Genomic DNA, 908,236 nt, shown 5'->3' on the forward strand with positions numbered 1-908,236 from the left:
ACACCGCCGACGGCGTCAAGCGCACCTCCGGCCGCTCCGGCGGCACCGAGGGCGGCCTGACCACCGGCGAACTGCTGCGCGTACGGGCCGCGATGAAGCCCATCGCGACCGTGCCGCGCGCGCTCGCCACCATCGACGTCGCCACCGGTGAAGCCGCCAAGGCCCACCACCAGCGCTCCGACGTGTGCGCCGTGCCGGCCGCCGGCATCGTCGCCGAGGCGATGGTCGCGCTCGTCCTCGCGGACGCCGTCGCCGAGAAGTTCGGCGGCGACAGCGTGCCCGAGACCCGTCGCAACGTCCGGTCGTACCTCGACAACCTGCAGATCCGGTGAGCACCACCGGACCCCTGGTCGTCCTCGTCGGCCCGATGGGGTCGGGCAAGTCCACGGTGGGCGCGCTGCTCGCCGAGCGGCTCGGCGTGCCCTACCGGGACACCGACGCCGACATCGTGGCCGCCGAGGGCCGCGAGATCTCGGACATCTTCATCGAGGACGGCGAGGCGCACTTCCGCGCCCTGGAACGGGACGCGGTGCGCGCCGCGCTCGCCGGCCACCCGGGCGTGCTGTCGCTCGGCGGCGGCGCGATCCTCGACGAGGGCAGCCGCGCGCTGCTCGCGCCGCACCCCGTGGTCTACCTCTCGATGGACGTCGAGGAGGCCGTCAAGCGCGTCGGCCTCAACACCGCCCGGCCGCTGCTCGCCGTCAACCCGCGCCGGCAGTGGCGCGAGCTGATGGACGCGCGGCGCCATCTGTACACCGAAGTCGCCCGTGCGGTCGTCGCGACCGACGAGCGCACCCCCGAAGAGGTCGCCCAGGCGGTCCTCGACGCACTGGAGTTGAAGGACGCATGACGGAGCAGGCACCCACCCGGATCCAGGTCGGCGGCACCGCCGGGACTGACCCGTACGAAGTGCTCGTCGGACGCAACCTGCTGGGCGAGCTGGCCGGCCTCATCGGCGACCGGGCCAAGCGGGTCGCGATCATCCACCCCGAGGCACTGGCCGGGACCGGTGATGTGATCCGCGAGGACCTCGCCGGGCAGGGCTACGACGTCGTCGCCATCCAGGTGCCCAACGCCGAGGAGGCCAAGACCGCCGAGGTCGCCGCCTACTGCTGGAAGGCGCTCGGCCAGTCCGGCTTCACCCGCACCGACCTCGTCATCGGTGTCGGCGGCGGCGCCACCACCGACCTCGCGGGCTTCGTCGCGGCCACCTGGCTGCGCGGGGTGCGCTGGATCTCGGTGCCGACCACCGTGCTCGGCATGGTCGACGCGGCCGTCGGCGGCAAGACCGGCATCAACACCGCCGAGGGCAAGAACCTGGTGGGCGCCTTCCACCCGCCCGTGGGCGTCCTGTGCGACCTGGCCGCGCTCGACTCGCTGCCCGTCAACGACTACGTGTCGGGCATGGCCGAGGTCATCAAGACCGGCTTCATCGCCGACCCGGTCATCCTCGACCTCATCGAGTCCGACCCGGCCGGCGCCCGCACCCCCGAGGGGCCGCACACCGCCGAGCTGATCGAGCGCTCCATCCGGGTCAAGGCCGAGGTGGTCTCCAACGACCTGAAGGAATCGGGCCTGCGCGAGATCCTCAACTACGGCCACACCCTGGCGCACGCCATCGAGAAGAACGAGCGCTACAAGTGGCGGCACGGCGCGGCCGTCTCCGTCGGCATGGTCTTCGCGGCCGAACTCGGCCGCCTCGCGGGTCGGCTGGACGACGCGACCGCCGACCGGCACAGCGCCATCCTCAAGTCCGTCGGACTGCCGCTGACCTACCGCGGCGACCAGTGGCCCAAGCTCGTCGAGAACATGAAGCTGGACAAGAAGTCCCGCGGCAACCTGCTCCGCTTCATCGTCCTCGACGGCCTCGCCAAGCCGACCGTCCTGGAGGGCCCCGACCCGGCGGTGCTGCTCGCCGCCTTCGGCGAGGTCTCCGGATGACCCGGCCGGTGTTCGTCCTCAACGGCCCCAACCTCGGCCGCCTCGGCTCGCGCGAGCCCGACGTGTACGGCGCCACCACCTACGCCGGCCTCGTCGAGGTCTGCGAGGCGCTCGGCAAGGAGCTCGGCTTCGAGGTGTCGGTCCGCGAGACCAACGACGAGGGCGAACTCATCCGCTGGCTCCACGAGGCCGCGGACGGTCGCGTTCCGGTCGTCATCAACCCGGGTGCGTTCACGCACTATTCGTACGGAATGCGCGACGCGGCCGCCCAGCGCACCGCGCCCCTGATCGAGGTGCACATCTCCAACCCGTACGCCCGTGAGGAGTTCCGCCACACCTCGGTGATCGCACCCGTCGCCACCGGCACCGTCGCGGGCTTCGGCATCGGCTCCTACCGGCTCGCGCTGCGGGCGCTCGCCGACGAACTGTCCGACCAGCCCGGCTGACGGGCACTGCTGGAGCTCCCCGGCCGTTCACACTGTGGCGGCCGGGGAAGGTACGGTTCTGCACCGGGCCGCCGCACACCGACGGGCGCCCGACCAGCGCCAGTTGCCTGTACGAGACGGAGTGGCACCGGATGCAGCACGCAGGGGGGGCTCCACTGCCGCCGCCCCACGCCCCGGGGCAGCCCCCGCACGACTGGGCCCAGGGGATCGAGCCGGAGAGCACGGCCCCGCTGAGGCCCACCGTGCCGCCGGCCGCGCCCGGCACCCCGCCCTACCAGCCGGGCCCACCGCCCGGGTCCGGGCCGGCCCACCGCCCGCCCGCACCGCCCGGCCCGGCCGCGCACCACCCCGGTACGCAGCAGCCGCCCGGCCAGGGCTGGCACGGGCCGGCTCCGCAGCACGCCTCGGTGCGGCCGCCGTCGCGCGACACCACCGGGCACGTGGCCCTGCCGCCCGGCGGCCCCGTTCCGATGCCGCAGGCACCCGAGGGCACCGGGGCGACCACGCTCGCCGTGCTGCTCATAGGCCCCGCCGGAGCGGGCAAGACCACCGTGGCCCGCTACTGGGCGCAGCACCGCCGGGTGCCCACCGCGCACATCAGCCTCGACGACGTGCGCGAATGGGTGTGCTCGGGGTTCGCCGACCCCCAGTCGGGCTGGAACGACCACTCGGAGGCCCAGTACCGCCTGGCCCGCCGCACCTGCGGCTTCTCCGCGCGCAACTTCCTCGCCAACGGGATCTCCTGCATCCTCGACGACGCGGTCTTCCCCGACCGGCCGGTCGTGGGCCTCGGCGGCTGGAAGCGGCACGTGGGCCCCGGCCTGCTGCCCGTCGTGCTCCTGCCGGGCCTCGACGTGGTCCTGGAGCGCAACGCGGAGCGCAGCGGCAACCGCCGCCTCTCCGACGAGGAGGTCGCCGGGATCCACGGCCGCATGGCGGGCTGGTACGGCTCGGGCCTGCCGATCATCGACAACTCCCAGTACGACGTCCCCACCACGGCCCGCCTCCTGGACGACGTCCTGGCCCGAACCATCGCAAGCCCCCCGACCTGGTAACCCTGCCCGATCCGCCTCGGGGGTGGGGTTGCATCCTGGGATGCCTGCCGTGACCGGCCCCGCACGGCCCGCGGTCGTTCACAGCCCGGCGCGCCCGGCGCGCCCGGCGAAACCGACCCCGCCCGTGCGGGTTCCGCCAGGGGCGCGGGGAACGGCGCGACCAGCCCCGTACGGCCCGTGGTCGAGGAAGCCGGGGTGCAGCCCCCGAGCCCGTCCGGCGATTGAGGGCAAGAACGGACCGACCACCGGGGCGGCCCCCGGTCGGACGCGCAGAACCAGCCAAATCCCCCCAAACCCCATACGCTCGGGTCATGTCAGAGGTGTTCGCGGTGCGCCGCGGCTGGCTGCGGGACCGCTGCGCGGCCGCAGGCAGCGCCGCCGCCCTGGTCTCGCGCCCGGCCAACGTCCGCTACCTCGCCGGCGGTGCCCCGCCCGGCGCGGTGCTGCTGCTCGGGCCGGCCGAGGACGTCCTGCTGTGTCCGCGCACACCGTCCGGCGACCTCATCGAGGGCCACCTCGACGAGCAGCTCCGCCTCACCGTGCTGCCCGCGCCCGGCTCCGACCCGGCCGTGGCCGCGGCCGACCTCGCCCAGGCGAGCGGCGCCGACTCGCTCGCCGTGGAGGAGCACCACCTCTCCGTGGCCCGCCACCGCGCGCTCGGCTCGGTGGCGCCCCGGCTGCTCCTCGGCGATCTCGGGGGCGCCGTCGAACAGCGCCGCCTGGTCAAGGACGAGGAGGAGATCGCCTGTCTGCGGATCGCCGCCGAGATCGCCGACCAGGCCCTGGGCGAACTGCTGGAGTCGATCCTGGTCGGCCGCACCGAGCGCCACCTCGCCCTGGAGCTGGAGCGGCGCCTGGTCGACCACGGCGCCGACGGGCCCGCGTTCATGACATCGGTCGGCACGGGCCCCAACTCCGGCCGCGCGGGCCACCGTCCGGCCGACCGCAGGGTCGAGGAGGGCGACTTCCTCTCGGTCTGCCTGGGCGCCACCTACCGCGGATACCGCTGCGAGATCGGCCGCACCTTCGTGATCGGCACGACCCCCGCGGACTGGCAGATCGAGCTGTACGAGGCCGTTTTCGCAGCCCAGCGGGCCGGCCGGGAGGCACTGGTGCCGGGCGCGGAGTACCGCGCGGTGGACCGTGCGGCCCGCCAGGTACTGGACGCCGCCGGCCACGCCGACGCCTTCGGACCACTCACCGGACACGGGGTCGGGATCGAAATCGACGAGGAGCCGCAGCTCGCACCTGGAGCCATGGGTAAACTGGACACTTGCGTGCCGGTCACCGTCGAACCGGGGGTCCACCTCCCGGGCCGGGGCGGCGTCCGGATCGATGACACGCTCGTCGTACGCCCCGAGGCGGACGGCGGACCCGAGCTACTCACCATCACGACCAAGGAGCTGCTAGCGCTCTAGCACGCGTACGCCCCCCGGTCCTCCGGGTACGTACCCTCGGTCGTCCACCAGCTTTCAGTCCAGGAGATTCCGCAACCGTGGCTTCCACGAACGACCTCAAGAACGGCCTGGTGCTCAAGCTCGACGGAGGCCAGCTCTGGTCCGTCGTCGAGTTCCAGCACGTCAAGCCCGGCAAGGGCCCGGCCTTCGTGCGCACCAAGCTCAAGAACGTGCTCTCCGGCAAGGTGGTCGACAAGACCTTCAACGCCGGTGTGAAGGTCGAGACGGCCACCATTGACCGCCGAGACATGCAGTTCTCGTACATGGACGGCGAGTACTTCGTCTTCATGGACATGAACACCTACGACCAGCTCATGGTCGACCGCAAGTCCGTCGGCGACGCCGCCAACTTCCTGATCGAGGGCTTCACCGCCTCGGTCGCCCAGCACGAGGGCGAGGTGCTCTACGTCGAGCTCCCGGCCGCCGTCGAGCTGGTCATCGAGCACACCGACCCGGGCGTCCAGGGCGACCGCTCCACCGGCGGCACCAAGCCGGCCCGCCTGGAGACCGGTTACGAGATCGGCGTCCCGCTCTTCATCACCACCGGTGAGAAGATCAAGGTCGACACCCGCACCGGCGACTACCTCGGCCGGGTGAACAGCTAACCGTGGCTGCCCGGAACAAGGCCCGCAAGCGCGCCTTCCAGATCCTCTTCGAGGCCGACCAGCGCGGTGAGTCCGTGCAGACGGTCCTCGCGGACTGGGTGCGGCACTCGCGGTCCGACGACCGTCAGCCGCCGGTCGCCGAGTACACGATGCAGCTCGTCGAGGGGTACGCGGACCACGTGGACCGCATCGACGACCTGATCTCGACGTACGCGGTGGACTGGACGCTCGACCGCATGCCGGTCGTCGACCGGAACATCCTGCGGCTCGGCACGTACGAGCTGGTCTGGGAGGACGAGACGCCCGACGCGGTCGTCATCGACGAGGCCGTCCAGCTGGCGAAGGAGTTCTCCACGGACGACTCGCCGGCCTTCGTGAACGGGATGCTCGCCCGCTTCAAGGACCTCAAGCCGAGCCTGCGCCGCGACTAGCGTCCGGCGGAGACACGGCCCACGAAGGGCCCGCGGCACACACCGTGCCGCGGGCCCTTCGGCGTACCCGGGCCCGGCCCGGGGGAGCCGTGGGGGTGGAAACGCCGTCGGGCCCGGTGGGAGCGAGTGCTCCCACCGGGCCCGACGGCACGTTTCTGCTGAAGGGGCGTCAGCCCTCTTCGTGGGCGACCGCGCGGCGCGCGTCCGCGTCCAGGACGCCCCAGCTGATCAGCTGCTCGGTGAGGACCGAGGGCGACTGGTCGTAGATGACGGCAAGGGTGCGCAGGTCGTCCTGGCGGATCGAGAGGACCTTGCCGTTGTAGTCACCGCGCTGCGACTGGATGGTGGCCGCGTAGCGCTGCAACGGGCCCGCCTTCTCCGGCGGCACGTGCGCGAGGCGCTCAAGGTCGAGGACAAGCTTCGGCGGCGGCTCGGCGGCCCCGCCCGGCGTGGTGCCCGGAAGCAGCTCCTGGACCGGAACGCCGTAGAAATCGGCCAGCTCGGCAAGGCGCTGTACGGTCACGGCGCGGTCGCCACGCTCGTACGAGCCGACCACGACGGCCTTCCAGCGGCCCTGGGACTTCTCCTCCACACCATGGAGGGAGAGGCCCTGCTGGGTGCGGATGGCGCGGAGCTTGGCCCCGAGCTGTTTTGCGTATTCGCTGGACATATAGCTCCCCGGACGCTGTGACAACGTGCGGCTCCGCCGCGCGGCTGTAACTCACTGTGAGGTTACGCAGCGTTACTTGGCCGCGTCAAGCCGAATGGTCCACACCCGGGCCCCGCAGGAGTGACACGGTCCGCGTGGGGCGCGGCCCCACAGGTCATGGCGATGGTCGGGGTGCTCTCACCCGTTCGAGTGAGGGCCCCGGTACCGGAGGCCTCACGGCCCCTGGTACGGTTGGTGACGCAATTCCGACGTCCTTTAAGGTCCGTCCCGTGAGGCGGAGAAGGAGGTCCGTTTCATATGGACACGCAGCACCCGCACCACCCGCAGGATCAGACGCACCCCGATGCGGCGCGGCCCGTTCTCGAAGGCCCCGACATCGCCCGCGTCCTGACCCGTATCGCCCACGAGATCGTCGAACGCGCCAAGGGCGCCGACGACGTGGTTCTCCTCGGCATCCCGACCCGTGGCGTCTTCCTCGCCGAGCGGCTCGCCGTGAAGCTCGAAGGCATCACCGGACGCAAGACCCCGGTCGGCTCGCTCGACATCACCATGTACCGCGACGACCTGCGGATGAAGCCCGCCCGCGCGCTCGGCCGCACCGACATCCCCGGCGAGGGCATCGACGGCCGCCTGGTCGTCCTCGTCGACGACGTCCTCTTCTCCGGCCGCACCATCCGCGCCGCCCTCGACGCGCTCGGCGACCTCGGCCGCCCCCGCGCCGTGCAACTCGCGGTCCTCGTCGACCGGGGCCACCGCGAACTCCCGATCCGCGCCGACTACGTCGGCAAGAACCTCCCCACGTCGCTGCGGGAGACGGTCAAGGTCCAGCTCGCCGAGGAGGACGGCCGCGACGCCGTGCTGCTCGGCGTCAAGCAGACCGCTCCGGCCGGCGAGCAGTAGCTCCCGACGCCCCCGTACGGCCCGCACCGGCCCGTACGGGCTGCTTCTGCGCGCCCGCACGCCCAAAACCTCCACCACACCTGGAGAACCCCCAGATGATGCGCCACCTCATCTCGGCCGCCGACCTCACCCGCGACGACGCCGTCCTCATCCTCGACACCGCCGAGGAAATGGCCCGGGTCTCCGACCGGCCGATCAAGAAACTGCCCGCGCTGCGCGGCCGGACCATCTGCAACCTGTTCTTCGAGGACTCCACCCGCACCCGGATCTCCTTCGAAGCCGCCGAGAAGCGCCTGTCGGCCGACGTCATCAACTTCGCCGCCAAGGGATCCTCGGTCTCCAAGGGCGAGTCCCTGAAGGACACCGCGCAGACCCTGGAGGCGATGGGCGTCGACGCCGTCGTCATCCGGCACAGCGCCTCCGGCGCCCCCTACCGCCTGGCCACCTCCGGCTGGATCGACGCGCCCGTCATCAACGCCGGCGACGGCACCCACCAGCACCCCACCCAGGCGCTGCTCGACGCCTTCACCATGCGCCGCCGCCTGGTCGGCAAGGACGCGCTCGGCCAGGACCTGGCCGGCAAGCGCGTCACGCTCGTCGGCGACGTGCTGCACAGCCGGGTCGCCCGCTCCAACGTCGACCTGCTGCACACCCTCGGCGCCGAGGTCACCCTGGTGGCCCCGCCCACCCTGCTCCCGGTCGGCGTCGAGCACTGGACCTGCGACGTGTCGTACGACCTCGACGCCGTGCTGCCGAAGTCCGACGCGGTGATGATGCTGCGTGTGCAGCGCGAACGCATGAACGCCGCCTTCTTCCCGACCGAGCGCGAGTACTCACGGCGCTACGGGCTCGACGGCGAGCGCATGGCGAGGATGCCGGAGCACGGCATCGTGATGCACCCCGGGCCGATGGTGCGGGGCATGGAGATCACCGCCGAGGTCGCCGACTCCGACCGCTGCACGGTCGTCGAGCAGGTCGCCAACGGCGTCCACACCCGTATGGCGGTCCTGTACCTGCTGCTCGGCGGCAACGAGCCCGCCGTCAGCCACGCCCGTCCCACCGATGCGGAGAACAAGTAACCATGAGCAAGATCCTTATCCGTGGTGCGAAGGTCCTCGGCGGCGACGTCCAGGACGTCCTGATCGACGGCGAGACCATCGCCGCCGTCGGCACCGCTCTGGACGCGGGCGACGCGACCGTCGTCGACGCGACGGGCCAGATCCTGCTGCCCGGCCTCGTCGACCTCCACACCCACCTGCGCGAGCCCGGCCGCGAGGACTCCGAGACCGTCCTGACCGGCACCCGGGCCGCCGCGAGCGGCGGCTACACCGCGGTGTTCGCCATGGCCAACACCTTCCCCGTCGCCGACACCGCCGGCGTCGTCGAGCAGGTCTGGCGGCTCGGCAAGGAGTCCGGCTACTGCGACGTGCAGCCCATCGGCGCCGTCACCGTCGGCCTCGAAGGCAAGAAGCTCGCCGAGCTCGGCGCCATGCACGACTCCGCCGCCGGCGTCACCGTCTTCTCCGACGACGGCAAGTGCGTCGACGACGCGGTGATCATGCGCCGCGCCCTGGAGTACGTGAAGGCCTTCGGCGGCGTCGTCGCCCAGCACGCCCAGGAGCCCCGCCTGACCGAGGGCGCCCAGATGAACGAGGGCGTCGTCTCGGCCGAGCTCGGCCTCGGCGGCTGGCCCGCCGTCGCCGAGGAGTCGATCATCGCCCGCGACGTACTGCTCGCCGAGCACGTCGGCTCCCGCGTGCACATCTGCCACCTCTCCACGGCCGGCTCGGTCGAGATCGTCCGCTGGGCCAAGTCGCGCGGCATCGACGTAACCGCCGAGGTCACCCCGCACCACCTCCTCCTCACCGACGAGCTGGTCCGCTCCTACAACCCGGTCTACAAGGTCAACCCGCCGCTGCGCACCGAGAAGGACGTCATGGCGCTGCGCGAGGCGCTCGCCGACGGCACCATCGACATCGTCGCCACCGACCACGCCCCGCACCCGCACGAGGACAAGGACTGCGAGTGGGCCGCGGCCGCCATGGGCATGGTCGGCCTGGAGACCGCGCTCTCCGTCGTCCAGCACACGATGGTCGAGACCGGCCTGCTCGACTGGGCCGGCGTCGCCGACCGGATGGCGCACAAGCCGGCCGAGATCGGGCAGGCGACCGGCCACGGCCGCCCCGTCTCGGCAGGCGAACCCGCCAACCTGACGCTGGTCGATCCGGCATACCGTGGTGAGGTGAACCCCGCGGGCTTCGCCTCGCGCAGCCGCAACACCCCCTACGAGGGCCGTGAGCTGCCCGGACGCGTCACCCACACCTTCCTGCGGGGCCGGGCAACGCTTGTGGACGGGAAGCTGGCGTGACGTACGCATCACTGATCAATCTGGCCGCCGAGGAGAAGTCCGCCGAGGTGACCAACTGGGGCGGACGCATCGGCTGGCTCGTCGGACTCGCGCTCTTCGTGGCGCTCGTCTACTGGCTGATGCGCCAGGGCTGGCAGTGGCGCCGCCGCCTCCAGTCCGACCTGCCCGCCCTGCCCTCCCGCCCGTCACCCGCCGCCGCCCTCAACGGAGGCGGCGAGCCGCCACTGCGTGGGATGCCCGAAACCCCGGGCGAGGCGAAACTGGAGCTGAGCGGCCGCTACCACGGCTCCACCACCGCCGGGCAGTGGCTCGACCGCATCGTGGCGCACGGCCTGGGCGTCCGCAGCAAGGCCGAGCTCACCCTGACGGACGCGGGTCTCGACGTCGTACGCCCCGGGGCGAACGACTTCTTCGTCCCGGCCGACCGGCTCCGCGAGGCCCGGCTCGACAAGGGCATCGCGGGCAAGGTCCTCACCGAGGGCGGCCTGCTGGTCGTCACCTGGAGCCACGGCGACCGGCTCATCGACTCCGGTTTCCGCTCCGACCGGGCCGAGGAGCACCAGGCCTGGGTCGAGGCCATCAACTCCATGACTTCTGAACCATCCACCACCACGACGGAAGGCGCCGCACGATGACGACCTCCACCCGGGGAATCGCCCCATCACAAAAGGCGACTCCCGCCGTACTCGTCCTGGAGGACGGCCGTGTCTTCCGCGGCCGCGCCTACGGGGCCGTGGGGGAGACCTTCGGCGAGGCAGTGTTCTCCACCGGCATGACCGGCTACCAGGAGACCCTCACCGACCCGTCGTACCACCGCCAGGTCGTCGTGATGACCGCCCCGCACGTCGGCAACACCGGCGTCAACGACGAGGACCCCGAGTCGCAGCGGATCTGGGTGGCCGGCTACGTCGTGCGCGACCCCGCCCGCATGCCGTCCAACTGGCGCTCGCGCCGCTCCCTCGACGACGAGCTCGTCCAGCAGGGCGTCGTCGGGATCTCGGGCGTCGACACCCGCGCCCTCACCCGGCACCTGCGCGAGCGCGGCGCCATGCGCGTCGGCATCTTCTCCGGCGAGGCATGGGAGGGCGTCCGCGACGAGGCCCTGCTGGCCCGCGTCAAGGAGGCCCCGCAGATGCAGGGCGCCAACCTCTCCGCGGAGGTCGCCACCAAGGAGGCGTACGTCGTCCCCGCGATCGGTGAGAAGAAGTTCACCGTCGCCGCCGTGGACCTCGGCATCAAGGGCATGACGCCGCACCGGATGGCCGAGCGCGGCATCGAGGTCCACGTGCTGCCCGCGACCGCCACCGCCGACGACGTGTACGCCGTCGGCCCCGACGGCGTGTTCTTCTCCAACGGGCCGGGCGACCCGGCCACCGCCGACGGCCCCGTCGCCGTCATGCAGGCCGTCCTCGCCCGCAGGACGCCGCTGTTCGGCATCTGCTTCGGCAACCAGATCCTCGGCCGCGCGCTCGGCTTCGGCACCTACAAGCTGAAGTACGGCCACCGCGGCATCAACCAGCCGGTGCAGGACCGCACCACGGGCAAGGTCGAGGTCACCGCGCACAACCACGGCTTCGCCGTCGACGCGCCGCTCGACAAGGTCTCCGAGACGCCCTACGGGCGCGCCGAGGTCTCCCACGTCTGTCTGAACGACCAGGTCGTCGAAGGCCTCCAGCTGCTCGACCAGCCGGCCTTCAGCGTCCAGTACCACCCCGAAGCCGCCGCGGGACCGCACGACGCCGCGTACCTCTTCGACCGCTTCGTAGAGCTCATGGAGGGCCAGCGTGCCTAAGCGCTCAGACATCCAGTCCGTCCTGGTCATCGGCTCCGGGCCGATCGTCATCGGCCAGGCCGCGGAATTCGACTACTCGGGCACCCAGGCCTGCCGCATCCTCAAGGCCGAGGGCCTGCGGGTCATCCTGGTCAACTCCAACCCGGCCACGATCATGACGGACCCGGAGATCGCCGACGCCACGTACGTCGAGCCGATCACCCCCGAGTTCGTCGAGAAGATCATCGCCAAGGAGCGCCCCGATGCCCTCCTGCCCACCCTCGGCGGCCAGACCGCGCTCAACACCGCGATCTCCATGCACGAGCAGGGCGTCCTGGAGAAGTACGGCGTCGAGCTGATCGGCGCCAACGTCGAGGCCATCAACAAGGGCGAGGACCGCGACCTGTTCAAGGGCGTCGTCGAGGCCGTCAAGGAGAAGATCGGCTACGGCGAGTCCGCCCGCTCGGTCATCTGCCACTCCATGGACGACGTCATCGCCGGCGTCGACACGCTCGGCGGCTACCCCGTCGTCGTACGCCCCTCCTTCACCATGGGCGGCGCCGGCTCCGGCTTCGCCCACAACGAGGAGGAGCTGCGCCGCATCGCCGGCCAGGGCCTGACCCTCTCGCCGACCACCGAGGTGCTGCTCGAAGAGTCCATCCTCGGCTGGAAGGAGTACGAGCTGGAGCTGATGCGCGACAAGAACGACAACGTCGTGGTCGTCTGCTCCATCGAGAACTTCGACCCGATGGGCGTGCACACCGGCGACTCGATCACCGTCGCCCCCGCGATGACCCTGACCGACCGCGAGTACCAGCGCCTGCGCGACATCGGCATCGCGATCATCCGCGAGGTCGGCGTCGACACCGGCGGCTGCAACATCCAGTTCGCGATCGACCCGGCCGACGGCCGCGTCATCGTCATCGAGATGAACCCGCGCGTCTCCCGCTCCTCCGCGCTCGCCTCCAAGGCCACCGGCTTCCCGATCGCCAAGATCGCGGCGAAGCTCGCCATCGGCTACACGCTGGACGAGGTTCCCAACGACATCACCGAGAAGACGCCGGCCTCCTTCGAGCCGACCCTCGACTACGTCGTCGTGAAGGCCCCGCGCTTCGCCTTCGAGAAGTTCCCCTCCGCCGACTCCACCCTCACCACCACCATGAAGTCGGTGGGCGAGGCCATGGCGATCGGCCGCAACTTCACCGAGGCCCTCCAGAAGGCGCTCCGCTCGCTGGAGAAGAAGGGCTCGCAGTTCGACTTCACGAGCCCGGTCGGCGACAAGGACGCCCTCCTGGCCGAGGCCACGCGCCCGACCGACGGCCGCATCAACACGGTCATGGCGGCGATCCGCGCGGGCGCCACCCAGGAAGAGGTCTTCGAGTTCACGAAGATCGACCCCTGGTTCGTCGACCAGCTCTTCCTCATCAGGGAGATCGCCGACGAGCTGGCCGCCGCCGACAAGCTCGGCCCCGAGCTGCTCGCCGAGGCCAAGCGGCACGGCTTCTCCGACGCCCAGATCGCCTCCATCCGCGGTCTGCGCGAGGACGTCGTGCGCGAGGTCCGCCACGCGCTCGGCGTGCGCCCGGTCTACAAGACGGTCGACACCTGCGCCGCCGAGTTCGCCGCGAAGACCCCGTACTTCTACTCCTCCTACGACGAGGAGAGCGAGGTCGCCCCGCGCACCAAGCCCGCGGTGATCATCCTGGGTTCCGGCCCGAACCGCATCGGCCAGGGCATCGAGTTCGACTACTCCTGCGTCCACGCCTCCTTCGCGCTCAGCGACGCGGGCTACGAGACCGTGATGGTCAACTGCAACCCGGAGACCGTCTCCACCGACTACGACACCTCCGACCGGCTGTACTTCGAGCCGCTCACGCTCGAAGACGTCCTGGAGATCGTCCACGCCGAGACCCTCGCGGGTCCGGTCGCGGGCGTCGTCGTCCAGCTCGGCGGCCAGACCCCGCTCGGCCTCGCGCAGGCGCTCAAGGACAACGGCGTCCCGGTCGTGGGCACCCCGCCCGAGGCCATCCACGCCGCCGAGGACCGCGGCGCCTTCGGCCGGGTGCTCGCCGAGGCCGGCCTGCCCGCGCCCAAGCACGGCACCGCCACCACCTTCGCCGGCGCCAAGGCCATCGCCGACGAGATCGGCTACCCCGTCCTCGTACGCCCGTCGTACGTGCTCGGCGGCCGCGGCATGGAGATCGTGTACGACGAGGAGCGGCTGTCCTCGTACATCGCGGAGTCCACCGAGATCAGCCCCACCCGGCCGGTCCTGGTCGACCGCTTCCTCGACGACGCCATCGAGATCGACGTGGACGCCCTCTACGACGGCACCGAGCTCTACCTCGGCGGCGTCATGGAGCACATCGAGGAAGCCGGCATCCACTCCGGCGACTCGGCGTGCGCGCTGCCCCCGATCACCCTCGGCGGGCACGACATAAAGCGCCTGCGCGCCTCGACGGAGGCCATCGCCAAGGGCGTCGGCGTCCGCGGCCTGATCAACATCCAGTTCGCGATGGCCGGCGACATCCTGTACGTCCTCGAAGCCAACCCGCGTGCCTCGCGCACCGTGCCCTTCACCTCGAAGGCGACCGCGGTGCCGCTCGCGAAGGCCGCCGCCCGCATCTCGCTCGGCGCGACCGTCGCCGAGCTGCGCGCCGAGGGCATGCTGCCCCGGGAGGGCGACGGCGGCACCCTGCCGCTCGACGCGCCGATCTCCGTCAAGGAGGCCGTGATGCCGTGGAGCCGCTTCCGCGACGTCCACGGGCGCGGCGTCGACACGGTGCTCGGCCCGGAGATGCGCTCCACCGGCGAAGTCATGGGCATCGACTCGGTGTTCGGCACCGCGTACGCCAAGTCGCAGGCCGGCGCCTACGGTCCGCTGCCGACCAAGGGCCGTGCGTTCATCTCGGTCGCCAACCGGGACAAGCGCACGATGATCTTCCCGGCGCGCGAACTGGTCGCCCACGGCTTCGAGTTGCTCGCCACCTCCGGCACCGCCGAGGTGCTCCGGCGCAACGGCATCAGCGCCACGGTCGTGCGCAAGCTCAGCGAGGGCGAGGGCCCGAACGGCGAGAAGACGATCGTGCAGCTGATCCACGACGGCGAGGTCGACCTCATCGTCAACACGCCGTACGGCACCGGCGGCCGTCTCGACGGCTACGAGATCCGCACCGCGGCCGTCGCCCGCTCCGTGCCCTGCCTGACCACGGTCCAGGCGCTCGCCGCCGCCGTCCAGGGCATCGACGCCCTCAACCACGGTGACGTGGGCGTACGTTCCCTCCAGGAACACGCGGAACACCTGACCGCGGCCCGCGACTAGCAGACGGGGAAGCAGGGGGACACCGGAAACGGTGTCCCCCTCTTCATGAGCCCTCTCCCCGAGCCCCCGAGGACACCGACCATGTACAAGCTCTTCTTCCGCCTCGTCTTCAAGCGCATGGACCCCGAGCAGGCCCACCACATGGCCTTCCGCTGGATCCGCCTCGCGGCCCGCGTCCCCGTCCTGCGCACCTTCGTCGCCGCCGTCCTCGCCCCCCGCCACAAGGAGCTGCGCACCGAGGCCCTCGGCCTGCGCATGCACGGCCCGTTCGGACTCGCCGCCGGCTTCGACAAGAACGCCGTCGCCATCGACGGCATGTCGATGCTGGGCTTCGACCACATCGAGATCGGCACCGTCACCGGCGAACCCCAGCCGGGCAACCCGAAGAAGCGTCTGTTCCGCCTCGTGCCGGACCGCGCGCTGATCAACCGCATGGGCTTCAACAACGAGGGCTCCGCCGCCGTGGCCGAGCGCCTGGCGGCCCGCAAGGCCGTGTTCCGCACGACGGTCGGCGTCAACATCGGCAAGACCAAGGTCGTCCCCGAGGCCGACGCGGCCGCCGACTACGTGAAGTCGACCGAGCGCCTCGCCCGGCACGCCGACTACCTCGTGGTCAACGTCTCCTCGCCGAACACCCCGGGCCTGCGCAACCTCCAGGCCACCGAGTCGCTGCGCCCGCTCCTGACCGCCGTGCGCGAGGCCGCCGACCGCAGCGTCCGGGGCCGGCGCGTCCCGCTGCTCGTCAAGATCGCCCCGGACCTCGCCGACGCGGACATCGACGCGGTCGCCGACCTCGCCGTCGAGCTCGGCCTGGACGGCATCATCGCCACCAACACCACGATCGCCCGCGAGGGCCTCGGCCTGAAGTCCCCGGCCGCGCTCGTCAAGGAGACCGGCGGCCTGTCCGGCGCCCCGCTCAAGGAGCGCTCCCTCGAAGTCCTCGGCCGGCTGTACGCCCGCGTCGGCGACCGCCTCGTCCTGATCGGCGTCGGCGGCATCGAGAACGCCGAGGACGCCTGGCAGCGCATCCTCGCCGGCGCCACCCTGGTCCAGGGCTACAGCGCCTTCATCTACGAGGGGCCCTTCTGGGGCCGCGCGATCCACAAGGGCCTCGCCGCCCGGCTCGCCACCTCCCCGTACGCAACGCTCGCCGAGGCCGTCGGCGCCGAGACCCGGAAGAAGGCCGCAGCATGATCCCCTTCGGCACCCGCCTGCGCGAGGCGATGGACACCCGCGGTCCGCTCTGCGTCGGCATCGACCCGCACGCCTCCCTGCTCGCGGACTGGGGCCTGAGCGACGACATCGCCGGCCTCGAACGCTTCACCCGCACCGCGGTCGAGGCGCTCGCCGACCGGGTGGCCCTGCTCAAGCCGCAGTCGGCGTTCTTCGAGCGGTTCGGCTCGCGCGGCGTCGCCGTCCTGGAGAAGGCCGTCGAGGAGGCCCGCGCGGCCGGCGCCCTGGTCCTGATGGACGCCAAGCGCGGCGACATCGGCTCCACCATGGCGGCGTACGCGGCCACCTACCTGGACCCGGCCTCCCCGCTCTTCTCGGACGCCGTCACCGTCTCGCCGTACCTCGGCTTCGGCTCGCTGCGCCCGGCGCTGGACCTGGCCGCGAAGTCCGGCTCCGGCGTGTTCGTGCTCGCCCTCACCTCCAACCCGGAGGGCGCCGAGGTCCAGCGCTCCATCGCCGCCGACGGCCGTCCCCTTGCCCAGCTGATGCTGGACCACATGAAGGCCGAGAACGAGGGCGCCGCACCGCTCGGCTCGGTCGGCGCCGTGGTCGGCGCCACGCTCGGCGACGCCGGGGTGGACCTCGACATCAACGGCCCGCTGCTCGCCCCCGGCATCGGTGCCCAGGGCGCCACCCCGGCCGATCTGCCCGGCGTCTTCGGTTCCGCGGTGCGCAACGTGGTCCCGAGCGTCAGCCGCGGCGTCCTGCGCCACGGCCCGGACCTCGCCGCCCTGCGCGACGCGGCGGCCCGCTACGCCGACGAGGTCCGCGCGGCGGTCTCCGGAGGATGAGCCGGCGCGGCACCCCGGTGTGACATGCGTCGCATCGGGGGCCGCACGCTCCGGACGTGCCGGAACGCCCGCCGCGGGGCGCCGGGGAACGGCGAAACCGCCCCGCCGGGGACGGCGCGAGGTACGTGCACACGGAACGTTGACAAATTCCTTACGCAAAACAAGGGTGTTTTGTCTGAAAAGTCCTGATCAGCTGAGGCTGACCAGGACTTTTCGTCTGTTCTCGCTGACTGGAGCGGCCTTGGCCGCTAGTCTCCGACGAGAGCAGACGAGCACGTGCGCGAGCACGGAGGACGCTGCTCACCTGGTGTGGAGCGATCAGGTTCCGCACCGGTCCGTATCCGACAGTTCGACATCCGAGGTGACGTAGGCGTGGCTCTTCCGCCCCTTACCCCTGAACAGCGCGCAGCCGCGCTCGAAAAGGCCGCCGCGGCTCGCCGGGAGCGGGCCGAGGTCAAGAATCGACTCAAGCACTCCGGCGCCTCCCTCCATGAGGTCATCAAGTCGGGCCAGGAGAACGACGTCATCGGGAAGATGAAGGTCTCCGCCCTGCTCGAGTCCCTGCCCGGCGTGGGCAAGGTCCGTGCCAAGCAGATCATGGAGCGGCTCGGGATCTCCGAGAGCCGCCGCGTGCGGGGGCTCGGCTCCAACCAGATCGCTTCCCTTGAGCGCGAGTTCGGCGGCTCAGGGGCCTGACGTCTCGGGCATGCCCGAGAAGCTGGAATAATCGCCGCATGGCAGCAACACCCCGGGGGACCACCCCCGTACCCCCGGACGCACGTCCGCGGCTGACCGTGCTCTCCGGCCCCTCCGGGGTCGGCAAGAGCACGGTCGTCGCTCATATGCGCAAGGTTCACCCCGAAGTCTGGCTCTCGGTGTCGGCGACGACCCGCAAGCCGCGACCCGGCGAGCGCCACGGCGTGCAGTACTTCTTCGTGGGCGACGAGGAGTTCGACAAGCTCGTCGCCAACGGCGAACTGCTGGAGTGGGCGGAGTTCGCGGGCAACCGCTACGGCACCCCCCGCGCCGCCGTCCTCGAACGCCTCGAAGCGGGCGAGCCGGTCCTCCTGGAGATCGACCTCCAGGGCGCCCGGCTCGTGCGCGAGTCGATGCCCGAGGCGCAGCTCGTCTTCCTCGCGCCGCCGAGCTGGGACGAACTGGTCCGCCGGCTCACCGGCCGGGGCACCGAGGCGCCCGACGTCATCGAGCGCCGGCTCACCGCCGCGAAGGTGGAACTGGCCGCCGAGGCCGAGTTCGATACGACGCTGGTGAACACCTCGGTCGAGGACGTGGCCCGCGAGCTGCTAGCCTTGATGCGAGTTGTTTGATCGAGACGTGTGACGTCAGTCGCTCACCAGCGACGGACCCGGCACGGATCACCAGATCATCGACGCAGCTCACATCTTCGATCCCCATCGGAAGGCAGAGAGTGTCCTCTTCCATTACCGCGCCCGAGGGCATCATCAACCCTCCGATTGATGAGCTCCTCGAGGCAACCGACTCGAAGTACAGCCTGGTGATCTACGCGGCCAAGCGTGCCCGCCAGATCAACGCGTACTACTCGCAGCTCGGTGAGGGTCTCCTGGAGTACGTCGGCCCGCTCGTGGACACGCACGTCCACGAGAAGCCGCTCTCGATCGCACTGCGCGAGATCAACGCGGGCCTGCTGACGTCCGAGGCCATCGAGGGCCCCGCCCAGTAGTCAGCCGCGTAGGCGACATTCGTTCCACCACAGGCCCGGCAGCGCGACTGCCGGGCCTGTGGTGTGTCATGGGTACACACACGCAGTCCGAAGATGACAGCGCGCGGGGAGAGGCGAGTTTTCCGATGGCCAAGCCGAAGGTCGTTCTGGGGGTCAGCGGCGGCATCGCCGCCTACAAGGCGTGCGAACTGCTGCGCCGGCTGACCGAGTCGGGCCACGACGTCCGGGTGGTGCCGACCCAGTCGGCGCTCCACTTCGTCGGGGCCGCGACCTGGTCGGCGCTCTCCGGCCACCCCGTCTCGACCGAGGTCTGGTCGGACGTCCACGAGGTGCCGCACGTCCGTATCGGGCAGGGGGCCGACCTCGTGATCGTGGCGCCGGCCACCGCCGACATGCTGGCCAAGGCCGCCCACGGCCTCGCCGACGACCTGCTCACCAACACGCTGCTCACCGCGCGCTGTCCCGTCGTCTTCGCGCCCGCCATGCACACCGAGATGTGGGAGCACCCCGCCACCCAGGAGAACGTGGCGACGCTGCGCCGACGGGGCGCCGTCGTCGTGGAGCCCGCCGTCGGCCGGCTCACGGGCGTCGACACCGGCAAGGGACGGCTCCCCGACCCGGGCGAGCTGTTCGAGGTGTGCCGCCGGGTGCTCGCACGGGGGAGCGCCGAGCGGGACCTGGCCGGCCGGCATGTGGTGATCAGCGCCGGCGGCACCCGCGAGCCGCTCGACCCGGTCCGCTACCTCGGCAACCGTTCCTCCGGCAAGCAGGGGTACGCGCTCGCCCGGACCGCGGTGGCGCGGGGGGCCAGGGTCACCCTGATCGAGGCCAACACCGGGCTTCCGGACCCGGCGGGCGCGGACGTGATCCGCGTCGGCACCGCCGTACAGCTGCGGGAAGCGGTCCTGAAGGCGGCGCCCGAGGCCGACGCCGTCGTGATGGCGGCTGCCGTCGCCGACTTCCGGCCGGAGGCGTACGCGGCCGGAAAGATCAAGAAGAAGGACGGCGAGGAGCCGGCCCCGCTCGCCCTCGTCCGCAATCCGGACATCCTCGCCGAGATCTCGGCCGACCGGGCCCGCCCGGACCAGCTGATCGTCGGCTTCGCCGCCGAGACCGACGACGTCCTGGCCAACGGCCGTCTCAAGCTCCGGCGCAAGGGCTGCGACCTGCTCGTCGTCAACGAGGTCGGCGAGCGCAAGACGTTCGGCTCCGAGGAGAACGAGGCCGTCGTCCTCGGCGCCGACGGCTCCGAGACCCCGGTGCCGTACGGTCCCAAGGAGGCCCTCGCCGACACGGTGTGGGATCTGGTGGGCCGGCGTTTCGGACAATCCGGGGCCGCCTCGCGGGACCGCGACTGACCCCCTCGGGACCGCGTCCGGGGCCCCCGCGGCCCCGCGGCGGGCGCCGCCCCGACCCTCCGCAACGCCTCGCGACGACCAGATCCGGAGATCTCCGGACTCCACGGAGCGAGACACGTGGTCCATCGAACAGAACCGACCGATAAACTGGTCCACGGAACGCCGCCGGGCGCAGCTCCCGGCGCGACCTACCATGATCAGCCAGCAGCCGCTGCAACCCCAGGGAGCGTTGTGTCCCGTCGTCTCTTCACCTCGGAGTCTGTGACCGAAGGTCACCCCGACAAGATCGCTGACCAGATCAGCGACACGATCCTCGACGCGCTCCTGCGCGAGGACCCGGCCTCCCGCGTCGCCGTGGAGACCCTCATCACCACGGGCCAGGTGCACGTGGCCGGCGAGGTCACCACCAAGGCGTACGCGCCGATCGCCCAGCTGGTCCGCGACAAGATCCTGGAAATCGGCTACGACTCCTCGAAGAAGGGCTTCGACGGCGCCTCCTGCGGCGTGTCGGTGTCCATCGGCGCCCAGTCCCCGGACATCGCGCAGGGTGTCGACACCGCTTACGAGAAGCGGGTGGAGGGCGACGAGGACGAGCTCGACAAGCAGGGCGCGGGCGACCAGGGCCTGATGTTCGGCTACGCCTGCGACGAGACGCCCGAGCTGATGCCGCTCCCGATCCACCTCGCGCACCGGCTCTCGCGCCGCCTCACCGAGGTCCGCAAGAACGGCACCATCCCGTACCTGCGTCCCGACGGCAAGACCCAGGTCACCATCGAGTACGACGGCGACAAGGCCGTCCGCCTCGACACGGTGGTCGTCTCCACGCAGCACGCCAGCGACATCGACCTGGAGTCGCTGCTCGCGCCGGACATCCGCGAGTTCGTCGTGGAGCACGTCCTCAAGCAGCTCGTCGAGGACGGCATCAAGCTGGACACCGACGCCTACCGCCTCCTGGTGAACCCGACGGGCCGGTTCGAGATCGGCGGCCCGATGGGTGACGCGGGTCTGACCGGCCGCAAGATCATCATTGACACGTACGGTGGCATGGCCCGGCACGGTGGTGGCGCGTTCTCGGGCAAGGACCCGTCGAAGGTGGACCGCTCGGCCGCGTACGCGATGCGCTGGGTGGCCAAGAACGTGGTGGCCGCGGGTCTGGCCGCGCGCTGCGAGGTCCAGGTGGCGTACGCGATCGGCAAGGCCGAGCCGGTGGGTCTGTTCGTCGAGACGTTCGGCACCAACACGGTCGACAACGAGAAGATCGAGACGGCGATCACCTCGGTCTTCGACCTGCGCCCGGCCGCGATCATCCGCGACCTGGACCTGCTCCGCCCGATTTACGCCCAGACCGCCGCGTACGGCCACTTCGGCCGCGAACTCCCCGACTTCACCTGGGAGCGCACCGACCGCGTGGACGCGCTGCGCAAGGCCGCGGGCCTGTAGGCACGACACCTCACCTCATGAGGGCCCCGGACCGGGTTCGGTCCGGGGCCCTCGTGCGCGCTCCGGGCCGTCCGTCGGCCGGCGTTGTCAGTCCGGTCTGGTAGGAATTTGGCTGTGAGCAGCGAGGACGAACGGCAGGGCGGGGACGCCGAGGGTGCGGGGCCGGAGCAGCTTGCGCTCATTCGGGAGACGGTGCGCAAGGCCAAGGTGCCCAAGGCCAAGCCGCGGACCTGGCGGGGGGCCGCGCTCGCCAAGGAGCTGCCGGTCGCCCGGGTCGTGGTGAACAAGGGGGTGCTGCACCTCGATCAGTTCTTCGACTACGCCGTGCCCGAGGAGCTCGACGCCGACGCGCAGCCCGGCGTGCGGGTCCGGGTGCGCTTCGGGGCCGGGTCGCGCAACGTGCGGGGCGGGCGGCGCGAGGGCGGCGGGCTGATCGACGGGTTCCTCGTCGAGCGGCGTGCCGATTCGGACTACACGGGTCCGCTCGCCGCGCTGGCCAGTGTCGTATCGCCGGAGCGGGTGCTCAGCGCGGACACCCTGGCGCTCGCCAGGGCGGTCGCCGACCGGTACGCGGGCAGCCTCGCGGACGTGCTCCAGCTCGCGGTCCCGCCGAGGAACGCCCGCGCCGAGGCCAAGCCGTCGCCCGAACCGTCCCCGCCGCCCGCCCGGCCTGAGCCCGGGACCTGGGAGAGGTATGCCCAGGGGCCCGCGTTCATCGGGGCGTTGGGGAGCGGGGCGGCGCCCCGGGCGGTATGGACCGCGCTGCCCGGCCCCCACTGGGCGCACGAGATCGCGCGCGCCGTCGCAGCGACCCTCGCCTCGGGCCGGGGCGCCCTCGTCGTCGTGCCGGACGGGCGCAGTGCCGGCCGGGTCGACGCGGCGCTGACCGAGCTGCTCGGCGAGGGCCGGCACGCGCTGCTCACCGCCGACTCCGGCCCCGAGCGGCGCTACCGGCAGTGGCTCGCGGTGCGCCGCGGCGCGGTGCGGGCCGTGGTCGGCACCCGCGCCGCGATGTTCGCCCCCGTCGACAACCTGGGGCTCGTCGTGGTGTGGGAGGACGGCGACTCCAGCCACAGCGACGACAACGCCCCGTTCCCGCACGTGCGCGAGGTGCTCGAACTGCGCGCCACGCACGACAAGTGCGCCTTCCTGCTGGGCAGCACGAGCTGCACCGTCGAGGCCGCCCAGCTGGTGCAGAGCGGATGGGCCGCGCCGCTCGTCGCCGACCGTACGGTGGCCCGCGCGGCGGCGCCCCTGGTGCGCACCGTCGGCGACGGCGAACTCGCGCGCGACGAGGCGGCCCGCGCGGCCCGCCTGCCGAGCCTCGCCTGGCAGGCCGTCCGGGAGGGCCTGAAGCACGGCCCGGTTCTCGTCCAGGTGCCCCGGCGGGGATACGCGCCGCGGCTCGCCTGCGCGCGCTGCCGGGCACCCGCCCGGTGCGGCCGGTGCGCGGGCCCCCTGGAAGCGCCGGACGAGCACGCCCTGCGCTGCGCCTGGTGCGGCACGACCGAGGCCGACTGGCACTGCACCGAGTGCGGCGCCCACCGGCTGCGGGCCCAGATCGTCGGCGCCCGGCGCACCGCGGAGGAGCTCGGCCGCGCCTTCCCCGCGGTGCCGGTCCGCACCTCGGGGCGCGATCACGTCCTGGACAGCGTGCCCGCCCAGCCCGCCCTCGTGGTCTCGACGCCGGGCGCCGAGCCCGTCGCCGAGGGCGGTTACGCGGCGGCGCTGCTGCTCGACGGCTGGGCGATGCTCGGCCGGCCCGACCTGAGGGCGGGCGAGGAGGCGCTGCGGCGCTGGATCACGGCGGCCTCCCTGGTGCGGGGGCAGGACGAGGGCGGCACCGTGGTCGTGGTCGCCGAGCCCACCCTGCGCCCGGTGCAGGCGCTGGTCCGCTGGGACCCGGTCGGCCACGCCCTGCGCGAGCTGGCCGAGCGCGCCGAGCTCGGCTTCCCGCCGGTCTCGCGGATGGCCGAGGCCATCGGGCGCCCCGAAGCCGTGGAGGCCTTCCTGAAGGCGGCCCGACTCCCGCCCGAAGCACAGGTGTTGGGGCCCGTCCCGCTGCCGGTCAGCGATCCCGGCCGACCGCGCAGGCCCGGCGACGCGCCGGTGGGGGAGCAGTGGGAGCGGGCCCTGGTGCGGGTGCCGCCCGGCAGCGGCGCCGCGCTGGCCGCCGCCCTCAAGGCGGCCCAGGCCGCGCGCCTGGCCCGCGGCGGCGGAGACCCGGTGCGCCTCAGGATCGACCCGCCGGACATCGGCTGAGCGGCCAGGCCCAGGCCCGGTCGGGTTCGGTCAGGCAGGGCCCGGTCGGGCCGAGGGGCCGTGCCTCGGCGGGCCGCCGCACACGGCTGTGCCCTCGCGGATGTACGGACGCGAGGGCACGAAGGGGCGGGAGGCGGGTCAGCCGTTGCGGGGCCCGGGGAACGCGCTGGTGCGGACCTCCTCGCGAAGGGACTGGCTGCTCGCCGTCGGCTGCGGCGGCATCGAACGGGCGGCGGGAACCGCGGGCATGGGGGCCATGGGCGGCAGCGGCGGCAGGGTGCGGGTCACCGCGGTCTCGGCCGGGCGCTCCGCCTCGGCCTGGCCCGCGGCCGGAGCGGCCGGCCGGCGGGACCCGTAACGGCGGTGCACCGCCTGCTTGGTGACGCCGAGCGCGGAGCCCACCGCGTCCCAGGAGAAACCGAGGGAGCGGTCGAAGTCCACGGCGGCGGTCACCAGCGTCTCGACGCTGTCCCGCAGTTCCTGGGCGAGCCGTACGGTCGGCGCCGGGGCGCGCCCGTACACGACGAAGCCCGTGGAGGGGCCGGAGCGGCGCGGGCGGTAGACGTTGCCCAGCTGCGCGGTGAGGGTGCGCAGTGCGTCCACCTGTCGGCGGACCCGCTCGATGTCCCGCACCAACAGGTGCAGGCTGGCCCGCGCTTGGGCGTCGTGGGTTGCGTGGTCGGCCATGGGCAAGCCTCTCGAACCGGCGATGAAAGGAAGGGTGAAAACGGTACTGATACTGCGTAATGCCGAGCTGTGCCGTGTTGACGTGGTGCGGGTGCTGGACGGGCGCGGGCCGCACGAGCGGCCCGGTCGGGGTCAATCTCTCTTGACCAACGCGCTACCCGCTGTTGTGGTCACGCTGCGGGGGCGTATGGGCATATGCACAGGGCGCACGAGCACTCATGCGCCCCTGCCGGACGGAACCACCCGGGCGCCGCCCGCCCCGCCCCGCACCCCCGCGGCACCTGCGCGTACGCCGCGACCGCCGGTGCCGCACCTGGGCGTACGCCCGTACCCCACCGGCCCATAGACTGAGACGCTGCTCTCGACAAAGCGAGGTAACTCCCAGTGAAGCTCGTCTTCGCAGGCACCCCCGAGGTCGCCGTTCCCGCCCTTGACGCCCTGATCGCCTCCGGTCGGCACGAGGTCGCCGCGGTCGTCACCCGGCCCGACGCACCCGCCGGACGCGGCCGGCGCCTCGTGGCGAGCCCCGTCGCCGAGCGCGCGGAGGAGGCCGGCATCGAGGTGCTCAAGCCCGCGAAGCCACGGGACGAGCAGTTCCTGGCCCGGCTGCGCGAGATCGCCCCGGACTGCTGCCCGGTCGTCGCCTACGGGGCGCTGCTGCCCAAGGCGGCCCTCGACATCCCGGCGCGCGGCTGGGTCAACCTGCACTTCTCGCTGCTGCCCGCCTGGCGGGGGGCAGCGCCCGTGCAGCACGCCGTGATGGCGGGCGACGAGATCACCGGCGCCGCCACCTTCCTCATCGAGGAGGGGCTCGACTCGGGCCCGGTGTACGGCACGGTCACCGAGGAGGTCCGGCCCACGGACACCAGCGGCGACCTGCTCACGCGTCTCGCGTTCGCCGGGGCGGGGCTGCTCGCCGCCACCATGGACGGCATCGAGGACGGCACGCTGAAGGCGGTCCCGCAGCCCGCCGACGGGATCTCGCTCGCCCCGAAGATCACCGTCGAGATGGCGGGCATCGACTGGTCGGCGCCCGCGCTGCGCGTCGACCGCGTGGTGCGCGGCTGCACCCCCGCGCCCGGCGCGTGGACCGTGTTCCGCGGCGAGCGCCTCAAGCTCATCCAGGCGGCCCTGGTCACCGACCGCACCGACCTCGCGCCGGGCGAGCTCTCCGTCGCCAAGAACAACGTGTACGTGGGCACCGGCTCGCACGCCGTGGAGCTCCTCTGGGTCCAGCCGCAGGGCAAGAAGCCGATGCGCGGCGCCGACTGGGCCCGCGGGGTGCGCATCGCCCCGGGTGAGCGCGTGGGGGCGGCGGACGTACGCTGAGAGGGTTCGCCCCATCTGATCAGCGGAGCACCTTTCACGTGAACGATTCGCCACGTCGCAGCCCGAACCCCAACGGGGGCAAGACCGGCAAGCCGTACCGCCGTCCCAAGAAGGACCCGGTCCGCATCCTCGCCTTCGAGGCGCTGCGGGCCGTCGACGAGCGCGACGCCTACGCCAACCTCGTGCTGCCCCCGCTGCTCCGCAAGGCGCGCGAGGGCGGCACCTTCGACACCCGGGACGCGGCGCTCGCCACCGAGCTGGTCTACGGCACGCTGCGCCGCCAGGGCACGTACGACGCGGTCATCGCGGCCTGCATCGACCGGCCGCTGCGCGAGGTCGACCCGCCGGTGCTCGATGTGCTCGCGCTCGGCGCGCACCAGCTGCTCGGCACCCGCATCCCCACGCACGCCGCGGTCTCGGCGAGCGTGGAGCTGGCGCGTGTGGTGCTCGGCGACGGGCGGGCCAAGTTCGTCAACGCCGTGCTGCGCAAGATCTCCGCGAACGACCTCGACGGCTGGCTGGAGAAGGTCGCGCCCTCCTACGAGGACGACGCGGAGGACCATCTGGCGGTCGTCCACTCCCACCCGCGCTGGATCGTCTCCGCGCTGTGGGACGCCCTCGGCGGCGGCCGGGCCGGCATCGAGGACCTCCTGGAGGCCGACAACGAGCGCCCCGAGGTGACCCTGGTCGCCCGTCCGGGACGATCCACCACCGAGGAACTCCTCGACGCGGTCGGCGAGGACGCCGCGCTGCCCGGCCGCTGGTCGCCGTATGCCGTGCGGATGGCCGAGGGCGGCGAGCCCGGCGCGCTGGACGCCGTGCGCGAGGGCCGGGCCGGTGTCCAGGACGAGGGCAGCCAGCTGGTGGCGGCCGCCCTCGCCAACGCCCCCGTCGAGGGCCGCGACGAGCTGTGGCTCGACGGCTGCGCCGGCCCCGGCGGCAAGGCCGCCCTGCTCGCGGCGCTCGCCGCGGGGCGCGGCGCGGCCCTGCTCGCCTCCGAGAAGCAGCCGCACCGGGCCCGCCTGGTCGAGCGCGCGCTCGCCGGCAACCCGGGCCCCTACCAGGTCGTGGCCGCCGACGGCACCCGCCCGCCGTGGCTGCCGGGCTCCTTCGACCGCGTCCTGATGGACGTGCCCTGCTCCGGGCTCGGCGCCCTGCGCCGTCGCCCCGAGGCCCGCTGGCGCCGTCGCCCCGAGGACCTGGAGGGCTTCGCGCCGCTCCAGCGCGGGCTGCTGCGCGAGGCGCTCTCCGCGGTCCGCGTCGGCGGCGTCGTCGGCTACGCCACCTGCTCGCCGCACCTCGCCGAGACCCGGATCGTCGTCGACGACGTCCTCAAGGGCCGCGGCGGCGCCGAGCCCATCGAGGCCGAGTGGATCGACGTACGCCCCCTGATGCCCGGCGTCGCCGGCCTCGGCGACGGCCCCGACGTGCAGCTGTGGCCGCATCTGCACGGCACCGACGCGATGTATCTGGCGCTCCTGAGGCGCAGCGCCTGACGCGGGCGCCGGCGCCCCGGTGACCCGGGGCGCCACCGCCCGCCGAACGCTGCGCGTCGCCTCCCGTGCACACACGGCGACGGAGGCGAACTGCCCGTCCCCGTACGGCAGTTGAGCGCATCACGGTTTGGCCGCCGCCGGGCCGGGGCCGCGCCGCAGGGGCTGCGGTGGCCGGCCGCGCGGGCGGAGGATCATGCGCCGGGGCGCGGCGGGAACGGCAGGATCGCCTGCCCGGCGCGGATCCGTACCGCCTTCGTCCGGCACCGTGGCAGGCAAGTCGCCCGGGGCATGGCAGGCTTGGGGCATGGCTCAGATCAACCCCAGCATCCTCTCCGCGGACTTCGCCCGGCTGGCCGACGAGGCCCAGGCCGTCAGGGGCGCCGACTGGCTCCATGTCGATGTGATGGACAACCACTTCGTGCCCAACCTCACGCTCGGCGTGCCGATCGTGGAATCCCTGAGCAAGGCGACGGACACGCCGCTCGACTGCCATCTGATGATCGAGGACCCGGACCGCTGGGCCCCGCAGTACGTGGAGGCCGGGGCCGGCTCGGTCACCTTCCACGCGGAGGCCGCCGCCGCTCCCGTGCGCCTCGCCCGCGAGATCCGCGCCAAGGGCGCCCGCGCCTCGATGGCGCTGAAGCCGGCCACCCCGATCGAGCCGTACGAGGACCTGCTCCCCGAGCTCGACATGCTGTTGATCATGACGGTCGAGCCCGGCTTCGGCGGCCAGTCCTTCCTCGACATCATGCTGCCGAAGATCCGCCGGACCCGTGAGCTGATCGCCAAACACGGACTTGAACTCTGGCTCCAGGTCGACGGAGGCGTTTCGGCCGCCACGATCGAGCGCTGCGCCGAGGCCGGAGCCGATGTCTTCGTCGCCGGATCCGCCGTCTACGGAGCCGACGATCCGGCCGAAGCCGTGCGGGGCCTGCGTTCCCTGGCTGAACGGGCGACGGCGGGCGCACCCTGGGCATGCGCACACTGAGCCGCCACTGAATGAACGGAACCCTTCGGGGCTGATCAAGGACCGCTGTATCTGACAGGATGAACAGCGAGTCCGGTGCGTGAACAGCAGTTTGTGAACAGCAGTGAGGAGATCGCGGTGTCTGCAATGTCGGCGGGTCGGTCAGCCCTGCGGATGGGACCCGCGGAGCTGGTGCAGGCGGCGGCCATGGCCCGCCGCTTCTACCTGGAGGGGAAGTCCAAGATCCAGATCGCCGAGGAGTTCGGCGTGAGCCGCTTCAAGGTGGCCCGGGTCCTGGAGACCGCCCTGGAACGTGATCTCGTGCGGATCGAGATCCGTGTCCCCGCCGAGCTGGACGCGGAGCGCTCCGACGCCCTGCGCGCCCGCTACGGGCTGCGGCACGCGGTCGTCGTGGAGTCCCCCGCGGAGGGCGAGGAGACCTCGCCCGACCCGGAGAACCTCGGCGAGGTCGCCGCCGACCTGCTGGGCGAGCTGGTCAGCGAGGGCGATGTGCTGGGCCTCGCCTGGGGCCGCTCCACCATCCACATGGCCGCCGCCCTCGACAGACTCCCGCCCTGCACGGTGGTCCAGCTGACCGGGGTCTACGACGCGGGCACCGCCGAGCGCGGCTCCGTCGAGGCGGTGCGCCGCGCCGCCCAGGTCTCCGGCGGCGAGGCCCACCCCATCTACGCCCCGATGCTGCTTCCCGACCCGGCCACCGCGGCCGCGCTGCGCAACCAGACCGGGATCGCCCGCGCCTTCGAGTACTTCGACAAGGTCACCGTCGCCGCGGTGTCCATCGGCTCCTGGGAGCCCGGCATCTCCACCGTGCACGACATGCTCAGCGACGAGGAGCGGGCCCACTACGCCTCGCTCGGCGTCGCCGCGGAGATGTCCGCGCACCTCTTCGACGCCGAGGGCCGCCGCGTCGGCCGCGACCTGGGCGAGCGCTGCATCACCGTCGAGGCGGACCGGCTGCGCCGCATCCCGGAGGTCGTCGCGATCGCCGGGGGCCAGCGCAAGGCCGCCGCCATCGACGCGGTGCTCCGCTCCGGCCTGGTCACCAGCCTCGTCACCGACACCGCCGCGGCCGACTTCCTCCTCAACGAGACCGGCCCCAAGCCCCGGCCCGCCCTGAACCGCGCGGACCCGGACGGCGTCTGAGCCACCGGGGGCGCCGCGCCCCCGGTGTGCTCCCGCCTCAGCCGCCGTAGACCCGCTCGGCGTTGCCCGCCGACACCAGGGCCGCCACCCGGTCCGCGTCCGCCGCCGACCACGCCCCGGACCTCGTCCAGCCGTTCAGGAGCTGGTCGAGCGCCTCCCGGTAGAGCCGGGCCCCCACCACGTACAGCTCCGCGAGGCCGTACGCGTCCGTCGAGAACAGCAGCTTGCCGAACGGGGCCAGTTCGAGGAACTCGGCGAGCACCGCGGTCGCCCGCGCCCCCGTGTGCCCCAGCGAGAGCCCCACGTCGGCGTACACATGCGGGTAGACGTGCGCCAGATAGCCGGCGGCCCGGTGGTAGGGGTAGCCGTGCAGCAGGACCAGCCGGCAGCCCGTGGGGCGCACCGCCCGGATGAAATCGGTGAGCAGCAGCGGATCGCACCGGTGCAGTCTCAGGTCCGGGTCGCCGAAACCGGTGTGGATCTGGAGCGGCAGGCCGGTGTCGGCCGCCGACCACAGCAGGTGCCGCAGCAGCACCGGATCGGTGATCCGGCCCGCGCCCGCTTCCAGCCATCCCGCGGTCGCCGCGCGCAGCTCCGCCGCGCCCGGTGGCGCCGGGTCGAAGTCGAGGCCGTGACGGTACCCGACCACCGACTTGAAGCCCGCCGCCGTGCCCGCGGCGGCGCCGATCGCGTCCCCGAGCGCCGTCAGGAACTTGTCCGGATCTCGTACCCCCATTGCGGTGCGCTCCGCGAGATGTTCCAGCCGTACGATCTCGCGCGCCGCGGCACCGCCCAGGCGGGCCAGCTCCTCCGGGCCGGTCAGGTCGCCCGGCAGTCCGGTGTCCACCAGGTAGCTGCCGATGCCGGTGGCGCCGAGGAGGAGCCGGTTGGCCTCCTCGGCGCCCAGCTCGCCGCGGCGGGCCAGATAGCGCTCGGGCGGGCAGTGCGGATCGAGCCCCAGGAGCGGCGGGCACCAGCGGCGCACGGCGAAGCCCAGCTGGGTGTCGAAGAACGTCGTGCCGGGTGCGGCCGGCGCGTCGGACTCGGTCAGGAACGCCTCGAACGCGGCCGCGTCGGGGTCGGAGCGCAGCACACCGTGACAGTGGTGGTCGACGAGCGGCAGCACTCAGTACCTCCCACGGGTGGCCTCGGCGATCTCCCGCGGCGTCCGGCCGTCGAAGAGCTTCGTCTCGGCCTGGCGCACCGAGACGATCGCTTCGAAGAGCGCGTCGCCGAGCGCCTCGCGCAGGACCGCCGACTCCGTGAAGTGAGCGAGCGCCTCGGGCAGGGAGGCCGGCAGCCGGCGGGCGCCGGCCGAGGCGACCGGGTCGCCCGCCACCGGCTCGGGCAGCCGCAGACCCGCGTCGAGGCCCGCGAGCCCGGCCGCGATGACCGCGCCCGTCACGAGGTACGGATTGGCGGCCGGGTCGAACGACTTCACCTCGGCGTTCGCGGCGCCCTCCGCGCCGGGCGGCCCCGGTACGAAGCGCAGCGCCGCCTCCCGGTTCTCCGGCCCCCAGCACTGGAAGGCGCCGGCCCAGCGCGACGGCGCGAGCCGCAGATAGCTCGCGGGGCTCGGCGCCCCGATCGCGAGCAGCGCGGGCAGCGCGTCGAGGATTCCGGCGAGGAAGGCCTCGCTGGTCGCGGTCATGGCGGACGGGCCGTCGCCGCCCCGGCACAGGTTGCGCCCGTCCCGCCACAGGCTCAGGTGGAGGTGGCCGCCGTTGCCGACGCCCTCGGGGTCGACGACGGGACCGAACCACGGCGTGAGCCCGTGCCGGAGCGACACCGCGCGGATCGTCTCGCGCACCAGCACCGCGAGATCCGCCGCGCCCACCGGGTCCGCCGGGACCACCGACACCTCGAACTGGCCGGGGGTGTACTCCGGATGGATCTGGAGCACCTCCACCCCCTGCGCCTCAAGGGCCTCAAGGACGTCGCCCACGTACTGCGAGCGCTCGACGACCCGCGCCATCCCGTACGCCGGTCCCGCGAGCGGCGGGTCGACCACCCACTCCGTCTCGAAGCCCATCCGCAGCTCGATGCCGCGCTCGGCGGCCCGCTCGGTCATCCGGCGCGCGAACAGCCGCTGGCAGGCCTCGTACGGCTCGCCCGACTGCTCGAACCGGTCGGCCGGTGCCCACGCCCAGCCCGGCTGCGCGGCGAGCACGGTGAGCCGGTCCAGGTCGGGGATGAGCCGCAGGTCGCCGTCGGGGCCGCCGATGTGGGCGCTGGTGGTGACCGAGTCGTCCACCAGATACACGTCGAACACCGGCGACATGCCCACGCCGTGCGCCGCGACCTGGGCCAGCCGGGTGGTCGGCACCACCTTGACGCGGGTGAGGCCCGCCACGTCCACCCAGGTCAGCGCGATCGCCCGGACCCCCTCCGCGGTGAGCCTCGCGGCCGCCAACCCGGCCTCCTGGGCCCGCCGTTGTGCCTGTTCGAGTCGCCCCGTGCCGTCACCGTGCTCCACCGGTTCATTCCCTTCCGTCGCGAGGGGGGCCCTCCCTGTCCGAGCGAAGCCGGGAACGTGGGGGACCGAGGACCGTCGCGACCGTGTCCGCTTCCGAGGCCCTCTTGTCCTCGCGATAGCGCACTACCCGTGCGAACCGCAGTGTCACCCCTTCCGGGTACCGCGATGATCTCTGTACGCCGTCGAAGGCCACCTCGACGACGAGTTCCGGCCGCACCCGCACCCCCCAGGGCTCCTCCGCCACGGTCAACTCCCGCAGCCGCTCGGTCTGCCAGGCCAGCAACGCGTCGGTGAGGCCCTTGAACGTCTTGCCGAGCATCGCGAACGAGCCGTCCTCGCGGCGCGCCCCGAGATGCAGGTTGGAGAGCGAACCGGTGCGCCGGCCGTGGCCCCACTCCGCCGCGAGGACCACCAGGTCCAGGGTGTGCACGGGCTTGACCTTCAGCCACGAGGCGCCGCGCCGGCCCGCCGCGTACAGCGAGTCGAGCCCCTTGAGGACCACGCCCTCGTGGCCGAGCTCCAGCGTCCCGGCGGCGAACTCCTCGGCCGCGCGCCGCTGTTCGGGGTCGGCCGGGTCCTCCACCACGTACCGCCGCACGCGCCGGGGTCCGGGCGCGATGCGGGCCAGCTCCGTGTGCCGCTCGCGCACCGGCAGATCGAGCAGGTCCCGTCCGTCCACCGACAACAGGTCGAAGAAGACGGGGGAGAGCGGCAGCCGTTCCCGGGCGCCCGCGACATCGAGCCGGGAGCCGACGCGCCCGGCGATGTCCTGGAACGACCGCGGCCGCCCGTCCGGGCCGAGCGCGATCACCTCCCCGTCCAGCACGGCGCGCTCCGCCGCCAACTCCCGCGCCGCCGCGACCACTTCGGGCAGCCGCTCGGTGATGTCGTCGAGGGTGCGGGTGAAGACCCGTACCGTATCGCCGTCCTTGTGGACCTGCGCGCGGATGCCGTCGAGCTTCTCCTCGACGGCGCACGGACCCAGCCGGTCGAGCGCCTCGCCGACGTCCTTCGCGCTGTGCGCCAGCATGGGGAACACCGGCCGGCCCACGTCGAGCCGGAACGCGGCGAGCGCGGCCGGGCCCTCCGCGAGCAGCACCCGGGCGACCGTGCCGAGCGAGCCGGCCAGCATCACGGCGCGCCGCACCTCGGCGGCGCTCGCCCCGGCCGCCGCCGCGAGCCCCTCGACGGCCGCCGCGTCGAGGGCGCCCTGGCGCACCTCGCCGACGATCAGCGCGACCAGGAAGTCCTGCTCCTCGGCGGTGGCCGCGGCCATCAGCTCACCGGCCAGCCGCCTGCGTTCGCCCTGCGCGCCCTTCCCGGCCACCGCCGAGACGCGGTCCAGGCGCTCGTCGACGTCCCGGACGGTCAGCGAGGGCGCCGCGGCGGGCGGCGGACGGTCCTTGAGGGCGCTCCAGCCGAGCCCGGTGCGCCGCTGCGGCAGCCGCCCCGCCAGATACGTCACCACCAGCGGCGCCTCGTCGGGTTCGGTGGCCGAGAAGAGCCGGGCCAGCAGCGCGGACTTCTCCGAGCGCGATGAGGTGGCGGCGATCTCGGCCGAGGTTCTGGCCACGTCGGCAAGGAGCATGACTCCATCGTGACCCGGAAACATCACTCCACGCATTCGCTCGCGGCGTCCCCGGATGGGAGCATCGGCACATGATCAACAGGTTGGCCCGGCTCGCCCTCGCCCCGGTCCTCGTGTGTCTGGCGGTGCTCCTCGCCGGGTGCGGCGGCAAGGACACGGCGACACCGGCGGGCTCCACGCACCCCGCGACCGCCTCCGCGCCGGCCCCCGGCTGGGCCAAGGGCATGGCCACGGTCCCGGCGGCCTCACTGCCGGCCGAGGCGCGCAGGACGCTGGTCCTCATCGACAAGGGCGGCCCGTTCCCGTACAGCAGGGACGGCGTGGTGTTCGGCAACGTCGAGAAGCTCCTGCCGCAGCACAAGCGCGGCTACTACCACGAGTACACCGTCGACACCCCGGGCTCGCGCGACCGCGGGGCACGGCGCCTGATCACCGGGCAGAGTGGCGAGTTCTTCTACACCGGCGACCACTACAAGACGTTCAAGGCGGTACTGCGATGACGGCCGACGCGTTCGACTCCGTACGGGCCACGGGATGGCTCGTCGACCTCCTCGACCTCGACGGGGTGACCGGAAAGGCCGCCTTCATGGACCGCGTGGCCACGGCGCTGCGCCTGCCCGACTGGTTCGGCCGGAACTGGGACGCCCTCGCCGACTGTCTGGGCGACCCCGACTGGGGCCCGGCCGATCCCGGCCGTCTCCTCGTCGTGACGCGCTGGCAGGAGTACGCGGCCCGGCGGCCCGAGGAGTGGGCCGTCGCCCTGGACGTACTGGACGGCGCGGCCGGACCCGGACCGCGCGGCACCCTGGCCGTGCACCTCGCACTAGGAGGATCGCACTAGGACCCGGGTCCGGTCCCTGGACGATCGGTCCGGGCAGCGCAATCGTACGAACATGGGACAATGAACTACGTGCTTTTCCCCTGGCTGAAATGCCTGGGGCCACCTCGAACGACTGGGATGTTCAGCACGTGCGTTTCCTCAACGACATCAAGCCGCCGTACGACCTGACGTACGACGATGTGTTCATGGTGCCGAGCCGCTCCGCGGTGGGCTCCCGCCAGGGCGTCGACCTGGCCTCTCCCGACGGCACGGGCACCACCATCCCGCTCGTCGTCGCCAACATGACCGCGATCGCCGGGCGCCGCATGGCCGAGACCGTGGCGCGCCGCGGCGGCATCGTCGTGATCCCCCAGGACATCCCGATCGAGGTCGTCACCGAGGTGATCTCCTGGGTCAAGACGCGTCACCACGTGCTCGACACGCCGATCGTCCTCGCCCCGACCCAGACCGTCGCCGACGCGCTCGCCCTGCTGCCGAAGCGGGCCCACAACGCGGGCGTCGTCGTCGACGCCGACCAGAAGCCGGTCGGTGTCGTCACCGACGCCGACCTGACGGGCGTCGACCGCTTCACCCAGCTCTCCGAGGTCATGGCCAAGGACCTGCTGCTCCTCGACGCCGACATCGACCCCCGCGAGGCCTTCAACAAGCTGGACGGCGCCAACCGCCGCTACGCCCCCGCCGTGGACAAGGACGGCCGTCTGGCCGGCATCCTGACCCGCAAGGGCGCCCTGCGCGCGACGCTCTACACCCCGGCCACCGACGCCGAGGGCAGGCTGCGCATCGCCGCCGCCGTCGGCATCAACGGCGACGTGGCGGGCAAGGCCAAGCAGCTCCTCGACGCCGGCGCCGACACGATCGTCGTGGACACCGCGCACGGCCACCAGGAATCCATGATCGCCGCGATCAAGGCCGTCCGCGGCCTCGACCCGCAGGTCCCCATCGTCGCGGGCAACATCGTCGCCGCCGAAGGCGTGCGCGACCTGATCGAGGCCGGCGCCGACATCATCAAGGTCGGCGTCGGACCCGGCGCCATGTGCACCACCCGCATGATGACCGGCGTCGGCCGGCCGCAGTTCTCCGCGGTCCTGGAGTGCGCCGCCGAGGCCAAGAAGTTCGGCAAGCACGTGTGGGCCGACGGCGGGGTCCGCCACCCGCGCGACGTCGCCATGGCGCTCGCCGCCGGCGCGTCCAACGTCATGATCGGCTCCTGGTTCGCGGGCACCTACGAGTCCCCGGGCGACCTCCACACCTCGGCGGAGGGCCACCTGTACAAGGAGTCCTTCGGCATGGCCTCCGCCCGCGCGGTCAAGAACCGCACGAGCGACGAGTCCGGCTACGACCGCGCCCGCAAGGCGCTGTTCGAGGAGGGCATCTCCACCTCGCGCATGTTCCTCGACCCGGCCCGCCCGGGTGTCGAGGACCTGATCGACTCGATCATCGCGGGCGTCCGCTCCTCCTGCACCTACGCCGGTGCCTCCTCGCTCGCCGAGTTCGAGGAGAAGGCCGTCGTCGGCATCCAGTCCGCCGCCGGCTACGCCGAGGGCAAGCCGCTGCACAACAGCTGGAGCTAGCCCCGCTCCCGCCGAACCGCCCGGAGCCCCCGCGAGTCCTCTCGCGGGGGCTCCGGCACGTACGGAGCGAGTGCCTCGGCCACCGCCGCGCCGAGCAGGGCATGCCCCTCGTCGGTCGGGTGGAGCCCGTCGGCGAGGTGGTCCGGGGTCAACAGGCCGTGCCCGAGCAGCAGACGGAGATGGCCGTCGCCCTCCGCCATGAGCGTGCGCGCGGCGTCCTCCAGGGCGGTGCGCAGCTCCGTGAGCGTCGCACCGAGCGCGTTCGGGGTCTCCTCCGCCTCCGGATGGAGCAGCGGAGAGACCAGGAGCAGCGGGGTCGTCGGGTGGCCCTGGCGCACGAGCCGCACGAAGGCCAGGAGCGTCTCGTACATCAGGGGCACCGAGAACGGCGCCGACCAGCAGTTGGTGCCGAAGGCGAGCGTGAGCACGTCGGCGGGCAGCCGGGCGAGCTGTTCGGCGATGGCGAGTTCGCCCCGCCCGCCGCCCGCGTACCCCAGGTTCACGGTGTCCAGGCCCAGCCTGCGGCCCGCGACGGCCGGCCAGGAGTGCGCGGGCCGGGTCGACCACCAGCCCTCCGTGATGGAGTCTCCGTGCACGAGCCAGCGCGGCCGGCGCCCGACCGGCTCGATGGCGCCGCCGACCCCCCGCACCCCGACCACCACCGGCGCCTGCGACTCCGGCGGGTGGATGGTGAACGAGCCGGTGGAGCGCGGCAGTTGGATCCGTACGTGCCCCTCCTCGTGCGGCGTCACCGTCGTCTCGGTCAGGCACTCCTCGCCCTGCCAGAGCGCGAAGGTGTGCGCGAGATCGTGCAGCGCCTCGCCCTCCGCGGGCACCCGGGCGCGGTAGCGGAGCTCCACCGCCGTGGCACCCCGCGCGAGGAACTCGATCCGCATCCCGATGGGCAGGGCGGCCCGCTCCCCGGTGTCCCACGGCAGCCGCATCACATCGTCGGGATCGGCGCGCACGGGGCGTCCTTCGGAGTCGAGCCAGGCGACTCCGCGCAGGTAGGGGGCCGGGTCGAGCCAGCCCCCGGCCGGCTGCCCGGCGAGCTCGTACGGCTCGTGCAGTTCCATGGGGCGCGACCCTGCAACAGGGCTGACGAGGTGTCAAGGCGGCGCCGTGACCAGGACCACTGCTCAGGGCCGTGAACCCGGCCCTGAGCAGGGCGTACGCACGGATCGAACGTTGATGTGCAACAAACACCCATGCGTCGCACTTGAGCGCAATGATCAGCCATCGATGCGCAAGGTTGCTGCATTACGACCGGGAACCAGAACCCCATAGGGTTCTCGCCGTACGTGGAGTGGCGGGGACCGCCTGCTCGGCGGAACCGGCCACGGAAGGCTTCATGCTGCCCGGAATGTCCCCTATGGGGGAAGGCTGGACCGTCGCGGTCACCCGCCGTCCGATTGGCAGCGATAAGGAGCCACCTCAGTGTTGGATCACGGCGCAGCGCCACCCTCGACCGATGCACCCGATGCCGGGGGCCCGCGCCCCGGTCGCGGTCTGATGCGGCGCAAGCCGGTGGAGACGCTGGTCGCGGAGGGTGGCCAGGGCGAGGGCGGCTCGTTGAAGCGCTCGCTCGGCATGTGGCAGCTGACCATGATCAGCATCGGTGCGACGCTCGGCACCGGCATCTTCGTGGTGCTCGGGGAGGCCGTCCCCAAGGCCGGACCCGCCGTCACGATCTCGTTCGTGCTCGCCGGCGTCACCGCGCTCTTCTCGGCCCTGTCCTACGCCGAGCTCGCGGGCTCCATCCCCGTCGCGGGCTCCTCGTACTCGTACGCATACGCAACGCTCGGCGAACTCATCGCCTGGATCTGCGGCTGGTGCCTGATCCTGGAGTACGGCGTCTCGGTGGCGGCGGTCGCCGTCGGCTGGGGGCAGTACCTGAACGAGTTCCTCGACGGCACGATCGGTGTCACCATCCCCGACGCGCTGTCCGCGCCGCCCGGCGACGGCGGGATATTCAACCTGCCCGCCCTGATCGTCGTGGTCCTCGCCATGGGCCTGCTCCTGGGCGGCGCCCGCGAGTCCGCCCGGATCAACACGATCATGGTCGGTGTGAAGATCGCCGCGCTCGTGCTGTTCTGCGTGATCGGCTTCATGGGCTTCAAGTCGGGCAACTACCACGACTTCATGCCGCTCGGCACGGCCGGCGTCAGCGGCGCCGCCTCGACGCTCTTCTTCTCGTACATCGGCTTCGACGCGGCCTCCACGGCCGGCGAGGAGGCGAAGAACCCCAAGAAGGACCTGCCGCGCGCGATCATGCTGTCGCTCGTCATCGTCACCGCGCTGTACGTGCTCGTCGCGTTCGTTGCCGTCGGCGCGCGCCCCTGGAAGCAGTTCGAGGGCTCCGAGGCGGCGCTCGCCGGGATCATGAAGGACGTCACCGGCCACTCCTTCTGGGCCACGCTGCTCGCGGCCTGCGCGGTGATCGCCATCGCGAGCGTCGTCCTGACCGTGCTGTACGGCCAGACCCGCATCCTGTTCGCGATGTCCCGCGACGGCCTCGTCCCCAAGGTCTTCGCCAAGGTCAGCCCGCGCAGCGGGACCCCGGTCGCCAACACCGTCGCCGTGTCGCTGTTCTGCGGTGTGCTCGCCGCCGCGGTGCCGCTCGGCAACCTCGCGGACGCCACCAGCATCGGCACGCTCTTCGCCTTCGCGCTGGTCAATGTCGCCGTCGTCATCCTGCGCAAGACGCGCCCGGACATGCCGCGCACCTTCCGGGTGCCGCTCGGTTGGGTCGTGCCCATCCTCGGCTTCCTCAGCTGCGGCTACCTCATGTGGAACCTGTCCGGAATCACATGGGAGTACTTCGGATACTGGATGGCCGCCGGTCTCGTGATCTACTTCGCTTACGGCTACCGCCGTTCCAGGCTGGCCACCGCCTCACAGAAGTGATCCACCCGCAGTGCGACTCAATGACCTCGATGAACGCATCGTCCACGCGCTCGCCGAAGACGCCCGGCGCTCCTACGCCGACATCGGCTCCCTGATCGGTCTGTCCGCGCCCGCCGTCAAGCGGCGCGTCGACCGGCTGCGGGCCGAGGGTGCCATCACCGGGTTCACGGTCCGGGTGGACCCGGCGGCGCTCGGCTGGGAGACCGAGGGGTTCATCGAGATCTACTGCCGCCGCAACACCTCGCCCGATGCGATCAGGCGGGGGCTCGAGCGGTATCCCGAGGTCGCGTCGGCCTCCACCGTGACGGGGGAGGCGGACGCGATCGTGCAGGTCTTCGCCTCCGATATGCGGCACTTCGAGCGGGTGCTCGAGCGGATCGCGGGGGAGCCGTACGTGGAACGGACGAAGTCCGTGCTGGTCCTGTCCCCGCTGCTCCGCCGCTACACCTCAGGCAGCCCAGCCTGACCCCCGGGCTCCGCCCCGGACCCCGTGTCGCGCCTTGAGGGCACTCGTCCTCAATCGCCGGACGGGCTGGGGACGTGCATGCTGCCCGGCGCCAGTGCCGCCAGGGGCGCGGGGAACTGCGCGGGACGCGGGCACGGTCCGCAGCTGGAGGGCGGGGTTGCCTGGGGCTCTGCCCCAGACCCCGTATCGCGCCTGAACGGCGCTCGTCCTCAATCGCCGGACGGGCTGGGGATGCCGAGACTGGGCACCCTGCCAAGGCCGACCCACCCACGGGCGCGGGGAACTGCGCGAGACGCGGGCACGGTCGCAGCTGGAGGGCGGGGTTGCCTGGGGCTCTGCCCCAGACCCCGGTTCGCGCCTGAACGGCGCTCGTCCTCAAACGCCGGACGGGCTGGGGTGGCCTGTACTGGGCACGCTGCCAAGGCCCACCCACCTGGGGGCGCGGGGAACTGCGCGAGACGCGGGCACGGTCCGCACCCGAGGGCGGGGTTGCCTGGGGCTCCGCCCCAGACCCCGGTTCGCGCCTGAACGGCGCTCGTCCTCAATCGCCGGACGGGCTGGGGTGGCCTGCATGGGCCGGGGTCGAGCAGCCGGACACCTGGATTGAGCATGCCGCCAAGGCCCACCCACCCAGGGGCGCGGGGAACTGCGCGGGACGCGGGCACGGTCCGCACCCGAAGGTGGGGTTTCAGGGGCGCGGGGAACTGCGCGGGTGCGGGTCGGCGCAATGAATCGCTGCTCTGGGGCGATCATGCGCAACGAATCGCGCGCCGACACGCAACGCTCCCGCCTTGTCCCCCGCGATCAGCGGAACGTACCGTCTAATGACCCCACCCCGCACCCCCCGCCGAGGACCGCCCATGCCCGCGTTGCGCACCGCCCTGCTCCAGAGCTCCGGCAGTCTCTCGGACGTCGCCGCGAACCTGACGGTCCTGGACGACGCGGCCGGGCGGGCCGCCGCGACCGGCGCCGGGCTGATCGTCTGCCCCGAGCTGTTCCTCACCGGGTACGCCATCGGCGACGACATCGCGAAGCTCGCCGAGCCCGCCGACGGACCCTCCGCCGAGGCGATCGCCGCGATCGCCGTACGGCACGGCCTGGCCGTCGTCTACGGCTACCCCGAGCGCGACGGCGACACCGTCTACAACGCCGCCCAGCTCATCGGCCCCGACGGCACCCGCCTCGCGAACTACCGCAAGACCCACCTCTTCGGCGACTTCGAGCAGGCGGCCTTCACCCCGGGCGAGCGATGCGTCGTCCAGGCCGAGCTGAACGGCCTCCGCATCGGCATGATGATCTGCTACGACGTGGAGTTCCCCGAGAACGTACGGGCCCACGCGCTGGCCGGCACCGACCTCCTCCTCGTGCCCACGGCCCAGATGCACCCCTTCCAGTTCGTCGCCGAGTCCCTCGTGCCGGTCCGCGCCTTCGAGAACCAGCTGTACGTCGCGTACGTCAACCGCACCGGCCCCGAGGGCGCCTTCGAATTCGTCGGCCTGAGCTGCCTGGCCGGCCCCGACGGCGCCGCCCGCGCCCGCGCCGGGCGCGGTACCGAGCTGGTCGTCGGCGACGTCGACCCCGCGTTCCTGGCCGCCTCGCGCGCGAACAACCCGTATCTGCGCGACCGCCGCCCCGGCCTCTACGCCTCCCTGGTCTGAGCCCCGGGCCGCCCGGCCCCGCCGCCCCCACCCCCTCAACTTCCGTACTGTGCAAGGAGTCCGTACCCCATGACGTCCACGGTGCCCACCGCCGTCCAGCACATCGACGAGCAGCCGCCCGTCACGATGTTCGGGCCGGACTTCCCCTACGCGTACGACGACTTCCTCGCGCACCCGGCCGGGCTCGGCCAGATACCCGCGACCGAGCACGGCGCGGAGGTCGCGGTCATCGGCGGCGGCCTCTCCGGCATCGTCGCCGCGTACGAGCTGATGAAGATGGGCCTCAAGCCCGTCGTGTACGAGGCCGACCAGATCGGCGGCCGGCTGCGCACCGTCGGCTTCCCCGGCTGCGACCCCGAGCTCAGCGCCGAGATGGGCGCCATGCGGTTCCCCCCGTGCTCCACCGCGCTCCAGCACTACATCGACCTGGTGGGCCTGGAGACCAAGCCGTTCCCCAACCCGCTCGCCCCGGACACCCCCTCCACGGTGGTCGACCTCAAGGGCGAGTCCCACTACGCGACCTCCGTCGACGAGCTGCCGGCCGTGTACCGCGAGGTCATGGACGCGTGGAACGCCTGCCTCGAAGAGGGCGCCGACTTCTCCGACATGAACCAGGCCATCCGGGAGCGCGACACCCCGCGCATCCGTGAGATCTGGGCCAAGCTCGTCGAGAAGTTCGACAACCAGACCTTCTACGGCTTCCTCTGCGACTCGGAGGCCTTCAAGTCCTTCCGGCACCGCGAGATCTTCGGCCAGGTCGGCTTCGGCACCGGCGGCTGGGACACCGACTTCCCCAACTCCATCCTGGAGATCCTGCGCGTCGTCTACACCGAGGCCGACGACCACCACCGCGGCATCGTCGGCGGCTCCCAGCAGCTGCCCGTGCGGCTGTGGGAGCGGGAGCCCGCGAAGCTCGTGCACTGGGCGCCCGGGACCTCGCTCGCCTCGCTCCACGAGGGCGCGCCGAAGCCGGCCGTGACCCGGCTGCACCGCACCGCGGGCAACCGGATCACCGTGACGGACGCCGACGGCGACATCCGCACCTTCCGCGCGGCGATCTTCACCGCGCAGTCCTGGATGCTGCTCTCCAAGATCGCCTGTGACGACTCGCTCTTCCCGATCGACCACTGGACGGCGATCGAGCGCACCCACTACATGGAGTCCTCGAAGCTGTTCGTCCCCGTCGACCGGCCGTTCTGGCTGGACAAGGATGAGGAGACCGGCCGTGACGTCATGTCGATGACGCTCACCGACCGCATGACGCGCGGCACCTACCTGCTCGACAACGGCCCGGACAAGCCCGCCGTCATCTGCCTCTCCTACACCTGGTGCGACGACAGCCTCAAGTGGCTGCCGCTGTCGGCGAGCGAGCGCATGGAGGTCATGCTCAAGTCGCTCGGCGAGATCTACCCGAAGGTCGACATCCGCCGGCACATCATCGGCAACCCGGTCACGGTGTCCTGGGAGAACGAGCCGTACTTCATGGGCGCGTTCAAGGCGAACCTGCCCGGCCACTACCGCTACCAGCGCCGCCTGTTCACGCATTTCATGCAGGACGCCCTGCCGGAGGACAAGCGGGGCATCTTCCTCGCGGGCGACGACATCTCCTGGACGGCCGGATGGGCCGAGGGCGCCGTGCAGACCGCGCTCAACGCGGTGTGGGGCGTCATGCACCACTTCGGCGGGACGACCGACGCGGCCAACCCCGGTCCGGGCGACCTGTACGACTCGATCGCTCCGGTGGAGCTCCCCGAGGACTGAGGACGGTCAGCGCGCGGCGGGCAGCGGGGTCAGCAGGCACCGGGTCACCAGGCCCACCCCCGCGTCGAGCCGCTCCGTGAACTCCTCGGCCAGGGAGGGGAGTTCACGCAGCTGCCACAGGACCTTCGCCGCCGACCACGAGGCGTCCCGTGCCCGGTCGAGGCTCCAGGACGCCAGCAGATGCGTCATGGGGTCGGCCACCTGGAACAGGTCGGGACCGGGCATGAGCTCCTCCCGGATCCGCTCTTCGAGGAGCGTCAGGGCGTCGCCCACGCGGTCGAAGTCCCGCTCCAGGGAGGCGGGTTCGCAGTCGAGCGCCCGGCAGCTGTCGACCAGGGCCAGCGTCAGGTCGTGCCCGATGTGCGCGTTGATCCCGGCGAGCGCGAACTGGAGCGGACGTACGCCGGGATGGCGGCGGTACTGAAAGAGGGGCCGCCAGCAGTCCGGCGGGCGCCGGCCGGCGCCCGCCGCCTCCACGGCCGCGAGATAGCGCCCGGCGAACAGGGCGTCCAGGGTGGCCGCCGCGTGCGGATCGGTGAAGCCGCCGTGCGCGATGAGCCGGGAGATCTCCTCCGTCACCGTCAGATAGACGCGGTTGAAGACCGCGATGCCGTCCCGGGCCGGCAGGTCCGCCCGCAGCGCCCGCATCCGCCGCACCACGGGATCGAGCGGCCCCCCGAACCGGCGGGCGTGCTCCACGGGTGCGGCGGGCGTCCATTCGGTCTGCGTCATGGGGGCAGCGTCCCAGCCCGTCGCCGCGCCGAGCACCGCCGGAAGGGGGCATGACCGGATCGGATGAACGGACCGGTGTGGAGGGCGCCGCGGCCGCGCCGGGCGGCTATGTGCGCACGCCGCCTAGGCCTGCTCCTCCTGCCCCTTCTCGTAGGAGGAGGTGCCCGAATCCAGCAGCGGCTCCTGCTCCTTGAGGTGGGCCGGGGCCAGCGCGCGCAGCACGTGATAGCCGGTGATGACGACGACCGTGCCCAGCGCGATCCCGCTGAGCTGGAAGTTGTCGGTGAACTTCAGCGTGACGTTGCCGATGCCGATGATGATGCCCGCCGCGGCCGGCACGAGGTTCAGCGGATTGCGCAGATCGACCTTCGCGTTGATCCAGATCTGCGCGCCGAGCAGCCCGATCATGCCGTACAGGATGACGGTGATGCCGCCGAGCACGCCGCCCGGGATCGCCGCGACGACCGCGCCGAACTTGGGGCACACGCCGAAGAGCAGCGCGAAGCCGGCGGCCGCCCAGTACGCGGCGGTCGAGTAGACGCGGGTGGCGGCCATGACGCCGATGTTCTCGGAGTAGGTCGTGTTCGGCGGGCCGCCCACGGCGGTCGACAGCATGGAGCCCGCGCCGTCGGCGGCGATGGCGGTGCCCAGCTTGTCGTCGAGGTTGGTGCCGGTCATCTCGCCGACGGCCTTCACATGGCCGGCGTTCTCGGCGATCAGGGCGATCACGACGGGCAGCGCCACGAGGATCGCGGACCATTCGAAGCTCGGGGCGTGGAAGGTGGGAAGCCCGATCCAGTCGGCCTTCCCGACGCCCGACAGGTCGAGGCGCCAGTGGTCGACGGCCGCCGCCCCGCCGTGCACGGAGTGGATCTTCCCGAAGATCCGGTCGAACAGCCAGGAGATGCCGTACCCGAAGAGCAGGCCGAGGAAGATCGCGATCCGGGACCAGAAACCGCGCAGACACACCACGGCCAGGCCGGTGAAGGCCATCACCAGCAGGGCCGTCCACTGGTCCTGGGGCCAGTAGGTGGAGGCGGTGACCGGCGCCAGGTTGAAGCCGATCAGCATGACGACGGCGCCCGTGACGATGGGCGGCATCGCGGCGTGGATGATCCGCGCGCCGAACCGCTGCACCGCGAGGCCCACGAAGAAGAGCACCACGCCCACCACGAAGACCGCGCCGGTGACGGTGGCGCTGGTCCCTCCGGTGGCGCGGATCGCGGCGGCGACCCCGACGAACGAGAGCGAGCAGCCGAGGTAGCTGGGCACCCGGCCCTTGGTGGCGAGCAGGAAGATGACCGTCGCGATGCCGGACATCATGATCGCGAGGTTGGGGTCGAGGCCCATGAGGATCGGTGAGACGAAGGACGCGCCGAACATCGCCACCACGTGCTGGGCGCCGAGGCCGATCGTGCGGGGCCAGGAGAGCCGTTCGTCGGGGCGTACGACGGCTCCCGGAGCGGGGGTCCGCCCGTCGCCGTGCAAGGTCCAGCGCACGCCGAGGCGCATGGTCGCTCCAGTTCATCCGTGGGGTCGGTGATGCGAGAAGCATCGAAAAGATCAGGCCAGATATTAGTGCCGGATCACCGGGGTCACGTAACGGAGCGGCCGGACCGGAGGCCCCTGCGCGCCTCGGGCCCGCGCCTCGGGCGCGCACGGCGGGCGCGCACGTCGACCTGCGCATCGGCCCGCGCGGCGGGCGCCGCGGGCGCGGATCCGGTGGCGGGCCGGTCAGGCCGGGTGCACCGGCTCCGCACGCACCGCCTCGGGCGTACGCGCGCCCGCCCGCAGCACCCGCGCTCCGGCCACCAGGCCGAGCGAGAGCACCGTCACCAGAGCGAACGAGACCACGAGGGAGGTCAGATCGGCGATGCCGCCGATCGCGGACGGCGCCACCAGGCCCGAGGTGTACGTGATGGTCGCGACGCCCGCTATGGCCTGGCTGGGGTTGGGCCCGCTGCGGCCGGCGGCGGCGAACGCGAGCGGCACCACGACCGCCACGCCCAGGCCGATCAGGCCGAACCCCGCGATCGCCACCGCCGGGCCCGGCGCGGTCACCACGAGCACCCCGCCCAGGGTGGCGAGGACGCCGCCGCCGCGCACCGTGCGCACCGCCCCGAAGCGGTCCACGCCCTTGTCGCCCGCGAGCCGGGCCACGGTCATGGTCAGCGTGAACGCGGTGGTGCAGGCGGCCGCGGTGCCGGCCGAGGTGTCCAGCACGTCGCGCAGGTAGACCGCCGACCAGTCGAGGCTCGCCCCCTCGGCGAACACCGCGCAGAACCCGACCAGGCCGATGATCAGCGCCGACCTGGGCGGCCGGGCGAACCGGGGCGGCGCCACGTCGCCCGGCGCGCTGCGCAGGTCGAGGACGCCCTGGCAGGCGGCGAGGCCGAGCAGGGTGAGGACGAGCGCCGCGACCGCGTGGTGCAGCCGCGCGTCGGCTCCCAGGTGCGCAGCGAAGGTGCCGGCCGCCGAACCGACCAGGGCGCCCGCGCTCCACATGCCGTGCAGGGAGGACATGATCGACCGGCCGAGCCGGTTCTCCGTCTCCACGCCGAGCGCGTTCATCGCCACGTCCGACATGCCGGCGCTCGCCCCGTACACGAACAGGACGCCGCACAGGGTGTAGACGTTCGGCGCGAGCGCGGGCAGCGCCAGCGCCAGCGTCCACAGGGCGAGCAGCCCGCGCAGCGCGTTGCGCGCCCCGAACCGGTGGGTGATCGCGCCGGACAGCGGCATCAGCAGGGACGAGCCGATCGCCGGGAAGGCGAGGGCGAGCCCGAGCTGGCCGGCGGAGACCCCCGCGTGCTCCTGGATCCAGGGGACCCGGGTGGCGAAGTTGCCGGTGACCGCGCCGTGCACACAGAACACCGCGGCGACCGCGATCCTCGCCCGCCTCAACTGCCGCTGATCCAGAGCCGGTTCGGTAGGCATCGACCGGGTTCCCCTTCCCCATCCGCGGCGGGTCTCCGTCCGCCGGGCGTAAGCTATCAGGAACCCTGCCTGATAAATAGGGCGGGTGGCGATCCGTCTCCGGCGATCTGGAAGGATTCCCGGCATGCCCGCATCCCCGAGCACCGCCAGGGCCATCAACGACCGGCTCGCCCTGCGTCTGCTGCAGGACGAGGGACCGTTGACGGCAGGCCAGCTGAAGAACCTCACCGGACTCTCCCGGCCCACCGTCGCCGACCTCGTCGAACGCCTCCAGGGCTCGGGGCTCGTGCACGTCGTCGGGGAGTCGGGCGCCGAGCGGCGCGGCCCCAACGCGCGGCTGTACGCGATCGTCGCCGACCGGGCCCATCTGGCGGCCCTGGACGTCCGCACCGACGGCGTCGCGCTCGTCGTCGCCGATCTGCTGGGCGCCACGCTCGCCGAGGCGACGCTGCCGGTCGAGCCGGGCATCAGGACCGAGCCCGCCGTCGAGCAGGTGGTGGCCCTCCTGGAGCGCACCGCGAAGGAGGCCGGCGCGGAGCGGCTGCACAGCGTCGCGGTCGGCGCCCCCGGACTCATCGACCCGGTCGGCGGCGAGCTGCGCGACACCACCGGGCTGCCCGCCTGGCACCGCGAACTCGTCCGGGTGCTCGCCGAGCGGCTCCCCGCCGCCGTGCTCGTCGAGAACGAGACCAATCTGGCGGCCGTGGCCGAGCAGCGGCTCGGTGCGGCGCGCGGACAGGACACCTTCGCCCTGCTCTGGCTCGGCCAGGGGATCGGCGCATCCCTGGTCCTGGACGGGAAACTGCGCAGGGGCGCGTCCGGCGGCGCCGGCGAGATCGGATTCCTGCCCGTGCCGGGCACCAGCGGGCTGCCGTCCGCGACGAGCTGCGACGGCGGCTTCCACGAGCTGGTGCACACGGGCGCCGTGGCGCGGCTCGCCGCGCAGCACGGCAGGACCCTCGGCGCGGAGGAGGCCCTGCGCTCCGCCGACGGGCCCTTCCTCGACGCGCTGGCCGAGCGGATCGCGATCGGGGCGGCGAGCGTGGTCGCGGTCCTCGACCCCGGCCTCATCGTGCTCGGCGGCGAACTCGGCCATGCGGGCGGTCAGTTGCTCGCCGCCCGCGTCCAGCGCCGGCTCGCGGCCCTGACCCCGCTGGTCACGGAGGTCAGACCGAGCGAGCTGGGCGACGGCGCGGTCCTCGGCGGGGCCCTGCTGACCGCGAGGGACGCCGCCCAGGACGAGCTCTTCGCCCCGAAGCCCTGATGGCGAACGTCGGTTGACGGGCCGTCAGGAGAAAAAGCCCGGCGACGGCCAAGGGCCGGGAGACCGCCGCCGGGCGTCTGGGTGGGGGTCGGATCAGCAGGCGCCGAGATCCTGCCAGACCCCCCAGTCACCGGTAGTACCCGGTTCTTCGCCCTTCGTCCACCACTTGGACTTCCAGGTGTGCGACTTGTACGAAACGGTCGTGCCGCCCCCGTAGGACGCTCCCGCCGACCAGGGCGCGGCCGAGCAGGTGCCGCCCGACGGCGTGGGCGACGGCGAGGGGCTTCCCGAGCCCGAAGGTGTCGGCGTGGGCGTGGGCGTCGAGGCGCCCGGGTCGGTCACGGTCGTACCCCGGGTGTGGTCGCCGGCCAGCGCGTAGGTCTTGCCACCGAAGGTCACCGTCCAGTTCGAGGGGGTGGAAACCGGCAGGTAGTAGACGAAGTCGAGGGTGACCGAGGCGCCCGGAGCCAGTGACTGCCAGGCCGGCAGCTTCAGCGAGACACGGTTGTAGTCGCCCTTGAGCCCGCCGATGTTGTTGGCCGCGGTGTGGTCGCTGCGCACGATCGTCGTGCCGAAGCCGGACTGGTCCTTGGCGTTGGCCGGGGCCGAGGTGCCGTAGTCGAACTGGAACTCCGTGCCGCCGGGCAGGGCCGCGGTGGTGTTGTTGGTGATCGTCACCTTGGGGCTGATGGGGTAGTTGGAGTCGCCGAGCGGGAACTGCCCGAAGTCCACGCCGATGTTGAGCGCCTGGCTCGGCAGGTCGATCGTGGAGCGCTTGTTGCCGTACGGGGTGGCCGACTTGAACTTGTCGTACATCTCGCTCGTCAGGGTCGAGCCCTGCTCGTACTGGCCCTTGGCCGCGTTCCACCCGTAGTCGCCGGCCAGCTCCCAGACCATGGTGCCGCCGATGCCCTTGTCCACGACGTAGTCGGCCTTGGCTCCCACCGACTGCTCGTCCTCGGTGGACAGGAAGACCTTCTTCTGGTCGTTCCACAGCCAGGGCGCCACCAGCGTGGAGTCGTAGTTGCGCACGTAGGTGCCGGTCAGCTTGGTGGTGGCGGGGAGGCCGTACTTGCCGACGTAGTCGCCGACGATGCCCTTCTCCAGGTTCTTGGCGTGCCACATCGGGTTGGAGCCGGCCGGGGCCTCCTTGCCGTTGGCATCCAGGTCGTGCCAGAGGTTGTCGATGCCGACCGCGCCGTCACCACAGGTGGTGAGGCCCGCACCGGCCGGGCAGGTGGTCGAGGGCGCCTTGCCCCACAGGCCGTTGGTGCCGCCCTGCACGTTCTCGAAGCCGCGGGTGTAGTACGGCAGGCCCATGTTGATGCGCCCGGCCGGCATGGAGCCGCGGAAGTAGTGGTAGGCCCAGTCGGCGTTGAGATATCCGATGCCGCCGTACTGCGAAGTGGAGTAGACCCCGGCGGCCGCGAGTTCCGCGTCCTTGCCGTCGTCGAAGAGGGAGGCGTTGGGACCGACGTACTGGTTCCAGGCGCCGTGCAGGTCGTACGACATGATGTTGACGTAGTCCAGGTACTGCTGGACCTGGAAGGTCTCCATGCCGCGCAGCAGATACCCGGAGGACGGCGCGGCCACGGACAGCAGATAGTGCTTGCCGTCGGCCGCCCCCGCGCGGTCGAGCTTCTCGCGCAACGACTTCATCAGGGCCGCGTAGCCCTTGACGAGACCGGCCCTGCGGGCGTTGGAGATGGTCAGGTCGAGCGGGTTGCCGGCGTCCTTCATCGTCGTCGGGTACTCGTAGTCGATGTCGACGCCGTTGAAGCCGTACTTCTTGATGAAGGCGACCGCCGAGTCGGCGAAGGTGTCGACGCCGGCCTGGTTGACCGAGCCGTCGGCGTTGGTGGCCATGGCGTAGAAGCCGCCGGAGTCCACGCGCTTGCCGTCGTCACCGAAGTAGCCGCCGGTCTCGGCCCAACCGCCCACGGAGATCAGGGTCTTGACGTTCGGGTGCTGCTTCTTGAACTTGTTGAGCAGGTTGAAGTGGCCCTTGTAGGGGAGCGAGGGGTCCATCTCGGCACCGGCGACGCCCGGCCAGGTCATGCCGGTCGCGGCGTTCTTGTCGCTGTCGCTCCCGATGGAGATCTTGTTGTCCGAACCGACGTGCGCGAAGGCGTAGTTGATGTGGGTTACCTTGTCCCACGGAATGTCGGACGCGAGGTAGGCGGGGGTCCCGTCCTGGCCGGTGCGCCAGCCGGTGAAGTAGCCGATGACGCGGCGCTGATGGTCGGCGCCCATCTTCTCGCGGCCGTCGGTGTCGTACACGGAGCAGTACGGGACGTCGACGCCCGGCGTCTTGTAGAGCCCGTCGGGGCGACAGGCCTCGTTGTCGACGGCGGCCTGCGAGACGCCGGTGGACAGCGAGCCGAACAGCAGCCCCGCGACCACGGTGGCGGTCGTGAGCAGCGCGGCCCGTCTGCGGGTGGGGGAGAACACGAGGGGGTTCCTCCTGGGAGGTGGGCGGAACACTACGAACAGGGCGGTGGTCGTGCGTGGCCCTGGCGTGCGCACACCGGCGGGCCCTCTCCTCGGAGGTGACGCAGAGATTAAAAGGACTAGACCAGTGCGTCAATAGGTATGGACCAAAGGCACATGCCATCGCTCGTGTCGCGCCGGACTCCCGGCCGGGCGCCACTCGAATCCGGCCATTCTGTGAGCCAGGCCACATCCACTCACTCGCATGGCCTCCGATCGGGCGTGGCACACTGGCCCTGTACCAGCAGCAGCGCACTCCGGGGTCGGTGTAATTCCGAACCGGCGGTTATAGTCCGCGACCCGTCCGCATCCAGCGGCCGGTTGACCAGGTGAAATTCCTGGACCGACGGTGAAAGTCCGGATGGGAGGCAGTGCGCGGCGGGCGGACCGTTCCTCGGTCACGTCGGCCGTCTGTTACCGGTCGTCCACCAGGGCACCGGTCTCTTTCGGCCGTGGCGTGAGCTGTGTCGACGGTTCCTTGTCCCGCTCTCTGTCGTCATCGACAGGCCCCGGAGTCCGTGCCCGAAGAGGCAGGAGGACCCGGTGGCACCCACAGCCGACGCAGACGCCATGCGCCGAGCCGTCGAGCTCGCGGCGCGCGGACTCGGCTCCACCAGCCCCAACCCGGTCGTCGGATGCGTCATCACCGACGCCTCGGGCACGGTCGTGGGCGAGGGACACCACCAGCGGGCCGGCGGCCCGCACGCCGAGGTCCACGCCCTCGCCGCAGCGGGCGACAAGGCCCGCGGCGGCACCGCCTACGTCACCCTGGAACCCTGCAACCACACCGGCCGCACCGGCCCCTGCGCACAGGCGCTCGTCGCGGCCGGCGTCGCCCGCGTCCTGTACGCGGTCGCCGACCCGAACCCGCAGGCCACCGGCGGCGCCGACACCCTGCGCGCGGCCGGGATCCAGGTGGAGGGCGGCCTGCTCGGCGACGAGGCCGAAGCCGGCAACACCGCCTGGCTCACCTCCGTGCGCCTCGGCCGGCCGCACGTCACCTGGAAGTACGCCGCCACGCTCGACGGGCGCACCGCCGCCGCGGACGGCACCAGCCGCTGGATCACCTCGGCCGAGGCCCGCGCCGACGTCCACCGGCTGCGCGCCGAGTGCGACGCCGTGATCGTCGGCTCCGGCACCGCCCGCACCGACGACCCGCACCTCGCCGTGCGCGGCGTCGAGGGAGCGACGCAGCCGCTGCGCCTGGCCGTCGACACCCACGCCACCGCCGTCAAGCCCGGCGCCCGCATCCTCGACGACGCCGCGCCCACCCTGATCGCGGTCGCCGACGACGCCGACGCGGCCCACCTGCCCGACGCCGCGGTCCTGCGCCTCCCGCGCGCCGCCACCGGCCTCGACATCCCCGCTCTGCTCGCCGCCCTGCACACCCGGGGCGTGCGCTCCGTACTCCTCGAAGGCGGGCCCACCCTGGCCGGCGCCTTCGTCGCCGCGGGCGCCGTCGACAAGGTCGTCGGCTACCTCGCACCCGCCCTGCTCGGCGCCGGTCCCACCGCGCTCGCCGACGCGGGAATCCCCACCATCACCGAGGCGTTGCGGCTCACCATCACCGAGGCCGTGCGCCTCGGTCCCGATCTGCGCATCACCGCCACCCCACTCGCCAAGGAGCGCTGAACGTGTTCACCGGAATCGTCGAAGAGCTGGGCGAGGTCGCCGCCATCGAGACCCTCGGTGACGCCTCCCGCTTCCGTCTGCGCGGCCCCCTCGTCACCGAAGGCGCCGGACACGGCGACTCCATCGCCGTCAACGGGGTGTGTCTGACGGTCGTGGAGTTCGGCGACGGCGAGTTCACCGCCGACGTGATGGACGAGACGCTGAAGCGTTCCAGCCTCGGCGCCCTCCAGGTCGGCTCCCGGGTCAACCTGGAGCGGCCCATGGCCGTCGGGGGCCGCCTCGGCGGACACATCGTGCAGGGCCACGTCGACGGCACCGGCACGGTCCTCGCCCGCACCCCCTCGGAGAACTGGGAGATCGTCAAGATCGCCCTGCCCGGCGGACTCTCCAAGTACGTCGTGGAGAAGGGCTCCATCACCGTGGACGGCGTCAGCCTCACCGTCGTGGAGGCCGCCGCCGACTACTTCACCATCAGCCTCATCCCGACCACCCTCGCGCTGACCACGCTCGGCATCAAGCAGCCCGGCGACCCGGTCAACCTGGAGGTCGACGTCATCGCCAAGTACGTCGAGCGGCTGCTCGGCGCGAGCCACGGGGGGACCGACAAGTGAGCGCAGTGAACTGGCTGAACGGCGAGGCCTTCACCCTCTTCGGGCAGCACATCAAGTGGTCGGACATGAGCGGCAACACCATCGGCCTGATCGCCCTCGCGCTCGGCTGGCGCCGCTCCATATGGACCTGGCCGGCCCAGTTCGTGTCGGGCCTCATCCTGTTCGTGGCGTTCGCCGCCGGACACCTCTCCGGCAGCGCCGGCAAGCAGGTCGTGGTGATGGTCGTCGCGGCCGGCGGCTGGCTCGCCTGGACCCGCGGCAAGCAGCAGGCGCAGGACGGCTCCATCGCCGTACGGTTCGCGACCTGGCGCGAGCGGGCCTTCCTGCTCGGCGGCGCCGCCGTCGGCACGGTCGCCGTGGCCGGCCTGTTCACCGCCTACCCCGCCCTGTCGTGGGACCCGTGGCCCGACGCCTACGTCTTCGTCGGCACCATCGTCGCCATGTACGCCCAGGCCCGCGGCATGGTCGAGTTCTGGTTCGCCTGGCTCCTCGTCGACCTGGTCGGCGTCCCCCTCAACTTCGCCAACGGCTACGCCTTCTCCGGCTTCGTCTACGTCATTTACGGCGCGCTCGTCCTGTGGGGCATGCGCGACTGGTGGCTGCGCTCGCGCACGAGCGTCAAGCCCGTCCTGGAAGGAGCGACGGCATGACCACGCACGCACCCACCTGGTACTCCACCGACAACCGCGAGGACCTCTCCCTCGACCCCGTCGAGCAGGCCGTCCGCGACATCGCGGCGGGCCGGCCCGTGGTCGTCGTCGACGACGAGGACCGCGAGAACGAGGGCGACCTCGTCATCGCCGCCGAGAAGGCCACCCCCGAGATCGTCGCGTTCATGATGAGCGAGTGCCGCGGTCTGATCTGCGCGCCCATGGAGGGCGAGGACCTCGACCGGCTCGAACTGCCCCAGATGGTCGAGCACAACACCGAGTCGATGAAGACCGCCTTCACCGTCTCCGTCGACGCGACCGCCGCCCACGGCGTCAGCACCGGCATCTCCGCCGCCGACCGCGCCACCACGCTGCGCCTGCTCGCCGACGGCCGCTCCGCCACCGGCGACTTCGTCCGCCCCGGCCACATCTTCCCGCTGCGCGCCAAGCCCGGCGGCGTCCTGGTGCGCAACGGCCACACCGAGGCCGCCGTCGACCTCGCCCGGCTCGCGGGGCTCGCCCCGGCCGGCGCCATCGTCGAGATCGCGGGCGAGGACGGCGTCATGCTGCGCCTGCCCGAACTCGTGCCGTTCGCCCGCAAGCACGGCCTGACGATCATCTCCATCGAGGACCTGATCGCCTACCGCCGCTCCGCCGAGCCCACCGTGCGCCGCGAGGCCGAGGTCCATCTGCCCACCGCCACGGGCGAGTTCACCGCGTACGGCTACCGCTCCACCGTCGACGGCGTCGAGCACGTGGCCCTGGTCCACGGCGACATCGGCGACGGCGAGGACGTCCTGGTGCGCGTCCACTCCGAATGCCTGACCGGCGACATCTTCCACTCGCTGCGCTGCGACTGCGGCCCGCAGCTGCAGGCCTCCATGGAACGCATCACCGAGGCCGGCCGCGGCATCGTGGTCTACCTGCGCGGCCACGAGGGCCGCGGCATCGGCCTGCTGTCCAAGCTCCGGGCCTACGAACTCCAGGAGCGCGGCCGCGACACCCTCGACGCCAACCTGGAGCTCGGCCTGCCCGCCGACGCCCGCGACTACGCCGCCGGCGCCCAGATCCTCGCCGACCTCGGCGTGCACAGCCTGCGGCTCATGACCAACAACCCCGACAAGATCACCGCCCTGGTGCGGCACGGCCTGACCGTGTCGGGCCGGGAGCCGATGCCCGTCCAGGCGGGCGAGCACAACCTGCGGTACCTGAAGACCAAGCGGGACCGCATGGGGCACGACCTGCCGTGGCTGGACGGCGCCCCGGCGCCGATGTCGGCCTGCGGCAACCAGTGACCCCGTAACCACGTCAGTCAGCACACCGGAAAGACCTGAAGGAGAGCACGTGAGTGGCAAGGGCGCACCCGAACTGTCCGTACGCAACTGCGGAGACCTCCGTGTCGCCGTCGTCGCGGCACAGTGGCACGAGAAGGTGATGGACGGACTCGTCGACGGCGCCCTGCGCGCCCTGCACGAGCTCGGCATCGACGAGCCGACACTGCTGCGCGTGCCCGGCAGCTTCGAACTGCCGGTCGTGGCGAAGGTCCTCGCGGGCCGCGGCTACGATGCCGTCGTCGCGCTCGGTGTCGTCATCAGGGGCGGCACCCCGCACTTCGAGTACGTGTGCCAGGGTGTCACCAACGGCCTCACCCAGGTCACCGTGGACACCGGCGTACCCGTCGGGTTCGGCGTACTGACCTGCGACACCGAGGAGCAGGCCCTGGACCGGGCCGGCCTCGAAGGGTCGAACGAGGACAAGGGGCACGAAGCGGTCACCGCCGCCGTCGCCACCGCGGCCACGCTGCGCACGGTCAGCGAACCCTGGCGCTGAGCGACCGGAAACCACCCCTTACCCTAAGAAGCATCATGGCGAACAAACCCTCCAAGAGCTTCGAAGAGCTCTTCACCGAGCTCCAGCTCAAGGCCGCCAACGGCGACCCCTCCACCTCCCGCACCGCCGAGCTGGTGGGCAAGGGCGTGCATGCCATCGGCAAGAAGGTCGTCGAGGAGGCCGCCGAAGTCTGGATGGCCGCCGAGTACGAGGGCAAGGAAGCCGCCGCCGAGGAGATCTCGCAGCTGCTGTACCACGTCCAGGTGATGATGGTCGCGCGCGGGATCTCCCTCGACGACGTCTACGCCCACCTCTGAGCACACCCTGCGCCCGGCCCACCGCCGCGCACCCACCGGCACCACTTCGTCCACAAAGGAAGCTGACCTCATGCTGCGCATCGCCGTCCCCAACAAGGGTTCACTCTCCGGGCCTGCGTCGGCGATGCTCCATGAGGCCGGCTACCGGATGCGCAAGGAGTCGAAGGAACTCGTCACCGTCGACCCCGTCAACGAGGTCGAGTTCTTCTACCTGCGGCCCAAGGACATCGCGATCTACGTGTCCGCGGGCAAGCTGGACATCGGCATCACCGGCGAGGACCTGCTGATCGACTCCGGCGCCGACGCCGAGGTCATCCTGCCGCTCGGCTTCGCCCGCTCCACCTTCCGCTTCGCCGCGAAGCCCGGCACCGTCACCTCCGTCCAGGACCTGGCGGGCAAGACGATCGCCACCTCCTACGAGGGCATCGTCGGCAAGCACCTCGCCGAGGCCGGCGTGAAGGCCTCCGTGGTGCACCTGGACGGCGCCGTGGAGACCGCGATCGAGCTCGGCGTCGCCGAGGCCATCGCGGACGTCGTGGAGACCGGGACCTCGCTGCGCAACGCGGGCCTCGAAGTCTTCGGCGAGCCGATCATGAAGTCCGAAGCGGCCGTCATCCGCGGCACCGTCACGGCGACCGACGGCGCCGCGCAGCTGAAGGTCGAGCAGTTCCTGCGCCGCCTCCAGGGCGTCCTGGTCGCCCGCAGCTACGTGATGATGGACTACGACTGCCGCGCCGAGCACCTGGAGCGGGCCGTCGCGCTCACCCCCGGTCTCGAATCGCCGACGATCTCCCCGCTGCACAACGAGGGCTGGGTCGCCGTCCGCTCGATGGTCCCCGCCAATGACTCCCAGCGGGTCATGGACGACCTGTACGAGCTGGGCGCCCGCGCCATCCTCACCACGGCCATCCACGCCTGCCGCCTCTGACCCCGCCGGCGACGACGACAGCCCCGACAGCCCCGACAGCAACGAAAGCGAACGACACCGTGTCCGCCCCCGCACCCCGACCGCCCGGCCTGCCGGTCACGTTCAGGCCGACCGCCACCCGTGCGGTCCTCCTGATCAGCGCGGCCGCCATGTTCGTCGCCATGACGGTGATGTCGCTGCTCCTGGAGACCCTCAGCGGGGGCGAGCGGGGCAGCTTCATCCTGATGGCCGCCCTGTTCGCCGCGGTGCTCGTCCTGCTCAGCCGCCCCAAGGTCGTCGCCGACGACCACGGGGTCACCGTGGTCAACCTCACCGGCAGGCGCCGCCTCGCCTGGGCGGAGATCCTGCGGGTCAACCTCCGCCAGGGCGACCCCTGGGTCTTCCTCGACCTCTCCGACGGCACCAGCCTGCCCGCCCTCGGCATCCAGCCGGCCAGCGGCAGAGCGCGGGCCATCCGCGACGCCAAGGCACTGCGCTCCCTCGCGGAAATCCACGGCACGCGGACCGATTCACCCGGCACGGCTCACGACAACGGCTGAGCCCCCTGCCCCACCCGGCACCATCTTGATTACCCTGATGTCGGCGGCGCCGAGCGCGCCCCGCCCCGCACACGCGCCTGCACCACCGGCCGCGGGGCCACCTGCGACCCGAGGAGTGACTCCCTCCAGCAATGGACGGATCGTCCGGTAGTACCTGCGCCGCCCCCTCCCAGGAGGCGGCGGCATGACCATCTCACTCGTGCTGCTCTGCGCGGCATTCCTTCTCATCCTCGCCAACGGCTTCTTCGTGGCCGCCGAATTCGGCCTGGTCACCGTCGACCGGCCGGACGCCGAGCGCGCCGCGGCCGAGGGCGACCGCCGGGCCCGCACCGTGGTGCGCGCCCTGCGCGAGCTGTCCTTCCAGCTGTCGGGGACCCAGCTCGGCATCACCATCACCTCGCTCGTCGTCGGCATGCTCGCCGAGCCCGCGCTCGCCGACCTGCTCGACGGGCCGATCGCCGCCACCGGCCTGCCGCACGGCGCCGCGTCCGGCATCAGCGTCGTGCTCGGCATGCTGCTCGCCGCCGCCGTGCAAATGGTGATCGGCGAACTCGTACCGAAGAACTGGGCGGTCTCCAAGCCGCTCCAGGTGGCCCGCTTCGTGGCCGGCCCCCAGGACCGCTTCTCGCGGCTGTTCCGGCCGGTCATCGCGCTGCTCAACACCGTCGCCAACCGCTTGGTGCGGGCGCTCGGTGTGGAGCCCGCCGACGAGCTGGCCTCCGCCCGCACCCCCGGCGAACTGGTCTCCCTGGTGAAGCACTCCGCCCAGGCCGGCGCCCTGGAACAGGACACCGCGGACCTCTTCGTACGGACCCTCTCGCTCGGCCACCTCACCGCGGAGAACGTGATGACCCCCCGCGTCAAGGTCAGCGCCCTGCAGACCACGGCGACCGCCGCCGACGTGCTCAACCTGACCCGCGCCACCGGCCTCTCCCGCTTCCCCGTCTACCGGGAGCGGATCGACGAGGTCGTCGGCATGGTCCACCTCAAGGACGCCCTCGCGGTACGCCCCGAGGAGCGGCTGCGCACCGCGGTGGGCCTGATCGCCGTGCCGCCGCTGCTCGTCCCCCAGACGCTGCCCGTGCAGCACCTCCTGGGGCGGCTGCGCAGCGAGCAGCCGATCGCCGTCGTCGTCGACGAGTACGGGGGCACGGCCGGCGTCGTGACCCTGGAGGACATCGTCGAGGAGCTGGTCGGCGAGGTGCGCGACGAGCACGACGGCGTGGACGCCGGCCGGCCCGAGCTCGCCGCGGTGGCGCCCGAGGACGGCAGGCCCGCCTGGGAGGCCGACGGCAGCTGCCGGGTCCTGCACCTGGGCCGGATAGGTCTCGAAGCCCCCGAGGGGCCCTACGAGACCGTCGCCGGGCTCGTCGCCGACCTGCTCGGCCGCATCCCGGTCCCCGGCGACCGGGTGGAGCTGCCCGGCTGGCGGATCCAGGTCCGTCAGGTCGAGCGGTACCGCGCGGAGCGGGTCCGCTTCGTGCGTGCCGCCGACGCACCCCTGGCGGAGGCCACCCGATGAGCGTGCTCCAACTCCTGTTCGCGCTGCTGCTCGTGCTCGCCAACGGGTTCTTCGTCGGCGCCGAGTTCGCACTGGTCTCCGTGCGCCGCAGCCAGATCGAACCGCTGGCCGCCTCCTCCGCGCGCGCCCGCCAGGTGCTGCACGGCCTGGAGAACCTGCCGCAGATGATGGCCGCCGCCCAATTCGGCATCACCATCTGCTCGTTGACGCTCGGCGCGGTCGCCGAGCCGACCGTGGCCCGGCTCCTGGAACCCCTCTTCCACGCGGCCGGGCTCCCCGAGGGCCTCGTCCACCCGCTCGGCTACGTCATCGCGCTGGCGCTGGTGGTCTCGCTGCACCTCGTCATCGGTGAGATGGTCCCGAAGAACCTGGCCATGGCGGCGCCGGAGCGGACCGCGCTGTGGTTCAGCCCGGGGCTGGTCGCCTTCGCACGGGTCTGCAAGCCGGTGACGATCGCGCTCGGCGCCTGTGCGCGCCTGATCCTCAAGCTCTTCCGGGTCGAGCCCAAGGACGAGGTGGAGGCCGTCTTCACCAGCGTCCAGCTCGGCCGTCTCGTCGAGGACTCCGGCCAGGCCGGGCTCCTGGAGCCCGAGGCGCAGGAGCGCCTGGAGGACGCCCTGGAGCTCGGCAGCCGCCCGGTGACCGAGGTCCTGCTCGACCGGGCGTCCCTGGTCACGGTGGGCTGCGCGGTCACCCCGCGGGAGCTGGAGGAGCTCACGGTGCGCACCGGGTTCTCCCGCTTCCCGGTGTGCGCCGAGGGAGGCGCCTTCATGGGCTTCCTGCACGTCAAGGACGTACTCGACGTGGAGGAACGGGAGCGCGCCGTGCCGCAGCAGCTGTGGCGCCCGCTCGCCACCCTGCGGGCCGAACTGCCCCTGGACGACGCGCTCACCGTGATGCGCCGCGCCGCCACCCACCTCGCCCAGGTCACCGACGGATCCGGCCGGGTGCTCGGCCTCGTCGCCCTGGAGGACATGCTGGAGATGCTGGTGGGCGAGGTCCGCGACCCCGCGCACCGCGAGGAGCCCACCCCGCTGACGCGGCTCGCCGAGCCCCGCGGCGAACAGGCACAGCAGGCCCTGGCCGGCTAGCTAGAGCGGTTCCTGAGGGTCGCGGCGGGCGGGGCCGCGACCCGACAGGACCTCGCCGTAGGCCTGCATCAGATCGGGCAGCCGCAGCGTGGAGAGGTCGTCCCGGGTCGGCGTCGTCGGATACAGCGACAGCCTCAGGTCCCGGTAGGCGCAGCTCTTCTCGTACAGGGTGCGCAGGAAGCGGCCGTTGCCCAGCTCGTCGATCCAGCCCTGGTCGACGACGTGGCCGCTGATCGAGCGCAGCTCGTCGAGGGCCTCCTCGTCCCACGCGTCGCCGTTCTCGGCGGCGAGCACCTCGCCGATCGAGGTCAGCTCCAGGGGGCGGTAGGAGGGGAAGTCGACGCGGGTGGTGAAGCGGGAGGACAGGCCCGGGTTGGTGGCGAGCAGCCGGTCCATGCCCTCGGGGTATCCGGCGAGGATCACCACCAGGTGATCGCGGTTGTCCTCGGCCCGTTTGAGGAGCACCTGGAGCGCCTCGTCGCCGTACGCGTCGCCCTTGCTGTAGCCGGAGTTGGAGAGCGAGTACGCCTCGTCGACGAAGAGCACGCCGCCCAGCGCCGAGTCGATCAGCTCGTTGGCCTTGACGGCGGTCTGGCCGAGGAACTCGCCGACCAGGTCGGCTCGTTGGGCCTCCACCAGATGGTCGCCGCCGAGCAGCCCGAGCGCGTAGAAGACCCGGCCCAGGATGCGGGCCACGGTGGTCTTGCCGGTGCCCGAGGGGCCCGAGAAGACAAAGTGACGTTTCGGCGGCTGGACGGGTAATCCCTGACTGGCTCTGAGCCGAGCCATGTTGAGCTGTGCGGAGAGCGCCTTGACCTGACGCTTGACCGGTTCGAGGCCGACCATCCGCTCCAGCTCGGCCAGCGCCTCGGCGAGCAGCACCGAGTCGGTGGGCCCCGCCGGGAACCGTGGGGCGCCGGGCTGAGCCGGCCCGCCCGGCTTGTCCCGTACGCCGTCGCGCCCCGGGCCGGCTGGACCGGCGAGCGGTGCCGGGGGCTCCCCGATGAGCCTCAGCTCGCGGCCGTCGGGCTGCTCGAACCCGGGGACGGTCTCGGCCTCCGCCTCCACGGTGTCCCCGAAGCCGGACAGGGCGACCGCGGCCAGATCGGGGGGATCGTCGGAGCCGTCGAACCCGTCGTTCTCGGTGATGGCGGTGAGACGGGCCGCGGTGTCCATGAACGCGGGATCGACGCGGTGCACCGCCCGGTACAGCGGCAGGGCGGCGGCCGAGCGCCCGGTGCCCTCGTGGGCGCGGGCCAGCCAGTAGCGCAGCTCCTTGCGCTGGGGCTGTTCGCTGCGGCAGCGCATCAGGGCGGCCGAGAGCAGAGGCTCCGCCTGGCCGAACATGTCGAGGCGGACCCGCGCCATCCCGCCGAACAGGCCGGCCTCGATGCCGAGCAGCGGATCGTCCACCAACGGCTCGGTGTGGCGCACCAGTTGCTCCCAGTCCTTGACCAGGTAGGCGCGGCAGGCGTGCAGGAAACGGACCTGAGGATCGGCGTCGACGGGCGGCAGACCCGCCAACGCCCGGTCCAGCTCGGGCACATGGCGTCCGTCGAGCCAGTGCGAGGCGTGCGCGAGCAGCAGATCGCGCGGACTCTCCAGGACCGGCTGCACCCACCAGCCGAGCCAGTACCAGGAGTTGAGGGTCCTGCGATGACTCGCCCGCTGCTCGCCGAAACGTTCGCGGTGGCGATACATGCGCAGCAGCGCGGTGGTGGTGTCCACCCGCAGCGCGTGCAGCCCGAGCCAGCCGTCCGCCATCGAGGGGTCGAGCCGCACGGCCGTGCGGAACTCCTCCTCGGCCTGCGGATACGCGCCCATCGTGTACGCGTCCACCCCGCGCAGCCAGGCGAGATCGGCCGGGGCGTGCGCGCCCGTAGTGCCGAAGTCCATCACGTCCCCCACACCGTGCCCCGTGCTGAACCGCCAATTCGCCCAAGGGAATTGACGGGAGTTGACCGCACCGAGGGCATCGTACCTGCGAGGGGGCCTCCTGCCGTAGGGGGCGCGGAGGGGGCATTGGTGGTGACCGAGGGTGAGCGAAAAGCCCTGGGTGACGGCCCGAAGCGGGCGGAAAGGACAGAACGAAGCCCCCGATCACGGGGGAACAACCGGGGGCTTCGTGTCCGCGGCGACTTCGGAAAGCCGCACATTGAGAACGTAAGACCTGTATGGCCCCTGGGTCAAGCGGAGTTGAGGCACTGTGTGGGCCGATTTGCGACTCTTCAGCAAGGCGGGGTGAGGCCGTCACGCTGGGTGAGCGAATGAGGAGCGTCGAGTGTCGACTCGGGCCCCGGGCGCCACGTGTACCCCTCGGGCACCTGGCGCACCACCGCGTCCGCGAAGGGGCGCGAGGGGTCGTCGTCGAAATGACGCACCTCCGCCCGTGTCCACGCGTCCCAGAAGGCGGAGAGCTCCGGTCCGTCGCGGTGTCGGCCGCGTGCCCAGGACGACTCCGCGCCGAGCTCCATCCAGACGAGCAGGGCCAGCGCGGGGCGCAGCGCGCGGCGGCCGGCCCCGACCCCCTCGACGATCACCACCGGCGCGGGCTCCAGGGCGCGGGCCGGCCCGCAGCACCGCAGCTGCCAGTCGTACGGCTCGTACCGGGCGGCCTCGCCGCGCGCGAACGGGTCGAGCACCTGCCGGCGCAGCCGGTGCGTCCAGCCGAAGAACTCCTCGTGCGTGGCGAGATCGTCCAGATGCAGCACCGGCGCCCCACCGAGCGCCTGGGCGAGGCGGCCGGCCAGCGTGGACTTGCCCGAGCCCGCGTGCCCGTCCACCGCGACCAGCCGCACCGGCCCGCACGAGGGCCTCGACTCCCTTACGCGGGCGGCCAGTTCGGGCAGGGCGTTGCCGGGGGGAGGCGAGCTGTTCATGCGTCCTGCCTGGGTATGGTCGAAGGTCCGGGGTCCGACCGTACCCGGTGGCGGTACGCCCACCCAGGTCATGCCAGTGGTCGAGACCAATATTGACGGCGGGACGCGTGCCGAATCACTGGCAGGACGGACCCCCTTCCCGGGATAGTTGGCCCGCTGTCGTGCACGCACCGCCCCATCCGTAACCGACTGGGGGTCCCCACCATGACCGGCTCCACCCCACGCAGAACCTTCCTCGCCGCGGCCGTCGCCGTCGCGGCCGGTGCCGCCGTGACCTCGTCCGGCGGACCGGCGGCAGCCGCCGCGTCCGGCGCCGCGTCCCGAACCAGACAGGGCCAACAGCTCGTGGACAACCAGGCCTGGACCACCCACGCCCAGTGGCGCTCGGGCGCCGCGCACGGCGTGCGCGCCGAGGACGGCCGCCGTCCGGGCATCGTGATCGACCGCCCCGCCGGGACCACCGTCTACACCGACCCGCACACCGGGGCGAGCGCCACCTGGGAGTACGCGAGCTGGACCTCGCCCCTTCACCGCTCCACCGTCCCCGCCACCGAGGCCGTCGCCCACTGGAACGCGCACACCCCCGCCGGGACCTGGCTCCAGGTCGAACTGCTCGGCACGTACACCGACGGCACCGCGACCCCCGCGTACGTCATGGGCCGCTGGACGGCCGGCGACGGCGACACCGACATCCGGCGCACCTCCGTCGACGGCCAGGGCGACGGCAAGAGCTCCATCTCGACGGACACCTTCGCCATCGGCGCCCCCGCCACCGGGCTGCGCCTGGCCGCCTACCGGCTGCGGATCACGCTGTACCGCCGGCCGGGCAGCCGGCTCACGCCGACCGTGTGGCGGGTCGGCGCGATGGCCTCCGACGTTCCCGACCGGTTCACGGTGGACGCCTCGACCCCGGGTTTCGCGGGCGAGCTGGAGGTGCCGAGCTACTCGCAGGAGATCCACAAGGGCCAGTACCCCCAGTACGACAACGGCGGCGAGGCCTGGTGCAGCCCCACCTCCTCGCAAATGATCATCGAGTACTGGGGGCGGAAGCCCAGCCCCGCCGACCTCGCCTGGGTCGACCCCGCCTACGCCGACCCCCAGGTCTGCCAGGCGGCCCGCGGCACCTACGACTACCAGTACGCCGGGTGCGGCAACTGGCCTTTCAACGCGGCGTACGCCGCCACCTACCGGGACATGAGCGCCGTCGTGACCCGGCTGCGCTCCCTGAACGACGTGGAGGGCCTGATTCGCGCGGGCATCCCGGCCATAACGTCCCAGTCCTTCCTGGCGACGGAGCTGACCGGCGCCGGCTACGGCACCTCCGGCCATCTGATGACGGTGACCGGCTTCACCGGCACCGGGGACGTGATCGCACACGATCCCGCCTCGCCCGACGACAGCGCGGTCCGCCGCGTCTACAAGAGGCGCGAGTTCGAGAACATCTGGCTGCGCACCAAGCGCCACAACGCGAGCGGCAACGTGGTGTCCGGCACAGGCGGCGTCTGCTACCTGTACTGGCCCGCGGACCCGACGCCCGTGCAGCGCACGGCCCTCGCGGCCGTCGGCATCCGCTGAGGGGCCGACCGGCACCCCGGGGCAGTGATGTTCGTCTCTACCCCGGGGGCCCGGTCCGCTGGCACTGTGGAACGGTCACCGGGGGGACCGTGCACCACACGACCGAGTGAGTTCCCATGACCCTGCCTGCCACCACGCTCGACGACCCCCGCGCCCTGGCCGAGCTGCGCGCCCGCACCGGCGGCCCCAAGGACACCGGCCCCAAGATCCTCGAACACGTCCTGGGCTGGACCCTCGTGGTGGTCATCGCCATGCTGGTCACTCAGGCCGGGCTGCTGTAGCCGGCCCCCGGTCGAACTCCGCACCGGCCCTCCAGTGCCGGTGCGGAACCCCCACGAGGCCGTACAGGAAGCGCACCGGAGAGCGCCGGGCCAGGAGCGCCGCTCCCGCCAGGACCGCGAAGAGCGCGAGGCCCAGCGGCCACCCCGTCAGGCGCACCAGGGCGCTCGCGGCGAGGGCGCCGACGCAGGGCAGCCCGTAGACACCGGCCGCCGCGACGGCCACCGCGACGATCCGTGGCACCTTCCGGTCCTCGTCCGCGCCCGGCAGCTCCCAGCCCTCCATGAGCCAGCCGATCTCCATGACGAGCAGGGTGCCGATCACCGCCGCGCCGAGCACGAGGAGCGCGAGGAACGTCCCCGACGTCACGAAGTGCAGCACGTGGTTGACCACGCTGTCCCGCGGCCACGCGCGCAGCTCCCGCGGGGCGGTGGTGAGCAGCCGGCGGTAGCCCGTGCCGTCCCAGCCGTGGACGAGCACCGCGCACAGCAGGAAGTGCCCGCCGACGCTCTGCAGGTAGGCCCAGTATCCGGCGCCCACGAGCACCAGCGCCTGTGCGACGAGGAAGCCGAGCACCGCGGCGACCACCGTGCCCCCCGCGTCGAGGAACACGAACCCGGCCCAGACGCCGTGCGCGTCGTGAGCCACCTGCATCGTCGCCCACGACGGGTTCTGCCACAGCATGAAGAGCCCCGTGGGCACCTGAAGCACCGCGGCGAAGAGCACGGTCAGGGTGAGGTACGGATTCGCGGCGCGGCTGCGCGTGCGCACCCCCTCCTCGTGCACCGAGCGCTGCCACCACTGGAGCTGGCGGGCGGCCGAGACGGCGAGGGTGGCGCCCGTCGCGTACGCCCAGAACAGCGCGGCCTGGATCGGGATCACGAGGCCCCCAGGGTCAGGCCGTTCGCGACGATCGAGTCCGAGGTGACCAGGGCCTGTTCGGCCGTCACCCGGGTCATGAACACGAACGGCGGGACGACCGGCGGCACCGGCAGGGTGGTGGGGTCGAAGGTGAGGCAGAGCAGCCCTTCGAGACAGCCGCTGAACTTGCTGAGATAGAGCGTCACGTTCCCGCTGAGGTCCAACGAGTCTGCTCCCAGGGCGAGTTCGTCATGGCCGTCGCGGGTCTTGAGGCGGTAGTCGGTGAGCGAGGCCGAGGTCATCCGGAGCACCATCACCTTGAGGGGGCCCTGCGCCGTGGGCACGGTCGTCACCCCGGCGAGCAGGAAGCCGTGGGGGGCGAAGCGCGTGGTGGTCACCGCGGGCGGCACCAGGGGCGCGGTGACGGCGCCCGCCCTCGGCGGAGCCGGAGACGGTGGGGCCTGCGTCTGCGCCTGCGCCGGTGGGCGCGGGTCCAGGGCGATCAGCAGGGCCACGGGCAGGGCGGCGGCGAGCGTGCGCTGCGTGCGTACGGAGGTCGCGCGCCCGGTGGCCTGCTCCTTCGGCGTCCAGCCGAACCCCATGGCGCTGCCCGCGATCCCGAGCGCCATCCCGACGAGGAACCCGCCGAGGTTGGTGGCCGCGAAGGAGAGCACCGACAGGATCAGGGCGTTGAGGGACACGTAGTGCCGGGTGTGCGGCAGGACCCACAGGAAGAGTCCGGCGACGACGAGGGCAAGGCCGATGCCGATCGCGGCGATTCCGCCGAGGCCCAGGCTGACCAGGATGGTGAGCGGAGACAGCGGCACCACGAGCAGCTCCGTGCCGCCGAGCACGAGCAGGAGCCCGGCCCAGAACGGCCGGGTCCGCCGCCATCCCCGCAGCGCGCGCCGGGCCTCGGGCAGCGGGAGCCGCTCGTCGAGCCAGGGGTACCGGACGCCGGACGTGCCGGTCGGGCCGGACCGGGCGGAGGTGCCACCGGGCCGGTCCGGCCGGGGCCGGTCGGGCCGGGGCGCCCAGGCCCAGGGTGCAGCGGTCGGCGGTGAGCCGTCCCGCGCCCGCGCCCCCGGCCGCGTCCGGGGTGCAGGGCCCTCGGGGGCGCCACCCGGGGTGCCGCTCTCGTCCGGGGTGGCGGCCCCGCCGGCGCGGGGTGGCCGGAGCAGGGCCAGCCGCCTCAGAAGCACTTCTTGCCGCCGATGCTCACATCGACCTTCATCCCCTTCAGGCGGAAGTCGCCACCGGTCGCCGACCAGGCGTGCGACTTCACGCCGTCGACCTCGATGGAGCCGGCCTGGAGGCCGAACTTGCCCGGCTGGCCCTGAACTCCCTTGACAGCATCCAGAGTTGAGGCGTCCCGGCCTATCTGGGCGGTGCCGAACCGCGCGTCGCCGACCAAGTCCTCGCCGTCGATGACCAGATTGCTGGCGGTGACCTCGCCCGCGTCGCCGCCCGCCGTCAGCTTGAAGACCACCGTGCCGACGGGGGTGCTCACCTCGGCGGACTGGCAGATGTCGCTGAGCCTCGCGTCGCCGATGCCGAGCAGCGCCACGGGGTGGCCCTTGCCGTCGACGGACCGGTCGGTCTGGACGTACGAGGAGAGCCCCGAGCTGGTCAGCTTGCCCGACGCGACCTGGAAACTGGTGCCGGAGACCGCGAACGACGCGGCCAGCGCGCCCTCGGCCATCACATTGGCCATGATCCCGACCGCGACGACCGCCGGAAGGGCGACGACCGCGGTCTTCCTCCATGCTGTTCTGCCCTCGGCCAACGGCCTTCTGGCTGCGCTCACTTGATCCTCCCGTACGATCCGGCGAACCCTCGGAAAGGCGGTGCAGGGGGAGTGCGAAGGCAGGTCTGCCATACTGCGGGCATCCTGCGGCAGTTGGAGACTAGGGCTCAATTTGAATAATAGTCAACAGGGCGGAACGACCGAGAGATCCCAGGCGCGTCGCTCCGAACTCATCGCGACAGGGCGGAAGTTGTTCGCCGACACCTCCTACGACGCGCTGTCGATGGATGACATCGCCAAACACGCGGGGGTGGCCAAGGGCCTGATCTACTACTACTTCAAGTCCAAACGGGGCTACTACCTCGCCATCGTCGAGGACTCCGTCGCCGATCTCGTCTCGCGCGCCGCGAGCGACACCGAGCTGCCCCGCGCCGAGCGCGTGCACCGCACCATCGACGGCTATCTGCGCTACGCCGAGCACCACCAGGCGGCGTACCGGACGATCGTCACCGGCGGGGTCGGCTTCGACACCCAGGTGCAGGCGATCCGGGACGCGGTGCGCGAGGAGCTGATCGCCACCATCGCCGTCGGCGCCTACGGCACCCGGGACGTCCCGGTGCTCGCCCGGCTCGCCCTGCTCGGCTGGCTCGGCAGCGTGGAGAGCGTCACCCTCGACTGGCTCGGCTCCCTCGAACCGCCCCGCGACACCGTGCGCGAGCTGCTCGTGCGGATGCTTCGGCGCACCCTGGACACCATCGAGGAGTTCGAGCCGTCCTGCCCCGCCCCGGACCCGTCCCGGGCGCCGGAGGCCTGGAGCGCGTCGGAGCACTGAGCGCGCGGAAGGGGCGGGCGGCCGAAGCCACCCGCCCCTTCTGAGTCAACTCCCGTACTAGTGAACCGACTTGATCAGCTCACCGTTGGTGGTGTCGCCGCTCAGCTCCCACAGGAAGGTGCCGCCGAGCGCCTGGCTGTTCTTGTAGGTCATCTTCCCGGCGATGGTGGCCGGGGTGTCGTAGCTCCACCAGTCGGTGCCGCAGTAGGCGTACGCCGTGCCCGCGACCGTGCCGTTGGCGGGGCACTTGGTCTTGAGCACCTTGTAGTCCTCGATGCCCTGCTCGTACGTGCCCGCGGCCGGCCCCGTCGCGGTGCCGCCGGGCGCCTTCTGGGTGACGCCGGTCCAGCCGCGCCCGTAGAACCCGATGCCGAGCAGGAGCTTGCCGGACGGGATGCCGAGCTTCTTCAGCTTCTGGATGGCGGCGTCGGTGGTGAAGCCCTGTGTGGGCAGGCCGCTGTAGGAGGTCAGCGGGGAGTGCGGGGCGGTCGGGCCCTGGGCGGCCCAGGCGCCGAAGAAGTCGTACGTCATCGGGTTGTACCAGTCGACGTACTGAGCGGCGCCCGCGTAGTCGGCCGCCTCCATCTTGCCGCCCGCCGACGCGTCCGCGGTGATGGCGGCGGTGACCAGGCTGGAGCCGCCGAACTTCGAACGCAGCGCAGCCAGGAGGTTCTTGAAGGCCTCGCGCCCGCTGGTGTCACAGCTGAGACCGCAGGTGTTGGGGTACTCCCAGTCGATGTCGATGCCGTCGAAGACATCCGCCCAGCGCGGGTCCTTGACCAGCGAGTAGCAGGACGAGGCGAACGCCGCGGGATTCTTGGCGGCCTCGGCGAACCCGCCCGACCAGGTCCAACCCCCGAACGACCAGAGCACCTTGAGCCCGGGATGCTTCTTCTTCAGCTCGCGCAGCTGGTTGATGCTGCCCGCGACCGGCTGGTCCCAGGTGTCCGCGGTGCCGTCCACGCTGGAGGCGGCGTCATAGGTCTTCTGGTAGTCGGCGTAGGCGTCACCGATGGCGCATTTGCCTCCGGTGACGTTGCCGAACGCGTAGTTGATGTGGGTCAGCTTGGCGGCCGAGCCGGAGGTCTCGATGTTCTTGACGTGGTAATTGCGCTGGTAGACGCCCCAGTCGGTGAAGTATCCGACGACCTTGGAGCCGGCCGCGGCGGCCTGTGGCGCCGCGGGGGCGGTCTCGGGCGAGGCGTTGGCGCTGCCGGCTCCGGCGAGCAGGGTCACCCCGAGCGCGGCGGTACACGCGGCGGCGATCAGTGTCTTGAAGCGGCCGGGAGCGCGCGCCGTGCGCACGGGGCCGACGGCGTGGGGGAGTGGGGGAAGTGGTCCGGGCATCGTGATCTCCTCGTGGGGAGGGGAGAGCGGGGGCAGGACGCGACGGCTCGAAGCGATTGACATGAACGCACTAAGTCGCTGAAGGGAACGCTAGAAGGACTAGACCAGTGCGGTCAATGGTGCGGACCAACTCCGGAGTGCTCAGTTCCGGGAATGCCCGGAACTCGCCGCCCCGCGTGCGGCCGGCGGAAATCGTGATCTTGGAGCCAGTGACGGGACGCGTCCGATCGGGCATACTCACAGCGCCACGGCCACCCGCCTGCTACTTCTGTGACCCGGAAGGGAAGGTATCGGCCGTAGAGCAGAGTCACCGGCGGCGCCGCCACACCCTGCGCGTGCGTCCGCCGCAGCGCCCGACAGGGAGGAGAGCGCGCCATGCCCGACCGTGCCCCACAGCCGGTGGAACGACAGCTGCCCACCGAAGAGGCCCGGGACCTCGTCGCGCTGGTGCGCGACATCGTCCAGCGGGAGATCGCGCCCCGGGCCGCCGAGCAGGAGGATGCCGGCGAGTTTCCGCGCGAGATCTTCACCCTGCTCTCCGAGTCCGGACTGCTCGGCCTTCCGTACGACTCCGAGTTCGGCGGGGGCGACCAGCCCTACGAGGTCTACCTCCAGGTCCTTGAGGAGCTCGCCTCGGCGCGGCTCACGGTCGGTCTCGGCGTGAGCGTCCACTCGCTCGCCTGTCACGCGCTCGCGGGGTACGGCACCAAGGAGCAGCAGTCCGAGCACCTGCCGTCGATGCTCGCCGGTGGCCTGCTCGGCGCGTACTGCCTCTCCGAGCCCGCCTCGGGCTCTGACGCGGCCTCGCTGCGCACCAAGGCGGTGCGGGACGGTGACGCATGGGTCATCACCGGCACCAAGGCCTGGATCACCCACGGCGGGATCGCCGACTTCTACACCGTGCTCGCCCGCACCGGCGGCGAGGGGGCGCGCGGCATCACGGCCTTCCTGGTGCCCGGCGACGCGGAGGGGCTCTCGCCCGCCGTTCCCGAGAAGAAGATGGGCATGAAGGGCTCGCCCACCGCCCAGCTCCACTTCGACGGCGTACGTGTCCCCGACTCCCGGCGCATCGGCGAGGAGGGCCAGGGGTTCGCGATCGCGCTCTCCGCGCTCGACTCCGGCCGGCTCGGCATCGCGGCCTGCGCGATCGGTGTCGCCCAGGCCGCCCTCGACGAGGCGCTCGCCTACGCGACCGGGCGGCAGCAGTTCGGCCGGCCCATCGCCGACTTCCAGGGCCTGCGCTTCATGCTGGCGGACATGGCGACCCAGATCGAGGCGGGCCGCGCCCTGTACCTCGCGGCGGCCAGGCTCCGTGACGCGGGGCGCCCCTTCTCCCGCCAGGCCGCGATGGCCAAGCTGTTCTGCACGGACGCGGCGATGAAGGTCACCACGGACGCGGTGCAGGTCCTTGGCGGCTACGGCTACACGGCCGACTTCCCGGTCGAGCGGTTCATGCGGGAGGCGAAGGTGCTGCAGATCGTGGAGGGCACGAACCAGATCCAGCGGATGGTCATCGCCCGGCACCTGGCGGGTCCGGAAACCCGCTGAGCCCGTCCCGCGGGGGTACGTGGCTCGGCCACACCGGGGCCGCCACGATCCGGACCCACTCCTGGTCGCGGCGCCCCGGCAGGGTCCGGCCCCGGCTCGCCCAATGGCGCAGCAGGGATTGGTAGATGGGCGGATCGGCGTACTGCCGAACCGATTCGGCGGCCGCGGGCTGTGGCACGGGACCGGGTTCGAACGGGGCCACCCGGCGGCGCCGGCCGCGGCCGGGGGCGCTCGAATAAAGCAAGCTCATGCTGGGGCAACGCGGGGTGCGGCGGGGCGGTCACCGGCGAAGGCATTCGGGCGTCTGTACGCAGCCCCCCACCCGCGCAGTTCCCCGCGCCCCTGGGCGGGCTGGTCTTGGCGGGGTGCCCAGCGCCGGCATCCCCGGCCATCCGCTTCGTCTGCGGACCGTGCCCGCGTCTCGCGCAGTTCCCCGCGCCCCTGGGTGGGTTGCCCTGGGCGGGGTGCCCAGCATTGGCGTCTTCAGCCTGTCCGGCGTTTGAGGACGAGCGCCCTCAAGGCGCGAACGGGGTCTGGGGCGGAGCCCCAGCAACCCCGCCTCCGTCTGCGGGCCGTGCCCGCGTCTCGCGCAGTTCCCCGCGCCCCTGGGTGGGCTGGTCTTGGCGGGGTGCCCAGCGTCGGCGTCCCAGGCAACCCGGTTTTCGTCTGCGGACCGTGCCCGCGTCCCGCGCAGCTGGGTGGGTTGCCCTGGGCGGGGTGTCTCATGTTGGCCACCTCGGGTCGTCCGGCGGTGCGGCCCTGGCGGGGTTGGTGGCGGCCGGTGTCGAGGGGTGGCTACGGGCGCGTAGCTGACGTACCGTCAGGTCTCCGTGTCGGAACGGAGGTTGACCATGTCCAGCGACCGCCCCATCCCCCTCGACGAATACCCCGTCCACCAGGCCCCCCTCTCCATGGCCCACGTGGTGACGGGTGACCGCAACGCCTACGACCGCTGCATCTTCCACGTCTTCGACCACCAGGGCCGCGCCCTGCTCATCGCGGGGCTCGGGGTCTACCCCAACGCCGGGGTGATCGACGCCTACGCCACCCTCCGCGTCGGCGACACCCTGCACGCCGTCCGCGCGTCCGACGCCCTCGGCGACGACCGCATGAACCTGAGCGTCGGCCCGCTGACGATCACCGTCGACGCCCCGTTGCGCCGCCTCGCGCTGCACTGCGCTCCCGATCCGGACGACCCGCACGGACTCTCGTACGGCGTCGTCTGGAACGCCGACTTCCCCGCCCTGTGGGAGCCCCACCACGTGCAGCGCAAGGGGGACAGGCTCACCCTCGAAGGGCGGCGGTTCGTGCAGGCCGGGCACTGCACCGGCGTCATCCGCGCGGGCGGCGAGGAGATACCCGTCACGGCGGGGGAGTGGACCGGGACGCGCGACCGCAGCTGGGGGGTGCGGCCGATCCCCGGCGAGGAGGCCGGGCGCGGCGACGAGTACCGCCCCGAGGGCTTCCACTGGCTCTGGGTCCCGGCCCGCTTCGACGACCGGTTCGTCATGGTCATCGCCCAGGAGGACGCCGACGGCTACCGCACCCTCAACGAGGCGGCCCTGGTGCGCGAGGGCCACCCGGACGCCCAACTCGGCTGGCCCCAGGCCGACATCACCTACCGCCCCGGCACCCGCCACCCCGAGCGCGCGGTCATCCACCTCACCGACCGGTCCCGCAAGCCCCTCGAACTCGGCGTCGAGATCCTCGCCTCCTCACCCCTCGCCGTCGGCGCCGGCTATCCGCCCGCCGACGGCTGGCAGCACGGCACCTGGCAGGGCCGGGGCTGGACCGACCGCCAGGTCTACGACCTCTCCGACCCGGCCGCCCACCCGATGGCCGCGTACGGCGTGACCGACCACGCCGCCCGCTTCACCCTCGACGGACAGACCGGTTACGGGATCTTCGAGCACGGCAGCTTCGGCCGCCACGACCCGAGCGGCTTCGCCGACCACACCTCCGTCGCCCCCTGACCCAGCCCCGCCCGTCCGCCGTGAAGGGAGCACCGCCTTGGCCACCGCGCCACGCCCCCGCACCTCCACCCGTGACCCCGAGGACGTCGGCCGCCGCCTGTCCGCCTGGCTCGACGCCCGGCTGCCCGGCGCCCGCGTCACCGGCATCCGGGCGCCGTCCTCCAACGGCATGTCGAGCGAGACCCTCCTCTTCGACATCGAGCACCCCGACACCCCGGTACGCGCCTGCGCCCTGCGGCTCGCCGCGGACCCGGCCGCATACACCGTCTTCCCCGTGTACGACATGGCCCGCCAGCACCGCGTGATGCGTCTGGTCGCCGAGCACACCGACGTACCCGTGCCACGGGTGCGCTGGCTCGAAGAGGACCCCGGGCCGCTCGGGGCGCCGTTCTTCGTGATGGACCGGGCGGAGGGGCGCGTACCACCGGACGTCATGCCCTATACGTACGAGGGGAATTGGCTGCACGCGGCCGACGACGCCGAGCGTGCCCGCCTCCAGGACGCCACCATCGGCGTCATCGCACGGCTGCACGGCCAATTCCCGGTGCAGGAGGCGGAGTTCCTGCTGCCGGACGGCAAGGGGTCCCCGCTGCGCCGTCATGTCGCGGCCCAACGGGAGTACTACGCCTGGGTGGTTGACGGGCTGCCGCGCTCACCGCTCATCGAGGCGGCCTTCGGCTGGCTCGACGCGCACTGGCCCGACGACGAGGGCCCCTCGGTCCTCACCTGGGGCGACGCCCGCATCGGGAACATCATCTACGACGGATTCGAGCCCGCCGCCGTCCTCGACTGGGAGATGGCCGCCTGCGGCCCCCGGGAACTCGACCTCGGCTGGACCGTCTATCTGCACCGCTTCTTCCAGGACCTCACGGTGAGTTTCGGCCAGCCGGGCCTGCCGGGCTTCCTGCGGCGCGACGACATCGAGCGTCGCTACGCCGAACTCACCGGCCACACCCCGCGTTCCATGGAATTCCACACCCTCTACGCGGCGCTGCGGCACGCGGTGGTCATGCTGCGGATCGCCTACCGGCAGGTGCACTTCGGCGAGGTCGAGCCGCCCGCGGACCCGGACGCGCTGATCCTGCACCGGGCCAGCCTCGACGCCATGGTGCGCGGTACGTACTGGAGTTGAGCGGTGAACCGGCCGGACGCCCCCCGGTGGCGTCCGGCCCGCACGGCGGGGGCGCGCTCAGGCGGCGCGGCGCATCTGCGGCAGCACCCGCACGGGTCGCGAGCCCGGCCCGCCGACGTGCGAGAAGGGCTGGGTGCGCCAGTCGAGCTCCCGCGGAAGGGTGAGCAGCAGCGCGGTGTCCTGCTCCTGCACGGCGAGCGTCTCGTCCGCCGCCTCGGCCTCCGAGGCGAAGCGCCCGGTCCCGGCGCACACCGTCAGCACGAACGGGTTCCACGGGCTCGGGCACAGCGCGTGCTCCGGCAGGACGTCCTCGTCGGCGAGGAGCGCGATGGGCTGGGCGCAGTCCGGGCAGAGCACCCGGTACATCTCGAAGGTGTCGTACGCGTCGAGCGAGTCGTCCTCGTCGATGAGTTCGGCGATATCGACGGGCTCCGGTTCGCCACGTCCGCGTTCCGTACGTCCGGTTCGCTTGGGATTCTGCATTGGGACACTCCCCCTCGGGTGGGCCGGCATTGCGCCGCGGCCGCGACCAAAACAAGCACTTCCCGCCAGGTCGTGGCGGTAACCGCGAGACCTTCACGGACCCGCCCCCAAACCTGTGGCGTTCGTCACATGATGCCCGCAGATGCGCCCCGGTGCGCCGCCCGACTGTGCCGGAGGCGCCCCTTGGCCATAGGTTGAGCGCCATGGAGGAGCTGGACCGTCAGATCGTGGAGCTGCTCGTCAAGGACGGGCGGATGAGCTACACCGACCTGGGCAAGGCCACGGGCCTGTCCACATCGGCGGTGCACCAGCGGGTACGCCGCCTCGAACAGCGCGGGGTCATCCGCGGGTACGCGGCCGTCGTGGACCCCGAGGCGGTGGGCCTGCCGCTGACCGCGTTCATCTCGGTCAAGCCGTTCGACCCCAGCGCCCCCGACGACATCGCGGAGCGGCTGGCCGGCGTGGCCGAGCTGGAGGCGTGCCACAGCGTGGCCGGCGACGAGAACTACATCCTCAAGGTCCGGGTGGCGAGCCCCCTGGCCCTCGAACACCTGCTGACCCGCATCCGCACCCTGGCCGGCGTCTCGACCCGCACGACCGTGGTCATGTCCACCCCGTACGAGGCACGGCCGCCGCATATCTAGGCTGTCTCCATGAGTTCCGCGAGTTCCGCAACCGAAGAGACCGCCCACCGCACCGTCCTGCTGCGCGGCGGCGACGTGCACAGCCCCGCCGACCCCTTCGCCACCGCGATGGTCGTCGAACGCGGACACGTGGCCTGGGTCGGCTCGGAGGGCGCCGCGGACGCCTTCGCGAGCGGCGTCGACGAGGTCGTCGACCTGGAGGGCGCGCTCGTCACCCCGGCGTTCACCGACGCACATGTGCACACCACGGCCACCGGCCTCGCCCTGACCGGGCTCGACCTCGCGCCGGCCCGTACGCTCGCCGAGGCCCTCGACGCCGTCCGCGCCCACGCCGCAGCCCGCCCCGACGACCGCGTGCTGCTCGGCAGCGGCTGGGACGCGGCACGCTGGCCCGAGCGGCGCCACCCCTCGCGCGCCGAACTCGACGCCGCCACCGGCGGACGCCCGCTCTACCTGCCGCGCGTCGACGTGCACTCCGCGGTCGTCACCACCGCCCTCCTCGACCTGGTGCCCGGCGTGCGTGACCTGGCCGGATACCGGGACGGCGAACCGCTCGACGGCGCCGCCCACCACGCGGTGCGCGCCGCCGCGCACGACGCGGTCACCCCCCGCCAGCGCGCCGAGGCCCAGCGCGCCGCGCTGCGCCACGCTGCCTCGCTCGGAATCGGCACCGTCCACGAGTGCGGCGGCCCCGAGATCTCCGACGAGGACGACTTCACCTCGCTGCTCGCCCTCTCCCGCGCCGAGGCCGGGCCCCGGGTCTTCGGGTACTGGGCCGAGCGCGTCGAAGGCGCCAAGGACGCCGATCGCATCCGCGAACTCGGCGCGGCCGGCGCGGCCGGCGACCTCTTCGTGGACGGCTCGCTCGGCTCGCACACCGCCTGCCTCCACGCCCCTTATGCGGACGCCCCGCACACGGGCACCGGCCACCTCGACGCCGCCGACGTGGCCGCCCATGTGGCCGCGTGCACCGAGGCCGGGATCCAGGCCGGCTTCCACGCCATCGGCGACGCCGCGCTCACCGCCGTCGTGGAGGGCGTGCGGGCCGCCGCCGAGCGGGTCGGACTCGCTCGTATCCGCGCCGCCCGGCACCGCGTCGAGCACGCCGAGATGCTCACCCCGGCCACCATCGCCGCCTTCGCCGAGTTCGGCCTCACTGCCTCCGTGCAGCCCGCCTTCGACGCGCTGTGGGGCGGGGACGAGGGCATGTACGCCGACCGGCTCGGCACCGAGCGGGCCCGCACCCTCAACCCGTACGCGGCGCTGCTGCGGGCCGGGGTGCCGCTCGCGTTCGGCTCCGACGCCCCGGTGACCCCCCTCGACCCGTGGGGGACCGTCCGCGCGGCCGCCTTCCACCGCACCCTCGACCACCGGATCTCGGCCCGCGCCGCCTTCACCGCCCACACCCGGGGCGGCTGGCGCGCGCTCGGCCGGGACGACGCGGGGATCCTGGTGCCGGGCGCACCGGCCGACTACGCGGTCTGGCAGGCCGAGGAGCTCGTGGTGCAGGCCCCGGACGACCGGGTGGCGCGCTGGTCCACCGACCCGCGCTCGGGCACCCCGGGGTTGCCCGACCTCACGCCGGGCACCCCGCTTCCGGTCTGTCTGCGCACGGTGGTGTTCGGACAAACGGTATTCGCGCGTCCGAACGAGTGACATAGGGACATTTCGTACCGTTGGCGCACGGCCGTCACGGCATCGCCACGACCTGCGGATCTTCGGCACTGACCTGGCGATTTGAAAAAACGTCGCAGCTCAATCGGCTGTTGACAGAAAGCGCCCAGGGGCCGGTAGGTTCGGCGAGTCCACCACAGGACGTCCGACCGGTTAAACCTCCACGCAGTCGTCGAAACGCCGCTGGGTCATGGGGTGGTGTGCCGCACCGGCGCACCACCACTGGCAGCCAGGTTCAGCGCCCGCGCCTCGGGGGCGAGGGAAGGTTTCAGCCGGGAGAGCGTCCCCCCTGCCCCCTGCGGGCTCGCGGGACGGTGCGACCCGGGTGGGGCCCGGACGCTCAGTAGACAACGGCTCTCGGTCGACCCGCAGCCAGCGGGCCCCAGGTCGGCCCGAAGGGCGCCGGGCCCCGGTACCGATCCACGCCCCGCCTTCCGGAGCCCGCGGCACACCGCAGGATCCCCACCGCCATCCGGGCGCATCCGGCACCACACACCCTCTCGGTGCGGGCCGATGGCGACCGCTCGCTATGGTGGTCCCCTGCGTACGGACAATAAGGGGCAGCAGTGAACGACGGCGGTCAGAGGCGGTACGGCCCGCTGGGCAGAGCCTTGGTGATCATCCCGACCTACAACGAGGCGGAGAACATCAAGCCGATCGTCGCCCGCGTCAGAGCGGCGGTCCCCGAGGCCCACATTCTGGTCGCCGACGACAACAGCCCCGACGGCACGGGCAAGTTCGCGGACGAGCTCGCCGCCGAGGACGACCAGGTGCACGTGCTGCACCGCAAGGGCAAGGAGGGCCTCGGCGCCGCCTACCTGGCCGGCTTCCGCTGGGGCATCGAGCACGACTACGGCGTCCTGGTCGAAATGGACGCCGACGGCTCCCACCAGCCCGAGGAGCTGCCCCGGCTGCTCACCGCCCTCAAGGGCGCCGACCTGGTGCTCGGCTCCCGCTGGGTGACGGGCGGCCGGATCGTGAACTGGCCCAAGTACCGCGAGTACATCTCGCGCGGCGGTTCCACCTACTCCCGGCTGCTGCTCGGCGTCCCGATCCGCGACGTCACCGGCGGCTACCGGGCGTTCCGCCGCGAGGCCCTCGAAGGCCTCGGCCTCGACGAGGTCGCCTCCGCCGGCTACTGCTTCCAGGTGGACCTGGCCCGCCGCGCGGTCGCCGCGGGCTTCCACGTGGTCGAGGTCCCCATCACGTTCGTCGAGCGCGAACGCGGCGACTCCAAGATGAGCAACGACATCCTCGTCGAGGCGCTCTGGCGGGTCACGGCCTGGGGCGTGGGCTCCCGCGCCAACAAGCTCCTGGGCCGCAAGCCCTCCTGAGCGCGGGCCCGTCCCCGGCTCGCACGGCCGGGGCCGCCGGGCCCGGGGCGCGCTCACGGCGCGGGCACCCGCACAGCCGGGGCGCCCTGACGGCCCGTGCGCCATGATCTCCTCCTTACGCCGTCCGGATCGGCTGCCAGGCACACTGGGAGCATGACGACCGGCACTCCGCCTCCGACAGTTCCCAAGCGCTCACGCGCACGCACCCTCGTACCCCTGGGGATCGCCGCCTGGCTGGTCCTGGAAATCTGGCTGCTCACCGTGGTGGCCGGAGCCTCCAGCGGCCTCCTGGTCCTGCTGTTGCTCATCGGCGGCCTGCTGCTCGGTGGCTACGTCATCAAACGGGCCGGGCGCCGCGCCTTCCGCAATCTCACCGAGACGGTCAGGCAGCAGCAGTCCGGCGGCGCCGAGCCCGCCAGCGCCGGCACCTCCGGCGGCGGCGAGGGCAACGCCCTGATCATGCTGGCCGGGCTGCTGCTGATCATCCCCGGCTTCGTCTCGGACGCGCTGGGGCTCCTCCTCCTGGTTGCGCCGGTGCGCAAGTCCGTGTCGCGCCTCTTCGAGCGCTCGCTCGACAAGCGGATGCGCGCCGCCGTCCCCGGCGGCTTCGGCGACGCCTTCCAGCAGGCCCGTATCCACTATCCGGACGGCAAGGTCGTGCAGGGCGAGGTCGTCCGGGACGACGCCGCTGCCTACCCGCCGCGCGACGACCTCGGGCCGCGCCCCCCGCTGACTCCGTAACGGCGGGAAGTCCCGGCGGGCACAGAAAAGCTGAGGGCCGGTCACACCAGATGGTGTGACCGGCCCTCAGCTCTTGGTGCTCTGTATCGCCGAACTGCGCGATCAGGCGGACTTGCGGCTGTCGCGCGGATGCACGGCAATGTTCATGGTGCCGGAACGAAGGACCTCCAGCCTCTCGGCCAGAACCTCCTCGAGTTCCTCGCGGGTGCGCCGCTCCATGAGCATGTCCCAGTGCGTACGCGCGGGCTTGCCCTTCTTCTCTTCAGGGCCGTCGCCGTCCACCAGGAGTGCGGGGGCCCCGCAGACCTTGCACTCCCACTCCGGCGGAATCTCCGCCTCCACCGAGAAGGGCATCTCAAAGCGATGTCCCTTCTCGCATGCGTACTCCACGGCCTGGCGCGGGGCCAGATCGATGCCGCGGTCGGTCTCGTAGCTGGTCACCACGAGGCGCGTGCCGCGAAGAGCTCGCTCACTCATGAATCGTGCCTCCCGGGCTTGTCGCCCACAGGACAGGTGTCACTGTCGTCGTCATCCGGTCAACGTCCGGTCGGCGGTAAAGATTCCCGTTCTGGGTCATGCGTCGCCGTCGTGCCGCCCCTTGTTGTACCCACCAGTGACCGGTTTGTCACATCTGACAGCAGATGTCACCCAGCGTCTTCTCTACTTGAGCACGCAGTAACGGTCCGCCTGGCAAGCCAAAGGCGTACACTACCGGCCTTTCACTTCAACGTCTAAATCCGCGCCGGAACAGGGTTCCCCGCGGCGGCCACGGCGGCCCGCACCGGCACCCGGGCGAGCAGCACGAACCCGACCGCGAAGAACACCACCAGCGAGATGATGGCATCCCGATAGCTCCCGGTCAGCTGGTACGCGAGACCGAACACCAATGGCCCCAGCCAGCTCAGCCCGCGGTCGCTCATCTCGTAGGCCGAGAAGTACTCGGCCTCCTTGCCGCGCGGCACCAGATGCGAGAAGAGCGACCTGGAGAGCGCCTGGCTGCCGCCGAGCACCGTGCCGATCGCCGCCGCCAGGACGAAGAAGAGGACCGGCTGACGGGCCGGCAGGAAGAACCCGACGCCCAGGATCACCGCCCAGACCGCGAGCGAGCCCAGAATGGTCCGCTTGGCGCCGTGGGTCCGGGCGAGCCGTCCCATCCCCAGCGCGCCCGCCACCGCCAGGACCTGCACGAGGAGCACGGCCACGATGAGCGTGTTCTGATCCAGGCCCAGTTCCTCGGACCCGTAGATCGACGCCTGTGAAATGACCGTCTGCACGCCGTCGTTGTAGATGAGGTACGCGAGCAGGAAGGCGAGCGTCAGCGGCCTCGCCCGCATGTCGCGCAGCGTCGAGACCAACTGCCGCCAGCCCGCTCCGACCTTGCCCTCGCTCACCGTCACCGCCACCTTGCGGTCGCGCAGCCGTCGCAGCGGCACCAGGGTGAACGCGCCCCACCACACACCGGCCGACGCCAGGCAGATCCGGACCGCCGTCGACTCCGACACCCCGAAGCTGTCGTGCCCCGAGTAGAGGATCAGGTTGAGCACGAGGACGCCGGCGCCCGACGTGTAGCCGAAGGCCCAGCCCCGTGAGGAGACGTGGTCGCGCTCCTCGGGTCCCGCGATCTGCGGCAGATAGGCGTTGTAGAGGACCATCGAGACCGAGAGCGCCGCATTGGCGACGATCAGCAGCGCGGCGCCGAGCAGATAACGGTGCCCGTCGAGGAAGAACATCCCGGCCGTGGCGGCGGCGCCGGTGTAGGCGGCGGCCGCGAGGAGCGGCTTCTTGCGCCCGCTCCGGTCGGCGGCGGCGCCCACGATCGGCATCAGGACCACCGCGACGATGACCGAGGCGGACACGGCGTACGCGAAGAGCGAGCCCGCCCGCACCGGGACGCCCAGCGGATGGACGAACCCCTCGGCGTCCGCCGCCGACTTGGCGATCGACGTCAGATAGGGGCCGAGGAAGACCGTGAGCACGCTCGTCGAGTACACCGAGCAGGCGAAGTCGTAGAAGTACCAGCCGTGTTGTTCCCGCTTGCGCTCGGCGGTGCTCACCGGCCGGTCCTCCGCCCGGTCGGCATCGTCCATGATCTCAGCGCTCAACCCGCGCCCCCTCGCTCGTGCCCGTACGCGAGCGGTGGCTGCCGGGGGCAGGTCAGTGCCAGGCTCCCCGGTCGGTCAGTACCGTGCGCAGTGTCTCCAGATGATCGGTCATGATGCCATCCACGCCAAGGTCGAGCAGCGCCCTCATCCGGGCGGGATCGTTGATCGTCCAGACATGGACCTGGAGGCCGAGCGCGTGCGCGGTCCGCACGAAACGGCGGTCCACGACGGGCACGCCGCTCTGGCTCACCGGCACCTGGGCGCTGACGGCACCCGGGCGCAGCGGCGCGGGAACGCCGTACGAGCGCAGGCGCAGCGCGGAGACCCCCCGCACGCCGTACGACGTGGCCAGGCGCGGCCCCGCGAGCCGGTGCGCCCTGGCGACCCGGGCCTCCGAGAACGAGCCGACGCAGACCCGGTCCCACGCGCCGGTGCGGCGGATCAGGTCGACCAGCGGGACGAGCGCCGACTCGGCCTTGAGGTCGACGTTCCAGCGCGCCTCGGGGAAGGCTTCGAGGAGCTCCTCGAAGAGCGGCAGCGGCTCGCGCCCCGCCACCCGCGCCCGCCCGACCTCGGCCCAGGGCAGTTCGGCGATCCGGCCGCGGGCGTCGGTGACCCGGTCGAGCGTCGCGTCGTGGAAGGCGACGAGGCGGCCGTCGGCCGTCGTGTGCACATCGGTCTCGAAGTACCGGTAGCCGGCCTCGGCGGCGCGGGCGAAGGCGGCCGCGGTGTTCTCGATCCCGTCCGCCGCGCCGCCGCGATGGGCGAACGGGATCGGGGCGGGGTGGTCCAGATAGGGGTGGCGTACGCGAGTCACCGGGGAAGTATCGCGCGCTCCGGGGAGCCGGCGGGGACGCAGGTGTCGTGCGCGGACGACGGGGGCGTCGGCTCGACGGGCGGCTCGGGGAGCGCGAAGACGCGCAGGAAGAGCTGGGCGAGCGGCCCGATCGCCAGGGCGTACAGGACGGTGCCGACACCGAGCGAACCGCCGAGCAGGAATCCGGTGGCCACCACGACCACCTCTAGCGACGTCCGCACGAGCCGGATCGAGCGCCCCGTGACCCGGTGCAGCCCGGTCATCAGGCCGTCGCGCGGGCCCGGACCGAAACGGGCGGAGATGTACAGACCGGTGGCGGCGCCGTTGCAGACGATCGCGGCGGCGGCCATCGGCACCTGGCCGAGCAGCCCGTGCACCGGGGGGACGACGGCGATGGTGGCGTCCATGAAGATGCCGATCGCGAAGACGTTGGAGACGGTGCCGAGCCCCGGCCGCTGCCGCAGCGGGATCCACAGGAGCAGGACCGCCGCCCCCACGATGATGGACACGACGCCGATGGAGAGGCCGCTGTGCCGGGCGATCCCCTGGTGCAGCACCCCCCACGGTTCGAGGCCGAGCCCGGCCTGCACCAGCAGCCCCGAGCTGATGCCGTACAGCGCGAGACCGGCGTAGAGCTGGAGCAGTCTGCGGGTGAGATGACTGGACAAGGCGGTGCCCCCGAGTGGTGGTGGTGGACTGGCTCATGCCACTCTGTGGCGGGGAAATGGACCCCAACCATGGCCAATTCCGGGAAGGTGGACTGTCTTCATGGCGCAGTGGACCTCGGCGATCGGGCCCGCCCAGCTCGCCCGTCAGCTCAAGGCACAGCAGCCCCGCCCGGTCGGCGCCGGGCTGCGCAAGCCGCCCGCCTACCGCGCACTCGCCGACGGAATCCGGCTGCTCGTGCTCGAAGGCCGGGTCCCGGCGGCCGCCCGGCTGCCCGCCGAGCGCGAGCTGGCCCTCGCCCTCTCGGTGAGCCGTACGACCGTCGCCGCCGCCTACGAGGCGCTGCGCGGCGAGGGCTTCCTCGAATCGCGGCGCGGCGCGGGGAGCTGGACCGCCGTGCCGGCCGGGCACCCGCTGCCGGGCCGGGGGCTCGAACCGCTGCCGCCCGAGTCGCTCGGCTCCATGATCGACCTGGGCTGCGCGGCCCTGCCCGCCCCCGAGCCGTGGCTGACCCGCGGGGTCCAGGGTGCCCTGGAGGAGCTGCCGCCGTACGCCCACACCCACGGCGACTATCCGGCGGGCCTGCCCGCCCTGCGGCAGATGCTCGCCGAGCGCTACACCGCGCGGGGCATCCCCACGATGCCCGAGCAGATCATGGTGACGACGGGCGCGATGGGCGCCATCGACGCCATCTGCCATCTCTTCGCCGGCCGGGGCGAGCGCATCGCCGTCGAATCACCGTCGTACGCCAACATCCTCCAGCTCATGCGCGAGGCGGGCGCGCGGCTGGTGCCGATCGCGATGGCCGAGGGGCTCTCCGGCTGGGACCTGCCGCGCTGGCGCCAGGTGCTGAGGGACGCCGCACCCCGGCTCGCCTATGTCGTGGCCGACTTCCACAACCCGACCGGCGCGCTCGCCGGCGAGGACCAGCGTCGTGAACTCGTCGACGCGGCCCGCTCGGCCGGCACCGTCCTCGTCGTCGACGAGACGATGAGCGAGCTGTGGCTCGACGACGACCTCGTCATGCCGCGCCCGGTCTGCGCCTTCGATCCGGCGGGCGCCACGGTGCTGACGGTCGGCTCGGCCAGCAAGGCGTTCTGGGCGGGGATGCGCATCGGCTGGGTGCGGGCCGCCCCCGACATCATCCGCTCGCTCGTGGCCGCCCGCGCCTACGCCGACCTCGGCACTCCGGTCCTCGAACAGCTCGCGGTCAACTGGCTGATGGGGTCGGGCGGTTGGGAGCAGGCGGTCGAGCTGCGGCGGGCCCAGGCGCGGGAGAACCGGGACGCGCTGGTGACGGCGGTCCGCCGGGAGCTGCCGGACTGGGAGTTCGACGTACCGCGCGGCGGGCTCACGCTGTGGGTACGCACCGGCGGCCTGTCGGGCTCCCGGCTCGCGGAGGTCGGCGAGCGGGTCGGGGTGCGGGTGCCCTCGGGGCCCCGCTTCGGCGTGGACGGCGCCTTCGAGGGGTACGTCCGGCTGCCGTTCACGGTGGGCGGCCCGGTCGCGGACGAGGCGGCCGCGCGGCTCGCCGCCGCGGCCCGGCTGGTGGAGACGGGCGGCGGCTCGGGCGGCGCCGAGCCCCCGCGCACCTTCGTGGCCTGACCGGCCCGACCGGCCTGACCGGCTCGACCGGCCTGAGAACCGGCCCGTTGCCGGCTCGACGGGCCTGAGGCTCGGGCCGAGCGGGGCCTCCGCGTCCTTGCGCGGCCCGGCCGGCCCGGTCCCGGCCGTCTCACCCCTCGGCGGGTACGGCCTCCACGGGTGTCGCGTCCGCGGGGGCCACGTCCCGCGGCGGCACGTCGGCCGGTGCGGCCTCCACCGGCCTCGGCTCGGCCGGCCGTGGCGTGACCGGCACGTCACGGGGCGGCAGGAGCTCCAGGACCGCGCGGCGGTGGGCCTCCGTCGTCGCGTCGTCGTACGGGTCCGGCGTCGCGGGGACCTGGAGGCGCAGGACCGGCCCCGTGCCCAGACGGGCGTAGCCGCGGCCCGGCGGGACGTCCGGGACGGGGGTGGTGTGCGGCGGGATGCCGAGCACCGACTCGGCCTCGCTCGGGGAGGCGGCGCCGAGCACCACTCGGGCCCGGGTGTGGGAGCGCACGGGCTCCGACAGGTCGTGCAGGGTGTCGAACTGTTCGGCCACCACCACCGTCACCCCGGCGGCCCGCCCGTGCCGCAGCGGGACCTGGAGCAGGTGCTGCGGGTCGGTGCGGCCGTCGGCGGCGGCCAGGTCGGCGAGGACGCTGGGACGGTCGAGCAGGATCCACAGGGGACGCTTGGTGTCCTCGGGCACCGGGCGGCCCGCCTGACGGGCCCGGTTCGCCGAGATCAGCCGGCGCTCGGTCTCGTGCGAGGCCCACTCCAGGGTGGCGAGCGCCCCGGCGAGGCCGCACTCGACGGCGAGGACGCCCGAGCGGCCCGTCAGACAGGCGTACTCGCCCGTGCCGCTGCCCTCCACGACCAGCAGATCGCCGTCCTTGAGAGCCTGGAGCGCGATGGAGCGCAGCAGCGTCGTGGTGCCCGCGCCGGGCCGGCCGGCCACCAGGAGGTGGGGCTCGGTGGAGCGGGGCCCGGTGCGCCAGATCACCGGCGGGGCGTCATGGCTCTCCTCGCCCGCCGTCACCGGCACGGTCCGCTGCACGGCGTCGGGGTCGGTGAAGCCGAGCACGGTCTCGCCGGGGGAGGTCACGAAGTGCTGGGCGGCGATCGAGGTGGGCAGCGCGCCGAGGACGCTCAGGTCGAGCTCGTTGCCCTCCTCGTCCCAGCCGAAGCGGTACTCGCGGCCGCGCCCCGACTTGGCGTGGAGCAGTTGCTCGATGCGGGCGCGGGCCTCGGGCTCGCCGTCCGTGAAGTACGCCGGGTAGCGCACCCGGAGCCGGGTGAGGCGGCCGTCGTCGTCGAATTCGTACGCGCTGAAGGCCTTGTCCCACTCGCCGCCGTGCGAGAAGAGCGGGTTCGGGTCCTCGGGTACGGAGAAGTAGGGCACCAGCGCCTCGTACAGGGCCTGGAGGCGGGCGAGTTCCGCGTCGTCCGGGCCGGTCTTGACGACCGGCTTCTCGCGGCCCTTCCAGGCTGCCGCGCCCATCACCGTGATCAGGGCAAGGAGCGGCCCGTACGGGATGAGCGCGACGACCAGGACCACGGCCGCCGTCAGGAACAGCGCGGGACTACGCCGTTCCTTGGGGGTGGCGGCCCATTTGCCGCGCAGGGCGGCGGTGATCAGCCGCAGGCCGCGGCTGATCGTGATGAGCGGATGGAGAACGTCGGTGGCGCTGTCGGCGGCCGTGCGCGCGATCTCGCGGCTGCGAACGATGGATGCGCTGCTGCTGCTCAGAATGCGGGGGAGTGGTCGCCGGGCCACGTCGTTCTCCTGGAGTTGTGTCCGCAGTGGTGTCTGCCGTGCTGTCTGCCGTGGAACGGGGGACGGCGGGAGGTCAGAACTTGATCCCGCCCAGCAGGCTGGCGAGGCTCGCGCCTCCGGCCGTGATGCTCGGGGCGATGGCGGTGCCCGCGAGGTAGAAGCCGAAGAGGGAGCACACGAGCGCGTGCGACGCCTTGAGGCCGTCTTTCTTGAAGAAGAGGAAGCAGATGATTCCGAGCAGCACCACGCCTGAGATGGACAGGATCATTTGGGTTCTCCTGGTCGATGGGGACGGTCACCATGAGTTCTTCCAGGCTCACAGGAAGTATCTATGCGATAAAAGGTGCAAATGGGTGAAACTCCGCCAATTTCACTGGAGTGGCGGATATGAAAAGCCGCCCGGAGCGGGACACTGTGCGGCCGTCGTGGCCATCGGGGGCGTGCGAGTGTCACTCGCGGTGATCTTTGCCGCGGACACACCCCGTCATGTCGTCCGCCGGGCAGTACCCTGTCGATTCACTCGTACGGCTCTGTCGCCGTGCGGGTCTGTTCCGTTGCCCCTAAGGAGTTTTTCCGATGAGCGAGGATCTCGATCCCGAGGTGGTCGAGCTGGCGGCCAAGGTCTTCGAGCTGGCCCGTCAGGGCGACGCCGCGACGCTCGCCGCGTACGTCGACGCCGGGGTTCCGGCGAACCTCACCAATGACCGCGGCGACTCCCTCGTGATGCTCGCCGCCTACCACGGGCACGCCGACGCGGTCTCCGCACTGCTCGCCCGGGGCGCCGAGGCCGACCGCGCCAACGACCGGGGCCAGACCCCGCTCGCCGGTGCCGTCTTCAAGGGCGAGGACGCCGTGATCAAGGCCCTGCTGGCCGGCGGAGCCGATCCTTCCGCCGGAACGCCGTCCGCGGTCGACACCGCCCGGATGTTCGGCAAGACGGAACTGCTCGCCCTGTTCGGGGCCAACTGAGCGTCCACCAAGCGTTTACGGGGGATCCACCCGAGAGCCCATGGAGAGGGGCGCCGTAAATGTGGTCGCGATGGCGAAATGGCTGGGTCATCATGACGTCGAACCCCTACATCGGGGGCAGGGTCCCTACATCGGGGACCGCGACGAGAGGCAGGAACATGGTCTACACCAAGCAGAAGACGGCGGGCGACCCCTCATGTTGCTGCGCGGCCTAGGGCAAGGCACGAATCCCGGTTGCGTCGACAGCTTGATGTGAGGCTATTTCCATGTTCGATCCAGTCATAGCGCCGAGCGGCACGCTGCTCGGTCTGCTGCAGCGGGGCCGCGGCGACGGCACCCTGCACGCGCTGGCCGCCCCGCGCGACGAGGCCCTGGCGGCCCTGAACCACTGTGTACTGAGCGACCCTCGCCAGGACTGGCAGGTCGAGAACCGTTCGCTGTACTACGCGCGCCTCTTCCTGGATCTCGACGGCGGGCTCGCCCAGATCGAGCGGCACCTCTTCGGCGCCGAGGACGTCCTCGACACCGAGGACTCGCGCACCGGGCTCGCCCTCGCCGTACTCGGCCACCTCGCCTCGTACGGCAGGAACGACGCGCTCGTTCTGCTGCGCCGCTACGCCGCGTCCGGGTCCAACTGGGCCTGGGCCCTCGACGAGCTGGCGCTGCGCGACGACGACGCCGGGCTGCGCTCCCTCGCCACCCCTGTGCTCGCCCGTTTCCCGGCCACCGCCGAGGGCGACGCCGACCTCGCCGTCACGGTGCGTGACGCCTACGAGCCACGGCCCTGGCGGCTGTGGGCCGAGGATCCGCGCGAGGGCGTGGGCGCCCGGGTGCGGGCCGCGCGGGAGGCCGGCTCCTTCGACCGCTGGCAGCGCCAGATGCGGCCGTCCGGGCCCCGGCCCGGGTGGAGCGTCCAGGCCGTCTTCGACTGGGCCGACGAAGGTCTGGGGCGCGGCGCGCTCCTGCACCTGCCGGCCGCCAGGTGCCTCGGCGCCGTCGCCGGGCCCGAGGACAGGGGCGCCATCATCGAGGCGGCCCGTTCCGGTACCGACGGAGCGCGCGGCGCCGCCCTGCACTATCTCGCCGAGTCGCGCGACGCCCGGGTGCTCGACCTGATCGAGTCGGCCGTGTCGGACGCGCCGGCCGGATCGCGGGTCGCCGCCGAGGCCGCCGTCCACGCATTCGAACGGATGTGCGGTCCCGAGGCCGTCGAACGGGCCCGCGGCTGGGTGGCCCGCCCCGACGAACTCGGTGCGTCCGCCGCCAGCGTGCTCGCGTCACGGGGCGAGGCCGGTGACGGCGAACTCGTGCTCGGCGCGCTCCGCGAGACCGTACGTTCCCAGGGGCCCGACGCCGCGCTCCTCCGGGCCCTCGTCGACGGGGCGGGCCGGCTCGGCATCTGCTGCGCCGCCCCCGTCCTGCGGCACGTCTACCGCGAGACCTCCTCCTCCGAGCTGCGGGGCCGCGCCGCGCGCGCCCTCGCCGCCACCGACGCCTCCTTCGCCACCGGCTTCGCCGTGGAATGCCTGTGGGACTGCGAGGAGACGACGCGTGAAGTGGCCGCGCAGTACGCCGAGTTGGTGGATGCGCGGGTGGCCGACCGGTTGCGCAGGCTCGCCGCGGATCCGGCGGAGGAGGCGGAGGTGCAGAGCGCCATCCACGACCGCCTCGGCCCCGACGCCACAGCGGTGTAACCCCTCCCCGGGGCTGTGCCCCGGACCCCGGTTCGCGCCTGAACGCCGCTCGTCCTCAATCGCCGGACGGGCTGGGTATGCCCGGGTTGGCGTGCCGCCCGGCGTCAGCACCGCCAGGCGAGCCCATGCGGCCCGGCGCCGAGGGGCCCGGCGGGCCGGGGATGTGACGGCCGCATGCCGAAGGCCGGGCCCCTGGGGCTCCGCCCCAGACCCCGTTCGCGCCTGAACGCCGCTCGTCCTCAATCGCCGGACGGGCCGCGTGTGCCGACGTGGCCCGGTGGGGCCGAGGATGCGCATCCCGCAATAGCCCCGCCAGGGCGGGGCGCCGGGACCGCTGGGCGCCCCGCCGAGGGGCAACACCGAGAACCCGCGACCCCGCGGAGCGGATCAGCGGGGGCCCGTCAGGGCGAACCTCAGTCGGGTGCCCGGCGCCGCCTGCGCCGCCGCCGCGAGGTCCCGCTCGGGTACGACGCCGAGCACCGGGTAGCCGCCCGTCGTCGGATGGTCCGCGAGGAACACCACGGGGAGGCCGTCCGGCGGCACCTGTACCGCCCCCAACACCATCCCCTCACTGGGGAGTTCGCCCTCGATCGCGCGCCGCAGCGCCGGCCCCTCCGTGCGCAGCCCGATCCGGTTGCTCGCCGGAGACACCCGGTAGCGGCCGGCCGCCAGCACCGCGGGCGCGTCCGGCGCGAACCAGTCCGCGCGCGGCCCCGGGCGCACCCGGAGCACCAGTTCGCCGGGCACCCCGGGCGCGGGCGCCCCGTCCACCCGCGGGCACGCGCCCGCCGGGCGCCCCAGCGGCACCACCACGCCGTCCCGCAGCGGCGCGGGACCGAGGCCCGACAGGAGGTCGGTGGAGCGGCTGCCCAGCACCGGCTCCACCACGATGCCGCCCGCGAACGCGACATAGGAGCGGACCCCGCGGGTCGCGGGCCCCACCTCGACCACCGCCCCCGACGGCACCCGCACGGCAGCCCCCCACGCGGCCGGCCGTCCGTCGACGGTGACCGGGCAGGCGGCCCCGGTCACCGCCACCGTGGCCGCGCACCGGACCCGTACCGCACACCCGTTGACCGTGGTCTCCAGGACGGCGGCCCCCTCGGCGTTGCCCACGAGGCGGTTGGCGAGCCGGCTCGCGGGCAGGTCGAGCGCGCCCGAGCGCGGCACGCCGAGGTGGGCGTACCCATGACGGCCCTCGTCCTGTACGCAGGTGAGCGCCCCCGCCCGCACCACGGACAGGGCCCGGCCGGTCATCGGGCGGCCCCGGGGACGAAGCGGACCCGGGTGCCCGGGGCGAGCAGGGCGGCCGGCTCGCGGTGCGGGTCCCACAGGGGCGCGTCCGTCGTGCCGATCAACTGCCAGCCGCCCGGCGACGAGCGGGGATAGACGCCGGTGTACGGGCCCGCGAGCGCCACCGAGCCGACCGGCACCGCGGTGCGCGGGGTGGCCCGGCGGGGCACGGCGTACCGCTCGTCGAGGCCGGTCAGATAGGCGAAGCCGGGGGCGAACCCGCAGAAGGCGACCCGGAACTCCGCCGCGCGGTGGATCTCCGCCACCTCCCGCTCCGCGACCCCCCACAGCGCGGCGACGTCCGCGAGGTCGGGCCCGTCGTACCGTACGGGGATCTCCACCGTCTCCCGCGCGCATGGCTCCAGGGGAGGCACGTCCCAGGTGGTCAACTGGGTGGCGAGGGACGGCGGGTCGGCCACGCCGTCCAGCAGCACGGTACGGGCCGCCGGCACGATCTCGCGCACGGCGGGCAGCGTTCCGGCGGCGCGGCGGCGCAGCAGTTCGGCATGGAGTGCGCCCGCCGCCTCGCCGCTGTCGAGCTCGATCAGCAGGGCGTGTTCCCCCACCGGCAGGATGCGTACGCTGCTCACGAGAAGGCCGCCACCTCGACGCCCGCCGACTCCAGGGCGGCCCGGACCCGCCGGGCCAGCTCCACCGCGCCCGGCGTGTCCCCGTGCAGGCACAGCGAACTCGCCCCGGTGGGGACCCGCTCGCCGGACTCGGCCACGACCGTGCCCTCCAGGGCCATCGAGACGGCCCGCGCCACCACCGCGTCCGGATCGCTGATCACCGCGCCGTCCCGCCCGCGCGGCACCAGCGTGGCCCGCGCGGTGTAGGCGCGGTCCGCGAACGCCTCGGTGACGACCGGCAGCCCCGCCCGTCCGGCCGCGGCGAGCAGTTGCGAACCCGGCAGCCCGAGGACCGGGAGCCCGCGGCCCGCGAGCAGCACCCCCTCCACCACGGCGGCCGCCTGCTCCTCGTCGTGCACGACACGGTTGTAGAGCGCGCCGTGCGGCTTGACGTACGAGACCCGGCTGCCCGCGGCCCGCGCGAAGATCTCCAACGCGCCGATCTGGTAGGCGACTTCGGCCGCGAGTTCGGCGGGCGGCACCTCCATGGAGCGGCGGCCGAACCCCGCCAGGTCGCGGTAGGAGACCTGGGCGCCGACGCGGACACCGCGTTCGGCCGCCAGCAGGCAGACCCGGCGCATGATGGCCGGATCGCCGGCGTGGAAACCGCAGGCCACATTGGCGCTGGTGACGACGGACAGCAACTGCTCGTCGTCGGTCAGCCGCCAGTGGCCGAAGCCCTCGCCGAGGTCGGCATTGAGGTCGATCGACGTCGTCGCGGACCGGGTCATGGGTGCGGCGTCTCCTGTTCACGGGGCACGGATTCACGAGGGGTGGATGCGAGGGGCGGGGGCCCTGTGGTGCAGTCTGCACCGGGCGGGCGCGGTGCGCCGGTCATGACAGCTCCTGTCCCCGCGTCTCGGGCAGGCCCAGCAGGGCCAGTACGGCGATGGCGTAGCCGACGGCGCCGAAGACCAGCGCGCCGCCGACGCCCCAGCTGTCGGCGAGGTAGCCCACCAGGGTGGGGAAGAACGCGCCCACCGCGCGCCCCGTGTTGTACGTGAACCCCTGGCCGGTGCCGCGCACGGCGGTCGGGTACAGCTCGCTGAGGAACGAACCGAAGCCGCTGAAGATCGCCGACATGCAGAACCCGAGCGGGAAGCCGAGCACGAGGAGCAGGGTGTTCGCCCCCGACGGCAGATGGGTGTAGACGAGGATGCAGCCGGCGGAGAGGGCTGCGAACAGGGCGATGTTCTTCTTGCGGCCCAGGACGTCGGTGAGGTACCCGCCGGTCAGATAGCCGAGGAAGGACCCGGAGATCAGGAACGCCAGGTAGCCGCCGGTGCCGACGACCGTGAGGTGCCGCTCGCTCTTCAGGAACGTCGGGACCCAGGTCGCGAGCGTGTAGTAACCGCCCTGGACCCCGGCGGAGAGCAGCACGGCGAAGAGGGTCGTACGCAGCAGCGGTCCCCGGAAGACGGCGGCGAAGGTGGCGGCGCCGCTCCTCGTACCCGCCGCCGCGAGCCGCTGCTCGGTGGCGGCGGGCGCGTCCCGGACGGTGCGCCGTACCCAGACGAGCAGCAGGGCCGGGAGCGCCCCGGTCCAGAAGACCACGCGCCACGCGGTGTCCGGGCCCACGTACTGGAAGACCAGCGTGCAGACGACGACGGCGAGCGCCCAGCCGGCCGCCCACGCGCTCTGCACGGCGCCCAGGGTGCGCCCGCGGTGCCGCGCCGACGCGTATTCGGCGACCAGGATCGCGCCGACCGCCCACTCGCCGCCGAACCCGAGACCCTGCAGGGCACGGAAGACGAGCAGCGTCTCGTAGGTGGGCGCGAATCCGCAGGCGACCGTGAAGACGGCGTACGTGCCGACGGTGATCATCAGCGCCTCGACCCGGCCGATCCGGTCGGCGAGCACCCCGGCGAACGCGCCGCCCACGGCCGAGACGACCAGGGTGACCGTGGTGAGCAGCCCGGTCCGGCCGCTGTCGAGCCCGAAGTACGCCGAGATGGCGACCATCGTGAGCGGCAGCGTGAAGAAGTCGTACGAGTCGAGGGCGTAGCCGCCGAAGGCGCCCCCGAACGCGCGCCGGCCGGCGGGCCCGAGCGCGCGCAGCCATCCGAACGGGCCGCTGTCGTGCGGGTGTTGGCCGTGCTGCGGCTGAGCCTTGGTCGTGCTCATGTGCACCTCGCAGAGGGGTGAGAGGGCGGGCGAGGCCGTGCGGGAGCGCGGCCGGTGCCGGGTGCGCGGGGGACGGTGGGGAGAGCGGTCCGGGGTGCGGTCCGGGGTGCGGCCGGTGGGGCGGTCCGCGGGGCGGTCGTTTCAACGTAGGGGATTGTTGAACGATCCGACAAGACTCTTGCGCGGACGTTCCCGCTTCCTCATGTCCTCGCGCTGCTCCTACGATGGGCTCCCACGCGTCGGCGGTGGCGGCCGGCGGGGGAGAGAGGGCGCTGTGGCGACAACGGACTCCGGACCCGGCGGACTTGCCGAGGACCGCGCCCTGCTGGGCCGCACCAGCACGGCGGAGCGGGTCGCGGACATCCTGCGCACCCGGATCGCCGACGGCTTCTTCCCGCCCGGCGACCGGCTCGCCGAGGACACCATCGGCAAGGCGCTCGGCGTCTCCCGCAACACCCTGCGCGAGGCGTTCCGGCTGCTCACCCACGAACGGCTGCTGGTCCACGAACTCAACCGCGGGGTCTTCGTCCGGGTGCTCGCCGTCGAGGACGTGACCGACATCTACCGCACCCGGCGGCTCGTCGAATGCGCCGTCGTCCAAGGACTCGGCGAGCCTCCGTACCGCCTCGAAGGGCTCGACGCGGCCGTCTCGGACGGCGAACGCGCCGCCGGGGAGAGCGACTGGCAGGGAGTGTCCACCGCCAACATCCACTTCCACCGCGAGCTCGTCGCCCTCGCCGGCAGCGCCCGCACCGACGAGCTGATGCGCGGCGTCCTCGCCGAACTGCGCCTGGCCTTCCACGTGGTGGCCGACCCGCGCCGCCTCCACCGGCCCTACCTCGTACGCAACCGGGAGATCCTGGAAGCGCTGCGCACGGGGAAGCGGAAGGAAGCGGGGCGGCTGCTCGCCGACTACCTCGACGACTCGCGCGCCCAGCTCGTCGAGGCGTACGGAGAACGCGTCGCGGACGCGCCCGCCTGACCCGCGCCGCCCGCCCGGACGCCGGGCGGATCTGCGCCGTTTCGACCGTTGTCAGTGCGAGGACCTAATCTGTCCAGCGTGACTTCGCCTGCCTCGACGGAATTCGTTCCGCCCCAGCTCAGCGCGGCGCCGCGCCCCGCGCCGGGCCCGGCCGCCGACGAGGGGCTCGCGCGGCGGCTCCGCGCGCTGGCGTGCACCGCCCCGCTGCACGACCTCGACGTGCGCAAGGCCAACCTCGCGGGGGAGTACTCGGTGTACGCGATGGCCGAAGTGGCCCTCGCCTCCATCGACCTCGTCACCCTCAACATGGACTTCGACACGGGTGCCGACCACGAGCAGATCGTGGCCCGGCTCGTCCCGCGCGTGGCCGCCCAGGCGCCGGCCCGGCCCGCCGCGGAGCACGAGCGGGTGGCCCGCTGGGTCCTGGAGAACCTGATCAACGTGGGGAGCGTGGACCGCGGCTTCCGCGCGGTGTACGGCACGTTCAACCCCGACGGCGTCTACGTCCGCAGGGACTACGACTTCAAGCTCCTCGAAGAGGTGCCGGGTTACGGCGGCGCCGTCTACCTGCGCACCACCGACGAGGCCGTCAACGTCCTGGTGGGCGCGCTCGACACCGATGTCACCAGCGCCCAAATCGCGGCCGAGGTGAAGCTGGAAGTCCTGATCAGCCGCGGCCGCCTGGCCGATGCCCAGCTCGCCGCCGAACAGGCCCGCTACCGCACGGTGCAGTACGCCGAGACGCTGCGCCGCACCCTGGAGGCGACGCGGCGCAACGTCCGCGCGGTCGACTGGCTCAACGCGGTCCCCGACATGATCGCCGAGGCCCTCGACCACGTCGCCGACCGCTACCGCCACGAGAACGCGATCCTCACCAACATCCGCAAGGCGCGCGACGAGGCGGAGGACCCGGAGCACAAGCGCCGCGCCGCCGAGCTCGTCGACATCGTCAAGGACTGCATCCGCCGCCACACCCAGCTCCAGTCCCGCCTCCTGGAGGCCGGCCCGCTGTTCCGCGCCGAGCAGGACCGGCAGGCCTTCGCCCGCCCGGCCGCCCGCTCGGGCCTCGACCTGTACGGCCAGCTGGTCGCCCCGCTCCTCCCGCTCCCGGTGACGGACGCGATCCGGGTGACCGACGCCTTCTTCGCCCGCGGCACCGGCCTGCGCACCCCGGTGTCCGTACGGGTCGGGGACCTGGTCGACATACTGCTCACCCCGCCCCTGGAGCGGGAGCACCTCGGCGCCGAGATGCCCGAGCCCGACCTGATCGCCACCCCCGACGACAGCCGCTTCAGCGAGGAGCAGCTGGCCTCGGCCATGGACCTCCTCGACCTGGAACACGACGCGCCGCGCCGCCTCTCGGGCCTGCTCGCCGACGCCCGCCGCCGCGGCGACGCCGAACTGCCGTACCTGGTCGCCCTGTTGGCGATCCACGCGGCGAGCCCGCCGGTCGGCACGGCCTACCGCCAGGGCGAGGAGCGGCTGCTGTTCGCGGTGGACGACGGCACCCAGCTCGACGACCCGGAGTTCGGCGGGGCGGACCTGATCGTGGGGACGGCGCGGCTCGACACCGTCGGAATGGCCGCGGGCCGAACGGAGTCGACGTGACGTCCTTCCCGCCCGAGGCCACCCCCGGGGCTCGGCCCCGGGCCCCGTTCACGCCTTTCGCCGCACCGGCCGGGGGCGCCGCCTGCCCGGCGTCGTCAGGAGCGCGGGGCACAGCGCGGGCAACCACGCACGGTCCGCACCCGACCGGCAGCCCCGCAGCCCTCACCCTCCACCCCCGAAGGGCCTCGGGAAGGGGCGGGGCGGGGGAGCCGCGCGCCGCAGGCGCTCACCCCGCCGCACCCAGCACCGCCCGCACCAAGGAGACGACCCCGTGACCGACCACCACCCCGAGCCCGCGTTCGGCGCCGAGGCCGCGGCGCCCGCCGCCCCCGGCACCGGCGGCGAAGGCCGGATCACCCCCGCCGACGCGGCCGACGCCGCCCGCCTCGTCGCCTTCGGGCTCCAGCCCAAGCTGCTGCCCGCCAGGGACGCGGAGTACGGCGAGCTGCTGCGCCGCCACCGCGAGGACCCCGCGTTCGCCCGCCTCGCGGACGCCGTCGCGGCCGGGCTCGGCCTGATCGTCCTGGAGGTGTCGCCCCGCGCCGGCATGGCGGTGACCGCCGCGGAGGACTCCGTCTTCGCCGTCCGCATGGGCGACTACGCGCGCCGCGCCGCGGCCCCCGACTCCGCCGACCGCTTCCTGCACGGCTTGGCCCACCTCGCCGTCGCGGCCCTCGCCTTCCCCCGCCCCGAAGACCTCGCCGACGACGGCTACATCGGCCGCATCACCGTCAACGGCGTCGACGCGTTCGTCCGGCAGGCCTGCCGCCGCCTGGAGGAGCGCGCCGAGGAGACCGGAGAGAACACCGACCCCGAGACCGGCGCGCCCGGCCTGGAGGCCGCCTGGCGGATCTACGCCCGGCGCAGCTCCACCGGCGCCACCAAGGACGCCCGCCGGCTCGCCGGTTCGACCACCGGCATCGTCGCCAAGGCCGTCGCGTTCCTCACCGAGTCCGGCTTCCTGCAGCGCACCGGGGACGACGCGGGCGGCGCCTACCGCACCACCGCCCGCTACCAGTTGCAGGTCCGCGACATGGCCGGCAGCGCCGCCCTGACCGAGCTGATCGAGCTCGGCGTGGTCGCCGTCACCGACGGAAGCGCCACCCTGCTGCCCCCCACCGACGCCGACGACCTGGAACTGGCGGCCGACGCCGGACTGCCGTTCCACTCCTGACGCCGCCCCCTCGCTCACGCCGCCCCCCACCATCACGAGAGTCCGCCGACATGTACGAGCTGTCCCGGGTCCGCCTCTACTCCATCGGACCCGCCGGTGCGCGCTACGCCGACACCGTGCTTGACCTGCGGGGAGTCGGCGCGCCCGTGCCCCATCCGGCGCCCACGCAGGCCGAGTTCTTCGAGGACGAGCCGGTCGGCCCGCCGCGCCGCCCGGCCCCCGCGGGCGTGCTCTTCCTGGAGAACGGCGGCGGCAAGTCCGTCCTGCTCAAACTGATCTTCTCGGTGATGCTGCCCGGCCACCGCAACACCCTGGGCGGCGCGAGCTCCGGTGTGCTCCGCAAGTTCCTGCTCGCCGACGACTGCGGGCACGTCGCCCTCGAATGGCAGCACACCCTCACCGGTGAACTCGTCGTGGTCGGCAAGGTCAGCGAGTGGCGCGGGCGCCAAGTCTCCAACGACCCGCGGAAGTTCGCCGAAGCCTGGTACTCCTTCCGGCCGGGCCCCGGCCTCAGCCTCGACTCGCTGCCGGTAGCCGAGTCCAGCGCGATGCGGCCGTCGGCCGAAGGCGCGTCGAGCGCCCAGGGCCGGCGCCGCACCATGAAGGGCTTCCGCGACGCCGTCACCGAGGCGACCAAGGCCTACCCGCACCTGGAGGTGTACTGGGAGGAGATCCACGACCGCTGGAACGAACACCTCGGCGACCTGGGTCTGGACCCCGAACTCTTCCGCTACCAGCGGGAGATGAACGCCGACGAGGGCGAGGCAGCCGGCCTCTTCGCCGTCAAGAAGGACTCCGACTTCACCGACCTGCTGCTCCGCGCCGTCACCGACACCCGCGACACCGACGGCCTCGCCGACCTCGTCAGCGGCTTCGGCAACAAGCTCGGCCGCCGCGCCGAACTCACCGCGGAACGCGACTTCACCGCCGGCTCGGTGGACCTCCTCACCCGGATCGTCGAAGCCGCCGAGACCCGTGCCCGCGCCCGCGACGTCCACGCCGGTGCAGAACGGCGCGCCCGCACGCTCGCCCGGCGTCTGACGGCCCGCGCCGCCGACGAGCGGGGCCGCGCCACCGACCTCGCCCAGCAGGTCACCGCAGCCGCCCACCACGTCACCCTCGCCGAGCAGGCCCGCGGACGCAGCTCCCTGATCGCGTCCGAACTCGCTTACCGGCACGCCTCGTTGGCGCTCGCCGTCGCGGAGAAGGCGGCCACCGCGCAGCGCCGCGAACTGGCCGACGCCCGTACGCTCCACTCGGCCTGGCAGGCCGCGGAGGCGGTCCTGCGCCACCGCGCCGCCGCCGACCGCTCGGCCCGCGTCGCCGCCGCCATCCAGGAAGCCGAACGGGACGCGGCCCCCGCCCTCGCCGCCCGCGCCAGGGCCGCCGCCGATCTCGTACGGGCCCTGCACGCCGCCGCCGAGGACGGCGAGCGGGTCGCCGCCGAAGAGGAGGAGCGCTCCGCCGGGCTGCAGGAAGTGGGCGAGGCCGCCCACCGTGACGCGACCGTCGCCGCGACCGAGGCCCAGCGGGCCCGCAGCGAGGCAGGCCACCTGCGCCAGCGCCTCGCGGAGGTCGAGCAGGAGACCGCCGAAGCCGTGCGCGCGGGCTGGCTCGACGACAGCGCGCCCGACGCCGACCCGGCCCGCGCCGCGCTCGCCGCCAGCGACGCCGAGAAGACCGCCGTGGCCGGCTGGGACACGGCCCGCGAAGCCGCCCGCACCGCCGCCGACCGGGCCCGCGAGGCCGCCTCGGTCGAGGCCCGCGCCGAACTCGCGGCCGCCCGCGCCGAGGACGCCGCGCGCGCCGCCGAGCAGGCCTACGACGCCGAGCGCCGGGCCGCCGAATCGCTCGCGGCCGAGGAGCGCCTCGCCGAACTGCTCAGCCTGCCCACCGGCCGCTCCGCCGTGCCCGAGCCCCGCAAGCACGACGGCGAAGAGGCCCAAAGCCCTCTCACCGCAGGGGAGTTGGACCGGAGCGCCGACGAACTGCGGGGCCTCCTCGAACAGAGCGTCGCCTCCGCCGAGCGCCAGCTCTTCGAGCTGCGGACCGCGGCGGCCGACGACGCGCGCATCCTCGGCGCCCTCGGCGACGGCGGGCTCCTGCCGCCCAGCGCCGATGTGCTCGCGACCGTCGAGTACCTGGGCGAGCACGGCATCCCCGCACTGCCCGGCTGGCGCTACCTCGCCCAGGCCGTCGCCCCCGCCGACCACGCCGCCGTCCTCGCGGCCCGGCCCGAACTCGTCGACGGCGTGGTCATCACCGACCCCGCATCGCACCTACGGGCCCGCGAAGCCCTCGCCAACGCCGCCCTGCTGCCGCGCTCCGCCGTCGCCGTCGGCACGACCGCCGCCCTGCTCGCGCCCGTACCGGCCGCGGATTCCGGCACGGACAGCGACGTCTTCCTCGTGCCGCCGAACCCGGCCATGCACGACGAGCACGCCGCCGACGAGGAACGCCGGACGCTGCGCACCCGCGCCACCGCCCGCGACGAGGAGATCCGCACCCTCGCCGGCCGGCTCGCCGGGGACCGCTCCCTCGCCGCCCGCATCGGCGCCTGGCGCGCCGACTGCCCGCCCGGCATGCTCGCCGAGCTGGCCACCGCCGCCCACACCGCGCGCGAGAGCGCCGCGGCAGCCGCGGCGGAACTGGCCGAGGCCCGCACCGTGCGGGCCGAGGCGGACGAGACCGCCGCCGACACCGCGCGGGTGCGCGAGGAGCGCCAAGAGGCCGCCCAGCGCGCCCGCCGCGCCGCCGACGCCCTCGCCGGACTCGCCTTCCGGCTCCGCGAGCGGGCCGGCTGGCAGGTCAAGCTCCGCGAACTCGCCGACGAGGCGGCCGAGTCGGAGGCCCGCGCCCACACCCTCCTGGAGCGCGCCAAGGCGGCCGACGAGGACCGCCGCGCCACCCAGCGCGCCGCCGACGACGCCCACCGAACCTCCCGCGCGCTGCGCGCCGAGCGCGCCGAGATCGCGGGCGCCCCGGAGAACCTCCCCGAGCCCGAACCCGACGCGCCCCGCACCGCGCTGCCCGCCCTGCGCGAGGCCTACCGCGCCGCGTCCCAGCTGTACGAGAAGGTCGGCGTCGGCGCCGACCTGCGCGCCGAACAGGCCCGTGCCGAGAGCGACGAGAGCGCGGCCCTCGCCGAGCTGGACCGGCTCACCAACAAGGTGCGCACCCGCGCCGCGACCCTGCTCGAAGGGACCGACGGCGCGGACGGCCCCTCCCGCCAGGCGGCCGTCGCCCGCGCCGAGTCGCTCGTCCAGATGCTGGAGACCCGCGCGTCCGCCGCGAGCGAGCAGCTCGGCCGGCTGCGCGGCGAGGCCGAGCGCCTCGCCCCCGCAGACGGCGGGACGCACACCGAGCTTCCCGACGGCCAGGTGCCGGCCGACGCCGAGCAGGCCCAGGCCCTGCTGCGTACCGCGACCGCCGAACTCGCCGCGCGCACCGACGAGTTGGAGACCTCCCGCGGCGCCCACGCCGAACTGCTCTCCGCGCACCGCGCGGCCGAGGACGCGGCGGGCGGCTTCGACGAGACCGCGGCGCTCCTGCGCGACCTGCTGCGCGACAACGGCCAGGCCCCGGACGAGGAGGGCGCACCCGAGCCCTACCCGGGCACCCTGGAGGAGGCCCGGCACACCGCCGCCGAGACGCGCCGCTCCCTGCGCGGCTGCTCGGGCGACCTGTCGGCCGCCGACTCGGCGGTCCGCGAGGCGAGCGACATCCTGGTGCGGCACGCCAACGCCACCCGCTACGAGCAGGTCCGCACCCCGGCCCGCCAGCAGATCCGCGAACTGCCCGCGGCCTCCCTGCCGGAGCACGCCGCCGCCTGGGCCGCCGCCTTCGAACCGAGGCTGCGCGTCCTGACCGACGAGCTGGAGCAGCTGGAGCGCAACCGCGACTCCATCGTGGACCGGCTGCGCGGCCTCGTGGAGTCGGCCCTCACCACGCTGCGCTCCGCCCAGCGCCTGTCCCAGCTCCCCGAGGGCCTCGGGGAGTGGTCGGGCCAGGAGTTCCTGCGGATCCGCTTCGAAGAGCCCGACCAGGCCACCCTCACCGAACGGCTCGGCGAGGTCATCGACGAGGCCACCCGTGCCGCCGTGCGGAAGAACTCCGACCTGCGCCGCGACGGCATGTCCCTGCTGTTGCGCGGCGTGCAGGCGGCGCTCGAACCGCGCGGCATCGCCGTGGAGATCCTCAAGCCGGACGCGGTGCTGCGCGCCGAGCGCGTCCCCGTGGGGCAGATGGGCGACGTGTTCTCCGGCGGACAGCTGCTCACCGCCGCGATCGCCCTGTACTGCACGATGGCGGCGCTGCGCAGCAACGACCGGGGGCGCGACAAGCACCGGCACGCCGGCACGCTCTTCCTCGACAACCCGATCGGCCGCGCCAACGCGACGTACCTCCTGGAGCTCCAGCGGGCCGTATCCGACGCGCTCGGCGTCCAACTCCTCTACACCACGGGCCTGTTCGACACGACCGCGCTGGCCGAGTTCCCCCTGGTGATCCGGCTGCGCAACGACGCGGACCTGCGGGCGGGCCTGAAGTACATCAGTGTCGAGGAGCACCTGCGGCCCGGCCTGCCCCAGCAGGCGACCACCGGCGAGACCGTGCACGGCGAGATCACCGCGACGCGCATGTTCAAGAAGCCTGCCCCGCAGGGGAGTTGACGCGCGGGGGCAAGGGCGCGGTGCGGCCCCCGGCAGGAGCGGATCCGCTCAGCGGGCGTGCAGTCCCCGGCGCGAGCGGAACCGCTCAGGCGCGGGACAGCCCCTGGCGTGAGCCGTCCGCGGAGCGCGTCGGGGTCCGGTGGGACCGTATTCGGGTCCCGCGCTCGGCCGTGCGGACGGCCCGCCTCGCCCGGCGCCGCTCCCTGCGCAGCTTGCGCGCCGTGCTGCTCGGCATCGACACCACGCCGTTGCGCTGGTTCCACACCTGGCGGGTGACCCACACGTCCAGCACGCCCCACGTGGCGAGGACGGTGCTGCCGACGCTGCTGATCACCATCGGGAAGGCGAGCCAGGAGCCGGCCAGCGTGGACAGGATGGCGACCATCGCCTGTATCAGCGTCGCCGCGACGATGATGACGGCGCGCACGGCCGCGGTACGGACCGGATCGGGCAACCGCGGTCGCACGGCGGGCTCTTCCACCCACAGCGGCTGCTGCTCAACACTCATGCCTGTATTCCTCCCCACCCGCGGAGCCTCGATGCCTCGTCCGCCCCGCGGCTCCGCCCCCGCGGACCACGGCTCGACGCCATCGCTTCCTGACACCCTTGTGCCCCGTAAGTGCCCCGGCCCCACAAACGCTCCGTACAGACAGACGAACGGAACTCCCGGAAGATTCCGCCCACTTGGCCGGAACGCAGAATTCCAGCCATCTGCCACAGCGGTCGAAAAGCGGCCATGACGGGTGAGGCTCGACAGGGCCCGGGTCGCCATCTCCTGGAATACCAGGACAACGCCTGATCGGCACGTCCGAGGGCGGCCGAAAATCGCCCGGACGTGCCTTCGAGTTGTCTTCGTGTCAGTAGTAGGCTCACGCCGTTTGTTGACGGTTGATCTGGGGGAGGCCATGCGCTTTCGCGGGAAGTCCATCCGCAGGAAGATCGTGGCGTTGCTGCTCGTGCCGCTCGTCTCCCTCACCGCACTGTGGGGGTTCTCGACCTACCTCACGGGCCGGCAGGCCGGCGGGCTCATGGACGTGGCGCGCATCGTCAAAAAGGTGGGCTACCCCCTCGAAGACACCGTCCGCGACATCCAGCAGGAGCGGCGCCAGACCCTCGTCTACCTCGCCGACGAGCGCCCCGCGGACGCCCTCACCTCGCTGCGCGGCCGCCGCGCCGCCACCGACGCCGGGATCGCCAGGATCCGCGCCGCCGCACGGGACTCCGACATCCGCGGCGATCTCCAGAAGACCGCGAAGACCCACCTCAAGGCGGCCCTCGCCGGCTTCGACACGGTGGTCGGGCTGCGCCACTCCATCGAACAGGGCACGGTCGACCGCACCCAGGCGCTGGAGTACTACAACCGCCTCATCGACCCCTGCTACGGCTTCCTCATGAATCTCCACCCCCTGGAGAACGTGGAGATGGACAAGCAGAGCCGGGCCCTCGTGGGCGTCAACCGCGCCCGCGAGATGCTCTCCCGCGAGGACGCCCTCGTCGCCTCCTCCCTCATCACCCCGAAGACGACCACCCCCGAACTGCGCCGCGTGTCCGACCTGGTGGCCAACCGGGAACTGCTCTACGACACCAACCTGGAGCTCCTGCCCAACGCCGAACGCGAGCGTTTCCAGCAGTACTGGAACGGCCCCGACACCGAGGCGCTGCGCACCGCGGAGGCCGCCGTCATCGACGCGGGGCCGGCCAGGAACCCGCACCACATCGACGCCGCCCGCTGGCAGCAGGCCGTGACGCCCGTCCTCGACCACCTCGCGCAGATGGGCACCGAGGCCGGCAACCGCTACCAGGACCGGGTCGAGCCGGTCGCCTTCGACGTACTGATCAAGGCGGGGCTCGCCGGCGTCCTCGGCTTCCTCGCCCTGCTGATCTCCCTCTTCATGTCCGTACGCATCGGCCGCGGCCTCGTGCGTGACCTGACCCGGCTCCGCAAGGAGGCCCACGAGGCCTCCGGCGTCCGGCTGCCGAGCGTGATGCGCAGGCTCGCCGCCGGCGAGACCGTCGACGTGGAGACCGAGGCGCCCCGCCTCGACTACGAACGCGACGAGGTCGGCCAGGTCGGCCAGGCGCTGAACACCCTGCAACGCGCCGCCGTCGAAGCCGCCGTCAAACAGGCCGACATGCGCCGCGGCGTCTCCGAGGTCTTCGTCAACCTCGCCCGCCGCAACCAGGTGCTCCTGCACCGCCAGTTGACGCTCCTGGACACCATGGAACGGCGTACCGAGGACACCGACGAACTCGCCGACCTCTTCCGCCTCGACCACCTCACCACCCGCATGCGCCGGCACGCCGAAGGCCTGGTGATCCTGTCCGGCGCCGCCCCCTCCCGCCAGTGGCGCAAGCCGGTCCAGCTCATGGACGTCGTACGGGCCGCGGTCGCCGAGGTCGAGGACTACGAGCGCATCGAGGTCCGCAGGCTGCCCCGGCTCGGTGTGGGCGGCCCCGCCGTCGCCGACCTCACCCACCTCATCGCCGAACTCCTGGAGAACGCCACGGTGTTCTCGCCCCCGCACACCGCCGTGCAGGTGCACGGCGAGCGGGTCGCCAACGGCTTCACTCTGGAGATCCACGACCGCGGTCTCGGCATGACGCCGGAGATGCTGCTCGACGCCAACCTGCGGCTCGCCGAGACCCCCGAGTTCGAGCTGTCCGACACCGACCGGCTCGGCCTGTTCGTGGTGAGCCGGCTGGCCCAGCGCCAGAACGTACGGGTCTCCCTCCAGCCGTCTCCCTACGGAGGCACCACCGCCGTCGTGTTCCTGCCGGCCACCCTGCTCACCGACGCGCCCGAGACCGACGGCACCGGCTTCCGGCTCGACCGCGGCTCGGGCCGCGCGGAGGACGACCGCGGCGCCGCGCCGCCGCGCCGCGCGCTCTCCCCGCTGCCGGTCGGCATCCCCGGCCAGTCGGTGCTCGACGGCCCGGTCGAACTGGAGCCCCCGCTCGACCCGTTGGGCCTGGACGAACCGTCCGTGTTCGAAGCGCCCTCGGTGCGCGAAGGCGGCGAACCGGGACGTGGCGGGCTCCTCCGCTCCGCCCACCGGGCCGCCGAGCCGGCCGACGAGGGCCACCAGCACCAGCAGACCGCCGACGAGGGCGACGAGCGGGAGCCCCTTCCGCTGCCGCGCCGGCACCGGGTGCCGACCCTGGTCAGCGACAACGGCAGGCGCGTGGACGGGCCCGGCCGCGGCCACCCCGCACCCGACGCCGAACCGTCCCCGGAGGTGCGCCGCGCCTTCGAGAGCCGCCTGCCCGAGCGGCGCCCCACCCAGCCGCAGCGTCCCCAGGTTCCCCGCGCTTCGGCGCCCCGACCCGAGCCGGCGTCCCCGCAGCCCCCGCACCCCGCGCCGCGGCCGTCGGGTCTGACTCCGGTGCGGCCCACGGGCCTCGACCAGCCGCCCGCCGCGCCTCCGCCGGGTCTGCCGGGTCCGCCGAGCTCCGCACCCTCCTGGGGCAGCCTCCCCGGCGGCCCGGGAGAGTCCGCACCCGGTGAGCCCCTCGACGGGCTGCCCCGCCGGGTTCGCCAGGCGAGCCTGGCCCCCCAGCTCAAGGACGCCCCCGACGGCCACCGCCCCGCGCCCGGCCCCGACAGCGGGCCCGAGCCGGAGCGCGACGCCGACGAGGTGCGCGACCGGATGGCCGCCCTGCAACGCGGCTGGCAGCGCGGCCGCAGGCACAACGAAGCTTCGGACACCGCGGAAGGACCGTCCGCGCCGGACCGAGGCGACACCGCACGACGAACCACACCGGAGGGGGACGGTCGATGACCGCGCCACAAGACTCAGCCGCAGTACGCAACGCCACCGGGAGCGGTTCCGGCGAACTCAACTGGCTCCTGGACGAGTTGGTCGACCGCGTCGGCTCCATCCGCAAGGCCCTCGTGCTCTCCGGCGACGGCCTGGCGACGGGGACCTCGCGCGACCTGACCCGTGAGGACGGCGAACACCTGGCCGCCGTCGCCTCCGGCTTCCACAGCCTCGCGAAGGGCGTCGGACGCCACTTCGACGCGGGCAGGGTCCGCCAGACCGTCGTCGAGCTCGACGACGCCTTCCTCTTCGTGACGGCCGCCGGCGACGGCAGCTGTCTGGCCGTCCTGTCCGACGCCGACTCCGACGTCGGACAGGTCGCCTACGAGATGACCCTCATGGTCAAGCGGGTCGGCGTCCACCTGACCACCGCACCACGGACCGGCCTGCACACCGGAGGGTGAGGGGGGTACGCCATGACCGGGGGGACGCCATGAGTGACGCAGACCAACGGGCCGGGCAACGGCCGGGGGACCCGTCGGCGCCGCCCGGCCGCCCGCTCCACTGGTTCGACGCCGAGGCCGGCCCCGTGGTGCGGCCGTACGCCATGACGCGTGGCCGCACCACCAGCGCGGGCCAGCACCGTCTCGACCTGATCGCCGTGGTCGTCCCGGAACCCGCGGCCGACGACCCGGGCCGCGACCAGACGCTCTCCCCGGAGCACGTGGAGATCGTCGAACGCTGCGGCGACGCACCGCAGTCGATCGCCGAACTCGCCGCAGGACTCGACCTCCCCGTCGGGGTGGTCCGGGTCCTGGTCGGCGATCTCGTCGCCGACGCCCTGGTCCACGTAACCCGACCCGTTCCGCCGGCCGAGCTGCCGGACGAGTCCCTTCTCCGCGAGGTGATCAATGGCCTTCGGGCGCTCTAGCCGCAGGAAGCGGCACGTCGATCCGGTGACCCTGAAGATCCTGGTCGCCGGCGGCTTCGGCGTGGGCAAGACCACCCTGGTCGGCGCGGTGAGCGAGATCCGTCCCCTGCGCACCGAGGAACGCCTCAGCGAGGCGGGCCGGCCCATCGACGACCTCGACGGCGTGGAGGGCAAGAGCACCACCACGGTGGCCATGGACTTCGGACGCATCACGCTCCGCGAGGACCTGGTGCTCTACCTCTTCGGCACCCCGGGGCAGGACCGCTTCTGGTTCCTGTGGGACGAGCTGGCGCAGGGCGCGCTCGGCGCGGTCGTCCTCGCCGACACCCGCCGCCTGGAGGACTGCTTCGCCGGCATCGACTACTTCGAACGCCGGGGCATCCCCTTCACCGTCGCCGTCAACTGCTTCGACGACGCCACGCGGTACCCCGCCGAGACGGTGCGCGCCGCCCTCGACCTCGACCCCGAGGTGCCGCTCCTCCTGTGCGACGCGCGGGTGCGCGAATCGGTCAAGGAGATCCTCGTCGGGGTGGTCGAGCACGCCATGGCGATGTCCGCGAAGTCCCGCCAGCACGCGAGTACATGAGGCGGCTCCGCCTCCCGCGTGGCGCGGCCCGCACCCCCACCGACCGGGGTGCGGGCCGCGCGTCCACGGGGGCCTACCGCCCGCCCTCCTCGTGCCAGCCGAGGCTGCGCTCCACCGCCTTGCGCCAGTTGCCGTACTCGCGCTCACGGACCTGGCTCTCCATGCGCGGGGACCATTGCGCATCGCGCTGCCAGTGCGCCCTCAGTTCGTCGAGGTCCGACCAGACACCGGTGGCGAGCCCGGCCGCGTAGGCCGCTCCCAGACATGTCGTCTCGGAGACCTTGGGCCGGATCACCGGGACGCCGAGCACGTCGGCCTGATGCTGCATCAGGAGGCTGTTGGCGGTCATCCCGCCGTCCACCTTCAGCGTCGTGATCCGCACACCCGAGTCCTGGAACATGGCGTCGACGACCTCCCGGGTCTGCCAGCTCGTGGCTTCCAGGACCGCCCGCGCCAGGTGCGCCTTCGTCACGTACCGCGTCAGGCCCGTGATGACGCCCCGCGCGTCGGAGCGCCAGTAGGGCGCGAAGAGCCCGGAGAAGGCGGGCACGATGTAGGCCCCGCCGTTGTCGTCGACGCTCGCCGCGAGGGCTTCGATCTCGTCCGTGCCGCGGATGATGCCGAGCTGGTCGCGGAACCACTGCACGAGGGCGCCGGTGACCGCGATGGAGCCCTCCAGGCAGTACACCGGCGCCTGTTCACCGATCCGGTACCCGACGGTGGTGATCAGGCCGTTCTTCGACGCCACGGGCCGGGTGCCGGTGTTGAGGAGCAGGAAGCTCCCGGTCCCGTACGTGTTCTTGGCGGTCCCCGTGTCGTAGCAGGCCTGTCCGAAGACCGCCGCCTGCTGGTCGCCGAGCGCGGCGGCGACGGGCACGCCGGCCAGCCGGCCGACGGCGGTGCCGTACACCTCCGCCGAGGACCTGATCTCGGGGAGCATCGCCTGTGGCACGCGCAGTGCGGCGAGGATCGCGGGGTCCCAGCGCAGGGTCTCCAGGTCCATGAGCAGGGTCCGCGAGGCGTTGGTGACGTCGGTGACGTGGACGCCGCCGGACGTGCCGCCGGTCAGGTTCCAGATCAGCCAGGAGTCGACGGTCCCGAAGGCGATCTCACCGCGCTCGGCGCGGGCCCGCAGGCCGGGCACGTTGTCGAGCAGCCAGGCGGCCTTGGGACCGGAGAAGTAGCTGGCCAGCGGCAGCCCGGTCGTGTCACGGAACCGGTCCTGGCCGACGCCGGCGGCGAGTTCGTGACAGAGCGCGGAGGTACGGGTGTCCTGCCACACGATCGCGTTGTGCACGGGTTTGCCGGTCGCCCGGTCCCACAGCACCGTCGTCTCGCGCTGATTGGTGATGCCGAGCGCGCTGAGGTCCTCGGCGCGCAGGCCGGCCCGGACGAGCGCGCCCGCCACGACGGCCTGCACCTTGGCCCAGATCTCGGCGGCGTCGTGCTCCACCCAGCCGGGCTTGGGGAAGATCTGCCGGTGCTCGCGCTGGTCGGCACCGACGATCGCGCCGCTCCGGTCGAAGATGATGCAGCGGCTGGACGTGGTCCCCTGGTCGATCGCGGCGACGAACTTGTCCGTCATGGCCACCCCTGGATCGAAGGGCTGCGTGGTGGATGGGGCCGGAGCCCCGTGACACGGCGGTGCCGAGAGGTAACGGGAAGTTTTCACCGGTGGTGACGGGCCGTCAAGGTGCCGTGCGGCAAAGGCTGTTGGCCACCGAAGCCACTCCGGACGCCCTCCCCGTCCCGTGCGGCCCCGGCGTCCCTAGCGCACCGCCACCACCGCCGAGCCGTGGCCGAACAGACCCTGGTTCGCGGTGATCCCGACCCGGGCCCCCGTCACTTGCCGGGCTCCCGCGGTGCCGCGCAGCTGCCAGGTCAGCTCGCAGACCTGGGCGATGGCCTGGGCGGGCACCGCCTCGCCGAACGACGCGAGGCCACCGCTGGTGTTGACCGGGATGCGCCCGCCGAGCGAGGTCGCCCCGTCCCGTACGAGCTTGGCTCCCTCGCCCGTGCCGCAGAGCCCGAGGTCCTCGTACCACTCCAGTTCCAGAGCGGTGGACAGGTCGTACACCTCGGCGAGCGACAGCTCCTCGGGCCCGATGCCGGCCTCTTCGTAGGCGGCCCGCGCGATGGCGGCGCGGAAGGAGTGCGGGGAGGGTGCCACGGCCGCCGCCGAGTCCGTGGCGATGTCGGGGAGGTCGAGGACGGCCCTGGGATACGTCGGGGTCACGGTCGAGACGGCGCGGATGCGGACCGGGTCGGCGGCGCCGTGCCGCCGGGCGAAGTCCATGCTGGTGAGGACCAGCGCCGCCGCGCCGTCCGACGTGGCGCAGATGTCCAGGAGGCGCAGGGGATCGGCGACCACGGCGGACGCCGCGACCTCCTCGGCGCTGACCGCCTTGCGGTACCGGGCGTTCGGGTTGAGCGCGCCGGCCGCCGCGTTCTTCACCTTGACCTGCGCGAAGTCGTCCACCGTGTCGCCGTGCAGGGCCATGCGGCGCCGGGCGTAGAGGCCGAAGTAGGCGGGGTTGGTCGCGCCGAGCACCCGGAACCGGAGCCAGTCCGGGTCGTCGGGGCGCTCCCCGCCGGCCGGCGCGAAGAACCCCTTCGGCGCCGCGTCGGCCCCCACCACCAGCACCACGTCGGCCAGTCGGGCCAGGATCTGTGCCCGCGCCGCGCCGACTGCCTGGGCGCCGGAGGCGCACGCCGCGTACACGCTGGTGACCCGCGCTCCCTGCCAGCCGAGCGCTCGCGCGAAGGTCGCCCCCGACACATAGCCGGGGTAGCCGCCGCGCACGGTGTCCGCGCCGACCACCGAGTCCACCTGCGTCCAGTCGATCCCGGCGTCGGCGAGCGCCGCGCGGGCGGCGACGGTCCCGTACTCGACGAAGCTCCGCCCCCACTTGCCCCACGGGTGCATCCCCGCACCGAGGACCGCGATGTCGCCGCTCATGCCGCCACCTCCACGGGCCGCCAGTGCCAGGTCGTCCAGACGGTCCCGGCGTCCTCGTCGAGGACGCCCGGCACCACCTCGACCTCCATCCCGACCGCGAGGTCGGCGGTGCGCACGCCGGGCGCCGCCTGGCCGAGCACCACCATCCGCTCGGCCGCCAGCTCGACGGCGACGAGGGTGTAGGGCTCCCACGCCGTATGGGGGTCGGACACATAGGGGGCGGGGGGACGGTAGCGGCCGTCCGTGTACGACCACACCCGGCCCCGCCGGGACAGGGGCACCTCCGCCAGCTCCCCGCCCGGACAGGCGGGGTTGCGGCAGAACGAGTCCTCGCGCGGGAAGAAGACGGACGCGCAGGCGGTGCACCGGGTGCCGAGCAGCCGGAAGTCCTGCCCCCGCGCATCCGTGAACCAGCCCGCGACCACAGGCGTGTGCGTACGTGCGTCGGTCAAGGCCCCTCCCGGCACAGTTTCCTGACGGAACGTCAGAAGTGTGCCACGGGCGACCGGGGTTGGGGAGGGGCGGTCGGCGCCGGGTCCGCGCTCAGCGGTGGTCGGCGAGCCACTTCGCGGCGATCTCGCCCAGCTCGCGGTCGCGCCCCGCCAGCATCATGCGGATCATCTGCCGGTCGCCGCGCAGCGACCAGGCGGGGTGCCCGAAGCTCGCCGGGTTGTTCCGCTCGATGAACCAGTGCGCCGGCCACGCGGTGCCGTACCCGACGAGCGGAAGGGCGAGGGTGTACCGCTTGCGGCCCCGCGCGAGGCCGTAGGCGCTGAGCGCCAGCCCCGTGAGCGTGCCCGTCAGATGCACCCAGCGCGTGGCGGTCCTGGAGTGCATCGCCACGTAGTAGGGCCAGAACTCCTCGTACGACTCGAACACAGGTTTCGTCATGCGGCCGAACCTAATCCCTCGGCGGAGAACCGGATACGGCTCCTTCGCGTCCGAGAGGACAGAGCGGGTGTCCGGGACCCACGGGGGTGGCCCCGGACGCCCGCTCCCACCTCAACCGGAATCCCGGATGTGACTGCTTGGGGCAGCCATGACGAGGCCCTTGTCCGGTAGGGGGGCAGTGAAACGGAACCGGCAGTACGTCAGTGGCCCGCCACGGACCGCCACGCCACCGGGAAGTCGAAGTAGGTGTCGGGGAAGCGCTCCGGCCGGTAGGTGAAGTGCCACCACTCCTCGGGCAGGTTGACGAATCCCTGCGCCTCCAGCGTGCTCTTGAGGAACTGCCGGTTCGCCCGCTGGGCGCCCTGGATGCGGGGGTCGTCGGTGTGCGCCAGGGTGTCGAAGCAGTCGAATCCGGTGCCCATGTCGACGGAGTTGTCGGGGAACCGTTCTCCGCGCGGCGCATAGCAGGGCTTGAGCGGGTCGCCCGGGTGGTAGGGCCGGGTGGGCAGCGCGGGCAGTCGGACGATGGTCAGGTCCATGGTGCTGCCCCGGCTGTGCCCGGACTTCTCGGCGATGTACCCGTCCGCGAACAACCTCGACTTGTCGACCCTCGGATAGAACTCCGCCTTCATCCGCTCGTCGTCCAGATCCTTCGCCCAGCGCACGAAGTGGTCGACCGCCCGCTGCGGCCGGTAGCAGTCGTACACCTTCAGCGAGTAGCCCTGCCGCAGCAGACGCGACTGGGCCCGGTGGAGCGCCTCGGCGACGGGCCGGGTCAGGATGCACAGCGGCTGCCGATACCCGTCGACCGGCGCGCCCACGAAGTCGTGCGGGGTGATGTACCGCATCTCCTGGATGATCGTGGGATCGACGGAGCTCAACGCGACGAAGGAGCGCGGCGCCTCCTGCCGGGGCGCGGACCCGGCGGCGGGCGCGAGCGCGGTGACGGCGAGCAGGGCGGCGGCGCAGACCACGATCCGGCCCAGCCTCCGAGCAGCCGAGCGGCGCACCGCGCCACGCTGTCCGGCGCGCTCGGGCGAGGGCGTACGCACTCCGGGTGCCTGAGCGGGCTCGGGTGCCTGAGCCCGCCCCGGCTGTTCGGCCGACCGTGCTCCTTCGGTGGGTCGCGGTCGTTCGGTTCGCGCCGGTCCTTCGGCTCGCCGGTCTCCTCCGGCAGGTCCCGCCGGTCGGCGGTCGCGTCCTTGTGGTTCGTCACGTCGTGTCATGTGCACACCCTCCATCACGGCAACTCCCTTACGGCAGGGGGCGATCGGTTAGAGTCCGCGCGTGACCGCCACCCCGAAGCAGCCTCTCCCCGACTCCCACTGCGGTGCGTGCGGGACCCCGTACGACAGCCCGGACGGCTGGCCCCGCTCCTGCGCGGCCTGCGGCACGACGGCCTACCGCAATCCGCTCCCCGTCGCCGTCGCGCTCCTTCCGGTCACCGACCCGCACGGAGGCGGCCTGATCGTCATCACCCGCACCATCGAGCCGCAGCGCGGCGGGCGCGCCCTGCCCGGCGGTTTCATCGATCACGGCGAGAGCTGGCAGAACGCGGTCGTGCGCGAACTCCGGGAGGAGACCGGCATCGACCTGCCGGCGGACGAGGTGCGCCTCGCGGACGCCCTCAGCTCGCCCCAGCACCTGCTCCTGTTCGGGCTGCTGCCCCCGCGCCCGGCCGGCGCGCTGCCGCCCACCCGGTCGACCGACGAGAGCGAGGGGTGGGAACTGCTGCGGGGGCCCGCCGAGTTGGCCTTCCCCCTGCACACCGAGGCGGTCCGCCGATGGTTCGCCGGGGAGTACGGGCCGGGGAGCGGCGCCGGGTCCACCGGCTGATCGGCGCCGCACCCGACGGCGTTTCAGCGCGCCGCCCCGCGCACCCGCACCGGGTACCCGACCTCGACGTCCGGGCCGCCCGCGACCCGCTCCACCACCACACGGCCGTCGACGACCCGCGTCGAGAAACGCTCCACCCGCGCGGGCTCCCAGCCGTCGCCCCGGTCCCGCACCACGAGGCCGCCGCCGGTGCGGCCGGCGGCCGGCGCCCACACCTCCAGCTCCAGGCCCCCGTCCTCGCCGCGTACCGGGAGCACCGACCCCGCTCGGGCGAGCACCGGAATCCGGGAGAGGGGAGCGTCCAGCAGCACTTGGCCGGGGCCGTCGTGGGCCTTGCCCGTCGCGGTGTCGTACCAGCGCCCGCGCGGCAACCGCACCGCCCGCCGGTCCGCACCCCGCTCGAAGACCGGGGCCACGAGCAGCGCGTCGCCCAGCAGGAAGGCGTCCTCGCACGCACGCAGCGCCCGGTCGCCGGGCGCGCCCCACCACAGTGGGCGCACATAGGGGGCACCCGTCATGCGCGCCAGCTGGGCCAGCGTCTCGAAGTACGGGTGCAGCCGCCGCCGTTCGGCCAGCGCCGCCCGTGCCCCTTCGAGGACCGCGGGCCCGAACTCCCAGGGCTCGCGCCGCCCCGCCCACTTCGCGGAGTGCGTACGGAACAGCGGCATCCAGGCGCCGAGCTGGAACCAGCGCAGATACAGCTCGGGGGAGGGCGTGCCGGTGAAGCCGCCCACATCGGGCCCGGAATAGGGCACCCCGCACAGGCCGAGGCCCAGGACGAGGGAGAGCGAGGCGCGCAGACCGGGCCAGCCCGTCGTCACATCGCCCGACCAGGCGCCGCCGTAGCGCTGCATCCCGGCCCAGCCCGAACGCGAGAAGAGGAAGGGGCGCTCCTCGGGCCGCAGCCGGCACAGCCCCTCGTAGCCGGCCCGCGCCATCGAGAGGCCGTACACGTTGTGGGCCTCCCGGTGGTCGCCGCCATGGCCCTCCAGCTCGTGCCGGGCCGATCGGGGCAGCGTCGGATCGCCGAAGGGCGCGAAGGACACCGGCTCGTTCATGTCGTGCCACACCCCGGCGAACCCCTGGTCGAGCCGCTCCCGGTAGAGCCCGCCCCACCAGGCGCGTGCCTCCGGGTCGGTGAAGTCCGGATAGGCGCACTCCCCGGGCCACACCTGACCGCGCACCTCACGGCCCCGGGCATCCTTGACGAAGGCCCCGGCGGCGAGACCGCCCTCGTACACCGCGTTCCCGCGCTCCGCCCGGACGGCGGGGTCGACGATGGAGACCAGCCGCACCCCGTCCTTCGCCAGGTCCTCGGCCAGCCGCGGCAGCGCCGGGAAGGCGTGCCGGTCGACGGTGAAGACCTGGTGGGCGTCGAGGTGGTCGATGTCGAGGTGGAGCGCGGAGAGCGGCAGGCCGCGCTCGCCGTACCCGGCGGCGATCCGCCGCACCTCGCGCTCGCTGCCGAACCCCCAGCGGGCGTGCTGGGGGCCGAGGGCCCAGGACGGCGGCAGCGCGGGCGCGCCGGTGAGCGCCGTCCAGCCCTGCAGGACCCGGGCCGGGGTGCCCGCCACCACCCAGCACCGCAACGGACCCCCGTCCATGCGCAGCTCGCTCCCGCCCGGCCGGTCGTGGCCCGAGCCCGCGCCCTCCTCTCCCTCACGCAGCAGCACCCGGCCGTCCCAGGTGTTGTCGTAGAACGCGAGGTGGGTCCCCGCGTCCGCGACCACCAGCTGCACCGGCATGGTGATGTACAGCGGGTCGTCCCCGGGACCGAACGCGCCCCCCGGGTCGGTGTTCCACAGGCGGTACGAGCCGTCCCGCAGACGGGGCCCGCCGGAGCGCCCGCCGAGCCCGAAGAACCGTGCGTCGGCGGGCACTTCGGACCGCTGGAGCCACCGCGCATGGCCTCCGCCGACCGGCTCCCACCAGCGCGGCGCAAGCTCACGGCGCAGTACGCCGCCGCCCGGCGCGCACACCTCCACCGCGCCGTGCCGGGAGATGACCAAGGTCAGCCGCTCGGACACCACCCGCCAGCCGCCGTTCTTGTCCGGCTCCAGGACGGCCCGCGCATCCGGCTCCGGCGCCCGGCCGCCCAGGGCGTACGACGGCTCGGGCTCCGCTCCGTCCCAGCCCCAGAACACCGCGCCGCCCACGGTGACCCGCACCCGGAGCTCGGAACGCGCGAAGCGCACCACGCCACCGCCCGGACTCGGCTCGGCCCCCGTCACCGCCCCCGGCACCCTGGCCCGCTCGGGGCCGCGCGCCGGCAGGTCCCGTGCGTCCGTGCGGCGCCGCAGCAGGGCCGAGCGCAGAGCCCGCAACCCGTGCACCGAGCCGACCGCCTTCACCGAGCGCACCAGGTCATCGCCGTTCATGCAGCTCACCCTGCCACCCGGGCGGCTCCGTGCGCGGTGTGTTCGGCTGCCGTTCACCTGTGGTGGCGCCATATGAGCGGCCCCCCGACTATGGGGGGAACACCCTGGTGCGGAAGACGATCACATGGCATCGTCCCTTCCAGCCGCCTCACGCGCACACCCCTCGCGTGTGTGCGGGAAACACGCAGACCACGCGTTACAGCCCGGGAGCCGACCGATGACCTCAGCAGCGAACCCCGATCCGCAGTCCGCGCCCCTGTGGCAGCCGGACTCCGACCGCATCGCCGCCGCGCGGATCACCCGCTTCCAGGCCTGGGCCGCGGAGCGCTACGGGGCGCCGGCCGAGGGCGGATACCCGGCTCTCCACCGCTGGTCCGTCGCCGAACTCGACACCTTCTGGCAAGCCGTCGCCGACTGGTTCGACATCCGCTTCTCCTCCCCGTACGAAGCTGTCCTTGCCGATCGAACGATGCCCGGAGCCCAGTGGTTCCCGGGCGCCACCCTGAACTACGCCGAACACGCGCTGCGCGCCGCCGAGGACCCGGCGCGGGCCGGCGCCCCCGCGCTGCTGCACGTCGACGAGACCCACGAGCCCGTGGAGATCAGCTGGGGCGAGCTGCGCCGCCAGGTCGGCTCGCTCGCGGCCGAACTGCGCGCCCTGGGCGTCCGCCCCGGCGACCGGGTGAGCGGCTACCTGCCCAACGTGCCGCAGGCGGTCACCGCGTTCCTGGCATCGGCCGCCGTCGGCGCGGTGTGGACCTCGTGCGCCCCCGACTTCGGCGCCCGCAGCGTCCTGGACCGCTTCCAACAGGTCGAACCCGTGGTCCTGTTCACCGTCGACGGATACCGCTACGGCGGCAAGGAGCACGACCGCACCGACGTCGTGGCGGAACTGCGCCGCGACCTGCCCACGCTGCGGGCCGTCGTGCACATCCCGCTGCTCGGCACGCCGGCCCCCGAGGGCACCCTGGAGTGGTCCGCGCTCACCGGCGGTGACACGGAACCCGTCTTCGAGCAGGTGCCCTTCGGCCACCCCCTGTGGGTGCTCTACTCGTCCGGCACGACGGGGCTGCCCAAGGCGATCGTGCAGTCCCAGGGCGGCATCCTGCTCGAACACTTCAAGCAGCTCGGGCTGCACTGCGACCTCGGCCCCGAGGACCGTTTCTTCTGGTACACCTCGACCGGCTGGATGATGTGGAACTTCCTCGTCTCCGGCCTGCTCACCGGCACCACCGTCGTCCTGTACGACGGCAGCCCCGGCCACCCCGACACGGGCGCCCAGTGGGGTGTCGCGGAGCGCACCGGAGCCACCCTGTTCGGCACGTCGGCCGCGTACGTGATGGCGTGCCGCAAGGCGGAGGTGCACCCGGGGCGCGACTTCGACCTGTCCCGCGTCAAGGGCGTGGCGACCACGGGCTCGCCGCTGCCGCCCGACGGGTTCCGCTGGCTCCACGACGAGGTGCGCGAGGACCTGTGGATCGCCTCGGTCAGCGGCGGCACCGACGTCTGCTCCTGTTTCGCGGGAGCGGTCCCGACACTCCCCGTGCACATCGGCGAGCTCCAGGCACCCTGTCTCGGCACCGACCTCCAGGCCTGGGACGCGCAGGGCAGGCCCGTCATCGGCGAGGTCGGCGAACTCGTCGTCACCAACCCCATGCCGTCCATGCCGATCCGCTTCTGGAACGACCCCGACGGCAGCCGCTACCACGACAGTTACTTCGACATGTTCCCCGGCGTATGGCGGCACGGCGACTGGATCACCCTCACCGACCACGGCTCGGTGATCATCCACGGCCGCTCCGACTCGACCCTCAACCGCCAGGGCGTGCGCATGGGTTCGGCCGACATCTACGAGGTCGTCGAACGGCTCCCGGAGATCCGCGAATCGCTCGTCATCGGCCTCGAAGAGCCCGACGGCGGCTACTGGATGCCGCTGTTCGTCCACCTCGCCGACGGGGCCGCACTGGACGACGCCCTGCGGACCAGGATCAAGCAGGCGATCCGTGAGCAGCTCTCACCCCGGCACGTCCCCGACGAGATCATCGAGGCGCCCGGAGTTCCGCACACCCTCACCGGCAAGCGCATCGAGGTGCCCGTGAAGCGGCTGCTCCAAGGAGCGGCCCTCGACAAGGCCGTCAACCCCGGGTCGGTGGACGACCTGGACCTGCTGCGGTTCTACGAGGACATCGCCCGCAAGCGCGGCTGATCAGCCCCCGTAGGTGGCCTCGGACTCGCCCAGCGCGTCCGCGAAGTCCGAGGCCAGCCGCGCGGCCCGCGCGGTCTCCAGGCCGGCCACGGTGACCCGCACGCCGGGCGCCGCGGCCATGCGGAAGCGGGCCCCGGCCGCCACCCACCAGCCGCGCGTGCGCAGCCCGTTGACGACGGCGGACTCGTCGCGCACCGGCACCCACACGTTCATCCCGCTCGCCCCGTGCGCCGCGATCCCACGCTCCGCGAGGGCCGCGACGAACGCCGCGCGGCGCTTCTCGTAGGCGACCTCCGCCCGCTCCACCAGGAGCCGCGCCGACGGATCGTCGAACAGGGCGAGGACGGCGGCCTGCAGCAGATGGCTCACCCAGCCGGAGGTGAGCAGGAGCCGCCCGTCGTGCCGCGCCAGCGTCACCGGATCGCACGCGGCGGCCGCCCACCGCAGGTCCGTGCCCAGGTACTTGGTCACGGTCCGCACCTGGGCCCACCGGGAAAGCCCGCCCTCCGTAAGGGAGTTGAGCTCCGCTCCCGCGATCTCGGCGGCATGGTCGTTCTCGATCACCAGCACCTCGGGTGCCTGTCGGAGCACGTCGACCAATGCGTCACGCCGCGCCGCCGAGAAGTGCCCTCCGTACGGATTCTGCGCCCGCGGGCTGCACACGACGGCCCGCGCACCGGCGCGCAGCGCATCGCGCAGCCCCTGGGGGCGCATCCCCTCGTCGTCCACCGCGACCGCGATCGTGCGCAGCCCCATGGCCTGCAGCAGATCGAGCAGATGGTGGTAGCCGGGGTCCTCCATGGCCACCGCGTCCCCGGGGCGCAGCTCCGTAGCGAGCAGTCGCGCGATGCAGTCAAGGGCTCCGTGGGCGAACGTCACGCAGTCGGACGGGACCCCGTCGCCGTCGAACCAGGCGCGCGCCCGCTCCTCCAGGCCCGGCAGCCGGGGCGTGGCGCGGTGCGATCGCGGCCCGGTCGGTGGCGCCACCAGCGCCGGCAGGTCCGGCAGGAACGCGAAGTCGGGGTGGCCGCCCGCCAGATCCCGCAGCCCTTCGGGCACCTTGGGCGGCCGGCGGGAAGCCACCGCGGGCGCCGCCGCCACCACGGTGCCGCCGCGGCCCCGCGTGACCACCACACCGCGCTGCCGCAGCTCCTTGTAGGCGGTCGCGACCGTGCCGGGGCTCACCGCCAGTTCGTCGGCGAGCCGGCGTACCGGAGGGAGCGCGTCGCCCGGACCGAGGCCGCCCTCGGCGACCGCGCGCTCGATGGACGCGGCAATGCCCTTGGCTGTCGTACCGGCGATCGAATATTGTGCTGCCACGTAATGAACTATGTATCAATACATAACTGTAGGTCAAGGGGGAACAATGAACGGGAGCCGCCGGCGGGCCGCGCTGTGGGAACGCGTTCCAGGAGGCGCTGATGGGCGCCGCATGCTCTCCGTCGCCTTCGTCGACCGGACCGGCAGCGGACTGTGGGAAGCCGTCTCCGTCCTCTACTTCAGCGACGTCGCCGGACTCTCGCTCGGCCAGATCGGCACCCTGGTGGCCGTCTCGGGAGCCGTCGGCATAGCGGGCGCCCCCATCGGCGGGCGCATCGCGGACCGGCTGCCCCTGACCCGCGTACTCATCGGCCTCCAAGTGGTCCGCGCCCTGGCCGCGTTCGCGCTCCTGACCACCGACCACTTCGCCCTGCTGCTCCTGTTCGCCTCCATAGGAAGCTTCGGCGACCGCTCCGCCAATGTCCTCACCAAGCTGTACGCCGCCCGGATCGCGGGCCCCGGCCGCGTGCGCTACCAGGCCGTCAGCCGGACCGTCGCGAACGCGGGATGGGCCGTCGGCGGCCTGGCCGCGGCGGGAGCCCTCGCCATCGGCTCGGCCTCCGCCTACGCATGGCTCCTGGCCGGCAACGCCCTGTCGTTCCTCGGCTCCGCCCTCATCACCGCGCTCTGCGCCGAGCCCACGGCGCCTTCCCGCACCATCGCCAAGTCCGGCGACCCGGCGGTCGCACCCCGGGCGGCCACCCCCTGGCGGGACCGCCGCTATCTGGCATTCGTGGTCACCGAGACCGTGCTCTTCCTCGACGACGCCGTGTTCAAGGTCGGCCTCCCGCTCTGGACGGTGCACGCCACCGACGCCCCCCACGGCCTCGTCCCGTTGCTCATGGTCATCAACAACGTGATGGTGGTGGGCCTCCAAGTGCCCCTCGCGCGATTCGGCACCACCACCCCGGCCGCCCGCCGACTGCTGCTCCCGCTCTCAGCGATCTTCGCGCTCGCGGGAGTGGCGATCGCGGCCTCCACCGCGCACGGAGCCGGCCCGGCCACCGCCTTCCTCGTGACCGCGACCGCCGCCTTCACCCTCGCCGAGATCATCCACGCCACCGTCTCCTGGGAACTCTCGATCGCGCTCGCCCCCGACGACGCACAAGGGGCCTACCTCGGCGTCCACGGCCTCGCCCAGTCCGTCCAGCGCAGCATCGGCCCCCTCGCCGTCACCGCGGCGATCGCCACCGGCCCGGCGGGCTGGCTCACCTTCGGCGCGGTCATCGCCGGGACCTGCCTGGCACAGCACCGCCTGGTGCGCCCGCGACCCGCGCCAACGGCACTGTCAGTGGCGGCGGTTACGGTGAGTGAGCATTGATGGACACCGTGCTCAGGGGGAAACATGGCGCACACGCACCACATCAAGGCCATCCGGCGCACACTCCGCCGTGAGATGCCGGGCACCGTCGGCCTCCTCGCCGACGCCCACGACTTCACGGCCATGACGCGATACCGGTCCTTCGCCTTCGACGACCACACCGCCTACCTGCGCCAGGTCGAAGGCCTGCTGCGCGCACGCGCCGCGCAGGGCGCACACACCACGGTCGCGCTCTTCGACCCGGACGAGTTCACCGAATTCTGTACGGCCAACGGCCTCGATCCGGACACGGCGGACAGCCGTACACGCTTCACGGCCGAACTGGCGGCGGGCGGCGCCTGCGTGGCCTACGCGGGCCAGCCCATCGACAGCCTCGTCCCGCACCTCATCAACAAGGCCGTCCGCAAAGCCACATGGGAGTACGCCACACTTCTTCTGGCCGAGGCGGGGGAGTGCGCCGAATGCGGCCAGGACATCGGCCGCTCCGCCTTCGACCGCGCCTCCCACCTCCTGCTCAACCTCCTGGAGGCGGCCGGCCCCGGCACCCACCACCTCGTGTGCAGCATCCCCGCGCGGGACGACCAGCTCATCAGCGTCCTGCACGCACACCGCGAGGGAGGAGACCCGGCACACCTCGACGAAGGCGACGCCGCGGAATTCGTGACCGTCCTCGCCGCGGGCATCGCCCTGCACAGCACCGGCGGCCTGGTACTGCGCACGAGCGCACCGGGCGTCCCCGACCGCCTGTACGGCTGGCGCCTCCAGCACGACCGGCTCGATCCGCTGACCGAGGGCGAGGTCTTCAGCGCCTACTGCACCGACGCGGAGACCGGCGAGCCCGTGGCCCCCGAACCCGGCGTCGACTACCGGGCCGGCTTCCCCATCGACCAGCCCGACAGCCGCCACTGAAGGAAACGGAAGGCGACTGAAAGAAGGGGAAACAGAAGAGGGGCTCCCCGCCGCATCGCGACGGGAAGCCCCTCCCACACCGGTCTCACGACCGCCCGGTCACTCGCCGGACAGCACCGCCTGCGCGGCCTTGCGCGCGTCCTCGGCAGTGTCCGCGGCACGCGCCGCCGACGCCGCACGCTCGCACTGCGCCAGCGTGTGCTTCGCCAGCGTCGCGCGCACATAGGGAATGGACGCCGCGCCCATCGACAGGCTGGTCACACCAAGACCCGTCAGGACACATGCCAGCAGCGGATCGGAGGCAGCCTCGCCACAGACACCACAGCTCTTGCCCTCGGCCTTGGCGGCCTCGGCGGACATCGAGATCAGGTCGAGCAGCGCGGGCTGCCACGGGTCCTGGAGCCGGGACACCGCGCCGACCTGACGGTCCGCCGCGAAGGCGTACTGCGCCAGGTCGTTGGTGCCGAGCGACAGGAACTCGACCTCCTGCAGGATCGAACGCGCCCGCAGCGCGGCGGACGGAATCTCCACCATCGCGCCGAACTTCGCCCGCAGCCCCGCCTCACGGCACGCGTCGGCGAACGCCTTCGCGTCCGTACGGTCGGCCACCATCGGGGCCATGACCTCAAGGTAGACGGGCAGCCCCTCGGCGGCCTTGGCCAGCGCGGTCAGCTGCGTCCGCAGCACCTCGGGGTGGTCGAGCAGCGACCGCAGACCCCGCACGCCGAGCGCCGGATTGGGCTCGTCGGCAGGGGTCAGGAAGTCGAGCGGCTTGTCGGCGCCCGCGTCCAGGACCCGCACCACGACACGTCCCTCGGGGAACGCTTCGAGCACCTTGCGGTACGCCTCGACCTGCTTGTCCTCGGACGGTGCCTTGGCGGAGTCGTCCAGGAAGAGGAACTCGGTACGGAACAGACCGACGCCCTCGGCGCCGGCCTCCACCGCGGCCGGCACGTCCGCGGGACCGCCGACGTTGGCGAGCAGCGGAACCTTGTGGCCGTCCGACGTCGCGCCCGGACCCGACGACGCGGTCAGCGCCGCCTTCCGCGCGGCGGCGGACCGTTCGAGCTCGGCCCGCTTCTCCTCGCTCGGGTCCACGAAGATCTCACCCGTGCTGCCGTCGACAGCGACCAGCGTGCCTTCGGCCAGCTCACCGGCGCCCGGCAGGGCCACGATCGCGGGAACACCGAGCGCCCGCGCCAGAATGGCGCTGTGGCTGGTGGGCCCGCCCTCCTCGGTCACGAAGCCGAGCACGAGCGCCGGGTCGAGCAGCGCCGTGTCGGCGGGCGCGAGGTCCCGCGCGATGAGCACATACGGCTCGTCGCTGTCCGGCACACCCGGCATGGGCACGCCCAGCAGACGCGCCACGATCCGGTTCCGTACGTCGTCGAGGTCGGCGACGCGCCCCGCCATGTACTCGCCCGCACCCGCGAGGAGCTCGCGGTAGTGCGAGAAGGCGTCGTACACGGCCCGCTCGGCCGTGCTGCCGACGACGATGCGCCGGTCGACATCGGACATCAGCTCGGGGTCCTGGGCGATCATCGCCTGGGCCTCCAGCACGGCCTGCGCCTCACCGCCGGCCAGATTGCCGCGCGCCATCAGGTCGGCGGCCACAGCTTCCACGGCTTGGCGGGCGCGCCCCTGTTCGCGTCCGTGCTCCGATGCCGGAATCTGCTTGGCAGGCGGCTCGAGAACCGCCGTACCCATGTGCCGAACCTCGCCGATCGCCACACCGTGGCTCACGCCGACGCCTCGCAGCGTTGTCTCCATCTCACCGTCTCCGATAGTCGCGGCGGCCGGTGCCGCCGCCGTTGTTGTCCGTCAAGCGCGCGCCGTCACAGCGGCGCCGGCGTCACTGCCAGCCGAAGAGCGCGTCGCCGGCCTTCACGTCGCCGCTGTCAACGACATCGGAGAGGGAGTCAGCGGTGGCCTCGAGAGCCACGATGGGACAGATGGGGGACTTGCCGGCGGCCTCGACGGCGGCCGGGTTCCAGCGCACGACCTCCTGGCCGCGCGTCACGGTGTCCCCCTTGTTGACGAGGAGCTCGAAGCCCTCGCCGTTGAGCTGAACGGTGTCGATTCCGAGGTGCGTCAGCACACCGTGGCCTTCGCCGTCGACGACGACGAACGCGTGCGGGTGCAGGGACACAACGACGCCGTCCACGGGCGCCACGGCCGCCGACGGCTCACGAACGGGATCAATAGCGGTGCCGGGGCCCACCATCGCGCCGGAGAAGACGGGGTCGGGCACTGCAGCGAGCCCGATGGCCTGTCCGGAAAGTGGGGACGTCACGCTAGTCATGGGGAGCCTCCCAGGGGCGGAGCTTCAAGTGTCGCCGTCACTACCTGTCCTGGACGGCGTACTGTTCAGAAGCGTAAGTCATAAGAAGTCCTAGTTCCGCACGACAGGTGCCGTTAGGTACTGGTTGACGGACCTAGGTGCACACCGGAAACGATTTGCCTCAACTCCCGGTGGCCTGTACTGTCGTACTCCTGCCTGACCCCATCACGACACTGTGATTCGGCGGTCGGCGGCACCTACCAAGTCCCGATCCTAACCCGGATTTCCGACTGCGCATGCCTGCGAAGACGGTGGTGCGGAAGACGGAAAAGACTTGCTAGAGTCTGAATCGCCGGAAAGCCGAAAGGCCGGAAAGCGAATACCCCGCTCCAGCGGGTGGCGGAAACGAGAAATCGAGTCTGCTAGGCTGGAAACACGAAATACCGAAGGGAAGCGCCCGGAGGAAAGCCCGAGAGGGTGAGTACAAAGGAAGCGTCCGTTCCTTGAGAACTCAACAGCGTGCCAAAAGTCAACGCCAGATTGACAACCCCGTCTCCACTTCGGTGGGACGAGGTTCCTTTGAAAAGTCCTGCACGCCCTTGTGGTGGGCAGGCAATTACACAGCGAGGACGCTGTGGACGGGCCGCCTTATTCCGGTGGTTCCGTCCCGCTCTTACGTGATGTGTGCACCCGATTACGGGTAAACATTCATGGAGAGTTTGATCCTGGCTCAGGACGAACGCTGGCGGCGTGCTTAACACATGCAAGTCGAACGATGAAGCCCTTCGGGGTGGATTAGTGGCGAACGGGTGAGTAACACGTGGGCAATCTGCCCTTCACTCTGGGACAAGCCCTGGAAACGGGGTCTAATACCGGATAATACTCCTCAGGGCATCTTGAGGGGTTAAAAGCTCCGGCGGTGAAGGATGAGCCCGCGGCCTATCAGCTTGTTGGTGGGGTAATGGCCTACCAAGGCGACGACGGGTAGCCGGCCTGAGAGGGCGACCGGCCACACTGGGACTGAGACACGGCCCAGACTCCTACGGGAGGCAGCAGTGGGGAATATTGCACAATGGGCGAAAGCCTGATGCAGCGACGCCGCGTGAGGGATGACGGCCTTCGGGTTGTAAACCTCTTTCAGCAGGGAAGAAGCGAAAGTGACGGTACCTGCAGAAGAAGCGCCGGCTAACTACGTGCCAGCAGCCGCGGTAATACGTAGGGCGCAAGCGTTGTCCGGAATTATTGGGCGTAAAGAGCTCGTAGGCGGCTTGTCACGTCGGATGTGAAAGCCCGGGGCTTAACCCCGGGTCTGCATTCGATACGGGCTAGCTAGAGTGTGGTAGGGGAGATCGGAATTCCTGGTGTAGCGGTGAAATGCGCAGATATCAGGAGGAACACCGGTGGCGAAGGCGGATCTCTGGGCCATTACTGACGCTGAGGAGCGAAAGCGTGGGGAGCGAACAGGATTAGATACCCTGGTAGTCCACGCCGTAAACGTTGGGAACTAGGTGTTGGCGACATTCCACGTCGTCGGTGCCGCAGCTAACGCATTAAGTTCCCCGCCTGGGGAGTACGGCCGCAAGGCTAAAACTCAAAGGAATTGACGGGGGCCCGCACAAGCAGCGGAGCATGTGGCTTAATTCGACGCAACGCGAAGAACCTTACCAAGGCTTGACATATACCGGAAACGGCTAGAGATAGTCGCCCCCTTGTGGTCGGTATACAGGTGGTGCATGGCTGTCGTCAGCTCGTGTCGTGAGATGTTGGGTTAAGTCCCGCAACGAGCGCAACCCTTGTTCTGTGTTGCCAGCATGCCCTTCGGGGTGATGGGGACTCACAGGAGACTGCCGGGGTCAACTCGGAGGAAGGTGGGGACGACGTCAAGTCATCATGCCCCTTATGTCTTGGGCTGCACACGTGCTACAATGGCCGGTACAAAGAGCTGCGATGCCGCGAGGCGGAGCGAATCTCAAAAAGCCGGTCTCAGTTCGGATTGGGGTCTGCAACTCGACCCCATGAAGTCGGAGTTGCTAGTAATCGCAGATCAGCATTGCTGCGGTGAATACGTTCCCGGGCCTTGTACACACCGCCCGTCACGTCACGAAAGTCGGTAACACCCGAAGCCGGTGGCCCAACCCCTTGTGGGAGGGAGCTGTCGAAGGTGGGACTGGCGATTGGGACGAAGTCGTAACAAGGTAGCCGTACCGGAAGGTGCGGCTGGATCACCTCCTTTCTAAGGAGCACAGCACCGTCTGCAGACAAATGTTCTGCACGGTCAGCTCATGGGTGGAACGTTGACTATTCGGCACAGTTCAGTTGGATGAGTTTTGCGAGTACTGCTTCGGCGTGGAAAGCGGACACATCGACTGGCTGGGCCGGGCACGCTGTTGGGTATCTGAAGGTACGGGCTTAACCGCCTGGTCTTCGGTCGCCGGCCCCAGTGCACTCACCAGGTTCTGGTGGGGTGATGGGTGGTTGGTCGTTGTTTGAGAACTGCACAGTGGACGCGAGCATCTGTGGCCAAGTTTTTAAGGGCGCACGGTGGATGCCTTGGCACCAGGAACCGATGAAGGACGTGGGAGGCCACGATAGTCCCCGGGGAGCCGTCAACCAGGCTTTGATCCGGGGGTTTCCGAATGGGGAAACCCGGCAGTCGTCATGGGCTGTCACCCATACCTGAACACATAGGGTATGTGGAGGGAACGAGGGGAAGTGAAACATCTCAGTACCCTCAGGAAGAGAAAACAACCGTGATTCCGGGAGTAGTGGCGAGCGAAACCGGATGAGGCCAAACCGTATGCGTGTGATACCCGGCAGGGGTTGCGCATGCGGGGTTGTGGGATCTCTCTTCTGTCGTCTGCCGGCGACAGGACGAGTCAGAAACCGTTGATGTAGGCGAAGGACATGCGAAAGGTCCGGCGTAGAGGGTAAGACCCCCGTAGCTGAAACATCAACGGCTCGTTTGAGAGACACCCAAGTAGCACGGGGCCCGAGAAATCCCGTGTGAATCTGGCGGGACCACCCGCTAAGCCTAAATATTCCCTGGTGACCGATAGCGGATAGTACCGTGAGGGAATGGTGAAAAGTACCGCGGGAGCGGAGTGAAATAGTACCTGAAACCGTGTGCCTACAAGCCGTGGGAGCGTCGCGCATTGAGTTTACTCAATGCGTCGTGACTGCGTGCCTTTTGAAGAATGAGCCTGCGAGTTAGCGGTGTGTAGCGAGGTTAACCCGTGTGGGGAAGCCGTAGCGAAAGCGAGTCCGAATAGGGCGACATAGTTGCACGCTCTAGACCCGAAGCGGAGTGATCTAGCCATGGGCAGGTTGAAGCGGCTGTAAGAGGTCGTGGAGGACCGAACCCACCAGGGTTGAAAACCTGGGGGATGACCTGTGGTTAGGGGTGAAAGGCCAATCAAACTCCGTGATAGCTGGTTCTCCCCGAAATGCATTTAGGTGCAGCGTCGTGTGTTTCTTGCCGGAGGTAGAGCACTGGATAGGCGATGGGCCCTACCGGGTTACTGACCTTAGCCAAACTCCGAATGCCGGTAAGTGAGAGCACGGCAGTGAGACTGTGGGGGATAAGCTCCATGGTCGAGAGGGAAACAGCCCAGAGCATCGACTAAGGCCCCTAAGCGTACGCTAAGTGGGAAAGGATGTGGAGTCGCAGAGACAACCAGGAGGTTGGCTTAGAAGCAGCCACCCTTGAAAGAGTGCGTAATAGCTCACTGGTCAAGTGATTCCGCGCCGACAATGTAGCGGGGCTCAAGCGTACCGCCGAAGTCGTGTCATTCCAGCATATAGGGCCAACGCCTGCTGGGATGGGTAGGGGAGCGTCGTGTGCCGGGTGAAGCTGCAGCGGAAGCTAGTGGTGGACGGTTCACGAGTGAGAATGCAGGCATGAGTAGCGATACACACGTGAGAAACGTGTGCGCCGATTGACTAAGGGTTCCTGGGTCAAGCTGATCTGCCCAGGGTAAGTCGGGACCTAAGGCGAGGCCGACAGGCGTAGTCGATGGACAACCGGTTGATATTCCGGTACCCGCTTTGAAACGCCCAATACTGAATCAGGCGATGCTAAGCCCGTGAAGCCGTTCCGGACCCTTCGGGGAAAGGAAAGTGGTGGAGCCGGTGACCCAGACTTGTAGTAGGTAAGCGATGGGGTGACGCAGGAAGGTAGTCCAACCCGGGCGGTGGTTGTCCCGGGGTAAGGGTGTAGCCCGTCATCTAGGCAAATCCGGATGACATATAAGGGTGAGACCTGATGCCGAGCCGATTGTGGTGAAGTGGATGATCCTATGCTGTCGAGAAAAGCCTCTAGCGAGTTTCATGGCGGCCCGTACCCTAAACCGACTCAGGTGGTCAGGTAGAGAATACCGAGGCGTTCGGGTGAACTATGGTTAAGGAACTCGGCAAAATGCCCCCGTAACTTCGGGAGAAGGGGGCCATCACCGGTGATGAGATTTACTCTCTGAGCTGGGGGTGGCCGCAGAGACCAGCGAGAAGCGACTGTTTACTAAAAACACAGGTCCGTGCGAAGCCGTAAGGCGATGTATACGGACTGACGCCTGCCCGGTGCTGGAACGTTAAGGGGACCGGTTAGTGACCTTTCGGGGTTGCGAAGCTGAGAACTTAAGCGCCAGTAAACGGCGGTGGTAACTATAACCATCCTAAGGTAGCGAAATTCCTTGTCGGGTAAGTTCCGACCTGCACGAATGGCGTAACGACTTCTCGACTGTCTCAACCATAGGCCCGGTGAAATTGCACTACGAGTAAAGATGCTCGTTTCGCGCAGCAGGACGGAAAGACCCCGGGACCTTTACTACAGTTTGATATTGGTGTTCGGTTCGGCTTGTGTAGGATAGGTGGGAGACTTTGAAGCGGCCACGCCAGTGGTTGTGGAGTCGTCGTTGAAATACCACTCTGGTCGTGCTGGATGTCTAACCTCGGTCCGTGATCCGGATCAGGGACAGTGTCTGATGGGTAGTTTAACTGGGGCGGTTGCCTCCTAAAGAGTAACGGAGGCGCCCAAAGGTTCCCTCAGCCTGGTTGGCAATCAGGTGTTGAGTGTAAGTGCACAAGGGAGCTTGACTGTGAGACCGACGGGTCGAGCAGGGACGAAAGTCGGGACTAGTGATCCGGCGGTGGCTTGTGGAAGCGCCGTCGCTCAACGGATAAAAGGTACCCCGGGGATAACAGGCTGATCTTCCCCAAGAGTCCATATCGACGGGATGGTTTGGCACCTCGATGTCGGCTCGTCGCATCCTGGGGCTGGAGTCGGTCCCAAGGGTTGGGCTGTTCGCCCATTAAAGCGGTACGCGAGCTGGGTTTAGAACGTCGTGAGACAGTTCGGTCCCTATCCGCTGCGCGCGCAGGAACATTGAGAAGGGCTGTCCCTAGTACGAGAGGACCGGGACGGACGAACCTCTGGTGTGCCAGTTGTCCTGCCAAGGGCATGGCTGGTTGGCTACGTTCGGAAAGGATAACCGCTGAAAGCATCTAAGCGGGAAGCCTGCTTCGAGATGAGTGTTCCCACCTCCTTGAGAGGGTAAGGCTCCCAGTAGACGACTGGGTTGATAGGCCAGATGTGGAAGCCCGGTAACGGGTGGAGCTGACTGGTACTAATAGGCCGAGGGCTTGTCCTCAGTTGCTCGCGTCCACTGTGTTTGTTCTGAAGCAATGAACTCCCGCATGCCCTTTGGGTGTGTGCTGGTCGAGTTCAACTTCATAGTGTTTCGGTGGTCATAGCGTTAGGGAAACGCCCGGTTACATTCCGAACCCGGAAGCTAAGCCTTTCAGCGCCGATGGTACTGCAGGGGGGACCCTGTGGGAGAGTAGGACGCCGCCGAACAAATTTTAGGGGAAAGCCCCGCACTAGATCCGTTCTTACGGGTCACGGTGCGGGGCTTTTTCGCGTTTTGGGCCTTTTAGGAGAGGCCGGCCGTCTGTGGCCCGTACCCCCTGTGCATCCGTTGGCCCTCGCTGACGGTAGGGTCGGGGAGCATCGTCGGCACATTTCCCACAGGAGGCCCCCGGGTGGAGGTCCAGGAGACTCGCGTTCAGACGGACCGGGTGCTCACCATCCCCAATATCCTCAGCATGGCGCGCCTGGTGGGCGTTCCGCTCTTCCTGTGGCTGATTCTGCGTCCCGTCTTCGGTGGACCGAACAGTGATGGCTGGGCCCTGCTGGTGCTGGCGCTGAGCGGTGTCAGTGACTACTTGGACGGCAAGCTGGCCCGTCGCTGGAACCAGATCAGCAATCTGGGCCGACTGCTCGACCCGGCCGCCGACCGGTTGTACATCCTTTCCACGCTGGTCGGTCTCACCTGGCGAGAGATCCTTCCGATTTGGTTGACCGCGGCGCTCGTCGCCCGCGAGCTGATGCTTCTGGTGATGGTGGGAATCCTCCGCCGGCACGGCTATCCGCCGCCCCAGGTGAACTTCCTGGGCAAGGCGGCTACGTTCAACCTGATGTACGCCTTCCCGTTGCTGCTGCTCAGCGACGGCAGCGGTTGGCTGCCTTCGCTCGCAACGATTTTCGGATGGGCGTTCACCGGATGGGGTACAACTCTGTATTGGTGGGCAGGAATCCTGTATGTGGTTCAGGTCCGCCGGCTGGTGAAGGCGGACGAAGCGGCCGACTGAGCTCGGCGTCCACGGTCCCCGGCAGAGAGCCGGCAGCACCGCGCGGCGCCACAGGGACTGCCCCTCAGGGCGAAGTCGGCAAGACCGTCGTCTCTTGTAGGAGGACGTTTCCGACATGAAGGCCGTCGTGATGGCTGGTGGCGAGGGCACACGCCTTCGTCCCATGACTTCGAGCATGCCCAAGCCGCTCCTGCCGGTCGTCAACCGGCCGATCATGGAGCACGTGCTGCGGCTGCTCAAGCGGCATGGGCTCAATGAGACCGTCGTGACCGTGCAGTTCCTGGCGTCCCTGGTCAGGAACTATTTCGGTGACGGCGAAGAGCTCGGCATGGAGCTCACCTATGCCAATGAGGAAAAGCCCCTCGGTACTGCGGGCAGCGTCAAGAATGCCGAGGAAGCCCTCAAGGACGATGCCTTCCTGGTCATCTCCGGTGACGCCCTCACCGACTTCGACCTCACCGACCTCATCAACTTCCACAAGGAGAAGGGCGCACTCGTCACGGTGTGCCTGACCCGAGTGCCCAATCCTCTTGAATTCGGCATCACCATTGTCGACGAAGAGGGAAAGGTCGAGCGCTTCCTGGAGAAGCCGACGTGGGGCCAGGTGTTCTCGGACACCGTGAACACGGGCATCTACGTCATGGAGCCCGAGGTATTCAACTACGTCGAGGCCGACAAGTCCGTCGACTGGTCCGGAGACGTCTTCCCGCAGCTGATGAAGGAAGGCAAGCCGATCTACGGCTATGTCGCCGAGGGCTACTGGGAGGACGTGGGCACGCACGAGAGCTACGTCAAGGCGCAGGCCGACGTGCTCGAAGGCAAGGTCGACGTCGACATCGACGGTTTCGAGATCTCGCCGGGCGTATGGGTGGCGGAAGGCGCCGAGGTCCACCCCGACGCCGTGCTCCGCGGCCCCCTCTACATCGGGGACTACGCGAAGGTCGAAGCGGATGTGGAGATCCGCGAGCACACCGTCGTCGGGTCGAACGTCGTCGTGAAGAGCGGGGCCTTTCTCCACAAGGCCGTCGTCCACGACAACGTCTACATCGGCCAGCACAGCAATCTCCGCGGCTGTGTGATCGGCAAGAACACCGACATCATGCGGGCCGCCCGCATCGAGGACGGCGCCGTCATCGGCGACGAGTGCCTCGTCGGCGAGGAATCGATCGTCCAGGGGAACGTCCGGGTCTACCCCTTCAAGACCGTCGAGGCCGGTGCCTTCGTCAACACGTCGGTGATCTGGGAGTCCAGAGGCCAGGCCCATCTCTTCGGCGCCCGGGGTGTCTCCGGCATCCTCAACGTGGAGATCACCCCGGAGCTCGCGGTCCGTCTCGCCGGTGCGTACGCGACGACGCTCAAGAAGGGGTCGACCGTCACCACGGCGCGTGACCACTCCCGTGGTGCGCGTGCGCTGAAGCGTGCCGTCATCTCGGCGCTGCAGGCCAGTGCCATAGACGTACGGGACCTGGAGAACGTGCCGCTGCCGGTCGCGCGCGAGCAGACCGCGCGGGGCACCGCGGGCGGCATCATGATCCGCACGTCGCCCGGTGTGCCGGACTCGGTGGACATCATGTTCTTCGACGAGCGGGGCGCGGACCTCTCCCAGGCGGGGCAGCGCAAGCTCGACCGCGTCTATGCGCGCCAGGAGTACCGGCGGGCCTTCCCGGGTGAGATCGGCGACCTGCAGTTCCCCTCCAGCGTCTTCGACTCGTACACCGGGTCCCTACTGCGCAAGGCCGACACCACCGGCATCGCGGAGGCCGGTCTCAAGGTCGTCGTCGACGCGTCCAACGGCAGTGCCGGGCTCGTGCTGCCCAGCCTGCTCGGCCGGCTCAAGGTGGACTCGCTGGTCATCAACCCGGGTCTCGACGAGTCCCGGCCGACGGAGTCCGTCGAGGGACGGCGCGCCGGGCTCGTACGGCTCGGAGAGATCGTCGCATCGGCCAGGGCCGCGTTCGGTGTGCGGTTCGACCCCGTCGGTGAGCGGCTCTCGCTGGTCGACGAGCGCGGCCGGATCGTGGAGGACGACCGGGCCCTCCTGGTCATGCTGGACCTGGTCGCGGCCGAGCGGCGCAGCGGGCGGGTGGCGCTCCCCGTGACGACCACCAGGATCGCCGAGCAGGTCGCGGCGTACCACGGCACCCAGGTCGACTGGACGACGACGTCGCCGGACGATCTGACGCGGGTGGGCCGCGAGGAGACCACGATCTTCGGCGGCGACGGGCGCGGCGGGTTCATCGTGCCGGAGTTCAGCAGCGTCTTCGACGGGGCGGCGGCGTTCGTGCGCCTCCTCGGTCTCGTGGCGCGTACCCAGCTCACGCTGAGCCAGATCGACGCGCGGATCCCGCAGGCCCATGTGCTGCGGCGGGACATTCCCACGCCGTGGGCGGTCAAGGGCATGGTGATGCGCCGGGTCGTGGAGGCGGCCGGTGGCCGGTCCGTGGACACCACGGACGGCGTACGGGTCGTCGAGGCGGACGGGCGCTGGGTGATGGTGCTGCCCGACCCGGCCGAGGCCGTCACCCATCTGTGGGCCGAGGGGCCGGACGACGTATCGGCTCAGGCGCTCCTCGACGAATGGGCCGCGGTGGTCGACAGCGCAGGTCACTGAGGTCATAGGGGTGTGCCGGGCCGGCCCGGGGGCCGCGGCCCGGCACACCGGTGGGGCCATTCGGTGGTAGCGGGGCCGACGTGCGACGATGTGCGGCATGTCGCAGCAGCCCCCCGTTCGGAGCACGCCGTCTCCGCCCCCGCGCCCCGACGCGTCGATGTCGCTGCTGACCAACGTCATGGACCACGCGCTCGACGACGGGTACGCCGAGGCGACCGCGCGCCGTGCGGCCGAGGGCGGGGCCGGACTGCCCCGCACCCTGCGCGCCAAGCTCGCGCTCGCCGGCGGTCTCGTGCTGGCCGCGCTGGTGGTGACGGTCGGGGCGGCCCAGGCCCGCATCACCGCCCCCGTCGTGGCCAAGGAACGCCAAGAGCTGATCAACCGGGTCGAGTCGGAGACCAAGGCGGCCGACAAGCTCCAGGACGATGTGGACGGTCTGCGGACCGAGGTCGGTGACCGCCAGCGCAAGGCGCTGGAGAAGCACGGCGGCGACCAGGGCGAGCTCGTGGCGCTGCTCTCCGGTGCGACCGAGGTGCACGGCCCGGGGGTGAAACTGGTCGTGGACGACGCCAAGGAGACCGTTCAGGGCGACGGCAGCCGGCCACGCGAGAGCACGACGTTCGCGGATACCGGCCGGGTCCGGGACCGCGACATGCAGCGTGTGATCAACGGGCTGTGGCAGTCGGGCGCGGAGGCGATCGCCATCAACGGGCAGCGTCTGACATCGTTTTCGGCGATCCGGGCCGCGGGCGACGCCATACTGGTCGACAACAGGCCACTGGTGCCGCCGTATACGGTGCTCGCGGTGGGCGACGGAAAGAAGCTCAGCACGGCCTTCCAGGACAGCGCGGACGGCCAGTACCTGCATGTGCTGGAGCAGAACTACGGGATCAGGGCGAACATTTCGACCGAGTCCGACGTGCGTCTGCCGGCGGCACCGAGCCTGACCGTACGGACAGCACAACCAATGGCCACGGGCGCCACCAAGGGCGCGGCCGACACAGGGAAGGGCACATCGTGATCGCCGTACTTGGCCTCGTCGTGGGAGTCGTGGTCGGACTTTTGGTCCGGCCCGAGGTGCCCGCGGTGGTCGAGCCGTATCTGCCGATCGCCGTGGTGGCGGCACTCGACGCGGTCTTCGGCGGGCTTCGCGCCATGCTCGACGGCATCTTCGTCGACAAGGTCTTCGTCGTCTCCTTCCTGTCGAACGTCGTGGTCGCGGCCCTGATCGTCTTCCTGGGTGACAAGTTGGGCGTCGGCGCACAGCTGTCGACCGGTGTGGTCGTCGTGCTGGGCATCCGGATCTTCTCCAACGCGGCCGCCATCCGCCGCCACGTCTTCAGGGCCTGAAGCCGATGAGCGACGTGGGGAACACCGGTCCGGGTGACGGCGACGAGGAACAGCCCGTCGTCACGCCGAGTGAACCGAGCGGAGGCGGGCCCGATCTGACGGGACGCCAGCGACTGGCCGCGGGGCTGTGGCCGCCGCGGGTCAGCCGGGCGCAGCTCATCGTGGCGCTGCTGCTGTTCGTCCTCGGCCTGGGCCTCGCCATCCAGGTCCGTTCCAACAGCGACAACAGCGCGCTGCGCGGCGCCCGCCAGGAGGACCTGGTGCGCATCCTGGACGAACTGGATTCGCGTACCAAGCGTCTGGAGGACGAGAAGCAGCGTCTGGACGGCCAGCGCACCGAGCTGGAGACCAGCTCCAACCAGGCGGAAGAGGCACGCAAGCAGACCGTGGAGAAGGAGCGGCAGCTCGGCATCCTGGCCGGCACGGTCGCGGCGCAGGGGCCCGGCATCACGCTCACGATCAGCGACCCGAAGGGCGCCGTGGAGTCCGACAAGGTACTTGACACCGTGCAGGAGCTGCGCGCTGCAGGGGCCGAGGCGATCCAGATCAACGACGTCCGTGTAGTGGCCAACACCTACTTCTCGGACGAGGCCGGTGGCATCGGCGTCGACGGAACCAAGGTGAGCGCGCCGTACGTCTTCAAGGTCATCGGCAGGCCGCAGGATCTCGAGCCGGCGCTCAACATCCCCGGCGGAGTGGTGCAGACTCTGGAGAAGGAGCAGGCCACCGCCACTGTGGTCCGCTCGGAGAAGATCGTTGTGAACGCCTTGCGGGCCGCGAAGCGGCCTGACTACGCTCAGTCGTCATCGCACTGATGGGGGCGCGCATGAGGGCTGTCGGACAAGAGCAGAAGGTTGCGGGGGGTCGCCGCTCCGTAACAGTGCTGCGTGGTGGAAACTGTTTGGCGGATACGGACGTTGTGAGGATGTCCGGGTCGGCCGGTGTGTTGATTCTGGGTTCGTCCTGCCCCACGGGCGGGTCTATTTCGGTCAAGGGGAATCGCCCGTGAAGTTGTTTGCGAAGTTGTTCGGCAAGAGCGCACGCCAGGACGGCGGCAGCGCCGCCAGGCACCGTGCTCAGCGCCCCGACGGGCCGGAGGAGCAGGGCGGCGAGCGCCCGCTCTTCCGCGACGAGGTGACGGGTTCCGGTGGTGACATTCCGGGCGCGTCGTCTGTTGACCCTGCGGGTGCAGGGCGCATAGGTTTCGGGGATCCGTCAGCCTCAAGTACGGGTGGAGGGTTTGGCTCCGACCCGTACGCCACCAGTGCCCACGCGGTGCCGCCGCGGCAGGAGGATCCGTCGATGTCGGGCTTGCCTGTTTGTACGAGGTGTGGGCACAGCAACCCCGCAGCCAGCCGGTTCTGCTCCAACTGTGGCGCCCCGCTGCGCCCGGGTGTCGTTCCGGAGCGTGCCTCCGAGACCACCTCGACCATCTCGATCTCGGGCCTGGAGGCGTACGACGCCGAGGTGACGGGTCAGACGCAGCTGCCGTCGCTCTCCCCGGAGGCACAGGCGGCGGTCGACGCCCTTCCGCTGGGCTCGGCGCTCCTGGTGGTGCGGCGTGGGCCGAACTCGGGAAGCCGCTTCCTGCTGGACGGCGAGCTGACCACGGCCGGCCGTCACCCGCAGAGCGACATCTTCCTGGACGACGTGACGGTCTCGCGCCGCCACGTGGAGTTCCGGCGGGGTGCCGACGGGCGCTTCACGGTCTCCGACGTCGGCAGCCTCAACGGTACGTACGTGAACCGTGAGCGGATCGACGCCGTGGACCTGGCCAATGGCGACGAGGTCCAGATCGGGAAGTACCGGCTGGTCTTCTACGCGAGCCAGCGCGCTCTCTGAGAACCGGCCAGGGAAGGTCCATGCTGCAGACACCGACGGGCGGTGCCGGATCGGGCACCGCCACCGCGGGCGGCCGGCTGATGAGCATCGGCGGCGTGCTCAACCAGTTGCGCGACGAATTCCCCGAAGTGACGATCTCGAAGATCCGCTTCCTGGAGTCCGAGGGCCTGGTCGAGCCGCGGCGTACGCCATCGGGGTACCGCAAGTTCACCGCGGACGACGTGGAGCGGCTGGCTCAGGTGCTGCGCATGCAGCGGGACCACTATCTGCCGCTCCGGGTCATCCGTGAGCACCTGGACGCCCTCAGCCGCGGTGAACAGCCCTCCCTGCCCGCACCCGGCGGTTCCCGGGAGCCGTTCGACGCGCTGGGCGAGCAGCCGGACCAGGACCGGCCCACGGCGGCCCGCGTGGGCCGGGCGGAGCTGATGGCGGCCGCCGAGGTCGGCGAGGCGGAGCTGGCCGAATGGGAGTCGTACGGCCTGCTCACCGAGGGGCCCGAGGGCGGCTTCGACGCCGAGTCGGTGAACGTGGCCCGTCTTGTGGCGGATCTGGGGCGATTTGGTCTGGAACCTCGTCACCTGCGGGCCATGAAGGCCGCCGCGGACCGTGAGGCGGGGCTGGTCGAGCAGGTCGTCGCACCCCTGCGATTGCACCGCAATCCGCAGACCAGAGCCCATGCGGAGGCCACCACGAAGGAGCTCGCGGCGCTCTCCGTCCGGCTCCACGCGGCGCTCGTACAGACCGCCCTGGGTGTCCGGCTTCACTGATCTTGTAGGTGCCCGACTACCCAAACCTGCCGAGCACGTCCTAGGGTTGCTGTGTGAACGAGCTCGACGTCGTGGGTGTCCGGGTGGAAATGCCCAATAACCAACCGATCGTGCTCCTGCGTGAAGTGGGAGGCGATCGGTACCTTCCCATCTGGATCGGTCCAGGTGAGGCGACCGCCATTGCCTTCGCCCAACAGGGGATGGCTCCCGCGCGGCCGCTGACGCACGACCTTTTCAAGGACGTGCTCGAGGCCGTAGGCCAGGAGCTGACCGAGGTCCGCATCACGGATCTGCGCGAAGGCGTCTTCTACGCGGAGCTGGTCTTCGCCAGTGGGGTGGAGGTGAGCGCCAGGCCGTCCGACGCCATAGCGCTGGCGCTGCGCACCGGCACGCCGATCTACGGCAGTGACGGTGTGCTCGACGATGCCGGTATCGCCATCCCTGACGAGCAGGAGGACGAAGTGGAGAAGTTCCGCGAGTTCCTCGACCAGATCTCGCCGGAGGATTTCGGTACGAACAGCCAGTGAGCACCGGAGTGACCACCGGAAACAGATGATCCGGTGGCCCTGGGAGTGAGGCCGCGCGCCATGCGTGCGCCGGGGGTGTTTCGGCGCATTCGAGAAGCTTTTCCCGCAGGAGAGTCACGGGAAACCACTCTCAGGGTGATTATCACTCGGCGTGCCGAGTGTGGCGATCGTTGACGCACCCCGAGTGACTGCCTACCGTCGAGTGGGCAGGTCAAGGACGGAGGGGTCGGCGTGAGAATGAGCGGCGACGGTACGGCAGGGGGCGCTCCCGGACGCAGTCCGGGGGAGAACGGGCCGTACCCGCTTCACGGCGGTGCGGCCGAACCGACCACCGAGACGATCGGATACCGGGGTCCGACCGCGTGTGCGGCGGCGGGCATCACCTACCGCCAGCTCGACTACTGGGCCCGTACCGGCCTGGTCGAACCCAGCGTCCGTCCGGCCTACGGATCGGGCACCCAGCGCCTCTACAGCTTCCGGGACGTCGTCGTCCTGAAGATCGTCAAACGGTTCCTCGACACCGGTGTCGCCCTGCAGAACATCCGCGCCGCCGTGCAGCACCTGCGGGAGCGCGGATTCAGCGATCTCGAGCGGATGACGCTGATGAGCGACGGGGCCACCGTCTACGAGTGCTCGTCGCCCGACGAGGTCGTCACCCTGCTCCAGGGCGGCCAGGGCATCTTCGGGATCGCGGTCGGCGTGGTGTGGCGGGATGTCGAGTCGGCCCTGTCCCAGCTGCACGGCGAGCGGATCGACACCGGCGAGACCCTGGTCGGGCACAACCCGGCCGACGAGCTGGCCAGGCGCCGCAACAGGGCGGTCTGACGCCCTGACGGCGGCGCCGCGGCCGATTGTCAGTGGCGTACGGCAGCATCGGAGATGTGAGAGCCGCGCCCACCATCCTGCATCTGGACATGGATGCCTTCTTCGCCGCCGCGGAGCAGGCGTCCAAGCCCAGCCTGCGCGGCAAGCCGGTCGTCGTGGGCGGGCTCGGGCCGCGCGGGGTGGTCTCCACGGCGTCGTACGAGGCGCGGACCTTCGGGGTGCGCTCGGCGATGCCCATGGCGCAGGCCCGGCGGCTGTGTCCGAACGCGGCGTATCTGGTGCCGCGCTTCCAGCTCTACCGCACGATCAGCGAGCAGGTCATGGAGCTGCTGGGGCGCCTGTCGCCGCTGGTCGAGCCGCTCAGCCTCGACGAGGCGTTCGTGGACCTGGAGGCCGGCGGGGTGGCCTTCGGGGCGGTCGCGGCGCGGGAGGCCGGTGAGCGGCTGCGCAGGGACATCAGGGCGGTCACGGGGCTCAGCGGGTCGGTCGGGCTCGCCGGATCCAAGATGCTGGCCAAGATCGCCTCGGAGGAGGCCAAGCCGGACGGGCTCTTCCTCATAGAGCCCGGCACCGAGCGCGAGCTCCTCGCCCCGATGCCGGTGCGCACCCTGCCGGGCGTCGGCCCCGCCACGGGCGAGCATCTGCGGCGGGCCGGCATGACCACCGTGGCCGACCTCACGGAGGCGGGCGAGGACGAGCTCGTACGGCTGCTCGGGAAGTCGCACGGGGCGTCGCTGTACCGGATGGCCGCCGGGTACGACGACCGGCCGGTGGTGGCCGAGCGGGACGCCAAGTCGGTATCGGTGGAGGACACCTTCGACGTGGACCTGCACGACCGGCTGCGCATCATGACCGAGGTGGGGCGGCTCGCCGACCGGTGTGTGCAGCGGCTCAGGGCGTCCGGGCACTCGGGCCGGACCATCGTCCTGAAGGTCAGACGGTACGACTTCTCGACGCGGACCAGATCCGAGACGTTGCGGGGGCCCACGGACGACCCCGCGGTGGTGCGCGAGGCAGCCGGGCGGCTGCTCGACTCCGTGGACACCACGGGCGGGGTGCGGCTGCTCGGCGTCGGGGTCACCGGCCTCGCCGACTTCACGCAGGAGGACCTGTTCGCGCAGGCGGCGGGGGAGCGGGCGGCCCAGGAGGCCGGTGAGCGGGCGGCCCTGGAGGCGCCCGAGGGCGGGGCGGAGGAGGTGGCGGCGCCCGCGGCCGAGCCGGAGCCCGCGGAGGACCCGGCCCGGCGCCGCTGGCTGGCCGGACATGATGTGCGACACAGCCAGTACGGCCCGGGGTGGGTGCAGGGCAGCGGGGTCGGGCGCGTCACCGTGCGTTTCGAGACCCCGGTCTCCCCGGTGCCGGGCCGGGTGCGGACGTTCAAGGTGGACGATCCCGACCTCACGCCGTCCGAGCCGCTGGCCCTGGTCGAGCCGGCGGTGGCGGTCCCGGACACGGGTGGAGCGGCGGAGGGACGGACGGAGAGGGAGCCGGGGGAAGGGCGGGCGCGGGCTCAGGCGTCGCCGTTGGCGAGCCGGCCGAAGTCGCGGTCCGACGGCGGCGGGCCGGGGGGTTCGGGGGACGCGATGTCCAGCCCGTAGTGGTGGTACAGCTGAAGCTCCTGTTCCGGGGAGAGATGGCGGCCCACGCCGAAGTCGGGCGCGTCCTTGATCAGGCTGCGCTCGAAGGGCACGTGCAGCGCCTCGTCGATCACGGTGCTCGGGTCGAGCGGGACGAAGGCGTCCCGGCTGAACAGGCCGGTGCGCACGGCCGCCCATTCCGGAGCACCCGTCGCGTCGTCGAGGTAGACCTCGTCCACCGTGCCGATCTTGCGTCCATTGCGGTCGTACGCCTTGCGGCCGATCAGGCTGCGCGGATCGATGTCGGTCTGCACGGTCCCTCCAATTGGTCGCAACCGGTCAGAACTGCTCCATAAGCACTACAGAAGTGCACTTTGTGGGTGTTGGCCACTTGAGCAGTTGAACAAAGAATCGGATCGGAGCGCGCTGGTAGGCTGGCAAACGGCTGCTGACCCCGTGCGGGAGAGTCCTCCGAGTGCTCACTGAGTGCTACGGCGGACGCCGAAGGAGCAACTCCTCCCCGGAATCTCTCAGGCCCACGGACCGCACGGACGAGGTCACTCTGGAAAGCAGGAACGGGGGACGCTCGGGCACGACCCGGGCACAACCTTTCCTCACCGACGGTGAAAGCCGGGTCGTGCCCATGCGCCCGGTGAAGCTCTCAGGTTGAGATGACAGAGGGGGAGGCCGTCCGGGTACCCGCGCCGTGGTGCCCCTCGCAGGTCGTGCGACCAGGAGGCCTCCGTCATGACCGCCAACCGCATTCCGCTCAGCCAGCTGGAGCGTGGCATTCCGTTCGAGCAGCGCCATATCGGGCCCGATGCCGAGGCGCAGGCGAAGATGCTCGCGCAGGTCGGCTACGGCTCGCTCGACGAGCTGACTGCCGCCGCCGTTCCCGACGTCATCAAGAGCGCCGGGGCGCTCGGGCTTCCCGAGGCGCGGACCGAGGCCGAGGTGCTCGCCGAGCTGCGCCGGCTCGCCGACCGCAACCAGGTGCTCGCCCCCATGATCGGTCTGGGCTACTACGGCACCTTCACGCCGCCGGTGATCCTGCGCAACGTGATGGAGAACCCGGCCTGGTACACGGCGTACACGCCCTACCAGCCGGAGATCTCGCAGGGCCGCCTCGAAGCGCTGCTCAACTTCCAGACCATGGTCGCCGAGCTGACCGGCCTGCCGACCTCGGGCGCCTCGCTGCTCGACGAGGGCACCGCCGCCGCCGAGGCCCTCGCGCTCTCCCGCCGGGTCGGCAAGGTCAAGGGCGGCGTCTACCTGATCGACGCCGACACCCTGCCGCAGACCGTCGCCGTGATCCAGACGCGCGCCGAGCCCACCGGCGTCGAGGTCGTCGTCGCCGACCTGAGCGACGGCATCCCGGCCGACATCGCCGAGCGCGGTGTCTTCGGCGTGCTGCTCCAGTACCCGGGCGCCTCCGGCCAGGTCCGTGACCTCAAGCCGGTCATCGACGCCGCCCACGAGCTGGGCGCGATCGTCACCGTCGCCGCCGATCTGCTCGCGCTCACCCTCCTCGCCTCGCCCGGCTCGCTCGGCGCGGACATCGCCGTCGGCACCACCCAGCGCTTCGGCGTCCCGATGGGCTTCGGCGGCCCGCACGCCGGCTTCATGGCGGTCCAGGAGAAGTTCGCCCGCAGCCTCCCCGGCCGCCTCGTCGGTGTCTCCGTCGACGCCGACGGCAACAAGGCCTACCGCCTGGCCCTGCAGACCCGCGAGCAGCACATCCGCCGCGAGAAGGCCACCAGTAACATCTGCACCGCCCAGGTGCTGCTCGCCGTCATGGCCGGCATGTACGCCGTCTACCACGGCCCGGACGGCCTGCGGCAGATCGCGCAGCGCACCCACCGTTACGCCGTGCTGCTGGCCGAGGGGCTGAAGGCCGCCGGCGTCGACGTCGTCCACGAGGCCTACTTCGACACCCTGACCGTGCGCGTCCCCGGCAAGGCCGCCGCGGCCGTCGCCGCCGCCCGTGAAGGCGGGGTCAACCTGCACCTGGTCGACGCCGACACCGTCTCCCTCTCCTGCGACGAGACCACCACGCGGGCCCAACTGGCCGCCGTCTGGGCCGCGTTCGGCGCCGACGCCGATGTGGAGGCGCTCGACGCCAAGGCCGCCGACACCCTGCCGGACGCCCTGCTGCGCAGCGACGAGTTCCTCACCCACCCGGTCTTCCACCAGCACCGTTCCGAGACCGCGATGCTGCGCTACCTGCGCAAGCTCGCCGACCGCGACTACGCGCTCGACCGCGGCATGATCCCGCTCGGCTCCTGCACCATGAAGCTGAACGCGACGACCGAGATGGAGCCGGTGACCTGGCCCGAGTTCGGGCAGATGCACCCCTTCGCGCCGGTCGAGCAGGCCGCCGGCTACCTCACGCTCATCCGTGAGCTGGAGGAGCGGCTCGCCGAGGTCACCGGGTACGACGCGGTCTCCATCCAGCCCAACGCCGGTTCGCAGGGCGAGCTCGCGGGTCTGCTCGCGGTCCGCGCCTACCACCGCGCCAACGGTGACACCCAGCGCACCGTCTGCCTGATCCCGTCCTCCGCGCACGGCACCAACGCCGCGAGCGCGGTGATGGCCGGCATGAAGGTGGTCGTCGTCAAGACCGCCGACGACGGCGAGGTCGACGCCGCGGACCTGCGCGCCAAGATCGAGCAGTACCGCGACGAGCTCTCGGTGCTGATGATCACCTACCCGTCCACGCACGGTGTGTTCGAGGAGCACGTCGCGGAGATCTGCGGCCTGGTCCACGAGGCCGGCGGCCAGGTGTACGTCGACGGCGCCAACCTCAACGCCTTGGTGGGCCTCGCCAAGCCGGGCAAGTTCGGCGGCGACGTCTCGCACCTCAACCTGCACAAGACCTTCTGCATCCCGCACGGCGGCGGCGGCCCCGGCGTCGGCCCGGTCGGCGTGCGCGCCCACCTCGTGCCGTACCTGCCCAACCACCCGCTCCAGCCGACCGCGGGCCCGGCCACCGGCGTCGGCCCGATCTCGGCCGCCCCGTGGGGTTCGGCCGGCATCCTGCCGATCTCGTGGGCGTACGTACGTCTCATGGGTGCCGAGGGGCTCAAGCGGGCGACCCAGGTCGCGGTGCTCGCCGCCAACTACATCGCCAAGCGCCTGGAGCCGCACTACCCGGTGCTGTACACGGGCCCCAACGGCCTCGTCGCGCACGAGTGCATCGTGGACCTGCGACCGCTGTCCAAGGCGACCGGCGTCAGCGTCGACGACATCGCCAAGCGCCTGATCGACTACGGCTTCCACGCGCCGACCATGTCGTTCCCGGTGGCCGGCACGCTGATGATCGAGCCCACCGAGTCCGAGGACCTGGGCGAGATCGACCGGTTCTGCGACACGATGATCGCGATCCGCGGCGAGATCGAGAAGGTCGCCTCCGGCGCCTGGCCGGCCGACGACAACCCGCTCGCCAACGCCCCGCACACCGCGGCCGCGCTCGGCGGCGAGTGGAACCACGCCTACAGCCGTGAGGACGCCGTCTTCCCGGCCGGTGTGTCGGCCGCCGACAAGTACTGGCCGCCGGTGCGCCGCATCGACGGCGCCTTCGGCGACCGCAACCTGGTCTGCTCCTGCCCGCCGCTCGACGAGTACGACCACTGATCCCACGCATGCGTAAGGGCCGGTTCGGGGTGTGTTCCCCGGGCCGGCCCTCGTGGTGTCCGTACCGGACGAGTCCGCCGGGGACCTGTCCGTACGGGAACTGCCCGTACGAGACCGCCTAGGCGGCCGTCGCCACCTGTTCCGCCGTGAGCGGCCGGTGCGGGGCGATGATCTGCCCGTCCGGCAGCAGCTCACCGGTGTCCTCGAAGAGCAGGACGCCGTTGCACAGCAGGCTCCAGCCCTGCTCCGGGTGGTGTGCCACGGGCTTCGCGGCCTCCCGGTCGGCGGAGAAGGCTGTCGGGCAGGCTGGCAGGTGCTTGCACATGGATGCGTTCTTTCGCTGCGTCGTGGTGAGTGTGCTGCGGCTCGATGCGTTGTTCATGGCCGCCCCCCGTAGTCAGTCGGTCGGTCCGATCCCAGTGTTGCCCCACGGGCGTCAATCCGCAGGGATTTCGCGGCAGCGCTTCCTACTGCTTAATGACGTATCACCCGTGCGGACGGTTCAGCTCAACTGGCCTGTCTTTTCGGGTGGTTCGCGATGGCCCGAGAGAACTAGCCCGTATGGCGCAGGCGGCGCGTACGCAGCATAGACACACAGTGCCCCGCGACCACACCGGTCGCGGGGCACATTTTTTCGCGCGGCGGCCACCCGGGCCGCTCCGGTGGATCAGACGGGCTGCCCGAGGAGCGGAGCGGGGGCCAGCCGCAGGGTGAGGACGGGCAGCAGCTCGCTGACGCGCAGCGGGCGGTGGGCGAAGATGCCGGGCGGTGCCGGTGCCAGCGGCACCAGGAGATCGTGCGGCGCGGGCGCGCCCGAGGCGCCGTCGGCCGTGGTGTCGCCGTGCAGCCACAGCGTGAGCATGTAGAGCTCGGGGATGGAGAGGAGCCGGGGCTGGAAGTGGGTGGCGAGGAGTTCGGCCTGGCGCAGGGCGCGCTGGGTCGAGGCGATGTAGGGGCCTTCGAAGAAGTGCGAGAAGGCCCAGCCGTCCGGCGTGATCCGGGTGTCCGCGGCGGCGACCGGATGGTCGGGGTCGCTGATCAGGAAGCGCCATCCCGCCAGGCGGGTGCGAGCGGTCCTGCCGCCCGAGGTGATCCCGTCCAGGACGTGGAGCGGGAGCGGCAGTTCGGGGGTGAGCGGGCCGGTGGCGGTGCGGAGGGCCGGGGTGCGGGCCTCGCGGACGGCGGTGGGGGAACCGAGTGCCGCGAGGACGCTGCGCAGGGCGGGCGCGGGGGCCGGGGGGACATGCAGCGGCATGGTGGGTCGCCTCTCACTTTCGGAGACACGGTGATGCGTGGGCAGGGCGGACAGCGCTGTCTGCGGTGCGGTGCGGGGCGGGGGCAGAGGGGGGCCGACGAGCGATGGCCGGGGCGCCAACTCTCTGCCTCGTTTGCAGAGTTTATACGACACGTGTTCACACAGTGTTTCAGCTAGCTGTCGCCCATATTGCCCGCAAGTCGGTATCCGGTCCTCCTGCGCAGGTGATTTACCCGGGGAAATGTCCCGCGCACCGCCCCGACCTGGAAAGGTGCCCCGCCGGGGGTCGGCCGAAACTCGTCGGTGTTTTTCACCATTGACGACAGAGGGGTAACTGCCCGTTGCCGTATGCCTGATGAATGTGCCGGGGGCCGCGGCATCGAGGCTACTCTCCCGACGCCGCCCGCGCAGGCGTTATAGATCAGTCAGCCTGGGCATTATCGACCATGACGCGAGCGGCCGGTGTCGCTGGCTGCCCATTCGAGGAGGGACCCTTCGATGGGGGAGAAGGTCGTGGCAGGCGGATTCGACCTGTCCGATCGGCACCGCTACCGATCCAAGCTGCAGCAGTGCCTGGAGGGGCTCGGGATGCTGCTGGACCAGAAGCGGTTCGACAGGCCCAGGAACCTGATGGGTCTCGAGCTCGAACTGAATCTAGCGGGTCCCGACGGTATGCCGCGCATGATGAATGCCGAGGTGCTGGAACGCATCGCGAGCCGGGATTTCCAGACCGAGCTCGGAATGTTCAATCTGGAAGTGAACATCGCCCCGCACCGCCTGGGCGGCCGCGTATTCGATCAGCTCGCGGAGGAGTTGCGGACGGGGCTCGGGTATGCCGATCGCAAAGCCGCCGAGGTCGACGCGGGCATCATCATGATCGGAATTCTGCCCACCCTGGCCCAGGGCGACCTGGTCTCCGCGAACCTTTCCGATGTAGATCGCTACACCCTGCTCAACGATCAAATTGTGGCGGCCCGCGGCGAGGATTTCACGCTCGACATCCAGGGCGTCGAACGGCTTGAGTGCACCTCGGCGTCGATCACTCCGGAGGCCGCCTGCACCTCGGTGCAGTTGCATCTGCAGGTGACGCCCGCACGGTTCGCGGCGGTGTGGAACGCGGCGCAGGCCGTCACGGCGGTCCAGATCGCGGTGGGCGCCAACGCTCCCTTCCTGTTCGGGCGCGAGTTGTGGCGCGAGTCGCGTCCGCCCCTGTTCGAGCAGGCCACCGACACCAGGCCGGCCGAACTGCGCGCCCAGGGCGTGCGTCCGCGCACCTGGTTCGGGGAGCGCTGGGTGTCGTCCGCGTACGAACTCTTCGAGGAGAACCTGCGGTTCTTCCCGCCGCTGCTGCCCATCTGCGACGAGGAGGAGCCGCTGCGGGTCATCGCGGACGGCGGGGTGCCGCAGCTCAAGGAGCTGGTGCTGCACAACGGGACGATCTACCGCTGGAACCGGCCGGTGTACGGGATCGCCGACGGCGTGCCGCACCTCAGGGTGGAGAACCGGGTGCTGCCGGCCGGCCCCACCGTCGCGGACGTCCTCGCCAACGCGGCCTTCTACTACGGCCTGGTGCGGGCGCTGGCGGAGGAAGGCCGGCCGGTGTGGACGCGGCTGCCCTTCGAGTCGGCCGCGTCGAACTTCGACGCCGCGTGCCGTTACGGCATCGAGGCCGAGCTCCTGTGGCCGGCGCCGCGACGCGGCGGAGGCGTGACCCGGGTGCCCGCGATCAAGCTCGTGTGCGAGGAGCTGCTCCCCCTGGCCGCGGCCGGCCTCGACGCGTGGGGGATCGAGGCCGCCGACCGCGACCAGTACCTCGGCATCATCGAGGAGCGGTGCCGGCGGCGCGTCAACGGCGCGTCCTGGCAGGTCGACACCTATCACCGGGCGCTCGCTGCGGGTCTCGGCCGGGAGGCCGCCCTCGCCGCGACCACCCGCCGCTACCGGGAGCTGATGCTGGCGGGCGAGCCGGTGCACACCTGGCCCACCGGCTTCCCCGGCCCCCAGGCGCGGCACGGCTGATCCCGGCCGGGCGGGGCCGCCGGGCCGACGGTGAAAGGGCACGTCAGCCGTTGGCCTGGGCCTCTCCCAGCGCCGTGATCGCTTTGAGGATCACGGCCTGGAGGTCGGCCGGGTCGTTCACCTGGTAGCCGGCGCCGCCCGTCGCCCGTGCGATCTGCCGGACCACGTCCGCGTCGGCCTGCGGGCCGACCGCGATGGCGATCAGCGGCACCGGCTTCGCGGGATCTCTGAGCTTCTGCAGCTCCGCCATGAGGCCGGCCCGCGAGATGCTCCCCGGGTCCTCGTTGGCGCCGTCGGTCAGCAGCACCACCGCGTTGAACTTGCCGCTCGCGTACGTCGAGGCCGCCTCCTTGTACGCGGCCAGCGTCGTGTCGAACAGGCCGGTCGCGCCGCCCGGCACCGGTTGCAGCGCGCCGAAGGCCCGCGTCAGCTTCTCGCGCTGGGTCTGCCCGTCGTCCGCGGGGTCGCCGAGCCGGGCGGTCGGCACGAGACGGCGGTAGTCGCGCGAGCCGTCGAGGTGGGTGGCGAAGTCCCACAGACCGATCTCGTCGTCCGGGGTGAACTGCGAAAGCGCCTGCAGCAGCGAGGACTTGGTGACGTCCATCCGGGAGCGGCCGCCCGATCCCGGCACCGGATCGGCCATCGAACCCGAGGCGTCCACCACCGTCGTCAGGCGCGCGCTCTGCACCGTGATCGTCCACATGCCGAGCGCGTCCTGGAGCTCCTGGGCCGACGGCGGCTCGGCGCTCGCGCTCGCGTACGGCTGCGGAGCACCGGCCCCCGCGGCCGAGGCCACCGGATCGGCCACCGGCCGGCCCTGGGTACGGAACCCCTGCCCGGCCAGGACGCGCAGCGACTCGGGGTCGCCGAGCAGCGACATGAAGCGCATGGCGGCCCGGCTCTCGTCGGTGCTCATCCGGGTCTCGCGGACCATCGTGTACGGATAGTCGAGCTGCGGCGCGCCGTCCTTGGGGTAGAAGAGCCGCAGGTGGTCGCCCGCGCCGTGCGAGGCGTTGTAGGCGAACGCCGACTGTTCGGAGAGGACCAGCGCCTGATTGCGGTGCGGGTCGGCGGAACCGTCCGGGGCGAGTGTCCTCACCGCCTGGCCGTCGCCCGCGGAGACCCGCTGCGAGAGCACCTTGGCGAGCGCGGCCGTCCGTGTGTCGCCGTCCGCTCCGCCGCTCGCCGCCGACTTGGCGATGCAGCTCAGGGCGAGCAGCCCGGAAGCGCTGCGCGCCGGATCGGCCGAGCCGAGGCGCAGCTTGTCGTCCTGCGCGGTGGCCGTCGCCAACTCGGCCCAGGTGTACGTCTTCTGCGGCCAGCCGAGCGGCTTGGCGGCGGAGGGCACCACGGCGAGGGCGACCGGCGAGGCAGCGATGTGCCCCGCCGTCACCACCCCGGCGGATTCGCCCGCGTCCTTCGCCCGGTCGACCCACAGCGACGCGTCGGGTATCCACACCGAGAAGTCGGGCTTGGCGGGGGAGGCCAGCGAAGCGGAGACCTCGTAGGAGTCGCGGGCGCTGACCCGTACATCCATGCACGAACCGTCCGAGGTGATCTTCTCGGTGCGGGCCCGGTCGGCGACGGCCCGGACGGCCGGCGCGATGTCGGGGGAGGCGACCAGATCCAGCCGCACCGCGGAGGCGGCGCAGGAGCGGCGGAACGAGAGCAGCCCGCGCTGGACGGCGATGGCCGTGCCCCCGGCCACCGCCATGACCAGGGCGGTGGCGAGGGCGACCGTGCGGCGCCTGGCGGCCACCCGGGCAGCCCCGCTGCTCGGTGTCGCGGCATCGTCGGGCAAGCTGTGACGTCCCATGGCGGTGGTGCCCCTCCTTGAACCCTGAACAAGGAAAAGGGGGACGACACCATCGCGATGGCGCCCGTCCCCCGGCCTGTCGCGCGCGATCTTCGCTGTGTCCTCCGAGACCCTAGCGGGGCGGCGGTGGGGATGGAACGGGATTCGTCAACTGGAGGCAGGTGTGCAGGTGGAGGCCGAGCGCGTGGCTGATTCTCTTCCCGAGCAGGGGAGTTCGCCGCAGATCCTGCGGTCCGAGACCGTGCTCGTGCTGGCGCTCTCGCTCGGCGCGAGCGGTGTGTCGGCCCTGATCAGCTTCGTCGGTTCGCTCACCAAGCCCGGCGGGCTCAAGCAGCAGGCGGCCCACCTCAACACCTCGTACGCCCCCGGACGGCCGTGGCTCGATCTCGCCTGGCAGCTCTTCGGCATCGCGACCGCGCTCGTGCCGGTCGCGCTCGTCGCGCACCTGCTGCTCCGCGAGCGCGTCGGTGGTCTGCGGGTGCTCGGCTTCGACCGGACGCGGCCCTGGTCCGACCTCGGCCGCGGCGTCCTGATCGCCGCCGGGATCGGCAGCGCGGGGCTCGCCTTCTACCTGGTGGCGCGCGCGGCGGGCGGCAACCTCACCGTCGTACCGGAGTCGCTGCCCGGCGTCTGGTGGAAGTACCCGGTGCTGGTCCTGTCGGCGCTCCAGAACTCCGTGCTCGAAGAAGTGATCGTCGTCGGCTATCTGCTGCGCAGGCTCGGCCAGTTGGGGTGGACGCCGATGGCCGCGCTGGTCGCGAGCGCCGTTCTGCGCGGCTCGTACCACCTCTACCAGGGCATCGGCGGCTTCCTCGGCAACATGGTGATGGGCGTGGTCTTCGTCCTGCTCTACCGGCGCTGGCAGCGGGTCGGCCCGCTCGTCGTGGCGCACGCGCTGCTCGACATCGGCGCCTTCGTCGGGTACGCGCTGCTCGCCGGGAAGGTGAGCTGGCTCCCCACGATGTGAAGAAGGCGGACGCGGTTGGGCGGGTGCGTCACGGCGCGGTCAGCAGCTCGCCGTCGATGACGATGACCGCGCGGCCGGTGAGCAGTGTGCGCCCGCCGCGCACTTCGGTGCGTACGAGACCCGAGCGGGGCGAGGCCTGGAGGCCGGTCAGCCCGGCGCGGTCGAGGCGCGCCGACCAGAACGGGGCGAGCGCGGTGTGGGCGCTGCCCGTCACCGGGTCCTCGTCGACGCCGACGTTGGGGAAGAAGCAGCGCGACACGTAGTCGTAGCCCGTAGCGGGGTCCGCGGCGGCGGCCGTGGCGATGATGCCCCGCCTGGAGTGCCGACCCAGCGTGCGCACGTCGGGGGCGAGGGCGCGTACGGCCGCCTCGTCGGCGAGTTCCACCAGCAGGTCGCCGATGTGCGCCGCCGTGTCGTGGACCGAGACGATCGGCGCGCCGAGCGCCTTGGCGAGTCCGTCCGGCACCTCCTCCCGCGTGAGCGAGGAGGTGGGGAAGTCGAGCGTGATGGTGCCGTCCTCGGCGGCGGTCGCCGTGAGGATGCCGCAGCGCGCGGCGAACCGGACCGTGCCGCTCGCGGCGCCCGTGGAGTGCAGCACGTGCGCGGTCGCCAGGGTGGCGTGGCCGCACATGTCGACCTCGGCGGCGGGGGTGAACCAGCGCAGCGCCCAGTCGGCCTCGCCGCCCGGCGGCAGGGGGTGCGCGAAGGCGGTCTCGGCGTGGTTGACCTCGCGGGCCACGTCCTGGAGCCAGCTGTCGGCCGGGAAGGCGTCGAGCAGCAGGACCCCGGCCGGGTTGCCGGCGAAGGGGCGGTCGGTGAAGGCGTCGACGATTCGGATGCGCATGTCCGCACCGTACGGGAGGCGAAATCGCGCGTGCCAAGGCCAATCCGGAACGACTGGACCGCATTTCCGGGTGTCGTCGGCGGCCGGTGACGGCGGGGGCCGTCAGGCGGTCAGCGGGACCGCGTGGACTTCGTCGGCCGGGTGGCCGGCCCGCTCGTGGATCCGCTGGACGGCCTCGGCCGACGGCGCGTCGGACAGGCAGTAGACGGTGCCCGATTCCGGGTCCGCCCACGCCTTCTCGAAGTGGACGCCCTCCTCCTTCTCTATGGCCAGGTCCGCCTTGTGCGCTTGGAGCAGCTGATCGGCGGTGATGCCCTTCATCCCGTGGTGGACGTCCATGAACATCGACATGGCGTCGCACCTCCTTCCGGGTCCCCGGGGCGTTCGGAACCGACCAGGTCGACGTGGCGGCTCCAGCCCCGCTTCTTCCAGCCTGCTCCTGAACCGCCGCGTGAGCGACCGCGCCCTTCCCGTGGCGGAGTGCTTGCCAAGCGTAAGTCGCCGATATATCGTTGATGCATCACGACGGATCAACGATGGAAGGAACGAAGCCATGCGTTCACATGGATACGGACAGCAGGGACCCGGCCATCACGGTCGGGGTGACTTCGAGGGGCGGCGTGCCGCCTTCGGGCCGTTCGGGCCCGGCGGCGGGGGCGCGTGGGGCGGACCGTTCGGTCCCGGCCGCGGCGGCCGGGGCGGCCCGCGGGGCAGGGCGCGGCGCGGCGATGTCCGGGCGTCGATCCTGGCTCTCCTGAAGGACCGGCCGATGCACGGTTACGAGATGATCCAGGAGATCGCCGAGCGCAGCGGCGGGGCCTGGAAGCCCAGTCCGGGCTCGGTCTACCCCACCCTCCAGCTCCTGGAGGACGAGGGCTTGATCACCAGCGAGAGCGAGGGCGGCAAGAAGCTGTTCACGCTCACCGAGGCCGGTCGGGCCGAGGCCGAGTCGGGAGCCGACGCTCCTTGGGAGGACGCCGGGCGCGGGGTCGACTGGGAGGCCATGCAGGAGATCCGGCAGGCCGGCTTCGGTCTGATGGAGGCGTTCGGCCAGGTCTGGAAGACCGGCTCCGCCGATCAGCGCAAGAAGGCGCTCGCGGTCATCAACGACGCGCGCAAGAAGCTGTATCTGATCCTTGCCGACGAGGGCTGAGCCCTCGGCGCGGTGAAGCCCCGCGGCCCTCGGCCGCGGGGCTTCTCGCGTTCAGGCGCACAGCCCCCCGAGCTTGCGCAGCGACTCGTTGAGCGCGGCCGTCGCCGAGTCCTTCAGCTTGCCCGCCATGAGGGAGACCGCCGCCCCCGTGAACTCGCCGTCGATGCGGACCGTGCTGGCGCCGCCGTCGGGGACGACCGTGTACCGGTTGAAGACGCTCACGCCCATCGGGCCCTTGCCCCGCACGCCGAACACCCGCCCGGCCTCGAACTCGTCCACCGTCCACGCCACTTCGGCGGGGAAGCCCATCAGCTTCATGTTCTCCGCGTAGGTCGCACCCAGTTCCAGCCGGTCGGGGCCGCCCGCGGGGAAGCTGGTGTGGGTGGCGTTCCACTCGCCGTACGAGGAGAAGTCGGTGAGCTGTGCCCAGACCTTCTCGGCCGGAGCCTCGATACGTGCCTCCGCGCTGACCTCGGCCATGAGACCACTCCTTCGTGGGGACGGTGACGGGGACGTGTCGCGGAACGTAGCCGCAGCGGGGTGAACATTCAATACTGATGAACCGTCAGATCGAGGTCGCGCCGGATCTCAGATCCGCTGGGCCTCCATGGCCCAGATCTCGGCGGAGTCGAAAAGATCGGATGCGCGCGGGCGCGCGGACTCGTCGTGGCAGTGGAACGCGGCCCAGAACAGATCGCCCGGCAGCGCGTCGCGGGGCGCGTACACCCGGTACACGTACTGCAGTCCGTCCTCGGCGAGGAGGGCGACCATCCAGCACATCGGCGCTCCTCGACGGGCGGTGGGGACAGCTGTGTCATGCGTCACCGGGAGGGACGAGCCCGGACGCCGCCATGGTTGCGCCGACGGCCCGAGGGCGGGGCCGGGGCGGCCGGTCGCCGGAAGGTTGCCCTTCCGGGGCACATGCGCGCGATCTCATCCGTAAGGAGGAGAACCCGGTCATCCGTGCCCACCTTCTGTGGGATGCCCGAATGCTCCCGTACGCGGATGTCTCCCGGACCGGCGGCTGGTGAGGTGGAGGGGTGCACAGTTCTCCCCCCGGAGCGGCGCGCCAGGTCTCTTCCCCCGTGGAGTTCGCCGGGCCCCGGCCCTCCGCAGACCCCGCAGGCGCCCCGGACCCCGCGCACATCGAAGCCCGGCTCACCGACGAGCTCGCCTCGATGGTCACGGGCGCCCGCAGGCGCGCCCTGCGCGACGGGGACCGGCAGCTGGACACCGCCCATCTGCTGCACTCGCTGATGGAGAGCGACCCCGAGGTGCGGGCCACCTTCGACAGCGGGCCGCAGGTCGCGCGCGTGCTCGGCTATCTGGTGCAGCGCAGCATCGGATACGGGCTGCGCTGGCAGGGCTCCGTCGAGGACTCGGGAGCGGTGCCCGTGATGACCCAGCCCGGCTGGTCGCCCAGCGCGCTCACCGCGATGGAGCACGCCCTGCGCCGCGCCGCGGCCCGGGGCGAGGAGCGCGCCGCGGGACGGGACCTGCTCGCGGCCCTCGCCGCCGATCCGGAGTGCCGCGCCATCGAGGTGCTGACCCACGCGGGAGTGGACGCGGCCTCGCTCGCCGACCGCCTGCGGGAACCCGCGCGCCACGCGTGACGCGGCCGCCGGCCCCGTCCCGCCGGGCCGCCGTCTCGACAGGTGTCACACATATGACGGTCCTGACCGCGCCTGCCATGATGTGCCGATGCACGCGTCTCAGGGAAGAAGCGCCGGCCTGGGACTCGCCCTGGTGTCGGCCTTCGCATTCGGCGGATCCGGTGTGGCGGCCAAGCCGCTCATCGAAGCGGGGCTCGACCCGCTGCACGTGGTGTGGCTGCGGGTGACCGGGGCCGCGCTCGTGATGCTCCCGGTGGCCTGGCGCCACCGGGCCCTGGTGGCGCGCAGGCCCGCCCTGCTCGCCGGGTTCGGGCTGCTGGCCGTCGCCGGAGTCCAGGCCTGCTACTTCGCCTCGCTCTCCCGCATACCCGTGGGCGTGGCCCTCCTCGTCGAATACCTGGCACCCGCGCTCGTCCTCGGCTGGGTCCGCTTCGTCCAGCGCAGGCCCGTGACGCGGGCCGCCGCGGTCGGTGTGGTGCTCGCCGCCGGGGGGCTCGCCTGTGTCGTGGAGATCTGGTCCGGGCTGAGCTTCGACGCCCTCGGACTGCTCCTCGCCCTCGGCGCGGCCTGCTGCCAGGTCGGCTACTTCGTCCTGTCCGACCAGGGCGGCGAGGGCGACGACGCCGCCGACCCCATCGGCGTCATCGCGTACGGGCTGATCGTCGGCGCCCTCGTGCTGACCGTTCTGGCCCGGCCCTGGGGCATGAAGTGGTCCGTGCTCGGCGGCAGCGCCGACATGAACGGCACCCCGGTGCCCGCGGCCGTGCTGCTGTGCTGGATCGTCCTGATCGCCACCGTGCTCGCCTACGTCACCGGCGTCATCTCGGTGCGCAGGCTCTCCCCGCAGGTCGCCGGGGTCGTCGCCTGTCTGGAGGCGGTGATCGCGACCGTCTTCGCCTGGGTGCTGCTCGGCGAGCACCTGGCCGCGCCGCAGATCGTCGGCGGCGCGGTGGTCCTGTGCGGTGCCTTCATCGCGCAGTCGTCGACACCGAGAGCCGCCTCGGGGCCGGTCGTCCCGGGCGTGCCCGCCCCCGCCGAAGGGGAGTTGTCGGCCGGACGCTCCCCGGCCTAGGGTGACGGCCATGCACGCGACCGTACTGCCGCCTCCCGCCGCGTAACGCGGGCGGCCGCACTCCCTGACGAAGACCCGGCTCGGCGGTTGCCGAGCGGCTCGTCGCTGCCCGCGCACTCCACGCCGGCGATCAGCGAGCTGTCTTCCCCATCGGAGTACGTACGTGTCGAACTCGTCCACGGGCCTTGCCATCGGCCCCACCGCACCCCTGCCCACCACCGCGCTGCCCGTCGGGCGCGGTCTGCTCTACCTCGCCTTCGCGGGACTGGCCTGGGGCACCGCGGGCGGCGCCGCGGCCCTGGTCTTCGGGGCCAGCGACCTCGGCCCCCTCGCCCTCTCCTTCTGGCGGTGCGCGGGCGGACTCGTCCTGCTGCTCGGCGCGATGGCGCTGCGCCGCCACCGCACACCCGCGGCGCCCGCGGCACCCGAGCCGCGCGGCCGGCGGGCGCTGCGCGTCCTCGGCAACGGCATCGGCCTGATGGTCTTCCAGAGCGCCTACTTCGCGGCCGTCGAGGCCACCGGGCTCGCCGTCGCGACCGTGGTGACCCTGGGCGCGGGCCCCGTCCTCATCGCCCTCGGAGCCCGGCTCGCCCTCGGCGAACGGATCGGCCGGGCGGGCTCGGCCGCCGTCGCCGGGGCGCTCGCCGGGCTCGCCGTGCTGTGGATCGGCAACGGCGGCGGCACCGTACGGCCCGCCGGGGTGGTCCTCGCCCTGGTGTCGGCCGCCGGATACGCGGCCATCACCCTGCTGACCAGGTGGCTCGGGCGCGACGGGGGCGCCGCCGACCCCTCGGCGACCACCGCCTGGGCGTTCGGCGTTGCCGCGCTCTGTCTGCTGCCGTTCGCGAGCACGGAGGGGCTGCTGCCGCACACGGCCGCGCCGGTGCGGGTGATCGTCCTGCTGCTGTACGTGGCGGCCGTGCCGACGGCGCTCGCGTACGCCCTCTACTTCGCCGGGGCGGCGGTCGTCCGCTCCGCGACGGTCTCCGTGATCATGCTGCTCGAACCGGTGAGCGCGGCGGTGATCGCCGTGTCGGTGCTGGGCGAACGGATCACCGTGGCCACGGCTGCGGGCACCGCGCTGCTCCTCCTCGCGGTGATCGGCCTCGCGGCGTCCGAAACGAGGCAGGCGTCCGGCGCCCGCCGCGCGGCGGGCGGCCGGTAGCCCGCGAACTCCCGTGCGGGGCGCGGGCGCCGGGGGAGCGACGGCGCCCCCGGACCCGCTCCGCCCGCGGCGGGCCTCAGAGCGCCGTGATGTAACCGGGTACCGTCACCGACGCGTCGAGGTCGGCCGCCGGGACGGGCGCGCCGTACGACGGGGTGAGCGGCAGGACGCCGGCCCAGTGGGGCAGCGCCAGGTCCTCGGCGTCGTCGTTCGGGCCGCCGGTGCGGAGCTTGGCCGAGACCTCGTTCAGGTCGAGGCTGATCACCGCGGTCGCGGCCAGCTCCTTCGCGTTGGCCGGGCGCGAGTCGAGGGCGCGGCCCGGGACCACATGGTCCACCAGCGCGTCCAGCGCGGCGCGCCGCTCCTCGGGGTCGGTCACCTCCTGGGCCACGCCGTGCACCACGACCGAGCGGTAGTTGATCGAGTGGTGGAAGGCGGACCGGGCGAGCACCAGGCCGTCGACGTGGGTGACCGTCAGACAGACCGGGAGCCCCGGGTCGGCCTGGCCCGCCGCGCGCAACGGGCGCGACCCGGTCGAGCCGTGTATGTACAGCCGCTCGCCGACCCGGGCGAACAGCGTCGGCAGCACGACGGGTGATCCGTCCCGGACGAACCCCAGGTGGCAGACGTACGCCGTGTCGAGGATGCCGTGCACCAGCTCGCGGTCGTAGGAGGCCCGCTCGCGCGACCGCGTCGGCACGGTGCGGTCGGTGGCCTGGTAGGGGGGTGCGGTCGCGGTGTCCGACATTGCCATCTCCATTGCACTAGTGCATAATCTTGTTTGTGCTAGGAGAATATCGGATCGTAGGGCGTCGCGCATCGGAGATTGCCGAGAGCGTGGAGCGCGCGGTGGGTGCCGGCGGGCTCGAACCGGGTCAACTGCTGCCTCCGCTCAGGGAGTTGGCGACCGAGCTCGGCGTCAATGCCAATACCGTGGCCGCCGCCTACCGGCTGTTGCGCGACCGGGGCGTGATCGAGACGGCCGGCCGGCGCGGCAGCCGGGTCCGCCCCAGGCCCGCGAGCACCGCCCGGGACCTCATCCGCGTCGACGTGCCCGAGGGGGTGCGCAACATCGCGGACGGCAACCCGGACGCGCGGCTGCTCCCCCCGCTCGGCGACGCCCTGGCCGCCGCCGCCCGAGCCAACGCCGAACGGCCCGGCCGGTACCTGTACGGGCAGGACCCCGTCGACGAGGACCTCGCCCGCCTCGCCCGCGCCGCCTTCGACGAACAGGGCGTGCCGGACGGGCCGGTCGGGGTGCTGTCGGGGTCGCTCGACGCCATCGAGCGGGTGCTCACCGCGCATCTGCGCCCCGGCGACGCCGTGGCGATCGAGGACCCGGGCTGGGGCGCGCTGCTCGACCTCGTACCGGCGCTCGGCCTGCGGCCGGAACCCGTGCCGCTCGACGACGAGGGCCCGCTGCCGGACGGGCTGGACCGTGCCCTCGCCGCGGGCGCCCGCGCCGTCGTGATCACCTGCCGTGCGCAGAACCCGACCGGCGCCGCCATCGGCGCGGCCCGCGCCCGCGCGCTGAGCGACGTGCTCGCCGCGTACCCGGGCGTGCTGCTGATCCAGGACGACCACGGCCACGGCATGGTCGACCTGCCCCTGCACCCCATCGCGCCCCCGACCGAACACTGGGCGTTCGTACGGTCGGTGGCCAAGGCGTACGGGCCCGACCTGCGGCTCGCCGTGCTGACCGGGGACGCCGTCACGCTCGACCGGGTGCGCGGGCGCCAGCGGCTCGGGCCCGGCTGGGTGAGCCGGCTGCTCCAGCGGGCCGTCGTCGAGCTGTGGACCTCGGGCGCCGTCGACCCGGCGAAGGTGGCGCGTTCGTACCGCGAGCGGCGCGAGGGCCTGCTGCGGGCGCTGCGCGAACGGGGCGTCGAGGCCCACGGGCGGAGCGGGTTCGTGGTGTGGGTGCCGGTGCCCGACGAGACGGGGGCGGTGTCCCGGCTGCTGCACGCGGGCTGGGCGGTGGCGCCCGGCGCCCGCTTCCGCCTGGCGTCGGCGCCCGGCGTGCGGATCACCGTGTCGAGCCTGGCCGCGGACGAACTCGGGCCGCTCGCGGACGCCGTCGCCTCCGCGGTCGGCCCGGGGCCCGGCAGCCGTTACGTCGCCTGAGCCTTCGTTCGCGCGCGCGGCCGGCTCTGGGTGAGGGCGGCGCCCGCCAGGACGACGGCCGCCCCGACCGGGGTGTTCCAGCTGAGGCTCTCGCCGAGGACCGCGACCCCGGCGGCGGTGGCGATCACCGGGATGAAGTAGGTGACCATCTGTGCCGTCGTCGGCCCCACCTCGGTGACGAGCCCGTACTGGACGAGCACGGCGAGCCCCGTGCCGAGCGCGCCGAGCGCCGCGACCGCCAGCAGCGGGACCACCGGGAACGAGTGCGGGAATCCGGCGAACAGCGGTGTGACCAGGGCGAGTTGCAGGGTGGCGATGCCGAGCTGGGGGCCGATCAGAGAGAGGCTGGAGTGCCCGCTGCCCGCGAGGGTGCGCCGCACGTAGATCCAGCCGATCGGATAGCAGAGCGAGGCGAGCAGGGCCATCGCGGTGCCCTTGGCGTCCAGGCCGTGGAAGCCCTGCCAGGCGCCGAGCACCGTGAGCACCCCGAGGAAGCCGAGGCCGAGCCCCGCCACCCGGCGCCGCGTCGGCCGGTCCTCGGAGAGCGCCACCATCGACAGGGCCATGCCCCACAGCGGCGACGTCGCGTTGCAGATGCCGGCCAGCGTCGAGGGGATCGTCAGTTCCGCGTAGGCGAACAGCGAGAACGGCGCGGCGTTCAGGAGGAAGGCCGCCACCGTGAGGTGCAGCCAGGTGCGGCGCTCGCGCGGCAGCCGCTCGCGCTTGACCGCCATCGCGACGGCCAGCACCAGGGTGCCGAAGAGCAGCCGTCCGAACGTGACCTGGAAGGGGGCGAAGCCGTCCGTGCCGACCTTGATTAGCAGAAAGCTGAAGCCCCAGATCAGCGAGAGCCCGGCGAACCGGACCCGCCAGTCGAGGGCCGGTCGGCGCCGAGCGGCCGGCGCCCCGGCCGCGCCGGGGGCGGGCCGGGTGGCCGAGGGGAGCGAGGTGGAGGAGGCGGCGGAGGGAGAAGGCCGGGACGGGGTGGCGGTGCTCATGACGACCACGATGAGGCTCAGTACCGCGTAGCACAAGCGAGACTTCGGTAGGCAGATGGATTAGCATCGCTTACATGTTGAATCTGGAGCGCCTGCGCACCCTCGACGCGGTGGCCCGGCACGGCTCGGTGGGCGGCGCCGCGGACACCCTGCACGTGACGACCTCCGCCGTGTCCCAGCAGCTCGCCAAGTTGGAGCGCGAGGCCGGCCAGCCCCTGCTCGCCAAGAACGGGCGGGGGGTGCGGCTCACCGACGCCGGCCGGCTGCTCGCCGACCACGCGGCCCGCATCCTCTCCCAGGTCCAGGTGGCCCAGGCCGAGTTGGAGGAGCAGCGGGGCAGGGTCGTCGGCGAGCTGAGGATCGCCGGGTTCGCCACCGCCGCCCGCGGGCTCTTCCCCGCCGCCCTCGCCGCACTGCGCGCCGACCACCCGCAACTGGCCGTACGCTCCGACGAGCTGGAGGCCGACGAGTCGGTGCAGGGCGTGCTCCTGGGCGACCTCGACCTCGCACTCGTCCTCGACTGGTACAACAAGCCGCTCCCGCTGCCCGACGGGCTCGCCAAGCGGGCCGTCCTCGACGACCTCGCGGACGTCGCCGTCTACGCGGGCCACCCGCTCGCCGGCCGCGACGCGGTGGACCTGGAGGAGTTCGCCGACGACGAGTGGATCACCTGGCCCGAGGGCGAGTTCTGCAGCGAGTGGCTGATGTTCACCCTGCGCGGCAAGGGCGTCGAGCCGAGGATCGCCCATGTCGCCCGCGAACACGCCACCCAACTCGCTCTGGTGGAAGCCGGGTTGGGCGTGAGCGTCGCGCCGCGCCTGGGCCGGGGTCCGGTCCCCGACGGGGTGCGGGTGATCCCGGTGCGCGACGCGATGAACCGCCATGTCTACGCGGTGTGGCGCGCGGACGCCGACCGCAGGCCCTCGATCCGGGCCGCCGTCGACGCGCTGACCGCGGCGGGGGAGGGGCTCGTCCGGGCGGGCTGACCCGACGCGCTCAGCGTCCGAACGCGCCCCCCAGCTTGCGGAAGTCCCACGACACGACGGCGGACGGGGTCAGCCGCAGCCACGCGTGCCGGCCGTCGTGCACCATGGCGTCGATGCCGAAGTTCTTCGCGGCGAACAGCCGCTCCACCTCGGCGAGTTCGGGACACGGCTGCCCGGTGCGCGGCGCCTCGCCGACCGGCACCACGCTGCCGCTCAGCTCCACCCCGCGCAGCTCCCCGTACTCCGTGCCGTCGTCCACGACCACCGCGACGCGAGGATCCTTGCCGAGCTGGGTCCAGCGCCGGCTGCGGGTGATCGAGTACAGCCAGAGCGAGCCGCCGTGCCAGACGTACCAGAGCGGCGCGACGTGCGGGCTGCCGTCCGCCGAGACGGTGGCGACCCGGCAGGTGCGCCGGTCGCCGAGGAAGGCGTCGCGCTCCGCGTCGGTCATCATGATCCGGCGGCCCCGGCGCTGTGTGGCGGTCATCCGCGACATCCCTTCGAGAGTCCGGTACGCGTCCGAAGTCCGGTACCGGGCAAGCCATCTGACGATACGTCAGAAAGCATGGCGCGCTCTTCCCTCGTCGCGCAATGGCCGTTAGCCTCCGGCGCCATGGCGACGAAGGAACTCCTCGCACAGCAGCTCGTCCCCGCCTCGACGGTACTGATGACCGTCGAGTGCCAGCAGGGCGTGGTCGGCCAGGACAGCGCACTGCCCGAACTCGCCGCGCAGGCACGGGAGTCGGGGGTCCTGAACAATGTGGCGCGGCTCGTGGCGGGCGCGCACGAGGCGGGCGTCCAGGTATTGCACGCGGTCGCGGAGCGCCGCCCCGACGGCCGCGGGGCCAATCGCAACGCACGGCTCTTCCGGGCCGCCGAACGGCTCCCGGTGCAGCAGCACTCGGGCTCGCACGCGGTGCGCATCGCCGAGCCGATCGAGGTGGCCGACGAGGACTTCGTCGTACGCCGTCTGCACGGGCTCTCGCCCGTGTCCGGCACGGACGTCGACCCGATCCTGCGCAACCTCGGCTGCCGCACCCTGATCGTCACCGGGGTCTCGGCCAACGTCGCGATCCCCAACGCCGTCTTCGACGCGGTCAACCTCGGCTACACGGCGGTGGTGGCCTCGGACGCGATCGCGGGGGTGCCGGCCGACTACACCCCCGCGATGGTCCGCAACACCCTCGCCCTCGTCGCCACCGTGGCCACCACCGACGACATCCTGGGCTGCTTCAAGGAAGCGGGCCGCACTACGCCAGCTTGATGGAGTCCCCCTCGACGGAGATCGCGGCGGCGGGCAGCGGGGACGGCGCGGGACCGGCCTTCACGCTGCCGTCCGTCACGTCGAACTTGCTCCCGTGGCAGGGGCAGTTGATGGTGCCGTCCGAGACGGACGACACGGCGCAGCCCTGATGGGTGCACTTCGCCGAGAACGCCTTGAACTGGCCGGCGGCGGGCTGGGTCACCACGACGCCCTCCTTGGCGAAGATCTTCCCGCCGCCCTGCGGGATGTCGGCGGTCCTGCCGAGGACGCTTCCGCCGCCCTTGGCGCCGCCGTCCCCGGCGGGGGTGGCCGCGCCGGCGCCGGCCGCGCTGTCCGAGCCGCCCCCGCACGCCGTGAGCGCGGCGGCGAGCCCGGCCGCCCCGACACACGCGATGACGGTACGGCGCGCCGGTACCTGTGCGGGCGCGGGTGCCGGTACCCGCACGGGTACGGAGTGCGCTTCGGTGCTCATGCTGACTGTCCTCTCGACGTACGACGCGTGACTGCGTGGGGGAGTACGGGAGGGAGGGGTGGGGCGTTCAGCGCGGGGGTGACTTCTTGACCGGGGCGGGCGGGGACGGGACGTAGCCTGGGCCTATGCTCACTGAAGTCACCGCGACCCGGTACGTCACGCCGTTGCGTGAGGGCGGGTCGCTTCCGGGCATCGTCGAGGCCGACGATCTCGGAACGTATGTCATCAAGTTCACCGGGGCCGGCCAGGGCCGCAAGACGCTGGTCGCGGAGGTCGTCTGCGGAGAGCTCGCGCGCCGGCTCGGGCTGCGCATGCCGGAGCTCGTCACCATCCAGCTCGACCCCGTCATCGGCCTGTCCGAGCCCGACCAGGAGGTACAGGAGCTCCTGAAGGCGAGCGGCGGCCTCAACCTCGGCATGGACTACCTGCCGGGCTCGCTCGGGTTCGACCCGCTCGCCTACCAGGTGGACGCGGCCGAAGCGGGCCGGGTCGTCTGGTTCGACGCGCTGATCAACAACGTCGACCGGTCGTGGCGCAACCCCAACATGCTGATCTGGCACGGCGACCTGTGGCTGATCGACCACGGCGCCACCATGATCTGGCACCACAACTGGCCGGGCGCCGCAGCCTCCGCGGCCAAGCCCTACAACGCCTCCGACCACGCGCTCGCGCCGTTCGGGCCCGATATCGCCACCGCCGCGGCCGACCTCGCGCCCCTGGTGACCGAGGAGCTCCTCACCGAGGTCACGGCCCTCGTCCCCGACGAGTGGCTGGTCGACGAGCCCGGCTTCGACTCCACCGACGCGCTGCGCCGCGCCTACGTCGAGCCGCTGCTCGCCCGCGCCGCGACGATCCACGAGCGGATCACACTGGACGCCCCCACCGCCACCCCGCCCTCGCGGGCCCCCGGGTGGCTGACCGACCACGTCAAGCCCTGGCCGCACCCCACCAAGAACCGTCAGGACGCCGAGAACAGCCAGAAGGACGCCGACCGTTGAGCAAGCGCGATGTCTTCGAGTACGCGCTGCTGCGCGTGGTGCCGCGCGTCGAGCGCGGTGAGTGCTTCAACGCGGGCGTGCTGGTCTACTGCCGCGCCCACTCCTTCGTCGCGGCCCGCACCCACCTGGACGAGGCGAAGCTGAGGGCGCTCGACCCGGCCGCGGACGTGGTGGGCGTACGGGCGGCGCTGCGGGCCGTCGAGGGCGTGTGCGGCGGCGGCGAGGGGGCCGGACAGGCGGCGGGCGACGACCCCGGGCGCCGGTTCCGCTGGCTCATCGCGCCCCGCTCCACCGTGGTGCAGCCGGGTCCGGTGCACACCGGTCTGACCGCTGATCCGGCCGCCGAGACGGAGCGGCTGCTCGACCTCCTCGTGCGCTGATCACCCGCCCGTGAGGGGTGCGGCGCGGGTGTGACATGCGCCGCGGGATCCGTGGGCCGTTGACACCGCGTGCCAGGGCTTCTAGCGTCTCGTCTGCTGAAGCTACTAAGCGGTTGCTCAGTGAGTGAGGGCCGCGGATCCCAGGGCGAGGAGAACAGCATGTCCACCACCGAGCAGCGTGTCGCCATCGTGACCGGGGCGGCGCGGGGCATTGGCGCCGCGACCGCCGTCCGGCTTGCGGCCGAGGGCCGGGCCGTCGCCGTACTCGACCTCGACGAGGCGGCGTGCAAGGACACCGTCGACACGATCACCGCGGCGGGCGGCCGTGCCCTCGCCGTCGGCTGCGACGTCTCCGACAGCGCCCAGGTGGAGGCCGCCGTCGAGCGCGTCGCCGCCGAGCTCGGCGCGCCGACCATCCTCGTCAACAACGCCGGCGTGCTCCGCGACAACCTCCTCTTCAAGATGAGCGAGTCGGACTGGGACCTGGTCATGAACGTGCACCTCAAGGGCGCGTTCCTGATGGCCAAGGCCTGTCAGAAGCACATGGTGGACGCCAAGTGGGGCCGCATCGTCTCGCTCTCCTCGTCGTCCGCGCTCGGCAACCGCGGCCAGGCCAACTACTCCGCCGTCAAGGCCGGCCTCCAGGGCTTCACCAAGACCCTCGCCAAGGAGCTCGGCAAGTTCGGCATCACCGCCAACGCCGTCGCCCCCGGCTTCATCGTCACGGAGATGACCGCGCAGACCGCCGCCCGCGTCGGCATGGGCTTCGAGGACTTCCAGGCCGCGGCCGCCACGCAGATCCCCGTCCAGCGCGTCGGCCACCCCGAGGACATCGCCAACGCGATCGCCTTCTTCACGGGCGACGCCGCGGGCTTCGTCTCCGGCCAGGTCATGTACGTGGCCGGCGGACCGCTCAACTAAGCGCGAGGGTACGGAACATGACTGAACTTCCCGAACTCTCGGGCAAGGTGGCCCTGATCACCGGGGCCAGCCGCGGCATCGGCTACGGCATCGCCGAGGCGCTCGTCGCACGCGGCGACCGGGTGTGCATCACCGGACGCGGCGAGGACGCCCTCAAGGAGGCCGTCGACAGGCTCGGCGCCGACCGGGTCGTCGCGGTGGCCGGCAAGGCCGCCGACGAGGCCCACCAGGCCGCCGCCGTCGAGCGCACCATGGAGGCCTTCGGCCGCGTCGACTTCCTGATCAACAACGCGGGCACCAACCCGGTGTTCGGCCCGATGGCCGAGCTCGACCTGAACGTGGCCCGCAAGGTGTACGAGACCAACGTGATCTCGGCGCTCGGCTTCGCCCAGCAGACCTGGAAGGCCTGGCAGAAGGAGAACGGCGGCGCGATCGTGAACATCGCCTCCATCGCCGGCGTCTCCGCCTCGCCCTTCATCGGCGCGTACGGCATGAGCAAGGCGGCCATGATCAACCTGAGCGTCCAGCTGGCGCACGAGTTCGCGCCGATGGTACGGGTCAACACCATCGCCCCGGCCGTCGTCAAGACCAAGTTCGCCCAGGCGCTCTACGAGGGCCGCGAGGCGGAGGCCGCCTCGGTCTACCCGATGGGCCGGCTCGGCGTACCGTCCGACATCGGCGGCGCCGCCGCGTTCCTCACCTCCGACCAGTCGGCGTGGGTCACCGGACAGACCCTGGTCGTCGACGGCGGGCTCTTCCTCAACGCGGGAGTGCACTGACCGGAGCGCTCACACCCCGCCCCGAGCCAGGAGCTCCGTGGCGTCAAGTGCCCTGCCGTGTGCGTCGGTCGACGCGGCAGGGCACTGTGCTGCGGTCCGGGCGGCGGGCCCGCGGGCCGGGCAGCCCGCGGCGGGCGCGGGCGGCGTTGTCAGTGGCGGCCGGTAGGTTCGGAACTCCGCACCGAGGGTGTGGAACCGAATGTCCCACGGAGGTTGTTGACGTGACCGATACCGCCATGCTGCCCGCGTCCTGGCAGGATGTCCTCGGCGAGGAGCTCCAGAAGCCGTACTTCGAGGAGCTGACCGCTTTCGTCGAGGAGGAGCGGGCGAAGGGCCCCGTCTTCCCGCCCCGCGACGAGGTCTTCGCCGCCCTGGACGCGACGCCGTACGACAAGGTCAAGGTCCTGGTCCTCGGTCAGGACCCCTACCACGGCGAGGGCCAGGGCCACGGGCTGTGCTTCTCGGTGCGGCCGGGCGTCAGGACACCGCCGTCCCTGCGCAACATCTACAAGGAGATGCGCGACGAGCTGGGCCTCGACGTCCCGGACAACGGCTACCTCATGCCGTGGGCCGAGCAGGGTGTGCTGCTGCTCAACGCGGTCCTCACCGTGCGCTCGGGCGAGGCCAACTCGCACAAGGGCAAGGGCTGGGAGAAGTTCACCGACGCGGTGATCCGCGCCGTCGCGTCCCGGCCCGACCCGGCGGTCTTCGTGCTGTGGGGCAACTACGCGCAGAAGAAGCTCCCGCTGATCGACGAGGAGCGGCACGTGGTGGTCAAGGGCGCCCACCCCTCGCCGCTCTCGGCCAAGAAGTTCTTCGGCTCGCACCCGTTCACGCAGATCAACGAGGCGATCGCGGCGCAGGGCCACACCCCCGTCGACTGGCGGATTCCGAACCTGGGCTGAGGGGCCCCGGGCGAGGTGAGGGGGGCGCCGGTCGGCCGTGGCGTGTGACGGCGTCCGGCTGACAGGCCGGCGCCCCCGCCCGAGCCTGAGGGCGATTGTCAGTGGCTGCCGCTAGCGTCGCAACCGTTCGGCTTTCGTGACGACTGGTGGAGACAGTGTGACGGACATGCAGGAAGCCCCGGGGGACATCGTGATGACCCGTATCGGGCAGGCGATGATGCTGCTGCACGGAGGGGACCGCGAAGAGGCCCGCAACCGGTTCGCCGCCCTGTGGTCGGAGATCGGCGAACGAGGTGACGCGCTCCACCGCTGCACCCTCGCCCACTACATGGCCGACGCTCAGGACGACGCGGGGGACGAACTGGCGTGGGACCTGCGGGCGTTGGCGGCTGCCGACGGTCTGAGCCAGGACCGCCTCACGGCCCACCACGCCTCGCTCGCCGTGCGGGCCTTCTACCCCTCCCTCCACCTCAACCTCGCCGCCGACTACGCGAAGCTGCACCGCCCGGCGGAGGCCCGACTCCATCTCGACCGGGCCCACGCCGCCCTCGACGTGCTGAACGACGATGCGTACGGGAACGACATCCGTGAGGCGGTGCGCCGCCTGGAGCGGCAGCTGGACGCCGTGTGACGCCGGGCCGGTGACGGCCGGGGCCCGTCAATGACCGTAGACCTGATGGCAGATGCGTGCCTCGGGGCTGTCGTCGCGCCAGCCTCCGTACCCTTGGCCGAGCGCGCAGACATCACCGGAGACGGGCGGCGCGGGCGCGGGACGGGGATGCCGTTCCGCGGGAGCGGCCGGCCGGTGGCGCGGTACGTCGCCGCCGTGGTGACGGCCGTGGTGGACCGCTTCCGGCCGCCCGGTCGGGGCGGTTGACTCCGGCGGCTCCGGGCGCTGCGTGGCGGGGGAGGCCGTCGGCTCCATCGTGTCCAGGGCCTCGCGGGCCGGTGGCTGAGCGAACTCGGGGAAGACCCGGCTCCGCGCGCCCGACGACGGAGCGAGTGGCGCGGAGGGCGCGGGTCCGGCCTCGACGGAGACGCACCCCGAGGCGCATCCGCAGACGGCCAGGGCGGCCACGGTCGTCACGAGCCTCAGCGTGTTCCTGGTTCGGTGCACCCGACAACTCTGCCGTCTGCGGCGGGTGTTGGGCGCGCTCGCGGGGTCACCATGGCCCGCACGAGTGATGCGCCCGTCCGCGGTGACCCGCGGCGCCGGGCCCTGCCCGGAGTGGGGTGCGCCGGGCCTTCACCGGGGTGGGCCGTCCGCCCCGGGGGGGGGCCTGACCGGCCCCCGGGGGCCGTCAGCTTCCGGTGGTGCCGTCGATGGCCTCGCGCAGCAGATCGGCATGGCCGTTGTGGCGGGCGTACTCCTCGATCATGTGGGTGTAGATCCACCGCAGACTGAAGTGCCGGCCGTTGCGCGCGGTGCCGACGCTGAGCTCGTCGAGCCCGTGGCCGGCCGCCTGCTCCCGAGCTGCGGCTACCTCGCGCCGCCACGTGACGAGCGCCTCGGCATGGGTGTCGTCCGGGCCGAAGTGGAAGTCGCCGTCCGGGTCCTCGTCGGTCCCGTACACGCCCTCCTGGGTGCCGCCCGCGAACACCGAGACGAACCACCAGCGTTCGACCTCGGCCAGGTGGCGCAGGAGCCCGAGCAGGGTGAGCGCGGAGCTCGGCACCGCGGTCCGCTTCACCTGCTCGTCGGTGAGCCCGGAACACTTCTGGAGCAGGGTCTCGCGGTGATAGTCGAGCCAGCCTTCGAGCATGTCGCGCTCGGCGGCGTCGAGTGCGGGCTCATCGCGTCGTGCGGTCGCGGCCGACGGTACTTCGGAGGTCGTCATGGCGCCATCCTGGCCGACGGCCCCAGCCGTGGCCACCGGTTATCGCGAGGCCGGGCGGGCTCGGCACGGCCCGCCGGCCGTCGCGGCCGCGGCCGTCCGTCATCGCGGCTCAGGACCGGCCAGCATGCCGTGCAGCAGCTCGGAGAAGGCGCGGCGCAACTCGGGTTCGGACGGCACCTCGGCGTGGTAGGAACCGGCCGCGCACGAGAACATCAGGCCCTCGCTGAACGAGACGAGACTGAGCGCGTGGCGCTCCGGCGTACGGGACCCCGCCGCCGTCATCAGCGCCACGAGCGGCTCCCTGAACTGCCGCCCGGCCGCGTCGTAGAAGGCGCGCAGTTCCGGTCGACGGGTCGCCTCAAGGGCCAACTCGTAGCGGGACACCAGCAGTTCACGATGGCGGGTGAGGTAGCGGTGCAGGGCGCGGGCGAGCGCCGCGGCCAGGTCGTCGAGGCCCGCGCCCGGCACCGGCATCTCGGCCGGGGTGAGCACCGCGGCCTCCCGCTCGGCATGCCGGGCGACGGCCGCTTCGAGCAGCGCGAGCCGGGTCCGGGCCTGGTTGGAGGTGGACCCCTGCGGCAGCCCGGCCAGCTCGTCGACCGCGCGGTGGGTCAGACCGCGCATGCCCCGCTCGGTCAGGAGGGCGAGCGCGGTGTCGGCGACGAGTACGGCACGCGAGGTGCCCGGAGCGCGTACGGCACGCGAGGTGCCCGGGGTGCGTGCGGCCATGGGGTCAATCTATCCCGGGCACTACGGCTGTAGTAGCGTGTTGGACACTACAGCTGTAGTGGCCGGGTGCGGTCACCCATGCGACAGGGGGCGTCATGGACACGAAGGCGGACCGGGGGAGCGGACGGCCCCGAGCGGTGGTCGTCGGCGGCGGGATCGGCGGGCTGACCGCCGCCCTGGCCCTGCTCGGGCGCGGCTGGCGCGTCACCGTCCTGGAGCGGGCCGCCGAACCACGACCGGTCGGTGCGGGCATCGCCCTCGCCCCCAACGGCCAGCGCGCCCTCGACGTCATCGGCCTCGGCGACACCGTAAGGAAGCTCGCCGCCTGGCAGGGCGACGGGGGCCTGCGCACCCCGGGCGGCCGATGGCTCGCCCGCACCGACGCGCGGGCCGCGGCCGAGGCGTTCGGCGGGCCGGTCGTGCTGCTGCACCGGGCCACCCTGATCGGCACCCTCGCCGCCGCGCTCCCCGCGGGGACCGTACGCACCGGGGCGGCGGCGGAGCTGGCCGACCGCGGTGACGCAGGCCGCCCTGCCGTGGTCCGCACCGCAGACGGCGAGATCGAGGCCGACCTCGTCGTCGGCGCCGACGGCATCCACTCCGCGCTGCGCGCGGGTCTCTTCCCGGCCTACCCGGGGCCCGCGTACGCCGGATTCACCACCTGGCGCCTCGTCGTGCCGGCCCCCGGCAGGACCTTCCCGCCGCACGAGACCTGGGGGCCCGGCCGTCTCTGGGGCACCCAGCCCCTCAAGGACGGCCGCCTCTACGCGTACGCCGCCGCATGGACCCCGCGGGACGGGCACGCCCCCGACGGCGAACTCGCCGAACTGCGCAGGCTGTTCGGCTCCTGGCACGACCCGGTCCCGGCCGTGCTCGCCGCCGCGGACGACGGCGCGGTGCTGCGCAACGACGTCCACTGGATGGCGCGGAGCCTGCCCGCCCACCACCGCGGCCGGGTCGCCCTCATCGGCGACGCGGCCCACGCCATGGCACCGACCCTCGGCCAGGGCGGCAACCAGGCCATCGAGGACGCCGTCGTCCTCGCCCACCACGTGGACCCCCACGGCGACCTCACCGTGGGCCTCGCCCACTACAGCGCCGAGCGGATGCCCCGTACACTGGCCGTCGTCGCTCGGGCGGAGCGCGCCGCGAAGCTCGCGATGCTGCGCAACCCCGCCGGCATCGCGGCCCGCAACGCGCTGATCCGGGCACTCGGCGCGTTCGGGCCCGGCCCGATGCTCCGCTCCCTCGCGGACACCGTGGACTGGCAGCCACCCGCCACACGTATGCTGACCAGGCAAGGAAGCAGCACACCACTCGGCGACAGGGAGACCCCGTGAAGGTCGGATGCATCGGACTCGGGGACATCGCGCAGAAGGCCTATCTGCCGGTGCTGACCGCGCTGACCGACACGGAGCTGCATCTGCAGACCCGGACCCCGGCCACCCTGACCGCGGTGGCCGACACGCACCGGATCCCGGCCGCCCAACTCCACACCGATCTCGACTCGTTGCTCGCGCAGGGCCTGGACGCGGCTTTCGTGCACGCGCCGACCGCCGTACATCCGGAGATCGTGACGCGGCTCCTCGAAGCGGGCGTGGCGACCTATGTGGACAAGCCGCTGGCGTACGAACTCGCGGAGTCCGAGCGTCTGGTGGCCCTCGCCGAGGAGCGCGGCGTGAGCCTCGCCGTCGGCTTCAACCGCCGGCTCGCCCCCAGCTACGCCCAATGCGCGGACCACCCGCGCGAGTTGATCCTCATGCAGAAGAACCGGGTGGGGCTGCCCGAAGACCCGCGCACCCTGGTGCTCGACGACTTCATCCACGTCGTGGACACCCTGCGCTTCCTCGCGCCGGGCCCGGTCGAGCACACCGTCGTGCGGGCCAGGATCCGCGAAGGCCTGATGGAACACGTGGTCCTTCAGCTCTCCGGCGACGGCTTCACCGCGATCGGCACCATGAACCGGATGAACGGATCCACCGAGGAGATCCTGGAGGTCTCCGGGCAGGACACCAAGCGCCAGGTGCTCAACCTCTCCGACGTGGTGGACCACAAGGGCCAGCCGACGCTGCGCCGCCGCGGCGACTGGGTACCGGTCGCCCGCCAGCGCGGCATCGAGCAGGCGGTGCTCTCCTTCCTCGACGCCGTACGGGCCGGAAAGACGCTCAGCGCCCGGGACGCGCTGGCCACTCATGAGCTGTGCGAGCGGGTCGTGCGGGAGTCCCTGCGGCAGGCCTCCTGAACGCCCGCACCCCCTCGGCCCCGCAGAACACGACGAGGACCACCAGCGCCGAGTACACCGCCCAGTCCCCGAAGCGCACATAGGGCGTGGTGCCGGTGGTGAGCGGGATGCCGTACACGGCGGAGGTGCTGGCGGAGGTGCCGATCCAGTGGCCGATCCGGTCGCCGTCCGCGCCGTAGACCGCGCTGATGCCGGTCAGTGTCGCGTGGACCATCGGGCGGCCCGTCTCGGCGGCGCGCAGCGCGCCCAGCGAGGCGTGTTGGGCCGGCGCCCACGTGTCCTGGAACGACGAGGTCGAGGACTGCGCGACGATCAACTGGGCGCCCTCGCGCACCAGATGGCGGCTCATGTCGGGGAACGCCGACTCGAAGCACACCAGCGGCCCCACCCGCACCGCCGAGGGCAGTGTCATCACCACGGGTGTCGTGCCGCGTCGCCGGTCCTCGCCGGCCGCCTTGCCGACCGAGGTGGCCCAGCCCAGCAGCGAACGCGCCGGAACGTACTCGCCGAACGGCACGAGCCGCATCTTGTCGTACCGCTGACCGGTCGGCCCGCCCGGCCCGACCAGCACCGAACTCTTGAAGATCCCCGGCTTGTCGGACCTGCGCGCGTCCACGTTCACCAGGATGTCCGCGCCGACGTCCTGGGAGAGCTTCGCGATGCGTGCGGCCAGGTCGGGGCGGGCCGCCAGGTCCTGGCCCACGCTGCTCTCGCCCCACACGACGAGATCCACCCGCTGCCCCGCCAGATCGCGGGTCAGCGCCTCACTGCGGGCGAAGCGGGCATCGCCGTCCTCGACCACTCCGGGCTGCACCACGGCGACCCTCAGCCGGCCGTCCTGCTTCATGTGCGGAGCCCACACCCAGACCGCGCTCGTAGTGAGCGCGCACACAACGAGGGCCGACACCATGGCGATCCGCGCGGGTGGATGGACCACGCACAGGGCGACGGCGGTGTTCACCGCCACCACGAGCAGGCTCACCAGCCATACGCCGCCCACCGACATCAGGCGCAGCGCGGGCGCCACCTCCCACTGGCTCGCGCCGAGCAGGCCCCACGGACCGCCGAGCCCCTGCCACGACCGGACCAGCTCCACCATCAGCCAGCCCGACGGCACCACCGCCACCGCGGTCAGGGCGCGCGCCACCGAAGGCCGGCCGCCGAGGACCGAGCGCACCAGGACGCCCCACGGCGCCCACAGCAGCCCGAGCAGCCCGGCGAGCACCACGATGAAGACATTGAGGCTCGGCAGCAGCCAGTGGTGCACGGCGAGCATGAACCCGGTGCCGCCGAGCCACCCGTCGAGCGCGGCCCGCCGCACACTGCCCGCGGACCGGACGAGCAGCAGCAGGGGGACGAGGGCCACATAGGCCAGCCACCACAGGGAGGGCGCCGGGAACGCGAGCGCCGGCAGCGCCCCGGCGAGCAGCGCGGCAGCGCCGCGCCACCAGGCCGAATCCAGCCGTGGACCGCGCCGGCCGACCGGACTCCGCATACCGCGCCTCCTCGCCCACCCCCGTGATCCGTTGTGTCCTCCCGCCAGTGTGCGGGAGAGCGGCGGCCGCGCGCCGACGGCCCGGCGGCCCCGGCGCGTTACACCCGCCCCTCAGCCCTGCGAGTGCCCGGCGAGTGCCCCTGACAACCGCCGCCACTTCTCGAACACGGTCACCGACGTCAGCCGCCACCCGTCCGCGGTGCGGACCAGCGAGAAGGCGTACCGCCCGCCGGCCTCGAAGTCGGGCGCCGGTGCCGACGCGTCGCCCGCCGTTCCGCAGCACATCGGATTGAGGTAGTCGGCACGCAGCTCGGCCCGGTCGCCCGGGTAGCCGCCGAGATCCTGGAGGGTCAGCATCCGGTTGGTGATCAGGTGCTGGCGCACCGGGAAGAACCCCAGGGTCTCCTCCAGCCACCGCGCCACCTCCCCGGCTCCGCCCTCGATGCCGCCCGCGGCCCGGTAGTCCGCGCGGCCCTCGTCGGCGAACAGGGCGCGGTAGGCGGTCCAGTCCCCGTCGTCGACGGCCGCGGCATATCCGGTGATGAGTTCGTCGATGGCCAGCCGGTCCAAGAGGGTCCCGAGATCCACACGCTGCGTCATCGGGTCAGTCTCCGCCCCCGGGCCCGTCACGCCAAGAGCGCTGCACTTGTGGGTGGTTGGCCCCCCGTGTTACCGCTGGCGCCATGACTGATGAGACCGCCCCGGCAGTACGCAGCGAACGGCACGGCCCGGTGACGACGGTGGTGCTCGCGCGCCCCGGCGTGCGCAACGCGGTGGACGGCCCCACCGCGCGGGCCCTCGCCGACGCCTTCCGCGCCTTCGAGGCCGACGAAGGGGCCGCCGTCGCGGTCCTGTGGGGCGAGGGCGGCACGTTCTGCGCGGGCGCCGACCTCAAGGCGCTGGGCACCGCGCGCGGCAACACGGTGACCGAGGACGGCGACGGCCCCATGGGTCCGACGCGGCTTCGGCTGACCAAACCGGTCATCGCGGCCGTCGCCGGGCACGCCGTGGCGGGCGGACTCGAACTCGCCCTCTGGTGCGACCTGCGGGTGGTGGAGCAGGACGCCGTGTTCGGCGTCTTCTGCCGCCGCTGGGGCGTGCCGCTGATCGACGGCGGCACGGTGCGCCTCCCGCGGCTCATCGGGGCGGGACGCGCCATGGACCTCGTCCTCACCGGCCGGCCGGTCGACGCGGCGGAGGCCCACGCCATCGGGCTCGCCGACCGCGTCGTGCCCACGGGCACCGCCCGCGCGGCGGCGGAGCGGCTCGCCGCGGAGATCGCCGCGTTCCCGCAGACGTGTCTGCGCCACGACCGCATGTCGCTCCGCGAACAGGAGGGACTGGGCGAGGAGGCCGCCCTCCTGAACGAGGTACGGCACGGCGTCCACGCCCTCTCCGCCGAGGCGGCGGAGGGAGCTGCACGGTTCGCCGCGGGAGCGGGCCGGCACGGGACGTTCGCCGACCCGGCCTGACGGGGCGAGAGGCGGACGGGCGGTCTCGTTACGGGCGGCGGATGTACGGCGTCGTCACGGTCAGCGGTACGAAGCCGAGGCGCTGCAGGATGGGGCGGCTCTGGTCGGAGGCGTCGACCTGGAGGTAGCGGCAGCCCCGCTCCGCGGCGATGCGGGCGCGGTGGGCGATCAGGGCGCGGTAGATGCCCTTGCCGCGCCACCCGGGCAGGGTGCCGCCGCCCCACAGGCCGGCGAAGTCGGTACCCGGGTAGAACTCCATGCGGGCCGCGCTCACCGGCACGTCACCCGCCATGGCCACCACCGCGACGAGGGTGTCGGGAGCCGCGGCGAGCTGGGCCAGCAGCCGCTCCCGCAGGCGGGAGGCGTCGCCGCCGAAGGCGCCCTCGTGGACCTCGGCCAGCAGGTCCACCCCGGCCGCGTCGGTCACGGGGTGCAGGGAGATGCCCGGGGCCGGGTCGGGGTCGCGGGCGAGGTCCGCGACCCGGGCGACCATGACGGTCTCGTCGGGCTCGGCCTCGAACCCGGCGGCCACCAGGCGCTGCCCGAGGTCGGCGGGGCAGTCGTGGGCGTACAGCTTCCACTCGCACTCGACACCCAGGGACGCGAAGTGGCGTACCTGCTCGGCGATCTGGACCTCCGCGGTGGCCGCGGTCAGGTCCGACCAGAGGACGCCGTTCCACACGGGTGCGGGGCCGACCTGGCGCACAACGTCGCCGCTGCGCTCGATCCTGGCACCCGGCCCGTCGGGCAGGGCGCGCTCGCGCAACTGCCGGTCGAAGAAGGCGAGGAGTTCGTCGTCGGTGCCGCTGTTCAGGGGCTCGGTGTCCATCGGGCCACTCCAGCACCGCGGCGAGGCGCCCGGCAACCGGAATTCGCTCGGCCTGGGCCGGGCGGAGCCGGGATGTGCCCGGACGGGACGGGGTGGGAGGACGGGACGGGATGTGCGGGGCGCTCAGGCCCGCGGCCGTGCGGTGGCTCCCGCGGCGAGCGGCGCCGCGTCGCCCACGGCCGCCGCCCAGTCGGCGAGCAGCCGCTCGTACTCCTCCGCGGGCCACTGCCCGTCCGCGCCGTCGACGAGCGCACGGATGGCGTCGTTGGCGGCATCCGCGTCGGGCGGCGCGGTGCCGGGCCGGTCGGGGGAGGAAGACATGCGTCCAGGCTACGGGCCCGACCGCCCCGGCGGGCGCGTGAATTGGTCAAAGCCCAGGTGGGCGGGGTGCGGGGTGGGCAAGGTCACAGGGTGCGGGGGTTTGGGAGGCGCGGGATCAGGCCGCTTGCGCGGTGTCGTCGCGCACCGCGGCGGCCCACTCGACGAGGAGCCGCCGGTAGCGCTCCTCCTCGTCGGGGGAGAGGCGTCCGTCGGACTGCTCCCACAGCGAGCGGATCTCCGCGTTCACCACGTCGGCAGGGCGAAGGCAGCGGCGGTCGAAAGTCGGGGGCATGAGGACAAGCCTACGGCCATGAGGTGACCGAGCGCCACGGAGTGGGAACTCTCAGCCAACACCGGCCGGTTGAGCGCGGTGGCGGGGCCGGTCGGCGCGGGTGCCGAGGGCCGGAACCGGACAGGTCCCGGCGGGGCCCGCTCAACTGTCCGGCGCGGTCCGGGCGTTGTCGCGTACCGCCGCGGTGGCCGCCGCCTATCCTCGCGGCATGGAGCAGAGCGAGGTTCTCAAGCGAGTGATCGGCATTCTCACCGAGGCCGGGGACTACCGCCGCCGTATGGAGCAGGACGGCGAACGGAGCGGCGGGGAAACGGAGATCGGCATCGTCACCGCTCTGCTCAACGAGACGATGCCGCACATCGCGATCCCTGCCGACGCGACGCCGCAGGAGATGGCGACCCTGGTGGCCCGGGAGGTCGGCGGCGCCATCCGGCAGCTGGTGGCCGCGTTCAGCCTGGCGTTCGTGGCGCTCGCCCAGGTCCACGACTCCGGGGAGCAGGACGTGTCGTCGGCCGACGTGCTGCAGGACTTGGCGCTGCGCGCCGAGGAGGTCAAGGGGGACGGACCCGACCCCGCGGCCGGCTGAACGGCCGGGGCCGAGTGGCCGAGCGTGGCGGGCGGCGCCGCCGGGTCAGAGCCCGCCGCCCGCGTCGGGGCTGAGGGTGCCGGCGCCGATGAGCACGAACAGCACGACGCCGAGCACGATCCGGTAGACCACGAAGGGCATGAAGCTCTTGTTGGAGATGAACGACATGAACCAGGCGATGACCGCGTAACCCACGCCGAAGGCGATGACCGCGGCGAACAGCGTGGGCAGCATGGGGGCCTGTCCGGGGCCGCCCGCGTCCTTCAACTCGAAGACCCCGGAGGCGAGAACGGCGGGGACGGCGAGCAGGAAGGAGTAACGGGCCGCCGCCTCGCGGGTGTAGCCCATGAGGAGGCCGCCGCTGATGGTGGCGCCCGAGCGGGAGACGCCGGGGATGAGCGCCATGGCCTGGCACATGCCGTAGATCAAACCGTCCCTGGTGCTGAGTTCGTGCAGCGACTTGCGCTCACGCGCCGCGCGGTGGCGCCCGCCCGACTCGTCGCGGGCCGCGAGCCGGTCGGCGATCCCGAGCACGACGCCCATCACGACGAGGGTGGTCGCGATGACCCGCAGATCGCGGAAGGAGGTGTCGATCTGGTCCTTCAGGACGATGCCGAGCACCCCGATCGGAATCGAGCCGACGATGACGAGCCAGCCCATGCGCGCGTCGCTGTCGCCGCGCAGCGCACGGTCGGTGAGGGACCGGAACCAGGTGGAGACGATGCGCGCGATGTCCGAGCGGAAGTAGATCAGGACGGCCGTCTCGGTGCCGATCTGGGTGATGGCGGTGAACGCGGCGCCCGGATCGTGCCAGCCCGCGAACGCCGCGGTCAGCCGCAGGTGCGCGCTGGAGGAGATGGGCAGGAACTCCGTAAGACCCTGGACGAGCCCGAGTATGAACGATTCGAACCAAGACATGGGTTGCTGCGCCATCCAAGGGGGTCGGGGTGAGGGCCGTGCGGGCACGTCGGACCGGCCGAAGCGTTCGGGGACGGCACGGGCGCACCCCAACTCCGGCGATCTTGCACGGACCGAGCCGCACGGTAGCCACCGCGGGTGAACGGACGGTTGCGGGAGGATCGCGCCGCGGGAAAACGGAGGGTTGCGGGGCGGGGATGCGGCTCGGCGCGCGCGCCCGCAGGTGGCCTGCTCCCTGCCGGCCTAGTCCCGGCGCAGGCGGTGGCGTTTGCGCCAGGCCACGGCGGCGGCCGCGATGCCGCTCACGACGATGAAGCCCATCGCGATCAGGAAGGCGGGCGAGGTCGGCGACGAGGCGCTGCTGCCCGCGACGACGTACGCCAGGGTGTTGGGCACCGACCCCGCGCCCGTCGCGAGCAGGAACGGCGCCCACCCCATGCGGGAGACCGCCGCGCAGTAGTTGGCGGCGGCGAACGGCACCCCGGGGAACAGGCGGATCGCCATCATCGAACGGAACCCGTGCCGCGACAGCTGCCCGTCGGCCGCCGTCAGCCAGCGCCCCCGCAGCAGCGGGCGCAGTGCGTCCTGGCCGAGCATCCGGACCAGGCCGAACGAGATGCCCGCGCCGAGCACCGTGCCCACGAGCGCGGCGACGAGTCCGGCCGTGGTGGCGAACAGGGCCCCCGCCGCCAGATTGAGGATCGGGCGCGGCACGAACGCCGCCGTGCACAGGCCGTACGCCACCGCGAAGAGCGCCACCGCACCCGCCCCGCCCACGTGCGGCGGCCAGCCGTCGGCGAGCATCCGCTGCGGCTGCAGGACGAGTACCGCGGACCCGGCGGCCACCAGGACGAGCACCAGCAGCGTGAACCGCGACCACGGCGACAGGAGCGCTCTGCCGCAGCGGGCGGCGAGGGCGGACGTGGGCCGGGCGGCGGTCTCGGACATTTGGGGAGAGTAACCGACCGGGACGCCCGCCCGCCGTGACCGAGGTCCCCCGCGGCCGGTCCCGCCGTGCGTACGGTGGGCCCCATGACCCCCCGTGCGCCCCGCAGCCCGCTCGCCGACGACGTCCTCGCGCGCCTCGTCGAGGTCTACTCGGGCGCCGCGAACCCGCACCGGGCCGCCGAGATGGTCGCGTACATGAAAGGCATCGCGCCCTTCCTCGGCATCCGCACCCCCGAACGCCGCGCGTTGTCGAGGGCCGTGCTCGACGGGCTCCCCGCGCCCTCGGAGGCGGACTGCGCGGCCGTCGCGCTGCGGTGCTGGGCGCTGGAGGAGCGCGAGTACCACTACTTCGCCGTGGACTACCTGCGCCGCCATGTCCGGGTCTGCTCGTCCGGGTTCCTTCCCGTCGCCCGGCACCTCGTCGCCACCACCTCCTGGTGGGACACGGTCGACCACCTCGCCGCGCACGTCGTCGGGCCGCTCGTCGCCGCCGACGAGGAGCTGACGGCGGTGATGGACGCGTGGATCGAGGACGAGGACCTCTGGATCGTCCGCACCGCCCTCCTCCACCAGCTCACCTACAAGCAACGCACCGACGCAGACCGGCTGTTCGGCCACTGTGTGCGCCAGGGCGGCCACCCGGACTTCTTCATCCGCAAGGCCATCGGCTGGAGCCTGCGCGAGTACGCCAGGACCGACCCGGGCGCGGTCCGCGCGTTCGTGGCGGCCGAGCGCGCGCACCTGTCGCCGCTGTCCGTGCGCGAGGCCCTGAAGAACCTGTAAAACCATTCGACGCGCCGTCGCCCACCAGGGATGATCGGCGGCATGTCCAGGTACGCCTTCCTCGCAGCGCCGTCCGCAGTCGCGGACGCGCCGAAGGCTGCCGCCACCACGGCCGCGTACGCCGTCGCACCCGCAGCGCCCCTCGGCGGCGCCCGAAGCTGACCCTTCCCGGAGATTCCGGCGGACCCCGCACGGGGAGGGTCGGCCGGATCTCAGGGGTCCCAGCACCGCTTTGCGATCATGCGAGGGACATTCAGCCATGCCCAAGACGGCATACGTGCGCACCAAGCCGCACCTCAACATCGGCACCATGGGCCACGTCGACCACGGCAAGACGACGCTGACCGCCGCCATCACCAAGGTGCTCGCCGAGCGCGGCAGCGGCAGCACCACCCAATACGTTCCGTTCGACCGGATCGACCGGGCCCCGGAGGAGGCCGCCCGCGGCATCACCATCAACATCGCGCACGTCGAGTACGAGACCGAGACCCGCCACTACGCGCACATCGACATGCCGGGCCACGCCGACTACGTCAAGAACATGGTCACCGGCGCCGCCCAGCTCGACGGGGCGATCCTCGTCGTGTCGGCGCTCGACGGGATCATGCCGCAGACCGCCGAGCACGTCCTGCTCGCCCGCCAAGTGGGCGTCGACCACATCGTGGTGGCGCTCAACAAGGCGGACGCGGGTGACGAGGAACTGACGGACCTCGTCGAGCTCGAAGTGCGCGAGCTGCTCTCCGCGCACGGATACGGCGGCGACACCGTGCCCGTCGTGCGGGTCTCGGGGCTCAAGGCCCTGGCGGGCGAGCCACGGTGGACCGAGGCGATCGGAGCGCTGCTCGACGCGGTGGACACGTATGTGCCGCTGCCCGAGCGCTATGTCGACGCCCCGTTCCTGCTGCCGGTCGAGAACGTACTCACCATCACCGGGCGCGGGACCGTCGTCACCGGGGCCGTGGAGCGCGGCACGGTGCGGGTCGGCGACCGGGTCCAGATCCTGGGCGCGGACACCGAGTCCGTGGTCACGGGGGTGGAGACGTTCGGCAAGCCGATGGAGTCGGCGCAGGCCGGCGACAACGTCGCGCTGCTCCTGCGCGGGGTGCCGCGCGACGCGGTCCGCCGCGGGCACGTGGTCGCCGAGCCCGGCAGCCTCACGCCGAGCCGCAGGTTCACCGCGCGGGTGTACGTCCTGTCCACGCGTGAGGGGGGCCGCTCCACGCCGATCGCCACCGGCTACCGCCCGCAGTTCTACATCCGCACCGCGGACGTGGTCGGCGACGTGGACCTCGGCGAACTCGCGGCGGCGCGGCCCGGCGAGACGGTCACGATGACCGTGGAACTCGGCCGCGACACCCCGCTGGAGCCGGGCCTCGGCTTCGCGATCCGCGAGGGGGGCCGCACCGTCGGCGCCGGAACGGTCGGCACGCTCCTCTGACCGGGCACCCCGCCCCCACCCGCACCCGGGTGGGGGCGGGGCGCACAATGGGGAGGTGAGAGACGAGCCGCACGCCGAACCGATTCCCGTCACCCGGGACGTCGACTGGGGCACCGCCAAGCTGATGCCCGACGTCGACCGGAAACGGGCCTGGCTGCTGACCGTGGACGGCGCGCCCCAGTCGTACGTGGACCTCGACGACCCGACGTACATCGAGTTCGAATACCTGCGCCGCCTCGCCCACGTCGTGGACTGCGCGGCCGACGAAGGCGCGCCCCTGGACGTGCTGCACCTCGGTGGCGGCGCGCTCACCCTGCCCCGTTACGTCGCCGCGACCAGGCCCGGCTCGCGCCAGGACGTGGTGGACGCCGACCGGGCGCTGATCCAACTCGTCCGTGAACACCTGCCGGTGCCGCCGGACGCCGGGATCGAGGTGCACGCCGCCGACGCCAGGGAGTGGGTGGAGCGGGCCCCCGCGGCCTCGGCCGACCTGCTCGTGGCCGATGTGTTCGGCGGGTCGCGGGTCCCCGCGCACCTCACCTCGCTCACCTACGCCCAGGCGGCCCAGCGGGTCCTGAAGCCGGGCGGTGTCTATGCGGCCAACCTCGCGGACGGCGCGCCCTTCACCTTCCTCCGCTCCCAACTCGCCACCTTCGGCGCGGTGTTCGCGGAAGTCGCGCTGATCGCCGAACCATCGGTCCTGCGCGGACGGCGCTTCGGGAACGCGGTGCTGCTCGCCTCGGCCCGCCCCCTGGACGTGGCGGCGCTCGCCCGGCGCACCGCGGGGGACGCCTTCCCTGCCCGGGTCGAGCACGGCGACGCGCTGCGCCGCTTCGTCGGCGACGCCCGGCCGGTCACGGACGCCGACGCGCGGCCCTCACCGGAGCCGCCCGACGGCGCGTTCAGCATCGGCTGAGGCCGGGGCGCGCCCCACGCGCGGCCGGGCGGTCGCGGCCGGAAGCGGCCGCGACCTACAGCGGTCGCGTCAGGAACCGGAGCCGGAGGTCGGCACCAGACGGATCGTGGTGAGGATCTTCTGGATGGTGTCCTCGGTGATCGCGTCCGGCACGCCCGTGTTGGCGATGAGGCTCCACGCGGCGAGGTCGCCCTTGGCGGTCTTGAAGCCGAAGAGCACGGACTGGCCGTCGGTGGAGCACTTGTCCGTCTTCTTCACGTTGGTCGCCTTGGCGCGGACCACGCTGCCCTGGAGGCCGGACTTGGTCGTGTAGGGGACCGGCTTCTCCGAGGTGATGTTGTTCTTGTCCGGCTGCGTGTAGGCGTAGTACAGCCAGTCGTCGGCCTGCTCGGCCGCGTCGGCGGTCGACTTGGCGCCGTTGGCACCCTTCGTGCCGACGCTGGCGAGCGCGGTGTTCTCGTCGCTGCCGCCACCGCTCTTGGTGGTGCACCACTTCGACTTGTAGTAGGCGGGCGAGGACATCATCATGCCGCCGAACCCGTTGGGGTCCGCCTTGTCGGACCAGCCCACGCTCATGCCGGGGCTGTCGACCTCCCAGTCCGGCGGTACGTCGAAGGCGTCGCCCCGGGTGGGGTTCACCACGACCTTCCAGCCGGCGATGACCGGCTGGACGTCGGTGCCGGCGCCACGCGGGTTGGGGGCGGCGGAGGAGGGTGCGGCCGAATTCGAACCGGACGCCGAGGGCGACTTCTTGTCCTTGCCGTCGGCCTGGTCGGTGCCCTTGCCGTCGTCCTTGAGGACCACCACGCCGGTCACGACGGCGGCCACGACCACGGCGGCAGCCGCGACGATGGCGATGAGGGTGGTCTTCTTCTTGTCGTTCTTCGGCGGCTGCGGCGGCCCGGGTGGGCTGCCGACCGGGTACTGCGGCACCGTCGGCTGCTGGTACGGGTTGGGCGTCTGGTAACCCTGCGGTGGATACCCGGGCTGCTGCGCGGGCTGCGGGCCCGGCTGCTGATAGGGATTCGGCTGCTGGTACCCCGGCTGCTGGTACGGGTTCTGATTCGGATCCTGCGGGTTCTGCTCGCCCCCGGGCGGCTGCTGTCCTGGCCACATGGCCAGTAACCATAGAGGTGCACCCGTGCTCCTGCTACGGCCGCCCCCGCCGGGGGATGGCCAAGGGCTGCTACTCATGGGTAACATCGGGTCCCATGAGCGCTGATCAGATGTCCGTGGGCGAGATGCTCGCCGCCACCGTTCCCATGGCGAGGACCCTCAACCTGGAGTTCCTCGAAACCACCCCCGAGCGTGCCGTGGTGCGGCTGCCGGACCAGAGCGACTACCACAACCACGTCGGCGGACCCCACGCCGGCGCCATGTTCACGCTCGCCGAGTCCGCCAGCGGCGCGATCGTCATCGCCGCCTTCGGCGACCAGATGAGCCGGGCCGTGCCGCTCGCCGTCAAGGCGGAAATCGGCTACAAGAAGCTCGCCATGGGCGTCGTCACCGCGACCGCGACCCTGGGCCGCCCCATCGCCGACGTGGTGGCCGAGCTGGACGCGGGGCAGCGCCCCGAGTTCCCGGTCGTCATCGAGATCACCCGCGCCGACGGCGCCGTGACCGGCGAGATGACCGTCGTATGGACCCTGCGCCCCAACTCCTGATCACCCGCTGAGCGTGGGCGCGCGAGCCGCTGCGTAAGGCCGGCGCACGCGAGCCTCGGCGTACCCGAAGGCGCCCCCGGCCACGACCGGGGGCGCCTTCGGCGTTTCCCCGGCACCGCGGGCACCCGCCTTCCACCGGACGGTCCCAGGTTGCGCGATGCCCGGGGCGCCTGACGGATGGTCAACTCCGACGTGACGCATAGTGCGTTCACACGCTGATCAGGGACCGCCGGCCGTGCCGCGGTCCATCACGTCGTGCCCGCGCACAAAGGAGTGACGGTCCATGTCCCACCCGGTTACCCGAAGGTCAGCACTGCGTCTGCTCGGCGGCGCCGTCACGGTCGCGGCGGCCGCGACCGGCACCCTCACCGCCCCCGCCGCCGCCCTGCCCCGGGCCCGCACCGGCCCCCCGGCCTCACCGAGGGTCGAATCACTGCTCGTCCGCCTCACCCTCGACGAGAAGATCGCCCTGCTGCACGGCTCGGCCGACCCGCACGGCCTCGGCCAGGCCGGCTACCTCGCCGGCGTGCCCCGCCTCGGCATCCCCCCGCTCCGGCTCGCCGACGGGCCCGCCGGCCTGCGCGTGAGGGAACACGCGACGGCGCTGCCCGCCCCCGTGCTGCTCGCCGCCACCTTCGACCCGGAGCTGGCCCGCGCCTACGGCGAGGTGCTCGGCCGCGAAGGACGCGCGCTCGGCCAGGACGTCGTCCTCGCCCCCATGGTCAACCTGATCAGGACCCCGTACGCCGGCCGCAACTTCGAGACCTTCTCCGAGGACCCGCTGCTCAGCGCGGACCTCGTCGCCGAGGAGATCCGCGGCATCCAGAGCCAGGGCCTCATCGCCACCGTCAAGCACTTCGCCCTGAACAACCAGGAGCAGAACCGCACCTCCATCGACGTCCGCATCGCCGAACAGCCCCTCCACGAAATGGAGCTGCGCGGCTTCGAAGCGGCCGTCACCGCGAAGGCGGGCGCCGTGATGGGCGCGTACAACAAGGTCAACGGGGCCTACGCCTGCGAGAACAAGCCACTTCTCAGCGACATCCTGCGCGACGGCTGGGGCTTCGAGGGGTGGGTGATGACCGACTGGTTCGCCGCGCACAGCACCGTCGCCTCCCTCACCGCGGGGCTCGACATGGAGATGCCGAGCGGCCCCTACTTCGGCGACGCCCTGAAGAAAGCCGTGGGCGACGGCAGCGTGGCCGTGGCGCTGGTCGACCGCTCCGTACGCCGTGTCCTCGGCGTCATGGAGCGCTTCTCGCTGCTCGATACCGAAGCTCCCGCCCGGCCCGCCCGCGACCCGCAGGCCGGCGCCGACGTCGCTCTCAAGATCGCCAAAGCGGGCGCGACCCTGCTCCAGAACCGGGCCGCCACCCTCCCCCTCACCGGCGCCGCGGCCCGTTCCATCGCCGTGATCGGCCCCACCGGAGCCCTCCCGTTCATCGGCGGAGGCGGCAGCGCGCACGTCGTCCCCGACCGTGCGCAGAGCCCCCTCGACGCCATCAGGGCCCACGCGGGCAAGGACGCCGACGTCACCTACACCATGGGCGAGGACCTCTACGGCAAGCCGCTGCCCGGCACTTCGGCGGGCGCCGACTTCGAGGGGCAGCGCGTCGCCGCCGGCGTCACCTTCACCTACGACGGCACGCTCACCGTGACCGACCCCGACGAGTGGACCTTCACCATCCACTACAGCGGTGACCGTCCCAAGGTCGTCCTCGACGACACCGAACTCTTCCCGCCCGCGCCCGGCCTCGGCGAACTGTTCGGCGGCGGACTCGTCGGCGCCGCCCCCGACGGCCTGGACGTCCGCCGCAGCACGGTCGCCCTCGCCGCCGGCCCGCACCGGCTCACCGTCTCCGCGAAGGGCGGCGGCAAGGGCCAGCTCTTCCGGCTCCGCCGCACCACGGGCGCGACCCGGGCCGCCGACGTCGCCGACGCGGTGCGCGCCGCACGGGCGGCCGAGAGCGTGGTCCTGTTCGCGTACGAGGACGCCACCGAGGGGGCCGACCGCACCGGCCTCGCCCTGCCCGGCCACCAGAACGAGCTGATCGACGCGGTCGCCGCCGCCAACCCCCGCACCACGGTGGTGCTCAACACCTCGTCCAGCACCACCATGCCGTGGCTGGCGCGCACCGGCGCCGTCCTGCAGATGTACTACCCAGGCCAGGAGGGCGCCGAGGCCACCGCGGCCGTCCTGTTCGGGGAGTGCGACCCCGGCGGCCGGCTCACCCAGACCTTCCCGGCCTCCGACGACCGCCACCCGGTGGCGAAGGAGCCGCGCCGCTACCCCGGCGTGAACGGAACGCAGGAGTACTCCGAGGGCATCCACCTCGGCTACCGCTGGTACGACGCCCAAGGCGTGACGCCGCTCTTCCCCTTCGGACACGGCCTGTCCTACACCACGTTCGCCTACTCCGGTCTGACCGTCGGGCCCGACGGCGACGGGCTCGCCGTCGGCTTCACCGTCCGCAACACCGGCAGCCGCGCCGGCGTCACGGTGGCCCAGGTCTACCTCGGTCCCTCGCCCGACCTCCGCCTCGACCAGGCGCGCCGCGCCCTGGCCGGCTACCGCCGCCTGGAGCTGGAGGCCGGTGCCGACCGGCGCGTGACCGTACGCATCCCGTCCCGCTCGCTCTCCTCGTGGGACCCGGCCCGGCACGGCTGGGTGCTCGGCACCGGAACGCGCGAGGTCGGCGTGGGCGTCTCCGCGCGCGAGCTGCGGCTCGTCGGCCGTGGCCAAGTCGCATCGGCCCCGGCCGCCCCTCAGCCCTGACCGGGTAGGCTTCCCGGCGTGCGCCAGGGGGGCGCACGCCGGGCCGTGACCCGGTGCGAGCGGGAGGAAGCGCGTTGCACATCCAGGAGTGGCTGGAGCACATCCCCGCCGTCAGTGTCTATCTCCTGGTGGCGCTCGTCATCGGCGTGGAAAGCCTCGGCATCCCGCTGCCCGGCGAGATCGTCCTGGTCAGCGCGGCGCTGCTCGCCTCACAGCAGGGGCACATCAACCCCGTCGTGCTCGGCGCCTGCGCCACCGCCGGTGCGGTGGTCGGCGACTCGATCGGCTACGCCATCGGCCGCAAGGGAGGCAGGCCGCTCATCGCGTGGCTGGGCCGCAAGTTCCCCAAGCACTTCAGCGAGGGCCATGTCGCCATGGCCGAGCGGTCCTTCCAGAAGTGGGGCATGTGGGCCGTCTTCTTCGGCCGTTTCATCGCCCTGCTGCGCATCTTCGCGGGGCCGCTCGCGGGCGTCCTGCACATGCCGTACTGGAAGTTCCTCATCGCCAACGTGCTCGGCGGCATCTGCTGGGCCGGCGGCACCACGGCCGTCATCTACTACCTCGGCATCGTCGCCGAGTCCTGGCTGAAGAACTTCTCGTACCTCGGTCTGGTGGCGGCGCTGCTCATCGGCGTCGCGTCGATGCTGATCGTCAAGAACCGGGCGAAGAAGTCCATGGCGGAGGCGGAGGCGGCGCGCTCGCGGGAGAACGTCCCGGCCGGCGACTGATCGCCTGCGGCGGGCGGGCGGGGTGTCGGGATCCCGGCCCACCGAGACGCAGGCCCGACCCGTCGTCTGCACACCGTGCCCGCGTCTTGCGCAGTTCCCCGGGCCCCTGGGTGGGTCGCCCTTGGCAGGGTGCCCAGCCCCCGCATCCTCGCCCCTCTTGTCAGCGCGCCTGTCCCGGGCCACCTCCTCAGCCCGTCCGGCGTTTGAGGACGAGCGCCCTTAAGGCGCGAACGGGGTCTGGGGCGGAGCCCCAGCAACCCCGCTTTCGGGTGCGGACCGTGCCCGCGTCTCGCGCAGTTCCCCGCGCCCCTAAAGACGTAGGGCACCCGGCACCGAGCCCACCGCCCCCAGTAGGGCACCCGGCACCGAGCCCCGCGGCTCGTGACCGTCGCGGGGGAGGTGCGATCAGGGGGTGTCGCGGAGCAGTACCTTCGCGGCCCGGCCGAAGACGACGCGCCCCGCGAGCGCCGTCAGCGGATCGAGGGCGCCCGGCACGCCCCGTACCCGCAACTCCTCGCGCCAGACCACGTACGCCCCCGAGCCCGCCGCCCCCACCTCGATCTCGGCCCAGCCACGAATCGTGCGGCCCCGCTTCTCCAGGCGGCACCGCCCCGGCGTGCCCGGGACCGGTGGCTGCCAGCGGGTGATCTCCATCGGGTCCTCGAAGCAGAGCCGTCCCAGGCCGGTGCGGGCCGAGAAGACCGTGCCCCTGCCGGTGGGCGGGGCGGTGCGCACGACGACGCGGGTCAACGGCACGCCGTCGCCGTGCCGTTCCCAGTCGGTGAGCCGCCGCCACGCCTCGTCGGGGGTCAGTTCGGTGCGGCGGTCGATCCGGAAGAGTGCCATCGCGCGATCCTAAGCGGGCCCCGGCCGCGAGCGGCGCAACGTCGTCGCTTAGCGTGACACCCGGCGCGATGAAGTCCGTACAAGGAGTGGCGCATGGCAGAGCAGGCGTTGGTCGTGGCAGTGGGCGGCAAGAAGCCCGAGATCGCCCCGACCGCATTCACCGCACCCACCTCGGTGGTGCTCGGCGAGGTGACCCTGGCCGACGGCGCGAGCGTCTGGTACCACGCGGTCCTGCGCGCCGACTGCGGGCCGATCGTCATCGGCGCCGAGAGCAACATCCAGGACAACTGCACCGTCCATGTGGACCCCGGCTTCCCGGTCACCGTCGGCGAGCGCGTCACGGTGGGCCACAACGCGGTGCTGCACGGCTGCACCGTCGAGGACGACGTCCTGGTCGGCATGGGCGCCACGGTCCTCAACGGCGCCCGCATCGGCGCCGGCTCGCTGATCGCGGCCCACGCGCTCGTGCCGCAGGGCATGGACGTGCCGCCCGGCTCCCTGGTCGCGGGCGTACCGGCGAAGGTGCGGCGCGCGCTCACCGACGAGGAGCGGGAGGGGATCAAGGTCAACGCCCTGATGTACCGCGGCCTCGCCGAGGACCACCGCGCGGCGCACAGCGGCTGAGCCCGCGCGGGGCGCCTGCCGCCCCGCGCTGAGCGGAAGATCACAGGCGTCGGCGGTGATCGACCCGGTCGGCGATGAGTACCGTGAGCGGGTGCCCAAGAACAGAAACACGTTCTCATCGCTGACCGCCTGGCGGCGCCGGATCGCCTCCCGCGCGGTCCACGGCGGTTGGGGCCTCATCAAGGAGGCGGGCGCGGTCACCGCGGAACACCCCGGCAAGCTGCGCTTCCGCCGGATCGGCGGGGGAACCCGCCTCGCCTTCCCGCAGGGCACGGTGTTCGGCGAACCCTGGATCGAGCTGGGCGACCACTGCATTATCGGCGAACAGGTCACCCTCACGGCCGGAATGATGCCCGGCCTCGACCTCGGGGCCGAGCCGATCCTGACCCTGGGCAACGGAGTCGTGCTCGGCCGGGGCAGCCACATCATCGCCGACACCACCGTCACCATCGGCTCGGACACGTACTGCGGCCCGTACGTCTACATCACCTCGACCAACCACAGCTACGACGACCCGCACCAGCCCGTCGGCAAGCAGTGGCCGCGCATGGAGCCCGTCGAGATCGGCCCCGGCTGCTGGCTCGGCACCGGCGCGGTGGTGCTGCCCGGCGCGCGGCTGGGCCGCAACGTCGTGGTGGCGGCGGGCGCCGTCGTCCGCGGTGAGGTGCCCGACCACGCGGTGGTGGCCGGCGCGCCCGCGAAGATCGTACGCACCTGGAACGAGCGGGACGGCTGGCAGCCGCCGCTGCGCACCCCCGCGCCGGTGCCCATCCCGGAGGGCGTCACACCGGAACAGCTGCTCGCCATAGCGGAGTTGACCTCGGAGGAGGCCTGACCTGCCCGTCGCGCCACCAAGCCCCGTGGTGCCCCGCAGTAGAGTGGGGCGACAGCGGAGACCGGTGGGCGCACCAGACGGCCTGTCACTCAACACCGGACGGCCTCCCGGGGCCCACCTCAGGGACGGAATGTGTCGGACCTCGAACTGCTGACCCAGTCACTGGCCCGCAACGTCAAGCGCTGGCGCACCGAGCGCGGCTTCACCCTGGAAGCCCTCGCCGCCCGTGCCGGAGTCAGCCGCGGGATGCTCATCCAGATCGAGCAGGCCAGGACCAACCCGAGCGTGGGCACCGTCGTGAAGATCGGCGACGCGCTCGGCGTGAGCATCACCACCCTGCTCGACTACGAGAGCGGCCCCGCCGTACGCATCGTCCCGCCCGAGCAGGCCGTCCGGCTCTGGTCGAGCGAGCGCGGGAGCCACAGCACCCTGCTCGCCGGCACCGAGGCGCCCGGCCCGCTCGAACTCTGGCACTGGACGCTGGCGCCCGGCGACGCGAGCCCCTCCGACCCGCACCCGGCCGGCACGATCGAGCTGCTCCACGTCACCCGGGGCACGCTCACCCTGCGCGTGGACGGCGTCAACCACCAGATCCCGGCGGGCCATTCGGCGTCGTTCGAGGCCAACACGGCACACACGTACGGTAATGAGGGCCCCGACACGGTCGAGATGACGATGGCCGTATCCGTCCCCTTCGAACGCTGAGGGAAGACGCCGCCGCGGCCGAACTCCTTACGGGCGCGGCCGGTTGGGGGTGAGATCCGTGACGCTCCGGGTCGCACTCCGATCGGTTCACCCTCGCATTCTGGCTGAATGTGCGCCCGTATCTGGTAATCGGGCCCGCGCCGGGTGGAGGCTGACTATCGTCGCTCCCGTGGCCCCGGGGCGACGAACGGGCCGTGTTCACCTCCAACGAAACCACCCGTGCGGGTGATTTCGACGTCCACGCCGAACCCGGGCACGGACCCACGCAGTTGTGTGGTCCCAGGAGGCGGCAGTGGCCACACCGGTCGCAACGCCCACTGAAAAAACGGTGCTCCAGTCCGAAAGGCGCTCACGTGGAAGCTCTCGTCTCGGCGGCCGAACGGCCCGGCCCCGCTCCCCGCAGACCGGCCGGCCGACGGCTGCCGCTGGTGAAGCGGGCGGCGGCGCAGAGCGCCGGCCGGGCCCCGGTCAATCTGACCAGGGTGGTGGCGGCCGGCGCGCATCCGGCGGTGCCCGGCACCTCCGCCTTCCAGTCGGCCCTCTGACGAGCGGATCGCCCCACCCCATGGACCGGCCGATTCAGCCTGCTCTGTCGCAGTTCGTCCTGAAAGTGCACAGCCGCTGCGACCTGGCATGCGATCACTGTTACGTCTACGAGCACGCGGACACGAGCTGGCGCGGACGGCCCAGGGCCGTCTCCGAGGAGATCCTCGTCCAAGTGGCGGACCGCATCGCCGAACACGCCCGGCGCCACCGGCTCCCCACGGTCCATGTCGTGCTGCACGGCGGCGAACCGCTGCTCGCGGGCCCCGCCAGGCTGCGCCGCGCCGCCGAGGAGCTCCAGCGGGCGCTGCGCGGCGTGAGCGCGCTCGACCTGCGGATGCACACCAACGGCGTCCTGCTCGACGAGTCGTTCTGCGACCTCTTCCTCGAACTCGGTATCAAGGTCGGGGTGTCGCTCGACGGCGACAAGGTCTCCAACGACCGGCACCGCCGCTACGCCGACGGCCGCAGCAGTCACCACAAGGTCCTCCGCGCCGTGGAACTGCTCAACCGCCCCCGCTACCACGCCCTGTTCGCAGGCCTGCTGTGCACCATCGACGTGGAGAACGACCCGGTCGCCGTCTACGACGCGCTCGTCGAACTCTCGCCGCCCCGCATCGACTTCCTCCTCCCGCACGCCACCTGGGACACGCCCCCGCCCCGCCCCGGCGGCGCCGCGACGCCGTACGCGGCGTGGCTCGATGCCGTCTACCGGCGCTGGGACGCGGCGGGGCGCACCGTGCCGGTACGCATCTTCGACTCCGTCCTGCGCACCCTGCGGGGCGAGAGCAGCCTCACCGAATCCCTCGGGCTCGCCCCCGCCGACCTCGTCGTGATCGAGACCGACGGCACCTTCGAGCAGGCCGACAGCCTCAAGACGTCGTACGACGGGGCGCCCGCCACCGGCATGGACGTCTTCACGCACTCGCTCGACGACGTCCTCCAGCACCCCGGCATGCTCGCCCGCCAGCAGGGCGTCGAGCAGCTCTGCGCGCAGTGCCGCGCGTGCCCGGTCGTGGAGTCCTGCGGCGGGGGTCTCTACGCCCACCGGTACCGCACCGGCAGCACCGGCAGCGGCTTCGACAACCCCTCCGTGTTCTGTCCCGACCTGCTGGCCCTGGTCACCACCATCCGAGACCGGGAGGCGGCCGTGCCCGCACCGACGCAGGCACCGGCCGAACTCCCGCTCCCGCAGGCCGACTTCGGCGCGCTGGCCGCCGGCTACGGGGGAGCGGACGCCGTCACGCGCCTCGCCGCCGCCCAACTGGAGATCAACCAGGAGCTGCTCGCCGCCGTCAGCGGCTGCATCGCGCTCTCCGACCGGGAGGCCACGGCGGCCTGGGAGCTCCTGACGCATCTGGACGCCGAGGCGCCCGCCGAACTGGACGCCGTCCTCTCCCACCCGTACACCAGGCCGTGGGCGCTGAGCGTGCTCGAAGGCCGCGCCGCCCCCGCGGGCGGCCTCGCCGAGATCGCCGCGGCCACGGTGGTGCGGGCGGGGCTCGACCTGGGCGTCACCGTTCCGGTGCGGGACGGCGGGCTGCGCCTGCCCGGTCTCGGCGCCGTCCGCCTGGCCGACGGCGCCGCCGAGGCCGAAGTGAGGGGCGGCGCCGAGGAGTTCACGGTCCGGGCCGGCACCCGGCGGCTCGACATCGGCCGGCACGAGGGCCTCGACGGGTCCGCCCCGCACTGGCAGCCCGTGCGCCTCTTCGAGGGCGACGGCTGGAGCGTGGCGATCGAGGACACCGACCCGCTGCGGGACTGCCACAGCTGGCCGGTCGCGCGGCGGATCGCCACCGACGAGATCAAGCTGTGGGCGGAGGACCTCACCGCCGCGTGGTCCCTCATCCGGCGCGAACTGCCCGCGTACGCGGACGGCGTGGCCGCGGGGCTGCGGCTGATCACCCCCCTGCACGCGCCCGACGGCAGCAACGTCAGCGCCGCCTGCAAGGAGGCGTGGGGTGCGATCGGAGCGGCCAGGCCCTCCTCGCCCGATCAGCTCGCCCTGCTCGTCGTCCACGAGTTCCAGCACGTGAAGCTCGCCGCCGTGCTCGACGCCGTCGACCTGTACGACAAGGCCGACCGCGCCCTCTACTACGCCCCCTGGCGCCCCGATCCCCGCCCGATCGGCGGGCTGCTCCAGGGGACGTACGCCCACATCGCGGTGACCGACTTCTGGCGGGTGCGCCGCGAGACGGCGCAGGACCTCGGCCAACGCGCCGCCGCCGCAGAGCAGTTCGCCCGCTGGCGCCGTCAGACCGCGGACGCCGTCGAGGAGCTCCTGGCCTCACGGTCCCTCTCCGGCCTGGGCGAAACCTTCGTCGCGGGCATGGGCGAGACGGTCGGGGCCTGGCTGGCCGAGCCGGTCCCGGTGGCCGCGCAATCGGCCGCCGAGCAGTCGGCGCGGCGCCACCGCGCCGAGTGGAAAGCGCGTACCGAAGCCGTGAGGTGAACGAATTCCCCAGCGAATTTGCGGGAATTCTCCCGCCCTTTGACTGATCCACTCGATGTCTGCCGCATGATTCCGGTCATGATCTGATCAGGGATCCGTGAGTGGATCAATCAATGGGTTTGTTCGTTCTGTTCCTTCGGAGAATCTTCCGTTCCTACACTGAGGACCCATCCACTTGGACCGGGGGAGACAGTGGTGCACGGATCAGTGGGGGCCGGTGAAGACGAACAGAAGCCGTACTTCTTCCTCAGCTACGCACACACGCCGAAGAGCGACCCCAAGGACAAGGACCCCAACCTCTGGGTCCAGCGGTTCTTCCGGGACCTCTGCGCCCATGTGATGCAGCTGACGCCCCTCCCGGCCGGCAGCGCCGGCTTCATGGACCAGCAGATGCAGCCGGGAGAGGGCTGGCAGGAACGGCTCTCCGAAGCGCTGGCCTACTGCAAGGTGTTCGTCCCGCTCTATTCGCCCCGCTATTTCCTCAGCGAGCAGTGCGGCCGCGAGTGGTTCGCCTTCTCCAGCCGGGCCGCCGCACAGAACAGCCGTAACAGCCACAACAACAGCAACCCCGTCACCGGCGTCGTGCCCGCGCTGTGGGTGCCCGTTCCGACCAGGCAGCTGCCGCAGCCGGCCGAGCGGCTCCAGTTCAACCACGCCACCTTCGGTGAGGAATACGCCGACGAGGGCTTCTACGGCCTCATCAAGCTGAACTACCTGCGCGACCAGTACGAGCGCGCCGTCTACCGGCTGGCCAAACGCATCGTGAACGTGGCCCAGCAGTCCCGGCTGGAACCCGGCGACCCGCACCAGGACTATGCCAAGGTGCCGTCCGCCTTCGGCCCCACCGGCGGACCCACCCGCGAAATGGAGGTCTCCGTCCTCGCCTGCTCACGCTCCGCCCTCCCCACCGGACGCAGCCCGGACTGCTACGGCGCCGAACCCCTCGACTGGAACCCCTACCATCCGGCCTCCTCCAGACCCCTCGCCGACCACACAGTCGACGTCGTACGCAACCTGAACTACACCGTGCACCTCAGCGACTTCGAGGCTGAGCCCCAGCGGCTCCTCGCCTCCGGCCCGCCCGCGCCGGGCCTGCTGCTGCTCGACCGCTGGGCCCTCGACGCCAGGCGCCGCCGGGAACTGGTGGACCAGCTGTGCGCCACCCGCCGGCCATGGATCAGCGTCCTGGTCCCCGGCAACCTGGGAGACGACGAAACCCGGGCCCACAACGAGGAGTTGACGCAGCAGACCGACTCCGCGCTCTCCCGGCGGGCCGACGAGAACGACGGACACCGCACGCCGGGCGCCGGACTGCCCAGCCTCGAAGCCTTCAGCAAGGCGATCCCCGGGGCCGTGAAGGCGGCGGTCAGACACTACGAGGCCAACGCGCCGACCTACCCACCGCCAGGAAGCGGTGGACCGATGCCCCGGGTCCTTCCCGGCGGGATCGGCTACGGCGCCAGGGACCCAGGTGGTCGCGGTCAGAGCACGGACCAGGACAAGAACTACGGTGATAAGGCGGAGGGCTCATCAGATGACTGAGAACCGCAACGGGACCGTCGTCACGTTCTACTCGTACAAGGGCGGCACCGGACGGACCATGGCGCTGGCCAACTGCGCGTGGATCCTGGCGGCCAACGGATACCGGGTGCTCGCCGTCGACTGGGACCTGGAGGCACCGGGTCTCCACCGGTTCTTCCACCCGTTCCTCGACCTGGCCGGCCTGGAAGCCACCCCCGGTCTGATCAACCTGATCACCGACTACCAGGACGAGGCGAGGCGCCCCGCCGACCGCGAACCCGACTGGCACCGCGACTACGCCCGGGTGCGCCCCCACGCCACCTCCCTCAACTGGAACTTCCCCAAGGGCGGCAGCCTCGACTTCCTCTCGGCGGGCCGGCGCAACCGCGACTACCCCTCCATCGTCGGGAAGATGGACTGGGACGACTTCCACGAGCGATTCGGCGGCGGCCAGTTCTTCGACGCCATGCGCGACGACATGCAGCGCCACTACGACTACACGCTGATCGACAGCCGCACCGGCCTCAGCGACATCGCCGACATCTGCACCGTCCAGATGCCCGAAGTGCTGGTCGTCTGCTTCACGTTGAGCGACCAGAGCATCGACGGCGCGTCCGCCGTGGCCCGCGACATCGAGGAGCGCTACCACGAGCGGCGCATCCGCATCCTGCCCGTCCCGATGCGCATCGACGACGGCGAGAAGGAGAAGGCCGACGCGGGCCGCGCCCTGGCCCGTGAGAGCTTCCCCGGCTTCCCCAGCGGCCTCAGCCCCGAGGAACGCGGCAACTACTGGGGCACCGTCGAAGTCCCCTACCGGCCGTTCTACGCCTACGAGGAGATCCTCGCCACCTTCGGCGACGCGCCCAGCGTGAGCAGCTCCATGCTGAGCGCCTGCGAACGCCTCACCTCCGTCCTCACCGGCGGCCTGGTGAACTCGCTGCCCCCGATGGACGAGGCCGACCGGCTCACCCATGTCGCCGCGTACACCAGGCGCCGGCCCATGCCGCCCTCCAACATCGTGCTGACCCATGTCGCCGAGGACCAGATGTGGGCGGACTGGCTGGTCCACGTCCTGACGACGGCCGGCTTCCACGTCGTCCCCATCGACGCCCGCATGCCCCAATCCGCCGCGGCCGAAGCCGAGTTCACCGCGGGGGCCGGGTACCGGGTGATCCCCGTCGTGTCGCAGGCCTACCTCAACACCGAGCGCGCCAGGACCGCCTGGGACTCCGGGCCCGGACTCGACCCGGCGGGCGGGCGGCGCCAGATCCTGCCGGTCCGCGTGGGCGACGTACGGCTCAGCCCGCCGCTCAGCAGCCGGGGCGTCGTCGACCTCGTACGCCTCGACGAACAGGACGCGGCGGCCGCCGTGCTCCAGGCCTTCGACCGCGCCGAGGCGAGCACCGCACTCGCCGCCGCCCCCGCGGGGCCCCGCTACCCGGGCAGCGTGCCCAAGATCTGGAACGTGCGGCCCCGGCACGCCTGGTTCACCGGCCGCACCTCCGTCCTTGAACGCCTGCGCGACCAGTTGCGCGGCGACAGCCGCTCCGCCCAGCGCTTTCCGCAGGTCCTCTACGGGCTCGGCGGCGTCGGCAAGACCCAGGTGGCGCGGGAGTACGCGCACCGCTTCCGCGCCGACTACGACCTCGTGTGGTGGATCGAGGCCGAACAGCCCGACCGCGTGGTGTCCTCGCTGGCCGAACTCGCCGCCGAGATGGACCTCAGGGCCGGCGACGTGGTGGCCGAGGCGGCCACGGCCGCGCTCCAGGCGCTGCGCCGCGGCGCGCCCTACTCCCGCTGGCTGCTGATCTTCGACAACGTCGAGGACCTGGACCGGGCGCTGAAGCTGCTCCCGGAGGAGACCGAGCCCATCCCCGGCATGACCTACGGCCACATCCTCGCCACCTGCCGCAACAAGCCCGCCTCCACCCAGGTCGAGGCGATAGAGGTGGAGGTCTTCACCCGCCCGGAGAGCGTCGAGCACCTGTGCCGCCGGGTGACGAAACTCCCCGCCGCCGACGCCGACCGGGTCGCCGACGCCGTCGGTGACCTGCCGCTCGCCGTGGAGGTCGCGGCGGCCTGGCTCGCCGAGACGGCGACGCCCGTCGACGCCTATGTGGAACAGCTCAGGGAGCAGAGCACCAAGGTGCTCTCGCTCGGCAAACCCGAGGACTACTCGGAGCAGATCGGCGCCACCTGGAACATCTCCATCCGGCGGCTGCGCGACGAATCCAAGGCGGCGGTACGCCTGTTGGAGCTCTGCTCCTTCTTCTCCGCCGAACCGATCTCGATGCGGCTCATCGGCAGCGACTCGATGTTCGAGTCCCTGCTGCCGTACGACTCCGACCTGCGCGACCGGTACATGCTGGGCAAGGTCATCCAGACGCTGAACCGTTTCGCGCTGGCGAAGGTCGACCCCGCGGACAGCAGCATCCAGGTGCACCGGCTCGTCCAGGCCGCGGTGCGCTCCGGTCTCAGCGACGTCGAGGTCGACACGGCCAAGCACGAGGTCCACCGGATCCTCGCCGAGGCCCGCCCCGTCGAGGGCGTCGACCGCGACAACCCCGTCAACGACCCCAAGAGCTGGCCCAGTTTCGAACTGATCTGGCCGCACCTGTCCGCCTCCGGCATCGCCGACTGCGACGAGGAGAAGGTCCGCCAGCTCATGGTCGACCGCATCCGCTATCTGCTCAAGCGCGGCGAGCTGGAGAGCGCCCGGGTGCTCGGCACCCAGCTCAACAAGGTGTGGACCAGGGAACTGGGAGAGAACGACCTCCAGACCCTCAACATCCGCTTCGAGCTGGCCAACGCGCTGCGCGCCCAGGGCAAGTACCAGGAGGCGCGGACGATGGACGAGGACACCCTCGCCCGTCAGATCAGCGTCCTGCGCAAGGACCACCCCGACGACGACCACCCCAGCATCCTCATCACCACCGGCAGCCTCGCCGCCGACCTCCGCGCGCTCGGCAGGTTCGACGAGGCGCTCACCCGCGACCTGCGGATCTACCACGGCCTGCGGCAGATCTTCGGCGAGAACCACCCGCGCACCCTGATCGCCGCCAACAACCTCGCCATCGACTACCGGCTCAGCGGTGACAGCGAGGCGGCCCGCCGGCTGGACGAGGAGACCGTGGAGCGCCGCAGCGCCCTCCTCGGCGACGAGCACCCGTTCACCCTCACCACCAAGGGCCACCTCGCGCGCGACCTGCGCGAGAGCGGCGAGTACACGGCATCGGTCCAGTTGCTGCGCGAGGTGGTCGCGGCGTTCGAGCGGGTGCTCAACGCCGATGTGCCCGAAGCCCTGCGCACCGCCAAGAGCCTCGCGGTGTCCCTGCGCAAGGCGGGCCACCCGCACGAGGCGAAACGCCTGACCGAGGAAACGTACAACCGCTACCGCGGCCGGTACGGCACCAAGGCGCCCGACGCCCTCGCCTGCTGCCTCAACCTGGCGGCCGACTTCTCGGCGACCGGCGACAAGCAGGCCGCCCTCGACCTCGCCCTGCAGGCCTTCGACGGCTACCAGAGCACCCTGGGCGACGAGCACCCCTTCACGCTGGCCTGCCGCAACAACGTCCACATCTATCAGCGGGGCCTCGGTGCCGCGGAGGAGGCGGTGCGGGGCGGCGAGGACGTGCGGGCGGCCCTGGAGGAAGTCCTCGGACCGCGCCACCCGTTCACCCTCTGCGCCGCGATCAACCTCGCCAACGCCTACGGCGACCTGGGCCGACCCGACCTCGCCGAGCGGTGGGAACGCACCGCGCTCAAGGGCCTGCTTGAGCGGTTCGGCCCCACCCACCCCGATGTGCTCGCCTGCCGTTCCAACCTGGCGATCACGCTGCGGGCGGCCGGCCGTGAGGAGGAGGCCCAGCGGCTGCGGGCCTCCATCCTGGAGCCGACCGCGAAGCAGCTGGGCGTGGACCATCCGATCGCCGAGGCGGCGCGTGCCTGGCGCCGGATCAACCGCGACCTGGAACCGCAGCCGGTGTGAGCCCCCGGGGGAGTGCTCGGGCCCACGGGTCCGGGCGCGCCCCCGGACTCACCGGGTCGCCCAGCTCAGGACGCGGGTGAGCACCCGCAGCGCACCGAAGTGCGCGGCGCCCCGCTCGACGACCAACTGGGCGCCGGGGATCCGCTCGGCGAGCCAGCGCGTGTGCTGCACGGGCGCGAACACGTCCTGCTCGCCGTGCCACAGGAGCACCGGCGCGGCGATCTCCTCAAGACGGAAGTCCCAGTCGGTGCTGAACGCCATCACGTCGTCGACCCATCCGTCGGCCGAACTGCGCAGTCCTTCCTCGAAGTTGCGCTCCAGCATGACCCGGATCCCCGCGTCGGCCACGATGCCGCGGTCCGGCCACGGCAGACCGGGCCGCATCTCGGCGACCAGGCGCCGGGGATCGGAGCGGATCGCGATCGACCGCATCTCCAGGGCGGTGGTCAACTGACCTTTCCCGGCGGCCGCGTTGATGTACTCCCGCACATTGGACTCGGTCATCCCCTCGAACCAGTCGAGCCCCTGCGCGTCGCGCGGCGCGATCCCCACCAGCCCGGCGGCCCGCACCACGCGGCCCGGGAGCAGCGCCGCACAGGCCAGCGCGTGCGGCGCCCCGCCGGACCGCCCCACCACGGCGAACTCGTCGATGCCCAGCGCGTCGGCGATGGTTTCCACGTCCGCCGCGGCGTGCGCCACCCGGCGCCCCGGCAGCCGGTCCGAGTCGCCGTACCCGGGCCGGTCGAAGGTGATGAGGCGCACGCCCAGGCGGTAGAGCACCGCGCTGCGCGGCGCGGGCCCCAGCCGGCTCCCCGGCGTGCCGTGCAACAGGAACACCGGTCTGCCCTGCGGGTTCCCGTACTTCTCAACCGCTAAGTCTCGCCCGTCCCCGGTACGAATCAGCTCCCCCAACTGGTGCCTCCCCGTAGGTCTGGTTGGCGCCAGTATGAGCGTGGGCGATTCAGTGGTACATACCCGCACTCGTCGAATGCGCGGGCGGCCGGGTTCCGCTCAGCCGAGGCGGGGGATCTCGATCGCGGGGCAGCGGTCCATGACCATGGAGAGCCCGGCGGCACGGGTGCGTTCGTACGCGTCCTCGTCGACGACGCCGAGCTGGAACCAGACGGCCTTGGCGCCGATGGCCACGGCCTGGTCGGCCACCGCGCCGGCGAGGTCGCTGTTCACGAACACGTCCACGACGTCGACGGGGAACGGGATTGCGTCGAGGGAGGCGTAGCCCTGCTCGCCGTGGACGGTCTCGGCCTTGGGGTGGACCGGCACGATCCGCTTGCCGAACCGCTGCAGGACGCGGGCGACTCCGTAGGCGGCGCGGCCCTCGTTGGAGGACAGCCCGACGACGGCCCACGTGGAGCCGGTGGCGGTGAGGATCTTGCGGACGGTTTCCTGATCGGCGTGCACGGGGGCCTCCTGGGGCGGGACGTGTGGGGGTCGTTCGGCTCATGCCTACACCGTTTGCTCCTGCACGCGCCAAGTCCCGGGCGGTCGAGGCGCGGAGACGTTCCCCTTCCGCGCCGATCGCATCGCCGGAAGTCGGCCATTCGGAGGCGGGGGCGAAGGGGGACAAAGAGGTCTCCAAGCCTGCGCGCCGAAAGATCGCCAGGCTCGACAAAAGGGCCGACCCGAAAAGGGAGTGACGCATTCCTTACCATGGGCATGTAGTCGGCCGACATGGATTCGATCATCAATGGGTTGGTAAAGAAGCTGGTCGGCGCCGTAATGGCAGAGACGGGAAGGGGGAGCGGGAAAAGAGGACGTTCCGGTTCGAACGCGTGGACATCACACCATGTCCCGAAGAGCGGGCCCCCGGCTCACCGGCGCCCGGCTGTCCGAAATCCTGCGGGGCCGGGGACACGCTCCGTTGACTGGCCGAGAACCCCCCGTTAGGTTCACGATCGCTCGATCATCGATGTGCTCTGCAAAGAACCTGGAGGTTCCATGCCTGAGAACAATGAGCCGCAGCAATTCAGCGAGCTGGACGACCTGGACGTCATCGAATCGGCCGAGTTGAAGGTGGGCGGCGCATTCCACGCCTTCCGCTTCAAGTCTCTGATCGAGGCCGACCCGGAGTCCTGACCCAGGACAAGTGCACCGGTGGGGCTGGTCTCTCCAGCTCCACCTCCTGGAACCTCGTCGCGGGCGGAGGAGTGCGGAAAGCGTGCCGAATTCCGAACCAGATGTGCTTCTGCTCTTTCCCCCGCAGACGGAGGCGCGGCTCTTCCCCTATCTGAGCCTGCCGTATCTGACCGGATTCCTCCGGCGCGCCGGACGAACGGTGCACCAGGCCGACCTGAACGTCGAGCTGTTCCACGAGCTCCTCACCCCCGGGCCCCTGCGCCAGGCGCACCAGCGCCACCTGCGCCGCGCCGACACCGACATGCGGGAGTGGTACCGCGCCGCGATGGCCGACACCGCCCGCCGCTTCCTGCCCGAACTGCGGGGCCAGGTCCTCGCCAAGAGCGGCGCCGGAGCGCTCGGCGCCGACCGCGCCGTGCGCCTGGCCAACCAGGCCGTCGAAGTCGTCCTCGAAGACTCCTTCCTCACCCGGCTGTGGCCCAGCCTGAGCACGCTCGACGAGCAGGTTCGGCACACCGCCGCCCTGCCGGCCGAAGCCCTCGACGCTCCCACCGCCGCCCTGCGACGGCTGGTCGAGCGCACCCTGGCCGGCCGCCGCCCCCGCGTCATCGGGCTGTCCGTGGCCTTCTTCAGCCAGATCGCCCCCGCCCTGCTCATCGCCGCGTGGGCCCGCGCCCTCGCCCCCGAGGCGCACCTATGGCTCGGCGGGCAGCAGGTGATGCTGCGCCAGGACGACCTGCTGGGTCTGGCGTCCGTCGACGCCTGCGTCGACGCCCTCTGCGTCACCGCCGGCGAGGAACCCCTGACCCGCGCCCTGGACGCGCTGGACGGCGCCCTTCCCCCGGGCGACATACCCGGCATCCGCCGGCCCGGAGCCGGGGCGCACACCGCACCCCGCCCCGTGCGCACCACCTTCCGGGACGCCGCGCCGCCGGACTTCGCGGACCTCCCGATCCGGTCCTACGTGGCCGAGGACTTCCAACTCGCCATCGTCTCCTGCGTGGGCTGCTACTGGGGGCGCTGCGTGTTCTGCTCGTACGGAAACAGGTCGCTGCCGCAGGGCGCCTACCAGCAGGGCACGCCCGCCCAGATCGCGGACGCGGTGGAGCACACTGTCCGCACCCACGGCGTGGACTTCGTGGCCGTCGTCGACGAGAACACCAACCTCAGGCTCGTGACCCAGGCGATGCGCGAAGTGCGCCGCCGTGGCGTGCGCGTCACCTTCAGCACCCGCAACCGGCTCGAATCCGTACTCCTCGACCCCGAGTTCTGCCGCGAACTGGCCTCCCTCGGCTGCGTGTTGATGAGCGTCGGCTACGAGACCAACGCGCAGCGCCTGCTCGACCGCATGGACAAGGGCGTACGCGCCGCCGACTACCAGACCATCATCGACAACGTGGTCGGCGCGGGCATCAACCTCCGGCTCTCCGTCATGGGCGGACTCTTCGACGAGACCGCCGCCGAGGCCGAGGAGTCCCGCCGCTTCCTCCACAGCAACGAGGACAAGATCGGCATCGACGTGCTCCAGCTCATGGTCGCCGAGCCCGGAACGCTCCTCGCCGGGGACGCCGAGGGCTACGGCGTGGCACTCGACCGCACCGGCCCGCTCGCCGCCAACCCCGAACTCAACTACCTCGGCGGGCGCCACGGATACCCCCTGACGGTGCCGGCCGGCCCCGCGCGCGAGGAGTCGCTGCGCCGCCTGCTCGACACCTTCGAGGGCGTCCGTCCACAGGGCAACGACGCGCTCCCGCCCCATCTGCGCCGCCGCGGCCCCCGGGGCGAGCCGGTGTGGCGCGCCCGGCTGCGGCCCTGGGTACGCCCCGTGCCCCCGGGGCCCGCCGCGGCTCTCACCGGCCCGGACAGCGGCTCCCTGCTGCTCGCCGACCTCGTCTGGCAGCAGGTGTTCTCGCTGCCCCACGCCGACGTCGCCCTCACCTCCGACGATGACGCCGGTGCCGGTGCCGCCCGTGGCGAGAGCCGCGCGGAAGAGGGCGCCGTGCTGAGCGCCCTCACCGAGGCGGGCAGCGCCCGGCTCCGACGCCTCACCGCCGCCGACGTGGCGGTCGCCGTCCCGTCCCACGACCTCGTCCCGGGGAGCCGCCGATGACCGCCGCAGCACCCTCGCCGACCATCCCGAGGACCAGCAGGCTCGGCCTGGGCGTCGGCATGGACCTGCCCTGGGGGGAGCGCATCGGGTTCACCCCGACCCCCGGAGGCGGCGACGTCACGCCCCGCGTCCGCGCCTTCCTCCGCCGCCACCAGGAGCACTACGGCTACTCCTTCTTCGCCTTCCAGCCCCGCAACCGGGCCCGGCTGCGGGCGGCGGACTACGTGCCCGCGTACGACCGGCTGTACGACGCGATGCCCTCCGACCGGCCGCGCGCCTTTCACCAGACCCTCCTGAACATGGGCACACCGGAGGCGTACGACCGGCGTCCGGTGGCGGACTTCACCAACGAGCTCCACGCCCGCTACGGCTTCTCGTGGGTCGTCGAGGACCTGGGGATCTGGAGCCTGCGCGGCCGTCCGCTGCCCTACCCGCTGCCGCCCGTCATGACCGAGCGCGGCCTGGAACGGGCGACGGCCAACGCCCGCGAGGCACGCGAGCTGCTCCGGCCCGACCTGCACGTGGAGTTCCCCGGCTTCACCGAGGGCGGCTCCTTCGTCCTGGGCGACCTGGACGCCTTCGACTACTTCCGGCGGCTCGCCGACGACGCGGACGTCCGGGTCACCCTCGACGTCGGTCACCTCCTGAGCTACCAGTGGCTGCGCGGCCGGACCGGGTCCGCGATGTACGACGGACTCGACGCGCTCCCGCTGGAACGCTGCCGCGAACTCCATCTGTCGGGCTGCCAGATCGTCCGGGGCAAGTTCCGCGACCTGCACCACGGGGTGCTGCTCGACGAACAGATCGACCTCACCCGCCACCTGCTGGCCCGCTGCCCGAACCTCCTGGGCGTCACCTACGAGGACCCCGTCTACGACGAGGGCGGCGCCCTCACCCCCAAGAGCCGGCCCAACTACGAGCGCCTGCGCACCCTCGTCGCGCAATGGGCGGCCGAAGGGACCGGTGAGGCGGCATGAGCACCGCGACCGGACCGGCCCACGGGGCCGCGGGCGGCGTCCCGGCCGAACTCGACGCCGGTCAACTGACCGAGCTGCTCCTGCGGCTGCTCACCGACGACGACTTCAGGACCCGTCTCGCGCGGGACGGCGCCGCGGCGACCGCCCGGGACGCCGCCGAACTCGCCTGCCTGGCCACCATCGACCACGACGAACTCGCCTTCACCGCACGGAGGTTCCGCGGCAACCTGTGGAGCGGAGACGCCGCGGCGGGCATCGCCGCCGCGTTCCCCCGCTCCCTGGCGCTGCTCACCCGGGCGGGCTGGAACCGCGAACGGCTGCTGACCGCCTTCCTCCGCTCGCCGGAGTTCGCGGCGTACCGGGCGCTGCCCTACGCCGGAGAGGGCATCTCGCTGGAGGAGGCCTTCGGCCGCTTCGCCGGCGGCCCGCGCGGCGAAGGGCCCGCGCCGGCCGGATTCGAGCCGGGGCGAGGGGGCGGACCCGAGCCGTCGGCCGGCGGGGATTGCGGGCCGTACCTCGCCGACACCGTGAAGCACGAGACGCTGATGGCGCTGCTGACCGCGCTCGTCCACGAGGCCACGGTGTCGTTCCGCGTCGACCTGCCGGAGATCATGGCCACGGCACACGGCTACGCCGCCGTGCACCACCATCCCCCGGCGCTGATCGCCGAGTTGAGGGGCGCGGCCCCCACGGCGGGGGCGACGGACGGCGAACGGCGGGCCACCGTCCCGTGCTTGTATTCCAGCACGCCCCGCGGCCTGGCCTTCGGCCCCGTCTCCCCGGCCACCGCCGAGGCGCTCACGGTCCCCGGGCATCCGGCGGCCGACGACGTACGGCAGGCGCTCCTGAAACGAGGACTGTGGTGACGACACTGCGAGCGCTGCGCGAGGGCCTGGTCGTCGTGCCCGAGCACGGCCACGTCCTGCCGGTGTGGGACGCGCGCGGCTTCCACCGCGAGCACGTGCTCTTCTTCGACCGGCACCTCGACCTCAAACACGTACCCCCCGCGGACTGCGAGGCGCTCGCCGCGCTCCGCGGCCGGCCGGACGACCTGGCCGCGCAGGGCAGGAGGCTCCCCTTCCGCGAGCCCGGCCACGGCCGGTACGGACTGGACGACTTCCTCTACCCGGCACTCGCGGGAGGCTGGCTCGCCTCGGTGTGCTGGGTCGTGCCGGGCGACGCCGGCCGCGATCCCGCGCGGGCGCTGCTCGACGCCCTGAGCCTGGTGCCCCACGTCGGACAGCGCGTCATGGAGACCTTCGTCCGCACCCCGTGGGGAGCCCGCGCCGAACTGCCCGTGGGCAGCGTGGCCTGCACGGGTCTCGGCGCCCTCGGGCCGGACGTCCTGGACGGCGTCACGGCCGTCGACCTCGACCTCGACTTCTTCGTGGACAGCGACGGCGAGGCCGACCACACCGTCGCCGAGGTGATGGACGCCCTCGGCAACGACCCGTCCCGCTACCGCAGTTGGACGGGATCGATGAGCGTCTCCAGCGGCTTCGTCCCCAAGGCGAGCGGGGCAGCGCTGGCCGGGCGGCTCGCCCAGGCGCTGGGCATGGAGCTGAAGGCGCCACCCGCCGAGACGTTCACCCGCCACGGCGACGCCGCCGTCCCCGAGCGCGGGCTCGCCGCCGCGGCGCTGGGCGCGCCCGTCGAACCGGAGCTGCTGAAGCGGCTCTGGGCCGAGGAACTGGCCGCCTTCGGTGCGCAGGGAGCGACCCTGCGGGCCGTCCTCGACGCCCAGTCCGCACGCGTGGACGCGGCCATCTCCGGTGTCCGTCAGGCCCGTTCACTCGGCGCCCGCGCCTCATGGCCGGCGTACGTGGCGGGGCTCGCCGCCATGCGCGCCGGCCGGCACGCCGACGCCCTGGAACTGTTCGCGCTGTGCACCGAGGACATCTCCGACACCCTCGACGCCCACGCGGCCATCCTCGAAACCATCTGCGCCCTCCGTGTGGGCCGCGCCCGGGGCGCGGTGGAGCGGGCCCGCCGCGCCCTGGGCGTCATCCCGCTCCACCACGACACCGCCGGCCTGCTCGACCGGGCCGGCCGGGCGGCGGGGGACAGCGCCGCCCGGCACGACGCCCAGCAGCACGCCAAGACCCTCGCGGAGGTGTGGGATGGGAGATGAGACGCCGTTCCTGCCCGGCATGAGCCGGGAGCTGTTCTTCTCCGAGTACTTCCGCCGCAAGCCCTTCGTGCTGCGCGGCGTCGCCGGGCGCCTGCTCGAACCGGCCCTGGAATCCGCCGAGTTCGAGACCATCAAGCAGCGGATGGTGCGCGAGCACCCCGTCCAGGCCGTCGAACGCCCCGGCGAGGCGTGGTTCATCCGCGTCGCCGACCTGGTCAGCCCCCGGCTCGCCGCGCTGAGCGCCGCCGTACGCCACAGCCTGGACTGGCCCAACGTCTGGTGCGACACCGTGCAGACGCTCACCACGTCCGGGATCGGCTGCCACTTCGACGACAGCGACAACTTCGTCGTCCAGCAACAGGGCACCAAACGCTGGCAGTTGTCGCCGCCGTCCGGGCTGCCCGACGAGTCGCTGCGCCGGCGCATGCTCGGCGACCGCTCGGTGGGCACCGCCTACATGCCGGACGACGCCCTCGAATTCGTGCTGCACCCCGGTGACGTGCTCTACCTGCCGATCTTCTGGAGCCACTGGGGCGTGAGCGAAGGCCCCTCCCTGAGCGTGAGCATCGCCCTGAACTCCGCCAACGCCCTCAGCGACGTCCTGCCGTTGCTCACCGAAGAGCTCGCCGGGGAGCGCGCCTGGTGGGAACCGATGCCGGCCGGAACACCGCTCGACCGCCTGTGGGCCGCACTGAGCGACCCGGCACTGCGCCGCCGCGTCGAGGACGCCTACCGCGCCCAGCGGGTGGCAGCCGTGACGGCGGCTCCCGCGGGCGGCGCGGACCCCGCACCGCACGACGCCACCACCGGGCCCGTCACCACCGGGCCCGTCACCACCGCGCCCGCCACCCGTGCTCCGGCCGCGTCCGTACGCGCCGCGCGCGAGCCCGCCGAGCTGTCCTTCGCGCTCGGCGACGGCGCCCTGCGGGCCCTGCTGCACGCGGCTCCCGGCCCCCTCGACCCCGCGGCCCTGCTCGCCGACCCGACCCGCGAGGAGGTCTGGGGTCCCGCACACCGGGCCCACACCCGGCACGTCCTGCTCCGCGTCCTGCGGCTCCTGCGCCACTTCGATGCCGGCTGGTCCGCAATGCCCGCCACCCGCACCACGGCGCAGGCCGTCATCGACGCGCTGGCGGCGGCCGACACCACTGAACTCGACGCGCTGGCACGCCACCCCGTCGTGCTGGGCGCCGTCCGCAGGGCCGAACACGAAATCGCGGCGGACTACCGGGAGTCCAGCGGGTCCTTCGTCGCCCAGCTCATCGCGGCCGTCCTCGCCACGGCGGTACGCCTCCCCGAGGTGCTGGCCGGCCGGACCGTCGACGTGGCGCCCTCGGAGCCGCACGCCGTGGCCGTCCTGTCGCTCGGCGAGCGCTGGTCGGCACCGGCCGGCTCGGGCGCGCCGGCGGCCTTGCGGCTCGACCCCGCCGACGCGCATCCGCTGCTGCGCACCGCCGACGGCGCATGGCACCGCGCCCGAGTGGCGCCGCTCGACAGGGTGGACGGCAGCGGGCTCCTCCTCCTCGGCGCGCACAGCTGGTGGGACACGGCGGTCGGGCACGGCGTGTCCTGGCACTGCGGGCGCCCGCTCGACTCCGCACCGGGCATGGCCGGGGAAGCCGCCGACGCCGTCGCCCTGCTCGCCGAGTGCTGGCCGCAGGCCCGCGCCGCCGCGGAATCGAGCCTGATGGTCATGGCCGAGCCCGCGGACGCCCGGGAGTGGCTCGACGGGCGGCCGACCGGCCTCGGCCCGGCCCCGGCCCGCGCCCTCGGCCTGGTGACGGTGCTGGCGCGAAGCCGCTGGCGTACCGTCACCGACCTCCTCCCCGCCCGCGACCAGCCGCCCCCGGTCACCTCCCCCTGGGACGGCGTCTCCCGGTCGGCGGCCTGGGTGTGCGGCCAGGCCGTCGCCGCCCGCGCGCAGGCCGAGTTCGCCCGCCGCCTCGGTGAGCACGGCCACCGGGACGCGGCACTCACCCGGCTCGCGGACGAGGCCGTCGCCAAGGCGGACGAAATCCTGGCCGCCCTCGGCCGCTCGGTGCACGACGCCGACGACGGCTGGCTCGGGGCCTTCACGGCGCACCAGAACACATCGACGGACAGAAAGACCCCATGACCTCCTCGTCCAGCCCCACCCCCGCCGCTCCCGTACCCCAGGACACCGGCTCCGGCGCGTCCGCGGAGCCGCCCCAGGCGACCGGCTCATGGCGCGCCGTGCTCCGTGAGCCGCGCTTCGCCCGCGTCTGGGCCAGCCAGCTGACCAGCTCTCTGGGCGACCAGGTCTTCCCGTTCGCCATCGCCACCAACCTGCTCATCGACGACCACAGCGTCACCGGCTTCGGAACGGTCCTCGCGGCCCGCGCCCTCGGCATGGCCCTGTGCGTCCTGATCGGCGGAGTGGTCGCCGACCGCTTCCCGCGCGCCCGGATCATGGCCAGTGTCGACGTGCTGCGCACCGTGGTCGTCGGCGCCGCCGCGATCGCCGCCATCGGCTCGCCCACCTGGGTCCTCGCCCTACTGGTGCTGCTCGTCGGCGCCGGCGAGGCGTTCTTCGACCCGGCGTACGAGTCGCTGCTGCCGCGGCTGCTGCCCAAGCACCAGCTGGAGGCGGCCAATTCGCTCACCACCGCCACCGAGCGGACCCTGGGCGTCCTCGGCCCGACGGTCGCCGGCGCCGCGGTCGCGGTGCTCGGCGCCCGCAGCGCGCTGCTCTTCGACGCGGTGACCTTCGCGATCAGCGCCGCGCTGCTGCTCGGCGTCCGCGAGAAGAAGGTGGTCCGCGCCCAGGACGCGTCCGGCTCCCTGCTCGGCGAGGTGGCCGTCGGCTTCCGCGAGGCGCGGGCCAGGCCCTGGGTCTGGGCGGTCCTGCTGATGTCCGTCTTCCACATGATGACCACCGTGCCGGTGTGGTTCGTGCTGCTGCCCGACCGGCTCCTGGAGACCAAGGCCGACACCATCGGGTACGGCGTCGTGATGGCCGCCTTCTCCGCGGGCGCCCTGGCGGGCGGGATCCTGGTGCGCCGCGGCAGGCGCACCGGTTCCGGCACCTTCGCCCTCGTCGCGCTCCTGCCGTTCGGACTCGCCGTCGCCCTGCTCGGCGTGACCACGTCGGTGCCGCTGCTCGCCGTCGCCGCGGTGCCCGGGGGCGCCGGGCTCGCGGTGTTCCAAGTGCTGTGGATGAGCGCCCTGCAACGTCACATCCCCGACGAGTTCCTGGGCCGGATCATGTCCCTGGACTGGCTCTCCTCGACCGCCGCGGCGCCGCTCGGCTACGCACTGGTCGGGCTCGCGCTCGCCGGAGTACCGGTCTGGGTGATCACGCTGACCGGGGCCGTCCTCTTCGTCATGAGCACGCTCGCCCCGCTCCTGATCGCCGGTGTGCGGGAGTTCGGAGGGCCGGCCGCGCCGGCCGACCCGGCCCCCGCCCGGACCCGCCTGCCGGAGCCGGAAACCGGCTGAGCGCGCCGCATCCGCGAGGCCCGGCCGCCGTCCGGACCGCGCCGCCCCACCACCACCCGCAAGGAGACGGTATGCCCGACATCGCGACGCACACCCCGGCCGCCGAGCGGGTGCGCGTGGACGTGTCCTCACTGCGTCCGCTGTTCCAGGAACCCACACCGCCGATGGACCTCGCAGCGGCCGTCCTGCCGGGACATCCGGACGACCCCACCCGCGCGATCGCGCGGATGACGGCCAAGATCTACCTCAAGAGGCTGCTCGTCCAACTCCGCGCCCACGGCGACGCCCCGTCCTCGCCGGAGGCGCGGCGCTGGGCCCAGGGCCTGGTGGACTGCCTGCTGCGCCTTCCGCACGAACGACTGCTGCGGCTCGTGCTGCGCCCCGGCATCACCTCGTGGACCAAGGCGGCCGCACAGGTGGGGGAGGGCACCTTCGGCCTCGGCACCCGCGAACTGCTCGCCCACGCCGGGACGTTCCTGCTGCCCGGCCTGCTCCACCCCGCCACGCTGCGGGACGCCGAGATCCCGGTGTACGCCGAGGACGGTCAGGTGGTGCTGCCCGCCGCGCACCTGGCGCTGCGGGTGCCGGGTGCGACGGGGGTGCTCACCGCGCGCGCCACCGGCGAAGGACTGCGGCTGACGGCGGGGGAGCGCGCCCATGTCTTCCCCTGGGAATGCCTGCCGGACGGTCCGGACACCCCGGCCGAAGCCCACCCGGGAGTGCGCCGCCTCCTCGCCCTGCCCGGAGGCCCGCTGCTCACCGGCCCGTTGCCCTGGCACCGGATCGCCTACCCGGCGGAGGCCGAGCGGCCCCTGACGCCGGGACCGGACGCGCTAGCGCGGTTCGCGGAGTCGATCGGCTCGGGATGGGACACGGTGCGCCGCCACTGGCCGGAGGCCGCGGACGTGGTGCGCGACACCACCGTGCACCTCATGCCCGTACGCAGCCAGGGCAACTGGCCCTTCAACTTCACCCTGCCGAGCTTCCGCGGACTGGTCCTCACCAGCGAACGGCACACCTACCTAGCGGCGCAGACCCTGGTGCACGAGAGCGGACACAACCGCTTCAACTCGATCCTGGACGTCTACTCCGTCGCCGAGAACGCGGCCGACGAGCACTACTCGCCCTTCGTCGAGGCTCCCCGCCCCCTGGTCAACATCTTCCACGGCGTCCTGTCGTTCCTGAACGACGTGCACATGGCGATCCGTTGCGCCGACGCGTACACACCGGCCGACGGGCCACCGATCGCGCCCTACGTCGAGGACATCACCGCGCGGCTCGCGGTCGGCCTCGACACCCTGGAGCGCCACGCCAGGACCACCGAGCGAGGGGCCCAGCTCCTGGCGGGCTTCCGGGCCGCGATGCCCGGATGAGCCTCCACGGCGCCGGGACGAGCGCCGGTCCCGGCGCCGTCGCCGCCCGTACGGTGACCGTCCACGGCCCGGCGTCCGGGCCCCGGGTGTCGGAGAAGGAGAGCGGCGAGCACCACACCGCCCCTCTCGCCGACCTCTCCTGGCTGCGCGCCACCGCGGTGGCGCTGCACCGCGCGTCCGCCCCTCTCGCCGCCGCCCACGCCGAGCTGACCGGCCGCGAGGCCGAAGCCGTCGTGCGCACGGCCGGCCGCTGGACCCGCCTTCCCGGGGCCCGCGGCCCCGCGGCCGAACACACCCGCATCGAGGCGCTGGTGGAGATCCGCCGACCGGGAGCCCGCCTCCCCGTCGTGCTGTGGCAGTGGTCCGGAGCCGACCCGCTGGCCGCGTTCGCGGCCTCCGGCGGCCGGCTCGTCCGCGAGCTGCGGGCCGTCGGCCGCGCCACACCGCTGACCGACACCTTCGTCGGGCCCGTGGTGCTCGCTCCCGAGACGGCGGTGCACTTCGTCCACGAGACGCTGGGGCACAGCCTGGAGGCCGACAACTACCGTACGTACGCGGCTGGTTGTGGCCTCGCGCTCGGCTCGACGGTGACCGGCCCCGAGCTCACGGTCCTGGACGGCCCCGCGCCGGGCCTCGAAACCTCACGCCCCAGCGACGACGAGGGCCATCCGTCGCGGCAGACCCCACTGGTCGAGGCGGGCGTCGTCAGCGGGGTGCTGACCGACGCCCGTGAGGCACGGCGGCAGCGCCTGCCGCGCACCGGCAACGGCAGGCGGGCGTCCGGCGCGGCGCAGGCCCTGCCGCGCATGTCGGCACTGCGTGTCGCCAGAGGCACAACTCCCCCTGCGGACATGGTCCGTTCGGTCCGGAGCGGCCTGCTGTGCCGGGGCGCGTGGGGCGGCGGCTCCGTCGAGGAGTTCTTCGCGGTCCGCCCGGCGTGTGCGGAGTGGATCGAGGACGGCGAGCCCACGGGCCGGTTCGTGTACGGCTTCGACCTCAAGGGCCGCAAGACTACCGCCCTGGGGGCGCTCCGCTCGGTCGGGGACGACATGGACGTCTTCAACCCGGTCACGGGCTGCGGCAAGGACGGGCAGGAGCTGCCCGTCAGCATCCGCAGCCCGTCGTTCGCCTTCGACCGCCTCTGCGCCGTCCCGATCGGCGGCCCCCGAAGCTGACCCGGCCGGCGGCGCCGCGGAAAACCACATGCCCCGCCCCGCCCCGCTCCCTAGACTCGGGCCGCGCGCCACCGACCGGGTGTGCGCGGCCCCATGGCGGGCGCCGAGTGAAGTGACGCCCCGCGAAGGGCGCCGAGTGAAGAGAAAGGGAGCCGGGCCATGCGCGAGCAGCACACCACGGCTCTCTCCCTCCCGGCCCGATACGACGTGATCTTGGTGTCTCGCGTCGCCCGGTGACGGCTGCGCGGCCTTCACCGTCTGTCTTCTGACGTCCCATCACCGCCCTGGCAACCACGCCCCCTTCGCCGTTCCTACACGGCCGGGCGGACAGGGCTGATGCCGTCCGACATCGCGCCGACCCCTTCACCTCCCGCTTCCTCGTTCCCTGAGCGAAGCCACCCGAAAGGCTCCGGCCATGCGCACCAACGGGCGCCCCCGCACCACGACTTCCCTCTCCGCCGTCCGCAACATCGGCATCCTCGCCCACGTCGACGCGGGCAAGACCACGGTCACCGAACGGATCCTCTTCGCGACCGGCGCCGTCCACAAACGGGGCGAGGTGCACGACGGGACCACCGTCACCGACTTCGACGCCCAGGAACGCGACCGCGGCATCACCATCTTCGCGGCGGCCGTGAGCTGCCGCTGGGACGGCCACCGCGTCAACCTGATCGACACCCCCGGCCACATCGACTTCGCCGACGAGGTCGAACGGTCCCTGCGGGTCCTCGACGGCGCCGTCGAGGTGTTCGACGCCGTCGCGGGCGTCGAGCCGCAGAGCGAGTCGGTGTGGCGCCAGGCCGACCGGCACGGCGTGCCCAGGATCGCCTTCGTCAACAAGCTCGACCGGGCGGGCGCCGACCTCGACACGGCCGTCGCCTCCATCCGCGAACGCCTGGGCGCCGTACCCCTGGTGGTCCAATGGCCCATCGGACGCGAGGACGGGTTCACCGGCGTCGTCGACCTGGTCCGCATGCGCACCCTGCGGTGGAACGACGACACCTGCGTCACGGGCCCGGTCGACGCCGACCTGCTCGACGAAGCCGCGCGACGGCGCCGGCTCCTGGAGGAGACGGTGGCGGAGCTCCACCCGGACGCCCTGGAGGAGTTCTGCGCGGCGTCGACGCTGAGCGGGGAGACCCTCGTGCGCGTCCTGCGCGAGCTGACGCTCGCCGGGGACGCGGTGGTGGTGCTGTGCGGCTCCGCCTACCGCAACCGCGGGATCGAGCCCCTGCTCGACGCGGTCCTCGCCTATCTGCCGTCGCCCGCCGACATGCCGCCGGTGCGCGGCACCGTCGACGGCGCCGAGCAGGAGCGGGCGCCCGACCCGGCGGAGCCGTTCGCGGCCCTCGCCTTCAAGGTGAACTCCACCGCGCGGGGCCGCCTCACCTATGTACGGATCTACGCGGGCACCCTGCGCAAGGGCGACGCCGTACGCGACGCGGCGACGGGCCGGACCGAACGGGTCGGCCGGATCCTGCGCGTGCAGGCCGACCGGCACGAGGAGAGGGAGGACGCGATGGCGGGCGACATCGTCGCCGTGGTGGGCGTCAAGCACGCCCGCGCCGGCACGACGCTGTGCGCGCCGGACGCGCCGCTGCTCCTCGAACCGCCGTCGGTGGCCGAGCCGGTGGTGTCGGTCGCGGTCGAGGCGCGGCTGTCCGCCGACACCGGCCGGCTCGCCACCGCGCTCGCGCGCCTCGCCGACGAGGACCCCTCGCTGGTGGTGCGCTCCGACGCGGAGACCGGTCAGACGGTCCTGTCGGGCCTGGGCGAACTGCACCTGGAGGTGGCCGTGGAGAAGATCCGCCGCGACCAGGGTGTCGAGGTCGTCGTCGGCCGCCCGCAGGTCTCGTACCGCGAAACCGTGGTGCGCGGTGTGCGCGGCCTCGTGTACCGGCACGTCAAACAGGACGGCGGGGCAGGCCAGTTCGCCCATGTCGTCCTCGATGTCGAGCCGTTGGGCGGTCCCGGGTTCGCGTTCCGTTCGACGGTGACCGGCGGGCGGGTCCCGCAGGAGTACGTGCGCGCCGTGGAGGCGGGCTGCCGTGACGCGCTGGCCGAGGGCCCCCTCGGCGGGTTCCCCGTCACCGGGGTCCGGGTCACGCTCACCGACGGGGCGACCCACTCCAAGGACTCCTCGGAGATGGCGTTCCGCACGGCGGGCCGGTTCGCGCTGCGCGAGGCGCTGCGGGCCTCGGTGACGGGGCTCCTCGAGCCGGTGGCCGAGGTCACGGTCACCGTCCCCGAGGACGGCGTCGGCGGCGTACTCGGCGATCTCGCGTCCCGCCGCGGCCAGGTGTCGGCGTCCACGGCGGCGACGGCGGGCTCCGCGGTGATCACCGCGACGGTGCCGCTCGCCCAGCTCTTCGGCTACGCCTCCCGGCTGCGCGGCAGGACCCAGGGCCGGGGCACCTTCACGACCCGGCCCGCGCCGCTCGCACCGGTGCCGGCCGCGGTGGCCGACGCCCTGCTGGCCCGGTTGCCGCCGCCCGTGTCCGCCCCGCCCCGGTCCGCCGGGGCGGGGCGGACACGGGGGCGCATAGGGTGGGCGGATGCAGGAGCAGTACCGCACGATCGCCCGAGAAGGCGTGCACGAGAGCGAGATCAACAGGTCGCGCTTCATCTGCGCGCTCGCGCCCGCCGCGACCGAGGAGGAGGCGCAGGCGTTCATCGCGCGCGTCCGCAAGGAGCACCCGGCCGCCGGCCACCACTGCTTCGCGTACGTGATCGGCGCGGACGCCGGCGTGCAGAAGGCGAGCGACGACGGCGAACCCGGCGGAACCGCCGGAGTGCCCATGCTCCAGATGCTCACCCGGCGCGAGGTGCGGTACACCGTCGCCGTCGTCAGCCGGTACTTCGGCGGGGTCAAACTCGGCGCGGGCGGTCTGATCAGGGCGTACGGCGGAGTGGTGGGCGAGGCCCTGGACGCGGTCGGCACGATCGTGCGCCGCCGCTTCCGGCTGGCCACCGTCACCGTCGACCACCAACGCGCCGGACGGCTGGAGAACGACCTGCGGGCGACCGGTCACGCGGTGCGCGAGGTGCGGTACGCGGAAGCCGTGACCATCGGCATCGGCCTCCCCGAGGCCGGCATCGAGGACTTCCGCGCCTGGCTCGCCGACGCCACCGCGGGCACCGCCACCCTTGAGCTCGGCGGCGAGGCGTACGGCGACGGCTGAGGGGCGTACGGCCCGAGCGCCGAAGGGAAGGCCGGCGCGCGCTCCCGCCCGGCCGGGCCCGGTGGCGCCGTGCCCGCCGGCCCTGATCACGACTCCGGCCACGCCACCCCCGTGACCGATGACAGACTGAGGGCCGTGAGGGGCCAGGTGCCGGTCTGTGCCGGTGGGGCCCGTGATGGCGGTGGGTCCGGCGGGGGCCGGCGCGGGCGGTGCGAAAGGCGAGGGGAAACATGCAGGTCGGAGCGGTGTCGTGAGGATCCTCCACACCTCGGACTGGCACCTGGGCCGGTCCTTCCACCGGGTCGACCTGCTGGACGCGCAGGCCGCGTTCCTCGACCATCTGGTGACGACGGTGCGCGACCACGACGTGGACGCCGTCCTCGTGGCAGGTGACGTGTACGACCGTGCGGTGCCGCCGCTCGCCGCCGTCGAGCTCTTCGACCGCGCGCTGCACAGCCTCGCCGCCGCCGGGGTCGCGACCGTGATGATCTCCGGCAACCACGACTCGGCCCGCAGGCTCGGCGTGGGCGCCGGCCTGATCGAGCGCGCCGGGATCCACCTGCGGACCGATCCGGCGGGCTGCGGCACCCCCGTCATGATCGACGGCGTGGCCTTCTACGGGCTTCCCTACCTGGAGCCCGCCCTGGTCCGCGACGAACTGGCCGCGCCGAAGGGCGGGCACGAGGCCGTGCTGAGCGCCGCCATGGACCGGGTGCGCTCCGACCTCGCACAGCGCCCCGCAGGCACCCGCTCCGTCGTCCTCGCGCACGCCTTCGTGGCCGGCGGCGAGCCGAGCGACAGCGAGCGCGACATCACCGTCGGAGGGGTCGCCGCGGTGCCCGCCGGTATCTTCCACGGCGTGGACTACGTGGCGCTCGGCCACCTCCACGGCAGCCAGACGATCACCGAGCGGGTCCGCTACTCGGGCTCGCCGCTCGCCTACTCCTTCTCCGAGACCAACCACCGCAAGTCCATGTGGCTCGTCGACCTCGCCACCGACGGCGCCGTCACCGCCGAACGCGTGGACTGCCCGGTGCCCCGCCCCCTCGCCCGGATCCGGGGCCGCCTCGACGCGCTGCTCGACGACCCCGCCCTGACCCGGCACGAACAGGCCTGGGTGGAGGCCACGTTGACCGATGCCGTGCGCCCCGCCGACGCCATGGCCCGGATCGGGGCCCGCTTCCCGCACACCCTGAGCCTGGTCTTCGACCCGGAACACACCGACGGCGACCCGCACGCCTCGTACGCCCAACGGCTCAGCGGCCGCAGCGACCAGCAGATCGCGGAGGACTTCGTGGCGCACGTACGCGGCGGCAGCGGCCCCGACGACGGTGAACGGACCGTCCTGCAGGGCGCGTTCGACGCGGTGCGGGTCGACGACGGTGTGCGCGAGGTGGCCCGGTGAGGCTGCACCGCATGCGCGTCACGGCCTTCGGCCCCTTCGCCGGGAGCCAGGACGTCGACTTCGACGCGCTGTCGTCGGCGGGCCTCTTCCTGCTGCACGGACCGACCGGCGCCGGCAAGACCTCCGTACTCGACGCGGTTTGCTTCGCCCTGTACGGGGCCGTGCCGGGCGCCCGCCAGAGCCCCGGTACCGTGCTGCGCAGCGACCACGCCGAGCCCCATGTCTTCACCGAGGTCCTGCTCGAACTGACCGTCGGCGGGCGCCGGTTGGAGGTCACCCGCCGCCCCCAGCAGGACCGCCCCAAGAAGCGCGGCAGCGGCTTCACCACCGAGAAGGCGCAGACCTGGCTGCGCGAGTACGACCCCGCGGCCCGCACCTGGCAGTCGCTGAGCCGCTCGCACCAGGAGATCGGCGAGGAGCTCGGGCAGCTCATCGGGATGAGCCGTGAACAGTTCTGCCAGGTCGTGCTGTTGCCGCAGGGGGAGTTCGCCAAATTCCTCAGGTCGGACGCGGAAGCGCGCGGCCGACTGCTCGGCAGGCTCTTCGACACCCGCCGGTTCGCCGCCGTCGAGGACCGCCTCGCCGAACTGCGCCGGACCGCCGAACGCCAGGTCAAGGACGGCGACGAACGCCTGCTCGCCTTCGCCCAGCGCATGGCCCAGGCTGCCGGGGGCGACGCGGGCGAGTGGCCCCTGCCCGACGCACGGCCCGGCGACCCGGGCCTCGCCTCCGACGTGCTCCAGTGGGCGGCCGTCGCACGCGCCGGTGCGCGCGAACGCCTCGACATCGCGACGGCCGCCGCGGCCGCCGCCGAGAGCCGGCAGGCCGCCACCCGGAGCGCCGCCGACGAGGCGCGCCGGCTCGCCGCGCTCCAGGAGCGGTACGCCCAAGCACGCGCCGAAGTCGAGGAGTTGACGGCCCGTCGGGCCGAGCAGGAGGCGCTGAAGGCGCGTCTCGACACGGCCCGCAAGGCGGAACTGGTCTCGCCCGCCCTCGAATGGCGCGAGCAGGCCCAGCGCGACCACCGCACGGCCACCGCCGAACGCGACCGCTCCCGAGCCCGGTTGCACCCCGACCTCGCCGACGCGGGCGCCGACCAACTCGCCGCTCTGGAACGCAGGATGCGTCAGGATCTCGGCGCCCTGGACTCGGCCCGCAGGGCGGAGCGGCGCAGCGCCGAGATCGACACGGAGCGCGCCGCCCTCGACCAGAGGGCCCGCGCCGACGAGGACGTCCTCACCGACACGGCGGGATGGCTGGCCGGCTGGGAGGGCGCACGCCTCGCCCACCAGGCGCGGATCGACGCCGCCCACGAGGCCGCGGCCCGCGCCGAACACCTCGCGGGCCGGCTCGAACCGGCCCGGCGGCGCCTCACGGCGGCCCGCGAACGGGACGCCGCCGAGGCCCGGCTCGCCACGGCCGAACGGCGGCACGCCGACACCAGGGACGCGGCCAACGCCGCCCACGAACACTGGCTCGCGCTGCGCGAGGAGCGGCTGCTCGGCATCGCGGCGGAGCTCGCGGCGGGGCTGCGCGCGGGGGAGCCCTGCTCGGTGTGCGGCTCGGCCGAACATCCCGCTCCGGCGCGTCCCGGCACCGGCCAGGTCGACCGCGCGACCGAGGACGCCGCGCAGCGCGCCTACCGGGACGCCGACACGGCCCGCGTCGACGCCGAGGCCGCCCTCGCGTCCGTGCGGGAGGAACTCGCCGGCACCCGGGCCGAGGCGGGCACGGCGGGCGTCGCCGAACTCGCGGACGAGGCAGAGGAGTTGCGGCGCGAGCATGCCGCGGCACGGGAGGCCGCCGGCGGTCTGCACGAGGCGCAGGTGTCCCTCGCCGCGGCGGAGCGCGAGTACGAGCAGCGCCTGGCCGCCCAGCGCACCGCGCAGCAGAGCGTGGCGGCCCGCACCGCGAGCCGCGAAGCGCTCGACCGTGAACAGGCTTCCCTGGAAAGGGAGTTGAGTCAGGCGCGGGCGGGTGCCGCGAGCGTCGCGGAGCAGGCCGCCCTGCTCGAACACCGCGCGGACATCCTCGCCGAGGCCGCGGAAGCGGTCCGCGCCGTCGAGGACAGCGCGGAGCGGCTCAAGGAGGCCGACGGACGGCTCTCGCAGGCGGCGTTCCGCGCCGGGTTCGACACTCCCGACGCCGCGTCGGCGGCCCTGATCGACGAGCGGGGCCAACGCGGCATCCAGCACCGCATCGACGCGTGGCAGCACGCGTACGCCACGGTCACCGCACGCCTCGCGGAGCCGGAGACCGCGGCCGCGGGCGCGGCGCCGCCGGCCCGCACCGAGCAGTGCGCGGCCGAGGCGACCGCCGCCGAACGCGCCCTGCGGGACGCCGCGTCCGCGCTCTCGGCGGCCCGCTCCCGCGCCACCGAACTCGACGCGCTCAGCGGCCGGGCCACCGAGGAGACCCGCAGGATCGGCCCGCTGCGCGAGCAGTACGAGCGGGTGGCCCGCCTGGCCGGGCTCACCGCGGGCACGTCGGCCGACAACGAGCGCAAGATGCGCCTGGAGTCGTACGTGCTCGCCGCCCGCCTCGAACAGGTCGCGGCCGCCGCGACGGCCAGGCTCCAGCGCATGTCGGGCGGCCGGTACACGCTGGTCCACTCCGACGCCAGGGGCGGCAGGGGCCGTGCCGGCCTCGGCCTGCACGTGGTGGACGCCTGGACGGGACGCGAACGCGACACCGCGACGCTGTCGGGCGGCGAGACCTTCTTCGCCTCCCTCGCCCTGGCCCTCGGCCTCGCGGACGTCGTCACCGACGAAGCGGGCGGCGCCCGCCTGGACACCCTCTTCATCGACGAGGGCTTCGGCAGCCTCGACGACCAGACCCTGGACGAGGTCCTCGACGTCCTGGACTCCTTGCGCGAACGCGACCGCAGCGTAGGCATCGTGAGCCACGTGGGCGACCTGCGCCGCCGCATCCCGGCCCAACTGGAAGTAGTCAAGAACCGAACAGGCTCGACGGTACGGCTCCGGGGGACCGGCGGGGCGTGAGGGGGCGGTGCGAAGGCAGCGACGAATGGTGCCGTGCCGGTCCGCGCGTCCTCGGCCGCCCCGTGGTCGGCGGCGGCCTCGTCCCGTCCGCCGGCCTCAGCGGCCGATCGCCCGCCGGGGCAGGGGTGAGGAATACACCACGCTCGTCGTCACCGCGCCCAGGGTGCCGATCCTCCCGGATATCTCCTCCAGGTGACTCATCGAGCGGGCGCTGACCTTGATGACGAAGCAGTCGTCGCCCGTCACATGGTGGGCCTCCATGATTTCCGGAGTCGCCTCCACCAGGTCGTGGAACGGCTTGTAATGGCCGTTCGGATACCGCAGGCGCACAAAGGCGAGGATGGGTCTGCCGAGGCGTTCCTGGTCGACGACGGCCGTGTAGCCGGCGATCACCCCGGCCTCTTCGAGACGGCGCACCCGCTCGGTGACGGCGCTCGCCGACATCGACACGGTGCGGGCCAGCTCGGCGTAGCTCGCCCGTCCTTCCTGCTGGAGGGCTTCCAGGATGCGCCAGTCGGTGGCGTCGGGGGAATACGTGGTCATGGCCCCACACAACCGTGAAAACCCCGGCACAACAAGAGATGTCCCGGGGATCGGACCTTCCCGGAGTGGATCATCGGGCCATAGATTTTCAGCCATGACGACACAGCTCACCGACCCCGCCAACCCGGTTCTGCGCGTGGCCCCGGCCGCGCCCGCCGACGCCGCCGCCCACTTCCGCGCCGCCCTGGCCTTCCACGCGGACGTCTCCGATGTCGCCGGCGCGCTCGCGGCCGGCGGCGACCCCGGGTTCGTCGTCCTGGACTCCCGCTCCGCCGCGTCCTGGGACCAGGGCCACGTGCCCGGCGCCGTCCACCTGCCGACCGCGCTCATCACCGGCCGGGCCGAGCTGCTGCTCGACAAGGCGGTGCCCGTCGTCACGTACTGCTGGGGCCCCGGCTGCAACGGCGCCACCCGCGCGGCCCTCGCCCTCGCCGAACTCGGCTTCCAGGTCAAGGAGATGCTCGGCGGCTTCGAGTACTGGGTGCGCGAGGGTTTCGCGTACGAGACCCGGGAGGGCGGCGAGCGCCGCGCCGCCGACCCGCTGACCGCGCCGGTGGACGCGGGCGCCGACTGTGGCTGCTGAATGCGGTGAACTGCCTTGCGGGGGCGGCCCGTTGGGCCGGCCGCCCCCGCCGCCGGCCTCAGAGCTTGGACAACTCGTCGACCAGGTCGTCGAGGCCGAGCGAGCCCTGCGAGAGGGCCGCCATGTGCCAGGCCTTCGGGTCGAAGGCGTCACCGTGACGGGCGCGGGCGTTCTCGCGCCCGAGCAGCCAGGCGCGCTCGCCCAGCTTGTAGCCGATGGCCTGCCCCGGCATCGACAGATAGCGGATCAGCTCGCTCTGTACGAAGTCGGCGGGCCGGCTGCTGTGCCCGGCGAAGAACGCGTGGGCCAGCTCCGGTGTCCAGCGCTCGCCCGGGTGGAACGGCGAGTCCGCCGGGATCTCCAGCTCCAGGTGCATGCCGATGTCGATGATCACCCGGCAGGCGCGCATCATCTGCGCGTCCAGGTAGCCGAGCCGGCGCTCCGGGTCGGTCAGGAAGCCCAGTTCGTCCATGAGGCGCTCCGCGTACAGCGCCCAGCCCTCGGCGTTGGCGCTGACGTGGCCGATGGTGGCCTGGTAGCGCGAGAGCTGGTCGGCGACGTGCACCCACTGCGCGATCTGGAGGTGATGGCCCGGCACACCCTCGTGGTACCAGGTCGAGACCAGGTCGTACACGGGGAAGCGGGTCTCGCCCATGGTGGGCAGCCAGGTGCGGCCGGGGCGTGAGAAGTCCTCGGAGGGGCCCGTGTAGTACGGGGCCGCGGCGCCGCCGGGCGGCGCGATGCGCGACTCCACCGTGCGTACCCGCTCGGCGAGTTCGAAGTGGGTGCCGTCGAGCGCCTCGATGGCCTCGTCCATCAGGGACTGGAGCCAGTCGCGGACCTCGTCGACGCCTTCGATGTGCGCGCCGTGCTCGTCCAGGTGGGCCAGGGCCTCCCAGGGGCCGGCGCCGGGCAGGATCTTGGCGGCCTCGGTCTTCATCTCGCCGAGCAGCCGGTGGTACTCCGACCAGCCGTAGGCGTACGCCTCGTCGAGGTCGAGCGCGGTGCCGTTGTAATACTGCGACCAGCGCTGGTAGCGCTCGCGGCCCACCGTGTCGGGAGCCCCCTCGATGGCCGGCGCGTACACATCGCGCAGCCAGTCGCGCAGGGCGGTGATGGCGGCGGACGCCTCGGCCGCCGCCGCGTCGAGCTCGGCGCGCAGCGATGCCGGGCCGGGCGCGGCGATCCCCTCGAAGAAGCCGGTGTCGACCCATTCGCCGAGCTGTCCGACGACGGTCTTCGTGGCGAGCGGGCCACCGAACAGCTTGCGCTCAAGGCCCAGTTCGAGCGAGGCGCGGTACCCCTCGATCGCGGCGGGCACCGCGCGCAGCCGCGAGGCGAGGGCGCCCCAGTCCTCGTCCGTCTCCGTCGGCGACAAGGTGAACGACATCCGTACGTCGTGCACCGGCGAGCTGAGGTTGCTGATCTTGCGCAGGCCCTCGTCCGCCTCGTGGACACCCAGTTCGGAGGTCAGCCGCTCCCGCAACAGCCGTCCGCAGCGCCGCTCGGCGTCGCTGTCGGCGCCGGGCTGCCGCTCGGCCTCGTCGAGACGGGCGAGCGTGGTGCGCGCCAGGTCGGCCATGGCCGACTGTCCTGCGGGGGAGAAGTCGGGCAGGAGGGCGTGGCTCGCCCTGACGCCCAAGTAGCTCCCGGTGATCGGGTCGAGTTCGATGAGTGCGTCGACATAGGCGTCGGCGACCTGGCGGGGCAGCGCGCTGCTGGAAGTAACTGACATGCGGACATCCTCTCCGAGGGAGGGCTCCGCGTCACCACCCATCAGCGTGCGAGCACCTGTCGGACCGCCGCGCCGTCGTCCGCCGCGCGTCGTTCGAGGCACCGGGAACGGCGCCGTGCGAGGTGCCCGGCGCCGCTCTGGCCTGCTGGTGTCAGCGCTGTTCGACGTGCCGGGGCCGCTCCGGAGCGTTCTTCGACGCCGTCGTGCCGAGCCGGGCCGTGACCACGAGGGTGCCCTCCTCGATCTGGTAGTCCAGCGGGAGGCCGAGTCCGCGCATGGCCGCGACCATCCCCGTGTTGGACGACTGCGTGATGGCGTAGACGCTCTCGCACCGGGCTTCGGCGGCGAGGTCGAGGAGGCGGCGCAGCAGTTGGGAGCCGATGCCGCGGCGCTGCCAGGAGTCCTCCACCAGCAGGGCGACCTCGGTCTCGTCGCCGTCCCACAGCAGATGGCCGAGGGCGACGAGACGCCCGGAGGCGGTCTGCACGGCGAGGGTACGGCCGTAGCGCGGGCTCAGCAGGTGGCCGAGGTAACGGTCGGCGTCGCCGACGGGGCCGTGGTAGCGCAGGCCGAGCGTGTGCGGGGAGCACCGCTCGTGCATCGCCTTGGCGGCCTCCAGGTCGCGCGGATCCGCTCGCCGTACGGTGATCTCGTTGCCCTCGGGCAGGGTCAGCACGTCCTCGTGGCGCGGGACGCGCGGGCCGAGCCGGGCGTCCAGCTCGACCAGGGCCCGCGCGCGGGCGAACTCGGTCGGCGTGAACGGCAGATGGGGCCGGTCGATGGTGATCGCGCCGCCGCTCGGGTCCCGCAGCCGCATGGTGGTCGACTCCAGTACGCCCTCGACGGGGGCGATCTCCCCGTTGGGACGCCCGGTGAGGGAGACCGCGGGCAGCGAGTGAATGGTGCAGCGGCCCAGCAACTGCCTGAGCGCCAAGGGTAGTTCGGCGGCGTCGAGGGCGGTGCGGGTGGCGAGCCCGAGGACCCGGGTCGGGGCGTCGACGAGGTCATGGGCGTCGGCCCGCTCGGTCCAGGTGTCGGCGCCGCCGGCCGCGGAGACGGCCGCGGACAGTTCGGCGGCCGACAACCGGGCGGGGGCGCGCAGCAGGAACTCGTCGACGGTGCCGTCGGCCAGCGGGTGCGTCTGGAGCGTGAGGATGTCCACGCGCTGCCCGGCGAGCACGCCGCACAGCGCCGCGAGGCTGCCGGGCTCGTCCCGTACGGTCGTCCGCATCCGCCACAGGGCGGTCTCGCGGGCCGCGCCGTCGGACCGCGCGTCGTCGTCGGCCGAGGTGCCGGATCCCGCTGTCGCGCCGGTCGCGGCGCCGGTCGCGTGGCCGGCGGTTTCCGGGGGCGGGGGCGCATGACTGTGGCGCCGCGCCCACCAGGTGTGGAACGCGGCCGTGGCGATGAGCGCACCCGCCGAGGCGATCAGCAGGAACGTGCCGTCGGGACCGTGCGCGACCAGGTTCGCGAGCCCGTCGGCGACGGCCACGGCCGTGAACAACGCGGCGAGTTCGACGAGCTCCCGCCGCCAGGTGTGACGGCGGGCGTGCTTCTCGGACGCCCGGGAGCGCGCCGGGTCGTGGGCCGGGGTGGGGGAGGGGCTGGGGGCGTGGGGGCGGCCGTGCGTATCAGTCATGGCACCACTGTGGCCGAGTGGTGTTGCGTGATCGCGAACGCTTTGTGACTGACGGGTTAAGTGTGCTTCTGATGCCCTTTTGGCGGTTTTCCGTCGGGCGTGGCCTGGAGTGTTCGCCTCCGGTGACCGGCCCGTTCACGGCGTCGCGCACAGCCGTACGCGCGGCCCCGGTAGGCGGCCCGGCTCGATCCGGTGGCCTACCCGAGCCGCGCCGTCGCCCTCACGGCGGCGCCGACCGGGCGGCTCCCGTCGAGGATGACGCGCGCGACCAGGGCGGGGTCGTCGTTCATCGGCACATGTCCGCAGCCGGGCAGCCGAACCAGGCGGGCGCCGGGGATCGCGTGCTTGGCGCGGACGCCCTGGCGGCGCAGGAGCAGCCGGTCCTTGCTGCCCCAGGCGACGGTGACGGGGAGACCGGGCAGGTCCTCGGTGATCAGGACGTCCTGCCCGGCGGCCAGCGTCTCGGCGAAGCCGGGCGCCTCGCACAGCGCGAGCGTCTCGGCGACGACGGCCTCCGGCGAACGCCTGCCGGGCCGGGCGTAGATGGTGCTGGTCAGCGCGGTGCGTCCGGCGGCCGTGCGGGACAGCCGCTCGATGACGGGGAGCGGCAGGACCATCGCGACCTGCCGCATGGTCCGCAGCATGGCGAACGCGTACTGCCGCTCCGCCGGAGTCCAGAAACCGGCGGGCGAGAGCGCCGTCACGGACCGTACGAGTCCCGCGCGCGCCATCTCCAGGGCGAGCAGTCCGCCGAGCGAATTCCCCGCGACGTGCGGGCGGTCGACCCCGAGGGCCTCGCACAGCGCGCCGAGCACCGGGACGACGCCGGCGAGGTCGTACGAGACGCCGTCCGGCAGGCCGGGCGAGACGCCGAAGCCGGGCAGATCGACGGCGATCACCTCACGGTCCGCCGCCAGCAGGTCGAAGACCGGGTCCCACGCCTGGAGGTGATGGCCGATGCCGTGCAGCAGCAGGAGCGGTTCGCCGGAGCCCCGGCGCCGGTAGGCGACCGATGCGGAACGGCTCCCTCGGGGCGTGTCGATGGTGAACGAGACCTCTGCGGTCATGGGGCTGCTCCCTGTCCTGGGATCCGCGCTTAGACGACTTGTCAGCAACAACTACCGCCGAGTAGCCGGGAGTTCAATAGACATAACGGGCAGAGCGCGGACGTGACGGCGGGGGCGGTCTTCGCCCGCGGCCTCTTCACGGCGGCGCGAACGTCTCGTGAACGCTCTGTGGCACCCCTCGTGTGCGCTCCGTAACGGAACGAGGATTGGTCTTGACCAAGGGGGTGGGCCGTCCTATGGTCGCAGAGTTAGTGCAGGAACCTTTAATAAACAAGGGCACGGAAAGCCGCCGGGGACACGGCGATTGCGGAGGATCAGGGTGGGGACCACGCAGCTGGAATCGGTGCCGGAACCGAAGTACTGGCACCTCAAGACGGTACTCAGCGAGGCGCTCGACTCGGACTTCTCGGTGGGCGAGATCCTGCCCAACGAACGCGACCTCGCGGCCCGGTTCGGCGTCGCACGCGCCACGCTCCGTCAGGCGCTCGAACAGCTCGAACTCGAAGGCCGTCTCCAGCGCCGCCGCGGTGTCGGCACCACCGTCGCGCCGCCGCGCACCGCCGTCCCGGTCGCCACGGCCCAGCACGACTGGCCCGGCGCTCCCGGCGACGACTGGCAGACCGCCGACGCGACGACCGCCGTGCCGCCGACCGCGGTCGCGGGCCTGTTCGGGACAGCGGGTGGCGAGGAGATGCACGTCGTCCGCCGCATCCGCGTGACCCACGGCCAGGCCGTCGCCGCCGAGCTCCTCTACGTACCGGCCGGCTCGGTGCCCGAGCTCTCCGCCATCGACGTGCCGTCGGGTCCGGCCCGCGGCCGGGCCGTCCTGCGCGAACTGCGCCGTCTCGGCCTCGAAGGCCAGGATCGCGCGGTGGAGCTGGGCTCGGCCCGCGCCGACGACGCCAAGGAACTCGACCGGCTGCCCGGGGCCCCCGTCCTCGTCGTGACCACGCGGTTCCACGCCGACGGCCGCACTCTGGCCGTCTCCGTCGCCACCTACCGGGCGGACACCTGCCGCCTCACCTTCGGCGACTCCGGCGACCTGGAGATCAGCCACACCGCTCAGCAGCGCCAGGCCTCCTGAGCCTCCCCACACGCCGCGGCCCGCACCTCGACGAGGTGCGGGCCCTGCTGCGTCGCCGAAGGCTCAGCGGCGCGCGGTCACCGTGCCCTCGACGGCGAAGAGCTCCTCCTCCACATGGTCGAGGGCCAGCCGCAGCGCACCCGTCGCCACCGCCGCCTCGCCCAGCATGGACAGCACCACACGCGGCGGGCGCAGGCAGTACCGCGCCAACTCCTCGCGCAGCGGCTGCAGTACGCCGTCGATGCCGGCCGCCCAGCCACCCACCACGACCAGCTCGGGATCGAGGGCGAGCACCAGCGCGGCCACGTCGTGCACCAGGCGCTGAAGGAACCGCTCCACCGCGGCCTGTGCCCTGGCATCGCCCTGGCGGGCCAGCGCGAACACATCCGCGACGGCCTGCTCGTCCAACGGGTGCAGCGGCTCGTCCGTGGTCGAGAGCAGCTTCTCCGGGGTGACATCGCGGCCCAGCAGATGGAGCGCGCCGATCTCGCCCGCGGCGCCGCCGAAGCCGCGGTGCAACCGGCCGCCGATCAGCGCACCCGCACCCGGACTCAGGCCGGCCATGACGAAGACCATGTCGTCGGAGTCGGTCGCCGCGCCCTTCCAGTGCTCGGCCACGGCCGCCGCGTTGGCGTCGTTCTCCACCAGGACCGGGCAGCGGAACGAGCGCCGCAGCCGCTCGCCGAGAGCCAGCCCCGTCCACTCGGGCAGCGCCGTACCCAGCCGCACCGTGCCGTCCGCCTCGACGATGCCGGGGCTGCCGACGCCGACCGCGCGCAGCGAACTGCGCGCCACGCCGGCCCGGCGCAGCACATCGGCCACGGTCACCCGGACCCGTTCGAGACGCTCGTCGGCCGAGGCCGCCTCGGGCACCTCGCGCGAACCCGCGCCGAAGATCCTGCCGTCGAGACCGGAGAGCAGCGCGGCCACCCGGTGCGGGCCGATCTCTATGCCGAGCAGATGCCCGGCCTCGGCCCGGAACCGGAAGCGCCGCGCGGGACGGCCCTGACGCCGGGCCTCGCCCTCCTCGGGCGCCGACTCGACGACGAGCCCCGCCTCCATCAGGCCGTCGACCACGCCCTCGACCGTCGGCCGGGACAGACCGGTGATCCGGGTCAGATCGGTCAGTGTGGGAGATTCCGCGCCCCGCAGGGCGTGCAGCACCACCGCGGAATTGATCCTCCGCAGCAGAGAGGGATCCCCGCCGGTCAGCCGCCCCAACGTGTGTCCTCCCAGCTCGTGCGCGTGTCTGCCGGATCGTACTCGCTGGTCAGGTGTACGGCGAGCGGCGGCCCGTAACGGAGGCGCATCAGCTCGGGGCCACGAATCCGGACTCGTACGCGGCGATGACCGCCTGGGTGCGGTCCCGGGCACCCAACTTGGCGAGCACGGAGCTGACATGGGTCTTCACGGTCTCCGATCCGACGACGAGCCGAGCGGCGATCTCCGCGTTCGAAAGCCCCCGTGCCATCAGCCGCAGCACCGCGGCCTCCCGGTCGGTGAGCGCGGCTGCGGCGAACGCGGTCCGCGCGGCGTTGTTGCCGTAGGCGGCGGCGAGCGCGCGCACCGCGGCCGGGAACAGCAGCGAGTCGCCCTCGGCCACCAGCCGTACCGCGTTGACGATCTCGGCCGGCCGCGCCCGCTTGAGCAGGAACCCGTCGGCCCCGGCCCGCAGCGCCTCGTACACGTACTCATCGTTCTCGAAGGTCGTGACGACCAGGATCTTCGGCGGATCCTGGACCGTGCGCAGCACCGCACGGGTCGCCTCTATGCCGTCCATGAGCGGCATCCGCACATCCATCGCGACGACATCGGGCCGCACCTGCCGGATCAGCGGGATCACGGCCGCGCCGTCGGCCGCCTCGCCCACCACCTCGATATCGGGCTGCGCTTCGAGCACGGCCCGCAGACCCGCGCGGACCAGGGGTTCGTCGTCGACCAGAAGTACGGTTACCGGCATCCGGCCAGCCTAGTGGCCGACGGTGACGAGCCCCGGAGGGCTGTGGACAACCCCGGGTGGCGGGCCGCACCGGCGGCTCAGACCGGGGTCTCCAGCGGCAGCCGCACCCGCACCCGCCACTCGCCTTCGTACGCCCCTGACTCCGCCTCCCCGCCCAGCAGCGCGGCACGCTCCCGCATTCCGCGCAGGCCGCTGCCGCCCTTGCCGCGGGGCGTCTCACCCGTCAGCGGATTGGTCACGTCCATCTCAAGTCGCTGTCCGAGGACGGCCATGCGGATCCGCACGGGCACGGGGCCCGAATGCCGCAGCACATTGGTCAGGGCCTCCTGGAGGATGCGGTACCCCTCGCGCGAGACCGGCCCCGGCACCAGGTCGAGAGGGCCGGAGAGCTCCGCTTCGACCTCCGCGCCCGACCCGCGGGCCGACTCGATGAGCCGGCCCGCCTCCAGGAGCGTCGGACGCCGGCTGACGGGGAGCGTCGTCTCGCGCAGCACGAGCAGCACTCGCTCCAGGTCCTCCAGGGCAGCCCGGCCGGTCTCCTCGATGGCCAGCAGCGCCCGGTCGGTGAACGCGGGGTCGTCGGCCGCGCGGGCGGCGCCGGCCTGCACCACGGCGACGGTCAGTGCGTGGCCGATCGAATCGTGGATCTCACGGGCGATGCGATTGCGCTCGAGGAGCGCCTCCGTGCGCTCCTCCAGCGCGGTGAGCCGCTCGACGGCCGACGGCCCGAGCAGCCTGCGGGCGAGGTAGGTGATGAGATCACCGATCAGCACGACGCAGACCAGCATCAGCGCGACCGGTATCAGCGCGAGCGGCACGAGCCACCACCGCTCCTGCCAGGACGCCATCCAACCGAACACGACCGGCGCGCGACCGAGCCCGCGCGCCACCATGTCCACGGCCAGCGACGGCAGCCAGACGGTCCCCGCGATCGCCACCCAGGACAGCACGAGGCGGACCTCCAGCCACAGCACGGTGCGCCATCGGTCCCGCCAGGTGGCCGACGGCGCGTGGGCGATCGAGGGATCGGGTCTGCCGCGCTCGTCCGGGGTGAGCAGGAGCTGTGCCTGGACGCCCTCCTCGAGCCGCACCGCGGGTATCAGACCGAGCGGCACCACCAACAGCCCCAGGACGTAGACCTGGTTGGTGATGAACAGCCACATGGCCACGAAGGTCATCGGAATGAGCAGATGGAGCCATCGTGTGTAGGTGACCGGGCTGGCCAGCAGGCGAAGGGAGCGGCGCATTCGTCCATCGTCCCAGCGCGCACGGTGTCGCGGCTCCCCCGCGCGGGGGAGAGGATCCCCTCCGCCGGGGGAGGTGGCCGACCGGGCCGGGCGACACGCTTGAGGCATGACAAGGATCAAAGTCCAGGCACTCTGCAAGGAGTACGGCACCACACGCGCCGTGGACGGCCTCACCTTCGCGGTCGAGCCCGGCCGGGTCACCGGCTTCCTCGGACCCAACGGCGCGGGCAAGTCCACCACCCTGCGCATCCTGCTCGGCCTCGACCGGCCGACGTCGGGCACCGCCACGATCGATGGCCGGCGGTACGCGGAGCTGGCGGACCCGCTGCGCGAGGTGGGTGCCCTGCTCGACGCCCAGGCCGCTCACGGCTCCCGCACGGCCCACGCCCACTTGCTCGCCCTGGCGGTGAGCAACCGCATACCCGCGGCGCGGGTGGACGAGGTCCTCGAGGAATCCGGGCTCGCGGAGGTCGGGAGCCGTCGGGTGAAGACGTTCTCGCTCGGCATGCGGCAGCGGCTCGGTATCGCGGCCGCCCTCCTCGGCGACCCCGCGGTGGTGATCCTGGACGAACCGTCCAACGGCCTCGACCCCGAAGGGATCATCTGGATCAGGGAGTTGATGCGCGGCCTGGCCCGCCGGGGCAGGACGGTCCTGGTCTCCAGCCACCTGATGAACGAGACGGCCTCGTGCGCCGACCACCTGGTCGTCCTCGGCCGCGGGCGGCTGCTCGCCGACACCTCCATGAGGGGCTTCATCGACTCCCGCATCCAGCCCAAGGTGCGCTTGCGCACCACCGAGGACGGCCGGCTGCGCGAGCTCCTGCTCGGCGAAGGCTTCGAACCGGTCCAGGGAGAGGGCGGGCTCTGGACGGTCGAGGGGGCGCGGGTCGACGTGATCGGTCCGCTCGCCGCGCGCGACGGCATCCCCCTGCTCGAACTCGCCACGGAGGAAGGCACGTTGGAGCAGGCGTACCTCGATCTGACCGCGGGCGAGGCGCAGTACGCGTCCATCCGTGCCACCGCGACCCAGGAGGCCTGACCCATGGCGTTCCCCGCAGTGCTCCACACCGAATGGATCAAAGTCCGTTCGCTGCCGTCCCTGATGGGCTCGCTGCTGACGGTGCCCGTGGCGACGGCCGGGCTCTCGCTCCTCATCTGCGGCGCCCTCGGCCGCCCGCAGCCCGGCAGCACCGACTTCGACCCCGTCCTGTTCTCCTACTACGGCCTGAACTTCGGCCAGTTGGCCGCCATCGTCTTCGGTGTCATAGCGATGGGCGGCGAGTACAAGAACGCCGGGATCCGGGTTTCCCTTGCGGCGGTGCCCGACCGGACGCTGTTCTACGGGGCCAAGCTCGCGATGGTGGGCGGATGTGTCTTCGCCGTCGGCCTGGTGGCCAGCCTGATCAGCTTCCTCGGCGGCCAGGCCTTGATGGACCAGGGGTTCGGGAGAGGCATAGCGGACCCGGGCGCGCCGCGCGCCGTCGTCGGCTGCGCCGTCTACCTGGCGCTGGTCGGTGTCCTCGCGGCGGGTGTGGCGGCCGTTCTGCGCAGTGTCACCGGCGCGCTGAGTGTGCTGGTTCCGCTGTTCCTGATCCTGCCGTTCGTGGTGGGTGACATGGCACAGGGCGGCGGCGCGGCCGACTTCCTGCCGGATCGTGCGGGACAGCAGATCCTGCTGCAGCATCCGGCCGGGACGCTGGGACCGTGGAGCGGAATGGCCGTCCTCGTGGCGTGGACGATGGTCGCCACGGGCGCCGGCTGGTGGACCTTGAGGAGGCGCGACGCCTGACCGCGCACCGGCCGCCGCCAACGGCTGACGCGGCACCAATTGTCAGTGCCGGGCGGTTTACTGACGACATGACCACCGCCCTGTATCTCCAGCACATCGATCGGCTGCGCTCCCGGGAGTTCCCCGCGGAGCGTGGCCGTAGCGGCTCGGGTGTGAGCGGGCCGGGGTACCACAGCGCGTGTCTGAGCGCCGACGAGGAGGAGTGGGAGGACATGGCGGAACGGCTGGAACAGCGCGCCCAATGCGTAGCCGACCACGACGCGTTGATAGCGGAGCTCATCCGGCGGTGGGAGCAGCCGCAGTACATCAGCCTCTGGAGCGCGCAGGCCCGGCTGGTCGCGGGAGAGGCGATACCGGAGCCCTGGGCGGAGTTCGCCGTCGGTTTCGACTTCCTGCACCTGTGGCACGTCGAGGACCGATGGATCGCGGTGGGGCTCGATCTGGAGGAGGCGGGCCCGGGGTGGGACCTGAGCGTCACGGTGACGGAGACAGCACCGCCCTAGCCCGGCGCCCCGCCCGCCGGCCGGTATTCCGGTCGTGCCCGGCAGCCCGGCCGACGGCGCTTGTCGAGCTAGGTGCGGGGCTCCTGTGCCGCGAGGCGCAGGCGGGCGTACTCCTCGGCCATGGTCTCTGCCGTCCAGTGGGCGTTCAGGCCGCTGGGGTTGGGCAGGGCCCACACCCGGGTCGAGCCGATCATGTGCTCCTGGGGGCCGATGCGGGCCTTGCGGTCGCCGAAGGCCGTGCGGTAGGCGGTCACACCGACGACGGCAAGCCAGGCGGGCCGGAACCGCTCGACCTTCGCCGCCAGCAGGCGCCCGCCCTCGCGGAACTCCTCGGCGTCGATCTCGTCCGCGCGGGCCGTGGCCCGTGCCACCACATTGGTGATGCCGAGACCGTACGAGATCAGCTCGTCCTGCTCGGACGGCTTCAACTGCCGTGGGGTGAAACCGGACCGGTGCAGCACCGGCCAGAAGCGGTTTCCGGGGCGGGCGAAGTGGTGGCCCGTGGCACCCGACATCAGCCCGGGGTTGATGCCGCAGAACAGCACGGACAAGCCGCCCGCGATCACGTCGGGGATGACGGAGTCGCGAGCGGCCTGGAGTTCCTGAGGAGTCAGCACGGAGCCAGGATCACAGGATCGAGCCCGGAGCGTAACCGGCCGCCGCGGGGTGCTGCTTGACGATCTCCTCGATGCGGGAGACCACGGCGCCCACCTGGTCGCCGGCCGCGCCGGTGAAGGACAGCTTGTCGGCCATCAGGGCGTCGAGCTGGGCCCGGTCGAGCGGCATGCGGTCGTCGGCGGCGAGCTTGTCGAGGAGCTCGTTGCGCTCGGCGCCCTGCTCACGCATGGCGAGGGCGGAGGCCACGGCATGCTCCTTGATGACCTCGTGCGCGGCCTCCCGGCCGACCCCGGCGCGGACGGCGGCCATCAGGACCTTCGTCGTGGCCAGGAACGGCAGGTAGCGGTCCAGCTCCCGGGCGACGACGGCGGGGAAGGCGCCGAACTCGTCGAGGACGGTGAGGAAGGTCTCCAGCAGGCCGTCGAAGGCGAAGAACGCGTCGGGCAGCGCGACCCGGCGCACCACCGAGCAGGAGACGTCGCCCTCGTTCCACTGGTCGCCCGCCAGCTCGCCCGTCATCGAGGCGTAGCCGCGCAGGATGACCATCAGGCCGTTGACGCGCTCGCAGGAGCGGGTGTTCATCTTGTGCGGCATCGCGGACGAGCCGACCTGGCCGGGCTTGAAGCCCTCGGTGACCAGCTCGTGCCCGGCCATCAGCCGGATCGTCTTGGCGACCGAGGACGGTGCGGCGGCGAGCTGCACCAGGGCGGTCACCACGTCGTAGTCGAGGGAGCGCGGGTAGACCTGGCCGACGGAGGTGAAGGCGTGCGCGAAGCCGAGGTGGCCCGCGATGCGCTGCTCCAGGTCGGCGAGCTTCGCGGCGTCGCCGCCGAGCAGGTCCAGCATGTCCTGCGCGGTGCCGACGGGGCCCTTGATGCCGCGCAGCGGGTAGCGGGCGAGCAGGTCCTCCAGACGCCCGTACGCCACGAGAAGCTCGTCGGCGGCGGTCGCGAAACGCTTGCCCAGGGTCGTGGCCTGCGCGGCCACGTTGTGCGAGCGCCCGGCCATGACCAGCTCGGCGTACTCGCCGGACAGCTTGCCGAGGCGGGCCAGGACCGCCACCGCACGGTCCCGCATCAGTTCGAGGGAGAGCCGGATCTGGAGCTGCTCGACGTTCTCCGTCAGGTCGCGCGAGGTCATGCCCTTGTGGACCTGCTCGTGCCCGGCGAGGGCGTTGAACTCCTCGATGCGCGCCTTCACATCGTGCCGGGTGACCTTCTCGCGCTCGGCGATGGAGGCGAGGTCGACCTGGTCGATCACGCGCTCGTAGTCGGCGAGCGCTGCCTCGGGCACCTCGATCCCCAGGTCCTTCTGGGCGCGCAGCACAGCGAGCCACAGCTGGCGTTCCAGCTTGACCTTCTGCTCGGGGGACCAGAGGACGGCGAGCTCCGCGGAGGCGTAGCGGCCGGCCAGAACGTTCGGGATGCGAGGCTTCGCAGACACAGCAGTCACGTGGAGAGATTCTACTGGCGATTTCTGCAGGCCAGCGCCCCACCCCGGTTTGTCGCTTGCTACGAGAGCTCGAAGCCCAGGGCCTCGGCCGCCGCGGCGGGGCCGGGCTGGTTCCAGCGCTCGGCCATCGCCTCGCGCGAGGAGAGCGAGCGGAGCTCCGCGCGGTCCAGGTACAACGTGCCGTTGAGGTGGTCGGTCTCGTGCTGCACGATCCGGGCGGGCCAGCCGGTGAACACCTCGTCCAGTGTGTGGCCGTGCTCGTCGAGCGCGTGCAGGCGTACGGTCTCGTGCCGGGCGACCACGGCGCCCCACCCGGGCACGCTCAGGCAGCCCTCGAAGAACGCGGCACGGCCGGTCCCGACCGGTTCGTACGCCGGATTGACCAGCACCCGGAACGGCTGCGGGACACGGCCGCGCACCCGCCTGACCTCGTCCGACACCTCCGCCGTGTCCTCAATGACGGCGAGCCGCAGCGGCAGTCCCACCTGCGGCGCGGCGAGGCCGACTCCCGGTGCGGCGTGCATCGTCGCGCGCATCGCCTCGATCAGCCGGCCGAGCCGTCGCGGATCGAGACGGTCGTCCACCGGTTCGGCCGGGCGCCGCAGCACGGGGTCGCCCGCGGCCACGATCGCGAGGGGGCCCGGAGCGGAGAGGAGTTCGTCGACGAGGTCGTTGAGCGCGGGGGACGGCATGAGGACAGCATGCCAAGAACGATCACCCGGCGCGGCCCCGGGGCTGCCTTCGCGCCACCTTCCGCGACCCGCGGTGCCGCCCCGGCCGTGACGCACCGAGCGGCACCGGTTCCGCGGGAGGTGCGGTACGGGGAATGCGGAGCGTCCCTCGTAACCTTTTCCCGGGGGAGTCCGACGAGTGCGAGCAACCCGAGGAGTCCGGCGCCGGCCCACGCCGGCTGCCCCGGAAGCCGACGCCGACCCAGCGAAGCGGCACCGCAGGACCACGCCCCGACCCCCGATCGATCCGTCCCGCACCACCCCGGCCCCGCCTCGCCCGGCCCCCGCCCGTCCCGTCCCGTCCCGAACGAGGAGATCATGCACAACGCGTCCGTCCGCGCCGAGAACCCGGCGCATCCGCTGGACAACCCCGCGTACGCCTCGCTGACCGGGCCGCACGCCCGGTTCGCCGAGCGCCGGGGCCGGGTGCTGCGGTACCGGACCGACGTGTCGCCCTGGCTCGGTCTTCCCGCCGAGCCCGACGCCACGGACTGGGCGGACCTGGCGGCGCTCGCCGGGGCAGGCACGGAAGTGGAGCTCCCCGGGGTGCGCGCCCCGCTGCCCGAGGGCTGGGAGGTCACCTTCGACCTGGCGGGTGTCCAGCTCGTCGGTGAGGAGCTGGAGGCCCGGCCCGACGAGGAGGCGGTCCGGCTCGGCGCCGACGACGTTCCCGAGATGCTGGCGCTCGTGGCACGCACGCGGCCGGGTCCGTTCCTGCCGCGCACCGTCGAACTCGGCACCTACCTGGGCATCCGCCGCGACGGCCGGCTGATCGCGATGGCGGGCGAACGACTGCGCCCGCCGGGGTGGACCGAGATCAGCGCCGTCTGCACCGACGACGCCTTCCGCGGCCAGGGTCTCGGTTCCCGTCTGGTCCGCGCGGTCGCCGTGGGCATCGAGGAGCGGGGCGACACACCGTTCCTGCACACCGCCGCCGGCAACACCCGGGCGATCCGGCTGTACGAGTCCCTGGGGTTCCGGCTCCGCAGCACGACACGGTTCGTCGCCGCGCGCGTGCCGGAGCCGGCCGTCGTCGGCTGACCCCCGGGGCCTTCAGCCGTCGACCCGCACCCACTCGGACACCGGGCCCACCGGCTTGCCCGCCGCCGGAGTGACCCAGAACGCCCGGCCCTCCGCGGCGCTGAAGTGCGCCCCGGTGCGGCCGTCGCCGGAGGAGCGGCCCGTGAGGCGGCGCCCTATCCACGGCACCAGATGCTGACGTGCGAAGCGCACGTCGGCGGAGCGGCTCGCCGCCCAGCCGGGCCGGGCCGGGGGCGCCAGGGGCGTGCGCCAGTCCTCCTCCGCGGCGAGCCCCAGGGTCTGCCACGTGGCCTCGGCCACCCTGCGGTGCCCCTCGGGCGTCAGGTGCAGCCGGTCGAAGTCCCACATGTGCTGCTCGGCGAGGGCCGGAGCGCCGTAGAGGTCGACCACCAACGCCCCGTGCCGGTCGGCGAGTTGACCGATGTGCGCGAACAGCTCCTCCATACGCGGCCGGAACCGGTCCAGGACCGGACCGTTGCGCCCCGGGCTGCGCATCAGGACCAGCTGCTTGCAGGAGGGGGCGAGCTGCTCGACCGCCTCCGTCAACAGGTCACGCACCCGTCCCATGTCGCACTTCGGGCGCAGGGTGTCGTTGAGGCCGCCGACCAGGGTGATGACGTCCGGGCGCAGGGCGGCCGCCGCGGCCACCTGCTCCTCGACGATCTGCCCGATGAGCTTGCCGCGCACGGCGAGGTTGGCGTAACGGAAGCCGGGCGTGCGGGCCGCGAGACGGACGGCGAGCAGGTCGGCCCAGCCGCGGTAGGACCCGTCGGGGAGCCGGTCGGACATGCCCTCCGTGAAGGAGTCCCCGAGCGCGGCAAAGCTGGTGTATGAGGCATTCATCTCCATGGCGCTGTGATCGTACCCCGCGGTAGCCATGGTGTTCCTGGGGCGGTGCGATGCCTGTGCGGCGACTCCTGGAACCGGTGACCGCGCGCGGATCGGCCCCGGGGGCGCACCCCGCCCCGCTCCCGCCCCCATCCCCTCCGTACCGGACGTGCCCGCCCCCTGTCCGCACTTGCGGTTCCGCGGTATGCCGGGTACACATCAACTTTTCGGGGGCCGGCCGGGTCGGCCGTGCGAGAGAGTGAGCGTGCGATGTTGTTCACCGCTGCCTTCTGGAAGGCCACCGCCGAGCGGGCCATCCGAACCTTCGCCCAGGCGCTCGCCGCCGTTCTGACGGCCGGGGCGACCAGTCTGCTCGACGTCCACTGGACCGCCGCGCTCGCGACCGCCGGGATGGCCGCGGTGCTCGCCGTCCTCATGGCGGTCGGGTCCGCCGGCATCGGGGCGCCGGGTCCGGGCCTCACCGAGACCACGGAACCGGCCCGCCCCGCCGCCGCTCCGGCCGGCGCCCCCACAGTGAGCGGTTAGGCCGCGGCCGGGGGTCCCACCAGCTCCCGCAGCACGTCCTCCATCGTGACCAGACCGGCCAGCTTGCCGTCCTCACCGAGCGCCGCCGCCAGATGCGTACGGCTGCGGCGCATCGCGGTGAGGACGTCGTCGAGCGGGGTCGCGGCGCGCACCCGGGCGATCGGCCGGAGCGCGGCGACCGGGAAGGCCACGTCGCGCGGTGACGCGTCGAGGGCGTCCTTGACGTGGAGGTAGCCCAGGATGCGGCTGTCGTCGTCGACGACCGGGAAGCGGGAGTACCCGGAGCTCGCGGCGAGCCGCTCCAGCTCCGCGGGCGTGGTGCCGACGGCGGCCCGCACCACCTCGTCCAGTGGCACCACGACGTCCCGCACCGGGCGCCGCCCCAGTTCGAGCGCGTCGCGCAGCCGGTCGGCCGCCCGGCCGTCGAGCAGCCCGGCGTCGCCCGCGTCGGTCACCAGGCGGGCCAGCTCGTCGTCGGAGAAGGTCGCGGCGACCTCGCCCTTGGCCTCCACCCTGAGCAGTCTCAGGATGGTGTTGGCGAAGGCGTTGATCGCGAAGATCGCCGGACGCAGTGCCCTGGCCAGCGTCACCAGCGGCGGCCCGAGCAGCAGCGCGGTGCGGGCCGGCTCGGCGAGCGCGATGTTCTTCGGCACCATCTCGCCGAGCAGCATGTGCAGATAGGTCGCGACGGCCAGCGCGAGAACGAACGAGACCGGGTGGATGAGCCCGTCCGGCACGCCCACCGCGTCGAAGACCGGCTCCACCAGGTGCGCGATGGCCGGCTCGGCGACCACACCGAGCACCAGGGTGCACAGGGTGATGCCGAGCTGGGCCGCGGCCATCAGGGCCGACACGTGTTCCAGGCCCCAAATGACGCTCCGCGCGCGGCGGTTGCCGTCCTCGGCGAGCGGTTCGATCTGGCTGCGGCGGACCGAGATCAGCGCGAACTCGGCCCCCACGAAGAAGGCGTTGACGACCAGGGTGGCCAGGCCGATGAGAATCTGGATCGCGATCATCGGGCCGCCTCCTCGTCGTCGTCATCGGTGTGCAGCGGCGCGTGCAGCAGAACGCGCGCCGCGCGCCGGCCCGTCGCGTCGACCACGTCCATGCGCCAGCCGGTCAGCTCCACACGGTCGCCGACCTTCGGGATCCGGCCGAGTTCGGTCGCCACGAGACCGGCGAGGGTCTCGTACGGCCCGTCCGGTACGCGCAGTCCGATCGCGGCGAGCTGGTCGTCGCGGGCGGCGCCGTCCGCGGAGTACAGGATGCGTCCGTCGGCGTCCTGCCCGGCGGGGGCGAGGTCGGGGGTCTCGTGCGGATCGTGCTCGTCGCGGACCTCGCCGACCACTTCCTCCACGATGTCCTCGAGCGTCACGACGCCGGCGGTGCCGCCGTACTCGTCGATGACGACGGCCATGGTCCGCTTGCCGTACAGCTGGTCGAGCAGCCGGTCCACGGTGAGCGTCTCCGGTACGAGCAGCGGCTCGCGCAGCAGCGCGGTGACCGGGTGCAGGCGGCGGCGCTCGGCGGGCACGGCGAGGACGTCCTTGATGTGGGCTATGCCCACGACCGAGTCGAGGCTGCCCCGGTAGACGGGGAAGCGGGACAGGCCGGTGGCGCGGGTCGCGTTGGCGACGTCCTCCGCGGTGGCCTGCACATCGAGCGCGGTGACCTGCACGCGCGGGGTCATCACGTTCTCGGCGGTCAGTTCGGCGAGGTTGAGGGTGCGCACGAACAGCTCGGCCGTGTCCGCCTCCAGCGCGCCCTGCTTCGCCGAGTGGCGGGCCAGCGCGACCAGCTCCTGCGGGCTGCGCGCGGAGGCCAGCTCCTCGGCGGGTTCGAGGCCGAAGCGGCGCACCAGATGGTTGGCCGAGGTGTTGAGGTGACTGATCAGCGGCCGGAAGGCGGCGCTGAACGCGCGCTGCGGGGCCGAGACGACCTTCGCGACGGCCAGCGGCGAGGAGATCGCCCAGTTCTTGGGGACGAGTTCGCCGACGACCATCAGGAACACCGTGGAGATCACCATGCCGAGCACGAGGGCCACCGAGCTCGCGGTCGACGCGGACAGGCCGGTCCACTCCAGCGGTCCGGTGAGGAGCTTGGCGATCGACGGCTTGGCGATCATGCCGATGACGAGGCCCGTGACGGTGATGCCCAGCTGGGCACCCGACAACTGGAAGGTGAGGCTCCGAACGGCCTTGAGGGCGCTGCCCGCGCCGCGTTCGCCGCGCTCGACGGCCCGTTCCAGGTCGCTGCGCTCGGCGGTGGTGAGGGAGAACTCGGCCGCGACGAAGACCGCGCACACCAACGAGAGCAGCACGGCCGCGAGGAGCAGGAGCACTTCGGTCATCGGGTCACCTCCGTCCCATGATCGGCCAGGCGGAGGCGGTGCGCGCGGTGTCGCGCGGCGGTACGGGTACTGGGAGGCTCGCCCATGGGCGGACGCTCACACCTTTCATCCGGTGGATCGAAGTCCACCCATGGTAAAGCACTGGCAAAGGGAAGGTGGTGCGACGGCTCAGGCCAGGGGCTTCACCCAGCGCCGCCACTGCTCCTGCGGCTCGTACCCCGCCGCCGCCCAGGCATGCCGCGCGAGCTCGTTGCGGACCAGCACCATGGCGTCCGCCCGACGCCCGCCGAGCGCCGCGAATCGGTCCTCCGCCGCGGCCAGGAGCGCCCCGCCGACGCCCCGGCGGCGGTGGTCCGGACGGACGGCGAGGCGGTAGAGATGACAGCGCCAGCCGTCGAACCCCGCGATCACCGTGCCGACCAGCACGCCGTCGTCCTCGGCCAGGATCAACGCCTCGGGGTCCCGGGCGACGAGACGCTCCACACCCGCTCGGTCGTCGCTGATGCTGGTGCCCTCGGCGGCCGTCTTCCAGAAGCCCAGCACGGTGTCCAGATCATCGGGCCCCGCGGCCCGGATGCGCAGCTCGTTCATGCGCGCCATCCCACCACCGCGGCCCCGCCCGCGACCAGGTGTTCTGCCATACGGACGCCGGTCCCGCGGGCCCGCTCCGCCCGCTACTCGTCCGGGCCCGGCGCCGGACGCCGGGCCACCCCGAGCACACAGGGCGACGACGGCGCCGGAATGCCCCGTTCGGGCACCCGCAGCCGGCGGTACCCCACCATCTCGAAGCCGGCCGCCTCGATCGCGCCCACCGGATCGCGCGCCGTGTGACAGCCGCCGAACAGCATCGGCCACACCGTGCGGTCCACCCCCCGCTGTACGGTCGCGAGCACCCGGCCCTCGGCCCTGCCGTGCTCGAAGAAGCGCAGCTCACCGCCGGGGCGCAGCACGCGGCGGAGCTCGCCGAGCGCGCGCGGCAGATCGCGTACCGAACACAGCACGAGCGAGGCGACCGCTGCGTCGAAGGCCTCGCTCTTGACGGGCAGCGCCTCCGCCGCACCCGGCACCACGTCCACCGGTACATCGGCCCTGAGCGCCGCCCGGACCGCCGACTGCCGTAGCGTGCGCTCCGGTTCGAGCGCCACCACCTCGGAGACGGCCGCGGGATAGTGCGCGAAGTTGAGCCCGTTCCCGGCGCCGATCTCGATGACGCGGCCCGACAGCCCGTCGAGGAGTTCGGCGCGGTGCGGGGCGATCCCGGCCCTCCGGTCGACCGCCTCGCTGTAGCGGGCGTAGAAGCGGGCGAACACCGGATGGTGCACGGCATCCGGGGCGAGCCTGGTGCGCGGCGCCATGGCGGACCTCCTGAGACTGCGGACCCCTCCCCGTATTGTCCCCGCGCCGGGCCCGCTCACCCGTCCGCGGACATCAGGGCCGGCATCGCCCCGCGCCCGGCGGCCCGCTCACCCGTCAGGTGACTCCACGAAGCAGAACTCGTTGCCCTCGGGATCCGTCATCACCTGGAAGACGCCCTGCTCGTCGGTCACCGTCGCGCCCACCGGGCGCGCCCCGCGCCGCACGGCCGCCGCCCGCGCCCGGCCCACGTCCTCGACCGCGAGGTCCAGGTGCAGCCGGTTCTTGACCGCCTTCTCCTCCGGCACCTTCTGGAAGGCGAGCCGGGGCGAACCCGGCGGGTCGACATGGGCCCACGAGGGGCCCCGGAGCACGGGGTGCCCGCCGAGCAGCGCCGCCCAGAACCGGGCGAGCCGCCCCGGGTCGGCACAGTCCACGACGAGCTGCCCGAGGCGGGCCCGTAACACAGCCATCAGATACTCCAAACGCCGCCGAGCGCGGGGGCGAGCCAATGGGCCGCCCGGATACGGAAGTCGGTGGGCGCCAGCCGTCCGGCGCCCTCGGGCACGGTGCCGAGCAAGGGTGCACCCGCGGACTCCGGCAGGTCCACCAGATTGCAGCGCGAGGCGAGGTCGGGCTCGGCGGGCCAGCTGCCGACGACGACCCCGGCGAACTCGATGCCACGGGCCCGCAGGGCCTCGCCGGTCAGGGCCGTCGAGTTGAGTGTGCCCAGTCCGGCGGGCGTCACCACCACCACGGGCGCACCGAGGATCCGGGCGGCGTCCGCGAGGGTGCCGCCCTCCTCGTCGAAGCGGACCAGGAGCCCGCCCGCGCCCTCGACCAGGACCAGGTCGTGCTCGGTGGCCAGCTTCGCCGCTGCCTCGGCCACTTCGGCGGGCCCGACCGGTGTCATACCGGCCCGGCGGGCGGCGGTGCCGGGCGCCAACGGCTCGGGGAACCGGGCCAGTTCGGCCCCGGTCACCGCGTCGCCCGCCAGGCGCCGCACCTCGGCCACGTCACCCGGCTCGCCCGGCGCGACCCCCGTCTGGGCGGGCTTGAGCACCGCCACCGAACGGCCGCCGGCGAGCGCGAGGGCGGCGATCGCCGCCGTGGTGATGGTCTTGCCGATCTCGGTCCCCGTACCGCTCACGACCAGAATCGTCATCTCAGCCCTCCCGCGCGGCCGCGCACACCGCTCGGCAGATGCGCGCCAGATCGTCGTCGCCCGTCACATAGGGCGGCATCGTGTAGATCAAGTCCCGGAACGGCCGCAGCCACACGCCCTCGCGCACCGCGGCCGCCGTCGCGGCCCCCATGTCCACGTCGTGGTCCAGCTGGACCACGCCGATGGCGCCGAGCACCCGCACATCGCGTACGCCCTCGATCGAGCGGGCCGCGCCGAGACCGTCGAGCAGTCCCGCCTCGATCCTCCTGACCTCGCCGCGCCAGTCCTGGCCGAGCAGCAGGTCGATCGAGGCGAGCGCCACCGACGCGGCCAGCGGATTGCCCATGAACGTCGGGCCGTGGGCGAGCACCGGAACATCGCCCGACGAGATGCCGTCGGCGACCCGGCTCGTGCACAGCGTCGCCGCCATCGACAGATAACCGCCGGTCAGCGCCTTGCCGACGCACATGACATCCGGTGAGACCGCGGCGTGATCGGCCGCGAACAGTTCCCCGGTGCGGCCGAAACCGGACGCGATCTCGTCGAGCACCAGCAGCACGCCGTGCTCGTCGCACGCCTCGCGCAGCACCCGCAGGTACGCCGGGGAGTGGAAGCGCATGCCGCCCGCGCCCTGCACCACCGGCTCCACGATGACCGCGGCCAGCTCGTCGGCGTGCCGCGCGATCGTCTCGCGCAGCTCCCGGGCGTACGACTCCTCGAACGCCGTGGGCGGGGCGCCCACGAAGAGCTGCCGGGGCAGCACGCCCTGCCACAGCTCGTGCATCCCGCCCTCGGGGTCGCACACCGACATGGGCTGCCAGGTGTCGCCGTGGTAGCCGCCGCGCCAGGTCATGAGCCGCTGCTTGCGCGGCTGCCCGACCGAGCGCCAGTACTGCAGGCACATCTTCACGGCGACCTCGACCGAGACCGAGCCGGAGTCGCTGAGGAAGACGTGCTGGAGCGGGCCGGGCGTGATCTCCACGAGCCGGGCCGCGAGCCGCACGGCGGGCTCATGGGTGAGCCCGCCGAACATGACATGGCTCATCCGGTCGAGCTGGCCGCGGGCCGCCTCGTTGAGCACCGGGTGGTTGTAGCCGTGCACGGCCGACCACCACGACGCCATGCCGTCGATCAACTCGCGCTGCCCGTACGCCGGTTCGGCCAGCCGCAGCCGTACGCCCGACGCCGATTCCACCAGGAGCTGCTCTTGGCGGCCCGGCATCGGACCGTACGGATGCCAGACGTGCCGGCGGTCCAGGTCGAGCAGGTGGGCGGGGGAGAGGTCAGGCATTGGGCGCGAGATCCGTCCCCGCGCCGCGGCGGCGCACGGCCACCAGGTCCGTGCGCGCCTGGTCGGCGGGCGCCTGCTCGGGCAGCTCGGGCGCGCCGTGGCCCCCGCAGGGCCCGCAGCCGCCGCCCTCGTGGGAGCCGCCGCCGCTCTCGTCGTGCGCACCGCAGCCGGAGGCCGAGCTGCCGCAGCCCGACGCGGCGGCGTCCGTGCCGCAGCCCGCGGCGGCGAGCGCGTCGGCGCGGTGGCGCGGCAGCGTCGTGGTACCGGCGCCCTCCACCTCGAACCCGGCGTCCGCGATCATGTCGAGGTCGGTCTGTCCCGCCTGGCCCTCGCTGGTCAGGTAGTCGCCGAGGAAGATCGAGTTGACCAGGTGGAGCGCGAGCGGCTGCATCGAGCGCAGATGCACCTCACGGCCGCCCGCGAGCCGCACCTCGACGTCCGGGCAGACGAACCGGGTCATGGCGAGGATGCGCAGGCAGCGCTGCGGGGTGAGGTTCCACTCCTTGCCGAGCGGGGTCCCCTCGAACGGGATGAGGAAGTTCACCGGCACCGAGTCCGGGTCGAGCTCGCGCAGCGAGAAGACGACGTCCACCAGGTCCTCGTCGGACTCGCCCATGCCCGCGATCAGGCCCGAGCAGGCCGAGAGCCCCGCGCCGTGCGCCTTGGTCACGGTGTCCACGCGGTCCTGGTAGGTGTGCGTGGAGGTGATCTCCCCGTACGTCGCCTCGGACGTGTTCAGGTTGTGGTTGTAGGCGTCCGCGCCCGCCGCACGCAGCCGCTCGGCCTGGCCGTCGGAGAGCAGCCCGAGGCAGGCGCAGACCTCGACGCCCTCGTTCTGCTCCTTGATCGTCTCGATGGTCTCCGAGACGCGGGCGATGTCGCGGTCCGTGGGGCCGCGGCCACTGGCCACCAGGCAGACCCGCTTCGCGCCGCCGGCCACGCCCGCGGCCGCCGCCTTCGAGGCCTCGTCCGGCTTGAGCCAGGTGTACTTCAGGATGTCGGCCTTGGAGCCGAGCCGCTGGGAGCAGTACGAACAGTCCTCGGGGCACAGGCCCGACTTCAGGTTCACCAGATAGTTCAGCTTCACCCGGCGGCCGAACCACTGGCGGCGCACCTTGCCGGCCGCGGCCACCACATCGAGCAGTTCGTCGTCGGAGGTCGCCAGTACGGCGAGTGCCTCTTCGCGGGTCGGCAGTTCGCGCCGCAACCCCTTGTCCACCAGCGTGTTCAGCAGGTCCATGGCGCCGATCTTCGCGCACGGCACCGCCCCTGGCCAAGGTAGGGATCCCACAACACAGTCCGTTTGAGGTGTGTGTATCGCCACACCATGACCAGTCATGGCACCGGCTAGGGTCTGTCGGCAGCCTACAAAAGGGACTCCACCATGTTGCGAGCGCCGTTCGACTGGATCGACAGAGAATCGGAGCGCCGCGAGCGCGCCGGTCTGGTCCGTACGCTCCGGCCCCGCGACGCCGGCCAGGACCTCCTCGACCTGGCGAGCAACGACTACCTCGGGCTCACCCGGCACCCGGCGGTCACGGCCTCGGCCGCCGAGGCGGCGCACCGCTGGGGCGCCGGTGCGACCGGCTCCCGCCTGGTCACCGGCACCACGGCGCTCCACGCGGAGCTGGAGCGCGAACTCGCCGACTTCTGCGGCTTCGAGGCCGCCCTCGTCTTCTCCTCCGGGTACGCGGCGAACCTGGCTGCCCTGACCGCGCTCGGCCCGCACGGCTCCCTGATCGTCTCCGACGCCGCCAACCACGCCTCCATCGTCGACGGCTGCCGGCTCGCACGGGCCCGGACGGAGGTCGTGCCGCACTCCGATCCCGACGCCGTGCGCAAGGCCCTCGACGCCCACGACGGCCCGGCTCTCGTGGTGTCCGACTCGGTGTTCTCGGTGGACGGCGACGCCGCACCGCTGCCCCAACTGGCCGAAAAGTGCCGGGAGTTCGGGGCGGCGCTCGTCGTGGACGACGCGCATGGGCTCGGGGTGCTCGGCGCGGGCGGGCGCGGCGCGCTCCATGCGGTGGGGCTCGCGGGCGCCGAGGACGTCGTCGCCACCGTCACCCTGTCGAAGTCGCTCGGCAGCCAGGGCGGCGCGGTCCTCGGGCCCGCCCGGGTCGTGCGGCACCTGGTGAACGCGGCGCGCACCTTCATCTTCGACACGGGGCTCGCCCCCGCGGCGGCCGGCGGCGCGCTCGCCGCGCTGCGCCTGCTGCGCGCGGAGCCGGAGCGCGCGGCGCGGGCCCGCGCGGTCGCCGCCGAACTGCACGGCAGGCTCACCGCCGCGGGGCATGCCGCGGTGCGTCCCGACGCCGCGGTGGTCTCCGTGCGGGCGCCCTCTCCGGAGGCCGCGGTGGCCTGGGCCGCCGACTGCCGGGCGGCCGGCCTGGTCGTGGGCTGCTTCCGCCCGCCGTCGGTGCCGGACGGCATCTCGCGGATCCGGCTCACCGCACGGGCCGATCTGACGCCGCAGCAGATCGACAGGGCGGTGGGCGCGATCCTGAGGACCGCGCCCACGGTGTGACGTACCGTCAACTCGCCCTGCGAAGGGACGAGATGAAGCGGTGCCAGGCCAGGTCGCCGAAGAGCAGCGCGGGGCCTTCGATCCGTTGGGAGTCGCGCACGGCAAGCAGCTCGCCCTTGAGCCGGGCCGTCTCGACACAGTTGTTCATGCCCACGCTACGGCTGCTGCGCCGCCACGAGGCATGGGTGAGGGATGTGCTGGAGGGAACGTGTGCGGGATGCGCGGACATCTAGCCTCCCCACCCGCCACGGACTAGCCCGGTTCGTCTTCGTCCCGGGCAGCCCTGGCGATGAGATCCAACGAGTCCTCGGAGGAAAGCGCGAGTGCCTGGACGCTCTGGAACGCGGCACTGTACGCCTCAAGGTCTTCTCTCCGTTCGAGGTAGAGGCTACTCGTCAAGTGGTCGATAACCACCACGTCCAGATCAGAAATGGCCGGAAACGAAAATATAAGAAAGGGACCCGTCAGTCCCACATAGCCGCCGCGGTGGAACGGAATGACCTGCAGCCGGACGTGTTCGAGCGCGGCCACGTCGAGCAGATGACGTAACTGTTCGCGCATCGCCGCGGGGCCGCCCACCCGTCGGCGCACCACCGCCTCGTCGATGACCGCGCTCAACATCAGCGGGGGATCGGCGCGCAGCACCTCCTGACGGGCGAGCCGCACCTCCACCAGGGAGTCCACCTTCGCCGGCGAGAGACCTCCGAGCGCGGCCCGCGTCATCGCCCGCGCGTACGCCGGCGTCTGGAGCAGACCGGGCACCACCGACGTCTCCAGGGTGCGGGCCGAACGCGCCTGCGACTCCAGGCTGATGAAGTCGCGGTACTGCGGTGGCAGCAGCCCGCTGTACGCGCGCGTCCAGTCCACCCCGCCGCTCCCCGCCGAATCCGCCAACGCGCCCAACAGGGCGCGAAGTTGGGGGTCGAGGACCTCGTAGGCGTCGAGCAGCCGGGCCACGTCGGCCGGCTTCACCCCGCTGCGCCCGGTCTCGATCCGGCTCACCTTCGACTGGTGCCAGCCGACCCGGGCGGCCGCCTCCCCGCTGGTGAGCCCCGCCCGGTCGCGCAGCCGGCGCAACTCCTCGCCGAGCTTGCGTCTGCGCACCGCCGGTCCGTGCCCCATGGCCGCCTCCTCCGCTTCCCGGCGAGGGGTAAGTGTGGGCCCAAATCCGGTCTTCCGTCGCAGAGTTCACCGCTTTGAGCGACAGATATATGCATATCTTGGTGGATCGCACCCGAGACCGGCACGATGAGTGGCACTCTGGCGCGAAGCACAGTCCGAGGCCGACAACGTCTGCGTGAGCGCTCATCCGCTACGAGACATCGAGCCGGCCCCGGGTGGGAAAGGGACAGCGTCGCCATGGCAGACCATCTCGAAGCAACCGTCACGCTGCCGAGCGATCCCGCCTCGGTCTCCGACGCGCGGCGCTACGTCGCGGGAATCCTCGCCGATTGGGGCCTGCCGCCCGACGCGGAAGCCGTCGACACGGTGCGGCTCATCGTCTCGGAGCTCGCCACCAACGCCGTGCAGCACACCCTCGGACAGTCGCCCACCTTCACGGTGGAGCTCCGTCTCGAACGCGAGGAGGTGCTGAGGGTCGGGGTCACCGACAGCCACCCGCGCTGGCCGAAACGATTGCCCGCGGCCGTGCAGCAGGACAACGGACGGGGCATGGTCATCATCCGCTGGCTCGCCGCCGAGTCCGGCGGAAAGCTGTCGGTCGCGCCCACGGCGGACGGCGGCAAGACCGTCTGGATCGCCCTGCCGTGGCGCACGGGGACGGCGGCGGTGCAGAGCGGCTAGGGCCCGGCCGCCGGACCCCGTGGCGCGGGGAGGGCCGCTCCAGGCCCCTGCTGACGCCCGGTCAGCCCACGCGTCCGTACCAGACGCTGTGGCTCCAGATCCGCTCCAGGCGCACCACGGTCCCGGTCTTGGGGGAGTGCCAGATCCTGCCCTCTCCCGCATAGATGCCCACGTGGTACACGCTGCCCCCGGAGTGGAAGAACACCAGGTCGCCGGCCCTGCGCGAGGAGGCCGACACATGCCGGGAGCTGTTGTACTGCTGCTGCGCCGAGCGGGGCAGCCTGCGGCCCGCCTGCTTGAACGAGTAGAGCGTGAGCCCCGAACAGTCGAAGCGGGACGGCCCCGACGCGCCGAACTGGTAGGGCGCGCCCTTCTTCGACGCGGCCACGTGCAGAGCCCTCGCGGCCACCGCGGCGGCGTTCGCCCCGGGTGCGGCGCCCGGTGCCAGCGTCGTGGCGCTCACGGCGAGGGTGAGGGCACAGACGGCGCCGAGGCGGACGGCCAGTGACGGTACGTATGTCTGCGCAGTCATGCGCAACCCTTCGTCAAACCGCCTGCGAAGGATGACCTGTCGGGTTCGGACTGGCGAAGACGCCCGGCCGCTCGCGCGGCTTCACCCCGAGGGAGAGCCCGTGTCCGGCTCTCCCGAAGTACTCGGGTCCTCCACTCCTGCCGGTCCACTCCTGTCGACCAGACGCCCGGAACGGCGGCAGGACTCGGCGTCCGCCCGGACCGCCCCGCCGCGGCGGCGGGGGCTTGTCGTCTCAGGGATCTTCACGCACCGACTGTCGTATTTCCGACCCGAAACGGCTTTGTGTGAGGCTGCTCACGGATGAACCGTTTGGGTGGACAAGGGTGGTTCGCCACCCCGGCGAAAGGGGTCGACGAGCCTCGTACCAGCAACGGAAGGATCGATTCCGCATAGTTGGCGGACGTCGTAAGCAACTCGTAAGGGCCGATCAAAGGAGCCGCGGGTGGGCCGATCGGGGGTACTCCTTCTGGTCCGTTTCGCCGGCCCCTTGAGCGCGTCGGATCCCCTTTGCTCCGTTCGGTGTCCGCTAACCCGCCTTCGGCGGCGGCACCATGAGCCGCCCCGCCCGCCGTTCGCCGTCGAGGACGCGCAGCGCCCGCGTCAGCGTGCCGGCGTCCACCCGCTCCTCGCCGCGCAGATGCATCAGAGTGAGCGCGTCCCTGAGCGCGGCCGCCCGGCCCACCAGGGCCTGGGCCGCACGCAGCGCGCCATAGGTGTCGTGGCCGTGGGCGGGGTTGATGCGGCCGAGCGAATCGACCACTTCGAGATAGGAGTCGATGAACGCGCCCTCGGCGCGGGTGAGCGCGGGCAGCGGCGGAAGTTCGGGCGGCAGCACCGTGGTTCACCTCTCGCGCGAGGAGGTCTTGCGGCTGACGAGCACGTGATCGGCGAGCCCGTACGCGACCGCCGCCTCCGCGTCGAGGATCAGGTCCCGCTCGATGTCGGCGGTCACCTGCTCGGCGCTCCGCCCGGTGTATCCGGCCAGAAGCCCCGTCAGAAGGGCCCGGCCGCGCAGCACTTCCGCCGCCTGGATCGCCAGATCGGACGGCTGACCGCGCAGCGGCTCCTCCAGGGCCGGCTGACGCAGCAGCACCCGGGACGCCGGCTGCACCATGCGCTTGCCCGGCGTGCCGGCCGCGAGCAGCACGGCCACCGCACTCACCTGACCGAGGCAGAACGTCTGCACGTCGCAGGTGACGAACCGCATCGCGTCGTGGATCGCGGTCATCGCGGTGAGCGAGCCGCCGGGGGAGTTGATGTAGAGGGAGATGTCCCGGTCGGGGTCCGTGTACTCCAGGTGCATGAGCTGGGCCATCACGTCGTTGGCCGAGGCGTCGTCGACCGGTGTGCCGAGGAAGACGATCCGCTCCTCGAAGAGCTTGGAGTACGGATCCAGCGTGCGGACGCCGACGGCGGTGCGCTCCTGGAACTCGGGCAGGACATGGCGGGCGGCGGGGCGGTGGTTCACGACGGCTACCTCTTCCGGGTCGACCCCCGAGGGGACCTGTAATAAATGTACAGGATGTACAGAGCGGTCCCTTGAGCTTCTGCCTGCCTGCCCCCGGAAGCAAGGGGACGACGGCGATTGCGCTGACAGCGAGCGCGGGGGCGCGTCGAGGCATGCGGGGCCGGATGATCCGTCCGTGGCCCGAGCGCCGGATCAACCGCGCGGAACCGGAGCCGCCGATACGCTTCTGACCTGCGGTTTCGATGCCTCTCGCAGGGTCGGGCGCCCGGCGGGGGCGGAGTCTAAGCTGGGTGCATGGCCTACGAGATTCCGGTGACGCAAGCCCGCGCAGAACTCGCGGAGCTGATCAACCGCGTGGTGTACGGCGGGGAGCGGGTCGTGGTGACGCGCCACGGCAAGCCCCTCGTCGCGCTGGTGTCCGCCGCCGACCTGGAGAAGCTGGAGGCCGACCGGCAGCAGGAGGAGCAGCAGGTGGCCGGTTCGCTCTCCTCCGTGCACCACGTGACGCCGACCGCCCCCGCGGAGCACCGCCGCTTCGGGATCGCCGCCGAGCACCGCGGCCCGCACGTCGGCGACTGACCCGAGAGCCCGCGGCGCCCACCCGGCCTGCCGCCCGCGCCGGTGCGTGCCGTGCCTGGAGGCGTCCTCCGTCCCGCCGATGAAAGGTGCCCCGTGCACGCGTCGGCGGGGTGTGTCGTTCCGCTTCGATGATCACGTCTTCCTAAAGCGTCAGTTAACGTGCTGGAAAAACTTCCGCCCTAACGTGCAATGCCTGGCCAAGGGGCCTGGAGTTGCAGTTCAACAAGTTGTTGCAGTCGGATACGGTTCCGCTGCGTCCGAGTGGAAGTGGCCCGCCGTCCGACCGGTCTCCGCCTCGACGCCGCTGGGTCCGTGCACGGCTGTCCGTGGACGGAAGGCACGACTGTGAGGTGGAAAGCGTGCAACTGACGCCGCACGAGCAGGAACGTCTGCTCATCCATGTAGCCGCCGACGTGGCGGAGAAGCGCAGAGCCCGCGGGGTGAAACTCAACCACCCCGAGTCCGTCGCCCTCATCACCTCGCACATCCTCGAAGGGGCCCGCGACGGCCGCACGGTGGCCGAACTCATGTCCTCGGGGCGGAAGTTGCTCACCCGGGCCGATGTGATGCCGGGCATCCCGGAGATGATCCACGATGTCCAGGTCGAGGCGACCTTCCCCGACGGCACCAAGCTCGTGACCGTCCACGAGCCGATCGTCTGACGGGGAGGAGCGCCGTGATTCCCGGAGAGATCCTCTTCGCCGACACGCCCATCGTCCTCAACGAGGGCTGTGAGACCGTCCGGCTGACCGTCGTGAACGCGGCCGACCGGCCCGTCCAGGTCGGCTCCCACTACCACTTCGCCGAGGCAAATCCCGGGCTCGATTTCGACCGTACGGTTGCCCGGGGCAAGCGACTTCACATCGCCGCCGGCACCGCCGTGCGGTTCGAGCCCGGCATCCCCGTCGATGTGGAACTAGTCCCGCTGGCCGGACGGCGCATCGTGCCGGGCCTGCGCGCAGAGACCGAAGGCGCCCTTGATGACTGACCTCGACCGAGCCGTCTACGCCGACCTGTTCGGCCCCACCGCCGGCGACCGCATCCGGCTCGCTGACACCGACCTCCTCGTCGAGATCGAGGAGGACCGCTCGGGCGGCCCCGGACGATCGGGCGACGAGGCCGTGTTCGGCGGCGGCAAGGTGATCCGCGAGTCCATGGGCCAAGCGCGGACCACCCGCGCCGAAGGCGCTCCCGACACCGTTGTCACCGGCGCCGTGATCATCGACCACTGGGGCATCGTCAAGGCGGACATCGGGATCCGCGACGGCCGGATCACCGGCATCGGCAAGGCCGGCAACCCCGACACGATGGACGGCGTCCACCCCGACCTCGTCATCGGGCCCGAGACCGAGATCATCGCCGGCAACGGGAAGATCCTCACCGCGGGCGCCGTCGACACCCACGTCCACTTCATCTCGCCCACCCTCATCGACCAGGCGCTCTCCTCGGGCATCACCACCCTGGTCGGCGGCGGCACCGGCCCCGCCGAGGGCTCCAAGGCCACCACGGTCACCCCGGGCCCCTGGCACCTGGCCCGGATGTTCGCCGCCCTGGAGAACGCCCCCGTCAACATCGGCCTGCTCGGCAAGGGCAACACGATGTCCCGGGAGGCCATGTACTCCCAACTGCGCGGCGGGGCGCTCGGGTTCAAGATCCACGAGGACTGGGGGGCCACCCCCGCCGTCATCGACGCCTGCCTGAACGTCTGCGAGGAGACCGGCGCCCAACTCGCCATCCACACCGACACGCTGAACGAGGCGGGCTTCGTCGCCGACACCCTCGCCGCCATCGCGGGGCGCTCGATCCACTCGTACCACACCGAGGGTGCGGGCGGCGGCCACGCGCCCGACATCATCACCGTGGTCTCGCAGCCCAACGTGCTGCCCAGCTCCACCAACCCGACCCGTCCGCACACCGTCAACACCATCGAGGAACACCTCGACATGCTGATGGTCTGTCACCACCTCAACCCCGCCGTGCCGGAGGACTTGGCCTTCGCGGAGTCCCGCATCCGGCCCTCCACCATCGCGGCCGAGGACTTCCTGCACGACCTGGGCGCCATCTCGATCATCTCCTCCGACTCGCAGGCGATGGGCCGGATCGGCGAGGTCGTGCTGCGGACCTGGCAGACCGCGCACGTCATGAAGGTGCGGCGCGGCGCGCTCGCGGGCGACGGACGGGCCGACAACCACCGGGTCCGTCGCTATGTCGCCAAATACACGATCAACCCGGCCGTCGCCCAGGGCCTCGACCACCAGATCGGCTCCGTGGAGAGCGGCAAGCTCGCCGACCTGGTCCTGTGGGAGCCGGCCTTCTTCGGCGTCAAGCCGCAGCTCGTCATCAAGGGCGGCCAGATCGCGTACGCGCAGATGGGCGACGCCAACGCGTCGATCCCCACCCCGCAGCCGATCCTGCCCCGGCCCATGTTCGGCGCGCAGGGCAGGGCGCCCGCCGCCAACTCCCTCAACTTCGTCTCCTCGGCGGCGATCGAGGACGGGCTTCCCGAACGGCTCGGCCTCGGCAAGGAGTTCGTGGCCATCAAGAACACCCGGCGGGTCGGCAAGGCGGACATGCGCGAGAACGACGCGCTGCCCGACGTCAGGGTCGATCCGGACACGTTCACCGTGAGCATCGACGGGGACGTGGTGGAGCCCGCTCCGGCCGCCGAACTGCCCATGGCCCAGCGGTACTTCCTCTTCTGACGGGCTGGCATCACATGAGTCGCGCTGCCCTGCTCGTCCTCGCCGACGGCCGTTTCCCAGCCGGTGGCCACGCCCACTCGGGCGGCGCCGAAGCGGCCGTCAGGGCGGGACGCATCCGCACCCCGGCCGACCTCGCGGAGTTCTGCCGGGGCCGGCTGCACACCGCCGGCCTCACCTCCGCCGCGCTCGCCGCGGCGGCCGCGGCCGGCCTCGACCCGCTCGTCCTCGACGAGGCCGCGGACGCCCGCACCCCGTCGCCCGCGCTGCGGACCACCGCCCGCAAACTCGGGCGCCAGATGATGCGGGCGGCCCGCGCGACCTGGCCGAGCGACGAGCTCCACGCCCTCGCCGCGGCGCGCCCGCGCGGCGCGCACCAGCCGATCGTGCTCGGTCTCGCCGCGCGCGCGGCGGGCCTCGGGCCCGAGGCCGCGGGGCACTGCGTGGCGTACGAGATGGTCAGCGGGCCGGCCACGGCGGCGGTACGGCTCCTGAGCCTCGACCCGTTCGACGCGACGGGCGTCCTCGCGCGGCTCGCGCCCGAGCTGGACGAGGTGGCCCGGCGGGCGGCCGTCGCCGCGGCGGAGGCGGTGGTGGACGGCGTCGACGCGCTGCCCGCGGCCTCGGCTCCGCTGCTCGATGTGATGGCGGAGGCGCATGCGGCGTGGCCGGTACGGCTGTTCGCGTCGTAGGAGCGGCTCCCTCCGTCCCGGGGGCTCCGCCCCCGGACCCCGTTCGCGCCCGCACGCCGCTCGTCCTCCGACGCCCGACGGGCTCAGGGTGTCCGGGCCACCCGCACCCCGCCCCGATCCTTCGCACACTCACCACCCAGGAGACCCCATGCACCTCGGCCACTCCCACGAAGGCCCCGCCGCCGTCAGCGCCGATGCCCGTCGTCCCGACGGCTCGCGACGGGCGTTGCGGGTCGGGCTCGGCGGGCCCGTCGGGTCCGGGAAGACCGCCACCGTCGCCGCGCTCTGCCGTGCACTGCGCGACCGGCTGTCCATCGCCGTCGTCACCAACGACATCTACACCCGCGAGGACGCCGCCTTCCTGCTGCGCAACGCCGTACTGCCGCCCGAGCGGATCCAGGCCGTGGAGACCGGCGCCTGCCCGCACACCGCGATCCGCGACGACATCTCCGCCAACCTCGAAGCCGTCGAGGACCTGGAGGAGGCCGTCGGGCCGCTGGACCTGATCCTCGTCGAGTCCGGTGGCGACAACCTCACCGCCACCTTCTCCAAGGGGCTCGTCGACGCCCAGATCTTCGTCATCGACGTGGCCGGCGGCGACGACATCCCGCGCAAGGGCGGCCCCGGCGTCACCACCGCCGACCTGCTGGTCGTCAACAAGACCGACCTCGCCCCGTACGTCGGCTCCGACCTCGACCGCATGGCCCGGGACGCCAAGGAGCAGCGGGCCGAACTGCCGGTCGTCTTCCAGTCGTTGCGGTCCGAGGCCGGCGTCGCCGGCGTCGCCGCCTGGGTCGGGGAGAAGCTCGCCGCATGGCAGGCGTGACCCTCGGCGCGGCGGGGCTGCGCGCCACCGCCCGCATCGTCGCCACCCCCGAAGGGCTGCCCGTCCTCGAAGGGGAGGGGCCGCTCGCCCTGCGCCGCACCCGCGCCCGGGGCGCGTACCACCGGGTCACCGTCGTCGGCGCGATGAGCGCCCCGCTCGGCGGCGACCGGATCGCGCTGGAGGCCGAAGTGCGCGGCGGGGCACGGCTCGACGTCGACTCGGCGGCCGCCACCATCGCCCTGCCCGGCCGGACCGGCGAGCGCGCCCACTACGACGTGCGGCTCACCGTGGCCGACGGCGGCGAACTGCGCTGGCTCCCCGAACAGCTGATCTCCGTGCGCGGCAGCGACCTGCGGATGCGCACCCGGATCGACCTCGCGCCCGGCGCCCGTCTGGTCTTCCGCGAGGAGCAGGTGCTCGGCCGGCACGGCGAACCGGCCGGCACGCTCAGCACCCGCCTCACCGTGCACCGCGCCGGGCGGCCCCTCCTCGACCAGGAGCTGGCCTTCGGCCCCGGCGCACCCGGCGGCTGGGACGGGGGAGCCGTCCTGGGCGGACACCGGGCGGCCGGCCAACTCCTCGTGGTCGACCCGGAGTTCACCGCCCGCCCGGCCGAGGCCCGGCTGCTGGGTGACGACGCCGTGCTCACCCCGCTCGCCGGTCCCGGTTTCCTCGTCACGGCGCTCGCCCCCGACGCACGGCTGGTGCGCCAGGCGCTCGACGAGGTACTGCGCACCCTTGCGCTGCCCCCGCGATGACCGCTCAGCGGAACCTCCAATCCGGCTATCGGTTCGGTAAAGAAACACCTGGCCGGGTTGTGCACAGGGGGCTCACAGACGAAAGGATCCCCCGACAGGACCGAACGCAGCGCTGAGCTGAACAGCGCACTTCAGCAGGGGGAGGTACCACTTGAGACGCACCGCAGTGCTCGGCTCGGCCGGCACACTGATCGCGGGCACGCTGATGGTGGGCGCGATAGCGGCCCCGGTCGCCAACGCCGACAACCGCGACCACGGTTGGTCCGAGGCGCGTGGCGTACAGGTCGCGGCCGACCGTGCGGCCAAGCAGGGCATCAGCTGGACCGACTGTCCCGCCGACTGGGCCATCGCCAAGCCCGTCCAGTGCGGCTACGTCAGCGTCCCGCTCGACTACGCGCGGCCCAACGGCAAGCAGATCAAGCTCGCCGTCGACCGCATCGGCAACACCGGCACCAAGGCCGAGCGCCAGGGCGCCCTGATCTACAACCCGGGCGGCCCCGGCGGCTCGGGCATGGCCTTCCCGACCCGGGTGACCAAGAAGAACCCGCTCTGGACCAACACCTCCAAGGCGTACGACTTCGTGGGCTTCGACCCGCGCGGCGTGGGGCACTCGACGCCCATCTCGTGCGTCGACCCGCAGGAGTACGCCAAGGCCCCGAAGGCCGACCCGGTCCCGGACAGCGAGGCCGACAAGCGCGCCCAGCGCAAGCTCGCCGCCGAGTACGCGGACGGCTGTGCCGAGCGCAGCGGCTGGATGCTGCCGTACATGACCACCCCGAACACCGCCCGCGACCTGGACGTCATCCGCGCCGCGCTCGGTGAGAAGAAGCTCAACTACCTGGGCGTCTCCTACGGCACCTACCTGGGCGCCGTCTACGGCACCCTGTTCCCCTCGCACGTCCGGCGCATGATCGTGGACAGCGTGGTCAACCCGGACCAGGACAACATCTGGTACCAGGCCAACCTGGAGCAGGACGTCGCCTTCCAGGCCCGCTGGAACGAGTGGGAGGACTGGGTCGCCAAGTACGACGCGACCTTCCACCTCGGCACCACCCGGGCGCAGGTCGAGGCGCAGTGGCTGAAGCTGCGCGCCGACGCCAAGAAGAACCCCCTCGACGGCAAGGTCGGCCCGGCCGAGCTGCTCGGGTTCTTCCAGAAGGCCCCGTACTACGACTCGTACTGGGTGCCGGTCGCCAAGGCGCTCAGCGCCTACGCGGCGGGTGACTCCAAGCCGGTCGTCGCGGCCGCCGCATCGGACATGACGGACATCGCGGGCAACATCGCCTCCGAGAACGGCAACGCCGTCTACACCGCCGTCGAGTGCGCGGACGCCCAGTGGCCCACCAGCTGGCGCAAGTGGGACCGCGACAACACCCGTCTGAACAAGGACTACCCGTTCCTGACCTGGTCCAACGCGTGGATGAACCTGCCGTGTGCCACCTGGCCCACCAAGCAGCAGAACCACCCGGTCAAGGTCAAGACCGGCAAGGGCCTCCCGCAGGTCCTGATCGTGCAGTCCACCAATGACGCCGCCACCCCGTTCCAGGGCGCCGTCGAGCTGCACAAGGCGTTCAAGAACTCGCGCCTCATCATCGAGAAGGGCGCCGGTTCCCACGGTGTGACCGGTCTCGTCAACCCGTGCATCAACTCGCGCGTGGACGACTACCTCCTCACCGGCAAGACCGACCGCGCGGACTTCACGTGCACCCCGCACGCGACTCCCGTGCCGTAGAAGGCAGATGAGCGCGGGGGCGGCCGGAACTCTCCGGCCGCCCTTCGCGCTGTCGCGGCCCGCACCGTCCGGGGCGCCGTCCGGTCAGCCGCGCGCCGCCAGCCAGGCGTCCTCCGCCGCATAGTCGAACAGGTCGCCGTACTTCGTCATCGCGGGGAAGGCGTCACGCCAGTCCCGCCCCTCCAGCCGTCCCGCGATCCACTCCACGGTCCGCGGCAGCGACCGCGCGTACCCGGTCACCGGCCGGTAGCCCAGCTCCCGCTCGGCGGCCGACATGTCGTACACGATGGGATGCGGACCGCTCCACGGCGTCACCCCGATGTCGCCCTCCGGCAGGCCCTCCACCGGCACGATCTCGCCGCGCACCCCCAGGACCTCGTCGACGGCAGCGCTGATCTCCGCGACCGTCGGCGCCTCGGGATCCGCCGCGTTGAGCACCCGCGAGCCCGGCTTCAGGGCGGCGAGCCTGATCAGCTCGGCGATGTTGGCCGTGTGCGCCGGATGGAAGCGGCTGCGCCCGCCGAACGCCAGGATCCGCACCGGCCGGCCGTCCAACGCCCGCTTCACGAAGTGCAGTTCACGGGGGCTGCGGCAGTGCACGCCGTGGATCGCGCCCGCCCGCAACAGCGTCGAGGGCAGCGCCGAATCCAGCAGCTCACGCTCCAGGAGCACCTTCCTCGTGCCGTAGGTGGCGTCGCCGGGTGCCACCGTGGTGAGCGACTCGGGGATCGGCACCGGATAGCACGGCGGACCGGCCGGCCCCGCCATCGTGTCGAAACCGCGGCCCCGATCGTCCTCGTACACCGCGCCGCTGGAGATCACCACCGCCGAACCGACCCGGTCGCCGAGGCCGATCAGCTGCCGGGCGTGCTCCTTGCCGTACGCCACCATGTCGACCAGCACGTCCACCCCGTCGCCGACGGCGGCGGCCAGAGCCGCGTCGTCCTCCCGGTCGAGCCGGACGCGGTGGACCCCATCGGGCCACGCCGGGTCCTCACCCCCGCCCCGTGAGGCGGCCCGCACCTCCCAGCCGTCCTCGGCGAGCGCGCGCACCGCGACCCGGCCGATCTGTCCCGTGGCTCCTATGACGAACGCTGTTCCCTTACCCATGCCGCGAGGCTACGGCCGGCCCGCCGACGGGGGCCAGAGCGTTTCACCCTGCGCGGATCCGCCCAGGGCGCAGCCATCGGGGGAACTCGGGGCGCACTCCCACGAATCGTCGGCCGACTGTCCGTCACCCCATGATGCCGCGGAACCGCCGCGACTCCTCGGCCTTCACATCGGCCGCGTAGCGGTCCACGTACTCCTGGCCGGACAACTCCATGACCTTGTACATGATTTCGTCGGTGACCGCCCGCAGGACGGCCTTCTCGCCCTCCATCCCCTCGTACCGCGAGAAGTCGAGCGGTTCGCCGAAGCGGATCGAGACGCGCTTGATCCTCGGCAGGGCCTGGCCGGGCGGCTGGATCTCGAACGTCCCCACCATGGCGCACGGAATCACCGGGACCCCGGCCCTGATCGCCATCACCGCGACGCCGACCTTGCCCTTGTACAGCCTGCCGTCGGGGGAGCGCGTCCCCTCGGGGTAGATGCCGAGCAGCTCGTCCTTGGCGAGCACCCCGAGGCCCTCACGGATCGCCGCCTGCCCGGCCTCCTTGCCCGACCGGTCCACCGGGATCTGCCCGACGGCACGGAAGAACGCCGCAGTGAGCCGGCCCTTGAGGCCGGGCCCGGTGAAGTACTCCTGCTTGGCGAGGAAGGTGATGCGCCGCTTCAGCATCACCGGCATCAGGAAGTGGTCGGAGAACGAGAGGTGGTTCCCCGCGACGATCGCCGCGCCCTCCTCGGGCACATGGTCGAGCCCCTCAAGGCGCGGCCGGAACAACACCCTCAACAGGGGCCCCAGAACTGCGTACTTGAGGATGTAATAGAGCACCCGCGAGCTCCTCACCATGCCGAAGGGTGGCCAGTGTAGGCGCAGGCCCCGGCCCCTGTAACCACCGCCGGGCGATCACGGGAGTGTCGCCCGCCGCCCGTGGCCGGCGGCCGCCCGTCCGCGGCTCAGCCGGTGAACCGCGCCCGCACCACGGAGCCGGGGGCGGCGTCGGCCCGCGCCAGCTCGCGGCCGTCCGCCGACCAGATGCCGGAACGGCCCGACGTACGGTCGAAGCCACCACCCGTGGGGCCCGCGAACGCGGCCGTCGCGGTCCACACGCCGTGCTCGGCGGCGACCCGGCGGGCACGCTCGGCGTGGAGTTCGCCCTCGTGGTCGAAGTGGAGGACACCGGCCACGTACCCGTCGATGCCGAGCGCGGCGGTCCGCGCGGCGTGCTCCGGTACGCCGGTGTCCCGGCAGACGGCCAGGCCGAGCCGCCATCCGTCCACCTCGATCACGGTGGGCTCCCCGGGCAGGAACCGGCCCGCCTCGCTGCCGTGGAGACACACCTTCCCGTACACCACGCGCGCGCCCTCGGCGTCCACGGCGAGGATGCCGATGCGGGGGCCGGTCACGGGCGCGCCCACCAGGGCGAGCGAGCCCGTCCCGGCGCACGCCGCGACGATCGGGGCCAGCCGCTCGTCGTCCGCGCCGACCGGCGGCGCGTCCAGCTCGTACCCCGTGAGCGACATCTCGGGAAAGACCACGACCCGGGCCCGTGCCGCCCGGACGGCCTCGGCGTGCTCCGACGCGTTGCCGCTCACGTCGTACGCCGTACACCTCGGCTGCGCCACCGCGATGGTCAGGGGATGCCTCACTGCGAACCTCTCGTCCGGAACCCGCGCGGCCGGCGGGGTGCTGCCCCCGCACGGCCCGGGACACCGCTCACGAGCTGCGCGACACCGCGGCCGTTCCGATCGCGGTGAGCCCGAGCACCACCCAGCCGAACCACAGCCAGCCGCTGCTGCCGAGCGCCACCGTATACGCCGTGATCACCACCAGCATGACCAGGGTGAGCACCATCATCGACTTCGTCGAACGGGGCATCGCGGTCCCCTTCCTCCCGGCAGGTGCCGTGAAGGCCATGGTCACCCCGTGAGGGGCCCCGGCGCTACTGCCCGCGGGTGCTCAGTGAGGCGAGATAGGCGTTGTAGGCCTGAAGCTCCTTGTCGCCGTCGCGCTCGGCGGCCCGGTCGGTGCGGCGCGCCTGACGCTTCTCGGTGGCGTACCACTGGAAGACGAGCGCGATGAGCACGAGCACCGAGGGGATCTCGCTGAACGCCCAGGCGATCCCGCCCGCCGCCTGCTGGTCGGCGAGCGCGTCGATGCCCAGCGAGGACGGCGGGTTCTTGTACGTGCCGATCATCGGCTCGCTCGCCATCATCAGGGCGATGCCGAAGAAGGCGTGGAAGGGCATTCCCGCGAACAGCTCCAGCATCCGCATCACGTAGCCCGGCCGGTGCGGGCCCGGGTCGACGCCCATGATCGGCCAGAAGAAGACGACGCCGACGGCGAGGAAGTGGACCATCATCGCGATGTGCCCCGTCCTGGACTCCATCAGGAAGTCGAAGATCGGCGTGAAGTAGAGCCCGTAGAGGCTGGCGATGAAGAGCGGGATGGTGAACGCCGGATGCGTGATCACCTTCATGTACCGGCTGTGCAGCAGCATCAGGAGGAGCTCGCGCGGCCCCTTGCTGCCGCGCGCGGCGACCGGCAGGGCGCGCAGCGCGAGGGTGACCGGCGCACCGAGCAGCAGCAGGATCGGCGAGAGCATGCTGATCACCATGTGCTGCACCATGTGCACGCTGAACATGACCATGCCGTAGTCGTTGAGCTTGGTGCACATGACGAACGCGATGGTCAGGACGCCCACGGTCCAGAAGATCATCCGGCTGACGGGCCAGCTGTCACCGCGCCGCCTGAGCCGGACCACACCCCACGCGTACAGGGCGAGCCCGAGCAGGCAGCCGATGAGGAAGAAGGAGTCGGCCGACCATTCCAGGCCCCGCGCCAGCGTGAACGGCGGCAGGTCCATGTTCATGTCCATGCCGTGCCCGCTGTGATCCATCCGCTGACTCCTGATTCGTACCGGTTGTCCCGCACCAGACTAGAACCGCCCCCGGCCGGTGATGCGGCCGGGGGCGGTTCATTGCGTACAAAACAATCCGGAAGGGGCCGGAGGGGCGCGTACTAGAGGACGCACTCCGCTTCGGCGTACCGCTCGGCCGGGACGGTCTTCAAGGTGGCCGTCGCCTCGGCGAGCGGGACCATGACGATGTCGGTGCCGCGCAGCGCGGTCAGCATCCCGAACTCGCCGCGGTGGGCGGCCTCCACGGCGTGCCAGCCGAAACGGGTGGCGAGCACGCGGTCGTACGCGGTGGGCGTGCCGCCGCGCTGGACGTGGCCGAGGATGACCGGCCGGGCCTCCTTGTCCAGGCGCTGCTCCAGCTCGATGGAGAGCTGACGGGCCACGCCCGCGAAGCGCTCGTGACCGTAGACGTCGGTGCCGCCGATGTCGAACTGCATCGAGCCCTCGCGCGGCTTGGCGCCCTCGGCGACGACCACGATCGCGAACTTCTTGCCCGCCGAGAAGCGCCGGCCGACCAGCTCGGTCAGCTCGTCGATGTCGAAGGGGCGCTCGGGGACGACGATGGCGTGTGCGCCGGCGGCCATGCCCGAGTGCAGCGCGATCCAGCCGGTGTGGCGGCCCATGACCTCCACGATCAGGACGCGCTGGTGCGACTCGGCGGTCGTCTTCAGACGGTCGAGCGCCTCGGTCGCCACGCCCACGGCGGTATCGAAGCCGAAGGTGACGTCGGTCGATGCGATGTCGTTGTCGATGGTCTTCGGCACGCCGACGATGGGGAGCCCCGCGTCGGAGAGCAGGGTCGCGGCCTTCAGCGTGCCCTCGCCGCCGATCGGGATGATCGCGTCGAGACCCAGCTCGGCGACGTGGCCCCGGGCGCGCTCCACGCCGTCGCGCAGATGCGCGGGCTGGACGCGGGAGGAGCCGAGGATGGTGCCGCCACGCGCGAGGATGCCGCCGACCGCGTCGAGGTCGAGCTTGCGGTAGTCGGCTTCGAGCAGGCCCTTCCAGCCGTCGTGGAAGCCGATGACCTCGTCGCCGTGGTCGACCACCGCACGGTGCACGACGGATCGGATGACGGCGTTCAGGCCGGGGCAGTCGCCGCCGGAGGTGAGCACACCAATTCGCATTGCCCGGAGAACCTTTGCAACGTGGGCCGACGACCGGACCACGTCGTCCGGTTGGATCCCCGTCACCCTACCGGCGCAGGGTGACGGGGGCCGAATCGGAGGTCCGACTGATGGACGTCGTACGAAAGTACGAAGTCCGGGCCGGCCGGACGCGCCCTCCGCGGGCCGTGTCGCGCGTCCTACGCGGGCTGCGTCGCCGAGGCGATGCGCTCCGCGCGCAGCGCCTCGTACCACCGGTCGTCGGTCGGCGGCAGCGCGTTCACATCGAGGGCCAGCTTCAGGAGCATGTCCGCGATCTGCGGATTGCGCGCCAGCACCGGGCCGTGCATGTACGTGCCGAACACGGTGTCGTTGTACGCGCCCTCCGTGCCGTCACCTGTGCCGTTGCCCTTGCCCAGGCGCACCCGGGCGAAGGGGCGGGCCGTCGGGCCGAGGTGGGTGATGCCCTGGTGGTTCTCGAAGCCGGTCAGCTGCGGCAGGCCGAGGCGCTCGTCGATGTCGCCGAGCACGTCGCCGACGCACCGCTCGCCCTCGCCGCGCGTCGAGATCACGTCGATCAGGCCGAGGCCCTGCTGGCGCTCGCCGACGTCGTTGATGAACTCGTGGCCGAGGATCTGGTACCCGGCGCAGACCGAGAAGATGATCGCGCCGTTGGACGCGGCGCGCTCCAGGCCGCCGTCGCGGCGCAGCCGCTCGGCCGCGAGCCGCTGCGGCCGGTCCTCGCCGCCGCCGATGAGGTAGATGTCACCGGAGGTCGGGATCGGCTGGTCGCTGCGGACGTCGAGGCGGTGCACGTCCAGGCCCCGCTGGCGCGCCCGGCGCTCGACGACCAGGGCGTTGCCCTGGTCGCCGTAGGTGCTGAGCAGGTCGGGGTAGACCCACACGAGGCGCAGGCTGTTGTCTGCCATGTCGCTTGCTTGCTCCTTGCTGGGGTCAGTTGCCGACGACGCGGCGTACGTCCTGGAACGCGGTGTAGTTGGCGATCAGCTCGATCCGTCCGGGCGGAGCCAGCTGGGTGCACTCCTCCAGGCTCTCGCAGACCCGGAAGTCCAGGTTCGCGACCTCCAGACGCACCGCCAGGTCCAGCTTGCGGTCGCCGATCACGAAGATCGGGTGACCGGCGAGCCGGGTGTAGTCGACGTCCCACAGCCAGGAGGTGTCCGTGCCGTCGGCGCCGCGGGCGTTGACGGACAGGACCACCGGCGTGGGCGGCGGGTCGATGAGGGAAAACGTTTCGAGCCAGCCCGCCGGGTTCTTGGCGAGGAGGAGCCGCAGCTCACGGCCCGCGAAGCTGACCACGTCGTAGCGGCCGGCCACCGCCTGCACCTGGTACATGCGCTCCAGGGCGACCTGCGGCGGCACCCCGAACACCGCGGCGACCGCGGCGGAGGTCGCGGCGTTCGCCTTGTTGGCGCGGCCGGGCAGCTGCAGGTGGATCGGCCAGGCCGAGCCGTGCGGGTCGAGGACGTAGTCGCCGTTGAGCACCCAACTGGGCGCCGGGCGGCGGAAGCCGCACTCGCCGCAGAACCAGTCGTCGCCCGGACGCTGCATCACACCGCCGCAGGAGGGGCACGACCAGGCGTCGTCCTTCCACTCCTGACCGGCCGCCACCCACACCACGTTGGGGGAGGAGGACGCCGCCCACACCACCAGCGGGTCGTCGGCGTTGGCGATCACCACAGCCTTCGAGCCCGACAGGCCCTCGCGCCACTTCTCGGCGAGCATCCGGGTCTCGGCGGCGCGGTCGAGCTGGTCGCGCGACAGGTTGAGCAGCGCGATCGCCTTCGGCGTCACATCGCGCGCCACGCCCGCCAGATACTTCTCGTCGACCTCGATCACGCCGTACTTCGCGTCCGAACCGCCCGCGAGCGCCGACGTGATGCCGGCCGGCATGTTGGCGCCGAGCGCGTTCGACACCACCGGGCCGCTGGCCCCCAGTGCCTCGGCGATCAGCCGGGTCGTAGTCGTCTTGCCGTTCGTCGCCGACACCAGGACGACGTCCAGATGAGTGGCGAGCCGCCCGAGCAGATCGGGGTCGAGCTTGAGCGCGACGCGCCCGCCGATCACCGATCCACTGCCCCGGCCCGCCGCGCGCGACACCGCCGCGGCGGCCTTGCCCGCGGTCACCGCCAGCTTGGCTCGCGGTGACAGGGGCCCGGCACCTCCAACGTGTCCTGACATCGTCCTTGATCCTCCTTGCGCCTGGGTCAGCTGTCAGCCTATCGAGATCCGGTCAGCGCCCCGAACCGCGCCACCATCCGAAATGGTCTCCGCTCCGTGGAACGTACTCTTGCGCCCATGCGCCACCGTCCCATTCCCGGCAGTTCCGGCTCCGTACGAGAGATGAGTCTCCTCGGTGACCGGTTGCTCCACGCGCCCTGCGAGCCCGTCACGGAGTTCGGCCCCGCGCTGAACCGCCTCGTCGAGGACATGTTCGCGACGATGTACGCGGCCGACGGGGTCGGCCTGGCGGCCAACCAGATCGGCGTGGGGCAGCGGGTGTTCGTGTACGACTGCCCCGACGACGAGGACGTGCGGCACCTCGGGTACGTCGTCAATGCCCGGCTCGTCGAGGCGGACGGGATCGAGGTGCGGGGGCCCGAGGGCTGCCTCTCCCTGCCGGGGCTCGAGGCGCCGACCTCGCGCTTCGACCGGGCGGTCGTGGAGGGGGTGGACCTCTCGGGGGCGCCGGTGCGGATCGAGGGGACCGGGTTCTTCGCGCGGTGCCTGCAGCACGAGTGCGATCACCTGGACGGGGTGGTGTACGCCGACCGTGTCGTGGGCCGGCACCGCTCCCGCCTCCAACGAGCCCTCCGCAAAGCCCCCTGGGCACCCACCCCAGACCCCGACCACGCTTGAAGGGCCCTCGTCCTCGAACGCCGGACGGGCTGGGGTTGCCGATGCTGGGCATGCCGCCAGGTTCAGCCCACCTGGGGGCGCGGGGAACTGCGCGGGACGCGGGCACGGTCCGCAGCCGAAGGCGGGGTTGCTGGGGCTCTGCCCCAGACCCCGTGTCGCGCCTTGAGGGCGCTCGTCCTCAAACGCCGGACAGGCTGAGGTGGCCCGCGCTGGCCGCGCTGCCAAGTTCGACGCACCTGGGGGCGCGGGGAACTGCGCGAGAAGCGAGCACGGTCCGCGCCCGAAAGCCGGCTGAGGCGGCCCGCACGGGCCGGGGTCGAGTAGCCGGACGGGCTGAGGGGGCACCCCGCCGAGGGCGCCCGGAGTGGGGACCCGCGGCTGGGTGCCCCGCCGAGGGGGCCCGGGGTGCGGCCCCCGACGGCGCAGTCAGGTCGCCCGGGGTGTGCAGCCCCCCGGGGTCAGAAGGCCGGGCCGCCCGCGCGGTCGCCCGCCGCGGCGAGGCGGCCCCACAGCAGGTCCGCGAGCGCCCGCACCAACTCCGCCCGGGAGCAAGGCCGTTCGCCCAGCCACCAGTCGCCCGCCGCATGCATCATGCCGACGATCCCGTGCCCCCACACCCGCGCGAGCACCTCGCTGCCGGGCCCCAGATCGATCCGCTCGGCTATGACCACGCCCAGGTCCTCGCCCATGCGACGGAGCAGCGGCGCCGAGTGGCGCCCCACGTCGAAGCCCTGCTCGGGCTCGGGCGTCGGCGCGTCCTCCGCGGGGTGCATCAGGAACCGGTAGACCTGGGGCCGCGCCTCGATCGCCGTGAGATAGGTGTCGAGCGTCGCCTCGACCCGCTCGCGGCGCCCCGCCGGCGCGTCGAGCGCGGAGCGCAGCGCGGCGAGCAGCGCGTCGGTGTGGCGCTTGGCCAGCGCGCGGTAGAGCCCGCCCTTGTCGCCGAAGTGCCGGTACAGGATGGGCTTCGTGATGCCCGCCTCCGCCGCGATCGCGTTCATCGAGGCCTTCGGGCCGTCCCGCAGCACCACCCGGTCCGCCGCCTCCAGCAGCTCGCGCCGCCGGCGTTCGGCCGCCGTGCGCTGCTGCGCGGCCTGCTGTGTGGTCTCCATGGGTTCGCTCCCCGCCCGTACCGCTTGCTGTGTCGGCCCCCTCTCGGGAGCCTTGCCGCAACGTAACACTCCGCCCGTACGGGACGCTGCGGGACCGGAGGCCGGTTGACATCGCATACCCGTCGGTAACAGACTGCGGTTACCGCAAGTAACGCTTGGAGTGGTGGAGGGGACATGGCCGAGTTCACGATGGATCTCAACGACGACCAGAAGCAGGTCCGGGACTGGCTGCACGGTTTCGCCAAGGACGTGATCCGTCCCGCCGCCGCCGAGTGGGACGAGCGCGAGGAGACGCCCTGGCCGGTCATCCAGGAGGCCGCCAAGGTCGGAATCTACTCCCTCGACTTCTACGCGCAGCAGTTCTTCGACCCGACCGGTCTCGGCATTCCGGTCGCCATGGAGGAGCTGTTCTGGGGCGATGCGGGCATAGCGCTCTCCATCGTCGGCACCGGCCTCGCCGCCGTAGGCGTCCTCGCCAACGGCACCGAGGAGCAGATCGGCACCTGGATACCCCAGATGTACGGCGATGTGACCGACGTCAAGGTCGCCGCCTTCTGCTCCTCCGAACCGGACGCCGGTTCCGACGTCGCCTCGATGCGCACCCGCGCCGTCTACGACGAGGCCAAGGACGAATGGGTCCTGAACGGCACCAAGACCTGGGCGACCAACGGCGGCATCGCCAACGTCCACGTCGTCGTCGCCGTGGTCGACCCCGAGCTCGGCTCCAAGGGCCATGCCTCCTTCATCGTGCCCCCGAGCACCCCGGGTCTCAGCCAGGGCCAGAAGTTCAAGAAGCACGGCATCCGCGCCTCGCACACCGCCGAGGTCGTCCTCGAAGACGTACGGATCCCGGGCAACTGCCTGCTCGGCGGCAAGGAGAAGCTCGACGAGCGGCTCGCCCGCTCCCGCGAGAAGGCGAAGGCGGGCGGTGGTGAGCGGGTGAAGAACGCCGCGATGGCCACCTTCGAGGCGTCCCGCCCGGCCGTCGGCGCGATGGCGGTCGGCACCGCGCGGGCCGCGTACGACTACGCCCTCGAATACGCCAAGACCCGCGAGCAGTTCGGCCGCCCGATCATCGACAACCAGGGCATCGCCTTCCAGCTCGCCGACATGCGCACCCAGATCGACGCCGCCCGCCTCCTGGTGTGGCGCGCCTCCTGGATGGCGACCACGGGCAAGAAGTTCGAGTCGGCCGAGGGCTCGATGTCCAAGCTGTACGCGAGCGAGACCGCCAAGAAGGTCACCGCCCAGGCGATCCAGATCCTCGGCGGCAACGGCTACACCCGCGAATATCCGGTCGAGCGGATGCACAGGGATGCAGCCATTTATACGATCTTCGAGGGCACCAGCGAGATCCAGCGGCTCGTCATCGCCCGCACCCTGTCGGGCATGCCGATCCGCTAGCGACCGGTACCGGAACGCGAAGGTGCCCCGCCCCCGGACCGGAGGGGGCGGGGCACCTTCGCGTCGTCCGCCGGGTCAGGCGGGCAGGTTGGCCTCGATGAGCGCGACGACCTCGGGGGCGTCCGGCTCCGTGCGCGGGCGGATGCGGGCGGCGACCTCGCCCTGCGGGGAGAGCAGGAACTTCTCGAAGTTCCACTGGATGTCGCCGGCCTCGCCGCCGGCATCCGCCGTCCTGGTCAGCTCCGCGTACAGCGGGTGCCGGTTCTCGCCGTTCACCTCGGTCTTCTCCAGGAGCGGGAACGTCACGCCGTACGTCGCCGAGCAGAACGTGCCGATCTCCTCGGCGGTGCCGGGCTCCTGGCCGCCGAACTGGTTGCACGGCACGCCGAGCACGGTCAGACCGCGCTCGCCGTACTGCTCCTGAAGCCGTTCGAGGCCGGCGTACTGCGGGGTCAGACCGCACTTGGACGCCACGTTCACCACGAGCACGGCCCGGCCCTTGAAGTCGGCGAGCGAGGTCGGCTCGCCGGACAGGGTGCGCAGCGGGATGTCGTACAGGCTCATCGGTAACTCCTTCTGGAAAAAGGTGAGTTGATCAGTCGGCGGCGGGCGTGAGGGGACGGAAGAGGCCCTCCTGGACCACCGACACCAGCAGTTCGCCCGCACGGTTGTAGATCCGGCCGCGGGCCAGGCCCCGGCCGCCCGTCGAGACCGGCGACTCCTGGTCGTACAGGAACCACTCGTCGGCGCGGAACGGGCGGTGGAACCACATCGCGTGGTCGAGCGAGGCCATGTCGAAGCCGCGCGGCCCCCACAACGGCTCGACGGGGATGCGCACCGCGTCCAGGAGCGTCATGTCGCTCGCGTACGTCAGCGCGCAGGTGTGCACCAGCGGGTCGTCGCCGAGCGGGCCGACCGCCCGCATCCACACCGCGCTGCGCGGATCGGCGCCCTTGATCTCCTCGGGCGTCCAGCGCAGCCGCTCCGTGTACCGGATGTCGAACGGCTGGCGGCGCGCCATCCGCTCCAGCGCCTCGGGCAGCGCACCCAGGTGCTCGCGGATCTCCTCGGTCACCGTGGGCAGCGACTCCGGCTCAGGGAACTCCAGCCGCGGTGGCAGCTGGTGCTCGATACTGCCCGGCTCCGGACGGTGGAAGGACGCCGTGAGGTTGAAGATCGTGCGGCCCTGCTGGACGGCGGTCACCCGCCGGGTGGTGAAGGAGCGCCCGTCGCGGACCCGCTCCACCTGGTAGACGATCGGCACACCGGGGCGGCCCGGCCGCAGGAAGTAGGCGTGCAGCGAGTGCACCGGGCGCTCGCCGTCCGTGGTCCGCCCGGCCGCCACCAGCGCCTGGCCCGCGACCTGGCCGCCGAAGACCCGCTGGAGGGACTCCTCGGGGCTCCGGCCGCGGAAGATGTTGACCTCGATCCGCTCCAGGTCGAGCAGGTCGACGAGTCTCTCCGCCGGGTTGGTCATGTCGTCGCGGTCCTCTCCGGAACGGGGGATGGGGGTCAGAGTTCGCCGACGTCGGTGATGCGCAGCACCGCGCGGCCCTCCTCGTCGGAGGCCGCGAGATCGACCTCCGCGCTGATGCCCCAGCCATGGTCGCCGTTCGGGTCGGCGAACGCCTGGCGGACGCGCCACAGGCCGTGCGCCGCGTCCTCCTCGATGGAGAGGAGCTTGGGGCCGCGCGCGTCGGGTCCGGTACCGAGATCGTCGTACTCGTCCCAGTACTTGTCCATCGCCTCGCCCCACGCGTCCGCGTCCCAGCCGGCCTCCGCGTCGAGTTCGCCGAGCGCGGTGAGGTTGTCGAGGGCCGCCAGCTCCACCCGGCGGAACATCGCGTTGCGTACGAGGACCCGGAAGGCGCGGGCGTTGGCCGTGACCGGCTTGACCTCGTCGGCCTTCTCCTGCGCCTCCTCGGCGGTCTGCACCTCGGGGTTGGCGAGCTGCTCCCACTCGTCCAGGAGCGAGGAGTCCACCTGGCGCACCATCTCGCCGAGCCAGGCGATGAGGTCTTCGAGGTCCTCGGTCTTCAGATCGTCAGGAATGGTGTGGTCGAGCGCCTTGTACGCGCTCGCCAGGTAGCGCAGGACGATGCCCTCGGTGCGCGCCAGCTCGTACCAGGAGGTGAACTCCGTGAAGGTGAGCGCCCGTTCGTACATGTCACGGATGACGGACTTCGGCGACACCGGGTGGTCGCCGACCCACGGGTGCGACTTCTTGTAGACGTTGTACGCGTGCCACAGGAGCTCCTCCAGCGGCTTCGGGTACGAGATGTCCTGGAGCCGCTCCATGCGCTCCTCGTACTCGACGCCGTCCGCCTTCATCTGCCCGACGGCCTCGCCGCGCGCCTTGTTCTGCATCGCGGCGAGGATCTGGCGCGGGTCGTCGAGCGTCGACTCGACGACCGAGACCATGTCGAGCGCGTACGACGGCGACTCGGGGTCGAGCAGGTCGAAGGCGGCGAGCGCGAACGTGGACAGGGGCTGGTTCAGCGCGAAGTCCTGCTGGAGGTCGACGGTGAGCCGGATCGTGCGGCCCTCCGCGTCCGGGGTCTCCAGCTGCTCCACCACACCGCCGTCGAGCAGCGAGCGGTAGATCGCGATGGCCCGCCGGATGTGCCGCAGCTGCGCCTTGCGCGGCTCGTGGTTGTCCTCCAGGAGGTGCCGCATCGCCTCGAAGGCGTTGCCGGGCCGCGCGATCACCGAGAGCAGCATGATGTTGGTGACCCGGAAGCGCGAGGACAGCGGCTCGGGCTCGGAGCCGATCAGCCTCTCGAAGGTGGTGTCCGACCACGCGACGAAGCCCTCGGGGGCCTTCTTGCGGACCACCTTGCGGCGCTTCTTGGGATCGTCGCCCGCCTTGGCGAGCGCCTTCTCGTTCTCGATGACGTGCTCGGGGGCCTGCGCGACGACATAGCCCGCGGTGTCGAAGCCGGCCCGGCCGGCGCGCCCCGCGATCTGGTGGAACTCCCGCGCCCGCAGGGTGCGTACACGGGTGCCGTCGTACTTGGTGAGCGCGGTGAACAGCACCGTACGAATGGGGACGTTGACGCCGACGCCCAGCGTGTCCGTACCGCAGATGACCTTCAGCAGGCCCGCCTGCGCCAGCTTCTCGACCAGCCGGCGGTACTTGGGCAGCATCCCCGCGTGGTGCACGCCGATGCCGTGCCGCACGTAACGGGACAGGTTCTGGCCGAACTTGGTGGTGAAGCGGAAGTTGCCGATCAGATCGGCGATCTTGTCCTTCTCCTCGCGCGTACACATGTTGATCGACATCAGCGACTGCGCGCGCTCGACCGCCTGGGCCTGCGTGAAGTGAACGATGTAGACCGGCGCCTGCTTGGTTTCGAGGAGCTCGGTCAGCGTCTCGGTGATGGGCGTCGTGACGTACTCGTACGAGAGCGGCACGGGCCGGGTCGCCGAGCGGACCACGGCCGTCTCGCGGCCGGTGCGGCGCGTGAGGTCCTTCTCGAACATCGAGACGTCGCCGAGCGTGGCCGACATCAGGACGAACTGGGCCTGCGGCAGCTCCAGGATCGGGATCTGCCAGGCCCAGCCGCGGTCGCCCTCGGCGTAGAAGTGGAACTCGTCCATCACGACCTGGCCGATGTCGGCGTGCTTGCCGTCGCGCAGCGCGATCGAGGCGAGCACCTCGGCGGTGCAGCAGATGACGGGCGCGTCCGCGTTGACGGAGGCGTCACCGGTCAGCATGCCGACGTTCTCGGTGCCGAAGAGCTTGCACAGGTCGAAGAACTTCTCCGAGACCAGCGCCTTGATCGGCGCGGTGTAGAAGGTGACCTCGTCGCGGGCGAGCGCCGCGAAGTGCGCACCCGCCGCCACCAGGCTCTTTCCCGAGCCCGTCGGGGTGGAGAGGATCACGTTGGCCCCGGACACGGCCTCGATCAGCGCCTCCTCCTGGGCCGGGTACAGGTTGATGCCCTGTTCCTCGGCCCAGGTGGAGAAGGCCTCGAAAAGGGCATCGGGGTCGGCACTCGGCGGCAGCTGATCGATAAGGGTCACGCCCCCATCTTGCCTGGCCCGGCCCCTAAGCGGGAACCGGCCGCCGAAGCGAAGATCATCGCAGGTAGGCTGCCCGGACGGCCCGTCCGCGGACGGGCCGTCAACTGTGCGTACGAGCAAGAGGAATGGGGCGGGGCACGGCCATGATGGGACCAGCGCACTCACTGTCGGGGGCCGCGGCCTGGCTCGGGGTGGGCGCCGCTGCTGCCGCCGCGGACCACCCCATGCCGTGGCCGGTGCTCGCCGTCGGCGCCCTGATCACGGCGGGCGCGGCGCTCGCGCCCGACCTCGACCACAAGTCGGCGACGATCTCGCGCGCGTTCGGGCCGGTGTCCAAGGCGTTGTGCGGCATCGTCGACGACCTCTCGCACGCCGTGTACAAGGCGACCCGCGGCCCCGGTGACCCGCGCCGCAACGGCGGTCACCGTACGTTGACGCACACCTGGCTGTGGGCCGTCCTGATCGGGGCGGGCGCCTCGGCGGCGGCGGTGTTCGGCGGGCGCTGGGCGGTCCTCGGCATCCTCTTCGTCCACCTGGTCCTCGCGGTGGAAGGCCTGCTGTGGCGGGCCGCGCGGGTCTCCAGCGACGTCCTGGTGTGGCTGCTCGGCGCGACCAGCGCGTGGATCCTGGCGGGGGTCCTCGACAAGCCGGGCAACGGCTCGGACTGGCTCTTCTCCGGCCCCGGCCAGGAGTACCTGTGGCTGGGCCTGCCGATCGTTCTCGGCGCGCTGGTCCACGACATCGGCGACGCCCTGACGGTCTCGGGCTGCCCGATCCTGTGGCCCATCCCGCTGGGCCGCAAGCGGTGGGCTCCGCTGGGGCCGCCGAAGGGCATGCGGTTCCGTGCGGGGAGCTGGGTGGAGCTGAAGGTGCTCATGCCGGTGTTCATGATCCTGGGCGGAGTCGGCGCGGCGGGAGCCCTGAACTTCATCTAGCCCCGCCCCCCCCGCCAGGAAGGCTGAGGCCCCGCACGGTCCGCGGTGGGCCGAGTGGTGGAGGGCCCGGGGCGCGGCAGAGGCGTCGCGGAGTGCCCTCCCTCGCGCCGCGAGCTAGCCGTGCCAGGAGTGCCACAGCGCCGCGTACGCCCCGCCCGCCCCCACCAGCTCCTCATGGCTCCCGAGCTCGGTGATGCGCCCGCGCTCCACCACCGCGATGACGTCCGCGTCGTGCGCGGTGTGCAGACGGTGCGCGATCGCCACCACCGTCCGGCCCTCCAGGACGCGGGCCAGGGAGCGTTCCAGATGGCGGGCGGCCCGGGGGTCGAGCAGCGACGTCGCCTCGTCCAGGACCAGCGTGTGCGGGTCCGCGAGGACCAGCCGGGCCAGGGCGATCTGCTGGGCCTGCGCCGGGGTGAGGGAGAGCCCGCCCGAGCCGACCTCCGTGCCGAGCCCGTCGTCGAGCCCCCGCGCCCACCCGTCCGCGTCGACCGCCCCGAGCGCCGCCCACAGCTCGGCGTCGTCCGCGCCCGTGCGCGCGAGCAGCAGGTTGTCGCGCAGCGAGCCCACGAACACGTGGTGCTCCTGGTTGACCAGCGCCACATGCCGCCGCACCCGCTCCGCCGGCATCCGCGACAGCTCCGCCGCGCCGAGCGTGACGCGGCCCGCGCGGGGCGCGTAGATCCCGGCGAGGAGCCGGCCCAGCGTCGACTTGCCCGCCCCGGACGGTCCGACGAGCGCGACCCGCGTGCCGGGGGCCACCGAGAGGGACACCTCGTGCAGCACGTCCACCCCCTCGCGGTAGCCGAAGCGCACGTCGTCCGCCTCGACGTGCCGCCCGTCCGGACGGACTTCCGCGTCGCCCGCCGCCGGCTCGATGTCCCGTACGCCGACGAGCCGTCCGAGCGACACCTGGGCGACCTGGAGCTCGTCGTACCAGCGCAGGATGAGCCCGACCGGCTCGACCAGCATCTGGGCGAGCAGCGCGCCGGTGGTGAGCTGCCCGACCGTGATCCAGTCCTTGAGGACGAAGACCCCGCCGATCGTCAGGACCGACACCATGATCGTCATGTGGGTGACGCTGACCACGGGGAACAGCACCGAGCGCAGGAAGAGGGTGTACCGCTCCCAGGCCGTCCACTCCGCGACCCGCCGGTCCGAGAGCGCGATCCGGCGCGCGCCCAGGCGGTGCGCCTCGACGGTGCGTCCCGCGTCGACGGTCTCGGTGAGGGCGGCGGCGACCGCCGCGTACCCGGCGGCCTCCGAGCGGTAGGCGGCCGGCGCCCGCCGGAAGTACCAGCGGCACCCCACCACCAGCACCGGCAGCGCGATCAGGACCGAGAGGGCGAGCGGCGGGGCGGTGACACCGAGGGCGCCGAGCAGCAGCGCCGCCCACACCACCCCGATGGCCAGTTGCGGCACGGCCTCGCGCATGGCATTGGCGAGGCGGTCGATGTCCGTGGTGATGCGGGACAGCAGATCGCCCGTGCCCGCACGCTCCAGGACGCCCGGCGGCAGCCCGACCGACCGCACGAGGAAGTCCTCGCGCAGGTCGGCCAGCATCTCCTCGCCGAGCATTCCGCCGCGCAGGCGCACCATGCGGACGAACACCGTCTGGACGATCAGCGCCACCGCGAACAGGGCCGCCACGCGCCCGAGTCGGAGGTCGCGGACCCCGGTCGACAGATCCTCGACGACACCGCCGAGGAGGTAGGGGCCGACCATCGACGCGATCACGGCGACCGCGTTGGTCCCGATCAGGATCGCGAACGCCGTGCGGTGGCGCCGCAGGAGTTCCCGTACGTACGCGCGGACCGTGGCCGGGGTGCCCACCGGCAGGGTGGTGGCCGACTGCGGGGCCGCGGGGTCGTACTCCGGTGCTGCGACGCCGATCATGCCGACTCCTCCACTTTCTCCATCGCCCGAGCCACTGCCTTCGTCTCCCTCGTGTCCTTCGTCTCCTTCGAGCCGGTCGCGCCGGCCGGGCCGACCGCACCCGTCGCGTCGGTCTCATCGGCTTCGCCGTCCGCGCCGCTCTCGTCGGCCGCCTCCTCTGCGGTCTCGCGGGTGACGACCGCCCGGTAGCGGGCATCCGTGCGCACCAGCTCGCGGTGCACGCCCACCGACGCGACCTCGCCGTCGTGCACGAAGACGACCCGCTCGGCCGCGTCGAGCAGCAGGGGCGAGGAGGTGAACACGACCGTCGTGCGCCCGGCGCGCAGCCCCTTGATGCCGTGCGCGACGCGCGCCTCGGTGTGCGAGTCCACCGCGGAGGTCGGCTCGTCGAGCACGAGCACCTCGGGGTCGGCCACCAACGACCGTGCCAGGCCGAGGCGTTGGCGCTGGCCGCCGGAGAGCGAGCGGCCCCGCTCGGTGATCCGGGTGGCCATCGGGTCGCCGCCGTCGTCCACCGACGCCTGCGCGAGCGCGTCGAGCACGTCGTCGCAGTGCGCGGCCTTCAGCGCGGCCGCCGCCCCGACCTGCCCCGACGACGGCACGTCGAGCAGGTCGTGCAGCGTGCCCGAGAGCAGCACCGGGTCCTTGTCCTGGACGAGGACGGCCGTGCGGGCGACATCGAGGGGCAGCCCGTCGAGGGCGACCCCGCCGAGCAGCACCGACGGCTGCCCGTCCGACTCCGGGGCGTGGCCGCCGAGCCGGTCCGCGAGCCGCCCCGCCGCGTCGGGGTCGCCGCACACCACGGCCGTCAGGCGGCCCTCGGGTGCGAGCAGCCCGCTCGCCGGGTCGTACAGGTCGCCCGAGAGCGGCTCCGCCACCGACCCCGAGGGCGCCGCCGTCTCCGCGCCGGCCGGGCCGGTGACCCGCTGGAGCGCGAGCACCCGCGCCGCCCGCTTCGCGGAGGGCCGCGAGAACGAGTACGCCATGGCGATCTCCTCGAAGTGCTGGAGCGGGTACAGCAGCAGCGTCACCGCGCTGTAGACGGTGACCAGTTCACCCACCGCGATCCGCCCGTCGAGGGCGAGCCGCGCGCCGTACAGCACGACCGTGATGAGCAGCAGACCCGGAAGCAGCACCTGGACGGCGGAGATCAGCGACCACATGCGGGCGCTGCGCACCGCGGCCCTGCGGACCTCCTGGGAGGCCTCCCGGTAGCGGCCGAGGAACAGCTCCTCGCCGCCGATGCCGCGGAGCACCCGCAGACCCGCGACGGTGTCGGACGCCAACTCCGTTGCCCGGCCCGCCTTTTCGCGCTGGATGTCCGCGCGCTGGGTCGCGCGCGGGAGCAACGGCAGGACGGCCAGGGCGAGGACGGGCACGCCGATCGCTACGACGATGCCGAGCGCGGGCTGGTAGATGACGAGACCGACACAGATGATCACCAGTGCGGCGGCGGCCGCGAGGAACCGCGACAGCGCCTCGACGAACCACCCGATCTTCTCGACGTCGCCCGTCGACACCGCCACCACTTCGCCCGCCGCGACCCGGCGCGTGAGCACCGAGCCGAGGTCGGCCGCCTTGCGGGCGAGCAGTTGCTGCACCCGGGCCGCGGCCGTGATCCAGTTGGTCACGGCGGTCCGGTGGAGCATCGTCTCGCCGACGGCGATGGCCACGCCGAGCAGCACGTTGAGCGCCGCGGCCAGCGCGAGCCGGTCGCCCGAACGGTCGACGGCCGCCTGCACCGCGAGGCCGACGGTCAGCGGAAGGCCGGCGATGCCGCACTGGTGGAGCAGGCCCCAGCCGAGCGCCTTGAGCTGGCCGGCGAGCTGGTTGCGGCCGAGCCAGTAGAGGAAACGCGGGCCCGAGCGGACATCGGGCTCACCCGGATCCAGGTAGGGAAGATCGCGAATCTGCATGACGTCCCGGGCTTCCTTGCGTCGAGTGGCGTGAGACGTGCAAGGCTCGCCCTTTCATGGTGCTGATTTCAATCGATTTTTCCGCGTTGGGGCCCAGAACGCGCCACCTTTCACCGGCCGGGTCTGGCGCCACGGCCGTGCTCGCGCTTCACTCCTGGTCCATGAGACGACGAAGGATCATGTCCATGCTCGGCGGCCTCACCCTGGCCGTCGCGGCGGTGCTCGGCGCGGGACCCGCGGCCGCCGCCGACGCGCCGCCCTCCGAGTTCGGCACGGACTGGCACGACCCGCTGACCGCGGTGCCCCCGGTAACCGTTCCGCACACGAAGTCCTGCCAAGTCGCCCTTGCCGCGACGCAGTTCCGTGACTACACGCCCTACCAGGGGAGTTACGCCCCGCCCAAGGGCTGCGGCGACCGGTGGAGCAAGGTGGTGCTGCGCCTCGACGGCGCGGTCAAGGGGCGCCAGTACGACCGCCTCGGCTATCTCCATGTGGGCGGGGTGGAAGTGCTGCGCACCTCCACCCCCGAGCCCTCCGTGGACGGTATCGCCTGGCACGTCGAGAAGGACGTCACGCGGTACAGCTCCACGTTCCGCTCGCCGCAGCCCGTGGAGATGCTCATCGGCAACACCGTCGACGACACCTACACCGGCGTCATCGACGTCAAGGTGACCCTCACGTTCTACGCCGCCGACGCCAAGACCGCGCCCGCCGCGCCCCCGGACCGGGTGCTCCCGCTGGACACCCCGCAGGTGACCACGGGCCGCAACTCCGAACGCGTCCTCGCCGAGGTGTACGCCACCGGGTCGGGCGGCGGCTGCGAGGAGTTCTGGTACCTCGCGGTCCCCGACCCCGCGACCTACTCCTGCAAGGCGCCCGCGGGACCCAACCGCGAGGTGCAGATCACGGTGGACGGCCAACTCGCGGGAATAGCCGCCCCGTTCCCCACCGTATGGACGGGCGGCTGGTCCAACCCCTTCCTCTGGTACGTCGTGCCCGCGCCCCGCGCCTTCGACGTACAACCGGTCACCTACGACCTGACGCCGTACGCCGCCCTGCTCAACGACGGCCGCCCGCACCGGGTCGAGGTGTCCGTCGCCGGTGTTCCCGCGGGCCAGGGCGGCTGGTCCACGCCGGCCAACCTGCTCATCTGGCAGGACCACGGACGCAAGACCGTTCCCGGCGCCCTCACCCGCCACGACGAGACGGCCCCGGTCAACTCGACCACGTACAAGCCCGGTTCACCCGACCTGCGCCTCGACGCCGCGAACAGCCACCGCCTCACCACGGCCGGCTACCTCGACACCTCGCACGGCCGCGTCACCACCACCGTGACCCGCTCGGTGTCGGGCGACTCGGTGCACCGGTGGACCGAAGGCGAGAACACCGACGCCCTGAAGGGCAGTTGGCACGACGACGAGAGCGTCACGACCCAGGGCCGCGGCCCGGCGGTCACCGCACGCGACGACCGTACGTACACGATGGACGGCACGACGACCATCGCCACCGACGGCCGGCTGCGCACCGTCATCACCCTCGGCGACCGGGCCGACTCCCTCACCCTGCACGGCTCCCGCCCCACCGCCTTCTCCCACCTGGACGACACCTACCGGGGCGACGCCTCCTGGACCATGAACGTCCCCCGCGAACAACGCCACGCGACCGGCACCTCCGCCGAGCGCTACCGCCTGTACGGCTCGACCGGCTGCTACGACCATGCCATCGAGACCGCCCAGGGCGCCGTCACCACGGACGTGCGGCACTGCTGAGCCCCGCGCACGGTCCCGGCCGCCGCCGGCCGGGACCTTCCGTGCGCCCCGGTCACCCCCGCGCTCACACCTCCGCGGGCTTCTCGGAGTCCACGCCGGGCCGGGCGTTCTTCCAGGCGCCGCGGGTGAAGTCGGGGATCTCCTGGGGCAGGCCGCGTTGTTTGATCGACAGGTGGCTCAGGGGGACCGGGGAGGTCCAGGTCGCCGCGTCGTACACGTCGAAGTCGGGGACGAGGCCCAGGCGCATGCACTGCATCAGGCGGAAGACCAGCATGTAGTCCATCCCGCCGTGGGTGCCCGGCGGGTTGGCGTGTTCCTTCCACAGCCAGTGGTCCCACTCGGCGTACCGCGAGAAATCGCCCCACGCGTCGTTGCGGTGGTCCGGCTCGATGTAGATCCGCTCGGGGTAGTCCTCGAAGAGGCCCTTGGTGCCGGCGAGGCTGTTGATCCGGCTGTAGGGGTGGGGGGTCGACACATCGTGCTCCAGGCGGATCACCCGGCCTCTGGCGGTCTGCACGAGGCTGATCGTGCGGTCGCTTCCGATGTACGTCTCCTTCCAACTCGGGTCACCGGCAGGCATGTTGGCGGCCCGGTACTGCGCGAGGCCCAGCGAGGGGGAGCCGACGCTGACGATGCTCACCGCGCGGTCGCCCCGGTTGATGTCCATGTAGTTGGCGACGGGGCCGAAGCCGTGGTTGGGGTAGAGGTCGCCGCGGAGCCGGGTGTGCCAGAGCCGGCGCCAGGGGCCCTCGTAGTAGCGGGGATCGAACATCATCGCGCGCAGATCGTGGTTGTACGCGCCCGCCCCGTGCAGCAGGTCGCCGAACTTCCCGGCGTGCGCCATGCGCAGCACCCGCATCTCGTTCCGCCCGTAGCAGCAGTTCTCCAGCTGCATGCAGTGCCTGCGGGTCCGCTCCGAGAGGTCCACCAGCTCCCACAGCTGGTCCAGTTGGAGCGCCACCGGGCACTCCACCCCGACGTGGACCCCGTTCAGGAGCGCCGACCTGGCGATGTCGAAGTGGGAGTCCCAGGGGGTCGCCACATGGGCGAAGTCGACGTCGCCGCGCTTGAGGAGCTGTTCGTAGTCGTGGTCGCCGTGCACATACACGGCGGGCGCGGGCTGCCCGGCCGCGGTCACCTTGGCGGCGGCCCGCTCGGCCTTCGCCCTCACCGGGTCGCACAGCGCCACCACGGCGACACCCGGTACGGCCAGGTACAGGTCGAGCATCGCGGCACCGCGGTTGCCGAGGCCCACCATCGCGACCCGCACGGTCGAGCGCCGCTCGAAGGGCACGCCGGTCATGGTGGCGCCCTGGCGCGGCCGTTCGGCCTCCTGGGACCGCACCGGGGACCGGTCCGCCGCCACGGCCGGGCCGCCCGGAGCGCCGAGTCCGACGGCGGCGCCCACGGCCCCCGCGGACCACAGGACGGAGCGGCGGCTGACGTCGTGGTGCTCCGGTGCTGTGTCGTTCATCGAGCCTCCTGCTGATCGACCGGATGTCCCCGGATGTCCATGGGCCGGCGCCCGCGCGGCCCTCGCCCGGCCTCGGGGGCCAGGGGCGGGGCAGTGCGCGGGGGCGTCGGCTGGACTCTTGATACCGGCCCGCGGAGCTCCGGCCGCGTTGCCCCGCGCAGGCGGACGGGGCGTGTCGGCCACCCGTGCCACCGCGAGGCGCGTGACGGGGCTGGGTGGAGACCGGTCACCGGGGTCGTCAGCAGCGGCGCTCCGGGGGCCTGTTCACCGGGGTCGTCAGCAGCCGCGCTCCGGGGCTCCGTCCACCAGGGTCGTCAGCAGTCCGCCGAGCACCTCGCGCTGGTCGGCGGTCAGCGGGGCGAGGATCTCCTCCGCGGCGCCCCTGCGCGCCCCGCGCAACGCGCCCAGCGTGGCCCGGCCCGCATCCGTGAGCTCGATGCGGATCACCCGGCGGTTGCTCGGATCCGGCACCCGGCGCACATCGCCGCTCTCCTCCAACGCGTCGACCAGGGTGGTCACCGCGCGGGGCACCACTTCGAGACGGGCGGCGAGGTCGGCCATGCGCGGCGGCTCGCTCCAGTGCGCCACCGTGCGCAGCAGCCGGGACTGCGCGGGCGTGATGCCGACCGGCTCCAGGTGGTGCCGCTGGATCCGGTGCAGTCGGCGGGTGAGCCTCAGCAACTGCTCGGCCAGCAGACCGTCGGCGTCGGGGGCCCGTGAAATGTGTGGCTGCATACGGGAACAATAACAGGACCTGGTTCATTGTGAGTATAGGTAACAATGAGCTATGCTCTCGAAATCGTCGCCGCTCCGCCCACCGGGCGGGGCGCCCTCACCCCTTGTCGAAGGAGCCCATGCGCCCCGAACAAGCCACCTGGACACCCCCGCCCCGCGGCACCGAGCCCCAGGAGCCGGCCCAGATCCGCCGCATCCTCGCCCTGTTCCGCCCCTACCGCGGCAGGCTCGCCGTCGTCGGACTGCTCGTCGCCGCGTCCTCGCTGGTCTCGGTCGCCTCGCCGTTCCTGCTGCGCGAGATCCTCGACGTGGCGATCCCGCACAACCGCACCGGCCTGCTGAGCCTGCTCGCCCTCGGCATGATCGGCACGGCGGTCCTCACCAGCGTCTTCGGCGTGCTCCAGACCCTGATCAGCACCACCGTCGGCCAGCGCGTCATGCACGACCTGCGCACCGGTGTCTACGCCCAGCTCCAGCGGATGCCGCTCGCCTTCTTCACCAGGACCCGCACCGGCGAAGTGCAGTCCCGCATCGCCAATGACATCGGCGGCATGCAGGCGACGGTCACCTCCACCGCCACCTCCCTGGTCTCCAACCTGACGGCCGTCGTCGCCTCCGTCGTCGCGATGCTCGCCCTCGACTGGCGGCTGACCTGTGTCTCGCTCCTGCTGCTCCCGGTGTTCGTGTGGATCAGCCGCAGGGTCGGCCGCGAGCGCAAGAAGATCACCACCCAGCGCCAGAAGCAGATGGCCGCGATGGCCGCCGAGGTCACCGAATCGCTCTCCGTCAGCGGCATCCTGCTGGGCCGCACGATGGGCCGCGCCGACTCGCTGACGAAGAACTTCGCAGCCGAGTCCGAGCGCCTGGTCGACCTCGAAGTGCGCTCCAACATGGCCGGGCGCTGGCGCATGTCCACCATCGGCATCGTCATGGCCGCCATGCCGGCCGTCATCTACTGGGCGGCCGGCCTCGCCCTGCAGACCGGGGGCCCCTCGGTCTCCATCGGCACCCTCGTCGCCTTCGTCTCGCTCCAGCAGGGCCTGTTCCGGCCCGCCGTGAGCCTGCTCGCCACCGGCGTGTCGATACAGACCTCGCTCGCCCTCTTCCAGCGCATCTTCGAATACCTCGACCTGCCCGTGGACATCACCGAGCCGGACGAGCCGGTGCGGCTCGCCACGGCGCGCGGCACCGTCCGCTTCGAGAACGTCGACTTCCGCTACGACGAGAAGCAGGAGCGCCCCACCCTCGCGGGCATCGACCTGACCGTGCCCGCGGGCGGCAGCCTCGCCGTGGTCGGCCCCACCGGTTCCGGCAAGTCCACGCTGAGCTACCTCGTGCCGCGGCTCTACGACGTCACCGGCGGCCGCGTCACCCTGGACGGCGTCGACGTGCGCGACCTGGACTTCGACAGCCTGGCCCGAGCGGTCGGCGTGGTCTCCCAGGAGACGTACCTCTTCCACGCCTCGGTCGCCGAGAACCTCCGCTTCGCCAAGCCCGACGCCACCGACGAGGAGTTGGAGGCGGCGGCCCGCGCCGCCCAGATCCACGACCACATCGTCTCGCTGCCCGACGGCTACGACACCCTCGTCGGTGAGCGCGGCTACCGGTTCTCCGGAGGAGAGAAGCAGCGCCTGGCCATCGCCCGGACGATCCTGCGCGACCCGCCCGTGCTCATCCTCGACGAGGCGACCAGCGCGCTCGACACCCGGACCGAACACGCGGTGCAGCAGGCCATCGACGCGCTCACCGAAGGCCGCACCACCATCACCATCGCCCACCGTCTCTCCACCGTCCGCGACGCCGACCAGATCGTCGTGCTCGACGCGGGCGTCATCGCCGAGCGCGGCACCCACGAGCAACTGATCGACCGTGACGGCAGATACGCGGCACTGGTGCGCCGGGATGCCGAACCCGCACCGGTCCGTGGCTGACGTCCGCAGCCGGCGTCCGGACCTCTGGCGTCCGGAGCCGAGCCCGACGGGCCCGGACACGGCGACGCCGCCGCTCCCGTGGGACGGGGAACGGCGGCGCCGGGCGTGACGAGCGTCAGACGAGCCAGCCGAGGAAGTGGAAGACGCCGGCGAGCAGGTCGGTGATGAGGTTCATGATCGTGCTTTCTGCTGGTACGGAGGCATCGGGACGATGCCGTCGTGGGACTGCGCAAACCAGGTCTGCAGCCCGTCGCTTGCGCCCCTCAAGCATCCTTCGCCACACGGGAGTTGAGCAACGAATGGCGTGACGATCACGCGTACCAGCGAACACCCGCTCCCCTGTTCGTGTGTTCCCACGCGCCGGGTGCGGTGCGTGTCGGCGATCCTCGAATGTCTGATATGTCGTAATTCCGGGGGTAGCGTGCCGGCATGAGTGAGACCCCGTACGGCCGACACCCCCGGCTGACCCGCCGCGGCCGGCTGCTCCTGCTGCTGGTCGCCCTGCTCGTGGTGGTGGCCGCCGTCGTGCTCGTCCTGGTGCTGAGGAAGCCGGGCGCGTCGGCCAGGAGCCTGGTGGTCCCGGAGGGCTGGCGGGCGAGCCAGGTGTACGAGGCCGTCGACAAGCGACTCGGTCTGCCGCCCGGCACCGCCAGGAAGGCGACGGTGTCGGCGAAGCTGAAGCTGCCGCCCGAGGCGAGGGGCAACCCCGAGGGGTATCTGTTCCCGGCCACCTATCCCGTCACGGACGACACCACCCCGGCCGGCCTGCTCGGCTACATGGTCGACACCGCCAACCGGCGCTTCGGGCAGGACCGGATCGCGGAGGGCGCCCGTGGCAGCGGCCTGACGGTCTACCAGGTGGTGACCATCGCCGGGATCGTGCAGGCGGAAGCCGACTCGGTGGCCGACATGGGCAAGGTCGCGCGTGTCATCCGCAACCGCCTGGAACGCGGCATGCCGCTCCAGATGGACTCCACGCTCAACTACGCGCTCAACCGCTCGACCCTGGCCACCACCACGGGCGACACCCGAATCGAGAGCCCGTACAACACCTATGAGCACAAGGGGCTGCCGCCCACTCCGATCGGCAACCCCGGGCAGCAGGCCGTGGACGCCGCGATTCGCCCGACCCCCGGCAGTTGGCTGTACTTCGTGACCGTGGCCCCGGGCGACACCCGCTTCACGGACAGCTACGCGCAACAGCTGCTCAACGTCAGGGAGTTCAACGAGAACCAGAAGAAACGGGGCGGCGCAGGCTGACCACGCCCCGCCCGGTCACACCCCGCGGCCCAGCGCACCCCGGCCGGTCACACCCCGGCCGGCACGCGCTCCAGAAGTCGCCCGATCTCGCGCACCGCCGCCCGGCCCGCCCGGTTGGCCCCGATCGTCGAGGCGGAGGGGCCGTAGCCGACCAGATGCACCCGCTCGTCCCGTACCGCCCTGGTCCCTTCCAGGCGGATGCCGCCGCCCGGTTCGCGCAGCCGCAGCGGGGCGAGATGGCCGATGACGGGACGGAAGCCGGTGGCCCACACGATGACGTCGGCCTCCACCGTGCGCCCGTCGTCCCAGGCGGCCCCGTGCTCGGTGAGCCGGTCGAACATCGGCAGCCGGTCGAGGACGCCCGCGGCCCGCGCCGCCCGCACGGCGTCGTTCAACGGCAGCCCCGTCACCGACACCACGCTCTTCGGCGGCAGCCCGAGCCGCACCCGCTCCTCCACCATCGCCACGGCCTCACGGCCTGCCTCCTCGTCGAAGGGGCCCTCGCGGAAGACCGGCGGCCGGCGCGTCACCCAGGTCGTCTCCGCCGCGACCCCGGCGATCTCCATCAGATGCTGGGTGCCCGAGGCGCCGCCGCCCACCACGATCACCCGCTGCCCGGCGAAGGCATCGGGCCCCGGATAGCCCGCGGTGTGCACCTGCCGCCCCCGGAACGTGTCGTGGCCCGGATAGCGCGGCCAGAACGGCCGGTCCCAGGTCCCGGTCGCGTTGATCAGCGCACGCGTCGCGTAGCGGCCCTCGGAAGTCTCGACGAGCAGCCGCCCGCCGTCGCCCTCCCGCACGGCCTCCACCTCCACCGGCCGGTGCACCCGCAGGCCGAAGGCGTCCTCGTACGCGGCGAAGTACTCGCCGATCACCTCGGACGACGGGCGGTCACCGGCCGCCCCGGTCAGCTCCATGCCGGGCAGGGCGTGCATCCCGTGCACCTTGCCGTAGGTGAGGGACGGCCAGCGGAACTGCCAGGCGCCGCCCGGCCGGGGCGCGTGGTCGAGCACCACGAAGTCACGGTCGGGCTCCAGGCCCGCCCGCCGCAGGTGGTAGGCGCCGGACAGGCCCGCCTGCCCGGCGCCTATGACCACCACGTCCACCTCGCGCACCCCGAATTCGTTCACGGTTCTACCAACCGTGTGGGGTGCGGAGATCTTCCCGGGGCCGCCTGCTCAGCGGCCCCGCCCGCTCAGCGCCCGCCGCCCACGAGCAGTGGGGCTCCGCCCGGCGCGGAGGCCGGGCGCCCGTTGGCCGCGGGCACGCCTAGCAGGGGAGATGCCGGGGCGGCCGGAAGGAGGCCGCGCGCGGCGAGCTCCGGGGTCACGCCCTCGCCGAACCAGTACGCCTCCTCCAGGTGCGGGTAGCCCGAGAGCACGAAGTGCTCGATGCCGAGCGCGTGGTACTCCTCGATCCGGTCGGCCACCTCGCCGTGGCTGCCGACCAGCGCCGTGCCCGCTCCGCCACGCACCAGACCCACCCCCGCCCACAGGTTCGGCGAGATCTCCAGGGAGTCCCGCGAGCCGCCGTGCAGGGCGAGCATCCGCTGCTGGCCCACCGACTCGCTCGCGCCGAGCGCCTGCTGGGCCGCCGCGATCGTTTCGGCGTCGAGATCGCCGAGCAGCCGGTCGGCCGTCGCCCACGCCTCGCGCGAGGAGTCCCGCGAGATGGTGTGCAGCCGGATGCCGAACCGCACCGTGCGGCCGCGCTCCTCGGCGAGCCCCCGGATCCAGTCGATCTTCTGCTTGACCTGCGCGGGCGGCTCGCCCCACGTCAGATAGACATCCGCGTGATCGGCGGCCACCGGCCCGGCCGCCGGCGAGGACCCGCCGAAGAAGATCTCCGGCAGCGGGTCCGGCGGCAGCGCGGTCAGCCCGCCCTCCACCTGGTAGTGCTCGCCGTCGAAGTCGTACGGCTGCCCGCGCCAGGCGCCGCGGACGACCGAGAGGAACTCCGCGGTCCGTGCATAGCGCCGGTCGTGGTCCAGATGGTCGCCGAAGCGGCGCTGCTCGACGGAGTCGCCGCCCGTCACCACGTTCAGCAGCAGCCGTCCGCGAGTGATCCGCTGGTAGGTGGCGGCCATCTGCGCGGCGAGCACGGGAGAGATCACACCGGGCCGGAAGGCGACGAGGAACTTCAGCCGCTCGGTGTGCTGGGCGAGCGCGGCCGTCGTCAGCCACGCGTCCTCGCACCATGTGCCGGTGGGGGTCAGTACCGCCTCGAAGCCCAACTGCTCCGCCGCCTTGGCTATTTGGGCCAGGTACTCGATGTCGGGCGCGCGCACCCCGGTCACCGGGGAGAGTCGCGAGCGCCGCACGCCGCCGTCGGTGTAGGCGTGGCGGTCGACCAGGGTCCGACCGTCACCGCCGGTGGGCAGGAACCAGTGCAGATGAACGGTCATCAGGAAGAGGCCTTTCCGTACGAGCGGGGCGTGGTGGTGGAGGGCGGGAGCGAGCCGTTGAAGCGGGTGTCGACGTAGTCCTTGAAGGAGAACCGGCGCGGGATCAGCTTCAGATCGGCGAAGGTGTCGGCGATCCGCTGCTCGGAGGAGACCGCGGCGTCGTCCACGGCCACCGCGACCCGGGTCCCGTTGCTGCGCCGCACCGAGTCGAGCGCCACGGAGTAGGGGAGCCCGGTCTCCTTCGACCAGACCCGGGCCCACTCCTCGGGGTGCTTGAAGACCCAGTCCTGGGCGCGGTCCAGCCGCGTGAGGTAGTCGCCGATGGCCTTCGCCTTCGCCGGGTCGTCGAGCGAGGCGGGCGAGGCGACCTGGAACCCGAGGCCGTTGGTGAGGCCCGCCCCCGTCGCCAGGACCCGGCCCTTCTTGGCGCCGAGGACCTGCGAGGTGTACGGGTCCCACACGGCCCAGGCGTCGACCTTGCCCCGGTTGAAGGCGGCCAGGGCGTCGGCCGGCTGGAGATAGCTGAGCGTGACGTCGCCGATGCCGAGCCCGGCCTTCTTCAGGGTGGCCAGCAACTGGTAGTGCGCGGAGCTGCCCTGGGCCACGGCGATCGACTTGCCCTTGAGGTCCGAGGGCGCCTTCAGCGGGGAGTCCTCGGGGACGAGGACGGTCTCGCCCGCGGAGGAGCCGTGGCTCGCCGCCACGATCTTGATCTTGGAGTTGGCTCCGGCGGCGAAGACCGGGGGCGTGTTGCCGACCGCGCCGATGTCGACGGCCTTGGCGTTGACCGCTTCGAGCAGCGGTGGTCCCGAGGTGAACGTGGACCACTTGATCGTGTAGTCGAGGTGGTCGAGTTCACCGGCCGCCTTGAGCAGGGACTGTGAACCGCCTTTCTGGTCACCGACGTTGAGCGTGAGAGAGCCGGAGCCCGAACCGGACCCGGTCCTGGAGTCGGCGGCCGAATTCCCGCCGCAGGCGGCGGCCAGCAGAGCGAGCGGCAGGAGCAGAACGGGCAGGGTGTGGCGTCGCATCGGTACGTGCTTCTTTCTGGGGATCAGCGGGAGCTGTCTGGATGAGGGCGGGCGTCCGGAGGCCCCGGGGTCGGGTCAGCCGGCGGACAAGGCGGGTCGGCGCACGCCCAGTTCGCCGAGGAGGCGGGAGCGCAGCGCGGCGAACCCGGGGGAGCCGACCTCGCGCGGCCGGTCGAGCTCGACCGGCGCGTCATGGGCGATGGCACCGTCCCGCATGACCAGGACCCGGTCGGCGAGCAGCAGCGCCTCGTCCACGTCGTGCGTGACGAGCAGGACCGCGCAGCCGCGCCGCTGCCACAATTCGGCGACCAGTTGCTGCGCCTTGATCCGGGTCAGCGCGTCGAGCGCGCCGAACGGCTCGTCGAGCAGCAGCAGGTCGGGTTCGCGCACCAGGGCTCGGGCGAGCGAGGCGCGCTGTGCCTCGCCGCCGGAGAGCGTCTTGGGCCAGGCGCCGGACCGGTGGCCGAGCCCCACTTCCTCCAACGCGGCCTCGGCCACGTCCCGTTGGGGTTTGCCGGGAAGTCCCAGCAGGACATTGCGCCACACCCGCTTCCACGGCATGAGGCGCGGCGCCTGGAAGGCCACGGCGCGCCGCCGGGGCACCAGTACCGTGCCCTCGATCTCCCGGTCGAGCCCGGCGAGCACCCGCAGCAGCGTCGACTTGCCGCAGCCGCTGCGCCCGAGCAGCGCGGTGAACTCGCCCGCCCGCAGGGTGAGATCGAGCCCGTCGATGACGGGGCGCCCGTCGAACGCGCGGGTCAGCCCCTCGACCCGTACCGCGTCCGGTACGGCATCGGAGGTGGCCGGTGCGGCCGGGGTGGTCACTGGCCGGTGAAGGTCGGTCGCCATTGCAGGAGCAGCCTTTCGAGAGTGCGGACGACGGCGTCGGCGAGCAGGCCGAGGAAGGCGTACACGACCAGGCACACGACGATCACGTCGGTGCGGAAGAACTCGCGGGCCTGGTTCATGAGGAAGCCGATCCCGGCGTCCGCGTTGATCGACTCGCCGAAGACCAGGGCCAGCCAGGCCGTGGCGAGGGAGTACCGCAGGCCGGTCATCGCGCCGGGCAGCGCGCCCGGCAGCACCACATGGCGCACGAGACCCCATCGTCCGAGCCCCAACGCCTGCCCCGCCTCGACGAGTTGGGCATCGACGCCGCGGATGCCGGCGTACACGTTCAGATACAGGTGGAAGGCCACGCCGAGCGCGATGAGGGCCACCTTGGGGGCCTCGCCGATGCCGAGCCAGATGATGAACAGCGGGATCAGGCCGACCCAGGGCACCGTGCGCAGCATCTGCACGGTGGCGTCGATCAGATCCTCGCCGAGCCGGGAGAGCCCGGAGAGCAGGGCGAGGAAGATGCCGGCCGCGCCCCCGATGAGCAGGCCGACCGCGACGCGCTGGAGCGAGATGGCCATCGCCGACGGCAGCGTGCCGTCCCCGATCAGACCGGCTCCCGCGTGGGCCACCGTGCCGGGCGACGCGAGGATGTCGGGGCTCAACACCCCGGTGGCGCTGAGGACTTGCCACAACAGGAGCAGGGTCAGCGGCCCCACGGTGCGGCGCGCCCAGCGCGGCACGGAGCGCAGCCGGCCGCCGCGGGAGGCGACGGGAACGACGGGTTCGAGAACGGGGCCGGCGGGCGGGCCCGCGAGGACTCGGGCCGTGGCAGGGTCTCCGGGCCGGTCGCCTCCCCGGGACGGCGTGGCCCCGCGGGCGGCTCCCTCGGCAGGCGTGACGTGCTCGGCGGGCGCGGCCTCTTCGGCCGGGACGGCTTCTTCGGGCGGGGCGACGGCGTCCGGCGGGGCATGGTCGACAGTCATGGGGACTCCATGGGTGCGAGCGGGTGGAGTGCGCCGGGGGAGGGCGGCCCCGGGCAGGCCAGGTCGGCCCATGCCGGCCTGGACGGTCCCGAAGGCACGCCCTCACGGGGCGCGGGTGCGGGATTCGGGCGCTGGGCACGGCCTCACGGCCCCGCGACCCACGCCGACGGGAGGCCGACGGCGACGGGCGACGGGAAGGCGGGAAGAGCCGGTGAAGGCCGGGAGGGCCCAGCGAAAGGATCCGCGGGAAGGAAGGTGCGGAGTGCGCTGAGAGGAGGCTCAGCGGTCGCGACGGGCCGAGGGGGAAGGTGTCAACGGCCGGACGGGACGCGCCGAAACGTCAGCAGCCGCGACAACAGGCGGCGGACGCCACCCGCAGCAGGTCGATGTGACCGCGCGTGGTGAGCAGGGCTGAACGTGACATGGCGTGAACGTAGCGACCCGTTCCGTACGGGGTCAACGATGTCTCGCCCCTCGGACGCCCGATCTTGCCCATCGGGCGACGGCTCCGGTGCGGCAGAGCGCGTACGGGCGACGTGGCCGGGAAGATGGGAGCCATGTCCGACGCTTTCACCACCCACGTCCTGACCATCACGACCGGTCCTCAGGAGACGGTCACCGATCTGACCGGGGACTGCGAGGAGTTCCTGCGCCGGCACGCGGCCGGCCGCGACGGTCTGCTCAACGTCTTCGTGCCGCACGCCACCGCCGGGATCGCCGTCATGGAGACCGGCGCGGGCAGCGACGACGATCTGCTCGCCGCGCTGCACACCCTGCTCCCCGCCGACGACCGCTGGCAGCACCGGCACGGCAGCCCCGGCCACGGCCGCGACCACGTGCTGCCCGCGCTCGTCGCGCCGCACGCCACGCTGCCCGTCGTCGACGGCCGGCTCGCGCTCGGCACCTGGCAGTCGGTGTGCCTCGTAGATACCAACAAGGACAATCCCAACCGCCAGGTACGGCTCAGTTTTCTCGGCTGAGCCGGGCGAATACAGCTTCAACAGCCCGTGAGTTGAGGGTGTGGCATCATGGCCGCGTTGTGCGCCCGGGGGTGCCGGGCCCCCATCCCCCCGAGCCGCTGAAATCGGAATGACAACAGCCTGCTTCTCCGGCGTGGAAGGCGTGGAAGGCCAAGGATGAAGGTGTCTGGCTCTGCGTTACCGTCGCCGGAGGACCGTCGGCTCAGGCGCCGTCTCAAAAAGGTTCGTCAGAACTGCGAGACGCTGCTCGCGGACTGGGGCATGGAGCACGGGTGCGGCATCGATGAACTGCACCGCTATCTCAGCACGCAGAACCGGCGGCCGATCCATCTCATTCCGATGCCCTTCCCGGAACGTCATCTCTTCGGTCTCTGGCTGAAACTCGACGATTTCGACATCATCGCTTACGAGAAAGCCGCCTCCCCGTCACACAAAGAACACATCATCGCTCATGAGTTGTCCCATATCGCCTTTGCCCACCGCGGTTCCGTGGAATTCGACCACAGCGATACCAGCCGCCTGTTCACCGACGTCGAACCCGCGGTGGTCCAGAGCATGCTGATGCGTTCCCGCTACAGCGACGACGAGGAGCAGGAGGCCGAGACGATGGCCTCGCTGATCCTGGCCCGCGCCACCAAGCGGTGGCTCGAACCCGCCTGGGGAGTCCCCGACGAGGCCGCGGAGATCGTCGCCCGCATCGAGAACGGCGTCGGCCACCCGGACGCGTCATGAACGCGGTCAACACGGTCCTCACCTGGGTGTGCGCGCTCGGCGGCATCGCCGCCTTCGGCTACCGGCTGCCGGACCTGCTGCGCAGGAAGCACGACGTCGCGCTGTGGGCGCTCTGCGTCTACTTCCTCTGCTCGGGAATCAGCTTCCTGGTCGACCTGGACGCGCTGCGGGTGCACATCTCCGACCTGTTCGGCCTGCCCAACATCACCTCGCTCATCGTGCAGGTCGCCGTCGTCGTCCTCACCGCGGCCCAGCAGGTGGTCCTCGTGTACTGGTCGTCGCCGCCCGAGGAGGCCCGCGGGCGGGCGCGGCGCAGGGTGCTGTTCTTCGGCGCCGCGCTGTGCGTCCTGGTGGCCGCCTCCCTCGCCGTCAGCCCGGTCGCCAGCGCCAAGACGGCCACCTCCACCATCCTGCTCAGCATCCAGGACGGCCGGTACGCGCTGTACATGTCGTTCTACCTCGTCATCTGCGGGGTGGGGCAGTTCGAGACGGTCCGGCTCTCCCTGCGCTTCACCAAGATGGCCAACCGGCAGTGGCTGAAGGTCGGTATGCGCACGGTGACCGTCGGCGCGAGCCTGATCCTCGTGTACTGCGTGACCCGCAGCATCCAGATCGCCGGCACCCGGCTGCACTACGACGCCTCCGTTCTCGACCCCATCCAGTGGTCGTGCGGCACCATCGGCGCGCTGCTCCAGATCACCGGCTGGACCATTCCGTCCTGGGGCATCCACCTCACCCGCGCCGGCGGCTGGCTGCGCAGCTACCGCTCCTACCAGCGGCTGCGGCCCCTGTGGTGGGCGCTCTGCCAGGCCTCCCCGGACATCGCGCTCGACCCGCCGCGCTCCTGGGCGCGCGACCTGATCCCGCCGCGCGACCCGCACTACAGCCTCTACCGGCGGGTCATCGAGATACGCGACGGGCAGCTGATGCTCCGCACCTCGCTCTCGCTCGCCGACTTCTCCCGGGTGGCCCGCTCGCTGGGCCTGCCCGAGGACCCCACCTCGCCGCTCGGTGAAGCCCTCCAGGTGCGGGCCGTCCTGAACCGGCCCGCGGAGGAGCGGGACGAGCAGGCCGACGCCGCGGACATCCCCGCCCGGCCGCCGTACGACGACTTCCGCGACGAGGTGGAGTGGCTGACCCAGGTGGCGTCCTCGTTCACCGCCCTCACCCAGGGCCGGGCCGTGCGCGCCCCCGCCAGAATCGCGTCATGACCCGGGCCTCCCACCCACCGGCCGTCGTACGCGACGGCACGGAGCACGGCCTTTCGGCCGCCGAGGCGCTGCGGGCGGCCCGACACCTGGTGACCCTCGACGCCGTACACGGCGCGACGGCCGCCCTCCCCACGGTGCGCCGACTCCTGCACGCCGTACCGCAGTTGACGGCCGCACCGGCCATCCCGCCCGGCGCGGACAGCGACCTGCTCGCCGCCCTCGCCGAACTGTGCGAAGTGATCGGCTGGATCCTCTTCGACGCGGGCCTCGACCACCGGGCGCACCGCATGAACCTGCGGGCCCTGGCCCTCGCCGAACGCTGCGGCGACCGCGCCGTCGCCCGCCTGGTGCTGCTCAACCACAGCATGCTCCACACCCACCGGGGCCGGCCGAGGGCCGCCCTGGCCACCGTGGCCAAGGTGGCGGGCCCCCGGCCGCTGCCCACTCTGATCGCCACCCTCGTCCTGGTCCGCCGCGCCCACGCGATCGCGCTTCTCGGCGGCCACCGGGAGGCCGGCGCGCTCGTCTCCCGCGCCCGCTGCCGGTTCCTCGACGGTGCCTCACGCCTCGACCCGCCCTGGTCCTGGTGGATCGACCAACCCGAACTCACCGGCCACCACGGCTGGGTCCTGGCCAGGCTGCACGACTGGGACCACGCCATCCCGCTGCTGTACGAGGCGGCCACGACCCCCGGCCCCTCCTACCGCCACCTCTTCACCGCCGAGCTGCTCGCCGCCCTCGCCGGGGCCGGCGCGTGGCGCGAGGCCGAAGACCTCATCACCGACCTCGCCCCGCGTGCCCCGGGCATCGGCTCCGTACGGACGACCCAGACCCTCGCCCGTACCGCCGCCCATCTGCGCGACCGCGCGGCGGCGCCCGTGAACCTGCGGGACGCGGCGGCCTTCCTGCTGGAGTCCGTCCCCCCTCATCCCGAGGGCCGGGACCGGCCTTCCCGCTAGGGCCGTCGCGCCCCGCGAGCACCACCCCACCCAGCCGACAGACAGGGACAACATGCTTCACATCCGGGTGTCCACGCCCGCGGCCGCCGCTCTCGTGGCGGTCGTTCTCCTCTTCGCCTCCGGAGGCCCCGTCTCCGAGGTCGCCTACGGCACCTCCGTGTCGCCGGCGGCGCAGGCGCGGACCACCACGCACGGCAGCCCGTACGTGTCGACCCACCTCTACTTCGGAACGGGCCGTCACAACGGCCAACCACCCATCACCGACGAAGAGTTCATGAAGTTCGTCGCCGATGTCATCACGCCGCGCTTCCCGGCCGGGCTGACCATACAAGAGGGCCGCGGGCAGTGGCGTGACAAGACGGGCAGCATCAACCGCGAGAACTCCTACGAGCTGACGGTGCTCTATCCCGCGCGCGAGGCCCGCACGCACGACCCCGACATCGAGTACATCAGGGACCTGTACTGCTCGATGTACGGCCTGGAATCCGTGGGCCGCGCCGACGTGCAGGCGCAGGCCGACTTCTGAGCCGCCCCGGTTCCGGGCGGACCGGTTCCCCCACGGCCGCCGTCCCGGCCGAGCCGCCCCCGCCGCGCACCGCGCGGCCTACGGGAGCGTGAGCCGGCGGATGACGAAGAGCATCCCGCCGAGCAGCACCAGGACCGCTCCCCTGATCAGCCCGTCGAGGTCACTGACCCCGGCGATCACCAGACGCCGCCCGCCCGCGCCGGTGGCCACGGCCACGGCGCGGGGCGTGGCGGTCGCCGCAGGCACGTCGGCGTCCCGGCCGGTGGCGGCGGTGGGCGACGGCGAGGCCGTCCCGCACCGCAGAACGCCTTCGACGTCCTGGCGGAAACCGTTCGGGCCGAGGACGGTGAAGCGGTAGCTCCGGCCCTGCCCCACCGGCACCGCGATGGTCCTCGCCCGGCCCGGCCCCACGCTGACCGCGACCCCCGCAAGATCGAAACGGAACGGCGCGTCGCCCGCGTTGCTCGCCGTGACGTCGACACCGCCTCCGGCGCAGTCGTCCGCGGCGACCACGGAGGGCACGGGCCCGCGCGCGGGCAGCGCCGCGCCGGTGCCCAGGAGGGTGCTCACCGCCGCGAGCGCGAGGGCCCGCGGGGCCGCGCCGTACTGCGATACGTGCCTCACGGGGGCCCCTTCGAGGTGGGGGAGTGGCGGCGGCAGGGACGCACCCCAGTACGCGCGCCGACCGCGGCGTGTTCAACCCGCCCTGCGCACGGGCCCGTTGACCGCCTCGCGATCCGGGCCTCACAGGCCGGGCGCGCCCCAGACCGGGAACCAGCGCGACAGATCCTCCTCGATCCGCAGTTCATCGGCGACGACCGCCCTGACCCGCAGTTCGAGCGCGTTGTCCCGCCGGTCGCCGGGGAGCGGCGCGAACGGATAGAACGTGCCCCGCTTGTAGAGGTACACCAGCGCGAACATCCGGCCCTCGCCGTCCTCGAACCCGACCAGGGAGCACAGGAGCTGGGGGCCGAAGCCCGATCCTTCCAGGGCGGTGTTCACGGCGTGCAGATCGCCCACGAGCGAGGTCAGGTCGTCCGGGCCGCGCCGCGAGAGCAGCCACGAATAGCCGTAGGAGTCGCGGCTGAACTCCACGGGGGCGCCCGCCCGTTCGCCGTCCGTGCCGAGCAGCTCCGTCACGTCCTCGCGGATTTCGGCGAACGCCCGGCCCTCCACCGTCGTGAAGCACACCGAGCCCCGGCCGGTCGGCGCGAAACCGGCCGCCGCTCCCAGCGTGACGGCGGCGGAGGGCAGCGCGAACAGCCGGTCCAGGTCGGGCGCGACCGGCCGGGTGCGGCCGAGCAGGATGTCGAGGAAACCCATGCGCTGTGCCCTTCGTCGCGGGGAGTGGGGCCGGGCCCCGGTCATGCCGGACGCCCGAGCTCCGCGGAGATCCCGGCCAGCCGGTCGAGCCGCTCCTCCAGGCTCGGGTGGGTGGCGAAGAGCCGGGCGACCCGGCTGCCCGCGCCGAGGGCGGGGACGAAGTAGAAGGCGTTGAAGGCGCTCGCGGTGCGTAGGTCCTTGGCGGGGATCCGGGCGATGTCACCGTCCAGCTTGGTCAGTGCGGAGGCCAGGGCCGAGGGATGCCCGGTGAGCAGGGCGCCGGCCCGGTCGGCGGCCAGTTCGCGGTAGCGCGACAGCGTCCGGACGAGCAGGAAACTCAGTGAGTACACGAGCACCGACACCGCCATGACGGCCGCGAGGACCGCCATCGTGTTCTGGTCGCGCCGCCCGCGGCCGCCGTACAGCTCCGAATAGAACGCGAAGCGGACGACGAGCCCCGCGACGACGCCGAGGAACGAGGCGACGGTGATCACCGCGACATCGCGGTGCGCCACATGGGACAGCTCGTGGGCGAGCACCCCCTCCAGCTCCTCGGGCTCCAGACGGCGCAGCAGCCCCGTCGTGACGCAGAGCACCGCGTGGTCGGCGTTGCGGCCGGTGGCGAACGCGTTGGGCAGGTCCGTGTCGGCGACGGCGAGCTGGGGCCTCGGCATGTCCGCGGCGGCGCACAGCCGGTCGAGGACGCCGTGCAGCTGCGGCTGCTCCGCCCGGGTCACGACCCGGCCGTGCATCGCGTACAGGGCGATGCGGTCCGAGAACCAGTACTGCGACCACAGGACGGCCGCCGCCACCACGACCACCACGACCGTCGACCTGAGCAGCACCAGGAGGGCCGCCACGAAGGCCACGTACAGCAGGCCCAGCAGGAACACCGTGACCAGCATGCGGGTGGTCAGCTGCCGGTCGGGTTCGAAACGGCTGCGCACGGCCGACTTCTTGATCATGGCGTACCTCGTCGGAGCGTGAAGGGGTGCTCACTCTCCACGATGCCACCGCGCGGGGGCTTCAGAGCAGTTGCCGCCGTACCAATTCGTGCAGGTGCCCGCGGGGATCGGCGAGGAGCTCGGCGGGGGGACCCTGCTGCACCACACGGCCCTCGGCCATCACGACCACCCGGTCGGCGTCGAGGACCGTGGAGAGCCGGTGGGCGATGACGAAGCGGGTCGCGTCGAGGCGCCTGGTGCTCTCGATCACGACGCGCTGGGTCTCGTTGTCGAGGGCGCTCGTGGCCTCGTCGAAGAAGAGGACGCGGGGGCGGCGCACCAGTGCCTGGGCGATCATGAGGCGCTGGCGCTGGCCGCCCGAGATGGCGCCGCCGCCGGAGATCATGGTGTGCAGGCCCATCGGCATCCGCTTGATGTCCTCGGCGAGCCCCGCCATGGCGGCCGCCTCCCACGCCTCCTCCTGGCTGAACACCTCCGCCCCGCAGATGCAGTCGAGGATCGACCCGGAGAGCGGCTGGGCGTTCTGCAGCACGACCCCGCACTGGCGGCGCACGGCCGCCCGGTCCAGGGCGGCCAGGTCCTGGCCGTCGTAGAGGACGCTGCCCGCGACCGGGTCGTCGAAGCCGATGAGCAGGCGCAGCAGTGTCGACTTGCCGCAGCCGCTGGGCCCGACGACCGCCACGAACTCGCCGGGCGCCACCTTCAGTGACACGTCGTCCAGGACGAGCGGCCCGTCCTCGCCGTAGCGGAACGACACCCCTCTCGCCTCGATGCCGCCCGCCAGCACACCGGGCTGGGTGCTGGCCCCGCGCACCTCGGGCGCCTCGTCGAGCACCGGCTTGATCTGCTCGAACATCGGGAGCACCGCGGCCGCCGAGACGAACGCCCCGGTGAGCTGGGTGACCGCGGTGAGCAGCATCGTCACGGCGGTGTTGAACGTGAGGAACGCGCCCGCCGAGAGGGAGCCGCGGGCCGGGCCCGCGAGCAGGGCGAACATCAGGAGCGAACACAGCGGCAGGTAGACGGCGTTGAGGACCGTCGTCATGTTCTTGATCCGCCCGGCCCGCTGGTGGAGCTCGCGGCTGCGGGCGAACTCGCCGGCCCACGCCCCGTACGCGAAGCTCTCGGCCGCCGCGACCCGCAGCTTGGGCAGCCCGCGCAGGGTCTGGAACGCCTGGTTGTTGAGCCTGTTGCTCAGCTCGACCAGCCGGCGCTGCCAGCGCAGCTCCCACATCCCCATGGCGAGGAACACCGCCGCGATGACGACGAGCACGGCGATCGCGACCAGGGCGAGCGGCACACTGAAGCACAGCAGCAGCACCAGGTTGACCGCCCCGACCGTGCCCGCCTGCACCACCACGGGAGCGGTGCCCGAAAGGACCCGGCGGATCGCGCCGACGCCCATCGCCGCGCTCGCCAGCTCGCCCGTGGAACGCTCGGCGAAGAACTTGGTGGGAAGCCTCAACAGGCGGTCCCACACGGCGGGTTGGAGGGTCGCCTCGATACGCCCCTCCATGCGCAGGATGGTGAGGTTCTGGAGCAGTGTGAACGCGGCCGACACGATGGCGCTGATCACGACGGCGAGCGACACCTGCGTGATGAGTCCGGTCTCGGCGCGCGGTACGTACGCGCCGAGCACCTGCCCCGTCGCGAGCGGCACCAGCGCGCCGAGCGCCACCGTCACCAGACCCGCCAGGAGCAGGCGGCGCAGATCGGGACGGGTGCCGCGCAGGCTGAAGCGGAGCAGCCCCCAGGCGCCGAGGGGCCGCTCGGGCAGCGGCCGGTACAGCATCACGGCGCGCCGCTCGAACCCGTCGGCGTTGCCCGCGTCCACCCGGGTGCGCCGGCCCGACGCCGGGTGCACCGCGTCGTACCCGCCGCGCCGCCACAGCAGGGCGACGGGGGAGCCGCTCGTGCGGTGGCCCACCAGCGGGCCGGAGTCCTCACGCCACCAGCGCCCGTCGAGCCGCACCGGACGGGTCCGGATCCGGGATCCGGCCGCGACCCGCTCGACCGGGTCGATCCGGTCGCTGACCGCGCCGCCGAGCGTGGGCTCGGCCAGGGTGATGCCGGCGGCGTCGGCGACGAGCCGGCAGGCGGCGTACGTCGCGTCGTCGCCCGGGGCGGCGGTGCGCGGGGCGGAGCCGCGGGTGCGGCCGATGGAGGTGAGCAGCGCCCGGTCCGCCTCCTCGCGGACCGCCTCGCCCGCCTTGATCCCGGCCGCGGTGCGGTCCTCGTGGGCGCGCTCCATGCGCTCGATCCAGCGGTCCAGTGCCGAGAGCAGCCGGTACTGCTGATTGACCATGCCCTGCCACAGGGCGCCGTCCACGAGCAGGTCGCCCGCGGCCTCCGCGCTGAACGCCGCCCCGTACTGAACGCTGCCCGGCGCCACCGCGAGCCACAGGTTGTCGTCGTCGGCCACCGCGTCGTCGAGCGCGGTCCGGCCGTCCAACGGGGCCTCGAACAGGACGCGTTGGCCGCGCCCCACCCCCAGCGAGAAGGCGTGTTCCAGCAGGCTCAGGGCCGCGTCCCCGGTGTCGTAGCCGCCGGGGTACGCGGCCTCGTACCCCTGGGCGTACGGCGGCCGGTACAGCTCGCGCAGCGCGATGCGGCGCAGCACGCAGTCGCGCAGGGGGCGGCCGACCAGGGTGTGGCGCGGGCCCTCGACGGGGCCGAGGAGCAGCGTGCCGGGTTCCAGACGGCCGAGGAAGTGCCAGTGGCCGCCGTCCGCCGCGTCGACCGCGAACAGGTCGAGGGCGCCGCCCACCACCAGCCACAGCACCTGGGGGCCCTGGAGCGAGAACCCGGGAAGCCCGGCGCAGTCGATGTGCTGCCCGAGGCCGCCGAGCGCCGCGACGACGGGGTCGTGGGCTGCGGCTTCCGGATGCGACGAGGGGTGCGCGAAGGGGTGTGCCGACGTCACCTCAGTGCTCCCTGACCAGCTCGGCGTAGGGCCCGGCGGCCGCGATGAGCTCCTCGTGACGGCCGCGCTCGACCACGCTCCCGTGGTCGAGCACCACGATCTCGTCGCTGTCGCGGACCGTGCTCAGACGGTGCGCGATGACCACGCAGGCACAGCCGCGGCGGCGCAGGTTGTCGATGATGACGTGTTCGGTCTCGGCGTCCAGGGCGCTGGTGACCTCGTCGAGGACGAGGACGCTGGGCCCGCGCACCAGCGCCCTCGCGATCTCCAGACGCTGGCGCTGACCACCGGAGAAGTTGTGCCCGTCCTGCTCGACGCGGCTGTGGATGCCGCCGGGGCGGCGCGCGACGACCTCGTACAGCGCCGCGTCCTTGAGGGCCGCGACGACGGCGTCGTCCGGGATCGAGGGGTCCCACAGCGCGATGTTGTCCCGCACCGTGCCCTCGAAGAGGAAGACGTCCTGGTCGACGAAGGACACCGACGCGGCGAGCGCCCCGCGCGCGATGTCCTCCAGACGCTGCCCGTCGATGCTGATGGTGCCCTCCCAGGGCGTGTAGAGCCCCGAAATGAGCCGGGACACCGTCGACTTGCCGCTGCCCGAGCCGCCGACCAGAGCCACCTGCCGGCCGGGCCCGACGGTCAGCGAGAACCCGGTGAGCAGCGGCTTGTCGAGCGGGCTGTAGCCGAACGTGATGTTGTCGAGCGTCACATGGCCCTTGAGGCGCCGGGTGCTCGCCGGCGGCTCGGGGCGTGCATGGAGCGCGTCCACGGGAAAGTTCTCGACGTCCTTGAGCCGGGCCACGTCCGCCGCGAAGTCCTGGATGCGTCCCGCCACGCCGTTGAGGCGGGTCACCGGAGCGGTGAAGCGGGTCACGAGCGCCTGGAACGCGACGAGCAGACCGATCGACAGGTGCCCCTCCACCGCCCGCAGCCCGCCGATCCACAGGATCAGCGCGCTGTTCAGGGTGGCGAGCGCCGGGGCGACGATGCCGAGCCAGGCGCTCGGCACGCCCAGGCGCTGCTGCTCGTCGAGGGTGGTGGCGTGCTGGCCCGCCCACCGCCGGAAGAACCCGTTCTCACCGCCGGTCGCCTTCATCGTCTCGATCAACTGGAGGCCGGTGTAGGAGGTGTTGGTGAGCCGGGCGCTGTCGGCGCGCAGCTTCTGCGTGCCGGTGGCCCGCAGCCGTACCACCACGCGCATCGCGACGACGTTGAGCAGCGCGATGGCGACGCCGATGAGGGTCAGCTGCGGATCGTAGGTCCACAGCAGGAACGCGTAGAGCAGCACCACGATGCCGTCGACGGCCGCGGCGGTCAGGTCCCGGGCGAGCGTCTCGGCGACCGCGTCGTTGGACTGGAGGCGCTGGACGAGGTCGGCGGGGCTGCGCTGGGCGAAGAAGGTGACCGGCAGCCGCAGCAGATGCCGGAAGAAGCGGGCGCTGCCGAGGGTGGAGGAGATGATGCGCCCGCGCAGCAGATTGGCCTGCTGGAGCCAGGTCAGCACGACGGTGAGCGCCACCATGGTGCCCATCGCCGTGAACAGCACGCCCAGCAAGGAGTCCTGATGACCTATCAGGAAGAGGTCGATGTACGTACGGCTCAGCGCGGGCAGGGTCGCGCCGACGGCCACCAGGAGCAGGCTCGCGAGCAGTGAGGCGAGCATCGTGGCGGAGGTGCCGCGCAGCCGGGCGGGCAGCGCGGACAGGACGCCGGGTCCCCGGCCGCCGCGCCGGAAGCCGGGGCCGGGCTCCAGGACCAGGACGACGCCGGTGAAGCTGGTGTCGAACTCCTCCGACGCCACGAAGCGGCGCCCCTTGGCGGGGTCGTTGACGTGGACGCCCCGGCGGCCGAGCCGGCGTCCCGTCCCGTCGTACACGACGTAGTGGTTGAACTCCCAGAACAGGATGGCCGGGGCCGGCACCTCGGCGAGCGCGGCCGGTTCCATCTGCATGCCCTTGGCGGTGAGCCCGTAACTGCGGGCCGCCTTCAGGATGTTGCTGGCCCGCGACCCGTCGCGCGAGACGCCGCACGCGATGCGCAGCTCCTCCAAGGGCACATGGCGCCCGTGGTGGGCGAGCACCATGGCGAGCGAGGCGGCGCCGCATTCGAGCGCCTCCATCTGGAGCACCGTGGGGGTGCGCACACTCGGGACGCTGCGGGGCGCGGGCGCCCGGCGGCGGGAGCGCCGGGCGCCACCGGCCGGTGTGCTCCTGCCGCGGCCGTGCCCTGCGGGCGGCAGCCCGGCGGCGGGGGGTGGGGTGCGGGGTGCGGTCACGGGAGGAGCCAATCGAGGGGACGCCGGTCGGCCAGGTGGACGGTGGCGGTGGCCGGGGTCATGGAGTCGACGGCGAACGGCGGACCGTCGGCCGACGACCAGCGGTAGCCGGACGTGGTGGGCGCGCGGTCGAGGCGTACGAGGACGCCCACCGGCCTGCCCTGCCGTGAGAACTGCTCGGCGAGGCGTGCGTCGCCGAGGAACGCGGCGATCTGCTGGCTGGACTGCGGCGCCCTGCCGACGGCGGCCACCCGGCCGCGCAGCACCCCGTACCGGTCGGCCGGCACGGACTGCACGGTGAGGTCGACCCGGGCGCCCAGCGGGACCTCGGCCCCGCTGTCGCCGGGCACGTACGCCATGACCACCAGGGGGTCGTCGGGGCCGGAGGCGCGTTCCACGCTGGCCACGTTCGCGCCGGTGGCGACGACGGAGCCGATCGTGGCGGCGAGGCCGGTGAGGCGGCCCGGGGCGATCGCCCGGACGGTCCGGTCGCCCTGCGCGGTGCGGACCTGGAGCAGCGGCGCCTGGGCGGCCAGGGCCTGGCCCTCCTTGGCGTACACCGCGGTGATCTGGCCCGCCACGGGGCTCTGCAGGACATAGCTGCCCTGCGCGTGCGTGAGGATCGCGGGCGCGTCGACGGTGGAGGAGACGGACCCCTCGACGGCCCAGAAACAGGCGGCGGCCATCACCACCACAGTGACCAGAAGGACGAGCCTGCCCTGCGGGCGCGCGAAACGCACCGGCAGGTCGAGTTCCTCCGGCGACTGCAGTTTGGAAAGGGCCTGCTGACGAAACTGCACGGAACTCTTCCCTCACCCGTGAACCATCGGCAAATGAGCCCCGGAACCTGTCGGGTTCCGGGGCTCGAATGCGATCTCAGAGACCGGCGACGAGACCGGTGGCCAGGCCCGTGACGGCGCCCGTGTTCACACCGGTGACCGAGCCGACGAGGCCCGTGACCGAGTTGACGATGCCCGAGACGGGGAGCACGGAGTCGGCGGTGCCGGTCACGTTGGAGAGAGCGGTGCCGACCAGGCCGCCGGAGACGTTGTCGAGGTCGGCGTCGGAGATCTCGAGGGTCTCAACCTGAGCGTTGTTCATGGTTCTGCCTTTCATGGGGACATTTCCTATCGGGAACTCCTTGCCGGTGCTCCCGCAGTGGCCAGGATCAAAACACGCCGACTGCGTGCGCAGCCAATCGCCGCGGCACTGATCAGGCGGTGTGTCCCCTTTCGAAATGGCAGGAGGTGCAGGGACGTTCATGATTTGGGGGCAGGTTCTTCACGAGCTTCACGGGACGAATTCCTGGGGCCCGTACTTTTCTTTATCGAGGCGATTGCGAAGTGGGACACTCCCGCACCAAAGCCGCTGTCGGGGGCGGCGGCCCGAAGGCCGGCCGCCGCCCCGGTAACGGGTCTGCGCACGGGATGTGCAGGTTCTCGGAAGGTGTCCTTCCGCTTGCCCGGGAGGCACGCCCCGGACACCTCAACGTCCCTGGAGCGCCTTCACGTTGTTGCCGAACGTCCAGCCCTTGGAGCCGTCCCAGTTGAGGGACCAGGTCATCAGGCCCTTAAGCCGGCCGCCGTAGGTGTTCCACGCCTGGGCCACCTGACCGGTCGTCATATAGCCGCCACCCGCGCCGGGCTGGGCCGGAAGGCCGGGGACCTGCTTGTCGTAGGGGACCTTGACCGTGGTGCCCTGGACGGTGAGGCCCTTGTCGAGGCAGTTGGTCTGCGCGGTGAACCCGGCGACCGTGCCGGCCTCGTAGGAGTCGCCTGAGCAGCCGTACATGCTGCCGTTGTAGTACTGCATGTTGAGCCACCACAGCCGGCCGTTGTCGGCGTACTTCTTCACGATCGGCAGATAGGCGCCCCAGATCGAGCCGTACGTCACGCTGCCGCCGGTGACGTACGCGGTCTCCGGCGCCATCGTCAGGCCGAAGCCGGCCGGCATCTGCGCGAGCACGCCGTCGATGATGCGGATGAGGTTGGCCTGCGAGGCGGAGAGCGTGTTGATGTTCCCGCTGCCCACCAGGCCGGTCTCGATGTCGATGTCGATGCCGTCGAAGTTGTACCGCTTCAGGATCGGCACGATCGTCGCCACGAAGCGGTCGGCGACGGCGCTGGAGCTCAGGTCGATGCCGGCCGCGGCGCCGCCGATGGACATGAGGACCGTCTGGCCGGCCGCCTTGGCCTGGCACATCTCGGCGGGCGTCGGCACCTTGACCGTCGCGTCCATGCCGTCCTCCCACAGGACGGTGCCGTCCGAACGGATCACCGGGAAGGCGGCGTTGATCACGTTGTAGCCGTGGGCGGCGATCCGGGAGTCGGTGACGGGGATCCAGCCGAGCGGGGGATGGACGCCGTTGGCGGCGCCGTCCCAGTTCTCCCAGTAGCCCTGGAGCACCTTGCCCGAGGGCCGCGCCTTCACCGCGCAGGTGTCCGCGCTCGGCGCCGCCTTCGGCACGCCGGGTGCGGCGGCGACCGGGGCCTGCGCGGCGAGCGCCAGCACCAGGCCGGCTCCCAGCATTCGTACCGTACGACCGATCATGCTGTGCTCCTTGCCTCCGGGAGCGCCGCTGGAGCGGAAGCGCGGCGGGTCCGGACCGTGGGGGGACCTGAAGGAGGTGCGGGGGGTGGCGCCCCATACCGTAGATTGGTCCAGACCTACCGTCAATCGCCCGTGCGCGTAAGGAAGTTGAGGCGCCGTCGTCCGGTCGTCGGCGCGCTCAGCGCGCGGCGGCGCGCCCCACCGACTCGACCAGCGGCAGCAGCCGGTGCGCCACCCGCTCGCGCAGCGCCACCTCGGTGCGGGTGCGCACGACGCCCGGCAGGCGGATGAGCCGCTGGATGACGTCTTCGAGATGGGCGTTGTCGCGGGCCGCCACCCGGGTCAGCAGATCGCCGCCGCCGGTGATCGAGAACGCCTCGATGATCTCGGGCACGGCGGCGAGGGCGTCACCGACCTCGTCGAGATGGCCCTGGGTCACCTCGATGTGGACGAAGGCGAGCACCGGGTGGCCGAGGGCGGCGGGGGAGAGCACCGGACCGGTGCCGGTGATCACACCCTCCCGCTCCATCCGGTCGAGCCGTGCCTGGAGCGTGCCGCGGGCGACGCCGAGGATGCGGGCGTACTCACGGACGCTGGTGCGCGGCTGCTCGATCAGCAGGCGCAGGATCCGGGTGTCGAGGGTGTCCACGGCCACGTCGCGTCGGTTCCCTTCTGGGTGGGCTGGCTCGGTCGGCAAGGCTGCGACTGTACCCATGGCCCACCTCCGCGAGCCGCAGGTGGGCCGGCGGTACACCTATCGGCGGCGCACACCCCGATCGTGCGGGCGATCGCCGTGGTGCGCCGGGCGTAGACTCACTCCGCGTCGAGTCGCACACCGCAGGGCCGTTGCGCCGCCGGTCTCGACGCCGCGTGAGTACGGCGCGCATCTCGTACGGTTCCACTCCGGGCCGCCCCGCTTCGCCGCGCCGGCCGCCGACGCCCCGACTGCGGACCGCGCCGGCCCCCAACAGCACGATCCCCGACCGTCGGGCACCCGTCCCGGGCGCCGGACTGCCAGGTCCATGGTCATCACCGCGGTGTCCGGCCCGTCGCCCACGGCGCGCCGGACAGCCGCCATCGAGGGGACAGCTATGCAACTGAACGAGCTCCTCCACGGCTTCGGCCACCAGGTTCTCCACGGCGACACCAGCACGGTGATCAGCGCGCCGCCCACCCTCGACGCCCACCGGGTGACTCCTGGCGCGGTGTACTTCGCGGTGCCCGGCCATCAGGAAGGCGGCCCCGAAGGGGTGGCGCGGGCCGTGGAACTCGGGGCGGCCGCCGTCCTCGTGGAGGGGCGGGACACCTGCGCGCCCGCGGACGGTGTGTGCGTCGTGCGCGTACCGGACACGCGGGTGGCGGCCTCGGCGGTCGCGTCCCGCTACTACGGCGAACCGGGCCGCTCCATGGACGTGGTGGCGGTCACCGGCACCAACGGCAAGACCTCGGTGTCTTACATGGTCGAGTCGGTCCTGCGGATCGCCGGGGGCGCGCGGGTGGGCGTCATCGGCACGTCCGGCAGCCGCATCGGCGATGTCCGCGTTCCGATGCCCCGGTCGGTGCTGACCACGCCGGAATCGCCGGACCTGCAGTACCTGCTGGGTCACATGCGCGACCGGGACACGGCCCGCGTGGTGCTGGAGGCCACCTCCATGGCGCTGCTCACGCACCGGGTCGACGACGCCCACATCGACCTCGGGGTCTTCACCAATCTGACCCAGGACCACCTGGACGACCACGGCTCGATGGAGAACTACGCCGGCGCCAAACTGCGGCTCTTCCAGGGCCTGTGCCGGCGCGCCGTGGCCAACATCGACGATCCCATGGGCGCCGTCATCCAGCGTCTGATGCCGGGTGCGACGACCACGTACGCCCTCGACACGGAGGCGGACTACCGGGCGCGCGACATCACCATGGACGCGGTGGGCAGCCGGTTCACCGTGCACCACCGAGGGCGCTCGTACCCCGCGGAGATCCCCGTTCCGGGCCGGTTCTCCGTGGCGAACGCGCTCGCCACCCTCGCCACCTGCCATCTGCTCGGCCACGACCTGGAGCTCCTGGTGGGCGCCCTGCGGCACATGCCGCCGGTGCCGGGCCGGTTCGAGCGGCACGTGACGGCGGGCGGAACCTCCGTGATCGTCGACTACGCCCACTCGCCGGACTCGCTGGAGAAGATCCTCACCGCGATCCGCAGCTTCGCCACCGCCCGCGTCATCACCGTCTTCGGCTGCGGCGGCGACCGTGACACCACCAAGCGCGCGGCCATGGGCGAGATCGCCGGACGCCTCTCCGACCTGTGCGTCCTCACCTCGGACAATCCGCGCGGCGAAGCGCCGGAAGCCATCCTCGATCAGATCGCCCCGGGGGTCGCCGCGACCGGCACCCCCTTCGAGCGCATCGCCGACCGCCGGCGGGCCATCGCCTCGGCCCTGGCCGCCGCGGGACCCGACGACATCGTGCTCGTCGCGGGAAAGGGCAGCGAGCCGCACCAGATCGTCGGGGACGAGCTGATTCCCTTCAGCGACATGGCCGTCGTCCGCGAACTCGCCCCGCGGGCCCCCGCGGTGAGCGCCGCGATGTCCGCTCTCGGCGGCTGACGCGCCGCGCCCGGCAGTCCCGTTCCGACGAGCGGCGTCCGGGGGTTGTGGTGAGGATGGCTCCGAACAGGGCACGCGTGGGGCGTCGAGCGGGCGCGGACGCCCGTGGCCGGACCGATGGCGTGAGGATGGACGGATGAACACTGCAGAGGTTGTGACGGACGCGTTCGGTCGTGTCCAGGAGGAAGTGCACGCCGCCGTCGAGGGCCTTTCGGCCGAGGACCTCGCCTTCCGGCCGGACGGCGGGGCGAACTCGATCGGCTGGCTGGTGTGGCACCTGACGCGTGTCCAGGACGATCACATCGCGGATGCCGCGGGCCGCGACCAGGTGTGGACGGGCGAGGGCTGGGCCGACCGCTTCGGCCTGACGCTCGGCGACGAGGAGACCGGATACGGGCACACCGCCGAGCAGGTCGCGGCCGTCAAGGACGTCTCCGCCGAGCAGCTGCGCGGCTACTACGACGCCGTCCACGAGCGGACCCTGGCCTTCGTCAAGGGCCTCGACGACGCGGCGCTCGACCGCGTCGTCGACGAGCGGTGGACCCCGCACGTCACGCTCGGCGTCCGCCTGATCAGCGTCATCGGCGACGACCTGCAGCACGCCGGGCAGGCCGCGTACGTACGGGGCCTCCTCAAGGGCCACTGACCCGTTCAGGCGGACGCGAGCGCCGTGTCGAGCCAGTCGAACATGACCTGGTGGGCGCGGTGGAAGGCGCCGACGTGGCAGTGCTCGCCGGCGCCCTCGGCCTCCCCGAGGGCGACCAGGGTGGCGGGGGCGTTGACGAGCTTCTCCGCGAGCAGCTGGGGCTGGCCCTTGAAGAACTGGTCGTTCTCGGCGTCCAGGATCAGGGTAGGGGCGACGATCTTGTCGGTGAGGCCTTCGAGGGTGTAGCCGCGGGACCTGCGGATGACGTCGGCGTAGGACCGCGCGCCGAACGCCCACAGCCCGTTGTTGAGGGCCCAGCGCACCTGGGTGCTCTCGGTGGTGGCGGCCGCGAGGGCCGCGTTGGCCGGCTCGTCGTGGCCCTCGTCGATCCAGGCGCGGACCTCCGGCGGGAGGGCGCCCTCGAAGGCGACGGAGGCGTCGAGGACACCGTCGTCGAGGATGAGCGCGGCCACCCGGTGGTCGTGGGCGGCGGCGCGGGCCACGAGATAGCCGCCGAGGCTGTATCCGAACAGGGTGATGCGGTCCGCGTCGATCTCCGGCCTCGCCACCGCGTAGTCCACCACCGGGGTGGACACCGCCTCCCAGTCGGGACGGAAGACGATCTTCTGCTCGCGCAGCACCGAGCCCTGGCCGGGCCCGTCGAAGGCCAGCACGTTGTAGCCGCGGCGCAGGGCGGCCGCCGCGATCACGAAGTAGGACTCCTCCGCCGTGGAGTCGTACCCGTTGGTGTAGATGACGGTCGGGCGCGGGGCGCCGCTGTCGTCCACGAGGAAGAGGTAGCCGGGCAGGGCGGTGTCCTCGTACGGGATGGCGACCGGCTCGACGGGCGAGTCGAAGAGGGTCACGGCCGCGGCGAAGGTCCGCCGGGAGGCGGTCGACAGCACGGTCACCTCCGGGTCGGTGGCGGGCGCGTCGCGCAGGTAGAACTCGGCGGTCCGGTAGTAGTTCGACGCCCTCAGGAGCGCCTCGCGGGCGCTGACCCGGTGACCGGCGACGAGCGCCTGCTCGCCGATGGCCGCCACCCGCTCGGCGGTCGCCTTCCACGACCGGTGCCAGCTCGGCTCGTCGCCGTCCTCGATGGAGCGTGCCGTGGCGAGGATCTCGCCGAGGTCGGAGCCCTGGTAGGCGGTGAAGCCGGCGGCCCGCAGGGTCTCGAAGGAGAAGGACTCGTCGTCGAAGAGGAATTTCATGCTGTGCCGTCCATTCGCTGGGGTCCGCACGGGCGCCGGGTTGCCACGGCCGTGGGCGGGATCTGGGGAATCGCCGATCGACTACCCGAGACGATCCCGTTCCGTCTCGTCTAGAGCCTAGGGCGCCGCCAGTCGAGACGCAACCGTTCCGTCTCGGTTAGGCTGACCCGTATGAGCGATGCAGCCACCACACCGTCCCCGTCGGAACGGCGCGCCGCCGGCGGGCCCGTCCTCCAGGACGAGGTCACCCGGGCACTGACCACCGCGTTCTTCGAAGAGCTCGCCGCGACGGGATACGGCCGCCTCGCGATGGAAGCCGTCGCCCGGCGGGCCGGCGCGGGCAAGGCGGCGCTGTACCGCAGATGGCCGTCGAAGCCCGCCATGGCCGTGGCGCTCGTCTCCGAAGCGGCCACGGCGTCGGAGGTCCCCGACACCGGCTCGCTCCACGGCGACGTACGGGAGTTCCTGCGCGGCTGGGTCACCGCGCTCGGCAACCCGCTGGCCATCCGCGTCATCCCGGACCTGATGGCGGAGGCCGCCCGCAACGCCGAGCTGGGCGAGGCCCTGCTGGCGGCGGTCCGCGACCCGCGCCGTGAACAGGCCGCCCAGCTGCTGCGGCGCGCGGCCGAACGCGGCGAACTCCCGCCGGACGCGGACATGGAGCTGAACCTCGACTTCCTCGCGGCGCCCGTCTACTGGCGCCTGGCCGTGGTCCGCACCCCGACCGGCGACGACTACCTGGACCGCCTCACCGCGAAGGTCCTGGCGGCGCTGGCGGCCTGAGCGCCCGCAGGCCGCCCGAGACCTGCGGGTCTGCCGGGGGCCCGCGGGTCCGCCGGGGACCGGAGGCCTGTGCCGATGGGCCTGCGTGGACGAAACGAGCGCGCCGATAGTGGTCCATTGGCACAGAAGCGCGAGGCCGAGTTGAGCCAATGGGCCGGGAAGTGTTGTCATGGGTGGGTCGATGGCGCTGTGGTCTCCGCAGCGCCTTTCTCATGTCCGGCCGAGACAAGGAGCAGTGGGTCTGTGGTGAAGAGGGTGTTCGTGGCTCCCGACCCCGGGAGGCTGCGGCTGCGCAGCGCGTCGCGAGCCGTCCTGGGGATCGGCCTCGCGGTCGTGGCCTGCGGCGTGGCTGGCCACTCGCTCGTCGCGGCGATCACCGGCGGCCTCTCCGCCCTCCTCGCACTCTTCACCGTGACGGACCCCACCGTGCGCGGCCAGGCGACGACGACCGCGCTGCTGCCCGTGGCCGGCCTGCCCGTCTTCGCCCTCGCGGCCTCGCTGCACGGCCTTCCCCTCGCGCGCGACCTGGCGTTCCTCGCCATCGTGGGCGCCGGGGTCTATGCCCGCCGATGGGGCCCGCGCGGCCACTCCCTCGGCGTGTTCGCCTTCATGTCCTTCTTCGTCGCCCAGTTCCTGCACATGGTGCCGAGCCAGCTGCCCGAGCTGTACGAGGCCGTCCTGCTCTCCCTCGCGGTCGCCGCGGCCGTACGGTTCGGGGCCTGGTGCTACGAGCGCGGCATGCCGGCGGTCGCGGCGGCCGTGGCACCCGCGCCGGGGCGCGGCCTGTACCGGGCGACGACACGACAGGCCGTGCAGGCCGTCGTCGGGGCCGGATTCGCCCTCGCGGTCGGCCAGATGCTCTCACCCGACCGCTGGTACTGGGCGGTCGGCGCGACCTGGTGGATCTTCGTCAACACCACCTCGCGGGGCGAGACGCTGGTCCGCGGATTCCGCCGGGTCCTCGGCACCGTCATCGGCGTCGGGATCGGCCTCGCGGTCGCCGTACCCCTGCACGGGGCGCCCGTGGCCACCGCGGCGCTGATCGCGCTCTGCGTCTTCGGGATCTTCTACGCGGCGGCCGTCTCCTACACCTGGATGATGCTCTCCGTCACCGTCATGGCCAGCCTGCTCTACGGGCTCCTCGGCGTCCTCGACACCGACCTGCTCGCCCTGCGCTTCTTCGAGACGGGCGTGGGCATGGCCGGATCCGTACTCGCCGTCCTGATCGTGCTGCCCATCACCACCCACGCCACGACGGACGCCTGGGTCCGGCACGCCCTGCACAGCGTCCGCGCCTCCGCGGCCGCCGCGGCGGCCCGGCTCGCCGGTGACGACGCCGACCCGCTGCCGCACATCGCCCAGCTGGAACTGACCCTCGCCCGGGTGCGGCTCTCGCTGGCCCCGCTGGTGCACCCGCTCAACCCCGTACGGGCCCGCAAGGCGCGGGCGCGGCAGATCCTCGGATACCTCGACGACTGCGCCCGCGAGGCGCGCAGCCTCGCCACGGTCGCCGCCGACGCCGAGGCCTCCCACGACCAGCGCCTGACCGCCGCGTGCGAGCGCGTGGAGGCCGCCGTGGCCGTACTGGTCTCCTCGCCGTCCGCGCCGAGCGCCTCCGCCCGCCCGCTGCCGCCCGACCACAAGCCGGCCCCCGCCGCCACGGAACACCCGGCGCTCGCGCACCTGCACGCGCTGGAGCGCGCCCTGGTGAGCCTGGGCAGGCCCCTCCAGGCCGCGCCCGGCTCGCCGCTCGCCGACGCGTGAGCGCGGGCGCGCGCGGCTGCCCGCCTTCACCCGGCGGGCAACTGCGCCATCAGCCACCCACGGGCCGCGCCTGAAGGCGGGGCCGGGGGAGGAGGCGCGCGCGTCGCCCTGGCAGGATCGCGCTCATGCCCAGGCCCGAGCCCGCACACGGCGGAGCCCCCTTCGACGCCCTGCTCTGCGACTTCGACGGCGTGCTGCGCCAGTGGGATCCGGACGCGATGGCCGCCCTCGACCGCGCCGCCGGACTCCCCGAAGGGGCCCTGGCCGCCACCGCGTTCCGCCCGGCGCTGCTCGACGCCGCGGTCACCGGGACGATCAGCGACGAGGAGTGGCGGACGCGGGTCGCGCGGGAGCTCGCAGGGACCTGCGGCGCCGCGCGCGCCGACGAACTCGTCCGGGAGTGGAGCGCGGCGACCGGCCGGGTCGACACCGAGGTGCTGGCCCTCCTCACGGAGCTGCGCCGCCGCGTCCCCGTCGTGCTGGTGTCCAACGCCACCACGCGCCTGGAGGACGACCTCCGCAGGCTGGGCCTGGCCGACGCCTTCGACGCCGTCGTCAACACGGCCCGTATCGGGTTCGCCAAGCCCGACCCCCGGGTCTTCGCGGCCGCGGCCGGGCGGGTGGGCGCCGACCCCCGCAGGTGCCTGTTCGTGGACGACACCGCCGGCCATGTCGAGGCCGCCAGGGCCGCGGGCCTGATGGGCCATCACTATCGGCATGCCGATGGACTGCGGGAGGTGACCGCTCCGCTCCTGGATTCCCCGGGTCCGGCGGTCTGACCGGCGGCCACAAGCCCCGGACCGCCGGGCCCAGTTGGTCCAGACCTCCTGCTACGGTCGCCGGAGCACGCCGGGCGGTGTGCGGGAGGGGCCCGGTGCGGGCCCGGCCCGGTGGGACTTCGGCGGAGACGGAATGGGTGGCACGGTGGGCTCGGACAAGGGCGCGCGGGCGTTCATCGGATCGTTCACCACGGCGGGCGGCCACGGGGTGACCGCGGCCGCCGTGGACGAGGAGACCGGGGCGCTCGTCCCGCTCGGATCGTCCGCGGCCGTCGCCAACCCCTCGTTCCTCGCGCCCTCCCCCGACGGCCGCGTCCTGTACGCCGTGGGGGAGACCTCCGACGGCACCGCCGCCGCCTTCGACATCACCGGACCGGTGCCCGTGCTCCTGGCCGAGCCCGTCCCGGTCGACGGCGCCGGCCCCACCCATCTCGCCCTCGGCGCCGGGCACCTCCTCACCGCCAACTACGACTCGGGCAGCGTCACCGCGCTGGCGATCCGCCCGGACGGCGCCCTCGACCGGGCCGTGTCCGTCCTCGCGCACCACGGCTCGGGCCCCGACCCCGACCGGCAACGGGAACCCCACGCGCACCAGGTGCTCCCCGACCCGAGCGGGCGCTGGATCGTCAGCGTCGACCTCGGCACCGACTCCGTACGCGTCTGCGCGCTCACCCGGGACACCGGCGCCCTGCGCCTGCACTCCGAGGCCGCGCTGCGCCCCGGCAGCGGCCCGCGCCACCTCGCCTTCCACCCCGACGGACGGCACGCCTACGTCCTCAACGAACTGGCGCCGACCCTCACCGTGTGCCGCTGGGACGCGGAGGAGGGGCGTCTTGAACCGCTCGGCGAGAATCCGGTGGTCGAGGACGGTGCGAGCGGGGAGATCTACCCGTCCGAGGTCGTCGTCGGCCACGACGGACGCTTCCTGTGGGCGGCCAACCGCGGGCACGACTCCCTCGCGGTCCTCGCGCTCGACGAGGGCGCCGACAGGCCCCGGTTCGTCACCACCGTGGGCTGCGGCGGACATTGGCCGCGCGACCTCACCCTCGACCCGTCGGGCCGCCGCCTGTACGCCTCCAACGAGCGCTCCGGCGACGTGACCTGGTTCTCCATCGACCCGGCCACCGGCATCCCCGCCCGAGCCGGATCCATCGAGGCGCCCGCCGCCTCCTGTGTGGTCTTCCGCTGACGGCTGACGTGCTCACACGCCGTTGACGGACCGACGGCGTGTCCGTTCCATCGGGGGGTACGTCATGGGGCCCGCGCCGGTCGTCCGGTGCGGGCCCCATGATGCGTTCGTGTGCGTACGGTCAGTGGACCGGCGAGCCCTGCGCCTGCGGGGTGATGCCCAGCGCGGCCGCGTACTTCGACAGGACCAGCTTGCCGATGGCCGGGTAGGCGCCGAGCGCCTCGGCGGCCGAGCAGTCGGCTTCCTTGGCGGCGGCGTCGAGCAGCCCGTCGGCCACCTCCGGGCCGATCAGGTACGGGGCGACGGCGAGCTGTGCCGAGCCGGAGCCGCGCAGCTGGTCGGCCATCGCGGCGATCGCGCCCTCCTGGTCGAGGGCGGCGGCCATCACCGGCACGGCGAGGCGCGCGGCCAGCAGCATGCCGGTGATCCCGGCGGCCTGCACGGCCTCGTCACCGCCCACGGTCGCCAGGATGATCCCGTCGGCCGCGGTCGCGACCGTGAAGAGCCGGGCGCGGTCGGCCCGCGCCAGGCCCGCCTCGGAGAGACGCACGTGCAGGGCTTCGGCGAGCAGCGGGTGCGGGCCGAGCACATCGGTCAGCTCGGCGGCGGCGCGGCTGTCCATGACGGCCTGCCGTATGCGGCGGATCAGGGCGCTGTCGGGACCCGCGAGCAGCGGCACGACCACGGCGTCGGGGCCCTCGGGCTCGGCGGCCTCGCGGCCTGCCGCGCGTGCCTGCTCGACGCGCGCGACGCGCTCGGCGGCCGTGTGGGCGAGAACCGCGTCGAGCGTGGGGTACTCGGCGGTGTCGGCGTCGGTGCTGTCCAGGTAGCCGATGCGGGCGTGCAGGCCGGGCAGCTCCGAGCGGGCGATGCTGATGACCTCTTCGGCCAGACTGCGCACGGCGGGGCCGGGAGCGCCGGGAACGGCGAGAACGAGCGCGGGTGCGCCCTCCGGAGCAACCACCGGTTCCGGGCGGCGGTGCCGGCCGGACTGGCGGGGTCGCGGCATTCGTACGGGCAGGCCGGATGCTGGCCCAGTGGGGGTGCTCATGGCGTCGCATGCTACTGGTTTTGCGTGGGCGGCTGTTCGGGGAGGGGACAGCTGAGCGGTATCTGTCCCGATTTACCCGGAGAGTGGCATAAAGATCAACTGTCCTGATCCGTCTCGGCACTCACTCGGTCGCGAGCCACATCATGCGCGCGTCCCGCGGAAGCCGCAGTTCCCCTTCCGCGAGACCCTCCGCGATCAGCAGACAGCCGTGCAGCGGGTCTCCGGCCGCCTCGACCGTGCGGGGCTCCGGCAGCTGCCGGGCCAACTCCCGCCGCAGCGGTACGAGAAGGGGGTCGCCCAGCTTGAACAGGCCGCCGGTGAGGGCGACATGCGGGGGTTCGCCGAGATCGGCGGGGCAGACCGCGGCGGCGGCCCCGGCGATGTGCCGCGCCGCGTCGCCCAGGATGCCGGCGGCCACCGCGTCCGACCCGGCGCACCCGGCTACCTCGGGCGCGAACGAGGCCAGCACCGCCGGCCGGTCGCCGCGCGGGTAGAGCAGCCCCGGCAGCTCGGCGGGGGCGCCGAACACGGCTTCCAGGCGGGCGAGCAGCGCCGCCGAACCGCCCGGCCGTCCGTCGTGGTGACGCAGCGCCGCGTCGAGCCCGGCCCGCCCGATCCAGGCGCCGCCTCCGCAGTCGCCGAGCAGATGCCCCCAGCCGTCGGCGCGGCGCCACGTCGTGAGGTCCGTGCCGAGCGCGATCATCCCGGTCCCGGCGGCGACGACCGTTCCGGCTCGCCGCCCGAGCGCCCCCACGTAGGCGGTGACCGCGTCCGCGGCCAGGGCGATCCGGCGCACACCGAGAGCGCGCGCAAGGGCGCCCGGCAGTTCGGCCCGCAGGCCGTCCCCCAGGGTGGCCATGCCGGCCGCGCCGACCGCCGCCGCGGCGATCCGCACCGCCCCGGTGCGCAGCTTCAACTCCTCGACCGCCGGGAGCAGTTGCTCCAGGAGGTGACCGGCGTCGATCCCGCCGGGGCCCGTCCGCACCGGCTCCTTGGAGTCGACCGTCTCGGCGGGGGAGCCGGGCCCGGCGCCGGACCCGGCCCTGCGCAGCGCGAACCGCACCCCCGATCCTCCCGAGTCGACCCCGAGCACCCAGGGCGCGCCGCCGTCCGTCACGGCAGTCGCCAGTCGACGGGGAGGGAGCCCTGCCGCTCCAGAAGTTCGTTCGTTCGGCTGAAGGGGCGCGAGCCGAAGAAGCCGCGGTCCGCCGACATGGGGGAGGGATGCGCGGACTCGATCGCCGGGAGATCGCCGAGCAGGGGGCGCAGATTGCGCGCGTCCCTGCCCCACAGCACCGAGACCAGCGGGGTGCCCCGGGCGACCAGCGCCTTGATCGCCTGCTCGGTGACTTCTTCCCAGCCCTTGCCCCGGTGGGCGGCCGGTTTGCGGGGCGCCGTGGTCAGCGCCCTGTTGAGCAGCAGCACGCCCTGCTTCGTCCACGGCGTGAGGTCGCCGTTGGACGGGCGGGGGGCACCCAGGTCGGAGTGCATCTCGCGGAAGATGTTCTCCAGACTGCCGGGCAGCGGCCGCACCTCGGGCGCCACCGAGAACGACAGGCCCACGGCGTGGCCCGGCGTCGGATAGGGGTCCTGGCCCACGATGAGGACCCGCACATCGGCGAAGGGCTGCTGGAACGCCCGCAGTACGTGCGCTCCCGACGGCAAGTAGGTGCGCCCCGCGGCGATTTCTTCGCGGAGGAAGTCGCCCATCGCGGCGATCCTTCCCGCGACGGGTTCCAGTGCGTCCGCCCAGCCGGGCTCGACGATCTCTTTCAACGGTCGTGCTGCCACGGGCGTCACTCTACTGGCGCAGCCACCGGCGCGATCGCCCCGCCGGTCACCCGAGCACCGCCGCCCGCACGCACAGCACGTCCGGCAGATGCGAGGCGAGCAACTGCCAGCTGTCGCCGTCGTCGGCGCTCGCGTAGACCTCGCCGTTGCGGTTGCCGAAGTAGACGCCCGCGGGCTCGGCGTCGTCGGTGCAGAGCGCGTCGCGCAGCACCGTGCCGTAGTGCTCCTCCTGGGGCAGGCCCGCCGAGAGCGGCTCCCAGTTCTTGCCGGCGTCCTCGGTGCGGAAGACACGGCACTTGTTGTCCGCCGGGACGCGGTCGGAGTCGGCCGTGATCGGGAAGACATAGGCCGTGCCGGGGCGCCGCGGGTGGGTGGCGGCGGCGAAGCCGAAGGTGGAGGGCAGGCCCGCGCCGATGTCCGTCCACTGCTCGCCTGCGTTGTCACTGCGGTAGACGCCCCAGTGGTTCTGCAGATAGAGGCGGTCCGGGTCGCCCGGATCCTGTGCGACCTTGTGGACGCACTGCCCGAACTCCGGGTCGGGGTCGGGCAGGAAGACCGCCGAGACGCCCTTGTTGGCGGGGGCCCAGCTCGCCCCGCCGTCCCGGGTGCGGAACACCCCCGCCGTGGACACCGCGACCGTGACGGCTCGGCTGTCCCGCGGGTCGGTGACGATGGTGTGCAACCCCTCGCCGCCGCCGCCCGGCACCCAGCGGGAGCGTGTCGGATGCTCCCACAGGGGGCGTACGAGCGCGAAGCTCTCCCCGCCGTCCTCGGAGCGGAACAGCGCGGCCGGCTCCGTCCCCGCGTACACGACATCGGGAGCCTCGGGTCCCGCCGGACGCAGCTGCCACACGCGCTCCAGGGAGGCGCCGGTGAACTCGGGGAACTTCACCGCCGGTTGCTTCGGCTCGGTCCAGGTGCGGCCCAGGTCGTCGGAGTGGAACACCGACGGCCCCCAGTGCGCGCTGTCCCCGCCGACCAGGAGCCGGGGTGCGGTGGGCCGGCGGGTGTCGATGGCGATGGAGTACACCGCCTGGGCGTTGAAGTGGGGGCCGTCGAAGGTCCACGTGCCGTCGCGCCTTCGGCCCAGAAAGAGCCCCTTGCGCGTACCCACAGTGAGCAGTACCTCGGTCATGCCGGTCCCTCCAAAACGCCGTTGTTCCGGATGTGGCCAGTGTGCACCCGACCACTGACAACGGCCTCCATGACGGGAAAAGCGCAGCTCAGTCCGGGTCGCCCAGGGGTTCGGTGACCGCGTCGACCAGGAAGGGGAGGAACCTCTCGGCCAGCGCCCCCGGTGCCAGGACGTCCGGCTCGACGTAACTCTGCCCGAGCGCCCCCTCACGCAGCGCGACCACGACCCGTACCAGGTCACCCAGGTCTCCGCGGGGCCGGAGCCCGGCGCGTGCCAGGAGTGCGCCGAGCAGGGCGGTCGCCTCCTCGCGCAGCCGCGCGTCGTGGCCGGCGAGCCGGGCCGCCGCCTCCGGATTGCGGATGGCGTACAGGGTGAACTCGGTGGTCACCAGGTACCAGGTGCGCTCGTCGGGCTCGATGTGCGCGAGCAGCGCGGCGATCCGCGCCGCCGTCAGATCGCGGTCGTCGGTCTGCTCGGCAAGCCGGCCGATCCGCTCCAGTTCGCGGGCCGCGTGCGCGTCGAACAGGGCGAAGAACAGCTCCTCCTTGGAGGAGAAGTTGGAGTAGAACGCGCCCCGGGTGTAGCCCGCGCGCCGGCAGACGTCCTCGATCCTCGCCGCGCCGAACCCCGACTCCGCGAACACCTCCAGCGCGGCGGCGAGCAGCCGGGCCAGCGTCTGCGGCCGGCGCTTCGTCGTTCCCTTGGGCACTGATGACTCCCCGACCCTTGACAGCGCGGACACGCTCGGAAAGCATCCAGGCGCGTATCGGATACGTGAATGTATCCGATGACCGCGTCCGGTCACCCCTTCCGGGCACTCCTTCCGGACGCACCCCGCAACTCCCCTCAGGAGGAACGCACATGGCCGACCACGTCACGGATCCCGCCCCCGCCGAGGTGATCGCGGGCGCCGCGGGTCCGGTGCCCGAAGGGGTCACGATTCCCATGCCGCCGGTCTTCGACGACGTCGAGGCCGAGCGCCGCTACCGCAAGGAGCAACTGGCGGCCGGATTCCGCCTGTTCGGCCGCTTCGGCTTCTCGGAGGGTGTCGCCGGGCACATCACGGTCCGCGACCCCGAGCACCCCGACCGGTTCTGGGTCAACCCGTTCGGCATGAGCTTCGGCCGGATCAAGGCGTCCGACCTGATCCTCGTCGACCACGAGGGCAACCTGCTGTACGGCTCGCGCCCCGTCAACCGTGCGGCGTTCCTCATCCACGGCGCCGTCCACCGGGCCCGCCCCGACGCCGTCGCCGCCGCCCACTCGCACTCCCTGCACGGCAAGGCGTTCTCCTCCCTCGGCGTCCCCCTCGACCCGATCACCCAGGACGCGTGTGCCTTCTTCGAGGACCACGGCCTCTACAGCGACTACCGGGGCGTGGTCAGCGACGCGGAGGAGGGCAAGCGGATAGCGGCGGCGCTCGGGGCGTACAAGGCGGTGATCCTGCAGAACCACGGGCTGCTGACCGTGGGGCACTCGGTCGCCGAGGCGGTGTGGTGGTTCATCACCATGGAACGCTCCTGCCAGGCCCAGCTCCTCGCCATGGCCGCGGGTACGCCCCGGCACATCGACCGCGAGACGGCCCTGCACACGCGGGGGCAGCTCGGCGGGCACTTCGCCGGCTGGTTCCAGGCCCAGCCCCTGTACGAGCAGATCACCGACTCCGACCCGGACCACGTCAACTAGGTTCTCCCGCAAGCGGGTTGCCCTTGCCGGGGCGCGCAGCCTCGGCATCCTCGACCGGTCCGGCGGTCGGGGGGCGAGCGCCTTTCGGGTGCGGACCGTGCGTGGTTGCTCGCGCAGTTCCCCGCGCCCCTGGGTGGGTCGACCTGGGCGGCATGCCCGGCATCGGCGACCCCAGCCGGTCCGGCGTTTGAGGGCGAGCGCCCTTGAGGCGCGATAAGGGGGCTGGGGCGGGGCCCCAGGCGACCCCGCCTTCATCTGCGGGCCGTGCTCGCGTCCCGCGCAGTTCCCCGCGCCCCTCAGCGGCGTTGGTGGCGCCCGGATCGCGGCAGGGCGTCAGATGGCGTAGCCGTACGGGGCCGGGACTCGTACCTCCGCGCCGAGTTCGCGGGCCGCGTGCAGCGCCCACGACGGGTCGCGCAGCAGCTCGCGGCCGAGCAGGACCGCGTCGGCCTCGCCGTTCGCGACGATCTTCTCGGCCTGTGCGGGCTCGGTGATCAGGCCCACGGCCGCCACCCCCAGCGGGCTCTCCTCGCGCACCCGCCCGGCGAACGGCACCTGGTAGCCGGGGGCGACCGGGATGCGTACGCCCGAGGCGTTGCCGCCGGTCGACACGTCGAGCAGGTCCACCCCGTGCTCGCCGAGCAGCGCGGCCAGACGCACCGTGTCGTCGGGCTCCCAGCCGCCCTCCTCCAGCCAGTCGGTGGCGGAGACGCGGAAGAACAGGGGCAGTTCCGCGGGCCACACCGCCCGCACGGCGTCGGTGACTTCGAGGGCGAACCGGGTGCGGTTCTCGAACGAGCCGCCGTAGGCGTCGGTGCGCCGGTTGGAGTGCGGCGAGAGGAACTGGCCGATCAGATAGCCGTGCGCGCCATGGATCTCGACGACCTTGAACCCCGCGTCGAGCGCCCGGCGCGCCGCCTCGGCGAACTGCCGCACGATCCCCTGGATCTGAGGGACCGTCAATTCGGTGGGCACGGTGTGGCGCTCGCTCCAGGCGACCGGACTCGGCCCGACCGGCTGCCAGCCCTCCTCGCTGCCGGGCGCCAACGGTGCGCCACCGCGCCAGGGGCGGTCCGTGGAGGCCTTGCGCCCCGCGTGCGCGATCTGGATGCCGGGGACGGTGCCCTGGCTCTCCAGGAACGCGGCGATCCGGCGCAGCGGCGCGATCTGGGTGTCGTTCCAGATGCCGAGGTCCGCCGGCGAGATCCGGCCCTCGGGGCTGACGGCGGTCGCCTCGACGAGCACCAGACCCGTGCCGCCGGCCGCGCGGGCCGCGTAGTGCGCGAAGTGCCAGTCGTCGGCCACGCCCGCGTTCGGCCCGAAGACCTCGGCCGAGTACTGGCACATCGGCGCCATCCACACCCGGTTCGGGATGGTCAGGGAGCGCAGGGTGTAGGGCTCGAACAGGGCACTCGCAGCAGACACGGCAGACTCCAGTCGACACGGGCCGGGGCGCCGGTGCGGCGCCGGGAACGACTCGTACGATACTCGTCGTAGTACGGGAGATGTCAAACTACGACGGCCCTCGTACAATGAGCCCCGTGACCACCACCACGAACACCCGTGAACTCGCCCACCCGGCGTGCGAGGAGATCCGCCTGGACGGCGTCCTGCACGCGCTGTCCGACCCCATGCGGATGCGGGTGGTGCGGGCCCTCGCCGCGGACGGGGGCGAGCTCTCCTGCTCGTACTTCGTGCTGCCCGTCACCAAGTCGACCACCACCCACCACTTCCGGGTGCTGCGCGAGAGTGGTGTGATCCAGCAGGTCTACCGGGGCACCGCCAAGATGAACGCGCTGCGCCGCGCCGACCTGGAGGCGCTCTTCCCCGGCCTGCTGGACAGCGTCCTGGAGGCGGCGCACCGCGAGTCCGCGCGCGTCGACGGCGACGCCTGACTCCGGCCCGGGGCCTCAGCCCGCGTCGAGGGCCGCCGTCAGGAGCCCGTCCCAGTCGGGGATCTTCACCGAGCCGCGCCCGAGGGACGCGCCGAGCGCGGCCTCCGCGCGCTCGATCGCGAGCCAGCCCCGCCAGGTCACCGGCCGCAGCCCCAACTCCCGCAGCGCGTCCAGGGGTTCGGCCGCGACCGGACGCCCGGCGAGGAGCGGGGCGTCCTGGAGCAGCGAGGCGACCGTCTCCTTCGCGCAGGGCCGGTTGGTGCCGATCACGCCCGTCGGGCCGCGCTTGATCCAGCCGGCCACGTACTCGCCCGGCGCCGGAGCGCCCTCGCGCAGTACCCGCCCCGCCAGGTGCGGCACAGTCCCCGTCGCCGGGTTGAACGGCAGGCCCCGCGGCGGCACCCCGAGATAGCCGACCGCCCGCAGCACCAGCTGCGCCTCGATCTCCTCGAACGCCCCGGTGCCCAGCACCCCGCCCGCGCCGTCCGGCACCGTCCGCTCGAAGCGCACCGCACCCACCCGGCCGTCCCGCTCCACGATCTCCACCGGGCGCAGATGGAACCGCAGGTGCAGCAGGCGCGCCCCGGGCCGCGGCGGACGCCCCACCCACCCGCGCAGCACCTCCACGTTGCGCCGCGCGGGCGCCGCGAGCGCCGAGGGGTCGACGAAGCCGGGGTCCCGCAGCAGCTCCTCGTGGGACACCGTCACATCGGCGCCCGGCAGCGCCCCCAGCTCCCGCAGCTCCTTCGTGGTGAACCTGGCCTGCGAGGGGCCCCGCCGGGCCGCCATGTGCACCTCGCGCACCCGGCTCGCGGCGAGCGCGCCGAGCGCGGCCCGCGGCACGTCGGTGGGGCGCAGCTCTTCGGCGCCCCGGGCCAGCATGCGGGCGACGTCCACCGCCACGTTCCCGGCGCCGATCACCACCGCCGAGCGGGCGCCGAGGACGAACCGGCCGGGGTCGCAGTCAGGGTGCGCGCTGTACCAGGACACGAACTCGGTGGCCGAGCGGCTGCCCGGCAGCTCCTCGCCCGGAATCCCCAGGTGCCGGTCGGAGGTGGCTCCGACGCAGTACACCACCGCGTGGTAGAGACGCGGGAGCAGCTCCGAGGGGACACCGCCCGGACCCACCTCGACGTGCCCAAGGAAGCGGATCCGGCCGTCCTCCAGGACCGAGCGCAGATTGTTCTGCAGCGACTTGATCTTCTCGTGGTCCGGGGCGACCCCGTAGCGGACCAGACCGTACGGGCAGGGCAGCCGGTCGAGCACGTCGACCCGGATGTCAGCGACCGCGCTCTGCTCCACCAGGCACTGGGCGGTGTACACACCACTCGGCCCCGACCCCACGACGGCGATGCGCAGCATGGTGGGCGCTCCTCGGCAGAGAAACCGCGAACCCCGCGGAAGACCGCGGACGCTTTCAGGATGGCACCACCGCGCGCACCGCGGATAGAGGTCCGCCCCCGGGTCAGGGAGCGGCCGGCGGCGCGCCCTGCTCCCAGTCGAGCCCGTAGCGCTGGAACAGCTCGGCCCGCAGGGTCACCGCGTCCATGGGGGCGCCCGGGAGCAGCGCGGCGAAGACGGCACCCATCAGGTTGGCGCGCAGCATCGGATACTCGTGCTCCACGTCCCGCGAGCCGTACCGCTCGACGGTGTCGCGCAACAGGGCGGCCAGACGCTGCTGCTCGGGGCACTGCACGAACCCCTGGGCCTGCAGGATCCCCGCCATGTGGGCCCGCATGAGGACGGGCTGGGAGTGGGTGAGCCCGAGGATCGCGTCGATCGCCCGCGCCAGCCGCTCGCGCCCGTCATCGGTCCGCGGCTCCCGCTCCAGGCCCGCCTCCAGGGTCAGATGCATGAGGCGGTGCACGGCGGACTGGAGCAGCTGGCGCTTGCCCGGGAAGTAGTACGAGACCAGTCCGCGGGCCGAACCCGCCCGGTCCGCGATGGCGCCGAGCGTCGTCGATTCATAGCCCCGTTCCGCCACCAGCTCGACTGTGGCTTGCAGCAGCCGCTCGCGAGAACGTCTGCGCAATTCTTCATTGACCGATGCGCTGCGCGGGGACATGCTGTAACTCCTGCGTTGACTGGCTCAGAGCCAATATACTCAGGCTGTCGCGGGGCGGTACCCCCTTCGTGGGGTCTGACCTGCGCGTGGGCTGCTCGTTCGGGGTGACGCGGGGGATCACCTCGGACGGGTGGCCCTTTTTCATCCCCGCCCGGGACCGGTGTCCCCGGCGGCGAGCGCGAGCACCGCCCGCAGGGCGTCGGGGCGCTGCTCCACCGGCAGAGGGTCCACGAAGTGCACCGCACAGCCGAGCGCCGCGGCACCGCCGTCGGCCCGCCGGTTGTCGCCGACCATCAGGACCTCCTCCGGCGCCTGCCCGAGCGCCTCGCAGGCCACCCGGAACAACCGCTCCTCGGGCTTCTGCGCCCCGTGCTCGAAGGACAGCGCATACGCGTCCACGAAGTCGTCCAGGCCGTGCGCGCGGAAGACCGGCCGAAGGTCCCAGCCGATGTTGCTCACCACGCCGACGCCGATGCCGCGCTCCCGCAGCGCCGCGAGAACCGGCCGTGCGTCGCCGTACGGACGCCACGCGGCCGGGGTCATATGGCGGTCGTACAGCGCGTCGTACAGACGGGGGTCGGGCAGCTCCACCGTGCGGCTGAGACCCGTGTACGCCCGGCGGTGCAGATCCCCGCTCGTGTCGCGCACGCTCCACTCCTGCGCCAGATGCGCGGGAACCCGCGGCGGGTGGGGACCGCTGGGCAGGGCGCCCGCCGCCTCCAACCGCATTGCATAGCGCGCCAGTTCGGCCTCGGGCAGCGTGATCGCGCAGGCGTCGAGCGCCGCGGAGAGCCACGCGTCCACGGGCTCGCCGCGAAAGAGGGTGCCGGAGAAGTCGAAGAGAACGCCCCTGATCGTCATGCCCGCGATCCTCGCGTGCTCAGCGCGGCCGGTTCAAGACCAGACGCCGGTGGGCCGCCGCGCTCAGCGCGACGACCGCCACGCCCACCAGCCAGCCGCCCACCACGTCCGAGAACCAGTGCACGCCGAGGAAGAGCCGGGTGAAGCCCACGCCGAGCGCCGAGACCACCCCGGCCGCGAGGACGGCCGACCGCACCCCGCTCCGCACCCCGTGCAGCGCGAGCAGCCAGACGACGAGACCGAAGGCGACCGTCACCCCCAGGGCGTGACCGGACGGAAACGCGGCGTACGACGCGGAGGCCACCGGGTCCGGCCAGTGCGGCCGCTCCCGGCCGACGGCCGCCTTCAGCCCCTGCTGCACGGCCGTGCCCGCGGCGCTGGTCGCCGCGACCCACAGCGCGAGCAGCCGCTCGCCGCGCCGCAGCAGCAGGGCCACCGCCACCGCGAGCCCCGCGCGCATCGTCCACGGGTCCCACACCCAGTCGCTGAGCAGCCGGTTCACATGGGTCAGCCCGGCATCGGCGGTCGCGTGCCGGTGCAGCGTCCCGGCGACCGCCCGGTCCCACGCCATCAGCGGACCCCACTCGGCCGCCACCAGGACCAGCAGGAGCACGGCGAGCGCGGCACAGACCAGGCCGGCACGCAGCAGCGCCGTCGGCCGGGCGGACACGGGGGCGGGAGCGAGCAGCATGCCGACGATCCAACCCGATACCGCACGGCCGGGGCTACCCCAGGGCGTGCAGACCCGGCACGAGGGCGACGATCAGCGGCACGGCGGGCACCAGAGCGGCATACGCGGTCAGGCGCAGCCGGTGGCTCGCGGGGAGCCGGGGAGCCGCCGAAAGAAGCCGGTGCACCCGCCGCGGGAGCTGCCCGTCCGGCGCGGGGCACGGCCCGAACACCCCGCGGTGCTCGTTGAGTTCGACCAGGGCGAGCGCGATCGTGAGCCGGCCGAAGCGGCGCGACGCCACATCGTCGGCGGCCAGCTCCACCAGACGGTGCATCTCGTCGCGGAACGCGGCGAACACCGGCACTTGCGGAAACCCGCGGGCGAGCGCCCCCGAACAGTGCAGCAGCCAGTCGTGGCGGGCCCGCGCGTGCCCCAGCTCATGGGCGAGCACCGCATCGAGCTGACGGCCCTTCAGGCGCTGAAGTGCCGCCGTGGTGATGACCAGTTGGGGCATCTGGCCCGGCAGCCACCAGGCGTCCGGCCGGGCCGCCTCAAGGACCACCAGACGCTCACCCGACGGCTCCTCGCCGGGCAGCAGCGGAGAACGCAGCCGCAACTGGGCGCGGCGCCGGCGACGGCGCGCCCAGCTCTCCCTGATCTCCCGCGTGAGCATCGCCCCGGTCCACGCGCCGCCGAGGAAGAGCACCACCGCGAGCGCCGCCGACCAGGGGCCGTACGGGCCGAGCGCGTACGCCTCGACCACGGCCCGGGGCGCGGGCGCGAACACCTGCCCCCGCACGGTCCGCCAGGCGGACGCGGCACTGAACACCATCGCGAGCCCGAAGCAGAGCAGGACCGCCGCCACCACGCACTGCCACACCCACAGCGCCACCACCGGCTCGCGCTCGACCCAGTCGGCGCGGGCGAGCAGTCGCGGGGCGGCGACGGCGGACACCAGGCCGAGCACCAGCAACGCGAGGGAGACCGTCATGGTCTCAGCCTATGAGCGAGGCCGCCGTCATAGGTATGTCCGCGGGCTTCAAGTGACGTACGCCACGACGCTCCCGGCGCCGAGGAGTCAGACGCTCACCAGCATCGCCAGCATCGCGATCCCCATCGACAGCCGGCACGCGAGCGCCAGTTCCGGGCGGGCGCCCCACGGCACGGGCGGCGCGCCCGCCGCCGACGCGGTGCCACCGCCCGCCGACGGCAGGAGCCGCACCCCGGCCGACAGGACGTAGCCCGCGAAGTACAGCAGCAGCGCCCCCGTCAGGAGCGGAACCCCGCCGGCCGTGTGCCCGGCGTGCCCCGCGTGCCCCTCCTGGGACAGGCCGCCGCCGGGCGCCATCGCGAGCGCCATGTAGACCATCGCGAGCGAGCCCACCACGTGGTGGAGATGGTGGGCCCCGCCGCGCGCCAGCCACAGCGCGCGCAGCGCGCCGCCGCCGAAGACCACCGCGCACCCCGCCGACATCCACGGCCCCGGCGGGGCCAGGGCCGCCGGCACGGCCATCGCGGCCATCCCGAACCCCATCACCGCCTCGCCGCCCGCCGCCCTGCGGGCCGGCTCGGAGCCGCTGCGCAGCCGCAGCAGACAGTACGAGCCCGTCGCCGCGCACAGCGCGACGAGCAGCCAGCCGGGCACCACCGGACCGTGCACGGCGTACCTCCCCCGCTCGATGTGACGCCTGCCGCCCAGGGAATGCCCATCCGCGGGGCCGCATACGCGGGCGCAGGGACACACAGGGGGAGCGCGCGGGGGATCACCGAGGCCGGCCGCTGCGGCGCCGGCCTTCGTCCGGGAAGCGGTCAGGGCCGAAAGCGCAGGGGATGGTCGGCCGGCACCTCCACCACCACGATGCGGACCCCGTCCGGGTCCGCGATCCACATCTCGATGAGCCCCCACGGCTCGCGCACCGGGGGCCGCACCACGACGACCCCGCGCCCCACCAGCTCCTCGTGGGCCGCCGCCACGTCCGCGACCTGGAGCCACAGCTGGAGCCCCGGCGCCGGCGGGCCCTCCGACCGGCCCGACACCTCCAGGAATCCGCCGCCCAGGAAGTAGACGGTGCCGCGCTCGGGTCCCGTACCGAACTCGCGGTGGACCGCGAGGCCCAGCCGCTCGCCGTAGAAGGCACGCGAACGCTCGGGGTCGGTGGGGCGCAGAAGGGTCCGGCTGCTCAGTACATGCACCATGGCAGGCGACCCTAGCCGCCGGGATACGCTCGACGGACCCCCCAGCACAACCGATCAGCAGGGAGACCGCACCATGGACACCGCCGGACGCGCCACCGCGGAGCTGAGCTACCGGGACGCCACGGAAGCCGACGTCGAGGCGCTGGTGCCGCTCATCGAGTCGGCCTACCGGGGCGACGCGAGCCGTGCCGGCTGGACCACCGAGGCCGACATCCTGCAGGGCCGGCGCACCGACCCCGAAGGGGTGCGCGCCGTCATCACCACACCCGGCAGCAAGCTGCTCACCGTCCTACGGGACGGCGTCCTCGTCGCCTGCTGCCAGCTGGAACACCGGGGCGACGCCGCCTACTTCGGGATGTTCGCGGTCTCTCCCGCGCTCCAGGGCGCGGGCCTCGGCAAGCAGATCATCGCCGAGGCCGAACGCCTGGTGCGGGCCGAGTGGGGCGTGCGCGAGATGCACATGACGGTGATCTCGCTCCGCGAGGAACTCATCGCGTTCTACGAGCGGCGCGGCTACCGCCGTACGGGAAAGATGTCGCCCTTCCCGTACGGCGACGAGCGCTTCGGTGTACCGCAGCGCGACGACCTCGCCTTCGAACTCCTGGTCAAGGAGCTGCGCTGAGATCACCCCGGCCGGGTGCGCCCCGGCCGAGCGGGCCCTAGGCGGTGAAGCGGCCGGTGCGCCGGATCTCCGGATAGTCCGTCGTCGCGCCGTCCAGCTGCAGGGCCCGTACGAGCCGCAGATGGTCCTGGGTGTTCACGGTCCAGCCGATCACCTTGAGCCCGGCCGCGTGGGCCCGCTCGACGGTCTCCAGGGTGATCCGCTCGATGCTCAGGACCAGGCTCCGCGCGCCGACCGCCGCGGCCCGGTCGATGAGGTCGGGGCCCCAGTCGTCGTCGACGAGCCCGGTGCGTACGCCCGGCACCAGCGCGGCGATCTCGGCGAGCGCCGCGTCGTGGAACGACAGGACCTCCACCCGGCCCACCAGATCGCGCCGCTCGATCACCGCGGCGAGCGCGCGCGCCGCGGCCACGTCCTTGATCTCTGCCTGGATCGGGGTCTTCACCGCGTCGAGGACCTCCTCGAACACGGGGATGCGCTCGCCCTGGCCCGCGTCGAGCTCCCGCAGCTCGGCGAGGGTCATCTCCCCGACGGGCCCCCTGCCGTCCGTGGTGCGGTCGACCTCGGCGTCGTGCATGACGACGAGGGCGCCGTCCTTGCTGAGGTGCAGATCGAGTTCGATGGCGTCCATGCCCACGCGTGCTGCGTGGACGAAGGAACGCAGGGTGTTCTCCGGCTCGACACCCATGACCCCGCGATGACCGATGGTGAGGAACGTCAAGACAGGCCTCGCTTCCGTCGACGGCGGTATGCGCGCGTGACGCGGTCCGGTGCGCACGCGGCAGCCGCAGCCTAACGGCCCGCCACCGCTACCGACCCCGGCTCGCGCGGGCCGGCGGGGCGGTCCTCGCGGGTTGACGCGATCCCGAGGATGAAGCCCGTGATCAGGGCTGCGACAAGGACGGCGCGGATGCTCATGGGCGCGGCTCCGGGTGGCGTACGAGGGGCGGGGGGCACTCCGTCCTACCTGTGCGAACCCCCCGCGGGCCAACCCGCGTCACCCGCCCGTGGGCGATTCCTCCAGCCCTTGACGCGCAGGCCGTGCGGGCCTCACCCGGGGCCCGGCCAGCCGTCGTGACGGTCCGGTTCCGCACCCCCGGGCGGGGCCTGCCGGTCGGCCAGCCGGTCGAGGTCGTCCAGCATGCCGCGCGCCAGCTCCAGCTCGGCCAGCTCCCGCAGCTCGCTCCAGCGCAGCGCGATCCGCGGATGCGCCCACGCCTCGTTCTCCTCGGCGTGCGCCAGCGCCTTTCTGACCTGCCGCAACTCGTTCTCGGTACGGACCAGGTGCTCCTCGACGAGGGAGCGCAGCCGGTGCGGGGCGGCGAGGTGTCCGAGCCAGATCCGCAGCACCAGCGGGTGCTTGAGGACGGGCGGGCCGCTCGCACCGGGGGAGTCGGCCCACTCGGCGAGCGCGCGCCGGCCCGCCTCGCTGATCGCGTACCGCCGCTTGGCGCGCGGCTCCTCCGGTCCCGAGCGGCGCGAGGTGGCGTAGCCGATCTCCTCGAGGCGGCGCAGCTCGGCGTAGACCTGGCTGATCGCGGGCGACCAGTAGAAGAAGCGGAGCGAGGAGTCGGCCCACTTCTTGAGTTCGTAGCCGGTCCGCTCGCCGGGGAAGGAAAGCAGCCCGAGCACCGCCCAGGCCGTCGCCGGCAGCGGCCTGGTCGTCCCGGGCGGGTGGGGGGAAGAACGACTGGTCATAGGGCGAATTGAAGTTGAGCGCGCGGCCCCGCCACAACCCCATCAGGGCCCGTGAAACCTCCGTGATCTTGAGATTCCGCTTGGCGGATCCCACCGTCCCCGGCCCGGCCCGCTCCGGCGATTCCCACAGCCCCGACGAGCCGCCCGCCGCCCCCGCCCGCCGGCCGCGCTGCCCCGGAGCCACCGGCCGCCCCGTCCCGGCTCACGGCACCCGGTCCCGGCCGGCGGCGCCCGTCCCGGCCCCCGGGGCCCCCACCCGCTCCGCTCGCCAAACCGCAGCCATCGCCGCACCATTGCATCAACGCAGGAAGAAGAGCGGTCCAACAGGAAGAGGGCAGGATAATTTATTGATCCCCCTCTTGAGCGAAAGAACCGAACACCGATACGGTGTCCTGACGCGAGGTTCTCCTGTGGAGGAAGTGACATGACGGAAATTCTTGTGCAGGACCCGGCCGTGGGGGGCGCAGTAGCCGACCGGCGGGTGGTCGACCACCCCGCGTGGCCCGCCCTCAAGAATGCCGTCGAGGAGATCCGGCCCTGGCAGTCCAAGGACGGATCCATCGACTTCGACGCCGAGGGCGCCCCCGCCCGCGCCGTCGTCGAGGCCACCCTCGACCAGGTGATATCCGCCATCGAGGAGCTCTCGCCGCTGCTCCCGCACGACGCGCCGTACCACCGCGCGCTCGTCGCCGACCTGCGCAAGTGGGCCGACAGCGCCTTCGACGTGCCGGACTTCCTGGACTCGCTGCTCCAGTTCCACCCGGCCGCCGACCGTGCCGACGGCCTCCAGCGCCTCGTCGTCTTCCCCATGTACACGCAGAACGGCAACCCCGACCGCAACCTCGAAGCGGTCGTGCTGCGCATGGTCTGGCCCGAGTGGCTCGCCGAACTCGAAGCGACCCGCTACGACAACCCGCTCTTCTGCGGCATCACCTTCGAGGACTTCACCGCGGGCTACGACACGCACTCCGCGGTCCTCTTCCCCGAGACCATCGCCGTGCGCGAGGCCCCCGAGCGCTTCACCTGGGGCGGCATCTTCTGCGACCGCGAGGCGGCCCGCTTCCGCGCCGTCACCGAGGCGTCCGTCGACATCCTCGGGCTCGAACTCCCCGAAGACATCAAGGAGTTGGTGTCCGACCAGGAGCGCTGCGAGAAGGCCTTCGTGCTGTGGGACATGGTCCACGACCGCACCCACAGCCACGGCGACCTGCCGTTCGACCCGTTCATGATCAAGCAGCGCCAGCCGTTCTGGATGTACGGCCTCGAAGAGCTGCGCTGCGACCTCACCGCCTTCAAGGAGGCCGTGAAGCTGGAGGCCGAGGGCAACCAGCACGGCCGCGACGTGCAGTACGCGGTGCTCTTCGACCGCATGTTCCGCTTCCCCGTCTCCGGCGACCGCGTCCGCAACTACGACGGGCTCGGCGGCCAGCTCCTCTTCGCCTACCTCCACAAGCACGACGTGGTGCGCTGGACCGACAACAAGCTGCACATCGACTGGGAGCGCGCCCCCCAGGTCACCAACCAGCTGTGCGCCGAGATCGAGAAGCTCTACCGCGACGGCATCGACCGCCCCAAGCTCGTCCACTGGTTCGCGGCGTACGACCTGGTCTCCACCTACCTCGCGCCGCACCCGGGATCGCGCTGGGCCAAGGGCCCCGACGCGCTCGACCTGACGCTGCCGCCCCGCAAACTCGTCGACGACGTGCTTCCGGACGAGTTTCCGCTCAGCATGTTCTATGAGGCGCTCTCCAAGAAGCTGAAGAACGTGATCGCCTCCACCAAGGGGATCACCGCCGCTTCCGCTCCGGCCGGAGCCGCCGCGTGAGCTCACGTACGGAAGGTTCGGAAGGGGCGAGGAAGATGAACAACGGACCTCTCAACGGCGCCGTCGTCGCCGTGGCGGGCGCTGCGGGACCCGCCGGCCGTGCCGCCCTGCTGCGGCTCGCGGAAGCGGGCGCGGTCGTCGTGGGCTCCGATGCCGACGCGGAGCGCCTGGCCTCGGCCGTGGACGCCGCACGGTACGCGCACGGCGGGGCCAGCGTCACCGGCGACACCGTCGACCTGCTGGACCTCCAGGCCACCCGGGACTGGGCCGACCGCATCCAGAAGGACTTCGGACGGGTCGACGGCGTGGTCCACCTCGTCGGCGGCTGGCGCGGCAGCACCTCCTTCCCCGAGACCGACCTGGCCGACTGGGACCTCCTGGAGAAGCTGCTGATCAAGACCGTTCAGCACACCTCCCTCGCCTTCCACGACGCGCTGCTGCGCAGCGACCGGGGCCGCTTCGTCCTGGTCAGCCAGTCCGGCGCGCACAAGCCCACCGCCAACAACGCCGCCTACAACGCCGGCAAGGCCGCCGCCGAGGCGTGGACGCTGGCGCTCGGTGACGCCTTCCGCAAGGCGGGGGGTGAGGACGGGCCGCAGGCCGCTGCTGCGATCCTGGTGATCAAGGCACTGGTGCACGACGCGATGCGCGCCGAGCGACCCAATGCGAAGTTCGCGGGCTTCACCGACGTCACCGAGCTGGCCGAGGCCATCGCCGGAGTGTGGGACAAGCCCGCCCAGGAAGTGAACGGACAGCGCCTGTGGCTGACCCCCAAGCCGTGAGGACGGACGCGCGAGCACACCACGATCCGGCGGTGCGCGGATTCGCCAGCGACAACTACGCCGGCGCGCATCCCGAGGTCCTCGCGGCCATCGCCCTCGCCAACGGCGGTCATCAGATCGCCTACGGAGAGGACGACTACACCGCACACCTCCAGCGCGTCATGCACAGCCACTTCGGCGCGAGCGCCGAAGCCTTCCCGGTGTTCAACGGGACCGGCGCCAACGTCACCGCCCTTCAGGCGCTGACCGACCGCTGGGGCGCCGTGGTGTGCGCGGAGAGCGCCCACATCAACGTGGACGAGGGCGGCGCCCCCGAGCGGATGGCCGGGCTCAAGCTGCTCACGGTGGCCACGCCCGACGGCAAGCTGACGCCGGAGCTCATCGACCGGCAGGCCTGGGGCTGGGAGGACGAGCACCGGGCGATGCCGCAGGTCGTCTCGATCACCCAGAACACCGAGCTGGGCACGGTCTACACGCCCGCCGAGATCAAGGCGATCTGCGACCACGCCCATGAGCGCGGCATGAAGGTCCACCTCGACGGGGCGCGGATATCCAACGCCGCGGCTTCGCTCGACGTGCCGATGCGCACGTTCACCAACGCGGTCGGCGTGGACGTCCTGTCGTTCGGCGGCACCAAGAACGGGATGCTCTTCGGCGAGGCCATCGTCGTCCTCAACCCGGACGCGGTCCGCCAGATGAAGCACATCCGCAAGATGTCGATGCAGCTCGCCTCCAAGATGCGCTTCGTATCGGTGCAGTTGGAGGCGCTGCTCGCCAAGGACCTGTGGCTGCGCAACGCCCGGCACGCCAATGCGATGGCCCGGCGCCTGGCCGAGGGCGTGCGCCAGGTCCACGGCGTGGAGATCCTCCACGAGGTGCAGGCCAACGCGGTGTTCGCGCGGCTGCCGCACGACGTGAGTGAGCGGCTCCAGAAGCGCTACCGCTTCTACTTCTGGGACGAGGCCGCGGGCGACGTCCGCTGGATGTGCTCCTTCGACACCACCGAGGACGACGTCGACGGATTCCTGATGGCCCTGAAGGAAGAGATGGCACGCTAGCAAGCGGTGCATATCTATGCGGTCGGCCGTAAAGTCATTGACTGCGGCCGGCCGCTTTCGTACGCTCCCGAGCCATGGAGCTCATCCAGCACAACCCTCAACTCTCCGCCTACCTGGCCGCCGACGACGTCATCGACCACCAGCACCCCCTGGTGCGCGAAACCGCCGACCGACTCGCGTCCCAGGCACCCGACGCATACGCATACGCCGAAGCGGCCTACACCTTCGTACGCGACGAGATCCCGCACTCCCAGGACTCCGGCGACCTCCGGGTGACCTGGCGGGCCTCCGACGTCCTCGCGCTGCGCACCGGCATCTGCTGCGCCAAGGCGCACGCCCTCGCCGCCCTGCTCCGCACCCGCTCGATCCCCGCCGCGCTCTGCTACCAGCGCCTCACCGACGACGACGGCTCCCACCCCCTCGTGCACGGCCTCGTCGCCCTGCGGCTGCCGGGACGGGACGCCTGGGCCCGCGTCGACCCCCGGGGAAACAAACCCGGCGTCGACGCCCGGTTCTCACTCGACGAGGAGCGCCTGGCCTGGCACGTGCGGCCCGAAGCCGGCGAAGTGGACTACCCGGTGCTCCACGACGCACCGCACGCGGCGGTCGTGGCGGCGCTCAGGGCCGCCCCCGACCGCCCCTCGCTCTGGCCGGCCTACCCGACCGCACTGTGAACCACGGGCCTGCCCCGGGGCGCGGCCGAGGGCGCCCCCGCCGCGCCCCGTCCCGTGCAGGAGTGACGATTCAGCCCGTCGCCTCGCGGCTCTTGACCTGCTCGGGCGTCGGGGCCGTACCCCCGAGGTGCGCCGGCACCCACCAGGTGTCGGCGGCGTCCTTGGGGCGTACGGGATAGGCGCGCTGGGCGGCTTCCAGGAGCTCCTGGCAGCGCTCGCGCAGCCGCCGCGTGATGGCGCCCGCGTACTGGTCGGCCGGCGCCTCCAGGGGCTCACCGACCCGGATGGTGACGGGAATGTGACTGCGCTTGAAGTTGCGCGGCCGGCCCTTGGTCCAGATCCGCTGCGTGCCCCACAGCGCCATCGGGATCAGCGGCACCCCGGCCTCCTGCGCGAGCCTGGCCGCGCCCGACTTGAAGCTCTTCAGCGTGAACGACTGCGAGATCGTCGCCTCCGGAAACACACCGATCACCTCGCCGGACCGCAGCGACGCCAGCGCGTGCTGGTAGGCGTCCTCGCCCTGCTTGCGGTCGACCGGGATGTGCTTCATGCCGCGCATCAGCGGCCCGGAGATCCGGTGCCGGAACACCGACTCCTTGGCCATGAACCGCACGAGCCGCTTCTGCGGCAGCGTGGCGAGACCCGTGAAGATGAAGTCGAGGTAGCTGATGTGGTTGCTGACGAGCACCGCCCCGCCGGTGCGCGGGATGTTCTCCGAACCCTGGGTGTCGATCTTCAGGTCGAGCGCCTTGAACATCGCGCGTGCGGCGCCGATGACCGGTCGATAGACGAGTTCTGCCATCTCAGGGGAGACCCTTCGTGTGCCCGGGGAGGGTGCTCCCGGAGAAATAAGTTACGCAGCCGTAGGTTTTAGGCTTTGGGCAGATGGTGCCCGATACGCGCCGGGCTGGCCAGTCCTGGCACCGGGCCCGGGAGAGATTCTCATCACGTCTTCGCAGGCGGGAGACGTGGGAATCAATGCCGAGCGGTGCGCGCTGCAACCGTACGACAGTGCGGGTAGTAAGCGTGTGAAGAGACGAGGGGGAGCGGCGACGATGGCAGGCGGCGTGCGGGACGGCGAGGGGCGCAGGCTCGGCGAGGCCGAGCTGGGGGCCCCACTGGGGCGGCGCGCCACGCTGGTGCAGTTCTCCAGCGCGTTCTGCCAGCCCTGCCGGGCGACCCGGCGCACCCTCGCGGAAGTCGCCGCGATGGTCGGGGGCGTCGCCCACGTGGAGATCGACGCCGAGGAACGGCTCGCTCTCGTACGGGAGCTGGACATCGCGAGCACCCCGACCGTGCTGGTGCTCGACGCGCACGGGACGGTCGTGCGCCGGGCGAGCGGACAGCCGCGCCGTGCGGATGTCATCGCCGCGCTGGGGCAGGCGGTGTGAGCGGCGCGGCGCGAACGGCCGGACGCCGCACGGCCCCCGGCCCCCGGGCGCGGCAGTGAGGGATCTCCCACATCACGGAAGGTACTTGACTGGGAGCGCACCGGATCGTCAGTCTGACGATGTGCCGACAGACCCCCTTCTTCACGGACGCGCCCACGTGGACCTCGCTCGCTGCGCGAGCGCGCGCTGTCCGGGCTGCTGAACACCCGCAGCCCTTGACGCACCCACCGGAGAAGGACCATTCGATGACGGCCTCACCCGAGCTCGGTATCCCCCGGGCGGCAACGCCCGAACTGCTCAAGTCGGTCTTCCGCCAACACGCCGCGGGCGTCGCGGTGATCACCGCCCAGCGGGGCGGGCGCCCCGTCGGCTTCACCGCCACCTCCCTCAATTCCGTTGCCGCCGAACCGCCGTTGGTCTCCTTCGGGATCGGCACCGGCTCCTCCAGCTGGCCCGTCGTCGCCGAGGCCGACCACATCGGCGTGCACATACTCGGCGAGCACCAGCAGGAGCTCGCCGCCACCTTCGCCCGCAGCGGCGCCGACCGCTTCGGCCCCGCGACCGACTGGAACACCGGACCCGAGGGCGTACCCGTCCTCGGCGGCGTCCTGGCCTGGCTGGTCTGCCGGGTCGTGGCCCGCGTCCCGGCCGGCGACCACCGCATCGTGCTCGCCCAGGCCGTCGTCGGCGACCCCGCGGGCGCCGGCCGGCCCCTCCTCTACCACCAGGGCCGCTTCAACGCGCTGCGCGACTGAAAGTTCCCTGATCGGGGCGATTACTCACCGTTGGCAACGTCACAGTTCAAAGCGCTTGCTTACTGGGAACAAGCTGGGTGTACTGACGAGTAATATTTCGTTCGGAGCGCCGGTCGCCCCGACCGGAAACCGCCCCATCAGGCGCCTATGCTGCGTGCATCAAGGCAGCCCAGAAATGACGATGCAGTAGGAGAGCCGGCGTGAGCTTGAGGATCGTTGTCTGTGTGAAGTACGTGCCCGACGCCACCGGCGACCGGCACTTCGCCGATGACCTGACCGTCGACCGCGACGACGTCGACGGCCTCCTTTCGGAGCTCGACGAGTACGCGGTCGAGCAGGCACTGCAGATCGCCGACGAGGCGGACGACGCGGAGATCACCGTGCTGACCGTCGGCCCCGAGGACGCCAAGGACGCCCTGCGCAAGGCCCTGTCCATGGGCGCCGACAAGGCCGTCCACGTCGAGGACGACGACCTGCACGGCACCGACGTGATCGGCACCTCGCTGGTCCTGGCCAAGGCCGTCGAGAAGACCGGCTACGACCTGGTCATCTGCGGCATGGCCTCCACCGACGGCACCATGGGTGTCCTTCCCGCACTCCTCGCGGAGCGCCTCGGCGTCCCGCAGGTCACGCTCCTCTCGGAGGTCTCGGTCGCGGACGGCACCGTGAAGGGCCGCCGCGACGGCGACGCCGCGTCCGAGCAGCTGGAAGCCTCCCTCCCGGCCGTCGTCTCGGTCACCGACCAGTCGGGCGAGGCCCGTTACCCGTCCTTCAAGGGCATCATGGCCGCCAAGAAGAAGCCGGTGGAGTCCCTCGACCTCGGCGACCTGGACCTGGAGGCCGACGAGGTCGGCCTCGAAGGCTCCTGGACCGCCGTCGACTCCGCCGCCGCGCGCCCGGCCCGCACCGCCGGCACGATCGTCAAGGACGAGGGCGAGGGCGGCAAGCAGCTCGCCGAGTTCCTCGCGAGCCAGAAGTTCATCTAAGCGCCCCGCCGGCCCGGACACCTCCCGGCCGACCCCGCGCTCATGGCTCGCCGAGCCCCTCACCCGCCCGCCTTTTCTTCGCACGTGCAGGAGATTGAAGTCCCATGGCTGAAGTTCTGGTCTACGTCGACCACGTGGACGGTGCCGTCCGCAAGCCCACCCTCGAACTGCTGACGCTCGCCCGCCGCATCGGCGAGCCCGTCGCCGTGGCGCTCGGCGCCGGCGCCGAGAACACCGCCGCCGCGCTCGCCGAGCACGGCGCCGTCAAGGTCCTCACCGCCGACGCCCCCGAGTTCACCGACTACCTCGTCGTGCCGAAGGTCGACGCCCTCCAGGCCGCGTACGAGGCCGTGTCGCCCGCGGCCGTGCTCGTCCCCTCCTCCGCCGAGGGCAAGGAGATCGCCGCCCGCCTCGCCCTGCGCATCGGCGCCGGCATCATCACCGACGCCGTCGACCTCGAAGCCGGCGCCGAGGGCCCGGTGGCCACGCAGTCCGCGTTCGCCGCCTCCTTCACCACCAAGTCCCGCGTCTCCAAGGGCACCCCGGTCATCACGGTCAAGCCGAACTCGGCCGCCGTCGAGGCCGCCCCCGCCGCCGGCACCGTCGAGGCGCTCTCCGTCACCTTCTCGGAGCTCGCCACCGGCACTAAGGTCACCTCGCGCACCCCGCGCGAGTCGACCGGCCGCCCCGAGCTGACCGAGGCCGCGATCGTGGTCTCCGGCGGCCGCGGCGTCAACGGCGCCGAGAACTTCGCGGTCATCGAGGCCCTCGCCGACTCGCTCGGCGCGGCCGTCGGCGCCTCGCGCGCCGCGGTGGACGCCGGCTGGTACCCGCACTCCAACCAGGTCGGCCAGACCGGCAAGTCCGTCTCGCCGCAGCTCTACATCGCCAACGGCATCTCCGGCGCCATCCAGCACCGGGCCGGCATGCAGACCTCGAAGACGATCGTGGCCGTCAACAAGGACTCCGAGGCCCCGATCTTCGACCTGGTCGACTACGGCGTCGTCGGCGACCTGTTCCAGGTCGTCCCGCAGCTGACCGAAGAGGTCAACAGCCGCAAGGGGTGACCTGCGACTTCTGTTCGGCCGGGGGCCGCGTGGTGATCTTCACCGCGCGGCCCCCGGTCGTTTCGGACAACCATTGACGCAGGACAAGGCACCTACTAACTTCGCTATACGGATTATTGATTCCGTGCAGCGGAAAAGTTTCGACCGTGTGGAGGGTGCAGGATGGGCCAGCAGGAGCAGGTGGCAACGAGCCTCGACGGCGTCGTCAGCGAGGAGATCAGTGCCTCGCTCATCGCCGTGGACGAAGAGCTCGCCCGCCGATACCCGGGCGACCCCGGCACCCGCCAGCCCGTCCACACCGTCTACGTACCCGGAGACGTCTTCGACGCGGGCACCATCCGCTCCTGGGGCGACCAGGCACTCGCCGCCCTCGACGAGCACGCCCCCGACGCGGCCTCCTTCGCCAAGGTCCTCGGCATCTCCGACGACCTCGCCGCCCCCGTCTACGACCGCGTCCGCGCCAAACTCCGGCGCGAACCCATCGAAGACCTCCGCGTCGACTTCGAGGACGGCTACGGCCCCCGCCCCGACGCCGAAGAGGACGCCGACGCCGCCCGCGCCGCCCGCCTCATCGCCGAAGCCTTCAAGAACGGCACCGCCGCCCCCTACATGGGCATCCGCATGAAGTGCATGGAAGCCGCCGTCCGCGACCGCGGCATCCGCACCACCGACGTCTTCCTCACCACCCTCATGCGCAACGGCGGCCTCCCCGACGGCCTCGTCCTCACCCTCCCCAAGGTCACCTACCCCGAACAGGTCACCGCCTTCGTACGGCTCCTCAGCGCCTTCGAAAAGGCCCACGACCTGCCCGAAGGACGCCTCGGCTTCGAGATCCAGATCGAAACCAGCCAGTCCATCCTCGCCGCCGACGGCACCGCCGCCGTCGCCAAGATGATCGACGCCGCGCAAGGCCGCGCCACCGGCCTCCACTACGGCACCTTCGACTACAGCGCCTGCGTCGGCGTCTCCGCCGCCTACCAGGCCAGCGACCACCCCGCAGCCGACCACGCCAAGGCCGTCATGCAGGTCGCCGCCGCAGGCACCGGCGTCCGCGTCTCCGACGGCTCCACCAACGTCCTGCCCATCGGCACCACCGAACACGTCCACGAAGCCTGGCGCCTCCACTACGGCCTCACCCGCCGCGCCCTGGCCCGCGCCTACTACCAGGGCTGGGACATGCACCCCGGCCACATGCCGACCCGCTACGCGGCCGTCTACGCCTTCTACCGCGAAGGCCTGGAGCAGGCCGCCGGACGCCTCGCCGCCTACGTCGCCAAGACAGAAGGCGACGTCATGGACGAACCCGCCACCGCCAAGGCACTCAGCGGCTACCTCCTGCGCGGCCTCGACTGCGGCGCCCTCGACACCGCCGAAGTCGCCCGCCTCACCGGCCTCACCCGCACCGACCTCGAAGCCTTCGCCTCACCCCGCCGCGGCACCCTCACCGTCACCGCCCCCTAGCCCCACCAGCACCGGGCACCCCGACCCGACACCCCCGCCCCGTACCCTGTACGCGACCACAATCGCCACAGGGGAACGGGGCAGCGGTGTCAACGGGGGAGAGCCAACTACTGGCCGGCCGGTACCGGATCGTCGAACAACTCGGCCGCGGCGGCATGGGCGTCGTATGGCGCGCCCACGACGAAGTCCTCGGCCGCGACGTCGCCGTCAAAGAACTCCGCGCCTACAACGACGCCTCCGCCCCCGAACTGGGCGACCTGCGGCTACGCATGCAGCGCGAAGCCCGCGCCGCCGCCCGCATACGCCACCCCTCCGTCGTCGCCGTCCACGACGTCACCGAACACCAGGGCCGCCCCGTCATCGTCATGGAACTCATCGACGGCCCCTCCCTCGACGACGTCCTCACCGAACGCGGCGCCCTCGAACCCGCCGAAGCCGCCGCCATCGGCGCCACCGTCCTCCAGGCACTCGCCGCCGCCCACCGCGCCGGCGTCCTGCACCGCGACGTCAAACCCGGCAACATCCTCCTCGACACCTCCGGCCGCGTCGTCCTCACCGACTTCGGCATCGCCGCCATGGACGACCCCGGCGACGGCTCGGGAACCCACCTGACCCGCAGCGGCGAACTCGTCGGCTCCCTCGACTACCTGGCACCCGAACGAGCCCAGGGCCACACCCCCGGACCCCCCTCCGACATCTGGGCCCTCGGTGCCACCCTGTACGCCGCCGTCGAAGGCACCGCACCCTTCCGCCGCACCTCCACCTGGTCCACCCTCAACGCCATCGTCGTCGAACCCCCGTCCCCGGCCCGCCGAGCCGGCCCCCTCGGACCCGTCCTGCTGCGCCTCATGGACAAGGACCCCGCCCGCAGGCCCGACGCCGAAACCGCCGCCCGCCTCCTCACGGAGGCAGCCGCCACCACAGCCACCACACCGACCGCCGTCCGCACCACCACCCTGCGCACCACGCCAGGACGCACCACGCCAGGACGCGAGACGCCCGCGCACCCCACCGACGCGCCCCGCGACGCGACCGTACGCGACGCGCTGCCCCACCGGCCCCAGGGCTTCGGACCCGCACCCGCCACCCCCACGCCCACACCGCCCCTCGGCCCCGCCCCCGCACCCCGGCCGCCGCACCACGACGGCACCGCGCCCGTCGTACGCGACCTGCCGCAGCACCGGACCACCACCCCCGGACGCCGGCGCCGCACCCCCTGGATCGCCGCCGCAGCCGGCCTCGTCGTCCTCGCCGGCGGCGGCGCCTACGCACTCCTCGGCCCCGGCGACACCAACAACGGGCAGCAGACGGCCGGAGCAACAGCCGACACGACCCCGGACGCCACCGACGACCAACTCGGCGCCGCCGGCCTCACCACACCCCACCCCACCACCCGCACCACACCCAACTCGCCCCGCCCCGCCACGAGTTCGACCACCAAACCATCCACGAAAGGCGACCCGCACACAGCGGACGACACCAAGGACGGCAAGACCCCCGGGCCCAGGAAGAGCGCCCCCGACGCGGCCGCCACAGCCACCCCCGGCAGCGCCGCACCACCCGCCGGAAGCTGCCGGCCCGCCACCGGCAGCCGGTTCGACTGCGAGGTATGGCGCACCGCCCGCTCCATCCGCAGCGACGGCAGCGCGGCCGGCGTCCTCAACGCCGGCACCAACTACTTCTACTGCCAGACCGACCTGGGCCGCCGCGAAACCTACGGGAAGTGGACCAACACCTGGTGGGCCAGGACCGACGACGACAGCGGCCACACCAACGTCTACATCAGCGTCGTCTACATGAAGGGCGGCGACAACAACCAGCCCGCCCCCGGCCTCAAAACCTGCTGACCCCCACGACCCGCCGAACCCGCGCAGCCCCCGCGGCGCCGCGCTACGCGTCCACCGGCGGCGGAACCTCACCCGAACCGCGCTCAATCAACACCGTCGGCAACACCACCCGGGCCGGCGTCTCGTCCACACCGTCCAGCCGCCGGAACAACAACTCCGCCGCCGTACGCCCAAGCGTCGCCGCGTCCTGCGAAATCACCGTGATACCGAGCAGATCAGCCAACTCGATGTCATCGAAACCCACCAGAGCCACCGGACGCTCACGACCCGCGAGAACCCGCACCGCCGTCACCGTCACCCGGTTGTTCCCCGCGAACAGCGCCGTCACGCCCGCCGGACCCGCCAGCATCGACTCCGCCGCGGCCCGCACCCGCTCCGGCCCCGTCGAACCCAGCGACACCCACGCCTCATCGACCCGCAGCCCCGCATCCGCCATCGCCGCGTGATACCCCCGCAGCCGCTCCGTGGCCGTATGAATACGCGGCTGATCACCGATGAAACCGATCCGACGATGACCCTGCGCGATCAGATGCGCCACCCCCGCACGCGCCCCGCCGAAACTGTCCGACAACACCACATCGGCATCGATCCGCCCTGCCGGACGGTCCACGAACACCGTCGCCACACCCGCCTTTATCTCCGGCTCGAGATAACGGTGGTCGGACCCCGCCGGAATCACGATCAACCCGTCCACCCGACGGGCACAGAACGCCAGAACCAGCTCCTGCTCACGATCGGGATCCTCGGCGCTCGACCCATTGATCAGCAACGCCCCGTGCTCCCGCGCGACCTCCTCGACGGCCCGGCTCAGCGGCCCGTAGAACGGGTCGGCGAGATCCTCCAGAACCAGCCCGATCGAAGCCGTACGCCCCTTGCGCAACACCCGCGCACTGTCATTACGGCGAAAGCCCAGCGCCTCGATGGCCTCCTGCACCCGGCGCTCGGTGTCGGGCGTCACCCCGGCCTCCCCGTTGACCACCCGGGACACCGTCTTGAGGCCGACTCCGGCGCGCGCCGCGACATCCTTCATCGTCGGACGGTTGCCATAGCGGGGCTCGGGGTGGCGGGCATTCTCGGCCACAGTGCGCTGTCCTGTCGTCGTCGGGAGCCGTCCGGCGTGCTCTGGTGCCGGGCGGTATGTGTGGCGTCGAGCATAGGCCCTGGACAACGTTGTCACATCCAGGGAGACTCTCATCTTGACCTGCTGTTACCCGTCTTCCGCCAGGAGATCCGTCCTCGATGCACACCGACCTCGTCGCCGCGCTCGACATCGGCGGCACCAAGATCGCCGGAGCCCTGGTCGACGCCGACGGCCGGCTCCTCCTGCGCGCACAACGGCCGACTCCCGCCCATGAGGACGGCGACACGGTGATGCGCGCGGCCGAAGAGGTGCTCGCCGAACTGACCGGATCCGCCCTGTGGGACCGCACGAGCGCCGTCGGCATCGGCAGCGCGGGACCCGTGGACGCCTCGGCCGGCACGGTCAGCCCCGTCAACATCCCCGGCTGGCGCGGCTTCCCGCTGGTCGACCGCGTCCGCACGGCAACCGGCGGCCTCGACGTCGAACTCGTCGGCGACGGCGTCGCGATGACCGCCGCCGAGCACTGGCTCGGCGCGGCCCGCGGCTACGACAACGCCCTGTGCATGGTCGTGTCGACCGGCGTCGGAGGCGGCCTCGTTCTCGGCGGCAAACTTCACCCCGGCCCCACCGGGAACGCCGGCCACATCGGCCACATCAGCGTCGACCTCGACGGCGACCCCTGCCCGTGCGGGGCCCGCGGCTGCGTGGAACGGATCGCCAGCGGCCCCCACATCGCCCGCCGCGCCCTGGACCACGGCTGGCGCCCCGGCCCCGACGGCGACACCTCGGCCGCGGCCGTCGCCGCGGCCGCCCGCTCCGGTGACACGATCGCCATCGCCTCCTTCGAACGCGCCGCCCAGGCACTGGCCGCGGGAATCGCCGCGACCGCCACCCTCGTCGAGATCGAGATCGCCGTCATCGGCGGGGGAGTGGCCGGCGCGGGCGATGTCCTCTTCGCCCCCCTGCGCCGCGCCCTGCGCGACTACGCGACACTCTCCTTCGTCCAACGCCTCACCGTCGCACCGGCGTTGATGGGGACGGACGCGGGTCTGGTGGGAGCGGCGGCCGCGGCATCGGCCCGACGTGCGGACCGGGGGGCGGCGGCGTTGCTCAAGTAACGGCCGGCGCCCGGCAGTTGAGGACCGACACTTTCTGTCGTCCGTCAGCTGATGTGTGTCGACTGATGTCCGTCAGCCGTCAGCCGTCCGCCGCGAACCGTCAGCCGGGAGGCGTCGCTCGCTGACTCCCCGCCCCGGCCCCCGCCCCTCGCCAGCGCTCCGATCACTCCCTCCCGTCCATGCGGTTCGAGCTGTCGTCGGCCCGCCTCACCGTGACGAGCGTTTCCGGTAGGGCTTGTTGGAGTCTGTTGGAAGGGTGGCCGTAACGGTTGCTCGGTTTTGCGTCAAAACCCTTGACGGCACCCTGAGTTGGGGGTGTGATCCAAGCCTCGCGTTTGGTTGTGTTGGGTTGCACCCCGGAGGAGGGGGACATGGCGCAGTCATCGTTCAACGGTCCTGTGGCGCCTCATGGCGTACCAGGACATCGGATGTCCCGGCGGAGTCTTCTGCGCGGTGCGGCGGTCGGCGCCGGCGCGGTCGCGCTGCCCTCACTGCTCACGGCGTGCGGAAGCGGACCCGGCGGTGACACCAAGACGGTCCGCCTCGGCTCCAACGCGTCGGACGCCGTGCCCAAGAAGGCGTTCGCCGACGCGTTCGCCGCGTACGGGAAGCAGTCCAAGGACGGCCGGTCCGTCAAGGTCAACACCGTTGACCACAACACCTTCCAGGAGAACATCAACCGCTACCTCCAGGGCAAGCCGGACGACGTCTTCATGTGGTTCGCGGGTTACCGCATGCAGTTCTTCGCCCAGAAGGGCCTGCTGTACGACATCAGCGACCTCTGGCAGGGCTTCCACGGGTTCTCCGACGCCTTGAAGGCGCAGTCCACGGGCGCCGACGGCAAGCAGTATTTCGTGCCGTACTACTACTATCCGTGGGCGGTCTTCCACCGCGCGAGCCTCTTCCAGGAGCACGGCTACACCGCGCCCAGGACCTTCGACCAGTTCGTCGACCTCGCCCAGCAGATGCGCAAGGACAAACTCGACCCCATCGCGCTCGGCGAGAAGGACGGCTGGCCCGCGATGGGCACCTTCGACTACCTCAACATGCGGACCAATGGGTACGAGTTCCACAAGAGCCTGATGGCCGGCAAGGAGGCGTGGACCGACAAGCGGGTCAAGGACGTCTTCGACAACTGGCGCAGGATCCTGCCGTACTGCCAGCAGGGCGCCAACGGCCGCACCTGGCAGGAGGCCGCGCAGAGCCTCCAGAAGAAGCAGTCCGGCCTGACCGTGCTCGGGCTGGCGCACGTCGGGCAGCAGTTCCCCGCCTCCGACCAGGGCGACATCGCGTTCTTCCCGTTCCCGGAGATGGACCCGCAGTACGGGCAGGACGCCGTCGAGGCGCCCATCGACGGCTTCCTGCTCGCCAAGAACGCCAAGGAGCTGAAGAACAAGCAGTCCATGGCGAGCGCCAAGGACCTGCTCGGCTGGCTCGCCACCCCGGCGGCGGAGGACGCCTACCTCGCGGGCGACCCCAACAACATCGCCGTCAACAGCGGCGCGGACACCTCGAAGTACACCCCGCTGCAGAAGAAGGCGGTCGAACTCGTCTCCGGGGCCAAGCAGATCTCCCAGTTCATGGACCGCGACACCCGCCCCGACTTCGCGTCCACCGTGATGATCCCGGCGATCCAGCGGTTCATCGGCAACCCGAACGACGTGGACGGCCTCGTCAACGACATCGAACGCCAGAAGAAGACCATCTTCGCCTCCGAAGGCTGACGGCGGCCGACGACGGCCGCCGAAGACCCAAGGAACCTCCAACCGACCTGCTCCCGCTTCGACTTGGAGTACTCAGCCGTGGCGCTCACCACCGCGCGGCGTGCGGGGCGGCGGGGCAACGGGCGGTTCACCGCCCGCGACCTCGTCGTCCTCGGCCTGCTGCTTGGCCTGCCCGTCCTGCTCGACCTCGCCATCGTGTGGGGACCCACCCTGGCCTCCGTCGTCCTGTCCTTCACCAGCTGGGACGGCGTCGGCTCCATCAAGTGGGTCGGCACGCAGAACTACGCCAACCTCTTCACCAACTACCCGCCGTTCTGGCCGGCCGTCCGCCACAACCTCATGTGGCTGGGCGTGCTCGGCTTCGTGGCGACGCCGTTCGGGCTGCTGCTCGCCGTCCTCATCGACCGCGGCGTCCGGTTCAGCCGCTTCTACCAGTCGACGCTGTACATGCCGGTGGTCCTCTCCCTCGCCGTCGTCGGGTTCATCGCCCAGCTCGTCTTCTCCCGCGACCAAGGGGCGCTCAACGCCCTCGTCGGCGCCCGCGCCAACCCCACCGACTGGCTCGGCGACCCCGACCTCAACATCTGGATGATCCTGCTGGCCGCGGCCTGGCGGCACACCGGCTATGTGATGATCCTCTACCTCGCGGGCCTCAAGGCCGTCGATCCCTCCCTCAAGGAGGCCGCGGCCATCGACGGCGCGAGCGAGCGCCAGACCTTCTTCCGGGTCGTGTTCCCGACACTGCGGCCCGTCAACGTCATCGTCGGCGTCATCACGGTCATCGAGTCGCTGCGCGCGTTCGACATCGTGTACGCCGTCAACCACGGGCGCAACGGCCTCGAAGTGCTCTCCGTGCTCGTCACCGACAACATCATCGGCGAGGCCAGCCGCATCGGCTTCGGCTCGGCGATCGCCGTGGTGCTGCTGACCGTCTCCCTCGGGTTCGTCCTCACCTACCTGGTCCAGGAGATCCGAGGGGAGAAGAACCGGTGACCACCGACACCGCGCCCGCGCCCGCCGTCACGGCACCGCCGAACGCGCCCGCCGCCCGGGGACGCCGCCGGGTGCGACCGGGCCGCCTCGGGGTGCACGCCTTCCTGATGACGGTCTCGCTCGCCTTCCTCGCGCCGCTGCTGCTCGCGGTCTACGCGTCGCTGCGCCCCTACGACGAGACCTCGCGCTACGGCTACTTCTCCCTTCCCAAGCACCTCTCCTTCGCCTACTACCGGCAGGCGTTCAGCGACTCGGGCATGACGAAGTACTTCGTCAACACCCTGATCATCGCGGTGCCCGGCGTGGTCGTCGTGCTGTTCCTCGCCTCGTTCGTCGCCTTCGCCGTCTCGCGGCTGCGCCTGCGCGGCGCGATGGTCCTGCTGATGCTGTTCACGGCGGGCAACCTGCTGCCCCAGCAGGTGATCGTGACGCCGCTGTACGTCGTGTTCAACCGCATCCCGCTGCCGTACTGGATGTCCGACTCGCTGACGATGTTCGACTCGTACTGGGCCGTCATCGCCGTGCAGGTCGGCTTCCAGCTCGGCTTCTGCGTCTTCGTGCTCGCCAACTTCATGCGCACCCTGCCGCTGGAGATCCTGGAGGCGGCGATCGTCGACGGCGCGGGGGTGTGGACGCAGTACTGGCGCATCACCCTGCCGCTGTGCCGGCCCGCTCTCGCGGCGCTCGCCACGCTCCAGTTCACCTGGATGTACAACGACTTCCTGTGGGCCCTCGTCTTCATGTCCGACGGCGACAAGCTGCCCATCACCTCGGCCCTGAACAACCTGCGCGGCCAGTTCTTCACCGACTACAACCTGCTGGCGGCCGGCTCGGTGATCGTCGCGCTCCCCACCCTGATCGTCTTCCTGCTGCTGCAACGGCACTTCATCGCGGGCCTGACCCTCGGGTCGAGCAAGGGGTGACGCCGCCGCCTACGCCGCCGCCCACGTCACCGCCCCGCACGCCGTCGCCTGGCCGCCGGGGATGATGGGCGGTCGGCTCCAACGCGCCTGCAGTCACCGCCCGTTGGGCGCGCGAGCCGGACTCGTACCCCGCGCGACCAGGCATCCGGCCCGGCTCGAGCGGTGATCGAGCGTGCCTCGAGGTGAGCGCCCCAAGGTCTGCGGCCTCAAGCAGATGCGCCGCCTGGCGCGGCCCGCCGTCGACGGGCCGCGCCGGCCCCACCCCGGAGGCCGCCATGACCGTCGAACTGCACGTCGCCACCGCTCTCCTGCACGACTTCGACACGGCACACAACCCGCTCCCCGGCCGCGAGACCGGCCGCCGCCAGAGCCCGGTGAACCCGGCCGTCACCATCGTCGACCTGGAGACACCGGACGCACCCGAGGGCGCCGCCCTCATCGACCCCATCTTCCGGCGCACGGGCTTCCGAGAGGTCCGCATCACCGAGATCCGCTGGTACGACAGGGACGGCTACTTCATCGCCCCCAGCATCCCTCTGGCCGCCTGACCACCCGGCCCGGTGGGGCGCCACAGAGTCGTCGTCGCCTGTGGGGTCGGCGCACATGGGCCCGGCCCGCAGGGGTGTGGAGCACGTGGGTCCGGCGTACGGGGGGTGGTCATGGCAGGTGTTCTCTCCACTCGTCGGCCGGCGGTTTCGGCCCGGCCGGGAGGGCAGACCGTATCCGTGGTCCGGGGCCGTCGGCCACGGGTTATCCGGTGCGGCAGGACGCGACGGTAAATGGCTCGCGGCCCGCCGCCGTGGCGGTCACGCTGCTGGTGACAGCACTCTTCCCAGGAGCACCCCGTGACCGACCTCGGCCTTCTCGTCCCGCCCGCCGGCCTCGCCGCCGCCATCGACGCCGGGCACGTCGTCCGCAAGACGCACCCCGAACTCCCGCTCTCGCTCTACTCGTACAGCAGGACGTGCCAGTACGAGCAGGCGTGGAACGAGGTCACCACGCGCTGCCGCGGGCTGGTCGCCGACGACACGACCGGGGCCGTGGTCGCGCACTGCCTGCCCAAGTTCTTCAACGTCGCCGAGCACACCCTGGGCCGCCCCTACGCCCCGCCGCTGCCCGACGAGCCGTTCGAGGTGTACGACAAGGTCGACGGATCGCTCGGCATCGTCTTCCACTACGCGGGCCGCTGGCGGGCAGCCTCCCGCGGGTCGTTCACCTCCGAGCAGGCCGCCTGGGCCACCGCATGGCTCGACGGCCGCGACACGACGACGCTGCGGCCCGGCGTCACCTACCTCGCGGAGATCCTCTACCCCGAGAACCGCATCGTCGTCGACTACGGCGGCCGCCGCGACCTGGTGCTGCTCGCCGCGTACGACGCGACGGGCGCGGAGACGGAACTGTCGCGGGCCGCCGCCGACTGGGCGCCGGTCGGCTCGGTCGCGCGGACGTGGCCGGCCCTGCCGCTCGCCGAACTCCTGGAACGCACCGCGGCGGGCGAGCACGCCGACGGCCGTGCGGCACGGGGAACGGACGGCGAGGGCTACGTCATCCGGTACGCCTCGGGACTGCGGGTCAAGGCCAAGATCAGCGAGTACGTGCGGCTGCACCAGGTGGTCACGGGCATCACCGAACGGGACATCTGGCGCTACCTCGGCATCCGCCGGTTCGCCGGCGAGGACCCCGGTCGGATCGCCCAGGCCGTCGGCTGCGGCCCCGGCGAGATCGCCGAACTCACCGCGGACGGCGCCGACCCGCTGGACGTTATGCTGCAGCGGGTCCCCGACGAGTTCGACGCGTGGGTGCGGGGCGTGACGGCTCGCCTCGACGCACGGGCGGCCGCACTGGCCGCTCTCGCCGCACGGCGGTTCGCCGAGATCGAGCACCTCGCCAAGGACCGCGGCGCGTTCGCCCGCGCCGCCCGCGAAATACCCGAACGCGCGGCCCGCGCGGCCGTGTTCCACCTGCTCGACGGCCGAGGCATCGACCTGATGATCTGGCGGGCCGTCAAACCGGCCGCCGCCAACCCGTTCACCGACGACGAGGAAAGCTGAACCCCCGATGCCCACCGTGCACGTCATGACCGGACTCCCCGCCTCCGGAAAGACCACCGCCGCCCGCAAGCTCGTCGAGGACTCCGACGGCCGGTGCCGCCGCGTCAACCTCGACGACCTGCGTGCCATGTTCGACCCCGCGGGCGCCGGGCGCGAGCGGTCGGGCACCGCCGAGCAGAGTGTCCTCGCGGTCCAGGACAGTGCGGTGCGGGCGACCATCGCCGCGGGGTTCGACGTGGTCGTCGACAACACCCATCTGACTCCGCACATCCCCAAGCGCCTCAAGGCCGCCGTCGCGGGCCGGGCGCGGTTCGTCTTGCACGACTTCACCGGCGTGCCGGTAGAGGAGTGCCTGCGCCGTGACGCGGCCCGCGCGGAGCCGGTCGGCGAGGACGTCATCCGGCTGCTCGCGGACCGGCACGCCAAGGCGGTGCGGGGCGGCTGGCGGCTCACCGACGCGTGGCTCAACGACAGCGTCGTCCTCGCCGAGACCGAGCCCTACGCCCCGGACGTGTCCCTGCCGAGCGCCGTGATGTGCGACATCGACGGCACGCTCGCCCTGCGCCGCGGCCGCAGCCCGTACGACTTCACCCGCTGCGAACAGGACGGTCTCAACGGCTCGGTGCGCGACGCCCTGGTCGGGTTCCGGCAGGCGCACGGCGACACGATCGTGCTGCTGTCGGGGCGCGGCGAGGAGTACCGGCCGCAGACCGAGGCCTGGCTCGCCGCACACGACGTGCCGTACGACGAGCTGTGGATGCGGCCGGCCGGTGACGGGCGGCGCGACGACGTGGTGAAGGCCGAGCTCTTCGACGCGCACGTGCGCCACCGGTTCCGGGTGCGGGTCAGCCTCGACGACCGGGACCGCGTCGTCGCCGTGTGGCGCGCCATCGGCCTGCCCACCTGGCAGGTCGATTACGGCGACTTCTGAGCGGGGGAGCGAGGCGGCCGCGGCGCGCGGGCCGGGCGGGCGGTGTCAGACGACCCGGTCCGGCACGGTGTGGGTGACGACGACGAGGAAGGCGTCGCTCTCCAGGTCCATCACGACCTCCGCCGCGAGCCCCTCGTTCCTGCGCTCGTGCGCGAACGCCTCCGCGGGCCAGTGGCCGCGCGGATCTCCGGCGGGAAAGCGTTCCAGTACCGTACGACCCATTTCGTCGCACCCCCTTGTTCTCTCTTCGGGCACCCGCACAACGACGCTCACGCCGTCGGCGTTACGGCCCCCCGTGGCCGGTGCTCGCAGACAAGGACGCGGTGGGGCGCCCGTCGGTGGCACCCGGCAGGCAACAGCCCGGCCACAGTTGTGATGTGACCGAGGAGGGCCCGAGCCACGGCTGCGTTTCCGTGGCAGGGTGTTGCGGGCAGTCCACTGGGGGCTACGAAGAGGGGGAACCGTGATTGTGTGGATCAACGGTGCGTTCGGCGCGGGCAAGACCAGCGCCGCGCGCGAGCTGATCGACCTGATCCCGAACAGCACGCTCTACGACCCCGAGGTGATGGGCGGGGCACTACGGCAGCTGCTGCCGCAGAAACTCCTTGCGCAGGTGAGCGACTACCAGGACCTGCCGATCTGGCGACGGCTCGTGGTGGACGGCGCCGCCGCGCTGCACGCCGAGGTCGGCGGCGTACTCGTGGTGCCGATGACGCTCCTGAGGCAGGAGTACCGCGACGAGATCTTCGGTGGGCTCGCCTCCCGCCGCATCCCCGTACGGCATGTGGTGCTCACCCAGGAGGAAACGATCCTGCGGGCGCGGATAGCGGCCCGCGTGGAGTTCCCCGGCGACCCCGGGGCCGACGAACAGCGGGTCCGCACATGGGCGTACGAGCACATCGAACCCTTCCGTCGCGCGCTCGGCTGGATCGCCGCCGACGCCCACGCCGTCGACAACAGTGTGCTCTCGCCCCGTGAGAGCGCCGACCGCATAGCCGCCGCGGTCCGCTCCGGGGCGGCCCGCGCCTGCGAGATCGTGCAGACCCCCGAGCCCACCGCCGAGACGCTCGCCGCCGGGGTGCTGCTCTTCGACGAACACGACCGGGTGCTCCTGGTCGACCCCACCTACAAACCGGGCTGGGAGTTCCCCGGCGGCGTCGTCGAACGCGGGGAGGCGCCCGCGAGGGCCGGTGTCCGGGAGGTCGAGGAGGAGCTGGGCGTCACGCTCGACCGCGTGCCGCGTCTGCTCGTCATCGACTGGGAACCGCCAAGACCCCCCGGATACGGAGGGCTTCGGCTCCTGTTCGACGGCGGCACCCTCGATGCCGCGGGCGCCGCGCAGGTCCTGCTGCCCGGCGCCGAACTGCGCGGCTGGCGCTTCGTGAGCGAGCAGGAAGCCGCGCGGCTGCTGCCGCCCGCCCGCTTCGAGCGGCTGCGCTGGGCGCTGCGGGCGCGCGAACGGTCAACCGTGCTCAACCTGGAGGCCGGAGTCCCGGTCGGCTGACGCCTTCATGACGGCCGCCGCGTCCTCGGTCAGCGGGTCGCCGTGCCCGAAGCAGACGGTGTCCGCGCCGAGCGCGGCGAGACGCCGGAACGACGCGAGCGCCCGCTCCCGGTCCGTGTTGAAGACACCCACCATCACCCGGCCGACCCCGGCCACGCTGTCGCCGGTGAACAGCACCCCGTGGCGCGGCAGATGGACCGCGAGGGAACCGTGGGTGTGGCCGGGGCAGTGGACGGCGACCGCGCCGTCGCCGAAGCCCAGCGCCTCGCCGTCGCCGACCTCGCGGTCCACCCGCGTCGGCGGCGCCTGAGGCACCGTCAACGCCGTTTCGTAGAGCGGCAGTTCCCACTCCAGGAGCACCGGCTCGGCCATCGGGGCCTCGCCCCGGATCACCGGAGCGTCGAGCCGGTGCGCGATCACCTCGGCGCCGTGGCGCGCGGCGAGTTCGCCCGCCGCGCCGTAGTGGTCGCGGTGGCCGTGGGTGATCACGATCCGGCGGATCGCGGCCGGGTCGAGCCCGAGTCCGCGCACCGCCTCCTCGATGGGCGCCGCCGCGTTCACATCACCGGCGTCGACGAGGGTGAGCCCGTCCTCGTCGACCCACAGATAGGCCTGGCCGATGGGGAAGCGGAACATGTGGAGGCGGGGTGTGACCGTCACGAGATCCATGCGGCGAACGTACGTCGCCGGCGCCGCCCGCCGCACGGATCTACGCTCCCGGCGATGTCCGCCGAGCGCGTAATCTCACTGACGGAAAATCAACTCCGCTTCGAGGCCGCGTAGTTGACCAGGAAGTGGGCCTCGGCCACCGAGAGGCGCTCCAGCTCCTCGGGCGAGACGCTCTCGTTCACCGCGTGGATCCGTGCCTCGGGCTCGCTCAGACCGATCAGCAGGATCTCCGCCCCCGGGTAGAGCGTCGCCAGGGTGTTGCACAGCGGGATGGAGCCGCCCATGCCCGAGGACTGCATCTTCTCGCCCGGGTAGGCCACCGCCATCGCCTCGGCCATCGAGGTGTACGCCGGGCTGCTGGTGTCCGCGCGGAACGGCTGGCCCTGGCCTACCTGCTCGAAGGAGACGCGGGCGTTCCACGGCACGTGCTTCTCGATGTGGGCGTAGAGCCGCTCGGTCGCCTCGGCGGCGTTCTGGCCGGGCGGCACCCGCAGGCTGATCTGCGCGCGGGCGCTCGCCGGGATCGACGGCGTCGCGCCGGCCACCGGGTGGCAGTCGATGCCGACGACCGTGACGGCCGGCCGGGCCCAGATGCGGTCGGCGACGGTGCCGGTGCCCGGCAGCTCGACGCCGTCGAGGACCTTGGCGTCCTGACGGAACTCGTCCTCGGGGTACTGCAGTCCGTCCCACTCCGTGTCCGCGGCGAGGCCGTCGACGACGGTCTGGCCGTGCTCGTCGCGCAGCGAGTCCAGGACGCGGATCAGCGCGGCCAGCGCGTCGGGGGCGGCACCGCCGAACTGGCCCGAGTGCAGGTTGCCCTCAAGGGTGTCGACCGTCACGCGGATCATGGTCATGCCGCGCAGGGTCGCCGTCACCGTGGGCAGCCCGACCCGGAAGTTGCCGGTGTCGCCGATCACGATCGCGTCGGACGTGAGCAGCTCCGGGTGCGCCTCGGCGTACTGTTCGAGGCCGCCCGTGCCCTGCTCCTCGGAGCCCTCCACGATCACCTTGACCGTGACGGGGACACCGCCGTTGGCCTTGAGGGCGCGCAGTGCGAGCAGGTGCATGATGAACCCGCCCTTGCAGTCCGCGGCGCCCCGGCCGTACCAGCGGCCGTCGCGCTCGGTCAGCTCGAACGGCGGGGTCACCCAGGCGGACTCGTCCAGCTTCGGCTGCACGTCGTAGTGCGCGTAGAGCAGCACGGTCGGCGCGCCCTCGGGGCCGGGCAGCAGCCCGTACACCGACTGCGAACCGTCGGGGGTGTCGAGCAGCGCCACGTCCTGGAAGCCCTCGGTGCGCAGCGCGTCCGCCACCCAGTTCGCGGCCGCCTCGCACTCGCTTCTCGGCGCCACCGCCTCGTCCGCCACCGACTGGAAAGCGACCAGCTCCGTCAGCTCCGCCTTGGCGCGGGGCATCAGCGAGGCGACGGTCTCGGCGATCGGATGTGCGGTCATGGGCACGCTCCTTGTGGGTGCGACGTTGTCAGTACACGTACGGTCAGCGCACATACGTCAGTGCACGTGTGTGTATGGCGAAGATATGGCCGATCCTCCCACAGCGGGCCAGGACGGCGGCTCGGCGCTACTGCCCCGTAGGATGCGATGGTCAAGAGGACACTGGTCTGATGGGGAGCACAGGCACATCGTGAGCAGCGAGAACACAGACGGCGGGACGGACGGCCCCCTGGACGAGCACCAGGAGCAGCACGAGGACGAGCCCACCGCCGAGCCGGTGACGGATCCGGCCACCGGGCCCGTCTGGGACGTCGTCGTGGTCGGCGCCGGACCCGCCGGAGCCTCCGCGGCGCACGCGGCGGCGGACGCGGGGCGCACGGTGCTGCTCCTGGAGAAGGCCGAACTGCCGCGCTACAAGACCTGCGGCGGCGGCATCATCGGGCCCTCGCGCGACGCGCTGCCCGCCGGGTTCGAACTGCCGCTCCAGGACCGGGTGCACGCGGTCACCTTCTCCCTCAACGGGAAGCTGACGCGCACCCGCAGGTCGAAGAAGATGCTGTTCGGCCTCATCAACCGGCCCGAGTTCGACGCGGGTCTGGTCGCGCTCGCCGAGAAGGCGGGGGCCGAGGTCCGTACCGGCGTCACCGTCTCCAAGGTCGAGCAGCACGGCTCGGCCGTGCCCGACCGCCGCACCGTCGCCGTCGTCCTGTCCGACGGGGAGACCGTCCTGGCCCGTGCCGTCGTGGGCGCCGACGGCAGCGCCGGCCGCATAGGAGCACACGTCGGGGTCAAGACCGACCAGGTCGACCTGGGACTCGAGGCCGAGATCCCGGTGCCGCCGAGCGTGGCCGAGGACTGGGCGGGGCGGGTCCTCATCGACTGGGGCCCCATGCCCGGCAGTTACGGATGGGTCTTCCCCAAGGGCGACACCCTGACCGTCGGTGTGATCTCGGCCCGCGGCGAAGGCGCCGCCACCAAGCGCTACCTGGACGACTTCATCGCCCGGCTCGGCCTCGCCGGCTTCGAACCGGCCATCTCCTCGGGCCACTTGACGCGCTGCCGCAGCGACGACTCGCCGCTCTCCCGCGGCCGGGTCCTGGTCTGCGGCGACGCGGCGGGCCTGCTGGAGCCGTGGACGCGCGAGGGCATCTCCTTCGCGCTGCGCTCGGGCCGCCTCGCCGGCGAATGGGCGGTGCGCATCGCCGAGTCGCAGGACGCCGTCGACGCGCGCCGCCAGGCGCTGAACTACGCCTTCGCCATCAAGGCAGGGCTCGGCGTCGAGATGGCGGTGGGCCGGCGGATGCTGACCCTCTTCGAGAAGCGGCCGCTGCTGCTGCACGCCGCGATCACCGGGGTGCGGCCCGCGTGGAACGCCTTCGCGGACATCACCCGCGGCGCCACCACCCTGGCCGGCCTGGTCCGCACGCACCCGCTGGCCCGGCGCGCCCTCAACGCCGTCGGCCGCTGAGGCGTGAACGGCCGAGGCGCCGACCGCTGACCTGCTGACCCGCCGACCGCTGACCCGCCGACCGCTGACCCGCCGACCGCTGCCCCCCCCGGCGGGGCCCGCATCCGTGGGCTCCGCCGGAGCCGGCCCCGCCGGTCTCAGTGGGCGACGGTGACGGTGACGCGGAAGACGGGGTGGTCGGGGGCGATGCGGCGCAGCTCCTCGTCGCTGGAGTCGGGGCCGACACCGTTGAAGAAGACACCGACCTCCGCCTTCCAGCGCTTGAGGTAGGCGCGCAGCAGGGCGGCCTTGTCGTCGTCGGCGACCTCGACCGCGGTGAACGCCTCGGTCTTCTTGCCGAGGAGCAGCTCGCCGCCGCCGGCCGCCCGCATGTTGTGCGTCCACTGGACGTGGCCGCGCGGAGCCACCAGATACTGCGCCCCTTCGAACGTCAGCAGATTGACCGGGGTGCGCCGCCATTCACCGCTCTTGCGGCCGCGGACCGCGAGGACGCGGGAACCCCAGACGCTGATGCCGCGGCGGGTCACCCAGGCGACGGTCCGGTTGAAGACGTTGACCGTGAACCAGCCGGGCTTCTGAACGTGTGCGGATCCGGACATCGGGTGTCTCCCTGAGGCTGAGAGAGCGGTGCTCTCGTTCGTGAGCAGTGTGCACCGTGGCGGTGCCCCAAAGCAAGAGCGCTGCTCTCGAAAAGGTTCGGTGATCTGTTTTGTGTGCGGTAGCCGCGTTCTTGGTCACTGCTCTCGAAGCTGGCAGACTGGTGCCATGAGCACCGTCCAGGGAGCCCGCGCACGGGCACGGATCGAAGTCACCGCGGCCATCAAGGACGAGGCGAGAAAGCAGCTGGCCGCCGACGGCGCGACCAAGCTCTCGCTCCGCGCCGTCGCCCGCGAACTGGGCATGGTCTCCTCGGCGCTCTACCGCTACTTCCCCAGCAGGGACGACCTCCTGACCGCCCTCATCGTCGACGCGTACGACGCCGTGGGCGAAGCCGCCGAGCACGCCCTCGCACAGCAGCGCAAGAACGCGTCGCCCGCCGCCCGCTGGACCGCCGTCTGCCGCGCGGTGCGCACCTGGGCCCTCGCCCACCCCCACGAGTACGCCCTCATCTACGGCACGCCCGTCCCCGGCTACACCGCGCCCGAGGCCACCATCGGCCCCGCCGCGCGGGTCGGGCTGGTCCTCCTGTCGATCGTCCGCGACGCCCACCGGGGCCAGGGCATCGCGCCGCCGCCCCTCGCCGCGCCGGTGCGCCCGGAGGCCGGGCGGATGACGGCCGACCTCGCCCCCGACCTGCCGCCCGCCGCGACCGTCGCCCTCGTCGCCGCCTGGTCACAGCTGTTCGGTCTCATCTCCTTCGAGGCGTTCGGCCAATTCCACCGGGTCGTCGAGGACCGCGACGCGTTCTTCACGCACGCCGCCGACCAGCTCGCCCGCTCCGTCGGCCTGGTACTCCCCGCGTAGTACGCGCGATCACCTCGTACGGCGGACGACCGGGGCGCGGGCGCCGGTCTAGCGTGGCCGGTATGGAAGACCAGCAGGCGCCGCGCGCCGCCCGCCACGGCGGCCCACCCCCGTGGCACGGGGGGCCGCCGGGCCCGCCGCGGCGCCGGGCCCGGGGCCCGGACGGCGACGACGCGCAGGGGGCCGTGCGGCCGCCCTGGGCATCGACCGCCGCGCTCACCGTGTTCGTCCTGGTCGGCACCCGCTTCGCCGCGCACGCCCAGCCCGACCGCGCCCCGCTCGACGCGTTGGCACAGGTCCTGCTCGTCGCCGCGTGCGCGGTGCTCCTGCTGCGCCTGCGCCACCCCGTCGTCGCCGTCTTCGCGACCTCGGGAGCCGCCCTGCTCTACCTCGGCGCGGGATACCCCTACGGGCCGGTCTTCGTGCCCGTCGCCGTCGGCTGCTTCGCCGCGGTCGTCGCCGGCTGTCGCCGGCAGGCCTGGGCCGCCGTCGGCATGCTCTGGCTCGGCCACCTCCTCGTCGCGCACTGGCTCTACAGCCGGCTGCCGCCCGAGGGGGACGCAGCGGCGCCCTGGGGGCAGGAACTGGGCATCGCCGCCTGGGCGGTGGCCATCGTGGCCGTCGCCGAGCTGGTGCGGGTGCGCCGGGAGCAGTGGGCGAGGGAGCGCTCGGCGCGGCTCGCCGCCGCCCGGCGGCGCGTCGACGAGGAGCGGCTGCGGATCGCCCGCGAACTGCACGACGTGCTCGCCCACAGCATCTCCGTCATCAACGTGCAGGCCGGCGTCGGCCTCGCCCTGCTCGACTCCGACCCCGAGCAGGCGCGCACCGCGCTGACCACCATCAAGTCCGCCAGCAAGGAGGCGCTCGGCGAGGTGCGCCAGGTCCTGGAGACGCTGCGCGCGCCGGGGGAGGCGCCGCGCTCCCCGGCCCCCGGTCTCGACCGGCTCCCCGAACTCGTCGAGCAGGCGGCGAGCGCCGGTCTCACCGTACGGAGCTCGACGGGTGGACGGCGCCGGGAGCTGCCGCCCGGCACCGACCTGGCCGCGTTCCGCATCGTGCAGGAGGCCCTCACCAATGTCGTACGCCACTCCGCCGCACGCACCGCGCACCTCGCGATCGGCTACGAGCCGGGCGCCCTGGTGCTGAGCGTCGAGGACGCGGGACCGCCGTCCGGCGGCGACGCGGGAGGCAGCGGCAGCGGCCTCGTCGGCATGCGGGAGCGGGCCGCCGCCCTCGGTGGCACCATCGACGCGGGACCGGTCGCGGACGGCGGCTTCCGCGTCACCGCCCGGCTTCCGCTGCCCGGCGGCCCCGGCGCCCGGCGGACACCGCACGACGAGCCCGGCCCCGGACGTTCCGCGGCCGGCGACCCCGAGGAGGGGCCATGATCCGCGTGCTGCTCGCCGACGACCAGATCCTCGTGCGCGCCGGGTTCCGGGCGCTGCTCGACGCCCAGGGCGACATCGAGGTGGTGGGGGAGGCCGCCGACGGGGAGGAGGCGCTCGGCCTCGTACGCGAGGTGCGGCCCGACGTCGTCCTGATGGACATCCGGATGCCCCGCCTGGACGGCCTCGCCGCGACCCGGGGCATCACCTGCGACCCGGCCCTGGCCGGTGTGAAGGTGGTCATGCTCACCACCTTCGAGCTGGACGAGTACGTCTTCGAGGCGATCCGCGCCGGCGCCTCGGGCTTCCTGGTGAAGGACACCGAGCCGCAGGAACTGCTGCGCGCGGTCCGGGCCGTGGTCGACGGCGACGCGCTGCTCTCGCCCGGGGTGACCCGGCGCCTGATCGCCGAGTTCGCCGCGCGGTCGAAGGAGCCGGCCGCCGCGGACGCCCTGGCCGCGCTCACCGAACGGGAACGGGAGGTGATGGCGCTGGTGGGCATCGGGCTCTCCAACGAGGAGATCGCCCGCCGCCTCGTCGTCAGCCCGCTGACCGCGAAGACCCATGTGAGCCGCGCGATGGTGAAGCTCGCGGCCCGCGACCGGGCCCAACTGGTCGTGCTGGCCTACGAGTCGGGGCTGGTGCGGCCGGGCTGGCTCGGCTGACGGGGCGCACGGCCGGATGCGTAGGGAAAGCGCCACAGGACGTGCACGGTCCGCCAGACGAAGACGACCAGCGCGCAGCCGCCGCCCAGCAGGAGCAGCACCCGCCGCAGCGGATGGGGGAGTTCGAGGGCGGGGCCCGAGCCGGCGATCGCGCCGAACACGACCGAGGCCGCGAAGAGGGCGCTGGCCAGCGCGTATCCGATCTCGATGGTGATGGCGTCCCGCTTGGCCCGGCTCCGTGTGCCCATGCGCGAAGTCTCACAGCAGGGACGGCCGGGGAGCAACCGCCGCCCGTCGGCCACGCCGTGTCCGCGACGCGAGCGCCCGTGCCGTATGCGTCCGCATTTAATGCGGATGCATGCAGTCCGATGGCCTCTGCTACCGTGCGGCCATGGCAGCTGAGAAGCCCGAGCGCCTGCTCGCGGAGGAATGGCGGGGCATCCTCGCGGCCCACGCGCGCACGACCTGCGAGCTCGACCGCGAGCTGCACGCGTACGGGCTCGGCGCGAGCGACTTCGAGGTCCTCGACGTGCTGGCCGAGGGGCGCGAGGGCGAGCCTGCTTGCGCGTTCCGCGTGCAGGAGCTGGCCTCGCGGATCCACCTCAGCCAGAGCGCGCTGTCCCGGCTGATCGGCCGCCTGGAGAAGGACGGCCTGGTCACCCGGGGGATGTGCAGCGAGGACCGGCGCGGCGTGAGCGTGGCGATCACCCGGGCGGGCCGCTCCCGCCACGCCGAGGTGCTGCCCGTGCAGCGGGCCGTGCTCGCCAGGACGCTGGCACCGCAGCCCGAGGCCTGACCGCCGGGGCAGAGAAGACCCGGGTCAACTCCCCTGTCCCTGCGTCGAGTTGCCGCCCGGGATCCTATGGGCAGGCCCGCATCCCGGCGCCGCACCGCCGGTGCGTCCCTTGGGGGTCAGGCCGGGCCGGCCGTCGCGTGGCGGGAGCTGTAACCGATCAGCGCGGCACCTGCCGCAAGCGCCGCGACCGTGGTCAGGGCGATGGGCAGCGACGCCCACTCGGCGATCAGGCCGATCGCGGGCGGCCCGAGGAGCATGCCGCCGTAGCCGAGCGTGGACGCCGCGGCGACCCCGCCGGGCCCGGCGAGCGCGCCGGCCCGCGCGACGGCGACCGGGAAGATGTTGGCGAGGCCGAGCCCCATCACGGCGAACCCGGCCAGCGCGAGCCAGATCTGCGGTGCCAGCGCGCCGAGCAGCATCCCGGCGCAGGCCGTGAGGCCGCCCGCGACCAGGGTGCGGGTCTGGCCGAGGCGCTCCAGGAGGACGGTGCCGGAGAGCCGGCCGGCCGTCATGGCGAGGGCGAACAGCGAGTAGCCGACCGCCGCGACGCCGGGCGCGGCCGCCAGGTCCTGCTCCAGGTGGAGCGCGCCCCAGTCGGCCATCGCGCCCTCGCCGTACGCCGTGCAGAGCGCGATCGCGCCGAAGAGCAGCACCAGTCGGCGGGCGCGTCCGTCGAGGCGCTGTCCCCGCGCGTGCGGGGTGCTCGCGTGCTCGGGAGCCGGGTGCCGCAGCAGGACCCGCCCGGCCAGGGCCGTCACCGCGAGGCCGAATCCCGTGAGGGCCAGCAGGTGCGACGTGGCGGAGAGGTTGCCCGCGACGAGCGCGCCCGCGCCCGCGCCGACCATGCCGCCGAGGCTGAACGCGGCGTGGAAGCTCGGCATCACCGGGCGGCGCAGCGCGGCGACCAGGTCGACGGCCGCGCTGTTCATGGCGACGTTGACTCCGCCGTAGGCGGCACCGAACACCAGCAGGACCAGGCCGAGCGTGAGGGCGGAGTGGGTCTGCGGCGGGAGCGCGATGGCCAGCGCCATCAGGGCGCCGCAGGCGACGGTCACCGGATGGCTGCCGAAGCGGCGGCAGAGCCGGCCGGTGAACACCATCGTCACCACGGCCCCCGCCGAGACCCCGAGCAGCGCGAGCCCGAGCTCGCCGGCGGAGGCCCCGGTCTGCTGCTTGATCGCGGGGATGCGGACCACCCAGCCGGCGAACAGGAAGCCGTCGAGGGCGAAGAACACGGTCAGGGCGGAGCGGAGGCGGGACAGGGTGGGTGCGGCGGTGTGTGAGCCATGGCCCCCCGGAGCGGCCGTCCGTACTTTGTTTAGTAGCGGCACAAAGTCAGGATAGGGGCAGCGCCGGGCGCGCATCAACCAGCGTGCGGGCGAGGAGACGTACGGCACGCACCGGGGCGGTCCCCGGGCCGCCGGCGGAAGGGCCGCTTCCGTACGGATCATGGGAGACTCGCCCCCATGAACGGCAAGGTGACCACCACGCGGAGCAGGCTCGACAGGGGCCGCGGCGCACTCGGGCCCGCCCTGGAGCTGGTGCACACCGGCCGCGCGCCCACCCGCGCCGTCCTCACCGCCGAGCTCGGCGTCACCCGCGCCACGGCCGGCGCGGTCGCCGCCGAACTCGAAGCGCTCGGCCTGATCCAGGTCGACTCCCGGCCCGCCGCGGCGGGCTCTCAGGGCCGCCCCTCGCACCGCCTCGCCGTCCACGACGCCGGCCCCGTCGCGCTCGCCGCGCAGGTGCACGCCGACGGCTTCCGGGCCGCGCTCGTCGGCCTCGGCGGCGAGATCGTCGCCACCGACCCGGGCCGCGTCATCGTCTCGGCCGACCCGGCCCAGGTCCTCGGTCACGTCGTCGACGCCGGCGCGGCCCTGCTCAGGGGCAGCGGCCGTCGCTGTGTGGGCGCGGGCCTCGCCGTGCCCTCGGCCGTCGCCGAACCGGAGGGGACCGCGCTCAACCCGCTGCACCTGGCCTGGCCGGCCGGCTCACCGGTGCGCGAGATCTTCGCCGAGCAGGTGCGCGCGGCCGGCATCACGGGCCCCGCGTTCACCGGCAACGACGTCAACCTCGCGGCGCTCGCCGAGCACCGCCACGGCGCGGGCCGCGGCGCCCAGCACCTGCTCTGCGTCGCCACCGGCCACCGCGGTGTCGGCGGCGCCCTCGTCCTCGACGGCCGCCTGCACACGGGGAGTTCGGGCCTCGCCCTCGAAGTCGGCCATCTCACCGTCAACCCCGACGGCCGCCCCTGCTACTGCGGAAGCCGCGGCTGCCTCGACGTCGAGGCCGACCCGCTCGCCCTCCTCACCGCGGCCGGCCGCACCCCCGGGCCCGAGGTCTCGCTCCTCGAACAGGCGCGGGCGCTGCTGCGCCACGAGTACGCGGACGTCTCGGTGCGCCGCGGCGCCGAGGAACTCATCGACCGGCTCGGCCTCGGCCTCGCCGGACTCGTCAACATCCTCAACCCGGACCGCATCATCCTGGGTGGCCTGCACAAGGCGCTCCTGGAGGCGGACCCGGACCGGCTGCGTGCCGTGGTGGCCGACCGCAGCCTGTGGGGGCAGAGCGGTGGCGTCCCGATCCTCGCCTGCTCCCTCGACCACAACAGCCTTGTCGGAGCAGCCGAGTTGGCGTGGCAGCCGGTCCTCGACGACCCGCTGGGCGCCCTGGCTCACCAGGCGTAGACGCGCGCCGGGTTGGTGACGAGGATCCGCTCCACCAGCTCTTGGCCCAGGGCGAGTTCCAGCCTCGGCCGCACCCGGCGCAGCAGATGGGGCATGCCCGGCGTGTCCGGTGTGACGGTGTCCCCGCCGAGCAGCAGCCGGTCGGCGAACCCGGCGTCCGCCAGCGCCGCCACGGCGTCCGGCATCCGCCAGTCGGTGGCGTGGTTGGCCCGCGACGGCCCGTCGAAGGCGAGATGGGCGCCCGCCTCGGCGGCCATGCGGTGCACCGCGAAGTCGGGGGAGCGGTTGAGATGGCCGAGGATCACCGAGCGGGGCGCCACCCCCAACTCCCCGCACAGCAGGTCCAGTACGTCGAGCGCGCCCGTGCCGAGCTCCAGGTGGACGGCGATCGGCGCACCCGTGGCGTGGTGTGCCTCGGCGGCGGCGCGCAGGGTGAGCGTGGCGTGGTCGTCGAGCCCGTGGAAGCCGCCCGCCACCTTGATCAGCCCGGCCCGCACCCCGGTGTCGCCGATGCCCTCGGTCAGCTCGCCGACGAAGAGCCCGGCGAGCCGGTGTCGTACGGAACGCAGTACCTCCTGCGCGTAGTGCGCGGCCTGGTGCAGCCCGGTGGCGGCGATGATGTGCACCCCCGACTCCCGTGCCAGCGCGGGGAGTTCGGCGATCCGCCGGCCCATCCCGTACGGCGTCCACTGGACCACCGTGCCCCCGCCCAGCTCCCGGAACTCGCCGAGCGCCGCCGCCGCCCGGTCCACGTCGGCCAGTTCCTGGCCCGGCAGGCGCGGGCTGCGGATGAAGAGGTGGTCGTGCGCGTCGACGACCCCGAGCCGCTCGGGCGCCACCTCGCCGAGGACCGTGCGGACCGCGCTCACCACTGCCGCCCCGGCGCCAGGCGGGCGCGACCGGGCTGCGACAGGTGCAGCACCTCGAACCGGTCGCCCGGCTCCGGCGGATCGGGCCGTTCCCACAGGGTGAACCGCACCAGCTCCCAGCGGTCCGGATCGATGGCCACGGCGCTCGCCACCGCCCCCGGGGCGAGCGCCCGGTCCGCCTCCCGCGCCACGAACCCGGCGGGTTCGACCCCCTCGGGGACCGGCACGCACAGCCGGGTCGCGGCGACCGGCGCCGCCGCGGACGCCGGCCCCTCGGCATACGCGAGGCCGGCCCAGTGCCGCACCCGCGGGCGCCCGAAGTCGTCGACGATGCCCTGGAACCCGGGACCCCACAGGAAGGAGTGCATGCCTTCGGGCGTGGCCCAGAGGTAGAACGGGGCATAGGAGTTGACCGGAGATCCGGCGCCGCGCTCACGCATCAGATACGCCTTGAGGCCGAGCCCGGGGAAGTCGTCCAGGAGGTGGCCCCGGGTGGCCACGCGCTTGCGGATGATCTCCATGTCGTAGTCGGCGGGCAGGGTGATCTCGTACTGCATGGCCTGCATGGCGTCCTCCTCAGACAGCGGCGGCAGGTGCGGCAAAACCGGCCGCGGCCGGGTAGGCGTCGGCGGCGACATGGCGGTCCCAGTCGGTGGTCGTGCCGTCGGCGGACGCCTCCACGACCGCGAGGTGCGTCATGAAGGTGCGCGGGCCCGCTCCGTGCCAGTGCCACTCGTCGGGCTCGATCCAGACCGTGTCGCCCGCCCTGATCGGCTCCACCTCTCCGCCCCGGCGCTGTACCAGGCCCTCGCCCTGCGTCACATGGAGCACCTGGCCGTGCGGGTGGCGGTGCCAGGCGGTGTGCGCGCCGGGCGCGAAGTGGACGTTGAACATCCGTAGCCGGGACGGGGGTCGGGGCGCCGCGATCTCGTCGAGCCACACCGTGCCGGTGAAGTTCTCGGCAGGTCCGGGCCGGGAGTCGGGGCGTTGCCGGGTGATGTTCACGTACAGCCGTTCCTTCGCTGGTAGTTGACGGAGTGAGGTACGAGCGGGGCGGCCGGTCACCGGGGGGCGAGCAGCGAGAGCAGGCCGCGGACACCGGCGTCGAACGCCTCGGGCGAGCCGGAGGCGCGGGCCAGCACATAGCCGCCCTGGACGGTCGCCACGACGGCCGAGGCGATCTCGCGCGGCACCACGTGGGCGGCGAACTCGCCCTGGTCCAGGCCCTCCTGGACGATCCCGGCGATCCGGTCGCGCAGCCAGTCGAGCGTCTCGTCGACGGGTGCGCGCAGCGTGGCGTCGGCGATGATCTCGGGGTCCATCGTGAGGCGCCCGACGGGGCAGCCGCGCAGCACGTCGCGCTCGCGCAGCAGATACGCCGCGATGCGGTCGTACGCCGTGCCGTCGCCGCCGAAGGTGGCCTCGGCCGTGGCACGCATCTCCTCGGCGGTGCGCCGGATCGCGGCGAGCGCCAGATCAGGCTTGCCCGCGAAGTGGTGGTACATGCTGCCCTGGCCGGCGCCCGCCTGCTGCTGGATGGCCTTGGGGCTGGTGCCCACGTACCCCCGCTCCCACAACAGCTCCCGGGTGGCGGAGATCAGACGCTCAGAAGTGCTCATGACGTCACTGTACATACCAGTAGGTACAGAATCCAGGGCGACCGCGATTTCGTGCCGGGCAGGGGGGCGGGACACCGCCTACTCCGGCGGGGGTACGCCGACTGCCGCCCGCGGTACGACGACGTACCCCCGCGGCCGGGAGGAGGCTCGAAGCATGAACCGGCCCGCTCCGTCGGGCGGGGCCGGGGAACCATCGAGGGAGCTGAGCGAGATGAACACCCTGGCCTACGCGGGGCCCGGACCCTGGATCCTCTTCGTCCCGCTGATCTGGGCGGCCGTGATCGCCACCGTCGTCACCGTGGCGCGGCGGGCCGGATGGCGCGGCCGGCGGGCGTCCTGGCGCCCGCCGCTCGACGACCGTTCGCCCATCGCCGTCCTCGGCCGGCGCTTCGCCGCGGGAGAGATCGACGAGGAGGAGTACTGGCGCCGGATCTCCGTCCTGGAAGAGCACTTCGGACGGAACCACCTCACCGGCACGGGTAGGGGCAGCACGCCGTGAGCGCGGCCCGGCCGCGTGACCCGCGACCTCGGGGGTGCGAGTCGGGACTCGGGCGTGGCGGGTCGCGACCCCGGGCCTGCGGGCTGTGACTCGGGCGTGCGGGTGACGAGTCGGGTGCGCGGGCCACGACCTCGGCCGTGCGGGCCGGGACCGGGACTGCGGGTCACGACCTCGGCCGTGCGGACCCCGGCGGGACCGCGGGCCCCACGGCCGGACGGGCTCCAGCGGGCCCGCCGCGACCGCCGCGAAATCCGGCGGACAGGGCCTGGGGCACACTTGGCCCGGGGTGCATGTGGCCTCCGCACATGTGGCCTCCGCGCACGTGACCTCTGCCCGTGTGGCCTCTGTCCACATGGCCTCTGCCCACACGGCCTCCGTGTACGTGAGCTCCGTGCACGTGAACTCCGTGCACGTGGCCTCTGCCCACATGGCCTCCGTGTACGTGAGCTCCGTGTACGTGAGCTCCGTGCACATGGCCTCTGCCCACACGGCCTCCGTGTACGTGAGCTCCGTGCACGTGAGCTCCGCGCACGGGAGCTCCCGTGCACGTGGCCTCTGCCCACATGGCCTCCGCGCACGTGAGCTCCGCGCACATGGCCTCCGCCCGCACGGCCTCCGCGCACCTGACCTGTGGCCCAAGTGACCTCCGGTCCATGTGGCCTCCGTGCACATGACCCGCGGCCCACACAGCCTCCGGCTCATGCGGCCCCGGCCCACACGGCTTTCGGCCCGCGCGAGGCCCGCGCGGCCCCGGCCACAGAACCCGCCGCGTCCGGTCAGGTCGTGACGGTCGACCGGGCGGCGGCCGTCACGCGTTCGCGCACCGGGCGCGGCCTGCTCTCCTTGAACGCGGGCGTAGCCGTCGGCTCGTACAGCGGGTACGAGGGAAGCGCGGTGGCGGGTGAGGGTGCGGCAAGGGTGAACCACACGGTCTTGCCCGACTCGCCCAGCGGGTGCACCCCCCACGCCTCGCTGACCGCGGCGATCAGCGCGAGCCCACGGCCGCCGGTGGCCATGCCTTCGGCCTTGCGCACCGCGGGCGGCAGCGTCGGATCATGGTCATGGACGGAAATGGTGAGCCGGTCGAGCAGCAGCTCGATCTCCACCGTGCACATCTTGTCCGGCTCGGCGTGCCGGTGGACATTGGTCAGCAACTCGGTGACACCGAGCGCCGCCTCGTCTATCAGCGGATCCAGATGCCAGTAACGCAACTGCGCCGATACGATTCTGCGGACCTGTCCGATCCGCGACGGCAGGGCTTGGAGCTCCACCGTGCACTGCCTGCTTGGCTGGCTGATCACGGTTGCGACTCCCCGATTAGGTCCGGAAGTAGCTGTCTGGTCCGGCGGCCTTGCTCAGAGCGTCACCGCCGGTAAACCCTCAGTGATGTGACACCAGCGTGAACCAGCGGTGGGTTGTGCGCAACTCGCACCCGCCGGCGCACGCAGGTTCAGTGGTGCGCGCCGTGCGCCGTCTGCCGGATGGCCTGCAGGAATCGCCGCGTCAGATCGGGTTCGCGGGAACGGCCCGGCTCCCCGCCCATCGTCAGTCGGTAGCGGGTGCCGTTCAGTCGCGCCACCGTCCGGTCCTCCTTGGCGAGCCAGGGCAGCCAGGGCCGCGCCGTGCTGACCGCGTCGACGGGCGCGCTGTCGATCTCCCGCCCGTTGCTGGTGAGCAGGGCGAGCCGGCCGTCCTTGATCAGAACCTCGCCGGCTCTCGTCAGCGAGCGCGACCACCGCTCGATCCGCACGCCCTTCGCACTGAACTCGGGTTCGGCCATGACCATCCGGCCCCCTTCGCGTCGCTCCTGGTGGGCAGTCTGCACAACGTCGAGCCTACGCACCAGGGTGCGTGGGGGATCGGGTCCGGGCCAGCGCCGTCCAGCGCTCACCACCCGTCCCACAAGCCACTCCTATGGATACCCAAAGGCAACGTTTGTGCAGGTGAGAGCGGTATTGTCAGCCATGGGGGCGGCACGCAGACACGACGAGGAGTGGCATGGAAACCATCGATGTGGACCGCAGCGATCCGCGGTACCGGGCCTGGCTGAAGGAAGCCGTGCGCAAGGTCCAGGCCGACGCCAACCGCTCCGCCGACACCCACCTCCTGCGCTTTCCGCTGCCCGAGGCGTGGGGCATCGACCTCTACCTCAAGGACGAGTCGACCCACCCCACCGGCAGCCTCAAGCACCGGCTCGCCCGCTCGCTCTTCCTCTACGGCCTGTGCAATGGCTGGATCCGGCCGGGCAAGCCCGTCATCGAGGCCTCCAGCGGCTCGACCGCCGTCTCCGAGGCGTACTTCGCCAAACTGATCGGCGTGCCGTTCATCGCCGTCATGCCCCGCACCACCAGCGCCGAGAAGTGCCGCCTGATCGAATTCCACGGCGGCCAGTGCCACTTCGTCGACGACTCCATGAAGATGTACGAGGAGTCCGCGCGGCTCGCCGCGGAGACCGGCGGCCACTACATGGACCAGTTCACCTACGCGGAGCGGGCCACCGACTGGCGCGGCAACAACAACATCGCCGAATCCATCTACCAGCAGCTGAAGTTGGAGCGCTACCCCGAGCCGGCCTGGATCGTCGCCACGGCCGGCACCGGCGGCACATCGGCCACCATCGCGCGCTATGTGCACTACATGCAGCACGACACGCTGATCTGTGTGCCCGACCCCGAGAACTCCTGTTTCTTCGACGGCTGGACCAAGGGCGACGCACTCGCCTCCAGCGACTGCGGCTCGCGCATCGAAGGCATCGGCCGGCCGCGCATGGAGCCGAGCTTCGTGCCCGGCGCCATCGACCGGATGATGAAGGTCCCGGACGCGGCGAGCGTCGCTGCGGTACGGGCCCTGGAGAAGGCGATCGGCCGCAAGGCCGGCGGCTCCACCGGCACCGGGCTGTGGAGCGCCCTGCGGATCGTCGCCGAGATGGTCGCCGACGGCCGCACCGGCAGCATCGTCACGCTGCTCTGCGACCCGGGCGACCGCTACCTCGACAAGTACTACTCGGACACCTGGCTCGCCGAGCAGGGCCTCGACATCACCCCGTACGCCGCCACCCTCGACACCTTCCTGGAGACCGGGGTGTGGGCCGTCCGCTGACCGGGGCGCGGACCGGCCGCGAGAACCGGACACACCGGGACCTTCTGCCCGTGCGGTACCGGACGGCGCGTGCCAGGGTGACGTCATGGACACGCGCCCGGTAGCCGTCGCCGTAGACGGATCCGACCACAGCCTGCGAGCTCTGGAATGGGCCATTCCCACCGCCCGCAGACTCGCCGCCGAGCTGGTGATCGCGCATGTCCTGCCCGACCACACCCAGCTCTGGGCGGCCCGCAGATCCGCGCTCGGGCCCGGCCCCGCGCTCAACGACCCGGTGACCGACCGGGTCCGCGCCGCACTCTCCGGCCGCGACGAACTGCCCTCCGTGCGGTTCGACTCCCTCGAAGGCGAAGTCCCCGACGCGCTGCACGCGTTGGGGAGCGGCGCGCGGATGCTGGTGATGGGCTCGCGCGGGCGCGGCGGCTTCGCCAGCCTGCTCCTCGGCTCCAACAGCCTGGCCGTCGCCACCCGGGCGCCCTGCCCCGTGGTGGTGGTGCCGCGCCTGGCCCGTACCGGGGCGGACGAGCGCACCGAGGGGCGGGTCGTGCTCGGACTCAACCTGGGCGAGACCGCCGACGACGTGATCGAGTTCGCCTTCGTGGAGGCCGCGGCCCGCCGGGTGCCGCTCCAGGTGCTCACGGCCTACCCGGCGCCGCCCCCGGCCGCGCTGATGGTCGCGGGCGAGTATCCGCCGGGCCCCCTCGACCGCGACCAGTACGAGCCCGTCGAGCGCGACATGGCCGGCGAGCAGGCCGAGCGGCTCAGCCCCTTCGAGGCCCGCTTCCCCGGCGTCGAAACGGACGCGCTGATCGCACCCGCCGATGCCGCGGGCCACCTCGTCGACGCCTCCGCGTCGGCCGCCCTGATCGTGGTGGGCCGCCACCGCAGGCGCCTCAAGCCCGGCTCCCTGCTGATGGGCTCCGTGGCCCACGCGGTGCTGCACCACACGGAATGCCCGGTGGCTGTGGTGCCGGACCACAGCGACGACTGAGCGGACACCCGTCACCCCTCAAGTGCCCCTCTGCGGAGCCGTGTTGAGCCGCCCAGCGTTGACCCGCAGTTTGCCCCCGGCGCCCCGTTCGCTGTCTACGGTAGGAAAGATCCACTGAACGGCACGGGGAAAACGCGGGAGCTGTCATGCCATCTGTACTGATCGTCGGCGGGGGACTGGTGGGGCTGACCGCCGCCCTCTGCCTGGAGTACCACGGGGTCGATTACGTCCTGGTGGAACGCAACACCGAACCGACCGTGCTGCCCCGCTCCCGCGGTATGCACACCCGTGCCGTGGAGATCTTCCGGCAGATCGGCGTCGAGGACGCCGTGCAGGCGGCGAGCGCGTCCGCCCTGAAGATGGGCCGGTTCGGCGGCGCGCGCACCGGCCGCAGCATCGTGGAATCCGAGGCGCTCGACCTGCGCCACGTCTACGCGACCGGCGCCATGGTCGGCGTGGACGAGAGCCCGTCCGGCTTCTGCTTCTGCCCCCAGGTCCTGCTCGAACCCGTCCTGCGCGACCTCGCCGAACAGCGCGGCGGCGACATCCGCTTCGGCACCGAGCTGACGGCGTTCACCCAGGACGACGACCAGGTCGTGGCCACCCTCACCGACGTCACCACGGGACACGTCGAAACCCTGCGCGCCGACTACCTCCTGGCAGCCGACGGAGCCGGCAGCCCGGTGCGCACCACCCTGGGCATCACCAGCACCACCCGCCCCGCCACCCACCACTACCTCAATGTCTACTTCCGTGCCGACCTCACCGACGTCGTGCGCGACCGCACCTTCAGCCAGTGCGAGATCGACGGACCCGAGGTGTCCGGGCTCTTCCTGGCCAAGAACAACACCGACGAATGGTCCTTCCACCTCGCCTACGACCCGGAGCGCGAGCACCCGCGCGACTACCCCGACGACCGCTGCGTCGCCCTGCTGCGCACCGCCATCGGAATCGACGACCCGGAGCTTCGTGTCGACCTGCTCGCCCGCGGGGCCTGGGACACCGGTACCGCGGTCGCCGACGCCTACCGCAGCGGCCGGGCCTTCCTCGCGGGCGACGCCGCCCACCGGCACGCCCCCTGGGGCGGCTTCGGCGCGAACACCGGCATCGCCGACGTGCACAACCTGGCGTGGAAGCTCGCCGCCGTCCTGCGCGGCCAGGCGTCGGACGCCCTGCTCGACACGTACGAGCCGGAGCGCCGCCCGCGCGGAGTGCTCGTCGCCGAACAGGCCTGGCTGCGCACGGACTTCCTCGCCCGGTACGGCATCCGCACACCGGGCAACGCCGAGGCGCTGGCGCGCCAGCTCGGCACCGGGGAGATCATGACCCGCTACCGGTACGCGTCCTCCGCCGTCCACGGCGCGCCGGCCGGAGACACGGTCGAGGAGCTGACCGGCCAGACCGGTACCCGCGTCCCGCACCACTGGCTGGAACGCGACGGCATCCGGCTCTCCACGCTCGACCTGTGCGGCCCCGCCTACGTTCTCCTCGTCGGGGAGGACGCGGGGGTGTGGGCGGACGCGGCGGAGGGGGTGCCGGTGGCGGTGCGGGCGGTGGAGAACGAGGCGGAATTCTGGTCCGCGCTCGGCATGGACGCGGGGGGCGCGCTGCTGGTGCGGCCGGACGGTTTCGTCGCCGCCCGCTCCGACGACGGCCTCACGCCGGAGGGCCTCCCGCAGACGTTGAACCGTCTCAACTCCCTGTGACCCAGGGCCCCTTGTCCCGGACGGGGCCCGCCCCGCGCACAATGGGTAGCCCTCGCGGGTCATGACTCCCGTAGACATATGGGCATGACGAAGCAGCGCCAACCTTCCTTGCCGCCGTCTCTCGAACTCCGTTGCCACGGGAACCGGTGCCGCCCGGTGGACGAGCCGCTAACCGCCACCTCGAATTCCGTGGTCGTCTCGCGCCCACGGCCCAGCACCGGAATGTTGCCGTCTGTGTCCTCGCTACCGTGACCAGCACAGGCTGTCCTCGTTCACCGGCCGTGACGACCACCAGGACAACCACAGCCCTCAGCATCGCCGCAGCAGCTATCGGCGCGAGCCTCGCCACAGCCGCACCCGCCATGGCAGGCGGTATCGGTGACTTCCTGTCTCCCGCGTTCGGGACAAGCTGCGCCAATCAGAACACGGGGGCTCACGCCAACGGTGCGACCACGCACGGCGCCGGATCGGCATCCGGGAACCTTGCCGGAATCCCACTCGGCAGTCCGCTCAACCAGTGCGGCGGAGCAGATCTCCCGCAGGTGAACGAGTTCCTCTCCCTTTCGACTTATGAGTACGCGCTGGACGCGACGGGGCTCTAGCCTCCTGCCTCGGGCCCGAACTCCGTACGCGCCTTGAGCCCGTAGCAGCCGTGGACAGCACCCGCACGTTGCCGTCCACGTCCTCCCCACCGAGGGGCAGCGGCGCACACGGTCCACATCCACCCCGTCCGCCGGAAAGTCGCCCAAGCACCCAGTCGCACCACGCCTTGCCCCGCCAGCGGCCCCGATGGGTCGCGGGTTTGCCAGTCGATACAGCGCATGTGCGCCCCCTGATGGTCGTATAGGCATTCGGGTGATCGGCCGTACCGCCGCACCACATAGATCGTTTTCAGCGCATGAAGAAGATCATCAGCGCCACGGCGCTTGCCCTCGCGAGCCTCGCTCTCGCCGCCCCCGCCCACGCCGACGGCCACGACAACGACAGCAACTTCGGCGAGGGCGTCAACGCCGCCAACAACTGGAACTTCTCGGCTGCCTCCGTCTGCTTCCAGGAACTCGCCGTTGTCCCGGTCGGCGGCGCCTGGAACGGCAACACCGTCAACCACTGCACCAACGGGAACGTCCTCAACCACGCGCACTAGCCTCGCCAGGCACCGCTCCGGTCCTGCTCCTGTTGATTCGTCGGGTGCCCGCCCCCGGGCTCGAACCGGGAACAACGCGGGTCCAGGCCGCGCGCCTCGCCGGCCAGGCGGGCTCGCGTCGGCCTGGCCGGCGAGGCGGGACGACGAGGTGGGACGACGAGGGGACTGCGGCGGGACGCTGTGCAGCGCGTCCGGCTGCGGGGCGCCCCGGTCGTCGCGGACCGGGTTGCCCGGGTGGACCTGCCATCCCGTCCCGGCATCGGCAGTGTCAGGGAGCCGGCGTAGGCGCCAGGACGCGGTTCAGGTTGCGCATCGCGTTTTTGAAGGACCGCCCCACCCCCGGCCCCGCCCCCCGCATGGCGAGCCGGAACAGCGCCGGACCCTCGCTCGCCATCGTCCAGCGCACGGCCGTACCGGAGCCGGAGGCGACCAGACGCCAGTCCTCCAGCATGGCCGTCACCCCGGGGACATTGGTCTCGTCGATCCGGTAGGCGTACCGCGCGCCCGCCTCCCTCGCCATGATCGTCTCGCGGAAGAAGACCCCGCCCCGCAGCCTGACCTCGCGCCCGGCCCCGCCGTCCAGGTGCCGGGCCGCCACGACCGGGGAGAACCAGACCGGCGTGGCCGCCACCTCGTCGGCGAGCGCACGGAACACGGCGTCCGGCCGCGCCGAGAGCCGGGCGGTGAACACCAGCCGCACCTTCGCCGACTCGGCGAAGTCGAGTTCCACGGAGCTGAGTCGGCGAGCCATGACGCGTTCCTCCTGGACGTTCGGCGCGGCGGAACCCGTACCGTGCGCGTACGCACGACAGCACGTACCGCCCGGCGGGAGAGAGCCCGCACACCATAGCTGGCGGTCCGTCAGATGTCTGCGGGGCCGCCGCTGTCGGGGCTCTCCCCGGCCACCACGACGTCCCCGAGGTGCTCGGTCATCTCGGCGCGGGAGCGGTCCGACAGGCCCGCGTCCGTCACCAGCGAGTCGACCTGGTCCAGTGTGGCGAACGAACTGAGCCCCACCGTCCCCCACTTGGTGTGGTCGGCGATCACCACGACCCGCCGTGCCGACTGCACGAAGCGCCGATTGGTCTCCGCCTCGGCCAGGTTGGGCGTGGAGAGGCCGGCCTCCACCGAGATGCCGTGCACCCCGATGAACAGCACATCGAAGTGGAGGGAGCGGATGGCGGCGTCGGCGACCGGCCCCACCAGCGTGTCGGAGAGCGTGCGCACCCCGCCCGTGAGGACGACCGTCGCCGCCCCGGGGCGCGGCCCGGAACCGGCGGACGCGCGCTGTGCGGCATGGAAGACGTCGGCGACCTGCACCGAGTTGGTGACCACCGTCAACTCCGGTACGTCCACCAGCTCCTGCGCAAGGGCGTACGCCGTGGTGCCGCCGGCCAGCGCGATGGCGCTGCCGGGCACGGCCATCCTGGCCGCCTCCCGCGCGATGTCCTGCTTGGCGCTCAGCTCCAGGGACGACTTCGCCTCGAAGCCCGGCTCGTGCGCCGTGGCCTCCGCGACGGGCACCGCGCCCCCGTGCACCTTCTCGATGACGCCCTGGCGGGCCAGCGCGTCCAGATCCCTGCGGACCGTCATGTCGGACACGTTGAGTTTCCGGGTGAGTTCATTGACCCGGACCCCACCGCGCCGTCTGACCTCGTCGAGGATCAGCGTACGGCGCTGCTCCGCGAGCAGATTCTGGTGGTCGCTCACTGCCGGGCCGGTCCCTTCCACTTCGTCGAACACACTCGCCGGGCACACCTGCCCCCTCGGCTCACACCACCCCATCCTGTCACGGGGAGATTCCGTGAGAGCACTGCACCGGGGCACCCGGATCCGAGATCCTGAAAGCTCCGCGCCGGCCGCGCCGCCGATCCTGCCACCACGAGATGGAGTCGCAGACGTGTCCCGTGCCACACCCGCCACCGAGGGCGGTGCTCCCGCCGTCGAGGCCGCGGGCCCCGCCCTGGAACTGCTGGTCCACGGAGTCGGGGGCACCACCCCGCAGAAGATGCTCGGCGACCCGCGCACCGTGCGCGTCACCGGCGACGACACCGCCGCCGTCTACCGCTGCGCCGAGGACGCCGACGCCGAGGCCCATCCCGAGCGCTACCGGGGCCGGCCGGTGCCCGAGGCGTACGTCTGGTGCAACCTGACGTCCGGCAACAGCGCCCGCGCCCTGTGGCTGCTCCTGCTGCCGTTCATGGTGGTCAACCTCGCCCACTGGATGCGGCCGCCCGCCAAGGACCCGCTCTGGGCGATCCGCCTGTACGGGGTGCTGGTGCGGCTCGTCGCGCTCAGCCTCACCGTGCTGCTCGTGGCGGCGGCCTGCGAGGTCGCGCTCGACCTCGCCGCGTGGCAGTGCGCGGGCACCGCCGGCTGCTCCCGCTCCTGGTACTGGCTGGGCTTCACCTCCGTGGCCCACCACGGCTGGTGGTCCCGGCCCGGCCGGCGCCTCGCCCTCGCCGCCCTGGTCCCCGCGGCCCTCATCGCCCTGCTCTGGTACCTCTCCAACCGCACCTGGAGCGCGTACGAGTCCCAGCAGCCGCTGGACACCGAACCCGCCGACGACCCCCGGTCCCCCCAACCGGCCTTCAGCCGCCCCGGGTTCTGGTACGGCAGGCGCCTGGTGGCCCGGCTGCGCGCCGCGCACACCGCCGCCGGGTTCCTCACCACCGCCGCCGGCGTGACCGTCGCTGCCGCCCGCCACGACCACGCCGCCGGCGGCGCCCCGGCGGCCCTGGGCCTCCTGTTGGAGTGCGCGCTCGCCGTCGTCGGCCTCGTCGTGGTGGGGGTGGTGTGCCGCCGCGGGCGCACCGAGTCCCATCGCGACGAGCGGCTCGACCAGGCGCTCATCTCCTGGCTGCCCGCCACCTCGCTCGCCCTGCTCGTCCTCGCCCTGCTGTACGCGTCGTGGGACCGCGCGGGCTGGGTCTCGGCCGGCACCCTGCCCGGCGACCGCGCCTTCGGCCTCCTCGCCTTCGCGCAGGGCGTCCTGGTCGTCGCGCTCGCCGCCGTGGCCCAGCTGCTGCGCCGCCGGGCACCGGGCCGGCGCACCGCGCTGCGTGGATTCGGCGGCCCCGCCGTCGCGATGCTCGCCTGCGCGCTCGGCGGCGTGATGACCGGCGGCGTCGCCCAACGGGTCGCCGACTGGGTGGACCACGGCGCGACCCCCGGCATGAGCCGCGCCGCCTACCACGGGCCGCCCCCGCTGCTCACCTGGCAGGCGTCGGTGATCCCCGCCCTGATCGTGGTGCTGCTGCCCGTGGCGCTGTTCTTCGCCGTACGCACCTGGCGCACCGCACGCGCCGACGCGCCCCGCGTCATCGCCGACTACCCCACCGAGCGGCCCGACACCGCCCGCACCCGCACGATCGCCGCCGCCCGCGCGACGGCCGGGCTCACCGACCACATCCCGCTCTTCGTCGGCATCCTCGCCGCCGCGTCCCTGGTCCTCGGCGCCGCGGCCCTCGCGGGCGCCTGGTGGGCCGGTGAAGTCCCGGCCAGAGCGGCCGACACCGCGCCCGACCCGGTCGCCTTCGGCGCCGACGCCGCCCAGTCGCTCGGCTCCTGGTGCACCGGCGTCGGCTTCCTGCTCTTCGTCACCTGGGGCCGGCGCGCCTACAAGGACGCCGCCGCGCGCCGCACCGTCGGCATCCTGTGGGACGTCGGTACGTTCTGGCCGCGCGCCGCCCACCCCTTCGCGCCGCCCTGCTACGCCGAGCGGGCCGTGCCCGATCTCGCGTGGCGGATGAACACCTGGACCGAGCGCACCGGAGGACGCCTCGTGATCTCCGGCCACTCGCAGGGCAGCGTCCTCGCCGCCGCCGCCGTGTGGCAACTGCCCGCCGCCACCCGGCGCCGGGTGGCCCTGCTCACCTACGGCTGCCCCGTCGAGCGGCTCTACGGGCGCTGGTTCCCCACCTACTTCGGTCCGGCGCCGCTCGAAGCCCTGCACCGCGAAGTGCACTGCTGGCGCAACCTGTGGCGCGCCACCGACCCGATCGGCGGGCCCGTGCGCACCGGCGGCGACGTGGACAAGGGCCCGCTGCTCGACCCCGTCGCCTACGGGCGGACCCGCGAACACCCGCTGCCCGCACCGATCCTGGGCCACTCCGACTACCAGGCGGATCCGGCCTTCGCCCGCGAACGGGCTCTGCTCCTGGCCGAGTTGGCGTCGGGCGTTCCCCATCCGCGTACGGATCGGAACCCGCGTACGGATCAGAGCAGTTCGGGAAGGTCCTCAGGGTAGAGCAGGGTCAGATCGTCGGTGCTGGCGTCGGGCAGCTGGGCGACCCGGCCCGCATGCCGCTCCACCATCGACTCGAACGTCTGGCGCGCGGTACGCCCGTTGCCGAACGCGGCGCCCCGGGGCAGCGCCGTGAAGTACTTCAGAAGACTCTCCGCGGTTCCCGTGCCGAGCCGGTACTCGTGCTCGTCGGCCTGCTGCTCCACGATGCGCAGCAACTCGTCCGCGGAGTAGTCGGAGAACCTGATGGTCCGTGAGAAACGTGATGCGACACCGGGGTTGACGCTCAGGAACCGCTCCATCTCCGCCGTGTACCCGGCGACGATGACGACCACCGCGTCACGGTGGTCCTCCATCAGCTTCACCAGCGTGTCGATGGCCTCCCGGCCGAAGTCGCGGCCGGAGTCCTCGGGGGAGAGGGCGTACGCCTCGTCGATGAACAGCACCCCGCCGCGCGCCCGGTCGAAGGCTTCCTGGGTGCGGATCGCGGTGGATCCGATGTGCTCGCCCACCAGGTCCACTCGGGACACCTCGACGAGATGGCCGCGCTCCAGGACGCCGAGGGAGGCCAGGATCTCGCCGTACAGGCGCGCCACCGTGGTCTTTCCGGTGCCGGGGGAGCCGGTGAAGACCAGGTGGCGGCGGGCCGACGCCGCCTTCAGCCCGGCCTGCTGCCGTCTGCGCCCGACCTCGATCATGTCGGTGAGCGCCCGCACCTCGCGCTTGACGCTCTCCAGGCCGACCAGCGTGTCCAGTTCACCGAGCACCGCGCCCGGTGCGCGGGCGGGCTCGGCGGGCGGCTCGGCCACCGCCGGCTCCACGGGGCGCCGGCCGGGGACGGCGGAGAGCAGCCCCATCGTCTGGGTCGCGCTCTGCACGGCCGGCGGTTCGGCGCCGGCGCCGGACTTCGCGCCGCTCTCGTCGCTGGTGCAGTCCTCGACGACCGCGCCGTCCTCGGAGAACTCGTAGCCCCGGCGGGCACACCGCTCGGTGCGGCAGCGCGTCAGCGTCGTACGGCAGCCGTCGATGACGTGGAAGCCGAACCCGCCGCTGCCGGTGACGCGGCAGCCGTGGAAGGTGCCCCGGCCCTGCGCCGACACGTAGAACCCGGCCTCGGCGGGCGAGGTGACCGTGACGCGCTCGATCCGGGGGTCGGCGCCCTTGGTGACGATGACGCCGGTCTGCGCGCCGTCGATGGTGCAGCCCGCCAGGGTGCCGCCGCTGCCGTGGTCACGGAACCAGGCGCCCGTGGAGGCCTGGCTGATGCGGCAGTCGTCGAGCTGCGCGGTCGCCCCGTCGCTCACCGACACCGCCGTGTTGCGGACCTGGGTGAGGTCGCTGTCGACGACGTCGGCGCGCGAACCCCGGTCGAGCACGAAGATCGCGTCCGGTACGTCGTGGACGCGGCATCCGTCGAGGACCGCGGCGGCGCCGTCGCTGACCCACACCGCCGGGTAGTCACCCGTACTGTCGTGGATCTCGCACTGGTTGGCGTCGACCCGGGTGCCCGGATCCCACACGGAGAGGCCGTTGCGGCCGAAGCGGCGGACCTTGGTCCGGGTCAGGGTGAGCACCGAACGCGACCGCAGGTCGACCGCGTTCTCCGGGATGTCGTGGATGTCGCAGTCGGCGAGCGTGAGGACCGCGTCGGTGTCCAGGGTGATGCCGTCGGCGGAGGTGCGGTGCACCGTGCAGTCGGTGAGGTGGGCCGTGGCGCGCGACGCGATCTGCACGCCGGCGCCCTTGATCTCGTACACCTCGCAGCCGAGCGCCTCGAGGCCGGCGCCCTCGCCGCTCACGGAGAGCCCGGCGCCGCTGGAATGGTGCACCCGGCACCGCTCGAGACGCGGATGGCCGCCGCCGTGCACCGACACTCCGGACTGCCCGGCCGCCACGACCTCGCACTCCTCGAACAGGCCGCCCGCGCCGTCGAACACGCCGATGCCCACGCCGCCGGGGTTGTCCACGGTGCAGCGCCGCACCGTGGGCCGGGCGCCGCCGCGCACCTCGATGCCGACGGCCGAGCGCGTCACGACCCGCAGGTCGACGAGCTCGGGCGCGCCGTCCTCCACGAGGAGCGCGGGCGCCGCCGCGTCCTGGCCCTCCAGGTACAGGTCCCGCACGGTCGCGGAGGCCCGCACGGTCAGCGCCACGCCGTCGGCCGGCGCGATCCGGACCGAGCCGACTGCGCCCTCGGGGCCGCGCAGCGTGACGGAGCGCTGCAGCACCAGGTTCTCCCGGTAGGTGCCGGGGGCGATGGTCAGGACGTCGCCGTCGCCCGCGGCTTCGAGGGCCGCGGCCAGAGAGGCGTACTCACCCGTGCGGCGGCGCCACCTCGACGTGCCCGTGTGCGTCACCTGGACCGTGCCCTGAGCCATGGTGCTGTCGTGCCCCCACCTCGTGCGTACGCCCTCGCACACACCTCGACCTGACCTGGAATGCGCGACTGATGGTCCACCGTAGCGCGCGCGGAGCCGGTGAGTTGACCGGTCAGCTGCCCGCGCCCGTACGGCCCCAGTCCGGACCGTATCGGGCCCATGCCCGGTCCAGTCGCTCGTACCGCCGGCGTATCAGCCGCCATACGATCAGCCGCCGGACCGCCTCGATGAGGGCGGCGCTCGCCGCGGCCGCGCAGATCCCCGCGAACACGGCGTGCGTCCGCGCCGCGGAGGGGCCCATCGGCCGGGGCACCGGGCGCCCGTGGTCATCGGTCCACAGAGGGAACGTGGAGCCGGGGCCGGGCGCTTGCTCCGGTGATGCGAGGGTGCCGCTGTGCCGACTTCCGTCGTACGCCGTCCAGTTGGCGACGACCCGGCCGCGGGAGACGCGGGCTATCGTGCCGTCCGGCTCGGCGAGCGGCGCCCGCCGCCCCGCCGGGTGCACCACGACGGCCGCCGTGACGTGCCGGTGCCTGAGCTGCTCGGCGACGGCCCGGCGCAGACTCGTGTCGGTGAGCGAACCGCAGAGGATTCCGACGGCGGGCGCGGCGAACACCATGAGCGCCAGCGCGGCCAGCGCCAGCCAGGCCTCCACGGCGTCGGTACGCCGGCGCAGCGGACTGCGCCGCCAGCGCCACACCCCGACCACGGCTCGCACGGGCCACCCGCCCCCTTCCGGCTTTCTCCGCTCGTCCCGTTCAACGCTGCTGCTACCCACAGGAGTTCCCGCGTGGCGCAGAGCTATGCGGACGGGCCGGGCGGGCCGGCCGAGCGGTCTAGGCGAGGACCTTCATCGGGTCGCCGACGTGGATCGTGCCGGTGTTCTCGGGCAGCACCAGGACGCCGAAGGCGAGTGCGCCGCCGATGCGGCGGTGCCGGGCCAGGCTGCGCAGCGGTTCCTTGCCGCGTTCCGCGGTGGCCTGGTCGGTGGTGGTGATGACGCAGCGGCCGCAGGGCTTCGCCAGCCGGAAGACGACCTCGCCGATGGCGATCCGCGACCAGGAGTCCTCGGCCCACGGCTCGGTGTGGCCGAGCACCACATTGGGCCGGAACCGGTTCATCGGCAGCGGCCCCTCGGCGGCGTGATCGCCCTGAGCGATCAGCGCGTTGAGGGCGTCGAGGGAGGAACGCGTGGCGATCTGGAGCGGAAAACCGTCGGCGAAACTCACCGTCTCGCCCTGCGGCGCGTACCGCGCGTCGATGGCCCGGCGGTGCGCCGGGTCGTCGAGATGCATCAGCCGTACCGCGGTGCCCAGATAGGAGCTGAACCACTGGTGCGCCTCGCCGTCGGCGGCCACCGCCTCGAACTTGCCGCCGAAGAGCGACACGGTCTCGGCTTCCGCCGTCCGCGGTGGCTCCACGACCAGGTCGTCGTGGCCCGGCGCGGACAGCCGCACACTCCCGCCCGGCAGTGTGGCGGCACTGCTCAGGGCCAGGGCGGGCCGCTCCCGTTGGGTGACGGCGACGCCCTGGGTGTCCACCAGCATCCAGCGGCGGTCCCCGGCGAGCCCCCATGGCTCGACCGCCGCTTGCGCCCTGTCGTATCCCCCGACCGACTTGACGGGATGGATGTGGATCCCATCCACAACCGCGTTGTGCCCCTGGTTCATGGACACATAGTGCCAGCCACTTCGGACATCCGTCCGGGTGGCTGGATCCGGGTTCGGTCAGTACCCGGTGCCCTGGTAGGGGCGGTTGTACGGATCCTCGTACGGAGCCGGTGCGGGCCGGGGTGCGGCGGGCCGCATGGCCTCGTACCCGGTGCCCTGCACAGGGCGCTGCGGCATGCCCTGCTGCCCCTGGTAACCGCGCGGGGCCGAGGGCTGCTGGGGGATGTACGGGGCGGCGGCGTGCTGCAGCGGTACGGGCTGCTGCATCTGCTGCTGGTACCCGTACGACGAGGCGTAGGAGGGGCTCTGCTGCGAGGGGGCGGCCGGCAGCGCGGGCAGCGCCGACGGAAGCGCCGGCAGGTAGTTGCTGCTGCCGGTGTCGTAGAGGGAAGGGACTCGGATCGGGGCGATCTGAGGTGTGCCCCTTTCTGCGACGAGGGAGTCGTAGATGGGGGTGTCCGGGAAGAACGGCGCGGAGTAGTAACCGCCGCCATAGGTGGAGCGGGGGGAGGTCATGGCACATAAGTTAAGCCCACGATGTGGCCGTTGGGGAGCCCCAATCTCCTGGTCATCCGTTTTACGTCGTTTTAAACGGCTTGACCTGCCGAAACATCGGGCACCCACCCTGCGTCCACGGCTCCGTCACGGCGCGAGGTGTGGCGCGCACATACGTCGCCCGAAGGGCGTGTGTGGGTGAGGTGAAGGGCCGGAACGCACGTCGCCAACTCCCGTGCGGCACACAGGAGTTGGCGATCGTCGATGCGGGGGGTGGAGGGCGGCCGCGTCCGGCACGGCTCAGGCGGGGGCGGTGGGTCAGTTCTCGAAGTACGCGTCGAGCACTGCTTCGAGCTGTTCGCTCCACCGGGCGAGCTCGGCCCGGTCGGCGGCCTGGACATCGTGCGAGAACCGCCGGGGTGCGGCCGTGTACACGGCGATCTCGAACCGCCGCGACCAGCGTGGCGTGCTGTACTCGACCGCGCTGACCTCGTCCCAGCGGAAGTCGGCCTCCTCCTCGTGCAGGCGCAGCCGGATCCCCCGGTGGTCGGCGACGATCGAGCCCACCCGGTCGGATATCTCGTACGCGGGCCGGTCGCCCGCGTCGTCCGTCCCGTTGGCCTCGTGGGCCTCGGCCGTGTCGCCGGCTTCACCGCGCGCGTCCCCGTCCGCCTCGGCCTCATCGCCGCCGCCGGCTCCGCCGTCCGCCTCCGGTTCGGCGGCCGTCGGGTCCGCAGCGTCCGCCGCGTCCGCACCCGCTTCCGCCGTGGCGTCCGCTGCGCGGGCCGCGTCGGGCAACACCTCCTCGGGCGCGGTGGCGCGAGGCGGTACGAGGCCGGGGACGTACGAGGGGTCCGTCGCCGCACCGGTCAGGGGCAAGTACTGGTGTTCTGATCGTTGCTCCACGGGCGGAAGTATGGCCGAGGAACCTGTGGAGCTGTGAACCCGCCGGCCCCGCCGCCGCGGTGGGGCGCACGATCCGGACACCACGTCGTCCGTCTGGCCCAAGCCCCGTACCCGTGTGAGGCGCCCGGCGCGGCCGCCCTCCGGCGCCCGCATGCCGTGCCGGGACTCGGCCGGGCCCTTCCCTGGCCGGGTGGTGGGGGCCTCCCCGTCACCCGGCCAGGGAACCCCGCCCGATCGCGCACCTAGCCCTTTTGGGCTGATATAGGGCTGTATGTGCGTATCCCATGACGCACCGTGACAGCCGGAAAGCTGGCGTCGCGTCGAGGCACAACGAAGGAAGCCGAGTGATGTCATCCGATCAAACCCCTCCCCAGGACGAGCAGATCCCCATAGGTCCGGGTGACGAGCCCGGATTGCTTCTGCTCCGCACCGTGGTCTCCTCGCGCCCCATGCACGAGATCGCCTCGCTCGTACACCTGCTGAACGAGGCCGGCGGCTGTCCGCCGCCGGGGGACCAGGCCCTCCGCCTGGCCGCCGTCACGCGCTCGGTGAACGAGGTCCACCAGCTGATCTCGCTGCTGCAGGAGCCTCCCGGCACCGCGGAGGACGCCGGCACCGCCCTGCACGCGGCCGCGACGGAACGGCCCATCGAAGACGTGGCGGCGCTGATCGCCAGCTTCGGCTCCGGTGACGGCCGGCTCCGCGTGCGGGTCTCCGAAGCCGCCGAACGCCGCGCGCAGGAGGCGGCGGAGACCGGCCCCGCGGTCCGGGCGGCGGAAGCCGTCGAGGCCCCCGTGCGGGCGCCCGAGCCCGCGGCGCCGTCCGCGCAGGCGGAAGCCCTCATGCGGGCGGAGGCCGTCGCTCAGGCGGAGGCCGTCGTCCAGGCGGAAGCCCTCGTCCAGGCCGAGGCCCTCGCTCGGGCGGAGGCCCCCGTGCGGGCCGACGCCCCGCTGGGGACGGAGGCCTTCGCACAGATGGAGGCTCCCGCGCAGGCGGAGGCCCTCACCCAGGTGGCCGACGGCGGCGAACCCCCCGTGCCGTCCGCCGGTTCCGCCGGCCCCACCCGCTCCGCCGAGGAGCAGATGGCGATGGCCATGGCGCTGTCGGCGCCGGAAGCCGCCCCCGGCGCACCGGAGCGCATGGCGCCGTCCGCCCCGGAGGCGCCGGCCGAGGCTCCCGCCCCTCAGGACCCCGCCGTCGCGGAGGCAATGGCGCCTCCCCGCCCGGACACGGCCCCGGCCCGCACGTCGCCCGCCCCCGAGCGGGCCGACGCCACCACGAGCACGCGCTCGTCGGCGTCGCGGCCCGTAAGGTCCGTCCTGCGGTGGCCGGCCGCGGTCGCCCTGCTGGTCGTCGCCGCGATCCACCTGCCGACCGACCTCAGGGACCTGCGCTCCGGCGACCTCGCTGCCGGAGCCTCGACGGGCATCGCCGTCGTCTGTCTGGCGCTGGCGTGCCTGCTCCCCCTGTACGACCCGCTGTGGGCCTGGACGGCGGGCGCGGCGGCCGCCCTCGGCATCGTCGTCGTCCACTCCGTGGCCACCGGACTCAACTCCGTCCATCTGCTCAGGGACAGCCTGGGCAGTACGTTCACGGGTGGCGCGCGGCTCATGGTGCTCTGCGCCGCCATCGCCGCCGTGCTGGCCGCGACCGTACTGACACGTAGGCCCAAGGTGCGTTCGGCCAACGAGGCCTGACACCGCCTGACCTCGCGGCGCCCCGAACTCCGTCCCGATCCACGGGAGTTCGCGGGCGCCGCGGCCCGTGTGCCGCCGGCGCGCGTACCGGCCGGGGCCACGGTGGACGGCGGGGCGCGGCCGGGGGAGGTGCTGCGAAGGCGGCCGGGGATTAAGTTGACGATGCAGCATCTTTCGGCGCGGCGACGAGAGAGCACCGCGACCAGCGATGGGGGAGAGCATGTCCATGCTTAAAGGGGCCAACGTCCCGGTGCCGGCGCACTCGGTCCGTGTCGAGCTGGCCTGGCGGTCGGGCCCCGGCGTCCCCGACGTGGACGCGTCGGCCCTCCTGCTGGCCGACGGCCGGGTCCGCTCGGACGCCGACTTCGTCTTCTACAACCAGCCCGCCCACTCCTCCGGCGCCGTGCGCCACGAGGGCAAGCGCTCCGAACCCGACGCGGTGACCGACACCCTCGTCATCGACCTCGGCCAGGTGGAAGCCGCCGTCGAGCGCGTCGTCCTGGCCGCGTCCGCCGACGGCGGCACCTTCGGCCGGGTCCCCGGGCTCGGCATCCGCGTCCTGGACGCGGCGACCGGCGCGGAACTGGCCCGCTTCGAGAGCCAGGACGCCACCGTCGAGACCGCCTTCATCCTCGGCGAGCTGTACCGCCGCCAGGGCGCCTGGAAGTTCCGCGCCGTCGGCCAGGGGTACGACAGCGGACTCGAAGGCCTGGCGACGGACTTCGGCATCACCGTCGACAAGCCCCAGCAGCCGCCGGCCGCGCCCACCGCCCCCTTCACTCCGTCGGTCCGGCCGCCCGCGCGGCCCGCCCCGACCGCGCAGGTGCCGCTCCCGCCCACGGCCCCGCCCGCGGCTCCGGCGCCGACGCCCGCGACGCCCGTACGGCTGTCGAAGGTCACCCTCACCAAGGAAGCCCCCCGCGTCTCGCTCGCCAAACAGGGCGGCTCGTCGGGCGCGCTGCGGGTCAACCTCAACTGGCAGACGCGCAAGCAGTTCAGCGGCTGGGGAGCCAAGCTGGGGCGCGCCACCGCCAACCACTCCGACCTCGACCTCGACCTGTGCGCCCTGTACGAGCTCTCCGACGGCCGCAAGGGCGTTGTGCAGGCCCTGGGCAACGCGTTCGGCGCGCTCCACCAGCCCCCGTACATCCACCTCGACGGCGACGACCGCACCGGCGCCGTCGAATCCGGTGAGAACCTCACCGTCAACCTCGACCAGAAGGACAAGTTCCGCCGGCTCCTGATCTTCGTCACCATCTACGAGGGCGCCCGCAGCTTCGCCGACCTGCACGCCACGGTGACCCTCCAGCCGCAGTTCGGCGCGCCCGTCGAGTTCTTCCTCGACGAGTGCACCGTCCCCTCCACGGTCTGCGCGCTCGCCCTCATCACCAACAACGGCGGCGACCTGATCGTCCAGCGCGAGGCCCGCTACCTGGTGCCCGCGCGCGGCGTCAGCCCCCAGCGCACCATCGACCAGACGTACGGCTGGGGCATGAACTGGACGCCCGGCCGCAAGTGAGCGCCGGCGCTCAGTACTGCTCGGGGGAGGCCTCGGGCCGGGACTGCTCGGGGGCGCCTTCGGCCCGGGACGGTTCGGGCGTGGCCCCGGGCCGGGCGTAGGTGCGTCCCTTCCAGGCGGCGCCCCGGCCCCGGTAGTGCTGCACCGCCGAGTCGACGGTCATCAGCAGGTAGAGCAGCGCCGTGAACGGCAGCGCCGGGGCGAGCACGAGCGGCTGGCGGTAGTAGCGCAGCATCGGCAGATACGTACCGGACATCACGAGCCAGGCTAGGCCGCCCGCCCACGCCGCCCCCGCGCTGCCGACGGCCAGGCCGGCCAGGCAGGTGAGCGGCGGCGCCAGGTAGACGAGGGCCAGACCCGCGACCGTCCCGAGCAGCAGCAGCGGATTGTGCCGCAGCTGGGCGTAGGCGCTGCGCGAGACCATCCGCCACAGGTCCGCCAGGCGCGGATAGGGGCGCACACTGTCCACCCGGTCCGCGAGGCCGAGCCAGACCCGCCCACCCGACCGGCGCACCGCACGCGCCACCGACACGTCGTCGATCACCGCGTGCCGCACCGCATCGGGCACCCCCGCGCGCTCCGCGGCCCCGGTGCGCAGCAGCACACAGCCGCCCGCCGCGGCCGTCGCGCGGGGCCGCGCGGCATTGATCCAGCGGAACGGATACAACTGCGCGAAGAAGTAGACGAACGCCGGGACGATCATCCGCTCCCAGCCGCTCGCCACCCGCAGCCGAGCCATCTGCGACACCAGGTCGTAGCCGCCGCCCCGGGCCGCGGCCACCAGTTCCCGCAGGCCGTCCGGCGCGTGCGCGATGTCCGCGTCCGTGAGCAGCAGATACTCCGGCCCGCGGGCCCGTGCGAGAGCGATGCCGTGGCGCAGCGCCCACAGCTTCCCCGTCCAGCCCGCCTCCGGCTCACCGGGGGAGACGACGCTCAGCGGCAGCCCTCCATGGCGGTCGGCGAGGGAGCGGGCGAGGGCGCCGGTGCCGTCCGAGCTGCCGTCGTCCACCAGGAAGATCTCCGCGCGGCCGGGGTAGTCCTGCGCGAGCAGCGAGGGGAGGCTGAGCGGCAGTACCTCCGCCTCGTCGCGGGCGGGGACCACGACCGCGACATCCGGCCACGTCGCGAGGTCGGCGCGGGGCGGCAGGCGCTGGTCGGTGCGCCAGAAGAAGCCCTGCCCGAGCAGCAGCCACAGCCAGACGATCAAGGACACCAGGGCGATCCATACGAGGGCGCTCACCCGCCGAAGTCTGCCCCACGGCCCGTGCTCGGCACGGGACCTCGGCCGGATCGGCCGGGACCGTCGACTATGGTGACCGGGTGAAGATCGCGCTGATGGACTCCGGAATCGGCCTGCTCGCCGCGACCGCCGCGGTGCGTCGGCTCCGCCCCGACGCCGACCTCGTGATCTCGTCCGACCCCGACGGCATGCCATGGGGTCCGCGCACACCCGACGGCATCAGGGAACGTGCTCTCGCCGTCGCCACGGCCGCCGCCGCCGAGGCCCCGGACGCCCTGATCATCGCCTGCAACACCGCCTCGGTCCACGCGCTGCCCGCGATCCGCGCCGCCCTGGAACCGGGGATCCCGGTGATCGGCACCGTACCCGCGATCAAGCCCGCCGCCGTCGGGGGCGAGCCCTTCGCGATCTGGGCGACCCCGGCCACCACCGGCAGCCCCTACCAACGCGGCCTGATCAACGAATTCGCCGACGGCGTCCCCGTCACGGAGGTGCCCTGCCACGGTCTCGCCGAGGCCGTGGAGCACGCCGACGAGGCCGCGATCGACGCCGCGATCGCCGCGGCCGCCGCGCTCACCCCGAACGGCGTAAGGACCGTCGTCCTCGGCTGCACCCACTACGAGCTGGTGGCCGAACGCATCCGTACGGCCCTGCGCCCCGACGGCGGCCCGCTCACCTTCTTCGGCAGCGCCCAGGCGGTGGCCGCCCAGGCGCTGCGCCGCGCAGGGATCGCCCCCGCGCCCGACGCCGCCCGGGTCGGGGCCCTGACGGTGCTGCTCAGCGGTCGCCAGGGCGCCCTGCCCGACGTCGCCCTCGCCTACGCCGAAGGCCGCCTCCTCAAGGCCGTGACCATCGCGCACTGAACGCCGGGCGGTGCCGTCGCGGCGGAATCTGAGTACGCTGCATTCCATGAGGGAAGCGTCCCCGGAGTACCCCACGCCCCCCGAGCCCCGTCCCGGATCCGGTGCCACCGAGCAGCCGCCCGAGGTCTGGATCGGCCGGGCCACCAACCGCGTCCAGTGGCTCCTCGCGGCCGGCGGCGCGGCGTGCATCGCGCTCGGCATCGAGCTGGCCGTCGACTCGACCTGGACCTCGGGCATCGCCCCGCTCCTGATGTCCGTCGTCGGCTGCCTGGCCGCCGGGATCCTCATCCTCTTCGGGACCCTCGCCTTCGTCCATGTGGCGGTCAGGGTCGAAGGGGACTGCCTGGAAGTGCGCTGCGGCCACATCGGTCTGCCGCGCCGGACCATCCGCCTCGACCATGTGGTCGGAGCCGACTTCGTGCCGCGGGTCACCCCGCGCCAGTGGGGCGGCTGGGGCTACCGCTGGCGCCCCGAGATCGGCACCGCCGTCGTCGTACGACGCGGTGAGGGCGTGGCGCTCAAGCTCGGTGACGGGCGCGTCTTCACCGTCACCGTGGACGACGCCGAAGCGGCGGTCCGGTTCATCCGCGACCGGCTGCGGCCGCTCGGCACCGGCAAGCCCGTCGAAGCCTGACGCCCCGCGCCGCCCGCGCGGGCGGCGCCCGTCCGGACTCCCGCGCACACAGCGAGCGGCCGTAGACTCCGCCGGGTGAGCACCACCAAAACCCCCACCACCGCCCCGGGCCCGCTCGGGACGCAGCCCGACGCCGCCTCGCGGCCGCGCCGGATCCTGAACCGCCTCCTGCGGCCCGCGGTCGCCGCCCTCGGTGGGGTGCTCCTGTATCTGAGCTTCCCCCCGAGGCCCCTGTGGTGGCTGGCGCTGCCCGCGTTCGCCGTCTTCGGCTGGGTCCTGCGCGGCCGCGGCTGGAAGGCGGGCCTCGGCCTCGGCTACCTCTTCGGCCTCGGCTTCCTGCTGCCGCTCCTCGTGTGGACCGGCGTGGAGGTGGGCCCCGGACCGTGGCTCGGGCTCGCCGCGATCGAGGCGCTCTTCATCGGCGCGGCAGGGGCCGGTACGGCCGTCGTCTCCAGGCTTCCCGGGTGGCCTGTGTGGGCCGCCACCCTGTGGGTCGCGGCCGAGGCCCTCCGCGCCCGCGCCCCCTTCGGCGGCTTCCCCTGGGGCAAGATCGCCTTCGGCCAGGCGGACGGAACCTTCCTGCCGCTCGCCGCCCTCGGCGGCACCCCCGTCCTCGGCTTCGCCGTGGTGCTCTGCGGATTCGGACTGTACGAGTGCCTGCGCCAGGCGCTGCGCCTGCGCGCCACGGGGAGCCTGCGCAAGGGCGCCGCCGCGGCCGCGCTGCTCGCGGTCGTCGTGCCCGTAGCCGCCTCCTTCGGGGCGCGCGGCCTGGTCAGCGACGCCGCCGAGGACGGCACCGCGACGGTCGCCGTGATCCAGGGCAACGTGCCCCGCCTCGGCCTCGACTTCAACTCCCAGCGCCGGGCCGTGCTCGACTACCACGTACGCGAGACCCTCCGCCTCGCCGACCGCGTCAAGGCCGGCAAGGAGCCGCAGCCCGACTTCGTGCTGTGGCCGGAGAACTCCTCCGACGTGGACCCCTTCGCCGACGACGACGCCCGCACGCTCATCGACCAGACCGCCAAGACCATCGGCGCCCCGATCTCGGTCGGCGCGGTGGTCGGCGGATACGGCACCAAGCTCTACAACGAGCAGGTCCAGTGGGACCCGAAGCTGGGCCCCGTCGCCACCTACGACAAACGGCAGATCCAGCCGTTCGGTGAGTACATCCCGCTGCGCGGCCTCATCGGCACCTTCGCCCCCGGCTACACCTCCATGGTGCGCGAGGACTTCAACCGGGGCACCAAGCCCGGCGTGTTCACCATGGCGGGCACCAAGGTGGGCATCGCCACCTGCTACGAGGCCGCCTTCGACTGGGCGGTGCGCGACACCGTCACCGCGGGCGCCCAGATGATCTCCGTGCCGAGCAACAACGCCACCTTCGACCGCAGCGAGATGACCTACCAGCAGCTCGCCATGAGCCGGGTGCGCGCGGTCGAGCACAGCAGGACCGTCACCGTCCCGGTGACCAGCGGCGTCAGCGCCGTGATCATGCCCGACGGCAAGGTCGTCCAGAAGACCGCGCTGTTCACCCCGGCGTCCCTGGTGGCGAAGGTGCCGCTGCGCTCGTCGCAGACGCCCGCGACCGAGCTCGGCACGCTGCCGGAGTGGGCGCTCGTCGCGGCCGCCGCGGCGGGCCTGGCCTGGGGGATCGCCCGCAACGTACGCCGGAGCCGGGACAACCGGGGCTGACCGGCCGGTCCCCGGCGGCCGTTAGGGTCGGGGGCATGGCAACTCCTGACTTCATCCGAGACATCCGGGCCACCGCCGGGCACCAGCTGCTCCTGCTGCCGGGCGTGAGCGCGATCGTCTTCGACGACGAGGGCCGGGTCCTGCTCGGCCGCCGCGCGGACAACGGCCAGTGGTCGACGGTCGGCGGCATCCCGGAGCCGGGGGAGGAGCCGGCCCAGACCGCGGTGCGCGAGGTGTACGAGGAGACCGGCGTACGGTGCGTCGCCGAGCGCGTGGTCCTCGTGGACGCGGCCCCCACCCCCGTCGTCTACCCCAACGGCGACGTGTGCCAGTTCATGGACATCGCCTTCCGCTGCCGTGCCACCGGCGGCGAAGCACGCGTCAACGACGACGAGTCCCTCGACGTGGGGTGGTTCGCCATGGACGCCCTGCCGCAGCTCAGTGAGTTCGCGCTGTTCAGCATCAAGCAGGCCCAGGCGGACGGCCCCACATGGTTCCGACCCAGCACCGAGCTGTGAAGTGTGTGTGCTGACCACATGGGTGGCTGAGGGGCGGCCTGCCTAGGGTCGAGCGCATGACCGCGCCCCTCACCCCCGAGCCCACCACGGCCGGGCCCCCCGCCACCCCCGGGCCCCATGGCCCCGGGCCCGCCGCCCTCCGCCCCGCCCCCTCCGTCTCCCTCGACCTGCGGGGACGCGCCGTGCTCGTCACCGGAGCGGCCGGCGGCATAGGCCGCGCCTGCGCCCTGCGGCTCGCCTCGGCCGGAGCGAAGGTCCGAGCGGTGGACCGGGACGCGGCAGGACTCGAGACGCTCGGGAAGCGGGCGGCCGGCCTCAGCGGCACCGTGGAACCCCTCGTCCTCGACCTCACCGACCTCGACGCGGCCGAGCGGGCCGCCGCGGGCACCGACATCCTGGTCAACAACGCCGGGCTCCAACTGGTGCGCCCCATCGAGGAGTTCCCGCCCGACGTCTTCCACACCGTCCTCACCGTCATGCTCGAAGCGCCCTTCCGGCTGATCAGAGGAGCGCTGCCGCACATGTACGCACAGGGGTGGGGCCGCATCGTCAACCTGTCCTCGGTCCATGGGCTGCGGGCCTCCGCCTTCAAGTCGGCCTATGTGTCCGCCAAACATGGCCTCGAAGGGCTCTCCAAGACCGCAGCCCTCGAAGGCGCCCCGCACGGCGTCACATCGAACTGCGTCAACCCCGGCTATGTGCGTACGCCCCTGGTGGAGCGGCAGATCGCCGATCAGGCCGCCGCCCACGGCATCCCCGAGGAACGCGTGCTCACCGAGGTGTTCCTCAAGGACGCCGCGCTCAAGCGCCTCGTCGAGCCACACGAAGTCGCCGAAGCCGTCGCCTATCTCTGCACCCCGCAGGCGTCGTTCATCACCGGCACCTCGCTCGCCCTCGACGGCGGATGGACCGCGCACTGAACACCCGCCCGGCCGCCGGTCCGCCCACCCGCCCGGCGACCGCCACAGAGCACCGCGCACCTGTCGAACTCCCGCTCCTCCTCCGCTCGTTCCGCTGCTTGTTCTGCACCCCTCAAGAGTTGTCCACAGGCCTGGCGAGGCCGCACGTCCGGCAGGTATCCCTGTGACCATGACCCATCACCCGCATGTCGCCGACCATCCCGAAGCCGCCTACCTGGAACTTCTGGCCCGTGGTGCGCCCGCGGAGGCGTACGACCGCCCGGCCCTGATCGCCCGCGCCGACGGCGCGGGACCGCGGGCGCTCGCGGGCCTGGACGCGATGCGGCGGCTCGCGCTGCGCGTACGGACCGACCTCGAACAGCGCAGACGCCGCGAGGCCGAACTGTCCGCCCTGTTCGAGACGGCCCACGACCTCGCGGGGCTGCGCGATCTGGACGCGGTACTGCGCGCCATCGTGCAACGCGCCCGCTCGCTGCTCCGCACGGAGGTCGCCTACCTCAGCCTCAACGATCCCGCCGCGGGCGACACGTACATGCGCGTCACCGAAGGCTCGGTGGCCGCCCGCTTCCAGCAGTTGCGGCTCGGCATGGGCGAGGGGCTCGGCGGTCTCGTCGCGCAGACCGCCCGCCCGTACGTCACCTCCAGCTACTTCGACGACGAGCGGTTCCAGCACACCAGCGCCATCGACACCGGCGTACGCGACGAAGGGCTCGTCGCCATCCTCGGCGTGCCCCTGATGCTCGGCAGCACCGGAAGCACGGTCATCGGAGTGCTGTTCGCCGCCGACCGCCACCCCCGGGTCTTCGCCCGCGAGGAGATCGCCCTCCTCGGCTCGTTCGCGGCGCACGCCGCCGTCGCCATCGACACCGCCAACCTGCTGGCCGAAACCCGCTCGGCCCTCGGCGAACTGGAGAGGGCCAACGAGACGATCCGCGACCACAGCGCCGTCCTCGAACGGGCCTCGGAGGCCCACGACCGGCTCACCGAATTGGTCCTGCGCGGCGGCGGAGTCCACGACGTGGCCGGAGCGGTCTCCGAAGTCCTCGACGGCACTGTCGAGTTCGCCGACGCCGACTCGCCCCACACCGCCGTCCTGCGGATCAGCGGCACCGACGGCCACGCGATGCGCCACGGCGACGACTGGCTCGCCGGAGTATCGGCCGGCGGCGAACTCCTGGGCGCCCTCGTCCTGCACGGCCACCCCGGCCTCGACCCCGTCGACCGCCGCACCCTGGAGCGCGCCGCCATGGTCACCTCGCTGCTCCTGCTCGCCCGGCGCTCGGCGGGCGAGGCCGAACAGCGGGTTCGGGGGGAGCTGTTGGACGACTTCCTGGACGCGCCGGGCCGCGACCCGCGACTGCTGCGCGAGCGTGCCGCCCGGCTGCGCGCCGACCTCGACGCCCCGCACGTGGTGCTCGCCGCCCGCATCGACGGCCCCGCCCCCGGCACCGCCGCCCGCCGGACCGCGGACCGCCGGCGCATCGGCTCCGCCGCCGCGTACCTGGCCGCCACCCGGCACGGCCTCGCCTCGACCCGCGACGGCGGTACGGTCCTGCTCCTCCCGCTCGGCCCCGGTGACACCCCGGCCGAGGTGGCCCGGCAGACGGCGAAGCAGCTCAGCGGCGCTCTGCACGAGCCGGTCACGGTCGGCGCGTCCGGCGCCGTGGAGGCCCCCGCCCTGACACCCGGCGCCGTCGCCACCGCGTACGCCGAGTCCCGCCGCTGTCTGGAGGCGCTGCGGCTGCTCGGCCGCACCGGCGAGGGCGCCGCTGCCCAGGAGCTCGGGTTCCTCGGGCTGCTGCTCGCGGACACCCAGGACATCCACGGATTCGTCGACCGCACGATCGGCTCGGTCGTGGCGTACGACGAGAAGCGGGGCACCGCCCTGGTCCGCACCCTCGACGCGTACTTCGCCAACGGCATGAGCCCGGCCCGCACCAAGGAGCAGCTCCACGTCCATGTGAACACGGTGGCCCAGCGGCTGGAGCGGATCGGCCGGCTGCTCGGTCCCGACTGGCAGACACCGGCGCGTGCCCTGGAAATCCAGCTCGCGCTCCGGCTGTATGTGGCGGCCCCAGCCATAAGGCCCTGACGAGTGGGGCGCCACCACACGGACGCCGCCCCACTCCAAGTACCGTGCACCCTCAGGCAGTTCGCGCGTCCGTACCGGACGGCGCCGTCGCCATCTGCTGTACGTCCTCCGTCGGCTCGACCTGCTCCAGGTCCCGGTGGCGTGTCTCCTGCGCACACCCGACGGCGACCACCGTGAGCAGCACGGCCGCGATGACGTACAGGGCGATGGGTGTCGAGGTGCCGTAGTCGGAGAGCAGCGCCGTCGCGATGAGCGGCGCGGGCGCGCCGGCCGCCACGGAGGAGAACTGGGCGCCGATCGACGCCCCCGAATACCGCATCCGGGTCGCGAACATCTCGGAGAAGAAGGCCGCCTGGGGTGCGTACATCGCGCCGTGGAAGACCAGACCGACGGTGACGGCCAGGATCAGGTTCCCGAAGCTGCCGGTGTCGATCAGCGCGAAGAACGGGAACATCCAGGCACCCACGCCCACGGCGCCGATCAGATACACCGGCCTGCGTCCGATCCGGTCGGACAGCGCGCCCCACGCCGGGATGACCACGAAGTGCACGGCGGAGGCGATGAGGACGGAGTTGAGCGCGGTCTGCTTCGCCATTCCGGCCGATGTCGTCGCGTACACCAGGATGAACGCGGTGATCACGTAGTAGCTGATGTTCTCCGCCATCCGCGCGCCCATCGCGACGAGCACATCGCGCCAGTGGTCGCGCAGGACCGCGACGAGCGGCAGCCTCTCGGTCGCGCCGTCGGACGTCCGGGTGGCGGCACGCGCCAACGCGGCCTTGAACACCGGGGATTCGTCGACGGAGAGCCTGATCCACAGACCCAGCAGCACCAGCACACCCGACAGCAGGAACGGTATGCGCCAGCCCCATGCCGTGAAGGCGTCGTCGGACAGCAGCGCGGTCAGTGCGGAGAGCACACCCGCGGCGAGCAACTGCCCCGCGGGGGCGCCGGTCTGCGGCCAGGAGGACCAGAACCCGCGCCGCCGGGCGTCCCCGTGCTCCGACACGAGCAGCACGGCCCCGCCCCACTCGCCGCCCAGCGCGAACCCCTGCACCAGACGCAACGCCGTGAGCAGCACGGGCGCCGCGGCTCCCACGGTGGCGTGGGTGGGCAGCAGCCCGATGCCGAAGGTGGCACCGCCCATCATGAGCAGACTCACCACGAGCAGCTTCTTGCGGCCGAGCCGGTCCCCGAAGTGCCCGAACACCAGGGCCCCGAGCGGCCGCGCCGCGAACCCCACGGCATAGGTGAGAAAGGAGAGCAACGTCCCGACGAGCGGCGCCGAGTCGGGGAAGAACAACTTGTTGAACACGAGCGCGGCGGCCGACCCGTAGAGGAAGAAGTCGTACCACTCGACGGTCGTGCCGATGAGGCTGGCGGCGACGACGCGCCGGAGATGGGCGGCGGCGGGCGGGGGAGCGGTGGCAGAGGCGGCCATGGGTACCACTTCCGGACGGTGGGCGAGGACGAGTACGTGTCGCCACACCGTAGGAAGGCGCAGGTCAGCGGTGTATGTGGTGGGACACCATAGTTGTGGGGGTGGGAGTGCGTGCCGCCACCACGTCTGTCGTACCAGGACCACGCCGGACGGCGCGGTCCCCCTCGGTCGGCCCATGAGCGGCCCCATGCGGACACGTCGGGCCTGGCCCCGGTCGCCACTCCACGGCCCCCGCCCGCTCCGCCCCCCGCCCCGCTGAAGCCGCACGTCAGGACCCGGGTCGGGGCGGCGGGGCGTGAAGTGCCCCTGGCCCCATGGGAATTGGCCGACCGCCATGGGATTATGCCGTTATCCAACGGTGGGTGCCGAGGCAGTACGGGGGTACGGATGGCCGGCCGATTCAAGCCACTGACCGACGACGATCCGAGGGTCGTCGGCGGATACGCCTTACGCGCCCGCCTGGGAGCGGGCGGCATGGGGCGCGTCTATCTCGCCTTCACTCCCGGCGGCCGGGCCCTCGCGATCAAGGTGGTGCGGCCCGACTACGCCGAGGACGACGAGTTCCGCCGCCGGTTCCGCAAGGAGATCGACGCCGCGCAACGCGTCCAGGGCCTCTACACCGCGCCCGTCATCGACGCGGACAGCGAGGCGGGCCTGCCCTGGCTGGCCACCGCCTATGTGCCGGGGCCCTCGTTGCAGCAGGCCGTCGCGGAACACGGACCCCTCCCGGCGCTCACGGTGTTCCGGCTCATGGCGGGCGTGGCCGAGGGGCTCGCGGCGATCCACGCGTGCGCGCTGATCCACCGCGATCTCAAGCCGGCCAACATCCTGCTCGCCGAGGACGGCCCCCGCGTCATCGACTTCGGCATCGCCCACGCCGCGGACGCCACCTCCCTCACCCACACCCATGTACGCATCGGCACACCCGCGTTCATGGCACCCGAGCAGATCCGCGGCCGCTCCGCGAGCCCGGCCACCGATGTGTTCGCCCTGGGCAACCTCGCCGTGTTCGCCGCGACGGGCCGCACGGCCTTCGGCGAGGGGAATCCGGACGCACTCTTCTACCGGGTCATCAACGAGGAGCCCGAGCTGGGCAGTTGCCCCGACGAGCTTCGTGTCATCGTGGAGAGGTGCCTGGCCAAGGAGCCCGGCGACCGGCCGCCCGTCGCGGACATCATGGACTACGCGCGCCGCCGGACCCAGGGCGAAACGATGAGCCTGGCCGGGTCGTGGCTGCCCGCGCCGATGGTGACGGCACTGGCCGGATACGGTACGGCCCCGTACGGGAAGAGTGCGCGGGCGACGGCCGAGTCCACCACGAAGACGAAGACTCGGCCCACCCCGAAGACGAACTCCGGGCCCACCCCGAAGGCGACATCCGGGCCCACCCCGAAACCGAAGACGGGGCCCACCGCGAAGACGAAGCAGTCGGCGGCGGTCGGCGGGGCGAAGAAGGCCGGACCCGTACCCAAGGCGCCCGTCCGCAGGACCCAGCCCCCGGCGCGGAAAGGGACATCGGGCTCCTCCGCGGCCGGCGGGCTGGCCCTGATCGGCGCCGCCGCCGTCCTCATCATCGGCCCCCACAACGTGCTCGCCTGGGTCGCGGCGCACGGCAGGTCCGCGAACCCGGCGGCGTCCGCGACGACGCCGGCCTACACCTTCCCGGCGCAGCCCACGCCGCGTGCGGACGTGAACACGGGAGTGCTCCCCACCGGGACGAAGACGGCCGACCCGGGCTGTGAACGGGCCCAAGCGGCGATCCGCAGCAACAACGCGGCCTTCGACAAGGCCTCGGCCGCCTCATTGAGCTCCCTGGCATCGAACCTCGACGCGGCCGCGGACGCCGCCGACGACCTCGCCGCGCGCAGCGCCATCCGCGCGCTCGCCGCCGACAGCCGGTCCATGAGCGAGAGCCAGGCCAGTTTCCAGCAGGCGATCGACCAGAAGGACTCCGCTCAGAGCCGCGTGTACTCGAACGCGTACAGTGCCGGCTTCACCCAGTGGAAGAGCGACGCGAGCACCTTCGAGGCCAAGTGCATCTGAGGCGTGTCCGGCGGATCCGGCCGCCGTCCCGGACGACGTCCGCCGGACAGGCCTGGGCCCCGGGCAGGCCTGGGCCCAGGGGACCGGCCGAACGGGAAGTGCCCCGTGTGTCCCGGGTGGGTGGATCGTCCCGAGAGGTCAGACTTGAGACACCGGCCCGGCTCGCGGCCCGCGCTCTTCCGAACCGAGGGAACACCATGACCTGGGCATCCTGGACCACCGTGGGCATCCACGTACTCCCCGGCGTCGTGCAGGCCGAGGAGTTCGGCCCGATGCAGGGGGACCTGACCATCCACACCACCTGGTCCGGGCACGAGGCGGACCTCGCCGTGCAGTATTCGGGCGCCGCCGACTGGTACACGCTCGTCGGCAGCCCCGTGCCCTGCCACTCCGAGGAGGACAGCCGCGCCTACCACCAGGCCGTCGTCGACGGGGTCCGCGAGGGCGAAAGGGCGCAGGACGTCCTGCGGAAGCTCGCCCGCACCGCCTAGCGCCCGCACCGCCCAGCGCCCGCACCGCCTAGCGCCCGCACGCCTTGCGGCCGGGCCGGAATGCGCGCACCGGAGCGCCGCCGCCTGGGAATCCCGCCCGCTGCGCCGAGCGGGTCACTTCGGCGGGCGGGGCGTTTCGGGCGACTCCGGTCAGGTGATGCATGGCCAACCGGCGGCCACCGCTTGGCGGCCGGCCCGCAGCCGCTCCCGCCCCACCCTCGCCCGGAGGCCCGTCGTGTCACTGCGTCACCGCCGTTTGCCGCTGACCCGTCACGGCGGGCGCGCGGTCGTCGCGCTGCTCACCGCCTCGCTCGCGCTGACCGGCCCGGCCGGGGCCACACCCCGGGGCGACGGGGACGGCGCGCTCAAGGCCCGGCTGCGGGAGCTCGTCGAGCGGCCGGACGGCCCGCCCGGCGCCATCGCGGTGCTCAGGGACGGCGATCGCGTACGGGTGGTACGGGCCGGCGTCGCCGAACTCGGCACCCAGCGGCAGCCGCTCGCCACCGACCACATGCGACTGGCCAGCGCCGCCAAGGCATTCAGCGGCGCGGTCGCGCTGCGCCTCGTCGACTGCGGCATGCTCTCCCTCGACGACACCCTCGGCAAGCGACTGCCCTCGCTGCCCGACGCCTGGCATGCGGTGACGCTGCGTCAACTCCTGCAGCACACCAGTGGCCTGCCGGACTACAGCGCCGCACCGGACTTCGTCGACGTGATCCGGGCCGATCCGCACCACGTGTTCGACTCCCGGCACCTGCTCGACTTCGTCGCCGACGAAGGGCTGGAGTTCGCCCCCGGCTCCCGCTATCAGTACTCCAACTCCGACAACATCGCCGTCGCCCTGATGGCGGAGGCCGTGACCGGGCAGCGCTACGAGGACCTGCTGGCCTCGAAGGTGTACCGGCCGCTCGGGCTCAGGGGGACCAGCCTCCCGGAGGGCTACCGGCTGCCCGAGCCCTACCTGCACGGGTACGCCGTCGAGCCCGGCGCCCCGGCCGAGGACGTCACCACCCTGTTCGGTGCCTCCGGCTCCTGGGCCTCGGGAGGCGTGGTCTCCACCCCGGCCGACTTCAACACGTTCATGGCCGCCTACGCGGGCGGCAAGCTGATCGGCGACGCGACCCGAAGGCAGCAGCGCACCTTCATCGACGGTGCCTCCGAGCCGGCCGGACCCGGCGCCAACAAGGCCGGTCTCGCGATCTTCAAGTACACGACCCGCTGCGGGGTGGTGTACGGACACACCGGCAACACCGCGGGCTACACCCAGCTCGGCGTCGGCACCCCCGACGGCCGGCGCAGCCTCACCGTCTCCGTCACCTCGCAGGTGAACCAGACCAACACCCCGGACCTCCTCGCCCACCTGCGCGCCGTCGAGGAGGACTTCGTCTGCGCCCTCCTGAACGACCGGGGCCCGCACACCCAGGGACACCCCTAGCCGACGGGCTTCGGGCGGCGGACGCGGACGGCGCTGCGGGGGCCGCCCCCACCAGGGATCCGGGCGGTCGCCCCGTCGCGCCGGCCGCCTGCCGCGGGACGCCATGGGAGCCGCACACAGCCAGGACGGCACTCACCCCGAGGAGTCGCACAGCCCGGCGCCGATGCCCTCGCTCGAAACCGGCCGCTCACGCCGCCCTTCGGTGCGACGGGGGACGCGGCGGTCGATCAGTGACAGGAGCGGGCCGGTCATCGACGTGGTGACCACCGCCGTCACCAGGAGCGCCAGATACAGGCCCGAGGTGAGCACCTTGGCGCTGTAGCCGACCTGGAGCAGAACGATCTCGGTGAGCCCACGGGTGTTGAGCATGACGCCGATGCGCAGCGCCTCCGCGGGCTCCTCGCCGCCGATCCGGGAGACCGCGTAGCCGCCGCCGATCTTGGAGACCACGGCCAGGACCGTCGCCGCGAGCGCGACCGCCCAGGGGATGCCGCCCGACGCCGTCCAAATCCCGAGCCCCGTGGCGATGAAGAAGACCGGCACCAGCCACAGGCCGAGCGTGGACACCCAGCGGACCGGCGCGTCCCAGTGCGGTGAGCCGGGCGGAATCATGAGGCCGACCATGAACGCGCCGAAGATGGCGGTGAGCCCGTGGGACTCCGCCCCGTGCGCCGCCACCAGCACGCCGACGCCCAACGCCACGGCCATGGGCCGCGGCCACCGGGCGCACAGGCGCTCGGCGGGGGAGGACGTGAGGAGACGGCGCCCCACGGTGGCCGCCAGCGCCCCCACCCCCAGGACGATGGATGCCGCCCACACGCCACCGCTGCCAGGTGTGGCGATGCCCACCACCACGGCCAGCAGGAGCCAGGCGACGGCGTCGACCAGCGCCGCCGACGTCAGAGCGAGCCGCCCGGCACGGGTGGCCGTCAGACCGCGGTCGGCGAGCACCCGGGCGAGCACCGGCACCGCCGACACCGCCATCGCCGTGGCCAGCAGCAGCACGAGGGCCGCGGCGGGCGCGGTCCCCCGTAGGGAGGGCCGGCCCTGCCACACGAGGTATCCGCCTAACGCCGCGCCGGCCGCCAGGGACGGCAGGAAGGTGCCGAGCGCCGTCCAGGCCACCGCCCTGTCCCTGATGCGTGCCGCATCGAGCCGCAGTTCGTGGGCCACGCCCACGAGGAACAGGACGAGCCCCGCGTGCCCGAGGTCGCGCAGCGGAGCCAGCACCTCGGCCGGCAACAGGAGCGACCGCGCCCCCGGCCACGCGAGGCCGAGGACCGCGGGACCGAGCAGCATGCCGAGGGCGATCTCGCCGACGACACCCGGCTGCCCGGTCCGGCGCGCCAGGCCGCGCCCGAGAAGTCCGACGGCCAGGAAGACCCCCAGCGCGACGACCACATGCGCGGCCAGGGGCAGCGTCATGGTCTCGGCGCTCCACCACCCGCCGCGCCGTCCCCCGCGCCGCTGCCGGAGCCTTCGCCCGCCCCGTCCGCCGTCAGGAAGGCGACGGCGCGCCGGACGACCGCCTCGTCGCGCAGCACCTTGGTGTGGCCCAGGTCGGTCACCCGCAGCAGCTCGGCCTGCCCCCAGGCCGCCACCAGCGCCTCGCTGTCGGTGATCGGCGACTCCGGGTCGTTCTCGTCGTGGACGACCAGGAGCCGGCTGGTGAAGTCCCGTGCGGCGAGGGCGGGTTCGATGGCGTCGAAGGACACGCCGAGCCATTCCTGTGCGCGGGCGCGCACCAGCCCGATCGCCTCGGGCGTCACCTGCATCACTTCGCCGGAGCGGCGCCACAGGCTCGTGTAGCTGCTGATGGGGTTGACGAACACGGCCCGCTCCAGGGTGACCCCGCGCTCCATGGCCAGGGTCGTGGCCGCGGCGCCCAGCGAGTGGGCGACGACGGCGTGGAAGGGGCCGAACCGCTCGTGGGCGGCCTCGACCGCACGGGCGAAGTGGATGACGGAGGACTCCGCCCCCTCAGACTCGCCGTGGCCCGGCAGGTCGGCGACGACCACCGCGCAGCCTGCCTGCGCGAGGGCCTCCGCCAGGACGGTCAGGTGGCCCGCGTTGCCCGCCCAGCCGTGGACCAGCAGGATCCGCCGCTCACCCTCGCCCCAGAGGTAGTGGACCACCTTGTCGCCGTCGACGACCTCGACCTCCTTGGCCGCCTGCTCCAGGATCGGCCGGGTCGCGTTCGGAGGCTGCGTCCGCATCGGCGTGAAGGCCAGCCGGCGCAGCTTTTCCGTGATGTCGGTGCCCAATGGAGTTGCCCCTTACTTTGGTTCTTCGGAACGGTGTTTCCTCCGCCCGAGACGGTGTCGTCATGACGACGCCCTCTCGACGACGTCTTCATGACGGTGTCTTCACGACGGTGTTTCTTCAAGACCCCGCAGGTAGGCGGAGATGGTCTTCCGCACCTCGGGCGACTCCACGATGTCGAAGTGACCTGCTCCTTCGACGAGTTCGAGCGTGGAGTTCCGCCAGTTCGCATGCAGATCGGCGGCGTGTGCCGGGGCCACATAGTCGTCGGCCGTGCCATGGATGAGGAGTCCGGGGACGCCGAGGTTCCGGACGGCGGAGAGCGCCGAGTACTCCTCCCACACCGTCGCGCCGAACCGCCTTTCGATGCCCTCCGCCACCGCCCGCACCCGATCGTCGTCGAGGGCGTACATCTCGGCGAACCGTTCCACCAGGAACCGGGTGGCGGGCGGCGACGAGATCGACACCACCGCCCGCGCGGTCACCCCGGCTTCCCACGCCGTCAGCGCCCACAGGCCGCCCATGGAGTGGCAGACCACGACGTGCAGTCCGGGGAGCCCGGCGTACAGGGCGCGCAGCAGGGCGCGTATCTCGGCGGGATCGGCCGTGCCGCCCAGTGCCTCTCCGTGCGGAGGCACATCGAAGAGCACCACCCGGTAGCCCTGGGCGAGGAGTTCCTCGGCGATCGACACCATGCTGCCCAGGTTGGTGTCCAGGCCGTGGACGAGCAGGACGGTGGGGCCGCTGCCACTCTGGAAGTACTTGTAGAAGCGGCCCCCGACCTTGATCGTGCGGGAGCGGCACCGATTGAGGAACGCCTTCGCGAACGGATCGTGGGGCAGCCGCACGACCGTGCAGAAACGCTCCACGAGGTCGTCCACGGACAGCGGAACACTCTCGTCCGCGGAGCCGGGTACGGCCGCGGACGCGGACCTGTCCCCGGGTACGGGCACGGATTCGGCTGGGCTCACTGCGCGTTCCTCAATCGGTGTGGGTGGGATGGACGGGTGCCCGGGTCAGGCGCCCGGCTGCTCGCTCAGCGCCGCCAGACACTGCCGGGCCCGCTCCGGCAGGACGTACTCGCCTTCCTTCGCGATGCGGTCGTACAGCGCCTCGACCCGCTCGTAGTGGTCGTCGAGGTTCTGGTCGAGCAGGTGGTACTCGGACTTGTTGTAGATGCCGAACTGCAGGTCGGTCATCAGGCCGAACGGATCGATGTCCGCCGCCCGCCGCGTCCCGCCGAACACCAGGCGCAGGAACTCGTCGACGCTCTCGTAGCCCAGCGTGGCCAGGAGGAACTCGATCGACGCCCACTTGCGCCTGACCTGGTGGGCACGCTCGTCGGGATCGACGATGAAGTCGAGACCGCTGGTCATGCCCTTCGGGTAGTGCACCTTGTTGAAGCAGCGCAGATCGATGGTGAGCCGGTCCTTGGTCGTGCGCGGCAGGGTGCTGTCGGCGTGCGCCCGGTAGTTGTCGAAGACCAGCGCGTCACCCACCCGGCTGTCGCAGTAGTAGCCGGGCGAGGGGGTGTCGGCGTACGTCTTCGCCCAGTACATCGCCATGAGGAAGTCCCGCACCGACGGCAGGTCGAGCTCGGACAGCTTCCCTTCGAGGAACAGGTAGAGCGCCTTGTCGACGGCGTCCTTCTCCTCGCCCTCCAGGCCGCACTCCAGCATCCGCTCGTACACGTACGGGAGGTTGGGCGCCTCCAGCTCGGCCTCCTCGAAGATCACGAAGGGCTGCCGGCTGAGCGGCGTCGGGGTGAGCGCGGTGTGGAAGCTGCGGTATTCGGTGGGGAATCCGAGCTGCTTCTTGACCAGCGACGGGATCTGCAGGGCGATCGAGCTGGCCGCGTGCGTACCGTACGGCCGCTTCTCGGCCGGCACGATGAACGCGTTCACGACCGCCGTCTCCACCTCGGGGAAGTGCTCCTGGACGATGCCCTGGTTCAGGTCGTAGAAGCGCTTCGCCGACGGCACGAAGAGCACACAGTTCTCGAACATGGTGGAGACCGGGAAGTAGCTGCCGATCGAGGCGGCGGCGAAGCTCTCCTGGATCACCGCCTGGCAGCGCAGCTGACGCGCCAGGTTGTCCGCGAGGTCGTCGTCCAGATTCATCGGGACGACGTGGGTGGGGTGCGACTCGGGCAGGAAACGGCTCGCGTTCAGCGACCGGTTCGGAGGCAGGCGGACCTCCCAATCCTCCTTCTCCACTTGGTACTTGTCGAGGACGGGGGAGAGCTGCTCGGCGTGCACCGCCGCCGAGGAGTGCAGGAAGGTGCCGGTCTTCTGGTAGGTGCCGGTGACGGTGGTGTCGTCGTCCACCGTCGCGCCCGGCGTCTGTGTCGCGTCGCTCATGACGTCGTGTTCTCCGCTCGGTCCGAAGTGTTGATGCGGTGCACATAGGTGCGGACGAAGTCCTCGTCGACGGGCGGGGACGGGTAGTCCCGGTCGCCGAAGACGGCGCCGCCCACCGGGAGCGCGGCGAACATGTCCGCGAGACCCTGCTCCGTCAGCCCGTCCACCAGGGCGGCGATCCGGGCCAGCGGGCCGGCCGGGTGCTCGGCGGCGAACGCCAGGGCCCGCTCGCGCCAGGGGCCGAAGGGCACGACCTCCGCGCCGCCCGCCGCGGCACCGACCATCTCGAAGAAACGGCCGAAGCCGGGAGCGCCCGCGTTGACGAAGTCGTGGTCCCGGCCGATGCGTTCCAGGTCGTCCGTCATCGCCGCCGCGATCGTCCGGCACAGGTAGTCGACCGGCAGCACCGTCGTGAGGTCGGCGTCGAAGGCCGGGAAACTCCCCAGTTCCAGGCTGCCGGTGATGAGGTTGTGCAGGAAGTCGCCCCGGTCGAGCCGGAAGTGCCCGGTGCGGGTCGAGGCGCCCACGAACGGCAGCCGGTACGTCGACGCCCGCGCGCCGCGCCAGCGCGCGGCGGCGACCATCTGCTCCGCCTGCCACTTGGAGGTGAGGTAGCCGAACTCCCGGTCCTCCTCGGTGACTTCGTACCCCAGGTACTTGGGCAGCGTGGCGAAGGTGGAGACGAAGTGGAACGCCTTGCCGCGGCCGCGCGAGGCCAGCCGCAGCGCCTCGTGCGTGCCGACGACGTTGGGGCCGATGTAGTCGTCGAGCGGCCGCATCCAGTCCACGAGGGCGCCGGAGTGGCAGATGGCGTCAACCTGCTCGGCCAGGTCGTCGAAGTCCTCCTCGGCCAGGCCGAACAGCGGCTGGGCGAGGTCGCCGACGACCGGGTTGAGGAGCGGCGCGAACTCCTCCTGCCACAGGCCGTACGCGTCGAGCGAGGCGACCAGGCGCTCCATGCCCCGGCGGGCGTCGTCCGCCCGCACCAGGCAGTAGGCGACCACCTCGGACGCCAGCAGCTCGTGCAGCAGATAGGCGCCGACGAACCCGGTGGCGCCGGTGACGAAGACCGCCTCCGGGCGGACCGGCGCCGCGCCGGCGTTGTCGAAGCGCAGCTCGGGGTCGAGGCAGCCCTTGCGGGCCGCGGAGAGGTCGACGCCCGAGCCGGCGGCGCTCTCGGCCGTCCCCGTGGCGCTCGCGCCCGGGGCCGTCGCGGGCGCCGCTTCGAGCCCCGCCTCCAGGAGCTTGTCCAGGAGGAAGTCCGCGAGCGAGGTCAGGTTGGGATGGTCGAAGGCGATCTTCGCCGGAAGGGCGAGCCCCGTCAGGTCCGCGAGCTGGTTGCGCATGAGGACCGCGGTCAGCGAGTCGATGCCGATGTCCTGGAGGGACACGCTGACGTCGACGGCCTCCGGCGAGGCGAAGCCGAGCGTCTTGGCGACCTCCGCACGCACCACGCCCAGCACCACGTCCGGATACTCCGGCGGCGCGGCCTCACTGAGGAGCTTGCGCAGGTCCGCCGCGCCACCGGCGCCGGAACGCTTGGCGGAGTTGCCGCTGAGCAGCGACCGGAACAGCGGAGGTATGCCGCCGCGGCTCTCGTAGTAGTGCTGGACGCGGTTCAGGTCGAGCGCGGCGGACATGGTCAGCGCCCGGCCGCTCCTGACGGCCAGCTCGAAGAGTTCGAGGCCCTCGTCGGGGGCGAGCTGGTCGAGGCCGAGCTGGGCGAAGCGCGCCCGGTCGAACTCGCTGAGCCCGGCGGCCATGCCCGCGCCCTCCCAGGGGCCGAACGCCACCGAGGTGGCCGGCAGGCCCTTGGCCCGGCGCAGATGGGCCAGCGCGTCGAGGAAGGCGTTGGCCGCGGCGTAGTTGCCCTGGCCCGGCGCCCCCATGACGCTCGCGATGGAGGAGAACATCATGAAGAAGTCCAGCTCCCTGTCCTGCGTCAGCTCGTGCAGATGCCACAGGCCGTCCACCTTGGGCAGGAAAACCGCGTCGAACCGCTCCGGCGTCAGATCGGTCAGCGCGCCGTCGTCCAGGACACCGGCCGCGTGGACCACGCCGCGCAGCGGACGCTCCTCGCCGAACAGCTCCAGCACCGCGGCGACGTCCTCGCGAACGGCCGCGTCGCACGCCACCACCGTGACCGTGACGCCCCGTTCGGCGAACTCCGCCACCAGGTCCGCGGCCCCCGGGCTCGCCGTCCCGCGGCGCGAGGTCAGCACCAGATCGCGTACGCCATGGGTGTCGGCGAGCCATCCGGCCACCCGCCGGCCGAGATCGCCGGAGCCACCCGTGACGAGCACCGCGCCGTCCGGGCGGACGAACTCCCGCTGCTGGGCCGGGACCAGGACCACCTTGCCCACGTGCCGGGCCTGGGCGATGAAGCGCAGCCCGTCGGAGGTGTGCGTCATCGGGAAGGCCCGCAGCGGCAGCGGCACCAGCTTGCCCTGGCCGAACAGCTCGGCGATGGAGACCAGCATCCGCTGGATGAGGTCGGGGCCCGCCTCGGGCAGGTTGTAGACGGTGTACGTCACACCCGGGTGGCTCCGGTCGATGGCGGCCTGCTCGCGCACATCGATCTTGCCCATCTCCAGGAACCGTCCGCCGCTGCCCAGCATGTCGAGACCGGCGTCGATGAACTCGGTGGCCAGCGAGTTCAGGATGACGTCGAAGCTCCCGCGCGGCTCGCCGCCGCCCGCGCTCCGGCCGAAGCGCTCGACGAACCCGAGGTCGCGCGAGGACGCGATGTGGTCGTCGTCCAGGCCGAGTTCGCGCAGCGCGGGCCACTTGGGTTCGCTCGCCGTGCCGTACACCTCGGCGCCGTGCAGCTGTGCCAGCTGCACCGCCGCCATGCCCACGCCGCCGGCCGCGGCGTGGATCAGGACCCGCTCGCCCGCCCGCAGCGCGCCCAGCTCGTGCAGGCCGTACCAGGCGGTGAGGAAGGTCATCGGGATGGTGGCGGCCTCCTCGAAGGTGAGGTGCTCGGGCATCCGCACCACCTGGCGCGCGTCCGTGATCACCTCGGAGGCGAACGAACCCCGGGCCAGACCGAGCACGGCGTCGCCCACCTTCACCTGGTCGACGCCGGCGCCGACCTCGGTGACCACACCCGCGAACTCCAGGCCGAACGCCGGGATCTCCACCATGCCGAGCGCGTTGAGCACATCGAGGAAGTTCACCCCGGCGGCCCGCACCTCGGCGCGGATCTCACCCGACGCGACGGCCCGCTCCGGCAGCGCCCTGACCTTCAACGGCTCGTCGAGGCGGCCCTTGGCGGCGATCTCCAACTGCCAGCGGCCCTCGGCCGGGAGCTCCAGATCGCGGGCGGACCCCACCCGCAGCAGCTGCGGTACGAGCACCTCGCCGTGCCGCAGGGCGCACTCCGGCTCCGTCTCCAGCATCAGCGCGGCGGGCAGCGCCGCCCGGTCCGCCGCGTCCTCACCGAGGTCGATGAGGCGGAGCCCCAGCTCGGGGTGTTCATTGCGCGCGGTGCGCATCAGGCCCCACAGCGGGCCGGCGCCCAGGCCCGACACCATGTCGTCGGCGCCGGTGCCCACCGCGTGCCGGGTCACCCACACCAGCGGGGTGCGGAGCCCGGTCTCCACCGCCTCCTTGAGCTGTTCGAGGCCCTGCGCGGCGAACGCGTGGGCCTGCGCGGGCACGTCGGCGTCCGAGTCCCACAGGCAGACGAGGCCGTCCAGGTCCTCGGCGTCCGCCGGCTCCCGGACCTTGATGACCTGGATGCCGGACCGGGCGAGCAGGGTCTTGACCTCGCGTTCCCACGCGGCGTCGCCACCACCGGGGGCCAACATGCCCCAGGATCCGCCCAGTTCGACGCCCGAGGTGTCGGCGGGCCGCCAGTCGACCTGGAACTGGAAGCGGTCCACGCCCGCCGCGGCGAGCCGGCGCAGTACGGCCCGGTCCACGCGGCGCGCGTGCAGCCGGTGCAGCCGGCCGACGTGGACGCCGTCCCCGTCGTGGATGTCGAGCGAGGCCCAGAACTCACCCTCGCCCAGCTCGAACTCGGCGACCCGCACCCAGATCTCCGACAGGCCCTTGACGCGCAGCGACAGACGCTCCGCCTCGAACGGCACGAACAGGTCGTCGCCGGTGCGGTTCTGCAGGCGCTGCGTCAGCAGCAGCGAGTGCATCGCCGAGTCGAGCAGGGCCGGGTGCAGGACGTAGCCGCCGGCGGACTGCTCCGCGTCCTGCGGCAGCGCGGCCCGCGCCCACACCTCCCCGCCGACGTGCCACGCCTCCTTGATGCCCTGGAAGGTCGGCCCGTAGCCGTAGCCGAGCGCGTCCAGGTCCCGGTAGAGGGCGGACGCGTCGAGCGGCTCGGCGCCGAGCGGCGGCACCGTCACCGATGCGGTGACGGGGGCCTCCTGCGCGGGCGTGAGCCGGCCCTCGGCGTGCAGCTGCCAGGCACCGTCCTCGCCCTCCGGCGCGCTGTACACCTGGACGGGGCGGCTCTCGCCGAGCCTCGGGCCCACCGTGACCTGCATCCGCACCGGCACCCCGGCGGCGAGCACCAGCGGCGAGGCGATGACCACGTCCGACAGGTCCCACGCCCCCTCGTGCGCGGCGTCGCCCGCGGCCCGCATGGCCTCGAAGAACGCCGTGCCCGGCATCAGGACGGCGTCCATCACCCGGTGCTCGCGCACCCACGCCGGCTGGTCGGACGCCACCACGTTGGTGAAGAGCGACAGTTCGGTGCCGGCGATCTCCACCCCGCCGCCGAGCAGCGCGTGACCGGTGGCGCTCAGACCGGCGCCGGTCTCGCGGGACAGCGGCGGCTCGAACCAGAACCGCTCCCGCTGGAAGGCGTACGTCGGCAGGGCCACCCGGGCGCCGCCGAACGGCGCGAAGTAGCCGTCCCAGTCGACCGGCACGCCCCGCACGTGCAGCTCGGCCAGGCTCCGCTGGACGACCGAGGCGCCGTTCTTGCCCGGGGTGCACGACGGCACCCACGACACCGGGCCCTCGTCGGCCAGGCAGGCCGCGCCCATCCCGGAGAGTACGGGCTGCGGGCCCAGCTCCAGGAACGTGTTGGCGCCCTCGCGGTGCAGGGTGCGCATGCCGTCGCTGAAGCGCACCGCGCTCCGCACCTGGCGGACCCAGTAGTCCGGCTGTTCCAGCTCGCCCGGCGCCGCGCGCTCACCCGTGAGGCTGCTGACGAGGGGGATCGCCGCGGGGCCGAAGGTGACGCCCCGTGCCACGGCACGGAACTCGTCGAGCATCGCGTCCATGTGGTGCGAGTGGAAGGCGTGGGACACGGTCAGGCGCTTGGCCCTGCGGCCCTGCTCCGTGAAGTGTGCGGCGATCGCCTCGACGGCGTCGGCGTCACCGGAAAGCACCGTCTGCGTGGGCGTGTTGAGCCCCGCGACGTCCAGCCTGCCGCGCAGCCCGAGCGCGTCGAGGGCGGCCAGCGCCTCCTCGCCGGTCACCTCCAGCGACACCATGGCGCCGTCGCGGGCGGGCAGCGCCTGCATCAGACGGCCGCGGGCCGCGACGAGACGGCAGGCGTCGTCCAGGTCGAACACCCCCGCCACATGCGCGGCGGCCAGCTCGCCGATGCTGTGCCCGAGCAGCAGCTCGGGCCGCACACCCCAGCTCTCCCACAGCCGCCACAGCGCCACCTGGAGCGCGAACAGGGCGGGCTGCGTGAAGTCGGTGCGGTGCAGCAGCGCCTCCTCCGCACTGCCCGGCGCGGCCCACATCACCTCCAGGAGGGGCTTCTCCAGAGCGGTGAAGCGGGCGACGACCTCGTCGAGCGCCTCGCGGAAGACCGGGTGGACGTCGTAGATGTCCTTGCCCATGCCCGGCACCTGGCTGCCCTGGCCCGTGAAGAGCAGCGCGAGGCGGGGCTCATCGGCGTGGTTGCCGGTGCGCACCGAATCCGCGGGCAGCTCGCCGGTGCGGGCGAACGAGGCGAGCTTGTCGAGGAGTTCGGCCTTGTCCTTGACGGGGAGCACCAGCCGCCGGCGGAAGTGGCTGCGTGTCGTCGCCAGGGAGCGGGCCACATCGCCCAGGCGGTCCTGGATGTTCATGCCCATGTGCAGGTGCAGGTTCTCCACCTGCCGGCGCAGGGCGGCGTCGCTGTGCCCGGACACCACGAACGGCACGGTGGGCGGCAGCGGCGCGGCCACGGCCTCGGCCACGGGCCGGGCGGCCGGCCGCGGCGGCTCCTCCACGACCACATGGGCGTTGGTGCCGCCGATGCCGAACGAGCTGACGCCCGCGCGGCGCGGCACGTCCTTCGCCGGCCACGGACGCTGGGACCGGACGAGCGCCATCCCGGCGCCCTCCCAGTCCACCGCGGGGGTGGGCTCGGTGACGTGCAGGGTCTGCGGGAGCGTGTCGTGCCGCATGGCCAGGACGACCTTCATCACCCCGGCCAGCCCCGCCGCGGCCTGGGTGTGACCGAGGTTGGACTTGGCCGAACCGACCCACAGCGGCGCCCCGTCGGCACGGCTGCTGCCGAAGACCTCGGCGAGCGCGGTGCCCTCGATGGGGTCGCCGAGCTTGGTGCCGGTGCCGTGCGCCTCCAGATAGTCGATGTCGCCCGGCTGGAGCCCCGACGCGGCCAGGGCGGCGCGGATGACGCGCTGCTGGGCGGGGCCGCTGGGCGTGGTCAGGCTCGCGGCGTGCCCGTCGTGGTTGACGGCGGTGCCGCGCAGCACGGCCAGCACGGGGTCGCCGTCGCGCTGCGCGTCGGACAGCCGCTTGAGGACGACCGCGGCGGAGCCCTCGCTCCAGCCGGTGCCGTCGGTGTCGGCGGAGAACGACCGGCAGCGGCCGTCGGCCGACATGCCGCGCAGCCGGCTGAACTCGACGTGCAGTTCGGGCGTGAGCATCAGGCTCACACCGGCCGACACCGCCAGATCGCATTCGCCGTTGCGCAGCGCGTTGCACGCCAGGTGGGTGGTGACCAGGGACGAGGAGCAGGCCGTGTCCAGGGTGAGGGTGGGCCCTTCGAGGCCGAACACGTACGACACGCGGCCGGACATGGTGCCGCCCGCGGACCCCGGTCCCACATACCCGTCGAGGTCGGTGAGGGTGCCGGCCATGGTGAGCCCGTACTCGTGGTACGCCGAGCTCTTGCCCACGCCGATGAACGCGCCGGTCTGGCTGCCGCGCAGCCGGTCCAGTGTGTAGCCGGCCCGCTCGAACGCCTCCCAGGTGGTCTCCAGGACCATGCGCTGCATGGGTTCGAGGGAGCGGGCCTCGCGCGGCGAGATCCCGAAGAAGGGGGCGTCGAAGAGATCGATGGGGCCGACGAACCCGCCCCGGCTGCAGTACGAGGTGCCGGGCACCTCGGGGTCGGGGTTGTACAGCGCCTCCGCGTCCCAGCGGTCCTTGGGCACCTCGACGATGCCGTCGCCGCCGCGCTCCAGCAACTCCCAGTACTCCTCCGGGGTGTTGGCGTCTCCTGGCAGGCGGCAGGCCATGCCGATGATGGCGATGGGCTCGTCCTGCACGGCGCGCCGGCGGTCGGGCACCACCACGCGGCTGCCGCCCGTCTCACCGGCCAGATGGGCGGCGAGGGACTTCACCGTGAAGTGCTCGAAGAGCTTGGCGCCGAACACCGGCCGTCCGAGGAGCTCTTCGAGGCGCCGCTGGACGCGGACGACGCGCAGCGAGTTGCCGCCGATCTCGAAGAAGCTCTGGTTGACGCCGATCCGGTCGTGGCCGAGCACCTCGGCCCAGACGGCCATGATGTCCCGCTCCAGCTCGTTGGCGGGCCTGGCCGCGGCGTCGACCTCCACCACCGGGTCCGGCAGCGCCTTCTCGTCGATCTTGCCGTTGGGGGTCAGCGGCAGCTCGTCCAGCTCCACGATGAACGCCGGGACCATGTACTCAGGCAGCCGCTCGGCCAGCCAGGGCCGCAGCAGCCGGTTGAGCGGCACCTCGGCCGGCTCGCCCACCGCGGGCGTGTTGGCGTAGGCGTCCAGCGCGTCACGGTCCCGGGCCGGGGCGGGCCGCGGGCTCAGGTCGGGGCTCTGGCCCGGACGGGAGAACACGGCGTCGCAGAGCCAGGGGGAGCCGGAGCGTCCGGGCAGCAACGCCAGCTCAAGGCCGGCCTCCTGGGCGGCGGCGGCAAGGTCGGCGGGGTCGGTCCACGAGGTGGGCGCCGGAGTGGTGGCGCCCCTGATCTCCAGGGCCGGGGCGACCCGTCCGCAGACCTCGGCGAGGCGGCCGTTGGGGATGCTGTTCAGTCGGAGCGGGGTGTCGGTGACGGCGCCGAGCGCGGCCCGGAGCGCGGCCGCGTCGAACGCCTCGGCCTGCCAGTCCTTCTCCGCCGCCGGGGTGGCGGCCCGGCCGGCCTCGCCGATGTGCAGGGTGACGTCGTAGCGGTAGCGCGTCATCTCGTTGGCGTAGCGGCCGTCGCGCAGGGTGATCTCGACGCGGGTGATCGACGGGAACAGCTGGGGCAGGTTCGCGAAGTAGTCGCGGCTGAGCACCAGTTCGCGCTCCGCGCGCAGGGCGCGCCCGGTGCGGCGGGCCAGCTCGTCGGCGCCGATGCCGCCGGCCTCGCCGTCCGCGCGGAAGTCCGCCACGTCGGCGTGGAACACGTCGAGCGTGGAGAGGTCGCGTACGTCACCGAGGAAGACGCGCCCGTTGGTGACCGCCCCGGTCGCCCAGGCGAGGACCGACGTCAGGTAGTCGACGCCGGGGAAGTACTGGGCCACCGAGTTGAGGACCACGGTGTCGAAGGCGCCCTCGGCAACCTCGGGCAGGGCATGGGCGGCGCGCTGTTCGCAGGTGACGTGGGGCAGCGAGGCCAGCTGCCGCCGGGTCATGTCGACGGCGGCGGCGGAGGCGTCCACGGCGTGGTAGGTGCGGCAGTGCGGGGCGAGACCGAACAGCATCAGGCCGCTGCCGGAGCCGATCTCGAAGACGTTCTCCGGCGCGTAGGAGAGGATCCGCCGCACGGAGCTCTGCTGCCAGTCGCGCATCTCCGCTTCGGAGAAGGGGAGCCCGTCGTAACTGTTGTGCCAGCCCGCGAGGTTGAACGTGGCGTCCGCGGACGCGGGTCGGGCGCCGGAGGGAGCGCTCTCGCCGCCCCCCTCGTAGGCGCGGTCCCAGGCGGCGGCCCACTCGGCCAGGGCGGCGCCCCGGTCCACGGGGGCGGGGCCGGCGTCGGTCGTCTCGCGGACGCAGTAGGCGACCAGGTGCTCGTCGCGGCCCACCACCACGGCGCGCCGGACCGCCTCGTGACGGCCGACGGCCGCCTCGACGTCCGCGAGCTCGATGCGGTGGCCGCGCAGCTTGACCTGCCGGTCGTTGCGCCCGAGGAGGGTCAGCCGGCCGGGCCCGGCGAAGCGCGCCACGTCACCGGTGCGGTAGAGGGCGCCGGGTCCGAAGGGGTTGTCCGCGAAGCGGAGCCGGGTCTGTTCGGGGTCGTTGCGGTAGCCGCGGGCCACTCCGGCGCCGCCGATGCACAGTTCACCGGGGAAGCCGAGCGGTACCGGCGCGAGGTGCTCGTCGAGGACGTACACCTGGGTGTGGTCGACGGGGCTCCCGATGAGGATGTTCTCCTCGTCGGCACGGGCCGCGACCTCCCAGACCGTGGACCACACGGTGGTCTCGGTGGGGCCGTACATGTTCCACACCGAGAGCGCGTCCGATGTGGCGAGCAGCCGGTCCGCCAGGTCGCGGGGGAGTGCCTCCCCACCACACAGGATCTTCTTCAGTGTGGTGGTGCCCCGCCAGCCCCCCTCCAGCAGCAGCTGCCAGGTGGCGGGGGTGCCCTGCATCATGGTGATCGCGTGGCGATCGAGGAGCCCGCTCAGCGCCTTGGCGTCGAGGGTCTCCCTGGCCTGTGCGATGACGGTGGTCGCGCCGCTGAGCAGGGGCAGGAACAGTTCGAGTACGGAGATGTCGAAGGACACCGTGGTGACGGCGAGGAGCCGGTCGTCGGCGGTGCACCCCGGGCGCCGGCGCATGGCCGCCAGGAAGGTGGCCAGCGCCCCGTGGGTGATCTCCACTCCCTTGGGGCGGCCGGTGGAGCCCGAGGTGTAGATGACGTACGCCAGATCGTCGGCGCCCGCCTCGACCGCGAGGTTCCCCCCGGTGCCCTGTCCGGTGCCCGCGTCGACGCCCACGCAGCGCGCTGCCCAGGCGGCGAGGGCGGTGGGTGGGGCGGCCGGGGTGACGATCAGCTTGGGGTCGGCGTCCTCGACCATCTGACGGATGCGTTCCGCCGGGAACCTGGGGTCGACGGGGACGTAGGCCGCGCCCGTCTTGAGGACGGCGAGGAGGGCGACGACGAGGTCGATCGAGCGGTCCAGGGCCACGCCGACCAGGTCGCCGCGGCCCACGCCCCGCTCGCTCAGCGCGTGGGCCAGCCGGTTGGCGCGGGTGTTGAGCTCGGCGTAGGTCAGGCTCTCGTCCGCGCAGACCAGCGCGGTGTCCCCGGCGTGGCCGAGCGCGGCCTCCTCGAAGAGACGGTGCAGGACCGGCAGGGTAAGGGCCCCGGCGCCGGAGGTGGTGTTGAACTCCTCGACGAGGAGCGCTCGTTCGTCGGCGCCGAGCAGATCGACGGCGGCCGGGAGCAGCCCGGTGGCGGCGGCCAGCCGGCCGCACCACGCGGCGAACTGGCCGGCGAGCCGGGAGACGTCCTCGGCCGCGAGGCGCGCGTCGTGGTGGAAGGAGACGAGTACGCCGTCGGCGGACCCGTCCCGCTCGACGTGGAGTTCCAGCTTCGGGCGGTCACCGCCCCGCTCGTCGGTGCCGTGCTCCCCGGGGTCGCGGGCGCCCCACGAGATCAGGACGTCGGGTATGAGCGTGCCGTCGGCCCAGCGTTCGCGCAGCGCGTCGTCCCGGCCGATCGCGTCGCGGCGGATCCAGCCGCGCTCCTGCCCGCGGGTGAACTCCTCGCGCACCAGGCGCAGGTTCTCCGCGACCGTCGCGTCGGCGTCGAACCGGCACGCGAGCGGCAGCCACGCGCTGAACAGCGCGCGGTGCGCGGCGTCGACTCCCGTACGAGGGGCGGACATCGCGAGGTGGACGACCTGCTCGCCGCCCGCGCGTGCGAGGAAGAGCCCGAGCGCTCCGGCGAGGTGCGCGGCGGCGCCCGCCGGGCCGTCCGGGCCGTCAGGGTCGCCCGGAGGCGGGACGGGGCAGCGTACGAGGACGGGATCGGGCCGCTCGGCGGTGCCGGAGGGGCCTGCGGCGGGCTCCGGGAGGGGCTCCGGACAGGGCAGTCGGCAGGGGTGGCCGGCGGCCTCGGTCAGACGGGTCCGCCAGCGGTTGGCTGCCTTGGAGGCCGCGAGGCCCGCGTCGGTGAGGCGCGCGCTCGCCTCCCCGCCGGGGGAGTCCAGAACGGTGCCCGGACCAACCTCCAGGCGCAGGGCGGCAGTTGAGACCGGAGTCTCCTGGCCCTCCAGGGTGCACAGCCGGGTCAGGGTGATGCTTCCGGTGCCGGTGGCCACCCGCAGGCCCGACGCGTCGTCGCAGGAGAGGACCGTGCCGGGTGCGGCGGCGGTGGTGTCCGAGGCGTCGCCGTTCGTGACGTGGGCCTCACGGACGGCGTAGACACGGCTGCCGGCAGCGATCTTGGGCCACACCAGCGGGCTCGCGAACGGGCCGTAGTCGGCGGCCCGGACCAGGGCGGCGACGCGGTGCGCGGGCAGGCTCCAGTCGATGAGGCCCTCGGCGGGGAACTGGGTGTGCCGCGAGAAGTAGCGGCGCGCCGCCGTGTCCTGCGGGGTCGCCGTCGCGCGGCCCTGCGCGATCTCGTCGAGCAGCGCGTCCAGACCGGCCACGGCCGCCTCGTCGCACTTCAGGCCCAGCGACAGTGCGGTGTCGTCCGGCGCGATCGGCACCGGCACGCGGCCGAGCACCGCGCCGCCGTCCACCGTCTGGGCCATGCGGTGCCAGGTGATGCCGTACTCCTGTGCCTCCTCCGCGACGGCCCAGGACGGGGCGTGCAGGCCGGAGTAGGCGGGGAGCGGACCGTAGTGGTAGTTGACGGCCTCGCGCGTCGCGCAGGCCAGCAGCGTTTCCGGGACCACCGCGTAGTTGCCGGCGCTCAGCAGGAGGTCGCAGGTGAGCTGCGCCGTGCGGGCGGCCGCCTCGGCCGGTTCGTAGTGCGCGATGCCTGCCTTGACCGCCCAGGCCCGAGCGGTGGCGTCCCCCGTCACCACGGCCGTGACCCGGTGGCCTTTCGCCACGAGTAGGTCGCCGCAGCGGACGAGCACGCTCCCGCCACCGATCAGAACGGAACTCAAAGAAGTCACAGCCATGTCTCCCCCGTGATGATCCACGGCGCGTCCATGAGCGCCGGCCGTCCCGGGGCAGGCGGCATCGACGCCCGGGGCGGCCCGATGAGGAGGCCCCCAGGTGTCGGATCCCAGCGCGCGTACAGGGGTGGCCCCCCGTGCGCCCGTGCCGATTCCCCCGAGATCGAGCGGCGTCGACCCACGCGCCGCCATGCGGGCGTGAGGTGTTCGCGCTGTCAGGATTGCCAGTACGCCAAGTGCTGAACTGCCGAAGTGCGTTGGTGCTGTGGTGCAGGAACGCGGTCGTGCAGGAGTGCGCAAGTACCGGATAGCAGAAGTGTGTTGATGCCAGGTCAGGGGCCGGAACGTCCCCACGTCGTTACCCCGGTTGTTCCACGGGGCGCCCCGACCCATCATTGGCCTGCCGTGAGAGCCACCGCAAGGCATGACGGTAAAGATCTTCGAGTGAAACCCGGGTGATGGGCATCACATGTAGTGGTCACACAATGCGCTCCTCCCATCGGCGGGGTGCGGGCACACTTGCTTCGGCCGCGTCGCTCCAACCAGCCTGCCCGAGAGCGGCGTTGGGCCGCGGGGACAGTACGACGACGTACACGAGCGAGGGGACCGCTATGCCCGACGAGTCGGCCGAGCCCAGAGGTGCGGCGCGGGAGGTCGACCCGGCCCGCGTCCTCGCGCTGTGCAGCGGCGCGAGCTTCATGGCGTTCCTCGATCTGTCGATCATCAGCATCGCCTTCCCGGACATCCTCGGCGATTTCCCGAGTGCGTCGCTCAACACCATGACGTGGGTGCTGAGCGGCTACACGATCCTGCTGGCCGCCGTGCTCACACCGGCCGGAAGGATCGCCGACAGCATCGGCCGGCGCACCGTCTTCCTCTGGTCCCTCGCCGCCTTCACGGCGGCATCGCTGGTCTGCGCCGTGGCGCCGTCCATCTGGTGGCTCATCGCGGCGCGGGTCGTCCAGGGCGCGGCGGCCGGTGGCATGATCCCCGCCGCGCTCGGCCTGATCCTCGCCACGACACCGCGGGAGCGCATCGCGCGGGCGGTCGGCACCTGGTCCGCGGTGGCGGGCTTTTCCGCCGTCATCGGACCGGCCGCCGGCGGCCTCCTGCTGCGCGCGTTCGGCTGGCGCTCGGTGTTCTACATCAACCTGCCGCTGTGCGGCGCGATGCTGCTCGCCGCCGTCGTGATCCTGCCGAAGCGGCGCTGGCCCGGCACCGGGGACCGGCTGCCGGACGCGGTGGGCAGCATCGCGCTCGCCCTGGGCATCGGCGGCGTGGTGAGCGCGCTCACCGAGGGGGACACCTGGGGCTGGACGGACGCCCGCACCATCGGGCTCGCCCTCACCGGCCTCGTGCTCATCGCCGTCACCGTGGTGCGCTCGCGCACCCACCCGGCTCCGGCCCTGGAGATGTCGGTGTGGCGCAGCCCCGTCTTCCGCACCGCCAATGTGGGTCTCGGACTGCTCAACATGACGATGTTCGCCTGGATGCTGGCGGCACCGCTGTTCGCCGCGGACATCTGGCACTGGTCGGTCCTGAAGACGGCCGGCGCCCTCTGTGTCGGCGCCGTCTCCTCGATGGCCGGCTCGCTCGCCGCGGGGCGGCTCACCCGGCCCGCGACCCAGGTGAAGGTGACGGTGCTCGGCGCGCTCTCCTTCACCGGCAGCAACGCCATCTGGGCCTCCGGCCTGTTCGGCGCGACACCCAACTTCCTCGGCGGCTGGCTGCCCGCCGCGATCCTCGGCGGCGGCGGCCTCGGCCTCGCCATCACCTGCCTGTCGTCGCTCGCGGCCGGGACGGTGCCGCCCGCCAAGTTCGCGGGCGGCCTCGGCATGACGCTGACGGTGCGTCAGGTCGGCGGTTCGGTCGGTGTCGCGGGCTTCGCCTCGATCATGGCCTCGGGGGCGTCTCCGGGTGGCATCGCCTCCTTCCACCACGTCTATGCCGCCGCGATGGCCGTCAACGTCCTCTGCGCGGCGGTGGTGTGCACGATGCTCCTCGCGCTGCGGCCGAAGCCGGCGACCGCGGGCGCGGCCCCGGCACCGGCGCCGCCGGCCCCGCAGGACCGGGGAGCCACGCCGGCGCCGTAGCGCGGCCTGCGTCAACTCCCGTACAACGCGTCTCGTTTGGTGCTCGCGTGCGTGCGACGGCCCCCACCCCGTACCGGCATCCCGTACCGGACAGAGGGATGGGGGCCGTCGCACGGAGAGAGGCAGGCCCCCCGGACGCGGCGCGATGGCCGTGCGCCCGGGGGGCCTGTCGTTCCCTCGGCTCCCGGCCGCGCTGCCGCGGCCGGCGGGACCTAGGCGGAGGGCACGCGGATCAGCAGGGCGTCGCCCTGCCCGCCGCCGCCGCACAGCGCCGCGGCGCCGAGACCGCCGCCGCGACGGCGCAGCTCGTACGCGAGGTGGACGACGAGCCGCGCGCCGGAGGCGCCGATGGGGTGGCCGAGTGCGATGGCGCCGCCGTCGACGTTCACGATGTCGGGGCTGAGGCCCAGCTGCTCGGTGGAGACGATGCCGACGGCGGAGAACGCCTCGTTGATCTCCACCAGATCCAGGTCGGAGGCGTCCAGCTTGGCCTTGGTCAGGGCTGCCCTGATCGCGTTCGACGGCTGCTCGTGCAGGCTCGCGTCCGGCCCGGCCACCACGCCGTGGGCGCCGATCTCGGCGATCCAGGACAGGCCCAGCTCCTCGGCCTTGGCCTTGCTCGCCACGACCACGGCCGCCGCGCCGTCGGAGATCTGGGAGGCCGTACCCGCCGTGATGGTGCCGTCGGCGCTGTACACCGGGCGCAGCTTGGCGAGGACCTCCGCGGTGGTGTCGGGGCGGACCCCCTCGTCGGTGTCGCACACCACGGGGTCACCCTTGCGCTGCGGGACCGTGACCGGCGCCATCTCCTCGGCGAACCGGCCGGCCGCCGCCGCGGCCGCCGCCCGCTGGTGCGAGGCCGCGGCGAAGGCGTCCTGCTTCTCGCGGGTCACCCCGGCGTAACGGCTGTTGTACTTCTCCGTCGAGACGCCCATGCCGACCTGGTCGAAGGGGCAGAACAGGCCGTCGTGGATCATGTGGTCGATCATCTGCACGTCACCGGCCTTGAAGCCGGCACGCGACTTGGGCAGCACGTGCGGAGCCTGCGACATGGATTCCTGGCCACCCGCCACGACCAGGTCGAACTCGCCCGCCCTGATCAGCTGGTCGGCGAGGGCGATGGAATCGATGCCGGAGAGACAGACCTTGTTGACGGTCAGCGCCGGGACGCTCATCGGGATTCCGGCGGCCACGGCGGCCTGGCGGGCCGGGATCTGGCCGGCGCCCGCCGTGAGCACCTGCCCCATGATCGTGTACTCCACCTGCTCGGGCGCCACCCCGGCCCTCTCCAGGGCCGCCCTGATCGCGATGGCTCCGAGCTGAGCACCGGAGAAGTCCTTCAGAGCCCCGAGCAGACGACCGGTGGGGGTACGGGCCCCAGCCAGGATGACGGAACCGGACACGATGTCCTCCGTGGGTAGAAGTTGTGGACCACAACACGGCTACATTACCCACGAGTTGGGGTCGCGAGGCGCACGCTCCTGCGGTGTGAGCGAGGGCACAGCCGAACGGCCGAACGCCGCGCGCGACCCCCGGAACGGCCGTCACGACGCAGGTGCTCATGCGGGCAGGTGTTTGTTCGTGCACATGTGCCCGTAGGGCGGCAGGGGTGTCCCGGCCTATTGTTGCCGCTGTCCGCCGGGTCGGCATCGAGAAAGGCCCCGCATGGCCAGCGCATTTCAGGTGCACAAGCTCAAGGGAATGTTCGCGGCGTTCGACGCGGACGGTGACGGTTGCCTCTGCGAAGACGATTTCACCGCGCTCGTGGCCCGATGGCGCCGGATGCCGGCGGTCGCCCCGGGCACGGAGCTCGACGGGCGGGTCGAGGCGCTCCTGATGGGCTGGTGGGCGGCGCTCCTCGCCGCGGGGAACGGCAGGGGTGACGGCAGGGTCGACATGGACGAATTCCTCGGCCTCGTCGACGAGTTGCCCGCCAGGGTCGCCGAAGTGACCGCGACCGCCGACACCCTCTTCGACGCCGTGGACGCCAACGGCGACGGCCGCATCTCCGCCGACGAGCACCGCACCCTCGTCGAGACCTGGAACGGCCGACCCGTGGACACGGCAGGGGTGTGCGAGAGGCTCGACCTCGACGGCGACGGCCACCTCGACCGCGGGGAGTTCGCCCTCCTGTGGAGCCAGTTCTGGATCAGCGACGACCCCGCGGAGCCGGGCAACTGGCTCTGCGGGCGCATCCCCGCCCCGTAGGCCGGCGGGGCGCGGATGGCAGGGTGGTGAAGGCGCGCGTACCCGCTCCCCACCTGGAGGCCCCGGCATGGCTGTCATTCACCGCACCGACCTGAACCCGACCAAGGTCGAGCTGCTCACCGCCTGGCTCCCGTCCCGCCCGTGGTACCGGGGCGCGGGCGCCCCGGAGTTGACCAGGGCCGGCGGGTTCCGCCTCGACGACCCGCAGGGAGACGTGGGGATCGAGTTCCTCGTCGTCACCGACGGCTCCGGGGCCGAGGCCACCGCCTATCTGGTGCCGCTCACCTATCGGGGTGCTCCGCTCGACGGGGCCGCCCACGCCCTCGTCGGCGTGATGGAGCACGGTGTGCTGGGGCGGCGCTGGGCCTACGACGCGTGCCACGACCCGGTGGCGGTCGCCCAGTTGGCCGCGCTGATCGAGGGCCGGGCCGAGGCCCAGGACCAGAACGTCAGCCACGTGCCGGACCGGGACGTCGCGCGTTCCTTCACCGGTGACGGTCCGGTGTTCGCCGGGGCCCCCACCGCCGTGGACGACCGGGAGGGCACCGCGCTGGCCGGCCCGCGGGGTGCGGTCCTCCGCCTGCACCGCACCCTGCGGCCCGCCCCGCAGGGCCCGCTGGAGCTCCCGCGGAACGCGACCGGTCACGTCTCGGGCCCCTGGCGCACACCGGACGGCACCCGGGCCGACGGACTCCTCGCCGTCCTGTACACCAACGCACGGGCCTAGCGCCCGAAAGCCCGGTCTACGCTCGGCTTGCCCGCACCGGAACAGATCCCCGGGTGCGAAGACGAGAGGGAAGATCCGTGACCGATGACCAGGGCGGCGTGGTCCTGTACTGGCGTCCCATGTGTGCCTACTGCATCAGACTCCGTCTGCGGCTGCTCTTCTCGCCGCTGCGGTACGTCAAGGTCAACATCTGGCGGGACCCCGAGGCGGCCGCGTTCGTCCGCTCCGTCGCCGACGGGAACGAGACCGTGCCCACCGTGACGGTGGCCGGGCGCCCGATGGTGAACCCGTCGAAGAAGGAGCTGCTCGCGGCAGTCGCGGCGCACTCCCCGGGCTCGATGTCCTGAGCCTGCGGTCCGGCCGCCCGCCGGCCCGGCCGGTGGCGGCTGTTTCTCCACCATGTCCGGGTCTCTTGCGGCCAGTTGGGACGCGAGCCGCCGTGCACCCTCGCTCGGGCAGCGGCACCATCCGAGCACGGATGGCGGGGGCGTCTCATGGGCCGCGGGCGCGTGAGGCGGAGACGGGGGAGTCGCATGAGGAGCGCGGACGGGGACCAGGGACAGGCAGGGGCGCCGGCACCGGAACGCCGGGTCACGGCCGCCGCACAGGGCGACGTGGTCGTCTTCATCATCGGGATGCGGATCAACCGCTGGCGTTCGGTACGCCACTGGCTGCCGGTCCTCGGCGCGATGCCGCGCATGCTGAAGGAGCTCTCGCGGGAGGAGGGGAGCGGCCTGCTGGCGCTGCGCGGGCTCGGCGGCGGCGCTCGTGTGCACGGCGTCGTGCAGTACTGGGAGTCGCGCGAGAAGCTGCTCGCCTACGCCTCCGACCGGGCAGGGGCGCACCGGCCCGCGTGGGCGGCGTTCAACCGCCGCGTGCGCGCCGGCAAGGGCGGCGTGGGGATCTGGCACGAGACGTACATTGTGCCGGCCGGCTCGTACGAGTCCGTCTACGTCGACATGCCGCCGGCCGGTTTGGGTGCGGCCTGGGGGTCGAGCCCGTGGGGCTGCGCGGGGAGCGGGCCGCGCAGCGGCCGGCGGGCGGCGCCGACTGGCGGACCGCCCGGCGACCGTCGTCCCGCGCCGCTCAGGCGGTGGCCTGCTGCTGGATGCGGATCATGTTGCCCGAGGGGTCCCGGAACGCGCAGTCGCGGGGCCCCCACGGCTGGTCGACGGGCTCCTGGAGCACCTCGGCGCCGGAGGCGCGCACCTTCTCGAAGGTCGCGTCGAGATCGGCGGTCCGGAAGACGAGCGTCGGCAGGGCGCCCTTGACGAGGAGCTCCTGCAGGGCGTCGCCGTCGCTCCGGGAGCGGCCGGCGTGCGGCTCCGACAGGACGATCTCGAGCCCCGGCTGGCTCTCGCTGCCGAGGGTCACCCAGCGGAAACCGCCCGAGGCCACGTCGTTGCGGACCTCCAGGCCCAGCGCGTCGCGGTAGAAGCCGAGCGACTCGTCCGGGTCGTTGACGGTGACGTGACAGTACTGAAGCGCGATGGTCATGGCGTCAACGTTAGGCGGCGCTGCCGTCGTCCGCTCCCCGGTTCCGGCGCGCGGCGGTGCGCGTCGGGCGGGTGTGCAGCTTCGCCACGCACGGGGGCATCGCCGCGACGGCGCTGTGCTCCCGGCTGCGGTACGCGCTCGGTGTCTCCCCCACGACCTCGGTGAAGCGGGAGCTGAACGAGCCGAGCGACGTACAGCCGACCGCCATGCACGCCTCGGTCACGCCGGCCCCGCCCCGCAGCAGCGCCATGGCGCGCTCGATGCGTCGGGTCATGAGGTAGCTGTAGGGCGTCTCGCCGTAGACGGCGCGGAAGCGGCGCGAGAAGTGCGCCGGGGACATGAGCGCGTGCCGGGCCATCGCCGGAACGTCCAGCGGCTCGGCGTACTCCCGGTCGATGAGGTCCCGCGCCCGGCGCAGGTGCACGAGGTCGGCGAGCTCTTCCGGGGTCATGCGACCGACGCTACCACCGGGCCCCCGGGCCGACCTGCCCGCTCGCGGCCGCCCGGGGACACGGTTCAGTGCAGGCCCTCCGGCAGCGGCGAGGGCGGGGCCTCGCGCTGGTGCGGGAAGGGCGCCGGGCCGGGCAGGCCCCGCTCGATGGAGACCGTCCGGGCCGGGGCCGGGATCGAGATGCCCTCGGCGCGGTAGCGGCTGTGCAGGCGCTTGATGAACTCGTGCTTGATCCGGTACTGGTTGCTGAACTCACCCACACCGAGGATCACCGAGAAGTTGATCCGGGAGTCGGCGAACGTGTGGAAGCGGACGGCGGCCTCGTGCTCCGGCAGCGCCCCGGTGATGTCCGTCATCACGCTGTCCACGACCTCCAGGGTCACCCGCTCGACGTGCTCCAGGTCGCTGTCGTAGCCGACGCCGGCCTGCACCACGATCGACAACTCCTGCTCCGGGCGCGTGTAGTTGGTCATGTTGGTGCGGGCCAGCCGCGCGTTGGGGATGATCACGAGGTTGTTCGACAGGTTGCGCACCACCGTGTTGCGCCAGTTGATGTCGACGACGTACCCCTCCTCACCGCCGCTGAGCCGGATGTAGTCCCCGGGCTGCACGGTCTTCGACGCGAGGATGTGCACCCCCGCGAAGAGGTTGGCGAGGGTGTCCTGGAGCGCGAGCGCCACCGCGAGGCCGCCCACGCCGAGCGCGGTGAGCAGCGGCGCTATGGAGACCCCGACGGTTTCCAGGGCGACCAGGATGCCCATCGCCACCACGACGACGCGGGTGATGTTCACGAAGATCGTGGCCGAGCCGGCCACACCGGTCCGCGCGTGCGCGAGGGACTGCACGAGCCCCGCGACGACCCGGGCCGCGGTCAGGGTGGTGATGAGGATGAGCAGGGCGGTCAGCGTGTGGTTCACGATGCCCGAGACCCGGCCGGTCAGCGGCAGCTCCGCCGCGGCCGCCGCGGCGCCGCCCACCACGGCCGCCCACGGGGCGATGGTGCGCAGGGCGTCGACGATGATGTCGTCCCCGGTCCACCGGGTCCTGAGCGCGTGCTTGCCCAGCCACTTCAGCACGATGCGCACGAGCAGCCCGGCGGCGATGCCCGCGGCCATCGCTATGGAGGCCGCCACCCAGTCGTGCAGGACAACGCCTCGGTTCAACGGGCACCCGCCGGGCGCGCGGGGAGCGGGGGCTGCGCGGAGGGCGCCGCGGATCGCCGTATGTGATGTGTCGTCACCTTGTCACCTGTCAGATCGTGCTGCCTGGAGCCTCGTTCGAAGGGCCGCCCCTGCGAACGGGCTGCCATCCTGCCGCATACGGCGAGCGCCGCCGCGCGCCGGTGCACGCCGGGCCGGCCGGGGCCCCGGCCACCCTCCGCCGCGCGGCGGGCACGGAGCGTGCGGGGAGGCATCAAACGCGGGCCGCGACGGTATACCTCCCCGTAGGGAACCCGTCCTTCCCGGCGGCCGGCCGCCGGTGCCCGGTATCATGGACGGTTCCCCTCCAGGGCGGCGGGAGCCCCTCGCGGGCAGGCCCTGGTGCGGCCCGGGAGCCCGCGTCCCGTCGTGGCCCCGGTGGAACCGGCCGGTCCCTCAATCCCGGCCCGAGCCCCTGACGGCCGTAGAGACGATCACGTGAGGAGCGAGGCGATGAGCGAGCGATGTGACGGGATCGTTCAGTACTTCGACCGTGAGAAGGGCTACGGGTTCGTCGTGCCGTTCGGGCAGCAGGACGCCATCTACGTGCGCCGGGAGGACATAGAGGGGGAGTCGCGCACGCTGTCGGAGGGCCAGCAGGTGTCCTTCGTCATCGAGCTCGCCGTGGGCCGCTTCGAGGCGCGTGCCGTACGCCCGTGAACGGCGCCCGGCGCCGTGCCGCCGCGCCGGGCGACGCTTTCGCGCCACCCCCGCCGTGACCGCCCGGCCACCGCGGGTGACCGCGGCCGGGGCCCCGTCATGAGCCGGGGCGATCAGGAGATATCTTGATGTCGAGCAATGTTGCAGACGTGGAGCGGAGCACCCGGTGACTGACTCGACCATCATCTACACCCACACTGACGAGGCGCCGGCCCTGGCCACGCACTCGTTCCTGCCCGTGATCCAGGCGTACGCCTCGACCGCCGGTGTCACTGTGGAGACCCGAGACATCTCGCTCGCGGGGCGCATCATCGCGAGCTTCCCCGAGTTCCTCGAGGAGAGCCAGCGGATCGACGACGCGCTCGCCGAGCTGGGCGAGCTGGCGAAGACGCCCGGCGCGAACATCATCAAGCTGCCGAACGTGTCGGCCTCCATCCCCCAGCTCAAGGCCGCCGTCGCCGAGCTGCAGGGCCAGGGCTACGCGCTGCCGGACTACCCGGACGACCCGAAGAGCGACCAGGACAAGGACGTCCGCGCGCGCTACGACAAGATCAAGGGCAGCGCCGTCAACCCGGTCCTGCGCGAGGGTAACTCCGACCGCCGCGCCCCCGCGTCGGTCAAGAACTACGCCAAGGCCCACCCGCACCGCATGGGCAAGTGGACCGCCGACTCGAAGACGAACGTCGCCACCATGGGCGCCAACGACTTCCGGTCCACCGAGAAGTCCACGGTCATCGCGGCCGACGACACCCTGCGCATCGAGCTCGTCGCCGACAACGGCACCACCACGGTGCTCCGCGAGTCCGTACCGGTCCTCGCCGGCGAGGTCGTCGACGCCTCCGTGCTGCGCGTCGCCGTGCTGCGCGAGTTCCTCACGGAGCAGATCGCCCGCGCCAAGGCCGAGGGCGTCCTGTTCTCCGTCCACCTCAAGGCCACGATGATGAAGGTCTCCGACCCGATCATCTTCGGGCACGTGGTGCGCGCCTTCTTCCCCAAGACGTTCGCGAAGTACGGCCAGGCCTTCGCCGCGGCCGGCCTCACCCCGAACGACGGCCTCGGCGGCATCTACAAGGGCCTCGAGTCGCTGCCCGAGGGCGCCGAGATCAAGGCGTCGTTCGACGCCGAGCTCGCCGAGGGCCCGGAGCTCGCCATGGTCGACTCCGACCGCGGCATCACCAACCTGCACGTCCCCTCCGACGTCATCGTCGACGCCTCCATGCCCGCCATGATCCGCACCTCGGGCCACATGTGGGACCGCAACGGCGCCGAGGCCGACACCCTCGCCGTGCTGCCGGACAGCAGCTACGCCGGTGTCTACCAGGCCGTCATCGAGGACTGCCGCGCCCACGGCGCCTACGACCCGTCGACGATGGGCTCCGTGCCGAACGTCGGCCTCATGGCGCAGAAGGCCGAGGAGTACGGCTCGCACGACAAGACCTTCGAGATCCCGGCCACCGGCACGGTGCGCCTGGTCGACGCCGCGGGCAACGTGGTCCTGGAGCAGACCGTCGCCGAGGGCGACATCTTCCGCGCCTGCCAGACCAAGGACGCGCCGATCAAGGACTGGGTCAAGCTCGCCGTCACGCGCGCCCGCGCCACCGGCGACCCGGCCGTCTTCTGGCTGGACGAGGGCCGCGCCCACGACGCCCAGCTCATCGCGAAGGTCCAGCAGTACCTGGGCGACCACGACACCGAGGGCCTGGACATCCAGATCCTCACCCCCGTCGAGGCGACCAAGCTGTCCGTGGAGCGCATCCGCCGCGGCGAGAACACCATCTCCGTCACCGGCAACGTGCTCCGCGACTACCTGACCGACCTGTTCCCGATCCTGGAGCTGGGCACCAGCGCCAAGATGCTCTCGGTGGTCCCGCTGATGAACGGCGGCGGCCTCTTCGAGACGGGCGCCGGCGGCTCCGCCCCCAAGCACGTCCAGCAGCTGGTCAAGGAGAACTACCTGCGCTGGGACAGCCTGGGCGAGTTCCTCGCGCTCGCGGTCAGCTTCGAGCACCTCGCGACGACCACGGGCAACGCGCGCGCCCAGATCCTCGCCGACACCCTCGACCGCGCCACGGGCACCTTCCTCAACGAGGACAAGTCGCCCAGCCGCAAGCTCGGCGGCATCGACAACCGCGGCAGCCACTTCTACCTCGCCCTGTACTGGGCGCAGGAGCTGGCCAAGCAGACCGAGGACGCGCAGCTCGCGGAGGCGTTCGCGGCGCTCGCCAAGTCGCTCTCCGAGCAGGAGACCACCATCGTCGACGAGCTCGTCGCGGTGCAGGGTTCGCCGGTCGACATCGGCGGCTACTACCAGCCGGACGCCGCCAAGGCGACCGAGGTGATGCGCCCGTCGGCCACCTTCAACGAGGCCATCGCGACCCTCGCCTGACCCCGCTTCCCCTTCGGGGGAACGCGGTCGAGCGTGCCGCTGCCGCCCCGGCCGGACTCCTTCCGGCCGGGGCAGCGGCGTGTGCGGGACGGTTCCGCAGCCTCCGGGGTGGGGCCGCGGCCGGTTCAGACGTGGCGCGGCAGCCGGACCGTCAGCGCGTAGAGCCGGGTCGTCTGCACCGGGTTCTCGTTGTCGTCGCTGACCAGCAGGAGCCGCAGCCGGCCGTCCCGGGTGCGGCCGGTGACCGCGAGGCCCTCGATGTTGTCGAGCAGCGGGTTGGGCTGCGGCTGCTTGGCCGTGGCGCCCAGCGAGGGGCAGGCCGCGAGATCCGCCAGCAGGGTCTTGCGCAGCACGCGCGCGCCGCCCGGCAGGTTCGTCACGCCGCTCACATCGCTCGCGCCCCTCGGGTCGGCGAGGAAGAGGCGTACCGAGTTGCCGACGCCCGCCGTGAAACCGCGCTCCAGGACGAGGAGCCGGCCGTCATTGGTCGCGGTGATCTCCGAGACGCCCGCGTTCGGTCCGGCGGGATAGGCGTACTGCCCGGCGAGCCGGAACTCGCCCCGCGCGCCGCCCCGTTGCCAGGTCTGGAACCGCAGCAGCGTACGTCCCGCCGCGTCCTTGGCGTCCCCCGCGAGGGGTGCCTCCATGGACGCGATGAGGGTGCGGCCTCCGGGTTGCAGCGCGAGGCCCTCGAACGTGGCGTTGGAGAGGGCGCGTCCGGCCGGGGCGACCCGCAGCGCGTCCGGCACCGGCAGCCTGCCGATGAGCCTGCCGTCGCGGTCGTAGCGGCGTACGGACGGCTCGACCTCCGAGGTGATCAGACGGGAGCCGTCCCGGTCCACGACGACGGCCTCCGAGTCGAGCTGGGCGCCCTTCTCGTCCGCGAGCGGCACCACCCGGGTGGGCGTGGCCGCGAGGCGCCCGTCCAGCTTCAGGGAGAACAGCTGGGAGCGGTCGGACAGCGCGGCGACCGTGCCGTCGGTGTCGAGGGCGAGCCCGGACAGATTGCCTACCACCGTGCCCTGGAACAGGGTCTTGTCCAGGGCGTCGGAGAAGCCGTCGAGGGCCGTGGAGGCGGAGCAGGCGTGGCGCGGGCCCGGGGCGGGCCGGGCCGCGGCGCTCCCCCCGGTGACGCCCAGGGAGACGACGACGGCCAGCGAGACGGTCGCGGCGGCAGTGGCGGTACGCAGACGCACGGGTTCCTCCCAAGTCGGGTACGGGCCCCGACACCGTAAACCGGCTTGTGCGACCGGCGAGTTGACCTCCGCCATCCTGCGCGGAAACGCTCGAAAGCCGGTCGAACCCGGCCCGGACCGGGGAGCCGCCCGCCCGGCGGTGCCGCGCGGGCCGGCCGGCACCGCTATGAGCCGCATGTGAGCTGCGCCCCTGGCGGACCGTGAGCGCCCCCGGGCCACTTATCCTGAGCGACCCGGTCCGTACCCGGTGTCCTGGCCGCACTACCTGTCCTTGGAGTCCGACTTGAGGGTAAATCTCCGTTCCCGAGTCACGATGTGGCTCGGGCGCACCTACCTTGCCAGGATCCAGAAGCGTGGTATCGGCCCCGGCACGATCTCGTTGCTGCCCGACGCACTGCTGATGCCGCTGCGCCGCGACGGACTCGACCCGGTCCCCGAGCTGACCGCGCACCAGGCCGACGAGCCGGTCAGCAAGGTCCCGCTGCCGTTCGGCATGGACGCCTGGGTGGTGACCGGTCACGACGCCGTGAAGGAGGTCCTCGGCTCCGCCGACGGGTTCAGCAACGACTTCACCCACCTCGCGGGCAACGCGGGCGTCGTCGAGGAGCAGCACCCCGGCGGGCTCGGCTTCAGCGACCCCCCGGTGCACACCCGGCTGCGCCGCATCCTGACGCCCGAGTTCACCATGCGCAGGCTGCGCCGGCTCACCCCCCGCATCGACGCCCTCGTCGAGGAGCGGCTCGACGCGATGGAGGCGGCGGGCGGCACCGTCGACCTGGTCGAGGCGTTCGCGCTCCCCATACCCTCGCTGACCATATGCGAGCTGCTCGGCGTGCCCTACGAGGACCGGCACGACTTCCAGCAGCTCGCCATGGAACGCTTCGACCTGTTCGCCGGGGCGACCGCGCCGCTCGGCGCGATGTCCGCCTCGCTGTCCTACTTCCGGGACGTCGTCAAGAAGCAGCGCGAGAACCCGGGCGACGGACTCATCGGCATGATCGTCAAGGAGCACGGCGACAGCGTCGGCGACGACGAACTCGCCGGACTCGCCGACGGCGTCCTGACCGGCGGTTTCGAGACCACCGCGAGCATGCTGGCGCTCGGCGCCCTCGTGCTGCTCCAGGACCCGGGGGCCCGCGCGCGCGTCGCGGACGACGAGGCGGGGGCCGCGACCTTCGTCGAGGAGGCGCTGCGCCACCTCACCGTCGTCCAGCTGGCCTTCCCCCGCTTCGCCCGCGAGGACGTCGAGGTGGCCGGTGTGCTCATTCCCAAGGGCGACATGGTCCTGTGCTCGCTCAGCGGCGCCAACCGCGACGCCTCGTTCACCGCGGACGGCGGCCGCTTCGACCCGCAGCGCAAGGCCGGCGGCCACCTCGCCTTCGGCTACGGCATCCACCGCTGCATCGGCGCCGAACTCGCCCGCATGGAACTGCGCGCCGCCTTCCCCGCCCTGGTCCGCCGCTTCCCCGAGATGCGCCTTGCCGTACCGGCGGACGAACTCGCCTTCCGCAAGCTGTCGATCGTGTACGGCGTCGAGTCGCTGCCGGTGCGGCTGCGGGGCTGACGCGCGCCGTCCGGGCCGGGGCCCGGACGGCGCGCGGCTCTCACCCCGTGCGTACGGTCAGCTCACCGAGAGCGCGGTGTCGTCCAGGACGAACGACGTCTGGAGCTTGGAGCCCTCGGTCGCGGTGAACCTGAGCGTCACCGTCTGCCCCGCGTAGGCACCGAGGTCCACGGTGCGCTGCGTGTAGCCGCTCGCGGCGTTCAGGTTGGTGTACGTGGCGGGGGTGGCCAGCACCGTCCCGCTCGCGTTCAGGACCTGCACCTTGAGGGTGTCGTACGCCGTGGTGCCGGTCTCCGCGGTGTCGATGTGCAGCTGGAAGCCGAGCTGGGCGGCGCAGCCGGCGGGGATCGTCACCTGCTGGGAGAGGGTGTCGGTGTGCGCGGTGCCCTTGCCGCCGAGCCAGGCCTTGTAGGAGCCGGAGTGCGCGGGCTCCGCGGCGTTGGTGTTGATGATGCCGCTGGTGGCCGTCCACCCCGAACCACCCGATTCGAAGCCCGGGTCGGCGAGCAGCTGGGCCGCGGTGCACGAGGTGGTGCCGCCGCCGCTGCCGGTGGCGCCGGAGAGCCACTCGGTGGCGTTGAGCGCGAGCGCGGCGTCGGTGCCCGCCGGGTCGTCCCAGCCGTCGTACAGGGTGTTGCCGGACTGGCCGGTGCCGTCGTCGATGGGCGAGCTGTCGCCCCAGAACGCGACGCGGCCGGTGCCGAAGGTGCTGGTGGCGAAGAAGGCGCCGGTGTTCCCCGAGGATCCGGTGCGGTAGACCTCGCCCTTGGCGGCGGCGTTGTCGGCCGGCTTGAGGGTCACGGTGGTGCCGTTGCGGATGATGCTGCCGGTCACCTTGCCGAACGAGCCGTTCAGGACCGGGTCGGTGGTGCTGGCGATGGCCCGGGGGTTGTCGGTGGCGATGTTGAGCGAGTCCACCGAGAATCCGAACGGGTCGGTGCTGTCGACGCTGTTGTTGGACATCAGGTCGTTGATGACCTTCACCGCGTCCGCGCCGTCGTTGTTGCGGTCGGAGCCGGTGTGGTCGGAGATGAGGAAGAGGCCGCCGCCGTTCTTCACGAACTGCATCACCGCGGTCTTCTCGGCGGCGCTGAGCAGGACGTTGGGCTCCGGCAGGACGAAGGTGTCGAAGTTCTTGAGGTCGGTGGCGGACGAGGTGCCGTAGGTGATGGTGCTGCCCGAGGGCAGCGTCTTGAGGGCGTAGGCGCCGGTCTTCTGGAGCGCCACGCCCCACGAGGACAGGGCGCCCGTCCAGTCCTTCTCGGCCGACGGCGAGGGGTTCTGGCCCAGCGGATCCGGCTGGCTCGTACTGATGATCCAGTCCGCGTTGCCCGCGGTCTCCGCCTTGGAGTTGTCGAAGAGCACCCGGTGCTGGGTGGCGGCGGCGGGGCGGACCGTCGCGGCGGGCGGTGTGGCGGCCTGGGCGACCGTGCCACCGGCGGCGACGAGCGCGCCCAGCGCGGTCAGGGCGCCCGCGGTCCGTCGGCGCGAGCGGCCGGAACGTATGGCTCCGAGCATCCTGCGTACCTCCATCGAGGTGGGGGAGAGGTGGTGGGGACACCAAGTCTGCGCGCGTAGAACGTCGTTGCACGGACACCCAAGCGGCGCGCGATTGAACCGTACATGGCGAAAACGCGCCGCGGCAGGGGCTGGACGGTGGCTGAATCGCCCGCCCGGCGCACACCCGGTGCGGCCGGCCGGGCGGATGCGCCGGGCCTCACTTCCTCAGGACGGCCTCCATGACCGCCTTCGCGATCGGTGCGCCGAGCTTGCCGCCGGCGATCTCGGAGCGCTCGATGTCCATGTCCGCCGGATCGACGAAGACCGCCACCGCCACCGGCGAGGTGCCGTCGCTCCGCTTGGCGTACGAGACGAACCAGGCGTAGGGCCGCTGTTCGCGCACGTCGGCGCCGTGCTGGGCGGTGCCGGTCTTGCCGCCCACCGTCACGCCGTCGATCCGCACCTTCTTCGCGGTGCCCTCGCTCGCGGTGAACTCCATCATCTCCTGCACCTTCCGGGCGGTGCCCGCGGAGACGGCCTGGCTCACCACCTCGGGGCTCGCCTTCTCAAGGGTGGCGAGGTCCGGCCCGCGCAACTCCTCGACCATGTACGGCTTCATCACCTTGCCGTCGTTGGCGAGTCCCGCGGTCACCATGGCCATCTGGAGCGGTGTGCTGGTCAGGCTGCCCTGGCCCATGCCGGTCAGCGCGGTCCCCGGCTGGTCGAGCCGGTCGGGGTAGCCGCTCTTCGCCGAGCGGACCGGGGTGAACTGCTCGTGGTTGAAGCCGAACTTCTCGGCCGTCTCGCGCATCTTGTCGTTGCCGGTCCTGAGCGCCGTCCGCAAGAACACGTTGTTGCAGGACCACTGCATGCCGGTCTTCAGGGAGACCTTGTCGCACAGGGAGTTGTCGACGTCGTTGCCCACCTGGGTGGTGCTGAGCGGCAGGGTGAACGGGGCCGGCGCGTCCGGCATGGGTGCGTCGATGTCGCTCACGATGCCGTGCTCGATGGCCGCGGCCGCGGTGAGGATCTTGAAGGTCGACCCCGGCGGATACACCTCGCGCAGCGCCCGGTTGGTGAGCGGCTTGTCCTTGGCCGCGTCCAGCCGGCGGAACTCCTCGCCCTCCTGTCGCGAGATCCCGGCGAAGGACGAGGGGTCGTAGGAGGGTGTACTCGCCATCGCGAGGATCTTCCCGGAGCGCGGATCGAGGGCGACCACCGCGCCCTTCGCCTTGAGGTCGGTCAGGCCCTTGTACGCGGCCTTCTGCGCGTCCGGGTCGATGGTGGTGATCACATCGCCGCCGCGCGGGGTCTTCCCCGTGACCAGGGACTTGGCCCGGTCGAGGAAGAGGCGGTCGTCCTTGCCGTTCATCACCTTCGCGTGCACCCCCTCCAGGAAGGTCGCGCCCTGTGCCTGGGAGAGGTAGCCGGTGACCGGCGCGTACATCGGGCCGTCCTCATAGGTGCGCTTGAACAGGAAGTCCGAGCCGGGCGTCGCCACCGAGCCGGTGACGGGCTGTCCGCCGACCACGATGTTGCCGCGCGGCTGCGAGAACGCGGTGATCTGCACCCGCCGGTTGTGCTCGTCGTTGGCGAGGGTGTCGCCCTTCACGAACTGGACCCACGTCGCCCTGATCAGCAGGGCGAGCACCATCACCCCGCAGAAGGCGGCTATGTGACGCAGCGGCTTGTTCATCGCACTCCCAAAGACGTTAAGACGTGCCGAATCGGTCTGAACCGGACATGTGGCGACAGCAGAACAGGTCCGGGACCTCGATGTCCAAGAGCGTCACAGGCGCTCTCGTCATAGCGATCCGGCTATCGGTGCAGGTCAGAGCCGCATGAGCGGGCGAGGGCGGATTCGGGCGATGGAGCGGCTGTTACGGAAGGGTCATAAAGCGGGCATTCGGCGAGCCTGCGGCGCCGTAGGGAACGCCGCCCGGCCTCTAAGCTGGGCAGCCATGTTCGCTCCCCAGGGCCCCACCTTCCGGGAACTCGCCGTGCAGGCGCTCTCCTCAGTCGAGCACGGCTACGACCTGCTCGCCCCCAAGTTCGACCACACCCCCTTCCGCACGCCCGAGGCGATCCTCGCGCCGGTGGCGGCCGTCCTCGGCCGGCTCGGCCCCTTCGACCGCGGCCTCGACCTGTGCTGCGGCACCGGCGCCGGCCTCGGCGTGCTGGGCGAGCTGTGCCGCGACGGCGTCACCGGCGTCGACATCAGCGCCGGGATGCTGGCCGTCGCCGCCCGCGCCCACCCGCGGGCCCACCTCGTGCGGGCCGACGCGCGGGCGCTGCCCCTGCGGCCCGCGTTCGATCTGGCCGTCAGCTTCGGGGCGTTCGGGCACTTCCTGCCCCGCGAGCGGCCCGGCCTCTTCGCCGGGGTGCACGCCGCCCTGCGCCCCGGCGGCAGGTTCGCCTTCCCGGTGGTGGCGCCGCCCCGGCCCGGCAGCCCCGGACACCTCGCCCTGCTGGGCTTCGACACGGCGATGCGGGTCCGCAACGCCCTGTGGCGCCCGCCGTTCGTCATGTACTACCGCGGGTTCGGCCTCGCGGACGTACGCGGGGAACTCGCGGCGGCCGGCTTCGGCGTCGAGCTGTACGCCCTGGAGGAGATCGGCCGGCGCGCGGACGGCAGCCCACGGGCCCGGCTGGTGGTCGCCACCAAGTAGCGCGGAGCGGCACGCGAACGGGCCCCGCCCGGCGGGCGGGGCCCGTTCGCGTCGCGGTGACGGCCCTCAAGCCGGCCGCCAAGTGGCCGTCAGGAACAGGTGAGTTGAGGTCCGGCCCAGTCGGCGTGGTCGTAGTCGATGCCGTCGCCGGAGTCGCTCACCACCAGCTTCAGCTCGCTCGCTCCGGTCAGATCGGCGCCGATCGTCCTCGCCGCGTCCGCGCCGGTGACCCGGCCGCTGTCGGCGACCGGCGTCCCGTCCCGGTAGACCCGGAAGACGACCGACCCCTTGGCGCCCACCTCGTCGTCGAGGCCCACGTCCGTCCTGAACGCGGTGCAGGTGCCGCCCAGGTAGTACGTCAGCGTGGACGAGGCGTGGGCGCCGAGGCCCTTGGTGTAGGTGGCGCCGCCCACGGTGAGGGTCCTGCCGTCGCCCGCGGCCTGCTCCGCGTTGCTGCGGTCGCGCTCGACCGGACCCCAGCCGTTGGTGGCCGACGTCCATGACAGGTCGCTGAGCTGGTGGACCCCGGGCCCCGGAGGCACCCGGGGGCCCGGCGTGACCCGGTACATCACCGTTCCGTGCGCGGGCACCGACGCGCCGATGGCACCCGTGGTGCTGCTCGTGCGGTGGGTCCAGAGGTCCTTGAGGGCGTACGAGGACGATCCGCCGAGCCCGATGGCGTCGATCGTCGTCGACACCGTCCTCGTGGAGGCGGTCTCGTTGGTGAGGGTCACCGAACGGCTGCCGTCGGCAAGGGGTTTGGTCATCACGACCAGGCCGCCCGAGCTCGACACCACCGTGCCCTGCTTGCCGAGCGGATCCTGGTCGACGGCGATCACGTCGGTGTTCTTCAGGATCGCGAGGGTGGCCGCGCTCGGGGCCCGCAGATCGCTGCCGATGAGCAGCGGGGCCGCCATCTGCGACCACAGGCTGAAGTGGGTGCGGTACTCGGTGTCGGTCATGCCGCCGTTGCCGACCTCCAGCATGTCCGGGTCGTTCCAGCCGCCGGGGCCCGCGGCGGCGGCCAGTGGCTGGTTCTGGTGCGCGATGCCGATCATGCTAGACCAGGAGTCACTGATGTCACCCGTGGTGCGCCAGGAGTTGCCGGTGCCCGACGCCCAGGTCCAGGGCTGGTTCTGGCCCCACTCGCAGATGCTGTAGAGGATGGGGCGGCCGGTCGCCCTGAGCGCGTCGCCCATCGCACGGTAGCGCTGCTCGGCGTCGACGCCGGTGTTGTTGCAGTTGTCGTACTTGAGGTAGTCGACGCCCCAGGACGCCCACAGCTCGGCGTCCTGCCGCTCGTGCCCCAGACCGCCGGGGAAGCCCTGGGCGTCGCAGGTCTTGGTGCCCGCGCTGGAGTAGAGCCCGAACTTGAGCCCCTTGGCGTGCACGTAGTCCGCGACCGCCTTGATGCCGTGGGGGAAGCGTGCAGGGTCGGGGACGAGGTTGCCGGCGGCGTCACGGGCCGGCAGCGCCCAGCAGTCGTCGATGTTGACGTAGGTGTAGCCGACGTCCTTGAGGCCCTTGGCGACGAACGCGTCCGCGATGCCCTCGACCATCGCCTCGTTGAACTCGGCCCGGCAGTGGGTGGAGTTCCAGTTGTTGAATCCCATCTGCGGGGTCCGCGCCAGGCCGTTGTCCACGGCCGCCGCCTCAGGCGCGGCCGTCACCTCGACGGCGACCGTCAGGCCCCCCGAGAAGAGAGCGAGGGCGCCCAGGGAGGCGACGAGACGGTGTCTGAAACTGTGCAGTTCGGTAGTCAAGTGCGGCTCCAGTGGGGGTAATTGGCGCACAAACGAACGGCGTCGAACGAAAGCAACCACATCTCAGCGGTCGGCCCGGGTCATGTCAAGAGAAGGGACCGCCGTGTCGGGCCCGTCACCTCGGCGTCGAGGACAAGTACCGCCGCGTGCGGCGCTTCCAGGAGGCCACCGAGCGGGGCCATGGAGATCATGGCCCCGCTCGGGGTGAGCGGCCGCCCCCGCCGCGCCTGCCCGGCGCTCAGCCCGACCGGTCGAGGGCGAGCAGCGACGCCACCAGGCGGTCCACCTCCTCCGGCGTGTTGTAGAGCGCGAACGAGGCGCGGGCGGCGGCCGCGAGACCGTAGTGGGCGAGCGCGGGCTGCGCGCAGTGGTGGCCGGCACGGATCGCGATCCCTTCGTGGTCCAGCCACGAGGCGATCTCCGCCGGGTCCCGGCCCGCCACGGTGAACGTCAGGACCGCGATCCTGCCGGGCGCGGACCCCAGGACCTCCAGGCCCGGCACCTGTCCCATCGCCTGCTGGGCGTACGCCGTGAGCGCGTCCTCGTACGCCGCGACCGCCTCCAGGTCGAAGGAGGTGAACCAGTTCAGCGCGGCGAGCAGCCCGGCCACCCCGGCGATGTGCCCGGTGCCGGCCTCCAGGAGATGGGGTGCGGGGGCGAACGTGGTGCGCTCGAAGGAGACCGAGTCGATCATGTTGCCGCCGCCCTGCCAGGGCCGGAGCTCCGCGAGGACCTCCGGCTTGACGTAGAGCGCGCCGATGCCCGTCGGGGCGTACAGCTTGTGCCCCGAGAAGGCGTAGAAGTCGGCGTCGAGGTCGGTGACGTCGACGGGCAGATGGGCGACGGCCTGGGCGCCGTCGACCAGCACCCTCGCCCCGTAGCGGTGGGCGAGCGCGGTCATCTCGGTGACCGGCGGCACCGTGCCGAGCACGTTCGACGCCTGGCTGAGCGCCACCATCCGGGTGCGCGAGGAGAGGAGGTCGGCGTAGGCGTGCAGGTCGATCCGGCCGTCCGCGAGGAGCGGCACCGGCACGACCCGGGCCCGCGTCTCCTGGGCGACGAGCTGCCAGGGGACGATGTTGGAGTGGTGTTCGAGGACGGGTACGAGGATGTCGTCGCCGGGGCCGAGATGAGCCCGGCCCCAGCTCTGCGCGACCAGGTTCACGGCCTCCGTCGTGCCGCGCACGAACACGACGGAGTCGGGGGAGGCCGCCCCGAGGAAGTCCGCGACGGCGGCCCGGCCCGCCTCGTACAGGTCGGTGGCCTCGCGCGCCATGGTGTGCGCGCCCCGGTGGATGTTGGAGTTGGCCGCGCTGTAGTAGCCGGCGAGCGCCTCGATGACCTGGCGCGGTTTCTGTGTGGTGGCGGCGTTGTCCAGCCAGACCAGCGGGTGTCCGTTGACCGTGCGGTGCAGGATCGGAAAGTCCTTGCGCGCCGACTCGGGCGTGAACGCACCCGGCGCCCGGCCCGGAACGCCGGCTTGTCCTGCCTCAGGAATAGTCATGGTAGGTGGACACCTCGACGTTCTGGAGCACCGCGATGGCGTCCTCCACCAGGACGGCCGTGTTGAAGTAGGCGGTCATCAGGTACGAGGTGATGCCCTTCTGGTCGACGCCCATGTTCCGCATGGACAGGCCCGGTTCCATCTCGTCGGGCACCGCGGACGGGCGCAGCCCGACCACGCCCTGCTCCGCCTCGCCCAGGCGCATGAGCAGGATCTCCGTGGTGCCGACGGCCCCGCCGCCGGAGAAGCGCATCTTGTCGGAGGGGAGCAGCGGCACCCCGCGCCAGGTCAGCAGCGGGCTGCCGAACCGGTTGTCGGTCACCGGGGGCACGCCCCGGCGGGTGCACTCACGGCCGAACGCGGCGATCGCCCTCGGGTGCGCCACGAAGTACCCGGGCTGCTTCCACACCCGGGCGAGCAGTTCGTCGAGGTCGTCGGGGGTCGGCGAGCCGGTGCGCGACTGTACGCGCTGCCCGGCGGAGACGTTGTTGACGAGGCCGAACTCGGGATGGTTGAGCAGTGCCGCCTCCTGCCGCTCGCGCAGCGCCTGCGCCGTCAGGTTGGCCTGGGCCCGGGTCTGGTCGATGGGGCCGTTGTAGAGGTCCGCCACCCGGGTGTGGACGCGCAACACCGTCTGGGCCAGGGACATGTGGTACTCGCGCGGCGCGTCCTCGTAGTCGACGTAGGTGCCCGGCAGCTCGACCTCGCCGACGTGGCCCGAACAGAGGTCGATGGGCGCCTCGGAGCCCGGCCGGACGCCCTCGCCGGAGGCGAACATGTCCGTCGCCTCCCTCAGCCGGTCGTCGCGCGAGGTGAGTCGGGTGAGCGCGGCGCGGTCGGCGCACAGGGCGGTGCCGGGGGTGAGCGCCTTGACGCGGTAGGGCATCGGCTCGCCCCGGGTCCAGGCGTCGAGGTCGAAGAACTGGTTGTCGCCGGCCACTTCGAGCAGCGCGTCCTCGCCGTACCGCCCGGTGACGCGCTTCTCGGCGCGGCCCTGGACGAGCACCCACAGCCGGTCCGCCGGGTCCCCTTCCTGGACGAGGACCTGTCCGGCGTCGAACGTCACCGGAGTGAAGGCGGCGGCGAGTTCGTCGAGTGCCGCGTCCTCGGCGTCGCGTAAGTAGGGCAGCTCGCGCAGGTCGCCTGCGACCACGCGCGGGGTGCCGTCCTCGTCGTACGTGCTGATCCGGTCGTCACCCAGGATGAAGGAGCGACGCCGGTTGACGCGGTAGACGCCGGACGCGACGTCGACCCAGGGCAGGGCGCGCAGCAGATAGCGCGGGGTGACCCCGCGCATCTGCGGGACGGTCTTGGTGGCGGTGGCGAGTTGCCGTGCGGTGTCGGGGCTCAGGGTCATTCGCTGGTCGTTCACAGGAGCGTTCACCGGTACCTCCTCGACGGGGCGTGACGAGGACCGATCGTGTTCCTGGATGGTGGGCACCGCAAGGGGCATGTGCCAGGGGCAGTCCTGAAATAGCGGGATTGGCGCTGCGGAAGCCCGCCTCGGTGCAGGTCGCAGTGGTCGGGGAAGGCGGCGGACGCGACTCAATCCGCCCTCGTCGCATCCCCTGATAGATCCCTAAAGTCCGACTTATGGGAATACTTTTTCCGGTCGACTTGATGGGATTTCGACGCGGATTGCGCTCGGGGATCAGCGGGCCGTGCGCTCGGCGACGGAGGTGCGCCAGCCCGCCCTTTCCGCCGGTGGCTCCGGTTCCGCCGGGGAGCCGGAGCCGCCGCGGGTGAAGAACCCGGCCAGGGGGAGCGTGGCGGCGCCCACGGTGACGGCGTCCGGTCCGAGCCGGCCGAGTCCGATGGTGACGCGCTCCGCCGGGTGGCGCAGCGCGTAGGCGGTCGCGTGGCGGCGCACCGACTCCAGAATGTACGGGCCGAGTTGGAGCCCCGCCCACCCGCCGATGAGGATGCGCTCCGGGTTGTAGAGGTTGATCAGATCGGAGAGGCCGGCGCCCAGGTACTCGGCGGTCTCCTCGACGACCGCGAGCGCCGTCGTGTCGGCGGCGGAACCCGGGTCCGGCGGGAACGCGGCGGCGAGCAGCGTGGTGACCGCGGCCTCCTCGGTGATCTGGGCCGGCAGCTCGGCGCCCGCCTCGCGCCAGCGCTGAATGAGCGCCTCGGCCCCCGCGTACGCCTCCAGGCAGCCGAGCGCGCCGCACCGGCAGCGCCGTCCGCGTACGTGCACGGTGGTGTGGCCCCATTCGGCGGCGCTGCTGTGCGCGCCCCCGTAGATCGCGCCGCCCGAGACGATGCAGGCGCCGACTCCCGAGCCGAACAGCACGATCACCGCGTCGGTGGCCCCGCGTCCGCCGCCGAACCACATCTCCGCCTGGCCGAGCGTCTTGGCCCCGTTCTCGATGAAGTACCGCGTGTCGGTGGGGAGTCGGAGCGACGCGCGGAGCAGCGACTCCAGGGGCACGGCGTCCCATCCGATGGTCTGGCCGTGCACCACGGCCCCGTCCGGGGAGCTGCGGTCGACGATGCCGGGCACGCCGACCCCGACGCCGAGCAGCCGGGCGGGGTCGAGGCCGCTCTCGCGCAGCACGGTGGCCACGCCGTCGCGGATGTGCCCGACGATGTGCCCGACGTCGTAGCCGCCGACGTCCAACGACAGCTCCACGCGCGCCAGTTCGCGCAGGACGAGGTCGAACAGCTCGACCCTGACCCGGGTCTCGCCGACGTCCACGCCGATGAGGTGGCCGCTGTCCGGGGCGACGCGGAGCAGGGTGCGCGGTCTGCCCCCGTCGGAGTCCACCACCCCGGCGTCCTCGACGAGGCCGTCGGCGGCGAGTTCGGCGACGACGTTGCTGATGGAGCCCGAACTCAGCCCGGTGGCGGGGCCGAGTGCCTGGCGGCTCATGGGGCCGTCGAAATACAACCGTCTCAGCACCGCGCCGCGGTTGTCCCGACGCAGGTCGCGGACGGTCCTTCTGTTCGGTGTGGCCATGTGGCTCCCTCCCTGCGTGCAACATACCGGTGCGCGAGCCTTCGGCGGGCGGCATGGCCCGTCTTAACTCACGCACTAAATTAAGGCATGAAGTCAGGGGGGAGGGAACCTGGTCCGTCAAGCGCCGCCGGTCACCTGCCGCACGAGCCGGTCGAGGAAGGCGTCCTGGCCCCGGACGAGCAGGCCGGCCGCGGCCTCGGGGGAGAGCCAGGCGAACCGGTCCATCTCGGGGAACGCGCGCACCGTGCCCGACCCGCGCGGCCACTCCATGGTGAAGGTGCCCGGCACCGCGTCGGCCGGATCGAGGTCGGCCTCGACCGCCCAGACCGTCACCGTCTTGCCGCCCTGCTGCACGATCTCGCCGAGCGGGACCAGGTCGCCCTCGGGAGGCGGCAGCCCCAGCTCCTCCTCGAACTCGCGCCGCGCCGCCGCCTCGGGCAGCTCATCGGGGCCGTACTCCCCTTTGGGCACCGACCACGCGCCCGCCTCGCGCCCCATGAAGAACGGGCCGCCCATGTGTCCGACCAACACCTCGATGCCGTCCTCCACCCTGCGGTACAGCAGAAGCCCGGCACTGCGTTTTCCGCCCATGCGGCCAGTCTGAGGGTCCCTGGGGCGCGGCGCCATGGGGCGACGGGGCGCAAGGGGTTCCAGTTGATATGTATGGGTATTCGCACGCGCAGGAGGTGGTGCACATGGCGGACTCCGGGCGGGACGAGACGGCCGAGGAGCGTGCCGATCGCAGGTGGGGCGATCTGCTCCAGGAGCTGAGGGTCGCCCAGACCGGCGTCCAGATCCTGTTCGGATTCCTGCTCGCGGTCGTCTTCCAGCAGCGGTTCACCTCGCTGGGCTCCACCGACCGGGCCATCTACGTGGTGACGGTGATCCTGGGAGCGGCGACCACCGGCGCGCTGATCGGGCCGGTGTCCTTCCACCGCATGCTGGCCGGGCAGCGGCTCAAGCCCCAGACGGTGACCTGGGCATCCCGGCTCACCGTGGTCGGCCTGGTGCTGCTCCTGTGCACGGTGGCGAGTTCGCTGCTGCTGATCCTGCGCGTCGCGCTGCACAGCGCCCTCGCCCCCTGGCTGGTGGCCGGGGTGGTCTGCTGGTTCGTCTGCTGCTGGTTCGTGCTGCCGGCCCTCGCGCACCGGCGCTACCACGACCGCGAACCGTCCGACCGGTGAGCCCTAGGTGCGGGGCTGCCCCGAGTGCTTGGCGGAGACGGCGAGCGTGAAGGAGTGGCCGGCCGGGTCGGCGTAGACCCGTTCGTCCCGCGGGCCGTTGTTGTCCTTGGTGTCGACGGGTGTGCCGCCCAGGGTGATCACCTCGCGCTCGGCGGCGTCCATGTCGCCGAACGCCACGACGATCCTCAGATGTGCCTGCTGGGAGTCCTCGGGGCGCGGCCAGCTGGGCGGCGCGTACCCGTGGTCGCGCCGAATGGCCAGATGGACGCCGTGCCCGCCGACGACCTCGACGAAGTCGGAGTCGTGGCCGGTCTCCACCTCGCCGCCGAGCAAGGCGGCATAGAACTCCGCCAGTTCGACCGGCTCGGCACAGTCCAGGACAAGGATGCTGGTCTTGGAAACACTCATGCGGGACGGGTTCCCCCTCGCGGCCCCGCCTAACGCGCCCGCCCGCCCCCGCCGCCCCGCCGTCACCGGCCCACCCGCGGGGACGGGCGGCGGCCGAGGAGTTCGGCGAGCCCGCGCCGGGTCGCGGCCAGGACGACGCGGTCCTCGGGCCCCAGCACGTACGTGGGCGGAATCCGCCACACCAGGTCGCCGGGGCGCCGGGTGGCACCGAGGTCGGGGACCCGGTCGGCGGGGGAGGAGGTGTCGAGCGCGAGGACCCGCCAGGCGCCCTCGCGGAACGCCTCCTCGACGGTGCGGCCCGCCAGTTGGGGATGGCCCGCCACGTCGACGGCCGCGAAGAGCAGCACCTTGCGCTCCACCGGGATGGCGCCCAGGATCTGACGGCCCATCATGGCTCCGGCGAAGGCGGGCGCCGCCAGGTGCGAGACGCTGCGGCTGCGGGTCATGGCCTGCGGGTGGGCGGCGCGCAGGGTGCGGTAGACGGCGGTGGCGAAGTCGTCGTCGTACAGCCGCATCACGACGCGCAGATCGGGCTTGACCGAGCGCGCGTACAGCGCCGCCTCCAGATTGGTGGTGTCCGAACTGGTCAGCGCGAGCAGGGCGTGGGCGCGGTGTATGCGGGCCGATTCCAGGATGCCCTCCTGGGTGACGTCGCCGATGACCGTGGGCACCCGCAGCCGGCGGGCCAGCGCGATGCCGCGGGCCCCCGGGTCGGCCTCCACGCAGACGACGGGGATGTTCAGTTCGCGCAGCCGCACCAGGACGCGGGCGCCGATCTTGCCCATGCCCAGCAGCACCACGTGTCCCGACAGGCCGCGCGGGGGGCGCGGCAGCGCGGAGGAGCTGCGGAAGGTGCCGAGCCCTTCGAGGACGGCCGCGATCAGGACCGGCAACAGCAGCAACCCGGTCAGTCCCGAAAGGAGTTGGAGGATCTGGCGGCTCACCGGGGCGCCGACGGCGGGGTCGTCGATGGCGAAGATGTCGAGCAGGGTCAGATAGGCGGCGTGCAGGGGGTCGTCGCCCGTGGTGAGCCAGGTCGCGACGGCCAGGGCGATCACCGAGGCGACGACTCCGGCGAGCGACCAGCGCAGCCGGCGCGAGAACAGCCGGCCCAGTGGCGCGCCGAGGTCGGTGAGGCGGCCCGGCGGCTGCGCGGGGCCCGTGTAGGTGACGGTCTCCAGGACGACCCGCCCGCGGTGGCCCGCCTCCTCCAGCGAGCGTTCGTCGGGCAGCAGCCGGGGCCCGTCCGCGCCGCTGCGGTCCGAACCCTCCGCGCCCGCCGGGTCGTTGGTGGTCGAGGAGAGCAGCGCCAGGGTGCACAGACCGGGATCGGTGACCTCGCCGCGGCGCGGCGGCGGGCGCTGTCCGGCCCGCAGCAGCACCCCGTCGGCGTGCACGACCTTGCTGGTGCCGGCGAGCGCGGTGGCGGCGAGGGCGGGCGCCGCGGTGTCCGCGTCCGACAGGACGGTCGTGGAGGACTCGGCGCCCGCCGGTCCCGGGTCCGGCGCCGTCAGGGCGGCCGCCTGGTCGAGCAACTCCTGGAGGTACTGGCCGAGTTTGCGGTTGTAGAGCCGGATGACGAGGCGGACACGGGGGTTGAGACGCCGGGCGGTGAGGGCCGCCCGGATGTTGGTCTCGTCGTCGCGGTGGACCAGGGCGAGCGCCGTGGCCCGCTCGACACCGGCCTCCGTCAGCGTCTCGTCGCTGGGCTCCACCGCCTCCACGAGCCCGGTGTGTCCGTTCCCCTCGGGGCCCGGGGCAGGGGTGCGCAGCACCACCGAGGACATGCGGCCGAACAGCGCGGTGGCCCTGGCCCGGCCGCCGGCCGGCAGGTGGGACGCGGGGGTGCCGTCCGCCGGCGGCACGACGAGGACCACCCGCTCCCCGTAGACCTCGCGCAGTTCGCCGGCGAGCCGGTGGGCCAGCGCGTCGTCCCCGCTGACGATCATGTGGCCGACGGGCGGACCGGGGCGCGGCGGTGACGGAAGCGGCTGTTGAGGAAGTGAGGGCACACCGCAGACCTTGCCCCATCAGGTGGCGCCGCGTCGACGGGCCGCCGGTTCCGGGCGCGTCCCGGCGTCAACCGCCGTGCCGGGGAACCCCTTTGTGGACGTGCCGGAGCGCTCCGAGGTGAACAGCGCGTGCAGCAGGACCGCGGCGAGGGTGCCGGCGACCACTCCGCTGCCCGCCACGGTACGGACCCAGCCGGGGAACCCGTCGTAGAGCGCGGGTGCCAGGAGCGGCAGCAGGCCCACCGCCAGTGCCAGGGCCGCGACGAGCGAGTTGGAGCGCTCGGCGAGCTCGGCACGGGCCAGCATCTCGACGCCCATGACCACGATGACCGCGTACACGACGAGCGCCGAGCCCCCGACGACCGCCGACGGCAGCCCGGCCACCAGGCGGGAGAGCGGCGAGAGCAGGCCCGCGACGACCAGCAGGGCTCCGGCCGCGGCCGTCACGTACCGGCTGCGTACCCCGGTGAGCCGGCCGATTCCGATGTTCTCCGAGCTGGTGACCATCAGCGACGTGCCGAAGAGCCCGCCGACGAGGGACACGAGGGCGTCCGCGCGGGCGACCCTCGGCACGTCGCGCCCGGGGTCGGGTACGCGGCCCGCGGTTTCGCTGTTGAGGACGGTCTGACCGGTGATCTCGGCCAGCGTGGTGAGGCTGAACACCAGGAGCGGCAGGGCTGCCAGAGGGTCGAACCGCGGTGTGCCGTAGGGGAAGAGGGCGGGCACCGAGAAGCCGGATCCGGCGGCCGGGGTGAACGCGCCGAGCCCCGTGCCCACCGCGACGAGCGTGCCCATCGCCATGCCGATGAGGACGGCGGTGCGCCGCCACACCCCGCGCAGCAGGAGATGGGCCAGCACCGTCGCCGCCACGGTCACGGCGGCGAGCAGCATCGCACCCGGGGCGGCGGTGCCCCCGGGGCCGGTGACGAGCTGGGCCGCGACCTTGACCATGGAGATGCCGATCAGGAGCACGGTCACGCCCATCACGAGCGGCGGAAAGAGCCGCACCACCCGTGCGTACAGGGGGAGTACGGCGAGGAGCAGCGCGGCGGCGAGGAGCACCGAGCCGCTCGCCACGGCGGGGCCGTGGTCGCGGGCGATCTGGAGGAACAGGGCGGCGGCCGCTCCGCCCGGCAGCATCACGAAGGGCAGCCGCGCGCCGAACTTCCAGACGCCGAGCGACTGGAGGAGTGAGCCGGCGCCGCACAGCACCAGGACCGCGCTGAGCAGCGAGGCCGTCCGGGCGGCCGGCAGGTGCAGGGTGGCCGCGGTGAGGAAGACGGTGGACACGGGGGCCGCGACCATGGCGAGCACGTGCTGCAGGGCGAGCGGCGCGAGCCGTCGCGGCGGGACACGTTCGTCGACGGGCGAGGTCATGGCCGGGCCTCCAGCCACGGCAGTTCCTCGGGGCTGTAGCGGTAGGCGCGGAACACCGCGTTCGGCTCGGCGGGAAAGAGCCGGCGCACCTCGGACTCCTCGTATCCGCCGAACTGCGGGACGACGAACTCCCAGCACAGATAGCCCTCTTGGGTCACTTCGAAGAGGCGGCCCGCGGGCGAGTCGGTGATGAGTGTGTTGCCCCCGGGGAGCCGCTGCGCCGATCCCATGAAGGGGGCGAAGAACGACTCGCGGGCCGGGTCGTGGTACTCCCACACCACCGCGCGGCTCTCGCGCTCGATCTCCACGACACGCGAGTACGGGACGTCGTGGCCCGGCCGGAAGACGCCGTTGTCGAAGACGAGGATGTTGCCGTTCGCCAGCTCGGTGGGGTGGTGCTGCTGGGAGACCGAGCCGGGATCGGTGCGCCACAGGATCTCGCCGGTGTCCCGGCCGATGACCACCACCGCGGACGCGCTGCGCAGGCTGGCCAGGATGTTTCCGTCGGCGAGCGGGGTCACGCTGTTGATCAGTGGCCAGTGCTCACGGGCGTAGTCGGGATGCAACGGGTACTCGTCCCGGTCGAGGTGGTCGGCGGCGCGCCACGACCACAGCTCGGTGCCGTCGGGGCCGACCTCCTTGATGGTGTCGGCCCACACCGTGCCCTGTGCCGCCTCGGAACCCGCCACCCCGCCGAGGACCGCGGCGGCCTGCGCGCCGCGCAGGGGTTCGAGCGCGGTGTACAGGACGCGCCCGTCGTCGAGACGGTGGGCATCGTGGTGCTGGAGGGGATCGCGGTGCTCTCGCAGGACCGTCCCGTCGGGCGCGGCCTCCAGCATCACGCCGCCCCGGTACTTGTGCCACATCGGAAACAGCGCCTCCTGGCCGGGCAGGACGCCGTTGTACGCCAGGTTCCCGTTGCCGAGGATGCGGGCGTGCCGTCCCGGCCGGTAAGGGAGGTGCCAGCTGTGCACCGTTTCGCCCCGCAGGTTCACGAGGTGCACCTCGCCACCCGAGGTGAGCGGGGCGTACAGCGTGAAGCCCGGGTGGGCGGCGCCCGGATCGAGGGCGATGAGGCCCGTGCCGCGGCGGCGGCGCTGGTTCTGGTCGACGACGGTCGGTCGAACGGACACGACGGCTCTCCTTCAAACTTTCTTTGATGGCTTCGAACAAGTTCGACCATAGAGACCTTGTGTGTCGGCGGTATGACGGGAGTGCGAAACCGTCCCGGGCCCTGCGTAAGGTGATCCTCAGGGAGGGTGGTGTCGATGAACGACGCAGGTGACAAGGGTGCCGGGCCGCGCCTGGGCGGGGCGGTGCGCCGTCGGCGGCGGGCGCTCGACCTCACGCTCGCGGTCGTGGCGGAGCGCAGCGGCCTCTCGGTCCCGTTCCTCAGCCAGATCGAGAACGAACGGGCCCGCCCGAGCATGCGGTCCCTCCAGCGCATCGCGGACGGCCTGGGCACCACGGCGGTGGAACTGCTCGCCGCGGCCGACGCCACGGAGCGGGCGGTGGATGTCGTGCGGGCGGGCCACGACGCCGGCCTGTCGCCGGGCGCCGGGGTACGCCCGCTGGTGCGGGGCCGTCACCAGATGCACGCCCTGGAGTTCACCGGGGAGCGCGCGGCGGACCGCGAATTCCTGCACCACAACGACGAGTTGATGTACGTCGCGGACGGCGCGGCGGAGGTCGAGGCGGAGGGCCGCCGCTACGTGCTGTCCAGTGGGGACACGCTCTACCTCACCGGCGGGGTGCGCCACCGCTGGCGGGCGACGCTGCCCGGCACCCGGGTGCTCGTCGTCGCCGTCTCCGACCACATCGAGGGGACCTGAAGGGGGCCGCCCCTCAACTGCCGCCCTCGGCAAGGCTGTTGTAGCGCAGCAGGTATGCGGCGAACCGGTCCAGATCCTCCGGCGCCCAGTCGGCGAGCCGCTCGTGGAAGGCCTGACGGCGCAGCTCCGCCGCCTCCGCGAGCTTGGCGGTGCCCGCCGGGGTCAGCCGCAGCAACTGGATCCGCTGGTCGTCGGGGTCGCTGACCCGCTCGATGAAGCCGAGCTTCTCCAGGCCCGCGATCTGCCGGCTGATCGTCGACTTGTCGAGCATGTAGTACGCGGCCAGGTCGGTGGCCCGGCACCCCTGCTGGTCCTCCATGTGGGAGAGCAGCGTGAACGAGACGAGCGAGAGCTCCGGGTGCATCCGGGCGGCGGCGGCCCGCGCGCGCCGGGCGAACGCGGTCAGCTCACGCTGAATGGTGACGACCGACTGGTCACGGCTGAGCACGACTGATCCCCTTCCGTCCACGAATGAGTTGTATAATACAACGCTACTCGGGAGGGCCGGACGTGGCGCGCCGTGGCGGGCTCACCCGGACCGCGGGTCCGCGTCGAGGGTGTCGAGCGCCTCGGTGAGCCAGCCGATCCAGAACGTCTCCAGCTCGATGCCGCCGCGCAGCACCAGATGGCGCAGCCGGTCCTGCTCGCTGTCCCGCTCGGGCGGGAAGTCCTTCGTCTCGATCGTCCGGTACGTGGCCAACTGGCCCTGGTGCAGGGCGAGATGACGCTCCAGCTCGGCCCGCAGGCCGCCCGCGCCGATGACGGCCGCCGCGCGCACCCGCAGCAGCAGCGGGTCCCGCATCGGCTTGGGGTCCTGGCCGGCCGCCGCCCACTCGGCGAGCTCGGAGCGGCCCGCGGGCAGCACCTCGTACTCCTTCTTCTGTCCGCGCGCCGGAGCGGCGGACGGCAGCGCGCGGATGAACCCGGAGTGCTCCAGCTTGCCCAGCTCGCGGTAGATCTGCTGATGCGTGGCCGACCAGAAGTAGCCGATCGACTTGTCGAAGCGGCGCGTCAGCTCAAGGCCCGACGAGGGCTTTTCGAGCAGGGCGGTCAGGATCGCGTGCGGGAGGGACATGACCGCATCCTAGATTCGGCCGTGCCCCTCCCCGTGCTTCGGCCCGTCAGAGCCGCGCGGCCAGCCGGGTGCCCTGGTCGATGGCGCGCTTGGCGTCCAGTTCGGCGGCAACGTCGGCGCCGCCGATCAGGTGCACCGACGCGCCGGCCGCGCTCAGCTCCTCGTACAGGCCGCGCCGCGACTCCTGGCCCGTGCACAGCACCACCGTGTCGACGGGCAGCACGGACGACTCGCCGTCCACGGTGATGTGCAGGCCCGCGTCGTCGATCCGGTCGTAGCGCACGCCCGGCACCATGGTCACGCCGCGGTGCTTGAGCTCGGTGCGGTGGATCCAGCCCGTCGTCTTGCCCAGCCCCGCGCCGACCTTGGTGGTCTTGCGCTGGAGGAGGTGGACCTGGCGCGGCGGCTTGGGCCGCTCGGGCCGGCGCAGCCCGCCGCGCTCGGCGTACGTGGTGTCGACGCCCCACTGGCGGAAGTAGGTCTCCGCGTCCAGGCTCGCGGCGTCGCCGCCGTCGGTGAGGAACTCGGCGACGTCGAAGCCGATGCCGCCCGCACCGACCACCGCGACCCGCTCGCCGACCGGCGCCCCGTCGCGCAGGACGTCGAGGTAGGTGACGACGCTCGGGTGGTCGGAGCCGGGGATCTCGGGGGTGCGCGGGGTGACGCCGGTCGCCACGACGATCTCGTCGTACGGACCGCCGGCGAGGTCGGCGGCGCTCACCCGCGTGTTCAACCGGACCTCCACGCCGCACAGTTCGAGCTGCGTACGGTAGTAGCGCAGCGTCTCGTCGAACTCCTCCTTGCCCGGCACGCGCTTGGCGATGTTGAGCTGGCCGCCGATGCGGTCGGCTGCGTCGAAGAGGGTGACGGCGTGGCCGCGCCCGGCCGCCGACACGGCGAACGCGAGCCCGGCCGGACCCGCGCCGACCACGGCGAACCGCCTGCGCAGCTTCGTGGGGGAGAGCACCAGCTCGGTCTCGTGGCAGGCGCGCGGGTTGACCAGGCAGGAGGTGATCTTCCCGCTGAAGGTGTGGTCGAGGCAGGCCTGGTTGCAGCCGATGCAGGTGTTGATGGTCTCGGCGCGCCCCTCCCTCGCCTTGGCGACGAACTCCGGGTCGGCGAGGAAGGGCCGGGCCATCGACACCATGTCCGCGCGGCCCTCGGCGAGCAGTCGCTCGGCGACCTCGGGGGTGTTGATGCGGTTGCTGGTGATCAGCGGGATGGAGACCGACCCCATGAGCTTGCGGGTGACCCAGGTGTACGCGCCCCGGGGCACCGAGGTCGCGATGGTCGGGATGCGCGCCTCGTGCCAGCCCACGCCGGTGTTGATGAGCGTGGCGCCGGCCGCCTCGATGGCGCGGGCGAGGGTGACGACCTCCTCCAGGGTCGAGCCGCCGGGCACCAGGTCCAGCATCGAGAGCCGGTAGATGAGGATGAAGTCGGCGCCGAGACGCTCACGCGTGCGGCGCACGATCTCGACGGGGAAGCGCATCCGGTTCTCGTACGAGCCGCCCCAGCGGTCGCTGCGCCGGTTGGTGGCGCCCGCGACGAACTCGTTGATGAGGTAGCCCTCGGAGCCCATGATCTCGACGCCGTCGTACCCCGCGGACTTCGCGAGTTCGGCGGCGCGTACGAAGTCCTCGACGGTCTGCTCGACCTCGTCGTCGCTCAGGGCGTTCGGTACGAAGGGGCTGATCGGCGCCTGGAGCGCGCTGGGTGCGACCAGGTCCTCGTGGTAGGCGTACCGGCCGAAGTGCAGGATCTGCATCGCGATCCGGCCGCCCTCGCGGTGCACCGCGTCCGTGACGGTCCGGTGCTCGGCGGCCTCCGCCTCGGTGGTCAGGCGGGCGCCGCCCGGGTAGGGGCGGCCCGCGTCGTTCGGGGCGATGCCGCCGGTCACGATGAGGCCGACGCCGCCGCGGGCCCGCTCCGCGTAGAACGCGGCCATCCGCTCGAACCCGTTCTCGGCCTCTTCGAGCCCGACGTGCATCGAGCCCATCAGCACCCGGTTGGGCAGTGTGGTGAATCCGAGGTCCAGCGGGCTCAGCAGGTGGGGGTACGCGGTCATGGGGGCGCCTCCGGGTGGGATGTCGTCGCCTCCGTTGTAGACCAGCCCACCCGCTTATGCAACAAGTTGCATACCACTGAGGCGGCGCTCACATCGCACGACCGTCGCACGACCGTCGCCCGCGCGGCGTACGCGCGTGCTGCACACACCCGTGTACGCACACCCGGGCCCTCACACCCAGGGCGGCGGTCCCTCGGGGATCAGCTGGTGCACATCGAAGAGCACCGCCGCCTCCACGCCCATCGCCGAACCCGCCGCGCGAGCCAGCCAGGTCAGGAACGGCCGGGGAGCGAAGGCGTCGGCCTCGGCGCCCAGCCCCTTGGTGTACTCGGCGTGCGCCGCAAGCGACGCGATGCCGCGCTCCAGCGGCTCCCCGGTCACCTCCACCCCGTGCGTGGGACGTTCCGCCCCCGCGAACGCGACGAACCGCACCCCGGGCCACGGGGCGAGGCCCTCCTCGGTGAGCTCGGGGAAGATCCAGCGGTTCCCGGCGTCCCGGGCGGCGTCGAGCGCCGCGAGCCCGACGGCGCGGTGGTCGGCCTGATTGACGAGGCCGCCGATCATCCGCTCCGTGTACGCGCCGGAGAGCACGACCTCCGGGCGGGTCCTGCGGATGGCCCGCACGATGTCGCGGCGCAGGCCCGTCCCGTACGCGACGACACCGTCGCGGTGGCCGAGGAACTCCACCTCGGTGACGCCGACCTCGCGGGCCCCCGCGCGCTCCTCCGCCTCGCGCAGGGGCGCGGCCCGGTCCGGCGGCACCGCGTCGATGCCGGCCTCGCCGCGGGTCGCCAGCAGGTACGCGACCTGTTTGCCCTGCGCGGTCCAGCGGGCGACGGCGGAGGCCGTGCCGTACTCGATGTCGTCCGGATGCGCGACGACGGCCAGCGCGCGGGTCCAGTCCTCCGGCAGCGGGGGAAGCGGGGGTCCGCCGGTGCCGCCCAGCTCGTTGAAGGCACTCATGCCTTCATGATGACCCCGAGCCCCGCATCCGTCCCCGGGGCTCCGCCCCGGACCCCGTATCGCGCCTTGAGGGCGCTCGTCCTCAATCGCCGGACGGGCTGAGGTGGCCTGCATGGGCCGGGGTCGAGCGGCCGGGCGGGCTGGGGTGGCCTGCACGGGCCGGTACCGGGTAGCCGGGCGGGCTGGGGGTGTGCATGTTGGCCGGCGCCTGGTAGCCAGGGGCGCGGGGCTGTGCCTTTTGCGCGGCTCTGCCGTGGTGGGCGCGATGCCGGGTGCCCTACTAGGGGCGCGGGGAACTGCGCGGGACGCGGGCACGGTCTGCAGACGTAGGCGGGGTTGCTGGGGCTCCGCCCCAGACCCCGTTCGCGCCTTGAGGGCGCTCGTCCTCAAACGCCGGACGGGCTTGGGTGGCCTGTATAGGGCGGGGTCGAGCGGCCGGGCGGGGTGGGGTGGCCTGTATGGGCCGGGGTCGAGTAGCCGGGCGGGGTGGGGTGGTCCGGGATGGGCGCTGCGCGGTATCGAGGGGCCGACCGGGCCGGCCGGCACGGAGTGGTCGGCTCACACCTTGCGGTACTCGTACGCCTCCGACGCCGCCGCCTCCACCGCCCCCACGTCCGCCCCCGCCGACGCGCTCACCACCGCCGCCACCGCCCCCTCCACGAACGGCGCGTCCACCAGCCTCGTCCCGGGCGGGAGTTCGTCGGCCTCGGCCAGCAGTGCCTTCACCGTCAGGACCGCGCTGCCGAGGTCCACGAGGACGGCCACGCCCGCGCCCCGGTCGACGGACTCGGCCGCCGCCACGATGAGCTCCTCGCTGGTGCCGAGCCCGCCGTCGGGCAGGCCGCCCGCCGGGGCGACGGGGGCCGTCGGACCGCCGCCCGCCAGGCCCCGGGCCAGCTCGGCGACGGCCGCCGCGACCGCCGCGCTGTGCGACACGAGCACCACTCCGACCAGCGGCTCGGACCCGCTCACGCCGCGGCCTGTGCCAGCGCGCCGACGAGCAGCGCCGCCGAGGTCGCCCCGGGGTCCTGATGGCCCACCGACCGTTCGCCGAGATAGCTGGCCCGCCCCTTGCGGGCGCGCAGCGGCACGGTGGCGAGCGCCCCCGCGTCGGCCGCCTTTGCCGCCGCGGCGAAGGACTCCCCGAGCGCGTCGACCGCCGGCAGCAGCGCGTCGAGCATCGTCTTGTCGCCGGCCGCCGCCCCGCCCAGCTGGGCGACGGCGGCCACCCCGTCCCCGAGCGCCCGCGCGAGCTGCTCCCGGGTGACCTCGGCCGCGTCCCCGAGCGCCTTGCCCGTACGCCGCAGCAGCGTCCCGTACAGCGGGCCCGATGCGCCACCGACCGTGGAGATCAACTGCCTTCCGGCCAGGGCGAGTACGGCGCCCGGGGTGTCCGGGGACTCCTTGTCGAGCACCGCCGTCACGGCGGTGAAGCCGCGCCGCAGATTGGCGCCGTGGTCGGCGTCGCCGATCGCCGAGTCGAGATCGGTGAGCCGGGACTCCTCCCGGCCCACCGCGGCGGCCGTGGCCGACATCCAGCGGGACATGAACGCGGCGTCGAGCATGGTCTTCCCTTCGGTCATGGCTCAGCAACCCCAGCGCAGCGCGGGCGTGTCGACCGGCGCGTCCCACAACCGGAGCAATTCCTCGTCCACCTGACAGAGCGTCACCGAACACCCCGCCATGTCCAGCGACGTCACATAGTTGCCGACGAGCGTGCGGGCCACCGGCACGCCTCGCTCGGCGAGCACCCGGTGCACCTCGGCGTTGAATCCGTACAGTTCGAGCAGGGGAGTGGCGCCCATCCCGTTGACGAGCAGCAGCACGGGGCCGGTCGGCCGCAGATCGTCGAGGACGACGTGCACCGCGTAGTCCGCGATCTCCCGCGAGGTCATCATCGCCCGCCGTTCGCGCCCCGGCTCGCCATGGATGCCGGCACCCAACTCCAGCTCACCCGGGGGGAGTTCGAAGGTCGGGCTGCCCTTGGCCGGTGTCGAGCACGCGCTCAGCGCCACCCCGAAGCTGCGCGCACTCGCGTTGACCCGCCGGGCGATCGCCTCGACCCGCTCCAGCGGGGCGCCCTCCGCGGCGGCGGCTCCCGCGATCTTCTCCACGAACAGGGTGGCTCCGGTGCCGCGCCGGCCCGCCGTGTAGAGGCTGTCGGTCACCGCGACGTCGTCGTCGACCAGGACCTTGGCGACGGCCACCCCCTCGTCCTCGGCCAGTTCGGCCGCCATGTCGAAGTTGAGGACGTCACCGGTGTAGTTCTTGACGACGAACAGCACCCCGGCCCCGCCGTCGACGGCCGCCGCGGCCCGCACCATCTGGTCCGGCACGGGCGAGGTGAAGACCTCGCCGGGGCAGGCGGCGGCCAGCATCCCCGGCCCCACGAAGCCCGCGTGCAGCGGCTCGTGCCCCGACCCGCCGCCCGACACGAGGGCCACCTGCTGTGCCACGGGCGCGTCCCGCCGCAGCACCACCCGGTTCTCCACGTCGACGGTGAGCGAGGGATGCGCGGCGGCGATTCCGCGCAGCGCGTCGGCGACGACGCTCTCGGGCACGTTGATGAGCATGTTCACCATGACCTCCAGGCGAGGCGTGCGGAGTGTGACGGCCCCAGTATCACGCGCACCTCCGTCCCCGGGGAGGTGGACGGCCGCCCCGAGCTCGGGCGGCGGCGGGTCAGAGCGGCCGGAGCATCCGCCGGTGGGTCGCCTTCTCGATGACGTCGGGCTGGTTGGTGATGATGCCGTCGACGCCCTCCTTCACCAGGGCGGCGGCGGCACCCGTGCTGTCGACGGTCCACGGGTTGACGCGCATCCTCGGCCAGTGCGGGCTCTTCAGCGCGTGCACCGCCCGGACGTACGCGGCCGTCACCGCACGCTGCTCGGGGTTGATCTCGTCGACGTAGGCGGCGTACTGCCCCAGCTGTGCGACGGGCGGGGCTCCCAGGAACCCGGTGCGCACCGCAGGGCGCAGCCGGTGCGTGGTGCGCAGCGCGGAGGCGCTGAAGCTCTGGACGACCAGGCGCCGGGCGACGTGCGGCCCGTCGAGCCAGCCGGCCCGGCCGAGGGCGTCCAGGGTCTGGCGCTCGATGCCCGGGTAGAGGTCGGGCTGCTTCAGTTCGAGCAGCAGGTTCTGGTCGGTGCGGTCGAGCAGGCCGAGGTACTCCTGGAGGGTGGGGACGCGTTCGCCCCGGAAGCGCGGCGCGAACCAGCCGCCGGCGTCGAGCGTCTTGATCTCGGCGAGGGTGAACGAGCCCACCGTCCAGGGGGAGCGCCCCGGGTAGCGCTGCTCGACGTCGGTGGTGCGGTCCAGGGTGGTGTCGTGGATGACGACGAGCGCCCCGTCGCGGGTGCGCTGGACGTCGTTCTCCACCCAGTCGACGCCCAGGCTCGCGGCGGTGCGCACCGAGCGCAGGGTGTTCTCCGGCGCGTGGGCCGGCGCGCCCCGGTGGCCGAAGACGGTGATGTGCCCGGCGGCCGGCGCGGCCCGTGTCGCGGGGGCGGGCAGGGCGAGGGCGAGGACCCCGCAGAGCGCGCCGACGACGGTGAACACAGCGGTGCGGTGACGCATGGGCATTCCTCAGGACGGCTCGGATCGTCGTCCGTGAGGGTGCCAGTGCGCGGGGCGCGTCGGCGGTTGCGCCGGGGAGCGGCGGCCAAGAAGACCTCCGCGTTCCCCGGTGCGGGTGGCTTCGGTTCGGTCAGAAGGCCCAACGGCGAGCGGATGAGCGGCCCGGGGCGCGGGTCACTGCTTGTCCTCGTAGCGCCGCTCGAAGCGGGCGATGCGGCCCTCGGTGTCGACGGTCCGCGCCTTGCCCGTGTAGAAGGGATGGCTCTCGGCGGAGATCTCCACGTCGATGACCGGATAGGTGTTGCCGTCGTCCCAGTCGATGGTCTCCTCGCTCGTCGCGGTCGACCGGGTCAGGAAGGCGAACCCGGCGGCGCGGTCACGGAAGACGACCGCCTGGTACGGGGGCTGCTTGTCGCGCTGCATGGGGACTCCCGGGTGTAGGTCGGCGCGGGCGCGCCGCGGGGTGCGGGCTTGCGGAGTTGGTGGAGGCGGCGGGATCCGGCCGCCCGGAACCGCCGAAGGCCGAGCCGGCCCGAAAGCCGCGGGGCCTTCCTGGCGGCACCGGGGGCGCAGCCTGCCTGGCGGCACCGGAGCCGCCCGGCCTCTCTGATGGCACCCGGACCACGGCGGTTCCGGGGCCCGGGAAGTCGTCGGGGTCCCGGGGGTTCCGAGACGGTCCGGCACCGCGGGGGTCCCGGATCAACGGGCGGCGCCGGGTGCCCGGGGCGGCGGATCATTGGTCAGGCATCGCCGAACCCGTCGAGCTTCTCGGTGTCGTCCTCGTCGACGAGGTGCATGGCGGCCTCCTCGGCGGAGGAGGCCGCGCCGTCCAGGCCGACGTCCCGGGCGAGCAGCCGGGTCTCCTCGTCCGGGTGCGCGCCTTCGTCGGGGGCGACCAGCCGCCCGGCACGGGCGCCGCCGACCTCGTTGTCGCGGGGCTCGCCGTCGGTGTCCCAGGTGTCGCCCATGCCGTCGCCCTCGGCCTCGGACACCTCGGGCACTTCGTCGAAGAGGCGCCGGTCCAGGCTCTCTCCGCGCAGCCGCTCGGCGGCCGTCACGCCGGTCCGCTCCACGGCCCAGGGGCGTTCGGGCGGCGAGTAGCCGGTGTCGAGGGGGTCGGCGGGGCCGTCGTCCAGGGTGTCCTCGGCGCCCAGGATGCCTTCGTCGTCCTGTACCTCGGAGCCGTCGGGCTGGTAGACGTCGTCCCCCCACGTCTCGCTGTCGACCACGGCTACCTCCTGGGTTGCGACCAGTGGTGCGCACGCCGCGGGGTCCGGCCCGGCCTGCGTTTCCAGTCTCGGTCCGCGCGGCGCCGACGACCACCGCACGCGAGCCGGGCGGGTGATCCACCCGCTCTTCCGCAGCTGCTTTGAACACGTTCAAATACTTGCGGTAGGGTCGGTTCCACATTCGAGGGGGCGCCATGAAGATAGTGATTCCCGGGGGCACCGGGCAGGTCGGCTCGATCCTGGACCGGGCGCTCACGGCCGCGGGCCACGACGTCGTGATCCTCACGCGACGGCCGCGCGGCCCGCGCGAGGTGGCCTGGGACGGTGAGACGACCGGCGCGTGGACCGAGGTGATCGACGGCAGCGATGTCGTCGTCAACCTCGCCGGCCGCAGCGTGAGCTGCCGCTACACCGAGGCCAATCTGCGGGCCATGATGGACTCCCGCGTGCGCTCCGCCCGGGTCGTGGGCGAGGCCATCGGCGCCGCCGCCCGTCCGCCGAAGCTCTGGCTCCAGATGAGTACCGCGACCGTGTACGCCCACCGCTTCGACGCCGCCAACGACGAGGCGACCGGGATCGTGGGCGGCGCCGAGCCCGGAGTCCCCGGCTACTGGGCCTTCAGCGTGGAGATCGCCAAGGCCTGGGAGGCGGCGCAGCAGGAGGCGAGGACGCCCGGCACTCGCAAGGTCGCCCTGCGCTCGGCGATGGTGATGAGTCCCGACCGCGATGGTGTCTTCGACGTCCTCCAGACGATGGTGCGGCTCGGCATCGGCGGCCCGGTCGCGGGCGGAGCCCAGTACGTGTCGTGGATCCACGACCGTGACTTCGTCCGGGCGGTCGACTTCCTCGTCGAGCACGAGGAGATCACCGGGCCGGTCAACCTGGCCGCCCCCGCCCCGCTGCCGCAGCGCGCGTTCATGCGGGCCCTGCGAGGCGCCCGGGGCGTCCCGGTGGGGCTGCCCGCCACCAGGTGGATGGCCGAACTCGGCGCGTTCGCGCTGCGCTCCGACACCGAGCTGCTCCTCAAGAGCCGTCGCGTGGTCCCGGGACGGCTCCTGGACGCGGGCTTCGCCTTCGAGTACCCCGAGTGGCCGCGTGCCGCCGCCGACCTGGTCCGGCGCTCGCGCGCGGACCGGGAGGGCGGGCGAGCCGGCTAGTCCGTGTCCGCGGGGGGCCTGCCGCGTCGGCGCGCGAACCCGGCGAGCACGAGCAGCCAGGCCGCGAAGGCGGCCCACAGCACGACCTCGCCGAGCGGACGCAGCCAGCCGATCCCGGCGACCTGCGAGGCGGTCAGCGCGGCCACCGCGGTCATGCCGAGCGGAAAGACGGTGGACCAGCGCCGGATGTCATAGCCCGGCCGGGGGTGGCGCAGCTCCGCGACGAGCAGCACCGCGCACGCGGCGAGGTTGACGGCGAGCAGGACCAGCGTGACCGTCCGCAGGGCGCAGTGCGCGGCGCCCGTCCATAGCGGGGACGCGGTCAGCTTCGCCGCGGCGAGCGCCGAGATGGCCGGCGCCCCGCCGCCGATCCACTGGTCGCCCGCGCCCGTGCGCACCTCGCGGAAGTCGAACCGGACCAGCGCCTCGCCGTAGAGGAAGACCCCGAGGCAGAACGCCACCAGTGCGGCTCGGGCGAGCCAGGCGCCCGCGCCGGCCAGGGAGAGCGTCGCCGCGAGCACCGCGAGGCCCTGCGTCGCGACACACACCAGGAAGGCCGCCCCGGGCATCCGCCGGTGCCAGTGGCGTACGACCGCGATCATGAGCCCCGGCCAGATCGCCGTCGCGAGGCCGAGCAGCGCCAGGGCCAGGTCGCCCAGGCCCAGCGTGCTGAGGCGGGTGCCGAGCACCGTGGTGGCGGCGACGGCGGTGAGCGCGGGCGGGGTGTCGGCCTCGCCGGACCAACGGGCCCGGTTGCCCAGGAGCCGCCAGGCGAAGTCGCCGGCGAGCACGAGCCACAGCAGCGCGGCGATCGCGAGCCACACCCGGGACAGGAGTTCGTGGCCGGTCAGGTGCAGCCCGATGGAGACGATCGCGGTGGCCATGACCGCGCCGCCGGCGGCCGGGGGCAGCTCGGCCCACCACGGGGCGCCCTGGCGGTTCATGGGCCCATCTCAACGCGGCCCGGCTCCCGCCGCCACCGAGGTGGTGGATCCGAGCAAATGCTTGTACAGTACAACTGATAGAAGTTGTAAAAGCCAACCATCGGGTCATGGTCGGGCGTCCCGGCCCCGGACCCGGTCAGAAGGGTCCGCTGATGTCCGCAGGTCACAAGGCCGGCCGCTCGGGCGCCTCGGGCGACGTGCGTACGGCGCCGTCCGACCCCGCGCTGCGACACGTCCTCACACACCTGATCACCCCGCTCCTGATGTGCCTCGGCATGGGTCTCGCCTACCTCGGCGCGTTCGCCACCCCCGAGCCGCACCACCTGCCGGTCGCGGTCGTCGGAGCGGGACCCGAGGCGAAGGTGTTCGCGCAGACGGTGAAGGACAAGGCCGGCGACGCGCTCGACGTGCGCACGCTCACCGACCGCGCCGCCGCCGTCCACGAGCTGAAGGCGCGGGACATCTCCGGCGCCTACGTCCTGGATGCCAGGGCGCCCGAACTCATCGTCGCCTCGGCGGGTTCCGACATGAGCGCCACCGCCGTCGAGAAGGTCTTCACCCCGGCCGCCGCCGCCCAGGGCGCACCCCTGAAGATCACCGATGTCGTGCCGCCGGTCTCCGGCGACCCCACGGGCTCGGGCATCTTCTTCCTGCTCATCGCGGTGAGCATCGGCTCGTACGCCTCCGTGGCCGTGCTCGGCGCGGCCGGCGCGGGGCTGTCGCTGCGCACGCGGGCCGGCCTGGTGGCCGGGGTCTCCTTCGTGGTCTCGCTGATCGGCGCCGCCTTCGCCGGACCGCTCTTCCACCTCGTCGACCACGGCCTGTGGGGCGTCTGGGCGATGTCCTGGCTGTACTCGGCGGGCATCCTCTTCCTCGGCGCGGGACTGCACACCTTCCTCAAGCGCTGGACCACCCTCGCCGTGATGGTGCTCTTCGTGATGCTCAACTTCACCAGCTCGGGCGGTCTGTTCCGGCCCGAGCTGCAGAACGGCTTCTTCGGCAGCCTGCACGCCTTCTGGAACGGCGCGGGCCTCGTCGAGGGCATCCGCGACCTGGTCTACTTCGGCGGCCACGGCCTCGCCCGCACCGTGTGGGTGCTCGCCGCCTGGCTGGTCCTCGGCCTCGCCGTGATGGCGGTCGCGGGCCTGGTCGAACGCCGCCGCGCCCCGGCCGCCGCCCCCGCACCCGCCACCGCGTCCGCCCGGACGGACGGTGCGGCGCGGCCAGGAGCCGGGACCGAAGCCGTGCGGGAAGCTGGGGAGGAGGAAGAGATCGAGGAGACCGTCGGCGTCTGACGCGGTCACCGACGTCCGGAGGCGCGCGATGTCCGCGGCGTCCACACCACCCGGGAGGCACCGATGCCGGCACAGCGCACACCGAGGGTCCGCCGGGTCTACGACCCGCCCGAGGAGGGAGACGGCGTCCGCGTGCTGGTCGACCGGCTCTGGCCCAGGGGCCTGTCCAAGGAGCACGCCGCCGTCGACGAGTGGCCCAAGGAGCTCACCCCTTCGACGGAGCTGCGCCGCTGGTACCACGAGGACCGCTCCCGCTTCGAGGAGTTCCAGGAGCGGTACGGTGCCGAACTGGCCGAGCCCGGACCGAGCGGGGCCGTGGAGCGGCTGCGCACCCTCGTGGAGGACGGCCCGCTCACCCTCGTCACCGCCGTGAAGGACATCGACCACAGCCATCTGCCGACGCTCCTGAAGGCCCTCGGCCACGGCCGGTCCCGCTGAAGCGGCGCGTCGCCTCCCCGGCTCTCCGGCGCGGGGCCGGCGCCCGTCCGGAGGAACCCGGCGCGCGCCGGGGCGCCGGGCCGGTTAGGCAGGGGACATGGCACCGATGTCACGGATGGGCACGATCGACCGCCGCTGGTTCGATCGGGTCGCCGCCGCCCGGCCGGCCGGCGCGGACCAGGTACTGCCCCGCCTGAGCCGCGCCGCCAACCACGGCCGGCTCTGGTTCGCGACGGCCGCGGTGCTCGCCGCGGCCGGCGGACCCACCGCACGCCGGGCCGCGCGGCGCGGAGTGGGCGCCCTCGCGCTCGCGTCGCTCACCACCAACACCGTCGCCAAGTACGCCACCCGGCGCGGGCGTCCGGTGGCGGACGCCGTCCCGCTGGTGCGCCGCCTGGCGCAGGCGCCGCGCACCTCCTCGTTCCCCTCCGGACACTCCGCGTCGGCCGCCGCCTTCGCCGCCGGGGTGGCCCTGGAGTCCACCCGGTACGGCGCCCTCGTGGCCCCGGCCGCGGCGGCCGTGGCGTTCTCCCGCGTCTACGTCGGCGTCCACTACCCGGGCGACGTGCTGGCCGGCTGTGTCCTCGGCGTGGCCGCTGCCGCCGCCACCTGCTACTGGTGGCCGCCCCGGCCGCAGCCCGTCCATCCGCTGCACACCCGCGCCGCGGCACCCACGGTGCGGCGTGGACAGGGCCTCGTGGTGGTCGTCAACGGCGGCGCCGGTGCGGGGGTCCCGGGCCGGCTGCCCGCGCAGGACCATCTGAGACTGCTGCTGCCCGAGGCCGAGATCGTCCCCCTCGGGCCCGACGACGACCTGGGCGAACTCCTCGACGAGGCCGTCGCCCGTGCCGGCCGGCTCGCCGGAGTGCTCGGGGTGTGCGGCGGCGACGGCACCGTGAACGCCGCCTGTGAACGCGCCGCCCGCGCCGGGCTCCCCGTCGCCGTCTTCCCCGGCGGCACCCTCAACCACTTCGCGCTCGACGCCGGCGTCGCCGCCTTCGAGGACACCGCGTACGCCCTCGAACACGGCGAGGCGATCCGCGTCGACCTGGCCCGCGTGCGCGACGGCGAAGGCCGGTCCGTCGCCGCTTTCGTGAACACCTTCAGCATCGGCTTCTACGCCGACCTGGTCCGGGTCCGCGAAGGCCTGGAGGGCCGGATCGGCAAGTGGCCCGCGGGCGCCGTCGCCCTCGCCCGCGTGCTGCGCACCGCGACCCCCCTCCACCTGCGGATCGACGGCCGCCCGCGGGCGCTGTGGCTCCTGTTCGCGGGCAACGGCCACTACCGGCCCGACGGGCTCGCCCCCTCCCACCGGCCCCGCCTGGACGAAGGCCTGCTCGACCTGCGCACCGTCGACGCCGAGGTGCCGCTGGCCCGCGTACGCCTCGCCGTCTCCGCCCTGGCCGGAGCGCTGCGACGCTCGCACGTGTACCGGGCCGAACGCGTCCGCTCGGTCCGCCTCACCGGCCTCGAAAGCGTCAACTCCCTTGCGTACGACGGCGAGACGGCGGCGGCGCCCGACGGACTCGTGCTCGACAAGGAGGACCGGGTGCTCACCGTGTACAGCCCCGCCGAAGCCCAGGACGAACTCGCCCAGCGGGCCCGCACCGCGACGGCGGCCCTCGCCGCCGGAGCCACCGCCTCGCGGGCGCGGCGCACGCCCTGAGGTTCCGGCGGACTCGGGGCGTGCGCACCGCCCGAGTCCGCGGTACGCGCACGGACCGGCCGCGTCTCCGGAACCCCTCACCCGCCCCGTGCCGCCAACGGCGCCGCGGCGGGTTCCTCGCCCGCGGCCGGCGCCGGCGAAGGGGGCTCCGGCAGGGCGCGGGCGAGCAGCCAGGCCAGGACGGGCAGGGCGATCAGCGGGGTGAGCGCGGTCCGCAGCGAGGTGGCGTCGGCGGCGGCCCCGATCAGCGGCCCGGCCAGGCCGCCCACGCTCACCGTCAGGCCGAGCGTGACCCCGCTCGCGGTGCCGATCCGGGTGGGCAGATAGTCCTGACCCAGCGTCACCTGGAGCGAGAACGGCACGTACAGCGCCGCGGAGGTCAGCGCGACGAACAGATAGAAGGCGGGGCCCGGCACGAAGATCACCCCGGCGACGGCGGGCACGGCGGCCGCGTACGACCACCCGACCACCCGCACCCGGTCCCAGCGCGCCGCGAGCCCGCCGCCCACGACCGTGCCCACCGCGCCGCCCGCGTACAGCACGAACAGGGCCGCGGAGCCCGCCACTTGACCACCCGCCACCCGTTCGCGGGCGTACAGCGCGATGAACGCGCTCAGCCCGACGAAGACGAGGGAGCGGCAGACGACGACCAGGGACAGCTTCAGGAAGGAGGCGCGGTCGTCGCGCGGGGCGCCGCCGATGGCCCGCGCCTGCGCCCGGCCCGGCATCCGGGTCGCGCGCAACGCGAGCACACACAGCACGCTGCCCAGTGCGGCCGGCACCACGAGCAGCGGCGCCGCCCGCAGTCCGCCGAACCCCACCACCCCGGCGACCAGCAGCGGGGCGGCCGCGAAGCCCAGGTTGCCGCCGAGCGAGAACCAGCCCATCGCGGTGTGACTCCCGGCGCTCGCCGCGCGGGCCACCCGGGCCGACTCGGGATGGTAGGCGGCCACACCGACCCCGGAGACGGCGACCGTCGCCAAGGTCATGGCGTACGTGCCGCCGCTCCCGCTCGACGCGATGCCGACCCCGGCCACCGCCGTGCTCACCGGCAGCAGCCACGGCATCGCCCACCGGTCGGCGAGCGCCCCGAACAGCGGCTGGACGACGGAGGAGAGCAGCGAGGCGGCGAGCACGATGCCGGAGGCCGCGGCGTAGGAATAGGCGCGCTCGGCGACGAAGTACGGCACGAGGGCCGCGACGGCGCCCTGGTACACGTCGACACAGCCGTGCCCCAGGGCCAACAGCACCACCGCCCGCCGCGCCGGATCCCGGCGCCGATCACCGGACACCGTCCCGCCGCCCTGCATCGGCTCGCCCCGCGGGGTCGCTCCGCCGCTCTGGATCGGCCCACTCCGCGCGGGCGTTCCGCCCCGCGCCGTCGGCCCGCTCGGCCGTATCGGTCCACCTTGTCTTTTCGGCACGGCTCGATCATCACCGGGCCCGGCGCTGTCCCGCTTCCGATAAATTGCCTGGTGATGCCGAAAATCCGCCACACCCCCGTCGCCCCCACCCGCGCCCAGCAGATGGCACCCGGGGACAGCATCGACGCGCACCGGCACGACGATCATCAGCTCGTCCACGCGAGCCGCGGGGTCCTGGCCGTCACGACGCACGCGGGAACCTGGGTGGCCCCGGCCACGCGCGCGATCTGGGTGCCGGCCGGCACCGTGCACTCCCACCGGGCGCACGGCGGGCTCGAATTGCACCTGATGGGCGTCGCGGCCCACGAGGACCCGCTCGGTCTCGACGCCCCGACCGTCCTGACCGTCGGCCCGCTCCTGCGCGAGCTCCTGCTCGCCCACACCCGGGCGCCCGGCGACCGGAGCCCCGAGGGGCGGCGGCTGCGCGCCGTCCTGCTCGACCAGGTGCGCGCCGCACCGCGATGGCCCGTTCATCTGCCCGCGCCCAGCGACCCCCGCCTCGCAGCGGTCTGCGCGATCCTGTGGGCCGACCCCGCCGACCGGCGCGGGCTCGCGGAACTGGGCGCGCGGGCCGGCGCGAGCGAACGCACCCTGACCCGGCTCTTCCGCGCCGACCTCGGCATGACGTTCCCGCAGTGGCGCACCCGGCTCCGGCTCTACCACGCGCTGCACCTGCTCGCCGACGACACCCCGGTGACCACCGTGGCCCACCGGTGCGGCTGGTCCTCCACCAGCGCGTTCATCGACGTGTTCCGCCGAGCCTTCGGCCACACACCCGGCGCGCACGGCCGCTTGCGTTAGAGCACGCTCCAACTCATAGCGTCCGCTCCATGGACACCACGCAGCACACGAAGAACGCGACGCACCACGCCATCGCCGGGGGCGGCGCCGAGACGACCGACGAGCGGTTCGAGCGCGGGCTCGCCCTGCTGCGCACCATCGGCGGTGAGGAGCACCCCGCCGTCCTGGGCAGCCTGGCCGACATCGCGCCCGGCCTCGGCCGGATGACCGTCGCCTTCGCGTACGGCGACGTCCTGGCCCGCCCCGGACTCGGTCTGCGCGGGCGGCAGATCGCCACGGTCGGCGCGCTCGCCGCGATGGGCAACGCGGCGCCCCAACTGCGCTTCCACATCGACGGCGCGCTCAACGTCGGGGTGAGCCCGGCGGAGATCGTGGAGATCCTCATCCAGACCGCCGTGTATGCCGGCTTCCCCGCCGCGCTCAACGGCATCGCCGCCGCCCGGGAGGTCTTCGCGAGCCGCTCCGACCTCGCGGCGGACCCGGTCGGCACGGAGCCCCCCGCGGGCGACCGCTACGAGCGCGGTCTCGCGAAGCTGGCGGAGGTCGACGGGCACGCCGCCGACGAGGTCGTCGCGTCCCTGCGGGACATCGCGCCCGATCTGATGCGCTACATCGTCGAGTTCGCCTTCGGGGACATATACGCGCGCCCCGGGCTCGACCTGAAGTCCCGCGAACTGGCCGCCGTCGCCATGTGCACGGCGCTCGGCACAGCCGCGCCCCAGCTGCGGGTCCACCTCCACGGCCTGCTCAACGTGGGCGGCACCCGTGAGGAGGCCGTCGAGGTCATCACGCAGATGGCGAGTTACGCGGGCTTCCCCGCCGCGCTCAACGGCATGACCGCCGCCCGCCAGGTCTTCGCGGAACGCGCGGCCCACTGACCCGGCGGGGGCGCCGGTACCGCACGCGGGGTGGGCGCTCACAAAAAAGGGGGGTGGAGGCATCGCCAGGGGGTGGAGGCAGCACCAAGGGGTGGGGGCGGGCCTCGGTCGGCCCGCCCCCACCCCGGGATCCCCCGACGAGTGCTCTCAGGGAAGCAGCTTGTCCAGCGCGGCGGGGCCCTCGGCGGCCAGCTTGCGCTCGGCCCAGGCCAGGTTCTCCGGGGTGACGTCCCGCCCGGAGGCCAGCACCAGGTCCTCCGCGCTGACCTCGCCCCCGGCCCCGGTGTGCAGCAGTGCGTCAGGGGTCACGAGATCGGACTGCGAGCTGGAATCGGACCGGTCGTTCATGCCGCCTCCTACGTTCGTCCAGTAATGCACCATTCTGGCCCCCGCCTACCCGCCTCGCATCCGGCCCACACGCCCCATCGCCACCGGTGTGCGGGCCCCCGGGCGGCCCGGCGCCACCCGGGTTCCGGGTGCGCGGACGACCGTCTCCATCGGGCCCGCGCGGGGGTGCTCCGGGGGGATCTGCGCCGGCGCCTCAGGAGGACGCGTACACCCGGCCGGCGTACGTCGCGAACGCCTCCGCGGTCAGCTTGCGGGCCAGGTCCGCCTCGGTGATCATGCCGACCGGCGTCCCGTCCTCGACCACCACGATCCGCCGGATCCGCGCCTCGCTCATCGCCCGCACCGCGAGCGTGGCGTCGGCCCCCGCGTCGACGGTGTGGACGCCGCCCTCCGCGAGGTCGCCCGCGGTGACCTCGGCGGCGTCCTTGCCCGCGGCCAGGGCCTTCACGACGATGTCCCGGTCGGTGACGATGCCGGTCAGCGTGCCGTCGCCGCCCTTCACCGGCAGCGCGCCGATCCCGTGGTCGCGCATCAACTGGGCGGCGCGGTCGAGGGTTTCGGACGCCGGGACGCACCGCACGTCGGCGGTCATCAGGTCGCGGGCAGTGGTCACGGGAAGCCTCCGGTTCAGAGGTGCGCGAGCGGCACGGATACGGAACACACGCCTCGGCCCATGCTCGCCGCGCCCACGGCTCCGGGCGACCGGACGGCCGCCGTACGGGCGGCAGAGCAAGCGCGACGCGTGCGCCCCTTCCGGATTCTTGGAACACGTTCTACTGTGTGCGCCGCCGTACCGCGACCGTCCTGGAGGGGCCGTGCACCTCGCATACACGCCTGAGCAGCAGCAGTTGCGCACCGAGCTGCGGACCTACTTCGCCGGGCTCGTCCCGGACAACGTCTACGCCCGGTACGCGGATCCGGCCGCGCAGAAGCGGTTCTACCGCGAGACCGTGCGCCGGCTCGGCACGGACGGCTGGCTCGGGGTGGGATGGCCCGAGGAGTACGGCGGGCGGGGCCTGACGCCGATGGAGCAGTTCATCTTCTTCGACGAGGCCGCGCAGGCGGGGGTGCCGCTGCCGCTGATGGCCCTGAACACCGTGGGCCCCACGATCATGCGGTACGGCACGGACGAGCAGAAGGCGTACTTCCTGCCCGGCATCCTCTCCGGCGAGCTCGACTTCGCCATCGGCTACAGCGAGCCCGACGCGGGCACCGATCTCGCGGCGCTCAAGACCCGCGCGGTGCGCGAGGGCGACGAGAACACCGGCACGTACACCGTGAACGGGCAGAAGATCTGGACCACCAACGGCGACACCGCCGACTGGGTCTGGCTCGCCGTGCGCACCGACCCGGACGCCCCCGCGCACAAGGGCATCACCATGCTCCTGGTGCCGACGTCCGACCCCGGCTACAGCTGCACCCTCATCAACACCCTCGCCTCGCACGACACCACCGCCAGCTACTACGAGAACATCCGGGTCCCCGCCACGCGCCGGGTCGGCGAGGAGAACAAGGGCTGGCGGCTGATCACCAACCAGCTCAACCACGAGCGGGTCACCCTCGCCGCCCACGGCACCATGGCGATCCGCGCGCTGCACGACGTCCAGCGCTGGGCCGCCGACACCAAGCTCGCCGACGGCCGCCGCGTCATCGACCTCGGCTGGGTCCGCAAGAACCTCGCCCGCACCCACGCCCGCCTCGACGCCATGAAGCTCCTCAACTGGCAGATGGTCAACGCCGTCCAGGAGGGAACCCTCACCCCCCAGGACGCCTCCGCCGTCAAGGTGTACGGATCCGAGGCGCGCCGCGACGCCTACGCCGCCCTGATGGAGGTCGCGGCGGCGGCGGGTCCGATGAAGGAGGGCTCGGCCGGTGCGGTCCTGCACGGCGAACTCGAACGCGGCTACCGCTCCGCGGTGATCTTCACCTTCGGCGGCGGCAACAACGAGATCCAGCGCGAGATCATCTCCTGGATCGGCCTGGGGATGCCGAGGGTCCGCCGCTAGGCCGGCCGCAGGGGGACCCCGCCCGCCGGGGGACCCCGCCGCGACCGCCGTACGGGCCGGCGGTGACGTCCCGGTCAGCCGACCGGGGCGAAGGCGGTGATCGCCTCGGCGAGTTCCGCCGGGGCTTCCAGCGGGATCAGGTGACCCGTCCTCGGGATCACCAGGAACTCGGCATCGGCGAGGTACGGCACCAGGTGGTCGCGGAGCACGGCGACGGGCTCGACGCGGTCGTTCTCTCCGGCGACGACGAGGGCGGGGACGCCGATCATGCGGGTGTGCCGGGTGATGTCCTCCGCGATGCCGTGCAGCGGCCACTCCGCGCGGGCGCCGTCGGCGCCGGCCCGCGAGTCGGCCACGATCCGCGACCTGACCGGTTCGGGCAGCTCGGTCGCGGTCAGGACGGTGTCCCGTGCGCCGGCGGCGTCTTCGTCGGAGTCGTAGGCGTGGGAGAGGGCCTCCTGGTACGCGGGGGTGATCTCCGCTGCGGGCCTGGCCGGCCCGGAACCGACCAGGACGATCCCCCGCAGGCCGGCGGGCCGGGCCGCCGCGACCAGCTGCGCGACCTTGCCGCCCATGGAATGACCGACGAGGACATGGTCGGTGACGCCCGCGTCGGCGATCACCGCGCGCGTGTCGTCCGCGAGCCGGCGCAGCGAGTAGGGGCCGGGCAGGCCGCGGGAGCGGCTCCAGCCGCGGAAGTCGAGCGTGAGGACGTCGCGCCCGTCGAGGCGCTCGACGACGGGGTCCCAGGTGCGGGCGGAACCGCCCCAGTAGTGCAGGAACACCAGGGTCGGCCCCGCTCCCGGCCGGTGGTCGTAAGCGGGCAGTGCCGGCTGCCGGGTCGTGGTCATCGCAACTCCTCGATCGGTGGTCCGTGCGGACCTGCCCCTTGATTGGATCTCCGAGGGCCCGTCCGGGGCATCGGCGCGACTGGTCGTCCGATGGTGGAAACTGGACACGTGACCGCGATCCGGCAGATGACCTACCAACCCGTCGGGCACGGGGGCTCGGCCGTCGAGACGATGACGTTCGGCCGTCTTCGCGAGCTGAACGACGGCGGCACGCAGCGCGCCGACTTCCATGTGCTCGCCGTCGTCGACGCCGGACGGGGAGCGGTCACCGTGGACTTCCGCGCGCATCCGCTCCGGGAGCGGTCCGCGGTGTGGATCGCTCCCGGAGCGGTGCACCGGTGGGACGGGATCGAGGGCGTGGCGGGACACATCGTGCTGTTCGTCCCGACCGCGCCCGTGACCCGTGCCACCCGGGCGCTCGCCGCGTCCCCGGACCTCGTCGTACACCGGACCGTTCCCGACGCCGACTGGCCGTTCGTCGAGGCAGCGCGCGACCATCTGCTGCTCGAGACGTCCGCCCCGCCCTCGGACACCGCCACGGAGCTGCCCGGGATCCTGCTCTCCGCGCTCATCGCCCGGCTTTGCCCGCCGCACGGCGAAGCGCGGTCCATGAACCCGGTGTTCGGCCTGTTCCGGGCCAGTGTCGAGGCACACTTCCGGGAGCATCACGACGCCGGGTACTACGCCCTGGCTCTGGGATACGCGCCCCGCACCCTCTCCAGAGCGGTCCACCGGGCCACCGGGCGCACCGCGAAGGCGTACCTCGTCGACCGCCTCGTCCTGGAGGCCAAACGGCTGCTCGCGCACGAGCGCATGACGGCGGCCGGCTGCGCCACCGCGCTCGGCTTCCCCGACGCGTCGAACTTCTCGGTGTTCTTCCGGAACGCGACCGGCCTGCGGCCCGGCGCGTGGCAGTCGGCGGCGACCGTCCCGTGAGGGTGCCCGCGCCCGGCCGGTGGCGGGCCGGTGCCTCAGCCCCGGGCCAACTCCCGGATGGCGACGTTGAGTTCCAGGACGTTGACCCGGGGCTCACCCATGAAGCCGAGCGTGCGGCCCTCGGTGTGGTCCGCCACCAGCCGCTCGACCTGCGCGACGCCGAGGTGGTTCCGCTCGGCGACCCGGTGCACCTGGAGTCCGGCGTACTGGGGGGAGATGCTCGGGTCGAGGCCGGAGCCCGACGAGGTGACCGCGTCGGCCGGGATGTCCTGCGGCCTCACCTTGTACGTGGCCGTCGAGTTGTCCCGGACGACGGCCGCCCTGGCGTCCTCGACGAGCCTGGTGAGCTCCGGGTTGTCGGCGGCCTTGTTGGTGGCGCCGGACAGAAGCAGCGAGTACTGGGTGTTGACGCTGTTGGTCCCGAGGCCGCCCGAGGGGCGCGGCTGGAACCACCGCAGGTCCGGCGCGGCGGTCTCGGCCGGATCGTCCGGGTGGCTCTTGGGCAGGGTGTAGGTCTGGCCGATGAGGGACGACCCCACGACCCGGCCGCTGCCGTCCTTGACCTCCGAGCCGTTGGCCTTGCCGCCGAAGGCGGCCTGGGCGATGCCGGTGACGGCCAGGGGGTAGACGATCCCGCAGACGACCGTGAGGACCAGCAGGGCTCGCAGGGCGGCGCCGATCAGCCGCGCGGTGTTTCCGACAGAACTGTTCATAGCTGATCAGCCGATTCCGGGGATGAGGGTGATGAGCAGGTCGATGAGCTTGATGCCGATGAACGGCGCCACGAGGCCGCCGAGTCCGTAGATCCCGATGTTGCGGCGCAGCATCCGGTCGGCGCTGGTCGGCCTGTAGCGGACGCCCTTGAGGGCGAGCGGTACGAGCGCGACGATGACGAGCGCGTTGAAGATGACGGCGGACAGGATCGCCGAGTCCGGCGAGTGCAGACCCATGACGTTGAGCTTGTCGAGGCCCGGGTAGACCGCCGCGAACATCGCCGGGATGATCGCGAAGTACTTCGCGACGTCGTTGGCGATGGAGAAGGTCGTCAACGCCCCCCGGGTGATGAGGAGTTGCTTGCCGATCTCGACGATCTCGATGAGCTTGGTGGGATTGGAGTCCAGGTCCACCATGTTCCCGGCCTCCTTGGCGGCCGAGGTGCCCGTGTTCATCGCCACCCCGACGTCCGCCTGTGCGAGGGCCGGGGCGTCGTTGGTGCCGTCGCCCGTCATCGCCACCAGCTTGCCGCCCGCCTGCTCCCGCTTGATGAGGGCCATCTTGTCCTCGGGGGTGGCCTCGGCGAGGAAGTCGTCGACGCCGGCCTCCTCGGCGATGGCCTTCGCGGTGAGCGGATTGTCCCCGGTGATCATCACGGTCCTGATGCCCATGCGCCGCAGCTCCTCGAACCGCTCGCGCATGCCCTCCTTGACGACGTCCTTGAGGTGGACGACCCCCAGGATCCGGGCGCCCGACTCGTCCTCGACCGCGACGAGCAGCGGTGTCCCGCCCGCCTGCGAGATCCGGTCGGCCAGATCCGCTGCGTCCTCGGCGACGCGGCCACCGCGCTCCGTCACCCAGGCGGCGACCGAACCGGCCGCGCCCTTGCGGGTCTTCCTGCCGTCGACGTCCACCCCGGACATCCGGGTCTGCGCGGTGAAGGCGATCCAGACGGCCTGCGCGAGCTCGCCCTGGTGGCGTTCGCGCAGCCCGTACCGCTCCTTGGCGAGCACCACGATCGAGCGGCCCTCGGGGGTCTCGTCGGCGAGCGACGACAGCTGTGCGGCGTCCGCGAGTTCGGCCTCCGTCGTGCCCCGTACCGGCACGAACTCGGCGGCCTGCCGGTTGCCCAGCGTGATGGTGCCCGTCTTGTCGAGCAGCAGCGTCGACACGTCGCCCGCGGCCTCCACCGCACGTCCGCTCATCGCCAGCACGTTGCGCTGCACGAGACGGTCCATGCCCGCGATGCCGATGGCCGAGAGCAGGGCGCCGATGGTGGTCGGGATGAGACAGACCAGCAGGGCGGTGAGCACGATCATCGACTGCCGGGCGCCGGCGTAGATCGCGAACGGCTGCAGCGTGACCACCGCCAGCAGGAAGACGATCGTGAGGGAGGCGAGCAGGATGTTGAGGGCGATCTCGTTGGGCGTCTTCTGCCGCGCCGCGCCCTCCACGAGCGCGATCATGCGGTCGATGAACGTCTCGCCGGGCTTCGTCGTTATCTTGACGACGATCCGGTCGGAGAGGACCTTCGTGCCGCCCGTGACGGCCGAGCGGTCGCCGCCCGACTCGCGGATCACGGGCGCGGACTCACCGGTGATGGCCGACTCGTCCACCGAGGCGACCCCCTCGACCACGTCACCGTCGCCGGGGATGCCGTCCCCGGCCTCGCACACGACCAGGTCGCCCACGCGCAGCTCCGTACCGGGTACGGGCTCCTCGGCCGAGCCGCTCAGCCGGCGCGCGACGGTGTCGGTCTTGGCCTTGCGCAGGGTGTCCGCCTGCGCCTTGCCGCGCCCTTCGGCCACGGCCTCGGCGAGGTTGGCGAAGAGGGTGGTGAGCCACAGCCAGGCGGTGATCGCCCAGCCGAACCAGTCCGACGGGTCCTCGACGGCGAGGACGGTGGTGACCACCGAGCCGATCAGGACGACGAACATCACCGGGGACTTGACCATGACGCGCGGGTCGAGCTTGCGTACCGCGTCGGGGAACGACGTCACCAGCGCCTTCGGGTCGAAGAGCCCGCCGCCGACGCGTCCGGGCGGCGTGTCCGCCGCGGGGTGCTCCTCGTGCGGGGCACGGGTGGGCGTGATGGTGCTCATGAGGCGAGCCCTTCGGCGAGCGGTCCCAGCGCGAGGGCCGGGAAGTAGGTCAGTCCGGTGATGATGAGGATCGTCCCGACGAGCAGGCCCGCGTAGAGCGGCTTGTCGGTGCGCAGGGTGCCCGCCGTCTCGGGCACCGGCCGCTGCTCGGCGAGCGAGCCGGCCAGGGCGAGCACGAAGACCATGGGCAGGAACCGGCCGAGCAGCATGGCGATGCCGATGGTCGAGTTGAACCACTGCGTGTCCGCGTTCAGGCCGGCGAAGGCCGAACCGTTGTTGTTGGCGCCCGAGGTGTAGGCGTAGAGGATCTCCGAGAAGCCGTGCGCGCCGGGGTTGGCCATCGAGGTGACCGGCGTGGGCAGCGCCATCGCGGCGGCCGTGAAGCCGAGGACGAGCGCGGGAGTGATCAGGATGTAGCAGGCCGCCAGCTTGATCTGACGGGTGCCGATCTTCTTGCCCAGGTACTCGGGGGTGCGGCCCACCATGAGCCCGGCGATGAACACCGCGATGACCGCCATGATCAGCATGCCGTAGAGCCCCGAGCCCACACCGCCGGGCGCGATCTCGCCGAGCTGCATGCCGAGCAGCTGGATCCCCCCGCCCAGGCCCGTGTACGAGGAGTGGAAGGAGTTGACCGCGCCCGTCGAGGTCAGCGTCGTCGCGACCGAGAAGATCGCGGAGCCGCCGATGCCGAAGCGCGTCTCCTTGCCCTCCATCGCCCCGCCCGCCGCCTGGAGCGCGGGCCCGTGGTGGGCGAACTCGGTCCACATCATGAGCGCGGTGAAACCGATCCAGACGACGGCCATCGTCGCGAGGATCGCGTACCCCTGCCGCAGGCTGCCGACCATGCGCCCGAAGGTCCGGGTGAGCGCGAACGGGATGAGCAGGATCAGGAAGATCTCGAAGAGGTTCGAGAAGGGGGTGGGATTCTCGAAGGGGTGGGCGGAGTTGGCGTTGAAGTAGCCGCCGCCGTTGGTGCCCAGCTCCTTGATGACCTCCTGCGAAGCCACCGCCCCGCCGTTCCACTGCTGCCCGCCGCCGGTGAACTGGCCGACCTCGTGGATGCCGGCGAAGTTCTGGATGGCGCCGCACGCCACGAGGACCAGCGCGCCGACGACGGCGATGGGGATCAGGATGCGGACGGTGCCGCGCACCAAGTCGGCCCAGAAGTTGCCGAGTTCACCGGTGCGCGACCGCGCGAAGCCCCGTACGAGAGCCACCGCGACGGCCATGCCGACGGCGGCGGAGACGAAGTTCTGCACCGCGAGACCGCCGGTCTGCACGACGTGGCCCATGGCCTGCTCGCCGGCGTACGACTGCCAGTTGGTGTTGGCCACGAACGAGGCGGCCGTGTTGAACGCCTGGTCCGGGTCGATCGCCGAGAAGCCGAGCGAGCCGGGCAGGATCCCCTGCGCCCGCTGGAGGGCGTAGAGGAACAGGACGCCGACGGCGGAGAACGCGAGGACGCCGCGCAGGTAGGCGGGCCAGCGCATCTCGGCCGACGGGTTGGCGCCGATGGCCTGGTAGACCCACTTCTCCGGCCGGTAGTGCTTCTCGGAGGAGTAGACCCGGGCCATGTGGTCGCCGAGGGGGCGGTACGCCAGTGCGAGCGCGGCGATCAGCGCGAGCAGCTGGAGCACGCCGGCGGTAACGGGGCTCATAGCGGTGCTCAGAACCTCTCCGGGTACACGAGGGCGAGGACGAGGTACCCCAGCAGGGCGACGGCGACCAGCAGACCGACGATGTTCTCGACGCTCACAGCTTGGTCACCCCCTTGGCGGCGAGGGCCACCAGCGCGAAGACCGCGACCGTGGTGACGACGAAGGCCAGATCGGCCATCGTGAGCTCCTGAATGACGTGGTGAATGGGGGTCGGCCCATGGGCCGAAGATCAGCAAACCGCGAGTTCAGCGGCGTATGGCGGCTGTTGACGGGCTCCATACGACGGCGGCCGGACTCTTGACGCGGTCCATACGGCGGCGGCGGTGCGCGGGGGCGGAGGCGGGCACGGGAGCCGGCGAGTCGAGGGCCCCGGCAGGCGCCTAGCCGCCGATGTCCCGGTTGCGGAAGTCGGCCAGGGTCTCGCGCCGGACCAGGAGGCGGGCCGTGCCGTCGTGGACGGCGACCAGCGGCGGGCGGCCGACCATGTTGTAGCCCGAGGCCATCGAGAGGTGGTAGGCGCCCGCCACCGGCACGGCGAGCAGGTCCCCGGGACGCAGGTCCCCTGGCAGCTCCACGCCGTCGGCCACGATGTCGCCCGCCTCGCAGTGCCGCCCGACGACGGTGCTCGTGCGCGGGGCGGCGGTGCTCCTGCGGCCGACGAGACGGGGCGCGTACCGGACCCCGTACAGGGCGGGCCGGGGGTTGTCGCTCATGCCGCCGTCCACCGCCACGAACACGCGCCCGCCGGTGTGTTTGACGCAGAGCACCCGGTACAGCGCCACCCCGGCCGGTCCCGCGACGGCCCGGCCGGGCTCGACGGCCAGCCGGGGCGGGGGGAGCTTCGCGGCGGCGCAGCTCGCGGCGAGTTCGGCGCGCAGGGCACGGGCGAGCGCGGCGGGATCGAGGGCGGGTTCGCCGGGCCGGTAGGCGACGCCGTGACCGCCGCCCATGTCCAGCTCGGACAGGACCACGCCATGGGTGTCGCGGACCCGCGCCATCAGACCCACCATGCGGCGGACGGCGGCGGTGTACGGCTTGACGTCGGTGATCTGGGAGCCGATGTGGCAGTGCAGACCGGTCAGTTCCAGCTGCGGCTGACCCAGGACGCGGGCGATGGCGTGCTGCGCCGAGCCGTCCGTGAGGGCCAGGCCGAACTTCTGCCCCTCGGTGCCGGTACGGATCTTCTCGTGGCCGCCCGCCATGATGCCGGGCACCACCCGCACCATCACCTTCTGCGCCCCGCGGGTGCCCACGGCCGCGGCGAGCCGGGCGATCTCGGACGGGCTGTCGATGACGACGCGGCCCACGCCGAGCCGCAGCGCGGCCCCGATGTCCTGCGGGGACTTCGCGTTGCCGTGCAGGGTGACGCGATCGGCGGGGAAGCCCGCGGTGACGGCGAGTTCGAGCTCGCCGGCGGAGCAGGCGTCGAGGCCGAGGCCCTCCTCGCGGACCCAGCGGACCATGGCCCGGGACAGGAACGCCTTGGCGGCGTACAGCACATCGGCGTCGGGGAACGCGGCGCGGTACGCCCGGCAGCGGGCCCGCACCTCGCCCTCGTCCAGGACGTACACGGGGGTGCCGAAGCGGTCCGCGATCTCGGTGAGCGGCACTCCGCCGACGGCGAGCCCGCCGTGCGGCAGGCCGGCCGTGGAGGCCGGCCAGACGGAGAGGCCCTCGGCGTCCGGTGCGACCTCGGACAGGGCGGTGATGGTCATGGAGTCCCCTGGGGCTCGGGCGGTGCGCGCGGAACCGGCACGGTCCGCGCGCACCGCGGACTTGGCGGACGCCCCGGGGCGCGGGGAGGCGGACCGGGGGCGCCCGCTGCGCAGCCAACCCCGCGCCGAGCCCCGCGTGCGGGCCCCTGACACCGCCTTGACGCCCGGCGGCCCCTTTCGTACGCATCGCTGACGCGGGCCGGGCCGGACCGGCAGCAGCGCGGCGGCCCGAACCCGTCCGCCAGGGTCCGTACGGCCCGCGGGCCAGTAGACTCCGGAGCGGATCCGGCCCAGGGCACACCCACCGGAGGCGTCGGATGGCGGACGATCTCGACCCGGGCTACTTCGGCCCCCGATCGGTCACCTGGCAGGTGCACAGTGACCCCATGATGTGGATCGCGGGCATCCGGGCGCTGTACCTCCAGGCGCTCCACCCCCGCGCGGTCCGCGGAGTCATGCAGAACTCCGACTTCCGCAAGGACGCCTGGGGCCGCCTCATGCGGACCGCCGACTTCGTCGGGACGCTCACCTACGGCACCAAGGACGCGGCCGAGCAGGCCGGTGCCCGCGTCCGCCGCATCCACGCCCTGCTCAAGGCCGACGACCCGCGCACCGGGGAGCGGTTCGGGATCGACGACCCCGAGCTGCTTTTGTGGGTGCACTGCGCGGAGATCGACAGCTACCTCACCGTGACGCGGCGCTCCGGGCTGTGGATGAGCGACGCCCAGGCCGACCGTTACGTCGCCGAACACCGCGTCGACGCCCGCCTGGTGGGCCTGGACGAGGACGCGGTGCCGGGGTCCGTCGCCGAACTCGCCGGCTACTTCGACGCGGTACGCCCCGCACTGGCCGTCACCGAGGACGCGCGGGCCGTCGACGACTTCCTGCGGCGCCCGCCCACACCCGCCCTCCTGGTCCCGGCCCGCGCCCTGGTGTGGCGGCGCGTGGCCCGCCTCGCCTACGCCTCGCTGCCTCCGTACGCCCATGAGCTGTACGGCCGCCCCGCCCCCGCGGCGCAGCGCGTGGACCGCCGCCTGACCCGTACGGGAACGGCGCTGCGCCGCATCCCCGCCCAGGTCCGGTGGCAGCTTCCGCCGCGGCACATCCTGCGGGCCGTCGCCCGGCTCGGCCCCGAAACCCGACCGGCGCCGCACACACTCCGCGAGCGGGCGGCCATACTTGGGGGGCCGCACAGGAGACACGGGCAGTAACGGGGGCGACGGCACCACATGGCGGACACCAGGCTGATCCACGGCCGTTACCGGCTGCTCGACCTGATCGGGCGCGGCGGCATGGGCGAGGTGTGGCGCGCCCGGGACGAATCGCTGGGCCGGCAGGTGGCGGTCAAGCTCCTCAAACCACCGGCGCCCGACCACGAGGAGTCGGTCACCCGCGTGCTGCGCGAACGTTTCCGGCGCGAGGCCCGGGTCGCGGCCGCGCTCCAGCACCGCGGGGTCACCGTCGTGCACGACTTCGGGGAGCACGAGGGCGGGCTCCACCTCGTCATGGAGCTCCTCGAAGGCCGCGACCTCAGCCAGATCCTGGACGAGAACGACCGGCGGCCGCTGCCGGTGGCCGACGTCATGGACATCGCCGAGCAGGTCGCCGCCGCACTCGCCTACACCCACCGCCAGGGCATCGTCCACCGCGACCTGAAGCCCGCGAACATCATGCGGCTCGACGACGGCACCGTGAAGATCTGCGACTTCGGCATCGCCCGGCTCGACGCCGACAACGGCCTCGCCAACCGCCTCACCGGCACCGGCATCGCCATGGGCACCCCGCACTACATGGCGCCGGAACAGATCGGCGCCGCCGACGTCGACCACCGCAGCGACCTCTACTCGCTGGGCTGCGTGCTGTACGAGATCTCGACCGGGGCGCCGCCCTTCGGCCACCAGGACACCTGGGCCGTCCTGGTGAGCCACCGCGACACCCCGCCCCGGCCGCTGCGCGAGCACCGCGCGGAGCTCCCCGGCTTCTTCGAGCTGGCCGTGCTCGACCTGCTCGCCAAGGAACCGGGCCAACGCCCGGACGACGCAGCGGAGTTCGGGCGCCGGCTCGCCGAGGGCCGGGCCTCGTACGGCCGGCTCGGCGAGCCCGTCCCGCTGTCCCTGCGGCGTCCGCCCGCCCTTCCGCCCTGGACCCACGGCATCACCACCGGCCGCAAGGCGACACGCGCCGCCGAAGGCGCCGCGCCTCCCGACCCCACCGTCGGCCTCACCGGCCCGTGGACGATGGCCACGACGGCCGCGGACCGCGCCACCCCGCGGTGAACCCCGCTCCGGCACGACCTGTCGCCGGCCGCGGTCGCGAGGGCGCCGGAAGCGGGCGGTCCGCCCGGCCGGGACGGGTTCCGTGCGGGATCATCCCGTGTTACCAAGGGACATGACCGCACGCACCGCGTTCACCCGTGACCTGTACGACGCCGTCATCGTCGGAGGAGGCCACAACGGCCTGGTCGCCGCCGCCTACCTGGCGCGGGCCGGCCGCTCCGTCCTGGTCCTCGAACGGCTCGGGCACACCGGTGGCGCGGCCGTCTCCACCCGCCCCTTCGACGGCCTCGACGCCCGGCTCTCGCGCTACTCCTACCTGGTCTCGCTGCTGCCCCGGAAGATCGTCGACGATCTGGGGCTCGCCTTCGCGGTCCGCACCCGCACCATCTCCTCGTACACCCCCACCCGGCGCGACGGGCGCCCCGGCGGCCTCCTGGTCGGCGGCGGCGACGACCGCACCGCCGCCTCGTTCCGCCGACTCACCGGATCCGACCGGGAGTTCACCGCCTGGCGGGAGTTCTACGACACGACGCGCCGGGTCGCCGAGCGGGTCTTCCCCACCCTGACCGAGCCCCTGCCCGCCGCGGGCGCGCTGCGCGAGCGGATCGGGGACGAGGCGGCCTGGCGGATGCTCTTCGAGGAGCCGATCGGCGTCGCCGTGGAGGACCGCTTCGCCGACGACCTCGTACGGGGTGTCGTCCTCACCGACGCCCTCATCGGCACCTTCGCCGACGCCCACGACCCCTCGCTCGCCCAGAACCGCTGCTTCCTCTACCACGTGATCGGCCGGGGAACCGGCGACTGGGACGTGCCCGTCGGCGGCATGGGCGCCCTCACCGACGCGCTCGCCGACGCCGCCCGCGCGGCCGGCGCGGAGATCGTCACCGGCCACGAGGCGACCGCGGTGCGCGCCGACGGTGCCGAGGCCGAGGTCGACTACACCACCGGTGAGGGGTCCGGCACGGTCGCCGCCCGGCACGTCCTGGTCAACGCCTCCCCGCAGGCCCTCGCGGAGCTCCTCGGCGACCCGGCGCCGGAGCCCGCGGAGGGTGCCCAGTTGAAGGTCAACATGCTGCTCACGCGGCTGCCGCGACTGCGGGACACCGCCGTCGACCCCCGGGAGGCGTTCGCCGGAACCTTCCACATCGCGGAGGGGTACGACGCGCTGGCGACCGCGTACTCCGAGGCGGCGGGCGGAACGTTGCCCACCGCGCCGCCCTCCGAGATCTACTGCCACTCGCTGACCGACCCCTCGATCCTCGGATCCGGCCTCGCGGAGCGCGGCTACCAGACGCTCACCCTGTTCGGGCTGCACACCCCGGCCCGGCTGTTCGCCGACGACAACGACAAGGCGCGCGAGCTCCTCCTCGCCGCGACGCTCGCCCAACTGGAGGCCCACCTGGACGAGCCGCTCGCCGACTGTCTCGCGACGGACGCGCAGGGCCGCCCTTGCATCGAGGCGAAGACGCCGCTCGACCTGGAGCGCGATCTGCGGCTGCCCGGCGGCAACATCTTCCACCGCGCCCTCGCCTTCCCCTACGACGACGGATCGACCGGCCGCTGGGGCGTCGAGACGAGCCGAGCCAACGTGCTGCTGTGCGGGGCGGGCGCGGTGCGGGGCGGCGGCGTGAGCGGCATCCCGGGCCACAACGCGGCGATGGCGGTCCTCGGCCGCTGACACCGGGCCGAGGTGGCCTCCCCTTCGCACCCCGGCGGGCCGACCCACCCAGGGGCGCGGGGACGCAGCCGAGGCGGCCGGGCTGGGGTGGCCTCCCCTTCGCACCCCGGGCAGGGCCGGCCCACCTGGGGGCGCGGGGAACTGCGCGACCAGCCACGCACGGCCCGCAGCTGGGGCCCCTGGGGCTCCGCCCCAGACCCCGTTCGCGCCTGAAGGGCGCTCGTCCTCAATCGCCGGACGGGCTGGGGTGGCCTCGACTGCGTACCCCGCGCATGGCCGACCCACCCAGGGGCGCGGGGAACTGCGCGCTCAGCCACGCACGGTCCGCGGCCGAGGTCCCTGGGGCTCCGCCCCGGACCCCGTTCGCGCCTGGAGGGCGCTCGTCCTCAAACGCCGGCCGGGCTGGGGTGGCCCCGGTCGGTCGTCCGGGGACAGCCGAGACGCTGGGCCGAGGTACCCGCGCTCAGACGGCGTACGTCAGTCGGCCGACCGCACCCACCCCGCGGACACGACCTGCCCCGCATCCCCCGGCCGGGACTCGTCGAACACCGCGCGTTCGCCGTCGACGATCCGCAGGCCGCCCGTGTAGACGCCGCGCCCCACGTACAGGGGTCCCGTCGTGTACCGCCAGCGCAGCCGCACCGGCCGGCCGCGCCACGGGGCGAGGTCCGCCGTCGTCCGGTGCCAGACCCGCCCGGACCATCCCGTCACCGACCCCGCCGGATGCTCCACGGTTTCCTCGCCCGCCCGTACCGTCGTGAAGGGGACGGGCCGCCAGCCGGCCCCCGCGTCCGCCGATGCCTCCAGGGCGAGGACGCCCACGCCCGGCTCGGTGTCCCACCACAGGGCGCACTCCAGACGGGCCCGGCCGTCGGTGACGGACAGCTCGGGCAGGGTGAGGGTGGCGCTCGTCGCGCGCGCCATGCCCCCGAACCAGGACGTGCCGCCGTGTGCGGGGCGCACCGCGACCGCCCGCGCCAGGGCGTTGCCCGCCGCCACCCGGGGCGCGGACCCGGAGCGCCAATCGCGCACCGGGTGAACGGAGTTGGCGAGGACGACGAGAAACGTGTCGGTGCTCGGGTCGAGCACGAGGCTGGTGCCGGTGAACCCGGTGTGCCCCGCGCTGCGCGGAGTGGCCATCGCGCCCATGTACCAGTGCTGGTAGAGCTCGAAGCCGAGCCCGTGCTCGTGGCCGGGGAAGGCGGCGTTGAAGTCGGTGAACAGGAGGTCAACGGAGGCGGGGGAGAGGATCCGGGCCCGGCCGTAGGCGCCGCCGTTCAGCAGCGTACGGGCGAGGACCGCGAGGTCCCAGGCGCAGGAGAAGACGCCGGCGTGGCCGGCCGCCCCGCCGAGGCAGTACGCGTTCTCGTCGTGGACCTCGCCCCACACGAGCCCCCGGTCGAGCCCCGACCACGGCCTGCGGGCGTCCTCGGTGGCGGCGATCCCGGGTTTCCACGACGCGGGCGGGTTGTAGCGTGTGCGGTGCATCCCGAGCGGAGCGGTGATCTCGTCGTGGAGCAGCGCGTCGAGCGGGCGCCCGGTGATCCTCTCCAGGACCAGCTGGAGCGAGATCAGATTGAGGTCGGAGTAGAGGTAGGCGCTGCCGGGCGGGGCCGTCGGCGCCTCGTTCAGGACGAGCTTCAGCCTCTCCTCGCGGGTGGGCGCTGCGTACAGCGGGATCCAGGACGGGAACCCCGAGGTGTGGGTGAGCAGATGGCGCACCGTGACGCCCTGTTTGCCGGCCGCCGCGAACTCGGGCAGGTAGGAGGCGACCGTCCCGTCGAGGCGCAGGGCGCCGCGCTCGATCTGCTGGACGGCGAGGAGCGAGGTGAACAGCTTTGACAGCGAAGCGAGGTCGTACACCGTGTCCGGGGCCGCCTCGATCCGTGCCCCGGGCGGGAACTCCACCGCCGTGCCGCTCTTCTCGTCGTACGCCGCATAGCGCACCGCGCTGCCGATCGCCTCGTGCAGCGCCACCGTGGCGCCGCGCCCCGCGAGCAGCACGGCACCCGCGTACCAGGGGTGGTCGGGGGAGGGCCCGAGGAAGGCCCGCGCCTCGTCGACCAGGCGGTCCAGATGCTCGGGCAGCAGCCCGGCCCGCTCGGCACTTCCGCGCCGCAGGGTCCGCCCGCGCCCGGCGGCCTGCGCGCCGCCCGGCCTCGCGCCCATCACCAGTGCACCTCCGAGCCCCACGGCCGCGCCCGCCAGCCGCCGCCTGCTGAAGCCCCGTACGTCCTCGGTCATCGGCGGTCGGCCCTTCCCGGCGCGCTGGAAACGTCCTTCGTGATCACATCGAACCACGGAACGCCGCGACGGCCGCCGCGCGGCGGGTCGGCGGGCCCGCAACAAAACTGACGCAGCATCAGAAAATCTCTTCCTTCGTCGCCCCCGCTGCGGCATCCTGCGCCCCATGCAGACGGAGCTGAGCAAGAAACTGGGGATCGAGCACGCCGTCTTCGGCTTCACGCCGTTCCCGGCGGTGGCCGCGGCCATCACCCGGGCCGGCGGCTTCGGCGTGCTCGGCGCGGTCCGCTACACCGCGCCCGACGACCTGGCGCGCGACCTCGACTGGATGCAGGAACACACCGACGGGCTGCCCTACGGCCTCGACGTGGTGATGCCGGCCAAGAAGGTCGAGGGGGTCGGCGAGGCCGAGGTCGAGGCGATGATCCCCGAAGGGCACCGGCAGTTCGTCCGGGAGACCCTCGCCAAGCACGGGGTGCCCGAACTCGCCGAGGGCGACGTCTCCGGATGGCGCATCACCGGCTGGATGGAGCAGGTCGCCCGCGACCAGCTCGACGTGGCCTTCGACTATCCGATCAAGCTCCTTGCCAACGCGCTCGGTTCGCCGCCCGCCGACGTCGTCCGGCGTGCCCACGACCGGGGCGTGCTCGTGGCCGCGCTCGCGGGCAGCGCCCGGCACGCCCGCCACCACGCGGACGCAGGCATCGACGTCGTCGTCGCCCAGGGCTACGAGGCCGGCGGCCACACCGGGGAGATCGCCACCATGGTGCTCGTCCCCGAAGTCGTCGACGCCGTCGGCCCGCTGCCGGTCCTCGCCGCGGGCGGCATCGGCAGCGGCGAGCAGATCGCCGCCGGACTCGCGCTCGGCGCCCAGGGCGTCTGGCTCGGCTCGCTCTGGCTCACCACCACCGAGGCCGACCTCCACTCCCGCGCCCTGACCCGCAAGCTCCTCGAAGCCGGCTCCGGCGACACCGTGCGCTCGCGCGCGCTGACCGGCAAGCCCGCGCGCCAGCTGCGCACCGGGTGGACCGACGCCTGGGACGACCCGGCCGGGCCCGGCGCCCTGCCCATGCCGCTCCAGGGCCTGCTGGTCGCCGAGGCCGTGTCGCGCATCCAGAAGTACGAGGTCGAGCCGCTGCTCGGCACCCCCGTCGGCCAGATCGTCGGGAGGATGACCGCCGAACGCAGCGTCCAGGACACCTTCGACGAGCTGACGCGCGGCTTCGAGCGCGCCGTCGACCGCATCAACCGCATCGCAGGGAGGGACGCCCGATGAACCAGCCCCCCAACGGCTTCTGGGCCCAGGCCGAAGCCGATCCCGACCGCCCCGTCCTCATCGCCCCGGACGGCGAGGAGTGGAGCGCGGGGCGGCTGCACGCCGCCGTCAACCGGCTCGTGCACGGCCTGCGCGCCGCCGGCCTCGAACGCGGCGACGCCTTCGCCGTCGTGCTGCCCAACGGGGTCGAGTTCTTCACGGCCTACCTCGCCGCGTCGCAGGCAGGGTTCTATCTGGTGCCGGTCAACCACCATCTCGTCGGGCCCGAGATCGCCTGGATCGTCGCCGACTCCGGCGCCAAGGTCCTCATCACCCACGAGCGCTTCGCCGAGGCCGCGACCGCCGCGGCCGACGAGGCGAAGCTGCCCGTCTCGCACCGCTACGCCGTCGGTACCGTGCCCGGCTTCTCGCCGTACGCCCAACTCCTCGACGGACAGCCCGAGTCGGCGCCCGAGGACCGCACGCTCGGCTGGGTCATGAACTACACCTCCGGCACCACCGGACGCCCGCGCGGCATCCGGCGCCCGCTGCCCGGCAAGCTCCCCGAGGAGACCTACCTCGGCGGTTTCCTCGCCATCTTCGGCATCAAGCCGTTCGACGACAACGTCCACCTGGTGTGCTCACCGCTCTACCACACGGCGGTCCTCCAGTTCGCCGGTGCCTCGCTGCACATCGGGCACCGCGTCGTCCTCATGGACAAGTGGACGCCCGAGGAGATGCTGCGCCGCATCGACCAACAGGCCTGCACCCACACCCACATGGTGCCGACCCAGTTCCACCGGCTGCTCTCGCTGCCCGACGAGGTGAAGGCGCGGTACGACGTCTCCTCCATGCGGCACGCCATCCACGGCGCCGCGCCCTGCCCCGACCACGTCAAACGCGCCATGATCGACTGGTGGGGGAGGTGTGTCGAGGAGTACTACGCGGCCAGCGAGGGCGGCGGGGCGTTCGCCACCGCCGAGGACTGGCTCAAAAAGCCCGGCACCGTCGGAAAGGCCTGGCCCATCAGCGAGTTGGCGGTCTTCGACGACGACGCCGAACGGCTGCCCGCCGGTGAACTCGGCACCGTCTACATGAAGATGTCGACCGGCGGCTTCAGCTACCACAAGGACGAGACCAAGACGCGCACGAACCGCATCGGCGACTTCTTCACCGTCGGCGACCTCGGCTACCTCGACGAGGACGGCTACCTCTTCCTGCGCGACCGCAAGATCGACATGATCATCTCGGGTGGTGTCAACATCTACCCGGCCGAGGTGGAGGCGGAGCTCCTGGCCCATCCGTCCGTCGCCGACGCCGCCGTCTTCGGCATTCCCCACCCCGACTGGGGCGAGGAGGTCAAGGCCGTCGTCGAGGTGGCCGACGGCTTCGCGGCCAACGACGCGCTCGCCGCCGAGCTGCTCGCCCACTGCGCGGGCCGGCTCGCCGCCTACAAGCGGCCCAAGTCGGTCGGCTTCATCGAGACGATGCCCCGCGACCCCAACGGCAAGCTCTACAAGCGGCGGCTGCGCGCCCCGTACTGGGAGGGCCACGAACGGGCGATGTGACGCCGCGGGCACCTCCCGGGCCGTACTGGCGCCCCGAGCCGCCGTCGAGTTGAATGACGCGGCAGCCACCGGGCCACGAGCCGGCGGCGACCACGGGAGGTGTTGGGAGCCATGACGGAGCACGCCGAGGAGTTCGAGGCCCACCGTCCGGTGCTGACCGGGCTCGCCTACCGGCTGCTCGGTTCCCTGTGGGACGCCGAGGACGTCGTCCAGGACGCCTATCTGCGGTGGAGCCGGGTCGACCGCTCCGAGATCCGCGACGCCCGCGGCTTCCTCATCACCGTCACGTCCCGGCTCGCCATCGACCAGCTGCGCTCGGCGCGGGTGACCCGCGAGGCCTACGTCGGGCCGTGGCTGCCCGAACCCGTCGCCACCGACGCGCTCGGCCCGCTCGACACCGCCGAACTGCGCGACACCGTCTCCTACGCCACGGTCCACCTCATGGAGCGCCTCACCCCGCCGGAGCGCGCCGTGTTCGTGCTGCGCGAGGCGTTCCAGCTCCCGTACGAGGAGATCGCCTCCATCGTCGAGGCGAGCGTCGCCAACTGCCGCCAGATGTACAGCAGGGCGGGGCGCCACCTCGCCGCGGGCCGCGACCGCTTCCCGCTCTCCGACGACGAACACGCCAAGCTGCTCACCCGCTTCCTCGAAGCCGCCCGGGGCGGCGACCTCGCCGCGCTCACCGAGCTGCTCGCCGAGGACGTCGTCGCGTGGAGCGACGGCGGCGGCAAGGTCACCGCCGCGCGCCGCCCGGTCACCGGCCGCACCAAGGTGCTGGCCCTCATCACCGGACTCCTCGACCGGTACGAGATCGAGGCCTTCGACGTCCTCGACGTCAACGGTGCCCCCGCCCTCGCCGTCACCGCCGACGGGCAGCGCCAGGTCGCCCTGCTCGGCCTCCGCGACGGCCGGATCGAGGCCGTCTACACCATGCGCAACCCCGACAAGCTCAGCCGCCTCTTCGCGGGGTCCTGACGCCCGCACCGGCCGCGCGCGCACCGCGCGCACCTTGACCCCGGGCACCGGGCCGCCCAGGATCCAGCCATGGACGAGGTACGCAGCAGCACCGTCGACGGCATCGTGCGCCGCAGCGCCCGCCGCACCCCCGAGCGCACCGCACTGCGGTACGCGGACCGCACCTGGAGCTACGCCGAACTGGACGCGGCCGTCTCCGCCGCGGCCGCCTTCCTCACCGCCCGGGGGCTCGCCAAGGGCGACCGGGTCGCCGCCTACGGACACAACTCCGACGCCTACCTCATCGCCTTCCTCGGCTGCGCCCGAGCCGGGCTCATTCATGTCCCGGTCAACCAGCACCTCACCGGCGGCGATCTGACGTACATCCTGGAGCAGTCAGGCGCCGCCCTCGTCCTCGCCGACCCCGCCCTCGCGGACCGCGTGCCCGCGGGAGTGCCCGTGGTCCCGCTGCGCGACGGGGCGGGCTCACTGCTCGCGGCGGCAACCGAGCCGGTCGCGTACGCAGGCGAGGGCGAGGCCGGCGACGTCGTCCAGCTGCTCTACACCTCCGGCACCACCGCGCAGCCCAAGGGCGCGATGATGACGCACCGCGCCCTCGTCCACGCGTACGTCTCGGCCATCACGGCGCTCGACCTGCGCGCCGGTGACCGGCCCGTGCACGCGCTGCCGCTCTACCACTCGGCGCAGACCCACGTCTTCCTGCTGCCCTACCTCGCGCTGGGCGCCGACAACACCCTCCTCGACGCGCCGGACGCGGGCCGGATCCTCGACCTGGTGGAGGCGGGCCGCGCCGACTCGTTCTTCGCGCCGCCCACCGTGTGGATCGCCATCGCCGCGCACCCCGGCTTCGCCGAACGGGACCTCGGCGGACTGCGCAAGGCGTACTACGGGGCCTCGGTCATGCCTGTCCCGGTCCTGGAGCGGCTGCGCGCACGGCTGCCGCACCTGGCCTTCTACAACTGCTTCGGGCAGAGCGAGATCGGGCCGCTCGCCACGGTGCTCGGGCCCGACGAGCACGAGGGGCGCCTCGACTCGTGCGGGCGCCCCGTGCTGTTCGTCGAGGCGAGGGTCGTCGACGAGAGCGGCGAGGAGGTGCCCGACGGCACGGCGGGTGAAGTGGTCTACCGCTCACCGCAGTTGTGCGAGGGGTACTGGGACAAGCCGACCGAGACCGATGAGGCCTTCCGCGACGGCTGGTTCCACTCCGGCGACCTCGCGGTGCGCGACCGCGAGGGCTACTTCACCGTCGTAGACCGGGTGAAGGACGTGATCAACTCCGGGGGCGTGCTCATCGCCTCGCGCCAGGTGGAGGACGCGCTCTACACCCATCCTGCGGTCGCCGAGGCCGCCGTCGTGGGGCTGCCCGACGAGCGCTGGATCGAGGCGGTCACCGCGTTCGTGGTCCGCTCCGGCGAGGTGACGCAGGATCAGCTCATCGCGCACGCCCGCGCCTCGCTCGCCGCGTTCAAGGCCCCCAAGCGGGTGGTGTTCGTGGACGAGCTGCCGCGCAACGCCAGCGGGAAGATCCTCAAGCGGGAGCTGCGCGACCGGTTCGCCTGAACACCCCTGCGCAGAGGGGAGGGCGGACCTGCCGTGCGGGCTCAGTCCTTCTGCTCGCGCAGGTCCACGATGCGCTTGAACTTGCCCACCGAGCGCTCGATGGTCTCGGGATCGACGACCTCCACGTCGACGGAGACACCGATCCCGTCCTTGACCGCCGTCACGATCGAGCGGGCGGCGGCGTCGCGCTGCTCGCGCGCCATGTCCGCGCGGGCCTCCACCCGGACCGTCAGCGCGTCGAGCCGGCCCTGGCGGGTCAGCCGCAGCTGGAAGTGCGGGGCGAGGCCCGGCGTGCGCAGCACGATCTCCTCGATCTGGGTGGGGAAGAGGTTGACGCCGCGCAGGATGACCAGGTCGTCGCTGCGCCCGGTCACCTTCTCCATGCGCCTGAAGACGCGGGCGGTGCCGGGCAGCAGCCGCGTCAGATCCCTGGTCCGGTAGCGGATCACCGGCATCGCCTCCTTGGTGAGGGAGGTGAAGACGAGCTCGCCGCGCTCCCCGTCCGGCAGGACCTCGCCGGTGACCGGGTCCACGACCTCCGGATAGAAGTGGTCCTCCCAGATGTGCAGGCCGTCCTTGGTCTCCACGCACTCCTGCGCCACGCCCGGACCCATGACCTCGGAGAGGCCGTAGATGTCGACCGCGTCGATGGCGAACCGCTCCTCGATCTCGCGGCGCATCTCCTGCGTCCACGGCTCGGCGCCGAAGATGCCCACCTTGAGCGAGGTGGTCCGCGGGTCGACGCCCTGGCGCTCGAACTCGTCGAGCAGGGTCAGCATGTAGGACGGGGTGACCATGATGATCTCGGGGCGGAAGTCCTGGATCAGCTGGACCTGACGTGCCGTCATGCCGCCGGACGCGGGGATCACCGTGCAGCCGAGCCGTTCGGCGCCGTAGTGCGCGCCGAGGCCGCCGGTGAACAGGCCGTATCCGTACGCCACATGGACCTTGTGGCCGGGCCTGCCGCCCGCCGCGCGAATGGAGCGGGCCACGACGTCGGCCCAGGTGTCCAGGTCGCGCTGGGTGTAGCCGACGACGGTGGGCCGGCCCGTGGTGCCGCTGGAGGCGTGGATCCTGCGGATGTCGCTCTCGGGGACCGCGAACATCCCGAACGGGTAGTGGTCGCGCAGATCGGATTTGGCGGTGAACGGGAAGCGGGCGAGATCGGCGAGCGAGGCACAGTCCTCGGGCCGCAGGCCCGCGTCGTCGAAGGCCTTCCGGTAGAACCCCACATTGTCGTAGGCATGGCGCAGGCAGGCGCGCAAGCGGTCGAGCTGCAGGGCTTCGAGCTCCGGTCGGCTCAGCCGCTCCGCCTCGTCCAGCAGGGGTGCCATGGGTGCGCTCCCGTCCTCGCCCCGCCCCGCGGGGGCGACGAATTCGGACGACCGATCATTCGGTCGTTCTGTGTCGGATCAGTAATTCAGTCGCCCGTGGGGCGCGTCAAGGCCTGTGGACAACGGGACGGCGCGGTCCCGTGCGGCGGTCGCGCCGACGGCCGGAACCGTTGCCCTCCCGGCGGGCCGGGTGTGAAGATCATCCGTATGCCCACCTTCACCAGCCACGACGGCACCCGCCTCGCCTACCGGGTGACCGGCCGCGGGGAGCCGCTCATCTGCCTCCCGGGCGGCCCGGGACGCGCCGCCACCTACCTGGGTGACCTGGGCGGCCTGGCGGAGCACCGGCGGCTGGTGCTGCTCGATCCGCGCGGCACGGGGGAGTCGGCGGTGCCGGCCGATCCGGCCTCGTACCGCTGCGACCGGCAGGTGGCCGACGTGGAGGCGCTGCGCGCCCACCTCGGCCTCGACCGCGTCGACCTGCTCGGCCACTCCGCGGGCGGGAACCTGGCCCTGCTGTACGCGGGGCGCCATCCGGACCGGGTCGGCTCGCTCGCCCTGATCACCCCCGGCACCCGTGCCGTGGACATCGACGCGGGCGAGGCCGAATGGCGCGCCGCCGTCGCGCTGCGCGCGGGCGAGCCCTGGTACGAGGCGGGCCGCGCGGCCTTCGAGGAGGTCTGGGCCGGGCGCCCGGTGAGCGAGGCGGGGGACGCCGTGAAGCCCTTCGCCTACGGGCGGTGGGACGCGGCGGCGCGGCGGCACGACGCCGCCGCCGGGTCCGAGACCAACCCCGATGTGGCGCCCGCCTACTACGCGGAGGGCGCCTTCGACCCGCCCGTGACCCGGGCCGCGCTCGCCCGACTCGACGCGCCCGTCCTGGTCCTCGCCGCCGAGTACGACCCGGGGCCGACGCCCGGCCGCGCGGCGGAGCTCGCCGCGCTGATGCCGCGCGCCGAACTCGCCGTCCAGTGGGGCGCGGGGCACTACCCGTGGCTCGACGACGCCGAGGGCTTCGTCCGCACCGTCGCCGCCTTCCTCGATCCGGCGGTCGCCACCGTCCGGCACACCGTCGGCGCCGGCGACGGCCGCGGCGTGCGGCTCGCCTACCGCGTCCGGGGCGAGCGGTCCGCCCCGCCCGTGATCCTCGTCCACGGCCGGGGCGGCGACAGCCGCGACTGGGACGAGATCGCCGGCCACCTCGCGGCCACCCGCCGGGTGTACGCCCTCGACCTGCGCGGCCACGGGCTGAGCGACTGGCCGGGCCGCTACTCCTTCGAGGCGTTCCGCGACGACCTGATCGGCTTCATCACCGGGCTGGGCCTCACCGGAGCCGATGTGGTGGGCCACTCCATGGGCGGCGCCGCGGCCGCGCTGCTCGCGCAGGAGGCGCCCGGCCTCATCGGCCGGCTCGTCCTGGAGGACGTCCCGCCGCTGCTGCCACTCGATCCGCCGCGCGGCCCCGTCGAACGACCGAAGGGCCCGCTCGGCTTCGACTGGCCCGTCATCGCGGACATCAACGCCCAGCTCAACACCCCCGACCCGGCCTGGCACCGCCGCTTCGCCACCCTCACCACCGCGACCCTCGTCCTCGCGGGCGGCCCCAGGAGCCACGTGGACCAGAAGGCCCTGGCCGCCCTGGCCGGCCGCATCCCCCGGGTCCGCCTGGCCACCTTCACCACGGGCCACCTGATCCACGAGACGGACCCGGCGGGCTTCCTGGCCGCCCTCAGGGAGTTCGGCATCGGGTGACGGCCCTCAGCCGGCGTCCGCCTCCCTCGCCACCGTCCGTGCCCAGCGGTAGTCCGCCTTGCCGCTGGGGGAGCGCTGGATGCCGGGGGCTATCACCAGCTGGCGCGGGACCTTGTAGCCGGCGATCTTCGTACGGCAGTGGGTCTGGATCTCGTCGAGGGTGGGTTCCGGCGCGCCCTCGCGGAGCTGGACCACCGCCGCCACATGGCTGCCCCACCGTGCGTCGGGCACCCCGGCCACGAGCGCGTCGTACACGTCGGGATGCGACTTGAGGGCCTGCTCGACCTCCTCCGGGTAGACCTTCTCGCCACCGGTGTTGATGCACTGCGAGCCGCGTCCCAGGACCGTGACGATGCCGTGCTCGTCGACGGTGGCCATGTCACCGAGGAGCACCCACCGCTCCTGGCCCTTCTGGAAGAACGTCTCCGCGGTCTTCGCCGGGTCGTTGTAGTAGCCCAGCGGTACGTGTCCGCGCTGCGCCAGCCGCCCCGGCACGCCGACCGGCACCGGCTCGTGGGTGGCCGGATCGACCACCTGCGTACGCTCGTTGACCTCCAGGCGGAAGCCCTTCTCCGGACCCGAGTCGTCCGTGGCCTTGCCGTTGGACCCCGACTCGGACGAGCCGAAGTTGTTCAGGAGCAGCACGTTCGGCACCAGCGCCTGGAACTGGGCGCGTACCGTCTCCGACATGATCGCCCCGGAGGAGGAGACGCTGAACAGGGAGGACAGGTCGGTGCCCTTGAGCGGCCCGTGCAGCGCGTCGATGAGCGGCCTCAGCATGGCGTCGCCCACCAGGGACACACTGGACACCCGCTCCTTCTCTATGGTGCGCAGCACCTCCTCCGGCGCGTATTTGCGGTGGATGACCACACGCTGCCCGTAGTTGAAGGCGATGAACGAGGTCAGCGTCGAGGTGCCGTGCATCAGCGGAGGCGCCGGGAAGAAGGTGAGTCCCGCGCCGCCCTTGGCGACCCGCTCGGCCAGCTCCTGTGGCCGCTTCACCGGCTCGCCCGCCGGCTCTCCGCCGAACAGCCCGGCGAAGAACAGGTCCTCCTGACGCCACATCACCCCCTTCGGCATGCCCGTGGTGCCGCCGGTGTAGATGATGAACAGGTCGTCCGCGGAGCGCGGCGCGAACCCCCGCTCCGGGGAACCCGCCGCCTCGGCCTCGGCGAACGGCGTCACGTCGAGCGGCGGCGCGCCGTCCGGCACCTGGCCCACCCGGACCAGGTGGCGCAGCTTGTCGGCCCGGGGCAGGGCGCCCGCCACCCGCTCGGTGAACTCCGCCTCGAAGACGAGCCCGGCCAGATCGGCGTCCCGGTAGAGGTAGACCAACTCCTCTTCCACGTACCGGTAGTTGACGTTGACCGGGACCAGGCGCGCCTTGAGCGCGGCGAGCACCGTCTGGAGGTATTCGACGCCGTTGTAGAGGTGCAGCCCCAGGTGCTCTCCGGGTTTCAGTCCGGCGTCGATCAGATGGTGCGCCAGCCGGTTGGCGGCCTCGTCGAGGCCGCGGTAGGTCAGACGGCGCTCCGCGCCCGTCCCGGGATGGTCGACGTACACGAGCGCTTCGCGGTCCGGGACCACGTCGACGACGGACTCGAACAGGTCGGCAAGGTTGTACTCCACCATTCCTCCTGACACCGGCCCCGACTGACTCGGGGGTCATCAGAGCAAAGCCGTGCACAACTGGGAAGGGGTGCCGCAGAAGAAAACTGACTGTCTGTCAGAAAACTATTGAACTGCCGCCGCCACTACTGCAACCTGTTCTAGGTCTTGAGACGGGAGGACGGCAATGGGCGGTACGGAACACCTCGACGTACGGCGCGAAGGCGCCACGCTGGTGCTCACCCTGAACCGGCCGGAGGCGAAGAACGCGCTTTCGCTGCCGCTGCTGGTGGGGCTGTACGACGGCTGGCTGGAGGCCGACGCGGACGACTCGATCCGCTCGGTCGTCCTCACCGGAGCCGGTGGCGACTTCTGCGCGGGCATGGACCTCAAGGCCCTCGCGGGCCGGGGCATGGCCGGCGAGGAGTACCGGGACCGGCTCAAGGCCGACCCCGAACTGCACTGGAAGGCGATGCTGCGCAACCACCGGCCCCGTAAACCCGTGATCGCGGCGGTCGAGGGGTACTGCGTGGCCGGCGGCACCGAGATCCTCCAGGGCACCGACATCCGCGTGGCGGGGGAGGGCGCCACGTTCGGCCTCTTCGAGGTGAAGCGCGGGCTCTTCCCCATCGGGGGCTCCACGGTGCGCCTCCAGCACCAGATTCCGCGGACGCACGCCCTGGAGATGCTGCTCACCGGGCGGCCGTACAGCGCACGGGAAGCGGCGGGCATCGGGTTGATCGGGAGCGTCGTGCCGGACGGGACCGCGCTCGACCGGGCCCTGGAGATCGCCGAGCGGGTCAACGCGTGCGGGCCGCTGGCGGTCGAGGCGGTGAAGGCGTGCGTGTACGACACGGCGTCCATGAGCGAGGCGGAGGGGCTCGCGGCGGAACTGGAACGGGGGTGGCCGGTCTTCGCCACGGCGGACGCGAAGGAGGGGGCGCTGGCCTTCACGGAGAAGCGGACGCCGGTCTACCGGCGGGCCTGAGGCCGCCCGCCCCGCCCCTGGCCGCGGCCCTCCGGGTCCGGGGGCGGGGGCGGTCGGTGGAACGCGGGGCGCGCCCCGGACCCCCTTCGCGCCGTGACGGCGCTCGTCCCCACACGCCGGACGGGCCGTAGGTGGCCCGAGACCCAAGGAGTTGGCCCCATGACAGGATCCGCCTCGCCCGACGTGCTGCGCGCGCCGCTCGTCGTCGAGTTCCCCTTCACCCGGTCCCTCGGGCCGGTCCAGAGCGCCTTCCTCACCGGGCTGCGTGAGCGCCACGTGCTGGGGGTGCGGACCGGGGCCGGCGAGGTGCTCGTGCCGCCCGTCGAGTACGACCCCGTCACCGCGGAGGAGATTCGCGAACTCGTCGAGGTCGCCCCCACCGGCACCGTCACCACCTGGGCCTGGAACCCCGCCCCGCGCCGCGACCAGCCGCTCGACCGCCCCTTCGCCTGGGTGCTGGTACGGCTCGACGGCGCCGACACCTCCCTCCTGCACGCCCTGGACGCGCCGGGCCCCGACGCCGTCCGCAGCGGGATGCGCGTACGGATCCGGTGGGCCGCGGACCGTACCGGCGCCATCACCGACATCGCCTGCTTCGAACCCGGTGAGGCCGAGGAGGGAGACCGGCAGGGCCCGCACAGCGGCGAGTTCGGCGAACGCGTCACCGGCATCGTCGCGCCCGCCCGGCTCGACTACACCTACAGCCCCGGCCGCGCCCAGTCCGCCTACATCGGCGGCCTCTCCGCCCGCAAGACCGTGGGCGAACGCTGCCCCAGGTGCCAGAAGGTGTACGTGCCGCCCAGGGGTGCCTGTCCCACCTGTGGTGTCGCCACACAGGAACGGGTGGAGGTCGGCCCCGCCGGCACCGTGACCACGTTCTGCATCGTCAACATCAAGGCGAAGAACCTGGACATCGAGGTGCCGTACGTCTACGCGCACATCGCCCTCGACGGCGCCGGCCTCGCCCTGCACGGCCGGATCGGCGGCATCCCCTACGACCAGGTGCGGATGGGGCTGCGGGTCGAACCCGTCTGGAGCGAGGGCGGCCGCTACCCCGACCACTACCGGCCCACCGGCGAACCCGACGCCGACTACGACACGTACAAGGAGCTGATCTGATGGCGCCCACCCCTCCCGCCCGGGACGTGGCGATCGTGGCGTTCGCGCAGAGCGACCACCGGCGCCGCACCGACGAACTCTCCGAGGTCGAACTCCTGATGCCGGTGCTGCACCAGGTCCTCGACGCCACCGGCCTGAAGACCAGCGACATCGGCTTCACCTGCTCCGGATCGAGCGACTACCTGGCCGGCCGCGCCTTCTCCTTCACCATGGCGCTCGACGGCGTGGGCGCCTGGCCGCCGATCGCCGAGTCCCACGTGGAGATGGACGGCGCCTGGGCGCTCTACGAGGCCTGGGTCAAGATCCTCACCGGCGAGGCCGACACCGCGCTCGTCTACGGGTACGGCAAGTCCTCGCCGGGCGAGCTCCGCGATGTCCTGACCCGGCAGCTCGACCCCTACTACGTGGCGCCGCTGTGGCCCGACTCCGTAGCGCTCGCCGCCCTCCAGGCGCAGTCCCTCATCGACGCCGGCGTCACCGACGAACCGGCGCTCGCCGCCATCGCCACCCGCAGCCGGGACGCCGCGACGGCCAACTCCCATGCCCAGGTGGCTGGTTCACGCCCCCAGGGGGAGTACCTGGTCCGGCCGCTGCGGACCGGGGACTGCCCGCCCGTCGGCGACGGCGCGGCCGCCGTCATCCTCGCCGCGGGCGACCGGGCCCGCGAACTGTGCGAGCGGCCCGCCTGGATCCGCGGCATGGACCACCGCATCGAGGCGCACTCCCTCGGCGTCCGCGACCTCACCGACTCGCCGTCCGCGCGGCTCGCCGCCGAACGGGCCGGAGCCTTCCAACGGCCCGTCGACACCGCCGAGTTGCACGCCCCCTTCACCTCGCAGGAGGTGGTCCTGCGCAAGGCCCTGAAGCTCGGCGACGACGTCACCGTCAACCCGTCGGGCGGCGCGCTCGCCGCCAACCCGGTCATGGCCGCCGGGCTCATCCGGCTCGGCGAGGCCGCCGCCCGCATCCACCGCGGGGAGTCCGACCGGGCCCTCGCGCACGCCACGTCCGGCCCCTGCCTTCAGCAGAACCTGGTCGCCGTCCTGGAGGGGGAGTCATGAGCAAGGAACCCGTGGCCGTCGTCGGCGTCGGCCAGACCAAGCACGTGGCCGCCCGGCACGACGTCTCCATCGCGGGACTGGTCCGCGAGGCCGCCCGACGGGCCCTCGACGACGCCGAGTTGACCTGGTCCGACATCGACGCCGTCGTCATCGGCAAGGCGCCCGACTTCTTCGAGGGCGTCATGATGCCGGAGCTGTACCTCGCCGACGCGCTCGGCGCGGTCGGCAAGCCCATGCTGCGGGTGCACACCGCAGGATCGGTCGGCGGCTCCACCGCGCTCGTCGCCTCCAACCTGGTCGCCGCCCGCGTCCACACCACCGTGCTCACCCTCGCCTTCGAGAAGCAGTCCGAGTCCAACGCCATGTGGGGCCTCTCCCTGCCCATCCCGTTCACGCAGCCGCTCCTGGCCGGCGCCGGAGGGTTCTTCGCACCGCACGTACGGGCCTACATGCGGCGCACCGGCGCCCCCGACACGGTGGGCTCGCTCGTCGCGTACAAGGACCGCCGCAACGCTTTGAAGAACCCCTACGCGCACCTCCACGAGCACGACATCACCCTGGAGAAGGTCCAGGCCTCACCGATGCTGTGGGACCCGATCCGCTACTCCGAGACGTGCCCCTCCTCCGACGGCGCCTGCGCGATGATCCTCACCGACCGGGCGGGCGCGGCCCGCGCGCCGCGCCCCGCCGCCTGGGTGCACGGCGGCGCCATGCGCAGCGAGCCGACCCTGTTCGCAGGCAAGGACTTCGTCTCGCCCCAGGCGGGCAAGGACTGCGCGGCCGACGTGTACCGGCAGGCCGGCATCGCCGACCCCCGGCGCGAGATCGACGCGGTCGAGATGTACGTCCCGTTCTCCTGGTACGAACCCATGTGGCTGGAGAACCTCGGCTTCGCCGCCGAGGGCGCGGGCTGGAAACTCACCGAGTCCGGTGTGACGGAACTCGACGGAGACCTGCCGGTGAACCCGTCGGGCGGCGTCCTGTCCACCAACCCCATCGGCGCGTCCGGCATGATCCGGTTCGCGGAGGCCGCCCTGCAGGTGCGCGGCGAGGCGGGTGAACACCAGGTGGAGGGGGCCCGCAGGGCGCTCGGCCACGCCTATGGCGGCGGCGCCCAGTTCTTCGCCATGTGGCTGGTCGGCGCCGAACCCCCCACCCGCTGACGGCGGTCCACGGCGGACGGGTCCCGGCAGTCCCACCGCGGCCTGTCCGTCACAGCGGACGATCGCTAGGGTGGCCCCGGACGAGAAGAACCGGGGAGGAGCACGGACGTGGCCGACACCACCACCCAGCACACCTTGCGGAACCCTGCGGGGCACACCCCTTCCGGCTGGGACAAGCCGGAGCTCGATTTCAGCGGGGCCGAGTGGCAGTCGAGCAGCCGGGGGGCGGGGGACGTCCAGATCGCCTTCGTCGAGGGCTTCATCGCCCTGCGCAACAGCGGCAGTCCCGGCAGCCCGCCCCTGGTGTTCAGCCCCGGGGAGTGGCGGGCCTTCGTGATCAACGCGCGGGACGGCGAGTTCGACCTCACCTGACCCCGCCGGCCCCGGGCCGGAGCCGGGACGGCGGCCTCGACGGGCCCTGTGTACGAGCCCGTCGAGGCCGCCGTCCCTGTCCGCGAACCCCGCTCAGCCCTCGGCGGCCTGCTCGGGGAAGAGCTGGGCCCAGGGCCGCTGGCGGCCTTCGCTGACGGCGGCGATGCCGGCCTCGCCGTACCGTGCGGTCTCCCGGGACCAGGCCAGATTGCCGCTCATCAGGGCGCGCATGCCGTCGACGTAATCGTCCACCTGCCACCGCAGCTCCTTGGCGAGCCCGGTCGCGTCCAGGCTCGCGCCCAGCTCGACGGTCAGCTCCTGGAAGCGGGCGACCCGCGCGTTGGCCAGGGCCGCCACCCGCCGCAACGCCTGCTCGACGGTGCACATCTCCTGCCGCAGCAGAATGATCACGCTGTTGTTGACGTCGCCGGCCGCCAGCTCCTTGTCCACCGACACCATGTCGTTGACGAAGATCACCACATCGGCCGTGATCTCCCGCATCTCGGCCAGCGGCTCGCCCTCGTGCAACTCCTTGGGAAGGGTGTAGCCGCCGCAGCGCTCCACCAGGTCGAGACAGGGCTGCACGCCTATGGAGTCACGCCGGCCGCGCAGGAAGCCGGGGAGCGACAGGGTGCCGCTGCGGGTCCGGTTGAGGGCCTCCCAGTGATACGCCGTCAGATACGCGCGCCAGTGGGCGCGGAAGCGGTCCTGCCACAGCAACGGCGTGTCCGCGGTCACCCGCTGCCACAGATCACGGAAACTTTCGGCCAGCCGGTTGGTCACCTCACCGGGCACCGGCGGCGCGTCGCCCATGGTGCGCAGCACCGTGTCGACCTGCCGCAGCACCCCGTCGGGACTCTTCCCGAGCGGGCCGTCGAACTGGTCGTCGAAGACGAAGAACCAGGCGTTGAGATCGGTCGCCAGAGCAAGATGCGCGTCCGACGCGTCCGGATAGAAGTACGCCATCAGCCGTTCCAGGCCCATCGCGTCGTACTCGGCCGTCGCCTGCTCACCGGCGAGCATGCCGAACCGGTGGAGCCAGTCCAGTGTGTGCCGCCCCGCGCGTTCGTGCCGGGGATGCCGGCGCGCGGGGAAGGGAAGGTCGATGAGCCCGGTCCGCGTCCGGGCCGACCGGACCCTGCCAGTGCTGCCCATACGGCACCGCCTCCTTAGTACTCCATACGTCTTTCAATCATCAACGGGCCGGGCGCCGGGGTGAAGTCGTACGACGCCGGAGCCTTACAGCGCACCGGGGGCGTACGTGCGGGTCATGGCGCCCCTCCCCGGTGATCCGACTCAACCATCCATGGATTCAGCCAACTTAATGGGTCAAGGAGAAGACGGAAGACGGATATTCATGTCACGGTACGTGTCCGGGGCGTAGGCTCGGTGCTACTGCCAGAAGGGGAACCGCTGTGGCGGATACGAGGGGCCGGGGCGGGGTACCGCGCCGGATGCTCTTTGAGCGCGACGAAGAACTGATGCTGTTCGACAGCATGTTGGACGACCTGTGCGGCCGGGCGGGCGAGGGGAGCGCGCCCAACGGCGGCCTGCTCGCCATCGCCGGATCGGCCGGCCTCGGCAAGACCACGCTGGTGGCGGAGGTCCGCCGCAAGGCCGCGGCCCGCGGCTGCACCCTGCTGGCCGCCCGCGGCAGCGAGCTGGAGGAGAGCGTGGCCTTCCACGTCGTCCGCCAGCTCGTACAGCCGGTGCTCGCGGCGTCGAGCGAGGAAGAACACCGCAAGATACTGGGGAGTTGGTACGACATCGTCGCGCCCGCGGTCGGTCTCGTCGCGGGAAAGAGCGGCGTGGCACCCGACCCGCAGGGCGTCCGGGACGGACTGGACTGGCTCGTCACCCGCTTCGCCGTCCAGTACGCGCCGGTCGTGCTCGTGGTCGACGACGCGCACTGGGCGGACGAGGAGACGCTGGCCTGGCTCACCTCCTTCGCGCTGCGCGCCGGCGACCTGCCGCTCCTGATCGTCGTCGCCTACCGGCCCGAGGAACTGCCCCGGCACGCCGCCGAGTTCCGCCGGCTCGCCATGCGGCACGGCTCGCGCCCGCTGGACCTGTCGCCGTTCACCCCCGCCGCCGTCGCCGATCTGGTGCGTGACGTACTCGGCGAGGACGGCGACGACCTGTTCGCCCGCGAATGCTGGACCCTGACCGCGGGCAACCCCTACGAAGCCGTCGAACTCGTCGCGAGGATCCGCGACCGCGGCATCAAACCGCAGTACGTCAACGCCGGCGAACTGCGCGAACTGGCCTCCGCCGTCAGCGGCAACGGGCTCATCGAACGCATCGACCGGCTCGGCCCCTCCGTGGGGCGGCTCACCTGGGCCGTCGCCGTGCTCGGCACCGACGCGGGACGCGAGATGGCCGCGGGTGTCGCCGGGCTCGGCGCCGAGGAGATGGCCGACGCCATCGAGCGGCTGCGCGAGGCGCGGATCTTCGCCCCCGAGCACGACCGCCTCGACCGGCTCGACTTCTTCCACCCGCTCGTCGGCACCGCCGTCTACCGGGCCATCCCCGCCGCGATGCGGGTCGCGATGCACGGGCAGGCCGCCTTCGCGGTGAGCGAGGCCGGACTCGGCCCCACGGCAGCCGCCCGGCACATCCTGGAGATGCACCCCGAGAGCGACCGGTGGGCCGTGCGCCAGCTGCGCGCCGCCGCCCGTGACTACCTGCGGGCCGGCGCACCCGACGCGGCACGCCGCTGTCTGGCCCGCGCCCTGCGCGAACCTCCCGCCCTGGAAGAACGCGCCGAGGTGCTCTTCGAACTGGGCTGCTCGGCGCTGCTCAACGAGCCCGCCACCACGGTCAACCACCTCAAGGCGGCACTCGAAGAGCCCGAACTCGCCCCGGAACTGCGCGAGGCCGTCACCTACCGGCTCGCGCAGGCGCTCGCGCACACCGACCGCATGGGGGAGGCCGCGGACGTCGTCGCCGCCGAGGCCAAGCACTCCACCAGCGCGCGCACCCGGCTGCGCATGCAGGCCGAGACCTTCCAGTGGAACGCTTTCCGCGCCGACGAGGAGGACTCACCGGCCCGCTCGCGCAGCCTGGCCCGGCTCGCCGAACACCTCACCGGGCGCGGCAAGGCCGAGCGGTACATCCTGGGCCTGCGCGCCTGGGACGCGATGGTGCGCGGCGAACCCGCCGAGACCGCCCTGCGCTACGCCGAGGAAGCCCTTGAGGGCGGACTGCCCTGGACCGACGAGAACTGGGGCTTCGAGGTACCCGTCCTCGTCGCCCTCACCTTCATGTACTGCGACCAGCCCGGCCGTGCCGACGAACTGTTCAACGAGGGCATCGCCGAGTGCGAACGCAAGGGCTGGCGCGGCGCACACCTGTCCTTCGGCCTGACCCTGCTCGGCTACATCAAGTTCCACCGCGGCCGGCTCGCCGAGGCCGAGGACCTGGTGCACAGCGGACTGCGGATCGCCGACCGGGTCGGACACCAGGTACCCGCCCAGTGGTTCGCGCTCGGCATCCTCATCGAGATCCTGCTCGCCCGCGGCCGGATCCAGGACGCGCAGGAGCTCTCGGACGACTACAACTACGGCCAGGTCGTGCCCAACGCCGTCGTCTACCCCGACTCCGAGACCGGCTACAGCGAACTCCTGATCGCCCGGGGGCTGCGCACCGACGCCGAGGAGCGGCTGCGGGCGGTGGGCCGCAGGCTGGAACCGCGCGGGATGCGCAATCCCATGTGGGCCCCGTGGCGTCCGCTGCTCGCCCAGACGATCGCGCACACCGACCCCGCGGAGGCCGCGGCCGTCGCGCAGGAAGGCGTCGACATCGCCCGGCGCTTCGGCACCCCGGGCGCCGTCGGCCGTGCCCTGTACGCGGCGGCCAAGGTCACATCGGGCGCCGACAGCCTCGCCCTGATGGCCGAGGCGGTCCGCCAGCTCGAACGCTCACCAGCGGCGTACGAGCTGGCCCAGGCCCTCGTCGACCACGGCGCGATGCTCAGCCGCGCCGGGCTGCCCCAGGACGCGGCCGACCTCCTGATGCGCGGCCTGGAGAGCGCCGCGCTCTGCGGGGCCGACGCGCTGGCGGCCCGAGCGCGCGAGGAACTCGCCGCCTCCGGCCTGCGCCCGTTGCAGCTGCGCGCCACCGACTCCGACCTGCTCACCTCGCAGGAGAAGGCGGTCGCCGAGCTCGCGGCGCTCGACTGGGAGAACCAGCGGATCGCGGAGGAGCTCGGCTACAAGGAGCGCACCGTGGAGCTCCTGCTCTCCGGCGCCTTCCGCAAGCTCGGCACCGACCGCGGCGGCCTCGCGGGGCTCCTGCCCCACCAGGCCCGCGGCTCCGGCATCCGAGGCGTCCCAGGCCGCTGACCCCGCGCCACCCGGCCCCGGCCCCCTCCAGCCGTCCACGGCGGGGAGCCGGGGTCCTCGCGTCTCGCGCGAGCAGTTCCCCGCGCCCCTGAGCTACTCGATGCCGGGCGGGGCGGGGGCGACCCGCCCAGGGGGTTGGGCCCGGCTCCGCCGGGCGGCCCGGGGCACGTACCATTGACGGCATGTCCTTCCTCCGCCGCCGCAGCGCCGCCACTCCCGCGGGCCCGGACTTCGATGTCCTGGCCATGGACCCGGGAGACTGGCCCGGGAACCTCGGCGCCGGACTGCTCCCCGCCCCCGACGGCAGCTGCCAGGGTGTCTTCCTGCGGTACGACCTGTTCGGCGGTCGCGGCCCCGCGATGATCATCGGCAATCTGCCGGAAGGATCCCCGGCCCGCGAGATGGCCGAGGGCCAGGTCCCCTTCGAGGTGGCGCAGCTCCTGGTCGCGCTGGAGAACGACGAGCCGATCGAGGTCGTCGGCGCCGAGGACATGCCGGTGATGCAGGGCGACAACCTGCTCATCGTGCGCCGCCTCAAGCTCTCCGAAAGCCGCATCTCCTGCGTGCAGTTCGACCGCAGCGACAACGTCCTCGTCACCATCGCCAGCTGGGACCGGCCGATCACCGACGACCTGTACGCGCTCCTGAAGCCGCTGCCCGCCGAGCTGTTCCAGCAGGGCTGAGCCCGACACACCCGGCCCCTTCCTCCCAGCGGCCCGGCACCGTCCGTCCACGGTGCCGGGCCGTTGCCTGTCCGGCCCCTGAACCCGCCCCGCCCGGCACCGTGTTGAGCGCTCTGCGCCATCCGCAGGTCACAGCCGCCGCCAGAGGTCTGCGCCACTGGTACAAGTCGCGCCCGGCGAGAGGTACTTGACGAAGCGTCATCCGGGGTCACACTGTGTCCCGCGCGTATCCACGCGCCGCACGGCGGGAGAGCCCCCGTACACCTTTCGGCTGGAAGGGTCGTTCATGACGTCCAAGCAGAGGATCATCCGTGTGCTCGCGACGGCGACGGCCGGCGTCCTGGGCCTCGCCCTGGCGCCCGCCTCGCCCGCGAGCGCCGCCACGACGGACACCGAATGCCCCCGCGTGCTGAGATGCGACTGGGTCCCGGCCGCCTACCAGCAGACCGGCGACCCGGCCGACAAGGAGACGTACGGCAACTACGACCTCTCCGACCGGCCGCACACCAACAAGATCAAGTACATCGTCCTGCACGACACCGAGGAGACGTACGCGAACACCCTGAAGATCTTCCAGGACCCGACGCGCGCCGCCTCCGCCCACTACGTCGTGCGATCGGGCGACGGTCATGTCACCCAGATGGTGAAGACCAAGGACGTCGCCTGGCAGGCCGGCAACTGGTACATCAACTCCGACTCCATCGGCATCGAACAGGAGGGCTACGCAACCGGGGGCGGCACCTGGTTCACCCCCGCCATGTACCGCTCGACGGCGCAGCTCGTGCGCTACCTCGCCGCCAAGTACGACATCCCGCTGGACCGCCGGCACATCCTCGGCCACGACAACGTGCCGCCCACCACGGCCGGCGGCACCGCGGCCATGCACTGGGACCCGGGACCGTACTGGGACTGGAACCGCTTCATGTCCCTGCTCGGCGCACCCGCCGAGCCCACCGGCCGCCCCGGCGGCCAACTGGTCACCGTCGACCCGGTGTTCAAGGAGAACGTCCAGTCGTTCCGGGACTGCGAGAAGAACATCGACCTGCCCGCGCAGCCCAGCAGCGCAGTCCCGCTGTACACCCGGCCCGACACCACCGCACCGCTCTTCGCCGACCCCGGGCTCCACCCGCCCGGCCAGAGCGGCACCAACTGCGCGAGCGACTGGGGCAGCAAGATCAGCGCCACCCAGCAGGCCGTGGTGGCCGAGCGCAGGCCCGGCTGGACCGCGATCTGGTGGTACGGCCAGGAGGCGTGGTTCCAGACCCCGGCCCGCACCCGGGTCACCACCCCCACCGCGGGGTACGTCGTCCGCCCCAAGCCGGGCCTGACCGACGTGCCGGTGTACGGAACGGCCTACCCCGCCGCCACCGACTACCCGGCGGACTTCACCGCGCCGCGGGTGAGCGCCCCGCTCGGCTACACCATCAGGGCCGGCCAGTCCTACCCCGGTGGCGACCCGACGCCCGCGGGTTACTACTACGCCCCGACGATCGATTCGTCCTACCCGTACGACCACACGTACTTCCCCGGCAGCACCCGTTACGTGACGGTCCAGATCGGCCACCGGGTCGCCTTCGTGAAGGCCTCCGACGTCGACATCGTCCGCACCCGCTAGGCCCCGGCGGGCACAGGGAAGCGGGGCGCGCGCCCGGTGTGTGACACCGGGCGCGCGCCCCGCTTCCCCTCCGGACGGTCAGCGCGTGCCGACCGCCGCCCGCATCGCCCGCCGCGCCATCGCGCAGTCGTCGTGCAGCCTGCGCAGCAGCAGCCGCTGCTGCTCCCCGGCGCAGAGCACACCCGGCGGGGGGTTCTGCGCCGCGCTCGCCGCCGGGGCCTCCCGCATGGTGCGCTGCACCGCTGTCTCGTACGTCCGGATCTCCCGGGTCAGTACGAGCATGAGGTTGACCAGGAAGGCGTCCCTCGACGCGGGTCCCGCCGCCTGCGCCGCCTGGCTGATCCGCCGCCGCTCCATCGGGGCGTCCCCGAGGATCGCCCACAGCGTCGCCAGGTCGTACCCGGGCAGGTACCAGCCCGCGTGCTCCCAGTCGACGAGGACCGGTCCGGTCGGGGAGAGCAGGATGTTGGAGAGCAACGCGTCGCCGTGCGAGAACTGCCAGTCGACCCGGCCCGCGAGGGCCAGACCGTGCACCAGTTTCTGAAGGTCGCTCAGATCCCGGTCGGTGAACAGTCCCAGCTCGTGGTAGCGCGAGATCCGCGATCCGTAGTCCAGGGGCCGGCCGAACATCTCGGCCGGCGGCCGCCAGTCGTTGAGGTGCCGGATCGCGCCGAGCACCGCCCTGACGTCGGCACGCGGGGGTGCCTCCACGGGGTGACGGGTCAGAGCCGCCGCGCGTCCGGGCATCCGCTCGATCACCAGGGTGCAGTTGTCCGGGTCCGCCGCGATCAGTCGAGGCACCCGCACAGGTGGGCGGTGCCTGACGAACGTGCGGTATGCCGCTATTTCGTGCCGGAACCGCTCGGCCCACCCCGGCGAATGGTCCAGTAAACACTTGGCGACGGCCGTGGTGCGTCCTGTCGTGCCGACGATCAGTACGGAGCGTCCGCTGTGCCGCAGCACCTGCACCGCGTTGAACTCGGGACAGATGCGCTGCACCGAGGCGATCGCGATGCGCAGCTGGGACCCCTGGGGGCCCGACAGGTCGATTCTCCCGCTGAGGGGCTGTGTGCCGGTTCCCGGCCGGCGCGGCACCCGGCCGGCGCCGTAGGGCGACGGCGCGGCGTGGGTCGGATCGAGGTACGGTCCGCCACCCGCCCCCAGGGGACGGTAGGGCCGGGGCGGCGTGGACACGGAGGACGATGCTGTGTACATGGGGGTGACAGATCCCTTCGTGTGCCGACAAGTTGCGTGCGCTACCCGTCCCGGTGGCCGAGCCGCACCCTGGGGAATGAGGTCCGGCCCCCGGGTCGGGGTGGCGCTCTCATACCTGACACCCGGCCGCGGGTGGCACACCATCTGGCGTGCCCTGGCGAACCCTGGCGAATAGTCGCGCCGCATCTGACAGGGGGATTACTGTCAACTCAGCCGAGAACCTGGGGGCTTGACGTGAGCGGACAACCCAACACCCGCCTGAACGACCTGTTCGGCCTCGCCGGATGGTCCAAGGGCGAACTCGCGCGCATGGTGAACCGGCAGGCGGCGGCCATGGGCCACCCGCAACTGGCCACCGACACCTCGCGGGTGCGGCGTTGGATCGACATGGGGGAGTCCCCGCGCGATCCGGTGCCCAAGGTGCTGGCGGCGCTGTTCACCGAGCGGCTCGGCCGTGTCGTGACCATCGAGGACCTCGGGTTCGACCGGCACGGGCGCGCAGGAAAGCGGAACGACGTCAGGAACACCAAGAATCCGGACGGCCTTCCGTGGGCGCCCGAACGGACGGCAGCGGTCCTCACCGAATTCACGGGAATGGACCTCATGCTCAACCGACGCGGTCTGGTGGGCGCGGGCGCCGCGCTCGCCACCGGCTCCGTACTCAGCAGCGCCATGCACGACTGGCTGCACACCGACCCCGTACTCTCGGCCGACGCCCCCCGCTTCGACGACCCCCTGCACGCCGATCCCGCCGGGTTCGACCGCTACGAGGCCGCCCCCGTGGGATCGCAGGAGATCGACGCGCTGGAGCACTCCGTCGACATCTTCCGGGCCTGGGACGCCTCCCGCGGCGGCGGGCTCCAGCGCAAGGCGGTGGTCGGCCAGCTCAACGAGGTGGGCGGCATGCTCGCCTACCGCCACCCCGACCATCTCCAGCGCCGTCTGTGGGGCGTCGCGGCCAACCTGGCGGTGCTCGCCGGCTGGATGTCCCACGACATCGGTCTCGAACCCACGGCCCAGAAGTACTTCGTCATCGCCGCGCACGCGGCCCGCGAGGGCGGCGACCGGCCGCGCGCCGGAGAGGCCCTGTCGCGCGCCGCACGGCAGATGGTGCACCTGGGCCGCCCCGGCGAAGCCCTCGACCTGATGAAGCTCGCGAAGTCCGGCTCGGGCGAGGAGACCCTGCCGCGCACCCGCGCCATGCTGCACACCATCGAGGCGTGGGCCCAGGCGTCCATGGGGCGCGGGCAGGCCATGCGCCGCACCCTCGGCGAGGCGGAGGAGCTCTTCGTCTCCGACAAGGGCGATGTGCCGCCGCCCAGTTGGATGCAGATGTTCGACGAGGCGGACCTCCACGGCATGCAGGCCCTGGCGTTCCGCACGCTCGCCGAGCACGACGCCTCGGCCGCGGTCATCGCGCAGCACCACGCCAAGCAGGCCCTGGAGTTGCGCGAGGGCGGCCGGCAGCGGTCGAAGATCTTCGACTACATCTCGCTGGCGTCGGCCTGCTTCATCGCCGACGACCCGGAACAGGCGGACCGCTACGCCCGCTTGGCGCTGGTGTCGATGGGGGAGACCTCCTCGCACCGGACCTGGGACCGGCTGCGTGAAATGTACCGGCTCACCGGGCAGTTCGCGGGCCACGGCAAGATCCAGGATCTGCGGGAGGAGATCTCGCTCGCGCTGCCCCAGGCACCGTCGAAGCGGAGCCGGACCGCGGACATCTAGAGGGGGTCGTACGTGGTCACGTACAACCCCCAGGTCCCCGGCCCCTTTTGGGGGCCGCGCCCGCCCGTGTGTCAGGATCCGATGCGGGCCACCAGCACACAGGCGTCGTCCTCGCGCTCGTGCTCGCCGAACTCCTCGACGATCATCCGCACGCAGTCCTGGGCAGTGCGGCCGCCGTCGAAGAGCGGGGCGAGTGCGAGCAGCCGGCGCCGGTGCGCCTCGTCGGGCGCGCCCTGCCGGGTGAGCCCGTCGGTGTGCAGGACCAGCAGGTCGCCGGCGCGCAGGGTGATCTCGGCCTGACCGTAGGAGGCGCCGTGGGTGGCGCCGAGGAGCACCCCGTCCGGTGCGCCGAGCGTGCGCCCCGTCCCGTCGCGGAAGAGCAGCGGGGCGGGGTGGCCCGCGCGGGACCAGGAGAGGGTGCGGCTCGCCGGATCATAACGACAGCAGACCGCGCTGCCCAGGGCGGGCTGCACGGTCGTCTCCAGCAGCTGGTTGAGGTGGCCCATCAGGGCGGCCGGGCCGATGCCCGCGACGGCCATGCCGCGCAGCGCGCCGAGCAGCATCGCCATGGCACCGGTGGCGGTCACGCCGTGGCCCGTGAGGTCGCCGACGGTCAGTAACGAGGCGCCGTCGGGCAGTTGGAGTGCGTCGTACCAGTCGCCGCCGATCATGGCGCTGGACGAGGACGGAAGGTAGTGCGCCGCGATGTCGAGGGCGCCGGGGCCGCCGTGCGGCAGGCGCAGCGAGCCGCGCCACGGGGGCAGCACCGCTTCCTGGAGCTCGACCGCGAGGCGGTGTTCGGTCTGGGCGATGTGACGCTGGCGTCGCAGGCTGTCGCGGCTCTCGCGCTCGGCGTGCTGCGTGCGCCGCAGCTCGCTCACATCGCGCAGGACGGCCCACATCGACGCGGTGCAGCCGTCGGCGTCGAGCACCGGCTCGCCCATCATGTGGAGCGTGCGGGTCTCCCCGTCGGTCCGTACGATCCGGAACTCGCCGTCGATCGGCCTGCCGTCCACCAGGCAGTTGGTCACCATCGAGGTGAGCAGGGCCTGGTCGTCGGCGTGGACCACGGCGGGCAGTTCGTCGAGCGACATCCCGCCGCTCCCGGGGGGCCGGCCGAAGATCTCGAAGAGCTCCTCCGACCAGCTCACGGCGTCGGTCAACAGGTTCCATTCCGCGCTGCCGACGCGGCTGAGCGGGGTGGCGGGGCCGGCCTCCGGGGTGAACGCGTTCTCGACGGCGAGCGCCGCCGCGTCCTCCTCCTCGGCGGTGAGGCCCTCGCGCAGCTGGTCCAAGTGCGAGCCGAGGTCGTCGAGTTGATGGACCGCCAGGTCGCACAGGGCGCGCTGCCAGCGGCCCTGCGGGTCGTCGTCGTCCACGAGCGCGTCGCGGCGCACCGCGTCCACGCCGCCGCGCAGCCGGCGGGTCTGCGTGATCAGTGCGTCGACCGTGCCCCGCTCGGGTGGCTGGGGAGCGGGACGGTCCGCGAACAGATGGGACGGCATGAGGTTCTCCGATGCGGCCGCGGCAGAGCCTGGTCTGGCGTGGTGGACCGGTAACGACTGTTGCACAGGGAGCGATGCCCCGTAAGGGATTTGGCAACACTCGATACGGTGGTGCTCGTGGCATATGTCAAAGGCGACCGGATCGGCCCGCCGTGAACGGGGCGTGCCACCGGGCATATGCAGGACGGGAGTTGGCGCGCCACGCGTGGTCCACCGGACCGCCCGGCCGCAAGAACGCGTGGCCGGCCGCTCATCGGCGCGCCGCGGACGCGAAAGCCACGGCGGCTACGGCACAGAGCACGGCCCCCGCCGCGCCCGCCGCCGCGGGGCTCCACCAGACGACCAGCGAAGTGACCGCCGCGCCGAGAACCACCGCCCCGAGCCGCCCCGCCACCCAGCGGTCGGCCTGCTCCGCCTCCCGCTTGCCGAGCCGGCCCGCGAGCTTCATGAACGTACCCGTGAAGTACGTCGTCGGGGTGCCCCAGGTCCGGGCCTGCACGCCCATGGCGAAGGCGAGCACCACCAGCAGCACCAGCTGTGAGCCGAGCGCGTGCCCGAAGCCGAGCGCCCAGCCGCCCGCCGCGAGGGCGAGCAGCGCGGTCTCGGCGACGAGCAGCGGCCGGGGCGTCAGGCGCGGGGAGGCGACGGCCGCCGCGGCGGCGCCGAGCGCGTAGCCGACCAGGCCCGTCAGGGCGCGCGGCACCACGTCGCGGTCCCCCGCGCCCACCGACGCGCCGACCAGGACGAGGTTGCCGGTCATGACCCCGGCGAACACTTTTCCCAGACAGAGGAAGGCGAACGCGTCGGTGGCCCCGGACGCCGCCGAGAGCACGAGCAGGAAGCCCTCGTCGGCGCGGGCGGCGGGCGGTGTCGTGATCGCGGTGCTCATCGGCGCATTCTCGCCGTGCCGCCCGCCGGGCGCCCGGACGGCGCGCGTGTCACGCCACCGGGACGACCCCGTGGCACGTCCACGACAAGAGTCCACTACGGTCCCTGTGAGCACACCGGCCCGCGACGCGTCGCGGGCCTCACGGGAGGAAGAGCATGAAGATCGACTGGGACCGGCGCACCTGTGCGCGCCGCGGCCATGTGACGTACGCGCCCCAGGAGGCCGTACTGCGTGACCGGTTGCGCGCCGAGACCGGTCTGGGCGAGGCGTGGCGCTGTCTGCGCTGCGGCGACTTCGCCCTCGGCGCACCCCATGGTTCGGGCCCGGCCGAGGACGCGCCGCTCGTGCCCCGCGGCAAGGTGCTGCGCGACCTGTTCATCCTGCGCTTCCTCGCCGTCGAGCGGGCCGTGCGCGGCGTGTTCATCGTCCTCGTGGCCATCGCGGTGTGGAAGTTCAGCAACAGCCAGGACGCGGTGCGCCGTTTCTTCGACGACTACCTCGACGTGTTCCGGCCGGTCTTCCGCCACTTCCACTACGACCTCGACCACTCGCCGGTCGTCGGCACCATCCAGAAGACCTTCGACTACAAGCACTCCACCCTGGTGATCGTCGCGGTGGCGCTGCTCGTCTACGCGCTGATCGAGATCGTCGAGGCCGTCGGCCTGTGGCGCGCCAAGCGCTGGGCGGAGTACCTGACGGTCGTCGCCACGGCGATGTTCCTGCCGCTGGAGATCTACGAACTCACCGAGAAGATCAGCTGGGTGAAGATCGCCACGCTGACCCTCAACATCCTCGCGGTCCTCTACATCCTGCTCGCCAAGCGCCTGTTCGGCCTGCGGGGCGGGCACGCCGCCTTCGAGGCGGAGCGCCACAGCGCCTCGCTGATCGAGGTGGAGACGACGGCCGGCGTCGCCGCGCACCGCTGAGGCATACCCGCCGCACGCGGGGTACAGATACACGACAGCGGCGGCGCGACCGCCGTACCGAACGTCCTTGGGGGATCACACACCATGAACGCACCTCGTTCCACGCCCGCCGCGAAGGGCGGCCCCGGGCCGCTGCGCCGGGCGGCCGTGCTGCTCGCCCTGGTGCTCGGCACCGCGCTGGTGGCCGGTCCGGTGACGGCCGAGGCCGCGCCGCGCACCACGGTCGCCGCGGCACCGGCCCAGCAGGCAGCGCCCGCGAGCGACGCGGGCCGTACGGTTCAGGCGGCGGCGACGGCCGGACAGCACGCCGTCGCGGCCAAGTCCCACGTACTGGCGTCGAAGAAGTCCAAGAAGCCGAAGAAAAAGAAGAGCGGCTTCTTCAAGAAGGCCGGGATCGTCCTGCTGGTCCTGGTGATCCTCTTCATCGCACTGGTCATCTTCGTCATCTGGTTCATCGTGAGCCGGCTGCGCAGGCGCCGCGACCGGCACTGAGCGCTACTCGCCGGGGGCTCCCCGGCGCATCCGCTGTCCGACCGCGCCGCCGTCCGTCTCCCACCAGGGCCGTACGAGCTCCGCGTCCTCCGGCCGCCCCCGCTCGGGGGCGGCCGGAGCCAGTTCGGCATCCAGCCTGCGGTCGAGCACCACGCGCTGGGCGCGGTCGGCGCGCGACCACTGCACCAGGATCGCGAGCAGGAACGGCAGCGACACCAGCTCGGCGATGGTGACCATCGCGCCGCCGCCGAGCTGCTGGTCGCGCTGGACGTCGGGCGCCCAGGCGGGGGTGTGGTGGAGGTACCAGGCGCCCGCGATCAGGGTGCTGTGGGTCATCACGACGATGCCGGGCACCGCGTCGATCAGGCCGTCGAGGAAGACCAGGGCGGCCCGCACCGGATGCGTGCACCAGGCAGGCAGCGCCTCCTCGCGGGTGAGGACCGGCAGCACGAACAGGCTTCCGGCGAGGAGCAGGTGCAGGTACATCAGATCGTGCAGCGCGCCGTACCGCAGCGCCGTCTCGAAGTACGGCGTGAAGTAGATGCACAGCTCGGAGGCGAGCACCAGCGCGCTGCTGACCAGCGGGAAGGTGAGGAACCGCACCAGGCGTCCGCTCATCGCGCCGCCGAGCCGGCCCGCGCCGCGCTCGGGCAGCGCCCGCATGCCCAGGCGCAGCGGGTCGCCGAGCGCCAGGCCGAGCGGCGCGACCAGGTCGAGCAGCACGTTCTGGACGGCGGCCGGCCAGAACAGCTCGGTGTCGTACACCGCCAGCGCCGACATGGTGGCGACGGCGAGCGAGCCGAGGCCGAGGACCGCGAACGCCGCGACGCGCGCCGCCGGCCAGCCCTCGCCGCGCCGGCGCAGCCGCAGCACGCCCCAGCCGTAGAGCACGGCCAGCACGACGATCAGCAGCAGCGCCGCGGCGTCCGGCCGCCACACCGACAGCATCCGTCCCCCGGTCAGCTCGGGCAGGGCCATCGTGGACATCAGGGTCGCTCCTCACCGGCCCGTGACGTACGACGGGCCGCACACACGCTAGCCCCGCGCGCGCACCGCTCCCGCACCGGCCCCGGCGCCGCTCGGCCGAAGGGATGGAATCGGCCGAAGAACGCGTAGACGCCCTAGGTGCCTGAGGCATGTAGTGGAGATCGGTAAGACGGATCCCTTCGCTTGCGAGGTCTCCATGACAGGCAGCACCACCGGCGTCACCACGGACCACACCGCCACCGACGGCGACAGCGTCGCCTTCCCCCAGGACCGCAGCTGTCCCTACCACCCGCCCACCGCGTACCAGCCGCTGCGCGACGAACGCCCGCTCGCCCGCGTCCGCCTCTACGACGGCCGCACCGTGTGGATGGTCACCGGGCTCGCCGAGGCCCGCGCCCTGCTCGCCGACCCCCGGCTCTCCACCGACCGCGAGAACGAGGCCTTCCCGTTGCCGACCGCCCGGTTCGCCGGCGTCGCGCGGCGCAGGACCGCGCTGCTCGGCGTCGACGACCCCGTCCACGCCACCCAGCGCCGCATGCTGATCCCCAGCTTCACCCTCAAGCGGACCGCCTCCCTGCGGCCGCGGATCCAGCGGACCGTCGACACCCTGCTCGACCGGATGATCGCCGCGGGCGGCCCCGCCGACCTCGTCGGCGCCTTCGCGCTGCCCGTGCCGTCGATGGTGATCTGCGACCTGCTCGGTGTCCCGTACGAGGACCACGAGTTCTTCGAGGGCCAGTCCCGCAAGCTACTGCGCGGGCCGGACTCCTCCGACATCGAGGAGGCCCGCGACGCCCTGGAGGACTACTTCCTGCGGCTGATCGACCGCAAACAGCGGGAGCCCGGCGACGGCCTGCTCGGCGAACTCGTCACCCAGCGCCTCAACGAGGGGACGCTGGACCGGCAGGAGCTGGTGGACTTCGCCGTCATCCTGCTCGTCGCCGGCCACGAGACCACCGCCAACATGATCTCGCTCGGCACCTTCACGCTCCTCCAGCACCCCGAGCAGCTCGCCGAACTGCGCTCGGACGCCGAGCTGATGCCGGCCGCGGTCGAGGAGCTGCTCCGCTTCCTGTCGATCGCCGACGGCATGCTGCGGGTGGCGCTCGACGACATCGAGATCGGCGGGCAGACCATCCGCGCCGACGACGGCGTCGTCTTCTCGACCTCGGTCATCAACCGGGACAGCGCCAGCTACGAGGAGCCGGACCGGATCGACTGGCACCGCGCCAGTCGCCACCACGTGGCGTTCGGCTTCGGCGTCCACCAGTGCCTCGGCCAGAACCTGGCCCGCGCCGAGATGGAGATCGCGCTGCGCACCCTCTTCACGCGGCTGCCCGGACTGCGTCTCGCGGTGCCCGCCGCCGAGATCCCGTTCAAGCCCGGCGACACCATCCAGGGCATGGTCGAGCTCCCCGTCGCCTGGTAGCGGGCGGGGGAGCGCGAGAGAACCCGAGCACGAGAAGGAGCCGCACATGCGGATCGGCATCGACAAGGACGTCTGCATCGGCGCGGGACAGTGCGCGCTGACCGCCCCCGGCGTCTTCACCCAGGACGACGACGGCTTCAGCGAGCTGCTGCCCGGCCGCGCGGACGGCGCGGGCGACCCGCTGGTCCGCGAGGCCGCACGGGCCTGCCCGGTCGGGGCCATCGCCGTGCACGACTAGCGAAACACCCGGTTCCGGTCAGTCCGCTGTGGCCCCTGTGGCCGCTGGGTCCCCGGACGCGTCCTCGGAACCGGTGACCAGCCGCTGCACGGCCGGCGCGTAGAGATCGGCCAGTTGCTCGGGCGTGGCGCGTTCCCCGGCGCCGGGCCGGTGCAGACTGAGCGTCGCGCCGAGGCCGAGCAGCAGACCGGCAATGAGCTCGGCCCTCAACTCGCTGTCCCCGCCGCGCAGTTGACCGGCCAGCCGGGACGTGACCTGCTCGCGGAACCGCTCCCGCAGCAGGGTGCGTTCGTCCATGTTGCCGAGTGAGAACACCGCGCGCAGCAGCGGATCGCCCTGGTCCTCGCGCCGCATCCGCACCAGGGTCAGCACCATGTGCCGCCCCAGGGCGTCCAGGGGCGCCGCGAACAGCGCGTCGGCGGCGGGCCCGAAATCGGCGACGGTGTGGAAGAGCCGCTCCTTGCTGCCGAACCGCTTCACGATGAGCGAGGGGCTCACCCCCGCGTCGGCCGCGATCGAGCGCATCGTGACCTCCGCGTACGGGCGCAGCGTGAACGCCCGCCGCGCCGCCCGCCAGATCGCGTCCCGGCCGGTCCCCGTGTCGGCACCGGTGCCCTCCTGGCCCGTCATGCGCTCTCCTCGGCCGTCGTGCGTCCCGTCGCCCCCTCGGCGCGGTCCGGCCCGACGGTACCGCCGGCGGGGGCCGCGCCGCCCGGCAGGCACAGCGTGGCGACGAGCGCGGCGAGGGCCGCGCCCGCGGCGATCAGGAACACCAGGAGGTAGGCGTGGAGGGTCGGCGCGGTCTCGCCGCCGGCCTGGAAGGTGACATTGGCCAGGACCGCGGCGACCACCGCGCTGCAACAGGCCTGCCCGACCGAGCGCATCAGGGTGTTGAGCCCGTTGGCGGCGCCGGTCTCGCTCACCGGGACCGCGCGCATCACCAGGGCGGGCAGCGCCGAGTAGGCGATGGCGGTGCCGCAGGCCACCACCGTGGCGCCCGCGATGATCATGGCCATGCTGTGGCTGGTGAAGAAGCGCACGCCGTAGCCCACCGCCATGACGGCCGCGGCGATGGCGAGCGCCGCCTTCGGGCCGTAGGTGGCCGAGATCTTGGCCGACACCGGGGAGAGCGCCACCATCGCGAGGCCGCCCGGCAGCAGACAGAGCCCGCTGACCACGATGGACGCGCCGAGCCCGTAGCCGGTGGCCTTGGGCTCCTGCACCATCTGCGCGGTGACCAGCGAGTTGGCGTAGAACGCGAAGCCGATCAGGAGGGCCGCCACATTGGTGAGCAGCACCGCGGGGCGTGCCGAGACCCGCAGGTCCACCAGCGGGGAGCGGGTCCGCAGCTCGTACGCGCCCCACAGTGGCCAGATCACCACGGCCGCGCCGAGCAGTGCGAGGGTGCGCGGCGAGGTCCAGCCCCAGTCGGCGCCCTGGGTGATGGCGAGCAGCACCGCGACGAGCGCCGCCGAGAGACCGAGCGCGCCCACCGCGTCGAACCGGCCGCGCGAGCGCAGTGGCGATTCGGGCACGCACCACAGCACCAGGGCGATGTCGACCAGGCCGAGCACGGCCGAGGCCCAGAACATGGTGTGCCAGTCGAAGTGCTCGACGACGAGGGCCGCGACCGGCAGCCCCACGGCCGCGCCGATGCCGAGCGTCGAACTCATCAGGGCGACCGAGGAGAGCACCTTCGCCGGCGGCAGCTCGTCGCGCATGATGCTGATGCCCAGCGGGATCACGGCGAGCGCGGCCCCCTGGAGGGCGCGGCCGGCGATCAGTACGCCGATGTGGGAGCTGACCGCGCACATCACCGAGCCGGCCGTGAGCACGCCGAGCGAGATGATCAGGAGCCGCCGCTTGCCGTACATGTCGCCGGCCCGGCCGAGCACCGGGGTGAAGACGGCCCCGGTCAGCAGCGTGATGGTGACCAGCCAGCTGGCCGCGGCCGGGGTGCTGCCGGTGAGGGCGGGCACGTGGGGCAGGAGCGGCACCACCAGCGTCTGCATGACGGCCACGACCACGCCGCAGAACGCCAGGACCCCGACGAAGAACCGGGGGCGGGGCGGATCGGCGGACACGGGTATCGCAGGGGGCATGACTCTCCGTACGGCTGGAACGCGGACAGGGGTGCACAGGTGTTCACCCTCAGGGTAAACGCTTGTGCACCCCTTGATTCCCACCCGGGCGGAAGTTCCTGGGCCGTCCGGGACCGGCCCTCGCGGCGGCCTCCGGGACCGGCCCCCGGCGGATGCGCTCCGGGATCAGCCTCGGGCGGCGGGTTCCGGCAGCGGCACTCCGGGGCAGCCGGTGTCCTTCGCGGGCAGGGCGCCCGTCAGGAGGTACGCCTCCACCCGGTCGTCCACGCACGCGTTGCCGTGCTGGAACTGGCCGTGGTCGCCGTCGTCCACCGTGATCAGGCGTGACCCGGCGATCGCCCCGTGCACGCGCAGCGCGCCTTCGTAGTACGTCGCCGGGTCGTGCGTCGCGTTGAGCATCAGGACGGGCGGCAGCCCCTTGCCGGTCGGCTCGATGTGCGGCGCCTTGGACGTCGGCCAGCTCGCGCAGACGGCGGCGAACGTCAACTCCCGTGCCCCGGCGAGGGGGTGGACGCGAGTCGCCTCGGCGCTCGTGTCCACCCAGTACCGGCGGTCGCGCCTCCAGGTGCCGTCGCCGCACGTGACCGCGAAGAAGTCGGCGAAGTAGCCCGCGCTCATGACGGGGGACAACTGCTCGGCGGCGTCCTTCCGCGCCTGCTCCGATGCGCTCTCGGGATGCTGGAGCAGACCCATCAGCGACGCGAACTCCGGGAACCGGTCGTGCGCGCTGTAGAGCGCGTTCGTGGCCGCTGCGTCCAGATGGTTGGGCGTGACGAGGGTGCCTTCGAGGTCGAGGGGGTGGTCGTGCAGCGCGGCCCGCAGCCGCTCGTAGGAGGCCTCGGCCTCGGCGGGCATGCGGCCCTGGTGGTACGTCGCGTCGTTCTTGGCGAGCCACGGCAGGAAGTCCTGCTCGTACCGGCGCTGGAAGCTCGCCGGCTGCCCCGTCATGTACGCCTGCCAGCCGTGCGTGAGGTCCACGGTGCTGTCCAGGACGACCCGCTCGACGCGGCGCGGGAACTCGGTCGCGTAGTACGCCCCGAGGACGGTGGCGTAGGACGGCCCGTAGTAGGAGATCCGGTCGACGCCGAGCAGCGCGCGGTACAGGTCCATGTCGTGCACGGCCTGGTCGCTGGTGATGTACGGCAGCAGCCCGCCCGAGGCGCGCTCGCACTGCGCCACGAAGGCGCGGGCCCGGTCGAAGGTCGCCCCGATCGCCCGGGGAGAGCGGTCCCTGAGATCGCCGGAGGAGAAGAACGCGTCGACCGTGTCCTGGTCCGAGCAGACCACGTTGGTGCTCGCCCCGACCCCGCGCTGGTCGAAGCTGACGACGTCGTACGCGGCGGCGAGCTTCGGGCTCAGACCGGTCAGGTTGGCCGGCCGTTTGAGCCCGGACGAGCCGGGACCGCCCGCCGCCATCATCAGGACGCCGCGCCGCTCGCCGGGGCCGGTCGCCCGATGGCGCGACACCTTGATTGCGAGGTCCGGCCCGGCGCCGGGGTGGTACCAGTCCCGGGGCACGGCCATGGTCGCGCATTCCAGCGTGCCGGAGAAGCATGGCTGCCAGTCGAGGTGCTGGAGGCGGTAGCGGTCGGGTACGGGCGGGGTCGCGCTCTCCGCGGCGGCCTGTGCCGCGCCGGCCGGCAGGGCGGCCGCGGCGAGCAGCGCGCACACGGCGGCCGCGGCCCAGCGGGCCGGCTTCTGGAACAACTGCATGTGTTCTTCTCCCCGTTGGGATCGCTCCCCTTGCGGTGAATCGGTCGAGTCGATCGTCCACCGCCCGGGGCCCCGTCTCGATCCCGCCACCACCCCGAAACGGGGTGGCACGCATGCCACCCCGGTGGTGGTGCGGATGCCCGCCGCCCGCCCTACGGGGCGAGCGTGTTCCAGAACATCGACTCGTAGCTCTGGAGCAGCCGCCCGTAGTGCGCCCCGCTGCCCACGCCCTCGCCGTGGGCGTCGTCCGAGCCCGCCGCGACGGCCGCCACCGCCTGCTGTTCGAGCTCCGGGGCCGGTCCGGCGAAGAGGTCGAAGAAGCCGCACGCCTCGTCGGTGAAGCCGTACCGCGAGCGCAGCGCGGCCGCGAGCCGGGCGCAGTAGCCGCCCCAGGCAGCGAAGTTGGCGGTCAGGGCGAGCGCCACACTCGACGGGTCGCCGTTCAGGGCCAGCCACGCCACATACGCGGGGTAGGCCTGGCAGCCCGCGCGTGGCAGGTACTGCCCGATGTCCTGCGCGGTGAGCCCGCAGGCACTCTCGTACGCCCCGAGCTGTTCGAGGGCGAGGCTCTCGCCCTCCGCGAGCGAACCGAAGAACGCCGCGCACGGCGTGCCCCGGCCCGAGCGTTCGGCGAGGTGGAGGAAGGCGCGGCGGTCGGCGGCGATGATGTGGCGCTGCTCCAGCGCGAGCCCCGCGAGCGCCGAGCGCGGCGCCCGGCCGGCCTCGACGAGGGGCACGAGCCGGTTGTCGTCGGGGGAGGGGGCGAGCGCGGTGGACGCCGCCGCGATGATGTCCTTGGCGGTACGCGTCTGACGAGTCATGCGGGACCCTCTCAGCGGAGCTGCCGGTACGGTCACGACCAGCGTCTCACGCGGGGCCGCCACCGCACGGGCAGGCGGGCCGCGACCGCCCGCGGCCCGCTGCGCGGGGCTCAGGCGGCGACCGGGGCGCGGCTCCTGCGGCGGCGGTCCCGGGTTCTGTCGCGCTGCGGCCACAGCAGCACGTACGCCGTCGACACGACCACGAACGCCAGCCGGATCAGCCCGCGCGCCGCGTCGTCCGCCACCACGAACACGCTCCCGTACAGGGTCAGCAGGGCGAGCCAGCTCCACCACGGCACCAGCCGGCGCTGCCCGATCACATCCCACAGCAGCGTGCCGAGCAGGACCGACGCCGTGTAGTACGTGTACACGCTGGGGTCGAGCACGATGCGCGCGTTGGCGCCGAGCAGCACCACCGCCGCCCACCGCCCGCGCCACACCGCCACGGCCCCGAGCAGCAGCCCCAGCAGCGCCTGCGCCGGGCGGTCCCAGCCGGGCGTCTCGGCATCGGCGACACCGAGCCAGCGCAGCGCGGACGCCGGCTGGTTGGGTATCGCGAAACCCGCGGCCGACATCGAATGGGGATTGCTGAGGAAGAACGGCGCCCAGGCCACGGCGAGCACGGCCGCGCACCACAGGCCGGCCCGCAGCCACTGGTGCCGCGGCAGCGCGAAGAGCAGCGCCGCGAACGTCACCGCCGTCGGCTTGGAGTCCATGGCGAGCGCCAGCCACACGCCGGTGCCGATCGCGCCGCCGCGGGTCACCGAGCGGACCGCGAGCGCGGTGAAGAACAGGGCGAGCACGTCGTCGAGGTGCCCGAACCGCACCGACACCTCGATCCACATCGGGATGAAGGCGAGACCGGCGATGAGCACGCGTTGGCGCAGACGCTGGTGGTTGGTGCCGGTGCCCAGGAAGTACCAGGCCGCGCTGCGTCCCGCGATGACCACGATCACCAGACCGAGCACCGACATCAGGAGCGCCGCGAGGAACTGCCCGGTCCGCTCCGGGAAGGGGTTGAACAGGCCGGCCGTCAGGAAGCTGACCGGTCCCATCTGGAGCTCGGGGTGGTGGGCGTACAGATTGAGACCGCCGGTGCCGTCGCCCGACGGGCCCTGGTAGATGAGTTCCCCGCCGGCCCGCAGATAGTGCCAGGAGAAGCCGCCGTTGGGCTCGACCAACGCGAACCAGAGCGCGGTCCATGCGGAGAGCAGGATCAGATGCATCCTCTGACTGATGGCCGGCACGTGTGTTCAGCTCCTGTTTCCCTGCCCGATGCGGATGGCGTTCCGTGGAGCGCGCGGGGGCCCCGGGGAAAGATGTCATGCGGGGCCGGTCCGTTCTCCCGGCGGGTCCACATGTGCTGCGCGCCACATCGCGCGGTCCCCGGCGCCGACGCCCCCTGGCCATTACCTCTCACTCAGAGATAAAATGGCCGCATGGCTGCCGAAGAGGCACAACCGCTCGACGACTCGTTCGCGGACGTACTCGCGGGCGTGCAGCGGCTCATCAGGCGCCGGCTGCGCGGCGGCCTCGGCGCGCCCCGGCTGCGCGGCGCCCAGGTCGAGTTGCTGCGCCTTGTCGCCGCCCGGCCGGGCATCGGGGTGTCGGCCGCCGCCAAGGAGCTGCACCTGGCGGGCAATTCGGTCTCCACGCTCGTCAACCAGCTGGTGCGGGACGGCTACATGAGGCGCGAGACCGACCCCGGCGACCGGCGCTCGGCGCGGCTGCACGCGACACCCGCCGCCCTGGAGCGGCTGCGCGACTGGCAGCGCCGCCGCGCCGCGCTGGTACGGGACCAGGTGGCGCGCCTGGACGCCGCCGACCGGGCCGCCCTGGCCGCCGCGCTCCCCGCGCTGCGCCGGCTCGCCGACAACCTGCACGAGGAAGCGGAGGGGTCATGAGCGACGACGACGCGGACCGCCGCCCGGCCCGGGACGGAACGGCACCCGACCGGGACGGGGCGGCGGCGGCCGGGGGCGCCACGGCACCCGACCTGGACCGGGCGGCAGCCGCCGCGGGCGGCGCCACACCGGACCAGGCCGCGGCATCGGACCGGGGCGCCGTATCGGACCGCGGCGCCCCGCCGGACCGCGGCGGCGCGGCGGCGGGACCCGGCCGTGCCTCGGCGGTCCGGGGTGACACGGCGGCCGGCCGCGAGGCCGTGCGCTGCGACGGGCTCGCCTACGCCTTCGGCGGGACGAAGGCGGTCGACGGGCTGGACCTCGCCGTCGCCGCCGGCGAGGTCTTCGGACTCCTCGGCCCCAACGGCGCGGGAAAGACCACCGCCATCCGCTGCATCACCACCCTGCTGCCCGTGCCCGTCGGCCGCGTCCGCGTCTTCGGCCACGACGCCGCGAAGGAGCCGATGGCGGTGCGCCGGCTGCTCGGCTACGTACCCCAGCAGCTGTCGGCCGACGCGGGCCTGACCGGACGGGAGAACGTGACCCTCTTCGCCCGGGTCTTCGACGTGCCGCGCAAGGAACGCGCCCGCCGCGTCGAACAGGCCCTGTACGCCGTCGACCTCACCGACGCCGCCGACCGCATGGCCAAGACCTACTCGGGCGGCATGATCCGCCGTCTCGAACTCGCCCAGGCCCTGGTCAGCGCGCCCCGGCTGCTGATGCTCGACGAACCGACGATCGGCCTCGACCCCATCGCCCGCACCAGCGTGTGGGAGCACATCAACGCGGTGCGCCGGGCCACCGGCATGACCGTGCTCGTGACCACCCACCACATGGACGAGGCCGACCAGTACTGCGACCGCCTCGCACTGATGCACCGCGGGCGGATACGGGCCCTCGGCACGCCCGACGGCCTCAAGTCCGAGCTGCACGAACGCCTCGGCAACGGCCCCGACGACCCGCCGCCCACCCTGGAGGACGTCTTCCGCGACGTCGCCGGCAGCGGCCTCGACAGCCAGGGAGGTGACTTCCGCGATGTCCGCAGCACCCGCCGCACCGCAGCCCGCCTCGGCTGACCCCGGCTCAGCCGCCCTCGACGCCGACGGGAGGCTGGATCTGCTCCTGACCCCGCCGCGCCCCCGCACCGGCTGGCGCCTGCTGCCCGCCCGCGTCGCCGCCCTGTGCGCGGTCGAGCTGCAGAAGCTGCGGCACGACCGCGCCGAGCTGTACACCCGCGCCGTCCAGCCGGCCCTGTGGCTGCTGATCTTCGGCGAGACCTTCACCCGCATCAAGGCGATCCCCACCGAGGGCATCCCCTACATCGACTACCTGGCGCCCGGCATCATCGCCCAGTCCGCCATGTTCATCGCCATCTTCTACGGCATCATGATCATCTGGGAGCGTGACTCGGGCATCCTCACCAAGCTCCTCGTCACCCCCACCCCGCGCTCCGCGCTCATCACCGGCAAGGCCTTCGCGGCCGGGGTCAAGGCGCTGATCCAGGCCGTCGTGGTCATCGTGATCGCCGCGCTGCTCGGCGTGGCCCTGACCTGGAACCCGCTGCGGCTCCTCGGCGTCGCCGTCGCCGTGATCCTCGGCTCCGCGTTCTTCTCGTGCCTGTCCATGACGATCGCCGGGATCGTGCTGACCCGGGACCGTCTGATGGGCATCGGGCAGGCCATCACCATGCCGCTGTTCTTCGGCTCCAGCGCCCTCTACCCGGTGTCGATCATGCCGGGCTGGCTCCAGGCCGTCAGCAGGGCCAACCCGCTGAGCTACCAGGTAGACGCCCTGCGCGGACTGCTGCTCGGCACCCACGCCCATCTCGCCCTCGACTACGGGGTGCTGGCCGTCGCGGCCGCGCTCGGCATCCTCGCGGCCTCCTCGCTCCTGGGCCGGCTGGCCCGCTGAGCCCTGCCATCATGATCCCCATGACCGAGCCGAGCGGGGACGACGGATACCTCCTGGACAACCGGCGCACCGAAGCCGGCGAGCGCTTCGACGCGCTCGCCGAACTCTTCGACGCCTCGACGTTCCGCCACTTCGACGCCCTCGGCCTGCGCCCGGGGCACCACGTCTGGGAGGTGGGCGCCGGCGGTGCCTCCGTGCCGCGCGGCCTCGCCGCACGGGTCGGCCCCCGGGGGCGGGTGCTCGCCACCGACCTCGACACCGGATGGCTGGCCGGAGCCGGGCTCCCGGCGCAGGTCGAGACGGACCGTCACGACGTGGGCCGGGACGAGGCGCCCGCCGGCCGCTTCGACTTCGTCCACGCCCGCCTGGTCCTGGTCCACGTCACCGACCGGGCCCGCGCCCTGCGCACCATGGCCGAGGCCCTGCGACCCGGGGGCGTCCTGCTGATCGAGGACGCCGACCCCGCGCTCCAGCCGCTGCTCTGCCTCGACGAGTACGGCCCCGAGCAGGAGCGCGCCAACCGTCTGCGCCGGGGCTTTCGCGCACTCCTCGCCGAACGCGGCGCCGACCTCTGCTACGGCCGCAAACTCCCGCGCCTGCTGCGGGAGTCGGGCCTGGAGGGGGTCGAGGCGGACGCCTACTTCCCCGTCGCCTCGCCCGCCGCGGCCGTCCTCGAAGCCGCGACCGTGCGCCAGGTGCGGGACCGGCTCGTCGCACGCGGACTGGCCGACGACGAGGAGATCGAGCTCCATCTGGCGAGCGTCGCCGCCGGCCGCCTCGACCTGGCGACCTCGCCGATGATCTCGGCCTGGGGCCGGCGCCCCGCCCGCCCCCACGGGGCCTAGGCGGCCGGGTCGTAGGTGTAGTAGCGGGTGTGGTCGAGCAGGTCTGCCGGGGTCACGTCGTTCCAGGGCCGCATGGTGTCGTGCAGGTCCACCACGTCGCGGGTGCCCGCCGCCGGCAGGTAGGGCGAGCCCGGGTGAAGGGCCTGCCACCGCGCCCAGAGCCGGTCCACGAAGGCGTGGTGCAGCCAGAACACCGGGTCGTTGGGCGAGGCGCCCGTCGCCATGTTGCCGCCGACCCAGACGTGGACGCGGTTGTGCAGATTGACCCCGCGCCATCCCTCCAGATGGTTGCGGAAGCCGTCCGACGCGCTGTTCCAGGGCGCCATGTCGTACGTCGTCATGGCGAGGACGCCGTCGACCTCGGCCCGGGTCGGCAACTGCGCGACGGAGGCGCCGAGGGCCCTGCGCAGATAAGTCCGTCCGTCCACCCGGGCGTTGAGGGGCCAGCCGCCCGCGCCGTGCGCGAAGGGCCCGTCCATCACCTGGCCGTCCCGGGCGCGCCCGGTGCCGCCGAGGAAGTCGGCCGCCCACAGCGAGGCGCGGGGCGTGCGGTCCACCGTCCAGTCCCAGTACGGCACGGTGACCGCGGGGTCGACCGATTGCAGGGCCTGCTCGAACTCGATGAGGAATCTGCGGTGCCAGGGCAGGAACGACGGCGAGCGGTGGCCGACCCGGTCACCGGAGTCGGTGTCGCTCATGATGAAGGAGTTGTGGGTGCGGACGAAGGCGTCGTACCTCCCGTCGCGCTTGAGCTGAAGCAGCGCGTCGACGAGACGGCGCTTCTCGGCGGCGGTGAGGTCCGCCTGGTTCTTGCGAACGGCCATGAGGATGCTCCTGGTTGAGCCGGCGTACGGAAGCGGAGGTGGCGTCGGTGCGGATCAGGTGAGCGGCACGAGGTCGGCGCCCTGGAGCTCCAGCACGGCGGCGCGGGCGAGCGCGAGGGGCGTGGGGGAGGGCTCGTAGTGGTTCACGACGCTGATCCAGGTGCCGTCGGCGTTCCGCATCACGTGCAGCTCGTCGCCGTCGACGCGTACGGTGTAGCCGCCGCCGTGGTGCGCGTGGTGCCCGGCGCCGGGCAGGCCCTGTATCCGGCGCCCCTGGAACACCTCGTCGAAGGCGGCGGGCGCGTCGTGCGGCGCGTCGTTCGTGGTACGGCTGGGCGACGCGGTGGTGTGCGCGGCGGCGGTGGCGGCGTGCGCGGTGCCCGCGAGGCCGATCCCGGCGAGCGCGCCGGCGGTGACGCCGATGACCTGGCGGCGGGTGGGCGGAGCGAACGGTCGTGGCATGGCAAACCCCTTGTGCGTGGAGCCAGTTGGCGAGCCGACCGGCACCGGGCCCGGCGCCGGTCGGCCCGCCCCCATGCCTACCGGCCGGGGCGCCCGAGGGAGAAGAGGGGCCCGAGGGGTTGGTTGCTATACGGACATGTCCAGATTCGTAGTGCAGTGTTCAACGGCGGGGATCTTGTCGACTCCGTGTCATCAGCGGGCACCGGGTGAAACTTTCCCCTGGAATATGCCAAATCCGTGAAACTCTTCCGGTCCCGGCCTGCGCCGGGGACCGTCCCCCACCCCGCGAAGCTGACCGGATCCGTCCGCCGCGCTCCGGCCAGTGGCGTGAAGATGCCCGCGCTCACCGGCCCGTGGGGGCACCGGTGGGCGCGGGCGTCGGTCCGGCGTCGGTTCAGCCGCGCGGCAGGGCCATCGACTGGATCTGGGGGAGGGCCGTCCAGTCGTTGGAGGCGACGCTGGCATGGGCGGCGGCGAGCCGGGCCACGCGGGCCTGGGCGTCCGCCGGTGACGGGTTCTTGTCGTCGAGCGCCGGTGCCACGTTCTGCGCGTCGGTCATGACGACGAAGTAGTGGTGGGCGTCGTACCAGGCGGTGTCGATGCTGCCGTTGAGATAGGTCGCCGCGTCACCGTCGAAGACGACGAACCACGGTCGGATCGAGGTGTCCGCGTAGCGTGAACGGGGGTCGCCCGCCTGGGCGTTGTGCACGGCGGGGAAGACCTGCGCCTGCGAGACACGGCCCGAGGCCGCCAGGTCGCGCAGGTAGCGCGCGTACTCGACGTCCGTCCACAGCCGGTCGAGGGGGTTGCCCTCCTCGACGGTGCCCGGGATCACCTCCAGCATGACCTTGCCCGCGAGCTGCTGCCGGCTCGGCCAGTTGCCCGCGGCCGACGCCTCGTCGAGGGTGGCGTACTGGCCGCCGCCCGGCTTGGCGAGCAGATCCGCGGGCCGGAAGACGGCCGAGCCGAGGTGGGCGCTGATCGTCTGGTCGAGCTGGGCCGGACCGAGCCCGTAGGTGGACTGGAACCCCGCCTTCATCTCCAGCTTGATGACGAGCGGCGGGTGCCCGGGGTGGGCGCCCAGCCAGACCCGCACGTCGTCGAGGCAGCTCTCCAGGTCCTTGTTGGCGCCGCCCGAATAGAGCTGGCCGGGGGTCGAGGCATTGACGCAGTTGTTGCTGTTGCCCAGGGGGTTGGAGTGGCTGACCTTCCACTCCTTGGTGACGAAGTCGTCCCACACATCGAGTTCGATCATCGAGGTGCCGGTGTCCAGGGCCTGCGCCAGATAGGGGAAGGCGGCCGGGTCGTAGGTGTTGTGCAGGCCGGAGACGGTGGCCCCGGACAGCGGCAGGCTCTCGGGCCCGGCCGCCTGTGCGGTGCCGCCGGCGCCGGCCGCGGCGAGGGCGAGGCAGGCGCCGAACGCGCCGAACAGGGCTGCCCGCAGCCGGGGCGTGAAGCGGCTGGGCCGGGGATCCGACACGGTTCCTCCAAGTGGGGGGTGACATTCCATCGGGACGGTGCCATCGCCGAGTGACGCGGCGAAGACATGTCAAGTAACACGAGGAGGAATGCAGTTGTCACCCCCTGCGGTCACTTCCGTGCCGCAGGGCCGATCCGCGGGCGGCGCCCGGAGCCGGGGTCAGAAGGCGAAGACGGCTTCCGAACCGGCGTCCTTCATGCAGGAGTTGCCGTAGGTCTGGACGTGGCTGACGTGCTTGCCGTCCCAGACGCCGTCGGCGCGCACGGTGACCGGGTTCCACAGCTTCGTACACAGACGCGGGGCGCCGGGGGCGACGAGGGCGGTGAAGTCGCCCTGAGCGCGCCGGAGTTCGGCGCAGGCCGCGGCGGGCGCGGGGTGGGTTCCGGAGGGCTTGGGGGCGCAGCTCAGGGTCACCGCGCGCTGGACGGCGCTCTGCTGGTCGCCGGTGCCCGGCTCGATCGTGAGCACGAGGGCGGACGGCGGGTACAGGCTCATCGGCTGCATGGTGCCGGCCGGAGCCGCGGCCGCGGAGCCGAGGCCGGTGCCGGCCAGTCCATTGGCCAGCAGAGCGACGGCGACGGCACTGACTGCTGCGATCTTCCGCATTTCGAACACTCCTGGGGGTCGGTTTCCGAAGAACGAACAGGAGTCTGTCCCCCCGCGGTGAGCTCCGCGCAACGCAACGGAAACATCCGGTCACGGGAAGTCACCCGCCGGGGCCGCGTTCCCGCAGGGCGCCGCGCGGGCGCCCAGGTCGCCGCGTCGGCCAAGGTCGGCCAAAAGAAAGGTGTGTAAACGGGGGTTGCGTCGATTTCAAGGCAGTCGAAGCATCAATTCTGCGATTCTTAGGCCTAATTGAGGGGTAGTCAGAATTCGTTCGAGCGCGGTCCCTTCCGGAACGCGGCGGCGCCGGCCGCCACGAGGCCACGGTCCGTACGCGCCGGGCTCACTGCGGGCGGCGTCCCGCGCGAGCGCGCTCGGCACGGCGGCGTACCAGGATCAGAACCGTCATGACGGCGGCCAGAGCCGCGGCCGCGGACCCGGCGACCGTCCAGGACGACTCGTCCTCGCGCGGCGCCTCGGCGGGCTCGACCGCCGCCACCCGCGCGGCGCGCACCTGGGCGTGCTGGGCCGACCTGGTGGGCCGCACGGGCTCCAGGGAGCCGACCGCGTCCACGTGGTCCCAGGCCCCGAACCCCCAGTCCAGGAGGGCGCGCGCCTCCTCGTAGACCTCGAACCCGCCGCCCGACTGCGGGTTCATGACGGTCACCAGCAGGGTGCGCTCCCCCTGCTTCGCCGCCGCGATCAGGGTGTTGCCGGCGTTGCTGGTGTAGCCGTTCTTGACGCCGACGATCCCCGGATAGCGGGCGACCCCGTCGGCCCCGGAGAGCAGGCGGTTGGTGTTCATGATTCCGTACGAGCCGCCCCCGCCGGGGAACTGGGCCGACGAGGTCGAGCAGTACTCGGCGAAGTCCGGGCGGGCGAGCCCCGCACGGCCGAAGACCGCGAGGTCGAACGCGGAGGAGACCTGGCCGGGGGTGTCGTAGCCGTCGGGCGAGACGACCTCGGTGTCCAGGGCGCCGAGCTTCCGGGCCTCGGCCTGCATCTGGGCCGCGGTCTGCTCCCAGCCGCCGTTGAGCGACGCCAGGACGTGCACGGCGTCGTTGCCTGAGCTGAGGAACACCCCGCGCCACAGGTCGGAGACCTGATACGTGTGCCCGGCCTCCACGCCCACCAGGCTGCTTCCGGCGCCGATGCCGGCCAGATCCTCCTCGGAGACGGTGTGCCGGTCCTCGGCGCGCAGATGGGGGAGCGCGGTGACCGCGAACAGCGTCTTGAGCGTGCTGGCCGGCGGCAGCTTGCGGTGGGCGTCGCGGGCGGCGAGCACCTTGCCGGTGCGGGCGTCGGCGACCACGAACGAGAGGGCCGACACCTCGCCCGGAAGTGCGGGGGCGCCCGGCCGCAGACGGACCTGCTGGCCCGCCCCCGGCCCCGGCTGGGGCACGGAGGCGGAGCTGTCGGGGGTCGGGGCGAGGCAGCACAGACCGATGGCGGCAGTGGCGGTGAGCACCGCCATGGAACGGAATCCGGACCTGATGACCATTCAGTCACCGTAGGAACAGAACGGGCATCGCGCAGGTCGGCTTGTGCCGTCCGGCCTACAGGAAGGCATCCTGCGGCGGCGAGTCCCGGGCCCGGCGGTGCGGCCGGCGGGGTGGGGGAGGGGGCGTGACGGGCCGCCCCGGGACCGGATCCCTTGGTTCAAGGAATCGCAATGGTCTAGTCCAAGTCGTTGACGTGTTCCGGCCACCGGCCAATTCTGGGAGCCCCTCCCACCCCCAGGAGACCTCGACATGAAGCCACTTCGTGCTCTCCTCTGCGGCGCCGCGAGCGCCGCACTGGCCGCGGCCGGCCTCACCTCGTTCGTCGCCGGCCAGGCCTCCGGCGCGACCGCGGACGCCGCCGGTCTCGGCAGCCGCTGGTACGCCGCCGCGCCGTATCTGATGCCCCTCGACAACGACCCGCCCAACGCCCCCGCCATCATGGACGCCACCGGGCTCAAGGCCTTCCAGCTCGCCTTCGTCCTCGCCCCCGACGGCGGCGGATGCAGCCCCACGTGGGGCGGCACGGCACCCGTGTCGTCCGACACCGCGGTCGCCGGCGTCATCTCCTCGATCCGCGCCAAGGGCGGAGACGTCTCGGTCTCCGTGGGCGGCTACGGCGGCACCAAGCTCGGCCAGAACTGCGCGGACGCGAACGCCACCGCGGCCGCCTACCAGCAGGTCATCACCAAGTACGGACTCAAGGCGATCGACTTCGACCTCGAAGAGCCGGAGTACGAGAACACGGCCGCCATCTCCCACGAGATCGGCGCCGCCAAGATCCTCCAGCAGAACAACCCGGGCCTGTACGTCTCGGTGACCACCGCCGGGACCGCCGACGGCACCGGATGGTTCGGCAAGCAGATGCTGAGCGAGGCCAAGTCGCAGGGCTTCGTGCCGGACAACTTCTCGATCATGCCGTTCGACGGCGGGTTCAGCGGCGCCGCCGCACAGACCGGTGCGCTGACCAACTTCAACTCCGTCCTCCAGTCGACGTTCGGCTGGAGCGCCGCGACCGCCTACGCCCACGAGGGCTTCTCCGGGATGAACGGGCGCAGCGACTCCGGCGAGTTCTTCTCGCAGGCCGACTTCCAGACGGTGCTCGACTACGCGACGAGCCACAACATGGCCCGCTTCACCTTCTGGTCCCTCAACCGGGACCGGCAGTGCACCCCGCCCGACAACAACGGCAGGACGTCCGGAACGTGCAGCAGCGTTCCGCAGGCCGCCTGGGACTTCGCCAAGTACTCGGTGAAGTTCGCCGGCGCGACCCCTCCCGACTCCCCGCCCCCGTCCTCCCCGCCGCCCTCCTCGCCCGGCGGCGGCGGCACCTGCGCGGCGGCGGCCTGGACCTCCGGCGCGGTCTACACCCAGGGCAACGAGGTCTCCCACAACGGCCACACCTGGAAGGCCAAGTGGTGGACGCAGAACGAGGAGCCCGGCACCACGGGGGAGTGGGGGGTCTGGCAGGACGAGGGCGCCTGCTGATTCCCCGCCGCACGGCTCCGGCCCGCGCACCGCGCCGGCCGGAGCCCCGCCGGGTTCCGAAGATTTCTCCACGACATCGGCAACCCCCGTCGCCGCCGCACGTCGTCAGGGGTGAAGGCGCGAATTCCGCGCCCTCACCGCCGACCGTGGAGAAGCACAACGTGACCGTCCCTCAGCACACTTCCGCCACCACCGCGCCCCGCACCCCGCGCCGTCTCGCCGCCGCGGCGGCCACGGGCCTGCTCCTGGCCCTCGCCGTCCCCGCGCTCGCCGGCACCGCGTACGCCGACCAGCCGGCCGGTTCCGCCCCGGCCGCCGTGGCCAAGGCCCGCACCACCGTCTCCTCGCCGGTCAAGCGGGCGGGCGAGAGCAGGCCCACGGCCGCGCAGCCCACGGCCGAGCCGGCGGTCACCGAGCCCCGGGCCGTGCCGGCGACCCAGCCCCCCACCGCGGCGGCCGAGCCGAGCGTGGCACCCAGCGCGCCCGCGGCGGCCCCCGCTCCGGGCGAACCGAGCGCGGCACCCAGTGCCCCGGCCGCGGCCCCCGCCCCCGCCGACCAGAAGGAGCTCGCCCATACTGGGGCCTCGTCCACGGCCACCACGGTGATGGGTGTCGGAGCCGGCGCGCTGATCCTCGCGGGCGTCGGCGCCGTCTACGCCGTCCGGCGGCGCCACCAGAGCTGACGCACGAGAACCGAGGCACGCCACGGCCCCGTCCCGCCACGAGCGGGGCGGGGCGCTGCCCGCGCACCCGAGGAACTGATGGAGTACACCGCCGCCCCGCACCCGGCCGCCCTCTTCCCGCGCCTGCGCGCGCCCCGGTGGCCCGGCCTGCTGCGCCGCGGCCGTACCGCCCGGGGCGGGGCGCGCGCGGAGCCGTTCACGCCGGGAGCGGCGAGATCCGGCCTGGGCGCGTCCGGCACGGTCCGCGATCCCGGTACCGCGCCGCCGACGGTGAGCGAGCTCTACCACGCCCACCGGCTCAAAATGGTGCACTTGGCCGTCATGCTGGTCGACGACCGGGCCAGCGCCGAGGACGTCGTGCAGGACGCCTTCACCGCGCTCTACCGGCGCCACGGCGAGCGCATCGAGGAGATCGACAACGCCCTCGCCTATCTGCGCACCGCCGTCGTCAACGCCTCGCGCTCCGTGCTGCGCCGGCGCCGCACCGCACGCGGCTACACCCCGCCCCACGTCCCCGACGCCCCGTCCGCCGAAGAACGCGTGGTCCTCGACGAGGAACACCGCGAAGTGCTCGCCGCACTCGGGCAGTTGACGGCACGCCGGCGCGAAGTGCTGGTCCTGCGGTACTGGAGCGACCTCACGGAGGCGGAGATCGCGACGACCCTCGGCATCAGCCGGGGCTCGGTGAAGTCCCTCGCGAGCCGTGCCCTCGACTCGCTGGAGAAGATCCTGGAGGCACGGGCATGAGCGGCCCATGGAGCGAGCCCGAAACCCCCGGGCGGCCCGTCGAGCGGCGGCTGCGCGCGGCGCTCGCCGCCCGCGCGGACACCATCACCGTCACCGACCTGCGGCCCGCCGAACCGCCGGGCCCCGCGCAGCGCCGTGCCCCGCTGGCGCGGCTGCGGCTGCGCCGGTTCGCCCTGCCGCTGGCCGGGCTCGCCACGGCCGCCGCCGTGGCCATCGGCTACGTCGCCGTCACCTCGGGCCCCGTCGAGCGGCATCCGCTGCCCGCGAACTCGCCCGGCCCGGTCAAGCCCCCGCCGACGGCCGCGCCGTCCGGGACGCCCGGCCCGGCGCCCTCGCCGGTGCCCAGCGATCCGCCCTCGGTGACGCCCTGGCCGCGCCCCGGCGGGACGCCGCCCGCCGCGCCCTCGAAGGCCCCGGCGACGCCACGGATGTCGCAGCCCTCGCGCGGCGCCGTGCCTCAGCGGTCCGCTTCGCCGCCGCGGCCCACGGCGCGCTGACGGGTCCGACGGCGCCACACCACCGCGGGCGCCGCGCCCACCAGTGCGAGCGCGCCCGGCGCGAGGCCGGCCGCCGTGGTGTCGATGCCCGCCTGGTCGAAGGTGGCGGGCACCGGCAGCGTCGCCCAGCGGGTGACGGGCCACGCGATCACGAAGGCGCGGCCCACGGCCTCGTCGACCGGGACGAGCCCGTGGTTCTTGTCGGCCTGGTGGTAGCGGGAGTCCTCCGAGTCCTGCCGGTGGTCGCCCATCACCCACATCCTGCCCCTGGGCACGGTCACCTTGAACTGGCCGCCGTCCTGGTCGTTGGTGCACGGCGTGTTGCCGGGATAGACGTACGGCTCGACGAGCGCCTTCCCGTTGACCGTCAAAGGACCGGTGCCCTTGCACTCCACGGTGTCACCCGCCACCCCGATGACCCGTTTGATCAGGTCGTGTTCATTGGCCGACGGGAGCAGGCCGATGAACGACAGGGCCTTCTGCACGACGTTGGGGTGCGCCGTCGGCTCGCCGCCGAGCCAGTCGTCGGGGTCGTGGAAGACGACGACCTCGCCGCGCCCCGGCTCGGAGCCGAACCAGGGCGTCAGCTTGTCGACGAGGACGCGGTCGCCGGGCTGCAGCGTGTTCTGCATCGACTCGGACGGGATGGAGAACGCCTGCAACAGGAACGTCTTGATGAGCAGCGCGAGGACCAGCGCGACGCCGACGAGGATCGGCAGTTCCCTCCAGAAGGAGCGGGGGTGCCTGCCGCGCCCGGCGCCGTCCGGACCGTCCGGCTCCGCGCCGTCGGTCCCCGTGGTCCCGCCCGCGCCGACCGCTGAATTCCCCACGCCTGCTCCTTCGTTCCGTCTGCGGTCCGGCACCGGACGTCTGGATCCGCGCTCTGCCCGACGAACGGTAGTTCCCGCCCGCCCCGTTCCCCGGGGGCTTCGGGGGGTGTTCGGCCGCATTCCTGCATCCGAAGGACCCGGGGCGTTCCGGCGAAGGGCCCGGTGCCGCTCAGGAGGCGGGGACGGGACCCTGCATGTGCTGGCTGATCCACTGGATCAGGCCGCCGGCGGCCATGTTCGGCACATACGTCTTGGCGTTGTGGCCACCGCCCTGTATGACGCTGAGCTTCGTCTTGACCGGGCCCTTGGTGTACTTGGCGATGAACTGCTCGATCTTCGGCTTGGCCTCGGCGTCGGAGCCCACGGTGCCCACCTGGAAGGCGAGATAGACGTCCGGGCCCTTCGCGGCGATCAGCTTCTGCGCGAGGACGTTCGGGTTGTTCTCCGCCTTCTCCTTGTCGTGCCCGGCCCACAGCCGTGAATCGGGGACGATGTCGGGTCCCGAGGCGATGACGGCCTTGAACTGGCCGGGCTTCTGCAGCACGCTCTTGAGCCCCGCGAAGCCCCCGGTGGACGACCCCATGAACGCCCAGCCGTCACGGGACTTGACGGTACGGAAGTTGGCCTTGATGAGGTCGGGCACGTCCTCCGTCAGCCAGGTGCCCATCTTCGGCTGGCCGGGGATGTCGCTGGCGTCCCAGTACAGGCCGCCCGTGTCCGGATGGGGATTGAGGACCGGCATCGCCAGGATGAACGGGAGGCTCTTGCCCTCCTTGGACCACGTGGAGATGCTCGACTCCAGCTTGAGGTCGGTGCCCATCCAGTAGTTGGTCGGGTAGCCGGCGCCGCCGGGCAGCGCCACCATCACGGGAAAGCCGCTCTTGGCGTACTTCGGGTCCTTGTACTCCGGCGGGACCCACACCCACACCTTGCCCTTGAAGCCCGACTTCTTGCCCGCGAGGGTCGTCACCGCGATCTTCGTGTCGTTCTCGGGCACCGTGCCGGCCACCGTGAACTTGGCCTCGGGGCCGGTCGGCATGAGGACCTGGGAATCGGGCTTGCCCGCGTCGCCGCCGCCCGGCTTGTCGCCCCCGCCCCCGCCCGATCCGAAACTGATCGCGTCGCCCTTGTCGGAGAAGACGTCGAAGTAGTTCAGGACGGGCCACGCGATCAGACCGAGCGCGGTGACGGCGACGACGCCGAGTATCCAGCGTTTGGCGCGGTTGGCCCGGCGGTGGCCCCGGGACTGGTAGGCCCCGTTGCGGGGGTGGGTCATTGCGATAGCTCCGGGTGGTTCTGGTGGCCCGAGGGCAGGGGTGTTCGTTCCACCTGGGCTGATGGTCGGGAGCGGCCCTCGGGTTCCGGATTTGTCTTACAAATCTTGTGAAAGTGCTCGATCCGTCGAGGACGCCCCGGTGCCCGCGGCCCTCAGGCGCGGACGCACCGCACCCCTACCGTCACATCGAGATGCCGCCCCGCCATGCCCCGGGACGCCGTCACCCCGAACGCCGTCCGGTCGACCCGCACGGTGGCGCGGGCCGTGAACCAGCCCGCGCCGCAGGCCGATTCCCCGATGGACAGGGTCACCGGCCGGGCGCTCCCGCACACCGTGAGGACGCCCGCCACCGTGGTGGCCTCGACGCGGTCCGCGGTGAAGGTGATCAGCGGATGACGTCCGGCGTCCAGGAAGCGTGCCGAGCGCACGGCCCGGTCCCGCTGCCGGCTGCCGGTGGTGAAGCTCGCCGCGTCGATCTCGGCGCGCACCCGGGAAGCGCCCAGCGGCTCGGCGACGTCGACGCTTCCCGAGCGGAGCGCGAAGGTGCCGCGCACCGGCAGGAGCCCGAAGACGTGCCGGGTCGTGAACGCGACGGTGGAGGCGGCCGGGTCGATCGCGTAGTGGCCGAGGGCGGGCGCCGCCGGGGCGGGGGTTGCCTGGTTGGTGTCCATGGATCCGATTGCACCGCGGGACACCTGCCGCGCGGCAGAGCGGTCGGGAGGGACGCCGGGCGACGAAAGGCGGGCGATCCCGGGTCCCGTACGACTTTCGTAGGGTGTGCCGGGCCGGATGGCGGCTGTTCCGGCGGGGCCGCCCGAGCGTGACCTACCGTGAACGGCATGAGTGACGGACCCTGGCACCGTCGGCATCCCCACGTCGTGGACGCGGCGATCGCCCTCTGCTTCACGCTCGCCGACACCGCGGCCACGCTGACCGGCGCGACCTGGTGGCCCGAGCGGCCCGGCACCCTCGCCTGGGCGCTGCTCGGCCTCCAGGTGGTGGCCTGTCTCACGCTGGTGGCCCGGCGCAGGGCGCCCCTGACGGTGGTCGCCGTGCTCGGCGCGTTCACCCTCGCCGTGACCCTGCTGATCTCGCCCGTGCACGCCCTGACACCCGCCCACGCGGGCAACGTCTGGGCCCCGTTCTCGACGGCGCTCGCCGCGTACGGACCGGTCTTCTACGGCAGGACCGCCCGCGACCGGCGCCTGATGTTCCTCGTCATCGGCCTGTTCACGCTCGTCGTCGCCAGGCCCTGGGAGCCGTCCTTCACCGTCATCTCCATCGGCCTGCTGCGCACGGCGGCCGGCCCGCTGCTCGCGCTCTACTTCGATGCGCGCAGGCGCCTGGTGTGCGCCCTGACCGAACGCGCCGAACGGGCCGAACGCGAGCGCCATCTGCTCGCCGAGCAGGCGTGCGCCGAGGAACGCGCCCGCCTCGCCGGCGAGATGCACGACGTGGTGACGCACCGCGTGAGCCTGATGGTGCTCCAGGCCGGCGCGCTGCGCGTGACCGCGCCCGACGAGGCGACCCGGCGGGCGGCGGAGGAGCTCCGGGCGGCCGGCTGCCAGGCCCTGGAGGAGCTGCGGGACCTCGTCGGCATCCTGCGCACCGAGCCCGAGGAGGACCGCGCCCCCGTGCCCGGTGGACTGGCCGCACTCGTCGCCGAGTCGACGGCGGCGGGCATCCCGGCCGAGCTGATCGAGCGCGGCGACCGCGCGCTCGCCTCCCCGGTGGTCGGCCGCACCACGTACCGCATCGTGCGCGAGGCGCTGACCAATGTGCACAAGCACGCCGCGGGCGCCCGCGTCACCGTACGCGTGGAGTACGAGGAGAGCCGGGTCCGCGTCGCCGTACGCAACACCCGGCCGAGCGGGAGCCCCGACGCGGAGCTGGCACGCACCGGTTCGGGCCTCGGCATCACGGGCCTTCGCCGTCGCGTCGAACTCGTTCATGGCAGCCTGCTGGCGGGACCCGAACCCGACGGCGGGTTCTGCGTGGCGGCCGACCTGCCCGCCTATGTACCGACAGCGGAATCGGTGGTGTGAGACCGGTGGTGCGCGTGGTGGTGGTGGACGACGAGGCGATGGTGTGCGGGTTCCTGCGCACGATCCTCGGCTCGGCCGACGACATCGAGGTGGTCGCCGAGGCGCACGACGGCGCGGCGGGCGTGGCCGCGGTCCGCGAGCAGCGGCCCGATGTCGTCCTCATGGACCTGCGCATGCCGGGCATGGACGGCATCACCGCCATCGAGCGGCTGGCCAGGGGCGGGGACATGCCGCCGGTGGTGGTGCTGACGACGTTCGACGCCGACCAGTACGTCCTGCGCGCGCTGCGCGCCGGCGCCTCCGGGTTCCTGGTGAAGTCCACGCCGCCGGAGGACCTCATCGGCCTGGTGCGGGTGGCCGCCGAGGGGCACACCGTGCTGTCGCCCGCCGCGGCCCGCCGGCTCGTCGCGGCCTCGACCGACGCCCTGTCGGCCCGCGACCGCGCCCGCGAACGCGTCGCCCGCCTGACCGAGCGGGAGGCGGAGGTCCTCGCGGGCCTGGGGGAGGGGCTCTCCAACGCGCGGATCGCGGCCCGGCTCCACCTGTCGGAGGCGACCGTCAAGGGATACGTGTCGCGCATGCTCGACAAACTGGAATGCGCCAATCGCACGCAGGCCGGAGTGCTCGCCCACGACGCGGGCATCGTAGCCCCGTAGCAAGTTCTCCCCAACTACCTTCACCACGGCGTGAGTTGAGCCGTCCGGCCCAGGGGCCCGCGCAGGCGTGCGCGCGGCGCCGCGCGCCGGCGGCGGACCGACCGGGCCCGGACACGCCGTGGCAATGCGGGGCCCGGCGCCGGGCGCGGCGGATGCTTGATCCTGCCCGCTCGATGGGAGCCGTCGACAAGAGCGAGCAGCTGTACCGCACCGGCGGGTGCCCTCCGGCAGGCTCGTGCCGGCGGGATCGGCACCTTCCCCGCCCTCCTACGCATGGCGCTCGGGCCCCCATCGGCCGGGCCAGGAAGGAATCTGCCGTGCCGTCACTCTCCCCCCGCCGGACAAGAGCCGCCGCCCTGCTGGCCGCGCTGCTCGCCGTCCCGCTGACCGCGACCGGGGCCTTCGCCTCGGCCGCCGCCCCCCACGCACCGTCCACGGCGCCCCGGAGCGCGCCGCGGGCCGCGGCCCCGCCCATGGGGTGGAACAACTGGGCCCACTACATGTGCGACATCAGCGAACAGACCGTCGTGCGCAACGCCGACGCGCTGGTCTCCTCGGGCCTCGCCGCCAAGGGCTACTCCACCGTCACCGTGGACGACTGCTGGATGGCCAGGAGCCGCGACGGCGCGGGCGGCCTCGTCGCCGACCCGGTGCGGTTCCCGCACGGCATGGCCTGGCTCGGCTCCTATCTGCACGGGCGCGGCCTGAAGTTCGGCATCTACGAGGACGCGGGCTCGGCCACCTGCGAGGGATACCCCGGCAGCGGGCGCCCCCAGGGCGGCGGCGAGGACCACTTCGCGCAGGACACCGCCACGTTCGCCTCCTGGGGCGTGGACTACCTCAAGCTCGACGGCTGCAACATGTACGTCGCCTCCGGCCAGACCAAGGAAGAGGCCTACCGGGAGGCGTACGACCGCGAGGCCGAGGCCATCGCGGCCTCCGGCCGTGACATCGTCTTCTCCGAGTCGGCGCCCGCCTACTTCCAGCCGAACACCGAATGGGGCAGCTCCGACTGGTTCTCCGTGCTCTCGTGGGTCGGCAAGGACGGTGAGCTCTGGCGCGAGGGCACCGACATCGTCGTCTACAACCCGCAGAAGCCGACCGCGAGCCGCTGGGCGAGCGTCCTGCACAACTACGGCTACAACCGCTGGCTCGGCCGCTACGCCGGGCCGGGCAACTGGAACGACCCCGACTTCCTGCTCGCCGGTGACCCCGGTCTGACCGCCGACGAAGCGCGCAGCCAGGTGGCGCTCTGGTCGATGATGGCCGCCCCGCTGATCCTCTCCTCCGACGTGTCGGCCCTCGCCCCGGCCGGCCTCGCCGCCCTCGGCAACGCCGGTCTCGTCGCCGTCGACCAGGACCGCCTCGGACGCCAGGCCGCGGTGGTCGCCACCGACGGCACCACCGACGTGCTTGCCCGCCCGCTGGCCGGCGGCGACCGGGCGGTGGCCGTGCTCAACCGCTCCTCCACGGCCCGGACCGTGTCCACGAGCCTCGCCTCGGTCGGCCTGCCCGGCTGCCGGGTGAGCGCCAAGAACCTCTGGAGCGGCGCGAGTTCGAGCACCTCGTCGGCGCTCACCGCGACCGTCCCCGCCCACGGCACCGCGATCTGGCGGCTCACGCCGGGCCCCGGCTGCGCCCCGGCCGTGCCCACCGGGCAGCTCACCGGCAACGGCGCGAACTGCGCGGACGTGTCCGGCGGCGGCAGCGCCAACGGCACCCCGGTGGTCCTGTATCCGTGCACCGGCAACGCCAACCAGCGCTGGACCATGGCCGGCGACGCCACCGTACGGTCGCTCGGCAAGTGCCTGACCGCGAGCGGCGGAGCCGGCGGCGCGGCCGTCCTGTCCTCCTGCACGGGCGGCGACGCCCAGCGCTGGACGCCCGAAGCGGACGGCGCGCTGGTCAACGCCGCCTCGGGGCTCTGCCTCGATGTGTACGGGGGCGGCACGGCCGCCGGGACCAGGCTCGACACCTGGACCTGCGGCGCCCACCAGGCCAACCAGACCTGGGCGCTTCCCGTGTGAGGACGGCTCAGCCGGTCGGGGCGAGCCCCTGGCGCACGCTGATGGCATCGACGCGGAGCGTCACCGCGGCGGTGTCCTCGGCGCCGAGCGCCAGGAGCGTCGCCCGGTCCGCGGCCACGCTCACCTCGACCCGGAGGGCGACGAGGTACAGGTGCCCGGCGGTCTCCTCGTCCTGGAGCGCGAAGAGCAGGTTGTAGAAGTAGCGGGTGCCGTCGGCGGCGTCCCGGAAGGTGAGGTGGGGCGCTCCGTCCTGGTCGCCGAGGCCGATGAAGACCTCGGCGAGCGCGGCGTCCGTGCGCTCCCAGAACGCGGCGTTCCCGAAGGGCTCGACCAGGGCCTGGCGCACGGCCTGCTTCAGCGTGAGCACCATGACCTGGACGGGTGCGGTCTCCTGGAGACCGAAACCGGGAATGATCTTGACGAGGGTGCTGTCCGGCAGGGCGCGTGCCGCCGAGCGCACGGCCCCGAAGTCGAAGTCGCCGGCCGCCGGGGCGATCGCCTCCTGGAGCGCGGCCTCGGCGGCCCGCATCTGACCGATGGCGTCCTGGCCGACTTCGACGACCGTCTTGAACGCGGCCCTTGTGGTGGTGGCCCGGTCAACCATGGCTGCTCCCGAGGGGGTTGGAAGTGATCAAATGCCGACGCGCCAGTATGCCCAAGCGGCCGGCGAGCGGCAGAGCGGTCTCACATTCCGTACGCGAAGCACCCCGGGTGATCTCCCGCGATCGAGATGTGGCGGAGCGTCACCGAATGGGCCCCCTCTGACCTGCGAGAACCACACAAAGTGACGCCCGTCACTTCGGGTGATTATTTCGGCATGGTCCCCGCGGGGCCGGGCAGGGGCGCAGATGGCCCTGTCCCAGTACCGCATCGGAGGATCCGAACCATGCCCGAGCTTTTCATCGACGGCCAGTGGAGCGCCGCCGTCGACGGGCGGACCCGTGAGATCCGGTGTCCGGCCGACGGCACCCTCGTCGCCACCGTCGACGAGGCGGGACCCAAGGACACCGAGCGCGCCATCGCCGCGGCCCGAGCCGCCTTCGACCACGGACCGTGGCCGAGGACGGCCCCGGCCGAACGCGGTGCGCTGCTGCTGCGCGTCGCCGACCTGTTGGCGCGCGACAAGGAACTCCTCGCGCGCGCCGAGTCCCTGGACACCGGCAAGCGGATCGTCGAGTCCCGCTACGACATGGACGACATCGCCAACTGCTTCCGCTACTTCGCCACGCTCGTCGCCGCCGAGGGCGCGGGCCGCGTCGTCGACACCGGCAACCCCGTCGTCGACAGCCGTGTGGTGCACGAGCCGGTCGGCGTCTGCGGCCTGATCACGCCGTGGAACTACCCGCTGCTCCAGACGGCCTGGAAGGTCGCCCCCGCCATCGGCGCGGGCAACACCTTCGTCCTCAAGCCCAGCGAGCTGACCCCGCACACCGCGATCCACCTGATGAAGCTCCTGACGGAGGCGGGCCTTCCGGCGGGCGTCGCCAACCTGGTGCTCGGCGCCGGCGCCGAAGCGGGCGCGCCGCTCGCCGAGCACCCCGACGTCGACCTCGTCTCCTTCACCGGCGGCCTCGTGACCGGCCGGCGGATCATGGCCGCGGCCGCGCCGACCGTGAAGAAGACCGCGCTCGAACTCGGCGGCAAGAACCCCAATGTCGTCTTCGCCGACGTCGCGGCGAGCGAGGAGAGCTTCGACGCGGCCGTCGACAACGCGCTCACCGCGGTGTTCCTGCACTCCGGCCAGGTCTGCTCGGCCGGCACCCGGCTCCTGGTCGAGGACGGGCTGCACGACCGCTTCGTCGACGAGCTCGTGCGCCGCGCCCGACTGATCCGCCTCGGCGGCCCGTTCGACGAGCGCGCCGAGACCGGCCCGCTGATCTCCGCCGCCCACCGCGACAAGGTCGAGGCGTACGTGGCCGCCGGCATCGCCGAGGGCGCCGTGCTGCGCTGCGGCGGCGAGCGTCCCAACTCCGCTGATCTGGAAGGCGGTTACTACTACCCGCCGACCATCCTCGACGAGTGCCGGGCCGGCATGAGCGTGGTGACCGACGAGTCCTTCGGGCCCGTCCTGACCGTCGAGCGCTTCACCGACGAGGACCAGGCCGTACGGCTGGCCAACGACACCGTGTACGGCCTGGCCGGCGCGGTGTGGACCACCGACGAGGCGCGGGCCCGCCGCGTCGCGGCCGGGCTCCGGCTCGGCACCGTGTGGATCAACGACTTCCACCCGTACGTCCCGCAGGCCGAGTGGGGCGGCTACAAGCAGTCCGGGACCGGGCGCGAACTGGGCCCCGCGGGCCTGGCCGAGTACCAGGAGACCAAGCACATCTGGCGCAACACCGCCCCCGCACCCCAGGGGTGGTTCGCGAGCTGACCCGCTGAACCCCGGCCGGCCGTTCCCGCGGACGGCCGGCCACCGCACCGTGCCCCTCCTGAATCCCTGCCTACTTGGAGTCTGGTCATGAGCATGACGAAGGATGACGACGATCTGCGGGAGTTCGGTTACAGACCCGAACTCAAGCGCACCCTCGGCAACTTCCACACCTTCGCCGCCGGCATCAGCTACATCTCGATCCTCACCGGCACCTTCCAGCTGTTCTACTTCGGCTTCGGCTTCGGCGGCCCCGCCTACTGGTGGTCCTGGCCCCTGGTCTTCGTCGGCCAGTTGATGGTCGCCCTGTGCTTCGCCGAACTCGCCGCCAAGTACCCCGTGGCGGGCTCGGTCTACAACTGGGCCAAGAAGCTCGGCGGACCGCACGTCGGCTGGCTGGCCGGCTGGATGATGCTGATCGCCTCCATCGTGTCGATCGCCGCCGTGGCCCTCGCCTACCAGGCGACCCTGCCGCAGATATCCAAGGTCTTCCAGATCGTCGGCGACGGCACCGGCACCTACGACGTCGCCACCAACGCCGTCATCCTCGCCGCGGTCCTGATCCTCTTCACCACCCTGGTCAACGCGTTCGGCGTCAAGCTGATGGCCCGTATCAACACGGCCGGCGTCTTCCTCGAACTCGTCGCCACGGTCGTCCTGATCGTCCTGTTCGCGGTCCACGTCGTGCGCGGCCCGAGCGTCGTGCTCGACACCCACGGCCACGGCGGCAGCGGCGGCTTCGGCTACATGGGCGCCTTCCTCACCGCCGCCCTCGCCTCCGCCTACGTCATGTACGGCTTCGACACCGCGGCCTCGCTCGGCGAGGAGTCCGTCGACCCGTCCCGCAACGCGCCGCGCGCGATCCTGCGGGCCCTGCTCGCCTCGTTCGTGCTCGGCGGCCTGATCCTGATCCTCGCCCTGATGAGCGTCTCCAGCCTCGACGGCAAGGGCATCACCACCGACGGCCTCCAGTACGTGGTGCTCGACGTGCTCGGCGACACCGGCGGCAAGCTCATGCTCTGGTGCGTCCTGATCGCGGTCACCGTGTGCGCGCTCGCCGTGCACACCGCCGCCATCCGCCTCGCGTTCGCGATGTCCCGGGACAACAACCTGCCCGCCGCGTCCCTCATGGCGAAGGTCAGCCCGCGCTTCCAGACCCCGGTGCTGCCCGCCGTCGTCATCGGCGTCCTCGCCCTGGCGATCCTCCTGGTGAACATCCGCCAGCCGCAGATCTTCTCGGTGGTGACCAGCATCGGCATCATCATGATCTACGTCGCCTACCTGCTGGTCACCCTGCCCATGCTGGTCGCCCGGCTGCGCGGCAAGTGGACCCCGGCCGGCGACGGCAAGTTCTCGCTCGGCCGCTGGGGACTGCCGGTGAACATCGTCGGCGTGCTGTGGGGCGGGGCGATGACCATCAACCTGGCCTGGCCGCGCCCCGAGGTCTACAACGCCGCCGCGCCCTACCACTGGTACCTGCGCTGGGGCGCCTTCCTCTTCGTCGGAGCCGTCCTGCTCGGCGGCTTCGCCTACTACTGGTTCGTCCAGCGCCACAAGACCGGCGTCCTCGCGAGCCACGCCGCACCGGACAACGAAAGCGAGTCGCAGACCCATGCCCGTACAGCCCTCTGAAGCACCCGTCCCCGCCGAGGAGTTCGACTACGTCGTGGTCGGCGGCGGCACGGCGGGCAACGTGGTCGCGGCCCGCCTCAGCGAGGACCCCTCCGTCACCGTCTGCGTCCTGGAGGCAGGGCCCTCCGACGTCGGCGACGACAACGTCCTCAAGCTCGACCGCTGGATGGGCCTGCTCGAATCCGGCTACGACTGGGACTACCCGGTCGAGCCGCAGTCCCACGGCAACAGCTTCATGCGCCACGCCCGCGCCAAGGTGCTCGGCGGCTGCTCCTCGCACAACTCCTGCATCGCGTTCTGGGCGCCCGCCGAGGACCTCGACGCCTGGGAGGCGGCGGGCTGTTCGGGCTGGGGCGCGGCCGACATCTTCCCGCTCTACCAGCGGCTTGAGACCAACGACGCCCCCGGCGACCACCACGGCCGCAGCGGCCCGGTGAAGATCAGGAACGTCAAGTCGAACGACCCCTGCGGCGCCGCGCTGCTCGAAGCGTGTGCCCAACAGGGCATCCCCACCACGCAGTTCAACGACGCCAGGACCGTGGTCCGGGGCGCCAACTGGTTCCAGATCAATTCCGACGAGAACAACACCCGCCAGTCCTCCTCGGTGGCCTACCTCCACCCCGTCATGGACAAGCGGCCCAACCTCGTCGTGCGCACCGGGGTCCGCGCCAAGAAGCTCGTCATCGACGGCGACCGCCGCTGCACCGGCGCCGAGTACCTCGACCCGGACCTCATCCACACCCGTACCGTCACCGCGCGGCGCGAGGTCATCGTGTCGTGCGGCTCGATCGACACCCCCAAGCTGCTCATGCTGTCGGGCATCGGACCGGCCGCGCACCTGCGCGAGGTCGGTGTGGACGTCCTGGTCGACGCCCCCGGTGTCGGCGAGAACCTCCAGGACCACCCCGAGGGCGTCATCATGTGGGAGGCCAAGCAGCCCATGACGACGGCCTCCACCCAGTGGTGGGAGATCGGCATCTTCGCCGACACCGAACCGGGCCTCGCCCGCCCCGACCTGATGTTCCACTACGGCCAGGTGCCGTTCGACATGAACACCGCCCGCTACGGCTATCCGACCACCGAGAACGCGTTCTGCCTCACCCCCAACGTGACGCAGGCCAAGTCGCGCGGCACCGTCCGCCTGCGGACCCGCGACTACCGCGACAAGCCGATGGTCGACCCGCGCTACTTCACGCACGAGCACGACGAGCGGGTCATGACGTACGGGCTCAAGCTGGCCCGCGAGATCGCGGCGCAGCCCGCCCTGAGCGGCTGGGCCGGCGCCGAGCTGGCCCCGGGGCCCGACGTACGCACCGACGACGAGCTGCTCGACTACATCCGCAAGACCCACAACACCGTCTACCACCCCGCGTCCACCGTGAAGATGGGCGCCGACGACGACGTCATGGCGCCGGTCGACGCCCGGCTGCGGGTCAAGGGCATCGACGGGCTGCGGGTCTGCGACGGCTCGGTCATGCCGGAACTCGTCACGGTCAACCCGTGCATCACCACGATGGCGATCGGCGAGAAGTGCGCCGACCTGCTGAAGGCCGACGCGCGCTGACATCCCGCCGACCGGTTCCGGGCCCTCCCGCGCGGGGAGCCCGGGACCGGTCCTAGGACGGGGGTAGCAGCGGCCCGCACTCCCACTGCTGGAAGATCAGCCGGGTCTCCACCCGCGCCACCTCGGGCCGTGAGGTGAACTCGTCCAGGACGAGCCGCTGAAGGTCCGCGGTGTCCGCGACGGTCACATGCACCAGATAGTCGTCGGGCCCGGTCAGATGGAACAGCGAACGGGACTCCGGGAGCGCCCTGACCCGCTCCACGAACGGGCCGATCAGATCGCGCCGATGGGGACGCACCTGCACCGACAGGAGCGCCTGGAGGCCCCGCCCCAGCTTCGCCGGATCGACGCGCAGCTGATAGCCGAGGATCACCCCGCAGCGGCGCAGCCGCGCGACCCGGTCCAGGCAGGTCGAGGGCGCCACCCCCACCTCGGCGGCCAGATCGCGGTAGGTCGTGCGTGCATCGTTCTGCAGGAGCCGCAGAATGTGCAGATCCACCGGGTCAAGTACGACGGATTCGGCCATGGCCCGAACGTAACACGGAGTGTGGGGCCGGGGGCCCGGGGAGTGTTCACAGTGGCCCCATGGACGCCGACACCACACCCGTGGACGCCAGAGCCGTGGACACCCTCGCCGTGCACGCGGGCCGCGAAGACCTCGCCGGCCTCGGACTGCACGCCCCGCCGATCGACCTGTCCACCACCTACCCCTCGTACGACAGCAGGGGCGAGGCGGCCAGGATCGACGCCTTCGCCGCCACCGGCGAGGCCCCCGAGGGGCCGCCCGTCTACGGCCGGCTCGGCAACCCGACCGTCGCCCGCTTCGAGTCGGCGCTCGCCACCCTGGAGGGCACCGAGTCCGCCGTCGCCTTCGCCAGCGGCATGGCCGCGCTCTCCGCCGTCCTGCTCGCCCAGCACGCCACGGGCCGGCGCCACGTCGTCGCCGTACGCCCCCTGTACGGATGCAGCGACCACCTCCTGACCGCGGGGCTGCTCGGCACCGAGGTCACCTGGGCCGACCCGGAGGACGTCGCGGACGCGATCCGGCCCGACACCGCCCTCGTCATGGTGGAGAGCCCCGCCAACCCGACGCTCGCCGAGGTGGACCTGGAGGCGCTCGCCGATGCCTGCGGCGCGGTGCCGCTCCTCGTCGACAACACCTTCGCGACGCCGGTGCTCCAGCGCCCCGTCCGGAGCGGCGCCCGGCTCGTCCTGCACAGCGCGACCAAGTACCTCGGCGGGCACGGCGATGTCCTCGGGGGAGTCGTCGCCTGCGACGAGGCCTTCGCCCGCCGGCTGCGCCAGATCCGCTTCGCCACCGGCGGCGTCCTGCACCCGCTCGCCGGCTACCTGCTCCTGCGGGGCCTGTCGACCCTGCCGGTGCGCGTGCGGGCGGCCTCGGCGACCGCCGCCGAACTGGTGGCCCGCCTCGGCGCCGATCCGCGGGTGCTGCGCGTCCACTATCCGAAGGTGGGCGGCGCGATGGTGGCCTTCGAGACGCTCGCCGACCCGCACGAGGTGATCGCCCGGGTACGCCTGATCACGCCCGCGGTCAGCCTCGGCAGCGTCGACACCCTCATCCAGCACCCCGCCTCGATCAGCCACCGCATCGTGCCCGAGGACGACCGCACCGCCTCGGGCGTCAGCGAACAGCTGCTGCGCATGTCGGTGGGGCTCGAAGACGTCGAGGACCTGTGGCGCGATCTGGACCGGGCGCTGGGCGATTCGCTCGCAACACCCTTGCCCACCAAGGGAGTTCGGGTCCTGCACCCGGCGACGGAGGCGGAGTTCGCCGACGCGTGAGGGGCGCGGGCGCCCAGGGGGTCAGCCGCCGGTCTTGTTCCGGGTGAACTCGTCCTTGCCGAATCCGGCCCAACTGACCTCCAGCTTGGCACCGTTGAGCCTGGCCGTGCCCCGGGTGCGGCTGGTGTTCCCGTCCTTGCAGGTGAGATGCAGCGTCGCCGATCCGGCGGCGCTGCTCGTCGTTCCGCTGCACTGGTGCTCGCCGAGGACGGCCGCGTTCCCGCCCTTGATGACGAGGGCGACCGGCTTGTTCTGGGTCACCGCCACCCAGTTGCCGTCGAGAGCGGCGGCCGCGGGCGCGCCGGCGCCGGGCCGGGTGCTCGCCTTGCCGCCGGGCGCGGCCGAAGCGCCGGATCCGCCCGAAGTCGCTGCGGGCGGTGGGGTGTTCGTGGCCGGGGCCCGGCCCGGCGCGGTGGCCGACGGGCTGCCGGACGGCTTGTCCGACGCCTTGTCCGACGCCTTGTCCGAGCCGCCGCTGCTGCACCCCCCGGCGAGAAGGGCGGCGGCCAGCCCGAGGGAGGCGAGGCCGGTGGTACGCAAGAACCTGTGCACTGCTGATCGTCCCCTTGCTGCGCAATTTCCGGACGCGTCAAGCTATCAGCCGACGGTCGCGCGCACCCGGACTTCTTCTGTACCTGAACTCTTGACGGGCTCGCCGTGCCCTCCTAACTTCACACCTTGAAGAAAGGCGTGAACCCCACGCGTCGCCCAGGACGCCCTCGCGCACCACGTAACTCCTCCTGTACACCCCCCACTTACTCCGTGCATGCCGCGGTACTGGAGAGACGTATGAGAATTCCCGGCACCCCCGCAAGGCCCCCGCGCCACAGAGTCCGACCTGCCCGCCCCGCCCCGCTCCTCGCCCTGGGCGCCCTGCTCGCCTCCCTCGTCTCGGCGACCGCCCTCGCCCCCGCCGCGCAGGCCGCCGCCCTGCCCACGGGCTGGGTCACCGTGGCCGCGAGGAACAGCGGCAAGTGCGTCGACGCGGCCGCCGCGGGCACCGCCGACGGCACGGCCGTCCAGCAGTACGCCTGCAACGCGAGCGCCGCACAGCAGTGGCAGTTCCAGACGACGGGCGACGGATACGTCCGCGTCGCCAACCGCAACGACGCGAGCAAGGTGTGGGACGTCACCGACGTCTCCACCGCCGACTCCGCGCCGCTCCAGCTGTGGACGTACGGCGGCGGAGCCAACCAGCAGTGGCTCCCGGTCCAGGAGGCCGCGGGCACCTACCACTTCGTGAACCGCAACAGCGGCAAGTGCCTGGACGTGCCGAGCGCCTCGACCGCCGACGGCGCCCGCATGCAGCAGTACGCCTGCAACGGCAGCGCGGCCCAGTCCTTCGGCCTCGACGCGGCGGACGGTCCCCAACCCCCGGCCGGAACCCCGGACTTCGGGCCCAACGTCACGGTCTTCGACCCCTCCATGCCGGCCTCCACCATCCAGAACCGGCTCAACCAGGTCTTCGCCCAGCAGGAGAAGAACCAGTTCGGCGCGGAGCGCTACGCGCTGCTCTTCAAGCCCGGCACCTACAGCGCCGACGCCAACGTGGGCTTCTACACCCAGGTCGCGGGGCTCGGCCTCTCCCCGGACGATGTCACCATCAACGGCGCCGTGCACGCCGAGGCCGACTGGTTCCAGGGCAACGCCACCCAGAACTTCTGGCGCTCCGCGGAGAACCTCTCCGTCAACCCCACCGGCGGCAGCGACCGCTGGGCCGTCTCACAGGCCGCCCCCTACCGCCGCATGCACGTACGCGGCAACCTCCAGCTCGACGACGGCGGCTGGTCGAGCGGCGGCTTCATCGCCGACTCGAAGGTCGACGGACAGGTCCGCTCCGGGTCGCAGCAGCAGTGGCTCTCGCGCAACACCCAGTGGGGCAGCTGGTCCGGCTCCAACTGGAACATGGTCTTCGTCGGCGACGTCAACGCGCCCGCCACCACCTTCCCCAGCCCGCCCTACACCACGGTCGCCCAGTCACCCGTGACCCGTGAGAAGCCCTTCCTGTACGTGGACGGCGCGGGCGCCTACAAGGTGTTCGTGCCGGCCCTGCGGACCAACACCCAGGGCACGTCCTGGTCGGGCGGCAGCCAGAGCGGGAGCTCGCTCGGGATCGACACCTTCTTCATCGTGAAGCCCGGCGCCACCGCGACCGACATCAACCAGGCACTCGCCCAGGGCAAGAACCTCCTGTTCACGCCCGGTGTCTACCACCTCGACCAGACCCTGAACGTGAACCGGGCCGACACCGTGGTGCTCGGACTCGGACTCGCCACCCTGGTCCCCGACAACGGCATCACCGCGATGAACGTGGCCGACGTCGACGGGGTGAACCTCGCCGGACTGCTCATCGACGCCGGCACCACCAACTCCGCGACCCTGATGCGGATCGGGCAGAACGGGGCGAGCGCCCGGCACGGCGCGGACCCGGTCTCACTGCACGACGTGTTCTTCCGCATCGGCGGCGCGGGCGTCGGCAAGGCGACCCAGAGCCTCGTCGTCAACAGCTCCGACGTGATCGGCGACCACATGTGGCTGTGGCGCGCCGACCACGGCAGCGGCGTCGGCTGGACCAGCAACACCGCCGCCAACGGCCTGACCGTCAACGGCACGGACGTCACCCTGTACGGCCTGTTCGTGGAGCACTACCAGCAGCACCAGGTCGTCTGGAACGGCAACGGCGGCCGCACCTACTTCTTCCAGAACGAGATGCCCTACGACCCGCCGGGCCAGGGCTCCTGGATGAACGGCTCGACGCGCGGCTACGACGCCTACAAGGTCGCGCCGGGCGTGACCAGCCACGAGGCCTGGGGCCTCGGCAGCTACTGCTACTTCAGCGCCGACCCCTCCGTGGTGGCCGACCACGCCTTCGAGGCCCCCACCGCGCCCGGAGTCCGCTTCCACGACATGGTGACGGTCTCCCTCGGCGGCACCGGAACCATCAGCCATGTCATCAACTCCGAGGGAGGGCCGTCCAACTCGGCGAGCAACGTGGCCGACCTCGTCTCGGGTCCCTAGTCGATGTCGTGGCCTTCTGGCGCCGACGCCCGGGGCTGTGGTTGTCTCGGGGTCCGACGGCTGGGGGGTGTCACATGGATGTGGCAGGGAGCATGGCGTTATCCGCCGTACAGGTACTGACCAGCCTGGCCACGGGGGCGGCCACGGCGGCGGGGAACGAGGCGGGCCGGGCGGTGGGCGACCTCGTCCGGACGCGGCTGGGTACGTCCGAGGACGGCCGCGCCGCGCTGGACGGGGTCGCCGCCGACCCCGCGGACACGTCGGCTGCCGCCGGGTTGCAGGAGGCGATCCGGGAAGCGCTGGCCGCCGATCCCGAGTTCCGGACCCGCATGGCCGCAGCGCTGGCCGGTCCGCCGCCCAGCGCGCCACCCGCGCACACGGTCGGCCCGCAGTACACCGGCAGCATCGTCATCGGCGGCGGCAGCAAGGTACGGAACAGCCAGATCTCCCTGGGCCCGCTGACCATCACCAATACACGCGCCGCCCGCGTGTCCCTCACCGGGGCCGCCGCCCTGCTGGTCGCGCTGCTGGCCCTGGGCCTCTACGGAGGCGTGCAGTTGCTCACCGGCGACGACTCCCCGCACGCGACGGACATGCCGTCGTCCGACGCGAAATCCCCCGCGGCAACGCCTTCCGGCGCGACCTCCAGCACGTCGGATGCCGGCGCCCCGGCCGTGGGAGACGCGGCGAAGGTCCGGCAGATCCTCCCGGACGCGGCGAGCCTGCCGCAGGGATGGGCCGTCGCGAGCGGCTCGCCCACGACGCAACAGTGCCGCCGCGGCCGTGTCGGTATCTCGAAGGACCGGCAGCCCCACCAGGTCTGCGCCACGGGCTCGGTTCTCGACCTGCAGTCGGAATACGCCCCGGGTCCCGGTGCCGAGTACAGCAGGGTGAACGTCGAGGTCCTGGCCTACCCCTCGGTGGCCGCGGCCACCGAGGGGTTCGTGGGAGTGGAGGCCGAGAACGCCGACAGCAACGACGTGAAGCAGGTGAAGCAGGCGACTCTGCCGTCCTACGGGGACGAGTCATCGGCCGTCACCATGTCCGGCACCGTTCCCGGCAGTGATGCGCGCGTATCGCAGGGACTCTCGGTGGCCCGCTGCGGGAGCATCGTGGTGCGGGTCATCGTCTCCGACGACGACGGCGGCACCGCCGGCCTCGACGCGCTCGACGCCTTCACCCGGACGGTGACCGCCCGCGCGCAGCAGGTCCTGCACGACACGGCGCCCACCACCGCCGTAGCCCTGTGAAGGCCCCTCTTCCCGCGGGCTGCCCGGTGACCGGACCGGACCGCCTAGGGCCGGTCCGGCCGCGCGTCCAGCGTGATGCGCAGCGCCACGGTGCCGCTCGTGCCGCGCCGCACCCTGCTGCCCAGCAGGGTGAGCCGGCCGAGCACCCCGTACTTGCGGGCGAGCAGCGTCCGGCACGCGGCGGTCGTGGCGGCGTCGCAGATCTCCGCGGTCGCCGGGTGCGGTTCGCCGGTCGGATTGCCGCGCACATCGCACGGCGTGACCAGCACATCGGCCCGGTTGCGGATGCGTTTGACCTTCCAGGAGTCGGCGACCGTCCACACCATGAGGGTGTCACCGTCCCGGACCACCCATACCGGGGTGGGGACACCCGTGCCGTCCCTCTTGTACGTCGTGACGAGCAGGTACTTGCCGGCACTGAGCCGGTCCAGGACATCGGCACTCATGACGCCATCCCCAAGGTCGTGAAGCGGTGGAAGGGCTTTTGTAGCAGGTGAGGTCGCCTCCCGCGACACGGCGTGACCGGAAGGCGACTTGACCCCCTCGCGCCCCGGTGATCCCCCAGCGCCACGCTCCGCGCACTGCGACCATGGCGGGGACCCCTTTCGCGATGACAGGAGCGGACCCTTGGCGACCAGCTCGGACCGGCCGACCGGCCCCACCGACCAGTTCACGCCCTCCGTGCTGAACCAGCTGCTGTACGGCCACATCCACTCGGCCGCGGTGCGGGCGGTGGCCGAGCACCGCATCGCCGACCGGCTCGCCGACGGGCCCCGCACGGCGGAGCGGCTCGCCGCCGACGGCGGCCTGGACGCCGGGATGCTCCGGCGGGTCCTGCGGCTGCTCGCGATGCACGGGCTGTTCACCCAGGACGCGGAGGGCGCCTTCGGCCTCACCGAGGCGGGCCGGGCGCTGCGTACCGACGTGCGGGGCTCGCAGCACACGGCGGCCCTGCTGCTCACGGACGAGATGTTCCGGCGGGCCGCCGACGGCATCCCGGACGCCGTGCGGACCGGCAAGACGTCCTTCGAAGCCGCCTACCACGTCTCGTTCTTCGACCACCTGGCCGTCTCGCCCGAGCAGCGCGAGCTCTTCGACTCGGGGATGGCCTCGATGTCCCGCCGCACCGACGACCTCGTCGTGGAGAGCTATCCCTTCCCCGCCGCCGGAACCGTGATCGACGTGGGCGGTGGCCGCGGCGGGTTCCTGCACACCGTGCTGTGCAGCCAACCGGCCCTCACCGGGGTCCTGTTCGACCTCCCCGACACGGTGTCCGACCACCTCCTGGACACCGAGGAGGTGAGGGGACGCTGGAGCGTGCGCGGCGGCGACTTCTTCTCGGAGGTGCCCCGAGGGGGCGACCTCTACCTGCTCAAGCGCATCCTGCACGACTGGAGCGACGAGGAGTGCCTGCGCATCCTGGCGTCGATCCGCAGGGCGGCGGCGCCGGGCGCGCGGCTCCTCGTGGTCGACTCGGTGCTGCCGGACAACGGAGATCCGCATCCCGCGGTGGAGCTGGACATCGTGATGATGATGCTGGTGACCGGGAGGGAGCGTACGGCCAAGGAGTTCGAGGAGCTGTTCACCCGGTCCGGGTTCCGGCTGAACCGGGTCCTGGCCACCCCGTCGCTGCCCTCGATCCTGGAGGCCGAAGCCGTGTGACGGGCCCCGGCCGCGTCACCGTCGTCACTGGCTCGCCACCAGATCGCGGAGGAACAGAGCGACGAGCGAGGCGACGGCGAGGATGACGATCCAGGAGGCGATGCCGGTGTGCCGGCCGGTGCGCGCGGCCTTCCCGGGGCGCCGGGCGGGCCGCGCGCCGCGCACCCCGTCGGCGCGGGGCGCCGTGCCCGCGGCGGTGTCGGCGAGCAACCTGCGGCAGATCAGGGCGAGTTCACCGGTGCCGAGGGTGAGACTGGCCACCGCTTCGGAGCGGGCCGGGGCGGTGGTGCCCCCGTGGAGGATCCGGCCCGCGCGGATCAGCACCTGGTCCTTGCCGCCGGTGGGGGAGAGGCTGATCCACCGCTCCACATGGGCCCCGCGGATGACCACGCCGCCCGACCGTTCGCGGTACAGGGTGTGCTCCCGCCACAGCAGACCGGCCAACTCCCCTGCGGTGTCCCGCAGTTGTGCGCTCACGCCACCCCCCCACATCCCCATGTGTTCGAACAAGATTCGCACTGTAGCGGGAGGGGCGGGTGGTGCGCCAACCGGTCTCATTCACCCGGCGGGCTCGACTTCGAGGTAGTGGTGGCGGCGCGGCCCGCGGTAGGCGAGAGCCACCCATCCGAGCGGCCGCAGCGCGGTGGCGCACCGTTGGAGCGACTCGTTCGCCGCGTACTCGGCGCCGCTGCCGGGCGGCCCGAGCCACTCCACGCGGACGCTCCCGGGCCGCTCGGCGGCGCCGACGCGGTAGCCCGTGGCGCCACGGACTCCCGCGCCGTCGACGGCGGACGGCTCGATCCCCGCGGCCTCCAGGGCGATGGCGACCGCCCGCACCGGCTGGAGCCGCTCCCACGGGGCCGGGACCGTGGTGCCGGGCCCGCCCATCACCCGGCGGATGCGCAGCAGCCCGTCGAAGGCGGCCCCGACGGCGGCCTCACGGTCCGCGCCGGATACGGCGGGGCCGTCGCCCGTGGCCGGTTCGAACGGTCCGCTCGTCGCGCCCTCGGCCATCGTCCACCTCCCTGACCGTTCAGCATGCCGATGGTTGCCCCGTCGTGTCGAGCGCGGGGGCGGGCGGTCACCGGCCGCCGGAGACCCGCAGGATCGCGCCGGTGGTGTACGAGGAGTCGGGCGAGAGGAGCCAGGCGACGGCGGCGGCGATCTCGGACGCCTCGCCGGCGCGGCCCAGCGGGATCGCGGCCGCGGCCCGTGCCGGGCGCCCCGGGTCGCCCATCGTGGCGTGCATGTCCGTGTCGATGATGCCCGGCGCGACCGCGTTGACCCGGATGCCGTCCGGGCCGAGCTCCTTGGACAGGCCGATCGTCAGGGCGTCGGTGGCCGCCTTCGACGCGGCGTAGTGCACGTAGTCGCCGGGGCTGCCCAGGGTGGCCGCGGCGGAGGAGATGTTGACGATGGCGCCGCCGCCGAGCGCGGCCATGTCGCGTGCGGCCCGGCGGCAGCACAGGAGGTAGCCGAGGACGTTGACGTCCATCACCCGGCGCAGGTCCTCGGTGCGGGCTTCGGTGAGACGGCCGAGCGGTCCGGTGACCCCGGCGTTGTTGACCAGCCCGCTCACCGCGCCGAGTTCGGCGCCCGCGGCGTCGAAGAGCCGCTCCACGTCGGCCTCTTGAGAGGTGTCGCACCGCACCGTGATACAGCGGGCCCCGGTCTCGCGCACCGTCTCGGCGACCTCGTGCGCGGCGTCGTCGTTGCTGAGGTACCCGAGGGCGATGTCGTGCCCGTCGGCCGCGAGCCGGACGCAGGACGCCGCCCCGATGCCCCTGCTGCCCCCTGTGACGATGGTGACCGGACGTGCCACGTGCTGCCTCCCGCGCTGGTCGATGCCGTTGATCTTGTGACCTCATGTCCTACCGCACGGCCGGCGGGGAGGGGCGGGGCGCCCCCCCCGCAAGGGTCACTCCCCGGCGCAGACCGGCCCGTCGCCGCCGGCCGCCGACGGCGCCTGCGCGGCGTCGAGCCCCTCGGTCAGGGTGGCGAGCAGGGTGCGCAGGGTCTGGAAGTCCTCCGGGGGGAGATCGACGGCGTCGGCGATGCGGTGCGGCACGGAGCGGGCGCGTGCGCGGAGCGCCGTGCCCTGTGCGGTGAGGCGGATGGTGACCGAGCGCTCGTCGGTCCGGCTGCGGTGCCGTTCGACGAGGCCCGCCGATTCGAGGCGCTTGAGCAGCGGCGACAGGGTGCCCGAGTCGAGCCGCAGCTTCTCGCCGATGCGCTTGACGGTCAGCTCGCCGTGCTCCCAGAGCGTCAGCATCACCAGGTACTGCGGATAGGTCAGACCCAGGTCCTTCAGGAGCGTGCGGTAGACGCCGTTGAAGGCGCGCGACGCCGCGTGCAGCGAGAAGCAGAGCTGGAGGTCGAGCCGCAGATAGTCCTCGTCGTGCGGGCGGGCGGGGGGCTTGGTCACCATGCGCCCAGGCTAACACCGCGCGATTCAGTTGTGCACAACTTAATTGTGTGCAACAGTTGGTTCCGGGCAGCCGAGGCTTCCCCGTACGGAGCGCACCGACTCCGTACGGACGGACACGAGAGGAACCGATTCCCATGGACGCGCTCTACACCGCGGTGGCCACCGCCAACGGCCGTGAGGGCCGCACCGTCAGCTCCGACGGTCAGCTCGACCTTCCGCTCGCCTTCCCGCCCGCCCTCGGCGGCAACGGGCAGGGCACCAACCCCGAGCAGCTCTTCGCCGCCGGATACGCGGCCTGTTTCGCCAGCGCCATGGGCTCCGTCGCCCGTCAGCTGAAGCTCGACGTCAAGGACGTCTCGGTGACCGCCGAGGTCGGGATCGGCAAGGACCCCGCCGACGGCGGCTTCGGCATCGGCGTCGTCATGCGCGTCGAGCTCCCCGAGCACCTGGACGGGGAGAGCGGCGCCAAGCTGGTCGAGCTCACCCACGCGGCCTGCCCCTACTCGAAGGCGACCCGCGGCAACATCCCGTTCGAGATCGTCATCGAGTAGCGGACCCGGGTGCCACGGTTCACGCATGCTCGGCCAGCAGGCCGCGGTACCACGCCAGGGTGGCGTCGAGGGTGTCGCCCATCGCCACGGGCTCGACGGCGAACGCGGCCTCGAAGGCGCCCGAGTGCATGATCTGCGGCTCGGTGTGCTGGTAGAACATCTCGGCGTACGCGTCCACGAAGACCTGGTCGAACGGCCCGAAGGGGCGCAGCTCGTCGAGCGTGACGATCTTCAGCGGGCCGCCGACGCGGTCCTCGATCATCCCGAGCACCTCGCGGGTGGTGAGGGTGGGCGCGGTGGGCAGGTGCCAGACACGGCCGTCGCCCCGCGGGCTCTCGCCGAGCGTGGCGAGGCCGGCGGCCACCGCGCGGATGTCGGTGAAGCTGTGCGGCAGATCGATGTCGCCGAGGGTCAGCACCTCGCCGCCGGTCAGCGCCGCGGGGAAGACGGCCCCGCCGAGGGTGGAGTTGAGGACCCCGGGCCCGACGAAGTCGGCGGACCGCCCGAGCACCACACGGGCGCGGCCCTCGCGGTGTGCGGCGAGGTACTTCTCGTCCAGCTCCGCGCGCATCCTGCCCTTGAGGGTGGTGGCGCGCCACGGCGAGTCCTCGGTCATGACGTCGCCGTGGGTCTCGCCGTACGGGTAGAGCGTGTCGAGGACGACCAGGCGCGCCCCCTCGGCCTCCACGGCGCTCAGTACGGCCTCCTGGATCCGGGGCATCACGTCGACCTGGAGGTGGTAGGCGACGTTCACACAGTGGTAGACGACCCCCGCTCCCGCGACGGCCGCCGCGGCCCCTTCGGGGGTGCCGACGTCGCCCTTGACGCGGTCGACGCCGGTGATGGCGGCCCCTGTGCCCGACCGGTCGACGAGGCGGACCGGGTGGCCGCGGTGGGCGAGTTCGGTGGCGAGCGTCGTGCCGGCCGGACCCGCGCCGAGGACCACATGCAGGGTGCTGTCGTTGTGCGTCATGGAGGTGCCCTTCGTCGGCCGGAACGCCTTCGCGCCCGGCGTTGTTATGTGCCGTGCCGTTAGTTAGAGACTGTAACGCTAGCTAACAGCTCACGCAAGGGCTGTCGGTTCTGCCGCCGGGACGCTGCGCAGCGCGGCGAGCCGCGACCCGGCGCCCGCCGCCCGGACACGACGAAGGGCGGCGAGCTCATGCCCGCCGCCCAACTCGTCGTCGTCGCCGCCCACTTCGCCGGAAGCGGACGGCCCGTCTCACCCCGCGGGCGCCGCCGGAGGTGTCGCGGCGTCACCCTTCGCGGCCGCCCGCGACGAGAGCGGCGCCGCGATGTCCTCGAGGGACTTGCCCTCCGCGTCGACCGCGAGGAACGCGGCCACCACACCGGCCGCCGTCATCAGGGCGGCGCCGATGCTGAACGCGAGGACGGCGTCACCCACCACACCGCTGGACGTCAGCGCCGAGAAGACCAGCGGGCCCGAGATGCCGCCCGCCGCCGTCCCGATGGCGTAGAAGAAGGCGATCGCCATCGCCCGCGTCTCCATCGGGAAGATCTCGCTCACCGTCAGATACGCCGAACTGGCACCCGCCGACGCGAAGAACAGCACCACGCACCAGCACACCGTCATGGTGGTCGCGTCGAGCCACCCCTGCCCGAAGAGCCACGCGGTGACGAAGAGCAGCAGACCCGAGAGCACATACGTCCCGGCGATCATCCTGCGCCGGCCGACCGTGTCGAAGAGTTTGCCCAGGAAGAGCGGGCCCAGGAAGTTGCCGAAGGCGATCACGGCGAAGAAGTAGCCGGTGGTCCCGCTCGACACGTCGAAGAACTTCACCAGGATCGAGCTGAACCCGAACGTGATCGCGTTGTACAGGAACGCCTGCCCGATGAAGAGGGAGAAGCCCAGCACGGCACGCTTGGGGTACGCGCGGAACAGGGTCCGGGCGATCTCCAGGAAGCCCACGCTGGTGCGCTGCTCGATGGTGATGGAACTCCCCGGCTCCGGCAGCCGTTCGCCCTTCTCCTCCTCCACCGTGTGCTCGACCTCGTCGAGCAGCTCCTCCGCACCCTCCTCGCGGCCGTGGATGAACATCCACCGCGGGCTCTCGGGCACGTGTCGGCGCACCAGCAGGATCACCAGGCCGAGGACCACCCCCAGGGCGAAGGTGAGCCGCCAGCCGATGTTCTTCGGCAGGATGTCCGTGTTGAGGGCGAGGACCGAGAGCAGCGCCCCGCCCATCGCGCCCAGCCAGTAGCTCCCGTTGATGATGAGGTCCACCCGGCCTCGGTACTTGCTCGGGATCAGCTCGTCGATGGCCGAGTTGATGGCCGCGTACTCACCGCCGATGCCGAAGCCCGTGAGGAAGCGGAACAGGAAGAACCACCACGCGGTGAAGGACAGCGCGGTCATCGCGGTCGCGGCGAGATACACCGCCAGGGTGACGAGGAACAGCTTCTTGCGGCCGAACCGGTCGGTCAGCCAGCCGAAGAACAGCGCCCCGCAGCAGGCGCCCGCCACATACAGCGCGGCGCCCAAGCCGGTGACCTGGGCGTCCGTGATGGCGAGGCCGCTGCCGTCCTCGGAGAGCCGGCTCGCGATGTTCCCGACGACGGTGACTTCGAGGCCGTCCAGGATCCACACGGTGCCGAGGCCGATCACGATCATCCAGTGCCAGCGCGACCAGGGGAGCCGGTCGAGCCTGGCCGGCACGGAGGTCGTGATGGTTCGTGGCTCCGGCCCGGGGCCCTGCACCGTACCGCTCATGAACTGCCTCCTGCCGCCGCGATCCGAACCGCATCTGCCGGACGCGAGTACCCCGGCGCGCACCCCTCATACTCCCCGCGGGCGCCGCCCCCGTCGGGGACGCGCGCCCGGCCGGAGCTCGCGTGGCCGCCTACGGCGTCTCGCGCAGGTACAGCGCCCCGCACGTGTGGCAGAACGGGTGGGCGCGGTCGGTTCCCCACGCGTCCTCGGACTGTTCCTGCGCGCCCTCGACCAGCTCGCGTCCGCACATGGTCTGTTCCTCTGCGCCGCGGACCATGTGCCATTCCTTGAGCACGCCGTCGGGAAGCGGTTCGGCAACGATGCGATGGCGCACGGGTGACTCCTCTGCGGACTCGGCCCGCGTCCCTCGGACGCGGGCGCGGGGCGGCCGGGTGTGCCCCGGCCCTTCGACCCTGACACCGGTGTCCCGCCGTCGCATGCCGAACGCCCGCCGATGGGGGTGGCCCGCCCGGCCCGCTACCGGCCGAAGGACAGCAGGGCGTGCACCCGGTGGTCGGGCCTGGACGTCTGCACGCGCTTGTTGAGCAGGAACAGGCGCCCCTGCGCCCAGGCGGGTTTCGGGGCGTAGAGGGCGCGTTCGGCGTCGGCGGACGCCACGGGACTGCGCAGGAACACCTGCGGGGTGCCTCCGGCCGGGGCAAGGACCGCGACCGCCGCCGGCAGCCGGGGACCGGCGTCCAGGTAGACCACCACCTTGCCGTCCTCCACGGCGAGGGGCCGCACCTTGCGGCCCGGGTCCGGGTTCGCGCGCCACTTCTCCTTGCCGGTGTCCAGATCGACGGCGACGACCTGGGTGCCGTCGGCGTCCCGGGTCACGTCCGTTCCGGTGCCGTCGGCGGCGATGTACAGGGTCCCGGCGTCGGCCACCGCGCCGTAGCAGCTCTGCAACTGGTCGAGGCTCTGTCCGTAGCCGCTGCACACACTGGCGGTCTGGAACGCCGGCACACTGCGGGAGCGGAGTTTGCCGTCGGCGGTGAAGGCGAGGATCTGCCAGGACTTTCCCTCGGTGGGGAGCGCGGTGACGACCAGCGGGTCCACGGAGAGGACCTGGCCGATGCGCCACTCCTTGTCGTACTGGTAACTCCAGCGGGGCTTGCCCGTCGCGGGGTCGAGCTCCTGGAGCAGGTCGCCCGGCCGGCCGTGGGGATCGCCGGCGTCGAAGCAGTAGCCCGCACTGATGAGTCTGGCGCCGCCCGCGAAGGCCTGGGGGCTGCAACGGTCGCTGCGTGCCACGTCGTAGAGCTTGTGGCCGTCGGCGACGGAGTAGCCGGTCGCGCCGCCGTTCCACGCGACCGCGACGGTGTCGCCGGAGATCGCCATGGTGAGGGTGAGCGCCGAACCTCCCGACGGCGCCTCGTTCCTGACCGTCTTCCAGCCCGCCGTGCCGGTGGCGAGGTCGATCTGCTGCAGGATCGTGCAGTGGGCGCCCTTGATGTTGCTCGCCAGGAGCCCCACCACCAGTTTGTTCTGGGCGGAGGGGGCGTGCGGCACACCGCACAGCGGGGTGTCGAAGGTGAGCTTCCAGCGGTCCTTCCCGTCGCCCGCGCCGTAGCCGGTGACCTCCTTGTACATCGCCCTGGCCACCACGTCGCCGGCCCGCCACGGTCCGAACTGCTCGGCGCCCTGCTGGGTGAGCGCGGTCTCGTTCTCGCGCAGCCACACCGGTGACTCGCCGGCCGCGATGCCCGCGTTCGGGTCGTAGGCGGCGCCTCCCTCACCCGTGCCCTTGCCGTCCCCCTGGTCGACGGAGGGAGAAGCGGACGGCGGGGCGGTCGCGGGGGAGTGCGCGGACGGCTTTCCGTGCCCGGACCCCCCGTCGAGTGCGAACAGCACACCGCCGCCGACGAGGACGAGCCCCGTCGCCACCGCCGCGAGGACCAGCCGCATCGGGTGCCGGGATCCGATGCGCCGGCCGGGTGTCACCGGAGCGGCCGGGGACCACTGGGGACCGGCGGGGCCGAAGGATCCCATGTGGCCCTGGGCGTCGGGCAGTTCACCGGAGTCGCGTGCGCTCATGCGATCAGTGTGACGGGCGGGCCCCCTCCTGAGGAGTGGCTTTCCGGCACCGGCGTACGGTCACGTCGGCGCCCCCCTGCGCCGGGCACGGCACTGCCGCCCCGCGGTCGGCGGGGCGGCAGCGACGGGGTGGATCAGTGTCCGGCGGGAGCGTTCGCCGGGGTCACGTTGACGGCGGCCCAGGCCTTGTCGACCGTCTTGTACTCGGTGCTGGTCGCGCCGTACAGGTCGGCGGCGGCGCTCAGCGTGGCGGTGCGGGCGTCGTGGAAGTCGGTGGTGGAGACCATGTACCGGGTGAGGGCCCGGTAGAAGATCGCCGTCGCCTTGTCCCGGCCGATGCCGGTCACCGTCGAACCGTCGTACGTCGGCGAGTCGTAGGCCACGCCGTTGATGGTCTTCTTGCCGCTGCCCTCGGCCAGCAGGTAGTACGCGTGCGAGGAGACGCCGGAACCGGCGTGGACCTCGGTGTCGTACGACGCCTTCGACCAGTAGTCGACGGTGCCTTCGAGCTTGTCGAGGGACGGCTTGTCCAGGCGGCGCAGGAACTTCTGCTGGAGCCCGAGCTTCTCGCCCATCAGGTAGTTCGGCGGGTTGTTGGGGTTGTTGGTGGCGAATTCGACGTTGCTGCCGAAGATGTCGGCGAGCGACTCGTTCAGCGCGCCGGGCTCGCCGAACTGGTTGTCGTTGGCGTCGACACGCGTCGGCTGGAGGTTCGCCGTGGCGTCCACGACGCCGTGGGTGAGCTCGTGGCCGGTGACGTCGAGGACCACCAGGGGCTGGGCGAAGGTCTGTCCGTCGCCGTCGCCGTAGAGCATGCAGCCGCAGTCGGAGGACCAGAAGGCGTTGCCGACCTTGTTGCCGAAGTGCACCAGCGCGTGGGCGCCCGCGCCGTCGTTCTTGATGCCGTTGCGGCCCAGGGTCTTCTTGTAGAAGTCGAGGGTGCTGGTGATCCCGTACTGCGCGTCGACGGCGACGGTGGCGCGGTTGCTGGTCTTGCCGGTGCCCCAGCGGTTGGTGGTGCTGGTGAACGCCTTGCCGCCGGAGAACTGGTCGAGTTCCTGGCCGCCGGCGTCCCGGGTCTCGGTCTGGCCGCGGCTCGGGTCCTTCAGGGTGAAGGCGCTCTTCGCGGTCTGGGTGGTGGTCAGCGGCACGCTGCCGACGAACAGGGAGGCACCGGTGCCGTTGGCCGCCGCGGGGAAGCCGGTCGCCTTGGAGCCGGCGAAGGGGGCGGGTGACGAGGTGCCCAGCGCCGGGGTGAGCTTCTGGCCGCTCTTGCGGAGCTTGTCCTGGACGGTGGGTGAGATGAAGGAGTCGCCGGCCGGGGTGTTGCTGAGGACGGCGCCGCTGGCCGCGTCGACGACCACGGTGCGGGCGCCGGACTCGGCGGTGGAGCTGTTGGTGACCTGGATCTGGTAAGCGAGCGCGGTGCGTCCGGCGCGGGCGTCCACCACGAGCTGGGCGGAGCCGGCGGTGCCCTTGGCGGTGGCGGCGGCCTTCGCCTTCGCCTGTGCGGCCGTCACCTTGGCGCTGGTGGTGGCCACGGCGACCTGGCCGCGCAGGGCGCGCGTCACGCCGGTGTAGGCGGATCTCTTGTCGAGGTGGATGACCAGGTCGCCGCCGAGGACGGGGAGTCCGCGGTGCGAGCGGACGAAGCGGACGTGCTGCTTGCCGTCCGGGTCGACCAGTACGTCGGTGGCCTGAAGCGTGTCGTCCTTGCCGACCCCGGTGGCCGAGGCGTGGGCGACGGCGGCGGTGCGGGCCGCGTCGATCACCGGCTGGAAACCGGCGCTCGCGGCGGGGGCGGTGGCCCCCTGGGCGGTGGGTGCGGCGAAGGCCGTGGCCCCGCCTCCCGCCGTGATGGTGATGGCCGTGGTGACGGCCAGGGATATCGCCAGGCTGCGTATGTGGGGTGTACGCACGGTGGGGGGTCCTTAGAGGTGCGGGGGTGGTCGGCTCAACAACCACCCGTACACACGGTGCTGTTGTGCACCGTGGGGACCGTGAGGTCCTGGCCGGAACCCTGCTATGCCTGGCATGAACATGTAAAGGGGGATGATCGAGTTTCTGTGCCCCTGGAACCCAGATTTAACAAATGGTCCGTACTTGGATGGCCGGAAGGTGTCCAAACCCCCCGTCCACCGGCACAGATGAGCGATCGAACAGAATGGTTGCCTCGTCGGCGCGGCTTCCTTGCGAGCCCGTTCGCGCGGCCGTGGCGGCCGAACGGATCGTTCCCGTACGTCCGTTGCCGACCGGAACGGGAAGGAGTTCGTCCTTTTCAGGCGTACGCCCCGTCCGTCACGGAAAGGTAGGTCCCGTGCCGACGGACGACGAAAGGGCCGGGGGATTCGCAGCGGAGCTGCGGCGCCTGCGAGCCCTGCGCAAGGTGTCCCTCACGGGCCTCGCCCGCTCGATCCACTACAGCAAGGGATATCTCAGCAAGATTGAGAACGGCAGCAAACCACCCACGCTCGACGTCGCCCGCCGTTGCGACGACGTACTCGAAGCGCGGGGCGCGCTCGTGCGGCTGCTGCCGAGACCGGCGTCCGCTCCCGCGTCCCGCGCCACGCACCACGGCGCCGCCGACACGGGCCTGTGCCCCTATCGCGGGCTCGCCGCCTACGGGCAGCAGGACACGGCGTGGTTCTACGGCCGCGAGAGCGCGACGGCCGAACTGACCGGCCGGCTCGCCGAACGCATGGGCCGCGGCCCGCTCGCCGTGGTCGCTCCCTCGGGCGCCGGCAAGTCCTCCCTCCTCCGGGCCGGACTGCTGCCCGCGCTGCGCCGGGGCGCCCTGCCCGTGCCCGGCTCGGAGCGGTGGCCGGTCGTCGTGTGCACCCCGACGGCCCACCCGCTCAAGGAACTCCTGCGCTGCGCCGCGGACGTGCTCGGCGCGGCGTGCGCGGAGATCACCCCCGAGGCGCTCGCCGACCGGCCCGGCCTGCTGGTCGACGCGGCGGCGGCGCACGGCCGGGGCCGCGGTCTCGTCCTGGTCGTCGACCAGTTCGAGGAGGCCTTCACCCTGTGCGAGAGCGACCGCGAGCGCCGCGACTTCGTCGCCGTACTCCACGCCTTGTCCACGGCGCGGGCCGGCGACGATGCGATCGGCCGGGCCGGCGGGGGCGCCTGCGCGGAGGGCGGCGTGGGCCCGGCCGGGTGGGATGCCGGCGCTCCCAGCACGGGGGATGCGGGCGCGTTGCCCGGGTGGGGTGCCGGTGTACCCGCCCCGCGGGACGCCGACGTCTCCACCCCTGGCGAGGCCGGTGACTCCGGGGGGCGGGGTGCGGGCGGCGCGGCCGGGGGTGACGGTGATGTCAACACCGGGCGAGGCGCTGACAGTTCGCCCGCAGGTGACGGCCGCGCCTCTGTCACGGAGGGGGCGACCGGGCGGGATGGCGGCGCGCCCGGCTCCCGGGATGCCGATGGCTTCGCCCCAGGCGGGGCCGGTGGCTCGCCCGCCCCCGCCGCGGACTGGTCGACCGGGCGGGATGCCGACGGCTTCGCCCCGCACGGTGACGGTGCCCCCGGCGGGTGGAGGGCGGGCGGCTCGACCGCGGGTCATGTGGGCAACACCTGCCGGGACGACGGAGGTTCGGCGGGGTGGGTCGTCGGGGCCTTCGCCGCAGAGGGCGCCCACGGCTCGACCGGGCGGGACGATACCCCCCGCGACCGCGCCGCAGACTCCACCGCCCGCGCCGCAGACTCCACCGCCTGTGCTGCCGTCGTGATCGGGGTACGTGGCGACTTCTGTGGGCGTTGCCTCGACCACCCCCGCCTCGTGGAAGTCTTCACCCACGGCCTGTTCGCGCTCGGCCCCATGTCCGGCGCCCAGCTGCGCCAGGCCATCACGGGACCCGCCGAACGAGCCGGCCTGACTCTCGAACCCGGCCTGGTCGAACTGCTGTTGAGGGACCTGGGCCAGGACTCCGCGACCTCCGCCGGCTCGCTGCCCCTGCTCGCCCACGCCCTGCTCGTCACGTGGCAGCAGCGGGCCGGCCGGACCCTGACGGTGGCTGGCTACGAGACGACCGGCGGCATTCGCGGCGCCGTCGCCCGCACCGCCGAGTCGGTGTACGGGCGCCTCGACGCCGCGGAGCAGTCGACCGTGCGGCAGCTCCTGGTGCGCCTCGTCCACGTCGCCGACGACACCGTCCAGACCCGCAGGCCCATCGAACGAGCCCTACTGATAAGGCAGTTGACCGACCCGGAGTCCGGCGCCCGCGCGCTCGACGCGTTCGTGCGCGCCCGGCTCGTCACCGCGGGCAGCGACACCGTGGAGATCACCCACGAGGCGCTGCTGCACGCCTGGCCGCGGCTGCGCGGCTGGATCGACGCCGACCGGGCCGGCCTCGTCCTGCGCCAGCAGGTCTGCGACGCCGCGGACCAGTGGGCGCGGGCCGGCCGTGACCCGAGCCTGCTCTACCGTGGCACCCGTCTCGCCGCGGTGCGCGAACGCGTCCACCAGGGAGTGGAACGCGATCGGCGCGACCAACTGGGCCCACTGGAAAAGGAGTTCCTCGACGCGTGCGCGGCGGAGGAGGCCCGCGGTGTGCGCCACACGCGGCGCCAGACCCGTATCCGCCGCGCCCTGCTCACCACCCTCGTGGGCCTCCTCGCCCTCGCTGTGACGGCCGGCTCCCTCGCCTTCCAGCAGCGTCGGCGCGCCCTCGACCAGAGCCGCACCGCCCAGTCACAGGCCCTCGCCGTGCGGTCCGGTTCGCTCGCCGCCGGACAGCCGGAGGCCTCCATGCTGCTCGCCGCCGACGCCTACCGCACCGACCGCACCCCGCAGGCGCGCGGGGCCCTGCTCAGCACGCAGGCGCAGTACTTCGACGGACGGCTGCGCGGCCATGCCGGCCCGGTCAACTCCGTGGCGTTCAGCCCCGACGGCCACACCCTCGCCTCGGCGAGCTCGGACGCCACCGTACGGCTGTGGGACACCACGGACCACCAGGTCACCGCCGTCCTGCGCGGCCACACCGGCGCGGTCACCGCCGTCGCCTACGCCGCCGACGGCACCCGCCTCGCGACGGCCGGCGCCGACGGCACCGTACGCCTGTGGGACGCGGCCACCCGCCGGACGACGGCGACCCTGCGAGGACACCAAGGGGCCGTACGCTCCGTGGCGTTCAGCCCCGACGGCCACACCCTCGTGTCCGGGGGCACCGACCGCACCGTCCGGCTGTGGAACGTGCCCGACGGCACGGTACGCACCGTCCTCACCGGCCACGACGACGCGGTGATGGCGGTCGCCTACAGCCCGGACGGACACACCCTCGCCTCGGCGTCGATGGACCGCACCGTGCGCCTGTGGGACGTCACGGGCAGCCGGCCGCCCCAGGTCCTCACCGGCCACAGCGACCAGGTGCTCGGCGTGGCGTTCAGCCCCGACGGCCACACCCTGGCATCCGGCGGCGCCGACCGCACCGTCCGCCTGTGGGATCTGCCCGACGGCACGGCGCATGGTGTGCTGACCGGACACAGCGACGATGTGAACGCCGTGGCCTTCACCCATGGCGGCGACACCGTCCTCAGCGCCAGCGGCGACGGCACCGTCAAGCTGTGGGACGCCGTCAACCACCGTGTGGTCGCCACCCTGTCCGGCCACACCGACTATGTCCTCGCCATCGCCGCCGGCCCCGGCGAACGCCTTGCCACCGGCGGGTTCGACCAGTCCGTCGTGATGTGGGACCCGGGCCGCCCCGCGTTCACCGCCCGGCCCTTCACCGAGGCGTGGCAGTCCGCGTTCTCCCCGGACGGTGCCCTGCTCGCCTCGGCGCAGGCGGACCGTACGGTACGGGTGTGGGACGTGGCCCACCACCGGCTGCGGGCCACCCTCACCGGGCACGACGGATCGGTGTTCGCGGTGGCCTTCTCACCGGACGGACGCCTCCTCGCCTCGGCGGGCGCCGACCGCACCGTACGGCTCTGGGAGGTGGCGACGGGCCGCCTCGAAGCGACCCTGACCGGCCACGACGGATCGGTGTTCGCGGTGGCCTTCTCGCCCGACGGACGGCTCCTGGCCTCCGCGAGCGCCGACCGCACCGCCACCCTGTGGGACATCGCGACCCGCCGCCCCTACGCCACGCTCGACGGCCACGAGGACTTCGTCAACACGGTCGCGTTCAGCCCCGACGGCCACACGCTGGCCACCGGCAGCGACGATTTGACGGTCCGTCTGTGGGACGTGCGCGACCCGGCACAGGGGCCGCGCACCGTGTTGCGCGGCCACACCGGTTCGGTGCGTTCCGTGGCGTTCGCCCCCGACGGGCGCACCCTGGCCAGCGGCGCCAACGACGGCACCGTACGCCTGTGGGACCTCACCCACCGCACCACCGCCCGGACGCTCGCCGGCCACAGCGGCTCGGTGCGCGCGGTCGCGTTCAGCCCCGACGGCAGGACGCTCGCCTCCAGCGGCAGCGACCAGACGGTCCGGCTGTGGGACCCCGCGCGGGCCGCGCACCTCGCCACGCTCAGCGGACACACCGGGGCCGTCTGGGGCGTCACCTTCGACCCCGAACGGCCCGGCACGCTGGCGAGCAGCAGCAACGACGGCACCGTTCGGCTCTGGAACACCGACGTACCGCGCCAACAGGCGCAGGTATGCCGGCTGTTGGGCGACACGGGGCCCCAGCGCTGGGCTCGTCTGCTGCCCGACCTGCCCTTCCGGCCGCTCTGCCCCGCCTCCTCCTAGGGCCTCGGGCGGGCTGTTTCCCCGGGTGTTTCCCGTTTCCCGTCCGCACAGGAGACGGCCGCCTCCTCGACAGCGCACCCGGCACCGCACAGTCTCGAACCACCGCCGCCACCGCTCCCGTTCAGCACGGGACCACGTCGGCGGTCCGCCGGGCGGCAGTCCGGCATACGGACGACGAAACGGGGAAACGACATGCACCTCACCCTTGCCAGAGCCCGCCGCACCCTGGCCGCCGCCGGCCTCCTGGCGGCCTGCGCGATCGTGCCGGCCGCAGGCACCTCGACGGCCGCACCCCTCGGCACCGCGCCCCTCGGCACCGCAGCGGCGGCCCGCGCCGCGGCCGGCGGCTGCGACGTGCTCGCGCCGGGAGCGTCCGCCGCCGCCGAGGCAGCCGTGCGCGCCGCCTGTTCGCAACTCGGCATCTGGTACACCTGGGGCGGCGGCCACGGGGCCCAGCCCGGTGCCACCTACGGGCAGGTGGACCCCACCGACCCGGCGAGCAACCACGACCCGGAGCGCCGCGGCTTCGACTGCTCGGGCCTGGTGCGCTACGCCTACGCCCAGGCCACCGGCCAGGACATCCTGGCCGGCACCGCCAACAGCCAGTACCACTCCTCGCACGTCACCGCCCGCTTCGGCGCGGGCCAGGGCACCGGTCCGCTGCTCCCCGGCGATCTGATGGCGTGGGGCGGTGCCGACTCCATCCACCACATCGCCGTCTACCTCGGCGCGGGCAAGATGGTCGAGGCCCGCCAGTCCGGCACCCATGTGATGGTCAGCGACGTGCGGCTCGGCGGGGACTACAACGGCGCGGTACGCATCGGCGGTTCCCCGGGTCAGGACGGGAACTTCTCCACCTGGGGCACCGACGTATGGACCCACACCCAGCCGTCCACGACCAGCGCCCGCGTCAACAAGTTCGCGGGACCGACGCGCGTGAAGATCGCCTGCCAGAAGCACGCCCAGCTCGTCGAGGCCGACGGCTACCGCAACGACGCCTGGTCCTACCTGCCCGACTACCAGGCATGGATCACCAACATCTACATCCAGGGGCCGGCCTGGCTCGACAACGTCCCCACGTGTGCCTGAACCGTCCGCCCCACATCTGAACGGGCCGCACACCGTCCCGCACCACATGGTCCGGCCCCCCCATATGGTCCGGCCACACCGCACCCCTACGCGAGGAGTTCGCAGTGAACGCACGCAAGAAGATCGCCCTGTTCCTCTCCGCCACCGCCCTGACAGCCGGCCTCGCCACGGCGGGCCTGCCGACCGCCGTCGCCGCGCCCGCCGCCGCGGCCAAGCCCGCCGCGGAGTGCGGGGTCCGTTCGGACGGCCGCCTGTACTGCGGCAACGCGGTCGGCGCGAAGGGATACGCCGACCGGTCCTACCGCTCGGCCACCCGCGGCACCCTGACCACCGGGTTCAACTGGTTCGAGTGCTGGGGCCACGGCGACCCGCACCAGGGCGGCAACGACATCTGGTACTGGACGCAGCTCGACAACGGCGCCTGGGGCAACGTCCCGGCCGTCAGCGTGAAGACCGGTCAGGACCCGGCCCCCGGCCTGCGCCAGTGCTGACCACGCCGTCCCCCTGAGACACCGGGCCGCCCGTCGAATCCCCCGACGGGCGGCCCGGCCATGGCATCAACCCGGCAGTCATGGACGGAAGTTGACGATGTCTCAGGGAGCGTCTCGCCGTGCCGCGGGTGCGACGGAGGGGGAGGCCCGGGGGACGATTCCCTGCGCCGTGGCGAACAGGGAGGCGAGGCCCGCGTCGAAGCGTGCCGTGTACGAGACGTCGGCGAGGAAGCCGCCGCCCCGCTCGGCGCCGCCGAGCACCCCGACGACGATGCCCTCGCCCTCCCGCGCCGCGAGCACCCACGGGCTGCCCGACACGCCGCTGGAGAAGCCCGCACAGCGCGCCTGCCGGAAGCCGCCGTAGGCGGGCGCGGAGTCCACCGTGCAGACGTGCTGGCCCGGCCGGTCGTGCGGATAGCCGACCAGGGTGACCCGGCCCAGGTCGGACGGCAGGCTCTCCGGGTGCGGCGGCACCTCGAAGGCCGACCCCACCGCCTCCCGCACACTCTTCCCGCCGACCCGCGCCACCCGCACGAACGCCCAGTCGTACGGCCAGTTCCTGGCGCCCTTGCGGGCCTCGGCGAACCGGGGGTCCGGCACCGCGGCCAGCACCGGCCAGCGGCCGTACGGGGCGGTGCCGTCGTGGTACCCGGGCGCGAACGACGTGCCGTCGAGCGGCAGACAGTGCGCCGCCGTGACCAGCAGATCGCCGTGCCCTCCGGCCACCACCGCCCCGGTGCACGTCTTCCGGCCGCCGGGCCGCAGAAAGACACCCACCACCGGATACGAGCAGGCCGGCCGCACATCGTGCGGCTCGGGGCGGCGGCGCTCCGCGATGCAGCCCGCGGGCAGTTCCGGCCGTGACCTGCGGTACTCCGCGCTGTCGGCCCCTGCTCCTGCGGGCGGGCCCGCCCGGGGATCGGCCGGGGGCGGGGGCGACAGCGCAGCGGTGGCGGAGGGGCGGGCCCGCACGGCCGCGGTGTCGTTCCGCGCAACGGCGGGGGAGGACGGCGAGACCATCAGCGGGCCGGTCACCAGCAGCAGCACGGCGGCGCCGACGAGGACACCGCCCGCCCGCCCCGGCCGGCGCCCGTCGCGGGCATCTCTTCGCACCATCACCCTGGCGAGGCTAGGGCGCCGTCGGCGGGGGCGACCGCCCCGACACGGCCGCCGAGGGGGCGCACGGCGGGTACGCCCGGCGCACTCGGCCGCGCGGCTGCGAGCGGCCCCGCCCTGGGGGAAGCTGGAGGGACGGCCCGCGACGGCGCGTGCCGGTGCCCCCCGGCACGGACCGCGGCGGGTCCGCGCGGAGGCAGGCCCGTCCGCACAGGAGGTGTGTGCATGGATCCCGTGTCGGCCCTCAAGCGGATCGCTTTCCTGCTCGAACGCGCGCACGAGGCCACGTACCGCGTCCGTGCCTTCCGTACCGCGGCCGACGCGATCGGGGAGATGCCGCCGGACGAACTCGCCCGCCGCGCGAAGGGCGTCGGACAGCTGGAGGCGGTGAAGGGCATCGGTCCCAAGACCGCACGGGTGGTGCGCGAGGCGCTCGCCGGCGAGGTGCCGGGCTACCTCCAGCGGCTGGAAGCCGACCTCGAAGCGGCGGCGCCGCTCGTCGAGGGCGGCGACCGGATGCGGGCCGCGCTGCGCGGCGACTGCCATCTGCACTCCGACTGGTCGGACGGGGGCAGCCCCATCGACGACATGGGCCGCGCGGCGGCGGAGATCGGGCACGAGTGGGCCGTCCTCACCGACCACTCGCCCAGACTGACCGTCGCCAACGGCCTCACCGCTGAGCGGCTGCGCCACCAGCTGGACGTGGTGGCCGGACTCAACGAGCAGTGGGCTCCGTTCCGGCTGCTCACCGGCATCGAGTGCGACATCCTCGACGACGGCTCCCTGGACCAGGAGGACGAGCTGCTCGGCCGGCTCGACATCGTCGTCGTGTCCGTCCACTCCAAACTGCGCATGGACGCGGCCGCCATGACCCGGCGCCTGGTCGCGGCGGTGAGCAACCCGCACGCGGACGTGCTCGGCCACTGCACCGGCCGTCTCGTCACCGGGCGCGGGCGGCCCGAGTCCCAGTTCGACGCCGAGGCGGTCTTCGCCGCCTGCGCCGACGCGGGGACCGCCGTCGAGATCAACAGCCGACCGGAACGGCTCGACCCGCCGCGCCGGCTGCTGACCCGGGCCGTCGAGGCCGGCGCCCTGTTCTCCATCGACACCGACGCCCACGCGCCGGGCCAGCTCGACTGGCAGATCTACGGCTGCGCCCGAGCCGAGGAGTGCGGGGTCCCGCCCGAGCGCGTCATCACCACCTGGCCGCTCGACGACCTGCTGGCGTGGGCCCGCACCCGCGAACTCCCGGCGCCCACGTGACGCACGCGCAGCCGGGAGCCGGGGTGTTCACCCCGTTTCGGGTGAGCGCCCCGGCTCCCGTGTCATGCCGTACCGACGGGGTCAGGAGTGGTCGGTCTCGGCGTTGCGCGTCAGGCGCTCGGCCCGCTCCTGCTCCTCACGGAACTGCTCCATGGGGTCCTGGGTGTGCCCGGAGGTCCGCTCCGGCGACCGGGACGCCTTCGTCTTCGCCTGCTCGGCGGCCTGCTGTGCCTTGTCCCTGAACTTCTCGGCCTTGCCCATGGAGAGTCACTCCTGCTGGTGGGTGGGATCCATCCCTTTCACCGTGACACGCCGCCACGGGCCCCGCGCGCCGAGCGGTCACCCAGCGTGAGGCGGGCCGGGGGACCGGGCAGGGGGAGGGCGGTGGGATGATGGCCCGATGTCTGAACGAGTTGTTGTTGCCGCATGTGACGGGGCGTCCAAGGGCAATCCGGGGCCCGCCGGCTGGGCCTGGGTGATCGCCGGGCCGCAGGGGACGCCGGAGCGCTGGCAGGCGGGGCCGCTCGGCACCGCCACCAACAATGTCGGCGAGCTCACCGCCCTCGAACAGCTCCTCGAAGCCGTGGCCGCGGGCACCCGCATGCAGGTGCGCATGGACTCCCAGTACGCCATGAAGGCGGTCACCCAGTGGTTGCCGGGCTGGAAGCGCAACGGCTGGAAGACCTCCGCGGGCAAGCCGGTCGCCAACCGTGAACTCGTCGAGCGCATCGACCAGTTGCTCACCGAGCGGGATGTGGAGTTCGTCCATGTGGCCGCGCACCAGGTGGGCGGAGACCCGCTGAACGCGATCGCGGACCAGGCCGCGAGCGACGCGGCCACCTCGCAGCGTGCCGCGGGCACGGCCCTGGGTGACGTGGAGATGCCGGTGCCGGCGCCGGCCCGTGCCACTGTCGCGCGCAGCAGGCCCGCCGCGCGCAAGTCGACGTCCGCGTCCGGGTCGGCCCCCTCGGGGAAGCCGCGGACCATCAAGGCGAAGTTCCCCGGCCGCTGCCCGTGCGGTCAGCCGTATGCCGCCGGCACTCCCATCATGAAGCGCGACGGGGGCTGGGGTCACCCGGACTGCAGCCCTGTGGCGTGAGGCACGGGGCTGCGTGTCACCTCTCCGGTCGATGGCGGCGCGGGTGCCGGGGGCCCCGGCACCGCGCGTCGGTCAGTTGGAGGCCGCGGGGGTGACCGCGTCCGCCTCCTTCTTGACGTCACCGTCCGCGGACGCGGCGGCCGGGGCCGCGGCCTTGGCGTCGGGAGCCGTGTAGAACACGGACCGGTTCTGCCGGGTGCGCTGCGCCTCTCCCTTGGCGACGAGGTTTTCGAGGGTGTTGCGCACCACGGTGCCCGCGATGGTGCGGTCCGGGTGTGCCTCGGTGAGACCCGTCGTGATCTCGGCCGCCGAGCGCGGCTCACCGCTCTGGGCGAGGTGGGCCGCGACGAGGTCCCGCAGGGTGGTAGGAGCCCCGGAGGACGCCTTGCCGGCCTTGGTGCTCTTCACGGCCTTGCTCGGCTTGGCGGCCGGCCCGGTCTGCTTCTTACCGGCGCGACCTGCGGACTTCTGCGCGGCACGGGCCTGGGGGATGCGCGGGGCGGACGCCGCCGCGGTCTTCTTGCCGGCCGCCGACTTGGCCGGTGCCGCCGCCTTCCTGGGCGCCGGCGCGGCCGGACCGCCCACCGCGTGCTGCATGGAGGCGAGCAGGGCGTGGTTGTTCTCCAGGGTGGTCAACTGCTCCTGGAGGGCGCCGATCTGAGCGGCGATGTGTTCGCGTTCGGCGACGTTGCTGTCGAGGTCGCTCTGGATCTGCGCGGCGTACTGGGACTGGAGTGTGGTGCTGTCCGGCACGGGGGTACCTCCGAGGTGTGTGCGTACGTGATTGCTGCCGGATGTTACGCGTCTCCTCTGTGTGAAGTACCCAGTTCACGGTAGATGAGACGACCCGGGGCCACGAGGCTGTATGGACCCATGGCCCCGGCCCTCCACCGAGTGATGTCTCAGGTCGAGGGTGTGGGGTGCGTCCGTTCCCCTGCGGGGTACCGGAGTTGGCGCTCGCCCAGGGTGTGGCGCACACATGCCGCGACCACATCACCGAGGCTTCCGGTGTGTGCGTACAGAGCACGTTGGATGCGGGCGCCATTGCCTCGGGCCAGCAGTTCGGCGGTCGTCTTGCGGGCCCACGCCAGGTCACCGCTGTCGTCGAGTGCCTCCCGTAAGTGGTCGAGCAGGGCGGCCGTGACCGCCTGCGCGGGGGCCGGTCGCATGGTCAGCGGGTGCAGCAGGTCGCCGTCGAGCCCCGATCGGGCGCCGCGCCAGGCGGCCAGCCGCAGCAGGCCCACACCGTGCCTCAGTGGCTCGTGCCCGCTCCGCCAGTCCCGTGCCGCGGTCTCGACCAGTGCACGGGCCAGGCACGCCACCAGCACGGTGGTGGTGGCTTCCAGGCAGACGTCCGCGACACGGATCTCCACGGTGGGATAGCGGTGCGAGAGCCGGGCATCGAAATAGATCATGCCCCGGTCACGCACCACACCGCTGGTCACCATGGCGTCGACCTGGGCGTGGTAGCGCTCGGCGGAGCCGAAGAACGCGGTCGGCCCCGACATGGGCCACCGGCCCCACACCCTGCTGCGGTAGCTGCCGTACAGGGTGTCCGTGCCCTGCCAGTACGGCGAGTTCGCGCTGAGCGCGGTCAGGACGGGCAGCCACGGCTGGATCCGGTCCACCACCGCGACCCCTTCATCGTCCGATGCCACCGACACATGCACATGGCAGCCGCAGGTGAGCTGTTCCTGGGTCGTCAGGCCGAACTGTTCCTCCATCCACTGGTAGCGGTGGCTCACGTTGACGGCGGGCCGGGCCGGCAGGGGTGAGGTGGCGAGCGCCGCGAGCGCGGCCCCCGCCTCCCGGGCGTGCCGGGCCGCGACGCGGCGCCAGCGCACTATCTCGGCGCCGAGTTCCTCCATGCCGCTCTGCGGACGTGTGCCGAACTCCAGCTGCTGGCCCTGCAGTTCGCGGGCGAACACGCCCGCGGGCACGCCATCTCCTTCGACGGCACACTTGGTCAGACGGTCGAGCACCTCCGACGCCAGGGCGCGGGGCGCGCCGGTGACCGGGTCGACCAGGAGCAGTTCCTCTTCCACGCCTACGGTACGCACAGTGACGCTCCCATCCTGTCGGGGGATCCGCCGGGCGGCACGGGAAACGGCCGGGGGCACCAGCATGCACGGCGCGTGCCGCCCCCGGCGCGCGGAGACGGGGCCCTCTTTCGGTCATGCGGGGACGGGCCGGTTCCATCGGGCCCCACCGGTGCCGCGACACGTCCACGGCCCCTCGCGTCACCCTCCGTGGCCCCGGTGGACACGCCGGGGACCGGCGCGGATCCCCGACCGCCGGGCGGGTTGGCGGTATTGCTTGGGCGCGGGTGCGGGCGTGGACTGCGCCGGCCCCGCGCCCTTCCAGGAGAGACACAGAGACAAAGGAGAGATCTGCCGATGCGCACAAGTCTTGTCGCCGCCGGGGCCGTTGCCGCCGCCGGAGTCCTTCTCGGCGTGGCCTCGGGTCCGGCCGGGGCTGCCCTTTCGGACGCCGTGTCCGCGGCGCCGACCGGCACGGTCAGCAAGGACGGCACCGTCACCCTCTCGGGCACCTACCGCTGTTCGCCGCCGTCCGGGTCCGGACCCATCTTCGTGTCGAGCGGGGTGCTGACCGGTTCCGTCCTGCACGGCATCGGCGGGACGGCGGCGAAGTGCGACGGCGACGAACACACCTGGGTCAACCGGGAGAAGCTGAGCCACCCGGAGACGGTGCCGGCCGGCGAGGCCGTGGTCCAGGCGACCCTGATGCGTCTGGACACCCGCACCGGCCTGCCGCTGCCCGTCGTCCTGGCCACCGACCGGCACGCCGTGGACCTCCGCGCCGTCGAGGGCTGAGGGGGCCCGTGGCGGGGTCCGGAGCGGGGTCCGGAACACGGGTCCTGGGCCGAGCCCCGACCGGAGGCCGGACGCGGGGTTCGCCACCCCCGACGTCCGAGTGAGGATCTGGTTGCCTCCGCAAGTGTGGGGGCGGTGAGTTTCGGACATACCTGCATTCATGGGGTGTGAGGACCTGCCGCCCCCTGGAATCACATGCCCCGGGGCCCAGGAAGTCCTGTGTCTTCGGGCCCCAACACCTGCGATTCATCCGGCCGTTGCCCGGATCTGGCCTACGATTTTCTTGATCGAGAGTCAGAATGGAGCAAGAAACGACCGAAAGTGTCCTGTTTGTTTTGACTCCTGATCGGCGCGAGGTGAAGGTCTCGTGCATGTCCCCTTCGCCCCGGGCCGCTCCCAGCGGTCTGCTCCGTATGCGCGATTTCCGTTTCCTGCTCGCCGGAGCCGCGGCCGGGCAGGCCGGCGCCCAAGTCACCCTGGTCGCACTTCCGTTGGTGGCCGTCCTCGAACTCGACGCGCCCGCCTTCCAGGTGGGACTGCTCACCGCGGCCGAGACCGCCGCGTTCCTGCTCATCGGTCTGCCTGCCGGAGCCTGGGTCGACCGGATGCGCAAGCTGTCCCTGATGATCCGCGCCGACCTGGTCCGCTCCCTGGCCATGGCCAGCATTCCGCTCGCCGCCGTCGCGGACGCCCTGACCATGGCACAGCTCTACGTCGTGGCCCTGATCACCGGCATCGCGACGGTGTTCTTCGACGTGGCCCACCAGAGCTATCTGCCCCAGCTCCTGCCCAGGGAGCAACTGGTCGCCGGAAACGGGGCATTGGAGACGGTACGTTCCTCCGCCCAGGTGGCAGGGCCCGGCCTCGGTGGCGGCCTCGTCCAGCTCGTGGGGGCCCACCTGGCGATCGTCGCCGACGCCGTCGGCTACGCCGTCTCGGCCCTGTTCCTGCTCGCCATCCGCCGCCCCGAGCCCGCCCCCGAACCGGTCCCCGGCGCATCCCTGCGCAAGGACGTCGCGGAGGGCCTGCGCTTCGTGCTCGGCCACCCCCTGCTGCGGGTCATCGCGGGCGCGACCGGACTGGGCAACTTCTTCACCGCGATGCTGATGGCGACCCAGACCATCTTCCTGGTCCGCGTCCTCGGCCTGGCACCCGCCGCCGTCGGCGTGATGCTCTCGGCGTCCGCCGTCGGCGGACTCGCCGGAGCACTGGCCGCGGGACGGCTCGCGGCCCGCTTCGGCCAGGCCCGGCTGATCTGGCTGTCGGCGCTCGTCAGCGGCCCGTTCGCGCTGCTGTGGCCCCTGTCCGGCAGCGGCGCCGCCGCCACCCTGTTCGCGCTCGGCTCCGCGGTGGTCTTCTTCGGCGCCGTGGTCTACAACGTCGCCCAGGTGAGCTTCCGTCAGACCCTGTGCCCGCCGCGCCTGTTGGGCCGGATGAACGCGACCCTGCGCTTCGTCATGTGGGGCACCCTGCCGCTCGGCGCCCTCGTCGGCGGCACCGTCGCCGACGCGTTCGGAGCGCGCTCGGCGCTGTGGATCTGCGCGGCCGGCTTCCTCCTCGTACCGCTGCCCCTGCTGCTCTCCCCGCTGCGCCGGATGCGCGACCTCCCCACCGCCGCACACCCCGGGGACGACGAGCGGCAGGACGCCGCGCCCGGCCACGACGAGAGCGTCCCCGTCGCCTGACCGGTCACCGGCCCGGCCACACCCCTCGGCGCCGCCCGGGTCCGCACCCGTACCCGGCCGCCCCCGCAAGCCCCCGACCCCGAGAGAGGATCACGTGCACCCCAGCATCACGGGCCAGTACCTCGCCCGCTACCAGCGCCTCGGCGCAGGTGACCCGGCCCCCGGACCGCTGCCCGTCACCGGCGCCCAGCGGCGCTTCCTACTCGTGCGCGCCCTGGACCCCGCGGGACGCGCGGACATCGTCCCGATGTTCTTCGCCTTCCCGCGCGGCACCGTCGACCCGGCCCGCCTGCGCGCCGCGGCCAACCACCTGGCCGCCCGCCACCCCGCCCTGCGCTCGCCGGCCGTCGTCGAGCGGGGCACACCCGTGCTCCGGCCCGCGCCCGCCGACGTACCGCTGCACCAGGTGGCCCCCGCCCCCGGCGAGGACGCGCGGGACGCCCTGCGCCGCGCCCTGGCCGGCTGGGTGACCGAGGGGCCGCCGCTGCGCCTCTTCCTCGCCGACGACGGCCCCGGCGCCGAGGAGGAGGTGCTCGCCGTCGTCCTCGACCACACCGCCTGCGACGGCCAGTCCCTCGCCCGCGTCGTCGAGGAACTCGGCGCCGCCTACCGCGACGGTCTCGGACCGCACGACCTCTCACCCGCCGACGCGGCAGCCGAACTCGCCGCCTACAAGGACGCCGTCCTGCGCCAGCTCGCCGCCGAGGACCGTGCCGCCTCGCCCCGCGCCCTCGCGTACTGGGGTGAGCGGCTGCGCCCCGCCCACGAGCGGGCGCCCCTGCCCGGAGCGCGCCGCACGACCGCCGGGCTCCCCACCGGAGCCGCCGAGTCGAAGCTCCCCTCGCCCCCCGGCGGCATGCCCTTCCCGGCGCTGCTCGACGCCTGCCGGGCGGCAGCCGCCACCCTGTACGGCACCGGGCCCGTCTCGCCCATCGGCTACCCCTGGGGCGGCCGTCCCGCCGGCACCGGATCCGTACTCGGCTGCTTCCTCAACACGGTCGTCTTCCCGGCCGACACGGCCGGCACCCCGCCGCCCGAGGTGACGGCCACCCAGTGGTGGGACGACCTGGACCGCGCCGACACCCCCTTCGACGACGTGGTGCGGGCAGCGCGGGCGGGCGGATCCGCCTGGTCCGGCCGGCTCGACGGGCTGCTCACCGTCGACGACGCGCGCCACCGCACCCCCCTGCGGCTCGGCGCGACCGCGGGCCGCGAGGTACACGTCGACGGCAGGCAGGTCCGCGCGCCCTTCGCCGTCTCCGCGACCCAGGGCCCCGAACTCCACCTCCGCATGGTGTGGGACCGCTCGATCCTCGACGACCGTGCCGCCGAGGAGGCCTTCGCGGCCCTGTGCGCGGCGCTGCCCCTCGGCGCGCCCGTGCACTGATCCCCGGGCGCGGTCCGGTGCCGTACGCGACCGCCGGCGCGCGGCCCCGTACCCCCTGACACCCCGGCTCCTCCCGGCACTCCGTCCCACCGTCCCATCCGGACGGGCCGCGTGATCCGCGGCCCGTCCGGCGCACCGCCGTGCGGACGCACGACCGCGTCCCGCGCCATCGACCCGACAACCCAAGGGATCGCCCATGCTTCCCCTCTCCTCCTCGCAGGAGATCGTCTGGCTGCACGAACAAGTGCAGCCCGGCAGCCGCGCCTACAACTTCACCGCCTCCCTCGACCTGTGGGGCACCCTCGATGTGGACGCGCTGCGCAGCGGCCTGGCCGCGACGCTCGCCCGCCACCCCGGCCTGCGTCTCGAACTGGTGGCCGTGGAGGGCGCGATGCCCGGCCAGCGGGTCGCCGACCACTGCACGCCGCGGCTGCGCACCGTGGACATCACCTGGGAGGCCGACCCCGAGGCCGCCTTCGAGAAGCTGCTGCGGGCCGAGGCGGAGACGCCGCTCGACACCTTCGACGCACCCCTGCTGCGCTGGACCCTCGTCAAACTCGCCGAGGACCAGCACCGGCTCATCCACGTCGAGCACCACCTGATCCACGACGGGCACTCGTTCGCCATCCTGCTGAACGACGTCTTCAGCGTCTACAGCGCCCAAGTGCGCGGCGAGAGCGTCGAGTTGCCCGAGGCGAGTTCGTACGCCGACCACGTACGGGCCAGGGCCGGCGACATCCGCGCCGAAGAGCTGAGCGCCAGTCTGGAGTACTGGGCGGGGACCCTGCGCGATGCCTCGTACGACATGCCGCTGCCCGGACTCGCCCGGCCCGGCGCGCGCCGGCGCCACCACGGCGGCCAGCTGCGCCAGTCGATCGGCGCGGACCTCGCGGAGCGACTGCGCGCCCACACCCGTGAACGCGGCCTCACTCCCTTCGCGACCCTGCTCGGACTCTTCGCAGAGCTGTTGCGGCGCCACAGCGGACGCAGCCAGATGGTGGTGGGAACCGCTGTGGGCAACCGCCCGCGCGGCTACGAGGACGCCGTCGGCATGTTCGTCAACACCATCCCGCTCCGTCTCGACCTGGACCCCGGCGCCCCCGCCGAGGACACCATGGACGAGGTCACCGACACCCTCATCCGCGCCCTCCCGCACCAGGAAGTGCCGGTCCAGGAGCTGACCCGGGCGCTCGGCCTGCACACATCGGGCGCCGACAACCCCCTGTTCGGCGTCATGTTCAGCGCCCACGACGCGCCGCTGCCCGAACTCGACGTGCCCGGCCTCGACATCACCCTCTTCGAGGGGTTCAACACCGGCACCACCCGCTTCGACCTCGATGTGGTGCTGCTCCCCGACGACCGGCGGGGCGTGAGCCTGCGGCACGGCGCCGCCGGCATGACCCTCGTCTGGGACTACGACGCCGACCTCTTCGGCGAGGGCGTCGCGAAGCTGCTCGCCGAGCGCTTCCTCGACCTGCTGCGCGCCTACCTCGACGCGCCGGCCACCCCCCTCGCCGACCTCGCGCTCCCCGCGGCGCCCCCGGCGGCGGCCCCCGCGCCCGCCGTGGCGCCCGGCCGCGACCCGCTCGACCCGGCCGCCCACCAGGACCCGTCGCTCCCCGCGTTCCTCATCGGCGCCCGCCGCATCACCTACGGCGAGCTCGACGCCCAGGTGACCTCGCTCGCCGAGCGGATGCTGGCGGCGGGCGTACGCGCCGGACAGCCGGTCGCCGCGGTGCTGCCGCGCGGCGCCGACTCGGTCGTGACGCTGCTCGCCTGCCTGCGCACCGGCGCCGTCCACTGCCCGCTGTCGCCGTCCGACCCGGCCGCCCGTCTGGAGCTGCTGCTCGACCGGCTCGCCCCCGCGCTCGTCCTGACCGCCCCGGGCGCCTCGCCGGCCGTTCCCGCCGGCCTGCCGCACGCCCCGGTCGACGCGCCGGTCCTGCCGGCCGCCCGCGCGGCCGACGTGGTGCCCGACACGGCATACGTCATCCACACCTCCGGCTCGACCGGCATACCCAAGGCCGTCGCCGTCGGCCGGGACGCCCTCGTCAACCATCTGGCCGGCGTGGCCGAGCGGTTCGCGCTCGCGCCCGGCGACCGGGTCCTCCTCTTCGCCCAGCCCTCGTTCGACGTCGCCCTCGAAGAGATCCTCCCCTCCCTGCACGCCGGAGCCTGCCTCGTCGTGCCCGAACAGGACGTACCGACCGGCGGCGAACTGGCGCAGACGCTCGCCGCCGCCCGCGTCACCGTGGCCAACCTGCCCACCAGTTACTTCCTCGCCACCCGCCAGGACCTGCTGCCGGTGCTCACGGAAGGCCGCTGGGCGCCGCGCCTGCTCGTCCTCGGCGGCGAGCGCATCCCGGCCGACGTGATGCGTACGTTCTTCTCCGAGTCCGGCAGCGGCACGGCCACCGGCACCGGCCCCGGCGGCGAGAACGGCACCGGCCGCCCCGCGTTCACCGTGCTCAACGTGTACGGCGTGACCGAAGCCGCCATCAGCTCCACCGTGCACGAGATCACCCCGGAGAGCCTCGTCGACGGCGCGGAGATCCCGCTCGGCGTCGAACTCCCCGGTGAACGCGTCCACGTCCTGGACGAGGCGCTGCGCCCGCTGCCCACCGGCGCGGTCGGCGAACTGGCCATCGCGGGCGCCGGACTGGCCGAGGGATACGTCAAGAACCCACAGGCCACCGCGGCCCGCTTCGTCACCGTCGACGCGCTCGGCGGCGAACGCGTCTACCTCACCGGCGACCTCGGCTACCGCGGCGAGGACGGGCTGCTGCGCTTCCTCGGCCGCCGCGACAACCAGATCAAGCTGCGCGGCTACCGCATCGAACTCGAAGAGGTGGAGGCCGCCGCGTCGGCCGCGCTCGGCGGCCGGTCCTGCGCCGTCGTCCTCGACCGCGAAGCCGACGGCGGCCCCCGCCTCGTCGCCTTCCGCGAACGCGCCGACGAGGCCGAGGAGTGGGACGAGCAGGCGCTCCACGCCGAGCTGAGCCGCCGCCTGCCCGGCGCGCTCGTACCCTCCCGCTGGGTGCTCCTCGACACCATGCCGACCCTCGCCGGAGGCAAGCCGAACCGGGTGGCCCTGGCCCGTACGGCGGCCGAGACGGCGCCGGCCGCGCCCGCCGAGGAAGCGGCCCCCATGACCGACCCGGCCCGCTCGGCGGACCCGGCCGTCGTGCTGCTCGCCGAGGGCTGGCGCGAAGTGCTCGGCCACGACCGCTTCGACGAGACCTCGCACTTCTTCCACGTCGGCGGCCACTCCCTGCTCGCCGCGCAGCTCGCGGCCCATCTGGAGCCGCGCCTGGGGGAGCGCCCTTCGCTGCGGCTGCTCTTCCAGCACCCGGTCCTCGCCGACCAGGCCCGCGCCCTCGCGGGCACCGCCGCCCCCGCCCCCGCCCCCGCCCTCAGCACGCCGAAGGAGTCGTGATGACCACGAAGTTGATGGACCGTCAGAACGAGGAACACCCCGTCGAGGGCCGGCCGGGCGGCGCCGCCTTGAGCCTCCTGCGCGGCGCCCCGCTCGCCGAGTCCGCGGCCCAGGGCGTCCTCGCGCGCTACGAGGAGTGGGTGCGCCGCTCGCCCGAGGCGCCCGCCGTCATCGACGGGGAGCACCGCTGGAGCTACGCGCAGCTCGACGAGGCGGCGGACGCGGTCGCCGCGGCGCTCGCCGGCCGGGTCGGAGCCGGGGACATCGTCGGCGTGTGCCTCGACCGGTCGGCCGCCCTGGTCGTCACCGCGATCGCGCTGGCCCGTGTCGGCGCGGTCTACCTGCCGCTCGGCCCGCGCCCCGGGGAGCGCCGCATCGCGGCAGTCGCCGAGGACATCGGCGTCGCCTGCCTCATCGGCGCCCCCGAGAACCTGACGGCGTATCACCCTGCCGCGGAGCAGGCCGAGTTGCCGGTGTCGGGAGAGGGAGCCAACGCCGCGACCCGTGTCGTGGCCGCCTTCACGCCGGTCGCACCCGGCGCGCGCACCGCCCCGGCCGGGTCCCTCTACGCCGTGCTCACCTCAGGCTCCACCGGCCGCCCGAAGGCGGTCGCCGTCGCCGAACCCGCCCTCGCCGCCCTCGTCGACTGGTACCGCGAGGAGACCGGGCTCGCACCCGGTGACCGGCAGTCCCTGCTGATCGGCGTCGCCTTCGACCCCCACCTGCTCGAACTGTGGGCGGGCCTGGCCTGCGGAGCGGCCCTCGTACCCGCCCCCGACGACGTCCGCTGGGACCCGGCGGCCCTCACCGACTGGTGGCGCGCGGCCGAGGTGACGGCCTGCGTCGCCGCGACCCCGATGATCGAGCCGCTCCTCGACCGGCCCTGGCCCCAGGAACTGAAGCTCCGCCACCTCGTGGTCGGCGGCGACCGGATGCGCCGCCGCCCCGGCGCCGACGTGACCGCCACCGTGCACAACGCCTACGGCCCCGCCGAAGCCACCGTCGCCACCACCACCCACGCCATGCGGGCGGACGACCCGGACGTGGACACCGACGACGCGCCCCCGATCGGCCTCCCGGTCGCCGGCGCGAGCGTCGCCGTCACCGACGCCGACGGCGCCGTCGTGGCCCGCGGCGAGGACGGAGAGCTGCGCATCGGCGGAACCTGCCTCGCCCTCGGCTACCTCGACCCCGAGCTGACCGCCCGCCGCTTCACCGCGCCGCCGGCCGAACTCGCCGACCTGGAGCGGATGTACCGCACCGGCGACCGCGTCCGCATGCTCGACGACGGCCGTCTCGTCTTCCTCGGCCGCCTCGACGACCAGGTCAAGATCAGCGGCGTGCGCATCGAACCGGCCGAGGTCGAGGCCGCGTTCGAGCAGCACGAGGACGTCCGCAGCGCCGTGGTCACCGCACCGCGCGACACCGACGGCCGCGCCCGGCTCGTCGCCCACGTCCTCCCGGCCCCCGGCGCCACCCCCGCCGCGGACGACCTCCTGGCCGGTGTCCGCGCCTGGCTGCCCGAACAGGCCGTGCCCTCCACGGTGCGGATCGTGGCCGCCTTCCCGCTGGACGCCAACGGAAAGGTGGACCGGACGGCCCTCCTGAAGGAGGCTGAACAGGCCCCCGGGGCGCTCCCGTCGGACGCCGCGGTGCCCGAGGACGCCACCGCCGACGAACGGCTCGTGCTCGTCACCGTCCGCGACCTCCTCGGCCGCCCCGAGACCACCCTCGACGACAACTTCGCCGGCGCCGGCGGCACCTCCCTCCTCGCGGCCCGCCTCCTCGAAGCGCTGGAGAAGGCCACCCAAGTCCGGCTGCGGGCACCGGAGTTGCTGCGCCAGCCGGACCTGAGGGCGATCGCCGCCGTACTCGACAAGCGCCGCGCCGCGGCCCGCACCCCAGGATCCTGACGTGAGCACCCCGCAGCCCCGCACCGACGACCGGAAGGAACGGACCGTGACCGTGGCCCGGACCGGCCTGCCCGCCCTGGTGGCGCGGCACGCCGAACACACCCCGCACGCCCTCGCCGTGGCGGACGGCGACACCACCCTGACGTACGCACAGCTCGCCGCGGACGCCCGGCGCCTTGCCGCCCACCTCCAGGACCACGGCGTACGCCCCGGCGACTCCGTGGCCCTCCTCATGCCCCGCTCGGCCAGGACCGTCGTCGCCCAGCTCGCCCTGTGGTGGGCCGGCGCCGCCTGCGTACCCCTGGACCCGGCGCACCCCGCGCCCCGGACCGCGGCCATGCTGGAGGACTCCGGAGCCACGCTGACCGTCGGCGACGGCAAGCTGCTCGAATCCGCCGCGCCCCCCGGCGCCACCCTCGCCCTGCCCGACGACGAACAGCTCGCCGACGCGGAGCCCGCCGACGCGGAGACCGGCACCGGGGGACCCGGCCCCGACGCCACCGCGTTCGTCATGTTCACCTCCGGCTCCACCGGCCGCCCCAAGGGCGTCGCCGTCCCGCACGGCGCCATCGCCGAACTCGTCACCGACCCCGACTACGTCACCGTCACCGCCCGCGACCGGGTGCTCCTGCACTCCCCGGCGACCTTCGACGGCTCCACGTTCGAGGTGTGGTCGGCGCTCGCCAACGGCGCCGCCGTCGTGGTCTGCACCATCGAACGCCCCTCGTTCGAGGATCTCGCCAGGGAGGTCGAACGGCACGGCGTCACCGTCGCGTTCTTCACCACGGCCCTCTTCCACCAGCTCGCCGCGCGCCGCTCCCGCCTCTTCACCCTGCTGCGTACCGTCGTCGTCGGCGGCGAGGCGATGGCCGCCCAGCACGCCCGCGCCGTCCTGCGCGCGTTCCCCTGGGTCGAACTCGTCAACGGCTACGGCCCGACCGAGACGACCACCTTCGCCACCGCCCACCGCGTCAGCGACGCCGACTGCGACGGACCGGTCCCCATCGGCCGCCCCATAGCGGGCGCCACCACCCACATCCTCGACGAACAGGGCCGGCCCACACCTGCCGGTTCCCGCGGCGAGCTGTGGATCGGCGGAAGCCGCCTCGCCCACGGATACACCGGGCAGCCCGGACTGACCGCGGAACGCTTCGTCGACCACCCGGAGTTCGGCCGCCTCTACCGCACCGGCGACCTCGTGTCGGCCCGCCCCGACGGCGTCCTCGGCTTCCACGGCCGCACCGACGACCAGATCAAGGTACGGGGCTTCCGGATCGAGCCCGGCGAGATCGAGCACGCGCTGCGCGAGCAGCCCGAGGTGGACGACGCGGCCGTCACGGTACGCCGCCCCACCCCCGACGACACCCGTCTCGCCGCCTATGTGGTGGCCGGCCCCGGACCCGTTCCCCGCACCGAAGCGCTGCTGGCCCGCCTCACCGCCGTCCTGCCCGCGCACCTCGTCCCCGACGAGCTGACCTTCGTCGGCCACCTGCCGCTCACCGCCTCCGGCAAGGTGGACCGCCGCGCGCTCGCCGAGCTCGGCACGCCCGTCGGGGCCGCGGCCGCCGCCGCACCACTGACCCCGCTCCAGCAGGCCGTCGCCGATGTGTGGAGCCGCTCGCTCGGCTGCGAGGTGACCCGGCCCGACGCCGGCTTCCTCGACCTCGGCGGCCACTCCCTGCTCGCCCTCGTCGTCGCCGAGGACCTGCGCGAGGAGCTCGGCGTGGAACTGTCCCTCGCCGACTTCTTCACCGCCCCCACGGTGGCCGGCCACGCCGACCTGGTCGAGCGCGCCCTGCTCGCCGCCCACACCGATCTCCACCCCGACGCGCCCGAGGACACCGATGGCCACTGACACCTCCGCCGCCGCCCTGCAACAGGAGCTGCTGCGCAGAGCCCGTGCCCGCGCCGCGAACCGCACCGCGGCGCCGGCGCCCGCGGCCGCCTGTGACCCCGGCCCCGCCCCGCTCACCCACGCCCAGCGCCGCATGTGGCTGATGGAACGCCTCGGCCACAGCGGCGCCCAGTACAGCGTGCCGTTCGCCACCCGGCTGCGCGGCCCGCTCGACCCGGACGCCCTGGGCCGGGCCCTCACCGCGCTCGTACAGCGCCACGGCATCCTGCGCACCCGCTACGGGAGCGACGGCGACGAACCCTGGCAGGAGACGCTCCCCGCCCCCGGGGCGATACCGGTCACGGTCGTCGCATCGCCCGGCGACGGCGACGACCTCCTGGCCGCGGAGGCCCGCCGCCCCTTCGACCTGGCCACCGGCGCCCTGCCGCGCGCCCTCGTCCTGCGCCACGCGCCGCAGGACCACACCGTTCTGCTGACGTTCCATCACATAGCCATCGACGGCGGCTCCTTGGAGACCGTGGCCCAGGAACTCGCCACGTTGTACGCCGCCGCCGTCGAGGGCCGCACCGCCACGCTGCCCGAGTCGCCGCAGTACGCGGATTTCGCCCGCCGGGAGCACGCCGACGCGGCCCGCCTCGACGCCGGCCTCGCCCACTGGACCCGCACGCTCGCCGGCGCCACCCCGCCACGCCTTCCCCGGCCCGCCACCGCACCCGCGGACGTGGCGAAGCGCCCGGCCGCGACCCGTGCCGCCGCACTCGGCGACCACGTCCTGCCCGCCCTGCGCGAGCTGGGCCGCACCCGCAACGCCACCGTCTTCACGGTGGGCCTCGCCGCCGCGTTCGCCGCACTGCACCGGCTCACCGGCGAGAGCGACCTCGTCATCGGCTGCGCCGCCACCCACCGCGAGGGCCAGGCCATGCGCGGCCTGGTGGGGCTGTGCGTCAACACCCTTCCGGTACGCGTCGACCTGTCCGGCGACCCCGGCTTCGCCACCCTCGTCGAGCGGGTACGCGACGCGCTCCTCACCGCCCAGCACCACCGCGACGTGCCGTTCGACCTGATCCTGGAACGGCTCGGCGCCGGGGTCCGGGGCGACGACGGCACCGCCCTGGTGCGTGTCACCACCGACGTCGTCGGTGAACCGACCGCCCTCCAGCTGCCGGGCCTCGAAGCGTCCGCCGTCGAAGTCGGCCTGGGAGAAGCCAAGTTCGACCTGACACTCGGCCTCCTGGACACGGACCGCCCCGAGAGCCTCGTCCAGTACGCGCGGACCGCCCTCGACGACGAGACCGGGGAGGCCCTCGGCGCGTCCTTCGGCGCACTGCTCACCGCCGTGGCGGCCGACCCAGGGATCCCGCTGTCCCGCCTGCCCGGCCGCCGCGCCGAGACCCCGGCCGACGCGGGACACCCCGCCGAGGCACAGCTCCGGGCCCACCCCGATGTGGCCGAGGCACATGTGCCGGACCCACAGGGCGGCCCGCTGCTCGCCTACGCCGTACTGAGCCGCACCGGAGGGCCCTCGCCCGTCCAGCTCCGCACCCACCTGCGCGGCATCCTCACGCGCGACCTGGTGCCCGCCACCGTCATGCTGCTCGACACGATGCCGCGTACGCCCGGCGGCGCCGTGGACGCCGCCCGGCTGCCCGCCGCCCCGCGCCCCGCGGCGCCCGGAAGCCGCCACAGCCAAGCCGTCACGGAGGCCTTCGCCGGCCTCCTCGGCCGGCGGCCGGAGCCGGACGAGGACTTCTTCGCCCTCGGCGGCCACTCCCTGGCAGCCGTCCAGCTCGCCGAACGCCTGCGCACCGCCCTCACCCTGCCGCTGACCGGCCTGGACATCATGCAGGCCCGTACGCCACGGGCCGTCGCGGCGCTGCTCGACGCGCGCGAGTCGGAGCGCGCGGCAGCCGTCGAGGCATCGGCATCGGCAGCGGCATCGGCGGCTGCGTCGGCATCGGCCGGCACGGCCGCCCGCCCGCGCCGGGCCCGCGAAGGAACGGTCCTGGTGACCGGCGGCACGGGCGGCGTCGGCGCGTTCGTCCTGCGCGAACTCGCCGCGCAGGGGCGGCCGGTGCTCGCACTGGCCCGCCCCGAGTCGGGGCACCTCGTCGGCGGCGACGGCATCGAGGTGATCGAGGGCGACCTCGCCGACCTGGACAGCCTGCGCGCCGCGGTCGGGCGCGCCGACGCGGTGATCCACGCGGCGTGCACCTTCACCCGCCCCGACGTGGACGTCGCCGCCATGCGGGCGATGGTCGACGCGTGGCGCGGCGGGCCCTTCGTCTTCGTCAGCAGCGTCGACGCCTACGGCCGCCCGTCCGCCGCCCGGGTCGCGGAGGAAGCGCCGTCGCAGGCGCCACTGAGCGCCTACGGCCAGGCCAAGATCGACTGTGAACAGCTCCTGCTGCACGCGGCGGGCACCGGCGGCCGGGGCGGCGCGAGCGCCGTGCGCTCACCCATCGTGTGGGGAGCCCACGACCGGCTGCGCGACCAACTCCGGTGGGGCGCAACGGGGTTGCTGTACCAGGCGGCACTCGCGGGACGGCCCGTCAGCCTGCCGGCCCCCGGCACCGGCGGCCACGACTGGTACGGCGCGCCCTGGGTGCACGCCGCCGCCCTGGCCCGCGCCGTGACCTCCTGCCTCGACGCCCCCGTCCACGGCGTGGCCAACGCGGTGAGCGGACACGTGGCGTGGTCCGACCTGACCGCCGAACTGGTGGCGCTGCTCGACAGCGACAGCACCGTCACCTTCGACGAGGAGGTGCACCAGGACCTCGACCACCGCTGGCACTACCGCGCGGACCGCCTGGCCCCGGCCCTGCGCCCCGCCCCGGGCGAGGACCTGCACACGGTGCTCGCCTCGATGATCAAGCCCGCGGGAGCCTGAACGGCGGGGACCTGAACGAGAGGGATCTCAACGACGGGGACATCCAACGGGGTACGCCCGTGGCACTCGCGGTCCTTGAGCACAGCAGTGTTTGAGGACGCGCGGGCGCCACGTGCGTACGCCGGAGGGACCGAGGAACTCACCGCAGCGTCGTCGGCGGCAGGAACTCGCGGGGCGCCTCCCGGTGCCACCACGCTCCGGTCGCCCTCAGCTCCTGCCACGTGGTGAAGCGGTAACGCCACACCCGGGCGCGGATGAAGGCCGGTGGACCCTCGGGGAAGGGGTTGTGCCGCAGCAGGCGCAGCGTGTCGCGGTCCTGGGCCAGGAGACGCTCGACGAACCCGCCGAACCAGGAGTAGCCGTACGAGGGGGAGAGCGCCAGGAACCAGAGCATCCAGTCGAGCCGCAGATGGTACGGGGCGAACTGGCGTGGCAGCCGCCGCACCTCACCCGGCTTGCCATGGAACGCGTACTCCCGCCACACCGTGTCCGGCGTGATGACCTCGTCCGCCGTACCCTCGATGACCACCTCATGGCGGATGCGCGAGATGCTCCCGAACGCCCCATAGGAGTTCACCACATGAAACGGCTCATACGCCGTGTTCATGAGCTGTCGGCGCGACAGGAGATTGCGGGCCGGGCGATAGCTCAGGACCAGCACGAGCGCCGCGACGAGGGCGACCACGGTCTCGTACCAGAGCGGAGAGCCCGCCGGCGAGGGTGCTCGCGCGAAGCGGGGGCCGTCCACCGCGGAGGCGGCCAGGACGATGGTCAGCCAGTTCAGCCAGGCGAAGTTCCCGGACAGCACCAGCCACAGCTGGGTGCAGATGATGAGCACAGCGGCTGCGCCCGCCACTGGCTGAGGAGCGAACAGGGCGATCGGCACGACGAGTTGCACGAAGTGGTTGGCGGCCACTTCCACACGGTGGACCGGCTTCGGGAGATGGTGGAAGAACCAGCTCAGCGGCCCCGGCATCGGCTGGGTCTCGTGGTGGTAGTACAGACAGGTGAGATCACGCCAGCAGGCGTCGCCGCGCATTTTGATGAGCCCCGCGCCGAACTCCACACGGAACAGCACCCATCGCAGCAGCCACATCAGGAGCACCGGCGGAGCGACCTCGTCGTTGCCCAGGAAGACCGCGAGGAAGCCGGTTTCGAGCAGCAGGGACTCCCAGCCGAAGCCGTACCAGGTCTGGCCCACGTTCACGATCGACAGGTACAGCACCCACAGGACCGCCCAGAACAGCATGGCCGCCCAGAGCGGCACGGCGTCCGCGGCCCCCGCCACGACGGCCGCGGCCAGCAGCGCTCCCGCCCACGCGCATGCCGCGAACAGCCGGTCCGAGTACCGCAGATGGAAGAGGCTGGGGGCGCTGCGGAACGGCACGCGCCGCACGAAGTCGGGGACGGGCAGCATGCCGCGCTCTCCGATGAGCGCACGGAACTGACGTGCCGCCGCGATGAACGCCACGAGGTAGACGGCCGCCAGCGAGCGCTGGAACACGAGCCTGCCGAGCCAGTACGCCGACGACGAGAACCACTCCACGGCGGGTACGCCTCCAGCTGAGGTCGGTGAGGCCGGTGCGGGCCCTGGATGCTCGGGGCGGGCGGGGTGAGGGTTTGCGAGCCCTTAGTAGCGGGGATCGGCGTGCCAAGTCCAGGCGGGCGACGACCACATCACCCGCTCGCGCGAGAACCCTGATCATCGGAAGAGGCCGGCCCGTGTGCCGTACGCATCGAGCCGAGCGAGGGGGTTTCGAGCGGAGCCCGGGTGGCTGCTTCGTCGCGGGGCCCCGGACGCCCGCCCGTGCCCCGCGCCCTCACGGCAGGGACCCGCTCTCCCATGCCCCTCACCCATGACGCACGGAACGACCCGAGGGGACCACATGGTCCGGTGCGCCGTGTGTGACGACCCCATGTGGCGCGCGTTCTGCCGGTCCCCGGCGGTGTCGGGCGGTATCGCGACAGCCGGTATGCCCCTCGTCGGCGGTGCCGGTGCGTGCGAGGGTCTTTGCGTCGTGAGAGCCATCCTGACAAGGGGAGTTCAGCATGGGCATGCGCAAGGCAACCAGGGCCGCGCTCGGCATCGGCGCGATGACCCTCACCCTGGCCGCGGCGACCTCCGGGGTCGCCTTCGCCGGTCCGGGCAACAACAACGGTGCCACCGTGACCGGCGTGACCGGCGTCAGCCCCAGCGAGGGGTGCACCCCGGGCTACTTCTGCATCTACACGGGCGCCAACTACACCGGAACCATGTTCCGCATGTACCACTGCGCCGAATACAACCTCAACTACTGGAACGGCGTGGGCTCCTGGATCAATGACAACACCGGCGGCGCACACGCTCTGATCCAGGACCGCAACTACACCACGCTCGTCGACACCGACCCGACCAACCACTGGTACGACGGCAGCTACAACTTCGCCTCCGCGTGGCACGTCAAGGCGTGCTGACCCGCCGAGCCGACCGGTGCCCGCGAGCGGATGCGCCCCGGCCGCCGCTCACGGCCGCTTCCGTCGCCCGTCCCGCCGCCCGTTGAGGTAGGTGCCGCGGGCGGCGGGACGGGCGACGCCGCCGTCAGACGTTGACGCCGAAGTCGGAGGCGATCCCGGCGAGCCCGGAGGCGTAACCCTGGCCGACGGCGCGGAACTTCCACTCCGAGCCGTGGCGGTAGAGCTCACCGAAGACCATGGCCGTCTCGGTCGAGGCGTCCTCGCTGAGGTCGTAGCGGGCCAGCTCGGCACCGCCCGCCTGGTTGATCACGCGGATGTAGGCGTTGCGCACCTGGCCGAAGCTCTGGCCACGGGCCTGCGCGTCATGGATGGACACCGGGAAGACGATCTTCGAGACCGGTGCGGGGACCGACGTGAGGTCGATGTTGATCGTCTCGTCGTCACCCTCGCCCTCGCCGGTGAGGTTGTCACCGGTGTGCTGCACCGAACCGTCGGGGCTGGTCAGGTTGTTGTAGAAGACGAAGTGGCTGTCGGAGAGCACCTTGCCGCTCTCGTTGCACAGCAGCGCGCTGGCGTCGAGGTCGTGGTCCGTGCCGGTGGTCGTCCGCACGTCCCAGCCGAGGCCGACCGTGACGGCGGTCAGTCCCGGGGCTTCCTTGCTGAGCGAGACATTGCCGCCCTTGGCGAGGCTCACGCCCATGTCGATCCTCCGTGGTTGTGCCGGATGCGTCCTCGCATAACAACGCCCGGCGCAGCGCTACGGTTCCACGGTTGCGCAATCCCCGAACCGAGTCGGGGCAGACCCGGCCCGGCTCAGGGCCCCGGAGGGCTCAGCGCCCTTCCAGGACGAGGAGCACCTCGTCGACCTCCTGGCCGCGCGCGAACGCGAAACCACGGTCGCGGCCCGTCACGACGAAACCGCACTTCTCCAGGACGCGGAGCGATCCGGTGTTGTCCGCCACCACATGCGCGTACACCGGACGGGCCTCCTCCAGGGCGATCAACTGGGACAGCGCCGTCGTGGCGACGCCGCGGCCCCACTGGGAACGGCCGATCCAGTACGTGACCTCGCGCTCGTCCGGCGGACCGTAGACCGCCACATGGCCCGCCACGACACCGTCCGCGAGCACGGTGCGCATCCGCACGTCCGGGTTGCCGCGCACTCTCGCCATGTGCGCGTCGAAGAGCTTTTGGTCGTAGTGGTACTCCCGGGTGACCGCGGCCACCTGCTGCGCCTCGGGGTCGCGGGCGTGCTCCCAGAACGCGGACAGGTCGTCGTCACGCACCTCGCGCAGGGTGACGGACGCGGCGGTCACGAACCGGGCCCCGCCGGCGTGGCGCCCGAGGCCGCCGCCTCGTACAGGTTCTGGGTGGCGTCGCCGAAGTACGCGCTGTAGGAGACCTGCGGCGTGTTGCCGCCGGTGTGATAGCCGCCGATGACCCCGATCACGGCCCAGCCGCCGGGCCACGGCACCAGCATGGGCCCGCCGCTCGTCCCGCCCACGAAGCCGTCGCACGCGATCCGCGAGAAGGTGCCCGGGTCGGCCGTGTCGTCGCTGACCCACTTGGTCGTCCGGCTCACACACTCCAGCGGCTTCTGCGCGGTGCCGGGATAGCCGATCATCCGCACCGGGTTGTGCGCGTACCCGGAACCGGTGAGCAACTGGACCGCGCCGACCGCGTCCTGGAGCCGCCTGCCGTCCTCGTTGGGCTCGGTGACCGCGAAGCCGAAGTCATAGGAGGCGCCCGCGTGTTCACCCCGGTCGTAGTACTCCTGGGAGACGTACACGCCGTTGTCCTTGACGGGGAACACACCGAACGGCTTGAGCCCGTCGTGGTACTGCGGCACGAACCCCAGGTGGCGGACGGGCGAGGCGCCCGCGTACCCCTTGAGGCAGTGTCCCGCGCTCAGCACGAGGTCGTGGTCGGGGCTGCGCACCACCGAACCGCTGCACGTGCGCCCCGTACCGGAGGCGTCGGTCCAGAAGAACGTGCCGGCCTCGGGGATGCCGTCGAAGCTCTTGCTCGGCGGAATCACCTCGCCGGGCCGTGGCCCGTCCACGGTGGGCGGGCTCGTACGGGCCCCCGGTTCCCGGTCGGAGCCGCTCGCGTCGGGCACGGCGGCCGTCATGCGGTCGGCGCTCCAGTAGGCGGCCAGGCGCACCGCCTCGGGGTTGGGCTCCATGGGGAAGGCCGGCGACGCCGGGGAGAGCCGGGACTCCGGAGGGGCCGGCGTCGCTGCGAGCGCCGTCGAGCCGAGCCCGGCCGAGACCAGCAGAGTGGCGGCCGCCACAGCGGCGTGTCGGATGATCCTGCTCCTGCGCACCATCGATTCCCCTCTGGCCGAACACATGTGACGGTTCACCATACGGCGGCGGCGGTGATGGGCAGAAGCGTCCGAAGTCGCTCGGGCGCGGCGCCGTGGAGACCGGGTGACCGGGAGCGGCAGGCTGCCGGGCCACACCCCCGCGTACGCGGCCGGAGCAGCGGCGATAGGCGGATCGCTATGGCCGTGTTCCCCGGACGGCTCTTGGACGCCGGCCCGCTCGCCTGTTCTGCTGGAGACATGCGAGACAACACGACACGCTCTGCCTCCCTGCGCCACGCCCGCACCAAGGGCCCCGCGGTGCTGCTCGCCCTCATGGCGTTCACCACCACCGCCGCCTCCACCGCACAGGCGGCCGACGCCCGCGGTACCGCGCCCGTCCACACACCCTCGGCACGAGCGGCCACGGGTGTGTCCGGCACCCATGTGGCCGACGACCTCCGTACGTTGGAGGCGGCACACGACGTACGGATCGGCGCCTTCGCCTTCGACACCGGTACCGGGCGCACCGTCTCCTACCGGGGCAACGAGAGCTTCCCCTCCCTGTCCACGTTCAAGGCCATGGTCTGCGCCGCCGTTCTCGACCGGGCCCGGCACGCCGAACCGGGGCTCATGGACAAGGTGATCCACTGGACGAAGGCCGACGAGGTCCCCAACTCGCCGCTCACGCAGGGCCACGGCGAAACGGGCATGACCGTCGCCGACCTCTGCCGTGCGGCCATCACCCGGAGCGACAACACCGCGGGCAACATGGTGCTCCGCCAGGTCGGCGGCCCCGAGGGCCTGACCCGCTACTACCGTTCCCTCGGCGACCCGGTCTCCCGACTGGACCGCTGGGAGCCCGAGTTGAACGACTGGCGGCCCGGCGAGCGACGCGACACCACGACGCCCGCGGCGATGGGCCGCGACCTCGCCAGGACCTCCCTCGGCTGCGCGCTCACGCCCCCGGACCGGGCCACCCTGAACACATGGCTCCGCGCCACCGCCACGGGTGACGCGCGGATCCGCGCCGGGGTGCCGAAGGACTGGACCGTCGGCGACAAGACCGGCACCACCGACTCCTACGGGTCCGCCAACGACATCGCCGTCGCGTGGCCCCGCTCGGGCCACCCCGTCATCATCGCCATCTACACCAACCACACGGCCGCCGACGCCGCCACGGAGGACGCGGTGGTCCGGAGCACGGCGACGACTCTGGTGGACGGGCTCGGCCTGTCCGGCAGCTGACCGCTCAACTTCCCCGCGGGGGAGCCGTGTTGGCCACGGCTTCCCACACGGTGCGCGCCAGCACCTCGGGAGCGAGCGTGGCGTCGACGACCAGGTCGCAGGAGTGGCGCAGCGGCTCGACGTGCCGGGCATGGGCGTCGCGGCGATGGCCGAGGTAGTTCCGCAGGAGCACATCGAGGGAAAACCCCTCCCGCAGACACTTGCGCGCGATCTTGCGGGCCAGGCGGAGATCCGCCGGCAGATCGACGAACACATCGAAGCGCGAGTGCTGTGTCCGAGGCGCTGTATGGCGGGCAAACATTCCGTCGACGATGACATGGGTGGCGACCGCGAGGGCGGCGTCGACCTCGCGATTCAGGCGCTCCTGGTCCATCGAGCGGGGGTCTCCCACGTCCAGACGGGAGGCTCCCGCCTCGTCGCGCGTCCAGGCACCTCGCCCGGGGGTGCGGAAGTAGTAGTCGTCGCCGTGCAGAACCCGCACGGACCCCTCGTGGGCGCGGTCCGTCAGCGCGGCAGCCAGCGTCGTCTTGCCGGCGCCCGCCCCGCCGGTCAACGTCACCAACATCCGGTACCCCCGATCACGGCGATTCCGATCATCGTACGAGTGTCCTGGGCCGCGGATCCGCGGTGCGGGACCGCGCCGCGGCCCGGCACGCCGCGGCGGGACTCGCGGTCCGCCGTGGGCCGCCCCTGCTCGCACATCCCGACGACCACCGCGAACACCGCCTCCGGCGCGTCCTGGCGTGCCCGCGGCGCGCGGTTCTGCCAAGGTCGGCCTGTACGTCGCCTCGCGGCGGGCCCGCACCCTGCGCCCAAGGAAGTGAGAGCAAGACATGGAGAAGTTCTCCCTGGAAGCCATTGCCCGCGCTCAGCTGAAGGCCGCCCGGGAATCCGAGGCGGGGCGCAGCGCGTCCACCGTGATCGGCGGGCACGAGCGCGTGCTGCGCCAGACGGTGATGGCCCTGACCGCGGGGAACTCGCTCGGCGAGCACGCGCTCGGAGGCGAGGCGACCCTCCTCGTGTGGTCGGGCCGGGTCCGGCTCGTCTCGGGTGCGGACACCTGGGAGGGCCGCGACGGCGACCTGCTGGCCGTGCCGGTCACGCCGCACACCGTGGAGGCGCTGGAGGACTCGGCGTTCCTGCTCACCGTCGCCATGACGTGAGACGTCACCGGCGTGACGTAGAACGTCCGGCGCCCGGGACCATGTGCGCGCACTCCATGTCCGCGTGATCAGCGTGTGGCCGCCACGGTCAGCTCGTAGTGGCGGTTGATCTGACAGCCGAGGTTCTCGTAGCTGTTCACCTTGGTGTCCGGGTCGGTCCGCACGAGCCGGTACTTGCACGCCTTCTTGATGTGGTTGCCCTGGATCCCGCCGGGAAAGTCGATCTCCTTGTTCCAGAGGTAGGGGGACCTGTACCCGTTGATGCGGGCCGTGGCGTTCACATCGATCCCGCCCGGCGCCTCGATCTCGTACACCCACCCCGTCTTCGCCGCACCGTAGGTGGCGAACTTCTGAGCCACCCACTGCTCGCAACTGGTGCTGACATGTGCGGTGTTCTGGCCGCCGCCCTTGACGATGTACTCGGCGAGCGGGGTGACCGACTCGCCCCGTGGGGTGAATCCGTCCTCGAAGAGCTGCCGAACATTGTCCCGGGTGTCGCCCCGCCACAGGGTGTTGGTGTCGTCGCGCCACTGCCAGTGCTCGGACACCGCGGCCTTCTGGATGGCCGGGGCGATCAAGGGGGAGGTGGTCGTGCGGTACCAGCCCGACGGGCGGAACCGTCCCACCGGCCCGCAGGGGCCCGTGTCCGGTGCCGCCGCCTGCGATGCCGGACGGTGCGGGCCGGCCGCGCCGACGGGGGCGGCGACCGTCACAGTGGCACCGGCCAGCGAGGCGCCGGTCAGCGAGGCGGCGGTCAAAGCGGCGGCGAAGATGCGAGGAGCGGCTTTCGGCATGGCGGACCCCATCCGTTGATCAGCAGGACGGGCCCTTTCTAACGGGCACAGTTCGCGAATCGGGTGAAACTGGCACGAGGTCACTCCCACGAGGGAATCAGTCATATTGGCCGCCCCCCGCCCACGCAGCGACTTCACCTCGGGGGATGTGGACCGAACCCCCTACGGGGCGCCCCGTATGTGTCCCCGAAGGGACGGCCGAGGGGGTCTCGTTCGCGCGGGCGATGGATCGACGGCGCGCGCGGCGGACCCTGGGACGGGCCGCGCAAGGGCGGCTCTCGATGTCGCCGCGGTGGGCATCGCCCCGGCCGGCGCCGGCGCGACGGAGCGATGCGCGCAGCGCCCGGAGGAAGGGTCATCACGCCATGAACACCCCGCCGAACTCGCACACAGGAGGCGAACGCGTCTCCCCGGCACACCTGGACCACCCGCGCGGCCTCGCGGCGTTCCGCGTCACTAAGCTCCTCGTCGGGACCCACCTCGGGCTGAGTGTGCTGACACTGATCGCCGTGACCCTCCTGCGCGACGACCCCGCGCAGGTCAGCCCCGCCGTATGGGTGCGCACGACCATCGTCGTCGCCAGCGCCCTGGTGACCTACATATGTGCCGTCCGGGCCGCCGACGGGTCCCGTCCTGCATACCGACGGCTCAGGATCATCTCCGCCGTCATGACTGCGGCCATCGTCGCGATCATCGCGCTGCGCGGTACCTTCCCCGTGTGGTTCAAGGCCGAACAGGCGGTGTGCGGAGCCCTGTTGATCGCGCTCCTCGCACTGATCAACGGCAAGCACCTGCGCTCACTGTTCGCCTCCGGGCGATGAGGCGAGTGTGCGTGCGCCACGGCGTGCGGGGTCGGGCCCGTGATCTGGTGAACGTGGGTCCTCGGCGTTCCCGTACGGAGAGCGGCCGGCTGGAACCGTCAACTTGTGTACCGATGAACCATAGTGATGTGCCATCAGGACGAGAACCCGACGTGCACGTGGTCGTGGTGCGTGTCGTCGGAGAAGAACTGGTTCGCCGTGGTGCCGCCTGTGAGCTGCACGGGACCGCCCACGTTGTACGAGCCGGCCGCCGCGGCCGCGCGCATGAAAGCGGTGATCAGGGTGCGGGAGGTGGCGGGGTCGACCACGACGCGGCCGTTGATGCGCCACACGTCGAAGGCCCGGCCCAGCGGGTGGTCGCTGGGGCGGTCCGTGCCGAACACGTCCAACGGGTGACCCGAGCGCACGACGCTGACCGACAGCCGGTAGGTGCCCGCGAGTTGCAGCATCGCGCGCAGCACACTCTCGTGCACGGCGCCGCTGCGGATGTCGGCCACGGAGGCGGGCGGCAGCTCGATCCGGGACTGGGCGAGGACCTCGCGCGCCGCTGCGGTCAGCGGACGGGCGGGGCCGGGCGCCGCGGGATGCAGCGTGGTCACGCGCCAGGCGTCGGATGACCGGCTGAGCCGCACGTCGACCGTCGTGCCGCCGCGCTTCACCGTGCTGCCGGTGAGGGACGGCTGGTCGCAGACGACCAGAACGCTGGCCGAGTCGGACAGGATGCCACCGTACTGGGCGTCGATGACACGGACCACGGCCGCATCCGCGGAGGGCAGCAACGAGCCTGCTTCTCGCGCGAGTTGAGTCGCGGAGTCCTCGGGGACGCCGAGTCGGGCGGCCCTTTCGGCTGCCGCGCCGTCGCCCGCCTGTCCGGCGGGCCAGGTCCCGAGGGCCTCGACCAGCCTGACGGCGGCGAGCTTGGCCGCGGGCTCGATCTCGCCGGGGCCGGGATGCCATGCCACGGCGGCGGGGAGTTCGGTGGGGGGACTCGCCGCGGGCGACGGGGTGGGGGAGCCGGGGGCGGACGATGTGGTGCCGGACCCCATGGAGGCCGCCGGGGAGCCGGCCGTGGGTGTGGCGGTGGGCGACACCGTCTTCGTTCCGCCGGAGCAGGCGGTGGCGCTCAGGCACCAGGCCGCCGTGCCCATGAGCACCGAACGGCGGGCGACGCTTCCGGCCGGGGGCCCGCAGAGCGGGGAAGGCAGGACCATGACCGGCTCCTTGGGCGTACGGGCGGACGCAGTTGCCGTCAGTATCCGCCCCGCGCGCCGGACCTCGGCGCACCTCGCCGGGCGGCCGAAGGAATTCGACCGCGGGCGGGTCATGATGGGGAGCCGCAGTACGCATCAGAACGCCACACGTCAGAACACCACGCATCAGACCACGAGGAGCGTCATGGCCCGCAGGGTTCACCAGCCACGGGAGAGCGAAGAATTCGCCTTCATCCTCGCGATGGCCGACGGCCCGGTGCTCGCCTACTTCTGCGGGACGTGGCCGAAGGCCGTCGAAGCGTGCAAGGCGATGGAACCGGTCGTGGCCGATGTGGCCGAGGCATACGCGGCGCGCCTGACCGTGGTCAAGGCCGACATCACCCGCTGCCCGGAGCCCGTACTGCGCTACGGCGTCACGGGCGCGCCCACCATCGTCCTGATCAAGGACGGTGAGGCGGCGGCCACCGCCACCGGCCCGATGGACCGGGCGGCGCTGACGGCGTTCCTGGACGCCGGGCTCTGAGCCGCCGACTGTTTCAGGCGCCCCCGCGGGCGTCGAGTCGCGTTGCTCAGACGGACGGAGGGGGCGGAGCGGCCGGGGCTGGATCGGCGGGTGGGCGGAGGCGCTCGATCGCCACCATGGCGGCGTCGTCGCCCAGCGACCCGGCGGGAGTGTGGGCGAGGAGGTCGTCGCGCAGATGGCGCAGCAGGGCGTGCGGCCCGGTGCCGTTCCAGGCGGCGGCGCGCTCCGCCAGAGGGTAGAAGCCGCCGTGCGCGTCGCGGGCTTCGAGGACACCGTCGGTGTAGAGCAACAGGATGTCGCCGGGCTCGAACGGGAAGCTCTCGGCGAGGAGTTGGGACGGTGCCAGGCTCACAAGGCCCAGGGGCGGAGCCGGCTGGTCCACCTCCAGCGGGATGACCCGGTTGCCGCGCAGGAGCAGCGGCGGAGGGTGGCCACAGTTCACCAGCCGTAGCGCCTGCCCTGTGTCGGGAATGTCGAGCAGGGCCGCCGTGATGAACGCCTCGCCGGGATCGTCGGAGCGGTATCCCACACTGGTGTCACCCTCGCCATGGGTGTCGAACCCACCCTCGCCCTCGGAGAACGGCCCCTGTGCCTGGGACCCGTCCAGATCCGGGGCCACCGCCCGTTCGAGGTAGGCGGCGAGCGACGGCAGATCGGCCTCCTGGTGGGCCGCGGCGCGGAACGCGCCCAGCACGAGAGCCGCGTCCCCCACCGCCTCCAGTCCCTTCCCCCGTACGTCACCGATGATGAGCCGGGTGCCATGGGCGGTGCGCGCCGCCGCGTACAGGTCACCGCCGATCTGTGCCTCTGCCGCGGCGGCCATGTAGACGCTCGCCACACGCAACGGCCCCACGCGTTCGCGCAACGGCCGCAGCACCACCAGCTGCGCGGCTTCGGCGACCGAACGCAGCTGCACCAGCTCCTTCTCGTGCACCTCGCGCAGATGGGCGAAGAAGGTCACGAACACCGAGATCAGGAGCAGCGTGATGATCTGGAAGCTGTGGTTGAGGTCGGTGACGCTGCCGCGCACCATCGCGACGATCACCTGCGCCAGCACGGCGACCGCGCCGATGAACGCGGTGGTGCGCGGTCCGGCGAACGACGCCGCCACCGCGGGGGCCGCGGCCAGGAACGGGCCGAGGTGCACATCGGGCGGAGCCAGGAGGTCGCCGACGCTGACGAGCACGATCATCGCGAAGGGCACCGCGGACAGTGCGTGCTGCGGCGTCAGGGAGCGGGGTCGGACGGCACGCGGTGCCTGAAGATCCATCACTCCTGCATACACCGGACCGTGCCCCTGGCGCCGCTGGCGTGGCCGCATGCGCCACGCTCACCGCGCGCCACGGGCGACCCGCGTCCATGAGGCCGCAGCCCTCGGCGCAGACTGAACAGGGCGGCCACCACCCCACTTACGGGCCACCGGAACCACGACCGGGCCTCGGTCCGGTGGGCCGGGCCGCCGGACCGAGCAGGCAGGACGAGGAAGAGTGCAGCCAATGGACAGGGACAACGGTGTGGACGGGCGTATGGGCGACGACAGGGGCGACGACATGGACAGGGCCGCGGCCGAGCGTGCGGGTGGCGCCATGGGCGGCGGCGCGACCACCGGGGCCGGGGGAGGAGCGGACACGGACACGAACGCGGGCGGCGGCGCCGGCACCTCCCTCGACCCCCGGTGGGTGTCCGAGCCGGCGATCCACTGCGCGGCGGTACTGACCGAGACCGCCCGATTCGTGACGGCCGTCGAGGGGGCCGACCTGGCGACACCGGTACCGAGCTGTCCCGGCTGGTCCCTCGTCGACCTGATCCGGCACACCGGAAGCGTGCAGCGCATGTTCTCCGGCCTGCTGCGGAAGGGAGTCCAGGAACGGCCCCTCAGCCGGGACACGGATCTCGATCTGCCGTCGACCGACGACGGCTACCCCGCCTGGCTGACCGCCAGTGCGCAGGTGGCGGACCACGTGTTCGCCGACACCACCCTGGACGCCCCGATGTGGGTGTGGGGCGCGGATGCTCATGCCCGGTTCTGGGTGCGGCGCATGCTGTTCGAGACGCTGGTGCACCGCGTCGACGCCGAACTCGCCCTCGGCCTGCGGCCGGTCATCGACCCGGCCCTCGCCGCCGACGGAGTGGACGAGTTCCTGGTCAACCTGCCCTTCGCCGCGTCCTTCGCGCCCAAGACCGCTCAGCTGCGCGGCGCGGACCAGAGCATTCGTTTCCGTTGCGCCGACCGGGCGGGCGACTGGCTGGTCCGGCTGCGCCCCGACGGCTTCGGGCTCGACCCGAGCCCGGCCGACGCGGCCGACACCCGTCACGCGGACGCCACCGTCGAGGGGACCGCCGCCGACCTGCTGCTCTTCCTGTACGGACGTCTCGACCTCACCGCCCAGGCGATCACGACGTCCGGGGACGACGCCCTGCTGGGGCGCTGGGTGGAGAACTCCGCGTTCTGACGCGCCCTGACGCGCCCCGGCGCATGTCACGCGTTCTGAGAACGGGCCACAGAGCCCACCCCGTGACGACGGGCCGCAGAGCCCACCCCGTGAGGGAGCGCCGTCCGGGTGCCCGGCGGTGGGCTCAGCCCGGCAGGGAAGGAGCCGGCCACTTCACCTTCCTGGCGTGGTGGGCCCACACCGCAAGCACGGTGAGGGTGGCGGTCGCACCGCCCGTCACTATGAGGGTCGAAGGCGACGACCGGTCGAGCACGGCCCCTCCGAGCAGTGCCCCGATGGAGAAGGTCGCCTGGAACGAGGCGGTGAACAGGACGGAGGACGCCTCCGGTGACGCGGGGGCGGCCTCCGAAAACCATGTCTGCGAGCAGACCGGCACCGCCCCGTATCCGGCCCCCGGGCGGAGGCGGTTGCGGTGGGCATGATCCCGTCCTGTGTGGGGGCAACACATGGTGTTGCCCCCACTCCACCAACGCGGACGGGCGATCTCCGGCGGGTTCGCGACACCACCCGCACATCCCCGGGGTCATGTCGTGTTCTCGCGAACCCTGGCCGACGACGCCCTGGCCGACGACACCATGGCGAGCCGAGCCCTCATGTCCCAACGGGGATGTGCCAACGGAGCTTCTTCGGCGGTCAGTTGTGTCCGAACTTCCGCGGGTGCTTGTGCGAGACCTCGGACATGGGGTGCGCTCGCTCCGGAGCGTCGGGGCTGGAGGTCTTCGGCTGCTCGTTGGTCTCGGGGTTGGCGCTGCGATCGTGGCCGCCGGTGCGCGCTCCCCGGTTCTGGCGGGTCTGCTTCTTGCTCATGGTGGTCGCCCCCTGGTGGGCAGGTCGGGATTGAGCCACCTCCACGCTTGCACGCGGCCCCGTAGATCGCATGTCGGGTGGGGCCCGGCGTCAACGGGTCCCGGGCGCACGGCGGTCGGGACCGCCCGCTGGCCCGCTCGCCACCTCCGCCCGGCCTGTCACCTGCGCTGCGCGGGCGACCTGCGGGGCGGTAGGCCGTCGTCGACGAGGGCCTCCATGACGAGCCGGACACCGCGGGCCAGCCGGCCCAGCTGCTCCAGCTCCATCGCGTACATCCTGATGGTGTTCTCGATGACGGCCGGGGCCACGCCCAGGGTGGGCAGTTCGGCCCGGCTGGTCTGGAGCGCCACACGCACCGCGCGTATCTCGTGCTGCACCTGGATCTGGGCGTGCCGTGCGAGCAGCACATGGTGGCGTACGAGGGGGGAGTAGCCGGCGTAGCGGGCCGGCAGCAGGTCGCGCAGCCAGCGTGTGGCGGTGCGTTCCCAGTCACGGCTCCCGGGCGGTTTTACCTGACAGGGCCAGTCCGGGCTCAGCGTGGTGGTGGGGGCCGTAGGAGGCATGATCATCGCTTCCGGTGGGTGCCGACTCTGATCGAGAGGTGATGGGCGGCCCCGGCTCAGGGGTTAGCCGGGGCCGCCACGGGCGGGCCATCGGATCCGACTGCCTGGATCGGACATCCGGCGCGACGTGAGGAGGGGGGGCGTCACGCGGGATGTTCGTTCACAGAGGGACTGGGGGTCGCTCTTCTTGGCTCGGGGGGATCGATGTCCGCCTCGGCTCAGTAAACATATATACCGTTGAGTAAACAAGGGTATGAAAAAATTCATGCGCTGTTCAGGTGTGAAGATCCTGAGGTCTGAGGGGGCGAATCCGGCTCTCGGGGAAGAATCGGAAGGCTGATGGCCCGGCTAGAGGAAGAAACCGTGTTTGTCGGCGGCCTGCTCGTACTCTTCGAGCCGCGCCTGCGTGCGCTCCGGGTCCGCGTCCGCCATCGCCTGCAGGATGGCCGCGGCGAGCACGCCCGGCGCCGCGTACGAGTCGAACACGAGGCGCGAGCCCGTGCCAGCGGTCAGCGCCACATCGGCTTCTTCGACGAGCGGGCCGAGGGTGGTGTCCGTGACCAGGGCGATGCGCAGCCCGGCACTGCGGGCGGCCCGCAGTGCCGCCAGCGTCTCTTTGGCGTGCCGCGGCATGGCGAACGCCAGTACCCAGGTCCCGCCCGCCGACCGGGACTGCAGCAACGCGTCGTAGGCGACGCTGCCGCCGCGCGTCACCAGACGCACATCGGGGTGGATGCGCCGGGCCGCGTACGCGAAGTATTCGGCGAGGGACACCGAGATCCGCAGGCCGAGGACGGTCAGCGGCACCGAGAGGGCCAGCTCGCGGCCGATCTCCAGGACCTGGTTGGTGTTGGCGACGAGGCGCCGCACGTTCTCCAGATTCTCGATCTCGGCGTCCACGGCCGCCTGGAGCTCGTTGTGCCGGCTCTCCTCACGCCCCTCGGGTGTGCCGGCGACCGCGCTCAGGGCGATCGGCTGCAGCGCCTCGCGCAGGGCGGGATAGCCGCTGTAGCCGAGCGAGGAGGCGAAGCGCGTCACGGACGGCTGGCTCACCCCCACCCGTTCCGCGAGATCGGTGATCGAGAGGAAGGCCGCGTCGGTGAGGTGGTCGATGAGATACTGGGCGATGCGCCGCTGGCCGGGGGAGAGGCGACGGCCGTCGAACAGGGCGCGTACCCGGTCCGCCGGAACGCGCTCGTGGTCCGCGGACTGCCCGCTCGGCGTGATCGCAGCCGACTGGGCGCGTACCTGCTGCCCCGATGACACCGGCGGGCCTCCTTCTCATGCCATGTGTGCTCAAAACATAGCTCACCCCTGCGCCGGACCGGCCCAAATTCCTCCACTGACCTGGTTACTTCGGCCGAGCGCACAGCCCTGGCGGGGGTGTGGGCCGTGCCGCTCGGGAGGATCCTCCGATGGGACCACGCCGGGACGTGGGTCCCCAGCAGGTAAACCCGGTGGGGGTATGGTCGGGCCGGAACGCGACAGTCGCACGAGTGGCTACGAGCGGCGACGAGTGGCTACGAGTGGAGAGGGCGGGGCAGTGAACCGGAGGCACACGGGCAGGACCGGGCTCTCCCGGCTGGCCGTGCTGTGTGCCGTCCTGTTCGGGCTGTTCTCCATGCACGGCGCACCCGCGAGTGCGGCGGCCGGCTGTCACGGCGAGGCGGCCCTGCCGGCCCCCATGGCCGTGCCCCCGGACATGGGGCACGCACCCATGTCGGCGCCCACCGACGGCACCGACGGCACCGCCGTCGCCGGCGTGTCCGCTGTCCGGGCCGGGCTTCCCGGACACCGTGTCGCGCCCGTCGCCGCGGGGGCGACCGGGGAACTGTGTGTGTCCACCCCGGCCCGCGAGCGGTTGCCGCTCGCCGCCACCGGTCTTCTCGCCCTCCTCGGACTGGTGGTCCTGGTGGGGCGGGGGCTCGCCGGGCCCCGCACCGCGCTCCGGGCGGCCCGGCGTGGACCGCCACTCGGCGGCAGAGGTCTGCTCCTCCAGGTGTGCGTCGCCCGGACGTGACACGGGCTTGTCCGGCCCGGCCCCGTGCCGGACCGGCTCTGCGTACCGTCCGTCCGCGCGCCCGAGGAGTGGCGCGCCCACCTGGAATGAGCCTCACGATGTTCGCTTCCCACACCGTGCCCCCCAGGCACGACGACGCCCCCACCGCCACCCGTGTCCCCGCCGTGCCCCTCGCCGCGGCCTCCCGCGGCTTCGGCCGCCGTAGCGCCCTCGCCGCCGTCGGCACCGTCGCCGCTCTCGCGCTGACCCTGTCGGCCTGCGGTTCCTCCGGCGGCTCCGGGTCCGGCGACTCCGCGACACCGGGTATGCACCACGGCCCGGCCACCACATCGTCGTCCGGCGCCGGGGAAGGTGCCGGCCCGTTCAACGCCGCGGATGTGGCGTTCGCCCAGCAGATGATCCCGCACCACCAACAGGCCCTGGAGATGGCACGGCTCGCCGAGGGGCGTGCGGCCGACGCGGAGGTCAAGGACCTGGCCACCGCGATCGAGAAGGCCCAGGACCCCGAGATCGACACCATGAAGGGCTGGCTGAAGGCGTGGGGCAAGCCGCTCCCGTCGTCCCCCCACTCCTCGCCGTCCGCTTCGTCGTCGGCCTCGCCGTCGGCCTCGTCCTCGATGGGGGACATGCCGGGGATGAACCACGGCTCGGGCGCCGGGTCCGCCATGCCCGGCATGATGTCCGACCAGGACATGCGTGACCTCGCCGCCGCCAAGGGCAAGGACTTCGACCGGAAGTTCTCGCAGCTGATGATCGGCCATCACCAGGGCGCGGTCGCCATGGCCAAGGACGAGCAGAAGAACGGCGACAACGCGGATGCCAAGCGGCTCGCCGGCAACGTCATCGCCGCGCAGAACGCCGAGATCGAGCAGATGAACAAGATCGTCGCCCGCCTGAAGTAGCGGACGGCGCGGACGCGGGTGCCGCCCCTGGCCCCGGCGAGGGTCGGCACCCGCCCGCCCCCGGCTCCTAGTCGCCGTCCTCCGGCACAGGTGCCGTGGGGCGGCGGCGAGGGGGCGGGCTCAGGAGCAATGGCAGGTACACGTCGTCGACGATCTCGGTGATGAAGTCGTCCTCCACGGGCGCGCCGAACAGCAGGAACTGATTGCGCAGCAGGTCGGTCGCGACCGTGGCCCGACGCGACGTCAGCACCCACGGCTCCACCTCCCCCCGCTCGACGGCTCGTTCCAGCACGATCTGGACCGTCGAGGGCCGCACGGTGTGGATCCGCTGCCGGATCAGCTCGGCAAGTTCGGCGTCGCGGGTCATCTCCGCGAGCAGTCCGCGCATGATGCCGCCGAGCGGACTGGCCATGTTGACCGCCATCTGCCGCAGCAGGACCAGGACGTCGCCGCGCAGTTCGCCGGTATCGGGGAGGTCGACCTCGGAGATCTTCCCCAACCGGCAGGCGTCGACCACGAGTTGGGCCCGGCTCGGCCACCTGCGGTAGACCGCCGCCTTTCCCGTGCGGGCCCGGACCGCCACCCGCTCCATGGTGAGCGAGGCGTAACCCACCTCGCCGAGCTCGTCCAAAGTCGCCAGCAGAATGGCGCTTTCCAGTTCCTCGCCGCGACGACGCGGGCCTTTGCGGTGGTCAAGGGGTGGTTCGGTGGCCGGTTCCGTGGCCGGTTCGGCACTGTTGGGCACCCCTGCCTCCCGTGTCTGTCGCATAGGGGCCGTTGCGTTCTTCCGGGTGGACAGCCTAGCCTCCAACTTAGAGAACAGTCCGTTCTTTAACGTCTGAGGTTTCGAGGGTTTCGATGACCGAGATGACAGAGAAAGCCACCACATTCCTCACGTCGCAGGAGGCACCGGCCTTCCCGGCGGACCGCACATGTCCCTACCAACTACCCACGGCCTACAGTCGGTTGAGGGACGAGCCGGATGCGCTGCGCCCGGTGACGCTCTACGACGGCCGCCGCGCCTGGGTGGTGACCAAGCACGAGGCGGCGCGGCGGTTACTCGCGGACCCCCGGCTGTCATCCGACCGCCTGCACGCCGACTTCCCCGCCACCTCGCCACGCTTCAAGGCGTTCCGGCAGGGCAGCCCCGCGTTCATCGGGATGGATCCCCCCGAGCACGGGACGCGTCGCCGCATGACGATCAGCGAGTTCACCGTGAAGCGCATCAAGGGCATGCGCCCGGACGTCGAACGCATCGTGCACGGCTTCATCGACGACATGCTCGCCGCGGGACCCACCGCCGATCTGGTCAGCCAGTTCGCCCTGCCCGTCCCGTCCATGGTGATCTGCCATATGCTCGGCGTCCCCTACGCCGACCACGAGTTCTTCCAGGACGCGAGCAAGCGCCTGGTGCAGGCGGTGGACGCCGACAGTGCCGTCGCCGCCCGGGACGACTTCGAGCGCTACCTGGACGGGCTGATCACCAAGCTGGAGTCCGAACCCGGGACCGGGCTCCTCGGCAAACTGGTCACCCACCAGCTGGCGGACGGCGAGATCGACCGCGCGGAGCTGATCTCCACCGCCCTGCTGCTGCTCGTCGCCGGTCATGAGACCACGGCCTCGATGACCTCGCTCAGCGTCATCACCCTGCTCGAACACCCCGACCAGCACGCCGCCCTGCGCGCCGACCCGTCCCTCGTGCCCGGAGCGGTCGAGGAACTGCTGCGCGTCCTGGCCATCGCGGACATCGCGGGCGGCCGCATCGCCACCGCCGACATCGAGATCGACGGTCAGCTCATCCGGGCCGGTGAAGGAGTGATCGTCACCAACTCCATCGCCAACCGCGACAGTTCGGTGTTCGAGGACCCGGACCGTCTCGATCTGCACCGCTCGGCACGCCACCACCTCTCCTTCGGGTACGGGGTGCACCAGTGCCTGGGCCAGAACCTGGCCCGCCTCGAACTCGAAGTCATCCTCACCGTGTTGTTCGACCGCATTCCGACCCTGCGCCTGGCCGTCCCCGTGGAGCAGCTGACGCTGCGTCCGGGCACGACGATCCAGGGCGTCAACGAACTCCCGGTCACCTGGTGACCGAGCGGAAAGGAGGACCCATGCGGGTCTCAGCGGACCGGGACGTCTGTGTCGGCGCCGGCCTGTGCGCGCTGACCGCGCCCGACGTCTTCGACCAGGACGACGACGGCCTCGTCGACGTGGTCACCCCCGATCCCGGCCAGGCGCAGCAGGCCGCGGCCCGCCAGGCCGGCAACCTCTGTCCGTCGGGGGCGGTCCGCATCACCGAATGACGCGACCGTCCCGCGGCCCCACCGGACCGGCCCCCGCCTCATCAGGCGCGGGACCGGTCCGGTGCCGTACGCCCCCCCAGCGGCCCGGCCCGGCCATCTCCCGCGCCGCGCAAGCGCGTTGGCCGAAGGAGCGAGCACCTTGTCCGGAGCGCGGCGTCACAGCGGATCGGTCACGGAGGGCGCGGCCCACAGGTGGTCGAGGGCGTCGACCACGAGGCGACAGACGGTGTCCGGATCCGCGCTCGCCAGCGGCTCGCGCGCGACGACGGTCCGCATGAGGCCGATGCCGAGCAGCCAGGCCATGGCCAGATCCGCGCGCAGGGCCCCGTCCTTGGCCCCGGACAGCGCGGCAAGAGCGCTCTGGTACTGCTCGCCCAGCTCCCGCAGGGTCCCGGTCGCCTCGTCGCCGCGCCCTATCGACCGCAGGTAGACCTCCAGCGAGCGGTCCCCGGTCCCTGCCGCGCTGCTGGTCAGCATCGAACGCAGGGCCGTCTCGAAGAGCTCCTCCGGCGGTGTGGCGTGCAGCTGTTCCAGGCCACCCTGGGCGACGACCTCGGTGAGCAGGCCCTGTTTGGAACCGAAGTACCGGAAGAGCAAAGCCTGGTTGGCCCCGGCCCGCTCCGCGATGTCGCGGACCGTCGTCCCTTCGTAGCCGCGCTCCGCGAACAGGTCACGGGCGGCGTCGAGCAGCCGCCGCCGGGTGGCTCCGGCATCACGGCGGCGCTCTCCGGGGGGCGCATCGGGGGCTTGATCCATGGGACGGATCCTCTCAGACGGCCCGTCAGGATAACGGCCACAATGCGCCGTTGACCGCCCTCACGGGCAGGCCTACGGTTGTAAGCAGCTGCTTACATCTGGGAGGCCACAGTGACGACAGCCGATACCGCACCCCTCGCCTACCCCTTCAACACCTCCGACGGCATCCAACTCGCCGACGCCTATGAGCGCGTACGCGAACTGCCCGGCCTGTTACGGGTGCAGATGCCCTACGGCGAGTCCGCCTGGCTCGTCACCCGGTACGCGGACGCCCGGCTCGTCCTCGGCGACCAGCGGTTCAGCCGGGCCGAAGGGGCCCTCCACGACGAGCCCCGGCAGTCCGAAGGGCGTACGAACAGCGGGATCCTCGGCATGGATCCGCCCGATCACACCCGGCTGCGTTCCCTGGTGGCGCGGGCGTTCACCGTCCGCCAGGCGGAGAAGCTCCGCCCGCAGGTGCGCGAACTCACCGCGAGCCTGCTCGACGACCTGGAAGCGGCGGGTCCGCCCGCCGACCTCGTGGACACCTACGCCCTTCCGCTGCCCGTGGCGGTCATCTGCCGACTGCTCGGCGTGCCCACCGAGGACCGCCCGCGCTTTCGGGTGTGGAGCGACGCGGCCCTGTCCACCAGCTCACTCACCGCCGCCGAGTTCGAGGCGAACCGCGAGGAACTGCGGGCCTACATGGGCGAGTTGATCGCCCTGCACCGCCAGGAACCGCGGGACGACCTGATGACCGCGCTCATCGAGGCCCGCGACGGCGGCGACCGCCTCTCCGAGCTGGAACTCGTCGACCTGTGCGTGGCCGTCCTGGTGGCGGGGCACGAGACCACCGCGTCCCAGATCCCCAACTTCACCCTCACCCTGCTCGAACACCCCGACCAGCTGGCCCGACTGCGCGCCAGGCCGGATCTCGTCGCCAACGCGGTGGAGGAGCTGCTGCGCTTCGTCCCCCTGGGCAGCGGGGCGAGCCAGCCCCGGTACGCCACCGAGGACGTCGAGGTGGGCGGCACCCTGGTGCGGGCCGGCACCCCGGTCCTGGTCGCGACCGGCGCCGCCAACCGGGACGCGCTGCGCTTCACCGCACCCGGCGTGCTCGACATCGCCCGCGAGGGCAATCAGCACCTCGGGTTCGGCCACGGCGTGCACCACTGCCTGGGCGCCCCGCTGGCCCGGCTGGAGCTCCAGGAGGCGCTGAGCGCGCTCATCATCCGCTTCCCCGGCCTCAAACTGGCGGGCGATGTGACCTGGAAGTCCGAGATGCTGGTGCGGGGACCGCGCGTCATGCCGGTCGCGTGGTGAGCGCCGTGACCTGGACCGTACGCGTGGATCCGCAGCTCTGCATGGCCTCGGGCATGTGTGCCGGCGCCGCACCCGACGTCTTCGCGCTGGACGGTGAGCACGCACGGGTGCTGCCCGACGGCATCGAGCCGGACGACCGGATCCTCGACGTCGCCGACGCCTGCCCCGCCCAGGCGATCACCGTGCACGAGGGCAGCGCGGTCATCGGCCCCCGCCGCGACTGAAACCCCGGCGGCCGGAGGCGACCGGACGAGCGCCGGGGACGCGGGCGGCTACTCGAAGCGTGAGGTGTCGCCCGCTCCCCGGCGTACGATCTCCAGCTCGCCGCTGGAGAAGTCGAGGACGGTCGTCGGCTCGGTGCCGCAGTCCCCGGAGTCCAGTACGGCGTCCACCACGTGGTCGAGGCGCTCCTTGATCTCCCAGCCCTGCGTCATCGGCTCCTCCTCGTCGGGCAGCAGCAGGGTGCTGGAGAGCAGGGGTTCACCGAGCTCGGCGAGGAGCGCCTGGGCGACGGCGTGGTCGGGGATGCGCACGCCGACCGTCTTCTTCTTCGGGTGCAGCAACTGCCGCGGCACCTCCCGCGTCGCGGGCAGGATGAACGTGTAACTGCCCGGCGTGGCCGCCTTGATCGCGCGGAACACATCGTTGTCGATCTGCACGAACTGACCCAGCTGGGCAAAGTTCTGGCACACCAGGGTGAAGTGGTGACGGTCGTCGAGAGAGCGGATGGACCGGATCCGGTCGATGCCGTCGCGGCTGCCCAGCTGACAGCCCAACGCGTAGCAGGAATCGGTCGGGTAGGCGACGAGCGCGCCGGAACGGATGCTGTCCGCCACGCTGCTGATGGTGCGCCGCTGGGGGTTCTCGGGGTGCACGTCGAAGTACTTTGCCATTCGCCGAGTCTAAGGTCCCGGCCGGCCGGCGGCCCGTTCCGAAGGGGGCGGGGCCTGGCGCCGGCCCCGCCCCCGCTGCCGGACCTCACCCCGGGGTGCCCCCGCGCAGGCCGCGTACGAGGTCACGGGGCAGGCCGTGGGTGTCGTGCAGGTAGCTGTAGTCCTCCTCGTCGAGCGGGGTGGAGAAGCGGGGCCGGGACAGGATGCGACGACCGCGTTCGAGCAGCCGGGTGAAGCGGTGCTCCTCGTCCAGGAACACCTCACGGACCCGGCCGCCGGGCTCGCTCTGCCCGAAGTGGTCCAGGGTGTGCTGGAACAGTTCCCTGGGCAGATCGCCGAGCGTGCGGGACGGATCGTCCCGCCACAGGGTGGTGAGGGCGCGCCGGATCAGGCGTCGCAGGACGTACCCGCGCCCCGTGTTGGACGGCAGGACACCGTCGCCGATCACGACGATGCCCGACCGCAGGTGGTCGCAGACCAGGCGCAGCGACGGTTCGTCCAGCGGCCACAGCGACGGCACCGTACGCGTCCACGGCTCGAACAGGTCGGTTTCGAAGACCGACCTCTTGCCCTGGAGGACGGCGACGAGCCGCTCCAGGCCGAGCCCGGTGTCGACGTTCGGCCGGGGCAGCAGGCCGAGGCTCCCGTCGTCGCCGCGGCGGTGACGCATCATCACGTGGTTCCACACCTCCACCCACCGGTCGTCACCGGTCGGGGTCGAGCGCGGCGGGCCCTCTCCCGTCCTTACGAAGATCTCCGTATCGGGACCGCACGGCCCGGTCGGCCCGTTGGACCACCAGTTCTCGTCGGTGGTCAGCTCCACCGGCACCCCGCGCTCCTCCCAGGTGCGCAGCGAGTCGGTGTCCGGACCGGACCGCTCGTCGCCGCCGAACACCGTGGCGTACAGCAGCCGCGGATCCACTCCGAATCCGTTGACGAGCAGGTCGTGGCCCCAGTCGATGCTCTGCGAGCCGCCGTAGTCTCCGAGCGACCAGGTGCCGAGCATCTCGAAGACCGTCAGATGGCTGGAGTCGCCGACCTCGTCCAGGTCGGTGGTGCGCAGACAGCGCTGCACATTGACCAGGCGGCGGCCGAGCGGGTGGGGCCGCCCCTCCAGATAGGGGGTGAGCGGATGCATGCCGGCGGTGGTGAACAGGACGGAATCACCGGGCGGTGACAGGAGCGTCGACCCCGTGATGCGCCGGTGGCCCCGGTCCTGGAAGTACTCGACGAACGTGCGGACGATGTGGTCGGTGTTCATGACTGCGGATTCCTTCGCTGCGGGGCAGCCGGAAAGGGACCGCGGCGCGGGATGCGAACAGGAACCCGGAAGGAGAGTCCGACGATCCACCGGCGGGCCGTTTCCGGTCGCCGGGGAGTGGGGGATGAGGTCAGGCGGCGGCAACCGGCGAGCTGGTCGCTCGCGCGGTCGAGGTGCCGATACAGATGATGACCTTCATGCCGTCCACGGTAACGCGCTGGTCATGCGAGCGCACGCGAGTTTGCGGTTCGGGTGGGCGACATCACGCGCGCCGCGGCGACGGGGAGATCACGCGGGTGGCGGTGGGCGGGCGCGGGCCGGCGGCGGTCCACGCCCGGCGTCGGCCGGGGGGCGACCCGGCGAGGGGGTGGCGCTTCCTGATGGGGGGAGTACCAGGGAGCGCGCCGTCCCACCCCGCCGGGCGCCTTCCCAGTGGCGGCGCAGCAGCCAAGAACTCCCGCGGTTGCCCTGCCGGATCGATCTGCCCACCGGGAGCATGTGGGGCACGCAGACTGCCGAACGGTCGAGGCCACCCGTACAGGTCCGAGAGGGTGAACCCCGTCCGTTACGTCTCACCATCGCAGCGGCCGGAGCGTGTGTACAGGCGCATTCTGGACGCCCGGCGGACGGTGCCGCCGAGGAACCCGGCGGAGCGCGGTGTGCGGCGCCCCGAAGTGCGATGAGCCGGTGTGTGCGCCAACTTCCTTGCTGTGCACTCGACTTGGGGAAGGCGGGGAAGGCGGTCCCAGGTGACCCGGCTCGGGTGAGCCCGCCGGCTCAAGTCGTACCGTCGCCTTCCGCGGCCCGCTCCGCCGCCTCGACCTGCGCGGCGAACTCGTGAGCGGGCAGGCGCTCCAGGCTGCCGCCGTAACGTCGGGCCAGCTCGTCGGCGGGCTCCTGCGACGACTCGTGCAGATCCACGACCAGCATGGACGCCCCGTCCTCGATCCTGCCGCTCAGCATGATCAGGCCGGCTCCGCCCTCCATGAGCTGACGGTTCTCCGCCGCGTTGGCCAGGGCGGCCCCCGCCGCGCTGCCCAGGAGCACGCCGATCGGCCCGCCCAGCAGCCCCACGAGGCCGCCGACCAGCCCACCGCCCACCGTGGGCACCCCCGCACCCCGCACATGGTTCTCCGGCACATCCAGGACGCCCTCCGCGGACCGCTCCAGGACCGCCGCCTGACGCAGCCCCGGCAGCGAGACCGCCTCCTCGTAGGCCGCACGGCACTGCTCGGGACGGGTGAACGAGATCAGCAGAACATGGTGAGTCTCCGCCATCGCAGATCCACTCCTCGTTGCAGGGCACACGGCACGGGGCTCTCCCAGTGGACCGCCCCCACCGCGGTTCCGCCAGGCGGGCACGGCCGTCGGGCGGCGCCGCGATCGGCAACAGGAACGGCTCGATCAGGATCGGCTCGGTGCGGGCCCCGGCGAGGGAGTGGTCAGCCGGTCGTACCCCGCCCCGAACTCCTCCGCGGGGATCACATAGCCCCCGGGCCGGCGAGTGCCGGCCCATGTCGTTGACCCCTCAGCTTTCCGGGCCGCCGAACCACCGCTCTGCCGCCTGCTCGAAGGCCTCCCGGTCGGGGACGCGATCGCCGGCCCACGCGACCACGCCGTCCGGCCTGACAAGGACCGCGCCGAGGCCGAGGTCGTTCTCGGCCGGGCCCGCCGCGTACCGCAGTCGGCTCTCCCAGCCCTGCGCCGCATCGCGCAGGCGCCCGTCGGCGCTGAAGTCGAGCACGACGCCCTGTCCGTGCCGCGTCAGATCGGCGAGGTGCGTACCGTCCCCGAGGCGGAACTCGGGGGCGCCGAGGCCGACGAGGGGGTGCTCGTCGCCGAGGTCGTAGCGCACCCACGTTCCCGACAGGCGCTGGGACACATAGGTCGCTCCGTCCGGGGTCCCGATCAGGTTGCGCACCACATCCTGGAGCGCCTGGGCGTAGGGGCCGGGCCGCATGACGGCGACCTGGGCGCGCGACCAGTCGAGGACGGCCGCGCCGATGGGGAGCCGCTCGTGGGCGTACGTGTCGAGCAGCCCCTCCGGCGCGTGCTTGTGCACGGTCGCCGCGAGCTTCCACCCGAGGTTCACGGCGTCCCCGATGCCCAGGTTGAGGCCCTGTCCGCCGAGCGGGGAATGGATGTGGGCCGCGTCCCCCGCGAGCAGGACGCGCCCTTGGCGGTAGGCCGTCGTCTGCATCGCCCGGTCGGTGTAGCTGGAGGCGAGACGGACATCGCTCAGGGTGACGTCGGTGCCGGATATGTGGCGCAGCACCGCTTGGAGATGCTCGCGGGTGGGTGGACGCGTGCGGTCGAAGGCGCCGCCGTCGAAGTCCATCATGCCGATGTGCCCCGGCGAGATCTGGAGGTACATGCCCCTCGGCGTCAGGGTGAATCCGAAGCCGAGCTGCTCGGGCTCGGCCACCGTGGCGTCCATGGAATAGCCGGTGAACTGCGGTTCCGTGCCGGTGAAGTGGAATCCGGCGAGCCCGCGCACCGTACTGCGTCCGCCGTCGCAGCCGACGAGCCAGCGCGCCGCGTACGCGTGCTCACCGGCCCGTGCGACGACGCCCTCGCCGTCCTGGTCGATGCCGGAGACCGTGACGCCGTACCGGACCTCCACGCCGAGCCGGGCGGCCTGCTCCGACAGCACCGTCTCGACCGCTTCCAGGTGGGTCAGCACGGGGCCCGTCGCCGGGGTGGGCAGCCGGTGCGGCAGGGCGGCCGGGTCGATCAGCGCGGAATCGAGCATCATGCCCGCGAAGTGGCCGCCGCCGCGCCTCGGCTGCCACGAGGGCGCGGCGGTGCCCGGGGCGACTCCGGTGCCGGGGCCCTGGGGACCGCCCGATTCCGTCAGCAGCCGGTCCAGCAGACCGCGCCGGTGGAACGCCTCGGCCGATGCCGCGGACAGACCCCGCAGACCGAGGGGCTTCGCCTTGAGCGGGGAGCCGGACTCGTGCTCGCGCTCCAGCACCAGGACGGAACAGCCCGCGAGGCCGAGCTCGCAGGCGAGGAACAGACCCACAGGGCCGGCACCCACAATCACTACGTCATACATGGCGATCCCCTCCACCAACCGACAGCCGGGCGAGCACCCGGCCTGACGTCTCCACGGTGCCGCCCCCGGCCGACAGCCGGCCGACAGCCCCCGACACGCCACCGACAGCCCGGAGACGACGCACCGCCCGACCGGTCCCCGGGCGGGGCCGATCGAGCGGTGCGGTGGACGACGCGGGCCGGTGGTGCGAACCCTTGTGGTGTGGACCCGTGTGGTGCGGACCTATGCGGTGCGGGCCCGTGTGCCGTGGGGCTACTTGGCCGGATGGGCCAGGAGCAGCTCGGTGTTGTGGTCGACGGAGGCGCCCAGCCTGGCGGCCGGCGTGCCGTAGGGGTCGTTGTACGACAACTCGCGGTAGAGCGCGGCGAGTCCACGGTCGGAGGTGTCGCCGAAGTCCGTCGTGTAGGGCGCGGCCGACTCGATGAGCGTCGTGAAGAGCGAGAGCGTGCCGTCGCCGTTGTCCGCGATCTCGATGATCCGTGCGTGCTGCGGAAAGTCCACGTGGGACGCGGTGTTGATCTCCCAGAAGGCGCGCTCGGGAACGGCGTGGGCGTGCGGGGTGATCCGGTTCTCGTGGGTGTGGCCGTTCACCCAGGCCACCACGTTGGGGTAGCGCTGGAGCAGCGAGACGAGCGCGTTGCCGTCGTGACGGCCCTCGAAGGGGTGGTACGGGTCGGGCAGCAGGTTGCCCATGGTGGTGCTCGTGTGGTGGCTGAACAGGACGATGAGCGAGTCGCCCGAACCGCCGCGCACCACATGCCCGTCGGTGTCGTACCAGTGGCCGCTGTGCGACTTCAGGACCGATTCGAGCCAGTTGAGCTGGGCGGTGCCGAGCGAACCGTCCGCGAAACCCGCCCTGTTGGTGGTGTCCAGGCTGATGCCGAGCACACCGTCCGCCAGCGGGAACGTGTAGTACAGGTGACCGCTGTGGGCGGCGTCGGAGGTGAAGCCGTGGCCGACGGGTCCGGCACCGGCGTACGCCGGATTCAGGTGCGCCTTGGCGAACTCGGCCGGGGTGAACGGGCGGCGCCGCTCGTCCGGGGTCACCTTGCGTATCGCCCCGCCGTTGCCGAGCAGCGTGCCGAGCAGGAGCACCGCCTGCGCCGGGTCGTGGCGCAGGGCGGCGGCGAGCTTGGCCGCGGTTGCGTCGTCGCAGCCCTCGATCTTCCGGTCACCGGTGTACAGATCGTTGAGCAGGCCGAGGTCGGGCAGGCTGCCCTCGATGCTGTCGTCGTGGTTGCCGACCGTCGTGTACCAGGGGACGTCGAGCCCGGGGGCGTCGAAGGCGCGGGTCGCGCCCGAGAGGAAGCCCGGGATCTGCGGGAGGCCCTTGGCCTTGTAGGTGTCCTGGAAGGACAGTTCGGGGTTCCAGTAGGACGCGCTCCCGGAGTTCTGCACGCCCTCGTACCGTGTGGCGTCACCACTGCTCGGGGTGACCCGGCCGCCGCTCATGACGGTCAAGTACCAGTCGAGTTCGATGAGTTCGTGGTTGTCGGTGTTGTCACCGGTCGCCATCACCGTGCTGAACGGCAGTCCGGTGTACGGTCCTTGGCGCACCGCGTTGACCCGCTCGACCAGCGACGACGCGCCACGCACCGTGAGGGCTTCCTGCGGGCGGTGGGCGCTGTCGTTGTACTGGGCCAGGTACTCGAAACGTACCGGCGACTCGGTGTCCGCGAGGTGCAGATCGGTGAACTGTACGAAGGAGGCGAGCCCGGTGCGGCGGTCGTCCCGGCCCGCGCCGGCGCCGGCCAGTTCGCCGCGGACCACGAGCGGCCAGCCGGGGCCCGAGACCAGGCGCTTGTACGCGCCGGTGCCGACGGGCGTGGCGGCCTGCTCCAGCGTGGTTCCGCCGAGGCGTACGGCCCGCGCCGCGGTCACCGCCATGGCGCGGTCCTGCGCCGTCGCCGACCACAGTGCGGCCCCCGCGGCCGCGGCGGACATCCTGGCAACGAACTGACGCCGGCTCATCCCGCGCATGTGCGATCCCCCTGGTGACACTGACAGTCGATGGCGCGGCGGCCTTCGAGCGCGCCGCGCGGGCACACACTACTGGTGGGTAGCCGGATGTACAGGGGCTGGGGGGAAACTTGGGGGAAACAAAAAGGGGGCGGCGGCGCAGTGCGCGGATCGCCGTGAATTCCCGGCGGATTGCCCGGAGCGGGTGGGGCGGTGCCGCCGAACAGGGAGGGTCCGCGCCCTCCGAGGAGGCCGGCTGTGTCGCCGGGACACACGTCAACGGCCGCTGGTCGGGCGGCCGTTGACGTATACGGTCAGCTCACTTGCAGTACGGCACGGGCGCCAGGTTCTGCACGTAACGTGCCGCGACCCAGCCGGACTTGCCGGCGCCGAGCCGGTACCAGAGCTTGTTGCCGCCCACGTCCTGGCCGTTCTTCTTGCACTGGAGCGCGGTGATGGTGCCGTTGGGCAGCAGGGTGAGCCGCTTGGAGGTGGTGTTCGCCTCCTGGTGGACCCAGAGACCGCCGTTGGCCACGACGCGGCCCGTGGGCGCCGCCGCCGGTGCGGTGCCGGCCGTCTGCGCGGCCGGAGCGCCGTCGGCCGTCGGCGCCGCCGCGGACGCCCCGCCCGCGGCGAGCAGGATCCCCGAACCCGCGAGTGCTGCGACGGCGCCCGCGACGACGGCCCTGCGCATGCCAGATACGTACACGCTGTTCCCCTTTCATTCCCTTTGGGTGGTGCGCCCTGTAGGACAGGGGATCGTGGCGATCCGTTCCATCGCGGACGAAGAACTTCCTTAGTGTGTATGGCAGTTGATGTGATCAAGGGAGGTGTGGTCGGACTCCCGCGGGTGTGTGGGGGTGTGCGTGCGGCGGTCCGGCCCCGCGGGGGCCGTGTGGCACCGGGCGCCACCCGAGGCGGCATGGCGCACCGGCCGCCGGGAAGGAATGATGCGGCCATGTCACGCTCACTCGCTTCGGAAGGATGCCGTCAAGTGCTCCGTAGAAAAGGTGCGTTGCTCGCCGCTGTCGTCCTCATCCCGCTCGCCACGGCAACCCAGGCCGGCGCGGCCACCACGCCCGCACCGACGGCCGGCGGCTGCGCCTACACTCCGGCGGTGCCCGCCGACAACTACAAGGGGATTCCGACGTTCGACCCGGCCAAGGCGGCCCGTCCCTTCAAGGCCACGCTGCGCACCGGCCAGGGCGCCATCACCTTCAAGGCGCTGACCGACAAGGCGCCGTGCACCACCAACTCCTTCCGGTTCCTCGCGGAGAAGAACTACTTCAACGGCACGCACTGCCACCGGCTCACCACCGCGCGGCTGTATGTGCTGCAGTGCGGCGACCCGACCGGCACGGGCAGCGGAGGACCCGGCTACTCCTTCCCGGACGAGAACCTGACCGGGGCGACCTATCCGGCCGGGACGGTCGCCATGGCCAACGCGGGCCCCAACACCAATGGAAGCCAGTTCTTCTTCGTGTGGAAGGACACCAAACTGTCGCCCGCCTACACCCCGTTCGGCACGGTCACGGCGGGGCTCGACGTCCTGCAGAAGATCGCGGCGGGTGGTGAGGACGACCAGAACGGGCCGGGCGACGGCTTCCCCACGCTGCCCGTGAACATCAAGCGCGTGCAGATCAAGAAGGGGTAATCAAGATGATCAAGAAGGACTGATCAGGGGCACGTGATCACGGAGGTGTGACCGGCCTCGTGCGGGCCATCGCTGCACGTGCCGGTCGCACATGTCACTCGGCGGAGAGGTGTGCGCTCAGCCACTGGAGGGACGGCGGGATCTCCCGGAGCCACGTGTTGAAGTTGTGGCCGCCGGAATCGAGCGTGATCGACGAGACCTGTGCGGGCTTCTTGACCTTGGCGATGAACTTCTGGGTCGCCCGGAAGTTGCTCTCACCCTGGTGTGACGTGGTGACCAGGAAGGACGAGTGCCCCTGCGGCAGATGGTCGAGGCTCCACAGGAGGTCGGAACGCTTCTCCTCGCGCTTGTTGCCGTGGAACAGGTCGCCCGACTCCATGTCCACGTCCGGCTTGTAGTCCGCGGACAGGCCGACGCCCGCCGCGTACGCCTCCGGGTGGTGCAGCGCGATCTTCAGGGCGCAGTAACCGCCGGTCGAGTCGCCGATGAACCCCCAGTTCCGCGGCTTCGTACCGACGCGGTAGGTGCCGGAGATCGCTTTGCGCAGGTCGTCGGCGAAGAACGTCTCCGTCTTGGGGCCGCCCGGGATGTCGATGCACTGGGTGTTGCGCGGCGGGGCGACGGTGGGCCGCATCATCACCAGGATCATCGGCTGCGTCTTCTTCTGCTTCGACAGCGTCCATGCCGTCTTCGGGTAGTGCAGCCCCTTGATGAGGTTCTCGGCGGTGCCGGGGAAGCCGGTGAGGACGACGGTGACCGGGAAGCTCTTCTTCTCGTAGTCCTTCTGGAAGTACTCCGGCGGCAGGTAGACGTAGGCGGGCGTGGCGATCCTGGAGCGCTCGCCCTGCACCGAGACCCGCTGCACCTCGCCGCCGATGCTCGGCTTCCCGGCGCCCGGCACGTCGACCTTCTGCTTCCCCTCCAGCGTGATCCCCGGGCTCGCCGCCGCCTGCGCGTCGAGGACGCCGACGCCGTCCTGCCGGCCGAACAGGTCGGCCCACGAACCGTAGAAGAGGAACACCTTGTTGGCCGCGAGGCCCACGGAGGAGAACAGCAGGAGCTGGACCGCGCACATCAGGCCCACCCGTCCCAGCACCGGCCGCCAGCCCCGCCCCGCGAGTCGTGGCCACTGCCATACGACGAGGAGGGAGAGCAGGACCGTGGCGAGCACGGCCGTTGCCAGAGCGGTGGTACTGGTCAGGCCCATGGATCAAGACACTCTCTGGAAAAGGTCCTCCGGACGCGCCCCCCGGTGGCGCCGTCCAGCCGCACCGCTTCGCGATGCGCACCGGACAAGACCGCGATCCGGCGAGATCCGTTCCCTTGTCCGACCCTTTGTGATCGACGACCTTCCGACCTTGTGCGAAATCGGATGGATCGTGGTGCGATGTGGCGGCGGGCGGGGTGAGGGAGATGGGGGAGGCGCGGGAGTGATGCCTTCAGGGCGTGGAGCGAGCCGCCGCGCGTGCTGCTTCCTCGGCGTTCCACCGGCGTGCGGCCGTGTCCCGTTCGTCGGCGGACGCCAGCCAGAAGTAGAGCGGCGGAAGGGCGAGTTCGATCCCCATCAGGACGAGCTGGAACCAGTCGGGCCGGCCCAGGGCGGCCCACGACAGCAGCCGGGCGGCGCCGCCCAGGAAGAAGACTCCGGCGAGCAGACGTACCGCGTTGGACGGGATCGGTGACTGCCGCGCGACCCAGATCCACGCGAGCCCGTACCCGAGGAAGATCGCTCCGAAGAACCGCATGAGGCTGTCCACGGTGGGGCCGGGCGAGCCCGCGCCGGGCACCGAGGCCACGCCGACGATCAGATGGGTGGCGCCGATCGCCACATCGGCGATGCCCATCGCCCAGGAGAGCCACATGAGGAGCCTGGCCATGGTGGTGTCCCTTCGCCTTAGTAGGCATGTGTCTACTAAGGCGACCATAGGATCGCTAGTAGACACGCGTCAAGTAACCTGGCTCCGTGACCACGCGCCGCAGGCTGAGCCCCGATGAGCGCCGCGCACAGCTGCTCGACGTCGGAGCCCATCTGTTCGCGGCGAAGCCGTACCACGACGTCCTGATGGAGGACGTCGCCCAACGGGCCGGTATTTCCCGGGCGTTGCTCTACCGCTACTTCCCCAACAAGGGCGCCCTGTTCGCCGCGATCTTCCAGCAGGCCTCCAACCGGCTGCTCGACGGCACACGCATCGACCCGGCGGGCTCGCTCCTGGAGCAGCTGTCCGCCGGGCTCGATCTGCACTTCGACTACTTCGCGGCGAACAAGAACACGGTGCTCGCCGCGAACCGGGTGCTGGCCGGTGACCCGGTGATCCAGGCGATCATCACCGACGAACTCGCCGAGCTGAGCCGGCGCGTGCTCGACGCGACCGGGCTCGACGGCCCGGCCAGGGACCTGGTGTCCGCCGCCCTGACGAGCTGGCTGGTCTTCGTGCGGGCCCTGTGCGTGGAATGGCTCACGAGTGCGCCGTTCACCCGCGCCGAGCTGCACGCCATGGCCATCGGCGCCCTGCGCGGCGCGCTCGGCGCCGTCACCGACATCGACCGGCTCCTCGGCGCCCCGGACGGCTGAGCCCGGCCCGCGAGCCCCGGCGGTCCGGGGGCCCGCGGGCCGTGGCGCTGCCGGGCGGGGCCCCGGGGCTGCCGGCCGTGGCGCACGCCGCACCGTCCGGTCAGCCCAGGGCGGGCGCGCCGCCGGGGCGTTCGAACTGGGTGCGGTACAACTCCTCGTACCGGCCGCCGAGTTCGAGCAGTTCCTCATGGGTACCGTGCTCCACGATCCGGCCGTCCTCGACGACCAGGATGTGATCCGCGGAGCGCACCGTGGAGAGCCGGTGGGCGATGACCACCGCGGTCCGCCCTTCCAGCGCCTCGCCGAGCGCCTCCTGCACGGCCGCCTCGGACGTGTTGTCGAGGTGGGCCGTGGCCTCGTCGAGAATGACGACGCGCTGACGGGCCAGGAGCAGCCGGGCGATGGTCAGGCGCTGCCGCTCACCGCCGGAGAGCCGGTAGCCGCGTTCGCCGACCACGGTGTCGAGGCCGTCGGGCAGGGAGGCGACCAGTTCGTCGAGGCGGGCCTTGCGCAGCGCGTCCCACAGGTCGTCCTCGGCCGCGGCCGGCCGGGCGAGCAGCAGGTTGGCGCGGACCGATTCGTGGAAGAGGTGGCCGTCCTGGGTGACCATGCCGATGGTGTCCCGGATGGAGTCGGAGGTGAGATCCCGTACGTCGATGCCGCCCAGCCGCACCGTGCCCTCGTCGGCGTCGTACAGCCGCGGCAGCAGCTGGGCGACCGTCGACTTGCCGGCGCCGGACGACCCGACCAGGGCCACCATCTGACCGGGCTCCGCCCTGAAGGACACGCCGTGCAGCACCTCGGAGCCGCCCCGCGTGTCCAGGCTGGAGACCTCTTCGAGGGAGGCGAGGGAGACCTTGTCCGCCGACGGGTAGCCGAACCGCACCTGGTGGAACTCCACGGACACCGGGCCGGGCGGGACCGTCCGGGCATCGGGCTTCTCGGCGATCAGCGGCTTCAGGTCGAGCACCTCGAAGACGCGCTCGAAGCTGACCAGCGCGCTCATCACCTCCACGCGCGCCCCCGCGAGCGCCGTGAGCGGCGCGTAGAGACGGGTCAGGAGCAGGGCCAGCGAGACGACCGCGCCGGCTTCGAGGGTGCCGTGCAGGGCGTAGTAGCCGCCGAGTCCGTAGACGAGGGCGAGCGCGAGGGCCGAGACGAGGGTGAGCGCGGTGATGAACGCGGACTGGGCCATGGCCGTGCGGACGCCGATGTCGCGCACCCGGCCGGCTCGGGCGGCGAACTCGGCGGACTCGTCGGCGGGACGCCCGAACAATTTGATCAAGGTCGCGCCGGGCGCCGAGAACCGCTCGGTCATCCGGGTGCCCATCGCCGCGTTGTGCTCCGCCGCCTCCCGCTGGAGGCGCGCCATGCGGGTGCCCATGCGGCGGGCGGGCAGCACGAACACCGGCAGCAGCACCAGCGCGAGCAGCGTGATCTGCCACGAGATGCCGAGCATCACCGCGAGTGTGAGCACCAGGGTGACCAGATTGCTGACCACACCCGACAGGGTGTTGCTGAACGCCCGTTGGGCGCCGATGACGTCGTTGTTGAGGCGGCTGACCAGCGCGCCGGTGCGCGTCCGCGTGAAGAACGCCACCGGCATCCGCTGCACATGGTCGAAGACAGCGGTGCGCAGACCGAGGATCAGTCCCTCGCCCAGCGTCGACGACAGCCACCGGCTCACGATGCCGAGCGCCGCCTCGGCGAGGGCGATCGCGGCGATGTACAGCGCGAGGCGGGTGACGGTCCCGCTCTCCTTTCCGCCGACGATCGCGTCGACGACCCTCCCGGCCAGCAGCGGAGTGGCCACCGCGAGCAGGGCCGTGGCGACGCTGACGACCAGGAAGAGAGCGATGCGCCGCCGGTGCGGCCGGGCGAACGAGGCGATGCGGCGCAGGGTGGCCCGGCTGAAGGGGCGCTTGTCCTGCTGCGCGGTCATGACGTTGTGGAGCTGTGTCCACGCGGTGGCTTCCATACTCATGCGAGGAACGTACGACCTCAACATGGCTTGAGGTCAACGCACGGGTGCGGCGCGGACATCGCGTGACTGCGCCCCGGAACCAGGGTGCGGTTCCGGGGCGGAGCGACGCGGTTCTACCGGTCAGTCGTTCTTGCAGGTGTTGCCGGCGGCCGGGTTGAGCAGCCCGATGATGTCGATGGTGTTGCCGCACACCGGGAGCTGAACGCCGATGGGTACCTGGATGACGTCACCGGACAGCACGCCGGGCGAGTTCTGAGCCACTCCGGTGGTAGGCGGGACCGGGTCTGCGGCGGCGGCGACGCCGGCGGCGCCCATCACGGTGGTGGCGGCCAGGAACGTTGCGGCGAGTGCGGAACGGATACGCACGATTTCCTCCTGTTTGTGGGGAATGCTTATGAACAGACTCTCCGCGGTCGGGGCCCGGCGAAAGCCGCGTGACCCGTTGGGGTGAGGGGTGTGGGAGGGAACCATGGGTTACCGGCACGTAGGTTGATCGCTCAACCTGATCACGGATCGGGCACTCGCCGATCATCCGGGGCCGTCGCGCAAGGGTGTTGGCCGCCCATACACGGAACTCACTTGGCCCGTAGCGGGTTTATTCGGCCGCGTCGCGCTCATTCGTACAGGGACCGCCCCTGGAGCAGGGGCCGTTTCACTGACGGGAAGGCAGGCCATGTCCAATGGTGTCGTCATCATCCTGATAGCGGTCGCGGTGATCGTTGTCGTGGCGGTGGTCCTCGGTATGTTCGTCGCGCGCCGGGGCAACGGGCTGCGCCGTCGGTTCGGGCCCGAGTACGAACGGACCGTCGCCCAGCACCACGGCGACGTCAAGGCCGCGGAGAAGGACCTCGACGAGCGCGTCCGCCGCTACGGCAGCCTCAAGGTTGAGCCCCCGACGGCCGAGGAGCGGAGCCGGTACGCCGCCGAATGGGCCCGGATCCAGGAGGAGTTCGTGGACTCGCCCGCACAGGCCGTCGCCGACGCCGAGGCGCTGCTCGGCCGGCTCGCCCAGGAACGCGGCTTCCCGGACGGTGCGTCCGGGGAACAGCTCGCCGCGCTCTCGGTGCACCACCCCGACCACCTCGACAGCTACCGCCGGATCCAGGGTGTGGCCCAGAACCCCGACGGGCGCCGCCGCAGCACGGAAGAGCTGCGTGAGGCCCTCGTGCAGGCCCATGAGTTCTTCGCCGTACTCGCCGGAGAGCGCCGCGGCCACAAGGCCGGGGCCCTCGCGCCCCGCAGCGCCCGGCACACGTCCCGCGCCGACCTGAAGCACCGAGACACCGCCCGAGGGAGCCAGTCATGACCCACGCCGATCAGCCCATACCCGAGCGGCCCGTGGTGCCGGACTCCGCGTCCGCCCGACCGCCCGTCGAGCAGGCCGGGACCGAGCAGGGCGTGACCGAGCGCCCCGTGTCCCGGCCGGCCCCCGACGACCGGCGGTCCGCCGACGCCCCGGGCGCGAGCGGCGCGGCGGCATCCGGGCGCGCCGTACCCGAAGGCTCCGTGGCCGAGGCGCCCGCGACCGTGACGCCCGCGGCAGGGCACTCCCTCGACGGCCCCGGCGTCGCCGAGGCGCCCGCGCCCGGTCGGGAGGCCCACGACGACGGCCTGCGGGAGCGGTCCGCGCACGGCCACACCGTGTCCGAGCACGACGCTGCGGGAGCACAGGGAGCACAGGGCGCACGCGGGCCCGAGGCGCTGCCGGGTGACGGCGTGCCGGAGGAGACCGTGCTGCGGCCGGACGAGCGCGACAAGCTGCAGCTCAGGCTCCAGCACGCGGTCGGCGGCTTCGTGGACGAGCCGCGCGCGGCCGTCGAGGAGGCGGCGTCGGCCGTCGACGACCTCGCCGAGCACATCATCGAGACCCTCGGCCACCGCCGGGGCACGCTCCGCGAGTCCTGGCAGGACACGTCCGGCACGGCGGCCACCGAGGACCTGCGCATGGCCCTGCGGGAATACCGCCGGCTCGCGGAGCGCCTGCTCAGCCTGTGAGCGCGACGCCCATCGCACATCCGTCACGAACCGAGCCTCAACCCGCCTGACAGTAAAAGGAGTTGGACATGTCCAGACGCTACGGCGGAAACCCGGCGGCCACCGGCATCCTCATCATCGTGGACCTCATGGCGCTGATCCTGATCCTCTGGATCGCCTTCTTCCTGGTCAACGCCAACACGGCCAACGATGTCGTGTCGTGGGTGCGCAATGCCGCCGACTGGCTCTCGGGATGGTCGCGGGACATGTTCCACATCAAGTCGGACACCTGGCGCACAGTGGTCAACTACGGCCTGCCCGCGGCGGTCTACCTCCTGGTGGGCCACGCGGTGGCCGGCCGCGTCAGCCGGGCCTGACCCTCGTCCGGCGAGTCGGCGAGTCGGCGGAGCGGCGGAGCGGGAGGGCCGGACGGTCTGCTCGTCGGGGGCCCCGTTCCCCTCAGGGCGGCACGCGCGCCTCACTCGTTCGGCAAGGCCCAGTGGCCCTTCGGCCACGGGTGCCGAACAGTGGATCAAGAGTGGGGGAGCTTTGGAGCCGACCATCTGATGAGGAGCGCGTCATGCGCCGATGTGCCACTGTTGCCGCGATCGTTCTGTGTGGAGTTCTGACCGCGGGGACTGCCGCACCCGCCTTCGCCGCCCCGCCGACGCCTGCCGTGCCGGCGCCGGGGACAGCGCCCGGAGCCGATGAGAAGGCCTGGCTCGCGGACCTGAAGAAGGAGATCGACAAGCTGATCGCGGATGAGAAGAAGGACGCGGCGGCCGACGTCGCCGAGGCGAAGGCCGATGCGGCGAAGGAGCTGAAGGAGATCAACGACATGATCAAGACCGAGAAGGCGCAGTCGACGCCCGCGTCCTCCACGTCGGCATTGCCGGCGGCATCGGCGCCGAAGCCCATGCCGCCGATCGGCTGACCTTCACGTACCGCCCGCGCACCCCGGGCCCCGGCGAGACGCACAAGCCGGGGTGCCGGGGCTTGTCCGTGTCCCCGGGCCGGGGGAGGGGCTGCCGGGCCTGCCTGTAGGTGCCGCCGGTATGGGGGGACTTCACGAGGCCCGGCCAACCCGCGGATACGGACTCGCAGGTGCGTGGCCGGCGGACGCGGGGGCCGTAGGTACCGGTATGGGGGCCTTCGCGCCGCCCTGTCGGCCTGCGGGCCCGGCGCATCCGACTCGTTGGGGTGGTCCAGCGTGCCCGAGAGCGCTCTCTGCGCGTTGGTCACCGCATGACCGTATTTCCTGAGTTGCGGTGTGCGGACGCCGCCCTCCGCCTCGCGGCGCCGCGAACGGACGCCCCGTTCCCGGGCGTTGGGGCCCGCAGGCACCGCCGACGGCCACCTCGTGTGGCGGCACATCCCCGGAACGCACCGATGTGGGCGCACTCCACGGCGTCGGCCCCCGGCGTCGGCCTGCTGAACCGATCCTCCGTCGGACGCACTCGGGAGTACTCGGCCGCAAGGGCCCGCCCGGCCCGTTCCCCCTCTGCTGCCTGCAGCTCGCCCGTGTTCCCCGACAGCGTGTGAATGGAAGACTCCCGTGCGAATTACCGACGTTCACGGCTGCGAGGTCCGTCCCGGCCGGCTGGTCGAGTGGACTCTGGACCCCGTCATGGTCGAGGCCGCGACCAGCCAGCCCGATGATTCCCGTCCCCCGGCCTATGTGCAGGAGTCACACATCCGCACGGCCCGTTCGGTGCGGGAGGACGGCCTGTTCGTGCCGACCTGGCTGGGCGCGGCGTTCGACATCGCGGGGCCCGTCGACCTCGACCGGCTCGAAGCGGCGCTGCGGACCTGGACCCTGCGGCACGAGACGCTGCGCAGCGGCTTCCGCTGGGTCGGCGACGAGATGCGCCGGTTCACGGCCGCGTCCGACGCCGTGGCGCTCCGGCGCGAGGTGGTGGGCGACTTCCCCGACGCGGAGGAGCTGAGCCTCCACCTCCAGGACCGTTTCGATGTGGCCGCGGATGCCCTGGGATGGCCCAACTTCCTGTACACGGCTGTGGTCAGGGACGACGGCGTCAGCGTGTACATGGCCTTCGACCACAGCAACGTCGACGCGTACTCGCTCCAGCGCATCCCCTCCGAGATCTCCGAGATCTACTCGGCCCGCGCCGACGGGGGAGCGGAGGAGCCGTCCCCGGTCGGCAGCTATGTCGACTTCTGCGAGATCGAGCGGGCCAGCGCCGACCAGGTCGACGACACCCACGCGATCGTGGCGCGCTGGCGGGAGTTCATCGCCCGCTGCGACGGCAGGCTGCCCGCCTTCCCGGTCGACCTCGGCCTGGAGCCGGGCGGCCCGCTGCCGGAGCAGAAGCTCCTGTACGAGATGCTCGTGGACGACGCCGACGCCGCCGCCTTCTCGGCGTACTGCCGCCCCTACGGCGGCGGACAGGTGGGGGTCCTGGCGGCGACCAGCCTCATCGTGCACGACATCGGCGGCGAGCCGGTCTACCGCACCGTGGTGCCGCTCCACACCCGGGCGAAGTCCCGGTGGGCGGAGTCGGTGGGGTGGTACGTCGGCGGCGCGCCCATCGAGATCCCCGTGGCGAAGGCCCTGGGGTTCGACGACGCCCTGACGATGGTCCGGTCCGCGCTGCGTGCCAACAAGTCCCTCGCGCATCTGCCGATCGCCCGGGTGCTGAGGCTGCTGGGCTCCGACTTCCGGCCCACGTCGCCGGACCTCTACTCGATCGTCTCGTTCGTCGACGCGCGGGACATTCCGGGGGCGCGCCAGTGGGACGAACAGAAGGCGTACGCCATGCTCCGGGTGTCCTACGGGGACCAGGTGTGCGCCTGGTTCACCCGTCTCCACGGCGGGCTGCAACTGGCCATCCGCTACCCGGACACGGCGATCGCACACAAGAACATCCACCGCTATGTGGAGCAGCTGCGGGAGCTGATCACGTCGGTGGCCCGCGGTGGTCCGGCGCCGGCCGCGCCGCCACGGCGCGAACACGCGCTCCCCGCGCCGCGGCTGAGCAGTGAGGCCACCCGGCTGACGCTGTGAGCCGCGACGCTGTGAGCCGTGGATGAACGGGCGCACGGTGGAGCCGGCCGCGGGCCGCTCCACCGTGCGGTGCGACGCGACGCCGCTACTTCTTCGCGGCGCAGATCACGTCGTACGGCCGGCCGATGGCCATGGTCAGGCGCATGGGCTCGGTGGTGCCCGACGGGCACTGCGACTGCTGCTTCACGAGGTCGAGCACCGTGTACGCGTCCGAACCCGCGGAGGCGCAGGGCACTTCCTTCGCCGTGGACGTGATGCAGTCGCCCTTGACCAGCTGGCCGCCGCCGGCCCCCGCGTCCCCGGGGTGGGTCGCGGACAGGTTGCGCCCGCACACCGTCTTGGTCGGGATGCCGCCGCCCGAGCTCTTCTTGGACCCGTAGCTGACGCTCACCTGGATGATGAGGTCCGTACCGGCCGGGCACTGGATGGCGTCGGGCAGGAAGCTGGCGGCCTGGACGTCGAGTGCCTTGAAGGTCGCCCCCGAGTCGCCGCAGTCGAAGGCCGTGTAGCCGTTCGGGGCGTCGTCGGGGTCCGGGCCGCCGCAGTCGCCCACCTTCCATTCACCGCTCTTGTGGGAGGCGAACGACGAGGACGACGCCGACGACGAGGACTTTCCGTGGCTGTCGCCGAAGAGTTTGGACGCGCCGTAACCGAGGCCCAGCACCACCACGAGAATCACCAGCGCGGGGAGGCAGCCCCTGCGTCTGCGGGGCGGGGCCGGGGGAGGCGTGCTGCCCGGGTAGACCATGGTGGTGATTCCTCCTGGGAGTGCGGGATGTCGTGACCACAGGGGTGGACGCGGCATGGACACTTCACGGTTCCGCGTTCGGCGCGCCGCTCATCCCGCCCGCGAGAACACCCTTCGCCCGGGGGCGCCCGCCGACTCGGCGCGGCCGTTCGGCGCGGCGGGTTCACGGCGGCGCTGCGCGGTGTCGCTGATCCGGATCAGGAGCGCCACCATCAGCCAGTTGGCGACCATCGACGAGCCGCCCTTGGCGAGGAAGGGCAGCGCCTTTCCGGTGAGCGGAATCAGGCCCGTGACGCCACCCGTGACCACGAACACCTGCAGCACCAGGGCGCCGGCGAGCCCGGTCGCGAGGAGCTTGCCGAACGGGTCGCGGGACAACAGCGCGGCGTGGAAGGCCCGTTGGGCCAGCAGTCCGTACAGGAGCAGGACCGCCATCACCCCGGTGAGCCCCAGCTCCTCGCCGACGGTGGTCAGGATGAAGTCGCTGTTGCCGGCGAAGCCGACGAGCTCCGGGTGCCCCTGGCCCAGGCCGCTCCCGGTGATGCCGCCGCTGCCGAAGCTGAACAGTGCCTGCCCCAACTGGTTGGACACACCTGCCGCGCGGCCCGCCGCGGTGAAGGCGTCCATGGGGTGTTGCCACGCCACCACCCGGCCGTGCACATGGGGCTCGATCGAGCCGACGACCATCGCACCCACCACGGCCATCAATAGGCCGCACACCACCCAACTCGTGCGTTCCGTAGCCATGTACAACATGATCACGAAGAGCCCGAAGAAGATCAGTGATGTGCCGAGGTCACGCTCGAAGACCAGTACCAGCAGGCTGAGCACCCATATCGCGGCGATCGGGCCCAGCTGCCGGCCGGGTGGCAGCCGCATGCCGAGGACACGGCGGCCGGAGAGGGCCAGCGCGTCCCGGTTGACCGTCAGATAGCCCGCGAAGAACACCGCGATCATGATTTTCACGAACTCGCCGGGCTGCACGGACAGCGGCCCCAGCATGATCCAGCGCTTGGCACCGAACTGGTCGGCGCTGGAGAAAGCGGGCGCCATCAGGAGCACCAGCGCGACCGCCATCATCAGGTAGATGTACCGCTGGAGCCATCGGTGGTCGCGCAGGACGACGAGCACGCCCACGCACGCGGCCACCCCGATCACCGTCCACATCAGCTGTCCGTCCCCCGCCGGGGTCATGTGCAGACGTGGCTCCGCCACATAAGTGATGTCCAGGCGGCGCATGAGGACCAGGCCCAGGCCGGTCAGGAGCAGGGCGAGCGGCAGGAGCAGCGGATCGGCCCGCGCCGCCCAGCGCCGTACGGCAAGGTGCGCGATCAGTGCGAGCGCACCGATGGCGGCGGCGAACGTGGTGAACCCCGTGGGCAGCCGGCCCTGCATCGACAGACCGGTGGCCGCGTCGCCGCCCAGCGTGATCACGACGACTAAGCAGAGGAGCCAGGCCTCGGTGAGCCGTCTGTCGGGCGCCTGCGCCAGCGCCGCGAACGACATGGTGTGCCCGTACGCCTCCTCGGGCGGGCCGGATGCCGCCCGGCCGCCGCCCCCCATGGGTCCCCGCACGAAATCCTCCACCTCCCGCAACCACAGGCTTGGGCTCCTCATGGGCCCCTGCGCGCGGTGATCACACGCCGGAAGACGGAGGAAGGGGGGAGGCGGTTCCCCTTTCCGTCGCGGCCGGGGGTTCGAGCACCTACCCGAACACCATTGGTCACCGAGCCTCCGCTCCGCAGAGCCTCCGCTCCGCCGACCAGCGGCGGGCTCAGTCCTCGGCCTCCTTGCCGCGGGGCCGGCACGTCATCATCAGGGGGCCAGGACCGAGGGTGCCGCGCACCTGGACGGTCATGGTGGCACCGGGGTCGGGCCGCAGCTCCCAGCGGGCGCACACCGTGGCCAGCGCCAGCGTCATCTCGATCAGGGCGAACTGATCGCCGATGCACTTGCGGTTCCCGCCCCCGAAGGGCACGTGCGAGCCCCGCGGCAGCGTCTCGGCGCTCCGCTGGATCCAGCGGTCGGGGTCGAAACGGTCCGGGTCGGGGAACAGCTCGGGCCGGTGCTGCAGCAGGTACGCGCTGTAGAGCAGAGCCGTGCCCTTGGGCAGGTGCTGCCCGGCGAGCGTGGTGTCCGCGGTCGTGACGCGGGTGAAGAACCAGCCCGCCGGGTACAGCCGCAGGACCTCGTTGATGACCCGCCGGGTGCAGGGCAGCGCGTCGAGGTCGGCCGTCGTGGCGGTACGGCCGGCCAGGGCACGGTCGGCCTCGGCGTACACCTGCGCCGCGACCTCCGGATGTTGGCTGAGCAGCCACAGGGCGAACGCCAGACTGTTGGCGGTGGTCTCGAACCCGGCGCCGATCATGACCATGAGCTGATCGCGGATGTCCTCCTCGGACATAAGCCCGCCGGTGTCGTCGTTGTGCGCCGCCAGGAGCATGGAGACCAGGTCCTCGCCGCCGGGTGCCGCACGGCGCGCCGCGATGATGCCGTTGATGGCCGCGTGCAGCCGGGTGCGGGCGCGCCGGTAGCGGCGGTTGGCGGGCGTCGGCAGCCGGTAGAGGGGGCCCAGGGGCAGCATCACCCGCTGGTAGATGCCGTCGATGACGGTGTGCAGGCTCTCCTGCACCTCCGCCACGGCCGCGTCCTGGGCCTCGGCGGCGAGCACGCTGCGGGTGACGATCCGCAGGGTGAGCCTGGTCAGCGCGGCGGTGACGTCCAGCCGCGATCCCGGGCGCCAGCCGCTGGTCATGCGGTCGACCTCCTCACCCATGACGACGGCGTACTTCTCGATCCGGTCGCTCTGGAAGGCCGGCTGCATCTGACGGCGCTGCCACCGGTGCTCCTGCCAGCCGGACATGGGCAGGCTGCTGCCGAACAGCACACGGGCCTTGTCGAAGAAGGGACCGCCCTTGTCGAAGGTGCGGGAGTCAGTGAGCATGCGGTGTGCCGCTTCGGGTTCACACACCACGTAGGCCGGCCACGGTCCCATGCCGATGCGTACGAGGTCCCCGTGGGCGGGCAGCGAGGACAGGAACTCCAGTGGGCGCGCGTGCAGTTGCCAGGCGTGGCCGAGCAACGGCCAGCCACCCGGGGCCTTTCCCGTACGTGAGGGAAGCGTCGTGCTCACGGTCGGGCACCTCCAGAACGAGTCCGCCGGCTCGGGCTGGGGCGATGGCCCCCCCCGGGATCCCGGATATCCTCCCCGGGCCGAACGGCGCGGAACCCGGCGCGAAGCAGCACGCGTGCGGCGCGCCGGTGTGTTCTCCGGCGCGCCCGGGGGAGCGAGGCTCACTGCCGCCGTTCGGCAGGGGACGGTCGTCCGCGGTTCAGGGGCCGGTCGGCCGCGCGCCTTGGAGGCGTTCGAGGTCCGAGGGGCGGACCTGGATCGCGAACACCGCGATCAAGCCCGCGACCAGGGCGAACGCCGTGGCCACGACGAACGCGGTCGACACCCCGGACGTCAGCACCTGGTCGCTCCACGGCCGGGGCAGGGTGCCGGTGCGCCGGAACATGAGCCGCTGCGCCGGGTCGGCCTGGCCCAGGAACTTGGGCACCTGATGGGTCGCCTCGTTCCGGCTCGCCGTGCCGAACACGGTCACCAGGATGGACAGGCCCAGCGAACCGCCCACCTGCTGCGTGGCGTTGAGCATCCCGGACGCGGCGCCCGCCTCGTGCGGGGGGACTCCGGAGACGGCCATCAGGGTCAGCGAGACGAAGTTCAGACCCATGCCGAGACCGAACACCAGGATCGGACCCAGGATGCTGCCCCCATAGGTCGAGTGGATGTCCGTCTGCGTGAGCCATGCCAGCCCCGCGGCGGCGAGCAGCGAGCCCGTCACCATGAAGGGCTTCGGACCGAACTTCGGCAGGAGTTGGGAGGCGAGCCCCGCACCCACCGCGATGATCGCGCTGACCGGCAGGAAGGCGAGACCGGCCCGCAGCGGCGTGAAGCCCAGCACGTTCTGCACGAACAGGGTGAGGAAGAAGAACATGCCGAAGATCGCGGCGGACAGACTCAGCATGATGCCGTACGTGCCCGCCCGGTTGCGGTCGGCGAACATGTGCAGCGGGGTGATCGGCTGCTGCGAGCGCCGCTCCACCAGGACGAAGGCCACGAGAAGCACCACCGCGGCACCGAAGGACCCCAGCGTGTACGGGTCGCGCCAGCCCTCCTGGGCGGCCCGGATGAAGCCGTAGACCAGCGCCACCATGCCCAGGGTGGAGGTCAGCGCACCGGCGAGATCGAAGTGGCCGGAATGGCGCTCGGACTCCTTGATGACGCGGGGGGTGGCCAGCAGGATCAGTACGGCGATGGGTACGTTGACGAACAACACCCAGCGCCAGTCCAGCCATTCGACGAGCACACCACCGGCGAGCAGGCCGATGGCGCTGCCGCCCGCGGAGACCGCCGCGAACACACCGAAGGCCCGGTTGCGTTCGAGACCCTCGGTGAACGTCGTGGTGATCAGCGCGAGTGCGGTCGGCGACGCGATGGCGCCGCCCACGCCCTGGACGGCGCGCGCGGCGAGCAATTGGCCGGAACTCTGCGACAGGCCGCCGAGCAGCGAGGCGACGGCGAACAGCAGCACGCCGCACATGAACACCTTGCGGCGGCCGAGGATGTCACCGGTGCGGCCGCCCAGCAGAAGCAGTCCGCCGAAGGTGAGTGTGTAGGCGCTCACCACCCAGGCGAGGCCGGTGGTGGAGAAGTGCAACGCATTCTGGATGTGGGGGAGCGCGATGTTGACGATGGTGACGTCGAGCACCACCATCAACTGGCACGAGGCGATGACCAGGAGTGCGATCCCTTTGCCGCTGCCTCCCCGTCTGCCGGGGGCCGCGGTCGCGATCGTCGGTGCAGGCTGCGAACTCGTCATGGCGGACCTTGCCCTCGCACGAGGGACTGCGGACTCTGTCGTCCACCGTTCGACCTTATGCCCGGCCCGTGGGCGCCACCAGTCGATCAAGGCACGGCCGCGGCACTGCCGATCCGGGCCGCGAGGAGCCGGGCCGGAGCCAGGACGGAGCCGTGCGGTAATTCCATCTGACAGATCGGGAACAGGCGGCTATGCTCCCCGCGATGACTACTTCCACCAGCAGATTGGGGGACTCGTCCGCGCAAGGTGAGTGCTGATGCTCACTCAGATCGCGAACGAGGATTCCCGACTTTCCCTCTGGCTGCGCGTGCGCGAGTTCGCCGTGCCGCCCTCCATGATCGAGACCGCGACCGACCGCCGTTCCGTCGGCGACTGGGCCGGGGCCTGTGCTGCCGCGCACGTCGACGTCGACCTCGATCTCCGCGCCCTCACCCGCACCCACGGCCGGGCCCTCGCGGCCCAACTGCGTGCAGATCTGCGCCACTTGGCGCCCGACCTGTTGCGCTGGCACATGCCGAGAGTCGCCCCCGGCGGATTGCTGCGCCCGGGTACGACCCTCACCCTGGCCCGCTACGGCGACGACGGGGCAGGCGGCCGCGAAAGCCCCGTACACCTCGTGGTCCGTACGCCGCCGGCCTGGGCGGACGCCGGGCAGCGGATCAGCCTCGCCCTGTGGCGCGGCCCGCGGGCCGAGGCATCCGCCGGCGTTCGTCACCCCCGCCCGCGCCCCCATCCGCGGTTCCGTCTCGACCTGCACCGACATCTGTGGGACGCACGCAGGGCGGGCGAGCTGCGCACCCGGGCCGGCGCCGACGGGCCCGCAGGGAGATCCGCTCCCGGCGACCCGGTGGCCGCCGTGCCGCCCGCCCACGGCGATCCCGTACTGGACCCCGGTGTGACGGCCGCCGTCCCGCCGGACAGGGCCTGCGCGGTCGGCCGCTGGGGCGCCGAGACCGCCTTACTGCTGCGCGCGGAGGGGCGGCCCGGTGACCGTACGGCTCGGTTCGGGCGAGCGGCTGTCCCTCGACGTCGCAGCCGCTCCGGGCGGTCTTGGCCCTCCCGTCCTGCGGCTCGCCGGGCCACGGACGGTCACGGCCGCCGCGCCGCTGGTCCTGCCCCACGCGGCGACGTGGGAGTCTCCCGACGCGGAACTGCTGCGCACCGGGTCCCTAACCGCCGACCGGCTGCACCCCCTGGTCGCGGCCGCGCTCGCGCCGGACCCCGCCCGGCCGCCGTCGCGAGGCCGTGCCGACGGGCCCGGCGGGGCACGGTTGGTGGAGTGCCGGGGCCGACGGCACCGGATCGGGCTCCGCGACGGGGCGCTGTCCGCACTCGACCACGACCCCGCCGAAGTCCACAGGGAAGAGCTCCTCGCCGCGCTCGGCGGCACGCCACTGCCCTGCCTTCAGGCCATCGACGAGGCTCACCGCCGCCCGGAGTGCCTCGTCGGGGTCCGTGAACGCCTCGACCACGGAGACATCACCGGCGCACTGGCCGTCGTCGAGCAACTCCTGGTCCCCGAGGCGGTGTTGCGCGCCGGCGGACTCAAGGACGCCCTCGAGGACGCCGCCCGGCGGCAGATCGCGTACGGCCTGTACCGCTCGGGTCTGAGCGGCCCCGCCCCGGTGCGCCAGGCGCCCACCGTCTGGGCCCCGAACGATCCCCGCTTCCGCTCCGGCCATCTCCGCTCCCGCCCGAGCGACCACCGCTCACGTCCCCGGACGGCCCACTCCCGCTGACCGGCCCACACCCACCCCACCCGTCCACACCCGGCACCCACCACATACCCCGCACAGACCGCATCCCGCCGCGCCACACACGCGGCGCGGTCTGCCACGCCCCCGCGAAACCACCAGGTGATCCCTCATGCCCACACGAACCCCGCTCGCCCGCCCCGACGCCCGCCCCACGGGTCCGGACGACACCCCTCAACTCGACGTCGCACAGGCGCTGTTGGCCCTCCTCGGTGAAACCACCACGGAGCCGCGCCCCGACCCGCAGCTCGAAGCCCTCACCCTCACCGTCTCCGCCGACCTGCCCGTCCTGCTGTGGGGCGAACCCGGCATCGGCAAGACCGCGGCCCTGACCCAACTGGCCGCCGCCCTCGACCTCCCCCTGACCACCGTGATCGCCAGCGTGCACGAGCCGTCCGACTTCTCCGGGCTTCCGGTCATCGGCGACGACCCCGCGGAACAGGGCGTCCCGATGGCGCCGCCGGACTGGGCCGTACGACTCGTACGGGCCGGCCGCGGACTGCTCTTCCTCGACGAACTGTCCACCGCGCCACCCGCGGTGCAGGCCGCGCTGCTCCGTCTCGTCCTGGAGCGGCGTATCGGAGCCCTTCAACTCCCGCCCGGCGTAAGGATCGTGGCCGCGGCCAACCCGCGGTCCTCGGCCGCCGACGGGTGGGAGCTGAGCCCCCCGCTCGCGAACAGGTTCGTGCACCTGCAGTGGACCCACGACCACGACGTCGTCGTACGCGGCCTCGGCGGTACCTGGCCACGGGCCACCCTGCCCCGCCTCGACCGGGAGAAGCTGCCCGAGGCCGTGGCCTTCGCGCGCCGCGCCGTGTGCGGGCTGCTCGCCGCCCGGCCCTCCCTCGTCCACCAGATGCCCAGCAGCGAGAGCCGCCGCGGCGGTCCGTGGCCCTCGCCCCGCAGCTGGGAGATGACGTTGCGCCTGACCGCCTTCGCCACCGCCGCCGGTGTCTCCCGCGACGTACTCTCCCTGCTGGTCAGGGGCACCGTCGGCGACGGGCCCGGCCTCGAATTCCTGGCCGGGCTCGACCGTATGGATCTCCCGGACCCCGAGGACCTGCTCGCCGACCCGGCGGCCGCCACCCTGCCCGAGCGCGGGGACCTGCGCCAGGCCGTACTCGACGCGGTGGTGGCGGCGGTACGCGGACGCCCCGACGAGGCCCGCTGGGACGCGGCCTGGGCGATTCTGGTCGACGCGCTGGAGAGCGGGCCCCCGGACCTGGTGGTCGTGCCGGCGACCACCCTGGCTTCGGTGCGCGAACCGGGCTGGGACGTACCGGTGGCGATCGAGCGCCTCGCCGGAGCGGTCTCCCTGTCGCGACGCGCCGACGACGCGGCGGCCCGCGCGCGTGCCGCCGGGAAGGGACGCCGATGAGCCCGCACACATCAGCCGCATCGGCCGCGTCCGCCGCAATTGACACACCCGCCGCACCCGCCGCGCCGGTCGCAGCGGTCACATCCGCCGCGCCCGACACCCCCGCCGTGTCCGACACATCCGCCGCGCCCGACACCCCCGCCGTGTCCGACACATCCGCCGTGCCCGACACATCCGACGTGCCGGTCGCACCCGCCGCACCCGACACGGCAGACGCGCCGGTCGCACCCGCCGCATTCATCGCACCCGTCCCGCCCGGGGCACTCGCACTCGACTACGACAAGCTCTTCGCCGCACGGCTGCACGCCGCCAGGGTCCGCCCCTATCTCGCGGCGGCGCTCTTCGCGCTGCACCCCGTGGAGTCGCGGCGCGTCCCCACCATGGGCGTCGACCGGCACTGGCGGTGCTACGTGTCGCCCGCCTTCGTGGCCCGCACGCCGGCCGAGGAACTCGCCGCCGTATGGGTGCACGAGGTGTCGCACCTGCTCCGCGACCACCACGGGCGAAGCGACCGGCTCGCACGCGAGCACGGGCTGACCGGGCCTGCCCAGCGTCTGCGGATGAACGTCGCCGCCGACTGCGAGATCAACGACGACGTGTACGGAGACGGCCTCGTCCGGCCCTCATGGGTGGTCGAACCCGAATCCCTCGGCCTGCGCCGCGGCGAGCTCATGGAGGAGTACCTCCTCGCCTTCGGGCTCGGCCCGAGCACCCAGCTGACGGCCTGGCTCGACTGCGGCAGCGGGGCCGACGGACTCGACCGGGAGTGGGAGCTGGGGCCCGACGGCGCACACGGACTGAGCGACCACGAGCGCGACGCGATCCGCTTCCGGGTGGCCCAGGGCATCACGGGGCGGCCCGGCACCGCGACGAAGGGATGGCGCAGATGGGCCGAGGAGGCCTTCCATCCGCCGCAGGCGTGGCGCGAGTTGCTGGGGGCGGCGCTCCGCTCGGCCGCCTCGGCGGCGGGCGCCGGTCAGGACTACACGTACGGCCGGCCGTCGAGGCGCTCGTCCGGGATGCCGCGCGTCGTGCTGCCCAGCCTGCGCGCCAAACCGCCGAGGGTCAGCGTGGTGGTCGACACCTCCGCGTCGGTCTGCGACGCCGAACTGGGCAGCGCGCTCCTGGAGGTGGCGGCGATCTCCCAAGCCCTGGGCGGGCGTCGAGACCTGGTCGGCGTGCTGTCGTGCGACGCCGCGGCGGGTTTCGTGCACTCGCTGTGCCGCGGTGAGGGAATCCCGCTGGTGGGCGGGGGAGGTACGGACCTGCGCGAGGGGTTCGCCAGAGCCCTCGCGGCCAGACCCCGCCCGGATGTCGTCGTCGTCCTCACCGACGGCCAGACCCCCTGGCCTGCCACGCGTCCACCCTGCCGGACCGTGGTGGGGCTCTTTCCACGAGGTGGCGGGCGCTCGTCGTGGAAAGAGAACGACCCGGACCACATACCGGACGCCGCGCCGGAGTGGGCGCGCGTGGTGAAGATCGGTACGCCGTCCCGCGGGCGGTGAACTCGGCGCCGCGCGGCGGATGAAGAGGAGAGAGGCGCTCGGTACCGGTGTCGTCCGGAGCGCTCTCGACAGGCTGCCCGATCAGCACCTTCGGCGGCCCGCGGCGGGGCCGGGGGCCGCCCTGGGGAGGTCTGTCAGGCTGTGAGCACCGAGTCGTCGAAGGTGCGCGCACCGGGCAGCCGGTGCCGCGCGGCGATCACGGCGGCGTCGATGTCCCGCGTGCCCGTCGACACACACAGGGTGTAGGTCACGTCGTCCAGCCGTTGCCGCGTCGATTCGTCGCCGTCGGCGGCGTTCAGCACGACGAGCGCCTCGTACTCGTCGAGCAGATCACGGAGCACTGCCGGATGCGCCATCAGCATGAGTGGGGACCTCTCCAGTCGACACGGTCACGATGTGTGTCATCTGGTGCCCCCCTTTCCCGGACCTACACGTAGCGACCACAACGCGCTGGACGTGATGTGTGGGCACGCTCTATGTGGGCGCCCGCTATGTGCGCGCGTCCTGTGTGTGCGTGGCGTGTGGGCGCGACCCAGGACGGCCTGTGGCGCGCGCCACGGGGCGCCCCGCGGTTCGACCGTACGGAACGGGGGAACGTCACGGGCGTGAACGCGCAAGCGCTGAGCCTTCTGGAGCGGGCCGGGGCCGCGGAGGTCGAGCATCCGGGCGGCACCCTGCTCGCACACCTGCGCAGGACCGGCGACCTGCTGGCCTCCTGGGGTGCCCGGCCGGCGCTCGCCACGGCCGGACTGTGCCACGCCCTCTACGGGACCGACGGGTTCGCCACGGCGCTGGCCGGCCTGGAGCGCCGGACGGAGATCGCCGACGCCATCGGCGCCGAGGCCGAGGAGATCGTGTACGTCTACGCCTCGTGTGACCGAACGACCGCCTACCGCGAACTCGCCCTGGAGGACGGGCTGTTCGTGGATCGCTTCACCGGCGCGCACAGCCGTCCGGGGCCCGGCACCCGCCGGGACTTCGCCGAACTCACCGCCGCCAACGAGCTGGACCTCGCCACGGTCGCTCCGGGCTTCCGCGCCGACCACGCGGCCGGCCTGCTCACCCTGTTCACCCGGTGGCGCCCGCTGCTCTCGGAGCCGGCGTGGGCCCACTGCCGGCGCGTGCTGGACGCGACCGGCGGCTGAACGCGGTCGGGGCCCCGGACGGCTCAGGACGGGCGGGGCCGCGCGGTCAGCGAGCCCAGCATCTCGCGGGCCAGCCCGCGCGCCAGGTCCACCTTGTAGCCGTTGTGCCGCAGCGGAACGGCGTCGGCCAGCTCGGCCTCCACGGCCTGCGCGACGGACTCGGCGGTCGGTGTGGTCCCCAGCAGCGCCGCCTCGGTGCGACGGGCGCGCCAGGGCCGGTGGGCGAGCCCGCCGAACGCGACGGCGATGTGGTCCACCACGCCGCGCTCCAGGTGCAGCACCGTGGCGACGGAGGCCAGCGCGAACGTGTGGCCCGCCCGGTCCCGCGCCTTGCGGTAGCGGGAGACGGTCCCCTCGGGCAGGGGCGGCACCAGAACGCCGGTGACGAGTTCACCGGGCCGCAGCACCGTGTCCTGTTCGGGCCGTTCCTGCGGCAGCCGCAGGAACTCGGCCACCGGCACGCTGCGGATCCCTGTGGAACAGGCCAGCTCGACCGAGGCGTCGAGTGCCGCGAGCGCCACCGCCAGGTCGGAGGGGTGGGTGGCCACGCAGTGGGGCGAGTGACCGAAGATCGCGTGGTCGCGGTTGACTCCGTCGAGCGCTCCGCAGCCACTGCCGGGCACCCTCTTGTTGCACGGCTTCGACAGGTCCTGGAAATAGTCGCACCGGGTGCGCTGCAGGAGGTTCCCCGCGGTGGTCGCCATGTTGCGCAGCTGATCGGAGGCGCCGCTGAGCAGCGCCTGCGACAGCACGGGACGGCGCCCGCGCACCGCCGGATGTGCGGCGAGATCGCTGTTGCGCACGGTCGCCCCGACCCTCAGCGAACCGTCCGCCTGCTCCTCGATCAGGTCCAGGGGCAGCCGGGTGATGTCGACGACGACGTCGGGGCGGTCGATGCCCTGGCGCATCAGGTCGACGAGGTTGGTGCCACCGCCCAGGTAGCGGGCCTCGGAACGTCCGCCGTGGGCGGCGGTCGCCTCCGTGACGCTGCTCGGGCACACATAGGCGACCGGCTTCATGTGGTCACCTCCTGTATGGCCATCCCCTGGGGGGGCGCCTCCTGTGGGGGCGCGGGCCGTGCGTCCGCGTCCTGGGTGTCCGGGCCCCGCGGATCCAGGTCCTGCAGCGCCTCGGTGATGCTCGGATAGGCGCCGCACCGGCACAGGTTGCCGCTGAGCTGTTCGCGGACCTCGACGGCGGTCAACTGCACCGCGGCCTCGGCCGGCAGGTCCATTTCGCTGACGACGCCGGACTGGCCCGCCCCGGCTCCGGCGGGCGTACCCGCGGACGCGGGCGGCATGCCGGGGGCGCAGTAGCCGCACCGCGCGGTGTCCCGGTCGGGCCCGGGGCTGCGCAGCGGATGACGGTCGTCCTCAGGGCCGACGGGGGCGGCCAGACCCTCGATCGTGACGATCTCGCGTCCCTCTTGGCCGATGGCCAGGAGCAGACAACTGGCGACGCGGCGGCCGTCGATCAGCACCGCACACGCCTCGCAGCCGCCGTCGTCGCAGCCCCTCCCCGAGCCGGTCAGGCCCAGGTTGTCGCGAAGACACTCCAAGAGGGTGACGCGGTGGTCCAGTTCGACCCTGTGGGTGATGTCGTTCACCCGCAGGGTCACCTGCGACTCGGTCGCGCCCGGTTCGGTCTGGGCGCCCGGTGCCGGGCCCCCGTCGCTCAGGCCGTGTCTAGGTTCCATCGTCGTGGGCTCCTCGATCCGGACAGTCGGCAGCTTGACCGCGTTCCCACCCTCGCCCAGCTCACCTCCTCCGGCATCTTGAGCGCCGCCCAGTCAGTGGTCGCCGGGCGCCGGCGACGGCGCGAGCCCGTCGGCGACCAGTCCCGCCAGGACCGCCTGACCCAGGGCGTGCACGGCGGACTGGGGACGCACCATCACCGTGAACTCCTTGATCCGGCCGGACTCGTCGAAGTGGAGCAGATCGATGCCGTGGATCTCCTTGCCGCCCACCGTCGCCCGGAACGGCAGGACCGCCGACGGCGCTTCCTCACCGTCGGCGCTGGTCTCCGCGGCGCCCTCGTAATGCCCGATGTAGCGCAGGTCCGCGAGGACGCGCACCAGCACGCCGAAGAGCCCCAGCACCATCGGCTTGCCCTCGAAGGGCATGAACTTGACCGGGCTGTACAACCGGATGTCCTCGGTGAACAGTGCGTCGAGCGCGGCCAGATCATGCTTCTCCACGGCGGCGCGGAAGAGGTCGGCCGTGTGCTGGGGCTCCGTGAGTTCCTGGGGTTCCATGGGTGCTCCTCATACTCAACAATGTGACTAGTCAGTTTCTTGAGTAGGATGCGGCAGGGATCGAAGAAAGGGAAGGGGGTGCCCGATGGCCCTGCGACACGCCGTGCTGGCGGCGCTGTTGGACGGCGAGTACAGCGGCTACCAGCTGGCCAAGGCGTTCGACATCGGCGTCGCCAACTTCTGGCACGCCCTGCCCCAGCAGCTTTACGCGGAACTCGCCAAGCTGGAGAAGGACGGCCTGGTCACCGGTCGCCAGGTGGTGCAGGAGAGCCGGCCCAACAAGCGGCTCTTCACGGTCACCGACGCCGGCCGCGCCGAGCTGCAGGACTTCGCCGAGGCCGCGTCCAAGCCCTCCTTCATCCGCGACGACCTGCTCGTCAAGGTGCAGAGCGCCGACCGCATCGGCACCACGGCGGTCATCGCCCAGCTCGACGAACGGGCTGCGGCCGCCGACGCCAAGATCGACCTGCTCGGCGCGCTGCTGAGGCAGTTGCGCGGGGAGGCGGACGAGGAGGAGTTCCTGCTCCACGGCGAGCGGATCGGACCGTACCTGACGTGTCTGCGCGGTCTCGCCTTCGAGCGGGAGCACCGGGACTGGTGCCGGCGGATCGCGGCCGTCCTGCGGCGGCGGAGCGCCGGAGCCGGGCGCCGAGACAGCGCGGAACGCGTTCCGGGATCCGCGCCCACCTGGTGAAGCCGCCTTGGTTAGGGTGGTTGCGACAGCATCTTCACCCACCGCACCAAGGAGCAGACGTGAGCGAGACGGCGTCCATCGCCCTGCAGCAGGAGATCGCCCGGGAACTCCAGGTCGCCGAGGACTTCGAGGCCGAGCGGGAGATCGAGCGCCGGGTGGCCTTCCTCGCCGAGCGGCTCACCTCCACCGGCCTGCGCTGCCTGGTCCTCGGCATCAGCGGCGGGGTCGACTCCACCACCGCGGGCCGGCTGTGCCAGCTCGCCGTCGAGCGCGCGCGGGCCGCCGGTCACGAGGCGCGGTTCTACGCGATGCGGCTGCCCTACGGCGTCCAGGCCGACGAGCACGACGCGCAGGTCGCGCTCTCCTTCATCGAGGCCGACCAGGCGCTCACCGTGGACATCAAGCCCGCGAGCGACGCGGCGCTCCAGGCCGTGCTCACCGCGGGTGTCGGCTTCGACGGCGACGGCCACCAGGACTTCGTCCTCGGCAACATCAAGGCCCGCCAGCGGATGATCGCCCAGTACGCGGTGGCCGGTGCCCACAACGGCCTGGTCGTCGGCACCGACCACGCCGCGGAGGCGGTCTCCGGCTTCTTCACCAAGTTCGGCGACGGCGCCGCCGACCTGGTGCCGCTGACCGGATTGACCAAGCGCCGGGTCCGCGCCGTCGCGGACGCGCTGGGCGCCCCCGCCGAACTGGTGTGGAAGGTCCCGACCGCCGACCTGGAGACCCTCGCGCCGGGCAAGGCCGACGAGGACGCGCTCGGCGTCACGTACGACGACATCGACGACTTCCTGGAGGGCAAGCCGGTGGACCGGCAGGTCTTCGACACGATCGTCACCCGTTACCGCCTCACCGAGCACAAGCGCCAACTGCCCATCGCTCCCTGAGTGTTGAGGCTCCGCCCGGTCCGCACGATCGCGTAGGGCGGGCCCCCGGTTTCCCGGGGGCCCGCCCTACGCGTCTGCGGCGCTCTCGGCGCGCGAGGGGTGCGGCTACGGCAGCTGGTGCCGCTCCACCAGGACGCCCGCGATGAAGCCGAGCGCCGCCACGATGCCCACGGCGAGCAGCACCGTCAGCCACGGCACGGTGAGCCACGCCGCGATGCCGCGCTTCTCTGCGCCGTCCGCGGATTCAGCCACCGGACCCGCCAACGGCCCGGCCTGCGGCTGGAGTTGGGTCTGCTGCGCGGTGCCCGTCCGCGGCAGAGCGGTCGTGGCGTCGAGCGCTGTGCCGGTGTGTTCCTGCTGCGCCGTGGGGGTCGCGCTCACGACGGGTGAGGCAGTGGTCGCGGGCGAGGCCGCCGCGGGGTCCTGGCCGTCGCCCTTCGTGAACGCGTCACGCTCTCGGGCCATGTCTTCGGTACTCCCTTAGTTGTCCCTGTGCGGGGCCGTCTGTGGGGTGCCCCCATGTGAGGGGTCCCTGTGTGAGGCGTCCCGTGGGGGATGTCCCCGTGTGGGCCGCCCCTATGAGGGCTTCCCCGTCTGGTCTGTGCCTGCGTGCTGCGCCCCTATGTGTTGCGCCCCTATGTGGAGCGCCCCTATGTGGAGCGCCCCCATGTGGAGCGCCGTCGGCTCAGGGGGCGAGCGTGGTGATCCGCACCTTCTGACCGAGCGTCAGTCCGCCGGTGATCTGGGTGTTGGTGTCCGACTCGACGCCGACCGTCACCTCGGTGGGGTGCGTGGCGCCGTCGGGCGCGACCACCGTCACGGTGCGCCGGGGGCCGGTGCCGCTCAGCGCCGCCGTCGGCACGAACAGGGCGTCGGCGGCTTCGCCGGCGACGATCTGGACACTGACGCCCTGCCCGGTGTGCAGGTCCTTCGTCGGCCCCATGATGTCGAGCGTCACGGGGTACTGCGCGGCGTTGGCCGGGGCCCCGCCGTTGACGGCCAGGGTGCCGACCGACAGGACCTTCGCGTTGAGCACCGTGGTGGACTGCGCGGTCAGGGTGACCGTGGCCGCCTGGCCCGGCTTGAGCCGGAGGGCGTCCGCCTCCGAGACGTTCGCCTTCACCTGCATCCCGGTCGGGTTGGTGAGGACGATGAAGCCGCTCGGCGCGGCAGGGGTGCCGCCCGTGGCGGGGTTGCCCGTGGCGCCGGGCGCCGGCACCGCACCCGGAACGGCGCCCGCCCCCGCGGTGTACGTCGTCCCCGTCACGGTCTGGCCGACCGTGGCACCCACGGACGCGACGGTGCCGTCGACCGGCGCCGTCAGTACGGTGCCGTCGAGCGTGCGCTGGGCGGTGTCCACCGCGCTCTGCGCCTGCGCCACCTGCGTCTGGGCCTGGAGGAGTTGCGTGGGGTCCACGGACGGGTTCGCGACGGGGACCACCCGCACGTACGAGACGTCATGGACGAAGGAGACGCCGGACAGGATGCCGGGCGGGGCCGTGTCCGACGGCGTGGGTGTGGGCTTGGTGGGCGTCGGAGTGGGGGTGGGCGTCGGCGTGGTCTTGGGCGTCGGGCCGGTCGAGTGGGTCGCCCCGCCCGTCGGGTTGGTGCCCGTGCTGGGCAGCGGGCCGGCCGGCTGCCCGTGCGCCACCTGGTCGAGGTTGGCCTTGGCCGCGGCCAACGAGATCTTGGCCTGGGCGAGCACGAGACGCGCCGCCTTGTCGTCGACCTTCGCCAACACCTGGCCCTTGGCGACCTTGTCGCCGGGCTTGACGTCGACCTTGGTGAGCTGGCCGCCGGTGGTGAAGTTGACGCCGGCGTCGCTCGGCGACGTCAGCAACCCGGGCCCGGCGACGGTTGCCTGCACCTTTCCCGTGGATACGGCGGCTGTGCGCGTGTCCGTGCGCGCGTGAGCGGAGGCCGGCGTGTCCACCACCGCGTAAGCGCCACCCACGGCCGCGATGAGCACTACACCGAGCGCCGAGTTCAACAGGACGGCTTTATGCAGCCGCGGAAGGACCTTCATACGGCGAGACTGTCAGCCGCTCCCTACACCCACCATGACCGCCCGGCCAAGCTTACGGACCAGTAACTTAGCTGAACGGGCACATCTTTGGGCCGGACGGTCCTACGCAGCGGCCCGTGCTGCTCGCTCTGCGTGGTCACACCCGCCCCGCCCTCAACTCTGCCCGACGGCGCCCCCAAAGCGAAGGGGCTTTCTCACGCACTGTCATCAACGCGCCCGGTCGGCAAGGGCATTGCTGCGCACCCTGACACAGAGACCCCGGCTTTGTCAGTGCCCGTGCGTAACCTTTTCGGCATGGAGATCACATCGGGGGAAGACGCGGGGCGCCGCTTCGCATGGCGTGCCCTGCTGCAGCGGTGGAGCGACGAGTGGCTCGACCCCGTCCTGCACGAACAGGAGCGGGCGGAACCGTTCCCGGACGAGATGCGCGCGGCCCGGTGGCTGGGCGGCGAAGGAGCCACGCCCGAGGTCCTCCGCGCACTCGAACAACGCCTGGGCACCGTCCTGCCCCCGAGCTACCGCCAGTTCCTGCTGACCAGCGACGGCTGGCTCAGCACCACCCACGACATCGACCGGCTCCTGCCGGCCGAGGAGGTCGGGTGGACCCGGGACCTGGATCCGGAACTCGTGGACCTCTGGACGGAGGGCCGCGATGACCCCTCCTTCGACGTGAGCGACGACGATTACTTCCGCTACGGCGAAGGCCAGGACCCGGCCCTGCTGCGCCCCGCCTACCTGCGGCACACCCTGACGATCAGTCATACCCCGGACGCCACGGACGTCTACCTGCTGAACCCCCGAGTGGTCACGGCCGACGGCGAGTGGGAGGCCTGGCACCTCGCCCACTGGCTGCCCGGCGCGGTCCGGCACCAGTCCTTCTGGGCGCTGATGAACGCCGAGTACGCGACCTTCCGCGGCGACGAGTGAGGGCTTGCGGCGCGGGGGTGTGCCATCCCAACGTGGGCTATTGGTCAGCCAGTTGTGGCATGTGGCTCCGGCCCATGTGGTGCGACCCCACAGGCGGGGAGTCCGGCCCGTCAGCCGAGGAAGAGCGGCAGGGTCGACCCGAGCGCACCGAGTTCGGCCTGTTCGGCGACGGTCGGGGCCCGGCGGCCCGTGCCGACAAGGAGCGCCTCCGTGTCGGAGAACGACGATGGCACCGGCGCGCCGGCGATCCGCTCCAGCATCGCGCGCGAACGTGCCACACCTTCGGCGGGTGGTCCCTCACTCCCGGGCAGACGGGCGATCAGGTCCAGGTGGTGCAACGTCCATTCCAGGACGTACGCGTCGAGGTAGTCGCCCACCGTGAGGACCTGGTCCTGGGTGGTGACGCGCAGTCGGCGATCGGCGAGTTCGGCGGCGCGCCCAGCAGCGGAGCCGACGTCGTCCAGGTGGTACTGGAGCAGCGCCGGCTTCTCGTACGCCGCTGCCAGCCGGACGATCAGCGCGTCGAGCGGATCGTCGCCGGTAGGTGCCGCGTCCGCCACGCTCCAGTAGGTCACCGCGTCCACCGTCGGCTCCGCACCGGGTTCGGCCGGAGTGACAAGGGTGATCAGGACGTCCTGGGCGTCGATCACCAAGTGACACACGAGGTCCCGCACGAGCCAGCCCCGGCAGCCGGACGGCCGGGCGAAGTCCTCGTCGGAGAGCCCGGCGACGGCGGTGCGCAACGCTGCCCACGTACGGGAGAAGAGATCCACGCCGGCACGGTAGCGGGGCGGCACAAAGGCCCACAAGCGGGAGTCGGCCGAAGCGTCGGCCGCGTGCAGGGCCGTCAGCCCTGGCGGGCCGTGCGGGCCAGTTCGCTGCTGATTCGCTCGCGCAGCGTGTCGTGGCGGGGAGCAAGGGCGTGGTGGTGGTCCCACCAGTTCTCGTGGGGGTAGAGCCATACCGGTCGACACACCAGGTCGGTGGGTTCCCATGTGTAGCGCGGCCACACATGGGCGTGCAGGAATCCATCGGTGTTGCCGAGGATCTCCAGGTTCACGCGACGAAACGCCGGGTCGAGCGCACGACAGGCAAGCTCGACGGCTTCGCCGAGAGCGTCCATGTCGGACAGGAAGTCCAGGCGTTTCGCCCGGGGGAGGTCGGAGAGACGCTCGACGCGCGGGTCGTCCACCAGGAGAACCGAGTAGCCCGGCAGGAACTGCACATCCCCGATCACCGCGAATCCGGCGCTCAACCGCCGCAACACGGTGGGGTTCTCGCCCCGCAGGGCGGCGCCGATCCGATCCGTACGCCAGTCGTCGTCATGCGTGGGGCCGTCACCCATGGGGCCGTCACCCATGGCGCCCCCGTTCACGACGCGGCGCCACGTGACACGGCAGACGCCGACGCCGACGCCGACGTCGACGCGTCAGCGACACGCTCCGACGACGACGCCGCCCGGGGAGCCGCATCGCCGCGGCGCAGCACGCCCGCACCCGGTTCGCGCACCATGAGGACATCCACCGGATCCTGCGCTTCCACGGTGAACCCGTGGCGTGCGTAGAGCCGTTGGGCGGGGCTGCCCTGAAGGACGTTGAGCCGCACGGGCACGCCGTCGGCATCGGTCCGCCGCAATACGGTCCGCAACACGGCGGATCCGACCCCGCGGCCGTGGATCCGGACGTCCAGGTAGAAGTGTTCCAGCCAGTGCCCGTCCTCGGCCGGGCGCACCGCGACACAGCCGGCGAGGGCGTCGTCGACCATCACCACCCAGGTGTGGCCGGGTACGAAGGCGTCGCGCAGCCGTTGACGTACCCGGTGTTCGTCGTAGCGCCCCAGGCGTTCAAGGTCCGGACGCATCGCCACGGCCCGCAGCTCGACGATGGGCTCGACATCCGCGAGCCGGGCCGGTCGCAGCGACCATGTGACGAGCCCGTCCTCGCCCACCCCGTCCTCGCCCGCCCCGGCCCCGCCCGCCCCGGTCACGTCAGCGTGGCCCATCCGTATCTCCCGCGTCCGCGTACTCGCATCCATGGCGGGAGTATGTCAACAGGCCCGACAGCCCGCGTAGGCAGGCGAAACCCTCCGTCTTCGGTGCCCGCACCATCGCGCCATCGTCTGGACGCGGCGCCTCCCGGGGGCCAGGGGCGGCCAGAGCGATCCCGTCCTGCAGGTGCACCGGCACGGAGGCCTCGCCGCGCAGCCCCCCGGCCTAAGGCGCCGACTCGGCCAAGGCCCCGCGTGGCAGGCAAGCAGAGGGCAGAGTCGCCGCGGACTCGCCGACGACGACGCCGACCGCGGACCCGGCACCCCAGGTACCAATCAGGTACCGCCCTCCCATGGCCGAGCAGGTACCAACTAGGTACCATCGACCGTATGCCGTCCCTGAACATCACCTTCACCGATGAGGAACTCGAAGCGGTGCGGGCCGCCGCGGCCGCCGAGGGGAAATCCCTCAAGCAGTACGTCCACGACCTGCCGCTGCGCGAACAGCAGCGCCTGCAGTTCGTCCGCTACGCGCTCTCGTGGGGGGAGCAGCAGCGCGCCGAGTTCGACGACGCCTTTCCCGACGAGGCGCCACCCGGATCCCGCGGTCAGGGGGCGGACGCCGCCTGATGGCCCTCTACATCGATGTCCCGTGGCTCCTCGACGTGCAGGAACAGGCCGTCCCCGAGGACGTGAGCGTCGCCGACTACTCCGCGCTCGTCGCGGCCGTCGCCCGCCACAGGACCCGCATCCCGCGCCCCTCCACCGCCGATCCCGAGCCCGCCTGGCGGGCCGCCGCCCTGCTGCACACCCTGGTGCGGCTGCAACCCCTGCCGCACCGCAACAGCCTCTACGCCTGCCAGGTGACGGCCGCGTACATGTACGCCTCCGGTGAGGGCATCGACCCGCCGTACGGCGCCATGGTCGACCTCGTACGCGACATCCAGGCCGGCAAGGTCAGCGTCTACCAGGCCGCCGAGCGGATCCGCGGCTGGCGCATCTGAGGCAGGGGCCACTCGGGGGCGAACTCCGGGGGCGGTGGGGCGTCGCTCTGCGCCGGACAGGAGTCCGCACGGGCCTCGCGGGGCGCCGCGACCGCGGGCGCCGCCGGGCGGCGGCGCGGGAGGAGGGCCCCGTACGCTCGTCCCATGGGCAGCGAGATGGGTTTGCGGGAGCTTAAGAGGCAGCGGACGTACGAGTCGGTGTCGGACACGGCGGTCGCGCTGTTCCTCGAGCGCGGCTTCGACGGGGTGTCGGTCGCCGAGGTGGCGGCTGCCGCCGGGATCTCCAAGCCGACCCTGTTCCGCTACTTCCCGGCCAAGGAGGACCTGGTCCTGCACCGGTTCGCCGACCACCAGGACGAGGCGGCCCGCGTCGTGGCCCGGGGCCGGTCCGACGGCCTCGCACCACTGACCGCCCTGCACGCCCACTTCCGCCATGGGCTGCGGCGACAGGATCCGGTGACCGGCCTGTGTGACAACCCCCATGTGCTCGCCTACCACGGGCTGCTGTACGGCACCCCGAGCCTCGTGGCACGGCTGTACGGCTACCAGGACAGGTCCGAGCAGGCGCTCGCCGCCGAACTCGGCGACGGGCTGGACGCCCGGATCGCGGCCGGCCAGATCATCGCCGTGCAGCGCGTCCTCGCCCTGGACAACTGGCGCCGGATCGACGCGGGCGCGAGCGCAGGCGCGCTCCACGCGGACGCCGTCGAGGCGGCGGACCGGGCGTTCGAGCAGCTGCGGGAGGGGCTGGGCGGCCGGTTCGGTGGCGGGGAGGAGGCGTAGGCGGCGCAGAGATACGCAGGGGGCGGGAAGCGCCCAGTCGACGCAAAATGTTACTGAGTAATAAATGTAACCGAGTTGCGGTAATGTGGTCCGCATGACGCCACTCGACCGCGCACTCGACCTGGAGCGGACCTACCACGACACCTGTCGAGCCGCCCTCGCCGCCATGGCCGAGGGTGCCGGGCATCGCGTGATCATCGGCGAGAACGCGTTCGCCTCGGGCGCCGACGCCGAAGTCCTCGGCTATCAACTCCGCAGTTGGGCCGAGGAGTTGCGGGAGATGCCGGAAGGGCCGCTGTTCTTCGGCCGACTCGACTTCGCCGCGTCGGCCGCCGGTGATCATGCCGGCCAGAACTATCACATCGGGCGCCGCCGCATCAGTGAACACCCCTCGGCCCCGCCCCTCGTCATCGACTGGCGCGCGCCCGTCTCGCGCCGCTTCTACCAGGCGAGCGCGCTTGACCCCCAGGGCGTGGCGGTCCGCCGCCGCTTCGGCTGGGCGCAGGGGAGCAGGGGTGCGGCCGAGGAGCTGACGGGCCTGGAGGACGAGCGCCTCACGGCGGACGGGTCGAGCGCCGCAAGCCTGCCCCTTGCCGGTTCAAGCCCCGAGGGTTCACCCCCCGCCGGTACGGTCCCCGCCGGCGCGATCCTCACCGGTGAGATCGAACGCCCCCGCGTCGGCCCCATGCGGGACATCGCGGCCACCATCCAGCCCGACCAGGACGACCTCGTCCGGGCCGAACTCGCCCGCTCCGTCTGTGTGCAGGGCGCCCCCGGCACCGGCAAGACCGCCGTCGGCCTGCACCGCGCGGCGTACCTCCTCTACACCTACCCGCAGCGCATCCGGCGCCGGGGCCTCCTGGTGCTCGGCCCCAACCGCACCTTCCTCGCCTACGTCCGCGAGGTGCTCCCCGCGCTCGGCGAGCACGACATCCGCCAGTCGACCGTGGACGACGAGATCGTGCGCGAGACCCGGGGCCGCGAGGCGCGGGCCGTCGATGAACCGGCGGCGGCGCTCGTCAAGCACGACGTGCGCATGGCCGACGTGCTCCGGCGCGCGCTGTTCGGACGCATCGCCGAGCCCGTCAACTCCCTTGCGGTGCGCGAGGGTTCGTACACCTGGCGGGTGGCGCGGCGTGAGCTCGCGGCCATCGTCGACGCGGTGCGGGCCGAGGCGCCGCCCTACGCCACCGGGCGGGAGCGGGTGCGCAGCCGGGCGGTGCGGGCGATGCAGCTCCAGGCCGAGCGGCGCACCGGGCCCATGAACCACACCTGGCTCCAGAAGATCACCAGGGCGCGCCCGGTGACCGAGTACGTCGACGCGGTGTGGCCGAATGCGAAGCCCGAGGAGGTGCTCGCCGAGCTCCTCACGGACCCCGACGCGCTGGCCTCGGCCGCCGACGGGATCCTGGACGACGCCGAACAGAAGGCGCTGCTGTGGGCCGAGCCGCCCCGGTCGTGGAAGTCGGCCGCATGGTCACCGGCCGACCTGGTCCTGCTCGACGAGGTGTCCGGTCTGATAGAGCACCCGGAGGGGTACGGGCACATCGTCGTCGACGAGGCGCAGGACCTGTCCCCGATGCAGTGCCGCGCGATCGCACGGCGCGCCGCGTTCGGTTCGCTGACGGTGCTCGGAGACCTGGCGCAGGGCACCACGCCGTGGGCGGCCCGCGACTGGCGCACCCAGCTGACCCACCTCGGCAAACCGGAGGCCGTCGTGGTGCCCCTGACCACCGGGTTCCGGGTACCCGCCGCGATCGTGGAGCTGGCCAACCGGCTGCTCCCCGCGCTCGACGTGGAGGTGCCGATCGGTCAATCCCTGCGCAGGGACGGCCGGTTGAGCTTCCGCGAGGCCGCGTCGGCGGGAGACCTGGCCGGCGCGGTGGTCGAGGCGGTGCGGGCGGCCCTCAGCCGCGAGGGTTCGGTGGGCGTGATCGCCGCCGACCTCGACGTGCCCGAACTGGACGCGGCCCTCGCCGCGGCGGGCCTGCCCGTGAGCACCGGGGGGCGCCTCGCCCTGCTGCCCGCGACGCTGGCCAAGGGACTCGAATACGACCAGGTGGTGGCCGTCGAGCCGGCCGCCATCGCAGCGTCGGAGGACCGGGGGCTGCACCGCTTGTATGTGGTCCTGACCCGTGCGGTGTCGGGGCTGGAGATCGTCCACAGCCGGCCGCTGCCGGGGGAGCTGGCGCCGCGCGCCTGACCGCCCGCGCCGGCTACCGCACGTCCGGCGGCTGGTTGCCGTGGTCACCCGGGGCCCGCCGCCCCATCTCGTCCGCGGTCCGCTGCCCGTAGCCGGAGGCCGGCCCAGTGCTGGGCCCGGCCGTCGGCAGACCGGCGCCGGCCTGGGACACCGCCCCGCTCGTGCCGCCCTCGGCCGTCTGCCCGCCCGTCCCCGCCCCGGCCACCGGCCCGCTCGCGTCGGCCTCGGTCGTCGGACGGCTCGTCCGCATCCGGGCGTAGGCGTACACACAGCCGGCGAGCGCCAGGTCGGACAGGAGCATGAAGCCGATCGAGTACGAGTTCTTCGCGCTGTAGATCGCGCCCATGACCAGCGGCGGCACGAACCCGCCGAGGCCACCCATGGCCCCGACGATGCCGGTCACGCTGCCCACCTGGGGCTGGGGCGTCACCTGGGACACCAGGGCGAAGACGCTGCCGCTGGCGGTGCCGAGGCCCGCGCCCATGCAGAGCAGGGCGATCGTGCCGCCGGGGTAGAGCGTGGGGTCGAAGGCCTGCACGATCGCGAGCAGGGCGACCACACCGAGGGCCGCGGCCGTCACCAATGCGGGGTGGATGCGGTCCGAGAGCCACCCGCCGATCGGCCGGAAGATGACCGTGGCGAGCGCGAACCCGGCCGCCTTGGAGCCCGCGTCGGTCGGCGACAGCGCGTACCAGGTCTTCAAGTACGTGGGCAGGTACACGCCGAACGCGACGATCCCGCCGAACCCGATCGCGTACAGCGCCGACAGCTCCCAGGTGACCCTCAGCCGCCCGGCCCGGCCGAGCCGTGAACCCAGCGTGGCCGTGGGGATGGGCCGGTCGGGGCGGTCGGTGATGAGCAGCGCCGCGAGCAGGGCGTACGCGGCGAGAGCGATCGCCACGACGAGGAACGGCACGTTGTAGCCGTGCTTGGCGATACGGGGGGTGAGGTACCCCGAAAGGGCCACACCGCCCATGCCCATGCCGAACACGCCCAGCGCGAGCCCCCGCTTGTGCGGCGGGAACCAGGAGTTGACCAGGGGGATGCCGATCGCGAAGGTCGTACCGCCGAGCCCCAGCAGGAACCCGACCACCAGCATCAGGCCGTAGCTGTCGCGCGCCGGGATCAGCAGCAGCACGGGCACGATGGTCAGCGCGGACATCAGCGGGAACATCAGCTTCGCGCCGTACCGGTCGGTGAGCGCACCCACCGGGATCCGGCCCAACGACCCGACGAGCACCGGGACCGCGACGAGCAGCGACTGTTGGAGCGAGCTGAGATGCAGCCGGTCCTTGTAGTCACCGGCCAGCGGAGCGATCAGGTCCCACGCCCAGAACGTGAGCGTGAACCCGACCGTCGCCATCACCAGGTTCCGGTACGCGGCAGCAGAGGGCTTCGAGGTGTCCACGCCCTCAGTCAAGGCCGCCACACCTACCGGGGCGCGCCGGACTGGGCCGTACGGGGGACGCCTCGGCGGCCTCGGGTACGCCCCGGCAGGCGCCGTGAGCTCGCGGAACGCGGGGGCCGGGGGAACGGGGGGCGAAGGTCAGCCGGCGCCGTTCCACGCCCGCCACAGCGCGGCGTACGCCCCGTCCGCGGCCACCAGTTCTTCGTGCGTACCCAGCTCGACGATGCGGCCCGACTCCATGACGGCGACGCGGTCCGCGTCGTGTGCGCTCTGGAGGCGGTGGGCGATGGCGATGACCGTGCGGTCCGAGCGGACGGAGGCGATCGCCCGCTCCGCATGGCGCGCCGTCGTCGGATCGAGGAGCGAGGTGGCCTCGTCCAAAATCAGTGTGTGCGGGTCGGCGAGCTGGACCCGGGCGAGGGTCAGCTGCTGGGCCTGTGCGGCTTCCAGGCCGAGCCCGCCCGCGCCGAGCCGGGTGTCGAGACCGTCGGGCAGCTCCGCCACCCAGTCCGCCTCCACCAGGGCGAGCGCCGACATGATCGCGTGGTCATCGGCCTCCGGCGCGGCCATGGTCATGTTGTCGCGCAGGGTGCCCATGAACACGTGGTGCTGCTGGGTGATGAGAGCGACGCGGCTGCCCAGGGCGCCGGCCGCCGCGAGGTCGGCGACGGGCACATCGCCGAGCAGGACCGCTCCGGCGTGGGGCGCGTCCACACCTGCCAGCAGCTTGCCCAACGTGGACTTGCCGGCCCCGGAGCGGCCGACCACGGCGAGGCGTTCACCCGGCCGCACCACCAGTTCGACGCCCCTCAACACCTCGTGCGGCGGAAGGTAGGCGTAACGCACACCCTTGACCTCGATGACATCGTCCGCGGGAACCGGCACCGGGGCGTTCGACGGGTGCGACACCAGGCCGACGCCCTTGATCCGCGCGAACGCCGCGCCGCTGCGCTGCAACTGCTCGACCCAGTAGAGCATCTGGTTGAGCGGGTCGACCAGCTGCCACATGTAGAGACCGGCCGCGACCACCGCTCCCAGCGGGATGGACCCGTCGAGGAAGCGCAGCCCGCCCACGACCAGGATGAGCGCCATGGGCACGGTGTGCGCGAACTCGGTGAGCGGGAACAGCACCGTACGCAGGGCGAGGGTGCGGCGGCCGGCGCGGTAGGTGACGTCGATGGCGTCGTCGAGCACCCGGTTCTGCCGTGCGCGCAGCCCGTACGCCTCGATGGTGCGGGCGCCGTGCGCGGTGGAGTTGAGGATGTCCGCGACCTCGCCGCTCGCCACGCCCTCGGCGAGATAGGCCTCGCGTGAGCGCGCCAGGTACCAGCGGCTCACCACCCAGACGAGGGGGAGGCCCACCAGGGAGCACAGTCCGAGGAGGGGGTCGAGCAGGACGACCGCGCCGAACATGAACACGACCTGCACGCCCGCGATGAAGATGTCCGGCGCGGCCGTGCGCAGCGTGGCCGCCACGGTCGCGACGTCCAGGGTGGAGCGGGTGACCAGGTCTCCGGTGCCCACCTTGTCCGCGACGTGCCCCGGCAGCGCGAGCGCGCCGTCGACGACCTCCTCACGGAGTCGGGCCAGCGCACGCTCGCCGAAGCGGTGGGAGAGGAGCCGGGCGCAGCGCGTCAGCACCAACTGGGCCGCCGCGAAACCCAGAGCGGCGGCGGCCAGTGCGTCGACCCCCGACGTGGACAGCGAACCGTTCTCGACGCCGTTGACGATGCGGCCGAGGAGCCAGGGGCCGGCGGCGCCGGCCGCCGCCGCGAGGCAGGTCAGGAGCAGGGTTGCCAGGATCGCGCCCCGGTCGTCCTTGAGGAGACGCAGGGCGGCCCGGCGTGCCGTCCCGGCGTCGGCCGTCGGAAGCCGTGCCGCCGTGTCGGCGCCGCTCATCGGACCACTTCCTCGCCCTGCTCGACGGTGGCGGCCGAACCCTGGGGACCGGCGCCGGGGGAGCGGAACACCAGTGCCGCGTAAGCGGGTTGGGCCGCGAGGAGTTCGGCGTGGGTGCCGGTGGCCCGTACGGTGCCGTCCACCATGTAGGCGACTTCGTCGGCGTGGCCGAGCACCAGGGGCGAGGTGGTGACGACGAGGGTGGTGCGTCCGCGGCGGTGCTCTGCCAGACGTGCGGCGACGGTCGCCTCCGTGAGCGCGTCCAGAGCCGATGTCGGCTCCACCAGGAGGAGCACCGCGGGATCCGCGAGCAAAGCACGGGTCAGCCGCAGCCTTTGGCGCTGTCCGCCCGACAGGGTGCGGGCCCGGTCTTCGAGGTGTGTGTCGAGCCCGTCCGCCGCCGCCTCCACGATGTCCTCCGCGGCGGCGGCCCGCAGCGCCCGCCCCACGTGGGCGTCGGTGTGGCCGGTGGGGCCCGAGAGGGCGGCGCGCAGGGGCCCCGCGAACAGATAGGCATCGTTGTCGGCGAGCAGGATGTGTCGCCGCAGCGCGGTGCGGTCCCACTCGGACAGTGTGGCGCCGCCCCATGAGACGTCGGAGTCGGTGTAGCCGGCCAGCCGCTCCACCAGGGCCCGTGCCGCGCCGGGCCGGGCCGCGACCAGAGCCGTCACTCTCCCCGGGGCGACCAGCAGACCCGAGGCGGGGTCGTGCAGCGCGCCCGGCGCGGCCGGCGGATCGGTCCGGGTGCGGTGGTCCTCGGAGGCCGGCCCGAGCGCCAGGATGTCGACCACGCGCCGTGCGGAGACCAGCCCGCGCGGCAGGTCGTCGGCCCCCTCGATGAAGAACGCGACGGGAGCCAGCAGAGCGGCCACATAGCCGTACACCGCGACGAGTTCACCCACGGTTATGGTGCCGGCGGCCGCCATCCGCGCACTGATCCACGTCACGACGGCGAGGAACACCAGGGGCAGACATGTGGTGAGCGCCTGGACCCAGCTGGTCATGGCGGCGATGCGGTAGCCGAGCGGGACGAGCGCCTGAGAGCGTTCCCGGTAGCGGCCGGCGAACAGGGGCTTGCCGCCCATGCCGTTGAGCACGCTCAGGCCGGCCACCATGTCGCCCGCGAGAGCGGTCAGATCGCCCTGGTCCTCGCGGTAGCGGCTCTCGGCGCCGTGCAACCTTCCGAGCAGGGGCCCCGCCGTCACGGCGAGGGCGGGCACGCCGAGAACGATCACCAGCGCCAGCACGGCCGAGATCCGGAACAGCAGGACGGCGGTGGCGGCGTACGCGATGGCCGCGCCCACTCCGGGCCCCGTGATGGTGAGTGTCTGAGCGATCCTGCCGATGTCTCCGGCCTGGAGATGGGCGAGTTCGCCCGCGGACACCTGCCGGGGCAGCGCCGACCCGAGGCGGGTGACATGACGCGTGACGACCTGCACCGTGCGGTACGCCGCGTCCATCCGCACCAGCGTCATGGTGCGGTGGCGCAGGATGCCGAGGACGGCGATCCCGGCGCCGGTGGCGACCACCGCGCCCGTCCACAGGAGCAGCGCCCGGGTGTCATGGGCCCTGAGCCCGGCGTCGATCGTCCTGGACAGCAGATACGGCGGAACCATGAGCCCGCACATCCATGTGCTGCCCCAGAGGGCGCCGAAGGCCACACGTCTGCGCTGACATGTGGTTAGCCACCACAGGAACCGCAGCGGACTCCGGTGGTCCGGCACGCCGGGGTCCTCGTAGGGGACCCGGCGTGCTGCTGCGGGCAGGGGTGCTCCGTGCGTCATCTCGGCTGTCCTCGCGTGCAGTTGACGGCGAACTCGACCGACCTCCGTGGCGGGCCTCGGGTGCGGCCGGCCGGCTCTCCTGGCCGTACCGGCTGCTCGCGATCGTATAAGGACGGTGGTGCGCCCTTCGGACGGAGGGTTCGCGTCGACACGGGCCGTGCACCGGGAAGATGGGTTCGGCACCCATGAGCAAGCCCCGCCGGTCGACGGCGGGGCCATGTCGTGAGGGGGCGAGCGGGAAGGGCGGGCCCTCCCACTCGCCGTGCCCGGCGCGGCCGTTCAGCCTGCCGCGCGCTCAGTCGCTCACCTCTCCTGCGCGGCCGGCCCGTAGAGCGCCGCGATCTCCTGGGAGCCGCTCCACCGGCTGTAGGTGGGTGACTGGGGCCAGCCCTCGGGGGAGTCCTGCCACTCCTCCTGACGCCCGTACGGCAGAACGTCGATCAGGGCGAAGGTGTGGCTGAGCTGCTCGGTGCCGCGCCCGGTGGTGTGCCAGGTGCGGTAGACGGTGTCGTCGTGGCGCAGGAACACATTGACCGCGAAGCCCTCGCCGGGCGCCGCGCCGACATCGGTGCCGAACGGGCTGTTCGCCGTCGAGTACCAGCTCATCCGGTTGCCGACGCGCCGCTTGTACGCGAGGGCCTCGTCGATCGGGCCCTGGGTGACGACGACGAAGCGGGCGTCGTACGCGTCCAGGAAACCCAGGCGGGTGTACTGGGACGTGAACCCCGTACAGCCCGAACACTGCCATTCCTTGCCGGGGAACCACATGTGGCTGTAGACGATCAGCTGGGACTTGTCGCCGAAGACGTCGGCCAGCCGGACCGGCCCTTCCTCGCCTTCGAGGACGTAGTCGGGCATCTTGACCATCGGCAGTCGGCGCCGCTGCGCGGCGATGGCGTCGAGCTGCCGCGTGACGGCCTTCTCCTGGACGCGCAGCTCGTCGAGTCGGTGCTGCCAGGTCGCGGCGTCGACCACGGGCGGTAGTGCTCGGTCGGTCATGGACTCCTCCAAGGATCACGGCACGGCATAGGTCTCGCACCTATGGACCGCGCCCGGACCCGAAACTCATCGCCCGACCGCACACCGGTTCACCGCCCGTGCCGCGCTCACCCCCGGGCCCGGAGCCGCGCCCACCCCCCGGTGGGCTGTCCGCCTCCCGGGCCGTCCGTGGGTCAGTGGTCGATGTAGCTGAAGTCGCCCATGGTCCAGGCGCTGACGTCCTTGATGGCCACGCGGTACATCCCGCCTGTCTCCGGGATGCCCACCGAGCCCTGCAGAATCCGTGCCACATGGAAGTGCAGGTACTTGGGCGGCCCGTCCTCGCGCGGTTCGGCCGTGAACACGGTGGCGAAGGCGCGCAGGTCGTCCGAGTCGGCGAGGACCTCCGACACCCGCTGCCTCCAGGCCGCCTCGGGGGCCAGCCGGCCGGTCAGGACGGCACCGGCGGTGACCACGGTCAGAGACATCTGATTGCTGTGCTCGGATTCGACCAGAGCGGCGACGTCAACAAGCAGTTCGTCAGGCTTCGACATGGAAGGAGATTCTAGCCACCGGACGAACGCCCGGCCCCGGCGACGTCGAGCAACGCTCCGTATCGCCCCGGAGGCGGAGAGTCGCCCCCCGGCGTGAGACGTGTGGCCGTCTGGTTTGCCGGGTATCGGCGTGTTACGGAAGTGAGTCCTGAGCCTCGGGAGCTGCTTATGCCCACCAGCGACGCGATCGTGATGCTGCGGGAAGGCCACAAAGAAATCAGGCGGCTGATCCGCTCCTACCGTGCCACGCGGGATCCGGACGCGGTGGAGCAGCTCCTGCGCGCGCTGGCGGTGTACACGTACATCGAATGCGAGGGCATGTATCCCCGCGTCTCCGTTCTGGCCCCCGAGACCGAGCCGACGATCCTGTCGCTGCGCGAGGAACACCACATCGCGGAGGTGCTCGCCGCGGAGCTGCACGACATGCGTCCCGAGGAGATCGCCTTCGACGCGAAGGCCCGCCTCCTGATGGACATCGTGGAACGCCACATGGACACCGAGGACACGATGTGGTTCCCCCATGTACGAGCCACCGTGGGCCGCAGGGAGCTGCGGGAGATCGGCGCCTGGATGTCGGTCCTGGCCGAACGGGCCCCCCGCCGGCCGCGGCGGATCGCCCAGCAGCGGGTCTGGGACGCGGTGGCGGCCTGAGGCGGCCCCACCTCACCCCACCCGATCTCACCCCACCCCGCCCCACGACACGGCACAGGGGGACCGGAGGGAAGAAGGGAGCAGCATGGCACCCGCACGTCACGAGCTGGACCGGGCCTGGGAGGTGGCCACCAGTGCGCAGGACGCACCCGAGTGGAGCCCCGAGCAAGAGGTCCTGCAGGTCTATGTGCCGGCCTGCTCCGCGCCCTGGTCCTGTGGCGCGCGACGACAGGTCCTGTGGCGTCTTCATGTGCCCGGCAGTGACCTGCGGCCGGTCAGCGTGAAGCTGGTCACCGCCGCTCACTGGCAGGGCGCCGTGTCCGAGTTGGCCGCCGACGTCGATCCGAGCTGCGGGGGCACGGCCGTGACCGTGCCGCACGTCGCGCCGGGCACGTACTGGATCCAGGTGGCGCGGGGCAGTCGGCTGCTCGCCACCAGCCGCCCCTTCGCGATCGGCCCGTCGCAGAGCGCCCGCCAGGGGTACGCGCACCGGCGCCCGCGCTCGGGCCCGCCCCGGGGCAGGCGCTACCCGCACTGATGGGCCTCGCGTAACGGAACGTGGGAACGGGAGCAGCCCGCCACGGCCTTCCTGTGGGTGGCCCATTTCGCCCCCTCAGTCGCAGAGGAACTCCCAACTCCCGTACCCGCAAAGGAAATAGTGCGATCCGGGCCGTCGGCCGGCCGGGGCGCTGTACGGTGACGTCGGCTGTACCGCACATGTCGTCAGTTCACCTGCTCCGCCCCGGTTTCCGCTGTATCCGGCCGAAAGGAACCACGTGAGCACTCACACCGAACCCGTCGAGCCCGCGGAAGAGTTCAGCCTCAAGCACTTCTCGGACAAGGACGGCACCCTCCTCTACAAGGACGTCGCGGTCTTCGCGACGGTCCAGGACTCGCGTCAGCAATTGCTCGTCGGCACGGGTGGCCGGCTCTACGTCGCCGCCGCCGATCACGCGCTGAAATGCTGGGTGCAGAAGCCCGGCGGCGGCGACGCGACCGCCCAGCAGGTCTTCGGCGTGATCGCCGACGAACAGTCGGGTGGCTACACCGCCCTGCGCGCGGAGGGCGTCAGCAGCTGGGAGCACTCCTACGGCGGCGACCTGACCAAGCCGCTTGGCCTGATCCAGGCGATATCCAAGAGCGACGCCTTCACCTCCGTGACCTGGGGAGCCCCGTACTGCACGGCCGGATGGGTGGCCTCCCTGATGCCGACCCTCAGCTCGCTGGGCACGGTCAAGATCCCCGGTGCGACCGTGGTGATCGGACAGAACGTCCACTCGTCGACCATCGTCGGCAGCCTGTGGGTCAAGGGCCTCGTGTCGAGCGACTGCAGGCAGGAGGACTTCCCGACCGAGTGGATGGCCGGCGTCGTCTCGACGCTGTGCCCCCGGGCCACGGGCCACGGCGACCTCGCCAACATCACGCTCTTCTGCGGCCTCCTGAAGAAGGCCGGGTTCAAACCCGCGCGGAAGGCCGACCTCGCGGCCCGGATCCGCTTCATCCTCACCAACTACCCGCAGCACGAGAAGACGCTGCGCGCGCTGCCCAACATCCAGACGTACTACAGCAGCCTCTTCTGATCCGGTGACGGCGTACGTCCTCCACCGGACCGGGGGACGTGCGCCCGGCCGCGACCGGGCCGATCGGGGGAACCCCGGCGAGGTGATGCCCCGCGGGGCGGCGCAACCGGTGTCATGGAGGACGCCCGCCGCCCCGCCCCTCCAGGAAGACCGCCCATGCGCACCCGAGCCCTTCGCCGCCTCGCCGTCCAGCCCAACGTGCTGTTCGGAGGTGTCTACGGCGCGGTCCTCGCCAGTTCGATGGTGGCCGCGCTGACCCAGTACGGCGCGAGGGCGCGCCCGGACCGGCTGTACGACGCCAAGTGGCTGCTGATCACAGCGATCGCGTCGGCCCTGGCCCACGGGTACGCGCACATCATCGCCCGGCGCGGCCACGAGACCGACCACGGTGGCCGGCAGGCGCTGTGGATCCTGGGCGAAGAGTGGCCGCTGGTCGCCGCCACGCTGCCCACCATGCTCCTGCTGTACGGCGCAGGGCTCGGCTGGTGGGGTTCCCAACGCATCGAGTACGTCGCGTTCGCCGTCAACATCGTGCTGCTCTTCGCCTGGGGCCTGTTGGCGGCACGCGCGGCCGGCCGCACCTGGGGCGCCGGGGTGCGCCTCGGCCTCGGAGACGGCCTGCTCGGCGTGATCGTGGTCGTCGCCAACGCGATCATCAAGTAGCAGGGCCCCCGGTGCGGGCCCCTTCCGCGCGCCGCCGCTCGATGGGCCGGGCGGGGTGGACTTACCGGGACGCCCGACTATATGTTCGGGGAAGTGGCCGCGGTGCGGGAAAGCCGGTGTGCGTCCGGTGCGGTCCCCGACCAAGGAACCAACGAGATCATGCGCGTCATCGTCGCCCGAGGACTCGCGGAGAACCTGCGATGAGCACCGACGGCCAAGACGAGATCCTGCTGAGCACCGAGGGCCACGCCGCCCACGTGACCCTGAACCGGCCCAGGGCACTCAACGCACTCACCCACGCCATGGTGCTGCGCATCGACGAGGCGCTCAGCGCGTGGGAACGTGATCCCGCCGTGGAGACCGTCGTCATCCGTGGCGCCGGAGAACGCGGCCTGTGCGCCGGCGGCGACATCCGCTCGATCTACGAGGACGCGCGCACCGGCGGCACCGCCTCGGCGGACTTCTGGCGCGACGAGTACCGGCTCAACGCGCACATCGCCCGCTACCGCAAGCCGTACGTGGCGCTCATGGACGGCATCGTCATGGGCGGCGGGGTGGGGGTGTCGGCCCACGGCACCGTCCGCATCGTCACCGAGCGTTCCCGCGTCGCCATGCCCGAGACAGGCATCGGCTTCGTCCCCGATGTGGGCGGCACCTACCTCCTCGCCCTCGCCCCGGGACTGCTCGGCACCCATCTGGCGCTCACCGGCGCTTCGGTCGGCGCCGCCGACGCCCTGCTGTGCGGACTCGCCGACCAGTTCGTCCCGGCCGGCCGTCTCGACGCGTTCACCGCCGACCTCGCCCGGCTGCCCGTGCGCGACGCCCTGGCCCGGCACGTGGCCGAGCCGCCGCCCGGCGAACTGGCCGCCCGGCGCCCGTGGATCGACCACTGCTACGCCGCCGGCACCGTCGAGGAGATCATCGACCGGCTCCTGACGAGCGGAGAGACCGAGGCCAAGGAAACGGCCGGCACCCTCGCCGCCAAATCCCCCACCGCTCTCAAGGTCACCCTGGCCGCCCTCCGGCGTGCCCGCGAACTCGGCTCCCTGGAGCGGGTGTTGGAGCAGGAATACCGCGTGTCGTGTGCGGCGCTCGGCACCCACGACCTCGTCGAAGGCATCCGGGCCCAGGTCATCGACAAGGACCGCACCCCCCACTGGTCACCTGCCACCCTCGCCGAGGTCACCGACGACGACGTGGCCCGCTACTTCGCCGTGGCGGCGGCGGGCCGGTCGAGGACGCAGTCCCCGCACAGCGCGCCCCTGTGGCCCGGGGCCGACCGATAGATGAGACAGCAACTCCTGCGCCGGAACGCCCCGTTGGGGCCGGTGGTCGCGGAGTCGCGCAGGGCCGGACCGTCGAGCAGGAGCCGCAGGGCAGCACGGCTGCGCGACGCCAGGTCGGGCCGGGCCGCGGAGATCATGGTCGTGGCACCGTTGAGGGCGGAGGCGAGATTGCCGCGCGCGATGTGCGGCGAGAGTGCGAACGGCCGCATGGCCGCGCCCAGTTCGGCGAGCGGACCGTCGAGGAGCGCTTCGAAGCCCTCCGGCTCGGAAGAACCGGGGCGGACGGCCGACGTGGGAAGCGACAGGGGTACGGGGCCGCCGAGCACCGGCTGCCAGTGGACGTCCGCGAGGCCGAACGCGAGAACGCGGCCGTGCAGGACGTACGCCGCGAGCGCGGGCGACAGCAGCCGCGCCGCCAGACCGAGGTGGGTCACCGACGCGGCGACCCGTACCTCCACGGCGTCCAGCGGCTGCCCGCCCGCCGCGGCCAGCCACTCCCGCACGGCCGCCACCCGCGCCTCGATCAGCGGGCCCGCCATCGCCACCCACGGCTCGGCCGGAGCGGCACCCGCAGGGTGAGTGCCCAGCGAGAAGAACGGCCCGAGCGCGGTGATCTCCTTGATCACCGCGCTCGGCTGTGGCGCGAACATCATGCGGGGACGGGGGCCGGGCCCTGCGCGACGGCGTCGGCGGACTCCCTGCGCGGCTCCAGGAGCCGCTCGGCCAACGGGCCGAAGAACAGCCCGATGGCGGCCCACAGGAGAAGCTGGGCGGCGACCGAGAAGAAGCGGAACGAGAACAGGACGTCGGCGGGGAAGCCGGGATACACGATCGCGCCCTTGGCGTCCTTCAGGGGCAGCGGTGTCTCCGTGGCCTGGTTGCCGTAGTGCTCCTTGTTGAAGCCCAGGTGCCCGAGCGACGGCAGCAGCAGCATCACGATCCCGGTCGCGACGACGAACGCCGCGCCGCCGATCAGTGTGGCGTTCCAGTTGCCGTAGCGGGCCTGGAGCCGCTTGCCGAGCCAGACCGCGGCCACCAGGAAGGCGATGGAGCACACCACCATGATCAGGTAGAGGCCGCTGCGCTGCCTGATCGTCTCCTCGTGGCCGATCGCGGGCGGATTGGCCGGATACTTGAGGAACGGGACCAGATACATCGCGACGAAACCACCGCCGGCCACGAGGAGCGCGAGCGTACGGGCGCGGAGCGCGCCGGTCCGGCCCAGGCAGACGGTGTAGGCGACCGCGAACAGGGCGCCCATGGCCATCCCGAAGAAGACCATGCCGACGCCGATGCCGACGTTGGCCTGGATGGTCCGGCTGAACAGGTCGGGGTCCGCCGTGTCGAGGGGGAGGCCGGCCGCCTTGTCCAGCGCGCTCTGGGCGGCGTCCCGGCCGCTCTCGTAGTCGATGGCCTTCGCGATCTGCGGCTCGGCGAAGATCCGCGCGAAGACGAACGCGAGCAGCCCTGCGACTGCGCCGACGAGAACGCCGCGCAGTATCAGTTTCTTTTCCATGTCGAGTTGTCCGTACTTCTTGTCCGTACTTCCGAGTGGGTCAGTGGCAGGGGAAGCCGAGGAAGTGACGACCGTCGTGGACGAACTCGTGGATGTGCATGTCGTTGCCGAACACCGAGACGGCGCCCTGGTCGACACCGATGAAGTAGTAGACCGCCAGGGCGATGATCGCGGTACCGACCAGCCACAGCACCGACTTCGAAACCGGCAGGACGATCGGCGTGGCTGCCGGGCGGGGTGTGGAAACACTGCTGCTCAAGGCGGAGCCCTCCTTCATGGGATCTTGCGTCCCTGTGAACACATGGGGCGGAGCGATGGAGAAGTGTCTGACTCGTCGGCCACCCTCGCGGGCGGTCGACTCACAGTGGCGCGACCGTGCTGGAATCTCACCAGCTTCCTTATCTCATCACTACACCGGGGAGCATAGGGCTGCCCTGCCGAACCGGTCAATCAAGGCGCTGCCAAGTCTTGGGCGATGCGGGCGCCGGGTGCCGGCCGGGGCGCCCCGGCCGGCACCCGGCGCCGGTGATCAGGAGGCGGTGATCAGGAGGCGGGCGTCCCCAGTTCGCCGCGTACCGTGCGGGCGGCGGCGACCAGGTTCTCCAGGGAGGCGCGCGTCTCGGGCCAGCCGCGGGTCTTCAGGCCGCAGTCCGGGTTGACCCACAGGCGCTCGGCCGCGATCGCCTCAAGTCCCGTGCGCAGCAGGGCGGCTGCCTCCTCGGCGCTCGGGATGCGCGGCGAGTGGATGTCGTACACGCCCGGCCCGGCCTCGCGCGGATAGCCGTGCGCCGCGAGCTCACGGGCGACCTGCATGTGGGAGCGGGCCGCTTCCAGGCTGATGACATCGGCGTCGAGGTCGTCGATGGCCTGGACGATGTCGCCGAACTCGGCGTAGCACATGTGGGTGTGGATCTGGGTGTCCGGCCGGACACCGGCCGTGCTGAGGCGGAACGCCTCGGTCGCCCAGGCCAGATAGGCGGGACGGTCGGCGGAGCGCAGCGGCAGCGTTTCGCGCAGCGCCGGTTCGTCGACCTGGATGACCGAAGTGCCCGCCGCCTCAAGGTCGTTGACCTCGTCACGCAGGGCGAGGGCGACCTGGCGGGCGGTGTCGCCGAGCGGCTGGTCGTCGCGGACGAACGACCAGGCGAGCATGGTGACGGGCCCGGTCAGCATGCCCTTGACCGGACGCCCGGAGAGCGACTGCGCGTACGTCGTCCAGCGGACGGTCATCGGTTCGGGCCGCGCGATGTCGCCGGCCAGGATCGGCGGGCGGACGTAGCGGGTGCCGTACGACTGGACCCAGCCGTGCTGGGTGGCCAGATACCCGGTGAGCCGCTCGGCGAAGTACTGGACCATGTCGTTGCGTTCGGGTTCGCCGTGCACGAGGACGTCGATGCCGGTCTTCTCCTGGAAGGAGATCACATCGCGGATCTCGGACTTGATGCGCTCCTCGTACCCGGCCTCGTCGATGCGGCCGGCGCGCAGGTCGGCGCGGGCGGTGCGCAACTCCGGGGTCTGCGGGAACGAGCCGATCGTCGTGGTCGGGAGCAGGGGAAGGCCGAGGTGGGCGCGTTGGGCGGCGGCCCGCTCGGCGTACGGCTGGGCGCGGCGGTGGTCGTCGGCGGTGACCGCGGCGGCGCGGGCACGTGCCGCGGGGTCGTGGGTGATCGGCGACGCGGAGCGTGACGCGAGGTCGGCCCGGTTGGCGCTGAGTTCCCCCGCGATGGCGCCCGTGCCCTGCCGCAGGCCCTTGGCGAGCGTGACGACCTCGGCGGTCTTCTGCCGGGCGAAGGCGAGCCAGCGCAGGATCTGCGGCTCGACCTCGCGCTCCGGGGCGGTGTCGAGGGGTACGTGGAGCAGGGAGCACGAGGCGGCCACGTCGACCCGGTCGGCGAGCCCCAGGAGTGTCCCGAGGGTGGCCAGGGACTTCTCCAGGTCGTTGACCCAGATGTTGCGCCCGTTCACCACTCCGGCGATCAGGCGCTTGCCGGGCAGACCGCCGACGGCCGCGAGGGCGTCGAGGTTGGCGGCGGCGGCGTCCGTGAAGTCCAGGGCGAGGCCCTCGACGGGGGCGTCGGCCAGGACGGGGAGCGCGTCGCCGAGCCGGTCGAAGTAGGAGGCGACCAGCAGTTGGGGGCGGTCGGTGAGGGCGCCGAGGTCGCGGTAGGCGCGGGCGGCGGCGTTGAGTTCGGCGGGAGTGCGGTCCTGCACCAGGGCGGGTTCGTCGAGCTGTACCCAGTCGGCGCCCGCGGCGCGCAGATCGGCCAGGACCTCTGCGTACACCGGCAGCAGACGGTCCAGGAGGGTCAGCGGATCGAAGTCGGCGGCGACACCGGGAGCGGCCTTGGCGAGCAGCAGATAGGTGACCGGGCCGACCAGGACGGGCCGGGCGGCCAGCCCCAGGGCGAGCGCCTCCTCCAGCTCGGAGACCTGCCGGGAGGAATCGGCCGTGAACACCGTGTCCGGGCCCAACTCCGGTACCAGATAGTGGTAGTTGGTGTCGAACCACTTGGTCATTTCGAGCGGCGCGACGTCCTGCGTGCCGCGGGCCATGGCGAACAGGCCGTCGAGCGGGTCGGCGGCGACGGCGGCGCGGTGGCGCGGGGGAATCGCGCCGACCATCACGGTGGTGTCGAGCACGTGGTCGTAGTACGAGAAGTCGCCGGTGGGGACCTCGTCGATGCCCGCTGCGGCGAGCTCCTGCCAGTTCGTGCGGCGCAGTCCGGCGGCGGTGCTCCGCAGGGCGTCCGCGGTGACGCGGCCCTTCCAGTAGCCCTCGATCGCCTTCTTGAGTTCCCGGTTCCGGCCCTGGCGCGGATAGCCGTACACGGTGGCCCGTGCTGCCGCGGGTGCGGTCCTGGTGGTCACGCGGATCTCCTTCGAGAGACGTATCCCTGAGATCCCGGAGACCGGCGCGGCAAGAAATGGGGTGACAGTCCGGCGGGCCGGCCTCGCGCGGTTCGGCGCACGGTCGTCCGTTCGGTATGTACGCCGACCTGCCCGCGAGGTCACCGGGATATCCGCACACGCGTGGTGCGTGCACGGACAGTTGGCAGGTCTTCGGACTCGCGGGCACGCCCTCCCTGACGGAGGACACCTACTGGCCGTCGCTTCCCAGGCCCGGTACGTCGGACCCAGTGCGTATGACGGCGGTCGTTCCCGCTCACCGCTGCGGGGCAGTCCCGGATTCCCACCGGGTTCCCTCTTGCGACGCATCCCGCCTGGCGGACGGGGCGAACCAGCTGTGGGGCCACCATAGGACGCCCGCGATCACGGCGCGGCGACGCGTCCGGGATACGGATCGTGAAATGAGACACGTTGCGCGTGCGCGGCGAGGAGTCAGGCCCTCGGTGGAGAGCCTTCGCGGGGGGAGCGGAGGACGAGCAGGGTGATCTCGCTGGGGGCGAAGACGCGGAACGGCGGGCCCCAGAAGCCGGTTCCGCGGCTGGTGTAGAGCAGGGTGCGGGCGCCGTGGCGGCTGAGTCCGGCCAGGGCCGGCTGGTCGAGGCGTACCAGATGGTGGAAGGGCCAGATCTGGCCGCCGTGGGTGTGCCCGGAGAGTTGCAGGTCGACGCCGCCGGCGGCCGCCCGGTCGACGAACTTGGGCTGGTGGGCCAGGAGGAGCACGGGGTGGTCGGGGTCGGCGCCGCGCAGCGCGCCGGCGAGGTGGGCGCGGTGACCGGCGAGGCCGGACGACTCGGCGGTGACGTCGTCCACGCCGGCGACCACGAGCGTGTCGCCACCTCGTTCGAGCAGCAGATGGCGGTTGCGCAGCGGCTCCCAGCCCAGCTCGCCCATCAGGTCGACCCAGCCCTGTGCCTCGCTGTAGTACTCGTGGTTTCCGGTGACGTAGACCCGGGCGCGGGTGGCCCGTACGGTGCCGAGCGGGGCGGCCTGGGCGCGCCGGCGTGCGGCCGTGCCGTCCGCGATGTCCCCGGTGTGGCAGACCAGGTCGGCCTCCAGCGTGTTCACCGTCTCGCAGACCCGCGCCGACCAGCGCGCGCGGTCGAGCGGGCCGTAGTGGGTGTCGGTGATGAGGACGACGCGCGTCCCGTCCAACCCGGCGCCCAGGCGCGGAAGGTGAACGTCGAGGCGGCGCACCCGGGGGACGCGGCGGGCCTCGGCGTATCCCCAGGCGAGCAGCGCGGCGGCGGTGGCGAGGGTCGCCCAGGTGACGATCCGGGCGCGGTCCTGGCCGTCGCCGGCTCCGGCCACGGTCAGGGCGAGCCTGAGCACGGCGCCGAGCAGTACGGACCAGGTGAACAGGATCCAGACGGAACCCAGCAGGGTGTCGCCGATGATCGCCGCCCGGTCCTGCTGCCGTCGCCCGTGACCGCGCACCATGCACAGCGGCATGCCGACCAGGCCGAGTGCGAACAGGGCGGTGCCGGTGAGTGCGACGGGGAGCGGCCAGTGCTGCCCGGCGTACAGGAGCAGCCAGCACGGCACCGTCCACAGCAGGACGGGGGCGACGAAGGGGAGGGAGCGCATCAGGCGGTGCAGCCCGCTCGGTCGCGTCGTGCGCTCCGCCCTGTCGGCGGATCGGGACTCGCTGGTGTCGGTCACACTTCCCCTCCTCGATCAGGCCCGCCTCGATCGAACGGGCTGGTGTCGCGCGCACTTTATCCGGTCCCGTTCGGACCGTTCGGACGGGCCGGGCCCCTGGGGACTCGGCGTTCCGGGCACCGCGGCCACGTGCTCGGCGAGGGTCAGGGGCGTGGCGGGTCAGGCCTCGCGCCGTGTGCCTGCGAGGGGCCGCCCAGGCCCGCGAGGCCCGCGGCGCGCCGCAGCAGGTCCCTGAGCATCGGGGAGGTCAGACGGCCCGTGAAGGTGTTGCGCTGGCTGGGGTGGTAGCAGCCGATCACATGGAGCTCGTCGTGCGCGGCCGGGCCGGGGCCGGGTTCGCTCCGGCCCGCCGTTCCCCCGCGCGGGGCATCCGGCTCCGCGCGGCGCAGCGTCACCACGTTGCCGTGCGCGAACCGGGGCCTGGGGCGCGGCAGTTGCCAGCCGGCGTCGGCGAGTACGGGCAGCAGCGTCTGCCAGCCGAAGGCCCCGAGGACGACGATCGCGCGGGGGTTCAGGAACGCGATCTCGGCCGCCAGCCACGGCCGGCACGTGTCCCGCTCCTCGGGCGTCGGCTTGTTGGCGGGAGGAGCGCAGTGGACGGGGGAGGTGACCCGCACCCCGTTCAGGGCGAGGCCGTCGTCGGCGGTGGTGGCGGTGGGCTGGGAGGCGAGGCCCACGGCGTGCAGGGCAGCGAAGAGGAAGTCGCCCGAGGCGTCGCCGGTGAACATGCGGCCCGTGCGGTTGGCGCCGTGCGCGGCCGGAGCGAGCCCGACCACCGCCAGCGGGGCATCGTGCGGCCCGAAGCCCGGCACCGGCCTGCCCCAGTACTCCCAGCCCTGGAACCCGGCCCGTTTCGTCTCGGCGACCTCCTCGCGCCAGGCGACGAGCCGGGGGCACGCCCGGCATCCGACCAGACGGCGGTCGAGGTCACCTAGCCCGCCGGACCGCGCCGCGTGGTACGCGGGAAAGCCGCGGTCTGCGGCGGTGGGCTGCGTTCCTGTGCTGCCGGCCTCGTCCATGGGCCCACGCTACCCGCGGGGTCCCGCACGCCCCCTCAGCCCTGCTCGCAGCTCAGCTCCATGCCGGGCGTGCGGGTTCCCGGACGTACCTGAGAGGCTGCGTCCCATGAGCACGCATGAGCGCCGCATCCTCGTCATCGGCATCGGAGCGGGGGACCCCGACCATCTGACCCTCGGCGCGGTCAAGGCGATCCGCAGGGCCGACGTCTTCTTCATCGTGGGCAAGGGGCCGGACAAGGCCGCCCTGACGGACGTGCGCCGCCGCATGGTGGAGGAGCACACCGAGGGGCCCCACCGCGTGGTGGAGGTGGAGGACCCGAGCAGGGAACGCCGCTCGATGGACCGGGGTGCGTACACCGATGCGGTACGGGACTGGCGCGAGCGGCGCGGAGAGCTGTTCGAGCGGCTGATGCGCGAGGAGATGACGGCGCAGGAGACCGGAGCGTTCCTCGTCTGGGGCGATCCGTCCCTGTACGACAGCACGCTGGGCATTCTCGCCGACATCGAGGCGCGAGGCTCGGTCCGGCCGCACATCGAGGTCGTCCCGGGCATCACGAGCGTCTCGACCCTGGCGGCACGGCACCGCATCCCGTTGAACCAGGTCGGCCGTCCCGTGCACATCACCCCGGCCCGGCGGCTGTCCGACGTGGCGCGGAACGACGACGGCGACATCGTCGTCATGCTGGACGCGCACGAGTCGTTCACCCAGGTCGAGGGGGACGACGTGTGGATCTACTGGGGCGCCTACCTCGGCACCCCGGACGAACTCCTGGTCGCCGGCCCGGTCCGTGAAGTGGCGGACCGTATCCGGCAGTTGAGGGCGGCGGCACGCGAACGCCACGGCTGGATCATGGACACCTACCTCCTGCGACGCGGCGCCGGAACGCCCCGGCCCGGCCCGTCGGCCTGAAGCGCCGGCCGGCCGCGCCGGATGCGTCACGGCTCGATGCGGATCACGGGTAGTAGGGCGTGTAGGTGATCGCGGAGACCTTCAGGTAGCGGGCGCCGTCGGCGGTGGCCCAGGTGGAGGCGTCCGGGTTGCCGGGCCAGTCGCCGCCCACCGCGGTGTTGACGATGAAGTGCATACCGGTGCCCGGCGGGGTGGTGTACCACTTCGTGCCGGTGAAGGCGCCGTCCACCCAGAAGTCGATGTGGTCGGGCCACCAGGAGTACGCGTAGGTGTGGTAACTGTTCGTCCAGGCCGAGGCGTTGTTCCGCACCCACTGGGTCTGGCCGTTGTTGGTGTCGTGGAACGTCTGATAGACGGCGGTCGGGTTCTGCCCGACGATTTCGGCGGCGTCCATCTCGGGCAGCCAGGGATTGAGGTACGCGCCCCACACCGCGGGGAGCAGCCCGCGCCCGTTGGGCATGCTCGCGGTGAAGCTGTACGTGCCGTACCCGTAGAGGGCCTTCGACTCGACGCGGCCCGAACGGTACTGGCCGCCGCCCGCGTTGTACGTCTTGATGATCAGGGTGCTGCCCTCGTACCAGACGCAGTCGGGTGTGTACGTCTCCAGTTCGTGGTTGGCGGTCCAGCGTCCGTTGACGACGTTCCAGGAGTCGACCGTCTGCGGCGTGCCCCAGGACGCGGCATGGGCGGGCGGCTGGGCCAGCAGAAGCATCGACAGGGCGGCGAGCACCGCACCCGCCCATCGGGGGGATCTGGCACGTGCTGAGAACATCGTGGCTCCCTCGCTCGGATCACGGGGGCGTGGGAGCGGTTCCACGGCCCCTTGTGCCACGGACAGTAGGTGTCCGCTCCGGAGGTGACAAGACCCTCCCCGATCTCTCAACTCACTCTGTGCGCAAGGTAGTTGAAAGCGCCTCAATCGAGGCACACCATCCCGTGGCGGCACAAGGTCCCGGTGCGCGCCATGTCGCGACCGGTCTCGGCCGTAGCCGCGGCAAACGGTTGTTCGTCTCCTCTGTGCACAGGTACAGATATGCGCGACCAGTCGGTACAAGGAGGGGAAAATCATGAAGAAGACCATGAAGAAGACCATGAAGAGGGCCGCCGGGGTCGTCCTGGGCCTGGCGCTGGCGGGCACGCTGGGGGCGGCGGGCACGGCCGAGGCGCAGGCCCGGCCGTCGGTCGCGGCTCCGGCGGCGGCGCCGACCGTCGGCGCGGCGAGCCCGGGGGGCCCGGCCGTCGTGGCACCCGCCTCGGTCGTCGCGGACCTGAAGGCCGCGACGAGCAGGGCCCGCGCCGCGCTGGCACCCGACGCCCGGATCATCTGCTACGCCGCCCACGTCCAGGACATCGGTTGGCAGTCGGCCGTCTGCGACGGCGCCGTCGCGGGCACGACGGGGCAGAGCCGGCGGATGGAGGCCGTCGCCGTCTCGACCAGCGGCGTCGGCGGTGTCTGTGCCAACGCCCACCTCGCCGACATCGGTTGGCAGGGCTGGGCGTGCCGCCCGGACGGACAGGTCGTGACGGTGGGCACCACCGGCCAGTCGCGCCGTATGGAGGCGCTCGGCGTCCAGGTCGGCTCCGGCAGCGTCGGAGCACAGGCACACGTCGAGGGGTACGGCTGGCTGGGCTCGGTCACCGGCAACCCTGTGTATGCGGGCACCACGGGCCAGTCCCGCCGCATGGAGGCCGTACGCATCTGGGTCTGACCCCGGCGGCGATGTCACGGCCGCATGACGGCGCCGTGACGCCGGCCTGACGGCCGGTGCGCTGAGCAGGGGCGGCGCCACCATGAAGCACCGCCTCTGCTCCGTCCCGTCGAGACGGGCCGTCGTTCGAGGGGCGGGCGCGGCCCGGAAGTGATATCAGGCGGTGTGCAAACATTTCTGCCCCGCCCGGGATTCGCGGACTCGGCCGAGGTCCTGGACCGGCGTCGGCTCGGGAAGCAGCGGGTCGAAGCGCTTCAGGTGTTCCGCGGCCTGACCGTGCCGGGCTACGGATGGCGGCGGCACCCCGCCGTACGGATGTGGTCCGGATACGAGGAGGCCCTGGTCTGCTACGGCCTGGTGATCTGCGGGGCGTGGACGGCGCAGGGCCGCGCCGACACCTGCGCCGGAACCCTGAGGGAGGACTACCGCCGATGGCGCGGCACTTCCGGTACGGGAGCCGTACGTGCCCAGGAGGAACTCGCGCGCGCCGGAGAACTCCCGCCCTGGCTCGGCTCCCCGGAATTCCACCGGAGCCACCAGTCGGCACTGGTGCGCAAGGAACCGGAGTTCTACCGGCCCCTGTTTCCCGAGGTCCCGGACGATCTGCCCTATGTCTGGCCCGCCTCGGACCGGGAGCGGCAGTCGGGCGGAGCATGAGGGGCGGGGGAGAGGGGTTCCGGGTGAGGACCCTCGACTCCACTGCGGTCAAGCCCTGTTGACGGCCGCCAGCACTGGCTCGATCCCGTCCTCGTCGGCGATGCGGCCCGCCAGGCTCCGGGCGCGCAGTCGGTAGGCCGGGTCGCCGGTGGCCTCCTTCAGCGCGGACGCGAGGCGGGCGGCGGTGAGCCGGCGCAGGGGGAGGGCGCGCGGCGCCACGCCGAGCCGCACCAGGCGGTCGGACCAGAACCCGGCGTCGAACTGGATCGGCACCGGGACGGCCGGGATCCCCGCGCGCAGCCCCGCCCCGGTGGTTCCCGCGCCGGCGTGGTGGACCACCGCCGCCAGACGGGGGAACAGCGCGCTGTGCGGGACATCGCCGACGGTGATGATGTCGTCGTCGTCCGCGTGGAGTCCGGCCCAGCCCTCCTGGAGGACCCCGCGCAGTCCGGCCGCCCGCAGCGCACGGACGATCTCGCCGGAGACCCGGGCGGGGTCGGGCACCGTGGCGCTGCCCAGACCGACGAACACCGGCGGTGGACCGGCGTCGAGGAACTCCAGCAAACGGGCGGGGAGTCGAGGGTCGGGAACGCGGGGCCACCAATAGCCCGTCACCTCAAGACCCTGGCGCCAGTCGCGGGGGCGCGGTACGACGAGCGGGCTGTAGCCGTACAGGACGGGCCAGTGTCCACGCTCGCGCTCGCGGTACTGCGCCTGCAGGCCGCGCGCCGGGACGCCCAGCAGCCGCCCCGCCTCCCGGGCTGCCGGAGCGTACACATGGGACAGGGCGAGGTGCACGCCGTGTCCGACCGCCCTGTTGACCGGTCCGCCCCAGGTACCGACGCCCGCCATCGGCGAGACGAACGCGGCGGTCGGATGGAGGGGCTGGAGGTTGAGTCCGATGCTGGGCAGCCCCAGCGCGTCGGCGATCGCGTAGCCGAGCGGGGCGACCGAGCCGGAGAGGAGGAGCATGTCGGCGGCCTGCGCGGCCCGCACCAGGTCGTCGGCCATCTCCCCGGCCAGCTCCCTGGCCATCTTCATCACCCGGGCGAGCTTGCCCGGTCCCGTCCTGCTGCGGTTCAGCGACTGGCCGCGCGCGCCGAGGAGTTCGGCGTGGGGGTCGATGGGCAGCGGGTGGAACCGGATCGCCGACCGCGCGACGAGGGGCTCGAACCGGGCATGGGTCACCAGGGTGACGTCGTGCCCCGCCCGCACGAGCCCCTCCGCGAGCCCGGTGTAGGGAGCCACGTCGCCTCGTGAACCGACCGTCATGATCGCTACTCGCACGGTCATCAGTATGCCGTCCGCGACGACGGACCGTACCCGTCCACGAGCGGGGCCGGGTGGCGTCCGTACCTGTGCCGGACGCCGCGCGTCGGCCGGTCAGGCGCGGGCGGCCAGGGCGTGGGGCCGCTGGATGTCCTCCGGGTGGGCGGTGTGCAGCACGGCCTCCTCGTAGGCGATGGTGCCTGCCGCGAGGTGGGCGTTGATGCTGGCCTCCAGGGTCTGCATGCCCTCACGGTGGCCGGTCGAGATCATGTTGCGGATCTGGCGGGTCTTGCCCTCACGGATCAGGTTGCGGATCGCCGACGTGCCGGTCAGCACCTCGAATGCGGCCACCCGGCCGCCGCCGGTCCGGGGGATGAGCGTCTGGTTGAGGATGCCGACCAGGGTGTGCGCCAACTGGAGCCGGACCTGCGGCTGTTGCTCGGCCGGGAACACGTCGACGATGCGGTCCAGCGTCTGCGACGTGTCATTGGTGTGCAGCGTGGCGAACACCAGGTGCCCGGTCTCGGCGATGGTCAGAGCCGCGGAGATGCTCTCCGGGTCGCGCATCTCGCCCAGGAGCAGGACGTCGGGGTCCTCGCGCAGGGCCGAGCGCAGCGCCGCGGGGAAGGAGTCGGTGTCGGTGCCGACCTCGCGCTGGTTGACCGCCGCGCGCTTGTGCCGGTGCAGGTACTCGATCGGGTCCTCGATGGTGAGGATGTGCACCGGACGGTGCGTATTGACGTAGTCGAGGAGCGCCGCGAGGCTCGTCGACTTTCCCGACCCGGTCGGACCGGTGACCAGCACGAAGCCGCGCGGCAGGCCCGCCCACCCGATGACGGCGGGGGGAAGCCCCAACTGCTCGGACGACGGCACCTCGTACGGGATGATCCGCAGCGCCAGCGCCGAAGCGCCGCGCTGCGTGAAGGCGTTCCCGCGCATCCTGGCCTTCGTCCCCCAGCTGAAGGCGAAGTCGACCTGCTTCTCCTGGCGGAACCGCTCGGTGAGTTCGCCGCCCAGTACCCCGGTCACCAGGCGGTCGACTTCCGGCTCGGTCAGGGCCGGCCCGTCGACCGGGCGCAGGGCGCCGTCGACGCGGAGGAACGGCGCCGATCCGGAGGTGAGCAGCAGGTCGCTGCCGCCTCGCTCCCACAGCTCACCCAGCAGGTGGTCGATGATCGCGGAACTAGGTCCGGGCATGGTGGACTCCAAAGGGGCGTGCTTGCTCATGGCAGGACCGTCCACTGCTTGACGGTGGCGGTGTGGCCGTCGAAGGACACGGCGGCCTGGACGAGCGGGCCGGACAGCAGGTCGATCCGGGTGCCGTCGAGGTGCTCGGTCGCGCCGCCGCTCCCGGCCGCGACGGTGTACGTCACGGTCAGCCCGGCCAGTTGGAAGGCCCTGGTCAGGCCGCACCGTGCCAGGTCGACCTGGTCGCTCACGGGTCCGCCCGAGCCGGGATGGACCGGCACGTCCAGCGCGCCGTCGGCGCCGGTGCAGGTGCTGCCGGTGAAGTCCACCGACATCTTGAGGGACGCCACGTCGCCGTCGTCGCGGTGCGCCACCTGGAGGACGGCGTGGTCGAGCGGCCCGGTCGTGGCCGGTGCCGGCTGGGCGTATCCGCCGAGCGTGAGGGACGCCCGGCCGCCTCCGGGGACGGTGGCGTCCGTGACGTCGACGGGTGCGCCGGGGGCCGGGGGTGTGAACCGGGTGATCGCGGTGACCGACGCCGCCTTCGCGGTCACGGCCGGATAGGTCGTGAACAGCACCGGCTCCGGCGGGATGCCGATCACCGGGCGGAGGTAGCCGGGGGCCGGGCTGATACCCAGGGCGATGGTCCGGGCCACGATGCCCCGGGTGACGACCTGCGACCCGACCTGACGCATCGACAGGTCGACGGCACCGGTCGGTGCGTAGACGGTGCCGTCGATCACCAGGCGGCTGTGCTCGGTGGCGGTGTCGGCGGTGTCGGTCGATTTCAGCACCGCGCAGTCGCTGCCCGCGGTGAGGCAGCCGGACAGCGCCCTGAGGGACGGGGCCCGGAACACGATGTCGAGCTCGACGCCGTCGAGCCGGTCGGTCGCGGCGCTACTGCCGGTGCCCAGCCTCGCCGCGTAGTCGACGGCGAGCTGGGACACCTGGTCCTGCCGGGTGATCCCGCAGGCGCCGAGGTCGACCACGTCGACGCCGAGGGAGCCTTGACGGGCCGTCAGGGGGTGGTCCGCGTCGCAGGCGGTACCGGTGCCGGAGACGGTCAGCGCGGTCGTGGGCGGCTGCCCCGGCGAGGGCGGTGCCGGGGTGGTGGCGTCGTCCTGGTGCGCAACGCGCAGCACGACCCTGTCGATCACCGAACCCGCCGGCAGGGGCAGCATCGCGAACCCGCCGAGCCGGACCGTCGCCGACGGGGTGGCCGCGGTGAGCGTCGAGGCCGAGGCGGTGGCGTCGATCGCCTGCGCGTTCTTGGGGTCGAGGAACGCCGCGGCGGTCGGCGTCGCGGTACTGGTCGCCGTCGAGGGCCGTACCGCGATCGCGGGCCGGTACGCCAACTCCAGCGTGATGCCGTCGAGTTGAGCGGTGGCGGTGGCGCTGTCCGCGCCGAGTCCGGCGGTGTAGGTCACGGCCAGGCCGACCAGCTGGGCGGGATCGGTCAGCCCGCAGGCGGCGACCAGGTCCAGCGTGTCGGTGGCCAGGGCGTCCTGGTGGGTGGCGAGTTGCTGCGAGGCGGTGCAGGAGCGGGGCAGGCCGGCCCCGGTCAGGGTGACCGCCGCGGTCGGCGGCGCTCCTCCGGCCGCCCCGGGATCCTCCCGGTGCGCGACGTGCAGCAGGGCCGAGTCAAGGACCGAGCCGGGTGCCACCGCCGGGGTGACGTAGCCGCCGAGCTCGATGGCGGCGGTCGGCCTCGTGGCCGCGTCGAGTGCGGCGCGGGCCGTATCGGCGCCGTCGATCGCCTCGGCGCTGTTCGGGGAGGTGAACGTGGCCGACTCCGCACTCGTCGCCGTGCGGGGCGGCGCCGGGTCGTAGACGACTTCGAGCCACATGCCGTCCACGGAGTCGGCGCCCGCTGTGCCGCCGTCGTCCAGGCCGGCGGTGTAGGTCGCGGTCAGCCCGGTCAGCTGTGCGGCGTCGGTGATGCCGCATGCCTTGAGGTCGACGCGGTCGTCGCCCGAGGGGGTCCGCGTGGTGAGCGGCAGGCCGGTGCAACCGCCGCCGCCCCCCGCGGGGATGACGTCGACCCGGGGCGCCGCCGCGTCGCCGGCCTCCTGATGGGCCACCCGCAGCACCGCGGAGTCGATCGTCGAGCCCGGTGGCACGGGCGGCTGGCCGAACCCGGCCAGGGTGATCGACGCGGACGGGGCCGCCGCGGTCAGGTCGGCGCCGGCCACCAGCGGTGTCGGCTGCTCGCCGATCTCCAGGGCGTTGTCCGGACGGGTGCCGGCGGCGGTGAACCCGGAAGACCGGGCCACCACGGTCGGCTTGAACGTGGTGGGTGTGCGGTAGGCGACCTCCAGCCAGATGCCGTCCAGGCGCTCCGTGGCGGTGGGGGCGCCGGTGTCCAGGGTGGCGGCGTAGGTCACCGTCAGGCCGGTGAGCCGGGCCGGGTCGGTGAGACCGCACGCGCTCAGCAGGTCGACCGGGGGATCGGTGGCGAGCGCCGGATGCCGGGGCAGGTTGTCGGTGCGGCAGGTGTCCTTGCCGACGGCGGTGGTGACCTTCACGGCGCCGGGCGCGGTCAGGCCGCCGTCGTCCTCGTGCCGTACCCGCAGCGTCGCGCTGGTGATGACCGAGCCGGGCGGCACCTGAGGCGTGAAGCCCGCGAGCTGCATCGATGCCGACTGTCGTTTCGTCGGGTCGAGCACGGCGTCGGCCGTGCAGTGCGCGGTGCCCGTCGGCTGCGAACACCCGGGCAGGGTCGGCTTTTCGCCGCTGGTGAGGGCATGGCCCGGGTCGGTGAAGCCGGTGTTCGTGACGATCGCTGTCGGTTGCAGTGTGTGGGACGGCTTCGGCGGCTGGATCCCGTACACCGCAACCTGTTGCGCGTCCGGGCTCACCGGGGCGCACAGTTCGACGTGTCCTCGGTCGACCTGGAACCGGCTGCCGCCGCCCATCATGACCGCGACGCCTTCGGGCCGGGTCCTGTCGCACCCGCCCGGGTCGGGAACGGCCGGGCGGGCGGCGGAGCCGGGGTCCCAGCCGGCCGGTGTGCCGCCGACGACGCTGACCGTGGGGTCGTCGACCGTCCAGAGCGCGGTGCCGCCGGTGAAGGTGAAGTCGAAGGCGTAGACGCCCGGTTGCAGCCACACCACGATGTTGTGGCAGCCGCCACCGGTGAGACGGTTGAGGGCGCCGGCGTCGTCGTAGTAGCCCGGTCGCAGCCGCACCAGCCAGGACCCGGCACCGGGGCACGCGGGCACCGTCCGCAGGGCCGGGACGGCCGTGGCGGGCGGGGTGTAGTCCGGGTCCGCGCCGACGGCCCCGTCGGCGGGATCCGACGGGGTGTCGTTGGCGCAGGCGTGCGCGTACGGCGCCTGGTTCGGCGGAAGTCGGGTCTGTGACACGGCAGGTGAACAGTCACCGACGGCGGACACGTCGCCCGACACCTCCATCGAGGCGCCGGCGCCCGTCGTGACGTTCGAATGCGAGAACACGCCGCCCTGCACGCGCAGGCCGGGCGTGGTCACGTCGATGCCGTCCTTCGCCGCCCGGCCCAGGCTGCGCAGTGCGTCCTGGGGCTGGGTCGTGCGCGTGGTCGCGGGAGACGCGTTCAGGGGGTCGCAGTGGACGGCCATCTGACGGCCGTTGATCGGCGGGGCGGTGTACAGGGCGCACGGGTTGCCCTGCGAGAAGTTCTCGATCGCGAGCTGGGTGGCGCCGTCCGCGCTGTAGCTCCGCCTGCCCTGGTCGACGTACACGCCCGCGGCCTTCAAGCCCGTGCCGGCGAAGGACAGCACCGCCACGGTGACCAGGCTGAAGACGACGACGAAGGCCAGCGCGAGGATCAGGGTCGCGCCCTGTTCGTCGGCGCGCGGTTGGCGGCGCGGCCCGCTGCGGCCGGTCATGAGGCGCTCGATCGTCGGGCGGCGGTGAGGGCCGTCGGGGGCGCGGCGGGGTCGCTCTGCACGGTCAGCGTTACCTCCATGGGCCGGGTGCACGAAGTCTCGGCACCGCAGCTCAGAGTCACCGGATGGGACGATGTGGTGGGGTCGAACCGGCCCAGCACCGTGGTGACGACGCCTCCGGCCGTGCACTTCACGCGGTTGAGGGCGCCGGTCGGCGGGTCGTAGGTGTAGACGACGTCGGTGCCGGTCCAGCTCAGGTGGACGATCACGTCGGCGGCGCCGCACGCGGGGCCGGTCGTTACGCTGTCGGCGCTCTGCACATCGCCGTAGTAGTAGCGGTTGAGCGTGCCCAGCGCGCCGGTGGCGGCCACCTTCTGCTCGGTTCCGGCCGTGAACCGCAGTCCGAGGATGATCGCCTGCGGCAGCAGCGCCCCGATGATGCCCAGGATGACGAGGGTGACCAGCAACTCGACGAGGGTGAACCCCGACTCCGGACGCGCGGTCGGCCGTGGTGTCGTCATGACAGCATCGACTCCCGCTTGACCACGTCGAGCGTCGTGTCCTTGACGGGGCGCGGGCCGGTCGTGTGCACGGTGAGCGTCACCTTCTGCACTCCGGTGTCGGCCGTCGGGCAGGACGGGGCGAACGTGCCCACCCCGTCCCAGTACTCGACGGTGACGGTCACGGTGTATCCGGCCGGCGGTGTCGGGGTCTCGTACCCACGGGCGCAGGACGCGTACGGATCGCTGACGACCTTCTCGGCGGCGCTGCGGACGACCGAGTCGGCGCCGGTCACCTTCGCCTGCGTGAGCGAGCTGATGATCGCGGTGCCGATGCCCCCGAGGACGGCCACGAACGCGACCCCCATGAGCACCACGGCGACGAGCACCTCGATCAGGGTCTCGCCCTCCTCGCCGCGGTGGCGCCGCGGGCGGCGTGCCGGGCCGGTCACTGGACGGTGACCTGGCTGTAGACGCCGTAGATCGCCGAGATGAGGGCGACGGCCACGAACCCCACGACGACCCCGACCATGATCACCACGGTCGGTTCGAACAGGCTGGTCAGCCGCTTGAGTTTGTGCTGCAGTTCCTTCTCGTAGAACTCCGACACGTTCTCCAGCTGGTCGTCGAGGGTCCCGGTCTCTTCCCCCACGCGCATCATCTGGGTGACCGCCCCGGGGAACAGCTTGGTGCGGGCGATCGGCTGGGAGATGCCGCCGCCTTCGAGCATCTCCATCCGGGCCGTCCCGATGGACCGTTCGTACACCAGGTTGTTGGCGCCCGATCCGGCGAGGCTGAGCGCTTCCGTGATGGGCACGCCCGCCTTGATCATCGAGGTCAGGATGCGGCAGAACCGCTCGATGACCATGAAGCGGACCACGTCGCCGACGACCGGCGTCGCCAGCAGGAAGCGGTCGCGCAGCACCCGCCCCCGCTCGGTCCGCAGGCCGGCGATCAGCGCCGCGACGACCGCGACGGCCACGGCGACGATGACGAGGTACCAGGCCGTGACGAAGTCGGTGAAGCCCAGCAGGATCCGGGTCGGCAGCGGCAGTTGCGCGTGGAAGGACGCGAAGAACACCTTGAAGCGGGGCAGTACGAAGATGACGAGGACGAGGACGACCGCGACGGCGAGTCCCATCACGAGGACCGGATACGTCAGAGCGGAGCGGATACTGCGCCGCCCCTCGACGTCGCGCTCGATGTAGCGGGCCAACTGGGCCATCACCACGTCGAGTTCACCGGTCGCCTCCGCCGAGCGCAGGACGGATATGTAGAAGGGCGGGAGCGCCGAGGCATGGGCGGCCATCGCGCCGGCGAAGCTCTCACCGAAGCGCAGCGAGTCGGAGACGTCGACGAGCATCTTGCCGAGCTTCTTGTCCTTGGTCTCGCCGCGGATGATCTCCAGGGCGTCCAGGATGGGCACTCCTGCCTTGATGAAGGCGCCCATCTGGCGGGAGAAGTTGCTCAGTTCGACCAGATTGACCTTGGCCGCGGTGAGTTCGAACTGGAGCGGGTTGCGGCCGGCGGCCTTGACCGACTCCACGGCGTAGCCCTGCCGGTTCAGGCTGTCGGTCACGCCGCCGACACTGGAGCCCGTGAGCACGCCGGTGGCCCGCTTCCCGTCCGGGCCGACCGCGACGTACTTGAAGGTGGCCATGCCGGTGCCCTCCTGGTTTCCCGGTGTCGGAAGTTGGTGTCGAGTGTCAGAGGTTCGTTTCGGACGGATCCGGCCGTACGGGTAGGGACGCTGCGGATCCGGCCGTACGCGGGTCCGGGCGCTGCGGCCGGGGAGCCGGGGCCTAGACCACGTACACGCTGGACATGATTTCCGCGATGGTCGTGACGCCCTCCTCGACCAGGCGGACGCCTCCGTCCAAGAGGCTCTCCATGTGCTGTTCGCGGGCGGCCCTGCGCAGGCTGCCGATCGGCGCCCGCTCGACCAGCAGCCGCTTGACGACGTCGCTCATCACGAGCAGTTCGAAGACGCCGATCCGCTCCTGATAGCCGGTCCGGGAGCAGAAGTTGCACCCCCGGCCCTGCCAGAACTCGGCGTCGGTCGACCCGCCGGCCTCGGCGAAGAAGGCCAGTTCGTCCACGCCCGGTGTGTAGGGCTCGCGGCACTGGTCGCAGATCCGCCGCACCAGCCGCTGGCTGACCACGCCGGCGACCGTGGAGGTGATCAGGAACGGCTCGATGCCCATGTCGGTGAACCGGTGCAGCGCCGAGCAGGCGTCGGCGGCGTGGATGGACGACAGCACGAAGTGGCCGGTGAGCGCGGACTCGACCGCGATCCGCGCCGTCTCGCCGTCCCGGATCTCGCCGACGAGGATCACATCGGGGTCCTGCCGGAGGATCGAGCGGAGCCCGGTCGCGAACGAGACGCCCGCCTGCTCGTTGATCTGGATCTGGTTGACCGACGGGACCACGTACTCCACGGGGTCCTCGATGGTGGTGATGTTGCGCTCGCTCTGGTTCAGCTCGCCGAGCGTGGCGTACAGCGTGGTCGTCTTGCCGCTGCCGGTCGGCCCGCCGCAGGCGACCATGCCGTACGGGGAGCGCAGCAGGGACGCGAACCGTTCGTACGTCGCGGCCGGCATGCCCAGCTCGGCGAGCCGCAGCAGCGTGCGGTTGCTGTCGAGCAGCCGCAGGACCGCCTTCTCGCCCCAGATGGTGGGGGTGGTCGCGACCCGGATGTCGACCGGCCTGCCGTCGATCTCGGTGGCGATCTGGCCGTCCTGCGGGCGTCTCCGGTCGACGATGTTCATGTTGGCCATGATCTTGATCCGGCTGACCACGGACGGGCCCATGTTCTCCGGCAGGCTCAGCACGTCGTGCAGCGCGCCGTCGATGCGGTACCTCACCCGGACCCGGTCGGCGTGCGGTTCGATGTGGATGTCCGAGGCCCGGTCGCGCAGCCCCTGGGTGAGCATGAGGTTGACCAGGTGCACGACCGGAGCGTCCTCGCTCACCACCCTGGCACCCGCGTTGGCGCTGCGGCCGGTCTCGGTCGCCTCGAAGGCCTCGACCAGGCTGCTGACCCCGGACAGCGCCCGATAGGTGCTGTCGATCGAGCGCCGGATGTCCGAGGGGGCCGCGATCGCCAGCTCCACCCGGTCCGGCGCGACGGCCCGGCCGACCTCGTCGAGGACGCGCGGGTCGCCCGGGTCGCCCGCCGCGATCAGCAGCGTGCCCCCGGACCGCCGCACCGCGACGACGCCCAGCGAGCGGGCCAGCGCCTCCGGCACCCGGGCCGCCGCCTCGGGGTCAGGTTCACTCTGGTGCAAGTCGGCTACGGGGAGGTCGAGTTGGACCGACAGTGCTTCGATCAGTGACCGCTCGTCGACCATGCCGAGTTCGACGAGGAGGGTGCCGAGTCGCTTGCCCGACGTGGACTGCTGCAGGAGCGCCTCGTCCACCTGGGCCGGGGTGAGCATCCCGCGCCGCACGAGGAGTTCGCCGATGCGCGGCCGCTGCGGCCCGGCGGGCGACGGCCGCGCTCCGCCGGATGTCGCGTCCCGCGCCGAGTCGCCCGGCGTGACCGAGGGCGGCTCCGAACCGCGCGTTCCACCGGGCAGGGTGACGTCCTCGCCCACCGGGTCTGTCGCCGCCGCGCGGCGCCGGAGAAGCCGGCGATTGGTCAAGGCACCCACCCCTTTCACGTATCCGGAACAGCGTCCGTAACAACGGCCGATCGTGCGCCGTACGTCGATCCATATACACGTCAGCTGCTGATTAGTCAGCGGCATACTACTGCATGCCGCGGCGCCGGAATCCGCGCTGTTTTCGCGGCTTCATCTCTTGTGGGGCGATCGCCCGCTGAGTAGTCTACGGCTGATTAATCAGGCTGTTACTATCGCTCGATTTTGCTGTACCGGTCGTCGTAGATGTAGATGGAGAAAGATGTCCACATACCTGCAAGGCAAGTTGCACCAGCGAATGCGTGCACGGCACGAGACGACGGAAGCCGGGTTCACGCTCATCGAACTTCTCGTGGTCATCGTGATCCTCGGCATCCTGGCCGCCGTCGTCGTCTTCTCCGTCCGCGGCATCAACGACAGGGGCCAGGGCTCGGCGTGCAAGACCGACAAGGCCACGATCCAGACCGCGGAAGAGGCGCTCTTCGCCCGCGACGGCCACTACGGGACCATGGACGATCTGACGGGGGGAGGGTTCCTGTCGTCCGCGTCCACCTGGTACACCGTGGCGCCTCAGGGAGCCACCTTCACCATCACGCTGCTTGCCTTCCCCTCGGGTCAGACGAACCCCTGCGCCACCCCCTGACGCGGCGGCGTTCGCCGTGCGGAGCGAGCGCTCACCGGATGTCTCGCCGGATGGCGTGGGCCCGACGGTCGGCCGTCGGCCGAGTGCGTCAGGCGGCGTCGCGCACGCCACCTGACGCCGCCGTCGGGCGGCGTGCGGCAACGCCCCGACTGCCGTGTCCCGCAACCACCTTGTGGCGGCCTGGGTCACTCGGGGCGCGTGCCGCGGGGCCCCGCGTTCCGGCGCGGATTACCCACGGGCCCCGGTGGCGATCGGCATGCGCGGTACGGCACCATTGCGCCCATGTCACCCACATTTGTCGTGTTTATCGGTCTGTTGGGACTCGCGGTGGGGTCGTTCCTCAACGTCGCGGTCTCCCGGGTCCCGGCCGGCCTCTCGGTCGTCCGGCCGCGCTCCGCCTGCCCCCGATGCGCCACGCCGATAGCGGCCCGGGACAACGTCCCCATCGTGTCCTGGCTCCTGTTGGGCCGCCGCTGTCGCGCCTGCCGGGTTCCCATCCCCGCGCGCTACCCGCTCATGGAAGCGCTCACCGCGATCCTGTTCGCCGCCGAGGCGCTGCGCTTCGGCCGGTCGGAAGTGCTACCGGCCCAACTCGTCTTCACCGCAGGGCTGTTGGCCCTGGGTGCCTGTGACGCCGAGCAGTTCCTGCTCCCTCGGCGTCTGGTCTACCCGACGCTCGGGCTCACCGCCGTCTGTCTGCTCGCGGCCGCCGCCGCCACCGGACAGTGGCACCGGCTCGGCGTGACCGCGGCATGCGGAGCGGGCGCGTTCGCGGCCTTCTTCGCCCTCAACCGGGTGCGGCCCGACTGGCTCGGATTCGGCGACGTGCGGCTGGCCGGCCTGCTCGGCACCGGCCTTGGCTGGCTCGGCCCCTGGTACCTCGTCTTCACCCTGCTGGCCGGCAGCATCGCCGGATTGCTGGTGGGCGTCGCGCTCATGGCGGCGGGCCGGGCGACCCGCCACACCCGCCTCCCCTTCGGCCTGTTCCTCGCCGCCGGAGCCATCGCCGCCATACTCTTCGGCGCTCCGGTCATCCACTGGTACGCGAGCGTCAGCGACCTGTACGCGACAGGTGCGCCGCTCACCAGGGCCCTCCACCAGCCCTGACCACCCCGGCCCGACGTCGTCCGCGACCAGGCCGTCGGCTACCGGCGCGGCCGCAACGCCGTTTACCTTAGTTACTATGGAGAAACTTGATCTGCCACTCGCCGAGTGGATCGTGCTCGCACTCATGGCCGAACGCCCGAGTCACGGCTTCGCCATCGCCGCCCTCACCGCGGAGGGCGCGGAAATCGGTGAGTTCTGGTATATCTCGCGCCCCATGGTCTACCGCTCGATCACACGGCTGGTCGAGCGCGGACTGATCACGCCGGTCGGCGCCGAAGAAGGCAACCGCGGACCGCAGCGCATGATCTACGCCGCCACCCGCTCGGCGAAGGCGGCGGCCAGCCGGTGGCTCAGCGAACCGGTGGTCCAGCTCTTCGACGTCCGCGCCGAGCTGACGAGCAAGCTTCTGCTGCTCCAGCGTCGCGGCAGCAGCCCGACGCGCCTGGTCGAGCGTCAGCGGGTCGTCATGGACGAGATCGAGGAGTCGCTGGGTGCCAAGGAGCACACCGGTGACTACCTCACCCGCGCGATCTACGCCTGGCGGCTGGAACACGTCCGTGCCGCGCGCAGGTTTCTCGACGCCGTCGACGTCGAGGCGGCACAGCCCGCGGTCAAGAGCGGCTGACGTCAGGTCTCCGTCGTCTCTCCTTCGGCATTCACGTCCTTGCCGCGCAGGTCTCCGCCCGGGTGTCGCGCCTCGCACCCGGTAGCCGCGGACCGGGCTGAACGACGTGTGGGCATGCGAGAGTCGGGCCCGGCGATCGCGTCATCACGATCGCCGGGCCCGCGACGCACGTCAGCGTCTCAGAGGCACCCGCCGAAGACGGCTCGTCGGCTACGGCACCTCGACGGTGGTCTCGCAGGAGCCGCCGGCCGCGACCGCGTCCGAGCCCGGAAGCGTCGGACCGCCGTTGCCGTCGCCGGCGCAGACGTCCGTGCCGTTGCCGCCGGCGAGGGTGTCGCTGTCCGCGCCGCCGACCACGGTGTCGTTGCCGGAGCCACCGGAGAGCGCGTCACTGCCGGACCCGCCCAGGATGATGTCGTTGCCGTCGCCGCCGCTGACGGCGTCGTTGCCGTCACCGCCGTCGATGTAGTCGTCGCCGCTGCCGCCCGACACGGCGTCGTTGCCGCCGAACGTGCAGATCGTGTCGTTGCCGCCGTTCCCGCTGACGCTGTCGTTCCCGTTGCCGGTCACGATCACGTCGGCGCCGCTCGTGCCGTTCACCACTCCGTTGCCGGTGATCGTGGCGGCGAGGCCGCGGCAGCCGGCCGAGACGCCGATGGTCACGGTCGCGACGTTCGAGTCGTCCGTGCCGTCACTCGCCTTGTACGTGAAGCTGTCGCTTCCGACGTAGGCGCCGGCCGGCTGGTAGGTGAACGAGCCGTCCGGGTCGAGCGTGAGGGTGCCGTGCGCCGGGCCGGTCACGACCGACGCCGTCAGCGTGTTGCCGTCGGCATCGGTGTCATTGCCGAGAACACCGGGAGCGGCGACGACGAGCGGGGTGTCCGCCCCGATGTGGCCGTACGACTCGTTGGTGGCCGCCGGCGGCCGGTTCGTCGTGTTGCGCAGGACCGACGCGTCCTTGACGTACACCGGCGAGCTGTTGCTGTTGGCCGTGGCGACATCGGGGCGTCCGTCGCCGTCGAGGTCGGCCACCGCCGTGGCCTGCGGGTTGCTGCCGCCGTTGAGCCCGAAGGCGAGCGGGCTGCCGAACGCACCGGCGCCGTCGCCTTCGAGCACCACGACCTCGCTCGAATTGGCGCTGGAGACCACCAGGTCGGCGTGGCCGTCGCCGTTCACGTCGGCCACCGAGGCCGAGCTGAGGTTGGTCCCCGCCGCCAGGACGCTCGCGCTGCCGAAGCCGCCCGCGCCGTCGCCGAGCAGGACGGCGGCGCGCCCCGGGGAGCCGAGCGCCACGACCACGGCGTCGAGCCTGCCGTCCTCGTTGACGTCGGCGAGCGTGAGCCTGGACGGCAGGGTCACGCCGGCCGGGACGCTCGACGCCGTGCCGAAGCCGCCATGTCCGTCGCCCAGGAGCACGGAGAGCGTGCCGGACGACGAGTTCGAGGTGATGAGATCCAGATGGCCGTCGCCGTCGAGATCGGCGGACGCGATGCCCTGAGGGCTCGTACCGCCGGCCAGCGCGAGCTGCGTCGCCGCGCCGAAGGTGCCGTCGCCGTTGCCGCTCATCAGCGAGACGTTGTTCGTGTTCGCGTCGGACGTCGCGAGATCCGGCTTGCCGTCCTCGTCGAAGTCGCCCACGGCCACGTCCGTGGGGAAGCGCGCGACACAGGGGTTGTCGCCCGTGGTGTCGCAGCCGGGCGTCGGGTTGAGGATCACCGTCGTGCCGGCGCCGAGAGCGCCGGAGCCGTCGCCGAGCCAGACCAGAGCGACGTTGCCGCGCGAGTCCTGGCTGACCACGTCCAAGCTGCCGTCGCCGTTGACGTCGCGGATCACCGCCGAGCCGAGGAAGACGCTCGACGCGGTGCGCGGCGCGGCGTACTTCGTCACGGCGCCGAAGCTGCCGCCGCCCGTGCCGAGGAACACGCCGAGGCCCTCGGCGCGGATCGCCGTCACGAGGTCCGGTATTCCGTCGTGGTTGAGATCGCCGATCGCGACGGCGGAGCTGCCGCGGCCGGTGTCGTCGAGGTTCACCGCGGTGGCGAAACCGGTCGTGTCGGCGCCGGACGCCGAGGCCGGGCTCGCGGCCAACACGACGGTCGCTACCGCGAAGACGAGCGCCGGAACACGGCGTGACCGACCGCGCAGTACCGCGACTGAGCGGCCGGTCGGCGTGAGGTGCCGACGTGGTGATCTGTTCATGGGAAAGGCCCCTCCTCAGGGCCTGATGCATAAGAGGTGGTGACGTACTGATGCAGTACGACCCCCCATGGCAGAGCGCTGTGCCGGTCGGCCACCGATATGCCCGGCATTCACGGCCGGATGGCGCGGTGTCGACCGAATTCACTAGTCAGCAATTGACGACTTGTGCGGCGCAGCGCCCTGCGCGTCGGCCGGTCTGCCGCGGTGGGGCGGAAGGCCGGGCATACGCGTACTCAACTCGTATCGAGTACGCATTCGTTGCCCGCGCGGGAAAAGCGCGGGAAAGTTCCTCTTATGGACAGAAGAGGAAAGGGAATCGGCGTGGCCACGGACTGCTCACTTGGGCGGGCACGGTCCGTGCCCTGGTCGACGGTCCGTGGCCCCGTGCTCCGGACCGCCTAGTAGCCGTAGGCGGCGAGCGTCGACTGGATGGTGGTGTCGTTGTCCCACTTGGTGTTGAACAGGTCGTCCCAGGCGGCTGCCGCGCCGGCGTTGCCTCCGGTCAGGGCGACACCGAACTGCTGGATGTCTCCGTAGCCGGAGTAGTCGCTCGGATCGACATCGGTCCACGTGTTGGGGTCGTTGCCCGTGGTTCCGTTCAGCGAACTCGACGTCCACGACACGTGCATGATGTTCGACTTGGCGACGAGACCCAGCTGGGTGTTCCCGCCGGCGTTCGCCGTCACCGCGCCTCGCACCTGGCTGATCCCGGACTCCAGGCGCACCTTGCACGCCGTGCCCGCGCTGTCGCACGCGCTTCCGGTGAACACGTTCTGGCCCGCTCCGCTGGTGACCCAGGAGAACCCGTTCTGTATCAACGCCTGCTTGGACGCGGCGCCGAACGGCGCGGAGGCCGGGTCGGCGACCGCGATGCGGTGCCCACTCGTCCCGAGCCAGGTCACCACGCCCGACATCGTCGTGGGCGCACCCCCGGAGACCGGTGACGCGTCACACCGGGGCGACTGCGCCTTGCCGTTGCCGCTGCCGTTGGCGTCCGCGCCGAGCGCCAGCGGCGGAGTCCCGCCGTTGGACGGGTCGTCGCCGTGGGTCGAGCCCGCCCAGCTGCCGCTGCAGCTGTAGATCGCCAGGTGCCCGATCGCCACGGCGTGCTTGCTCGCGATCGTGCCGTTGCACTCGACGCTCGCGCTCGCCGTGCACGTACCCGTGTCGGCGGTCGGGATGACCGCGTCCACATTGGTCTCGTCCGCCGACAGGAACGCGTCGATGTGCAGCGGCCCGTCGACGCAGTTGTTCGACGAGGACGGATTGCACGTCGTGTAGGGGCCGGCGCTCTTCAACTGCTGGCGCAGGCTTCCCGACGTGATCCCGCGCATCGTCGACGTATCGATCGCCGGCTTGTTCCAGAACCCGCCGACCTGCGAGGCGCCGTTCGCCGTGAACGCCGTGAACGACTCGAGCGACTCGATCGCGCCCTTCATGTCCTTCGTGGCGGGATACATGTTGTTGGCGATACCGACCTGCGAATTCGTCGCCGCAAACACGGTGGGTGCCGTGCCGGCGATCAGCGCCGTCGCGAGGGCGCCCACCGCGAACGCCTTCCGAACCCGGCGCATCGCCGAGCGGCCTGCGTTCGGGGCGTTCCGCGTGTGTCTGGACCTCAGTTGCATCTGCTACTCCTCATCGTTGGGGCGGCGGTCGCCGCACGGACACGCCGCCGGTAGATGCAGGCAGATGTCCGACAACTCCCGGGCATCTGCGTGGCCTATCGGCATGACGGTGTCTCACCCGCCTAGATGGTGCGCACCCCTCCGTCCAGTAGTCAATGATTGACAACCATGTGCGCTGTGGATGTAATGCAGCTATCCAGCCTGCGGCGGCCGGCGGCCGAGTGCCGTCGGCCCCTGAGGCACGCAAGGAAAGGGCCGGCGGCACGATGGGCAGAGGCGTCTTATGGCACTGTTGAGCAAACTGTCGCGCTCTCGCGCGATCAGGTGGGGTGTGCTGGTTGTCGCGATCGGTGCGGTGGCGCTGGTCGTCGTGGCGCTCACGCGTGGCGGGTCGGACGCGTCCGCCGCCCAGAAGGACCCCGCGTGGTGCACGCCGGGCACCCAGCGCACCGCGCTCTGCCCCCACAGCAAGGTGTTCGTCCCCAAGGACTACGCCGTCCACGGCGACGCCTTCGAGTGCATCAACTTCGCCAGCCAGGCGGATGCCCAGGCGGTGCTGCGGGCCAACCCCACCGATCCGAACCACCTCGACGACGGAGGCGGCGTCGCCTGCCGTGGGCTGCCGGAACCGCGCGACACCACCCCCGTCACCGGAGCCGCGCAGCACTTCGCATGCGGACCCGGCGAGACCCGCAGCGCGCTCTGTCCGCAGGCGAAGAGGGCCTTCGACCCCCGCTACTTCCTGCGCTACGGCAGTGACGCCTACGACTGCTCGGACTTCGCCGCCCAGGCGGAGGCGCAGGCCGTCCTGCGCTTCGCGCCGTCCGACCCGAACCACCTCGACGACGACGGGAACGGCGTCGCGTGCCCGAACCTGCCGGGCCCCAAGGACGTCAAGCCCGTGCAACGGGGAACGTCGTGACACGGCAAGCGCTCGCGCGTGCGCTCGGGCTGAACGTGACCCATCGATTGAAGGAAACCCCGACTGCCATGACCTGGGACCAGCGCCGGTTCACCTCGCGCGCCAGAGGCCAAGACGGCTTCACACTCATCGAGTTGCTCGTGGTCATCGTGATACTCGGCGTCCTTGCCGCCATCGTGGTGTTCTCCGTCAAGGGCATCGGCGACAAGGGCCACAAGAGCGCGGTCTCCGCGGACGCGGCCACCCTGCGCACGGCCGAGGAGGCCTACTGCGCGAAGCACGGGCGCTACGGAACGGCCGACGACCTGACGGGTGACGGCCTCCTCTCCAGCGAACCGGTCTACAACCTGGTGCAGGTCGGCGACGAGAACAAGTGCGGTCACGGCGCAGCGTCGTCGTTCACGCTGACGGACACGTCCACGCCGACGGAGAGCGGAGCCGACTCGATCCCGGTGGGTGCGAACCCCGCGGACCTCGCGGTCGACGAAAAGGCCGATCGCGTCTACGTCGTGTCCACCGGTGGCAACAACGTGACCGTGATCGACGGCAAGACCGACACCGCGACGGGTGCTCCGATCGACGTGTCCAGCGCTGTGTCGAGCCCGTCCCGCATCGCGGTCGACGCCGGCACGGGCCGGGTCTACGTCGGTGGGACGAACGGCGTCGCGATCATCGACACCGCCCATTCCAATCAACTGACCCACGTCAGCGGCTTCACGGCGGCCGTCACCAGCCTCGCCGTCTCTCCCGAGAACGGCGACGTCTACATCGGCGGTGGTCTGTCGAGCACCTCGACCGTCGCCTACATCCCGACCGGCAGCTCGTCGGCGACGTCGATCCCGCTGCCCGCCCCGGGTCTCCCGGGCGCGAGCAACAGCATGGACTTCTCCTTCGACTCCGTGCACCACGCGGTGTACTTCGCGAAGTTGGGCCTCGGCAGCGGCACGGCCCCCCTCTCCACCATCGGCCTGTTCGCCATCTCGTCCCAGACCCACGAGGCCAGGGTGGCGGTGCAGTTCCCGACGAAGCAGTCCTGCGGCACCAACGCCGGGGACGTCCTCCTCTCCAACTCCGTTCGTGGCACCGCCGCTGTCGATCCCGGCCGCAACCTGGTCTACCTCCTGGCCAAGAGGTGCGCCCCGGACCCGGCGAACCCCAAGGGCCAGTGGAAGGTCGTCGCGACGACGATGGTCATCAACCCGGTCGACGGCAGCACGACCGCGATCGACGACCCGGTGACACCCACGTCCTCCGGCCCCAACGCCGTGTTCTACAACCCCGCGGCAGGGGCGGCCTACGCCTACTTCGACGGTGGCGCGAACTGCGGCGGAGCCGGGGCCCGCGTCGACCGGATCGTCGGAACCGAGGTCACGGGGCAGGCCTTGGTCTGCGCGGTGTCACCTGCCGTCGGGAATCAGGCGCACAAGTTCGCCGTGCTGAGGAACTACAACAGGATCTTCGTCGCACAACAGAGGAGTGGAGGAGCTCCGGGCGGCATCGGGATGGCCAACGGCAGCACGCTGCTGGGGCAGGCGCCGCTCGGAACGCCCCGCCAGTTCGGCGCGTTGGCGGCGGACAACACCACGGGCAAGGTGTACGCCGTCGACCCGCTGGGCGGGACGGTCGCCGTGTTCCGGACGGGGTCGGCCTAGGGTCATGCCAGACACGAGGGGCATGCGCTCAACCGCGACGCGGTCAGGGCCCAGGCCGACGCGCGAGCGCCGAAGGGCATGCGGTGGCCGCCGGCCCACCGCGACTTCATGACCGACGAACTCCCGCGATCCGCTCGGCGTGCGGATGCCTCCACCGGCATCCGCACGCCGAGCAGACGCCGTTGTGGCGTCCATGGGGAGGACGAACCGGCCGAAGCGGTGACCGCCATGGCCGAACCCTGCTGGAAACCGACGGTAACTCCCGCTCCCGCGCGACGGATTGAAGGACGGCTATAGGGTGTAACACCTGACGCCCGTCAACTACCGCGCAGACATGGGGCGCTGACGATCGGGCCGACTCGCGGGAGCCGTCGAGGGCGGCGGCCCCGGGCCGGTTCGGGACAGCGTTCCACGCCACCGCGGTTCCGGCCGCGGCACGGTGAGAGGACTCGATGTACACCAACGAGAAGGCCCAGGCCTCCGAGAGCAAGAAGCCCCACCGGGTCGCGGCCGGGAACCCGGTCAGGGAGGACGGCGCGTCGCCCGGCCTGCTGGCCCTCCAGAACACCGCGGGCAACGCGGCCGTCCTGCAGCTGCTCCGCCAATCCGGCCACAGCTGGGCCCAGGACCGGCACCGGCACTCCGCCGGCTGCGGCGACCAGCGGCAGAGCGGGGCCTCGGCAGCCGAGACGGTGCAGCGGTCCGCCGTCCCCGAGGTGTTGCGGGCATCGGGCCGCCCCCTTGACGACCGTACCCGTACGGACATGGAGGCCCGGCTCGGCGCCGACTTCTCGGGTGTGCGCATCCACGACGACTCCCACGCCAAGGCGTCCGCGGCCGAGGTCGGCGCCCGCGCCTACACGAGCGGTGACCACGTCGTCATCGGCGACGGCGGGGCCGACAAGCACACGTTGGCCCATGAGTTGACGCACGTGATCCAGCAGCGCCAGGGGCCGGTGGCCGGCACCGACCGCGGGGACGGCGTGCGCGTTTCGGATCCGGGGGACAGGTTCGAGCGCGAGGCCGAGGCCAACGCGCACCGGGCCATGTCCGGGGAGGCGCCCGTGCAGCGCACCACCGCGGCCGCCGCAGGACCGGCCCACCAGGGCGCGCCCGTGGTGGCACGGATGCCCGCCGACGGAACCGGGAGCGAGACGGCGAAGCCCTGGCTGGTCTTCGGCGTCGACGGGCGCAGCAAGGAACAGCTGGTCTCGGCCGTGGAAGCCGGGTACCGGCGCTTCGACACGGCGGAGAGCTACCGCAACATCGACACGGTGTCCGAAGTGCTGCGGGGCCGGCCGCGGGAGGACTACGAGGTCCTCTACAAGTTCGACGTCCGGTCCGGTGAGGGAGCCGCCGCGCTGCGCGCTCGGCTGAAACACGTCGCCACGCTGTTCGGTGGCAGGCTCGACTCGCTGATCATCCACAACCTGGACGGGGAGCGGGGCGCGCTGACGCAGGCCTGGCAGGTCCTCAACGAGCTGAAGAGCGAGCACATCACGGGGCAGGTCGGCCTCGGCAACATCGGCGAGAACCACACGGACCTGCTGCGCGAACTCGGCGGTGTCGACGTCGTGGAGAACTCGGTGGAGAGTGTGCTGCTCAGCGAGAACGTCGAGAAGGCAATCAAGGAGTCGGGCGCGCACCTGTACTACTACGACGTCATCAGGACCGCCCAGCAGATGGACCTCGATCTGACCTCGCCCGACGATCTGAACGGTCTCATCTACACGATGGCGGGCACGTTCCCCCGGTCGGACGGCACGTCCAACGCCACCATGATCAGCAGCAGTGGCACGGCCCGTACCCAGACGTCCAACCTGGCCAACTTCGGTGGCGGGCCCGACCATGAGGACTTCACCGGGGACGAGCAGTACGGCGCCATGGGCAAGATCGACCAGTGGCGCAAGCAGCAGAGTTCCGGCCAGACCAACGACACCTCGTTCGCGTTGCGCGGCGAACTCAGCGAGTGGCTCGTCGGGCTCTGCGACGGAGGCACGGCCGACACCCTGCGCCAGTCCATCGTGGACGCGGCGAAGAACGAAGGCCTGCCGGTGACGCAGACGTTCATCGAGAAGTGGCTGGTGGACGGGGGCCATGTCACCGCCGATGACCTCGGCACCGTCCGGGTTCCGTCGCGTGTGGGTCTGAAGCGCCGCTACATCGGCATGCCTCTGCGGGACGCCCTGGGTGCGCTGTTCGGCGTCAAGAACTGCGACTGGAAGTGGTCCATCCAGCTGGTGCAGCTGCTGTTCAGCGACGCGGATACGTGGGACTGCGCCCTGCGGTTCGGGGCGGACGAGATCGTCCAGGAGTGACCGGCGGTCCGGCGGGACGGATGTGAGGGGGAGGGGCCCCGCGGGAGGGTGTGAGGGGCGGGGCCCGGCGGATCGTGGTCGGTGCGCGACGGCTCGCCGACGAGCACCGACGCCCCGAGACGCCGGCCTGCCGAGCGCCCCCGGTCGGGCGGGACTCGGCGGCTGGCGCCGCGCCGACGGGGTGGGCGTCCGTCAGGCGCTGGCCGCCGCCGTGCAGGACGAGTTGCCGCCGCAGTACGTGATGTCCCAGTGGCTGCCCTCGTTGGCGTAGACGTTGCCGGCCGAAGAGCGCCACCGGGTCGCGCCGTCGCTGCGGGTCGCGATGTGGGTGAAACTGTTCGTGACGTACGAGTCGATGCAGGAGTTCCGGGAGATGTCGGCCTTGTAGCCGTTGTAGTGGCTGTAGGTGCCCGACGCGTGGCCGACTTCGGTGCCGCCGGTGACGTTGATCGCACAGCCGCTGGCGCTCTTGAGTGTCCTGAGGCCGTCCACGGTCGCCTGGTTGATCTGGTCGTACGAGGTGCAGGTGCCGTTGGACCGGGTGGTGCAGCCGCCGCTGGAGGAGTGGGTGACCCCGGCGGCCGACAGCTGCGAGGCGGCCGCGGACTGGCTGAGCTTGGCGACGGCCGCGTCGGCGGTGCCGGACAGGGCGAGGACAGTGGCTGCGGCCAGGGCGCCCGAGCCGACGAGCAGTCGCTGACGATTCATCATGATGCCTTTTCCTCCAGTGAGTTGAGTGGCAATGCGGTGAAGCGCGCTGCATACACAAGAGCTGAGAGGGGCGGGTGTGGCAGGGATGCCGACGGCCGCCGAGACTACCCCGGAAGGTGCCCTTGTGTGAACGCCAGGTCGATACCGCCCCCGACGACAGCGCCCGGTCGGCCGCCCGCCGACTGCCCGGCCTGTGGGGGTTCGCGTCCGCTGTCCGCCAGCCGGTCTCCCTGCCACCGCCCGCCGCTGCCGGAGTCTGTGTGTGTCTTGTCGTCGTCCTGTGTCTTTCCTGGGTCCCCGGACCGTGCCTCCACCGGATGCACGAGCATTCCCGCGTGATGACTCTTCGAAGAAAATCCATTGCGGGCAGCGGGACGGGAACCGCGCGCCTCCTCGCCACGCTCACCGCGAGCCTCTTGCTGCTGCTCGGCTTACAGGCGGCTCCCGCGTCCGCCCAGGTCTTCTGCGACCAGGGCCACTCGGTCGACGGCGCGATCTGGACGGAGTACACCCAGACACCGGGCGTGCAGCAGTCTCTCGGTTGCCCGACCAGTGACGAACTCGGCCTTCCGGACGGGGTAGGCCGGCGCCAGGTCTTCGACAACGGATCGATCTACTGGAGTCCCGACACCGGCGCCCATGCCGTGTGGGGTCTGATCGGCCAGGAGTGGGCTCAACAGGGCTGGGAGGGCGGCTACATGGGCTACCCCCTCAGCGACGAACTCAATAACCCCGATGGGGTCGGCGTCCGCCAGCAGTTCCAACAGGCGACGGTCTACTGGAGCCCTGCCTCGGGAGCGCACGCGGTACACGGCCTGATCGGGAGCTACTGGGGAGAGAAGGGCTATGAGCGGGGTTTCTACGGCTACCCCACGAGCGACGAGTACAGCGCCGGACACGTCGGTGGCAACGTTGCCGACAACATCGGCGTACGCCAGGACTTCCAGGCGGGCCGGTACCTCCTGTACAGCCCCGGCCAGGCCGACGCCTTCGAGAGCTGCCAGAACGGATGCATGGGCTATGGCGGCACCACGAACACGCAGTGGGTCAAGAAGACCGAGGTCTACGTCAGCCTGCGTGACTCCAACCTCAGTTCCGTGCACGTCACTCCGACCGACGCGGCTTTCGCGACCGTGAACCCCGCGAAGGACAGCGCCAAGGACCACATGTCGGACACCTGGAAGCAGGTATGGTCCAACATCCAGCCCTTCCCGAACGCCAACCAGACCCGGACCCAATCGGTCTACGATCAGCTGCTCTGTCACGCGGACTTCTCCTACTCGGACCCGCGTACCGACGGTGATCACTTCGGCGGTCCGACGTGGGACCTGGAAGCGTGGCGGCCCGAGCTGACCGGCGACAACGACGCGAAGCTCAAGACGATGCTCTCGTCCCGATGCAACTGGTAGGGCCTGGCCGAGCGAGCCCGCGCTTCAGCACAGCTTTCCGGTGTACCAGGCGTTGCGGATCTTCGTGGCGGGGCCGAGGTAGGTGACGCCGGGGGAGACGCAGCGGTTCTTGTCCCAGCCGAGGACGACGTCGATGTGGATGTCGATGATGCTGCCGTCGTGGGTGCAGTGGTTGTAGTACGAGTTGCCGTAGCTGACGAAGTAGCCGCAGACGGCGGCGTTGGCGGGGGTGGCCGTGGCCACGGCGGCGCCGCCCAGCAGGGCGAGGGAGGCGAGCGTGGCGGCGATCGGGCGAGTGCGCATCTGAGGCTCCTTCATGGGCGGTCGACCCAGGTTAGGAGCTGGATAAATGCCCTGTACAGGGCGCATTGTGCGGTCTGCGCCCGTTCCGCCGTACGGCACAGGGGTAGGCGAACAGGCGTGCCTCTGGGGCGACTTGGCGCCACGGGCCCCCGGCCCTGCCGGGTTCAGGCGGACTCGGCTGCGCGGCGGGTCTGGGGGCGGGGGCGGATCAGGTGCGCGATGCCCGCGCACGCCCGGCTCACCCGGTCGATCTGCTCGTCGGTGAGGTCGCTGCCCGCAGCGCCGCCGCGGTCTGCCCCGCGTCGTAGCCGGGCGGGACCCCGTCGACCAGGACGAGGTCCCCGGGAATGTGGTCGGTCCGCAGCGGGGCGATCTCCTGGTAGGCGGCGGAGTCGTACCAGGCGCGGGCCGCCTCGATGTCCGGGAAGCCGATGATCACCAGTGCCCCGAGCCACTCGCCCTCGCGGACCTCCAGCGGCGCGTTGTGCACGAGGAATTGGCCGCCGAAGGGCGCGAGCGTGCCCGGAATCCGCTCCATGTAGACGAAGACGTCGTCGTCCAGGTGGGTCGGCGGGCGCAGGTTGGCGATGGCGTACGCGGTCATGGGGTCCTCCTCGGAGACGGTGCCCTGCTCCTGTGCGGGGCTCCCGTGCGAACGCTCCGATCATGCCCGCGGCGGCGGGGGCGGGTCGATTACTCCGGAGGTAAGCGCCCGTGCTGTGGAGCCGGGACGGCCGAGCGTCGTCGGCGCTGTCCCTGGCACGCGCATGACGGATGTCAGTGGCGGCGTCACTCGCTCGACGGGCCGGTCAGTCGGTCACCGTCGACTCGGGTTCCCGCCTGCTTGACCTGTCGGACGATGGGGCTGATCTCCATGCCCTCGACACCGGGCAGGGCGCCGACGCGGCCGGTGGTGAACTCGAACAGCTCGTCGAGATCGCGGCACTGTACGACGGCATGGAGGTTGTACGGTCCGGACACCGCGGCGGCGAACCCCACCTCGGGCATCAGCGCCATGGCCCGCCCGACAGCCTTGACCTTGCCCGGATGGACCCGCATCCACAGGTTGGCCCGTGCGCGGTATCCCAGGGCCATCGGTGCGATCTCCACGTCGATGTGGACCACGTGGTCGGAGAGCAGGGCGTGCAGCCGTCGTGACACCCGGCCCGGCGTGAGGTCGGCGGCGGCCGCGAGGTCGACGAGACTGGCGCGTCCGTCGGCGGCGAGGGCCGCGAGCAGTTTCTCGTCCTCGGCGTTGAGCTGCGCGGCCTGATTCCGCACAACGGGGCGTTCGGTGAAGGGATTTCCGCCGCTTCCCAGCGCGGACTCCTGCTCGGGGGTCAGGGTTCCGGCGAGCGCGGCCCAATAGTGGCCGCGTCCGCCCACGAACTGGCGGAGCAGCACCGATGCCTGGACGTCGAGCACGGCGGCGGTGCGGGGGAGGCGGCGGCCGAGCAGATCGTCGCGTTGCTCCTGTGACCGCGAGCGGACGGCGCAGGTGATCTCGGAGCCCGCGGCGTTCAGGGCGACCCAGCCGACGTCGTCGCGTTGCGCGAGTGCGTCGGCGATGGCCGTGGCACTGCCGGGCCGGCAGCGCAGTCGCACCATCCATCGGCTCTGGCCGAGCGCCCCCGGATCGACGACGCCGATCACCCGGATCGCCCCGGCACGTCGCATGCGGCGATAGCGGCGGGCGATGGTCGGCTCGGAGAGCCCGAGGACGCTCGCCACGGTGGCGAACCCGACCCGTGGGTCGATCTGAAGGGCGCGAAGGATTCGCACATCGTCCGACTCCAGCATGGTGGAATCGGCGATTTCAGGATGCGACATGGCGGCAATACTACGGAGCGCGCCGTTTCCGGCCCGTAGCGCGCCATGGGTAGCCGAGGCTTGCACAGTACGGCCGACGGACAGGGGATGTGAAGGCCGAGCCTCTTCGGCTGCGGATCCCGGTCTCTCGGCAGCGACGCACCAGCGAAGGGCTCCGGGCCATGTCTGCTTCCCCCTCGAACGAAACGCTCCCCACCATCCTGGTCGTCGCCGCCGGACGCGGGTTGGGCCACGCCATCGCCGAGCAGTTCCTCGGCAAGGGGTGGCATGTCATCGGCACGGTCCGACCCGGCAGCCCGAGGCTCAAGCTCCACGATCTCGCCGAGGCCTCCGGCGGCAGGGTGGAGATCGAAACGTTGGACATCAACGTGCCGGAGCAGATCGCCGCACTGCGCAGGCGCCTGGACGGCCGAGCGCTGGACATGCTGTTCGTCAACGCGGGAATCACCACTCGGGACGAACACATCCCCATCGGGGAGGTCACGACCGACGAGTTCAACGACGTCATGCTCACCAACGCGCTGAGCCCGATGCGCGTCATCGAATCCCTGCAGGACCTCGTCACTCCGACCGGCCTGATCGGTGCGATGTCGTCGGGTCAGGGCAGCATCGCAAACAACGAGACCGGACTACGTGAGGTCTACCGAGGCAGCAAGGCGGCCCTGAACCAGTTCATGCGCAGCTTCGCGGTCCGCCAGAGCGAACCAGCACGCACACTCCTGGTGATGGCACCCGGCTGGGTCCGCACGGAGCTGGGGGGATCGGACGCCCCTCTCGGAATCGAGGACAGCATTCCCCGGCTGGTGAGCGTCATGCTCGCGCAGCTCGGCACTCCCGGGGTGCGATTCCTCGACTACCAGGGCCGAATCGTTCCCTGGTAGCCGGCGGGGAACGCGGTGCGCCCCCCGGCCACAGCAGCGGACCGCCCACAGAAGTGACGGCCGCGCCCGGTCGTCCCGGGCGCGGCGGTGTGGTCCGCGACTTGCACGTGCCCTGGACAGCCGCCGAGCGCGCGTTACGGCAGGGGGTGGAGCGGGATGGCGATGTACGACGGGGCGTCCTGCGACGAGCTGAGCTCGATCGCGGACGGGGCGCGGTTGGCGTCCGCGTAGAACGGATCATGGGTGTCGATGATCAGTTGGAGCTGACGGCCCCTGTTCAGGACGTAGTGGGCCGGCTGGAGGGGGACGGTCACCGTAGTGGCCCGGCCCGGCTGCTCGTTGGTGACGGTGACCGGGGCGTTGGTGATGATCGCGGCCTTGCCGGTGGCCGGGTCGCAGTCCATCAGGTACGCCACGATCGTGGCCTCCCGTGCCTGCGGCGTCACGGTCACCCGCAGTTCGAGCTCGCCCTGGACGCGCATCGGCTGCTCCAGCGGCTCCGTGGTCCAGGTCGCGGCGAGACCGCGATCGACCTCGGCGGTCCGGTAGACGTGCGGGAAGCCCATGCGCTCGGCCAGGCCGGTCTCGATGAGCTTCGGGGCGACGACGACCTCGGTGTTCTGGACGGAGACCTTGACGGGGCGGGTCCAGTCCGGTTGCGGCGCTCCCTCGGTCAGCCGACCGTCGCGCTCACCGGCGGCTGCGTCGGCGAGGTGGAACCGCTTGGGGGGCAGGGCGTAGCTCTGCCAGTCGGGGTGATGGAGGTCGGACAGCAGGTTGTGCATGTACTCCGAGCGGACCCCGAACGAGGGCGTGGCCCCGTCGCTCGCCGTGCCGCCCAGGTGGTGGTCCATCCACCGGTAGGCCATCTCGGTCGGCTTGGAGACCAGGCCGGCCAGGCCGGGCAGCTCGCCGTTGCCGTGGTCGCCGATCTGGACCAGCAGCGACTTGGGCGCGGTGAGGTGGTTGAACATGTCGACGACGGCCGGCACGGAGAAGATGGTCTCGTGCCAGGCGGTGGTCATCAGGATCGGGACCTGGTTGTCGTTGTACGCCTGCAGACAGTTCTTGGGCGACCTGGCCTCGGCGAACGCCCTGACGTCGTCGTCGATGTCATTGCTGCGGATCTTCTGGATGATGTCCCGGAACTCCGCCGAGCACCGGTCTTCCTTGAACAGCTTCACGAGCGCCTCGAAGGCCGCCAGGTGCCGGGTGCCGTTCTCGTACAGCGAGGCGAACAGGTCGGACCAGGCGCTGGTGCCGGCCACGGCCCTGACCCGCGGGTCGTTCCCGGCGAGCAGCAGGCTCGTACCGGCGCCGTAGGAGGCGCCGAAGCAGCCGATCCGTTCCGGGTCGACGGCGTCGAGTTCGCACAGCGTCGTGACGATCTCGATGGCGTCTTCCACGTCCCGCGGTCCGGCGACGTGGATCTCGCCCCCTGACCTGGCCAGGCCGCGCTGACTGTAGGTCAGCACGACGTAGCCGCCCAGCGCCCAGCGGGGGAGCATCGGCAGGTAGGACAGGCGGCCGAGCGGGGACAGCGGGGCGGGCATCACGACCGCGGGACAGGTCTGTCCGGGCATGAGGTTGCGCGGGACGCTCAGTGACGCGTCGATCAGCGTCCCGTCCGCCATGGCGATCGAGAGCTCCTGGTACCCGGCGATCTCCGCGTACGTCTCGTAGGTGTCGGCCAGGCCCCACTGGTCGAGCCGGCCGATGCGGCGCGGCGACGGGTCGAGTAACGCCTGCTCGATCGCCTCCAGCTTGGCGCTCTCGTCGACACTGATCGCGAACGGGTTGGCCGAGGTGCTGTCGTCGGCAACGGGCATGGCTGAGCCGCCTTCCGTGGCAGGGGTGTGGCGTCGAAGTGACAACGCCAGGATGTCCCCGCGGCGGCCGACGTGGAGGTGAGACCGGCTTCGCTCCCTCGCTTGAGTGAAGCGGATGATCTAAACGTTGCGGTGGTCGGCGCCCGGCGGTTGGCGTGTGGCTGTGATGCACCACGGCTCAGAAGGGGGCGCGGTCGTCGGGATCCGACATGCTCGATGAGATCCCACATGCTCGATGGAGGGTCTCACCGATCGCGTCGCGCGGCGTCCGCCGACCCTCGCTCAGTCGATGCCTTCGACGATGCGGAAGTCGCGCTCGACGCCGTCGGAGAGGACGACCAGCGCCTCCTGGTAGGCCGCGCTCTCGCGTGCCGCGACGGCCTGCTCGAAGCTGTCGAACTCGATCAGGACGGTGCGCTCGGCTGTCCCTGCGTCGTATGCGGCGACCCGACCGCCACGGACGAAGGTCCGACCGCCCGCGGCCTTGACGGCCGGACCGGCCAGCTTGTTGTAGGCAGCCAGTTTCTCGGGGTCTGAAACGGTGCGGTAGACGCTGACCCAGTAGCCCTTGGGCATGGAGACCTCCAGTGGTGGGGTGAATGCGGCTGGCTTACGGGGTGGTGCTGGAGGAGCGTCGGCGGGCGAGAGCGAGGCTTGTCAGCGTCGTGATCGCCATGGCGCCCGTACCGACCGGCGCCGCGGTGGTGTAGGCGCCATCGTCGGGGAAGAGTCGGCCTCGGCCGGGCCGCTGGGAAGAGGGTGGAGAACCGTGTCGACGGATGACGGCACCCTGCGCGCGTGCGTGCGCGGGTACTTCAGGCGGCGTCGAGGAGGTGTGCGCCGTTGTTGCGGACGTTGTTGACGGCCGTGGAGACGGGCCGGGCGTCGAGCCGGCCGTCGGCGGGCTGGGTGAGGAGGGCGCGGAGGTCTTCGGTGTCGTGGTGGTGGGGGTCGAGCCAGGTGTCGTAGTGGTCCGGGGTGAGGGCGAGGGGCATGCGCGGGTGTACGCGGCCGGCCGCGTCGGTGGCCTCGGTGGTGATGATCGTGCAGGTCAGCAGCCAGGCAGCCGGGTCGTCGTCCCCCTTCACCTCGGGGTCGCGCCAGTACTCGTACAGGCCTGCCATGGCCATCACCTGACCGTCGGCCGGGTGGATGAAGTAGGGCTGCTTCCGGGTCTTGCCGGTCGTCTCGTCCTTGACCGGGTCCCATTCGTAGAAGCCGTCCGCCGGCAGCAGGCACCGGCGTTTGGCGAAGGCGCGCCGGTAGGCGGGCTTCTCGTGCACCGTCTCCACCCGGGCGTTGATCATCCGCGAGCCGGCCTTCGGGTCCTTCGCCCAGGACGGCACCAGGCCCCACCGCAGCGCCCGCAGCTCACGCCTCACCTCAGCGTCGCCGTCCCGGCCAGCGCGTTCGAGGATCGCGTAGACCGGGTCGGTGGGTGCCACGTTCCAACTGGGAGCGAGCGCGTCGGCGGTAGGCCGGTCGGTGACGTGGAAGAGCCCGGTCAGGTCTTCAGGGCTACGAGTCGAGGCGTAACGGCCGCACATGCACCCACTGTGCCACGAGACCGTGCGGTTGAGGGGGAGTGGTCGGCGCAGCTCGCACTGCTGGATGTCAGGCGACGGGCTTGCATGCGAGCAGCCCTGGGGCGGGCGGCCCCGTGGATGAGCGCGGTCACGGAGCGCCCGAGCACGGCTACGGGCACGCCGACCGGGCCATGACTCGACCGGGGCATGACTCGCAGGGAGTGGCCCCTGCGGCCCGGTGGCGCGCGCCGGACTGGCGCTGACATGCGTGTGGGCTCCCGCCATGACATGGCATGCCATGTCATGGCGGGAGCCCACAGGTCCAGCTTGGTTGCCGGTGCCTACCAGCGGTACCAGCGGCCGCTTCCTCCCTTGGGACGGGCGATGAAGCCGACGAGCCAGACGACGAGCACGATGATCGCGATCCACCACAGCGCCTTCAGAGCGAAACCCGCGCCGAAGAGGATCAGAGCCAGCAGAAGAACGAGAAGCAGGGGAACCATAGTTATCAACCTCCGAGCCATCGAATGCCCTCGGTGAGGCAGGCCACGCAGCTCCGAAGCGACTGTTTACAAAATTCTTAGCCGGGAACGCTTCCATCTTTTCCGACCTGCCGAGAGGGGGTGGACGGGTGTGGCTGGCCCTGCGGTGCGGCCCGCCGGACTCCCAACGGCGAACTCGCTGTCCGGCTCGTCCACCGGCAGTACCTCCGGCACCCTCCCTCTGCCAAAGGCCGCGTCGGCTGGGATGCGACACTGCCGTTCGCCGCCCAACGCCGGCCTGGCGAGGGGTGAGGCCCGCACAGCGCTCCGCCGCGACACGACGCGGCGAGCGCTGCTCGGGACCACGCGCTACGTCGTAGCCCGCTTCTCAACGATTGACATCAGGCGCGACGGGCGTCAGGCGCGACGGGCGTCAGGCGCGACGGGCGTCAGGCGCGACGGCGTCAGGCGCGAATGGTGAGCCATGCGCCGAGGCCGCTGCACCCGCGCGCGTCATACGTGGTGCTGCGGTAGCCCGCGGGGATGGGCGAGTAGGGGCAGGTCCAGATGCCGTTGCGCACCAGCTGGTGGTACCAACCGCCCACTCCGCTACAGCCGTTGCGGTCGTAGTTCGTGATGACGTAGCCGGCCACGATGGGCGAACCCGAGCAGGTCCATATCCCGTCACGGACGGGCTGCTGCAACCATGCGCCCGCGCCGTTGCACCCGCTGATGTTGAACATGGTGATGACGTACCCGGGCGGGACGGCCACCCCGGGGCACGTCCATCCGCCCACCGAGGCGCTCCGCGTTCCGTTGTCCACCGCCGCGGCCGTGCCGGCGCCCGCTCCGGTGAACACAGCGGCGATCAACGCGACCGCGCCCACCAGCGCGGCTGTCCTGCGGCGCACCACCGCTGCCAGGGAACCGCTCCGTCTGTAACTGACTTGGCCCTTCACTGCGCACCAGCCCTTCCCATTCGCTCAGTTGATACCGGCCCGGCGCCGTCCTTAGGCGGGGCCGGGCCAGTCGCCCCGTGATCCAGTCGAGGCGTCAGGGCGAACCTAGGCATCGGCCCGTCGGAACTCAAGGCCTTCGGGGCGCCGCCGCACCCGAGGGGGTGTGCCACCACTCGTAGACCGTGCGGGGGCCCGGCGATGGGCTCGCCGGGTGCGAGGGTGCTCCGCCGAGCACGTGGGTCGACACGCTGGCTACGGTCATCCGCGCCCAGGCGGCAAGCACGTGTGACACACAGGGGCTGCCCTAGGCGGGCGGGCACACTCGACGGGCCGTCGTGGACGAAACAGCCGTACAGAGATCAGAGTTGATGGTTCGAGCCCCGCTCCCGCAGGTCTGACTGTCGGGGCCCGCTGGTACGTGGAACGTGACTGGTCCCGCCAGGCCCGCAGCGGCACGATCCCATACCCCCGAGTCCGTCCGCCCCGTCGTGCCCGCGGGCGCCCACGGTTCCGACATGAGCATTTTTCGGAAACAGAATGGCCTGAAAATGTCAGGGCGCGGCATGGACGCCCCTGACTCCATGCCGCAGAATCTAGCTCGCGGTCGGTCCGTGAAGATCGCGAACTCCCTTTCCCCGGGACGCTCGCCTCACGGCAGGCGCCTTTACTGGCACATGTTTGCGCTCGGCTGTTGTCTGCTAATCAAGCACTGCACTTCGGCGGTTGACCACTGTGCTCAGTCTCCCTTCTCCAGATCGAGGTCTCATGCGCACTAAAATATTGGGCTGCCTGTTCGGCGTGGCCTCGATGACCGCTGTCGCCCTGATCGGCGCCCCCGGCGCTCAGGCCGCTCCGCCCACCGCCTCCCACTCGGCCCCCGCGGCGACCATCAGCGTGCCGGCCGGCAAGGACAGTACGACCGTGACGGTGGGCGGGAGCGCCGTGACCGTCACCAGATCAGCACCCTCTGCGGCCGTACTCACCTGCACCGTCAGCCCCGGCAAGCCGTACCACGGCACTGCCGGCGTGACATCCACGGTCTGGGCCTACTGCAACAGCAACGCGGCAACACTGACGTTCGGGACGGCTCTGTACCTTCACGGATCCAACGTCGGCCAGAACAACGAGACCAAGCACAACTGCACATTTTGCTATGTGACCGTTACGGCGCCCTATCAGGCCGGCCAATGGAAATCGGGCGCGATTCTCGGTTACTTCGACAGCAGTGGGAATGGGCAGTTCACTGCTGAGGCGTACAGCGCAACGGCGACTCTCTGAACAGCCGTTGTCGCAGCGGTGGCTGAGAGCCGGTGATCGACAGGACGGCACGATGTGACCCGACGTACGTCAAAGGCCCGGGTTTCACCGCGTCTCAGGCACCGCAGAACTCGGCGTCTACGAGCCGCTGTTCGTGGACGTTCCAGTCGCCGTTGAAGTTCAGCGACAGTACGTGCCTGCCGTCCACCGTCCCCATGGACTGGGAGATGGAGCCCTGGATGCCGCCGCTGTGCCCCCACACCTCGACGCCGCACGACAGCGTCAACCTCATCAGCCCCAGGCCGTAGGAGAAGGCCGGCATGTCCTCGATCTTCACGGTCGTCATCATCTCTTCCAGCTGAGGCTTCTTCAGGAGCCGGCCGGAGAACAGGGCCCGGTAGAACCGGTTGAGGTCACGGTTGGTGGAGATCATCTCTCCGGCGGCTCCCGCGAAGGAGGCGTTGAGTTCGGTGACGTCATACGTGGCGCTGTTCGGCTCTCCCGGCCCGGCGAGTTCTCCGGTCAGCTTCGAATAGGCACGGCCGCTGGGCCCGGGTATGCGGGCGCGGGCACCCGGCAGGCTGGTGGAGTCCAGGCGCAGGGGGTGCAGGATGCGCTGCTCGATCTCGTGGGCGTAGGAGCGTCCGGTGGTCTTCTGGATCACCATGGAGGCGATGATGTAGTTGGTGTCGGAGTAGTTCCAGCTGTCGCCGGGGGCGAAGGTGGGGCGATGGTTCATGGCGAGCCGGACGAGTTGGCGGGGCGTCCAGGTGTCGTAGCGGTGGTGGAGGAAGTCGGTGCCGAATTCCTTCTGTTTGAACTCCGCGTCGTCGGTGTAGCTGTAGATTCCGCCGGTGTGGTTGAGGATCTGCCGTAGCTTGATCTTGCTGCCGTCGTTGCCGTTGCCTGTCACCAGCCCCGGCAGCCAACGCTCGACGGTGTCGTCCAGGCTGAGCGTCCCCTCCGCCTCCAGCTGGAGCATCACCGTGGCCACGAACGTCTTGGTGATCGAGCCGACCCGGAAGCGGTCGTCGGCCCGCGGCTGTCGGCCGGTTGTCAGGTCCGCGGTTCCCGCCCGGCCCGTCCAGGTGGCGTCTCCCCGCTCGGCGAGCGCGATCCCGCCGGGCGCCCCGTCCTTCACCACCGACTCCAACGCCGCTTGGGCGGCCTCGTGCCCTCCCTCCGCCACTGGCGCGTCGCCGGTGCCCGCAGCCGACGCGGGAAGGGCCGGCCCGGCGGTCATCACGGCTGCCGCGAGCGCCCCCACGCTCACGCCCCTCAGCCGGCGCGTCCAGCGCCTGTGGCCAGTGCTCCCCGGCGAACGTGACCCGTCTGCTGCATGCGCGTGCTCGTACACGGAAGATCTCCTGCGATGGGTGGACGGCGGCTGACCTGGGCCCAGTATTTTCGATCAAGGCCCGGACCCGGGATACCGCTAACCACCCGGTTGCAGGTGGGGTTTGCCCCCCTCGCGCATCGCTGTAGGGACGACAGGGGACCCTCACGTCAACTCCGCCTTGACTCAAAGGAGTTGGCGAGTTCAGCCTGCCAGCTGTTGCAGCCAATCGCGCAGCAGAGCCGTTTCCGTGTCTCGCAGCGGCACCTCGGTGCCTACGGCCGGGCTCCCTGAGGTGAGCGCGTTTTCGAGCGCGGCGTCGAGGGCGAGTGCGCGCGAAGCCAGATCCGATTCGGACGGGGCGGGCGGGTCCGTGGTGACGGAGGCGATGACGGTGTCCCGCAGCCGCGCCGAAGTGGTGAGGTCCCGCTCCGAGGGCGCTTCGCCGATCAGTGCCAGCGTGGCACCCGTCGTTGCCGCATGGATGACGCGGGTCGCCTGTTCCACCGGAACCCGGAGCCGCCCGGTCTCGGCCGCGCGACGCAGCAGTCTCACCAGCAGGCCGTGTGCCTCGTCCGCGGCGGGAGGCCGCCGGCCGGGCTGCACGGTGCCGTACATGAGCATGTAGAACGCGGGGTGCTGCACTCCGAAGTCGACATGCAGGTCCCAACCGCGGTAGAGGTCGGCCACCGGGTCGTCGGGGGTCAGCGCCAGCGCCTCCCGCTTCTCGGTCAGGTACATCTCGAATCCGTAGGCGGCCAGCTCGGTCAGGAGCCCGTCCTTGTCGCCGAACATCCGGTACAGCGCGGGCGCCGTGACGCCTGCGGCCGCTGCGACCGCACGCGTGGAGACCGCCTCGCTGCCGCCTTCCTCCAACAGCTGGGCGGCCACCTCTAGCACCTGGCGGCGTGTAGCGCGCCGTTCCTCGTTCATGGAACAACGATATCGCAGTTTGCGTATCGCTGCCTTATCGCTGATACTCGAACAGCCGGAACGGTGATCCGGATGGGTGCTGATTGATACCAGCACCCGCCCCGGGCATGCGCCGCACCCTCTACGGGGCCGCCGGCCCCTGACTCGTGGAGCAGCGCGAGCCACGGTCGCGGCGGGCAGCCCGTCGTCCGCCGGCACCCCACCCCACCGCCGCCATCGCGGCAGGAAAGGAAACACCCATGTCCGAAATCTCGATAGTGATCGCGTCGCACTCCGGCTACGGCCACACCGCGCAGCTCGCCACGGCCGTCGAAGACGGCGCACGCTCCGTCGGCGGGACGCAGGTCCAGCGGGTGGACGTCGCTTCCCTCAGTGATGCCGACTGGGAACTGATGGACGCCGCGGACGCCATCATCTTCGGCACCCCCACCTACATGGGCACCGCCTCGGGGGCGTTCCACGCCTTCGCGGAGGCCACCAGCAAGCGGTGGAGCACCCGAGCCTGGAGCGACAAGCTCGCGGCGGGATTCACCAACTCCGGCTCCATGAGCGGCGACAAGCTGCACACACTGCAGTACCTCTCGCTCCTCGCGGCCCAGCACGGAATGCTCTGGGTGAGCCTGAACCTCCTGCCGGGTTGGAACACCACCACCTCAAGCCCCCAGGACGACAACCGCCTCGGCTTCTACCTCGGTGCCGGCGCGCAGAGCTTCAACGACACCGCCACCGTCCACGACGCGGACCTGAGCACTGCCTGCCACCTCGGTCGGCGTGTCGCCGAGCACACCCGGATCCACCGCGCCGGACTGGCTGCCGCAGCGCACTGACACACCGCGGTTCGCCACCACCCCGGCGGCCCCAACCAGCCCGAGCGAACAGCAACTCCGCACCAGGGAGCCATGGTTGGGTCCGCCGTCGCGCGACGGGTTCGGGCCGGAGAGCCCAGCAGAAGGCCTCAGAGCCTGCCCTGCACGTGAGCCCGTACGCGGATGGCACGAGCCCCGTCGACCACAAGACACCTCTACCCCCCTCGGAGGAGTGAGCCATGCAGAACCGGACGCTCGGAAGCCAGGGCCTTGAGACCTCGGCCATCGGCTACGGCGCGATGGGCCTGACGATGGCCTACGGACCCACCGACGAAGGGACCGGCACAGCCGCCCTACGCCGCGCCCACGACCTGGGCGTGACCTTCTTCGACACCGCCGAGATGTACGGCTGGGGCACCGGATCCAACGAGATCCTGGTCGGCAGGGCGGTCCGGGACTTCCGCGACGACGTGGTCCTGGCCACCAAGTTCGGCGTCGACATGTCGGTGCCCGCGGAGCAGATCGGCGGCGCTCTCAACAGCCGGCCCGACAACATCCGCAAGGTCGCCGAGAACAGCCTGCGCCATCTCGGCGTGGAACACATCGACGTCTTCTACCAGCACCGCGTCGACCCCGAGGTGCCCATCGAGGAGGTCGCGGGAACCGTCAAAGAACTGATCGACGCAGGCAAAGTGAAGTACTTCGGCCTCAGCGAGGCCGGACCCGAGACGATCCGCAAGGCGCACGCCGTGCAGCCGGTATCCGTCCTGCAGACCGAATACTCCCTGTTCGAACGCGACGTCGAGCAGCTCTTCCCGCTCCTTGACGAACTCGGCATCGGCTTCGTCGCATACTCCCCACTCGGCCGCGGGTTCATCACCGGCACCGCCAAGCCCGCCGACCAGTACGAAGGCAGCGACATACGCAAGGTCGATCCGCGATGGCAGCCGGGCAATTTCGAGAAGAACGTCGAGGCCGTCGACCGGCTCGCCACCCTCGCGGCGACCAAGGACGCCACCGTCTCCCAACTCGCCCTGGCCTGGCTCCTGACGCGGGGCGAGCACATCGTGCCCATTCCCGGCACCCGCAGCCCGAAGCGCATTGAGGAAAACGTAAGGGGCGCCGATCTCACCCTCACCGACGCCGACCTCAGGACCATCGACGGGATCTTGCCCCACGGTGGCTTCGGCGCCCGCTACGCCAAGGGAAACGTGCCGACCTGGACGTGAGATCGGGCCAGGAGAGCCACGACTGACCGGGCCGCGCCGCACTGCCTAGGTGGCCTGGCTCGAATCGTCGGTCAGGGCGGCTGCGGTCGAGGTGAGGTGCTGGGCCAGGACCGCGGCTGCGGTGTCGGCGTCGCGGTGCAGTACCGCCTCCTCCAGCCTGCGGTGTTCCGTGGCGCCATCCCGTCCGGGGTTGCGGTGTGCTGACCAACGGCGGGCCAGCTCGCTCTGGGTCCACAGCCGGTCGAAGGTCTCCAGCAGTGCGCGGTTGCCACATCCCTCCAGCAATGTGCGGTGGAAGGCTCTGTGGGCCTCGGCCCAAGCGTCGGTGTAGTAGTCGCCCTCGTCCGGCGTGTACGCCGGGGTGCGCACCAGACGGTGGTGGGCGGCCCGTACGCGGGCCTCCCAGTCGACGTCGCCACGCTCGATGGCCATGCGCAGTACGACCGGTTCGAGGGTCCGACGGGCCTCGGCGATTTCCTGCCAGCGGTGGTCGGAGAAGGACGGGACGGCGAAGCCGCGGTTGGGCAGCCGGTCGGCGAGCCCCTCGCCGACCACCCGCACGAGCGCCTCGCGCACCACGGCCAGGCTCACACCCTGCGCCTTGGCCAGATCCTGCGGTTTGAGAGGGGAGCCAGGGGGGTGGTCCCCCCGCATGATCGCGTCCCGCAGATGTGCGTAGACCTGCTCGGAAAGCATCTGCTTCCCCGGCGGGGTCGAGGGGTGTGCCGTCTGGGTCATGAGCCCATCCTAGACGATCTCTTGGATAATCGATTATTCGTGTTACGGTCGATTTATTAGCGGACGAGGACTCGCCTCGCCCGGAAAGGAACGACCGCTGTGCCTGCCAACGACCCCTTCGCCCGCCTCCCCCGGGCGGCTCCGTTCACCGTCACCAGCACCACCGTCGCCGACGGCGCCGCGTGGCCGCCCGAGCAGCACTCCTGCGGCCTGCCCGGCGGGAACGACACATCCCCACAGCTGTCCTGGAGCGGCGCCCCGGCCGGCACCAAGAGCTATGCCGTCACCGTCTACGACCCCGACGCCCCCACCGGGTCCGGGTTCTGGCACTGGGCGGTCGCCGACATCCCCGCCACCGTCACCGACCTGCCCGAGGGCGCCGGCGACGACACCGGCTCACAGATACCTGGCGGCGCCTACCAGCTGCCCAACGACGCCCGCACGGCCCGCTACATCGGCGCCGCCCCGCCGGCCGGACACGGCCCGCACCGCTACTTCGTCGTCGTGCACGCGCTCGACATCCCCTCGACAGGCGTCCCCGCCGACGCCACACCGGCCATCCTCGGCTTCACGATGGCCGGTCACACCCTTGGGCGCGCGGTGCTGACCGCCACCTCGGAAACACCCGCCTGACAGCGCCCCCCCGACTCCCGGAGACCCCACCGCCATGCACCTCGATGCCCTTCCCCGGTCCACCCGCACCGGCGACGGCCCGATGGATCTGAACGCCGTCCGCGACGTCAGCCGCGCCATCAGCGCCGCTCACCTGTTCATCTATCTCGTCCCCGAGACCGCCCAGGAGGCGGCCGAACTCGGCGTGACCGACAGCGGGCCGGCGTATCTGGCCTTCCGGTCGGCCGCGCTCGGCGCCGTTCCCTGGCAGGTCACGCTCGCCGCCTTCTACAACTTCAGCCCACGGGCCGTACGGGCCATGGCAGGCGTATGGGAGGCCGCGCCGCCGGAGCGGTGGCAGGCCGCCCGCCTCCGGGCCGCCGGCCGGGCGATGCGACGCGTCAACGTATCTCTCACGGACGGCCACCTCGCCGAGGCCCGCTCGCTGATCGACACGGTCATCACCGGCGCCGACTACGCGGGCAAGGTGCTGGCCGCCGCGAACGCCTCGATCGAGCTTCCCTGCGATCCCCTCGCCGCACTCTGGCAGCAGATCACCGTGGCCCGCGAGTGGCGTGGCGACGCCCATCTCCTCGTACTCGCCGACAACGGCCTCGGGCCGTGCGACTGCCTCGTGCTGCACGCCGCGACCGGCCACCTCCCGACAGTTCTGGCACGAACCACCCGCCGATGGGACGACGATGAGTGGAGCGCGGCGACGGCACGCCTCGTCGCACGCGGATGGCTCAACTCCCACGGCGTACTCACCCACGCCGGCAGTGCGTCGCGCGAGCGCATCGAAGAGGAGACAGACGCGCACTGCGCCGCCCTATGGGCACCGATCGGCAACGCGGGCGCCCGCCGCTTCGCCTCGCTCATCGCGCCGATCGCCGACTCATTCACCGCAGCAGGGACGTTCCAGGCCGTCCGCGGACAGTCCGATCGCGCATACGGAGCTGCCGCAACAGGCACGCGGTGAGGCGCCGCTCTCTCTGGCAGCGGGGTTCCTGAACCTCGCACGAAAGCCGAGGCGAGGACGGCGGGACCCGCCGCAGGAACGCGGGGGCAGGGCAGTGGCCCGGGACAGGTCATCTCCACCGATGAAGAGGTGGGGGTGGGCAAGGCGGAACTCACTCCGGCTCGGAGAGAGCCAGTCGAAGGAGAGCTACGAGCGCGCCCGGTCCCATCGCGACGGCCGCGAAGAATGCAGGTTCCCATTGCCGTGAGAGGAAGGAACCTGAGCTGACGTGGTCCTCCATGCTGCTTTGGGTGACGACCCCGTCGTAAGAAACGTCCGGTGCTGCCCACTCGTGCGCGTGCTGCATTCCGTAGACGGCCGCGCCCGCCACCACCAGGACGGAGACGCACAACACCACCACGACCCACACCCGTCGGGCGGGCGCTGCCCGCAGGGGTATGAGAGCCGCGAGAACCCAGACGATCACCAAAAGCAACACGGCTGAGACAGTCACCGGATCTCCAACTCGTCGTCCTGCAGGACGACTTGAAGGTCGCACACAACGCGGCGACTGTCACTGCTCCCTTCGAGGGCAAGGCGCTGCGGGCAGGCCGAGGGCGATGGCAAGGCTCATCGTGTCCGTCAGGTCGCCCTCTGGTCTCTGATCGCTGAAGCTGCCCACCTGGTCTCGCTGCCGCGACGGCGGCGGATTACCTCTCTGCCTGGAACACAAAAAACTGTTCTGGCCGGAGTAGACATTCAGGTGGGGTGTGGTTATGGTTTCTCTCGTAGCCAGAGAGGTCGAAGGGCCCGGCAGAGACGAACTGCCGGGCAGCAGTACGAGTAGTTGCAGTGCGCAGGACGGTGCGGTGGCGGAGTTTCGAAGCCAGAGCGGTTGCATGACGGCGACGGGGCTGGCGGCCGGACCGGGTGGCCCGCAGTGTTCAGGGGCCGCCGTGAGCAGTACCCGCAAGTGCAGTTGCGGTACCCAGCAGTGAAGCGAGTGGTACCTCGGTGAAGGCGTCGGCTGCGGGCGCGCGCACCGGGAAGTTCGGCAGTGGGGTTCCAAGCCAGAGCAGATGCAGGACGGGCAACGGGGCTGGCTGTCGAAGGGTGGCGCTCACACAGGCCATCGGCGGTACGCATCACCAGCAGTACCAGCAGTACCAGCAGTTCGCGGTATCAGCAGTACGCAGTTCCCCTTAGTAAGGCAGTTCACCAGAGGGAAGAATCGGAGGAGCCAGGCGCCATCAGGATCGCCCGGACGCCCTCAGTGGTCCGGGTACCGCAGGACATCGATAGTGAGGTGGTCTCCGGTCGAGCAACCGCGATCCCCGCACCCCCGACAGTATCTCGGTCGGGCAGGCGGAAACAGAAGGCCGGTGCAGTACCAGGGCCGGCAGATGGTGTAGCAGTTCCTTCGGGGCCCAGGGCGCGCGCAAGCGCCCTGGGCCCCTCCATGCGTTCCGCAGAGAGGTCGCGCCTACCGGGGGGCATGGGGCATCACGATCGCGGAAGGCGACCGTCACACTCGCCTATCGTTTCGCGGACGCAGCGAGGCGAAGCACCTCGCTGAATCCTCAGGGCCGCAGGGTGACTTGTCCCTATACAAGGGGACGGAGCAGTGCTTGCTTCAGCTGTGGCCGCGGACGTCATAGCAGTACGTGCCGCGTCCCAGGGCCGACAGATCATGGTCCTTGGCCTGGCCTCACGACGAAGAGAGCCGCCGGACCGATGGTTGTTCGGGCCCGTCGCCAGCGCAGTCAGACAGCAGTGCAGTATGTGTGCACGGGGTGGTTCGGCGGGGCACCCGGCTTCTCTTATTGGAGGCCGAGCGACGTCAGCGCTGTCGTCCAGTCCGTTGCGATGGCGTTCTGTGCTGCTGCGAGTTGGACCTTGCCGGAGCAGACGGCAATGTGGAGCTTGGACTGGACTCTGTCCTTCGGGTTGTTGGGTCCAGCTCCCGCCTTGTGGCCCGGTGACGGCAACGAGCTCGGCGAGGCCGCCGACGAGAGGCAGCTGACCAAGACCATCGCCCGCTACGGCCGCGTCGATCTTTTGTGCATCGACGAGCTGGGCTACATGGAACTCGACCGCGGCGGTGCCGAACTCCTCTTCCAGGTTCTGACCGAGCGGGAGCAAAAGGAACAGCGTGGCGATCGCCTCGAACGAAGCGTTCTCCGGCTGGACCAAGACCTCCACCGACCCTCGCCTCTGCGCGGCCATCGTCGACCGTCTTACCTTCGGGCGCAACATCATCGAGACCGACACCGACTCCTACCGCCTGGCCACCACCCGCGCCCGCGCCGAACAACAAGCCACGGCCAGCTGACTTCCCGCAGGGCTCAGAGCGCGATCGGCCGGTACTTCAGAGCCTCGTCGACAATCTGCTCCGCGGACGCGCCCCCAAGGTCGTCCGAGGGGTGGAACACCAGGTCGCTCACCCGGGGGTGCGACACGTTCGCCTCCAGGAGCCGCAAGTAGTAGTCGCTCTCCGAGTCGGCCAGCAGGAGTCTGCGAACGATCTCAACGAGCTCGTCCCGGGTGATGTCCGCAACCACGGGGCGAGCCGGCCGGGCCGCCTCCCGCGCGAACTCCTCCAGGCTCCTGCTTCCGTCGTACTCAGCGAAGTCGAGGGCGTCGTAGTCATGACCGGTCATCGCGTTGAAGGCTGTGATTGCCTCGCCCGCTGCCTCTCGGCGGGATTCCAGCAGGTCAGCGATCCGGTCTACCTCGGCGCACAGCTCGTCCAGCCGCTGCCGGCTCACGGGCGGGGGCAACAACTCCGGTCTCAGGTCCACAGCCGCATTATGTCCGTGCGTGCCGACACGCCCGAGCCAAGCCCTCTGGGCGCTGCGGGCCCGTGACCGACACGGCCGGCCGCACGCTACGAGCCGACGGAGAACCAGTACCCGGCCTCTACGGCGTCGGCAACTGCGTCGCCCAACCCTCCGAGGAAGCGCATCCAACGCCACAGCACGGAGTCTCGGCCGGATGCGCGGTGGCCGAGGCGAGGAGTCCGGCTGGTCGCATGACGTCCCTGTCTCCGTGCTCGGAAGCAGGTGGCCGCTGAAGGGCAGAATGTGGCGACTTCCTCGACATCGCCGAACGCCTCGGTGGGCCGTTGGCTAGGGGCGGCAGGGGCCGGGTTTTGGCAGGCTCGTCTGAATCTCTCCACATGAGGCGTAGCGGTAGTCGGCCCAGGTCCATTCCGTGTCGGGGCTCGCAGCGGCGCTGGCGGACAAGCTCGACACGCTTCGGCCCAGAGCTTGGCGTTGAACGGCGGTCAGCCGGTCGTCACGGACGGGCGCGGTGGCCCAGCGCCGCCGCCGAGCTTCGGTCCCCAGTGTTACGGCGCAGCTGACGGCGGCTTCCGGGGCCAGCGCGGTCAGCTCACGAGCGCTTCCGGCGCTGTGGTCGGCCGAGGCCCTGGCGAGGAGGAGAGCTGCTTCAGCCGCCTGACCGTCTCCAACAACTCGACGCTCTCATAGAACCGTTCGCCCTGGTTTGCCTTGATGGCGGACTGCGTGTCGGTTGCCAGACGCTGCGCGGAAGCGGCGTGGGCATCGGGCGCGGGTGGGTCGGTGGCGCGCAGGAGAACATCGAGCGCGTGGCTGTGCTGGGTGTACTGGTCAGCCAGGTGCAATTGCCGCTCGACGGGCGTGGGTCGTGGCTCCACGTCGAAGAGCAGGGTTTCGTCGGACGGCTCGGTCATGGATGACGCCCCGAGGTCGTGCAGGGGTGAATGGAGCTTGTCTTCCGTCGGGTTGGGGTCGCCCGGCGGTCTCGGGGTGCTCAGGCGGCAGGGCCGAAGTCGCCCTGCTTCGGGGCGGTCTTGGCGATGGCGCGGGCGGGGCCCTCATGTGGAGGTGTTCTTCGGATGCATGTACTACGCGGCCATGCGGCCCGCGGAGGTTATTCACCTCCCGCTTGTGAGACCTGGTGATAGATGAGGCCCTCGTCGGCAGGCGTCGGCGAGGGCCTCTGCATTCGGTCCGGCCGACCCTGAAAGGCCACCGGATGACTGGCATTGAGAGCGCGTGCCAGGTCGGGTGTCTGCGAGGGCGCGCGGTTGCGCGCTGGTCCGGCTCTCGGGTTGCGCGGGGAGGCCGCGGATCCCGGACCTGTCCTCCCGCTGGCAGACCGCCAGCCTGGCCGGCCGAGACCACACCGGAGGGGTGTTATCGGTGGCGGTCTCACCGGACGGCACCTGGCTCGCCACCGCAAGCCACGACCGGACAGTGCGGATCTGGGATCCGGCATCCAAGCAGGCCCTCACCACGATGCGAACCGAAGGCACCCTACGCGCCTGCGGCTGGACGTCTGACGGGACCGGCCTTGTCGTGGGCGGTGAACTGGGCATCTATGTCTAGGAATTCCGTTTCGGCGCTCCCGACGTGTAGCCCCGGTGGCCGCCTACCCCACGTTCTCGGGCGCACATGTCCTGCGCGGACAGCAGCACCATCTGGGCGCCCCGCCAAGTCCGCCAAGTCACCACTGATCCACTGCCGACGGATGATCCGCAGCAGCCTCTGGCCCCCATCGTGGTCGATCTCCCACACCCCACCCGTTCTGATTCCAGTCCTGAGTCGCCAAGCCTGGGGCGCCGGCCTGCGGTGGGACACCCTGTTTGGGCGTCCCACCGCAGGAGATTTCAGCGTCAGCACGCGGGGGCAGACGGCATCTGTTCATACCCCGACATCAGCGTTGTGGTGGCCGTCAACTGCTGCCCTGACTGCTGCGTATCAACCCTCGGAGGACGGGGGCTTGGTCTTGTTGCACGAGAGTTGTTCGTCGATCTCCTTTCCGGTCATTGGCTTGTTTCGCATGCTCCAGTACTGGCCGGGTTTGAGATCGGGGCTGGCGGCCTGCCGAGTGTCAAGGATGCTGCCGACGCCGTCGCTCTCACCGGAGTAGTCCACCGAGATGTCGATTGCCGGGAGGAGGGCCGAGGGCCGTTGTGCGGGTGAAGCGCTGGCGTAGCCGACGTTGCTCCACAGGCGGACGACACCGGGCTCGGAGCCCTGCTGGGGGGCGTTGCCCCACCACAGTTGCTTTTCTCCGCCCTTCCCATCACTGGGCTTCCAGACTTCAACGCGGGAGATGCGTGCCCCCGGGCAGAGGGGGACCTTGATCTCGATGTGCGAGTCGGTGATCCTCATTCCCAAGGTCACGGCTTTGTCCGCAGTGGGGTGTTCCGGTACGAGCCCGCAGGCGGACGTCACGAGGGCGCAGAGGACCGCGCCGATGGGTGCCCGACGGCCGGTCCGGCGCCTGCTGGACATGCTTCCTGCCTTCAGCACGAGTAGCCCCCTGTGCCCAGTCCTGCGGCCCGTTCCCAGCGGTTGTGGCAGGGATTTATGCCCGCGCGGAAGTACCGGAAGACGAGGCCGAGTCCATATTGCATCCACTGGCGGCGGTGCACACTTTCGTGCCGGATTCGAGCCCGTGTGAGGTATGCGGGGTTGTTTAAGGTGAAGTAGGTGGTGCCGATCGTGGTGCCGCCGCGGGCGTGGAGAAGATAGCCGCCTGTGCATACACGCATGCCATAGCGATATCCGCAGGTGTAGCCGAAGAAGCGGTGGCCTACTCCGGCCAGTCCCCAGCCCAGTGCGCGCGCCGACCAGGCCCGTACTCGCTTGGATCGCCAGAATTTCCACGACAACTGGCCCGTGAGGTCGAACTGGTTGACCGGATCCGCAGGGTAACCGTAGGCGTTGGCGTTCCCGCCGTAGACGGGGTCCAGGGAGAGAAACCGGCCGGTGTCCGGGTGGGGACTGCTCAACCTGTCGGGCGGCGTCGTCACTGCGGGGAAGGAGTGGACGGACGACGGCGCGGTGCATGAAATCCACTCGCTCAAGTGTCGGGCGGCCACGGACACCCGGCATGTGCCCATCCCGCCGCAGTTCGTGCGCGTCCTTCTGGCTCACGTCGAACGGTTCGGTGTGGCCCTGGACGGCCGACTGTTCCGGAACCAGGCGGGCGAATACGTGGACGCAGCCGCCTATGGCATGACGTGGGGGCGTGCGCGGAAGTTCGTTCTGACCCGTACGGAGCTGGCGTCCGGACTGGCCAAGCGGCCCTACGACCTCCGGCACGCAGGGATCTCGTTCTGGCTGTACTCCGGCGTGGACCCGGCCGAGTGTGCGCGCCGCGCGGGCCAGAGCATCGAGGTCCTTTTCCGCTTCTACGTCAAGTTCTTGGACGGTATCCGAGAGCAGGCCGATCGCCTCATCGAACAGTCGATGGAGGAGTGGGACCGTGTCAATCAGGGCCCGCCACCCGCCGGCTGAACCCGGGTCTTGGTCCGTGACTGGTCCGGAAGTCCTGGTCAGAGGTGGGGTGGCTGCGGGAGGAACTGGGAGTTACGGAATAATCCGGACCCGCTCTGATTGAGTCGAGTCGAGTCGAGTGGAAGACGCCCGCCCGTCAACAGCCCAGGGCAGGCGCCCTCCGCCCGTGCCTCTAGAAGAACCCCAGCTTCTTCGGTGAGTACGACACCAGCAGGTTCTTCGTCTGCTGGTAGTGGTCCAGCATCATCTTGTGGTTCTCCCGGCCGATCCCCGACTGCTTGTACCCGCCGAAGGCGGCCGCCGCCGGGTAGGCGTGGTAGCAGTTGGTCCAGACTCGGCCGGCCTGGATGGCGCGGCCCGCGCGGTACGCGGTGTTCATGTCGCGGGTCCAGACGCCCGCGCCGAGGCCGTACAGCGTGTCGTTGGCCGTGGCGATCGCGTCGGCGAGGTCGGTGAACGAGGTCACCGCCACCACGGGGCCGAAGATCTCCTCCTGGAAGATCCGCATGCGGTTGTCACCCTCGAAGATGGTCGGCTGGACGTAGTAGCCGCCCTCCAACTCGCCGTCGTGGTGGATCTGTTGGCCACCCGTCAGGATCTTCGCCCCCTCCTGCTGGCCGATGTCCAGGTAGGAGAGGATCTTCTGGAGCTGGTCGTTGGAGGCCTGGGCTCCGATCATGGTGTCGGTGTCCAGGGGGTGGCCGGGGACGATCCGTTCCGTGCGGGCGATCGCCGCCTCCAGGAACTCGCCGTAGTGGCCGCGCTGGATCAGGGCGCGCGAGGGGCACGTACAGACCTCGCCCTGGTTCAGGGCGAACATGGTGAACCCTTCGAGCGCCTTGTCGCGGAAGTCGTCGTCCTGCGCCCACACGTCGTCGAAGAAGATGTTGGGGGACTTGCCGCCCAGTTCGAGGGTGACCGGCTTGATGTTCTCGGAGGCGTACTGCATGATCAACCGCCCCGTCGTCGTCTCGCCCGTGAACGCGATCTTCGCGACGCGCGGGCTCGACGCCAGCGGCTTGCCGGCCTCGACGCCGAAGCCGTTGACCACGTTCAGCACGCCCGGGGGCAGCAGGTCCCCGACGATGCTGAGCCAGACGTGGATCGACGCGGGGGTCTGCTCGGCGGGCTTCAGGACCACCGCGTTGCCGGCGGCCAGTGCCGGGGCCAGCTTCCACACCGCCATCAGGATGGGGAAGTTCCACGGGATGATCTGGCCGACCACGCCGAGCGGCTCGTGGAAGTGGTACGCGATGGTGTCGTCGTCGAGCTCGCTCAGCGAGCCCTCCTGCGCGCGCAGCGCCCCCGCGAAGTACCGGAAGTGGTCGATGGCCAGCGGAATGTCGGCGGCCAGCGTCTCGCGGACGGGCTTGCCGTTCTCCCAGCTCTCCGCGACCGCAAGCTCCTCCAGATGGGCCTCCATCCGGTCCGCGATCTTCAGCAGGATGTTCGCGCGGGACTCCGCCGAGGTGCGCCCCCAGGCGGGCGCCGCCTCGTGGGCCGCGTCCAGGGCCAGCTCGATGTCCTCGGCCGTGCCGCGCGCGATCTCGGTGAAGGGACGGCCGTTCACGGGGCTCGGGTTCTCGAAGTACTGGCCGCGCCGCGGCGGCACGTACGCGCCGCCGATCCAGTGGTCGTAGCGGGACTGGAACGAGACGAGCGCACCCTCGCTGCCGGGCGCTGCGTAACGAGTCATCTCCGTGGCCTCCCTCTGCCGCGCCGCCCGCCCTTGGGCGGCGCATGGAGCGCACGCTAGGCCCGGGGAGGTTGCAACCCCGTTGCGAGACCCTGCTCGGCCGCCAGCTCCGTCAACCGGGCCCGCACCGAGGCCTGTTGGCACCGGGGGAGCGCCTCCGCGAGCGCCCGCCACACCGGCAGGTCGTCCTCGCCCCACGGGCTGTACGCCCAGTCGGACAGGAGCCCCGGGTCGGCGCGGGCGATGAGTGCGGCCCGTAGCTGATCGGCGAGGCGCCGGCGCAGGCGGGCTACCGCCGGTGCCTGTGAGCCCGGCAGGAGCGGACCGCCGTAGACGTTCATCGCGGCGGCGACCGCGCCGGAGCCGAGCCGCCGGGCCACCGTGTCGAAGTCCGCGTCCACGGGTGCGGTCAGCCGGTAGGGGCGGGATGCCAGGAGGTCCGGTCCCAACAGGCCGCGCAGGCGCGACAGTTCGGCCCGCAGCGTCACCGGCCTGACCGTCTCGTCCTCGTACAGGGCCATGAGCATCCCGTCGGTGGTCAGCCCCTCGGGGTGGCAGGCCAGCAGGACCGCGATCTCGCTGTGGCGGCGGCTGAGGCGCACCGTGCGGCCGTCGGCGTCGAACAGCGCCTCGTCCCGCCCGAGGGCGCACAGGCGGATCGTGGAGCGGGCGGGGCGCGGTGCGAGCAGCGCCAGTTCGGCCTCGGCTGCCCGCGCGACGGCCTGGACGAAGCCCAGGCTGTGCGGGTGGGCGAGGCTGTCGCCCCCGGTGAGGTCGACCGCGCCGAGCAGCCGTCCCGTGCGCGGATCGTGGACGGGGGCCGCGGCGCAGGTCCACGCCTGTACCGGACGGCGGAAGTGCTCTGCCGAGAACACCTGCACCGGGCGGTCCTCGGCCAGCGCGGTGCCGGGCGCGTTGGTCCCCACGGCGGACTCGGCCCAACGGGCGCCCGGTACGAAGTTCATGCGTGCGGCCGCCGCACGGGTCCGTGCGTGGCCCTCCACCCACAGCAGCCGTCCCTGCGCGTCGCAGACGGCCACGACGTGCTCGCCGTCCCCGGCGTACGCGCCGGTCAACTCCCTTACCACGGGCATGACGCGGGCCAGCGGATGGCCGTCGCGATAGGCGGCGACGTCGTCCTCGCCGAGCTCCACGCGGGCCGCGCCGTCCGGGCTGACCCGGGCCCGCGCCGAGCGCTGCCACGACGCGGCCACCAGCGGGCGCACCGGCCGCGCCATCCGCCCGTTCGCGGTGAACTGCTCATGCGCCGAGCGGAGTTGAGGGATTCTTTCCGAAGGGTCGGCCCCGGCGTCGAGGGCCACCCAGGACTCGTCCCGCCTGTCCGTCACCGCGGCCTCCCCGCACATCGAATGGGCCGCCCCCATCGTCGTCCCCGCCCCACCGTCCGGCAAGGCGCGGGGGGCGGGCATCGTGGGCGGCGGGCACAACCGCGTTCGTCTCAGGCGAAGTTGACCAGTCGGATGTACCGGACCCAGTCCCATTCGGGGCCGGGATCGGTGTGGTCGGTGCCCGGCACCTGATAGTGGCCCAGGATGTGTTCACGGTCCTTGGGGATGCCGTACCGGTCGCAGATCGACGCGGTCAGCGCCGCCGACTGCTCGTACATCGCGTCGGTGAAGTAGGCGGGCCGGTCGACCCAGCCCTCGTGCTCGATGCCGATGCTGCGGGTGTTGTAGTCCCAGTTCCCCGCGTGCCAGGCGATGTCGTGCTCCCTGACCATCTGCGCGATGTATCCGTCGGCCGAGCGCGTCACATAGTGGGCGGACACCTTCTTCGCCGGGTTCTGGAAGATGCCGATCGTGTTGGACCAGGTCTCCTGGGTGACATGGAGGATGACGGAGTCGATCGCGTACGCCGAAGGCCTCGACGACGCGGTGCGGTTGGACGGGGACGCCGGCATCCAGTGGGCCCGCGGATAGTCGGTGGTGCCGTCCGCGGCGGCCTCCGTCGCCGGGAACAGCAGACCGGCGGCGACCGACCCGGCCGCGCCCTGCAGGAGTCTTCTTCGATTCATCGGGGCACCTCTGAGGTGGGAGAGCGATGCACTAGGAGAGGAGGGAGGCGAGTTGCGCGGAACGCTCCCTCAGATGACGGTGGAGACCCCGGTGCGGCTCGCCCCCGCCGGGCAGCCACTCCTTGCGGATCTTGGCGACACAGGTGTAGTTGGTGTCGCAGACATTGGCAAGCGGAGCCTCACCCGCCTGGCTCACGAACTGGTACGCGTCGAGGGCCGACAGGCCGTAGTCCCGCTCCAGCCAGCGCACCAGGTCCAACTGCGAGATGCGGAAGGCGTCTTCGAGAGGGCGCGCCGAACCCGTCGACATGATGTGGGTGTCCGACTCGATGCGCGGCCACGGCGTCGCGACGCCCTTGAGCAGCTCGACCACGACCACCGTGTTCATGGCGCACTCGACGGCCACCCCGCACGTCTCGCCCTCGCCCTGGCGGGCGTGCCCGTCACCCAGGCTGAACAGGGCGCCCGCCACGTTGACCCCCAGATAGCAGGTCACACCCGCGCGCATCTCCGGCGTGTCCATGTTCCCGCCGTGTGCGTCGGGCACGAGCGCGGAACGCACCTCCAGATTGGCCGGAGCCACCCCGACCGTGCCGTGCATCGGGTCCATCGGCAGTTCGACCTCGATGTCGCTCTCGCGGGCCCGGAACAGACAGGTGCCGCGCGCCCGGTCCAGCTCCCACATCCACACCGTCTCCGGCAGCGGCGGCTGGAGCGTGGCCGTGGTGTGCGTCGAGGTGAGGGCGCCGAACAGGGGGACGGTCGTCGACGCCGCCCAGTCCCGGGCGGGCCTCACGGACACGAAGTGCACGGCGAGCGTGTCGCCCGGCTCGGCGCCCTCCACGTAGAAGGGGCCCGTCTGCGGATTGAGGAAGGGGAACTCGCAGACGCGTGAGACGAGGTCGTTCTCCGAGCGCACCCGGCCGGCGAAACAGTCCTCGGTGTAGAGGTCGAGGACGGTTCCGGGGGTCACCCGGGCGATGGGCGGCGCGCCGCCGAACGTCCAGGCGTACTCGTTCTCCTTGGGCCGCACCGTCAGGATCCGCGGGTCGTCGCTCATCCTTGTACCGCTCCTGTCTCCTCGTGGTCTTCGTGGTCCTCGTCGGCTTCGACGAGGTGAACGCGGCCGGTCTGCGCCAGCCGCTCGGGATGCCGGCGCGCGAGCACCACCAGCACGACGGCCCCGGCCGCCATCCAGACCCCGACGACCGGCCCCGCGTACGACACCGGCGGCGCCAGCTCGGCGACGAAGGAGAACGCGGGGATGCCCGCCGCGGTGAGCAGCGCCGGGACGAACGCGGCGATGCCGAGCACCGGGAACACCAGGTGCCGCAGAGGGCTGAACAGGTCGCGGCGGCGCCGCAAAAAGTATCCGGCGCAGGCGAGGTCCACCACGATGTACACGCCGATGATCACGGTGACGATGACGGTGGCGAGCAGCGTGAACGCCGTCACCGGGCCGTAGCCGAGACCGAGTCCCAGGATCGCGGCCACCACCACCGCGAACTGCACGGCGACGCCGGTCACGGGCGAACGGCGCCGGGGGTGGAGGCGGGCGAAGGAACGCGGGAAGACGCCGATCCGGCCGAGCGCGAACGCCGTGCGGGTCGAGACGGTGGCACAGGCATTGGCGTTGGCGACGGTCGAGTTGACCACGGCGAGGAACAGGACCACCCAGAAGAGCCCGAACGACGCACGCGCCACCCCCTCCCACGAGGCGCCACCGGACGCCCCGAACCCGGCGAACCGGTCAGGGCCGTAGTAGACCGCCATCGCGTACGTCGTCAGGACGTACACCACCCCGATGGCCAGGGCCGCCCCGAACACCGCGCGGCGCACCGTGCGGCGCGGGTTGCGGGCCTCCTCGGCGAGCGGCGCCGCCGCCTCGAATCCGGCGAAGGCCAGCACCGTGTACACCGAGCCTGCGAATACGCCGCCGAACCCTCCGTACCCGTGCGCGGTGTGCGAAGTGCCGAACACCGTGAGGGAGTTGTCGGATCCCGCGGCCACGATCAGCATCGCCGCGAACGCCACGAACACCAGGACCTCGAAGACGCCGAGCACCGTCCCGAAGCGCGCCGAGGCCCGCACCCCGAAGAACCCGGCGACGGCGATGACCACCGCCCCGGCGAGCGACCACGGCCACCACAGGTCCGCCGGGCAGGCGGCCCACTGTTCGTGCAGGGTGCCCGCGGTGGTGAACCCCAGCTGCAGCAGGAGCAGGGGCGGCACCAGCGCCTCCACGAAGACGTAGCCCCAGCCCACCAGGAACCCCGCGGCGGGGTGAAGGCCCTGGGCGCTGTAGGTGGCGACCGAGCCGGCGGCGGGCAGCTCCTGCGCGAGTTCCGCCACGCACGCCGCGGTGAACAGGCACGCGACGAGCGCCACCAGGACCGACAGGGGCAGGCTGCCGCCCGCGAAGGCGGCACCCGCCGGGATCGACGCGGCCACCGCGGCGGCGGGTGCCATCGCGGTGACACTCTGGAAGAGGACCTCGCGCAGGCCGACCGCGTCGCGTGCGAGGCCGACATCCGTACGCGTACGCGATGACCCCGGCACGGTCGGCTCCCTCGGTCGGTCAACGGGCAGGCCCTTCACGGGAGTTACCGTACGGTCCGAGGCGTGCGGGGTGGAAGGGGACAAACGGCCTGCCCGGTTCAGGCGCCGGTGCCGCCCTCGTCCGGGCCTGCCACGGTGGCGAGGGCCGCCGCCGGGTCCTGGTCGGCCGGGCCCGCGGGGGTCCAGCGGCCGCGCTCCTTGCGGTAGGGCCACCAGCGGCCGTCGGGGCCAAACCGCAGCTGGGCGTCCCGGCCGGTCACCGTCCAGCGGTTGGCGCCGGCAGAGCGCAGGGCGGGGCGCTCGGCATCGGCCCAGGCGCGGTCGAGGTCCGACAGGGCCCGAGCCAGTTCCTCCCGTCCCGGAACCCACTCCTCCTCCAGGGCGCGCAGCGAGGCGACCCCGCCGAACCGCCAGGCGCGTACGGCCGCCGACAGGTCGGCGGGGCGGCGGCCCGAAGCGGCCGCGAGCCGCGCGGAGAGACGGCTGTCAGGGCATCCGGCCGCCAGCCGGACCAGATCCTGATCGTCCGTCAACTCCCCTTCGACAGGCCTGGTTTCATGACCCGGCGTGAGTGCGTCCGCGAGCAGACGGTGGGCCCGTCGCGCGGTGTCGGCGGCCAGGAACTCCAGGGCCGCCGGATCCACTCCGGGCTCCGGCGCGGTCTCGGTGTCCAGGTGCGCGGGGCCGCCCGGCTCCGGCGGCAGACCGGGCGGGTCGGGCAGCGGCGGAACGATGTCGCGGGCCGCGAACGCCTCGTCGGCCGGGACTCCGTGCGCCGTCGCGGCCCCGTCGGCGGCCGGAGCGGCGCCACTGCGTTCCTGGAGGGCGTCGAGCAGCGCCCGTTCGGTGCGGCCCCGCAGCAGGAGCAGGACGAACGGGTCCTGGTCCAGGAGACGGGCCACCTGATAGCAGAGCGCCGCGGTGTGCGGGCAGTGGTCCCACGCCTCGCACCCGCACTCGGGGTCCAAGTCGCCTATGCGCGGCAGCAGTTCGATGCCCTCGCTCGCCGCGTCCTCCACCAGGTGCGGTGGCATCTCGCGGTCGAGGAGGGCCGCGATGTGTCCGGCGCGCTCCGCGGCCATGGCGAGGAAGCGGTCCCACTCGTCCGCGTCCAGCTCCTGGAGCAGTACGTCGCCGCGGTGGTGCGATCCGTCCGGGTCCCGCACGACGGCGGTGATCCGGCCGGGACGTACGGTCACCGCGCCGACCGCGCCCGCTCGGGCCAGGCGGCGCCCCCGCTTGAGCTGCTGCCGGTCGAGCGCCGTGTCCTCCAGCGCCTTGAGCCATGCCTGGCCCCACCAACTGGTCGCAAAGGCACGGCCGTTCACGGGTGGCAGGGGTTCGAAGGTGCGCTCGTTCCGGGCGGCGTGCCCGTACGTGTCGTGCTCGTACGGGTCGGCCTTGTGTGTGTCGCTCATCGCCCGCTCCCTCGCAGCGCCACCAGATCGGTCAGTTCGGCATCGGACAGTTCGGTCAGCGCCGACTCGCCCGCGCCCAGCACCGCGTCCGCCAACTCCCGCTTGCGGACGAGCATGTCGGCGATGCGGTCCTCGATCGTGCCCTCCGCGATGAGCCGGTGCACCTGCACGGGCTGGGTCTGTCCGATGCGGTAGGCGCGGTCCGTGGCCTGTGCCTCCACGGCCGGGTTCCACCAACGGTCGTAGTGGATGACGTGACCGGCGCGCGTGAGGTTGAGCCCCGTGCCCGCCGCCTTCAACGACAGCAGGAACACCGGGACTTCACCGTCCTGGAAGGAGCGCACCATGTCCTCGCGCCGTTCCACCGGAGTGCCGCCGTGCAGGAACTGGGTCGGCACGCCGCGTGCCGCGAGGTGCTCCTCGATGAGCCGCGCCATGCGGACGTACTGCGTGAAGACCAGCACCGCGCCGTCCTCGGCGAGGATGGTGTCCACAAGCTCGTCGAGCAGCTCCAGTTTGCCCGAACGGCCGGTGATCGTCGGAGTCTCCTCCTTGAGGAACTGCGCGGGGTGGTTGCAGATCTGTTTGAGCGCGGTGAGGAGCTTGACCACCAGGCCGCGCCGCTCGAATCCGTTCGCTCCCGAGATCTCGGCGAGCGTCTCGCGCACCACCGCCTCGTACAGGCCCGTCTGCTCCTTGGTGAGGGAGACGGCGTGGTCGGTCTCGGTCTTCGGCGGCAGCTCGGGGGCGATGCCGGGATCGGACTTGCGGCGGCGCAGCAGGAAGGGCCGCACCAGGCGCGAGAGCCGCTCGGCGGCCGCCGGGTCCTGGCCGCTCTCGGCGGCGGACGCGTACGTGGCGCGGAACGTGCCGAGCCGGCCGAGCAGGCCGGGCGTGGTCCAGTCGAGGATCGCCCACAGCTCGGAGAGGTTGTTCTCGACCGGGGTGCCGCTGAGCGCCACGCGGGCGCGGGCCCCGATGGTGCGGAGCTGCTTGGCGGTCGCGGAGTACGGGTTCTTGATGTGCTGCGCCTCGTCGGTCACCACCATGCCCCAGGACGCCGCTGCCAGTCTGGCGGCGTCCAGGCGCATCGTGCCGTACGTGGTGAGCACGAACTCGCCGTCGGCCAGGGACTCCAGGGAGCGCGCGGTCGCGTGGAAGCGCCGGACGGGGGTGCCGGGCGCGAACCGCTCGATCTCCCGCTGCCAGTTGCCCATCAGGGAGGTGGGACACACGACGAGGGTCGGCCCGGCCGTCGCCGGGTCGCTCTGCCGGTGCAGATGCAGGGCGATGAGCGTGATGGTCTTGCCGAGTCCCATGTCGTCGGCGAGGCAGCCGCCCAGCCCCAGCGACGTCATGTCGGCGAGCCAGTTGAGGCCGCGCAGCTGGTAGTCGCGCAACTGGGCGGTGAGCGTGGCCGGTTGGGCGACCGGGTGGTCACGGGCGGCCTCGGGGTCGGCGAGCCGGTCGCGCAGCCGGGCGAGCCAGCCCGTCGCTTCGACGTCGACCCGCCGCCCGTCCATCTCGGTCGACCCGGTGAGGACGGCGGCCAGCGCGTCCACGGGCGTCACCTTGCGGTCCTGCGCGGTACGGACGCGCCGCACCTCCTCGGGGTCGACCAGCACCCACTGGTCGCGCAGCCGCACCACGGGGCGGCTCGCCTCGGCGAGGGCGTCCAGCTCCTGGCGGCTCAACTCGGTGTCGCCGAGCGCGAACCACCAGGTGAAGCCGAGCAGCGCGTCGGCGGAGAGCATCGAGGGCGCCGCGGACTCGACGCGCTCGGGCCCCTGTTCTCGCGGGCCGACCACGGCGCGCGCCGTGAGTTTGCGCGAGAGGCCCTTGGGCCAGTGCACCTGAACCCCGATCGCGCCGAGCGCGCGCGACGCCGGGCCGAGCAACTCGCCGGCCTCTTCGTCGGCGAGTTCGATCGCGTCGGGCACCGTGGTCGAGAGCAGCGGGGCGAGCGGCGGCCAGGTCCGGGCCGCCCGTCGCAGCGCGAGCAGCGCGTCCATGCGTGCGCGCGGTCCGAACCGGGCGGCCGCGCCGGACCCGGCCCACACCTCGGCGGCGTCCGCGACCAGCGCGGGATCGCTGACGCTGTGCATCTGGAGTACGGCACGGAACACCGGGCCGGAGCTGTCCGGGTCCGCCGAGGCGAGACCGGGGAGCTCCACGCGCAGCGAGATCCTGACGCCGGCGTCATGCCCCGCCGCCACATCGGCGGCCCAGGCCCGCTGCTCGGGCAGGCGCTGGGGGGCCTCGGCGGCGAAGGCCGGCGAACCGGTGGCGCGTGCCGCGCCCGGCGTGCGCGGCAGCCCGTCCGCGACGGCGTCGAGGAAGGCGCGCAGGAGCCGCTCGGGGTCGGGCAGGAGCACCGGCTCCGACGGGGCCGGCAGCGGAGCGGCATGGGCTTCGGGAGGCATCGCGGCGGCGAGTTCACGCACCTTGTCCAGGTCCTCGGCGCCGAGCGGCCCGACCCGCCAGGCGTCGTGGTCGGTCGCGGTCAGGCCGGGCAACAACAGCCCGCGCGCGGCCAGTTGGAGAGCGAGGAGCGCGGCGGAGCCCCAGAAGGCGGTCGCGCGGGACGCCTGCGCGAGAGCACGGGCCCGGGTGAGCAGCGGCAGTGCGTCGCGGACGGGCAGGAGCAGGGCGGACACGGTGTGCGGCGTGGCGTCCGCACCGACGACGGTGAGTTGTCCGACGGTGCCGGGGGCGGCCGGGAGGGGGTCGCCATCGGCCTGCCAGAAGGCGATGCGGCCGGTGCGGGAGGGGTCGTCGGGCAGGAAGGTGACGCTGCAGCGGGAGAGTTCGGCGAGCTGGGACGGCGTTGGAGCGGGGAGCCTTTGCACAGCGAAAACGCATTCCTCAAATTTGACTACGTTGGCCGAGGTCGCCGAGGGTACAGCAAAGGCCGGGGATGGGGGATCGGTTCGCCGGTGACCTGCGTCACGTGATGCGGGGTGGTGCTGTCAGCACCACCGGCGGGCTCTGGGTAGCCCCCCGAGCGGAGCCGGGGGGTGGCTCCATGGTCGTCAACGCCGCCGCTCCGTACGTTCATGGGGACCAGCGCAGGCACCCTGCGGGGGACACCCGACCACCGGAGACGTCATGTCACAGGCGACCATGCCGCAACCCGCCACGGGCCTCGGCGCCACGGGCCCCGGCGCCCAGGCCGCGCCGCGGGCGGGCAGCGAGTTCGGCCCCTTGCTCAAGGCGGTCAAGGGGCAGGGCCTGCTCGACCGGCGCACCGGCTGGTACGCCACCAAGATCGCCGTCAACCTGCTCGCCCTCGGCGCGACGGTCACCGCGATGGCGCTCACGGGCGACACCTGGTGGACCCTCCTGTTCGCCCTCCCGCTCTCCGTCCTGTGGGCGCGCAGCGCCTTCTTCGGCCACGACGCCGGCCATGCCCAGATCACCCGCGGCAAGGGCGCGGGCCGGATCATCGGCCTGTTCCACAGCGACCTGCTGCTCGGCATGAGCTACGCCTGGTGGAACGACAAGCACAACCGCCACCATGCGAACCCCAACCACATAGACAAGGATCCCGATGTGGGGGTGGGTGCCCTCGTCTGGACCCAGCGCCAGGCCGAACAGCGCGAAGGCTTCGCCCGCTGGCTCACCCGCCACCAGGCCGGGCTCTTCTTCCCGATGCTGCTCCTCGAGGGCATCGCCCTCAAGGTGTACGGATTCCAGGACCTCAAGCGGCAGCCGCCCCGCGAGCGCGCCGTCGAGGCACCCCTGCTCCTCGCCCACCTCGCCGGCTACGCGACCCTGCTGCTGTGCGTCATGTCCCCGGGCAAGGCCCTCGTCTTCGCCCTCGTGCACCACGCGCTGTTCGGCCTGCACCTCGGCATGACCTTCGCCCCCAACCACAAGGGCATGGAGATGCCCGACCCGGACGACGCCGAGGACTCCTCCTGGGGGCATCTGCGCCGCCAGGTCCTGACGTCGCGCAACGTACGGGGCGGCCCGCTCACCGACTGGCTGCTCGGCGGCCTGAACTACCAGATCGAGCACCATCTGTTCCCGAACATGCCGCGCCCGCACCTCCGGCTCGCCCAGCCGATGGTCCGCGCGCACTGCGCGGCACTGGGCATCCCGTACGCGGAGACCTCGCTGACGGACTCCTACCGTCAGGCGCTCGGGCACATGCACGAGGTCGGCGCACCACTGCGGAAGTGACGCATAGTGGAAGGCAGCTGGAACCAGCGGGCGCCGCCGGGCGTTCTCTGGACAGGAAGAGCGGCCTCGGGCCGCGCAGAGGAAGGCGACGGACATGTCGAAGCGCGCGATGATCGCCGCCGGTGGAGTCGTGGCGGGGCTCATCCTGATCCCCCTGATCGGATTCTGGCTCGCCCTGCTGGTGCTGATCGGTGTCCCCGTGGCGGCCTACTTCACGCTGGACCCCAGCCAGCGGCGCCGGCTGCGGCACATATCCCGCAAGGAGCTCGGCCGCTAGGGCGCCGCCGGGGAGCGGAAACGGGCCGGGTTAGGCTCGGGCTGATCATTGGCACGGCAGAGGGGAGCTCCGCGCGATGAGCGGCGCCAGGGGAACGGTCACAGCGGTCAGCAGCAACGAGGAGTACTCCTTCACCAAGCCGAACCGGGAGAGCATCACCCTGCTCCCCGGGCTCGGCGTCGCGGGCGACGTGCACGCGGGGGTGACGGTCAAGCACCGCTCCCGCGTCGCCCAGGATCCGACGCAGCCCAACCTCCGCCAGGTCCACCTCATCCACGGCGAGCTCTTCGACGAGGTCGCCGAGCAGGGCTTCGAGGTGGCTCCGGGGCAGCTCGGCGAGAACGTGACGACGCACGGCATCGACCTGCTCGGCCTGCCCGTCGGCACCTTGCTGCGCATCGGGCCCGAGGCGGTCGTCGAGGTCACCGGTCTGCGCAACCCGTGCCTCCAGATCGACGGCTTCCAGAGCGGCCTGCTGAAGCAGCTCGTGGGCCGCGACGACGACGGGAACATCGTGCGCAAGGCCGGGATCATGAGCGTGGTCCGCACCGGCGGCGCCATCCGCCCCGGCGACACGATCCTGGCCGAACTGCCGACGGGCCCGCACCGCCCGCTCGACCGGGTGTGAGCCGGGCTTCAACCGGGGCTCTGTGCCCATGAGTTGAGGTGAGGCCGCGCCATGCGTCAGGGTGGGCCGACGGATGCGGTGTCCTCGGGCGGCACCAGTCAGGACCCGGCCGGGGCGGGCCGTCCCTCACGCGGGGTGTACGGCCATCGCCTCCAGCGATGCGAGGAGCGCCGGCAGGCCCTCGTCCCGGCCCACCGGATGGACGTCGCCGGGACACTCGTCGAGCAGGACGAAGGCGACGTCGTCGGTCCTGGCCACCAGGGACCAGCCGGGGCCGTCGGCGCGCAGGGTGCGTGCCCCGCCCGGGGCGAACCCGGAGCGTACGCGGCCGACCGGGGGAGCGGAGTCGACGTACCCGCGCAGCTCGGCGAGGACGCGACGGACACCCCTCGGCTCACCGTCGTCGTGGTGGTGCCCGGTCTCCGCATCGGGCTCGTCGTCCAGGCTGCCGCCCGTGCGGTCGGCCGGGCCGCCCTCCTCGCCGGCAGGGTCGACGGGCTTGTCGACCACCTCGTCGGAGGCCCTCGCGCTGCCTCCCTCGCCCTCGTCGGAGTCGCCGGAGGCCGTGGGACTCGGCTCCCCGGGGTTGTGATCCGGGGCCTGAATCGTCGCGGCGGTCGATGGCTCCGCGGCCGATGGCTCGCCGGTCGGGGGCGGCCCGAAGGTGTCGTCGTCGAGCTGCTCCCGCCAGGTCGTCCACTGCACGGCGACCGCGTCCGCGCCGAGCCGGCGCTGGGCCGGGCCCCACTGGCTCGTGTCGGGCGGCGTGAGGGTGGGGGGACCCTCGGGATCCGGTTCGGGGTCGTGCGGGGCCGGGACGTTCGGCGCCGAGACGACCAGTTCGAGCGGCCAGCCGGGCAGCGCCGCCACCACGGTGCGCTCGTCCGGCGACAGCTCGTACTCCATGCCGCAGTCCCAGGAAGCGATCGCGACCGCCACGAGGGACACGTCGTCGATGACGACCGTCCAGCGGGCGCCCGCACCGTCCTGGCCCAGGACGAGACCGTAGCCCTGGGCGTACGGCCCGAGGCCGAGCGCCGCGCACGCCTCGGGATAGTCGTCGCCGAGCACGCTCGGGAACTGCGCGGGCGTCAGGAGCGCCGCCGTGAGTACGTAAAGTGCCTCGTCTGCGGCGGTTGCGGCCGCTTCGGCCTCGTCCGTCCCGGTCACGGAATCCTCCCCTTCGGTTCGCTCGTCGGCGCACCTTAACCAGTGGGTAACGCAGACGTCGAGAGCCGCGAACCACCAACACGCAGGCGCCGGCCGGGAACCGGGGTGCCCGTCAGGAGGCGGGCAGACCCATCAGCTCTTCGGCCACCTCGCGCGGGGACCGGTCCTGCTCGCGGGCGAGCGCCACGACCGCCCGGCAGGCGAGTTCGCGCACCCCGAACGAGAGGGCTTCCGGCGACACCCAGCCCGCTGCCTCGTCGAGCGCGTCGGGATCGTCCTCCGCGCAGGCGGTCACATACGCGGCCGCGGCCTCGAAGATGTTGTGGTGCCGGACGTCGCCCTGTTGCCGCGGTCGGGACGATCTGCGGAATCTCGCGAACATGAAGGCCACCTTTCCGAGGGCGGCTCCCGGTGCGATGCGCCGCGGTGCCGAGCATCGCGACGCGCCGGTGCCGATCATTGAAATGGTCCTCACCACCGTAGAGTTGGACGCCGCCCCGCAGATAGAGGGCGTGGGCGGCTGATCGCGCCCGGCTCGTCCTGACCGAGGCCAACCCCGACTCGGTGCCGACGGCGGGCAGCAGCGGCATCGCGTCCTCTTCGGAGGACGCCTTAGTGCGGGGCGGGGGCTTCGCGGAGGTGCTCGCGCGTGTCGGTCCGGTGTGGGCGTCGACCATGCGCCTCGCCGATCCGCTCGGCCTGCACCGCACGGCTGTCGGTCTCGTGCGCGGTACGCAGCCGGCGAAGCGCGACCTGCTGATGAGGCTGCCGGTCGACCGCAGCTGTCTCGTGGGCGCACTCGGTGACGGCACGGCCGGGCGCGCCGAACTCGTCGCGTAGGGCGTCAGGGTGGTGACGGTGGGGACGCCGGGCACACGTCATGTTCGACCGGCCGGAGGCCTTCGTGTGCGAAGTGGCCGGTAGGTGATGAAAGCGCACACCCGGGCGGTGCATGAGCTGAGGCGGCCCCGGTCAGGCCTGGCGCACCGCCACCGCCAGATAGCGCTCGTCCTCGTCGGTGTACGACTCCAGCAGCCACCCCGCCGCGGCGAGCAGCGGCCTCAGGCGGGGCTCGGCGCGCAGGTCGTCGTCGCTGAGCCGGCGGCCGTGGCGCGCGGCGAGGGCCGCCCGGCCGATCGGGTGGAACAGCGCGAGACGGCCGCCCGGCCGCGTGACCCGCGCCAACTCCCTTACGTCCTCGGCCGGTTGGGGCAGATGAGAGATGAGCCCCGCACCGAAGACCACGTCGAGGCAAGCGGCACGCAGCGGGAGCCGACTGACATCGGCGCGCAGGAGTGTGGCGTACCGGTCACGGCCGGCCCGGCCGGCTTCGGCGAGCATCTCGGGGGTGAGGTCGGCGCCGATGACCGTACCGCGCGGACCCACGGCGTCGCGCAGCGCCGACAGGGCGCGGCCCGTGCCGCATCCCGCGTCGAGGACGGCATCGCCCTGCGCGAGCCCGAGCTCCGCGACGGCCGCGGCATAGGCCGGACCGTCGTCGGGGAACTTGCGGTCCCAGTCGGCCGCTCGGGCGGCGAAGAATTCCTGAACGTGCGCGCGGTCGTCGGCCATGCCGCCATGATCCCCCACACCCGGCGAGACCTACGAGAGGTGGATCGAGGTGAGTCGAGTGGATCGAGGTGAGGCGGATCGACGTGAGTTAATGTGACGTGCTCATGATCTCCGATGCGGCGGGGGGCCGAGAACCATGAACCGGAAACACTTGTGGATGGTGACCGGCGGGGTCACCGCGGCCGTCGCGCTGCTTTCGGCGTGCTCGGGCTCCGGTGGCGGCTCGGCTTCCGGATCGACGCCGTCGGCGAGCGCCTCGGCCGCCCACCCGGTGGACGCCGTGTCCGCGAAGGAGGCGACGGCCGACAAGGTCAAGTCCGCCATGGAGGCGAGGCTCTCCGTGGACGAACCGCGATTCGGCTCCGGCGGCAAGTCGCCCTGCTCGACGGCGTCGGCCGAGGTGTTCACACAGAAGTGCGCGGACGCGACGCAGGGGACGAACGCGGACGCGTCGTTCGCCCTGGCGCAGATCAGCGGCAAGGACGGCTTCGCCACCCTGCGCTCCGTCGCGGAGAAGCTCCAGAAGGCCGCCGCCACGTATCAGGAGCTGGGCTGCGCGACCAACCCGGCGAAGGCCGCCACGCGTCAGGCGTGCCTCGGCCCGGCGGCCGTCGTCGCGCAGGGCTTCCCTGACCTCCGCGACGGCGCCAACCTCGGTCTGGCCGGCAAGTAGCCTCGTCGACGCGTGGTCTGGCCGGCCTGAGGCCGCATCGGGCCCGATGCCGCGAACGCACTGCTCCCGCCGCACGCGGTGTCCTTTTCGATGCGCCGGGCGCGCCCCCGGCGCACGCCGGTTCCGCATGGTTGACGCGTGCCCCCGTCCCGCCGCCTGCGTGCGACTCACCGGCGTCCTGCACCGCTTGCCCGTGGCGCGCCGGTGGTGAAGGGTGGCAGGAGAACGGGGAAACGGGGAACTGCATGAGCGGGGAGGCCTGACATGGCACTGAGCAAGGAACTCGACTGGCTGCTCGACGACCTGACCCGGCGGGTCGAGCACGTGCGGCACGCGATCGTCCTGTCCAACGACGGCCTGGTCACCGCCGCCGGCTCCAGCCTGGAGCGCGAGGACGCGGAGCATCTGGCCGCGGTCTCCTCGGGACTGCACAGCCTCGCCAAGGGCTCGGGCCTGCACTTCGGCGCCGGCAAGGTCCGTCAGACCATGGTCGAATTCGACGAGGGCGTCCTGTTCGTCACCGCCGCCGGTGAGGGCAGCTGCCTGTGTGTGCTCAGCTCGGCGGAGGCGGACATCGGTCAGATCGCGTACGAGATGACGCTGTTGGTCAATCGCGTCGGCGAGCACCTCTCGGTGGCCGCAAGGCAGCCGGGGGAGTACGGCGACTTCGGCGTCACACGCCGCTGAACTGGGGTTGTGCGCCGCCGGGTTGAGCGTGGGTTGAGCACGGTCCGAGTTATCCACAGGCCGAGCGGGATGTCGGCACCACGAGTTACGGTCGTCACCGAGAGTATTCGTCCTGAGTACTCGTTCCTCACGGGGGAGGATCCGATGACCGTCATCACCACCAAGAACGTCGTCGTGCCCGCGGCGGCGGCAACCGCGGCGTCGCCGGCCGGGTCGCGGCTCGCGCCGGGCGCCGCCGCTCGCGAACTGGAGCTGAGGCGCGGCGAGTTCGAGCTGGCCGTCCAACTCGGCCATATTCGTACCGTGCCGGACCCGGGCGGCGGCCACCGCCGGGTCACCGCGCGCGAGGTCGCCCGCCTCAGAACCGCGCCGGACTTCCCGGAGGCCCTACGGGAAAAGGTGCGGACGGTCGGCACGAGCGAAGGCGCCGACCTGCTGGGTGTGGCGCCCGGCCGCTTCACCAAACTGGCCCGCACCGGTCACCTCACGCCCGTGCGCTGCTATCTCAACCGCTACCGGGCGGTCGTCTGGCTCTATCTGGCGGACGAGGTCGTCGAACTGGCGCTGCGCGAGCCGGAGTTGCTGAGCGGGCGGCATCCGGAGCCCGACCGTGCGCAGGACTGGCGGGCGCGCAACTGGCGCGGGCGCAGGATCGCCATGCTGGCCCGCCAGAGCGACGACCAGTGGGAGTTGGCGGCCGCGACCGCCTCCGCACTCGACGGCGCGCACCTTGCCGAGATCGTCCAGGACCCTTACGAACGGGCCTGCCTGAGGCGGCTGTGCCCCGACACGTTCCGGGTCCATCCCGAGTCCGCCATCGCCCAGGGCGTCGTCGACCGGCTGCTGCTGGCGGACGAGCCGGACGAGATCGCCTGGTACCGGTCGCGTCTCGTGGAGGCGCTCGCGGACGCCCGGGACCAGTGTCCGGCACCGCGCCCGGCCGGGGAAGCGACTTCGGAGCGGGCCGCCCCGGTGAGCGGACAGCCACCGGCCCCCGGGGACGCCGGCCCGGCCGGTCCGCGCCGCGGCGTTCCCGCGCCGCATTCCGGCCGGTGGGAGCCCGATCCGAAGACGGAAGGAGCGCCGGTACAGCGAAGTCTGCTGAGGCGGCTACGGCGGCGGAAGTAGCCGTGCCGGGGTGGGGGGCGACCCGGCCGGAGTTCATGACATCCTGTGACGTCACAGCTCGCCGGACGGGATCGGCGGACGTCCGGGCGTTACGGGGAAGGTCGATGAGGCTCTGCTTCCTGGTGGAAGAGCACTACCGCCATGACGGCATGCCCGTGGAGGTGATCCGCCAACTCGTCGCCTGGGGCCACCAGGTCGACGTGGTGCGGCCCGGCGGCTCCCTGCTGCGGATGTCCGAGGCGGTCCGCGCGGGCAGTCACGACGCCTGGGTGCTCAAAACGGTCTCCGGCGGACCGGGGCTCCCGCTCCTTGAGGCCGCCGCCGCGGTCGGCCTGACCACGGTCAACGATGTGCGGTCCATCCGCGGCGTCCGGGACAAGGCGCTGGCATCGGCCATCGGGCGCAGCCGCGGTCTGCCGGTCCCCATGACGTACGCGGCCGCCCGGCCCGAACTGCTCATGGAGGTGGCCGAGTCGGAGTACCCGCTGGTGGTGAAGCCCGCCGACGGAAGCTCCGGGCGAGCCGTGCACCTCGTGCCGTCGCCGGACCGGCTCGCCTCGATGCTGCCCTCCCTCGCCGGGGAAGGGATGCTCATCGCCCAGCCCTATGTCCCCAATTCCGGCATCGACCTGAAGGTGTACTGCGTCGGCGGAGAGCTGTACGCCACCGAGCGCCGCTCACCGCTCCACCCGGATCGCGGCGTCCGCGAGCGGCATGTGCCGCTGCCCGCCGAAGTGGCCGCCATCGTCGACCAGGTCGGCGCGGTGTACGGCCTCGACCTGTACGGCGTCGACGTGCTGCTCGGCCCGGACGGGCCCGTGGTCGTCGATGTGAACGACTTCCCGAGCTTCCGCCAGGTGCCGGACGCGGCGGCCAAGGTGGCCCGAGCCGTGCTCGAACTGGCCCGCACGGGCAGCGCGGTCGCCGCCGCGGCCTTCGTCTCCGGCGCGGGACGCATCCCGAACCAGCCGTTCGGGAGCGAGGGGCCGGCCGCTGAGGCGCGGCCGGTCAGGACCTCTGCGGGGGCGGCGGGCGAGGCCCGGTGAGGCCTCGTGAGTAGTGCGACGGTGCGGGGGCGCGATCGGCTGGACGACACGACGATGGTGGGGCGAGGGCAGGTGGGGAACGCGAGAACGGTCGGATTCATCACGCCGGAGCCGGACCATCCGCTGCTTGCCGCCGCGCGGGAACTGCTGGAGCGCGAACACCGGGTGGTGACCCTGCACCCCGAGACGGCCGACCCCGCGCAGTCGGGTCCGGTCGCGGACGTCTACCTGCTCAAGTCGCGCACGCCGCGCGCTCTCGCGCTGGCTCGTGCGCTGGAGTCACGGGGGGTGCCGGTGATCAACTCGGCCGAGGCGACCGAGCTGTGCCAGGACCGCACGTTCATGGCCGAGCTGGCCGGGGAGGCGGGGCTGCCGTTCTCCGCGACCCGTACCTTCGGCTCGCTCACCGCACTCGTCGAGGGCGCGGCGCCCGCGTTCTCCGGCGTGCCCGGCGGCCCGCTCGTGGTGAAGAGCCGTCACAGCAGGCGGCACGACCTGGTGACCCGCGTCGACAGCCCGGCACGCCTGGCCGAGCTGGCCGGGGTGTGGGGGGACGAGCCCGTGGTGGTGCAGGAGTTCGCCGAGAACAGCGGGTACGACCACAAACTGTGGGTGATCGACGGGACGGTCTTCGCGGCACTGCGCCGCTCCGAACTCGCCCCCGAGGGCCTCGGTGGCACGCGGTCGCTCGCCCTCGCTGAACTGCCGCCCGGCTGGGCCGAGTTGGCCGTGTCCGTCGGCGCGGTGTTCCGCCTCGACGTCTACGGGGTCGATGTCATCGACACCGGGGGCGGCACCCCGCTCATCGTGGACATCAACGCGTTCCCCGGGATACGGGGCCAGGCCGGAGCCCCGGAGGCCCTGGCGGCGCTGGCGCTGCGCAGGGCCCGCGAGGCGGTCGCGGCGGTCTGAACGCGACCCCGCACAACGGCGGGTCCGCATGCCGGACCGAACCGGCGCGTAGGTCAGTGCGCGGCGTGTTGCAGCACCGTGTTCCACGCGGTGATGACGGGACGCCCGTGCTCGCGGCCCAGCCGGGACATCGCGCCCGTGTCCATGACGACCAGTGCGCCGCCCGTGGGCGGAAGGCCGAGGTAGCGGGCGGTCAGGACGCGCAGGAAGTGGGAGTGGGCGATGAGGACGACATCCTGGTCGCTCTCCCGCAGCGTGGGCGCGGCCTCGGCCAGTACACGGTCGGCTCGCGCGGCGACCTCGGCGGGGCTCTCGCCGGGGTGCCCGGCGGGACCGGGCGCGACCCCGTCGGTCCACAGCTCCCAGTCGGGGCGGGTGCGGTGGATCTCGTCCGTGGTGATGCCCTCGTAGCCGCCGTAGTCCCACTCGTGGAGATCGGGGGTGATCCGGGGATTCTTTACTCCGGCCAACTCCGCGGTCTGCAGGGCCCGTTGCAGTGGGCTGACGAGGGCGAGCCCGATGGGACGTTCGGCGAGCAGGGGCGCCACCGCACGCGCCTGCTCCTCCCCGTGCGCAGTGAGCGGCAGATCGGTGTAGCTCGTGTGCTGCCCCGACAGCGACCATTCGGTCTCCCCGTGACGTACGAGGATCAACTCACCCATGGCTATGTATTCCGTTCTCCCTGTGCGTCCCCCGGACCGGTATCGCCCCGGCCATACGCCGGGACAACCCTAGAAGAGGAGAGGGCATTCCGTGCGGACGGGGGTGTCGGACGTTGGATGCGTCACGTAGGGGGGACTGCGCCGGGTGCCGTGGCGCCGGGTGCCCCAGGGGTCCGGCGACCCCGGGGCGCCGGTTGGCCGTACCGCACCCGGGGTCGTTCTTCCCGTCGGTTCACGCGGAGTGCAGTGCGAGGGTCGGTGAGAGCCTTGAGGCGCGGACCGCCGGATAGAGGCCTGCGACCGTTCCGATGACCAGGGTCGCGCCGAACCCGCCCGCGACCGCCCAGGGCGGGACCACCCACGGGATTCCGCTCGACCACGAGTAGACCGCGGTAGCCGCGCCGCCGAGGACGATGCCGGCCGCGCCGCCGAGCCCGGACAGGAGCAGCGACTCGGTGACGAACTGCCCCCTGATCTGCCCCCGGGTCGCGCCGATGGAGCGGCGCAGGCCGATCTCGTAACGTCGCTCGAGAACCGAAATGATCATGGTGTTGGCGACACCGACTCCGCCCACCAGGAGTGCCACTCCGCCGAGCCCGAGCAGCAGACTGCTGAAGGCGCCCTCCGTGGCCGCTTTGGCCTGGAGGCCCGAGGAGGGATCGGATACGCCGACGTCGTGCGGGGTCTCGGGCGAGACGGAACGGGGGATCAGGTCGTGCACCCGGTCGACCGCGGCGTCCGCGGAGCGCTCGTAGACCGCCGTGGGCCGGCCGTCGAAGCCGAGGCGGCTCTCGGCGACGTCCCAGCCCACCAGCGCCGAGCGCGCGATCTCCGGTGCCAGCGGCAGCGGGTCGAGGATGCCCAGGACGGCGAAGTACTGACCGTCGATGTACACCTGCTGGCCGGGGGTGGTGATGCCGAGCCGGCGCGCCGCCACGTCGCCGAGCACCACCGAGGGGTACTTGCCGGTTGCCGGGTTGAGGAAGGTGCCGCTGCGCACGGTGCCGCGCAGCGTGGTGAGCAGGCCGTCCGTGGCCGCCTGCACCTGGATGCCGCCGGTGATGGTGTCGGGGATCTTCTCCGAGCGGCGGACCGTCTGCGGCAGGGAGCCCGTGGCGCCGACGTGCTCCACGCCGGAGATCCGCGCCACCCGCCCGGCCGCGTCCTTCGCCATCGGCACGGGCTTGCCGGTCAGCAGGTCCGTCCCGGGCGTCACCACCAGCATGTTGGTGCCGAGCTTGTCGAGCTCGCGGAGCAACTGCTCCTTGCTGGACGCCGAGATCCCCACCACCGCGATCATCGTGGCGATGCCGATCGCGATGCCGAGCGCGGAGAGCACCACCCGAAGCGGGCGGCTGCGCATCCCCGCGGCCCCGGTGTGCAGGATGTCCCGAGGGCCGAGCCGGGCCGGCCTGAGCACCGGCCGCCCGCTCATCGGGCGTCCTCGGACAGCGACTCCGTACCCGAACCGTCGCCACGGACGACGGCGCCGGCCGGAGAGCCCGGGATGCCATGCCCCGGTCCGTCACCGTCCGCACCCCCGCGGTCCGGACCGCCGGTGTCCTGGACGATGCGGCCGTCCCGGAGGCGGACCTGGCGCGGCAGCCGGGCCGCGATCTCCGTGTCGTGGGTGATCACGGCGATGGTCGCGCCTTCCGAGTTGAGTTCGTGGATGAGTTCCATCACCGCTTCGCCGGACGCCGAGTCGAGCGCGCCGGTGGGTTCGTCCGCGAGGAGCAGATCGGGCTCGCCGACGACCGCGCGCGCGATGGCGACCCGCTGCTTCTGCCCGCCGGACAGCTCGTGCGGCCGGTGCCGCAGGCGGTCGCCGAGCCCGACCCGCTCCAGCGCGCGGGCCGCCCGTCTGCGGCGCTCCGCGCGCGGAAGGCCCGAGTACAGCAGCCCCTCCGCCACGTTGTCCTGGGCGCTGACGCCCGGAACCAGGTGGAAGGCCTGGAAGACGAAGCCGATGTGCTGGGCCCGCAGCGCCGAGAGCCTGCGGTCGCCGAGGGCGGCCGCGTCATGGCCGGCGATGGTCACGGAGCCCGCGGTGGGCAGGTCGAGGGTGCCGACGATGTGCAGCAGGGTCGACTTGCCGGAGCCGGACGGCCCGACGATCGCGAGGAGTTCACCCCGCGCGATGGTGAGGTCGACCCCGCGCAGCGCGGCGATCCCGCCCGGATACTCCTTGGTGACCCCGGCCAGCTCGACCACGGGAGGCTCGACGGCGGCGGCGGCTTTCATGAGGGAGCCGGCATGGTTCATGTCGACGGCACCCCGACCCGCAGCCCCGAGCGCAGCCCGGCGCCCGCTATCTCGACGCGTCCCTGCGCGAACATCCCGAGCCGCACCCGCACTTCGCGGGCCGTGCCGCCGTCCACCACCTGCACCCCGAACGAGCCGTCGTCGAGCGCGAGCAGCGCCCCGACCGGCACGCTCAGAACGTTCCGGCGGGTCTCGCCGCCGAGCTTCACGGTCGCGGGAGACTTGTCGATCCCCTTGACCCTGCCGGGGTCGTCGAAGGTGACGGTCACGGCGATCCGGGGCGTCTTGTCGTTCGGGTCGTCGCCCGTCGTCGCGGTCGCGCCCACCGACGACACCGTGCCCGAGGCGGTGGTGCCGTCGGGCAGCTCCACCCGTACCGCGCCGCCGTCCTTGGCGAGAGCGGCGTCCGACACCTTCACCCGGAGCTGTACGACCCGGTCGGAACTGGTCGTCGTCATCACCTTCTGACCGGGCGCGGTGCGGTCGCCGACCGCGGCCTCCGCGCCCTGCACCCGGACCGGCCCCGTGGCGAACGCGATCTGCTCGGGGCCCACCTGACCGCTCTGCGCCACACCGTGCGCCTTCTGCCAGCGCTTGACCGCGTTGGTCGTGCCGGGCGTGAACGTCTCGTCGTCGGCCAGCCCGCTCCCGTACCCCAGAGCACGCAGGTTCGCCTTCAACTGCCGTACGTCACCGCCCTTGTCGCCGCTCCTGAGGACCCGGTACATCGGCTCGGTCCCGTACATCAGGCGGACGTCCCTGCCGTCGACCGCGTACAGCCTGCCGTCCCGTTTCACGGTGGAACCGCCGCCCGCGATCCAGGTGAGGGTGCCGGCCGCGCCCGCGTTCAGTTTGCTCTCGCGGGAGTAGCCGAGCGTGCCGTCGATGCTGGTGCTGCTCACCAGATCGCCCTGTTCGATGGGTGCGGTGGCCGCCGGAAGGCCGGTCCGCTGCTCGGTGGAATTCTCGGTTCCGGGCCGGGTGAGGCCCGTGACGGCGAGCCCGCCGCCCGTGACGGCCGCCACCGTCACCACCGCCGCGATCATGGTCCGGGGCCTCATGCGGCACACTCGTTGAGCGCCTTCATGAACGTGTCCGGGTCGGCGCCCTCGGGGATCTTGAAGCCGCTGCTGTGGCCGCTCTCCACCTTCGGGTCGGGCATGTCGAAGCCCTTCCCGCGCAGACACTGGGCGATCTTGACCTGTTGGTCCTGCTGCCCGGGGTCGGGGGCGCCTGCGCCGTCGCCTCCGGGCACCCCGGATCCGCAGGCGGTGAGTGCCTTGTTCCACTTGTCCGTCGAAGTGCCCTGAGGCTGAGAGAGCAGCTGGGCGTTCGGGTTCTCGCCCGGCTTGAGGTCGGGCACGTCCATGCCCTGCTTGCGCAGGCAGCCGCGCAGCGCCTGTGCCTTGTCGGCCGCCGCCGAGCCGTCGGCGCCCGCGTCCGAGCCGTTGCCGCCCGCGCCCGCGTCCTTCCCCGCGCCCCCGCCGGATGAGCCGGAACATCCGGACGCGAACAGGGCGAGCCCCGCCATACCGGATGCCAGGGCCAGAGTGAGCCGGTGGTTCCTCATCGCTTCTCTCCTCGCGGACATGCGTGGACGCGGCACGGCGGCACGCGCCGGCCGCTGGAGCGCGGCCGAGGAGAGCGTCCAGGAACCCGCTGTTTCGTTTCCCTTACGACCATGGGACCGTGGCGCAGCCGCCCGGAACAGCGGCCCGCGATCACCGGCCCGCGATCACCGTCCCGTAACAACGGCGAAAGGTGCGTTTCCGGTAGACAGGGGGCATGCGCGTACTGGTGGTGGAAGACGAGGCGTTCCTGGCCACGATGATCGCCGAGGGCCTGCGCCGTGACGCGATCGCGGTGGACGTGGCCCTCGACGGGCTCGGCGGGCTGAGCAAGGTGCGGCTCGGCGACTACGACGTCCTGGTGCTCGACCGCGACCTGCCCGGCCTGCACGGCGACGACGTCTGCCGTGCCGTGGTGGCCGAGGGCCTGCTCACCCGCGTGCTCATGCTCACCGCGTCGGGGGCCGTCCGGGACCGGGTCGAGGGGCTCGGGCTCGGCGCCGACGACTACCTCACCAAGCCGTTCGCGTACGACGAACTGCTGGCGCGGGTGCTCGCACTCGGCCGCCGTGCCCGCCCCGCGCTGCCCCCGGTCATCGAGCGCGCCGGAATCGTCCTGGACACCGCGCGCCGCCAGGCCCGTCGCCACGGCGGTGAACTCGCCCTGACCCGCAAGGAGTTTGCCGTCCTCGAAACCCTCATGCGGGCCGACGGCGGGGTGGTCAGCGGCGAGGACCTGATCGAGCAGGTGTGGGAGGAGCACACCGGATACGACACCAATCCGGTGCGGGTCGCCCTCAGCCGCCTGCGGGCCAAACTCGGCGAGCCTCCCGCCATCGAGACCGTCCCCGGAGCCGGCTACCGCATCGCCCGGCATCCGGACGCCGCACCTCGGGCCGGGCGGGCGCAGCGGTGATCCGCCGCCTGGTCCCCGCCACCGAGCGGGCCCGCCTGACCGCCCTGTACGGCGGACTGCTGCTGCTCGCCGGATGTGTCCTCGTCGGCGTGATCTACGTGTTCGTCCAGTACGGCCTGGACAACCGGATCGGCAGCGCGTTCACGGGAGCGGTCCCCGGCGGCCGCGCCGCTTCGCCGTCTCCCTTCGCCTCGCAATCCCCTTGCGCCTTGCCGCCCGCCGAGCTCGTACCGTCCGCCCAGGCCGGCCGGCACGCGAGGACCCAGGTGGTCCAGGTCGTCGCGGCCACCACGCTCAACCGGCTGCTGACCGTCTCCGGCATCGCCCTCGCCGTCTTCGCCGTGCTCTCCCTCTTCCTGGCCTGGTGGATGGCGGGCCGGGTGCTGCGCCCGGTCGGCCTCATCACCACCACCGCGCGCAAGCTCTCCGGTGCCAACCTGCACCAGCGCATCGACCTCAAGGGGCCACCGGGCGAGCTGAAGCAACTCGCCGACACCTTCGACCAGATGCTGGGCCGCATCGAGCAACTCGTCGGGGCGCAGCGGAGGTTCGCGGCCAACGCCGCTCACGAACTGCGTACGCCGCTGGCCGTACAGCGGGCCGCCGCCGAGATCGGTCTCGTCGACCCGGACCCCGAGCGGATCCGGTGGATCCGTGAGGAACTCCTCCAAGTGGCCGACTCCAGCGAGCACTTGATCGAGTCGCTGCTGCTGCTCGCCGCCTCCGACCAGGGCCTCGAACACCGCGAACGGGTGGCGTTGGAGGAGAGCGTGAGCGCCGTCGCCGACGAGCACCGCGCCCAGGCGCGCGAGTGCGGGATCACCCTCACGACCGCCCTTGAGTCCGTGAGCGTCGAGGGCGACCCGGTGCTGCTGACGCAGCTGATCCGCAACCTGTTCGGCAACGCGCTGCGCTACAACCACCGCGGCGGAACCATCCACATCGCCCTGGCCGGAGACGGCCGGACGCTCCGCATCGCCAACACCGGTCCCGCCGTGCCGCCGGACGCGGTGGCCGACCTCTTCGAACCGTTCCGCCGCCTCAACGAACGTCGGCACGCGCCGGGCGAGGGAGCCGGCCTGGGGCTCGCCCTCGTCGCCTCCATCGCCCGCGCCCACGGCGGCACGGCCTCCGCGGAGGCGAATCCGGGCGGCGGTCTCACGGTGACCGTACGGCTGCCCTGACCAAGTCCGCGTCCGGCACCGGATCCGCAGGAGGCGCTCCGGGACCGGATGCGCGGGCGCTCCGGGGTCGCGTCACAGGTGAGTGCGACGGTTCACGGATGCATGCGCGCCCCCTTGAGGATCTTGTCGACGGCGTTGCGCGGCCCGTAGACGGCGAGGCCCACCAGATCGAGATCGGCGCCCGGAACGGCGCGGACCACCGCCCGGTTGTCCGCGTCGTTGCCGGTGCGGAACATGTCGCTCGTGAACACCGCACGCGGAACGTCACGGCTCAGGGCCCGGGTGTGGGCCGCCCGCAGCACCTCCTTGCTCCCCTCGAAGACCAGGACGGGCTGACGGAACAGCGGGAGGTAAGGGGTGCCGTCCGCGTCGGCGTACGGCTCGCCGATCGTCTCCGGCAGCCGCGTGCCCAGGCCGCTGACCAGGAACGCCGTCACATTGAGGCGCTGCCAGGTCTCCAGGTCGTCGCGGAGCAGCACCGCGATCTTGGTGTCGAAACGTACGGGCGCGCCGTCGGGTGTCATGGAGTCCGATGTCATGGAGTGAGACTGCCGGGCCGGGGTCCGTCGCGTCTTGTACGTTCTTTGCGTGACCGCAGGACAGGAGATCTCCGCTTGGCGCCCCCGGGTCCCGGGGGTCGTGGAGGTCTTCCACGCCCGGTTCACCGAGCACGCGTACCCGATGCACGTCCACGACAGCTGGACCCTGCTGATCGTCGACGACGGCGCGGTCCGCTACGACCTGGACCGCCATGAGCACGGCACACCGGGCGACGCGGTGACCCTGCTGCCGCCGGATGTGCCGCACAACGGCTCCCCGGCGACCGCCCACGGCTTCCGCAAACGCGTGGTGTACCTGGAACGGACCCAGCTCGACGACAGCCTCATCGCCCCGGCGGTCGACGGCCCCGACGTGATGGACGCCGTACTGCGTCGCCGGGTCGGACAGTTGCACGGCGTGCTCGCGCACCGGGGTGAGGAGCTGGAGGCGGAGAGCAGGCTGGCGCTCATCGCGGAACGGTTGCGCGGCCATCTGCGTCCGCGTCTGGCGGCCGGCCCGCAGCCGCAGGGCCGGTCCGTCGCGCGACGGCTGCGGGAGCTCCTGGACGCCCGAGTCGTCGAGGGGGTGAGCCTCGACGAGGCCGCCGGTCTGGTGCACGCGCACCCCACACATCTGGTGCGCGCCTTCACCGCGGAGTTCGGCATCGCGCCACACCAGTACCTGACGGCCCGTCGGGTGGACCGGGCCCGTGGGCTGCTGCTCGACGGGCGCGCGCCCGGTGACGTGGCGCGTGCCACCGGGTTCTACGACCAGTCCCATCTGACCCGCCACTTCAAGCGGGTCGTGGGGACCGCGCCGGGCCGCTACGCCCGTCGCGGGCCCAGCTTTTGACGCTTCGTCAGGTCACGAGGAAGGCGGCCGACGTGGCCGCGCCGAGGGCGGCGCCGGCGACGGTCTGCATGACCGTGTGGTAGGTGAGGGCCACCCGTGACCAGCACACGGCGACGGTGACCGCGTAGCCGAGCAGCCACCAGGGGGAGTGCACCACGGCGAGCAGCGCGACGACCGCCGAGGCGACGGCGGCGTCCACCGAGATCTTCCAGACCGTGTTCACGACGAGCAGGAAAATGGTCATCACCCACAGGGCGAGCATCGCGGTCAGGATGCCCCCGGGGGCGTGGCCGAGCACCATGACGAGCGAGCCGGCCCCGATCGAGCCGAGGATGACGAAGAAGATCGGCGCCCGCTTGGTGCGGTCGACGACGTGCCGGTCGCCCCAGGTGCCGCGCTTGCGCTCCCACTCGATGTAGCCGGCCGGGACGATGCCTGCGCACAGCGCGCCGAGCAGCCCCCACAGCAGTCCGGTCCACTCGCCGGCCGCGGCGAGGCCGATCCCGAGCATCCCCGCCAGGAGCAGATTGCGGGGTTGCAGGAGGTCGGTGATGCCGCGGGCCAGGGCCGTCGCGCGGCCCCCGGTCCTGGTCAGGGTGGTGCTCACGCGGTCTTCTCCAGGGAGTGCAGGACGCCGCGGGCGCGTTCGCCGTTGACGGTACGGAAGGCGGCGGCCACCCGTACCAGCCGGGCGACTTCGCCGTCCTGGTCGGTGGCGTGCTTGGTCTCGACGGCGGCGGCGCTGCCCGCCGGGGCGCCGCCCGCCTTGGCGGCGAGCGCCGCCTTGATCCAGTACGCCTCGGCGAGCGGACCCGCGTCCCGCGCGTCCGGCACGTCGTCGCAGGCGGCCCGCCGGGCGGCCGGCAGCAGGGCGTCCGGCACGTAGTGGCGCAGCTTCTCCACGGCGTCCGCGATGTCGGCGGCCCAGCGGTCGATCCTCAGGTCCGCCGGGGTGCCGAAGCGGGTCAGCTCGCGGACGAGCGAGGCGGGCGGCTCGAAGGGCTGGTCGGGGAAGGCGGTCATCAGCTCCCGCCACAGCGGGTGGAGGCGGGCCTGCGCGCGCCACAGCCGCACGCGGCGCCAGCCCTTGCTGAAGGCCGGGATGGAGGCGCCCAGCGCGAAGAACGCGAACAGGACGACCTGCGCCGCCTCGGTCACCTCGTCGAATTGCAGGGCGAAGGCGGGGCTCGGCTGGTCGGCGACGCTGACCCACAGGAAGAGGGTGCGGCTGACGGTGTAGCCGACGCCGATGAACATCGCGAACGTCATCATGCCGAGCCCGATGCGCAGATGACGGGCGCCCGCGCCGGCGGTCGCGAGGGCCCACTGGTAGGCGCAGACGGCGGAGGCGGCGCCCAAGTACAGGTAGAACACGCTCATGTAGAGCGTGGCGCCCCACTGGCCCGCGTGGTCGGAGACGAAGCGGTCCGAGGCGTACGAGCGGTCGACCACGGTGAAGAAGAGCACGGTCAGCAGGATCAGCGTGGCGACCGACGCCTTGGCGGCCACCTGCTGGATCAGCCGGGCGAACCGGACGTGCCGCGGGATGACCCCGTCCTCCGGGAAGTGCCCGTAGATGGCGACGATGTAGCTGAGGATCGCCAGGATCGCGATGGTCGCCGTGTAGTGCTTGATCAGGACCGCGAGGTCGACGACGGGGCTGTTGTTCAGCCCGATGCGTACGACCTTCGTCTTGGTCCACAGGGCGATGGCGAAGCCCGCGTAGCAGCCCCACAGGGCGCGCCGGCGTTTGTCCTCCTCGTCTCCCCACAGCGCTGCGGGCATCCGCCACAGGGCGACGGCGGTCATCAGGCCGGCTATGAGATAGCCGGCAAGGTCTAGCGCGGTCACGGCATTCCTAGGGGTCACGAGTGGGGACGGAGGGGCGGAGGGGGCGGTGCTCAAGGCGGAGGAGACGGGCGGGAGATGGTGGGGGCAGGTCTCCGGCGGAGGATTACGAGCGGCGGAAGAACCCGCGGCGCCGGTGGGCGACCGGGCGGGAGAGGGAGTTGGCGAGCCGGCCGACCATGTCGTCGCTGGTCACGTCGCGCGCCAGGCGGGGGATGAGCGACGCGCCGAACTCGGCGATCCGCTCGTCGTGGGTGTCGTACTGGGCGCGTGCCTGGACGGGGCCGCCGGAGCGGAGGGCCTCGGTGACGGCGGGCGGCAGGCCGTCCGGCGGCGTCGCCTCCGCCATCGCCGCCGCGTCGGCCGCTGCGGCACCGCCCTGCGGGGCCGGCTCGTCGGTGGCGAGGACACGCTGGATCAGTGAGGTGTTGAAGACGGGAAGCAGTTGGCGGAGCTGGCCGGCGCTCAGGGTCGTACCGTGGTCGAACCACTCGTGGCACAGCTCGTGCAGGATGACGTGCTGTGTCTGGTAGGCCGTCGGACGCCGGCGGTAGAGCACGAAACTGGTGCCGCCCGACTTCAGGCGAAGCCCGCAGGCGGCGTTCACCCGGGCCAGCCGGTCGGGCAGTTCGTGCAGCACGATGGTGCGGCCGCGGGCCTCTTCCATGTTCGCCACGAGCGCCGGAATGCTGAAAGGGGCGGGGATGGGCATGTCCGCCAATCCGGCTTCGCACTCTTTCCGCAGCTCGCGCATGGACATGGAGACCTCTTGATCATAGTCACGTGTGTGTGACATGCGGTCTGCGATCCTAGCCAATCAAGATGAACGCCCTGCGGCCTGCTACCCGGGCTGTCCGCCAGGGGCGGCTTCGCGCCCGTTGTCCCGCCCGTCCCTGCTGTCCTTGTTGTCCTCAAGGAGGGAAAGCACGAACTGGAGCAGTTCCGGGTCGAGTCCGTCGTCGTCGATGCCGCGGCCGGCCAGACCACTGATTTCGCCGGTGCGCCGCTTCGCGAGGAACTGAAGCCCCGAGACGACGTCGTCGACGACCTCGGATTCGTCCTTGAAGAAGCGCCAGTCGACGCCGAAGCCGAGCCCGAGCGCCTTGAGGATCTCTTCCGAGGGGTTGGTGACCTTCCCGGCGAGGATGTTGGAGAAATAGCTGTGGGAGAGCGAGCCGCCGCGCTCCTTGACGAGATCGGCGAAGACCCGGCCGGAGATCTTCTCCCCGGGGAAGGTCTTGTCGACCATGTACTCGACCTTCTGCCGCAGCGTCCTCAGGTCGGGAGTGCGCTCTTCGCCGTTGTCCATCAAGGTCCCCACGTCCACGTCCGCCGCTCGTGCGTTGTCCGACGCGCGATGTTCGATTCGGTCAACGGATTGGTACTTTAACCGACCTTGGTACAAGAGCCCCGCCGACGGGCGGCCGGTCGGCCAGGGGTGCCGGGGTGACAAACGTGAGCATCTCGCTCCGCGATCAGAACCGGACTTGCGGAAACACTCTACGTCACTGTTAACTCGAAAAAACACGAACAAGGAGCCACGAGGGGAGTTCCTTGCTCGGGTGGCTGATGTGCCCTGCCCGCCTCATGGGTGCAGGTCGCACGGCCATGGCTAGGAGGTGTAGCCCTTCGCGACGGGGGACGCGCGAAGGGCTACACATGCATTATGCACCTTGTATGGGAGCCGCGGCGACCCGCTCAGGCGACGAGTTAGCCGGATCTGCCCGGCCTCCAGCGGAATTCGACCGATCATGGCGCGCCGGCGCGAGTGCCGTGGCCGCGACTTGGCCGGGAAAGACCGCTCGCCGCCCTCAATCGTCCTGTTCCGCCGATGAGTTGGTGCCGGGCAGATGGACGAGTACGAGGACGATCCCCGCCACGGTGAAATTGCGGGTGGCCGCGTCGAGCCCGTTCCACGACTTGGACTGCCACATCGCGAACCACTCGCCGCCGACCGCTATGAAGCCGGCCCCGAACAGTAGCAGCACCATCAGCAGCCCCACGGTGCTCAGCCACCGGGCCCGGCCGAGCCCGGCCCGGCCGCGCAGACCGGCCACCCATGAGACCGCCCCCGCCACGAGCACCAGAGCCGCCACCGTCTCCCAGGTGATGATCAGGACGTACGCGATGTCCTGGAGCGTGTGCGAGGTGATCGCCCGCCACATGAGGTCCGGGTCCTTGAACGTCGTGTCCATCGCGAGGACATGGCGGACGAACTGGCGGTTGGTGTCGAAGTCCGTGATGTTGCCGAACGCGACGAGCGCCATGTAGAGGGCGACCATGGCGGTGAGCAACGTCGCGGCGAGCGGCAGCGCGGGGAGCCGGGACGCGCTCTCGCGCCGTGCGGCGGCCACCCCGCGCGCCCCGGACGTGAACCTTGAGGTCATCGCGGACTCCCTTGTCGGACGGACCGAGTCGATTCCTGTGCCGGGCACACGACCTGTACGCGCGCCCGCCGTTCAGCGTGCCCACCATCCTGCCGGGCACCACTGACAATCGACGGGTCCTGCCCTCTCCGGTCCGGGCGCGCCCGGACCGGCCCGGACCGCGTCGAACCGGCCCACGTGGGTCCGGACCGGGCCCGCGCCGATGCCGTCGTACCCTCGTCAGCCGAGCCGGGTGATCTTCGCACCCAGCGACGGTTCGGACAAGGCCTCCTTCAGCGACACCGGCACGTTCACCTCGCCGATGCCGCCGCCCACGCTCAGCGTGCCGACGACCGTGCCGGCCTTCGCGGTGTGCGGCAGCCTCCTGCCGCCGTCCGTGAGCTTGATCTCGACGGAGGCGCCGGGCCAGATCGGCACGACCAGATCCTTGTCCGCGACGACCGGCACCGTCCCGCCGAGCCCGTCGTCCACCCGGCCGACCACGTCGCCCTTCTTGACCACCGTCTCGTTCCTGAGCGCCTTGTCCGCCGCCAGGATCAGCTGCTTGCTGGCCGCGGTCGCCGTCTCGATGATGTTCGGCCTGTGCTGTCCGAACACGGCGCCGACGACCAGCTGCTTGGTGTCGCCGACCGGTGTCTCCGCGGCGAACAGCAGATTGCCGCCGGCCTTGGTCGTCGACCCCGTCTTGATCCCCACGACGCCGTACAGCGGGACGAGCTTGTTGAAGTTGTGCTGGGTCCTGGACGTCTCCAGGGTCGAGCCGCCCGATGTGGTCGTCGAGGTGTACGACGGCAGCTTGGCGATCTGACGGAAGACGGGGTCCGCCATGGCGCGCTTGGCCAGGTTCACCTGGTCCTCGGCGGTGCTGACCGTGGACTCCTTGAGTCCGCTCGCGTCTGTGTACGTGGTGTTGGCCATCCCGAACGACTTGGCGGTGTCGTTCATCTTCTTGATGAAGGCCTCCTCCGTCGAAGCGTCCCAACGGGCCAGCAGGCGGGCCACGTTGTTCGCCGAGGGCAGCATGACGGCCTGGAGCGCTTCCAGTTCGGACACCTTCTGGCCGGCCTTGACCTCGACCACCGACTCCTTCTCGGTGACGCCGCTGGTGTAGTCGTCCTGCGCCTTCTGGTCGACCGGAACCAGCGGCCCCTTGTCGCCGGGCTTCAGCGGATGGTCCTTCAGGATGAGGTACGTGGTCATCACCTTGGCGACGCTGCCGATAGGGAGGGGCTTCATCTCCCCGTACGAACCCATCCGGCCGAGGCCGTTGATCTCGACCAAGGCCTGGCCCTCGGTCGGCCACGGCAGCGAAGGGGCGGCACCGTCGGCGGTGTGGGTGGACGCGCCGGTGAGTTTCAGCGTCGGCGTGGGGAGGGGACGCAACGCCTGGACGGCCACGACCACGATGGCGAGCAGCACGACCAGCGTGCCCCAGATCTTGACCCTGCGCGCCGCGGTGCGGGCCGGTGTCTCGGGCTTCGGCGGCGTGTTGGTGAGCTGGGCCAGCAGGTCGAGCGGCGGCGGGGGCCCAGCCGGTCCGCCGGAGCCGGACGCGGCGGTCGGCGCGGTGCTGCCGGGTGCGTCTGCCCCGGGTGCGTCGACCCGGGGCGCGGCCGGACCGGCCGGCGCCATGGTGCGGTCGTCGGTGGCCGCGGGGGCGCCGAACTCCCGGGTGCGCTCCGACTCCGTCAACCCCTCGCCGGCGGCGACAGCCGACCAGGACGGGGCAGAACGGCGGACCGGGGGACGGGGCGGCGCCGCGGCCGGCAGGTCCGGCTTCAGTGCCACGAACTCGCTGGTCCGCTCGGAGTCCGACTCCCTGCGGGCGGGCCGGACCGGAGGCGTGTCGCGGCCATCTGCCACCGGCTTCGGCGCAGGCGCCGCAGCAGACGGAGACGGGGACGGGGACGCGGGCGCGGACGCAGCGGCGGCGTCGGGTTCGGGGGAGGATTCCGCGGGGGCTTCGGAGACTTCGACGGCGTCGGGCTCGTCGGGCTCGTCGGATGCGTCGGATGCGTCTGGTGCGGCGGGCGCCCCGGGGTCACCGGCGGCATCGGGTACGGCCGGCGCGGCGTCGGCCGAGCCCGCAGTGGCGGCAGCGCGGTCGTCCTTACGGTCCCCGCGGTCCTTGCCGTCTTCGGCGTTCGCGGGTTTCACGCGCTGTTCGTCGTCGGCGAGTTCGGCAGCGGCCCCGGCTCCCGCGGCGGCGCTCTGCCCGGCCGGCTCCTCCGACTCACGGCGCGTCCTGCCCGGCTCGCGCACGGGAGGCGCGGCGGCGGGAGGAGCCTCGGTCGCGGCGTCCACGGCCGCGGGGCCCTTGGGCGCGTCCTGCTCGGGCGCGGGTTTCCCGGGGGTTGATTCCTCCGGAGCGGTCGTGGCGGCCGGCTCGTCGGCCGTGCCCTCGGTGTCGAAAGCCCCGTCCGCCTTCGCGCCGTTCTTCTCGTTCATACGCAGTACAGCCCGCCTTGCCGATCTCGCTCTGTGCTCGTGCTCTGTGTTCCGTACCCTCGGCCGCCCGGGATCCGGTACGGACGAGGGGGCCGGTCGCGGACTCGGTCGGTCCCGAAGTCGTCCGGAGCCCTACGCCGCGCCGGGTGGCCGGGGAGCAGCACCACGATCGCACGTCCGTATGACCAAACGGTGACAGCGGCGCGGCCGCTCTCGCGTGGCTCCGGCGCCCCGTGCGCCGGGCATTGTCAGACCCCCTTCCTATGCTGGCAGGGCAAGATCGAACGGGGATGTGTCAGGAGGCCGGGGTGCGGATCGAGCGTCATCACATCGGTGCGGCGGCGCCGGTCGCCGCGGAGGCGGATTTCGCGGCGCGGATCGCGGGGGACGTGCACCGGATGCGGCACGACGAGCATCCGGCGTCCGGCTGGCGATCGGTGGCCGGCGCGTTCCTGGACTATCTGGGGGCGCGCTCCCTCGGGCTGCCGGAGCTCGGCGGAAAGGACGCTCGGGTCGCGTTCGGCTCCGCGGCGGCCGCGGCCGTGGGCGCCCTGGAGTTGACGTTGTTCCCGGGGAGGCCGCTCGATGTGTTCATCGACTACGCCGGGGCCGGAGTGACGTACTGCGGGGAGTTCGAGCGAGGCGCCGAGGACGGGCGGACCGAGGGGAATGAGCGGGCGGAACAGGCCGCCCGGTCGGGGCCGGGCGAGCAGGGGCGCCGCGGCACACGGCTTCGTACGGTCCGCAGTTACGAGTGGCTCGACGGCCTCTACCTGGCCGTCGTCGCCCAGGTCGCGGACCGCTGCGTCGACGTCTTCGTCGACTCGGCGCCACCGTGGCGCGGGAACGAGGGGCGCGCCGATGTGGCGCTTGTCCACGCGTTGATGGCGTACGTCTTCGGCCACGAGGAGGGCCCGGACCGCGTGGCTTCCCCGGGCCCGGTGCACGACATCGAGAAGTGCGCGTTGATCGACATGGTCGTCGCGACGCTCGGCGAGGGCGACGACTGGCCGGGCCACCGGGCCGCCCTCAACACGCTGCGTGCCCTGGCAGCGGGCGACGAGGAGAAGTTCACCCGCTGCCTGGCGACGCAGTTGAAGCAGTACCGCGGCCGATTCGCCGGGCAGAACGCCGCGCCGCGCACCCTGCTGCCGCTCGACGCGATGGCCCTCATGGCGCTGGCCCACCGCCGTCACGGCTGGCCTGTGAGGATCGAATCGGGTTATCTGCCGCGCACCGTGGTGACGGGGTTCGCGCCGCCGACGCCCCGGGTGCGGGCCCATGGCCGGGACAAGCGTGCCGACGCCGTGGCGGAGCTCGCCGCCGGGGCGCTCGTCGTCGAGCGGCCGGTCCACCCGCTCGCGAAGCGGCCCGTGTATCCCGCGCCGTACGACGACTTGGCGGCCCAGGAGATGGCGCGCTTCCACGACCCGGCCGAGGACCCCAAGGTGCTCGCCCGGGATCTGACCTCCCTCATGGCGGACCAGCGCCGCCGGTTCCTGGCACGGGCGGCGCGCGCTCCCGGCGGGACGGATCCGCGCCAGTACGAGGCGCTGCTGCTCGGCGCCGAGGCGGGTGCGGGCGCCCTGCGCGTGGCACGGGCCGAGCCCGGCACCGAGGTGCAGGTGACCATCGGCGGCACCTCGCGCACCCTGCCGGCGTGGCGGGGTTCCTACCGCCCCAATCCGCACCAGTGGCAGCAGGCCATGTCCCTTGTCCTGGTCGTGGGCGCGCGCGGGCCGCTGGCCGACTGCGTGCTGATCGAGCCGGAGTTCTTCGCCGAGGGCGACCAGCCGTCGCCGGGCGGTGCCTACTGCGCGGCCCTCCACGACTATCTGCGCGGCGTCGACCCGGAGCCCGCGATGGACCACGCCCTGGAGACCGCGGCCCGGATGGCCGGCGGCTCCTTCCTCGCTCCGCCGGCGGTCCTGCTGTCCCAGCTCGTCGAGGGCGATCAGCGGGGGTTCGCCCTGGCGTTGGCCGACGCCCTGGAGGAACACCGCGAGCACTTCGAGGTGGGGGAGCGCGGGAAGGAAGTGGAGGCGGCCGTCGATCTGGATGTGCTGGGTCTTGCCTGCCATGCCCACCGCATCGGCTGGCCCGTCCCCGTGCGGTCGCCCTATCTGCCCGAAGGCCTGCTGCGTTAGCCGAACCGCCGCCCCCGCCGCTCCGTTTCCTCAGCCGCGCGCCCGCCCGGCCGAGCCGGAGCCGCGTACGACGAGGCGGGTCAGCAGGACCACCGAGCGGGGAGCGGAGCGGTCGCCGTCGATCCGTGCGAACAGGAGGCTGGCCGCGGTGGCGCCCAGCGCGACCGGGTCCTGACTCACGACGCTGAGCGGCGGGCTGAGCCGGTCGGCCAGCGGGAAGTCGTCGAACCCGACGAGGGCGACGGGATCGGGGCCGCCGAGCCCGTCCATCACCCCCATGGTGATGAGGTCGTTGGTGGTGAACAGCGCCGTCGGGGGCGCGGGGAGGGCCCGCAGTTCGGCGAGGGAGGCCGCGGCGTCGGACTGCGAGCGCAGTTCGTGGCGTACGAGAGCGGAGTCCTCGGGTATGCCGTGGGAGGCGAGGGCGTCGAGGTAGCCGGCGTGACGTTCGCGCTGGGTCCAGATGTCGAACCGGTCGCCGAGGTACGCGATCCGGGTGTGCCCATGGCCGAGCAGATGGCTGACGGCCCGTTCGGCGCCCGCGCGGTTGTCCACCGTCACCGTGTCGACGGCCAGCCCCTTGGCAGGCCGGTCCACGCAGACCACGCAGGTGCCGCCCTCCATCGGCTGGTTGAGGAAGCCGTGGTTGCCGCTGGTCGGGACGAGGATGAGGCCGTCCACCTGGCGGGCGGTGAAGGCGCCTATGACCTCGCGTTCACGGCGGGGTTCGTCATTGGTGCTGCCGACCAGGACGAGGAAACCGCGCCGGTGCGCCTCGTCCTCGACCGAGCGCGCCATGAGTGCGTAGAACGGGTTGGCCAGGTCGTCGACGACGAGCCCGATCGTGGAGGTGCGCAGGCTCTTCTGCCGCAGGTTGCGGGCGTTGTCGTTGCGTTGGTAGCCCAACTGCCGCACCGCTTGCTCGACTCGGGCGGCGGTGTCGGGCGACACCCCCGGCTCGCCCGAGACCGCACGCGAGACGGTCATGGGGCTGACGCCCGCCGCGCGGGCCACGTCCTTCATCGTCGGGCGCTTCACGGGCCTCCCCATCGACCGGTCCGTGCCCGGTCCGGCACGGCGACGCGTCGATGATGGCAGACGGCGCCCCACGTCAGGCGGCCCGAGGGGCGCCTGGGGCGGCGGGGTCGCAGCAGCCGGAAGAGCAGCCTCCGTGTTGGTAACGTTCCCATCGTCGGAGCTGGTCGTGGTCCGTAGAAGTGACGACACGTCAAAGTGCAGGCGCGACGCGGGCATTGGAGCGCCGGGGCGAGACGATCGTGAGCGCGGGCGAATGCCGGGCTCGAATTCATCCCTCACCCTTGACGGGTGGTCAGGGACACATCAACAATCCTGAGTTGATTGGTAACGTTCACATGCCCACCGAGCCTCCCCCGTCCCGAGGCCGCCCGCCGGACGGCGAGCGGTCCTTTGCGAGAAGGTGGTCCCCCCTCGTGCTCCGCTCCGTGCCCTCCCCAGGATCCTCCGTCCGGTCCAGATGCCTCGGCGCCCTCGGCGCCCTGGCCCTCTCCGCCCTGAGCGTCGTCGGCATCGCCGCCGCGCCCGCCCACGCAGGAACGCTCGCGCTGACCCAGTACGTCGACCCGTTCATCGGCACCGACGACAGCAACGCCCCCAACCCCGTGCCCGGCGGAGCCGGCGGCAGCACCTACCCCGGGGCCGTGGTGCCCTTCGGCGGAGTGCAGGTCGGCCCCGACACCCCCACCGCCTCCCCGTCCGGCTACCGCTACAAGGACACCTCCGTCGAGGACTTCAGCCTCACCCACTTCGACGGCGCGGGCTGCCCCAACAACGAGGACCTGCCGCTGCTGCCCGTCACGGGCGCCCTCGGCAGCTCACCCGGCAGCAACTGGACGGGCTACGCCTCCGGCTACACCAAGGCCAACGAGGTCGCCAAGCCCGGCTACTACAAGACCCGCCTCGACCGCTACGGCACCGACGTGGAGCTGTCCGCCACCACGCGCACCGCCATGGGCAAGCTGACCTACCCCGCGTCGACCGCGTCCCGGCTCCTGATCAACACCGGCCGCAGCGCCACCGGAAACCGCGCGGGCAGCGTGCACGTCAGCGGCAGCGAGCTGACCGGCAGCGTCACCGCGGGCGGGTTCTGCGGCTCGTCCAAGACGTACCAGATCTACTTCGACGTACGATTCGACCGGGCGCCGACGGGATTCGGAACCTGGTCGGGCGGCACCGTCAGCGACGGTTCGGCCACCGCGTCCGGCACCAACACCGGCGCCTACGTCACCTTCGACACGACCAGCAACGCGACGGTCCAGTTCAAGGTCGGCCTCTCCTATGTGAGCGTCGCGGGCGCCCAGGCCAACGTGACCGCCGAGAACAACGGCTGGGACTTCGGCGCGGTCCGCACCGCTGCCGACGACTCCTGGAACCAGATGCTCAACCGGGTCCAGGTGGGCGGCGGCAGCGCCACCGACCGTCAGAAGTTCTACACCGCCCTCTACCACGTGCTCCAGAGCCCCAACGTCTCCAGCGACGTCAACGGCGACTACCGGGGCTTCGACAACGCCGTGCACCACTCGGTGCGGCCCGTCTACCAGAACTACTCCGGCTGGGACATCTACCGCTCCTGGGCGGCCCTCATCGCGCTGATGGCCCCCACCGAGGCGAGCGACATCGCCAAGTCGATGGTCCTGGACGGGCAGCAGGGCGGACTCCTGCCCAAGTGGTCGCAGCAGACCAACGAGGACTTCGTCATGACGGGAGACCCCGGGCCGATCATCGTCAGCAGCATGTACGCCTTCGGGGCCCGCGACTTCGACACGTCGGCCGCCCTCGCCCTCATGGAGAAGGCGTCCAACGGAGGCACCACGCAGGGCGACGCCATACGTGGACGCCAGTCGACCTACACCAGCCTGCACTACCTCGACGACCCCTCCGACTCCCTCGAATACTCGGCGTCCGACTTCGCGGTGGCACAGTTCGCCAAGGCGCTCGGCAACACATCGAGCTACACCACACACATGGGGCGCGCCCAGTGGTGGCGCAACACATTCAACTCCGAGTCCTCCTATGTGCAGCAGCGCAAGAGCGACGGGTCCTGGAGCTGGCCGCTCGACCCGGCGAGCCAGTCCACCTTCACCGAGGGCAACGCCTCCCAGTACACCTGGATGGTCCCCTACGACTTCTCGGACCTGATCAACTCCATGGGTGGCGCCCCCACCGCCGTGCAGCGCCTCGACCACCACTTCACCGAGGTCAACGCCGGGCAGAGCAGGCCGTACTACTACATAGGGAATGAACCCGAGCACGGTGTGCCCTGGGCCTACGACTACGCGCGCCACCCGGCCGGTGCCACGGACGCGGTGCGCAAGGTGATGGCCGAGTCCTTCACGACCGGGGCCGGCGGCCTGCCCGGGAACGACGACCTCGGCGCCACCTCGGCCTGGTACGTGTGGGCCGCCCTCGGCATGTACCCGGCGACGCCCGGCGCGGACACCCTCGCGCTGCACGGTCCGCAGTTCCCCTCCATCCTGATCCAGCGCGCGGCCGGCGACATCACCATCAACAGCTCCGGCAGCGGCCCCTACGTACAGGCGCTCGCCGTCAACGGCACGTCCACCAGCCACAGTTACCTGCGCTACCCGGACGTCGCGGGCGGCGCGACCCTCACGTACACGATGGGCGGCGCACCCGGCGCCACCTGGGGCACCGGCGCGTCCGACGTGCCCCCCTCCTTCCAGGACGGCGCCACCCCGGTGCCCACCGCGCCCGAACTCGGCCCCGACCTCGCCCTCGGCAAGCCGGCGACGGGATCGGCGCCCTGCGCCACGGCGGAGTCGGCCGACAAGGCGGTGGACGGCTCCCTCGCCGACAACAGCAAGTGGTGCTCGGCCGCGGCGAACCCCTCGCTCCAGGTCGACCTGGGGTCCGTCCGGACCGTGTCGTCGTTCGTCGTCGAACACGCCGGCCTGGGCGGCGAGAACACCGGCTGGAACACCGGTGCCTTCCAGATCCAGACCAGCACCGACGGGACCGCCTGGACCACGGCGGCCTCCGTCACCGGCTCCCGGTCGAGCCGCACCTACCATCCCGTGATGGCCAGGGCGGCCCGGTACGTGCGCCTCGTCGTCACCAGCCCCTCCAACACCGGCGGGGGAGGGAGCGACGCGGCCCGCGTCTACGAGCTGGGGGTCTACGGGCCGAACGGCGGCAGCCACGACCTGGCGATCGGGCAGCCCGCCACGGGATCCGCCTCCTGCACCACCACGGAGACCCCCGACAAGGCGGTGAACGGCAGCGTCGCCGGCGGAACCGGAGACAAGTGGTGCTCGAAGGCCTCCGGCACCAAGACCCTCCAGGTCGATCTGGGCGCCTCCCATCCGCTGACCTCGATCACCGTGCGCCACGCGGGCGCGGGCGGCGAGAGCGCTGACTGGAACAGCAAGGACTTCGACCTGAGCGTCTCCGCGGACGGCGCCACCTGGACCACCCAGGCCCAGGTGCGGGGCAACACCGCCGACTCCACCACGAGCCCCGTCACCGTCTCCGCCCGCTATGTGCGGCTGTCGGTGATCACCCCCACGCAGAACGGTGACGCGGCGGCCCGGATATACGAGCTGGAGGTGAACGGAACCTGAGCGGCGCGGGGGCCGGCCGGCCCCCCGCAGGCCCCTTTTCGGCGTCGGCGGCCCGCCCCAACACCCCTGGGGCGGGCCGCCGTTGTGTGGCTGAAACACATGACGTCGGGCCGCCGGCCGACCGGAACGCGGGCGCATGCATAAAACGTCCGAAGCTTGGGAATTCAACCACCAGAACAGGGAACACGTGTGCGATGCAATACCTGTGTGATACAGGGGTAAAGGTGGGGATGTACGGATGAAGGCCATACGGTTCGCAGGTGCCGGTCGACCGCTCAACCTGGAGACGGTGCCGGACCCGGAGCCCGGCCCGGGGTGGGTGGTCGTCGACATCGAGGCGGCTGGATTGTGCCACTCGGACCTGCACATCATGAGCGGCATGGACCTGGGCGACCTCACGGTCAAATCGCCGGTCACCCTCGGGCACGAGGGCGCGGGAGTGATCTCCGCGATCGGGGACGGAGTGCGGGGCTTCGAGGTGGGCGACCGGGTCGGCATCGCCCTCGTCACACACCCCGTGGAGGCGGCCCGCTTCGCGCCCGGCGTCGGCCACGACGGGGCGTTCGCCGAGCGGGAGCTGGCCCATGTGTCGACGCTGGTGCACATCCCCGACAACGTGACGTTCGCGGAGGCGGCCGTCGCGACGGACTCGGTGGCCACCGCGTACCACGCGGTGCGGACCGCGGGCGCCGTGCGCCGAGGATGCACCGTCGGAGTCATAGGCCTCGGCGGGCTCGGCCTGAACGGTGTGCGGATCGCCCATCTGCTCGGCGCCACGGTGTACGGGGTCGACATCAACCCGGCCGCTCACGGCCCCGCCCTGGAGGCCGGAGCCGTCGAGTGCTTCCAGGACGCGGGACAGCTCGCGGCCCGGCACCCCGATGTGATCGTGGACTTCGCGGGCGCCGACTCGACCGCCGCGTCCGCCGTGCAGAGCGTGCGGCCGGGTGGCTGCGTGGTGCTGGTCGGCCTCGGCGCGCCCGTCGCCGCGATACCCGTCGCCTCGCTGGTGATGCGCAATGTGCGGCTCGTCGGCTCCCTGGGAGCGAGCAAGGACGAGCTGCGCGAGGTGTACGACCTCATCGCGAGCGGCGCCCTGAAGCCTGCGGTGCAGGAGGTGCCGTTCACCGAACTCCCGGCGGCGATGGACCGGTTGGCCCGCGGCGAGGTCCGCGGCCGGCTCTACACGCGCCCGCGCGCCGATCTGCGCGTGGAGGTGGGCGCCGGCTGAGCGACGGCGGATCGGGGTGTCTCGTCCACCTGCAGGGTGAAGACGTCCGGCCGGGCGTAGTGCCCGGTGGCGTCGAAGTCGAAGCGGGCACGGGCGATGTCCCCGAGGTCGAGCTCCGCGACGAGCACCCCCTCGCCGTCCCGCAGGGGGCCGGCCAGTACCTCCCCGAGCGGGGAGACGATGGTGCTGCCGCCCCCGATCAGGACGGTGGCGGGGGCGTCGCCCTGCACGGGACGGACATCGTCGGGCAGGCCCGAACGCAGCAGGTACTGGGCGGCGCTCAGCACGAAGCAGCGTCCTTCGAGGGCCACGTGCCGCATGGTGGCCTGCCAGGTCTCCCGGTCGTCGACGGTCGGCGCACACCAGAGGTCGACGCCCTTCGCGTACATCGCGGTGCGGAACAGCGGCATGTAGTTCTCCCAGCAGATGGCCGCCCCCAGCCTGCCGGGCCCGCGGTCCACCACCGGCATCGTCGAGCCGTCGCCGCACCCCCAGATCAGCCGCTCGGCCGCCGTCGGCATCAGCTTGCGGTGCTTACCGATGAACCCCTGCGGGCCGAAGAACAGCGCGACGCAGTACAGCGTCGACCCCGACCGATCCACCGCACCCACCACCGCGTGACAGCCCAAATCGCTTGTCAGGGCGCCGAGTTCATCGGTCTCCGGGCCGGGGACGGCGATGGCCGACTCGAAGTACCGCCGGAACGTGTCGCGTCCCTCGGGGCTCCGGCTGCCGACGCGCACCCCGAAGTCGAGCCCCTTCGGGTAGCCGCCCAGAAACGCCTCGGGCAGCACGACGACCTCGGCGCCGCGCCCGGTCGCCTCGCGCGTCAGGTCCAGCGCCTTGGTGAGGGAGGCCGGAGTGTCGAACAACTGGGAGCCGGCCTGGACCACGGCCGCGGTGAGGAGAGTCACGACGCCGAGCCTAGGGGGACCGCCGCCCCGGACGCCGGACGCGCGCGGTGACCGCGCGCATCCCTGCGAAGTGCCGGACGATCAGGGCCATATGACGGCCCCTCCGGAGCGACGCCGGAGAAGGGGGTCGTTCGCCGGGCGAGATCGGCGGTATGTCAGAGTGATCCGCATGGTTCTCCTTGGTCAGGCACCGCAGTACACCTCCCACAGAGGTCCCTCCCGCCGGAACCTCCTGATAGCCCTCGCCGTCGGCCTCGCCGTCTGTCTCGGCATCGGGGCCGTGGCGGTGTCGGCCTTCAACGACAAGCCGCTGTTCCACGACGACGTCGCCTACGAAGGCGGCTACGTGGTCGCGCTCGCCGGCATGAAGGCGGACCCGACCGGAAAGACCCAGGGCTTCCTCAAGAGCGGCGGCTGCGAACAGTGGCGTCGCGATCAGGGCGGCCCCAAGGCCGCTGCCGCGCCCGAGCGTTGGCTCCAGGGCTGCCGTGACGCGGCCGACGACGGCGACTGCCGCGACGGCCAGGCCGTCGCCAAGCCCAGGGGATCCGCCGGGATCAGGGGACTGGTCTGCGACAGCAAGAAGGGCGCCAGGGCGCCCGTCGCCGGGCAGTAGCGGACCGGTGCCGCCGGGCCCACCGCGCCGGTCCGCCCGGCGCGATCCGTCCCATGCCGCTCCCGCCGTCTAGGCAGCCCCGTCCGCACCCAGTACAACGGTGGGGCGGACCCGGCGGGCGCCGGGTACGGGAGCGGGCGGAGGCACGTGTGCGCAGGATCGCGATCATCGGGGCCGGACAGGCCGGACTGCAACTGGCGCTGGGACTCCAGGCGGCGGAGTACGACGTGACGCTGCTGTCGGAACGGACCGCCGAGGAGATCCGGCACGGCAGCATCACCTCGACACAGCTCATGCTCGGCCCGGCCCTCGCCCTGGAACGGTCAGCAGGCCTCAACCTCTGGGACGACCGGGCGCCCTTGCTGACCGGCCTGGAGGTGACCCAGTGGGACCCGGCCGGGCCCGAGCCCCGCGCGAAGCGGTTCACCACCTCGTACGACGCCGAGGCCCGCTCGGTGGACCAGCGGGTCAAACTCCCGGCGTGGCTCGACCTGTTCGCGGCGCGCGGCGGCCGGGTGGAAACCCGCGCGGTGGAGGCGCGCGACGTCGCGGGGATCGCCGCGCGCCACGACCTCACCGTCGTCGCCACCGGCCGCGGCGCCCTCTCGGCGCTGTTCGGCCGCGACACGCGACGCTCGGTGTACGACCGTCCGCAGCGCACCCTTGCCGCGTTCTACGCGCACGGCGTCACGGGGCGGGCCGACGAGTCCGACACGTGCCTGCGGGTCACCGTCGTACCCTCGGCGGGAGACGTGATCGTGCTCCGGGCGCTCACGGTCGGCGGCCCGTGCGAGATCCTGCTCATGGAGGCCAAGTTCGGTGGCCCGTACGACTGTTGGGGCGACCGGCCGGAGCCTCGCGCAGGGCTGCGGCGCGCGGTGGAGCTGCTGCGTGAGTACGCGCCGTGGGAGTACGAGCGCTTCGTGGGCGCCGAGCCCACCGACGCGGGCGCCGCGCTCTACGGCGCGGTCACGCCGACCGTGCGGCACGGCGTGGCCGAGCTGGGGGAGGGGCGATGCGTCCTCGGCATGGCGGACGCCGTCGTCGTCAACGATCCGCTCACGGGGCAGGGGGCCAACAACGCCGCCCGCTCCGCGGCCGGCTACCTCGACGCGATCCTCAAGCGCGGCGAGCTGCCGTACGACTCGCGATGGATGCGCCAGACCTTCGAGGAGTACTGGGAGCAGGCGCGCCACTCCCAGGCCTTCACCGACCTGATGCTGCGTCAGCCACCGGCGGAGCAGGTGGGCCGGGTCCTCGGGGCCGCCTTCGAGCACCCCGAGGTCGCCCACCGGTTCGCCAACGGCTATGCCGACCCGCGCGACTACCGCGACTGGCTGATCGACCCGGCGCGGACCGACGCCTACCTCGCCGAGATCCTCTAGTACGGCTCGCGACTGACATCGGCGCCCCACGTCAGACTTCCGATGGACGGCACACGGGCTCTGAGGCTGACTCGTCACCACCCGGTTGTCTCATAGCTTCTTGATCAAGGCGGAGCCACCTGCTCCACACCACGATCGAAGCGAGACCACCATGTACGGCAAAGCGTTCGCGCCCGAATACCGGGGCACCCTGGGGGAGTTGTCGGTCAACACCTCACTGGAGGAGGTACTGGCCAAGGCCGTCGAGGAGCGGCGCAAGGCCGAAGTGACGTCGGGCGCAGTGGAGTTGGCGCACGCCGGGCTCGCCGTAGCCGAAGCGAGCAGGCGGCTGGGGCGCGTCGAGGAAGCCGAGCAGGCGTGGAAGGACAGCTATCGCGCGGCCCGTGGCGTCGACGACAAGGGCGCGATGGCCTGGGCGATGTGGAGCGGTGGCACCCTGGCCCGCCAGCGCGGGGACCTCGCCCTGGCCCGGCGCCGCCTCGCCATCGCGGCCGACCTCGCCGAACAGGGCGGTGACATCGTCGCCCGCGGCTACTCGCTCGCGGGTCTCGCCGAGACCGGGCGCATCCAGGGCGACTACGAGGCCGTCGGCCGGCTCCACGAACAACTGCTCGCCGAAGCCCGCCGGCGGGGCGAGGCCCGGCACACGGTGTGGGCGCTCGAAGGCATCGCACAGATGCACCGCAACACCGGGTCCTTCGACCGTGCGCTCGCCCTGTTCGAAGAGGCGGCACGGATAGCCGAGGACGCCGGGGACGACCGGGGCAGGGCGTGGGCGCTGCGGGGAATCGCCGATGTGCTCTCCGCCCAGGGCGACACCGGGCGGGCGCTGGCCCTGCTCACCGAGGCGGAGACGCTGTGCCGCGCGATCCAGCTGGTCAGCGCGCTCGCGTACAACCACAAGATGCGCGGCAACGTGCTGTTCCGGGCGGGCCGCCACGCCGAGGCGGAGGAGTGCTACCGGGGCGCGCTGGAGGAGTTCCGGGCGATGGGCGAGCCGCGCGGCGAGACACTGGCCCGGCTCGGCCTGGTGAAGGCGCGGGCCCGACAGGGCCGCGCGGTGGACGAGACCGCCGCCGACCTGGACGACCTGGAGCGCGCGCTCCGCGCGATCGGGCTGCTGCGCGGCAGCGACATGATCAGCAAGGCGCGCACCGAACTGGGCGTCCCGTCGGCCGATGCCACCGCCACGACCGCCGCCGCGCGCTGAGTCCCGCGCCGCTCTCCGTACCCCCCACGACAGGAACGGAACCGCATGTCGATCCACACCGCTCCGCACACCGCACCCCCCACCAGCTCCACGCCCCCGGCCGGCTCCGCTCCCTCTCCCGGCTCCGCGCCGCACCCCGGCGCCCGGCCGACCGCGGCCGCCACGCTCGCCCGATGCCGGGACCTGGTCGAGCCCGCCCTGCGCAGGGCCGTACGGGAACTGCATCCGGGCCCGCGCCGCATCGCGTCGCACGCGTTCGGGTGGTGCGAGACGGACGGCACGCCGCGGGCCGGCGGCGGGGGCAAGGGCGTCCGGCAGGCGTTCGTCGTCCTCGGCGCGGAGGCCGCCGGCGCCCCCGCCGGTGCGGCGGTTCCGGGCGCAGTGGCGATCGAGCTGATCCACACCTTCTCCCTGATGCACGACGACATCATGGACGGCGACGGCCGCCGCCGGCATCGCGACAGCGCCTGGAAGGCCTTCGGCACCGGCCCCGCGCTCCTGGCGGGCGACGCCCTGTTCGCCCTCGGCGTGCGTACGCTGGCCGAGGTCGGCGGAGCGCGAGGTGGCGAGGCGATAGGCCAACTCACCTCGATGCTGGGTGAGTTGGTGCACGGGCAGGCCGACGACGAGCTGTTCGAGTCGCGGCCGTGGTCCGGCGACACGGCTGTGGGCCTGGGGGAGTACCGGGCCATGGCGGAGCGCAAGACGGGCGCACTGCTCGGCTGCGCCGCGGCCCTCGGGCCGGTGCTCGCGGGTGCGCCGCCGAGGGTCACGGACGCGCTCGGGCGGGCCGGCCGGCAGTGGGGCCTCGCGTTCCAGGCGGTCGACGATGTCCTCGGCATTTGGGGCGAGCCGGGCATCACCGGCAAGCCGGCCTACAGTGACCTGCGGCGCGCGAAGAAGACGCTGCCCGTCCTCGGCGCGATGGCCCAGGACCCCTCCCTCGGCCCCCGGCTCGACCGGCTGCTCGCCGCGGACGGGGCGTTGGACCCCGCTTGCCTGCGGCGGGCCGCCGACCTGGTGGAGAAGGCGGGCGGCCGTGCGTACGCCCTGCGTGAGGCCCGCGCCCGGGTGGCCGCGGGCCGCGACCACCTGCGGGCCGTGCCGCTGGCCGGGCCGGCCGTGGACGAACTCGTCGCCCTGTCCGACCTGTTCCTGAACCGGCAGCGGTAACTCCCGCTGTGCGGCGCCGAGTTGCGCCCACTACGACGTGAGCGCGGCGCCGGCGAGCGGGCGGTCCGTGAGCAGCAGGTCCGCGTGGTGGCGGGCGGCGACCAGCGGATGGGCGCGGAGCTTGCCCTTCAGTTCGTTGCGCCCGTACTCGGCGAAGAGGGGGTTCGCCGGGTCGACGGTCGCCCCGGGGGCGTGCGCGGCGTGGGGGAAGGGCAGCGGTTCGATCCGGGCGTCGAGGCGCGGGTTGTAGAAGAACGGCACCGAGAACCGTTCGGTCGCTCCGGGCGGGCTCACCACGCGGTGGTTGGTGGCGAGCAGATAGCCGTTGGTCGCCACTTCCAGCAGCTCGCCCAGGTTGACGACGAAGGCGCCGGGCAGCGGCGGCACGGCGTGGAAGCGGCCGTCCTCCCGCTGCACCTGGAGCCCGCCGACGGTGTCCTGGTGGAGCAGGGTGAGGAACCCGTAGTCCTTGTGGGCGCCGACGCCCTGCGCGGTGCCGTCGCCCGCGCTGCCGGGGTAGCGCACCAGCTTCAGGTGGAGATGGGCCCGGTCGCCGAAGATGTCGTCGTAGAAGCCCTGGGGTGCGCCGATCGCGGCGAGCAGCTCGTGCAGCAGCTTCTCGGCGACGGCGCTGAGCCGGTCGATCCAGGTGAGCGCCGCGGTCCGCAGCCCGGGAAGGGCGTCGGGCCACTGGTTGGGGCCCTGCAGCCACCAGTACGGGGGCTCGCCGGGGCCGGGTATGCGGGCGGGCCGCTCGGCGCCGATGTCGAGCTGGTCGCGCCAGTCGCGTGAGCCGCCGGTGCGTTCGTCGCCGACGCGGGTGTAGCCGCGGAAGTGGGGCGAGTTGACGTTGTCGATGGCGAGCCGGTCCGCCTCCGGCAGCCGGAAGAACGCCCGCATGGTGTCGTTGAGCGCGGCGGTCTCGGCGTCGGTGACGCCGTGCCCGACGAGCTGGAAGAAGCCGACGCCGTGCGCGGCGCTGTGGAGCTGGGTGTGCAGGCGCCGACGGGCCTCGGGGCCGCGGTCGGCGGCGGAGAGGTCGATGACGGGGAGCTGTGAAGAAGACACGTACGACATGGGAGCCATCCGCTGGGGGTGCCCCGGCCGGCGCGGGCGCGGTGGGGGTACGGGGAGAGAAGGGGGGCCTGGGTCAGCGGTGGGCGCGACAGGCCATGCTCGTGACGCGGACGTAGTCCACGTGGCGGCGTCGAACGAGCGGAGGCATGTGGCCCAGGGTACTCCTGGGCACCACGAGCGCACCTGTGACCACCCTCACAGCCACCCACCCGGGGCTCCGCCCCAGACCCCGCTCACGCCGTGAGCCCACTCGTCCTCAATCGCCGGACGGGCTGAGGATGCCTCGACTGGGCATGCTGCCAAGGCCGGCCCACCTGGGGGCGCGGGGAACTGCGCGGGACGCGGGCACGGTCCGCAGGCGTGGGCGGGGTGTCCTGGGGCTCCGCCCCAGACCCCGTTCGCGCCTGAAGGGCGCTCGTCCTCAATCGCCGGACAGGCTGAGGTGGCCTGCACGGGCGGGGGGTCGAGCAGCCGGACGGCCCGAGGGTGTCCATGCTGGGCATTCTGCCAAGGCCGGCCCACCTGGGGGCGCGGGGAACTGCGCGGGACGCGGGCACGGTCCGCAGTCGAAGGGCGGGGTGTCCTGGGGCTCCGCCCCAGACCCCGGTTCGCGCCTGAAGGGCGCTCGTCCTCAAACGCCGGACGGGCTGAGGTGGCCCGCATGGGGCCGGGGTCGAGCAGCCGGACGGGCTGGGGTGGCCTGCATGGGCCGGGGTCGAGGAGCCGGGCGGGCCGGGGTCGTCGGGAGTGGGCATCCTGCCGAGGGCAAGCCACCCAGGGGCGCGGGGAACTGCGCGGGATGTGCGTACCGTTCGCGACGCGGAAGCGGCCCCCGTCGTGGGAACGGCCTACGGGCCGACGGCGTCCCCGTCAACGCCCGGCCCGGCGGCCGGAGTTGAGGTGAGGGCGTCGTGCGGCCCGTCAGGGAGGAGCCGTCGTGCCCCGGGTCCGAGAAGCGTCGCTTCGCGGAGTCGGGGCGCGGCGTCCGGCGTCAGGTCTTGCGGGACCTGCTCATCAACATGCCGCCCGCGACCAGGGAGAACAGGCACACGCATGCGCCCGTGATGACATTGCTGAGGATGGCTCCGGTGCCGGCGCTCCGTGCGACGACCCAGGGAGAGACGATCAGCCACGCACCCAGGAGCAGAACCACGAAATTCAGGTCCTGCGACCTCTCCGGGACCATCGACATGCACAGACCCAGAACCGCGAGGGCTATGCCGACGATCAGGTTGCTGATGGCGAGAGTGGGCTTGGCGGCCGAGAAGTGGACCGTCCAGCCGGAGATCGCGGCGTAGATACCGGCGAGGATCACGAGTTCCTCGACGGCCGCGACACCACGGGTTTCCATCACCCGTGCGTAGCGGTCCCGCATTTCCGATGCATCGGGGTGCCCCGAGAGATCTCCAGGGCGGTGTGAGACGTCGGCCATCCGACTCGCCTCCTTCTGAAAAGTCTGCACGTCTGGCCGCGCTGCGACACGATGTCGCCATCCCATTGTGCGCTTATCTGCCCTTTATGAGTAGCTGGAGCGTTAAGTAATTTTTGGGTGTTTTGTGCAGCACGGCATGTGGTGGAGCGGACACCTTGCGTGCTCGCGGCGGACGCGTCGACGCGGGGACGCCCCCACCACGCCCTGCGGTCACCCTCCGGTCACCCGGGGAAGGTAGGACCGGACCATGTCACCCACGACGAGTGAGCCGGCGACCGCGTCCCCGGCCCGTTTCTCCGATGTCAAAGGCTGGTTCTGGCCCGCCGATCAGCTCCTGTTCGACTGGTTCCTGAACCGGCAGGCCCAACTCCCGGACCACTCAGGTGATTTGCTCGAACTGGGTGCCTATCTCGGCAAGAGCGCGATCTTCCTCGGTGGCCATCTGCGCCCCGGCGAGCGGTTCACGGTGTGCGACCTCTTCGATTCGCCGGCACCGGACGACCCCAACAGCGCCGAGATGGACAAGTCGTACGCCACGCTGACCAGGGACGCCTTCGAGACGAACTACCTTGCCTTTCACCCGGAGTTGCCCACCATCGTGCAGGGGCCGACCTCGGTCATCGGTTCGCGCGTCGAGGCGGGCAGCTGCCGCTTCATCCATGTCGACGCCTCACATCTGTACGAGCATGTGCACGGCGACATCGTGGCGGCGAGGAAGCTCGCCGCTCCGGAAGCGGTCGTGGCCTTCGACGACTTCCGGGCCGAGCACTGCCCCGGCGTCGCGGCGGCGGTCTGGGGCGCGGTCGCGACGCAGGAACTGCGGCTCATCTGCATCACCGCCACCAAGGCGTACGGCACCTGGGGCGACGCCGCGCCGGTGCGGGCCGAACTCCTGACGTGGCTGGAGTCGCGCCCGGACCTGTGGCACGGAGTGGAGGAGGTGGCGGGCGCGCCGCTGATCAGGATCAGCGGCAAGAAGGCCCAGGCGCCCGCACCGCCGCAGCCGCTCCACCCGGCTCCGTCGGACGAGCCGATCGGTCCGGAGGCGCCGGAGGCGGCGGGAGCGTCGCAGGTGCCGGGGGCGCCGCTCGCTCCTGCTGTGCCGGTCGCGCCGGCCGCCCCGACCGCGAGCCGGGGGCTGTTGGCCCGAGCCCTCGGGGCCCGGCGCCGGCGCTGATTACCCGATAGGTCTCAGGGTGCGAGCGTCAGTGTGCCGCGTCCACCTGTGGGCGCGGCACACATCTTCGGACCCCATACTGCACGAAATCTAGTGGTCGACGACCACACCAACGCCTTGCTCCTGTCCGAACAGGTCCGTCCAGGAGCCGAAGAACAGGAACGAGTTGTTGGTGGCGAGCCCCACCGCGGCGAACACCAGCACCTGCGTGGCCACCAGCAGGCCGAGCCGGCCCAGGAACGTCTTCCAGTGCTGGCGGGCCAGGCGCGGCCACAGCCAGATGGTGACGACGAACATCACCACGGCGCACAGCACGGTCAATACCAGCACCTTGTTACTCGTGAGACCCATGGGTCGACAAAACTCTCTGCCAGAAGAACGCCCGGCGCACCCGGGCGGCACCGCTCGGGGGTGCTCAGGAAGGTAGACAGGCAAGCGGGCCGATCCGTTCCCGTGCGCCCACGGAATTCGGCCCCGTGGTGTCCGGACGTCAGAGTTCCCTGACGAACCGGCGACCCGGGCGCCCGTTCAGCTGGATGGCCTCGGTGGGGACGAACCCCGTGCGCGTCAGGACCGCGTGGGAGGCGGCGTTGTCCAGGGTGACCTTGGCGCGCAGCGTGATGAGACCGTACCGCTGCGAGGCGAGCGTGCAGATCTCCTGCACACATGCCGTGGCCAGACCCTTCCCGGCGGCCCGTTCGGCGATCCGGTAGCCGAGTTCGGCCGAGCCGTCTTCCACGTCGAGCAGGTTGATCCGGCCCAGCACCTCACCGTCCTCGTCCACCACCACGTGGAAGAAGCAGATGCCCGCCTCCTGTTCGGCGAGCAGCGCCTGGTGGCGCGTGTCGAAGTGGGTGAAGTAGTCATCACCCCGGTCGGGAATCGACGCCGCGAAATAGCGGCGGTTCTCCCGCTCGAATCTCAGGAGCGCCGGGGCGTGGTCGAGGCGGAGAAGCTGAAGCTCAGGCATGCGCCCAGGCTACGCACCGGTGGCACGGCGGCAGTTGGAGGGCGCCGTGCGGCGGTGTGGGGAGGCGGCAGGAAGCGGCGTCCCGCCCGGATGGGGGAGTGGGTGGCGCCGCGTGACACCGGCGCGCGGCCCGGCCACGCTTGCCGCGCCACGCCCGCGGCTGCTCTGATGGGTCGCCGTGACGGCAGCGAGTGCGACCGAGACGGTCGAAGCGGTATTCAGGATCGAGTCCGCGCGGATCATCGCGGGAGTCGCCCGCATCGTGCGGGACGTCGGCATCGCGGAGGAGCTGGCGCAGGACGCGCTGGTCGCCGCGTTGGAGCAGTGGCCCCGGACGGGCGTGCCCGACAAGCCGGGTGCCTGGCTGATGACCACCGCCAAGCGCCGGGCGATCGACCTGGTGCGGCGCAGGGAGACGTACGCCCGCAAGCTCGCGGAGGTCGGACGGAGCGAGGAGGTGCCGCCGCCCGACCCGTCGGACGTCGACGATCCGGACGGCATCGACGACGACCTGCTGCGGCTCGTCTTCACGGCCTGCCACCCCGTTCTGTCGACGCAGGCGAGGATCGCGCTCACCCTGCGTCTGCTCGGCGGGCTGACCACGCAGGAGATCGCCCGAGCGTTCCTGGCGCCGGAGCCTACGGTCGCCCAGCGGGTCGTCCGCGCGAAACGCACCCTCGCGAAGGCCGGGGTCCCCTTCGAGGTGCCCTACGGAGCGGATCGCGACGCCCGCCTGGGCTCGGTGCTCGAAGTCATCTACCTGATCTTCAACGAGGGGTACTCGGCGACGGCCGGCGACGCCCTGGTGCGGCCCGGCCTGTGCGAGGACGCGCTCCGGCTGGCACGCGTACTCGCCGTCCTGATGCCCAAGGAGCCCGAAGTGCACGGCCTGGCGGCCCTGTTGGAGTTCCAGGCGTCCCGCATCGCGGCCCGCACCGGACCCGACGGCGAACCGGTCCTGCTCGCCGACCAGAACAGGGCCCGCTGGAACCGTCTGTTCATCCGGCGCGGCATTGAGGCGCTCCAGCGCGCGGGGGACGGCCCGTACTCGCTGCAGGCGGCCATCGCCGCGTGCCATGCGCGGACGATGCGGTACGAGGAGACGGACTGGGCCTCCATCGCCGCCCTGTACGGGCGTCTGGTGACACTCATGCCCTCACCGGTGATCGAGCTGAACCGGGCGGTCGCCGTGGCGATGTCCGAGGGGCCCGCGGCCGGCCTCCTGCTGGTGGACGCCCTGCGCGACGAACCCGCCCTGCGGGGTTACCACTTGCTGCCGAGCGTCCGGGGCGACCTGCTGGAGCGGCTGGGGCGCCCGGCCGAGGCGCGCGCCGAGTTCGAGCGCGCGGCCTCGCTGACCCACAACGTCCGCGAGCGGGACCACCTCTTGACGCGGGCCGCGCGCTCGGGGGCGTGAGTGCGGCGCCCGGCTCAGCCGGCGGCGGTCGGGGCGGGCGATTGCGCGGTGGGAACGCCGTGCGCGGTGACGAGCCGGGCGTTGCCCTCGGCGAGCTGGTAGGCGAGGCCCACGACACCGGTGTGGCCGGAGGCGACCTGGTCGGCGAGGACGCGCGAGCGGTCCAGGAGGAGGTCGACGGTGTGCCTTATGTGCGCGTCGATGAAGTCGCTGTCGGAGGTGACTCCGGCGGCGCGGGCGGCGAGCACGCTCGGGGTGACGCGCTCGACGACGTCGCGCACGTAGCCGGTGGCGGGCAGCCCGTTCTCGACGGCGGACCGGGCGGCCGCCACCGCGCCGCACGAGTCGTGGCCGAGGACGACGACGAGACGGCAGTCCAGGATGCTCGTGCCGTACTCGATGCTGCCGAGGACCTCGGGCCCCAGGACGTGCCCGGCGGTACGGACCACGAACAGGTCGCCGAGGCCCTGATCGAAGATGATCTCGGCAGCCAGCCGCGAGTCGGAGCAGCCCAGCAGGACCGCGAAGGGCGTCTGCACGGGGGCCAGCTCGGCCCGCCGTGCGGCGTCCTGATTCGGATGCCCCGGGGTTCCGGCGACGAAGCGCCGGTTGCCGTCGAGGAGCGTGGCGAGTGCCTGACCAGGAGTGACCGGAGTGGATGCCATACGGCCAGCCTACGAGGTGCCCAGGTCTCCGCGATCCGGGGCCCCCATGTCGGGGCCCGCGGCGATCTCCCCGGGGGGGGCAGGGCGCAGAGCAGGCGCAGGGCGTTGAGGAACCCCCGGCGGTCCGCCGCGGGCAGGCGGTCGGGGAGGTGGTCCTCGCGCCGCTGGATCGCGGACCGCGCCGCGTCGCGCAGCCGCCGTCCTTCGGGAGTCAGGGACAGCAGGCGAGCCCGTCGGTCGGCCGGGTCGGGGCGGCGGGACATCAGCCCGCGCCGCTCCAGGTCGTCGAGCACGCCCATGATGCGGGTCTTGCCGGCGCCGATGGCGCGGGCCGGCGCGGACTGGGTGCGCACGGGTTCGTCCTCCAGGTGCAGCAGGACCGCGTAGGCCCACATGGTCAGGCCGTGTGCCTCATGGTCAGGCCGTGTGCCTCCAGGACGGGAAGCTCCGTGGCCATCAGGGCCCGCCCCAGCGGTACGACCGCGCAGCACCGGCGGATCGCGGCGGCCGCGGCAGGCCGGGGCGAGCGGCCGGAGCCCTGGCGCGCGGTGCCGGCCGGTGCCGATGCCGTCGCGCGCCACCTCGCGGCGTGCGCTCTCGTCGTGGACGCCTTCGCGGCGGTCGATTCGGCCGAGCGGTCCTTCGCCCTGCCCGAGTTCGGGGCGGGAGCGGCGTTTCCGGCCGGACGGGCGATCGGGTTCCACCTCGTCGACTACGTCGTGCACGGCTGGAACGTGGCCCGCTCCCTCGGCCTTCCCTGCGCACCGGACGCCGGACTCCTCGAAGCCGCGCTGCCGCTCGCCCTCGCCGTGCCCGACGGCGGACGCCGGCTCGAACCGGGCGCTCCCTTCCGTCCGGCCCTCACGCCGCACGGCGCCGCGCACCCCCTCGACCGGATCCTCACCGCACTGGGCCGCTCCCCGCAGTGGTCGGGGTGAGCACATGGGTGACACGGGGCGGCGTGAAACGGCCGGTTCGCGCCACTCGTCGGCGACACGCTCCCACCACCGCGCGTCCGCTCGGAAAGAGGACGGGATCTGTCCTCTTGGGGTGCCAGGGTGTGGGTCGGGAACACAGGGACCCCTCGACGAATGGAGCAGGCCGATGAGCCGACACGTTCAGGTCACGTTCGACGCCCATGACCCGCGAACCCTTTCGGTCTTCTGGTGCGAGGTCCTGGGGTACGTCCATCCCGGGCCGCCCGGGGTCGAACTGCCCCGGGGCGCGGACCCCCTGGCCGCGTGGGACGACTTCCTCGCGCGGGCCGGCGTGCCGGAGGACCGGCGCAACACGAGGTCGGCCGTCGAGGACCCGGACGGCCACGGCCCACGGCTCTTCTTCCAGCAGGTGCCCGAGGACAAGACCGTCAAGAACCGGGTGCACCTCGACGTCCGCGCGGCCCCGGGGCTGCACGGCGAGGAGCGGATGGCGGCACTTGAGGCCGAGTGCGGCCGACTCGTCGCACTGGGAGCGGCACGGGTGCGCCGTCAGGAGCCCGCCCCGCCGATGGAGTCCGGCTTCATCGTGATGACCGACCCCGAGGGCAACGAGTTCTGCCTGGACTGAGGCGGCCGGGGCGCCGCCCACACCGTGGGCCGTGAACACGAACGGCATCGGCGGTGAACCGCGAACGTCCTGCGGCAGTCGGTCGCGCGACCATCCGCCGACCGGGCAAGTTGGCTCAACTCACCTGGTGTACAACGGATTTGGGGCCCATGTCACCGGGGACAATGGCAGCGGGTACCCGTCCATGTGTCAGTCGAGCGATGCCAGGCGCACGGCGCTCGACGCAGGAGCGCCGCTTCCGGCGCGGGTCAGGCGCCGTTCAGGGAACGGGAGCCTCCCCGCGCGGGGGCCGGAGCCGAACAGTCAGAGGCCGGGAACGCGACACGCCTTCCGCACGGCCGCACACCTGTCGAGTGAGGAATTCCCATGGGGAGCTTGGGTCGACGCGGCTTCATGACAGCAGCGGGATCATTGGCGACGATGTCGGCGACGGGCACGCCCGCCCTGGCCACGGCGGACGCCGCCGACGCCCCGACCGCGTCCGAGTACGTGGACGTACAACTGCTCAGCATCACCGACCTGCACGGCTATCTGCAGGCCCCGCCCACCAGCGACCAGGTCATCACGGGCGCCGCAGGCAAGAAGTTCACGGTCGGCGGGGTCCCCTACCTGGCCGCGCACCTGGAGGCGTTACGGGCCGGACACACCAACACGTTCTTCTTCGCGCAGGGCGACCTGTTCTCCGGCTGGGCCTTCCCTGCCGTGTCGCTCGCCGACGAACCGACCATCGAGGCGCTGAACGCCCTGGGCCTCGACTTCTCCACCGCGGGCAACCACGAGTTCGACCGCACCCCCGGCTTCCTGATCGACCACATGGAGAACGGCAGTCCGTACGCGGGTGAAGGGTGGACCAACTCCTTCCCCGACTCCACCGGAGGGGCCTTCCCCGGCGCCGACTTCCGCTACTACAGCGCCAACATGCTGTGGGGAAGATCCGGCGACACCGTCCTCGCCCCGGTCAATGTGGAGTACGTACATGGCCCCCATGGGCGGCGGCTGCCCATCGGGTTCATCCACCTCACCGTGACCGGCACCGAATCCGCCACCACGAGTTTCCAGACCGCCCTGCGCATGCTGGACCAGTTGGAGACCGCGAACCGCTGTGCCGCCCTCCTCAAGTCGCAGGGCGTCAACGCGATCGTCCTGAGCATGCACGACGGAGCGGTGGCCGGGAGCGACTTCAACAGCGGGAGCACCCCCTCGGGTCCCGCCTACGACCTGGCGCTCGCCGCCTCGCCCGACATCGACGCCATCGTCACCGGACACTGGCACTGCGCCTTCAACATGATGGTGCCCGACCCGTCCGGAAGGCCCCGGCCGTTCGTCGAGGCCGGCTGCCACGGCCAGATCCTCAACGAGATCAACCTGCGCCTCGATCCCACGACCGGGAAAGTCGTGCGGGAGCTCACCACCTCGACCAACCAGCCCAACACCCATGACGTGACACCCGACCCGGACCTCAAGGAGATCGCCGACTACTGGACCGGATACGCCACCCGCCGCGGCGCGGTCCGCATCGGCCGCCAGACGGCCTCGTTCACGCGGACCCGGAACAGCCTCGGCGAGAGCACGATGGGCAATCTCGTCGCCGACTGGGCGCTGTGGGCGGGCGGACAGGAACTGGATCCCTTCGACACGGGGAACATCTGGCCCAACGTCGCCGCCGATCTCGCGGTGATCGCGATCGCCCCCCGCCTGGGCCCGTGTGTCATCAACGACGACCTCCAGCTCGACACGGCCGCCCAGGGCGCCGTCGCCTACACCAAGGCGTTCAACGCGGTCGGCTACGGGGATCCCATCGTGACGGCGACCGTGACCGGCCAGTGCATCCACGACGCCCTGGAACAGCAGTGGAAGACACAGGGCACCGTCCTCGGCTTCGCACCCTTCGCCGTGTCGCACAACGTGCGGTACACCTTCGACGCCGCCGGACCGGCCGGCAACCGGGTCGATCCTGCCGACGTCCTCATCAACGGCGTGCCGCTCGACCCGCACGCCACCTACCGGCTCGCCACCACCGCGTACACGCTGCAGGGCGCGGACGACTACCCGGCGCTGCTCAACCACACCGAACCGGTCCGGCACACCCGCGACTTCGAGAGCTTCGTCGCGTACGTGCAGAGCCAGTCCGTGCTGACCCCCGCCCCGCTGGGCCGGGTCACCGCCCGCAAGGCCGCCACCGCGCGCGGCGACATCGCGCGGCTGCTGCCACTGGCCGCCCCGCACGACACGGACCGCACGCCACGCGTGGCCGCCGCGGGTACGGACGGCGCTCAGGGGCGCTGCTGACCCGGCCCCGGATCCGGGCGCTCCCGCGAACCGGCCCCGTGGTGCCCCACCTGTCGGCGGCCGAGCGGCGCCGACCAGCGCGTAGGGTCGACCGCGGCGGCGTGGCACGGGGCCCGCCGCCGTGATCGCCCCTCGCCCGGAGGCCGACCCTGAGTACCGTCACCGCCGAGATCGTGTCGGCCGTCCTCCTCTTCGGCGTGCTCGCCTTCGCCGTCGTACGGCCACGCGACTGGCCCGAAGCGGTCGCCGCGGTCCCGGCGGCCGGCCTCGTCGTGGCGCTCGGCGCCGTCTCGCCCGCGGAGGCCTGGCAGCAGACCCGAGATCTGCTGCCCGTCGTCGGCTTCCTCGCCGCCGTCCTCGTACTGGCTCAACTCTGCGACGACGACGGCCTGTTCGCGGCCGCCGGAGACACGGTCGCCCGGCTGTGCGGGGCCGGCGCCCAGCGGCTGCTCGGCGGGGTGTTCGTCGTCGCCGCGGTCGTCACCGCCGTCCTCAGCCTGGACGCCACGGTGGTGCTGCTCACCCCCGTGGTGTTCGCGACGGCGGCCCGAGCGGGCGTCCGGGCCCGCCCGCACGTCTACGCCACCGCCCACCTGGCCAACTCCGCGTCGCTGCTGCTGCCCGTCTCCAACCTCACCAACCTGCTGGCCCTCGCCGCCAGCGGGCTCTCCTTCACACGGTTCGCCGCCCTGATGGCGCTGCCATGGCTCGCCGCGATCGCCGTCGAGTACGGCATCTTCCGGATCTTCTTCCGCGCCGACCTGGCGGCCGTACCCGGCCGGGCACGGGAGGGCGAGAGCACCCCGGTGCCCGTGTTCACGGTGGTCGTACTCGCCCTGACGCTCGGGGGTTTCGTGGTGACCTCGTTCGCCGGACTCAGCCCGGCTTGGGCCGCGCTCGCCGGCGCGCTGGTCCTCGCCGCGCGCGCCCTGGCACGGCGCCGCACCACACCCCGCAAGGTGGTGGCCTCGGCGGGGCTGCCGTTCTGTCTGTTCGTGCTCGGCCTCGGCATCGTGGTCAAGGCGGTCGTGGACAACGGCCTCGGCACGGCCATCGGCCATCTGCTGCCCGCGGGCGACGCGCTGCCCGCGCTGCTCGCGGTCGTCGCCGTCGCCGCGGTCCTCTCCAACCTCATCAACAACCTGCCGGCCGTGCTCGCGCTGCTCCCGGTGGCCGCGGCCGGTGGCCCGGGGCCGGTCCTCGCCGTCCTCGTCGGCGTCAACCTCGGCCCCAACCTCACCTATGTGGGGTCGCTCGCCACCCTTCTGTGGCGGCGCATCCTGCACGAGCACGACGACGCGCCCGCACTCGGCCACTTCACCCGCCTCGGATTGCTGACCGTTCCCGTCACACTGGTCGCGTCAACGGCCGCGCTGTGGGCGGCGCTGCACCTGATCGGAGGCTGACCGCATTCCATGAGCGTCATCATCTGGATCACCGAGGGCACCTGGACCGCCTGCGTGGACGCCGCGCGCGAACACGCCGCGGCCGATGCCGAACTCGTCCTCCTGCACGTCACCGACGACACGATTGCCGAGGCGGCCCACGGCGCCTTCGCCGGACTCCTCGGCCGCGGCCACCGCGAGCGGGACCCCGGCACCCGCCTCGAAGACCTCTCCCGCGCGGCGACCGACGACCTCTTCGCCGAGGCCGAGCGACGCCTGGGCCGCCCGGCGCGCCGCCTCGCACCGCACGGCCGCACCGAACGGGAGGTCGTCCGCGCGACCGAGGGCGCCGACCTCCTGATCTGCGCCCGCGACGGCGACCGCGCACGCCTCGGCCCCCGCAGCCTGGACCCGGCCACCCGGTTCGTCGTGGACCACGCGCCCTGCCCGGTCCTGCTGGTCTGGCCGGACGCGGCACCCGGCCTCGGCTCCCTGCCGCCACCGCCACCGGGCCCGACACCTCCACCACCGTCGCCGCCCGGCCGTCCAGGCCCCTGAGCTGGAACCGCGGCACCGGCCGGTTGGCGAGCGGGCGCGCGCGGACGCTAGCCTGGGGCCAGCGGTGGCCCCCGGGCCCGCCGCGCGGCGGTGGGGCCCGCCGTACCCGAACCGCGGCACAGGCGCCGCCGACGGTCCCTACTTGCCAGCGCAGGTAGGAGAGGCATGTCCGACGGAACCACCCGGCCGACCGCGGCCGCCGCGTCCGAAGCCGGCACCGGGCCCGACATCGACCCCGACCTTCTTCCCGCGAGCGCGGACGCCGCCGCGCACGGGCTCGGCCCGGTCGTGGCCGTCGTGGCGCTCGGCGGAGCGATCGGAGCCTGTGGCCGCTACGGGGCCTCGCTCCTGTGGCCCACCCCGCCCGGCTCGTTCCCGTGGACGACCCTGCTGGTCAATGGTGTGGGCTGCGCCCTCATCGGCGTCTTCATGGTGGTGATCACCGAGGTGTGGACGGCCCACAGGCTCGTGCGCCCCTTCTTCGGGACGGGTGTGCTGGGCGGCTTCACCACCTTCTCGACGTACGCCGTGGACGTCCGCGGGTTCCTCGCCGACGGAGCGCCCGGCACCGGCCTGGCCTATATGGCGCTGACACTCCTCGTGGCGCTCGTGATGGTGGGGAGCGCTGTGTGGGCCACCCGCCGTACCCTCGCCGCGGGCCCGGGACGGGGGCGTGCACGATGACCTGGCTCCTCGTGGTCGCGGGGGCGATGATCGGGGCCCCGCTGCGCTTCCTCACCGATCGCGCGGTGCAGCAGCGGCACGGCGGCGTCGTCCCCTGGGGCACCCTCACCGTGAACGTCGCCGGCTGTCTGATCCTCGGTGTGCTCACCGGCGCGGTCACCGAGGGCGCCGCGTCCTCACAGGTGCAGCTGTTCGTCGGCACCGGCCTCTGCGGAGCGCTGACCACGTACTCCACGTTCTCCTACGAGACGCTCCGGCTCGCCGAGGGCGGGGCCACCGCGCGTGCCGCTGCGAACGTCCTGGTCAGCGTGGCGGCCGGGCTCGGCGCCGTCTTCCTCGGCGTGACGCTCGCCCAAGCGCTCTGGGGCTGAGTTCCACCGGAGGGCCCTCGCACGCAACCGATCCCGACCCTGTAGCGTCTACGAGCCTGTAGACATTCATCTTCCGACCGCCGGACCGTCATGTGCAGGACGCCTCCCCGACCTGCCTCGTTTCCGGCCGGGCGCGCCGTGCCCCTCGAACCCCGGAGAACCGCACCCCATGACGACTCCCACCCCCACGACGATGGCCCTGGACGGGTCGTCCATCGACGGTGGCCTGTACGGCGACATCACCGATTTCGCCCGGCACACGCACTGGCTGAACGGCCCGGTGTCGGCCTACACCAGTTACGGTGTCGCCCTGTTCGCCGTGTTCATGCTGCTCGGCTGGTGGATCGCCCGGCGCAAGGACGCCTCGGTGATGGCGGCGGCCCTGGCCGCGCCGGTCGCGATGGTGCTCGCGTACGGGGTGAACGACGCGGTCAAGTCGGTGTTCATGGAGCCGCGCCCCTGCCGTGCCCTCCCGCACGACTTCCTCATCGAGAAGTGCCCGCCGCTGGACGACTACGCCTTCCCCAGCAACCACACCACGGTCGTGGCCGCGGCGGCCGTCGCGCTGTTCTTCGTCGACCGCCGCCTGGGCGCCGTCGCCACCCTGGCCGCACTCCTGATGGGCGCCTCACGCGTGTACGTCGGAGCGCACTATCCGCACGACGTGCTGGTCGCCCTCGTGGTCGGAGGGGTGGTGGCGTTCGTGGTGTCGTGGTCCGCGCGCCGGTACGGGGCACCGCTCGTCACCCGGCTCCGGGGCGGCGCGCTGAAGCCGCTCCTCGCCTGAAGCGGGGCGCGCACGGTGTTCGGAGCGCCCCGCACCCCCTAGGCTCGGCGACGTGCTGCGAATCGTCGATGAACTCGCCGGACCTGGCCCCCTGCGCGTCTGCGCCCACGCCCCCGCCGATGGTGACGCGGGGACCGGGCTGCGGGTGCTGCTGATCGCGGACGTGCTCGCCCGCGTCGTCGAACTCCGCGGCCGGGCCGTGCTCCTGGGATGGACCGGCCCGGCCTACTCGGCCGCCACCACCGGGCTGCGGCCCGCCGACGCGGAGGGCGACCCGGAGTCGATCGCCGAAAGCCTCGGCGGCCCGCCCGGCGTCCATCTCACCAGCGGCACGTACGAGCGGGCGACCACCGCGTGCCTGCGCGTCGGCGAAGCCGAACTGCCTCCGCTCGACGGCCTCGATCCCCTCGCGGTACGCATGCTCCTGCTCGGTCACCCCTACGAGGAACCCGTCGTGGCCACGGCCGACGGGATCGACGAAGCGGCGGGCACCCTCAGCCGGTGGCGCCGCGCGGTGGCCCACGGGGCGGCGCACCCGTCGAAGCCGATCCCCGCCGACCTGAAGGCCACGGCCCGTACCGCCCTGGAGAGCCGCCTGGACACCGCCGCCGTCCTGCGCCTCCTGGGGGACCTGGAGACGGCGCCCGAGGTGCCCGAGGGCGCCAAGTTCGAGACGTTCTCCTATCTGGACCGTGTGCTCGGCCTCGAACTGGTCCGCGAGGTGGGGACGGTCTGACCCGACGGGGGCGGCCCCTGAGGGGGCCGTCACGTCAACCCGTGGTGCGGACAGGCAAATTGGGCCGCCGCCCTTCCGAGGCTCCTCGGCCCTCTGCCCCCTCTCGCTCCCTCGGCCCTCTCGCCCCCGCCCTCTCAGCCTGCGAAGCCGCCCTGCTCAAGGATCCTGTCGATGCGGCCACGATGGGCCTCCTCCCACGCGTCCAGCGACTCGTCCGCCTCCTGTGCCGGCTTGCGCCGTGCGCCGACGAGGACCTCCTGCCGGCGGGCGCGCGGCGTGACGACGACGCCCTCCTCGTCGGCCACCACCACATCGCCCGCGTTCACCCGCACTCCGCCGCAGCGCACCGGCACGTTGAGCGGCTCGACGGCCTTCTTGGTCCCCGGGACGGGGATGACGCCCCGGGCGAAGACGGGGAAGCCCAACTCGCGTACCTCGGCGAGGTCGCGAACGACTCCGTCCGCCACGAACGCGGCGATGCCCCGGCGTTGGGCGACGGCGCACACGTTCCCGCCGGCCAGCGCGTAGTCGAGGTCGCCCGATTCGACGACGACGACCGAGCCAGGCTCGGCACGGTAGATGGCGGCGTGCAGCATGAGGTTGTCACCCGGGGGACACCGAACCGTGAATGCGGGACCGGCCACCCGCGGAATCGGGGACCACAGGGGCCGAATTCCGATATCCATGACCTGCCCGCGCCCCAGAAGATCGGCGAGCGTGGTCGGCGAAATGCTCTTGAATTCATCGATGTCGTTCATGTTCTTCCTTGGTCGGGGCGTGAGTTGTCCGGTGCGTCCCGCCGCCGGTGGCCCTGCGGCGCTGAATTCCCCCATGTTCTCAGGGGATCTGATGTGGAGCCAGGACGAGTCCGCCGTACGGAAAGCCGCGCATGGAGCGCCGGGGTGGTGGTGCGGGTCCAGTGGCCCGGGGGGCGGAGTCGGCTCCGTGGATCGGCGGCGGGCGCGCCCCGGGCGTGATCCTGGCGTCGCCCACGGGGCGTCGGCAGGGCGTCGGCGGGGCCTTCGTCACGGCCGTGGGCAGGCGTCCTGAGCGCACGATTGCCGCGGGGGCGGTGTGGCGCAGGTCGCATTTTCCAGTTCGGTTTGAATGACTCACCGAACATAAAAGTCCCTAGTGTCCGAAATGGAATGCTATGGGATTGGGGGGTGCGCCCCGGAGAATGTCCCAATTGGGGCTAATGGGCAAGCCTCGCCGCTTTTGCCGGTGGGGCGTTCGGTTCCCGGATGTCCGAGTGAATTGGGTCACTCACCCAACGGGCTGTCAGGAAACGCCTCGGTCTCATTCGGGTTCACTGCAAAGCGAGTTGACGGCTCCGGCGGTGGTGTTCGCGGCCGCGCATTTCAGTGGATCAATATCCCGGATCGCCCTCAATGAATTCTGGCCTTGTTTCTCCTCGGCCCATTCGTCTACGTTCACCTCCAATCCGGATGGAACGCCGAATCCTGCCACCGTCCGGTACCTCCCACACACGTATGGCAGGAGCGGGGGACCCAGGTAAGCCGCCGATCCGGATTCCGGAACGGCTGGGGTGAAGTCGCGTGCACCGCGACCGGACATCTCCCGTCCGAACCCGACAGCTCACCTCGCAGGCGACGGAGAGGACAACACCATGCCTGCAAAGGGCAAGCACCGCCGCCCCAAGTCCAACTCGCTCAGCCGGGGGCTCGCCGCCGCCGGTGCGGGCGGCGCTGTACTCGCCATGCCGGTGATCGGAGCGACCACGGCCGCCGCGGCGCCCGCGTCGGTCCACACCGCCACCGTGGCGAGCGTCTCCGCGGCCGCCAAGCCGGCCACGGCCGTGAAGGCGTCCCCCCTGAGCTACGACGTCGTCTCGGGAGACTCGCTCTCCAAGATCGCCGACGCTTTCCATGTGAGCGGTGGCTGGAAGCAGCTCTACCAGGACAACCAGAGCGTCATCGGCGGCAAGCCCGCCATGATCCACCCGGGCATGAGGCTCACCCTCGGCGGCAAGGCCCCGGCGCCGGCCGCCACCACGACGGCGCGCGACGCCTCGCTGGACCGGGCCGACCGCTCCGCACGTCAGACCAGCCTCACCACCGCCAGCACGACCTCGTACGCGAACAACCTGGACGGCTGGATCCGACAGTCGCTGGACATCATGGGACAGAACGGCATACCGGGCACCTACGACGGGATCTACCGCAACATCATGCGCGAGTCCTCGGGCAACCCGATGGCGATCAACAACTGGGACTCCAACGCGGTGGCGGGCACCCCCTCCAAGGGCCTCCTCCAGGTGATCCAGCCCACGTTCACCGCCTTCCACGTGGCGGGTACGTCCACGGACCTGTACGACCCGGTCGCCAACATCACCGCGGCGTGCAACTACGCCGCCAAGACGTACGGCTCGATCGACAACGTCTTCGGCGCCTACTGAGACGGCACGCCGAAGCCGCGCGAAGGCCGGATGTCCTCCCTGCGGGGCGGGCATCCGGCCCGACGGCGCCGGCTCAGTCCCGGCGCGCCAGCAGATAGCCGCGCAGGGTCGCCGCCTCGTCGGCGCAGTGCGTGCGCTCCATCCGCATCTCCACCGCGAACCCCGCCTCCTCCAGAGCCGCCGCCACCCGGGCGGTCTCCAGGAACCGGAAGTCGACGTCCACCTCGTGTCCCCACCAGTCGTCGAGGTGGCGGACCTCCGAACCGACATGGAACGACACGAGGAGCAGCCCGGCCGGCCGCAGCGCCCGGTGTGCCTCGTCGAAGGCGCGGGTCAGCTCCGCCGGCGCCAGGTGGATGACCGAGTAGAGTGCGACGGCCGCCCCGAACTCGCCGTCGGCGGCGGGCAGCGCCAGCAGGTCGCCCTCGCGGAACTCCACCCCGGGGAACTCGCGCCGCCCGACGGCCACCATGGCACTCGACAGATCGACGCCGACAGTCCGCACGCCCCGGGCGGCGAGCCAGCCGGCGACATGTCCCGGACCACAGCCGAGGTCGGCGACCACGGTGCCGGGCTCCCTGCGCTCGACGAGGCTCGTGAGCAGCGCCCGGTCCAGGGGTTTGCCGCCGAGCTCGTCCCGCAGACGTGCCGCGTAGGTCTCGGCGACGGTGTCGTACGTGCGCCGCGTGACGTCGTGGCTTCCCCGATCGGACATGGGCACAGCTTGCACCGGCCGTCCGCGCCGCGGCAACGGGAAACCGGGCGGCGGAGCAGTGGCCGGGCGGGGGTGGCGCAACTTTCGTTCACCCGGCGGGGTGAACAATCTCAAGGCTGCACGTTTCTGCATACGCGCCTGTTCCTAGGGTGCTAGTGCGTCACCCGACCACGGTGACTGCCCGATTGCCGTAACCCCCGTACCCCCGGGGGCCTTTGCTGGACCGGGAGCTGCCCATGGGAACCACCGCTCGGCCATCCGTCCCGGCTCCCGTGCCCCTTCCGCCGGGGCTGCTGCCGGAGCGGTGCCGCCATGCCCGTACGCATCTGGTGCGCGGGGTCACGGTGGTGGAGGTGTACGGCACCGTGGACCTGGCCACCGCCCCCGACGTGCGGCTGCACCTCGACGCGGCCACCCGGACGCCCGGCGCCCGGGTCGTCGTGGACCTGCGGCCCGTGGAGTTCTTCGACTGCGCCGTCCTCACGCTGCTCTGCCGGGCGCACCGCAGGATCCGTGAGCACGGCGGCCGGCTGGGCGTGGTGTGCGTACGGCCGTGGCATCTGCGGGTCCTCGCCGCCGGCGGCCTCGGCGCGCTGATCCGGCCGGCCGCCACCGTCGAGGAGGCGGCGCTCACCGCGCCGGTCGCCCCACCGTCGGACGTCAACCACCGCTGATCGCGCCGAGGTCGGCGGGGCGCCTCGGTGCGAGGGGCTCTCCCTCGTCCCGGCGTCGCTGCCCCGGCCGTGCACCTCCTGCTGCCCTTCCGTACCTTCACCGGCGTGCCCCACGGTGATATGCACGTACAGCCGGACTTCGCGTCCCACCACCGAAGGGGTTCACGTGCACGCCCACGACAGCCAGCAGGGCCGATCCGTCACGCCCGGCGGGCCCGCGCCGCGGACTGCTGAGCGGGGCGAGGCGCCAACGGCCGTGCGGGGCATGGCGGGAGCGGGGTTCACCCCGGCGCACGTGCTCGCCCTGCAACGGTCCGCCGGCAACGCCGCGGTGGCCGGGCTGTTCGCCCAGCGGCCCGAGACCGTGCAGCGCTCCTCCGTCCACGACGTGCTGCGCGGATCCGGCCGGCCGCTGGACTCGGACGTGCGCGCCGACATGGAGAGCAGGCTCGGCGCCGACTTCGGCGACGTCCGGGTGCACAACGACGTGACCGCGCAGCGCTCGGCTGCCGAGATCGGCGCCCGCGCCTACACCTCAGGAAACCATGTCGTGGTGGGCCGGGGTGGTGCCGACCGCCATACCCTCGCGCATGAACTCACCCACGTCATCCAGCAGCGCCAAGGCCCTGTGGCGGGGACCGACACAGGTGAGGGACTGAGCATGTCGGACCCTTCGGACGCCTTCGAGCGGGCGGCCGAGGCGAATGCCACCCGGGCGCTCTCCGGGCCCGTGCCCGACGCGGAACCGGGATCCGCGCCGGCGTCCGACGCCGTACAGCGTGCATGTGACGGGCCGTCACACGCGCACCCGGCGGACTCCGCCGTCGTGCAGCGTGCCGTGGGTTTCGAGTTCGAGGCGCAGTGGAACGTCCGACGCGTCGCCGATCCCGCCGCCGACACCGCGATCCATGAGCAACGGATCACCGAGCGCGACCAGTTGCTCGACGCCAAGCTGATGGAGATGGTGCTCAGGCCCCAGGCGAATCAGCTGACCGAGGAGGAGAAGGCGGAGTCCCCCGAGGCCCTCAGGGCGCGCTGGTTCGACGGGGAGTTCCTCAACGCTGCCGGTGAACGCCGCCTCGAACAGACCGAGTTCAGGCGGGGCGGCGCCCAGCGGGCCGCCAGCGAGATGAGCCTGATGATCTCCAGCCAGATTCCCGAGGCGCCCCTGCTGGGTGAGAACCTCGGCAAGGGGCGCGGGCCCGACGGCGTCGTGGTCCGGGGCACCAAGTACGACCTGACCGCGGACGCCAGCCCCTCGGGCGGCTCCAACCTGGAGTGGGTCACCGACCCGTTGAACACCGTGGGCGAGGTCGGCTCCGTACTGGACAGCATCACCCGCATGACCGGCTACCTCAACGGACGTCAGAAGGACTCCTTCATCCCCTCGGAGGACGTCACCGCGGGCGGCGGCACCCCCGAACCCCATCTGCGGATCTACCCCTTCCGCGGGCCGCTCGAATTCGCCCCGCAGACCACCGCGGGGATGCGCCTCGACCGGCTGCCGGACATGATCGGCTATCTGTCCGACAACGCCGGCAAGGGGGAGAAGCCCAAGTCGAAGTCCCTGGGCGGTGTGCTGAACTCCATGCACGACAAGCTCACCCATGCCCCCCAGCGGCGCACGCAGGCCCGCAGCGACCTCTTCGGCGGCGGCCTCGGCACCCTCCCCGTGGCCAAGACGGGCGCGGAGCGCGCCGTGGGGGAGTTCAGTGCGTCGCCTCCCGAGGGGCTCTCCCTGTCGAAGGGCGACATCGGCAGTCTGACGGGTCTGGTGATGCATCTCGGCGCGTATGTGCTCGCGGGCGAGGAACTGCAGGCGGGCGCCAACGCCAAGTCGATCGCGGGCGGCCTCATGGCCCGCACCGACTTCGCCCACAACTTCGGTCTGCTGCCGCGCCCCGTGCAGGAGCACTTCCGCGAGCATCCGGACCAATTCGCCGACCTGGTCCTGAGCGCCGTCGGCCGGGAGGGGAACAGGCCGCTGTTCGGAGCGTCGGTCGAGCGCGGCCTGGCGAACGACCGCACGCAGACCACGATCGCGCTGACCCGCTCGAAGTGGCTGCGGACGGTGGCCCTCGGCCACGACCTGCTCAAGAACGCGGAGAACCTGACCTCCGAACAGCGGGACATGGTCGACGACGAGCCCGGCGCGCAGGCCGTCCACAAGTCGCTCGGCGCGCTCGGCGACCAGGACAACAGCGTCACCGTGAAGAAGGACGAGATCCAGCTGATGGTGGCGGAGCTGCGCCGCATGAAGGACATGGTGCCGGCGGAGAAACTGAAGCCGCTCGCCCTCGCCGCCTTCAAGCTGATCGAGCAGCTCAATCACGGAAAGGACCTCAAGTACGCCAAGCGGGACTAGCGCTTGAGCGAATGCCGGCACCGGGCGGCGTATCCTTTCGCGCGTGACGGCGAAGCGAAAGATCATCCTTTCCCTGTCGGTCTCGCTCGACGGCTGTTTCGAGGGACCCGAACGGCAGATCGACTGGCACCGGGTCGACGATGAACTGCACCAGCACTTCAACGACGAACTCCGCACCATGGGCGCCTTCATGGAAGGCCGGATCACGCACGAACTCATGGCGGGATTCTGGCCCACGGCCGACGCCGACCCGTCGGCCTCCGCGCCCGTCGCCGAATTCGCCCGCATCTGGCGGGAGATGCCGAAAATCGTGTTCTCCCGGACTCTCCGCGCGAGTGACGCGACCGAATGGAACACCGTCATCAAACGCGAGGTCGTGGCGGAAGAGATCGAGGCGTTCAAGGCGCTGCCCGGCGGTGACCTCGCGTTGGGCGGGGCGGACCTCGCGGCGACCTTCCGGCGTCACGACCTCATCGACGAGTACCGCCTCTATGTCCACCCGGTCATGCTCGGCACGGGCAGACCCCTGTTCAGGCCCGACGACCCGGCCCCGGCATCGGCCGGCGGCCCCCGCGAGCTGCGCCTCGTCGAGACCCGCACGTTCGGGAACGGCGTCGTGCTGCTGCGTCACGAGCGGGTCAGGGCATCGGGCTGACGGGGACGTCCGGACATCCGCCACGCCAGGGAGGCAGCGCATGGAAGCTGTAGCAGCGACGACGGCCGGGCAATGGCTCGCGACGGCCCTCGAAGAGGCCCGGACAGGCCTCGGGGAGGGAGGCATCCCGATCGGCGCCGCGCTCTACGGCGCGGACGGCACGCTGCTGGGACGCGGACACAATCTGCGGGTACAGCAGAACGATCCTTCCCTCCACGCGGAAACCGCCGCCTTCCGCGCCGCGGGACGACAGCGCTCCTATCGGGGCACGACCATGGTGACCACCCTGTCCCCGTGCTGGTATTGCAGCGGACTGGTACGGCAGTTCGGCATCTCGCGCGTCATCGTCGGGGAGGACACGACATTCCGGGGAGGCCAGGACTGGCTGGCCGGACTCGGGGTCGACATCGTGGTGCTCGACGATCAGGAATGCGTGGCCATGATGACCGAATTCATCGCCACACACCGGGCCCTGTGGAATGAGGACATCGGGGAGTGAGCCGATACGGATGGCGCGGCGCGCCGGGACATCGGGAAAGCCCGCGTGAACCCGTCCGTCATCCGCGCAGGATCGCCCTCAGCCCACCTGTCGTCGCAGCCGGTTGAGGTGAGTGACCAGGTCGCCCACGTGCCGGAGCGTGGCGATGGCCGCGGGCAGGGCCGCCGGGCGCGGCAGCGCGGTAATGAGCACGGCCGACATGCCGAAGGCATGCGGGGCGGTCGCGTCGTTCTCCGGGTTGTCCCCGACGAACAGGATGTCCTCGGGAGGACAGCCCGCCGCCCGGGTCACGGCGGCGTAGAAGCGGGGATCCGGCTTGCGCAGGCCCAGCGTGCTGGAGAGCACGAGTGCGTCGAAGCAGTCGGCGATCCCGGCCGTCCGCAGCGTCCGCAGGCGCACGGAGTGGGGGCGGTCGGTGTTGGAGGCGAGGACGCAGGACAGACCGCCCGCAGCCAGTGTGCGCAGCGCCTGCGCGGCCCGGGGATCGACCCGGGCGTCGGGCACCGCCATGAACACCGCCTCCACCGCGAGCCGCAGGTCGGGGACGACGGCGCCGCAGTCGTGGGCCGCTCGGCGCAACCGTGCGGTGAAGGGAGTGCGTACCCCGCGCGCCTGGTCGGTCAGGCGGAAGCGGCGGGTGACGCCGTCGAACCGGCCGGCGAAAGCGTCCGGAACCACCGAGCCCGGCAGGGTGCGCAGCACGTCCGCGACCAGCCGGCCGTCCGGGGCCGGCCCGTGCCCGGCCAGGGTGCCGACGAAATCGAGCGCGAGCACGCGCACCTGTGCCATGCGGACATCCTTCTGCCGGGATCGGGCCCACCCTACTGAGCCGGTCCCCGCGGACCTGGTTCATCCGGGTGCGTCGGCATCCCCCGTCGTACCGGGCGGCGTGCCCACCGCGGCGCGCCCGGCTGTGGCCGAACCCGGCGGGGGAACACGTGCTCCCGGCGCCGCCCATGGTGTGATGCTGCGTGGACATGACGACGAGCGAACGAGGAGAGGGACCGGCCATGCGCACGTGGTACGGAGGCCGGTGGCCGGCGGTGGCGGCTCTGACGGCCCTCGGGGTCGCCGCGCAGGTACTGCCCGCAGCCGCCGCCCCGGCGGAGCAGAGTTTGCGGGACGGTCAACAGGGGCGAGTACAGGCCTACTTGGAGCGCGTCACCGACTCTCCGGACGAGCTGCGGCGCTTCCTCGCGGAGATGCCCAAGGGCGGCGACCTCCACCACCATCTGGGCGGCGCGGTACGGGCCGAGTCGCTGATCGGGTACGCCGCCCACGACGGGAAGTGCATCTCCACGACGACCTACGTCGTCACCCCCGGACCCCTGCCCTGCGCCGCCGGTCAACGCCCGGCGCGGGACGCCGTGCCGTCCGGGCCGTTCCGGCGCGATGTGGTCCGGGCCTGGTCGATGGCGGGATTCGTGCTGCCGCCCGACGGCGATCCGCAGCCCGGACACGACCACTTCTTCGACGCGTTCGGCAAGTTCCAGGAGGCCGCGACCGGCCACGACGCGGACATGCTCGCCGAAGTGTCCCGCGCCGCGGCGAACGAGCACAGCGGCTACCTGGAGACGCTCGTCACCCCGCAGGCCGGCCCCCTCGGCCGGCTCGTCGACGGCATGCACCTCAAGGACCCCGACGACGGCACGCTCGCCGCGTTCCGCTCCACGCTGACCGCCGACCCACGCTTCCAGGCGCTCGTACGCCAGGCCGCGGACGACACCGACCGCGCCGTCCGCGACCACCGCGAGCTCCTCGGATGCGAGGCCCGGACCGCGCCCCGGGCCTGCGCGGTCGCCATCCGCTTCGACTACCAGGTGCTCCGCGCCCAGGACCCCCGCTACGTCTTCGCCCAGCAGATCCTCGGCTTCGAGCTCGCGCGCCGCCACCTCGGCGGGTTCGTCGGCGTGAACATGGTGCAGCCGGAGGACGCGCCCGTCGCGCTGCGGGACTACACCCTGCACATGAAGATGGCCGGCTTCCTCAAGTCCCGCTCCCCGCAGGTGCGGGTCAGTCTCCACGCGGGCGAACTCACCGAAGGACTCAAGGGGGTCGCAGACCGCGACCTGAGCTTCCACATCAACGAGGCCGTCCGCGTGGCCGGGGCCGACCGCATCGGGCACGGGGTGGACCTCGCCCATGAGCGGGACCCCGACGCACTGACCGCCCTGATGCGCCGCCGGCACGTCCTCGTCGAGGCCCCCCTCATCAGCAACGCGCAGATCCTCCGCGTCAGCGGCGACAGGCACCCGCTGCACACCTACCTCGACCGCGGCGTCCCGGTCGCCCTCGCCACCGACGACCCGGGCGTCAGCCGCACCGACCTGATCAGCGCCTTCCAACAGGCCGTCACCGACCAGGAGTTGAGCGTGGCGCAGCTGCGGACCCTGGCCCGCGCCTCGCTGGACCACGCCTTCGTGGAGGGGCGCGGCCTGTGGAGGGAGCAGGACCGGTACGACACGTACGCCGAGCCGTGCACCCAGGACACCCCCGACGCCCACCGCGCCCCGAGCCGCTCCTGCCGCACGTTCCTCGCGGCCAGCCCCAAGGCGTCGCTCCAGTGGAATCTGGAGGCGGACTGGCGCGACTTCGAGAACCGGTACGCGCGTCGCTGAGCCGCCGCCGGGCGAGTCGATCGTGGGTGCCGTCACCTCGGCGGCCCGGACGGGGCGGGGCCTAGGAGACGACCTGCGCCGGGCACAGCCGACGTGCGGCGCCGCCCTTGAGGGTGGCGTCGACGCAGCCGCCGGGCAGCCCGGCGTGCGCGGTGGTGCCGAAGTTGGCCGTGACGGTCAGCGTGCCGTCGCCGAAGACGGTCCGCTGGACCGCGCGGTCGGGCGTCAGCCAGGCGAACGACGTCAACTCCCGTGTTCCCGCCGCCTGGTGGAGCGGGGCGAAGTACTGCTGGAGCACGGCGAGTTCATGCTCGTTCTGCGCATGGCGCGGGTCCTGGTCGCTGAGGACGAAGTTCAGCGGAGTGTTGTAGAGCATCGCAAGGAGCGCCCGGTTCGTCTTCTCGTCGGGCAGCTTGCCGAAGGGCAGCTCCCAGCGCTCCACGTTGACCAGCGAGCCGTGCAGGGCGGTCTCGTACAGCGGCACGCGGTAGGCCGGGTCGTACATCGCCTTGAGGGCGTCGGCCGCCTCGGCCCGGTGTTCGGGCTTGAAGTCGTCCACCCGGACCGGCTTGAAGAACGTGTCGGGGGCCGCCGCCGGGGTGTATCCGCCCCACGCGGTGTCGTCCTTGGGCCGGTCCGCCGCGGTGTCGAAGTGGCCGGTCTCCATCGGCCAGAGCCGCCCGTCGACGACGGTGCCCGAACCGTGGTCGAAGGCGAGGACCTGCTGGGCCCAGGAGCCGGCCGCCTCCGAACCGAGCACCAGCGGGACGCGCCGACCAGCGGTCGGGCCGTACGTTCCGTCGGTGAGGCGGCGCATCCGCGCGAGCCGGTTGGCCCGGTCCTGCGCCATCGTCATCGGGTGGGCGGCATCGTGGTCCCGGAACAGCTCACCCGCGGCGTCCACGTCCAGGAAGTAGCTGTTCGCGCCGTTCGCCACCAGGGCGCGCGTGCGGTCCGCGAGGTAGTGCCGCTGCGGCTCGGCCTGCTCGAAGGCCTGCGAGCTGAGGTAGCAGCCCTGGTTGCGGAAGCCGGGCTGTGGCGTGCCGTCGGCCCGGCGCACACAGAACGACGGATAGACACCGTCGGGCCACACCGAGTTCGGCGGGGTGTCCGGGCCCTTCGCGCGTCCGTTGGCGAACGAGTCGTAGGGCCCGACCAGATAGCCGGCCCGCCGCGCCGCCGCGACGTCCTCGCTCCCCATGGGGGCCTCGTCGGCGTCGTAACCGAGCCAGAGCCGGGACACGCCGAGGGCCGTGAGGTGTTCGATGGCGGGGGCCCGACGGGCGCCGCCCCAGGCGTAGGCGTGGAACGCGCCGAGGAGCCTGCCCGTCTCCGGGTTCTCGCGGATCTTCTCGGCGAGGCTGCCGAGCGCGCCGTGCTCGGAGAGCCAGTGCCTGTAGTCGGTGGCGGGCGCGACCGCCGAGCCGTCGGTGAGGCTGAACGCCACGGTGTAGTCGCCGGTCGCCCCGGCCTGCGAGAAGGCGTGCTCGGCCGTGGTGTGCAGGCGGCCGTCCGGTGAGGCGTACGCCAGGGACGTACCGATGTCGGTGGGGGTGAGGTAGCTGACGCCCCGGCCGCCGCGGAGCGTGTAGCCCCACACGGGAAGGGTGAGCTGGGAGGCCATGTCCTCGGTGGAGCCTGCGAGCCGGGCGCGGTCGGAGTTCCAGAAGGGGTCGCCGACCGGGAGCGAAAGGCCTTCGCCGCGGGGGAGTTGGAGGGAGACGGCGGCCGGATCGGCCCCCGTGACCGGCCAGGACAGGGTGCCGTCCCGGTCGGAGGTGACCGAGACGAGCAGCCGCCCGCGCTCGCCGTGCGCCTCGACGTGCAGCCCCCGTCCCGGGTAGGACCACTGGGCGCCCCGCTGCGACCGGGAGACGCCTTCGGGCCGGCCGGGGGAGCCGGCCGCCGGGCCCGACACCGTCAGGGCGCGGCCGTCGCCGGTGCGCGCGACGATCCCCAGCGTGGCGGGGTCGATGGTGGCCGTGCCGCCGCCGATCGGCAGATCCACCCGGCCGTCGTGGATCCGCACCCCGGCGGAAGCGGTGGTCCCGGCGGAGGCGGCCGGGGTGAGGCCTGCGGCGAGGGCGGTGGCGACGGCAAGGGCGAGAAGAACGCGCCGGGCGCGGCGGCGGGCCGGGCGCGCGGCGGGAGGGTTCCGCGTGATCGTGTGCATGGCGCAGTGATAACGGAGAGTTGTAAGAGGGCTCTAAGAGCGCCGAGTTGGCTGGAGCACCGCCCGTCTCACGGCGCCGCGGGCGGGCTCAGGGCGAGGTGACACCGTCGGCCGGGACCGGCGGCCAGCGGCCGGGGGCGAGGACGCCCAGCGCGTACGCCTTCGCGACCAGGGCCGTACGCCCCTGCACGCGCCAGCGCTGGGAGAGCCGGGTCAGGTGGTAGTTGACGCCGTCCACGGTCAGGCCCAGCGCCTTGCCGATGGCGGCCGTGGTCGCGCCCGACGCCGCCAGGGACAGGATGCGGGCCTGCGCCTCGGTCACCGAACCGCGCGGCGAGGGCGGCGGCGCCGGGCGCTCGTGGCGGACGTACAGCATGGCGAGGAGCACGGGCAGGGGGCCGGGGGCGCCCATGATGGGGTCGATGGTGAACTCGCCGTGGCGCTCCACACCGTCGGGGGCCGAGCGCCAGCTCACCTCGATGGGGTAGCGGGACGTGCGTCCCGTACGCAACGCCCGCACCAGCCGCTCGATCTGCTCCTCGGAGCGGGGCGTGAACAGCTCGCGCAGCGAACGCCCCGCTAGCCGGCCGGGTACGGTGCCCCACTCGGCGGCCATCGCGGGGTTGGCGACGTGCACCCCACCGTCGATCCGGCACACGGCGATCGGCATGGGGATGCGGTCCAGCAGGGTCAGGAAGTGGTTGCGCCACGTGCTCATGTCCTCGACCACCGCCTGCTCGTCGGTCGAGTCGCGGGCCGTCGCCGCCTGCTCGTCGGCCGGGCCGCGCGCCGTCGCCGTCCGCTCGTCGGCCATGCCGTGTGCCACCGCCCCTCTCCAGGCCCGTCCGCAAGTGCCGGACGCGAGAAACCACTGCACAATCATGCAGTCCACGGCCCGGGAGCGGCACACCGGGCGGGTGAGGCTTGATCCATGACGGACACGATCCTGATCCCCGCAGCAGCCCGCCCCGCCGACGACGCGGCCGTCCCCCTCGTGGACATCACGGCCGAGGGCCTCACCGAGACGCCCATCCAGCAGACCATGGAGCTGGCCCGGGACCACGGGCCCCTGTTCCGGCGGCGTCTGGGCGAGCACCAGCATCTCTTCGCCGGCTCGCTCGACCTGGTCACCGAACTCGCCGACGAGGACCGCTTCTCCAAGGGCATCTCGAAGACCCTGGACTTCGTGCGCGAGTTCGCCGGCGACGGCCTGTTCACCGCCTACAACGACGAGCCGAACTGGTCCAAGGCGCACGACATCCTCATGCCGGCCTTCGCGCTCGGCTCGATGCGCACCTACCACCCGGCGATGCTGCGCGTCGCACGCCGCGTGATGGAGAGCTGGGACCGGCACGCGGCGCTCGGCACCGCGGTCGACTTCGCCGACGACATGACGCGGATGACCCTCGACACCATCGGTCTCGCCGGGTTCGACTTCGACTTCGACTCGTTCGGACGGTCCACCCCGCACCCCTTCGTCGAGGCCATGGTGCGCTGTCTGGAGTGGAGCATGCGCCGGCTCGGCCGCTCCCCGGACGCCGACCACCGCGAGCAGGACGAGGAGTTCGCGCGGGACTCCGCCTACCTCGCCTCCGTGGTCGACGAGGTCATCGCCGCCCGCACCGAGAGCGGCGACACCTCCGCCGACGACCTGCTCGGCCTGATGCTGGGCGCGGCCCACCCGGCGGACGGCACCACCCTGGACGCGGCCAACATCCGCAACCAGGTCATCACCTTCCTCATCGCCGGCCACGAGACCACCTCGGGCACCCTCTCCTTCGCCCTCCACCACCTGCTCAAGGACCCGACCGCGCTGCGGCTGGTCCAGCGCGAGGCCGACGCACTGTGGGGCGACGCCACCGACCCCGACCCCGCCTTCGAGGACATCGGGAAGCTGCGCTTCACGCGCCAGGTGCTGAGCGAGACGCTGCGGCTGTGGCCCACGGCCGCAGCCTTCACCCGGCAGGCCCGCGCGGACACCGTGCTCGGCGGGCGCCTCGCGCTGCGCGCCGGCGACCAGGTCACCGTGCTCACCCCGATGCTGCACCGCGACCCGGTGTGGGGCGACAACCCGGAGCTGTTCGACCCGGCGCGCTTCACCCCCGAGGCGGAGGCGGCCCGCTCCCCGCACGCCTACAAGCCGTTCGGGACCGGCGAACGGGCCTGCATCGGACGGCAGTTCGCGCTCCACGAGGCGACGATGCTGCTCGCGCTGCTCGCCCACCGCTACCGCTTCGTGGACTCGGCCGACTACCGGCTGCGCATCAAGGAGACCCTCACCCTCAAGCCCGACGGATTCACCCTGTCGCTGCTTCCGCGCACCCCCGCCGACCGCGCCCTCAACCGGGCCGCGCTGCCCGGCACGGGCCACCCCGCGACGCCCGGAACCGCCGAGCCGTCGGCCGGCCTGCCCTCCCGGGTCCGCAGGGGCACCGGCCTGCTGCTCCTGCACGGCACCAACTACGGCACCTGCCGCGAGTTCGCCGAGCGCCTCGCCGCCGAGGCCGCCGCCCTCGGCCTCACCACCGAGATCGCGCCGCTCGACGCCCATGCGGGCGCGCTGCCCCGGGACCGGCCCGTCGTCATCGTCGCAGCCTCCTACAACGGACAGCCGACCGACGACGCGGCCCGGTTCGTCCGGTGGGCCGAGGACGCGGAGCCGGGCGCGGCCGACGCCGTGCCCTACGCGGTGCTCGGCGTCGGCGACCGCAACTGGGCCGCCACCTACCAGCGCGTCCCCACCCTCATCGACGAACGCCTCGCGGCCCTCGGCGGCGAACGGCTGCTGCCCCGTGCCGAAGCCGACGCCTCCGGTGAACTCATGGGCACGGTACGGGAGTTCGCGCTCGCCCTGCGCGTGGCGCTGCTCGAACGGTACGGGGACCCCGACAGCGGCGGCGCCACCGCCGAGCCCGTCGAGGCCGCGTACACCGTCACCGAGATCACCGGCGGGCCCCGTCAGGCGCTCGCCGCACGGCACGGCCTGATGGAGATGACCGTCACCGAGGCCCGCGACCTGACGGCGCCCGGCCATCCGCGCCCCAAGCGCTTCCTGCGCCTGGCCCTGCCCGACGGTGTCGGCTACCGCACCGCCGACCACCTCGCGGTGCTGCCAGCGAACCCGCCCGCCGTCGCCACCCGGGCCGCCGCCGCCCTCGGCGTCGACCCCGACACCGTGGTGACCCTCCACGCCCGCGGCCCGGCCCCGGCCGCGTTCCCCGTCGACCGCCCCCTGTCGGTGGGCGAACTCCTCACCCACTACGTCGAGTTGGGCGGACGGCCGAGCGCCCCGCAGGTCGCGCTGCTCGCCGCCCACAACCCCTGCCCGCCCGAGCGGGCCGCCCTCGAACAGCTCCCGGCCGACGACCCGCGTCCCCTCCTGGAGCTCATCGAGGACCATCCCGCGCTGCGCGGAGCCCTCGACTGGCCCACCATCCTGGAGCTGCTGCCGCCGCTGCGCCCCCGCCAGTACTCCGTGTCGTCCTCGCCCGCCCGCGACCCGCGCCACGCGGACCTCATGGTCGCGCTCAACCCCGGCGGCACCGGCTCCGCTCATCTGCACTCCCTGCGGCCCGGCGACACCGTGCTCGCCCGCGTACAGCCCTGCCGCGAGGCGTTCCGTATCGCACCCGGCGCGCCCGAACCCGTCATCATGATCGCCGCCGGCACGGGCCTCGCTCCCTTCCGAGGCGCCGTCGCCGACCGCCTGACGGAGCCTCAAGTCGCCCCGGCCTTCCTGTACTTCGGCTGCGACGCGCCCGATTCCGACTTCCTCCACGCCGACGAACTGCGCGCTGCCGAGCAGGCCGGAGCGCTCTCGCTGCGCCCCGCCTTCAGCGCCCCCGCCGACGGCGCCGGCCGCTTCGTACAGCACCGTATCGCCGCCGAGGCCGACGAGCTCTGGCCGCTCCTGGAGGCCGGCGCGCGCGTGTACGTGTGCGGCGACGGCCACCGCATGGCGCCGGGCGTGCGCGCCGCCTTCCACGAGATGTACGCGCGGCGCACCGGGGCCACGCCGGCCGAGGCGGAGGGCTGGCTGGCCCGGCTGACCGCCGAGGGCCGGTACGTGGAGGACGTCTACGCCGGCTGAGCCGCCGGTCACATTCCCCGGCCGGTCCCGCCGTCCGGGGGGCGGTCCCGCGCGGGGCGCACCAGAATCGTAGGGACCAGGGAGGTCCGCCGCACGGTGGGCCTCCCCGCCCCCTCGACATCGGGAGAGAGCACGCGATGCCCACCAGCTCCGCAAGCACCGAGAAGAGCACCATGAAGGCCATGACGTACACCGGGTACGGGGACAACACCGTGCTCAGCCTCACCGAACAGCCCCTGCCCAAGGTGGGCCCCGGCGAGGTGCTCGTACGGGTGCGCTGCGCGGCCGTCAACCCCGTCGACTGGAAGATCATGTCCGGCGGCCTCGACGGCATGATGGACACCGTCTTCCCGGTCGTCCCCGGCTGGGACGTCGCCGGTGTCGTGGAGCGCGTCGGCATCGACACCCCGGAGTGGAAGGAGGGCGAGGAGGTCTACGCCTACGCCCGCAAGGACTACGTCCACGGCGGCACCTTCGCCGAGTTCGTGACCGTCCCCGTGCGGGCCCTCGCCCACCGCCCGCAGTCCCTGAGCTGGGAGGAGTCCGCCGGTGTTCCGCTGGCGGGGCTCACCGCCCAGCAGACCCTCACCCGGCTCGGCACCGGCAAGGGCGACACCGTCCTGGTGCACGGCGCCGCCGGCGGCGTCGGCACGTTCGGCGTACAGATCGCACGGGCTCTGGGTGCCCGGGTCATCGGCACGGCGTCCGAGCGCAACCACGACCGGCTGCGCGAACTCGGCGCCGAGCCCGTGACCTACGGAGACGGCGCCGCCGAGCGCATCCGGGCGCTGGCCCCCGACGGGGTCGACGTCGTCGTCGACTACGTGGGCGGGGTCCTCGACACCACCCGGGCCGTCCTGCGCGACGGCGGCCGCCACGCCTCGATCGCCGACCCGTCGGTCATGGAGGCCGGCGGCCAGTGGATGTGGGTGCGCCCCGACGGGCCCGGCCTCGACACGCTCGCCGGCCTCGCGGACGCGGGACAGCTCAAGGTCCCGGTCGCCGAGACGTTCCCCCTGGACCGCCTGGCGGATGCGTTCGAACTCAGCCAGACGGGTCACGCCCACGGCAAGATCGTGATCCGGGTCGGCGGCGAGGCGTAACCTCCACCGCCCGGAGCCCGAACCGGTGACGTGTCGGTGAACGCGGAGGTAATTCCGGACGCGCGGCCACCCGGATGCGCGTTCGGCTCCCGCCCGGTGCCTAGCATGAGCGGCGTCGTCCTCCCACCGACACGAACGGAGCGCCGTGATGAGCGACCCCGGCCCGGCGCCGGACCGGGACCCGGCCGCGCCCGACGAGCGGTCCGGCCCGCCGGCCCGCCGGCCGCGCCCGTCGGCCCGGCGCGCGGCCGCCCTGGTGGCCGCGGTGGCCGTCGTGGTGAGCGGGGGCGCCTGGGCCCTCGGCTCCTTCGGCGGCAATGGCCGCTCGGACGCGAAGGGCACGGCCGCCAAGGGCCCGACACCGGTCGAGGTGTCGCCCGCCTCCTGCGGCAAGGGGTGGAGCGGCGCGCCGGCGGGCCCCCAGGTCTTCGCCCTGAGCAACACCTCCACGACCGCCGCGGAGGTCGACCTCACCGACCCGTCGACCGGCGCCGTCTACGGGGAGATCGAGGGCCTCGCGCCCGGCACCACCCGCGAGATGCGGGTCGTCCTCGGCGGCGGCTCCTACGCCTTCAAGTGCCTGCCGGACGACGCCGACGCCGTCACCGGACCCACCGTGAAGATCGCGGGGGCGCCCACCGGCGGTGGCCCCGCCGCGGTCCCGCTGACCCAGCACGACCTCATCCCGGTCGCCCTCGCCTACCAGCGCTGGATCACGACGAAGACCGCCGAACTCGCCGACCGCACCGATGAGTTGAAGCGCGCCGTGGACGACGGCGACCTCGACGGGGCGCGTGCCGCCTGGCTTCCCGCACACCTCGTGTACGAACGGATGGGCGCCGCCTACGACGCGTTCGGCGACGCCGGCACCGCCATCGACGGCGCGGGCCCCGCCCCCGCCGACGCCGGGTCCGCCAAGGACTTCGCGGGCTTCCACCGCGTCGAGTACGGCCTGTGGCACGGCGAGTCGGCTGCGTCGTTGCGGGGCCCCGCCGACCGGCTCGCGCAGGCGGTCCACGCCCTGCGCGACAGCTGGCCGCAACAACGGCTCGACCCCGCGCAACTGGGCCTGCGCGCCCACGAGATCATGGAGGTCACCGCGCAGTCGGAGCTGACCGGCCGCACCGACTACGGCAGCGGCACCAGCCTGGCGACCGCCCGTGCCAACCTCGACGGCACCCGCGAACTGCTCACCCTGCTGCGCCCGTTGCTCACCACCCGCTACCCGGACCTGCCGCGCCTGGACAGCCGGCTCGACCGCACGCAGCGCACCCTGGACGGGTTCGGGAGCGACGGCACGTGGACACCGCTCGACCGCCTCGGCCACCAGGACAGGCAACGGCTCAACAGCGACATCGGGCAGACGCTGGAACTCCTCGCCCCCGTGGCGACGATCTGCGACGCGCGGAGGACGGCATGAGCGAGGTACGGCGGCGGGGCTTCCTGCGGGGCGCGGCCGCCGGAGTGGGAACCGCCGTCACGGGCGCCGCGCTGTCCGGTGCGATCCCCCGCCCGGCCCCCGCCGAAGCGACGGACAAGGCCGCCGCGCGCGTGGACTTCCACGGCACGCACCAGGCCGCCATCCTCCAACCACCGCAGCGGGCAACGGCGTTGGTGTCGTTCGACGTGACGGCGGCGGACCGGGGGGAGCTCGCCGAGCTGCTGCGTACGCTCACCGACCGGGCCCGCTTCCTGGCCACCGGAGGCACACCCGCCCCCGTCGGCATCACCGCGCCGCCCAGCGACTCGGGCGTGCTCGGACCCCAGGGGCCCACCGGCGGGGTGAGCGTCACCGCGGGCGTCGGAGCCTCCCTGTTCGACGACCGGTTCGGCCTGAAGAGCCGCAGACCGGCCCGGCTCACCGCGATGCCGGCCTTCCCCGACGACGACCTCGACGCGGCCTGGTGCCACGGCGATCTGAGCCTCCAGCTGTGCGCCGACAGCCCGGACGTCGTGCTGCACGCCCTGCGCGACATCGCCCGCCACACCCGCGGCGCGATGCAGGTGCGCTGGCGCACGGACGGCTTCACCAGTCCGCCGCGCCCGAGCGGAACGCCCCGTAACCACATGGGGTTCAAGGACGGCACCGCCAACCCGGACACCGCCGACCGCGCCGCGATGGACCGGCTGGTGTGGGTGGACGCCAGGGGAGCGGAGCCCGCGTGGACGGCGGGCGGCAGCTATCAGGTGGTGCGCCTCATCCGGATGATGGTGGAGTTCTGGGACCGGGTCTCGATCACCGAACAGGAACGGATGTTCGGGCGCAGCCGCGACACCGGCGCACCGCTCGACGGCTCCGCCGAGTTCGACGCGCCGAAGTTCGCGGAGGACCCCAAGGGGGACGTCATCCCGCTCGACAGCCACATCCGGCTCGCCAATCCGCGCTCCGGCCGGCAGAGCGAGAACCAGCGGTTCCTGCGGCGCGGCTACAACTACGACCACGGGACGGACAGCAACGGGGACCTCGACATGGGGCTGATCTTCTGCTGCTACCAGCAGGACCTGGCCCGGCAGTTCGAGACCGTCCAGAAGCGGCTCGCGGGTGAGCCGCTGGTGGACTACATCAAGCCGTTCGGCGGCGGCTACTTCTTCGCGCTGCCGGGGGTGCGGGACCGCGCCGACTGGTTCGGCCGGGCGCTGCTCGGCTGAGATCCGGCCGCTCCGGCGCACCGCCAACGGAGGGTCAAGTTTTGGCCTGGTCTTCCTGGGGGGCTGTTCACCCGGAGGACACGGTGGGGCAAGCGCGGTGTAGTGGTGCGCGCGAAGCATCGTGTTCTGTCAACGACATCACGACGGCGGCCGCACGCCGGCCGGCAGTGGAGGCACGGGGAGCATGGGAACCAAAGGCAGCGCGGTGGGCAGCGGGCGCAGGGCAAGACGCTGGGGAGCCTTCGCCGGAGCGGCGGCGCTCGGCCTGCTGAGCGGCACGGGCCCGGCCGTCGCGGACGCGGCGGGCCATCCCGGGCAGACGGCCACACCCGTCAAGCACCTGGTGGTGATCTTCCAGGAGAACGTGTCCTTCGACCACTACTTCGGCGCCTACCCGGTGGCCGCCAACACCGACGGCACGCCGTTCACGGCGGACAAGCACACGCCGAAGGACATCAACACCCTGCGCAACGCCGGGCTCCTGACGGAGAACCCCAACCAGTACCTGCCCAAGCGGCTCACCCCCGAACAGGCCCTGACCTGCGACCAGAACCACAGCTACGGGCCCGAGCAGTACGCCGCCAACGGCGGCAGGGCCGACCAGTACGTGCAGAACACCGACTCCGGCAAGTGCTCCGGCAACCTGTTCGGCGAGCCCGGCCTGGTCATGGACTACTACGACGGCAACACCGTCACCGCGATGTGGAACTACGCCCAGCACTACTCGCTCGGCGACAACTCCTTCAGCACCACCTACGGCCCCTCCACACCGGGTGCGGTCAACCTCGTCTCCGCGCAGACCCACGGGATCATCTCCGTCGACCCCGCCTCGGGCACCGAGCACCCCCGGCAGACCAGGACGCCCGATCCGTACGCGGTCACCTCACCCGACGCCCACGGGGTCGGCACCCTCACCAACGACCCGGACCCGGCCTACGACGACTGCTCCGGCAAGGACCACACCAGCAAGGACGCCCTCGGCGCCATGCAGGGCCGCAACATCGGCGACCTGCTCAACCGGCGCAAGGTCTCCTGGGGCTGGTTCCAGGGCGGCTTCAGGCCCAGCACCCCCTGGAACGGCGAGCAGGGCACGTACGCGAAGTGCTCGGGCACCACCCACACCAACGTGGGCGGCGCGGCGGCGGTGGACTACAGCCCCCACCACGCCCCCTTCCAGTACTACGCGTCGACCGCCAACCCGCACCACCTGCCGCCGCGGAACGTCGCGGAGATCGGCCACAGCGGGCAGGCCAACCACAACTACGACCTCACCGACTTCGACGCCGCGCTCACGGCGGGCAGCCTGCCCTCGGTGAGCTTCCTGAAGGCGGCCCAGTTCCAGGACGGCCACGCCTCGTACTCCGACCCCATCGACGAGCAGCACTTCGTCGTCGACCAGATCAACAGGATCCAGCAGTCGCCGCAGTGGAAGGACACCGCGGTCGTCATCGCCTACGACGACTCCGACGGCTGGTACGACCACGCGTACGCCAAGCCGCAGAACGGCTCGAAGGACACGAAGCCCGGCTCCAGCGGCAAGGCCGCGGACAGTCCGGCCTGCCAGGCGGGCCCCGCCGCGGCCGGCGGCTACTCCGACCGGTGCGGCCCCGGCACCCGCCAGCCGCTCCTCGTCATCTCGCCCTACAGCAAGGTCAACTCGGTCGACCACACCCGGACCGAGCAGGCCTCCATCACCCGCTTCATCGAGGACAACTGGGGCACCGGACGGCTCGGCGACGCCTCGTTCGACGCCCGCGCCAACCCGCTGACCGCGGCCTTCGACTTCAAGCACCCCAACGGCAAGCAGGTCCTGCTCAACGCGGACGGCTCGGTGAAGTCCGTCAAGGCCATCCCCGAGCACCCCGCGCCGCCCGCGGGCGGCTCCGGCCCGGCCGCCACCACCGGCGGCTCCGGCAACCACCCGACGACCCAGAACGCCGGTGAATCCCTCGCCGAGTCCGGCTCGTCCGCGGCCCTCCTGCCGGCCGGCATCACCGCCGCGGCGCTCGCGATGGGCGGCGCGGGCATCGCCCTCACCGTGCACCGCCGCAGGAACCGCACCACCACCATCCGGTAACACCCGTAACGCCGCTGGACACAGGGCCGCCGACCGCGCGTCGGCGGCCCTGTGCGCAGGTCACGAGAAAGCCACCTCCGCGACACGCCGCCGTGGGAGTCGGGCCGCCCCAACGCGGGCAAGCAACAGAGAGGAAGAGGTGGTTCCGGCCCGCTCGCGGAAGGCGTCTGATGGGGATCTACGGGCAGGACTGGGCTTCGTACCAGTCATCGACACCGAATACGAGCGGCCTGTCCTTCGCCTTCGTCAAGGTCACCGAAGGACTCTCGTACATCAATCCGCGCTGGGCCGCCCAGCGCGACCACGCCAAGGCCGACGGGCTGGTGTGGGGCGGCTACCACTACCCCAACATGGGCAACAGCCCCCAGGCCGAGGCCGACTACTTCATCGCCCAGGTCGACTGGCAGCCGGGCGACGTCGTCATCCTCGACTGGGAGGGATACGACCCGGCCAACTCGGGCGTACCCAAATCCACCCAACGCGCCTACAAGGACGTCTGGTTGCGGCACACCAAGAGCCGCCTGCCGCACAACCCCGTCGGGATGTACGCCAACCTCGACTACTGGCGCAACGTCGACCAGGACGGCTACTACGCCGACTTCCTGTGGATCGCCACCGCCGGCCGCGCCGCCGGTGACCCCGGCATCCAGGCGCCCTGGATGTTCCACCAGTACGGCGAGTCCGGCGACCTCGACCGCGACTACTGCCCCCTGGCCGGCACGGCCGAACTGCGCGACTGGACACTCTCGTTCCAGCCCTCACCGCCCGAGGAGACCGACATGCCCCAATGGATCACCGGCCACGTCGACCCGGGCGGCCAGCCCACCGTCGTGCTGCTGCCGCACGGCACCGCGTGGAACGCCTACAACCGCAGGCTGCACCTCGGCATGGACCAGATCACCGACGCCCCGGCGACCGGCTCGGTCCGCGTCGCCATCCACGACGGACACATGTGGCGCGACATCGAGGACGTCCAGCTCGCGTCCGCGATCGGCTCCGTCGACGTGAACCTCACCCGCAACGACGTGAAGCTGAGCCTGCGGACCGACACGGCGGGTGTCAGCTTCGCCGTCGAAACCTGGTAGGACTCGGCCGCCCTCCTCGCGGACACCTGACGCGGGGCATGACACGCTGAGCACTCAGGTGTCCTGGAGTCATGCAAGGAGGCGGGTGCGCGTGCGGCCGACGCAGCCGGGGGAGGAGACCCCCGTGGAGCTGACGGTCCTGGGCGAGGAGCGCAGGCTGCGCAAGGAGCTCGGGTTCTGGAGCCTGACCGCGATCGGGTTCTCCAACATCCTCGGCTCCGGCTGGCTGTTCGCCGCCATGTTCGCCGCGCAGACCGCGGGCCCCGCCGTACTGCTCTCCTGGATCGGCGCCGGGGTGCTGTGCGCCCTGGTGGCCCTCGTCATGGTGGAGCTCGGAGCGACCCGCCCGGAAGGCGGCGGCACCGTGCGGTGGCCGCTGTACGCCAGCGGGCGCCTGGTGGGCACCGTCATCGGCTGGTCCGTGCTGCTCTCCGTCGGCGGCACCGCGGCCGAGATCAGCGCGATCATGCAGTACGCCGCGCACTACCTGCCCGGACTCTACGACAACGGCCGGCTCACCGGCTCCGGACTGGCCGTCGCCACCGGCCTGAGCGTGCTCCTGACCGCGCTCAACTGGTTCGCGGTGCGCGCCTTCGCGCGCCTCAACAACCTGGTGTCGCTGTTCAAGGTCCTCATCCCGGTCCTCACCGTCGTCGCCCTGTTCCTCTCCGGCACCCACTCCGGCCGCCTCACCGACCACGGCGGCTTCGCCCCGTACGGTTACGCCGCCTGTCTGACCGCGCTCGCCGGCGGCGGAATCGTCTACTCCGTCAATGGGTTCCAGGCGCCCCTCGACTTCTCCGGCGAGGCCCGCAACCCGCGCCGCACCGTGCCGCTCGCCGTCCTGACCGGCATCGGCCTCGCGGTCCTGGTCTACCTCGGCCTCCAACTCGCCTTCCTCTTCACCGTCCCCGACTCCCTGCTCGGCCACGGCTGGCACGGCGTCAACTTCGACTCGCCCTTCGGCCAGCTCGCCCTCGTGCTCAACCTGCACTGGCTCGCCACCCTGCTGTACGCGGACGCGGTGGTCTCACCCGGCGGCTCGGCCTACGTCGGCGTCGCCATCGACGCCAGGCACACCTACGCCCTGGCCAAGAACGGCCTGTTGCCGCGCTTCTTCATGCGGATCGACCCCCGCTCCGGCACGGCACGCCGCGCGCTCCTGCTCAACCTCGTCGTGATCGTCCTGTTCATGCTGCCGTTCGGCGGCTGGCAGGACATCGTCAGCGTGATGGGCGACATGTACCTGCTCGTGTACGCCGCCTCGGCGGTGGCCGTCGCCGCGTTCCGCGCCCACGCCAAGGAGCGCGGGCTTCCGCCGGCGGACGGGCAGGTGCCCGGGGTGCACTGGATCGCGCCCGTCAGCTTCGTCGTGGCCAGCGAGTTCATCTACTGGTCGGGCTGGCACCACCTGCGGCTCGCCCTGCCCCTCGTCCTCGCCGGCGTCCCGCTCTACCTGATGCTGCGCCGCGACGCCGACGGCCGCCCGCCGCGCGAGGAGCTGCGCAACGGCGCCTGGCTCGTCTTCCATCTGGCCGCCCTCACCCTGCTGTCCTGGCTCGGCACCTTCGGCGGCTCGGGAGACCTGCCGACGCCGTACGACTCCGTGGCGGTGGGCGTCGTCGCGCTCGCCGTGTTCGCCTGGGCGGTCCGCTCGGGCCGGACCCATCTGCGCACGGCCCCGGTCACATCCCTGGCCACCGAGTGAACCGGGCCGCCCGTCGCACCAACTGCCCCGTGGACCAGCGGAGTTGAAGCCACCGGTTGCACGGGACGCGCCCTAAACCCCCGCAACTGCCCCACCCGGGACCATCCATGGGACCGATGTGGGGGAACACCCGTCGCAACGCGTCCCTGAGGTGTTACCTTCCGTGTCAATCGATGCGGGAGGTGCGCGTCGGTTCCGGGGGGCGGTGAGCGCGGGTGGGGGATCTTGACGCGGCAGCGGGAGCGGACGCTTTCCTGCGGCACATGTTGTGGCGGTACCCGGGGCAGCGGCAGCCGATCGTGGCGCTGCTCGGGCCCCGGCAGTCGGGCAAGTCCGATCTGCTGAAGGCGGTGTCGCGGGCGTGCGGTTCGACGGTGGTCCACGCCGCCCTCGACTTCGAGGCCAAACCGGTCGACCCGGTCTCGGCCGCCGCGCTGGCCGCCTTCGAGATGATGCGCGGCTGGGACAACCTGCGCCAGCCCCCGGTCTTCCACCGCTTCGGCCTCGGGCTGCTCGCCCTCAACGAGAACCTGGACCCCGACCGCGGGCGCGCCGCCGACCAGATCCGCGAACTCATCAAGCAGTACACCAGCAACACTCGCGGCGGCCGGGCCGCCCGGCAGCTCGAGGTCGCCGCGGCCGCCACCCTGGACGTCGCCCAGGGAGCGCTGAGCCCGCTCGTGTCGGGCCCCGCGCGCGAAGTGGTCACCACCGTCCGCGAGCGGGCCAAGCCCGTCATCGGATCCCTGCTGCAGAGCGCCGCGCGCTGGGGCGTACGGGACGCGCTGCGCTGGCACAACACGGTTCCCGAAGCCGAGTCCGCCCGCTCCATCGACGCCCTGATCAGGCTGAGCTCCACCTCCCGGTCGGCCGCGGTGGGCCCGCTGATGGCGGCCTTCCTCGCCGACGTCAAGGACCAGGCCGAGCGGCATCCTCCGCTGCGCTCCGCGTGCTCGTGCCTGCTGCCCGCCGGCGGCGCCCGGCGTGACCGGCACGACCACGCCTGGGTGCTCCTGACCGACGGCGCGCAGACCCCGGCCGGACGCCGCTTCCTGACCGAACTGGCCGCCGCCAGGGCCCGCAACCAGCAGGCCGACATGGACGGTTCGGGCGCCGCCGACCCGCTCCTCGTCCTGTCCGCGTGCGGGCAGTGGCAGTCGGAATGGACGACCTGGTGGTGCGAGCCGTGGCGCGCCACGCCGCTGACCGCGACGCCCCAGCGCCGGGTGCCGTTGCTCTCCCGGGCGACGCGTTCCCTGTGGGCGCGCGACAACGACGCCGCCGTCGGCGTGGAGCGCGGGCCCGTGGCCGCCTGGTGGTACCCCGTGTGGCTCGACCCGATGACCGAGGACCAGGTCGGCGACGCGATGGACCGCTCCGATCCGTCACCCGCCCGGCCGCTGCCCGCGTCCGTCGTCCACCGGCTCACCGGCGGCCACCGCGGCGCGGTCTCCGCCGTCCTCGACGAATCCCTCGGCGCGCAGCCCGCACCGCACGGCGCGGGGCCGGCGCTCTCCCTGCTCACCCCGGTCGACGAGGACGGCACGCCCCTGTGGGTCCGGGCCCTGGACACCGGCCTGCCCGAAGGGCTTCCGGTGCCCGGCGCCGCGTGGAGCACCGCCCCCGCGGTGGTGCTCGCCGCGGCCTACCTCGCCGATGTGCGCACCGCCCACGACCCGCGACTCCCCGCCGCCTCCACGGAACTCCCGCGCAGCCTCGAACTCCTGCGCCGTCACCTGTGGGTGAGCACCTTCACCCACCGGCCCTCGCGCATCCGCGGGATCGGCTGGGGCGACGACGCGGACGGCCCCGCCACCCTGCACCCCTGGCTCGCCCGCTCCGTCCTGACCGCGCTCAACGCCGCCCGCCCGGCCCGCCCCGACGAGGTGAACCCCTGGCACGAGGTGTTCGCGGGCCAGGAGCTGGCGCTGGCCGCGCTGCCCGCCCCCGGCGGCGAGGCCGCGGCCGTCGAACGACGGCTCTTCCACGACCTGGCGCTCGGCCGCTTCACACCGGTCGCCGCGGCCCTGGCCGACCGCTTCGACGAGGACCACCGCGCCTGGATCCGCCTGCTCGACTACCTGTCGTCCGCTCCCTGCCGGCTGCTGTACAAGCGCTCGCCCCACGAGGCGTACGCCCTGCTGCTCGACGGGGTCGAGGACGGCGGGCAGACGGTCCTCGCGGTGGCGACCGCGAAGCTCCTCGCCCTGCTGTGGCTCTACAACGACCCGCTGACCGAGCACACCCGGCGCTGGGACGGCGAGATACAGGAATGCTTCACGCGCCTCGCGCACAACTCCCGTCTGCTGGACGTCAGTCCGCTCCAGCAGGCGGCGGCCGCCTTCGCCTAGCCCCGCGGCGGACGCTGCGCAGCCGCGTCCGCCGACCGCACCGCAAGGAGTCTCCATGCCACCCGCTGTAGGCAACCCCCGCTTCGGCCGGCTGCGCCGTCACCGGACCCTGTCGGTCCTCGCGGCGCTCGTGATCCTGACCGGCGTCGTCTTCGGTGGCCGCTGGGCCTACGGCCGGCTCTTCCCGCCCTCGCTGACCTGCGGCGCCGGCATGACCGCCACGGGCACACCGCTCGCCTGCGTCGGGGTGAACATCGACAGCGCGCCGTTCACCGACCACGAACCCGACCGCATGCGGGAGTTGGAGAACGCGGTCGGGACGGCCAACGGCCAGGTGAAGGGCGACTACACCAGCATCGTCCTGATGCTCGACCTCTCGCCCGTGTCCGATGTGGACACCCTCACCTACGGCTCGCTCTACCCCAACATCGAGGGGGCCCTCGCTGCGGTCTGGCGGGCCAACAACACCGCCGCCTACGGCAGTACGCCCGCCATCAAGCTGTACCTCGCCAACATGGGCAGCCAGTACGGCGGTTGGGCGGTGACCGTGGACAAGCTGAAGGAGAAGGCCAACGCCGAGCACATCTCCGCTGTCGTCGGGCTCGGCCAGAGCACCGATCAGACCCGGCGCGCCGCGGCGGCGATCTCCTCGCAGCTGCACATACCCGTCGTCGGCTCCACGGTGACCGGCGACTCGATGAACATCGACCCCGCCGACCCCGCCGGCAAGAAGCAGATCGCCGACCTCTTCCGGGTCTCTCCGACCAACTCCGACTCGGTGGTCGCCGCGACCCAGTACGCGTCGGGCCTCAAGCCGGCGGTGACCTCGCTCGCCGTCGTCGCGGACAGCGTCACCGGCGACGACTACACGCAGACCCTCGCGGCGGCGGCCAAGACCCGCTTCCAGGCGGCGAACCGGACCGTGACGGTGCTCCCGTACACCTCGCCCGGCGACCTCACGGCCGGGTCGGGCCGCCAGGACTACCTGGTGCAGCAGTTCAACCTGATGCACGCCAACCTGTGCCAGGCCGCACCGTCGGTGGTCTACTTCGCGGGCCGGGGCCACGACCTCGGCGCGTTCGTCGAGAACTGGGTGCAGGGCGCCCCGTGCGGCATCGCCCAGCTGCACATCCTCGCCGGCGACGACGCGTCGGAGAGCATCCACGACAAGGGGGTGCTCAACGGCATAGCGTCGGGCCGGGTCACCGTCGCGTACACCGCGCTGGCCAGCCCCGACGAGTGGGGCACCCAGTGTCCCGGGTCCGACGCCAAGCACAACTACGACCAGTTCTGGGCCGCCTTCACCGGCCGCCCCGACCCGTGCACCGGGCAGCCCCTGACCGCGGACAAGGATGTGCCGACGCTCTCCTTCGACCCGGTGGACCTGGCCAGCGGCCAGGCGATGCTGACCCACGACGCGGCCGTGGCGGCGATCAGCGCGGGCCGGCGTGACGCCGCCGGACTGCGCAACCCCGGCCTGCAGACCGGCATCCTGCACCAGTTCTACTGCGCGCAGATGCTGCCGGGGGCCAGCGGCTGGCTGTCGTTCGGCAGCGACGGCACCCCGGCGGGCAAGCCCACCCCGGTGGTCCAGCTCGGCGCGGACGGGACGACCAAGACGATCGCCCTGACCTGGCCCGACGGCACCCCCAACCTCAGCCTGCCGCAGCGCGGCGGCAAGGGGGCACCGGGCTGCCCGAACGGCGGCTGAGGCCCGCGTCGGCGAGCCGGGTCGCGGCGCGGGCGGGCCGTTCTCCCCGGACAGGTGCGCCCGCGGCCGCATGTTCCGCCGCGGGCACGGTACCCGCAGGGGGAGGAGGCGGCCGTCCGGCCGCCGGAGCACCCCCGGAGGAGGTGGCTTCGCATGACGGAGCCGATGGCCCAGGCCGTGCGCACACCCGGCACGGACGAGTTCCGCACGCCTGCGGACAGCACGACCCTGGAGCCCGCGCGGAGCGGACCGGGAGGTGCGCCCGCGACCCGGGGCCGTACCACCATCGCCGGCGGCGTCGTGGAGAAGATCGCGGCGCTCGCGGCCCGCGAGGTGCCCGGCGTCAACGCCATGGGCAGCGGCCTCGCCCGTACGCTCGGCGCGATCCGGCCGGGCCGCGCCTCCGTCACGCGGGGCGTCAAGGTCGAGGTCGGCGAGCGGCAGACCGCCATCGACCTGGAGATCGTCGTCGAGTACGGCGTGAGCATCACCGAGGTCGCCGCCGAGATCAGGCTCCATGTCATCGCGGCGGTGGAGCGCATGACGGAGCTGGAGGTCGTCGAGGTCAACATCGCCGTCAGCGACGTCCACCTGCCGGACCGGAGCGAGCCGGAGCTGCCCGAGAGCCGGCTTCAGTAGCATCGCCGCCACAGCGCCAAGGAAGGCGGCTCGATGAGCACCGAAATGACAGTGGTCCTGATCCTCGTGGGCCTCGCGCTCCTGGCGGCCGCCGTGGTGGCGGTCGTCCTGACGGCACGGCTGGTCCGCGCCCGCAAGATCCTTCAGGACGCCGGGATCCCCCTGACCCACAAGGCCGCCTTCTGGGGCGCCCTCGCCTACGTCATCAGCCCGGTCGACCTCCTCCCCGACCCGATCTACCTGGACGACATCGGTGTGCTGCTGCTCGCGCTGCGCGCCCTGCACATGGCCGCCGCCGCGCCGCGGGGGGTGCGGGAACTCAGCGGGGAGTGGACAGAGCGGTCCGCAGGGCGGACGAAGTGATCAGGGCCTGGGCGCAGCCGTCGGCGAGGACGACCGCGGTGTCGTGGGGGTGCCGGGCCAGCCGGCCGGCGGCGTCCTCGGCGGGTTCGCCGTGGCCGAAGGTGAGCAGCGGCGCTTCGAGGTGGTCCGCGACCTGGTCCGACGGGTCCGCCGTGCCGTTGCGGAGCGCGGATTCGAGGGCCGCGAGGGTCACCGATCCGGTGAGTTCGGGGGCCATGGGGCGCCGGTCGGGGCCCGTGGGGCAGGGTCCGGCCGGCAGGACCGGGTCCGCACCACCGTCGCGCACCCTGGCGCGGAGCGCCGCGAGCGCGTCGCCCACGGTGGTACGGGAGTTGAGGTAGGGCAGCGGTGACGCGAGGCTGTCCCCGGTGACCGCGTCGGCGACCCGGACGGCGCCCGCGTCGCCGTCGAGGAACCCGAGGCCCAGCATCCACGCGTCGTTGAAGTACTTCGACAGGTACTGCCGTCCGGAGTCGGGCAGGATCACCACCACGACGGCGTCGGCCCCGGCGCCGGCCGCCACCCGATGGGCTGCGGCCAGTGCCGTGCCGGAGGAACCGCCCACCAACAGGCCCTGGGTGCGCGCGAGTTGGCGCAGGGTGTGGAGGGCTTCGCGGTCGGCCACGGGTACGACGCGGTCGACGACGTCGGGGTGGTAGGACGTGGGCCACACGTCCTCGGCGGTGTCGGGGTGCAGGAAGTGTCCGGCCGCCTCGATGAAGTAGGGCCGGCCGTCGCCTCCCGCGTAGAGGGAGGACGCAGGGTCCGCGCCGATCACCTGGAGGGTGCCGTCGCCGGCCTCCTTGAGGTAGCGCCCGGCGCCGCTGATCGTGCCGCCGGTCCCGATGCAGGACACCAGATGGGTGACGCGCCCCTGGGTCTGGCGCCAGATCTCCGGGCCTGTGGTGAGGTAGTGGGCCTCGGGGTTGGCGGGGTTGTCGTACTGGTTGGCGAGCCAGGCGCCCGGTGTCGTCTCGGCGAGACGGGCCGCGAACCGCATCGGATGGTCGGGGTGCTCGCGCGGCCGGTTGCTCGGTTTGACCACGACCTCGGCGCCGAAGGCCCGCAGGGTGTCCACCTTCTCCTTGCTGACACGGTCCGACACGACCAGCACGGTCCGGTACCCCTTCTCGGCCGCCACCAGCGCGAGCCCGACGCCGGTGTTGCCGGAGGTCGCCTCGACGACGGTTCCGCCGGGTCCGAGCAGCCCGTCCTTCTCGGCCCGCTCGATCATGCTCCGGCCGATCCGGTCCTTGGCGCTGCCGCCGACGCTCAGGTACTCCAGCTTCGCGTAGAGGGCGGCGGCGCCGGCGGTGCGGATCCGGACCAGCGGAGTGCCGCCGATGAGGTCGAGCGCAGACTCGTATACGTCCATCACGGCACCCTAGCCAAGAGCCCCGCGGCGCGGACGCACTCCACGAGGACCCCCGCGACGCCGTCCCGGAAACAGCAACGATGTTTGCCGTCGCCGCCCGACGGGCGCAGGCTCCTCCACATGAGCGCACACAACGACTCCGCGGACGGCCCGGCACACCGCAACGGCCACGGCAAGGGCCACGGGCACGGCAATGGGCAGGGACACGGCAATGGGCAGGGACACGGTCACCATCACGGTGACCTGGACTGGGAGGCCATGGCCGCGCACCTGGTGACCAGCGGTGAACTCCAGCTGCCGGTCCTGCGGGAGACGGCCGTACGCCTGGGAGGGCTCTTCACCCCCGGCGCGAAGGTCCGACGCGTCCTCGACATCGGGAGCGGCCCGGGTGTCATGACGGGTGTCCTGGCGGAGGCGTTCACGGACGCCGAGGTGATCGCCGTGGACGGCGCGCCCGCGCTGCTCGACCACACCCTGGCCCGCGCCGGGAAGCTCGGCTTCGGCGCACGGGTCTCGGTCCGCCACGCCGAACTGCCCGACGGCCTCGCAGGCGACGGGAACGGGGAGGGCGGCCTCGGCCCGGCCGATCTCGTCTGGAGCAGCAAGGCGGTGCACCATCTCGGTGACCAGCAGGGCGCGTTGGACGCACTGGCCGGGGTGCTCGGTCCGGGCGGCGTGCTCGCGGTGGCGGAGGGCGGCCTCCCCATGCGCTGGCTGCCGCGCGACATCGGGATCGGGCGGCCCGGACTCCAGGCGCGGCTCGACGCCGCCCAGGAGGACTGGTTCGAGATCATGCGCACCGAGCTGCCGGGCGCCGCCGCGGTGGTCGAGGACTGGCCCGCGATGCTGCGCCGCGCCGGGCTCACCCGGACCGGCAGCTTCACCCTCCTCCTCGACCTGCCGGCGCCCCTCGACGGGCCGGCCCGCGCGTTCCTGCACACCCAGCTGACGCGGCTGCGCGAAACGATGAGCGAGTCGCTCGACGCCGAGGACCGCTCCACCCTCGACGTCCTGCTCGACCCCGACGCGCCGGAGGGGATCATGCGCAGGCCCGACGCGTTCCTGCTCACCGCCACCACCGTGCACACGGGCATCCGCCCGGCCTGATCGGCCGGTTGAGCCCGGACACCGCGCCGTCGCACGGCCGCCGAACCCCCGGTGGCCGTGCGACGGCGCGCCGGCGACCGGCCCCGCGGCCGTACGGGCGCGCCTCCGCGGCTACTGCCCGGCGTGCCCCATGGCCGGCGGCCGCTCGCGGTGCAGGGTGCCCGGCGGGATGCGGTGTTCGACGACCGGTGTGCCGAACAGGGAGCGCTGGAAGCCGAGTCGGCCGCCGAGGTCGAAGCCGCCGTACACGGCCCAGGACGCGGCCGCCGACGCCGTGCCGTGACCGGACGCGGTCGCCCCGGTGTCGGCGTCGCCGCGCAGAGAGGGGGCGAAGTCCGCGGTGACTTCGCCTATGAGTGCGAGGGGCCGCGTGGGGTGGGTGCCGTGCGCTCCCAGGGGTGCAGGTGCTCGAACTCGGCCACCAGGTCGAGGAGTTGATGCTCCGACCCCGGCCGCCCCACCAGCTGGACCGAGCCGGGAAGCCCCGTCGGCAGCGACCCGAAGGGCAGGGCGAGAGCGGGCCGCCCGGAGAGGTTCCAGGGCGGCGTCATCGGTGAGCACGCGGTGTTCATCAAGATATTGGCCAGCCAGCCGCGCTCGTGCCAGGCGTCCGCCGCCGCGCCGCGGCGGGCGAGCGCCGGGGTGAGGAGCACGTCGTAGGTGTCGAAGAACGGCCCGAGCCGTCGGTTCAGGGCCGCGTTGTGGTCCGACCGCAGCAGGCCGAGCCGTCCGGCCAGCCGGCCGATCGCGGCGTGGCGCCGGGTGCGCGGCGCGAGCAGCCGGGGGTCCAGACCCTCGGCGTCCTGCGCGGTGCCGCCGGCCCAGCGGGCCAGCACGACGGTGCTGAACGAGAGCGGGTAGGGCGGATGCGCGACGGCGACGTGGTGGCCCGCCCGGGACAGCGCCCTGGCCGCCTCGCGGGCGAGCGCCGCGTACTTCGGGCCCACCCGCACGCCCGTGATGGGGCTGCGCGTCGAGAACGCGATCCTGAGCCGGGGGGCGGGCTCCGGCCGGGACGTCCATGCGGCCCCCGCGAGGGCGGCGCCCCGGAGCCCGCCCTGGTGCGCCACCTCCCGGGCGGCCTCGTCCAGGGCTACTGCGCCCAGCGCCAACTCATCGTCCTGGAGCGGGACTTGGGACGCCGGCTCCTCAGTCGTCGGGCCCTGGGTCCTCACGCCCCGGGCCGGCTCCCCGGCGAGTACCGCGAACATCAGCCGCGCGTCCGCCGCCGTCGTCGCGAGCGGGCCGTTCTCCGACATCCCGTACCAGCCGCCGCCGAGGTCGCGCGGGACCCGGCCCGTGCCCGGCTTGAGCCCGATCAGACCGCAGTGCGCCGCGGGGATGCGCAGCGAGCCCATGCCGTCGCTGCCGAGCGCCAGCGGCACGAAGCCCGCCGCCACGGCGGCCGCGCTCCCTCCGGACGAGCCGCCCGCCGTCCGCGCCGGGTCCCACGGGTTGCGTGCGATGCCGTGCACACCGTCGGTCGTGCCGAAGACGCACAGTTCCGGTACGTGCGTGAGCCCCACCACCACCGCACCCGCCGCACGCAGCCTGGCCACCAGGACATGGTCCTGCGCGGCCGGCGCGGCGGAGGTCGCAGCCGAGCCGTTGCGGGTGCTCTCGCCGCGCACCGCCACGTTGTCCTTGACCGCCACGGGCACCCCCGCGAGCGGCAGCTCCGCGAGGTCGGCCCGTGCACCGACCTCGTCGGCCTCCTCCAGGGCCGCGGCGGCACGCACCACCCGGAACGCGCCGATGCGGCCGTCCTGTCCGGCGATCCTGGCCAGATGGTCGCCGACCACCTCCCGCGGCGTGACCTCCTTGCGGCGCACCGCCTCCGCTATCTCGACGGCGGTCCGGCCTGCCCATGCGGTCACGGTGGCTCCTCGGTATCGGTCGGCGCGCGAAGGTGATCGTCGCGAAGGCTGAGGAGGCCACTGTGGAGGGCGGGCAGCGGCTCTGTCGATACCCCGGCTCCGGCCCGGCCGCCCGTCGCGCAACGCTTGGTTGTGGGGTACGGCGCGGTGGTTGTTTGACCCGGGGGCCGGCCGGGCGATTGGATCACGCCGGTCGGTGCGGGGCGGTCCCGCGGCAGGGTGAAGGGATGTACGGCGTGGGCGGGCGGTCGCTGGGGCGGGAGTTCGGGTGGCTGTGGGCCGCGTGCGGGGTCAGCACGGTCGGCACGATGCTGGCCTTCGACGCGTTCCCGATGATCGCGATCGTCGTCCTGCACGCCGGTCCGGCCGCGGTGTCCGCGCTCGCCGCCGCCGGGCTCGCGGCAGGTGCGGTCATCGCGGTGCCGCTCGGCCCCTGGGTGGAGTTCCGGCGCAAACGGCCGGTGATGATCGCCACCGATCTGATCCGGTTCGCGGCGGTGATCAGCGTTCCCGCCGCGTTCGCGCTCGGCCGGCTCGGCTTCGCCCAGCTCGTCGTCGTGTCGGTCGTCGTCTGCGCGGCCGACATCGCCTTCCGCGCGGCGAGCGGCGCCTGCCTCAAAGCGGTCGTACCGCCGGAGGGCCTGCTCACCGCCAACGGCCGGTTCGAGTCCACCGCGTGGACCGCCACCATGGTCGGCCCGCCGCTCGGCGGCCTCGCCATCGCGCTGTTCGGGCCGGTCACCACCGTGACGGCCGACGCGGTCAGTTACCTTCTCTCGGCGCTCGGGATCCGCGCGATCGGCCGTGAGGAGTCGGCGCCGCCCGCGCGTCCCCACCCGCGCACCACCTTCCGGCGCGATGACCTCCTCGAAGGGTGGCGGCACATCCTGGGGCATCCGACGCTGCGCCCGCTGTTCTTCAACACGGTCCTCGTCAACGGCCTGATCATGGCGACCGTCCCGCCGCTCGCCTCGCTCATGCTCGGCCCCCTGGGGTTCGCGCTGTGGCAGTACGGTCTGGCGTTCGGCGCGCCCTGCATCGGCGGCCTGATCGGCGCCCGGCTCTCCCGCCGGCTCGTCGCGCGCCACGGACAGCACCGGGTCATGATGGCCACCGGGGTGCTGCGCGCGTGCTGGGTACTGGGTCTCGTGCTGGTCCGCCCGGGAGTCGTCGGCCTCGTGCTCGTGGCCACCGTCGAACTCGGCCTCATCACCTCCTGCGGCATCTTCAACCCGGTGTTCTCCACCTACCGGCTCGAACAGACCGGCACGGACCGGGTCGCCCGCACCCTGTCCGCGTGGACGGTCACCGGCAAGGCGGCCACCGCCGCGATGACCGGCCTGTGGGGTGCGCTGGCCGGCCTCGCAGGACCGCGCGCCGCGATCGCCACGGCCGGAGTGCTCATGCTGGCCACGCCGCTCCTGCTGCCGCGGCACGCCCGCGTACCGCGGCAGCAGGAGCGGGAGACGGCGCCGAGCGGCGTCTGACCACCGGTCCCGGGCGCCGTCCCCGGCAGCCGGGCAGGGGGTCCGGCATCAGCCGGCGCCGACGAACTCCCGCAGGTCCGCGTTGAGTTGCTCGGCGTGCGTCACGTACAGGCCGTGACCTCCGTTCTCGTACACCCTGAACGTGCTGCCGGGGATGAGGGCGGCGGCACGGCGTCCGGTGAGGGCGATGGGCGCCGAGGCATCCTGATCGCCGTGGATGGTCGAGCAGCGCCCCGAGGTCGTCGGCGAGCGTGTCGAGGCCGTAACCGCCCCAGACGTCCTGCGACTTGCCGTGCCCCCGGCGGTCGAGTCCCACGCAGCGGTACCCCTCCGAGGCGAGCGGCAGCATCTGGAACTCCCACATCTCGGTGCCGAAGTAGGCGCTGTTGACGAAGACGAGGGTGGTTCCGTCGGCCGGTCCGTAGTCGATGAAGTGGAGCCGGGTTCCGTCGGTGGGTGTCGTGAAGTACGGCATGGGAGCCTCCCCGTCGTGGTGACCGGCCGCTGTCGCGCGGCGTGGCCACACTGTGTCCCGGGGCGGGGGCGGAGCGCGATTACGTCCGGGGTAATGGGGTCGGCGGCGGTGGTTCGCTCAGCCGCCACCACCCGTCGCGGGGGCGGCGCCCTCGCCGGGGGAGGGGCAGTACTGCGCCTCCCCGTTGCCGAGCGACCAGTCGACGGACTGGTTCTCGTAGAGCGAGATGAACATGTTGTGCGGCTCGGTACCGGCGTACGCCTCGGCGAGTTCGGCGGCGCGACGGTAGAGCGCCCGCTTCTGGTCGGGCGTCCGCCCGGCGCGCAGGGTGATCGTCACGAAGACGATGCCGTCGTCGCGTCGGATCCCCAGGTAGGTGCCGTGGCGCAGGCTGCCGCCGGCCCCGTCGTGCCCCACCAGGACCTGGAACCGGTCGTCCTGCGGAATGCCGATCGTCTCGACGAGCGCGTCGTGGACGGCGCGGCCGAGCGCGTCCAGACGATCGGGGTCGGCGCCGAGCGCGTCGATGCGGACGAACGGCATGGCGGGGCTCCTTGCGGCGGGGAACAGGGGGCGGCTGTGGGCGAAGCCACTGTACATACTAGTAGGTACAGCGGAAAGGGGCCCCGCGTGCACGGCGTCCCCCGGGGGTACAGGGGCGAGAGGCGCGCCGCGATCACACGTCGCGGTGCCGCACGACGACCACGGCGAGCACAACGGCGATCAGGGGCCAGAGCGCGTACACGGCCCACGAGTCGGGGACGGTGGCGCTGTAGGCAAGCGAATGGGGATCCGGCGCCCAGTTCTGGACCAGGCGCTTCCATGCCGTGACCGGCATCGCGTGGCTCACGGCGGCCGACCAGCGTGCGCTCTGCGAGAAGATCGGCGGCAGCATCACCAAGGTGAAGGCGCTGGTGACCATGGTGGTGGCGCTGTGCCTGATCAGAGCCCCGAGGCCGAGGCCGACCAGTGCGCACACCGGGGCCAGCAGGGCGGAGGCCACCAGCGCCCGGAGCACTCCGGGGTGGGTGAGCGGAACTCCGGCCCGTTGCCCGCTCAGAATGGCTTGGGAGACCAGGAAGCAACCGGTCGAGACGACCGTGCCGACTGCGGTCCACAGCGCGGCGGTCACGACCGCCTTGGCCAGTACCACCGCACCACGGGCGGGGACGGCGACGGTGGTGGTGCGCATCAGGCCGCTGCTGTACTCGCTCACGACGGTGAGGGCGCCGACGCTGCCGGCGACGAGCATCAGCGTCAGGTAACCGGCCGCGGGAAACGCGTCGAACACGAGGAATCCCTGATCGGTCCTCGCCGCCGGGCTCATCGTCCGAAGGGTGTCGACTTCGGCCATGGCCGCCACGGCGGCGGATCCGATGACGAACAGGGCAGTGAGCGCGAGTGTCCACGGGGTCGAGCGCAGCGACCGCATCTTGATCCACTCGGCGGTGAGCAGGTCGCGGAAGCGCGCGGGCGGCTCGGTGACGGGTGCGGACGAGGTGGCCGCGGGCACGGAGGCGACTGTGGTCATCGGGGCTGTCCTGCCTGGTATTCGACGCTGTCGGTGGTGAGTTCCATGAACGCCTCCTCCAGGGAGGCGGTCCGGGTGGTCAACTCGTCGACCTGGATCCCGTTCTCGAAGGCGAGCGCTCCGACACGGTCCGCCGCCAGCCCGGTCACGGTGAGCTTCTCGGCGCCCGGTGAGCCCTCGGGCTCGACCGAGGCTCCCGCGGTGGCCAGCACCGCTGCCAGCTCGGCGGCCCGCGGGGTGCCCACCACGACGCTGGAACGGGCGCTGCGGGCCGCGAACTCCCGTACCGACTCGGCGGCGATGAGGCGGCCCCGGCCGATGACGACGAGCTGGTCGGCGGTGTTCTCCATCTCCGACATGAGGTGGCTGGAGAGGAAGACCGTGCGGCCTTCGGCCGCGAGGCGCCGGAAGAGGCGGCGCATCCAGAGCACACCCTCGGGGTCCATGCCGTTGACGGGTTCGTCGAACATCAGCACCGGCGGGTCACCGAGCAGCGCGGTGGCGATGCCGAGGCGCTGTTTCATTCCCAGCGAGAAGCCGCCGATGCGGCGGGCAGCGGCCTCGGCCAGACCCACCTCGTGCAGGACTTCGTCCACCCGGCGCGGGGAGATCCCGTTGCTGTGGGCCAAGGCGGACAGGTGGGCCGCGGCGGTGCGTCCTGCGTGGACCTGGCCCGCGTCGAGCAGCGCACCGACGTGCCGCAGGCCGCGCGGATGGCTGCGGAAGGGGACGCCGTTGACGGTGGCGGCGCCGCCGGTGGGCGCGTCCAGGCCCAGGATCATCCGCAAAGTGGTGGTCTTGCCGGCTCCGTTGGGGCCGAGGAATCCGGTGACCTGACCCGGTCGCACGGTGAAGGAGAGGCGGTCGACGGCGGTCTTGCCGCCATAGCGCTTGGTGAGTTCGTTGACTTCGATCACGTGGACCACAGTGCCGGGACGGTCGCGTCCGGTCATGGGGCCGTGGGTGGCAATCGTGCGGTCGCCTTCACCCGTGGGCGTACGTCCTCGGGTGGATCCCGCAGCGACGGCGGCTGGATAGTCTCGCTGGATGGATGCCCTACCGACCGCTTTCCTCCTCGTATGCGTCGCACAGCGCGGCCTTCCTCCGGAGAGGCCCCACCAGCGATGACAAGAACGAAGACCACGGCCTGGGCGGGAGGTCTCCTGTATCTCCTCGCCGTGGGTCTGCTCGTGGGAGGTGCACCGCGGGCCTCGGGCACCGTCCACGGATTCGGAGCACTGCTCGCGGCGGGTCTGCTCGTCGGTGTGCTGCGGCGCAGGCCGGTCCTGGCGCTGTTTCTCGCGCTCCTCGGGGCCACCTCCGTGGTGGTGGGAGTCCCGGGCGCCGCTGCCGGAGTGAGCCTGTCGGCCGCGTACCAGGGCCAGTTCCTGTCGTATCTGGCGGCGGACCTCGTCCTGGGTGTCATCGTCGCCACCTGCGCGCGGCGGGCCTCGATCGTTGCCGGCGCCGGATCCTGCATCGTCCAGCTCCTGGTCATCGGCGGCTTTTCGCATGGGGACAATCTGACCGTCAACGTCGTGATCGCCCTCCTCGCGACGGCCGCGGCCTGCGCGGGCGGGCTGTTGAGCCGCGAGCGTCGCGAGCACACGGTGGCACTGCGCTCGCAGGAGGTGGCCGAGGCCGTCGTCGCCGAAAGGCTGCGGATCGCACGGGAGTTGCACGACATGGTCGCGCACAGCATCGGCATCATCGCCATCCAGGCCGGGGCGGCGAGCCAGGTCATCCGGACCCGGCCCGTGGAGGCGGGTGAGGCACTGCGGGCCATCGAGGTCACCAGCAGGGAGACCCTGGCGGGCCTTCGCCGCACGTTGGTGGCACTCCGTCAGGCAGACCCGGGATCGGCGGCCTCGAAGAACCCGGCCGCCCTCGCGCCGTCGCCGGGCCTGACGGACATCGACCGGCTGGCGGCGGCCACGGCCGACGCGGGGGTACACGTGGATGTGCGCCGCAAGGGGCAGGAGCGCCCCCTGCCCGCCGACATCGACCTGTCCGCCTTCCGTATCGTTCAGGAGGCGCTGACCAACGTGGTCCGCCACGCGGGCACCGGAAAGTGTCGGGTGCTCATCGAGTACGGGAGCGAGGAACTGTCCTTGGAGATCGTCGACGACGGGCACGGTGCCACCGAGAACGGACCGGCCCACGGCTTCGGTCTCGTGGGCATGCGGGAGCGGGTCGCCCTGCTGCACGGCGACCTCAGCGCCGGGACGCGCCCCGAAGGAGGCTTCCGGGTGACGGCCCGGCTGCCGCTGCCCGACCTCGCCGGAGTTCGGGTGGAGGCCGGATGACCGCCGCACCTGTACGTGTCGTACTCGCCGACGACCAGCCTCTGGTGCGGTCCGGCCTGCGCCTGGTCATGGCCGACCACCCCGATCTGGAGGTCGTCGGTGAAGCCGCGACGGGCGCCGAGGCGGTCCGACTGGTCAGGGACACCGGCCCCGACGTCGTGGTGATGGACATCCGGATGCCCGGCATGGACGGGATCGAGGCGACCCGCCTGATCACCGCCGCTCCCACCGCGACGCGTGTTCTCGTCCTGACCACGTTCGACGAGGACGACTACGTCTACGGGGCGCTGCGGGCCGGAGCCAGCGGCTTCGTGGTGAAGGACATGGCGCTGAACGACATCCTCGCGGCGATCCGGGTGGTCGCCGCCGGCGATGCGCTGATCGCGCCGGCGGTGACGCGACGGCTGATCGCCGACTTCGCCGGGCGTCCCCCGCTGCGCTCCGCACGTGACGTCGAGGGGATCGTCACCGAGAGGGAACGGGAAGTCCTGACCCTCATCGGGCGCGGCCGGACGAACACCGAGATCGCGGAGGACCTCTTCATCACGGTGGCCACCGCCAAGTCGCACGTGTCACGCCTGCTCACCAAATTGGGCGCCCGGGACCGCGTTCAGCTCGTGATCACCGCTTATGAGGCGGGGCTCGTCACGCTGCCCGGCTGAGCCGGCACCACGGCACCGGCCCGGTCCGGAGCCGAGGTGCCCGCTGTCTCTCACCGCGGGGTCCACAACGGCGGCGAGAGGGATGCAGTCGGCGCCCGACGTGGCGTCAGAAGACGGAGAGGCCCGTGAGGGTCGTGAAGCGGTCGAGGGCCGCGACGCCCGCCACCGAGTTGCCGCGTTCGTCGAGACCCGGGCTCCAGACGCACACGGTGCAGCGGCCCGGGACCACGGCGATGATGCCGCCGCCCACGCCGCTCTTGCCGGGCAGGCCCACGCGGTGCGCGAAGTCGCCCGCCGCGTCGTAGGTGCCGCACGTGAGCATGACCGCGTTGACCTGCTTGGCCCGGCTGCGGGTGAGCAGCGCGGAACCGTCGGCCCTTATCCCGTGCCGGGCCAGGAACCCGGCGGCCCGCGCCAGGTCGGCGCAGGACGCCTCCAGCGCGCACTGGCGGATGTACTGGTCGAGGAGGAGGGGCACCGGGGTGGTGACGTTGCCGTACGACGCCATGAAGTGGGCGAGGGCCGCGTTGCGGTCGCTGTGCGCGGCCTCGGACGACGCGACCTCCTCGTCGAAGCCGAGCGCGGCGTTGCCGGACTCGGCCCGCAGGAAGGTGCGCAGGGTGTCGGCCGCGTCGCCGGTCCGGCGCTGGAGGCGGTCGGTGACGACGAGGGCGCCCGCGTTGATGAAGGGGTTGCGGGGGATGCCCGCCTCGTACTCCAGCTGCACCAGGGAGTTGAACGGGTTGCCCGAGGGCTCGCGGCCGACGTGCTCCCACAGCTCGTCGCCCTCGAGGGAGAGGCACAGGGCGAGCGTGAACACCTTGGTGATGGACTGCGTGGAGAAGGGGTGCTGCCAGTCGCCCACCCCGTACACCGTGCCGTCGAGCTCGGCGACGGCCATCCCGAAGCGCCGAGGATCGGCCGAGGCGAGGACGGGGATGTAGTCGGCCGGCCGGCCCCGGCCCGGCGTCGCGGCGATCTCGGCGGCGATGCGGTCCAGGACCGACTGGAAGGACGAGGACACGCTCAACTTGCTCTGCTCCGGATTCCCGCGCTGCTGCGACGTCCACACCCTACGGCAGCGGCCCGCGCCCGGCTGTCGCACGCGGCGCGGGCGTCCACGGCGGGCCACGCGGCCCCGCCCGGCCCTGCCGTACGCGGCACCGGGGGATCGCGCGCGGTCCGCCCCCGCGGATGAACGCGACGCCCTGGCCGCCCGGCATCGACGGCTGTGAGCGCCGCACCCGGACCCGCCCATCGTGAAGGGGGCCGTGCGCCGCCACCCCCCCCGTGTGGCTCATTCCCGCCGCCGCACGGGAGGGCGCGGCGCTGGGCGGCACCCGCGCCCCCGTGGGCAGGCACGACCGTCCGGTGCCGCACACGGACCGCCCGCCGTGGACCCGAGCCGCAGGGCGGTCTGAACTACCGCCGGAGAACACCCCCGTTGCCGGACCGCTTGGACACCCACGCCCCCGACTGCGGTATCGCGCAGCCCTGACCGCGAGTTCGGGCCATCTGGGCGCCCAAACCTATGCTTTCCAGCCAAGTTCGGTCCCGCTGCGGGGGTCGGAACGGATGGCCCCACCATGTGGGCGCATGAACCCGACCCGTTGGGGCAGACGCCTGCTCCGACAGTTCGATGATGGTGACAAGGGAGGAACCCCCATGGCGGCGGCGCAGGTGACGAGACCGGAGCGGACGGACCGGACGGACCGTACGGCGGTCTCAACCACGCAACGCGAGATGGAGGAGCTGCCGTACATCGACGATGCGGCGAAGGTGGCCCCCCAGGACGCGCGCAAGTTGTCGAAGCTGTTCTTCGACCGGCTCCAGGTGCTGGAAGAAGGCACCCGGGAGTACCAGTACGCGCGCAACACGCTGATCGAGATGAACCTGTCCCTGGTCCGCTTCGCGGCCGGCCGGTTCCGCAACCGCGGCACCGGTGACATGGAGGACGTCATCCAGGTCGGCACGATCGGTCTGATCAAGGCCATCGACCGGTTCGAGCTGTCGCGCGAGGTCGAGTTCTCCTCCTTCGCGGTGCCGTACATCGTCGGCGAGATCAAGCGGTTCTTCCGGGACACCACCTGGGCGGTCCACGTGCCGCGCCGGCTGCAGGAGCTGCGGGTCGAGATCGCCAAGGGCAAGGAGCACCTGGCGCTCCAGCTCGACCGCGACCCGACGGTCAAGGAACTCGCCGCGCATCTGAAGCTGAGCGAGGACGAGGTCATAGAGGGGCTCGTGGCCGCCAACGGCTACACCGCCGGCTCCCTCGACATGTCGCCCGACGGGGACGAGGGCGGCGGCCAGGCCCCCACCGTCAAGGGCCGCACCCTCGCCGACTGCATCGGTGCCGACGACCCCGGCATGGAGAAGGTCGAGGACCTTCACTCGCTGGCGCCCCTGATGCGTGAACTGAGCGAGCGGGAGCGGCGGATCGTGGACATGCGCTTCGGTCAGGAGCTGACCCAGGCGGAGATCGGCCAGGAACTCGGCGTCTCCCAGATGCAGGTCTCACGTCTGCTGTCGCGCATCCTGGCCAAGCTGCGCACGGGCATGGTCGACACGACCGTGTGAGCGCGCCGACCGCCGCGACCGTGCCATGAGTGAGCATGCGGTGTCATGAGTGATGTGAGTGAGGGGGCCACCCGGATCCGGGTGGCCCCCTCACTCACATCACTCATCGTCCGTCCCGCGTACCTCTCGTCACGCCCGCTGCGCGGCGACGAGTTCGGCGGCCTCCTCGTCGGTGGCGACCGAGGGCGGCGAGCCGTCGAGGGGCTTGCGCGCCGTCTCCTTCATGGCGAACGCGGCCACCAGGCCGATCGCGGCGGCGAGCATCGTGTAGAACGCGGGCATCAGGTCGTTGCCGGTGGCGCCGATCAGACCCTGGACCACCAGCGGCGTCGTACCGCCGAACAGCGACACCGAGATGTTGAACCCGATGGAGAGCGAGCCGTAGCGGGCCTCGGTCGGGAAGAGGGCGGGCAGCGCCGAGGACATGGTGCCCATGTAGCAGACCAGGGCGAGGCCGAGGGCGAGGAGTCCGGTGAAGACCGCGACCGTGCTGCCCTGCTTGATCAGCAGGAAGCTGGGCACGGCGAGCACGATGAAGGCGAGCGAGCCGCCGATGAGGACGGGACGCCGGCCGACCCGGTCGGAGAGGCGTCCCACCGAGTTGATGAGCGCCATCAGGACGATCATCACGGCCACGATGGACATGAGCCCGCCGGTCTCGTCGAAGCCGAGCGTCGAGAGGTACGTCGGCATGTACGAGAGCAGCATGTAGTCGGTGATGTTGAACGCGGCGACCAGCGCGAGGCACAGCAGCATCGCCCGTCCGTTGCCGAAGAGGATCTGCTTGAGCGGCATCTTCTCGCGCTCGGCGCCGGGACCGCCCGCCTCCTCCAGCTTCTTGAACGCGGGCGACTCGTCCAGCTTCAGCCGCAGGTAGAGGCCCACGAGGCCGAGCGGCCCGGCCACCAGGAACGGGACGCGCCAGCCCCACTGCTGCATCGCGTCGTCGCTGAGCACCACGGTCAGCACGGTCACCAGGGACGCGGCGACGGTGTAGCCGATCAGCGTGCCGAACTCCAGGAACGATCCCCAGAACCCGCGGCGCTTGTCGGGCGCGTACTCCGCGATGAAGGTGGCGGCGCCGCCGTACTCGCCGCCCGTCGAGAAGCCCTGGACCATGCGGCACAGGATGAGCAGCGCGGGCGCCCACAGGCCGATCGTCCCGTAGCTGGGGATCAGGCCTATCGAGAGCGTCGCCGCGGCCATCATGATCATGGTGAGGGCGAGGATCTTTTTGCGGCCGACCCGGTCGCCGAGCGGCCCGAAGAACATGCCGCCGAGCGGCCTGACGAGGAACGCGGCGGCGAACGTCGCCAGCGACGCGATGACCTGCATGGTGTCACCGGCGCCGGAGAAGAAGACCTTGCCGATGACCACGGCGAGGTAGGAGTAGACGCCGAAGTCGAACCACTCCATGGCGTTGCCGAGCGCCGTGGCCTTGACCGCGCGCTTGACGGCGGCCTCGTCGGTGACCGTGATGTCGGAACGGCGCAGGGCGGGGTTGCGCCTGCGGTGGATCGCCCTGAACAGCGGACGGTGCCGGGCCACTGCTTCCGGCTCTGGTTGGTGATCCTCGGTGCTCAGCACGACGTCTCTCTCGTTCGACAATAGGAGGGTGCGCCCTACATGGAACTCCCTGGGAGCGGCGCGCATGCATGGCAAAGGTCCCCCGCCGGGGGACCAACGGCCCGTGCCGGCTCAGGACTCAAGTCCTTGCGCGCGGCACCGGCGGGAACCGCCGAAGGGGCCGCTGACGACGGAGAGCGCGGCGCGAATGTTCCCGCGCCACGCTGCTCCCGCGTCCCGGCGCCCGCCCCGCCCGTCCACGCGCTCGGCCTGCGGCCGGGGGACGGGCCGGGGGGCCGGCCGGGGTCAGTCCTTGAGGGTGTCCTTGGCCTTCTCCTTGGCCTGCCGGGCATCGCCCTTCACCTGCTCGGCGCGGCCCTCCGCGGTGCGGCTCTCATTGCCCACCATGCGGCCCATCGCCTCCTTGGCCTTGCCCTTGGCCTGCTCGGTCTTCGCCTTGGCCTTCTCGTCGCTCGACATGGAATGACCTCCACATACGGTCGATAGCGTTGTCCGACACCGTTACGCCTGGCCGTTTCGGCGGATCTCAAACAAGGAAGATCACGCGGCGGCGACGGCCCGCGGTGTCTCGGCGTCCGCCGGGGCGGCGGTTGACGTGCGGCGGCGCTCGGCGTGGGATGACGTGTCATGAGCGCCGCACCGATGCACCCGGACCAGCACCCCCTCGACGACGACCTCGTACGGCGGTTGGTGGCCGGGCAGTTCCCGGGGTGGGCCGGGCTGGGGGTGCGGCGCGTGGCGTTCGGCGGCACGGTCAACGCGATGTACCGGCTCGGTGAGGACATGGTGGTGCGGCTGCCGCTCGTGGCGGGCGGCGCCGGCGATGTGCTCCTCGAACAGAGGTGGCTGCCGCTGCTGGCTCCGCTGCTGCCCACCCCCGTACCCGAGGTGCTCGGACACGGGAAGCCCGCAGAGGGCTACCCGTGGCCGTGGTCGGTGTACCGCTGGCTGGGCGGCGAGCAACCCCGGGCGGGCGCCTGCGACCATCCTGTCGGGCTCGCCGAGGACCTGGCGGCGTTCGTGTCGGCCATGCGGAGCATCACCCTGCGGGGGGCGGGGACGGCCCATCGCGGCGGGCCGCTCGTCTCGCAGCACGACGAAACCCTGAAGGCCATCGGGCAGTTGCGCCGCCTGCCGGCAGAAGGCGTCGACTGCGACGCCGTGGAGGCCCTCTGGCGCGAGGCGGTTCGCGCGCCCGCGTGGGACGGCCCGCCGGTGTGGCTGCACGCCGACCTGATGCCGGGCAACCTGCTGGTCGCGGGAGGCCGGCTCACCGCGGTGATCGACTTCGGGTGTGCGGGCACGGGCGACCCCGCCTGCGATCTGTTCCCCGCGTGGAACCTGCTCCCGGCCGAGGGGCGCAAGGCGTTCAGGGACGCGCTCGCGGTCGACGACGACCAGTGGATCCGCGGCCGGGCGCGCACGCTCTCGCAGGCCGTGATCGCCCTGCCCTACTACCGCACGACGAACCCGGCGATGGCGGAGAACGCCCGGCATGTGATCCGTGAGGTGCTCGGGGACCGGTGACCGAGGCCGGTCCAACGAGCGCTGCGTGTACGGGAGTTGGGGTGGACCGGTGACGCCCCGGACAGGGTGTCCACCTGTCCGGGGCGTCATCGGTGCCGGGCCCGTCGGCGCCCGTGAGGTGTCTGCTCAGCCGAGCGGCTTCTCCAGTACGGCCTTGCGGTGGCTGAACGTCTCGATGGAGTAGCGCCCGTGGTAGCTGCCCGTGCCGCTCTCGCCGACTCCGCCGAACGGCAGGTCGGACACGGTCAGATGGGCGAGCGGGAGCCCGAAGCCGAGCCCTCCGGACGACGTCTCGGCGGCCAGCCGCTCGCGCGTGGTGCCGGACTCGGTGAAGGCGTACAGCGCGAGCGGCTTGTCGCGGTCGTTGATGAAGCCGATGGCCTCGTCCAGGCCCGCCACGGTGACGATCGGCAGCACCGGCCCGAAGATCTCCTCGCGCATGACCGGCGCCGCGGGGTCGACGTCGGCCAGAACGGTCGGTGCGATGTACTTGGCGGCCCGGTCGGTGGCGCCGCCCGTCACGGTGCGGCCCGAGTCGAGCAGCGCGCTCAGCCGGTCGAAGTGGCGCTCGTTGACGATCCGTCCGAAGTCGGCCGACTGCCGCGGTTCGGCGCCGAAGAGCGCCTCGACGGCGCGGACGAACTCGGGCTCCAGGGCGCGGGCGGTCTCCGGGTCGGTGAGTACGTAGTCGGGTGCGACACAGGTCTGGCCGGCGTTGAGGAACTTGCCGCGGGCCAGCCGGTCGGCGACGACGGAGAGGTCGGCGCCGCGGTCGACGAACGCCGGGGACTTTCCGCCCAGTTCGAGGGTGACCGGGGTGAGGTGCTCGGCGGCGGCCCGCATCACGATGCGGCCCACCGTGCCGTTGCCGGTGTAGAAGATGTGGTCGAAGCGCTCCGCGAGGAGGGCCGTGGTCTCGGGCACGGCGCCCTCCACGACGGCGACGGCAGAGGTGTCGAGGTAGCGCGGCAGCAGGCGGGCGATCGCCTCGGAGGTGGCGGGCGCCAGCTCGCTGGGCTTGACGACGACCGCGTTGCCGGACGCCAGCGCGCCGAGCATCGGCGTCAGCAGGAGCTGGAGGGGGTAGTTCCAGGGCGCGATGACGAGGACCACGCCCAGCGGGTCGTACTGCGTCCAGGCCGTCGCGTCCCCGCCGAGGTGCGCCGGGACCGGCGCGGACTCGGGGCGCAGCCACTCGTCGAGGTGGTCCAGGGTGTGGTCGATCTCGCGCACGGTGAAGTCGATCTCCGTGCGGAAGGCCTCGGTGGCGCTCTTGCCCAGGTCGGCGTGGAGGGCCTCGGCGAGTTCGCTGCCGTGCTCGGTGAGCATCTCGCGCAGCCGGCGCAGCTGGGTGACGCGCCACTCGACGGGCTTGGTGCGGCCGGAGCGGAAGGTGGCGCGCAGCCGGGCCACTATCTCGGCGGGCTGCTCGGGGGTGCGGTCGTTCACGGTGCCTCGCTGAATCAGTGCCGACCTGGGCCGGCGGTGTACCGGGTGGTCGAGCCGTAGGGGTCGATGCATATACCAACCATTGGAGGCGGTCATTCATTCCACCCCGGAGAAGAGTGCGGTACGCGCCCGCTGCGTAACGCACCGTAATGCTCCGGGGTGCGGATGTGCGGGGCGCGGCGCACGATGAGGGATGTTCCGGGGGCGGCCCCACCCGCCGTCCCCTGGCGACTCGATGCTCGCTCGCATGGCCCGCAGCGGCTTTCCACGGCTGCGTACCTCACGCCCTTCGTCCGATGCCGGAGCCGATGATGCTGTCGCCCCACTGGTACGTCGTCCATGAACTCCTGTCGCTGCTGCGCAGCCGCGAGCGCCGGGCCGCCCGCGCGCCGCTGGATTCCGGCGCACGCCAGGCGCGGGACGACGCCGCCTACACCCTGTGCGTCCTGATGGGGGAGCGGACGATCGCCGCGGCAGTGAAGGCCGCCGAGCACTATCTCGCGCGCAGCCGCCAGGCGGTGCTGCCCGCCGTCGCGGCGGCGCCGGAGCCGGCTCCCTGACCGACGCCCGCTCCGTCCCGCCCGCTACGCCCGGACCGGGAGGTAGGGGCCGGGGCCCTTGATGGTGCGGTGGATCGGGACCGTCGCGGTGTGGCGCAGGCCGGGCAGCGCGGCCACCGACTCGGTCAGATAGCGGTAGAAGAGCTGGGCGTTGGCCACGTCGATGCTGGCGTACAGGTTGAACGTGCCGGTCACCGCGGCGGCGAACGACACCTCCGGATGCGCGGCGATGGCCGCACCCGCCTCGGCGAGCCGGGACGGGTCGATCTCCAGCCACAGCGTGGCCCTGAAGTTCCACTGCAGGACGTCCGGGTGGTACTCGACGTCGAAGTAGAGCACCCCGGCCGTGCGCAGCTCGCTGATCCGGCGGCGCACCGTCGACGGGGACAGCCCCGTCGCCGCGGCCAGCTCCGCGGGCGCCGCCCGGCCGTCGCGGGCCAGCAGATCGAGCAGATGACGGTCGCCGTCGTCGAGCCGCACCGCGGCGGCGGGCGACATGTCGCCGTCCGGGGCGGACGGGGGAGTGAGGGCGGCGACCTGGGCGGCGGTCAGCGGGCCGCGCTTGTTGATGGTGCTGAGGTCCTGCCCGAAGAAGATGTGCAGCAGACAGTGGGCCGAGACGTCCAGCACCTGCGGGGTGCGCGGCAGTTTCTGCAGGAGCAGGGACTCCTCGATGCCCGAGCCGCGGGTCCGTACCGAACAGGAGAGTTCGGTGCCGCCCGAGCTGACGTTGACCCAGCTGGTGTCGGTGCGCCGGGCCATCGCCTTGCCGATCGAGGCCGCCGCGTCGGGCGTGCACCGGACGCGCACCACCCACGGCGAGTCGCCGAGCCGCTGCGGATCGGTCAGGCCGAGGACCCGGAGCTTTCCCGCGGACCGCAGCCGTGACCACCTGCGTGCGGCGGTCTGGTCGGAGACCCCGAGCGCGTCGGCGATCTCCTTGAACGACGCCCTCCCATTGATCTGCAGGGCATGGGCGAGCGCCATGTCCTCCTCCGACAACCCGCGGTCCATGCGGTCATGTGTGTCGAGATACGTCTGCATGGGCTCCAGGATGTCGGATCCGCGCACCTCGTGCGAACTGGCTTATGAAATCGCCCGTCGCCCTCGCACACTCCCTCACAGGGACCACACCGCGGCCATGACCGCCCCTCCGGTCCCACCCACACGCTCGACCCGATCGGAGAACCTGACATGCGCAAGTGGTGGCCCCTTACGGCGGTCTGCCTTGGCGCCTTCATCCTGCTGGTGGACGTGACCATCGTGAACGTGGCACTGCCCAGCATGGCTGACGACCTCGACGCCTCCTTCACCTCACTGCAGTGGGTGATCGACGGATACGCCCTGGCCCTCGCCGCCCTGCTGCTGGCCTCCGGTTCCCTCGCGGACCGCTTCGGCCACCGCCGCTTCTACGTCTACGGCCTGGCCCTGTTCGCCGTCGCGTCCCTCCTGTGCGGACTCGCCCCCAACGCCGGCGTGCTCATCGCCGCCCGCGTGGTGCAGGGCGTCGGAGGCGCCGCGATGTTCGCCACCGCGCCCGCCCTCCTCCTCAGCTCGTACCAGGGCAGGGACCGGGGCACCGCGTTCGGCGTGTGGGGCGCGGCCAACGGAGCCGCCGCGGCCGCAGGGCCACTGCTCGGCGGGCTGCTCACCGAGCACCTCAGCTGGCCGACGATCTTCTGGGTCAACCTCCCCATCGCCGCCGTCGCCATCGTGATGACGCTCCGCGTGGTGCGGCCCGACCGGCTCCGGGCGCCATCGGGCGGGCCGGCCCGTATCGACCTGCCCGGCGCGATCGCGTTCACCGTCGCCGCGGGCTCGCTCACCTACGGCCTGATACGTGGCGGGGAGGCCGGCTGGACCGGGGGCGTGACCCTGACCGCCTTCGCCGTCACCGTCCTCGCTCTGGTGGCGTTCGTGGTGATCGAGCACCGTACCGCCCGCCGCGGCGGTTCCCCGATGCTGGACCTGGCGCTGCTGCGCCGTCCGTCGTTCGCCGGCCTGATGAGCGGGGCGCTGCTGTTGCAGGGCGGCGCCTTCGGATGCCTGGTGCTGCTCTCGCTGTGGCTCCAGTCCGTGGTGGGGCTCAGCCCCGTCGCGGCCGGCATGGCCCTGACGCCGCTCGCGGCCGCGTCCTTCGTCGTCGCCGTCTTCGCCGGCCGTCACATGCAGCGGCTGGCGCCGCGCTTCCCGATCGGCGGGGGTCTCCTGCTGGTCGCGGCCGGCATGCTGCTGCTGCGCGCCGGCATGACCCCGGAGGCCGGGCGGTCCTCCCTCGTATGGGGGCTCGTGGTCGCGGGCATCGGCGTCGGTCTCGCCACGCCCGTGCTGGTCTCGGCCGCCGCCTCCACCGTGCCGCCGCAGCGTGCGGGCATGGCGGGCGGCGCGGTCAACACGTTCCGCCAACTGGGCATGACCCTGGCCATCGCCGTCCTCGGCGCGTTCTTCACCAGCAGCGCGGCCCACACCCTGGCCGCGTCCGGCACCGTGCCCGACGCCGACCGGGGCGCGGCGGCCCTCGCGGGCGGGCAGGCGCAGCGTCTCGTCGAAGCGGCGCCGGCCGGGCACCGTGACGCCGCCCAGCATCTGGTGCACCAGGCCTTCGCGGCCGGCCTCGACCGGGTCTTCCTGCTGTCGGCCCTCGCGGCGGGGCTCGGCGGCCTCGTCGTGCTCGCGCTGGTGCGGCCGGCGGCCCCCGGAGCGGGCGGAGGCGGCCACGCGGCGCCGGCGCCGGTTCGCCGGGACTCGGTGTCGTCCGGCGTGTGAGTGGCCCCGGTGACCCCGCGCGGCCGGTCGGCGGTGCGGGGTCACCGGCATGTCAACTGCCCATGTGCGTCAGCCCGTTCGGGGCGTCACGAACACGATGACGGAGGCGACCTGCTCCCGCCCGGGGTGAGTGTCCGCGCCGCCGAGCCCGTAGTGCGTCTCGACGCGCTGGACGACGAGCGGGTGGCCCGTGACCCACAGCGTGACGCTCTGGCCGACCGTCGGAATGGGCAACGGCCCCTCGAACATGCCCAGTTCGACCGCCTCGGAGTCGTCCGTCGCATGGACGAACGTCATGATCTGGCGGGTACGGGTGAAGTCCTGCTCGGAGTCGACCTTGTCGCGGGCGGCGAGGGTGGAGGTGATGGCGTCGGGGAGGCTCATGGAGCCATCCTGCCCCGTCGCCGCGCCGAGGCACGTCGCCGGGCAGCGGCGTCGACCACCAACGGCCCCTCGATGCGCCTCCCGTCGAGCGGTTTGTCGGCATGTGTCCTAGTTTTATGTCGTCAGTGATCCCGATCAACAGGAGTTCGCCGTGGGCGAGAGTGGCATGGACAAGGTCAAGGGCAAGGCGAAGGAAATGGCCGGCAAGGCGACCGGCAACGACCGGATGAAGTCCGAGGGCAAGACCGACCAGGCCAAGGGCAAGGCCAAGGACGCGATGGACGGAGCCAAGGAGCGCGCCAAGGGCGTCGGCGACTCCCTGGGCGACCGCGACCGCTCCTGACCCACGGTCGTCAAGCCCCCGGCCGTGCACGGCCGGGGGCTTCGCCATGCCCACGGGACGCCCGCGGCGCCACGCCGCACGGATGGACGCGGGCGCGCGGAGTCGCCCCGCGTGGTTGCGCCCGGACCAGTCCGGTGCCCCTGTGCGGATGGGCGGGACCCTGCGGAGTCGCCCTGTGCGGGCGGGCGAGGACGGTCACCCTGCGCGGACGGATGTGGACCACCAGCCACCCGTGCGGACGGCTCTACCCGCGCAGCCTCCTCACGGACGGTGTGGACCACTACAGCCCCCCGTGCGGATGTGCGCATCCGCGCAGCTGCTCCTCACGGACGGACGCGGACCTGGACGGTGCCCGTGTGCGGACGGGCGGGACCCTGCGGAGTCGCGCTGTCCGGGCGGGCGAGGACCAGCACGGTCGCCGTGTGCCGACGGATGTGGACCACCACAGCCACCCGTGCGGATGTGCGCACCCGCGCAGCTTCCCCTCACGGACGGGCGCGGACCTGCGGTGTCGCCCCGTGCGGACGGGGCGCGGATCCGCCGTGCCACGCCGCAGGGGCGGACGCGGATCCGCCGTGGCACGCCGCGCGGACGGGCGCGGGCCCGCACGGCCACCCCTCGCGACCCCCTCGGCGTCCTCTCCGGAACCGATCAGGAATCGAGAAGCGGGGGCCTCGGGCCGTGGCTAACGTGGCGGGCATGACCCACCCCGTCCCGACGGGGACCACGACATCAGGAGTGATCATGACCGGCTCGGCCACGCAGGGAATCAAGACCGTGCTGCACCCCGTCACCGACCTCGCCGCGGCCAAGGCGGTGTACACCGCTCTGCTCGGCACGGGGCCGACGAGCGACGAACCGTACTACGTCGGCTTCGAGGCCGAGGGCCAGCAGATCGGCCTGGTGCCGGGCGGCGCCGGCCAGGGCATGACCTCACCGGTGGCGTACTGGCACGTGCCGGACATCGAGGCGAAGCTCGCCGAGGTGACCGCCGCGGGCGCCAAGGTCAAGGACGCCCCGCACGACGTCGGCGGTGGCCGCCTGGTGGCGACCTTCACCGACCCCGACGGCAACGTGCTCGGCCTCATCCAGGGCTGAGCACCGGCCGGGTCCGCGCCGGGGCAGGGAGGGCGGACCCGCCCGTGGCCCGCCGGATCACGGGGCGGAGGCCCGTCGCCCGGCCCGCGCCCACGAAGTGCAACCGTACGTACCGCTCGCGGCCGCGCCGCTCGCGCCGGGCGGGACACCCGACGGGGACCGCGCACGCGGCGCCGCCGAACAGATGGAGAACACGACCAGCATGGCCACCAGGACGAAGCAGCAGTCGCCGGCGCCGCACGCCGCCGACAGCCACGATCTGATCCGTGTGCACGGAGCGCGCGTCAACAACCTCAAGGACATCAGCGTCGAGATCCCCAAGCGCCGCCTCACGGTCTTCACCGGCGTCTCGGGATCGGGCAAGAGCTCCCTGGTGTTCAACACGATCGCCGCGGAGTCGCAGCGGCTGATCAACGAGACGTACAGCGCCTTCCTCCAGGGCTTCATGCCGACCCTCGCCCGCCCCGAGGTCGATGTCCTCGACGGACTGACCACCGTGATCACCGTGGACCAGCAGCGCATGGGCGGCGATCCGCGTTCCACCGTCGGCACCGCCACCGACGTCAACGCCATGCTGCGCATCCTCTTCAGCAGGCTGGGCAAGCCCCACATCGGCTCGCCCAAGGCGTTCTCCTTCAACGTCGCCTCGATCAGCGGGGCCGGCGCGGTCACGGTGCGCCGCGGCGGCCAGGAGGTGAAGGAGAAGCGCACCTTCAGCATCACCGGCGGCATGTGTCCGCGGTGCGAGGGCCGGGGCGCGGTCACCGACATCGACCTGGCGCAGCTCTACGACGACACCAAGTCGCTCAACGAGGGCGCGTTCACCATCCCCGGCTACACCGGCGGCGGCTGGAACTCGCGCCTCTACTGCGAGTCCGGCTTCTTCGACCCGGACAAGCCGATCCGCGAGTTCACCAAGCGCGAGCTCAAGGACCTGCTGTACCGCGAGCCGACCCGGATGAAGATCGCCGGGATCAACATGACGTACGAGGGCCTGGTCCCGCGCGTGCAGAAGTCGATGCTGTCCAAGGACACGGACTCGATGCAGCCCCACATCCGGGCGTTTGTGGAGCGCGCGGTCACCTTCACCGTCTGCCCCGAGTGCGACGGCACCCGGCTCAGCGAGGGCGCGCGCTCCTCGAAGATCAAGCGGAAGAACATCGCCGACCTGTGCGCCATGGAGATCAGGGACCTGGCCGAGTGGGTCCGGGGCCTCAAGGAACCCTCGGTGGCGCCGCTGATCACCTCGCTCCTGGAGACCCTCGACTCCTTCGTCGAGATCGGCCTCGGCTACCTCTCGCTCGACCGGCCCTCGGGCACCCTGTCCGGCGGTGAGGCACAGCGCGTCAAGATGATCCGCCACCTCGGATCCTCCCTGACCGATGTCACCTACGTCTTCGACGAGCCCACCATCGGGCTCCACCCGCACGACATCCAGCGGATGAACGAACTGCTGCTGCGGCTGCGCGACAAGGGCAACACCGTGCTCGTCGTCGAGCACAAGCCGGAGACGATCGCGATCGCCGACCACATCGTCGACCTCGGCCCCGGCGCAGGGACCGGCGGCGGCACGGTCTGCTTCGAGGGCACCGTCGAGGGACTGCGCACCGGCGGCACCATCACCGGCCGCCACTTCGACGACCGGGCCGCACTGAAGGAGACGGTCCGCGAGCCCACCGGCGCCCTGGAGATCCGCGGTGCCACGGCACACAATCTGCGGGACGTCGACGTGGACGTCCCGCTCGGGGTCCTCACCGTCGTGACCGGCGTCGCCGGATCCGGCAAGAGTTCGCTCGTGCACGGGTCGGTGCCGGCGGGCAAGGACGTGGTGTCGGTCGACCAGAGCCCGATCCGCGGTTCACGCCGCAGCAACCCGGCCACGTACACCGGTCTGCTCGACCCGATCCGCAAGGCCTTCGCCAAGGCGAACGACGTGAAACCGGCCCTGTTCAGCGCCAACTCCGAGGGTGCCTGCCCCACCTGCAACGGCGCGGGCGTCATCTACACCGACCTGGCGATGATGGCGGGCGTCGCCACCACCTGCGAGGAGTGCGACGGGAAGCGGTTCCAGGCGGCGGTCCTCGACTACCACCTCGGCGGGCGCGACATCAGCGAGGTGCTCGCCATGTCGGTGACCGACGCGGAGCGGTTCTTCGCCACGGGGGAAGCCGCGACACCCGCCGCGCACCGCGTGCTCACCCGCCTCGTCGACGTGGGCCTCGGCTACCTCAGCCTCGGCCAGCCGCTCACCACCCTGTCCGGCGGCGAGCGCCAGCGGCTGAAGCTCGCCACCCACATGGCCGACAAGGGCGGTGTGTACGTACTCGACGAGCCGACGGCGGGGCTCCACCTCGCCGATGTCCAGCAACTGCTGGGCCTGCTCGACCGGCTCGTGGACTCCGGCAAGTCGGTCATCGTCGTCGAGCACCATCAGGCGGTGATGGCCCACGCCGACTGGATCATCGACCTCGGTCCTGGCGCCGGTCACGACGGAGGCACGATCGTGTTCGAAGGCACGCCGCGCGACCTGGTCGCCGCCCGCACCACCCTCACGGCCGAACACCTGGCGGCGTACGTGGGCCACTGAGCGGATCCGCTTCCCGGTGAACTCCCTTGCGGGAAGCGGGAGTTACGCCGACTCTTCGCTGCGCCGCTCCACCACGAGGAAGGCGTCGCTCTCCAGATCCATCACGACCGTGGCGGCTCGGCCACGCCTCCTGAGCTGAGCCGCCAGCTCCTCGGCCGGCCATGACCCGCGCGGTCCACCAGCGGGAAAACGCCCAAGTACCGACATCGAAGCAGCCTCCCTCGACCCTCATGCACGCTGTGTGCCGTCACTCCAGCGGTATCGGTCCGTCTGCCCGCGAACGGTGGCCGCATGCGCCGCCCCTGGGCGCGGCTCTACTGCCCCGACGGATCGGCGCCCGAAGGGAGTTCGTAGATGGCTCCGTCCGCGCCGGAGCGGAAGAGCCTGCCGGCGCTGAAGCCGTGGCCGCCGTGTCCGTAGGTGATCTGCGTGGACAGGTAGAGGCCCGACTGCACGGCGCAGAGCGCACCGTGTTCGGCCCGCCAGATCTGGCCGGCGGCGTGGGTGGCGATCAGGGGGCGCCCCTGGCTGTCGAGGGTGAGGCCGTCGGGGAGGGCGAGGGTGTCGGGCAGGCCGGCGGGGATCCAGCGGCTGGGGTGGGCGGGGTCGTCGGCGGGGATGCGGTACAGGGCGGGCGCCACGGTGGTCTGGACGACGTAGACCTGACCGCCGTCGGGGGAGACGGCGATGCCGTTCGGCTGCGGTATCCGGGCCCAGGCGGGGTCGACCCGGCCGTCGGGTGTGACGCGGCCGATGTTCCGCCCGCCCACGGTGGTGGTGTACACGGTCCCGTCGGGAGCGAGGGCCACGCCGTCGATGCCGCCGAGGCCCGAGGCGTACGTGCTGATCCGGCCGGAGTCGGGGTCCACTTCCAGGAGCCGGGAGACCGGCAGGAGGTCGCCGGTGAGCGAGTGCCCGATGTCGTTGCCGGTCCCGACGAGGAGCCGGCCGTCGGGACGGACGACGATGCCGCCATTGGCCCCGACGGGTCCCGTGAGGGCGACGGGCGCGCTGCCCGGCGCGTCGATGCGGTAGACGCGGCCGGAGAAGTAGGCGGTGACGAACATCCGCCCCCGCGCGTCGACGGCGATCGACTCGGCCCAGTCGGGGAGTTGGGCGATCCGCACCGGGGCGGCCGCCGTGACGGTTTCGCACGCGGGGGCCGCGTGGGCGGTGGTCGGCGCCGACAGCGCGGTGGCGGCGGCCAGCGCGAGTGCGAGCAGCGCGCCGCGGCGCGGCCCTCGTATCGCGGTGCGGAGCCCAGTGGTACGGACCCCAGTGGTACGGACCCCAGTGGTGCGGAGCTTGGTGGTCGGCCTCATCAATTCCCTTCCTCACGCGGCCTGTTCGGCTGCACTTCGAGTCCGGATCTTCCGGCATCGTCGAGTGTGCGTGAGGCGCGGGGCGTGGCGCAGGGAGTTGTGCCGACTGGCCGAAGGGCCACGGAAGGGGCCGGCCGCAGGGGCCGTGCGGGGGAGGGGCCGGGACGGCCGGGAAGGGTGCGGGCCCCCGGCGCGTCCCGGGCTCGAAGCCCCTCAGTGACGGCTGCGGCTGCCGACGAAGAGGCGGTACAGGGCGAGGACGATGACCGAGCCGATGATCGCGGCGATCCAGGTCGAGAGGTGGAAGAAGCCCTTGATGGAGTGGACGTGGAAGATGACCTTGCCGAGCCACCCGCCGAGGAGCCCGCCGACGATGCCGATCACCATGGTGACGAGGCAGCCGCCCGGGTCCCTGCCCGGCATGAGGGCTTTCGCGATGGCGCCGGCGAGAAGGCCGATCAGGATCCAGGCAATGATGCTCATGGCGAGTTCCATCCCAACGTCGTGGGCCCGCACCGCCGCGTGCGGCGGTGCGGGCGATGAAGTGTTCCGGGTGGCCGGGGGCCCTGTCGGGAAGAGTGCCCGCGCCGGGAACCCTTATGCCACTCGGGTCGTCCATTGGGGGGCTCAGCTGTGGGAGACGGCCAGCTGGTAGAAGGCCACGCGGGCGCCCTTGGTGGTGCTGCTCGACGACGACTGGTTGTACGAGCCCGCCTTGAAGTACTGGCGGTAGCTGTCGAACGAGGACGGGATCGCGTAATGGGTGGTGCTCCCGTTGACCGTCAGGTCGATGGTGTGGCCGCCGGAGGCGCCGATCGTGTAGCTCCACGTCTTGCCCACCGCCACCTTGCCCACCGTGTGCAGCGTCTGGCCGCCCGACGGTGAGTTCTCCGTGCCGAGGACGATGTCCCCGTTGGAGCGGTAGTACAGCTCGAGCAGCGGCTTGGTGGACGAGCCGCCCGTGCCGAGGTGGATCTGTCCGACACACACGTTGGACGTCACCGACACCACGCGCAGCGTCGCGTCGAGCCGGTGCGTCCCGCCCAGCGACCAGTTCGCGGCGCTGCCGTCGCGGTTCATCTCGCGCAGCTCGGAGCGGGCGTAGTTCGAGTTCGGGGTGGTGACGCCCTTCTCCGGCGCCCAGAACGTCATCGCGCCGTCCCGGGAGTCGCTGTAGAAGTACGTGTCCTGGTACCCGCTCGCGCCCTGGAGCCGGGACGAGGGGATGGTGGTCGGCGACCCGGGGGAGCCCACCGGCTCCTGCAGCTCCCACACGGAGAGGTCGAATCTGCCGCCGGGCGCCGAGACGTCCGCGGCACCGGCCGTGGCGACATGGGACTCGGCAACTGCCCTGATGGGGACGGGAGTTGACGGCGCGGCGCCGGTGAAGGCGAGGCTGCCGACGGCGGCCGCGGTCGTGACGAGGGGGAGGAGCAGCGGGCGTATGCGCATGGGAGGAGCCTTCCCGTGGGCGGGGAGTGGGGGGTGAAGGCGGAGCGGTGGGCGCCGGGGCGTGCCCCGGTGTCGAGGCGCGCCCCGGCATGGAGGAGTGGGGGGCATCCCTGTCCGTGCGTTCATCATGGTGAACAGAATGCCTGGATGTGAACGAGGAAACCGTAGGGGCCTCGGCGTGGACGCGTCAATAGGTCTGTACTTGGTCGTTCTCCGCGCTCCGTCACCGGCACGCACGCGCCACCGCCCGGCGAACTCCCCGGGACCCGGATCGTGTTGATGTACGGCGGCACCGTCGTCGGGAGCGTGTGCGCGGGAGCCGGGGGTACCCGGCCGGGCATGGGATCAGATGCTCGGCCTCAACCGGAACCACGGCTCCAACGGCACACCTGGCGCGCGACGGCCGCGCGCGCCGCCGTCATCGTCGTGGGCTTCATCTGCATGGTGGGCTTCGCGGTGCTGCTGGCCCGAGCCACCCTCGTCCCGTCGCCCGGGTCGGTCCGCTTCACGCACACCAACCTGCGTCCGGGCGACTCGATCCGCGCCTACTTCTCCCAGCCCGACTGGCGGGACACGGTGAAGCAGGTCGGCGGCAACGTGGTGCTCGGCATGCCGTTCGGCGTCCTCCTGCCGGTGCTGTTCCCCAGGACCCGGGGGGTGCTGCGGGTGGTCGCGATGACCGCGTTCGTGATGCTCACCGTCGAGGTCGCCCAAGGGCTCCTGGTCACCGGCCGGGCCTTCGACATCGACGACGTCATCCTCAACTCGCTCGGCGCCTTCGCCGGCTATCTGCTCCTGGGCCGTCGCCTGGGCCGCGCGCTGCACCCCCGGCGCCGGCACTGGTGGCAGCGGCGGCGTGGCCAGGAGATCCCGGCGAAGGAGGCCGACGAAGCGCCGGTCCCGGCCGGGGAGGGATGGCGGCCCCGGCTGCCCGCGATCCTGCGCGGGGTGCGCAAGCCGGCCCCGTGAAGCAGGTGGCGCGCGCCCGGTCGCGTGAAGCGACCCGGCGCACGCCGCGCCACGGACTCGGCGCCCGGCGGTCATCGACCCCCGGGCGCCGAGCGCGTCCTCACTCCGTGGTGATGCCGGTGATGACCGCGTCGCCGAGCGGCGCCTCGTCCTCTGCGTAGCCCGCCGTGCGCAGCGCGTCCGTGACCGTGCGGCGGGCGTCCCGCTCGGCGGTCCCGGTGTCGTCGGCCTCCACCTCCAGGCGCACGCTGAAGGCCGACGACCCGCTGTAGAACGTGAGCATCTCCAGGTGCTCGGCCTCTCCGAGCCGGGTGCCCCGCGGGTCGGCGGGGCGCAGCGCCTGCTTGAGGGTCTGGGTCCGCTCCTCGCTGCGCTCGCCGAGGAGGGTTCCGGGGATCGTTACGACGTAGGTGGTCATAACCGTAGGAGGTGCCCCGCGGGCCCCCTCCGTACACCCGTTGCGCGACGCGAACAACGGAGCGTCAGTTCGCGCGGCGAGACGGCGTGACCTGGGCGATCAACAGGGCGATGTCGTCGTGGCGCTGGGGCGGCGGCAGCGCTGCGAGGAGCCGGTCGCAGGTCGCTTCGAGCGGCAGGCGGTGATGGGTCAGCGCGTCGAGCAGGGCGCGCAGCCGGTCGTCGATGGGCTGGTCGCGGGTCTCTACCAGACCGTCGGTGTACAGGACGAGCCGGTCACCGGGCGCGCAGTCGACGGTGGTGGCCCGGAAGGGGACGCCGCCGACGCCGAGCGGAGCGCCCGTGGGCAGTTGCAGGAAGCGCGGGGCGCGGCCCGGCCGGTCCCAGATGGGCGGCAGATGGCCCGCGAGGGCGATGCGGCACTCGGTGCGGTGCGGGTCGTAGACGGCGTACACACAGGTCGCGGTGGTCTCGTCGAGCTCGGCGGTGATCCGGTCGAGGTGGCGCAGGACGTCGGCGGGGTCGAGGTCGAGGCCGGCCAGGGTGCGCGTCGCGGTGCGCAACTGCCCCATGGTGGCGGCGGCGTTGATGCCGTGACCCATCACGTCGCCGACGACCAGGGCGGTCTTGTCGCCGGCCACCGGGATGGCGTCGAACCAGTCGCCGCCGGCCTCGCCGATCGCGGCCGCGGGCTGGTAGCGGTAGGCGACGTCGAGCCCGGTGGGCTGGGGCGGCTGGCGGGGCAGGAGGTGGCGCTGGAGGGAGAGGGCGGCGTGGCGCTGCTGCTGGAACCAGCGCGCGTTGTCGATGCAGACGGCCGCCCGAGTGGCGAGTTCGAGCGCCAGGACCGCGTCGTCGTGCGTGAAGGGCTGCGGGTTGCGGGCCCGTTTCAGGTCGAGGGCGCCCAGGACCTCGCCCCGCGCGATGAGCGGGACCGCGAGGTAGGAGTGGAGGCCGGCGCCGGCCAGCAGCCGGGCGGCTTCCTCGTCGCGGGCGATGTTCTTCAGGTCGCCCGCGCCGACATGGCTGATCAGCACCGGCCGCGCGGTGGTGACACACCGTGTGACCAGGCGTTCCGCGTTGTACTTCGCGATGTTGCCCGGGGTGTCGGCGGCCTGGAGCGCGTCGGTGGGGTAGGCAGCGGCGACCGCGAGGGCCCGGATCGCCACGGGCCCGGACTCGGGGTCCTCGCCCGCGCCGCGGCCGTCCAGGACCGAGTCGAGGAGGTCGACCGCGGCGATGTCGGCGAAGTCCGTCACCACGAGGTCCGCGAGCTCGTGGGCGGTCCGGCTGAGGTCCAGGGTGGTGCCGATGCGGACCGAGGCGCGGGCGATCAGGTCGAGGCGCCTGCGGGCCTCGGCGGCCTCGTTCGCGGCGTGGTACTGCTCGCTGACGTCCACGATCGAGATGGCGATGCCGAGAACGCGCCCCGCGGAGTCGTCGAGCCGGTAGTACGACACGTTCCAGGCGTGCTCGGTCACGTCGTCCGGGGTGCGGCCGATCGCGGTCTGGTCGAGCAGCGGCACGCCGGTCTCCAGGACCCGGCGCATCGCCGCTTCGATGGAGGGGGTGTCGAGGAACGGCAGGGCGTCATGGACCGTCCGGCCCATGTGTTCGTCGGCGGGGACGCCGTTGATGCGGGCCAGCGTCGGGTTGACCAGGACATAGCGCAGATCGGTGTCGAGCACCGCGAGACCGATCGGGGACTGCGAGACCAGGCGCACCGAGAGGGCGAGGTCCCGCTCCACGGCACGCACCGTGGGCTCGTCGGTGGCGATGCCCAGCGCGTACAGGCTGCCGTGCTCGTCCTGGAGCCGCATGTTGCGGAATTCCACCATCCGCGTACGGCCGTCCTTGTGACGGATGGGGAAGACACCCGCCCAGGTGCCGCCGCCGCTCATCACCCGGGCGAACAGGTCCAGCACGAGAGGTCGGTGTTCCTCGGAGACCAGGAGCTTGGCGGCGGAGTGGCCGAGGGCGTCCTGCGCGTCCCAGCCGAACAGTTCCTGGGCCTGGGGGCTCCACAGGGCGATCCGTCCGGCCTCGTCCAGCACTATGGCGGCCACGCCCAGCACGTCGAGGAGGCCGCCGGGTTCGGACGCGGCGACGCGCAGGGGTCCGAGCCGCTCCCCGAATACCTCGGATGCGTTCATCGTCGGCCCTTCGTCAGCCTGCCTGCCGGTGCCTCACTCCTGTCCCAGCGCCTTCACCATCTTCTCCCCGTCCGGTCCGATCGGCAGACCATGAGCGGCAGAAGAATCGTGAGGAACACGGTGAGTGACCGCGCGATGCCGCCCTGCGGGAGGGGTGGGTCCGGTGGGACGCCGGCGGTCAGCGGGGCCGGCCCGATTGCGGCTCACGGTCACGGCACGGGGCCGGGTGCCAGGAGTGGGGCTGCTGGTCGCGCTGTTCGTCGTGGCGGGCCAGGACCGCGAGGAGGGTGGCCACGGAGAGCCCGGCCTCGGCGGGATGCCGCAGGGGGGCGCCCGGCTCGATGCGGTACGTGTTGGAGCGGCCCTGCCGGGTGTGCGAGAGGTACCCCGCCTCTTCCAGGTCCACGATGATCCGCTGCACGGCGCGTTCGGTGAGCCGGCAGTGCGCGGCGATGTCGCGTATGCGGGTCGACGGGTCGTCGGCGATCGCGGCCAGGACGCGGGCGTGATTGGTCAGAAACGTCCAGCCCGCGTGCGGCTCAGGTACGGCACCCATCCCCCGAGGGTATGACGCGGCATTCACGCAAACAAATGGGGGAATCGCATGTCGTGCGTCCCATGACTCCGCGGCGCGCGGCCGGTGAGGGGGACGCACCTCCGGGCGTGCATGTGAAGCAGATCACATCCGTCGGGTGTCACGTTCCGGTGGGGCGGGGGTGTCTCGATGGGCATGGACGGAGCGTGGGCGTGCACGGAGCGTGGGAAGGGGCGGATGGGATGCCGGGGTGTGCCGGAGACATCGAGAGGGGGCCGGGCCGTGCCTGAGGACGCCTTCACCGAGCACCGCGCGCTGCTGTTCACCATCGCCTACGAGATGCTGGGCAGCGCCGCCGACGCCGAGGACGTGCTGCAGGAGAGCTATCTGCGGTGGAGCGCGGTCGAGCCGGGCACCGTGGAGCACCCGCGCGCGTATCTGGTGCGCGTGGTGACGCGGCAGTCGCTCAACCATCTGCGCACCGTCCGGGCCCGGCGCGAGGAGTACGTCGGCACCTGGCTGCCCGAGCCCATCCGCACCGGCCCCTCGGTGAGCGAGGACGCGGTCCTCGCCGAGTCGGTGTCGATGGCTCTGCTGCTCGTCCTGGAGACGCTGAACCCCACCGAGCGCGCGGTGTTCGTGCTGCACGACGTCTTCGGCTACAGCCACGCCGAGATCGCCGCGTCGGTCGGCAAAACCGAGGTGACGGTACGTCAGATCGCGCACAGGGCGCGGCGGCACGTGCACGCGCGGCGGCGCCGCTTCGAGCCCGGCTCCGCGGCCACCCGGGAGATCGTCGAGCGATTCCTGCGTGCGACGTCGGCCGGCGAGATCCAGGGGCTGATGGATCTGATGGCCCCCGATGTCGTCCAGATCTCCGACGGCGGCGGAAAGGTGTCCGCGGCCCGCCGGCCGGTCACCGGCCATCTCGACGTCGCCCGGTTCGTCCTCGGCGTGGCCCGCACCAGCATCACCGAGGCCACCCGGGTCGAGCACGCCACCTACAACGGCATGCCCGCGGCGCGGTTCCTGAACGACGGCGCTCTCGACTGGCTGGTCGCCTTCGAGATCCACGAGGGACGGATCACCGGCCTCTACGCCATGCGCAACCCGGACAAGCTGCACCGCGACGACGCGGTGCGCCCACTCGACAGAGGAGCACAGCGACCGTGGAAACCATGACCGCAGAGCGCGTCATCGACGCCCCCATCGACGAAGTGTTCGCCTGGCTCACGACGACCACCCACTACACGCGCTCGCCCCTGGTGCTGCGCTGCCGGCTGACGCGGCGCGGCAAGGACGCGCCCTACGGCGTCGGCGCGGTGCGCAGCCACCTCTGGATGATCGGCTGGCTCAGGGAGCGGATCACCCGCTACGAGGCGCCGTACACCACGGAGTACGTCGTCGAGCGCAGTGTGCCGCCGTCGCGGCACGAGTTCGGCAGCATGACGTTCACCGAGGTCGACGGCGGGACCCGGGTGGTCTGGACGACCCGCGCGGAGATGGCGATGCCGGTGGTGGGTCCGTTCCTGACCCGGGCCGTGGTGCGGCCGATGATCGTCCGGTCGTTCGACAGCATCCTCACCGCCGCGGAGACGGCGTTGGCCCGCCGCCCCCGCGCGGAGCGGAGGGCGGCGGGCCGTCGGCGCCCGGCCTGAGCGACGGGCCGGTGCGGGAGGGATCAGCCGTCGATGCGGTGCTGGGTCCAGAACGAGGTCAGGTCCGTGCTGGTGGCCGCCTGGGCCGCCGCCTTGAACTCGGCGGTGGTCGAGACGCCGTACCAGTGCGACGTGGCGTAGTCCTTGAGGAGCTTGGCCATGACGCTGTCACCGAGGACCCGGCGCAGGTCGTGCAGCGCGCACTTCCCGTAGCCGTAGACGACGGTCGAGTAGCGCGAGGAGTGCGCGTCCCAGTACGCCATCGAGTTGGTGATCTTCTCGCTCGACGACGCCCACGAGACGCTGTTCCAGCAGTTGGCGCCGGTCTGGTTCAGGGCGAGGTCGGTGGAGTAGTCGGCGAACGCCTCGTCCAGCCACGGGTTGTTGTACTCGTCGTCGCCGACGATCCCGTACCACCACTGGTGGCCGATCTCGTGGGTGAGGGCCGTGGTGGAGACCAGGTCGAGGACGAACCCGGGGTACTCCATGCCGCCGAACCAGTAGTTGTTGTCGATCACCGCGTCCAGCTCGCCGTAGGGGTAGGCGCCGAACCGGGCGGCGTGGGTGTCCACGGCGGACTTGGCGGTGGCCAGCATCGACTGGGCGCTGGAGGAGCTGATGCCCGAGACCGAGTAGATGTTGATCGCGGTGCCGGCCGGTGACGTGCCGGAGATCTTGCTGAACGGGCCGGCCGCCCAGGCGAAGTCGCGGACCTTGGCCGCCGTGGCCGTGGTGATGGTGCGGCCGCTGGTGCCGGGGGTGTCGACCGAGGTGCCGGTCGCCGGGACCAGCAGGCCGGTGGGGTGGTCCAGGGTCACCTTGAAGTCGGCGGCCAGGGAGTAGAACGACTCGCCGTTGTTGGTGTACGGATCCAGGTGCCAGCCCGCCGCGTCACGGACCGCGAGCACCGGCAGGGCGTTGCCGATGTTGTTGAACGCCCCGTCCGCGCCGAAGCGGTCGGCGCCGTCGGGCACGGCGATACCGAGGTCGAAGCCGATGGTGGCGGACTGTCCCTGCGGCAGCGGCGCCGGAAGCGTCACCTTGAGGGCGGTGCAGGCGACGGAGAGATCACCCGCGGTGCCACCGGTCACGTTGGTGACCGTGATCGGCATGGCGGAGCAGGAGCCGTGGTAGTTGTCCCACAGCCGCAGGTACACCTCGCTCAGCGCGGTGGCGGAGGCGTTGGTGAAGGTCGCGCTCTCGTGCCCGGTCCAGTTGGTGCCGCTGGTGTTGCTGCTCAGACTGACGGTGTACGAGGGAGCGGCCGGCGTACGGGTCGAGTCGCCGGGCGGGGTCGTGCCGCCGGAGGTGTCCAGGGCGAGGTCGTCGAGGACGAAGCTCGTCTTGAGGCTGGAGTCCTCCTTGCCGGTGAAGGAGAGGTTCACGGTCTGCCCCGCGAACGCCGACACGTCGAAGCTCTTCTGGACGTACCCGGTGTTCTTGTCGAGGTTCGAGTACGTCGCGAGCGTGGTGGTGCCGATCTGCGCCGTGAGCTTGTCGTACGCGGTCGACGTCGTGGTCTCCGCGGTGTCGATGTGCAGCCAGAAGGTGAGCTTCGCCGAGCTGCATCCCGAGGGGATCGTGACGCTCTGGGAGAGCGTGTCGGTGTGCGTGCTCCCGACGCCGTCGAGCCAGGCGAACTGGGTGCCGCCGTGCGCGCTCTCGCCCGCGCGATTGGTGATCACGCTGGTGGACGACTGGGTCCACGGCGAAGTACCGCTCTCGAAGCCGCCGTTGGCGACGACCTGCGCCGGGGTGCAGGCAGCGGCGGCGCGCGGTGCCTGCTCGGGCGCGGCCGACGCCGAGGTGGCGGGCAGCGAGACGGCAGCCAGCGCGGCGACCGCGAACGCGGTCGCCGCGAGGGACTTGTGGGGGGTGGATCTCACACGGAACTCCTTGGAGGGGGCCGGGTCTCCGGCCTGCTCGATGGCCGCCCGGCCGGCTTGGGTGCGCCGCCGGGCGACCGCGGACGGTGTGCATCGCTGCACGATCGCTGAGGTGAGAACTCTTGCTGTGTCTCCCCGGGTCAGGGCGACAGCTGGGGGGAAGCTTCGCAGGTCTGACCGGTCCATGCCAAGAGAACTTCGGGCCCGGCTCGCCAGGGACCCGGCGCCCGACGGAAATTGACAGGCTCGCGCCATCGACACCATGATTCCACTAGTTGACTAATGGAATCGGTCGAGAGGGGGAGCATGATCGGCGCAGCCACTTCTGGCGAGGGTGACGCCCAGGGCGACGGTCGGGGCGGGGGAGGGGCTCGATGGGCCCTGGAGGCCCGCGGGCTCGGGAAGAAGTACCGCAGGGGATGGGCGCTGCGGGAGGAGTCCTTCCGGATCCCGTCCGGCCGCGTCTGCGGGCTCGTCGGGCCCAACGGGGCCGGAAAGAGCACCCTGTTGGGGATCGCCGCGCGGCTCGTCGAGCCGACCCGCGGCGAGCTGCGGATCTTCGGCCGCCCGGTCGGCGACCCGTCCGTCATGCCCCGTTACGCCTATCTGGGCCAGGACAAGCCGCTGTTCAAGCGGTTCACCGTGGCGGAGAGCCTGCGCATGGGCCAGGAGCTCAACCCGGGCTGGGACCGTGCCGCGGCCGAGCGGATCGTGCGCGAGGGCCGGCTGTCCCCCGACGCCAGGATCGGCAGCCTCTCGGGCGGCCAGCGCACCCGGGTGGCGTTCGCGCTCGCCTTCGGAAAGCGCCCCGACCTCCTGCTCCTCGACGAGCCGATGTCCGACCTGGACCCGCTGGCCCGCGACGAGATCGCCTCGCTGCTCATGTCGGAGGTGGCCGAACGCGGCACCACCGTCCTGATGTCGTCCCACATGCTCGCCGACCTTGAGCACATGTGCGACTTCCTCCTGGTCGTGGCCGACGGCCGCGTCCGCATGGCGGGCGACACCGACGAGCTGGTCCCGCTGCACACCCTGGTCACCGGGGTCACCGCGGACGGCGGCCTGCCCGACGCGCTGACGGCGCACACCGTGATCGACGTCCGCACCGCGGGACGGCAGTTCACCGCCCTGGTCCGCCACGAAGGCCCCCTCGACCCGGCCTGGCAGCTCGCCGAACCCAGCCTCGAAGAGGTGCTGCTCGGCTATCTCCGCCATCCGGAGGCGCCCGCGCTGCTCTCCCCGACCGCTGTCCCCGGCCACCGAGAGGAGCCCGCGGCATGAGCACCCTCACCCGCACGCCCGACCCGCAGGACGACACCCGCACCCCACGCCGACGGCTGCGCGGTCTCGCCTGGCTGATGGTCCGTCAGCACAGGGCGGCGCTCATCGCCTGCGCCGCCGCGATCCTCATCGGCGTGCTCTGGATGATCCACGAACGCTCCGTCGCCCTGGACTCCCTGCACGCGGCGGGCTGGCCGGCGAAGCCCGTCGACACGCTCGCCGGAGATACACGGCACCGCGTCGACAACGCCTTCGCCGATGCCGCCCGCTACCTGGGCTATCTCCCGGTCCTGTTCGGTGTGTTCGTCGGCGCCCCGCTCCTCGCGTCCGACCACGAGCACGGCACCGCCCGGCTCGTCTGCACCCAGTCGGTGACCCGGCTGCGCTGGCTGCTGTGGAAGGCGGGGTTCGCACTGACGCTCGCCGTCGTGACCACCGGTGTGCTGGGCGGGGTGTTCACCTGGTGGTGGCGGTCCGTGCGCCCCGCGGTCTCCAGTACCTGGCTCGACGGCACGGTCTTCGACAACTCCCTCCCGGTGCTGACCGCCCTCGCGGTGTTCACCACCTGCCTCGGCATCCTCGTCGGCGTGCTGGTGCGGCGCGCGGTCGCCGCGATGGTCGTCACGTTCTTCACCTCGGCCGCCGCCCTCCTCGTCGCCGACTACGTCAAGCCCCGGCTCGCCACCCCGCGACGGGTCGCCTTCCCGCTCAACGGTGAACACCCCGCGGTGCTGGCCCACGCGGTGCAGGTCGACACCTGGGTCGGCACCGCCTCCGGCAAGGTCTACGGCTGGGGTACGTGTGTGAGCGACGCCGCCGAGAACGCCTGCCGCGCCAGGCTCGGGATCGTCAACTCGGTGTGGGACTACTTCGGCGACGACCAGATGGCCGCGATCCAGTGGACCGCCGCGGGACTCCTCCTGGGCGCGGGCGCGCTCATGATGGCCCTGGCCATGTGGCGCGCGCGACGCCAGGCGCTGTAGCCGTGCGGAGATCCGTATGATCGCGACGCGCCGGACGGTCCGGGGCGTCGCCCGGCCGGCCGGGGACCGGGGCGCCGCCCGGGGGATGGGAAGGAGGCGGGTGCGATGGTCGTGTTCCGCATAGAGCGCCGCAGCGGCGTACCCGCGTACCTCCAGATCGTGCACCAGGTGGAGCAGGCGCTGCGGATGGGGGCGCTCGCCGAGGGCGACCGGCTGCCCACCGCGGCGCAGGTCGCCGCCGACACCAAGGTCAACCCCAATACGACGCTCAAGGCCTACCGCGAACTGGAGCGGGCCGGGCTCGTCGAGGTGCGGCAGGGCGCGGGCACCTTCATCACGCGCTCCCTCGCCGCGCCCGGAAGCGAGCCCGACTCGCCGCTCCTGGTGCGCCTGGCCGACTGGATGCGGGACGCCGCGGCCGCGGGCCTTTCGGAGGAGGAGACCGCGCACCTCTTCGAGGTGGTACGCGCCCGGATGTATCCGGTGTCGCCCGCATCCGTGACGCGCTCCTGACACGGCACGGCCGGCGGAGGCAGGTCCCGGCGGCCCGCGCCCGTCCGGGTGTTCAGCGGCCCCGGGCCGGTGATGTGGTGCGGGCGGTTCCCTCTTCGTCGCCGCGTGGCGCGTCGGCCGCCGCCCTCGCGACCGCGGCGCACAGCCGTTGCCGTACCCCCTCGGGCAGCGGCGCGCCCGCGGCGGACTCCACCACCTGCTCGGCCAGACTGCGCACCTTGGTGTTGGTGTGCTGAGAGGTGGCGACCAGCACCTTCCAGGCGTCGTCGGCGCTGATGGCGAACGCGGCCATGAGGATGCCGCGCGCCAGGTCGATGGTGCCACGGCTCTGCATCGCACGGCGCAACTGCTCCAGTTCCCTGCGCAGTTCGGCGCCGGTGTCCTGGACGGGCGCGGTCACGCGGAGGGCTTCGTCCTCGGCCGGCGCCGGCTCCCTGACGACCACCTGGTCGCCGTCGGGGCGGCCGAAGACCGTCAACCCGGACAGGTGTCGCGTACCGGTCGGGCCGACCGGCCCCCTGCATGCGCCGGACTGCCCGGACTCTGATGATTCACAGTGCGGCATGGCCATCTCCCCTGCGCACTACGGCAGTTCCTCTCAGGAACAGGGTGGCGCGGAAGGGCAACACACGTCAAGCGATACATGAAGTCCCGTTCCGGTATTCCTGAACATGAATCGGCGGGCCTACGATGCGCCCATGGGAGAAGTGCCGCAACCGCACACCGGATGGACGTTCATCACCAATCACGCCCGCGTCCTGGCGGCCATCGCCGACGACCAGAACGCGAGGATCCGGGACATCGCCGCCCACTGCAGACTCACCGACCGCGCCGTGCAGAAGATCATTTCCGATCTGGAGCGGAGCGGTTTCCTGTCGCATGCCCGGGAAGGGCGCGGCAACACCTACCGGATCGAGCCGGGAAAGATCCTGCGTCACCCCGCCGAGGCGGAGGCCGGACTCACGGTGGCCGCCCTCCTCGGCCTCCTCGCCCAGGACGAGGCGCACCGCGCCGACCGGCCCAGCGGCGGCCCCTGAACAGGAGCGCCGCGGCCCGCCGACGTCCCTCCAGGACGGCCCGCACGCGGTCCGGCCGCCCGGCGCTGCCGGCGACGGCCTGATCCCGGCGGGTGACGCTGGCCGATTTGCGAGCTGGTCGTGGCCCGCCCGCGCCGAGAGGATGCTCCCCTGCCGGGTGGGGTTATCGAAAGGGCGGGAACAGATGCGCATACGACGAAGAGGGTTGCGGGACACGCGGGCCGGGGCGCTGACGCGCGGCATGGTCGCGGTGGCGCTCGCCTGCGCCGGCGCGACGGGCATGCCCGCGGTGGCACAGGCGGCGCAGACCACGCCCGTCGCGGCCCCCGCGACCGCCTCCACGGCATGCGGAACGGACCCGGGGGCCCAGGGCCTCGCGAGTTCGCCGGTCTCCGACAGCCTGGTCTCCGTGGACCGCGCGGACGGCCGGATCGCACAGGTCCAGCTCTTCTACGACGCCACCGCCACCAGGGGCCTGCCCTTCGCCTGGCACCGCGAACAGGCCGCGCCGGGCGGCGCGTTCGGGGCGTGGCAGCGGGTGAGCGCGGCGACCGTCGGCCCGAAGAGTTATGCCATCACGGCGGCGGAGAACTCCGCGGGCGGTCTTGAGCTGCTGTTCTCGACCTACGGCACGTTCTGCCACTCGGTCGAGGACGCCGGTGCGAACACCTGGAGCAGCCCCGACGCCTTCGGGCTCGCACCGGCCCCGTACCACGGCGGCGTCGTGCTGTTCAAGGAGCGCGACGGCAGCCTCGACGCCTTCGCGTCGGGCTCGGGGAACGGCAGCACCCTGCAGCTGCGGCACCAGCAGAACGCCGCATCCGGCTGGGGCCCGGTGCTGGCCACCGGCCAGGTCCCCGGTCAGGACGTCGGGCTGAGCCAGCCGAGCACCGTCGAGCAACTCCCGGACGGGAGGCTGCACGTGACGGTCCGCGAATGGAACAGGGACCGGATGTGGGAGATCTACCAGACGCTTCCCGCCGGAGGGTGGGGCCCGTGGACCCTGATGGCCCCGGGCGCGGCACCGGCCGCGCACCGGCTCGCCGCGGGAGCCCCGGCAGCGCAGCTGAACGTCGACCGGACGACGGGCCTGCGGGACGGCGACATCGTCAAGTTCACCATCGCGGGCGGCCCGCCCGGCGCGTACGTATGGGTCAAGGAGTGCGCCCCCTCGGCCTCCGCGACCACGTGTGACGACGACACCGGCCGCCAGTTCCGTGTGTACCCCGACGGCACGTACCAGCTCTCGCCGAAGAAGCTCTACGCCCAACTCGCCACCCAGGCAGGGTCGTTCGACTGCCGTACCGCCTCGCCGGCCAACCCGTGCACGCTGGCCCTCACCGACAACGACGGGGCGCTCCTGACCACCGTCCCGCTGCGCTTCGCCCCGCACGGGCGCCTGGAGGCGCCGCCCACCCTCGACGTGAACCCCGCCACGGGACTCGTCGACGGCCAGGCCGTGCGGGCGACGGGCAAGGGCTACGAACCGCAGTACCACTCACTGATCATGGAGTGCGCGACCGGTGCCACCGACACGCTCGGCTGCCGGCCCCGCTCACGGCCGCCGGCCACGACCGACGCCGGGCACCTGAACGAGACGGTGACCTTGTCGGCGGCGTTCACCGCGATCGACGGCCGAACCATCGACTGCCACGCCGCGAACGCCTGCGAGCTGGTGGTCTTCGGCACCCGGGTGCGCGGCCCGGAAGCGGTGCGCCACCCGCTCGCCTTCGCCCCGGCGCCGCCCGCGGGAAGCTGAGCGCGCCCGAACCGCCCTTCGGCCCCGCCGTGCGCAACGGCGGGGCCGCCCCTCACCCGGCCACCGCGGCCCGGTAGGGACGGAAGAAGGCACGCAGCTCCTCCGCGTACAGCTCGGGCTCCTCGAACGCGGCGAAATGCCCGCCGCGCGGCGGCTCCGTCATCCGCACGGCGTTCGCCACGCGCTCCAGCCACGCCCGCGGCGGACGCACGAGGTCGCCCGGGAAGATCGAGAAACCGGACGGCACCTCGACCCGGCGGGAGAGCTGCGCCGGCGGGATCTCGGCGTTCGCGTGGTACATCCGCATCGAGGACCCGATGGTCTCCGTGAACCAGTACAGCGTGATGTTGGTGAGGATCTCGTCCTTGGTGTAGCTCCGCTCGATGTCGCCGTCGCAGTCGCTCCAGGAGCGCAGCTTCTCGACGATCCAGGCAGCGAGTCCGGCCGGCGAGTCGGTGAGCCCGAACGCCGCGGTCTGCGGCTTGGTGCGGTGCATGGCGGCGTACGCGCCCTCCGTCGCACCCCAGGCGGCGCCGTCCTCGAGCCACACGCGCTCCTCCGGCGCGAGCTCCGCCGGGTCACCGAAGAAACGGGGCACACCCGCGTCGGTGCGGTGGACGGCGACGACCCGGTCGGGGTGGTCGAGCGCGAGGTAGCGGCTGACGTGGCTCCCGACGTCACCGCCGGCCGCGCCGAAGCGTCCGTACCCCAGGACGTCCATGAGCTCGGCCCACAGTCCGGCGACCGCGATGGAGTCCAGCGGCGGGCCGGCCGGACGGTCGGAGTAGCCGAAGCCGGGCATGTCGGGGACGACGACGTCGAAGGCGTCGGCCGGGTCGCCGCCGTGCGCGCCCGGGTCGGTCAGGAGCGGAATGACCTTCGAGTAGCGCCAGAAGGAGTCCGGCCAGCCGTGGCTGAGGACGAGCGGCAGCACGGGCCCGGCCGGCGCGACGGCCCGCGCGTGCACGAAGTGGATCCCCAGCCCGCCGACCGGGACGCGGAACCGGGGGAGCCGGGCGAGGGCCGCCTCCTGCGCCGGCCAGTCGAACTCGTCCGCCCAGTACGCGACGAGCTCCCGCAGGTAGGCGAGATCGGTGCCGAGCGACCAGCCGGCGTCCTCGGGAGCGTCGGGCCAGCGGGTCGCGCGCAGCCGCGCGCGCAGGTCGTGGAGCGCCTCGGGAGCGGTCACTGCGAGGAACGGCTCGGGGCGGGGGTGTACGTCCGGCATGGGACGCACCCTACCGACGGGCTGCCACCGCCGGCGCGGGCCGTCACCGGCCCGGGTCGCTCAAGGACGGCTGCCGAGCTGCTGGTTGTTGCCGCTGAGCACATGGTGTTCGGCGAGGACCTGGCAGAGTCCGACGTGCACACCGATGCCCGCGCAGTTGTCGTCGGCGGTGGGGGAGGGGGTGCCGGCGGTCGCGGCGCCGGACGGCGACAGACAGGCGCACACGGCGAGGACCACTGCGGCAAGGGCAGTACGCGTGGAGAACATGCGCTGCCCAACGACCGGCCCCGCCCGCCGACACTCCCCGGAATCCCGTTGCGGCGGTCCGGCCCCCGCCCCTAGGGTCGGCGCATGTCTCTGCGCGTACGCATGCGTCAAGCCCTGCCGGAAGCCATGCGCGCCCGCGACAAGGCCGCGGTCAGCGCCCTGCGTTCGGCGCTCGCCGCGCTGGACAACGCCGAGGCGGTGCCGGCCGGCGCGGCGGAGCTGCGCGGTGTGTCCGTCGAGGAGTCGCCCGTGGGCGTCGGCGTGACCGAAGCGGCGCGGCGGGAGCTGAGCGAGCGAGAGACGGCCGACATCGTCCGGCGCGAGATCGCCGAACGCCGTTCGGCGGCAGCCGAGTTGACCTCGGCGGCCCATGCGGGCCACGCCGCCCGCCTCCACGAGGAAGCGGCCGTCCTGCACCGGTTCCTCGACGAACAGGCCGCGCAGTAGCCCCGAAGGCGACCGGGCAAGCACGACAGCGCCCGCCCCGCAGTAGGGTGAGACGATGCCGTCCCTGCCGAAAGACCCCTCGCGGCCGATCACCGAAGACGAGCGCGACAGCGCCGTGCGGCGCCTCCAGGAGGCGTACGGCGACGGGCACGTTCCCCACGAGGAGATGGACGAACGCATCCACCGGGTGCTCACCGTCACGACGCACGGCGCGCTGGTCGCCGCCGTGGCTTCGCTCCCGCCGCAGAAGCCGGACACCAGCGCGACGATCGCGGTGGCCGCGGGGCGCATCAGGCGGGACGGCGCATGGCGGGTGCCGAGGACCCTCAAGGTCGAGTCCGCGTTCGGGAGGGTGCACCTCGACCTGTCCCGCGCGGTCGTCGAACACTCGTCGATCGACATCGAGTTGCGGCTCGGTTCGGGCAACGCCAGGATCACGGTGCCGCGCGGAGCCGTCGTCGACATCGAGGACCTGCACTGCGTGTGGAAGGACCCGCACGTCGGAGTTCCGCGGCACTCCACGCAGGGAGCGCCGCGGATCCGCGTCTCGGGCACCATGGAGTACGGGCGCCTGAAGGTCCGTTGGGCCCGCCGCTGACCGACGTCTCGACTGACGCCTGGAACAAGGGAGTTCGGGCCGGATGCCCGAACTCCCGGCGCGAGGTCAGTGCCCCGTGTGCACTTCGAGTGCCGCGCGCACGGCCGACTCCAGGGCTCCTTCGATCCAGGCCGGCTTGAGGGACGTGTGGTCCCCGGCGAAGTGCAGGGGGCCTTCCGGGGTGGCGATGTCGGGGAACAGTTCGGTGTGCTGGCCGGGCAGGAGTACGGAGGCCTCACCGTAGGCGTACGGGTCCCGCGCCCAGCTCTGGGTCCGGCCCGCGCCGGTGTAGAAGACCTCGATCCGCTGACCGTAGATCTCCTGGAGCCCGGCCAGCGCGTGCGGGTAGCGGGCGTCGTCGTCGAAGGAGTCCCAGCGCATCGCGTCGTCGGCCCACGTGTACGAGGCGAGCACGACGCCGCCCTCGCTGCCGGCCACGGGATGGGACGGGTTGAAGGTGAACCGGTTCGGATTGTCGCTGACCGAGCCGCCGCCGAAGCTGCCCACCCCTCCCGGCTGGTCACGGGTGACGGAACGGTAAGCGGCGTAGTAGGCGCGCTGGTTGGCCGAGAGGCGCTCACCGGTGACGGAGTCGTGCCGGCCCAGGAGACTGCCGTCGTCCGGGGCGAGACCGCGGCGGTAGGAGTCGTACAACCCGCTCCCGATCGTGGCGAGTTCGCGCTTCCAGTCCTCCTCGCCCAACTCCCACCAGCGCCGGCTGAATTCGAGCAGCACCTTGGTGGCGCTGTCGTAGTGGAGCTCGGTGACGGCCCTGCGCTTGCTGTACGACATGAGCGGCGCGACCTGGATGTGCCGCAGCCCCGAGAACGGCACCGTGATGATCGCGAGGTCGGCCGTGAACTGCTCACGCACGGGCGCGCCTTCGCGGCCCTCGGAGACCGTGTCGACCCACACATGGGGTCCGTCGGCCCTCACATGCGGGGTGTCGGTGTGGGGCCGCGACGGGTCCCAGTACTCGATCCTGGTGACGCGCCGGTCGAAGCGGATGCTGTCGCCGACCTCCTTGAGCAGGGCGTCGGGCAGGGCGGCGGTGCCGCCGCGCAGCTCCCAGAAGGCGGTGTCGGGGCTGATGAGCGCCGCGTCGAGGAAGCTGTGGATGAAGGAGAGGGGGAGGCGCGAGGTGAGGTCCTCCAGGCAGCCGATCAAGTCGATGGTGGGGTCGTCGAGCTTGGCGTACTCGCTCAGGAAGCGGCGCATCGACCAGTCGCCGAAGCGTTCGACGACCCGGGCCCACCCGGAGACCATCTCCCCGGCCGGCTTGTCCACGCGCCGCCCGTCGGGCCCGACGGTGCTGAACTCGTCCCGCACCGGAGCCAGGGCATCGCTGAGGATCCTGCTGGAGGGAACGTCCCACAGCGCGCGCGGGACCCCGAACGAGCGGTTCACCCGCCGCGGAGCCCGCGCGTAGTCGGCCCGCCGGACACGGAGGCCGTTGACGTGGATCCAGGTACGCAGCGCGGGAGTGCCGTCGGCGTTCTGGTCGACCAGGCGGAAGCGCTGCCGTGCCACCCCGAGGTGGTCGATGAGCGCCATCACCAGGGGATGGCTCCCCGGGATCCGCATGGCCCCGGCCTCCGCGTACTGCCGGGCATCGGCGAACGGCGCCTCGGCGCGCTCGTGGCCGCCCGTCCTGAACGTCTTGATCCGTCCGCCGGCGCGGTTGCCGTTGGCCTCCACGAGTGTGACCTCGTGCCCGGCGCGGCGCAGCAGCAGCGTGGCGACGAGACCGGCCGGTCCCGCGCCCACCACGAGCACCTTCCTGCGGGGCGCGGCCGACCGGGGAAGCCCGCCGCCCACCAGGACGTCGCGGTAGGCCGGAACCAGGTCGCGGCCGTCGGGTCCCCGCATCAGCAGGGCGCGCGCGACGTCGAGGCAGCGCTGCGAGAGCGACGCGGCTGCGGCGGGGGCCGTGACGGGTGCCGCGGTCGTGGCGGCAGCGGCGGTCGTGGCCGTCGCCGTGCTCGTGGCGACCGCGGCGACGGCGGTCGCCGAGCCGACTGCGAAGCCGCGCCGGGACAGGGAAGTGGACCGGGAGGAAGTCCCGGCCGTGGGAGACGAGTGCATGGCCTCACCATGCCGCCCGGCGTCCTGCCCACCGGACCGGGCGCGCTCACCCACCCCCGCGTCATTAACTCAAATGGCGCACGCGCGGCGGTACTTCGGCCGGTGCGGGTGCGCGGCGCGCGGTGTCGTCGGCCGGGCCCCCGGACGGCCCGCGGGCGGGCCCATCGGCTGTCGGCGCGATGGTCCCGAGCCCCGGCGCCGGCTACTTGCTGTTGAGCGCACGCTTCAGCTGCGCCTTGTCCATGCTGGAGCGGCCGTGGATGTTGCGGCGCTGTGCCTCGGCGTACAGCTGGTCGTACGTCGGGCCCTGCGACCCGCTGTGCGAGCGCCGGCCGCCCCGCTCCGAGGAGGACATGTCCTGGGTGGAACTCTTGCTCGCGGTCTTCGACTCACCCGAACGAGCCCGCTCCTTGTTGACGGTACGCGCCGCGATCTCCTTGGCGCGCTTCGTGCTCTCGCCCCTGTCCTCGGCGCTCTCCTTGATGTGCTCGTACTGCCGCTCCCGCTTCGGGCTCGATCCGCTGGGCATGTCGTCTCCTCGGCTGTCTCCGTGATCGGGGGGATCACTTCACCTTGTGCCGCCGCCGAGCGCTCCGCAATCGGGAGGCGGCTCGACGGCTGAGCCGTCCTGAGGGGCCGGCGAGGGCTCGGCGACGCCGGCGCGGTTCAGGGCGACCGCACTGCGGCGCGTACCCCGGGCGCACGCGCCGAACCGGGCCGGCCGACCCGTGCGCGGGGAGCCGCTCAGGCGGCTGCGGGCAGCTCGCACCAGGCGATGCTGTGCTCCAGGAGGCTGCCCATGACCAGGCGTCCCCCGTGCTCGGCGACCGATGTCGTCATGCGGAACCGCCGCCCGGTGCCGCGCAGTTGGCGCAGGGTCCGGCCCTGTTCGTCCACCTCGATCACCCGGGCGCCGGAGGCCGGCGGAGCCGGAAGGCGCCGCGCGGTGGCGGCCACGGTCCGACGGACGCCCGGGGAGGCGCGGTGCAGCCGCTCCAGCAAAGGGGTGCGCGGTCCGGCGAGTGCGACCCAGAAGCCGCCGCCGGGGCTGCGGGAGACGTTGTCGGGGAAGCCCGGCAGGGCGTCGGCGAGGGTGTCCCGGCGGCCGGCGTCCGGGCCGCCGAGCCACAGCCGGGTGAGCCGCCAGGAACCGGTCTCGGCGACCGTCACGAACGATTCGTCTGCGGCGAGCGCCACCCCGTTGGCGAACTGGAGCCCGTCCAGGAGCACCTCGGGTTCGCCGCCCGGAGCCAGCCGCACGAGCAGGCCCGACGGCTCGTGCTCCACGATGTCGGAGAGCCAGTCGTCGAGCCCGTGGCGCCTGCTGGACACCGTGAAGTAGACCGTGCCGTCCATGGCGGCCGTCGCGTTGCTGCAGAACCGCAGCGGTGTCCCGGCGACGGAATCGGCCAGCACCTCCACCCCCGTCCCCCTGCCGGGGTCGAGCCGGAGCAGCCCCCGGCGCGCGTCGCACACCAACAGGCGCCCGTCGGGCAGGACTTCGAGCCCGAGGGGCCGGCCTCGGGTGTGGCCGACCTCCTCGATCCCGGCGGGCCGGCCGGGCACGGGGAGAGTGATCCGCAGCACCCGCCCGTCCTCCACCGCGGTCAGCACCCGGCCGGAGGCGTCGAAGACGACGTCCTCGGGGCCGGTGCCGCCCAGCGCGACGCGATGCTGCGGCGGCAGCGGTGCGGGGGCGGGGCGGTGCTCCGCCGCGGGCCGGCGCCTCACGCGGCGCGGCGCGGACGCCGGGCCCGGACGCGAACGGGCAGGCCTATGGCGGGCGTTGCGGTGGACGGCATGGCAACCCTTCGGTCGCGTACGGGCCTTCTGCCGCGTACGGCGGGATCGTACGCCGTACGGCCGCAGGCGGCTCAGTCGCGGCTGCGGCGCCGGTGACTGGTGTCGCACCACGGGTAGCGCCGACTGCGACGGCACGTGCACAGGGCCACCACGCAGCGCTCCGAGACGGCGGTGGTGCCGTCCTCCAGCACCACTTCCACGGGGCCCTCGACCAGCAGGGGCCCTTCGCGCTGCAGGTGGATGCGCCGGGCGCTGTCAGACGGGTCGTTCGGCACGGATGACCACCAGCTCTTCCATCGTGTCGTCGTCACTGATCAGGCCCTGTTCCACCAGCCAGTCGCGGCGCGAGCGCAGCACGGGACCGAACGGAATGAACCGCCGGTCGGCCACCGCGGCCTTGAGGCCCTGCCCCCGCAGTTCGGCCAGCGTCGTCCGGGGGTCGCTGAGCGCCGAGTGGACGATCAGGAGCACGCCCCCGGGGCGGAGCAGGCGGGGCGCGTCGCGGCAGATGCGGCGCAGCAGCAGGCGCCCGTCGTGCCCCGCGTCCCAGGCGCGGGCGGCGCCGCGCCCGGGGACGGTGGGGGAGAGGGCGGGAACATAGGGCGGGTTGCTCAGGATGAGGTCGTACGAGCGCCCCACGAGGGGGGAGAGGAGATCGCCGCGCACGACCCGGACCGGCACCCCGGCCAGGCGTGCGTTGAGGCGGGTGCTGATCACCGCGCGCCAGGAGATGTCCACGGCGGTGACCCGGGCGCCGAGCCGGGCGGCCGCGAGGGCGAGCGCGCCGGTGCCGGTGCCGATGTCGAGGACCTCGGCGCCCTCGGGCACCGCTTCGTCATGCAACGCGTCGGCCAGCAGGTCGGTGTCGTCCTGCGGGTCGTAGACGCCGGGGAGAGCGATGAGAGTCACGCCCCCCGAGTACCCGGCAATTCCGTATAGATCCACATGAATTTGCGTTTAATAGCAGAAATCGTTGGGGCTACTGGGGAAGCGGGCTCCGCAACGACGAGTTCCGCGCCTTCCAGTGCCCCAGCAGGTGGTCCGCGAACCGGTCCTCGAGGAACACGGTGGCATCGACCCCGAACACGACGTCGGCGGCCAGCTCCGGCTCCTGCTCCAGGAGCCCCCCGATCACCTCGTGCCGCACGACCTGTTCGTGCACCGCGTCGGCCTCCACGTGCTCGGTGTAGAAGAACTCCGCGGCGGAGCCAGCACCGGCGCGTTGCATCGCGAGCGCCATGCGCCGCGAGGAGGGCGACGAGGTGACCTCCAGCGTGGCGAAGTGGCCGAGCAGCGCCCCGCGCAGGCCGCGGCGCAGCCCGAGGAGCGACATGAGGTTGACCGTGGCGAGCATCTCGGCGGACCCGGCGTCCACATACCGGCCGTACGCCGTCTCCAGACCCAGGTCCTCCATCAGGTCGGCGAAGAGTTGGGCGTGCACCCGCTCGGCGCGGCCACCGCCCCACTCGTCGAACTCGACCGCCGCCATGCCGGCCTTCGCCCGCCCCCACAGCCGCGGCAGCACCCAGGCATGCGGATCGGCCTCCTTGAGGTGGTACAGAGAGCGCTGCACGGCGTACTCGCGCAGCTGCCACAGTTCGCCCTCGTCCTGCAGGAAGTGGGAGACCCCGGTGCCGTGGACCGGCTCGACGAGCAGTTCGTCGAAGGCGTCGTCCACGTCGTGGTCGCGCGTGGCGTCCCGGCGCAGCGCCTCCAGGAAGCGGTTCTCGAGGAGCGCGCGCAGCGCGATCAGCGCGGGATCCCACTCGTGCGCGTCGCTCACGCCGTCGAAGCCCCGGTAGTGCAGCTCGTACCCGATGTAGAGGGCGAGCTGCAGATCGTCGCCGTACGGTGCCGCACGGCCGACCGCATCCTCGTCGGGGAGCCGGCCCGTCTCGCCGCGCAGATAACCGAGGATGCCCGCGGACAGCTCACCGCGGGAAACCGGGAGGGCGGGGCTTCGTTGTGCGCTGGTGGTCATGATCTACGCCTACCCGGTGAGCGCCGGGTGCAACAACCACCCGGGAGGACGGACCGCGAGGGGACGAGGTGATCGGACGGCCGGTGGGCGGGCGCCGCTGCGGCCTCAGCCCGAACCGGCCAGGCCCGCGGTGTCCGCGACACGGATCTCGAACCACACGGTCTTGCCCTGGCCGGTCGGCATCCAGCCCCACGCCGTGGAGAGCTTCTGCAGCAGGTACAGGCCGTGACCCGATGCGCGTGCCGGTCGGTGCGGACCGTCCGGGCGGGGACGGACGGAGCTGCGGTCGCTCACGCCCACCCACAGCCTGCCGTCGCGGCGGTCGAAGCGGAGTTCGTACGGCTCACCCCCGTGCACGCACGCGTTGGTGACGACCTCGGAGACGAGGAGCAGTGCGTCCCCCACGGCCGTGCTGTCCAGCAGGCCCCGAGGCCCGAACCACTCGTCGAGCACCTGACGGGTGAGGTCTCGGCACTGCGCCACCACACCCGGTCCGTCCGCCAGGCCGAACCGGCGGCCCTGTCGCACGCGCTGCGTGACATGTCCACCATTCATGCGGATCGCGTGCCCCGGGAGGCACCAGTCGAATCGCATTCAACTCCAAACCCCTCCAATCAGGCATAAAGTGGTGGCATCGCTCGGACGACGGGCCCCCGCCGCATGGCGGGCCGGGCCGCCGCCCCCGTCGAAGGAGTCCGCTCATGCCGATGGCCGGACAGGTTCGCCCAGCACCGCCGCCCCAGCAGCCGACCCTCCTGGTCCGGCGCAGGGCGCTCGGCGGCATCCCCGACGTGCCCCGCCCCCAGGACCTGAGCACCGAAGAGGCGCGGGCCCTCTCCGAGACCCTGTTCCGCAGGCTGGCCGGCCTCGACGAGGGCACACCCGAGCACGCCTGCGTACGCAACACACTGGTCGAGCTCAACCTCAGCCTCGTCCGGTTCGCCGCGCGCCGCTTCCGCGGCCGGGCCGAGCCGGCGCAGGACATCTTCCAGGTCGGCACCATCGGCCTCATCAAGGCGATCAACCGCTTCGACGTGGCCCGTGGCGTCGACTTCGCCTCCTTCGCGCTCCCGACGATCACCGGGGAGATGAAGCGGTTCTTCCGCGACACCAGCTGGGCCGTGCAGGTACCGCGCCGCCTCCAGGAACTGCGGCTGCGGCTGGCCGCGGCCCGCGACGTCCTCGGCCAGGAGCTGGGCAGACCGCCCACGACGGCGGAACTCGCCGCCCACCTGCGGATCACCGAGGCGGAAGTGGCCGAGGGAGACCAGGCCTCCAACGCCTACACGGCTCGCTCGCTCGACATCACCGACGACGACAGCGGAGCCACCGCCGTCCTGCGCACCCTCGGCAGGGAAGACCCCTCGTTCGACGTCATCGAGTGCCTCGACGCCCTCAAGCCGCTCATCGCCGCCCTCACCGACCGCGAACGGACGATCCTCTCCCTGCGCTTCGTCGACGAACTCACGCAGGCGGACATCGGCGAGCGGGTCGGGCTCTCACAGATGCACGTCTCCCGGGTCCTGACCCACATCATGGACCGGCTGCGCACCGGCCTCCTCGACGACGGTCCGGCTCCCTGACCGCGCGGCGCGGGACGGCAGGACCATCTCCAGCCACACCGTCTTGCCCGCGGCCGAGGGCACCGATCCCCAGTCGCCGGCGAGCCGGTCCAGCATCATCAGGCCGTGACCGCCCGGCATCGAGGGTGCGTGAGGACGGCGTACGGGAACGGCGTGGCTGGCGTCGCTCACCTCGACGCGGAGGTGGCCGTCCGCGTGGCGCAGGACCAGTTCGCGGGGGCCGCCCGCATGCAGACAGGCGTTGGTGACGACCTCGGAGACCAGGAGCAGCACATCGTCCACGCGCTCGGCGTCCGCGGCGTCGGCGGTCGAGGTCCACCCCCAGTCGTAGAGGGCGTCGGCGGCGAAATCCCGGCAGCGGGTGACCACGCCCTTCACCCCGAACAGGGCCAGACGGCGGGTCTGGCTTCGCCCGGCGAGTCCTGTGCCGCTCATCATTCTCTCCGCTACCTCGACTGCCGCGCCGCGGACGCGACGCGCGGTGGCTCCACGCTGCCCTGGTCCGGCTCGTACCCGCCGGTGAGCACACCCGGGGCGGTCGTCACCGCGGACATGGGGTCACCGGCCCACTTCGCCGCGGGCCGCCCACACACGTCCGCCGCGGACGTGGCCCGCACCCCGGGCGGGGCGACCCGTTAGGGAGAGTGCCCAATAGTCGCCGCTCTAGCTGCCCTGTTCTGCGGCAGGACGCAAGTCCCCCTTTCGGAGGATGCGAAGCACCCGCCCCATCGCCTGGAGACGGGTTCTTCGCGGCGGCGGGACGGACCGCCCTGCCCCTGCCCCGCCGCAGGGCCCCGAGACCCGCAGGGGCGGGTGGCGAGATAACGACCCCGAACGCTGGTTAAAAAACCGCGAAGCTGGTTTGATAATGTCACCGAAGTCCAGCCCGAGGAGCCACTGGTATGAAACAGGAACGTGCCGTGCGCACCCGTCAGTCGCTCATCCGCTCGGCGGCCGAGTCCTTCGAGCGACACGGATACGTCCAGGCCCGGCTGGCCGACATCAGCGCCAACGCGGGCGTCAGCCTGGGCGCCCTCCACTTCCACTTCGAGAACAAGGCGGCGGTGGCCGCCGCCGTGGAGACCACGGCCGCCGCCGATCTGCGCCGCGCCGGGTGGCGCGCCCAGCGGCCGGGCATGAACGCCCTGCAGCGCCTCACCCGCACCTCGCACGCCCTCGCCGACCAACTGCACCGCGATGTCGTGTCGCGCGCGGGCCTGCGGCTGAGCGGCGACACGGCGCGCCTGAGCCGGGTGGACCTGCGCCAGGAATGGCAGGCGTGCGTACGGCAGTTGCTGACGGAGGCCCGCGACGAGCGGCTGCTCGTCGAGCACGTGGACCTCACGGCCATGGTCGCCACCATCGTCGCCGCCACGACCGGCTTCGGCCTGCTCGGCCGCAAGGACCCGCGCTGGGTCTCCCCGGCCTCGCTCGCCGGGTTCTGGCGCCTCGTCATGCCCTGCCTGGCCGCTCCCGCGCCCGCCGAGACCCTCGGCGAGGTCGTGGCGATCGGGCCGAAGGCCGGCGTCCAGGAGCGCGACCTGCTGGCCGCCGCCGGCTGACGGGGACGGCCCGGCCGGGCAGGGTCCGCCCGCCGGACCCGCGAGCGGCCGGACCCGCTCGATCCCTACCGTAACGACGAAGCCGCACTCCCCGGCGATCCCGTCACCCCGGTCAGCGAGAGGGGCCGGGGGAGCGGATGTCCGGCGGAACGATCCACTGGGGCAAGGGAGTTGAGCGCCCCCTCGCCGTGAAGGCGCGGGGGCCCCGGGTGGGTGCCGGACCCGGTGCCCGAGGCGATGAGCCCTCCCGCTACGGACTCCCGCGCGAGGCGGGGCAGCAGCAGCTCCCAGAAGGCGGTGAGGGTGGCCGCCGACAGCCACTCTTCGTCCTGCTCGCCCAGCGCCTCGAACCCGGCCACGGCGGCGACCACCGCGAGCGCCGCGTCCTGCGCGGACACGTCCGCCGCCAACGCCCCCTCCTGGCGCGCCCGCGCGCACATCGCCTCCACCCACTCCTGCCATGTGCGGTGCAGATCGGCGCTCACGCCCGTCGCCTCCGAGCTGCCGCCGAGACCGAATCCCGCCCGCAGCACGACGTCGTGGTGGAAGCCCCGCACCAGGGCGTGGCTGGCGTCGATGAGTATCTGCACGGCGCACTCCCGGGCCGGGCCGCCATCGGTGATCAGCCACAGCCGCTGCGCCGCCGTCTCCCACACCGCGCCGGCCAGCGCCGCCTTGCTCGCGAAGTGGAAATGCAGCGCGCCATTGCTCACGCCCGCGCGGGCACTGATCGTGGCGAGCGACGCCGTCTCGAACCCCTCCCGGTCGAACAGCTCGGCGGCGGACTCGATCAATGTGTTGCGCGTGCGTACCGCGCGTTCCTGTCTGGCCATCAGGGCGCTCCATAACTGCGCAGGGGTAGCCGCGTTCGCCCGGTACGGCGGACCGTCGTCGTATGCAGCCGGAACACGCTCCGCGCCCCGGTACCGGGGCGCGGACGCAAGGCGCCAGGGCCTACCCGGTCGGCAGCATCGAGACTACCAAACCGGTCTTGCGGTTTTCTATGGCCGGGGAAGGTTGCCGCGACGCGAGCCCCGCCTCCGGGGAGGGCGGGCTCGCCCGCTAGCTGCGGGTTTGCCCGATGTTGCCGAGCCGGGCCTCAAGACCGTCCAGGAAGCGCTCCAGGCCATAGCGGAAGTTCTCGTCCCGGATGGTCCCCGGGTCCTTGCCCCGCTGGTCCGCGTAGCCCTTCTGGAGCCGCGGATAGGCCTGCGCCGCCTGCTCGGCCGCGGGCCACAGCCGCGTCACCCACTCCTGTTCGCTCTGCCCGCTGCGGGCGAGCATGGTCAGCCAGGCCGCCTCGCTGACCGCCGTTCCGGTGACGTACGCGAAGAGCGCCCGTACCGCGTGGTCCGATTCGCCCAGCGGGAACCCGGCGCTCTCGAACGTCGCGATCATCCGGTCGGACAGCCCCATGAGGTTCGGTCCGAGGTGGGCCATCCCGACCTCGCCGAGCACGGAGGCGATCCAGGGGTGCTGGAGGATCATCGCCCGCACGCCGTGGGCGCGTGCCGTGGTGGCGTCGCGCCAGTGCCCGGCCTGTGCGGCGTCCGGCTCGGTCAGCTCGCCGTACACCTCGTCCACCACGAGCTCGATCAGCTCGTCCTTGTTGGCCACGTGCCGGTAGAGCGAGGTGGCTCCCGCGTCGAGGCGGGAGCCCAGCTTGCGCATGCTCAGGGCGGCGATTCCCTCGGTGTCCAGCAGGCGCACGGCCTCCGCGACGATCTGCTGCCGGCTGAGCGCCGGCTGCTCGCGCCGCCCCTGCGGGCGGGTCCATACCGACGCGATCTCCCGCTTGCCTTCGCTGGGCATCGGGCGCCTCCTCAACTCCGAACGAGACCCGGGGGTCGGACCCCGTGGGAGCCCGTCATGCGAGCGCACGCCGTCCACCTGCTGCGTACACCGTTCGCGTCAGCGTACAGGCCGTAACGGGCAGGGAGGTTTCTTCTGGGGGAGGTCCGGGCGGCTTGTTCAGCCGGCTGTCGCGGCCAGCTCGGACGCGGCGCGTTCCTTGGCCTCCGCCTGCGCCTGCGCCAGGTTCCGCTTGGCTTCGGCGTAGACGTGCGCTCCGCGCTCGGCCGACATGTCCACCGAGGTCAGCACGGAGGAGATCACCACGCTCGGCAGGATGTGCCGCAGCAGGGTCGTCACCCGCTGCCCCAGATCCTGGTAACTGCTCAGCGCGTGCGACATGGCCTGTATCCCGGCGTACGAGCCGACCAGGACGTCGGCCGTCTCGTCCGTGACGACGTGCGGCAGGAGCTCGCCCTGCTGCTGTGCCTCGCGCAGCAGGCCGCGCATCATCTCGCCCCAGGCGAGGAACGGCCCGGTGCGGTCGAGCCCCGACGCCTGCTGGTCCAGCGTCAGATGGACGCTGGCACGCACCATCTGGCTGGTTTGCAGCCGGTGGGTGAACAGCACGATCACATCGACGACTTCTTGGACCTTGCACGGACGGAACGGAACGGTCAGGCCCTCGTCCTGCTCGTCGAGGAGGCCCAGTGCCAAGTGCTCCTTGGACTGGAAGTGGAAGTAGAGCGCGCCCTTGGTGACGCCCGCCTCGTTGAGGATCTCGGAGATGGTGGCGGCCTGGTAGCCGCGCTCCTCGAACACCTTGGCAGCAGCTTCGAGGATCGACCGACGCGTACGGATTGCTCTGTCCTGCTTGGCCACTGTCCTCCCTCCGGGTCTATGAACCTTTCGGAGGTCCATGCAAAAAAACCGTCAAGTTCGTATCTTACAGTGTCAGCCATCCGCAGAGCGGGGCACTTAGTCAGCCATTTTGGGAGCGAACATGACCGGAAACCTGGGGCCGGAACACCCTTCGGAAAGGGTGGCGCCGGTGATCCTCGTAACCGGAGCGACCGGCACCGTCGGCCGACTTGTCCTCGACCGCCTCCCCGCCGATCAGGCCGTCCGCGCGCTGACGCGCGATCCCTCCCGGATCAGCACGACCCGCCCCCGCACCGAGATCGTCCGGGGCGACTACGCGGACCAGCCCTCCCTCGAACGTGCCCTGACCGGGGTCCGCGGCGCCCTGCTCGTCACCAGTCGCGTGGGCGGCGACGACGACGCGCGGTTCCTGGCTGCCGCCCGTGCCACCGGAGTTCAGCACATAGTGAAGCTCTCCGCGGCCGCTGTCCAGGACCCGGGCGCCACCGACCTCGTCACCTCCTGGCAGCGCGCCAACGAAGATCTGCTGCGTGCGAGCGGCATCGCGTGGACCCTGCTGCGACCGCGCGCGTTCATGTCCAACACCCTGTCGTGGGCGTCCGGCATCCGCTCCGAGGGTGTGGTGCGCGCGCTCTACGGCAGCGCGGGCAACGCGTGCGTCGACCCCCGCGACATCGCCGACGCCGCCGTCCGGGCGCTCACGGGAAGCGGGCACCACGGGCAGGCGTACACGCTGACCGGGCCCGAAGCGCTCACAGCCGTTCAGCAGACCGGCCTGCTCGCCCGCGCGCTCGACGTGGACCTGCGCTTCGAGGAGCTCTCGCCCGACGACGCCCTCACGGCGTGGTCGCGCCGGTATCCCGAGGCGCTGGCCCAGGCGCTCCTGCACAGCGCGGAACGCCAACAGGCCGGCGCCAAGCGGGCGGTGGACCCCGCCCTGCCGGCCCTCACCGGCCGCCCCGCCCGGTCGTACGCCACCTGGGCCGCCGACCACGCCGCGGCCTTCTCCGCACCCGTACGGGAGGGGAAGGGCCGGGAGCCGGAGCCGACGCGCACCACGACGACCGGAACGGGCTGAGGCCGCCGTGGTCGTGGGGAGCGGCCGGGGCGCGCCGTCAGAGGTGTGCGTCGGCCGCGGCGATCACACAGCTGAAGACCTGCTCGCCGTTCTGGGTTCCGGTCACCAGGACGGCGACCTCCTGCGGGCCGGCCGGCACCCGGCAGGCCTCGATGGTGCAGGGCGCGTCCAGCTCGGTGTAGCGCAGGAACTCGCTCTCGACGCGCAGGGGCAGCAGGGGCGAGTGCTGCGGGTCCGAGCGCAGCAGGAGCGCGGTCGCGGCCTGCCGGGCGGCTTCGAGGAGGACCATTCCCGGCACGTGGTCGACCGGGTGGTCGAAGAGTATGGGGTGGCGTGTGTCCACCCGCAGCCGCCACCGGTCGGGCTCGCTCGAGGGCGACAGGACCACGTCGATGGGCGACATGCGGCCCACGCTCTGCGGGGAGACCGGGGCGGTCAGCTGGGGCGCCACCTCCTGGCCGGAGCGCGGCCGGTCACCGCGCAGCCGCCGGTAGATCTCAGGGGTGACACAGGTGTACATCGCGCCCCCGGTGGCGACGATCTCTCCGTCCCGGCGGATCACCGCGTCGTACCGAGTGCCCGCGAACGCCTGCCTGCGCCACTTCACTTCGCTGCACGTGACGTCGAGGTCGAGCGCCGCCGGGGTGGGGCCCACGCCCAGTTGTCCCGGGCGCACGGAGACCGTCAAGTCCTTCATCATGAATTGGTGGCCGAGCGGAACGCCGAATTCCGCGTGCGCCAGCAGAGAACCGACTTGGCGGATTGTTTCGGTGACCATCAAAGGGTCGTAATGGGTTCCGCTGACGGGGGTGTAGAAGCTGTGGCTCCGAGGCAGCTGGGCCGTGATCTGGAACGTGGCGTCGTCGACCCGCTCCCAGCCCGTGAGCAGCACCTCGGCCACGGCGGCCCGGTGCACGAATTCCTGGGGAACTGTCGTTGTGAGATAGGGATAACGGAACATCGGAGGTGCGACGACCCCTGTACCCTCAATTGCTGTCGACAGGTCCGCCGGCGTATGGAAGCGGAACGTGCTTGTGGACATGACTCCCCCAGGATCCGCGCTTCAAGCGAAGCGAGAAGGTACGTGGGACGGCCTCTCGCAAGCTCGAAGATACATACCAGCCGGTTTAATTTCCAGCCTTGAGGGTGTTGACGTAGGTCAAAAAGTGCCGCATCCGCTTCAACTCCGCTCACTGGCCTACCGAGTTCACGTGCCCGGTTCGGGGCGGCCCGAGGCTCCTGACTAGGGTCGTGGCATGAGCACCACAGCGGGTGAGCGCCCGAAGAACAGGGCCGTGGACATCAGCGCCACGGCGGCCGTCCTGGGGGTGATGGCCGCCACCGGAAGCCTGGCCACCGGCACCCTCTTCCTGCCACTGACCGTCGGATGGGTGATCCTGATCCTGCTGTCGTCGCTCGTCGCGATCGTCTCGGGCCACATCGGCCGCCGCCGGGCACGCCGCCGCGGGCTGCCCGGCCGCGGGCTCGCCCTGGCCGCGATCGTGACCGCGTATCTGACGCTGCTGTATGTGCTGTTCGTCCTGGTGTTGCTGATCGGACTGCTCGCCGGACTGGGCGCGGTCTTCGGCGGTTGATCGCCGGGGCCCCGGGCCTCATGCCCGGCGCTGTTCCCAATCGGCCTTGGTGAGCCGGTATTCGACCTCGCCCTGCTCGGACCCCGGGATCGCGTCCGGCCACTCTCCGGTGAAGGTGCGCAGGAACACGAGGCCCGCCTTCTCCATCACACGCCGGGAGCGCGCGTTCACCGTCATGGTGTTCGCGGTGACCGTCTCCACACCGAGCTCGCCGAACCCCCTGTCGATCAGGGCGCGAGAGCCCTCGGTCGCGTAACCCCTGCCCCAGGCGCTCTTGTTGAGCCGGTAGCCGAGTTCCACGACGGCCGCGCTCCGGTCGTCGAGGGGGCGGAACTCGAACCAGCCCAGGAAGGTCCCCGTGGCCCGCTCCTCCGCGGCCCAGTAGCCGCGGTGTCCCCAGCACGGGTAGTCGCGCATCAGGCGGGGGAGCGTCCGCTCCATGATGGTGTCGACGGTGGTGGGCCGGCCGCCGTTGATGAAACGGACCACGTCGGGATCGTTGTCGAGAGCGAACAGGTCGTCGGCATCGGCGTTGTTGACGGAGCGCAGCACGAGCCGTTCGGTTTCCAGGAAGAGGGACATGAGGCGATCTTCACCACCAGGGGCCCGGCCCGCCAGCCGATATCGGGGACGCGCTCGGGCGGGCCGCTTCGCCCCTTCCGAGGCACCGGTCCGAGGCCGGTCCCAGGCACCGGTGCGGCCGGCGCACCCCGTGGGTGTGCCGGCCGCACCGAGAACGTTCCGTGCCGTACGAGCGAGCGTCAGACGCGGTCGGCCGCGATGAGGACGTACTGGAACGAGCCGTCCTTGTAGGAGTTGATGAACGCTTCCTCGATGCCCGTGACGAGCGACGTGGTGGCGCGCAGCTCCCAGTACGGCAGCGTCTCGGGCGTCAGGTCGATGACCGCCTGCGGGACGAGCCGGTTGTCGGCCATGGCCCGCAGGTATTCACGACGCGAGTGGATGTTGCACTCGAAGTGCGCGTTGATCTGCGAGACCCACTTGGAGGGCTGGCCGTACTTCGGGTTCCAGCAGCCGGTGATCGTCACGTACCGGCCGCCGGGGGTGAGGATGCGGGAGTGCTCGGCGAAGAGGTCGTGCAGATCGACGTACATGCTCGACTCGTTGTTCCACGAGCCCGCGGCCTCACCGGTCGCGAACGGCATGGCCAGCATGTTGCAGACCCGGGACCGCACGGAGCTGTCGATGCCCAGGTCGCGGGCGCGCTGGTTGGCGAACTCGGCCTGCTTGGCCGAGAGGGTGACGCCCTCGACCGTGCACCCGAAGCGCTGGTGGGCCATGACCATGGAGCCGCCCCGGCCGCACCCCGCGTCCACCAGGGTGGCGCCGGGCGCGACGGGCCCAAGGTGGTCGAGGAGCACGTCCGACTGCGCGGACTCCAGACGGTGCAGCTCCGCGACGAGCTTCGTGTCGCGGTCGGGTGCGCCGGGTGCGCCGAGCGCCGAGTGGTCGACATCGCCGATGCCGTAGTGGTGGTGGTAGAGACCGTCGACATCGCCGAGGCGCAGGTTCACCGGCCGGGCCTCGTGGTCCCAGTACCGGGCGATGTCGTCCTGGTAGGGCGTGGCCGGGGCGGGAATGGTCGCGGTGGTGAGGGTGGGTTCGACGTTCGTGGACACGGTGGGTCCCCTTTGCTTACCAGAAGTCGGGCAGTGAGTAGCGGTAGGTATTGGTCTGATGCCAGTGGTGGTTGCCGTCCACCCACGCGGCCACTCCGTGGAGGAACCGGATCACTTGCGGCGCGGGACAGGCGACGGCCAGGGCGGAGGCCTCGGCCTCGAAGTCGTGCATGAGCTCGTTGTGGACCTCGACCGCCTTGAGGTACGCCTCACGGGGCTCGCACTGCTCGCTCTCGGCGATCACCACGGGCAGGTTCAGATGGCGGCCGGGAGCGTCGAGCTCCTTGGTGTAGGAGTAGAGGTCGTTGACGATGGTCGTCGCGTTGGAGGCGAGCGCGATGACCTTCTGCATGGCGGGCCGGGCGTGCAGGTCGGCGGCCAGCTCGTAGCCCCCGACGGTGTCGGTGATGGTCGGGCAGGGGCGGAAGTTGTTGAACTGCCGCATCGCCAGGTACTCCCACACCTCGGGCATGTACTCGGTCTGCGCCCATGCGGCCTCGGCGAGGTAGCCCAGGTGCAGACGGGCCATGTCGTGCCGGTAGCGGTCGGCCTGTGACGCACTGGCCGCCTGGACGAAGTACTCCATGGCCGAGCGGTAGGCCCGGCGCGGCGCGTCGCTGAACAGCGACTCCGCCCAGGGCGCCTGGTGCTCACGCGTGGTGTGGAGGGGGTCGAGCGCGGTGTGCGCGAGGAGCAGTCGCCCGCCGAGGCCCACGGGCGAGCCGCCGTGGTCCTCGCAGTAGCAGTCGTCGAGCGCGTTCTCCGCGGCCATCAGCCGGGTCGCGACCATCAGGTGCTCGATGGTCGGTGCGTCGGGATGGCAGGCCACCATGTAGCGGCCGAGGGCGAACCCGTCGAACTGGTCCTCCCAGTCCGGCGGATACAGCTCGACCTCGTGGACCGCCCAGTCCTTGATCCTGCGGCCGACCTCCGCCACCCGCACCGGGTCGGGCTCCGCCACCGGATGGTGGTAGAGGCCCGGCACCGGGGTGCCGTCCGCCGACGGTTCGGCGCGGGGCGCGAGGCGAAGGCCGCTGGTCCCCAGCCCGTTGGGGCCGCGCAGGACCCGTTCGAGGACCTCGGGGCTCATGGGAACGACGCCGTGCGGCCCGCCCCCGGGCAGGTCGGCGACGCCCAGGGCGTCCGGGGTCGCGGACGACCCCGCGACGCCGTCCGCGACACGGTCCGCACCGGCGCCCGTGGAGGGACCGGGGGGCGGCTCGGCGGGAGGAGCCGCGGGTGCGGCCGTGGGCGGATCCGGAGCGTCGGCCGAGAGCGGCACGCACACGCCGTCCACACACGTGATGTCGGCGATGGCCGGCACGGCGGGCTCTGCTGTCGTGACCTGCGGGACCATGTGCGGCTGCACTGGACTGAGGTCGGGGACGGGCATCCATTGCTCCTTGTGTGAGGCGGATTGTTCCGAGCGCACTCCCCGTGCCCGGAAGGAGTGCCGGACCGGCGAGCCGGGGCGCTCGGAGAGCAGGGGCCCGCTCGCCGTCGGACGCGAGTCGCCCCGGGCCGACTCCGCTTCTGGGTGCGGAGGTCGGTCCGGTACGACCGCTCGCCGAAGCGCCGCCGGTGGCGTACGGCGGACCCTGTTCAGGAGCGGGGGTTCAGTGAGCCGGGTGGCCGCCGGCAGTGGCTGCCCTGCGGCCGGCCCCGTTCAGGGCGTACGACGCCCACGGGCCGGGCGGCGCGGCGGGCGCCGTGATGAGCGCGGCCGTGGAAGAGGGCGTCCGGAAGGGTCGGCGCGCTCAGGGCGCGGGACACCGGCATGCGCGGGGCACGTCGATGTCCGCACCGGACCCGACTGGGCGCACTCTTCTCTGGGTGGGGACCGAGCCGTCACCGGCGGTCCCTGCTCGACGCCGGCTGTCCGGCCGTGCCGGCGGGAGACGGATCAGGGTGGACACGCCGCCCCTGCCCGCTCCTTGGGCGGAGGCGTCAGCGCCAGCGGCTGACTTCCACGTTCTCCAGGACGCCGAGCGCGTCCGGCACCAGGATGGCGGCGGAGTAGTAGGCCGTGACCAGGTACGAGATGATCGCCTGCTCGTCGATGCCCATGAACCGCACGGAGAGCCCCGGCTCGATCTCGTCCGGGATGCCCGACTGGCGGAGGCCGATGACGCCTTGGTTGTCCTCGCCGGTACGCATGCAGATGATCGAGGTTGTCCGCTTGTCGCTGAGCGGGATCTTCCCGCAGGGGTAGATCGGCACGCCGCGCCACGCCGGGAGACGGTGGCCGTCGACCTCGACGGACTCGGGGACCAGGCCGCGCTTGTTGCACTCGCGGCCGAAGGCGGCGATCGCCTTGGGGTGGGCGAGGAAGAGCTTGGAGCCCCGGCGGCGCGAGAGCAGCTCGTCCATGTCGTCGGGGCTCGGCACCCCGTCGTGCGGCTGGAGCCGCTGGCCGTAGTCGCAGTTGGTGAGCAGACCGAACTCGGGGTTGTTGACGAGCTCGTACTCCTGGCGCTCGCGCAGCGCCTCGACGGTGAGCCTGAGCTGGTGCTCGGTCTGGTTCATCGGCTGGTTGTAGAGGTCCGCCACCCGGCTGTGGACCTTCAACACCGTTTGCGCGACGGAGAGTTCGTACTCGCGCGGTGCGCTCTCGTAGTCGACGTACGTGTGCGGGATGACGGCTTCGCCGACGTGGCCCGCCGAGAGGTCGATCGCCGCCTCGCCGTACTTGTTCGTGGCCCGGTCCGGCTGCTCCGACGCCGCCTCCAGATGCTGGTGCAGGCTCTCGGAGCGTTCGGCGAGGTTGAGCACGTCCGACCTGGTGAGTTCGAGCACGGTGCACGCCGTGGTGGCGCGGACGGTGTGCTCCCACTGCGCCTCGGAGTCCACCAGCGCGTGCTCGCCGAAGTAGGCGCCGTCCGCGAGGAAGCCCAGCTCCGTGTCGTCGCCGTAGGGACCGGTGCCGACCTTGGCCACCCGGCCGTGGGCGAGCAGGAACACGCGGTCGGTCGCCGTGCCCGAGTTCGCGATGACCTCACCGGCGGCGAACTCCCGTTGCGTGCAACGGTTCGCGAGCTCGGTCAGCGCCTCTTCGTCGTCGTAGTCGCGCAGGGCGGGGAGCTCGCTGAGCTCCGCCGGGATCACCTGTACGCGGCCGCCGGTCTGGATGAACTCGACCCGGCCGTCCCCGACCGTGTAGCTCAGCCGCCTGTTGACCCGGTACGTGCCGCCCTGCACCTGGACCCACGGCAGTTTCCGCAGCAGCCAACGGGAGCTGATCTCCTGCATCTGCGGAGCGGACTTGGTCGTGGTCGCCAAGTTCCGTGCGGCGGCGGTTCCGAGACTCTGCTGGCCACGTGTGGCCGCCCCTGACGTCTCCGCACCCGTATCGACCGACATGACTCCCCAATCCCTGATTTACGCTGGCATTTCACCCTGGCATGCTGCGACTTCAGCGTGACAGAGGAAAGGGGAGCCGCCCATTCCCCGGACGGTGCATAGCGAAGCGCCCCGTTCGAAACGCGCGCGAACGAGCTCCGGCAGCCGTAAACATGTCCGGCGAAGATTTGGCGAGATCGAGTGCCCGATGTGAACGATGTGGCTGGTGGGTGCGGTGAGGCTCAGGCGTGGAGGCGGGCGTGAGGCTCGGACTCGAACCCGGCAGCGGACATCGAGCTCAAGTCCGCTGGGCGGGGACGGTGTTCGGACTCGGGGCGGGGCCGGTGTGGCGCTCATGTGCGCCGGTGCGGGACCTCACCAGGTGAACCAGCCGGGCGTCGCCGCGTAGTCCTGCGGGGTGTAGTCGCACACGGCCGCCTCGAACGGCTCGGCCGCGCTGAGGCGCCCCGCGAGCCGCTCGCCGGCGGCGTCCACGGTGTCCGCGGCCACCACGAGTGCGAGCACCGCCACGAAGCAGCCGGCGGCGAGCCTGCGCGAGGCCACCGCGCCCCGGGAGTCCGCGGCGACAGCGCAGGCGACGGAGACGATCAGGGCGCTCCCGATGAGGCCGAGAGCGGTCAGCGTGAGGTGGTCCAGCCGGGCGGAGTGGTGGCACAGCACATACCGGCGTCCGGATCGGGACGCCTCCCAGCGCTCCCAGAAGGCGACCGCGCCCAACAGGGCGCCCACCGCGACGAGATGCCACGAGCGGCAGGCGAACCCCCGTGTGGATTCAGGTGTGTCCGCGTCCGTGGTGTTCGCTGCGCCCATGGCTCCCCCTGGCTGGTGTGGCATGCCCCCATGCTCGCAGGCGCCCGGCGGGGCCCGGCCGTGCCCCCCGGGGGCCATGGATCACCGACTCCCGCTCATGTCTTGCTCGGCTGAGCAAACGGCGCTACCGTCTTGCTCATGCAAGCAAAACCCAGCACGGGCAAGCAAAAGGCAGGCCCCTCGTTCACGGAGACGGGGCGGCGGGCGCAGATCGTCGCCGCCGCGATCGAGACCATCGCCGAACTCGGCTACCACCGGGCCTCGTTCGCGAAGATCGCCGAGAGCGCCGGGCTGAGCAGCACGGGGATGATCTCCTACCACTTCAAGGGCCGGGGCGATCTGATGCGCGAGGTCGTCACGGAGGTGATGCAGCTGGCGGACGGATACGTGCGGCCCCGGATCGAGGCCCACGAGAGCTACGCCGCCCGGCTCCGCGCCTCCATCGAGGGCAACCTCGACCTGCTCGCCGACCACCCGAAGCACTTGGTGGCGCTCGTCGAGATCCTCTCCAACCTGCGCGGCGAGGACCCCGGGATGCTCGCGTTCCTCGACGGGTCGGAGGCGATCCTCGCCCAGCAGGTGGAGCAGATCCGCAAGGCGCAACGGGCGGGCGAATTCCGCGCCTTCGACCCCTGGGTCATGATGCGCGCGATCCGCGCCTCCATCGACGACGTGGTGCGTCGCGCGACCCACGACCCCGGCCTCGACGTGCGGGCCGCAGGAAGGGAGCTGGCCGACCTGTTCGACCGGGCCACCCGCAACACGCCATGACCGCAGCACACACGGGGGTAACCAGCATGACGGCACAACCGGCTTCACACACGCAGACGGGCCCGGCGCCCGAGGCGCCCCGGGCGCGGGGCACGGCGGCCCTGCGCAGGCGCCTCGTCGCACAACTGCTCTTCGAACTCGTCCTGCCGCTCGGCTCCTACTACGGCCTCCGGGCGCTCGGTGCCGGCCAGTGGCTCTCGATGACCGTCGGCGGCGCGCTGCTGCTGCCCTGGATCGCGTACGGCGTGGTGCGGCAGCGCCGCGTCGAGGCGATGGCGGTGTTCACGCTGAGCCTGGTGGTGGCCGGCACCCTGCTGAGCCTCGTCACCGGCAGCCCGCGGGCGCTGATGATCCGGGACAGCTGGCTGACCGCCACGATCGGGCTGTGGGTGCTCGGCACCCTGCTCACCCGGCGCCCCTTCATGATGTCCGCCGCGCGCGGCATCGTCATCGCCAAGGTCGGCGAGGAGGGACTCGCCGTATGGGAGGCCCGGTGGGACGTGGAACCCGGCTTCCGCCACCACCTGCGTGTGATCACGGCGATCTGGGGCGCGGTCTTCCTGCTCGACTCGGTCCTGCGGGTGGTGCTGGCGTACACGATCTCGGTGGACGCCTTCCCCCTCACCAGCACCGTCCTCTGGCTGGTGCTGCTCGGTGGCCTGATCGCCTTCCACAACTGGTACGTCACGCGCAACGGCCTGAAGGTGTAGGCCCGGCACGTCAACTGCGTTTCGTGCGGCGGGCGTTGCTCGTCAATGGCGAAGCGGCCGTCGGAACGCGCCGGCGGCCGCTGTCGGAAACCTGAGGGAGCGGGCCGCTAGCGCAGCACGCCGCGGACGGCCTCCGGGTCGGTCGGCGCCAGGGGAGCGGCGGCGCCCTTCGCCGTGAGGGACGGCGTGGAGGCCACGTAGTCCGGCGCGGGGTCGGGCTCCGGGGCGCACGTCTTGGCGATGCGGCCGCGGCCGTGGGGGAGGGTGCCGTCACGCAGGTAGTCGGTGAAGGTGTCGTTGAGGCAGGCGTTGCCGTGGAAGAGGATCTCGTGGAAGCTGCCGCCGTTCTGGACGACCAGCTTCGAACCCGGCAGCGCGTCGTGCATCGCGAGCCCGCCCTCGTACGGAGTGGCGGCGTCCTCGGTGGCCTGGAAGAGCAGGACCGGCGGCAGGCCCTTTCCGGTGATCTTCATGCGGCCCGCCGGGTCGCCCTGGTGGGGCCAGAACATACAAGCGGCGTTGTACCACATGTTGTTATAGGTGTAGAAGGGTGCCGACGCGTCGACCTTCGCCTGGTCCTTCTGCCAGAAGTCCCAGTCACGGGGCCAGGCGTTCTCGGTGCACTGGGCCGCGTTGTACGCCGGGAACGTGCCGTCGTCGCCGCCCGGCGCCGCGTACCGGTTGTAGGCCTCGTTCAGGGGCCGGGTGTCGTGCTGGGTGAGGTATGCCGAGAGCACGGTGGCCATCCGCGGCCAGCGCAGGAAGTTGTACCCACCGCCGTAGAAGGTGTCCTCGAACTCGGCGGGTCCGATCCTGCCCGGCGCCGGGGCCGCGTCGACCGGGGTGGCCCGCAGCCCCGCCTCGACCTGCTGGTACGCCTTCTCGACGGCTGCGGTGTCCGTGCCCAGGTGGTAGACGGAGTCCGCCTTGGCGGCCCAGGCCGCGAAGGCGTCGAAGCGGCGCTGGTGCTCCTTGTCCTGGAGGACGTTGTGGTCGTACCACGTGATGGTGGGGCCGACGATGCTGTCCAGGACCATGCGGCGGACGCGTGAGGGGAAGAGCTGGCCGTAGGTCGAGCCGAGCGAGGTGCCCCACGAGCCGCCATAGAAGTTGATCTTCGGCGCCCCCAGTGCCCGCCGGATGCTGTCCATGTCGCGGGCGCTGTCGACGGTGGTCATGTGCGGCATGAGCCAGGACCAGTCGGCCGCGCAGTCGGCGGCGTACCCGGCTGCCTTCGCGAGCCACGCCTTCGACGTGCCCTGACTCACCTGGTAGTCGGGACGCTCGCCGTCGAAGTAGTGGGCGTCGCAGGTGACATGGGGCTCGCTGCCGTTGGTGCCGCGCGGGTCGAAGCCGATCCAGTCGTAGGTCGAGGCGACGTCCTTGGGGATCTGTCCGGCGATGTAGGCCGGCATCCACAGCCCCGAGTCCCCGGGGCCCCCGGGGTTGAGCAGGATCGGGCCCTGCTGCCTGCTCCTGGGCGCGGTGGCCGGGAGCCGGTTCACCTTGATCTTGATCTTGCGGCCGTGCGGGTCGGCGTAGTCGACCGGTACGTCGAGCATCGCGCACTGGAGCGTGGGCGCGGTCGGGTCGTCGCAGGAGCTCCATACGAGCTTCCCCTGCCCGGTGTCCTCATGGACGGCGCCACCGGGCGCGGCGCCGGCGGACGTTCCGGAGAGCGCCACGACGGCTGTGGCTGCGGAGAGCAGCGCCAAGACTTTTCTCATGGCAGGCATCATGTGATATGTGAAATGTTACTGCCAGGGTCATGACGGGACGTTATGAAGCTGTGATCGAGGGGGAGTCGAGGGGGCAGGCGCGCCCGGCACCGCCGCGACCGCCGCCCCTGTGCGGCGTCGGCGCCCCTGTCGTGAACTCCCGTACGGGGCGGGCCAGTAGTCTGCCCGCATGATCTCCTCCTGCTCGGGCCTCGATGACACCGAGGTCGCCATAGCCGCCGCCCGCGCCGGTGCGGACGTGGTCCGTGGGCTCTACGGCCGCCGCCTCGCCCGCATCGACAAGGGAGCCGGCGACTTCGCCACCGCCGCCGATGTGGCGGCCGAGGAAGCCATCCTCGGCGTCATCCGCGCCGCGCGGCCCGAGGACGGGGTGCTCGGCGAGGAGGGCGGGCGGCGGGGAGCCGAGGGCGCGGCGCGCGAGTGGCTGGTCGACCCCCTCTGCGGCACCTTGAACTACGCCGTCGGGAACATGCTGGTGGCCGTCAACGTGGCGCTGCGCGACGGCCCGGCGGCGGTGGCCGACCCATTCGCCGACGAGGTCTTCCACACCGACGGGCAGCGCGCCTGGGTACGTCACGACGGGGCCGACACGCCCCTCGCACCCACCCCGGCCACCCAGTTGGTGGACCTCAACCTGGACCCGCCCTTCCCGGGCGCCCCCGAGTTCCGCGCCGTGGACGTCCTGGCCCACGCCGGCTTCGTGGAACGGTTCCGCCCGCGCGTCGTGTCCACGACCCTGGCGCTCGCCTGGGTCGCGGCCGGCAAGCGGGCGGCGTACATCACCGACGGCGGCGACCTCTCGGCCAGCGTCCACTTCGCCGCCGGCATCGCCCTGTGCCGAGCCGCCGGCTGCGTGGTCACCGACATCACCGGCGCCCCGGTCGGACCCGGGGGCCGGGGCCTGCTGGTGGCCGCCGACGCGGACACGCACGGCCGGCTGATGGCGATCGTCCGAGGGCGCGAGCCCGGGGACGTCACGAACGCGTAGGGGAACCTCGACGTGCCGCCCGCACCCCACGGGCGGCGCGACGGCGCCGGCCCTGGGCGGCGGGCGGCCGCGGACTACGGCCGGACCGTGGCCGCCGGCGGGGTCCAACGGTGGGTGCGGGGCACCGCGTTGGAGATTCCGTACTCCTCCTTGAGGCTCTCCGGGATCGCGTAGTGCATGACGCGCCCCCGGGTCAGGGAGGACAGTTCGAAGACGGCGGTGAGGTGGCCGATGCGGTCGAGCGCCCAGGCGCCGAACGGAGAGCGGTCCTCGATCGTCTCCAGGACACCGAGCAGGTGGGGGACGGCCTTGACGACGGTGTCCCACGGCGTGCGGGGCACCTGGAGCCAGTCCGCGCAGGTGTCTCCGACCAGATAGCGGATGAGCGCCGAGACGATCGGGTCGAAGAAGGTGCCCGGCACGATCTCCTCGTACAGGTCGATGAGCTGGCGGGTCAGCTCCGCCCCCTCGGGCGACGGCCCCATGTGCCGGAGCATGTACAGATCGAGGAACTGGCGTGCCTCGTCGAGGGACTTGGGGACGGCCTCCTGGTCGACGCCGAGCATGGCGCCGACCACGCGCCACGCGTAGTAGTAGGCCTCCGCGCCCTCCGTCGACATGTGGATGCCGAGCCGGTGCAGACTGTCGAGGACGAGCATCGAGAAGAACATCTGCCCGCCGATCAGGTCCTCCTGACAGATCGGCGTGCCGAGGGCCCCGACGTCCCACCGGTCCTCCCGGATGAGGTGATGACGGATCGACGCGTGCAGGAGCCGCACCTTCTGGGCCGCCGGAATGAAGCGGCTGCCGGCCTCGAAGGCATCGGGCTGCATCAGGTAGACGGTGAACTGCCCGGTCTCCGCCATGCGCTTGGACGGGTACTTCAGACCGTGGGTGGCCGACAGCAGCTTCGCCACGTGCGGCACGACGTAGCAGGCCGGCATGGAGGCGAAGGAGAGCGCCGTGGAGATGTGCACGTTGTTGTCGATGAAGAACAGGCGCGCCTTCTCCATCTCGCCCCAGTCGACCCAGGACGGTGGGACGCTCGTGGCGTCGAGGTACTCCCGGGCGACGTCGGGCAGGCCGTCCGGCAGGGGAGCGCCGGCGGTGGACACGTACCGCATCAAGGTGTTGAAGGTGCCCACCTGCCCCCGCGCGAACAGTTCGGCGACGGTGGCGTCGGCGAGTTCGTCACCGGCCGTGCGCAGGGCGGTCATCGAGGCCTCGGTGCAGTTCATGGGGCTCCTAGTGGTCCACGTCTTCGGCCGCGGGACCTCCCGGAGCAGCGGGAGCCCCGGCGGCCGGGGGAGGGGCGGGAGGGCGCGCGACGGGGCCGCGCGGGTCAGGACACGCGGACCGCCGCGGAGTGCGCGAGCGTCGTCAGGGCCGTGGCCGCGGGCGCCGGCACATCGAGGTCGTGGAGTACGCCCAGGGCCTCCTCCACCCGTGTGCTGATCATGTGCTCCACGCGGTCGGGAGCACCGGTCCTGCGCATCGTCGCGCGGACCGTGTCCAGGCCCTCCCGGTCCAGATCGCTCCGGCCCACCAGGGCCCGCAGCACCTCGCGCTCGGCACCGTCGGCCAGCCGCCAGGTCTCCGCGAGCAGAGCCGTGGGCCGCTGGCCGCGCACGTCGTCGGCGTTGGCCTTTCCCGTGTGCCCCGGGTCGCCGAACAGGCCGAGCAGATCGTCCCGCAGCTGGAACGCCTCGCCGAGCGGCAGCCCGTACGCGCAGTACCCCTCGCGCAGCCGGGCACCCGCACCGGCCAGCGCGCCACCGATCAACAGGGGCTGCTCCACGGTGTACTTGGCGGTCTTGTAGCGGATCACCTTCATGGACGCCGTGGTGTCGGGGTCGGCGCCGGTCCGCAGGATCTCCAGGCACTCGCCGGCGATGAGCTCGCGCGCCATCACCCACCACAGCGGGCGCGCCCGAGCAAGGTAGGCGGCCGGCAGGCCACTGGTGGCGAACAGCTGCCCGGCCAGCGCCATCAGCAGGTCGCCCACCAGCATCGCGAGCGACCTCGCCGCGGCGTCGGCCCGAGGGCCCCGCCGCACCGCGCCGCGCAGGGCGATGTGCGCGGTGGGCCGCCCGTGGCGCAGCGAACTGTCGTCGATGAGGTCGTCGTGCACGACCGCGGCGGCGTGCACCAGCTCCATGGAGGCCGCGGCCCGCACCAGCGCGTCGCTGTCGGGCTGCCCCGCCGCGCGCCAGCCCCAGTAGCAGAACGCCGCGCGCAGCCGTTTGCCGTCCGCGAGCGCCCTCTCCAGTTGCTCGGCCACCGGGTCGAGGAGCGGATCGATCGCAGCGAAGCGATCGGCCTCCTCCGCGACGAACCCGCTGAGCACCTCGTCGACACGGGACTTGAACGCGGCCGGCTCCCACCGCTCAGACCCCATCGGCGGCCTTCCGGGCCACGACGTGCCGGGCCAGGATCTCCAGGTGGGCCGGGGGCACATCGCCGTAGCGTCCGAGGACCAGGCGGCCCCGCGCCATCAGGTCGTGCTCGGCCTCCGCGGCCAGTTCGGCGGCGTCCGAACGGCGCAGCAGCCCCCGGACCGTGCCCAGCGCCGTGGCCGCCGTACTGACCGCCAGATCGGCGAGCCCCGCCGCCAGCAGCACCGCCCGCCGGTCCATGCCCGCGTGCCGACCAGGTTCCTGCGTCATGCCCATGTCCTCCGCCCACTGCCACCGCCTCGGGCGGGCCGGTCCCGCCCGCTCCGTGCCGCCGAGCATGGCGGCACGGAAGGGACGAAGGCGGAGGAACTCACGATCGAGTGATCGGATCGCTCTTCCGTGCGGCGGACGGGCGGCTGCGTTGACGTCCGTACGTGAGGTCGGCGCGGGGCGCTCGGCCGGGCACCGCGCCCTCGCGCCGGCGCCCTGTGTCAGCGGCCCCGGCGGACGTATTCACGGGCCACCACGCGCAGCGCGGCGGGCAGCGAAGGGCTCGCGGGCTCGCGCAGCACGCGGGTGCCCGCGGCCGTCGCCGCGTCGGCCGTGAGCACCTCAAGGGTGACGAAGGCCCGGGTGAACGCGCGGTGCGGGGGCGCTACGAGCCGTGGCAGGACCCGGCTGTCGAGCAGGTCGCGCCGGGCCCGGGTCAGCATCTCGCGCAGCAGCGCCCGTACGCCCGGTGTGTCACGCCCCTGCTCAAGGTCCTCCCGGCAGACGCCGTGGCTCTTCATCGTCTGCTCGGGGAGGCCGAGCCGCCCCTCGCGCAGATCCTCGGCGAGGTCGCAGACGAAGTCGAGGCGCTGGCTGCCGTCGATGTAGGAACGGCACGCCCGCTCGGCCTCCTCCCGGTCCCCGCCCGGCGCGAAGAGCAGCGAGGCCACGAGCATGAACGCCGGAAGCGAGTACGCGTCGACATACCGCTGGTACTCGTCTTCGTCGGCGAAGCCCGTGAAGTCACGGTCGAAGGGCGCGCCCGCGAGAAACCGCTCGACGGGGGAGCGCAATGAGGGGTGCACGGTGAGGGTGTGCAGCAGCGGCCGGAGCACGGGGTGGCCGCTCTCCCCGGTGGCCAGACCACGGCGGACCTCGGCCTCCCACGCGTCGTACGTGTCCTCGCCGACGGCGTCGGCGGGCGGGGCGTCCAACAGCGTGTCGGTGTGGTGCATGAACGCGACAGCGGCGACGACATGGGGCACCACCGTGGGCGGCAGCAGCAGACGCACCGCCAGGTAGGTCTGGCGGCGGTATCCGGCGACGAGCGCGCGCTGCGTGGTGTAGTCCTGGCGCAGTCGCGGGCTGTGGACGCCCGAGACCGTGAGGGTCGTGTTCCACGTACGCATGCCGACGGTCTCCCTACGAGTGGCGATGACGGAGCAGAGCCTACGCGGCCGCACGGCCGGCCACCTCGTCATCTCCCTGCGCACCGTCGAGTCCCATGTCTCCGCGCTGCTCCGCGAGTTGGCCCTGCCCGGCCGGTGCGCCCTCGCCCGATGGCGACCACGGAAAGCACCACGGAGCGGAACCAGGGGTGGGGGATCATGGGGAACCCATGGCACCACCGGCAGGACGGTGCGGCGCCGCACCGTACGGCCGGGCTCGAGATCGGAGCGAATGATGAAGGCTGTCCGTTTCAGCGCGTTCGGCGGGCCCGAGGTCCTGGAGATCGTGGACCTGCCCGACCCACGGCCCGGTCCCGGTCAGGTCCGGATCGCGGTACGCGCGGCCGGCGCCAACGCGAGCGACTGGAAGAAGCGCCAGGGCCTGATGGACGAGGAGCTTCCCCAGACCATGGGGTACGAGGCGGCCGGCGTCGTCGACGAACTCGGCGACGGTGTCATGGATGTCGCCGTCGGTGACCCGGTGTTCGGATTCTGTGAACAGGGCGCGGCCCAGGCAGAGTTGGCGGTGCTGTCGCACTATGCGCCGATCCCGCCGTCGCTCGGCTTCGCCCGTGCCGCCGCGCTGCCCGCCGCCCTCGAGACGGCCACGCGCGCGCTCGACCAGCTCGGTGTCGGGGACGGCGGCACGCTGCTCATCAACGGCGCTTCGGGAGTCGTCGGCAGCGCGGCGGTGCAACTCGCCGTGGTGCGGGGCGCCCGCGTGATCGGCACCGCGGGACCGGCGAACCACGACTACCTTCGCACCTTGGGCGCCGAGCCCGTCACGTACGGCGAGGGTCTCACCGACCGGGTCCGCGCGCTCGCGCCCGACGGCGTCGGCCTCGCCCTCGATGTCGCCGGGAGCGGTGTCCTGCCCGAACTCATCGAGCTCGCGGGGGGCCCGGCGAACGTCGTCACGATCGCCGACTTCGTCGGGGCGCAGCGCCACGGGGTGCTGTTCAGCCGTGGAGACACCGGCCGCGCGGTCCACGTGATCGCCGAGATCGGCGACCTGATCGAGGCAGGGCACTTCACGCCCCCGGCCGTCCGGACGTTCGCGCTCACCGAGGTCGCGGAGGCGCACCGCGCCGGTGAAGCAGGTCACGTACGGGAGAAGATCGTGCTGTTGGTGGGCTGAGGGACCCAAGGAGGCCGCGCGTGACCGCTGATCGCCGAGCGGCGGGCGGCCCTGCTCACAGGCAGCCGAGGAGCCCGTCGAGCGGGGCCGGCGTCTGCTCGGGGGTGAGCGCGTCGACGAGCAGATGGCCGTAGCGGATCTTGCGGCCCTTCTTCGTGCCGAGGAAACGCCGCATCTGCTGCTCCGGGGGCCGCCCGTGCTGAGCGGGCTGGCGCACGAAGGTCTGCCAGGCGCGCAGGTCGCCCTCGACGCGTACGACCTCCTCGACCCTCGCGGTGCCGAGCGCGCGGATGAGTTCCTCCTCCAGATCCCGCTCGCACACGAAGAAGGCGCCGTCCGCCGCCCCCGCCCGGTGCAGGGCCCGTTCGTAGAAGCGCCGCTCGCCCGCGTCGCACAGCCCGACCAGGCGTAGGCCGAGGCCGGTTGGGCCCAGGAGCGCGGCGTAGCGGCCCACGTTCATGGCCCCGCCCATCGGCACGACGCACACGCCCGTGCCGGCGAGGTCCCGTCCGCGCCGTATCGCGAGGGTCTCCACGGCGGCGACGTCGCTCGCCCCCTCCACGAGCACGGCGGTCCGCACCCCCAGGCGCCCGGCCGGCGCGCTCGCCGTGCTGTCGCCGCCGCCGCTCGCCCAGCCACTGAGCGCTTCCCGGAATGCCCGCATGTCCGCCATGGGGCCGAGTCTGCACCTCCCGCGGTGGCCGCCGCTCGCCATATACGAACGGCTCATCACGGGAACGGGTCGTCGTACGCCGAGATGCCGGCGTACGACGACCCGCGAAGATGTGGAGAGCCCCGAACCCGCCCTCACCGCTCCGGATCTGCACGTGGTGATGTGCTGTGCGCTGTGCACCGTTACCTGTGCCCCGTGCTGAGCTGCGCCGTAGATGGGGAGTCGAACCCCCGCGTTGCTCTTCACGCGCCACAGGTGGGCCGGAAGAACCGCCGGCCCTCGGCGTGTGCACGCCTCCGGAGCAGCTACCTGCTCCACATCGTCGCGATCTGCCGGACCCGTCAGTCCAGCAGGTCGACCTCCCAGTTGGCCCGCTGGATCCGGACGTCGACCTCCCGGATCTCCCGGGCCAGCACGTCGGCCCGCGCGCGCAGTTCTGCGACCGGGAGCGCGGAGAGCATCATCAACTCGGAGCGCAGCTGGCGCCCGTACCCACGCTCGCCCGTGCCCGCCGCCGCGTCCGCGGCCGAGGTGATCACCGAATGGCGCAGCCGCAGCACGTCCCGGCGGGCCAGCGCGTCGGTGAGGGTGCCGTCCTGGCCCATCTCCACCGTGGAGTTGGTCCGGTTGATCCGGCGGATCAACGATTCCAGCGTGGCCAGTACGGCATCGGTCTCGGCCAGCAACCCGGTGGCGTTCTCGGCGGGGGTCTCGCCCTCCTGGTAACGCGCGCTTGCGACGACGCGTGCCCGCAACTGCTCCACACGGCGGGTCGCCTCCGCGCGTTCTGCCAGTGCCTCGGCGAGCTTCACCGGCCCCACCTCCCATCTCCTCGAACTCGCACCGAGTATATGGGTGATGACCTGCTGAAATGCACCCGGTTTTCTCCGCCGGAGCTCCCGGCTACGCGACCGCGCCACGGCGTGCGGAGGGCGCGTGAGGGCCGAGCACCGCGAGGAGTTCGAGGCGCTCGGCGTCCTCGCTGCCGGGCTCCGCCGTGTAGATCATGATGCGCAGGTCGCTCCCGGCGACGCTCAGCACATCGCAGTCCAGGGTCACCTTGCCCACCGCGGGATGGTCGATGGTCTTGAGGGACGCCTTGTGCGGGCCCATCGCGCCGGCGTCCCACAGCTCCGCGAACCGATCGCTGTGCGCGCGCAGTTCGGCGACGAGCTGCCGCAGACGCCGGTCGGCGGGATAGCGCCGGGTGGCGGCGCGCAGATCGCCGACGACCGCGCTCTGCAGCGCGGACCGGGAGGCCGGGGTGTGGCGGACACGGCCGTCGGAGGCGACGAAGGCCCGCCACGCGCCATTGCGGTCCCGGCCGTGCCGCTCGCCCATCAGGGCCGTGTACAGCGGATTGGCGAGGAGCAGCGTCCAGGAGGCGTCGGAGACCGCGACGGGCGTCCCGGTCAGCCGGTCCAGCATCCGGTGCACACTCGGCGTGATGTACGCGGGGACCGCGCCCCGGCCCGGCGGCACGAGACCGGCGGCGTGGAACAGCTGCTCGCGTTCGGACGCGGACAGGCGCAACGCCCGGCCGAGCGCCTCGACGACCTGCTCCGACGGGTTGGCCGCCCGGCCCTGTTCGAGCCGGGTCACGTAGTCGACCGAGATCCCCGCGAGCATCGCGAGCTCCTCACGGCGCAGCCCGGCCGCGCGCCGTCGGCCACCGGTGGGCAGGCCCGCCGCCTCGGGGGAGACCCGGTCCCGCCGGTTGCGCACCATCCGTCCGAACTCCGTGCTCGCCATGCCCCCACTGTGCACCGTCGCCCGTGGTTCTTCCTGGTACTGGCGGTCCCAGGACAACGGGACGACTGTCCGACGCCGGTTCCGCGCCGCAGCATGGAGCCATGACCACCACACTGATCACCGGAGCGAACAAGGGTCTCGGCTTCGAGACCGCCCGCCGTCTCGTGGCCGAGGGCCACACCGTGTACATCGGCAGCCGCGACGCGGAGCGCGGACGGCTCGCCGCGGAACGGCTGGGTGCCCGGACCGTCCGGCTCGACGTCACCGACGACGCGTCCGTGCGGGACGCGGCACGGACCATCGAGGCCGACGGCGGCCTTGACGTCCTGATCAACAACGCGGGGATCGAAGCGCGGGGAGCCGGGAACACCGTGATCGGCGCCGCGGACGTGACCGCCGACGACATGCGGCGCACCTTCGAGACCAATGTCTTCGGACTGGTCCGCGTCACCCACGCCTTCCTTCCGCTGCTGTGCCGCTCCGCCGCCCCCGTCGTCGTGAACGTGAGCAGCGGCCTGGCCTCCCTGACCCGCGCCACCGACGCCTCCTCGCCGGCGCACGGCTATCCGGGCGTCGCCTACCCGGCGTCGAAGGCCGCGGTCAACATGGTCACCGTGCAGTACGCGAAGGCGTTCCCCGCCCTGCGGATCAACGCGGTGGAGCCGGGCTTCACCAAGACCGACCTCAACGGCAACACCGGCCACCAGAGCGTCGAGCAGGGCGCCGAGATCATCGTCCGCATGGCGCTGACCGGCCCCGAAGGCCCCACCGGCGCGTACGTCGACGCCGAGGGGCCGCTTCCCTGGTAGGAGGGGCGGGACTCACCAGCGGACGGCCGTGAAGTCGACCGGCCGGGGCCGCAGTCGCCGGGTGCGCGCCGCCAGGTCCCGCAGCCTCCGGGACATCTCGTCGGCGGGCAGCCGGTGACGGTCGCCGTGGCCCGGCAGGACCCATTCGAAGCGCAGGCCGGGGGCCGTACGGGTCAGGGAGGCGGCCTGCTCCTCGATGGAGTACCAGGTGACGCTGTCCGCGACGGCCAGGTCACCGGCCGCCCGCGACCAGTAGAAGCTGTCGCCGCTGAAGCAGTACCGGTCGTCGGCGAGGTAGAGCACGCTGCCCCGAGTGTGGCCCGGCAGGGGCTGCGCGGTGACTCCGTCCGCGACGCGTACGGGGTCGAGCCCCCGGATCACCTCGTCGGCGTCCGGGGCCGCGTCGAGGTCGCCCTCGTGGATCCACAGGGACGCGCCGAAGTGGTCGGCGTACCGGCGGCCGTGTGCGGCATGGTCGCGATGGGTCAGCAGCACATCGGTGATCCGGCCCGACGCGGCGTACCGGTCCGCGAGTTCGGTGTTCCAGCGGGGCGTGTCGATCATCATGGCCGTGCCGCCGGGCCGGCGCAGTAGATAGGAGTTGGCGCCGGCGGTGTGCGTGGAGTTGTGTCCGCAGATCAGTACGGTGTCGTCCAGGGCCATCGGGAAGGGGTCGAGCGTCCGGTCCGCGCGGCCGGAAGCGGGCCGGATGGAGCGGGTGGGGCAGGCGAAGACCGCCGCGTGGAAGCGCCGGTTCTCTGCGGCGTCGACGGGCGTGCGCAGGATCTCGGAGCGCCCTTCGACCTCGCCGATGAGGTCGGGGGCGAATTGCCGGGCCACGTCGCAATTGGTGCACCGTTCGTCCACGTACCAGCCGTCCATGGCGCGTTCCTCCCCAGAAGGTGAACCGGTCCGGCCGCCGCCCGCGCCGCAATGTGTCGCGTGTGACACATCGACGGTGCGCGCCGAGCGGCCAAGTAGCTTGATCCGAAGCTAAGTTGCTTCGTCGGGCGGGTCAAACGACGAAGGCGTCGGCGCCCCGCGAACGGCATGAACCGGCCGCTCACGCCGGCGTGCTCCCGGTCGCGCGCGACCGCGCCCGTCACGCGTGCGCGGCGCGAGAGGGATCGAGGACCGAGGCCGCCACGTGGTCACGGAACCAGCGGTGTCCGGGGTCGCCGGAGTTGCGCGGGTGCCAGGCCATGCCGAGGTCGAGCGGTGCCAGGTCCAGGGGGACGGGGAAGGTGCGCAGCCCGAGCGCGGAGGTGGCGTCGGGCAGCCAGTCCGGCAGGGTGAGCGCGACGAGGTCGCTGTCGCGCGCGAGCAGCATCGCGCTCGTGTGGGTGGGCACCACGACGGCGATCCGGCGGCTCAGGCCCAATGCGCCGAGGGCGCCGTCGATGGGGCCCAGACGCTTGCCGAGGCGGGAGATGCCGATGTGGTCGACGGCCGCGAAGGCGCGGGCGTCGATGGGCCGGTCGAAGAGCGGATGGCCGCTGCGGGCGATGCCGACCAGCGGCATGCGGGCGAGCGCCCGCGTCTGGACCTCGGGGTCCAGATGGCTGAGAACGCCCAGCTCGACATCGACCGTGCCCTGCCGCAGTGCGGGCCCGCCCTCGCCGGACTCCGGCAGGAACACCACGTCCACGTGGGGAGCCTCGGCCTGCAACCGGTCGGTCAGTGTGCCCGCGAGACCGACCAGGAGCAGCTCGGCGGTCTGCAGCGTGAAGGTGCGCTGAAGGTGCACGGCCTCGAAACCCGCCCCGGGCCGCAGCACGTTGTCACAGCCGCGCAGCAACGCCCCTACCTCGTCCCGCAGTTCGAGGGCGCGCGGGGTCGGCACCAGGCCCTGGCCGGCGCGGACCAGGAGGGGGTCGCCGACGGTCCGCCGGAGCTTCGCCAGGGTGCGGCTGACCGCCGCGGGCGAGGTGCCGAGGCGCTCGGCGGCGCGAGTCACGCTGTTCTCCTGAAGCAGCGCGTCGAGGACGCGCAGCAGATTGAGGTCCATGAAACGCTCCTGAGCTGCATTATTACGTCTGAGTCAACTATTGCGTGCTTATCCTTGCATTGTTGCGGAGGGTCCGGGCGGCGAGAGTGAGGGAGTCGGCGAGAACGCCTGACACCCCCTCAGTTCCAGCAAGGAGTTCCCATGCCGCAGTCCGCGCGCGCCGACCGTGAGGGCGACGTTCTGGCCGTGGTCAGCCAGAGCGGGCCGACGGTCTCGTTCTACGACGCCGCCTCGGACCGCCACCTCGACACCCTCGAAGTCCCCTGCTCACCGCATGAGTTGTGCTTCGACCCCACGCAGCGACTGCTGTGGTGCACGACCGCTTACGCGTCGGGCTACTACCACGCCAACACCGGCCGGCGCACCGAGCTGACCGTCATCGACCCCGACACCCGCCGCATCGTCGAGATCATCGACCTCGCCCCGGAACACGGGCCCCACGGCCTCGCCCTCGACACCGTGCGCAAGCGCCTCTACGTCAGCGTGGAGGGCTCGGCGGACCGTCCCGGCGGCGTCGTCGTCATCGACACGGAGACCCGGCGCCCCCTGGGCCGGATCGACACGGACGCGCCCGGCCCGCACTGGTTCGTCATCGATCCCGAGGGGCGTACCGGTTACGCGGCCAACAAGGAGGCGCCGTTCGTCTCGGTCGTCGACCTCGAACGGGACGTGCTGACCGCGAAGGTCGAGGTGCCGGGAAGCGAGGGCATCGCCGTCTCGCTCGACGGGTCGCTCGTCTACGTCGCCGCGCCGTACGGCGGTTCCTTCGACGCCGACGCCGACCCCGCCGACCGTCCGGCGACCGGTGTCCGGGTCATCGACGCCCGCACCCACTCCGTCGTCGCCACCCTGCCCACCCACGACATCGTCCTGCCGGTCCACATGACAGCGACGGGGAAACTGCTCGTCGCGGAGATGCGCAGCGCCTTCGACCCGGCGACCGCGCTGGGACGCCACATGGCGGGCCGCCTCACCGTGTTCTCCGGCCACACCCACGAGCAGCTGGGCCAACTGGACGTCGGGCTCTGCCCGTTGACCATCACCTCCTCGCCGGACGGCCGTCTCGGCTATGTGGCCGGCGTCGCCTCCTCCACCGTCGACATCGTCGACCTGGACACGCTGCGCGGCATCGGCCGGCTCGACATCGCCATGCGCGGCGAGGCGGGCGCCCACGGCCTCGCCTACATCCCGCGCCCCGCCTGACCTCCGGCACCGACCTCACCATCCGAGAACAGAAGGATCCACATGTACGTCATCACCGCCCCCACCAGCACCATCGGCCGCGACGTCGTCGCCGGCCTGCTCGACCGGGGCGTGCCCCTGCGGCTCGTCGTCCGGGACGCCTCGCGCCTCGCACCCGACGTGCGGGAACGTGTCGAGATCGTCGAGGGCTCGCACGGCGACCCCGCCGTCATCGACCGCGCGTGCGTGGGCGCCGAGGCCGTGTTCTGGCTCGCGCCGGGCGACCCGTCCGGACCCGACGTCCACGCCGCGTACGTCGACTTCACGCGGCCCGCCTGCGAGGCGTTCGTCCGCCACGGGGTCAAGCGCGTGGTCGGGATCTCGGCGCTCGGCCGGGGCACACCGCTCGCCGCACACGCCGGCCCGGTGACCGCCTCCCTCGCGATGGACGACCTGATCGGCGCGTCCGGCGTGCCCTACCGGGCCGTCACCTGCCCCTCGTTCATGCACAACCTGCTGCACCAGGCCCGTGCGGTGAAGGAGCAGGGCATGTTCTTCCTGATGGCCGACCCCGATCTGAAGTCCCCGATGGTCGCCTCGCGCGACATCGCCGCCACCGCCACGCGCCTGCTGCTCGACGACGCGTGGCGCGGCTCCGGCGAGGTGGCCTGCCTCGGCCCCGAGGACCTGACGCCCCTCGACATGGCGCAGACCCTCTCCGACGTCCTCGGCACGACCATCGGCTACCGGCAGACGCCCGGCCCGGCGCTGAAGGAGCGTCTCATCGGCTTCGGTTCGAGCGAGGCGATGGCACAGGCGATGATCGACATGTTCGACGCCAAGAACCAGGGCATCGACAAGGCCGAGCCGCGCACCGAGGAGTCGACGACTCCGACGACGTTCCGGCAGTGGGCCGAGGAGGTCATGAAGCCGGCCGTGCGCTCCTGATCCGGACCGCACACCGGTCCCTGTCGGCCGGGCGGGGCGGCCCCGCGCCGGACCTCGGTCCGGAGCGTGCGCGGGGCCGCGCTTGCCCGCGGGGCGCGGTCGCGATCACTGCGCTGCGGCTTCGACGAGGCAGTACGGTGCGGCGCCCGTCAGCGGCGCGACCGACAGGACGCGGAGCCCGGCCCGATGGCACACGGCGTCGAAGTCCTTCCGGGTGCGCTCCCTGCCGCCCACGTTCACCAGCATGTTGAGGTCGCTCAGATAGGTGATCCCGCCGTCGGCGGCATGGCCTTCGGCGTCGGTGGCGGCGGTCTCGGGGCGGACCGGCCCCACGATGTCAGGGAGGACCGGCTCCACGACGAGGACGCGGCCGCCGGCCGGCAGCACCTCGCGGCAGTGGCGCAGAATCGTGACCGCCTGGTCGTCCGACCAGTCGTGCAGCACGCTCTTGATCAGATACAGGTCCGATCCCTCGGGAACGGAGCGGAAGAAGTCCCCCGCACGGAGCGTGCAACGGTCCCCGAGACGGTGCCGGTCCAGCGTCGTCGGCGCCTGCGCCAGGCCTTCCGCAGTGTCGTAGACGACCCCCGTCAGCCGAGGATGCGCGTCGAGCACCCCGGCCAGGACGGTTCCCGCGCCGCCCCCGACATCGGTGACGGAGCCGAAGCGGCCGAAGTCGTAGGCGTGCGGGAGCGCTCCGGCAGCCGCGCCCGCGGCCTGGCTCATCGCCGAGTTGAACGCCTGCGACAGCTCGGGGTGCTGAGCGAGATGGCGGAAGAAGTCCGTGCCGAAGACCGCGTCGAACGCGATCTCCCCGGTCCGGACGCTGTCGTCCAGATGCTCCCAGGCGCGCAGCGCCACCGGGTCGGTGAACACCCGGACAAAGGAAGCGAGCGAGTGGGGGTGGCGCGGGTCGAGGAGAGCGCCCGCGGGCGTCGCCGAGAAGGAACCGCTCGCGTCCTGCACGAGCACGCCCAGGGCCGCCAGGGCGCGCAACAGCCGCGTCATGGTCTGCGGCTCGGTGCCCGCCTCGGCGGCGATGTCCGCCGCCCGCCGGGGCGTCTCGCCGATCAGCTCGGGCACCCTCAGGCGCACGGCGGCCCGCAGGGTCTGCGCCGCCATGCCTCCGAAGGCCATCCCGACGATCAGCCGGCGGTCGGCCGCCGGGTCTGCCGCTCGGACATCGGTGGTGGTCATGTGGGTCTTCCTCTCGTCGGTGGTGAGGGGGACAGGGCGGCCCGCGGCTGCCGGCCGCCGGCCGTCGCGAGGGACGCGAGCGCGCCGGGCGTACACCCGGCGAACGCCCGCACGTCGCGGTGGAGATGGGACTGGTCGGCGTATCCGCACGCAAGGGCGACATCGGTGACGCCGTCGCCCGCGCGCAGCGCCCGGACGGCGACGTCGAAGCGCACCAGCATGGCCGCGCGCTTGGGCGTCAGGCCCACCTGGTCGGTGAACCTGGACCACAGCCGCTTGCGGCTCCAGCCGCAGGACGCCGCGAGTTCCTCGACCCGTACGCGGCCTCGGCCGGCCACGATGCGGCCCCAGGCGGCCGCGACCTCGGGCGCCATCGAGGGCGCCCGCGCGGCCCGGCGCACCAGGAACTCGTCCATGAGCGCCAGGCGGTCCCGCCACGACGGCGCGGCCGTCAACCGCTCGCGCAGATGGAGCGCGTGGCGCCCCCACAGATCGTCAAGTCCCGTGACGGAGCTGCCCAGGTCCTGTGGTGAGACGCCCAGCAGCGCATAGGCGGCCGGTGGCGACACGTGCATCTCGACGCACTCCACGCGCTCGCCACGGACGCGGGTCGCGCCCGGTACCAGCGACGCGGCGAAGCCGGTCAGGCGCCGGCTGCCGCAGGCGCCCTCAAGGGTGAACGGGGTGTCCCCGAGCCCGATGACGATCACCACCGCGGGCCGCGGAAGCACGTGCTTGTCGAGCCCGGCCGCGGCACGGTCGCGGAACCCCGCCATCCGTACACCGTGGAGGGAGGCGTCCCCGCGGGGGCGGGCGACCTCCCAGCCCCGCTCGTCGTCGCGGTCCCGGGGCGCGGACCCCACGTCGTAGTTGCGCATGCCCTGAGCGTCCCGGATATCAACGGCCTTGTCTTGAAAGAAAGTTCCCCGGGGCGAAGGCTCTGCCGGTGTCACAGACGGGTTGCCGCCGCCAGCCACACCGTCACGGCACCCGCCACCAGGAGGATCAGGTTGAGGGCGATGTCGCGTTCCCCGCGCCGCAGATGGAGGCCGGTCGCGCCGATCTGCAGAGCCGCGAAGCCGGCCGCCGCCACCAGAGCGAGCCAGGGCGCGACGCCGGTCAGCGGCGGCAGGACCAGCCCGGCCGCGCCGAGCACCTCGGTCAGGCCGATGGCCCGTACCGCCGCCATCGGAGTGGTGTCCACCCACGCCATCATCGGGCGGAGCCGCTCACGGCTCCGAACGGCCTTGAGGCCGCCCGCGTAGAGATAGAAGAGCGCGAGGAGACCGGCGACGCTCCAGTAGGCGGTGTTCACGACGCCCCTCCGGGCCCAGCGGCGCCGAACTCCGTGGCAGGTTCAGTGGCGTACCGGCTCATCGTGCGGAGGGTGGCCCGGGGGTCCGGTTCCTGTCCGCCGGCGATCATGTCCTGGAGGTCCCGGAAGTACTGCACGTACAGGTCAGGCGTGAAGGTGCTGAGCATGACGGCCGGCTGATCGGTGGTGTTGGCGAAGGTGTGCGGCGCCCCGGGCGGCACCAGGACGAAGGTGCCGGCCGTCGCGTCGTAGTCCCGCTCGCCGACGGTGAAGCGTACGGAGCCGGCGATGACGTAGAAGCCCTCGTCGTGCTGGGCGTGGCGGTGTTGCGGCGGTCCCGGTGTGTGCGGCGCGAGGACGGACTCCGCGAGCCCGAGGCGGTGCCCGGTGTTGCTGCCGTCCTCGAGAACGCGCAGGCGTGTGGTGCCGAGGACGATCGTCTCGCCCTCACCCGGGCCGACCACCGACACGGCGGGTTCGGCGGCGGGGGCGGCGATCGGCTCGCCCGGCTTCGGTTCATCAGTCATGCACCGATTGCACCGCCGGCACCCGGTGGGCGTCCAAGACCCTTTCCGCGCAGCCGATACCGCATGGGTATCGTCGCAGGATGGAGCTACGTACGCTGCGCTACTTCGTGGCGGTCGCCGAAGAACTGCACTTCGGGCGGGCCGCCACCCGGCTGCACATGAGCCAGCCGCCCCTGAGCCGTGCGATCAGGCAGCTGGAGGGCGAGGTCGGGGCCACCCTGCTCGACCGGTCGCCGAGCGGAGTCGCGCTGACCCCGGTGGGCACGGTCCTGCTCGACGAGGCGCGCGCCCTGCTCGACCACGCGGAGCGGGCACGCGCACGGGTGGTGGCGGCGGCCGGGGCCGCGCTCCTCACCGTCGGCATCCTGGGCGACAGCACCGACGCGGCAGCCCTGCGCCTGGCGGGTGCCTACCGTCGGCGCCATCCGGACGTGGAGGTCCGCATCCGCGAGACCGACCTGGCCGACCCGACCTGCGGACTGCACGCCGGGCTCGTCGACGTCGCCCTCACCCGCGGCCCGTTCGACGAAACCGGCCTGACCGTACGGGAGTTGCGGGAAGACGCGGTCGGCGCCCTGCTGCGCACCGACGACCCGCTGGCGCGGCGCGAGGACGTCCGCCTGGCCGATCTGGCCGACCGCCGCTGGTTCCTCTTCCCCGAGGGGACCGACCCGGTCTGGCAGGCGTACTGGAGTGGCGGAGAACCCCGCGAGGGGCCCGTGGTGCGTGCCGTGCAGGAATGCCGGCAGGCCGTGCTCTGGAACGGGACGGTCGGCCTCACACTCCTCGGACACCGGCCGGGCCGGGGCCTGACCGTGGTGCCGCTCGCCGACATGCGGCCGAGCCGCGTCGTGGCGGCGTGGAGGGCGGGCGACACCAACCCGCTGATCCGGTCTTTCGTCCAGATCGCGGCCGCCGCCTACGGCGGCTGAACGCCGGCTCCCTGGGGCAGCCAGGAGAGGGTCGTGGCGGTCCCGGGCGCCCCGGAGTGCCGCAGGGCCGGAATGCCGCCCGGCTCCTGAACGCGTTCGACGACGTGGCGGCATCCGACCGCCGCCACCAGCAACGCCGCGGCGCCGACGTGCGCGACACGCCGCGCCCCCGCATGCGCCGCGCGCGGCGGAGCAGCAGGGAGAGTTGCAGCACGTACGCCGCGCACCGGATGCCGATGCCGGTGCTCCGGCAGCACTCCGCACATCGCACATCGCTGGTGCGGAACCACCGACGACGCACAGGTACACATGAACTCAAAGAGGCGGGGGCCCGCACAACCGGGCCGCCGAGGTCGCGGATTCGGTTCGGGAAGCGTGGAGACCGAACGCATGGTGCGGGCGCTGCTGCGCCGTCGCAAGAAGTCGCTGCACCCCGACGACGTGAAGGTCGCCGACAAACCCGCCGTGCGGCGCGCCGTGTCGGCCGCCGCACTCGGCAACACGATGGAGTGGTTCGACTTCGGTGTCTACGCCTACGTCGCCGCCACGCTCGGCAAGGTCTTCTTCCCGTCCAGCTCGCCGGGCGCCCAGGTCATCTCGACGTTCGCGACGTTCGCCGCGGCGTTCCTGGTCCGGCCGATCGGCGGCCTCGTCTTCGGGCCCCTCGGCGACCGGGTCGGACGCCAGAAGGTCCTCGCCGTCACCATGATCATGATGGCGATCAGCACCTTCGCCGTGGGCTTCCTGCCCGGGTACAAGTCGATCGGCCTGGCCGCGCCGGTACTGCTCCTCCTGTGCCGGCTGGTCCAGGGCTTCTCCACCGGCGGCGAGTACGCGGGGGCCACCACCTACATCGCCGAGTACTCACCCGACCGGATCCGGGGCTTCCTCGGCAGCTGGCTCGACTTCGGCACCTTCATCGGATACTCCCTCGGCTCCGGCCTGGTCACGATCCTGACCGGCCTCCTCTCCGAGGACCAGATGGTCGACTGGGGATGGCGGATCCCCTTCTACGTGGCCGGACCCCTCGGGCTCATCGGGCTCTACATGCGGCTCAGGCTCGACGAGACCCCCGCGTTCCAGGAGGCCGAGGAGCGCGGGCGGCAGGCGGCGGCCCGGAGCGGCCCCACCTCCGAGGAGGACGAGCGCCTGGAGCAGGCCCGCATGTCGGGCAAGGGCCGTCTCAAGGAGGTGGTGACCCACCACTGGCAGGCCATGCTCGTCTGCATCGGGCTCGTGCTGCTCTACAACGTCACCAACTACATGGTGACGTCCTATCTGCCGACCTACATGAGCTCGACCCTCGGCCAGTCCGAACTCACCGCCCAGCTCCTCGTGCTCGGCACCATGGTGCTCGTCGTCCTCACCATCACTGCCGTCGGCCGCTCCTCGGACCGGTACGGGCGACGGCCGCTCTTCCTGTGGGGCGGGATCGCGATGGTGATCTTCTCGGTGCCCGTCTTCCAGCTCATCCGGCAGGGTGGCATCCTGCTCCCCGCGATCGGCTGCGCCGTGCTCGGCCTCTTCCTGGTGTGCTTCGCGGGGACGAGCGCGGCGACCCTGCCCGCCCTGTTCCCCACGCATCTGCGCTACGGCGGGCTGTCGCTCGCGTTCAACTTCTCCGTCTCCCTGTTCGGCGGCACCACCCCGCTCGTCGCGTCCGCCCTGGTCAACACCACCGGCAACGAACTGGTGCCGGCCTACTACCTCATGGTCGCGGGCGTGATCGGTGTGATCTCGGCCCTGTGCCTGCGCGAGACCGCGGGCAAACCGCTCAGCGGGTCGTCGGCCATGGTCGAATCCGAGGAGGAGGCCCGCGAACTGGTCGCGCGCAGCCGTACCCACGCGGGACGCCGTGCACGCGACGTCTGGCTCCAACTGCGCCAGGGCCATCTGCCGCACCTGCACCACCACTCCGAGGACAAGGACCGCAAGGACCGGCGCGACTGAGCCGGCGCCGGCCCCCTCCCGTTTCTCTCCTGCCCGCCCTTCCTGCCCGCCCTTCCTGTTCGCCCTCCCGTCAGTAGCTCCCTCAGCACCCGCCCCCGGCCATCCGCTCCCACGCCTCGGCGAACAGTTCGTGCAGGGGAGCCGTCGGCAGAACGCGGGCGAAGGGGGAGCGGATCTCGTTCCTCCACAGGGGGCGCACCGTGTACGTCGCCAGCTTCGCCGTCTCCAACGGCAGGTGCGGCGCCTTGAGTTCGGTCCAGTCGCCCGGCAGGAACAGGGTGCGGCCGGCCCGTGCGCGCTTGGCCTCCGTGACCGTGCCCGTGCCGAGGAGTTCCGCCTGTACCTGCGCGTGCCGCTTGGCTGTCCAGCCGTTCCACCGTCGTACAGCACGGTCGGTGGGTGCGGCGAGCGCCGACAGCTGGAGGTAGAGGGCCGCCGCGTCCTCGCCCACGCCCAGTTCGGAAGCCACCTGCCCGACCAGGTCGGGGCAGGAGTGCCGCGGGTCGGCCTCGTACGCCCCCGGGGCCACCGCTCCCGATCCCGCCCGCCGCATCATGCGCTCAAGACCGCCGCCCGGCAGGAGGGGCGCGACCCGGGCCAGCTCCTCGGCCAGGCCGGCCTTCTGCCCGACCCGCTGCCACCCCTCGGGGCCGGTCACCGCCGCGGGCCGCAGGAACGAGGCGCCGCCCGGCGCGCACACGACCAGCGGACCCCGGGCGTACGCGGTCGGCGGGACGGCTCCGGCCTCCGCGCGGTCGTGCAGCACCACCGGGAGCCGCTCGGGGCCGAACCGCTCCGCGATCCGCTCCGAGGTGTCCTCGATCCGTCCCCCGGAAAGCGCCATCAGGAACTCGGGACGGTCCAGTTCCGCCCGCAGCCGCTCGTACAGCGCCGTCGCGCCCGCCACCGCGGGGTCGCCGACGGGCCGATCCGTCCACGCCCACACCAGCGCACTCGCGATCCGCCCGTAGTCGAGTCCGACCCGGGTTCCGTACGGCACGGCACACCCGGCCGGAGCCACGGGAACCACGTCAACTCCCTTGTGGAACCGGGAGGTTGACAGCTTCCAGTCGGCCGCCTCCACGGTCTGGTCCGCCACGGCGTCGTAACCGAACGCGAGCCGACGCGCCCACACCTCGCCATGGCCCAGGCTCGCCTCCAGGGCGTCCGCCGCCTCGTCGTCCAGTGCCGGCCGCGCTCCGAGCAGTTCGCGCCACACCCCGGCCATGCGCTCGGCGGCCGACGTCATGCCGCCGGGCCGCCACAGCTCGGCCGGATCGTCGGGCATGGCCGCGGCGAGGACGGCGCGCCGGCCCGCCTCGCCCAGCCGTGCCCGCACTTCCTGGTACGACTGCGCCGTCATCGGGGTCGCCTTGTAGGGCGCCCTGCGAGCCAGGGCCAGCTCCTCCTCCCGGTCGTGGTGGCCGACCAGGCCCGCCACCACGAGCCGCGCCACGGACCGCCGCACGCCGGTGAGTTCGGCGAAGCGGGCGGCCGCCGACTCCGGCACCGGAACAGGGCCCCGCTCGTCGACCAGGGCCACCAGGGCCCGCAGCCGGGCGGCGTCGTCGCGCTCCACCTCCACGATCCGGGCCTCGACGCCGGTTGCCGGGGTCGCGTCCGTGTCCGCGTCGGCCGAGGCGGGCGTCACGAACCAGCGCGCCGCGCCCCCGACCTGTGCCCGCGCCGACGCCACAGGGATCTCGGCCGCGCGCAAGCCGTCCAACGCGGCGGAACCCGGCGCGCTCCCCGCCCACCACCGGCTCCCCGCACGCGCGAACGGCTGATCGGCCCAGGTGTCCAGAAGGGCGAGCAGCGCGGCGCGGGCCCCCTCCGGAGTCGGCGCCACCGCCGCTCGCCACGCCGCCGCGTCGACGGCGCCGAGCAGCCGCGACCAGTCGGCGGGCGGCGCCGGTGGCGAGAGCCGCCGCACCTCCTCGGGGATCGCCCCGGCCAGGCAGGCGCCGTCGGCGGCCAGCGCGCTCAACGTGGCGGGCAGGGCGCTGTCCGGGGCGCGGCGCCCCCGGTAGGGAGACTCGTCCGGCAGCAGGCCGAACAGCGCGGGCAGCAACTCGGTGTCCGGGGCGGTGCGCCGCGGCAGGGCGGGCGGCGCCTGACTGAGCAGGACCACCCGCCGGTGCAGGTCACGGCGGCGCCGCTCCACCCGTGCGGCCCGTGCGGCCACCGCCGCCACGGCATCGGCGAGGACCGGATCGGTGACGGCGGGCAGCGCGCGGGCCACCGCCGCGGCCGTCGCCTCCGCCCCGTCGAAGGCGGCGGTCAGGAGTGTGTCCGCGGTGCGCCGCTCCACCGTGCGCAGCGCTCGGGACCCGGCGGGGTCCCGGGTGCGCAGTAGGTACCAGAACGCGGGCGGCAGGGCCACGCCGCCGGACACGGTGGCCTGCCGGGGCGGAGGCACCTGCGGATTCTTGGGCGTGCGGTGGCCGTCCAGCTCCCACAGCAGGACGCCGTCCGCGGTGTAGGCGCGTACGCCCGTGAGGGTCCTGGCCTCGGCGAGGACCACGTCCTCCACCGCGCCCTCGGGCGGTGACCACAGGCCCCAGGGCTCCTGTCCGGGCCGGTCGATGTCGAACCTGGCGGCCCGCCCGTCCACGCTCTCCACCAGGAAGTGGTCGGGCGCGTAGTCGCGGTGGGGGGTGCGGAACGACACTCGGGTGCCGACGAGCCCGGCCCGGGAGCCGAGCGGGGAGTCCGTCAACTCGCTTGGAAGGGGCGCCAGTTGGAGCGCCTCCGTGGCGGGCTCCATGCGGGTCCCCGAGGGTTCGGCGCCGCCCGGGGTCTGCGCGGCACGGTCCGGGAAGCCGGGCAGCGCCTGCGGTCCCCGCCGCTCTCCGGTGACCGGGTCGACGACCTCCCACGCCCGTTTCCCGTAGACGGCGTTGGTCCAGATCCCGGAACCGTCACCGAGTTGCAGCTCCTCCCCGTCGATGCCCTCCGTTCCGCCAGGACGCAGGATCCGCAGGCCGCCGTGCCGCCCGCCGCCGTCGGCGCTCTCGAACTGGAAGCCGTACGCGCCGTCCAGGCTGCCGCCGAACGGCACCAGGCCGCGCTCCTCCTGCGGTGTGAACGGCTCGTCGGGGCGGTCGGCCCAGACAGCGGTGTCGCAGCCGTAGGCGTTCGGCTTGAGTGTCCAGCTGACCAGGAAGGAGCCGCCCACGTAGTGGACCGCGAACATCGTGGCGTCCGCGGGGATTGCGAACCGGCAGGAGCCCCGGACCCCGTCGGGAGCGACCGCGTACGCACGGTCGCGCCCGAACACCGTCAGGACCGGCCAGGTCGACGTCACCCCCGCCACTCCCGGCGCCGCCGCGTCGGCCTCCACGCGCGGGGCTTCCGCGGCGAAGCGCGCGTACACCGACTCCAGTGCGGGCCACGCCAGTTCCTCGGGGAGGCCGGCCGCCAGCGAACGGTGCAGAGCGCCGCCGGCATCCGCCTCGCCCAGCGCGTCGGCGATCCCGCCGAGCGCCGTCACCGTCGGCCGGTCGAGCAGGATCTCCAGCTCGGCCATCGCCTCCTCGGCCCCCGCCATGCCTCCGCCCGCCACCGTGTCGACGAGCTTGCCGACCCGGGCGGCCACGCCTCGCGCGATGCCTTCGTTGCCGGGGAGCAGCGTCACCGCGGAACCCGGCCGACGGTGCGCCAGAGCCCAGTTCGGCAGGAGGTCCGCGTGGACGGTCCCCTCCAGGCGGGGGCCGAAGACGCTGTCCGCGGCGAGCGTCGTGAGATCGCGCCGCGCGTGCTCGCCCCAGAACCGGATGGCGATGTCCGGGCCGGGATCGACGACGGTGGCCCCCGCCGCGAGCAGCGCGTCCAGGACGTCGGCGTCGAAGCCCTGGTAGTGGTGCCGGGTGGTGTGCGCCGTCACCGGCGCGCCCGACTCTTTCAGGCACCGCCCCAACCGGCCGACGAGGTCGAGGAATTCGGGCGGCAGGGGCTGCCGCCCGACACCGCCGCCGGGCTGCGCCGCGTACTGGTACATGCGGATGAAGGTGCCGACCCAGTGGTGCGGCCCGCCTTCCGGCGCGATCCGGCCCGCCTCCATGGCCCCGGTCGCGCCGCAGCCGATGAGCATCCGCACCCAGGCGCCGCCGTCGGTGGCTCCGGTGGGAAAGACCTCAAGGAGCCCGGCCGTGACCGGGTCCGCCGGCGGATGGGCCGTCAGGACGGGGCCGGCGGCGGCCAGCAGCGCGTCCGGCACCGACTTCTCCCGGGTGGCCGACAGGATCTCGCCGACCAGCCGCGCCACCTCCTCGTCGCCGTGCCCGGCCGCCCTGGCGGAGGCACGGACCCGGCGCACGAGGTCCGCGGGAAGATCCGCCGACGAGCCGGCCCACGCGCTGAGGAACGCGGCCAGCGCCGTGTGCGCCTCGGCCGGCTCCAGCGTGTCGGCGAGGAACCGCTGGTGCGCCCCGAATTCCTTGGCCGGCATGGCACCGCCCGCGGCGAACAGCAGCGCGTTGGCCCGCCGGTACGCGGGGTCCACCGGCAGCCCGTGCTCCGCCTCCGCCGCACGCGCCGCCGTGTACGCGCGTCCGCCCGGCCGGCTCCCGAATCCGATCAGGCGATGACCCACGGTGTCCCAGAACCACGGCAGATGCGCCGGAGGCAGCCGCCGCGCCCGCGCCGCCATCGCGTCGACGAAGGCGCCGGGCTTCTGCCAGGACCGGCCGAGTTCGGTCCGCATGTCCGCGACCAGGTCGCGCGCGGTCCCGACCGCGTCCGGATCGTGGGCCGCGGCCCAGTCGGCGTACGTGGTCGAGCCGTGCGAACCGGCGGTCGGCAGCAGGGCGTCAAGGGGGACGATCATGCTGTGGATGGTCGCACGCCCCACTGACAGTGCGACAAGTGAGCGAAGCCCGGCGGCGGGAAGGGGCGAACGCAGCCGGACCGCGCGGGCCTTGGCCCCAGGCGTGACGGCGCGCCCGGGGGCGTACGGGCGGTGCGGGAGCGCCCCCCGGGGTTACCGTCGGTGGCATGGATCGTGACCTTCGCGGCTGGTGGCCCTGTCTGCTCAGTGGCGCGGTGTTCGCCGTGTGCATGGCCGGGACCACGCTGCCGACCCCGCTCTACGGTCTCTACCAGGACAAGTTCGGGTTCTCCGAGCTCATGGTCACCGTGGTGTACGCCGTCTACGCCTTCGGTGTCATCGGCGTGCTGCTGCTCACGGGCAATGTGTCGGACGCCGTGGGCCGGCGGCCGGTGCTGCTGGCCGGCCTTGGGTGCGCGGCGGCGAGCGCGGTGTGCTTCCTGTGCGCCTCTGGGCTCGGCTGGCTCTTCGCGGGCCGGCTCCTGTCGGGCTTGTCGGCCGGACTGTTCACCGGGGCCGCGACGGCCTACGTCATGGACCTCGCGCCGCGTGGAGGCGCGTCCAGGGCCACGCTCGTGGCGACGGCCGCCAACATGGGCGGCCTCGGCTGCGGGCCCCTGCTCGCCGGGCTGCTCGCGCAGTACGCGGCCTGGCCGCTGACCCTGACCTTCGTCGTCCACCTCGTCCTGGTGGCCGCCTCGGTCGCGGTCCTGCTGCGGCTCCGCGAGACCGTACGGGACCCCCGGCCGCTGCGCAGTGCCCGAACGCAGCGGCCGACCCTGCCCGCCCGGGTGCGCCCGGTGTTCGTGCCCGCGGCCATCGCGGCGTTCGTGGGGTTCGCGCTGTTCGGGGTGTTCACCTCGGTGAGCCCCGCGTTCTTGACACAGTCCCTGAACGTCAGCAATCACGCGGCCATCGGACTCGTGGTCGCGCTGGCCTTCTTCGCCTCGACCGGTGGGCAGTTGGCGGTGGGGCGCGTGGGGCTGGCACGCTCATTGCCCCTGGGCTGCGCGGCGCTCCTGGCCGGCCTCGCGCTGCTCGCGGCGGCGCTCCGCTGGGACTCGCTGTCGCTGATGGTGCTGAGCGCGCTGGTCGGCGGCTGCGGTCAGGGGCTCGCGTTCCGCGGCGCCCTGTCCGCGGTGGCCGAGGCGTCCCCGGAGGACCACCGCGCCTCGGTGATCTCCACCCTCTTCGTGGTGGCCTACGCGGGGATCTCGGTGCCGGTGATCGGCGTCGGCCTGCTGGTGGGGCCGCTCGGCCTCGAAGGCGCGGGCCTGGTCTTCATCGCGTGCATGGCCGTACTGGCCACCGCCGCCGGCATCTACCTGCTGGTCCGCCCGGTGGAGGCGCGCAACCACGGCTGAGCGCCGCGTCTGGGGGTCGCGGTGGACTGCGGGGGGTGTCGCCGCTCAGGCCGGGGGTGGGCGCAGGAGGCTCTCGGTGAGGGTGTCCACCAGCCCGGCGGGGACGCTCGTTCCGGTCAGGGCGCAGTAGACGATCGGGCCCAGGAGGGCGTCCATGGTGGCGTCCGGGCCGAGCTCCGGCGAGAACACGCCGGTCTCGATTCCGCGCGTGAGCCAGTCGCGCTCCTGGTCACGGCGTGGGCCGAGGTAGCGCTCGCGGAAGCTCCGGGCGGTGGCCGGGTCGTGCTGCGCCTGCGCGACGAGCGTGAGCAGGACCTTGCCCGCCGGGTCGTCCGTGAGGAACCGCGCGAAGTCGTGGAGGTAGCCGCGCACGCCCTCCGCGGTGGGCTGCCCCGTCGGGACGGGCAGGCGCTTCTCGCTGTCCTCGATGAGGGTGTCGAGCAGGATCTCCACCTTGGACGGCCACCAGCGGTAGATCGTCTGCTTGGCGACGCCCGCATGGCGCGCGATCGCCTCGATGGTGAGGCCGCTGAAGCCGTGCTCGACGAGCAGATCGTCTGCGGCGTGCAGCACGGCCAGGCGGGCGGACTCGTCGCGCCGGGGTCCGGAGCGAGGCCTGCGGGACGGAGGGCTGGCGGCGGGCATGCGAGACACCCTACCCGGCACCGGGCCGCGAGAAATTGTCTAGACGAGACGTCGCGTCTCGTCTACTGTGGAGAGCCCAGCCACTAGGAGCCACATGTCCACGTCCTCGGGTCGTCACGCCCTCGTCATCGGAGCTTCGCGGGGTCTCGGCCTCGTCCTCGTACGCGAACTCCTCGACCGGGGCTGGCACGTCATCGCCACCACACGGGAGCCGGGAGGTGGACTGCGAGCGAGCGCCGACGCCTCGGAAGGCCGGCTCTCGGTCGAGCCGCTTGAGGTGACCGACCCCGTCCAACTCGACGCACTGCGTGCCCGCCTGACGGGACGCCGGATCGACCTGCTCTTCGTGAACGCCGCGATCGACCGGGGCAACCTGCCCATATGCGAGGTCCCGACCGCCATGTTCAACGAGGTGATGACCACCAACGCACTGAGCCCGCTGCGCGCTCTGGAGGCGCTGCGCGGACTCGTCGTACCCGGCGGGACCGTCGGGGTCATGTCCTCCGAGCAGGGCAGCATCTCGCTCAATACGGAGGGCGGTTACGAGCTGTACAAGGCGAGCAAGGCCGCCCTCAACCAGTTGATGCGCAGCTATGCCACCCGGCACGCAGGGGACGGGCACACCAAGCTGCTCATCGACCCCGGCCACAACCGCACCCGGCTCGGCGGGCCCGACGCGCCGCTGCTGCCCGAGGAGAGCGTTCCGGCGGTCGTCGACGTCCTCGAAGCGCAGGCCGGCGCACCGGGCCTGCAGTTCCTCGACCGCCATGGCGAGACCGTCCCCTGGTAGGGCCCCGGGAGCGGTGTACGGATCGGAGGGTGTCCGCCGGGCGGCCTGGTCGGCGATCAGCAGGCCCACTTGTTGGACTTCATATAGTGACTCACCGAGTCGGACGTCTTGTACCCCTTCGCGATAGTCCCGGACGACCCGCGGAACTGCGTAGCCGAGAACCATTCGAAGGCGCAGGAAGCGCCGTGGTTGTACCAGGACTTGAAGGACTGGAAGACCGCGTACTTCGTCAAGTCGGCGTTTGTGCCCGCGACTTGCTGCCGATGGCCGGTGTAGTTCTGCCCCGACCAGACACAGAAGTAGGTCGAGGGGCAGTCGGCCGCGCCCTGCGGTACGGCCGCCGCGCCGGCGGCTCCCGCGCTCGCGCCCAGCAGGCCCACGGTCAGCGCGACAGCGCCGGTGACGGATGCGAGTTTCCCGGTCGTGCGCATGCTGCTACCTCCATGAGGATGTGTGGCCGGGGCGGGCCGCGGTGCGGTTGCTCCCTGTGCCGAGCGGAGAAGCTAGTCAGCCACCGAGAGCGAAGCAATGCATTCCACATCAAGAGGCGCCAATGACGTGATATCAAGCCGTAAGGGCGCATAGCCAGCTCGAACGGCAGAGCGGGTTTTTCGCGACAACACGCCGCGAATGAACGCCACATGCCGTGCGATGGGTGTGGTCGGCAGGTCGGCGCCGACCACGGCGCTCACCGGGGAGTCAGCTGGCCTGATCCGTTCGGACGCGGGCCGGCGGCGCTGGGGGAGCTGCGCACATGTGCGGCACCGTCGAGCCCGAGTGCTCCATGGTTGCGTGCCGCTCCATCGGTGAAGATGGCCGGAGTTGGGCCTCACGCACCAGGTCACAGGTGAGCGGGAGGTGGGTGTCCGTGGTGCGCCGCATCATCCGCAGGTCCGCGTCGGCCAGTGCCGCATGGATGTGGGCGGTCGCGTCGCGGGGCACGGCGACCCGGAGGTGCCTGATGCGGGCGCCGAGCGCCGTCGGCCACGGGACGGCGTCCGAGCACGCGGCGGTGCTCAGACGCCGCTCCGCGCGGGGCACACGCTGCCGAGCCGTGACACCCGCCAGCCGTCCCCCAGCACACCCCCTGCGACGGTGAGCAGAGTTCCCGACCGATCGCGTACCGCGTGGGACAGGGCCGTCCCGCGCAGGGCCGGATCGGCAGTGAGGGCCTCGGCGAGGGCCGTCACCGCGGTCCGCGCACGGCGCACGGCACACATCTGCGGGTGTACGGCCCAGACCTGGTGCCCGGTGGCGGCACCGGCCAGCGCGGCGAACGACGCCAGGCCGCAGTCCAGCGGAACGAGCACGGGCCCGGCGCCCCCGAGGAACTCGGCGAGACGACGCGGCGGCACGAGCACGGCCGGTCCGGAGCCGCGGGCGTCCGACCCGAAGCCGGGATCGGTCGGTCCCGCGCCGGGGATGTCCGGCCCCGTGACCGGAAGCGTCGACCCCGCGTCGGGGGTCCGCCCCGCGCGGGGGGCGGGCGACTCCGTGCGGGATGCGACCGCCTCGGCTCGACCCCCGTTCGCCCCGGCCGGGCCCGCGCTCCCCCTGGCCAGTGCCGCCTCCGAGACGGACGCCTCCGAGACGGACGCCTCCGAGGCGGAAGCGCCCGAAGTGGCGGGCCCCGGACCGGCGGATCCCCGTGCCAGTAGGGGCGGTTCCGCTGCGGGAAGGGCGGGGAGTGCCATGGGTGCGGGCTCCGCTCCAGCGGCGGCCGGCTTCGCTCCCGGGCTTCGTGTGCGGCCCGGTCGGGAGGCGGTTCTTTCGACGTAGCGCGCCAGCGCCGCCCACTCCGGGCCCCCGTCGCCGGCCACCGTGAGTCCCGCCGCGCCCAGTGCCGCAGCGGCCTCCATGGCCGTGCGGACCAGTGCCTCTTCGTCGGGCGCCCAGCTCAGCGCGGGCGGGGCCGCCGGAACGAAGGGCAGCAGACAGGGCAGACCCGCCGCCGCGTAAACGGGCAGCGCCTCGCGGGTGCGCGCCGGGTCGCTGTGTCCGACCACCGCCACATGGCCGTCGCCCGCGATGGCCTCCGCCACACCCAGTGTCTCGTCGTGCACGTGCCATTCGGCTGCGTCCGGCCACGTGGCCCGCACCCGGTCCACCTCGCCGAGCAGAACCGTTCCCCAGACCGTGCGCGGCCCGGTCAGCGGGGCGACGACGGCGATGCTCGGACGCTGCACCGGTTCAGCCCCAGATGAAGGAGTCGCTGCTGTTCACGGGCGCGGCCGCCCGCACAGCCGCGGAGGCGGACCCGGCGTCGGCCGTCCCGCCGAGGACGAGCACGGCGGCGCAGGCCGCGACGGACGCGGCGGCGGCAACCCGGATGATCCGCGTGCGGCGCGCGGGCGCCGCGGCAGTCGGCACGACGGATGCGACGGCGGCCGGAGCGGCCGTCGTGGACGAGGCGGTGGCCGCGGTGGAAGCGATGGGTGTCGAGGCGACGAAGGCAGACATTCGGGTTCCCCCTGGAAGCGATCGGTCGGTGTGTGATCAGCATCTCCCGGAGGCCCATCAGCCGCTATGCGCAAGGGAGTTCCGGGACCGGACATGGCCAGAGGCGGACGTACCACCCGCACATCCCGTCCGTATTCCGGACGGTGCTGTCCCACGGAGCAGAATCATTTTTAAGATCACCGAAGGAGGAGCTCCCCTGGGGAGCAGCCGACGGAATGGGGGCGGACAGGAGTGGACGGACGGCCTGACACACGCACGGACACGCGCGCGGAGACGCGCAGGGGGACGCCCGTGGACGCCCGCGCGAGAGCGCAGGATCTCTATCGGATCGCCCTCGACGACGCCGCGTGGAAGCCGGAAGCCCTCACCGAGGACCGGGGATGGAGCGGTACGGAGTTCGCCGAGGCGCTCCAACTCCTGGGCAGGCTCGGCCTGTTCGTGCCGTCGCCCGACACCCGCAACGGCTGGACGGCACTGGCCCCCGACACCGCGCTGCGCAACCTCCTCCTCGAAGAGGAGAAGCACACCGGCGCGCTGCTCGGCGCCGTACAGCAGACGCGGTCCGCGCTCGCACAGGTCGTCGCCGACTTCCAGCCCGTACACGCCCGCGAGCTGTCCTCCGTCCAGATGGAGGTGGTGACGGGCGCCGCCAACGTGTCGGCCGCCCTGGAGGACGCCTCGCAGCGCGTGGAGAACGAGGTCCTGTCCCTCCACCCCGGCCGCGCCCTGCCCGCCGAAATGGTCGAGGCGGGCCTCGAAAGGGACCGCCTCGCGCTCGACCGCGGCGTACGCATCCGCACGATCCACCTGGGTTCGGCCGCCGCGGTTCCGCACATGGCGGCCTATCTGCGCCGGCTGGGCGGGGCCGGCGCCCAGGTCCGCACCGCGCACACGCTGCCGCTGCGGCTCATCGTGGTGGACCGCTCCCTGGCGATCGTGCCGGCCCCGCAGCTCGCGGACGGAGGGATCGCCGCGGTGGTCCTGCGCAGCGAGACGCTGGTCGATGTGTTCCGCGGGATCTTCGAGCACTGCTGGGCGGGGGCGAGCGTGCTGCCGGAGACGGCGGGCGGCGGCGATCTCGGCGACGGCGCGGACGAGGACGGCGCCGAGTGGCGGCCCACCGGACGCCACCGCGAACTGGTCCGGATGCTCGCCGGGGGACTGACGGACGAGGCGATGGCCCGCAAGCTCGGGATCTCCGAGCGCACGGTCCGTCGCCTCGTCTCCGAGCTGACCGAACGGCTAGGCGCGGACAGCCGTTTCCAGGCCGGCGTCAGCGCCGTCCGCCTCGGATGGCTGGACGACTGACGCGTCCGGCGGGGATGCCTGCGCGGCGTCCCCCGACCGCCCCCCAGGCGCCATCACCTCATCGGTGTCCGGCGTCTCGCGTTCCCGTGGTGCCGCCGTCCGCCCCCATGCGGTGCCCGCGAGGACGAGCAGCGCGCCCAGGAACCCCAGCCATCCCGGCCGGTCGCCGGCGAGAGCGATGCCCACGACCGCGGCCCACACGGGCTCCGTGCCGAGCAGCAGACTGACCCGCGAGGGAGACGTGCGGCGCACGGCCCACATCTGCACGAAGAAGGCGAACAGGGTGCAGAACGCCGACAGGTACAGCAGCCCCAGCCACTCGCCGGCGCCGAAGTCCGCGGCGGCCGCCCACGGGGTGCCGCCGGTCCCCGGCGCCGCCGAGAGCACTGCGAACACCCCGACGGCGCTGCCGAGTTGGACCGTCGTCAACGACAGGGCGTCCGCGCCCCGCACCGATCGCAGCCGGGACATCGCCAGGACGTGGACGGTACGGGCGACGGCCGCGCCCAGCATCAGGAGATCACCGAGCGACGGGCTGGTGAAGCCGGCGCCCTGCGTCAGGAGCACCACGCCGAGCACGGAGAGCCCGGCGGCCGCGAGGAACGACCGGGACAGCGGTGTACGCCGCAGCCGGCTCTCCGCGACGGGCGTGAAGATCATGGTGAGGCTGATGATGAGCCCGGCGTTGGTCGCCGAGGTCTGCACGACTCCGTACGTCTCCAGGAGGAAGATCCCGGAGAGGATCAGGCCGAGCAGCCCGGCCCCGCCGAGCTGGGGGCGGCTCAGGGCCCGCAGCCTGCGCCATCCGGCGACGACCAGCACCGGAAGGACCACCGCGAAGCGCAGCACGAGGACCGCCAGCACGGTGTGGGTGGTCGTGACGCCCTTGGCGGCGAGATAACTGGAGCCCCACACCACGGCGACCAGCAGGACGGGCAGATCGGTCAACCAGGCCCGGCGGGCCGCGGTGGTGGTGGTCATCGGGGACTCCTCGACAGGGGGAACGGTCGCTGCTCAGAGCGCGGTGTAGGCGATCACCAGGACGTCACGGTGGGCGGCGAGCCCGGCGTCCACGGGCCGCACCGGCGTCACCGAGTGAAGGGTGCGCCGGTCGTCGCCGAGCAGCAGGTCGCCGGGCTCGGAGAGCGTGGTGGTGAGCAGGTGCTCGCCCTCGTCGGTGTAGACGCCGCTCTCGCCGCCGGTGACGTTGGTCCGGCCGATCATGAGCGAGGTGATGAAGGTGACGCCGTCGCGGTGCCGTCCCTCGGGCGCCGGCTGGCCCGTCTGACCCGCGGAGGCGCTGATGCGGTACGGGTGGAGCTTCACGTTCCAGGCGGCGGTGCCGTCCACGGCGGTGAAGACACGGCCGAGTTCGACCAGCACCGAGCGCAGCAGTGCGTCGCCCGCGAAGGCGTCGGTCAGCGGGTCGAAGACGCGCTCCACGCCGCCGTTGAGCGGGTTGATCTCCGACTCCTGGCGGTACGGGGCGTGCGGCAGCAGGGTGAGCGCACCGGCCGCCGGGTCGAGCTCGAACTGGCCGTAGCGGCGGAAGCGGTAGGTGCCACCGTCGGCCATGTGCGTATCGAGGGTCAGCTCGTCCCAGTGCGCGGCGAAGCGCGCCCAGTCGGTCGCGTCGACTCCGACGAGGGAGGACAGCTCGGCCGCGGGCATCAGGTGACCGCCCGCCCCGGTAAGGGCGTTGACGGCGGCGACGGCCACGGGGTGGGCAACGGCAGTGGTCATGGAAGTGCTCCGTAGGCGTAGACAAGAAAGGAAGAAGGGGGTGGCGGGCGGCGGGGCCGCCCAGGACCGGTCCGGGGCGTCGGGCCCTCGCGGGACCGGGTCAGGCCGCCGCGAGGACCGTTTCCGTCGTGCGCGTGAACGGCGCCGACTCGGCGGCGATGGCCTGGTCCTCCCAGGCCTCGCGGTCGCGCAGGTAGAGCGGGCGCCCCGCGGTGATGGAGCGCGTGTCGGCGCCGCCGGTGCGCAGCCGCCAGGTCACGGTGCCGGTGGTGCGGGACGCGCACGCGTCCATGAACGTCTGGACGGCGAGCCGGAGTTCACCGAACCAGCGGCCTTCGAGGGCCTCGCGCGTCCACACCTGCTCCAGGCCCCGCTTCTCGCGGATCAGCTCGGCTTCGAGGCAGGCGCTCTCGACGTGCCGGTAGCTGCTGAGCAGCAGCCAGGCCGCGGGCATCTCGCGGATCTCCAGGACCTTCTCGCCGTGATCGAGGTGTTCGAGACCGGAGTAGCGTCCGAGGCCGTACGCGCCGACGCGCCGGTTGAGGCGGTCGACGAGCTCCGTCAGGGCGAGCCGCTCCCCGTCGAGGGCTACGGGCAGGCCGTGCTCGAAGGTGACCGTCAGCTCATCGGTCTCGCCCGGCGCGGCGGTCGGCCGGCTCCAGGCGTACATCTCCTCGGGCACCTCGTGGTGCTCGGGGTCGTCGAGGATGCCCGACTCGAACTCGCGGCACCACAGGTTCGAGTCGCCGCTGACGATGCGCCCGGCGAGCAGATCGATGCCTGCGGAGCGCAGCTCGACGAGCTTGTCGTCGCGGGTGACGGGGTCCAGGTCGTACGGGCTGCCGAACGCGCCCCGGTACCCGAGGAGCCGCAGGGCGCCGTTGAGCCGGCGCAGGGTGTTCTGCGAGCGGTTGGCGGTGTGCAGGACGGCCTGGGCGCCGAGCGAGTGCGCCAGCTCGACAGCGCTGTGGGCGATGAGCGGGCGGCTGAGCGTGGAGCTCACCGGGTGGATGCCGAGGTAGACGGCCTGGGCGGCGATCGCCGGTGCGACGTACCGGTTGGCGAACTCCTCGCGCCGGTCCAGGATGTGGATCGTGGCGCCGAGCGCCTGGGCGACCTGCCGCTTGTAGGTGCTGGACTCGTCCTCACCGATGTCGACGCTCACGGCGTGTACGTCGCGCACGCCCATCCGACGCAGTCTCAGCAGCAGGTACGAGCTGTCCAGACCGCCGCTGAACAGGGTCACGACGGGGCGGGTGGGATCGAGCTCTTCGAGCTGCGAGAAGGAACGTATGAGCGCGGGACGCATGGCCTCTCCAACCTCTGCACTGTTCACACGTCAGAGAATTCCGCCTCCACGAGCCCCGGACAACGCTTTCCCCCCGGCCACGCCCGGCCATGGCCGGACCCGGAAACGGCAGGGACCGACCGCGCAACGGCGCGCGGAAAGCGGGTGGAAAGCGGGTGGACAGCCTGAGCGCGGACCGGAAACGGCTCGGAGCGGCCCCGAAAGTCGGGACCGCTCCGAGCGGTGAAGGGGGCCGGCCCGCAGGGGCCGTGGAGTGCGGGAGCGCTCCGTCGGGCCGGGGCCCGCGGCGCGCCACGGCTCAGACGAGTTCGGGCTGGGGCTGCGGCTGGGGCCGGCGTACGGGCACCGCGGCGGGTTCCCACTGCTTGACGGTCCTGAGGTAGCGGTGGACCACCGAGGCCACCGCCAGAACCATCAGGGGCCCGTAGATCCACGGGTGGTGGGCCATCTGCAGCGGCAGGTAGCGGTACGCGACCAGGAGCGCGGTGAAGACGCCCGCGCCGTGGGCGACGAGCTGGATGGCCGGGCGGTCCCAGCCGTAGGCGAGGGCGCGCAGGCCCGCTTCGACGGTCAGGGTGAAGACGACGCCCGCGATGATGTCGGTGCCGTAGTGGTAGCCGAAGCCCAGGGTGGCGCCCAGCGTGGCGAGCAGCCAGAGCGCGCCGGCGACCTGCAGCACGCGGGGTCCCTTGCGGGAGTGGATGAAGATCGCGGTGGCCCACGCCGTGTGCAGGCTGGGCATGCAGTTGCGCGGGGTGAACTCGTCGAACGGCATGTGCTGCGGGGCGGTGATCGTGGGCGCGGTGTGCGGCCACAGGTCGGCGACCGCCCAGTGTCCGCCGTCGCCGCCGTAGGCGAAGATCGGCCCCACGACCGGGAAGATCATGTAGATGGCGGGGCCGAGCAGGCCGATCACCAGGAAGGTGCGGACCAGGTGGTGCGCGGGGAACTGGCGTTCCTTCGCCACGTTGCGCAGCTGGTAGAGCGCGACGCAGACCGCGGCCACCGCGAGCTGGATGTAGACGTAGTCGAGAATGTGCGAGCCCACGCTGCCGGTGGCCTCGACGATGCGCCCGGCCAGCCAGGACGGGTTGCCCAAGGCGTGGTCGGCCGTGGCCACGTACTGGTCCAGGACGGTCGGCCGAGTCTTGGAGGTGATGAGGAGCCAGGTGTCACCGGTCTTGCGCCCGGCGACGAGCAGCAGACCGAGCCCCACACCCTTGAGCAGCAGCACACGCTCGGCGCCGGTCCGACGGGTGAGGGCGATCACCACGCAGGCCAGGAGCACCCACAGCGCGCCGTTGCCGAACATCATCTTGGCGTCGACCAGCCACCGGACCAGGAAGAACACCAGATCGATCCCGACCGCGGCGCCGATCGCGATCCAACGCTGCCGCCAGGGGAGCACCACCATCATCAACGCCATCCCGGCGTAGAGCAGCGGACCCGACTTGGGGGCGAAGACCACCTCCCGCGCCTGGTTGGTGATCGGCCCCGGCATGCCGTAGTGGCGGGCGGCGATCTCCAGCATGACGAGGAACGCGAGGGCCACCACACTTGCCGCGGTCCACACGATCACGCGTGGTCGACGCAGGGCGGCGAGCAGCTGTGCGCGGTTGGTTCGGGCGGATATCCGCGAGGCTATAGGTATCAATTGTTTGGCCCATGTGTTTTTGTCGGACGCCGGTGGTGTGGCCGCTCTTCATGCCTGGTGGGGCGGGTGCTCGGTGGAGCGTGGGTGATGCGGACGAGCGGTAAGGGTTCGATCATGCTAACGGAGTCGTACAGGAGGGTTACGCCGGTCGAGTCATCGGCGCCCGGCGGGCCCCCGGGCGACATGGCGGGGACGGGACGGTTCCGTTCGGCTGAACGCAGAGTGAACCGCAGGTCGGAGCGGGGAGGCCGCCCCGTACGAGGCGACGATGGCGCGATCGCGTCTGGCGGGACGACGCCACTCGGAAAACGCGGTGGCGCAGATCGGGAACCAGGGAGACGCAGCTCTCACGCGGCGAGGGGCCCATGCGTCACCTTGCGTGCGCCCCGCACGCTAGTGTGCGGGTGTGGAAAACGACGTGGGACGACAGATCTCCGAAGCCCTCGGCGTGCTGCTCAAGCGCAGCACCCGGATCGAGCTGCACCGCACCTTGACCGCCGGCATGGGGGAAGCGGTGAACGAGCTGACGTACCCGATCCTCAGCGGCCTGGAAAGGACCGGGCCCCGCAGCGCGGCCGACCTCGCCCCCGACGTGGGGCTCGACCGGTCGGGCGTCACCCGCCGCGCCTCCCGGCTCGAAGCGGCCGGGCTCGTGCGGCGCGAACCCGACCCGGCCGACCGGCGCGCCACGCTGCTCGCGTTGACGGACGAGGGCGAGCGCACCGTGGCAGCGCTGCGCAGGCGCCTGTCCGACCACATCGAGGCCGGCCTCGCCTCGTGGCCGCCGGGCGAAGCGGCCGCGTTCGCGCGCTCGCTGCGGCGCTTCGTCACCGAGGGGCCGTTCGGCTAGGACGTCAAGGGGACCGCGGCGCCGTTCGGTCCGGGCCTGAACGAGCCGGATCGTGCAGCGACTCGGCTGCCGCGGCGGCGACGGCCCCGGCCACGAGCGCCAGCGCCGGCACGTCCAGCTTCCACTGCTGCCAGTACAGCGGCACGGTCAGCCGACGGCCCGGCGCGAACTCCATCAGGGCCCCCGAGCGCACCAGCGGAACCGCCTGCGGCTCCGGCAGGAGGCCCCAGCCGAGACCGGCGACCACGGCGTCGCAGTACCCCTCCGACGTGGGTACGGAGTGACGGACACGGCTCGCGCCCGGCCGCTCGGGGGCGAGCGAGCGCACGAAACGGTCCTGCAGTTCGTCACGCCGGTCGAAGACGATCACCGGCGCGTCCGGCAGGCACCGTTCCGGCGGGCCGTCCGAGAGATGCCGCGCCGCGAACTCCGGGCTCGCCACCGGCAGATAGCGGAAGAGGCCCAGCGGGCGCACCAGACAGCCGGCCACCGGTTGTGCCGACGACGTCACCGCCGCCATCACCTGCCCCTCGCGCAACAGCGCCGCGGTGTGCGCCTCGTCCTCGCGGAAGAGCTCGAAGCAGATGGGCGGCGTCTGCGGGACACGGGTCAGCGCCGGCAGGAACCAGGTGGCCAGCGAGTCCGCGTTCACCGCGATCGGCAGCCGCACCGGACCGAAATCATCGGCGATGCCCAGCTCCGCGTACGCATCGCGCTCCAGCGCAGCCAGCCGGCGCGCGAACCGCACCACCACCTGCCCGGACTCCGTCGGCCTGACCGGCTTCGTACGCATCAACAGCACCCGGCCGGTGCGCTGCTCCAGCGCCTTGACCCGCTGGCTGACGGCGGAAGGCGTCACGTGCAGCGCCGCGGCGGCGGCGTCGAAGGTGCCCTCGTCGATTACGGCGAGCAGCGTGCGGACCTGGTCGAGGGGCAGCTCAGTCATCACAGGAGCTAATGGTAGGTAAGAAACTTTAGCTGTACTAATGCCCTGGGTGATCCATAACGTCGAGGGCATGAACAGCGGCATCTTCCCGGCGGCCACAGCCGGATTCACCACGGGCCTGTCCCTCATCGTCGCCATCGGCGCGCAGAACGCGTTCGTTCTGCGCCAAGGGGTGCGCCGCCAGGCCGTCCTCGCGGTGGTCGGCATCTGCGCCGCGTCCGACGCGGTCCTCGTGGCCGTCGGGGTGGGCGGGCTCGGAGCCGTGGTCACCGCGTGGCCCGCGGCGCTGACCGCTGTCGGCCTCGCCGGTGGCGGCTTCCTGATCTGCTACGGCGCCCTGGCCGCCCGCCGCGTGCTGAAACCGGCCGCTGCCGCACAGGGCCTGACGACGCAGGGCGCCTCGACGGGCTCCGTCCGCACCGCGGTGCTCACCTGCCTGGCCATGACCTGGCTCAACCCGCACGTCTACCTGGACACCGTGCTGTTGCTCGGCTCGGCCGCCGCCGACCGGGGCGCCCTGCGCTGGACCTTCGGCCTCGGGGCGATGACGGCCAGCCTGGTGTGGTTCGCCGGCCTCGGTTACGGCGCCCGCCTCCTCAGCGGTGTCCTCGCCCGCCCCGCCGCATGGCGCGTCCTGGACACGCTGGTCGCCGTGACCATGCTCGCGATGGGCGCGATGCTGCTGGCCCGGACCGTCTGGCAGTGAGCCGCCCTCCGTACCAGTGGGGGACGGGCCCACGCCTGCCTCAGGGGCCGGTCAGCGTCCGGGTCTCGGCCCGGTAGAGCTCCACGGGGTCGAAGCCCATGCCCGCGAAATGGCCGGCGAGTTCGAGGGACAGGATGCCGTGAAGGCGCGTC

818 protein-coding genes, 3 rRNA genes, 10 pseudogenes and 6 riboswitches (2 of these 837 only partly in view) are annotated in these 908,236 nt (G+C 72.3%); of the genes and pseudogenes, 420 read left to right on the plus strand and 411 right to left on the minus strand.

What is annotated here, in order from left to right:
• From aroC to nusB, 8 genes are all read left to right on the plus strand, one after another.
• On the plus strand, nt 1-332 hold the end of the coding sequence (gene aroC / locus OOJ98_RS09815; RefSeq protein WP_267054233.1) for a chorismate synthase. It extends 853 nt beyond the left edge of the window; 332 of the gene's 1,185 nt are visible here — the last part of the coding sequence; its start codon lies beyond the left edge, outside the window; its stop codon occupies nt 330-332.
• Between the two features lie 35 nt (nt 333-367).
• Nucleotides 368-850 carry a shikimate kinase gene (locus tag OOJ98_RS09820; RefSeq protein ID WP_267055582.1) on the plus strand — a complete coding sequence of 161 codons (483 nt, stop codon included), beginning with the start codon at nt 368-370 and terminating at the stop codon, nt 848-850.
• The gene (aroB, locus tag OOJ98_RS09825; RefSeq protein ID WP_267054234.1) at nt 847-1,941 is read left to right on the plus strand and encodes a 3-dehydroquinate synthase; all 1,095 of its coding nucleotides are present in this window, start codon (nt 847-849) and stop codon (nt 1,939-1,941) included. Before OOJ98_RS09820 ends, aroB begins: the two co-directional genes overlap by 4 nt.
• Nucleotides 1,938-2,387, plus strand: a complete 450-nt coding sequence (gene aroQ, locus OOJ98_RS09830) for a type II 3-dehydroquinate dehydratase (protein WP_267054235.1) — start codon at nt 1,938-1,940, stop codon at nt 2,385-2,387. The genes aroB and aroQ overlap by 4 nt, the downstream gene beginning before the upstream one ends.
• Before the next feature lie 131 nt (nt 2,388-2,518).
• Nucleotides 2,519-3,442, plus strand: coding sequence for a Pro-rich N-terminal domain-containing protein (locus OOJ98_RS09835; RefSeq protein ID WP_267054236.1), 924 nt, complete (start codon nt 2,519-2,521; stop codon nt 3,440-3,442).
• A gap of 311 nt (nt 3,443-3,753) precedes the next feature.
• Nucleotides 3,754-4,860, plus strand: coding sequence for an aminopeptidase P family protein (locus OOJ98_RS09840; protein ID WP_267054237.1), 1,107 nt, complete (start codon nt 3,754-3,756; stop codon nt 4,858-4,860).
• Nucleotides 4,861-4,937: 77 nt separating this feature from the next.
• Nucleotides 4,938-5,504, plus strand: a complete 567-nt coding sequence (efp, locus tag OOJ98_RS09845) for an elongation factor P (protein WP_267054238.1) — start codon at nt 4,938-4,940, stop codon at nt 5,502-5,504.
• 2 nt (nt 5,505-5,506) lie between these two features.
• Nucleotides 5,507-5,935 carry a transcription antitermination factor NusB gene (nusB, locus tag OOJ98_RS09850; protein ID WP_114038039.1) on the plus strand — a complete coding sequence of 143 codons (429 nt, stop codon included), beginning with the start codon at nt 5,507-5,509 and terminating at the stop codon, nt 5,933-5,935.
• Nucleotides 5,936-6,104: 169 nt separating this feature from the next.
• Here the strand turns inward: nusB and bldD are convergent, their stop codons facing one another.
• Nucleotides 6,105-6,605, minus strand: a complete 501-nt coding sequence (gene bldD / locus OOJ98_RS09855; RefSeq protein ID WP_014044812.1) for a transcriptional regulator BldD — start codon at nt 6,603-6,605, stop codon at nt 6,105-6,107.
• A 297-nt stretch (nt 6,606-6,902) separates the two neighbouring features.
• Here bldD and pyrR point away from each other — a divergent pair, with 297 nt between their 5' ends.
• The 14 genes from pyrR to OOJ98_RS09925 all read left to right on the plus strand — a co-directional run bounded on the left by pyrR (nt 6,903) and on the right by OOJ98_RS09925 (nt 23,752).
• Nucleotides 6,903-7,505 carry a bifunctional pyr operon transcriptional regulator/uracil phosphoribosyltransferase PyrR gene (pyrR, locus tag OOJ98_RS09860; protein WP_267054239.1) on the plus strand — a complete coding sequence of 201 codons (603 nt, stop codon included), beginning with the start codon at nt 6,903-6,905 and terminating at the stop codon, nt 7,503-7,505.
• A gap of 95 nt (nt 7,506-7,600) precedes the next feature.
• Nucleotides 7,601-8,584: an aspartate carbamoyltransferase catalytic subunit gene (locus OOJ98_RS09865; RefSeq protein WP_267054240.1), complete on the plus strand. Its 984-nt coding sequence runs from the start codon at nt 7,601-7,603 to the stop codon at nt 8,582-8,584.
• 2 nt (nt 8,585-8,586) lie between these two features.
• The gene (locus tag OOJ98_RS09870) at nt 8,587-9,873 is read left to right on the plus strand and encodes a dihydroorotase (RefSeq protein WP_267054241.1); all 1,287 of its coding nucleotides are present in this window, start codon (nt 8,587-8,589) and stop codon (nt 9,871-9,873) included.
• Nucleotides 9,870-10,508: a hypothetical protein gene (locus OOJ98_RS09875; RefSeq protein ID WP_267054242.1), complete on the plus strand. Its 639-nt coding sequence runs from the start codon at nt 9,870-9,872 to the stop codon at nt 10,506-10,508. Before OOJ98_RS09870 ends, OOJ98_RS09875 begins: the two co-directional genes overlap by 4 nt.
• The gene (gene carA / locus OOJ98_RS09880) at nt 10,505-11,665 is read left to right on the plus strand and encodes a glutamine-hydrolyzing carbamoyl-phosphate synthase small subunit (protein ID WP_267054243.1); all 1,161 of its coding nucleotides are present in this window, start codon (nt 10,505-10,507) and stop codon (nt 11,663-11,665) included. Before OOJ98_RS09875 ends, carA begins: the two co-directional genes overlap by 4 nt.
• A complete protein-coding gene (gene carB, locus OOJ98_RS09885) occupies nt 11,658-14,966 on the plus strand; it encodes a carbamoyl-phosphate synthase large subunit (RefSeq protein ID WP_267054244.1) in 3,309 nt (1,102 codons plus the stop codon). Before carA ends, carB begins: the two co-directional genes overlap by 8 nt.
• Before the next feature lie 81 nt (nt 14,967-15,047).
• The gene (locus OOJ98_RS09890) at nt 15,048-16,160 is read left to right on the plus strand and encodes a quinone-dependent dihydroorotate dehydrogenase (protein WP_267054245.1); all 1,113 of its coding nucleotides are present in this window, start codon (nt 15,048-15,050) and stop codon (nt 16,158-16,160) included.
• A complete protein-coding gene (pyrF, locus tag OOJ98_RS09895) occupies nt 16,157-16,990 on the plus strand; it encodes an orotidine-5'-phosphate decarboxylase (RefSeq protein WP_267054246.1) in 834 nt (277 codons plus the stop codon). Before OOJ98_RS09890 ends, pyrF begins: the two co-directional genes overlap by 4 nt.
• 372 nt (nt 16,991-17,362) lie before the next feature.
• Nucleotides 17,363-17,686, plus strand: a complete 324-nt coding sequence (locus OOJ98_RS09900) for an integration host factor (protein WP_053724505.1) — start codon at nt 17,363-17,365, stop codon at nt 17,684-17,686.
• 38 nt (nt 17,687-17,724) lie between these two features.
• Nucleotides 17,725-18,318 (plus strand): guanylate kinase, encoded by a 594-nt coding sequence (gene gmk / locus OOJ98_RS09905; RefSeq protein WP_267054247.1) that lies wholly within the window; start codon nt 17,725-17,727, stop codon nt 18,316-18,318.
• Between the two features lie 101 nt (nt 18,319-18,419).
• Entirely contained in the window at nt 18,420-18,692 is a 273-nt protein-coding gene (gene rpoZ, locus OOJ98_RS09910) for a DNA-directed RNA polymerase subunit omega (RefSeq protein WP_005319902.1), read from the plus strand.
• Between the two features lie 125 nt (nt 18,693-18,817).
• Complete coding sequence (coaBC, locus tag OOJ98_RS09915; RefSeq protein ID WP_267054248.1) at nt 18,818-20,050, plus strand: bifunctional phosphopantothenoylcysteine decarboxylase/phosphopantothenate--cysteine ligase CoaBC; 1,233 nt, start codon at nt 18,818-18,820, stop codon at nt 20,048-20,050.
• A 231-nt stretch (nt 20,051-20,281) separates the two neighbouring features.
• A complete protein-coding gene (metK, locus tag OOJ98_RS09920) occupies nt 20,282-21,490 on the plus strand; it encodes a methionine adenosyltransferase (RefSeq protein ID WP_267054249.1) in 1,209 nt (402 codons plus the stop codon).
• A gap of 114 nt (nt 21,491-21,604) precedes the next feature.
• Nucleotides 21,605-23,752: a primosomal protein N' gene (locus tag OOJ98_RS09925; protein WP_267054250.1), complete on the plus strand. Its 2,148-nt coding sequence runs from the start codon at nt 21,605-21,607 to the stop codon at nt 23,750-23,752.
• 138 nt (nt 23,753-23,890) lie between these two features.
• Here the strand turns inward: OOJ98_RS09925 and OOJ98_RS09930 are convergent, their stop codons facing one another.
• Entirely contained in the window at nt 23,891-24,439 is a 549-nt protein-coding gene (locus tag OOJ98_RS09930; protein ID WP_267054251.1) for a hypothetical protein, read from the minus strand.
• 384 nt (nt 24,440-24,823) lie between these two features.
• On the opposite strand from OOJ98_RS09930, the gene fmt reads away from it, so the two are divergent.
• The 4 genes from fmt to OOJ98_RS09950 all read left to right on the plus strand — a co-directional run bounded on the left by fmt (nt 24,824) and on the right by OOJ98_RS09950 (nt 29,395).
• Nucleotides 24,824-25,768, plus strand: a complete 945-nt coding sequence (gene fmt / locus OOJ98_RS09935; RefSeq protein ID WP_267054252.1) for a methionyl-tRNA formyltransferase — start codon at nt 24,824-24,826, stop codon at nt 25,766-25,768.
• A gap of 38 nt (nt 25,769-25,806) precedes the next feature.
• Entirely contained in the window at nt 25,807-27,264 is a 1,458-nt protein-coding gene (locus OOJ98_RS09940; protein ID WP_267054253.1) for an RsmB/NOP family class I SAM-dependent RNA methyltransferase, read from the plus strand.
• 304 nt (nt 27,265-27,568) lie between these two features.
• Nucleotides 27,569-28,252 carry a ribulose-phosphate 3-epimerase gene (rpe, locus tag OOJ98_RS09945; protein WP_267054254.1) on the plus strand — a complete coding sequence of 228 codons (684 nt, stop codon included), beginning with the start codon at nt 27,569-27,571 and terminating at the stop codon, nt 28,250-28,252.
• 93 nt (nt 28,253-28,345) lie between these two features.
• Nucleotides 28,346-29,395 (plus strand): sugar-binding transcriptional regulator, encoded by a 1,050-nt coding sequence (locus OOJ98_RS09950; RefSeq protein WP_267054255.1) that lies wholly within the window; start codon nt 28,346-28,348, stop codon nt 29,393-29,395.
• A gap of 37 nt (nt 29,396-29,432) precedes the next feature.
• On the opposite strand, the gene OOJ98_RS09955 is transcribed toward OOJ98_RS09950, so the two are convergent.
• The 3 genes from OOJ98_RS09955 to OOJ98_RS09965 all read right to left on the minus strand — a co-directional run bounded on the left by OOJ98_RS09955 (nt 29,433) and on the right by OOJ98_RS09965 (nt 33,459).
• Nucleotides 29,433-30,521, minus strand: coding sequence for an amidohydrolase family protein (locus OOJ98_RS09955; RefSeq protein ID WP_267054256.1), 1,089 nt, complete (start codon nt 30,519-30,521; stop codon nt 29,433-29,435).
• Complete coding sequence (locus tag OOJ98_RS09960; protein ID WP_267055583.1) at nt 30,522-31,808, minus strand: glutamine synthetase family protein; 1,287 nt, start codon at nt 31,806-31,808, stop codon at nt 30,522-30,524. It abuts the gene before it with no gap.
• Nucleotides 31,809-31,875: 67 nt separating this feature from the next.
• Nucleotides 31,876-33,459 carry an ATP-dependent DNA ligase gene (locus OOJ98_RS09965; RefSeq protein ID WP_267054257.1) on the minus strand — a complete coding sequence of 528 codons (1,584 nt, stop codon included), beginning with the start codon at nt 33,457-33,459 and terminating at the stop codon, nt 31,876-31,878.
• A gap of 71 nt (nt 33,460-33,530) precedes the next feature.
• Between OOJ98_RS09965 and OOJ98_RS09970 the strand changes: the two genes are divergently transcribed.
• From OOJ98_RS09970 to OOJ98_RS09980, 3 genes are all read left to right on the plus strand, one after another.
• Nucleotides 33,531-33,959 carry a ribonuclease domain-containing protein gene (locus OOJ98_RS09970; protein ID WP_267054258.1) on the plus strand — a complete coding sequence of 143 codons (429 nt, stop codon included), beginning with the start codon at nt 33,531-33,533 and terminating at the stop codon, nt 33,957-33,959.
• Entirely contained in the window at nt 33,956-34,300 is a 345-nt protein-coding gene (locus OOJ98_RS09975) for a barstar family protein (RefSeq protein ID WP_267054259.1), read from the plus strand. The genes OOJ98_RS09970 and OOJ98_RS09975 overlap by 4 nt, the downstream gene beginning before the upstream one ends.
• A gap of 89 nt (nt 34,301-34,389) precedes the next feature.
• Nucleotides 34,390-35,871, plus strand: coding sequence for a GuaB1 family IMP dehydrogenase-related protein (locus OOJ98_RS09980; RefSeq protein ID WP_267054260.1), 1,482 nt, complete (start codon nt 34,390-34,392; stop codon nt 35,869-35,871).
• Here the strand turns inward: OOJ98_RS09980 and OOJ98_RS09985 are convergent.
• Nucleotides 35,868-36,947 carry a GDSL-type esterase/lipase family protein gene (locus tag OOJ98_RS09985; RefSeq protein ID WP_267054261.1) on the minus strand — a complete coding sequence of 360 codons (1,080 nt, stop codon included), beginning with the start codon at nt 36,945-36,947 and terminating at the stop codon, nt 35,868-35,870. The two genes, OOJ98_RS09980 and OOJ98_RS09985, sit on opposite strands and share 4 nt — an antisense overlap.
• 361 nt (nt 36,948-37,308) lie before the next feature.
• Between OOJ98_RS09985 and OOJ98_RS09990 the strand changes: the two genes are divergently transcribed.
• The 4 genes from OOJ98_RS09990 (at nt 37,309) to OOJ98_RS10005 (ending at nt 42,663) form a co-directional block, all read left to right on the plus strand.
• Nucleotides 37,309-38,778 (plus strand): amino acid permease, encoded by a 1,470-nt coding sequence (locus tag OOJ98_RS09990; RefSeq protein ID WP_267054262.1) that lies wholly within the window; start codon nt 37,309-37,311, stop codon nt 38,776-38,778.
• 10 nt (nt 38,779-38,788) lie between these two features.
• Complete coding sequence (locus OOJ98_RS09995) at nt 38,789-39,244, plus strand: Lrp/AsnC family transcriptional regulator (RefSeq protein WP_261714895.1); 456 nt, start codon at nt 38,789-38,791, stop codon at nt 39,242-39,244.
• A gap of 860 nt (nt 39,245-40,104) precedes the next feature.
• On the plus strand, nt 40,105-40,902 hold the full coding sequence (locus tag OOJ98_RS10000; RefSeq protein ID WP_267054263.1) for a carbon-nitrogen hydrolase family protein: 798 nt from the start codon (nt 40,105-40,107) through the stop codon (nt 40,900-40,902).
• 69 nt (nt 40,903-40,971) lie between these two features.
• Nucleotides 40,972-42,663, plus strand: coding sequence for an NAD(P)/FAD-dependent oxidoreductase (locus OOJ98_RS10005; protein WP_267054264.1), 1,692 nt, complete (start codon nt 40,972-40,974; stop codon nt 42,661-42,663).
• A 6-nt stretch (nt 42,664-42,669) separates the two neighbouring features.
• On the opposite strand, the gene OOJ98_RS10010 is transcribed toward OOJ98_RS10005, so the two are convergent.
• The 3 genes from OOJ98_RS10010 to OOJ98_RS10020 all read right to left on the minus strand — a co-directional run bounded on the left by OOJ98_RS10010 (nt 42,670) and on the right by OOJ98_RS10020 (nt 46,332).
• Nucleotides 42,670-43,395: a DUF5995 family protein gene (locus tag OOJ98_RS10010; protein ID WP_267054265.1), complete on the minus strand. Its 726-nt coding sequence runs from the start codon at nt 43,393-43,395 to the stop codon at nt 42,670-42,672.
• A 123-nt stretch (nt 43,396-43,518) separates the two neighbouring features.
• On the minus strand, nt 43,519-44,907 hold the full coding sequence (locus OOJ98_RS10015; RefSeq protein WP_267054266.1) for a uracil-xanthine permease family protein: 1,389 nt from the start codon (nt 44,905-44,907) through the stop codon (nt 43,519-43,521).
• 222 nt (nt 44,908-45,129) lie between these two features.
• Nucleotides 45,130-46,332, minus strand: coding sequence for an MFS transporter (locus tag OOJ98_RS10020; protein WP_267054267.1), 1,203 nt, complete (start codon nt 46,330-46,332; stop codon nt 45,130-45,132).
• A 124-nt stretch (nt 46,333-46,456) separates the two neighbouring features.
• Between OOJ98_RS10020 and OOJ98_RS10025 the strand changes: the two genes are divergently transcribed.
• A complete protein-coding gene (locus OOJ98_RS10025; protein ID WP_267054268.1) occupies nt 46,457-47,596 on the plus strand; it encodes an ROK family transcriptional regulator in 1,140 nt (379 codons plus the stop codon).
• 93 nt (nt 47,597-47,689) lie between these two features.
• Here the strand turns inward: OOJ98_RS10025 and OOJ98_RS10030 are convergent, their stop codons facing one another.
• The gene (locus OOJ98_RS10030) at nt 47,690-50,047 is read right to left on the minus strand and encodes a chitinase C-terminal domain-containing protein (RefSeq protein WP_267054269.1); all 2,358 of its coding nucleotides are present in this window, start codon (nt 50,045-50,047) and stop codon (nt 47,690-47,692) included.
• 287 nt (nt 50,048-50,334) lie between these two features.
• Nucleotides 50,335-50,465: riboswitch (FMN riboswitch) on the plus strand.
• Nucleotides 50,466-50,629: 164 nt separating this feature from the next.
• On the opposite strand from OOJ98_RS10030, the gene ribD reads away from it, so the two are divergent.
• The 10 genes from ribD (at nt 50,630) to OOJ98_RS10080 (ending at nt 59,206) form a co-directional block, all read left to right on the plus strand.
• Nucleotides 50,630-51,718 (plus strand): bifunctional diaminohydroxyphosphoribosylaminopyrimidine deaminase/5-amino-6-(5-phosphoribosylamino)uracil reductase RibD, encoded by a 1,089-nt coding sequence (gene ribD / locus OOJ98_RS10035; RefSeq protein ID WP_267054270.1) that lies wholly within the window; start codon nt 50,630-50,632, stop codon nt 51,716-51,718.
• A gap of 2 nt (nt 51,719-51,720) precedes the next feature.
• Nucleotides 51,721-52,329, plus strand: coding sequence for a riboflavin synthase (locus OOJ98_RS10040; RefSeq protein WP_267054271.1), 609 nt, complete (start codon nt 51,721-51,723; stop codon nt 52,327-52,329).
• A gap of 5 nt (nt 52,330-52,334) precedes the next feature.
• Nucleotides 52,335-52,979, plus strand: a complete 645-nt coding sequence (locus tag OOJ98_RS10045; RefSeq protein WP_267055584.1) for a nicotinamide mononucleotide transporter family protein — start codon at nt 52,335-52,337, stop codon at nt 52,977-52,979.
• The gene (locus OOJ98_RS10050) at nt 52,976-54,274 is read left to right on the plus strand and encodes a bifunctional 3,4-dihydroxy-2-butanone-4-phosphate synthase/GTP cyclohydrolase II (protein ID WP_267054272.1); all 1,299 of its coding nucleotides are present in this window, start codon (nt 52,976-52,978) and stop codon (nt 54,272-54,274) included. The genes OOJ98_RS10045 and OOJ98_RS10050 overlap by 4 nt, the downstream gene beginning before the upstream one ends.
• Before the next feature lie 49 nt (nt 54,275-54,323).
• A complete protein-coding gene (ribH, locus tag OOJ98_RS10055; protein WP_267054273.1) occupies nt 54,324-54,809 on the plus strand; it encodes a 6,7-dimethyl-8-ribityllumazine synthase in 486 nt (161 codons plus the stop codon).
• Nucleotides 54,810-54,844: 35 nt separating this feature from the next.
• On the plus strand, nt 54,845-55,126 hold the full coding sequence (locus tag OOJ98_RS10060; protein WP_267054274.1) for a phosphoribosyl-ATP diphosphatase: 282 nt from the start codon (nt 54,845-54,847) through the stop codon (nt 55,124-55,126).
• A 70-nt stretch (nt 55,127-55,196) separates the two neighbouring features.
• Nucleotides 55,197-56,054 (plus strand): ATP phosphoribosyltransferase, encoded by an 858-nt coding sequence (gene hisG / locus OOJ98_RS10065; protein ID WP_267054275.1) that lies wholly within the window; start codon nt 55,197-55,199, stop codon nt 56,052-56,054.
• A 59-nt stretch (nt 56,055-56,113) separates the two neighbouring features.
• Nucleotides 56,114-56,593 (plus strand): PH domain-containing protein, encoded by a 480-nt coding sequence (locus tag OOJ98_RS10070; RefSeq protein WP_267054276.1) that lies wholly within the window; start codon nt 56,114-56,116, stop codon nt 56,591-56,593.
• A 184-nt stretch (nt 56,594-56,777) separates the two neighbouring features.
• On the plus strand, nt 56,778-58,115 hold the full coding sequence (locus OOJ98_RS10075; protein ID WP_267054277.1) for a hemolysin family protein: 1,338 nt from the start codon (nt 56,778-56,780) through the stop codon (nt 58,113-58,115).
• Nucleotides 58,112-59,206 (plus strand): hemolysin family protein, encoded by a 1,095-nt coding sequence (locus OOJ98_RS10080; RefSeq protein ID WP_267054278.1) that lies wholly within the window; start codon nt 58,112-58,114, stop codon nt 59,204-59,206. The genes OOJ98_RS10075 and OOJ98_RS10080 overlap by 4 nt, the downstream gene beginning before the upstream one ends.
• Here OOJ98_RS10080 and OOJ98_RS10085 read toward each other — a convergent pair whose 3' ends face one another.
• Both OOJ98_RS10085 and OOJ98_RS10090 read right to left on the minus strand, forming a co-directional pair.
• Nucleotides 59,207-61,102, minus strand: a complete 1,896-nt coding sequence (locus OOJ98_RS10085) for an AAA family ATPase (RefSeq protein WP_267054279.1) — start codon at nt 61,100-61,102, stop codon at nt 59,207-59,209.
• A gap of 332 nt (nt 61,103-61,434) precedes the next feature.
• Nucleotides 61,435-62,085: a uridine kinase gene (locus OOJ98_RS10090; RefSeq protein ID WP_267054280.1), complete on the minus strand. Its 651-nt coding sequence runs from the start codon at nt 62,083-62,085 to the stop codon at nt 61,435-61,437.
• Nucleotides 62,086-62,289: 204 nt separating this feature from the next.
• Between OOJ98_RS10090 and OOJ98_RS10095 the strand changes: the two genes are divergently transcribed.
• Together OOJ98_RS10095 and OOJ98_RS10100 are read left to right on the plus strand one after the other, a co-directional pair.
• A complete protein-coding gene (locus OOJ98_RS10095; RefSeq protein ID WP_267054281.1) occupies nt 62,290-63,660 on the plus strand; it encodes a peptidase C39 family protein in 1,371 nt (456 codons plus the stop codon).
• A 116-nt stretch (nt 63,661-63,776) separates the two neighbouring features.
• Nucleotides 63,777-63,941 carry an SCO1431 family membrane protein gene (locus OOJ98_RS10100; protein WP_267054282.1) on the plus strand — a complete coding sequence of 55 codons (165 nt, stop codon included), beginning with the start codon at nt 63,777-63,779 and terminating at the stop codon, nt 63,939-63,941.
• Here the strand turns inward: OOJ98_RS10100 and OOJ98_RS10105 are convergent.
• The 3 genes from OOJ98_RS10105 to OOJ98_RS10115 are packed head-to-tail and all read right to left on the minus strand — an operon-like array spanning nt 63,919 to nt 66,607.
• Nucleotides 63,919-64,821 carry a hypothetical protein gene (locus tag OOJ98_RS10105; protein ID WP_267054283.1) on the minus strand — a complete coding sequence of 301 codons (903 nt, stop codon included), beginning with the start codon at nt 64,819-64,821 and terminating at the stop codon, nt 63,919-63,921. The two genes, OOJ98_RS10100 and OOJ98_RS10105, sit on opposite strands and share 23 nt — an antisense overlap.
• On the minus strand, nt 64,818-66,002 hold the full coding sequence (locus OOJ98_RS10110; RefSeq protein ID WP_267054284.1) for a DUF6114 domain-containing protein: 1,185 nt from the start codon (nt 66,000-66,002) through the stop codon (nt 64,818-64,820). The genes OOJ98_RS10105 and OOJ98_RS10110 overlap by 4 nt, the downstream gene beginning before the upstream one ends.
• Complete coding sequence (locus tag OOJ98_RS10115) at nt 65,993-66,607, minus strand: DUF6230 family protein (RefSeq protein WP_267054285.1); 615 nt, start codon at nt 66,605-66,607, stop codon at nt 65,993-65,995. Before OOJ98_RS10115 ends, OOJ98_RS10110 begins: the two co-directional genes overlap by 10 nt.
• A 112-nt stretch (nt 66,608-66,719) precedes the next feature.
• Here OOJ98_RS10115 and OOJ98_RS10120 point away from each other — a divergent pair, with 112 nt between their 5' ends.
• Nucleotides 66,720-67,379 (plus strand): TetR/AcrR family transcriptional regulator, encoded by a 660-nt coding sequence (locus OOJ98_RS10120; protein WP_267054286.1) that lies wholly within the window; start codon nt 66,720-66,722, stop codon nt 67,377-67,379.
• 57 nt (nt 67,380-67,436) lie between these two features.
• Here the strand turns inward: OOJ98_RS10120 and OOJ98_RS10125 are convergent, their stop codons facing one another.
• Nucleotides 67,437-68,726, minus strand: coding sequence for a glycoside hydrolase family 18 protein (locus OOJ98_RS10125; protein WP_267054287.1), 1,290 nt, complete (start codon nt 68,724-68,726; stop codon nt 67,437-67,439).
• A gap of 375 nt (nt 68,727-69,101) precedes the next feature.
• Between OOJ98_RS10125 and OOJ98_RS10130 the strand changes: the two genes are divergently transcribed.
• From OOJ98_RS10130 to OOJ98_RS10140, 3 genes are all read left to right on the plus strand, one after another.
• Nucleotides 69,102-70,274 carry an acyl-CoA dehydrogenase family protein gene (locus OOJ98_RS10130; protein ID WP_267054288.1) on the plus strand — a complete coding sequence of 391 codons (1,173 nt, stop codon included), beginning with the start codon at nt 69,102-69,104 and terminating at the stop codon, nt 70,272-70,274.
• Nucleotides 70,275-71,125: 851 nt separating this feature from the next.
• On the plus strand, nt 71,126-72,247 hold the full coding sequence (locus OOJ98_RS10135) for a hypothetical protein (RefSeq protein WP_267054289.1): 1,122 nt from the start codon (nt 71,126-71,128) through the stop codon (nt 72,245-72,247).
• 37 nt (nt 72,248-72,284) lie between these two features.
• The gene (locus OOJ98_RS10140) at nt 72,285-73,379 is read left to right on the plus strand and encodes a phosphotransferase family protein (RefSeq protein ID WP_267054290.1); all 1,095 of its coding nucleotides are present in this window, start codon (nt 72,285-72,287) and stop codon (nt 73,377-73,379) included.
• A gap of 57 nt (nt 73,380-73,436) precedes the next feature.
• Here the strand turns inward: OOJ98_RS10140 and OOJ98_RS10145 are convergent, their stop codons facing one another.
• Entirely contained in the window at nt 73,437-73,862 is a 426-nt protein-coding gene (locus tag OOJ98_RS10145) for a hypothetical protein (RefSeq protein WP_267054291.1), read from the minus strand.
• A gap of 203 nt (nt 73,863-74,065) precedes the next feature.
• On the opposite strand from OOJ98_RS10145, the gene OOJ98_RS10150 reads away from it, so the two are divergent.
• From OOJ98_RS10150 to fxsA, 4 genes are all read left to right on the plus strand, one after another.
• A complete protein-coding gene (locus OOJ98_RS10150) occupies nt 74,066-74,506 on the plus strand; it encodes an Lrp/AsnC family transcriptional regulator (protein WP_267054292.1) in 441 nt (146 codons plus the stop codon).
• A 9-nt stretch (nt 74,507-74,515) separates the two neighbouring features.
• Nucleotides 74,516-76,162 carry an amidohydrolase gene (locus OOJ98_RS10155; RefSeq protein ID WP_267054293.1) on the plus strand — a complete coding sequence of 549 codons (1,647 nt, stop codon included), beginning with the start codon at nt 74,516-74,518 and terminating at the stop codon, nt 76,160-76,162.
• 584 nt (nt 76,163-76,746) lie between these two features.
• Entirely contained in the window at nt 76,747-77,514 is a 768-nt protein-coding gene (locus OOJ98_RS10160) for a polyprenol monophosphomannose synthase (RefSeq protein WP_267054294.1), read from the plus strand.
• A 153-nt stretch (nt 77,515-77,667) separates the two neighbouring features.
• Nucleotides 77,668-78,255, plus strand: a complete 588-nt coding sequence (gene fxsA, locus OOJ98_RS10165) for an FxsA family membrane protein (protein WP_267054295.1) — start codon at nt 77,668-77,670, stop codon at nt 78,253-78,255.
• Nucleotides 78,256-78,357: 102 nt separating this feature from the next.
• Here fxsA and OOJ98_RS10170 read toward each other — a convergent pair whose 3' ends face one another.
• From OOJ98_RS10170 to OOJ98_RS10185, 4 genes are all read right to left on the minus strand, one after another.
• Nucleotides 78,358-78,732 (minus strand): RNA polymerase-binding protein RbpA, encoded by a 375-nt coding sequence (locus tag OOJ98_RS10170; RefSeq protein ID WP_053724453.1) that lies wholly within the window; start codon nt 78,730-78,732, stop codon nt 78,358-78,360.
• A gap of 254 nt (nt 78,733-78,986) precedes the next feature.
• Entirely contained in the window at nt 78,987-80,342 is a 1,356-nt protein-coding gene (locus OOJ98_RS10175) for an MFS transporter (protein WP_267055585.1), read from the minus strand.
• A gap of 67 nt (nt 80,343-80,409) precedes the next feature.
• A complete protein-coding gene (locus tag OOJ98_RS10180; RefSeq protein ID WP_267054296.1) occupies nt 80,410-81,174 on the minus strand; it encodes a glycerophosphodiester phosphodiesterase in 765 nt (254 codons plus the stop codon).
• Nucleotides 81,171-81,842: a YitT family protein gene (locus OOJ98_RS10185; protein WP_267054297.1), complete on the minus strand. Its 672-nt coding sequence runs from the start codon at nt 81,840-81,842 to the stop codon at nt 81,171-81,173. The genes OOJ98_RS10180 and OOJ98_RS10185 overlap by 4 nt, the downstream gene beginning before the upstream one ends.
• A 100-nt stretch (nt 81,843-81,942) precedes the next feature.
• Here OOJ98_RS10185 and OOJ98_RS10190 point away from each other — a divergent pair, with 100 nt between their 5' ends.
• Nucleotides 81,943-83,445 carry a PLP-dependent aminotransferase family protein gene (locus OOJ98_RS10190; RefSeq protein WP_267054298.1) on the plus strand — a complete coding sequence of 501 codons (1,503 nt, stop codon included), beginning with the start codon at nt 81,943-81,945 and terminating at the stop codon, nt 83,443-83,445.
• A 130-nt stretch (nt 83,446-83,575) separates the two neighbouring features.
• On the opposite strand, the gene OOJ98_RS10195 is transcribed toward OOJ98_RS10190, so the two are convergent.
• Nucleotides 83,576-85,201 (minus strand): hypothetical protein, encoded by a 1,626-nt coding sequence (locus OOJ98_RS10195; RefSeq protein ID WP_267054299.1) that lies wholly within the window; start codon nt 85,199-85,201, stop codon nt 83,576-83,578.
• A gap of 73 nt (nt 85,202-85,274) precedes the next feature.
• Nucleotides 85,275-85,469, minus strand: coding sequence for a hypothetical protein (locus OOJ98_RS10200; RefSeq protein WP_114038102.1), 195 nt, complete (start codon nt 85,467-85,469; stop codon nt 85,275-85,277).
• Nucleotides 85,470-85,777: 308 nt separating this feature from the next.
• Here OOJ98_RS10200 and OOJ98_RS10205 point away from each other — a divergent pair, with 308 nt between their 5' ends.
• Nucleotides 85,778-86,170 (plus strand): ankyrin repeat domain-containing protein, encoded by a 393-nt coding sequence (locus OOJ98_RS10205; RefSeq protein WP_267054300.1) that lies wholly within the window; start codon nt 85,778-85,780, stop codon nt 86,168-86,170.
• A gap of 266 nt (nt 86,171-86,436) precedes the next feature.
• Complete coding sequence (locus tag OOJ98_RS10210) at nt 86,437-87,864, plus strand: HEAT repeat domain-containing protein (protein ID WP_267054301.1); 1,428 nt, start codon at nt 86,437-86,439, stop codon at nt 87,862-87,864.
• Between the two features lie 387 nt (nt 87,865-88,251).
• Here OOJ98_RS10210 and OOJ98_RS10215 read toward each other — a convergent pair whose 3' ends face one another.
• The 4 genes from OOJ98_RS10215 to OOJ98_RS10230 form a co-directional block, all read right to left on the minus strand.
• Nucleotides 88,252-89,121, minus strand: coding sequence for a biotin-dependent carboxyltransferase family protein (locus OOJ98_RS10215; protein ID WP_267054302.1), 870 nt, complete (start codon nt 89,119-89,121; stop codon nt 88,252-88,254).
• Complete coding sequence (gene pxpB / locus OOJ98_RS10220; protein WP_267054303.1) at nt 89,118-89,747, minus strand: 5-oxoprolinase subunit PxpB; 630 nt, start codon at nt 89,745-89,747, stop codon at nt 89,118-89,120. Before pxpB ends, OOJ98_RS10215 begins: the two co-directional genes overlap by 4 nt.
• Nucleotides 89,744-90,517, minus strand: a complete 774-nt coding sequence (locus OOJ98_RS10225) for a LamB/YcsF family protein (RefSeq protein ID WP_267054304.1) — start codon at nt 90,515-90,517, stop codon at nt 89,744-89,746. The genes pxpB and OOJ98_RS10225 overlap by 4 nt, the downstream gene beginning before the upstream one ends.
• Nucleotides 90,518-90,620: 103 nt before the next feature.
• Nucleotides 90,621-91,910, minus strand: coding sequence for an MFS transporter (locus OOJ98_RS10230; RefSeq protein WP_267054305.1), 1,290 nt, complete (start codon nt 91,908-91,910; stop codon nt 90,621-90,623).
• 274 nt (nt 91,911-92,184) lie between these two features.
• On the opposite strand from OOJ98_RS10230, the gene OOJ98_RS10235 reads away from it, so the two are divergent.
• The 4 genes from OOJ98_RS10235 (at nt 92,185) to OOJ98_RS10250 (ending at nt 100,344) form a co-directional block, all read left to right on the plus strand.
• Complete coding sequence (locus tag OOJ98_RS10235; RefSeq protein WP_267054306.1) at nt 92,185-92,892, plus strand: GntR family transcriptional regulator; 708 nt, start codon at nt 92,185-92,187, stop codon at nt 92,890-92,892.
• A 78-nt stretch (nt 92,893-92,970) separates the two neighbouring features.
• Nucleotides 92,971-94,500, plus strand: a complete 1,530-nt coding sequence (locus tag OOJ98_RS10240) for a hypothetical protein (RefSeq protein WP_267054307.1) — start codon at nt 92,971-92,973, stop codon at nt 94,498-94,500.
• A gap of 271 nt (nt 94,501-94,771) precedes the next feature.
• Entirely contained in the window at nt 94,772-95,674 is a 903-nt protein-coding gene (locus OOJ98_RS10245) for a hypothetical protein (RefSeq protein ID WP_267054308.1), read from the plus strand.
• A 50-nt stretch (nt 95,675-95,724) separates the two neighbouring features.
• Nucleotides 95,725-100,344, plus strand: a complete 4,620-nt coding sequence (locus tag OOJ98_RS10250; protein WP_267054309.1) for a hypothetical protein — start codon at nt 95,725-95,727, stop codon at nt 100,342-100,344.
• 85 nt (nt 100,345-100,429) lie between these two features.
• On the opposite strand, the gene OOJ98_RS10255 is transcribed toward OOJ98_RS10250, so the two are convergent.
• Nucleotides 100,430-100,852 carry a hypothetical protein gene (locus OOJ98_RS10255; RefSeq protein WP_323177885.1) on the minus strand — a complete coding sequence of 141 codons (423 nt, stop codon included), beginning with the start codon at nt 100,850-100,852 and terminating at the stop codon, nt 100,430-100,432.
• A gap of 397 nt (nt 100,853-101,249) precedes the next feature.
• Between OOJ98_RS10255 and OOJ98_RS10260 the strand changes: the two genes are divergently transcribed.
• Genes OOJ98_RS10260 through OOJ98_RS10275 form a run of 4 tightly spaced genes read left to right on the plus strand, consistent with a single transcriptional unit; the run spans nt 101,250 to nt 105,619 of the window.
• Nucleotides 101,250-104,123 (plus strand): nitrate- and nitrite sensing domain-containing protein, encoded by a 2,874-nt coding sequence (locus tag OOJ98_RS10260; protein ID WP_267054310.1) that lies wholly within the window; start codon nt 101,250-101,252, stop codon nt 104,121-104,123.
• The gene (locus OOJ98_RS10265; RefSeq protein ID WP_267054311.1) at nt 104,120-104,566 is read left to right on the plus strand and encodes a roadblock/LC7 domain-containing protein; all 447 of its coding nucleotides are present in this window, start codon (nt 104,120-104,122) and stop codon (nt 104,564-104,566) included. Before OOJ98_RS10260 ends, OOJ98_RS10265 begins: the two co-directional genes overlap by 4 nt.
• Nucleotides 104,567-104,595: 29 nt before the next feature.
• Complete coding sequence (locus tag OOJ98_RS10270) at nt 104,596-105,033, plus strand: DUF742 domain-containing protein (protein WP_267054312.1); 438 nt, start codon at nt 104,596-104,598, stop codon at nt 105,031-105,033.
• A complete protein-coding gene (locus OOJ98_RS10275) occupies nt 105,014-105,619 on the plus strand; it encodes an ATP/GTP-binding protein (RefSeq protein ID WP_267054313.1) in 606 nt (201 codons plus the stop codon). Before OOJ98_RS10270 ends, OOJ98_RS10275 begins: the two co-directional genes overlap by 20 nt.
• A gap of 73 nt (nt 105,620-105,692) precedes the next feature.
• Here OOJ98_RS10275 and glpK read toward each other — a convergent pair whose 3' ends face one another.
• From glpK to OOJ98_RS10300, 5 genes are all read right to left on the minus strand, one after another.
• Complete coding sequence (gene glpK, locus OOJ98_RS10280; RefSeq protein ID WP_267054314.1) at nt 105,693-107,204, minus strand: glycerol kinase GlpK; 1,512 nt, start codon at nt 107,202-107,204, stop codon at nt 105,693-105,695.
• Nucleotides 107,205-107,387: 183 nt separating this feature from the next.
• Entirely contained in the window at nt 107,388-108,578 is a 1,191-nt protein-coding gene (locus OOJ98_RS10285) for a lipid-transfer protein (RefSeq protein WP_267054315.1), read from the minus strand.
• Nucleotides 108,575-109,003, minus strand: a complete 429-nt coding sequence (locus tag OOJ98_RS10290) for a Zn-ribbon domain-containing OB-fold protein (RefSeq protein ID WP_267055587.1) — start codon at nt 109,001-109,003, stop codon at nt 108,575-108,577. The genes OOJ98_RS10285 and OOJ98_RS10290 overlap by 4 nt, the downstream gene beginning before the upstream one ends.
• A gap of 118 nt (nt 109,004-109,121) precedes the next feature.
• Nucleotides 109,122-109,469, minus strand: coding sequence for a DUF962 domain-containing protein (locus OOJ98_RS10295; RefSeq protein ID WP_267054316.1), 348 nt, complete (start codon nt 109,467-109,469; stop codon nt 109,122-109,124).
• 200 nt (nt 109,470-109,669) lie between these two features.
• Nucleotides 109,670-110,455 (minus strand): M15 family metallopeptidase, encoded by a 786-nt coding sequence (locus OOJ98_RS10300; RefSeq protein ID WP_267055588.1) that lies wholly within the window; start codon nt 110,453-110,455, stop codon nt 109,670-109,672.
• A gap of 301 nt (nt 110,456-110,756) precedes the next feature.
• Between OOJ98_RS10300 and OOJ98_RS10305 the strand changes: the two genes are divergently transcribed.
• Complete coding sequence (locus OOJ98_RS10305) at nt 110,757-111,305, plus strand: NUDIX domain-containing protein (RefSeq protein WP_267054317.1); 549 nt, start codon at nt 110,757-110,759, stop codon at nt 111,303-111,305.
• A 23-nt stretch (nt 111,306-111,328) separates the two neighbouring features.
• Here OOJ98_RS10305 and OOJ98_RS10310 read toward each other — a convergent pair whose 3' ends face one another.
• Nucleotides 111,329-113,683, minus strand: a complete 2,355-nt coding sequence (locus tag OOJ98_RS10310; RefSeq protein ID WP_267054318.1) for a glycoside hydrolase family 31 protein — start codon at nt 113,681-113,683, stop codon at nt 111,329-111,331.
• 217 nt (nt 113,684-113,900) lie between these two features.
• Here OOJ98_RS10310 and OOJ98_RS10315 point away from each other — a divergent pair, with 217 nt between their 5' ends.
• Nucleotides 113,901-115,889 (plus strand): acetoacetate--CoA ligase, encoded by a 1,989-nt coding sequence (locus tag OOJ98_RS10315; protein ID WP_267054319.1) that lies wholly within the window; start codon nt 113,901-113,903, stop codon nt 115,887-115,889.
• On the opposite strand, the gene OOJ98_RS10320 is transcribed toward OOJ98_RS10315, so the two are convergent.
• Nucleotides 115,890-117,209 (minus strand): aminotransferase class I/II-fold pyridoxal phosphate-dependent enzyme, encoded by a 1,320-nt coding sequence (locus OOJ98_RS10320; protein WP_267054320.1) that lies wholly within the window; start codon nt 117,207-117,209, stop codon nt 115,890-115,892.
• A 112-nt stretch (nt 117,210-117,321) separates the two neighbouring features.
• Between OOJ98_RS10320 and OOJ98_RS10325 the strand changes: the two genes are divergently transcribed.
• Together OOJ98_RS10325 and OOJ98_RS10330 are read left to right on the plus strand one after the other, a co-directional pair.
• Entirely contained in the window at nt 117,322-118,530 is a 1,209-nt protein-coding gene (locus OOJ98_RS10325) for an MFS transporter (RefSeq protein WP_267054321.1), read from the plus strand.
• A gap of 24 nt (nt 118,531-118,554) precedes the next feature.
• Nucleotides 118,555-119,439, plus strand: a complete 885-nt coding sequence (locus OOJ98_RS10330; protein WP_267054322.1) for a hypothetical protein — start codon at nt 118,555-118,557, stop codon at nt 119,437-119,439.
• 99 nt (nt 119,440-119,538) lie between these two features.
• Here the strand turns inward: OOJ98_RS10330 and ptsP are convergent, their stop codons facing one another.
• Nucleotides 119,539-121,209: a phosphoenolpyruvate--protein phosphotransferase gene (gene ptsP / locus OOJ98_RS10335; RefSeq protein WP_267054323.1), complete on the minus strand. Its 1,671-nt coding sequence runs from the start codon at nt 121,207-121,209 to the stop codon at nt 119,539-119,541.
• A gap of 82 nt (nt 121,210-121,291) precedes the next feature.
• Complete coding sequence (locus tag OOJ98_RS10340; protein ID WP_267054324.1) at nt 121,292-121,741, minus strand: PTS glucose transporter subunit IIA; 450 nt, start codon at nt 121,739-121,741, stop codon at nt 121,292-121,294.
• Nucleotides 121,742-122,427: 686 nt separating this feature from the next.
• On the opposite strand from OOJ98_RS10340, the gene OOJ98_RS10345 reads away from it, so the two are divergent.
• The 13 genes from OOJ98_RS10345 to OOJ98_RS10405 all read left to right on the plus strand — a co-directional run bounded on the left by OOJ98_RS10345 (nt 122,428) and on the right by OOJ98_RS10405 (nt 137,882).
• Nucleotides 122,428-123,953 (plus strand): 16S ribosomal RNA (locus OOJ98_RS10345).
• Nucleotides 123,954-124,238: 285 nt separating this feature from the next.
• Nucleotides 124,239-127,362 (plus strand): 23S ribosomal RNA (locus OOJ98_RS10350).
• A gap of 89 nt (nt 127,363-127,451) precedes the next feature.
• A 5S ribosomal RNA gene (gene rrf / locus OOJ98_RS10355) occupies nt 127,452-127,568 on the plus strand.
• The 16S, 23S and 5S rRNA genes sit together here, the layout of an rRNA operon.
• A gap of 185 nt (nt 127,569-127,753) precedes the next feature.
• A complete protein-coding gene (locus OOJ98_RS10360; protein WP_267054325.1) occupies nt 127,754-128,362 on the plus strand; it encodes a CDP-alcohol phosphatidyltransferase family protein in 609 nt (202 codons plus the stop codon).
• Nucleotides 128,363-128,477: 115 nt separating this feature from the next.
• Nucleotides 128,478-130,973 (plus strand): mannose-1-phosphate guanyltransferase, encoded by a 2,496-nt coding sequence (locus OOJ98_RS10365; protein WP_267054326.1) that lies wholly within the window; start codon nt 128,478-128,480, stop codon nt 130,971-130,973.
• 97 nt (nt 130,974-131,070) lie between these two features.
• The gene (locus OOJ98_RS10370; protein WP_267054327.1) at nt 131,071-131,994 is read left to right on the plus strand and encodes a DUF881 domain-containing protein; all 924 of its coding nucleotides are present in this window, start codon (nt 131,071-131,073) and stop codon (nt 131,992-131,994) included.
• Nucleotides 131,991-132,323, plus strand: a complete 333-nt coding sequence (locus OOJ98_RS10375; protein ID WP_003970459.1) for a small basic family protein — start codon at nt 131,991-131,993, stop codon at nt 132,321-132,323. Before OOJ98_RS10370 ends, OOJ98_RS10375 begins: the two co-directional genes overlap by 4 nt.
• Complete coding sequence (locus OOJ98_RS10380) at nt 132,320-133,138, plus strand: DUF881 domain-containing protein (protein WP_267055589.1); 819 nt, start codon at nt 132,320-132,322, stop codon at nt 133,136-133,138. The genes OOJ98_RS10375 and OOJ98_RS10380 overlap by 4 nt, the downstream gene beginning before the upstream one ends.
• A gap of 82 nt (nt 133,139-133,220) precedes the next feature.
• Nucleotides 133,221-134,165, plus strand: a complete 945-nt coding sequence (locus OOJ98_RS10385; RefSeq protein WP_267055590.1) for an FHA domain-containing protein — start codon at nt 133,221-133,223, stop codon at nt 134,163-134,165.
• Between the two features lie 20 nt (nt 134,166-134,185).
• Entirely contained in the window at nt 134,186-134,932 is a 747-nt protein-coding gene (locus OOJ98_RS10390; RefSeq protein ID WP_267054328.1) for a MerR family transcriptional regulator, read from the plus strand.
• Nucleotides 134,933-134,985: 53 nt separating this feature from the next.
• Nucleotides 134,986-135,459 (plus strand): bifunctional nuclease family protein, encoded by a 474-nt coding sequence (locus OOJ98_RS10395; protein ID WP_267054329.1) that lies wholly within the window; start codon nt 134,986-134,988, stop codon nt 135,457-135,459.
• A 237-nt stretch (nt 135,460-135,696) separates the two neighbouring features.
• Nucleotides 135,697-136,284 (plus strand): MerR family transcriptional regulator, encoded by a 588-nt coding sequence (locus OOJ98_RS10400; protein WP_267054330.1) that lies wholly within the window; start codon nt 135,697-135,699, stop codon nt 136,282-136,284.
• Nucleotides 136,285-136,340: 56 nt separating this feature from the next.
• Nucleotides 136,341-137,882, plus strand: a complete 1,542-nt coding sequence (locus tag OOJ98_RS10405; RefSeq protein ID WP_267054331.1) for a DNA polymerase IV — start codon at nt 136,341-136,343, stop codon at nt 137,880-137,882.
• Here OOJ98_RS10405 and OOJ98_RS10410 read toward each other — a convergent pair.
• Nucleotides 137,795-138,175, minus strand: a complete 381-nt coding sequence (locus tag OOJ98_RS10410) for a PRC-barrel domain-containing protein (protein WP_267054332.1) — start codon at nt 138,173-138,175, stop codon at nt 137,795-137,797. The genes OOJ98_RS10405 and OOJ98_RS10410 overlap by 88 nt on opposite strands.
• 135 nt (nt 138,176-138,310) lie before the next feature.
• Nucleotides 138,311-138,417, plus strand: a riboswitch (glycine riboswitch).
• 191 nt (nt 138,418-138,608) lie between these two features.
• Between OOJ98_RS10410 and gcvP the strand changes: the two genes are divergently transcribed.
• On the plus strand, nt 138,609-141,494 hold the full coding sequence (gcvP, locus tag OOJ98_RS10415; protein WP_267054333.1) for an aminomethyl-transferring glycine dehydrogenase: 2,886 nt from the start codon (nt 138,609-138,611) through the stop codon (nt 141,492-141,494).
• 118 nt (nt 141,495-141,612) lie between these two features.
• On the opposite strand, the gene OOJ98_RS10420 is transcribed toward gcvP, so the two are convergent.
• Together OOJ98_RS10420 and OOJ98_RS10425 are read right to left on the minus strand one after the other, a co-directional pair.
• On the minus strand, nt 141,613-141,819 hold the full coding sequence (locus OOJ98_RS10420) for a DUF5999 family protein (protein ID WP_323177886.1): 207 nt from the start codon (nt 141,817-141,819) through the stop codon (nt 141,613-141,615).
• Nucleotides 141,820-142,161: 342 nt separating this feature from the next.
• On the minus strand, nt 142,162-142,749 hold the full coding sequence (locus tag OOJ98_RS10425) for a hypothetical protein (protein WP_267054335.1): 588 nt from the start codon (nt 142,747-142,749) through the stop codon (nt 142,162-142,164).
• Nucleotides 142,750-143,247: 498 nt separating this feature from the next.
• On the opposite strand from OOJ98_RS10425, the gene OOJ98_RS10430 reads away from it, so the two are divergent.
• Nucleotides 143,248-144,768 carry a glutamate--cysteine ligase gene (locus OOJ98_RS10430; protein ID WP_267054336.1) on the plus strand — a complete coding sequence of 507 codons (1,521 nt, stop codon included), beginning with the start codon at nt 143,248-143,250 and terminating at the stop codon, nt 144,766-144,768.
• Nucleotides 144,769-144,811: 43 nt separating this feature from the next.
• Here OOJ98_RS10430 and OOJ98_RS10435 read toward each other — a convergent pair whose 3' ends face one another.
• Nucleotides 144,812-146,584 carry a substrate-binding and VWA domain-containing protein gene (locus OOJ98_RS10435; RefSeq protein WP_267054337.1) on the minus strand — a complete coding sequence of 591 codons (1,773 nt, stop codon included), beginning with the start codon at nt 146,582-146,584 and terminating at the stop codon, nt 144,812-144,814.
• A 184-nt stretch (nt 146,585-146,768) separates the two neighbouring features.
• Between OOJ98_RS10435 and OOJ98_RS10440 the strand changes: the two genes are divergently transcribed.
• Nucleotides 146,769-147,551, plus strand: a complete 783-nt coding sequence (locus tag OOJ98_RS10440; RefSeq protein WP_267054338.1) for a CPBP family intramembrane glutamic endopeptidase — start codon at nt 146,769-146,771, stop codon at nt 147,549-147,551.
• Between the two features lie 28 nt (nt 147,552-147,579).
• On the opposite strand, the gene OOJ98_RS10445 is transcribed toward OOJ98_RS10440, so the two are convergent.
• Complete coding sequence (locus tag OOJ98_RS10445; RefSeq protein WP_267054339.1) at nt 147,580-148,395, minus strand: PhzF family phenazine biosynthesis protein; 816 nt, start codon at nt 148,393-148,395, stop codon at nt 147,580-147,582.
• Between the two features lie 102 nt (nt 148,396-148,497).
• Complete coding sequence (locus OOJ98_RS10450; RefSeq protein WP_267054340.1) at nt 148,498-148,746, minus strand: SCO4226 family nickel-binding protein; 249 nt, start codon at nt 148,744-148,746, stop codon at nt 148,498-148,500.
• Between the two features lie 202 nt (nt 148,747-148,948).
• Between OOJ98_RS10450 and OOJ98_RS10455 the strand changes: the two genes are divergently transcribed.
• The gene (locus OOJ98_RS10455) at nt 148,949-149,548 is read left to right on the plus strand and encodes a PadR family transcriptional regulator (RefSeq protein WP_267054341.1); all 600 of its coding nucleotides are present in this window, start codon (nt 148,949-148,951) and stop codon (nt 149,546-149,548) included.
• A gap of 51 nt (nt 149,549-149,599) precedes the next feature.
• Here the strand turns inward: OOJ98_RS10455 and OOJ98_RS10460 are convergent, their stop codons facing one another.
• Nucleotides 149,600-150,028, minus strand: a complete 429-nt coding sequence (locus tag OOJ98_RS10460) for an SRPBCC family protein (protein WP_267054342.1) — start codon at nt 150,026-150,028, stop codon at nt 149,600-149,602.
• 108 nt (nt 150,029-150,136) lie between these two features.
• The gene (locus tag OOJ98_RS10465; RefSeq protein WP_267054343.1) at nt 150,137-150,328 is read right to left on the minus strand and encodes a hypothetical protein; all 192 of its coding nucleotides are present in this window, start codon (nt 150,326-150,328) and stop codon (nt 150,137-150,139) included.
• A 365-nt stretch (nt 150,329-150,693) separates the two neighbouring features.
• On the opposite strand from OOJ98_RS10465, the gene OOJ98_RS10470 reads away from it, so the two are divergent.
• The 3 genes from OOJ98_RS10470 (at nt 150,694) to OOJ98_RS10480 (ending at nt 153,398) form a co-directional block, all read left to right on the plus strand.
• Nucleotides 150,694-151,161 carry a Clp protease N-terminal domain-containing protein gene (locus OOJ98_RS10470; RefSeq protein WP_267055591.1) on the plus strand — a complete coding sequence of 156 codons (468 nt, stop codon included), beginning with the start codon at nt 150,694-150,696 and terminating at the stop codon, nt 151,159-151,161.
• An 88-nt stretch (nt 151,162-151,249) separates the two neighbouring features.
• The gene (locus OOJ98_RS10475; RefSeq protein WP_267054344.1) at nt 151,250-152,233 is read left to right on the plus strand and encodes a DMT family transporter; all 984 of its coding nucleotides are present in this window, start codon (nt 151,250-151,252) and stop codon (nt 152,231-152,233) included.
• Nucleotides 152,234-152,396: 163 nt separating this feature from the next.
• A complete protein-coding gene (locus OOJ98_RS10480; RefSeq protein ID WP_267054345.1) occupies nt 152,397-153,398 on the plus strand; it encodes a DMT family transporter in 1,002 nt (333 codons plus the stop codon).
• Between the two features lie 76 nt (nt 153,399-153,474).
• Here the strand turns inward: OOJ98_RS10480 and OOJ98_RS10485 are convergent, their stop codons facing one another.
• Nucleotides 153,475-154,146, minus strand: a complete 672-nt coding sequence (locus OOJ98_RS10485) for a pyridoxamine 5'-phosphate oxidase family protein (protein WP_267054346.1) — start codon at nt 154,144-154,146, stop codon at nt 153,475-153,477.
• A gap of 35 nt (nt 154,147-154,181) precedes the next feature.
• On the opposite strand from OOJ98_RS10485, the gene OOJ98_RS10490 reads away from it, so the two are divergent.
• The gene (locus OOJ98_RS10490) at nt 154,182-155,522 is read left to right on the plus strand and encodes an aminotransferase class I/II-fold pyridoxal phosphate-dependent enzyme (RefSeq protein ID WP_267054347.1); all 1,341 of its coding nucleotides are present in this window, start codon (nt 154,182-154,184) and stop codon (nt 155,520-155,522) included.
• Here OOJ98_RS10490 and OOJ98_RS10495 read toward each other — a convergent pair.
• Entirely contained in the window at nt 155,510-156,556 is a 1,047-nt protein-coding gene (locus OOJ98_RS10495) for a DMT family transporter (RefSeq protein WP_267054348.1), read from the minus strand. The genes OOJ98_RS10490 and OOJ98_RS10495 overlap by 13 nt on opposite strands.
• Nucleotides 156,557-156,594: 38 nt before the next feature.
• Between OOJ98_RS10495 and OOJ98_RS10500 the strand changes: the two genes are divergently transcribed.
• Nucleotides 156,595-157,506, plus strand: a complete 912-nt coding sequence (locus OOJ98_RS10500) for a LysR family transcriptional regulator (RefSeq protein ID WP_267054349.1) — start codon at nt 156,595-156,597, stop codon at nt 157,504-157,506.
• Between the two features lie 10 nt (nt 157,507-157,516).
• On the opposite strand, the gene OOJ98_RS10505 is transcribed toward OOJ98_RS10500, so the two are convergent.
• Entirely contained in the window at nt 157,517-157,993 is a 477-nt protein-coding gene (locus tag OOJ98_RS10505) for a pyridoxamine 5'-phosphate oxidase family protein (RefSeq protein WP_267054350.1), read from the minus strand.
• Between the two features lie 126 nt (nt 157,994-158,119).
• On the opposite strand from OOJ98_RS10505, the gene OOJ98_RS10510 reads away from it, so the two are divergent.
• Complete coding sequence (locus tag OOJ98_RS10510) at nt 158,120-158,770, plus strand: cysteine hydrolase (protein ID WP_267054351.1); 651 nt, start codon at nt 158,120-158,122, stop codon at nt 158,768-158,770.
• Here OOJ98_RS10510 and OOJ98_RS10515 read toward each other — a convergent pair.
• The gene (locus OOJ98_RS10515) at nt 158,757-159,242 is read right to left on the minus strand and encodes a Rieske (2Fe-2S) protein (protein WP_267054352.1); all 486 of its coding nucleotides are present in this window, start codon (nt 159,240-159,242) and stop codon (nt 158,757-158,759) included. The two genes, OOJ98_RS10510 and OOJ98_RS10515, sit on opposite strands and share 14 nt — an antisense overlap.
• A 125-nt stretch (nt 159,243-159,367) precedes the next feature.
• Between OOJ98_RS10515 and OOJ98_RS10520 the strand changes: the two genes are divergently transcribed.
• The 6 genes from OOJ98_RS10520 to OOJ98_RS10545 all read left to right on the plus strand — a co-directional run bounded on the left by OOJ98_RS10520 (nt 159,368) and on the right by OOJ98_RS10545 (nt 163,856).
• A complete protein-coding gene (locus tag OOJ98_RS10520) occupies nt 159,368-160,240 on the plus strand; it encodes a HipA family kinase (RefSeq protein ID WP_267054353.1) in 873 nt (290 codons plus the stop codon).
• A complete protein-coding gene (locus tag OOJ98_RS10525) occupies nt 160,237-160,620 on the plus strand; it encodes a DUF3037 domain-containing protein (protein ID WP_267054354.1) in 384 nt (127 codons plus the stop codon). Before OOJ98_RS10520 ends, OOJ98_RS10525 begins: the two co-directional genes overlap by 4 nt.
• 159 nt (nt 160,621-160,779) lie before the next feature.
• Complete coding sequence (fabG, locus tag OOJ98_RS10530; RefSeq protein WP_267054355.1) at nt 160,780-161,541, plus strand: 3-oxoacyl-ACP reductase FabG; 762 nt, start codon at nt 160,780-160,782, stop codon at nt 161,539-161,541.
• Nucleotides 161,542-161,558: 17 nt separating this feature from the next.
• Nucleotides 161,559-162,320, plus strand: coding sequence for an SDR family oxidoreductase (locus OOJ98_RS10535; protein ID WP_267054356.1), 762 nt, complete (start codon nt 161,559-161,561; stop codon nt 162,318-162,320).
• A gap of 221 nt (nt 162,321-162,541) precedes the next feature.
• A complete protein-coding gene (gene ung / locus OOJ98_RS10540) occupies nt 162,542-163,225 on the plus strand; it encodes a uracil-DNA glycosylase (RefSeq protein WP_267054357.1) in 684 nt (227 codons plus the stop codon).
• Between the two features lie 157 nt (nt 163,226-163,382).
• Nucleotides 163,383-163,856 (plus strand): hypothetical protein, encoded by a 474-nt coding sequence (locus OOJ98_RS10545; protein ID WP_267054358.1) that lies wholly within the window; start codon nt 163,383-163,385, stop codon nt 163,854-163,856.
• Nucleotides 163,857-163,883: 27 nt separating this feature from the next.
• On the opposite strand, the gene OOJ98_RS10550 is transcribed toward OOJ98_RS10545, so the two are convergent.
• From OOJ98_RS10550 to OOJ98_RS10560, 3 genes are all read right to left on the minus strand, one after another.
• Nucleotides 163,884-164,312 carry a hypothetical protein gene (locus OOJ98_RS10550; RefSeq protein ID WP_267054359.1) on the minus strand — a complete coding sequence of 143 codons (429 nt, stop codon included), beginning with the start codon at nt 164,310-164,312 and terminating at the stop codon, nt 163,884-163,886.
• A 214-nt stretch (nt 164,313-164,526) separates the two neighbouring features.
• Nucleotides 164,527-165,063 (minus strand): DinB family protein, encoded by a 537-nt coding sequence (locus OOJ98_RS10555; RefSeq protein ID WP_267054360.1) that lies wholly within the window; start codon nt 165,061-165,063, stop codon nt 164,527-164,529.
• A 99-nt stretch (nt 165,064-165,162) separates the two neighbouring features.
• Complete coding sequence (locus OOJ98_RS10560; RefSeq protein ID WP_267054361.1) at nt 165,163-165,792, minus strand: TetR/AcrR family transcriptional regulator; 630 nt, start codon at nt 165,790-165,792, stop codon at nt 165,163-165,165.
• A gap of 95 nt (nt 165,793-165,887) precedes the next feature.
• On the opposite strand from OOJ98_RS10560, the gene OOJ98_RS10565 reads away from it, so the two are divergent.
• Together OOJ98_RS10565 and OOJ98_RS10570 are read left to right on the plus strand one after the other, a co-directional pair.
• Complete coding sequence (locus OOJ98_RS10565; protein ID WP_267054362.1) at nt 165,888-167,132, plus strand: FAD-dependent monooxygenase; 1,245 nt, start codon at nt 165,888-165,890, stop codon at nt 167,130-167,132.
• Nucleotides 167,129-168,034 (plus strand): Gfo/Idh/MocA family protein, encoded by a 906-nt coding sequence (locus OOJ98_RS10570; RefSeq protein ID WP_267054363.1) that lies wholly within the window; start codon nt 167,129-167,131, stop codon nt 168,032-168,034. Before OOJ98_RS10565 ends, OOJ98_RS10570 begins: the two co-directional genes overlap by 4 nt.
• Here the strand turns inward: OOJ98_RS10570 and lnt (OOJ98_RS10575) are convergent.
• Both lnt (OOJ98_RS10575) and OOJ98_RS10580 read right to left on the minus strand, forming a co-directional pair.
• Nucleotides 167,958-169,529, minus strand: coding sequence for an apolipoprotein N-acyltransferase (gene lnt / locus OOJ98_RS10575; RefSeq protein ID WP_267054364.1), 1,572 nt, complete (start codon nt 169,527-169,529; stop codon nt 167,958-167,960). The two genes, OOJ98_RS10570 and lnt (OOJ98_RS10575), sit on opposite strands and share 77 nt — an antisense overlap.
• A 111-nt stretch (nt 169,530-169,640) precedes the next feature.
• The gene (locus OOJ98_RS10580) at nt 169,641-170,129 is read right to left on the minus strand and encodes a nuclear transport factor 2 family protein (RefSeq protein ID WP_267054365.1); all 489 of its coding nucleotides are present in this window, start codon (nt 170,127-170,129) and stop codon (nt 169,641-169,643) included.
• 83 nt (nt 170,130-170,212) lie between these two features.
• On the opposite strand from OOJ98_RS10580, the gene OOJ98_RS10585 reads away from it, so the two are divergent.
• Entirely contained in the window at nt 170,213-171,001 is a 789-nt protein-coding gene (locus tag OOJ98_RS10585) for a crotonase/enoyl-CoA hydratase family protein (protein WP_267054366.1), read from the plus strand.
• A gap of 28 nt (nt 171,002-171,029) precedes the next feature.
• Here OOJ98_RS10585 and OOJ98_RS10590 read toward each other — a convergent pair whose 3' ends face one another.
• The 3 genes from OOJ98_RS10590 to OOJ98_RS10600 form a co-directional block, all read right to left on the minus strand.
• Nucleotides 171,030-171,830, minus strand: coding sequence for a GNAT family N-acetyltransferase (locus OOJ98_RS10590; RefSeq protein ID WP_267054367.1), 801 nt, complete (start codon nt 171,828-171,830; stop codon nt 171,030-171,032).
• Nucleotides 171,831-171,953: 123 nt separating this feature from the next.
• The gene (locus OOJ98_RS10595; RefSeq protein WP_267054368.1) at nt 171,954-172,151 is read right to left on the minus strand and encodes a hypothetical protein; all 198 of its coding nucleotides are present in this window, start codon (nt 172,149-172,151) and stop codon (nt 171,954-171,956) included.
• 115 nt (nt 172,152-172,266) lie between these two features.
• Nucleotides 172,267-172,443, minus strand: coding sequence for a hypothetical protein (locus OOJ98_RS10600; RefSeq protein ID WP_267054369.1), 177 nt, complete (start codon nt 172,441-172,443; stop codon nt 172,267-172,269).
• Between the two features lie 208 nt (nt 172,444-172,651).
• On the opposite strand from OOJ98_RS10600, the gene OOJ98_RS10605 reads away from it, so the two are divergent.
• Nucleotides 172,652-173,029, plus strand: coding sequence for a hypothetical protein (locus OOJ98_RS10605; protein WP_267054370.1), 378 nt, complete (start codon nt 172,652-172,654; stop codon nt 173,027-173,029).
• A gap of 45 nt (nt 173,030-173,074) precedes the next feature.
• Here OOJ98_RS10605 and OOJ98_RS10610 read toward each other — a convergent pair whose 3' ends face one another.
• Together OOJ98_RS10610 and OOJ98_RS10615 are read right to left on the minus strand one after the other, a co-directional pair.
• Complete coding sequence (locus tag OOJ98_RS10610) at nt 173,075-173,947, minus strand: undecaprenyl-diphosphate phosphatase (RefSeq protein WP_267054371.1); 873 nt, start codon at nt 173,945-173,947, stop codon at nt 173,075-173,077.
• 243 nt (nt 173,948-174,190) lie between these two features.
• Nucleotides 174,191-174,895, minus strand: a complete 705-nt coding sequence (locus tag OOJ98_RS10615) for a TVP38/TMEM64 family protein (RefSeq protein WP_267054372.1) — start codon at nt 174,893-174,895, stop codon at nt 174,191-174,193.
• Nucleotides 174,896-174,979: 84 nt separating this feature from the next.
• Here OOJ98_RS10615 and OOJ98_RS10620 point away from each other — a divergent pair, with 84 nt between their 5' ends.
• From OOJ98_RS10620 to OOJ98_RS10630, 3 genes are all read left to right on the plus strand, one after another.
• Entirely contained in the window at nt 174,980-175,678 is a 699-nt protein-coding gene (locus tag OOJ98_RS10620; RefSeq protein ID WP_267054373.1) for a DNA alkylation repair protein, read from the plus strand.
• A gap of 259 nt (nt 175,679-175,937) precedes the next feature.
• On the plus strand, nt 175,938-177,116 hold the full coding sequence (gene tuf, locus OOJ98_RS10625) for an elongation factor Tu (protein ID WP_267054374.1): 1,179 nt from the start codon (nt 175,938-175,940) through the stop codon (nt 177,114-177,116).
• 124 nt (nt 177,117-177,240) lie between these two features.
• Nucleotides 177,241-178,032 (plus strand): spermidine synthase, encoded by a 792-nt coding sequence (locus tag OOJ98_RS10630; protein WP_267055592.1) that lies wholly within the window; start codon nt 177,241-177,243, stop codon nt 178,030-178,032.
• Between the two features lie 69 nt (nt 178,033-178,101).
• Here the strand turns inward: OOJ98_RS10630 and OOJ98_RS10635 are convergent, their stop codons facing one another.
• Nucleotides 178,102-179,148 (minus strand): hypothetical protein, encoded by a 1,047-nt coding sequence (locus OOJ98_RS10635; protein WP_267054375.1) that lies wholly within the window; start codon nt 179,146-179,148, stop codon nt 178,102-178,104.
• Between the two features lie 110 nt (nt 179,149-179,258).
• Between OOJ98_RS10635 and OOJ98_RS10640 the strand changes: the two genes are divergently transcribed.
• The 3 genes from OOJ98_RS10640 to OOJ98_RS10650 all read left to right on the plus strand — a co-directional run bounded on the left by OOJ98_RS10640 (nt 179,259) and on the right by OOJ98_RS10650 (nt 183,200).
• Entirely contained in the window at nt 179,259-179,696 is a 438-nt protein-coding gene (locus OOJ98_RS10640; protein ID WP_267055593.1) for a DUF4442 domain-containing protein, read from the plus strand.
• 283 nt (nt 179,697-179,979) lie between these two features.
• A complete protein-coding gene (locus tag OOJ98_RS10645; protein WP_267054376.1) occupies nt 179,980-182,472 on the plus strand; it encodes a beta-glucosidase in 2,493 nt (830 codons plus the stop codon).
• A 74-nt stretch (nt 182,473-182,546) separates the two neighbouring features.
• Complete coding sequence (locus tag OOJ98_RS10650) at nt 182,547-183,200, plus strand: DedA family protein (RefSeq protein ID WP_267054377.1); 654 nt, start codon at nt 182,547-182,549, stop codon at nt 183,198-183,200.
• A gap of 405 nt (nt 183,201-183,605) precedes the next feature.
• On the opposite strand, the gene OOJ98_RS10655 is transcribed toward OOJ98_RS10650, so the two are convergent.
• A complete protein-coding gene (locus OOJ98_RS10655; protein WP_267054378.1) occupies nt 183,606-184,046 on the minus strand; it encodes an SRPBCC family protein in 441 nt (146 codons plus the stop codon).
• Between the two features lie 93 nt (nt 184,047-184,139).
• Between OOJ98_RS10655 and OOJ98_RS10660 the strand changes: the two genes are divergently transcribed.
• From OOJ98_RS10660 to fxsT, 7 genes are all read left to right on the plus strand, one after another.
• Nucleotides 184,140-184,670 carry a gamma carbonic anhydrase family protein gene (locus tag OOJ98_RS10660; RefSeq protein ID WP_267054379.1) on the plus strand — a complete coding sequence of 177 codons (531 nt, stop codon included), beginning with the start codon at nt 184,140-184,142 and terminating at the stop codon, nt 184,668-184,670.
• Between the two features lie 91 nt (nt 184,671-184,761).
• Nucleotides 184,762-185,505, plus strand: coding sequence for a DapH/DapD/GlmU-related protein (locus tag OOJ98_RS10665; RefSeq protein ID WP_267054380.1), 744 nt, complete (start codon nt 184,762-184,764; stop codon nt 185,503-185,505).
• Nucleotides 185,506-185,637: 132 nt separating this feature from the next.
• Nucleotides 185,638-186,210 carry a helix-turn-helix domain-containing protein gene (locus OOJ98_RS10670; protein WP_267054381.1) on the plus strand — a complete coding sequence of 191 codons (573 nt, stop codon included), beginning with the start codon at nt 185,638-185,640 and terminating at the stop codon, nt 186,208-186,210.
• A gap of 353 nt (nt 186,211-186,563) precedes the next feature.
• Nucleotides 186,564-186,755, plus strand: a complete 192-nt coding sequence (locus OOJ98_RS10675; protein ID WP_267054382.1) for a hypothetical protein — start codon at nt 186,564-186,566, stop codon at nt 186,753-186,755.
• A 20-nt stretch (nt 186,756-186,775) separates the two neighbouring features.
• Nucleotides 186,776-189,205: an FxsB family cyclophane-forming radical SAM/SPASM peptide maturase gene (locus tag OOJ98_RS10680; RefSeq protein ID WP_267054383.1), complete on the plus strand. Its 2,430-nt coding sequence runs from the start codon at nt 186,776-186,778 to the stop codon at nt 189,203-189,205.
• 195 nt (nt 189,206-189,400) lie between these two features.
• Nucleotides 189,401-190,747, plus strand: a complete 1,347-nt coding sequence (locus OOJ98_RS10685) for a TIR-like protein FxsC (RefSeq protein ID WP_267054384.1) — start codon at nt 189,401-189,403, stop codon at nt 190,745-190,747.
• Complete coding sequence (fxsT, locus tag OOJ98_RS10690) at nt 190,740-194,714, plus strand: FxSxx-COOH system tetratricopeptide repeat protein (protein ID WP_267054385.1); 3,975 nt, start codon at nt 190,740-190,742, stop codon at nt 194,712-194,714. Before OOJ98_RS10685 ends, fxsT begins: the two co-directional genes overlap by 8 nt.
• A gap of 48 nt (nt 194,715-194,762) precedes the next feature.
• Here the strand turns inward: fxsT and OOJ98_RS10695 are convergent, their stop codons facing one another.
• The gene (locus OOJ98_RS10695) at nt 194,763-195,626 is read right to left on the minus strand and encodes an alpha/beta fold hydrolase (protein WP_267054386.1); all 864 of its coding nucleotides are present in this window, start codon (nt 195,624-195,626) and stop codon (nt 194,763-194,765) included.
• Between the two features lie 99 nt (nt 195,627-195,725).
• A complete protein-coding gene (locus OOJ98_RS10700; protein ID WP_267054387.1) occupies nt 195,726-196,133 on the minus strand; it encodes a CoA-binding protein in 408 nt (135 codons plus the stop codon).
• 537 nt (nt 196,134-196,670) lie between these two features.
• Between OOJ98_RS10700 and OOJ98_RS10705 the strand changes: the two genes are divergently transcribed.
• From OOJ98_RS10705 to OOJ98_RS10765, 13 genes and pseudogenes are all read left to right on the plus strand, one after another.
• On the plus strand, nt 196,671-196,808 hold the full coding sequence (locus OOJ98_RS10705) for a hypothetical protein (protein WP_267054388.1): 138 nt from the start codon (nt 196,671-196,673) through the stop codon (nt 196,806-196,808).
• Nucleotides 196,809-196,890: 82 nt separating this feature from the next.
• Nucleotides 196,891-198,918, plus strand: coding sequence for a radical SAM protein (locus OOJ98_RS10710; protein WP_267054389.1), 2,028 nt, complete (start codon nt 196,891-196,893; stop codon nt 198,916-198,918).
• A complete protein-coding gene (locus OOJ98_RS10715; protein WP_267054390.1) occupies nt 198,915-199,895 on the plus strand; it encodes a DUF692 family multinuclear iron-containing protein in 981 nt (326 codons plus the stop codon). Before OOJ98_RS10710 ends, OOJ98_RS10715 begins: the two co-directional genes overlap by 4 nt.
• Nucleotides 199,892-200,761 (plus strand): hypothetical protein, encoded by an 870-nt coding sequence (locus tag OOJ98_RS10720; RefSeq protein ID WP_267054391.1) that lies wholly within the window; start codon nt 199,892-199,894, stop codon nt 200,759-200,761. Before OOJ98_RS10715 ends, OOJ98_RS10720 begins: the two co-directional genes overlap by 4 nt.
• Complete coding sequence (locus OOJ98_RS10725) at nt 200,758-202,026, plus strand: hypothetical protein (protein ID WP_267054392.1); 1,269 nt, start codon at nt 200,758-200,760, stop codon at nt 202,024-202,026. The genes OOJ98_RS10720 and OOJ98_RS10725 overlap by 4 nt, the downstream gene beginning before the upstream one ends.
• Complete coding sequence (locus OOJ98_RS10730) at nt 202,016-204,142, plus strand: cupin domain-containing protein (protein ID WP_267054393.1); 2,127 nt, start codon at nt 202,016-202,018, stop codon at nt 204,140-204,142. The genes OOJ98_RS10725 and OOJ98_RS10730 overlap by 11 nt, the downstream gene beginning before the upstream one ends.
• The gene (locus OOJ98_RS10735) at nt 204,139-205,485 is read left to right on the plus strand and encodes an MFS transporter (protein ID WP_267054394.1); all 1,347 of its coding nucleotides are present in this window, start codon (nt 204,139-204,141) and stop codon (nt 205,483-205,485) included. Before OOJ98_RS10730 ends, OOJ98_RS10735 begins: the two co-directional genes overlap by 4 nt.
• A gap of 71 nt (nt 205,486-205,556) precedes the next feature.
• Nucleotides 205,557-206,858: an HEXXH motif-containing putative peptide modification protein gene (locus OOJ98_RS10740; protein ID WP_267054395.1), complete on the plus strand. Its 1,302-nt coding sequence runs from the start codon at nt 205,557-205,559 to the stop codon at nt 206,856-206,858.
• A complete protein-coding gene (locus tag OOJ98_RS10745) occupies nt 206,855-208,033 on the plus strand; it encodes a metallopeptidase TldD-related protein (RefSeq protein WP_267054396.1) in 1,179 nt (392 codons plus the stop codon). Before OOJ98_RS10740 ends, OOJ98_RS10745 begins: the two co-directional genes overlap by 4 nt.
• A 415-nt stretch (nt 208,034-208,448) precedes the next feature.
• Nucleotides 208,449-210,512: pseudogene (fusA, locus tag OOJ98_RS10750) on the plus strand (elongation factor G); the annotation flags it as partial.
• Between the two features lie 76 nt (nt 210,513-210,588).
• Entirely contained in the window at nt 210,589-211,215 is a 627-nt protein-coding gene (locus OOJ98_RS10755; protein ID WP_267055594.1) for a YigZ family protein, read from the plus strand.
• A gap of 250 nt (nt 211,216-211,465) precedes the next feature.
• Nucleotides 211,466-212,620, plus strand: coding sequence for an exonuclease SbcCD subunit D (locus OOJ98_RS10760; protein ID WP_267054397.1), 1,155 nt, complete (start codon nt 211,466-211,468; stop codon nt 212,618-212,620).
• On the plus strand, nt 212,617-215,622 hold the full coding sequence (locus OOJ98_RS10765; RefSeq protein ID WP_267054398.1) for an SMC family ATPase: 3,006 nt from the start codon (nt 212,617-212,619) through the stop codon (nt 215,620-215,622). The genes OOJ98_RS10760 and OOJ98_RS10765 overlap by 4 nt, the downstream gene beginning before the upstream one ends.
• A gap of 96 nt (nt 215,623-215,718) precedes the next feature.
• On the opposite strand, the gene OOJ98_RS10770 is transcribed toward OOJ98_RS10765, so the two are convergent.
• Nucleotides 215,719-216,165: an Lrp/AsnC family transcriptional regulator gene (locus OOJ98_RS10770; RefSeq protein WP_267054399.1), complete on the minus strand. Its 447-nt coding sequence runs from the start codon at nt 216,163-216,165 to the stop codon at nt 215,719-215,721.
• 94 nt (nt 216,166-216,259) lie between these two features.
• On the opposite strand from OOJ98_RS10770, the gene OOJ98_RS10775 reads away from it, so the two are divergent.
• The gene (locus OOJ98_RS10775) at nt 216,260-216,748 is read left to right on the plus strand and encodes a rhodanese-like domain-containing protein (protein ID WP_267054400.1); all 489 of its coding nucleotides are present in this window, start codon (nt 216,260-216,262) and stop codon (nt 216,746-216,748) included.
• 58 nt (nt 216,749-216,806) lie between these two features.
• Here the strand turns inward: OOJ98_RS10775 and OOJ98_RS10780 are convergent, their stop codons facing one another.
• From OOJ98_RS10780 to OOJ98_RS10790, 3 genes are all read right to left on the minus strand, one after another.
• Complete coding sequence (locus OOJ98_RS10780; protein WP_267054401.1) at nt 216,807-218,483, minus strand: DUF885 domain-containing protein; 1,677 nt, start codon at nt 218,481-218,483, stop codon at nt 216,807-216,809.
• 151 nt (nt 218,484-218,634) lie between these two features.
• Nucleotides 218,635-220,122 carry a GNAT family N-acetyltransferase gene (locus OOJ98_RS10785; RefSeq protein ID WP_267054402.1) on the minus strand — a complete coding sequence of 496 codons (1,488 nt, stop codon included), beginning with the start codon at nt 220,120-220,122 and terminating at the stop codon, nt 218,635-218,637.
• A gap of 197 nt (nt 220,123-220,319) precedes the next feature.
• Nucleotides 220,320-221,189 (minus strand): alpha/beta fold hydrolase, encoded by an 870-nt coding sequence (locus OOJ98_RS10790; RefSeq protein WP_267054403.1) that lies wholly within the window; start codon nt 221,187-221,189, stop codon nt 220,320-220,322.
• A 319-nt stretch (nt 221,190-221,508) separates the two neighbouring features.
• Here OOJ98_RS10790 and OOJ98_RS10795 point away from each other — a divergent pair, with 319 nt between their 5' ends.
• Nucleotides 221,509-222,273, plus strand: a complete 765-nt coding sequence (locus OOJ98_RS10795) for a GntR family transcriptional regulator (protein ID WP_267054404.1) — start codon at nt 221,509-221,511, stop codon at nt 222,271-222,273.
• A gap of 63 nt (nt 222,274-222,336) precedes the next feature.
• Here the strand turns inward: OOJ98_RS10795 and OOJ98_RS10800 are convergent, their stop codons facing one another.
• The 3 genes from OOJ98_RS10800 to OOJ98_RS10810 form a co-directional block, all read right to left on the minus strand.
• Complete coding sequence (locus OOJ98_RS10800) at nt 222,337-223,494, minus strand: ROK family transcriptional regulator (protein ID WP_267054405.1); 1,158 nt, start codon at nt 223,492-223,494, stop codon at nt 222,337-222,339.
• A gap of 88 nt (nt 223,495-223,582) precedes the next feature.
• Complete coding sequence (locus OOJ98_RS10805; protein WP_267054406.1) at nt 223,583-224,233, minus strand: response regulator transcription factor; 651 nt, start codon at nt 224,231-224,233, stop codon at nt 223,583-223,585.
• A gap of 77 nt (nt 224,234-224,310) precedes the next feature.
• Nucleotides 224,311-225,480, minus strand: a complete 1,170-nt coding sequence (locus tag OOJ98_RS10810) for a sensor histidine kinase (RefSeq protein WP_267054407.1) — start codon at nt 225,478-225,480, stop codon at nt 224,311-224,313.
• Between the two features lie 106 nt (nt 225,481-225,586).
• On the opposite strand from OOJ98_RS10810, the gene OOJ98_RS10815 reads away from it, so the two are divergent.
• From OOJ98_RS10815 to OOJ98_RS10825, 3 genes are all read left to right on the plus strand, one after another.
• Complete coding sequence (locus tag OOJ98_RS10815) at nt 225,587-226,519, plus strand: ATP-binding cassette domain-containing protein (RefSeq protein ID WP_267054408.1); 933 nt, start codon at nt 225,587-225,589, stop codon at nt 226,517-226,519.
• Between the two features lie 3 nt (nt 226,520-226,522).
• Nucleotides 226,523-227,269, plus strand: coding sequence for an ABC transporter permease (locus OOJ98_RS10820; RefSeq protein ID WP_267054409.1), 747 nt, complete (start codon nt 226,523-226,525; stop codon nt 227,267-227,269).
• 68 nt (nt 227,270-227,337) lie between these two features.
• Entirely contained in the window at nt 227,338-227,772 is a 435-nt protein-coding gene (locus OOJ98_RS10825) for a hypothetical protein (protein ID WP_267054410.1), read from the plus strand.
• A 68-nt stretch (nt 227,773-227,840) separates the two neighbouring features.
• On the opposite strand, the gene mug is transcribed toward OOJ98_RS10825, so the two are convergent.
• From mug to def (OOJ98_RS10840), 3 genes are read right to left on the minus strand one after another with little or no spacing between them, the layout of a single operon-like run.
• The gene (gene mug, locus OOJ98_RS10830) at nt 227,841-228,386 is read right to left on the minus strand and encodes a G/U mismatch-specific DNA glycosylase (protein ID WP_267055595.1); all 546 of its coding nucleotides are present in this window, start codon (nt 228,384-228,386) and stop codon (nt 227,841-227,843) included.
• A gap of 13 nt (nt 228,387-228,399) precedes the next feature.
• Complete coding sequence (gene purB / locus OOJ98_RS10835) at nt 228,400-229,842, minus strand: adenylosuccinate lyase (RefSeq protein ID WP_267054411.1); 1,443 nt, start codon at nt 229,840-229,842, stop codon at nt 228,400-228,402.
• A 59-nt stretch (nt 229,843-229,901) separates the two neighbouring features.
• Nucleotides 229,902-230,534, minus strand: coding sequence for a peptide deformylase (def, locus tag OOJ98_RS10840; protein WP_267054412.1), 633 nt, complete (start codon nt 230,532-230,534; stop codon nt 229,902-229,904).
• 357 nt (nt 230,535-230,891) lie between these two features.
• On the opposite strand from def (OOJ98_RS10840), the gene OOJ98_RS10845 reads away from it, so the two are divergent.
• Nucleotides 230,892-231,614, plus strand: coding sequence for a GNAT family N-acetyltransferase (locus tag OOJ98_RS10845; RefSeq protein ID WP_267054413.1), 723 nt, complete (start codon nt 230,892-230,894; stop codon nt 231,612-231,614).
• A gap of 12 nt (nt 231,615-231,626) precedes the next feature.
• Here the strand turns inward: OOJ98_RS10845 and OOJ98_RS10850 are convergent, their stop codons facing one another.
• Complete coding sequence (locus OOJ98_RS10850) at nt 231,627-232,463, minus strand: SGNH/GDSL hydrolase family protein (protein ID WP_267054414.1); 837 nt, start codon at nt 232,461-232,463, stop codon at nt 231,627-231,629.
• Nucleotides 232,464-232,712: 249 nt separating this feature from the next.
• Here OOJ98_RS10850 and OOJ98_RS10855 point away from each other — a divergent pair, with 249 nt between their 5' ends.
• Nucleotides 232,713-232,988, plus strand: coding sequence for a holin (locus OOJ98_RS10855; protein ID WP_267054415.1), 276 nt, complete (start codon nt 232,713-232,715; stop codon nt 232,986-232,988).
• Here OOJ98_RS10855 and OOJ98_RS10860 read toward each other — a convergent pair.
• From OOJ98_RS10860 to bioB, 8 genes are all read right to left on the minus strand, one after another.
• Nucleotides 232,985-234,004: a hemolysin family protein gene (locus tag OOJ98_RS10860; protein ID WP_267054416.1), complete on the minus strand. Its 1,020-nt coding sequence runs from the start codon at nt 234,002-234,004 to the stop codon at nt 232,985-232,987. The genes OOJ98_RS10855 and OOJ98_RS10860 overlap by 4 nt on opposite strands.
• Nucleotides 234,001-235,338: a hemolysin family protein gene (locus OOJ98_RS10865; RefSeq protein ID WP_267054417.1), complete on the minus strand. Its 1,338-nt coding sequence runs from the start codon at nt 235,336-235,338 to the stop codon at nt 234,001-234,003. Before OOJ98_RS10865 ends, OOJ98_RS10860 begins: the two co-directional genes overlap by 4 nt.
• Before the next feature lie 168 nt (nt 235,339-235,506).
• Nucleotides 235,507-235,929 (minus strand): GNAT family N-acetyltransferase, encoded by a 423-nt coding sequence (locus OOJ98_RS10870; protein ID WP_267054418.1) that lies wholly within the window; start codon nt 235,927-235,929, stop codon nt 235,507-235,509.
• 83 nt (nt 235,930-236,012) lie between these two features.
• Complete coding sequence (locus tag OOJ98_RS10875; protein WP_267054419.1) at nt 236,013-236,693, minus strand: class I SAM-dependent methyltransferase; 681 nt, start codon at nt 236,691-236,693, stop codon at nt 236,013-236,015.
• Nucleotides 236,694-236,801: 108 nt separating this feature from the next.
• Nucleotides 236,802-237,164 (minus strand): VOC family protein, encoded by a 363-nt coding sequence (locus tag OOJ98_RS10880; RefSeq protein ID WP_267054420.1) that lies wholly within the window; start codon nt 237,162-237,164, stop codon nt 236,802-236,804.
• The gene (bioD, locus tag OOJ98_RS10885; RefSeq protein WP_267054421.1) at nt 237,164-237,856 is read right to left on the minus strand and encodes a dethiobiotin synthase; all 693 of its coding nucleotides are present in this window, start codon (nt 237,854-237,856) and stop codon (nt 237,164-237,166) included. The genes OOJ98_RS10880 and bioD overlap by 1 nt, the downstream gene beginning before the upstream one ends.
• Nucleotide 237,857: 1 nt before the next feature.
• Entirely contained in the window at nt 237,858-239,147 is a 1,290-nt protein-coding gene (locus tag OOJ98_RS10890) for an adenosylmethionine--8-amino-7-oxononanoate transaminase (protein ID WP_267054422.1), read from the minus strand.
• Nucleotides 239,140-240,387 carry a biotin synthase BioB gene (bioB, locus tag OOJ98_RS10895; RefSeq protein WP_267054423.1) on the minus strand — a complete coding sequence of 416 codons (1,248 nt, stop codon included), beginning with the start codon at nt 240,385-240,387 and terminating at the stop codon, nt 239,140-239,142. The genes OOJ98_RS10890 and bioB overlap by 8 nt, the downstream gene beginning before the upstream one ends.
• A gap of 144 nt (nt 240,388-240,531) precedes the next feature.
• Here bioB and OOJ98_RS10900 point away from each other — a divergent pair, with 144 nt between their 5' ends.
• Nucleotides 240,532-241,674 carry an 8-amino-7-oxononanoate synthase gene (locus OOJ98_RS10900; protein ID WP_267054424.1) on the plus strand — a complete coding sequence of 381 codons (1,143 nt, stop codon included), beginning with the start codon at nt 240,532-240,534 and terminating at the stop codon, nt 241,672-241,674.
• Nucleotides 241,675-241,681: 7 nt separating this feature from the next.
• Here the strand turns inward: OOJ98_RS10900 and OOJ98_RS10905 are convergent, their stop codons facing one another.
• Together OOJ98_RS10905 and OOJ98_RS10910 are read right to left on the minus strand one after the other, a co-directional pair.
• Nucleotides 241,682-241,903 carry a DUF397 domain-containing protein gene (locus OOJ98_RS10905; protein WP_267054425.1) on the minus strand — a complete coding sequence of 74 codons (222 nt, stop codon included), beginning with the start codon at nt 241,901-241,903 and terminating at the stop codon, nt 241,682-241,684.
• A 23-nt stretch (nt 241,904-241,926) separates the two neighbouring features.
• Entirely contained in the window at nt 241,927-242,796 is an 870-nt protein-coding gene (locus OOJ98_RS10910) for a helix-turn-helix transcriptional regulator (RefSeq protein ID WP_267054426.1), read from the minus strand.
• A 237-nt stretch (nt 242,797-243,033) separates the two neighbouring features.
• On the opposite strand from OOJ98_RS10910, the gene OOJ98_RS10915 reads away from it, so the two are divergent.
• Nucleotides 243,034-243,477, plus strand: coding sequence for an ATP-binding protein (locus OOJ98_RS10915; RefSeq protein WP_267054427.1), 444 nt, complete (start codon nt 243,034-243,036; stop codon nt 243,475-243,477).
• 61 nt (nt 243,478-243,538) lie between these two features.
• Here OOJ98_RS10915 and OOJ98_RS10920 read toward each other — a convergent pair whose 3' ends face one another.
• From OOJ98_RS10920 to OOJ98_RS10930, 3 genes are all read right to left on the minus strand, one after another.
• The gene (locus OOJ98_RS10920) at nt 243,539-244,009 is read right to left on the minus strand and encodes a C40 family peptidase (RefSeq protein WP_267054428.1); all 471 of its coding nucleotides are present in this window, start codon (nt 244,007-244,009) and stop codon (nt 243,539-243,541) included.
• Nucleotides 244,010-244,013: 4 nt separating this feature from the next.
• Nucleotides 244,014-244,209: riboswitch (cyclic di-AMP (ydaO/yuaA leader) on the minus strand.
• A gap of 326 nt (nt 244,210-244,535) precedes the next feature.
• The gene (locus tag OOJ98_RS10925; RefSeq protein WP_267054429.1) at nt 244,536-244,844 is read right to left on the minus strand and encodes a hypothetical protein; all 309 of its coding nucleotides are present in this window, start codon (nt 244,842-244,844) and stop codon (nt 244,536-244,538) included.
• 6 nt (nt 244,845-244,850) lie between these two features.
• The gene (locus OOJ98_RS10930) at nt 244,851-245,477 is read right to left on the minus strand and encodes an ATP-dependent Clp protease proteolytic subunit (protein WP_267054430.1); all 627 of its coding nucleotides are present in this window, start codon (nt 245,475-245,477) and stop codon (nt 244,851-244,853) included.
• Between the two features lie 294 nt (nt 245,478-245,771).
• Between OOJ98_RS10930 and OOJ98_RS10935 the strand changes: the two genes are divergently transcribed.
• From OOJ98_RS10935 to OOJ98_RS10970, 8 genes are all read left to right on the plus strand, one after another.
• Entirely contained in the window at nt 245,772-246,056 is a 285-nt protein-coding gene (locus tag OOJ98_RS10935; RefSeq protein ID WP_267054431.1) for a type II toxin-antitoxin system Phd/YefM family antitoxin, read from the plus strand.
• 359 nt (nt 246,057-246,415) lie between these two features.
• Nucleotides 246,416-246,718, plus strand: a complete 303-nt coding sequence (locus OOJ98_RS10940; protein ID WP_267054432.1) for an urease subunit gamma — start codon at nt 246,416-246,418, stop codon at nt 246,716-246,718.
• A 14-nt stretch (nt 246,719-246,732) separates the two neighbouring features.
• Nucleotides 246,733-247,044 carry an urease subunit beta gene (locus tag OOJ98_RS10945; RefSeq protein ID WP_267054433.1) on the plus strand — a complete coding sequence of 104 codons (312 nt, stop codon included), beginning with the start codon at nt 246,733-246,735 and terminating at the stop codon, nt 247,042-247,044.
• Nucleotides 247,037-248,758: an urease subunit alpha gene (locus OOJ98_RS10950; protein ID WP_267054434.1), complete on the plus strand. Its 1,722-nt coding sequence runs from the start codon at nt 247,037-247,039 to the stop codon at nt 248,756-248,758. Before OOJ98_RS10945 ends, OOJ98_RS10950 begins: the two co-directional genes overlap by 8 nt.
• Before the next feature lie 14 nt (nt 248,759-248,772).
• Nucleotides 248,773-249,447, plus strand: coding sequence for an urease accessory protein UreF (locus OOJ98_RS10955; protein ID WP_267054435.1), 675 nt, complete (start codon nt 248,773-248,775; stop codon nt 249,445-249,447).
• 148 nt (nt 249,448-249,595) lie between these two features.
• Nucleotides 249,596-250,273 carry an urease accessory protein UreG gene (ureG, locus tag OOJ98_RS10960; protein WP_267054436.1) on the plus strand — a complete coding sequence of 226 codons (678 nt, stop codon included), beginning with the start codon at nt 249,596-249,598 and terminating at the stop codon, nt 250,271-250,273.
• On the plus strand, nt 250,261-251,031 hold the full coding sequence (locus OOJ98_RS10965) for an urease accessory protein UreD (protein ID WP_267054437.1): 771 nt from the start codon (nt 250,261-250,263) through the stop codon (nt 251,029-251,031). The genes ureG and OOJ98_RS10965 overlap by 13 nt, the downstream gene beginning before the upstream one ends.
• A 205-nt stretch (nt 251,032-251,236) precedes the next feature.
• Nucleotides 251,237-252,763: an alpha/beta hydrolase gene (locus OOJ98_RS10970; protein ID WP_267055596.1), complete on the plus strand. Its 1,527-nt coding sequence runs from the start codon at nt 251,237-251,239 to the stop codon at nt 252,761-252,763.
• A gap of 84 nt (nt 252,764-252,847) precedes the next feature.
• On the opposite strand, the gene OOJ98_RS10975 is transcribed toward OOJ98_RS10970, so the two are convergent.
• The 8 genes from OOJ98_RS10975 to OOJ98_RS11010 all read right to left on the minus strand — a co-directional run bounded on the left by OOJ98_RS10975 (nt 252,848) and on the right by OOJ98_RS11010 (nt 260,096).
• Entirely contained in the window at nt 252,848-253,873 is a 1,026-nt protein-coding gene (locus tag OOJ98_RS10975) for an NAD(P)-dependent oxidoreductase (RefSeq protein ID WP_267054438.1), read from the minus strand.
• A 124-nt stretch (nt 253,874-253,997) separates the two neighbouring features.
• Entirely contained in the window at nt 253,998-254,699 is a 702-nt protein-coding gene (locus OOJ98_RS10980) for a 1-acyl-sn-glycerol-3-phosphate acyltransferase (RefSeq protein ID WP_267054439.1), read from the minus strand.
• A gap of 125 nt (nt 254,700-254,824) precedes the next feature.
• Complete coding sequence (locus tag OOJ98_RS10985; protein WP_267054440.1) at nt 254,825-255,517, minus strand: carbon-nitrogen hydrolase family protein; 693 nt, start codon at nt 255,515-255,517, stop codon at nt 254,825-254,827.
• A gap of 67 nt (nt 255,518-255,584) precedes the next feature.
• Complete coding sequence (locus OOJ98_RS10990; RefSeq protein WP_267054441.1) at nt 255,585-255,746, minus strand: hypothetical protein; 162 nt, start codon at nt 255,744-255,746, stop codon at nt 255,585-255,587.
• Between the two features lie 64 nt (nt 255,747-255,810).
• Nucleotides 255,811-256,767 carry a cytochrome c oxidase assembly protein gene (locus tag OOJ98_RS10995; protein WP_267054442.1) on the minus strand — a complete coding sequence of 319 codons (957 nt, stop codon included), beginning with the start codon at nt 256,765-256,767 and terminating at the stop codon, nt 255,811-255,813.
• Between the two features lie 122 nt (nt 256,768-256,889).
• Nucleotides 256,890-257,915 (minus strand): 6-phosphofructokinase, encoded by a 1,026-nt coding sequence (locus OOJ98_RS11000; protein ID WP_267054443.1) that lies wholly within the window; start codon nt 257,913-257,915, stop codon nt 256,890-256,892.
• A 179-nt stretch (nt 257,916-258,094) separates the two neighbouring features.
• On the minus strand, nt 258,095-258,823 hold the full coding sequence (locus OOJ98_RS11005; protein WP_267054444.1) for a type 1 glutamine amidotransferase: 729 nt from the start codon (nt 258,821-258,823) through the stop codon (nt 258,095-258,097).
• A 25-nt stretch (nt 258,824-258,848) separates the two neighbouring features.
• Nucleotides 258,849-260,096 carry a MurT ligase domain-containing protein gene (locus OOJ98_RS11010; RefSeq protein ID WP_267054445.1) on the minus strand — a complete coding sequence of 416 codons (1,248 nt, stop codon included), beginning with the start codon at nt 260,094-260,096 and terminating at the stop codon, nt 258,849-258,851.
• 117 nt (nt 260,097-260,213) lie between these two features.
• Between OOJ98_RS11010 and def (OOJ98_RS11015) the strand changes: the two genes are divergently transcribed.
• Nucleotides 260,214-260,774 (plus strand): peptide deformylase, encoded by a 561-nt coding sequence (gene def, locus OOJ98_RS11015; RefSeq protein ID WP_267054446.1) that lies wholly within the window; start codon nt 260,214-260,216, stop codon nt 260,772-260,774.
• A 458-nt stretch (nt 260,775-261,232) separates the two neighbouring features.
• On the opposite strand, the gene OOJ98_RS11020 is transcribed toward def (OOJ98_RS11015), so the two are convergent.
• Nucleotides 261,233-261,886 carry a TetR family transcriptional regulator gene (locus tag OOJ98_RS11020; RefSeq protein ID WP_267054447.1) on the minus strand — a complete coding sequence of 218 codons (654 nt, stop codon included), beginning with the start codon at nt 261,884-261,886 and terminating at the stop codon, nt 261,233-261,235.
• Between the two features lie 174 nt (nt 261,887-262,060).
• Here OOJ98_RS11020 and OOJ98_RS11025 point away from each other — a divergent pair, with 174 nt between their 5' ends.
• On the plus strand, nt 262,061-263,290 hold the full coding sequence (locus tag OOJ98_RS11025; RefSeq protein ID WP_267054448.1) for an acyl-CoA dehydrogenase family protein: 1,230 nt from the start codon (nt 262,061-262,063) through the stop codon (nt 263,288-263,290).
• A 75-nt stretch (nt 263,291-263,365) separates the two neighbouring features.
• Here OOJ98_RS11025 and OOJ98_RS11030 read toward each other — a convergent pair whose 3' ends face one another.
• From OOJ98_RS11030 to OOJ98_RS11040, 3 genes are read right to left on the minus strand one after another with little or no spacing between them, the layout of a single operon-like run.
• On the minus strand, nt 263,366-263,854 hold the full coding sequence (locus OOJ98_RS11030) for a glutathione peroxidase (RefSeq protein WP_267054449.1): 489 nt from the start codon (nt 263,852-263,854) through the stop codon (nt 263,366-263,368).
• 31 nt (nt 263,855-263,885) lie between these two features.
• Nucleotides 263,886-264,767, minus strand: coding sequence for an acyl-CoA thioesterase II (locus tag OOJ98_RS11035; protein ID WP_267054450.1), 882 nt, complete (start codon nt 264,765-264,767; stop codon nt 263,886-263,888).
• A gap of 35 nt (nt 264,768-264,802) precedes the next feature.
• Nucleotides 264,803-267,316: an RNA helicase gene (locus OOJ98_RS11040; RefSeq protein ID WP_267054451.1), complete on the minus strand. Its 2,514-nt coding sequence runs from the start codon at nt 267,314-267,316 to the stop codon at nt 264,803-264,805.
• 143 nt (nt 267,317-267,459) lie between these two features.
• Between OOJ98_RS11040 and OOJ98_RS11045 the strand changes: the two genes are divergently transcribed.
• Nucleotides 267,460-268,251, plus strand: coding sequence for a metal-dependent hydrolase (locus tag OOJ98_RS11045; RefSeq protein WP_267054452.1), 792 nt, complete (start codon nt 267,460-267,462; stop codon nt 268,249-268,251).
• A gap of 114 nt (nt 268,252-268,365) precedes the next feature.
• Here the strand turns inward: OOJ98_RS11045 and OOJ98_RS11050 are convergent, their stop codons facing one another.
• Nucleotides 268,366-270,147 carry an ABC transporter ATP-binding protein gene (locus OOJ98_RS11050; RefSeq protein ID WP_267054453.1) on the minus strand — a complete coding sequence of 594 codons (1,782 nt, stop codon included), beginning with the start codon at nt 270,145-270,147 and terminating at the stop codon, nt 268,366-268,368.
• Nucleotides 270,144-272,063, minus strand: coding sequence for an ABC transporter ATP-binding protein (locus tag OOJ98_RS11055; RefSeq protein WP_267054454.1), 1,920 nt, complete (start codon nt 272,061-272,063; stop codon nt 270,144-270,146). The genes OOJ98_RS11050 and OOJ98_RS11055 overlap by 4 nt, the downstream gene beginning before the upstream one ends.
• Nucleotides 272,064-272,224: 161 nt before the next feature.
• On the opposite strand from OOJ98_RS11055, the gene OOJ98_RS11060 reads away from it, so the two are divergent.
• Entirely contained in the window at nt 272,225-273,832 is a 1,608-nt protein-coding gene (locus OOJ98_RS11060; RefSeq protein WP_267054455.1) for a peptide-N4-asparagine amidase, read from the plus strand.
• A 64-nt stretch (nt 273,833-273,896) separates the two neighbouring features.
• Here the strand turns inward: OOJ98_RS11060 and OOJ98_RS11065 are convergent, their stop codons facing one another.
• Together OOJ98_RS11065 and OOJ98_RS11070 are read right to left on the minus strand one after the other, a co-directional pair.
• Nucleotides 273,897-275,306: a Gfo/Idh/MocA family oxidoreductase gene (locus OOJ98_RS11065; protein WP_267054456.1), complete on the minus strand. Its 1,410-nt coding sequence runs from the start codon at nt 275,304-275,306 to the stop codon at nt 273,897-273,899.
• Between the two features lie 276 nt (nt 275,307-275,582).
• Nucleotides 275,583-276,041, minus strand: coding sequence for a MarR family winged helix-turn-helix transcriptional regulator (locus OOJ98_RS11070; protein ID WP_267054457.1), 459 nt, complete (start codon nt 276,039-276,041; stop codon nt 275,583-275,585).
• Between the two features lie 119 nt (nt 276,042-276,160).
• Here OOJ98_RS11070 and OOJ98_RS11075 point away from each other — a divergent pair, with 119 nt between their 5' ends.
• Both OOJ98_RS11075 and mltG read left to right on the plus strand, forming a co-directional pair.
• Complete coding sequence (locus tag OOJ98_RS11075) at nt 276,161-277,972, plus strand: ABC transporter ATP-binding protein (protein ID WP_267054458.1); 1,812 nt, start codon at nt 276,161-276,163, stop codon at nt 277,970-277,972.
• 429 nt (nt 277,973-278,401) lie between these two features.
• Nucleotides 278,402-279,232, plus strand: a complete 831-nt coding sequence (mltG, locus tag OOJ98_RS11080; RefSeq protein WP_267054459.1) for an endolytic transglycosylase MltG — start codon at nt 278,402-278,404, stop codon at nt 279,230-279,232.
• Between the two features lie 47 nt (nt 279,233-279,279).
• On the opposite strand, the gene OOJ98_RS11085 is transcribed toward mltG, so the two are convergent.
• From OOJ98_RS11085 to OOJ98_RS11105, 5 genes are all read right to left on the minus strand, one after another.
• Nucleotides 279,280-280,347: an NAD(P)-binding domain-containing protein gene (locus OOJ98_RS11085; protein WP_267055597.1), complete on the minus strand. Its 1,068-nt coding sequence runs from the start codon at nt 280,345-280,347 to the stop codon at nt 279,280-279,282.
• Nucleotides 280,348-280,427: 80 nt separating this feature from the next.
• Entirely contained in the window at nt 280,428-281,636 is a 1,209-nt protein-coding gene (locus tag OOJ98_RS11090; RefSeq protein WP_267054460.1) for an LLM class flavin-dependent oxidoreductase, read from the minus strand.
• Nucleotides 281,636-282,667: an ABC transporter substrate-binding protein gene (locus OOJ98_RS11095; RefSeq protein ID WP_267054461.1), complete on the minus strand. Its 1,032-nt coding sequence runs from the start codon at nt 282,665-282,667 to the stop codon at nt 281,636-281,638. The genes OOJ98_RS11090 and OOJ98_RS11095 overlap by 1 nt, the downstream gene beginning before the upstream one ends.
• Nucleotides 282,668-282,742: 75 nt before the next feature.
• Entirely contained in the window at nt 282,743-283,516 is a 774-nt protein-coding gene (locus OOJ98_RS11100; RefSeq protein ID WP_267054462.1) for an ABC transporter ATP-binding protein, read from the minus strand.
• On the minus strand, nt 283,489-284,490 hold the full coding sequence (locus OOJ98_RS11105) for an ABC transporter permease (RefSeq protein ID WP_323177887.1): 1,002 nt from the start codon (nt 284,488-284,490) through the stop codon (nt 283,489-283,491). Before OOJ98_RS11105 ends, OOJ98_RS11100 begins: the two co-directional genes overlap by 28 nt.
• A gap of 557 nt (nt 284,491-285,047) precedes the next feature.
• On the opposite strand from OOJ98_RS11105, the gene OOJ98_RS11110 reads away from it, so the two are divergent.
• From OOJ98_RS11110 to OOJ98_RS11130, 5 genes are all read left to right on the plus strand, one after another.
• The gene (locus OOJ98_RS11110) at nt 285,048-285,470 is read left to right on the plus strand and encodes a secondary thiamine-phosphate synthase enzyme YjbQ (RefSeq protein ID WP_267054463.1); all 423 of its coding nucleotides are present in this window, start codon (nt 285,048-285,050) and stop codon (nt 285,468-285,470) included.
• 156 nt (nt 285,471-285,626) lie between these two features.
• The gene (locus tag OOJ98_RS11115; protein WP_267054464.1) at nt 285,627-286,202 is read left to right on the plus strand and encodes a hypothetical protein; all 576 of its coding nucleotides are present in this window, start codon (nt 285,627-285,629) and stop codon (nt 286,200-286,202) included.
• Nucleotides 286,199-287,413 carry an MAB_1171c family putative transporter gene (locus tag OOJ98_RS11120; RefSeq protein ID WP_267054465.1) on the plus strand — a complete coding sequence of 405 codons (1,215 nt, stop codon included), beginning with the start codon at nt 286,199-286,201 and terminating at the stop codon, nt 287,411-287,413. Before OOJ98_RS11115 ends, OOJ98_RS11120 begins: the two co-directional genes overlap by 4 nt.
• Nucleotides 287,410-288,372, plus strand: coding sequence for a DNA-binding protein (locus OOJ98_RS11125; RefSeq protein WP_267054466.1), 963 nt, complete (start codon nt 287,410-287,412; stop codon nt 288,370-288,372). Before OOJ98_RS11120 ends, OOJ98_RS11125 begins: the two co-directional genes overlap by 4 nt.
• A 52-nt stretch (nt 288,373-288,424) precedes the next feature.
• The gene (locus tag OOJ98_RS11130) at nt 288,425-288,898 is read left to right on the plus strand and encodes a DUF3574 domain-containing protein (protein WP_267054467.1); all 474 of its coding nucleotides are present in this window, start codon (nt 288,425-288,427) and stop codon (nt 288,896-288,898) included.
• A 78-nt stretch (nt 288,899-288,976) separates the two neighbouring features.
• Here OOJ98_RS11130 and OOJ98_RS11135 read toward each other — a convergent pair whose 3' ends face one another.
• The 9 genes from OOJ98_RS11135 to OOJ98_RS11175 all read right to left on the minus strand — a co-directional run bounded on the left by OOJ98_RS11135 (nt 288,977) and on the right by OOJ98_RS11175 (nt 299,589).
• On the minus strand, nt 288,977-289,522 hold the full coding sequence (locus tag OOJ98_RS11135; protein ID WP_267054468.1) for a phospholipase domain-containing protein: 546 nt from the start codon (nt 289,520-289,522) through the stop codon (nt 288,977-288,979).
• Between the two features lie 120 nt (nt 289,523-289,642).
• Nucleotides 289,643-290,221: a hypothetical protein gene (locus OOJ98_RS11140; RefSeq protein ID WP_267054469.1), complete on the minus strand. Its 579-nt coding sequence runs from the start codon at nt 290,219-290,221 to the stop codon at nt 289,643-289,645.
• Nucleotides 290,222-290,262: 41 nt separating this feature from the next.
• Nucleotides 290,263-291,168, minus strand: coding sequence for a zinc metalloprotease HtpX (gene htpX, locus OOJ98_RS11145; RefSeq protein WP_267055599.1), 906 nt, complete (start codon nt 291,166-291,168; stop codon nt 290,263-290,265).
• A 79-nt stretch (nt 291,169-291,247) separates the two neighbouring features.
• Nucleotides 291,248-294,109 (minus strand): NHLP bacteriocin export ABC transporter permease/ATPase subunit, encoded by a 2,862-nt coding sequence (locus OOJ98_RS11150; RefSeq protein ID WP_267054470.1) that lies wholly within the window; start codon nt 294,107-294,109, stop codon nt 291,248-291,250.
• A 1-nt stretch (nt 294,110) separates the two neighbouring features.
• A complete protein-coding gene (locus tag OOJ98_RS11155) occupies nt 294,111-296,252 on the minus strand; it encodes an NHLP family bacteriocin export ABC transporter peptidase/permease/ATPase subunit (RefSeq protein WP_267054471.1) in 2,142 nt (713 codons plus the stop codon).
• Nucleotides 296,253-296,380: 128 nt separating this feature from the next.
• Nucleotides 296,381-297,184, minus strand: a complete 804-nt coding sequence (locus OOJ98_RS11160; RefSeq protein WP_267054472.1) for an HlyD family efflux transporter periplasmic adaptor subunit — start codon at nt 297,182-297,184, stop codon at nt 296,381-296,383.
• 76 nt (nt 297,185-297,260) lie between these two features.
• Entirely contained in the window at nt 297,261-297,485 is a 225-nt protein-coding gene (locus OOJ98_RS11165) for a type A2 lantipeptide (RefSeq protein ID WP_267054473.1), read from the minus strand.
• A 384-nt stretch (nt 297,486-297,869) separates the two neighbouring features.
• Nucleotides 297,870-298,934: a chitinase gene (locus tag OOJ98_RS11170; RefSeq protein ID WP_267054474.1), complete on the minus strand. Its 1,065-nt coding sequence runs from the start codon at nt 298,932-298,934 to the stop codon at nt 297,870-297,872.
• A gap of 178 nt (nt 298,935-299,112) precedes the next feature.
• Nucleotides 299,113-299,589, minus strand: coding sequence for an Lrp/AsnC family transcriptional regulator (locus tag OOJ98_RS11175; protein ID WP_267054475.1), 477 nt, complete (start codon nt 299,587-299,589; stop codon nt 299,113-299,115).
• A gap of 436 nt (nt 299,590-300,025) precedes the next feature.
• On the opposite strand from OOJ98_RS11175, the gene OOJ98_RS11180 reads away from it, so the two are divergent.
• Nucleotides 300,026-301,531, plus strand: a complete 1,506-nt coding sequence (locus OOJ98_RS11180; RefSeq protein ID WP_267054476.1) for a UDP-N-acetylmuramoyl-L-alanyl-D-glutamate--2,6-diaminopimelate ligase — start codon at nt 300,026-300,028, stop codon at nt 301,529-301,531.
• 136 nt (nt 301,532-301,667) lie between these two features.
• The gene (locus OOJ98_RS11185; protein ID WP_267054477.1) at nt 301,668-302,177 is read left to right on the plus strand and encodes a DUF664 domain-containing protein; all 510 of its coding nucleotides are present in this window, start codon (nt 301,668-301,670) and stop codon (nt 302,175-302,177) included.
• A 5-nt stretch (nt 302,178-302,182) separates the two neighbouring features.
• Here the strand turns inward: OOJ98_RS11185 and OOJ98_RS11190 are convergent, their stop codons facing one another.
• Nucleotides 302,183-303,388 carry a S9 family peptidase gene (locus OOJ98_RS11190; protein WP_267054478.1) on the minus strand — a complete coding sequence of 402 codons (1,206 nt, stop codon included), beginning with the start codon at nt 303,386-303,388 and terminating at the stop codon, nt 302,183-302,185.
• A 171-nt stretch (nt 303,389-303,559) separates the two neighbouring features.
• Here OOJ98_RS11190 and OOJ98_RS11195 point away from each other — a divergent pair, with 171 nt between their 5' ends.
• The 4 genes from OOJ98_RS11195 (at nt 303,560) to OOJ98_RS11210 (ending at nt 307,903) form a co-directional block, all read left to right on the plus strand.
• Nucleotides 303,560-304,171: a TetR-like C-terminal domain-containing protein gene (locus tag OOJ98_RS11195; RefSeq protein ID WP_267054479.1), complete on the plus strand. Its 612-nt coding sequence runs from the start codon at nt 303,560-303,562 to the stop codon at nt 304,169-304,171.
• 243 nt (nt 304,172-304,414) lie between these two features.
• Nucleotides 304,415-305,935 (plus strand): FUSC family protein, encoded by a 1,521-nt coding sequence (locus tag OOJ98_RS11200; protein WP_267054480.1) that lies wholly within the window; start codon nt 304,415-304,417, stop codon nt 305,933-305,935.
• A gap of 125 nt (nt 305,936-306,060) precedes the next feature.
• A complete protein-coding gene (locus OOJ98_RS11205) occupies nt 306,061-306,714 on the plus strand; it encodes an HAD family phosphatase (protein ID WP_267054481.1) in 654 nt (217 codons plus the stop codon).
• Between the two features lie 133 nt (nt 306,715-306,847).
• Entirely contained in the window at nt 306,848-307,903 is a 1,056-nt protein-coding gene (locus tag OOJ98_RS11210) for a lactonase family protein (RefSeq protein WP_267054482.1), read from the plus strand.
• Nucleotides 307,904-308,024: 121 nt separating this feature from the next.
• Here the strand turns inward: OOJ98_RS11210 and OOJ98_RS11215 are convergent, their stop codons facing one another.
• From OOJ98_RS11215 to OOJ98_RS11235, 5 genes are all read right to left on the minus strand, one after another.
• Nucleotides 308,025-308,954 carry a sirohydrochlorin chelatase gene (locus OOJ98_RS11215; RefSeq protein ID WP_267054483.1) on the minus strand — a complete coding sequence of 310 codons (930 nt, stop codon included), beginning with the start codon at nt 308,952-308,954 and terminating at the stop codon, nt 308,025-308,027.
• A 121-nt stretch (nt 308,955-309,075) separates the two neighbouring features.
• On the minus strand, nt 309,076-310,071 hold the full coding sequence (locus OOJ98_RS11220; RefSeq protein ID WP_267054484.1) for an N-acetylglucosamine kinase: 996 nt from the start codon (nt 310,069-310,071) through the stop codon (nt 309,076-309,078).
• A complete protein-coding gene (locus tag OOJ98_RS11225) occupies nt 310,068-310,745 on the minus strand; it encodes a uracil-DNA glycosylase (protein WP_267054485.1) in 678 nt (225 codons plus the stop codon). The genes OOJ98_RS11220 and OOJ98_RS11225 overlap by 4 nt, the downstream gene beginning before the upstream one ends.
• Nucleotides 310,746-310,791: 46 nt before the next feature.
• Nucleotides 310,792-311,880: an exo-alpha-sialidase gene (locus tag OOJ98_RS11230; protein ID WP_267054486.1), complete on the minus strand. Its 1,089-nt coding sequence runs from the start codon at nt 311,878-311,880 to the stop codon at nt 310,792-310,794.
• Between the two features lie 88 nt (nt 311,881-311,968).
• Complete coding sequence (locus OOJ98_RS11235; RefSeq protein ID WP_267054487.1) at nt 311,969-312,589, minus strand: TetR/AcrR family transcriptional regulator; 621 nt, start codon at nt 312,587-312,589, stop codon at nt 311,969-311,971.
• Nucleotides 312,590-312,741: 152 nt separating this feature from the next.
• Between OOJ98_RS11235 and OOJ98_RS11240 the strand changes: the two genes are divergently transcribed.
• Nucleotides 312,742-313,566, plus strand: a complete 825-nt coding sequence (locus OOJ98_RS11240; protein ID WP_267054488.1) for a class II aldolase/adducin family protein — start codon at nt 312,742-312,744, stop codon at nt 313,564-313,566.
• Nucleotides 313,567-313,899: 333 nt separating this feature from the next.
• On the opposite strand, the gene OOJ98_RS11245 is transcribed toward OOJ98_RS11240, so the two are convergent.
• Nucleotides 313,900-314,991, minus strand: a complete 1,092-nt coding sequence (locus OOJ98_RS11245) for an NADH:flavin oxidoreductase/NADH oxidase (RefSeq protein ID WP_267054489.1) — start codon at nt 314,989-314,991, stop codon at nt 313,900-313,902.
• A 107-nt stretch (nt 314,992-315,098) separates the two neighbouring features.
• Here OOJ98_RS11245 and OOJ98_RS11250 point away from each other — a divergent pair, with 107 nt between their 5' ends.
• Nucleotides 315,099-315,461: a helix-turn-helix transcriptional regulator gene (locus tag OOJ98_RS11250; protein WP_267054490.1), complete on the plus strand. Its 363-nt coding sequence runs from the start codon at nt 315,099-315,101 to the stop codon at nt 315,459-315,461.
• Between the two features lie 15 nt (nt 315,462-315,476).
• On the opposite strand, the gene OOJ98_RS11255 is transcribed toward OOJ98_RS11250, so the two are convergent.
• The 7 genes from OOJ98_RS11255 to OOJ98_RS11285 all read right to left on the minus strand — a co-directional run bounded on the left by OOJ98_RS11255 (nt 315,477) and on the right by OOJ98_RS11285 (nt 321,253).
• Nucleotides 315,477-316,823 carry an FAD-dependent oxidoreductase gene (locus OOJ98_RS11255; protein ID WP_267054491.1) on the minus strand — a complete coding sequence of 449 codons (1,347 nt, stop codon included), beginning with the start codon at nt 316,821-316,823 and terminating at the stop codon, nt 315,477-315,479.
• Nucleotides 316,824-316,926: 103 nt separating this feature from the next.
• Entirely contained in the window at nt 316,927-317,526 is a 600-nt protein-coding gene (locus OOJ98_RS11260; protein ID WP_267054492.1) for a TetR/AcrR family transcriptional regulator, read from the minus strand.
• 141 nt (nt 317,527-317,667) lie between these two features.
• Nucleotides 317,668-318,387: an HAD family hydrolase gene (locus OOJ98_RS11265; RefSeq protein WP_267054493.1), complete on the minus strand. Its 720-nt coding sequence runs from the start codon at nt 318,385-318,387 to the stop codon at nt 317,668-317,670.
• A gap of 19 nt (nt 318,388-318,406) precedes the next feature.
• The gene (locus OOJ98_RS11270; protein ID WP_267054494.1) at nt 318,407-319,078 is read right to left on the minus strand and encodes a phosphatase PAP2 family protein; all 672 of its coding nucleotides are present in this window, start codon (nt 319,076-319,078) and stop codon (nt 318,407-318,409) included.
• Between the two features lie 34 nt (nt 319,079-319,112).
• Complete coding sequence (locus OOJ98_RS11275; RefSeq protein ID WP_267054495.1) at nt 319,113-320,048, minus strand: M56 family metallopeptidase; 936 nt, start codon at nt 320,046-320,048, stop codon at nt 319,113-319,115.
• Between the two features lie 87 nt (nt 320,049-320,135).
• A complete protein-coding gene (locus OOJ98_RS11280; RefSeq protein WP_267054496.1) occupies nt 320,136-320,717 on the minus strand; it encodes a DUF5134 domain-containing protein in 582 nt (193 codons plus the stop codon).
• Between the two features lie 149 nt (nt 320,718-320,866).
• The gene (locus OOJ98_RS11285; protein ID WP_267054497.1) at nt 320,867-321,253 is read right to left on the minus strand and encodes a VOC family protein; all 387 of its coding nucleotides are present in this window, start codon (nt 321,251-321,253) and stop codon (nt 320,867-320,869) included.
• A 73-nt stretch (nt 321,254-321,326) separates the two neighbouring features.
• Between OOJ98_RS11285 and OOJ98_RS11290 the strand changes: the two genes are divergently transcribed.
• Nucleotides 321,327-321,875: a GNAT family N-acetyltransferase gene (locus OOJ98_RS11290; RefSeq protein WP_267054498.1), complete on the plus strand. Its 549-nt coding sequence runs from the start codon at nt 321,327-321,329 to the stop codon at nt 321,873-321,875.
• A 37-nt stretch (nt 321,876-321,912) separates the two neighbouring features.
• On the opposite strand, the gene OOJ98_RS11295 is transcribed toward OOJ98_RS11290, so the two are convergent.
• Both OOJ98_RS11295 and OOJ98_RS11300 read right to left on the minus strand, forming a co-directional pair.
• Nucleotides 321,913-322,596, minus strand: coding sequence for a glycerophosphodiester phosphodiesterase family protein (locus OOJ98_RS11295; protein WP_267054499.1), 684 nt, complete (start codon nt 322,594-322,596; stop codon nt 321,913-321,915).
• A gap of 329 nt (nt 322,597-322,925) precedes the next feature.
• On the minus strand, nt 322,926-323,573 hold the full coding sequence (locus OOJ98_RS11300; RefSeq protein ID WP_267054500.1) for a PadR family transcriptional regulator: 648 nt from the start codon (nt 323,571-323,573) through the stop codon (nt 322,926-322,928).
• Between the two features lie 424 nt (nt 323,574-323,997).
• On the opposite strand from OOJ98_RS11300, the gene OOJ98_RS11305 reads away from it, so the two are divergent.
• From OOJ98_RS11305 to OOJ98_RS11320, 4 genes are all read left to right on the plus strand, one after another.
• A complete protein-coding gene (locus tag OOJ98_RS11305) occupies nt 323,998-325,398 on the plus strand; it encodes a DUF6421 family protein (RefSeq protein WP_267054501.1) in 1,401 nt (466 codons plus the stop codon).
• 35 nt (nt 325,399-325,433) lie between these two features.
• The gene (locus OOJ98_RS11310; RefSeq protein ID WP_267054502.1) at nt 325,434-326,180 is read left to right on the plus strand and encodes an SDR family NAD(P)-dependent oxidoreductase; all 747 of its coding nucleotides are present in this window, start codon (nt 325,434-325,436) and stop codon (nt 326,178-326,180) included.
• On the plus strand, nt 326,177-327,238 hold the full coding sequence (locus tag OOJ98_RS11315) for a low specificity L-threonine aldolase (RefSeq protein WP_267054503.1): 1,062 nt from the start codon (nt 326,177-326,179) through the stop codon (nt 327,236-327,238). Before OOJ98_RS11310 ends, OOJ98_RS11315 begins: the two co-directional genes overlap by 4 nt.
• A gap of 74 nt (nt 327,239-327,312) precedes the next feature.
• Nucleotides 327,313-327,912 carry a transglutaminase domain-containing protein gene (locus tag OOJ98_RS11320; RefSeq protein ID WP_267054504.1) on the plus strand — a complete coding sequence of 200 codons (600 nt, stop codon included), beginning with the start codon at nt 327,313-327,315 and terminating at the stop codon, nt 327,910-327,912.
• Nucleotides 327,913-327,982: 70 nt separating this feature from the next.
• On the opposite strand, the gene OOJ98_RS11325 is transcribed toward OOJ98_RS11320, so the two are convergent.
• Nucleotides 327,983-328,714: a 1-acyl-sn-glycerol-3-phosphate acyltransferase gene (locus tag OOJ98_RS11325; RefSeq protein ID WP_267054505.1), complete on the minus strand. Its 732-nt coding sequence runs from the start codon at nt 328,712-328,714 to the stop codon at nt 327,983-327,985.
• Between the two features lie 253 nt (nt 328,715-328,967).
• Here OOJ98_RS11325 and OOJ98_RS11330 point away from each other — a divergent pair, with 253 nt between their 5' ends.
• From OOJ98_RS11330 to OOJ98_RS11355, 6 genes are all read left to right on the plus strand, one after another.
• A complete protein-coding gene (locus OOJ98_RS11330; RefSeq protein ID WP_267054506.1) occupies nt 328,968-329,303 on the plus strand; it encodes a thioredoxin family protein in 336 nt (111 codons plus the stop codon).
• A gap of 245 nt (nt 329,304-329,548) precedes the next feature.
• Nucleotides 329,549-330,058, plus strand: coding sequence for a flavin reductase family protein (locus OOJ98_RS11335; RefSeq protein WP_267054507.1), 510 nt, complete (start codon nt 329,549-329,551; stop codon nt 330,056-330,058).
• A gap of 200 nt (nt 330,059-330,258) precedes the next feature.
• Nucleotides 330,259-331,044: an electron transfer flavoprotein subunit beta/FixA family protein gene (locus OOJ98_RS11340; RefSeq protein WP_267054508.1), complete on the plus strand. Its 786-nt coding sequence runs from the start codon at nt 330,259-330,261 to the stop codon at nt 331,042-331,044.
• A 104-nt stretch (nt 331,045-331,148) separates the two neighbouring features.
• Complete coding sequence (locus tag OOJ98_RS11345) at nt 331,149-332,111, plus strand: electron transfer flavoprotein subunit alpha/FixB family protein (protein WP_267054509.1); 963 nt, start codon at nt 331,149-331,151, stop codon at nt 332,109-332,111.
• Nucleotides 332,112-332,273: 162 nt separating this feature from the next.
• Nucleotides 332,274-333,572, plus strand: a complete 1,299-nt coding sequence (locus OOJ98_RS11350) for an aldolase (protein ID WP_267054510.1) — start codon at nt 332,274-332,276, stop codon at nt 333,570-333,572.
• Between the two features lie 86 nt (nt 333,573-333,658).
• Nucleotides 333,659-335,419, plus strand: coding sequence for a serine/threonine-protein kinase (locus tag OOJ98_RS11355; RefSeq protein ID WP_267054511.1), 1,761 nt, complete (start codon nt 333,659-333,661; stop codon nt 335,417-335,419).
• A gap of 43 nt (nt 335,420-335,462) precedes the next feature.
• On the opposite strand, the gene OOJ98_RS11360 is transcribed toward OOJ98_RS11355, so the two are convergent.
• Nucleotides 335,463-336,500, minus strand: a complete 1,038-nt coding sequence (locus OOJ98_RS11360) for a LacI family DNA-binding transcriptional regulator (RefSeq protein ID WP_267054512.1) — start codon at nt 336,498-336,500, stop codon at nt 335,463-335,465.
• 158 nt (nt 336,501-336,658) lie between these two features.
• On the opposite strand from OOJ98_RS11360, the gene OOJ98_RS11365 reads away from it, so the two are divergent.
• The 7 genes from OOJ98_RS11365 (at nt 336,659) to OOJ98_RS11395 (ending at nt 344,240) form a co-directional block, all read left to right on the plus strand.
• Nucleotides 336,659-337,618, plus strand: coding sequence for an ROK family protein (locus tag OOJ98_RS11365; RefSeq protein ID WP_267054513.1), 960 nt, complete (start codon nt 336,659-336,661; stop codon nt 337,616-337,618).
• A gap of 428 nt (nt 337,619-338,046) precedes the next feature.
• Nucleotides 338,047-339,342: an ABC transporter substrate-binding protein gene (locus tag OOJ98_RS11370; protein WP_267054514.1), complete on the plus strand. Its 1,296-nt coding sequence runs from the start codon at nt 338,047-338,049 to the stop codon at nt 339,340-339,342.
• A gap of 78 nt (nt 339,343-339,420) precedes the next feature.
• Nucleotides 339,421-340,335: a carbohydrate ABC transporter permease gene (locus OOJ98_RS11375; RefSeq protein WP_267054515.1), complete on the plus strand. Its 915-nt coding sequence runs from the start codon at nt 339,421-339,423 to the stop codon at nt 340,333-340,335.
• Nucleotides 340,336-340,406: 71 nt separating this feature from the next.
• Nucleotides 340,407-341,258, plus strand: coding sequence for a carbohydrate ABC transporter permease (locus tag OOJ98_RS11380; protein ID WP_267055600.1), 852 nt, complete (start codon nt 340,407-340,409; stop codon nt 341,256-341,258).
• A gap of 275 nt (nt 341,259-341,533) precedes the next feature.
• A complete protein-coding gene (locus tag OOJ98_RS11385; protein ID WP_267054516.1) occupies nt 341,534-341,806 on the plus strand; it encodes a hypothetical protein in 273 nt (90 codons plus the stop codon).
• A 297-nt stretch (nt 341,807-342,103) separates the two neighbouring features.
• Nucleotides 342,104-343,309 carry an RNA ligase gene (locus OOJ98_RS11390; RefSeq protein ID WP_267054517.1) on the plus strand — a complete coding sequence of 402 codons (1,206 nt, stop codon included), beginning with the start codon at nt 342,104-342,106 and terminating at the stop codon, nt 343,307-343,309.
• A gap of 7 nt (nt 343,310-343,316) precedes the next feature.
• Nucleotides 343,317-344,240: an AAA family ATPase gene (locus OOJ98_RS11395; protein WP_267054518.1), complete on the plus strand. Its 924-nt coding sequence runs from the start codon at nt 343,317-343,319 to the stop codon at nt 344,238-344,240.
• A gap of 45 nt (nt 344,241-344,285) precedes the next feature.
• Here OOJ98_RS11395 and OOJ98_RS11400 read toward each other — a convergent pair whose 3' ends face one another.
• On the minus strand, nt 344,286-344,462 hold the full coding sequence (locus OOJ98_RS11400; protein WP_267054519.1) for a hypothetical protein: 177 nt from the start codon (nt 344,460-344,462) through the stop codon (nt 344,286-344,288).
• Between the two features lie 241 nt (nt 344,463-344,703).
• Here OOJ98_RS11400 and OOJ98_RS11405 point away from each other — a divergent pair, with 241 nt between their 5' ends.
• A complete protein-coding gene (locus OOJ98_RS11405) occupies nt 344,704-345,744 on the plus strand; it encodes an NUDIX hydrolase (RefSeq protein WP_267054520.1) in 1,041 nt (346 codons plus the stop codon).
• On the opposite strand, the gene OOJ98_RS11410 is transcribed toward OOJ98_RS11405, so the two are convergent.
• Together OOJ98_RS11410 and OOJ98_RS11415 are read right to left on the minus strand one after the other, a co-directional pair.
• A complete protein-coding gene (locus OOJ98_RS11410) occupies nt 345,703-346,413 on the minus strand; it encodes an MBL fold metallo-hydrolase (protein ID WP_267054521.1) in 711 nt (236 codons plus the stop codon). The genes OOJ98_RS11405 and OOJ98_RS11410 overlap by 42 nt on opposite strands.
• Nucleotides 346,414-346,502: 89 nt before the next feature.
• A complete protein-coding gene (locus OOJ98_RS11415; RefSeq protein WP_267054522.1) occupies nt 346,503-347,867 on the minus strand; it encodes a dipeptidase in 1,365 nt (454 codons plus the stop codon).
• A gap of 142 nt (nt 347,868-348,009) precedes the next feature.
• Here OOJ98_RS11415 and OOJ98_RS11420 point away from each other — a divergent pair, with 142 nt between their 5' ends.
• The gene (locus OOJ98_RS11420) at nt 348,010-349,335 is read left to right on the plus strand and encodes a geranylgeranyl reductase family protein (RefSeq protein ID WP_267054523.1); all 1,326 of its coding nucleotides are present in this window, start codon (nt 348,010-348,012) and stop codon (nt 349,333-349,335) included.
• A 137-nt stretch (nt 349,336-349,472) separates the two neighbouring features.
• Here OOJ98_RS11420 and OOJ98_RS11425 read toward each other — a convergent pair whose 3' ends face one another.
• Nucleotides 349,473-349,934 (minus strand): nitroreductase family deazaflavin-dependent oxidoreductase, encoded by a 462-nt coding sequence (locus OOJ98_RS11425; RefSeq protein ID WP_267054524.1) that lies wholly within the window; start codon nt 349,932-349,934, stop codon nt 349,473-349,475.
• Nucleotides 349,935-350,100: 166 nt separating this feature from the next.
• Here OOJ98_RS11425 and OOJ98_RS11430 point away from each other — a divergent pair, with 166 nt between their 5' ends.
• The 3 genes from OOJ98_RS11430 (at nt 350,101) to OOJ98_RS11440 (ending at nt 352,849) form a co-directional block, all read left to right on the plus strand.
• Nucleotides 350,101-350,799 (plus strand): TetR/AcrR family transcriptional regulator, encoded by a 699-nt coding sequence (locus OOJ98_RS11430; RefSeq protein ID WP_267054525.1) that lies wholly within the window; start codon nt 350,101-350,103, stop codon nt 350,797-350,799.
• 62 nt (nt 350,800-350,861) lie between these two features.
• The gene (locus OOJ98_RS11435) at nt 350,862-352,187 is read left to right on the plus strand and encodes a sensor histidine kinase (RefSeq protein WP_267054526.1); all 1,326 of its coding nucleotides are present in this window, start codon (nt 350,862-350,864) and stop codon (nt 352,185-352,187) included.
• Nucleotides 352,184-352,849 carry a response regulator transcription factor gene (locus OOJ98_RS11440; protein ID WP_267054527.1) on the plus strand — a complete coding sequence of 222 codons (666 nt, stop codon included), beginning with the start codon at nt 352,184-352,186 and terminating at the stop codon, nt 352,847-352,849. Before OOJ98_RS11435 ends, OOJ98_RS11440 begins: the two co-directional genes overlap by 4 nt.
• Here the strand turns inward: OOJ98_RS11440 and OOJ98_RS11445 are convergent.
• A complete protein-coding gene (locus tag OOJ98_RS11445; protein ID WP_267054528.1) occupies nt 352,810-353,097 on the minus strand; it encodes a DUF6332 family protein in 288 nt (95 codons plus the stop codon). The two genes, OOJ98_RS11440 and OOJ98_RS11445, sit on opposite strands and share 40 nt — an antisense overlap.
• A 143-nt stretch (nt 353,098-353,240) precedes the next feature.
• Between OOJ98_RS11445 and OOJ98_RS11450 the strand changes: the two genes are divergently transcribed.
• Nucleotides 353,241-353,645 (plus strand): MarR family winged helix-turn-helix transcriptional regulator, encoded by a 405-nt coding sequence (locus tag OOJ98_RS11450; RefSeq protein WP_267054529.1) that lies wholly within the window; start codon nt 353,241-353,243, stop codon nt 353,643-353,645.
• A 116-nt stretch (nt 353,646-353,761) separates the two neighbouring features.
• On the opposite strand, the gene OOJ98_RS11455 is transcribed toward OOJ98_RS11450, so the two are convergent.
• Nucleotides 353,762-354,976, minus strand: a complete 1,215-nt coding sequence (locus OOJ98_RS11455) for an MFS transporter (protein ID WP_267054530.1) — start codon at nt 354,974-354,976, stop codon at nt 353,762-353,764.
• 135 nt (nt 354,977-355,111) lie between these two features.
• On the opposite strand from OOJ98_RS11455, the gene OOJ98_RS11460 reads away from it, so the two are divergent.
• On the plus strand, nt 355,112-356,332 hold the full coding sequence (locus tag OOJ98_RS11460; protein WP_267054531.1) for an ROK family protein: 1,221 nt from the start codon (nt 355,112-355,114) through the stop codon (nt 356,330-356,332).
• Here the strand turns inward: OOJ98_RS11460 and OOJ98_RS11465 are convergent.
• The 4 genes from OOJ98_RS11465 to OOJ98_RS11480 are packed head-to-tail and all read right to left on the minus strand — an operon-like array spanning nt 356,320 to nt 358,835.
• Complete coding sequence (locus OOJ98_RS11465; RefSeq protein ID WP_267054532.1) at nt 356,320-357,204, minus strand: phosphotriesterase; 885 nt, start codon at nt 357,202-357,204, stop codon at nt 356,320-356,322. The genes OOJ98_RS11460 and OOJ98_RS11465 overlap by 13 nt on opposite strands.
• Nucleotides 357,198-357,767 carry a DUF4865 family protein gene (locus OOJ98_RS11470; RefSeq protein WP_267054533.1) on the minus strand — a complete coding sequence of 190 codons (570 nt, stop codon included), beginning with the start codon at nt 357,765-357,767 and terminating at the stop codon, nt 357,198-357,200. Before OOJ98_RS11470 ends, OOJ98_RS11465 begins: the two co-directional genes overlap by 7 nt.
• Nucleotides 357,768-357,777: 10 nt before the next feature.
• Complete coding sequence (locus tag OOJ98_RS11475) at nt 357,778-358,206, minus strand: cupin domain-containing protein (RefSeq protein WP_267054534.1); 429 nt, start codon at nt 358,204-358,206, stop codon at nt 357,778-357,780.
• 56 nt (nt 358,207-358,262) lie between these two features.
• Nucleotides 358,263-358,835 (minus strand): TetR/AcrR family transcriptional regulator, encoded by a 573-nt coding sequence (locus OOJ98_RS11480; protein ID WP_267054535.1) that lies wholly within the window; start codon nt 358,833-358,835, stop codon nt 358,263-358,265.
• Between the two features lie 196 nt (nt 358,836-359,031).
• Between OOJ98_RS11480 and OOJ98_RS11485 the strand changes: the two genes are divergently transcribed.
• Nucleotides 359,032-359,319 (plus strand): SHOCT domain-containing protein, encoded by a 288-nt coding sequence (locus OOJ98_RS11485; protein ID WP_267055601.1) that lies wholly within the window; start codon nt 359,032-359,034, stop codon nt 359,317-359,319.
• Between the two features lie 776 nt (nt 359,320-360,095).
• Here the strand turns inward: OOJ98_RS11485 and OOJ98_RS11490 are convergent.
• Together OOJ98_RS11490 and OOJ98_RS11495 are read right to left on the minus strand one after the other, a co-directional pair.
• Nucleotides 360,096-360,620 (minus strand): ATP-binding protein, encoded by a 525-nt coding sequence (locus OOJ98_RS11490; RefSeq protein ID WP_267054536.1) that lies wholly within the window; start codon nt 360,618-360,620, stop codon nt 360,096-360,098.
• Nucleotides 360,621-360,769: 149 nt separating this feature from the next.
• Nucleotides 360,770-361,099 carry a hypothetical protein gene (locus OOJ98_RS11495; RefSeq protein ID WP_267055602.1) on the minus strand — a complete coding sequence of 110 codons (330 nt, stop codon included), beginning with the start codon at nt 361,097-361,099 and terminating at the stop codon, nt 360,770-360,772.
• A gap of 218 nt (nt 361,100-361,317) precedes the next feature.
• Here OOJ98_RS11495 and OOJ98_RS11500 point away from each other — a divergent pair, with 218 nt between their 5' ends.
• From OOJ98_RS11500 to OOJ98_RS11515, 5 genes are all read left to right on the plus strand, one after another.
• Nucleotides 361,318-362,418: a PLP-dependent cysteine synthase family protein gene (locus OOJ98_RS11500; RefSeq protein WP_267054537.1), complete on the plus strand. Its 1,101-nt coding sequence runs from the start codon at nt 361,318-361,320 to the stop codon at nt 362,416-362,418.
• 85 nt (nt 362,419-362,503) lie between these two features.
• The gene (locus OOJ98_RS11505) at nt 362,504-363,409 is read left to right on the plus strand and encodes a universal stress protein (RefSeq protein WP_267054538.1); all 906 of its coding nucleotides are present in this window, start codon (nt 362,504-362,506) and stop codon (nt 363,407-363,409) included.
• Between the two features lie 146 nt (nt 363,410-363,555).
• Nucleotides 363,556-365,115 carry an FAD-dependent monooxygenase gene (locus tag OOJ98_RS11510; protein ID WP_267054539.1) on the plus strand — a complete coding sequence of 520 codons (1,560 nt, stop codon included), beginning with the start codon at nt 363,556-363,558 and terminating at the stop codon, nt 365,113-365,115.
• A gap of 362 nt (nt 365,116-365,477) precedes the next feature.
• Entirely contained in the window at nt 365,478-365,717 is a 240-nt protein-coding gene (locus OOJ98_RS34890; protein WP_353963737.1) for a chaplin family protein, read from the plus strand.
• Between the two features lie 296 nt (nt 365,718-366,013).
• Complete coding sequence (locus tag OOJ98_RS11515) at nt 366,014-366,259, plus strand: hypothetical protein (protein WP_267054540.1); 246 nt, start codon at nt 366,014-366,016, stop codon at nt 366,257-366,259.
• A 268-nt stretch (nt 366,260-366,527) separates the two neighbouring features.
• On the opposite strand, the gene OOJ98_RS11520 is transcribed toward OOJ98_RS11515, so the two are convergent.
• Nucleotides 366,528-367,010: an SRPBCC family protein gene (locus tag OOJ98_RS11520; RefSeq protein WP_267054541.1), complete on the minus strand. Its 483-nt coding sequence runs from the start codon at nt 367,008-367,010 to the stop codon at nt 366,528-366,530.
• 110 nt (nt 367,011-367,120) lie between these two features.
• Nucleotides 367,121-367,969, minus strand: a complete 849-nt coding sequence (locus OOJ98_RS11525) for a DeoR/GlpR family DNA-binding transcription regulator (protein ID WP_267054542.1) — start codon at nt 367,967-367,969, stop codon at nt 367,121-367,123.
• 190 nt (nt 367,970-368,159) lie between these two features.
• Between OOJ98_RS11525 and OOJ98_RS11530 the strand changes: the two genes are divergently transcribed.
• Nucleotides 368,160-370,508: a hypothetical protein gene (locus OOJ98_RS11530; RefSeq protein WP_267054543.1), complete on the plus strand. Its 2,349-nt coding sequence runs from the start codon at nt 368,160-368,162 to the stop codon at nt 370,506-370,508.
• Here OOJ98_RS11530 and OOJ98_RS11535 read toward each other — a convergent pair.
• The 5 genes from OOJ98_RS11535 to OOJ98_RS11555 all read right to left on the minus strand — a co-directional run bounded on the left by OOJ98_RS11535 (nt 370,478) and on the right by OOJ98_RS11555 (nt 375,954).
• The gene (locus tag OOJ98_RS11535) at nt 370,478-372,883 is read right to left on the minus strand and encodes a right-handed parallel beta-helix repeat-containing protein (RefSeq protein ID WP_267054544.1); all 2,406 of its coding nucleotides are present in this window, start codon (nt 372,881-372,883) and stop codon (nt 370,478-370,480) included. The two genes, OOJ98_RS11530 and OOJ98_RS11535, sit on opposite strands and share 31 nt — an antisense overlap.
• 112 nt (nt 372,884-372,995) lie before the next feature.
• Nucleotides 372,996-373,601, minus strand: a complete 606-nt coding sequence (locus OOJ98_RS11540; RefSeq protein ID WP_267054545.1) for a hypothetical protein — start codon at nt 373,599-373,601, stop codon at nt 372,996-372,998.
• Nucleotides 373,602-373,719: 118 nt separating this feature from the next.
• Nucleotides 373,720-374,553, minus strand: coding sequence for an MOSC domain-containing protein (locus OOJ98_RS11545; protein WP_267054546.1), 834 nt, complete (start codon nt 374,551-374,553; stop codon nt 373,720-373,722).
• A 57-nt stretch (nt 374,554-374,610) separates the two neighbouring features.
• Complete coding sequence (locus OOJ98_RS11550; protein ID WP_267054547.1) at nt 374,611-375,069, minus strand: DUF6643 family protein; 459 nt, start codon at nt 375,067-375,069, stop codon at nt 374,611-374,613.
• Between the two features lie 297 nt (nt 375,070-375,366).
• Nucleotides 375,367-375,954, minus strand: a complete 588-nt coding sequence (locus OOJ98_RS11555) for a hypothetical protein (RefSeq protein ID WP_267054548.1) — start codon at nt 375,952-375,954, stop codon at nt 375,367-375,369.
• Between the two features lie 347 nt (nt 375,955-376,301).
• Here OOJ98_RS11555 and OOJ98_RS11560 point away from each other — a divergent pair, with 347 nt between their 5' ends.
• Both OOJ98_RS11560 and OOJ98_RS11565 read left to right on the plus strand, forming a co-directional pair.
• A complete protein-coding gene (locus tag OOJ98_RS11560) occupies nt 376,302-377,651 on the plus strand; it encodes a hypothetical protein (protein ID WP_267054549.1) in 1,350 nt (449 codons plus the stop codon).
• Nucleotides 377,652-377,871: 220 nt separating this feature from the next.
• The gene (locus tag OOJ98_RS11565; protein ID WP_267054550.1) at nt 377,872-379,170 is read left to right on the plus strand and encodes a TerD family protein; all 1,299 of its coding nucleotides are present in this window, start codon (nt 377,872-377,874) and stop codon (nt 379,168-379,170) included.
• A 10-nt stretch (nt 379,171-379,180) separates the two neighbouring features.
• Here the strand turns inward: OOJ98_RS11565 and OOJ98_RS11570 are convergent, their stop codons facing one another.
• Nucleotides 379,181-380,410, minus strand: coding sequence for a glycosyltransferase (locus OOJ98_RS11570; RefSeq protein WP_267054551.1), 1,230 nt, complete (start codon nt 380,408-380,410; stop codon nt 379,181-379,183).
• 80 nt (nt 380,411-380,490) lie between these two features.
• On the opposite strand from OOJ98_RS11570, the gene OOJ98_RS11575 reads away from it, so the two are divergent.
• The 6 genes from OOJ98_RS11575 to OOJ98_RS11600 all read left to right on the plus strand — a co-directional run bounded on the left by OOJ98_RS11575 (nt 380,491) and on the right by OOJ98_RS11600 (nt 387,129).
• Nucleotides 380,491-381,273: a glutamate racemase gene (locus tag OOJ98_RS11575; RefSeq protein WP_267054552.1), complete on the plus strand. Its 783-nt coding sequence runs from the start codon at nt 380,491-380,493 to the stop codon at nt 381,271-381,273.
• Between the two features lie 46 nt (nt 381,274-381,319).
• Nucleotides 381,320-381,907 (plus strand): hypothetical protein, encoded by a 588-nt coding sequence (locus OOJ98_RS11580; RefSeq protein WP_267054553.1) that lies wholly within the window; start codon nt 381,320-381,322, stop codon nt 381,905-381,907.
• A gap of 153 nt (nt 381,908-382,060) precedes the next feature.
• Complete coding sequence (gene lnt, locus OOJ98_RS11585) at nt 382,061-383,599, plus strand: apolipoprotein N-acyltransferase (protein ID WP_267055603.1); 1,539 nt, start codon at nt 382,061-382,063, stop codon at nt 383,597-383,599.
• Between the two features lie 35 nt (nt 383,600-383,634).
• A complete protein-coding gene (locus OOJ98_RS11590) occupies nt 383,635-384,117 on the plus strand; it encodes an NUDIX domain-containing protein (RefSeq protein WP_267054554.1) in 483 nt (160 codons plus the stop codon).
• A gap of 56 nt (nt 384,118-384,173) precedes the next feature.
• Nucleotides 384,174-385,037, plus strand: a complete 864-nt coding sequence (locus OOJ98_RS11595; protein WP_267054555.1) for a 3-hydroxybutyrate dehydrogenase — start codon at nt 384,174-384,176, stop codon at nt 385,035-385,037.
• A 169-nt stretch (nt 385,038-385,206) separates the two neighbouring features.
• Entirely contained in the window at nt 385,207-387,129 is a 1,923-nt protein-coding gene (locus OOJ98_RS11600) for a helix-turn-helix domain-containing protein (protein ID WP_267054556.1), read from the plus strand.
• Nucleotides 387,130-387,181: 52 nt separating this feature from the next.
• Here the strand turns inward: OOJ98_RS11600 and OOJ98_RS11605 are convergent, their stop codons facing one another.
• Nucleotides 387,182-388,570 (minus strand): MFS transporter, encoded by a 1,389-nt coding sequence (locus OOJ98_RS11605; protein ID WP_267054557.1) that lies wholly within the window; start codon nt 388,568-388,570, stop codon nt 387,182-387,184.
• A 387-nt stretch (nt 388,571-388,957) separates the two neighbouring features.
• Here OOJ98_RS11605 and OOJ98_RS11610 point away from each other — a divergent pair, with 387 nt between their 5' ends.
• The 3 genes from OOJ98_RS11610 (at nt 388,958) to OOJ98_RS11620 (ending at nt 392,539) form a co-directional block, all read left to right on the plus strand.
• Nucleotides 388,958-390,613 carry a serine/threonine-protein kinase gene (locus OOJ98_RS11610; protein ID WP_267054558.1) on the plus strand — a complete coding sequence of 552 codons (1,656 nt, stop codon included), beginning with the start codon at nt 388,958-388,960 and terminating at the stop codon, nt 390,611-390,613.
• 197 nt (nt 390,614-390,810) lie between these two features.
• Complete coding sequence (locus OOJ98_RS11615) at nt 390,811-391,104, plus strand: hypothetical protein (RefSeq protein ID WP_267054559.1); 294 nt, start codon at nt 390,811-390,813, stop codon at nt 391,102-391,104.
• 235 nt (nt 391,105-391,339) lie between these two features.
• On the plus strand, nt 391,340-392,539 hold the full coding sequence (locus OOJ98_RS11620) for a serine hydrolase (RefSeq protein ID WP_267054560.1): 1,200 nt from the start codon (nt 391,340-391,342) through the stop codon (nt 392,537-392,539).
• Nucleotides 392,540-392,671: 132 nt separating this feature from the next.
• Here the strand turns inward: OOJ98_RS11620 and OOJ98_RS11625 are convergent, their stop codons facing one another.
• The 5 genes from OOJ98_RS11625 to OOJ98_RS11645 all read right to left on the minus strand — a co-directional run bounded on the left by OOJ98_RS11625 (nt 392,672) and on the right by OOJ98_RS11645 (nt 409,412).
• Nucleotides 392,672-393,964: a cation:proton antiporter gene (locus OOJ98_RS11625; RefSeq protein ID WP_267054561.1), complete on the minus strand. Its 1,293-nt coding sequence runs from the start codon at nt 393,962-393,964 to the stop codon at nt 392,672-392,674.
• Complete coding sequence (locus OOJ98_RS11630) at nt 393,961-394,803, minus strand: alpha/beta hydrolase (protein WP_267054562.1); 843 nt, start codon at nt 394,801-394,803, stop codon at nt 393,961-393,963. The genes OOJ98_RS11625 and OOJ98_RS11630 overlap by 4 nt, the downstream gene beginning before the upstream one ends.
• A 102-nt stretch (nt 394,804-394,905) precedes the next feature.
• On the minus strand, nt 394,906-395,772 hold the full coding sequence (locus OOJ98_RS11635) for an alpha/beta fold hydrolase (RefSeq protein ID WP_267054563.1): 867 nt from the start codon (nt 395,770-395,772) through the stop codon (nt 394,906-394,908).
• A 45-nt stretch (nt 395,773-395,817) separates the two neighbouring features.
• The gene (locus tag OOJ98_RS11640) at nt 395,818-397,161 is read right to left on the minus strand and encodes a hypothetical protein (RefSeq protein ID WP_267054564.1); all 1,344 of its coding nucleotides are present in this window, start codon (nt 397,159-397,161) and stop codon (nt 395,818-395,820) included.
• Nucleotides 397,158-409,412, minus strand: coding sequence for a polyketide synthase (locus OOJ98_RS11645; protein ID WP_267054565.1), 12,255 nt, complete (start codon nt 409,410-409,412; stop codon nt 397,158-397,160). The genes OOJ98_RS11640 and OOJ98_RS11645 overlap by 4 nt, the downstream gene beginning before the upstream one ends.
• A gap of 608 nt (nt 409,413-410,020) precedes the next feature.
• On the opposite strand from OOJ98_RS11645, the gene OOJ98_RS11650 reads away from it, so the two are divergent.
• Entirely contained in the window at nt 410,021-411,502 is a 1,482-nt protein-coding gene (locus OOJ98_RS11650; RefSeq protein WP_267054566.1) for an MFS transporter, read from the plus strand.
• Nucleotides 411,503-411,714: 212 nt separating this feature from the next.
• Here OOJ98_RS11650 and OOJ98_RS11655 read toward each other — a convergent pair whose 3' ends face one another.
• Complete coding sequence (locus OOJ98_RS11655) at nt 411,715-412,905, minus strand: acetyl-CoA C-acetyltransferase (protein WP_267054567.1); 1,191 nt, start codon at nt 412,903-412,905, stop codon at nt 411,715-411,717.
• 262 nt (nt 412,906-413,167) lie between these two features.
• Between OOJ98_RS11655 and OOJ98_RS11660 the strand changes: the two genes are divergently transcribed.
• The 4 genes and pseudogenes from OOJ98_RS11660 to OOJ98_RS11675 form a co-directional block, all read left to right on the plus strand.
• Nucleotides 413,168-413,710 carry an EF-hand domain-containing protein gene (locus OOJ98_RS11660; RefSeq protein ID WP_267054568.1) on the plus strand — a complete coding sequence of 181 codons (543 nt, stop codon included), beginning with the start codon at nt 413,168-413,170 and terminating at the stop codon, nt 413,708-413,710.
• Nucleotides 413,711-413,777: 67 nt separating this feature from the next.
• Complete coding sequence (locus tag OOJ98_RS11665) at nt 413,778-414,437, plus strand: 1,4-alpha-glucan branching protein (protein WP_267054569.1); 660 nt, start codon at nt 413,778-413,780, stop codon at nt 414,435-414,437.
• 77 nt (nt 414,438-414,514) lie between these two features.
• Nucleotides 414,515-414,784: a glutaredoxin domain-containing protein gene (locus tag OOJ98_RS11670; RefSeq protein WP_267054570.1), complete on the plus strand. Its 270-nt coding sequence runs from the start codon at nt 414,515-414,517 to the stop codon at nt 414,782-414,784.
• 186 nt (nt 414,785-414,970) lie between these two features.
• A pseudogene (locus OOJ98_RS11675) lies at nt 414,971-415,470 on the plus strand (DUF4188 domain-containing protein); the annotation flags it as partial.
• A gap of 53 nt (nt 415,471-415,523) precedes the next feature.
• Here OOJ98_RS11675 and OOJ98_RS11680 read toward each other — a convergent pair.
• From OOJ98_RS11680 to OOJ98_RS11690, 3 genes are all read right to left on the minus strand, one after another.
• Nucleotides 415,524-415,934 (minus strand): VOC family protein, encoded by a 411-nt coding sequence (locus tag OOJ98_RS11680; RefSeq protein ID WP_267054571.1) that lies wholly within the window; start codon nt 415,932-415,934, stop codon nt 415,524-415,526.
• A gap of 10 nt (nt 415,935-415,944) precedes the next feature.
• Nucleotides 415,945-416,385 (minus strand): helix-turn-helix transcriptional regulator, encoded by a 441-nt coding sequence (locus tag OOJ98_RS11685; protein WP_267054572.1) that lies wholly within the window; start codon nt 416,383-416,385, stop codon nt 415,945-415,947.
• A gap of 65 nt (nt 416,386-416,450) precedes the next feature.
• Nucleotides 416,451-417,548: a mechanosensitive ion channel family protein gene (locus tag OOJ98_RS11690; RefSeq protein WP_267054573.1), complete on the minus strand. Its 1,098-nt coding sequence runs from the start codon at nt 417,546-417,548 to the stop codon at nt 416,451-416,453.
• A gap of 489 nt (nt 417,549-418,037) precedes the next feature.
• Here OOJ98_RS11690 and OOJ98_RS11695 point away from each other — a divergent pair, with 489 nt between their 5' ends.
• Nucleotides 418,038-418,244: a cold shock domain-containing protein gene (locus tag OOJ98_RS11695; RefSeq protein ID WP_267054574.1), complete on the plus strand. Its 207-nt coding sequence runs from the start codon at nt 418,038-418,040 to the stop codon at nt 418,242-418,244.
• Between the two features lie 166 nt (nt 418,245-418,410).
• Complete coding sequence (locus OOJ98_RS11700; protein ID WP_267054575.1) at nt 418,411-420,630, plus strand: NADP-dependent isocitrate dehydrogenase; 2,220 nt, start codon at nt 418,411-418,413, stop codon at nt 420,628-420,630.
• Nucleotides 420,631-420,755: 125 nt separating this feature from the next.
• On the opposite strand, the gene OOJ98_RS11705 is transcribed toward OOJ98_RS11700, so the two are convergent.
• Nucleotides 420,756-421,769: an esterase-like activity of phytase family protein gene (locus OOJ98_RS11705; RefSeq protein ID WP_267055604.1), complete on the minus strand. Its 1,014-nt coding sequence runs from the start codon at nt 421,767-421,769 to the stop codon at nt 420,756-420,758.
• A 370-nt stretch (nt 421,770-422,139) separates the two neighbouring features.
• On the opposite strand from OOJ98_RS11705, the gene OOJ98_RS11710 reads away from it, so the two are divergent.
• Nucleotides 422,140-423,390, plus strand: coding sequence for a cytochrome P450 (locus OOJ98_RS11710; RefSeq protein WP_267055605.1), 1,251 nt, complete (start codon nt 422,140-422,142; stop codon nt 423,388-423,390).
• Between the two features lie 57 nt (nt 423,391-423,447).
• On the opposite strand, the gene OOJ98_RS11715 is transcribed toward OOJ98_RS11710, so the two are convergent.
• Both OOJ98_RS11715 and OOJ98_RS11720 read right to left on the minus strand, forming a co-directional pair.
• Nucleotides 423,448-424,908: a hydrolase gene (locus OOJ98_RS11715; RefSeq protein ID WP_267054576.1), complete on the minus strand. Its 1,461-nt coding sequence runs from the start codon at nt 424,906-424,908 to the stop codon at nt 423,448-423,450.
• A gap of 199 nt (nt 424,909-425,107) precedes the next feature.
• Nucleotides 425,108-426,586 carry a penicillin-binding protein 2 gene (locus OOJ98_RS11720; RefSeq protein ID WP_267054577.1) on the minus strand — a complete coding sequence of 493 codons (1,479 nt, stop codon included), beginning with the start codon at nt 426,584-426,586 and terminating at the stop codon, nt 425,108-425,110.
• Between the two features lie 265 nt (nt 426,587-426,851).
• Here OOJ98_RS11720 and OOJ98_RS11725 point away from each other — a divergent pair, with 265 nt between their 5' ends.
• Nucleotides 426,852-427,559, plus strand: a complete 708-nt coding sequence (locus OOJ98_RS11725) for a class I SAM-dependent methyltransferase (protein ID WP_267054578.1) — start codon at nt 426,852-426,854, stop codon at nt 427,557-427,559.
• A gap of 89 nt (nt 427,560-427,648) precedes the next feature.
• Here OOJ98_RS11725 and OOJ98_RS11730 read toward each other — a convergent pair whose 3' ends face one another.
• The 5 genes from OOJ98_RS11730 to OOJ98_RS11750 form a co-directional block, all read right to left on the minus strand.
• The gene (locus OOJ98_RS11730) at nt 427,649-429,172 is read right to left on the minus strand and encodes an NPCBM/NEW2 domain-containing protein (protein WP_267055606.1); all 1,524 of its coding nucleotides are present in this window, start codon (nt 429,170-429,172) and stop codon (nt 427,649-427,651) included.
• Between the two features lie 388 nt (nt 429,173-429,560).
• Entirely contained in the window at nt 429,561-430,826 is a 1,266-nt protein-coding gene (locus tag OOJ98_RS11735) for a SufS family cysteine desulfurase (RefSeq protein WP_267054579.1), read from the minus strand.
• Complete coding sequence (locus tag OOJ98_RS11740) at nt 430,813-432,198, minus strand: family 2B encapsulin nanocompartment shell protein (protein WP_323177908.1); 1,386 nt, start codon at nt 432,196-432,198, stop codon at nt 430,813-430,815. Before OOJ98_RS11740 ends, OOJ98_RS11735 begins: the two co-directional genes overlap by 14 nt.
• 279 nt (nt 432,199-432,477) lie before the next feature.
• Complete coding sequence (locus OOJ98_RS11745; RefSeq protein WP_267054580.1) at nt 432,478-433,788, minus strand: ROK family transcriptional regulator; 1,311 nt, start codon at nt 433,786-433,788, stop codon at nt 432,478-432,480.
• A 117-nt stretch (nt 433,789-433,905) separates the two neighbouring features.
• Nucleotides 433,906-434,379, minus strand: a complete 474-nt coding sequence (locus OOJ98_RS11750; protein WP_267054581.1) for an NUDIX domain-containing protein — start codon at nt 434,377-434,379, stop codon at nt 433,906-433,908.
• A gap of 104 nt (nt 434,380-434,483) precedes the next feature.
• On the opposite strand from OOJ98_RS11750, the gene OOJ98_RS11755 reads away from it, so the two are divergent.
• The gene (locus OOJ98_RS11755) at nt 434,484-434,972 is read left to right on the plus strand and encodes a DUF6328 family protein (protein WP_267054582.1); all 489 of its coding nucleotides are present in this window, start codon (nt 434,484-434,486) and stop codon (nt 434,970-434,972) included.
• A gap of 3 nt (nt 434,973-434,975) precedes the next feature.
• Here OOJ98_RS11755 and OOJ98_RS11760 read toward each other — a convergent pair whose 3' ends face one another.
• The 4 genes from OOJ98_RS11760 to OOJ98_RS11775 form a co-directional block, all read right to left on the minus strand.
• The gene (locus tag OOJ98_RS11760; RefSeq protein WP_267054583.1) at nt 434,976-435,380 is read right to left on the minus strand and encodes a VOC family protein; all 405 of its coding nucleotides are present in this window, start codon (nt 435,378-435,380) and stop codon (nt 434,976-434,978) included.
• Nucleotides 435,381-435,442: 62 nt separating this feature from the next.
• On the minus strand, nt 435,443-437,329 hold the full coding sequence (locus OOJ98_RS11765; protein WP_267054584.1) for a TrkA family potassium uptake protein: 1,887 nt from the start codon (nt 437,327-437,329) through the stop codon (nt 435,443-435,445).
• Between the two features lie 81 nt (nt 437,330-437,410).
• Nucleotides 437,411-438,769: a uracil-xanthine permease family protein gene (locus tag OOJ98_RS11770; RefSeq protein ID WP_267054585.1), complete on the minus strand. Its 1,359-nt coding sequence runs from the start codon at nt 438,767-438,769 to the stop codon at nt 437,411-437,413.
• Nucleotides 438,766-439,902 (minus strand): aryl-sulfate sulfotransferase, encoded by a 1,137-nt coding sequence (locus OOJ98_RS11775; protein ID WP_267054586.1) that lies wholly within the window; start codon nt 439,900-439,902, stop codon nt 438,766-438,768. Before OOJ98_RS11775 ends, OOJ98_RS11770 begins: the two co-directional genes overlap by 4 nt.
• Before the next feature lie 135 nt (nt 439,903-440,037).
• Here OOJ98_RS11775 and OOJ98_RS11780 point away from each other — a divergent pair, with 135 nt between their 5' ends.
• Nucleotides 440,038-440,601, plus strand: a complete 564-nt coding sequence (locus OOJ98_RS11780; RefSeq protein WP_267054587.1) for a helix-turn-helix domain-containing protein — start codon at nt 440,038-440,040, stop codon at nt 440,599-440,601.
• A gap of 13 nt (nt 440,602-440,614) precedes the next feature.
• On the opposite strand, the gene OOJ98_RS11785 is transcribed toward OOJ98_RS11780, so the two are convergent.
• The 10 genes from OOJ98_RS11785 to OOJ98_RS11830 all read right to left on the minus strand — a co-directional run bounded on the left by OOJ98_RS11785 (nt 440,615) and on the right by OOJ98_RS11830 (nt 449,512).
• Nucleotides 440,615-441,049: a MarR family winged helix-turn-helix transcriptional regulator gene (locus tag OOJ98_RS11785; protein ID WP_267054588.1), complete on the minus strand. Its 435-nt coding sequence runs from the start codon at nt 441,047-441,049 to the stop codon at nt 440,615-440,617.
• 81 nt (nt 441,050-441,130) lie between these two features.
• Complete coding sequence (locus OOJ98_RS11790; protein ID WP_267054589.1) at nt 441,131-441,676, minus strand: PadR family transcriptional regulator; 546 nt, start codon at nt 441,674-441,676, stop codon at nt 441,131-441,133.
• Nucleotides 441,677-441,722: 46 nt separating this feature from the next.
• Complete coding sequence (locus tag OOJ98_RS11795) at nt 441,723-443,744, minus strand: NADPH-dependent 2,4-dienoyl-CoA reductase (protein WP_267054590.1); 2,022 nt, start codon at nt 443,742-443,744, stop codon at nt 441,723-441,725.
• Between the two features lie 171 nt (nt 443,745-443,915).
• Nucleotides 443,916-444,707 (minus strand): PIG-L deacetylase family protein, encoded by a 792-nt coding sequence (locus OOJ98_RS11800; RefSeq protein WP_267054591.1) that lies wholly within the window; start codon nt 444,705-444,707, stop codon nt 443,916-443,918.
• Nucleotides 444,708-445,265: 558 nt separating this feature from the next.
• The gene (locus OOJ98_RS11805; RefSeq protein ID WP_267054592.1) at nt 445,266-445,679 is read right to left on the minus strand and encodes a PTS-dependent dihydroxyacetone kinase phosphotransferase subunit DhaM; all 414 of its coding nucleotides are present in this window, start codon (nt 445,677-445,679) and stop codon (nt 445,266-445,268) included.
• Nucleotides 445,676-446,272 (minus strand): dihydroxyacetone kinase subunit DhaL, encoded by a 597-nt coding sequence (gene dhaL, locus OOJ98_RS11810; protein ID WP_267055608.1) that lies wholly within the window; start codon nt 446,270-446,272, stop codon nt 445,676-445,678. Before dhaL ends, OOJ98_RS11805 begins: the two co-directional genes overlap by 4 nt.
• Nucleotides 446,273-446,293: 21 nt before the next feature.
• Complete coding sequence (gene dhaK / locus OOJ98_RS11815; protein ID WP_267055609.1) at nt 446,294-447,286, minus strand: dihydroxyacetone kinase subunit DhaK; 993 nt, start codon at nt 447,284-447,286, stop codon at nt 446,294-446,296.
• Between the two features lie 103 nt (nt 447,287-447,389).
• Nucleotides 447,390-448,283, minus strand: a complete 894-nt coding sequence (locus OOJ98_RS11820; RefSeq protein ID WP_267054593.1) for a glycerophosphodiester phosphodiesterase family protein — start codon at nt 448,281-448,283, stop codon at nt 447,390-447,392.
• A gap of 174 nt (nt 448,284-448,457) precedes the next feature.
• The gene (locus OOJ98_RS11825) at nt 448,458-448,706 is read right to left on the minus strand and encodes a type B 50S ribosomal protein L31 (protein WP_267054594.1); all 249 of its coding nucleotides are present in this window, start codon (nt 448,704-448,706) and stop codon (nt 448,458-448,460) included.
• 317 nt (nt 448,707-449,023) lie between these two features.
• Nucleotides 449,024-449,512, minus strand: a complete 489-nt coding sequence (locus tag OOJ98_RS11830; protein ID WP_267054595.1) for a DUF5709 domain-containing protein — start codon at nt 449,510-449,512, stop codon at nt 449,024-449,026.
• Between the two features lie 194 nt (nt 449,513-449,706).
• Between OOJ98_RS11830 and OOJ98_RS11835 the strand changes: the two genes are divergently transcribed.
• Nucleotides 449,707-450,669 (plus strand): TIGR01777 family oxidoreductase, encoded by a 963-nt coding sequence (locus OOJ98_RS11835; RefSeq protein ID WP_267054596.1) that lies wholly within the window; start codon nt 449,707-449,709, stop codon nt 450,667-450,669.
• Here the strand turns inward: OOJ98_RS11835 and OOJ98_RS11840 are convergent.
• Nucleotides 450,666-451,613: a tellurite resistance/C4-dicarboxylate transporter family protein gene (locus tag OOJ98_RS11840; RefSeq protein WP_267054597.1), complete on the minus strand. Its 948-nt coding sequence runs from the start codon at nt 451,611-451,613 to the stop codon at nt 450,666-450,668. The two genes, OOJ98_RS11835 and OOJ98_RS11840, sit on opposite strands and share 4 nt — an antisense overlap.
• A 263-nt stretch (nt 451,614-451,876) precedes the next feature.
• On the opposite strand from OOJ98_RS11840, the gene OOJ98_RS11845 reads away from it, so the two are divergent.
• The 3 genes from OOJ98_RS11845 to OOJ98_RS11855 all read left to right on the plus strand — a co-directional run bounded on the left by OOJ98_RS11845 (nt 451,877) and on the right by OOJ98_RS11855 (nt 455,012).
• Nucleotides 451,877-452,908, plus strand: coding sequence for a hypothetical protein (locus OOJ98_RS11845; RefSeq protein ID WP_267055610.1), 1,032 nt, complete (start codon nt 451,877-451,879; stop codon nt 452,906-452,908).
• Between the two features lie 63 nt (nt 452,909-452,971).
• Entirely contained in the window at nt 452,972-453,346 is a 375-nt protein-coding gene (locus OOJ98_RS11850) for a DUF488 domain-containing protein (RefSeq protein WP_267054598.1), read from the plus strand.
• Nucleotides 453,347-453,443: 97 nt separating this feature from the next.
• Entirely contained in the window at nt 453,444-455,012 is a 1,569-nt protein-coding gene (locus OOJ98_RS11855; protein WP_323177888.1) for a phosphatase PAP2 family protein, read from the plus strand.
• Between the two features lie 77 nt (nt 455,013-455,089).
• Here the strand turns inward: OOJ98_RS11855 and OOJ98_RS11860 are convergent, their stop codons facing one another.
• On the minus strand, nt 455,090-456,304 hold the full coding sequence (locus OOJ98_RS11860; protein ID WP_267054599.1) for an MFS transporter: 1,215 nt from the start codon (nt 456,302-456,304) through the stop codon (nt 455,090-455,092).
• Nucleotides 456,305-456,490: 186 nt separating this feature from the next.
• Here OOJ98_RS11860 and OOJ98_RS11865 point away from each other — a divergent pair, with 186 nt between their 5' ends.
• Both OOJ98_RS11865 and OOJ98_RS11870 read left to right on the plus strand, forming a co-directional pair.
• Entirely contained in the window at nt 456,491-457,237 is a 747-nt protein-coding gene (locus OOJ98_RS11865; protein ID WP_267054600.1) for a helix-turn-helix transcriptional regulator, read from the plus strand.
• A 29-nt stretch (nt 457,238-457,266) separates the two neighbouring features.
• Entirely contained in the window at nt 457,267-458,115 is an 849-nt protein-coding gene (locus OOJ98_RS11870) for a carboxymuconolactone decarboxylase family protein (RefSeq protein WP_267054601.1), read from the plus strand.
• A gap of 147 nt (nt 458,116-458,262) precedes the next feature.
• Here the strand turns inward: OOJ98_RS11870 and OOJ98_RS11875 are convergent, their stop codons facing one another.
• Nucleotides 458,263-458,463, minus strand: coding sequence for a hypothetical protein (locus OOJ98_RS11875; protein ID WP_267054602.1), 201 nt, complete (start codon nt 458,461-458,463; stop codon nt 458,263-458,265).
• 193 nt (nt 458,464-458,656) lie between these two features.
• Nucleotides 458,657-459,076 (minus strand): CBS domain-containing protein, encoded by a 420-nt coding sequence (locus OOJ98_RS11880; protein WP_267054603.1) that lies wholly within the window; start codon nt 459,074-459,076, stop codon nt 458,657-458,659.
• A gap of 202 nt (nt 459,077-459,278) precedes the next feature.
• Here OOJ98_RS11880 and OOJ98_RS11885 point away from each other — a divergent pair, with 202 nt between their 5' ends.
• Complete coding sequence (locus OOJ98_RS11885; protein WP_267054604.1) at nt 459,279-460,469, plus strand: acyl-CoA dehydrogenase family protein; 1,191 nt, start codon at nt 459,279-459,281, stop codon at nt 460,467-460,469.
• A gap of 74 nt (nt 460,470-460,543) precedes the next feature.
• Here the strand turns inward: OOJ98_RS11885 and OOJ98_RS11890 are convergent, their stop codons facing one another.
• Nucleotides 460,544-461,320, minus strand: coding sequence for an alpha/beta fold hydrolase (locus tag OOJ98_RS11890; RefSeq protein WP_267054605.1), 777 nt, complete (start codon nt 461,318-461,320; stop codon nt 460,544-460,546).
• A 108-nt stretch (nt 461,321-461,428) separates the two neighbouring features.
• On the opposite strand from OOJ98_RS11890, the gene OOJ98_RS11895 reads away from it, so the two are divergent.
• Nucleotides 461,429-462,256 carry an AraC family transcriptional regulator gene (locus tag OOJ98_RS11895; RefSeq protein ID WP_267054606.1) on the plus strand — a complete coding sequence of 276 codons (828 nt, stop codon included), beginning with the start codon at nt 461,429-461,431 and terminating at the stop codon, nt 462,254-462,256.
• Between the two features lie 35 nt (nt 462,257-462,291).
• On the opposite strand, the gene OOJ98_RS11900 is transcribed toward OOJ98_RS11895, so the two are convergent.
• From OOJ98_RS11900 to lysA, 5 genes are all read right to left on the minus strand, one after another.
• Nucleotides 462,292-462,969 carry a potassium-transporting ATPase subunit C gene (locus tag OOJ98_RS11900; protein WP_267054607.1) on the minus strand — a complete coding sequence of 226 codons (678 nt, stop codon included), beginning with the start codon at nt 462,967-462,969 and terminating at the stop codon, nt 462,292-462,294.
• Between the two features lie 6 nt (nt 462,970-462,975).
• Nucleotides 462,976-465,072, minus strand: a complete 2,097-nt coding sequence (kdpB, locus tag OOJ98_RS11905) for a potassium-transporting ATPase subunit KdpB (protein WP_267054608.1) — start codon at nt 465,070-465,072, stop codon at nt 462,976-462,978.
• Nucleotides 465,069-466,733, minus strand: a complete 1,665-nt coding sequence (kdpA, locus tag OOJ98_RS11910) for a potassium-transporting ATPase subunit KdpA (protein ID WP_267054609.1) — start codon at nt 466,731-466,733, stop codon at nt 465,069-465,071. The genes kdpB and kdpA overlap by 4 nt, the downstream gene beginning before the upstream one ends.
• A gap of 8 nt (nt 466,734-466,741) precedes the next feature.
• Nucleotides 466,742-466,831, minus strand: a complete 90-nt coding sequence (gene kdpF / locus OOJ98_RS11915; RefSeq protein ID WP_267054610.1) for a K(+)-transporting ATPase subunit F — start codon at nt 466,829-466,831, stop codon at nt 466,742-466,744.
• Nucleotides 466,832-467,113: 282 nt separating this feature from the next.
• A complete protein-coding gene (gene lysA / locus OOJ98_RS11920) occupies nt 467,114-468,448 on the minus strand; it encodes a diaminopimelate decarboxylase (RefSeq protein ID WP_267054611.1) in 1,335 nt (444 codons plus the stop codon).
• 317 nt (nt 468,449-468,765) lie between these two features.
• On the opposite strand from lysA, the gene OOJ98_RS11925 reads away from it, so the two are divergent.
• The 3 genes and pseudogenes from OOJ98_RS11925 to OOJ98_RS11935 all read left to right on the plus strand — a co-directional run bounded on the left by OOJ98_RS11925 (nt 468,766) and on the right by OOJ98_RS11935 (nt 472,402).
• Nucleotides 468,766-469,659 carry an oxygenase MpaB family protein gene (locus OOJ98_RS11925; RefSeq protein WP_267054612.1) on the plus strand — a complete coding sequence of 298 codons (894 nt, stop codon included), beginning with the start codon at nt 468,766-468,768 and terminating at the stop codon, nt 469,657-469,659.
• Between the two features lie 18 nt (nt 469,660-469,677).
• Nucleotides 469,678-470,685, plus strand: a pseudogene (locus tag OOJ98_RS11930) (serine/threonine-protein kinase); the annotation flags it as partial.
• Nucleotides 470,686-470,836: 151 nt separating this feature from the next.
• Entirely contained in the window at nt 470,837-472,402 is a 1,566-nt protein-coding gene (locus OOJ98_RS11935) for an NAD(P)/FAD-dependent oxidoreductase (protein WP_267054613.1), read from the plus strand.
• 477 nt (nt 472,403-472,879) lie between these two features.
• On the opposite strand, the gene OOJ98_RS11940 is transcribed toward OOJ98_RS11935, so the two are convergent.
• Nucleotides 472,880-474,646, minus strand: coding sequence for a serine hydrolase (locus tag OOJ98_RS11940; RefSeq protein ID WP_267054614.1), 1,767 nt, complete (start codon nt 474,644-474,646; stop codon nt 472,880-472,882).
• Nucleotides 474,647-474,812: 166 nt separating this feature from the next.
• Between OOJ98_RS11940 and OOJ98_RS11945 the strand changes: the two genes are divergently transcribed.
• The 4 genes from OOJ98_RS11945 (at nt 474,813) to OOJ98_RS11960 (ending at nt 480,004) form a co-directional block, all read left to right on the plus strand.
• Nucleotides 474,813-475,922, plus strand: a complete 1,110-nt coding sequence (locus tag OOJ98_RS11945; protein ID WP_267054615.1) for a nitronate monooxygenase — start codon at nt 474,813-474,815, stop codon at nt 475,920-475,922.
• Nucleotides 475,919-477,469 (plus strand): acyl-CoA synthetase, encoded by a 1,551-nt coding sequence (locus OOJ98_RS11950; RefSeq protein WP_267054616.1) that lies wholly within the window; start codon nt 475,919-475,921, stop codon nt 477,467-477,469. Before OOJ98_RS11945 ends, OOJ98_RS11950 begins: the two co-directional genes overlap by 4 nt.
• 111 nt (nt 477,470-477,580) lie before the next feature.
• Nucleotides 477,581-478,444: an RNA polymerase sigma-70 factor gene (locus tag OOJ98_RS11955; RefSeq protein WP_267054617.1), complete on the plus strand. Its 864-nt coding sequence runs from the start codon at nt 477,581-477,583 to the stop codon at nt 478,442-478,444.
• 69 nt (nt 478,445-478,513) lie between these two features.
• Entirely contained in the window at nt 478,514-480,004 is a 1,491-nt protein-coding gene (locus OOJ98_RS11960; RefSeq protein ID WP_267054618.1) for a fatty acyl-CoA synthetase, read from the plus strand.
• A gap of 41 nt (nt 480,005-480,045) precedes the next feature.
• Here OOJ98_RS11960 and paaK read toward each other — a convergent pair whose 3' ends face one another.
• The gene (gene paaK / locus OOJ98_RS11965) at nt 480,046-481,338 is read right to left on the minus strand and encodes a phenylacetate--CoA ligase PaaK (protein ID WP_267054619.1); all 1,293 of its coding nucleotides are present in this window, start codon (nt 481,336-481,338) and stop codon (nt 480,046-480,048) included.
• A 207-nt stretch (nt 481,339-481,545) separates the two neighbouring features.
• Here paaK and OOJ98_RS11970 point away from each other — a divergent pair, with 207 nt between their 5' ends.
• Nucleotides 481,546-483,090 (plus strand): alpha/beta fold hydrolase, encoded by a 1,545-nt coding sequence (locus OOJ98_RS11970; RefSeq protein WP_267054620.1) that lies wholly within the window; start codon nt 481,546-481,548, stop codon nt 483,088-483,090.
• A 6-nt stretch (nt 483,091-483,096) separates the two neighbouring features.
• Here the strand turns inward: OOJ98_RS11970 and OOJ98_RS11975 are convergent, their stop codons facing one another.
• Nucleotides 483,097-484,719, minus strand: a complete 1,623-nt coding sequence (locus OOJ98_RS11975; protein WP_267054621.1) for an acyl-CoA synthetase — start codon at nt 484,717-484,719, stop codon at nt 483,097-483,099.
• Between the two features lie 166 nt (nt 484,720-484,885).
• Here OOJ98_RS11975 and OOJ98_RS11980 point away from each other — a divergent pair, with 166 nt between their 5' ends.
• The 5 genes from OOJ98_RS11980 to OOJ98_RS12000 all read left to right on the plus strand — a co-directional run bounded on the left by OOJ98_RS11980 (nt 484,886) and on the right by OOJ98_RS12000 (nt 489,401).
• Nucleotides 484,886-485,686 (plus strand): crotonase/enoyl-CoA hydratase family protein, encoded by an 801-nt coding sequence (locus tag OOJ98_RS11980; protein ID WP_267054622.1) that lies wholly within the window; start codon nt 484,886-484,888, stop codon nt 485,684-485,686.
• 159 nt (nt 485,687-485,845) lie between these two features.
• Entirely contained in the window at nt 485,846-486,805 is a 960-nt protein-coding gene (locus OOJ98_RS11985) for a Zn-ribbon domain-containing OB-fold protein (protein WP_267054623.1), read from the plus strand.
• Complete coding sequence (locus OOJ98_RS11990) at nt 486,805-487,866, plus strand: thiolase domain-containing protein (RefSeq protein ID WP_267054624.1); 1,062 nt, start codon at nt 486,805-486,807, stop codon at nt 487,864-487,866. Before OOJ98_RS11985 ends, OOJ98_RS11990 begins: the two co-directional genes overlap by 1 nt.
• Nucleotides 487,863-489,029 (plus strand): thiolase domain-containing protein, encoded by a 1,167-nt coding sequence (locus tag OOJ98_RS11995; RefSeq protein WP_267054625.1) that lies wholly within the window; start codon nt 487,863-487,865, stop codon nt 489,027-489,029. The genes OOJ98_RS11990 and OOJ98_RS11995 overlap by 4 nt, the downstream gene beginning before the upstream one ends.
• A gap of 135 nt (nt 489,030-489,164) precedes the next feature.
• Nucleotides 489,165-489,401, plus strand: a complete 237-nt coding sequence (locus tag OOJ98_RS12000; protein ID WP_267055612.1) for a DUF397 domain-containing protein — start codon at nt 489,165-489,167, stop codon at nt 489,399-489,401.
• A 93-nt stretch (nt 489,402-489,494) separates the two neighbouring features.
• Here the strand turns inward: OOJ98_RS12000 and OOJ98_RS12005 are convergent, their stop codons facing one another.
• Nucleotides 489,495-490,556 (minus strand): isoafricanol synthase, encoded by a 1,062-nt coding sequence (locus tag OOJ98_RS12005; RefSeq protein ID WP_267054626.1) that lies wholly within the window; start codon nt 490,554-490,556, stop codon nt 489,495-489,497.
• A gap of 299 nt (nt 490,557-490,855) precedes the next feature.
• Here OOJ98_RS12005 and OOJ98_RS12010 point away from each other — a divergent pair, with 299 nt between their 5' ends.
• The 3 genes from OOJ98_RS12010 to OOJ98_RS12020 all read left to right on the plus strand — a co-directional run bounded on the left by OOJ98_RS12010 (nt 490,856) and on the right by OOJ98_RS12020 (nt 496,042).
• Nucleotides 490,856-493,744, plus strand: a complete 2,889-nt coding sequence (locus OOJ98_RS12010; RefSeq protein ID WP_267054627.1) for an AAA family ATPase — start codon at nt 490,856-490,858, stop codon at nt 493,742-493,744.
• Between the two features lie 182 nt (nt 493,745-493,926).
• The gene (locus tag OOJ98_RS12015) at nt 493,927-494,427 is read left to right on the plus strand and encodes a hypothetical protein (protein ID WP_267054628.1); all 501 of its coding nucleotides are present in this window, start codon (nt 493,927-493,929) and stop codon (nt 494,425-494,427) included.
• Nucleotides 494,428-494,713: 286 nt separating this feature from the next.
• On the plus strand, nt 494,714-496,042 hold the full coding sequence (locus OOJ98_RS12020; protein ID WP_267054629.1) for an N-acetylmuramoyl-L-alanine amidase: 1,329 nt from the start codon (nt 494,714-494,716) through the stop codon (nt 496,040-496,042).
• 78 nt (nt 496,043-496,120) lie between these two features.
• On the opposite strand, the gene OOJ98_RS12025 is transcribed toward OOJ98_RS12020, so the two are convergent.
• Entirely contained in the window at nt 496,121-497,257 is a 1,137-nt protein-coding gene (locus OOJ98_RS12025; protein WP_267054630.1) for an aminoglycoside phosphotransferase family protein, read from the minus strand.
• Between the two features lie 234 nt (nt 497,258-497,491).
• Here OOJ98_RS12025 and OOJ98_RS12030 point away from each other — a divergent pair, with 234 nt between their 5' ends.
• Nucleotides 497,492-498,985, plus strand: a complete 1,494-nt coding sequence (locus OOJ98_RS12030; protein ID WP_267054631.1) for a hypothetical protein — start codon at nt 497,492-497,494, stop codon at nt 498,983-498,985.
• Between the two features lie 71 nt (nt 498,986-499,056).
• Here the strand turns inward: OOJ98_RS12030 and OOJ98_RS12035 are convergent, their stop codons facing one another.
• A complete protein-coding gene (locus tag OOJ98_RS12035; RefSeq protein WP_267054632.1) occupies nt 499,057-500,490 on the minus strand; it encodes a PP2C family protein-serine/threonine phosphatase in 1,434 nt (477 codons plus the stop codon).
• Between the two features lie 250 nt (nt 500,491-500,740).
• On the minus strand, nt 500,741-501,379 hold the full coding sequence (locus tag OOJ98_RS12040) for a DUF1275 family protein (protein WP_267054633.1): 639 nt from the start codon (nt 501,377-501,379) through the stop codon (nt 500,741-500,743).
• Between the two features lie 155 nt (nt 501,380-501,534).
• Here OOJ98_RS12040 and OOJ98_RS12045 point away from each other — a divergent pair, with 155 nt between their 5' ends.
• Nucleotides 501,535-502,305, plus strand: a complete 771-nt coding sequence (locus OOJ98_RS12045) for a DUF2127 domain-containing protein (protein WP_267054634.1) — start codon at nt 501,535-501,537, stop codon at nt 502,303-502,305.
• Nucleotides 502,306-502,389: 84 nt separating this feature from the next.
• A complete protein-coding gene (locus OOJ98_RS12050; RefSeq protein WP_267054635.1) occupies nt 502,390-502,797 on the plus strand; it encodes a hypothetical protein in 408 nt (135 codons plus the stop codon).
• Nucleotides 502,798-502,800: 3 nt separating this feature from the next.
• Here the strand turns inward: OOJ98_RS12050 and OOJ98_RS12055 are convergent, their stop codons facing one another.
• Nucleotides 502,801-503,784, minus strand: coding sequence for a cytochrome c oxidase assembly protein (locus OOJ98_RS12055; RefSeq protein WP_267054636.1), 984 nt, complete (start codon nt 503,782-503,784; stop codon nt 502,801-502,803).
• Nucleotides 503,785-503,980: 196 nt separating this feature from the next.
• Between OOJ98_RS12055 and OOJ98_RS12060 the strand changes: the two genes are divergently transcribed.
• Nucleotides 503,981-505,213, plus strand: coding sequence for a cytochrome P450 (locus OOJ98_RS12060; RefSeq protein WP_267054637.1), 1,233 nt, complete (start codon nt 503,981-503,983; stop codon nt 505,211-505,213).
• 46 nt (nt 505,214-505,259) lie between these two features.
• Nucleotides 505,260-505,451 carry a ferredoxin gene (locus tag OOJ98_RS12065; RefSeq protein WP_267054638.1) on the plus strand — a complete coding sequence of 64 codons (192 nt, stop codon included), beginning with the start codon at nt 505,260-505,262 and terminating at the stop codon, nt 505,449-505,451.
• Between the two features lie 18 nt (nt 505,452-505,469).
• Here OOJ98_RS12065 and OOJ98_RS12070 read toward each other — a convergent pair whose 3' ends face one another.
• From OOJ98_RS12070 to OOJ98_RS12090, 5 genes are all read right to left on the minus strand, one after another.
• The gene (locus OOJ98_RS12070; RefSeq protein WP_267054639.1) at nt 505,470-506,081 is read right to left on the minus strand and encodes a TetR/AcrR family transcriptional regulator; all 612 of its coding nucleotides are present in this window, start codon (nt 506,079-506,081) and stop codon (nt 505,470-505,472) included.
• Nucleotides 506,078-507,553: an MFS transporter gene (locus OOJ98_RS12075; protein ID WP_267054640.1), complete on the minus strand. Its 1,476-nt coding sequence runs from the start codon at nt 507,551-507,553 to the stop codon at nt 506,078-506,080. The genes OOJ98_RS12070 and OOJ98_RS12075 overlap by 4 nt, the downstream gene beginning before the upstream one ends.
• A gap of 165 nt (nt 507,554-507,718) precedes the next feature.
• Entirely contained in the window at nt 507,719-509,266 is a 1,548-nt protein-coding gene (locus OOJ98_RS12080) for an alpha/beta hydrolase (RefSeq protein ID WP_267054641.1), read from the minus strand.
• 152 nt (nt 509,267-509,418) lie between these two features.
• Entirely contained in the window at nt 509,419-510,087 is a 669-nt protein-coding gene (locus OOJ98_RS12085; protein ID WP_267054642.1) for a transcriptional regulator, read from the minus strand.
• 110 nt (nt 510,088-510,197) lie between these two features.
• Nucleotides 510,198-511,313 (minus strand): hypothetical protein, encoded by a 1,116-nt coding sequence (locus OOJ98_RS12090; protein WP_267055613.1) that lies wholly within the window; start codon nt 511,311-511,313, stop codon nt 510,198-510,200.
• A 213-nt stretch (nt 511,314-511,526) separates the two neighbouring features.
• On the opposite strand from OOJ98_RS12090, the gene OOJ98_RS12095 reads away from it, so the two are divergent.
• The 4 genes from OOJ98_RS12095 to OOJ98_RS12110 all read left to right on the plus strand — a co-directional run bounded on the left by OOJ98_RS12095 (nt 511,527) and on the right by OOJ98_RS12110 (nt 514,747).
• Nucleotides 511,527-511,991 (plus strand): MarR family winged helix-turn-helix transcriptional regulator, encoded by a 465-nt coding sequence (locus OOJ98_RS12095; RefSeq protein ID WP_267054643.1) that lies wholly within the window; start codon nt 511,527-511,529, stop codon nt 511,989-511,991.
• Nucleotides 511,992-512,251: 260 nt separating this feature from the next.
• Complete coding sequence (locus tag OOJ98_RS12100; RefSeq protein ID WP_267055614.1) at nt 512,252-513,067, plus strand: ATP-binding cassette domain-containing protein; 816 nt, start codon at nt 512,252-512,254, stop codon at nt 513,065-513,067.
• Nucleotides 513,027-513,902 carry an ABC transporter permease gene (locus OOJ98_RS12105; protein WP_267054644.1) on the plus strand — a complete coding sequence of 292 codons (876 nt, stop codon included), beginning with the start codon at nt 513,027-513,029 and terminating at the stop codon, nt 513,900-513,902. Before OOJ98_RS12100 ends, OOJ98_RS12105 begins: the two co-directional genes overlap by 41 nt.
• Nucleotides 513,903-513,922: 20 nt before the next feature.
• Nucleotides 513,923-514,747: a methyltransferase domain-containing protein gene (locus OOJ98_RS12110; protein ID WP_267054645.1), complete on the plus strand. Its 825-nt coding sequence runs from the start codon at nt 513,923-513,925 to the stop codon at nt 514,745-514,747.
• Here OOJ98_RS12110 and OOJ98_RS12115 read toward each other — a convergent pair.
• The 5 genes from OOJ98_RS12115 to OOJ98_RS12135 form a co-directional block, all read right to left on the minus strand.
• Nucleotides 514,744-515,571, minus strand: a complete 828-nt coding sequence (locus tag OOJ98_RS12115) for a tyrosinase family protein (RefSeq protein WP_267054646.1) — start codon at nt 515,569-515,571, stop codon at nt 514,744-514,746. The two genes, OOJ98_RS12110 and OOJ98_RS12115, sit on opposite strands and share 4 nt — an antisense overlap.
• A gap of 54 nt (nt 515,572-515,625) precedes the next feature.
• Entirely contained in the window at nt 515,626-516,033 is a 408-nt protein-coding gene (locus tag OOJ98_RS12120; RefSeq protein ID WP_267054647.1) for a tyrosinase cofactor, read from the minus strand.
• Nucleotides 516,034-516,427: 394 nt separating this feature from the next.
• Nucleotides 516,428-517,513, minus strand: coding sequence for a phosphatidylinositol-specific phospholipase C domain-containing protein (locus OOJ98_RS12125; protein WP_267054648.1), 1,086 nt, complete (start codon nt 517,511-517,513; stop codon nt 516,428-516,430).
• A 159-nt stretch (nt 517,514-517,672) separates the two neighbouring features.
• A complete protein-coding gene (locus OOJ98_RS12130; RefSeq protein WP_267054649.1) occupies nt 517,673-518,119 on the minus strand; it encodes a subtilase-type protease inhibitor in 447 nt (148 codons plus the stop codon).
• Nucleotides 518,120-518,459: 340 nt separating this feature from the next.
• Nucleotides 518,460-519,617 (minus strand): D-alanyl-D-alanine carboxypeptidase family protein, encoded by a 1,158-nt coding sequence (locus OOJ98_RS12135; RefSeq protein ID WP_267054650.1) that lies wholly within the window; start codon nt 519,615-519,617, stop codon nt 518,460-518,462.
• A 250-nt stretch (nt 519,618-519,867) separates the two neighbouring features.
• Between OOJ98_RS12135 and OOJ98_RS12140 the strand changes: the two genes are divergently transcribed.
• The 4 genes from OOJ98_RS12140 to OOJ98_RS12155 all read left to right on the plus strand — a co-directional run bounded on the left by OOJ98_RS12140 (nt 519,868) and on the right by OOJ98_RS12155 (nt 523,030).
• Complete coding sequence (locus OOJ98_RS12140) at nt 519,868-521,103, plus strand: carbohydrate-binding protein (protein WP_267054651.1); 1,236 nt, start codon at nt 519,868-519,870, stop codon at nt 521,101-521,103.
• A gap of 161 nt (nt 521,104-521,264) precedes the next feature.
• Nucleotides 521,265-521,786, plus strand: a complete 522-nt coding sequence (locus tag OOJ98_RS12145; RefSeq protein WP_267054652.1) for an LPXTG cell wall anchor domain-containing protein — start codon at nt 521,265-521,267, stop codon at nt 521,784-521,786.
• 78 nt (nt 521,787-521,864) lie between these two features.
• Nucleotides 521,865-522,533, plus strand: coding sequence for an RNA polymerase sigma factor (locus OOJ98_RS12150; protein ID WP_267054653.1), 669 nt, complete (start codon nt 521,865-521,867; stop codon nt 522,531-522,533).
• Nucleotides 522,530-523,030 (plus strand): hypothetical protein, encoded by a 501-nt coding sequence (locus OOJ98_RS12155; RefSeq protein WP_267054654.1) that lies wholly within the window; start codon nt 522,530-522,532, stop codon nt 523,028-523,030. Before OOJ98_RS12150 ends, OOJ98_RS12155 begins: the two co-directional genes overlap by 4 nt.
• On the opposite strand, the gene lepB is transcribed toward OOJ98_RS12155, so the two are convergent.
• The 3 genes from lepB to OOJ98_RS12170 form a co-directional block, all read right to left on the minus strand.
• Nucleotides 522,991-523,860: a signal peptidase I gene (lepB, locus tag OOJ98_RS12160; protein ID WP_267054655.1), complete on the minus strand. Its 870-nt coding sequence runs from the start codon at nt 523,858-523,860 to the stop codon at nt 522,991-522,993. The genes OOJ98_RS12155 and lepB overlap by 40 nt on opposite strands.
• 169 nt (nt 523,861-524,029) lie before the next feature.
• Nucleotides 524,030-525,136, minus strand: a complete 1,107-nt coding sequence (locus OOJ98_RS12165; protein WP_267054656.1) for an esterase family protein — start codon at nt 525,134-525,136, stop codon at nt 524,030-524,032.
• 152 nt (nt 525,137-525,288) lie between these two features.
• Nucleotides 525,289-525,807 (minus strand): YceI family protein, encoded by a 519-nt coding sequence (locus OOJ98_RS12170; RefSeq protein ID WP_267054657.1) that lies wholly within the window; start codon nt 525,805-525,807, stop codon nt 525,289-525,291.
• Nucleotides 525,808-525,975: 168 nt separating this feature from the next.
• Here OOJ98_RS12170 and OOJ98_RS12175 point away from each other — a divergent pair, with 168 nt between their 5' ends.
• From OOJ98_RS12175 to OOJ98_RS12185, 3 genes are all read left to right on the plus strand, one after another.
• Nucleotides 525,976-527,181: a sensor histidine kinase gene (locus OOJ98_RS12175; RefSeq protein WP_267054658.1), complete on the plus strand. Its 1,206-nt coding sequence runs from the start codon at nt 525,976-525,978 to the stop codon at nt 527,179-527,181.
• Nucleotides 527,182-527,186: 5 nt separating this feature from the next.
• Nucleotides 527,187-527,837, plus strand: a complete 651-nt coding sequence (locus tag OOJ98_RS12180; RefSeq protein WP_267055615.1) for a response regulator transcription factor — start codon at nt 527,187-527,189, stop codon at nt 527,835-527,837.
• A 317-nt stretch (nt 527,838-528,154) separates the two neighbouring features.
• The gene (locus OOJ98_RS12185) at nt 528,155-529,864 is read left to right on the plus strand and encodes a ricin-type beta-trefoil lectin domain protein (protein WP_267054659.1); all 1,710 of its coding nucleotides are present in this window, start codon (nt 528,155-528,157) and stop codon (nt 529,862-529,864) included.
• A 7-nt stretch (nt 529,865-529,871) separates the two neighbouring features.
• Here the strand turns inward: OOJ98_RS12185 and OOJ98_RS12190 are convergent, their stop codons facing one another.
• Nucleotides 529,872-530,468, minus strand: a complete 597-nt coding sequence (locus OOJ98_RS12190; protein WP_267054660.1) for a Type-2Aa cytolytic delta-endotoxin — start codon at nt 530,466-530,468, stop codon at nt 529,872-529,874.
• A 282-nt stretch (nt 530,469-530,750) separates the two neighbouring features.
• Here OOJ98_RS12190 and OOJ98_RS12195 point away from each other — a divergent pair, with 282 nt between their 5' ends.
• The 3 genes from OOJ98_RS12195 to OOJ98_RS12205 all read left to right on the plus strand — a co-directional run bounded on the left by OOJ98_RS12195 (nt 530,751) and on the right by OOJ98_RS12205 (nt 535,431).
• On the plus strand, nt 530,751-532,238 hold the full coding sequence (locus OOJ98_RS12195; protein ID WP_267054661.1) for an aldehyde dehydrogenase family protein: 1,488 nt from the start codon (nt 530,751-530,753) through the stop codon (nt 532,236-532,238).
• Nucleotides 532,239-532,325: 87 nt separating this feature from the next.
• Nucleotides 532,326-533,867, plus strand: coding sequence for an APC family permease (locus tag OOJ98_RS12200; RefSeq protein ID WP_267054662.1), 1,542 nt, complete (start codon nt 532,326-532,328; stop codon nt 533,865-533,867).
• On the plus strand, nt 533,848-535,431 hold the full coding sequence (locus OOJ98_RS12205; RefSeq protein WP_267054663.1) for a GMC family oxidoreductase: 1,584 nt from the start codon (nt 533,848-533,850) through the stop codon (nt 535,429-535,431). Before OOJ98_RS12200 ends, OOJ98_RS12205 begins: the two co-directional genes overlap by 20 nt.
• 52 nt (nt 535,432-535,483) lie before the next feature.
• Here the strand turns inward: OOJ98_RS12205 and OOJ98_RS12210 are convergent, their stop codons facing one another.
• Entirely contained in the window at nt 535,484-535,957 is a 474-nt protein-coding gene (locus OOJ98_RS12210; RefSeq protein ID WP_267054664.1) for an Lrp/AsnC family transcriptional regulator, read from the minus strand.
• A 59-nt stretch (nt 535,958-536,016) separates the two neighbouring features.
• Between OOJ98_RS12210 and OOJ98_RS12215 the strand changes: the two genes are divergently transcribed.
• Nucleotides 536,017-537,234 (plus strand): PLP-dependent aspartate aminotransferase family protein, encoded by a 1,218-nt coding sequence (locus tag OOJ98_RS12215; protein ID WP_267054665.1) that lies wholly within the window; start codon nt 536,017-536,019, stop codon nt 537,232-537,234.
• Nucleotides 537,235-537,255: 21 nt separating this feature from the next.
• Here the strand turns inward: OOJ98_RS12215 and OOJ98_RS12220 are convergent, their stop codons facing one another.
• Nucleotides 537,256-537,786 (minus strand): hypothetical protein, encoded by a 531-nt coding sequence (locus OOJ98_RS12220; protein ID WP_267054666.1) that lies wholly within the window; start codon nt 537,784-537,786, stop codon nt 537,256-537,258.
• Nucleotides 537,787-538,023: 237 nt separating this feature from the next.
• Between OOJ98_RS12220 and OOJ98_RS12225 the strand changes: the two genes are divergently transcribed.
• Together OOJ98_RS12225 and OOJ98_RS12230 are read left to right on the plus strand one after the other, a co-directional pair.
• A complete protein-coding gene (locus OOJ98_RS12225; RefSeq protein WP_267054667.1) occupies nt 538,024-540,252 on the plus strand; it encodes an RICIN domain-containing protein in 2,229 nt (742 codons plus the stop codon).
• Nucleotides 540,253-540,344: 92 nt separating this feature from the next.
• Nucleotides 540,345-541,502, plus strand: a complete 1,158-nt coding sequence (locus OOJ98_RS12230) for a hypothetical protein (protein ID WP_267054668.1) — start codon at nt 540,345-540,347, stop codon at nt 541,500-541,502.
• A 44-nt stretch (nt 541,503-541,546) separates the two neighbouring features.
• Here the strand turns inward: OOJ98_RS12230 and OOJ98_RS12235 are convergent, their stop codons facing one another.
• Complete coding sequence (locus OOJ98_RS12235; RefSeq protein ID WP_267054669.1) at nt 541,547-541,948, minus strand: PPOX class F420-dependent oxidoreductase; 402 nt, start codon at nt 541,946-541,948, stop codon at nt 541,547-541,549.
• A gap of 181 nt (nt 541,949-542,129) precedes the next feature.
• Here OOJ98_RS12235 and OOJ98_RS12240 point away from each other — a divergent pair, with 181 nt between their 5' ends.
• Nucleotides 542,130-543,164, plus strand: coding sequence for a methyltransferase (locus OOJ98_RS12240; RefSeq protein WP_267054670.1), 1,035 nt, complete (start codon nt 542,130-542,132; stop codon nt 543,162-543,164).
• Between the two features lie 24 nt (nt 543,165-543,188).
• Here OOJ98_RS12240 and OOJ98_RS12245 read toward each other — a convergent pair whose 3' ends face one another.
• From OOJ98_RS12245 to OOJ98_RS12260, 4 genes are all read right to left on the minus strand, one after another.
• Nucleotides 543,189-543,656 carry a hypothetical protein gene (locus OOJ98_RS12245; protein WP_267055616.1) on the minus strand — a complete coding sequence of 156 codons (468 nt, stop codon included), beginning with the start codon at nt 543,654-543,656 and terminating at the stop codon, nt 543,189-543,191.
• A 66-nt stretch (nt 543,657-543,722) separates the two neighbouring features.
• On the minus strand, nt 543,723-544,178 hold the full coding sequence (locus OOJ98_RS12250) for a hypothetical protein (protein WP_267054671.1): 456 nt from the start codon (nt 544,176-544,178) through the stop codon (nt 543,723-543,725).
• Nucleotides 544,179-544,245: 67 nt separating this feature from the next.
• Nucleotides 544,246-544,986 carry an SDR family NAD(P)-dependent oxidoreductase gene (locus OOJ98_RS12255; RefSeq protein WP_267054672.1) on the minus strand — a complete coding sequence of 247 codons (741 nt, stop codon included), beginning with the start codon at nt 544,984-544,986 and terminating at the stop codon, nt 544,246-544,248.
• A gap of 96 nt (nt 544,987-545,082) precedes the next feature.
• Nucleotides 545,083-545,592, minus strand: a complete 510-nt coding sequence (locus OOJ98_RS12260) for a MarR family winged helix-turn-helix transcriptional regulator (RefSeq protein ID WP_267054673.1) — start codon at nt 545,590-545,592, stop codon at nt 545,083-545,085.
• Between the two features lie 134 nt (nt 545,593-545,726).
• On the opposite strand from OOJ98_RS12260, the gene OOJ98_RS12265 reads away from it, so the two are divergent.
• Nucleotides 545,727-546,143 carry an organic hydroperoxide resistance protein gene (locus OOJ98_RS12265; protein ID WP_267054674.1) on the plus strand — a complete coding sequence of 139 codons (417 nt, stop codon included), beginning with the start codon at nt 545,727-545,729 and terminating at the stop codon, nt 546,141-546,143.
• Between the two features lie 19 nt (nt 546,144-546,162).
• Here OOJ98_RS12265 and OOJ98_RS12270 read toward each other — a convergent pair whose 3' ends face one another.
• From OOJ98_RS12270 to OOJ98_RS12290, 5 genes are all read right to left on the minus strand, one after another.
• A complete protein-coding gene (locus tag OOJ98_RS12270; RefSeq protein ID WP_267054675.1) occupies nt 546,163-547,116 on the minus strand; it encodes an NAD-dependent epimerase/dehydratase family protein in 954 nt (317 codons plus the stop codon).
• Nucleotides 547,117-547,365: 249 nt separating this feature from the next.
• Nucleotides 547,366-548,874, minus strand: coding sequence for an MFS transporter (locus OOJ98_RS12275; RefSeq protein WP_267054676.1), 1,509 nt, complete (start codon nt 548,872-548,874; stop codon nt 547,366-547,368).
• Between the two features lie 130 nt (nt 548,875-549,004).
• A complete protein-coding gene (locus OOJ98_RS12280; protein WP_267055659.1) occupies nt 549,005-549,208 on the minus strand; it encodes a hypothetical protein in 204 nt (67 codons plus the stop codon).
• Between the two features lie 143 nt (nt 549,209-549,351).
• On the minus strand, nt 549,352-550,911 hold the full coding sequence (locus OOJ98_RS12285) for a PQQ-binding-like beta-propeller repeat protein (protein WP_267054677.1): 1,560 nt from the start codon (nt 550,909-550,911) through the stop codon (nt 549,352-549,354).
• A 134-nt stretch (nt 550,912-551,045) separates the two neighbouring features.
• Nucleotides 551,046-552,830, minus strand: coding sequence for a M4 family metallopeptidase (locus tag OOJ98_RS12290; RefSeq protein ID WP_267054678.1), 1,785 nt, complete (start codon nt 552,828-552,830; stop codon nt 551,046-551,048).
• 398 nt (nt 552,831-553,228) lie between these two features.
• On the opposite strand from OOJ98_RS12290, the gene OOJ98_RS12295 reads away from it, so the two are divergent.
• The 3 genes from OOJ98_RS12295 to OOJ98_RS12305 all read left to right on the plus strand — a co-directional run bounded on the left by OOJ98_RS12295 (nt 553,229) and on the right by OOJ98_RS12305 (nt 559,185).
• Nucleotides 553,229-557,605, plus strand: coding sequence for a helix-turn-helix domain-containing protein (locus OOJ98_RS12295; protein ID WP_267054679.1), 4,377 nt, complete (start codon nt 553,229-553,231; stop codon nt 557,603-557,605).
• 192 nt (nt 557,606-557,797) lie between these two features.
• Nucleotides 557,798-558,694, plus strand: a complete 897-nt coding sequence (locus OOJ98_RS12300) for a C40 family peptidase (RefSeq protein ID WP_267054680.1) — start codon at nt 557,798-557,800, stop codon at nt 558,692-558,694.
• A 104-nt stretch (nt 558,695-558,798) separates the two neighbouring features.
• The gene (locus tag OOJ98_RS12305; protein ID WP_267054681.1) at nt 558,799-559,185 is read left to right on the plus strand and encodes a hypothetical protein; all 387 of its coding nucleotides are present in this window, start codon (nt 558,799-558,801) and stop codon (nt 559,183-559,185) included.
• Nucleotides 559,186-559,287: 102 nt separating this feature from the next.
• Here the strand turns inward: OOJ98_RS12305 and OOJ98_RS12310 are convergent, their stop codons facing one another.
• Nucleotides 559,288-560,304, minus strand: coding sequence for a serine protease (locus OOJ98_RS12310; protein WP_267054682.1), 1,017 nt, complete (start codon nt 560,302-560,304; stop codon nt 559,288-559,290).
• Between the two features lie 222 nt (nt 560,305-560,526).
• On the opposite strand from OOJ98_RS12310, the gene OOJ98_RS12315 reads away from it, so the two are divergent.
• Nucleotides 560,527-561,564, plus strand: coding sequence for a PHP domain-containing protein (locus OOJ98_RS12315; RefSeq protein WP_267054683.1), 1,038 nt, complete (start codon nt 560,527-560,529; stop codon nt 561,562-561,564).
• A gap of 81 nt (nt 561,565-561,645) precedes the next feature.
• Here OOJ98_RS12315 and OOJ98_RS12320 read toward each other — a convergent pair whose 3' ends face one another.
• Nucleotides 561,646-561,825, minus strand: coding sequence for a hypothetical protein (locus OOJ98_RS12320; protein ID WP_267054684.1), 180 nt, complete (start codon nt 561,823-561,825; stop codon nt 561,646-561,648).
• Between the two features lie 139 nt (nt 561,826-561,964).
• On the opposite strand from OOJ98_RS12320, the gene OOJ98_RS12325 reads away from it, so the two are divergent.
• Entirely contained in the window at nt 561,965-562,663 is a 699-nt protein-coding gene (locus tag OOJ98_RS12325) for a ribonuclease H (RefSeq protein WP_267054685.1), read from the plus strand.
• A 72-nt stretch (nt 562,664-562,735) separates the two neighbouring features.
• On the opposite strand, the gene OOJ98_RS12330 is transcribed toward OOJ98_RS12325, so the two are convergent.
• Nucleotides 562,736-563,416 (minus strand): hypothetical protein, encoded by a 681-nt coding sequence (locus OOJ98_RS12330; RefSeq protein ID WP_267054686.1) that lies wholly within the window; start codon nt 563,414-563,416, stop codon nt 562,736-562,738.
• Nucleotides 563,417-563,565: 149 nt separating this feature from the next.
• The gene (locus tag OOJ98_RS12335; RefSeq protein WP_267054687.1) at nt 563,566-564,723 is read right to left on the minus strand and encodes a glutamate--cysteine ligase; all 1,158 of its coding nucleotides are present in this window, start codon (nt 564,721-564,723) and stop codon (nt 563,566-563,568) included.
• 336 nt (nt 564,724-565,059) lie between these two features.
• Between OOJ98_RS12335 and OOJ98_RS12340 the strand changes: the two genes are divergently transcribed.
• From OOJ98_RS12340 to OOJ98_RS12370, 7 genes are all read left to right on the plus strand, one after another.
• Entirely contained in the window at nt 565,060-565,497 is a 438-nt protein-coding gene (locus OOJ98_RS12340; protein WP_267054688.1) for a DUF6299 family protein, read from the plus strand.
• A 371-nt stretch (nt 565,498-565,868) separates the two neighbouring features.
• Complete coding sequence (locus OOJ98_RS12345) at nt 565,869-567,182, plus strand: MFS transporter (RefSeq protein WP_267054689.1); 1,314 nt, start codon at nt 565,869-565,871, stop codon at nt 567,180-567,182.
• A 94-nt stretch (nt 567,183-567,276) separates the two neighbouring features.
• Nucleotides 567,277-568,569 (plus strand): condensation domain-containing protein, encoded by a 1,293-nt coding sequence (locus OOJ98_RS12350; RefSeq protein ID WP_267054690.1) that lies wholly within the window; start codon nt 567,277-567,279, stop codon nt 568,567-568,569.
• A gap of 196 nt (nt 568,570-568,765) precedes the next feature.
• Nucleotides 568,766-572,005, plus strand: a complete 3,240-nt coding sequence (locus tag OOJ98_RS12355) for an amino acid adenylation domain-containing protein (RefSeq protein ID WP_267054691.1) — start codon at nt 568,766-568,768, stop codon at nt 572,003-572,005.
• Entirely contained in the window at nt 572,005-573,918 is a 1,914-nt protein-coding gene (locus OOJ98_RS12360; RefSeq protein ID WP_267054692.1) for an amino acid adenylation domain-containing protein, read from the plus strand. Before OOJ98_RS12355 ends, OOJ98_RS12360 begins: the two co-directional genes overlap by 1 nt.
• Before the next feature lies 1 nt (nt 573,919).
• Nucleotides 573,920-575,773 carry a non-ribosomal peptide synthetase gene (locus tag OOJ98_RS12365; protein ID WP_267054693.1) on the plus strand — a complete coding sequence of 618 codons (1,854 nt, stop codon included), beginning with the start codon at nt 573,920-573,922 and terminating at the stop codon, nt 575,771-575,773.
• Nucleotides 575,763-578,660 carry a condensation domain-containing protein gene (locus tag OOJ98_RS12370; RefSeq protein ID WP_267054694.1) on the plus strand — a complete coding sequence of 966 codons (2,898 nt, stop codon included), beginning with the start codon at nt 575,763-575,765 and terminating at the stop codon, nt 578,658-578,660. The genes OOJ98_RS12365 and OOJ98_RS12370 overlap by 11 nt, the downstream gene beginning before the upstream one ends.
• A gap of 139 nt (nt 578,661-578,799) precedes the next feature.
• On the opposite strand, the gene OOJ98_RS12375 is transcribed toward OOJ98_RS12370, so the two are convergent.
• Complete coding sequence (locus OOJ98_RS12375) at nt 578,800-580,206, minus strand: lipase maturation factor family protein (RefSeq protein ID WP_267054695.1); 1,407 nt, start codon at nt 580,204-580,206, stop codon at nt 578,800-578,802.
• A gap of 509 nt (nt 580,207-580,715) precedes the next feature.
• Here OOJ98_RS12375 and OOJ98_RS12380 point away from each other — a divergent pair.
• Nucleotides 580,716-581,114: a peptidase inhibitor family I36 protein gene (locus tag OOJ98_RS12380; RefSeq protein ID WP_267054696.1), complete on the plus strand. Its 399-nt coding sequence runs from the start codon at nt 580,716-580,718 to the stop codon at nt 581,112-581,114.
• A gap of 124 nt (nt 581,115-581,238) precedes the next feature.
• On the opposite strand, the gene OOJ98_RS12385 is transcribed toward OOJ98_RS12380, so the two are convergent.
• From OOJ98_RS12385 to OOJ98_RS12395, 3 genes are all read right to left on the minus strand, one after another.
• A complete protein-coding gene (locus OOJ98_RS12385; RefSeq protein WP_267054697.1) occupies nt 581,239-581,814 on the minus strand; it encodes a TerD family protein in 576 nt (191 codons plus the stop codon).
• Nucleotides 581,815-581,944: 130 nt separating this feature from the next.
• On the minus strand, nt 581,945-582,430 hold the full coding sequence (locus OOJ98_RS12390) for a GNAT family N-acetyltransferase (protein WP_267054698.1): 486 nt from the start codon (nt 582,428-582,430) through the stop codon (nt 581,945-581,947).
• The gene (locus OOJ98_RS12395) at nt 582,427-583,443 is read right to left on the minus strand and encodes a serine protease (protein ID WP_267054699.1); all 1,017 of its coding nucleotides are present in this window, start codon (nt 583,441-583,443) and stop codon (nt 582,427-582,429) included. Before OOJ98_RS12395 ends, OOJ98_RS12390 begins: the two co-directional genes overlap by 4 nt.
• Before the next feature lie 237 nt (nt 583,444-583,680).
• On the opposite strand from OOJ98_RS12395, the gene bla reads away from it, so the two are divergent.
• On the plus strand, nt 583,681-584,667 hold the full coding sequence (gene bla, locus OOJ98_RS12400; protein WP_267054700.1) for a class A beta-lactamase: 987 nt from the start codon (nt 583,681-583,683) through the stop codon (nt 584,665-584,667).
• 4 nt (nt 584,668-584,671) lie between these two features.
• On the opposite strand, the gene OOJ98_RS12405 is transcribed toward bla, so the two are convergent.
• Nucleotides 584,672-585,232 (minus strand): uridine kinase, encoded by a 561-nt coding sequence (locus tag OOJ98_RS12405; protein WP_267054701.1) that lies wholly within the window; start codon nt 585,230-585,232, stop codon nt 584,672-584,674.
• A gap of 268 nt (nt 585,233-585,500) precedes the next feature.
• Here OOJ98_RS12405 and OOJ98_RS12410 point away from each other — a divergent pair, with 268 nt between their 5' ends.
• A complete protein-coding gene (locus tag OOJ98_RS12410; protein ID WP_267054702.1) occupies nt 585,501-585,830 on the plus strand; it encodes a LuxR family transcriptional regulator in 330 nt (109 codons plus the stop codon).
• Between the two features lie 68 nt (nt 585,831-585,898).
• Here OOJ98_RS12410 and OOJ98_RS12415 read toward each other — a convergent pair whose 3' ends face one another.
• Nucleotides 585,899-586,624, minus strand: a complete 726-nt coding sequence (locus OOJ98_RS12415; protein ID WP_267054703.1) for a hypothetical protein — start codon at nt 586,622-586,624, stop codon at nt 585,899-585,901.
• A 365-nt stretch (nt 586,625-586,989) separates the two neighbouring features.
• Between OOJ98_RS12415 and OOJ98_RS12420 the strand changes: the two genes are divergently transcribed.
• Nucleotides 586,990-587,445: a hypothetical protein gene (locus OOJ98_RS12420; protein ID WP_267054704.1), complete on the plus strand. Its 456-nt coding sequence runs from the start codon at nt 586,990-586,992 to the stop codon at nt 587,443-587,445.
• Nucleotides 587,446-587,579: 134 nt separating this feature from the next.
• Here the strand turns inward: OOJ98_RS12420 and OOJ98_RS12425 are convergent, their stop codons facing one another.
• Nucleotides 587,580-588,656 carry a hypothetical protein gene (locus OOJ98_RS12425; protein ID WP_267054705.1) on the minus strand — a complete coding sequence of 359 codons (1,077 nt, stop codon included), beginning with the start codon at nt 588,654-588,656 and terminating at the stop codon, nt 587,580-587,582.
• A 184-nt stretch (nt 588,657-588,840) separates the two neighbouring features.
• Between OOJ98_RS12425 and OOJ98_RS12430 the strand changes: the two genes are divergently transcribed.
• Nucleotides 588,841-589,179, plus strand: coding sequence for a co-chaperone YbbN (locus OOJ98_RS12430; protein ID WP_267054706.1), 339 nt, complete (start codon nt 588,841-588,843; stop codon nt 589,177-589,179).
• A 46-nt stretch (nt 589,180-589,225) separates the two neighbouring features.
• Here OOJ98_RS12430 and OOJ98_RS12435 read toward each other — a convergent pair whose 3' ends face one another.
• Nucleotides 589,226-590,449, minus strand: coding sequence for a PP2C family protein-serine/threonine phosphatase (locus OOJ98_RS12435; RefSeq protein ID WP_267054707.1), 1,224 nt, complete (start codon nt 590,447-590,449; stop codon nt 589,226-589,228).
• Nucleotides 590,450-590,675: 226 nt separating this feature from the next.
• Here OOJ98_RS12435 and OOJ98_RS12440 point away from each other — a divergent pair, with 226 nt between their 5' ends.
• On the plus strand, nt 590,676-591,632 hold the full coding sequence (locus tag OOJ98_RS12440; RefSeq protein ID WP_267054708.1) for a maleylpyruvate isomerase family mycothiol-dependent enzyme: 957 nt from the start codon (nt 590,676-590,678) through the stop codon (nt 591,630-591,632).
• A 124-nt stretch (nt 591,633-591,756) separates the two neighbouring features.
• Here the strand turns inward: OOJ98_RS12440 and OOJ98_RS12445 are convergent.
• The 4 genes and pseudogenes from OOJ98_RS12445 to OOJ98_RS12460 all read right to left on the minus strand — a co-directional run.
• Nucleotides 591,757-592,017, minus strand: a pseudogene (locus OOJ98_RS12445) (MFS transporter); the annotation flags it as partial.
• A gap of 248 nt (nt 592,018-592,265) precedes the next feature.
• Nucleotides 592,266-592,439, minus strand: coding sequence for a hypothetical protein (locus OOJ98_RS12450; protein WP_267054709.1), 174 nt, complete (start codon nt 592,437-592,439; stop codon nt 592,266-592,268).
• A gap of 158 nt (nt 592,440-592,597) precedes the next feature.
• On the minus strand, nt 592,598-593,008 hold the full coding sequence (locus OOJ98_RS12455) for a hypothetical protein (protein WP_267054710.1): 411 nt from the start codon (nt 593,006-593,008) through the stop codon (nt 592,598-592,600).
• 342 nt (nt 593,009-593,350) lie between these two features.
• Nucleotides 593,351-594,268 (minus strand): MurR/RpiR family transcriptional regulator, encoded by a 918-nt coding sequence (locus OOJ98_RS12460; protein WP_267054711.1) that lies wholly within the window; start codon nt 594,266-594,268, stop codon nt 593,351-593,353.
• A gap of 277 nt (nt 594,269-594,545) precedes the next feature.
• On the opposite strand from OOJ98_RS12460, the gene OOJ98_RS12465 reads away from it, so the two are divergent.
• Nucleotides 594,546-595,022 (plus strand): hypothetical protein, encoded by a 477-nt coding sequence (locus OOJ98_RS12465; protein ID WP_267054712.1) that lies wholly within the window; start codon nt 594,546-594,548, stop codon nt 595,020-595,022.
• Between the two features lie 98 nt (nt 595,023-595,120).
• Nucleotides 595,121-595,924, plus strand: coding sequence for a DUF305 domain-containing protein (locus OOJ98_RS12470; RefSeq protein WP_267054713.1), 804 nt, complete (start codon nt 595,121-595,123; stop codon nt 595,922-595,924).
• A gap of 67 nt (nt 595,925-595,991) precedes the next feature.
• Here OOJ98_RS12470 and OOJ98_RS12475 read toward each other — a convergent pair whose 3' ends face one another.
• Nucleotides 595,992-596,669 (minus strand): TetR/AcrR family transcriptional regulator, encoded by a 678-nt coding sequence (locus tag OOJ98_RS12475; protein ID WP_267054714.1) that lies wholly within the window; start codon nt 596,667-596,669, stop codon nt 595,992-595,994.
• 122 nt (nt 596,670-596,791) lie between these two features.
• Between OOJ98_RS12475 and OOJ98_RS12480 the strand changes: the two genes are divergently transcribed.
• Both OOJ98_RS12480 and OOJ98_RS12485 read left to right on the plus strand, forming a co-directional pair.
• Nucleotides 596,792-598,015, plus strand: coding sequence for a cytochrome P450 (locus OOJ98_RS12480; RefSeq protein ID WP_267054715.1), 1,224 nt, complete (start codon nt 596,792-596,794; stop codon nt 598,013-598,015).
• A gap of 20 nt (nt 598,016-598,035) precedes the next feature.
• Nucleotides 598,036-598,227, plus strand: a complete 192-nt coding sequence (locus OOJ98_RS12485; RefSeq protein ID WP_267054716.1) for a ferredoxin — start codon at nt 598,036-598,038, stop codon at nt 598,225-598,227.
• A 156-nt stretch (nt 598,228-598,383) separates the two neighbouring features.
• Here OOJ98_RS12485 and OOJ98_RS12490 read toward each other — a convergent pair whose 3' ends face one another.
• Nucleotides 598,384-598,983 (minus strand): TetR/AcrR family transcriptional regulator, encoded by a 600-nt coding sequence (locus tag OOJ98_RS12490; protein ID WP_267054717.1) that lies wholly within the window; start codon nt 598,981-598,983, stop codon nt 598,384-598,386.
• 111 nt (nt 598,984-599,094) lie between these two features.
• Between OOJ98_RS12490 and OOJ98_RS12495 the strand changes: the two genes are divergently transcribed.
• Nucleotides 599,095-600,285, plus strand: a complete 1,191-nt coding sequence (locus OOJ98_RS12495) for a cytochrome P450 (protein WP_267054718.1) — start codon at nt 599,095-599,097, stop codon at nt 600,283-600,285.
• Between the two features lie 5 nt (nt 600,286-600,290).
• Nucleotides 600,291-600,509 carry a ferredoxin gene (locus tag OOJ98_RS12500; protein ID WP_323177889.1) on the plus strand — a complete coding sequence of 73 codons (219 nt, stop codon included), beginning with the start codon at nt 600,291-600,293 and terminating at the stop codon, nt 600,507-600,509.
• Nucleotides 600,510-600,557: 48 nt separating this feature from the next.
• On the opposite strand, the gene OOJ98_RS12505 is transcribed toward OOJ98_RS12500, so the two are convergent.
• The 6 genes from OOJ98_RS12505 to OOJ98_RS12530 form a co-directional block, all read right to left on the minus strand.
• Nucleotides 600,558-601,178, minus strand: a complete 621-nt coding sequence (locus tag OOJ98_RS12505; protein ID WP_267054719.1) for an L-threonylcarbamoyladenylate synthase — start codon at nt 601,176-601,178, stop codon at nt 600,558-600,560.
• 85 nt (nt 601,179-601,263) lie between these two features.
• Nucleotides 601,264-602,439 (minus strand): alanine--tRNA ligase-related protein, encoded by a 1,176-nt coding sequence (locus tag OOJ98_RS12510; protein ID WP_267054720.1) that lies wholly within the window; start codon nt 602,437-602,439, stop codon nt 601,264-601,266.
• A gap of 777 nt (nt 602,440-603,216) precedes the next feature.
• A complete protein-coding gene (locus OOJ98_RS12515) occupies nt 603,217-603,717 on the minus strand; it encodes a histidine kinase (protein ID WP_267054721.1) in 501 nt (166 codons plus the stop codon).
• A gap of 250 nt (nt 603,718-603,967) precedes the next feature.
• Nucleotides 603,968-605,497 (minus strand): FAD-dependent oxidoreductase, encoded by a 1,530-nt coding sequence (locus tag OOJ98_RS12520; RefSeq protein ID WP_267054722.1) that lies wholly within the window; start codon nt 605,495-605,497, stop codon nt 603,968-603,970.
• 252 nt (nt 605,498-605,749) lie between these two features.
• Nucleotides 605,750-607,441, minus strand: a complete 1,692-nt coding sequence (locus OOJ98_RS12525) for a TIGR03767 family metallophosphoesterase (protein WP_267054723.1) — start codon at nt 607,439-607,441, stop codon at nt 605,750-605,752.
• A 334-nt stretch (nt 607,442-607,775) separates the two neighbouring features.
• Nucleotides 607,776-608,165: an SH3 domain-containing protein gene (locus OOJ98_RS12530; protein ID WP_267054724.1), complete on the minus strand. Its 390-nt coding sequence runs from the start codon at nt 608,163-608,165 to the stop codon at nt 607,776-607,778.
• A gap of 285 nt (nt 608,166-608,450) precedes the next feature.
• Between OOJ98_RS12530 and OOJ98_RS12535 the strand changes: the two genes are divergently transcribed.
• Nucleotides 608,451-609,110 carry a peptidylprolyl isomerase gene (locus OOJ98_RS12535; protein ID WP_267054725.1) on the plus strand — a complete coding sequence of 220 codons (660 nt, stop codon included), beginning with the start codon at nt 608,451-608,453 and terminating at the stop codon, nt 609,108-609,110.
• 94 nt (nt 609,111-609,204) lie between these two features.
• Here the strand turns inward: OOJ98_RS12535 and OOJ98_RS12540 are convergent, their stop codons facing one another.
• The gene (locus tag OOJ98_RS12540) at nt 609,205-610,317 is read right to left on the minus strand and encodes an esterase family protein (protein ID WP_267054726.1); all 1,113 of its coding nucleotides are present in this window, start codon (nt 610,315-610,317) and stop codon (nt 609,205-609,207) included.
• Nucleotides 610,318-610,549: 232 nt separating this feature from the next.
• Nucleotides 610,550-610,987, minus strand: a complete 438-nt coding sequence (locus tag OOJ98_RS12545; RefSeq protein WP_267054727.1) for a DUF4345 domain-containing protein — start codon at nt 610,985-610,987, stop codon at nt 610,550-610,552.
• An 86-nt stretch (nt 610,988-611,073) separates the two neighbouring features.
• Between OOJ98_RS12545 and OOJ98_RS12550 the strand changes: the two genes are divergently transcribed.
• Entirely contained in the window at nt 611,074-611,682 is a 609-nt protein-coding gene (locus OOJ98_RS12550; protein WP_267054728.1) for a TetR/AcrR family transcriptional regulator, read from the plus strand.
• Between the two features lie 100 nt (nt 611,683-611,782).
• On the opposite strand, the gene OOJ98_RS12555 is transcribed toward OOJ98_RS12550, so the two are convergent.
• Nucleotides 611,783-613,666: an ABC transporter ATP-binding protein gene (locus tag OOJ98_RS12555; protein ID WP_267054729.1), complete on the minus strand. Its 1,884-nt coding sequence runs from the start codon at nt 613,664-613,666 to the stop codon at nt 611,783-611,785.
• Nucleotides 613,667-613,786: 120 nt separating this feature from the next.
• Nucleotides 613,787-613,981 carry a chaplin gene (locus tag OOJ98_RS12560; protein WP_267055618.1) on the minus strand — a complete coding sequence of 65 codons (195 nt, stop codon included), beginning with the start codon at nt 613,979-613,981 and terminating at the stop codon, nt 613,787-613,789.
• Nucleotides 613,982-614,339: 358 nt separating this feature from the next.
• Here OOJ98_RS12560 and OOJ98_RS12565 point away from each other — a divergent pair, with 358 nt between their 5' ends.
• The 5 genes from OOJ98_RS12565 (at nt 614,340) to OOJ98_RS12585 (ending at nt 618,665) form a co-directional block, all read left to right on the plus strand.
• A complete protein-coding gene (locus OOJ98_RS12565; RefSeq protein WP_267054730.1) occupies nt 614,340-614,972 on the plus strand; it encodes a hypothetical protein in 633 nt (210 codons plus the stop codon).
• Nucleotides 614,969-615,661, plus strand: coding sequence for a hypothetical protein (locus tag OOJ98_RS12570; RefSeq protein ID WP_267054731.1), 693 nt, complete (start codon nt 614,969-614,971; stop codon nt 615,659-615,661). Before OOJ98_RS12565 ends, OOJ98_RS12570 begins: the two co-directional genes overlap by 4 nt.
• A 68-nt stretch (nt 615,662-615,729) precedes the next feature.
• Nucleotides 615,730-616,017 carry a hypothetical protein gene (locus OOJ98_RS12575; protein ID WP_267054732.1) on the plus strand — a complete coding sequence of 96 codons (288 nt, stop codon included), beginning with the start codon at nt 615,730-615,732 and terminating at the stop codon, nt 616,015-616,017.
• A gap of 203 nt (nt 616,018-616,220) precedes the next feature.
• Complete coding sequence (locus OOJ98_RS12580; protein WP_267054733.1) at nt 616,221-616,574, plus strand: hypothetical protein; 354 nt, start codon at nt 616,221-616,223, stop codon at nt 616,572-616,574.
• A gap of 621 nt (nt 616,575-617,195) precedes the next feature.
• Nucleotides 617,196-618,665, plus strand: a complete 1,470-nt coding sequence (locus tag OOJ98_RS12585; protein WP_267054734.1) for a condensation domain-containing protein — start codon at nt 617,196-617,198, stop codon at nt 618,663-618,665.
• An 85-nt stretch (nt 618,666-618,750) separates the two neighbouring features.
• Here OOJ98_RS12585 and OOJ98_RS12590 read toward each other — a convergent pair whose 3' ends face one another.
• From OOJ98_RS12590 to OOJ98_RS12605, 4 genes are all read right to left on the minus strand, one after another.
• Entirely contained in the window at nt 618,751-619,413 is a 663-nt protein-coding gene (locus OOJ98_RS12590; RefSeq protein WP_267054735.1) for a hypothetical protein, read from the minus strand.
• Between the two features lie 90 nt (nt 619,414-619,503).
• The gene (locus tag OOJ98_RS12595; protein ID WP_267055619.1) at nt 619,504-620,919 is read right to left on the minus strand and encodes an FtsW/RodA/SpoVE family cell cycle protein; all 1,416 of its coding nucleotides are present in this window, start codon (nt 620,917-620,919) and stop codon (nt 619,504-619,506) included.
• Between the two features lie 268 nt (nt 620,920-621,187).
• Nucleotides 621,188-622,546: a cytochrome P450 gene (locus tag OOJ98_RS12600; RefSeq protein WP_267054736.1), complete on the minus strand. Its 1,359-nt coding sequence runs from the start codon at nt 622,544-622,546 to the stop codon at nt 621,188-621,190.
• A 199-nt stretch (nt 622,547-622,745) separates the two neighbouring features.
• Nucleotides 622,746-624,296, minus strand: a complete 1,551-nt coding sequence (locus tag OOJ98_RS12605; RefSeq protein ID WP_267054737.1) for an MFS transporter — start codon at nt 624,294-624,296, stop codon at nt 622,746-622,748.
• Between the two features lie 256 nt (nt 624,297-624,552).
• Between OOJ98_RS12605 and OOJ98_RS12610 the strand changes: the two are divergent.
• The 3 genes and pseudogenes from OOJ98_RS12610 (at nt 624,553) to OOJ98_RS12620 (ending at nt 628,933) form a co-directional block, all read left to right on the plus strand.
• Nucleotides 624,553-626,035: pseudogene (locus tag OOJ98_RS12610) on the plus strand (hypothetical protein).
• A 127-nt stretch (nt 626,036-626,162) separates the two neighbouring features.
• Nucleotides 626,163-627,428: an AAA family ATPase gene (locus OOJ98_RS12615; protein WP_267054738.1), complete on the plus strand. Its 1,266-nt coding sequence runs from the start codon at nt 626,163-626,165 to the stop codon at nt 627,426-627,428.
• A gap of 239 nt (nt 627,429-627,667) precedes the next feature.
• Nucleotides 627,668-628,933, plus strand: coding sequence for a VWA-like domain-containing protein (locus tag OOJ98_RS12620; RefSeq protein ID WP_267055620.1), 1,266 nt, complete (start codon nt 627,668-627,670; stop codon nt 628,931-628,933).
• 134 nt (nt 628,934-629,067) lie between these two features.
• Here the strand turns inward: OOJ98_RS12620 and OOJ98_RS12625 are convergent, their stop codons facing one another.
• A complete protein-coding gene (locus OOJ98_RS12625) occupies nt 629,068-629,295 on the minus strand; it encodes a DUF5133 domain-containing protein (RefSeq protein ID WP_267054739.1) in 228 nt (75 codons plus the stop codon).
• 243 nt (nt 629,296-629,538) lie between these two features.
• Between OOJ98_RS12625 and OOJ98_RS12630 the strand changes: the two genes are divergently transcribed.
• Nucleotides 629,539-630,078: a DUF6817 domain-containing protein gene (locus tag OOJ98_RS12630; RefSeq protein WP_267054740.1), complete on the plus strand. Its 540-nt coding sequence runs from the start codon at nt 629,539-629,541 to the stop codon at nt 630,076-630,078.
• Between the two features lie 23 nt (nt 630,079-630,101).
• On the opposite strand, the gene OOJ98_RS12635 is transcribed toward OOJ98_RS12630, so the two are convergent.
• From OOJ98_RS12635 to OOJ98_RS12645, 3 genes are all read right to left on the minus strand, one after another.
• Complete coding sequence (locus OOJ98_RS12635; RefSeq protein ID WP_267054741.1) at nt 630,102-631,097, minus strand: xanthine dehydrogenase family protein subunit M; 996 nt, start codon at nt 631,095-631,097, stop codon at nt 630,102-630,104.
• Entirely contained in the window at nt 631,094-631,774 is a 681-nt protein-coding gene (locus OOJ98_RS12640; protein ID WP_267054742.1) for a 2Fe-2S iron-sulfur cluster-binding protein, read from the minus strand. The genes OOJ98_RS12635 and OOJ98_RS12640 overlap by 4 nt, the downstream gene beginning before the upstream one ends.
• Before the next feature lie 93 nt (nt 631,775-631,867).
• Nucleotides 631,868-632,332 carry a nuclear transport factor 2 family protein gene (locus tag OOJ98_RS12645; protein WP_267054743.1) on the minus strand — a complete coding sequence of 155 codons (465 nt, stop codon included), beginning with the start codon at nt 632,330-632,332 and terminating at the stop codon, nt 631,868-631,870.
• An 85-nt stretch (nt 632,333-632,417) separates the two neighbouring features.
• On the opposite strand from OOJ98_RS12645, the gene OOJ98_RS12650 reads away from it, so the two are divergent.
• On the plus strand, nt 632,418-633,026 hold the full coding sequence (locus OOJ98_RS12650; protein WP_267054744.1) for a PadR family transcriptional regulator: 609 nt from the start codon (nt 632,418-632,420) through the stop codon (nt 633,024-633,026).
• 59 nt (nt 633,027-633,085) lie between these two features.
• Entirely contained in the window at nt 633,086-633,916 is an 831-nt protein-coding gene (gene nadE / locus OOJ98_RS12655) for an ammonia-dependent NAD(+) synthetase (protein WP_323177890.1), read from the plus strand.
• Nucleotides 633,917-634,021: 105 nt separating this feature from the next.
• Here nadE and OOJ98_RS12660 read toward each other — a convergent pair whose 3' ends face one another.
• Complete coding sequence (locus OOJ98_RS12660; RefSeq protein ID WP_267054745.1) at nt 634,022-634,381, minus strand: hypothetical protein; 360 nt, start codon at nt 634,379-634,381, stop codon at nt 634,022-634,024.
• Between the two features lie 220 nt (nt 634,382-634,601).
• Nucleotides 634,602-635,783 carry an efflux RND transporter periplasmic adaptor subunit gene (locus tag OOJ98_RS12665; protein ID WP_267054746.1) on the minus strand — a complete coding sequence of 394 codons (1,182 nt, stop codon included), beginning with the start codon at nt 635,781-635,783 and terminating at the stop codon, nt 634,602-634,604.
• Between the two features lie 453 nt (nt 635,784-636,236).
• Here OOJ98_RS12665 and OOJ98_RS12670 point away from each other — a divergent pair, with 453 nt between their 5' ends.
• Nucleotides 636,237-636,869 carry an SMI1/KNR4 family protein gene (locus OOJ98_RS12670; RefSeq protein WP_267054747.1) on the plus strand — a complete coding sequence of 211 codons (633 nt, stop codon included), beginning with the start codon at nt 636,237-636,239 and terminating at the stop codon, nt 636,867-636,869.
• A 110-nt stretch (nt 636,870-636,979) separates the two neighbouring features.
• Here the strand turns inward: OOJ98_RS12670 and OOJ98_RS12675 are convergent, their stop codons facing one another.
• From OOJ98_RS12675 to OOJ98_RS12685, 3 genes are all read right to left on the minus strand, one after another.
• On the minus strand, nt 636,980-637,642 hold the full coding sequence (locus OOJ98_RS12675; RefSeq protein ID WP_267054748.1) for a maleylpyruvate isomerase N-terminal domain-containing protein: 663 nt from the start codon (nt 637,640-637,642) through the stop codon (nt 636,980-636,982).
• A 74-nt stretch (nt 637,643-637,716) separates the two neighbouring features.
• On the minus strand, nt 637,717-638,229 hold the full coding sequence (locus tag OOJ98_RS12680) for a diadenosine tetraphosphate hydrolase (RefSeq protein WP_267054749.1): 513 nt from the start codon (nt 638,227-638,229) through the stop codon (nt 637,717-637,719).
• A gap of 11 nt (nt 638,230-638,240) precedes the next feature.
• Nucleotides 638,241-638,816 carry a GNAT family N-acetyltransferase gene (locus OOJ98_RS12685; RefSeq protein WP_267055622.1) on the minus strand — a complete coding sequence of 192 codons (576 nt, stop codon included), beginning with the start codon at nt 638,814-638,816 and terminating at the stop codon, nt 638,241-638,243.
• Between the two features lie 429 nt (nt 638,817-639,245).
• On the opposite strand from OOJ98_RS12685, the gene OOJ98_RS12690 reads away from it, so the two are divergent.
• The 4 genes from OOJ98_RS12690 (at nt 639,246) to OOJ98_RS12705 (ending at nt 642,845) form a co-directional block, all read left to right on the plus strand.
• Nucleotides 639,246-639,485 carry a hypothetical protein gene (locus OOJ98_RS12690; protein ID WP_267054750.1) on the plus strand — a complete coding sequence of 80 codons (240 nt, stop codon included), beginning with the start codon at nt 639,246-639,248 and terminating at the stop codon, nt 639,483-639,485.
• The gene (locus tag OOJ98_RS12695; RefSeq protein ID WP_267054751.1) at nt 639,485-639,859 is read left to right on the plus strand and encodes a toxin Doc; all 375 of its coding nucleotides are present in this window, start codon (nt 639,485-639,487) and stop codon (nt 639,857-639,859) included. Before OOJ98_RS12690 ends, OOJ98_RS12695 begins: the two co-directional genes overlap by 1 nt.
• 144 nt (nt 639,860-640,003) lie before the next feature.
• Nucleotides 640,004-640,642 carry a TetR family transcriptional regulator gene (locus OOJ98_RS12700; protein WP_267054752.1) on the plus strand — a complete coding sequence of 213 codons (639 nt, stop codon included), beginning with the start codon at nt 640,004-640,006 and terminating at the stop codon, nt 640,640-640,642.
• A gap of 94 nt (nt 640,643-640,736) precedes the next feature.
• On the plus strand, nt 640,737-642,845 hold the full coding sequence (locus tag OOJ98_RS12705) for an AAA family ATPase (protein ID WP_267054753.1): 2,109 nt from the start codon (nt 640,737-640,739) through the stop codon (nt 642,843-642,845).
• 13 nt (nt 642,846-642,858) lie between these two features.
• Here OOJ98_RS12705 and OOJ98_RS12710 read toward each other — a convergent pair whose 3' ends face one another.
• From OOJ98_RS12710 to OOJ98_RS12730, 5 genes are all read right to left on the minus strand, one after another.
• Nucleotides 642,859-644,208 carry a NarK/NasA family nitrate transporter gene (locus tag OOJ98_RS12710; RefSeq protein ID WP_267055623.1) on the minus strand — a complete coding sequence of 450 codons (1,350 nt, stop codon included), beginning with the start codon at nt 644,206-644,208 and terminating at the stop codon, nt 642,859-642,861.
• 183 nt (nt 644,209-644,391) lie between these two features.
• Complete coding sequence (locus OOJ98_RS12715) at nt 644,392-646,152, minus strand: ABC transporter ATP-binding protein (protein WP_267054754.1); 1,761 nt, start codon at nt 646,150-646,152, stop codon at nt 644,392-644,394.
• Nucleotides 646,149-647,768, minus strand: coding sequence for an ABC transporter ATP-binding protein (locus OOJ98_RS12720; RefSeq protein ID WP_267054755.1), 1,620 nt, complete (start codon nt 647,766-647,768; stop codon nt 646,149-646,151). The genes OOJ98_RS12715 and OOJ98_RS12720 overlap by 4 nt, the downstream gene beginning before the upstream one ends.
• A gap of 471 nt (nt 647,769-648,239) precedes the next feature.
• A complete protein-coding gene (locus OOJ98_RS12725) occupies nt 648,240-648,935 on the minus strand; it encodes a DUF899 family protein (RefSeq protein WP_267054756.1) in 696 nt (231 codons plus the stop codon).
• 173 nt (nt 648,936-649,108) lie between these two features.
• Entirely contained in the window at nt 649,109-649,468 is a 360-nt protein-coding gene (locus tag OOJ98_RS12730; RefSeq protein ID WP_267054757.1) for a hypothetical protein, read from the minus strand.
• Between the two features lie 168 nt (nt 649,469-649,636).
• On the opposite strand from OOJ98_RS12730, the gene OOJ98_RS12735 reads away from it, so the two are divergent.
• The 5 genes from OOJ98_RS12735 to OOJ98_RS12755 all read left to right on the plus strand — a co-directional run bounded on the left by OOJ98_RS12735 (nt 649,637) and on the right by OOJ98_RS12755 (nt 653,648).
• Nucleotides 649,637-650,119: a hemerythrin domain-containing protein gene (locus OOJ98_RS12735; protein WP_267054758.1), complete on the plus strand. Its 483-nt coding sequence runs from the start codon at nt 649,637-649,639 to the stop codon at nt 650,117-650,119.
• A gap of 85 nt (nt 650,120-650,204) precedes the next feature.
• A complete protein-coding gene (locus OOJ98_RS12740; RefSeq protein WP_267054759.1) occupies nt 650,205-650,657 on the plus strand; it encodes a hypothetical protein in 453 nt (150 codons plus the stop codon).
• Between the two features lie 238 nt (nt 650,658-650,895).
• Nucleotides 650,896-651,699: a hypothetical protein gene (locus OOJ98_RS12745; protein ID WP_267054760.1), complete on the plus strand. Its 804-nt coding sequence runs from the start codon at nt 650,896-650,898 to the stop codon at nt 651,697-651,699.
• Nucleotides 651,700-651,855: 156 nt separating this feature from the next.
• Nucleotides 651,856-652,362: a hypothetical protein gene (locus OOJ98_RS12750; protein ID WP_267054761.1), complete on the plus strand. Its 507-nt coding sequence runs from the start codon at nt 651,856-651,858 to the stop codon at nt 652,360-652,362.
• A gap of 200 nt (nt 652,363-652,562) precedes the next feature.
• Complete coding sequence (locus tag OOJ98_RS12755) at nt 652,563-653,648, plus strand: enoyl-CoA hydratase/isomerase family protein (protein ID WP_267054762.1); 1,086 nt, start codon at nt 652,563-652,565, stop codon at nt 653,646-653,648.
• Here OOJ98_RS12755 and OOJ98_RS12760 read toward each other — a convergent pair.
• The 6 genes from OOJ98_RS12760 to OOJ98_RS12785 form a co-directional block, all read right to left on the minus strand.
• Complete coding sequence (locus OOJ98_RS12760) at nt 653,567-654,301, minus strand: (2Fe-2S)-binding protein (RefSeq protein WP_267054763.1); 735 nt, start codon at nt 654,299-654,301, stop codon at nt 653,567-653,569. The two genes, OOJ98_RS12755 and OOJ98_RS12760, sit on opposite strands and share 82 nt — an antisense overlap.
• Nucleotides 654,298-655,164, minus strand: a complete 867-nt coding sequence (locus OOJ98_RS12765) for a CbtA family protein (RefSeq protein WP_267054764.1) — start codon at nt 655,162-655,164, stop codon at nt 654,298-654,300. Before OOJ98_RS12765 ends, OOJ98_RS12760 begins: the two co-directional genes overlap by 4 nt.
• Nucleotides 655,165-655,204: 40 nt before the next feature.
• Nucleotides 655,205-655,423, minus strand: a complete 219-nt coding sequence (locus OOJ98_RS12770; RefSeq protein WP_267054765.1) for a CbtB-domain containing protein — start codon at nt 655,421-655,423, stop codon at nt 655,205-655,207.
• 61 nt (nt 655,424-655,484) lie between these two features.
• Nucleotides 655,485-655,566, minus strand: a riboswitch (cobalamin riboswitch).
• Between the two features lie 141 nt (nt 655,567-655,707).
• Nucleotides 655,708-658,032, minus strand: a complete 2,325-nt coding sequence (gene metE / locus OOJ98_RS12775; protein WP_267054766.1) for a 5-methyltetrahydropteroyltriglutamate--homocysteine S-methyltransferase — start codon at nt 658,030-658,032, stop codon at nt 655,708-655,710.
• Between the two features lie 165 nt (nt 658,033-658,197).
• A riboswitch (cobalamin riboswitch) is annotated at nt 658,198-658,422 on the minus strand.
• Nucleotides 658,423-658,503: 81 nt separating this feature from the next.
• Nucleotides 658,504-659,730: a metallophosphoesterase gene (locus OOJ98_RS12780; protein ID WP_267054767.1), complete on the minus strand. Its 1,227-nt coding sequence runs from the start codon at nt 659,728-659,730 to the stop codon at nt 658,504-658,506.
• Between the two features lie 143 nt (nt 659,731-659,873).
• Nucleotides 659,874-660,749 (minus strand): uracil-DNA glycosylase, encoded by an 876-nt coding sequence (locus tag OOJ98_RS12785; protein WP_267054768.1) that lies wholly within the window; start codon nt 660,747-660,749, stop codon nt 659,874-659,876.
• Between the two features lie 106 nt (nt 660,750-660,855).
• Between OOJ98_RS12785 and cobF the strand changes: the two genes are divergently transcribed.
• Entirely contained in the window at nt 660,856-661,659 is an 804-nt protein-coding gene (gene cobF / locus OOJ98_RS12790; protein ID WP_267054769.1) for a precorrin-6A synthase (deacetylating), read from the plus strand.
• A gap of 43 nt (nt 661,660-661,702) precedes the next feature.
• Here cobF and OOJ98_RS12795 read toward each other — a convergent pair whose 3' ends face one another.
• Nucleotides 661,703-662,431: a glycoside hydrolase family 16 protein gene (locus tag OOJ98_RS12795; protein ID WP_267054770.1), complete on the minus strand. Its 729-nt coding sequence runs from the start codon at nt 662,429-662,431 to the stop codon at nt 661,703-661,705.
• A 295-nt stretch (nt 662,432-662,726) separates the two neighbouring features.
• Here OOJ98_RS12795 and OOJ98_RS12800 point away from each other — a divergent pair, with 295 nt between their 5' ends.
• Together OOJ98_RS12800 and OOJ98_RS12805 are read left to right on the plus strand one after the other, a co-directional pair.
• On the plus strand, nt 662,727-663,368 hold the full coding sequence (locus OOJ98_RS12800) for a polysaccharide deacetylase (RefSeq protein WP_267054771.1): 642 nt from the start codon (nt 662,727-662,729) through the stop codon (nt 663,366-663,368).
• Between the two features lie 165 nt (nt 663,369-663,533).
• On the plus strand, nt 663,534-664,025 hold the full coding sequence (locus tag OOJ98_RS12805) for an MSMEG_6728 family protein (protein WP_267054772.1): 492 nt from the start codon (nt 663,534-663,536) through the stop codon (nt 664,023-664,025).
• A 48-nt stretch (nt 664,026-664,073) separates the two neighbouring features.
• On the opposite strand, the gene OOJ98_RS12810 is transcribed toward OOJ98_RS12805, so the two are convergent.
• The 7 genes from OOJ98_RS12810 to OOJ98_RS12840 all read right to left on the minus strand — a co-directional run bounded on the left by OOJ98_RS12810 (nt 664,074) and on the right by OOJ98_RS12840 (nt 674,492).
• A complete protein-coding gene (locus OOJ98_RS12810) occupies nt 664,074-665,318 on the minus strand; it encodes a glycosyltransferase (protein ID WP_267054773.1) in 1,245 nt (414 codons plus the stop codon).
• Between the two features lie 90 nt (nt 665,319-665,408).
• A complete protein-coding gene (locus OOJ98_RS12815) occupies nt 665,409-666,521 on the minus strand; it encodes a type IV pilus twitching motility protein PilT (RefSeq protein WP_267054774.1) in 1,113 nt (370 codons plus the stop codon).
• Nucleotides 666,518-670,348: a hypothetical protein gene (locus OOJ98_RS12820; RefSeq protein ID WP_267054775.1), complete on the minus strand. Its 3,831-nt coding sequence runs from the start codon at nt 670,346-670,348 to the stop codon at nt 666,518-666,520. The genes OOJ98_RS12815 and OOJ98_RS12820 overlap by 4 nt, the downstream gene beginning before the upstream one ends.
• Nucleotides 670,345-670,869 (minus strand): prepilin-type N-terminal cleavage/methylation domain-containing protein, encoded by a 525-nt coding sequence (locus OOJ98_RS12825; RefSeq protein WP_267054776.1) that lies wholly within the window; start codon nt 670,867-670,869, stop codon nt 670,345-670,347. The genes OOJ98_RS12820 and OOJ98_RS12825 overlap by 4 nt, the downstream gene beginning before the upstream one ends.
• A complete protein-coding gene (locus OOJ98_RS12830; RefSeq protein WP_267054777.1) occupies nt 670,866-671,300 on the minus strand; it encodes a type II secretion system protein in 435 nt (144 codons plus the stop codon). Before OOJ98_RS12830 ends, OOJ98_RS12825 begins: the two co-directional genes overlap by 4 nt.
• On the minus strand, nt 671,297-672,508 hold the full coding sequence (locus tag OOJ98_RS12835; protein WP_267054778.1) for a type II secretion system F family protein: 1,212 nt from the start codon (nt 672,506-672,508) through the stop codon (nt 671,297-671,299). Before OOJ98_RS12835 ends, OOJ98_RS12830 begins: the two co-directional genes overlap by 4 nt.
• Before the next feature lie 142 nt (nt 672,509-672,650).
• Complete coding sequence (locus OOJ98_RS12840; protein ID WP_267054779.1) at nt 672,651-674,492, minus strand: GspE/PulE family protein; 1,842 nt, start codon at nt 674,490-674,492, stop codon at nt 672,651-672,653.
• Nucleotides 674,493-674,787: 295 nt separating this feature from the next.
• Here OOJ98_RS12840 and OOJ98_RS12845 point away from each other — a divergent pair, with 295 nt between their 5' ends.
• The 3 genes from OOJ98_RS12845 to OOJ98_RS12855 all read left to right on the plus strand — a co-directional run bounded on the left by OOJ98_RS12845 (nt 674,788) and on the right by OOJ98_RS12855 (nt 676,864).
• Complete coding sequence (locus OOJ98_RS12845) at nt 674,788-675,132, plus strand: type IV pilin protein (protein ID WP_267054780.1); 345 nt, start codon at nt 674,788-674,790, stop codon at nt 675,130-675,132.
• A 300-nt stretch (nt 675,133-675,432) separates the two neighbouring features.
• On the plus strand, nt 675,433-676,239 hold the full coding sequence (locus OOJ98_RS12850; protein WP_267054781.1) for an A24 family peptidase: 807 nt from the start codon (nt 675,433-675,435) through the stop codon (nt 676,237-676,239).
• A gap of 76 nt (nt 676,240-676,315) precedes the next feature.
• Nucleotides 676,316-676,864, plus strand: a complete 549-nt coding sequence (locus OOJ98_RS12855; RefSeq protein WP_267054782.1) for a PadR family transcriptional regulator — start codon at nt 676,316-676,318, stop codon at nt 676,862-676,864.
• A 210-nt stretch (nt 676,865-677,074) separates the two neighbouring features.
• Here OOJ98_RS12855 and OOJ98_RS12860 read toward each other — a convergent pair whose 3' ends face one another.
• Together OOJ98_RS12860 and OOJ98_RS12865 are read right to left on the minus strand one after the other, a co-directional pair.
• Nucleotides 677,075-679,063, minus strand: coding sequence for an FG-GAP-like repeat-containing protein (locus OOJ98_RS12860; RefSeq protein ID WP_267054783.1), 1,989 nt, complete (start codon nt 679,061-679,063; stop codon nt 677,075-677,077).
• 398 nt (nt 679,064-679,461) lie between these two features.
• Nucleotides 679,462-680,637, minus strand: coding sequence for a hypothetical protein (locus OOJ98_RS12865; protein WP_267054784.1), 1,176 nt, complete (start codon nt 680,635-680,637; stop codon nt 679,462-679,464).
• A gap of 385 nt (nt 680,638-681,022) precedes the next feature.
• On the opposite strand from OOJ98_RS12865, the gene OOJ98_RS12870 reads away from it, so the two are divergent.
• The 3 genes from OOJ98_RS12870 (at nt 681,023) to OOJ98_RS12880 (ending at nt 685,583) form a co-directional block, all read left to right on the plus strand.
• A complete protein-coding gene (locus OOJ98_RS12870; RefSeq protein ID WP_267054785.1) occupies nt 681,023-681,613 on the plus strand; it encodes an excalibur calcium-binding domain-containing protein in 591 nt (196 codons plus the stop codon).
• 68 nt (nt 681,614-681,681) lie between these two features.
• The gene (locus tag OOJ98_RS12875; RefSeq protein WP_267054786.1) at nt 681,682-683,265 is read left to right on the plus strand and encodes a prepilin-type N-terminal cleavage/methylation domain-containing protein; all 1,584 of its coding nucleotides are present in this window, start codon (nt 681,682-681,684) and stop codon (nt 683,263-683,265) included.
• Between the two features lie 452 nt (nt 683,266-683,717).
• A complete protein-coding gene (locus OOJ98_RS12880; RefSeq protein WP_267054787.1) occupies nt 683,718-685,583 on the plus strand; it encodes an aldo/keto reductase in 1,866 nt (621 codons plus the stop codon).
• A 192-nt stretch (nt 685,584-685,775) separates the two neighbouring features.
• Here the strand turns inward: OOJ98_RS12880 and OOJ98_RS12885 are convergent, their stop codons facing one another.
• Nucleotides 685,776-686,291, minus strand: a complete 516-nt coding sequence (locus OOJ98_RS12885; protein WP_267055624.1) for a hypothetical protein — start codon at nt 686,289-686,291, stop codon at nt 685,776-685,778.
• A gap of 341 nt (nt 686,292-686,632) precedes the next feature.
• Here OOJ98_RS12885 and OOJ98_RS12890 point away from each other — a divergent pair, with 341 nt between their 5' ends.
• Nucleotides 686,633-687,703: a DUF2599 domain-containing protein gene (locus OOJ98_RS12890; protein WP_267054788.1), complete on the plus strand. Its 1,071-nt coding sequence runs from the start codon at nt 686,633-686,635 to the stop codon at nt 687,701-687,703.
• A gap of 24 nt (nt 687,704-687,727) precedes the next feature.
• On the opposite strand, the gene OOJ98_RS12895 is transcribed toward OOJ98_RS12890, so the two are convergent.
• From OOJ98_RS12895 to OOJ98_RS12905, 3 genes are all read right to left on the minus strand, one after another.
• Nucleotides 687,728-688,006 (minus strand): DUF6355 family natural product biosynthesis protein, encoded by a 279-nt coding sequence (locus OOJ98_RS12895; protein WP_267054789.1) that lies wholly within the window; start codon nt 688,004-688,006, stop codon nt 687,728-687,730.
• A gap of 238 nt (nt 688,007-688,244) precedes the next feature.
• The gene (locus OOJ98_RS12900) at nt 688,245-688,610 is read right to left on the minus strand and encodes a DUF1330 domain-containing protein (RefSeq protein ID WP_267054790.1); all 366 of its coding nucleotides are present in this window, start codon (nt 688,608-688,610) and stop codon (nt 688,245-688,247) included.
• A 185-nt stretch (nt 688,611-688,795) separates the two neighbouring features.
• A complete protein-coding gene (locus tag OOJ98_RS12905) occupies nt 688,796-689,836 on the minus strand; it encodes an Lrp/AsnC family transcriptional regulator (RefSeq protein WP_267054791.1) in 1,041 nt (346 codons plus the stop codon).
• 161 nt (nt 689,837-689,997) lie between these two features.
• Here OOJ98_RS12905 and OOJ98_RS12910 point away from each other — a divergent pair, with 161 nt between their 5' ends.
• The gene (locus OOJ98_RS12910; protein ID WP_267054792.1) at nt 689,998-690,717 is read left to right on the plus strand and encodes an SDR family oxidoreductase; all 720 of its coding nucleotides are present in this window, start codon (nt 689,998-690,000) and stop codon (nt 690,715-690,717) included.
• A gap of 134 nt (nt 690,718-690,851) precedes the next feature.
• On the opposite strand, the gene OOJ98_RS12915 is transcribed toward OOJ98_RS12910, so the two are convergent.
• The 5 genes from OOJ98_RS12915 to OOJ98_RS12935 all read right to left on the minus strand — a co-directional run bounded on the left by OOJ98_RS12915 (nt 690,852) and on the right by OOJ98_RS12935 (nt 695,468).
• A complete protein-coding gene (locus OOJ98_RS12915) occupies nt 690,852-692,546 on the minus strand; it encodes a CocE/NonD family hydrolase (RefSeq protein WP_267054793.1) in 1,695 nt (564 codons plus the stop codon).
• A gap of 282 nt (nt 692,547-692,828) precedes the next feature.
• Nucleotides 692,829-693,122 carry a DUF1330 domain-containing protein gene (locus OOJ98_RS12920; RefSeq protein ID WP_267054794.1) on the minus strand — a complete coding sequence of 98 codons (294 nt, stop codon included), beginning with the start codon at nt 693,120-693,122 and terminating at the stop codon, nt 692,829-692,831.
• Nucleotides 693,123-693,361: 239 nt separating this feature from the next.
• A complete protein-coding gene (locus OOJ98_RS12925) occupies nt 693,362-694,093 on the minus strand; it encodes an SOS response-associated peptidase (protein WP_267054795.1) in 732 nt (243 codons plus the stop codon).
• Between the two features lie 320 nt (nt 694,094-694,413).
• Nucleotides 694,414-694,575, minus strand: a complete 162-nt coding sequence (locus OOJ98_RS12930; RefSeq protein ID WP_267054796.1) for a hydrophobic protein — start codon at nt 694,573-694,575, stop codon at nt 694,414-694,416.
• A 443-nt stretch (nt 694,576-695,018) separates the two neighbouring features.
• Nucleotides 695,019-695,468, minus strand: coding sequence for a hypothetical protein (locus tag OOJ98_RS12935; RefSeq protein WP_267054797.1), 450 nt, complete (start codon nt 695,466-695,468; stop codon nt 695,019-695,021).
• 768 nt (nt 695,469-696,236) lie between these two features.
• Here OOJ98_RS12935 and OOJ98_RS12940 point away from each other — a divergent pair.
• Nucleotides 696,237-696,791: a hypothetical protein gene (locus OOJ98_RS12940; RefSeq protein ID WP_267054798.1), complete on the plus strand. Its 555-nt coding sequence runs from the start codon at nt 696,237-696,239 to the stop codon at nt 696,789-696,791.
• Between the two features lie 94 nt (nt 696,792-696,885).
• Here OOJ98_RS12940 and OOJ98_RS12945 read toward each other — a convergent pair whose 3' ends face one another.
• The gene (locus OOJ98_RS12945; RefSeq protein WP_267054799.1) at nt 696,886-698,043 is read right to left on the minus strand and encodes a serine hydrolase; all 1,158 of its coding nucleotides are present in this window, start codon (nt 698,041-698,043) and stop codon (nt 696,886-696,888) included.
• A gap of 267 nt (nt 698,044-698,310) precedes the next feature.
• Entirely contained in the window at nt 698,311-699,039 is a 729-nt protein-coding gene (locus OOJ98_RS12950) for a TetR/AcrR family transcriptional regulator (RefSeq protein WP_267054800.1), read from the minus strand.
• Nucleotides 699,040-699,278: 239 nt separating this feature from the next.
• Between OOJ98_RS12950 and OOJ98_RS12955 the strand changes: the two genes are divergently transcribed.
• Both OOJ98_RS12955 and OOJ98_RS12960 read left to right on the plus strand, forming a co-directional pair.
• A complete protein-coding gene (locus OOJ98_RS12955; RefSeq protein WP_267054801.1) occupies nt 699,279-699,866 on the plus strand; it encodes a flavodoxin family protein in 588 nt (195 codons plus the stop codon).
• 218 nt (nt 699,867-700,084) lie between these two features.
• The gene (locus OOJ98_RS12960; protein ID WP_267054802.1) at nt 700,085-701,074 is read left to right on the plus strand and encodes an aldo/keto reductase; all 990 of its coding nucleotides are present in this window, start codon (nt 700,085-700,087) and stop codon (nt 701,072-701,074) included.
• A 45-nt stretch (nt 701,075-701,119) separates the two neighbouring features.
• On the opposite strand, the gene OOJ98_RS12965 is transcribed toward OOJ98_RS12960, so the two are convergent.
• Nucleotides 701,120-701,812: a GntR family transcriptional regulator gene (locus OOJ98_RS12965; RefSeq protein ID WP_267054803.1), complete on the minus strand. Its 693-nt coding sequence runs from the start codon at nt 701,810-701,812 to the stop codon at nt 701,120-701,122.
• A gap of 99 nt (nt 701,813-701,911) precedes the next feature.
• Between OOJ98_RS12965 and OOJ98_RS12970 the strand changes: the two genes are divergently transcribed.
• Together OOJ98_RS12970 and OOJ98_RS12975 are read left to right on the plus strand one after the other, a co-directional pair.
• Nucleotides 701,912-702,445, plus strand: coding sequence for a YbhB/YbcL family Raf kinase inhibitor-like protein (locus OOJ98_RS12970; protein WP_267054804.1), 534 nt, complete (start codon nt 701,912-701,914; stop codon nt 702,443-702,445).
• A 34-nt stretch (nt 702,446-702,479) separates the two neighbouring features.
• Nucleotides 702,480-703,403 (plus strand): hypothetical protein, encoded by a 924-nt coding sequence (locus OOJ98_RS12975; protein WP_267054805.1) that lies wholly within the window; start codon nt 702,480-702,482, stop codon nt 703,401-703,403.
• A gap of 151 nt (nt 703,404-703,554) precedes the next feature.
• Here the strand turns inward: OOJ98_RS12975 and OOJ98_RS12980 are convergent, their stop codons facing one another.
• On the minus strand, nt 703,555-703,896 hold the full coding sequence (locus tag OOJ98_RS12980; RefSeq protein WP_267054806.1) for a hypothetical protein: 342 nt from the start codon (nt 703,894-703,896) through the stop codon (nt 703,555-703,557).
• Nucleotides 703,897-705,368: 1,472 nt separating this feature from the next.
• On the opposite strand from OOJ98_RS12980, the pseudogene OOJ98_RS12985 reads away from it, so the two are divergent.
• Nucleotides 705,369-705,714, plus strand: a pseudogene (locus OOJ98_RS12985) (ATP-binding protein); the annotation flags it as partial.
• A gap of 13 nt (nt 705,715-705,727) precedes the next feature.
• Here the strand turns inward: OOJ98_RS12985 and OOJ98_RS12990 are convergent.
• Nucleotides 705,728-706,183: a hypothetical protein gene (locus tag OOJ98_RS12990; RefSeq protein WP_267054807.1), complete on the minus strand. Its 456-nt coding sequence runs from the start codon at nt 706,181-706,183 to the stop codon at nt 705,728-705,730.
• Between OOJ98_RS12990 and OOJ98_RS34895 the strand changes: the two genes are divergently transcribed.
• Complete coding sequence (locus tag OOJ98_RS34895; RefSeq protein WP_353963738.1) at nt 706,087-706,455, plus strand: FAD-binding protein; 369 nt, start codon at nt 706,087-706,089, stop codon at nt 706,453-706,455. The two genes, OOJ98_RS12990 and OOJ98_RS34895, sit on opposite strands and share 97 nt — an antisense overlap.
• A 315-nt stretch (nt 706,456-706,770) precedes the next feature.
• Here OOJ98_RS34895 and OOJ98_RS12995 read toward each other — a convergent pair whose 3' ends face one another.
• The gene (locus tag OOJ98_RS12995) at nt 706,771-707,097 is read right to left on the minus strand and encodes a hypothetical protein (RefSeq protein WP_267054808.1); all 327 of its coding nucleotides are present in this window, start codon (nt 707,095-707,097) and stop codon (nt 706,771-706,773) included.
• 337 nt (nt 707,098-707,434) lie between these two features.
• On the opposite strand from OOJ98_RS12995, the gene OOJ98_RS13000 reads away from it, so the two are divergent.
• Entirely contained in the window at nt 707,435-707,755 is a 321-nt protein-coding gene (locus tag OOJ98_RS13000; protein WP_267054809.1) for a WD40 repeat domain-containing protein, read from the plus strand.
• Between the two features lie 372 nt (nt 707,756-708,127).
• On the opposite strand, the gene OOJ98_RS13005 is transcribed toward OOJ98_RS13000, so the two are convergent.
• A complete protein-coding gene (locus OOJ98_RS13005) occupies nt 708,128-708,667 on the minus strand; it encodes a hypothetical protein (RefSeq protein ID WP_267054810.1) in 540 nt (179 codons plus the stop codon).
• 477 nt (nt 708,668-709,144) lie between these two features.
• Between OOJ98_RS13005 and OOJ98_RS13010 the strand changes: the two genes are divergently transcribed.
• Nucleotides 709,145-709,675, plus strand: a complete 531-nt coding sequence (locus tag OOJ98_RS13010) for an integrase (protein ID WP_267054811.1) — start codon at nt 709,145-709,147, stop codon at nt 709,673-709,675.
• A 172-nt stretch (nt 709,676-709,847) separates the two neighbouring features.
• Here OOJ98_RS13010 and adh read toward each other — a convergent pair whose 3' ends face one another.
• From adh to OOJ98_RS13045, 7 genes are all read right to left on the minus strand, one after another.
• Nucleotides 709,848-711,371, minus strand: coding sequence for an aldehyde dehydrogenase (gene adh, locus OOJ98_RS13015; RefSeq protein WP_267054812.1), 1,524 nt, complete (start codon nt 711,369-711,371; stop codon nt 709,848-709,850).
• Between the two features lie 56 nt (nt 711,372-711,427).
• Nucleotides 711,428-712,738: a GAF domain-containing protein gene (locus OOJ98_RS13020; protein WP_267055625.1), complete on the minus strand. Its 1,311-nt coding sequence runs from the start codon at nt 712,736-712,738 to the stop codon at nt 711,428-711,430.
• Between the two features lie 92 nt (nt 712,739-712,830).
• Nucleotides 712,831-713,406, minus strand: a complete 576-nt coding sequence (locus OOJ98_RS13025) for an N-acetylmuramoyl-L-alanine amidase (RefSeq protein WP_267054813.1) — start codon at nt 713,404-713,406, stop codon at nt 712,831-712,833.
• A 31-nt stretch (nt 713,407-713,437) separates the two neighbouring features.
• Nucleotides 713,438-714,466 carry an acetamidase/formamidase family protein gene (locus OOJ98_RS13030; protein ID WP_267054814.1) on the minus strand — a complete coding sequence of 343 codons (1,029 nt, stop codon included), beginning with the start codon at nt 714,464-714,466 and terminating at the stop codon, nt 713,438-713,440.
• Entirely contained in the window at nt 714,463-715,965 is a 1,503-nt protein-coding gene (locus OOJ98_RS13035) for an APC family permease (protein ID WP_267054815.1), read from the minus strand. Before OOJ98_RS13035 ends, OOJ98_RS13030 begins: the two co-directional genes overlap by 4 nt.
• Nucleotides 715,966-716,063: 98 nt before the next feature.
• Entirely contained in the window at nt 716,064-717,383 is a 1,320-nt protein-coding gene (locus tag OOJ98_RS13040) for an SWF or SNF family helicase (RefSeq protein ID WP_267054816.1), read from the minus strand.
• The gene (locus OOJ98_RS13045) at nt 717,380-720,232 is read right to left on the minus strand and encodes a DEAD/DEAH box helicase (protein ID WP_267054817.1); all 2,853 of its coding nucleotides are present in this window, start codon (nt 720,230-720,232) and stop codon (nt 717,380-717,382) included. Before OOJ98_RS13045 ends, OOJ98_RS13040 begins: the two co-directional genes overlap by 4 nt.
• Before the next feature lie 259 nt (nt 720,233-720,491).
• On the opposite strand from OOJ98_RS13045, the gene OOJ98_RS13050 reads away from it, so the two are divergent.
• From OOJ98_RS13050 to OOJ98_RS13060, 3 genes are all read left to right on the plus strand, one after another.
• The gene (locus OOJ98_RS13050) at nt 720,492-721,568 is read left to right on the plus strand and encodes an acyl-CoA desaturase (RefSeq protein ID WP_267054818.1); all 1,077 of its coding nucleotides are present in this window, start codon (nt 720,492-720,494) and stop codon (nt 721,566-721,568) included.
• A gap of 94 nt (nt 721,569-721,662) precedes the next feature.
• A complete protein-coding gene (locus tag OOJ98_RS13055) occupies nt 721,663-721,845 on the plus strand; it encodes a hypothetical protein (RefSeq protein ID WP_267054819.1) in 183 nt (60 codons plus the stop codon).
• A gap of 76 nt (nt 721,846-721,921) precedes the next feature.
• Nucleotides 721,922-722,473: an MOSC domain-containing protein gene (locus OOJ98_RS13060; protein WP_267054820.1), complete on the plus strand. Its 552-nt coding sequence runs from the start codon at nt 721,922-721,924 to the stop codon at nt 722,471-722,473.
• A 126-nt stretch (nt 722,474-722,599) separates the two neighbouring features.
• On the opposite strand, the gene OOJ98_RS13065 is transcribed toward OOJ98_RS13060, so the two are convergent.
• Both OOJ98_RS13065 and OOJ98_RS13070 read right to left on the minus strand, forming a co-directional pair.
• Entirely contained in the window at nt 722,600-723,643 is a 1,044-nt protein-coding gene (locus tag OOJ98_RS13065) for a hypothetical protein (protein ID WP_267054821.1), read from the minus strand.
• Between the two features lie 112 nt (nt 723,644-723,755).
• The gene (locus OOJ98_RS13070; protein WP_267054822.1) at nt 723,756-724,025 is read right to left on the minus strand and encodes a hypothetical protein; all 270 of its coding nucleotides are present in this window, start codon (nt 724,023-724,025) and stop codon (nt 723,756-723,758) included.
• Here OOJ98_RS13070 and OOJ98_RS13075 point away from each other — a divergent pair.
• Complete coding sequence (locus OOJ98_RS13075; protein ID WP_267054823.1) at nt 724,024-724,167, plus strand: hypothetical protein; 144 nt, start codon at nt 724,024-724,026, stop codon at nt 724,165-724,167. The two genes, OOJ98_RS13070 and OOJ98_RS13075, sit on opposite strands and share 2 nt — an antisense overlap.
• 115 nt (nt 724,168-724,282) lie before the next feature.
• On the plus strand, nt 724,283-724,483 hold the full coding sequence (locus tag OOJ98_RS13080) for a hypothetical protein (RefSeq protein WP_267054824.1): 201 nt from the start codon (nt 724,283-724,285) through the stop codon (nt 724,481-724,483).
• 132 nt (nt 724,484-724,615) lie between these two features.
• Here OOJ98_RS13080 and OOJ98_RS13085 read toward each other — a convergent pair whose 3' ends face one another.
• Entirely contained in the window at nt 724,616-725,215 is a 600-nt protein-coding gene (locus tag OOJ98_RS13085; RefSeq protein ID WP_267054825.1) for a class I SAM-dependent methyltransferase, read from the minus strand.
• A gap of 136 nt (nt 725,216-725,351) precedes the next feature.
• Here OOJ98_RS13085 and OOJ98_RS13090 point away from each other — a divergent pair, with 136 nt between their 5' ends.
• The 5 genes from OOJ98_RS13090 (at nt 725,352) to OOJ98_RS13110 (ending at nt 729,661) form a co-directional block, all read left to right on the plus strand.
• Complete coding sequence (locus OOJ98_RS13090) at nt 725,352-725,888, plus strand: hypothetical protein (RefSeq protein WP_267054826.1); 537 nt, start codon at nt 725,352-725,354, stop codon at nt 725,886-725,888.
• 264 nt (nt 725,889-726,152) lie between these two features.
• Nucleotides 726,153-726,575 carry a roadblock/LC7 domain-containing protein gene (locus OOJ98_RS13095; protein ID WP_267054827.1) on the plus strand — a complete coding sequence of 141 codons (423 nt, stop codon included), beginning with the start codon at nt 726,153-726,155 and terminating at the stop codon, nt 726,573-726,575.
• A 144-nt stretch (nt 726,576-726,719) separates the two neighbouring features.
• Nucleotides 726,720-727,703, plus strand: a complete 984-nt coding sequence (locus OOJ98_RS13100) for a DUF6397 family protein (protein ID WP_267054828.1) — start codon at nt 726,720-726,722, stop codon at nt 727,701-727,703.
• Nucleotides 727,704-727,807: 104 nt separating this feature from the next.
• The gene (locus OOJ98_RS13105; RefSeq protein WP_267054829.1) at nt 727,808-728,749 is read left to right on the plus strand and encodes a RimK family alpha-L-glutamate ligase; all 942 of its coding nucleotides are present in this window, start codon (nt 727,808-727,810) and stop codon (nt 728,747-728,749) included.
• Between the two features lie 72 nt (nt 728,750-728,821).
• Nucleotides 728,822-729,661: a RimK family alpha-L-glutamate ligase gene (locus OOJ98_RS13110; RefSeq protein WP_267054830.1), complete on the plus strand. Its 840-nt coding sequence runs from the start codon at nt 728,822-728,824 to the stop codon at nt 729,659-729,661.
• Nucleotides 729,662-729,714: 53 nt separating this feature from the next.
• On the opposite strand, the gene OOJ98_RS13115 is transcribed toward OOJ98_RS13110, so the two are convergent.
• The 5 genes from OOJ98_RS13115 to OOJ98_RS13135 all read right to left on the minus strand — a co-directional run bounded on the left by OOJ98_RS13115 (nt 729,715) and on the right by OOJ98_RS13135 (nt 734,158).
• Nucleotides 729,715-730,323: a histidine phosphatase family protein gene (locus OOJ98_RS13115; RefSeq protein ID WP_267054831.1), complete on the minus strand. Its 609-nt coding sequence runs from the start codon at nt 730,321-730,323 to the stop codon at nt 729,715-729,717.
• A gap of 232 nt (nt 730,324-730,555) precedes the next feature.
• Nucleotides 730,556-731,758, minus strand: a complete 1,203-nt coding sequence (locus OOJ98_RS13120; protein ID WP_267054832.1) for an ABC transporter permease — start codon at nt 731,756-731,758, stop codon at nt 730,556-730,558.
• Nucleotides 731,755-732,588 carry an ABC transporter ATP-binding protein gene (locus OOJ98_RS13125; RefSeq protein ID WP_267054833.1) on the minus strand — a complete coding sequence of 278 codons (834 nt, stop codon included), beginning with the start codon at nt 732,586-732,588 and terminating at the stop codon, nt 731,755-731,757. The genes OOJ98_RS13120 and OOJ98_RS13125 overlap by 4 nt, the downstream gene beginning before the upstream one ends.
• Nucleotides 732,585-733,649: a peptidoglycan-binding protein gene (locus OOJ98_RS13130; protein WP_267054834.1), complete on the minus strand. Its 1,065-nt coding sequence runs from the start codon at nt 733,647-733,649 to the stop codon at nt 732,585-732,587. Before OOJ98_RS13130 ends, OOJ98_RS13125 begins: the two co-directional genes overlap by 4 nt.
• Nucleotides 733,646-734,158, minus strand: a complete 513-nt coding sequence (locus tag OOJ98_RS13135) for a hypothetical protein (protein WP_267054835.1) — start codon at nt 734,156-734,158, stop codon at nt 733,646-733,648. The genes OOJ98_RS13130 and OOJ98_RS13135 overlap by 4 nt, the downstream gene beginning before the upstream one ends.
• A gap of 215 nt (nt 734,159-734,373) precedes the next feature.
• Between OOJ98_RS13135 and OOJ98_RS13140 the strand changes: the two genes are divergently transcribed.
• Nucleotides 734,374-735,072 (plus strand): response regulator transcription factor, encoded by a 699-nt coding sequence (locus OOJ98_RS13140; protein ID WP_267054836.1) that lies wholly within the window; start codon nt 734,374-734,376, stop codon nt 735,070-735,072.
• Nucleotides 735,069-736,256 carry a HAMP domain-containing sensor histidine kinase gene (locus OOJ98_RS13145; RefSeq protein WP_323177891.1) on the plus strand — a complete coding sequence of 396 codons (1,188 nt, stop codon included), beginning with the start codon at nt 735,069-735,071 and terminating at the stop codon, nt 736,254-736,256. Before OOJ98_RS13140 ends, OOJ98_RS13145 begins: the two co-directional genes overlap by 4 nt.
• A 92-nt stretch (nt 736,257-736,348) precedes the next feature.
• On the opposite strand, the gene OOJ98_RS13150 is transcribed toward OOJ98_RS13145, so the two are convergent.
• Nucleotides 736,349-736,795 (minus strand): DUF2000 domain-containing protein, encoded by a 447-nt coding sequence (locus OOJ98_RS13150; protein ID WP_267054837.1) that lies wholly within the window; start codon nt 736,793-736,795, stop codon nt 736,349-736,351.
• 49 nt (nt 736,796-736,844) lie between these two features.
• Here OOJ98_RS13150 and OOJ98_RS13155 point away from each other — a divergent pair, with 49 nt between their 5' ends.
• A complete protein-coding gene (locus tag OOJ98_RS13155) occupies nt 736,845-737,648 on the plus strand; it encodes an AraC family transcriptional regulator (RefSeq protein ID WP_267054838.1) in 804 nt (267 codons plus the stop codon).
• Between the two features lie 7 nt (nt 737,649-737,655).
• Here the strand turns inward: OOJ98_RS13155 and OOJ98_RS13160 are convergent, their stop codons facing one another.
• From OOJ98_RS13160 to OOJ98_RS13185, 6 genes are all read right to left on the minus strand, one after another.
• Nucleotides 737,656-738,255 carry a hypothetical protein gene (locus OOJ98_RS13160; protein ID WP_267054839.1) on the minus strand — a complete coding sequence of 200 codons (600 nt, stop codon included), beginning with the start codon at nt 738,253-738,255 and terminating at the stop codon, nt 737,656-737,658.
• The gene (locus OOJ98_RS13165; RefSeq protein WP_267054840.1) at nt 738,252-739,499 is read right to left on the minus strand and encodes an MAB_1171c family putative transporter; all 1,248 of its coding nucleotides are present in this window, start codon (nt 739,497-739,499) and stop codon (nt 738,252-738,254) included. The genes OOJ98_RS13160 and OOJ98_RS13165 overlap by 4 nt, the downstream gene beginning before the upstream one ends.
• A gap of 103 nt (nt 739,500-739,602) precedes the next feature.
• Nucleotides 739,603-740,256, minus strand: a complete 654-nt coding sequence (locus OOJ98_RS13170) for a toxin (protein WP_267055627.1) — start codon at nt 740,254-740,256, stop codon at nt 739,603-739,605.
• 81 nt (nt 740,257-740,337) lie between these two features.
• Nucleotides 740,338-740,805, minus strand: a complete 468-nt coding sequence (locus OOJ98_RS13175) for a hypothetical protein (RefSeq protein ID WP_267054841.1) — start codon at nt 740,803-740,805, stop codon at nt 740,338-740,340.
• 502 nt (nt 740,806-741,307) lie between these two features.
• Complete coding sequence (locus OOJ98_RS13180) at nt 741,308-741,883, minus strand: DUF2165 domain-containing protein (RefSeq protein WP_267054842.1); 576 nt, start codon at nt 741,881-741,883, stop codon at nt 741,308-741,310.
• Nucleotides 741,884-742,102: 219 nt separating this feature from the next.
• On the minus strand, nt 742,103-744,331 hold the full coding sequence (locus tag OOJ98_RS13185) for a D-alanyl-D-alanine carboxypeptidase (protein WP_267054843.1): 2,229 nt from the start codon (nt 744,329-744,331) through the stop codon (nt 742,103-742,105).
• A gap of 308 nt (nt 744,332-744,639) precedes the next feature.
• Here OOJ98_RS13185 and OOJ98_RS13190 point away from each other — a divergent pair, with 308 nt between their 5' ends.
• On the plus strand, nt 744,640-746,478 hold the full coding sequence (locus OOJ98_RS13190; RefSeq protein ID WP_267054844.1) for an immunity 49 family protein: 1,839 nt from the start codon (nt 744,640-744,642) through the stop codon (nt 746,476-746,478).
• Nucleotides 746,479-746,508: 30 nt separating this feature from the next.
• On the opposite strand, the gene OOJ98_RS13195 is transcribed toward OOJ98_RS13190, so the two are convergent.
• The gene (locus OOJ98_RS13195) at nt 746,509-747,516 is read right to left on the minus strand and encodes a LacI family DNA-binding transcriptional regulator (protein ID WP_267054845.1); all 1,008 of its coding nucleotides are present in this window, start codon (nt 747,514-747,516) and stop codon (nt 746,509-746,511) included.
• Nucleotides 747,517-747,929: 413 nt separating this feature from the next.
• On the opposite strand from OOJ98_RS13195, the gene OOJ98_RS13200 reads away from it, so the two are divergent.
• Nucleotides 747,930-751,097 carry a GH92 family glycosyl hydrolase gene (locus tag OOJ98_RS13200; RefSeq protein WP_267054846.1) on the plus strand — a complete coding sequence of 1,056 codons (3,168 nt, stop codon included), beginning with the start codon at nt 747,930-747,932 and terminating at the stop codon, nt 751,095-751,097.
• Between the two features lie 238 nt (nt 751,098-751,335).
• Nucleotides 751,336-752,328, plus strand: coding sequence for a zinc-binding dehydrogenase (locus OOJ98_RS13205; RefSeq protein ID WP_267054847.1), 993 nt, complete (start codon nt 751,336-751,338; stop codon nt 752,326-752,328).
• On the opposite strand, the gene OOJ98_RS13210 is transcribed toward OOJ98_RS13205, so the two are convergent.
• Nucleotides 752,280-753,242, minus strand: a complete 963-nt coding sequence (locus tag OOJ98_RS13210; RefSeq protein ID WP_267054848.1) for a nitrilase-related carbon-nitrogen hydrolase — start codon at nt 753,240-753,242, stop codon at nt 752,280-752,282. The genes OOJ98_RS13205 and OOJ98_RS13210 overlap by 49 nt on opposite strands.
• A gap of 169 nt (nt 753,243-753,411) precedes the next feature.
• On the opposite strand from OOJ98_RS13210, the gene OOJ98_RS13215 reads away from it, so the two are divergent.
• The 4 genes from OOJ98_RS13215 to OOJ98_RS13230 all read left to right on the plus strand — a co-directional run bounded on the left by OOJ98_RS13215 (nt 753,412) and on the right by OOJ98_RS13230 (nt 757,626).
• Complete coding sequence (locus OOJ98_RS13215; protein ID WP_267054849.1) at nt 753,412-753,858, plus strand: hypothetical protein; 447 nt, start codon at nt 753,412-753,414, stop codon at nt 753,856-753,858.
• Nucleotides 753,859-754,007: 149 nt separating this feature from the next.
• Complete coding sequence (locus OOJ98_RS13220) at nt 754,008-755,243, plus strand: styrene monooxygenase/indole monooxygenase family protein (RefSeq protein WP_267054850.1); 1,236 nt, start codon at nt 754,008-754,010, stop codon at nt 755,241-755,243.
• Between the two features lie 151 nt (nt 755,244-755,394).
• Nucleotides 755,395-756,453: a tetratricopeptide repeat protein gene (locus OOJ98_RS13225; RefSeq protein ID WP_267054851.1), complete on the plus strand. Its 1,059-nt coding sequence runs from the start codon at nt 755,395-755,397 to the stop codon at nt 756,451-756,453.
• Between the two features lie 45 nt (nt 756,454-756,498).
• On the plus strand, nt 756,499-757,626 hold the full coding sequence (locus OOJ98_RS13230; RefSeq protein ID WP_267054852.1) for a polyprenyl synthetase family protein: 1,128 nt from the start codon (nt 756,499-756,501) through the stop codon (nt 757,624-757,626).
• A gap of 30 nt (nt 757,627-757,656) precedes the next feature.
• Here OOJ98_RS13230 and OOJ98_RS13235 read toward each other — a convergent pair whose 3' ends face one another.
• Nucleotides 757,657-758,703: an isopenicillin N synthase family oxygenase gene (locus OOJ98_RS13235; RefSeq protein WP_267054853.1), complete on the minus strand. Its 1,047-nt coding sequence runs from the start codon at nt 758,701-758,703 to the stop codon at nt 757,657-757,659.
• 991 nt (nt 758,704-759,694) lie between these two features.
• Nucleotides 759,695-760,054 (minus strand): SPW repeat protein, encoded by a 360-nt coding sequence (locus OOJ98_RS13240; RefSeq protein WP_267054854.1) that lies wholly within the window; start codon nt 760,052-760,054, stop codon nt 759,695-759,697.
• A gap of 328 nt (nt 760,055-760,382) precedes the next feature.
• Between OOJ98_RS13240 and OOJ98_RS13245 the strand changes: the two genes are divergently transcribed.
• Nucleotides 760,383-761,312 (plus strand): class I SAM-dependent methyltransferase, encoded by a 930-nt coding sequence (locus tag OOJ98_RS13245; protein ID WP_267054855.1) that lies wholly within the window; start codon nt 760,383-760,385, stop codon nt 761,310-761,312.
• Nucleotides 761,313-761,405: 93 nt separating this feature from the next.
• On the opposite strand, the pseudogene OOJ98_RS13250 reads toward OOJ98_RS13245, so the two are convergent.
• Together OOJ98_RS13250 and OOJ98_RS13255 are read right to left on the minus strand one after the other, a co-directional pair.
• A pseudogene (locus OOJ98_RS13250) lies at nt 761,406-761,663 on the minus strand (esterase); the annotation flags it as partial.
• A gap of 139 nt (nt 761,664-761,802) precedes the next feature.
• The gene (locus OOJ98_RS13255; RefSeq protein ID WP_267054856.1) at nt 761,803-762,282 is read right to left on the minus strand and encodes a GNAT family N-acetyltransferase; all 480 of its coding nucleotides are present in this window, start codon (nt 762,280-762,282) and stop codon (nt 761,803-761,805) included.
• 178 nt (nt 762,283-762,460) lie between these two features.
• Here OOJ98_RS13255 and OOJ98_RS13260 point away from each other — a divergent pair, with 178 nt between their 5' ends.
• Nucleotides 762,461-763,699, plus strand: a complete 1,239-nt coding sequence (locus tag OOJ98_RS13260; protein WP_267054857.1) for an RNA polymerase sigma factor — start codon at nt 762,461-762,463, stop codon at nt 763,697-763,699.
• 14 nt (nt 763,700-763,713) lie between these two features.
• Here the strand turns inward: OOJ98_RS13260 and OOJ98_RS13265 are convergent, their stop codons facing one another.
• Together OOJ98_RS13265 and OOJ98_RS13270 are read right to left on the minus strand one after the other, a co-directional pair.
• Complete coding sequence (locus tag OOJ98_RS13265; RefSeq protein ID WP_267054858.1) at nt 763,714-764,364, minus strand: carbonic anhydrase; 651 nt, start codon at nt 764,362-764,364, stop codon at nt 763,714-763,716.
• Nucleotides 764,365-764,651: 287 nt separating this feature from the next.
• A pseudogene (locus OOJ98_RS13270) lies at nt 764,652-764,759 on the minus strand (MarR family transcriptional regulator); the annotation flags it as partial.
• A gap of 54 nt (nt 764,760-764,813) precedes the next feature.
• Here OOJ98_RS13270 and OOJ98_RS13275 point away from each other — a divergent pair.
• The 9 genes from OOJ98_RS13275 to OOJ98_RS13315 all read left to right on the plus strand — a co-directional run bounded on the left by OOJ98_RS13275 (nt 764,814) and on the right by OOJ98_RS13315 (nt 772,740).
• Complete coding sequence (locus tag OOJ98_RS13275) at nt 764,814-765,302, plus strand: TIGR03086 family protein (RefSeq protein WP_267054859.1); 489 nt, start codon at nt 764,814-764,816, stop codon at nt 765,300-765,302.
• Between the two features lie 166 nt (nt 765,303-765,468).
• Nucleotides 765,469-765,930: a VOC family protein gene (locus OOJ98_RS13280; RefSeq protein WP_267054860.1), complete on the plus strand. Its 462-nt coding sequence runs from the start codon at nt 765,469-765,471 to the stop codon at nt 765,928-765,930.
• A gap of 366 nt (nt 765,931-766,296) precedes the next feature.
• Nucleotides 766,297-768,219, plus strand: coding sequence for a bifunctional UDP-sugar hydrolase/5'-nucleotidase (locus OOJ98_RS13285; protein WP_267054861.1), 1,923 nt, complete (start codon nt 766,297-766,299; stop codon nt 768,217-768,219).
• A gap of 170 nt (nt 768,220-768,389) precedes the next feature.
• Nucleotides 768,390-769,625: an SLC13 family permease gene (locus OOJ98_RS13290; RefSeq protein WP_267055628.1), complete on the plus strand. Its 1,236-nt coding sequence runs from the start codon at nt 768,390-768,392 to the stop codon at nt 769,623-769,625.
• Between the two features lie 9 nt (nt 769,626-769,634).
• A complete protein-coding gene (locus tag OOJ98_RS13295) occupies nt 769,635-770,162 on the plus strand; it encodes a universal stress protein (RefSeq protein WP_267054862.1) in 528 nt (175 codons plus the stop codon).
• A 165-nt stretch (nt 770,163-770,327) separates the two neighbouring features.
• On the plus strand, nt 770,328-770,846 hold the full coding sequence (locus tag OOJ98_RS13300; protein ID WP_267054863.1) for a CrcB family protein: 519 nt from the start codon (nt 770,328-770,330) through the stop codon (nt 770,844-770,846).
• Nucleotides 770,843-771,217 carry a fluoride efflux transporter CrcB gene (gene crcB, locus OOJ98_RS13305; protein WP_267054864.1) on the plus strand — a complete coding sequence of 125 codons (375 nt, stop codon included), beginning with the start codon at nt 770,843-770,845 and terminating at the stop codon, nt 771,215-771,217. Before OOJ98_RS13300 ends, crcB begins: the two co-directional genes overlap by 4 nt.
• 169 nt (nt 771,218-771,386) lie before the next feature.
• On the plus strand, nt 771,387-772,004 hold the full coding sequence (locus OOJ98_RS13310; protein ID WP_267054865.1) for a phosphatase PAP2 family protein: 618 nt from the start codon (nt 771,387-771,389) through the stop codon (nt 772,002-772,004).
• A gap of 52 nt (nt 772,005-772,056) precedes the next feature.
• A complete protein-coding gene (locus tag OOJ98_RS13315; protein WP_267054866.1) occupies nt 772,057-772,740 on the plus strand; it encodes a hypothetical protein in 684 nt (227 codons plus the stop codon).
• A gap of 134 nt (nt 772,741-772,874) precedes the next feature.
• On the opposite strand, the gene OOJ98_RS13320 is transcribed toward OOJ98_RS13315, so the two are convergent.
• Nucleotides 772,875-773,498, minus strand: a complete 624-nt coding sequence (locus tag OOJ98_RS13320) for an RraA family protein (RefSeq protein WP_267054867.1) — start codon at nt 773,496-773,498, stop codon at nt 772,875-772,877.
• 686 nt (nt 773,499-774,184) lie between these two features.
• A riboswitch (cyclic di-AMP (ydaO/yuaA leader) is annotated at nt 774,185-774,368 on the plus strand.
• Between the two features lie 2 nt (nt 774,369-774,370).
• Here OOJ98_RS13320 and OOJ98_RS13325 point away from each other — a divergent pair.
• Nucleotides 774,371-775,159: a LysM peptidoglycan-binding domain-containing protein gene (locus OOJ98_RS13325; protein WP_267054868.1), complete on the plus strand. Its 789-nt coding sequence runs from the start codon at nt 774,371-774,373 to the stop codon at nt 775,157-775,159.
• 73 nt (nt 775,160-775,232) lie between these two features.
• On the opposite strand, the gene OOJ98_RS13330 is transcribed toward OOJ98_RS13325, so the two are convergent.
• Nucleotides 775,233-775,874: a class I SAM-dependent methyltransferase gene (locus tag OOJ98_RS13330; protein WP_267054869.1), complete on the minus strand. Its 642-nt coding sequence runs from the start codon at nt 775,872-775,874 to the stop codon at nt 775,233-775,235.
• Between the two features lie 236 nt (nt 775,875-776,110).
• Here OOJ98_RS13330 and OOJ98_RS13335 point away from each other — a divergent pair, with 236 nt between their 5' ends.
• From OOJ98_RS13335 to OOJ98_RS13350, 4 genes are all read left to right on the plus strand, one after another.
• Complete coding sequence (locus OOJ98_RS13335; protein WP_267054870.1) at nt 776,111-776,548, plus strand: anti-sigma factor antagonist; 438 nt, start codon at nt 776,111-776,113, stop codon at nt 776,546-776,548.
• A 265-nt stretch (nt 776,549-776,813) separates the two neighbouring features.
• Nucleotides 776,814-778,913, plus strand: a complete 2,100-nt coding sequence (locus OOJ98_RS13340) for a DUF4157 domain-containing protein (protein ID WP_267054871.1) — start codon at nt 776,814-776,816, stop codon at nt 778,911-778,913.
• Between the two features lie 43 nt (nt 778,914-778,956).
• Complete coding sequence (locus OOJ98_RS13345; protein ID WP_267054872.1) at nt 778,957-779,568, plus strand: dihydrofolate reductase family protein; 612 nt, start codon at nt 778,957-778,959, stop codon at nt 779,566-779,568.
• Between the two features lie 40 nt (nt 779,569-779,608).
• Nucleotides 779,609-780,067 (plus strand): nucleoside deaminase, encoded by a 459-nt coding sequence (locus OOJ98_RS13350; protein WP_267054873.1) that lies wholly within the window; start codon nt 779,609-779,611, stop codon nt 780,065-780,067.
• Nucleotides 780,068-780,145: 78 nt separating this feature from the next.
• On the opposite strand, the gene OOJ98_RS13355 is transcribed toward OOJ98_RS13350, so the two are convergent.
• Nucleotides 780,146-780,856, minus strand: a complete 711-nt coding sequence (locus OOJ98_RS13355; RefSeq protein ID WP_267054874.1) for an HAD family hydrolase — start codon at nt 780,854-780,856, stop codon at nt 780,146-780,148.
• A gap of 221 nt (nt 780,857-781,077) precedes the next feature.
• Between OOJ98_RS13355 and OOJ98_RS13360 the strand changes: the two genes are divergently transcribed.
• A complete protein-coding gene (locus OOJ98_RS13360; protein WP_267054875.1) occupies nt 781,078-782,685 on the plus strand; it encodes an adenosine deaminase in 1,608 nt (535 codons plus the stop codon).
• A 61-nt stretch (nt 782,686-782,746) separates the two neighbouring features.
• Here the strand turns inward: OOJ98_RS13360 and OOJ98_RS13365 are convergent, their stop codons facing one another.
• Nucleotides 782,747-784,858, minus strand: coding sequence for a glycoside hydrolase (locus OOJ98_RS13365; protein ID WP_267054876.1), 2,112 nt, complete (start codon nt 784,856-784,858; stop codon nt 782,747-782,749).
• A gap of 88 nt (nt 784,859-784,946) precedes the next feature.
• The gene (locus OOJ98_RS13370) at nt 784,947-785,684 is read right to left on the minus strand and encodes a PAS domain-containing protein (protein ID WP_323177892.1); all 738 of its coding nucleotides are present in this window, start codon (nt 785,682-785,684) and stop codon (nt 784,947-784,949) included.
• Between the two features lie 105 nt (nt 785,685-785,789).
• Between OOJ98_RS13370 and OOJ98_RS13375 the strand changes: the two genes are divergently transcribed.
• The 11 genes from OOJ98_RS13375 to OOJ98_RS13425 all read left to right on the plus strand — a co-directional run bounded on the left by OOJ98_RS13375 (nt 785,790) and on the right by OOJ98_RS13425 (nt 802,634).
• Nucleotides 785,790-788,948, plus strand: a complete 3,159-nt coding sequence (locus OOJ98_RS13375; protein ID WP_267054877.1) for a cytochrome P450 — start codon at nt 785,790-785,792, stop codon at nt 788,946-788,948.
• Between the two features lie 173 nt (nt 788,949-789,121).
• On the plus strand, nt 789,122-790,051 hold the full coding sequence (locus OOJ98_RS13380) for an NADP-dependent oxidoreductase (RefSeq protein WP_267055630.1): 930 nt from the start codon (nt 789,122-789,124) through the stop codon (nt 790,049-790,051).
• Between the two features lie 148 nt (nt 790,052-790,199).
• Entirely contained in the window at nt 790,200-791,471 is a 1,272-nt protein-coding gene (locus OOJ98_RS13385) for an EfeM/EfeO family lipoprotein (RefSeq protein ID WP_267054878.1), read from the plus strand.
• Nucleotides 791,468-792,700, plus strand: coding sequence for an iron uptake transporter deferrochelatase/peroxidase subunit (gene efeB, locus OOJ98_RS13390; protein ID WP_267054879.1), 1,233 nt, complete (start codon nt 791,468-791,470; stop codon nt 792,698-792,700). Before OOJ98_RS13385 ends, efeB begins: the two co-directional genes overlap by 4 nt.
• A gap of 184 nt (nt 792,701-792,884) precedes the next feature.
• Nucleotides 792,885-794,777 carry a phospholipase C gene (locus tag OOJ98_RS13395; RefSeq protein WP_267054880.1) on the plus strand — a complete coding sequence of 631 codons (1,893 nt, stop codon included), beginning with the start codon at nt 792,885-792,887 and terminating at the stop codon, nt 794,775-794,777.
• A gap of 170 nt (nt 794,778-794,947) precedes the next feature.
• Entirely contained in the window at nt 794,948-795,862 is a 915-nt protein-coding gene (locus tag OOJ98_RS13400; RefSeq protein WP_267054881.1) for a glycoside hydrolase family 25 protein, read from the plus strand.
• 157 nt (nt 795,863-796,019) lie between these two features.
• Nucleotides 796,020-797,570, plus strand: coding sequence for an APC family permease (locus OOJ98_RS13405; protein ID WP_267055631.1), 1,551 nt, complete (start codon nt 796,020-796,022; stop codon nt 797,568-797,570).
• Nucleotides 797,571-797,833: 263 nt separating this feature from the next.
• A complete protein-coding gene (locus OOJ98_RS13410) occupies nt 797,834-799,921 on the plus strand; it encodes a hypothetical protein (RefSeq protein WP_267054882.1) in 2,088 nt (695 codons plus the stop codon).
• A 55-nt stretch (nt 799,922-799,976) separates the two neighbouring features.
• Entirely contained in the window at nt 799,977-801,632 is a 1,656-nt protein-coding gene (locus OOJ98_RS13415; protein ID WP_267054883.1) for an ABC transporter substrate-binding protein, read from the plus strand.
• Nucleotides 801,633-801,785: 153 nt separating this feature from the next.
• Entirely contained in the window at nt 801,786-802,271 is a 486-nt protein-coding gene (locus OOJ98_RS13420) for an Asp23/Gls24 family envelope stress response protein (protein ID WP_267054884.1), read from the plus strand.
• 33 nt (nt 802,272-802,304) lie between these two features.
• Nucleotides 802,305-802,634 carry a YkvA family protein gene (locus tag OOJ98_RS13425; protein WP_267054885.1) on the plus strand — a complete coding sequence of 110 codons (330 nt, stop codon included), beginning with the start codon at nt 802,305-802,307 and terminating at the stop codon, nt 802,632-802,634.
• Here OOJ98_RS13425 and OOJ98_RS13430 read toward each other — a convergent pair.
• A complete protein-coding gene (locus OOJ98_RS13430) occupies nt 802,591-804,009 on the minus strand; it encodes a pyridoxal-phosphate dependent enzyme (RefSeq protein WP_267054886.1) in 1,419 nt (472 codons plus the stop codon). The two genes, OOJ98_RS13425 and OOJ98_RS13430, sit on opposite strands and share 44 nt — an antisense overlap.
• Before the next feature lie 120 nt (nt 804,010-804,129).
• Between OOJ98_RS13430 and OOJ98_RS13435 the strand changes: the two genes are divergently transcribed.
• Nucleotides 804,130-805,116 carry a trans-aconitate 2-methyltransferase gene (locus OOJ98_RS13435; protein WP_267054887.1) on the plus strand — a complete coding sequence of 329 codons (987 nt, stop codon included), beginning with the start codon at nt 804,130-804,132 and terminating at the stop codon, nt 805,114-805,116.
• A gap of 111 nt (nt 805,117-805,227) precedes the next feature.
• On the opposite strand, the gene OOJ98_RS13440 is transcribed toward OOJ98_RS13435, so the two are convergent.
• Nucleotides 805,228-805,365 carry a hypothetical protein gene (locus tag OOJ98_RS13440; protein WP_267054888.1) on the minus strand — a complete coding sequence of 46 codons (138 nt, stop codon included), beginning with the start codon at nt 805,363-805,365 and terminating at the stop codon, nt 805,228-805,230.
• Nucleotides 805,366-805,466: 101 nt separating this feature from the next.
• Nucleotides 805,467-806,993: an amidase gene (locus OOJ98_RS13445; RefSeq protein WP_267054889.1), complete on the minus strand. Its 1,527-nt coding sequence runs from the start codon at nt 806,991-806,993 to the stop codon at nt 805,467-805,469.
• A 227-nt stretch (nt 806,994-807,220) separates the two neighbouring features.
• On the opposite strand from OOJ98_RS13445, the gene OOJ98_RS13450 reads away from it, so the two are divergent.
• Nucleotides 807,221-808,480, plus strand: a complete 1,260-nt coding sequence (locus tag OOJ98_RS13450; protein WP_267054890.1) for an MFS transporter — start codon at nt 807,221-807,223, stop codon at nt 808,478-808,480.
• A 48-nt stretch (nt 808,481-808,528) separates the two neighbouring features.
• On the opposite strand, the pseudogene OOJ98_RS13455 reads toward OOJ98_RS13450, so the two are convergent.
• The 4 genes and pseudogenes from OOJ98_RS13455 to OOJ98_RS13470 form a co-directional block, all read right to left on the minus strand.
• Nucleotides 808,529-808,955 (minus strand): annotated as a pseudogene (locus OOJ98_RS13455) (alpha/beta fold hydrolase).
• Nucleotides 808,956-809,072: 117 nt separating this feature from the next.
• Nucleotides 809,073-809,498: a tautomerase family protein gene (locus OOJ98_RS13460; protein ID WP_267054891.1), complete on the minus strand. Its 426-nt coding sequence runs from the start codon at nt 809,496-809,498 to the stop codon at nt 809,073-809,075.
• A 133-nt stretch (nt 809,499-809,631) separates the two neighbouring features.
• On the minus strand, nt 809,632-810,486 hold the full coding sequence (locus OOJ98_RS13465) for an ABC transporter permease (protein WP_267054892.1): 855 nt from the start codon (nt 810,484-810,486) through the stop codon (nt 809,632-809,634).
• Nucleotides 810,483-811,439, minus strand: coding sequence for an ATP-binding cassette domain-containing protein (locus tag OOJ98_RS13470; RefSeq protein ID WP_267054893.1), 957 nt, complete (start codon nt 811,437-811,439; stop codon nt 810,483-810,485). Before OOJ98_RS13470 ends, OOJ98_RS13465 begins: the two co-directional genes overlap by 4 nt.
• Before the next feature lie 171 nt (nt 811,440-811,610).
• Between OOJ98_RS13470 and OOJ98_RS13475 the strand changes: the two genes are divergently transcribed.
• Together OOJ98_RS13475 and OOJ98_RS13480 are read left to right on the plus strand one after the other, a co-directional pair.
• Nucleotides 811,611-812,792 (plus strand): sensor histidine kinase, encoded by a 1,182-nt coding sequence (locus OOJ98_RS13475; protein ID WP_267054894.1) that lies wholly within the window; start codon nt 811,611-811,613, stop codon nt 812,790-812,792.
• The gene (locus OOJ98_RS13480) at nt 812,789-813,454 is read left to right on the plus strand and encodes a response regulator transcription factor (protein WP_267054895.1); all 666 of its coding nucleotides are present in this window, start codon (nt 812,789-812,791) and stop codon (nt 813,452-813,454) included. Before OOJ98_RS13475 ends, OOJ98_RS13480 begins: the two co-directional genes overlap by 4 nt.
• 106 nt (nt 813,455-813,560) lie before the next feature.
• Here OOJ98_RS13480 and OOJ98_RS13485 read toward each other — a convergent pair whose 3' ends face one another.
• A complete protein-coding gene (locus OOJ98_RS13485; protein WP_267054896.1) occupies nt 813,561-814,484 on the minus strand; it encodes a glutaminase in 924 nt (307 codons plus the stop codon).
• Nucleotides 814,485-815,197: 713 nt separating this feature from the next.
• Between OOJ98_RS13485 and OOJ98_RS13490 the strand changes: the two genes are divergently transcribed.
• A complete protein-coding gene (locus tag OOJ98_RS13490; protein ID WP_267055632.1) occupies nt 815,198-816,031 on the plus strand; it encodes an RNA polymerase sigma factor SigF in 834 nt (277 codons plus the stop codon).
• Nucleotides 816,032-816,160: 129 nt separating this feature from the next.
• On the opposite strand, the gene OOJ98_RS13495 is transcribed toward OOJ98_RS13490, so the two are convergent.
• Nucleotides 816,161-817,618, minus strand: coding sequence for an MFS transporter (locus OOJ98_RS13495; RefSeq protein ID WP_267054897.1), 1,458 nt, complete (start codon nt 817,616-817,618; stop codon nt 816,161-816,163).
• 285 nt (nt 817,619-817,903) lie between these two features.
• On the minus strand, nt 817,904-818,077 hold the full coding sequence (locus OOJ98_RS13500; protein ID WP_267054898.1) for a CsbD family protein: 174 nt from the start codon (nt 818,075-818,077) through the stop codon (nt 817,904-817,906).
• A 168-nt stretch (nt 818,078-818,245) separates the two neighbouring features.
• Between OOJ98_RS13500 and OOJ98_RS13505 the strand changes: the two genes are divergently transcribed.
• Complete coding sequence (locus OOJ98_RS13505) at nt 818,246-819,145, plus strand: aminoglycoside phosphotransferase family protein (protein WP_267054899.1); 900 nt, start codon at nt 818,246-818,248, stop codon at nt 819,143-819,145.
• Nucleotides 819,146-819,271: 126 nt separating this feature from the next.
• On the opposite strand, the gene OOJ98_RS13510 is transcribed toward OOJ98_RS13505, so the two are convergent.
• Nucleotides 819,272-820,594 carry an aldehyde dehydrogenase family protein gene (locus tag OOJ98_RS13510; protein ID WP_267054900.1) on the minus strand — a complete coding sequence of 441 codons (1,323 nt, stop codon included), beginning with the start codon at nt 820,592-820,594 and terminating at the stop codon, nt 819,272-819,274.
• 296 nt (nt 820,595-820,890) lie between these two features.
• Here OOJ98_RS13510 and OOJ98_RS13515 point away from each other — a divergent pair, with 296 nt between their 5' ends.
• Nucleotides 820,891-821,154, plus strand: coding sequence for a DUF5133 domain-containing protein (locus OOJ98_RS13515; RefSeq protein WP_267054901.1), 264 nt, complete (start codon nt 820,891-820,893; stop codon nt 821,152-821,154).
• A 24-nt stretch (nt 821,155-821,178) separates the two neighbouring features.
• On the opposite strand, the gene OOJ98_RS13520 is transcribed toward OOJ98_RS13515, so the two are convergent.
• The gene (locus OOJ98_RS13520) at nt 821,179-822,198 is read right to left on the minus strand and encodes an Lrp/AsnC family transcriptional regulator (protein ID WP_267054902.1); all 1,020 of its coding nucleotides are present in this window, start codon (nt 822,196-822,198) and stop codon (nt 821,179-821,181) included.
• Between the two features lie 150 nt (nt 822,199-822,348).
• Here OOJ98_RS13520 and OOJ98_RS13525 point away from each other — a divergent pair, with 150 nt between their 5' ends.
• On the plus strand, nt 822,349-823,920 hold the full coding sequence (locus OOJ98_RS13525; RefSeq protein ID WP_267054903.1) for an MFS transporter: 1,572 nt from the start codon (nt 822,349-822,351) through the stop codon (nt 823,918-823,920).
• A 69-nt stretch (nt 823,921-823,989) separates the two neighbouring features.
• Here the strand turns inward: OOJ98_RS13525 and OOJ98_RS13530 are convergent, their stop codons facing one another.
• Entirely contained in the window at nt 823,990-824,304 is a 315-nt protein-coding gene (locus OOJ98_RS13530) for a hypothetical protein (RefSeq protein ID WP_267054904.1), read from the minus strand.
• A gap of 151 nt (nt 824,305-824,455) precedes the next feature.
• Here OOJ98_RS13530 and OOJ98_RS13535 point away from each other — a divergent pair, with 151 nt between their 5' ends.
• On the plus strand, nt 824,456-824,647 hold the full coding sequence (locus tag OOJ98_RS13535; RefSeq protein WP_267054905.1) for a CsbD family protein: 192 nt from the start codon (nt 824,456-824,458) through the stop codon (nt 824,645-824,647).
• Between the two features lie 323 nt (nt 824,648-824,970).
• Here the strand turns inward: OOJ98_RS13535 and OOJ98_RS13540 are convergent, their stop codons facing one another.
• On the minus strand, nt 824,971-825,117 hold the full coding sequence (locus OOJ98_RS13540; protein ID WP_267054906.1) for a hypothetical protein: 147 nt from the start codon (nt 825,115-825,117) through the stop codon (nt 824,971-824,973).
• A 274-nt stretch (nt 825,118-825,391) separates the two neighbouring features.
• On the opposite strand from OOJ98_RS13540, the gene OOJ98_RS13545 reads away from it, so the two are divergent.
• Both OOJ98_RS13545 and OOJ98_RS13550 read left to right on the plus strand, forming a co-directional pair.
• The gene (locus OOJ98_RS13545; protein ID WP_267055633.1) at nt 825,392-825,745 is read left to right on the plus strand and encodes a VOC family protein; all 354 of its coding nucleotides are present in this window, start codon (nt 825,392-825,394) and stop codon (nt 825,743-825,745) included.
• Nucleotides 825,746-825,947: 202 nt separating this feature from the next.
• Complete coding sequence (locus tag OOJ98_RS13550) at nt 825,948-828,332, plus strand: excinuclease ABC subunit UvrA (protein ID WP_267054907.1); 2,385 nt, start codon at nt 825,948-825,950, stop codon at nt 828,330-828,332.
• A 314-nt stretch (nt 828,333-828,646) separates the two neighbouring features.
• On the opposite strand, the gene OOJ98_RS13555 is transcribed toward OOJ98_RS13550, so the two are convergent.
• The 3 genes from OOJ98_RS13555 to OOJ98_RS13565 form a co-directional block, all read right to left on the minus strand.
• Nucleotides 828,647-829,654: an SMP-30/gluconolactonase/LRE family protein gene (locus OOJ98_RS13555; protein ID WP_267054908.1), complete on the minus strand. Its 1,008-nt coding sequence runs from the start codon at nt 829,652-829,654 to the stop codon at nt 828,647-828,649.
• Nucleotides 829,655-829,867: 213 nt separating this feature from the next.
• Nucleotides 829,868-830,137, minus strand: a complete 270-nt coding sequence (locus OOJ98_RS13560) for a GlsB/YeaQ/YmgE family stress response membrane protein (protein ID WP_267054909.1) — start codon at nt 830,135-830,137, stop codon at nt 829,868-829,870.
• A gap of 144 nt (nt 830,138-830,281) precedes the next feature.
• Nucleotides 830,282-831,106, minus strand: coding sequence for a polysaccharide lyase family 7 protein (locus tag OOJ98_RS13565; RefSeq protein WP_267054910.1), 825 nt, complete (start codon nt 831,104-831,106; stop codon nt 830,282-830,284).
• A 339-nt stretch (nt 831,107-831,445) separates the two neighbouring features.
• On the opposite strand from OOJ98_RS13565, the gene OOJ98_RS13570 reads away from it, so the two are divergent.
• Complete coding sequence (locus tag OOJ98_RS13570; protein WP_267054911.1) at nt 831,446-832,075, plus strand: VanZ family protein; 630 nt, start codon at nt 831,446-831,448, stop codon at nt 832,073-832,075.
• Nucleotides 832,076-832,175: 100 nt separating this feature from the next.
• Here OOJ98_RS13570 and OOJ98_RS13575 read toward each other — a convergent pair whose 3' ends face one another.
• The 3 genes from OOJ98_RS13575 to OOJ98_RS13585 form a co-directional block, all read right to left on the minus strand.
• Nucleotides 832,176-832,493 carry a hypothetical protein gene (locus OOJ98_RS13575; RefSeq protein ID WP_267054912.1) on the minus strand — a complete coding sequence of 106 codons (318 nt, stop codon included), beginning with the start codon at nt 832,491-832,493 and terminating at the stop codon, nt 832,176-832,178.
• A 64-nt stretch (nt 832,494-832,557) separates the two neighbouring features.
• Nucleotides 832,558-834,645, minus strand: a complete 2,088-nt coding sequence (locus tag OOJ98_RS13580; protein ID WP_267054913.1) for a SpoIIE family protein phosphatase — start codon at nt 834,643-834,645, stop codon at nt 832,558-832,560.
• Between the two features lie 178 nt (nt 834,646-834,823).
• Entirely contained in the window at nt 834,824-835,201 is a 378-nt protein-coding gene (locus tag OOJ98_RS13585) for a helix-turn-helix domain-containing protein (RefSeq protein ID WP_267054914.1), read from the minus strand.
• A 261-nt stretch (nt 835,202-835,462) separates the two neighbouring features.
• On the opposite strand from OOJ98_RS13585, the gene OOJ98_RS13590 reads away from it, so the two are divergent.
• Both OOJ98_RS13590 and OOJ98_RS13595 read left to right on the plus strand, forming a co-directional pair.
• Nucleotides 835,463-836,362, plus strand: a complete 900-nt coding sequence (locus OOJ98_RS13590) for an RNA polymerase sigma-70 factor (RefSeq protein WP_267054915.1) — start codon at nt 835,463-835,465, stop codon at nt 836,360-836,362.
• Entirely contained in the window at nt 836,350-836,838 is a 489-nt protein-coding gene (locus OOJ98_RS13595; protein ID WP_267054916.1) for an SRPBCC family protein, read from the plus strand. Before OOJ98_RS13590 ends, OOJ98_RS13595 begins: the two co-directional genes overlap by 13 nt.
• A 23-nt stretch (nt 836,839-836,861) precedes the next feature.
• Here the strand turns inward: OOJ98_RS13595 and OOJ98_RS13600 are convergent, their stop codons facing one another.
• On the minus strand, nt 836,862-838,724 hold the full coding sequence (locus OOJ98_RS13600; RefSeq protein WP_267054917.1) for a M1 family aminopeptidase: 1,863 nt from the start codon (nt 838,722-838,724) through the stop codon (nt 836,862-836,864).
• A 306-nt stretch (nt 838,725-839,030) separates the two neighbouring features.
• Between OOJ98_RS13600 and OOJ98_RS13605 the strand changes: the two genes are divergently transcribed.
• From OOJ98_RS13605 to OOJ98_RS13615, 3 genes are all read left to right on the plus strand, one after another.
• A complete protein-coding gene (locus OOJ98_RS13605) occupies nt 839,031-840,005 on the plus strand; it encodes an ABC transporter ATP-binding protein (protein ID WP_267054918.1) in 975 nt (324 codons plus the stop codon).
• Entirely contained in the window at nt 840,002-840,988 is a 987-nt protein-coding gene (locus tag OOJ98_RS13610) for an ABC transporter permease (RefSeq protein ID WP_267054919.1), read from the plus strand. Before OOJ98_RS13605 ends, OOJ98_RS13610 begins: the two co-directional genes overlap by 4 nt.
• A 105-nt stretch (nt 840,989-841,093) precedes the next feature.
• Entirely contained in the window at nt 841,094-841,501 is a 408-nt protein-coding gene (locus tag OOJ98_RS13615) for a GntR family transcriptional regulator (protein WP_267054920.1), read from the plus strand.
• Nucleotides 841,502-841,553: 52 nt separating this feature from the next.
• Here OOJ98_RS13615 and OOJ98_RS13620 read toward each other — a convergent pair whose 3' ends face one another.
• Nucleotides 841,554-841,979 (minus strand): ANTAR domain-containing protein, encoded by a 426-nt coding sequence (locus OOJ98_RS13620; RefSeq protein WP_267054921.1) that lies wholly within the window; start codon nt 841,977-841,979, stop codon nt 841,554-841,556.
• 220 nt (nt 841,980-842,199) lie between these two features.
• Here OOJ98_RS13620 and OOJ98_RS13625 point away from each other — a divergent pair, with 220 nt between their 5' ends.
• Nucleotides 842,200-842,538 carry a helix-turn-helix domain-containing protein gene (locus tag OOJ98_RS13625; RefSeq protein WP_267054922.1) on the plus strand — a complete coding sequence of 113 codons (339 nt, stop codon included), beginning with the start codon at nt 842,200-842,202 and terminating at the stop codon, nt 842,536-842,538.
• 184 nt (nt 842,539-842,722) lie between these two features.
• Nucleotides 842,723-844,297, plus strand: coding sequence for a neocarzinostatin apoprotein domain-containing protein (locus OOJ98_RS13630; protein WP_267054923.1), 1,575 nt, complete (start codon nt 842,723-842,725; stop codon nt 844,295-844,297).
• A 52-nt stretch (nt 844,298-844,349) separates the two neighbouring features.
• On the opposite strand, the gene OOJ98_RS13635 is transcribed toward OOJ98_RS13630, so the two are convergent.
• Both OOJ98_RS13635 and OOJ98_RS13640 read right to left on the minus strand, forming a co-directional pair.
• Nucleotides 844,350-845,525, minus strand: coding sequence for an epoxide hydrolase family protein (locus tag OOJ98_RS13635; RefSeq protein WP_267054924.1), 1,176 nt, complete (start codon nt 845,523-845,525; stop codon nt 844,350-844,352).
• A 60-nt stretch (nt 845,526-845,585) separates the two neighbouring features.
• The gene (locus OOJ98_RS13640; protein ID WP_267054925.1) at nt 845,586-845,792 is read right to left on the minus strand and encodes a hypothetical protein; all 207 of its coding nucleotides are present in this window, start codon (nt 845,790-845,792) and stop codon (nt 845,586-845,588) included.
• Between the two features lie 126 nt (nt 845,793-845,918).
• On the opposite strand from OOJ98_RS13640, the gene OOJ98_RS13645 reads away from it, so the two are divergent.
• Both OOJ98_RS13645 and OOJ98_RS13650 read left to right on the plus strand, forming a co-directional pair.
• Entirely contained in the window at nt 845,919-846,239 is a 321-nt protein-coding gene (locus OOJ98_RS13645; RefSeq protein WP_267055634.1) for a GatB/YqeY domain-containing protein, read from the plus strand.
• Nucleotides 846,240-846,294: 55 nt separating this feature from the next.
• Complete coding sequence (locus OOJ98_RS13650; protein ID WP_267054926.1) at nt 846,295-846,837, plus strand: DUF1707 domain-containing protein; 543 nt, start codon at nt 846,295-846,297, stop codon at nt 846,835-846,837.
• Between the two features lie 66 nt (nt 846,838-846,903).
• On the opposite strand, the gene OOJ98_RS13655 is transcribed toward OOJ98_RS13650, so the two are convergent.
• The 7 genes from OOJ98_RS13655 to OOJ98_RS13685 all read right to left on the minus strand — a co-directional run bounded on the left by OOJ98_RS13655 (nt 846,904) and on the right by OOJ98_RS13685 (nt 853,261).
• Complete coding sequence (locus tag OOJ98_RS13655; RefSeq protein WP_267054927.1) at nt 846,904-848,922, minus strand: FAD-dependent oxidoreductase; 2,019 nt, start codon at nt 848,920-848,922, stop codon at nt 846,904-846,906.
• Nucleotides 848,923-849,124: 202 nt separating this feature from the next.
• Nucleotides 849,125-849,451, minus strand: coding sequence for a plasmid stabilization protein (locus OOJ98_RS13660; RefSeq protein ID WP_267054928.1), 327 nt, complete (start codon nt 849,449-849,451; stop codon nt 849,125-849,127).
• 215 nt (nt 849,452-849,666) lie between these two features.
• Nucleotides 849,667-850,653 carry an SMP-30/gluconolactonase/LRE family protein gene (locus OOJ98_RS13665; RefSeq protein ID WP_267054929.1) on the minus strand — a complete coding sequence of 329 codons (987 nt, stop codon included), beginning with the start codon at nt 850,651-850,653 and terminating at the stop codon, nt 849,667-849,669.
• Nucleotides 850,654-850,796: 143 nt separating this feature from the next.
• A complete protein-coding gene (locus tag OOJ98_RS13670) occupies nt 850,797-851,000 on the minus strand; it encodes a CDGSH iron-sulfur domain-containing protein (protein WP_267054930.1) in 204 nt (67 codons plus the stop codon).
• A complete protein-coding gene (locus OOJ98_RS13675; RefSeq protein ID WP_267054931.1) occupies nt 850,981-851,634 on the minus strand; it encodes a HemK2/MTQ2 family protein methyltransferase in 654 nt (217 codons plus the stop codon). The genes OOJ98_RS13670 and OOJ98_RS13675 overlap by 20 nt, the downstream gene beginning before the upstream one ends.
• Before the next feature lie 70 nt (nt 851,635-851,704).
• Entirely contained in the window at nt 851,705-852,706 is a 1,002-nt protein-coding gene (locus tag OOJ98_RS13680; protein ID WP_267054932.1) for an iron-containing redox enzyme family protein, read from the minus strand.
• A gap of 105 nt (nt 852,707-852,811) precedes the next feature.
• Nucleotides 852,812-853,261, minus strand: a complete 450-nt coding sequence (locus tag OOJ98_RS13685) for an ATP-binding protein (RefSeq protein WP_267054933.1) — start codon at nt 853,259-853,261, stop codon at nt 852,812-852,814.
• A 152-nt stretch (nt 853,262-853,413) separates the two neighbouring features.
• Between OOJ98_RS13685 and OOJ98_RS13690 the strand changes: the two genes are divergently transcribed.
• The gene (locus tag OOJ98_RS13690; RefSeq protein WP_267055635.1) at nt 853,414-854,289 is read left to right on the plus strand and encodes a SigB/SigF/SigG family RNA polymerase sigma factor; all 876 of its coding nucleotides are present in this window, start codon (nt 853,414-853,416) and stop codon (nt 854,287-854,289) included.
• On the opposite strand, the gene OOJ98_RS13695 is transcribed toward OOJ98_RS13690, so the two are convergent.
• On the minus strand, nt 854,206-854,724 hold the full coding sequence (locus tag OOJ98_RS13695; RefSeq protein ID WP_267054934.1) for an ATP-binding protein: 519 nt from the start codon (nt 854,722-854,724) through the stop codon (nt 854,206-854,208). The two genes, OOJ98_RS13690 and OOJ98_RS13695, sit on opposite strands and share 84 nt — an antisense overlap.
• A 467-nt stretch (nt 854,725-855,191) precedes the next feature.
• On the opposite strand from OOJ98_RS13695, the gene OOJ98_RS13700 reads away from it, so the two are divergent.
• The gene (locus OOJ98_RS13700; protein WP_267054935.1) at nt 855,192-855,851 is read left to right on the plus strand and encodes a ScbR family autoregulator-binding transcription factor; all 660 of its coding nucleotides are present in this window, start codon (nt 855,192-855,194) and stop codon (nt 855,849-855,851) included.
• Between the two features lie 65 nt (nt 855,852-855,916).
• Here the strand turns inward: OOJ98_RS13700 and OOJ98_RS13705 are convergent, their stop codons facing one another.
• From OOJ98_RS13705 to OOJ98_RS13715, 3 genes are all read right to left on the minus strand, one after another.
• The gene (locus OOJ98_RS13705) at nt 855,917-856,684 is read right to left on the minus strand and encodes a ScbR family autoregulator-binding transcription factor (protein ID WP_267054936.1); all 768 of its coding nucleotides are present in this window, start codon (nt 856,682-856,684) and stop codon (nt 855,917-855,919) included.
• Between the two features lie 229 nt (nt 856,685-856,913).
• Complete coding sequence (locus tag OOJ98_RS13710) at nt 856,914-857,663, minus strand: TetR/AcrR family transcriptional regulator (RefSeq protein ID WP_267054937.1); 750 nt, start codon at nt 857,661-857,663, stop codon at nt 856,914-856,916.
• A 159-nt stretch (nt 857,664-857,822) separates the two neighbouring features.
• Nucleotides 857,823-858,524: a ScbR family autoregulator-binding transcription factor gene (locus OOJ98_RS13715; protein WP_267054938.1), complete on the minus strand. Its 702-nt coding sequence runs from the start codon at nt 858,522-858,524 to the stop codon at nt 857,823-857,825.
• A 169-nt stretch (nt 858,525-858,693) separates the two neighbouring features.
• On the opposite strand from OOJ98_RS13715, the gene OOJ98_RS13720 reads away from it, so the two are divergent.
• A complete protein-coding gene (locus OOJ98_RS13720; RefSeq protein WP_267054939.1) occupies nt 858,694-859,602 on the plus strand; it encodes an NAD(P)H-binding protein in 909 nt (302 codons plus the stop codon).
• Between the two features lie 37 nt (nt 859,603-859,639).
• Here the strand turns inward: OOJ98_RS13720 and OOJ98_RS13725 are convergent, their stop codons facing one another.
• Nucleotides 859,640-860,563 carry a ScbA/BarX family gamma-butyrolactone biosynthesis protein gene (locus tag OOJ98_RS13725; RefSeq protein ID WP_267054940.1) on the minus strand — a complete coding sequence of 308 codons (924 nt, stop codon included), beginning with the start codon at nt 860,561-860,563 and terminating at the stop codon, nt 859,640-859,642.
• A 295-nt stretch (nt 860,564-860,858) separates the two neighbouring features.
• Here OOJ98_RS13725 and OOJ98_RS13730 point away from each other — a divergent pair, with 295 nt between their 5' ends.
• Complete coding sequence (locus tag OOJ98_RS13730) at nt 860,859-861,197, plus strand: DUF4190 domain-containing protein (RefSeq protein WP_267054941.1); 339 nt, start codon at nt 860,859-860,861, stop codon at nt 861,195-861,197.
• Nucleotides 861,198-861,215: 18 nt separating this feature from the next.
• On the opposite strand, the gene OOJ98_RS13735 is transcribed toward OOJ98_RS13730, so the two are convergent.
• The 5 genes from OOJ98_RS13735 to OOJ98_RS13755 form a co-directional block, all read right to left on the minus strand.
• A complete protein-coding gene (locus tag OOJ98_RS13735; protein WP_267054942.1) occupies nt 861,216-861,779 on the minus strand; it encodes a GNAT family N-acetyltransferase in 564 nt (187 codons plus the stop codon).
• A 179-nt stretch (nt 861,780-861,958) separates the two neighbouring features.
• On the minus strand, nt 861,959-862,837 hold the full coding sequence (locus OOJ98_RS13740) for a geranyl diphosphate 2-C-methyltransferase (RefSeq protein ID WP_267054943.1): 879 nt from the start codon (nt 862,835-862,837) through the stop codon (nt 861,959-861,961).
• A 16-nt stretch (nt 862,838-862,853) separates the two neighbouring features.
• The gene (locus tag OOJ98_RS13745) at nt 862,854-864,230 is read right to left on the minus strand and encodes a family 2 encapsulin nanocompartment cargo protein terpene cyclase (RefSeq protein WP_323177893.1); all 1,377 of its coding nucleotides are present in this window, start codon (nt 864,228-864,230) and stop codon (nt 862,854-862,856) included.
• A gap of 554 nt (nt 864,231-864,784) precedes the next feature.
• The gene (locus tag OOJ98_RS13750; RefSeq protein ID WP_267054944.1) at nt 864,785-866,197 is read right to left on the minus strand and encodes a family 2B encapsulin nanocompartment shell protein; all 1,413 of its coding nucleotides are present in this window, start codon (nt 866,195-866,197) and stop codon (nt 864,785-864,787) included.
• A 354-nt stretch (nt 866,198-866,551) separates the two neighbouring features.
• The gene (locus tag OOJ98_RS13755; protein ID WP_267054945.1) at nt 866,552-867,007 is read right to left on the minus strand and encodes a hypothetical protein; all 456 of its coding nucleotides are present in this window, start codon (nt 867,005-867,007) and stop codon (nt 866,552-866,554) included.
• A 138-nt stretch (nt 867,008-867,145) separates the two neighbouring features.
• On the opposite strand from OOJ98_RS13755, the gene OOJ98_RS13760 reads away from it, so the two are divergent.
• Together OOJ98_RS13760 and OOJ98_RS13765 are read left to right on the plus strand one after the other, a co-directional pair.
• The gene (locus OOJ98_RS13760) at nt 867,146-867,778 is read left to right on the plus strand and encodes a TetR/AcrR family transcriptional regulator (protein ID WP_267054946.1); all 633 of its coding nucleotides are present in this window, start codon (nt 867,146-867,148) and stop codon (nt 867,776-867,778) included.
• A 26-nt stretch (nt 867,779-867,804) separates the two neighbouring features.
• The gene (locus OOJ98_RS13765) at nt 867,805-868,488 is read left to right on the plus strand and encodes a VC0807 family protein (RefSeq protein WP_267054947.1); all 684 of its coding nucleotides are present in this window, start codon (nt 867,805-867,807) and stop codon (nt 868,486-868,488) included.
• 107 nt (nt 868,489-868,595) lie between these two features.
• On the opposite strand, the gene OOJ98_RS13770 is transcribed toward OOJ98_RS13765, so the two are convergent.
• Complete coding sequence (locus OOJ98_RS13770) at nt 868,596-870,215, minus strand: alpha/beta hydrolase (RefSeq protein ID WP_267054948.1); 1,620 nt, start codon at nt 870,213-870,215, stop codon at nt 868,596-868,598.
• Between the two features lie 181 nt (nt 870,216-870,396).
• Between OOJ98_RS13770 and OOJ98_RS13775 the strand changes: the two genes are divergently transcribed.
• Complete coding sequence (locus OOJ98_RS13775) at nt 870,397-871,215, plus strand: inositol monophosphatase family protein (protein WP_267054949.1); 819 nt, start codon at nt 870,397-870,399, stop codon at nt 871,213-871,215.
• A 74-nt stretch (nt 871,216-871,289) separates the two neighbouring features.
• On the opposite strand, the gene OOJ98_RS13780 is transcribed toward OOJ98_RS13775, so the two are convergent.
• From OOJ98_RS13780 to OOJ98_RS13795, 4 genes are all read right to left on the minus strand, one after another.
• Nucleotides 871,290-872,453: an oxygenase MpaB family protein gene (locus OOJ98_RS13780; protein ID WP_267054950.1), complete on the minus strand. Its 1,164-nt coding sequence runs from the start codon at nt 872,451-872,453 to the stop codon at nt 871,290-871,292.
• A 104-nt stretch (nt 872,454-872,557) separates the two neighbouring features.
• The gene (locus tag OOJ98_RS13785) at nt 872,558-873,613 is read right to left on the minus strand and encodes a polyprenyl synthetase family protein (RefSeq protein WP_267054951.1); all 1,056 of its coding nucleotides are present in this window, start codon (nt 873,611-873,613) and stop codon (nt 872,558-872,560) included.
• Entirely contained in the window at nt 873,603-873,881 is a 279-nt protein-coding gene (locus OOJ98_RS13790) for a polyprenyl synthetase (RefSeq protein WP_267054952.1), read from the minus strand. The genes OOJ98_RS13785 and OOJ98_RS13790 overlap by 11 nt, the downstream gene beginning before the upstream one ends.
• A 221-nt stretch (nt 873,882-874,102) precedes the next feature.
• Nucleotides 874,103-875,011: a squalene/phytoene synthase family protein gene (locus OOJ98_RS13795; RefSeq protein ID WP_267054953.1), complete on the minus strand. Its 909-nt coding sequence runs from the start codon at nt 875,009-875,011 to the stop codon at nt 874,103-874,105.
• Between the two features lie 274 nt (nt 875,012-875,285).
• Between OOJ98_RS13795 and OOJ98_RS13800 the strand changes: the two genes are divergently transcribed.
• The gene (locus OOJ98_RS13800; protein WP_267054954.1) at nt 875,286-876,188 is read left to right on the plus strand and encodes an NADP-dependent oxidoreductase; all 903 of its coding nucleotides are present in this window, start codon (nt 875,286-875,288) and stop codon (nt 876,186-876,188) included.
• A 55-nt stretch (nt 876,189-876,243) separates the two neighbouring features.
• On the opposite strand, the gene OOJ98_RS13805 is transcribed toward OOJ98_RS13800, so the two are convergent.
• The 3 genes from OOJ98_RS13805 to OOJ98_RS13815 all read right to left on the minus strand — a co-directional run bounded on the left by OOJ98_RS13805 (nt 876,244) and on the right by OOJ98_RS13815 (nt 878,613).
• Complete coding sequence (locus tag OOJ98_RS13805; protein ID WP_267054955.1) at nt 876,244-876,861, minus strand: TOPRIM nucleotidyl transferase/hydrolase domain-containing protein; 618 nt, start codon at nt 876,859-876,861, stop codon at nt 876,244-876,246.
• A 341-nt stretch (nt 876,862-877,202) separates the two neighbouring features.
• Nucleotides 877,203-877,673, minus strand: a complete 471-nt coding sequence (locus tag OOJ98_RS13810; RefSeq protein ID WP_267054956.1) for a DIP1984 family protein — start codon at nt 877,671-877,673, stop codon at nt 877,203-877,205.
• A 91-nt stretch (nt 877,674-877,764) separates the two neighbouring features.
• On the minus strand, nt 877,765-878,613 hold the full coding sequence (locus tag OOJ98_RS13815) for a helix-turn-helix transcriptional regulator (RefSeq protein WP_267054957.1): 849 nt from the start codon (nt 878,611-878,613) through the stop codon (nt 877,765-877,767).
• Between the two features lie 101 nt (nt 878,614-878,714).
• Here OOJ98_RS13815 and OOJ98_RS13820 point away from each other — a divergent pair, with 101 nt between their 5' ends.
• Nucleotides 878,715-879,422: an SDR family NAD(P)-dependent oxidoreductase gene (locus OOJ98_RS13820; RefSeq protein ID WP_267054958.1), complete on the plus strand. Its 708-nt coding sequence runs from the start codon at nt 878,715-878,717 to the stop codon at nt 879,420-879,422.
• Between the two features lie 12 nt (nt 879,423-879,434).
• Here OOJ98_RS13820 and OOJ98_RS13825 read toward each other — a convergent pair whose 3' ends face one another.
• Nucleotides 879,435-880,304 carry an MBL fold metallo-hydrolase gene (locus OOJ98_RS13825; RefSeq protein ID WP_267054959.1) on the minus strand — a complete coding sequence of 290 codons (870 nt, stop codon included), beginning with the start codon at nt 880,302-880,304 and terminating at the stop codon, nt 879,435-879,437.
• A 220-nt stretch (nt 880,305-880,524) separates the two neighbouring features.
• Entirely contained in the window at nt 880,525-881,430 is a 906-nt protein-coding gene (locus OOJ98_RS13830; protein ID WP_267054960.1) for a LysR family transcriptional regulator, read from the minus strand.
• A 141-nt stretch (nt 881,431-881,571) separates the two neighbouring features.
• On the opposite strand from OOJ98_RS13830, the gene OOJ98_RS13835 reads away from it, so the two are divergent.
• Both OOJ98_RS13835 and OOJ98_RS13840 read left to right on the plus strand, forming a co-directional pair.
• A complete protein-coding gene (locus tag OOJ98_RS13835; RefSeq protein ID WP_267054961.1) occupies nt 881,572-882,633 on the plus strand; it encodes a YncE family protein in 1,062 nt (353 codons plus the stop codon).
• A gap of 42 nt (nt 882,634-882,675) precedes the next feature.
• On the plus strand, nt 882,676-883,560 hold the full coding sequence (locus OOJ98_RS13840) for an NAD(P)H-binding protein (protein WP_267054962.1): 885 nt from the start codon (nt 882,676-882,678) through the stop codon (nt 883,558-883,560).
• 105 nt (nt 883,561-883,665) lie between these two features.
• Here OOJ98_RS13840 and OOJ98_RS13845 read toward each other — a convergent pair whose 3' ends face one another.
• The 4 genes from OOJ98_RS13845 to OOJ98_RS13860 all read right to left on the minus strand — a co-directional run bounded on the left by OOJ98_RS13845 (nt 883,666) and on the right by OOJ98_RS13860 (nt 886,599).
• A complete protein-coding gene (locus tag OOJ98_RS13845; protein ID WP_267054963.1) occupies nt 883,666-884,757 on the minus strand; it encodes a methyltransferase in 1,092 nt (363 codons plus the stop codon).
• A complete protein-coding gene (locus OOJ98_RS13850; RefSeq protein WP_267054964.1) occupies nt 884,754-885,635 on the minus strand; it encodes an AraC family transcriptional regulator in 882 nt (293 codons plus the stop codon). The genes OOJ98_RS13845 and OOJ98_RS13850 overlap by 4 nt, the downstream gene beginning before the upstream one ends.
• A 71-nt stretch (nt 885,636-885,706) precedes the next feature.
• The gene (locus tag OOJ98_RS13855) at nt 885,707-886,072 is read right to left on the minus strand and encodes a DoxX family protein (RefSeq protein WP_267054965.1); all 366 of its coding nucleotides are present in this window, start codon (nt 886,070-886,072) and stop codon (nt 885,707-885,709) included.
• On the minus strand, nt 886,069-886,599 hold the full coding sequence (locus OOJ98_RS13860) for a cupin domain-containing protein (protein WP_267054966.1): 531 nt from the start codon (nt 886,597-886,599) through the stop codon (nt 886,069-886,071). Before OOJ98_RS13860 ends, OOJ98_RS13855 begins: the two co-directional genes overlap by 4 nt.
• An 80-nt stretch (nt 886,600-886,679) precedes the next feature.
• Between OOJ98_RS13860 and OOJ98_RS13865 the strand changes: the two genes are divergently transcribed.
• Together OOJ98_RS13865 and proP are read left to right on the plus strand one after the other, a co-directional pair.
• Complete coding sequence (locus OOJ98_RS13865) at nt 886,680-887,531, plus strand: LysR family transcriptional regulator (RefSeq protein WP_267054967.1); 852 nt, start codon at nt 886,680-886,682, stop codon at nt 887,529-887,531.
• Between the two features lie 390 nt (nt 887,532-887,921).
• Nucleotides 887,922-889,481 carry a glycine betaine/L-proline transporter ProP gene (proP, locus tag OOJ98_RS13870; RefSeq protein WP_267055636.1) on the plus strand — a complete coding sequence of 520 codons (1,560 nt, stop codon included), beginning with the start codon at nt 887,922-887,924 and terminating at the stop codon, nt 889,479-889,481.
• An 82-nt stretch (nt 889,482-889,563) separates the two neighbouring features.
• Here proP and OOJ98_RS13875 read toward each other — a convergent pair whose 3' ends face one another.
• Nucleotides 889,564-894,309 (minus strand): hypothetical protein, encoded by a 4,746-nt coding sequence (locus tag OOJ98_RS13875; RefSeq protein WP_267054968.1) that lies wholly within the window; start codon nt 894,307-894,309, stop codon nt 889,564-889,566.
• Nucleotides 894,310-894,476: 167 nt separating this feature from the next.
• Here OOJ98_RS13875 and OOJ98_RS13880 point away from each other — a divergent pair, with 167 nt between their 5' ends.
• Entirely contained in the window at nt 894,477-895,673 is a 1,197-nt protein-coding gene (locus OOJ98_RS13880) for an MFS transporter (RefSeq protein WP_267054969.1), read from the plus strand.
• A 45-nt stretch (nt 895,674-895,718) separates the two neighbouring features.
• Here OOJ98_RS13880 and OOJ98_RS13885 read toward each other — a convergent pair whose 3' ends face one another.
• Nucleotides 895,719-896,318, minus strand: a complete 600-nt coding sequence (locus OOJ98_RS13885; RefSeq protein ID WP_267054970.1) for a TetR/AcrR family transcriptional regulator — start codon at nt 896,316-896,318, stop codon at nt 895,719-895,721.
• A 94-nt stretch (nt 896,319-896,412) separates the two neighbouring features.
• Between OOJ98_RS13885 and OOJ98_RS13890 the strand changes: the two genes are divergently transcribed.
• Nucleotides 896,413-897,108: an SDR family NAD(P)-dependent oxidoreductase gene (locus OOJ98_RS13890; protein WP_267054971.1), complete on the plus strand. Its 696-nt coding sequence runs from the start codon at nt 896,413-896,415 to the stop codon at nt 897,106-897,108.
• Nucleotides 897,109-897,164: 56 nt separating this feature from the next.
• Here the strand turns inward: OOJ98_RS13890 and OOJ98_RS13895 are convergent, their stop codons facing one another.
• The 4 genes and pseudogenes from OOJ98_RS13895 to OOJ98_RS13910 form a co-directional block, all read right to left on the minus strand.
• Nucleotides 897,165-897,539 carry a peptidase inhibitor family I36 protein gene (locus tag OOJ98_RS13895; RefSeq protein ID WP_267054972.1) on the minus strand — a complete coding sequence of 125 codons (375 nt, stop codon included), beginning with the start codon at nt 897,537-897,539 and terminating at the stop codon, nt 897,165-897,167.
• A 442-nt stretch (nt 897,540-897,981) separates the two neighbouring features.
• Nucleotides 897,982-898,089 (minus strand): annotated as a pseudogene (locus OOJ98_RS13900) (cysteine hydrolase); the annotation flags it as partial.
• 35 nt (nt 898,090-898,124) lie between these two features.
• The gene (locus OOJ98_RS13905) at nt 898,125-899,294 is read right to left on the minus strand and encodes a hypothetical protein (RefSeq protein ID WP_267054973.1); all 1,170 of its coding nucleotides are present in this window, start codon (nt 899,292-899,294) and stop codon (nt 898,125-898,127) included.
• Between the two features lie 4 nt (nt 899,295-899,298).
• The gene (locus tag OOJ98_RS13910) at nt 899,299-899,568 is read right to left on the minus strand and encodes a hypothetical protein (RefSeq protein WP_267054974.1); all 270 of its coding nucleotides are present in this window, start codon (nt 899,566-899,568) and stop codon (nt 899,299-899,301) included.
• Nucleotides 899,569-899,859: 291 nt separating this feature from the next.
• On the opposite strand from OOJ98_RS13910, the gene OOJ98_RS13915 reads away from it, so the two are divergent.
• Nucleotides 899,860-900,876, plus strand: a complete 1,017-nt coding sequence (locus OOJ98_RS13915; protein ID WP_267054975.1) for a LuxR C-terminal-related transcriptional regulator — start codon at nt 899,860-899,862, stop codon at nt 900,874-900,876.
• Here OOJ98_RS13915 and OOJ98_RS13920 read toward each other — a convergent pair.
• From OOJ98_RS13920 to OOJ98_RS13935, 4 genes are all read right to left on the minus strand, one after another.
• Entirely contained in the window at nt 900,811-901,857 is a 1,047-nt protein-coding gene (locus OOJ98_RS13920) for a DMT family transporter (RefSeq protein ID WP_267054976.1), read from the minus strand. The two genes, OOJ98_RS13915 and OOJ98_RS13920, sit on opposite strands and share 66 nt — an antisense overlap.
• A 33-nt stretch (nt 901,858-901,890) precedes the next feature.
• On the minus strand, nt 901,891-902,619 hold the full coding sequence (locus OOJ98_RS13925) for a 2OG-Fe dioxygenase family protein (protein WP_267054977.1): 729 nt from the start codon (nt 902,617-902,619) through the stop codon (nt 901,891-901,893).
• Between the two features lie 100 nt (nt 902,620-902,719).
• The gene (locus OOJ98_RS13930; protein ID WP_267054978.1) at nt 902,720-903,955 is read right to left on the minus strand and encodes an argininosuccinate synthase-related protein; all 1,236 of its coding nucleotides are present in this window, start codon (nt 903,953-903,955) and stop codon (nt 902,720-902,722) included.
• Between the two features lie 271 nt (nt 903,956-904,226).
• Nucleotides 904,227-905,483 carry a phosphatase PAP2 family protein gene (locus tag OOJ98_RS13935; RefSeq protein ID WP_267055637.1) on the minus strand — a complete coding sequence of 419 codons (1,257 nt, stop codon included), beginning with the start codon at nt 905,481-905,483 and terminating at the stop codon, nt 904,227-904,229.
• 505 nt (nt 905,484-905,988) lie between these two features.
• Here OOJ98_RS13935 and OOJ98_RS13940 point away from each other — a divergent pair.
• Nucleotides 905,989-906,432 (plus strand): MarR family winged helix-turn-helix transcriptional regulator, encoded by a 444-nt coding sequence (locus OOJ98_RS13940; protein ID WP_267054979.1) that lies wholly within the window; start codon nt 905,989-905,991, stop codon nt 906,430-906,432.
• A 4-nt stretch (nt 906,433-906,436) separates the two neighbouring features.
• On the opposite strand, the gene OOJ98_RS13945 is transcribed toward OOJ98_RS13940, so the two are convergent.
• Nucleotides 906,437-907,378 carry a LysR family transcriptional regulator ArgP gene (locus OOJ98_RS13945; RefSeq protein ID WP_267054980.1) on the minus strand — a complete coding sequence of 314 codons (942 nt, stop codon included), beginning with the start codon at nt 907,376-907,378 and terminating at the stop codon, nt 906,437-906,439.
• 70 nt (nt 907,379-907,448) lie between these two features.
• Between OOJ98_RS13945 and OOJ98_RS13950 the strand changes: the two genes are divergently transcribed.
• Nucleotides 907,449-908,084, plus strand: coding sequence for a LysE/ArgO family amino acid transporter (locus OOJ98_RS13950; RefSeq protein ID WP_267054981.1), 636 nt, complete (start codon nt 907,449-907,451; stop codon nt 908,082-908,084).
• Between the two features lie 40 nt (nt 908,085-908,124).
• Here the strand turns inward: OOJ98_RS13950 and OOJ98_RS13955 are convergent, their stop codons facing one another.
• A protein-coding gene (locus OOJ98_RS13955) for a TetR/AcrR family transcriptional regulator (protein ID WP_267054982.1) crosses the window boundary here: on the minus strand, nt 908,125-908,236 show its 3' portion. It continues 536 nt past the right edge of the window; 112 of the gene's 648 nt are visible here — the last part of the coding sequence; its start codon lies beyond the right edge, outside the window; it ends in the stop codon at nt 908,125-908,127.

Origin of the sequence: Streptomyces sp. NBC_00083 (assembly GCF_026343295.1) — a bacterium.
Lineage (GTDB): Bacteria > Actinomycetota > Actinomycetes > Streptomycetales > Streptomycetaceae > Streptomyces.

Excerpts from the sequence above, each read along its gene's own strand:
- OOJ98_RS09820 (WP_267055582.1), top strand. The coding sequence starts at position 368 with ATGGGGTCGGGCAAGTCCACGGTGGGCGCGCTGCTCGCCGAGCGGCTC.
- aroB (WP_267054234.1), top strand. The coding sequence starts at position 847 with ATGACGGAGCAGGCACCCACCCGGATCCAGGTCGGCGGCACCGCCGGG.
- aroQ (WP_267054235.1), top strand. The coding sequence starts at position 1,938 with ATGACCCGGCCGGTGTTCGTCCTCAACGGCCCCAACCTCGGCCGCCTC.
- OOJ98_RS09835 (WP_267054236.1), top strand. The coding sequence starts at position 2,519 with ATGCAGCACGCAGGGGGGGCTCCACTGCCGCCGCCCCACGCCCCGGGG.
- OOJ98_RS09840 (WP_267054237.1), top strand. The coding sequence starts at position 3,754 with ATGTCAGAGGTGTTCGCGGTGCGCCGCGGCTGGCTGCGGGACCGCTGC.
- bldD (WP_014044812.1), bottom strand. The coding sequence starts at position 6,605 with ATGTCCAGCGAATACGCAAAACAGCTCGGGGCCAAGCTCCGCGCCATC.
- pyrR (WP_267054239.1), top strand. The coding sequence starts at position 6,903 with ATGGACACGCAGCACCCGCACCACCCGCAGGATCAGACGCACCCCGAT.
- OOJ98_RS09865 (WP_267054240.1), top strand. The coding sequence starts at position 7,601 with ATGATGCGCCACCTCATCTCGGCCGCCGACCTCACCCGCGACGACGCC.
- OOJ98_RS09870 (WP_267054241.1), top strand. The coding sequence starts at position 8,587 with ATGAGCAAGATCCTTATCCGTGGTGCGAAGGTCCTCGGCGGCGACGTC.
- carA (WP_267054243.1), top strand. The coding sequence starts at position 10,505 with ATGACGACCTCCACCCGGGGAATCGCCCCATCACAAAAGGCGACTCCC.
- OOJ98_RS09890 (WP_267054245.1), top strand. The coding sequence starts at position 15,048 with ATGTACAAGCTCTTCTTCCGCCTCGTCTTCAAGCGCATGGACCCCGAG.
- pyrF (WP_267054246.1), top strand. The coding sequence starts at position 16,157 with ATGATCCCCTTCGGCACCCGCCTGCGCGAGGCGATGGACACCCGCGGT.
- gmk (WP_267054247.1), top strand. The coding sequence starts at position 17,725 with ATGGCAGCAACACCCCGGGGGACCACCCCCGTACCCCCGGACGCACGT.
- coaBC (WP_267054248.1), top strand. The coding sequence starts at position 18,818 with ATGGCCAAGCCGAAGGTCGTTCTGGGGGTCAGCGGCGGCATCGCCGCC.
- OOJ98_RS09930 (WP_267054251.1), bottom strand. The coding sequence starts at position 24,439 with ATGGCCGACCACGCAACCCACGACGCCCAAGCGCGGGCCAGCCTGCAC.
- rpe (WP_267054254.1), top strand. The coding sequence starts at position 27,569 with ATGGCTCAGATCAACCCCAGCATCCTCTCCGCGGACTTCGCCCGGCTG.
- OOJ98_RS09965 (WP_267054257.1), bottom strand. The coding sequence starts at position 33,459 with ATGCTCCTTGCCGACGTGGCCAGAACCTCGGCCGAGATCGCCGCCACC.
- OOJ98_RS09970 (WP_267054258.1), top strand. The coding sequence starts at position 33,531 with ATGATCAACAGGTTGGCCCGGCTCGCCCTCGCCCCGGTCCTCGTGTGT.
- OOJ98_RS09975 (WP_267054259.1), top strand. The coding sequence starts at position 33,956 with ATGACGGCCGACGCGTTCGACTCCGTACGGGCCACGGGATGGCTCGTC.
- OOJ98_RS09980 (WP_267054260.1), top strand. The coding sequence starts at position 34,390 with ATGCCTGGGGCCACCTCGAACGACTGGGATGTTCAGCACGTGCGTTTC.
- OOJ98_RS09985 (WP_267054261.1), bottom strand. The coding sequence starts at position 36,947 with ATGGAACTGCACGAGCCGTACGAGCTCGCCGGGCAGCCGGCCGGGGGC.
- OOJ98_RS10000 (WP_267054263.1), top strand. The coding sequence starts at position 40,105 with ATGCCCGCGTTGCGCACCGCCCTGCTCCAGAGCTCCGGCAGTCTCTCG.
- OOJ98_RS10005 (WP_267054264.1), top strand. The coding sequence starts at position 40,972 with ATGACGTCCACGGTGCCCACCGCCGTCCAGCACATCGACGAGCAGCCG.
- OOJ98_RS10010 (WP_267054265.1), bottom strand. The coding sequence starts at position 43,395 with ATGACGCAGACCGAATGGACGCCCGCCGCACCCGTGGAGCACGCCCGC.
- OOJ98_RS10015 (WP_267054266.1), bottom strand. The coding sequence starts at position 44,907 with ATGCGCCTCGGCGTGCGCTGGACCTTGCACGGCGACGGGCGGACCCCC.
- OOJ98_RS10020 (WP_267054267.1), bottom strand. The coding sequence starts at position 46,332 with ATGCCTACCGAACCGGCTCTGGATCAGCGGCAGTTGAGGCGGGCGAGG.
- OOJ98_RS10025 (WP_267054268.1), top strand. The coding sequence starts at position 46,457 with ATGCCCGCATCCCCGAGCACCGCCAGGGCCATCAACGACCGGCTCGCC.
- OOJ98_RS10050 (WP_267054272.1), top strand. The coding sequence starts at position 52,976 with ATGACCACGCACGCACCCACCTGGTACTCCACCGACAACCGCGAGGAC.
- OOJ98_RS10060 (WP_267054274.1), top strand. The coding sequence starts at position 54,845 with ATGGCGAACAAACCCTCCAAGAGCTTCGAAGAGCTCTTCACCGAGCTC.
- hisG (WP_267054275.1), top strand. The coding sequence starts at position 55,197 with ATGCTGCGCATCGCCGTCCCCAACAAGGGTTCACTCTCCGGGCCTGCG.
- OOJ98_RS10075 (WP_267054277.1), top strand. The coding sequence starts at position 56,778 with ATGACCATCTCACTCGTGCTGCTCTGCGCGGCATTCCTTCTCATCCTC.
- OOJ98_RS10080 (WP_267054278.1), top strand. The coding sequence starts at position 58,112 with ATGAGCGTGCTCCAACTCCTGTTCGCGCTGCTGCTCGTGCTCGCCAAC.
- OOJ98_RS10085 (WP_267054279.1), bottom strand. The coding sequence starts at position 61,102 with ATGGACTTCGGCACTACGGGCGCGCACGCCCCGGCCGATCTCGCCTGG.
- OOJ98_RS10090 (WP_267054280.1), bottom strand. The coding sequence starts at position 62,085 with ATGAACAGCTCGCCTCCCCCCGGCAACGCCCTGCCCGAACTGGCCGCC.
- OOJ98_RS10095 (WP_267054281.1), top strand. The coding sequence starts at position 62,290 with ATGACCGGCTCCACCCCACGCAGAACCTTCCTCGCCGCGGCCGTCGCC.
- OOJ98_RS10100 (WP_267054282.1), top strand. The coding sequence starts at position 63,777 with ATGACCCTGCCTGCCACCACGCTCGACGACCCCCGCGCCCTGGCCGAG.
- OOJ98_RS10125 (WP_267054287.1), bottom strand. The coding sequence starts at position 68,726 with ATGCCCGGACCACTTCCCCCACTCCCCCACGCCGTCGGCCCCGTGCGC.
- OOJ98_RS10130 (WP_267054288.1), top strand. The coding sequence starts at position 69,102 with ATGCCCGACCGTGCCCCACAGCCGGTGGAACGACAGCTGCCCACCGAA.
- OOJ98_RS10135 (WP_267054289.1), top strand. The coding sequence starts at position 71,126 with ATGTCCAGCGACCGCCCCATCCCCCTCGACGAATACCCCGTCCACCAG.
- OOJ98_RS10145 (WP_267054291.1), bottom strand. The coding sequence starts at position 73,862 with ATGCAGAATCCCAAGCGAACCGGACGTACGGAACGCGGACGTGGCGAA.
- OOJ98_RS10150 (WP_267054292.1), top strand. The coding sequence starts at position 74,066 with ATGGAGGAGCTGGACCGTCAGATCGTGGAGCTGCTCGTCAAGGACGGG.
- OOJ98_RS10155 (WP_267054293.1), top strand. The coding sequence starts at position 74,516 with ATGAGTTCCGCGAGTTCCGCAACCGAAGAGACCGCCCACCGCACCGTC.
- fxsA (WP_267054295.1), top strand. The coding sequence starts at position 77,668 with ATGACGACCGGCACTCCGCCTCCGACAGTTCCCAAGCGCTCACGCGCA.
- OOJ98_RS10170 (WP_053724453.1), bottom strand. The coding sequence starts at position 78,732 with ATGAGTGAGCGAGCTCTTCGCGGCACGCGCCTCGTGGTGACCAGCTAC.
- OOJ98_RS10175 (WP_267055585.1), bottom strand. The coding sequence starts at position 80,342 with ATGGACGATGCCGACCGGGCGGAGGACCGGCCGGTGAGCACCGCCGAG.
- OOJ98_RS10190 (WP_267054298.1), top strand. The coding sequence starts at position 81,943 with ATGGCGCAGTGGACCTCGGCGATCGGGCCCGCCCAGCTCGCCCGTCAG.
- OOJ98_RS10200 (WP_114038102.1), bottom strand. The coding sequence starts at position 85,469 with ATGATCCTGTCCATCTCAGGCGTGGTGCTGCTCGGAATCATCTGCTTC.
- OOJ98_RS10205 (WP_267054300.1), top strand. The coding sequence starts at position 85,778 with ATGAGCGAGGATCTCGATCCCGAGGTGGTCGAGCTGGCGGCCAAGGTC.
- OOJ98_RS10210 (WP_267054301.1), top strand. The coding sequence starts at position 86,437 with ATGTTCGATCCAGTCATAGCGCCGAGCGGCACGCTGCTCGGTCTGCTG.
- OOJ98_RS10215 (WP_267054302.1), bottom strand. The coding sequence starts at position 89,121 with ATGACCGGCCGGGCCCTGTCCGTGGTGCGGGCGGGGGCGCTCACCTGC.
- OOJ98_RS10225 (WP_267054304.1), bottom strand. The coding sequence starts at position 90,517 with ATGACCCGGTCCGCGACGACGTCGATCGACCTCAATGCCGACCTCGGC.
- OOJ98_RS10230 (WP_267054305.1), bottom strand. The coding sequence starts at position 91,910 with ATGAGCACGACCAAGGCTCAGCCGCAGCACGGCCAACACCCGCACGAC.
- OOJ98_RS10250 (WP_267054309.1), top strand. The coding sequence starts at position 95,725 with ATGTACGAGCTGTCCCGGGTCCGCCTCTACTCCATCGGACCCGCCGGT.
- OOJ98_RS10255 (WP_323177885.1), bottom strand. The coding sequence starts at position 100,852 with ATGAGTGTTGAGCAGCAGCCGCTGTGGGTGGAAGAGCCCGCCGTGCGA.
- OOJ98_RS10260 (WP_267054310.1), top strand. The coding sequence starts at position 101,250 with ATGCGCTTTCGCGGGAAGTCCATCCGCAGGAAGATCGTGGCGTTGCTG.
- OOJ98_RS10265 (WP_267054311.1), top strand. The coding sequence starts at position 104,120 with ATGACCGCGCCACAAGACTCAGCCGCAGTACGCAACGCCACCGGGAGC.
- OOJ98_RS10270 (WP_267054312.1), top strand. The coding sequence starts at position 104,596 with ATGAGTGACGCAGACCAACGGGCCGGGCAACGGCCGGGGGACCCGTCG.
- OOJ98_RS10275 (WP_267054313.1), top strand. The coding sequence starts at position 105,014 with ATGGCCTTCGGGCGCTCTAGCCGCAGGAAGCGGCACGTCGATCCGGTG.
- glpK (WP_267054314.1), bottom strand. The coding sequence starts at position 107,204 with ATGACGGACAAGTTCGTCGCCGCGATCGACCAGGGGACCACGTCCAGC.
- OOJ98_RS10285 (WP_267054315.1), bottom strand. The coding sequence starts at position 108,578 with ATGAGCGGCGACATCGCGGTCCTCGGTGCGGGGATGCACCCGTGGGGC.
- OOJ98_RS10295 (WP_267054316.1), bottom strand. The coding sequence starts at position 109,469 with ATGACGAAACCTGTGTTCGAGTCGTACGAGGAGTTCTGGCCCTACTAC.
- OOJ98_RS10310 (WP_267054318.1), bottom strand. The coding sequence starts at position 113,683 with ATGAACGGCGATGACCTGGTGCGCTCGGTGAAGGCGGTCGGCTCGGTG.
- OOJ98_RS10315 (WP_267054319.1), top strand. The coding sequence starts at position 113,901 with ATGACCTCAGCAGCGAACCCCGATCCGCAGTCCGCGCCCCTGTGGCAG.
- OOJ98_RS10325 (WP_267054321.1), top strand. The coding sequence starts at position 117,322 with ATGCTCTCCGTCGCCTTCGTCGACCGGACCGGCAGCGGACTGTGGGAA.
- OOJ98_RS10330 (WP_267054322.1), top strand. The coding sequence starts at position 118,555 with ATGGCGCACACGCACCACATCAAGGCCATCCGGCGCACACTCCGCCGT.
- ptsP (WP_267054323.1), bottom strand. The coding sequence starts at position 121,209 with ATGGAGACAACGCTGCGAGGCGTCGGCGTGAGCCACGGTGTGGCGATC.
- OOJ98_RS10340 (WP_267054324.1), bottom strand. The coding sequence starts at position 121,741 with ATGACTAGCGTGACGTCCCCACTTTCCGGACAGGCCATCGGGCTCGCT.
- OOJ98_RS10365 (WP_267054326.1), top strand. The coding sequence starts at position 128,478 with ATGAAGGCCGTCGTGATGGCTGGTGGCGAGGGCACACGCCTTCGTCCC.
- OOJ98_RS10370 (WP_267054327.1), top strand. The coding sequence starts at position 131,071 with ATGTCGCAGCAGCCCCCCGTTCGGAGCACGCCGTCTCCGCCCCCGCGC.
- OOJ98_RS10390 (WP_267054328.1), top strand. The coding sequence starts at position 134,186 with ATGCTGCAGACACCGACGGGCGGTGCCGGATCGGGCACCGCCACCGCG.
- OOJ98_RS10400 (WP_267054330.1), top strand. The coding sequence starts at position 135,697 with ATGAGCGGCGACGGTACGGCAGGGGGCGCTCCCGGACGCAGTCCGGGG.
- gcvP (WP_267054333.1), top strand. The coding sequence starts at position 138,609 with ATGACCGCCAACCGCATTCCGCTCAGCCAGCTGGAGCGTGGCATTCCG.
- OOJ98_RS10420 (WP_323177886.1), bottom strand. The coding sequence starts at position 141,819 with ATGTGCAAGCACCTGCCAGCCTGCCCGACAGCCTTCTCCGCCGACCGG.
- OOJ98_RS10425 (WP_267054335.1), bottom strand. The coding sequence starts at position 142,749 with ATGCCGCTGCATGTCCCCCCGGCCCCCGCGCCCGCCCTGCGCAGCGTC.
- OOJ98_RS10430 (WP_267054336.1), top strand. The coding sequence starts at position 143,248 with ATGGGGGAGAAGGTCGTGGCAGGCGGATTCGACCTGTCCGATCGGCAC.
- OOJ98_RS10435 (WP_267054337.1), bottom strand. The coding sequence starts at position 146,584 with ATGGGACGTCACAGCTTGCCCGACGATGCCGCGACACCGAGCAGCGGG.
- OOJ98_RS10445 (WP_267054339.1), bottom strand. The coding sequence starts at position 148,395 with ATGCGCATCCGAATCGTCGACGCCTTCACCGACCGCCCCTTCGCCGGC.
- OOJ98_RS10450 (WP_267054340.1), bottom strand. The coding sequence starts at position 148,746 with ATGTCGATGTTCATGGACGTCCACCACGGGATGAAGGGCATCACCGCC.
- OOJ98_RS10455 (WP_267054341.1), top strand. The coding sequence starts at position 148,949 with ATGCGTTCACATGGATACGGACAGCAGGGACCCGGCCATCACGGTCGG.
- OOJ98_RS10460 (WP_267054342.1), bottom strand. The coding sequence starts at position 150,028 with ATGGCCGAGGTCAGCGCGGAGGCACGTATCGAGGCTCCGGCCGAGAAG.
- OOJ98_RS10465 (WP_267054343.1), bottom strand. The coding sequence starts at position 150,328 with ATGTGCTGGATGGTCGCCCTCCTCGCCGAGGACGGACTGCAGTACGTG.
- OOJ98_RS10475 (WP_267054344.1), top strand. The coding sequence starts at position 151,250 with ATGCACGCGTCTCAGGGAAGAAGCGCCGGCCTGGGACTCGCCCTGGTG.
- OOJ98_RS10485 (WP_267054346.1), bottom strand. The coding sequence starts at position 154,146 with ATGTCGGACACCGCGACCGCACCCCCCTACCAGGCCACCGACCGCACC.
- OOJ98_RS10500 (WP_267054349.1), top strand. The coding sequence starts at position 156,595 with ATGTTGAATCTGGAGCGCCTGCGCACCCTCGACGCGGTGGCCCGGCAC.
- OOJ98_RS10505 (WP_267054350.1), bottom strand. The coding sequence starts at position 157,993 with ATGACCGCCACACAGCGCCGGGGCCGCCGGATCATGATGACCGACGCG.
- OOJ98_RS10510 (WP_267054351.1), top strand. The coding sequence starts at position 158,120 with ATGGCGACGAAGGAACTCCTCGCACAGCAGCTCGTCCCCGCCTCGACG.
- OOJ98_RS10515 (WP_267054352.1), bottom strand. The coding sequence starts at position 159,242 with ATGAGCACCGAAGCGCACTCCGTACCCGTGCGGGTACCGGCACCCGCG.
- OOJ98_RS10520 (WP_267054353.1), top strand. The coding sequence starts at position 159,368 with ATGCTCACTGAAGTCACCGCGACCCGGTACGTCACGCCGTTGCGTGAG.
- fabG (WP_267054355.1), top strand. The coding sequence starts at position 160,780 with ATGTCCACCACCGAGCAGCGTGTCGCCATCGTGACCGGGGCGGCGCGG.
- OOJ98_RS10535 (WP_267054356.1), top strand. The coding sequence starts at position 161,559 with ATGACTGAACTTCCCGAACTCTCGGGCAAGGTGGCCCTGATCACCGGG.
- OOJ98_RS10555 (WP_267054360.1), bottom strand. The coding sequence starts at position 165,063 with ATGACGACCTCCGAAGTACCGTCGGCCGCGACCGCACGACGCGATGAG.
- OOJ98_RS10560 (WP_267054361.1), bottom strand. The coding sequence starts at position 165,792 with ATGGCCGCACGCACCCCGGGCACCTCGCGTGCCGTACGCGCTCCGGGC.
- OOJ98_RS10565 (WP_267054362.1), top strand. The coding sequence starts at position 165,888 with ATGGACACGAAGGCGGACCGGGGGAGCGGACGGCCCCGAGCGGTGGTC.
- lnt (WP_267054364.1), bottom strand. The coding sequence starts at position 169,529 with ATGCGGAGTCCGGTCGGCCGGCGCGGTCCACGGCTGGATTCGGCCTGG.
- OOJ98_RS10580 (WP_267054365.1), bottom strand. The coding sequence starts at position 170,129 with ATGACGCAGCGTGTGGATCTCGGGACCCTCTTGGACCGGCTGGCCATC.
- OOJ98_RS10585 (WP_267054366.1), top strand. The coding sequence starts at position 170,213 with ATGACTGATGAGACCGCCCCGGCAGTACGCAGCGAACGGCACGGCCCG.
- OOJ98_RS10590 (WP_267054367.1), bottom strand. The coding sequence starts at position 171,830 with ATGGACACCGAGCCCCTGAACAGCGGCACCGACGACGAACTCCTCGCC.
- OOJ98_RS10595 (WP_267054368.1), bottom strand. The coding sequence starts at position 172,151 with ATGTCTTCCTCCCCCGACCGGCCCGGCACCGCGCCGCCCGACGCGGAT.
- OOJ98_RS10600 (WP_267054369.1), bottom strand. The coding sequence starts at position 172,443 with ATGCCCCCGACTTTCGACCGCCGCTGCCTTCGCCCTGCCGACGTGGTG.
- OOJ98_RS10605 (WP_267054370.1), top strand. The coding sequence starts at position 172,652 with ATGGAGCAGAGCGAGGTTCTCAAGCGAGTGATCGGCATTCTCACCGAG.
- OOJ98_RS10610 (WP_267054371.1), bottom strand. The coding sequence starts at position 173,947 with ATGTCTTGGTTCGAATCGTTCATACTCGGGCTCGTCCAGGGTCTTACG.
- OOJ98_RS10615 (WP_267054372.1), bottom strand. The coding sequence starts at position 174,895 with ATGTCCGAGACCGCCGCCCGGCCCACGTCCGCCCTCGCCGCCCGCTGC.
- OOJ98_RS10620 (WP_267054373.1), top strand. The coding sequence starts at position 174,980 with ATGACCCCCCGTGCGCCCCGCAGCCCGCTCGCCGACGACGTCCTCGCG.
- tuf (WP_267054374.1), top strand. The coding sequence starts at position 175,938 with ATGCCCAAGACGGCATACGTGCGCACCAAGCCGCACCTCAACATCGGC.
- OOJ98_RS10630 (WP_267055592.1), top strand. The coding sequence starts at position 177,241 with ATGCCCGACGTCGACCGGAAACGGGCCTGGCTGCTGACCGTGGACGGC.
- OOJ98_RS10635 (WP_267054375.1), bottom strand. The coding sequence starts at position 179,148 with ATGTGGCCAGGACAGCAGCCGCCCGGGGGCGAGCAGAACCCGCAGGAT.
- OOJ98_RS10640 (WP_267055593.1), top strand. The coding sequence starts at position 179,259 with ATGTCCGTGGGCGAGATGCTCGCCGCCACCGTTCCCATGGCGAGGACC.
- OOJ98_RS10645 (WP_267054376.1), top strand. The coding sequence starts at position 179,980 with ATGTCCCACCCGGTTACCCGAAGGTCAGCACTGCGTCTGCTCGGCGGC.
- OOJ98_RS10655 (WP_267054378.1), bottom strand. The coding sequence starts at position 184,046 with ATGGCACTCTTCCGGATCGACCGCCGCACCGAACTGACCCCCGACGAG.
- OOJ98_RS10660 (WP_267054379.1), top strand. The coding sequence starts at position 184,140 with ATGGCAGAGCAGGCGTTGGTCGTGGCAGTGGGCGGCAAGAAGCCCGAG.
- OOJ98_RS10680 (WP_267054383.1), top strand. The coding sequence starts at position 186,776 with ATGGACCGGCCGATTCAGCCTGCTCTGTCGCAGTTCGTCCTGAAAGTG.
- fxsT (WP_267054385.1), top strand. The coding sequence starts at position 190,740 with ATGACTGAGAACCGCAACGGGACCGTCGTCACGTTCTACTCGTACAAG.
- OOJ98_RS10705 (WP_267054388.1), top strand. The coding sequence starts at position 196,671 with ATGCCTGAGAACAATGAGCCGCAGCAATTCAGCGAGCTGGACGACCTG.
- OOJ98_RS10715 (WP_267054390.1), top strand. The coding sequence starts at position 198,915 with ATGACCGCCGCAGCACCCTCGCCGACCATCCCGAGGACCAGCAGGCTC.
- OOJ98_RS10720 (WP_267054391.1), top strand. The coding sequence starts at position 199,892 with ATGAGCACCGCGACCGGACCGGCCCACGGGGCCGCGGGCGGCGTCCCG.
- OOJ98_RS10730 (WP_267054393.1), top strand. The coding sequence starts at position 202,016 with ATGGGAGATGAGACGCCGTTCCTGCCCGGCATGAGCCGGGAGCTGTTC.
- OOJ98_RS10735 (WP_267054394.1), top strand. The coding sequence starts at position 204,139 with ATGACCTCCTCGTCCAGCCCCACCCCCGCCGCTCCCGTACCCCAGGAC.
- OOJ98_RS10740 (WP_267054395.1), top strand. The coding sequence starts at position 205,557 with ATGCCCGACATCGCGACGCACACCCCGGCCGCCGAGCGGGTGCGCGTG.
- OOJ98_RS10745 (WP_267054396.1), top strand. The coding sequence starts at position 206,855 with ATGAGCCTCCACGGCGCCGGGACGAGCGCCGGTCCCGGCGCCGTCGCC.
- OOJ98_RS10755 (WP_267055594.1), top strand. The coding sequence starts at position 210,589 with ATGCAGGAGCAGTACCGCACGATCGCCCGAGAAGGCGTGCACGAGAGC.
- OOJ98_RS10770 (WP_267054399.1), bottom strand. The coding sequence starts at position 216,165 with ATGACCACGTATTCCCCCGACGCCACCGACTGGCGCATCCTGGAAGCC.
- OOJ98_RS10775 (WP_267054400.1), top strand. The coding sequence starts at position 216,260 with ATGACGACACAGCTCACCGACCCCGCCAACCCGGTTCTGCGCGTGGCC.
- OOJ98_RS10780 (WP_267054401.1), bottom strand. The coding sequence starts at position 218,483 with ATGTCAGTTACTTCCAGCAGCGCGCTGCCCCGCCAGGTCGCCGACGCC.
- OOJ98_RS10785 (WP_267054402.1), bottom strand. The coding sequence starts at position 220,122 with ATGACTGATACGCACGGCCGCCCCCACGCCCCCAGCCCCTCCCCCACC.
- OOJ98_RS10790 (WP_267054403.1), bottom strand. The coding sequence starts at position 221,189 with ATGACCGCAGAGGTCTCGTTCACCATCGACACGCCCCGAGGGAGCCGT.
- OOJ98_RS10805 (WP_267054406.1), bottom strand. The coding sequence starts at position 224,233 with ATGCCGGTAACCGTACTTCTGGTCGACGACGAACCCCTGGTCCGCGCG.
- OOJ98_RS10810 (WP_267054407.1), bottom strand. The coding sequence starts at position 225,480 with ATGCGCCGCTCCCTTCGCCTGCTGGCCAGCCCGGTCACCTACACACGA.
- OOJ98_RS10815 (WP_267054408.1), top strand. The coding sequence starts at position 225,587 with ATGACAAGGATCAAAGTCCAGGCACTCTGCAAGGAGTACGGCACCACA.
- OOJ98_RS10820 (WP_267054409.1), top strand. The coding sequence starts at position 226,523 with ATGGCGTTCCCCGCAGTGCTCCACACCGAATGGATCAAAGTCCGTTCG.
- OOJ98_RS10825 (WP_267054410.1), top strand. The coding sequence starts at position 227,338 with ATGACCACCGCCCTGTATCTCCAGCACATCGATCGGCTGCGCTCCCGG.
- def (WP_267054412.1), bottom strand. The coding sequence starts at position 230,534 with ATGCCGTCCCCCGCGCTCAACGACCTCGTCGACGAACTCCTCTCCGCT.
- OOJ98_RS10845 (WP_267054413.1), top strand. The coding sequence starts at position 230,892 with ATGCACAACGCGTCCGTCCGCGCCGAGAACCCGGCGCATCCGCTGGAC.
- OOJ98_RS10850 (WP_267054414.1), bottom strand. The coding sequence starts at position 232,463 with ATGGAGATGAATGCCTCATACACCAGCTTTGCCGCGCTCGGGGACTCC.
- OOJ98_RS10855 (WP_267054415.1), top strand. The coding sequence starts at position 232,713 with ATGTTGTTCACCGCTGCCTTCTGGAAGGCCACCGCCGAGCGGGCCATC.
- OOJ98_RS10860 (WP_267054416.1), bottom strand. The coding sequence starts at position 234,004 with ATGATCGCGATCCAGATTCTCATCGGCCTGGCCACCCTGGTCGTCAAC.
- OOJ98_RS10865 (WP_267054417.1), bottom strand. The coding sequence starts at position 235,338 with ATGACCGAAGTGCTCCTGCTCCTCGCGGCCGTGCTGCTCTCGTTGGTG.
- OOJ98_RS10870 (WP_267054418.1), bottom strand. The coding sequence starts at position 235,929 with ATGAACGAGCTGCGCATCCGGGCCGCGGGGCCCGATGATCTGGACACC.
- OOJ98_RS10875 (WP_267054419.1), bottom strand. The coding sequence starts at position 236,693 with ATGGCGCCGCGCACCAGGCTCGCCCCGGATGCCGTGCACCATCCGGTG.
- OOJ98_RS10880 (WP_267054420.1), bottom strand. The coding sequence starts at position 237,164 with ATGGCTGTGTTACGGGCCCGCCTCGGGCAGCTCGTCGTGGACTGTGCC.
- bioD (WP_267054421.1), bottom strand. The coding sequence starts at position 237,856 with ATGACGATTCTGGTCGTGAGCGGTACGGGGACCGAGATCGGCAAGACC.
- OOJ98_RS10890 (WP_267054422.1), bottom strand. The coding sequence starts at position 239,147 with ATGCCTGACCTCTCCCCCGCCCACCTGCTCGACCTGGACCGCCGGCAC.
- bioB (WP_267054423.1), bottom strand. The coding sequence starts at position 240,387 with ATGGACCTGCTGAACACGCTGGTGGACAAGGGGTTGCGGCGCGAACTG.
- OOJ98_RS10900 (WP_267054424.1), top strand. The coding sequence starts at position 240,532 with ATGTTGCGAGCGCCGTTCGACTGGATCGACAGAGAATCGGAGCGCCGC.
- OOJ98_RS10905 (WP_267054425.1), bottom strand. The coding sequence starts at position 241,903 with ATGTCCGCGCATCCCGCACACGTTCCCTCCAGCACATCCCTCACCCAT.
- OOJ98_RS10910 (WP_267054426.1), bottom strand. The coding sequence starts at position 242,796 with ATGGGGCACGGACCGGCGGTGCGCAGACGCAAGCTCGGCGAGGAGTTG.
- OOJ98_RS10915 (WP_267054427.1), top strand. The coding sequence starts at position 243,034 with ATGGCAGACCATCTCGAAGCAACCGTCACGCTGCCGAGCGATCCCGCC.
- OOJ98_RS10920 (WP_267054428.1), bottom strand. The coding sequence starts at position 244,009 with ATGACTGCGCAGACATACGTACCGTCACTGGCCGTCCGCCTCGGCGCC.
- OOJ98_RS10935 (WP_267054431.1), top strand. The coding sequence starts at position 245,772 with ATGGCCTACGAGATTCCGGTGACGCAAGCCCGCGCAGAACTCGCGGAG.
- OOJ98_RS10950 (WP_267054434.1), top strand. The coding sequence starts at position 247,037 with ATGACTGACCTCGACCGAGCCGTCTACGCCGACCTGTTCGGCCCCACC.
- OOJ98_RS10955 (WP_267054435.1), top strand. The coding sequence starts at position 248,773 with ATGAGTCGCGCTGCCCTGCTCGTCCTCGCCGACGGCCGTTTCCCAGCC.
- ureG (WP_267054436.1), top strand. The coding sequence starts at position 249,596 with ATGCACCTCGGCCACTCCCACGAAGGCCCCGCCGCCGTCAGCGCCGAT.
- OOJ98_RS10965 (WP_267054437.1), top strand. The coding sequence starts at position 250,261 with ATGGCAGGCGTGACCCTCGGCGCGGCGGGGCTGCGCGCCACCGCCCGC.
- OOJ98_RS10970 (WP_267055596.1), top strand. The coding sequence starts at position 251,237 with ATGGTGGGCGCGATAGCGGCCCCGGTCGCCAACGCCGACAACCGCGAC.
- OOJ98_RS10975 (WP_267054438.1), bottom strand. The coding sequence starts at position 253,873 with ATGGGTAAGGGAACAGCGTTCGTCATAGGAGCCACGGGACAGATCGGC.
- OOJ98_RS10990 (WP_267054441.1), bottom strand. The coding sequence starts at position 255,746 with ATGCCCCGTTCGACGAAGTCGATGATGGTGCTCACCCTGGTCATGCTG.
- OOJ98_RS10995 (WP_267054442.1), bottom strand. The coding sequence starts at position 256,767 with ATGGATCACAGCGGGCACGGCATGGACATGAACATGGACCTGCCGCCG.
- OOJ98_RS11000 (WP_267054443.1), bottom strand. The coding sequence starts at position 257,915 with ATGCGAATTGGTGTGCTCACCTCCGGCGGCGACTGCCCCGGCCTGAAC.
- OOJ98_RS11005 (WP_267054444.1), bottom strand. The coding sequence starts at position 258,823 with ATGGCAGACAACAGCCTGCGCCTCGTGTGGGTCTACCCCGACCTGCTC.
- OOJ98_RS11010 (WP_267054445.1), bottom strand. The coding sequence starts at position 260,096 with ATGTCAGGACACGTTGGAGGTGCCGGGCCCCTGTCACCGCGAGCCAAG.
- def (WP_267054446.1), top strand. The coding sequence starts at position 260,214 with ATGCGCCACCGTCCCATTCCCGGCAGTTCCGGCTCCGTACGAGAGATG.
- OOJ98_RS11020 (WP_267054447.1), bottom strand. The coding sequence starts at position 261,886 with ATGGAGACCACACAGCAGGCCGCGCAGCAGCGCACGGCGGCCGAACGC.
- OOJ98_RS11025 (WP_267054448.1), top strand. The coding sequence starts at position 262,061 with ATGGCCGAGTTCACGATGGATCTCAACGACGACCAGAAGCAGGTCCGG.
- OOJ98_RS11030 (WP_267054449.1), bottom strand. The coding sequence starts at position 263,854 with ATGAGCCTGTACGACATCCCGCTGCGCACCCTGTCCGGCGAGCCGACC.
- OOJ98_RS11035 (WP_267054450.1), bottom strand. The coding sequence starts at position 264,767 with ATGACCAACCCGGCGGAGAGACTCGTCGACCTGCTCGACCTGGAGCGG.
- OOJ98_RS11045 (WP_267054452.1), top strand. The coding sequence starts at position 267,460 with ATGATGGGACCAGCGCACTCACTGTCGGGGGCCGCGGCCTGGCTCGGG.
- OOJ98_RS11050 (WP_267054453.1), bottom strand. The coding sequence starts at position 270,147 with ATGATCGGCGTCGCAGCACCGGAGTACGACCCCGCGGCCCCGCAGTCG.
- OOJ98_RS11055 (WP_267054454.1), bottom strand. The coding sequence starts at position 272,063 with ATGCAGATTCGCGATCTTCCCTACCTGGATCCGGGTGAGCCCGATGTC.
- OOJ98_RS11060 (WP_267054455.1), top strand. The coding sequence starts at position 272,225 with ATGAGACGACGAAGGATCATGTCCATGCTCGGCGGCCTCACCCTGGCC.
- OOJ98_RS11065 (WP_267054456.1), bottom strand. The coding sequence starts at position 275,306 with ATGAACGACACAGCACCGGAGCACCACGACGTCAGCCGCCGCTCCGTC.
- OOJ98_RS11070 (WP_267054457.1), bottom strand. The coding sequence starts at position 276,041 with ATGCAGCCACACATTTCACGGGCCCCCGACGCCGACGGTCTGCTGGCC.
- OOJ98_RS11075 (WP_267054458.1), top strand. The coding sequence starts at position 276,161 with ATGCGCCCCGAACAAGCCACCTGGACACCCCCGCCCCGCGGCACCGAG.
- mltG (WP_267054459.1), top strand. The coding sequence starts at position 278,402 with ATGAGTGAGACCCCGTACGGCCGACACCCCCGGCTGACCCGCCGCGGC.
- OOJ98_RS11090 (WP_267054460.1), bottom strand. The coding sequence starts at position 281,636 with ATGACCGTTCATCTGCACTGGTTCCTGCCCACCGGCGGTGACGGTCGG.
- OOJ98_RS11095 (WP_267054461.1), bottom strand. The coding sequence starts at position 282,667 with ATGCGACGCCACACCCTGCCCGTTCTGCTCCTGCCGCTCGCTCTGCTG.
- OOJ98_RS11100 (WP_267054462.1), bottom strand. The coding sequence starts at position 283,516 with ATGGCGACCGACCTTCACCGGCCAGTGACCACCCCGGCCGCACCGGCC.
- OOJ98_RS11105 (WP_323177887.1), bottom strand. The coding sequence starts at position 284,490 with ATGACTGTCGACCATGCCCCGCCGGACGCCGTCGCCCCGCCCGAAGAA.
- OOJ98_RS11110 (WP_267054463.1), top strand. The coding sequence starts at position 285,048 with ATGTCCGACGCTTTCACCACCCACGTCCTGACCATCACGACCGGTCCT.
- OOJ98_RS11115 (WP_267054464.1), top strand. The coding sequence starts at position 285,627 with ATGAAGGTGTCTGGCTCTGCGTTACCGTCGCCGGAGGACCGTCGGCTC.
- OOJ98_RS11120 (WP_267054465.1), top strand. The coding sequence starts at position 286,199 with ATGAACGCGGTCAACACGGTCCTCACCTGGGTGTGCGCGCTCGGCGGC.
- OOJ98_RS11125 (WP_267054466.1), top strand. The coding sequence starts at position 287,410 with ATGACCCGGGCCTCCCACCCACCGGCCGTCGTACGCGACGGCACGGAG.
- OOJ98_RS11130 (WP_267054467.1), top strand. The coding sequence starts at position 288,425 with ATGCTTCACATCCGGGTGTCCACGCCCGCGGCCGCCGCTCTCGTGGCG.
- OOJ98_RS11140 (WP_267054469.1), bottom strand. The coding sequence starts at position 290,221 with ATGGGTTTCCTCGACATCCTGCTCGGCCGCACCCGGCCGGTCGCGCCC.
- OOJ98_RS11165 (WP_267054473.1), bottom strand. The coding sequence starts at position 297,485 with ATGAACAACGCTCAGGTTGAGACCCTCGAGATCTCCGACGCCGACCTC.
- OOJ98_RS11170 (WP_267054474.1), bottom strand. The coding sequence starts at position 298,934 with ATGATCGGTCGTACGGTACGAATGCTGGGAGCCGGCCTGGTGCTGGCG.
- OOJ98_RS11180 (WP_267054476.1), top strand. The coding sequence starts at position 300,026 with ATGCAACTGAACGAGCTCCTCCACGGCTTCGGCCACCAGGTTCTCCAC.
- OOJ98_RS11185 (WP_267054477.1), top strand. The coding sequence starts at position 301,668 with ATGAACACTGCAGAGGTTGTGACGGACGCGTTCGGTCGTGTCCAGGAG.
- OOJ98_RS11190 (WP_267054478.1), bottom strand. The coding sequence starts at position 303,388 with ATGAAATTCCTCTTCGACGACGAGTCCTTCTCCTTCGAGACCCTGCGG.
- OOJ98_RS11195 (WP_267054479.1), top strand. The coding sequence starts at position 303,560 with ATGAGCGATGCAGCCACCACACCGTCCCCGTCGGAACGGCGCGCCGCC.
- OOJ98_RS11205 (WP_267054481.1), top strand. The coding sequence starts at position 306,061 with ATGCCCAGGCCCGAGCCCGCACACGGCGGAGCCCCCTTCGACGCCCTG.
- OOJ98_RS11210 (WP_267054482.1), top strand. The coding sequence starts at position 306,848 with ATGGGTGGCACGGTGGGCTCGGACAAGGGCGCGCGGGCGTTCATCGGA.
- OOJ98_RS11215 (WP_267054483.1), bottom strand. The coding sequence starts at position 308,954 with ATGAGCACCCCCACTGGGCCAGCATCCGGCCTGCCCGTACGAATGCCG.
- OOJ98_RS11230 (WP_267054486.1), bottom strand. The coding sequence starts at position 311,880 with ATGACCGAGGTACTGCTCACTGTGGGTACGCGCAAGGGGCTCTTTCTG.
- OOJ98_RS11240 (WP_267054488.1), top strand. The coding sequence starts at position 312,742 with ATGGCCGACCACGTCACGGATCCCGCCCCCGCCGAGGTGATCGCGGGC.
- OOJ98_RS11250 (WP_267054490.1), top strand. The coding sequence starts at position 315,099 with ATGAGCCCCGTGACCACCACCACGAACACCCGTGAACTCGCCCACCCG.
- OOJ98_RS11255 (WP_267054491.1), bottom strand. The coding sequence starts at position 316,823 with ATGCTGCGCATCGCCGTCGTGGGGTCGGGGCCGAGTGGTGTGTACACC.
- OOJ98_RS11260 (WP_267054492.1), bottom strand. The coding sequence starts at position 317,526 with ATGTCCCCGCGCAGCGCATCGGTCAATGAAGAATTGCGCAGACGTTCT.
- OOJ98_RS11265 (WP_267054493.1), bottom strand. The coding sequence starts at position 318,387 with ATGACGATCAGGGGCGTTCTCTTCGACTTCTCCGGCACCCTCTTTCGC.
- OOJ98_RS11270 (WP_267054494.1), bottom strand. The coding sequence starts at position 319,078 with ATGCTGCTCGCTCCCGCCCCCGTGTCCGCCCGGCCGACGGCGCTGCTG.
- OOJ98_RS11275 (WP_267054495.1), bottom strand. The coding sequence starts at position 320,048 with ATGACGGTCTCCCTCGCGTTGCTGGTGCTCGGCCTGGTGTCCGCCGTC.
- OOJ98_RS11285 (WP_267054497.1), bottom strand. The coding sequence starts at position 321,253 with ATGGTGCATGTACTGAGCAGCCGGACCCTTCTGCGCCCCACCGACCCC.
- OOJ98_RS11290 (WP_267054498.1), top strand. The coding sequence starts at position 321,327 with ATGGACACCGCCGGACGCGCCACCGCGGAGCTGAGCTACCGGGACGCC.
- OOJ98_RS11300 (WP_267054500.1), bottom strand. The coding sequence starts at position 323,573 with ATGACCAGTCGTTCTTCCCCCCACCCGCCCGGGACGACCAGGCCGCTG.
- OOJ98_RS11305 (WP_267054501.1), top strand. The coding sequence starts at position 323,998 with ATGACGGAAATTCTTGTGCAGGACCCGGCCGTGGGGGGCGCAGTAGCC.
- OOJ98_RS11310 (WP_267054502.1), top strand. The coding sequence starts at position 325,434 with ATGAACAACGGACCTCTCAACGGCGCCGTCGTCGCCGTGGCGGGCGCT.
- OOJ98_RS11320 (WP_267054504.1), top strand. The coding sequence starts at position 327,313 with ATGGAGCTCATCCAGCACAACCCTCAACTCTCCGCCTACCTGGCCGCC.
- OOJ98_RS11325 (WP_267054505.1), bottom strand. The coding sequence starts at position 328,714 with ATGGCAGAACTCGTCTATCGACCGGTCATCGGCGCCGCACGCGCGATG.
- OOJ98_RS11330 (WP_267054506.1), top strand. The coding sequence starts at position 328,968 with ATGGCAGGCGGCGTGCGGGACGGCGAGGGGCGCAGGCTCGGCGAGGCC.
- OOJ98_RS11335 (WP_267054507.1), top strand. The coding sequence starts at position 329,549 with ATGACGGCCTCACCCGAGCTCGGTATCCCCCGGGCGGCAACGCCCGAA.
- OOJ98_RS11345 (WP_267054509.1), top strand. The coding sequence starts at position 331,149 with ATGGCTGAAGTTCTGGTCTACGTCGACCACGTGGACGGTGCCGTCCGC.
- OOJ98_RS11350 (WP_267054510.1), top strand. The coding sequence starts at position 332,274 with ATGGGCCAGCAGGAGCAGGTGGCAACGAGCCTCGACGGCGTCGTCAGC.
- OOJ98_RS11365 (WP_267054513.1), top strand. The coding sequence starts at position 336,659 with ATGCACACCGACCTCGTCGCCGCGCTCGACATCGGCGGCACCAAGATC.
- OOJ98_RS11370 (WP_267054514.1), top strand. The coding sequence starts at position 338,047 with ATGTCCCGGCGGAGTCTTCTGCGCGGTGCGGCGGTCGGCGCCGGCGCG.
- OOJ98_RS11385 (WP_267054516.1), top strand. The coding sequence starts at position 341,534 with ATGACCGTCGAACTGCACGTCGCCACCGCTCTCCTGCACGACTTCGAC.
- OOJ98_RS11395 (WP_267054518.1), top strand. The coding sequence starts at position 343,317 with ATGCCCACCGTGCACGTCATGACCGGACTCCCCGCCTCCGGAAAGACC.
- OOJ98_RS11400 (WP_267054519.1), bottom strand. The coding sequence starts at position 344,462 with ATGGGTCGTACGGTACTGGAACGCTTTCCCGCCGGAGATCCGCGCGGC.
- OOJ98_RS11410 (WP_267054521.1), bottom strand. The coding sequence starts at position 346,413 with ATGGATCTCGTGACGGTCACACCCCGCCTCCACATGTTCCGCTTCCCC.
- OOJ98_RS11415 (WP_267054522.1), bottom strand. The coding sequence starts at position 347,867 with ATGACCGCACATCCGATCGCCGAGACCGTCGCCTCGCTGATGCCCCGC.
- OOJ98_RS11420 (WP_267054523.1), top strand. The coding sequence starts at position 348,010 with ATGCGATGGTCAAGAGGACACTGGTCTGATGGGGAGCACAGGCACATC.
- OOJ98_RS11425 (WP_267054524.1), bottom strand. The coding sequence starts at position 349,934 with ATGTCCGGATCCGCACACGTTCAGAAGCCCGGCTGGTTCACGGTCAAC.
- OOJ98_RS11430 (WP_267054525.1), top strand. The coding sequence starts at position 350,101 with ATGAGCACCGTCCAGGGAGCCCGCGCACGGGCACGGATCGAAGTCACC.
- OOJ98_RS11435 (WP_267054526.1), top strand. The coding sequence starts at position 350,862 with ATGGAAGACCAGCAGGCGCCGCGCGCCGCCCGCCACGGCGGCCCACCC.
- OOJ98_RS11440 (WP_267054527.1), top strand. The coding sequence starts at position 352,184 with ATGATCCGCGTGCTGCTCGCCGACGACCAGATCCTCGTGCGCGCCGGG.
- OOJ98_RS11445 (WP_267054528.1), bottom strand. The coding sequence starts at position 353,097 with ATGGGCACACGGAGCCGGGCCAAGCGGGACGCCATCACCATCGAGATC.
- OOJ98_RS11450 (WP_267054529.1), top strand. The coding sequence starts at position 353,241 with ATGGCAGCTGAGAAGCCCGAGCGCCTGCTCGCGGAGGAATGGCGGGGC.
- OOJ98_RS11460 (WP_267054531.1), top strand. The coding sequence starts at position 355,112 with ATGAACGGCAAGGTGACCACCACGCGGAGCAGGCTCGACAGGGGCCGC.
- OOJ98_RS11470 (WP_267054533.1), bottom strand. The coding sequence starts at position 357,767 with ATGCAGGCCATGCAGTACGAGATCACCCTGCCCGCCGACTACGACATG.
- OOJ98_RS11480 (WP_267054535.1), bottom strand. The coding sequence starts at position 358,835 with ATGTACAGTGACGTCATGAGCACTTCTGAGCGTCTGATCTCCGCCACC.
- OOJ98_RS11485 (WP_267055601.1), top strand. The coding sequence starts at position 359,032 with ATGAACACCCTGGCCTACGCGGGGCCCGGACCCTGGATCCTCTTCGTC.
- OOJ98_RS11495 (WP_267055602.1), bottom strand. The coding sequence starts at position 361,099 with ATGGCCGAACCCGAGTTCAGTGCGAAGGGCGTGCGGATCGAGCGGTGG.
- OOJ98_RS11500 (WP_267054537.1), top strand. The coding sequence starts at position 361,318 with ATGGAAACCATCGATGTGGACCGCAGCGATCCGCGGTACCGGGCCTGG.
- OOJ98_RS11505 (WP_267054538.1), top strand. The coding sequence starts at position 362,504 with ATGGACACGCGCCCGGTAGCCGTCGCCGTAGACGGATCCGACCACAGC.
- OOJ98_RS11510 (WP_267054539.1), top strand. The coding sequence starts at position 363,556 with ATGCCATCTGTACTGATCGTCGGCGGGGGACTGGTGGGGCTGACCGCC.
- OOJ98_RS34890 (WP_353963737.1), top strand. The coding sequence starts at position 365,478 with ATGGCAGGCGGTATCGGTGACTTCCTGTCTCCCGCGTTCGGGACAAGC.
- OOJ98_RS11515 (WP_267054540.1), top strand. The coding sequence starts at position 366,014 with ATGAAGAAGATCATCAGCGCCACGGCGCTTGCCCTCGCGAGCCTCGCT.
- OOJ98_RS11520 (WP_267054541.1), bottom strand. The coding sequence starts at position 367,010 with ATGGCTCGCCGACTCAGCTCCGTGGAACTCGACTTCGCCGAGTCGGCG.
- OOJ98_RS11535 (WP_267054544.1), bottom strand. The coding sequence starts at position 372,883 with ATGGCTCAGGGCACGGTCCAGGTGACGCACACGGGCACGTCGAGGTGG.
- OOJ98_RS11545 (WP_267054546.1), bottom strand. The coding sequence starts at position 374,553 with ATGAACCAGGGGCACAACGCGGTTGTGGATGGGATCCACATCCATCCC.
- OOJ98_RS11550 (WP_267054547.1), bottom strand. The coding sequence starts at position 375,069 with ATGACCTCCCCCCGCTCCACCTATGGCGGCGGTTACTACTCCGCGCCG.
- OOJ98_RS11560 (WP_267054549.1), top strand. The coding sequence starts at position 376,302 with ATGTCATCCGATCAAACCCCTCCCCAGGACGAGCAGATCCCCATAGGT.
- OOJ98_RS11565 (WP_267054550.1), top strand. The coding sequence starts at position 377,872 with ATGTCCATGCTTAAAGGGGCCAACGTCCCGGTGCCGGCGCACTCGGTC.
- OOJ98_RS11580 (WP_267054553.1), top strand. The coding sequence starts at position 381,320 with ATGAGGGAAGCGTCCCCGGAGTACCCCACGCCCCCCGAGCCCCGTCCC.
- OOJ98_RS11590 (WP_267054554.1), top strand. The coding sequence starts at position 383,635 with ATGGCAACTCCTGACTTCATCCGAGACATCCGGGCCACCGCCGGGCAC.
- OOJ98_RS11595 (WP_267054555.1), top strand. The coding sequence starts at position 384,174 with ATGACCGCGCCCCTCACCCCCGAGCCCACCACGGCCGGGCCCCCCGCC.
- OOJ98_RS11600 (WP_267054556.1), top strand. The coding sequence starts at position 385,207 with ATGACCCATCACCCGCATGTCGCCGACCATCCCGAAGCCGCCTACCTG.
- OOJ98_RS11605 (WP_267054557.1), bottom strand. The coding sequence starts at position 388,570 with ATGGCCGCCTCTGCCACCGCTCCCCCGCCCGCCGCCGCCCATCTCCGG.
- OOJ98_RS11610 (WP_267054558.1), top strand. The coding sequence starts at position 388,958 with ATGGCCGGCCGATTCAAGCCACTGACCGACGACGATCCGAGGGTCGTC.
- OOJ98_RS11615 (WP_267054559.1), top strand. The coding sequence starts at position 390,811 with ATGACCTGGGCATCCTGGACCACCGTGGGCATCCACGTACTCCCCGGC.
- OOJ98_RS11625 (WP_267054561.1), bottom strand. The coding sequence starts at position 393,964 with ATGACGCTGCCCCTGGCCGCGCATGTGGTCGTCGCGCTGGGGGTCTTC.
- OOJ98_RS11640 (WP_267054564.1), bottom strand. The coding sequence starts at position 397,161 with ATGAGCGACGCGACACAGACGCCGGGCGCGACGGTGGACGACGACACC.
- OOJ98_RS11645 (WP_267054565.1), bottom strand. The coding sequence starts at position 409,412 with ATGGCTGTGACTTCTTTGAGTTCCGTTCTGATCGGTGGCGGGAGCGTG.
- OOJ98_RS11650 (WP_267054566.1), top strand. The coding sequence starts at position 410,021 with ATGCCCGACGAGTCGGCCGAGCCCAGAGGTGCGGCGCGGGAGGTCGAC.
- OOJ98_RS11660 (WP_267054568.1), top strand. The coding sequence starts at position 413,168 with ATGGCCAGCGCATTTCAGGTGCACAAGCTCAAGGGAATGTTCGCGGCG.
- OOJ98_RS11665 (WP_267054569.1), top strand. The coding sequence starts at position 413,778 with ATGGCTGTCATTCACCGCACCGACCTGAACCCGACCAAGGTCGAGCTG.
- OOJ98_RS11680 (WP_267054571.1), bottom strand. The coding sequence starts at position 415,934 with ATGACCATCGCGCTTCAGTACTGTCACGTCACCGTCAACGACCCGGAC.
- OOJ98_RS11685 (WP_267054572.1), bottom strand. The coding sequence starts at position 416,385 with ATGACCCCGGAAGAGCTCGCCGACCTCGTGCACCTGCGCCGGGCGCGG.
- OOJ98_RS11695 (WP_267054574.1), top strand. The coding sequence starts at position 418,038 with ATGAGCGAGCGATGTGACGGGATCGTTCAGTACTTCGACCGTGAGAAG.
- OOJ98_RS11710 (WP_267055605.1), top strand. The coding sequence starts at position 422,140 with ATGTGGCTCGGGCGCACCTACCTTGCCAGGATCCAGAAGCGTGGTATC.
- OOJ98_RS11715 (WP_267054576.1), bottom strand. The coding sequence starts at position 424,908 with ATGCTCGGAGCCATACGTTCCGGCCGCTCGCGCCGACGGACCGCGGGC.
- OOJ98_RS11720 (WP_267054577.1), bottom strand. The coding sequence starts at position 426,586 with ATGAACAAGCCGCTGCGTCACATAGCCGCCTTCTGCGGGGTGATGGTG.
- OOJ98_RS11725 (WP_267054578.1), top strand. The coding sequence starts at position 426,852 with ATGTTCGCTCCCCAGGGCCCCACCTTCCGGGAACTCGCCGTGCAGGCG.
- OOJ98_RS11730 (WP_267055606.1), bottom strand. The coding sequence starts at position 429,172 with ATGGGATTCAACAACTGGAACTCCACCCACTGCCGGGCCGAGTTCAAC.
- OOJ98_RS11735 (WP_267054579.1), bottom strand. The coding sequence starts at position 430,826 with ATGACTATTCCTGAGGCAGGACAAGCCGGCGTTCCGGGCCGGGCGCCG.
- OOJ98_RS11745 (WP_267054580.1), bottom strand. The coding sequence starts at position 433,788 with ATGGCCACACCGAACAGAAGGACCGTCCGCGACCTGCGTCGGGACAAC.
- OOJ98_RS11750 (WP_267054581.1), bottom strand. The coding sequence starts at position 434,379 with ATGGGCGGAAAACGCAGTGCCGGGCTTCTGCTGTACCGCAGGGTGGAG.
- OOJ98_RS11755 (WP_267054582.1), top strand. The coding sequence starts at position 434,484 with ATGGCGGACTCCGGGCGGGACGAGACGGCCGAGGAGCGTGCCGATCGC.
- OOJ98_RS11760 (WP_267054583.1), bottom strand. The coding sequence starts at position 435,380 with ATGAGTGTTTCCAAGACCAGCATCCTTGTCCTGGACTGTGCCGAGCCG.
- OOJ98_RS11765 (WP_267054584.1), bottom strand. The coding sequence starts at position 437,329 with ATGATCGTCAGCGGGGACGACGCGCTGGCCCACCGGCTCGCCGGCGAA.
- OOJ98_RS11770 (WP_267054585.1), bottom strand. The coding sequence starts at position 438,769 with ATGACCTCGCCCGTCGACGAACGTGTCCCGCCGCGACGGCTCGCGCCG.
- OOJ98_RS11780 (WP_267054587.1), top strand. The coding sequence starts at position 440,038 with ATGAACGACGCAGGTGACAAGGGTGCCGGGCCGCGCCTGGGCGGGGCG.
- OOJ98_RS11790 (WP_267054589.1), bottom strand. The coding sequence starts at position 441,676 with ATGTCCCTCCCGCACGCGATCCTGACCGCCCTGCTCGAAAAGCCCTCG.
- OOJ98_RS11795 (WP_267054590.1), bottom strand. The coding sequence starts at position 443,744 with ATGACCGCGTACCCCCACCTGCTGAGCCCGCTGGACCTCGGATTCACC.
- OOJ98_RS11800 (WP_267054591.1), bottom strand. The coding sequence starts at position 444,707 with ATGAGTGCCTTCAACGAGCTGGGCGGCACCGGCGGACCCCCGCTTCCC.
- dhaL (WP_267055608.1), bottom strand. The coding sequence starts at position 446,272 with ATGCTCGACGCCGCGTTCATGTCCCGCTGGATGTCGGCCACGGCCGCC.
- OOJ98_RS11820 (WP_267054593.1), bottom strand. The coding sequence starts at position 448,283 with ATGCGTCACCGCACCGCTGTGTTCACCGTCGTCGGCGCGCTCTGCGGG.
- OOJ98_RS11825 (WP_267054594.1), bottom strand. The coding sequence starts at position 448,706 with ATGCAGCGCGACAAGCAGCCCCCGTACCAGGCGGTCGTCTTCCGTGAC.
- OOJ98_RS11835 (WP_267054596.1), top strand. The coding sequence starts at position 449,707 with ATGAAGATAGTGATTCCCGGGGGCACCGGGCAGGTCGGCTCGATCCTG.
- OOJ98_RS11840 (WP_267054597.1), bottom strand. The coding sequence starts at position 451,613 with ATGAACCGCCAGGGCGCCCCGTGGTGGGCCGAGCTGCCCCCGGCCGCC.
- OOJ98_RS11845 (WP_267055610.1), top strand. The coding sequence starts at position 451,877 with ATGTGCCTCGGCATGGGTCTCGCCTACCTCGGCGCGTTCGCCACCCCC.
- OOJ98_RS11850 (WP_267054598.1), top strand. The coding sequence starts at position 452,972 with ATGCCGGCACAGCGCACACCGAGGGTCCGCCGGGTCTACGACCCGCCC.
- OOJ98_RS11855 (WP_323177888.1), top strand. The coding sequence starts at position 453,444 with ATGGCACCGATGTCACGGATGGGCACGATCGACCGCCGCTGGTTCGAT.
- OOJ98_RS11865 (WP_267054600.1), top strand. The coding sequence starts at position 456,491 with ATGCCGAAAATCCGCCACACCCCCGTCGCCCCCACCCGCGCCCAGCAG.
- OOJ98_RS11870 (WP_267054601.1), top strand. The coding sequence starts at position 457,267 with ATGGACACCACGCAGCACACGAAGAACGCGACGCACCACGCCATCGCC.
- OOJ98_RS11875 (WP_267054602.1), bottom strand. The coding sequence starts at position 458,463 with ATGAACGACCGGTCCGATTCCAGCTCGCAGTCCGATCTCGTGACCCCT.
- OOJ98_RS11890 (WP_267054605.1), bottom strand. The coding sequence starts at position 461,320 with ATGACCACGACCCGGCAGCCGGCACTGCCCGCTTACGACCACCGGCCG.
- OOJ98_RS11900 (WP_267054607.1), bottom strand. The coding sequence starts at position 462,969 with ATGAACAGTTCTGTCGGAAACACCGCGCGGCTGATCGGCGCCGCCCTG.
- kdpB (WP_267054608.1), bottom strand. The coding sequence starts at position 465,072 with ATGAGCACCATCACGCCCACCCGTGCCCCGCACGAGGAGCACCCCGCG.
- kdpA (WP_267054609.1), bottom strand. The coding sequence starts at position 466,733 with ATGAGCCCCGTTACCGCCGGCGTGCTCCAGCTGCTCGCGCTGATCGCC.
- lysA (WP_267054611.1), bottom strand. The coding sequence starts at position 468,448 with ATGACCATCACCGCCCTGTCCGAGGTCGCACCGGACGCCGAGGGCCTC.
- OOJ98_RS11925 (WP_267054612.1), top strand. The coding sequence starts at position 468,766 with ATGGCGGACGATCTCGACCCGGGCTACTTCGGCCCCCGATCGGTCACC.
- OOJ98_RS11935 (WP_267054613.1), top strand. The coding sequence starts at position 470,837 with ATGACCGCACGCACCGCGTTCACCCGTGACCTGTACGACGCCGTCATC.
- OOJ98_RS11940 (WP_267054614.1), bottom strand. The coding sequence starts at position 474,646 with ATGACCGAGGACGTACGGGGCTTCAGCAGGCGGCGGCTGGCGGGCGCG.
- OOJ98_RS11945 (WP_267054615.1), top strand. The coding sequence starts at position 474,813 with ATGCAGACGGAGCTGAGCAAGAAACTGGGGATCGAGCACGCCGTCTTC.
- OOJ98_RS11950 (WP_267054616.1), top strand. The coding sequence starts at position 475,919 with ATGAACCAGCCCCCCAACGGCTTCTGGGCCCAGGCCGAAGCCGATCCC.
- OOJ98_RS11955 (WP_267054617.1), top strand. The coding sequence starts at position 477,581 with ATGACGGAGCACGCCGAGGAGTTCGAGGCCCACCGTCCGGTGCTGACC.
- OOJ98_RS11960 (WP_267054618.1), top strand. The coding sequence starts at position 478,514 with ATGGACGAGGTACGCAGCAGCACCGTCGACGGCATCGTGCGCCGCAGC.
- paaK (WP_267054619.1), bottom strand. The coding sequence starts at position 481,338 with ATGGCACCCCTGCTGGACGAGGCGGAGCGGCTGAGCCGACCGGAGCTC.
- OOJ98_RS11970 (WP_267054620.1), top strand. The coding sequence starts at position 481,546 with ATGCCCACCTTCACCAGCCACGACGGCACCCGCCTCGCCTACCGGGTG.
- OOJ98_RS11980 (WP_267054622.1), top strand. The coding sequence starts at position 484,886 with ATGGGCGGTACGGAACACCTCGACGTACGGCGCGAAGGCGCCACGCTG.
- OOJ98_RS11985 (WP_267054623.1), top strand. The coding sequence starts at position 485,846 with ATGACAGGATCCGCCTCGCCCGACGTGCTGCGCGCGCCGCTCGTCGTC.
- OOJ98_RS11990 (WP_267054624.1), top strand. The coding sequence starts at position 486,805 with ATGGCGCCCACCCCTCCCGCCCGGGACGTGGCGATCGTGGCGTTCGCG.
- OOJ98_RS11995 (WP_267054625.1), top strand. The coding sequence starts at position 487,863 with ATGAGCAAGGAACCCGTGGCCGTCGTCGGCGTCGGCCAGACCAAGCAC.
- OOJ98_RS12005 (WP_267054626.1), bottom strand. The coding sequence starts at position 490,556 with ATGGGCAGCACTGGCAGGGTCCGGTCGGCCCGGACGCGGACCGGGCTC.
- OOJ98_RS12010 (WP_267054627.1), top strand. The coding sequence starts at position 490,856 with ATGCTCTTTGAGCGCGACGAAGAACTGATGCTGTTCGACAGCATGTTG.
- OOJ98_RS12015 (WP_267054628.1), top strand. The coding sequence starts at position 493,927 with ATGTCCTTCCTCCGCCGCCGCAGCGCCGCCACTCCCGCGGGCCCGGAC.
- OOJ98_RS12020 (WP_267054629.1), top strand. The coding sequence starts at position 494,714 with ATGACGTCCAAGCAGAGGATCATCCGTGTGCTCGCGACGGCGACGGCC.
- OOJ98_RS12025 (WP_267054630.1), bottom strand. The coding sequence starts at position 497,257 with ATGTACACAGCATCGTCCTCCGTGTCCACGCCGCCCCGGCCCTACCGT.
- OOJ98_RS12035 (WP_267054632.1), bottom strand. The coding sequence starts at position 500,490 with ATGCCGTCCCATCTGTTCGCGGACCGTCCCGCTCCCCAGCCACCCGAG.
- OOJ98_RS12040 (WP_267054633.1), bottom strand. The coding sequence starts at position 501,379 with ATGAGCACCGCGATCACGACACCGCCCGCCGCCCGCGCCGACGAGGGC.
- OOJ98_RS12045 (WP_267054634.1), top strand. The coding sequence starts at position 501,535 with ATGAAGATCGACTGGGACCGGCGCACCTGTGCGCGCCGCGGCCATGTG.
- OOJ98_RS12050 (WP_267054635.1), top strand. The coding sequence starts at position 502,390 with ATGAACGCACCTCGTTCCACGCCCGCCGCGAAGGGCGGCCCCGGGCCG.
- OOJ98_RS12055 (WP_267054636.1), bottom strand. The coding sequence starts at position 503,784 with ATGTCCACGATGGCCCTGCCCGAGCTGACCGGGGGACGGATGCTGTCG.
- OOJ98_RS12060 (WP_267054637.1), top strand. The coding sequence starts at position 503,981 with ATGACAGGCAGCACCACCGGCGTCACCACGGACCACACCGCCACCGAC.
- OOJ98_RS12065 (WP_267054638.1), top strand. The coding sequence starts at position 505,260 with ATGCGGATCGGCATCGACAAGGACGTCTGCATCGGCGCGGGACAGTGC.
- OOJ98_RS12070 (WP_267054639.1), bottom strand. The coding sequence starts at position 506,081 with ATGACGGGCCAGGAGGGCACCGGTGCCGACACGGGGACCGGCCGGGAC.
- OOJ98_RS12075 (WP_267054640.1), bottom strand. The coding sequence starts at position 507,553 with ATGCCCCCTGCGATACCCGTGTCCGCCGATCCGCCCCGCCCCCGGTTC.
- OOJ98_RS12080 (WP_267054641.1), bottom strand. The coding sequence starts at position 509,266 with ATGCAGTTGTTCCAGAAGCCGGCCCGCTGGGCCGCGGCCGCCGTGTGC.
- OOJ98_RS12085 (WP_267054642.1), bottom strand. The coding sequence starts at position 510,087 with ATGACTCGTCAGACGCGTACCGCCAAGGACATCATCGCGGCGGCGTCC.
- OOJ98_RS12090 (WP_267055613.1), bottom strand. The coding sequence starts at position 511,313 with ATGCATCTGATCCTGCTCTCCGCATGGACCGCGCTCTGGTTCGCGTTG.
- OOJ98_RS12095 (WP_267054643.1), top strand. The coding sequence starts at position 511,527 with ATGGCTGCCGAAGAGGCACAACCGCTCGACGACTCGTTCGCGGACGTA.
- OOJ98_RS12105 (WP_267054644.1), top strand. The coding sequence starts at position 513,027 with ATGTCCGCAGCACCCGCCGCACCGCAGCCCGCCTCGGCTGACCCCGGC.
- OOJ98_RS12110 (WP_267054645.1), top strand. The coding sequence starts at position 513,923 with ATGACCGAGCCGAGCGGGGACGACGGATACCTCCTGGACAACCGGCGC.
- OOJ98_RS12115 (WP_267054646.1), bottom strand. The coding sequence starts at position 515,571 with ATGGCCGTTCGCAAGAACCAGGCGGACCTCACCGCCGCCGAGAAGCGC.
- OOJ98_RS12120 (WP_267054647.1), bottom strand. The coding sequence starts at position 516,033 with ATGCCACGACCGTTCGCTCCGCCCACCCGCCGCCAGGTCATCGGCGTC.
- OOJ98_RS12130 (WP_267054649.1), bottom strand. The coding sequence starts at position 518,119 with ATGCGGAAGATCGCAGCAGTCAGTGCCGTCGCCGTCGCTCTGCTGGCC.
- OOJ98_RS12135 (WP_267054650.1), bottom strand. The coding sequence starts at position 519,617 with ATGGTCATCAGGTCCGGATTCCGTTCCATGGCGGTGCTCACCGCCACT.
- OOJ98_RS12140 (WP_267054651.1), top strand. The coding sequence starts at position 519,868 with ATGAAGCCACTTCGTGCTCTCCTCTGCGGCGCCGCGAGCGCCGCACTG.
- OOJ98_RS12150 (WP_267054653.1), top strand. The coding sequence starts at position 521,865 with ATGGAGTACACCGCCGCCCCGCACCCGGCCGCCCTCTTCCCGCGCCTG.
- OOJ98_RS12155 (WP_267054654.1), top strand. The coding sequence starts at position 522,530 with ATGAGCGGCCCATGGAGCGAGCCCGAAACCCCCGGGCGGCCCGTCGAG.
- OOJ98_RS12165 (WP_267054656.1), bottom strand. The coding sequence starts at position 525,136 with ATGACCCACCCCCGCAACGGGGCCTACCAGTCCCGGGGCCACCGCCGG.
- OOJ98_RS12170 (WP_267054657.1), bottom strand. The coding sequence starts at position 525,807 with ATGGACACCAACCAGGCAACCCCCGCCCCGGCGGCGCCCGCCCTCGGC.
- OOJ98_RS12175 (WP_267054658.1), top strand. The coding sequence starts at position 525,976 with ATGAGTGACGGACCCTGGCACCGTCGGCATCCCCACGTCGTGGACGCG.
- OOJ98_RS12190 (WP_267054660.1), bottom strand. The coding sequence starts at position 530,468 with ATGGTTGACCGGGCCACCACCACAAGGGCCGCGTTCAAGACGGTCGTC.
- OOJ98_RS12195 (WP_267054661.1), top strand. The coding sequence starts at position 530,751 with ATGCCCGAGCTTTTCATCGACGGCCAGTGGAGCGCCGCCGTCGACGGG.
- OOJ98_RS12200 (WP_267054662.1), top strand. The coding sequence starts at position 532,326 with ATGAGCATGACGAAGGATGACGACGATCTGCGGGAGTTCGGTTACAGA.
- OOJ98_RS12205 (WP_267054663.1), top strand. The coding sequence starts at position 533,848 with ATGCCCGTACAGCCCTCTGAAGCACCCGTCCCCGCCGAGGAGTTCGAC.
- OOJ98_RS12210 (WP_267054664.1), bottom strand. The coding sequence starts at position 535,957 with ATGGCCGAATCCGTCGTACTTGACCCGGTGGATCTGCACATTCTGCGG.
- OOJ98_RS12215 (WP_267054665.1), top strand. The coding sequence starts at position 536,017 with ATGGACGCCGACACCACACCCGTGGACGCCAGAGCCGTGGACACCCTC.
- OOJ98_RS12225 (WP_267054667.1), top strand. The coding sequence starts at position 538,024 with ATGAGAATTCCCGGCACCCCCGCAAGGCCCCCGCGCCACAGAGTCCGA.
- OOJ98_RS12230 (WP_267054668.1), top strand. The coding sequence starts at position 540,345 with ATGGCGTTATCCGCCGTACAGGTACTGACCAGCCTGGCCACGGGGGCG.
- OOJ98_RS12235 (WP_267054669.1), bottom strand. The coding sequence starts at position 541,948 with ATGAGTGCCGATGTCCTGGACCGGCTCAGTGCCGGCAAGTACCTGCTC.
- OOJ98_RS12245 (WP_267055616.1), bottom strand. The coding sequence starts at position 543,656 with ATGTGGGGGGGTGGCGTGAGCGCACAACTGCGGGACACCGCAGGGGAG.
- OOJ98_RS12250 (WP_267054671.1), bottom strand. The coding sequence starts at position 544,178 with ATGGCCGAGGGCGCGACGAGCGGACCGTTCGAACCGGCCACGGGCGAC.
- OOJ98_RS12260 (WP_267054673.1), bottom strand. The coding sequence starts at position 545,592 with ATGGTGACCAAGCCCCCCGCCCGCCCGCACGACGAGGACTATCTGCGG.
- OOJ98_RS12265 (WP_267054674.1), top strand. The coding sequence starts at position 545,727 with ATGGACGCGCTCTACACCGCGGTGGCCACCGCCAACGGCCGTGAGGGC.
- OOJ98_RS12270 (WP_267054675.1), bottom strand. The coding sequence starts at position 547,116 with ATGACGCACAACGACAGCACCCTGCATGTGGTCCTCGGCGCGGGTCCG.
- OOJ98_RS12275 (WP_267054676.1), bottom strand. The coding sequence starts at position 548,874 with ATGAGCGGTACGGTGCAGGGCCCCGGGCCGGAGCCACGAACCATCACG.
- OOJ98_RS12285 (WP_267054677.1), bottom strand. The coding sequence starts at position 550,911 with ATGAGCGCACGCGACTCCGGTGAACTGCCCGACGCCCAGGGCCACATG.
- OOJ98_RS12300 (WP_267054680.1), top strand. The coding sequence starts at position 557,798 with ATGCACCTCACCCTTGCCAGAGCCCGCCGCACCCTGGCCGCCGCCGGC.
- OOJ98_RS12315 (WP_267054683.1), top strand. The coding sequence starts at position 560,527 with ATGGATCCCGTGTCGGCCCTCAAGCGGATCGCTTTCCTGCTCGAACGC.
- OOJ98_RS12320 (WP_267054684.1), bottom strand. The coding sequence starts at position 561,825 with ATGGGCAAGGCCGAGAAGTTCAGGGACAAGGCACAGCAGGCCGCCGAG.
- OOJ98_RS12325 (WP_267054685.1), top strand. The coding sequence starts at position 561,965 with ATGTCTGAACGAGTTGTTGTTGCCGCATGTGACGGGGCGTCCAAGGGC.
- OOJ98_RS12340 (WP_267054688.1), top strand. The coding sequence starts at position 565,060 with ATGCGCACAAGTCTTGTCGCCGCCGGGGCCGTTGCCGCCGCCGGAGTC.
- OOJ98_RS12345 (WP_267054689.1), top strand. The coding sequence starts at position 565,869 with ATGTCCCCTTCGCCCCGGGCCGCTCCCAGCGGTCTGCTCCGTATGCGC.
- OOJ98_RS12355 (WP_267054691.1), top strand. The coding sequence starts at position 568,766 with ATGCTTCCCCTCTCCTCCTCGCAGGAGATCGTCTGGCTGCACGAACAA.
- OOJ98_RS12360 (WP_267054692.1), top strand. The coding sequence starts at position 572,005 with ATGACCACGAAGTTGATGGACCGTCAGAACGAGGAACACCCCGTCGAG.
- OOJ98_RS12370 (WP_267054694.1), top strand. The coding sequence starts at position 575,763 with ATGGCCACTGACACCTCCGCCGCCGCCCTGCAACAGGAGCTGCTGCGC.
- OOJ98_RS12380 (WP_267054696.1), top strand. The coding sequence starts at position 580,716 with ATGCGCAAGGCAACCAGGGCCGCGCTCGGCATCGGCGCGATGACCCTC.
- OOJ98_RS12385 (WP_267054697.1), bottom strand. The coding sequence starts at position 581,814 with ATGGGCGTGAGCCTCGCCAAGGGCGGCAATGTCTCGCTCAGCAAGGAA.
- OOJ98_RS12395 (WP_267054699.1), bottom strand. The coding sequence starts at position 583,443 with ATGGTGCGCAGGAGCAGGATCATCCGACACGCCGCTGTGGCGGCCGCC.
- bla (WP_267054700.1), top strand. The coding sequence starts at position 583,681 with ATGCGAGACAACACGACACGCTCTGCCTCCCTGCGCCACGCCCGCACC.
- OOJ98_RS12405 (WP_267054701.1), bottom strand. The coding sequence starts at position 585,232 with ATGTTGGTGACGTTGACCGGCGGGGCGGGCGCCGGCAAGACGACGCTG.
- OOJ98_RS12410 (WP_267054702.1), top strand. The coding sequence starts at position 585,501 with ATGGAGAAGTTCTCCCTGGAAGCCATTGCCCGCGCTCAGCTGAAGGCC.
- OOJ98_RS12415 (WP_267054703.1), bottom strand. The coding sequence starts at position 586,624 with ATGCCGAAAGCCGCTCCTCGCATCTTCGCCGCCGCTTTGACCGCCGCC.
- OOJ98_RS12420 (WP_267054704.1), top strand. The coding sequence starts at position 586,990 with ATGAACACCCCGCCGAACTCGCACACAGGAGGCGAACGCGTCTCCCCG.
- OOJ98_RS12425 (WP_267054705.1), bottom strand. The coding sequence starts at position 588,656 with ATGGTCCTGCCTTCCCCGCTCTGCGGGCCCCCGGCCGGAAGCGTCGCC.
- OOJ98_RS12430 (WP_267054706.1), top strand. The coding sequence starts at position 588,841 with ATGGCCCGCAGGGTTCACCAGCCACGGGAGAGCGAAGAATTCGCCTTC.
- OOJ98_RS12435 (WP_267054707.1), bottom strand. The coding sequence starts at position 590,449 with ATGGATCTTCAGGCACCGCGTGCCGTCCGACCCCGCTCCCTGACGCCG.
- OOJ98_RS12440 (WP_267054708.1), top strand. The coding sequence starts at position 590,676 with ATGGACAGGGACAACGGTGTGGACGGGCGTATGGGCGACGACAGGGGC.
- OOJ98_RS12450 (WP_267054709.1), bottom strand. The coding sequence starts at position 592,439 with ATGAGCAAGAAGCAGACCCGCCAGAACCGGGGAGCGCGCACCGGCGGC.
- OOJ98_RS12455 (WP_267054710.1), bottom strand. The coding sequence starts at position 593,008 with ATGATCATGCCTCCTACGGCCCCCACCACCACGCTGAGCCCGGACTGG.
- OOJ98_RS12470 (WP_267054713.1), top strand. The coding sequence starts at position 595,121 with ATGTTCGCTTCCCACACCGTGCCCCCCAGGCACGACGACGCCCCCACC.
- OOJ98_RS12480 (WP_267054715.1), top strand. The coding sequence starts at position 596,792 with ATGACAGAGAAAGCCACCACATTCCTCACGTCGCAGGAGGCACCGGCC.
- OOJ98_RS12485 (WP_267054716.1), top strand. The coding sequence starts at position 598,036 with ATGCGGGTCTCAGCGGACCGGGACGTCTGTGTCGGCGCCGGCCTGTGC.
- OOJ98_RS12490 (WP_267054717.1), bottom strand. The coding sequence starts at position 598,983 with ATGGATCAAGCCCCCGATGCGCCCCCCGGAGAGCGCCGCCGTGATGCC.
- OOJ98_RS12505 (WP_267054719.1), bottom strand. The coding sequence starts at position 601,178 with ATGGCAAAGTACTTCGACGTGCACCCCGAGAACCCCCAGCGGCGCACC.
- OOJ98_RS12510 (WP_267054720.1), bottom strand. The coding sequence starts at position 602,439 with ATGAACACCGACCACATCGTCCGCACGTTCGTCGAGTACTTCCAGGAC.
- OOJ98_RS12515 (WP_267054721.1), bottom strand. The coding sequence starts at position 603,717 with ATGGCGGAGACTCACCATGTTCTGCTGATCTCGTTCACCCGTCCCGAG.
- OOJ98_RS12520 (WP_267054722.1), bottom strand. The coding sequence starts at position 605,497 with ATGTATGACGTAGTGATTGTGGGTGCCGGCCCTGTGGGTCTGTTCCTC.
- OOJ98_RS12525 (WP_267054723.1), bottom strand. The coding sequence starts at position 607,441 with ATGTCCGCCGCGGCCGCGGGGGCCGCACTGTGGTCGGCGACGGCGCAG.
- OOJ98_RS12540 (WP_267054726.1), bottom strand. The coding sequence starts at position 610,317 with ATGGGCCTGACCAGTACCACCGCTCTGGCAACGGCCGTGCTCGCCACG.
- OOJ98_RS12545 (WP_267054727.1), bottom strand. The coding sequence starts at position 610,987 with ATGGCCAGGCTCCTCATGTGGCTCTCCTGGGCGATGGGCATCGCCGAT.
- OOJ98_RS12555 (WP_267054729.1), bottom strand. The coding sequence starts at position 613,666 with ATGAGTATGGAAGCCACCGCGTGGACACAGCTCCACAACGTCATGACC.
- OOJ98_RS12560 (WP_267055618.1), bottom strand. The coding sequence starts at position 613,981 with ATGGGCGCCGCCGGCGTCGCCGCCGCCGCAGACCCGGTCCCGCCTACC.
- OOJ98_RS12565 (WP_267054730.1), top strand. The coding sequence starts at position 614,340 with ATGTCCAATGGTGTCGTCATCATCCTGATAGCGGTCGCGGTGATCGTT.
- OOJ98_RS12570 (WP_267054731.1), top strand. The coding sequence starts at position 614,969 with ATGACCCACGCCGATCAGCCCATACCCGAGCGGCCCGTGGTGCCGGAC.
- OOJ98_RS12575 (WP_267054732.1), top strand. The coding sequence starts at position 615,730 with ATGTCCAGACGCTACGGCGGAAACCCGGCGGCCACCGGCATCCTCATC.
- OOJ98_RS12580 (WP_267054733.1), top strand. The coding sequence starts at position 616,221 with ATGCGCCGATGTGCCACTGTTGCCGCGATCGTTCTGTGTGGAGTTCTG.
- OOJ98_RS12590 (WP_267054735.1), bottom strand. The coding sequence starts at position 619,413 with ATGGTCTACCCGGGCAGCACGCCTCCCCCGGCCCCGCCCCGCAGACGC.
- OOJ98_RS12595 (WP_267055619.1), bottom strand. The coding sequence starts at position 620,919 with ATGTCGTTCGCGGCGCTGGCGCAGGCGCCCGACAGACGGCTCACCGAG.
- OOJ98_RS12605 (WP_267054737.1), bottom strand. The coding sequence starts at position 624,296 with ATGACGAGTTCGCAGCCTGCACCGACGATCGCGACCGCGGCCCCCGGC.
- OOJ98_RS12615 (WP_267054738.1), top strand. The coding sequence starts at position 626,163 with ATGCCCACACGAACCCCGCTCGCCCGCCCCGACGCCCGCCCCACGGGT.
- OOJ98_RS12625 (WP_267054739.1), bottom strand. The coding sequence starts at position 629,295 with ATGCTGATGGCGCATCCGGCAGTGCTCCGTGATCTGCTCGACGAGTAC.
- OOJ98_RS12635 (WP_267054741.1), bottom strand. The coding sequence starts at position 631,097 with ATGAAGCCGGTCGCCTATGTGTGCCCGAGCAGCGTCACGGAGGCGACC.
- OOJ98_RS12640 (WP_267054742.1), bottom strand. The coding sequence starts at position 631,774 with ATGGAACCTAGACACGGCCTGAGCGACGGGGGCCCGGCACCGGGCGCC.
- OOJ98_RS12645 (WP_267054743.1), bottom strand. The coding sequence starts at position 632,332 with ATGGAACCCCAGGAACTCACGGAGCCCCAGCACACGGCCGACCTCTTC.
- OOJ98_RS12650 (WP_267054744.1), top strand. The coding sequence starts at position 632,418 with ATGGCCCTGCGACACGCCGTGCTGGCGGCGCTGTTGGACGGCGAGTAC.
- OOJ98_RS12660 (WP_267054745.1), bottom strand. The coding sequence starts at position 634,381 with ATGGCCCGAGAGCGTGACGCGTTCACGAAGGGCGACGGCCAGGACCCC.
- OOJ98_RS12670 (WP_267054747.1), top strand. The coding sequence starts at position 636,237 with ATGGAGATCACATCGGGGGAAGACGCGGGGCGCCGCTTCGCATGGCGT.
- OOJ98_RS12680 (WP_267054749.1), bottom strand. The coding sequence starts at position 638,229 with ATGGGTGACGGCCCCATGGGTGACGGCCCCACGCATGACGACGACTGG.
- OOJ98_RS12690 (WP_267054750.1), top strand. The coding sequence starts at position 639,246 with ATGCCGTCCCTGAACATCACCTTCACCGATGAGGAACTCGAAGCGGTG.
- OOJ98_RS12695 (WP_267054751.1), top strand. The coding sequence starts at position 639,485 with ATGGCCCTCTACATCGATGTCCCGTGGCTCCTCGACGTGCAGGAACAG.
- OOJ98_RS12700 (WP_267054752.1), top strand. The coding sequence starts at position 640,004 with ATGGGCAGCGAGATGGGTTTGCGGGAGCTTAAGAGGCAGCGGACGTAC.
- OOJ98_RS12705 (WP_267054753.1), top strand. The coding sequence starts at position 640,737 with ATGACGCCACTCGACCGCGCACTCGACCTGGAGCGGACCTACCACGAC.
- OOJ98_RS12710 (WP_267055623.1), bottom strand. The coding sequence starts at position 644,208 with ATGGCGACGGTCGGGTTCACGCTCACGTTCTGGGCGTGGGACCTGATC.
- OOJ98_RS12715 (WP_267054754.1), bottom strand. The coding sequence starts at position 646,152 with ATGAGCGGCGCCGACACGGCGGCACGGCTTCCGACGGCCGACGCCGGG.
- OOJ98_RS12720 (WP_267054755.1), bottom strand. The coding sequence starts at position 647,768 with ATGGTTCCGCCGTATCTGCTGTCCAGGACGATCGACGCCGGGCTCAGG.
- OOJ98_RS12725 (WP_267054756.1), bottom strand. The coding sequence starts at position 648,935 with ATGACCGACCGAGCACTACCGCCCGTGGTCGACGCCGCGACCTGGCAG.
- OOJ98_RS12730 (WP_267054757.1), bottom strand. The coding sequence starts at position 649,468 with ATGTCGAAGCCTGACGAACTGCTTGTTGACGTCGCCGCTCTGGTCGAA.
- OOJ98_RS12735 (WP_267054758.1), top strand. The coding sequence starts at position 649,637 with ATGCCCACCAGCGACGCGATCGTGATGCTGCGGGAAGGCCACAAAGAA.
- OOJ98_RS12740 (WP_267054759.1), top strand. The coding sequence starts at position 650,205 with ATGGCACCCGCACGTCACGAGCTGGACCGGGCCTGGGAGGTGGCCACC.
- OOJ98_RS12750 (WP_267054761.1), top strand. The coding sequence starts at position 651,856 with ATGCGCACCCGAGCCCTTCGCCGCCTCGCCGTCCAGCCCAACGTGCTG.
- OOJ98_RS12755 (WP_267054762.1), top strand. The coding sequence starts at position 652,563 with ATGAGCACCGACGGCCAAGACGAGATCCTGCTGAGCACCGAGGGCCAC.
- OOJ98_RS12760 (WP_267054763.1), bottom strand. The coding sequence starts at position 654,301 with ATGATGTTCGCGCCACAGCCGAGCGCGGTGATCAAGGAGATCACCGCG.
- OOJ98_RS12765 (WP_267054764.1), bottom strand. The coding sequence starts at position 655,164 with ATGGAAAAGAAACTGATACTGCGCGGCGTTCTCGTCGGCGCAGTCGCA.
- OOJ98_RS12785 (WP_267054768.1), bottom strand. The coding sequence starts at position 660,749 with ATGGACGAGGCCGGCAGCACAGGAACGCAGCCCACCGCCGCAGACCGC.
- cobF (WP_267054769.1), top strand. The coding sequence starts at position 660,856 with ATGAGCACGCATGAGCGCCGCATCCTCGTCATCGGCATCGGAGCGGGG.
- OOJ98_RS12795 (WP_267054770.1), bottom strand. The coding sequence starts at position 662,431 with ATGTTCTCAGCACGTGCCAGATCCCCCCGATGGGCGGGTGCGGTGCTC.
- OOJ98_RS12800 (WP_267054771.1), top strand. The coding sequence starts at position 662,727 with ATGAAGAAGACCATGAAGAAGACCATGAAGAGGGCCGCCGGGGTCGTC.
- OOJ98_RS12810 (WP_267054773.1), bottom strand. The coding sequence starts at position 665,318 with ATGACCGTGCGAGTAGCGATCATGACGGTCGGTTCACGAGGCGACGTG.
- OOJ98_RS12815 (WP_267054774.1), bottom strand. The coding sequence starts at position 666,521 with ATGAGCAAGCACGCCCCTTTGGAGTCCACCATGCCCGGACCTAGTTCC.
- OOJ98_RS12820 (WP_267054775.1), bottom strand. The coding sequence starts at position 670,348 with ATGACCGGCCGCAGCGGGCCGCGCCGCCAACCGCGCGCCGACGAACAG.
- OOJ98_RS12825 (WP_267054776.1), bottom strand. The coding sequence starts at position 670,869 with ATGACGACACCACGGCCGACCGCGCGTCCGGAGTCGGGGTTCACCCTC.
- OOJ98_RS12835 (WP_267054778.1), bottom strand. The coding sequence starts at position 672,508 with ATGGCCACCTTCAAGTACGTCGCGGTCGGCCCGGACGGGAAGCGGGCC.
- OOJ98_RS12845 (WP_267054780.1), top strand. The coding sequence starts at position 674,788 with ATGCGTGCACGGCACGAGACGACGGAAGCCGGGTTCACGCTCATCGAA.
- OOJ98_RS12855 (WP_267054782.1), top strand. The coding sequence starts at position 676,316 with ATGGAGAAACTTGATCTGCCACTCGCCGAGTGGATCGTGCTCGCACTC.
- OOJ98_RS12860 (WP_267054783.1), bottom strand. The coding sequence starts at position 679,063 with ATGAACAGATCACCACGTCGGCACCTCACGCCGACCGGCCGCTCAGTC.
- OOJ98_RS12865 (WP_267054784.1), bottom strand. The coding sequence starts at position 680,637 with ATGCGCCGGGTTCGGAAGGCGTTCGCGGTGGGCGCCCTCGCGACGGCG.
- OOJ98_RS12875 (WP_267054786.1), top strand. The coding sequence starts at position 681,682 with ATGACCTGGGACCAGCGCCGGTTCACCTCGCGCGCCAGAGGCCAAGAC.
- OOJ98_RS12880 (WP_267054787.1), top strand. The coding sequence starts at position 683,718 with ATGTACACCAACGAGAAGGCCCAGGCCTCCGAGAGCAAGAAGCCCCAC.
- OOJ98_RS12885 (WP_267055624.1), bottom strand. The coding sequence starts at position 686,291 with ATGAATCGTCAGCGACTGCTCGTCGGCTCGGGCGCCCTGGCCGCAGCC.
- OOJ98_RS12890 (WP_267054788.1), top strand. The coding sequence starts at position 686,633 with ATGACTCTTCGAAGAAAATCCATTGCGGGCAGCGGGACGGGAACCGCG.
- OOJ98_RS12895 (WP_267054789.1), bottom strand. The coding sequence starts at position 688,006 with ATGCGCACTCGCCCGATCGCCGCCACGCTCGCCTCCCTCGCCCTGCTG.
- OOJ98_RS12900 (WP_267054790.1), bottom strand. The coding sequence starts at position 688,610 with ATGACCGCGTACGCCATCGCCAACCTGCGCCCGCCGACCCACCTGGAC.
- OOJ98_RS12905 (WP_267054791.1), bottom strand. The coding sequence starts at position 689,836 with ATGTCGCATCCTGAAATCGCCGATTCCACCATGCTGGAGTCGGACGAT.
- OOJ98_RS12910 (WP_267054792.1), top strand. The coding sequence starts at position 689,998 with ATGTCTGCTTCCCCCTCGAACGAAACGCTCCCCACCATCCTGGTCGTC.
- OOJ98_RS12915 (WP_267054793.1), bottom strand. The coding sequence starts at position 692,546 with ATGCCCGTTGCCGACGACAGCACCTCGGCCAACCCGTTCGCGATCAGT.
- OOJ98_RS12920 (WP_267054794.1), bottom strand. The coding sequence starts at position 693,122 with ATGCCCAAGGGCTACTGGGTCAGCGTCTACCGCACCGTTTCAGACCCC.
- OOJ98_RS12925 (WP_267054795.1), bottom strand. The coding sequence starts at position 694,093 with ATGTGCGGCCGTTACGCCTCGACTCGTAGCCCTGAAGACCTGACCGGG.
- OOJ98_RS12930 (WP_267054796.1), bottom strand. The coding sequence starts at position 694,575 with ATGGTTCCCCTGCTTCTCGTTCTTCTGCTGGCTCTGATCCTCTTCGGC.
- OOJ98_RS12950 (WP_267054800.1), bottom strand. The coding sequence starts at position 699,039 with ATGAACGAGGAACGGCGCGCTACACGCCGCCAGGTGCTAGAGGTGGCC.
- OOJ98_RS12955 (WP_267054801.1), top strand. The coding sequence starts at position 699,279 with ATGTCCGAAATCTCGATAGTGATCGCGTCGCACTCCGGCTACGGCCAC.
- OOJ98_RS12960 (WP_267054802.1), top strand. The coding sequence starts at position 700,085 with ATGCAGAACCGGACGCTCGGAAGCCAGGGCCTTGAGACCTCGGCCATC.
- OOJ98_RS12965 (WP_267054803.1), bottom strand. The coding sequence starts at position 701,812 with ATGACCCAGACGGCACACCCCTCGACCCCGCCGGGGAAGCAGATGCTT.
- OOJ98_RS12975 (WP_267054805.1), top strand. The coding sequence starts at position 702,480 with ATGCACCTCGATGCCCTTCCCCGGTCCACCCGCACCGGCGACGGCCCG.
- OOJ98_RS12995 (WP_267054808.1), bottom strand. The coding sequence starts at position 707,097 with ATGACCGAGCCGTCCGACGAAACCCTGCTCTTCGACGTGGAGCCACGA.
- OOJ98_RS13005 (WP_267054810.1), bottom strand. The coding sequence starts at position 708,667 with ATGTCCAGCAGGCGCCGGACCGGCCGTCGGGCACCCATCGGCGCGGTC.
- adh (WP_267054812.1), bottom strand. The coding sequence starts at position 711,371 with ATGACTCGTTACGCAGCGCCCGGCAGCGAGGGTGCGCTCGTCTCGTTC.
- OOJ98_RS13020 (WP_267055625.1), bottom strand. The coding sequence starts at position 712,738 with ATGTGCGGGGAGGCCGCGGTGACGGACAGGCGGGACGAGTCCTGGGTG.
- OOJ98_RS13025 (WP_267054813.1), bottom strand. The coding sequence starts at position 713,406 with ATGAATCGAAGAAGACTCCTGCAGGGCGCGGCCGGGTCGGTCGCCGCC.
- OOJ98_RS13030 (WP_267054814.1), bottom strand. The coding sequence starts at position 714,466 with ATGAGCGACGACCCGCGGATCCTGACGGTGCGGCCCAAGGAGAACGAG.
- OOJ98_RS13040 (WP_267054816.1), bottom strand. The coding sequence starts at position 717,383 with ATGAGCGACACACACAAGGCCGACCCGTACGAGCACGACACGTACGGG.
- OOJ98_RS13050 (WP_267054818.1), top strand. The coding sequence starts at position 720,492 with ATGTCACAGGCGACCATGCCGCAACCCGCCACGGGCCTCGGCGCCACG.
- OOJ98_RS13055 (WP_267054819.1), top strand. The coding sequence starts at position 721,663 with ATGTCGAAGCGCGCGATGATCGCCGCCGGTGGAGTCGTGGCGGGGCTC.
- OOJ98_RS13060 (WP_267054820.1), top strand. The coding sequence starts at position 721,922 with ATGAGCGGCGCCAGGGGAACGGTCACAGCGGTCAGCAGCAACGAGGAG.
- OOJ98_RS13075 (WP_267054823.1), top strand. The coding sequence starts at position 724,024 with ATGAAGGCCACCTTTCCGAGGGCGGCTCCCGGTGCGATGCGCCGCGGT.
- OOJ98_RS13070 (WP_267054822.1), bottom strand. The coding sequence starts at position 724,025 with ATGTTCGCGAGATTCCGCAGATCGTCCCGACCGCGGCAACAGGGCGAC.
- OOJ98_RS13085 (WP_267054825.1), bottom strand. The coding sequence starts at position 725,215 with ATGGCCGACGACCGCGCGCACGTTCAGGAATTCTTCGCCGCCCGAGCG.
- OOJ98_RS13090 (WP_267054826.1), top strand. The coding sequence starts at position 725,352 with ATGAACCGGAAACACTTGTGGATGGTGACCGGCGGGGTCACCGCGGCC.
- OOJ98_RS13095 (WP_267054827.1), top strand. The coding sequence starts at position 726,153 with ATGGCACTGAGCAAGGAACTCGACTGGCTGCTCGACGACCTGACCCGG.
- OOJ98_RS13100 (WP_267054828.1), top strand. The coding sequence starts at position 726,720 with ATGACCGTCATCACCACCAAGAACGTCGTCGTGCCCGCGGCGGCGGCA.
- OOJ98_RS13105 (WP_267054829.1), top strand. The coding sequence starts at position 727,808 with ATGAGGCTCTGCTTCCTGGTGGAAGAGCACTACCGCCATGACGGCATG.
- OOJ98_RS13115 (WP_267054831.1), bottom strand. The coding sequence starts at position 730,323 with ATGGGTGAGTTGATCCTCGTACGTCACGGGGAGACCGAATGGTCGCTG.
- OOJ98_RS13120 (WP_267054832.1), bottom strand. The coding sequence starts at position 731,758 with ATGAGCGGGCGGCCGGTGCTCAGGCCGGCCCGGCTCGGCCCTCGGGAC.
- OOJ98_RS13125 (WP_267054833.1), bottom strand. The coding sequence starts at position 732,588 with ATGAACCATGCCGGCTCCCTCATGAAAGCCGCCGCCGCCGTCGAGCCT.
- OOJ98_RS13130 (WP_267054834.1), bottom strand. The coding sequence starts at position 733,649 with ATGAGGCCCCGGACCATGATCGCGGCGGTGGTGACGGTGGCGGCCGTC.
- OOJ98_RS13135 (WP_267054835.1), bottom strand. The coding sequence starts at position 734,158 with ATGAGGAACCACCGGCTCACTCTGGCCCTGGCATCCGGTATGGCGGGG.
- OOJ98_RS13140 (WP_267054836.1), top strand. The coding sequence starts at position 734,374 with ATGCGCGTACTGGTGGTGGAAGACGAGGCGTTCCTGGCCACGATGATC.
- OOJ98_RS13150 (WP_267054837.1), bottom strand. The coding sequence starts at position 736,795 with ATGACATCGGACTCCATGACACCCGACGGCGCGCCCGTACGTTTCGAC.
- OOJ98_RS13170 (WP_267055627.1), bottom strand. The coding sequence starts at position 740,256 with ATGTCCATGCGCGAGCTGCGGAAAGAGTGCGAAGCCGGATTGGCGGAC.
- OOJ98_RS13175 (WP_267054841.1), bottom strand. The coding sequence starts at position 740,805 with ATGGACAACGGCGAAGAGCGCACTCCCGACCTGAGGACGCTGCGGCAG.
- OOJ98_RS13180 (WP_267054842.1), bottom strand. The coding sequence starts at position 741,883 with ATGACCTCAAGGTTCACGTCCGGGGCGCGCGGGGTGGCCGCCGCACGG.
- OOJ98_RS13185 (WP_267054843.1), bottom strand. The coding sequence starts at position 744,331 with ATGAACGAGAAGAACGGCGCGAAGGCGGACGGGGCTTTCGACACCGAG.
- OOJ98_RS13205 (WP_267054847.1), top strand. The coding sequence starts at position 751,336 with ATGAAGGCCATACGGTTCGCAGGTGCCGGTCGACCGCTCAACCTGGAG.
- OOJ98_RS13215 (WP_267054849.1), top strand. The coding sequence starts at position 753,412 with ATGGTTCTCCTTGGTCAGGCACCGCAGTACACCTCCCACAGAGGTCCC.
- OOJ98_RS13225 (WP_267054851.1), top strand. The coding sequence starts at position 755,395 with ATGTACGGCAAAGCGTTCGCGCCCGAATACCGGGGCACCCTGGGGGAG.
- OOJ98_RS13230 (WP_267054852.1), top strand. The coding sequence starts at position 756,499 with ATGTCGATCCACACCGCTCCGCACACCGCACCCCCCACCAGCTCCACG.
- OOJ98_RS13235 (WP_267054853.1), bottom strand. The coding sequence starts at position 758,703 with ATGTCGTACGTGTCTTCTTCACAGCTCCCCGTCATCGACCTCTCCGCC.
- OOJ98_RS13240 (WP_267054854.1), bottom strand. The coding sequence starts at position 760,054 with ATGGAAACCCGTGGTGTCGCGGCCGTCGAGGAACTCGTGATCCTCGCC.
- OOJ98_RS13245 (WP_267054855.1), top strand. The coding sequence starts at position 760,383 with ATGTCACCCACGACGAGTGAGCCGGCGACCGCGTCCCCGGCCCGTTTC.
- OOJ98_RS13255 (WP_267054856.1), bottom strand. The coding sequence starts at position 762,282 with ATGCCTGAGCTTCAGCTTCTCCGCCTCGACCACGCCCCGGCGCTCCTG.
- OOJ98_RS13265 (WP_267054858.1), bottom strand. The coding sequence starts at position 764,364 with ATGGCATCCACTCCGGTCACTCCTGGTCAGGCACTCGCCACGCTCCTC.
- OOJ98_RS13280 (WP_267054860.1), top strand. The coding sequence starts at position 765,469 with ATGAGCCGACACGTTCAGGTCACGTTCGACGCCCATGACCCGCGAACC.
- OOJ98_RS13285 (WP_267054861.1), top strand. The coding sequence starts at position 766,297 with ATGGGGAGCTTGGGTCGACGCGGCTTCATGACAGCAGCGGGATCATTG.
- OOJ98_RS13295 (WP_267054862.1), top strand. The coding sequence starts at position 769,635 with ATGAGCGTCATCATCTGGATCACCGAGGGCACCTGGACCGCCTGCGTG.
- OOJ98_RS13300 (WP_267054863.1), top strand. The coding sequence starts at position 770,328 with ATGTCCGACGGAACCACCCGGCCGACCGCGGCCGCCGCGTCCGAAGCC.
- crcB (WP_267054864.1), top strand. The coding sequence starts at position 770,843 with ATGACCTGGCTCCTCGTGGTCGCGGGGGCGATGATCGGGGCCCCGCTG.
- OOJ98_RS13310 (WP_267054865.1), top strand. The coding sequence starts at position 771,387 with ATGACGACTCCCACCCCCACGACGATGGCCCTGGACGGGTCGTCCATC.
- OOJ98_RS13320 (WP_267054867.1), bottom strand. The coding sequence starts at position 773,498 with ATGAACGACATCGATGAATTCAAGAGCATTTCGCCGACCACGCTCGCC.
- OOJ98_RS13325 (WP_267054868.1), top strand. The coding sequence starts at position 774,371 with ATGCCTGCAAAGGGCAAGCACCGCCGCCCCAAGTCCAACTCGCTCAGC.
- OOJ98_RS13330 (WP_267054869.1), bottom strand. The coding sequence starts at position 775,874 with ATGTCCGATCGGGGAAGCCACGACGTCACGCGGCGCACGTACGACACC.
- OOJ98_RS13335 (WP_267054870.1), top strand. The coding sequence starts at position 776,111 with ATGGGAACCACCGCTCGGCCATCCGTCCCGGCTCCCGTGCCCCTTCCG.
- OOJ98_RS13340 (WP_267054871.1), top strand. The coding sequence starts at position 776,814 with ATGGCGGGAGCGGGGTTCACCCCGGCGCACGTGCTCGCCCTGCAACGG.
- OOJ98_RS13350 (WP_267054873.1), top strand. The coding sequence starts at position 779,609 with ATGGAAGCTGTAGCAGCGACGACGGCCGGGCAATGGCTCGCGACGGCC.
- OOJ98_RS13355 (WP_267054874.1), bottom strand. The coding sequence starts at position 780,856 with ATGGCACAGGTGCGCGTGCTCGCGCTCGATTTCGTCGGCACCCTGGCC.
- OOJ98_RS13360 (WP_267054875.1), top strand. The coding sequence starts at position 781,078 with ATGCGCACGTGGTACGGAGGCCGGTGGCCGGCGGTGGCGGCTCTGACG.
- OOJ98_RS13365 (WP_267054876.1), bottom strand. The coding sequence starts at position 784,858 with ATGCACACGATCACGCGGAACCCTCCCGCCGCGCGCCCGGCCCGCCGC.
- OOJ98_RS13375 (WP_267054877.1), top strand. The coding sequence starts at position 785,790 with ATGACGGACACGATCCTGATCCCCGCAGCAGCCCGCCCCGCCGACGAC.
- OOJ98_RS13380 (WP_267055630.1), top strand. The coding sequence starts at position 789,122 with ATGAAGGCCATGACGTACACCGGGTACGGGGACAACACCGTGCTCAGC.
- OOJ98_RS13385 (WP_267054878.1), top strand. The coding sequence starts at position 790,200 with ATGAGCGACCCCGGCCCGGCGCCGGACCGGGACCCGGCCGCGCCCGAC.
- efeB (WP_267054879.1), top strand. The coding sequence starts at position 791,468 with ATGAGCGAGGTACGGCGGCGGGGCTTCCTGCGGGGCGCGGCCGCCGGA.
- OOJ98_RS13395 (WP_267054880.1), top strand. The coding sequence starts at position 792,885 with ATGGGAACCAAAGGCAGCGCGGTGGGCAGCGGGCGCAGGGCAAGACGC.
- OOJ98_RS13400 (WP_267054881.1), top strand. The coding sequence starts at position 794,948 with ATGGGGATCTACGGGCAGGACTGGGCTTCGTACCAGTCATCGACACCG.
- OOJ98_RS13410 (WP_267054882.1), top strand. The coding sequence starts at position 797,834 with ATGTTGTGGCGGTACCCGGGGCAGCGGCAGCCGATCGTGGCGCTGCTC.
- OOJ98_RS13415 (WP_267054883.1), top strand. The coding sequence starts at position 799,977 with ATGCCACCCGCTGTAGGCAACCCCCGCTTCGGCCGGCTGCGCCGTCAC.
- OOJ98_RS13420 (WP_267054884.1), top strand. The coding sequence starts at position 801,786 with ATGACGGAGCCGATGGCCCAGGCCGTGCGCACACCCGGCACGGACGAG.
- OOJ98_RS13425 (WP_267054885.1), top strand. The coding sequence starts at position 802,305 with ATGAGCACCGAAATGACAGTGGTCCTGATCCTCGTGGGCCTCGCGCTC.
- OOJ98_RS13430 (WP_267054886.1), bottom strand. The coding sequence starts at position 804,009 with ATGGACGTATACGAGTCTGCGCTCGACCTCATCGGCGGCACTCCGCTG.
- OOJ98_RS13435 (WP_267054887.1), top strand. The coding sequence starts at position 804,130 with ATGAGCGCACACAACGACTCCGCGGACGGCCCGGCACACCGCAACGGC.
- OOJ98_RS13450 (WP_267054890.1), top strand. The coding sequence starts at position 807,221 with ATGTACGGCGTGGGCGGGCGGTCGCTGGGGCGGGAGTTCGGGTGGCTG.
- OOJ98_RS13460 (WP_267054891.1), bottom strand. The coding sequence starts at position 809,498 with ATGCCGTTCGTCCGCATCGACGCGCTCGGCGCCGACCCCGATCGTCTG.
- OOJ98_RS13465 (WP_267054892.1), bottom strand. The coding sequence starts at position 810,486 with ATGACCACAGTCGCCTCCGTGCCCGCGGCCACCTCGTCCGCACCCGTC.
- OOJ98_RS13470 (WP_267054893.1), bottom strand. The coding sequence starts at position 811,439 with ATGACCGGACGCGACCGTCCCGGCACTGTGGTCCACGTGATCGAAGTC.
- OOJ98_RS13475 (WP_267054894.1), top strand. The coding sequence starts at position 811,611 with ATGACAAGAACGAAGACCACGGCCTGGGCGGGAGGTCTCCTGTATCTC.
- OOJ98_RS13480 (WP_267054895.1), top strand. The coding sequence starts at position 812,789 with ATGACCGCCGCACCTGTACGTGTCGTACTCGCCGACGACCAGCCTCTG.
- OOJ98_RS13490 (WP_267055632.1), top strand. The coding sequence starts at position 815,198 with ATGGAGGAGCTGCCGTACATCGACGATGCGGCGAAGGTGGCCCCCCAG.
- OOJ98_RS13500 (WP_267054898.1), bottom strand. The coding sequence starts at position 818,077 with ATGTCGAGCGACGAGAAGGCCAAGGCGAAGACCGAGCAGGCCAAGGGC.
- OOJ98_RS13505 (WP_267054899.1), top strand. The coding sequence starts at position 818,246 with ATGAGCGCCGCACCGATGCACCCGGACCAGCACCCCCTCGACGACGAC.
- OOJ98_RS13515 (WP_267054901.1), top strand. The coding sequence starts at position 820,891 with ATGCCGGAGCCGATGATGCTGTCGCCCCACTGGTACGTCGTCCATGAA.
- OOJ98_RS13520 (WP_267054902.1), bottom strand. The coding sequence starts at position 822,198 with ATGCAGACGTATCTCGACACACATGACCGCATGGACCGCGGGTTGTCG.
- OOJ98_RS13525 (WP_267054903.1), top strand. The coding sequence starts at position 822,349 with ATGCGCAAGTGGTGGCCCCTTACGGCGGTCTGCCTTGGCGCCTTCATC.
- OOJ98_RS13530 (WP_267054904.1), bottom strand. The coding sequence starts at position 824,304 with ATGAGCCTCCCCGACGCCATCACCTCCACCCTCGCCGCCCGCGACAAG.
- OOJ98_RS13545 (WP_267055633.1), top strand. The coding sequence starts at position 825,392 with ATGACCGGCTCGGCCACGCAGGGAATCAAGACCGTGCTGCACCCCGTC.
- OOJ98_RS13550 (WP_267054907.1), top strand. The coding sequence starts at position 825,948 with ATGGCCACCAGGACGAAGCAGCAGTCGCCGGCGCCGCACGCCGCCGAC.
- OOJ98_RS13555 (WP_267054908.1), bottom strand. The coding sequence starts at position 829,654 with ATGAGGCCGACCACCAAGCTCCGCACCACTGGGGTCCGTACCACTGGG.
- OOJ98_RS13560 (WP_267054909.1), bottom strand. The coding sequence starts at position 830,137 with ATGAGCATCATTGCCTGGATCCTGATCGGCCTTCTCGCCGGCGCCATC.
- OOJ98_RS13565 (WP_267054910.1), bottom strand. The coding sequence starts at position 831,106 with ATGCGCATACGCCCGCTGCTCCTCCCCCTCGTCACGACCGCGGCCGCC.
- OOJ98_RS13570 (WP_267054911.1), top strand. The coding sequence starts at position 831,446 with ATGGGATCAGATGCTCGGCCTCAACCGGAACCACGGCTCCAACGGCAC.
- OOJ98_RS13575 (WP_267054912.1), bottom strand. The coding sequence starts at position 832,493 with ATGACCACCTACGTCGTAACGATCCCCGGAACCCTCCTCGGCGAGCGC.
- OOJ98_RS13580 (WP_267054913.1), bottom strand. The coding sequence starts at position 834,645 with ATGAACGCATCCGAGGTATTCGGGGAGCGGCTCGGACCCCTGCGCGTC.
- OOJ98_RS13585 (WP_267054914.1), bottom strand. The coding sequence starts at position 835,201 with ATGGGTGCCGTACCTGAGCCGCACGCGGGCTGGACGTTTCTGACCAAT.
- OOJ98_RS13605 (WP_267054918.1), top strand. The coding sequence starts at position 839,031 with ATGATCGGCGCAGCCACTTCTGGCGAGGGTGACGCCCAGGGCGACGGT.
- OOJ98_RS13610 (WP_267054919.1), top strand. The coding sequence starts at position 840,002 with ATGAGCACCCTCACCCGCACGCCCGACCCGCAGGACGACACCCGCACC.
- OOJ98_RS13615 (WP_267054920.1), top strand. The coding sequence starts at position 841,094 with ATGGTCGTGTTCCGCATAGAGCGCCGCAGCGGCGTACCCGCGTACCTC.
- OOJ98_RS13625 (WP_267054922.1), top strand. The coding sequence starts at position 842,200 with ATGGGAGAAGTGCCGCAACCGCACACCGGATGGACGTTCATCACCAAT.
- OOJ98_RS13630 (WP_267054923.1), top strand. The coding sequence starts at position 842,723 with ATGCGCATACGACGAAGAGGGTTGCGGGACACGCGGGCCGGGGCGCTG.
- OOJ98_RS13635 (WP_267054924.1), bottom strand. The coding sequence starts at position 845,525 with ATGCCGGACGTACACCCCCGCCCCGAGCCGTTCCTCGCAGTGACCGCT.
- OOJ98_RS13640 (WP_267054925.1), bottom strand. The coding sequence starts at position 845,792 with ATGTTCTCCACGCGTACTGCCCTTGCCGCAGTGGTCCTCGCCGTGTGC.
- OOJ98_RS13645 (WP_267055634.1), top strand. The coding sequence starts at position 845,919 with ATGCGCGCCCGCGACAAGGCCGCGGTCAGCGCCCTGCGTTCGGCGCTC.
- OOJ98_RS13650 (WP_267054926.1), top strand. The coding sequence starts at position 846,295 with ATGCCGTCCCTGCCGAAAGACCCCTCGCGGCCGATCACCGAAGACGAG.
- OOJ98_RS13655 (WP_267054927.1), bottom strand. The coding sequence starts at position 848,922 with ATGCACTCGTCTCCCACGGCCGGGACTTCCTCCCGGTCCACTTCCCTG.
- OOJ98_RS13660 (WP_267054928.1), bottom strand. The coding sequence starts at position 849,451 with ATGCCCAGCGGATCGAGCCCGAAGCGGGAGCGGCAGTACGAGCACATC.
- OOJ98_RS13680 (WP_267054932.1), bottom strand. The coding sequence starts at position 852,706 with ATGACCACCAGCGCACAACGAAGCCCCGCCCTCCCGGTTTCCCGCGGT.
- OOJ98_RS13685 (WP_267054933.1), bottom strand. The coding sequence starts at position 853,261 with ATGAATGGTGGACATGTCACGCAGCGCGTGCGACAGGGCCGCCGGTTC.
- OOJ98_RS13690 (WP_267055635.1), top strand. The coding sequence starts at position 853,414 with ATGGCCGGACAGGTTCGCCCAGCACCGCCGCCCCAGCAGCCGACCCTC.
- OOJ98_RS13695 (WP_267054934.1), bottom strand. The coding sequence starts at position 854,724 with ATGAGCGGCACAGGACTCGCCGGGCGAAGCCAGACCCGCCGTCTGGCC.
- OOJ98_RS13700 (WP_267054935.1), top strand. The coding sequence starts at position 855,192 with ATGAAACAGGAACGTGCCGTGCGCACCCGTCAGTCGCTCATCCGCTCG.
- OOJ98_RS13705 (WP_267054936.1), bottom strand. The coding sequence starts at position 856,684 with ATGGCCAGACAGGAACGCGCGGTACGCACGCGCAACACATTGATCGAG.
- OOJ98_RS13710 (WP_267054937.1), bottom strand. The coding sequence starts at position 857,663 with ATGCCCAGCGAAGGCAAGCGGGAGATCGCGTCGGTATGGACCCGCCCG.
- OOJ98_RS13725 (WP_267054940.1), bottom strand. The coding sequence starts at position 860,563 with ATGTTCCGTTATCCCTATCTCACAACGACAGTTCCCCAGGAATTCGTG.
- OOJ98_RS13730 (WP_267054941.1), top strand. The coding sequence starts at position 860,859 with ATGAGCACCACAGCGGGTGAGCGCCCGAAGAACAGGGCCGTGGACATC.
- OOJ98_RS13735 (WP_267054942.1), bottom strand. The coding sequence starts at position 861,779 with ATGTCCCTCTTCCTGGAAACCGAACGGCTCGTGCTGCGCTCCGTCAAC.
- OOJ98_RS13745 (WP_323177893.1), bottom strand. The coding sequence starts at position 864,230 with ATGCCCGTCCCCGACCTCAGTCCAGTGCAGCCGCACATGGTCCCGCAG.
- OOJ98_RS13750 (WP_267054944.1), bottom strand. The coding sequence starts at position 866,197 with ATGTCGGTCGATACGGGTGCGGAGACGTCAGGGGCGGCCACACGTGGC.
- OOJ98_RS13755 (WP_267054945.1), bottom strand. The coding sequence starts at position 867,007 with ATGGGCGCAGCGAACACCACGGACGCGGACACACCTGAATCCACACGG.
- OOJ98_RS13760 (WP_267054946.1), top strand. The coding sequence starts at position 867,146 with ATGCAAGCAAAACCCAGCACGGGCAAGCAAAAGGCAGGCCCCTCGTTC.
- OOJ98_RS13765 (WP_267054947.1), top strand. The coding sequence starts at position 867,805 with ATGACGGCACAACCGGCTTCACACACGCAGACGGGCCCGGCGCCCGAG.
- OOJ98_RS13770 (WP_267054948.1), bottom strand. The coding sequence starts at position 870,215 with ATGAGAAAAGTCTTGGCGCTGCTCTCCGCAGCCACAGCCGTCGTGGCG.
- OOJ98_RS13775 (WP_267054949.1), top strand. The coding sequence starts at position 870,397 with ATGATCTCCTCCTGCTCGGGCCTCGATGACACCGAGGTCGCCATAGCC.
- OOJ98_RS13780 (WP_267054950.1), bottom strand. The coding sequence starts at position 872,453 with ATGAACTGCACCGAGGCCTCGATGACCGCCCTGCGCACGGCCGGTGAC.
- OOJ98_RS13785 (WP_267054951.1), bottom strand. The coding sequence starts at position 873,613 with ATGGGGTCTGAGCGGTGGGAGCCGGCCGCGTTCAAGTCCCGTGTCGAC.
- OOJ98_RS13790 (WP_267054952.1), bottom strand. The coding sequence starts at position 873,881 with ATGACGCAGGAACCTGGTCGGCACGCGGGCATGGACCGGCGGGCGGTG.
- OOJ98_RS13795 (WP_267054953.1), bottom strand. The coding sequence starts at position 875,011 with ATGCGTACGTGGAACACGACCCTCACGGTCTCGGGCGTCCACAGCCCG.
- OOJ98_RS13800 (WP_267054954.1), top strand. The coding sequence starts at position 875,286 with ATGAAGGCTGTCCGTTTCAGCGCGTTCGGCGGGCCCGAGGTCCTGGAG.
- OOJ98_RS13805 (WP_267054955.1), bottom strand. The coding sequence starts at position 876,861 with ATGGCGGACATGCGGGCATTCCGGGAAGCGCTCAGTGGCTGGGCGAGC.
- OOJ98_RS13815 (WP_267054957.1), bottom strand. The coding sequence starts at position 878,613 with ATGGCGAGCACGGAGTTCGGACGGATGGTGCGCAACCGGCGGGACCGG.
- OOJ98_RS13820 (WP_267054958.1), top strand. The coding sequence starts at position 878,715 with ATGACCACCACACTGATCACCGGAGCGAACAAGGGTCTCGGCTTCGAG.
- OOJ98_RS13825 (WP_267054959.1), bottom strand. The coding sequence starts at position 880,304 with ATGGACGGCTGGTACGTGGACGAACGGTGCACCAATTGCGACGTGGCC.
- OOJ98_RS13830 (WP_267054960.1), bottom strand. The coding sequence starts at position 881,430 with ATGGACCTCAATCTGCTGCGCGTCCTCGACGCGCTGCTTCAGGAGAAC.
- OOJ98_RS13835 (WP_267054961.1), top strand. The coding sequence starts at position 881,572 with ATGCCGCAGTCCGCGCGCGCCGACCGTGAGGGCGACGTTCTGGCCGTG.
- OOJ98_RS13840 (WP_267054962.1), top strand. The coding sequence starts at position 882,676 with ATGTACGTCATCACCGCCCCCACCAGCACCATCGGCCGCGACGTCGTC.
- OOJ98_RS13845 (WP_267054963.1), bottom strand. The coding sequence starts at position 884,757 with ATGACCACCACCGATGTCCGAGCGGCAGACCCGGCGGCCGACCGCCGG.
- OOJ98_RS13850 (WP_267054964.1), bottom strand. The coding sequence starts at position 885,635 with ATGCGCAACTACGACGTGGGGTCCGCGCCCCGGGACCGCGACGACGAG.
- OOJ98_RS13860 (WP_267054966.1), bottom strand. The coding sequence starts at position 886,599 with ATGACTGATGAACCGAAGCCGGGCGAGCCGATCGCCGCCCCCGCCGCC.
- OOJ98_RS13865 (WP_267054967.1), top strand. The coding sequence starts at position 886,680 with ATGGAGCTACGTACGCTGCGCTACTTCGTGGCGGTCGCCGAAGAACTG.
- proP (WP_267055636.1), top strand. The coding sequence starts at position 887,922 with ATGGTGCGGGCGCTGCTGCGCCGTCGCAAGAAGTCGCTGCACCCCGAC.
- OOJ98_RS13875 (WP_267054968.1), bottom strand. The coding sequence starts at position 894,309 with ATGATCGTCCCCCTTGACGCCCTGCTGCCGACCGCCGGTTCGCACGGC.
- OOJ98_RS13880 (WP_267054969.1), top strand. The coding sequence starts at position 894,477 with ATGGATCGTGACCTTCGCGGCTGGTGGCCCTGTCTGCTCAGTGGCGCG.
- OOJ98_RS13885 (WP_267054970.1), bottom strand. The coding sequence starts at position 896,318 with ATGCCCGCCGCCAGCCCTCCGTCCCGCAGGCCTCGCTCCGGACCCCGG.
- OOJ98_RS13890 (WP_267054971.1), top strand. The coding sequence starts at position 896,413 with ATGTCCACGTCCTCGGGTCGTCACGCCCTCGTCATCGGAGCTTCGCGG.
- OOJ98_RS13895 (WP_267054972.1), bottom strand. The coding sequence starts at position 897,539 with ATGCGCACGACCGGGAAACTCGCATCCGTCACCGGCGCTGTCGCGCTG.
- OOJ98_RS13910 (WP_267054974.1), bottom strand. The coding sequence starts at position 899,568 with ATGTCTGCCTTCGTCGCCTCGACACCCATCGCTTCCACCGCGGCCACC.
- OOJ98_RS13920 (WP_267054976.1), bottom strand. The coding sequence starts at position 901,857 with ATGACCACCACCACCGCGGCCCGCCGGGCCTGGTTGACCGATCTGCCC.
- OOJ98_RS13925 (WP_267054977.1), bottom strand. The coding sequence starts at position 902,619 with ATGACCACTGCCGTTGCCCACCCCGTGGCCGTCGCCGCCGTCAACGCC.
- OOJ98_RS13945 (WP_267054980.1), bottom strand. The coding sequence starts at position 907,378 with ATGACTGAGCTGCCCCTCGACCAGGTCCGCACGCTGCTCGCCGTAATC.
- OOJ98_RS13950 (WP_267054981.1), top strand. The coding sequence starts at position 907,449 with ATGAACAGCGGCATCTTCCCGGCGGCCACAGCCGGATTCACCACGGGC.